Here is an 899509-nt window from a genome sequence, read left to right as displayed (position 1 = left end):
CATGAAGATCCGCAACAGCCTCAAGTCGCTCAAGAGCCGGCACCGCGATTGCCGCGTGATCCGTCGTCGCGGGCGGACCTACGTCATCAACAAGACCAACCGTCGCTTCAAGGCTCGCCAGGGCTAAGCACCCGGCGTGCGGCGCCGCTGGCGTCGCGACTGGTTTTTCGACCGGCCCGGCTCCCTAGGGAGTGCGGGCCGTTCGCATTCGGGAAGGGGCGACAATGGCCGCCAGCGTGGAAGCCGTAGTGTTCGACGTGGGGCGCGTGCTCTACCAGTGGCAGATCGCCTCGCTGTTCGAGAAGATCGTCGATGACAAGGCTCGGCTGCGCAAGCTGCTCGACGAGGTCGTTACCGAGGAATGGCATTTCCAGCACGATCATGGCCGGCCGCTTGCGGAAATGGTGCCCGAACGCATCGCGCTCTATCCCGATTTCGCCGACGAGATCCGCGCCTATGCGACGCGGTTCAACGAGACGATCCCCGGCCCGGTAGAAGGTAGCCACGAGCTGGTCGAAAGGCTCGATGCAAGGGGCGTCCCGCTATTCGCGATCACCAATTTCGGCGCCGAATTCTGGGCCGGCTTCCGCCCGACCGCACCGATCTTCGACCGCTTTCGCGATATCGTGGTCTCCGGCGAGGAATGTCTCGCCAAGCCTGACCACGCGATCTTCGCGCTGGCCGAGGAGCGATTCGCCCTGCACCCGTCCGCGATGCTGTTCATCGACGATAACGAGGCGAACATCGAAGCCGCGCAAGGATGCGGTTGGCAGGTCCACCATTTCACTGATGCAGCCGGACTCGAAGCCGATCTCTCCGCACGCGGGCTGATCTGAAAAAAGGCCCCAGCGTTTCCGCCGGGGCCTTGGAGGTCCACCCTGATGGAGAGGGGGTGGGGGGTCCGGTTGGACGGCCTTAGCCGTTGCACTTAGCCAGCTTGTCGGCTTCCAGCGCTTCGCCCTTGGCGGTGAAGGAAACCACTTCGCCGAGGTCGCGGTTCAGTTCGCGGCACACGCGCAGCGGGCGCGAGGTGCCCTTGGTGCCGACGCAGCTGGTGTCGGCGCAGGTCCATGCAACGCCGCCGGCAATCACGGTACGCTCGGCAGCAGGCTGCGCGAGCTCGGCAGTGTAGAACGGGCCGCTCGACGACTTGGCTTCGGCAACCGTCGGGGTGACGAGCGCGCCGAAGGTCAGCGTGGTGTAAGCGAAAGCGGTGGCGAGAACGCCCAGGTGGGCGGTGCGGTTCAGGGAGAGGGTCATGGTCAAGCTCCGATACTTCATTGCAATTTTCTCAACTGGCCTTGCGAAAACTGCAATCTAGGTTTTCATTTGCAACTGGTTGCGAATCGCTACCTATGCCGATAGGTTTCGTGATGCAACCCATTTTTTGAAATATTTGGCTTTGGCGAAAACTGCGCTAAATAGGTTTCACGGGAAGGACTGATTTTATGGGCGATATCCGCGAACCACTGCGCGAACTGACCGAATGCGGCTTGCCGCAGGCTCTCGAAGTCATGGGCGAACGCTGGAGTTTCATGATCTTGCGAGCCAGCTTCAATGGCCTGCACCACTTCGAGGAATTCCTGAGCGAGCTGGGCATTGCCCGCAACATCCTCTCAAACCGGCTGGCCAAGCTGGTCGAGCATGGCATCCTCAAACGCGACCCGTGCCCGGATGACCGTCGCAAGATCGAGTACCGACTGACCGATAAGGGCTTCGACCTGCTCCCAGCCATGGTGGCTCTGCGCCAGTGGGGCCAGAAATACGGTGCCGAAGTGGTCGAGAACCCGGTGCTGGTGGACGAGCGCGATCGGCTGCCCATCGGCCCGACCTCGATCCTCAGCCATGACGGGCGCCTTCTCGGCCCGGCGGATCTCGCACTTGTCGAACGCAAGAACCTCGGCATCCGCGCCGACGGGACCAAGGCAGAGCCGCATGCCATCATGAAGAACGGCTCGGTCGTCGACATTGCGTCCGCTCGCAAGGCCAAGGACGCCGCCTGAGAGAAGAGATCGAACGCACGCCCGACGGCCGCTACATCATCGTGCGCGGTCGCCTGTGGCGGGCTGCCAATCCGAACCTGCCGGATATTGACCGCCAAAAGCTGGTAGACCGGCTGATGGCCGCACGCCGCGCCGTGGCGGCAGCGCGCCGTTCGGGCGACGGCGAGGCGGAAAAACAAGCTCGCCAGGAAGTGCATGCCGCCAAGCTGGGCCTCGGCGAACGCGGGCCGGTCTGGTGGGACGACGGCGCGCCCGATTTCAACCGGCACCTGCTGAAGAACACGCCCTACGCGGAAAAATGACGTCATGGCGCGGCTGGCACCGTGACGTCATCGTTAAAACCATCTCAACAGGTTCATGTCAGGAGAATCGCGAAGTCGGGCCTCAAGTCCCGCCGGAGCCGGGCCGTATTGTGATCGAAATCGAAGTTCAGAACGAAACCCATCAGACCGTCTTCCGCATCAAGACGGTTGCCGTGCCGCGCATCGGCGAAGGTATTCGCCTGCGCGAACCGAACGGTTCATGGGCTTCCTATGACGTGCTCGACGTCTGGTACCAGCAAGCCGAGTTCGGCGAGGTCTGGATGCCCTATGTCCACGTGCGCATGACACCGGACGAACTCCGCGCCGTCGAAATGGCCAAGTCGAACCCGATGGTCGACAAGGCGCAGGCGATCCCGATCGAGGATTTCCTCAAGAAATTCGAAGGCGACGTGGAGCACGAAACGGTCAAGCTCAACCTCGACATGGGCGAGGGTAACTAGGGCTGACGATCTCTGCCAATTCAAGCGCGCGGCGGCTGCCTGCGGTAGCTGAGCGCCTCCGCGATATGGATGCGGCCGACCTGGTCCGATCCAGCGAGGTCGGCGATCGTGCGCGCGACGCGTAGCATCCTCGTATAGCTGCGGGCGGAAAGTCGCATCGCACTGGCCGCTTGCATAAGCAGCTGGCGACCCGGCTCGTCCGGGCCGGCGAAACGTTCGAGCGCATCGCCCTGAAGTTCGGAATTGGTGCGCACCCCGCTTTCGGCTTCGCGCGCGGTCTGGCGGGCGCGGGCGGCCGCAACACGGGCGGCGACCTCGGCGCTACCCTCGGCAGGCGGCGGGAGCGCAAGATCGGCCGCGCTGACCGGATCGACTTCCACGTGGAGATCAATCCGGTCGAGCGTCGGGCCTGAAACCTTGCTCTGGTAATCGGCGGCACATTTCGGCGCGCGGCTACAGGCAAGCGCGGGGTCGCCAAGATGGCCGCACCGGCACGGGTTCATCGCGGCAATCAGCTGGACGTTGGCGGGAAAGGTCACGTGGGCGTTCGCGCGCGCCACGTCCACCGTGTTGGTTTCGAGCGGCTGACGCAGCGAATCGAGCACCGCCCGCTGGAATTCGGGCAGTTCGTCGAGGAAGAGGACGCCGAGGTGCGCCAGGCTCACCTCGCCCGGCTTCACGCGCAGCCCTCCACCGGTGAGCGCAGCCATGCTGGCGGAGTGGTGCGGCGCGCGGAAGGGGCGTGCGCGGCTGATGCGACCGTCTTCCAGCAGACCAGCGACCGATTGCACCATGCTCACTTCGAGCGCCTCGGGCGGGGTCAGCGGCGGCAGGATTCCGGGCAGGCAGCTTGCAAGGAGCGACTTGCCGGCACCGGGCGGTCCGATCATCAGGAGATTGTGACTGCCAGCGGCGGCAATCTCGAGCGCGCGCTTGGCGGTTTCCTGCCCTTTTACCTGCCTGAGGTCGGCGCCATGGACCGGTTCGTCGACCAGTCCTCTTTCGGGTTCGGCGAGCTGCCCCGTCCCCTTGAGATGGTTGAGCAGGCTGGCAAGGTCGGGCGCGGCAAGGACCGGCACTTCGCTGGCCCACTTGGCTTCCGAGCCCTGCGCCGCGGGGCAGATCAGGCCCTTGCCCGTTTCGCTGGCATGCATCGCGGCGAGGAGCACGCCCGGCGATGGCGCTACCCGTGCATCGAGCGCCAACTCGCCCACCACGACCCAGTCCTCCAACTGCTCGGCATCGGTGACGGCCATCGCGGCGAGCACTGCCAGCGCGATCGGCAGGTCGTAATGCGACCCTTCCTTGGGGAGGTCCGCAGGTGACAGGTTGATGGTGATCCGCTTTGGCGGCAGGGCCAGTCCCATGGAGGACAGGGCGGCGCGCACCCGTTCCTTGCTTTCGCCGACGGCCTTGTCCGCCAGCCCGACGATGTTGAAGTTCGGCAGGCCAGGCGCGAGCGAGCATTGCACCTCCACCGCGCGCGCTTCCAGCCCGAGATAGGCCACCGTCCGGACCAGTGCGACCACCCTTATCCCCCGTCTCTGTATTCGTCCTGAGGCAGTGACGAAAAACCCTTTTGTTGTCGAGACTTGGCGAGCAAAATGTTCGGGAAAGACATGGCGTTAACGCCGCGTTGACCATGCCCTTTGGTAAGCCGGTAAGAGGGGCGGGCGCAGTGCGGCTGCATGCTTCGCGCGGTCCTTCTCCTGCTTGCCACACTGGCCACCGGATTTGCCTCCCCGGTGGCGGCGCAGTCGATGGGCCTCGTGAAGCTCCCCATTGCCTTCGTCAGCCAGCCAGTCGTGCAGCAGGTCCATGCGGGTCGCCCGATCCCCGCGATCGAAGCGCCGCGCGCGCCGGTGTCCGTCACCGTGCAGACGATTGTCTACGCGCCCGTCCCCGCTGCGCCGCAGTTCGTGCCGCGACCGGTACATCAGCCGACCTATTCCGCCGTTCGCGCCCGCTTCCCCGGTATCGACCGCAGCCTGCGCAATTACAGCGCCGGGATTGCCCAGTACGGGCCCTTCCGCGTGCTCGACGAAGGGCGCGTGGCGCTGGTGGGCGAAACCGATGCGGACAGTCCGCGCTGGTTTCGCGTCATGATGCGCCGCCACCCGAATCTGGCACAGCTCGACATGGTCGAATGCCCGGGCACCAGTGACGACCTGGCCAACATGAAACTCGGCCGGATGATCCGTACTGCAGGGCTCGCGACCTATGTTCCGCGTCGCGGCTCGGTGCGTTCGGGTGCGGTCGAGCTCTTCCTCGCAGGTGCTGCCCGCGACATCGCCGACGGGGCGGAGTTCGCCGTGCACAGCTGGATGGACGAACACGGCAACGAAGCGCAGGATTACGAGGAGGATGCGCCGGAAAATCGTCGCTACCTTACCTATTACCGTGAAATGGGCATGAACGAGCGCGATGCGCGTGCATTCTACCGCTTCACCAACTCTGTCCCTCACCGCTCGGCCCGCTGGCTCGATGCGCACGAAATGCGGCGCTGGGTAGGCGGCGGAGCCGGCACCGGTGAGCGTGCCCAGCAGATTGCCTATGCCGCATATTGACGCTGCGCGGAGGGCTTGACCGACCACATCGTTTCGCCTAAGCGCCCCTCCACCAATGCGGTCGCCGGCAGCGGCGGCCCTTTTTGTTGGCGCGATTCGCCCGACAGACAACGAATTTTTGAAGGACTATCCGATGAAGCGGACTTTCCAGCCCTCGAACCTCGTGCGCGCCCGTCGCCACGGTTTCTTCGCGCGCAAGGCGACCCCGGGTGGCCGCAAGGTGCTTCGCGCCCGTCGCGCTCGCGGCCGCAAGAACCTCTGCGCCTAATCGCCTGATCCGCCGCGCCCTGTGCGCGGCCATGATCGCGATAATCAAACGGGCTCCCATCGGGGGCCCGTTTTGCGTATCTGCCTACCATGCCGCACGGCCTATCAGTCATTCGCAAGCGCAGCGACTTCCTCGCCGCTAACAAGGGGCTGCGCAATGCACGGCCCGGTTTCGTGCTGCTGACGCGCCCGAACGAGGGGCAGGGCAAGCGCTACGGCATCACCGTGACGAAGAAGATCGGCAACGCCGTCGTGCGCAACCGGATGAAGCGCCGCTTCCGCGAGCTGCTCTGGGCGGGCCTTCCCGAACTCGGCCTTCCGGACCACGACCATATCCTGATCGGCCGCGAAGGCGGGGTCGAGCGTGACTATGCGATGCTGGCCGAGGAACTTGCCGCCGCGCTGGAGCGGGCAAAGGACGGCAAGGGCGACCGCCCGCGCGGACCCCGCCGCCCGCGGAGCCCGCGCGCATGAAGCATGTCCTGATCCTGATTGCCCGCGCCTGGCAGCTGGGCCCCAGCCGCATCCTGCCGCCGACCTGCCGCTATTCTCCCTCGTGCAGCCAGTACGCCATAGAGGCGCTGGGAAAATATGGGGCGATCAAGGGTGGATGGCTGGCGCTGAAGCGGCTATTGCGCTGCCAACCGTGGGGGGGCTGCGGACACGACCCCGTTCCGTAGCTGTCTTGACGATCTAACACACCATTCCCATCTGAACCGAAACCTGAACCGGGATCGACCTTGGAAAATTCGCGCAACATCATTCTCGTCGTCGTGCTGTCGATGGCCCTATTGCTGGGCTGGGACGCTGCGATGAACTATCTCTATCCGCAGCCCGACGAACCGGTGGTGGCCGCCGAAACCGCCGCCGCATCCGACTCCGCCGCGGAGGTCAAGCATTCGCGGACTGGCGGGCTGACCGATCCGGCTGCGCTGGCTCAGGAAGTGGCAGACCTCGAAACTGCCTTGGCATCGCCCGACCGGGTGCGTATCGATTCGCCCAAGGTCGCCGGCTCGATCAACCTGATCGGCGCCGTGATCGACGACGTGGTGCTCAAGGATTACGCCGACACGACCGACAAGGACAGCGGCCCGGTTCGCCTGTTCTCGCCGCGCGGCACGCCTGCGCAGCACTTCGCCCAGCTCGGCTTTATCGTGAATGGCCAGAAGCTGCCCGATGCAACCGTGTGGCAGGCCGATGGCGATCTGCTGACAGTCGACAAGCCCGTCACGCTGACGCACGACGCCGGCAACGGGCTGGAACTCCAGCTGCGCTATGCCATCGACGAAAATTACATGGTCACGGTCGAGCAGAGCATTGCCAACCGCTCTGCCGTGCCCGCAGTTGTCCAGCCGTTCGGCCTCGTCAGCCGTACTTCCGACACCGCCAGCGCGGACTTCTTCATCGCGCATTCCGGACCCATCGGCGTGTTCGGCGACAGCGCGAATTACGATACGGACTACAGCGATCTCGACGATGACGGTCCGGTCAGTCCGCAGGGGCGTGCCGAATGGCTCGGCTTCACCGACATCTACTGGCTGTCCGCGCTCGTACCGCAGGACGGTTCGGCCCCGGATGCGACCTTCCGCGCGCTCGGCGGCAATGCCTACCGCGCCGACATGATATACGACCCGGTGACCGTGCCGGCCGGCCGCAAGTACACGACAACTTCGCGGCTTTACGCCGGTGCCAAGGATTCCACGATCCTCGACGCCTACCAGGATGCCGGCCTTGCGCAGTTCGGTCTGGCGATCGACTGGGGCTGGTTCCGCTGGTTCGAAAAGCCGCTGCTGTGGTTGCTCAAGACGCTGTTCGATCTCGTCGGCAATTTCGGCGTGGCGATCATCTGCCTCACCATCATCGTTCGCGGCGTGATGTTCCCCATCGCGCAGAAGCAGTTTTCTTCGATGGCCTCGATGAAGGCGATCCAGCCGCGGATGAAGGCGATCCAAGAGAAGTACAAGGACGACCGCCTCCAGCAGCAGCAGGAAATGCAGAAGCTGTTCCGCGAGGAAAAGGTCAATCCGCTGGCAGGCTGCCTGCCGCTGATCCTGCAGATTCCTATCTTCTTCGCGCTCTACAAGGTGCTGTATCTCGCCATCGAGATGCGTCACCGCAACTTCCTCTGGATCGAGGATCTTTCCGCGCCCGATCCGGCGACCATCCTGAACCTGTTCGGCTTGCTGCCGTTCACGCCGCCCAGCTTCCTCGCCATCGGCGTGCTGGCGGTGCTGCTCGGCGTCACCATGTGGCTGACCTTCAAGCTGAACCCGTCGGCGATGGACCCCGTCCAGCAGCAGGTCTTCGCGATCATGCCGTGGGTCCTCATGTTCATCATGGCACCCTTCGCGGCCGGCCTGCTGCTCTACTGGGTAACCTCGAACATCCTGACGCTGGCGCAGCAGAAGTATCTCTATTCCAAGCATCCGCAATTGAAGGCGGCTGCGGAGAAGGAGAAGGCCGAAAAGGCGGCCGAGGCGGCAAAGGCCAAAGGATGACCGAAGGAGAAGCCGCCGAACTGGCACAGCTGGAACGGCGGGCCAACAAGCTGTTTTCGGGCCGGGTGGAGTTCCTTCTCTCGGCCCCACAGCTCAAGTTCCTGCCCGAGCCGACCGTCCCCGAAATCGCCTTCGCGGGCCGTTCGAACGTGGGCAAGAGCTCGCTGCTGAACGCGCTGACTGGCCGCAAGGCCATCGCACGTGCTTCGGTGACGCCCGGCCGCACACAGGAGCTAAACTTCTTCGAGGTTGGCGAGCCGACGCTGTTCCGCCTCGTCGACATGCCGGGCTATGGCTTTGCCAAGGCGCCGGTGAAGGTCGTCGAGAAGTGGAAGAGCCTCGTGAAGACCTATCTTCGCGGGCGCCAGGTGCTGGTGCGCAACCTTGTCCTCGTCGACAGCCGGCACGGCCTCAAGGATGTCGACCGCGACATGATGAAGATGCTGGACGAAGCTGCCGTCGGCTACCGCATCGTGCTGACCAAGGCGGACAAGGTGAAAGCTAGCGATCTCGAAAAGGTCGTTGCCGCGACCGAGGCCGAGGCAAGGAAGCACATCGCCGCCTATCCGCAGATCCACGTCACTTCGAGCGAGAAGGGCATGGGCATCGCGGAACTACGCGCTGCCGTCCTGAGCGACGTCGGCGTCTGATCGGCGATCGGGCGGGTGCGGTCCGCCCCGTTCAGCTCATCAATTCGCGTACGAAGGGGATGAGACCCGTCTGGCGCTGGCGCTTCATGCGTTCGGCGTCGAGGATTTCGCGCACCTTGCCAAAGCACAGGTTCACGTCCTCGTTGATCACGACATAGTCGTAAGCGTCCCAGTGGCTGATTTCCGCACGGGCCCGTTCCATGCGGGCATCGATCACGTCCTTTTCGTCCTGCGCGCGCGCTTCGAGGCGGCGACGCAGTTCGGCGATGCTGGGCGGCAGGATGAACACCCGGACCACGTCCTGCTGGTCCTTCTGGTACAGCTGCTGCGTGCCCTGCCAGTCGATGTCGAACAGGAAATCCTGCCCGTCCTTCAACGCTGCGCGGATGCGGCCCTTGGGCGTGCCATAGCGATGGCCGAAGACATGCGCCCATTCGTAGAAGTCGTCTTCCTCGACCATGCGGTCGAATTCGGCATCGTCGACGAAGTAGTAGTGAACCCCGTCGACCTCGCCCGGACGCGGCGGACGAGTGGTGACGCTGACCGACAGCTTGATCTCGTCATCGGCCTCCAAGAGCATGCGCGATATGGTCGTCTTGCCCGCCCCGCTGGGCGAGGACAGGATGAACATTAGCCCGCGGCGGGCGAGTGCGGCTTGCGAAGAGGAGGATTCGGCCATGCGCGCTGTTGGCGCATGGGGCGGGTGCGAATCAACCCCGCGCTTGCTTCAGTTCACACTCAGGCGTCGCCCTTGGTCTGCTTGCGCAGCGTTCGATCACCCTTGCGACGAGCCGTGCGGCGCGACTGGCTGCGGTCGAACAGGACCTTGAGCGCGAGGCCAGCACCGACCGCCAGCGCGCCCGGCACCGAGCGGGTCGCGACCTTGGTCACGCCATAAGCGGCCAGCGTGTGCACGATGGAGCGGTTCTCGACCGCATCCTTGGCGAACTGCTTGCCGTACTGGCGGCCGAGCAGCATCTTTTCGACCGTCTGGCGCGAAATGCGCCCCACGCTGCGCAGCATGATCTCGTTGATCAGCAGGTTGGTGGCGGGATTGGTGCTGGGTCCGGGCACGGGGTCCGGGATGCCGGGATTCGGATCGGTTGCCTGTTCGAGCGCGTCTGCAGCCCGGTCGGTCAAGTGAGTCGGCTTCTTCTTGCGTGCCACGCCCGTGTCCTGCCCCGTTTGCGGCGCTGGTGAGGAACCGCGCCGTTTACTTCTTGCGGCCGAAATCGACCGTGACGACGTTCGAGCCGTCTTCCGCCCCTTCAACGGGTGCGGGGTCTGCCTGTTCCTCGTCATTGCCGGCCGGATCGGTTGCGGCGGGCGCCATGTCGGCGACGGTAGCCTGGAACTGGAGGCCGAAATCGACCGCCGGATCGACGAACTGGGTGATCGCCGAATAGGGAATGTCGAGCTGGGCAGGGATCTGGTTGAACGATAGGCCGACGCTGAAGCCGTCTTCGCGCACGTTCAGGTCCCAGAACTTGTTCTGCAGGACGATCGTCATCTCATCCGGAAACCGCTCGCGCAGGTTTGCGGGGATGGAAACGCCCGGGGCATGGGTCTTGAACGTGATGTAGAAATGATGCGCGCCCGGCAGTTCGCTGCCGCTTGCCTCGATTTCGCCGAGAACGCGGCCGACCACGGCACGCAGCGCTTCCTGCACGATCGTGTCGTAGGGGATCAGGCTGTCGGGCGTATCGTCGCTCATGGCGCACTAGGTGGAACCGCGCGGCGTGCGGGTCAAGCGCTTTAAGCCTGACTTTACCGTGCGAATAGCCGCATTTTCTTGCGCCTAGCGCCCGCTCGCCTATAGCGCGGGCCATGCGTACAGGCCGTATCGAGAGAAACACCGCCGAAACGAAAATCCTGGTCGAGGTCGATCTCGACGGGATCGGCACCTACGACGTCGCAACGGGTATCGGCTTCCTCGACCATATGGTCGAACAGTTCGCCAAGCACTCGCTTATCGACGTGACCATGAAGGTCGATGGCGACCTGCATGTCGACCAGCACCACACGACCGAAGACAGCGCCCTCGCGCTCGGCCAGGCGTTGGCGCAGGCGCTCGGCGACAAGGGCGGGATCGCGCGCTACGGCAGCGCCTATTCGCCGATGGACGAGACGCTGGCGCGCGTGGCGCTCGATATCTCGGGCCGCCCATACCTCGTGTGGAAGGCCGGGTTCAGCCAGGAAAAGCTGGGAGAATGGGACACAGAGCTGATCGAGCACTGGTTCCATTCGGTTGCCCAGACCTGTGGCCTGACGCTGCATGTCGAGCTGCTTTACGGCACCAACAACCACCACATCTGCGAGGCGATCTACAAGGGCTTTGCTCGTGCGATGCGCGTCGCAGTGGAGATCGATCCGCGCAAGGGCGGGGCCATTCCGTCGACCAAGGGACAGCTCGGTGGCTGAAGTCATTGCCCTCGTCGATTACGGCGCGGGGAACCTGCATTCGGTCGAGAACGCGCTGAGGAAGGTCGGGGCGGCGGTCAAAGTCACTGCCGATCCCGATGTGCTGCGCGCGGCCGACCGCATTGTACTGCCGGGCGTCGGCAGCTTCGGTGCCTGCGCTGCGGGCCTGCGCGCCGAGAAGGGCGTAATCGAGGCGATGCACGAACGCGTTTTCGTCGGGGGCGCGCCGTTCCTCGGCATTTGTGTGGGCATGCAACTGCTTGCCACGCGCGGGCTCGAACATGGCGAGACCCCGGGGCTCGACTGGATCCCCGGCGAGGTGCGTCTCATCCGCCCGCGCGATGAAAGCGTGAAGGTCCCGCACATGGGCTGGAACGATGTCGCCCCGACGCACCAGGCGGAAGACCACCCCGTGATCGAGGATGGCGAGGCCTATTTCCTCCATTCCTACCATTTCCATGCCGACAAGGGCCGCGACGTGCTGGCCATGACCGACCATGGCGGCGGCCTTGTCGCGGCTGTCGGTCGCGACAACTTGCTTGGTGTGCAATTCCATCCGGAAAAGAGCCAGGCCTACGGGCTCGGTCTCCTTTCCCGCTTTCTCGAGTGGAAGCCATGATCGTTTTCCCCGCCATTGATCTGAAGGCCGGCCAGGTCGTGCGCCTCGCCGAAGGCGATATGGACCGTGCGACGGTCTACGGTGACAATCCGGCTGCGCAGGCGACACTGTTTGCCGACGCGGGTGCGCAGCATCTCCATGTTGTCGATCTCGACGGCTCTTTCGCAGGGTCGGCGCAGAACCGCGACGCGGTGGAGAGCATCGTCGCGGCTTTCCCGGGGCATGTGCAGCTGGGTGGCGGCATCCGCCGGCGCGAAGACGTCGAGGGCTGGTTCGATGCAGGCGTCTCGCGCATCGTCATGGGCTCGGCGGCCTTGAAGGACCCCGAATTCGTCAAGGACATGGCGCGCGAATTCGAGGGCGGTATCGTCGTCGCGGTCGATGCGAAGGACGGCATGGTCGCGACCGAGGGCTGGGCCGAGGTGTCCGACGTGTCAGTGGTCGCCCTTGCCCGCCGGTTCGAGGACGCGGGCGTTGCTGCGCTGCTCTTCACCGACATCGGGCGTGACGGACTGCTTAAGGGCGTCAACCTCGATGCGACGGTCGATCTTGCACGGCAGGTCGACATCCCCGTGATCGCCAGTGGCGGGGTAAAAGGCATCGATGACATCCACGTGCTCTCGCTCCACGCGAAGGAAGGCATCGAAGGCGTGATTACTGGCCGTGCGCTTTATGACGGGCGGCTGGACCTTGCAGCGGCGCTGGCAGTGGCGGCGCGGGCATGATGGCCGCAGTCTATCTAATCACGACAGCAATCGCCGTGTATGCTCTGTTCTCGGGTTTTCGTTCGAAGGAAATGTCCGCGATGGGCGTGCCATACGGAAATTGGCAACGCGTCGATAACCCCGGTATGTTTTGGTTCGCTGCGTTGTTCAATATCCTCGTGCTTTTTGGGGGAATTCTCCTCCTCGCTGACGAGTTGATGCCATGACCGTCCGCATCCGCGTCATTCCCTGTCTTGATGTGGCCGACGGGCGCGTGGTGAAGGGCGTGAATTTCGTCGACCTGAAGGACGCGGGCGATCCGGTCGAACAGGCGCAGGCCTATGACAGGGCGGGCGCGGACGAGCTGTGCTTCCTCGACATCTCGGCCAGCCACGAAGGGCGCGGCACGCTGCTCGACATGGTGAGGCGCACGGCTGCGGTGTGCTTCATGCCGCTGACCGTGGGCGGTGGGGTGCGCAGCGTCGAGGATGCGCGTGCGCTGCTGCTCGCCGGAGCCGACAAGGTGGCGGTCAATTCTGCCGCCGTCTCGCGGCCCGAACTCGTGCGCGAGATCGCCGAGAAATTTGGCAGCCAGTGCGTCGTCGCCAGCGTCGATGCGCGCGCCAAGACCGAGGGCGAGGGCTTTCGCGGCTGGGAAATCTACACCCATGGCGGTCGCAAGCCGACCGGGATCGACGCGGTCGAACACGCCCAGCGGCTGGCAGATCTGGGCGCGGGCGAACTGCTCGTCACTTCGATGGACGGCGACGGGACCAAGCAGGGCTACGACCTCGAGCTGACCCGCGCGATTGCCGACAGCGTTTCGGTGCCCGTGATCGCCAGCGGCGGTGTCGGCACGCTCCAGCATCTCGTCGACGGCGTGACCGAAGGCCATGCCAGCGCCGTTCTGGCCGCCTCGATCTTCCATTTCGGCGAATATTCCATCGCCGAGGCGCACACAGCCCTGCGCGCGGCGGGCTTGCCTGCGCGCGGCTGATCGGTGCAGGAGAAGCACATGGATACGCTCGCCCGTCTCGAACAGACCATCGCCCAGCGTCTCGGCGCCTCGCCCGATGAAAGCTATGTCGCGAGCCTCCATCACAAGGGTCTTGCCAAGATCGCCCAGAAGGTCGGCGAGGAAGCGGTCGAAGCCGTAATCGCAGCCGTCGGCGACGACCGTGACGGACTGGTCGCCGAAAGCGCGGATCTCCTCATGCACCTTCTCGTGCTGCTGCAGGCCAAAGGCGTATCGCTGGCCGAGGTGCTGGCCGAACTCGACCGGCGCGAGGGCGTCTCGGGCCTGGAAGAAAAAGCCAGCAGGAGCAAATGACGATGCCGATCGATCCCATGCAACCCTACGACGACAACAACATCTTCGCGAAGATCCTGCGCGGCGAGATCCCCTCGACCAAGGTGTACGAGGACGAGTGGGCCTATGCCTTCGAGGACATCAATCCGCAGGCGCAGGTGCACACGCTGGTCGTACCCAAGGGGCGCTATGTCAGCTGGGACGATTTCAGCGACAAGGCGAGCGCGGAAGAAATCGCCGGCTTCGTGCGCGCGGTCGGCAAGGTCGCCCGCGACAAGGGGTTGGTGGAGCCGGGCTACCGGATGATGGCCAATATCGGTGCCCACGGCGGTCAGGAAGTGCCGCATCTGCACGTCCACATCTTCGGCGGACAGTTCCTGGGGCCGATGATCGCAAGATAAGCACGTGTCGGCGACGGGTCGCGCAGGCGTAAAAATCCCGTGCTTGCCGCGCGAGTCGGCGCTGGGCTAGAGGAACCGCGGCCATGACCATGCCCACTTTCCCCGACGGTATCATCGACAAGGACCGGCATCTTTATGCCGTGCGCGCCTATTACGAGGACACGGACCTGTCGGGCATCGTCTATCACGCGAATTACCTGCGCTGGTTCGAGCGCGCGCGTTCCGACCTGCTGCGCCGGCTGGAGATCGACCAGCGCGCCGCCATCGAGGCTGGCGAGGGCGCCTATGCGGTGTCGGAGATCAATCTCAAGTACCTGCGCCCCGCGAAGCTCGACGACGATGTGCTGATCGAAACGCGGTGCACCGAACTGAAGGCCGCGTCCTGCCGGATGCACCAGAAGGCGTTTCGCGGAGACGAACTGCTGGCCGAGGCACATTTGCGCGTCGGCTTCATTTCACTTGATGGGCGGCCCCGCCGGCAGCCCGAGGATTGGCGCGCATCCTTCGCGCGCTTCGCCAGCTCGACAGAGGCATAATGACGACACTTTCCCTCCTCGCCGTAACCGCTCCGACCAGGGTCGATCCCGTCCAGCTGTTCATGGACGCCGACATTGTCGTCCAGCTGGTCATGCTCGGCCTCGTCCTTGCCAGCATCTGGGTGTGGACGATCATCGTCTCCTTCTCGCTGCGCATGGGCAAGCTCAAGACACGTACCCGCAAGTACGAAGAAGATTTCTGGCAGGCGGAGAACTTCGACCGCTTTATGGCCGAACGCGGCACCCGCGATGTGCCGTCCGCCCGGGTGGCACAGGCCGCCGTCGTCGAATGGCGCAAGTCGACCAAGGGCGAGATCCGCGACCGCGAGGGCCTTCGCAGTCGCCTTGCCTCCGCCATGGAAAGCCAAGTCGCCATGGAAGCCGACGACATTGCCGAGCGCCTGAACTTCCTCGCCACCGTCGGCGCTGTCGCTCCCTTCGTCGGCCTGTTCGGCACTGTTTGGGGCATCATGAACAGCTTCTTCCAGATCGGCGCTCAGGAAAGCTCCTCGCTCGCCGTCGTGGCACCCGGCATTTCGGAAGCGCTCTTCGCCACTGCCATCGGCCTGTTCGCGGCCATTCCCGCCGTTATCGCCTACAACCGGTTCAGCCACTCGGTCGAACGGTTCGAGGCCGGCCTTCACCGTTTCGCCGACCGGCTGCACGCGACCTTCAGCCGCCAGCTGGAGCAGCGCTGACATGGCGATGAACCTCGCCTCTGCCAAAGGCACGCGCCGCCGTCGCGGGCGCGGCGGGCGGCGGCCCATGTCCGAAATCAACGTGACGCCCTTCGTCGACGTGATGCTGGTGCTGCTGATCATCTTCATGGTCACCGCTCCGCTGCTTACCGCAGGCGTGCCGATCCAGCTGCCCGACAGCAGGGCCAATGCCCTGCCGCAGGAAGCGCAGCAGGTATCAATCAGCATCGATGCGGAAGGCTATGTCTATATCGACGACCAGCAGGTGCCTGTCGGGGGATTGCCGCAGGCGCTCGAGAACCTGCCGCGCACGGGCGAGGGGCCGGACATTACCCTGCGCGCCGACCGCGCGCTCGATTACGGCCACGTGATGGCGGTGATGGGCGAGCTCAACCGGGCCGGTCTCAATCGCATCTCGCTGGTGACGAATGGCGGCCAGTCGGCCCCGCCGGTCAATTCCGGTTCATCCGACGAGGAATAGCCACAAGCTCATGGAGAGAACCGCAATCAGGGCAGAGGAGCGTACCGGGCTGATCGTCGCGGTCGCGCTGCACCTGCTGGTGCTTGCCGCGCTGGTGATCCAGGCCTTCTTCGAAGGTGACAAGGCACCGCCGCGTACAGAGCGCATGACGGTGAGCTTGGCCGAAGACGTCGGGATGGAAGCGACCGCGCCCGATCCGGTGCCGGAAAGCCGGGCGGCGATCGCGCCCGAACTGTCGGACGTACCGGCACCAGCACCCGAAATCCTGCCTGCACCGACGACGCCGCAAGTCGATCGCCCGACGCCGCGCGTACAGTCGCCTGTTCCGGCTCCTGCACGAGAGACGCGTCAGCAACCCCGCCGCGACCAGCCGCGCCAGCAGGCGCAGCCGCGACCGGCAGAGCGGGGCGGCGGCTCGCGGATCGGCGATAATTTCCTTGCCGGTGCAGGCGACAGCACCACGACCAACGAGACCCGCGTCCCCGCCTCGCAGATTGGCGCGAGCGCGAAGGCTTCGCTGGTCCAGGCGATCTCGCGAGAGATCAAGCCGCATTGGAAACCACCCAGCGGCCCGGAAGTGGAGGAGATCACGACCTTTTTGCGGTTCCGCCTCAATCCCGATGGCAGCCTTGCCGGTCGGCCAGAGGTCGTGCGTCAGACCGGTGTGAACGACACGAACCGCGCACAGGCGGGGCGCCATGGCGAACAGGCCATCCGCGCGGTGCAACTGGCTGCCCCGTTCGACTTGCCAGAACAGTATTATGAAGCCTGGAAGGTGGTTGGACCCTTCGGCTTCGACTGGAGACTTGCCCAATGAAATACCTGATAGCTGCAACCCTCGCCTTCGTGGCAGCGCCGCTCGCCGCGCAGAACCAGGATCTTGGGGAACCGATCCCCGAAGGCCAGGACGTGGAAACGATCGAGGAAGAGGGTGGCCTGACCGGTTCGGTCAGCTTCGAGGGCAATCTCGACGATCTCGGCATCGCCATCCCCGCATTTGCGACCGACCGCAATGTCGCCACCCCTGCCAATGCGCAGGGCACCGCGGCGCTTGGCGTTGAGTTGGCCCGGGTGATCACTTCTGACCTGCGCAACAATGGGCTGTTCAAGCCGACCGGCCCTGATGCGCTGCCCAAGCCTAGTTTTGCCAATATTAATGCGCCGTCCTGGGCGACCTGGTCCAACCGCGGGGCCGAGATGCTGGTCCACGGATACGTCCGTGCGCGCAGCGACGACCGGCTCACCGTGGGCTGCTATCTCTACGACATGGCGCTGCAGAGCCGCCTCGTCGCAGAAGGCTGGGTGGTATCGCCCGCAGATTGGCGGCGTGCCGCACACAAGTGCGCCGACCTCATCTATTCGCGCCTGACCGGCGAAAGTCCGTTCTTCGACAGCCGCATCGCCTACATTGCCGAAACCGGCCCCAAGGATAACCGCGTCAAGCGGCTTGCCATCATGGACAGCGACGGGGCGAACCACCGCTTCATCACGACCGGCCGTTCAACCGCACTGACGCCGCGCTATTCGCCCGACTACAAGCAGCTGGTCTATCTCAGCTACGTCGACGGCAACCCGCGCATCTATGTCTACGACATCGGAACCGGCCGCCAGACGCTGGTGACGCAGAGCGAGAACCCGACCTTCGCGCCCCGCTGGAGCCCGGACGGCCGCTACATCCTCTATTCGATGGCGGTCGGCGGAAATACCGACATCTACCGCGTCTCCGCGCAGGGCGGGCGCAGCGAGCGGCTGACCGATGCGCCCGGCATCGACATCGGCGGCTCCTTCTCGCCAGATGGCCGCCAGATCGTGTTCGAAAGCGACCGGTCGGGAAGCCAGCAGATCTACATCATGAATGCCGACGGATCGAACCAGCGCCGCCTGTCGTTCTTCGGTGGCCGGTCCGCGACGCCCGAATGGAGCCCGCGCGGCGACCAGATCGCGTTCACCCATATTGCCGGCGACTTCAACGTGGCGGTCATGAACCCCAATGGTCGCGGCTTCCGCAAGCTGACCAGCGGCTGGCAGGACGAGGCGCCGACCTGGGCGCCCAATGGCCGCATCATCCAGTTCTTCCGCACCGAGCGGAACACTGGCAAGACCTCGCTGTGGCAGGTTGACCTCACCGGCGAGAACGAGCGCCGCCTGCCGACGCCGGTCGACGCATCGGATCCGGCATGGGGACCGATCCTGCCGTAAGTGCATTGAGAGTTTCGTGGGGACGAAAAACCGATCGGGGGCAAACCGATTGAAAACCGCTGTTTTACAAGGGGACAGCCTATGAATACCCGTTTCGCTACTGTCGCTGTGCTGACCTCCGCGCTGGCCCTGGCCGCGTGCTCGAAGAAGGCTCCGGAAGAGCTTCCGCCGCCGCCGGAAGATGTCGTTACGCCGACCCCGACGCCGACGTCCACCGGACCTGCGGTGGGTTCGATGCAGCACTTCATCGCTGCCGTCGGCCAGTCGAACACGGTCATCTATTTCGAAACCGACCGCTACAATATCGACGCCGAAGACAGCGCCAAGCTGCAGACGCAGGCGCAGTATTTCAGCCAGTACCCGCAGATCAATTTCACGATCGAAGGCCATGCCGACGAACGCGGAACGCGCGAATACAACCTTGCTCTTGGCGAGCGCCGCGCCAATGCGGCGAAGAATTATCTCGTCAGCATCGGCATTCCGGCCAACCGCATCCGCACTGTCAGCTACGGCAAGGAACGACCCGTGGCGCTCGGTTCGAACGAATCCGCATGGGCGCTCAACCGCCGCGCCGCGACGATTACGATCAACTGATGACGAAGGAACGGGTCCCGGCCAGACCGGGGCCCGTTTCGCTCAGAAGCGCGCGTTCAGGTCGAACAGCGGCGCATGACCGGCAAGCTGGCTGCCGGCCGGAATATCGAAAAAGCCCGCGCTCGCCGACAGGGCGAAAAGGCCCATGGTCAGTGCGGCGGCGATGGCAGAAAGCGTAAGCTGCTTGCTCATGACATGGCCCCTAGGCTGGAAACGTGAAGCAATCGTTGCAATGCAACATTTCGAATTGAAACTGGTTCCCATGTCCTTGCCAAGTTCGCCAGTGCTCCTAGATTGACGACCATGCCAGCCCGACAAACGACTTCCGGAAAGAGCCACCGTGCCTAAGGCGCGGCGCTCCAACGACTGGGGATTTCCCCGCTGGCGCGGCTACGATGCCAGCCGCGAGGCTGCGCCTGTTCGCCTTTGCGACCGGCATGGCTGCGAGGAAGTTGGCGATTGCCCCGCCCCCAAAGCGCCCAACAGCCCCGAGCGCTGGATGTTCTGCCAGGCCCATGCCGCAGAGTACAATCGGGGGTGGGATTATTTCGAAGGCCTCGACAAGGCCGAGAAAGAGGCCCGCGCCAAGGCCGAGCGCACCGAGAATGCCGGCTATGCCGAGGCGCAGCATTACGGCTGGGCAGGCAGCGGAGACGGATCGCGAAGTGCCGACGAGATGCGCGCGCTCGAGGTGCTCGACTTAGAAGTCGATGCCGATTTCGCAGCCGTGAAGAAAGCCTTCCGCGCCCGGGCCAAGGAAGTGCATCCAGACGTCAAGCCGGGCGACAAGGAGGCAGCGGCACAGTTCCAGAAATATTCGCTCGCCTACGAAATCCTAAAATCTGCCGAGGAACGGCGCGAATGGAAGGGCTGATGCCTGCCTAAGCCACTGTTTTTACGCTTCGCCATAGTAAAGACCGCGTTTACGATTTCTTGCCCTGTGCCTGCTACAAAAGGTCCTGGAACGGACCATGACGATACAGCAGCGCCTTTCTCCCCGACACGCTACCAACGTCGTGCTCGACTGCCTTGTCGGCCGACAACGCGCGCAGGCGATCTTGTGCGACGTGTCGCCGAGCGGATGCCGCGTCGAATTGTTCGACGCCTCGGCGGAACCGGGCGCCATGCTTATCTTCGAAATCGACGATCGCCTCGCCTTCGCGGGACAGGTCGTCTGGGTCCAAGGCGCGGAGGCGGGCGTGCAATTCACTCGCCCGCTCCTGCCGCAAATCCTCGCCGCGCTGGACGTGAAGCCTAGCTAGCCCAGCCTGCCGAGGATGGCTTCGGCCATCCGTTTGCCCAGTTCCGGCCCTTGCTGCGGATAGAGGTAGGGCTCGATCATCTCTGCTTCCATCACCGCAAGGTCACCCGAAGGCAGGCGCGCCATGTCGATGCGACAGTAGAGCGGCCGGTCGAACGGCAGCGAGGCGACCACCGACTGTGCCTTGGCGAGGTCGGCAGTATCGGGCTCGAAATCGCATTCGTAGCCGCCATAAAGCGACTGGATGCGGTATTCCCCCTCCGCCGCGCGTTTCAGCACGCCGTGGCTGAAGGCGCCATCGATGAAGAGGAAGGTGTACTCGCCCTCTTCGACAACGCTCGGCAGGAACGGTTGGGCCATGCAGGGGCGACCCATTCGCCAGCCCTGTGCGGGCAGCTGGGCGCGCGAGAAGCTGTGCTGCCCGAGGCCCCCTGCGCCCACTTGCCGCTTCACCACGATGCGGTCGCAGCCGAAGCCGTCCATCGCTCCCAGCACGCCGGCAGTGTCGAGATCGTCGAGCCAGAGCGTGGGCACGGTGGTCACCCCGCGCTGTTCCAGCTCGCGAAGGTAGCGCTTGTCCGCATTCCACCGCACGACCTCCGGCGGATTGCAGACATCTACGCCCATTCCGGCCAGGGCTTCCAGCTTGTCGAGGAATTCGTCCGGATGGTCCTGATAGTCCCAGGCCGTGCCGAGCAGGACCAAGGCCATGCCCTCGAATTCGCCCAGCGGTGCACGCCAGTCGATCTCAACCAGCTCAAGCCCTGCCGCGGCGAATGCCGGGCGCAGGGCCGCGGTTTCGAGATCATGCTCGAAAGCGTCCCCGCGCCGCTCGTCCGCCACGCCTTCGGGTGGCGGAAGCGTGTCGGCACAGGCGAGGAAGCCGATCCTTGTCGTCACCTCAGACCTGTTCCAGCGCCTGTTCGAAGTCTGCGATGAGGTCGTCAGCGTCCTCGATCCCGATCGAGATGCGAATGAGGTTGTCACCGATGCCCAGCGCCGCCTTGCGCTCGTCCGGCACTGACAGGTGCGTCATCGAAGCCGGGTGGCTGGCGAGCGTTTCGGTCCCGCCGAGGCTGACCGCCAGCTTGGCGATCTTGAGGCTGTCGAGGAAGCGGAAGCATTCCGCCTCGCCGCCCTTGAGCAGCAGCGAAAAGGTCGAACCTGCGCCGAGGCAATGGCGGTCGTAGATGTCCTGCTGGCGCGCATCCTTGATCATGCCGAGATAGCCGAGGCCTTCGACCTTGGGGTGCTTGGCAAGGAAGGCGCAGACCTTCTCCGCATTCTCGCCCGCGCGCTGCATGCGCAGTTCGACGGTTTCGAGGCTGCGGCAAAGCATCCATGCGGTGTTCGGGTCGCAGATGCCGCCCATCGTGTTGCGCAGCATGCGCACCGGATCCATCCACTTCTTGGCCCCGGCGATGCTGCCCGCGACGAGGTCGGAATGGCCGCCCACGTACTTGGTCAGCGAATAGACCACGATGTCCGCACCATGTTCGAGCGGGCGCTGCCACAGCGGGCCGAGGAAGGTGTTGTCGATCGCGATCGGGCATTCCAGCCCCGCTGCGTCGACCGCGGCGCGCACGGCCTGGACGTCGACCAGCGCATTGGTCGGATTGCCCGGGCTTTCAAGGTAGACCATGCAGACCTTGCCTCCCTGTTCGGCGGCCTTGGCCTTGCCCTGTTCAAGCACGGCATCGATCTCTTCGCGCGTCGCGCCTGCCGGGAAGTCGATGTAGCTGACACCGAACTTGCTCAGCCACTTGGCGACGAAGCCTTCGGTCGCGGCATAGAGCGGGCCCGAATGGACGATCACGTCGCCCTGGCTCGCATAGGTCAGCAGCAGGACGCAGATCGCGGACATGCCGCTGGAGAAGGACAGGGCGTCTTCCGCGCCGTCCCAGATGGACAGGCGGTCTTCGAGGATTTCCTGGTTCGGCGCGTTGAAGCGCGAATAGACGAGGCCGTCCGCGCCGCCCGGACGCTTGCCGGTGATGCCTTCGAAATGGCGCTTGCCGTCGGCCGCGCTGGGGAAGGCGAAAGTGCTGGTGAGGAACAGCGGCTGCTTGAGGCTGCCTTCGGACAGCACGGGGTCGTAACCGTGGCCCATCATCAGCGTGCTGGGTTTCAGGGGGCGGCCGTTGATCTTGGTGACGTCGCTCATGGTCGCGAGCATCCTTCCTGTATCTTCGCCCCCAGGAAGGCGGGGGCCGATGAGGCTGCCGGGGCACCCGTTCCTAACCTCCGCAGGAACGCCTCTCCGCCGACAGCCGCTGTGGGCCATGTCTTATGTTGGAGCGATGTTGGTTTCAACTGCGACCGGTCCCACAGGATGGAACGCTTGGAACACAGTCCACAGGAGAAAATCCCGGACCCGAGACGACGCACATGGGGCAGGGGTGGAGCAGAGGGTTTTCGGTGCCATCGGGGGAGCGATAGCAAGCCGCCCGATGGTAGGAAAACGCCCCGTCAGAGCAGTGCGTTCATGCCCCACACCACGGCCACGATCATCACGATGCCGAAGAGGTCGAGCAGCAGGCCTGCCTTGACCATCCGTTCGATGCGGATGCGACCGGTCGACCAGGCGATGGCATTGGGACCGGTTCCGGCCGGCAGCATGAAACCCCAGCTTGCCGCCAGCGCGGCGGGCATGGCGAGCAGGACCGGATCGGCCCCCAGCGCCACGACGAGGCTGGCGACGACCGGGATGATGCCGCTGGCCGTGGCAACGTTACTGGCGAATTCGGTGATCAGCACGACCATCGCGACCACGGCAATCGCGACGAGCACCAGCGGCCAGGCTTCCAGCGGCAACAGCGCCTGCCCCAGCCAGTCGGCAAGGCCGCTTGCCGCCATGCCGGCCGCCAGCGCCAGCCCGCCGCCGAACATCATGATGACACCCCAGGGTGCGCGATTCGCCTCGTCCCAGGTCAGCAGCGGCCTGCCCGTGCCATCGGGCAGGAGGAACAGCGTCAGGCTCATCAGGATGGCGATGGTGCCGTCGGTCAGCGATCCGTCCGGCAAATAGGGCGCGATCCACATCTGCCCCATCCACAGAAGGAAGGTCACAGCGACGACCGGAACCAGCCGCTTCTCCGCGCTCGACCAGGCGGAATGTGTGTCGATCGCCGCGCGTGCGGCGCGCGCATCGAAAGGATGCGCAGCGACCTTCTGCACCCGCGCGACCAGGAAGGCGGCGAGCGGCACGCCGATCACGACCACCGGCAACCCATAGAAAGCCCACTGCGCGAAAGTGATCCGCGTACCGGTCAGCGTGTCGAGCAGGCCAACCGCAATCGCGTTAGTTGGCGAGCCGACCAGCGTGCCGAGCCCGCCGATGCTGGCCGCAAAGGCGATGCCCATGGGCAGCGCACCCGACAGGCCCTCAGTATCCTGGTCGGCAATGCCTCCGCCCGCCAGCACGGCGACGGCCATGGGCATCATGATCAGCGCGGTGGAGGTGTTGGAGATCAGCATCGACAGGATTGCCGCCGTCGCCATGAAGGCCAGCAGTACGCCGGCCTGACCGCCGCGCCCGCCGACCATGCGCAGCAGCGCGAGCGCCAGGCGCTTGTGCAATCCCGTGCGCTCGATGGCGAGGGCGATGAAGGCGCCGCCCAGCAGCAGGAACAGGATCGGCGAATAATAGGCCGACGCCGTGGTCTTTGCGTCCATCACCCCGGCAAAGGGCAGGACGAGGAAGGGCATCAGCGCGGTCGCCGTCAGCGGCAGCGCCTCGGTCATCCACCATGCGGCCATGAGGACGACGAGGCCGGCAACGATCCCGGCCCCGCGTTCCATCCCCGCGGGCAAGGGCGCGAAAATGCCTGCCAGCAGGGCAAGGATGCCGATTACCAGTCCGATGCGTTGTGCGCTCACTGCGTCTCTCCCGCTGCCCTGCTAACGGGCAGGGGTGGGAGGGAGCAAGGCTTCACGTGGCGCCTATGCCGCTTTCATCGCGGCAGCAGGGCTTATTCCTCGGGCTGGGCGGGTTCGCCGGTCTCTTCCGCAGGTTCGATCGTCTCGCCGGGATTGGGCAGCAGGATCACGCGGCCGAGGCGGCCCTGTTCCTGCAGCACGCGGTATTTCTGCGCGCGTTCGCCGAGCAAGCGCAGGATCGAGGGCGTGAACTTGGCAGAGGCGTATTCGCCGTTCGACTGGAGTTCGTAGAAGAGCGGTTCCTTTTCGCCCCCGGCAAGGTCGGCGACCGTGTCGACATAGGTGTTGACCTTGATCGACTTGCCTTCGGCGAGCAGCGCCGAGACGTCTTCCTCGGCGAGCGTGGCGAGGTGCGCCTTGAGGTCATCGTCCATGCGCGGGAAGAAGAACGGGGCCGCTTCCTCGAAGATTTCGGAGACCAGCAGCTTGCCGCCGATGCTTTCCACGCCGCGCAGCGAATTGACGAATTCGTTGCCGTTTTCGGCCAGCAGCGCATCGACATTGGCCGCGGTATAGGCTTCGCGCGGGATGGTGGGGCCGCCCAGCTCGCCGCGGAAGAAGCCGTAGATCACCTTGGGGTCGTCCCAGTGGGGGAAGACGATCTTGGTGCGGATGTCTTTCGGGCTCATCGCGACGCCTGCGATGGTGATGAACTTCGTCTCGTCGAGCGGCTTGTCGCTGCCGTCGAGCCGGATGAGCGAGGGCGATGTGACGGGATAGTTGAGCGCGATCTTCTCGATAACGGCGACATTGTGGAGGTTGATCCAGAAGGCCAGCTGCTGGTTCTTCGGCAGGCTGGCGATGTCGATTTCGCCGGCGATGCGCTGCAGATCCTCGCGGTATTCGGTCAGCGGGGCGATCGCCTCCTCGCTCAGCATCGAGAAGGGAATGCGGTTGCCTTCGAGGCGGATGCGCGAATCGTGCCCGTAGACGAAGCGCGTGCCGGTCAGCGGCAGGACGGTGTTCGCACCGAGGCGCGTGGACGGCCCCATGCGCAGGACCATGTAGCGCAGCGCGTCCTGCCAGACCGAGAAATCGAGCTGGAGGTTCTTCGACGGGCGCGGCGCGAAGCGGGCGAATTCGGCGTCCGCCGATGCGGCCTGCGCAGCCGCCAGCGGCGCGGCATCCTGCGCGAGGGCAGGTGTTGCGGGCAGCGCGAGAAGCGATGCGATGGCTGCCGAAGCGAGAAGTCGTTTGCCCATGTTGCGATACCTGCCTGGTGAAGTCGTTACGGGGCCTTGTGTCGCAGCCCCAAGAAAATCGCCGACCTTATACTTGAGAACTCGTGGCAGGGGCAGAGCAGCCTGCCGATTATGGCAAGCACTTGGTCGATAGATGGGGCGGCTATTCGCCCTTCGTCGATGGAGCGGGACGTGCCAAGCCCATGAAAAAGCGGGGCTGGTGCCATGGCACCGCCCCGCTCTTGTCCGGTCGATCCGTTGCCGGCAGACGCTTACTTGGGTGCGAGCACCATCAGCATCTGGCGCCCTTCGAGGCGCGGGAAGCTTTCCACCTTGGCGATTTCCTCGACGTCGTCGCGCACGCGGTTAAGCAGGTCCATGCCGAGCTGCTGGTGCGCCATTTCGCGACCGCGGAAGCGCAGGGTGACCTTCACCTTGTCGCCATGCTCGATGAACTTGTTCACGTTGCGCATCTTCACGTCGTAATCGTGATCGTCGATGTTGGGACGCATCTTGATCTCTTTGATCTCCTGCGTCTTTTGGGTCTTGCGTGCGAGGTTCGCCTTCTTCTGCGCCTCGTAGCGATACTTGCCGACATCCAGGAACTTGCACACCGGCGGGTCCGCATTGGGGGACACTTCGACGAGGTTGAGACCCAGTTCGTTGGCCTGCTCTACCGCTTCGCGGGTGTACATCACCCCCAGGTTTTCTCCTTCGTGATCGATCACGCGGACCTTGGGGACGTTGATCATGTTATCGTAGCGCGGGCCGCTTTTCACGGGCATTTGCATGCTGCGCCGGGGTGGACGGGCTATGGGGCAATCTCCTGATTCTGCCGTTTGGTGTGCGCGCTATGTAGGGAGAAACGCGCCTTTTCGCTAGGGCGAAACTCAGGCGGTGCGATGCCACAGGTTGAAACGCGCCAGCTTGCCCGCCGCAGGCACCACAGCATCGATCCGATCGGCGGGCTGGAGCGCCTTGAGGATGGCCGGATCCGCCGCGTTCATGCCGCCGGTATAGGCCCCGAAAGCAGGCAGGATCATGCGCCCGCTGGGCCGCCCGTCCGCGCCCTCGTTCGCGCTGACGACGGCGCAGGGCCGCCGGATCATGCGCTGGCGGACCTTGAGCTGGAGGCGCGGGTGATAGTGGCCCGAAAGTTCGGGCCTTGTCTCGCCCTTCTGCGCACGGTGGCGCAGGATGACACCGCCGATTTCGAGTTCTTCTGCCAGCGTGCCGCCGCAGCGCGCGTCCATGTCGGGGTCGTGATTGCCCGTGATCCACACCCAGTCGACCGCCTTGGTCAGCGCCTCCAGCATGCCGTAGGCGTGGGGTTCGAGCCGTGCCGACCCGTCCGAATCGTGGAAATTGTCGCCCAGCGTGATGACTCGTCGCGCCCCTGTCTCACGGATGGCGAGCGCGACGCGTTCCAGCGTCTCGCGGCTGTCGTATGGCGGGACCATCTGTCCGTGCTTGGCGAAAAAGCTGCCTTTTTCGAGGTGCAGGTCGGCGACCAGCAGCGCCTGCTCGCGCGGCCAGTACAGTGCGCGGCCCTCTGTCAGGAGCCATTCCTCGCCTGCGAACGAAAGGGGAACCATGCGGCGCTATTGCCGTAGGGAAATCGGGATGGCAAGGCCCCTTGCATGACCGACTGGACACAACAGACCCAAGCAGCGCGCACCTGGTTCGAAACCCTGCGCGACCGCATCTGCGCCGAATTCGAGGCAATCGAGCGCGAAGCGGGCTCGGATGCCGCTTTCGCCTACACGCCGTGGCAGCGCGAGGAAGCGGGCAATGACGATCCGGGTGGCGGCGTCCAGGGCCTGATGAAGGGCAAGGTGTTCGAGAAGGTCGGGGTCAACGTGTCGACCGTGCGCGGTAATTTCGCGCCTGAATTCGCCGCCTCGATCAACGGGGCGAGCGCGGAAAGTCCCGGCTTCACCGCCACCGGCATCAGCCTGGTCGCGCATATGGCGAACCCGCACGTGCCCGCCGTGCACATGAACACGCGCTTCCTCACCACGCAGGCCGCCTGGTTCGGCGGCGGGGCGGACCTCAACCCGCCGCTGCCCTATGACGAGGACACGAACGACTTCCACGCCCGTTTCCGCGCGGCCTGTTCGGCCCACAATCCGACCTATTACGAGCGGTTCAAGAAGTGGGCGGACGATTATTTCTTCATCCCCCACCGCGGCGTGCACCGCGGCGTCGGCGGGATCTTCTACGACCATCTGGAATGTACGGACGAAGCCGCATTCGAGCGCAATTTCGCCTTCACCCGCGACGTGGGCGAGGCCTTTCTCGACGTCTTCCCCAAGCTGGTGCGCCGCCGCATGGAAAGCGAATTCACGCCCGAGGATAAGCTGACCCAGCTCGAATGGCGCGGGCGCTATGCCGAATTCAACCTCGTCTACGACCGCGGCACGCTGTTCGGCCTCAAGACCGGCGGCAATATCGACGCGATCCTCATGAGCCTGCCGCCCGAGGCCGTGTGGAGCTGAGCGCGGCCGATCGGGCGGTCTTCGCCGGCAGGTCCGACCGGATCGACCGGGCGCGCCTCGATGACCTCCACTGCCTTGGCACCTACGAGCGCAAGCTGCCGGTGAACCTGCAGCGGATGATGGAAAACGCCTACGACTGGGAACACCTGCCCTTCGTCCATCCGACCTCGTTTGGCGATATCGCGCTGGTCGAACAGGGCAGCTGGGGCTGGCGGTGCAAGGCATCGCTTCCGGGCTTTGCGGGCAGCCAGTTCATCGAATTGCTCGTCGACGCGGCGAAGCATTACTGGGCCACCTGCGTGGTCGAGGGGTTCGGGCAGGGCGTGGAAATCCATACCCAGGCGACTGCCGTACCCGAAGGAGGGATCACGGTACGCGTGGGATTCTACCTCCCGCAGCCGCCGGAAAGCGAAGCACAGGCCCGGTTCCTGCTCGCCGCGCTCCAGCAGCAATATGCCACGCTCTATGACGAGGATGAACAGCTGATGAGCGGGCGCCAGGCGGCTATCGCGCTCAAGTCATCGGGTGGCCATGCGCGGCCGGAGGCGGGTACCGCGCTGGGCGCCTCGTCCGGTTTCGACAAGACCTGCGCCAATATCGTCTCCGCAGGCGGGGGCGAGATGGTCCTGCGTTTCCACGAGGGCCGCTGGCTGGCGCATCGCGCGACCTGCCCCCACCTGCTGGGGCCGCTGTCGGGTCACGAGGTCGCCGATGGCCGGGTGACATGCCCCTGGCACGGCTATCGCTTCTCGCTGGAAGACGGCCACGAGGAAGGCGGGCGCTGCCCGGCGCTGGAGATCTTCGGCGTCGCGGAAGATGACCGCGGCCGACTGGTCCTGCAGGGGCCGATCTAGGCTACTTCTTCTCCGGACCCCAGACCCGCACCCAGTCGACCAGCATGGCGACCTCGCCGGTCTTCACCTTCTCGACCGTTTCCGCCGGCACGCCGTTGTACGGTTCCTTGATGCCGTTGGTCTTGAACGGATAGGCGCCGCCCATTGCGAAATTCAGGATGAGGTACTTCGGATTGTCGAAGCGCCACTTGCCGTAGTTTTCGACCATCGGGCGCGTGACGCGGTAAATCACGCGGTCGTCGATGAGGAACTCGATCCTGTCTTCGCTCCACTCGACGGCATAGTTGTGCCAGTCGGTCACATCGATGCCTTCGGGGAAGAAGTACTTGTTCACCAGCGGGGTCTCGCCCGAATAGCCGGGGCCGTGCAGGGCGACGCCGATCCAGTCCTTCTCGCCGACATATTCCATGATGTCGATTTCGCCGGTGTCGGGCCACTTGCCGTTGCCCAGCAGCCAGAAGGCCGGCCAGACGCCTTCGGCATCGGGCATGCGGATGCGCGCCTCGGCGCGGCCATAGGTGAAGTCGAACTTGCCCTTGCTCTCGATCCGGCCCGACACAAAGGGCGCGTTGCGGTCCTTCTTGGGGTCGATGCCCGGGCTGAAAACGGGCCGCAGCATCAGGACGCCGTCGTCCGCGCCCGGGATGTCCTGCAGGAAATTGATCACGCCGGGATCGTCGACATAGGCCTGCTGTTCGTTGTTGACCCAGAAATCAGGGCCGATCGTGATCCACTTTTCCCGATCGAGCGAACCTGCATCGAACTCGTCGGCGAAAAGCAGCTCCCGCCCGTTCATGTCATGCGCCGAAGCGGCGGCAGGGATGGCGACAAGGGCGGCGGCAAGCGACAGCAGGATCGATTTCATCGGGGACCTCTCGGTTCTTGATAACGTTCTCATTGCCGATCCAGGCCGGTTTGGCGAGTCCTGCGGGTACGATTTCATGGCCGCTCTGGCCAGAGCCTCCCGAATTTGCGAGACGGCGGGCAATTTCACAGATCAACCGTTTCCGGAGTCGCCCATGCGCCGTTTTGTCGCCCCGCTTTCCCTGCTGCTTGCCAGTGCTGCCTGCACGTCGATCCCGGCCGAGACGGGCGGCTATCCGGAGCCGCTGGTCGCGCCGATCCTGACCTCTCCCGAAGCGCTCGACAGCTCGACCTATGCCCGGCCGCAGGAAGCACGGGTCACCCATGTCGAGCTCGACCTCGACCTCGACTTTGCCGCGCAGCGGGTCGGCGGCGTGGCCGAACTCAGGCTGCTGGTCGCTCCGGGCGAAGAGCGGCTGGTGCTCGACAGCTACGGGCTGGAAATCGAGAAGATCACCGACAGCCGCGGCGCCGAGCTTCCCTATTCGGTGGGCGAGCTGGTCGAGGCCGGCGGGAAGGGCGCGCCGCTGACGATTTCGCTGAACGGCGCGCGCACCATCCGCATCGCCTACAAGGCGCCTGCCGATGCCAGCGCGCTGCAATGGCTGAGCCCCGAACAGACCGCGGGCAAGGTCCACCCCTTCCTGTTCAGCCAGGGACAGGCGATCCGCAATCGCACCTGGATCCCGACGCAGGACAGCCCCGGCATCCGCCAGACCTGGGCCGCGCGCATCACCGCGCCAAAGCCGCTCGACGTGGTGATGAGCGGCGTGCGCCAGGGCGAGCCCGAAGACCTCGGCGATGGCCGCCGCGCCTTCCGTTTCGTGATGGACAAGCCGGTGCCGCCCTACCTTATCGCGCTCGCTGCCGGTGACATCGATTTCGCCCCGATCGGGCCGCGCACCGGCGTCTGGGCCGAACCCTCGGTCCTGCCCCGCGCCCGGGCCGAGGTGGCCGATACCGAGGAGATGGTGGTCGCTGCAGAACGGCTCTACGGCGCCTATCGCTGGGGCCGCTACGACATGATCGTGCTGCCGCCCGCCTTCCCCTTCGGCGGGATGGAAAACCCGGTGATGACCTTCCTCACCCCCACTTTCATCGCGGGCGACCGGTCGAATAACGGTCTCGTCGCGCACGAGCTGGCACATAGCTGGTCGGGCAATCTGGTGACCAATGCGACCTGGGGCGACAGCTGGCTCAACGAAGGCGTGACGACCTATTTCGAGAACCGCATCGTCGAGGAAGTCTACGGCAAGAAGCGCGCCGAACAGGAAGCGGCGCTGATGTATGCCAATATACAGGAAGTGCTGGCCGAAGTGGGTGCGGACGAACCGGGCACAGCGCTCAGCACCGATGGCGAGTATGAGCTCGGCAGCGCGATTGCCTATGACAAGGGCGCCTTCTTCCTGCGCACGGTGGAGCGGATCGTGGGCCGCGAGCGGTTCGATGCCTGGCTGCGCCAGTGGTTCGACGGCCACGCTTTCCAGCCCGCCACCAGCGAGATGTTCCTCGCCGACATGATGGAAAACCTCGTCGCCTCGCCGGCCGAGGCCGAGGCGCTGATGCTGCGCGACTGGATCTTCGCGCCGGGCCTGCCCGCCAATGTCGCGAAGCCCGATCCGGCAGCCTTCGCCGAAGTCGATGCCGCCGTTGCTTCCTACACAGCATCGGGTGCCATCCCGGCGACCTATGCCGGCTGGACCGCGGCGGAACAGATGCGCTTCGTCGACAACATTCCCAAGGATCGCACCGCCGCGCAGCTCGCCGCACTCGACACGGCGCTGGGCCTGTCGAAGACGGGGAACAACGAGATCCTGTTCCTTTGGCTCGAACTGGCGCTGATGAACCGCTACGAACCGGCCGTCCCTCAGGTCGAGGCGTTCCTTGCCGAAGTCGGCCGCGCCAAGTTCGTCCGCCCGCTGTTCGCGGTGTTGTGGAACGAGGGCGACTGGGGCCAGCCGATCGCCAAACGCATCTATGCGAGAACTCGCGGCAGCTACCATGCTGCGACGCGCGCAGGCGTGGACCGCGTGCTCGGCTGGACGGAGTAAAAATCTTCGAAAGGCCGCAAGACTTCGGGCTGAATCCGCATTTCCCGTTGCATTGCAGCACGATTTGCCCACATCGTGGCTAAGAAATGCTGCGCCAGTACGAACTCGTAGAGAGGGTCAAGGAGTACGACCCGGACGCCGACGAGGCGATGCTGAACCGTGCCTATGTCTACACGGTGCAGAAGCACGGCACCCAGACGCGCGCCAGCGGCGACCCCTATTTCTCGCACCCGGTCGAGGTCGCGGGCCTGATGACCGACCTCAAGCTCGACCAGGAGACTATCGCCACCGCGCTGCTCCACGACACGGTCGAGGATACGCTGGCCACGATCGAGGATATCGAGCTCAATTTCGGGACCGATGTCGCACGGCTGGTCGACGGCGTGACCAAGCTGTCGAAGATCGAGCAGATGCCCGAGAACGAGCGCGCGGCCGAGAACCTGCGCAAGTTCCTCCTCGCCATGAGCGAGGACATCCGCGTTCTGCTGGTGAAGCTGGGCGACCGGCTGCACAACATGCGCACGCTGGGCTTCATCAAGAACCCGGAAAAGCGCCAGCGCATCGCGCGCGAGACGATGGATATCTACGCTCCGCTGGCAGAGCGGGTGGGCATGTACGAATACATGCGCGAGATGCAGATGCTCGCCTTCGAGCAATTGGAGCCCGAAGCCTTCGAGACGATCACCCAGCGCCTCGACCAGATCCGCCAGCAGGACGGCGGGCAGGTCGATGCCATTGCGCTCGACATGAAGCACGCGCTGGCCGAAGCCGGTCTTACGGTCGAGGTGTCGGGCCGCGAGAAGCACCCGTATTCGATCTGGCGCAAGATGGCCGAACGCCACGTGTCCTTCGAACAGGTGACGGACATCATGGCCTTCCGCATCATCACCGAAAGCGTCGACGACTGCTACCGCGCGATGGGGTTGCTGCACACGACCTGGCAGTTCCTGCCCGGGCGTTTCAAGGACTACATCTCGACGCCCAAGACGAACGGCTACCGCAGCCTCCACACCTCGCTGATCTACGGCAAGTCGATGCGCGTCGAGGTGCAGATCCGCACGCGCGAGATGCACCGCACCAACGAGTTCGGGCTGGCAGCGCACTGGGCCTACAAGCAGGGCGACCGCCCCGACGGGCAGGTCGGCTGGCTGCGCGACCTGATCGAGATCGTGGATGCCAGCCACGATCCGGAAGAACTGCTCGAACACACGCGCATGGCGATCTACCAGGATCGCATCTTCGCCTTCACCCCCAAGGGCGCGCTGTTCCAGCTGCCCAAGGGCTCTACCGCGGTCGACTTCGCCTTTGCGGTGCATACCGATCTCGGGGCGCAGACGGTCGGGGCCAAGATCAACGGGCGCCACATGCCCCTGCGCACGCAATTGCATAATGGCGACGTGGTCGAGATCCTGAAGGGCAAGAATGCCGAGCCGCAGATGAGCTGGCTGGGCTTCGTCGTCACCGGCAAGGCGCGGGCCGCCATCCGCCGCGCCGTCCGCCTCAAGGAGCGCGCGGAAGTCGCCGAAATCGGTACCAAGCTGTTCGACGAAATAGCCAGCCGTGTGCCTGCCAAGATCGGCAAGAAGGCGGTCCGCGATGCGTTGAAGCGACTGGAGATGGAGGAAGAGGACGACCTCTATTACGCCATCGGCGCGGCCAATATCGCCGACCGCGAGGTGATGGAGGCGCTGGTGCCCGGCTGCACCGAAGGCATGGCGGAAGACGATGCCGAATGGCTGCGCAGCGGCAAGTCGCTGTCGATCCGCGGGCTGACGCCGGGTGTCGGCTACCAGCTGGCCGAATGCTGCCACCCGGTGCCGGGCGACCGCATCGTGGGCGTTCGCAAACCGAGTTCGGGAGTGGAAGTCCACGCGATCGATTGCCACGAACTGGCGAGCGGGATCGATACCGACTGGCTCGATCTGTCATGGGGCAAGAGCTCGCGCGGCGCGGTCGGGCGGCTCAGGGTGACACTTTACGACCGGCCCGGTACGCTGGCCGAGATGGCCGGTATCTTCGCCAAGAACGTCGTGAACGTGAAAAGCCTGGAACAGGTCCAGCTCGACCACCCCTTCACCACTTACGAGGTCGATCTCGAAGTGCAGGACCTTGCCCACCTCACCCGCATCCTCAGCGCGCTGCGCGCCAGCGATGCCGTAGCGCAGGCGGAGCGCGCATGAGCCTGCTCGTCGGTATCGACCATGTGCAGCTGGCCATGCCCCACGGGGGCGAACCGCATGCGCGCAAGTTCTGGGCCGACCTGATGGGGCTGGAAGAGGTCGCCAAGCCTGCACACCTTGCGGTCAATGGCGGCTGCTGGTTCGAAGGCGAGGGCATCACCATCCACTGCGGCGTGGAGGATGCCTTCCTCCCCGCCCGCCGCGCGCATCCTGCCTTGCTGGTCGAGAACCTCGGCGCGATGGTCGCCAAGCTGGAAGCGGCAGGCATCCCGTTCAAGCCGGGCAAGAAGCTCGACGGCTACCGCCGCGGCGACATTGCCGACCCCTTCGGCAACCGCATCGAACTGATGGAAAAGCTCTAGAGCAGCTGGAGTTCGACCGCGAGGGGGTCGCCCTCGGCAAGGTCCTCAGCCTTCACCACTTTTTTCGACACGAGCAGCACCCATTCCGATTTCCGGTCTTGCGGAAACACCGAAGTCTTCCAACGGGTTCCGCCGATGCCTGCCATGACCTTCACCGAACCGAAGCCGCGGCGGCTGCCGAATTCGAGCCGCGAAAGGCGCTCGTGCATGGCGATGGCCTCGGCCTCTTCGCCGGTAATCGTGACGAGGTGATAGGTGCCCCGTTCCCCGCGCCATTGGCGCAAGCGGAGGGTGCAGGTGATAGTATCGCTCACTCGCCCGCGCGGCGGATAGGCACTGGGATGTTGCAGATGTCCGCACCGCCCGCCGGGACGATGAAGAAGGGATCGCGGCGATTGGCGCGCGCCTCGGCATAGCGGACGAAGGTCTCGCCTTCGGTCGAGAGGTATTCGAATGCCGGTCTCTCGCCTGCTGGAAGGTCGCTCGCCACGCGGACCGAAAGGATCGGGGTGCGCTTGGCTTCTTCCCCGGTCGCATAGAAGCCGAGCGCGCCGGTGCCGCGCGGCAGTGAGGAGAGGTGCTCCATCCCCTCCACGATCCGGCCCACGAGCGCAATATTGCGGTCGAGGTGACGCGGCGCATGGCCGATCACGGTGTAGAGTTCGGCCCCCGAACCTGTATCCGGCGAGTAGTTCCGCCCAACCCCGACCATGCCGTAGCAATGGACAGGCCAGACACTGTCAGGGCGCGAGTAGTCATAGGCGCTGTCTATTGACCTGCGCTTCTCGGAGGGCACTGCGGAGTTGGTGCCGGCCACCGGCCATCCTGCCGAAAAGCCGTTGTAGCCGGCGTAATTGCCGAACAAATAGGCCATCGTAAGGTGCGGGTTGGAGCGGTTCTCATGCACCCGCTTGCCGCTGTTTCCGTAGAAGCGATAATGCCGCGCCGGTGCGGCGTAATCGCTTTCGTCCATCACCTTCAGCCCATCGGGCAGCGGTTTGGCAGCACCTTCGCTTTCGGGATTGTCGTAATTGGGATCGCCCCACTGGACGACGTAATTGTCCTGCACCCGGTTCACCGCGATATTGTCGTACCATTTCGCGCGGGCGAGAGTGCGAATGTTCTCGACCCAGCCCTGGCTGAAGGGCGCGGGCATGAGCTGGATGACGACCTTGCGCGCAGAGCCGTCGGCGGCAGGGGCGAGGGTCATGACCAGCAGGTCTTCGGCGGGAATGGCGATCCACTCCTTTGCATCAGCCTGCGCGACAATTTCGTTCGGAGACGGGGCGCCTTGCGGTTCTTCCTGCGCGGCGAGAGGGGCGGCAAGGGCGAGCATCGCGGCGAGCGAAATCAGGTGCTTGGTCATGCGCGCCAGCGTGCCACCTGTCGGCCCAAACAAAAAGCCCCTTTCCGCGCGTTTTGCCGGGCGGAAAGGGGCTCTGTAGTGGAGGTCGCAGGGAATGCTATTCCGCGCACCGCCACGACTTGGGGGGTGGTATTTCCGAAACGGGGAAGGATTTGCCCGGTTCCCTCAACTCGTCGCAAAAATCCTAGCGGTTCTGGCGCCCGTCGATCAGGCTTTCGACTACGGAAGGATCGGCCAGCGTCGAGGTGTCGCCGAGCGCGCCGAACTCGTTCTCCGCGATCTTCCTCAGGATGCGCCGCATGATCTTGCCGCTGCGCGTCTTGGGCAGGGCCGGGGTGAAATGCAGGTGGTCGGGCGTGGCGATCGGGCCGATTTCCTTGCGCACCCACTGGCGCAGTTCGGCGGCGAGGTCCTCCGACGGCTGCTCGCCCTCCATCAGCGTAACATAGCAATAGATGCCCTGGCCCTTGATGTCGTGCGGATAGCCCACGACCGCCGCCTCGCTGACCTTGGGGTGGAGCACCAGCGCGCTTTCCACTTCGGCGGTCCCCATGCGGTGGCCCGATACGTTGATCACATCGTCCACCCGCCCGGTGATCCAGTAGTAATCGTCGGCATCGCGGCGGCATCCGTCACCGGTGAAATACTTGCCCTTGTAGGTGCTGAAATAGGTCTGCACGAAGCGGTCGTGGTCGCCGTAGACCGTGCGCGCCTGACCCGGCCAGCTGCGCGTGATGCATAGATTGCCGCTGGTCGCGCCCTCCAGCACGCCGCCCTCGTTATCGACCAGTTGCGGGCAGATGCCGAAGAAGGGCTTGCCCGCGCTGCCCGGTTTCATGTCGTGCGCGCCGGGCAGGGTGGTGATCATCACGCCGCCCGTCTCGGTCTGCCACCAGGTGTCGATGACGGGCACCGCACCCTTGCCGACCGTGTCGGAATACCAGCGCCAGGCTTCCGGATTGATCGGCTCGCCCACGCTGCCGAGCAGGCGCAGGCTGGACAGGTCATGCTTCGTCACGTGCCCGTCGCCTTCGCGCATCAGCGCGCGGATGGCGGTGGGGGCGGTGTAGAAGATGTTGACCTTGTGCTTCTCGCATACGGCCCAGAAGCGGTCGTGGCCGGGCCAGTTGGGCACGCCTTCGAACATCAGTGCCGTGGCCCCGTTCAGCAGCGGGCCGTAGACGATGTAGCTGTGGCCCGTGACCCAGCCGATGTCGGCGGTGCACCAGTAGATTTCGCCCGGGCGGTAATCGAAGACATAGCGGAAGGTCGTCTCGGTCCAGACGGCATAGCCGCCGGTGGTGTGGAGCACACCCTTGGGCTTGCCGGTCGAGCCCGAGGTGTAGAGAATGAACAGCGGGTCTTCCGCTTTCATGGGCTCGCAGGGGCAATCCCCGGACACGTCTTGCGAGAATTCGTGATACCAGTGGTCGCGGCCCTCGTGCATGGCGACATCGCCGCCGGTGTGCCTGAGGACCAGCACGCCCTTGGCCGGCACCTTTTCCAGCGCGGCGTCGACATTGGCCTTGAGCGGAATGCGCTTGCCGCCGCGCAGGCCTTCGTCAGCGGTGACGATCCAGTCGCTGCGGCAATCCTCGACGCGGCCCGCAATGGCCTCGGGCGAGAAGCCGCCGAAGATGACCGAGTGGATCGCCCCGATGCGCGCGCAGGCGAGCATGGCGAAGGCGCCTTCGGGCACCATGGGCATGTAGATGGTCACCCGGTCGCCCTTGGCGACGCCGAGCTTCTTGAGCGCATTGGCCATGCGCACGACTTCGGCCTGGAGTTGGCCGTAAGTGATGCGGCGCACCTCGCCTGCCGGATCGTCGGGTTCGAAGATCAGCGCGACGGTGTCGGCGCGTCCTGCCTCGACATGGCGGTCGACGGCATTGTGGCAGATGTTTAGCACGCCGTCTTCGAACCACTTGATCGCGACCGGATCGAAGCTCCAGTCGGCGATGGTTCTCGGCGCTTGAACCCAGTCGAGCCGCTCAGCCTGCTCGGCCCAGAAACCGTCCGGATCGGACAGGCTGCGGGCGTAGTGTTCTTCATATTGCGCGGCAGTGCAGATGGTGCCTTGCGCGGCATTGGCCGGCATGCGGACCCATTCGGCGGCGGTATCGGTATCGCTCATCGGCATCTCTCCTGGCAGTGTCCCTAACACTGCCGGGAAGGCTTATGCCAGAGACTAGTTGCCCAGGATGCCAGGCAGGCGCAGCCCCTTTTCGCGAGCGCAGTCGAGCGCCTCGTCATAGCCTGCATCGGCATGGCGCATGACGCCGGTGGCTGGGTCGTTCCACAGCACGCGCTCCAGCCTGCGGGCCGCGTCCTCGGTCCCGTCGGCAACGATCACCATGCCCGCGTGCTGCGAGAAGCCCATGCCCACGCCGCCGCCATGGTGGAGGCTGACCCAGGTCGCGCCCGAGGCGGTGTTGAGCAGGGCATTGAGCAGCGGCCAGTCGCTGACCGCGTCCGATCCGTCCCGCATCGCCTCGGTTTCGCGGTTGGGGCTGGCGACGGAGCCGGAATCGAGGTGATCCCGCCCGATCACTACGGGAGCCTTCAACTCGCCATTCGCGACCATCTCGTTGAACGCCATGCCGAGCCGGTGGCGGTCGCCGAGGCCGACCCAGCAGATACGCGCGGGCAGGCCCTGGAAGGCGATCCGCTCGCGCGCCATGTCGAGCCAGTTGTGCAGGTGATGGTTGTCGGGCAGCAGCTCCTTCACCTTGGCATCGGTCTTGTAGATGTCCTCTGGATCGCCCGACAGCGCGGCCCAACGGAACGGGCCGACGCCGCGGCAGAACAGCGGGCGGATGTAGGCGGGCACGAAGCCGGGGAAGGCGAAGGCGTTCTCCAGCCCCTCTTCCAGCGCGACTTGGCGGATGTTGTTGCCGTAGTCGAGCGTCGGCACGCCGGCGTCCCAGAAGGCGAGCATGGCTTCGACCTGCTTGCGCATGGATGCGCGCGCGGCCTTCTCGACCGCCTTGGGGTCGCTTTCGCGCTTCTCGCGCCATTCGGCCATGGTCCAGCCTTCGGGCAGATAGCCGTTGACCGGATCGTGCGCGGAGGTCTGGTCGGTGACGATATCGGGCCGCACGCCGCGGCGGACCAGTTCGGGGAAGATTTCGGCGGCATTGCCCAGCAGACCGACCGATTTCGCCTCGCCTGCGGCAGTCCAGCGCTCGATCAGCGCCAGCGCCTCGTCCAGCGTCTCGGCCTTCTCGTCGACGTATCTCGTGCGCAGGCGGAAATCGATACTCTCGGGATTGCACTCGACCGCCAGGCAGCAGGCCCCGGCCATGACCGCGGCGAGCGGCTGCGCGCCGCCCATGCCGCCCAGCCCGCCGGTGAGGATCCACTTGCCCGTGAGGTCGCCGCCGTAATGCTTGCGTCCGGCCTCGACGAAGGTCTCGTACGTGCCTTGGACGATGCCCTGCGTGCCGATGTAGATCCACGATCCGGCCGTCATCTGGCCGTACATCATCAGGCCCTTCCTATCGAGCTCGCTGAAATGCTCCCAGTTCGCCCAGTGGGGGACGATGTTAGAGTTCGCGATCAGCACGCGCGGCGCATCGGCATGGGTGCGGAAGACGCCGACGGGACGGCCCGACTGGACCAGCAGCGTCTCGTCGTCGGACAGCGTCTTGAGGCTGTCGAGGATGCGGTCGAAATCGCTCCACGTGCGTGCCGCCTTGCCGATGCCGCCATAGACGACCAGCTCGTCGGGGTTCTCCGCGACCGTGCGATCGAGGTTGTTCTGGATCATGCGGAACGGCGCTTCCGTCTGCCAGCTTCCGCAGGTCAGTTCGGGGCCGGTCGGGCTCTTCACGTCCCGCGCGTTCCTGATCTGGTGGCTCATGCAATCTCTCCAAAACTGTCTTCGATGGCAGCGAATACGCGGGCGAGAACCGCGCGCAGGCGTGCCGATTTTTCATGCGAAAGGGCAAAGGGCGGGGCTTCGGTTTCCAGATAGGCGCTCTGCGCGATCTCCATCTGGACCGCGTGCACGCCCTTGTCCGGCTGGCCATAATGGCGCGTCGTCCAGCCGCCCTTGAACCTTCCGTTGAGGACCGAGGTGAAGCCTTCCACCTCCTCGCAGGTACGCGCGACCGCGCGCTCAATCGCAGGCGAGCAGGAGGCTCCGGAATTCGTGCCGATATTGAGGTCGGGCAGCCTGCCGTCGAACAGGTATGGCGCCTCGGACCGGATCGAGTGGCAATCGTAGAGGACAGCGAAACCGTGCTGCGATCTCACTCGCTCCAGTTCTCCGCGCAGCGCCTCGTGATAGGGGGCATGGTAGAGGGCGAGCCTGCGCGCAGTCTCTGCCTCGTCGGGCGCGTTGCGCCAGATCGGGCGGGCATCGAAATCATGCAGCGGAACGAGGCCCGTGGTGTTCTGGCCCGGGTAGAGCGAGGTATCGTCCGGGGGGCGGTTCGCGTCGATCACATAGCGGTTGAACTCGGCGCGCACGACCGTCGCATCGGGCAGCAGCCCCTCGTAGAGTTCGGGGATGCGCCAGTCGGTATCGACCAGCGCGCGAGCTGACGGTTCGAGCGCCGCTGTCACCTCGTCCGGCAGCCAGGTCCCCGAATGGGGCTGGGCAAGGACCATGGGCGACGTACCCCTGACAAGTGTGACCGGTGTCACGCCAGCGCCTCGCCGATCGAGGCCCCCTCGACCTCGGGTGCGAGCGGGCCGGAGGCGAGCAGTTCTGCCGTCGCCGCGATGTCGCCGTCGACCTGCCGGTCGCTGTCGAGCGTGGGCGAGGCTTCTCTTACGCGGGCGATGACTTCCTGCAGCGCGTCGCTGGTGCGCAGCGGGGCGCGGTACTCGATGCCTTGCACGGCCGACAGCGCCTCGATGCCGAGGATGGCGGCGAGGTTCTCGTTCATCTCGAGCAGGCGGCGCCCGGCATGGCAGGCCATGGAGACATGGTCTTCCTGGTTGGCCGAGGTCGGCGTCGAATCCACCGTGCGCGGATTGGCGAGCGCGCGGTTCTCGCTCATTATCGCGGCCGAGGTGACTTCCGCGATCATCAGGCCGGACTGGAGGCCCGGATCGGCGGAGAGGAAGGCAGGCAGGCCGAAGCTGAGCGAAGGATCGACCAGCAGTGCGACACGCCGCTGCGCGATGCTGCCGACTTCGGAAATGGCGAGCGCGATGGCATCGGCGGCAAGGCCAACGGGTTCGGCGTGGAAATTACCGCCCGACACGACCTCTCCACAGGACAGGACCAGCGGGTTGTCGGTCACCGCATTGGCTTCTGTCGTCAGGACCTGCGCACAATGGCGCAGCTGGTCGAGGCAGGCGCCCACGACCTGCGGGGCGCAGCGCAGGCAATAGGGGTCCTGAACGCGCAAATCGTCTTCGAGATGGCTCTCGCGGATTTCCGATCCTTCGAGCAGGCCGCGCACGATCCGCGCCGCGTCGACCTGCCCGCGGTGACCGCGCAGCGTGTGGATTTCGTCGCGGAATGGCGCCGAAGAACCCATCGCGGCATCGACCGACAGGGCCGTCGTCACCAGGGAATTGATCGACAGGCGCCAGGCATCGAACAGCCCCGCCAGCGCGAGCGCGGTCGAAACCTGCGTGCCGTTGAGGAGCGCGAGACCTTCCTTGGCCTGCAGTTCCACCGGCGCGAGGCCGGCCGCCTGCATTGCCTTGCCCGCGGCCATCCGCTCGCCCTTGTAGAAGGCCTCGCCTTCCCCGATCAGGACGGCGGCGATATGCGCGAGCGGGGCAAGATCGCCCGATGCGCCGACCGATCCCTTTTCCGGGACGACCGGGATGACGTCGCAGGCGACCATCTGTTGCAGGCGTTCGATCACCACCGGCCTTACCGCCGAAGCGCCGCGGCCTAGCGAGATGCACTTCAGCGCGATGACGAGGCGGACGATTTCCGGCGAGAGCGGTTTGCCGAAGCCTGCGCTGTGCGAGAGCACGATATTGCGCTGGAGCGTGGCGAGGTCGCCATCGGCGATGCGCACGCTGGCCAGTTTGCCGAAGCCGGTATTCACTCCGTACAGCGCGCCGCCCGTCGCGACAGCTTTCTCCAGCCGCTCGACCGCAGCCGAGACATCGGCCATCGCCTCGCCCGAGACATGGAAGGCCGATCCGGTGCGGAACAGGTGTTCGAGTTCGGCCAGGCTGACCGCACCGGGCGCGAGTTCAACGCTCATGGAATTCTCCGTGGATGATCCGGCCGCGCAGGAGATCGCCGCCGAGCCAGTAGCTGAGGAAGTCGGGGCCGGGTGCGTCCCACACGGCAAGCTCGGTGCGCTTGCCGAGTTCGATCGTCCCGTAATCCTTTTCGAGGCCGAGCGCGGCGGCGGCATTGCGCGTGGCACCGGCCAGCGCCTCTTCCGGCGTCAGGCGGAACTGCGTGCAGGCCATGCCCATCGCGAGGCGCAGGGAGGACAGCGGCGAACTGCCGGGGTTGGCATCGGTTGCGACTGCCATGCGCACGCCGTGTTCGCGCAGCGCCTCGACAGGCGGCAGTTTCGTTTCGCGCAGCGCGAAGTATGCCCCCGGCAGCAGGACGGCGACCGTGCCGCTGCGGGCAAGGTGATGCGCATCCTCGGGCGCGAGATATTCGAGATGGTCAGCGGAAAGCGCGCCGAATTCGGCAGCCAGAACCGCGCCCTTGAGATCGCTCAGCTGTTCGGCATGCAGCTTGACCGGCAGGCCCAGCTCGCGTGCCGCCTCGAACACACGGCGCATCTGCTGGGGTGTGAAGCCGATGCCTTCGCAAAAGCCGTCGACGGCATCGACAAGCCCTTCCTCGTGCGCGCGCTTCAGCCCCTCGATAGCGACGTCGGCGATATAGTCGTCGGCCCGATCGGCATATTCGGCGGGCACGGCATGCGCGGCGAGCCAGGTGGTGCGGATGCGGACCGGGCGATGCTGTTCGATCCGACGCGCGACGCGCAGCATGCGCAATTCGTCCTCGATCGTCAGGCCGTAGCCCGATTTCACTTCGATGACCGCAACCCCGTCGGCCTGCAGATCGTCCACCCGGCGCAGCGCGCCTGCGAGCAATTCGTCATCGCTGGCGGCGCGCGTGGCGCCGACGGTCGAACGGATACCGCCGCCCGCCCGAGCGATTTCCTCGTAGGTGGCGCCCGACAGGCGCATGGCGAACTCCTTCGACCGGTCGCCGCCGAACACGAGATGCGTGTGGCAATCGATAAGTGCGGGAGTGACCAGCCCACCGCCGAGGCCGATGTTCGGAATATGCGCGCACCAGCCCGGCAAGTCCCGGTTGCGGCCGACCCACACGATGCGTCCCGCGCTGGTGACGATCGCTGCGTCCTCGATCAGGCCGTAGGGCGTATCCCCGACCATGGTCGCTGCCGTGCAGCCCGAATAGACTCGTTCGCTCATGGCCTTGCCAATACCTTCCCTTCGTGATTATGTATGCACATAATAGCGAAAAGGCGCAAGGTGCGATGACCGGCAGATTGTCAGCGCGGCAGATTCTCACGCCATCCGGCTGGGTGGCGGACGGCGTGGTGAGCTGGGACGATGCGGGGCGCATTACGGGCGTTTCGCAGGAAGGCTTCGATGCGGCGTCCGCCGTGGGCACGCTGGTACCGGGCCTAGCCAATCTCCACACGCACAGTTTCCAGCGCGCGATGGCGGGACTGGCCGAGCGGCGCGGCCCGAGCGGGACGGACGATTTCTGGACCTGGCGGCAGGTCATGTACCGCTTCCTCGACGTACTTGCGCCGGAGGATATCGAGGCAATCGCGGCGCTGGTGCAGGTGAAGATGGCAGAAGCCGGTTACACCGCCTCGGCGGAATTCCATTATGTCCACCATCGCCCGGGCGGCGCGCGGTACGACGATCGGGCGCAAACCTCGCTCGGCATCTTTGCAGCTGCAAACGAAACCGGCATCGGCCTTACGCATTTGCCGGTGCTCTATACGCATGGCGGGCTGGATCGCCGCCCTTTGAACCAAGGACAGTCCCGGTTCGGCTGCGACGTGGCACAGTTCGAGGCGCTCTATGCAAGGATCGCCGATGCGGCGGCCACAATGCCGTCCGACTTCCGCCTCGGCGTTGCGCCCCATTCGCTGCGGGCGGTCGACCGCGAGGGGCTGGAGGCCTGCCTGGAGCTCTGTCCTTCGGGGCCGGTCCACATCCATGCTGCCGAACAGGTCAAGGAGGTCGAGGAGGTCGAACAGTTCCTCGGCGCGCGGCCGGTTCGCTGGCTGCTCGATTCCATGCCGGTCGACGAGCGCTGGTGCCTGATCCACGCGACCCATATCGACGCTGGCGAAGTGCGCGACCTCGCCGCCTCACGCGCGGTTGCCGGACTTTGCCCGACGACCGAGGCAAACCTTGGCGACGGCATCTTCCCGGCCCGCGACTATCTGCAGCACGGCGGACGGTTCGGACTGGGTTCGGATTCGAACATCCGCCTATCGGTGAGCGAGGAATTGCGGATGCTCGAAGTCTCGCAACGCCTGCTCCACCGCCAGCGGACCGTGCTGGCGAGCGACGATGTGCGCTCGAACGGGCGCAACCTCATTGAACGCGCGGCAAACGGCGGGGCGCAGGCGATCGGGCGGCCGGCTGGCGCAATCGAGGCAGGCCGGCTGGCCGATCTGGTGGCGCTGCGCGACGACATTCCCTTCCTCGACTGGGCGGACGCTGACACGCGCCTAGACAGCTGGATATTCGGGGCGGAGGAACGCGCCGTCAGCGACGTGTGGTCCGCAGGGCGTCACATCGTCACAGGCGGGCAGCACATCTGCGCGGATCGCGTCCGCGAACGTTTCCACAGGACCATGACCCGCCTGAGGCAAGCCCTGTGAACAGCGCGACCCATTCCGGCATTCGCGAGGCAATCAGGAACCGGATCGTCGCCGGCGAATGGAAACTGGGTGAACTGATCCCCGGCGAGGTCGAATTCGCCGAGGAATACGGCTGTTCGCGCACCACAGTGAACCGTGCGCTACAGGCCCTTGCCGAGGAAGGCATTGTCGAGCGCAAGCGCAAGGGCGGGACCCGCGTTCGCCCGCTCCCGGCAAGGCAGGCGCAGGTGAGCATTCCGATCCTGCGCGAGCAGGTCGAGGGAGCAGGGCAGGAATACGCACACCGCGTCCTGCGGCGCGAACAGCGCAAGCCGCCTGCCGCCTTGCGCGAAAGGATGCGGCTTGACCCCGACCAGCGCTGTGCCTTTCTCGAGAGCCTTCACCTCGCCGACGGTAAGGCCTTTGCCTTCGAACGGCGCTGGGTGAACCTCGAAACGGTGCCCGAATTTGCCGATGCCGACCTTGCCGCAACGAGCGCGAACGAATGGCTGGTGCGCACGGTGCCCTTTTCCCGCGGCGAAGTCGCCCTGTCTGCCAGCGTGGCCGACGAGCGGCTTGCCGAACTGTTCGGGACGGATGCCGGCGAAGCGCTGTTCACCATGGACCGCACGACGTGGTTCGGCGACCGTTCGGTGACCGACATCATGCTCGTCTACCGGCCGGGCTACCGCCTCAATTTCGAGATCTGAGCGTTCACGCAGCTAGCCGGCGGCAGGCGCGGCGCGTTCGTCGCGCAGCGTCACGACACGTTGCGGGAAGGGGATTTCGATGCCTTCCTGCGCAAACCGTTTTGCGACGGCAAAGCGCAGCTCCGACCTGACCCCTGCCCCGGTCGTCACGTCGCGGACGAAGGCCAGCAGCTTGAGGTTGATCGAATTGTCGCCGAAATCCTCGACTGCAACGGACGGCGCGGGATCGTCGAGCACCAGCTCGTTCGCTGCCGCGACCTCCAGCAATGTCGTGCGCGCTTTCTCTAGGTCGGTATCGTAAGCGACCCCGATCGGCACGATGATCCGCGCGGCATCGCCCGCAAAGCTGAGATTCTTCACGCTCTCCGTGATGAGCTGTGAATTGGGCACGATGATCTGGTGATGGTCAAAGGTTTCGATCCGGGTGGAGCGGACGGAAATCTTGCGCACGATGCCGGAGTAGGGACCCACTTCAATCCAGTCCCCTTCGCGGACCGGCCTTTCCAGCAGCAGGATGATGCCGCTGACGAAATTCTCCACCACCGATTGGAGGCCGAAGCCGAGGCCGACCGACAGCGCGCCTGCGACGAAGGCAAGGCTCGACAGGTCGAGGCCGGTGGAAGTGATGGCGATGATGGCCGCCAGCACGATGCCGACATAGCCGACGATGGTGACGATCGCCGAGCGCGCGCCGAGATCGAGCGCGAATTGCGGCAAAATCGAAAGGCGCAGGATGCGCTGCACCCACCGGGTGACGACGAAGCCGAGGAAGAAGACCAGCGCGAAGGCGAACACGTCCCCGGCCGAAATCGTGATGTCTCCCAGCGATACGCCGTTGCGCAGGGCAATGATGCCGTCGATGATTTCCTGACCGTTATAGCCCCAGATGATCGCCAGCAGCGGGACCGAAGCCAGCGCTATTGCGAAGCCTGTGAATACCGGCAGGAGGTGGATGATGCCGCGGAACCGGCGCAGCGGCCCTTCGGCCAGCACCACCATGATGAACCGCAGGGTGCGCTGGAGGAGATAGGCCAGCGCGATAACGGCCAGCGTGCCGACGATATCGAAGAAGATTTCCCGCGCCAGGTAAATGAAGCCCACGATCGCCGCTCCTGCGGCTACCAGTGCAACAACCTTGACGACGCGGCTCAGCGGGCCGGCGAAATCGATTGCCTCGTGGATCTCGACTTCGGTCGAGGTCTGGTCTGCCAGCGGATCGGGTTCGGGGGGCTTGCGTTCGCGCCGCGCGATGACGCCGGCAAGGCGGAACACCAGCCAGCTTCCCCACAGCACCAGCAAGGCCGAGAGAAGGTTTGCGACGGTCGTCGCAATGATACCGTCGTTCTCAACCACCTCCAGCCATGCCTCCGCCGCGACAGTGATACCGATCAGGCCGGTCAGGCGGGACGCGTGACGCGCATCGGCATCGGTCAGGTGGACGATCAGGAGGCTGTCGATTGGCGAGCGGAAGATGCTGCGCCCCAGCCAACGCGCGATGGCGACCATCATGATGCTGACGAAGGCCATGACGGAAATCTGCAGCAGCATGGCCTGCGAAACGGCACCCCAGATCAGCGCGGCAAGTCCGCAAGCCATCGATCCGGCGATGAACAGGGCAACCAGCAGGCCCGCGAAATCGTTCATCAGCAAAATCGCCATGCTTCGGGCATCGCTGGATGTGTTGCGCGCGCGGCTGCGCACTGCCGCCATCCATCTCTTGCCGAGCCATAGGATGCCGGCCGGGACGAGGAATAGCAGCACGAGCGCGATACCGAGCATCCCGAGACTCGGATTGCCGAGATACTCGCCAAGCGTCGCACCGGTTGCGGCAAGGGCGCTGACCCACATCGCGGGATTGAGCGGCGTGCCGTTGAAGCTGAGGAGGCGGTCCTCCTGGATCGCACCGATCCGATCGTCGATTTCGGTGATCAAAGTCGCTGCACGCACCTGATGTTCGCGCAGCACCAGCAGCGGGGCGAGCTCTTCCGAAAGCCGCCGGTAGAGGATTTCGCGTCGCTTCGAGGTGGCGGCCGGTTCGGTTTCCCCCTCTGAGGGCGCGGGGCCGAGTGTTTCGATCTGGGCTTCGATGATGCGCGAATCCAGCGTCCCCGTATCGGCAATCTCGCGCGCTTCTTCCCTCCGTTCGCCCAGGGCTGCGCGCAACTGATGCAGTTTGGCGAGGCGTCCGAGACTGTATTCGCCGGGCGGTGTCGACAGGATTTCGGTAGCAATCCCGACCGGGTCGGCCTCGATCTGCTCTGCGGAAATATCCTCGATATCGCGGGCAGACTGCGTCGATGCTGCGGGTTCCTGTGCCGCGGGCTGAGCATCCTGCGCAATCAGCGCCGGATTGCCGAGCGCTGAAGCGGCAAAGACGAACAGGATCGCCCAGACTAGTTTTCGCACCCGGCGCACCCCCGCTGCCTCACCCGATCACAGGTGCGACATTAAACACGGCAAACCATGGCGGGCAAGCGGCGACGCAGCGCAGCCAGCGAAGCGCGGTTCGGCCTTAGCCGATGAATTCAGGGGTAAAGTGGCGGAGCAGGAGGGATTCGAACCCTCGATACGGGGTTACCGTATACACACTTTCCAGGCGTGCGCCTTCGACCACTCGGCCACTGCTCCGCATGCCGGCTAGGGCAAGGGCGCGCCTCTAGCGGGGTTGCCCAAGCAGCGCAAGACGGCTGCAGCGCTAGTGAGTGAGCTTGCGGCGCATCCGGTAGCGCCCGTGTTCGAAATGCTGGAAATACTGGTGCACGTCGGGATGCGAGACGGGCCCCGCCAGCGCATCGCCGATGAGGTTCTGCTGGCTGACGTAGGCGACGTAATCGCTCTCGTCGCTTTCGGCGAGCAAGTGGTAGAAGGGCTGGTTGCGATCCGGCCTTATGTCTTCGGGAATCGCCGAATACCATTCCTCGCTATTGGCGAAGACGGGGTCGATATCGAAGATCACGCCCCTGAAATCGAACACCTTGTGCCGGACGACGTCGCCGATCGCGAAGCGGGTGCGGATACGGCGGGGCGCCTCGAGAGTACGGCCTGCCTGCGGAGAGAAAAACAAAGTCCTGTCCATGTCGGCGGAGAATATGGGATCGATGGGGCGAGGGACAAGCTCCCGGTCGCTCTCGTCCCCCGATTTCGCACGCGAAAGGGCTTGGCAATGCCCGCGGCGTGGGCTAACGGGCGCGCTCGCTTCGACCGGGGCCCATGGCCCGATAAGCGCACCCGACATGCGGAGAGGTGGCAGAGTGGTCGAATGCGCCGCACTCGAAATGCGGTATACGGGCAACCGTATCGAGGGTTCGAATCCCTCCCTCTCCGCCAGTCACTTGTCTCCAGAACCGAACGAAACTGCTGTTCGCTGGCAAGCGACAGGCGTTTGGCGTCAGATCGCCGCCCGAAGCTTCCGCCCAACTTTTTCGGTCTTATAAGAGCGCCATGGACTGCATCGGGATCGCGGCTGGGGACTACAGGCTCGAACTTGCTCCGCATCGGGGCGGGAGCATCGTGGCTTTTTCCTGGCGCGGGCAGGATCTCCTTCGCCCTGCGGCGGGCGACGGGGTGCTGGACAGCAGCTGTTTCCCGCTGGTGCCGTTTTCCAACCGCATCGCCGGTTCGCGCTTCGTTTTCGAAGGGCGCGAAGTCCGTCTTGAACCGAACCACCCGGCAGCGGTTGGAGAACCGGTCCTCCACGGCTTCGGCTGGCTCGCCGACTGGTCGGTGGCCGAACTTTCGCCGGACCGGGCGGTGCTGGTGCACGAGAATGCGGGAGGGGCATGGCCTTGGCCTTATCGCGCTACCGCCGGTTTTGTGCTCGACGAGGGAGGCTTGCTCACCTCGCTGGAGCTGGAGAACCTGTCAGCCGACCCGATGCCAGCGGGGCTCGGCTTCCATCCCTATTTCCCGCGCACCGGACACACGCTCTACCGCGGCCTTCATCGCGGCGAATGGCAGGTCGGACCGGATTGCCTTCCGCGTAACCTCGACCATAGGGACGAGGCCCGCGACTGGTGGAACGGCAGGCCAGTCGAGACCCGTGAAGTCGATACGGTCTATACCGGCAGGGACGGACTGCTCGAAATCGAATGGCCCGAACGTGCGCTGAGGACGATAATCGACCCTTGCGGGGATCTTGCCTTCACGACCGTCTATGTACCTGCAGGCGAGGATTTCTTCTGCGTCGAACCGGTCAGCCATGCGACCGATGTGTTTAACGAGCCAGTCCCTGAAAACGGGATGCGAGTACTACAACGGGGCGAGCGGTGGAGCGTGTCCATGCGGATCAGGGCGGAAGCGACCGGTTAGAAAGCCAGCCTGACCGGGCGCGCGAGAAGGGCGGGAAGTCCCCCTATCGCATCGCGCTCGCCGACGACCACGATCGATCCGCCGAACCCGGCGCCGGTCATGCGCGCGGCGCCTGCATCTCCGAGCAAAGCGTCGATCCGCTCAACCAGTTCGTCGACGGCAGGAACGCTCACTTCGAAGAGGTCGCGCAAGGAGGCATGGCCTTCGCGCAATACCGTGCACATGGCTGGAAGGTCGCCCGCGGCAATGGCGCGGGCAGCGCTGCCGACGCGAGCAATTTCCTCGACCACGTGGAGGGCGCGCTTCCGCTCGAGCGGATCGAGGTCGCCGGACTCCACCATGGCGAGGTCGGCATCGCGCAAGCTCGCCACGCCGAGCTTGGCAGCGGCGCTTTCGCATTGCGCGCGGCGCGCGTTGTATTCGCCGTCGACCAGCCCGCGGGTGACGCCGGAATCGACGATGCCCACGGCCCAATCATGCGGAAGGGCGACCTGCTGGCGCGACAGGTCGCGGCAGTCGAGCATCAGTGCCTTGCCCGGCTCTCCGGCAGCGACAGCCATCTGGTCCATGATCCCGCAGGCAACGCCCACCCATTCGTGCTCGGTCCGCTGCGCCGCTTGCGCAAGCGCGACGGAATCGGCCTCATCGTCTGCGGCCTCGGCCAGCGCCTTTCCTACTCCCACGCAGAGCGAGGCCGAGGAGGACAAGCCGGAACCGCGTGGCAAGTTGCCGGTGATCAGGAGCTGCAAGCCTGACACTGGACGAACGGGGGCAAGGGCGCACATGCCACGCACATAGGCGCGCCAGTCGGTTGCCTCTGGCTTCTCGGGCAGGGAAAGGTCGAACCTGTCCTCGCTGCCGAAATCGGCGGCTTTCACATGGATCTCGCCGCCCGGTGCCGAGCGCCACGCGATCGCCGTGCCTTCCCGTACCGGCATGGGCAGGACCAGCCCGTCGTTATAGTCGACGTGTTCGCCGATGAGATTGACCCTGCCGGGCACGAACACGACACCCTGCGGCGCGTGGCCAAAGGCGGCGGCAAATTGCTCCTGCGCCGAGGCGGCCAGTCCTTCGCTCACTTCATCACCTCTCGCAGGCGCTGCGCCGCGGCTTCGGGCGTCAGGTCGCGCTGTGTTTCGGCCATCAGTTCGAAGCCGACCATGTGCTTGCGGATTTCGGCAGAGCGCAGCAGCGGCGGGTAGAAATGCGCATGGAGCCGCCAGTGCGCGCAGTCATCGCCGGCCCCGTGCGGCGCGCCGTGCCACCCCATTGAATAGGGGAAATCGGTATCGAACAGCGCGTCATAACCAGCGAGCAGCTTGCCCAGCAGCGCGGCAAGCGCATCGCGCGCGTCATCCGACAAATCCTCGAGACGCGCCACATCGTCCCGCACAATCACCAGCGTTTCGAACGGCCAGGCGGCCCAGTGGGGCACGACTGCGAGCCAGTGGGTGTTATCCGCGATGACACGCTCGCCGTCCTGTTCTTCGGCAGATAGGACATCTTCCAGCAGGACGGACCCGTGCCAGTCGCGGTGCTCTTTCTGGTAGGCGTCCTCGCGCGCGACCAGTGTGGGCACGAAGTCGCCGGCCCAGACCTGGCCGTGCGGGTGCGGGGACGATGCCCCCATCATCGCGCCCTTGTTCTCGAATATCTGCACGTGCTCCCACCGGCTGCCGAGGTCGCGCGAGAGTTCGCACCAGCCCTCTATCACCTTGCGCCGCGCGGCATTGTCGATGCGTGCGAGCGTGGCGGAATGGTCGGGCGAATAGCAGATGACCCGCGCCTCGCCTGCCGCCGGTTCCTCGCGAAGGAGGCCGGTCCGGGGGCTTCCCTCGCGTTCGTCCAGCAGGGCCGGAAAATCGTTGGGAAAGACGAAGGCGCCTTCATAGTGCGGATTGCGGAGGCCGCCGACGCGCTCGTTGCCGGGGCACAGGTAGCAGGACGCGTCATGCGCCGGGCCGTCTTCGCTGGCGGCAGGCTTCGTCTCGCCCTGCCACGGGCGCTTCATGCGCTGCGGGCTGACGAGCACCCATTCGCCCGTCAGGCGGTTGAGGCGGCGGTGAGGGTGGTCGGGATGGCTCATCGTATGGCCTTGAGGTGATAGATCAGAGCGCTTTCTGCGGCCAGAGCCGGCACCGGCAAGCCTGCGTTGGCTAGCCAGCTGCCAGCGAAGTGATGCGGCGTCTCGCGCATGGCCTTAATGGCAGGGGCCGCCCGCGGGGTCAGTACGCCGTGTTTTCCGGCGTGGCGGAGCAGCTGGACGTCCCACTCTCCCCCGCAGGCAAAGGGCAGCGTGACCGGCTGGGCGCGGCGATCCTCGCCATGATCGCGGCGGATGACCCACAGCAGCATCTCTTCCGTGGTGCCCTGCGCCTGCCAGACGATCCCGTCGGCTCCCTCGCCCAAGAGGGTCCGGCCGCCGTGGATCACGCCGCGCCATTCCTTCCAGAACTCGATCCAGCCAGCGAGGCGCCGGCGCTCGTCACCCGCCATGGCAGCAGGGTCGAGTTCCACCCCGAGATGGCCCTGGCAAGCGATGGCGGCGCGGAAATCGAGCGACTGGCTGCGGCCTGTCGCATGGCTAGGGCTGGCGCCGACGTGCGAACCCATGACCTCGGGCGGCATGAAGGCGAGGAAGCCGCGCTGCATCGGCACGCGCGCGACCGCGTCGATATTGTCGCTGGTCCAGAAGCGGTGGGTATAGGCGGCGATCCCCGCATCGATCCGTCCGCCGCCGCCCGCGCAGCTCTCGATCTCGACCTCGGGATGGGCGGCGCGCAGGCGTTCCAGCAAGGCGTAGGAGCCACGGGTCTGCGCCGCTCCGCCAGACGGGGCATGGTCGCGGTTGTGGTCCCACTTGAGATACGAAACCCTTGCTCCGGACAGCAGCGTGTCGAGTGCGTCGAACAGGTAGTCGCGCACGTCTTCGCGCCGCAGGTCGAGTACGAGCTGGTTGCGTGCGGTCGGCCGCTCGCGCCCGTTCTCGGCAAGCACCCAGTCGGGGTGCGCGCGGTAGAGGTCACTGTCGGGGTTGACCATTTCCGGCTCCACCCAGAGCCCGAATTCCATGCCGAGGCTGCGTACCGTGTCGGCCAGTGGGGCGATGCCATGAGGGTATTTCCGCGCATCGGGCGTCCAGTCGCCAAGGCCTGCGCGGTCATGGTCCCGGCCCCTGAACCAGCCATCGTCGAGGATGAAGCGTTCGGCCCCGATCTCCGCAGCGGCCTTTGCGAGGGCCACAATCCGCGCCTCGTCATGCGAGAAATAGACCGCTTCCCAGCTGTTGAGATGCACCGGGCGCGAGCTCATTGCGCCGCCCGGCCATGCGATCCGGTCACGCACGGCGCCGTGCATCTGCGCCATCGCGCCGTTGCGGCCGCCGGTCGATATGGCGACGAGCAGCGGCGGGACCGTGAAGCTCTCGCCCGGTTGCAAGACCGTCTCGCCCGGCTGGAACGAGGCTTCTGCCGAGGCGACCCAGAACCCTTCGTCGTCGCGCTCTACTGCCAGCCTTGCATCGCCCGACCAGCCAAGCTGCATCGAGATGACGAGGCCGGTGTGCCAGCCTGCTCCTTCGGCCAGAATGTAGGCGCCGCAAGGGCCCCCGTGGCCGGTCAGCCCGCGCCGCGTCTCGCGTTGCCAGCCATGCGCGGGCATAGGTTCGCGGCATTCGACCAGTTCGGCATTGTGGCGCCCGCGCCAGGAGACGATCTCGCGCGCCGATGCGGGAAGGGGCAGGACTGCACTCGCCAGCCGGTCGATTTTGACGGCACCCTGCGACCGGTTCTCGAGATGATGGGCGATTTCCAGCCCACCACCGGGAAGGACGCGGTAAGTCGAGGTAACGCAGATGCCGCTTATGCTGTCGGCCGCTTGGAGGACGAGGGAGCCCGTTGTGCTGCTGGCCTCGCATGTATCGAAGTGAACCGGTAGCGCCTTCCCCGAGGCATCGCGCAGCGACAGGAGCGCCGGGCCGAACCAGCCGAGGCCGGCAACGGGCAACGCATCCATCGCATGGTCGCCTTCGAGCGAGAAGGTCGCGGGTCCGCGCAGCTCCCCCAGCTTCGGGAGCGTACCTGGCTCCACCCTTGCGCCCAGATGGCGCCACAAGGGCACGGCTCGCTCGCCCCGTTCGAGGACGAGGCTCCATTCGTCCCCGTGAAGCGCCAGCAGCTCGGCCGTGCTCATGCGGCGGCTTTGTCCTCGCCGCGGAAGAGGGCAAAGCCGATCCATTCGGCCCGGCGGCCCAGCGCGAAGCGGTTGAATGCCAGCGCGGCCGCGACCGACGTGAACAGCGTCACGACCATGAAGTCGATGTAATGGATGCCCACGCTCGCCGCGAAGCCCTCGTTGAAGGTGAAGAGGCCGTAGAGAGCGATGCCCCACACGACCCCGGCGATGGCCGAGCGCGCGGCGACGTTGCGGAACAGCAGGCCGACGATGAAGGCCGACAGGATCGGCATGGAAGACAGGCCATTAAGCTGCTGGAGCAGGTTGATGATGCTTTCCGCGTTCTGGAACACGGGGACCATCACGATGGCCAATGCGGTCGCCAGCACGCTCATGATCGCGCCGAGCTTCCAGTGGTTCTTCACCTCGCCCACGAAACGCTCGTGGAAGTCGACCGAATAGAGCGCGACGGTGGAGTTCAGTACGGCACTGAAAGTCGTGATCACGGCAGCGGCGACCATGGCTGCGAAAGCGCCCGAGAGCCATGACGGCAGGACTTCCGCAACGAGCCTGCCGTAAGCCGCATCGCCGACATCGCCGAACAACTTGTAGGCGACCACGCCGGGCACGACCACGATCGGAGGGACCACGAGGATGCGCACGGCAGCTGCGGCGAAGACGCCCTTCTGCGCCTCGCGCACGGTGGGGGCGGCCATCGCCTTTTGCGTGATGTTCTGGTTGGTCGACCAGTAGAAGATCTGGATGAAGGCCATGCCGGTGAACAGCGTGTGGAAGGGGATCGGACTGTCCGCCGCGCCCACCATGCTCAGCCGTTCGGCCGGCACGCCGGTGACGATGTCGAAATCGACCGCGGCCAGCGCCAAGAACACGATCACCAGCGCCAGGAACAGGATGCCGATGCCGGAAAAGGTGTCCATCACCGCCACGGCCCTGAGGCCCCCGAACACGGTATAGGCCGCGCCGACCAGCGCTAGCCCGAGCGAGAAGGCCAGCAGCGGTATTCCTTCGCCGAACAACGACTGCAGGAACAGCCCGCCCGAATAGAGCGCCGCCGGGAGGTAGATGAGCAGGTTTCCGAGGATGAAGATCGCCGAGATCAGCGTCCGGATCGACCGCCCGTCATAGCGCCGTTCCAGCAGCTCGGTCACGGTCGTGCAGTTGTAGCGATAGTAGAGGGGCACGAAAACGAAGGCCAGGGCCATCAGCCCGACGAAACCGGCGATTTCCCACCAGGCGAGCAACAGCATCTGGTTGCCGTTCATTCCGACCAGCTGGTCGGTCGACAGGTTGGTCAGGGTGATCGAACCGGCAACGAAGAACCAGGTCAGTCCCTTGCCGCCGAGGTAGACGTCCTTTTCCGACCCGTCGCGCGCCGCGCCGCGCACCTTCAGCCAGGTCAGCAGGCCCACCAGTGCGGTCAGTCCGGCGAACACGCCGACCTGGACCAGGCTGCCGAATTCGGCCGTATCGTACATGGTTCGCGTCCCTCCCTTTTCCCGCTGGCATCCATCGCGACAAACGGCGATAGACGCAAGCGCATGGACATCGGCGTTTGCTACTATCCGGAACATTGGCCCGAAGCCCGCTGGGCGGCGGATGCTGCCCTGATGCGCGAGACGGGCCTCACCCGCGTGCGGATCGGCGAATTCGCGTGGAGCCGGATCGAACCCGAACCCGGCCGCTTCGACTGGGGCTGGCTCGACCGCGCGGTGGAGACACTTCATGCAGCAGGGCTCGGCATCATCATGGGGACGCCCACGGCGACGCCGCCCAAGTGGCTGGTCGACCGGATGCCCGACATGGTCGCGCTCGATCGCGATGGCAGGCCGCGCGGCTTCGGTTCGCGGCGGCATTATTGCTTCAGCCACGTGGGCTACCGCGAAGAAGCAGCGCGGATCACGCGCGCGATTGTCGAACGGTATGGCCGGCACCCCGGCGTCGTCAGTTGGCAGACCGATAATGAATATGGCTGCCACGACACGGTGCAGAGCTTCTCGCCCGCCGCGCGCGATGCCTTCCGCATCTGGCTGGCCGCCCGCTACGGGTCCGTCGAGGCGCTGAACGAGGCCTGGGGCAATGTCTTCTGGTCGATGGAGTACCGGTCCTTCGACGAGGTGGATCTGCCGAACCTCACCGTGACGGAGGCAAATCCGGCGCACTGGCTCGCCTTCCGGCGCTTTTCTTCCGACCAGGTGGTTCGCTTCAACCGCGTGCAGGTCGACATCCTGCGCGAGTTGTCGCCGGGGCGGGACATCACGCACAATGCGATGGGTTTCTATACCGGCTACGACCATCACGACCTGGCCGCCGATCTCGACGTGCTGGGGTGGGACAGTTACCCGCTCGGCTTCCTCGAGATGTTCCGCTTTTCCGAGGAGGAGAAGCGGAAATACTCGCGGCAGGGGCATCCCGACATCGCCGCCTTCCATCACGACCTTTATCGCGGCTGCGCGAAAAACGGACGGTGGTCGGTGCTCGAACAGCAGCCGGGTCCGGTCAACTGGGCGCGGCACAATCCCGCGCCGCTGCCCGGCATGGTGCGGCTGTGGACGCTCGAAGCCTTCGCTCACGGAGCCGAGCTGGTTAGCTATTTCCGCTGGCGGCAGTTTCCCAAGGCGCAGGAACAGATGCACGCAGGGTTGCTTCGCCCCGATGCAACGCCTGCGCCCGCGCTGGCAGAAGCTCGCATGGCGGCGGACGACCTCGCGAGGATCGGCGATGCGGGCGAGGCCCCGAAACAGGCGGCGCTCGTGTTCGCCTATGACGCCGAATGGATGACGCAGATCCAGCCGCAGGGAGAAGGGCGCTCGGCGCTGTGGGCGGCATTTGCGGCCTACTCGTCACTCCGGCGTTTGGGGCTGAACGTCGACATCGTCTCGCCTTCGGCTTCGCTCGATGGCTATGCGCTGGTCGTCGTCCCCTGCCTTCCGATCGTGCCGGATGAATTGGTCGCCAAGCTGGCGGCGAGCGAGGCGCAGGTCGTCATCGGACCGCGCACCGGCACGCGGGACCTCGACTTCGGCATTCCCGATGCGCTCCTTCATGAAGGGCTAGCCGAGTTCATTGGCGGCCGGGTGGTGCGCAGCGAAAGTCTGTCGGACCGGCTGGTGATGGCGGGCGATGGCTGGGAAGCGCGCGGCTGGCTCGACCATTACAAAGGCGAAGCAGTGCCCGAGATGGTTGCGAAGGGCGGCGAAACTGTCGCGCTGCGCCATGGCCGCGCCTGGATCGCCGCGGCCTGGCCGCAGGGCAGTTTCCTCGATACGCTGGTCCAGCGCGCCGCCAATGCAGCAGGCCTGGAAGCGGAGCCGCTGCCCGAAGGGATACGCCGGCGCAGGCGCGGCGATACGCTGTTCGAGTTCGACTACAACGCTGGCGAAGTCCGCTTCGAGCGATAGCGCATTGTCGCGGGACCGCGCGCCATATAGGGTCTCGATAAGCAACCGATTCTTGCGGCTTGAGGAGAGAGAACCATGACCAAGACCTATGCGAACCTGATCGACGGGGAGATGGTCACCACCTCCGACACGTTCGAGGTCGTGAACCCGGCCAACGAGGAAGTCGTCGGCCTCGTCCCGTCCTGCGGTAAGGAAGAGCTCGACCGTGCCGTCGCCGCTGCGCGCCGCGCCTTCAAGAGCTGGCGCAAGACCAGTGCAGAGGAGCGCCAGAAGGTGGTCCAGGGCATTGCCGCTGCGATCAAGGACAATGGCGATGAACTGTTCCGCCTGCTCACCACCGAGCAGGGCAAGCCGCACGCGCAGGCGCAGATGGAAATCTTCGGCGCGGCCGGCCTTGCCGCCGCCCAGTCGACGTTGACGCTCGACGACGTGATCAACCAGGACGACGACACCCGCCTGTCGCGAACCCGCCGCGTGCCGGTGGGCGTGGTCGGCGGCATCGTGCCGTGGAACTTCCCGGTCATGATGGCGATCCAGAAAATCGTCCCTGCGCTGGTTTCGGGCTGCACCATCGTGCTCAAGCCCTCGCCCTTCACCCCGCTGACCACGCTGCGGATCGCGGAACTGATCAAGGACGTGGTGCCCGCGGGCACGGTGAACATCATCACCGGCCCCGACGAGCTCGGCCCGCTGATCACCGAGCATCCGGACATCGACAAGATCACCTTCACCGGCTCCACCGCGACCGGCAAGAAGATCATGGAAGGCGCCAGCCGCGACCTGAAGCGCATCACGCTGGAACTGGGCGGTAACGACGCGTCGATCGTCCTGCCCGACGCCGATGTCGAGAAGGTGGCCGAACAGCTGTTCTGGTCGAGCTTCTCCAACGCCGGCCAGATCTGCGTCGCGGCCAAGCGCATCTACATCCACGAGGACATTTACGACGACCTGTCCAAGGCGATCGCCGAATATGCCAAGGGCGTGGTCGTGGGCGACGGTTCGCAGCAGGGCACGGGCGTCGGCCCGATCCAGAACAAGAAGCAGTTCGACCGCGTGTGCGAGCTGATTCAGGACGCCAAGGACCAGGGCTACCAGTTCCTGACCGGCGGCGACGTCGATCCTTCCGGCACCGGCTATTACGTGCCGATCACCATCCTCGACAATCCGCCCGAGGACGCGCGCATCGTGGCCGAGGAACAGTTCGGCCCGGTCATGCCGCTGATGAAGTTCTCCAGCGTCGAGGAAGCGATCGAGCGCGCCAACAATTCCGAATACGGCCTCGCCGGTGCGGTCTGGACCAAGGACGCCGACAAGGGCGTCGAGATTGCCGAACAGCTGGAAACCGGCACGGTGTGGGTGAATGAATACCTCCACATCTCGCCGCTGGCGCCCTTCGGCGGGCACAAGCAATCCGGCTTCGGCGCGGAATACGGCATCGATGGCCTCAAGGAGTTCACCTATCCGCAGGTCATCACGGTGAAACGCGACGCGGATATCTGACCTCTGCGCTTGCATGAGCATCGCGCGCGCCTAGGGTGCGCGCGATGACCGACCGTTCTGCCGCATGGCGCTTCGCGATCGATCGCGGGGGGACCTTTACCGATGTCGTCGCCACCACGCCCGACGGGCGGCTGGTGACCGACAAGCTGCTGAGCGAAAATCCCGGCCATTATGCTGATGCGGCGAGCGAGGCGGTGCGCCGGCTCATGGCACGTCACGGGCCGGGGCCGATTGCCGAATTGCGTGTCGGGACGACAGTTGCGACCAATGCTCTGCTCGAACGCAAGGGAGAGCGGCTGGCCCTGCTGATCACGCGCGGGTTTGGCGACGCGCTGCGCATCGGGACGCAGGCGCGGCCGGAAATCTTCGCCCGTCATATCGTCCTGCCCGAACAATTGCCTGCGCGCGTGGTCGAGGTGACCGAACGCGTCGGGGTGAATGGCGAAGTCCTCCAATCGCTCGACGAGGCGCAGGTCCGCGCCGATCTCGCACAACTTCGTAGGGAGGGCTTCGATGCCCTTGCCATCGTGCTGGTGCATGGATGGAAATATCGTGACCACGAGAGCCAAATCGCTTCGATCGCGCGCGACATGGGCTTCGCGCAGGTCAGCGTCAGCCACGAGGTCAGCCCGCTGATCAAGCTCGTCCCGCGCGGCGATACGACCGTGGTGGATGCCTACCTCTCGCCCGTTCTGAGGCGCTACACCGTCGGCTTGCAGGCGGAGCTACCCGAGGCCGAGAGGCTGCGCTTCATGCAGTCGAACGGCGGCCTCGCCGAAGTCGGCGCATTTCGCGGCAAGGACGCGATTCTGTCCGGTCCGGCCGGCGGCGTGGTCGGCATGGTCGCGGCCAGCGCTCCTTTGGGGCATTACCGGATCATCGGCTTCGACATGGGCGGGACCAGCACCGACGTCGCGCATTATTCGGGCGAGTACGAACTGACCGGCGACAGCGTGGTGGCCGGCGTGCGCGTGGCCGCGCCCATGATGCAGATACACACGGTGGCTGCCGGGGGTGGCTCGATCTGCCGTTTCGATGGCTCGCGCTTCCGCGTCGGACCGGAAAGCGCAGGCGCGGATCCCGGGCCGGCCTGTTACCGCAAGGGCGGGCCGCTGACGGTGACCGATTGCAACTTGTTCCTCGGCAGGCTCGATCCGGCCTTCTTCCCGAGCGTCTTCGGGCCCGCAGGCGACGAACCGCTCGATCCGGAAGCAGCCCGCCGGCGGCTGGAGGAAGTGGCGGCATTGCTGCCACAGGCGAGACCGCTGGAGGAAATCGCCGAAGGCTTCCTCGCCATCGCGGTCGATTCCATGGCCAATGCGATCCGCAAGATATCGGTCGCGCGCGGACATGACGTCACCGCTTACGCGCTCGCCTGTTTCGGAGGGGCGGGCGGGCAGCACGCCTGCAAGGTGGCCGACGAACTGGGCATCGAGACCGTCCTCGTGCATCCGCTAGCCGGTATCCTGTCCGCCTATGGCATCGGCCTTGCGCCCGTGAAGACGATCCGCGAGGTCAGCCTGGTGCGCGCGCTTGGCGAGGATTATTCGGCCGATCTGGCCGCGCTGGAAGCCGAGGCGCGCGAAGCTCTTGTCGCGCAGGGTGTCGAGGATATCCGCATCGATACGAGCGCGCGGCTACGCTTTGCGGGCAGCGATTCCATGCTGGCAGTCCCCTGCGGCGAGACGCGCGAAATGGACGCCGCCTTCCGCAAGCTGCACCGCCAGCGCTTCGGTTATTCGGATGAGACTGCGCCAATCGTAGTGGAGGCGCTGAGCGTCGAAGCCAGCGGCACGTCGGGCGGGCTCGGCGCGGTCGAGGCCGAGCCGCAGGAGGCAAAAGGCAGCGCCAGCGGCACTTGGCCAACAGTGGAACGCAGCGCCATGCTGGCAGGGGAGGAAATTGCCGGACCGGCGCTGGTCATCGACCCGGGCTCTACCACGGTGGTCGAACGCGGATGGCAAGCGCGGCTCGCCGAGGAGGGAAGCCTCGTCCTCACTCGGACCGAGGCGCTCGAACGCGACCGTGCGGCCGGAACTGTGGTCGATCCCGTCCGTCTCGAAATATTCAACAACCTCTTCATGGCCATTGCCGAGGAAATGGGCGTGGTCCTCCAGTCGACCGCGACTTCGGTGAACATCAAGGAGAGGCTCGATTTCTCCTGCGCGCTGTTCGATGCGAGCGGCGCGCTTATCGCCAATGCACCGCATATCCCCGTGCACCTCGGTTCGATGGGCGACAGCATCGCCCGCGTGATCGAGGCGCGCGGTGAAGGACGCGACGGGCGCGGCTTCCGGCGGGGCGATGCCTATGTCCTGAACGATCCCTATCGCGGCGGAACGCATTTGCCCGACATCACGGTCATCGTGCCGGTGTTCTATGGCGATGCAGGGGAGGAACCTGATGCTTTCGTTGCGGCCCGCGGTCACCACGCGGACATTGGCGGCATTGCGCCGGGTTCCATGCCGCCCGAAAGTGCCACGATCGAGGAAGAGGGCGTCCTCATCGACAACCTCCTGATGGTGGACGAGGGGCATTTCCGCGAGGACGCGGTGCGCGAAGTCCTTGCATCGGCCCGCTATCCGGCGCGCAATCCCGACCGCAATCTGTCCGATTTGCGCGCACAACTGGCCGCCTGCACCCGGGGGAGCGAGCTGCTCGTCCAGTCGGCGCGCGAGCAGGGCGAAGCGGTGGTCGCCGCCTATATGGGCCACGTCCTCGCCAATGCGGAGGAAAGCGTGCGGCGGCTGCTGGACCGTCTGGACGACGGCAGCTTCGCCTATCCGATGGACAATGGCGCCGAAGTCAGGGTGGCCATGCGCATCGACCGCGAAAGCCGCAGCGCCGTGTTCGATTTCACCGGGACAAGCATGCAGCTGCCCGACAATTTCAACGCGCCGCGCTCCATCACGCGCGCAGCGGCGCTCTATGTCCTGCGCACACTGATCGACGATGCCATCCCGATGAACGACGGGTGCCTGCGACCGGTCGAACTGGTCGTGCCCGAAGGTTCGATGCTCGACCCAGAGCCGGGCGCAGCGGTCGTGGCGGGCAATGTCGAAACCAGCCAGGTCGTGACCGACGCGCTGTTCGCTGCGACCGGCAAGCTTGCGCCCTCGCAGGGCACTATGAACAATTTCACCTTCGGGAACGAGCGGCACCAGTATTACGAGACCATCGCCGGCGGCTCCGGTGCAGGCCCGGATCACGAGGGGACCAGCGCGGTGCAGACCCACATGACCAATTCGCGCTTGACCGATCCCGAAATCCTGGAAACCCGCCTGCCGGTGCGGCTCGACCGCTTTGCCATCAGGCGCGGCTCGGGAGGCAGGGGCGCGCATCGCGGCGGCGACGGGGTGGAGCGGCGCGTGACGTTCCTCGAACCCATGCGCGCGAACATGCTCGCCAACCGGCGTACAATCGCGCCGCGCGGGATTTGCGGCGGCGGCGATGCACAGCCGGGGCGCAACTGGGTCGAACGCACCGATGGCCGCATCGAGGAACTGGGCGCGACCGGGCATGCAGAGATGCAGCCGGGCGACGCCTTCGTCATTCTGACGCCCGGCGGGGGCGGATACGGGGAGGAACGGGAATGAACTACTGGCCGCTGGCCGGCATCGCCATCGTGGTGGCGGGCTTTGCGCTGCGCTTCAATCCGCTGCTGGTAGTCGTCACGGCGGCGCTGGCCACCGGCGTCCTTGCAGGCCTTGACCTCGTCGCGGTGATCGAGGCGCTGGGCAAGGCTTTCAACGACAACCGCTACATCTCGGTCACCTGGATCATCCTGCCGGTAATCGGCCTGCTCGAACGCTATGGCCTGCAGCAACGCGCCCGCGCGGTTATCGAGGGCATTCGCGGTGCGACCATGGGCAAGCTGCTGACGATCTACCTCCTGTTCCGGCAGATTACCGCGGCGCTCGGCCTGACCAGCCTTGGCGGCCACCCGCAGACGGTCCGCCCGCTGGTCGCCCCGATGGCGGAAGCGGCGGCGGAAAAATCGCACGGCGAACTGGCCGATGAAGATCGCGAAAAGGTCAAGGCCATGTCGGCGGCGACCGACAATGTCGGCCTGTTCTTCGGCGAGGACATCTTCTTCGCGATCGCTTCCATCCTGCTGATCCAGGGCGTGTTCGAAAGCTACGGCTATCCGCTTACCCCGCTGCAATTGTCGGTCTGGGCGATCCCCACGGCGATCTGCGCCTTCATCATCCACGGCTGGCGGATCCGTTCGCTCGACCGGCGTCTGGGGAGGACAGCGGCATGATCACCTATGAATGGCTCTACATCCTGACGGGCGGTTTCTTTCTCGTCTGGTCGCTCCTGTCCTCGCGCGACGCGAAATGGGGCAATGCGGCCTTCTGGGGACTCCTCTCGGCGAGCTTCCTGTTCGGCAGCCATTTGTCTGATTTCGCGAATGGCGTGCTCGTGCTCGCGCTTGTGGGCATCGCGGGGCTCGGTCTCCTCAAGCGCAGTGACCCGGCCACGACGACGCTGGAGGAGCGGCAGGCGCATTCCGGGAGGCTGGGTAACAGGCTGTTCCTTCCTGCCCTGATCGTGCCCCTGACGGCTGTCGCCGGCACACTGCTCTACAATTACACGCCGCTCAGCGAGAGCGGCCTGCTGGCCGAACGTCGCGAGACGCTGATCCTCTTCAGCCTCGGCACGCTCATCGCGCTCACTGCCGCAATGCTCTGGTTGAAGCCGCCGGTGCTGGCAGCCGCGGAAGAGGGGCGGCGCCTGCTCGATTCGATCGGATGGGCCGGTATCCTGCCGCAAATGCTCGCGGCGCTGGGAGCCGTCTTTGCACTCGCCGGAGTTGGAGACATCATCGGTGGCATTGCGGGCGAGATCATTCCCGACGGCAGCATATTCCTTACCGTTGTGGTGTTCGCGCTGGGCATGGCGCTCTTCACGATGATCATGGGCAATGCCTTTGCCGCCTTCCCGGTCATGGCTGCGGCCATCGGCATCCCGCTGCTGGTCGAAGGCTATGGCGGCAATCCGGCGGTGATCGGCGCGGTCGGCATGCTGGCGGGCTTCTGCGGGACGCTGATGACGCCGATGGCGGCCAACTTCAACATCGTGCCGGCCGCCCTGCTCGAACTGAAGGACCAGAACGCCGTCATCCGCCAGCAGGTCGGCACCGCATTGCCGCTGTGGGTTTGCAATGTCGTGATCATCTATGTCGGAGCATTCCTGTTGTGGACCTGACCGAAGACATCGCCCGCCATTTCGCCCGCATCGCGCTGGGCCACGTGGCGCGGCCCTATCCCTACAAGGAGGATCACGTGTTCGAGGGCGACCATGACGTGCGCCCCCCGCGCGAGGCGCACCCTGTCTTCTTCGGCAGTTTCGACTGGCATAGCTGCGTTCACGGCTGGTGGACCCTGCTCACCTTGCGCCGGCTCTATCCTGACATGCCCGAAGCGACGCAGATTGCCGCGCTGGCGGACAGCACATTCACCGAGGAGAAGCTGGCAGTCGAACTGGCCTATCTGGACCGGACCTATTCGCGCGCTTTCGAGCGGCCCTATGGCTGGGCGTGGCTGCTCTATCTCCACCACGAGGCTGCGCGGCATGGCGACAGGGACTGGGGCGCGAGGCTGGAGCCGCTTGCCCGTGCCTTTGCCGGACAATTTCGCGATTACCTGCGCATCCTGACCTATCCGATAACTGTGGGCTCTCACTACAACTCCGCCTTCGCGCTGACGCTGGCGCGCGAATGGGCGCAGGAGCGCGATTCCGTGCTGGTTGCGACGATCGACGAATGGGCGCTGGTGGCATACGGCCAGCGGCGGGACTATGCGGGTTGGGAACCGGGCGGCGATGAATTCCTCTCGCCCGTCCTGTCGGTCGCGATGCTGATGAGCCGGGTCATGCCGCAGCTCCAGTACGCGCCTTGGCTCGACGAGCTGGTCCTGTCGAACGGCTGGGTGGAGCGCGAGTGCAGGCCCGTAACGGTGTCGGACCGCAGCGATGGCAAGATCGCCCATCTCGACGGGCTCAACCTCAGCCGGGCGTGGAACCTGCGCGCAGCCTCGCGCGCGTTGGGCGACCATCCGGCGCAGGAGTTACTGGAGGCAAGGGCGCAGGAGCACCTCGAGGCTGCCATGCCCCACGTGGCAGGCGATTACATGGGCGAGCATTGGCTGGCGAGCTTCGCCCTCCTGGCGCTGCTCGAAAAAAGCTGAGGTCAGGCGCGGCGGCGGCTGTCTGCGGCACTACCGGGCAGGCCCTTGACGAAGCCGCCCATGGCGCGCGCGACGGCTTCGGGCAGTTCGATCTCTCCGCCGAGCGTACGGCCCGCCGAAAGGCCGATGCGAATGTCCAGCGTGCCACCTTCGGCGACCAGCCGTCCGTCCTCGCGGAACTCCCCGACCTCTTCCTTCCCGAGTTCGAAACGGACGGTCTGTCGCTCTCCGGGCGCAAGCGTGACGCGCTCGAAATCGCGCAGGTCCATGCGGCTGGGCAGGTGGCGGCCACGATAACGGCGCACGAACAGCTGGACTGTCTCGGTCCCTGAGATTTCGCCCGTGTTGCGCAGCTGGGCGCTGGCGACGATGTGGTCGGTCGCAAGGCCGAGCGTGAGGTCGGTCAACGCGAAATCGGCGTAATTGAGGCCATGTCCGAAGGGCAATCCGCGATTGTGCTCGCTGGCCGGAATAGCCACGGGCAGCTTTCCGCAGGGTGCAGCCTCGCCGGTCAGGATTTCCGCAATGGCATGACCGCTCATGGTCCCCAGCTGCCCTGCATGTAGTACGGCCGGCAAGGGGTTGCCGGACACGACCGGATCGAGCGGCAGCGTGCCGAGCGTGACCAGGACGATATGCTCCGTGACCGAACGCAGCGAGGCCAGCAGCTGCTGTTCCGCCTCTGACAGCCTCGCGTTCTTGCACTCACCCAGTACCACCACGACAGTGCGCGATCGCTTGGCCGCTTCGCACGCCATGCCGATCGCCATGCTGTCGGCCTCGACCAATCGGCCAACGGTCCCGTTCTCGCGTCGCAGGGCGAGGCCGGGTGCGAACTTGTAGGGAATGCCGAGCTGTTCCAGCCCATCGATCACGCTTGCGCCCGGTCCGCCGCGCCCAGCGACCGGAAGGGACCTGTCGTTGGCGGCGTTGCCGATGACGAGGATATCTCCCGAATCTACGCCGAGCGGCAGCATCGCCGGTTCGTTGCGCAAGAGCACGCAGCACTTCTTGGCGAGGTCCAGTGCCGCCTGGCGGTTCTGGATCGGCGTGGGAAGCGACCCCCGGCGGCGCACCGCCTCGCGTCCCAGTGGCTGGCTGAACAGGCCGAGCGCGTATTTGGCGCGCAGGACGCGGGCGGCCGCATCGTCCAGCCGCGAGAGCGGGATTTCGCGCTTCTCGACGGCTGCGGCGATAGCGTCGATGGGCATGTAGTCCCCGATCTCCACGTGTTCGCTGTCACGCGCGGCTGCGGCCAGCGCCTGCCATTCGGACAACACGATGCCTTCGAAAGCTCCCGGTCCCTGCAGGAACGCGAAGGCGCGCTGCAGCGCTCCGCGGTGGCGGGTGTCGGCGCCGCCAAACGAGATCGAGCCGAGGTAGCCCTGCTGCGAAACATGAGCAGCGATGCGCAGGGCATCGGCGATTTCCTGTCGTCCGCCGGTGCTCGCAGGGGCCAGGATGCGCGACAAGTCGAGGCAGGCAAGCACGCCTTCGCGCGCCGTGTCGCCCGCTGCCTGCAGTCCCCTGACACGGGCTGCAGCGATCCGGGCTGCGAGGTGGACCTGCTCTGCGGAGGAAGGATGGCCGGTCCCGCTGCTTGGCCGCAGGTATCCCGCTTCCGGTCCCAGCGCCCAGTTGACACCCCGGGAATGGGCTTCGTCCGCAACCACCCCTTCCGCAGCGGCGATTGCGTCCATATCGAAACTGGCCGCGGCAGCGAGCGGTGCGGGAAAGATGGTGTCGATCCCCGTCGCCGTCTCGGCCGGGAAAAGCAAGGGAATGCCCAGCCGCGATTCTTCGATCGCAATCTGCTGGAAGGCTTCTGCCTGGAGCTTGGAACCGATCCCCTCTACCGCAGTGACGCGTCCATCGCGAATGGCGCGCGCGAAGGCTTCTGTTTCCGCACGGTCCTGGGGATCAGGAGCTTGGACGACGGCGAGTTGCCCCGCCTTCTCCTCGACCGTCATGTAGGCGAGCAGGTCCGAAACGACACGTTCGCAATCGCTGTCGGGCGGCAGATGGATCATGCGCGCGCCTCCGCCCGCCTGCCTGCATCGGGCAGTCGCGCCGGCATCGGCCGGGAGCGGGAGCGCTTCGCCATCTGTCCCTCCGCAGGAACGGGGTGGGTACGGGGGACGGCCCCCCGCGAACGGTTCGCGGACAGTTGTGAAGGCTGGTGGTAAATTTCCCGTTAGCGCCAAGGGCTTGCCGGTCGCATGGAGAGCAGCTTTCGGCGGCCGTGGCTTTGCTACGTTTACAGATATAAAAATATCTTTATATGTTTCCGCATGCGAACCGAGGCCATCTTCCGCGCGCTTGCCGATCCGACGCGCCTTCGCATCTTGCGGGTGCTCGGTTCGATGGAGCTTGCAGTGGGTGAGGTCGCGCAGATCCTAGGCCAAAGCCAACCGCGCGTATCGCGCCATATCGGCATCCTGTGCGATGCCGGCCTTGCAGAGCGGCGCCGCGAGGGAAGCTGGATATTCCTGCGCGCCCGCGCCGACGGGGCGTTATGCAGCGAAGTGCTCAAATTGCTTGAGGCCGCCGAACGCTCCGATCACGAATTCGCAGGCCTTTGCGAGGACGATCGCCGCAAACTGGCGGAAATCCGCTCGGCACGCGAAGAACAGGCCGAACAGTATTTCGCCGACCATGCGCACGACTGGGACGAACTGCGCCGCCTGCATTCCTCCGACGCGGAGGTGGAGACGGCACTACGCGGGGCGCTCGGCGACAACCGGCTGGGCAGGCTGCTCGATATCGGTACCGGGACGGGCCGCATGGCGGAGCTTTTCGCAGAAGGGGCGGATCATATCGTTGCGCTCGACAAGAGCCTGGCGATGTTGCGCGTTGCCCGCGCGAAGCTCCAGCACCTGCCGACCGAGCGGGTCGAGCTGGTGCAGGGCGATTTCGCCCAGCTGCCATTTGCCCCGTCGAGCTTCGATACCGTGCTGTTCCACCAGGTGCTGCATTTCGCGCAAAATCCGGCGACGGTCCTCGCCGAGGCCGCCCGCGTCACGCGCAACGGCGGACGTGTCGCGATCGTCGACTTCGCCGCTCACCAGCGCGAGGAGCTGCGCGAACGCCATGCCCATGCCCGCCTCGGCTTTTCCGACGAGCAGATGGCAGGGCTGCTGGCCGATGCAGGGTTCGACCCTGAAGCCCCGATTGCCCTTGCAGACGGCGAACTGGCCGTGAAGATTTGGGTCGCGCAGCGCTGCGTGGCCGCAGGAAGGAAAGCCTCGTGAGCCCCACGCTCGACCAGATGCGCGAAGCCCAGCGCGCGCTCGAAACGCCGCTCTTCTCCGGCCTGCCCGGCGATATCGACGTCAGCTTCGAGTTCTTCCCCCCGAAGACCGAGGCGATGGCGCAAACGCTGTGGCACAGCGTCGAAACCCTTGCCCCGCTCGGTCCGCGCTTCGTGTCGGTGACCTATGGCGCGGGCGGCTCCACGCGCGAGCGGACCCATGCCGCCGTACGCCGGATCGTCAACGAAACTGCGATGCCCGCCGCTGCCCACCTGACCTGCGTCAACGCCACGCGCGAGGAGGTCGATGCCGTGGCACGCGAATACTGGGAAGAGGGAGTGCGGCACATTGTCGCCCTGCGCGGCGATCCGCCCGACGGCAGTTCCGCCTACACACCCCATCCCGGCGGCTATGCCAATGCGGCCGAGCTGATCGCGGGCCTCAAGAAGGTGGCAGACTTCGAAATCTCCGTCGCCGCCTATCCCGAGGTGCATCCGGATTCGCCTGATCGCCAGGCCGATCTCGACAATCTCAAGCGCAAGTTCGATGCTGGCGCGACCCGCGCCATCACCCAGTTCTTCTTTGATCCGCAGTGTTTCTTCGAATTCCGCGACCGCGCGGCCGCGGCCGGGATCGAGGGCGAGATCGTCCCGGGCATAATGCCGGTGCTCAGCTTCGCGGCCGTCCAGCGCATGTCGGGCCTGTGCGGCACGGCAATCCCTCACTGGATGGAAGGGCTTTTCGATGGTCTCGACGACCGTCCCGAGGCGCGCCAGCTGGTAAGCGCCACCATCGCTGCAGAACTGTGCCGCCGCCTCTATGCGGGCGGGGTTCGCCAGTTCCACTTTTACACCCTCAATCGCGCCGAGCTGAGCTATGCGATCTGCCACATGCTCGGCCTGCGTCCGAAGGCCTGACATGTCTAAGCGTAGAGAATTCGAAGCTGCCGCCGCGCAGCGTATCCTTATCAACGACGGTGGTTTCGGGACTGAAATCCAGGCCTTCAGGCTGAGCGAAGAGCAATTCGCCGGTTCGCTGGGCCTGTCGTATGACCAGAAGGGCAACAACGATATCCTCGCGCTGACCGCGCCGCACGTGCCGGAAAGCATCCACCGCGCCTATTTCGAGGCAGGGGCCGATATCGCCTCGGTGAACACGTTTTCGGCCAACCGGATCAGCCAGGCCGACTATGGTGCCGAACATTTGGTTCGCGAAATCAATGTCGAGAGCGCGCGGATCGCTCGCCGCGTGGCGGACGAGTTTGCGGCGAGAGATGGCCGCCCACGCTTTGTCGCCGGATCGGTCGGGCCGACCAACAAGACCCTGTCGCTCAGCCCCGATGTCGAGGATCCCGGGTTTCGCGAGATCGACTGGGATTTTCTGGTCGATGTCTATCGCGAGCAGATGGCTGCTCTGGTCGAGGGTGGGGCCGACTTCATCCTGATCGAGACCGTGTTCGACACGCTAAATTGCAAGGCCGCGATCATGGCCGCACGGATACTCGAGCGCCAGCTTGGCCGCGAGGTTCCGTTGATGATCTCGCTCACACTGACCGATCTTTCGGGTCGCAATCTCTCGGGCCATACCGTTGAGGCGTTCTGGTATGCGGTGCGCCATGCCCGTCCACTCACGATCGGGCTCAACTGTTCGTTCGGGGCTGCCCAGCTTCGCCCGCACGTCCGCTCGCTCAGCGCCATCGCCAATGCGCTGGTGATGGTCTATCCCAATGCCGGTCTGCCGAACGATCTCGGCGAATATGACGAGCTACCTGAAGAAACCGCGGGAATGATTGAGGAATGGGCCCAGGGCGGGCTCGTCAATGTAATCGGCGGGTGCTGCGGCTCCACGCCCGCTCACATCGCGGCCATGGCCAAAGCGGTGAAGGGACTGCCCCCCCGGCAGATCCCGGAGATTTCGCCGGACATGCGCCTTGCGGGCCTCGAACCTTTCACGATTGCCGCCTGATGACCCAGAGCAGTACCACCGCCCGCTTCGTCAATATCGGCGAGCGCACCAACGTCACCGGTTCGGCGGCGTTCAAGAAGCTGATCCTTGCCGACGATTACGAAAAGGCGGTCGAGGTCGCGCGCCAGCAGGTCGAGAACGGCGCGCAGGTCATCGACGTCAACATGGACGAGGGCCTGCTCGATGCCGAGCGGGCGATGACCACCTTCCTCAAGCTCATCGCTGCCGAGCCCGATATCGCCCGAGTGCCGGTGATGATCGACAGCTCCAAGTGGGAGGTAATCGAGGCAGGCCTCAAATGCGTGTCGGGCAAGCCGATCGTCAATTCGATCAGCATGAAGGAAGGCGAGGAGGCATTCCTCGACCATGCGAGGCTGTGCATGGACTACGGCGCTGCCGTGGTCGTCATGGCCTTCGACGAAGAGGGGCAGGCCGATACGAAGGACCGCAAAGTAGAAATCTGCGCGCGCGCCTATGACTTGCTGACCAGCATCGGCTTCCCGCCCGAAGACATCATCTTCGATCCCAATATCTTCGCCGTCGCGACGGGGATCGAGGAGCACGACCGCTACGGTCTCGATTTCATCGAGGCGGTGCGCGAGATCAAGGCGCGCTGTCCCCATGCGCGGACCAGCGGCGGCCTGTCGAACCTCTCGTTCAGCTTCCGCGGCAACGAGACGGTGCGCCGGGCGATGCACTCGGTCTTCCTTTACCATGCGATCCCCGCCGGCCTCGACATGGCTATCGTCAATGCGGGCCAGCTCGACGTCTACGACCAGATCGACCCCGAACTTCGCGAAGCGTGCGAGGACGTGATCCTCATGCGTCGCCACGATGCGACCGAGCGCCTGATTGCGCTTGCCGAAAGCTATCGCGGCAAGAGCGCGGCCGACGAGAAGGCCGAAGAAGAATGGCGCGGCTGGCCGGTTGCGCGCCGCCTCGAGCACGCTCTGGTCAAGGGCATCGACGCCCATGTCGTCGACGATACGGAAGAAGCGCGCCAGCAGTTCGATCGCCCGATCGAAGTCATCGAAGGCCCGCTGATGGACGGCATGAACGTCGTCGGCGATCTGTTCGGAAGCGGTAAGATGTTCCTGCCGCAGGTGGTGAAATCCGCGCGTGTCATGAAGAAGGCGGTCTCCCACCTCATCCCCTTCATCGAAGCGGAGAAGGAAGAAGGCGCCAAGGCCAAGGGCCGGATCGTCATGGCCACGGTGAAGGGCGACGTCCACGATATCGGCAAGAACATCGTCGGCGTGGTCCTGCAGTGCAATGGCTACGAAGTGATCGATCTGGGCGTGATGGTCCCGTGGTCGCAGATCCTCGCTGCCGCGAACGAAAACGATGCCGACATGATTGGTCTGTCTGGCCTCATCACCCCCTCCCTCGACGAGATGGTCACCGTCGCCGAGGAGATGAACCGTGCGGGCATGACCATGCCGCTGCTCATCGGCGGTGCGACCACCAGCAAGGTCCACACGGCCCTGCGCATCGACCCTGCCTACGACGGGCCCGTGATCCACGTGCTCGATGCGAGCCGCGCAGTCGGTGTAGCCAGCCGCCTGCTCTCGGACACGCAGCGTGACGAATTCGTGGACGCTACCGCCGCCGAATACGAGAAGGTCCGCGATGCGCGAGCGGGCAAGGGCCAGAGCGTACTGCTGAGCCTGGAAGAAGCGCGGGCCAATTTCTACGACGCCTTTCTGTCGGACAAGGCCGCCCCGCCGCTGAAGCCGGGGTTGCACACGTTCAAGGACTGGGATCTTTCCCATCTTCGCGAGTATATCGACTGGACCCCGTTCTTCCGCGCCTGGGAATTGCACGGCACCTATCCCGCCATCCTCAAGGACGAGGTGGTGGGCGAAACGGCGCAGCAATTGTTCGCCGATGCCAATGCGATGCTCGACCGGATCATCGAGGGCAAATGGCTGACCGCACGCGGCGTCGCCGGCTTCTGGCCCTGCGCGCGTGACGGGGACGACGTGACCATCCACGATCCGGAAGGCGAAACGCATACGGTCCTGCCTTTCCTGCGCCAGCAGGTGAAGAAAAGCCGCGACCGCGCGAACATGTGCCTTGCAGATTTCATCGATCCGGCCGGTGACTGGCTCGGCGGATTTGCCGTCGGCATCCACGGTATCGAGGAGCATTCGAAGCGCTTCATCGAGGACAAGGACGATTACTCCGACATCCTGTTGAAGGCGCTGGCCGACCGGTTCGCGGAAGCCTTTGCTGAAGCGCTGCACCAGCATGTGCGCACCGACCTGTGGGGTTATGCGCCGCAGGAACAGCTGACCAACGAGGCGCTGATCAAGGAGGAATACCGCGGCATCCGCCCGGCGCCGGGCTATCCCGCCTGCCCCGACCACAGCCTGAAACCGGTCCTGTTCGACCTGCTGGAGGCGGAAGCGCGCACCGGCATCACGCTGACCGAGAATTTCGCCATGTATCCGACTGCGGCAGTCAGCGGGTTCTACTTCGGCCATCCCGAAAGCCAGTATTTCGGCGTCGCCCGCATCGGGCGCGACCAATTGGAAGACTATGCGCGCCGCCGGGGCATCGATATGGCGACGGCCGAGAGATGGCTGCGACCCAATCTGGACTGAGCGCGCTGCCCCAAGGGCGGCTGGTGGTGATCGGCGGCTGCGTGCTGCTGGTCGCCTATGCCCTGCTATTGCTCTCCGTTCCGTTCGATCCGGAGCTGATGGCGCGGCTGTGGTTCCTGCCCGGCATCGGCGTCATCGGAGCGATTATCGCGAACACCTCGGGCACGGGAGGGGGCGTCGTATTCGTGCCGGTCTTCAACGCGCTGCGCGAATGGAGCGTGATGGACCTGCAGCCGCTGCAGGTAGTCGGCGTCTCCATGTGTATCCAGAGCTTCGGTATGACGATGGGCGCGCTGCGCTGGACCGATCGACTTTATCACCAGCCCGATCCGGAGCCGCTGCACGCGCAGGTGTCGCCCCGCGACTTCTTCACCGTCGCGCTTGCCGTCCTCGCCCTGTCGTTGCCCGCAATGCTGCTGACGCAGCGGCTGACGTCGTTCGACCAGCATGCAGTGCTGATGGGCTACAAGGGTTTCTCGATCCTGCTCGGCATTGCGCTGATTGCTTCCACCTGGACGGTCAATCTCACGCGGCCCGAGAAAGACCGGCTCGAACGCTTCGACCTGATGGTGCTGCTACTCCTGGCGATCCCGGGCGGCGTGCTCACTGCCCTGTTCTCCGTCGGGATCGGCGAACTGGTCGCGCTCTATCTCTTCATTCGGCATTATCCGGTGCTGCTGTGTACCGGTGCCGCCTGCCTGATTTCCTCGGTCAGCGTCATTGCTGGCGCGATCTGGCATATCGATGCGGGCACCATCCAGTGGGAGGTCGTACTGCTTGCCGCCCCCGGTGCGGCACTTGGCGGCTTCCTTGCGCGCCCTATCGCACTATGGCTCGGCGCACGGCGGCTGAAGACGCTGGATGGCGGATGGATCGTGCTGTCCGCACTCTATCTCCTCTGGCTCAACCGCGGCTGATTGACAGGCGCGCAGGGTGCGGCAATCGTCCCCTTCCATGCGGATTGTCCCTGCCATCGCCGCCCTCCTGATGCTGCCGGCCTGCGCCAGCCTGCCGGCGCAGCAACGGCCCGCTTCGGTTGCCGTGGTCTTCGATGCCAAGAGCGCGGAGCCGGTCATCGTGGAGGGGCTGGCCGACCGCGAAAGCGGCAGGGCGGTCCAAGCGAACGATCCCGTTCGGATTGCGAGCATTTCGAAACTGGTGATGGCGCTCGCCGCAATGAAGCTGGCGGACGAGGGCAAGTTCGATCCCTATGCCGACGTGTCGCGCTATCTCGGGTGGAAACTGCGCAATCCCGCTTTTCCCGACGCGCCGGTTACTGTCGCGCAGATCCTGTCCCACCGTTCCGGCCTGCGCGACGATGCAGGTTATGTCATCCCGCTCGGCGAAAGCCTCGAGGCTAGGCTTTCGGAACCCGGCGCATGGTATGCCGAGGCACCCCCGGGCGAAGCGCCGTTCGAATATGCCAATCTCGGCTCGCCGGTGGTGGCAACTGTGCTCGAGGCGGCAAGCGGGGAGCGGTACGATCGCCTCGTCGACCGGCTGGTCTTCGCCCCGCTGGGCATCGATGCCTGTCTCAACTGGATCGGCTGCGAGCCGGAAACCATTGCGCGAGCCGTTACGCTCTATCGCAGCACGGGCGATGTCGCGCGCGACGACGCTGCCGACCTGCCGCCCAATTGCACCATCCCTGTTGCCGAAGGTACCGCCTGTTCGCTCGACGGCTATGTGCCGGGCACCAACGCCTCGATCTTCTCGCCGCAGGGCGGGTTGAGGATCGGGATGCTCGATCTCGCACGGCTCGGCCAGGCGCTGGTCAAGGTGGACGAGCGGGTGGTCTCGGCGCGCCGCTGGGGCCAGATCGGCACCTCCCTCGGCCTTGTCGCCGCCAACGAGGAAGATTTCTTCTGCGCTTATGCGCTGGGCTTCCAGGCAATCCAGATGCGGCCCGCGCCCTGTGCGGACACTCTCGTCGGCGACGGCAAGGCCTATGTCGGCCATGCGGGAGAGGCCTACGGCCTGCGCTCGGGCCTGTGGTTCGATCCGGTCGGCGGGCGCGGCATCGCCTATTTCACCTCCTCCGTGCCCGACCGCACCGCGCCCGACGAAGGCGGTTTTGCGCCCGAAGAGGTCAGGCTGGTCCGCCGTGCGATGGAAAAGGCCGCGAGAGCGGGGAAATAGGCGCATTTCGGCTGCCTTGGGGAATTGACCGCGCCCCGCTTATCGCGCAGGGCGTTTCGCGTCGGCCACGGAAGCGATTCTACGGCAGGCGCGCATGGGAGAGCTGGTCCGGGGACACCCGCCAGCGCCGAAGGAGCAACCGCCCCGGAAACTCTCAGGCCTCAGGACCGTGCGCTGCCATCGACACTCTGGAAAGCGCGCTTCGTGCCAGTCGCGATGCGCCACCGAAGGGGTAAACCTGCTCATTTGCAGGCCAGTCTCTCAGGTCACCCGACAGAGGGGGCATGGGTTGTAACGGCGTCCGCTCCGGGCGCTGCCATGCTTGGCTTTGAGGACGGGTCTTGAGCGACGATAACGACGACATTCCGCAGGAAATCGAGAAGCTGCCGCTCGACGCGTGGCATCGCGGCAAGGGCGCGCGCATGGTGCCCTTTGCCGGCTATGAAATGCCGATCCAGTTCGACGGCATCGTCGCCGAACACGAATGGACCCGCACGCAGGCGGGCCTGTTCGATGTGAGCCACATGGGCCAGCTCATGCTGACCGGCGAAAACGTGGCCGAAGAGCTCGAGAAGCTGCTGCCCGGCGCAATCGCCTCGCTGAAGCCGGGCAAGGTGCGCTATTCGCTGCTGATCGACGAGAACGGCGGCATCATCGACGATCTCATGGTCACCAATGCCACGCCCTGGATCGACGCCGACGAAGAGGCCGGGACCGAAGGGCACTGGGGCGATCCGGCCTATTACCTCGTCGTCAACGGTGCGACCAAGTGGGACGACATCGCCCATCTGCGCGAGCACCTGCCCGACGAAATCACCCTGACCCATCTCGACGAACAGGCGCTGATCGCCCTTCAGGGTCCGAATGCCGCGACCGCGCTCAACCGCGTCATGCGCAACGTCATCGACGACATGGTCTTCATGGAAAGCGTGACGTACGACTTCGGCGAATGGCCGCTGCGGATCACGCGCGCCGGCTATACCGGCGAAGACGGTTTCGAGATTTCCGTGCCCGCCGAGTTCGCCGAGAGCCTGTGCGATCGCCTGTGCGCCGAAATCGAGGTTCGCCCGGTCGGCCTTGGCGCGCGCGATTCTCTGCGCCTCGAAGCGGGCCTCCCGCTCTACGGCCATGACATCACCACCGAAACCGATCCGGTATCCGCCGATCTCGTCTTCGCGCTGACCAAGAAGCGCCGCGAGGAAGGCGGCTGGATGGGTCATGAGGCCGTGATGAAGGTCTTCAACGAAGGTCCGGCCGAAAAGCGCGTCGGCCTTTCGCTCGATGGGCGCCTGCCCGCCCGCGAGGGTGCGCTGGTGTTCGACGGCGACAAGCAGATCGGCCGCATCACCAGCGGCGGCTTCTCGCCCACGCTCGGCGCGCCCATCGCCATGGGCTATCTGGCGCAAAGCCATACCGAACCGGGAACCGCGGTCGAGATCGAGGTTCGTAACAAGAGACTGCCGGCGAAGGTCGTACCCATGCCCTTCGTCCCCCATCGCTATCACAGAGGGAACTGACACATGGCCCGTTACTTCACCGACGAACACGAATGGATCGACCTCGAAGGCGACACCGCCACGGTCGGCATTACCGATTACGCACAGGGCCAGCTCGGCGACATCGTCTTCGTCGAACTGCCGAGCGTGGGCACCATGCTCGAAAAGGGCAAGGACGCCGCCGTGGTCGAAAGCGTTAAGGCGGCCAGCGACGTCTATGCGCCGATCAGCGGAGAAGTGACCGAGGCCAACGGCGCGCTGGAAGACGATCCGGCGCTGGTCAACAGCTCGCCTGAAGAGGACGGCTGGTTCTTCCGCATGACCGTCTCCGACAAGTCGCAGCTCGAAGGCCTGATGGACCAGGCTGCCTACAAGAGCTTCTGCGACGGTCTCTGATCTGACTGCCCGCAAAGGGCACTAGGGGTTTTTCCAAGATGCGTTACCTGCCGCTTACCGATGCCGACCGTTCGGCCATGCTGGAAAAGATCGGCGCTCCCGATGTGGATGCGCTGTTCGTCGACGTGCCGGAAGCGGCACGCCTGTCCGGCCCGATCGAAGGCCTGCCGATGCACGCCAGCGAAATGGCGGTCGAAAAGCACATGCGGCGACTGTCGAAGAAGAACCTCGCGGCTGCGGATGCGGCCTTCTTCCTCGGGGCGGGGGCCTATCGCCACCACGTGCCGGCCAGCGTCGACCACATCATCCAGCGCGGCGAGTTCCTTACTGCCTACACGCCCTACCAGCCGGAAATCGCGCAGGGCACGCTGCAGATGCTGTTCGAATTCCAGACGCAGGTGGCACGCCTTTACGGCTGCGCGGTCGCCAACGCCTCGATGTACGACGGTTCGACCGCGTGCTGGGAAGCGGTCGCGATGGCGGGGCGCGTAACGCGCAAGAAGCGCGTCGTGCTCTCGGGCGCGCTGCACCCGCATTATGCCGAGGTCGTGAAGACCATGGCAAAGTTCACCGAGGACGAGATCGCCCACGCGCGCCCGGCACTGCAGGCGCAGCCCGACAATGACGGGCTGATTGCGCGGATAGACGACCAGACGTCCTGCGTCGTGGTCCAGTATCCCGACATCCTCGGCCGCCTGCCCGATCTCCAGCAGATCGCCGATGCCGCGCATGAAAAGGGCGCGCTGCTGATCGTCGTCAACACCGAGCCGGTGGCGCTGGGCGCGATCAAGTCGCCGGGTGAACAGGGTGCGGATATCGTCGTGGGCGAAGGCCAGTCGATTGGCGTGGGCCTCCAGTTCGGCGGCCCCTACCTCGGTCTCTTTGCGGTGCGCGATCCCAAACACGTGCGCCAGATGCCCGGCCGCCTGTGCGGCGAGACTGTCGACGCCGAGGGCAAGCGCGGCTTCGTGCTGACGTTGTCCACGCGCGAACAGCATATCCGCCGCGAGAAGGCGACGAGCAATATCTGCACCAACTCGGGGCTCTGCGCACTTGCCTTCAGCGTCCACATGACGCTGCTCGGCGAGAAGGGCCTGCGCCGCCTGGCGATGGAAAACCACCGCCTCGCCTGCCACGCCGCCGACCGGCTGGCCAAGGTCCCCGGCGTGAGCGTGCTCAACGACAGCTTCTTCAACGAATTCACCGTCCGCCTCGGCCAGGACGCGCGCAAGGTCGTGCGCAAGCTGGCCGACCGGGGCATTCTCGGCGGCGTGTCGCTGGGCCGGCTTTATCCGGACAATGAGGAACTGGCCGACGGCCTGCTGGTCGCGGTCACCGAAACCACCACGGAGGAGGATGTCGAAACCCTTGCCTCCGCACTCGAGGAGGTGCTGGCATGAGCGCGCCCAACCAGTCCGGCTGGAAGCCCGGCACTCCCGTTCAGGACCACAATGCGATGAGCGGCCCCGATACCGTGACCGGCAACCGTGCGCTGATGCTCGAAGAGCCGCTGCTGTTCGAGATCGGCCATGTCGAGACGACCGGCGTTGACCTCCCCGAACCTTCCGGCGCTGCCACGCGCCTCGGCGGCATGGAGCGTGCAGCTGCGATCGGCCTGCCCGGCCTGTCCGAGCCTGAAACCGTGCGTCACTACACGCGCCTCTCGCGCCAGAACTACGCGATCGATCTCGGCCTCTTCCCGCTCGGAAGCTGCACGATGAAGCACAATCCGCGCCTCAACGAGAAGGTCGCGCGGATGCCCGGCTTCGCCGATGTCCACCCGCTCCAGCCGGTGCAGACCGTGCCCGGTGCGCTGGAAGTCATCAACGAGCTCGCTCACTGGCTGATCGAGCTGACCGGCATGCACGGCGTCGCGATGAGCCCCAAGGCAGGCGCGCATGGCGAACTGTGCGGCATCCTGTGCATTCGCGCCGCACTCGAAGCGCGCGGCGATGCGCGCAAGGTCGTGCTGGTGCCCGAAAGCGCTCATGGCACCAATCCCGCCACCGCCGCATTCGCCGGCTACGAGGTGGAGGACATCCCCGCGACCCCGGAAGGGCGCGTCGACCTGGAGGCTCTGAAGGCCCGCCTTGGTCCCGACGTTGCGGCGGTGATGATCACCAACCCCAACACCTGCGGCCTGTTCGAGCGCGACATGAAGGCGATCTCCGATGCGGTCCACGCGGCCGGCGGTTTCGTCTATTGCGACGGCGCGAACTTCAACGCCATCGTCGGCAAGGTCCGCCCGGGCGACCTCGGCGTCGATGCGATGCACATCAATTTGCACAAGACCTTCTCCACCCCGCATGGCGGCGGCGGCCCGGGTTCGGGCCCGGTAGTGCTGTCCGAGGCCCTGTCGCCCTTCGGTCCGCTGCCCTTCACGGCGCGCACCGCCGACGGTGTGGTCCACCTCGTCGAGGAAGAGAACGCCGCCGATTACGGCCATGTGCAGGCTTTCGGCCGCATGACCGCCTTCCACGGGCAGATGGGCATGTTCACCCGCGCGCTGACCTATATCCTCAGCCACGGCGCGGACGGCCTCAAGCAGGTGGCGGAAGACGCAGTCCTCAACGCCAACTACATCCTGCGCAGCCTGGAAGACGTGCTCGACGCACCCTTCGGACCGAGCGGCCCGTGCATGCACGAGGCGCTGTTCTCGGACGACGGATTCGCAGAAGGCCTCTCCACCCTCGATCTCGCCAAGGCGCTGATCGACGAGGGCTACCACCCGATGACCATGTACTTCCCGCTGGTGGTGCACGGAGCGATGCTGGTGGAGCCGACCGAGACCGAGAGCAAGGCGGCGCTCGACCAGTTCATCATGGCGCTGCGCAGCGTTGCAGAGCGGGCGAAGGCGGGTGACGAGACGATGAAGACCGCGCCGCATTACGCGCCGCGTCGCCGCCTCGATGAAACCCAGGCCGCCCGCAAGCCGGTGCTCGCCTGGAACGACGCGAACATGGCCTGACCGGTCAGCTGCGTTCGCGCAGCAACCGGTCGGTGACCTCCCAGGTGCGCCGGTTGTCGACGTCGATAGCGCAATTGCCGTTCGACATGACGACCGGCTCCATCTTCAACCCCATGCGGCGGCCAACCTGGCCGAACAGCTTCTCGCGCGTGCCGTTGCCGAGGTAGAAGCGGATAAGGTTCATGAAGCCGAAGGCCTGCGCGATGCGCAGCGGGTGCTTCACGAACTGCCCGCCGCCGCGCATGACTTCGGCGGCTTTCAGGGCTTTCTCGCTGCCGACCCAGTAGGTGTTACAGTTGGAAAAGCCGCCATCGGCGAACTGGTAGAACTTCGCCTGCCCACGCGGATCGGCGGCCTGCACATCTTCCTTGCGGGCGAGCGCTGCACCGGCGTCGGCGCCGGCCGACAGCGCCTTGGCGATGAATTCGGAATAATCTTCGGCCCGCCACAGGCAATTGTCGGCGGTGGTGACAATCAGCGGGAACGAGGCTCCTTCCGCGCCTGCAAAGATGCTGTCGACGAGATTGTGCGCGCCCTCGTAGAAGGTCATGCGGCCTTGCGCGACAAGCGCCGCGACCGCATCGATTGCAGCGATCTCGTCAGGCTCGTGCGCGACCACGCGGATGCTGCTCACTTCGGGGCAATCTGCCAAGGCGGTGACGACGTGTTCGACCAGCGGTTTTCCCGCCACTGGGACGACGCATTTTTGCGTAACGCCCGAAGCCTCGGCTAAAGGATCGAGCGCCCCGGAGCGCTTGCCGGCCAGGACCAGAGCAGTGACTTTTTGGTTCTCGTTCAGGCTCATAATGCGGCTCTAGCCAGCAACAGGCCTCTTGTCATGACCTGTGCCGACGGGCAGCGAGAGCGTCATGAGGATCATCTTCAGCAGGAAGGGCTTTGACAGCGCGGCGGGTGGCGGACCGTCGCCTATCGTGAACGGCGCGCCTGTCAGCCTGCCGATCCCCGCCGGCGCCGCATCGCGCACGACCTATGGCGATCTCGGTCTTGGCGACCATGCCCATTCGGCAAGCCGCGGCCGGTATGGCGCGCAGGAGGCCTGCCACCATGATCCCATGTTCGTCGAGGAAGACCGCTGCCTGTTCGGGCAGGTCGGGGCGGCGCAAACCCATCTCGAGAACCGCGGCGTGGGGGTTGGCGATGTATTCCTCTTCTTCGGCCTGTTCCGCGAAAATGGCGACGATCCGCACCACCGGATTTTCGGGTTTCTCGAGATCGAGGAGATCATCCCGCTCGCTGGGGGAGCGCCCGATTGGCTGGTCGAGCGCGGCCATCCGCACGCGCTTGCCATGCACGGCAGCAACGACACGGTCTATGCGGGACGCGGGCAGGTAGCGGCGCGGGCTAGCGATGGCCTGCGGCTGACCGTTCCCGACGGACCGCCGTCGATCTGGCAGCGGCCGGCATGGCTGAAGCCCGGCGGCTTGAGCTATCACGACAGGCCCGATCGCTGGCTGCGCGACAAGCGCCTGCGCAGCGTCGCACGCGGGCAGGAATTCGTCGCCGATATCGGACGCCGGAAAGCGCCGCGAGAGTGGCTCGCGGCGATCATCGAGGAAATCAGAGGGTCTTGATCACCGCCGAGAAATCGAGTGCGCCATTCTGCTCGGCAAAAGCCTCGTAGATCTCCGCAGCCTGCGAACCCAGCACGGTCGTCGCATCGACGCTGGCAGCGGCCTCCATCGCGAGCCGCAGGTCCTTGAGCATCAGCGCGGTGGCAAAGCCGCCCTGGTAGTCATTGTCGGCCGGGCTCTGCACGCCGACGCCGGGTAGGGGCGTGTAGGCGTTCAAGGACCAGTTGTAGCCGCTCGACACGCTCGAAATCTCGTAGAACTTCTGCGGGTCGAGGCCGAGCTTCTTCGCCATGGTCATGGCCTCGGCAGTACCGATCATGGTGATGGCGAGCAGCATGTTGTTGCAGATCTTTGCGGTCTGGCCCGCACCTGCATCGCCTGCGTGGATCACGGCCTTGCCCATGGGGTCGAGCACTTCGCTGGCGCGCTGGAAAGCCTTGTCGGTGCCGCCGACCATGAAGGTGAGCGTGCCGCCATTGGCTGCCGCGATACCGCCGGAAACGGGCGCGTCGACCATGTCGTATCCGGCCGCCTCGGCCTTCGCGATGACTTCCTTTGCGGTGGCGACATCGATGGTCGAGCAGTCGAGAAGGACCGCGCCTGCCGGAGCCTTGCCGATAACGCTGCCTTCGTAGACCGATTTCACGATCCCGCCGTTGGGCAGCATGGTCACCACGCCGTCGACGCCCTGCACCGCCTCGGAGGCATCGGTGAAGGTCGCGCAGCCGTTTTCCTTGGCGGCCGCAAGCGCCGCTTCGGACAGGTCGAATGCGTTCACCTCGTGCCCCGCCTTGACGAGGTTCGCGGCCATCCCGCCGCCCATGTTGCCGAGGCCGATGAAGGCGATTTTCATTGGACTAATCCTTAAATGACTGGAGCCATTTCGCAGCAAACCAGAAGGGGACCGTGACCGCAGCGAATGCTATGATCATCCACCATGGTGCCGCGGGTGCACCGGCAGATACATTCCGGATGGCAATGATACCCACCAAGAACCAAAACAGGATCACCAATACGCGAAGGTATGTCCCAATTCCGGCAAAATAGTTGCGCACCCTCAAAGCCTTACCTACCCTTCCACTTGCCCTCGCGCTTTTCGATGAAGGCGGCCATGCCTTCCTGCTTGTCTTCACTCGCGGTGAGAATCTGGAAAATGCGGCGCTCGATGATCAGGCCCTGGTCGAGGCTGGTCTCGAAGGCGGCATTGACCATTTCCTTGTTCGCGATGGCTGCCATCGGAGGCATGCTTGCGATCTGTGCGGCGGTCTTTATGGCTTCGTCGAGCAGGTTTTCATGCGGCACGACGCGCGCGACGAGGTTGCTGCGCTCTGCTTCCTCGGCGCCCATCATGCGGCCGGTGAGGCACATTTCCATCGCCTTCGACTTGCCGATGGCGCGGGTCAAGCGCTGGCTGCCACCCATGCCGGGGGCAACGCCAAGCTTGATTTCGGGCTGGCCGAACTTGGCGTTCTCGCTGGCGATGATGAGGTCGGCCATCATGGCGAGCTCGCACCCGCCGCCCAGCGCGAAGCCGTTGACCGCGGCGATCCACGGCTTGCGGGTCTTCTTCACGATCTCGCTCGTCCACGGGCTGAAGAAATCGTCGAGGTAGAAGTCGGCCGCGGCCTTCTCGCTCATTTCCTTGATGTCGGCACCGGCGGCAAAGGCCTTGTCGCCCGAACCGGTGAGGACCGCGCAAAGCTGGCTGGCATCGGCTTGGTAGGCGGCGAAAGCCTCGATCAGTTCTTCGAGCACCTTGCTGTTGAGTGCATTGAGTGCCTGCGGACGATTCAAGGTGATCAGCGTGACGGCGTCGCGCTGTTCGACGGTGATGGTCTCGAAGCTCATAGGGGTTTCCATTCCTCGTCTGCGGGAAGCGGGGCGAAGATCTGTTCGAGCAGTTCCTCGCTCACGCCCTCGGGCGTTGCCGGATCCCATTTGGGGTCGTTCGTCTTGTCCACGATCACCGCGCGCACGCCCTCGGCAAAATCGGGGCGAGTCAGGACGCGGGACGCGATGCGGTACTCCATCGCCATGTTGTCGGCGAAATTGTCGAGATTTTGACTTTCGGCCAATTGGCGCAGCGCAACCTTGCAGGTTTGCGGGCTTTTCGTGCCCAGCGTCGCCAGTTCCTTGGCCGCCCAGTCGCTGTCGTCAGCCTCGAGGCTGGCGAGGATGTCCTCGTAGCGGTCGGAGGCGAAATGCTTGGCGATCTTGTCGGCATTGCCCTCGATCCGGGCCGGCGGGGGCGTTACCGAAAGCTCCGAAAGGATGCCGGCGATGCGGCCCGGATGCTCGATGATGCGGGCCTTCGCCTCGGGCAGCTTCTCGGCCGGGAGGTAGTGCGTGGCGATGCCAGCCCACAGGCATTCGGCCCCGTCGAGCCGCGCGCCGGTCAGCGCGAGGAACTGGCCGAGCCTCCCGCCGAGGCGCGACAAGTGCCAGCCGCCGCCCACGTCGGGGAACAGGCCGATGCCCGTTTCCGGCATGGCGAAGCGCGTGTGTTCGGTCGCGACGCGGTATTTGGCCGGCAGGGCGATGCCCACGCCGCCGCCCATGGTGATGCCGTCCATGAAAGCCACGATCGGCTTGTCATAGGTCATCATCTGGTGGTTGAGCTGGTACTCGTCGTGGAAGAAGGCGCGGCCCGATGCGCCGCCGTCGTTCAGCGCAGAATTGCGCAGCAGGTTGATGTCCCCGCCTGCGCAGAAGCCGCGTCCCTCTGCATGGTCGAGCACCACGGCCTCGACGCTTTCGTCACCAGCCCATTCGCTCAGCGCCGCGCTCATCGCGTGGCACATGTCGAGGGTCAGCGCGTGCAGCGCCTTGGGGCGGTTCAGCGAAAGGTGGCCGACCGCGCCGTGGCGGTGGATGTTGATGTCGTCGGTCATTGGCGAAGCAGGTCCCGTCCCACGATCATGCGCATCACCTGGTTGGTGCCTTCGAGGATCGAATGCACGCGCAGGTCGCGCCAGAAGCGCTCGATCGGATATTCGCGCAGGTAACCGTAGCCTCCGAACAGCTGGAGCGCGTTGTTGACCACATTCGATCCGCTGTCGGTCGCAAGGCGCTTGGCCATGGCGGAGAACTTGCTCTTGTCGGGCGCGCCGTCGGTCACCTTGGCCGCGGCGAGGTAGAGCAGGGCGCGGGCTGCCTCCAGCTCGGTCGCCATGTCGGCGAGCATGAACTGCGTGTTCTGGAAGTCGGCGATCGGCGTGTCGAACTGCTTGCGGTCCTTGGTGTAGGCTACTGCCTCGTCGAGGCAGCGCTGCGCCCCGCCCAATGAACAGGCGCCGATGTTCAGGCGGCCGCCGTCGAGGCCCATCATGGCAAAGCGGAAGCCTTCGCCCTCGTCACCCACGCGGTTGGCGACGGGCACGCGCGCATCCTCGAAAATGACCTGCGCGGTGGGCGAGGCATTCCAGCCAAGCTTCTTCTCCGGCTTGCCGAAGGACACGCCGGGCGTGTCCTTGTCGATCACGAGGCAGGTGATGCCCTTGGTCTTGTGGTCGGAGGTGCGGACCATCGTCACGTAGACGTCGTTGAAACCGCCGCCCGAAATGAACTGCTTGGTGCCGTTGAGGACATAGTGGTCCCCGTCGAGCCGAGCGCTCGTCTTGAGGCCTGCCGCGTCCGAGCCGCTACCCGGTTCGGTGAGCGCGTAGCTGGCGATCTTGTCCATGGTGACGAGGTCGGGAAGGTATTTCGCCTTCACCTCTGCGCCGCCGAACTGGTCGATCATCCAGGCAGCCATGTTATGGATCGAGATATAGGCGCTGGTCGCCGGGCAGCCATAGGCCATGGCTTCCATGATCAGTGCCGCCTCGAGCCGGCCGAGGCCGATGCCGCCGCTTTCTTCCGACACGTAGATCGCCCCGAAGCCGAGCTCGGCGCTCTGCTGGATCACGTCGCGCGGGAAATGCGATTTCTCGTCCCATTCCGCAGCGTGGGGAGTGATGTTGTCGGCGGTGAAACGCTGCGCCATCTCCTGGATCGCGAGCTGTTCTTCGGTGAGCTGGAATTGTCCTGTCATGGCCCGCGCTCTAGCGCTGCTGGAGGCCCGAGGGAAGGGGCGCGCCACCTCGCGCGCGAACGATTGCCGGGCGGTGCGGCGCGGCTTTCCAATCACTGCTTCGCGCCTTCGGACAAACTAGCTTTGTTGCCCACGCATTTCGGACCGGTTCCCGGCGTTCGATATTGCGCCAGATCAATGTCGCAGCCCGGTTTGCGCCTAGTCTGGACAGGCTCCCCCGACGATGGGGGCGCCAGCGAGGATTGGCCCCAAGGAGAACTAGTGATGCGCAAGAATATGGGATCGCTCGACAAGACCGTCCGCCTGATTGCCGCGGTCGTGCTCATAGTGCTTGCAGCGACCGGAACGGTGACCGGCCTGTTCGCCACCATCGCTTACGTGGTCGCGGCGATTTTCGTGGTGACGAGCCTCGTCTCGTTCTGTCCGGCCTACCTGCCTTTCGGCATCAGCACCTGCAAGACCGGCTAGGCGCCGCCCGAAGTTCCCTCGCCTAGCACCGCTTCGGCCTCGATCTCGACGCGCCATTCGCTGCGGCAGAGCCACGCGGCGCCGACCATCGTCGCTGCAGGGCTCGCAGCGCCGAAAAAGCGGGCGTGGACCTCTCCGACCGCGTCCTGGTCGGCCGGGTCGGTCAGGAACATCCGCGTGCGGACGACGTCAGCTGCCGTTCCGCCCAGATCCTCGATGGCGCGCAGGATCAGCGAACAACAGCGTGCGGCCTGGTCAGCAGCGCCGCCTTTCGTCGAGGAGCCGTCGTCCTCGACCGGTCCGGTGCCTGCGACGATGATGCGGTTGCCGGCGCGCACCGCGCGCGCGAACCCGAACTGTGCTTCGTAGGGCGAGCCGGTGAAGGCGTGCCGCCGCTCGCTCACCCGCAGGTGACTTCGGTGATCTTCATGTCGCGGTCGTAGCGCACGTTCACCCGGTCCGGGCGGTAATCCATCGTCCATGCCGATTCGGGCGGACCCCAGCGCAGCGACTGCGCGCCGCTGTCCTTGAGGATTGCCGCGCCCATGGCCTGGCTGGCGGTGTGGCCGATGTGGCCCTGTGCGGCGGCCGCGTTGCATGTGCCTTCTGCGCGAGCGGGCGGGAGATCTCCGTCAGCCACGGTTGTGGTGGCACAGGCGGCGAGGGGCAGGGCGGTCAGGACGGCAAGCATGGCGCGCATGAAATTCTCCTCAGCTCTCGCATCGTTTGAGCGGTACCGGCTTGAACTGCTCTTCATTGACCGAGCGCGGGGTCAGTATGGTCCCGTTTTCGGTGAGCGTAAACTGGCGGGCCATTTCCCATTTTTCGCCTTCGCCCTCCATCGCGAGCGAGACCACGATGCGGTCCGGATTGTCGATCTCGACCCGCGTGACCTCGCCGCGCGATTCGTAGAAACCGATGGCCTTGGGCGATATCTCGATGCGCAAATCGGATGCGGCGTCGCATGTCCCCTGAACGCTGTCCCAGACGCCGCGGAACGCGACCGGAATTTCGTCTGTCACAACCGGTTCGGGCATCGGCGCTGCGCCATCGCCGGGGCCGCCACCGGGTTCGACCGGCATGGCAGCATCCCCGCCATCCTGCCTGTCCGCATCCCGAACGGGGTCCGAGCAGGCCGCCAAAAGCAGAAGCGGGGCGGCGGAGAGCAGGAAGCGCATGGATATCTCCTTGAAAACGCTTCCTTCCAACGCCCCGAAGCCTGTTCTTATCCCATGGTCGGGATGACGAAGGCGTTCGACCCGTCGCCGCCGCCGTCTGGCCAGCGCTGGGTGACCTTCTTCGCCTTGGTCCAGAACTTCAGGCCTTCCATGCCGTACTGGTCGATGTCGCCGAATCCTGAACGCTTCCAGCCTCCGAAGCTGTGGTAGCTCACGGGGACCGGGATCGGCACGTTGATGCCGACCATGCCGACATTGACGCGGCTCGCGAATTCGCGAGCGGCGTGGCCGTTGCGGGTGAAGATGGCGACGCCGTTGCCGTACTGGTGCTCGCTAGGCAGGCGGACGGCGTCCTCGAAATCCTTGGCACGCACGATCTGGAGCACGGGGCCGAAGATTTCTTCCTTGTAGCTGTCCATGTCGGTGGTGACACGGTCGAGCAGCGTCGGGCCGACGAAGAAGCCGTTCTCGTGGCCCTGCAGGCTGAAGCCGCGACCGTCGATGACGACTTCGGCGCCTTCCTTTTCGGCCGTGTCGATCCAGCCTTCGACGCGCGCCTTGTGTTCGGGCGTGACGACCGGTCCGTAATGCGCATCGGGATCGTTGGAGACGCCGACGCGCAGCGCATTGATCGCGGGGATCAGCTTTTCGCGCAGACGGTTCGCCGTATCCTCGCCCACCGGCACCACGACGGGTAGCGCCATGCAGCGCTCGCCAGCCGAGCCGAAGGCCGCGCCGGCCAGGTCGTTCACCACCTGGTCGAGATCGGCATCGGGCATCACGATGCCGTGATTCTTCGCGCCGCCGAAGGCCTGCACGCGCTTCGCATTGGCCGCGCCGCGCGAGTAGATATACTGCGCGATGTCGGACGAGCCGACGAAACTGATCGCCGGGATATCGGGATGGTCGAGGATCGCATCGACCATTTCCTTGTCGCCGTGGACGACCTGCAGCAGCCCCTCGGGCGCGCCTGCCTCGAGCATCAGTTCGGCAAGGCGCACCGGTACGCTGGGGTCGCGTTCGGACGGCTTGAGGATGAAGGCGTTGCCCGCCGCGATCGCCATGCCGAACATCCACATCGGGATCATCGCCGGGAAGTTGAACGGGGTGATGCCCGCCCCGATGCCGAGCGGCTGGCGCATCGAATAGACGTCGATGCCGGGGCCTGCGCCTTGCGTGTATTCGCCCTTCAGCGCCTGCGGGATGCCGCAGGCGAACTCGATGACCTCGAGACCGCGCTGCACGTCGCCGTGCGCATCTTCCACGACCTTGCCGTGTTCGCTCGAGAGCAGTTCGGCGAGTTCCTGCTTGTTCGCTTCGACCAGCCGCTTGAATTCGAACATGACGCGCGCGCGCTTCTGCGGGTTGGTCGCGGCCCAGGCGGGCTGGACCTTCTTCGCCGCATCGATGGCCTGCTGCAGGAGGGCAGCATCGCCAAGCGCAACCTCGGCCTGAACCTCGCCAGTGGAGGGGTTCCAGATCTGGTGCTTGCGGGTGGCGGCGGGGCTGTCGCCGACGATGAAATGGTCAACCTGACGCATGGGGGAATCCTCTCTCTTCTTGCCAGCGGCCTTGGCAAGGAGAGGCTTCGAAATCAACCGGTATCAAATGAAACCGGGCCGATTTGCGCCTAACCGACCGCTGCCATCATCTGCGCGCACAGGATCGCGCCGTATGTGCCCAAGGCATAACCCAGAACCGCGAGCAACACACCCACCGGCGCAAGCGCCGGATGGAATGCCGCTGCCACGACCGGTGCCGACGCCGCGCCGCCCACGTTCGCCTTGCTGCCGACGGCCACGAAGAAGAACGGCGCCTTGATAAGCTTTGCCACGGCCAGCAGCAGGATGACGTGGAACACCATCCAGATGAGGCCGACGGCCATGAAGCCGGGCGCTTCGCCGAGCTGGGTCACGTCCATCTTCGTGCCGATGATCGCGACGAGGAGGAAGATGAACAGCGTGCCGAACTTGCTCGCGCCGACGCCTTCGAGTTCGCGGGCGCGGGTGAAGCTTGCGAGAAGGCCGAAGGTCGTCGCAATGACCACGACCCAGAAGAACCCGCTTGCCAAAGTCGCTTCCTCGCCCTGCAATTCGGCGAAGAAGCCGCCCAGCGCATTGCCGACGAGGTGGCACAGGCCGACCACTGCCAGCGTCACACCGAACAGGAGGACGTAGTCGTTGGCCTTGGCCACACGTTCCACCGAGCTTGTGTAATCCGCCATCTTGTCACGCAGCGCGTCGATCGCGCTGCTGTCCGCGCCGAGCCAGCGGTCGACCTTTTCGCTCGCCCCGGCGCCGTAGAGCAGGAAGATCATCCAGATGTTCGCCACGATGATGTCGACCGCGATGAGCGCCGAATAGCGCTCGATATTGTAGCCGTAGACTTCGAGCATGGCCGTCTGGTTGGCACCGCCGCCAATCCAGCTGCCGGCCAGCGTGGCCAGCCCGCGCCAGGCGGCATTGTCACCCGCGCCGATGATCGAGGGGTCGAACTGCGCGACGATGAACAGCGCGACCGGACCGCCCAGTACGATGCCGAGCGTGGCGGTCAGGAACATGATGATCGCCTTGCTGCCGAGGCCGAGGATGCCCTTCAGGTCGATGCTGAGCGTCATCAGGAACAGGGCGGCTGGCAGGAAGAAGTCCTTGGCCACGGCCCACAGATTGCTTTCCGTGACATCGATCAGGCCGAACGTGACCATCAGCGAGGGGACGAGATAACAGACGAGGATGATCGGTACGAACGTGTAGAATTTCTGCCAGCCCGGCCGGTCGCGAGTGGCGAAGACGAATGCCAGGACGACGCCCAGCAGGCCCAGGATGATCCGGTCGTCGGTAATCACGTATTGCTCTCCTCGGAGGAAATCCGGTCAGCCGGCTGCGAAAGTGCCGGTCTCGAAGAAATGGGCGATCTTCTTGCGCTGGGGCGTGATGTCGAAGCCCTTCTGCGCCAGCCAGCCATCGTCGAAGATCGTGTCGGCATAGCGCGCCCCGTCATCGCACAGGATGGACACGATGGAGCCCTTGAGGCCGCGTTCGGCCATGTCGGTTGCAATCTTGGCGCAGGCCCAGACATTTGTCCCGGTCGATCCGCCGCAGCGCCGCCCGAGCCGTTCGCTCACCTCGTGGGCGGCGGCGATGGAACATTCGTCGCTGACCGCTTCCATCCGGTCGACCACGTCGGGCAGGAAGCTCGGTTCGACGCGCTGGCGGCCGATGCCCTCGATGCAGCCCGAAGGATGATCGACGCGCTCGATCGAACGGTCGGCCCAGTGGCGATGGAAGACCGAGCCTTCCGGATCGGCAACGCATACACGCGTGTCGTGACGGTTGTAGCGGGCGAAGCGGCCGATGGTGGCCGAGGTGCCGCCGGTGCCTGCACCGCAGACAATCCAGCGCGGCACCGGATGGGGTTCGCGCGCCATCTGGGCGAAAATCGATTCGGCAATATTGTTGTTGCTGCGCCAGTCGGTTGCCCGTTCGGCGAAAGTGAACTGGTCGATGTAGTGGCCGCCAAGCTCGTCGGCGAGCGACTGGGCCGCGTCGTACATCTCGCAAGGATTGTCGACGAAGTGGCACTTGCCGCCATGGAAGGCGATGGCGTCGATCTTGGCCTGCGCAGTCGACTTGGGGACCACGGCGATGAAGGGCAGGCCCAGCATTCGCGCGAAATAGGCTTCGGACACCGCGGTCGACCCGCTCGATGCCTCGACGATGGGCGTGCCTTCGCAGATCCAGCCGTTACACAGGCCGTAGAGAAACAGCGAGCGCGCCAGCCGGTGCTTGAGACTGCCGGTCGGATGGCTCGATTCGTCCTTCAGGTAGATGGCGATATCGGGCAGCGCGGGCACAGGCAGCGGGATCAGGTGCGTGTCGGCCGACCGGTTAAAGTCCGCCTCGATCCGCCCGATCGCCCAGTTCACCCATTCACGCTTGGTTGCCATGGGCCCCCTTCTATCGGCTAAACCGCGAAGGTGAACCCGCGCCGGCCCCTTTTTCCGCCGCTGCCGGAATCGATTGACCGCGCCGCGCCATCCGTGGCAAGCGCCGCGCCGCCTCGCGGGTGTAGCTCAATGGTAGAGCAGCAGCTTCCCAAGCTGACGACGAGGGTTCGATTCCCTTCACCCGCTCCAGCTTCCCGAAAGACCGGAATTCTCAGTCGTTGGCGGCCATCACCGTCAGCGGCACGGCAGTCGTGTTCGCGTTTACGCTGGCATGGGTCAGCAGGACGTGCGTCCCCGCGGTCATCTGCTCGCGCAGCCGGGTGATCATGCCATGCGGCATCCGCAACCGGTTGAGCACGCTCGGGTCGATCGGGTGGCCGGTCGCGTCGTGATGGCCGGGCAGGGGCACCATCGACCAGTGCAGGGTCCCGTCGGGATCGAAGGACAGGGTCGCCACGATCGTCTCGCTCGGCGCGCCGTCCAGCTCGATGCGGGAACGGGCGATTTCCTTGCCCGAACGCATCACCACCATCTTGTTGTCCGAGGTCGAGATGACCACCGAAAGCGGGCCGGGCTCTGCCGCCTCGTCGTCCCAGCGGAAGGTTTCGTCCGCGGCGAGCGGGCGGTAATTCTCGGGCAGGCCCGACGCCGTTGCCGGGGAAAGCACACCGCCCGCCGGATACTTGATCGGCGCCCCGGCGCGGCCCTGCACGATCACCGTGCCTCCCATCGAGGTGGAGCCGAACAGCTGCTCGGCGAACTTGTAGGGCAGGTGCACACAGCCATGGCTTTCCGGATAACCGGGCAGGCCGCCTGCATGCAGCGCCACCCCGTCCCAGGTCAACCGCTGCTGGAAGGGCATGGGCGCATTGTTATAGGTCGAGGAGTGGTGGTTGCGGTCCTTCTGCAGGATCGCGAACACGCCGGTCGGTGTCTCGTGACCGGGCTTGCCGGTGGAGACGGTCGACACCCCTATGCGCACGCCGTTGCGGTAGATGTCGGCGATCTGGCGGGTGAGGTCGACATAGACCACCACCGGACCTTCGGGCGAAATCTCGGGGGCCCAGACCCATTGGCCGGGCTTGAGCGTCTCTGCCTTCTGGGCAAGCTCCACGACGGAGCTGACCTTCTCCCCTTGCGCAAGCGCCGGCTGGGCGGCTGCAAGGGCGGTGAAAGCGGCAAAGACGGCAAGCGAACGCATGGCAAATTCCCCCGAAAACGGCTCCGCCTGCAGGTTCTCCCGCAAAGGCGATGCCAGTCAAGCCTTCCCGCGACGGGCGGAACGATGGCCCGCTATTTCGGCGGCATCCTGATCGCGCCGTCGAGCCGGAACTGGTGTCCGTTAATGTAGCTGTTGCGGGCGATTTCGCAGATCAGCGAGGCGAATTCCTCCGGGTGGCCGAGCCGTTTGGGAAAGGGCACGCTGGCATTGAGCTGGTCCCACATCTGCGGGTTGCGGTCCTTCATGCCCAGCATCAGCGGCGTCGCGAAAATGCCCGGCATGACCGAGTTCACCCTGATGCCGAGTTCCATGAGATCGCGTGCCATCGGCAGGACGAGGCCGTTCACGCCCGCCTTGCAGCTGCCGTAGATGACCTGACCTATCTGGCCGTCCTGCGCTGCCACGCTGGCGGTCAGCGTGATGCAGCCGCGCTCCCCGTCCTCGTTCAGCGGTTCGGAGTTCGCCATGCCGAGCGCCGAATGGCTGGCGATGCGATAGGACGAGACGAGGATGCCTTCCGCCCCGAACGCGTAATCTTCGGTCGAGAGGCGCTTGTAGCCGCCTGTTTCCTTGTCCCAGCCCAGCGTCTTGCCTCGGCGGCTGGTCATGGCGCAGTGGACCGTCACGCGTTCCTGTCCGTGCGCCGCGCGGGCCGAGGCGAAACCGTCGACCACCGATTGTTCGTCGGTGATGTCGACGTAGGCGAAATGGCCGCCGATGGCCTCTGCATGGGCCTGGCCTGCCTCCTCGTTGACGTCGAAGATCGTCACCTTGAGGCCCAGGTCCGCCAGCGCCGATGCGCTCGCCTTACCCAGTCCCGATGCGCCGCCGGTCACCACTGCGGCCATACCTTCGGTTAATTTCATCCGCCTCTCCTCTCGTGCTGTCATTTGCGAGTCACCCTGCTATCGCATGGCGAGGCCAGTCGGCCAATGGAGAGACTTTCGATGACCGCCCAGTTGCACCGCCGCCAGTTCCTGTCCGCCACTGCCACCGCTTTCGGAGCGCTCACGCTCAGCGGCTGCATGACCCGCGGTGCGGCGCAGGCGGTGGGATACGGCCCGCTCGTGCCCGATCCGGCGGGCCTTATCGACCTGCCGCAGGGCTTCACCTACCGGCTGCTCTCCAGCTTCGACGATGCGATGAGCGACGGGGGCACAGTGCCGGATAAGGCCGATGGCATGGGCTGTCTGCCGCTGCCCAACGGCGAGATCGCGCTGGTGCGCAACCATGAGCTTGTCCCAACCGACGGGTCGGGAGGCACCATCCTCAGCGGCTATGACAAGGCGGCGGGTCAGTTCGTCCTGCCGGGCGGAACGACCACGCTGGTGCTCGATGCGAAGACGCTGGAAAAGAAGCGCGAATACCGCTCGCTTGCAGGGACGATCCGCAATTGCGCCGGCGGGATCACGCCCTGGGGCAGCTGGTTGACCTGCGAGGAATTCGTCAGCAAGCCCGACCAGATCGCGCCCGACAAGCTGGGCCGCGACCATGGCTGGGTGTTCGAAGTGCCCGCCGATGCCGAAGGTCTGGTCGATGCCGTACCGCTGAAGGCCATGGGCCGCTTCAACCACGAAGCTGCCTGTGTCGATCCCGTCACCGGCTACGTCTACCTGACCGAAGACCGGCCGGATTCGGTGCTCTACCGCTTCATTCCCAAGGTCGCGGGCAAGCTGGCCGAAGGCGGCAAGCTGCAGGCCATGGTCGTCGATGGCATCGCCGATACGCGCAATTTCGATACGCCGGTCATGCCGGTGGGCCGCGATTTCGCGGTGCGGTGGATCGATCTCGACGATGTGGAGGCGCCCGAAGACGACCTGCGCACCCGCGCCGCCCGCATGGGCGCTGCCGTGATCGCGCGGGGCGAGGGCATCCACATGGGCGAGAACGAACTCTACGTCTGCTCGACCAGCGGCGGGCTCGCCAAGTTCGGCCAGGTCTTCCGCCTCACGCCGGGCCGCGGAAAGGGCGAGGACCGTTTTTCGCTGTTCTTCGAGAGCGAGAGCCAGCACCAGTTCAATTACGGCGACAACCTGACGGTCGGACCCAACGGCCATCTGATCGTGTGCGAGGATCAGTACACGCCGGTCGTCGACAACCATTTGCGCGGTATCACGCCCGACGGCCAGCCCTACGACTTCGGGCGCCTGAATATGCAGACGGAACTGGCGGGAGGCTGCTTCTCTCCCGATGGCAAGTGGTTCTTCGTCAACGCCTATTCGCCGACCCGCACGATCGCGATTACCGGTCCCTGGGTCGCCTGACGGGCCGGGAATGAGCGCGTTCTTCTTCGCCCTTGTCACCAGCTTCGTGCTGTCGGCGGGCGCACGCGACCAGCTGCTGGTGGCGTATTTGCGTGCCGAACTGGGACCCTCGACCGGCCTCCTCGCGACCGCGCTCGCCTGCGCGGCGCTGACCGGCGCACTGGCCGGATGGGCCGGCGGCCGGTTTGCCCAAATGCTATCGGTCAATGCGTCGCAGATGTTCGTCGCGCTGGCCCTGCTGCTGTCGGCAGCCGAGCTGGCATGGCCCATTCGAGGCCGGATGCCGGAAGAGCCCACACGCTCGCTCGGCGCGGCTGCGCTCACGCTGATCCTGCGACAGGCGACCGATGCCGCGCGCTTCGTCGTTTTTGCACTGGCGGCGGCGCTCGCCCTCCCGCACATGGCTGCAGGGGGCGGGGCAATGGGCGGTATGGCCGCCATGGTAGCCGGCTATGCCTTGGGGCCGAAGCTTGCAAAATTGCCGTTGAGGGGCCTGCGACTTGGCCTTGCTTTCATGCTCGCAGTGATGGCTGTAACAATCGGATTATCCGTTCGTGGATTGATATCTTAATCGCCTGAAGCGATTAAACCGACCTAGATAGACCATGAAACCCCCCGCTTGCCCGACCGTTGGTTGGACAAGACAGAAATCCGACCAAGGGGAAAAATCATGGCCGAACTCGGCAACAATTCGAAAGCCGGTCTGGTGACCGCTCTGAACGGCGCACTGGCCGACACGCTGGCGCTCTACATGAAGACCAAGAACTTCCACTGGCACGTCGCAGGCCCGCGTTTCCGCGACCTGCACCTGCTGTTCGACGAACAGGCCGCCCAGCTGATCGGGACGGTCGACGCCATCGGCGAACGCGTGCGCAAGAACGACGAATACACGCTTACCTCGATCGGGACGATCGCGAGCGAGACCAAGATTGCCGACCAGGACGACGTCACGATCACAGCCGATGCGATGGTGGCCGAACTGCGCGACGACAATCGCAAGCTTCACGACCGCTTGGCCAAGGTGAAGGAAGAAGCCGAGGCAGTAGGCGACAACGCCACCAGCGGCATCGTCGATGACTGGATCGACCAGACGGAGGAGCGCATCTGGTTCCTCAACCAGACCGCCAAGTAAGGCCTTCGAAAAAAATACCAATTCAGGCCCGTTCGTACCTTGGGTGCGGACGGGTTTGCTGTATGTGACGGGCATGGCTGACGTAACGATCATCGAGAATGCGGACGACGGCGCGATCGCCGATTGGCTGGCGGCCCGCATCGGAGAGGCACTGGCATCCACCGAAGGCCCGGTGACAATCACCGTGCCGGGCGGCTCGACCCCGTTCCCCATCATCGGCAGGCTGCTGGAAAGCGATCTCGACTTCGCGCGGCTGGTCGTCTGGCCGAATGATGACCGGATCGTGCCGGAAGACCATGCAGCCTCGAATACGGGAAAGCTGCGCGCCCTGTTCGAACCCGCCGGTGCCGAAGTCGTGACGCTGACCGAGATGGAAGCCGTGCCGCGTTTCGACCTTGCCTGGCTCGGAATGGGGGCGGACGGGCACATCGCCTCGCTCTTCCCCAATACCGACCCGCAGCTCGATGAAGCGCATCGGATCGTGCGCCTGACCCCAGATCCGCTGCCGCCCGAAGCGCCCTTCGACCGCATCAGCCTGACGCTGCCGGCCCTGCTCGATTCCGCGCAGGTCGCTTTCGTGATCCGCGGCGAGGACAAGCGCGCCGTCTTCGATGCCGCCGCTGCCGGTGCCAGCGACCTTCCAGTCGCCCGTTTCCTGTCGGGCGCGAGCCAGCCGGTGACATGCTTCACCTGATCCCGGTTCCGGCCCACCGGTTCGCCCTTCGCATCGCCTATCGCATCCGTGCCATCGTCCGGCAGCGCACCGGCGTGAGCCGTGACGGTGTCAGCGTGATCGCGCGCGACTTCGACGGGCAAATCCTGCTCGTGCGGCACAGCTACGGGCCCGATTTCTGGTACTTCGTCGGCGGCGGTATCGACCGGGGCGAGACGCCTGAAGAGGCCGCTCGGCGCGAACTGCGCGAGGAAGTGGCCTGCGAAATCAGCGCGCTCAAGCAGATCGGCACGATCGACGAAACACTGTCGGGCGCAGCGCACACGGCGCATATCTTCTCGGGCGTGGTGAACGACGTGCCGAAGGCCGACGGGCGCGAAATCGTCGAAGCGCGCTTCTTCCCCACGCATTCGCTGCCCGAACCGCTCAGCCCGCGCACGCGCGCGCGGCTGGCGCTGTGGCGCCAGCGCGCAGGCTAGAGCAGGCTGAGCTGCGCGTCGGGGCGGGAGGGCTCGTCCTCGCCGTCGCGCTGCAGTTTCGACAGGGTCAGGCCCATCAGCCGGATCGGCATGGGCAGCGGCAGGACCTCTTCCAGCAAAGCGCGGCCGATGGCGGCGAATTCTTCCTTGCTCTCGATCGGCCTGTCGACCGTCTTTGCGCGGCTGAAGATCTGGAAGTCGGTGTACTTCATCTTTAGCGTGACCGTGCGGCCCTTCGCCTCGGCCCGTTCGATATAGCCCCAGACGATGTCGATGATGTCCTCCATCGTCTCGCGCAATTCGCTGCCCGATGACAGGTCGCGGCTGAAGGTGCGCTCCCCGCCGACAGACTTGCGGATGCGGCTGGAGCGGACGGGCCTCAGGTCGATGCCCCGCGCCGCACGGTAGAGATAGTCGGCGAAACTGCCGAAATGGGCGCGCAGCCACTCGATGTCCTTGGCGGCAAGGTCCGCACCGGTCTCGATGCCCAGCCGGTCCATCTTCTCCGCGCCCTTGGGCCCCACGCCGTGAAAGCGCCTGACCGGCAGCGACTGGACGAATTCCGCCCCTTCGCCGGGGCGAATCACGCACAGGCCGTCGGGCTTGTTCTGGTCGCTCGCAAGCTTGGCGAGGAACTTGTTGTAGGACACGCCCGCGCTCGCGGTCAGTTTCGTCTTGGCGCGGATTTCCTGCCGGATAAGTTCGGCAATGCGCGTTGCACTGCCGATACCGAGCTTGTCCTCGGTCACATCGAGATAGGCCTCGTCGAGGCTCAGCGGTTCGACAAGATCGGTGTGGTGGCGGAAGATCGCGCGGATCTGCTGGCTGACCTCGCGATAGACATCGAAGCGCGATTTGCAGAAGATGAGGTCGGGGCACAGCCGTTTGGCCGTGACCGAGGGCATCGCGCTCCGCACGCCGAACTTGCGCGCTTCGTAGCTGGCGGCGGCGACCACGCCGCGTCCGCTCGATCCGCCGACCGCCACGGGCTTGCCGCGCAGCTCCGGATTGTCGCGCTGCTCGACGCTGGCGAAGAAGGCATCCATGTCGACATGGATGATTTTCCTGAGGCCGTCGGCCTCCTCCTCATCGCTGCCTTCCGTGTCGCTCATGCAACATCAGATAGCGACACGCCTTGCAAAGCGGAACCTTGTGCGCCACCCGCCATTTTGTGCAAATGCGAAACGACCAGCTTGCCAGCGGGGAACGACCCCCGGCCGCCGCCGCGAGGCGTACGCCGATAGGCGAGCGTGAACTCATCTGGATGATGGCGCTGCTGATGGCGCTGAATGCGTTCGGCATCGACGCCATCCTGCCCGCACTCGACGTGTTGGCCGGCGATCTGGGTGCGAAGGGCAATCGCCGCCAGTTCGTGGTCGGTGCCTACCTGCTCGCCGCCGGCATCGGTACGCTGGTGCCGGGAGCTTTTGCCGACCGCTACGGCCGCCGGCCCGTGCTGTTCGTCGCGCTGTTCCTCTACATCGTGCTGTCTATCGCCTGCGCGCTGGTGACAAGCTTCGACGGGTTGGTGGCCCTGCGCGCCGCACAGGGCTTCTTCGCGGCGGGCATCATTGCCCTGCCGCCCGCCATCATCCGCGACCGCGTGGGCGGCGACCGCATGGCGCGCATGATGAGCCTGATCTTCGTGATCTTCCTGCTCGTGCCTGCCGTCGCGCCCAGTGTCGGGCAAGGCGTGCTTGTGCTGATGGGCGACTGGCGCTGGATCTTCGTGTCGATGGCCGTGGCCGGCGTGGCGATGAGCGCATGGGTCTATTTCCGCCTGCCCGAGACGCTGCACGAAGAAGACCGGCAGGAAATCCGCATTCCGGTGATCGCGCGCAACATGAAGGCCGCGCTGACCTTGCGCGAGACCATCGGCTACACGCTCGGGAGCGCGCTGGTTTTCGGTGGATTGTTCGGCTTCATCAATTCGAGCCAGCAGTTGATCGGCGAGGCCTTCGGCGCGGGCGACCGCTTCCCGCTGATCTTCGCGATCTGCGCGGGCTGCATGGCGCTGGCCAATTGGTCGAACAGCCGCATCGTGGAACGGTTCGGCGCGCGCAAGGTCAGCCATGCCGCGCTGTTCGCCTTCATCGCGATTGCGGCAGCCCAGTATTATTTCGCCAACCAGCCCGACGAGACGCTGTGGACCTTCGTCCCGCTGATGGCGGCTAACATGAGTCTGCTGGGCTTCATCGGGGCCAATTTCGGCTCGATCGCCTTGCAGCCATTCCGCCATATCGCGGGTGCCGCCTCAAGCGCGCAGGGCTTCCTGCGCATGACCAGCGGCGCTCTGCTCGGTGCCTTCGTCGGCTTTGCCTATGACGGGACCGCGCGTCCACTGGCGCTGGCGCTGCTGGTGACGGCGGTGCTCAGCCTTGCCTTCGTGCTGTTTTCCGAACGCGGCTCGCTGTTCGGCGACAAGCTGGAAGACGACGCCTAGCTTTCCGCTTCCAACCTGCGCCAGGCAAGCGAGGCGAATTCGCACAGCAGGGGCCGCGTGTCGCGCGGGTCGATGATGTCCTCGACATTGAAGCGCTCGGCACTGCGGAAGGGGCTGGTGACCTTTTCCAGCCGCGCCCGGATGGCTTCCAGTTCGGCGGCCGGATCGTCCGCGGCTTCGAGTTCCGACTTGTAGGCGACCTCCAGCCCGCCCGCGATGGGCAGGCTGCCCCAGTCGCCCGAAGGCCAGCAGTATCGGTACTGGTAAGTCTCGGCATTGCTCATGGCGCTGCCGGCGATGCCATATGCGCGGCGCAGGACCACGGAGGCGAGCGGGACGCTGGCCTTGTAGATCGCGTTCATCGCCTGCACGCCGTAACGGATGGTCCCCGCCATCTCCGCTTCGCGCCCGATCATGAAGCCGGGGTTGTCGACCAAGTGGACGATCGGCAGGCGGAACTGGTCGGCCAGCTTGACGAAGCGTTCGACCTTCTCGCTGGTCTTGGCTTCCCACGAACCGCCAAGGTAGCTGGGGTCGCTTGCCAGAACCATCACCGGCCAGCCGTCGAGGCGGGCGAGCGCGGTGATGCAGGCGCGGCCCCACATCCGTCCGATCTCGAACACCGTGCCCTGGTCGAACACCATCTCCATGCAGCGGCGCATCGAATAGACTGCCTTGGGATCGCGCGGGACGAGGCCGGACAGCGCATCTTCACGCCGGTGGACCGGGTCGGTGCAAAGCGAGCGGCGGGCAAGCTGGCCGACGTGCTCGGGCATGAAGGAGAGGAAGTGGCGGGCACGGGCGAAGGCCTCGGCCTCGCTTCCCACCTCGTCGTCGACCACGCCGTTGCGGGTGTGGATTTCCGAACCGCCGAGGTCTTCCTTGGCCTGCTGGTGGTCGGCCGAGCCCTTGTAGGCTTCACCCAGCCCGTCGACCACGGCAGGCCCGGCGGCGAAGATCTGGCTGAGGCCCTTCACCATGACCGAGTAATGGCTGGCCACCGTACGCGCCGCGCCGAGGCCCGCCGTCGGGCCGAGCGCGAGGGCAACGACCGGCACCGTGTCGAGGTTCTTCACCACGTCCGACCAGCCGGGAACGGCGGGGATATAGGTCGCGCCGATCTGTTCGAGCGTCTTCACGCTTCCGCCGCCGCCGGTGCCGTCGATCATGCGGATGATGGGCAGCTTGAGCTCGTGCGCCATCTTTTCGGCCTGCACCATCTTGCGGCTGATGCCTGCGTCGGCCGCCCCGCCGCGAATGGTGAAATCGTCGGCCGTCGCCACGACCGGGCGGCCGTTCACCAGCGCCTTGCCGAACAGGAAGGGAGCGGGAAGGACGCCGGCGAGATTGCCGTCCTCGTCATAGGAACCGCGTCCTGCGATCTTGCCGATCTCGCGGAAAGAACCTTCGTCGCACAGCGCCGCGAGGCGGGCGCGCGCGTCCATCTTGCCGCGTGAATGCTGGCGGGCGACCTTGTCCGCGCCGCCCATCTGCTCGGCCAGCGCCTCGCGGTGGCGCAGTTCTTCCAGTTCCTTGTCCCAGCCCATGCGCGTGTTCTCTCCTCAGGGAAGGCACGCTTGCAAGGGATGGGCCGAAAGGAAAGCCCTATTCTTCTACGGGCTCCACAACCGCCAGCACGGCCTCGACCTGCACCTGGCTGCCGGCGCTGACCGACAGGCCGGTGACGGTCCCGTCGAACGGCGCGGTGAGGGCGTGTTCCATCTTCATCGCTTCGAGCACCATCAGGCGCTGGCCCACGGTGACGGTGTCGCCGTCTGCCACATCGACCGCGATGACCTTGCCCGGCATGGGGGCGATGATGTCGCCGTCGTGGGCATGGTGATGGCCGCCGCCGCGCGTCGACAGCGCGAAGTCGTAGGCCATGCCCTCGTCGAACACGATAACGCTTTCCGCATCGAGCAGGCCGGTCGCCTCGGGCAGCGCGCCATCGCCCGACAGGGTGCGGGTCTCGCCGCCATTGGCCAGCGCGACGCTGCGGCGCGGTTCGGCGTTGAGACGGAATCCGGACAGCGAGCTGCCTTCGGTGTCCTCGTCCTCGTCGAACAGCGCGAAGGCAGCTGCGGTCTGCCAGACCTCCTCGTCCGGTTCGCCCGTCGGAACGAGGCTGTCGAGCCGTTCGCCGATGAAGCCCGTGTCGAGATTGCCCATGACGAAGTCGGGATCGTTGAGCGCGCGGTTGAGGAAACCGGCATTGGTGCGCACGGGCCAGACTTCGACGCCTGCAGTCATTGCATCGAGACCTTCGATGGCCTCGTCGCGGGTTTCGCCCCAGCTGACCAGCTTGGCCACCATCGGGTCGTAGAAGGGCGAGATCGCATCGCCTTCCTCGACGCCGGTTTCCACGCGACCTTCCTCGACGAATTCGAGATGGTCGAGACGGCCGGTACTCGGCAGGAAGCCCTTGGCCGGGTCTTCCGCATAAAGGCGCGCCTCGATAGCCCAGCCGTCGATGACGAGGTCTTCCTGGCTGAGCGGGATCGGCTCGCCGCTTGCGACGCGCAGCTGCCATTCGACCAGGTCCACACCGGTGATCTCCTCTGTCACCGGATGCTCCACCTGCAGGCGGGTATTCATTTCCATGAAGAAAATGCGGTCGGCGCGCAGGCCTTCGCTGGCATCGGCGATGAATTCGATCGTGCCCGCACCCTCGTAATCGACCGCCTTGGCGGCGCGCACGGCGGCGGCGCAGATCTCTTCGCGGGTGGCCTCGTCCATGCCGGGAGCGGGGGCTTCCTCGATCACCTTCTGGTGGCGGCGCTGCAATGAGCAGTCGCGTTCGAACAGGTGGACGACGTTGCCGTGGCTATCGCCGAAGACCTGCACCTCGATGTGGCGGGGCGAGGTGATCCACTTTTCGAGCAGCACCTCGTCGTTGGAGAAGCTGGCCTTGGCCTCGCGCCGGCAGCTTTCCAGCGCGGCCTCGAAATCGGCTGCGGCATCGACCTTGCGCATCCCCTTACCGCCGCCGCCAGCGACTGCCTTGATCAGCACGGGATAACCGATCCCGTCGGCTTCCTTCTTCAGGCGTTCGACCGACTGGTCCTCGCCGAGATAGCCCGGCGTCACCGGCACCCCCGCAGCGATCATGCGCTCTTTGGCGGCGTCCTTCAGGCCCATCGCTTCGATGCTGGCAGGCTTCGGTCCGACCCAGATCAGCCCCGCGTCGATCACGGACTGCGCGAAACCGGCGTTTTCGGAGAGGAATCCGTAGCCCGGATGGATCGCCTCGGCGCCCGTCTGCTTCGCGGCGGCGATGATCTTTTCGCCCACCAGATAGCTTTCGGCAGCGGGCGAGGGGCCGATGTGGACCGCCTCGTCGGCGCTGCGGACATGCAGCGCCTTCGCATCGGCATCCGAATAGACCGCGACAGTGGCGATGCCCATTTCACGCGCGGTGCGGATGATGCGGCAGGCGATCTCGCCGCGATTGGCGATGAGGAGCTTTTGGATCATGGACGCTCGCTAGACGTAGCGTCGCGCAGCTTCAAGCTACCAGCCTGCAACAGGGCGGAAATCGTGGCGCGTCCAGATGATCGGTTCGGCAGGACCGGAGGGACGGTTCCGCAGTGCTTCGAAGAAGGCGGTGGCGACGTGCCAGAGCTTCTCGGGGCCACTCACGCGCACGCGGCGGTCCCACGCCTTCTGCCCGCGGGAGAGGACCTTGCGCCCGATGGCGCCGTAGATATTGGCCGCGGCCAGCACCGCCCAGCGCTGGCGGAACCGCAGCTTCTTCGCGCCGAGTTTCGATGCAGCCTCGTGCTTTTCCATCAGCGCGATCAGGCGCGGCATCAGGCTGGCGAGGGCGAAACGGTTGTCCGGATGCGCGTGTTCGCCTGCCTGCCAGCCCCTTTCGGCCAGCCAGGTGGCAGGCAGGTAGCAGCGCCCCGCCTCGGCATCCTCGACGATATCGCGCGTGATATTCGCCATCTGGAAGGCCAGGCCGAGATCGCAGGCCCGGTCGAGCGTTTCGCCGTCGTCCGTGCTCACGCCCATCACCACGGCCATCATCACGCCGACGGAACCTGCCACGTGATAGCAATAGCGCAGCATGTCGGCCTCGGTCCTGGGCTGCCAGCGCGTCGCGTCGAGCGCGAAGCCGCCGATCATGTCGTTGGCCATTTCCCAGGTGAGACCCGTCTCGTCGGCGACCAGCCCGAAGGCGTCGAAGGCGAAATCGGCCGTGGGCTGTTCGTCGAGCGCGCGCTTCGTCAGCACGCGGATCGCCTGCACGCGGTCTTCCGCGTTCTTGAGATCACCCTGGTCGCCCAGTGGCCCGCCCTTGTCCTGATTGTCTGCGATGTCGTCGCAGCGGCGGCACCAGGCATAAAGCAGCCATGCCCGCTCGCGCGTTCCGCGATCGAACAGCTTGGAAGCGGCGGCGAAGCTGTGCGAGCCTTCCTCGATCGCCACGCGCGCCTTGTCGACCAGGAAGTGCCGCTCGCGCCCGCCGCCAGCCCGGGCCGGCGTCTGGCGCAGGTTCTGGGTGGTGAGGGGGCGCGGCTTGTTCAGAGGTCGTCGGCCTTCATCTGGAAAATCGGCGTATGCGGCACGTAGTTTTCCATCTGGTCGAGCAAGCCGCCCAGCGTCGTGTCGTGCACGAGGATGCCCTGGTGCACGGGCCGCACGAAGCCGACCTCGGCCATCTTGCGGTTGAAGGCGATCAGCTCGTCATAGAAGCCGAAAGCATTGAGCAGGCCGACCGGATTGTCGTGATAGCCGAGCTGCGCCCAGCTCATCGCTTCCCACAATTCGTCCATCGTGCCGACCCCGCCGGGGATGGTCACGAAACCGTCGGACAGATCGGTGAAGCGCTGCTTGCGCTCGTGCATGCCGGAGACGGTGTAGAGTTCGGTGCAGTCGTGATTGGCGACTTCGGAATTGGCGAGCGCGTCGGGAATGACGCCGATCACCTCGCCGCCCGCATCGAGCGCGCCGCGCGCGGTCGCGCCCATCAGACCGAGGCGGCCACCGCCGTAGACGACACCGATGCCGCGTTTCGCAAGGCCGGCTCCGACATCATAGGCAAGCTGGATATAGCGCGGATCTTCGGGCGATGCCGAACCGCAGTAGACGGCAAGACGTTTCATCAGGCGAGCAAATCCTCAAGCATGAGCCCCGCGGTCGCCTTGGCGCTGCCAACGACGCCGGGGATGCCGGCGCCCGGGTGCGTGCCCGCGCCCACGAGGTAGAAATTGTCGATCACGTCGTCGCGATTGTGCCCGCGGAAGAATGCGCTTTGTGTCAGCACCGGTTCGAGGCTGAAGGCGCTGCCCATATGGGCATTCAGATCCATCGCGAAATCGCGCGGCGCGTAGTGGAACTTGGTCTTGATCCGGCCATGGAGGCCCGGGATCAGGCGCCGCTCGACCTCGTCGAGAATGCGCTTTTCCAGGATCGGGCCCATTTCCTGCCAGTCCACCGACAGCTTGCCCATGTGGGCGACCGGCACCAGCGCGTAGAAGGTACTCATGCCTTCAGGCGCCATGCCCGGGTCGGTCACGCTGGGGTGGTGGAGGTAGATCGAGAAATCCTGCGGCAGGACGCCGTGGTCGTAGATGTCCTCGAGCAGGCCCTTGTAGCGCGGGCCGAACAGGATCATGTGGTGCGGGATGCCCGGCCATGTGCCCTCGATGCCGAAATGGACGACGAAGAGGCTGGGCGAAAAGCTCTTGCGCGACAGCGACTTGGCGTAGGTCTTGCCCCGTTTGGAACCGGCCAGCAGGTCCTTGTAGCTGTGCATGATGTCGGCATTGCTGGCGACCGCGTCGAAACGCTGCTTCCAGCCGGAATGGGTTTCGACCTCGCTCGCCTTGCTGCCGAGCGTGTGTACCTGCACCACCGGGTCGTGCAGGCGGACGGTGCCGCCGATCCGTTCGAAATGGGTGACCATGGCCGCGATGAGCCGGTTGGTGCCGCCCTTGGCCCACCAGACACCGCCGTCCTTCTCCAGCTTGTGAATGAGGGCGTAGATGCTGCTGGTCTTCATCGGGTTGCCGCCGACCAGCAGCGTGTGGAACGACAGCGCCTCGCGCAGTTTCTCGTTCTCGACGTAGCTTGAAACCATCGAATAGACGCTGCGCCACGCCTGCTTTTTGGCGAGAGCCGGAGCCGCCTTCAGCATCGACTTGAAGTCGAGGAAGGGCTTGTGCCCCAGCTTGACGTAGCCTTCCTCGTAGACACCGGCGGAATAGTCGAGAAACCGCTGGTATCCGGCAACGTCCGCGGGGTTGAGCTTGGCGATCTCGCCGAACAGTTCTTCCTCGTCGTTCGAATAGTCGAAATTCGTGCCGTCAGGCCAGTTGAGCCGGTAGAACGGCATCACCGGCATGATCTCGATATCCTCGGCCATGTCGTGGCCGGTCAGGCCCCAAAGTTCGCGCAGGCAGTCTGGATCGGTGATGACGGTGGGGCCGGCATCGAAGGTGAAGCCGTCCTTTTCCCAGTAATAGGCCCGACCGCCCGGCTTGTCCCGCGCTTCCACGACCGTCGTCGCGATGCCTGCGGACTGCAGGCGGATGGCAAGCGCAAGGCCGCCGAAACCAGAGCCGATCACGCAGGCGGTGCGGCCGGTCTGGGGAATCTCGGTGGCGGAGGAAATATCGGGAGGCGTTACATCGGCGTTCATCGTCGATCCTCTTGGACGAGCGGCGCTCCCTTGCCAAGCAGGGCTGCGACCGCACGCGAAATTGGTACCGGCGGCTTTCCTGACAGGATCCGCATTTTGTCGAGGGCGCTGGAACGCGCGGCATAGAACCGTTCGATCAGGGGTTCGCCCAAGCGGTAGAAGCGCTCGAACACCCGATATCGTTCCTCGGGGATCGCTGCTTCGAACAGCATCTTGCCGAGCAGGCGATAGAAGCCCGTGCGGCGCCAGTGTTCATGCGCGCGCCGGTCGACCAGGCGGGCAAGCTCGTCGCGCGGAAAGGCGGCGGCATCGGCGATGGCGAGCGCGTTCTCGACCGCCACCGGGATGGTGTAGCTGGTCAGCGGATGCACGAAGCCGCCGCGTGCGCCGGCCAGCACCACTTCGGGTTCTTCCAGCGAAGCGCGGTAGGCCGCGAAATCGCCCCCGGTGATGACCGGAAGCACGCCGGTTTCCTCGTGCAGCACCGTGGCTTCCCAGCCCTTGTCCGCGGCATAGGCGGCGATGCGTTCGCGCAGGGCCGGCGCATCGAGCGTGGCGCTGTCGGCGTAATAGGTGTCCTCTACGAAGATCTCGTCCGGCCCCATCGGCAGGAGATAGACGAAACGATAGGCGCCGTGCTGCCGGACCGTCGCATCCATGATCACGGGGCGTTCGATCCCGTGGGGGCTGGCGGTACGCAGGTGCTGGCCGAGGAAAACCTGCCAGCCGCCCGTCAGGTGCTTGCTGGGCCCGGCATCGCGGCAGTCGATGACGGTGCGCGCTTCCACGCGCTCTCCGGAAGCAAGCTCGATCCCCGAGGCATAGAGGCGCGCCACCCGCGAGCCGAGCTGCTGGGCTTCCTGCGGCAATTCGCGGCGCAGCGTGCGATCGAAATCGCGGCTGTCGAGCGAGCGGTAATTGGCCGAAAGCACGCGCCGGTGCGCGGGAAAGCGGACCTCGTTTCCGCCGGTCCATTCGGTCCGGGCGAAAGGCGCGAGCAGTGCCTCGCCCTGCTGCGACAAATCGCTTTCGAACCAGCTCCAGCGGTGGTTGCCGCCGAAGCTGTCGCCCGCCTCGAACAGGGCGAGCGAGAGCGAGGGATGCGCGCGGCGGATCGCCAGCGCGGCAAGTCCGCCGGCAAGCCCTCCTCCTACGATCGCGATGTCGAACCTGCGGCCCATGGGGAAAGTCGCTTAAGGGTGCAGGGCCAGCGCGGCAATCGCTTTGCGCGATTTCAGCTTCGCTGATACGGAACACGCAGGCCGCTTGTCCGTTGGCGGATGAAGGGCAAGACGAGGGAATCCCCGATGAAATATGCAGTTTTCGTGGCCGCCGGCCTGCTTGCAGGCACTGCGGCGACACCGCTCGCGGCGCAGGATGCCGATGTAAACGTGTCGCCGCCAGCCGGGCCGCCGACCACGGTATTCGACGGCGATTACCTCAGCGTGGGCGTGGGTGTGGCCTACAATGCCAGCTATTCGGGGTCGGACGACTACCAGCTCAGCGCGCTGCCGATCGTCCAGGGTTCGCTCGGCGGCGTGGCGATCAATCCGCGCCCTGCCGGCCTCGCACTCGATTTCATTCCCGATCCCGACGACGGCATCGCCTTTTCCGCCGGTCCGCTGCTGCGCATCAACCGCGACCGCGCCGATATCGACGACATCGACGACGATATCGTGGCGGCCTATGGCGAGCTGGAAACCGCGATCGAGGTGGGGGCAAGTCTCGGGGTCAAGCTGCCCAAGCTGCTCAACCCCTTCGACAGCCTGAGCTTCAACGTCGATGCCGGCTGGGACGTGAACGGCGCGCATGGCGGAATGACCGTCTCACCGAGCGTGACCTATTTCACCCCGCTCAGCCGCGCGATGGCCGCCTCGCTCAGCGTCAGCACGAATTGGGTCGATGACGATTTCGCCGACTATTACTATTCAGTCCCCGCGACCAATTCCGCGCTCACTGCAGCCGATGTGCTGCCGGGCTTCCAGGCGGAAGGCGGGTTCGAAAGCGTCGGGGTGAACCTGCTGCTGGCTTACGACCTTAGCGGCGATGTGACCGACGGCGGATTGTCGCTGATCGGGCTGGGCGGCTATTCGAAATTGCTCGGCGATGCGGCGGACACGCCCTTTACCAGCATTCGCGGCAGCTCGAACCAGTATTTCGTCGCGCTGGGCATCGGCTATACTTTCTAGCGGATAGAATTCGCGGACCACTTGTCGGGGTGGGGCTGTGCGCGCAGTCTCGCCCCTATGACTGCGAACCCACTGAGACCGCACCGCGCGGCGATCATCGCCGGCCTCGTCATAACGGCCGCCACGCTTGCCGTGCTCTTCGCCATGAACCGGCCGCCGATCTGTACCTGCGGCTATGTCGCGCTGTGGTACGGGGACATCAACGCTTCGGGCAACAGCCAGCACCTGTCCGACTGGTACACGCCCAGCCACATCATCCACGGAATGCTGTTCTACGCGCTCGGCTGGCTGCTGTTCTCGAGGGCAGGCATCGGCGGCAAGCAGGCGGCCCGGTACAGCTTCACACTCGCGGTTTTCCTAGAAGCGGCATGGGAGATCATCGAGAACACGCCCATGGTCATCGACCGCTATCGTTCGGTCACGGTGAACTGGGGCTATTCGGGCGACAGCATCATCAATTCCATGGCCGATATCGGCTGGATGAGCCTTGGGTTCTTCCTCGCGCTCAAGCTGCCCGTGCGGGTGACGGTATTGCTGGCGATCATCATGGAGGTCGTCGCGGCCCTGGTGGTGCGCGACAATCTGACGCTCAACGTCATCATGCTGGCCTATCCGTTCGAATTCATCCGCGAATGGCAGGCGCTGGGCTAGGCGGTCACTCCTTCGCCGCCTTAGCGGCCCATTCGGTCTTCTTGCGCTCTGCCCATTCCATGCGACTGCGCAGCTTGCCCTCGTAGGGCACGCCGGGCGAAATCGGCAGGGCTTTCACCGTTCCGATATCAAGGCCGTAGATACGGTCATCCTCGCCGAGATAAGCCTTGGCCGGCACACCTTGGGAAAGCTGGTCCCTGACTGTCTTGAGACTGCCGAGATCGACGGTGAGCATCCATTCGGAATGGCTGTTGGCGAACAGCAGGACGGCCGTGTCACTATCTTCGCCGAGCGGGCTGAATAGCCTCACCGTACCCTTGCGCTCGCGCCCGCCGGCATAGGCCGCGCGCCGTTTCATTCGCAGGCGCAGGTGGGAAATGCCGGCCAGCAGGGTGAGGCCGCCCATCATGCCAATGATCCACATCATGACTGCAGGCGGCTCGTCCTCGCCCAGCGGGATGAACCCCAATGCAAGCGCAAGGAAGAATGCGCCAACGGCTATGGCCAGCAGTGCCCGCAAAAAACCCGCCTCCCGAAAGTGTCCGGAAGGCGGGTCTTTAGCAGGCAGGGCTTAAGAAATCGCCCCGTCAGTCGTCCTTCTTGGCCGTTCCGGCCGTACCCTCGGCGAGGTCGGGGCGCGGATCGGGCAGTTTCGCGTCGCGGTCGCCCGTCTTCAGGTAGGTGTCGAACCATTCCATCATGCGCAGATTGTAATCATAGCGCGCGGCGGCCTTCTGGTTGCCGTGGCCTTCGCCCGGGTACAGCACGAGGCGAACCGGAGTCTCCGGCTTGCGCACCTTGATCGAGCGGTAGAGCTCGTAGCTCTGGCTCGGCGCGACGCGGGTGTCTTCCGCACCGTGCATGATCAGCAGCGGGGTTTCGGCCTTGTCGACATGGTAGATCGGCGAGACTTCGAGCATTTTCTGCCAATTGTCCCACGGCCATGCGCGGCTGTGCACATTGTACATCTCGTAAGGAATGTCGGTGGTGCCGAACTTCGAGATCTGGTTCGAAATGCCGACGAACATCACACCGGCAGCGAATTCGTCACTGTAATAGGTGCTGGTCCACGCCGTCGCATAGCCGCCGTAGGACCCGCCCGTCACGCCGACGCGGTCGGCATCGGCCACGCCCGCCTCGACCAGCGCGCGCTTGGCATCGACGAGGTCACGGAATTCGGGATCGGTGTAACGGCCCTGGTGCTGCTTCGAGAACGCCGTGCCGTAGCCGGTCGACCCGCGATAGTTCGGCAGGAAGACGGCATAGCCCTTGCCCGCGGCCACCTGGCCCGGCTTGGAATAGGCGGTCTGCCAGCCATTGCTGTCATGCGCTTCGGGGCCGCCATGGACGTTGAGGATCAGCGGGGCGCCGCCCTTCGGCACGCCGCCGACCGGCTCGATCAGCACGCCTTCGACCTGCTGTCCGTCGGTCGCGGTGAAAGTGAAGGCGCGCTGTTTGCCGAAGTCGATTTCGGACAACCACGGATTGTGCTGCGTCCAGCGGGCGAAGGCGCCGTTGTTCCACACGAACAGTTCGGTCGGGTGCTGCGGGCTGCTCGCCTCGACGGCGATGGTGTTGCCGCCCGTTTCCACGTTGGAGAGGATGAGTTCGCCGCCGTCATGCTCTTCGGCGACGCTGCCGTCGGCATTGTAGATGCGCAGCGCCGACTGCACGCCCTTATGGATCACTGCAGCAAGACGGCCGTCGGCCAGCCATGCGGCATCGACCGCAGCTTCGGGCGCGCCTGCGTTCAGCGCGCGGAAGCTGCCGCTTGCCACGTCGACGAGGTGCAGCGTCGTATCGGCGGGGTCGTTCATGTCGACGCCCGCGATCATCGACAGCTGCTTGCCGTCGGGCGAAACCTCGATGTCGCCCAGCTTGCCGGGCGTTTCGACCACGGCCAACACCTTGCCGGTGCCAAGGTCGATCACGTGGGCACGCTTGGAGGTATATTCATCGTCGATCTGCGGCGTGGGCGCGCTGTCGACCACGGCGGTCTTGCCGCCCGGCGCGACCTTGAAGCCGCTGACATAGCCGGGGATGGTCACGGCCTTGGGAGATGCATCCACTTCCGTGCCAACCTTGGCGGAGAACAGGCGGTTGAGACGGGCTTCCTCTTCATAGACGATGGCGTTGAAGCCGGCCTTCGACTGCTTTTCGCGGTCCTTGTCCTTTTCGGCAGAGGCCAGCATCCAGATGGCCGAACCGTCGGGTGCCCAGGCGTAGGAGCGCACGCTCGCATCCTTGACCGCCGCCAGCTTGCGATGCGCGCCGCCGTCGACCGGAATGCCCCAGACGGCGCGGTCGCCGTCCTTTTCGGTCCACAGGAAGCTGATGGTGCGGCCATCGGGCGAATACTGGATGGCGGAGACGTTCATGCTGTCGGGCAGGAAGTCGCGTGCATTCATCGGGCCATAGGCGAGCTTCAATTGCTGTTCGGTCGAACCGTTTTCCTCGCCCTCGGTCACGTCGGGGAGGGCGGCAGTGGTGTAGGCGATGCTGCGGCCATCGGGCGAGACGGCCACGGTGCCCACGCTTTCGAGCGCGGCGACGTCTTCGGGCGTCATCGGGCGGGCCTGCGCCTGCGCGGCAATCGATGCGGTGGCCAGCAGGCCTGCGGCAAGGACGGTACGGCGAATTCGGGTCAAGGTTCTCTCCTCTGGGAATCGTCTGGCGGTCTCATAGCGACCTCGCGCCTGAGGGCAAACCGGGGCTTGCGGGCGGCGGGCGGTGCAGGCATCAGGCGGCCAAGGGACAAGAGGAGATTCCATGCGCAAACTGATCGCCGGGCTGACTGCCAGCCTGCTCGCCGCCACTTCGCCGCTGGCCGCAGAGACGACCATCATCCATGCCGACGGCCTCGTGGTCGATGCCGCCAGCACGCCGATGGGCAAGGCGACCGTCACCGTGAGGGACGGCGTGATCGTCAGCGTGGAGGAAGGCTGGAAGGGCGTCCCCGACGGCGCGAACATGGTCCACCTCGAAGGGCGTACACTGGCACCTGGCCTTATCGACCTGCACACCCATCTGACCGGTGATCCGGGCGGCGACTTCTGGAAAGCGACGACCGAGCCGACCGAATGGGACGTGGTGATCGGGGCCAAGAACGCGCGCCTCACAGCCAAGGCCGGCTTCACCACCGTGCGCGAGGCGGGCAGCGCCCAGCATACTGCCTTCTCGCTGCGCCGCGCGACCGCGGAAGGGCTGGTTGCCGGACCGCGCATCGTTGCTGCCGGACCCTCGCTCGCCATCGTCGGCGGGCATGGCGACACCAACGGTTTCCTGCCCGAAGTGAACGCGCTGCTCGATGACGGCTACAACTGCACCGGCGCGGTCGAGTGTGCCGAGAAGGTACGGCTCGCCAGCCAGAACGGCGCCGACATCATCAAGATCACCGCGACCGGCGGCGTGCTGAGCCAGCAGGGCCGCGGGCTGGAGGCGCATTTCACCGATGCCGAGATGAAGAGCATCGTCGATACGGCCCGCTCGCTCGGCCTCAAGGTCATGGCCCATGCGCACGGCGCGCGCGGTATCGAGGCCGCGGCCCGCGCCGGCGTGACCTCGATCGAACACGGCACCTATATTGACGAGGCCGCCGCCAAGGCGATGCGCGAGAACGGGACCGTGCTGGTGCCCACGCTCATGGCCTTCCAGGGGATCAAGGGCAATCTGGGCAAGGGCGTCTACACGCCGGTCGTGGAAGACAAGGTCCGCGCCGTCGCCGCCTATGCCGAAAGTATCGTCGAGCGTGCCCGCAAATGGGGCGTGACCATCGCCTTCGGCACCGATGCCGGCGTGTTCGAGCACGGCGACAATGCCAAGGAGCTCGGCCTCATGCGCAAGGGCGGCATGTCAGACCGCGAAGTGCTCGCCAGCGCGACGACAGGCGCGGCCAAGGTGCTGGGCATGGAAAACCAGATCGGCCGCATCGCGCCGGGCTATTCGGCGGATATCATCGCGGTGCCGGGCAACCCGCTCGACGATGTGACCGTGATCGAGAAGACCGACTGGGTGATGGTGCGCGGCCGCATCATGGAATGAGGGCGATCCTCGCGCTCATTGCCGCGCTCGGCCTCGCAGTTCCGGCTGCCGGGGAAGAGGGCGGCATATGCGAGCGCGAGCTCGTCGTCCTCGGCGCAGGACAGGACGCAGGGGCGCCGCAGATCGGCAATGCGGATGACGCGGGAGAGCGTCTGCTGCCCTCGTCTCTTGCGCTAATCGATCGCGGTTCGAACAAGCGCTATCTGTTCGACGCCTCGCCCACGATCACCGAGCAACTGGCGTTGCTGGACGGGATCGAGCCACCGGCTGAAGGGCTTGGTGTGGACGGCATCTTCCTGACCCATGCGCATATCGGCCACTATCTCGGCCTTGCCTGGCTCGGGCGCGAGGCGGCCGGCGCGAAAGACGTGCCGGTCTATGCCCTGCCGCGCATGGCGGAGTTCCTGCGCGCCAACGGCCCGTGGAGCCAGCTGGTCGAGCTCGGCAATATCGAGGTCAGGTTGCTGGCGAACGGGGGCATTACGCCGCTCGACCTCGGGCGCCTGCGCGTGCTGCCCTACGCCGTGCCCCACCGCGACGAATATTCGGAGACGGCAGGCTTCATGGTCTTCGCGGGCAAAACCGCCTTCCATTACGTGCCCGACATCGACAGCTGGACGCAGTTCACGCGCGGCGATCGCTCGGCCCTGTTCGAACTGGTCGAGACGGGCCGCTATGTGTTCATCGATGCGACCTTCTGGGACGACAACGAATTGCCCGGCCGCGACATGAGCGAGATCCCCCATCCGCGCGTGAAGGCGACGATGGACATGCTGCAGCACCTGCCTGCCGACCAGCGCGCCAAGGTGCGCTTCATCCATTACAACCACACCAACCCGATCCGCGATCCGGCGTCGGCCGAGGCGCGCGAGGTGGAAGCGCGCGGCTTCGGTATCGCGCGGCGCGGCGACCGTTTCTGCCTCGATTGAGCGGCATTGATCGACGCGGGTAGGCCGCCTGTCCGCTTTGCCGCTTGCAGGGCCTGCCGGTGCGCCATAGGCGCTGGCACATCAAAACAGGGATAGAGCCAATGAAACCGATCCGCCTCGCGCTGGCCTGCGCCTCCGCCATCACGCTTGCCGCCTGCGCGGCGACCCCGCCGGTCGCAGACAGCGTGCCGGTTGTGCAATCCGACGAGGCCAGCGAACACGACAAGCTGTTCGGCCTGTTCGAGGATGCGGACGAGCGCAGCCTCAAGCTCAACCCGATCTCCGCTCTGTTCCGCGGCGACATGCGCTATGCCGACCGGCTGGGCGATTACATGACCGACGAGTTCAACGACGCGACCCGCGCAGATGCGCAGCTCAATCTTGCCAAGCTGGCCGAGATCGACCGTTCGAAGCTGTCGGCGACGGACCAGCTTGCCTATGACGTATTCGCCTACAACCAGCGCGAGGTGCTGGCCGGGCTGACCCCTGAAATCCTCGCTGCCACCAGCGTGCGTCCGGTCAACCATTTCGCAGGCTTCCACACTTTCTATCCCAGCTTCGCCAGCGGGCAGAGCGCGGCGCCCTTCGAAACGGTCGAGGATTACGAGAACAATTTGTCGCGCCACCGCGACTACGTTGCCTTGACCGATCGCTCGATCGCGCGCTTCCGCGAAGGCATGGCCAGCGGGGTGCTGGAAACCAAGCTGACCATCGGCAATGTCATCAGCCAGCTCGACACGCAGCTGGCGATGGATATCGAGGGATCGCCCTTCTTCATGCCGGTGAAGAACTTCCCCGACAGCTTCTCCGCTGCGGACAAGGCGCGGCTGGAGGCGGACTATCGCACCGGTATCGCGGACATCTACGCTGCCCATGCGCGCCTGCGCGATTTCCTGCGCGATGAATATTACGCCGCTGCGCGGGGCACCGTGGGCCTGTCCCAGATGAAGGGCGGCGAAGCGCTCTATCGCCGCCTGGTCGAGGATACGACCACCCTGCCGCTCGAGCCCGATTACCTTCACAACCTCGGCCTGTCCGAAGTCGCGCGCATCAAGGGCGAGCTGGAAAAGGTGAAGGCGGAGGTCGGCTTTGCCGGCACGCTCAACGAGTTCTTCGACTATGTCCGCACCGATCCCAAGTTCCAGCCGAAGAGCCGCGAGGCACTGACGCAGACCTATTACGATATCGGCAAGGAGGTCGATGCGAAGATCCCGCAGTATTTCTCGCTGACGCCCAAGACCCCGCTCGAGATCAAGCCTTACGAGGAATATCGCGAGAAGTTCGAGGCCGGCGGTTCCTACCAGGGCGGATCGCCCGACGGATCGCGCCCGGGCACCTTCTATTTCAACGCCTACGACCTGCCCAGCCGCCTGACGACGGGCAATGTCACGCTCTACCTCCACGAAGGCGCGCCGGGGCACCATTTCCAGATCAGCCTCGCGCAGGAAAACGAGGCGCTCCCCGCCTTCATGCGCTTCGGCGGGACTACCGCCTATGTCGAGGGCTGGGCGCTCTATGCCGAGACGCTGGGCTACGAGATGGGCTTCTTCGAGGACCCGTGGAACCGCTATGGCACGCTGCAGGACGAACAGCTGCGCGCAATGCGGCTGGTGGTCGACACGGGCCTTCATTCCAAGGGCTGGACGCGCGACCAGGCGATCGACTTTATGCTGGAAAACTCGGGCATGACCCGCACCGAGGTCGTGGCCGAGGTGGAACGCTATATCGCCATTCCCAGCCAGGCGCTGGCCTACAAGGTGGGCGCGCTGAAGATCCAGGAACTGCGCCGCAAGGCAGAAGCCGCGCTGGGCGATGATTTCGACATTCGCGCCTTCCATGCGCAGGTGCTCGACACCGGCGGCCTGCCGCTCCCGGTGCTGGAAGGAAAGATCGACCGCTGGATTGCAGCCGGCGGCAAGTAAGCTCGCAAGGGGACCGAGGAGAGACGATGATGAAGACTTTCGCAGCGAAGACCGCGATGGCGCTGGTTCTGGCAACCGGACTTGGCGCCTGTTCGACCGTCGGCACTTATGCCGAAGCTCCGGTGGCGGCAGCGAAGCAGGCTACGGCAGCAGCGGCGCTCGATGCCCTCCTCGACCGCAGCGAGGCGGCCTATCTCGATCGCAATCCTACCGCCGCCTTCTTCCGCGGCGATTTCTCCGATGCGGACACGCTGGGCGATTTCTCGCCGGCCTATTACGCGAAGGAACGCGCCGCCGCGCAGGCGGACCTTGCCGCGCTGCGCCTGATCGATCGCAATGCGCTGAGCGAGACGGGCCGCATCGTCTACGACACCTTCGAATACACGATGCAGCGCCGCATCGCCGAGACCGATCCGGCCGTATTGCCGACCGTCCTGGCAACGCCGATCGACCATTTCCGCGGCTTCCATGTGTTCTATCCGCGCCTCTCGGCCCCCGGTGCGCTGATGCCGTTCGACACGGTCGCCGATTACGAGAACAACCTCGCCCGCCACCGGTCCGCAGCGAAGGGCGTGGACGACATGATCGCGCGCATGCGCACCGGCATGGCGCAGGGCATCACCCTGCCGCGCCTGACGGTCGAGATCATGGTCCAGCAGTTCGACACGCAGCTGGGCGCGCCCGATGCGTCGAACCCCTATTACGCGCCGCTGGGCGCCTTTCCCGCCAGCTTCTCGCAGGGCGAGAAGGACCGCCTGACGGCAGCCTACCGCGAAACCGTGCAGGGCACGTTGTTCCCGGCAATGAAGCGGATGCGCGATTTCCTCGCCAGTGAATACCTGCCGAAGGCTCGCGCCAACATCGCGGCGACCGACGGTCCGGGGGGCGATGACTATTACGCCTTCCGCATCGAGGAAATGACCACGTTGCCGCTGACGGCAGAGGAAATCCACCAGACCGGCCTTGCCGAAGTGGCGCGTATCAACCGTGCATTGGCGCAAGCCCGCGCCGAGGCCGGGGATCGCAAGCAGCAGACCTACACCACCAAGGCGGACCTGCAGGCTGCCTGGTACGAGGTCGGCCGCAAGGTCGATCCGCTGATGGACCGCCTGTTCCTCAACCAGCCCAAGACGCCGCTGCAGATCGAGCCCTACGAGGAATATCGCGAGGCCTTCAACCTCGCCGCCTCCTACTATCCCGGCAAGATCGACGGGTCGCGTCCCGGCACCTTCTACTTCAGCGGCTACAACGTGGCGGAGCGCAAGCTCGGCACCTCGGTCGCGCTCTACATGCACGAAGGCAATCCGGGCCATCACTTCGAGACCATGCTGGCCTACGAGAACGAGGAATTGCCCGACTTCATGCGCTACAACGGCTTTACCGCCTATGGCGAGGGCTGGGGCCTTTATGCCGAAAGCCTCGGCTACGAGCTGGGCCTTTATGACGACCCGCTCGACCGGATCGGCGCGCTTGCGGGCGGCGAACTGCTGCGCGCAGTGCGCCTCGTCGTCGATACCGGCATGCACGCCAAGGGCTGGAGCCGCGAGAAGGCGATCGAATATATGGTCGCCAACGGCCAGCCGCGCGATTTCGCCGAAAGCGAGACGGCGCGCTACATCGTGATGCCGGCGCAGGCGCTGGCCTACAAGACGGGCGAGCTGAAGATTAAGGCCCTGCGCGCCAAGGCCGAGAAGGCGCTGGGCAAGGATTTCGACGTCCGCCGCTTCCACGACCAGGTGCTCTCGACGGGCAATATCCCGCTGTCGGTGCTGGAAGCCAAGATCGACGCCTGGATCGCCGCTGGGGGCAAGTAACCCGCCACGCGTGACAGCAAAGCGCCGCGCGCCCTAGACGGGGCCTCTCGAAGTTCCGGGGAGGGCGCGCGTGCTCACACATCTTCGCGAGGCGGACTGGCTGACCGCAAGGCGCGTGCGCGGCTATGCGGTGCTGATCGCGATCGCCTCGCTTGCGCTGCTGGCGAACAGCTACATCAAGGCGATGCAGCCCGCCGGAACCGATTTCCTCGCCTTCTGGGGCGCAGGCCATGTCGCTGCCGCCGGCAATCCGGCGGCGGCCTACGACCTTGCCGTGCAGGAAAGTGTGCAGACCGCCACGGGAAGCGAAGGCTGGTTCGTCTTCGTCAATCCGCCGCCCTTCCTGTTCGCCGTGACGCCGTTCGGCGCGCTGCCGTTCCCGCTTGCGTGGATCGCGTGGGTGGCTGTGACCTACGCGCTGTGGGCCTGGGCGAGCAGCCGCGCCTTCCCGCGCCTGTGGCCGCTCGTCCTCGCCTATCCGGGCGCATTGCTGGCCGCTGGCCATGCGCAGACGGGGCTGCTGACGGGCGCGCTCCTGGTACTGGCGGTGCATTCGCTGGCGCAGCGTCCTGCGCTGTCGGGCGCGGCCATTGGCGCGCTGGTGGTGAAGCCGCACCTTGCCGTGCTCACCCCGTTCTGGCTGGCGATGGGCGGCAAGTGGCGCGCAATTGTCGCTGCGGGCGCGAGCGTGCTCGGCCTGCTGGCCGCTTCGTGGCTGGTGTTCGGCACGGACACGATGGCCGGCTACACCACCAGCTGGGAAGCCAGCCGCGCCATCATGGGCGAGCGCAGCGACGACTTCTTCCTGCGCATGGTGACCTTCTATTCGCAGGTCCGCCACTGGACGGGCGAGGGACCGGCGATGGTCGCAGGCGCGCTGAGCGGGCTTGCCGCACTGGCGGTGGCCATGCTGGCCTGGCGCAAATCCGGCGGAGACGTGCGGGCAAGCGCATCGGCCATGCTGGCGGCAACCGCGCTCGCATCGCCCTACCTGTTCAATTACGACCTGCCCTTCCTGATCTTCCCGACGCTGTGGCTGGTGGAGCAGGGGCTGGAGCGCGGTTTCAGGCCTTACGAGAAACTCGGCCTCGTCGCCTTGTGGTTCGCGCCCTACGCCACCCGCGCGGCGGCGCTCCCGCTGGACGTCAACTTCATGCCGCTGTGCTCGCTTGCTCTGCTGTGGCTCGTCTGGACGCGCGCCGGACAGCGCTGAAACCCTTCGGTCCCGATACGGGACAAGCACCCGCCCGCCGCCGATTTTCGCGGGAACCCGATGGCCGCATAGGGGGTTTTACGCGGCAGGACGGTGGGAAAGTATTTCATGGAGGAACCCCATGTCGAGCTTGTCCTTCCATAGCAGCCGCCCCGATCGGTGGGTGAAGCCGAAGCCCTATAGCGACGCGTCCCTGCGCTACAGGCAACACGGCAAGATCCTCCCGATGGAAGAGCCGGGTTTCTTCGCCCGCCTGTTCGGGGCTCGCTGAACGGTTCAGTCGGTTAGGACACCCTGAAAAGGGAAGGGGCCGGAGGTCGAAAGACCCCCGGCCCCTGATCTTTTGTGCCGTGTATGGCCGAAGAGGCTCAGTATTCCTCCGGCTCTTCCGGCGTATCGGCCATGTGCGTGGGCCCGGCATCCTTGATGCCCTTGGCCAGCTTGAACACCACACCGCTCAGCAGCGCGAGCGCCAGCAGGTTGGGCAGGGCCATGGCCGCGTTGGAAATGTCGCCGAGGCGCCAGACCAGTTCGGACGGCTGTGCCGCGCCGAGGAAGATCACCACGCACCACAGCACGCGCCATGCCATGTGCAGCTTCTTCTCGCCCGCCCGGTTGGACCCCTTCATCCTGTCGTAGAGGAAGGTGATCGCCCGCTCGCCGTAATAGGACCACGTCAGGAGCGTGGTGAAGACGAACAGGATCAGCGCGATCGAGGCGACCAGCGTACCGATCGGCACGCCGCCCAGCATCATCGGGAAAGCCGCGGCAAAGGCGCCGCTGGTCATCTCGAAGCCGACCTTGTCGGATTGCCAGGCGTGCAGCACCGCCTCGCCGCCAGCGGTGAAGTCGCCGCGCACGGTAAGGATGACCAGCGCCGTCATGGTGCAGATCACGATGGTGTCGATGAAAGTGCCCAGCATCGCCATGCGGCCCTGCTGTTCGGGATCGTTGGTCTGCGCCACGGCGTGGGCGATGGCGGTCGAACCCTGGCCGGCCTCGTTGGAGAACAGGCCGCGCGCGACACCGGCGCGGATCGCGATGATCATCGCCGCGCCGACGAAGCCGCCGCTCGCCGCCTGCGGGTTGAACGCCCCGTGGAAGATCAGCGCGAAGGTTTCGCCGAGGTCCCCGAAGTTCAGGATCAGCGCGATCACCGCCATGACGATGTAGGCCGCGGCCATGAAGGGCACGACTTTCTCGGCCACGTTACCGATCGACTTGATGCCGCCGATGATGACGATGAACACGAGGATCGCGACGATGAGGCCGCCGAGCCATTCCTCGATACCGAACAGTTCATTGAGGCCGTCCGCCACGGCATTGGCCTGGATCGAATTGCCCGTGACCAGTGCAGAGAACAGCGTGCCGAGGCAGAAGACCACGGCAAGCCAAGTCCATTTCTTGCCCAGGCCCATCATGATGTAGGTCATCGGACCCCCGCGCAGCACACCGTCGCTGGTGCGCTCGCGGTAGCGGATGGCGAGGCTGCCTTCGGCAAAGGCGAGCGCCATGCCGAACAGCGCGGTGATCCACATCCAAAAGATGGCGCCGGGTCCGCCCAGCGCAATCGCAGTGGCGACACCGGCAAGATTGCCCGTGCCGACCTGCCCGGACAGCGCGGTCGACAGCGCCGCGAAGGGCGAGATCTCGCCTTCGCCGGCGCTCTTGCGGCCTGCGAACAGGCCCTTGATCGCCGTGCCCAGCTTCAGGATCGGATAGAATTTCAGGCCGACCATGATCCACAGGCCCATGCCCAGCAGAACGATGGTCATGGGCGGGAAAGGCAGGACTTCCGCCCCGTTCCACGTCCCTACCCAGATGAAATCGGAAACATTGGTGACCGGCTCTACCAGCCGTTCTCCCAAGCTCGGTGCCTGGCTTGTTGCCATTGTCAGGTAACCCCTCTGTGCGTCCCTTGGATGTCAGGCGTGGCACGCTAGAGAGCGATGGCTCGCTTGAAAACCCGCAATTCCCCCGCTCTCCCCCGCTTGCGTTTTGCGAAGGCGCGGCCTACATGGCTGCCTGTCTTCCGACATCGACGATGGAAACCTGCCCCTCCCGGACTTGAACCGGGGCGGCGAAACCCCCATCCCGGAAGACAAGAGCAGTTCTATTGCGAGAGTGACGGGCCATGGCCGACAAAGACAGCAAGACCTCCCCCGCCGAATTCATCCGGCAGGTGCAGACCGAAGGCCGCAAGGTCGTCTGGCCGACGCGTGAAGAGACGATCCGTATCTCGATCTTCGTCTTCATCATGATGGTCATTCTCTCGCTCTTCTTCCTCGGCGTCGATTCGGTGTTCGGTGCCCTCGTGCGCTGGCTGATGACGCTGGCCTGATCCGCTAACGGGAAAACGAAAACACATGGCACGCTGGTACATCATCCACGCCTATTCCGGCTTCGAGAACAAGGTCCGCGATTCGATCATCGCCGAGGCCGAACGCCTGGGCCTGTCCGAAGGCGTCGAAGAAGTCGAAGTCCCGACCGAGACCGTCACCGAAGTGAAGCGCGGCAAGAAGGTCCAGGTCGAACGCAAGTTCATGCCGGGCTACGTGCTCGCCAAGCTGAACATGACCGACGACATCTACCACCTGGTCAAGAACACGCCCAAGGTGACCGGCTTCCTCGGCACCAACAACAAGCCGCAGGCGATCTCCGAAAAGGAAGCCGCGCGCTATTTCGGCGGCGTGGAAGAAGCCAAGGCAGCACCCAAGAAGCAGGTCGATGTCGATTACGAAATCGGCGACCAGGTCAAGGTGCTCGACGGCCCCTTCGCCAGCTTCAACGGCCTTGTCGAAGAACTCGATTTCGACAAGCAGAAGGTCAAGGTTTCGGTCTCGATCTTCGGCCGCGCCACCCCGGTGGAACTCGACTTCGAACAGGTCGAACTGGTCAAGTAACCGTCCGCCCGATGGCGGCATGAAAAAGGGGCGCTCCTCGGATCGAGGGGCGCCCCTTTTCGTTGTCGTCAGTAATCAGCCCGCGACGGGCAGCATTCCCATCTTCCCGGCATAGGCCGTGCCCATCATCAGCGTGTCGACCATCGCGTGGGCGATCACGCAGGCCCACAGATTGCCGCCGCTATGGACGCGCAGGTAACCGAGGCCGAAGCCGACGACGCCGGTGATCAGCACGCCCGCAAGGCTCTGGTAGCCGTGGGAAATGCCGAACAGCACGGCCTGGATGAAGATCACCAGCCACATCTTGCCGGCTAGGCCCGGCAGGCGATTGAGGCGGTCCATCAGGAACCCGCGATAAAGCAGTTCTTCGCCAAGTCCGGCGGTGAACCACGCCACCACGACGATCCACAGGAGCAGGCTGGCCGGGCTTTCGGTCACGAAGTCGAGCACGGCGGCCACTTCCGGCGCGCCGAGGCCGAGCTGGCGCGTCATCAGCGTGCCGACCTGGAACCACGCGATGATGAGGCCTGCCCACAATGCGCCAACGGCAAGCGTGCGGCCCCAGCCGATCGCGGGCCTGCCCATGTCCCACGCCTCGGCCAGCGCGCCGTCCTTGCGCAGCCAGAACCAGCACAGCAGCAGGGCAGCGGCCATGCTTCCCGCGACCGAGCCGAGCAGGCCGGGCGAGGTCATGCCGAACATGATGACGGCCGGCGCCGATGCGGCCAGGAATACGAGTGTGACGGTGACGAACTGGAGAATGAAGCGTCCCCAGCCGAGTGTTGCGACCTTGTTATCTACCATGCGTGTGAGGCCTCCCCGCCTGTGAACCGGCAATCGCCCGGCTGCGGCGGGGCTTCAACTCCCAATTGCCTGCCAATCCCCGGAAACCGGGGTGGCATGGCGGAGCCTGTCAGGCGGCCTTGCTGCTCTTGCCGGCCTTTTTCGGCTTGGCGGGCGCGGCGCCGCGCATGGCGGCGAGTTCATCGTCGACGAGGCGTTCGCGGCGCATTTCCTCGATCTCGCGGTCGACCGAGGCATTGCCGCGGCCCACGGCGTCGTCTTCGGTCGCAAAGGCGGTGCGCTTTTCGAGGTCGGCGATGTGGTCCATCCGCCGCTCGGTCCGGCTGGCAAAGCCGCCGCGCTGGGCCGAGCCGGAGGCATTGCCATCGGAGGCGAGCTGGTCGGCGAGGCGCTTGCGCACATCGTCGCGCTTCGCCTCGAGCTGGATCTCCGCTTCCTGCATCTCGGTCATGTCGGCATCGAGGCGCGCGATGTCCTGCTTGAGCTGTGCGATCTTGCCGCGGCTGTCCTCGCGGGCAAGCAGCGCCTGGCGGGCGAGATCCTCGCGGCCGTTATCCATGGCGACGCGGGCCTTGGCGCCCCAGTCGGCCTCCTGCGCATTGGCCTGCACGAGTTCTGCCTTGAGCCGGTCCTGCTGGCGGCGCGCCTTGGTGGTTTCGCCCGCAAGGCCGATCAGCGCTTCCTCGATTTCCCGCTGGAGCCGGGCGAGCAGCTTGGCCGGATTGGACGCACCGTCGAGCGCGCTGGTCACGTTGCTGGAAATGAGCTCCCGCACCTGGATGGCGATACGAAACATTACAGTCCCCCTGAATTCCTGCCCCGTCTAATAGTATTCAATTCTTAATGGAAGAATATTGACGCCGATAACCGGAATTAACCTTCACGGGGACATTTACTTTCCTACTTGGCCGCCAAAGACTAGCTGCCGCGAGATGCTGGTAACGCCGAAAGTCAGCAAAGACACGAAGAAGGAGCAGCACGCGGCGGGGCGGAAATTTCCAGCCAGGACCGTGTTCCATCCGTTCCATCCTGTCGGGGTGCAGCAGGAGGCTTTCCAACTCGCGTCCAACAGGGCGCTTCGCGCTTGCAATCTGCGCCCAGATCGCTATGTGCGCGCCTTCCCAAGCGACAGCGAAGGAAACCCGTGCGGGAGAAGGCTGTAAAGCCTTCGCTCGACCGCTCAACATGAGGCGGCGTTCGAAAGAGCACCGCCGACAGTGTGAAAGGAGGCCATCATGGCCAAGAAAATCGAAGGCTATATCAAGCTGCAGGTGCCCGCCGGCACTGCAAACCCGTCGCCCCCGATCGGCCCGGCACTGGGTCAGCGCGGCGTGAACATCATGGAATTCTGCAAGGCGTTCAATGCTGCCACGCAGGACCTCGAAAAGAACGCTCCGATCCCGACGGTCATCACCGTCTATGCCGACCGTTCGTTCAGCTTCGTCACCAAGACGCCGCCGGCATCGTTCTACCTGAAGAAGGCTGCCAAGCTGAAGTCGGGCTCGAAGGAGCCGGGCAAGGTTTCGGCCGGGACCATCAAGCGCAGCGCCGTCAAGGAAATCGCTGAAGCCAAGATGGCCGACCTCAACGCGAACGATATCGACCAGGCCATGAAGATCATCGAAGGCTCCGCGCGTTCGATGGGCCTCGAAGTGGTGGAGGGCTAAGGACATGGCAAAGCAGACGAAGAACCAGCAGGTCCGCGCGAAGCTGGACGCTGAGAAGCTCTACACCGTGGACGAAGCCATCGCCACGCTGCGCGAGCACAAGGCCAAGTTCGACGAAACAGTCGAAGTCGCCATGAACCTCGGCGTCGATCCGCGCCACGCCGACCAGATGGTCCGCGGCATGGTCTCGCTGCCCTCGGGCACGGGCAAGGACGTCAAGGTCGCTGTCTTCGCCCGCGGTGACAACGCCGACAAGGCGCTGGCCGCCGGTGCCGACAAGGTCGGTGCCGAAGACCTCATGGAAGACATGCAGAACGGCAACCTCGACTATGACCGCGTGATCGCCACGCCGGACATGATGGGCGTCGTCGGCCGTCTCGGTAAGGTGCTGGGTCCCAAGGGCCTGATGCCGAACCCGAAGCTGGGCACCGTGACCCCGAACGTGGAACAGGCCGTGAAGGACGCCAAGAGCGGCCAGGTCGAATTCCGCGTCGAAAAGCAGGGCATCATCCACAGCGGCATCGGCAAGCTGTCGTTCAAGGACGAGGACCTGAAGGCGAACTTCAAGGCCCTGACCGACGCGATCGTCAAGTCGAAGCCCTCGGGCGCCAAGGGCAAGTACGTCCGCAAGGTCACGCTGACCTCGTCGATGGGCCCGGGCCTCAAGGTCGACCTCGGCGAAGTCGAAGGCGCGTAATAGCGCTCAGGCGATAAGCCGCTTTCCTACTTCGGTGGGATATGACTATCCCTGCGCTCATGCAGCGAAGCGATAGCGCAAACAAGAAACGGGCCGGGGGGAAACCTCCGGCCCTTTCTCATTGTTGTGACGGCTCGCTGCGCAATTGGCGCGAATAGAACCAGCCGATGCCGATCAGGCTAGCTCCCAGCGCCACGAAGCTGGCGATGCGCACCAGGCCTTCGAGGCCGGCGGTATCGAAGACGAACACCTTGATCGCGGTGCCGGTCATCAGGACCAGCGATCCGACCCGCCAGCTGCGCTCTGCCCGGCGGCTGCCGATGAGCAGGAATGCGACGGCCAGCACGATGCCGACCAGCGAACGCAGCAGGTCCTCGGCCTGCGACATGGGCAGCTGGGGCAAATAGCTCCCGGCAAACGCCTGCCGCAGCAGGGTGATCGCCCCCAGCGTCGCGGTCGCCATGACCAGCGCGTCGATCCATACCCGCCAGCGCGGATGCCACAGGCGGAGAGACAGCAGGCCGGCGATTGCGACGGCGAAAGCGGCCAGCGCGAGGTTCGCAAGAGGGACCGGGCCGACGGCCTGCAGCGCGAAGAGCGGGTTGTGCCAGAACAGCGTGAAGACCGCGAAATGCGCCAAGGCTAGGACCGCGAGGCCCGTCGCGACACGCTTGTCGGCGGGGATTCGACCGATACCCTTCGCCGCGCCCCAGCCGAGCGAAAGCAGGAGGGCTTCGAAGACGGTCCGCTCTGCCAGGCCTGCCGCGCGGAAACCGGTCATCGTCTCGATCGCGAAGACCTGCTTGAACAGGACGTGGAGCACGACGAACCCTACCGGCAGTGCGGCCCAGCCCAGCGCCACGGGCGACTTCAGGAAACCCCGCTCCGAAACTCGCACTGCGGCAAGGGCAACGGCGAACGGGAGGATGTGTCCCAGCGTGCTGCGAAGCGATGGCAGCGAGGCAAGGAGGAAGGGATCCCCTGCAAGCGATACGGCCCCCGCTCCTGTCCAGTCGACCAGCGGCAGGAACGCCCACAGGCCGATGGCGGCGGCCAGCGCTAGCATGGCCATGTCGCGCCCCGGCATGCGCCAGCGCAAGGCCAGCACGCCTGCGGTTGCGGTCCACACGAGGGCGATCGGCGGCAGCACCTGCGCCAGCGCGGCAAAGGCAGCGAGGGCGGCGACGGCCTCGGCAATACCGCGGCGAAGGCCGTCACGCTCCAAATGGGCGAGGAGGGCGAAGGGCGCAGCACCAGCCAGCCAGCGGAGCATGCCGGCAATGTTGGTGTGGCCGGTCCCGGTCACCAGCGCATCCATCTCTCGCATCAGGGCGTCGCTGGCAGGAACGCTCGTCAGCGCGGCAAGCGCGGCCGCCCATGCGACGGCGGCGAGCGGCAGGGTTTCCTGCAACCGGGGCCGGAGCAGCAGGCAGAGGCCGGCAGCGATAGCGCCCAAGAGGAAGGGTGTCGCCATGGCCGGCAACACGCACAGTCCGGCAAGCACGGCGAGGACGGCAGCGGAGGCAAGGTTGGCCGCAAGGCTCACCGCGTCCTCGCGGTTCCAGAGCAGCCAGGCGGCCGCTCCCGGCAGGGCGGCAAGCGCAAGGCAGGCCAGCGCTTCCACGATACGGAGGCTGTCGTGGTCGAGCGTCCCGAAGGTCAACAGCATGGTGATGCCGAGCGCGAGCGGGACGAGTGCTGCACTCAGCCGATCGACCAGTTGGTCGGCTCTCGTGTGAAGGTGGAACAGGGGCACACCGGCGAAGATCGCGGCCAGCGCGGCGGCGACTGTCGCGAACCCCGCTTCGGGCGGGGCAGGCCAGAGACCGAGCAGCAGGACCCCGATGGTCGCTGCCATGGCACTGGCAGGGCGGACCTCGTGCTTGCGCCATCCGAACCATGCCAGCGCACCGCCGAGCAGCAGGTAGAGGCCCCAGGCAAGCGCCGAATAGCCGCCCTCGTCGACCAGCACGGCGAGTTGCAGGCTGGCAATCGCGGCCGATGCGAGGCGGAGCGGCCGCTCGAGCTTCTCGGTCGCGAGAAGCGCGGGGAGGACTGCGCCGAGGAGAACGAAGTAGAGCCCCAGCGCGAGGACATCGACACCCGACATCGCCCCCGTGGTCAGCAGCAGCCCGCCCCAGCCGAGGCCGCCGATAAGCGCGCCGAGGCCGAGCCACGGGCGCTGCTGGCGATTGCCGGTCTGGGTCAGCCCGCCCGTGACGAGCGCAAGGTAAAGCGCGAGCAGCGGCAGGTTCGCTTCTTCCCCGCCGACCAGGGCAGGCGCTGCGAAACCGCCGACCAGGCCCAGTACGGCGCTTGGCAGGCCGAAGCGGTAGGACAGGCCGATCGCCGCCGCGGTCACGACCGCAAGGCCGAGGAAAGCGACGGTCTGGCCGATCAGGTCGTACTGGCTGCCCGCAAGGTAGAAGCCTGCATAGAGCGTGGCGAGGCCGGCCCCGGCGAGTGCCTGGCACACGCGTTCGTCCCCGACGCGGTCGGCATTGCGATAGGCGGCTTCCGCGCCGCCGAGCAGGCCGAGCCCGAAGAGGAAGGAGAGTACCACCCGCACGCTGGGCGTAAGCAGGCCCGCTTCGATAGAGTACCGGACCAGCAATACACCCGCCACGGCAAGCGTGACGCCGCCCGCCCAGATCGGGAGTCGGCGACCGAAGAGTTCCTCGAAGTCGAAGGCGAACCGGCGCGCTTGTTCTTCAGGCTGTTGCTCCGGCTCCGGCTCCGGCGCGAGGGGCTGTGGCGGAAGGTCGGCAATCGGCTCCGCGGCCGGTTCGCTGGATCGCTTGACCACCACCGGGACCGATGCGGTTTTCGCTTTCGCCGGTTCCGGAGGGACTACGGCCTCTGTCGCATCGGTGCCCTTGCCTTCCCGCAGCAAGGCAAGGACGTGGTCGATCGCACCTTCCAGGCTTTCGACCCGGTACTGCAAGGTGCGCAGTTTCTCGCGCTGGTGTAACGCCAGAGCGAACAGGACGAGAGCCAGAAACCATTCCATCGCGACACCCCTTCCGCCCGAAGGCTAGCGCAAGCGCTAGGCGAGGCAAGGCGCGATCAGATTCCCCCGTGGGTAAAGGCAAAGCCCTGTCGCTCCAGCCCGTCGCACAGCGCGGCCATACAAGCATCGAGCGCGGCGCGGTCGGTCGAGCGGACCACAAAGTTCGACCCGACCTTGCCTTCGCGGAAGAAGGGGTAGCTGCCGATCTGGCAGTTCTCGTGCGCCTTCTCGACATCGCGAAGCATCACTGCGACCTCGCTTTCGGGAATGAACCCGCCGACTGTTTCGCTCAGCAACGGGTCGCCTCCCTCGAGCGTGCCGGTCAGCGCATCGAGCATTCCGGCCGTGATGTGCGGTACGCCGGCCATGAGGTGGAGATTGCCGATGCGGATGCCGGGTGCGCCCGACATGCGGTTGGGGATCAATTCCCCGCCTTCCGGCACGCGGGCCATGCGCAGGCGGCCTTCGTTGAGGCCGCCCTTGTCGGCATAATAGCGTTCCAGGATCGCGCGGGCTTCGGGGTGGATGACCACCTCCACGCCCAGCGCCTTCGCCACGGCATCGACCGTGATGTCGTCATGTGTCGGGCCGATGCCGCCGGTGGTGAAGAGATAGTCATTGTCTGCGCGCAGCGCGTTCACCGCTTCCACAATCTTCTCGATCACGTCGGGCACCACCCGCACTTCGGCAAGCCGGATGTTCTGGACCTGCAGCCAGCTGGCGACCTGCGCGATGTTCTTGTCGTGCGTGCGTCCGGACAGGATCTCGTCGCCGATGACGACGAGACCGGCGGTATAGATGCGCTTGTTCATGCGGCCACAGTTAGGGGCGCCGCGCGCGAAATGCTACTCCGCAGCTTCGAGTGCCTCGTCCGTGCGCCGGGCATTGGCGCCCTTGCGGTAGAAGGTGAGGATGCCGTCATCGACCGGTTGTTCGCGCATGAGCTTGCGATCGGAGATGTATTCCTGGTTGAGACGCCAGGGGAAGGCGACGGCATTCTTCGGCATGATCGACTTGCCGCGCTGGATGTAGCCGGACGAGAAATCGAAGATGTCGTCCTCTTCCAACCCGTGGTTTTCCGGCAGGTTCGGCACGGCGATGTCGACGCCCATGCCTTCCATGAGGTTGAGCACGCGGCACACGTAATCGGAATTGACGTCCGCCCGCAGCGTCCAGCTGGCATTGAGATAGCCGAACACCACCGCAAGGTTCGGGATGTTCGAGAACATGCAGCCCTTGTAGTAAAAGCGCTGGGCGAAATCGACCTGCTCCCCCTCGACAGACACCTTGATCTTGCCGGCGACCGCCAGCTTGAGGCCGGTCGCCGTGACGATGATGTCGGCTGGCAGGAAGCCGTCGTCGGTCAGGCGTACGCCGCCCTTTTCGAAGGCCTTGATGTGGCCCGTGACGACATCGGCCTTGCCGCTCTTGAGCGCTTCGAACAGATCATCGTCCGGCACGAGGCACAGGCGCTGTTCCCACGGCTTGTACGGCGGAGTGAAGTGCTTCAGATCGTAATCCGCGCCCATCGACTTGCGGATCCGCTTGTGCAGCCCCTCGCCCATTTTCTCGGGCTTGGTGCGTGCGCGCTTGAAGCCGAAATCCTGCAGCTTGATGTTCTTCCAGCGAGTGATCTTGTAGGCGGTCTTTTCCGGCAGGACCTTGCGCAGGAAGTTTGCCAGCGCATCCTTGGCCGGGCGCGAGAACATCCATGTCGGCGTGCGCTGGAGCATGGTGACCTTGGCCGCCTTGTCCGCCATCGACGGGACGATGGTAACCGCAGTCGCGCCCGATCCGATCACGACGACATTCTTGCCGGTATAGTCGAGGTCCTTGGGCCAAAACTGGGGATGGATGACCTGCCCCTCGAACTCGCCGAAATCGAAGCCCGGATCATAGGGTTCGTCGTAGTCGTAGTAACCCGACCCGAGATAGAGCCAGTTGGCGGTGAGGTGCTTGCGCTCGCCGTTCTCGCCTTCGACGGTGACGTGCCAGCGAGCGTCCGCGCCGCGCCAGTCGGCCGAGACGACCTTGTGGTTGAAGCGGATGTGGCGGCGGATATCGCGTTCATCGACGATGCGGTCGAGATATTCGAGGATGGCCGGACCATCGGCGATCGATTTCTCGTGCTTCCAGGGTTCGAAATCGAAGCCCAGCGTGTGCATGTCGCTGTCGGAACGGATGCCGGGATAGCGGAACAGGTCCCAGGTCCCGCCCAGGTTCTCGCGGCGTTCGACGATGGCGAAGCTGCGGTTGGGCGACTTCTCCTTCATATGCGCGGCCATCCCGATGCCGGAAATGCCTGCGCCAACAATCAGGACGTCAAAATCGGTCGCGCGATCGCTCATTGGTCTCTCTCCCATCCGGGCAGCGTAACCCAACATTCAGCAGTGCGCCAGCCTCGGTTGCGATGTGAAACTCGATTTCATCGTGCAGGCGTATTAGGGCGGTTTTACGCAAGGGGAGCAGCCGCGCTTGGCACCGCATTTTCATGGATTGCTGATCGTGCCGGAGGAAGGCGAACGCACGGCGAAGCTGCCGCCGGGCGAATCGCCGCTCGACGTCTACCTGCGCTGTGCGGCGCTGAGTGCGCGCTCGTTCAGGCATTTCGGCTGCGATTGGACGCTGGTAATAACCTTTCTCTAGACCGGCATGGGCGGCAATCCCCTTGCGTATGCGGGCTTGCGAGGTCAGCGTCCTGTCTCCTGCGTCGGCGCATGGTCGGGCATGGCCGACCGGAGCAGCCTCAGCCAGCGTCTTGCGACATGAACTTGGTGATATGTCCCAGCACGCTGGGATGCAGCGGCTGGTCGAATTCCGCGCCGACGATGCTGCCCTCGCGCCAGCGAATGCGCGCCTCTAGGGGGCCGATATTTCCGAGTTTCAGGAGAACTTCGGTGCCGACCCGCAGGACGGAAAACTTGTCGAAGAAGCGGCAGCCATATTCCGACACGTCCTTGATCCAGATTTGGCGCGAACCGCTTTGCCGGGCGCGATAGGCGCCCGCGACATGAACGAGATGGCGATCTTCCCGGCGTGTCTCGATGGTAGCCCCCTGTTTAAGCGCGATTAAAATCCTCTCATGCCTTGGCGGGCAGCGCAAGCACCCCCCGCGTCTTTACTGGACGGGCATATCGGCTAGCTATAGGGGCAAGTGCCGAGGGAGCGCGCGCAGAGCCATGACGACAAACAGGCCGCACAGGGTAACGTCGATCGACGTGGCCGAACGGGCAGGGGTAAGCCAGTCCACCGTGAGCCGGGCGCTGTCCGGGTCCGAAACCATCACCGAGGCTACCAGGCGTCGGGTCGAACAGGCCGCAGCGGAACTCGGCTATCACGTCAACATGCGCGCCGCCGGCCTGCGCAAGGGCGAGACGGGCAGCATCGCCATCGTGGTGATCGGCCGCGACGGGCAGGGGCCTGCCGCGATCAACCCGTTCTACTACAGCCTGCTGGGCAGCACCTGCGCCGCGGCCGCGGAACGGGGCTACGAGGCGCTTGTCTCTTTCCAGGCGAAGGAAGACGAGCTGTTCGGCCATTATGTCGCGCGGCGGCAGGCCGACGCGGTCGTCGTCATCGGCACGGCGACCAATTCTGCTGCATGGGATTATTTCCGCTCGGTTGCGGATGACAATAAGGCCATCGCCTTCTGGGGCTCGCCCTTCGACGATGCCGTGTGGGTGCGCTCCGACAACCGCGAAGGCGGCCGGCTAGCAGTCGAACGGCTGGTGAAGGGCGGGGCGAAGGACATCGTCTTTGTGGGCGATCCCAATTCCTCGCAGAAGCAATTCCGCGAACGGTTCGAAGGCTACCAGGCGGCGATGGAAAGCGCAGGGCTGGAAGCGCGGCCGGCATTCGTGTCGATCGGTTCGGACCGCGTTTCGCAAGGCCGCAATGCGATAATCCGCCTGACCGAGAGCGGGACCAGCTTCGACGGGCTGTTCTTCGCCTGCGACGCCATGGCGCTGGGTGCACTGGAAGAACTGGCGCTGCGCGACGTGAGCGTGCCTGCTGCCGTCGGGGTGGTCGGTTTCGACGGCCTCGGCTCGGGCGAATTCAGCAATCCGCCGCTCACGACAGTGGAGCCGGACTTTGCCGAAGCAGGCCGCATGCTGGTCGAAACCGCGCTTGCCGGGGGCGAGGAGCAGGCGGAACGCCGGGTCCCCGTGCGCCTGGTGGAACGCGCCAGCGTCGCTTGATTACCGTCGTTCGTCGAACAGGCGTTTGCATTCGCGCTTGAGGCACGTCTAAGCCGCTCCCGACTGTCAGGGAGAGATACATGAAGTCGAGCATTGCTTCCGCCCTCGCGCTGGTCCTGTGCGCGTCCGCCGCACACGCGCAGCAGGAAGAGCCCGCGCCCAGCCCCAACCCGGTCGAGGAGCAGGAAGTCGACGCCTCGCAGGCCGACCTGCCGCGTGAAGGCACCGGCCAGCAGGTGCAGGCCGCCCCGGCAACCGTACCGATCGCCGGCGAGGAAAAGAGCGATGAGAAATGGGACGTGACCGCACCGCGCGGCGCCCAGCTCAAGGAAGTGCCGATCCGCACCGATGAAGGGACGTGGATCGATGTCGACGTATCGCCCGACGGGCGCACCATCGCTTTCGCCCTGCTCGGCGATATCTACACCATGCCGATCACCGGCGGCACGCCGACGCGCATTGCCGAGGGGCTCGCATGGGAAGTGCACCCGCAATTCTCGCCTGATGGCAGCAAGATCGCCTTCACCTCGGATCGCGGGGGCGGCGACAATATCTGGGTCATGAACCGTGACGGTTCGAACAAGCAGCAGGTCACCAAGGAAGACTTCCGCCTGATCAACCACCCCAGCTGGTCCCCAGATGGCCGCTACATCGTGGCGAAGAAGCATTTTACCACGCAGCGCAGCCTGGGAACGGGCGAAGTGTGGCTCTACCACGCATCGGGCGGCGGGGGTGTCCAGCTGGTCAAGCGCGCCAGCGAAGCCCTGCAGAAGGAACTGGGCGAGCCGGTCTACGCTCCCGACGGCAACGCGATTTACTACACGCGTAACGTCACCTCCGGCCCGATCTTCGAATATGCGCAGGATTCCAACGCCGGAATCTTCCGCGTCGAACGCTATGACATCGACACCGGCGAAGTGACCACTGCCATCGGCGGCTTTGGCGGCGCGGTGCGCCCCACGCCTTCGCCCGATGGCAAGAGCATCGCCTTCGTGCGGCGCGACAAGGACCAGTCCCAGCTGTGGGTCAAGGACATCGCCAGTGGGCGCGAGCGCATGGTCTACGGCCAGCTCGATCTCGACATGCAGGAGACCTGGGCAGTCTACGGCGTCTACCCGATGATGGACTGGACGCCGGACGGTGCCAGCATCGTCGCCTGGGCCGGCGGCAAGATCATGCGCATCGCTGCCGACGGGTCGGGTGCCAGCGAAATCCCCTTCCGCATCGACGATACGCGGGCCGTGGCCTCGGCGCCGCATCCGGTTATCGATGTCGCGCCGGACAGCTTCACGGCAAAAATCCCGCGTTTCGCCACCGTGTCGCCCGATGGCCGCACCGTGGTCTTCGAAAGCCTTGGCAAGCTCTACACCAAGCCGGTCGGCGGCGATGCCGCGCCGCGTCGCCTGACCAGCGGCGACGATGCCAGCCTCGAGCTGTGGCCGACCTGGTCGCGCGACGGTTCGCGCCTTGCCTTCGTGCGCTGGACAGATGCCGGGCTCGGGCGGATCGTCACCATCGACAGCCGCGGTCGCGACGAACGCGCTGTGACCCGCGAGCCGGGACACTATGCGGTGCCGCAGTTCTCGCCCGACGGCAGCACCATCGTGTTCGAGAAGCGGGGTGGCGGTTACCTCACCACGCCTGATTTCTCGGAGAACGAGGGCGTTTACGCTGTCTCCGCGTCGGGCGGTCTGGCCCGCCTCGTCACCCGTGACGGATCGGACCCGCAGTTCGGCGCATATGGCGACCGGCTGTTCATGCTCGCGCGCTCGAGCGGCAAGCTGCAACTCATTTCCAGCGATCTCGACGGCGAGGCGCGCCGCGTCCACGCCGAGGGCGAACTGGCCAATGATTTCCGCGTCAGCCCGCGCGGCGATTACGTCGCCTTCCGCCAGAATTACGAGGTCTTCGCCATGCCTTTGCTGCCCGGCGGGCAAGCAGTGACCGTGGGCGAGAAGTCCAGCTCGCTTCCCGTGACCAAGGTCAGCAAGGGCGGGGCGGACTATATCGGCTGGACCCAGAACGGCTCCACGCTGCACTGGTCGATGGGACCCGTGCTTTACCGGGCAAGCACCTCGGCGCTGACGCCGAGCGCGCCGCAGGGCAAGGATGCACCCAGTTTCACCCCGCCGGACAGCGGCACCTCGCTGGCTCGCACCGTGCGCGCCGACAAGCCGAGCGGGATGGTCGCCATTACCGGTGCTCGCATCCACACCATGGCGGGCGACAGCGCGGGTACGATCGAGAACGGCACGATCCTGATCGACGGCGATCGCATTGCCGCCATCGGCTCGGCATCGGACGTGACCGTTCCCGCCGGCGCGAAGGTCGTCGATGCGGCCGACCGCACGATCATCCCGGGCCTCGTCGATGCGCATGCGCACGGCGCGCAAGGATCGGGCGATCTCGTCCCGCAGCAGAACTGGTCGCTGATCCAGAACCTGGCACTGGGCACCACGACGATCCACGATCCCTCGTCCTCGGCGAGCATGATCTTCTCGGCATCGGAGCGCCAGCGCGCCGGCAATTTGCTCGGCCCGCGGATCTATTCGACCGGCGAGATCATCTACGGCGCGAAATCGCCGGGCGTGTATGCGCGCGTCGACAGCTACGAGGATGCGCTGGCCCATGTCCGCCGCATCAAGGCGCAGGGCGGTATCTCGGTGAAGAACTACAACCAGCCCCGCCGCGAACAGCGCCAGCAGGTGGTCGCCGCCGCACGGGCGGAAAACATGCTGGTGGTGGCCGAAGGCGGCTCGCTGTTCGGCATGGACATGAACCTCATCGCCGACGGCAACTCCACGCTGGAGCACAACATCCCGCTCGACGTGATGTATGAAGACGTGCTGCAGATGTTCGGCCAGTCGGACACCAATTACACGCCGACGCTGGTCGTGACCTATGGCGGTCTTGCCGGTGACCCCTATTGGCGGCAGGCGACCGACGTGTTCGACAACCCGCTGCTGGTCCATACCCCGCCCAAGATGCTGCTGGCCGCAACGGCCCGCCGCACTAAGGCGCCGGAATGGGCTTTCGTCGACGACAATAGCGCGCGCGAAGCCAAGAAGCTTGCCGAGCGCGGGGTGAAGGTCAGCATCGGGGCGCATGGCCAGCAGGCCGGTATCGGCGCGCATTGGGAGCTGTGGAGCTTCGCTCGCGGCGGCATGAGCGCGGTGGAAGCGCTGCGCGCCGGCACGATCGAACCGGCCCGTTCGCTGGGCATGGACAAGGACATCGGCAGCCTCGAAGTCGGTAAGCTCGCCGATCTCGTCATCCTGACCGCCGATCCTGCGCAGGACATCCGCAATTCGGACGACATCGCGCAGGTCATGCTCGGCGGGCGCCTGTACGACGCGCGCACCATGAACGAGGTCACGACGGGCAACGCCCGCCGCATGCCCTACTGGTGGGAGTGACGCGGGGCCGGTGAACGCCGGTCCCCGCCAGCCTTATCCTGCGCGCACCTTCGCAAGGAAGGTGTCGACGCGGCTGCGCAGGTTCGAAGCTTGGCCCTGCAGATCGGTAGCCGACGACAGCACCTGGCTGGCCGATGCACCGGCCGCGAGGCTGGTTTCGCGCATGATCTCGATATGGCCGGCAACCTCGTCCGTACCGCGCGCGGCAAGGTCGATGCTGCGGGCAAGGTCCTGCCCTGCGACCGACTGCTGGTCGACTGCGCTGGCAATCGAGATGGCAGTGGTTTCGAGCTGCTTGATCTGTTCGCCGATGGACCGCAGCGCGCTGACGCTGGCGCCGGTGGAATTCTGCATGGCTCGGATCTGCTCGGCGACCTCTTCGGTCGCACGGCTCGTCTGCGTGGCGAGTTCCTTCACTTCGCTGGCGACCACGGCAAAGCCGCGGCCCGCTTCGCCCCCGCGCGCCGCCTCGATCGAGGCGTTGAGGGCGAGCAGATTGGTGCGCTGTGCGATCGACTGGATCAGTTCGACGATCTGGCCGACCTGGTCCGCCGAGGAAGCGAGGGTGGAGATGGTCTGGTCGGCATCTTCCGCATCGTCTGCGGCCTTGCGCGCCAGTTCGGCCGAGTGCGAGGCTTGGCGGCTGATCTCGCCGATCGACATGGCGAATTCGTCCGAAGCGGCAGCTGCGGCGGTAACACCGGTCGATGCCTGTTCCATCGATCCGCTGACCTGCGCGGCCTGGCCCGAGGCATGCTCGGCGGCCTTGGCCATTGCGGCGGCAGTTTCGTTGAGTTGCGTGGAAGCCGAGGCGACGGCCGACACCACTTCGCCGATTTCGTGCTCGAACGAGCGGGCGAGGAGGTCGATTTCGCGCTTGCGGCGTTCGGAACTTTCCTTGCGGCCGGCGAAGAGTTCGTCGAGCTTGTGGCCTGACTTCAGGAAAACTTCGAGAGCCCGGGCAAGATCGCCGATCTCGTCATTGCGGCCCACGCCGCTGACTTCGACGTCGCGGCCTCCGGCGGCCAGTTCCTTCATGCCGTCGGCCACAGCCTTGAGCGGCTTGATGGTGTCGAGGATCATCCGGCGGGTCGCAAGATAGCCGAGTACCAGGCAGAGTGCGGCGGTCAGCAGGACCAGCGCCTGCATGGCGGGCTGCGCGCCTTCGGCAGCAAAGCCGATATAGGCGAACAGCGACACGAGGCCGGTACCGATCATCGGTGCCAGCACGGCCAGCTTCATCTTGTTGGCAAGGGTCTGCCCATTGAACCAGTCAGCGAGCCAATAGCGCTTGAAATTGCCGTCTTCGGCATCGGCGGAAAGCGAAACGTTGGCGATTTCTTCGGACAGCTCGGCGTCGAATTTGCTGATTGCGTTCATGTTCACCCCTCTGAGGATGCCATCGAGGTAACCGAACAGCGTTTCGATATGGTAAACGCCCGGGCTGAAATCACTGGTTTGGCAGGGATTTGCACATGGCCTTTCGCCGCATAGGCGAGGTAAACTTGTGTGCTACGCTCAGGCGACCTTGGCTGAGGTTTCGACATCGCCCGGTAGCGCTGCACCGACCGGATGACCGAGGTGCTGGGCAATTTCATCGGCCGGCAGGGCCTTGAAGTAGAGCCAGCCCTGGATCTGGTCGCAACCTGCGGCGCGCACCATGGCGGCCTGTTCTTCGGTCTCAACGCCTTCTGCCGTCACGCCCATCTGCATGGCGCGGGCCACGGTAATGCTGGAGAGCATCATCGCGCGGCTGGCATCGTCTTCGCCCGCCTGCACGACGAGGCTGCGGTCGAGCTTCAGCTTCTCGAAACGGAACTGGCGCAGGAAGCCGATGGAGGCATAGCCGGTGCCGAAATCGTCGAGCGCCACACGGACGCCGAAACCCCGGATGACCGCAAGGCTGCGTTCGGCCACGATCGGGTCGAGCACCAGGCAGGTCTCGGTGATTTCGAGCTCGAGGCGTTCGGCATCGAAACCGGTTTCCTCGAGGATATGGCCTAGCTGGATCGGGAATTCGGGGTTGCGCAGCTGCGCGGCCGAAATGTTTACCGACAGAGTGATATCGTCCCACGCCAGCGCGTCCTTGCAGGCCTGGCGGAGCACCCACAGGCCGATCGGATTGATCAGGCCCGATTCCTCGGCGACGGGGATGAAGATGTTCGGACCGATGCGCTTGCCGTCGGGACGCTCCCAGCGCAGCAGGCACTCGACCGCCACGACCTTGCGGGTACGGCTGTCGACCAGCGGCTGGTAGTTGAGTCGGAATTCCTCGTTGGCGAGCGCCATGCGCAGCTCGTCGTCCAGTTCCTTGAGCTGTTCACGGCTCTGGTCGAAGGCTTCGGAAAACCAGGTGCAGCGCATCTTGCCGCCACGCTTGGAGGCATACATCGCGACGTCGGCGCGGCGCAGGAGCTCGCTCGACGAAACGCTGTCGTGGGGAAGGCGACGCGCCAGGCCGATACTTGCGCCCAGCGTCAGGCGTCGGTCGTCCACCGCGACCGGCTTGGCGAGGCGTTCGATGACGCGGCGGCAGATACCTTCGAGAAGTGTACCCGACAGGCTGCCCGACATGAGAATGGCATATTCGTCGCCGCCGAGGCGGTGGACCTGCGCATTGCCTTCGCAGACCTGCTCGAAAATTCGGGCGACTTCCTTGATCGCCGCATCGCCCACGAAATGGCCGTAGTGGTCGTTGAGGAGCTTGAATCCGTCGAGATCGACCAGCGCCAGCGCCACTTCCTGCTGAGCGCGAATTTCCTGCTGGATGCCTATATGCAGCGCGCGGCGGTTGGGCAGCTGCGTCAGGCTGTCGGAATTGCTGAGCTGTTCGAGCCGGCGCAGGTGCTTGATGCCGAGCCGTCCGAACAGGGCGGTGGCAAGGCCGAAGGCGGCAGCGCCGGCTACGATGATGACCGGCAGGAGCGATACGTTGAGGCTGAGCGCGATCAGCGCCGTAATCGCGGTTGCAGACACGATCATTGCGAGCACGGCGAGGGGTGCGAACAGGAGAACGCGCGTGTCGTGACCGGTGCTGTCACAGTTAAGGCTCACGCGTAAAAATCCCCCGATGGTAACGCGAAACTGGTAATTCCCCGTCATTAGGGGGGATTAGCTAAGGAACGGTAAAACTGCCGTTTACCCTCGAAAGGGTGGCTGGCTGCCAGCTTGGGCCAAGGGCCTAGCCGTTGACCACCGCCTGGCGCGGCTTGATCGACAGGCCGAGTGGTGCGCTGCCCGCCTGCTGACGCAGCGAGTAGAGCGCTGAGCCATGCGAAGACGGTTCGAACCGCTCCGTCTGGCCGACCACCGTTTCGCCGGCGCCCAGCATCAGGAACCCGTCCGGTGCAACCGCGCTGGCCAGGCGGTCGAAGGCCGAACGGCGCGTCTCGGGTGCAAAATAGAGCAGCACGTTGCGACACAACACCAGGTCGAAGCGGCCCGGCAGGGGCGGGAAATCGAGCACGTTCTGCTGTTCGAAGCGGACCATCCCGCGAATGCGGTCGCTGGCCTGCCAGCCGCCCTTGGTCTCGCTGAAGAAATTGAGCATCTGCGCGACCGAAATGCCCCGCTGGATCTCGAATTGCGAGTAGGTGCCGCTGCGAGCCTGTTCGATGGCCTTGCCGGAGATATCGGTGCCGATGATGTCGATCGTCCAGTCCTGCCAGCGGCCCGGCTGTTCGGCAAAGGTCATCGCGAGCGACAGTACTTCCTGCCCGGTCGAACAGCCTGCCGACCAGATTGTCAGCCTCTTGCTGTCGGCCCGTTTGCGGGCAAGGTCGGGCAGGACCGTGTTGGCGAGCGTGCCGAAATAGGCATGGTCGCGGAAGAAATAGGTCTCGTTGTTAAGCAACGCCTCGACCACGCGGGTCGCCAGCCGGTATTCGCCGGGTCGCTCGAGCATACAGGCGAGTTGGTCGACATTCTGGATACCGAGTTCGCGAAACAGGCCCGACAGCGCGGTGGAAATGCGCCACCTGCGGCTTTCGGTGAGTTGCTGCCCGGTGCGCGAGGCCAGCAGGTCGGCGATTATGCGGTTGGAGGCATCCTCTATCGCCATGCCTGGGCTCCGGCGCTGGCGAGCACCGTTTCGGCCAGCTCTTCGGGAGGAAGGGCGGCAGTGGTCAGTCCCATTTCCGTAACCGCGCGCGGCATGCCCCAGACAGCGCAGCTGTGCGCGTCCTGCGCGTAGATCGAGCCGCCCGCGTTGACGATGGACACGGCCCCGTCGGTGCCGTCGCGGCCCATGCCCGACAGCAGGACGCCTGCGACCTCGCCGTCATAGGCTTCTGCCAGCGTTTCGAACATGGGGTCGACCGAGGGCATGCAGCCGCTCTTGACTGGATGGTAGGCGAGGCCGGTGACATAGCGCGTGCCCTTGCGGTGCACGACCATGTGGCCATGGCCCGGCGCGATCACGAGGTTGCCGCGGCGGATCTCGACGCCTTCGTCGGCAAGGATCGCCTGGCGGCCCGAGGCGACTTCCATCTGGCGTGCGAAGACCGGGATGAAGCTCGCCGGAAGATGCTGCGTGATGAGAATCGGGAGCTCGAAATCCTTCGGCAGCTTTCGCAGGAAAAGGTTGAGCGCGTGGATGCCGCCGGTCGATGCGCCGATGGCGACGACCTGCGGGCGCTTGCCGGCACGGCGCGAGGCGGGGCGCACGCTGGCGCGGCGTACCTCTTCCACGCCCATGCCCTTGAGCGCGCGGATCTTGCCGAGCAGCTGGTCGCGATAGTCGTCGTTGAACCCGCCGGGACGCGGCTTGAGCATGGTGTCGGCCGCGCCCATGCGCAGGGCCTCGACAGTATGCTCCGCCCCTTCCGCAGTGAGCGAGGAAATGACCAGCACCTTGGTCGAGGGCGAAAGAGCGAGGATCTTGGGTAGCGCCTCGAGCCCGCCCATGCCGGGCATTTCGAGGTCGAGCAGGACCACGTCAACTGCCTGTGCCCGCAGCTCGTCGAGCCCGCGCTCGGCAGTGCTGGCGGTGGCGACGACGTTAAGGTCGGCTTCCTTGGCGAGCATGCGCGAGAACACGGTCCGCACGGTCAGTGAATCGTCGACCAGCATGACCTTCACGCGGGTGTCGGCCTCGTCAGCGGAGGCGTTGATGTCGGAATTCTGGCGCAGGGCGGCGACCATATCGCTGCTCCGGATCAGGCCATGCCGACAAGCTGGAGCTTGATCTGCAGGGTTTCGTGATCGAACGGCTTCATGACGTATTCGTCAGCCCCGGCACTGATCGCCTCGCGAATGTGCGCGACATCGTTTTCCGTCGTGCAGAAGACGACCTTGGGCTTTTCGCCGCCCTCATGCTTGCGCAGCTGGGTGATGAACTCGATGCCCGTCATGACCGGCATGTTCCAGTCGAGCAGGATCACGTCGGGCATGGTGACCTGGCACTTGTCCAGGCCTTCCTTGCCGTTCTCCGCCTCGTCGACAGAGAATTCGAGCGATTCGAGAATGTGGCGCGACACCTTACGGATAACGCGCGAATCGTCGATGATGAGGCAGGTCTTCATGAGGGAGTTCCTTGAGTTTCGGTGCGCATCATAACCAATGGCGGTAACCAATCGCTTAAGCTGCCAGCGCGGGTGGACCCGCAATGATCGTTTCAACATCGACCAGCACCACCGGGCCGCTTTCGGTCTCGACCATGCCGATGGCGGTGCGCTGCCAGCCTTCGCCCAGGCCGCCGGGAATGGCGACGGGATCGCTGGTCGCCTGCGCCACGTCTTCGGCCGCATCGACCAGCAGGGCGTAGGTGTGGCCGTCATGCTCGATCACTGCAGCGCGGCTTTCGGGAGAATTGCTGGGCTGGTCGAAGCCCAGCGCCAGCGAACAATCGATCACGGTTAGCGCCTGGCTGCGCAGCGGCGTGATTCCGCAGACATAAGCAGGGGTGCCAGGGATCGGAGTAATGGTATCGATCTCGAGGACCGACTGGACACGCAAGGCAGGGATCGCTGCGCGGCGACCGGCGATGGTGCACATCAGAAGCAGTTCGTTCATGCCGCCCTCCCGGTGCGGACCCGCTTGAGCACGGCCATCAGGCCGTCGCGGTCGTAGCGATAGATGGAGCCGTCGCCGGTATCTTCGGGATCGGGGCGCAGGCGCACCGTTTCGCGGGCACCCGACGTCTCGTCGGCGGCATCCCCGGCGAGCGCGATGGCGAGGTCGGCTTCTTCGTCTGCACCGCCGGCAATGCGATAGCCGGCGGCCACCACCAGCGGTTCGAGGATGGTGCGCGCCCATTCGCTGTCCTGCGGCAGGCGGCAGACCAGCGGGCTGTCGCTGCGCTGGGGGACGCCGTGGCGCTGGAACAGCGTGTGTCCGTCGATCAGCGGGACCGGCTTGCCGCCGATCAGCGTGACGCCTTCGATCGACCGGTCCTTTGCGGACGGCACGATTTCTTCGGTCATCTCGGCAGCATCGAGCACTTCGGAGACGGCATAGACCACTTCGCTTTCGCCGTCGGAGAGGCGCAGCAGGCGGCACCGGTCGGCGGGCAGGGCGCCGTGCTCGATACCGGCGAGCGGGAAGATGCGACCTTCGATAACGGCCTGTGCACGGTCGCCTTCGATGTCGAAAGCATCGGCGTAGACCGTGTCGATGCGGCGAACCAGTTCGAGCCGTACGGCGCGCTTGCGGCCGTCGAGCCCGGCGAAAAGCATGACCGGCGTCGCGACTTTTTCTTCCTTGTCCTGCGCTTCTTCGATGACTGCAGGCTTGGAGCGCAGCTCTCCGACAAGGCCGCGCATCTGGGCGATGCTCGGCAGGTCGATCAGCATCATCGGGCTGCCGTCGTCGAGCAGGGTCGTGCCGGCATAGAGCCTGGTGGCCATGATCGCCGGGGCGATCGGCTTGACCACGACGTCCTCGTGGTCGTGGACCCGGTCGACTGCGAGCGCGAAGACATCGTCGCTGGCAAGGCGGATCAGCACCAGCGTCTTGCTTTCCCAGTCACACCGCTCGTTGCTTTCGGTGCCGAGGACATCGGCAAGCGAGATGCAGGGTACGCGGCGGCCGCGGAAGGTCACGAGACGGCGCTCGCCAGCCTCGGCGAATTCGACGCTGCTTGAGCTGCCGAAGACGATTTCCTCGATATAGCTGCGCGGCAGGGCGTAATGCTGGCCGTCGCTGCTGACCGTGAGCGCGGCAATGATCGACAGGGTCAGCGGAAGCTGGAGATGAAAGCTGGTTCCCTCGCCCGGCTTGCTCGACACGGCGATGGCGCCGCCGACGCGTTCGAGATTGGAGCGCACGACATCCATACCGACGCCCCGGCCGGAGATCGAGCTGACCTCGGCTGCAGTGGAAAGGCCCGGCTCGAAGATGAGCTGGAGTTTCTGCGCCTGCGACATCTGCTTGATTTCGGACTGGCTGTAGATGCCCGCTGCAACAGCCTTTTCCGACAGGCGGTCGACGTCGATGCCATTGCCGTCGTCGGTCACGAGCAGGCTGATCTGGTTGCCCGACTGGCGCGCGGCGAAGCGCATCAGGCCGATCTCGCGCTTGCCCTTCTTGAGCCGGTCGACAGGCTTTTCGATCCCGTGGTCGATGGCGTTGCGGATGATGTGGGTCAGCGGGTCGCGGACCATCTCGATCATTTCGCGGTCGAGTTCCACCTCGCCGCCTTCGAAATCGACCATGACCTGCTTGCCAAGCTCGTTCGACAGGTCGCGGACGAGGCGCGGAAGCGAGGAGAACAGGTGTTCGAGGCGCTGCATCCGCATTCGCGTGATCGAGGTGCGCACATCGGCAAGAATGGCGGACAGGCGCTCGAACGGGCCGTCGATGGTCGGCTGTTCGCCCGCTTCGCGCAGGCGGCGCGCAAGGTCGTTGCGGGCGAGCACCATGTCGGAGACGCCCTTCATCACCTCGTCCAGCAGGTCGACGGGCAGGCGAATGGACCGCTGCACGGACTGGCGCTGGCCCTTGGTCGGCGCGTCTTCGCCCGCGTCGTCCACCGTTTCGGGCTGGACGGTGACGTCACTCTGGATTTCGGTCGAACCACCCGCGTCGAGAGCCGCGATCAGCGCGTCGTCATCCTTGCTGCCCAGTTCCTCGCCCGCTTCGATGGCATCGGTCATGGCGCCGATGCGGTCGATGATGGCGAGCACTGCGGAAACCAGCGCGCTGTCTGGTTCGCGGCGACCGGCGCGGCATTCGGCCAGCGCGTCCTCGGCTGCGTGGCTGAGCCGTTCCAGCTGCGGGAAATCGAAGAACCCGCAGTTGCCCTTGACCGTGTGAACGAACCGGAAAATCGTATCGATGCGCGCCTTGTCGGACGGATCGGCTTCCCAGGCGACCAGCTCGGTGCCGCTCTGCTCCAGCATTTCGCGCGTTTCGGCGATGAAATCGGCCAGCAACTCGTCCATGATTTTCGCGGATCCCCTGTATCTGGGGATCGCTATGGACGAAGATGGTTAACGTTTGGTTTGGCTGGAAGCCTCGCCGCCGTTGCGGTCAGGCCCTGAGCGCAGCACCCGCCAGGCGATGAAGGCGGCAAGCCCGCCGCCCAGGAGGTTTGCGACCAGTTCCGCACCGTAAATGGCACCTGCGCCCCATGCCGGACGCAGCAGCCAGCCGAAGGGCAGCATGACGAGGAACACGCGCGCGGCGCTCTGCGTCAGCGCAAGGCCTGCCCTGTCGACCGCGTTTAATGCGCCGTTCGCGGTAATGAGCAGGCCGAAGCCGGCATAACCCCAGACCGAGATGGCCAGGTAGTTCTCGAACTCGGCGACGACCGCGGGGTCCTCGGTAAAGAACTGCGCGAACCAACCACCCGTCACATAGAGCAGGATCGCAGTCGCAAGGCCGTAGACGAGGCAGAAGCCTGCCGCCCACTTCATCGCTGCGCGCGACCTGTCGGGCATGCGCGCGCCCCAGTTCTGCCCGACGATGGCGCCGATCGAACCCGACAGGGCAAGCAGCGGCACGGTGGCGAAGCTCTGCAACCGACCGGCTGCACCGAAGCCTGCAACAGCCGCCTCTCCTTGCGAGGCGAGCAGGGCGGTGAGGACGGACAGGCCGATCGGGTTGATGGCGTTGGAGAAGGCCGCCGGCCCTGCCACGCTCAGGATCGCGCGGCTCGAATCCTTGATGTTGCAGGTGCGGATCGAGGAGGGATGGATAGGCAGCTGCGCCTTGCTGATGAGGTAGAGCGCCATCAGGATCGCGATTCCGAAGCCGATAATCGAGGCATAGGCCGCGCCCGCGATGCCGAAGCCGGCAAATCCGAAAGCGCCGGTGATCAGGATCGGGTCGAGGATCCAGTTCGCCACTGCAAAGGTGATGGACACGTAACTGGTCTTGCGCGCCTCGCCCTGGCCGCGCAGCACGCCGTTGAGGCCCATCTGCAGCAGCAGGACCGGAAGACCCAGTGCATAGGGCTGCATATAGGCGCGGATCAGCGGCAGCAGCGCATCGCTCGCCTGCATCAGGCGGAACAGCGGGTCCAGCAGGGCATAGAGCACCAGTCCCAGCACCACCCCTGTGCCGAGCGCGAAGACCGCACCGAAATTTGCGCGTCTTTCCGCCCGTTCGACATCGCCTTCGCCAAGTGCCCGGGCAATGACCGAGTTGATGCCGACCATCACGCCGACCCCGAGGCTGGAGATCGCAATCGTGATCGGGAATATGAAGCTGACCGCCGCAAGTTCCTGCGATCCCAGCTGGCCAATGAAATAGGCGTCGATCAGGCCGACCGACATGATCGCGGCCACGCCGATGATCATGGCCGCAGTCTGCCCCACGAGATGGCCGACAATGCTGCCCCGCGTCAGTTTGGCCGTCTCGCTCATCGGCTGGCAGCGCTAGCGGGGTGGGGCGCGCATGGGAAGCGCCCAATTGCGCCAGAGTGCTTGCCCCTCCACGCGCGGGCGTGCGATAGAGGTTGCAAATAGAAACCCGGAGGAGAGTCCCCATGGCAACCCAGATGAAGCCCAAGTTCGAATGCACCGAAGCCGAATGGAAGGTTCGGCAGGATCTCGCGGCGTGCTATCGCATCTTCGACCACCTCGGCTGGGGCGAGAGCATCTACAACCACATTTCGGTTGCCGTGCCGGGCGAAAAGGACACTTTCCTCATCAACCCGTTCGGGCTGCTGTATGACGAAGTCACCGCCTCGAACCTGGTGAAGATCGATGTCGAGGGCAACAATGTCGGCCACTCGCAGTACATGGTGAACAAGGCGGGCTTCACCCAGCATGCCCACTTCCACAAGCACCTGGGCGAAAAGGCGACGGCCATCTGCCATGTGCACACCACGGCGACGATGGCGGTGTGCAGCCACAAGAACGGGCTGGTCCCGACCAATTTCTACGCCTGCAATTTCCAGGGCCAGATCGGCTATCACGATTTCGAAGGCGTGACCGTGCGTGCAGAAGAGGGCGACCGCCTGGTCGAGAACCTCGGCGATCACTCGATTCTGATGCTCCGCAACCATGGGCCGGTGGTGATGGACAAGACCATCCCCGGCATGTTCGTGAAGATGTGGGCGCTGCAGCGCGCCTGCGAAATCCAGGTTGCCACCCTGTCGCAGGGCGAGGCCAATGTGATCTCGCAGGAAGTGGTCGACGTCCACCAGCGCGACCTCGCCGTCATGGCGAGCCAGGGCGGCGCGGGCGTGTTCGACTTCGAGGCATGGAAGCGGCGCGTCTCCAAGATCGACGACAGCTGGATGAGCTGATGGCGGCTGCGAAATCCTGCCCGAAATGCGACGGGCGGATGGAGGAAGGCTTCGGCGTCGATCGCGGTTACGGCGAAAACCACGTGGCGGGCTGGCATCCGGGCAAGCCCGACAAACGCTGGTGGGGATTGAAAGCCAACCGCAAAAGCGTGCTGGCGATTTCCAAATTCCGCTGCAACAAGTGCGGCTACCTAGAAAGCTACGCCAACTGAGCCGCATCCACCCATGTCCCGCATGACCGTAAACGACCGCCCGGTCGAATTCCTGATGGACGACGATACGCCTTTGCTGTGGGCGCTGCGCGATGCCGCCAATCTGACGGGGTCGAAATATGGCTGCGGGACCGGCGATTGCGGGGCCTGCATGGTCCATATCGACGGAGAAGCGCTGCGCTCCTGCCTTGTCACCATCGGCGAGGCGGAGGGGCGGTTCGTCACGACGATCGAGGGGCTGAGCGGGGATCGTTCGCACCCCGTCCAGCAGGCGCTGGTGGCGGAGCAGGCGATCCAGTGCGGCTTCTGTACGCCGGGGATCGTCATGGCGGCCGCAGCACTGATCAACCGCAATCCGGCTGCCTCGGAAGAGGATATCAAGGCGGCAGTTCCAAACCTGTGCCGCTGCGGCGTCTACCCGCGCCTCGTGCGCGCCATCCAGCGGGCAGGCCGCGTCGCAAGGCGGCAGGAGCGCATCAGCGCCGCGCCGGCCCCCGGTATCAGCAGCGAGGATGCGGCCCGCGAGGTCCCGGCGCTTTCCGGACAGGCGCCCGCAAAGCCGCGCAATTGATGCAATCATGAAAAAGCGGCGGCAGGTTTCCCCGCCGCCGCCATTTTCCTGACAGGCGCAGCCCCGGGATCAGATCTCGAAGCGGACGCCGATACGTGCGCTCAGTGGATCGCCCGGCTGGATGTTGTTGTTGCCATGGGCCGACGGGTAGTAATCCTCGTCGAACAGGTTCTCGACATTGAGCTGGAAGCTCAGGCGGTCGCTGACCGTGTAATAGGCGGCCGCATCGACACGCCAGTAGCTCGGCAGGACGACCGTGTTCGAGAAGCTGGCATACTGTTCCGACTGCTGGATGACGCCAAGGCCGAAGCCCAGCTGTTCATTCACATCGAAACGGTTCCACGCGCTGATCGAGTGCTTGGGCAGCTGCTGCAGGCGCTGGCCGGCATCGCCGAACGCGCTTTCGTTGAGCAGTTCGCCGTCGAGATAGGTGTAACCGAGATTGGCCTTCCAGAAATCGGCAATTTCACCGACCGCGCTGATCTCGAAACCTTCCGCACGGCTTTTGCCAGCCAAGACGGTCAACGTCGGATCGGTCGGCGAGGGGGCCTGGATATTGGTGCGCTCGAGGCGGAAGATCGCGGCGTTGACCAGCACCTTGTCGAGCGGGGCCCACTTCGCGCCGATTTCGTAATTGGTGAACTTTTCCGGATCGAACTGCGCATCGCCCTGCGAGAGGATAAAGAACTGGTCACCCGCCTGCGGCAGGAAGCTTTCCGAATAGGAGGCGTAGAGCGACAGGTCGGGGGTCGGCTTGACGATCAGGCCGATGCGCGGGCTGAACTTCTCGTCGATGCGGTCGGCAGCGGGTCCGCCCAAGAGGTCCTCGGTCTTGAGGTCGAAGCGGTCCCAGCGCAGGCCGCCGACGAGTTCGATATGGTCGCCGATCTCGAGCTGTTCCTGCACATAGACCGACAGGGTTTCGAGATCGCTCTGTCGCGAACGCGAGACCGGGTTCAGCTGGAAGGGCGGGATGAAGAGCACGTCGGCGAGCGGGGTCTGGTTCGGCGCCAGGCCGTCCACGCCCGGTGCACGGGTGAAACCGACCGTGCTGCGCTGGTTGGCCGAATCCTGCTTGCTCGCCTCGACGCCGAACAGGAGGGTCGAGGCGATGTCCGAACCCATTTCGGCTTCCCAGACCAGATTGGCCTGGCCGATCCAGTTGGTGCGCTGTTGCGCGTCCTCGTAGCCGCTCAGGAAGACGGTGGTGCCATCGGTGCTCGAAGGCACGATATTGGCGTAGACCTTGTCGTAATCGGCGAACTGGACCGTGGCGTTGGTAGTGAGGCCGCCGTTGAAATCATGCTCCAGCCGGACGCGGCCAATGTGGACCTGCGCTTCGGCGCGATTGAAGTCGCTATCGCCGAAGAAGGTGCTGTCGTAACCCTGCAGCGGGCCGGTGCCGAGCGACGGGAGGCCGCGGTCGGTGACGCGGCTGTCGTCATCATAGGTGTAGCTGGCGACAAGCGTGGTGTCGGGGCCGAGTGCTGCGGTCAGCGTGGGCGAGAAACCGATGAAGCGGCCTTCGTAGAAGTCGCGATCGTTGTCGAATTCCTCGTAAGCGGCATTGAGGCGCAGGGCCACGCCAGCGGACAGGGCCTGGTTGACGTCGGCAGTGACGTCGAAGGCGCTGAAAGTGTCGACCGATGCTTCGCCGGAAATGAAATTCTCGCCCAGCTTGGCACGCTTCGCCACGCGGTTGATCGCACCGCCGCCTGCACCGCGGCCGAAGATCAGCGCATTGGCTCCCTTGAGCACTTCTACACGCTCGATGTTGTAGAGCGAGCGGTAATACTGCGCATCGTCGCGCAGGCCGTCGATGTAGAAGTCGGCGGTCGATTCCTGGCCGCGGATGAAGACCTCGTCGCGGTGGCCTTCGCCGCTTTCCATGCTGATGCCCGGGACATAGCGGAGCGCGTCGTTGAGCTGGCGGATCGCCTGGTCTTCCAGCTGGTCTTCGGTGATGAAGCTGACCGCCTGCGGCACGTCGATCAGCGGGGTCGGCGTCTTGGTCGCGCTCGACCCGTCCTCGTTGGCATAGCCTTCGTCCCGGTCGCCGCTGACCACGATGTCGGCGGGCAGGTAGTCGCGGTCGGGCTGCACTTCCTCGGCCGCGAATGCGGGGGTGGCGAGGGCGGTTCCGGCTGCGAGCAGGGCCAGTGTGGAGGCTTTCATGGACTTCTTTCTGTTCTTGCGATTGATTCTCAAAACGTACTGTCCTGCTATTGCGAGCCATTCGCATTAGCAACCTCCAATTGCGCAATTGCCGGTGAAAAAATCGCAACACTGCATTTGACTGATAGGTTCAGTCGATTAGAGCGCGCCCGAAAGAGAAGGAGACACCATGAAGGCGACCATCTGGCACAATCCGAAATGCGGCACTTCGCGCAAGACGCTGGCCATTCTCGAAAACCTGTCGAAGGTCGATGTCGAAGTCGTGGAGTATCTCAAGGACCCGCCGACCAGGGAGAAGCTGGCGCAGCTCTACCGCGACGCAGGGATCACTCCGAACCAGGGCCTGCGCCTGCGCGGTACCGATGCCGAGGAGCGCGGCCTGCCGGACGCCGATGCCGACACCGTGCTCGCAGCCATGGTCGCAGACCCCATCCTGATCGAACGTCCGCTGGTGGAAACCGACAAGGGCGTGCGCCTCTGCCGCCCGCAGGACACGGTCCTCGAAATCCTCTAGCGGCGGTCCTGCGTCAGCCTGCTGTCCATTTGCAGGGTCAGCCAGCCGTAGACGAAGACGATGGCGCAGATGGCCACGATCAGGCCGAAGCCCAGCCAGTCCGAATGGCCGTATAGCCACACGCCCAGCGCGGGCGCGTAGATATAGCTCGCCCCCGCGACCGAGGCCGTGACGCCGGATGCCTGCCCCTGCTCGGCGCGAGTGACTGCCAGCGACGTGCCGGAGGTCGAGCCGGGGCGGAACAGCCCGAAGCCCAATGAGGCGACGGCAAAGGCCAATGCGATGGAATGGATGTTGCCAGCAACGCCGAGCATGGCGACGCCGAAGCCGGCGATCGCAATGCCCGACAGCGTCGCTGCGCGCGGGCCAAGGTTCAGCCTCGGGATCAAGCCCCACTGCGCCAGCAATGTGGCGATTGCGCCCGCCATCAGCACGAGGCCGACCGGGCCGGTGCCTTCCGCGGGCGTGGCGCGCAGTCCCAGCCGGTCGAGCACGAGGAAGCCCGCAATGCCGAGCACCATGGCCTGTGCGTGCCCGCCCAGCAGGCCGACCACGACCCAGGGGCGCAGACGCGGTTCGAACCAGCGCAGCTTATGCGGCTCGACCTCCTCTTCGTCCTCGTCCTCGTCATCGGAATTGCCGGAGAAATCGGCCGTGGGGCTGCCCGAATAGGACGGATCGTAGGTCTTGCCGCGTGCAGGGAATTGCGGCTCGTCATTGGGCAGTTTCCAGCGCAGCGCGACGAGCGTGGCCACGCCCATCAGCGAGAAAATCAGGAACGGGCCGGTCAGCCCGATGAAGGGCAGCACCATCAGCGGCGCAAGAGCAGGGCCGATGACTGTGCCCAGCCCAAAGCTCGACGCGATCAGCGACAGGGCCTGCGTGCGTTCAGAACGCGGGGTGCGGCTGGCGACATAGGCCTGGACCGCAGGCGGCGCCGCGCTGCCGAACCCGCCGTAAAGGCTGCGCGCCGCAGCGAACAGGATCAGCGCCCAGAACGCGCCGATATATCCCGACAGGCCGAGCCAGAGCATCAGGCCGCACAGTGCAAAGCTAGCGATGAACCCCACCAGCCCCAGCGCCATCATCGCCTTGCGGCCGCGCTGGTCGGACCGTTCGGCCCAGAGCGGTGCGCAGAACACCCAGAGCAATGCCGACCAGCTGTACGCGAGGCTGATCCATACGTCGTTGATCTGCAGCGCCGTGCCGATGGATGGCATGACCGACTGCATGGCTGTATTGCCGGCCGCCGTGGTCAGCATGACCGCGAAGAGCAGCGTCATGCGCCCGCGCGAAATCGACGGCTGGCGCACCGGGAGCGGTGACGTCACGGCGTCGGACGGATCGGCTTCGGCCATGGGATAAGCGGCTACGCTGCTCCACGCGCCCTTGCAATGGCGCAGGCGCACTGCCAGACGAAGTAACTGTCTTATCGTCGAAAGAGGGGTCAGTCTTGACCGGTTACGACAATGCCCCGGCGATCCCGCGGCGCAATTTCAAGGAAAAGGCCGCGCGCTTTTTCGGCCAGTGGGGCGTGTTCTTCCGCGGTTTTGTCGAACACCCCAAGATGGTCGGCTCGATCATCCCCTCCTCGCGTTTCACCATCGAGAAAATGCTGGCGCCGGTGAAATGGGACGAATGCAAGCTGTTCGTGGAATACGGGCCTGGCGTCGGCACCTTCTGCCAGGCCGTGCTCGACCGCCTGCCGCGGGACGGATCGCTGATCGTGATCGACACCAACCCGCTCTATATCGACTACCTGCGCAAGCATTTCCGCGACAGCCGGTTTTCCGCTGTCCACGGCTCTGCCGCGGACGTGGAGGAGATCGTGAAGGCGCATGGCCACGACCATGCCGACTACGTCCTGTCCGGCCTGCCGTTTTCGACGCTGCCCGCAGGCATCGGTCCTGCCATCGCGGCGGCAACGTACCGCGTCATCCGCCCGGGCGGCGCATTCCTCGTCTACCAGTTCTCGGCCAAGGCGCGCGATTTCATGGCGCCCCATTTCGAGCGTATCGAAAACGGCTTCGAACTGCTGAACGTGCTTCCCTGCCAGCTCTTCTGGGGTTGGAAGGAGCCGAAGGGTTAGGCCTCTTCGCCAGTATCCGCTGCGGACAGGCGCGAAAGCTGCGCGTGGATCGCGGCCAGGATGCTCACTACGAAGACTGCGCCCAGGGCATCGATGAGCCCTGCCGAAAGCGCCGCGCCGAAGCTGGACGCTTCCTCCCCGCCAAGCGCGAAGACAAGGCCGACGATCCAGCCAAGGATCAGCACCAGCACGGCGGCTGCGACGACCAGCAGGACGAAGAAGCCGAGCAGACGCAGCGAATTACCCTTGGTCATGGCCCAGGACCGCTTGAGCGCGGCAACCGGGTTACGCTCCCCCTCGATGCCGATGATGGGCGTCGAAAGAGACAGCTTGATGCTGATGTAGACGACCAGCGGAATGGCGAAGAGCGCGCCCACCAGCGCAACCGGCTTGAGGCCGATCGCAGCGGGCAGGCTGATCAGCACGAAGATCGGCGCGAGATAGGCGAGGATTTGCAGCAGGTAGGCACCGATGAAGGTCGGCAGCAGCGATGCCCCCGAGGCCAGCGCTTCGCCCACCGTAGGCGAGGAGCGACGGCGCAGCAGCGCCAGCATGGCCAGCTGGGCGAGGCTGGTGAGCAGGAACACGCCGAGGAACAGCCACCAGTATTCGCTGAACATGGTCATCAGCGCGCCCTGCAATTGCTCCATGGTCGGCTGGGTCGAGCCTTCGAGCGAGGATTCGATGCTCGCGCTCGGGAAGATGATCGCGGCGAAGGCCGATGGCAGGAAGATCAGCACGCCCGCGATCGTTGCCAGCAGGCTGAAATTGCCCTTGATGAGTGCCAGTGCCTCGTTCCAGCCCTTGTCGAAATCGAATTTCATCGCCGAACCCCTCTCTTTCGCTCTTGATAAGCGCGACTTGCGTCGCCACGCAATTCCCCATGTCCGAAATGCTCACCGAAACCGTCGAATGGCGTGCCGAAAAGGGGCAGGTGCCCTATCGCGACGCGCTCGCGGCGATGGAGGCGTGCAACAAGGCCGTGTCCGAGGGCGAGGCGCGGGAACTGGTCTGGCTGCTCGAGCACCCGCCGGTCTATACTGCCGGGACCAGCGCCGACGGGGCAGAACTGCTCGACCCGCGCTTCGAAGTGGTCGAGGCGGGCCGCGGAGGGCGGTACACCTATCACGGCCCGGGCCAGCGCGTCGGCTACCTGATGCTCGACCTCAAGGCGCGGGGACGCGACGTGCGCTGCTTCGTCCACTCGGTCGAAGGCTGGGTGATCGCCACGCTCGGCGACCTCGGGGTCGAATGCTGGCGCAGCGACGGGCGGATCGGAATCTGGACGCGCGATATCGACGGGCGCGAGGCCAAGATCGGCGCGATCGGCGTGCGCGTGCGCCGTTGGGTGACGATGCACGGGTTCTCCGTCAACCTCGCTCCCGACCTCACCCACTTCACCGGCATCGTGCCCTGCGGGATCGACGAATTCGGCGTCACCAGCATGGCGCGGCTCGGCCACGATATTGCGCCTGATGCCTTCGATGAGGCATTGAAGCGGCGGGCAGGCGATTTCCTCGCCGCGCTCGAAGGAAAGGAATGCGCGCTGCCATGAAGCGACTGACGATTATCGCACTCGGGGCGCTGACCCTTGCCGCCTGTCAGGACCAGGCCGACGAAGCGGGTGCGACAGGCGATGCGCAGCGTGCCGAGGGCGAAGTGCTTGGCGGCACGATCGACGATTCCATGCTGCCGCTCGACACCGTGACCTCGCAGGCCCCTCCGCTGCGGCAGGCGCCCAGCGAGGGCTCTTCCGGCGATACCGAGGATGCCAGCGAGGAAGACGGTGACGAGGCAGAGGCCGATGCCGCGCCCGAAGAGGGCACGCAGGCCGAACCCGCCGAAGAGGCGGAGCCGGAAGCCTAATCCTCGCCGAGCAGCTTCCTTGCGCGTGCGAGGTCGCCTTGCCGGACATAGCGGCCGCGTGACGGGAGCGCCTCTGCACCCGGATTGAGCGCGAACAATCCGACGATCTCGCGCGCTTCGGCGATTTCCTCGGACGTTGGCGCGAAAGCGGCATTGATCGCTTCCACCTGCGAGGGATGGACGGCGATCATGCCGCTGAACCCGTCCCCGCGCGCGGCGAGCGCTGCGCGTTTGGCGCCCTCGGCATCGCGCGTGTCGCGAAAACCAGCCTCGATCGCCATCAACCCTTGCGCATGGGCGGCCAGCAGGACCTGCCCCCGGACATAGGCCAGCGCATCGGTCCATAGCCCTCCCGGTCCGCGCATTCGCCGCGCGCCGAGCGAACGGGCGAGCGCTGCAGCATCCCAGCCAAGCCCGACGATGCGTGCGTGGATTTCCTCGGCAAACGGTTTGAGGTGCAGGGCCGCAGCGGGATTGGCGCCAAGTTCCGGGATGATCTTGGTCGCGCCGCTGCGCACGCCTGCACGGCCTTCGCATTCATAGAGCGCTGCGGCGAACTGCTGGACTTCATCGGTGCCGATGCATTCGGCAAGGACGACGCCGTCGGGCGCGCCTTCCATCGCGGCCTCGAGATCGGCGCGCCAGTGCGGGCTCGACACGGGGCCGATGCGTACCCAGCGCGCGAAACTGCGCGCTGCCACCACTTGCGAGCGGTGCGAGACCAGCCAGTCACGCGAGGCCAGCCGGGTGTGCTGCTTGGTGTCCTCGCCGGCGGCGCGGGCGAGGTCGATGACGACCGCGTCCGCGCCCGAGCCGGCTACCTGCCCCAGCGCCTTGTCCTTGTCTGCCGGGACCACGATCCACGAGCGCATTTATCGACCCTCCTCAGGGACGATTCGCGCCGGGATGGGCGAATCACCCGCCGACAGTTTCCCCGCTTTTGGTTAGCATGGGGTAATCGATGTACCCTTCCGGCCCCGGAAGGTACCAGCTTTGCGGAACGTTTACATTGGGTTGCAGCTCTGCACCCAGCCGGAAACGTTCGGGCAAATCGGGGTTGGAGATGAAATCCCGGCCCCAGCTGACCGCATCGCAGCGCCCTGCCTCGATATCGGCAACCGCCTGTTCGGGCGTGTAATCGCTGTTGAGCACCAGCGGGCCTGAATAGATCTGGCGGATCAGCGGGCTCTGCTTGGGCACGTCGGTAGCGCCGAAGGTGCCGTCGGGGCCCGGCTCGCGCAGTTCGAGGAAGCCGAGGCCGAGTTCCTCGACCACCCTGGCGGCCGCGCCGAAGGTTGCCGGCGGATCGCTGTCGTCGCAGCCCTGCGTCTCGCCATTGGGCGACAGGCGCACGCTGACGCGGTCTGCGCCCCAGACGTCGATAAGCGCGGTGAGAACTTCGCGCAGGAAGCGGGTGCGGTTTTCCGGGCTGCCGCCGTATTCGTCTTCGCGCAGATTGCTGCTGTCGCGCAGGAACTGGTCGACGAGATAGCCATTTGCGCCGTGCAGCTGGACGCCGTCGAACCCGGCGCGCTTGGCGTTTGCGGCGGCATGGCGATAGTCGCCCACCACGCGGGCGATCTCGTCCTTGCCGAGCGCGCGTGCCGGTTCATAATCCTTGCGGCCTTGGAAGGTGTGGGCATGGCCCGGCGCGCAGGTGGCGCTGGCCGAAACAGGCGGGTTGCCGCCGAGAAAGTCGGGGTGAACCAGACGGCCCATGTGCCACAGCTGCAGCACGATCGCGCCGCCTTCTTCGTGAACGGCATTCGTCACCAGCTTCCAGCCTTCGACCTGCTCGTCGCTCCAGATGCCGGGTGCTGCCGGCCAGCCGAGGCCTTCCACGCTGATGCCGGTGGCTTCCGAAATGATCAGGCCTGCGCTTGCCCGCTGGCGGTAATAGGTCGCCATCATCTCGTTCGGGATCGAGCCGGGCTGGGTCGACCTGCCGCGCGTGAGCGGAGCCATGAGGATCCTGTTTTTCGCTTCGATGGCGCCGAGTTTGAGCGGGTCGAACAGCTTTTCATGCATCGCGGCAAAGTCCCTTTTTGCTGACTTGTATGTGCAAGGGGAGCTAGGGAGCCGCAATGGGGGACACAAGCACCATCGCCGACAAGAATGACTTTCAGCCCGGTGCGTGGCACTTTGCCGCGCTGATTGCGGGCAATGTCGCGCTGGCTCTCGGCCCCTGGCTGGTGCGCCTTGCCGATACCGGACCGGTCGCCTCGGCGTTCTGGCGCCTGTTCCTGCCGATCCCATTGATCGCGCTTCTGGCATGGCGGCAAAGGGCACCCGGCCCGATCGACAAGCGGCTGGCGCTGCTGGTCGTCGCAGCGGGCTGTTTCTTCGCGCTCGACCTTGCCAGCTGGCATATCGGGATCGAGCGGACGCGGCTGGGAAATGCGGTCCTGTTCGGCAATTCGGGCAGCGTGATCCTGATGATCTGGGGGTTGGTTGCCCTGCGCCGCGCGCCATCGGGCCGCGAATATGCAGGGGTTGCGGCTGCCTTGTTTGGTGCAGCGATCCTGCTCGGGCGCAGCCTCGAAATCTCGAAAGCGAACCTGGTGGGCGATTTGTTCTGCCTCGCTGCCGGCCTGTTCTACGCCTTCTACCTCCTGCCCGCCCAGCGGGCGCGGAGCGCACTAGGCCCGTGGAGCGTGCTGCTGCTCGTCAGCCTCGCCGCCTCGCCCCTGCTCCTCCTCATGGCGCTTGCGCATGGCGATCCCGTCTGGCCGGGCGCGGCAGGCTGGACGCCTGTCTTCGTACTTGCCCTGACCAGCCAGGTGGTCGGCCAAGGACTGCTCGTCTATTCGCTGCGCCACTTCCCGCCGCTTATCATCGGGATGGCGTTGCTGCTCCAGCCCGCGGTCGGGGCGAGTGTCGGCTGGGCAGCGTTCGGCGAACTGCTGGCTCCGCTCGATGTGCTGGGCATGGCGCTGGTCGGCGCGGCGCTGGTCCTTGCGCGCAGCACGACCGGCGGGGCGAGGGCCCCGCGACCGCGCTGATCGCTACCAGAAGGTCCGGTTGAACTCGGCATAGTGTGCCTCGAACCTTGCGAGGTCCGGGCCGACGAGGCTGACGCCCACTTGCTGCGCGAGCAGTTCTCCTTCCGACTTCAGTACGGCCTGCCGATCCTCGTGCCTCAAGGGGATCGCCGCATTGGCGAGCGTGTCGAGCATGACTTCCGCTGCAATCGGAGAGGTGGCGACAGCGCTGCGGATCGCGCCGAAGCCGCGCTTCACGTAATGGTCGAAGCCGTCGGGCGCAGGAATGACGGGGCAATCCTCCTCATCCTTGCCGCAGACGTCCTTGCGCAGGTCGCGGCGCCCGATCTCAGCCGTCGCCGCGCCCAGCCAGTGTAGGGCATTGATGGCGGTGAAGGGATCGTTGATGCCGGGCGACAGGGCGCGCAGGCCGATTTCCACCAGCTCGTCGATGAGGAATTGCGGGTCCTGTTCGGGCGTCCGGGTCGCGCCAAGCGTGTAGCAGTCGCGCACGCGGTCCTCGATATTCTCCGGCTTGCAGCCTTCGACCAGCATCAGCGGCATGTCGCGGTGGACGAAGTCGCCCGTGCGAACGACCAGCGAGAAAGTGCATCCGCAGCCCTGGGCGATTTCCACCAGCCCGCCGAAGTCGATCATCTGGACATAGCCCGTACCGGTCGCGACAAGCGGTTCTCCGCCCTTGGGCTCGACCGCGTCGGCGAATTCGTCTTCGACCGGATAGGTGTCGCGGATGGTGTCGAGCAGGCGCTCGCCGATCCCTTGCAGGACCTTGTTGATGCGGATGCTCGACGGGATGTGGTTGAGGAAAAACACGAGCACGGCGACGCACAGCGCCATCATCATGTAGGCGACCAATAGCGAAAGCTGGGGCGTAAAGCCGGGCAGCGCGGTGGCTGCGGCATCGGACAGCGCTGCGGGCGTTTCGTCCTCCGCCCGCACGGCGCGCAGGACGATCAGTGCATAGACGAAGCTGCCGATGAAGGTCGCCAGGCTCAGCTGGTTGCCCCGGTCCTCCATGAAATTGGTCAGCAGGCGCGGGCCGTAGTTGCCGCTGGCATAGGCGACCGCCGCGATGGTGATGGAGAACACGGTTGAGGCTACCCCGATCATGCTGCCCGCCATCACGGTCAGCATGTCCGCCGCACCCTTGGGGCGTGCGGGCACGATCCAGTCGACCTCGTTCAGGAATTCGGCAAAGCCGTTCCTGTCCAGCCAGACCATGGAAAAGGCCAGCAACGCCGCCGCGATCGAGAAGAGCGCGGGGTAGAACCAGTAATTGGCGTTGAGGCGCGCCCAGAAGAAGCGGATATCTGCCGTCATGTAGCGCCCAACGCGTGGGCGCAGCGTAGGTGCCTCAGACCTTGCCGAGGTCGCCCTTGCCGATCGTGCCGCTGGCCATTTCGAGCATGCGGTCGAGGCTCTGCTTGGCCTTCAGGCGCAGGCCTTCCTCGATCTCGATCCGCGGCTCGAGATCGCGCAGGCAGGCATACATCTTTTCCATGGTGTTGAGGGCCATGTAGGGGCAGATATTGCAGCTGCAGTTTCCGTCTGCACCCGGCGCGCCGATGAAGGTCTTTTCGGGCAGCGCCTTTTCCATCTGGTGGATGATGTGCGGCTCGGTCGCCACGATCAGCGTGTCGCCTTCGAAGGTCTTGGCGAACTGCAGAATGCCGCTGGTCGAACCGACATAGTCTGCATGGTCGATGATGGTCGGCGGGCACTCGGGGTGCGCGGCCACCGGCGCACCGGGATATTGCGCCTTCAACTTGAGTAGCTCGGTTTCGCTGAATGCCTCGTGCACGATGCACACGCCCGGCCATAGCAGCATGTCGCGGCCGAACTTGCGGCTCATGTAACCGCCGAGGTGACGGTCGGGGCCGAAGATGATCTTCTGGTCTTCAGGGATCTGGCTGATGATCGTTTCGGCCGAAGAGCTCGTCACGATGATGTCGCTGAGCGCCTTCACCTCGGTCGAGCAGTTGATGTAGGTCAGCGCGATGTGATCGGGATGCGCTTCGCGGAAAGCCTTGAACTTTTCCGGCGGGCAACTGTCTTCGAGGCTGCAGCCGGCATCCATGTCGGGCAGGACGACGATCTTCTCAGGCGACAGGATCTTGGCGGTGTCTGCCATGAACTTCACGCCGCAGAACACGATCACATCGGCATCGGTTTCCGCCGCCTTGCGCGACAGTTCCAGGCTGTCGCCCACGAAGTCCGCGATATCCTGGATATCGGCGGTCTGGTAGTAATGGGCGAGGATGATCGCGTTCTTCTCCTTGCGGAGGCGGTTGATCTCCGCAAGCAGGTCTTCCCCGGTCGGCAGGCTGGTTTCGGCAGTCATTCTCTGTCCCGTCTGATGCGTTTGTGGCGCTTATAGACAGAACGGGCGCAGAGGCGAGGGGGTTCCTCGCCTACATCGAGAAGCCGGGCGGCAGGAACGCTTCCATCGGCCGGTCGGCACCCGGCGTTCCCGCGATCACGCTTTCGGTCACGCCCATGCCGAAGCTGCTGTAGGCGATCGCCAACGAGACGAGGAACACGCCGACATAGATGCCGAGGCCCCACCAGTAGGCGGGATGCACACGGCCGGCGCTGCGCTTGTCGGCGATCATCCCGATGACCGGGAAGACCATCGTCGCCACCGTCGTGATCAGCCAGGCATTGGGGATCATCAGCGGCAGTGGCAGCAGGCGGCCAAGGCCCGGGCCGGTCAGGATCGCCATCGCGCACAGCATCAGGCGGCGGTGCCATCCGGTGTATCGCTGCCGGCGAAGCGCCCAGAAGGCGAGGAAACCGAAGGTCCACAGGAGCATCATGTTGCTCCAGAGGAATTCGCTCACATGGAAGAAGAACGGGCCGCCGTTGCGCCGGGCGACCACGATCATGATCGTGCTGCCGGCCAGCACCATCAGCGGGATGAGCGCATAGGCGACCTTGCCCAGCTTGCGGTGGAAGGCCCAATTGCCCGAAGACGCGCTCAGGTGCTGGGCGACGTAGAGGCCGATCCAGGACATGAAGATGACGCCGTGCACATGGTAGGGCAGCGGCACGTCGAAGCTTGAACGCCCCATCGCCAGCTGGATCGAAAAACCCGCCACGATGACGAAGGACATGACGAGCGCCATGATGGTGAAAAAGCGGGTATTGCCCCGCGCGGAATTCTGCGCCTGATCACCGGCGGCAAGACTGGCCATGGTCGGTTACTCCCCCCAAAGTTTCCGCGACCCCTTATCTTTTATGGTCTTAGGGGTATCGGCCGGGGGAGGAGGCGTCAATCAGGCGGGCGGACTTTCCCCGTCGAAGCGGACGACCACCTCGATATTCTCCCAGCCGGCAACCTGCAGCGGGATTGCGAGATTCTGGCGCACCGCTTCCTTGGCGGCACTGCGGGCCATCGCCAGCACCTGCGGGTTCTTGGCGAAGGCGGCAGCCTTGCGTTCGGCCTGCTGCGAATTGTTGCGCGCCAGGTCGCTGCTGGCATCGCGGCTGACATAGGTGCCTTCGGTGAAGGTCGTCTGCGCCGCCTCGTCGAGATTGGGGCGCGAGATCTTCAGCGCGGGCAGGATCACCGTCAGCGTCTCGCTCGCCGCGTTCCATTCGAACCGGTCGCGGTCCATGTTCGACAGGTCGAGCCGGTATTCGACCGTTGCCGGGATGACGGCCGCCTGACGGCTTTCGAGCAGGTCGACGCCGAGCACGCCGCGCTTGTCGACGCTTTCGGCGACGACTTCGAAGCGCGACGAGAAAACGGTGAGCGAATTCTGCTTCTCGAACGCGAGCATGGCGCTGCCCACGGGATCGCCTTCTTCGTGGTAGAAGAATGCGCGCCAGCCGAGCCATGCGCAGGCCGCGATGAGCAGGATGACGATGAACCACGGAACCGCCTGCACCCGCGCCAGCGACTTGCCGCCGTAGCGGTCCGGAGTGGTAACCGTGCCCGGTTCTGCGTGCTTCAGATCGTCTGCCATATGTCCCCCGAACGTTGCACCAGCCCCCGACGTTCCAGATCTAGGAGGTGTGCTGTCACCGACATGCGCGCCGCGCCGTGCAGCCTTTCATCAAGGCCGCGATACATCTTGGGCACGAAATCGCCCGCTGCGTGCGGCCCGTCGCGCAGGTGCCGCAGGATCTGGTTCTCGCGCTGCCTTCGGTGGCCGATCATGCCGCGAACCAGCTGGCGCGGCTTGTCGATCGCCTCGCCATGGGCGGGATAATAGACCCGGTCCTCGCGCGCGTAGAGTTTCTCGAGGCTGGCCATGTAATCGGCCATGTCGCCATCGGGCGGAACGACGACGCTGGTCGACCAGCCCATGACGTGGTCGCCGGTGAACAGCGCGCCGCTTTCTTCGAGGGCGAAACACAGGTGGTTCGACACATGGCCGGGCGTTGCCACCGCCCGCAGCGTCCAGCCGGGCCCGGTCATCGCCTCGCCATCGGCAAGGACGCGGTCGGGTTCGTAATCCCGATCGAAGGATGCATCGGCGCGCGGTCCGCTGTCGTCCAGCACCAGCGGCGCACAGCCGACGATGGGCGCGCCGGTGCGTTTTGCCAGGGGCCGAGCGCCGGGCGAATGGTCGCGGTGGGTATGCGTGCACATGATGGCGCAGACGTGCTCGTCCCTGATCGCGGCATCGAGCGCGAGCAAGTGCGCCGGATCGTCCGGCCCCGGATCGATGACCGCGCAGCCGCCGCCGATCCCGACCACATAGGTCTGCGTGCCCGTATAGGTGTAGGGCGACGGGTTAGGGGCGAGCACACGCCGCACCAGCGGTTCCAGCTGCTGCGCCTCGCCCGTGGGCCATGGTTTGGGAGGAGGACCTGCCATGGGGTTGCATATGGGCGGTGTCGCGGTTCATGTCACCACCCGCCAGCGAGAAGGGAGATTTCATGGCCGAGTGCATACTGGTCCTCGATGCCGGGACGACATCGACACGCGCCATGGTCTTCGGCCGCGACGGCAAGCTCGCCTCGGTCGCGCAGGCCGAATTGACGCAGCATTATCCCCGGCCCGGCTGGGTCGAGCACGACGCGGAAGAAATCTGGCAGAAGACTTTGTCCTGCATGCGCGAGGCGGTGGGAGAGCGTGCCGAAGACATCGCGGCCATCGGCATTACCAACCAGCGCGAAACGGTAGTGGCGTGGGATCGCGGCACGGGCATGCCGCTTGCGCGCGCCATCGTCTGGCAGGATCGCCGCACGGCCGAATTCTGCGCCGCGCTTAAGGAAGCGGGGCACGAGCCGCTGGTGCAGGAAAAGACCGGCCTGCTGCTCGACCCCTATTTCTCCGGCACCAAGATGCGCTGGCTGCTCGACAATGATGCGGGCATAAAGGCTGCCGCCGCAGACGGCTCGCTCGCTTTCGGGACCATCGAAAGCTGGCTCGTTTTCCGGCTGACCGGCGGCGAGCACATCTCGGATGCGAGCAATGCCAGCCGCACGCTGTTGCTGCCGCTCGAAGGGGCCGATTTCGACGAGGGACTGTGCGAGCTGTTCGGCGTGCCGCCTGCAGCGCTCCCGCGCGTGGTCGACACCCACGGCGCGCTGGCCGAAGCGGATGCGGAATGGCTGGGGAGGACGATCCCGATCTGCGGCCTCGTCGGCGACCAGCAGTCCGCCACCATCGGACAGGGTTGCCTGTCCTTCGGCGAAACCAAGGCGACTTACGGCACGGGCGCCTTCGTGCTCACCAACAAGGGCTCGAAGGTTCCGCGTTCGGAGCATCGCTTGCTGGGTACCGTACTGTGCCAGGGCGCAGGCGAGCGCACCTATGCGCTGGAAGGCGCGTGTTTCGTGGCCGGTAGCCTGGTCCAGTACCTGCGCGACCAGCTGGGCCTGATCGGCAGCGCGGCAGAGACCGAAGATCTGGCCCGCTCGATCGAGGACAGCGGCGAGGTGGTCATCGTGCCTGCGCTTGCTGGCCTTGGCGCGCCGCACTGGAAGCCCGACGCACGCGGGGTTATTTCAGGCCTCAGCTTTGCCAGCGGGCGCGCGCAGATCGCCCGTGCGGCGCTGGAGGCGATGGCCCACCAGACCCACGATCTCGCGCAGGCCTTCGCCGCCGACGGCGCGGCATGGACGCGGCTGAAGATCGACGGCGGGATGAGCGCGAACGACTGGATGGCGCAGGACCTGGCGAATATTCTCGACCTCGAGGTCGAACGGCCCGATTTCGTCGAAACGACGGCACTGGGCGCGGCCATGTGCGCGGCTGTTGGCGCCGGGCTTCATCCCGACCTGTCCGCAGCCGCCGATGCCATGCGCGGCAATGCGGCCTGTTTCGCTCCTGATATGGACGAGGAGGTCAGGAAGGCGCGGCTGGCGCGTTACGCCCGCGCGCTGTCCGCTGCCTGATCAGCCGGCGTTGAAGGCCTGCGCGATGCGTCCGCGCAGGTCGCCCACCGGGTCGTCGTTCGCCGCGCGCACGCTGCGCTGTTCCGCGTCGAGGCGCGCCACACGGCCGTAAAGGCGTTCGGTATCGCGAATGAGAGCGCGCATGGCGATCGGCAGAACCGCCATGTTGCGCGGGTCGGACGGACGTTCGGTTCCGAGCGTGCCGGCCTTCTGCAACTGGCGGGCGGAGATCTCGCCGGCCAGGTACGCGCGCTGGTTCAGCAGCCAGGCAAGTACGTGCATCACCCGCGTCGTGGTGCGAAGCCCCTCGATCGACATGGCGATGCGCGTTTCGTTGGAGTTTTCGGGACCGTCTTCGGTGCCGTCGCGCAGGTCGAAGGCCGCACGCGTCTCGTCGGCCAGCAGCAGGGCTTCCGCGTAGAGGTCCTCGACGACCTGTTCGGTTACGGTGCGATCCATCGTTCTCTTCCAATGTCGCGTTACAGTCATCGATCCCTGCCTGCCAGCGCGCAGCGCGCGCCTGTCCCGAGGTGAGACGCGGGGCCTTACGCGATGATGTCGGGGATCAGATTGTCCTCGATCAGCGAGATGCGGTCCTTCAGCTGCAGCTTGCGTTTCTTGAGGCGCGCGATCTGCAGCTGGTCGACGAAGCCGCCTTTCTCGCCCGCTTCGGACAGAGCGACGATCGCGACATCGAGGTCGCGATGCTCGCTCCGGAGCAATTCCAGCCTCTTGCGCAGCTCCTGTTCGTTCACCGTCGTCTTCCCCGAATCTCGCTTCGTCGCATGGCCCGAAGAGGGCGCTTTGTAAATTCGCAAGAATGTGATTTGATAATTGGTCTGCGGCTCGTTCCGCAACGTTACGAGTCGCCTTTGAGGGGTTGCAACCTACGAAGGAGACCATCCGATGCACTCATCACATGTCGACGCACTGAAGGCCAAGCATGCCGGGCTCGAAGCTCGCCTGCACGACGAACAGTCCCGACCTGCGCCCGACATCGCGATGATCCAGCAGATCAAGAAGCAGAAGCTCAGGATCAAGGAAGAACTCGCCGCGCATTAAGCGCATGATATCGCGAGCGGGGCGGGGGCAAAGACCCCGCGTCCCGCTTTCGCGGCGTCCCTTTTTGATATAGCAGCGAGCCATGTCCGCCGTTGCCTCCGCTCGCCAGATTCTCACGCGCCTGCACGAAGTCATGGCAGGGCGCACCCATGCCCAGCACAAGCTCGACCGCGTGGTCGATATCATTGCCGATGCGCTGACCAGCGAAGTGTGCTCGATCTACCTCCTGCGCGAAGGTGCGCTGGAGCTTTACGCCACCCGCGGCCTCAACCCCGAAGCGGTCCACGTCACCCGCATGGCAGTGGGCGAAGGGCTGACCGGCACGATTGCCAAGAACATCGAGACGCTGAACCTTGCCGAGGCGCGGGCCCACCCGGACTTCCTCTACCGTCCGGAAACGGGGGAGGAGAAATACCATTCCTTCGCCGGGGTTCCGATCGTCTATCGCGAACGGGCAGTGGGCGTGCTGTGCGTCCAGCACGTGGAGCCGCGCCGCTACGAGGACGTGGAGATCGAGGCGCTCCAGACCACGGCAATGATCCTGTCCGAACTCATCGCCCACAAGGAACTGGTCGACGGAGAGAGCGCGTTCGACCTTGGCGAGGCCTCGACCGAAACCGAAATCCTCGAAGGGCTGACGCTGGTGAAGGGGCTGGCGGCAGGGGCTGCCGTCTTCCACCAGCCGCGCATCGAGATCGACCAGGTCGTTGCAGAAGACGTCGAGGCGGAACGCCAGCGCGTCTACCGCGCCTTCGACAAGATGCGCGACCAGATCGATGCCATGGCCAAGGAGCCGGAATTCGGGAAGGGCGGCGAACACGTCGAGGTCCTCGAGACCTACAAGATGTTCGCCTATGATGAAGGCTGGAGCCGCCGGATCAACGAGGCGATCGACAGCGGCCTCACTGCCGAAGCGGCGATCGAGCGCGTCCAGCAGCGCACCCGCATGCGGATGCGCGAGATCGACGATCCGCTGCTGGCCGATCGCATGCACGACCTCGAGGACCTGTCGAACCGTCTCCTGCGGATCGTTTCGGGGCAGCTGGGCACGGCGGCGTCGCAGGGGCTCCGTCGAGACACCATCCTGATCGCGCGCAATCTCGGCCCTGCCGAACTGCTTGAATACGACCGCCGTCGTCTGAAGGGCGTGGTGCTGGAGGAAGGTTCGCTCACCGCGCATGTCGTGATTGTTGCGCGGGCCATGGGCATTCCGGTCCTCGGCCGCGTGCACGGGATCAACTCGAAAGTCTCCGAGGGCGACGAAATCCTCGTCGATGCGGACAAGGGCACGGTCACCTTGCGTCCCTCGCAGCCCATGTGGGATGCTTTCGATGCGCGCTTTGCCAAGACGCGCGAGAAGCAGGCGGCCTATGCCGAACTGCGCGATGTCGAACCCTTCACGCGCGACGGCACGCGTATCACTGTGATGATCAACGCGGGCCTGCGCGACGATGTCAGCGCGCTGCAGCTGACCGGCGCGGACGGGATCGGCCTGTTTCGCACCGAATTCCAGTTCCTCGTCTCCTCGACCCTGCCCCAGCGCGAGCGGCAGATGCGGCTCTACCGCGACGTGCTCGATGCAGCGGACGGCAAGAAGGTCATCTTCCGCACGGTCGATATCGGCGGCGACAAGGCCGTGCCCTATCTCGACAACAGCACGGCCGAGCGGGACGAGAACCCGGCGATGGGCTGGCGTGCGCTGCGCCTCTCGCTCGAGCGCGAAGGCCTGCTCAAGGTCCAGGCGCGCGCCCTGCTCGAAGCGGCGGCGGGCCGCCAGCTTTCGGTCATGTTCCCCATGGTGTCCGAACCGTGGGAATTCGATGCGGCCAAGGAGATTTTCGAAGACCAGGCCGAATTCCTGCGCGAACGGCGTAGGCAGATGCCCGACAGCATCGAATACGGCTGCATGCTCGAAGTGCCCTCGCTGGCCGAGGTGCTCGACCTGCTGCTGCCCAAGGTGTCCTTCGTGTCGGTCGGCACGAACGACCTCACGCAGTTCCTGTTTGCCGCCGACCGCGCCAATCCCAAGCTCGCCGAACGCTACGACTGGCTGAGCCCTGCGATCCTGCGCTTCCTCGACCGCGTGTCGAAGGCGATGGTCGGCAGCAAGGTCCGCCTCGGCATTTGCGGCGAGATGGGCGGCCGCAGGCTCGAAGCGCTCGCGCTGATGGGGCTTGGTTACACCCGCTTCTCGATCACGCCGGCAGCCGTGGGCCCGATCAAGGAGCTGGTGCGCAAGGTCTACCTGCCCGACCTTACCAAGCATATGCAGCGCCTGCTGCTCAATCCGCCGGCAGACATGCGGGCGGCGCTGACGGAATGGGCCGTGGCGAACGACATCGAACTCGACTGATTTCGTCGCTCGCGCGGCGCGCCTCGTCCCTGCGTCCGGTCTGTGATACTATCTGTGCTTGACAGGTAGGGGGTCACTCCCATTCTACCGCGCACGGGAGCGGGAAAAACCCGCCGGGTACTAAGGTTCGGGAATCGCATGGAAGAAGAAGACGTCATCGTCGAAGAAGAAGGCACGCGTGCGCTCAGCGCTGGCGAGCGGCTGCGTCAGGCACGCGAGGCAAAGGGCCTCGGGCTTGAGCAGGTCGCCGCAGAAACGCGCATCCCCCAAAGGCACCTCCAGGCCATCGAGGCGGGCAATTTCGCGGCCCTGCCTTCGCGCACCTATGCGATCGGTTTCAGCCGGACCTATGCGCGCACGATGGACCTCGACGAGCGCGAGATCCTCGACCAGGTGCGCGTGGAACTGGCGCAGGACGGCGGCGATAATCGCCATGCCCCGGCCAAGTTCGAACCGGGCGATCCGGCCCGCGTCCCCGGTCGCGGCCTCGCATGGTTCACCGTGTTCGCCGCGATCCTGCTGATGGGCGGCATCTATGCCTTCTACCGCAGCTATTTCGCACCCGGCCTCGGCCCCGCACCGCTGCAGGACCCGGCCGAGCAGGTTGCGGCCAATGAAGGCGCGCAGCAGGCGGCCCCTGCCCCGGCAGCCACGCCGACCGGCGGACCGGTGGTCTTCACCAGCGAAATGGATGGTACCTGGGTGCGTTTCTACGATGCGCAGGGCGAACGCCTGTTCGAAGGCCTGATGGACAAGGGCGACACCTTCACGGTTCCGGCGGATGCGGAAGGGCCGCAAATCCGCACCGGGCGCCCCTATGCCTTCGCCATCACGATTGGCGGGCGCCCCGTCCCCAGGCTGTCCGAAGAAGACACGGTGGTCAGCGACGTGCCGGTAAGCGCACAGGCACTGATTGCGCGTCCCGCTGCCCCGGCTCCTACGCCGACCGCCTCCGCGACGCCTGCAGCCGCAGCGACTCCGGCAACCTGATCGCGGCGGAAAACCGCCTTCATCCCCTCGACAGTTTCGCGGGGCTAGGGCTAGATTCACTTTGATTTTCGACATGAGGAGAACGGGCGTGAAGATCACGCGCATTGCACGCGGATTTGGTCTCGGTGGGATCGCACTGGCCATGGCGGCGACGTCAATGCCGGTCGCTGCACAGGACGACGGCGAGGCCCGCATCCGCAAGCTCGAGGCGGAAGTCCGCGCGCTCCAGCGCAAGGTCTTCCCGGGCGGGGACGGCCGCTATTTCGAACCGCAGATCACCGGCCAGCCTGCCGCCCAGCCGAGCACGGCCAGCACCACCTCGACGACCGCGGTGACCGATATCCTTACCCGCCTCGACGCGCTGGAGGCGCAGTTGCAGCGCCTGACCGCGCAGTACGAGGTCGGCAGCAACGCCATGCGGCTGCTCGAAGAGCGGATCGAAGTGCTCGAAGCCGGTGGCACTGCCGCAACGGCACCTGCGCAGGTGGCTGCTGCCCAGCCGGCTAGCCGGCCCGCCACGCAGCCTGCCGCAACGCAGCGCCCCGCCGCCCAGCCGGCAGCCCAGCAGCCCGCCGCTTCGCAGCCGAGCCCGGAACGCGTTGCCGCGGTCCAGGCCATCGCCAAACCCCAGACCGACGATCCGGCGGATGACGAATACTCCTACGGCTTCCGCCTCTGGGAAGCGGGCTTCTTCCCCGAAGCGCAGCAGCAACTGACGCTCTTCGTCGAACGCTACCCGAGCCACTGGCGCACCACCTACGGGCGCAACCTGCTGGGCCGCGCCTATCTGGACGACAAGAAGCCCAATGAAGCGGCACCGTGGTTCCTCAAGAACTACCAGTCGGACAAGAGCGGTGCCCGCGCTGGCGACAGCCTGCTCTACCTCGCCGAAACCATGATCGCACTCAAGGACACCAAGCGCGCCTGCATCGCGCTCGCCGAATTCGGCGAGGCCTATCCGGCGCTCGCTGCCGGGCGCCTGCAGGGCCAGTACGAGCGCAATCTCGGCAAGGTGACCTGTAGCTGACATGCAGCTGCCACAAGGGCTCGTTGACAGGTTTCGTGCCGATCTCGAGCCTTTGTGGCCATTCCTCGACCAGCCGGAGAGCCGGCTCGGCCTCGCCGTGTCGGGCGGCGGGGACAGCCTCGCACTGCTGTTGCTCGCCCATGCCGCGCTGCCTGGTCGCGTAGAAGCGGCGACGGTCGACCACCGGCTGCGGCCGGAAAGTGCGGCAGAGGCCGGACACGTCGCCGCGCTTTGCCGCGAACTCGGCGTCCCACACCACATCATTCCGGTGAGCGTTGAGGGCGGGAACCTGCAGGACCGGGCCCGTGCGGCGCGCTACGCCGCGCTGGGCGGATGGTGCGAGGAGCGCGGGCTCGACGGGCTCGCCACGGCGCACCAGATGGATGACCAGGTCGAAACCTTCATCATGCGCGCCAATCGCGGCAGCGGGGTTTCCGGCCTCTCCTCCATCCGCGCGCTCGGCACCGTTCCTGGGATGCCACTGCGCCTGATCCGTCCGCTGCTTGGCTGGCGCCGGAAGGAACTGCGTGACATCGTCGAGGCGGCAGGCTGGAACGCCGTGGACGATCCGTCGAACGAGAACGACGCTTTCGACCGCATCCGCATTCGCAAGGCCCTGTCCGAAGCGGACTGGATCGACTTCGACGGGGTGGCGAAATCCGCCCGCCTGCTGGGAGAGGCGGAGGACACGATCGACTGGATGGTCGGCCGTGAATATTCCGAGCGCGTGGAAGCCGGGGCGGAGGAGACGGCCTATCGCGCCCTGCAGACCGGCATCGGCGGAACGCTTGTCGCAGGCGGTGTGATCAGGTCGATCTTCCGTGGTTTCGGGGCGCAGATCGACTTGGGCGCAGCCGCGAAGCTGGTCGAAGCGCTGAGGGCAGGGCGCAAGTCCAACGTCGCGGGTATCGAAGCCTTTGTGCGCGATCAGGATGGCGAGCGGCTCTGGGTATTCCGGCGCGAGGTGCCGCGCCGCACGGGCTAGATGATCGGGTCGCCCACGCCGATGCGCTTGCCATCGGTGATGATGACCTTGTCGCCCTTCTGCGCGATTTCGAACAGCTTGGCCGCCAGCGGATCGGGAATGGCCACGCAGCCGTGGCTGGCATAGCCGTTCTCCACTTCCGAACCGCCGTGGATGGCAATGCCGTCCCAGGTCAGGCGCAGGGTCCAGGGCATGGGCGCATTGCCGTATTTCTCTGATACGTTGTGCCGTTCCTTGGTCAGGATCGGGAAAGTGCCGGTGGGCGTGGGATGTTCGTCCGTGCCGAGCATGACGGCGGCGGCACCGATTTCATAGCCGTCGCGGAAGATCGAGATGGTGCGCGCCTGCAGGTCCACCGTGATGAGCAGCGGGCCTTCCGGCACGCCCTCGTCGTCCCAATGCCATTCGCCGTAGTTGATCGGCCCTTCGATAGGCAGGATGCGGCGGATGGTGAAGGGGCGGCGCGCATCGGCCTCCAGCTTGGCGAGGATCGCGCCTTCCGGCTCGATCGAGGCGGCTGCGGGGACTGCGATGGCTTCGGGCTCCGCCTGCGACGAGACGCCATAGGCGAGGGCGGCAATGCCCAGTGCGATCACGAATGTAGTGCCGCCAACCCATTTCAGAATCGCTGTCATGGCCGCAAGTATAGGCGGCCAAGAACCGGATTTCCAAGGCTCGGCGGGGGCAGTCCCGTATCGGAACGCCCCGCAGCGCCCTTCTTACCGGCCCAGCGCGGCCGCTTCGCGCGCCACGGTTTCCACGGCGGCCTCGTCGACCGGACCGCGCGGTGCGACCCAGCTTCCGCCGACGCACAGCACGGGGTCGAATGCGAGCCATTCGGGCGCGTTTTCCAGCGTGATGCCGCCGGTGGGGCAGAACCGGCACTGGCCGAAGGGCGCCGCAAGCGCTTTCAGCGCCGGCAGGCCTCCAGCCGCCATGGCAGGAAAGAACTTGAAGTGGGTGAGGCCGAGATCAAGTCCGCGCATGATATCGCCTGCATTGGCAATGCCGGGCAGGAAGGGAATGCCCGCGTCGATCGCAGCCTTGCCGAGCGTGTCGGTGAGGCCCGGCGAGACAATGAATTCGCTACCCGCCTCGATGGCCGCGTCCAGTTCCTGCCGGTTGGTCACGGTGCCTGCCCCCACGATGGCGCCTTCGACCTTGCGCATTTCGCGGATGGCATCGAGCGCAGCGGGCGTGCGCAGCGTGACCTCGAGGACCCGCAATCCGCCTGCCACAAGGGCGCGGGCCAGCGGCGCTGCATGTTCGACTTCGTCGACCACGATGACCGGGATCACCGGGGCGGTCTGCATGATATCGGCGATATGGGTCACTGGGCGGCCTTTGCGTGTTCGCAAGCGAATGCGGCAGCCGCGCCGAACAGGCCGGGCTGCGGGTGGACGATAAGCTTGACCGGGATGCCGGCCATCATGTTCTCGAAACGGCCTTTCGCGCGGAAGCGTTCGGCAAAGCCGGATTTGAGCAGTGTTTCGCGCAGGCGGAAACCGAGCCCGCCGGCAATCACCACGCCCTTCGCGCCGTGGGCCAGCGCCATGTCACCGGCAACGCTGCCGAGCGACAGGCAGAAACGATCGACCGCGGCCGAGGCGAGGCTGTCCTCGCCGCTCATGCCCTTGGTCCAGATCTCGATATCGTCGATCTCGGGCACGGCCTTGTGCTCCATCGCGGCGAGCGTCTGGTAGATGTCGGAAATGGCGGGTCCCGCGACCACACGCTCTACCGAAACGCGGGTGTGGCGCTTGCGCAGGCGGGCAAGGATCGCGTCCTCGATACTGTCGAGCGGGGCGAAATCGATATGGCCACCCTCCGTGGCGGACACGCGATAGGTGCCGTCTGGCTCGCGGTAGAGATGCGCTACGCCGAGGCCGGTCCCGGGCCCAAGCACGGTCAGGCGGCCGGTGGGGGGGAGCGGGCCTTCGGGGCCGGTCATATGGACGAACTGGTCCTCGCTCGCGCGGGCGACCGCATGCGCGACCGCCTCGAAATCGTTGACGATGGTATAGGCCTCGACCCCCAGCTTTTCCTTCACGAGGGCGGGCCGGATGATCCAGGGATTGTTGGTGAAGCGGATGACATCGCCGCCGACCGGACCGGCAATCGCCATCGAGATGCGTGGGGGCAAGGTCCCGCCCATGCGGTCGCGGTAATCCTCCCAGGCGGTCTGGAAACTGGCGTGGTCTTCCGTGTGCAGGGTTTCCGGCTCGCCCAGGCTGATCGAACCGTCATCCGCGATAGTGGCGATGGCGAAGCGGGCATGGGTGCCCCCGATATCGACGCTGACGAGGTCCATCATTTACAATCCTGCCATGGCTAGCATTGACGAGGCACCCTGTTCGGCGCCGTCGGCATTGGCCCTGAACATGGCATAGAATTCGCGGCCCATGCCGGTTTCGGGTTGCGGTTCGGCCGCCGGTTCGCGGCTCGAGAGGTCGGCCGTCGTAGACAGCGTGCCGGTTTCCGCGCAGACCTTGACGATATCGCCATCGCGCAGGAGCGAGAGCGGCCCGCCGCCCAGCGCTTCGGGCGTGCAGTGGATGGCAGCCGGCACCTTGCCGCTCGCCCCACTCATGCGGCCGTCGGTGACGAGCGCGACGCGGTAGCCGCGGTCCTGCAACACGCCAAGTGCGGGAGTGAGCTTGTGCAGCTCGGGCATGCCGTTCGCCCGCGGCCCCTGGAAACGGACCACGACGACGACATCGCGGTCCAGTTCGCCCTTCGAGAATGCCTCGTTGACCGAATGCTGGTCCTGGAACACGCGGCAGGGCGCCTCGATCGTCCAGCGTTCGCGCTCGACTGCCGAGGACTTGAAACAGGCGCGGCCAAGGTTGCCTTCGACAAGCCGCATCCCACCATCGGGCTGGAACGGATCGGAGGCGGGACGCAGCATCTCGGTATCGCCCGAGGGGCCCGGATCGCGCCAGGTCAGCGCATCGCCGTCCATTCCCGGTTCTCGCGAATAGGCTTCGAATCCACCGCTCCAGACCGTGAGGATGTCGCCGTGGGCGAGGCCTTCGTCGAGCAGCGTGCCGATCACGTAGCCCATGCCGCCGGCATCGTGGAAGTGGTTCACGTCGCCCGAACCGTTCGGATAGACCCGCGCCACCAGCGGAACGGCTGTCGACAGCTCGGCAAGATCGCTCCAGTCGAAGCGGATGCCGGCTGCCCGTGCCATGGCGGGAATGTGGATCGCATGGTTGGTCGATCCGCCGGTCGCCAGCAGGCCGATCGCGGCATTGATGATCGCCTTTTCGTCGACCACGCGGGCGAGGGGGCGGAAGTCGTCTCCGTCCTTGCCGATGGATGCCAGCCGGTGGGTCGCCGCGCGCGACAGTTCCTGGCGCAGCTTGGCACCTGGCGGGACGAAAGCCGCGCCGGGGACGTGCAGGCCCATCATCTCCATCATCATCTGGTTGGAGTTAGCCGTGCCGTAGAAGGTGCAGGTGCCCGGCGAATGGTAGCTCGCGCTCTCGCTTTCGAGCAGTTCGTCGCGGCCGACCTTGCCTTCGGCGTAAAGCTGGCGGACGCGCTGCTTTTCCTTGTTGGAAATGCCTGTACCCATCGGGCCCGACGGTATGAAGATAGCCGGGACATGGCCGAACCGCAGGGCACCCATGAGGAGGCCCGGCACGATCTTGTCGCAGATGCCGAGCAGGGCGACCCCGTCGTACATGGCGTGGCTCAGCGCGATGATGGTCGAAAGGGCGATGGTGTCGCGGCTGAAAAGCGACAGCTCCATACCCGCCTGGCCCTGCGTCACGCCGTCGCACATAGCGGGGGTTGCGCCTGCGACCTGGCAGGTTGCACCGACCTCGCGCGCCCAGATCTTCATCCTTTCGGGATAGCGATAATAGGGCTGATGGGCCGATAGCATGTCGTTATAGGAGGTCACGATGCCTAGGTTGGGTCCGCGTGCCGCCTTGATGGCCTGCTGGTCTTCTTCCGCGCCGGCAAAGGCATGGGCAAGGTTCGAACAGGACAGCGAATGGCGGTTCACCTGCCGGTCGCCTTCGCGGTCGGTCAGGTCGAGATAGGCCGCGCGGCTGTCCCTCGAATTGGCGATGACGCGCTGCGTCACCTTGTGGATCACGTTATTGAGCGGCTTAGTCATCGTGCCAGGTAACCCCGTCGCGTTCGGCCAGCGCGATTGCCGCGCTCGGCCCCCAGGTGCCTGAGGAATAGGTCTTGGGCTTCATTTCATGGTCGGCCCACAGCTTGCGGATCTGGTCGATCCACTCCCACTGCGCCTCGACCTCGTCACGGCGAACGAACAGCGTCTGGTCGCCTTCGATCAGGTCGAGCAGCAGGCGTTCGTAGGCAATCCGGCGCACCGTGTCCGAAAAGGCATCGGGCATGGCGATATCCAGCGGGACCGGGCGCAAGCGCAGGCCTTCGCGCCCCAGGCCCGGGACCTTTGCCATCATGGTGAGCTGGATGTTTTCCTTGGGCTGGATCTCGATCACCAGCCGGTTCGGCTGTGTTGTTGCACCGCGGCTTTCGAAGATCGAATGCGGGATGCAGCGGAACTGGATGACGATTTCGGTCACGCGCTCGGGCAGGCGTTTGCCGTGGCGCAGGTAGAAGGGCACGCCGCGCCAGCGCCAGTTGTCGACGTGGGCCTTCACCGCCACGAAAGTCTCGGTGTCGCTCTGCTTGCCGAGTTCCTCGTCGTAGCCGGGGACGCTTTTGCCTTCGACGGCGCCGGCGCGGTACTGGCCGGTGACGACCTCGTCCTTGCTGACTTCGCGCAGGGCGCGCAGCACCTTGACCTTCTCGTCACGCACGGCTGTCGCATCGAAACTGGTCGGCGGCTCCATCGCGACAAGCGCCAGCAGCTGCAGCATGTGGTTCTGCACCATGTCGCGCAGCGCGCCGCTGTCGTCGTAATAGGCGACGCGCGATTCCAGGCCGACCGTTTCGGCTACGGTAATCTGCACGTGTTCGATGTAGTTGGAGTTCCACACCGGCTCGAGCAAGATGTTCGCAAAGCGCAGGGCCAGCAGGTTCTGGACCGTTTCCTTGCCCAGATAGTGGTCGATCCGGAAAATGCGGTGCTCAGGAAATGCGGCCGCGACCGCATCGTTGATCTCGCAGCTGCTTTCGAGGTCTACGCCGAGCGGCTTTTCAAGGCCGATGCGCACGTTTCCTTGCGTCAGGCCGGCCCCCTCGAGGCCCTTGATCGTGGTTTCGAACAGGCTCGGCGCGGTCGATAGGAAGATTGCAAGGCCAGTGTAGTCGCCAACTGCCTTGGCCAGTTCGTCGTAGCCTTCAGGTGTTGTCGCATCCACCGGCACGTAGCTCAGCCGGTTGAGGAAATCCGCCATGCCGCCGCGGCGCTGCTTGGGCAGGAACTTCTCCAGTGCCTCACGCGCGAAATTGCGGAACTCGAGAGTGCTCATTTCCGAACGCGCCGTGCACACGATGCGCAGGGCCGGATCGAGCAGGCCATCGGAATTCAGCGCACAGAGCGAGGGCAGGAGCATGCGCTGCGACAGGTCGCCGGTGGCCCCGAACAGGAGCAGGCGGTCTGCGGTGAACCCTATTTCGTGCATGGAGCGTCCATGGTCGGCAATTCTCCCCATTTCGGATTGCGGCCTACCAGTGCGCGCAGCAGCGCGCCAGACAGGTGCATTCCTATTCGTGTCACACCCTGCTTACGGCGACCGAGGAGCGGAGGAAATCGCTCGGCCCGAAAGAGGTGAGAAAGCTGACATCCGCGGCATCGCGTCCTACCCCGATCTTCACGGTTTCGGCCGGGTCCGCCATGCCCGTGGCGTCGACGACTTGCCATGTGCCGCCGCCTGCGCGGCTGGGGTCGGCGAGGAAGACTTCTGCCACCGCATGGAAGTCCTGCGGTTCGACACCCGGCGCATAACAGGCGACGTAGCGAGCAGGGATCGCGGAAGCCCGGGCCATTGCGACGAGCGTGTGCGCATAGTCGCGGCAAATGCCCCTGCGTTCTACGAAGCTGTCGAGTGCTGTCGTCTGCGGGCCTGAGGAGCCTGGAACGTAGGAAAATTTCCCCGCGATCCAGTCGCGGATTGCAGCGACACGCGCGCCCCCGTCAGTGCCTGCAAATTCGCCGTCGACGAAGGCCTGGAACCTGTCGCCGGGACAATACCGGCTGTCGAACAGGTACTCGACCGCCTCTCCCGGAAGGTCATGCGGTGGGAGGGGGGCGAGCGATGACAAGTCTGCCACTTTTCGTCTCAGCTCGACTTGTGCCCGGTAACTGACCTCGACATTGCCCTGCGCGCGCAGCCAGATACGATTGCCGATATCGTCCTGCGCTGGGACGCTGGCGCGTTCCTCTGTCGGCGTGATCTCGGTTTCGCTTACGACAAGCACCTGTTCGGGGATCGCTGCCGCCTCGAACTGGAGAAGCACGTCCGTGGTTGTTTCCAGCGAGAAGGCGAAACTGCTGTCGATCTGAATGGCCATGCCGGACCAACGGCGAGGCGGGCAGAGAGTTTCTAGGCTGCCAGAGTGAGCCCGCCGGAAACGAAAAAGGACCCCGAAACGGGGTCCTTTAAAATTCGTTCTTGTGGCTGATTAGCCGCGCGGCGGCTTGCCGAGCAGCCATTCCCAAAAATTCCACATGGTTTGCCTCCTGTTGTGGTTTCAACAGTGAGCAATCCATTAACCAAGCTTGTTTGTAAAGCCTTAACTATGTTCCCGAAGCGACCTCTTTTGAAGAAACCTTGTATTCCAACAGGTTAGTTAGGGATAGCGGGCGGGCCAAGGCATAGCCCTGGACGTAGCGACAGCCGATTTCGTTAAGGATTTGAAGGGTTTTTGCGTCTTCCGCGCCTTCAGCGACCACGGTGATTCGCGCTGCATTGCCCATGGCAACCATACTAGAAGTAATGGCCCTGGCCTTCGCGCTCCGACTAATAGAATCCACGAACAGACGATCGATTTTCAGTTCGTCGAAAGGCAATTCGAAAAGCGTTTCGAAATTGGCAGAGCCGACACCGAAGTCATCGATCGAAATACGTAGCCCAAGGGCCTTCAATTCGGTCAGGATGGCCGCCGCCGTTTCGAGGTCACCGATACGCGATGTCTCGGTGATTTCCAGGATAAGGTAGCGTGCATCGAAGCCCGTCGCCTGCAGCGTGTTTCGCACAATACCCACGATGCGCATGTCGCCGAGCAATGTCGCCGAGATGTTGACGGACATGGAAATCGCCGTGCCGCGGAAGTGGAGCAGGCGGCCCGCATTGCAGGCCGTCTGGAGGACGTAGCTGGTGAGGTGCTCCATCCGCCCGGCCTTTTCGCACTGGGCGATGAACTTCATCGGCGGAATGAAGCCGCGTTCGGGGTCGTGCCAGCGCACCAGCGCCTCGACGCCTGTCAGCGTGCCGGCAAGCGTATCGATCTTGGGCTGGTAGACGCAGTAGATCTCCCCTGCCTGCATCGCATCGTCGATGCGTGCGCGCAGGGAGATGTCCCACAGCTCGTCATGGCGCGAACCGACTTCGGCGACCCTGATAGGGCGATGGGCCTCGGACGTCTCCTCTGCAGCCGCCGCGGCCGCGGGAACGGCGTTCAGTCCGACGGCTCCGAGGTCCGCGAGGCCGAAGGTAATGCCGACATCGACGCTTTCCTCACCCACCTGGATGGGCGCGGCGAAAATTGCACGCAACCCCTCGAGGTGGTCCACGAGGCGGTCGGTTTCAGCCTCGTCCGACTGCCAGGCAAGGTAGTGCCCTTCGATATAGATCGTCAGTTCGCTGTCTGCCGCGCGCAGGCGGTCGACCAGCCGGTGCACGTAGCGTGCGCGCTCGGTCGATCCGAGGGTCTTGATGACGTGCTCGAACCCGTGGAGCCTTGCGACGACGATATGCCCCGACTGGGGCCGCGTCTTGGCGATGATCTGTTCAAGGATGCGGAGCTTGGGCAGGCCGGTCTCGCTATCGATGCTGGCGACACGAAGCCTCCACCGGGCCCTCGAACGGAGCGCGGCGTAAACGAGCAGGAGCGCGAGGGCATAGGTGATCTCCACCCGGACGCCCGTGTTGGCGCCGAATATCATCAGGGCCGGAAGACTCAGGACGACACCGAGATACAGTGCGCGCCGTACGCCCTTGACCGGATTGGCGAGGATGATCAGCGCCATTGCGCCGCACAAGAATGCCAGGATGGTAAGTCCGCCGACAAAGCCGGTACGGCCGGACTTCAGAGCTTCTGCGGCGTAGATCGATACAAAGCTTGGGGGTGCGCCGATGAGGCCCGGAACCTTCAGGCCGGATCCGCTCGCATCGGCGGCAGGGCCGATAAGCACGGTTTTGCCTGAAAGATCGATCACGGGACTTGTCGCCCTGCCGGTCACCTCGTCCAGTTCAAGCGCCGGAATTCGCGAAGGATCGAAGCCATAGTCGATCTGGAACATCGGTTCCTTGAAGGTTTCGACGCCAGCCAGCGACGCGGCCAGTGACTTGCGACCTTCGCTGACTTCCTGGTCGTACGCGAAGAAATCCTGCCACATGTAACCGAGGTAGTTAGGTGTCCGTTCGGAGACGACCCGCGCATGGTCGGTGCGGAATTTCGGGTCAGATTTGGTCAGCTTCCGCTTCAGGCCATCGGACGTAAGCTCGATCTGGTCCACCAGAACGACCCGGGGGCCGAGCTGGGCGAGCGCTTCGGAAAGGTCGGCGTCGACCTGTTCACTGGCACCTTCGGCCAGGACGAAATCGACATAGACCTTGCCGACACCCTGTGCGTCGAGTTCGTGCAGTGCCCTGGTGAGTTCGCGGCGTTCCCCGACCTGCGAAGGTTCCTCGACCTTGGAGGAGGTTCCGACGAAGACGATATCGCCCGAAGGCTGGTGTCCGCCGAGGCGGGACTGGATCAGCCAGGACAGCTGGGTGACGGGCTCCAGCAGGAATACTGCCAACATGGCGAACGCCACCGCACCCGCCCACAGCAGGTGTTGCAATCGCTTCAGCGTACCGGTCGAGCGAGGCCTGAAGGCCAGCCGCTGTCCGGCGCCGGGCGTGGAAGCGAGGGCGGTTTTCTCGTCCATTCCGCCCCCTATGAGGCGAATAGGATTAAGAAACTTTCAACACGGCCCGATCTTTCCCCCGGTGGCCGTGCAAAACTGCGGGATGCGATGGTTAATTCGACTTAATGGGCTAGACTTAACGAAACCGGCCCGATTGGTTTACCCTGCCCTTCGCCAAGACCCGTGAACGCGCTGTTTTCCGGCGCAATTCAGCCGATCGCCTTGCCGGACGAAACGTTAACATTGCGCCGTTTCCGAGAGGTCCAGATTAGGCGACTACGCCGAAAAGATCGTGCTCGTCGGAATCTTCGACATAAACTTGCACGATATCGCCCTGTGACAGGCCGGATCGAACATTGCGCAAATAGACTGCGCCGTCGATTTCAGGCGCATCGGCCTGGCTGCGTCCGGTGGCTCCGATATCGCCGTCCTCGTCCGGCTCGCCCACTTCGTCGATAATCACGCTCAGCGTCCTGCCGACCTTGGCGGCCAGCTTTTTCGCGCTGATACGCGCGGTCAGGTCCATGACGCGGGCATAGCGTTCTTCCTTGACCTCTTCTGGTACCGGGTTGGGCAGCGCGTTCGCCTGCGCACCTTCGACAGGCTCGAAGCGGAACGCACCGACACGGTCGAGCTGGGCCTCTTCCAGCCAGTTCAGCAGATACTGGAAGTCTTCTTCCGTTTCGCCGGGGAAGCCGACTACGAAGCTGGAGCGGATGGCGATGTCCGGGCAAATGGTGCGCCAGGATTTCAGGCGCTCGAGCACCTTTGCCTCGTTCGCAGGGCGCTTCATGGCGCGCAGGACGGACGGGCTGGCGTGCTGGAACGGGATGTCGAGATAGGGAGTCAGCAGGCCCTCCGCCATGAGCGGGATGACCGCATCGACATGCGGATAGGGATAGACGTAGTGCAGGCGCACCCACGGCGGTGTGCCGCCGCCGATATCGAGCTGGCCCAGTTCACGCGCGAGATCGGTCATGTGCGCGCGGACGGGATGGCCCTTCCAGTCGCGCTCTTCGTGCCGGATGTCGACCCCGTAGGCCGAAGTGTCCTGGCTGATGACCAGCAGTTCCTTCGTGCCGGCAGCGACCAGCTTTTCCGCTTCGCGCAGCACGGCATCGACCCGCCGGCTGGCGAGTCTTCCGCGCAGGTCCGGGATAATGCAGAAGGCGCAGGAGTGATTGCAGCCCTCCGAAATCTTCAGGTAGCTGTAATGGCGCGGGGTCAGCTTGACGTCGGGCTGGGGGATCAGGTCGACGAACGGTCCCTGGCTGGGCGGGGCATGTTCGTGCACGGCCTCCACCACCTGTTCGTACTGGTGGGCACCGGTTATCGCGAGAACGCTGGGATGGGCTGCGCGGATCACGTCCGCTTCCTCGCCCATGCAGCCCGTCACGATCACGCGGCCGTTTTCGGCAATCGCCTCGCCGATGGCCTGGAGACTCTCTTCCTTGGCCGAATCGAGGAAGCCGCAGGTGTTGACCAGCACGACATCCGCGCCGGCATAATCGGGGCTCATCGCATAGCCGTCGGCGCGCAGCCGGGTGAGGATGCGTTCGCTGTCCACGAGTGCCTTGGGGCAGCCGAGGGAGACCATGCCGACCTTCTTCTGGTCGGGTATCGAGGTGGTTACGGTATTCATGATTGCGCGGCCCTCTACACCAAGCCGGCATCCGGCGCTAGGAGGGACGAATGGGACCCGTAAACTGGATCGCAGTGGGCGCAGGCTGGGCGGTTGCCGCCTTGCTGGGCGTGGCGTTTTATGGCCGCAAGGCGATGCCCGGCGCGAAGCCTGCATTGCATCTGCTGGCAGCCATACTGCTGCTCGCGAGCGCGACCATGGTCGGCCACATGCTGGCCCGCGTCGGAGTCGAAACGCTGCAAGCGAAGCCGTGGCTCTATTTCATGATGGCGGGCGGCCTCGCGCTGACCTTCATCGGACCTGCGCTGGTCATCACGGCAGTCCGCCGCGAACAGCCCCTGCGCGAAGCCTTGTACGATTGGGTCTACTGGCTGGCCGCCTACCTGGCGATCGGGGGAACCTTCTGGCTCCTCGACTGATCAGGCGTCCTCGTCCTCGCGGATGCGGTCGTCGCGGATATGGCCGTCACCGCGCGTCTCGCCATTGGGCGTAGCGATGATCTCGACGATGATGTCGCCCTTCTGCAGCTTCTGGCACTCCTCTTCCCAGAAACCGATGGCACGCCCGTCACGATAGACACGCAGGCCGCGCCCGCCGGTCTTCAGTTCGCCGATGGCGCAGCCGCATTCCTCTTCCGTGATCTCGCGCTCGACCAGCTGGACGCGGCCGGAGACCGAGGCGAGGTCGGCGAGATATTCGGCGATGTGTTCGCCCTTGGCCGAGCCGGCGAGCAGCAGGCCGGTGAAACGCACGGGGTTGATGACGTTGTTCGCGCCGGCCTGGCGGGCAAGCGGCTCGTTGTCGTCGGCGCGCACGACTACGCTGATCGGCACGTTCGGCGCCAGCGCGCGCACGGTCAGCACGATCAGGATCGAGGTGTCGTCGCGTCCTGCCGAGACCAGCACGTTCTGCGCCTCGTTGATGCGCACGGCCTTGAGCGTGGTATCGCGGGTGGCATCGGCCGCCATGACGTTGCAGCCCAGCGCCTCTGCATCGGCGAGCCGCTCCTCGCTCGGGTCGATAACCACGATGCACGAAGGGTCGGTCCCCCGCTCGATCAGTTCGCCAACTGCTTCGGAGCCGGAGATGCCATAGCCGAGTACCACGATGTGGTTCGACAATTGCTCCTGGATGCGGGCCATGCGCCATTTCTCCCAGCTGCGCTTGATGATGAAATTGTATGCCGTGCCCACGAAGATGAACAGCACGGCGAAACGGACGGGGGTCACGATGACCGCTTCCACCAGCCTTGCGCGGTCCGAAATGGGCGCGATATCGCCGAAGCCGGTGGTGGTGATGGAAATCATGGTGAAATAGACGACGTCGAGGAAGCTCACATCGCCATCGAGATTGTCGACCAGCCCTTCGCGATCCCACCAGTGGATCATGATCACGGCGGTTATCAGCAGGAGAGCGAGGCCTAGGCGGATGCCGAGATCACCCCAGACGGGTATCCTCACGGCACGTCGCAGCGGCTGGAATCGCGGACCGCGCATGCGCTTTACGTCTCCGCCGCCCGCGGTTGGCTGTTTCCTCTCGCTCATTGGCCGCCATCCCTGCGCATCACGGGCCGCCGGGTCAATGCCTTAGCCTTCGTAACGCTCGCCCAGCGCGCCGAGCGAGGCGTGATGGGTCAGGTCGAGATGGAGCGGCGTGACCGAAACGAAGCCTTCCTCGACGGCTTCCAGATCGGTGCCATGGTCGAGCGTGTGCTCGATCGGTTCGAGGCCGAACCAGAAGTAGTCGAAGCCGCGCGGGTCGCGCCCTTCGACGACAGTGCCGCGCGAATAGTCGTGGAAGCCCTGCCGGGTTACGCGGATGCCACGCACCTCGCCGGCAGGACGGGCCGGGAAGTTGACGTTGATGAGCGTGCGCTTGGGCAGCGGGGTGTCGAGCAGGGGTTTCACGACGCGTGCGCCCCATTCGATGGCCGCATCGAACTGCACGGCCTCGCCGATGCCTTCGCGGGCATAGACCTGGCTCAATGCGATCGAGCGGATGCCGGCCAGCGCGCCTTCGATGGCGGCCGAAACGGTGCCCGAATAGGTGATGTCATCGCCGAGGTTGGCGCCGCGGTTGACGCCCGACAGGATCAGGTCGGGCGGGCCGTCCATCACTTTGCGCAGTCCCATCGTGACCGAATCTGTCGGCGTTCCGGTAACGGAAAAGCGCCGCTCGCCGTGCTTACGCAGGCGCACCGGGCGGGTGAGGGTGAGCGCATGGCCCATGCCGGACTGTTCCTCGTCCGGTGCGCAGATCCAGATGTCGTCGGAAAACTGGCGCGCGATGCCTTCGAGCACTTCAAGGCCGCGGGCGCGGATGCCGTCGTCATTGGTGAGGAGGATCCTCACGCTACAGGCTCCAGCCGGGTCACGCCGCCCATGTAAGGGGCAAGCACCTCGGGTACGGTGACGCTGCCGTCGGCGTTCTGGTAGTTCTCCATCACCGCGACCAGCGTGCGGCCGACGGCTAGGCCCGACCCGTTGAGCGTGTGGACAAACACGGTCTTCTTCTCGCCTTCGGGGCGATAGCGCGCGTTCATGCGGCGCGCCTGGAATTCGCCCGTGTTCGAGCAGGACGAGATTTCGCGCCATGCGCCCTGGCCGGGCAGCCAGACTTCGAGGTCGTAGGTCTTGCGCGCGCCGAAGCCCATGTCGCCCACGCACAGCAGCACGCGGCGATAGGGCAGGTTCAGCGCCTCGAGGATGCCCTCGGCGCACTTCGTCATGCGCTCGTGCTCGGCCTCGCTGTCTTCGGGACGGCAGACGCTGACCAGTTCGACCTTCTCGAACTGGTGTTGGCGGATAAACCCGCGCGTATCCCGTCCTGCCGCGCCAGCCTCGCTGCGGAAACACAGCGTGTGGGCGGTTATGCGGATGGGCCGGGACAGGTCGGGCAAGATCTTGCCTGCGACCGAGGCGGTCAGGCTGACTTCCGAGGTGGGAATAAGCCAGCGCCCGTCGGTGGTCCTGAAGCTGTCTTCGGCGAATTTGGGCAGCTTGTCGGTGCCGTACATGGCATCGTCATTTACCAGTACCGGCGGGTTGCATTCGGTATAGCCGTTTTCGCGCGTCTGCTTGTCGAGCATGAACTGGGCGAGCGCGCGGTGGAGGCGCGCCATGTCGCCGCGCAGGAAAGTGAAGCGGGCCCCCGAGAGTGCAGCACCGGTCTCGAAATCCATGCCGAGGGCAGGGCCGAGGTCGGCGTGTTCCTTCGGCTCGAAATCGAAGCTGCGCTTTTCGCCCCACTGGTGGACTTCGACATTGTCGTTCTCGTCAGCACCTTCGGGAACGTCGGCGGCAGGAATGTTGGGCAGTCGGGCGAGGAGGTCCGTCAATTCGGCGGTCGCCGCGCGCTCGGCCTCTTCCCACTCGGGCATCGACGCCTTGATCTCGGCCACTTCGGCCTTCAGCGCTTCGGCCTTGTCCTTGTCGCCCTGGCCCATGGCCTGGCCGATCGCCTTGGACGCATCGTTACGGCGGCTCTGCGCTTCCTGTACGCGGGTGGTCGCCTCGCGGCGCCTGGCATCGAGAGCGATGATGCGCTCGGAAACGGCTTCGCCGCCGCGCCGCGTCATGGCGGCATCGAACTCGGCGGGATGGCTGCGAATGAAGGCGATATCGTGCATGGCGCGCGCTATGCCGCCTCTCCCCGCACATTGCCAGTGGGAATGGGGTGGGAGCACCTGGCATGCTCGCTTATCGCGTCGAGCCTATGGCCGGGCCGAGTGTGGCAATGGTTGCCGCGCAGCAAAAAGGGCGGCGGCCGGGTCGCGCGGCCACCGCCCTTTTCCGAGCCTCCTTCGATCAGTATTCGAAGGTGAGGGTTGCAAAGACCTGGCGCGGGTTGCCGTAGAACGCCGTGAGCGTACCTTCCGGCCCGAGCGTCGGGACGGGGAAGCCGTTCGCACCGTTCACGATCGCGCCGGTGGTCGGGTTGACCGCCACGAAGGTGTAGCCGCTGGTCTTATATTCCTTGTCGAGCAGGTTCTTGCCGTAGAGGCCAAGGCTCCAGTTGCCGCCCGGGGCAGTCCACTTGATGCTGGCATCGACGAGCGCGTAGCCGTCCTGGTCGATATAGGGGTTCGGGATCTCGAACTGCGTGGTCTTGCTGCGATAGGAGACCGAGGCGCCGAGATAGAGATCGCCGCCACCAAGGTCGGTGTCGTAGCTGGCGGTCAGGCTGCCGGTGAAGTCGGGCGTGTTCTGGACGACGCGGAAATCCGCCACATCGGTCGGCGTGTTGCCGATATTGGTGATGTATTCGTCATACTGCGCATCGATGTAGCCGAGCGAGCCCGACAGGTTGAACCCGCCGCCGAACCGCGCGGTCGCTTCCAGTTCGAGGCCCTTGAAAGTGGCCTTGCCCGCGTTCGAGACGACGCCGCAGAAGGACGGCAGGCCGGCCACGGTGCAGGCGACCGAACCCGGGATCTGGACGTCGGTGTAATCGGCGTAGAAGGCGGCAGCAGCAATGCTCAGCATGCCGAGGTCGCCCTTGTAGCCGACTTCGTAGCTGTCGACCTGTTCCGGGGCGAAGCTGAGGAAGGCCGCGACTTCCTCGTCGGTCGGCGCGCCGGGAGTGGCCGCAGGCGCGTTCGCACCAACGCCGCGCGGGTCGAAGCCGCCGCCCTTGAAGCCCTTGGAATAGCTGGCGTAAATGTTGTGGTCCGGCGTCGGCATGAAGCTGATCGATGCGCGCGGAGTGAACTTCTTGAATTCGCGGCTGCCGTCGAAATTGGTCGAGGGACCGCCGAAGGGCACGCCCGCACCGCCGAAGATCGGCGAACCGCCGCCAAGGTAGTTCTGGCGCAGGATGCTGGCGCTCCTCTCGTCCCAGGTATAGCGGCCGCCGACCGACAGGCTCAGCTGTTCGCTGAGGTCGAAGGTGAAGTCGCCGAAGACCGCATAGGTTTCGGTGTCGACATCGGCACGCGTGAAAGCGGTGAGGCCGGGGAAGGTGGTGAAGATGCGCACGTCGAACAGCGTGTCGGCCTTGGCATCGAGATAGTAGAAGCCGAGCAGGCCGGTCAGTGCGCCGCCATTATCGTAAAGCAGCTGGAATTCCTGGCTCAGCTGCTCGTTGAGATAGGCGCCCGGCACGTCCAGATCGACGGCGGGAAGCGCGTCGAAATCGATCGGCGTGTAGCTGTCGTCCTTGCGGAAAGCCGAGATCGAACGGATCGTCAGTGCCTCGGACAGCTCCATTTCGGCGTGCATGGAGACGCCGTAGCTTTCGACTTCCTGTTCCGGATCGTTGAGCGCGCCGCGCGTGTCGAACACGTTGTCGAGCACCGGCGCACCCGAGGCGAGGCCCGGGATCAGGCGGTGGCCACCGCGCGGGTTCGACTTGTCCTTGGTGTAATCCCCCTGGACGCGGATGAAGCCAGGCTCGTCATAGCCGCCCACTTCGAGGCTGAGGCGGCCGGCCCAGATGTCCTTGTTGTAGTTTTCGAGGCCGGTGGTCAGGTTTTCGCCGAAACCGCCACGCGACAGGCGCGCGACCGAACCGCCCACCCGCACAAGGTCGCCCATCGGGAGCGAGGCAGTCACCACGCCTTCGGCCTGGTCGTAGGTGCCGTAGGTGGCACGCGCCTTGAACGAGGGTTCGAGCGGCAGGCGCTTGGTCACATACTTGACTGCGCCGCCGATCGTGTTGCGGCCATAGAGCGTACCCTGCGGGCCGCGCAGCACTTCGATCCGCTCCACATCATAGATGTCGAGGACCGCGGCCTGCGGGCGGTTGAGGTAGATGTCGTCGAGATAGATACCGACGCCCTGCTCAAAGCCCGAGACAGGGTCCTGCTGGCCGATACCGCGAATGAAGGCCGACAGTGTCGAGTTGGTCGCGCGGCTGGCTTCGAGCGTTACGTTGGGAACGGACTGTGCAATGTCGGTGATGTCGAGCGCGCCGCGTTCTTCCAGCGCTTCGCCCGAGAAGGCGGAAACCGCGACCGGCACGTCGATCAGGCGTTCCTCGCGGCGGCGGGCGGTCACGACGATGACTTCGTCTTCCGCATCCTGCGAGGCTACGGTGTCCTGCTGCGACTGCGCTGCAGCAGGCGCTGCGAAGGCGATTGCGGCAGTGCCGACAAGCAAAGCACCCGCAAGGCGCGACGTATGGAAACGCATCGAAATTCCCTCCCTCGATATCTCTCTTGAGGGTTGAATATTGAAAACTGAACCACCTTTCAAGTTTTATCTTGCATACCTTGGTGGCAAGGGTCTAGCCACGTGTCCGGGGAGGCCATGGGATGAGCATCGAAACGGCGGAAAAGCCCAAGATACCGCGCACCGACCGTGGGCGACGCACCCAGCGCAAGCTGCTGGATGCGGCAGCGAAGGAATTCGGCGAGCGGGGTTTCCACGAGGCCTCGATCAGTTCGATCACGCGCCGCGCGGGCGTGGCGCTCGGCTCGTTCTACACCTATTTCGACAGCAAGGACGCAATCTTCCGGGCGCTGGTCGTCGACATGAGCGAGGCGGTGAAGACCGCGGCGCGCGATGCCATCGGCACCGAGACAGCCCCGCTAGCGGTGGAGCGCGCGGCGCTCGAGGGGTTCCTGCGCTTCGCGGCCGAGCACAAGGAAATTTACCGCATCATCGACGAAGCGGAATTCGTCGATCCCGCCAGCTACCGCAATCACTACGAGACGATCGCCGAACGTATCGCCGACCGTTTGGACGCCGGCCGGGCAGCGGGTGCCATGCGGTCCGGTCTCGGTGAGGTGGAAGCCTGGGCATTGATGGGCATGAACGTGTTTCTCGGCCTGCGCTATGCCATCTGGGCGCGCGACGGGGACCCCGATGCGGCTGAAATCGCCACCGCGGCCAATGCGCTCCTCGCCAGCGGCGTCGGCAAGTAGGTTTCAGGAACACGGGCTGCTCCTGACCGTTGATGGGGCAAAGGAGATTTGCACATGATCGGCAAGGTAATCGGCGCCTTTGTGGGCGACAAAATTGCTAAACAGACCAGTGTGGGCATCGGCGGTGCCGGCGGCGCTGCGCTCGGCGTCATTGCAGCGACTGCGCTGCGCAGGATGAGCCTGCCGGCGATGATCGCGCTGGGTGCCGGTGGCTACCTGGCGAAGAAGCTGACCGAGAAAAAGGCAGCGCAGCCGCAGGCACCGGAAGTTCCGGCCAAGCCTACCAAGGCTGCGAAAAAGAGCCGCGCAAAGGCCGCCTGACTCTCGGCGCCACTTTGGAAATCGAAGGCCGCTCCGCTCGGGGCGGCCTTTTTCTTTGGCCTAACCGGGAAGGCTGATCGGCCGCGTCTCGTATTGCTGCTGCCACTGGTGAACGTCCGACAGCATGATGTCGCTCAGCCGCCGCAGCCGGTCGACCAGCCGGTTGTAGCCGAGATCGTCGCGCATCATCGATGCCTGCAATTTGCGTAGCCGCTTGGCGATGGCCGCCGAACGCTCTGCCGTGGCGGCAAAGTCCCCTTGCATGCGGATACCGTAAAGGGCCGCCGCCAGCACGGGGAAGAAGGCCGTGGCGAAGGTCGTCACCGCTGTCAGGCTGATGCCGAAGAGATAGCCGGTCTTGCCGGGCAGCACGATCGTCGACAGGAAGACCGCGCAGAACAGGATCGTCCCGGCGAACAGCCCGTCACCGAACCGGTGGAGCCGGTGATTGGTATGCTCCATCATGTGAGCGTTGTTCTCGTGATAGCCGATCTGGTCGCGGATCAGCTCCAGCGCCATCTCGCGCACCTTTTCGAGATAGGCGCTGTCGAGCTGGCCCGGTGGCAATTCCAGCTCGCGGGCGGTGGCGCGGGCGTACCAGGTCACCCAGCCGGGATGGGTCGTGCCGTCCTCCACATCGCGCAATTCGAGCCGGCCGAGAGTGGATGAGACAGCTAGCAGGCGCAATCGTTCGGCCAAGTGCCGCCGGTCGATCCACATCTTGTGGAAGTCCGATTTGCGGGCGCTGCGCGTGTTGAAGATGATGAGGAGGATGACGAGCAGTTCTGCCGCGATCAGCACGGCCTTGCCCTCCGGCCAGAACAGGCCCGAGAGGGCGAGCAGCACGGCAATGGCGGCCAGCGCGAAATTGGTCACGAAGCTGCTGCGGAACCGCAGTGCGAAATAGCTGGCGGCCATGTCGGCACGGGCGAAGCGGTCGGACACCTCGTTATTGAGGCGTTCGCCGAACAGGCCCAGATCCTGGAAGGGCGCCACCATGGGCGTGAAATAGGCGCGCATGTCCTCGATTGTCGGGATCGAAAGGCGGGTCTTGGCAAGGCTCCTCGTGCCGCAGGCCAGCAGCAGCAGCGGCCACGCGAGGCTGAATTGCCGCCGCGAGGGTGCGGGCTGGTAGAAGACCGACAGGGGCGCTGCCTCGGACCCTTCTGGCGGAGCGCAAAGCGCCTCGAGCAAATGGGGTAGGGCCTTGTTGAACTCCACCCGTTCGACACCGTCGATCGACGGGCGGTCGGGGATTTCATCGTGCAGCCCGCTCCACAGGAGCTGGGGGGGATGGATCTCGTCCGGCCAGACATGGATCACTGGCATGTGGCTTGCCACCGCCTGCGCGACGACCTCCGTCGTCCCGCCGCGCCCGCGCGAGGCATCCCCGTCCCAGACAGCGATCAGGATATCGGACTGGGCGATGATCAGGCGGCCGATGGATTCATAGGCCGCGGTGTCGTTCGGGCGATGGTCGACCAGTTCGACCGTCGAATCCGCGGCGTCGATAAGTGCCTTGGCGCGAACCCATTCCTCGGGAGCGAAATCGTGGGAGTAATCCTCGGCCGCAAAGGGAAGGCAGGCCGACAGCGTCAGGCCCTGCTTTATCGCGGCCTCGGCTGCGACCGTGTCGGCACCCGTGGCCATGGCGGAAACCAGGCGGATCAGCGGTTCCTCGTCGGCAAAGACGGCCCGGTGCTTGGCGAAAATCCTCGCCAGTGCCTCGCGGCTATGCTCGAAAATCTCTTCGCAATTGTGGCGGACCGCATCGTACCGGTCCTTCGGCAGGCGCGGCGGGCGATGGCCGGTGACGCCGAAACGCAGGGTCAGCCGCGGCTTGAGATCGAGAATTTCGGCCATCTATTCCGTCACGCCCTCTTCCTCCCAATGTTCATGCCCCCAGGCGCAAAGCCGGTCGCAATGTTCGATCATGCCGAACCAGCGGCGCAGCCTCAGCTCCAGGGTTTCAGGCGTCACATGCGGATCGTGCTGGCGCATGCGGGCTAGGTTCGCCCGGCCGTCTTCTACGTTTCCTTCCAGCATGTCGACGAGGAACAGGCCGAGATAGGCGGCTGCGCTGGTGTGATTGAGCTGGAGGGCGTGACTGTATTCCTCGCGGGCCTGCCCATGGTTTCCGTCGCGCAGGTGTACGCTTCCCCGCCAGACATAGGTGGCGAACTGCGTGTGGGCCCCCGGTGCGCCAGCAATCTCGAGTTCGAACTGCTCGAGCGCGTCGGCGGTGTTGCCGAGCAGCGCATGGGCAATGCCGGCGTTGTAATGGGCGAGCCCGAAATTGGGGCTGCGTTCGAGCGCGCGCTCGGCATAAATGAGCGCATCGCGCGGCTGGCCGATGTAGTTGTAGGCTTCGGCAACATGGGCGAGCACCAGCGGGTTTTCAGCATCCAGTGCCAGCGCCTGCCCGATCTCCGCGTTTATCTTCGCCACGGTATCGGGATCGTCGGGCACGGCGTGCATGTAGATGGTCGCATTGGCATCGGCGAGCATGGCATGGGCAAGCCCGTAGGTGGGCGCGATTTCCACAGCCTTCTGTGCGTCCTGCAAGGCCAGCATCAGCGTTTCCGAGGTTATCTGCCGGTAATTCGCCACGGCGCGCGTCACCATTTCCCACGCCGTGAGGTTGTCGGGTTTCTTCAGCGCGCGTTCCATCTCCAGCCGGTTGACCTGCGAATTGAGGTGCGCGGCGACCTCGGTAACGAGTTCCTCTTCGAGTTCGGCCAGTTCGTCGAGCGGGCGTTCGAACTTCTGGGTCCACAGGATCGTGCCGCTTTTCGCATCGAGCAGCTGCGCGGTCACACGCAGGATCGACATGCGGCGGCGCACATTGCCTTCGAGAATGTAGCGCACCCCCAGGCTGCGGGCCATCGCCTCGATATCGGCGATCTCGCCTTGCCGGAACCGTGCGATGGCGCTGCTGGACAAGACGCGCAGTTCCGCCGCCTGCGACAGGGCGTCGATGATGTCTTCCACCAGGCCGATGGCGAAGACCTCGTCGTCCTCGATGCCGGAGCGGTTCTTGAACGGCAGCACCGCGAGCGAAGGAAGCGAGCCTTCGCGCGCCTGTGGCGGCGGGGCCGGAGCGACTGGTGGAGGGACGGCCTGCGTCGGAGCGGAGGTAGCGGCGGCGCCGGCCTGCTGCCTGCGCCGGTCGACCACCAGCCGGACATCGCCCACGAAACTGCGCCAGCGCGGATCCTCGCGGTCCCCGCTCCATCCGGTGAGATCGGCGGTCTGGGTCAGTTCGAACATGATCGGGCGTTCGCAGGGTGCGATCATGGCTGGCACCAGCGCCCCGTTGCGATCGCCGATCGTGGCTTCGGAACGGACCCAGCGTGATTGCACGGAAGTCGCCGACCACAGGACGACCACTGCGGGGGCCTGGCGCAATGCTGCCTCGATCACTTCGTCATAGGTGTCCCCGGACCGCAGGGTCTCGTCCCACCAGACGGCAAAGCCTTCCTGTTCGAGCGTGACGGCGAATTGCCGGGCCAGCGGCTCGTCAGCGCGTCCGTACGATATGAACAGGTCGTGCAAGCCTATCCCCCGTTCCGCCGTCTGCCTGCCGTAACAGGCCGGCTCCACCCTAACCGCATACCGGCTCGATTTCCAAGCTCGCGCCCTAGCCTTCCCAAAGCACCCTGCCGGGCAGGATCGTCATGTCGTAAGCAATGCGCACACCGCGCACCTTTTGGCGGGGCGCGATGCCGAAATCCGATGCGACGGGTGAGCTGTCGAGGTGATCGAGCGCCATGTCGAATGTGACGAGCTTCGGGAAAGCGTCGAATTTCGTCACCTCTCCCATCGCTTCGGTGATGGCCTGGTAACAGGCCTGGTTCCCGTCGTGAACGTCACGGAACTGCTTGAGGAAAAGCTGCGGGACCCGCCGGTGCAGCGCATCGCCGATGATTTCGAGGTCCAGGCCGAGGCTGTTGTGCCAGCCGCCCTTGCGCGTTCCCAGATGATGGAACAGCGCCTTGGCCGCCTCGCCGAAATTGCCGACTTTGCCGAGGATGCTGCTGTCCTCTTCCGCGGGGCTCGACAGGGTAAGAAGCCGGTGGCGCGCCTGCTGTGCGTCCTTGCCGAATGCCTTCGTGGCGAAGAGGTCGACCGAAAGCGCGCCGTCCTTGTTGCCCTCGTCGCCCGGCAGGATGATCCAGCCCTTCTGCTTGGCATAGCCGAAAATCTCGCGGCCCGAGGCGATGGCGACCGGATTGTCGAGCACGAGATAGGGCATGACCATGTCGAAATGCGTGGCCACTTCCTTGCCGCCGCGCTCTTCGACGCGGACTGCCGGGATCCAGAAAGTGAGCTCGCGTTCGGGCGACCAGCCCATCTGCGGTTCGTCGACGAAGCGGCCGGTGTGGATGTCGACGATGGACATCATCATGGTGGAACCCATCGGGCGGACCCTCACCGCACCCCCGCTCGGCTCGTCGAACATCCGGCGGCAATAGCCTGCCATTAGGTCGTAGTCCGCATCGAGCAGGAAGGCCCACATCGTCGTATCGTTAAGGGTGATCGTCCCCGGGAAGGTCGACATGCCGTGGTGCTTGACGAAGAGTCCCGGCCCGTCGGCGGGCTTCTGCGGGTATTCGGCGCGGGTCAGTGCTTCTGCGTCCACGCCCCTGATATCGGTCGGGAACTTCGAGATCGCATGGCTGGCAAGCATGCCCGAGATGGTCGTCGCCTCGAAGGAGCCGAGATTCTGCCCGTTCTGGATCCAGTCCCCGGTCAGATAGAGGTTAGAATAGGTTGAACCGCTGGCAGTCATGCGGTGCCGCGTCGATCCGCGCACCGCCAGCGTATAACGCTCGCTCGGATCGATGTTCGCCCGGCTGTAGCGGCTGACGATAGTGCCCTTGTCCGGGCCTCCCGGACCGAATTCGCGGTGCCAGAAATACGACCCGTCGCCATTGAGGAAATCATCTGCGAGCTGGTCGACGATGGCTTGCTGGCGGGCGGGGTATTCGTGGTCGCTGCTTGGTGGCAGGGTGTCCTTGCAGGGTAGCGGACCGCACATAATCTGTTCCGAGCAGACGCCTGTTTCCTTCGGCCAGCTTTCGGTCGCCAGTACTTCGCTTATGTCGCACCAGGTGTTGAGATTGACCTTGTCGTAGGCCCCGACGAGCGAAGGCTTGTCCCAGCCGAGCCCCTTCTCGGTCTTGTCCATCCATGTCTGGAGGCTTTGCGTGGCAGTGCTGCGGATGGTGGTGTTGAACCGCCGCCATTCGGATTTCTGGCTGATGAGATCGCGGCAGATGGTCGCGTGGGCCGCCGGCGGGATCGCCAGGACCAGCGCATCGTAATCGTCGCCGCTTTTCAGGACCAGCGGGGGCAGGGGGTCCTGCCAGTCGGTCCAGTGCGATTCGAGATCGGCACCCGATGCTTCCAGTTTCTCGCCATCCTTGATCTGGCGGTAGAGCGGTCGGTCCGGCCAGACATGCATGGCAGGCCGGTCGGCGAATTCGATCGTGCGCAGCGGATGGTAGGTTTCACCTGCCAGTTCGACCTGCCGCCCGATCTCGACCGCGGCGATCTCGCTGCCGTCGGCGGAGGGGACGAGCCGGTCGACACGGTGGAAGAATTCCACTTTCACTCCGCGCTGTTTCAGCACTTCGTAGATCGGCTGGACGATCGCATCGCCCGTCGCGCTGTTGAACTTCCAGATGATCGAGCCCTGGTAGGTCGCCGTGTTCATCAGCGAGACCACCATGGTGCCCGCCTCCACCTCGCCCGGCCCGGTCCAGTCGCCCTGCGGGTAGGCGAAGATGAGGTCGTAAAGGCTTCGGATCAGCGCCGACTGCAGCGATATCTCGTCCGCCCCATGCGAGCGCAGCCACTCGCGGTAGTCGAGCTGGTTCACCCGTTCGAGGTTGGCCTCGGGATCGAACAGCAGCCCGTCGCGCAGCGAGCCGATGAGGCTGGACAGGCCAAGGTCCGCGCAAACCCAGAAGTGGCGCAGCTCGTCGTCCTTTTCGAGCAGCGGCCGCGCGCGGCGCTGGATCCAGCTGCGCAGCCCGGCAAGCAGTTCGGCGAGCAGGCCGTGATGGTGCGAGCCGTGCTTGCGCGGGTCTTCCACCAGCAGCTGCACCAGTTCGAGCGCGTCGCGGACCAGCACGCTGGCCGCCTGCGCGACGAGATGTTCCACCCCCAGCAGCAGCCGGGTCAGGATGCGCCGCCACCACGACAGCGCCGACAGGTCCGGATGGCTGGAGAAGGTCTTGCCATGCGTGCCGAGCAGCTCGCTCTCGATCCATTCGAGCACCTGCGCCATGCGGCCCCACAGGTCCGGTGCGCGGTCGATACCGGGCGTGCCGGGCATGACCGGCACTTTCATGACCCATGGCGAGGCGTAGGAGTTTTCCTTGTCCATCAGCGTCAGCCAGTCCTGCCGCGTGAAGACGTCCTCCCATTTCTCGAAGGGCCGGTTGCGCGCTTCGGCATAGGCTTCCTGCACCATGCGGAAGGCGTTCTGGTAAGCGCCCATGAAGACGTGCAGCCCGTGTTCCTGGACACGGTCGCCATGGTCCTGGTTGCGGCCCGTGGCGCATTTGCCGCCGAGCCTCCAGCCGAGCTGGTAGATGGTGATGTCGTACTTCCCGCGCTGTTCGGGCGCGCTGAGGTAGAAGGCGGTGACGACGCCGGACAGGCCGCCGCCGAGGATGGCTACGCGTGTCTTGGTCATGCGCCTGTCTCCCTGCTGCTTTCGTGCCAGCCATCGTCAGGCGGCGCCTTGCCCGGAAGCAGGGGCAGGTCGGTCCGGTTGGCGAAGAGGTGGAAGGCGGCGAAGAAGGCGGGGATACCCATCACGAAGGGCGAGATAAGGTGCACGTCTTCGATTTCGGGATAGCCGAGCCAGGTGTCGACCAGCGCCATCGCCGAATAGACGCCGACCGGGATCACCACCATGATGCGCGCGTCCATCCCGGCGAAGGTGCGCAGGGGCAATCGGCGTTCGACCATGCGATAGGTGAAGAAGACGGTGAAGCTGGCGATCAGCCACCCGCGGAAGTTTTCCAGCGGGACGCCGAAATGCGGCCCCGGTTTTTCCCAGATCCAGGCGGGGTGGCCGACATTGGCCTCGTTGAGATTGTCGACGCACAGCTTGGTTGTGTCGGCGCAGTCGTTGAAGCTCATCACTGGATCCATGGTAAGGTCCCACGCGGTCATCACCAGCGCGCTCAGGATCGACAGCCAGACGACCGGAACGAAGCCCTCTCGGCGCGAAATCGGCCCGCCTTCCGCCAGCAAATTGGTGATGACGTAGCTGGGGTAGAACATCATGTACCACGCCAGGGGGATCAGGTACGGGATGCGCCCGAAGGCCTTGTCGCCCAGCACGTCGGTATAGAAATAAGGGCCGAAGATCAGGCCGGTGCTTTCACCGACATATTCGAACAGGAAGGAAATCGACACGGCCATGGCGAACAGGGTGAGGGCCCTGTGCCAGCCGAGCATCAGCAGCGAATGCGCAAAGCAGATCGCGGCGGTCGACGGGACGAGGATGCTCCACGGTATCCTCTCCAGCGGCATGTTGAACCCGCCGGTCCTGATGCCGACGTAGAACAGTATGATCGTGAACAGTGTCAGGATCAGCCATACCGTTGCCGGTATGCGCGACAGCCTTGTCGAGATCGCCCCCATGTCCCCCTCCGCGTAAGCGGGCGGTGTTCCGCCTCAAGGTCCTGCGATCCCTTGCGAAGATGGTAGGCCGGACGCGGCGAAAAGCAAGTTCGGGCCCGCACAGGCGCGCAAAGGCGGCCGGTCGGGGACTTGCCCGGAGAGTGTTTCAGGTCGGGAAAATGGTGGGCGCGGCAAGGATTGAACTTGCGACCCCACCCGTGTGAAGGGTGTGCTCTACCACTGAGCTACGCGCCCGCCCTGCGTGTCGCCGAAAAGCCGGTCCGACACGGGACAGGGGCGCGCCTTTACGCGGCGAATCGCGCCTTTGCAAGCGCGATGGCCGGTCAGTCGGCGAAGAGCGAAACCAGCCGCGCGAACCAGCCCTTGGGGGCTGGCGGCGATGCCTTCACCGCCTCTGCCTGCGGGCATGCGAGGCAGTAGGCCTGCGCACCCTGGACCGACAGCAGGCGGCTTGCCTCGCTGGCGATGGAGGACAGCGTGCGTGCTTCCTGCCGGGCGAAGAGAGCGAAGACATCGCGGCCTTCGGCATCGCCCTCGCTGTCGAGGATCTGGCGCAGCAGCGTATCGCGCGCGCTCGGCGGGTTGCCGAGATAGGTGGCGTGCCACTTGCCATCTTCGAGTTCGGCCTGCGCGGCGACCCAGGCGAGCGCTTCTTCCATGCCGCCGTATTCGTCCACCAGCTTGAGCTGGCGGGCGGCGCCGCCGTCCCAGACGCGGCCCTGGCCGACGCGGTCGGCTTCCTCGATGGTCATGCCGCGCGCTTCGGACACGCGGGTAAGGAAGTCGCGATAGCCGTCCTCGATCGAGGCCTGCAGGATGCGGTCCACTTCCGGCGTCAGGCCAGCCACGAGGTCGGGCTGGCCGGACAGCGGGCCGGTCTGCACGCCGTCGCTGTTCACGCCGATGCTCTGCGCCGTGCCCTCGAAGGTCGGCAGGACGGCGAAGATGCCGATGGAACCGGTGATGGTGTCGGGTTCGGCGAAAATGCGGTCGGCGGGCGTCGAAACCCAGTAACCGCCGCTGGCCGCGACATTGGCCATGGAGACGGCAACGGGGATGCCGCGCGCCTTGTGGCGCATGATCGCCTCGCGGATTTCCTCGCTCGCGAGGACGGAACCGCCCGGCGAATCCACGCGGACCACGAGGCCGGCGAAGTCGCGTTCCAGCGCTTCGTCGAGAAGTTCGGCGATGCGCGTGCCGCCGGCGGTGCCGGGGCCGGCCTTGCCGTCAACGATCTCGCCCGCGATGGTGACCACGCCGATCGGCTTGCCGTCCGTCTTCGCCGGATTGTCGGCGAGCCAGGCGTCGTAATCGGTCGAGGGGAAGGCGTTGGGCAGCTTGCTCCACTTATCCTTGCCGACCAGTTCGACAAGGCGCGCATTGAACTGGTCACGGCTGCCGAGCTGGTCGACGAGTCCTGCATCGAGCGCGGCCTTCGACAGGTCGCCCTGTGCCGCTTCGACCCATTCGGCAGGCGTCTTGGTGACAAGGTCGAGGTCCGCTGCGGGGCGGGCCTTCTTCACATTGGCCTGCCATTCTTCCCACAGCGCGCCGTACAGGGCGCGGGCGTTTTCACGCGCGGGTTCGGACATGCCGGTTTCGGTGTAAGGTTCGACCGCGCTCTTGTAGGTGCCGACCTTGTAGACGCGGGCGTTGACCTGCAGCTTGTCGAGCAGGCCCTTGAAATAGAGGCGGTTTCCACCCGGTCCGGCGACGATCGCGCCGCCCAGCGGGTTGAGCCACACTTCGCTCGCGTGGGCGGCAAGGAAGATGGAGTCGTCAGCATAGGCGGTGGCATAGGTCAGCACCGGCTTTTCCGCCGCGCGCACGCGGTCCATTGCTTCGCCGATGTCCTGCAGGTGGACCTGGCCTGCGCCCATGAAGCGGTCGAGATCGAGCACGACGGCATCGATCCGCTCGTCGCCAGCTGCCGCATCCAGCGCGCGCACGACGTCGCGGGCCTGGAATTCGCCGGTCGGTGCCTCGCCGGCCAGCAGGGCCTGCAGCGGATCGATCCGGCTCGCTTCCTCGACGATGACGCCGTCGAGTTCGAGCACCAGAGCGCCTTCGCGCACTTCGGCCGGGCTGGGGCGGGTGGTGAGGATGGCGAAGAGCAATCCGAAGAACAGCAGCATGAACAGGAGGACCAGCCCATCCTTGATCCCAACCAGCAGCCGCCAGACCTTGCCTGCAAATCGCATCGGAAACTCACCCCTGAAACTTGTGTCCCCACCGGTTTAGGCAAGCGCTGCGGGATATGCCACCCGAATGTGCTTGAGGGTGCGATAGCACTCGACTAAGGGCGTGGCTTTAATGACAGCTTCGCAAACACCGCCTCACGCCGCCCGTTATCCTGCGGGCGTGCGGGCCTTTCCGCATCGCGACCTGCTCGGCATCGGCCAGCTGGAGCGGCACGAGATCCTCTTCCTCCTCGACGAGGCGGAACAATGGGTCGCTCTCAACCGCCAGCGCAACAAGCATACCGATACGCTGGCCGGGCTGACGATCATCAATGCCTTCTTCGAAAACAGCACGCGCACGCTGCTGAGCTTCGAGATCGCCGGCAAGCGGCTGGGCGCAGACGTGGTCAACATGCACGCGGCCACCTCCAGCGTGAAGAAGGGCGAGACGCTGATCGACACGGCGATCACGCTCAATGCCATGCGCGCCGATGCGATCGTGATCCGCCACGGGTCGAGCGGGGCGACCGGGCTGATCGCGGACAAGGTCGACTGTCCCGTGCTGAACGCGGGCGACGGCCAGCACGAACACCCGACGCAGGCGCTGCTCGATGCGCTGGCGCTTCGCCATTCGCTGCGCGAACGCGGTGCTGCGGCGGACGATTTCACCGGCCTGACCATCACCATTTGCGGCGATATCCTGCACAGCCGCGTGGCGCGGTCGAACCTGCTGTGCCTGCAGGCGCTCGGCGCGACGGTGCGGCTCTGTGCCCCGCCGGCGCTGATGCCCTCGGGTATCGAGGCGATGGGGGCCGAGGTTTACCACGATTTCGACGCCGCGCTCGACGGGGCGGACGTGGTCATGATGCTGCGGCTCCAGACCGAACGGATGAGCGGGCAGTTCATTCCCTCGGCCCGCGAATACCACCACCTTTACGGCCTCACCGCAGCGCGGCTCGAAAAGGCCGGCAAGGACGCGCTCGTGATGCATCCCGGTCCGATGAACCGCGGCGTGGAGATCGACAGCGACGTTGCCGACATGATCGATCGCTCGATCATCACGCGGCAGGTGGAAATGGGTGTCGCCATCCGCATGGCCTGCCTCGACGTGCTGACCCGCCGCTCGCGAGGGGTCGAGGGCTGGGGAGAAGCGGCATGAAGCAGACCCGCCCGATAACCATTACCGGCGGCCGGCTGGTAACGCCGGCAGGCGTGCGCGAAGGCGTGCTGCGCATGGTCGATGGCCGGATCGCCGCTCTCGGCGATGTGGCGGCAGAGGATGGCGACGAGATTGTCGATGCGCGGGGCGGTCTCGTTGCCCCCGGACTTATCGACCTCGGCGTTTTCGCCATCGACAAGCCCGCCTTCCATTTCGGCGGGATCACGCGTGCTGCGCTGATGCCGGACCAGTCGCCTGCGCTCGACTTGCCTAGCCGCGTTTCCTACATCGCCAAGAGCGGCAAGCCAGACCTCTGGGTCCACCCGCTGGCAGCCGCCACGCGCGGGCTGGAAGGCCGAGAAATCGCCGAGATCGCCCTCATGCGCGAGGCCGGTGCCCGCGGCGTTGCAACGGGGCGCAGCTGGATTGCGGATTCGGGCGCGATGCTGCGCCTGCTCCAGTATGCTGCCATGCTCGACATGACGGTGGTCACCCATGCCGAGGATGCAGCGCTGGTCGGTAGCGCGGTCGCAACGGCAGGCGAATACGCCACCCGCCGCGGCCTGCCGAGTGCACCCGCCGAAGCCGAAGCGATCGCCATCGCGCGCGACCTCGCCCTTGCAGAGATGGCCGGCGCGCGCCTGCATTTCCGCCAGGTGACGACCGCCGCAGGGCTCGACCTCGTCCGCCGCGCGAAGGCGCAAGGGCAGGCAGTCACCGCCGGGGTCACGCCTGCGCATTTCATGCTGTCGGACCTCGCGACGGTCGACTTCCGCACCTTTGCCCGCCTGTCGCCCCCGCTCCGCGGCGAGGCTGACCGGCAGGCGGTGCGCGCAGCCATTGCGGACGGCACGATCGACGTGATTTCAAGCGGCCACGACCCGCGCGGCCCCGAGGACAAGCGCCTGCCCTTCGCCGATGCCGAACCGGGCATGGCGGGGGCGGAGACGCTGCTCGCCATGGTCCTGTCACTGGTGCTGGACGATGTAATCGACCTTGGCCGCGCGTTCGAACTGGTCTCAGGCAAGCCCGCTCAGCTGCTGGACGTCGAGGCTGGCCGCCTCGAAGCCGGGCTGGAGGCGGATATCGCCATCGTCGACCCCGACCGCCCGTGGGTCATCCAGAGCGCGAAGATGGCTGCGACCGCGGGCAACACGCCCTTCGACGGTCAGCCGACCCAGGGCCGCGTCACGGCCTTGTGGAAGGGCGGCGTCGCAATCGGCGGCTGACCAAGAAAAAGCCCCTCCCGGATCGCTCCGGCAGGGGCTTTCAGTCTTGGATTATGGCTACGCGTCTTAGCGCGCTGCGACCCTTATTGCCGCATCCCCGAGATGACCGGGAAGCGGATTTCCGGAGGCATAGGCGATGCAACCGCCGCCCTTGCCCTTGACCGTGGAACACAGGCCGCGGGCAGAATCCCTGGCGAAGCCGGCAGCGGCCACGCGGTAGTAGATCTTGCCGTTCACGCGGGCCTTGGTGATGACCTTCTGCGCGTCGCTCAGCTGGGGATACATGTCCTGGAACTTGCGCCAGCCTTCCTGCGCATCGGACATCGAGAAATACGAGCCGAGCTGGATGTTGTAATTGCCCTTGGCAAGAGAGAGGCTCGGCGCGGCGGCAGGTGCGGCAGCGCGTGCCGGAGCGGCATCGGCGACACGCGACTTGGCCGGGGCCGGAGCCGGGACCGGCTGCGCGACTTCGGCGGCGACGAACTGCTTGCGCGGCTGTGCGACCGACAGGCCGGCATCGGCTAGGCCGGCGTCGGCATCGTCGAGCGCGACCGGGGCATCGTCGACCGGCGGCAGTTCGCCGGCGAAAGCGAAGGCCGGGGCCTCGTCCTCGACGACGACTTCGTCGGTGGCGGTTTCGGCGGCGAGCATTTCGACGCTCGGATTGTTCGACAGCGCGAGGATGGCCGGCTGGCCCAGGTCGGCTTCGATACCGACACCCATCAGGTGGGCGACGCGAACGCGCGACATCTGCGGGCTGGCAAGCGCGCCCCATTCGGCCATGCGGTCGCCGACCTGGTCGGCGGGCACGTCTTCGGCAACCATCAGGCGCGAAGCGCGCCACTGGCCCGAAAGCGCATAGGCATAGGCGAGGTTCTGGCGGGTCTTGGCGGTGTTTTCACCGCCGCGAATGGCATTGCTCAGCACATGGACGCCGCGTTCCGGCTGGCCGGCAAGCGCGATGGCGAGGCCGAAGTCGGCCGGATCGATGGCGGCTTCCCAGCGCTCGAGCGTTTCGATGGCGCCGGCCTGGTCGCCCGCGCCGATCTGGGCGAGGGCGAGGCTGACGACAGTGCGCGGGCCATTGTCGCCCAGTGTGACCGCATCGGCAAAGCTCTGCGCAGCGGACTGGAAACGACCGGATTCGAGATAGGCATTGCCCAGCAGCGTGCGGGCGCCGGCATCGCGCGGGCTGGCGAGAACCGCCGCCTCGGCGTGCTGGACGGCCTTGCTGGCCTTGCCCTTCTGCAGCGCGAGTTCGGCCTTGGCGGCCGAATGCGACGCGGTCGGTGCGACCTTGCCGCTGCAGCCTGCAAGGCCTGTGGTTGCCAGGGCCGTGGTAACGGCCAGCCGGACGAAGATTTGTTTCCTGGTCTGCGTCATTGCTTACCCCCTAAAGGCGATCCCACGTCCTTGGTTGTGCTCACTGACCGTCCCGCTGCACCTGGGCAGCGAGCGCGGCGATTTCCGGCATTTCGGCCAAGAGGCCGTCGAGTGCGTCGGTCACCAGCTGCTGGGCGCTGGCACCGCGAACGGTGCAGGCGAGGCGCAGCATGAGGTGCCGTTTCTGGTCGAGGCGCAGCGTGAAGGCCGCGCGCTTGCCCTGGCGCAGCGCGGAAGCGCGCTGGACGGGCTGTTTGTCTTCCGGCTTCTTTTCCAGCTGGCTCGCAATGCGATCCAGCGAAGCGCGTACCTGGTTCGGGCCGCCGCTTTCATTGGCGGCCAGCGGTGCGATCGAGACGACTTGTGCGCTCTTGCTTTCGGCAACAGGCGCGTCGTCACCCATATCGTTCCAGCCAAGGTCCTCGAGGTTGGCCGCCGCTGCGGCTCCGTCCACTGGCCCGGCAATCGTCGACTGCGGACGCATGGCAGGCTTGGCGCCGCCCTTGCGTGCGAGCAGGGTCGAAGAGAGCGATGCGAAATTGGCGTCAGACATCCGGCTAGCCCCGCCTTTCCTCTTGTGCTCTTACTGGGCGACCCGACGGCCGAAGCCACCGGCGGGACGATAGGCACCGGGCACGGCCGACTGGGAGTTCGGCGCGGCAAACACGGTGCGGCGGAAATTCTTTTCGAGGCGGTCCGCGATATACTTCCACAGCGCGGTGACCTCGGCAGCCGAACGGCTTTCCGGATCCACTTCCATGACCGTGCGGCCGTCGATCATCGAGGCAGCGAAGTCGGTGCGGTGGTGCAGGGTGATCGGGGCGACCGTGCCGTGCTGCGACAGCGCGACGGCGGCTTCCGAGGTGATCTTGGCCTTGGGCGTGGCTGCGTTGACCACGAAGATCAGCGGCTTGCCGGCGCGTTCGCACAGGTCGACGGTGGCACCGACGGCGCGCAGATCGTGCGGGCTGGGACGGGTCGGCACGACGATCAGTTCGGCAACCGAAATCACCGACTGGATGGCCATGGTGATGGCCGGCGGCGTATCGATGACGGCGAGCTTGAAGCCCTGCTGGCGCAGGACCGCCAGGTCGTTGGCGAGCCGGGCGACCGTGGTCTGGGCGAAGGCGGGAAGTTCCGCCTCGCGCTCGTTCCACCAGTCGGCAAGCGAGCCTTGCGGGTCGATGTCGATCAGCACGACCGGGCCTGCGCCCGCTCGCTGTGCCTGAACGGCTAGATGTCCGGATAGGGTGGTCTTGCCCGATCCGCCCTTCTGCGATGCCAATGCCAATACACGCAAGGTTGGTCCCCCTGATTGCGCCTGTAGCCACGTCGAGCCGCGAAGGTGCGGCCCTCTCGACAGAAGGAAATCGCAGACTACCCCTAATTTAGGGTTAATTTTCCCAGACATTCATTTGCGAGGGCGCGAGGCCGCAATGTCGAGGCTTTGTTAAGCCGGGCGTTGCTATCAGACCGCCTCGGCGGGTATCCACCGGCACAGGGAAAAGGACGGGGACGTGCAGATGAAGCTCCACAAGTCAGGCATTTGCGCAGCGCTCGCAGCGCTCGCGGTGCTGCTGCCTGCGGGTTCGGCGCTGGCCGACGTGAAGGCCGGAGTCGATGCGTGGAGCGCGGGCAATTACGATGCTGCCGTACGCGAATGGCGCGAACCGGCGCGCTCGGGCGATGCCGATGCGCAGTTCAATCTCGCGCAGGCCTACCGGCTTGGCCGCGGCGTGCCGGCGGACGATGCGCAGGCCGAGACCCTCTATGCGCAGGCGGCGGCACAGGGGCACCTGCGCGCGGCCGACCAGTACGGCCTGCTCTTGTTCCAGAAGGGGGAGCGGGAGAAGGCCATGCCCTATGTCGCGGGCGCGGCAGGGCGGGGCGATCCGCGTGCGCAATATCTCCTCGGTATCGCGCATTTCAACGGCGACCTTGCCGACAAGGACTGGCCGCGCGCCTATGCCCTTCTGACGCTGGCCAACAGCACGGGCCTGCCACAGGCGGCGAGCGCTCTGGCGCAGATGGACGAATATATCCCGCTGGAGCAGCGCCAGCAGGCCCAGGCGCTGGCCGTCTCGATCAGGGCAGACGCCGAATCGCGCCGTGCGCGTGACCTTGCCGCGGTCGATCTCGCTCTGGGGGCTACGGAAGAGCCCGCCGCCCCTGCGCCTGCTCCTGCACCTGCCCCCAAGCCCGTCCAGGTCCACAAGGCCCCGGTAACTGTCGCAGCGCTGGCCGCGCCTGCACCCGCTCCGGCCAAGCCTGCCGCGCCGAAAGCGCCGGCTACGAAGCCTGCCGGCGAATGGAAGGTCCAGCTCGGCTCGTTCGCCGTGGCCGGGAATGCCGACCGCATGTGGCGGCAACTGGCATCGCGGCCCGAGGTCGCCGGACGTGACAAGCTCGAGAAGGCTTCGGGCAAGCTGACCGTGCTCTATGCATCGGGCTATGCCAGCCGCTCCGAGGCCGCGTCCGCCTGCGCTTCGCTCAAGCGTAGCGGGCAGGACTGCCTCGTCACCCGCTGAGCGGCATTCGTCGAAAGCTGTGCGCAGGTCGGCTGGCGGGGGTGTCACCCTGCCGGGCAGAGGCGTAGACCCCGCTTCGGACAAGGGGGGATCATGGTCAGCGAAGCGACGACACCGGACCGGCCGCAGCCGATTGCCGAAACCGGCGGGCGGATTGCCAGCCTCGACTTCATCCGCGGCCTCGCCGTTATGGGCATCCTTGCCGCGAATATCTTCGCGATGGGCCAGCCGTTCACCGCCTACATGTTCCCCGATGGCTTCGCGACCGAGCCGGGCCCGGCCGACGGCTGGCTGTGGGTCGCCCAGTTCGTCCTGATAGACGGCAAGATGCGAGGGCTGTTCAGCCTGCTGTTCGGGGCCGGGCTATACCTCTTCATGGAGCGCGTCTGGGCCAAGGGCGGCACGGTCTGGTTGCAGGTTAAGCGCCTACTGTGGCTCGGCCTGTTCGGGCTGATCCATTTCTACTTCATCTGGCGCGGGGACATCCTGTTCCTCTACGCCATCAGCGGGCTCATCGCCGTGGCCGTCTTCATCGGCATGAGCTTGCGCAAGAAGCTGGTGTTCGGCATCCTCGCCTATATCGCGGGTGCACTGCTCTACGGCATGATGACGATCTTCATGCAGGTTGCCGCCGATGGCGACCACCAGGACAATGCCGTCTTCGCCCCGATGCAGCAGGAACTGCAGGTCGCCGCCGAGGAGGACCTGGCCGACGGGCGCGCCGAGACCGTAATCCGGCAGGACGGCACCTATTTCGACTATGTCGAACACAATATCACCGAACACGCCTCGGGACCGGCGATGTCGCTGTTCTTCTTCGCCTTCGAGACGCTGCCGCTGATGCTGTTCGGCATGGTGCTCTACCAGAAGGGCCTGTTCGACGGGCGCTGGGACAGCCGCAAGCTGCGTGGCTGGGCCTGGGCCGGGCTGGTCATAGGCGCAGTCCTCCACCTGTGGATCGCCGTGGCGACGAAGAACGCAGGGCTCACCTATTACGGCACGCTCGCCGCATTCGTCGGGTGGTCGCATATCCCGCGCCTGTTGATGGTGCTCGGCCTTGCCGTGCTCCTCGCGCTCCATGCGCCGAAAGCCGGCAGCTGGCTGGCCGACCGGGTCTCCGCCGCGGGTCGTGCGGCCTTCACCAACTACCTCGGCACCTCGATCGTGATGCTGTTCGTGTTCGGCAACTGGGGCCTCGACCTGTTCGCGCGCTTCGGGCGAATCGAGCTGTATGGCTTCGTGCTGGCGGCCTGGGTGCTGATGCTGGCATGGTCGAAGCCGTGGCTGGAACGCTATCGCTACGGACCGCTCGAATGGCTGTGGCGCTGCCTGACCTATGGGCGGATGTTCGCGCTCAAACGGTGAAGGCTTGCTATTGCGACTAATTCGCAATACATCTGCTCTTGCGAATCAATCGCAAGGACCTCGACACCGTGTACACTTGCATCTGCAATGCCATCCGCGAAACCGACCTGCGTGCCACGGCGCGCCGCGTTTCGGGCGACGCGGAAGCCTGCTATGCCGCGCTCGGCAAGCGGCCCAATTGCGGCGCCTGCCTCGACGAAGCCGATGCGATCATCTTCGAAGAGCGCGAAATGGCCTTCGAACCGGCCTGCAGCCGGTAACAAACCGCTACTGAAAATCGCTCGCAACTGGCGGATTTCCGCCATTTTTTCGCGTTTCCCGCCTTGCCCGCAGGCGCCTGTGGACGCATAGTCCGGCCCTCAATCCAGGCAAAGGGACAGGGCCATGAAGGGCGATCCGAAAACCATCGAATACCTCAACAAGGCGCTGACCAACGAATTGACGGCAATCAACCAGTACTGGCTGCACTACCGCGTGCTGGCCGACTGGGGCGTCAGCAAGCTGGCCGAGTACGAGCGGCACGAATCCATCGACGAGATGAAGCACGCCGACATCCTTGCCGAACGCATCCTGTTCCTGAACGGGCTCCCCAACTTCCAGGCCATCCACAAGCTCAAGGTCGGCGAGACGGTCGAGGAAATCCTGCGCGCCGACCTCGCGATGGAAAACGAGGCGATCCCGCTGCTGCGCGATGCGATCGAACACTGCGAAAGCGTGCGCGACTATGTCAGCCGCGAAATTTTCGAGCGCATCCTCGAAAGCGAGGAAGAGCATGTCGACTTCCTCGAGACCCAGTTCGACATGATCGAACGCATGGGCCTGCAGAATTACGTCCAGCTCAACTCCAAGCCCGCCGGCGACGCGCAGGAAAACGCCGGCTAGGCCGGCCCGCTCACGACACTTCCCAGAAGACCGCGCCGCCCGATCCGCGGCGGCGCAGGGTGGCGATGTGCCGCGTGCCTTCGCGCAGTTCGGCCGGTCCCTCGGCGGCATTGATGTCGGCAATCATGAGGGCGGCGGCAATGTCGAGCGCGTCGAATTCCAGCGCGTGGTCTTCCCCGTGGGGGACGATCGAGAGGCTGATTCTCTGCATGGCAAATCTCCCTTGCTCGAAAGGGAGGCTGGAGCGGCACCGATTAACGGCAGATAACGCAGGGATAGTCGCCTTTCCGTAGCGTCGGCCTGTCCCCGACCGGAGGCGGAAATACGGTCAGTCGCCGCCGATGCGCTCGACCATGCGTTCGTGATTGCGCCTTGCCGCGGTGCGCGTTTCCATGAGGAACGCCGCAAGACCTGCCATCAGCAGCGCCATGGTGACGAGCCACGAGAGCGCGACGAGCGTTCCCAGCGGGGTGCGGATGAAGGCGCTCACGAACAGCAGCATGATGACGATGCTGATGGTGAAAGCCGATGCGGTGCTCAGCATCACCGCGCGCTGGGCCAGCACGCGGCGGCGTTCCAGCGCGGGCAGTTCCTTTACCAGATCGCCTGCCTCGCCCGCCTCGTCGGCGGCAAGGATGCGCTCGATCTTGTTGGCGACCCAGATCAGCCGGTTGGTCATGACGTTCATGACCGCGCCGATACCGGCAAGGAGGAAGGCGGGTGCCAGCGACAGCTGCACCACGTTCTGGACGCGGACGCTCGAACTCGTGCGCTCGATGATGTCGATCCCTGGCAGGCTGAGGAGCAGGTCGACCGGCATCGCGATCAATCCTTCTTGTAGGGGTTCTTGGGTGACTTCAGCACGACGCGGACCGGCACGGCATCGAAGCCCAGCTTCTGGCGGATGCCGTTGACGAGGTAGCGCTCGTAACTCTTGGGCAGCATGTCCAGCCGCGTGCCGAACACGACGAAGCGCGGCGGGCGGGTGCTGGCCTGGGTGATGTAGCGCAGTTTGATGCGCTTGCCCTTGGGCGCGGGCGGCGGGTTTGCTTCCAGCGCGTCGTCGAACCAGCGGTTGAGTGCCGCTGTCGGCACGCGGCGGCTCCACGCCTCGCGTAGTTCGAAGGCCGCGGACAGCATGGTGTCGAGGCCCTTGCCGGTCTTGGCGGACACGGCGAACAGCGGCACGCCGCGAACCTGTGCCAGCCCTTCGTTCAGCGCCTCGCGGATGCCGTTGAACAGCGAGCTGGCGTTTTCGGCGATGTCCCACTTGTTGATCGCGACCATCAGCGCACGGCCTTCTTCGAGTACCTGGCTGGCGATCTTGAGGTCCTGGTGTTCGAGCCCCTTGGTCGCATCGAGCAGCAGCACCACGACCTCGGCGAAATCGATCGCGCGGCGCGCGTCGGCGACCGACAGCTTCTCGATCTTGTCGACCACGCGGGCACGCTTGCGCATGCCGGCGGTGTCGATCAGGCGGATCTGGCGCGTCTCGCTGGCCTTGGGATCGAACCATTCCCAGTCGACGGCGATGGAATCGCGGGTGATCCCGGCCTCGGGTCCGGTCAGCAGGCGGTCTTCGCCGAGCAGCTGGTTGATCAGCGTGGACTTGCCGGCATTGGGACGCCCGACGATCGCCAGCTTGAGCGGACCTGACAGGGCCTCTTCATCGTCTTCGCTCTCGAACTCGGCAGCCGTTTCGGCTTCTTCGGCCTTGGCTCCGATCAGCGGCCACAACCCGCCGAACAGGTCGGCCACGCCTTCGCCGTGTTCGGCCGAGATGCCCAGCGGCTCTCCCAGGCCCAGCGAATAGCTTTCGTAGATGCCTGCTTCTGCCGCCTTGCCTTCGGCCTTGTTGGCGACGAGCACGACCGGCACTTCCTGCTCGCGCAGCCAGCGGGCGATTTCCTCGTCCAGCGGGGTGATGCCTGCTCGCGCATCGATCACGAACAGCGCGGCATCGGCGCCTTCGAGGCTGACCTCGGTCTGCTTGCGCATGCGGCCGGGGAGAGTTTCGGCGTCCTCGTCTTCCCAGCCTGCGGTATCGACCACGGTGAACTCGAGACCCGCGATCACGGCATCGCCCATCCGGCGGTCGCGCGTGACGCCGGGCTGGTCGTCGACCAGGGCGAGTTTCTTGCCGACCAGCCTGTTGAACAGGGTGGACTTGCCCACATTGGGCCGGCCGATGATGATCACGGTGGGTTTGGAGGCGTTCATTCTGTCGCGGCAAGTGGCCTCTTGCGGGCAAATTGGCAAGTGCGCGCGGCTTAGGCCTGTCTTAACCATGTCCGATTATGCCGGAGGCATGAGAAAGCTTGCCGCATCCACCGCCGCCTGTCTTTTCGCTGCGACCGCCATGTCGGGCGCACCCGCCCATGCCAGCGACGGGTCCGAGGAACTGACCGCCTACATCCAGTGTGCGCCCTATGCGCGCGAGGTTTCGGGGATCGAGCTTTATGGCGATGCGCATACCTGGTGGGACCAGGCGCAGGGCCGCTATGTGACCGGCAGCGCGCCGCGCCCCGGCGCAGTACTGGCCTTCAGGCCCCACCGTTCGATGGAACTGGGCCATGTCGCGACCGTCAGCCGCGTGATCGATTCGCGCCGCGTGCTGCTCGACCATGCGAACTGGTCGCCCATCAACGGACGCCGCGGGCAGGTCGAGAAGGACGTGCTGGCACAGGACGTTTCGGCGGCCAACGACTGGAGCGAGGTGCAGGTCTGGTATGCACCGATCGGCGACCTCGGAACCACGCGCTGGCCGACGGCCGGGTTCATCTATTCCGACAAGGCCCGCAGCCCGCGTCCTGCAGCATCCGTGCAGATCGCGCGAACTCCCGCGCCGAGGAAGACCTCGCGCGAGTTCCTGTCGGCTTTCGCCGATTACGCGGAGTGATCAGCCGGCCTTGTTGACCGGCGGATTGTCGCCCAGGTCTTCGTACCAGGCTTCGACCGGGCCGCTCAGCTTCAGCGTCAGCGGATTGCCCTTGCGATCGACCGTCTTGCCGGCCTGAACGCGCACCCAGCCTTCGGAAATCGAATATTCCTCGATGTCCGTCCGCTCGCGGCCCTTGAAGCGGATTCCCACGCCGCGCTTCAGCACTTCGACGTCGAAATGCTCGCTCTTGGGGTTCACCGAAAGGTGGTCGGGCGGAAGGTCTGCTTTGGTGTCGTCGCTCATGGGTCGCGCCACTAGTCGCGCTTGCGCCTGCCCGCAAGGTCAATCCGGCGGGGGCGGGGTCTCCAGCGGGGAGGGCGAGGGTTCGTCATAGTCCGGCTGGAGCGGCTCGATGCCGGGCGGCTCTTCCATCGGGCTTTCGTTCGGCTGCTGCGGGGGCGGCATCTCCGGCGGGGCGGAGGGGTCGATCCGGTCGGGGTCGGGCTGTGTGGCCATGGTGCGTCCTTTGCTCGGTCGGCAGCAGTTTGAAAACGTCTCGCGGGGACAGGACGTTCCCGGCGCGCTGCCGCGCTTGCCCTTTTCGCCCGACCCGACTAGAGGCACGCGCCTATACGCGTGGCGCCCGTCGCCTACGTGCAGCTTCGTTCGGGTTAGCGGGCGTGGCGGAACTGGTAGACGCGCTGGTTTTAGGTACCAGTATCGCAAGATGTGGGGGTTCGAGTCCCTTCGCCCGCACCAGTCCGTCACGGACGTGTTTAGCCTTCGCGCCATATTTAGACACTTGGAAAGTCACGAGTTTTCATCCCATGCAGATCAAAGAAACCGCCAATGACGGCCTGAAGCGCGCCTATTCGATCACCATTTCGGCCAAGGAAATCGACGGCCGGATCGATAGCGAGATCAAGAAGATCGCCCCGCAGGTGAAGATGCCCGGCTTCCGCCCCGGCAAGGTCCCGGCGAATCTCGTCCGCAAGATGCATGGCGAACAGCTGCACGCGCAGGCCGTGAACGACATGATCCGCGAATCGGTCGACAAGGTCATGGCCGACAATGAACTGCGTCCCGCGATGCAGCCCAAGGTCGAACTCGGCGCCGACTATGCCGACGGCAAGGACGCCAAGGTCACGGTCGAGCTCGAAGTGCTCCCCCAGATCGAGGCTCCCTCGGTCGACGGTCTTGCCATCGAACGCCTGACGGTCCCCGTCAGCGACGAGCAGGTCATGGACGCGATCAAGATGCTCGCCGCCAACAACAAGAGCTACAAGGACGCTGCCAAGTCGAAGAAGGCTGCCGATGGCGACCAGCTGATCATCGACTTCGTGGGCCGTGTCGACGGCGTCGAATTCGAAGGCGGCAAGGCCGAGAACACCCCGCTGGTGCTTGGCTCGGGCATGTTCATCCCTGGCTTCGAAGACCAGCTGACCGGCGTGAAGACGGGCGACAAGAAGACCATCACGGTCACTTTCCCCGAAGATTACCAAGCCGCGCACCTTGCCGGCAAGGAAGCCGAATTCGACGTGACCGTGCAGGCGGTCAAGGTCGAGGGCGAGACGGAAATCGACGATGCCTTCGCCAAGAACTTCGGCCTCGACGGTCTCGACAAGCTCAAGGAACTGATGCGCGGCCAGCTCGAGCAGGAAACTGCCGGCCTTACCCGCACCCAGATGAAGCGCTCGCTGCTCGACCAGCTGGCTGCCGGTCACGACTTCGCCGTGCCGCAGGGCATGGTGGATGCCGAGTTCGACCAGATCTGGACCCAGCTTCAGCAGGAAGCCGCCCGTTCGGACGATCCGGAAGCCATGCTGAAGGAAATCGAAGCCGAGAAGGACGACTACCGCTCTATCGCCGAGCGCCGCGTGCGCCTCGGCCTGCTGCTGTCGGAAATCGGCCAGGCCAACAACGTGCAGGTCACCTCGCAGGAAATGAGCATGCTCATCCAGCAGGCGGCCCAGCAGTACCGCGCCGAAGACCGTGAACGCTTCATCCAGTACGTCCAGTCGGAGCCGATGGCCGCCGCCCAGCTGCGCGCCCCGCTTTACGAAGACAAGGTCGTCGACTTCCTGTTCGACAAGGCCGAAATCACCGACCGCGAAGTGACGCGCGAGGAACTGGAAGCTGCCATCGAAGCGGAAGAAACCGCCGAAGCGGCCAAGCCTGCCAAGAAGAAGGCTCCGGCCAAGAAGAAGGCTCCTGCCAAGAAGGCCGAAGACAAGAAGGCCGACGACAAGCCGGCCAAGAAGGCTCCGGCGAAAAAGGCAGCTGCCAAGAAGGACGAAGGCGAGAAGAAGGCTCCCGCCAAGAAGGCCGCGGCCAAGAAGCCCGCTGCCAAGAAGGCTCCTGCCAAGAAGCCTGCCGCCAAGAAGTAATCCTTCTTCAAAAAGCATTCGAGGGCGGTCGGAGCGATCCGGCCGCCCTTTTGCTTGCCTGCAGCGCTAGAGCTTGGGGTCGGGCTGGACCCTCAAGCTCCTGCTTTCGGGCGTGAGGCGATCTATCGTGTCTTCCTGCCCGTCATGGATATGGGCATTCCGGCGCTCCGCATGGCGGATCAGCGGCCCTGCAAGGATGCCGTGCACGACGATCGAGGTGAGGATGATGAAGCTCGCCAGCGCCCAGAGCAGGTCCAGCCCTTCGAAATCGGCGTGGTTCTGCCCGTAGGCGAGGTAGTAGATCGACCCCATCCCGCGCACACCCAGGAAAGCGACGGTCATCTTGCCGACCAGCGGCAGGTCGCAATTCGCCTCTGCCATCAGTCCCGCAACCGGGCGGATGACGAAGATCAGCGCCAGCCCGACGAGAGCAGCCGGCCAGGTCAGCGCGTCCAGCACCCCGCTTGCCAGCATGGCACCGAAACCGAAGAGCACCGCGACCAGCACGATCTGCTCGATCTGGTCGATGAAGTGGTGGCTCAGCTTGTGATAGCGGCTGCGGTTCTCGCGCTGCCGTGCCGTGACTGCCCCGACAAAGACGGCGATGAAGCCATAGCCTTCGACCATCTCCGCAAGCCCATAGGCAAGCAGCAGCGTGCCGAGCACGATCAGCCCTTCGCTGGTCGAATAGGTCGGCTGGTCGACGCCGCCGTCCTCCTCGTTCTCCAGTTCTTCGATAGGCGCGTCGGCTTCGCGCTCGAACACGTACCAGGCGCCCGCGCGGCCCACGGCCCAGCCCATCGCGACGCCCGCGACGATCCGCCAGACGAGGTCGAGCGCGGCCCATTCCAGCGTCCAGGCGCCGACCGAACTCATGCCCACTGCGGCAATCGCAAGGTAGGTGAAAGGAAAGGCGAGGCCGTCGTTGAGGCCCGCTTCGACGGTGAGCGAGAAGCGTACGTCGTGCCGCTTGTTCTCGCCCGGCGGACCTACCTGGACGCTGCGGGCCAGCACCGGGTCGGTCGGTGCCATCGCCGCCCCCAGCAGCAAGGCAGAGGCTGGCGCAAGGCCCAAAGCCCACCAGCCGAGCCAAGCCACCGCTGCGATCGTCACCGGCATGGCGACCAGCAGCAAGGGCCAGATCTGGCCCCAGTTCTTCCAGCTGACCGGGCGGTCGATCGCAATGCCCGCCGCCATCAGCGAGGCGATGACGATGAACTCTGTCACATATTCGAGGGCTACCGCATCGAAGCCGTCGACGGTCGGGTTGACGTGCGGCAATCCGATCGGGAGCGAGAAGACGAGATAACCCGCCGCCACATAGACGATGGGAAGCGACAGCCAGAACCTGGCCAGCCATTTCTCCAGCGTGACCGCGAGGGTCAGCCCGAGACCGAACAGGACGAACAGGAAGATGCGCGGATCGAATTCCATCCGCGCTTACTTGTCCGCTTCGGCCGGAGGGCTCCACCGCTGTAGCGAAGGCGTTGCCAGTTCGGCGCTGCGAACGCGCTCGTAGGCCGCGCCCAGTTGCAGGACTTCGAAATCGCGCCACTTGCCGCCGAAGAAGCTGATGCCGACCGGCAGCGCCTCGATCTGGCCCATCGGCACGGTCAGGTGCGGATAGCCGGCAATGGCTGCAGGCGAGCCGAAGCCGATGCTGCCGTTGAAATTGTCCCCGTTGACGAGATCGGTCGTCCATGTGGGGCCGCGGGTGGGGGCGACCAGGAAGGCCACGTCATTGTCCGCCATCAGCTTGTCGAGCGTCTCGACGCCCGCGATGCGCACAGCGTTCTCGCGCGCCTTTTCATAGGCGGCGCGGTCGGTGGTGGTTACCGCAAGCTCGAACAGGTCCTGCCCGAACCAGCGCATTTCCTCGCCCGCATTGAAGGTGTTGAAGGCGATGAGCTCGGCAAGGCTGCGAGGAAGGTTCTCGCCCGGCAGGCTGGCGAGGTATTTGCCCATTTCCTCGCGCAGTTCGAACATCAGCACGGTGAAGCTGTCGCCGTACATTTCGGTGTTCGGATCGAACTCGATGTCGACGATGATCGCTCCTGCTTTTTCGAGATCTCCGAGCGCCGTCTCGAAGACATCCTTCAGATCGTCGCGATTGCCGACCTGCTTGCGCATTACGCCGATCCGCACGCCTTGCAGGCTGAAATCGCCGAGGCCCGACCAATAGTCCGCCTGGCGCGGCACGCCGATGGTGGCCGCATCCGCGCTGTCTTCGCCGGCAATCGCGCTCAGCAGCAGCGCCGCGTCTGCGACGGTCTGCGTCATCGGTCCTGCGGTGTCCTGCGTGCTCGAAATCGGTACGACATGGGTGCGGCTGACGAGCCCAACGCTGGGCTTGAAACCGACGATACCGTTGATGCTTGCCGGGCAGGTGATCGACCCGTTGGTCTCGGTCCCGATGGCGGCCCAGGCAAGCCCCGCTGCCACTGCCGCGCCGCTGCCCGAGGACGAGCCGCAGGCGTTGCGGTCGATGGCGTGGGGGTTACGGGTCAGTCCGCCCACCGCGCTCCAACCGCTGGTGGAATCATTGTCGCGGATATTGGCCCATTCGGAGAGGTTGGTCTTGCCGAGGACGAACCCGCCGTTTCGGCGCAGGTTGGCAATCAGGGGCGCATCGCGCCCGGTCTTGTTGCCGATCAGCGCGAGGCTGCCTGCCGTGGTCGGCCATTCGCTTGTCTCGATATTGTCCTTCACCAGCACGGTGCGGCCCGCCAGCAGGCTGGCGCCGTTGATCGCATTTGCCCCTTCGCGCGGGTTGGTGTCGTAGACGATGACCGAATTGATCGTTGGCCCAGCGTCGTCGATTGCCGCGATCCGCTCGGCATAGCGGGCGGCGGTATCGCCGGGCGAAAGCCTTTCTCCATCGGTCGCGGAGCGTTCGGCGACGGGCGGGGTGGCAACCTCCTGTGCGGCAAGCGGGGAGGCGGCGGCGAGAAGCGCGGCGGCGCTGAGCAGGCGAGGCGTCATGCCGCCTTCCTGCCACAGGGCCGCCGCTTTGCAAACGCGCTTAGAAGTCGCCGCTGACCGTGAAGCGGAAGATCGGGCCGATGCGCCGGTCGGTCACTTCGCGGAACAGGACGTCGCCATCGGGTCGCGATCCGTCGAAAACTGTGCGCTCGAAATTGTTGCGAGCCCCGAGTACGTTGCCGACCAGTGCGCGCACGGTCAGGCCCATCACGTCCTTGTGCTCGATGAACACGTTGGCGAAGGTCGGCCCTTCCCAGTTGCGTCCGATCTCGTAGCGCCGCGAATATGGCGCCTGGCTGTTCGTGAAGATGCCTGCACCATAGGCCCAGTCGGATTTCGGGATATCGTGGCGGAAGTCGCCCGAGAAGCTGTCGATCAGATCGTAGGAGAAGGGCCGGTCTTCTCCGGTGAACGGGTCGGTCACGCTCATCCAGCGCTTCACCGCCTCGAAATCGAAGCGGGCGCCTTCGAGGCCTACGGGATCGAACTTGATCGTGCCGGAAAGGGCAAGATGCAGGCGGTCGGCATCGCCGATATTGCCACGTGCCTCGCGCCCGTCGGGCAGCGGGAACCAGTCGATGAAATCCTCGAACCAGGCCTGGCGTGCCTGGAATTTGAGCGATCCCCATGCGCCCAGTCCCTTGTTGACCTCCAGTTCGAGGTCCCAGCTCTGGTAGGGGACAAGCTCGTTGTTGCCGCCGTTCTCGTTGTCCTCGTTGAGCGATACGCTGGCAAGGAAGTCGCCGAAGGAAAGCTGGCTGACCCGCCGCGCCGCGGTCAGCGAGACGTCGAAATCGTCTTCCGGCTTCCACGTGAAGGCGAGCGAGCCCTTGGGCCGCCGGAAACTGCGCGAATTGGCAGCAACACCGGTCTGTTCGATGGTCGAGAATTCGCCAGAGGCGATCGCCTGCACCGATAGCTTGGGCGTGATCGCCTTGGAGAAGCTCAAGGCACCTTCATAGCGGTCCTCGCTAACCCCGCCGTTGCCGAAGGGGAAGGGCACCGGCTCGAACCGGCCGTCCGGCGCCAGCGTGAACAGCGAGGCTGCCCGCTCGAGCCGGTTGAACGCCGCCTCGCCCGACAATTGCCAGTCAGCGCCCAGCATCGACCAGCCGTATTCGAACCTGCCGATACGTTCGCCGATGCCATTGATCTGCTCGTAGCGGGAGCCGGTGGGAAGCGAGCCGTCGTCGAAGCTGTCGACCACTTCGCTCGAGAAATTGTCGCGTTCGTACCGTTCCAGCCCGATCAGCTTGAGCTTGCCCGGGCCGAGCGGGAATTCGATGTCGCCGCCGATTTCGTATTCGGGGCCGTTCTCGCGCACCACCACGCCGCGAAAGCGCATGGGGCCGCTGACCGGCGTGCCGATTTCCGGCTCGTTGCGGAAGAAGAAGTCCTCGCCGTAACTCAGGTTGAGATTGGCGATGGTGTCCTCGCTGAAGCGATAGGTGAAGTTCGTGGCGAGCTTTGGATTGTCGAACCCGCCGGAAAACTTCGTGCTCTGTTCTTCCAGCAGCGCGCCGTCGGGGCCGTAGATCCATGTCGGACCATCCGCGCCGAAGCGGTTGTTGTCGTTCGACAGGGCGACGGTGAAGTCGAGCTTGCCGCTGGTGCCCGAAAGCGAGATTTCGCCGCCATAGAGCTGCGCCTCGGTATTGTGCGCACGAAAGCCGGTGTTCCAGCGGAATTGCCCCGATGCGCCCGTATTCTCGTAAATCACGTTGGCGACGAGGCCGGTGAGGCCGGGTATTTCGAGCATGTTGCCGTCGACCAGCTCGATCCGCACGACATCGTCGGCGGAAATGCGCGCCAACTGGTCGCGCAGGCTGTCGGACTTGCTGGAAAACCGCTGGCCGTTGACCAGCACGTTCTGGTTCGCCTGGCCGAGACCGCGCTGGCCGTTGTCGTTGCCGCCCGAAATGGTGAAGCCCGGGATGCGGCTGACCATGTCGAGCGCGTTGCGCGGCGCGAACTGGGCGAAATAGGACGGTTCGAACACCCGCGCGCCGGTGGCGGCAGGGGCAGGTTCGCCGGGCGGCACGGCATTGGCATGTGCGGTGTCCCGCGCAAGGGCAGGGCTTGCGATCAATGCCGCAACTGCGCTCGTCGTGAGCGCTAAAATCCTGCGAAATGGGTGTTTTGTCGTTCTCACCATGGCTGTCGTTTACAATCGTAGCCGAATGCTTGAATCGACCTTCGACAAAGACGGGATCGATGCCGACGAAGCGCTTTGTCGCCCGACGAACGACATGGAACCCACAGGTGCGGGCTGGCGGGGTGGTTAAAGGCCTTGAACATCCTGCCAGCTATCGCGACATAGGCCCGAACCAATCCAGACGAGGACCTACATGATCAACCTGTTCGGCAACGATGCACACGGCACCCAGGGCCAGTTCACCCACGACCCCGTAACCGGGGCGCTGGTGCCCACGGTGGTCGAGCAGTCGAGCCGGGGCGAACGGGCCTTCGACATCTTCAGCCGCCTGCTGCGCGAACGCATCGTCTTCGTAACCGGCCAGGTGGAAGACAACATGGCGTCGCTGATCGTGGCACAGCTGCTCTTCCTCGAGAGCGAGAACCCTTCCAAGCCGATCAGCATGTACATCAATTCGCCCGGTGGCGTGGTGACGGCCGGCATGGCGATCCACGACACCATGCAGTACATCAAGCCGCGCGTTTCGACCGTCTGCATCGGCCAGGCTGCCTCGATGGGCAGCTTCCTGCTGGCCGCTGGCGAACCCGGCATGCGTATCGCACTGCCCAATGCCCGTATCATGGTCCACCAGCCGTCTGGCGGTGCACGCGGCATGGCGTCGGACATCGAGATCCAGGCTCGCGAAATCCTGCGCATCCGCAAGCGCATGAACGACCTCTATGTGAAGTATACCGGCCAGAGCCTCACCGCGATCGAGAAGGCGATGGACCGCGACACCTTCCTCGAAGCCGACGAAGCGATGAAGTTCGGCATCGTGGACAAGGTTTTCGAAGCCCGTCCGGAAACCGAAGGTGGCGAGGAGCCGACCAAGGACGAAGACAAGGGCTCGGGCGGCGCGCCCGAGTAAGACAGCGCCGTGGCGGGGCGGTTTTGACCGTCCCGCAACCGGACTGTTGCGAAATCGTCGTAGGAATTGGGCAACCTTGCCGCTTCAGCTTGTGGCAAGGGGATGACCTTACCTATGATATTGACCCAATCCCGCACCGGCCTAATGTCGGCGAATCCCCGTAAAACGGGAGAAACAGCGGGACAGAGCAGGATATGACCAAGTTGAGCGGTACCGATAGCAAATCCACGCTGTATTGCAGCTTCTGCGGCAAGTCGCAGCACGAAGTGCGCAAGCTGATCGCGGGCCCGACCGTGTTCATCTGCGACGAATGCGTCGAGCTGTGCAACGATATCATCCGCGAGGAAACGAAGGCCGGCATCTCCGGCAAGAAGGACGGCGACGTCCCGACCCCTTCGGAAATCTTTGCCACGCTGAACGATTACGTGATCGGCCAGGACCGCGCCAAGCGCGTCCTTTCGGTTGCGGTGCACAACCACTACAAGCGCCTCAAGCACAGCGGCAAGGCAGACGGCGTCGAACTCGCCAAGTCGAACATCCTGCTGGTCGGTCCGACCGGTTCGGGCAAGACGCTGCTGGCCCAGACGCTGGCGCGCACCTTCGACGTGCCCTTCACCATGGCCGACGCCACCACGCTGACCGAAGCCGGTTACGTGGGCGAGGACGTGGAGAACATCATCCTCAAGCTGCTGCAGGCGTCCGACTACAACGTCGAGAAGGCCCAGCACGGCATCGTCTACATCGACGAAATCGACAAGATCACCCGCAAGGCGGAAAACCCCTCCATCACTCGCGACGTGTCGGGTGAAGGCGTGCAGCAGGCGCTGCTCAAGCTGATGGAAGGCACCACGGCCAGCGTCCCGCCGCAGGGCGGCCGCAAGCACCCGCAGCAGGAATTCCTGCAGGTCGACACGACGAACATCCTGTTCATCTGCGGCGGCGCGTTCGCAGGGCTGGAAAAGATCATCGCCGACCGCCTGCAGAAGCGTTCGATCGGCTTCGGCGCGCATGTCGCCGATCCGGACAAGCGCCGCGTGGGCGAACTGCTCGAAAAGGGCGAACCGGAAGATCTCCTCAAGTTCGGCCTGATCCCCGAATTCGTCGGCCGTCTGCCGGTCATCGCCACGCTGCGCGATCTCGACGTGGAAGCGCTGGTCACCATCCTGACCGAGCCGAAGAACGCACTGGTCAAGCAGTACCAGAAGCTGTTCGAGCTCGAGGACGTGGAACTGACCTTCCAGGAAGACGCGCTCAAGACGATCGCCGAAAAGGCCATCAAGCGTAAGACCGGGGCACGCGGCCTGCGCTCGATCGTCGAAGGCATCCTGCTCGACACCATGTTCGACCTGCCCGACATGGACGGCGTGACCGAAATCGTGATCGACGCCGACGTGGTCGAAGGCAAGAAGGACCCGATCCAGGTCCACGGCGGCAAGAAGACCAAGGAAGAAGCGGCCTAAACCGCTCTTCGTCCAGGCAAACAACCGGCGGCGTCCGTCCCTGATCGGGTCGGGCGCCGTTTTGTTACAACCCGCCTTTTACGGTCACATCGCAGTCACATCCGTGCGCCATCGAAGCCTCTGCAACGGGGCTGAAGGGTGCTGCGGGTGGAAGTCATTACGATCCTCATGACAGGCGAGAATGGGGCCAGTTTTCCCGAATTCGATCACGGCGAGGCGATCTACCGCTTCGACCGGCTGACGCCCGCAGGCCCTCAGCGGCTGATCGAAGGTCCGATATGCGCTTTCGTTGACTGGGTGCTGGACGATCTCTCGGGCCTCGAGATGTGCCGCCGACTGCGCGCAGACCCGCGCACGGCCCATGCGCATATCACCATGGTGCTCGAAAGCTGCGATGCTGAAGACAAGCGGCGTGCGCTCTCTGCGGGGGCCGACGATTACCTCGTAGGGCCGGTCGATCGCACCACGGTGCTCGACCGCGTGCTCGCGCTTGGGACGGGCAAGGCTGGCCTTATCGCCGGGCGACCGTTCATGCTGGGCGAGCTGGAAATCGACATGGGCGCCTTGCAGGCACGCTGGGGTGGCAAGGCCATATCGCTGCGGCCCAATGAATTCCGCCTCCTGCGCTACTTCGCCGAAAATGCCGACCGCGTCTTGTCGCGGCAGGACCTGATCGACGGGCTCGGCAAGCAGGAGCCCCCGATAGACGAGCGGACCGTGGACGTTTGGATCGGCCGACTGCGCCGGGCGCTGCGGGCCGTTGGTGCAGGAGATCCGATCAGGACCGTGCGTTCGATGGGGTATGTCTACGACAGCCACTGAGACCTTCGAAGGCACAAAAAAAGGGCCGCTCCCGTGCGGGGCGGCCCTTTCATCTTGCTTGCGAGCGAGGCTCAGAACTTCAGCGAAGCCCCGAGGCTGACGCTGCGACCGACCGTGTAGCTGTTCACGTCCACCCGGTTCGTGCCGTTGGTCTGGAATTCCTGGTGGTCGGTTCCGGTAAGGTTGCGTGCCTCCAGCTTGAGCTCGAGCTCGCTGCCGAAGAGGTCGAAACCCTGCCGTGCCACGAGGTCGAGCTGGAAGCCCGGCTCCTCGATGATGTCGGGCAGCGGGCCTGCGCCGCGGCTGGTCACACGCTCGCTGGCATATTTCAGCAGGACCGTGAACTGGCTCAGCGTTTCCGTGTCCTCGAGGCCCAACTGGATATTCACGAGGTGGTCGGACTGGCCGGTAAGCGGAACGCCGTCGTCGAAGAAGTTCGTCGCCGGCTGGTCCGCGAAGGGGAAGACCTGCGCGATATCGTCCGGCCCGACGCTGATCTCCGACTGCGTGTAGGTATAGTTCGCAATCGCCACGAAGCGCTTGGTGTCGAACCATTCGCCGAGGTCGTAGAGGTCGTAGTTCCATTGGATCTCGAGCTCGCCACCATACAGCTGGGCCTTGGGCGCATTGGCAAAGCCGGAAATGATGTCGTTGTCCGAGAAGCTGGTGAAGACCTCGATCGGGTTCTCGATGTCCTTGTAGAAGCCCGCGACGCTGATCCTGCTGCCGGCATCGAAGTAATATTCGAGGCGCGCTTCGGCATTGATCAGCTCGCTGTCCACGAGGCGCGGGTTGCCGTTGAACTGGCGGTTGGTCTCCGGATCGAAATAGGTCTGGAAAATGAGCTCGCGGAACTGCGGGCGCGCGATCGTCTTGGACGCGCTGGCGCGGAACTGCAGGTCGTCGGTGATCTCCCATGTCAGCGTCGCACCCGGCAGCCAGTAGCTGTTGGCGAGTGCAGTGCTGCTGGTCGAACCGATCGGGTCGGCGAAGACCTCGACTGCCCGGACCGACTGGTCGGCGTCTTCGTAACGCACACCGAGGTCGAGCGAGACCACCTCGATCGGGGTCAGCGTCGCCTTGGCATAGGCGCCGTGGATCGTCAGGTTAGCCTGGAAGGCCGGGTCGGTCTGGGTCGTCTCGAAGATGTTGAGTTCGTAGGGCTCGAGGCCTGCAGCCGCCTGCGCCTCGCGGTCGAAGGCGAGGTCGAGCAGCGCATCACCCAGAAGATTGTCGGGCCGGAAGGCGCCGAAGACCGTCGGAAAGGTGGTCGAAGCGCGAATGTCGAACTCGCGGCGGCTCGAGAGGCGGCTGGTGTCCGTATAGGCATAGCCGACAGTGGCGGCGAGCCAGTCGGTGAACACGTAGCCGACGTCGATGCCGCCGTAATAGAGGTCCTCGGTCAGGTCCGAAAAGGCCACCAGCGCGCCGCCGCGCTGCGGGTCGAGGGTGTTGAGGAAGATGCCGGCGAACGGATCGTTCGGGTTCTTGTTGTCGGCATATTCGAAGCGGTATTCGAACGGCGCCTCGCGCTGCGTCTGGGCATAGCCGCCGCGCAGGTCGATCGAGAGGTCGTTGAACTCCAGCTCGGCCACGGCCTGCGTGTTGAACAGCTGGCGTTCGTACCAGCCGGTCTCCTGGATCAGTTCGTCATCGTCATCCTGCAGATCGGTCCCTTCCGCCAGCGATGCGCGTTTCAACGTATCGCGGATGAAGAGGTTGGTCAGGCGGAAACGGTGCTGCCCGACTTCCAGCCCGAAACCGAGCAGGCCGTTCACGAGCATGCGGTTGTCGGTCGCGAATTCGCGGAAGTCGCTGTCGAGTTCCAGTTCGGCATTGTTGGCGGTCTGCCGCGTGATGAAGCGGTTGCGCCACTTGTTGCTGATCGATGCCGTGGCAATGACGCCGAACTGGCCGTCCGAAAACACGTCCACGGCGGTGCCGGCGGTGAGGCCGGCAGAGAAATTCACCGGTAGGTCGCCGATCTTCTGGACCAGGATCAGGTTCGGGTCGTTGAGGTCGCCCAAGATGCCGCGCAGGTCGACATCATCGTCGCCGATGCGCGCGCCGCTGTCGAAAAAGCCCTGCAGCGCGGCATAGTTGGAAATGTCGCGGCGGCCATTGTCGAAGCCGGTCCAGTCGTAGGCGCCGCCATGATAGCTGTAACCGGGCCCGAAAGTGGTCTCGCTGTCGCCGCTGATCGAGCCGGAAATCGTGACGAAGCTTTCCGTCGGGATGGCGCGGGTCGTGAGGTTGATCACGCCGCCGCCGAATTCACCGGGGAAGTTGGCCGAATAGGTTTTCTGGACGAGGCTCGATGCGACCACGTTGGTCGGGAAGATGTCGAGCGGCACCACGCGGCTGAGTGGCTCGGGCGAGGGCAGCGGAAGGCCGTTGAGCAGCGCCAGCGAATAGCGGTCGCCGAGGCCGCGCACGTAGACGAGGCCGTTGCCCTGCGTCGAAAGGCCGGTCACGCGCCCCAATGCGCCTGCAATGTCGCCTTCGCCGGTGCGGGCGATGCTCTCGGTATCGAGCACGGTAATGACCTGGCTCGACGAGCGCGTGACGTCGCGCTGGCGGCGACCGGTCACGATGATCGCGCCGCCGGGCACGGAAATATCGGGCTGCGCCTGTTCTTCGACCTGCTCTTCTTCCGCGGCCTCTTCAGCCGGCTGGGTGTCGGAAACCTCATCCTCTTCGCCGGTGCTCTGCGCAATCGCGGCGGCGGGATAGGTGAGGGCGGTGGTAAGCAGGAGCAGCCCTGCAAGCTGCTTGCCAGTGGACATTGGAATGACCCCCTTGAACTAGGTCGGTGTCGTTACGGGAGACGTGCCCCCGCTGAATGGATTGAAGGCGGGAGCGATGCGTCGATGCACCGCCCCCGCCCCGCAAAGGCGATTAGTTGTAGACCGGCAGGCTGGTGCAGGCGGTCACGGCATTGTCGAAAGTCACCGTGGCCGAGTTGCAGGTCCAGCCGTTCACCCAGGTGTTGTTGCCGGGGAAGGCAGCGCCGATGTTGGTCGGCAGTTCGAAGAAGCTCGACCAGGCAGTCACGTTGAACACCGGCACGGCATTCTCGTTCGCGCCGTTTACGAACAGCATCGACAGCGTGTTGGTGAAGGCCGAATTGTTGTTCGTGCCTGCATCGAACACCGCCTTGATGTCGGCTGCGGTCGCGCCCGAGCTGTCGCGGAAGGGCGTGGCGCAGTCGAGGACCAGGGAGTCGAAGGCGACCGGGCCAGCTTCGTCGACGGCGGCATTGGCGGCGCGGGTCAGTTCTTCCTGGCCGTCGATGCGCAGGCAGCGCGTGTCGTTGCGCGACCAGATGACCGAGTTGGCGATGCGGTAGTCGGCAAAGCCGCGGATACGCACGACTTGGTCGATCGCGTTCTGGTGGACGAAGGTCGCATTCGAGATGCGGGTGTCCTGGCGCGGGGTCGAATCGTTGAAGGCGTTGTCGGAATCGGCTTCGATGATCGTGTCGCCTGCGCCGGGGCGCTGGATGGCGATGACGTATTGCAGATTGGCCTTGACGCCGGTGTCGGTGTCGATGCTGTCGTCTTCCGCGCCGACCACGATCATGCGCTTCACATTGACGCGGCCACCGAAGAATTCGACGCCGTCATCCGAGCTGTTGAAGCTCATGATGTTTTCCAGTGTCGTGCCCGAACCGATGCCGCCCGTGGTCAACGACTGCAGTTCGTTGTCGCCCGAAAGGACGAAGCCCGAATAGCGGATCTGGACGAACTTCATGCTGCCCGAGCTGTCGCCAGGCGTTGCGCCGCCGAAGATCGCGGGGTCTGCCGCACCCTCGACCTGGCGCTCGCAGTTCACGCTGCCCGGGGTTGCGCCCGAAGCGATACAGTCGGTGACGGGTGCGCGGCCCGAAAGGACCACGCCGCCCCACTGGCCCGACGAGCTGCCGCCGTTGAGGCCGAGGACGTTGTCGCGGCTGGTGAAGACGATCGGGCGCTCGGCCGTGCCGTTGGCCTCGATCGTGTTGCCGCGGTTGACGTTAAGGAAGCTCGATCCCGATGCGTAGAGGATCACGCCCGGCTCGATGGTCAGCTCGACATTGGTGTCCGACAGGCCGTCGCTGGCGTCCGGAGCCGGACCGCCATCGGTGCCGACATCGACGCGGCCGTTGATGCGATAGAGCAGGCCGTTGATGTAAGGCAGGGTCGAGCTGGCGTTGAAGCGCGCGGGCAGCGTGCAGACGCGGTATTCGCCGGTCGGGCCGGTGATGGTTCCGCTGTCGGTCAGGCCCTGCGGGTCGCTGATCGTCGGACAGCCGTTGGCCGGGGTGACGAGCGAGCTGGTCGGGGTGGGCGTCGGCGTCGGCGTGGGAGTCGGCGTCGGGTTGTTGATGGTTATGTTACCGCCGGTGCCGGGCGAAACGATTTCGTCGGCCCCGCAGGCGCTCAGCGCCAGTGCGGAGCAGCCAAGAACAAGCGAATGGTGGAAATTGGTCACGGGTACGGTCCCCTCAAAAACCGGGTGAATCGGAAAACTCGAATGCGAATTCGTGATCGCGATTCGCCGGCTAGGGGCGGCGTGTGACAGTTTGTGATGCTTCGTGACCGTTCTGTTGCAGTTTCAACAGGAAATCCGGCTCAGGCCCTCCATTGCAGATTTGTGACAATGTTACGGTTTTGTTGCGGGCGCTGAAACAAACCCGCATATTCTCATCCAAGAACTTGGGAGAAAAATCATATGTCGCTCATCGCTGCCGCTACGCTGATGGTCATGGGTTCGGGCCCGATCGAGGTAGTGGCTAGCCCCGCGCCTTCGATGGATGTCGGCTACGAGGAGCTTATCGCCGGCAATGATCTCGCCGCGCTCGCCGCGATCGAAAACAGCGACCTTGCCAATGACGATCCGGCGAGGCTGATCAATCACGGCATCGCGCTCGCGCGCCTGGGCCAGGAAGACGCGGCGCGCGCCAAGTTTGCCGAGGCTGCAGCCCTCCGGGATCGCTACCGGCTCGAGACTGCGGGCGGCCAGTGGGTCGACTCGCGCGTCCTTGCAAGGCGGGGGCTGGCTATGGTCGATGGGCAGGACTTCAAGGATTACGCGGCGCTCGCCAGCCGCTGACAGCGTAAACACCGAGCCTTTGCGGCCCGCTTTCCGATCTGGAAGGCGGGCCGTTTCCTTGTGCAGCCACGTCGAAAGCTGAGGATTTCCCCTGCATTCAGCTTCTTGTCACCCTGATGTCATGTAAGGTCCGCAAAGGGGCCGCACGGAGGGTGTTCGACGATGATTCGTACACACTGGGCAATAGCTGCAGGACTGGCCTGTACGCTGCCCGCCGCCTTCCCGGCGAAGGCGGATGTCATGGAGATCGATGCGGACGGCGCGCGCTGGATATCCGGTGCTGGCGCCGCGCAGCCGGCTGACCTTGCGGAAATCGCAACGTTTGCAGAGCTTTCCGCTGTCCCCGCGGAACTCGAAATTCCGGACCATATTATCGGCGATACCGCGCGCCATGCCGCAGGCGTCCCCGATGCCTACCGCGCCAAGGTCAACGAGCTGGCTGCCCGCTTCGACCTCTCGCCTTCGCTCATCGAGGCGGTCGTGTGGCAGGAAAGCCGCTGGCGGCACAATGCCGTCTCCCCGGTCGGGGCGCAGGGCCTCGCGCAGTTGATGCCCGGCACCGCGCGCGAGCTCGGCGTCGACCCGCGCGATCCCTTTGCTAATCTGGAAGGTGGCGCGCGCTACCTCCGCGAACAGCTCGACCGCTTCGACGGCGACCTCGAAAAGGCGCTTGCCGCCTACAATGCCGGCCCCGGCCGGGTGGAGCGTGCGAATGGCATTCCGCGCATCCGCGAAACGCAGAATTACGTGGCCGCGATCATGGGTCGCCTGGCCGATCACTCACGGGAGTAGTCCGACTTGAAATCGATCGTTACCCGCGCGGCCGCACTGGCCCTGCTTCTCAGCCCCACCGCCGCCATGGCGCAGGCTACCGATCCGGCCGGCTCCGGCCCGATCGTCAATGCGCTCGGCTGGCTGCAGGGCACGCTGCTCGGCAATGTCGCCACTGCTGTTGCCGTGATGGCCGTGGCCGCCGTCGGCTTCATGATGCTGACCGGCCGCCTCAACTGGCGTTTCGGAGCGACCGTCATCATCGGCGTCTTCATCCTGTTCGGTGCCGCATCGATCGTTGCCGGCATCCAGGGCGTCGCGGCCTGACATGACCGCGCTCGTCCGCCATCCCGTCCACAGAGCGCTCACCCGCCCGCAGATGTTCGCGGGAGTGACGTTCAACTATTTCATCATCAACGGGGTGGTGACGACCGAGGTTTTCCTCATCACCGGCAGTTTCTGGGCACTGTTCGCCGCGCTCGTCATGCACGGCGTCGGCTATGTCGCCTGCCTGCGCGAACCGCGCATTTTCGACCTGTGGATTACCAAGGTGTCGAAGTGCCCGCGCGTGCCGAATTACAAGCGCTGGGGGTGCAACAGCTATGCCGCGTGATCTCAAGTGGATCGGCCCGGCCTCGTGGAGCGCCAAGGAAGCCCGCGCGGGAGACCGCCTGCCCTATGCGCGCCTCGTGGACGAGAACACGCTGCTGCTGCGCGACGGCAGCGTGATGACCGCCATCCAGGTCCCCGGCCTCCTGTTCGAGACCGAGGACAGCGAGGCGCTGAACGCCCATGCCGCCACGCGCGAGGTCATGCTGCGCTCGACCCTCGATGCGCGGTTCGTCCTCTATCATCACGTGATCCGTCGCCGCGTAGCGGTGGAACTCGACGCCCAGTTCCCCGATCCGATCAGCCGACACATCGATGCGCGCTGGAAGGAGCGCCTCGGGTCCGGCCAGCTGTTCGTGAACGACCAGTTCATCACGCTCATCCGCCGCCCGGCACGCGGCAAGGCCGGCTGGGTCGAGAAGATTTCGAAGAAAGCCCGGCGCAACAAGGAAGGGCTCGAACCCGATCCGAAGGACCTGCGCTCGCTGCGCGCTGCCTCGCAGGGGCTGGTGGCTTCGCTGCAGGCCTATGGCGCTGTGCCGCTGGGCGAATATGTCGGTCCGCAGGGCAACGTGAACTCGGAACTGCTCGAACTGCTCTCGGCGCTCTACAACGGCGAGATGCGCCCGGTGCGGAAGCCTTCGGACGATGTCGATATCGGCCTGATGCTGCCCTATCGACGCGTCAGCTTTGGCCTCGATGCGATGGAACTGCGCGGGTCCGGTTCGCCCGATTTCGGTGCGATCCTGGGCCTCAAGGACTATCCTGAGGCTACCAGCCCGGGCCTTCTCGATGGCCTGCTGCGCCTGCCTTACGAGATGGTCGTATCGGAAAGCTACGCTCCGGCAGAACGCCAGACCGCGCGCGAGCGGATGGACCTTTCGATCCGCCGCCTCAAGTCCGCCGACGAAGAAGCGATGGCGGAACGGGTCGACATGATGGCCGCGCGCGACGCGCTGGGTAACGGCGCGGTCGGGTTCGGCGATCATCATCTGACTGTTATGGTGCGCGAACGCGACCTCGGCCGTCTCGACGATGCGACTGCAGCCTGCGCCGCCGCACTGGCAGACACCGGCGCGATCGCGGTGCGCGAGGATACCAATCTCGAACCGGCCTTCTGGGGCCAGTTCCCCGGAAACGAGGGTTATCTCGTGCGCCGCGCGCTGATTTCCAGCGCCAACATGGCGAGCTTTGGTTCGCTCCACGGTTTCGCGCTGGGCCAGGCGCAGGGCAATCACTGGGGCGATGCGGTCACTCTGCTGGAAACCACCAGCGCGACGCCCTTCTTCTTCAATTTCCATCATGGCGACCTCGGCAATTTCTCGGTCATCGGGCCGAGCGGCTCGGGCAAGACCGTGGTGATGAACTTCCTCGCCGCGCAGGCGCAGAAGTTCAGCCCCCGCACGATCCTGTTCGACAAGGATCGCGGCGCGGAACTGTTCGTGCGCGGCATTGGCGGGCGTTACGACAGCATCCGCAGCGGCGAGCCGACCGGCTTCAACCCGCTCGCGCTGCCCGATACGCCCGGCAACCGGGCCTTCCTGCGCGACTGGCTAGGTGTCCTGCTCAAGGCCGAAGGGCCGGAAGAGGATGCGACGATCGCCCATGCGGTCGATGCGGCCTATGCCAATGACGCTTCGCTGCGCCGACTGCGCCACTTCCGCGAACTGCTCTCCGGCAGCAAGCGCCCGCAGCCGGGCGACCTTGCGGACCGCCTGTCGGCCTGGATCGGAGAGGGCGAGAACGCCTGGCTGTTCGACAACCGGGAGGACAAGCTGGACCTCAGCGCACGCGTGCTGGGCTTCGACATGACCGCGCTGCTCGAAAACCCCAAGCTGCGCACGCCGACCATGATGTACCTCTTCCACCGGATCGAGGAGCGCCTTGACGGCAAGCCCACGATGATCCTCATCGACGAGGGCTGGAAGGCGCTCGATGACGAGGTTTTCGCCGCGCGTATCCGCGACTGGCTGAAGACGCTGCGCAAGCGCAACGCGCTGGTAGGCTTCGCCACCCAGTCGGCGCGTGATGCGCTGGAAAGCCGTATTTCAACCGCGCTGGTCGAACAGACGGCGACCATGGTGTTCATGCCCAACAGCCGCGCGCGGGCAGAGGATTATTGCGACGGCTTCGGGCTTACGAGCCACGAACTCGCGCTTATCCGCACGCTGCCGGCACACAGCCGCTGTTTCCTCGTGCGCCAGCCGGATGCCAGCGTTGTGGTTCGGCTCGACCTTTCCGGCGCGCCCGAAGTGCTGACGCTGCTGTCTGGCCGCGAAAGCTCGGTCCGCCGTCTCGACCTGCTGCGCGAGGCGATGGGCGATGCGCCTGCCGACTGGTTCCCGGCGCTTACCGGCAAGGCTTGGCCCGGCGGGGCGAACGATGTGCTGGATGACGATGACCTCAATCTCGGATTGGCTGCGGAATGACGAGCGCGACCTGCCAGCAGGCCGCCGAGCAGGTAGGCAACGGCGTCGCCGCCGCCCTGCGCGGCGTGGACTGCGTGGCGGGCGAGGCTTCGGCCATGGCCTTCGGACGCCTGTTCGCGCCCGGCGGCGCGCTCGGTACGACGCTGACCATCATCCTCACGCTCTATATCGCGATTTTCGGCTTCCTGCTGCTGACCGGCCGCACCAACCTGGGTGTGCGCAGCCTGGTGCCGCGCATGATGACGCTGGGACTGGTGCTGACTTTCGCCACCAGCTGGGTCGCCTACCAGAGCGTGGTGTGGAACCTCGCCATCGGCACGCCCGATTACTTCGCCGGAATTCTCACCGGCACACGTGGCTCGGCCACCGATACCTTCGCGCAGAAGATCGACGTGGTCTTCATGGCGATCCAGGAAGCGAGCGGGGGCAATTCCGACTTCTCCGCCTTCTCTCCAGACGGGATGATGTGGCTTGGCGCCATGCTGTTCATGCTCGGCACGGTGGGCCTGCTGGTCACGACCAAGATCGCGCTCGGCATCCTGATCGCGCTGGGGCCTGTCTTCGTAGTGATGGCGCTGTTCAACGGCACGCGCGGCCTCTTCACCGGCTGGATCAAGGGCGTGGTGATGTGTGCGCTGGCGCCGCTGTTCGCGGTGCTGGGCGGCTCGATCATGCTCGAACTTGCGGTTCCAATCCTCACTTCGCTCACCGCCAACCCCGGGTTCGTCCCGGCGCAGGCGGGCATGGCCTTCTTCATGATCGGCGCGGTCCATGTCGCGCTGATGGTGCTGGTGCTCAAGGTTGCCGGAGCCATGGTGGCGGGCTGGACCGTGTTCGGCCTCGCCAATAGCGGCGAGGAACGCGACAGCGTGCCGACTCCCGCCGCATCGCCCGTCTACCACCAGCAGCTTGCCGCAGCACAGGCCGCCACCCAGGCGAGCGAACAGGCACGCCGTATCGATGTCTCGGCTACCGCGACCGCTCCTGCCGCAAACGATGCAGGCGCATCTTCGGGCACCGTGCGCACCACCAAGGTCTATGCGACCGCTTCAGCCGCCGGTCAGCCGAAACCGGCCAGTGAAGGGCCCAGCCGGACGATGGGTATCGGCAGCCGCTTCAAGCCCGCGCCCGCGCGCGGTCCCGCTTCTTCGACGGAGAATTCACGATGAAACGCGCAGTGCTCCCCGCGCTCGCCCTGGCCCTGGCAGCGACGCCCGCATTTGCGGACTCGCGCCTCGTCGAGGTCACCTATGACGAGTTCAGCGTCGTCACCATTCCGGGCCGCGTGAACGTGCAGGCCAGCATCGTCTTCGGCGAGGACGAGGTGATCGAGAATGTCGCCATCGGCAATTCGACCATCTGGCAGGTCACGCCCAACAAGCGCGCTAATATCCTGTTCGTGAAACCGCTCGAGGCGCGCGCCACGACCAACCTCACCGTCGTCACCAGCAAGCGCACCTACCTGTTCGACCTTGTCGCCTCGCCGACGGCAAAGCCGCTGTATGTCCTGCGCTTCGATTATCCGGTCGACCCCGAGGAAGATTCCCGGAAAGCCCAGCTGGCGCAGTCCGCTGCCGAGCCGCAAGCGCCCGCGGATCCCTTCGCGGCGGTCGATCCGGCAGACCTCAACTTCGCGTGGAGCGGGGACGGCGATGCAGCCCTGCTGCCCGAGCGCGCGTTCGACGACGGACAGGCGGTGTTCCTCAGCTGGCCGACCGGCAAGGATGTGCCTGCCATTCTCGTGACCAACGCCAAGGGTGACGAGGGGCCGGTGAACTACACCGTTCGCGGCGAAACCATCGTCATCGACGGCGTGCCGCGCACGATCATCCTGCGAGCTGGCAAGGAAAGCGCCACGCTCGTCAACACCGGGCCCGAACGGGCGGCGACGCCTGCGCGCAACCCCGATGCGGCGCTGGCCCAGAAGGGGAATAACTGATGCGTCTCGCCATGCGCCTTCCCGAGAAAAAGCCCGGCAGCCCCGGAATCGCCAATGATGTCGACCCGCGCGACGAGGCCGATGCGGACGTCATCGACCTTGCACAACGTAACGCCTTCCCGGCAGTCGCCCGCCCGGGCGGCAAGTCCGATGCACTCGGCATGGTGGCCGGGATCGCCATCGTGGCCGGTCTTGGTGCAATCACGCTGTGGAGCATGAATTCGGCCCGCCTTCCCGCACCTGAAGGCGTGGGCAATCCGCAGGTCCAGGCTCCTGTCGCGGCTGCACCGGTCGAAGCGCCGGCAGCCGACGCGGCCATCGCGCCGCCCACGCCGCAGCAGCAGGCCGCCATGGCCGATCCTGCTCCTGCGCCGGTGCTCGCGGCCGCTCCTCAGACGATGCCCGGGCCCAACCCCTACAGCAATCCGACGGTGGTCTTCGATTCCGGCAGCGGCGTCGTAAGTGGTCCGGCAGCCGCTCTTGCAGAGGCCGCGAGCGAAGGCGCAGCCAGCGCCACGGGCAATTCCGCATCCGATTTCGCCAGCCGCGTGGGCGGGGTGGGCGGCGCGCCGGCCCAGGCCAAGGCCATGACCAACCCCTCGACCACGGTCACGCAGGGCACGCTCATTCCCGCGATCCTCGAAACCGCGATCGACACCAATGTACCGGGCTATGTCCGCGCGGTTGTCAGCCAGGACGTGCGCAGCTTCGACGGCACCAAGGTGCTCGTGCCGCGGTCCAGCCGCCTGATCGGCCAGTACCAGTCGGGCATGCAGAACGGCCAGAAGCGCGCCTATGTGATCTGGACGCGCCTGATCCGTCCGGACGGAGCTTCGGTGAACCTCGCCTCGCCCGCCATCGGCTTCGATGGCACGACCGGGCTGGAAGGCAAGGTGTCGGGCGCCGGTTTCTTCCAGCGTTTCGGTTCGGCTCTCCTCCTCTCGGTGGTCGGCGGGCTCGGCACTATCGCCAGCGGCGGTGCAGGCGGCGTGATCATCGGCGGCGCGGGCCAGTCGGCGGCGTCTACCGCAGCCCAGCAGGACGGCCAGCGCGGACCGACCGTGCGCGTGCGCATGGGCGAACCGATCCGCATTTTCACGGCGCGCGACCTCGATTTCTCGCGGGTGAGTTGAGGACAGGCTGGGGCGATGAGCGCCGATATCCATCCCTTTGCCCAGCAGGGCGCTGCTGACGAGGACGCGCCGGCAGTCGACCTGCATGGCGAACGCAGCGTCTATCTCGACGCCTACCTCAAGCCCTTCGCCGAATGGCTAGAGCGCGACACGGTAACGGAAATCCTGGTCAACCGGCCGGGCGAAGTCTGGATCGAGGACGCCTCGGCCGGCGGGATGCAGAAGCTCCGCCGCCCCGAAATCGACGACCGGCTGATCCAGCGCCTGGCCGAGCAGGTCGCCCGCGTCAGCCACCAAGGCATCAACCGCGAACACCCGCTGCTGGGTGCGACCCTGCCGGGCGGGGCGCGTGTCCAATTCTGTGGCCCGCCCGCTGCCCGCAAGCACTGGGCCATGGCGATCCGCCGCCATCGCCGGCTCGACCTGCCGCTCGATGCCTATGACACCGGCCCGCTTTCCCGGCCGGAGCGCGGTGCCATGCCCGACCCGCAGGCCGAGCCTGTCGCGTTCCTGCGCGAAGCGATCCGCCAGCGCCGCACCATCCTAGTCTCCGGCGGCACCAGCACGGGCAAGACGACTTTCCTCAACGCCATGCTGGGCGAAATCCCGCGCCACGAGCGCGTCGTGCTGGTGGAAGACACGCCGGAGCTCAAACTGCCGGGCGAAAACGGCGTCGGCCTGGTGGCGGTGAAAGGCGAACTCGGCGAAGCCAAGGTCACTTCCAACGAATTGCTCCAGGCGGCACTGCGCCTGCGACCAGACCGGATCGTGCTGGGCGAACTTCGCGGAGCCGAAAGCGTCAGCTTCCTTCGCGCGATCAACACCGGCCATCCGGGCAGCTTCTCGACCATCCACGCGAACAGCCTGCGCGGGGCGCTGGAGCAACTGGCGCTGATGGTGATGCAGACCGGCATCGGCCTCACGCGGCAGGATACGATTGCCTATGCCGCAAGCGTCATCGATGTGGTCGTGCAGCTGTCGCGCGACCCCGATGGGCGCCGCGGGATCGCTGAAATAGCAGAAAGTCGCAATTTGCTCGAAAATGGCCGGTAATCGCGGAAAACCGCGCTAACCCGCCATGCCGTAGCGTCAACGGCCCCCAGACTTTTTTCGCTATCGCAACATATCCATTGCAAAACGCTGTTGCAGCGCAACATTACTGCGCAATCCCTTGCCTGAATACGATTTCATGTTAGCTTTCTGTCCCTAGGCCGACATCAGAGCGGTCAGGGGAAGAGGAGAGGGAATATGAAGATCAGGGCAGGCCTCCTGGCCGGCATCTGTGCGGGCGCGCTCGCCGTTCCGGCCTATGCGCAGGATACCACCGGCGATTCCAGTGCATCCGGAGTTGCAGAAACCACCGACAATACCCGCGTCATCATCGTTACCGCACAGCGTCAGGCGCAGAGCCTGCAGGAAGTTCCGATCGCGGTCAGCGCCTTCGATGCCGAAGCGCTCGAAGCGCAGCAGATCGAAAATGCGAGCGACCTTCAGCTGACGCTGCCGAACGTCTCGTTCACCAAGTCGAACTTCACCAGCTCCAGCTTCACCATCCGCGGCATCGGCGACCTTTGCGTCGGCGTGACCTGCGATGCTGCAACGGCAATCCACGTCAACGGTTCGCCGCTGTTCGGCACGCGCCTGTTCGAGACCGAGTATTTCGATCTCGAGCGTATCGAAGTCCTTCGCGGCCCGCAGGGCACGCTGTTCGGTCGTAACGCGACGTCGGGCGTGGTCAACGTCGTGACGGCGAAGCCCGACCTGTCCGGCTTCGGCGCCGCTGCCGAATTCGAATACGGCAGCTTCGACAGCATGCGCGTCAAGGGCATGGTCAACATTCCCATCGGCGACACCGTCGGTGTGCGCGTGGCCGGCTATTATCTCGACCGCGACGGTTTCACGGAAAACCTCTACGACGGCTCGAATATCGACGGCCGCGAGATGTATGCGATCCGCGGCTCGCTGCGGTTCGAACCGACCGCAACCACTACTCTCGACCTCATGGGCTTCTATTTCCGTGAAGACGACGATCGCATGCGTATCCAGAAGCAGACCTGTCAGCGCGACCCCACGGGCGTGCTCGGCTGTCTTGCAGGGCGCCGCGATTTCGACAAGACCAACGCCAACTCGACGCTGGCATCGGTCCTGACCTCGGCCGAACTCTTCGCCATCCAGGGCCTGCCGACCGCGCTTGCATTGGGCAGCGTCTATGGACCTGACGGCTTTGCCAATTTCGACGAGCCGGATGACGTGCGCGTCGTAAGCACGCCGTTCACGCCGGAATATTACGCCGACGAACTCCAGATCCAGGCACACCTCGAGCAGGCCATCGGCGCGATGAACCTGTCACTGACCGGGATCTACCAGGAAACCACGGTCGACAGCCGTCAGGACTACAACCTCGGCGTCCAGAACCGTGCCGGTTACGCCGGTGCCCTGAACACGCTGGCGTTCTTCGCGGCTAACGGCATTCCCACGGGTGTTGCCTCGCCGGCGTTCATCCCGGGCTCCAGCGCCTACTTCGCTCCGATTGCAGCGGCGCTGATCCCCAATGGGCCGAACGGCGTGCTGTGTACTTCGGACAACCTCACAGAGAACCAGGGCGTTTTCGAAGGCCAGTCGGTCTGTTCGGACGCCCCGCTGGCATTCGACCGTTCCTACCAGGAACAGACCTCGTGGTCGGGCGAAGCCATCCTGTCGAGCGACTTCGACGGGCCGTTCAACTTCCTCGTCGGCGGCATCTATGCCGAATCCAAGGTGGGCGAGGACAGCTATTACGTGAACGCCTTCGGCCTCGATTACGCAACGGCCATGCTCGGGACATTCTCGTCCTTCGCGAACGGTTTGTCTCCGTCCTACCTCGCGACGTCGATGTACCGGAACAACACGACCGACTTCAAACTGCAGAGCTTCGGCATCTTCGGTGAAATCTACTTCGACATCACCGATCGCCTGAAGTTCACTGGCGGCCTGCGCTACAATGACGACAAGAAGACCGTTGAAGCGCGCACCACGCTTGCCAGCTTCCTCAACCCCTTCAGCAACGATGGCGATCCTTTCGATTCGCCGTTCGCTGCAGGTTACGATGCCGATCCGGGGACCCCGGGTCCGCAACCGTTCCAGGTGCGTGAGGTGTCGTTCAGCGAGGTGACGGGTCGTGCGGTGCTCGATTACGAAATCACGCCCGACAACACGCTCTATGTGTCCTATTCGCGCGGCTACAAGTCGGGTGGTATCAACCCGCCGCTGTCGCCGATCTTCGCTGTCCCGGAAAGCTTCGGTCCGGAATCGATCAACGCGTTCGAAATCGGTTCGAAGAACACCTTCCTCGACGGTGCGGCACAGGTGAACCTGACCGGCTTCTACTACGACTACGGCGGGCTGCAGCTCAGCCGCATCGTGGCACGTACCTCGGTCAACGACACGATCGATGCCAAGATCTGGGGTCTGGAACTTGAAACCGTCCTGGCGCCGAGCCGGAACTGGCTCATCAACATGAACCTCAGCTACCTCAATGCCGAGGTTGCGGGCGACCAGTTCTTCGCCAACCCGCGCGATTGGGGCGGCGGCGATCCCGATGCCGTCATTATGAAGGACCTGGGCAATGGTTCGCACTGTGCGCTGACCGGTGCAGGGGCCGATGGCCTGGTGAACTTCCTGAACCCCTATTTCGGGCTTCAGGGCACCAGCGAATTCCCGGCCGATGGCGGTATTGCCTCGTCGGGTGCATTCGGCATCTGCTCGATCTACGAAGCTGCGACCAACGGAGCGATTGGCCTGGTGAACCCGGCCCTTGCTCCGCTGCAGCCCTTCATCGACGCCTTCGGCCCGGTTTCGGTGCTGAACTCCGGGGTGCTGGTCAACCTGAAGGGCAACAAGCTCCCGCAGGCGCCGGAATACAAGGCGTCGCTGGGCGTGCAGTACACGGCGGAATTCGCCAGCGGCATGACGCTGGTGCCCCGCTTCGACCTTTCGCTGACCGGCGAACAGTACGGCAACGTGTTCAACGGCAACGTGAACCGGATCGAACCCTTCGTTCAGGCGAATGCGCAGATCCAGCTCAACTCGGCCGACGAGCGCTGGTACGTCCGGGCATTCGTCCAGAACATCTTCGATTCGGACTCGGTCACGGGCCTTTACCTGACCGATGCCTCGTCGGGTAACTTCACCAATATCTTCACGCTCGACCCGCGCCGTTACGGCGTCGCGATCGGTGCGAAGTTCTAAATAACCCTGTCAAAGGGAGGGGGAAGGGGCGGCCTGGTGCCGCCCCTTTTTTCATGCGCGGTTGCTACTAGTCGCAAAGGGCGAGAAGTCGGTGTCCGTATCGAACACCTCGGTGCCCTCGGCGCGCTTGAGCGAATTGATGACCAGATAGGTCACCGGTGTCAGGATCGCTTCCCACGCGGTTTTGATCAGCCACTGGGACAGGACGACCTGCCACAGCAGCTCGGGCGGCCAGCCGGCAAGGCCCCAGAAAGCCAGCGGATAGAAGATCAGGCTGTCGAGCCCCTGGCCCACAACGGTCGAGCCGATGGTGCGCATCCACAAATGGCGGCCCTGCGTCCACACTTTCATCTTCGCAAGGACGAAGCTGTTGGCGAACTCGCCCGCCCAGAAGGCAACCATGGACGCCAGCACGATGCGCCAGCTGTTGCCGAAGACGAATTCGTAGGCTTCCTGCCCCGGCCAGCCCTCTGCCGGTGGGAGTTGCACCACCACCCAGGCCATGAAGGCCATGAACAGCAGCGCGGCAAAACCGGTCCAGATCACGCGCCGCGCGCGGGCATATCCATATACCTCGGTCAGTACGTCGCCGATGATGTAGCTGACTGGAAAGAACAGCACGCCCGCCCCGAAGGACCACTCGCCAAGGCCCGGCAGGGTGACGTAACTGGGCTTGGATGCACCGATCAGGTTCGACAGCAGGAGGATGGTGACGAAAGCCGCCATCACCAGGTCGTAATAGCGAAACTGCGGCGCCTGCGCCGGGGCGGGGTGGTCCTGCTTTTCCATAGCGCGCTGACTATCGCCGATTGGCGCAATCGCAAAGCCGCGTTATGGCTCGCCCCGCGCGCGCCCGTAGCTCATCTGGATAGAGCGCGAGACTTCTAATCTTGAGGCAGCAGGTTCGAGTCCTGCCGGGCGCGCCAGCCTTGCCTCAGCCCCGCATCGCGCTGGTCAGCTGTTCCCGGGTCACCGGATAGCCGAGATCGTCGGGAATGGTGAGGAACGAACCGTCCGGTTCCTCGACGATTTCCGGCGTGATGGTCCTGACCGGCGTCGCGCGGGCATGGTCGCGCGCTTCGTCGAAGGATGCGAACTGCGCGAGGCGTTCGAGGTTGCGGCGGGTGGGGAAGATAAGCGAGATCTCGCCTGTATCGGCCATGGCCAGCGCTTCCCTCGCGCTCACCCAGAACAGGCGGGTGTTTTCCGTTTCGTCGACCTCGATTTCCACCGCTCCTGTACCAAGGTCGGCAAGGTAGAACATGGTGTCGAAGATCCGGTTGTGCGCGAGGCCGAGGGGAAGCCAGCGGGCAAAAGGCGTCAGCGCATCGAGGTCGAGCGCGAGGTCGAAGCTGGCAAGCACGGGCGCCAGTTCGCCGCGCTCGAGCAGCATGGCGCGCGCTTCGGCTGCGCGGCCTGCATCCATGTCGCCCGTAAGCCCGAGCGCGAGCCCCGTTTCCTCCAGGGTTTCGCGGATCGCGGCGATGCGGTGGGCGACCTCGTCCTCGCGATCATGCGATGCAAGCGTGCGCGCCAATGCGCGGTCCTGCGGGTCGACGCGCCCGCCGGGGAATACGGCCATGCCGCCGGCAAAGCTCATGTTGCGTGACCGGACGGTCATGAGGATCTGCGGGTCGGGTCCGGTGCGGCCCCTGCGGAAGATGACCAGCGTTGCGGCCGGAATCGGTTCGACAGTCTGGTCAGGTGCGCTCATCGGGAGATGTTGTGCCGCGCGGCTGGCAGCTTGCCAAGCGCCTCTTTCCCGGCCGTGTCGGGAAAATTTACAGAACGATCAGAGTGAATCCGGGTGTTAACCATCGTGAGCGGCCTAGACCGCCGCATTCGCGGCTTTGGCACGGGGTCTGCATCATGTCTGTCAGAACGTTTGGTCTTCACGAGACGGACCACCCTGGTCTCCCGGTGCGTCTCGAACCAAATAAAAGGCCCGCCAGGACGTCCCCCCGGCGGGCCTTACCCGTTTCAGGATCGGAAGAAAGTCAGCCTTCGGCTTTGGCGACCTGCTTTTCTTCCATCATCTGCTGCAGTTCGCCGGCTTCGAACATTTCCATCATGATGTCGCTGCCGCCGACGAATTCGCCCTTCACATAGAGCTGGGGGATGGTCGGCCAGTCGGAAAAGCTCTTGATGCCCTGGCGGATTTCCATGTCCTGCAGGACGTCGACGCTTTCATAAGCCACGCCGCAGTGGTCGAGGATGGCGACCGCGCGGTTGGAAAAGCCGCACTGCGGGAAAAGCGGCGTGCCCTTCATGAAGAGGACCACGTCGTTGCTGCCGACCAGATCGGCGATGCGCGAATTTACATCGGACATGATTGCCCTGCCTTTGTCTGAAATGAATCTTGCTGAAGCGTCAGTTGGGAACTTGGGTCGTCAGTTGCAAGGCGTGGAGTTCCCCGCCCATCCTGCCGCCCAGTGCATCGTAGACCAGCTTGTGCTGGGCGACGCGGGTCTTGCCGACGAACTGGGGGGCGATGACCTTCGCCGCCCAGTGATCATTGTCGCCGGCAAGGTCGCGCATCTCGACGACGGCGCCGGGCAGCGCTTCCTCGATCAGCGCGACGATGTCCTCGGACGTCATCGGCATAGGATTACTTCTGGTCGCTCATGAACTGGCGGCGTGCCTCGACGGCGCATTCCTCGACCTTGGAGCGGATATCGGCTTCGCTGATATCGCATTCCGCGGCAGTCAGGTCGCCGAGCAGCTTGCGGATCACGTCCTCGTCACCCGCTTCCTCGAAGTCTGCCTGCACGACGGCCTTCTTGTAGGCGTCGGTCTCTTCCTCGGTCAGGTTCATCAGGCCCGCAGCCCATTCGCCCAGCAGGCGATTGCGGCGCGCCGCGATCTTGAATTCGGTTTCCTGGTCGAATGCGAACTTGGTTTCCTCGCCGCGTTCGCGATCCTTGAAGTCGGTCATGTCTATCCCCTTGGAAGAAGTTGCCTTGCCGAATAGGGCCGCCGCCGCCGAGCGGCAAGGCCCCCGGCAGGCAAAATCAGTCCATCGTCACCACGAGCTTGCCGATCGCGCCGCGGTTTTCGAGCTTTGCGATGGCTTCGTGGGCCCGGTCGATCGGATAGGTTTCGCTGACCAACGGGTTGATCTTGCCGGCCTTCCAGAGGTCGAACAGCTCGGCGATATTGGCGTTGTTGCGCTTGGGCTCGCGGGCAGTGAATGCGCCCCAGAACACGCCGCGAATGTCGCAGCTCTTCAGCAGGGTGAGATTGAGCGGCATCTTGGCGATCCCTGCGGGGAAACCGATGACGAGGAAGCGGCCTTCCCACGCGATGGAGCGCAGTGCCGGTTCGGAATAGTCGCCGCCGACGATGTCGTAGACGATGTCCGCGCCGTTCGGCCCGACCGCATCCTTGAATGCCTGCGCCAACGCCTTGGACTGGTCCTTGTCGAACGGTGCGCGCGGATAGATGACGACTTCGTCTGCGCCCGCTTTCCGGGCGACCTCGCCTTTCTCTTCGGTCGAAACAGCGGCGACCACGCGGCAGCCATAGGCCTTGGCCAGTTCGACGGCAGAGAGGCCGACGCCGCCGGCAGCGCCGAGGACGAGGACGGTTTCGCCTTCCTTGATGTCGCCGCGGTCTTTCAGGCCGTGGATGGTCGTCCCGTAAGTCATCAGCAGTGCCGATGCCTGCACGAGGTCGATGCCCTCGGGCACGCGGAACAAGCGGGCGGCGGATACCGCGACCTTTTCCTGCAGGCCGCCATTGCCGACACCGCAGATCACCCGGTCACCGACGGCAAAGCCTTCGACGCCTTCACCCAGCGCCTCGACCGTGCCCGAAATCTCGCCGCCCGGGCTGAACGGGCGGGGCGGCTTGAACTGGTACATGTCGCGGATGATCAGCGTGTCGGGGAAATTGATCGCACAGGCGGCGACCTTGATCAGCACCTCGCCCGCGCCGGGCGCGGGTTCGGCAATGTCCTCTACGACAAGGGTTTCGGGGCCGCCGACCTCTTTCGACAGGACTGCTTTCATGCTGCATCTCTCCTCTGCGGCGCGTCGAGCCAGGGCAGGTCCGCCGCGCGCTTTCTCTCGTGATTTTCGATGGCATCGACGCTTTCGAGCGTGAGGCCGATTTCGTCCAGCCCTTCGAGCAGGCAGTGCTTGCGGAACGGGTCCACTTCGAATTCGAAGCGGTCTTGGAAAGGCGTGGTGACGGTCTGGGTTTCAAGGTCGACCGTGATCGGGTGATCCTTGGCCACTTCGAGCAGGCGATCGACCTGTTCGGGCGGCAGGACAACGGTCAGGATGCCATTCTTGAAGGCATTGCCCGAGAAGATGTCCGAAAAGCTCGGCGCGATAACCGCGCGGATGCCAAGGTCGAGCATTGCCCAAGCGGCATGTTCGCGGCTGGACCCGCAACCGAAATTGTCACCAGCGATCAGGATCGGGGCACCGGCGAAATCCTCGACATCGAAGGGATTGCCGGGTGCTTGGCGGATCGTTTCGAACGCGCCCTTTCCGAGGCCCTCGCGGCTCACCGTCTTCAGCCAGTGCGCGGGAATGATGACGTCGGTGTCGACATTCTTGAGCCCCAGCGGGATCGCCCGGCCTGCAATGGTCGACACCTTGTCCATCAGTCTGTCTCCGGTTTCTCGCCCGAAGGGATCGGTCCGGGCTGCTTGGGCTGGTTTTTCTTTTCGCGGCGCTTGTTCGCATAGAGCAGCGCTGCGGCGATTGCGGCCGAACCGATCGCACCGGCGATGGCGGCCTTGCCTTTGGGTAGCTTGGTCATGCTGCCCTCATGGGATGGCGAGCGGTGAAGGGCAAGAGGGTTACGAGCCGATCAGCTTGCGAACGTCGGTCAGCCGCCCCGTTACCGCAGCAGCGGCAGCCATGGCGGGGCTCATCAGGTGGGTGCGTGCACCGGGGCCCTGCCGGCCGACGAAATTGCGGTTGCTGGTCGAGGCACAGCGTTCACCCGGGGGGACCTTGTCGGGGTTCATCGCGAGGCAGGCGGAACAACCCGGCTCGCGCCATTCGAAGCCCGCTTCGGTGAAGATCCGGTCGAGCCCTTCTTCCTCCGCCTGCCGCTTGACGAGGCCGGAGCCGGGCACGGCGATCGCCCAGCGTACGCCCGGCGCCTTCCGGCGGCCTTTCAGCACCTCCGCCGCGGCCCGCAGGTCTTCGATCCGGCTGTTGGTGCACGAACCGATGAAGACATTCTCGATGGCGACCTCTTCCAGCGGCACGCCGGGTTCGAGTCCCATGTAATCGAGGCTCTTGCGGGCAGCCTGTTGCTTGGACGGGTCGGAGAAGCTTTCGGGTGCCGGCACCGTGCCGCCGATCGGCACGACGTCTTCGGGGCTCGTGCCCCAGCTCACGGTCGGTTCGATATCGGCGGCGTCGATCACGACGGTCTTGTCGAACTGCGCGCCTTCGTCCGTGGCGAGCGAGCGCCACCATTCGACCGCGCGGTCCCAGTCGGCGCCCTGCGGTGCGTATTTGCGTCCTGCCAGATAGGCGAAGACCTTGTCGTCGGGCGCGATCAGGCCGGCGCGCGCGCCGCCTTCTATGCTCATGTTGCACACGGTCAGTCGTCCCTCGACGCTCATGCGTTCGAACACATCGCCGCGGTATTCGATCACGTGGCCGGTGCCGCCGGCGGTCCCGATGACCCCGATGATGTGAAGGATGAGGTCCTTCGGCGTCACGCCGGGGCCGAGTTCGCCCTCTACGCGGATTTCCATGGTCTTGCTCTGGCGCAAGAGCAGCGTCTGCGTCGCAAGGACATGCTCGACTTCGCTCGTGCCGATGCCGAAGGCCAGCGCGCCGATCCCGCCATGGGCGGCCGTATGGCTGTCACCGCAGACGATGGTCGTGCCGGGCAGCGAGAAGCCCTGTTCGGGGCCGACAACGTGGACGATGCCCTGCTCGGGCGCGGCGGCGTCGATGTAGTCGATCCCGAAAGCCGGCGCATTCGCTTCGAGTGCGGCGAGCTGTGCGGCGCTCTGCGGATCGGCGATTGGCAGTCGGTTGCCCGCTGCATCGAGACGCGCGGTCGTTGGCAAGTTGTGGTCCGGCACGGCCAGCGTGAGGTCGGGGCGGCGGACCGTGCGGCCCGAAACCTGCAGCGCCTCGAAGGCTTGCGGACTGGTGACCTCGTGAACGAGATGCCGGTCGATATAGAGCAGGCAGGTGCCATCGTCGCTACGTTCGACGACGTGGGCATCCCAGATCTTTTCGTAGAGTGTGCGCGGTTTGCTGGCCATGTCGGGGCAAGATGTGCGGCACGATTGTCACGCGCGCAAAAAGGCAATTCCAGAGTCTTCCAAACTTAACCTTTCTCTGCTTTACTGACACTCATGTCAGCAAAGCCATTCGCCTTCCCGATCAAGGTCATCCCCACGGACATCGACTTCATGGGTCACGTCAACAACGCCCGCTACCTGAACTGGGTGCAGGACGTCGTGCTCGCGCATTGGCAGAAGCTGGCACCGGCAGAAGAGGTGGCGAGCAAGGCGTGGGTCGCACTCAAGCACGAGATTACCTATCGCAAGCCCGCATTCCTCGATGACGAGGTGATCGCCGAAACCGTGCTCGAAAAGATCAAGGGCGCGCGCAGCTTCTACAACACGGTCATTCGCCGCGGCGAAGACGTCCTGGCCGAAGTGAAGAGCATGTGGTGCTGCCTCGACAGCGAAACCCACCGGCCGGCGCGTATCAGCAGCGAAGTGGCGGAAAAATTCTTCGGCCTCACCTCTGCACGCAGGGCTCGCGCAGAATAGCGTTTTGCACTGGCCCTCAGCGGCCACTATATCCGCGACATGGCAAGCGCTCAGCAAATCCGGCTTTCGGCAGCCCCGCGCAGCGGGCAGGCCGCCATCGGCCTGGCCCTTGCGCTCGGCATCGTGGCAAGCTGGCTGGCGATCCACGCCTACGCCATGTTCGTGTTCGAGCTCACCTGGACGAGCCTGCCTGTCGCACTCCTGATGGCGGTGGTGCAATGTTGGCTTTCCGTCGGCCTCTTCATCGTCAGCCATGACGCGATGCACGGCTCGCTCGTGCCGGGGCACAGGCGTCTCAACGGGGCGATCGGCGGCAGCCTGCTGTTCCTGTACGCAGGTTTCGGCTGGACCCGGATGCGCGATGCCCATTTCGACCATCACAAGGCCCCGGGGACCGAACGAGATCCCGACTTCAGCGCCGACCACCCGACCAGCTTCTGGCCGTGGTACGCCACCTTCCTAAGGCGCTATTTCGGCTGGCGGTCGATCCTGTTCGTCAGCACCGTGGTGACCGTTTACTGGGTGGTGCTGGGCATTCCGGTCGAGAAGATCGTCCTGCTCTACGGCGCACCGGCCATCGCGTCCTCCATGCAGCTGTTCTACTTCGGCACCTTCCGCCCGCATCGCCATGACGGGGCTGGGTTTGCCGATGAACACAATGCCCGCAGCGACGGTTTCGGCGTGCTCGCCTCGCTCGCCAGCTGCTTTCATTTCGGCTATCATCACGAACATCACCGCGCCCCGCACGTCCCCTGGTGGGGCTTGCCCCGGGCGCGCCGCGCGATGTCGCAAACAGAGTTGAACGCATGAGCCTGCCTGCCATTCTCCTGACCGTGTTTCTGTCGATTGTCGGCATGGAACTGTTCGCCTGGTGGGCGCACAAATACATCATGCACGGCTGGGGCTGGGGCTGGCACCGCGACCACCACGAGCCGCACGACAATACGTTCGAGAAGAACGACCTCTACGCCTTGACTTTCGGCACGATCGTCTTCGCGATGTTCGCCATCGGCTATGTCGTGTCGGACCTGCTGTGGTGGATTGCCTTCGGCATCACCTGCTACGGCGTCATCTACACGCTGGTGCACGACGGGCTCGTCCACCAGCGCTATTTCCGCTGGGTCCCGAAGAAGGGCTACGCCAAGCGGCTGGTACAGGCGCACAAGCTGCACCACGCGACCATCGGCAAGGAAGGCGGCGTCAGTTTCGGCTTCGTCTTCGCGCGCGATCCGGCCAGGCTGAAGGCGGAGCTCAAGGCCCAGAAGGAAGCTGGTATCGCGGTCGTACGCGAAAGCGCCGGAGCCTGAGGCCCCGGCGCTCCCCTTAAGTCCTGATCGCTATCAGCGGGCGTAGTTCACGTAGAGACCGTGAATGAGGCCCGGAATGAAGCCCAGCAGCGTCAGCACCAGATTGAGCAGCGTCGTCCCGCCGAGGCCGTGCTTGGCTGCCACGCCGAGCGGGGGAAGCAGGATCGTCGCGATGAGAATCAGAATTGCCATTGAGGGTGTTCCTTTCAGTCGACCCTCCCGTCTTGTGGCACTCTAACGGGCTGAAACTGCGCGCGTTCCCGCCTGCCTATTCGTTGCGCGTTGCGATCCAGCTTCCGGCAACAACCAGGATGGCGAGCGAGATGTAGTACCAGGGCGCGCCCAGAGTGAACCAGGTGAAGACCGCGCCTGTCGCCATGGCGCCGATCGCCATCGTCTTCGCACGGCGGCTGATGGCCCGGCGCTCGCGCCAGTCGAGAACCTGCGGGCCCCAGTGCGGATGGTCGAGGATCTTCTTTTCCAGTTCCGGGCTGGACCGAGCGAAGAAATAGACCGCCAGCAGCAGGAACGGCACGGTCGGCATGATCGGCAGGAACGCGCCGATCGCGCCGAGGCCGACGGCAAGGAAACCGAATGCGCGGTAGATATGCCGGCGCATCCTACCCCGCAGCTATCCGCGCCGCATGCTCTTTGACGAGCGCGATCATGTTGGGCACGCCCTGCGTGCGGTTGCTCGACAGCTGGTTCCTGAGGTCGAAGGGTTCGAGCGCGGCAGTCACGTCCATTTGCGCCACTTCCGCTGCCGGCTTGTCCTGCACGGCCGCGATGACGAGCGACACGATGCCCTTGGTGATGGCCGCATTGCTGTCGGCAAGGAAATGCAGCCGCTCGGCATCGCCCGTGGGATAGACCCAGACTGCGGCGGAACATCCGCGTACCAGTGTCGCATCGGTCTTGAGCGCGTCGGGCATGGGCTCGAGCTCGCGGCCCAGCTCGATCAGCAGGCGATAGCGTTCGTCGCCTTCGAGAAAGTCGTATTCTTCGGCAATGTCGGAAAGAGTGCGCATGGGCGCGGCATCTAGCCAGCGAAACACGCTGCGTCCATCGGCGTCAGCCGGACAGCCCGCCGGGACGGGTGAATGCATAATAGATGACGTAGAACCATCCGAAGAAGCCCTGGAGGATGGCCCAGAGGATCGACTGGTGCTGGCTCCACGAGATGGCGACCGCGATGGCGCTGCCAAGGCCGATGCCCGCCTGCGCGGCGTTGTTGGTCGCGCTCACAGGTCCACCCCGCTGGCGATCGCCTCGAGCTTCTTGATGCGTTCGCGCAGGTCGGCGAGCTCGATCCGGGCGGCGCCCATTGCGCTGCCTTCGTCTTCGCGCGGGCCTTCCTCGCGTTCGAGTTCGCGGCGCTTGTACTCCATCCAGTCATGCCATGCGCGGAGCAGGGCTCCTGCCACGATGACCAGGCCGATCAGCGAAGCTGCCGCGACGACGATAGTCGGTTCGAACATTTCCCCATGTCCTCCTTGACCGTGTTATTCCTTGCTGCCGGTCGGAGCCTGCTTGTCGCGCAGGGCCTCGATTTCGGCAGCGATCCTTTTTGTTTCGGTCGTGTCGAGCGAATTGTCGTCGGTGGCGATCCGTTCGAGCACCTTGATGCGTTCGCGCAGGTCTTCCAGCTCGCGCTGGGCCGCTTCGTCGACCTGCGGGCTACCGAAAGTCTCGTTGCCCATGAAGTCGCGGGTGATGCCTTTTTCCGAGCGGTACCGGGCCTTGAAGACCTCGGCGACCGCACAGACGACGGCGATCAGGAAGATGGCAGTCCAGAAATTCATCGTGCTGCCTCGCGTGGTGCGGTGCGGTCCTCGATGGCCTGCAGGTCGCGCAGTTCCTCGATCTGCGAGGCGAGAGCGTGATTGCTGTCGGTCGCGATGCGTTCGAGGACCCGGACCCGCTCTTCGAGCGTGCCGTAGTCGCCCTTGGTGAAGCGGGCCTGTTCCGCCTTCGCCTCTTCGGCGCGGGCTTCCAGCTCAAGCTTGCGCTCTTCGTGCCTGACCTGGCTGCGGTGGATCACGATCCCGGTCGCGAATGCGAGGGTCGAAATCACGAGGACGAAGCCGAAAATGACGAGCAGGTTCGCGTCCATCAGTTCGTTTCCTTACGGTCGCGCAGGCGGTCGATCTCGCTGGTGAGGTGATAGCCGCTGTCGGTCACGATTCGCTCGACATTGCCAAGGCGGTCCTTGAGCGAGCCCAGTTCGGCGCGCAGTTCGGCGTTTTCCTGCGTCAGCAGCTTCACGCGCTCGACCGCCTGATCGTTCTTGGGATAGATCGGCTTGCCCCAGCTGCTTTCCAGCGGATAGCCGTTCTTGATCCGCATCCAGGTCGTTGCGACCCAGCCCAGCGTCAGCATGCCCACGCCGACGATCACTGCGGTTTCGGTGATCGGGAAATCCATTATGCCTTCTCCCTTTCGGTGATGTTCAGCGGGGTAGCGGCATCCGCAGTGCGGCTGTCGCGCAGGGCTTCGATTTCGGCGCCGACGGTATAGCCCTTGTCGGTCACGATCCGCTCTAGCACCTGCATCCGCTTGTCGACCTTGGTCAGCAGTGCACGCAGTTCCGCGTTTTCGGCCCGCAGCTTGCTTGCTTCCGCGCTGTCGGCCCGTTCGGTCTTGCCGCCGAATTCGTCTTCGAGAGCGTAGCCGTGCTTGGCGCGGACCCAGTTGTTGATGACCCAGGCACCGTAGCTGAGCGCGACAAGGGCGACGACGAAGGCAGGTCCTCCGAATTCCATCACACGTTCTCCCGCTTGGTCATGTCGAGCGGCACGCCGCTGCCGGTGTCATCTACGCGGCGCTGGTCGCGCAGCGCTTCGATCTGGGTGGCGACGTCGTAGCCCTTGTCGGTCACGATCCGCTCGAGCACCTTCACGCGGTCTTCGAGTTTCTGCACCTGGCTGGCGTATTGCGCAGCGCGTTCGGCGGTGTTCTGGGCGGTGGCATCGACCTGCATCTCTGCAATCTTCTGCTTGTGCTTGGTCCACAAGGCGGTGATCGGGATCATGCAGCCCATGATGATGCCTATGATCGGTATCAATTCACCCACGGTAGCTCTCCCCTCGGCTGCGGCTCAGCGCAGGCGTTCGATTTCCGCGTTGAGGCGCGGGTTGCTGCTGACGTAGAAGGTTTCGACGTCGGCCAGGCGGCGGTCGATGTCCTTCATCCGGGCGCGGATTTCGCGAGCGGTCCGCTTGGGGTTCTGGCGCACGCCCTGCCAGTAGCGCTGCTCGGCAGGCTCGGAGTAGAGGTGCGGGGGCTTCTTGTTCAGCAGGATGCCGGCAATGAAGTAGAACGGGATGGTCGAACCGCCGGTCATGAAGGTCAGGCCCAGGAAACCGAGACGGATCCAGAAGACGTTGACGCCGGTGTAGTCCGCGATGCCCGAGCACACGCCCATGAGCTTCGCATTCTGCTTGTCCCTGTAGAGAGTGGTGCGGGGCGAGTTCACTGCGATGCTCCTTTCTTTTCGGCGATCAGCTGTTCGAGTTCGCGCAGCTGCTGGTTGTCCTTTTCGCTGTCGTGGACGAGGCGGGCGGGACGGAAATCGGGGTTGTCGGAAGCGACCAGGCGCTCGACCGTGTCCATGCGATCATCGAGACGCTTGGCGAGGTTGTAGAGCTCTTCGAGCAGGGCCTCGTCGTCAGTCGTGATCGTTGCCGCGGTCTTCCACTTGGTTACGTAGTGGAGGATGATCCACGGCAGGAAGACGAAGATCGCCATGATTGCCAGGATGTCTTCGAAGTCCATGTCTTAGTTCCCCTGTTCGTCGGCGCTGCCCTTGCCGAGCGCCTTTTTCATTTCTGCAAGTTCGTCGTCGATCGCATCGGCGCCTTCCAGCGCGGCGATTTCGTCGGCGAGGCTGGGCTTTCCGCTGTTGTCTGCAATCGAGAGTGCGTCGGCGCGGCCTTCGGCATAGTCGACGCGGCGTTCCAGCTGGTCGAAGCGGCTGAGCGCATCGTCCACGCGTTCTTCGGTCATCAGGCTGCGCAGCTTGACGCGGTTCTCGGCGCTTTCGAGGCGCGCCGCGATGGCGGTCTGGCGGCTGCGTGCCTCGCGCAGGCGGTTCTGCAGCTTCTGGATGTCCTGCTCATAGGCGCGCAGTGCATCGTCGAGCACAGCGATTTCCTGCTTGAGCTGGTCGGACATGTCGGCCGCCTTCTTCTTTTCGACCAGCGCCGCACGGGCGAGGTCTTCGCGGTCCTTCGACAGGGCCAGCTGAGCCTTTTCGGCCCAGTCGGCCTGGAGCCTGTCCAGCTTGACCGTATGGCGATGCATCTCCTTCTGGTCGGCGATAGTGCGCGCGGCACTGGCGCGGACTTCGACCAGGGTTTCCTCCATTTCGAGGATGATCATGCGGATCATCTTCTGGGGGTCGTCCGCCTTGTCGAGCATGTCGTTGAAGTTGGCGGCGATGATGTCGCGGGTTCGGCTGAAAATGCCCATCAAGGGTGCTCCGGTTGAAAAGAACTCGTTGATCTTCGTATTCACGGCTTCGGGATTGGTCCACTCGCGTGCCCGCTGCGCCTCGCGGTCGATCCGTGCGAGACGCACGCCGGAGGACTGGCGGGGGCGGGCCGGAGCGCGGGGACTGTCGGGAGTTGTGCGCTCCGGCCCTAGGGGTGAACTGTCGGTCACGCGATTTCTACCTGTTCGTAGGACGCCAGGGTCGCCACGGGCGCAGTCACCGCGATCTGCGAACTCAGCACGACGAAGGCGGTCATCGCAGCGATGCTGGCGAGTGCGGCCTGTCCGAGCTGGCTGCGGAAGAATTGGCGGCTGTACATTGTGGTCCTCCCTGGACATCGATTGCTTCGTTGTCCTGTGTTCAGCAAAGGGCGTGCCAAACTCGATTTTCCGCTGATTTCCGTCCTTTCCCTAGCTAATCGACGAACGACATATTGGTGCCTGTTGCCAACCCTTGGTGAAATTCACTATCTATTGGTCATGGAGCGGGAGAACCAGTTCATCGGCCAGTCCGGCGCCTTCCTCGATGCGGTCGAGCGGACCAGCCGCGCGGCCCCCATGCGGCGTCCCGTCCTGGTCATCGGCGAGCGCGGTACGGGCAAGGAACTCATCGCCGAACGCCTCCATCGCCTGTCTACACGGTGGGACGAACCGCTCGTCACCATGAACTGCGCCGCGCTGCCCGAGACCCTGATCGAATCCGAACTGTTCGGTCACGAGGCGGGTGCGTTCACCGGCGCTACCAGATCCCGCGCGGGCAGGTTCGAGGAAGCCGACAAAGGCACGCTGTTTCTCGACGAACTGGGCACGCTGTCGATGGGCGCACAGGAACGGCTGTTGCGCGCCGTGGAATATGGCGAGGTCACGCGCATCGGTTCCTCGCGGCCGATCCGGGTCGACGTGCGCATTGTCGCCGCCACCAACGAAGACCTGCCCGCCAAGGCCGAGCGCGGCGAGTTTCGCGCCGACCTGCTCGACCGGCTCAGTTTCGAGGTCATTACTCTTCCGCCCTTGCGCGTACGCGAAGGGGATATCGGCGTGCTAGCCGACTATTTCGGGCGCCGCATGGGTGCCGAACTCGGCTGGGAAGCCTGGCCGGGCTTCAGCGAGCACGTGCGCGAACAGCTCGAAAACTATCCGTGGCCGGGCAATGTGCGCGAATTGCGCAATGTGGTTGAACGCGCAGTCTATCGCTGGGACGACTGGGGCAACCCGATCGGCCATGTCCAGTTCGACCCGTTCGACAGCCCGTGGAAACCGCTCTCGCCCACTCCGGCCAAGCCGCGCACCGATGCCGCGCCCGCTGCTTCCGTCGCAGAGCCTGCTGCGGAGCTCGACAATGTCGACGATTTGCGTTCCGCGGTCGATGCGCATGAGCGCCTGATCCTCGAGCATGCGCTGGGCAAGCACCGCTGGAACCAGCGCCAGACGGCGAAAGCCCTCGGTCTCAGCTACGACCAGCTGCGCCATGCCATCAAGAAGCACGCCCTGATGGAAGAGCAGGGCTAACGCCCCGGCAGGGTTACCGACGGGCCCCGTTTCGTTAGGCTTCTTTCTCAGCCATCCCCCTTATGCCGCGGTTAGCCGTTGGCGCGCATTCTCCCCGCTCGAACGCAAATGCATTGGGGGGACACCATGACCACAACTCGCCTGCGCCGCTTCGGCACGATCACCGCACTCGGCTGTGCCACGCTCGCAGCAACCGGCGCATCGGCGCATCACGCCTGGAGCACCTATGCGTGGAATTTCGACGGCACGGCGGTGAGCGTCGCGGTGGTCGACAACACCAGCGCCCAGTGGCGCTCCTACGTGCAGGAGGCCGTCGGGGACTGGAATGCCTCGGAAGTGATCGAGGCTCCGCTGGAATACGGCAACAACTCGTCCTGCGCGATGACGACCAACACCATCCAGGTCTGCAACGCCGATTACGGGGCGAACGGCTGGCTCGGCCTTGCGAGCATCGCGCTGTCGGGCGGCAAGATCGTTGCCGGGACGACCAAGCTGAACGACAATTACTTCAACCGCGAGGCGTACGATACCTATAGCTGGCGCCAGCTCGTCACCTGCCAGGAAATCGGGCACGACTACGGCCTTGGCCACCAGAACGAGAATTTCAGCACCGACGAGACGACGTCCTGCATGGAATACACCAGCTGGCCGCAGGATAACGAGCATCCCGACTTCCACGACTACGAGCAGCTGGTGGCCATCTACACCGGTTCGACCGGCGGCGGGGGTGACACCGGCGGTGGCGGCGGAGGCAAGGGCGGCGGCAAGGGCGGCGGCGGAAAGGGCGGTGGCAAGGGCAAGAACACCCGCATGAGCTTGCCCGATGTCGGCAATACGCCGACCAGCTGGGGGCGCCCTGTCGGCTACCTTCCCAATGGCAAGCCGCACCTGTTCGTGAAGGAAAGCAACGGGATGAAATTCATCACCCATGTCACCTGGGCGCCCGACGAGGGCGAACATGACCACGGCCATTGAGAAGGTCGCGCCGGGTCCAAGTGCCTGCCCTGTCCCGGTCGATGCCGGGGCGGGGCAGTCTCTTTTTGGTGCAGGGGCAAGAAATCGTCGCGAACCGATTGTCGTACTGTCGTAATCTTGCCACGACACGGGGGATTTCTTCCCGAGAGTGTTGCCGTGCGTAAGGAGTGCGGTATGCAGGGGTCTGGGACTGGGAATACGTAATTGATGGCACTGGTGAGGGCCCGGGTCGCAGGGCGCCATACCCTACTTGTTTATTGCCTGATGGCAGTCGCTGCATTTGCAGCGCTTGTCGGTGCACCCCTGCACGCGCAAGTCGTTCCTTCGGTTCTGGAAGAGGTTCGCCTCGTGTCCGAAGATGCGGGCGGTTCGGACTTCCTCCTGCGCTTTTCCCCTGCCGAGCCGCGTATCGCCACGCTCGACGAAAACCCCACCCGTCCCGAACTCGTCATGGCCACCACGCTCAAGGTGGGACGGGTGCCCAATCGCCAGAGCTACCGCGGCCTAGTGCGCTCGATCCAGTTCGTGACCGAGGGCAGCAGCCTCGTGATGCGGTTCGACACCGCGCGTCCCGCGCGTATCCGGGCGGAGCAGATGGGCAATTTTGCCGTGCAGGTTCGCGTGGAGCAGGTCAGCAATGAAGAAACCATCGGCACGCGCCCCATCGGCTCCGAAGGCGAGGACGTGGTTCCCCAGCAGGAATTGCAGCGCGGGCCGGTCGACAGTTACCAGCCGGGCGATTCCTACGAACTGGTGTTCCTGAAATACGCCGACGTGTCGGAAATCGTCGGGCTCCTGGCCGAAGGCGCGGAAATCGCCCCCAATGACGTGTTCATCCGCCGCGAACCCGGCTTCGGATCGCCGGGTGCGACGCAGGCCAACTCCTATATCGGACAGAGCCGCCCGGTCGAACAGGAGGCCAAGCCGCTCGGTCAGAACGTCGGCAGCGGCCTGGCCGTCGATCGCCGTCTCAACGCGATCTGGATCACCGGCACGCCCGAGCGGATCGAGCGCGTCAAGCGCCAGATCGAGCTGATCGACGTGCCCGTCGACAGCGTCATTCTCGAAACACAATTCGTTGAACTGACCGAAACCGGTGCGCGCAACCTCGGCATCGATTTCACCAATTCGAACGGTCAGATCGCGGTCGGCAATATCGCGACCGGCGGCTTCCTGCCTTTCGGAGTCGATCCGGAAGACATCCTGCCGTCGGGCCAGATCCAGGCCGCCATCTATGCCCAGATCCAGAAAGGGGAGGGGCGGATCGTTTCGCGCCCGCGGATTGCAGCGCAGAGCGGGTCGACCGCGAAGATCATCACCGGCGATGCCTTGCCGATCCTGACCTCGATCCAGCTGTCGGGCGTCAACGGCGTGTCGCAGCAGGTCCAGTACGTGAATGTCGGCGTGACCCTGCAGATTGCCCCGCGGGTCAGCACGGATGGCTACATCACCTCGAAGATCTACGGCGTCGTCTCCAGCGTGACGGGTTTCAGCCAGGGCTATCCCACGATCAGCCAGCGCGAGGCCGAAACCAGCGCCTCGGTGCGTGACGGGGAAACCTTCGTGATCGGCGGGCTGACGCAGGAAAACGTGCTGACCACCAAGTCGAAGATCCCGCTGCTCGGCGATATCCCGCTGATCGGCAATGTCTTCCGCACCGAAAGGTCGACCAGCACGACCACCGAACTCTACATCGTCATAACTCCGCGCATCGTTCGCCATCGCCGGTTCGAAAACCAGCCGCCGAACGAAGAAGAAACGGAAATGTCCGGAGAATTGCAGCCCGAATAAAAGACCGTTACCAATTATTGCTGCTTTTTACTTGCAAGGCTTTGAGCATTAGTTCTCGGCCTGTTTTCTGTGCGAACAAAAAACTCCCGTATTGTGATAAATTCACAACAGACGTATATTTAATTGGAAATTAGTCTCGTTTTCGTCTGCCGCTTGACTCGACAGGTCGAAATTGCCGGTTAGAACTTTCCAATCAGTTCAGTGCGGGTCGCGCGCTGCTGAATTTCGGAGGGACTACATGAAAGCCAAGACCCTGGCCGCTCTCGCGGCGCTTCCCATGCTGGCGCTCGCTGCCCCGGCTCAGGCCCAGCAGGCCGGCGACAAGATCGCCAACAGCTATATTTGCGTCTTCGACAAGACCGTCTCGCGCGGCAATGCGAAGGCCGAAGCCATGCGTGCCGCCCAGGCCGAAGCCGCCCAGGTCAAGCACGTCTATTCGGTCGCGGTGAAGGGCTTTGCCGTGAACGCGGCTCCGCAGGCTGTCGAGAACATGCAGCGCAAGAATGCCAACATCGCCTATTGCGAGCAGGACCAGGTTGTCACGGCTATCGGCGTCCAGGGTCGCGGCAAGCCCGGCGGCGGCGGCGGCGGTTCGCAGCCTGCGCAGGAAACGCCCTGGGGCATCGCCCGCGTGAACGGCGGCGGCGCAGGCAGCTTCGCGACCGCATGGGTCATCGACAGCGGCATCCAGCTCGACCACCCCGATCTCAACGTCGACGTTGCGCGTTCGGCCAGCTTCCTCTCGCGCGGCGATGCCAATGACGAGAACGGCCACGGTACGCACGTCGCCGGCACGATCGCAGCCATCGACAACAGCATCGGCGTCATCGGCGTTGCACCGGGTGCGCCGGTCGTTTCGGTCCGCGTGCTCGACCGCCGCGGCTCGGGCTCGACCTCGGGCGTTGTCGCCGGCATCGACTATGTGGCGCAGTTCGGCCGTCCGGGCGACGTTGCCAACATGAGCCTCGGCGGCGGTGTCAGCACCACGCTCGACAATGCCGTTATCGCAGCCGCAGCCGGCGGTGTCCGTTTCGCCCTTGCAGCAGGCAACGAAAGCGACAATGCGAACAACCACTCGCCGGCCCGTGCCAACGGCCCGAACGTCTACACCGTTTCGTCCTTCGCGATCGGTGACAACTGGTCGAGCTTCTCGAACTACGGCAACCCGCCGGTCGACTTTGCGGAGCCGGGTTCGTCGATCAAATCGACCTGGACCGGCAGCGGCTACAACACCATCAGCGGCACCTCGATGGCTACGCCGCACCTCGCCGGCATCCTGCTGCAGGGTGCTGTCGGCAACGGCGGCCGCGTCAACGGCGATCCGGACGGCAACCCCGACGTGATCGGTGTCGTCCAGTAAGGTCGACCGCCAATCGGAAAATGGGAAGGGCCCGGTTCACGCCGGGCCCTTTTTCTTTGCGCTTGATTTACACGGTCCCTGCGCCTATCTGCCCCTCATCCCGACATTGTCGATGACAGAGTGGGGCTGGCGCCGAAAGGGGCCGGCCGAAAACCCTTTGCCGCAACGCCAGTGTCGCAATGAAACCGTAACCGGAGACCGAATGGCCGATCTTGCACGCTTGAACGAAGTCATCGAACCCGAAGCCAAGGCGCTGGGTTTCGATCTCGTGCGCGTGAAGATGATGCCGTCGGAAGCCGGTGACGGCGGTCAGGCGCTGCAGATCATGGCGGAAGACCCGGCGACCGGCCAACTGGTGATCGACCAGTGCGCCGCGCTCTCGCGCCGCGTGTCCGACCGGATCGACGAGTTGGAGGAAAAGGGCGAGGTGCTGATCGAAGGCGCCTACCATCTCGAAGTCAGCTCGCCCGGGATCGACCGGCCGCTCACCCGACCCAAGGATTACGCCAACTGGGCCGGGCACGAGGCCAAGATCTCCATGGTCAAGGGCTATGACGGCCAGCGCACCTACAAGGGCGACCTCAAGGGCCTCGAAGACGGCCGCGTGACGATCGTCGATACCAAGGCGGGTGAAGTCTCGCTCCCGCTCGAAGAAATCCATTCAGCGAAGCTCGTCCTGACCGACGCGCTCATCGCCGCCACCCAGCCGCTCGACACGAGCGGTGCCGAAGACATCGAAGAAGAAAAGGCAGACGACTGATGGCCAGTGCCATTTCCGCCAACAAGGCAGAACTCCTCGCGATCGCGAACGCGGTTGCTTCGGAAAAGATGATCGACAAGTCCATCGTCATCGAGGCGATGGAAGAAGCGATCCAGAAGTCGGCCCGCAACCGTTACGGCGCGGAAAACGACATCCGTGCAAAGCTCGACCCGCAGACCGGTGACCTGCGCCTGTGGCGCGTCGTCGAGGTCGTCGAAGAGGTCGAGGATTATTTCAAGCAGGTGGACCTCAAGCAGGCCGCCAAGCTCGACGCCAATGCCAAGGTCGGCGACTTCATCGTCGATCCGCTGCCCCCGGTCGATCTCGGCCGTATCGACGCGCAGTCGGCCAAGCAGGTGATCTTCCAGAAGGTCCGCGATGCCGAGCGTGAGCGCCAGTTCAACGAATTCCAGGACCGCGCCGGCGAAGTCATCACCGGCGTGATCAAGTCGGTCGAATTCGGCCACGTGATCGTCAACCTCGGCCGTGCCGAAGGCGTCATCCGCCGCGACCAGCAGATCCCGCGCGAAGCCGCCCGTGTCGGCGAGCGTGTCCGCGCGCTCATCACCAAGGTGGAACGCAACAACCGCGGCCCGCAGATCTTCCTGTCCCGCGCGCACCCCGACTTCATGAAGAAGCTGTTCGCGCAGGAAGTGCCCGAAATCTACGACGGCATCATCGAGATCAAGGCCGCCGCCCGCGACCCGGGCAGCCGCGCCAAGATCGGCGTGATCAGCCACGACAGCAGCATCGACCCTGTCGGCGCCTGCGTCGGCATGAAGGGTAGCCGCGTCCAGGCCGTCGTGCAGGAACTGCAGGGCGAAAAGATCGACATCATCCCCTGGTCGGAAGACGGCGCGACCTTCATCGTGAACGCGCTGCAGCCGGCCACCGTCAGCCGCGTGGTCCTCGATGAAGAAGACGGCCGCATCGAAGTCGTCGTGCCCGACGACCAGCTGTCGCTGGCCATCGGCCGCCGCGGCCAGAACGTGCGCCTCGCCAGCCAGCTGACCGGCAACCAGATCGACATCATGACCGAGGAAGAAGCCTCGGAGAAGCGCCAGAAGGAATTCGCCGAGCGCTCGAAGATGTTCGAAGAGGAACTGGACGTCGACGAAACGCTCTCGCAGCTGCTCGTCGCCGAAGGCTTCGCCGATCTCGAGGAAGTCGCCTATGTCGAGCTGGAAGAGCTCGCCGGCATCGAAGGCTTCGACGAGGAACTGGCAGAGGAACTCCAGAGCCGTGCGCAGGAAGCGCTCGATCGCCAGGAAGCCGCGCACCGCGAAACGCGCCGCGAGCTGGGCGTCGAGGACGACCTGGCAGAACTGCCGCACCTCAGCGAAGCCATGCTGGTGACGCTGGGCAAGGCGGGCATCAAGACGCTCGACGACCTGGCCGACCTCGCCACCGACGAACTCATCGCCAAGAAGCGCGAAGCGCCGCGCCGCCGCAACAATGCGGACGGCCCGCCGATGCGCCGCGACCGTCCGATGCGCGAGCAGGACAAGGGCGGCGTGCTGGGCGAATACGGTCTGACCGAAGAGCAGGGCAACGAGATCATCATGGCTGCCCGCGCCCACTGGTTCGAAGACGAAGAGGACGCTGCGGCTCCGGCCGAGGCAACCGACACGCAGGAGGCCGCCGATGCGGACTCCACCCAATGAGCGCCTGAGCCCAGACATCGCTGAAGACTTGCGGCCCCGTAAACCGGAGCCCGCCAAGTCTCGTCCGGAACGCCGCTGCATCCTGACAGGGGAGAGCGGACCGCGCGCGTCGCTGGTCCGCCTCGCCGTCTCGCCTTCCGGCCTGGTCCTGCCCGATGCCCATGAAAAGGCACCGGGGCGGGGCGCTTGGGTCTGTGCCTCGCGCACGATGGTCGAGGAGGCGCTGGCCAACGGCAAGCTCAAGGGCGCGCTGTCGCGTGCCTTCAAGACGGGCGAGCTGGAAATCCCGGAAGACCTGCCGGCCAAGATCGAGGATGCGCTGCGGCGCGTCTTTCTCGACCGGCTGGGGCTCGAAATGCGCGTCGGAGCCCTTATCTTGGGCACGCAGCGCATCGCCGAAACGGCGCGCGGCGGGGGTGTGGCCCTGCTGCTGCACGCCAGCGATGCGAGCGAGGACGGGCGCAAGAAACTCGACCAGGCCTGGCGCGTCGGCGAAGAAGCCGAAGGTTCGGGCATGCGCGGGTGGGAACTCCCACTGGACCGTGACGCATTGTCTGTGGCATTGGGCCGCGACAATGTCGTCCACATGGCGCTGGCCGACGATGCTGCGGTCGCAAGGGTGCTGAGGCCCCTGGAGCGCCTGATGCATTACCTGGGGCAAGACATCCCGGCCGACAATGGGCGCGCGGTTGCGCGCGCCGCTGACGATACGAACGATAAGACGAAGAGAAACGAGCAAGAATGAGCGACGACGACAAGAAACCTGCCCGCAAGCCGCTGACCCTGAAGGGCGCTCAGCCGGGCGAGGTCAAGCAGACCTTCAGCCACGGCCGCACCAACAAGGTCGCGGTCGAGGTGAAGCGCCGCCGCAAGCTCGTGAAACCGGGCGAAGCGCCGCCGCCTCCGCCGCCCGCGGCCCCCGAACCGGCACCTGCGCCGGCCCCGGCTCCGGTCGCGAAGAAGGCTGCGCCCAAGAAGCCCGCGCCGCCTTCCGAAACGCCGCAGGAACGCGTCGCCCGCCTCCAGCGCGAGGCCGAGGAAGAGCGCCTGCGTCTCGCCGAAGAAGCGCGCAAGCGCGACGAGGAAGCCGCCAAGAAGGCTGCCGAGGACGAGAAGAAGCGCGCCGAGGACAACCGCAAGGCAGAAGAAGCCGCCGAGAAGCAGGCCAAGGAAGCTGCCAAGGCCGCTCCTGCCGAACAGCCTGCCGAAGTGGAAGAAACCTCCGACGACGGCACGCCGACGCCTGCCCCGCGCAAGTTTACGCCGGTCAAGCGCCCCGAAATCAAGAAGCCCGAGCGCAAGAAGAAGGACGACAAGCCGGTTCGCGCCGAAGAACGTCCGGACAAGCGCCGTTCGGGCAAGCTGACGGTCAACAAGGCCCTTAACGACGACGAAGGCCGCCGTGCACGCAGCCTCGCCGCGCTGAAGCGTGCCCGCGAGAAGGAGCGCCGCCTGCAGGGTGGCGGTTCGAACAAGCCGCGTGAAAAGCAGGTCCGCGACGTGGTCGTGCCCGAAGCGATCACCGTAGGTGAGCTGGCCAAGCGCATGGGCGAGAAGGGCGCCGACCTGGTGAAGGAGCTCTTCAACCTCGACATGATGGTCACCGTCAACCAGACGATCGACCAGGATACGGCGGAACTGCTCGTCGAACAGTTCGGCCACAACATCCAGAAGGTGTCCGAGGCCGACGTCGACATCCAGAACGAAGAGGACGTCGATCCGGAAGACACGCTGAAGCCGCGTCCCCCGGTGGTCACAATCATGGGCCACGTCGACCACGGCAAGACCAGCCTGCTCGACGCGCTTCGCGGCGCCAATGTCGTGAAGGGCGAAGCCGGCGGCATCACCCAGCACATCGGCAGCTACCAGGTGAAGACCAAGGGCGGCGACCTGATTACCTTCCTCGACACGCCGGGCCACGCTGCGTTCACCGAAATGCGCCAGCGCGGCGCCAACGTGACCGACATCGTGGTGCTGGTGGTGGCGGCCGACGACGGCATCATGCCGCAGACGATCGAAGCCATCAATCACACCAAGGCCGCAGGCGTCCCGATGATCGTGGCCATCAACAAGATGGACAAGCCGGAAGCCGATCCGAACAACATCCGCAGCCGCCTGCTCGAACACGAGGTCATCGTGGAAGCCATGTCGGGCGACGTGCAGGACGTGGAAATTTCGGCCAAGGCCAAGACCGGTCTCGACGATCTGCTCGAAAAGATCGCGCTGCAGGCCGAACTGCTCGAACTGAAGGCGAACCCCGACCGCATGGCGGAAGCGACCGTCATCGAAGCGCAGCTCGACAAGGGCCGCGGTCCGGTGGCGACCGTGCTGGTCAATCGCGGTACGCTGAAGCGCGGCGACACTTTCGTCGTGGGTACCGAGAGCGGCCGTGTCCGCGCGATCGTCAACGACCAGGGCAAGCAGATCAAGGAAGCCGGCCCCTCCATGCCGGTCGAGGTCCTCGGCCTCGGCGGCGTGCCGCGTGCAGGCGATGTCCTGACCGTGGTCGAGAACGAACAGCGTGCGCGCGAAGTCGCGGCCTATCGCCAGGAAAAGGCAACCGAAAAGCGCACCGCGCTCGCCCCGACCAGCTTCGACACCATGTTCAACAACCTTGCCTCGAACGTGATCGAATTCCCGGTCGTCGTGAAGGCGGACGTGCAGGGTTCGGTCGAAGCGATCGTGACCGCGCTGCACAACCTCTCGAACGACGAGATCAAGGTCCGCGTCCTGCATGCAGGCGTGGGTGCGATCACCGAAAGCGACGTGACGCTGGCCTCGGCCTCGAACGCGCCGATCATCGGCTTCAACGTGCGTCCGAACGCCAAGGCGCGCGAACTGGTGAAGCGCGACGGCGTGGAAATGAAGTATTACGACGTCATCTACCACCTGACCGAGGAAATCGCGAAGGAGATGGCAGGCGAACTGGGTCCGGAGCGGATCGAGAACGTCGTCGGCCGTGCCGCCGTCAAGGAAGTCTTCCGTTCGGGCAAGCGCGACAAGGCCGCCGGCCTGCTGGTCGAGGAAGGCGTCATCCGCAAGGGCCTCCATGCCCGTCTCACGCGCGAGGACGTCATCGTTTCGGCCACCACCATCGCCTCGCTGCGTCGCTTCAAGGACGACGTGGACGAAGTTCGCGCCGGTCTCGAATGCGGCGTGGTCCTTGCCGACACCAACGACATCAAGCCGGGCGACCAGCTCGAGGTGTTCGAGGTCGAGGAGCGTGAACGCACGCTGTGAGCGAAGACCCGACCCGGCACGCCCTCGGCGCCGCACATGCGGACCTGATGGGCGTGGCCTTCGACAGCTTCGATGCGGAGCGTGAGGAAATCACGCTCCGCTTCAATGCCCCGGCCAGTTTCATCACCCCGCGCGGCAGCGTGCAGGGCGGCCTCGTGGCAGGCTTCCTCGACGAGGTGATGGGCTGGGCGCACGTCTGGGCGACCGACCATGCCGAAGCCCCGCTGAACCTCGAAATCAGCATGACCCTGCTGCGCCCGGTCCAGGCTGGACCGCTCATCGGCAAGGGGCGCGTCGTTCGTCGCGGCCGCCGCGTGATCTTCCTCGAAGGCGAATTGTTCGACGAGGCCGGCACGCTGCTTGCCCGGTCGACCAGCACCGCCATTCCCACGCCAAGGCCGGTCGCCGGACAGCGCTGATGGGGCGCGTCGTCGCTTTCCTCGGCAGCATCAATGTCGGCGGTAACCGGATCAGGATGGTCGACCTGGTCGAGGCGTTGGGCGGGGCCGGTTACGAAGGCGTATCGACCGTGGCGGCCAGCGGTAACGTGATCCTGTCGGGCGAGCACGACCCTGCGATGCTGGAAATGCGGCTCGAAAGCGTCGTGGAGCAGCGGTTCGGCTTCAAATCCTGCGCCATGGTCCGCACGGCCGCGGAAATCCGTTCCGCTATCCACGACAACCCGTTCCATGGCACCGGACCCGAACATGGTTCGGACAAGATGGTCCATTCGATCTTCCTCAGCCAGCAGCCCGACAGGGGCGCGGTCGAGGCGCTGATCGAAGAACACAGCGCCAAGGGGAGCGAGCGGCTGGCCGTGGGCAATCGCGTGCTCTTCCTCGACTATGTGCACGGCGTGGGTGTATCGAGCCTGTCGAACAAATTCCTCGAGCGGCGGCTGGGGTGCAAGGGCACTGCGCGCAACATGACCTCGCTCAAACGCATACTGACCAAGATGGAAGAACCCGCCTGATGGCCCGCAACCAGTCCACTCCCGAACAGCAGTCGGTCCGCGTGCTCAAGGTGGGCGAGCGGGTGCGGCACATCCTGTCCGAACTGCTTGCCCGCGGCGAGGCGCATGACGAGGTGCTGTCCGCGTCCAACATCGCCGTGACCGAAGTGCGCATGACGCCAGACCTGCGCAATGCGAAGGCCTATGTGAAGCCGCTGCTGGGGCAGGACGAGGACAAGGTGCTGAAGGCGCTGCGCACCAATACCGCCTTCTTCCAGAAGGAAGTCGCCAAGCGCCTCGGCCTCAAGTTCGCGCCGAAGCTGTCGTTCCAGCCGGACGAGAGCTTCGACGAGGCCGACCGGATCGAGCGCCTGCTCGACGACCCGCGCGTGGCCCGCGACCTCGACGAAGATGGCGATGCCTGATGGCGAAGCTCTATTTCTACTATGCCAGCATGAACGCGGGGAAGAGCTCCACGCTGCTCCAGACCGCGTTCAACTATGGCGAGCGGGGGATGAAGGTTTCGCTGTGGACCGCGGCCATCGATGACCGTCCGGGCTTCGGCGCGATCTCCAGCCGTATCGGGCTGGCCAGCGATGCCAACCGGTACGAGAGCGGCACCGATATCGCGGGCCATGTGCTGGCCCAGCACGCCGAAACGCCGCTCGCCTGCGTGCTGGTGGACGAGGCGCAGTTCCTGACCAAGGAGCAGGTGTGGCAGCTGGCCAATCTTGCCGACAAGCACGGGATCCCGGTGCTTTGCTATGGCCTGCGCACCGATTTCCAGGGCGAGCTGTTTCCCGGCTCCGCTGCGCTTCTCGGTATTGCCGATGCGCTGGTCGAGATGAAGGCGGTGTGCGACTGCGGGCGCAAGGCGACGATGAACCTGCGCGTCGATGCAACCGGCAAGGCTGTGAGCGAAGGCGCGCAGACCGAAATCGGCGGCAACGACCGCTACGTCGCCATGTGCCGCAGGCATTTCTCGCAGGCACTGGCGGGCGAGGGGTGAAGCCGGCGCCCCGGCTTCCTACATTCCGGCAATGACAGATACTCTGATCCTCGCGGCGATCCTGATCCCGTGCCTCGTTATCGCCATCGTGTTCAACGAGGTCGCGCACGGGTGGGCCGCGCTGGCACTCGGCGATACCACTGCCCGGGACATGGGGCGCCTTACGCTCAACCCGATCAAGCATGTCGACCCCGTCGGCACGCTGCTGGTGCCGGGCGCGCTGGCGCTGTTCGGCGGGCCGGTGTTCGGCTGGGCAAAGCCCGTGCCTGTCAATGCGAACCGGCTCAATAACCCACGCTACGGCATGATGGCGGTCGCGGCTGCAGGGCCGGGGACCAATATTCTGCTCGCCTTCGTCGGCGCGGTGCTGGTCGGCATCGCCTCGGGCCTGGCGACGAACTGGGGCACGCAGTTGCCCGAATTCGCGATGACCGCCTTCGGTGCGTTCATCCTGATCAATGCCTTCCTCGCATTCTTCAACCTGCTGCCGATCCCGCCCTTCGACGGGTCGCACATCCTGGGCGGCCTGCTGCCGCGGCGCTGGGCGAGGCACTGGCAGCAATTGCAGGCCTTGGGCATGCTGCTGCTCGTCGTGATCATCGCGGCCAGCTGGGCTTTTCCCGACGCGCGCTGGATCGAGAACACCGTCTGGCCGCCGGTCGAATGGATGAGCGGACTGTTCTTCTCGGTCGCCGATTCCATCGCCCGCTTCCTCGCCTGATGACGGAACGCACGAAGCCTGCACCGCACGGTTGGCTCGTCCTAGACAAGCCGCGCGGCCTCGGCTCGACCCAGGCGGTCGGCATGGTCAAGCGCGTGCTGCGCCAGGGTGGCCATGCAAAGACCAAGGTCGGCCATGGCGGCACGCTCGACCCGCTGGCCGAAGGCGTGCTGCCCATTGCTCTGGGCGAGGCGACCAAGCTGGCCGGCCGGATGCTCGATGCGAGCAAGATCTACGATTTCACGATCCGCTTCGGCGAGGAAACCGACACGCTGGATACCGAAGGCGAGGTGGTCGAGCGGAGCGAGGTCATCCCTTCCGCCGCCAAGGTTTCCGCCATCCTCCCGCACTTCACCGGCCCGATTGAGCAGGCACCGCCCGCCTATTCGGCGATCAAGGTCGACGGCAAGCGCGCCTACGACCGCGCCCGCGCAGGCGAGCAGGTGGAGATGAAACTGCGCGCTGTGACCATTTACTCGCTCGATCTCGTCCAAGCCGGCGAAGGCCAGGTCACACTGCGCGCGCACGTGTCCAAGGGCACCTACATCCGCTCCCTTGCACGGGATATCGCACAGGCGCTTGGAAGCTGCGGACACGTCACCTATTTACGTCGCGTCAAGGCGGGTCCTTTCCTCGAGGAGCAGGCGATTTCGCTGGACAAGCTGGAGGAAATCGCTAAGGGCGCGCCTCTTGAACACCTACTCCTGCCGCTAGAGGCGGGGCTGGACGACATCCCGGCTCTATCCCTCGATCCCGACAGCGCGCAGGCGGTCCGCCAGGGCCGGGTATTGTCGGAACTGCCCCATACCGACGGGCTCTATCTCGCGAAGCTGGAGGATACTCCCGTAGCGCTGATGGAACTCACCGGTGGCTCGGCCAAGGTCGTGCGGGGTTTCAACCTGCCGGATGTCGCGGAGTAAATGAAATGTCGGTTACCGCCGAAAAGAAGCAAGAGATCATCAAGGACAACGCCCAGGGTTCGAACGACACGGGCAGCCCCGAAGTACAGGTCGCGATCCTCACCGAGCGTATCCGCAACCTGACCGATCACTTCAAGGACCACCACAAGGACAACCATTCGCGTCGTGGCCTGCTCATGATGGTCAACAAGCGCCGCAACCTGCTCGCCTATCTCAAGAAGAAAGACGTCGAGCGGTACAATGCGCTGATCGCGAAGCTGGGTCTTCGCAAGTAAGAGTTTCCGGAGGGCGGCTCATCGGGCCGCCCTTCGTTTATCCGGCTCCCGAGCAATCCGGCTGGGAGCGGACAATGGGGCGCAGACAGCCCCGCACCGGACCGGGACGGAATACCCGGCACAGTAGGCCCCGCGAGCGCAATGTGGCCCCGCGGGTTCAGAAGGAATATCAATGTTCGACACGAAAACCGTATCGGTGGAGTGGGGCGGAAAGACCCTCACTCTGGAAACCGGCCGTATCGCCCGTCAGGCTGACGGTGCCGTTCTGGCCACTTATGGCGAAACCGTGGTGCTGTGCGCCGTGACCGCCGCCAAGAGCGTCAAGGAAGGCCAGGACTTCTTCCCGCTCACCGTCCACTACCAGGAAAAATTCTCGGCAGCAGGCCGTATCCCGGGTGGTTTCTTCAAGCGTGAGCGCGGCGCGACCGAAAAGGAAACGCTGACCAGCCGCCTGATCGACCGTCCGATCCGCCCGCTGTTCCCCGAAGGTTTCTACAACGAAATCAACGTCATTTGCCAGGTCCTGTCGTTCGATGGCGAGACCGAGGCCGACATCGTCGCCATGGTCGCCGCTTCGGCTGCGCTGACCATCTCGGGTGTGCCCTTCATGGGCCCGATCGGCGCCTGCCGCGTCGGCTTCATCGATGGCGAATACGTCCTCAACCCGAAGCAGGACAAGGCGCTGGAAGACGGCCGCCTCGACCTCGTCGTCGCTGCGACTCAGGACGCCGTGATGATGGTCGAATCCGAAGCCAAGGAGCTGACCGAAGAGGAAATGCTCGGCGCCGTGATGTTCGCGCATGACGAGAGCCGCAAGGTCATCGGTGCAATCATCGACCTGGCCGAGCAGGCTGCCAAGGACCCGTGGGAAATCGACCAGTCGGACGACAAGTCGGCGATGAAGTCGGAACTCATGGGCCTGATCGGCGACGATATCGCCGCTGCCTACAAGCTGACCGACAAGTCGGCCCGTGCCAACGCGCTCAACGAAGCGCGTGCCAAGGCCAAGGCGCATTACGCCGAAGCCGACGGCCAGACCGCCATGGTCGCCACCAAGCTCGTCAAGAAGCTGGAAGCAGACATCGTGCGCACCGCCATCCTCAAGGACGGCCAGCGTATCGACGGTCGCAAGCTGGACCAGGTCCGCCCGATCGAGGCGATGGTCGGCTTCCTGCCGCGCGCGCACGGTTCGGCCCTGTTCACCCGCGGTGAAACGCAGGCGATCTGCACCACCACGCTGGGCACCAAGGACAGCGAGCAGATGATCGACGGGCTGGAGGGTCTCTCCTACTCGAACTTCATGCTGCACTATAACTTCCCGCCGTACTCGGTCGGTGAAGTGGGCCGCTTCGGCGCGCCGGGCCGTCGCGAGATCGGCCATGGCAAGCTGGCGTGGCGTGCGCTGCACCCCGTCCTGCCCTCGCATGACGATTTCCCCTACACCATCCGTATCCTGTCGGACATCACCGAGTCGAATGGCTCGTCCTCGATGGCGACGGTCTGCGGCGGCTGCCTGTCCATGATGGACGCCGGCGTGCCGATCGAACGCCCGGTTTCGGGCATCGCGATGGGCCTCATCCTCGAAGGCGACGAGTTCGCCGTCCTGTCGGACATCCTGGGTGATGAAGATCACCTCGGCGACATGGACTTCAAGGTCGCTGGCACCGAGAACGGCATCACCACCATGCAGATGGACATCAAGGTGGCCGGGATCACGCAGGAAATCATGGCCAAGGCGCTGGAACAGGCCAAGGCCGGTCGCCAGCACATCCTCGGCGAGATGCAGAAGGCTCTGGGTTCGGCCCGTACCGAACTTTCGGCCCACGCTCCGCGTATCGAGACCATGCAGATCGACAAGTCGAAGATCCGCGACGTCATCGGCACGGGCGGCAAGGTGATCCGCGAGATCGTCGCCGAAACCGGCGCCAAGGTCGACATCGACGACGAAGGCGTGATCAAGATCAGCTCGTCGAATGCCGATGAAATCGCCGCTGCACGCGCGTGGATCGAAGGCATCGTTGAGGAAGCCGAAGTCGGCAAGATCTACAACGGCAAGGTCGTCAACATCGTCGACTTCGGTGCGTTCGTGAACTTCATGGGCGGCAAGGACGGTCTCGTCCACGTCAGCGAAATGAAGAACGAGCGCGTCGAGAAGCCGACCGACGTCGTGTCGGAAGGCCAGGAAGTTAAGGTCAAGGTCCTCGAGATCGACAACCGCGGCAAGGTTCGCCTGTCGATGCGCGTCGTCGACCAGGAAACCGGCGAAGAGCTGGAGGACACCCGTCCGCCGCGCGAACCGCGCGGTGACCGTGGTGACCGTGGCCCGCGCGGCGACCGTGGCGGCGACCGCCGTGGCGGTCGTGGTGGCCGTGGCGGCGACCGTGACCGTGGCCCGCGTCGCGATCGCGGCGACCGTGGCGGCGACAACGGGGGCGGCGAAGCCCACGTGCCGGACTTCCTGAAGGACTAATCCTTCACGGAACCAGACAAGAGGGGGCTGCCGGCTTTCCGGCGGCCCCTTTTTTCATGCCCGACCCGGCTAGCTTGCGCGGGTTGCAGTCCAGACTAAGGCGTGGCGCACCCCGGCCCGGGGCGCTACTGCATGGCCATCCCATCAAGCCTGCCGAGAAAGCCAGCCCATGCTCCCCCGCGAAACCATTGCCACCGCCCAGATACCCGGCGGAGATACGCTGACGCTGGTCAGCCACGGGCGCGATTTCATCATCATGCTGGGGCGTGACGAGCTGATGGGCACGCGCATGCAGTTCAGCGAGGAACAGCTGGCAGAGCTGACGCTGGCGGAGCTCGGCAGGGACAGGCCGCGCGTGCTGATCGGCGGATACGGCATGGGCTTCACCTTCCGCGCCGCGCTGGCGGCGGCAGGAGAGGGAGCAGAAGTGGTGGTCGCCGAAGTGGTCCCCGAAATCCTCGAATGGGCCGAAGGGCCGCTTGCCGAACTGACCGGCGATACGCTGGCCGACCCGCGCGGACAGGTGGTGCTCTGCGACGTGGCGGCGCTGATCGACGATGCCAATGACGGCACCTGCGACAAGTGGGACGCGATCCTGCTCGACGTCGACAACGGCCCGGACGGCATCGTGCGCGACGGCAACCAACGGCTCTATTCCTCCACCGGTCTCGGCAAGGCGCGCGATGCGCTGCGCCCGGGCGGGATACTGGCGGTGTGGTCGGCGGCGCCGGACCACAAGTTCACTCGCCGGCTGAAGGAAGCAGGCTTCACCGTCGAGGAGCGGATCGTGCGCGCCCGGCCCAACAACAAGGGGCCGCGCCACACCATATGGTTCGCCCGCAAGCGCAGTTCGGCGTCAGGCGACCTCGAATAGCGGCGCCTTGTCGGGGCGGAACTCGGTCAGCGCGAGGCTGCGGTTGCGGCCGCCTTCCTTGGCTGCATAGAGCGCGCGGTCGGCCCGCTTCAGCGCGCTGCCCAGCGTGTCGCTGGCGGCAATGGCGGTAAGGCCCGCGCTCGCGGTGACGGCATTGGGCATTTCGGGCACGGCCATGCGCACGGCATGGGTAATCCGGCGGCGTGCGGTTTCGGCCAGGTTCTGCCAATCGTCGCTGTAGATCAGGACGACGAATTCCTCGCCCCCGAGACGGGCCTCGAACAAGTCGTGCCCTTTCAGCGCCTGCGCCACGGCCGCAAGGACGCGGTCGCCCATGTCGTGGCCGAAATTGTCGTTGATCTGCTTGAAGTGGTCACAGTCGATCAGCGCCAGGCCGACCGGGCGCTTGCCGGGGGCATGGACGAAGTGATGCTCCAGACCGCGGCGGTTGGCGATATTGGTCAGCGGGTCGATATGCATCATCTGCTCGGCCGCCTCGATATTGGCGACGGCGCGGTCGCGTTCGAGCATGATCTGGCCGAAATTGCGGATAATACCGGCAAAGGTGACGAGCAGGTCGAGCGTCAGGCCCGCGAGCACGGCCACCTGCCAGTAGGGCAGGTCTTCGCGTGCGAAGAACTCGTAGCTGAAGGCGCCGATGCCGAGCATGATGAGCGGGGCCCAGCCGACCGCCTGGATCTGCGCCACGCGGCTGCCGCGGCGCACCGCCGCCCAGAGGCCGGAGGCGAGCAGGAAGGTAGCCAGCAGCAGCGCGAAATCGTGGAGTTGGTGGAAGATCGGCAGGCGCTCGCCCAGCGGCGTGGCGATGGCTGCGAACAGGCCCAGCGGCAGGATGTACCACAGGTGGCGGCGATGTTGGCCGAGGGTGATGTGCTTTTCGATGTATGTTGCCAGGAACGGGCCGGTGCACGCGACGCCCAGCGACAGCGCGATTTCACTCAGCCGCAGTCCGTCTAGGCCGGAATTGGGAAGCAGGGGTGCGCTGGTAAGCAGGAGCGCCAGTGCCATGGCCGCGAAGAAGGCCATGCGCAGCGCGCCCCACACGAGGTAGCTGCGCCGGACGAGCGGGTAGAGCGCCAGGGCACCAGCCCCGACGACACCCGCTATCCCCAAGAATGCACCGAATGCGGCGCTCGCCCATTCCATCGCTCAGGTCCCGTATCGATAACCCGCAACTGGGCATCGCTCCGTCATCGTTTTTGACAGGCAACCGTGACAAGCTGGTCAACCGATATGGTTGCCAAGGATGAAAGATTTCCTCCGAAATGGCGGAAATCTCCCGTTTTTCGAAGAAACCACCCGTTTAGGTTTGGAAAAAACCCGGCTTAGCGAACGCGCGGACCGCCGAACGGCAGCGGCGGAGGGGGCCGGCGTGCGCCACGCGGCAGCTGTGCCTGGTAGGCCCGGCCGCAATGCTGGACACAATAGGGGAAGCCGGGGTTCACGGCTTCGCCGCAGAAGTGAAAATCCGGTTCGCCCGGGTGGCCCATCGGCCAGCGGCAGACCTTGTCCGACAGGTCGAGCAGGCTGGTCTTGTCGGCGATCGAGGGATCGGGCTTGGCCGGCACGAGGCGGCGCGGCGGGGCCGGCGGGATCGGCGGCTGCTGGTCGCCCGGACCCTGGCGCAGGAAGCCGCCGGGGCCGACCGACACGATCTTGGGCAGGTCGGGCGTCTTGTTGGGCAGCGGCTGCGAGGGCACGGCATCGGCCTTCGTCGCCGGGGCGGCAGGCTTTGCAACCGGCGCGGCGGCAGGCTTGGCTGGCTTTGCAACCGGACGCGGCGCGGCCTTCTTGGGCGCGGCCTTGGGTGCGGCGGCGGCAGGCTTGGCAGCCTTCTTCTTCTCGCCGGCCTTGACCGGGGAAGGGCGCGATTTCAGGCCGAGGCGATGTGCCTTGCCGATGACGGCGTTACGGCTGACGCCGCCAAGTTCGTCGGCGATCTGGCTGGCGGTCGACCCGCTTTCCCACATCTTCTTCAGCGTCGCGATCCGTTCGTCGGTCCAGCTCATACTCGTTCCGTATTCCTTCACTGCGCCCGGCACGGCTTGCCAGCCGGGTAGCTTGGCCCTAGGCGCACGCCCATGGCCGATCAAGTCCAACCCGTGTCCCCGGACATGCCACAAGGCGATGCCTCTTTCACCGAAGAGAATGCCGGGAGGAAGGGTCGTTTCCCCGAACGCGGTCAGCCGGTCATCACCGGGATCAACCGCGTGGGTCTATGGAGCCTCTATATTAAGGAGGTTCGCCGTTTTCTCAAGGTCCAGACGCAGACGATCTGGGCACCTGCGGTTACCACCCTGCTGTTCCTTGTCATCTTCACCGTGGCACTGGGCAGGACGGACCGCGAAATCCTCGGCGTGAACTTCGCCACCTTCGTCGCGCCGGGCCTGATTGTCATGGGCATGATGCAGAATGCCTTTGCCAATTCCAGCTTCTCGCTGCTGTCCGGCAAGATCCAGGGGACCATCATCGACCTCCTCATGCCGCCCCTGTCGGTGGGCGAACTTATGGGCGGCATCGTCGCCGCCGCGATCACGCGCGCGATCATGGTGGGCGGCGCTGTTGCTCTGGCGATGGCCTTCTATCCGGGCGTCGACCTGTCGCTCGCCCATCCCTGGGCAGTCGCCTGGTTCGGGCTGATGGGGGCGGCCATGCTCGCCATCCTCGGCCTGCTGGCATCGATCTGGGCTGAGAAGTTCGACCACAACGCCGCGGTCACCAACTTTGTCATCGCGCCGCTCAGCCTGCTGTCGGGCACCTTCTACGTCATCGACAACCTTGCGCCGGCTTTCCAGGCGGTCAGCCGGGTGAACCCGTTCTTCTATGTCATCAGCGGTTTCCGCTTCGGCTTCCTCGGCGAAAGCGACATTGGCGACACCAACGAGGCGGTCATTTCCAGCGCGCTCGGCCTCGGCCTGTTCAACCTCGTTCTGGCCTATTTCGTGTACCGCGTGCTCAAGTCCGGCTGGAAGATCCGCAGTTAGGACTTTGCCCTTTCCGGGCGCTTTTCTTTTCGCTAATTGCGTGCGCCTTGCCTGGAACGGGGCCGTAGCTCAGTTGGGAGAGCGCGTCGTTCGCAATGACGAGGTCAGCGGTTCGATCCCGCTCGGCTCCACCAGGTTCCCCGCCTGGTAAATCCCCGCTAGACCCGCCCGATGGACGGCAGGACCCTCCTTCTGGTGGGCGCAGGACATGCGCATCTCGGGGTCATCGACGACATCCGCAAGAAGGGCGCGCCTTGCGGGCGCGTGATCCTCGTCGAGCCGCGCGACGCGATGCATTATTCCGGCATGGTGCCCGGCTGGCTGGCGGGGGAATACCGGGCCAGCGAGGCGATGATCCCGCTGGCGCCGCTGGTCGAGGAAACCGGCATCGAATGGCGAAAGGCCGAACTGGTCGCGCTCGACGCGCAGGCCAGGAAGGCGACCCTTGCCGATGGCACCGTGCTCGAATTCGACGTGTGCTCCATCGCGACGGGCGGAGCGGGACAGGCCGCGAGGCTGCTCGGCGACGATCCCCGCCTGCTCGACATCCGGCCGATCGACGCCTTCGTCGAGCGGTGGCGGGCCCTGCGCGATTCGCCCGCACCGCCGCGGCGGATCGCCGTGGTCGGCGGCGGGGCGGGAGGCGTCGAACTGGCCTTCGGGGCCGCGAATGCGCCGCTGCCGCATCCACTGCGTGTCATTCTGGTTACCGGAGAAAAGGGCCTCCTGCCCGACCATTCGGCGGCTGTTCGCCGGTCGGTCGCACAGGAGCTGGCATCGCAGGGCATCCGGACAATCGCCGAGGAGGCGAAATTCCGCGACGGCAAGCTTTTCGCCGGGGCCGAGCCACTGGGCCGCATCGACCTCGTCATTGCGGCCGTGGGAAGCGGAGCGCCGGACTGGCCGCGGCAGAGCGACCTGCCGGTGGACGAGGAGGGCTTTATCGAGGTCGACACTCACCAGCGGGTCTGCGGTCATCCGCAAATCTTTGCTGCCGGCGATATCGCCCGCCGTACGGATCGCGACCTGCCGCATTCGGGCGTCCATGCCGTCTATGCCGGACCTGTGCTGGCGAAGAACCTGCGCGCTGCGCTTGCGGGACGCGAACCGTCAGGCACCTACCGCGGGCGCGGGATGGACTTCTACCTGCTGAACACGGGCCGCGGCGAGGCGATCATGAGCTATGGCAAAGTCGCCTTGCGTGCCCGCTGGTTGCGGCGGCTCAAGGACTGGCTCGACCGCCGCTGGATCCGGCGGTTCACTCGCCCAGGCGAGCCCTGATCTCTTCCGACAGCTTCTTGAGGCGCGCGCCGTTGTAGCCAAGGTCGGACAGGCCGACCCGGCTGACCGACCGCAGGTCGATCTCGCCGTCACGCACGCGGGCGACGACATCGTCCTTGAAGCCGAACAGGAAGGTTTCCGCGACGCCTTCCACGCGTCCGCCGGCGACGTCGCTGGTGACGTCCATCAGGCCGATCTCCTCCATCGCGAGCGTGACGACGACCATCGCCTCGCTCTGGTCGATAGAATAGGGAATGGTCGCCAGTTCGGGATAGCCATCGCGGATGAGCTGCGCATGCGTGCTGGAGGCGACCGGCTCTTCGGCGTCCTTCCAGGGATCGAGCTGGCCCAGCGGGACCGAATAGTCGTTGAGCGGATTGGCCTGCACCTGCGCGCGCTTTTCCAGCGTCAGCTGCGAGAATTGCGGCGGGTCGTCGACATCGGTCGACACGTCATGGATCGGGGGCACGCTTTCGGCCGTCGTACGGACCGAATTGAGGCCGGCCATCAGCGCAGCGGGGATCGCCAGCGCGATCACGGCCTTCCACCATTCGCCGCGCGGGCCCTTCCACAGGACCGCGACGAGGGCGACCAGTGCCACCAGTGCGGTGATGCCGATAAGGATGGGGCCGGCGCTGCGGACCATCGTGCCGAGGGCAAAGCGCCAGTCGATTATCCCGAACTTGGGTCCGAATACCGCTGCGAGGAACCACAGGGTCAGCAGGACAGCCAGCCACAGGGCTAGTCTGGGTAGCTTTGCGATCATTCGGACAACCTCCTTACTCGTTAGCCGCGCCCACGATAGGACGAGACGCCCTGATCGGGAAGCCATAGTCCTTCGGGCGGCGCGCCGCTCTGCCAGAAGACGTCGATCGGGATGCCGCCGCGCGGGTACCAGTAGCCGCCGATGCGCAGCCAGCGGGGCTTCATTTCCTCGAACAGGCGCTGGCCGATGCCGACCGTCACGTCTTCGTGGAACCCGTTGTGGTTGCGGAACGAGCCGAGGAACAGCTTCAGGCTCTTCGATTCGACGATCGTGTCACCCGGCGCATAGTCGATGACGAGATGCGCGAAGTCCGGCTGGCCGGTCACCGGGCACAGCGAGGTGAACTCCGGCGCGGCAAAGCGCACGAGGTAAAGCTGGCCCTTGCGCGGGTTGGGGACGTAATCGAGTTCGGCTTCTTCGGGCGATGCCGGAAGCGGGCTGTTTTCGCCCAGGAACTTGGGGGTCGGTGTGTCGCTCATGCCGCGCATCTGCCGCGAATGGCGCGCTTGCGCAAGGCGAGGCTTGGACGGGGGCGCTTCACGGCCTATTCAGCGCGGCTTCCCGATCAGACCGACCGATCCCATGACCAAGCGTTTCTGCCTCCCTCTCGCCGCGCTCGTCCTTGCCATGCCCGTGCCCGTGGCCGCGCAAGGCGTGCAGGATTTCCAGCTTCCGCCAGCGCCGACGCCGACGTCCAGCCCCAATGTGCAGGGTCCGGTCGATACCGAAGGCGCCAGCGTGCCGCGCCGGCCGCGAGCGATCCCGACCGCGAGGCCCTCGACCACGCCCACTCCGGCCCCGGCCGCAACGCAATCCCCGGCACCCCGGATCACGCCCGAGCCGCTCACCGGCAGCACGCCGCTTCCGGCGCAGGCCGTGCGGCCCACTCCAACGCCTTCGGTTCGAGCCACGACCGCACCTGCACCCGGCGAAATTACGCCGTCGCCTGAAGCATCAGCGCAACCCGAGACGCCAGCCACCTCGACGCCATTCCCCGGTATCGAGCCCATCGCACCGCCCGCCGACACCGGAGCCGAGACGGTTGGGGAGCAGGCAGGCCTGCCATGGACATGGATCGGCGGCGGCGCGGGTCTCCTCGTCCTGCTCGGCGGGCTGTTCTTCTTCTGGCGCCGCAGGGCGGCCAACGCGGCACCGCCCGAGATCGAGCGGCCTGTCGTCGTGAAGCCGACAGTCAATGCTCCTGCCGCGCCCGCCTTGGCAGGTATCCAGATCAGGGCAGAGGCGATCAGGCTGACGCGATCTTTCGCCAATGCGACGCTCGATTACCGCGTTACGCTGATCAACCGGTCGACTTCCGCGCTTTCCAATGTGAAGCTGTCGGCGGACCTGATCTCGGCCCATGGCGATTTGCCTGCCGAACAACAGGTGGCAACGCCTGCTTCCATGCTCGACCAGCGCCACGCTTTCGACCGGATCGCCCCCGGCCAGAGCGTGCGCCACGAGGGCAAGCTGATCCTCTCGCTGGCGCAGGCAAAGATCATTCACCAGGGCCCTATGGCGCTGCTCGTGCCGCTGCTGCGCGTCCGTGTCGACGGGGCAGGCGATGCGCCGCAGGTGAAGACCTTCGTCATCGGCCAGGGCGTCGAGGATGGCGGGCGCGTCGCCCCCTTCCGGCTGGACGAGGGGCTGCGCAGCTGGTCGCCGGTCGCGGCGCGGGCGCTCGACTGACATCGACACTGCCGTGCGGCCACGCTAGCACGGCCCGATGGACAAGCTCGTCTCGACCGATTGGCTCGCCGCCCGCCTGGGAGCGCAGGATATCGTCATCCTCGATGCGAGCATGCACCTGCCTGGCAGCGAGCGCGACGCGCGGGCCGAGTTCACGCAGCGCCACATCCCCGGCGCGCGTTTCCTCGATCTTGCTAGCTTCATCGACCCCGGCTCAAGCGTGCCCAAGGCGGTGCCCACTCCGGCGCAATTCGCCGAACGGATGCGCGAACTGGGCGTGGCCCGCGGCAGCCGGATCGTTCTCTACGACGACAGCGCCATTCGCAGTGCGGCACGCGCATGGTTCCTGTTCGACCATGCGGGCGAGCCCAATGTGGCGATCCTCGACGGCGGGCTGGGCAAGTGGCTGGCCGAAGGCCGCGAGGTGGACCAAGGCTGCGCGGACCAAGCGCCGCGCGACTACGCCGAACCTCCGCAAACGCGCGCCATTGCCGGCAAGGAGAACGTGCTGGCGAATCTCGACAGCGGAGAGGCACAGCTGGTTGATGCGCGCGATGCCGCGCGTTTCGCCGGCGAGGAAGGCAGCGGGTCGGTAGGCCATATTCCGGGCGCGGCCAACTTGCCCTTCGGTTCACTCCTGAACGAAGACGGCACCTATCGCTCTCCGGGCGAAATCCGCGCCCGCTTCGAGGCTGCGGGGGTCGATCTCGACAGGCCGGTCATTACCAGCTGCAACAGCGGCATGACCGCCTGTGTGCTGCTGTTCGGGCTCGAACTGGCAGGCAAGGGCGATGCCGTCCTGTACGACGGAAGCTGGATGGAATGGGGCGCAGACCCCGACACACCGAAGGAAAGCGGGGCGCGAAACTGACCATGGCAGGCAATCGGGACAAGGACCTTCGCGCGGGCACGCGGCTGGTCACCACGGGGCGTTCGGGCAGTTTCTCCGCCCACGTCGTCAATCCGCCCGTCTGGCGCGCCAGCACGCATCTCTATGCCGATTGCGCTTCGCTGCGCGAGGGCCAGAAGTCGAATGCCGACGGCCATTTTTTCTACGGCCGCCGAGGCGCGCCGACCCAATGGGCGTTGAGCGATGCGCTCACCGAACTGGAGCCCGGGGCGGCCGGCACCGTGCTCTATCCGAGTGGCCTTGCAGCAATCGTCGCGGCGCTCCTCGCGGTCCTGAAGCCCGGCGACGTGCTGCTAGTGGCCGACAATGCCTACGAGCCGACCCGCAATACCGCGATGGGGATACTCAAGCGCTACGGCGTGCAGCACCGCTTCTTCGACCCGCTCGATGCGGACAGCTTTGTCGCTGCCTTCTGCGAGAACACGAAGGCGGTCATGCTGGAAAATCCCGGCAGCCTGTCGATGGAGGTTTGCGACGTTCCGGCATTGGCTCGGATTGCGCGCGAAAAGGGTGCGGTCAGCCTTCTGGACAACACCTGGGCCACCTCGCTCGGCTTCACCGCACTCGCGCATGGCTGCGATATCGCGATTACCGCGCTGACCAAGCATGTCGGCGGCCATTCGGACCTCATGCTCGGCGCGGCCAGCGCCGGCGAGCGGTGGTACCGCAAGCTGCGTATGACGGCGCAGCAGCTCGGCCATGTCGTCTCGCCCGACGATGCCGCGCTCGCATTGCGGGGGCTGCGCACAATGGGCGTGCGGCTGGAGCGGGAGACGGCCTCTGCGCTCGCGCTCGCCGAATGGCTCGATGCGCGCGACGATGTGGCGCATGTGCTGTGCCCGATGCTGCCCGGGGCACCCGGCCATGAGCTGTGGAAGCGCGATTTTACCGGCGGGTGCGGGCTGTTCAGTTTCGTGCTGAAAGAGCGTGACGATGCCGCGCGCTGCCGTCTCGTCGACGCGCTCGACCTGTTCGGCATCGGTTACAGCTGGGGCGGGTTCGAAAGCCTCGCCATCCCCTTCGACATTCCTCCGATACGCAGCACCATGCCCTGGCCCAAGGATGGCTGGGGGGTTGGCGAAAGCTGCGGCATTCGCCTATCGATCGGTCTCGAGGATGCGAGCGACCTGATTGCCGATTTGGATCAGGCATTTGCCGCGATGGACAAGGGATAGACGTGCAGGGCGAAACACCACCCGCAAGCAGCGAAACGGCAACACCGGTCGAACAGGCGTGGAGCCTTGCCGAGCCCGCACCGCCCGAAACGGCGGTTGCGGCGTCGGAGGGCATCAAGGAAGCGGTCAGCGGCAAGAGCGAGACGGTCGGCTCCATCGTCGACACGCTGGACGGGCTGGCAATCAGCCTTGGCCATATGCGCGTGTCGGTGTTCGACGTGCTTATCGTGGCGTCCATCGTCTTCGGCGTCATTGCCTTCGCCTGGTTCGCCAGCCGGGTCGCCCGGCGCATGGTCCGCAGGGTCCAGCGCCTCGACGACACGCAGCAATTGCTGGTCGAGAAGATCATCACCATCGCTATCTGGGCGGCGGCGTTCTTCATGGGGATCGACCTGCTCGGCATCGATCTTACCGCGCTGGCGGTGTTCTCGGGCGCGTTCGGCCTGGCGATCGGCTTCGGCCTCCAGAAGACCTTCGGCAACCTGATCGCCGGGATCATCCTGCTGATGGACAAGTCGATCAAGCCGGGCGACGTGATCGCGGTCACCGACATGGCTGGCAATGAAAGCTTCGGCCAGATCCGCAAGATCGGCGTACGCGCCGTTTCGGTGACGACCCGCGACCAGCGCGAATACCTCATCCCGAACGAGAACCTGATGATCAACCAGGTCGAAAACTGGTCCTATTCGTCGAAGAACGTGCGGATGCAGGTGCCGGTCGGGGTCAGCTACGAAGCCGACATGAACCTCGTCGAAAAGCTCATGCTGGAAGCGGCCTCCAGCTGCGACCGCGTGCTCAAGGCCCCGCCGCCGACAGTGTGGATGAACGAATACGGCGACAATTCGGTCAATTTCACCATCCATTGCTGGATCATGGATCCCGAAGACGGGGTGGGGAACGTGCGCAGCGCTGTGCTCAAGAAGCTGTGGTGGCTGTTCAAGGAAAACGGGATCGAAATTCCCTTCCCGCAGCGCGATCTGCACATCCGTTCGAGCGACCAGCTGGACAAGCTGCTGGCGATCATGGCCAAGGAAAAGGGCGAATAGCCGGCATGCGATATTAGAAGATGCTGGAATAGCTGGCCTTCTCGCCTGCGCAGCGCCGGTTTTGAAATTTCGCCTTTCATGGCGGACATTTCCGATTTCAAAATTTCCGCTTCCCTGATGCGCATTCATTCTGGTTGGCGCGGGAGGCCGGTGCCGATCATCTTGGCGCAATGGCAAAACCCGGAACCATCCATCTCGTCGGCGCGGGGCCGGGCGATCCCGACCTCCTGACGCTGCGCGCCGCCCGCCTGATCGAACGGGCCGCGGTCATCGTGCACGACGGCCTGGTCGATCCCAGCATTTTGGCGCTCGCACGGCCCGATGCAGAGCTCGTCTCCGTGGCCAAGCAGCGTGCGCGTCACACCATGCCGCAGGCAGAGATCAACGCCCTGTTGGTGCGCATCGCGCTGTCGGGCATCGACGTGGTCCGCCTGAAGGGCGGCGATCCCTTCATCTTCGGTCGCGGCGGCGAGGAAGCGGAGGCGGCACGCGCCGCCGGCGTTCCCGTCGAGGTCGTCCCCGGCATCAGCGCAGCCAACGGCGCTGCAGCGGCCGCGCAGATCGCGCTCACCCACCGCGAGGCATCGTCCATCGTCAGCTTCGTTGCCGGCCAGTGCAAAGGGCTGAAGGACCAGGACTGGGCAGGCCTCGCCGGCAAGGGCCGCACGCTCGTCATTTACATGGGCGTCAAGACGGCGCCGATGATCGCCGAGAAACTGATGGAAGACGGCCTTGCGCCCGACATGCCGGTTGCGGTGATCGAAAACGGCGCGCGCCCGCAGATGCGCGTGCTGCGCGCACCGCTTGCCGGGCTGCCCAACCTTGTCGAGGCCGAAGCCGTGGTGAGCCCTGCGCTCATCGTGATCGGCGAGGTGACCGCGCGCGACGACATCACCCTTTCAACGCTTGCACAGGAGGCGGCGCGATGAGGCTGCTGACCGGAAACGACCTCAGGACCGGAGCCGTGACCTGGTGGACCGGGAATGACTGGTCGCTCCACGTGGAGGATGCCGTAGACGTGACCGGCACCGAGGACGAGATCGCGCGGCGCGAGGAAGCGGCCCGCCGAGTCAACGCGCCCTATGCCATCGATGCTTCGCTGCACCAAGGCCGTCCGCGCCCCTCCCACATAAAGGACCGCGTCAGGGCGCTCGGCCCCACCGTGCGCCCCGACCTGACGCTCAAACCGGCCGATCCCGATATCGGCAGCTGGGTAATCTGACATGTATCGCTACGACCACTACGACCAGGCCATGGTCGATGCCCGCGTGGAAGAATTCCGCGACCAGGCCCGTCGCCGCCTCGAAGGCAGGCTGACCGAAGACCAGTTCAAGCCGCTGCGGTTGATGAACGGCCTTTACCTGCAGCTGCACGCCTACATGCTGCGCGTCGCCATCCCCTATGGCACGCTCGACAGCCGGCAGATGCACATGCTGGCCGACATCGCGGACAAGTACGACCGCGGCTACGGCCATTTCACGACGCGCCAGAACATCCAGTACAACTGGATCAAGCTGGAAGATGCCGGCGACATCCTCGCCGACCTTGCCAGCGTCGAGATGCATGCCATCCAGACCAGCGGCAATTGCATCCGCAACATCTCTTCGGACCATTTCGCCGGAGCCGCGGCGGACGAGGTCGTTGACCCGCGCCCCTATGCCGAGCTGCTGCGCCAGTGGTCGAGCTTCCATCCCGAATTCAGCTATTTGCCGCGCAAGTTCAAGATCGCGGTCATCGCCAGCGATACCGACCGGGCGGCCATGCGGCTGCACGACATCGGCATCCAGATCGTGCGCAACGCAGCGGGCGAGCTGGGCGCGGCATTCTATGTCGGTGGCGGGATGGGCCGCACGCCGATGATTGCGCCCTGCATCAACGCCTTCGTCCCGCTCGACCGGATGGTGACCTATGCCGAGGCGGCGCTCAGGGTCTACAACCGCCACGGACGGCGCGACAACAAGTACAAGGCGCGCATCAAGATCCTCGTCCACGAACTGGGCGCGGAGGAATATACGCGCCAGGTCGAGGAGGAATTCGCCCACCTGCTCGGGCAAGGCGTCGAACCGCCCTTCGCCGAGCTGGAGCGTATCCGCGGCTATTTCGAGGACCCGCTGTTCGAGGACGGCCTGCCCGAGGAAATCGACCGGAGCGATCCCGATTTCGCACTGTGGGTCGATCGCAACACGATCGCGCACAAGGCACCGGGTTATGTTTCGGCGGTGATAAGCCTGAAGCCGGTCGGCGGCATTCCGGGTGATGCGACGGCCGAGCAGATGCACCTGATGGCCGACCTCGCCAGGGATTACAGCTTCGACGAACTGCGCGTCATGCACACGCAGAACATCGTGCTGCCCCATGTCCGCAAGGCCGACCTCCACGCGCTGTGGACCGCGCTGGAGGCAGCGGGGCTGGGCAGTCCCAACCTCGACACGATCGAGGACATCATCGCCTGCCCGGGGCTCGATTATTGCAGCCTCGCCAATGCGCGTTCGATTCCGGTCGCGCAGAAGATTTCCGAACGCTTCTCCGCCAACGGCAAGACCGAGGCGCTGGGCCAGCTGAAGCTGAAGATTTCCGGCTGCATCAATGCCTGCGGGCATCACCATGCAGGCCACATCGGCATCCTCGGCGTCGACAAGAAGGGCGTCGAAAACTACCAGCTCCTGCTCGGCGGAAGCGAGGCGGAAGACGTGAGCCTCGCCAAGATCACCGGCCCCGGCTTCGACGAGGCGGGCATCGTCGACGCGGTTGAAACAGCTGCCGACGTCTACCTGCGCGAGCGCCAGGACGGCGAGCGCTTCCTCGACACCTATCGCCGTATCGGCATGACCCCGTTCAAGGAGGCCCTGTATGGCTGATTTCGTTTCCGACACCGACACGCTGATCCGCTTCCGCGACGACGAACAGGTCGACGATGCAGCGGTAACGGTCGATTCCTTCCTCGACCAGCAGGATGCCAGCGCGGTTCGCGTGGAACCGGGTGACGACGCACGTGCGCTCATCCCGCACCTTGGACGCCTGTCGCTGGTCGAGGTGAACTTCCCCGCTTTCGGTGACGGGCGCGGCTATTCCTCCGCCCGCCTCCTGCGCGAAGCGGGTTACGAGGGGGAGCTCAGGGCAGTGGGCGACGTGCTGGTCGATCAGGTCGCCTACATGCGGCGCTGCGGTTTCGATGCCTTCGAACCCGATGCCGCGCTCGACGAAGGCGATCTGGAATCGGCGCTCAATCGCTGGCCCGAAGTCTACCAGCCTGCAGCCGATGCCCGGCAGCCGATCTGGGCCAAGCGACATGAGGGCGCGCGCCACGCATGAACGAGACGCGGCCCATCGACCGGCTCGACACCGGGCCCAGGTTCACGGACCATGACGCGGTCCGGCTGAACCGCATGTTCCGCGGCAGCGAGACCGAGGAATGGCTGCGCGCGGTGATCGAGGGCAATCTGGTGGGCGACATGGCGATCGTCTCCAGCTTCGGCGCGGAGAGCGCGGTGCTGCTGCATCTCGTGTCCGAAATCGACCGCTCGATCCCGGTGCTGTTCCTGGAAACGGGCAAGCATTTCCCCGAAACGCTGGCCTATCGCGACGAGCTTACCGACCTGCTCCGGCTCAACCGGGTGGATGTCTATCCCGACCTTGCCGATCTCCAGTCCCGCGACGAGACGGGGCTGCGCTGGTCCTACGATCCCGACGGCTGCTGCGAATTGCGCAAGGTGCGCCCGCTGGAAAAGGCGCTAGCGCCGTTCGATGCCAGCCTTACCGGGCGCAAGGCGTTCCAGTCTTCCACGAGGGCCAACCTGCCGCGCTTCGAGGTCGATACCTCCGATGCGCAGGGGCGGCTCAAGGTGAACCCGCTGATCGACTGGAAAGCGGAAGACATCGCCGCCTACATGAGCGTGCACGAATTGCCGCGCCACCCGCTGGTCGAACGCGGCTTTCCCTCCATCGGCTGCTCGCCCTGCACACGCGCCGTCGCCCCCGGCGAAGACCCGCGCGCGGGGCGCTGGTCGGGCTGGGACAAGGTGGAATGCGGCATCCACAAGCCGGGCGAGGAGCCCTTCCTGTAAAGGGACAAGCGGGCGCCGCCCGGCGACGCCCGCCCCATTGTTATTCGGCGGCGGCTACGCGCTCGACCGTGACCGTGTTTCCTTCCGGATCGACAGCTGTCCAGACGCCGTTCGCATCGACGGATTCGGTGTGGCAAACCTCGGTCGCGCCTTCCTCGTCCTTGGTCGTGCAATACTGGTTGCCGCGCTGGACCCAGCGGCCGGTTTCGGTCTCGCCGGTGGGCGAGGTGGAAGTGTAGGTGCCGTCCTCGTTGACCACCTCGGTCCACACTTCGCCTTCGGCGGTCGTGACCTTGAAATCGCCATAGGGCGTGCCGCCATCGGCAGCCATCGCGGCCGCTTCCTCGGCTGCGGGCTCTTCGACTGCGGCTTCGTCGGTTGCTTCGGTGGCAGGCTCGGAACAGGCGGAGACAGCCGCCAGTGCAGCGACAAGTACAAGTCTTTTCATGCTTTTTCCCCAAATCGTGATCGTTGAGGCGGCCGTTCCCGCCAATGCGACTCGCGATCCCTGGCCGCACGCTATGCCTGTGCGCGGCCTATGCCAAGTTTATCTCAGCCAGCCTTCTCGCCGATACCACTCTGCTGTCTCGCGCAGGCCCTCCTCACCGGGGATGACCGGCTCCCATACGGCGCGGGGTACTTTGAGATCGGACCGGGCGACCCAGTTGGGATGGGTCATGTAACCGACCCGGTCCGCAGTGAGCCGGGCCTTGTCGCCGCGCAGCATCCGGTCGCCCCTGGCCGCCAGTTCCAGCACGGTTTTCGGCAAGTGCGGGGCGAAGACCCGACGGTTCACCGCCGCGCCGATGGCCTTGGCGAGTTCCTTGTGCGACCAGCCGCCCTCGCGACCGTCGTCGGGCTCGAAGGTCCGGCGGCGGACCAGCGCGGGCTGGGCGTCGACGAGGTCGAGCAGCAGGCGCGCCAGGTCGTGGACGTGGATGATCGAGCTGGCGCCGCCCGGCGGCAGCGGCACGAAACCCCAGGCGGCGGTGCGGAACATCTCGAAATAGTCGACGTCGCGCGGACCATAGACCCCCGGCGGGCGGATGATCGTCCAGTCGAGCCCGCTCGCCTCCACCAGCGTCTCGGCCTCCGCCTTGGATGCGCCATAGGCGGACAGGGCCGGCTCGCGCGCCGAGAGCGAGGAGACGAAGACGAAGCGCTTCACCCGCGCGTTTTTCGCGGCGGCAATCAGCCTTTCGGTCCCGGCTACATTGGCATCGTGGAAGGCGGCAGGGTCGGGCGCATTGGTCAGCCCCGCCACGTGGACGATCGCCTCGGTTCCTTCACACAGGGCCGCCAGCGCTGCCTCTTCGGAAAGGGTGCCCGGCAGCCATTCCACGCCCTTTCGCGGCGGCTGCGGCTTGCGGGTGAGGGCGCGCACGGTGATGTCGCGCTGCTGCGCAACGTCGAGCACGGCTTGCCCGACGAACCCCGTCGCCCCGGTCAGCGCTATGGTCATGCGCGCACCATGTGGTCGCGGTGGACGACGGCTGCGCGCGGCACATAGCCGAGCCGTGCCGCCTGTTCGTCTTCGCGCAGGCCGAGGATGGCGCGGCATTCCGCGGCATCGTATTCGACGAGGCCCTGACCCAGCCGCTCGCCTTTCGCGCCGTGGATCGCGACAAGGTCACCGCGGCGGAAATCGCCTTCGACCTCGGTCAGGCCCGCAGCCAGCAGGCTGGCCCCACGCTCCAGCGCATGAGTGCAACCGGCATCGACGGTCAGCACGCCTGCAGGCGCGAGGCGCCCCGAAAGCCAGGCCTTGCGCGCGCTTTCATCGCCCTGTGCGACGAACAGCGTGCCGATGCCGGCGTCGAGCGCCCGCGAGATGGGCTTGTCGTGGGTCCCGTTGACGATCGCCAGCGCAATGCCTGCCCGCTCGGCGATGCGCGCGGCCTGCAGCTTGGCAAGCATTCCGCCCGAGCCGAGGCCCGATCCCGAATCCCCGCTCGCCATGGCGATGATTTCGGGCGTCACGCCCTCGACACGGGGGATGAGCGCTGCGTCCGGCTCCTTCGGATTGCGATCGTAGAGGCCGTCCACGTCGGACAGCAGCAAGACCGCTTCCGCACCTGCCGCCTGCGCCACGCGCGCGGCGAGCCGGTCGTTGTCTCCGAAGCGGATTTCTTCCGTGGCGACGCTGTCGTTCTCGTTCACCACCGGGATGGCGCCCGTTTCGACCAGCCGGCCCAGAGTGGCGGCGGCGTTGAGATAACGCCGTCGGTCTTCAAGGTCGCCCAGCGTCACCAGCATCTGCGCGGCAAGCAGGCCCTGCGCGCCCAGCGCATCGGCCCAGAGGCGCGCAAGTTCCACCTGCCCGACCGACGCGGCAGCCTGCGCATCGGCAAGGCTCGCCCGGCCGCCCTTTTCGAGGCCGAGCTTGGCCGCACCCAGCGCAATCGCGCCCGAGGAAACGACGATGATCTCCGTCCCGCCGGCGCGAAGCTGCGCCAGTTCCTCTGCCAGAGTGGCGAGCCAGCTGCGGCGCGGCTGTCCCCGCTCGACCAGCAGGGCCGAGCCGATCTTGACGATCAGGCGGCGGGTGCTGCGGATCTCGGCGAGGGACGCGATGGCCATGATGGTGTCAGATGGGCGACCAGTCGGCCGCGTCGTCGGCGTCCATGTCCTCGACCTCGGCGGCCTTGGTCTCGGTCGAGGTGCGGTCGGGCAGATAGCCGAGCACGGCGTCGAGCAATTCGTCGATGCCTTCGCCAGTGGCGCCGGAAATGGAGAACACCTTGTCGGCACCTGCGGCCAGCAATTCGTCCGCAAAGGCCTTGCCGAGCTCGCTGTCGGCAAGGTCGAGCTTGTTCAGCGCGACCAGCTGCGGCTTGTCGATCAGACCTTCGCCATAGGCTTCCAGCTCGGCATTCACCGTCTGGTAGGCGTCGGCCGGGTCCTGTCCGGCAATGTCGATCAGGTGGATCAGCACGCGGCAGCGCTCGATATGGCCGAGGAAGCGGTCGCCGATGCCGGCACCATCAGCCGCGCCCTCGATCAGGCCAGGGATGTCGGCAAGGACGAACTCGCGGCCCTTGTGGCGCACCACGCCGAGCTTGGGCACCAGCGTGGTGAAGGCATAGGCGCCGACCTTGGCCTTGGTGTTGGTGACCTGGTTGATGAAGGTCGACTTGCCCGCATTGGGCAGGCCGAGCAGGCCCACGTCGGCGAGCAGCTTCAGCCGCAGCCAGACCCACATTTCCTCGCCCTGTTCGCCCGGCTGGTGCTGGCGCGGGGCGCGGTTGGTGGAGCTCTTGTAGCTGGCATTGCCGCGGCCGCCCATGCCGCCTTCGAGGAAGACGACGCGCTGGCCCACTTCGGTGAAATCCGCGAGGACTTCCTCCTTGTCTTCCGACAGGATCTGCGTCCCGACTGGCACGTGGATCACCAGGTCGTCCGCGCCTGCGCCGGTGCGGTCGCGGCCCATGCCGTGGCCGCCGCGCTTGGCCTTGAAGTGCTGCGAATAGCGGAAGTCGATCAGCGTGTTGAGGCCCTGCACGGCTTCGAAGACGATGTCGCCGCCCTTGCCGCCGTTGCCGCCGTCGGGTCCGCCGTATTCGATATACTTCTCGCGGCGGAAGCTGACGGCGCCGGGGCCGCCCGCGCCGCTCTTCAGATAGATCTTGGCCTGGTCGAGGAAATGCATGGGAGCGCCCCTAGTCGGTTTTGTCGGTAATGGCGAGTATCGGCGCACGTACGAACGCCAAATGTCTTTGCAGGCACGGCCAAACGCATCTACGCCGCCTGCCATGCAGTTCGACGATCTGATGCGCCGCTATTTCGGAACCGACGACCTCGGCGAAGTCACGCCCGCCGCTCTCGAGGCCGGGATCGAGCGTGCCCGCGTCGACCTGGGCCTCGAAAAGGACCGGGGCCGACGCTTTGCCCTGTGGTCGCTGCTGTTCATGCTCGGCGCTGCGCCCGACCTCGACGTTGCCTTCAAGAGCGAGGAGGACCGCGAAGCGGCACGGAACTTCATGGATCTCCTCGCCGCGAGCGAGGCGGCGGAAGAGGGCGATTAAGAGGGCGGATGGTGCCGGCTGCAGGAGTCGAACCCGCGACCTGATGATTACAAATCAACTGCTCTACCAACTGAGCTAAGCCGGCATTCCCTATTGTCCTAACGCTGCGCTGCTTGAGGACGGGTGTTTTTCCTATCCTATCGCCTCGCTGCTTGAGGACGGGGTGCGCCTTTCGTTCAAAGCGCCCCGAAAGTCCAGCCTTCTGTTCGGGCGATGCCCCTGGTGAGGCCGCTGGGCTGCCAGCGTGACGGATCGCCCGCCACCTCGCGCAACCAAGCGGCGGTAAGAAGGGCATCGGACGCGTGGTCGTCGACCGGCCCCGTTCCGCGGACCGGCGGCGAGCCGAGAGCCGATAGTGCCGCGTTCAATTCCTCGAAGCTGCGCATCTTGGCGCGGCCTGCGCTTCGCCCAGCTTCGATAGCCGCAAGGCTGGTGTAGATTTCAACCAGCGCCGAGCCATTGCCGGGCAGTGGATCGACGGGCCAGACAGGCAGGCGGCCACGCAGGCGGTTCAGCATCCGCATTCCCGTCAGGCTGGACTTGCCGACCTGCGCCGCGCCGACGAGGTTGAAATTGGAATAGGGTTTGCAGCCCATCTTTGCCTGTGCCGTCTCGGTGGCGCGGAAGCGTCCGCGACCGTGTGCGGCATTATCGCAGCCGAAGAAGCGGCCGGTTTCGATCCCGTCGCGGAAATAGGGACGGAAATCGGGATGCTCCACGAAGGGCTGCGCACCGAGATGCGGCTCCGCCCGGCAGACGTCGTCGATCAGCGCCCACAGTGCAGGCGCATCGGGTATATCCTCGCGATGGCCCGGGAAGAAGGCGCCGCAATCCGCGTGCGGCAAGGCAATGCCGAGATCGACGCCGACCAGCGTATCGCCGGGCAGGTCCTCTGCAAGTACCGCAAGCACGTCCTCGCGCCCCCAGCCCGCGCCGCGTTCGACGAGGACGGGCGGGCCACCCGTGGCATCGGCGATGGCGAGGGCGATGCCCTTCTGGCGAGGCCCCTTCGCGCCCGACCAGTCGATCGCGAGGAAGCGGTGGAACCTAGGTGCGTTCACGCCGCAGTTTGTCCCAATAGTCGAGCCGCTTCCTCACCTCCCGCTCGAACCCGCGTTCGACGGGCTCGTAATAGGTCTGCGGCTCCATCTCTTCGGGCCAGTAATTGTCGCCCGAGAAGCCGTCCTCGGCATCGTGGTCGTAGCTGTAGCCCGAGCCGTAGCCGATATCCTTCATCAGCTTGGTCGGCGCATTGAGGATGTTCTGCGGCGGCATCAGGCTGCCGGTTTCCCGCGCGGATTTGAAGGAGGCCTTCTGCGCCTTGTAGACCGCGTTCGATTTGGGTGCGGTGGCAAGGTAGGTGCAGGCCTGCACCAGCGCGAGCTCGCCTTCCGGGCTGCCAAGGAATTCATAGGCGTCCTTCGCCGCCATGCACTGAACGAGCGCCTGCGGGTCGGCCATGCCGATATCCTCGACCGCCATGCGCACCAGGCGGCGGGCAAGGAAACGCGGTTCTTCGCCCGCGGTCAGCATCCGCGCGAGGTAATAGAGGCTCGCCTGAACATCGCTGCCGCGCACCGCCTTGTGGAGCGCGGAAATGAGGTTGTAGTGCCCCTCGCGGTCCTTGTCATAGACCGCGACGCGGCGCTGGAGGAACTTGCCCAGCGCCGCCGGATCAAGCGGCTGGGGAATCTTCGCATTGTAGAGCGTTTCTGCCTGGTTGAGAAGGAACCGCCCGTCGCCATCGGCGCTCGCGACCAGCGCGTCGCGCGCTTCCGGGGTGAGGGGCAGGGGGCCTTCGAGCTCTTCCGCCCGGTCGAGCAACTGGCCGAGCGCGGCATGGTCGAGGCGCTGGAGGATGAGGACCTGCGCGCGGCTGAGCAGTGCGGCGTTGAGGGCGAAGCTGGGGTTCTCCGTGGTCGCGCCGACCAGTGTGACCGTGCCGCGCTCGACAAAGGGCAGGAAACCGTCCTGCTGTGCGCGGTTGAAACGGTGGATCTCGTCCACGAACAGCAGCGTGCGCTGGCCTGCCTCGGCGGCCTTGTCGGCGGCGGCGAAGGCTTTCTTTAGGTCCGCGACGCCGCTGAACACGGCGCTGACGCTTTCGAAGCGCATGCCCACGCTATCGGCCAACAGCCGGGCGATGGTGGTCTTGCCGGTACCGGGCGGACCCCACAGGATCATGCTCGACAGGCGGCCGGCGGCGACCATGCGCCCGATTGCGCCCTCGGGACCGGTCAGATGGTCCTGCCCGATTACTTCGTCGAGCGAGGCAGGGCGCAGGCAGTCGGCCAGCGGCGCGTCCTCTCGGACGGCATCCGTTGCAGGCGTCGGGGGCAGGTCATCGGGAAACAGGTCGGTCATTCGTCGGCTGACATAGGACGTCGGCAGACAAATTGCAGCGCCCTCTTGTGTATCGCTCTTTAAGATATATCTTAGTGCTATCGAAGATATGAAGGAATTGCCAATGCACAAGGCACACAAGTGGCGCAAGTTCGGAAAGATGCCCTACGTCGGCATGATGGCGGGCGGATGGGACGAGGCTTTCGGCCGCGACGGCCCGTTTGGCCCCGATGGTCCGTTCGGTCCGGGCGGGCCTTTCGGCAGGCGCGGAGGATCGCGTCGTCGCCGCATGTTCGGCTCGGGCGAATTGCGGCTCGTACTGCTCAAGCTCCTCGCGGACGAGGCACGGCACGGGTACGAACTGATCAAGGCGGTCGAGGAATTGACCGGTGGCAGCTACGCACCCAGCCCGGGCACGGTCTATCCGACCCTGTCGCTGCTGGAAGACGAAGGCGCCATCGCGCAGGCGAAGGGTGACGAGACGCGCAAGGCGTTCGAAGCGACCGAAACGGGCCGGGCCGAACTGGCCGACCGCGCCGACGAGGTGGAGGCACTTTTCGCGCGTCTCGAAGGGCACGGCGAACGCCGCCGGGCCTATGCCACCCCCGAGATGTTCAGGGCGGTGGGCAATCTTGCCACCGTACTGAAGAACAAGGCCCGGAGCGGCGAACTCGACGATGCCATGATCCGTGAAATCGTGGATCTGGTCGACGATCTGGCAAAGAAGGTCGAACGGCTCTGATACGCTGCTGCTTGCACCTCCCGTCCGCGCCGCTAGTCTGCGCGGCGGAGAGGTCGCAAATGGGAGGGAAATGATATGGACGCTTCTGCGAAGGCGCCGGTGCACCTGTGGGTGATCGGCCTGTTGTCCTTGGTATGGAACGGCTTCGGTGCCTACGACTATTTCATGTCGAAAACCGAGAACCGCGAGTATCTCGCGGGCATGATGGAGCCGACCGGCGTTACGGTCGATGCCGCCATCGAATACATGAACGCCATGCCGCTGTGGGCCAATATCGGCTGGGGTCTTGGCGTGTGGGGCGCGGTGGCAGGTTCGGTCCTGCTGCTGATGCGCAAGCGTCATGCCTTTCACGCATTCGTGGCCTCGCTGATCGGCCTGGTGCTGGGAATGCTCCACCAGTGGACCAACCCCATGCCGGGCATGACCGATACGACCACGCCGATGATCTTCACGCTGGTGATCTTCGCGATCACGCTGTTCCTGCTGTGGTATTCGCGCAGGATGACCGCGTCGGGCGTCCTGTCCTGACCTGAAACCTACCGGCCTGCGGCTGCGCGATTGGTGTGCAGCCGCAGGTAGGTATCGATTACCGCCTGGTTGATCGCGTCCCAGCTGTAGGCGCGGGCAGCGCGTTCGCCTGCCGCGCCATGCGCGAGGCGCAGCGCGTCGTCCGTGCAGTAGGGAGCCAGCGCTTCTGCGCAGCCCTTTGCAAAGGCATCGGTCTTGCTAGGCGGGACCAGGCGCCCCGTCTCACCGTCGCTAACGAGGCTCGCCGCGCCGGTCGCCCCGGCGGCCACCACGGGCAGGCCGCAGGCCATCGCTTCCAGCGTGACATTGCCGAAGGTTTCCGTGATCGACGGGTTGAAGAAGATGTCGCCGCTCGCCAGCGCGCGGCCAAGGTCCTTGCCGGTCTGGAAACCGACGAAAATCCCGCCGGGCAGCGTTTTCTCGAACCAGCCGCGCGCCGGGCCGTCGCCGATGACGAGGACCTTGTGCGGCACCTGCCGCTTGCGCAGTTCGACGATCGTGTCGGCGAACACGTCGAGGCCCTTTTCCATGACCAGCCGGCCGAGGAAGACGATCGCCACGTCATCGTCTGCCAGCCCGTTGGCGCGGCGCCATTCCATGTCGCGGCTGGACGGATCGAAAATCTCGCGGTCGACGCCGCGCGACCAGATGCTGATGTCCTCGTGCATGCGCTGTGCCTTCAATTCGGCGATCTGGCTGTCGGAGGGCGCGACCAGCGCGTCGCAGCGGTTGTAGAACCGGCGCAGGCCTGCCTCGACCACCGGCTCGAGGAAGGAGAGGCCGTAATAGCGCGGATAGGTTTCGAAGCGGGTATGGACGCTCGCCAGCACCGGCAGGTCGCGCTTGCGGGCCCATTTCAGCGCCCCGTGCGCCGCCGGGTCGGGCGAAGAGAGGTGCATGGTGTTGGGCGTGAAGCGGGCAAGGTCTTCCTCGACCGCACTGCCGAGCCGCAGGGGCAGGCGGTATTCGCCGCGCCCCTTCACCGGCATCCGGACGTTGGGGATGTCGACGAGATCGCCCGTCGCCTCGAAATCGGGCGCTTCGACGACCGGCGAATAGACGCGCAGCTTCGCCCCCTGGCGCAGGATGTAATCCGCCAGCCGGTTCAATGCCTGATTCGCGCCGTCGCGGGTGTAGTTGTAGTTCCCGCTGAACAGGGCGATGCGAAGATCCGTTACGTCCATTGACTGCGCCCATAAGGCGCTGGACCGTTTTTGGCGAGAGGGCGTTGATCCGGCAGGGCGAACGGCCTGTCGATGCATTCCTATTTCGCATTGACTTGCTGCGTCGCAACATTATTGCCGCCAGCGGGCCACGCGGTCCCAACGCCGCGCGTGCTCTCTGCAAGGAGAGAATACATGACTGCCGAACCGACGCTCAAGCCTGAGCGCCCTTTCTTTTCGTCGGGTCCGACCGCCAAGCATCTCGGCTGGTCGGCTTCCAACCTCAAAACCGAATCGCTCGGACGCTCGCATCGCAGCGCCCTCGGCAAGTCGCGGCTGAAATATGCCATCGACCTGTCGAAGGAGATGCTCGGCGTGCCCGAGGATTACCTGGTCGGCATCATGCCCGCCTCGGACACCGGCGCGCTGGAATGCGCCATGTGGACGATGCTGCGCCCCGACCGCCCGGCCACGGTCGCGGCATGGGAAAGCTTCGGCAATGTCTGGATCCAGGATGCGGTCAAGCAGCTCAAGCTGCCGAAGCTGACCACGCTCGATGCCGATTATGGCGAAATCCCCGACCTCGCGTCGATCCCGCAGAACAATGACGTCGTCTTCACTTGGAACGGCACGACCTCCGGCGCCAAGATCCCCAACACCGACTGGCTGGCGGAAGGTCGCGAAGGCGTGACCATCAACGACGCCACCAGCGCCGTCTTCGCTATGGAAATGGACTGGGCCAAGCTCGATGCCACGACCTACAGCTGGCAGAAGGTGATGGGCAGCGAAGCCCAGCACGGCATGCTGATCCTCAGCCCCAAGGCGGTGAACCGGATCGAGGAATACGATCCCGAATGGCCGCTGCCCAAGCTCTTCCGCCTCAAGAAGGGCGGCAAGATCAACGAAGGCATCTTCCGCGGCGAGACGATCAACACGCCTTCGATGCTGGCGACGGAAGACTATATCGACGCGCTCGAATGGGCGCAGGCACTCGGCGGCCGCAAGGCTCTGTTCCAGAAGTCGGAAGCCAATGCGAAGATTGTCCTCGACTGGATCGAGGCGACCCCGTGGCTGCGCAACATGGTGGCCGACCCCGCCAAGCGCACCAATACGGGCGTGTGCTTCGTCTTCCAGGGCGAGTGGTACGAAAGCCTGTCCGACGAGGACAAGGCGGGTGTGCCCAAGAAAATCGTCAAGCTGCTGGAAGACCGCGATGTCGGCTACGACTTCAACGGCTACCGCGACGCTCCGCCGTCGCTGCGCATCTGGTGCGGCGCCACGGTCGAGGAAGAGGACCTGAAGCGTCTCCTTCCGTGGATCGAATGGGCTTACGAGCAGGTCAAGAACGGCTGATCCGGCCGGCGGCCCCGCTGCGGGCCGCCGCCTCTTCTCACAATCTCAATGCCCCGGCCGTTCGCCGGGAGAACGACAGGAATATTCCGTCATGAGCAAACCTAAAGTCCTCATCAGCGACAAGATGGACCCGAATGCCGCCCGTATCTTCGAAGAGCGTGGCTGCGATGTCGACGTGAAGCCGGGCATGACCCCGGACGAACTCAAGGCTGTGATCGGCCAGTACGATGGCCTTGCCATCCGTTCGGCGACCAAGGTCACGTCCGAAATCCTCGATGCCGCGACCAATCTCAAGGTCGTGGGCCGCGCCGGTATCGGCGTCGACAATGTCGATATCCCCTATGCCAGCGGCAAGGGCGTCGTCGTGATGAACACGCCTTTCGGCAACTCGATCACCACGGCCGAACACGCCATCGCCATGATCATGGCACTGGCCCGCCAGATCCCTGCCGCCGACCGCCGCACGCAGGCGGGCGAATGGCCCAAGAACGATTTCATGGGCGTCGAAGTGACCGGCAAGACGCTGGGCCTCATCGGTGCAGGCAACATCGGCTCGATCGTCGCCAGCCGCGCCCTCGGTCTGAAGATGAAGGTCGTCGCTTTCGACCCCTTCCTGACGCCCGAACGCGCCATCGAGATCGGGGTCGAGAAGGTCGATCTCGACACGCTGCTGGCACGCGCGGATTTCATCACGCTGCACACGCCGCTGACCGACGAGACGCGCAACATCCTCAGCCGCGAAAACCTCGCCAAGACCAAGAAGGGCGTGCGCATCGTCAACTGTGCGCGCGGCGGCCTCATCGACGAGGACGCGCTCGCCGAGGCGCTCGACAGCGGCCAGGTGGCAGGTGCGGCGCTGGACGTGTTCCAGACCGAACCGGCCAACGAAAGCCCGCTGTTCGGCAAGCCCAACTTCATCTGCACCCCGCACCTCGGCGCCAGCACGACCGAGGCGCAGGTCAATGTCGCGCTGCAGGTGGCAGAGCAGATGGCCGATTTCCTCGTCAACGGGGGCGTCACCAACGCGCTCAACATGCCGAGCCTGAGTGCAGAAGAAGCGCCCAAGCTGAAGCCATACATGGGCCTTGCCGAAAACCTCGGCAGCCTCGTCGGGCAGCTGGCGCATGGCAACCTAACCAAGATCAGCATCGAGCGCGAAGGCGCGGCAGCCGAACTGTCTGGCAAGCCGATCGAAGGCGCGGTGCTGGCAGGGCTGATGCGCCAGTATTCGGACACGGTGAACATGGTCAATGCGCCCTTCCTTGCCAAGGAACGCGGCCTCGACATCCGTTCGATCCGGCACGAGAAGGAAGGCGCCTACAACACCCTCCTGCGCGTGACAGTCGGCACCGATGCCGGCGACCGTTCGGTTGCAGGCACGCTGTTCGGGGCCGAGGCGCCGCGCCTCGTCGAGATCTTCGGTGTGCGCATCGAAGCCGAGCTCGACGGGCACATGCTCTACATCGTCAACCAGGATGCGCCGGGCTTCATCGGTCGCATCGGTTCTTTGCTGGGTGAAAGCGGCATCAACATCGGCACCTTCAACCTCGGCCGCCGCGAAGCGGGCGGGGAAGCAGTGCTGCTGCTCAGTGTCGACCAGCCGATCCCGCAGGACGTGGTCAAGGCGGCCTGCGCGCTGGAAGGCGTGAAGACCGTTATCCCGCTGGAATTCTGAGACGCGATAGGGCAGGGGGCGGCGCGATGACCCATCCAGACGATCTCCTGCCCGTCGGCCTCGAAGATGCCCTGCCTGCGCGCGCCGCAGCGATAACGCGCGCCATGCGCGAAATCCTCGGCGCGATGGACGCCCACGGATACGACCGCGTGCGCCCGCCGCTGGTCGAGTTCGAGCATTCGCTGGCAGGCCGGATGGAAGGCGTGGCGACGCGCCGCATGGTGCGCTTCACCGATCCGGAAAGCCTGCGCACACTGGCCCTGCGCAGCGACATGACCGTGCAGGTCGGTCGCATCGCCGCCACCTCGCTGCGCGAAGCGCCGCGCCCGCTGCGCCTGTGCTATGCGGGCGAGGTCGCGACCATCAAGGCGGACCAGCTCGATCCGGCTCGCCAGCGCCTCCAGCTGGGCGCGGAACTGGTGGGCAGCGATAGCGTCGCGGCGGCAGCCGAGGCAGTAGCCGTTGCTCTCGACGCGCTCGAAGCGGCAGGCGTGACCGGCCTGTCGGTCGATCTCACCATGCCCGACCTCGTCGATACGCTGAGCGAGGAGGCGCTCCCGCTCGCTCCCGAACAGCGCGAAGCGGTGCGCCGCGAGCTCGACATGAAGGATGCAGCCGGGCTGAAGGCGGCAGGCGGCGAGGCTTACCTGCCGCTGATCTACGCCGCCGGTCCCTTCGAGCAGGCGCTGGAAAAACTGTCCGCGCTGGATGCGGGCGGCGTTCTCGCCAGCCGGACATCGGCGCTGCGCGAAGTGGCCGCGACGCTGGGCGACCGCGTGCGCCTGACGCTCGATCCTTCCGAACGCCACGGCTTCGGTTACCAGAGCTGGTTCGGCTTCACGCTCCACGCGGACAATGCGCGCGGCGCGCTGGGGCGCGGCGGCACCTATGCCATCAAGGGCAGCGAGGAGGCGGCAACGGGCTTCTCGCTCTACATGGAGCCGATCCTCGAAGCGCTGGGCGCGCCGGCTACCGATACGCGCAAGGCCGTGTTCCTGCCGCTCGATCACGACCGGGCAGCAGCTCGCCGCCTTCGTTCTGACGGCTGGCGGACGGTCGCTGCGGTGACGGGCGAGGAAGACCCCAAGGCGCTGGGCTGCACGCACAGCATGCACGGCGGCGCGGCGACCCCGCTCTAGGCCTCGGCAGGCTCCCACTTCGAGAACTTGGCCATGATGGCTGCGAACAGCTGCGATTCCGTTAGGCCGTGCAGCCATTCGCGGATGCGGGGCAGGTTCTCGGCCTCGAACCGCCCGGCGTCGTGATTGGCGAACTGCCGGACGAACGGGAAAATCGCGATATCGGTAAAGCCGCGCGCCTGCCCTGACAGGAAGGGCTGGTCTGCCAGCCGTTCCTCGAGCCGGGCGAGGTGGGCGATGCATTGTTCGCGGTGCGCCTCGGGATCCACGTCCTCGTAGCGCGTATGGTACTTGTACCGGTCGAGGCTGTGCTTGAACGGCCCGTCATTGGCCGCGACGAGATCGTCGTCCTTGCGGTCCAGCCAGCCTTCGGGGTCGTCCTGCGCGAGCGCCCAAAACATCACCTCGAGGCTTTCCTCGATCACCGAACCATCCGGCAGGACCAGCACCGGAACCGTTCCCTTGGGCGAGGCTTCAAGCATGGCGGGGGGCTTGTCGCGCAGCACCACCTCGCGGTGTTCGTATTGGGCGCCACCGACCTTGAGCGCCATGCGCGCCCGCATCGCATAGGGGCAGCGGCGGAAGCTGTAGAGGACGGCCTCAGCCGTCACCGCGCGGGTCCAGCTTGCGCCCGACATGGGCTTCGCCGCGCTGGCGGGCGAGCTTCGACTGGCGGTGCCGCTCCGCATAGCGGGCGCGCTGTTCGTCGGTGCGTGTCGAATGGCAGTGGTGGCACGACACGCCTTCGACATAGGTGTCGCGCGCCTTGTCCGCTTCCGACAGGGGCACCCGGCAGGCGCGGCACAGGCTGTGTTCGCCCACTTCGAGGCCGTGCTTCAGGCTGACGCGCTCGTCGAAGACGAAGCATTCCCCGCGCCACAGGCTCTCGTCCTCGGGGATGTCCTCGAGGTATTTCAGGATGCCGCCCTTGAGGTGATAGACCTCGTCCAGCCCTTCGGCTTTCACGAAGGCGGTCGACTTCTCGCAGCGGATGCCACCGGTGCAGAACATGGCGATGCGCGGCGTCTTGCCTTCTGCCTCGAATTCGGCGCGCTTGGCGCGGAACCACTCGGGAAATTCGCGGAAGCTCTTCGTTTCGGGGTCGATCGCTCCTTCGAACGTGCCGATCTGCACCTCGTAGTCGTTGCGCGTGTCGATCAGGATCGTGTCGGGGTCCGAAATCAGCGCGTTCCAATCCTCCGGCGCGACATAGGTGCCGACGCCATCCACCGGATCGAGGTCCGGCTGGCCCATGGTCACGATCTCTTTCTTCAGCCGCACCTTGCTGCGGTAGAAGGGCATCCTGTCGGCCCGCGATTCCTTCACCTCGAGGTCGGCGCAGCCGGGCAGGGCGCGGATGTGGTCGAGCACCGCCTGGATGCCCTGGTCGCTGCCCGCAATGGTTCCGTTGATCCCTTCGCCCGCCAAGAGCAGCGTGCCGCGCACGCCGTGTTCCTCGCACAGCGCCTGCAATGGTGCGCGCAGCGACGCGGGGTCGTCGAACCGCGTGAAGTGGTAGAGTGCGGCAATACGGACGGGCGGGTGGTCGGTCACGGCGCGCCCGTTAGCAGTCCTTCCCTTGCGCGGCTAGGTGCCGAAACGGGCGGCCAGGTAGCGATCGACCAGGGCGGTCGCGGGATAGTCCGGTTCGCCCAGCTTGCGGTTGATTTCGGCATGGCCCCGCAGGCCGCGTCCTTCGACAGCTTCCACGCTCGCTTGCGTCCCCGCGCCACGGAGCGCCCGCGCCAGTCCGCGCGATTGCCGCGTCCCGTCGCGGCGCTGGACATGCAGGATGAGGAAGGACGGCGCATTGGGAGCAGCCGCATGGAAGGTTGGCGAAAGGGCCTTTTGTCGCTCGGGATCGGTGCCGAAGGCCTGTTCGTAGGTGTCGCCCATCAGGCGTGCGTTTTCGTCCATCTGGGCCGGCACGTCGTAAGCCGCACCGTCCAGCGGGATAATGCCGTCGATGTCGCTGTAGCCAAGCCCCGCCTTGCGCAAATAGGCCGGATCGGTGCCGACCAGGGCAACGAGATGTGCACCGGCGCTATGGCCGACCAGGACAATGCGGCTTGCATCGTAGCCAAGGCGGCCGGCCTCGCCCTTGAGCAGGGCGACTGCATCGGCCACGTCCTGCGCCTGCTGTTCGACAGTCGCCTCGGGCACCAGCCGGTAGTTCACGGAAGCGACGGCATAGCCCTGTTCCTGCCAGTGGGAGAGCTTGGCCGAACCCTTCATCATCGACTTGTCGCCGCGCTTCCAGCCGCCGCCGTGGACGAAGACGACCAGTGGCGCGCCTTTCGACGGACCCGCCCAGACATCCACGCGCTGCAACTTGTCGCTGCCGAACGACAGCTCGACAGGCGCAGGTGCGCGACGCTCTGCCGAATTTGCAATCACGCTTCCGCTTGCAAGTACCAAGGCTAGGACGGCGGCAACGACTGGCTTCTGCATGGCGAAATTCCTTTTCACCGGGATCGCAGTCGGGAGGGAACACCAGAAGGCGTTAATTTTCCAGTCGCGAATTGTCGCCGATTGTCGCGACAGTTTGCTTGCCCTCGCGCCTTCGAAGGCCTAGGCGCGCACGCGTTTGTGTCACCCTGACGAGCAGGTTTTTCCGCATATGGCCAACGTAACCGTGATCGGCGCCCAATGGGGCGATGAGGGCAAGGGCAAGATCGTCGACTGGCTCGCCAGCCGCGCCGACGCCGTCGTCCGTTTCCAGGGCGGCCACAATGCCGGCCATACGCTGGTCATCGACGGGAACGTCTTCAAGCTGTCGCTGCTGCCCTCGGGCATCGTGTCGGGCACGCTGTCGATCATCGGCAATGGCGTGGTGCTGGACCCCTGGGCACTCAAGGCCGAAGTCGAGAAGATCGAAGGCCAGGGTGTCGACATCAATCCCGACAATCTTGCCGTCGCCGACAATTGTCCGCTGATCCTGCCGATCCACCGCGATCTCGACGGTCTGCGCGAAACCGCTGCCGGTTCGGGCAAGATCGGCACGACCGGTCGCGGCATCGGCCCGGCCTACGAGGACAAGGTCGGCCGCCGCGCGATCCGCGTGTGCGACCTCGCGCATCTTGACAGCCTCGAGCCGCAGCTCGACCGCCTGTGCGCGCACCATGACGCGCTGCGTGCCGGTTTCAACGAACCTCCGGTCGACCGCGAGCGCCTGCTGAACGACCTGCGCGAAATCGCGCCCTTCGTGCTCAAGTTCGCCCAGCCGGTGTGGAAGCGCCTGAAGAAGGTTCGCAAGGCCGGCGCGAAGATCCTGTTCGAAGGCGCGCAGGGCGTCCTGCTCGACATCGATCACGGCACCTACCCCTTCGTGACCAGCTCGAACACGGTCAGCGGTACGGCGGCAGCCGGCAGCGGTCTCGGTCCCAATGCGACCGGCTATGTACTGGGCATCGTCAAGGCTTACACCACCCGCGTCGGCAGCGGTCCGTTCCCGACCGAGTTGACCGACGAAATCGGCAAGGGCATCGGCGAACGCGGCCATGAATTCGGCACCGTCACCGGCCGCCAGCGCCGGGTCGGCTGGTTCGACGCGGTAATCGTGCGCCAGAGCTGCGCGATCAGCGGCGTCACCGGCATTGCGCTGACGAAGATCGACGTGCTCGACGGGCTGGACGAGGTGAAGATCTGCACCGGCTATCGCCTGCGCGGCAATGTGTACGACTACCTGCCCAGCCACGCCGCCGACCAGGCGGAAGTCGAACCGATCTACGAATCGATGGACGGCTGGAAGGAATCGACCGCCGGGGCGCGCAGCTTCGCGGACCTGCCGGCCAATGCTGTGAAATACATCCAGCGCGTGCAGGAACTGATCGAAACGCCCGTTTCGCTGGTTTCGACTAGCCCGGAACGCGACGACACCATCCTCATGCGCGATCCCTTCATGGACTGATCAGGCAGCGGGTGGCAGGATGCGCGCGATGCGTTTCCTGCCTCTCCTTGCTGTCCTGTCGCTGGCCGCTTGTTCGCAGGTGGTGCCCGAGGCGCGCGCCCAGCAGGCACAGGATGGGGAGCGGGCCGATTTCCTGCTCGTTGACAAGTCGGACCGCACGCTATGGGTGTATCAGGCAGGCGAGGTGATCCGCACGTATCGCGGGCTTCAATACGGGGACCAGCCGGTTGGCCACAAGCGCTTCGAGGGCGACGAGAAGACACCCGAAGGCCGCTACACGATCACTTACGGCAACGAGCAGTCGAGCTATTACCTCAGCCTTTTCATCGACTATCCCAACGAAGCCGACCGTGCATATGCCAAGGCGCAGGGGCGGTCGCCGGGCGGGCTGATCTTCCTTCACGGCCAGCCCAACGGCCTGCCGTTCGATGCGCGCGTGCCGGGGGACTGGACCGATGGCTGCATCGCGCTGTCGAACAGCGAAATCGCCGAACTGTGGTCGCTGGTCCCCGACGGTACGCCGATCGAGATCAGGCCCTAGGCGGGCCTTCTCCGAGCATCGCTACCTGTACCTGCAGGCGCTTCACCTCGCGCAGCACGCTCAGCATGTTCATCCGCGAATAGAACCATTCCTTGATGAAGCCCTGCATCAGCAGCGCGCCCAGAGTGACGATACCCCACCATACCGACTCCTCGAACGCGGTGGCGGTGAAGAAGCGGTAGGCGCAATAGACCAGCGCAATCCCGAGCACGAAGGCGACGGCGAAGATGAGCTTCGACCATCCGCCCAAGGGGCCGGTCAGGACATCCCCGATCTGGCTGAACATTCCCCGCCCTTCGTCCAGCGAGGCAAGGAAGGCCCTGTCGTCCTCGTCCAGCGCGCCGCGGATGCGGTCGTCGATGTCGGTCATGTGTCGTCTCCTTCAAGAGCCGCCTTCAGTTTCTGGCGGGCATGGAACAGCCGGGTCTTGGCCGTGCCGAGGGGCACGTCCTGGACGGCGGCGATCTCGGCGAGGGTCAGGCCCTCGACGAAGTGAAGTTGTGCGGCGAGCCGCTGGTCGGGCGACAGCGCGGCAAAGGCCTGGTCGATGGCAACCCGCTCGTCGGCAACCGCCGGGAGGGAGTGTTCCACCTCGCCTGCCGCCTCGTGGCTCCGCCTGTTTTGCGCGCTGCGTATCCGGTCGATGCAGCGCCGCCGCAGGATGCCGAACGCCCAAGGAGCAAAGCGGGACGGCTCGCGCAAGCCGCCGATACCGCGCAGGATCGAAATCCATGTGTCCTGCACTGCCACCAAAGCCATCTCGTCACTGCGCAACACGCGCCTGGCCGACCGGGCGAGCCGGGGTTGCCAGCGGCGCGCCAGCCGCTCTCCGGCCGCGCGGTCGCCGGACTGGACCAGCGTGACGAGCAACTCGTCATACAGCCTTTCGGCATCGCCCTGTCCTGTCGCCCGTCCTGCCATGACCCTTTAGTCGCAGGCTGGCGCCAAAAGGTTCAATCGAAATCCGCAAATCGCTGAAATTCTTGACACGGTCACTATTTGTTCTACCTACGTTCGCCAATCAGACCCTCGAAAGGTGATTCCATGCAGGCGGACTTTTCCTACGAACCGGTGTGCGACGGTGCCGGATGCCAGCTGGGTGTGACCATTCTTGCCGACCGTGATGCCCTTCGCGAACAGATGCGGGAAGATGCGGTGGCGGCCGGTTTCCGCGTAATGGAATGCTGCGGGCTCGACGAATACGCCAGCGGGTCTGTCGGATCGCTCGGCGACCTGGTGCTGGTCGACTGCGTGGCGGCCGATGGCGGCGTGATGGCGCTTCTTTCGCGGCTCGATATGCGCGCGGGCAAATCCGGTGCGCAACTGGTCGTGTCGACCGGCATGGACGCGCTCGACACCGTGTTCGGCTGCTTCGCCATGTCGGGCGCGCAAATCCTGGTGGACCCGGGCCGGGCGGAACGTATCGTCGCGATCGGCCGGGTGCTCGCCCACGTCCCGAACCTTCGCCTGCGCGAATTGGCCGAAGAAGATCGCCTGATGCTGCTCAGGCTGACAGAGCAGGTCGGCAAGATGGCCGAACGGCTCGAACGGCTTTCGCCCGGGCAGCGGGCAGGCGGTGGTGCCTTTCGGCTGGAAGCGGCTGCCGATGCGTGGCGCGCAGCCGGAGACGAATATGTCGCGCATGGCGGTGCATCGCCGCGTCCGGCCTTGCCCGATGCCTCGGTCATCCGTGCGGTCATCCGCAACCGGCAGGCACGGGCGCGCTTTTTCGATCCCGAACTTTTCGCTGATCCCGCCTGGGACATCCTGCTCGACCTTGCTGCCGCGCGGGCGGAGCGGAAACGGGTTTCGGTCACTTCGCTCTGTATTGCTGCCGGCGTTCCGGCGACCACCGCCCTGCGCTGGATTTCGCAGATGGTGGAGATGGGGCTTTTGCTGCGCATTCCCGACCATATGGACCGCCGCCGGGCCCACATTGCGTTGTCGGACGACACGGCGGACGCGATGGCCCGTTACTTCGCGGAGACCCGGGCCGCTGTTGCGGCGCCATTGGCAGCGGCGCTCTAGCCTTTCCTCAGGACGACCGTCCGCCCTTCAGGCGGCGGGTCTGCTGGCAAGAGCACTCTTGCCGCATCGGCGCGTGCCCGCACGAGAATGGCTTCGGCGACGCCCGCATCGTGCATCACCGTGTCGGCCTCACCCAGCGCGCGCGCCTGTCGCAAGGTCAGGTCTTCGGGATCGTCACTCGTCAGAATGATTTCCAGCACGGCACGGGGTTCCGGCGTCTCTCCGCTTTCGAGCCATTGGTCGAGCCTTGTATCGCTGCCTTCCGCCATCGGGTCGAGCGGGCCGCCTTGCGAGAGCGCGGCATCGATTGCCCGGCGCCTGTCGTCACTACGGGGAAACCGGTCGCGGATGCGGTCGCGGGCCGTGGAGAGAGCCGCGGCCAACGGTCCCAGCGATTGGGGCAGCAAGCGCTCGAGCCGCAGCCGCAAGTGCTTGGCAAGACCCGCCGATGCGCCGCCGGTGCTCACCGCCACGAGCACGTCGCCGCGCTCAAGCACGCTCGGCAGGGTGAAATCGCACAGGTCCGGGCGGTCGGCGACGTTCACGAGCAGGCCCGCCCGCTTCAGCCGCAGGGCTGCTGCCTCAGCCGCGCGCTCGTCCTCCAGCGCCACGAAAGCGAGGCGTGCGTGATGCGCTTCGGTTTCCCCGCAAGGAATGCCGCCCGCCCGTTCCACGAGCCTCGCCTTCGCATCGGCCATGTCGCCGTTGCCCACGACCACCACCCGCTGCCCCGCGATCCGGTGGAACAGGGGCAGCGAATGCAGCATCAGGCGAGCCACTCCGGCACGCGCTCGGCATCCATGATCGCGCTGGCGGCGATGCGATCGGCCACGACAGCGAATTTGTCGCCATCCACCAGCACTTCGGCCACGAAGCCACGCGAATTGTAGGACGAGGCCATGGTCGCGCCATAGGCGCCGGCGGTGCGGAACACGGCAAGGTCGCCTGCGACCAGCGCATCGCATTCGCGGTCCATGGCGAAGGTATCGCCCGTCTCGCAGATAGGGCCGACGATATGCGCGGTCATCCGGTCGCCGGTCGGCTCCACCGCGTCGAAATCGTGCCATGCGCCGTACATTGCCGGACGTGCGAGGTCGTTCATGGCCGCATCGACCACCACGAAGGGTGGGCCGTTGCCGCTTCGCTTGGAGCGGATTACCCGGGTCAGCAGGATGCCGGCATTGCCCGCGATGACGCGGCCCGGTTCGAACATCAGCTGGACGCCCCAGCCTTTGGTCACGCGCGCGACCATCTCGCCATATTCCGCCGGGGAGGGCAGTTCCTCGCCCGCCTTGTACGGCACGCCGAGACCACCGCCGAGATCGGCATGGGTCACGGTGCAAGCCTGGCCGCGCAATTCGGCGATAAGGGCGCCGACCTTGCCAAATGCAGTTTCCAGCGGCTCGAGGTCGGCAAGCTGGCTGCCGATGTGCACGGCCACGCCGCGCATATCGAGGCCTTCTTCCTGTGCCAGGCGCGCATAGATATCGGCTGCCCGGTCGAGCGGGACGCCGAACTTGTTCTCGCGCTTGCCGGTCGAGATCTTCTCGTGCGTGCGCGCATCCACGTCCGGGTTCACCCGCAAGGCGCAGGCCGCGCGCTTGCCGTGCCGCGCCGCAATGGCGGCGAGTTCGTAGCCTTCTTCCTCGCTCTCGATGTTGAACTGGCCGATGCCTTCCTCGAGGCCCTGGAGCAGTTCGGCGTGGGTCTTGCCGACGCCAGAGAACACGATGTCTTCCGGCTTCATCCCGGCCTTCAGCGCGCGCGTCAGTTCGCCGCCCGACACGACATCGGCGCCGTATCCCATGTTGGCGAGCACGCGCAGCACGGCGAGGTTGGGATTGGATTTGACCGCGAAGGCGATGTGCGGGTTCTCGACACCGGACAGCGCATCGCGGAACACGCGCGCGTGTCGTTCGAGCGTGGCACGCGAATAGACATAGACGGGCGTGCCGACCTGTTCGGCAATGAGCGGAAGCGGCACGTCTTCGGCGTGCAGGACGCCGTCACGAAGCTGGAAGTGGTCCATGGTCAGCGCATCTGCACAAGCCGCGCGGCCGAGTCGAGCAAGGCTTGCTTGCCGGGGCGCAACCTATTCGGGAGGCAGGTCGAAGGGATCGTCCTCGCGCTCTTCAGAACGGGTGCGCAGTTCAACGCTGCGTTCGGGGGCGGCCTGCGGCTTCAGCTCGAGCAGATCGTCCGCATCGGGGCGGACTTCGGACCCGAACGGAGCGGGCGGGAGGGCATTGCCTTCGAGCGGCTTCAGCTGCGCCTTCTGGCCGCAGGCTCCGAGCAGAAGCAGGGCGGTGACAAGGGCAATGGTGCGCATCAGATGTTCTCCAGCCGCCTGCGGGCCTCTTCGACTTGTTCCCTTACCCTGACCGGCGCGGTCCCGCCATAGGAAGCGCGCGCGGCGACCGAGGCATCGACCGACAGCGCATCGAACACCCGCTCGTCGATCCGCTCGTCGATGGCCTTGAGGTCCGCAATGGTCAGCCCATCGAGAGCGACGCCCTTCTGGTCGGCCAGCCTCACGGCCGCGCCCGTGATGTGATGCGCCTCGCGGAAGGGTATGTCCGCCTGCCGCACCAGCCAGTCGGCAAGATCGGTCGCGGTGGCGTGACCGGCCTCTGCCGCCTTGCGCATCCTCGCAGTGTCGAACCCGCTGTCGGCGACCATGCCGGCCATGGCGGCAAGGCTGAGATCGAGCAGTCCCGCCGCCTCGAACACCGGCGGCTTGTCGTCCTGCATGTCCTTCGAATAGGCGAGCGGGAGACCCTTCATGGTGATCATCAGGCTGGTCGCGCATCCGATCACGCGGCCTGCGTGACCTCGCACCAGCTCTGCCGCGTCGGGATTGCGCTTTTGCGGCATGATGCTGCTGCCGGTCGACAGCGTATCGGGCAGCTTGACGAAGCCGAAGGGCTGGCTTGCCCAGATGATGAATTCTTCCGCGAGGCGCGAGAGGTGGAGCGAGCACTGGCTGGCCGCCATCAGGTAATCGAGCGCGAAATCGCGGTCCGACACGGCATCGAGGCTGTTGCGCGTCGGGCGTGCAAAGCCAAGCGCGCTGGCAGTCATTTCGCGGTCGAGATCGAAGCCGGTTCCAGCTAGCGCGGCCGAGCCGAGCGGGCATTCGTCCATCCGCGCCAGCGCGTCGGCAAAGCGCGAGCGGTCGCGCATCAGCATCTCGAAATAGGCGAGCAGGTGATGGCCCAGCGTCACCGGCTGCGCGGTCTGGAGGTGGGTGAAGCCGGGCATGATGCTGCCGGCGTGCTCGTCCGCCCGCCCCACCAGCGCGGCCAGCACCGTGTCGATCCCGCCGATCGCACGGCGCGTTGCCTCGCGCACCCACATGCGGAAGTCGGTCGCCACCTGGTCGTTGCGGCTGCGTGCTGTGTGAAGGCGTCCGGCAGCAGGGCCGACGATTTCGGTGAGGCGCGATTCCACAGTCATGTGGATGTCCTCGAGATCCCAGTTCTCGGGCACGCCGTCGCGGGCATATTCCTCGGCGATCTGGTTGAGGCCCCTGGTGATGGCGTCCGCATCCGCCTCGCTGACGATGCCCTGCTTCGCCAGCATCGCCACATGGGCGAGACTGCCCGAGATATCTTCGCGCCAGAGCGCCTTGTCGAAGGGAATGGAGGCGTTGATTTCGCGCATGATCGCGCTAGGTCCTTCGGCGAACCTGCCGCCCCACATCGAATTGGAGCCTTGATTGTCCCGCTTTTCGCTCACGCTGCTCGTCACCTTGGGTCTTGCCGTTTCCGCCTGCGATAGGAGCGAGCCGGAGCCGGTGCAAGAAAGCGGTGCTTCGGCGCAGGCAACAGGCGAAATCGACCGGAGCAATGCAGGCGATCTGATGCCTGCCTCCAATGTCCGCGATCTCGATGGCCGCGTGCTCAACCTCGGCGCCCTGCAGGGCCGGCCGGTGCTGCTCAATCTCTGGGCCACCTGGTGTGCGCCCTGCAAGAAGGAGATGCCGCTGCTGGACCAGCTGGCCGCCGACTATGACGAGCAGTTGCAGGTCATCACGGTCAGCCAGGACCTGAACGGCCAGGAAAAGGTCGCCGCTTTCTTTGCGGAAAACGAGTTCGGCTATCTGGAGCCCTGGATGGACCCCGACGCCGAGCTGGGTTTCCATTACGACAACACCCCGCTGCCCACCACTGTGCTATACGATGCATCGGGCATCGAAGTCTGGCGCGTGCGCGGCGATTACGACTGGTCGAGCGAAGAGGCACGGGGCGCGATCGAGGAAGTCGCAAGGCCCTGATTTGCCTCTTGCACAAAGGCTTGCCCCAATACATAAGGATTATCTAATATAGCAGGGAGAAGGCCGGTGGCAGGAAGCAAAGCCGAATTCGAAGTCGTCATCGTGGGTGGCGGCTCTTCGGGAATCGCCACGGCAGCATCGCTGCACAAGCGCGAGCCGAGCCTGCGCATCGCCATCATCGAGCCTTCGGCTAAGCACTACTACCAGCCCGGCTGGACCATGGTCGGCGGCGGCATCTTCAAGGCGCCGCAGACCGTGCGCGACATGGCGGCCGTCATGCCCGACTATGTCTCGTGGATCTCGCAGGCGGCGACAGCTTTCGAGCCGCACAAGAACGAGGTCGTGCTCGAGGACGGAAGCCGGGTCGGCTACATCTTCCTCGTGGTAGCAGCCGGGCTGAAGCTCGACTGGGACGGTATCGAGGGGCTGAGCGATACTCTCGGCCGCAACGGCGTTACCTCGAATTATCGCTACGACCTTGCGCCCTACACCTGGGACCTCGTCCAGCGCACGCGGTCGGGCAGGGCGCTGTTCACCCAGCCGCCCATGCCGATCAAATGTGCAGGCGCGCCGCAAAAGGCCATGTACCTGTCCTGCTCCGAATGGGAGCGGCGGGGTTGCCTGAAGGACATGGACGTGCACTTCCACAATGCCGGAGGCGTGCTGTTCGGAGTTGCCGATTACGTCCCCGCGCTGATGGAATATGTCGAACGCTATGGCATCACGCTCGACCTCAACGAGCGGCTGACTGCCGTCGACGGCGGCGCCAGGACCGCGACTTTCGCCACCGAAAGCGGCACCAAGACGGTCGATTTCGACATGATCCACGTCGTGCCGCCGCAGACCGCGCCCGATTTCATCAAGGCCAGCCCGCTCGCAGGAGACGGCGGCTGGGTCGATGTCGATCCGGCGACCTTGCGCCACACCAAATTCGAAAATGTCTTCGGGCTGGGTGATTGCACCAATACGCCCAATGCCAAGACCGCCGCCGCCGCGCGTAAGCAGGCGCCGATCGTGGCGGAGAACCTGATCGCGGCCATTCTCGATAAGCCCCTGCCTGCGCTTTATGACGGTTATGGCAGCTGCCCGCTGACGGTGGAGCACGGCAAGATCGTGCTCGCGGAATTCGGCTATGGCGGCAAATTGCTGCCGAGCTTCCCCGACTGGATGCTCGACGGGCGCAAGCCGACCCGGCGCGCGTGGACGCTCAAGGCCGACATCCTGCCCAAGGTCTATTGGGAGGCAATGCTCAAGGGCCGCGAATGGCTGGTCAAGCCGGGCAAGCTGGGCTGATTGCGCCCGGGCCGTGATGCACCGCGCGCACCATCGGGTGCATTGCTTTCATCCCACTGCCGCCGGCGTGACTGTATAGGGTGATCATGTTCGAGAACGCCGATGCGCTGATGCTCGCCCGGATACAGTTCGCCTTCACGGTGAGCTTCCACTTCATTTTCCCCGCATTCTCGATCGGGCTGGCGAGCTACCTCGCGGTGCTCGAAGGGCTCTGGCTGAAGACCGGCAAGCAGGTCTACCAGGACCTGTTCAAGTACTGGCTCAAGATCTTCGCCATCGCCTTTGCCATGGGCGTCGTGTCGGGCATCGTCATGAGCTACCAGTTCGGGACCAACTGGTCGGCGTTCTCCGACAAGGCGGGGCCGGTGATCGGGCCGCTCATGGCCTACGAGGTGCTGACCGCCTTCTTCCTCGAGGCGGGGTTCCTCGGCGTGATGCTGTTCGGCATGAACCGCGTCGGCAAGGGGCTGCACTTTACCGCGACACTTATGGTTGCCGTGGGCACCTTTATCTCGGCCTTCTGGATCCTGTCAGTGAACAGCTGGATGCAGACCCCGGTTGGTTTCGTCGAAGGCGCGAACGGCCAGTTCCTGCCCGAGGCGAGCTGGTTCGAAATCGTCTTCAATCCCAGCTTCCCCTACCGCCTCGTCCACACGGTGATTGCCGCCTATCTGACAACCGCATTCGTGGTCGGCGGGGTCGGGGCTTGGCACCTGCTGAAGGACAGCGCCAACCAGCACGCACGCAAGATGTTCTCGATGGCTATGTGGATGGCCGCGCTGGTCGCACCGGTGCAGATTTTTGCCGGCGACATGCACGGCCTCAACACGCTGGAGCACCAGCCTGCCAAGGTCATGGCGATGGAGGGGCATTACGAAAGCCATCCGGACGGGGCCCCGCTCTACCTGTTCGGCATACCCAATGACGAAGAGCAGCGGCTGGACTACGCCTTCGGCATTCCCAAGCTTTCGAGCCTGATCCTCAAGCACGAACTCGACGCCCCGCTCGACGGGCTCGACACGATTGCGGACGAGGACCAGCCGCCCGTCTTCCCCGTGTTCTGGGCTTTCCGCGTGATGGTCGGGATCGGTTTCCTGATGCTGGGCATCGGCGCGTGGAGCCTGCTCGCACGAATGCGCGGCAAGCTTTACGACTGGAGTTGGCTACACCGCGCTGCGATCGTGATGGGGCCGTCGGGCTTCGTCGCGGTGATTGCGGGCTGGATAACGACCGAGGTCGGCCGCCAGCCCTGGACGATCTATGGCGTGCTGCGCACCGCCGACAGCGCCAGCCCGCTCGACGCGCCGGCCGTCGCGACCTCGCTTATCGCGTTCGTGATCGTCTACTTCGCGGTCTTCGGCGTGGGTACGTGGTACATATTACGCCTGATGAGCCAGTCCCCGCACACCGGTGAGAAGGGCGTGAAACGCACCGAAAAGGGCCCGGTCAGGACCGCCGGCATTACGCCGGGGCCAACGCAGAACCCGGGCCGCGACCCGGATGTCCTTCCCGCAGGCAAGGAGGAGGCGACCGATGGGTGTTGATGTCGACCTGACGGTCATCTGGGCGTTCATCATCGCCTTTGCCGTCTTCGCCTATGTCGTGATGGACGGTTTCGACCTCGGCATCGGCGTGCTCTTCCCGACATTCGAGCCGGGGCAGGAACGCGACCAGGCGATGAATTCCATCGCGCCGGTGTGGGATGGTAACGAGACCTGGCTGGTGCTGGGCGGGGGCGGGCTCTTTGCCGCGTTCCCGCTGGCCTATGCCATCATCCTGCCCGCGACCTACCCTCTGGTCATTGCCATGTTGCTGGGCCTCGTCTTTCGCGGGGTAGCGTTCGAATTCCGCTGGCGCGACAAGGCGCACGAAAGGTTCTGGGACTTCAGCTTCACCGCCGGGTCCTTCGTCGCGGCCATGGCGCAGGGCATGATCCTGGGCGCGCTGCTGCAGGGGATAGAGGTGCAGGACCGCGCCTATGCAGGCAGCTGGTGGGACTGGCTGACGCCCTATACCTTGCTGACCGGCCTCGGGACCGTGGTTGGTTATGCGCTGCTCGGCGCGACCTGGCTGATCTGGAAGCTGGAGGGCAAGGCGCAGGCCCATGCGCGCAGGCTGGCCAAGCGCGCGGCGCTGGGCACGCTCGCCCTGATGGGTGCAGTGAGCGCCTACAACCTCGCGCTCGATCCCGAATATGCGGCGCGCTGGCTGTCCGCCCCCGAAGTCTACCTCACCGCGTGGGTGCCGCTGGTCACGCTGGGACTGGCCGTTCAGCTGCTGCGCTCGCTGGGCGGGGATGGGCAGAGCCTGCCTTTCTGGCTCAGCATCGCGCTGTTCCTGCTCGGCATGGCGGGCCTCGGCCTGACGATCTGGCCCAATGTCGTGCCGCCCGACGTGTCCATCTGGGATGCTGCCGCGCCTCAGCGGAGCCAGACCTTCATGCTGGTAGGCGTTGCCATCACCATGCCGCTGATCCTCGCCTACACGGCCTGGGCCTACTGGGTGTTTCGCGGCAAGGTCGGGACGGAAGGTTATCACTGATGGCCTTCGACCCGCTGTCCGGATCGCAGGATGCGCAAGCCCGCCCGCTGTGGCAGCGGCTGGGCTGGATGGTGCTGATCTGGATCACAAGCGTGACGGTGCTGGGGGCCGTGGCCTACGCCCTGCGCCTGTGGCTTGCTTGAGGGGGATGGTGGGCGCTGACGGGCTCGAACCGCCGACCCTCTCGGTGTAAACGAGATGCTCTACCAACTGAGCTAAGCGCCCCCTTGCGGGAGAAGCGGGCATGTAGCGCGCTTTGCGGCAGCGTCAAGCGCGCCGATCAGTACCAGCCCTTGTCCAGCTTCAACGATCCGTCGCCATAGAGATAGTCGGGATCGAAGCGCGCATAGCGGCGCAGGCGGTCCCAATCTTCGCAGAACAGGTCGCCGCGGCGGATTTCCCCGATGCCGAGATCGCGCAGCTTGCCGACCGCGCGGTTGGCGTGGATTGCGCTCACCCCGCACATGTCGGCAAGGTCGAGCTGGGTGAATGGCGTACGCAATGCGCGCGGGGCATCGCGCCCAACCATTTCGAGGCGGGTCTGCAATTCGGCATAGAGGTGGGCAATCCGCTTGGGCGCGTCGAGCTGTTCGAGGATCTGGATCCACTTGCGATGGATGGCCGCGTCGAGCAGCGTCCCGAACCACATGGCGCGCGCGACATTGGGCCTCTCGTGCATGACCTTGCGCAGGCTGCCGTGGCTGACCGTGCCGACCTTGACCGGTCCGGCAGCGACGATCGAATGGTCCAGCCGCTTCAGCGCAAAGCCGTGCAGATCGACGAAATCGCCCGGCACCTGCACGCCCACGATGTAGCGCCGGTCCCCGCTTTCGATCGTGCGGAAGACGAAGCCTTCGATCAGCATGGTGCTGCGGTCGGTGACCGTGCCCCTTTCAAGCAGGCGCGCGCCATCCCCGTGATCCTGCACGGTCTCGATCAGGTCTTCGATATATTGCAGGTCGTCCCGGTCGAGCTGGTCCCGCAGGCGCCCGGCGAGGAAGTCGCCGGTCAGCGGGAACGGGGAAGACCTGATGTCACCTCTTATCGCGTCCATTGCGGGGCTGATTAACCAAGTCGGAAGTTTGCGGTCTATTGACGGATGTTAGCTTTCTGTTCTTTTCAGTAATTCATACGCACAAAGCAGACAGCCCGCATTGTCATTTGTTATAATCGGAAAACTTCCTGCGCTCGGCCTGTTCGCCCGGCCAAGAAGGCGTGACCGAGTGACGCCTTGGCGCTATCCCTCCCGCCCATGACCACCAGACTGACCGTGCTTGCCACCGGGGGCACCATCGCCGGGATCGCGGGTTCCGCCATCGCGCAGGACTATCGTGCGGGTGAAATCGGGATCGAGGACTATCTCGAAAAGGTCGGCGGGCTGGGGCTGGCAGCGGAATTGTCCGGCCAACAGATCGCCAATATCGATTCGGCGGAAATCGGGCCCGAGGTCTGGAACCCGCTGCACGCGGCTATTCTGGAGGCGCTGGGCCGTGACGATTGCGATGGCGTCGTCGTCACGCACGGCACCGACACGCTCGAGGAAACCGCCTTCCTGCTCGACCTTACCCTGCCCGCGACCAAGCCGGTGGTGGTGGTGGGAGCAATGCGGCCTGCCGATGCGGTCGGCTATGATGGTCTGCGCAATTTCGCCAATGCCGTGCGCGTAGCCAGCGATGGCGATGCGTCGGGGCGCGGTGTGCTCGTGGTGATGGGCGACCGTGTCTTCGCCGCGCGCGACGTGCGCAAGGTACGGACGCGCGGCACCGATGCCTTCCGTGGTTTCCCTCGCGAATCAATCGGTTTCGTCACCCCTGCGACGCTCGAATGGTTCGGTGCGCCCTGGCGGCAGGGCGGCGAAGCGCCGTTCGCATGGTGCGGCGACCTGCCCGAAGTGCCGATCCTGTTCGTTCACGCCGGCATGCGCGCGGACGAGGCGCTGAGGCTGGTGGGCGAGGCAACGCGCGGCATCGTGGTGGCAGGCGTGGGCGAGGGGAACATGCCCGAAACCGTAAGGCGCGAACTCGCGCGGCTGGCAGGCAGCGGCATTGCCCTCGTCCGGTCGAGCCGTGTCGACGAAGGGCTCGTCGACCGCGAGGGCGAGGACGAAGCCAACCGCTTTGTAGCTGCCCGCGCGCTCAACCCGCAGAAGGCACGGATTCTGCTGCAATTGCTGCTGGCAAGCGGGACCAGCGATCCCGCCGCCATCCAGCAGGCCTTCGACGGGCGCTAGGCCTCAGCCGTTGGGGGTGACGAGATACTTCTCGCCCGTCTTCATCTGGCGGTAGTCGAGGATCGCGTCCTTCGTCAGCATGCCTTCGAGGTCGACCTTCGTCTTGTAGCTGCTGGCAAAGGTGGTCGTCAGGTTGTCGAGCACGCGCTTGCGCATCCGCATCACCGTTTCCATGCCAGCGGTCTGCAGGAACGGGGTCAGCAGCCAGCCCGACAGCGTCCAGCCGAACCCGTAGGCAGGTGTCAGGATGGTCGGACCGAAGTCGAGGCGGCCATAGATGAACATGCGCTTCGCCTGGTTCGAACCGTAGCGCGAATATTCGGTCATCTTCGACACGGCGACCTGTTCCATCGCCTTGAAGCAGGTGTCGACCATCTGGCCCCCGCCGATCGGATCGAAGCCGTAGAAGGCATCGGTTTCGTCGATTGCAGCCTTGAGCTTGGCCATGAAGTCGTCGTCGGAGGAATTGACCACGTGCGTGGCGCCCTGCGACTTGAGCAGTTCTGCCTGGTCGTCCTTGCGCACGATATTCACGAGGCCCATTCCGTCCTCGAGACAGATACGGTTGAGCATCTGGCCGAGGTTCGATGCGCCCACCGTGTGGAGGATCGCCTTCTGGCCATCCATCTTCGCATTCTCGACGAAGCCCAGTGCAGTCATCGGATTGACGAAGCTGGATGCGCCCGCTTCCGAACTGTGGTCGCCGAGCGGGAGGCACATGGCAGCATCCGCAATAGCGTACTGGCTGAAGGCATTGCCGGGAACGCAGGCGACACGCTGGCCCATCAGCGCCTTGGCCATGTCGCTGTCGCCCGTGGCAATGACGGTGCCTGCACCTTCATTGCCTGCGGGCAGGCGCTGGCCGTGGCGCGCCTTCTGACCCGAATTGAAGGGTTCGGGCATCTTGGCGACGACCTTGCCGGGAGAATATTCGGCGTTCTCGAAATCCGCCGCGCCGGTCAGGATCGCGAGGTCGGACGGGTTGATCGGCGCCGCTTCCATGCGCACCAGGACCTGGTTGCCGGTCGGGTCGGGGAAGGTCGCATCGGCGATTTCGACGGTCAGCGTGCCGTCTGCCGCAAGGGTAGTGAAAAGCTGCTTACCGGTGGTGGTCATGTCATGTCTCCCAAACCTGTCCCGTCCGTGTGCGGCCATCGCTAGGCCCCTCGTCGCGGCTTGGCTAGGGTGACGTTACGTCAGGTCTCGTCGGGGTAGATCGCCTCGACGAAATAGAGCCCGTGCGGCGGGGCGTTGAGGCCCAGTTCCTGCCGGTCGCGCGCTTCCAGCGCCTGCTTCACGCGGCCGACTTCCCAGCGGCCCATCCCGACCAGCGCCAAGCAGCCGACCATCGAACGCACTTGGTGATGCAGGAAACTGCGCGCTGATGCATGGATCAGCACGTGCTCGCCATCGCGCTCCACATCGAGCCGGTCGAGCGTCTTCACGGGGCTGGCCGACTGGCACTGTACCGATCTGAAAGTGGTGAAATCGTGATGGCCGACCAGCGCCTGCGCCGCTTCATGCATGGCGGCAGCGTCGAGCGGCTGGGGTACCTGCCAGGCGCGGTCTCGCTCCAGCGTCAACGGCGCACGGCGGTTCGCGATGCGGTACACGTAGCTGCGCCCGACACAGGAAAAGCGTGCGTGCCAATCGTCGGGCACGACCTCGCAATCCATCACCGCGATCGGATCGGGCCGCAGCTGTGCGTTGAGCGCCTCCATGAGGCGGAAGGGCTCGATGTCCTTCTCGATATCGATATGGCTGCGCATGGCGAGCGCGTGGACGCCGGTATCGGTCCGCCCCGCGCTGGCCAACTTCACCTCCTCGCCTGTGATACGCTGCGCCGCATCCTCGACCGATTGCTGCACGCTCGGCCCGTGCGGCTGGCGTTGCAGGCCGAAGAACGGCGTGCCGTCGAATTCGAGAGTGAGAGCGAAGCGGGTCACGAAAGGATCGTGCCTTTCGCGACCGGATTGCCGCGCAGGAAGGTGTCGAGGTCCATGCGCGGCTTGCCGGCCTTCTGCAATTCGATCGGACGGATGGCGCCTGACTCGCAAGCGATGGCGAGGGTATCGTCCAGCACTTCGCCGGGCTTGCCCGAACCTTCGGCCACCTCCGCGCGCAGCAGCTTCACGCGCACCCCGTCGAGGTCGAACCAGGCGCCGGGGAAGGGCGAGAGCCCATGGACCTGCCGGACCACTTCTGCGGCCGATCGCGCGAAATCGATCCGTGCTTCGGCTTTGTCGATCTTCTTTGCGTAAGTCGCCGCTTCATGGTCCTGTTCGACCGGGTGCAGCGCGTCGAGATCGATCAGCGTGCCGACCATCAGCTGCGCGCCCAGTTCCGCCAGTTCCTCGGTCAGTTCGCCGGTGGTCTTGTCATCGACCGGCGTGCGAACCGTCGCGAGCATCGGACCGGTATCGAGGCCCGCTTCCATCTGCATTATGGTGACGCCGGTCACCTCGTCGCCCGCCATGATCGAACGGTGGATCGGCGCCGCCCCGCGCCAGTGCGGCAGGATCGAGGCGTGGACGTTGAGACAGCCGTGCTTCGGTGCGTCGAGGACCGCTTGCGGCAGGATCAGGCCATAAGCCGCGACTACCGCCACATCGGCGCCCAGCGCAGCGAATTTCACCTGCTCCTCGGTCGATTTGAGCGAGACGGGGTGGCGCACCTCGATGCCCAGTCGCTCGGCCAGCTGGTGCACCGCCGTTTGCGTGAGTTCCTTGCCGCGGCGGCCACCCGGGCGCGGCGGCTGGGTGTAGACGCAGACCACCTCGTGCGCGGCATCGACCAGCGCCTGCAGCGTCGGCACCGCGAATTCCGGGCTACCCATGAAGATTATGCGCATGACGGGCCTTGTGGTCTTTCTCTGCTGTGCCCGCGCCCCTATCTGTCACTCCATGGCATCGCAAGAGATCGAGACGCTGGCCTCCGCGCTGGCCCGGCTGCCGGGCCTCGGCCCGCGCAGCGCGCGGCGTGCCGTGCTCTGGCTCGTCAAGCGCCGCGAAAGCGCGCTCCCTGCCCTGCTGGAGGCGCTGGCGACGGTGGGCGAGGCGCTGGTCGAGTGCGAGACCTGCGGCAACGTCGACACCCGCAACCCCTGTGGCATCTGCGCCGATCCGCGCCGCGACACGAAATCGCTCTGCGTGGTGGAGGACGTGGCGGACCTCTGGGCGCTCGACCGTGCGAAACTCTTCACCGGCAAGTACCACGTGCTTGGCGGCAAACTGTCGGCCTTGGACGGCATCCGGCCAGAAGACCTCAACATCGCGAGCCTGCTCGCCCGCGTGGAGGCTGGCGGGGTGGACGAGGTCGTGCTCGCGATGAACGCCACGCTCGAAGGCCAGACCACCGCACACTACCTTGCCGAGCGGCTGGAAGACTTCCCCGTCCGCATCACACAGCTGGCCCACGGCCTGCCGGTCGGCGGGGAACTAGACTACCTCGATGAAGGCACGCTCGCACAGGCGCTCCGCGCACGCAGGCCGCTGGGGTGAGGCGATCAGTCTGACCGATCCAATTTAATTGAATTGGTTGCATTCAGCGCCTATCTGACCCCGCATGGCTATCCGTGAAATCCTCGAAGTGCCGGATCCCCGGCTCAAGGTCGTGTCCGAACCCGTCACCGAGTTCGACGAAGAGTTGAAGACGCTTGTCGAAGACATGTTCGAAACCATGTATGCCGCACCCGGCATTGGCCTCGCCGCGATCCAGGTCGGCGTGCCCAAGCGTTTGCTCGTCATCGATCTCCAGCCGGAAGATACCGATGCGGAGCCGGAAGAGTGCAATCACGGCGGCCACCATCACCACCATTATCCGACGAAGAAGGAACCGCGGGTCTTCGTGAACCCCGAAATCCTCGATCCGGCGGACGAGCTGGCGACCTACCAGGAAGGCTGCCTCTCGGTCCCCGACATCTTCGCCGATGTCGATCGCCCGGCGACCTGCCGCGTGCGCTACCAGGACCTCGAAGGAAACGTGCACGAGGAAGAGATGGAGGGCCTCATGGCCACCTGCATCCAGCACGAGATGGACCACCTCGAAGGCATCCTCTTCATCGACCACCTCTCGCGCCTCAAGCGCAACATGGCGCTGAAGAAGTTGAAGAAACTGCGCGAAGCGGCGTAAGCTTCCAATTCGGTTGAAATTGCGCGAACGCCTCTGGCGTTCCCTCTCCGTTCCGCATAAGGTGGCGGGATGGACACGACTGCTATCATCCTGATTTTCGCTGCCCTCGTCATCGGGGGTGCGCTTGGCTGGTTCATCGGCTCGCGCCCCGTTGCCGACTGGAAGGCACGTCATGGGGAGGCAGAGGGTGAGGCCAAGGCGGCTGAAGAAAAGCTCGCGCGTATGGTGCCCGAACTGGCGACCATGTCGGAACGGGCGGCGCGGGCAGATGATCTGGCTATGAAGCTGGATGCTGCGCGCGAGGAAGCCTCTGGGCTCAAGGCGGAACGCGCCGCTTTCGAAGAGCAGAAGCGCCTGCTGGAAGAATCGCGTGCAAACCTGCTCAAGGAATTCGAGAATACCGGTGCCAAGGTGCTCGAAGCGGCGCGGGAACGGTTCAGCAGTGAGGCATCCACCCGGCTTGGCGAGGCAGAGGTCAAGCACAAGGAAGCGGTCGCCTCGCTCCTGCAACCGGTGACCGAACGCCTGCAGAAATACGAAGAGCAAGTCGGATCGCTTGAACGCCAGCGTGCCGATGCCTTCTCGCGGCTGCACCAGCAAATCGAAGGTATGCGCCTGTCGCAAGAAGAGGTGCGCAAGGAAGCACAGCGGCTCGGCAACAGCCTGACCAATGCTCCCAAGGCGCGTGGCCGCTGGGGGGAAAGGGCGCTGCAGAACGTGCTCGAGCAGTGCGGCCTGTCGGAGCACACCGATTTCATCCTCGAACAGTCGGTCGATACCGAAAGCGGGCGCCTGCGGCCCGATGCCATCGTCAACGTGCCGGGCCAGAAGAAGCTGGTGATCGATGCGAAGGTCTCGCTCAATGCGTACCAGGCAGCGTTCGAGGCTGACGACGACAGCGAACGCGCAAGGCACATGGACCTCCATGCGAAATCGATGCGCGGTCATGTCCAGACCCTCGGGTCCAAGGGCTACCAGAGCCAGTTCGACGACGCGCCGGACTATGTGGTGATGTTCGTGCCCGGCGAACATTTCGTCGCCGCTGCTCTCGAGCACGATCCCGAACTTTGGGACTTCGCCTTCCGCAACAAGGTGCTGCTGGCGACGCCCACCAACCTGGTCGCCATCGCGCGGACGGTCGCGCAGGTCTGGCGCCAGGACACGATCGCCAATGAAGCGATGGAAATCGGCAAGGCGGGCGCAGAACTATACGACCGTCTCGCCGTGGCGGCAGAGCACATGAAGCGTGTGGGCGGCGGTCTCGAAACCGCGGTCAACAATTACAACAAGTTCGTCGGCAGTTTCGAACGCAATGTCTTGTCCTCGGGGCGCCGTCTTGCGGAGAAGGGCATCGAAATCGGCAAGCGCGAGATCGAGGAAGTGCCGAAGGTCGAAGCGACCCCGCGCTACAATAACGACGACCTGCTGACCGACGGGACGGGTGAAGCCGCCGAATAGGCGCGGGCTCTACCGCTCGTAGACCACTTCGCCGTTCACGACGGTCATCATGATGCGTCCGTTCAGAATGTCGCCCGGGCTGTCCTTTGCGAGAGCGAAGGGATCGATGTCCATCACCGTCAGATCGGCCCAGCGGCCAAGGGAGATGATGCCCGTCTCTTTTTCGCGGAATGCGGCATAGGCGGACCATATCGTATAGGCGCGGATCGCTTCCTCGATGGTCACGGCCTCTTGCGCGTACCAGCCAGATTCGGGTTGCCTGTCCTTGTCGCGCCGCGTGATGGCCGCGTGGAGGCCGTAGAAGATGCTGTGATCCGATCCCGGGTTGTCGGCATTGAAAGTCAGCATCGCGCCGCTACGCCGCAGGGTTCGCCAGGCATAGGCGCCGAGGATACGCTCGGGGCCGAGGCGGTCTTCGGCCCAAGTCTTGTCTTCCACCGCTTGCGGCGGCTCCATCGACGCGATCACGCCCAGCTTTGCAAAGCGCCCCATGTCCTGCGGAGAAATGACCTGCGCGTGCTCGATCCGGTGGCGATTGGCCTGCGTTGCCGGATGCTGGCGGAATTCCGCCTCGAGTATGTCCAGCGCCTCGCGGTTGCCCGCATCGCCGATGGCATGGATGCCGGTCTGGAAGCCCGCCTGCATGGCCGCATCGTTCAGCGCGCGGTCGAAGCCGTAGCCGCTGCCGCTCACCCCGCGGTGGCCGGGCTTGTCCGAATAATCCTCCAGCAGACGCGCGCCCCGCGATCCCAGCGCGCCATCGTAATAGGCCTTCACCGATCTCGTCACGAGCATGCTGTCGGCATCGCCGTCGGGCCCGCGCGCAATCCAGCGCCGCATCAATGGTTCGTCGCGCAGCGAGAGCATCGCATAGACCCTGATCGGCAGCTTGCCCTCGGCTTCCAGCGCCTCGAAAGTCTCCATCGAGCGCGTGTCTGCCCCGGCTTCGTGCACAGTCACGAAGCCGTCGCGCGCCATCTGCATCAGCCCTGCGCGTGTCTGGCGCTTGGCGGTTTCCAGCGGGGTGGGCGGGAAAGCCCTATCGAGCATGGTGGTCGCACGATTGAGGAACAGGCCATTTGGCCGTCCGTCCGCGCCAAGCCGCATCTCACCGCCCTCAGGCACGTGGCTGGCCGCGGTGATATCGCCAGCATCGAGCGCCGCCTGGTTGGCCCACAAGGCGAACCCGTGCAGGCTGCGCAATACCACCGGGTGGTCGGGGACAGCCGCGCTCAGCAGGCCCTTGTCGGGATAATCGTTCGCCCAGGCGCCTTCGTCCCAGCCTGCGCCGAAGATCCATTCGCCCTTGGGGATGGATCTGGCGCGCTCGGCAACCAGGGCGACCGCTTCTGCCTCGGTCGCCACGCTGGTCAGGTCTACGGCGTCGAGCTTTGCCCCCAATTCCACTACGTGAGTGTGTGAATCGACGAGGCCGGGCAGCACGGTCGCGCCTTCCAGGTCCACGACGCGCGTCTCGGCTCCGCGCAGCGTCAGCGCCTTGCGCACGTCTCCTGCAAAGACGATGCGCCCGTCATCCACCGCTACGGCCTCGGCATCGGGATGCCATTCGCCGCCGCGATAGGGGGCGTCGGCTGCGGGTTTGCCCTTACCGTCCGGGTCGCTCCAGGAAAGCGTATAGACCCGCGCATTGACGAGGATGAGATCGGCAGGGTCGTTGAGAGTGGGACCGGTTGCGCAACCCGCCAGCAGAGTGCTCGCCACGATAGCCGCCAACGCAGTGCCCATGGCCTGCCGTCCCCTGTTGCCCATCACGCTTCCTCCCTAGACGCCTCTCGGACGACTAGGCAGCAAGTTTTGTGCGCAAGATCAAGCGGAAGCGGTATCGAGGGCGGCCAGCACCTCGTAGCCGAGCACTGCGGCTGCGACTGCCGCGTTGAGGCTGTCGGCGCGGCCCTTCATCGGCATGGTAACGCGCAGGTCGCAGGCCATCTCGTATTCCTCGGGCAGGCCGCGGCTTTCATTGCCCACCATGACGAAGCATGGCGCGGAATAGGGTGCCCCGCGATAGGGCTGCGCGTCCCGCAGGCTTGCGGCGACCAGCTGGCCCGAACCGGTACGAAGCCAGGCCTCGAACTCGGCCCATTCCGCCCGGGCGATCTTCTGGGTGAACACCGCGCCCATGCTGGCCCGCACCGCCTCGACGCTGAACGGGTCCGCGCAATCGTCGATCAGGATGAGGCCGCCTGCGCCGATGGCATCGCCCGTGCGCAGCATGGTGCCGAGGTTGCCCGGATCGCGCAGCGCCTGCGCCACCAACCAGATGTGCGCGCCGGTCCGGTCGAGCGACGTGAGCGAGGTATCGAATTCGGCGAATACGCCGGCAACTGCCTGCGGATTGTCCTTGCCGGTAATCTTCGAGAGGATGTCGGGCGAGGTTTCGATCACCTCGCCGCCCGCAGCCTCCACCGCCAATTCCAGTTCGGCGAGCAACGGGTGCGGATCGCGGGCGCTGGCAAGGACCAGCGTCTCGGGCACATGGCCGCATTCGCGCGCATCGGTCAGCAGGCGCAGGCCCTCGGCAAGGAACTTGCCGGCCGCCTTGCGGTGCTTCTTTTCGCGCAGGGCGCGCAGCGCCTTGACAGTGGGATTGGAAAAACCGGTGATCACCCGGCGATGGTCGGGCATCTCAAGGCTCCCCGAAGCCGTCCTCCACCATGGCGGAGAGTTCGGCCATCACGCCTTCGGCATTCTCGCCCGCGACGATGATCTCGATCGTGTCGCCCTTGGCCGCGCCGAGCATCATCAGCCCGAGGATGGAGCCGCCGGCAGCCTCGTTGCCGCCCTTGGCCACGCGAACCGAACAGCCTTCCGGTGCGGCTGCAACCGCGCCGACGAACTTCGCGCTCGCCCGCGCGTGGAGACCGCGCTGGTTGACGACCGTGAGCTGCTTGCGGAACTCGCTCAACTTGCCTTCCGCGCGTTGCCGATTTCCTGGCCGAGAAATTCGCTGGCCACGGTGATGTAGTTGCGACCCGCGGTCTGCGCGGCGTGGACCGCATCGACGACGTTCATCGACTTGCGCGCGCCGGCAAGGCGGATGAGCATGGGCAGGTTAATACCCGCGATAACCTCGATCCGGCCGGTGTCGAGCAGCGAGATGGCGAGGTTCGAGGGCGTGCCGCCGAACAGGTCGGTCAGGATGATCGCGCCATCGCCGTCGTCAACGGTTTCGATGGCATCGGCGATATCCTTGCGCCGCTGCTCCATGTCGTCATTGGGGCCGATGCAAATGGTGGCGACGCCTTCCTGGCGACCCACAACGTGTTCCATCGCGTCGATGAAGTGCTCGGCCAGCTTGCCGTGTGTAACGAGGATCATGCCGATCATGCGATGTTGGCCGTGCGCTGCTTTCCGAAGGTCTTAGGTATGTCTGTCGACTATTGTCCGGCAAGGGAATCAGCGGCGCTCGAGCGGATCGGCGGGGCGGCTTCCCAGATTTCGGTGTATGACCGTGGGCGAAAATCCTGCCTCGCGCAAGACCTGAGCGGCACGTTCCGCACTGTAGACCGACCTGTGTCTCCCGCCGGTACAGCCGAACGCGATGTTCAGGTAGCTGCGGCCCTGCGCGGCATAGCGCGGCAGGAGGTCGCGCAGCGTATCGGCGATGCGCTCGAAGGAGGGGGCGAAGGCGGGATCGTTCTCGATGTGGGCGCCGACAGCGGGGTCGAGCCCGGTCTGTTCGCGCAAGCCATCGATCCAGTGCGGATTGTCGAGGAAGCGCATGTCGAAGACGAGGTCGGCCAGTGGCGGCATGCCGCGGGCAAACCCGAAGCTGGAGACGGTCACGGTCATGTCGCGCGTTTCGCTGTCGGCGAAGCGTTCGCGCACGATCTGCTGCAACTGGTTGGTCGCGAAACCGGTCGTGTCGATGACGATATCGGCCCAGCGCCGCAGCGGCTCGAGCAGCTCGCGCTCGGCAACGATGCCGCCTGCAACCGGGCGACCGCGTGCCATCGGGTGCGGGCGGCGCGTCTCGTTATAGCGTCGCTCGATCTCGGCGGTTGCACAGTCGATGTAGAGGGTGACGAGTTCGATGTCGGCTCGTTCCGACAGCGCCTTGCACTGGTCGATAATCTCGCGCGGGACGAAGCCGCGGGTGCGGGAATCGAACCCGATGGCCAGCGGTGCGGGGTGGTCTGTGTCGGTCCCGACGAGGCCCGAGAGAAGGCGAATCGGGAAATTGTCGATCGCCTCCCAGCCGAGATCCTCCAGCACCTGGAGCGCAGTAGTCTTGCCTGCGCCGGACAGGCCGGTGACGAGCAGGATACGCTGGCGGGACGAGTCGCTCATGGTGCCAGCATATCATTCTTGCCGCCCTCATGCGGAAGGGGCAGGCCGTGCTTTTCCAGCGCATATTCGGCGCGCAGGGCCTGCAACGCATCCCCGGCCGCGAAGGGCAGGCAGGGAATGGCCACACCCGCAATCTCGCTCGTGTCCATTTCAAGCGGATAGCGCGGCGCGTCTTCTACGAGGCGCAGGACGAGGCCGATCGGAGCCGAGGTGGCCGGGAGGTCGATTATTCCCACGCCGCGTACCTCCAGCTTGCCCCCGATGTTTGGCGGAGGGGAAGCGATGGCCTGGCCGCCGCTGACCTCGACCGTCATTCCATCGTCGCCCACCAGTATGGCGCCGCGGTCGATCAGGGCGAGGGCCAGTTCGCTCTTGCCGCTTCCCGGTACCCCTTCGATGACGATGCCGCGGCCACGTACCGCGACGCAGGTCACATTGGCGATCGTCGTGCTCATCGCGCTGCCGGAAGGGTCAGCACCATGCAGGCACCGGGCGCACCGTCGGGGCGGGCTTCTGCATGGAGCGAGCCGTCATGCGCTTCTGCTATGGTGCGACCGATTGCCAGGCCTAGGCCCGAGTGATTGCCGAAGTCTTCTTCCTCCGGCCGGTCGGAGTGGAAACGGTGGAACACTTTCTCGCGCTTCTCTTCCGGGATTCCCGGTCCGGAGTCGAGCACGGCAAGATCGACCGAACCGTTGCGGCGCGTCAGTGAGACCTCGATCAGGCCGTCGGATGGCGAGAAGGAGATCGCATTGTCGAGCAGGTTCTCGATTACGCGTTCGAGCCGCATGCCTACGCCCATCACGGCGAAAGGTCCGTCGGATTTGAGGACGGTGACCTTGCGCCCTTCGTTCTCGCCGCGCTCTTCTCGGCTGGCGACGATGTTGGCGACCAGCTTGTCGAGGTCTACCCGCTCGAATTCGGCGCGGGAGAGTTCGGCATCGATACGGCTGGCGTCGGAAATCTCGGTCACCAGCCTGTCGATCCGGCGCACGTCATGCACCGCGATATCGAGCAATTGGGCGCGCAGGGTCGGGTCTTCGACCTTGCTGAGGGATTCGGTCGCGCTGCGCAGGCTGGCGAGCGGGTTCTTGATCTCATGCGCCACGTCGGCAGCGAAGCTTTCGACCGCGTCGATGCGGTGACGCAGAGCGCCCGTCATGTCGGAGATGGCGCGCGCCAGCATCCCGATCTCGTCGCGGCGATCGGGCAGGCGCGGGACCTCGACTGCGCGGTCGCGGCCCTGCCGCACGCGGACCGCTGCCTGCACGAGCTCGCGCAAGGGCCGCACGATGGTCTGGGCGAGGAAGAAGGACAGCATCGTCGACACGGCGAGAAACAGCAGCACGATCAGCGCCACCGAAGTGCGCGCCGAGCGGACGCTTTCTGTGATGTCCACCGGGTTGCGGGTCAGCAGCAGCGTGTCGCCATCGAGGCCGACGGGCGCCGCCGCATTGATGACGTGCGTCCCGTCGGGCGCATCGCGCAGCACGATCTGCGTCAGGCTTTCCTCGCGCGCGCGGACCAGTTCGGGCCAGGCGGAGGCCATATCCTCTTCCGGTTCGATATAGTCGGGCAGGGCAGGGGCGCCGACGATCCGGTCGAACCAGCGGTCCATGCGCAGCGCGAATTCGCGCTGGTCGACCTCGGCCGGTTCGGGAAGGTCGAAGCTGGGCGGGGCAAGGGCGAAACTGTCGGATTCGAGGTTGCCGTCGGGCCCGTAGACCCTCAGGCGCAGGCGCTGTTCCTTGCCGATCTGGATCAGCAGCGCTTCCTGTCGCTGCACAGTTGCACCTGCAAGCGCTTCTGCCGTGATCTGCGCCTCGACCAGCGCGAGCTTGAACCGCTCGTCGAGCAGCTGCTTGCGGTAGCTGTCGAGATAGAGCACCCCGCCGCCCAGCAGCACCAGCGGCAGGACGTTGACGAAGAGGATGCGGCTGGTGAGCGACAGGCGGCGCGACCAGCGCAGCTTGTCGAGCCTCGGGTCGCCCCTGAGGACGCTACCCTGTTCAGCCATCGCTGAAGCTGTAGCCCGCGCCATAGAGCGTCTCGATGGCGGAGAATGTGCCATCGACGCTGCGGAACTTGCGCCGCATGCGCTTGATATGGCTGTCCACCGTGCGGTCATCGACGAAGACATCGTCGGGATAGGCCGCGTCCATCAGCTGGTTGCGGCTCTTGATGACACCGGGATGGAGCGCGAGCGCCTCGAGCAGGAGAAACTCGGTCACGGTAAGCGAAACCGGCCTGTCGTCCCAAGTCACATGATGGCGTGCAGGGTCCATCCGCAGGCGACCACGCTCGATGATCTCGACAGGGCTTTCACCCGGTTCCAGCGGCAGCGGCCGGCGTGCGTCGCTGCGGCGCAGGATCGCGCGAATGCGGGCCAGCAGCAGGCGGAGCGAGAACGGCTTGGCGATGTAATCGTCGGCGCCCATCTGGAAGCCGGCTTCCTCGTCCTGCTCGTCGTCCTTGCTGGTGAGGAAGATGACCGGCAGCGAGGAGCGTTCGCGCAGGCGGCGCAGCAGTTCCATGCCGTCCATCTTGGGCATCTTGATGTCGAAGATCGCAAGGTCCGGCGGGTTGTGAAGGAGGGCCGACAATGCAGCCTCCCCGTCGGAATAGACGCGGGTGGCGAATCCTTCCGCCTGCAGCGCGATCGATACGGTGGTCAGGATGTTCCTGTCGTCGTCGACCAGCGCGATAACGGTGCGGTCGTCGGCCTGTGGGGAAGGTCCGGTGGCAGGTTCGTTTTCCATCGTCCTGTCGGGTAACGCTTTTCGCGCTGCAAGACAACGCAGGCTCTGCCCGGCCCAAGGGAAAATGGGGGTCGGCGGGTTTGACGTTGCGGAAAGGCGGGACTAAAGGCGGGTCCAAGGGCGGCGCATTCGTATGCGCCAGCGATTCCCGGACATGAAACGCTCACCAGCGCTGGAGATTTCAGTGACCTTTCCGCTTTCCCACTCGCTTGCCGCGCAGGGCATCGAGACTTCTGCCACGATCCATTCGAACCTGACTTCGGAAGAACTCACTGCAGCGGCCCTCGAACGCGGCGAAGGTCGCCGCGCGAAGCATGGCCCGCTGGTGGTGGAAACGGGCAAGCACACCGGCCGCAGCGCGAAAGACAAGTTCATCGTCCGCAATTCCGAAACCGAAAATACGGTCTGGTGGGACAACAATGCCTCGATGCAGCCGGACCATTTCGCCGCTCTCAAGGCGGACTTCATGGCTGCCGTCGCCGACAAGGGCGAGCTGTTCGTGGCCGATTTGTTCGGCGGTTCGCAGCCGGAGTACCGCGTCAACGTGCGCGTCATCAACGAGCTCGCCTGGCACAACCAGTTCATCCGCACCCTGCTGGTGCGTCCGACCGAAGCCGAACTCGACGGGTTCGTGCCGGAATACACGATCATCGACCTGCCCAGCTTCAAGGCCGATCCCGAGCGCCACGGCTGCCGCAGCGAGACGGTGATCGCGGTCAACCTGGAAGAGAAGCTGATCCTCATCGGCGGCACCAAATATGCCGGCGAAATGAAGAAGAGCGTGTTCGGCATCCTCAACTACCTGCTGCCGCCCAAGGGCGTGATGCCGATGCACTGCTCGGCCAACATCGGCCCCGATGGCAAGAGCGCGGTCTTCTTCGGCCTGTCGGGCACCGGCAAGACGACGCTCTCGGCCGACGCCAGCCGCACGCTGATCGGCGATGACGAGCATGGCTGGTCGGACACGGCGGTCTTCAACTTCGAAGGCGGCTGCTATGCCAAGATGATCCGCCTCAACCCCGAGGCCGAGCCCGAAATCTACGCCACCACCCGCATGGAGGGCACGGTCCTCGAAAACGTGGTGATGGACGAGAACGGCGAGATCGACCTCGACGACAACAGCCTCGCGGAAAACACCCGCGGCGCCTATCCGCTGTCCTCGATCCCGAACACCTCGGCAGAAAACATGGGCCCGCCGCCGTCCAATGTCATCATGCTGACCGCCGATGCTTTCGGCGTACTACCCCCGATCGCGCGCCTCACGCCGGACCAGGCGATGTACCACTTCCTGTCGGGCTACACTGCCAAGGTCGCAGGCACCGAAATCGGCGTGACCGAGCCGGAAGCCACTTTCTCGACCTGTTTCGGCGCGCCCTTCATGCCGCGTCACCCCTCGGTCTACGGCAATCTGCTCAAGAAGCGCATCGCCGAAGGCGGCGCGCAGTGCTGGCTGGTCAATACCGGCTGGACCGGCGGCAAGTACGGCACCGGCCACCGCATGCCGATCAAGGCTACCCGTGCGCTGCTCAATGCCGCGCTCGACGGTTCGCTGAACGAGGTGGAATTCCGCAAGGACCCGAACTTCGGCTTCGAAGTGCCGATCGCGGTTCCGGGCGTCGACAGCCAGATCCTCGACCCGCGTTCGACCTGGGCGGACAAGGACGAATACGACCGCACCGCCCACAAGCTGGTGCAGCTCTTCGTCGACAATTTCGAGCCCTTCGCAGCCCATGTCGACCAGGGCGTGCGCGACGCGGCACCTGCGGCCGCCTGACCGCTACATAGAGTTTGGAGAGGAGAGCCCCCGGCGGCGAGCAATCGCGGACCGGGGGTTTTTCATATCCCTATCGTGCCGATGCCGCCGCAATATAGCGGCCGACATTCTTCTCCATCACGTCCATCGGCGCATTGCCGCCCAGGACCACAGCGTCGTTGAAGGCCTTGAGGTCGTAGGCGCTGCCCAGTTCCGCCTGTGCCCGCGCGCGCTGGGCGACGATGCGGCTGTGACCCAGCTTGTAGCCCGTCGCCTGGCCCGGCCAGCTGCAATAGCGATCGACCTCGCTCTGGACCTCGTCGGGCTTGGAGCCGTTGCGTTCGACGAAGAAGCGGTTGGCCTGTTCGCGGCTCCACCCCTTGGCGTGGAGGCCGGTGTCGACGACCATGCGGCAGGCACGGAATGCGAGTGACTGGAGGTAGCCGAGTTTGCCGACCTCGAAGCCTTCGTAAGCGCCCAGCTCGTCCGCCAGCTGTTCGCCATAAAGCGCCCAGCCCTCGCTGAACGGGTTGAAGGCGAGGATCGAGCGGATCAGCGGCAAGCGATTGGAATATTCACCCTCCCACACGTGGCCCGGGATCGTCTCGTGATAGGTGAGATCGGCAAGGTCGTACTTGCGGTGCAAATCGGTCGACCTCAGGTTGATCCAGAAGCGGCCCGGGATCTTGCCGTCCTTGCTACCCGCTCCGCCATAGGCGCCGGGCGCGCCGACTTCCTCGGCCGGCGGGATGCGCACGACCTCAAGGTTCGGATCGACCAGCGTGTTGAAGGCGCGCGGCATCTGCGCCTTGATCCAGTCGATCCGCTCGGCGATGAATTCCATGATCTGCACGCGGCCGGCATCGCCATCGGCAAACTTGTAGCGCGGGTCTTCGGACAGGGCGGTCATGCGCGCGCCGACGCTGCCCTCGGTATAGCCGATCTTGCGCAGGATCGGGTCCATGCGGGCGTGCAGGGCCTCGAGTTCTTCGAGGCCCTGACGGTGCACCTCGTCGGGGTCGAGCCGTGTGGTCGTGCTCGACCGCAGCGCCCAGGCGTAGAATTCCTCGCCGCGCGGCCGTGCCGAGATGCCGGGCGCAGAGGTAGCGACGCGGCGTTCGGCTTTCAGCTCTTCCAGCTGGCGCGACAGGGCTTCGGCAATCGGGCCCGTCTCCAGGGTCAGCGCGCGGTTCGCGTGGCTTTCGGGCATGCCCTTGGCATTCAGCTTGGCGCGCAGATCGTCGGCGAACAGCTCACCCTTGCCGGCGCTGGCCAAGGTCTGCTCCATCTGGCGGATTGCCTTGTCGAGCAGGAAGTCGGGCGGCACCACGCCCATTGCGCGCGCGCTCTGGATGCGGGCGAGTTCCCCATCGAGCGAGGCCGGAAAAGCTTCGAGCCGTTCGATATAGGCATCCGCATCATCGCCATTTTCAACCTGGTGGGTCGATTGCATGAAGCGCGGCATGGCGAGATATTCGCCCACGTTCTGGATCACCACGTAAGGGGCGGTGCGCCAGCTGCCGACAGGCGTGTCGCCATAGGGCAGGGCAAGGCCGTCGGTCGCCAGCTCATAGGCGCTCTGCACCACATCGAGATTGGTTACCGTCGTGCTGTCGAGCCCGTCGCGGCTGTAGGCGCGCACGCGCTCCAGGTCCTGCTTCAGCGTGGCGGCAAGCGCCTGCTGGCCGCCGGGGGACTGGTCCTCGATCTTGCCGCGCAGATGCGCATAGCGGCCGGTGTCGACGCCAAGTCCCGTGGCGCGTTCGGGCTCGTGTTCGAGGAGGTTGTAGGCAACGACTTCTAGCAGGCGCTCGGCGCCGATGACGCGGGCCTGCGCGATGCCGTCGGGGCGCGGCGTGAGCGTGCATCCGCCAAGGGTAAGGGCGGTGGTCGCGCCAAGTCCGGCAAGGGCCTGGCGACGGGTGAGTTCGAAGCTGTTCTGGTTCATGCGGCCAGTGTGTGCGGACGCCCTTGCGGCAAGTCAACAAGCCTTCGCTTGCACGGGGGGCGGCACGCGCTAGGAAAGCGAAATGCTCGACACCGTCCTTTCGCTCGTCGTCCTTGCTGCCGCCCTGCTGCTGTTCGGGGCCTACATGCTGTGGAAGCGGACGGGGAACATGAAAAATGCCGCACTCATGGTGGTGCTGGCGGTTATTGCGGTGGTCAATGTGATGATCTGGACCGTGCCTACCGCCGACGGCGAAGCCCCGCTCGACAAGGTCGAACGGGGCACGCGCTGACGCTGCTTTCCTGCAGGAGGATCAGTCCGGCAGCTGCCAGAGCACCGAGCCGGTATAGCTACCTGCCACCGGCTCGCCCGAGCGACCCCGGGCCGGTTCGAACTTCGCACGCTTCTGGACCAGCACGCAGGTCGCATCGTCCAGTTCGGAATGCCCAGTAGAACGGGTGACCTGGCAGCCGGTGACCTTGCCGGTCGCGGCGATGTCGAGCTTGAAGGTTGCCGTCCCGGTCAGGTCGCGGCGCGCCCAGCTGGGCTTGTAGTCGCGGTCGCTGAGCCATGCGCCCGGATCGTTGCGCGGTTTCGCGCCTACCGGATCGAAGCCGGTCGGGACGGGTGCCGGCGGGGCAAGCTTCGTCGGGCCCGGTTGCGGGATCGGGACCGGCGGAAGGATCTGGTCCGTCGTCGGGAAGAGCGGTTTTGAATCGCTCAGGCTGATATCGGGCTTGGGCACGGTCAGCGGTGGCGAGGACGTGACCTCGGGCGTGGTGCGAGTGTCCGGTTCCGGCGGCGGCGGTGCCGGGGGCGGCGGGTCTGCCTTGACCGTAATGGCGGTCAGCATTTCTTCCTTGTCGATAATCCCTGCCGTTACGGTCAGTCCCGTGATGACAGCGAAGCCGATTGCGGCCTGGACGCCGATTGCGGCGGCCATGCCTGCGGGCGATGCCTTGCGATTGTCTGCGTAAGCCATAGGCCTTTCCTCTCCATTGCGACTCTATAGGGCAATGTTACAACATAACATAAAAATTGCAAGCGTGCATGGTCGAGGGCGCGGAATCGCGCGTCGCAACGAGGATTTGGAAGACAATCCTGAGCGCACTTGGGTCGCGCCCGGGCGGGTCAGGTCACTTGATCGGGCAGGCCGGATCGAGGCGGAAGTCGAGATAATTGTCGACCGACTTCATCAGCTCTTCCTGCTCGTTCTCGAAGAAGTGGTTGGCGCGCGGGATTTCCTCATGGTGCACGGTGATGTGCTTCTGCGTGCGCAGCTTTTCCACCAGCTTGGTCACCGCACCCGGCTGGACGACCGTGTCCTGCGCACCGTGGATGAAGATGCCGCTGGCCGGGCAGGGGGCGAGGAAGGAGAAATCGTACATGCTCGCCGGTGCTCCGATGCTGATCCAGCCGCGGATTTCCGGGCGGCGCATGAGCAGCTGCATGCCGATGAGCGAACCGAAGCTGACGCCGGCGATCCAGGTCACCTGCGCTTCGGGGTGGATCTGCTGCACCCAGTCAAGCGCTGCAGCGGCATCGGACAGTTCGCCTATACCGTTGTCGAAGCTGCCCTGGCTGCGGCCGACGCCGCGGAAATTGAAGCGCAGCGTGGCGAAGCCGCGGTTGACGAAGGTCTTGTAGAGACGCTGCGTGATCTGCTCGTTCATCGTGCCGCCGCCCTGCGGGTGCGGGTGCAGGATCATCGCCACGGGCGCGCGCGGACGCGGTGCGGGAGAGAAACGGCCTTCGAGGCGGCCTTCGGGGCCGGGAAAGATCACGGTCGGCATGGGGAGGTTTACCCTGTCGGAAATTTTCGGGTCGCGAGGCCTTTTGGGGGCTTGCGCGAGGTTGCGCGCTATATAGGGTTTCGCGTCCAAATCGCAATAATTTCGAGCATCCTCCCATTCCGGAACGCATCTACCTCGATCATGCCGCCACCACGCCCCTGCGCCCCGAAGCGCGGGCGGCGCTGGAAGAAGGCTTTGCGCTCTGGGCCAATCCCAGCAGCCCGCATGCCGAGGGGCGCAAGGCGAGGGCGGCGCTGGAGGATGCGCGCGAGCGGGTGAAACGCGCGCTCGACTGGGAGGGCGAGGTGATCTTCACCTCCGGTGCGAGCGAGGCGGCGGCGCTGGCATTGGGCCATGCCAAGGCGGGCGCGAGACTGGTGTCGGCAGTCGAGCATGACGCCATCCTCAAAGCGGCGTCCGATGCGGAGCGCTTGCCCGTGAAGGCAAACGGTGCGCTCGATCTCGAGATTCTGGCCGAGGCGGTCCAGCGCGAATACCCGCTGGTGGCAGTGCAGCAGGTCAATTCCGAAACGGGCAACCGGCAGGACCTCGCCGCTATCGCCGGTATCGTCCACGAGGCAGGCGGATTGCTGCTGGCGGACTGCGCTCAGAGTGCGGGCAAGATGCCGTTGCCGCCCTGCGACATGGCAATCATCTCCGCTCACAAGTTCGGCGGCCCTATCGGGGTCGGCGCGCTGCTGGTGAAGGATTTCGCCATGCTCGAACCTGCAGGCGGGCAGGAGCGCGGCTATCGTCGCGGCACCGAGAACCTGCCTGGCGCGCTGGGCATGGCGACGGCGCTGGAGGCATGTGGCGACCCGTACCTCGATCCCGCGATCTTCGAGCCACTCGACCAGCTTGCACAGGAATGCCGCGAACTCGGCGGGACATGGTTGTCGGACCGGCTCTCCGGCCCCACGGCCTACATCCGCGCTATCGCCATGCCGAAGATGAGCGGCAGCGCGCAGGTCATGCGGTTCGACATGGCGGGCCTCTCGGTCTCGCAAGGCAGCGCCTGTTCGAGCGGAACTATGAAGACTAGCCACGTCCTGCAGGCGATGCAGGTCGAACCCGAGGTCGCCGACCGCACCATCCGCGCCAGCTTCGGCTGGAACACGACAGCAGAGGAAGTGGAACGCTTCTGCGAGGTATGGCTTGAGTTGGCGAAGGCATGATCTACCTCGACTACCAGGCTACGACCCCGCTTGCCCCCGAAGCGCGCGATGCCATGTTGCGCTGGCTCGACGGGCCGGGCGGCACCGGCTTCGGCAATCCGCATTCCCCGCACCGCATGGGACGGCAGGCGAAAGCCGCCATCGAACTGGCGCGCGAGCAGGTCGCCGCGCTGTTTCCGGCAGGCGGCAAGGTCGTCTTCACTTCCGGCGCGACGGAAGCGATCAACCTCGCCATCCGGGGCAGCGGAAAGGGCGGCACGGTCTCGGTATCCGCCATCGAACACGCGGCCGTCCTCGATACCGCGCAGGACGCGGGCAAGCGCCATGTCCTCAACGTGGCCGCCGACGGCCAGTGCAATACGAAGCAGGACCTGCCCGCCGATACGCGGCTCGTCTGCGTCATGCAGGTCAATAACGAGATCGGCACGATCCAGCCCACGCTCGAATGGCACCGCAAGGCGAAAGAGAACAAAGCGCTCTATCTTTGCGACGCAGTGCAAGCCTACGGCAAGATCGAGGTGACCGGTGCGGACATGATCGCGATCAGCGCGCACAAGTTCCACGGCCCTAAGGGTGTCGGCGCCTTGTGGGTGCGCGAGGGGCTCGATCTCGACGAGGTGCAAACCGGCGGCGGGCAGGAATTCGGCATCCGGTCGGGCACGCTCAGCCCCGCGCTGATCGCGGGCATGGGCGCGGCGGCGGCGGAAGCGAAGGACCGACTCGAACAGGATCGCGATCACGTCGAAAAGCTCTGGAAGCGGGCGCTCGAACTGTTCGACGGTTGGGAGCTCAACGGCAGCGCGGAGGCGCGCTGGCACGGCAATCTGAATATCCGCCGTGACGGGCTCGACGTGAACCGCCTGATGAGCGACTGCCGCGAGGTCATGTTCTCGGCCGGAAGCGCATGCGCCAGCGGATCGGGTCGCACGAGCCATGTGCTCGAGGCGATCGGCCTGTCGAAAGCGCAGGCGAAAAGCTCCATCCGGCTTGGTTTCGGCCGCTACACGACGATGGACGAAATCGAGGAGGCCGCGAAAGCGATCAATTCGGCGGCACGGGAGCAGGAATTGTGAAGGTTCGTTTCACCACCTCCGATGGCAGTCACCTGGATGCCGAGGCAGAGCCGGGCGACAATCTCCTTCGCGTGGCTCAAGCGGCCGGGATGCCGCTGGAAGGGACTTGCGAAGGGCAGATGGCCTGTTCGACCTGCCACGTGGTCGTCGATTCCGAATGGTTCGATCGCTTGCCCGAAGCGAGCGAGGAGGAAGAGGACATGCTCGACCTCGCCGCCGGCGTGCGGCGCACCAGTCGCCTGTCCTGCCAGATCGTGCTCACCGCGGAGATGGATGGCCTGAGCGTCATCATCCCCGCAGAGAGCCACGACATGAGCCGATGACCGGTCAGGTCGCCCCGAGCATCTGTCCGGGTACAGGACCGCTCCCGCCTTTTTGCATCGGTTGTGGCTTCCAGTAGGTCAGAGAGCGCCAGACCCATTCCAGCGGGCCGAACCGGAAACTGCGCAACCAGATCACGCTGAACACCATCTCTACTGCCGCGATTGTCGCGACGACCAGGTAGAGCTGGTAGCGTTCGAGTTCGCCATAGAGGCCGAATCCGAAGCCGTAGAACAGCAGCGTGCAGATCAGCGTCTGGCCGATATAGTTGGTCAGTGCCATCTGGCCCGCCGCGGCAAGGCCCTGCTGCAGCCAGCGCATCAGCCCCAGCTTCACCACCGTTAGGATCAGGCCGAGGTGCCCGGCCACCATCGCCAGCCTGCTGAACTGGTAGGTCCTGCCCGCTTCCGCCCCTGCCACCGGACCGAAATCGCCTGCCGCCAGCAGGCCGTATTCGTACAGGCCAAGCGGAATGCCAATGGCGTAGCCTGCGATGGCCATCCCGGCGTAGAACCCCGTGCCGCGACCCGCGGTGAGCACGTCCCATTTGAGTAGCGCCATGCCGATCAGCATGAAGGGCATCATGTCGAACAACAGCCAGAAAGGCAGTTCCTTCCACTGGAAGTCGACGTTGAACTCCCACATCCCCGTGACCGCACTCCAGTAGGAGCCTTCGTGCCAGCCATTGAACATGGCGTTGGTTTCCTCGGTCGGGATCACGTGCGAACGTTCTTCGGCCCACTTGTCGAGCACCGCCTGCTGCTCGGGAGCGATGCTTTGCCCGGAGGCGACCTGTGTCTCGGTCGCCTCGACCTCGGCGGACAGGTCGACGATCTCGTGGTAATCCTGGTTCAGCATGAAGGCGGCCACCAGCAGGGCGGCGATGCCGAGCGCGAATTGCCGGCCCGGCGCGATCTTGCGGAATGCGAAGAGGACGAGGCCGCATAGCGAATAGGCGAACAGGATTTCGCCGGTCCACAGCAGCAGCGACCAGTGGATGAAGCCGAAGATCATCAGCCACGTCATCCGGCGGAAGTGGATTTCCGCCGTAGTCAGGCCAGCGCCGGCATTCTCCATGCGTTCGGTCATCAGGAAGATGCCGGCCCCGAACAGCATCGAGAACAGGCCACGCATTGTGCCCTCGAAGCCGACGTTCATGATCTTGAAGAGCAGCAGATTGATGCCGTCGGCACCGCCTGCGGCATTCGGGTTTCCGTAGGCCTGCCAGACGAGGCCGAAGGCGGAGATGTTCATCAACAGAATGCCGAAAACGGCGACTCCGCGCAGGATATCGAGCGAGCCTATGCGGTCGGATTTCCGGACGGGTGCCGCGATCGCGGCGCTTTGCACATCGGTCATGAGGGACTCCCCTGTCCCCGAGGCGGCTGTAACACGCCGCGACCCATATGCATTGCCGCAGGCCCCCTCGGTCCATCCCGCGCAACCCGGCAAGAGTAAACCAGCCGCGGCTGGCTAACAAGTCAATCCATGGGGTTTGGCGCAACCCGTTGCAGCCCAATGAAAAACCCCGCCGCATTGCTGCGGCGGGGCTTTCAGTGAATTGGATTTGCGCTCTTAGGCGGCTTCTAGATCACGCTGCTCGACGCTTTCGCCCAGCATTTGGATCAGCGCCTTGCTGAAGGCCGGAATGTCCTCCGGCTTGCGGCTGGTGATGAGGTTGCCGTCAATCGCTACCTCCTTGTCGACCACATTGGCACCGGCGTTCTTCAGGTCGGTACGGATCGACGGCCATGCCGTGACGGTCTTGCCCTTGATGAGGTCCGCTTCCGCGAGCAGCCACGGCGCGTGGCAGATCGCGGCGATCGGCTTTTTGGTGCTGGCGAACATCTTCACGATGTCGATTGCCTTGTCGTTCATGCGCAGGATGTCCGGGTTCATCTGGCCGCCGGGCAGCAGCAGCGCGTCATAGCCTTCGCAGCTCTCGATCTCGTCGACCGTCTTGTCGATGCGCACGCTCTCACCCCAGTCCTTGTTGTCCCAGCCCTTGATCTCACCTTTTTCGAGGCTGACGACGGTGGTCTCGAAACCGGCGCCTTCGAGGTTGGCCTTGGGCTTCATCAGTTCGGACTGTTCGAAGCCGTCGGTGGCGAGAATCATGATGCGTTTGGTGGCCTGTGCCATGAGGGTAACTCCTTGAATTGCTGTTACCCGTCGAACGTGTGGGGACAGCGCACCGTTCCGTGCTGACAGGCGAGCCGTGGCTCTGGTAGGGCGAATGCCATGGCCATTACCGAGATGGACGATTCAGGCGCCGATCCCTTCGACGCCATCGTCGACGCACCTTTCGATTCCGCGCTATCAGAGCGCTACCTCGTCTATGCGCTGAGCACGATTACCGCGCGCTCGCTGCCCGATCTGCGTGACGGGTTGAAGCCGGTCCACCGCCGCCTGCTGTGGGCCATGCGCCAGCTGAAGCTCGACCCTTCGAGCGCCTTCAAGAAATCGGCCCGCGTGGTCGGCGACGTTATCGGTAAGTACCACCCGCATGGCGATGCCTCGGTCTATGATGCGATGGTCCGCCTCGCGCAGGATTTCGCGCTGCGCTACCCGCTGGTCGAGGGGCAGGGGAACTTCGGCAATATCGACGGCGATAACGCTGCGGCCTACCGCTACACCGAAGCCCGCCTGACCAAGACCGCGCTGCGCCTCATGGAAGGCCTCGACGAAGGCACGGTCGATTTCATCCCGACCTATAATGGCGAGGAGCAGGAGCCGGAAATCTTCCCCGGCCTGTTCCCCAATTTGCTGGCCAACGGGGCAAGCGGCATCGCGGTCGGCATGGCGACCAATATCCCGAGCCATAACGTCGCCGAAATCGTCGATGCGACGCTCGAGGTAATCGACAATCCGCATGTCGAACATTCGCGGCTGATGGAGCTGTTCAAGGGGCCGGACTTCGCCACGGGCGGTGTCGTCCCCGAAAGCGCGGAGACGATTGCCGCTGCCTACGAGACCGGGCGTGGCTCGCTGCGCGTGCGCGGCCGCTTCCATGCCGCCGAAGCCGACAAGGCCGAGGACCGCGAGGCAGGTATCGAGCGGCTGGGCGGCGGCCAGTGGCAGCTCGTCATCTCCGAAATTCCCTACCAGGTGCAGAAGGGCAAGCTGATCGAGCAGATCGCCCAGGCGATCGCCGACAAGAAGCTGCCCATCCTGGAGGACGTGCGCGACGAGAGCGACGAGCAGGTCCGCATCGTCCTCGTCCCGCGCAGCCGCAATGTCGATCCGGAGCTGCTGAAGGAGAGCATCTACAAGCTCACCGACATGGAGACGCGCTTCGGCCTCAACCTCAACGTGCTCGATGCGACGCGCACGCCGATGGTCATGGGGCTGAAGGAACTGCTCAACAACTGGATTGCCAGCCAGATCGACATCCTCCAGCGCCGCAGCCAGCACCGGCTCGACCAGATCGCGCGGCGGCTGGAACTGGTCGAAGGCTATATCATCGCCTTCCTCAACCTCGACCGCGTGATCGAGATCATCCGCTACGAGGACGATCCCAAGGCGGTGATGATGGAGGAGTTCAAGCTCACCGACCGGCAGGCCGAAGCCATCCTCAACATGCGGCTGCGGTCTTTGCGCAAGCTGGAGGAAATGCAGCTGCGGCAGGAAAAGGACGACCTTCTGAAAGAACAGGACGAGCTGGAAAAGCTGCTCGGCAGCCCGGCTCGCCAGCGCACCCGCCTCAAGCGCGACCTCAATGCCCTGCGCAAGGAATATGGCGAAGACACCGCGCTGGGTCGCCGCCGGACCACGATCGAGGAAGCCGCGCCGGCTGTCGAATTCAGCATGGACGCGATGATCGAGAAGGAGCCGGTGACGGTCATCCTCTCGCAGAAGGGCTGGATCCGCGGGGCCAAGGGTCACCTGCCGCTGGACCAGGAGTTCAAGTACAAGGAAGGCGATGCGCCTGCCTTCGTGCTGCACGCACAGACCACCGACAAGCTGCTGCTGGTCGGCGACGATGGCCGCGTCTTCACGCTGGGGGCGGACAAGCTGCCGGGCGCGCGCGGCTTCGGCGAACCGGTGCGCAACACGCTCGACATCGAGGCGAGCGCGCAGATCGTCTCGGTCATCGTCCACCGCGAAGGGCAGGAAGTCCTGCTCGCCGCAAGTACGGGCAAGGGCTTTGCCGCCACCACCGACAGCATGCTCGCCGAAACCCGCAAAGGGCGCCAGGTGGTGAACCTGCCGGGCGATGCGAAGCTCAAGGTCGCACGGCCCATTCCAGCAGGCCACGATCATGTCGCCGTGGTGGGCGACAATCGCAAGCTGGTGGTCTTCCACCTCGAGGAACTGCCGCGCCTAGCCAAGGGGCAGGGCAACAAGCTGCAGGGCTACCGCGACGGCGGCCTAAGCGACGCGACCACCTTCACGCTGGCGGAAGGGCTGAGCTGGGCGATGGGCGGCAAGGGCGACCGGACGCGCACCGAAACCGACATGTGGCAGTGGAAGGTCGCGCGTGGCGGGGCCGGGCGCCTGCCGCCGCAGGGCTTCCCGCGCGACAACCGCTTCACCTGAAACAAATAGAGGCCGGGAACGCGGATGCGCTCCCGGCCTCATGCGACCCTGAAGAACTCAGGGAACCGGTGTCGGCTTATTCGCCTGCGCTACCGGCAGCCGAAGCGGCCTGTGCCATCGCGGCATCGATCTGCGCGTTGGTCAGGCGGGCCATCAGGCCGTGGTCGGTGGCGTCGAAGTGTTCGCGCAGCAGCGTGACCTTGTTGGTTTCGTCGCCGCCGCGAGCGAGGACGATGTTGTCGCCTTCGATTTCGAGCACGGTGCCGAGCGGTGCGTGCTTGGCGTCCATGGCTTCGGCACCGACGATGAGAGCGGCGTCACGCTTGGCAGCGGCTTCGGCGAGCTGCGCGTCGATCATGCCGTCGAGCTGGAGCTTGGTGACAGTGATGGTCGGGCCGGTTTCGCCCTGGCCGTACATTTCCACGCCGAGGGGAACCTTGTGCTTGCCGGTGTCGAGCACGGCCTGGCCGTTTTCGACCGAGACGATGGTGCCGACGGCATTGCCTTCGGGACCGGTAACGGTGGCGCCCGCAACGACCTGTTCGTTGGCAAGGGCAGGGGTGGCGGCAAGGACGGCAGCAGCGGCAGCCAGCTTGACGAATTTCATGAATGTACTCCTAGACTTGTTCGACTTATGCGATCCCGAAGCGCGCCGCAGCACGCTATGGACCGCTGAATGATGTGAGCGACAGCAGACCCGCGGGGCCCGGCAAGAAAGCCGCATGCCCCCCTCCGGAAGCTGGCGCTCTATGACAAATGGGTTGCCGTGGTGCAACCTCGCGGCCCCAAAAATGCTGCAATGCAGCTTAAGCATGGCTGAAGATGGGGGTGAGCCGTGGTTCAGGCGGGATGGGCCGTTCCGCATGCGTGTTGCATTGCCGCGATAATCAGTGGCCCGACGCGGCGATCTCTTCCTCGAGCAGTTCCTCCACGCGCGCGCGCGAGGGGAATTCTTCCGCAACCCAGCGCGTCTCGACCGCGCGCAGGATGCGGGCCACATCGGGCCCGGCGCCAATGCCGCGCTGGACGATCTCGCCACCTTTGAGGGGAAGCTGGGGGACGTCCCAGCCATCCAGTTCGCCGGTCGATCCACCGGCGATAAGCAATCTGTCGCGCGCCCCTTCCACGCCCTCGGCATAGGCAAGCGCGCGCGGTGCGCTGGCGTCGGTTTCTTTGCGTTCCGCCGCACAGACGAGGCGAGCGCGCTGGGCACGCGAGAGGCGCAGGCGGGCCGATACGGCCTCGGCAACCGAAGGGATGGGGGGCAGCAGGGCGGCAAGGCGGCGGACGGGATCGCCCGGCGTGCCGGTTGTAGCCTCGTGTGCAACGAGAGCGGCGAAGACCGCCTGCTCGCGTTCCCGCGCTTCGGGCAAGATCACGGCCAGCACCCCCAGCTCCGCCATCAGGGCGACTGCGCCGCGCGGGTCGGGCAGGGAGAGGATACCCAGCAGTTCCATCGCCACGCGTTCGCGGCTCAGGCCCTTCAGCGTGTGCGCCAGTTCCTGGCAGGCCGCGACAGCCTCGCCGTTCGGCTCGTCTCCAAAGCGCGCTTGGAAGCGGAAGTACCTGAGGATACGCAGGTGATCCTCGCGGATGCGTTCGTGCGGGTCGCCGATGAAGCGGACGTGGCGCGCATCGAGATCGGCAAGTCCGCCGAAATAATCGCTGATCTCCAGCGTTTCGGGATGTGCATAGAGCGCGTTGATGGTGAAATCGCGCCGCGCCGCGTCTTCCTGCCACTCGGTCGCGAAGGCTACGGTAGCCCGGCGGCCATCGGTCGACACGTCGTAGCGCAAGGTTGTGATTTCGACCGGCCCGCCCTTGAGGATCGCCGTAACCGTGCCGTGATCGATGCCCGTGGGCACCGTGCGGATGCCAGCTTCCTTGCACAGGTCGATCACCGCGTGCGGCAGCAGCGGCGTTGCAAGGTCGATGTCGTGGATGTCCTTGCCCAGCAGCGTGTCGCGCACCGCTCCGCCGACATAGCGTGCGTTGTCGGGCCCCAGCGCGGCCACGAGGGCGGCAAGGTCCTTGCGCTTGGTCCAGTCGGCTTGCGGCAGGCGGTTCATGCGCGTGCCTTTAGAGCGGTCAGTCCGTCCACGCCAGCCGCCGCGAAAGGTTGATGCAGATCGCCGCGGTCACGCCCCAGATGCGGTAGCCCTCGTGATCGAGCTCGTAATAACGCCGCATCGCGCCCTTCCAGAACACCTCGTTCTCGCGCCAGCTTTCGGGCTGCATCAGCAGCGAGAGCGGCGCCTCGAACCAGCTTTCCACCTCGCGCGGGTCGGGGCGGATGGGCAGGTCGGGCGGCACGGTGGCAAGCACCGGCGTAATGTCGAAGCCCGTGCCGGTCTGGTAGCGGTCGGTCGTCCCGATGATACGGACGTGGTCGCGCTCGATACCGAGTTCTTCCCACGCTTCGCGCAGCGCCGCATCCACCGCGTCCTCGCCTTGGTCGAGCTTGCCCCCGGGGAATGCGACCTGCCCGGGGTGGTCGCGCATAGTGCGCGGGCGCTGGGTAAGGAGGACAGTCGGGTCTTTCCGCTCGGTCACGGCGATCAACACTGCCGCATCGGCCGTGCGCTCGAGGTCGGCGAACCGCGCATCGGTCAGCAGGTCGGGCGAGGGCGCTGCGTGCCCCCGCTCGAACAAATGTGTCAGGCGGTCGAACATTACGCTCATGCAGGCACCAGCGAGAAAGCCTCGCCCCCACTCGACACGGTCCAGTCCTCGCCATGCTCCAGCGCGATGCGCGCAAGCTGTTCGTAGGTCGACCGGTTGAGCCGCGCCTCGCATCCGCGCCGGACATGGAGGTAGAGCGAAGGCGCTTCGGGATCGCCCGCGGCGCGGATAGCATTGTCGGGCCCAGCCACGACGAGTTCGTCGGTGTTGATGCGAAAGGCGAGATTGCCCTCGGTCTCGGACACGTCGGTGGCGATGAAGCAGGCATCTTCCACTTCGATCGCCAGCTTCTGGAAGGGCGTTACCAGCCAGTAGCTGCCGTCGTCCTCGCGGCGTAGCAGGCCCGCGAAGGCGCGCACCATGGCGGGGCGAGAGATCGGGCTTCCCTCATGAAGCCAGGTTCCGTCGGCGAGGATGCGCATGTGGCTCTCGCCCGCCTGTTCGGGCGTCCATTGTTCGACCGGAGGCAGCTTGCGCGCCGCGACCTGCTCGACAATCTGGGCGAGCGAGAGACCGGCAAGTTCGGGGGGCGGAGTATAGACCATCGCCGCCTTACTTGGGGCGATGCGGCCTGCTGCGCAACCTATCCGGCGAGCTGGCCGGGCCAGGGGCCGAGCATGCCTTCGCGCGGCAGCACTGCCGGATTGCTCGTGCGGGCCAGCAGGCGGTGCTGTTCATAGGGGCCGGGGCAGTGCCAGCCGCCCGTATGCTGGGCGGTGAAATCCCAGCGGTCGTAATAGTCTGGATCGCCGATCATCACCTGCGGCAGCGGAGCGGCGCCAGTTTCGAAACCGCTTTCCACCGCGCCGAGGCTGGCGGCCATCAGTGCCTTGCCGAACCCTTCGCCCTGCCGCCCCGGCATGACTGCGACGGGGCCGACCATGATCATCGGGTGGGGTCGACCTTCCGGGTCGGTCAGCGCCACCGGCCACAGCTGGATCGTGCCGGCGAGATAGTCGTCTTCGTCCAGCGCGGCGAAGCTGAGCGCGTCGAGTGCTTCCATGCCCTCGCGGATGCGGTAGGCGGTGCGGGCGTGACGCTGCTCGCCGAAGGCTGCGTCGAGCAACTCTTCGACTAGTGCGGGGTCGATCGCGGATAGGGGGACGATGGTCGCCATGGCGGCGCGGCGCTTAGGGCCGCGCACGCCATGAGTCGATCAATTTCGCCTTACTTGGGACGAAGCTCAAGCAGGCGGCCGCCTTCGCCGTCTTCCAGCACCCACAGCGCGCCGTCGGGTCCTTCGATAACCGAGCGGATACGCTTGCCCATGGGATAGCGGGCGACTTCGCGGGCGCTTTCGCCGTCGATGGCAACGCGGACGAGCGCTTCGGTCTTGAGGCCGGAGATGAGCAGGTCGCCCCTGAGGCCGGGGAAGAGATCGCCGCGATAGAAGGTCATATTCCCCGGCGCGATGACCGGGGTCCAGTTGATCGCGAACTTGGCGAACCCGTCGTCCGCCGTGTGATCGGGAATGTCGGTGCCATTGTACTGGTCGCCGTTGGAGCGGACCGGCCAGCCGTAGTTCTGGCCCTTCTTGACGAGGTTCAGCTCGTCACCGCCCGCCGGGCCGTGTTCGATTTCCCAGAGACGGCCTTCGGAATCGAAATCGATGCCGAGCAGGTTACGATGGCCCCACGACCAGATCTCGTTGCTCGGGCTGCCCTGCGCAGCGAGAGGATTACCGGCGGCAGGCGTACCGTCGAGGTTCAGGCGCACGACCGTGCCCAGCGTGTTCGAGGTGTCCTGTGCAGGCTCCTGCTTCTGCCGTTCGCCGCTGGTGACGAACAGGTACTGACCGTCCGGGCTGACCGCGATGCGGTGCGAATAGTGACCGCGGCCGGTCACCTTGGGCGTCTGGCGCCAGATGACTTCAAGGTCGGAAATGGCGCAGGTCGTGGTGGTCGGGCAGATCATCTGCCCGCGCCCGACGACCGCTCCGCGCGTGTCGCCTTCGCCCGCTTCGACCCAGCTGAGGTAAATGGTCCGCATGGCGGAACGCAGGCGCGCCTCGCGCGGCAGGAACGCGACGTCGCCAAGGCCGCCCTGCCCGCCGTAGTCGACATCCGGAAGACCGCTGACCGTGCCGACCGTGCCGTCCTTCGTGTTGACGAACTTCATCGTGCCCGACTTCTCGGTGATGAACAGGCGGTCGGTGCCGGGCAGGAAGGCCGAAGCCCACGGTTCGTTGAAGCTGCCGTGTTCGGTGATCGCGAATTCGAGATCGGTCGGTGCGGGCGTCGAAGCGGCTTCGGTTCCGCCATCGGTGGAATAGCCGCTGCCGCAGCTTGCGAGCAGCAGGGCGCCGGGTAGGGTGGCGGCGAACAAGGTAAGGCGCTTCATGTTTTCATCGTCTCCCGAACATGGTCTTGGCCGCGCACCGCTGGTCGTCGGGGTCGACGAGGCGGGTCGCGGGCCACTGGCTGGTCCCGTCGTCGCTGCCGCGGTGGTGCTTTGCAACCCCTGTCCGCAAGGCCTCGACGATTCCAAAAAGCTCAGTGCAGCGCGTCGTTCCGCACTGGAACCGCAAATTCTCGATAACTGTGCATGGGGATTGGGCGTGGTCGATGTCGAGGAGATCGACCGGATCAACATCTTCCAGGCGACCATGCTGGCGATGACGCTTGCCGTATCACGGCTGGTCAAGGCCCTCGGGAGCGAGCCCGAAGCAATTTTGATCGACGGCAACCAGACGCCGCACGGGCGCTGCGCGGACTGGCGCTGGCCTGCCCGCGCCATCGTCGGCGGCGACGGCTCCGAGGCTTGCATTTCGGCCGCCTCCATCCTTGCAAAGGAATACCGCGACCGCCTGATGTGCGAGGCGGCCGAGGCGCATCCCGAATATGGCTGGGACCGCAACAAGGGCTACGGTTCGGCCCAGCACATGGAAGCGTTGCGCGTCCATGGTCCGACGCCGCTCCACCGCCGCAGCTTTGCGCCGATCAGCCAGATGGTGCTGCTTTAGGTCCTACTGCGCGAAGGCCTTGGCGCGCAGCGTCTCGATATAGGACTTGCCGAAGCTTTCTGCAGAGTCGTCGTCCTTGGCCATACCGCCTTCCTGCTCGTTCGCCGCCGTGATCTCGTCGCGGCTGTTGACGCGCGGGAAGGGTTCGGGCGGGACCGGCACGTCGAGGAACCGGCACAGCGGCTCCCATCCTTCCTTGGGGTGGAACACGAGCAGGCGCTCGGCCGGCAGGCTGGCGATGATCGCCTCGTTTCGGTCGTTGAACCACTTGGTCATGAAGGCCCGGTCGCGGATGTCGCCGCCGTGGAAGTGGTCGAAGATCGTGCCCTTCATCATGTCGCCCGTTGGCGTGCCCACGGCCTTGCCCTGCATTGCTTCGGAGAAGATCGTTTCGGTCACGGATTCGAACCAGCTGTCGGCATCGCGCACGGTCAGGATGACTTTCGCGTCTGGGTAATGGTCCGCCAGTTCCCGCCAGTAAGAAGCGGAAGGGTAGTCCACGGTCGATTGGAAACCGTCGAAAATCTCGTCCCAGTCAGGCCTGCCATTAATCGCTTCGAGCCACATCGGCACCTGTCGGGGCGCGTCGGCGAAAAGCTCCGCCATGTGGAAACAGGGGCCGTAACCGATGTGCTCCAGCGCAAATTTCATCGTGAAGGTGGCGGTGCATCCGACACCTGCGCCGATTACCTTGAGTGCCGTGTAGTCCTCCCGGTTGAGCGACCCGGGTTGAATGGAAGGGGCAGTTTCCAAAAATTCCCGGTAAAGTCGAGTCTTCGAGGCCACACCCCACCATCTTGAGTCCGGTGAATCCGGCCAGACTCAACATCTTGTGGGGGACTCCTTTCGTTCTCCCTCAGCTCTTGTGGCTGGCCGCGATATGCAACCCGGAAGATGCTTGACGCGGACTCCGTTTGGACTCACCCTGTGGATAACTACGGACAGGGGAACCTTCATGGGGGTCATCGAGACCACGAAATCGCGCGCCCGGCGCATCGAGAAAGAAGCGGAACTTCCGCTCGAATTGCCGCGTGGCGAGTTGCCGGTGGGCCGCATCCTCGACGGGGATTGCGTGGAAGCCATGCGCTCGATCCCGACCGCCTCGATCGACCTCGTCTTTGCCGACCCGCCCTACAACCTCCAGCTGGGCGGGGACCTCAACCGGCCCGACGGCAGCCATGTCGATGCCGTGACCGACGACTGGGACAAGTTCGATACCTTCGCTGCCTATGACGAGTTCACCCGTGCCTGGCTGACCGAGGCGAAGCGCATCCTCAAGCCCGACGGCGCGCTGTGGGTGATCGGCAGCTATCACAATATCTACCGCGTCGGCGCGATCCTTCAGGACCTGGGCTTCTGGATTCTCAACGACATCGTTTGGCGTAAGTCGAACCCGATGCCCAATTTCAAGGGCACCCGTTTCACCAATGCGCATGAAACGCTGATCTGGGCGAGCCAGGGCGAAAAGGCGAAATACCACTTCAACTACCGCGCGATGAAGACTCTGAACGACGAGCTTCAGATGCGCAGCGACTGGGTGCTGCCGATCTGCAACGGCGCGGAACGATTGAAGGAAGGCGGGGCCAAGGTCCACCCGACGCAGAAGCCCGAAAGCCTGCTTTACCGCGTGCTGCTGTCGACCACGGAAAAGGGTGACGTCGTGCTCGACCCCTTTTTCGGCACCGGTACGACCGGTGCGGTGGCCAAGCGCCTCGGTCGCCAGTGGATCGGCTGCGAGCGCGAAGGCGTCTATCGCAATGCCGCGCTGAAGCGGATTGAGAAGGAACTGCCGCTCGACGAAAGCGCGCTGACCACCATGCAGTCGAAGCGTTCGGCACCCAAGGTCGCTTTCGGCGCGCTGGTCGAAAACGGCTTCATCACGCCCGGCACGCAGGTGTTCGACAAGAAGCGCCGCTGGGTCGCCACCGTGCGCGCCGACGGCTCGCTCGCCTACGAGAAGCAGACCGGCAGCATCCACGGCCTCGGCAAGGAACTGCAGGGCGCGCCTAGCTGCAACGGCTGGACCTTCTGGCATTACGAGAACGGCGGCGAGGTGAAGCCCATCGACGCCGCGCGCCAGCTGTATTTGCTGGCAGTCGAGGACTAGCGCCTACTTCGCGTCTGGAGCTTCCGGCTCCACCAGCCGCCCGTATTTGCGCAGTACTGCGCGCAGCCGGTCGTGCGGCAGGGCGTGGGCGGTGTTGCCGTTGATCCCGGTCATGGTGCGCGCGGCGACCAGCGCGTTGATCACCGCTTCCTCGGTCGCTTCGACCGTGGCGCGGAAAATCGGGCTCAGCGCGTCGTTCGAAAGGCTGGTCAGTTCCGCGCTGCCTTCTCGGCCCCACTTGCCGGGATTGCCGGTGGAAAAGGCAATGAAGATGTCGCCCGAACCATTCGAAGCGAAGGAGCCGTTGCGCGCGATGCCCATGGTGGCGCGCTGGGCCACGCGCTTCAACTGGTGCGGCAGCAGCGGCGCATCGGTGGCGACGACGATGATGATCGAGCCGGTTTCCTGGTTGTGATCGCCATAGGTCGTGGTGAGGTCGGTAATCTCGCGGCCCACCGGCACGCCTGCCACCATGAAGGTGTCCCTGATCCCGTAATTCGACTGCACCAGCACACCGACGGTGTAGTCCTCTCCCGCTGCCTTGACCACGCGGGAGGAAGTGCCGATGCCGCCCTTGAAGCCGTGAGTGATCATGCCGGTGCCGCCGCCGACATTGCCTTCGGCCACGCGGCCGCCAGCCGCATTGTCGAGCGCTGCGAAGACGTGGTCCTTCTTGACGTGGAAGCCGTTGATGTCGCTGAGGTCGCCGTCATAGGTCTCGCCGACCACGGGCAGCATCCAGAAGGTGTCGGGCTCGCCGGCGAGCGGGGCGAAGAAGCGGCGCTTGTGTGCCCATTCGATCGTCGCATCGCGGACGGTGCCGACGCTGTGGGTATTGGTGATCATCACCGGACCTTCCAGCCAGCCCGATTCCTCGACCCAGGTGGTGCCGGTCAGCTCGCCATTGCCGTTGAGCGCGTACCAGCCTGCGAATACGGGATCATAGGTCTTGCCGCGCGGCAGGATGGCCGTGACGCCGGTGCGGACCGGTCCCTTTCCGACGACGAGATCGCCATCGCCGGAGATCAGCGTGGTGTGCCCGACCTCGATACCGGCGACATCGGTGATGGCGTTGAGCGGTCCGGGAGTGCCTTCGAAGGGTACGCCGAGGTCCCTCGCGCGGACCTGCGGAGCGCCCGCCTGCTGTGCGTGGGCGCTATTCATCGCGCCAGTTCCGGCAGCGCACAGCAGAAGCGCCGAGCCGATCGCTCGCATGGCAGAACGCATTTTCCCTCTCCTCTCCAGCCTGGCAAACCGGACCCCGTTTCCGCGGCACGAATGTGTGCCCTCGTGGAGACTTGATACTGCGGTCCTGCAGCTACGCAACCGCGCGCTGCCGCCTAGCCGATGGCTTCGGCCTCGACAGCGCCCGCCACCCCTGCACCACTGGAGTAGGCGAACTCGGGGCCATCGAGGCTGATCGCGGGAATTTCCTCGCGCTCGCGCCAGTAATCCTGGTTGTGCCGCCACTCGGGCTTGTCCCCGCGCCGCGGCATCTGGTCGAGCCCGCGCATGAGGTAGCCGGGGTTGAAATTGTCGGCCTCGATCCACGGCAGGAGCTCCATGCCCTCGTCTTCGGGCCGGAATTGCACCTCCACACGGCGTGCGCTTTTCCCGTCCATGTGTTTGAGCAGCGAGCAAACGAAATCGCCGAGCATGTCGACGCGCAAGGTCCAGCTGGCGCGGAAATATCCGAAGACCCACACCATGTTCGGCACGCCGGTGAACATCATCCCGCGATAGGTCACCGTGTCGTGCCAATCGACCGGCTTCCCGTCGACGAAGAAGGGGATGTTGCCCATCACGGACAACTGGAATCCGGTGGCAGCGACGATCAGGTCGACTTCGATCTCCTCGCCCGAGGACGTCATGACGCCCTTTTCGGTGAAGCGGTCGATCGTATCGGTGACGACGGTCAGCTTGCCCTCGACCGCGCATCGGAAAACGTCGCCTTCGGGACAGAAGGCGAGGCGCTGCTGCCACACGCGGTATTTGGGCGTGAAATGCGGCTCGAACTCGAAATCGGGCTTGCCGGTAAAGGCGCGGACCAGTTCCTTCAGTTCCTCGAAGACGGCATCCGGCTCCTCGAGACAGCGCTTCGTCAGCATGTCCTGGTCGAACATGATCTGCTGGCGCACGACGCGGTGGACTGTTGGCTCGTCGACGCCGATCTCGCGCAGGCGGTCGGCCAGCTCGTTCTTGTTCTCGCTACAGAAGAAGTAGGTCGGGGACCGCTGGAGCATGGTGACGTGCTCCGCCTTCTCGGCGAACGCAGGGACGACCGTTGCGGCTGTTGCGCCCGATCCGATCACCAGAACGCGCTTGCCCGTGTAGTCGTAGTCCGGGTCCCACTGCTGGGCATGGACGAAATCGCCCTTGAAGTCGGACAGTCCCTTATCCTGCCATTCCGGCGGAATGTAAGGCGTCTTGTGGTCGTAATAGCCCTGGCACATCCAGAGGAAGCTGCAGGTGAAGACCACGCTTTCGCCGTCGGAGAGGCGGGTCGCCTCGACGGTCCACAGGTCGGTCTCGCGCGAGAAACTACACCGGTCGATCCGGTGGCCGTAGCGAATGTGTTCGCCGATGCCGTTTTCCTCGATGACCTCGCCCATGTACTTGAGGATTTCTTCCGCACTGGCGATCGGCGCGCCGATCCACGGCTTGAAGCGGTATCCGAAGGTGTAGAGATCGCTGTCCGAGCGCACGCCGGGATATTTATGCGTCTCCCAGGTGCCGCCGAACGTGTCCTTCATCTCGAGGACCGCATAGCTCTTGCCCGGGCACTGGTCCTGCAGGTGGTAGGCCGAACCGATCCCGGAGATCCCCGCCCCGACGATCAGCACGTCGACATGCGTCGGTTTGGTCATGGCTGTAACAGCGTTCATCCTACTCTCCCGCAAATATTCCCACCAAGTCGTGTCTAGGTCCCTTCTGGAAGGCTTCATTGATGTGAATCAACGCTCCTTTTGAAATCCCGCCTTCCTCGCAATCGGATTAATCCGCGAATTTCTCCCGCCGGGCACGACTCGCGGTGTTCCATCCTTATCACTCCCTGCTAGTGCAGTCCTGTCATGACCCAACACGTCTATATCCGGCCCATCGGCCTTGTCCCCGGTCCCCAGAGCGAACACGGCAATGCCATCCGGCTGGCCGGTTCCATGGCCTATGCCAGCCGCTTCGCAGTCATCCTGCGGCGGGACGGGGATATCGTCGAACGCTGGCTCGCCGCGCCCGATACGATGGCGCAGGTGCTCGGCGCCCTGCCGGACGAGGTGGGGGCCGATGCTGAAGCGCAATGGGCGAACCTGACGCTGGCGCACCCGCCGCTGCAACTGGGGCCGCGCTCGGTCGCGCTCGACCAGCCGCAGGTCATGGGAATCCTCAATGTGACCCCCGACAGCTTCAGCGACGGTGGGCGCTATCTCGACGACCGCGCGGCAGGCCGCGAACATGCCTCCGCCATGGTCGAAGCGGGGGCGGCCATCATCGACGTGGGCGGCGAAAGCACGCGGCCGGGTGCCAAGGCCTTGTGGGAAGGCGACGAAATCGAACGCGTGCTCCCCGCTATCGAGGACTGCGTCGCCATGGGTGCGGCGGTCAGCGTGGACACGCGCAAGGCGGCAGTCATGGAAGCCGCGCTGGAAGCGGGCGCGCACCTCGTCAACGACGTCTCCGGCCTCGCGCACGATCCGCGCAGTGCAGAGGTGGTCGCGGGTGCCGGTTGCCCGGTCGTGCTGATGCATGCGCCGGGCGCTGCCGGAGAGGACCTCCACGAAGGCGGTGATTACGACCGCGTGGCCTTCGACGTGTTCGATGCCTTGCGCACCCGCCGCGATGCGGCGCTGGATGCGGGGATCGAGGCGCGCAACATCCTGCTCGATGTCGGTATCGGGTTCGGCAAGTCGTTGGGCGAAAACCTGGCGCTGGTGAATGCGCTGCCGCTGTTCCACGCGCTCGGCCACCCGCTGCTGTTCGGGGCGAGCCGCAAGCGGATGATCGGTGCGCTCAGCAAGGAAGCGCCTGCCGACGAACGGCTGGGTGGCAGTATCGCGCTGGCGCTGGAAGCCATGCGCAGCGGGGTGCAGATGGTGCGGGTGCACGACGTCGCCGAGACGGTGCAGGCCCGCAACGTCTGGCGCGGCCTGCGCGATGCGGCGCTGACGGACTTCTCTGACCTGCCGGGCTAGTCTCCCGGCGAGGCAGCGCTGCCGGCAAGCAACCCTCCGTCAAGCGTGAGTTCGGCGCCGGTCATGTAGGCGCTTTCGGGCGAGGCGAGGTAGACGCACAGGGCGGCCACCTCCTCGACCGTGCCGAAGCGCTTTAGCGGCGTGTCCTTGACCATCGCGGCCTTGCGCTCTTCCAGGCCCGGGCCGTCGCCGAGCAGTGCCTCCCACATGGGGGTCATGACGGCGGCCGGCTGGACCGAGTTGCAGCGGATCTGCCAGCCCTGCTGCGCGCAATAGAGCGCGACCGACTTGGAATGGTTGCGGATCCCCGCCTTGGATGCCGCATAGGCAGCGGCTCCGGGAATGCCGACCACGCCGGAGCGCGAGGACATGTTGATGATCGAGCCGGTGCCCTTCGCCTTCATCGCACCGATGGCATAGCGGCAGCCGAGGAAGGTGCCTTCCATGTTGACGGCGTTGACGCGTCGCCATTCCTCAAGCGTTGCGTGCTCGGGATCGTGAGGGCGGGGCGGGCCGTCCTCGAAACCGGTGATGCCCGCGTTGTTGACCATCACATCGATGGCCGGGAAGCGTTCGGCCAGCGCCTGCCAGCCGGTCTCGTCGGACACGTCGAGATGCTGCCACTTGCAGCCGAGTTCTTCGGCAGCTTTCCTACCGGCTTCCTCGTCTATATCGGTCAGCACGACCGTCGCGCCTTCGGCAACGAAAGCTGCGCAGACAGCCCTGCCGATACCTCGCGCGCCGCCGGTGACGACGCATTTCATTCCGGTGAGTTTTCCCATGACCCCGAAGGGTAAGGCAGGTCAGGCCGCGTTGTCGATGCCGAGTTCGCTCAGCTTGCGATAAAGTGTCGAGCGCCCGATGCCGAGGCGGCGGGCGACTTCGGTCATACGGCCGCGATAGTGCCCGATGGCGAGGCGGATGATGTCGGCCTCGATTTCCTCCAGCGGGCGCAAATTGCCGTCGTTGGTGTAGAGCAGCACGCCGACCCCGCGCGCCCGGCTCTCGCCGCGCAAGGGATTGTCGCCGAGCAGTTCGGACAGCTGCGGGAAGCTTTCCGCAGTCAGCGCCTCGCCGTCGCAGAAGACAGCGGCACGGAAGAGCACCGCCTGCAGCTGGCGAACATTGCCCGGCCAGTCATAGGCTTCAAGCAGCGAAAGACCGCTGTCGGCGATGGAATGATGCTTGAGGCCCGGCTGTTCCGCGATGCGCGACAGGAAATAGCGGGTGAGGGCAGGGATATCGCCCAGCCTATCGCGCAGCGGCGGCAAGTAGATGCGGGTGGCTGACAGCTTGTCCCGCAGCGCAGCGGAGAATTCGCCGGCCTCTACCGGCTCGTCCAGTTCGAGGTCGCTCGCCCCGAAGACCCGCACGTCGATGCGGAAGCCGTGGGTGGCGCCGGTGGGGCGCACGATGCCGGTCTCCAGCGTTTCCGCCAGCCGTTCCTGGATGGCGAGGTCCATGCGGTCGATCTCGTCGAGCATGAGCGTGCCGCCGTCGCAATGCTGCAGCAGGCCGACCTGCTTGTCGAATGCGCCAGGGAAGGCGCCCTTCTCGTGGCCGAACAACAGCGACTCGAGCGAATTGCCCGGCAGGCCGGCGCAATTGACCAGCCGCATCGGCGCCTTCGCACGGGTCGAACCATTGTGCATCGCGCGCAGGAGCATTTCCTTGCCCGTGCCGGTTTCACCCTCGACGAGGACATGGCCATGGCCGCGCGCAGCGGTTGCGGCCTTGGCCAGCGCGGTGCGGAAAGGAGCGGCAGTGCCGACCATCGCGTCGAAATCGAGGACCTGCGACAGCTTTTCCGTCATCGGCTGCAGCTCATCCTTCGGCGCTTCGCGGCGGGTTGCGCTGCGCAAGGCCGAAAGCAGGCGTTCGGGCGCGATCGGCTTGATCAGATAATCGGTCGCACCGGCGCGCATCGCTTCCACAGCGAGCAGCGGCGAAGTGCTGGCGGTCAGCATCATGACCGGCAGGTTGGGCCAGGCGGACTTGAGGTTGCGGATGAAATCGCACGCATCCTCGCCCGGGACCCACTGGTCGAGGAGGACTGCGGCGATCTGCGTGCCTTCCTTCGAAGTCAGCGCCTCGTGCGCTTCCTCGCAGGTTTCGACCACGATGGTGCGCCATCCCTCGCGGGCAGCAAGCGCCGTTACGAGCCGGCTCTGTGCCGGTTCGTCGTCGATCAGCAGCAGGAGGCGGCCGTCCTGTGTCGCCATAATCCCGTAACGCTCCCTCGTGGCGCGCCGTACTATACGACATCGCTCCCCACAGTCTTAGCAAAGAGGAGTAAATGGGCGATTAAGCGTGAATTTCGGCGTGGAACGGGGTGTCCAAGCCCTTGTCGTTGCTTTTCTTGCACTCTAGAGGACGATTGAATCATAAAACTAATCGAGGGACTGAATATGGAATCCGGGAATGACATGAAGGCCCATAGCAAGACCTATGGCTCCTTCATCGGCATGCTGAAGTGGGCGGTCCCCGTGATCGTCATCATCACGGCCATCGTCGTCATCTTGATTTCGGGCTGAGCGCCGCGTTGATCCGCATCGCTGTCCTGGCAGAGCGGGCGAACGGCGAAAGCCGGGTCGCCATCACGCCGGAAACGGCGAAGAAATTCATCGCACTCGGGGCAGAAGTCGCAGTGGAGGAAGGCGCAGGGGTAAGCGCCTCCATCACCGACGAGGCCTATCGCGAAGCAGGGGCGCAGGTCGTACCCGCGGCCCAGGCGGTCGCGGGCGCGGACATCGTGCTCGGCGTGCAGGCGCCCGATGTGGCGCTGCTGTCCGGCGCGAAGCCTGGCGCGTGGGTCGCTGCGACCTTCGATCCCTATCGCGAAACCGCCCGGGTCGAGGCGTATGCCAAGACCGGGCTGGAAGCGCTGTCGATGGAATTTATGCCGCGTATCACGCGCGCGCAGAGCATGGACGTGCTCTCCAGCCAGTCGAACCTTGCCGGCTACAAGGCGGTGCTCGCCTCCGCCAACGAATATGGCCGCGCATTCCCGATGATGATGACCGCCGCCGGCACGGTGCAGGCAGCCAAGGTCTTCGTCATGGGGGTCGGCGTTGCCGGCCTGCAGGCTATCGCCACTGCCAAGCGGCTCGGCGCGCAGGTGTCCGCAACCGACGTGCGCAGCGCGACAAAGGAGCAGATCCAGTCGCTGGGTGCCAAGCCGATTTTCGTGGAGAGCGTTGCAGGGATCGAGGGCGAAGGCTCGGGCGGCTATGCCACCGAGATGAGCGACGAATACAAGGCCGCGCAGGCCAAGCTCGTGTCCGAACACATCGCCAAGCAGGACATCGTCATCACCACCGCGCTCATCCCGGGTCGTCCCGCTCCGCTGCTGGTCAGCGACGAGCAGATCGCCTCGATGAAGCCGGGTAGCGTGATTTTCGACCTCGCGGTGTCGCAAGGCGGCAACGTCGAGGGATCGAAGCCCGACCAGGTGGTCGAGAAGCACGGCGTAAAGATCGTCGGCTATTCGAACACTGCGGGCCATCTAGCCGCAGACGCATCGGCACTGTTCGCGCGCAACCTCTACAACTTCCTCTCAGCCTTCTGGGACAAGGAGCAGGGCAAACCCGTGCTCGACGAGGAAATTGGCGATGCCGTACGGCTGACGCAGGATGGCAAGGTCGTGAACGAGAGGCTGGCGACGACCTAATCCGGGCCCGGGGAGGGGCCGCACATGGACTTCATTTCGATCCTGTCGATCTTCGTGCTGGCGTGTTTCGTCGGCTATTATGTGGTCTGGTCGGTCACGCCTGCGCTGCATACGCCGCTGATGGCGGTGACCAATGCGATTTCCTCGGTGATCATCGTTGGCGCGCTGATCGCGGCGGCGGAGGCGGGTAGCCCCCTGGCGAAATGGTTGGGCCTTGCGGGCGTCGTGCTCGCCAGCGTGAACATCTTCGGCGGCTTCGCTGTCACCGAGCGAATGCTGGCCATGTACAAGAAGAAGGAGAAGAAGTGATGCGTCGCCTTCTCCTCGCTGTACCGTTCCTGCTGACGGCCTCGCCTGCCGCTGCGTCGAGCGGAGAGCCGGTGAACCCGTGGGTCGCGCTCGCCTATCTCGTGTCGGGCGTGTTCTTCATCCTCGCGCTGCGCGGCCTGTCCTCGCCCGCGACGAGCCGGACGGGCAACCGCTTCGGCATGATCGGGATGCTGATTGCCGTGGTGACCACGCTGGTCACGCATTCGGTCGTCAACATCGTGGAAATCGGCTTGGCCATCTTCCTTGGCGGCATCATCGGCGTCACGATCGCTCGCCGTATCGCTATGACCGCGATGCCAGAACTGGTCGCGGCCTTCCACTCACTGGTCGGCCTTGCCGCTGTGCTGGTTGGCTGGGCAGCCTACCTCAATCCGGGTGCCTTCGGCTTGCTCCTGCCCAATGGGGGGATCGACCCTGTCAGCAAGGTCGAGATGGGCCTCGGTATAGCGATCGGTGCGATCACCTTCTCCGGTTCGGTCATCGCCTTTGCCAAGCTTTCCGGCCGGATGAGCGGCTCGCCGATCCTGCTGCCCGGGCGGCACATCATCAACCTCGGCACGCTGGCCGCAATCCTCGTGCTTGTCGCCATGTTCGCGCACACGGTCGGCGCAGGCACGATGCCGTTGATCGTTGCGCTCACCATCGCCGCTTTCGCGATCGGATTCCTGCTGATCATTCCCATCGGCGGGGCGGACATGCCAGTCGTGGTATCCATGCTGAACAGCTATTCGGGCTGGGCGGCGGCGGCGATGGGCTTCACGCTCGGCAATACGGCGATGATCATCACCGGCGCGCTGGTTGGCTCCTCGGGCGCGATCCTCAGCTACATCATGTGCCGCGCGATGAACCGCAGCTTCCTCTCGGTGATCGCCGGCGGCTTCGGCGCCGACAGCAGCTCGGGCGGGGGCGAGGCCAAAGAGCAGCGCCCCTACAAGCAGGGCAGCGCGGAAGACGCGGCCTTCATGCTCGAACAGGCGGAAAAGGTCATCATCATCCCGGGCTACGGCATGGCGGTGGCGCAGGCGCAGCACGCGCTGCGCGAGATGACCGACATCCTCGAGGAAAAGGGCGTGGAGGTGAAGTTTGCCATCCACCCCGTAGCCGGACGCATGCCGGGCCATATGAACGTGCTGCTGGCAGAAGCCAACGTGTCCTACGACAAGGTCTTCGAGCTGGAGGACATCAACTCCGAATTCGCCCAAGCCGACGTCGCCTTCATCATCGGCGCGAACGACGTGGTGAACCCGGCTGCCAAGACCGACAAGTCGTCGCCGATCTACGGCATGCCCGTGTTCGACGTGGACAAGGCCAAGCAGGTTTTCTTCATCAAGCGTTCGATGGGCGGCGTGGGCTATGCCGGCGTCGACAATGACGTTTTCTACATGGACCAGACCATGATGCTGCTGGCCGATGCGAAGAAGATGGTCGAGGAAATCGTGAAGGCGCTCGACTGACTCCATGCGCAAGACCGTTATCGCAATCGCTGTGCTGTCGCTCGTCGGTCTCGGCCTGTGGGGCTGGTTCGGCGGCGTCGAGCGCGTGACCGCAGGCCGGATCGAGGCCGTGCTGGTCGACAAGGGCATCCCGCAGCCTGTCGCTGCCTGCATGGGCGGGCGCATGGCTGAGCGCCTGTCGCTCATGCAGCTGCGCAAGCTCGAAAACCTGCAGGCGCGCGAGGGGGAAAGCGAAGTGCCGCTGACCATGGCCGAATTTCTCGAACGCCTGCGCCGCGTGGACGACCGCGAGGCGATCGAGGTGGTCGGCACCTCGGCAGCGATCTGCTCCTTCACGGCCGGATAGCGCACGGCTTCCCAAACCCGCTCGCTCGCGGCATGATCGGTGCCGAGGGGGAGGGACTCATGAAGAAACTGGCACTCACGACAGCCGCGCTGCTGATGGCGGCGACGGCCAATGCGCATACCGGTCACGGCGCCGAAGAGAACGCGACGCTGGCGCAGGTCGGGACCGAATTCATGGTCATGGAGACGAGCGCGAACGAGGCGGCGAAGGAGCCGTTCCTGCGCGGCCTCGCTCTCCTCCATAACTTCGAATACGGCTACGCGGCGGAGGAATTCCAGCGCGCGCAGGCCGCCGATCCGGGCTTCGTCATGGCCTACTGGGGCGAAGCGATGACCCACAACCATTCCCTTTGGGACGATCAGGACCGGGACGCTGCGCTTGCCGCACTGGCAAAGCTGGGCGCCACCCAGGCGGAGCGCGCTGCCAAGGCTCGGAATGCGACCGAGCGCCAATGGCTCGACGCGGTCGAGACCCTTTACGGCGAAGGCACCAAGGAAGAGCGCGACCTCGCCTACCTGGCAAAGATGCGCACCATGCTCGCCGCGCGCCCCGACGATATCGACATGCGCGCCTTCACGGGACTGGCGGTGCTCGCCAGCTCGCATGGCGGCAGGCAGCTGCCTATCTACATGGAGGCGGCAGGTGTGCTGGAGCAGGGCTTCATGACGCACGAGATGCACCCCGGCATCCTCCACTACCTGATCCATTCCTATGACGATCCGGTCCACGCCCCGCTCGGCAAGCGGATGGCGGAGCGTTACGCGGTCGTCGCGCCCGATGCGGGCCATGCGCAGCACATGGTGAGCCATATCTTCCATGCGCTGGCCGACTGGCAGGCGGTGGAGCGTGCCAACGTGAACGCAGATGCGGTGGTTGACCGCCAGCGGGCCTCGCAGGGCCGCGAGCCCAGTTCCTGCGGCCACTACAACGAATGGCTGGCCTATGCGCTGCTCCAGCAGGGCAAGGATGCGGGGCAGCTGATCGCCGAATGCCGGGTTCAGGCAGAAGCGCAGATCGCGGGTGGACCCAAGGGCCGCCTCGGTTTCGGTCCGGCCTCCAGCTATTCCGGCATGGCCATGTGGAACGGCATTGCGACCGGCACATGGGCACCTCCGCTCGAAGGCGTGGACGAAGGTTTCCTCCTGACGCGCTTCGACCAGGCCTACGCGCGCCTGATGCGGGCCGGGGGCGACCGTCAGGAAGTGGCAGCCGCGCTCGGCCGAATGAAAGCTCTGGCGGCCGAAATCGATGCCGCGCTCAAGGAAGAATCGCCCTACGACACGTGGGTCAGGCCGTGGATGATGCGCCAGGTCGCGCAGGGCGAAGCGCTATTGGTGCTGGCCGAGGGTCGTACCGATGAAGGTCTTGCCCTGCTGCGTGCCGCAGCCGAGCAGGAAAGCGCGACCCCTGTAGTCTATGGCCCGCCGCCGGTAGGCAAGCCGGGCTGGGAAATCCTTGCCGAGCGTCTGGCTGCAGCAGGCCAGCACAAGGAAGCGGCAGAAGCCTATCGCGAAGCGCTGGCCTTCGCGCCGGGGCGCAGGCTGTCGATGGAAGGGCTGGCCCGGGCACAAGCCGCCTCCCGCTGAAGTCCATCGCTTGCAATCGTCTGACCTTGCGGCACAATGGGTTGCAAGGGAGAGACTCATGTTCAGAATGACGATTGCTGCGGCCCTGCTTGCGACTGCCGCGCCTGCGCTGGCCGAAACCCATGTCGTGACCCCCGGTGACGGCGCGCAGGAGCGCTTGCAGGAGGCGCTCATCATGGCGCAGCCGGGGGACGAGATCGTGCTCGAAGCGGGCCGCTATGCGATGAGCGACGGTCTCAGCCTCGATGTCGAAGATGTGACCGTGCGCGGCGCAGGCATGGACGGGACCGTGCTCGACTTCACCGGCCAGCAGGGCGCGGGCGAAGGGCTGCTCGTCACCAGCGACAACGTCACATTGCGCGATTTCGCGCTCGAAAACCCCAAGGGCGACGGGGTGAAGTCCAAGGGCGCCGACAATATCGTCTACCACCGCATTCGCGTGACCTGGACGCGGGGTCCGCATCCGGAAAATGGCGCCTACGGCATCTATCCGGTCGAAAGCACCGGCATCCTCGTCGACGGGGTCAAGGTGACCGGGGCGAGCGATGCGGGCATCTATGTCGGCCAGTCCGACCGGATCACCGTGCGCAATTCGATCGCGGAGGCGAATGTCGCCGGGATCGAGATCGAGAACAGCCGCAATGCGCTGGTCGCGCACAATGTCGCCACGCGCAATACGGGCGGTATCCTCGTGTTCGATCTGCCCAGCCTGCCGGTCATGGGCGGTGGCAACGTCATAATCGAAAACAATTTGGTGGTCGCCAACGACACGCCCAATTTCGCGCCTCCCGGCAATATCGTGGCCGGCGTACGGCGCGGTACCGGCATCATGGTCATGGCCAACGAAAAGGTGCTGATCGAGAACAACATCCTGTCCGGCAACCCGACGGCGCCGGTCATGGTTATCGCCTATGTCCAGCCCTATGAAGATGCACGTTACAACCCGCTTCCGCGCGAGGTGGTGGTGGGCACGAACAGCTACGACGGCGGCGGCTATGACCCGCAGCTCGACGGCGCGGAGATGCTGCTGGCGGCCTTTGGCGGCGAACTGCCGCCGGTCCTGTGGGACGGGCTTGGTTCGCTTGCCGCGGTCGAAGGGACCGCGGGGTGGAGCCTCAACCTGGCCGAGGCCGGAAAGGGCCTCGGCGCAGCGCAGCCCGGACCTCTCGTCGTGACGGCGCCTGCGTCCGCGTTCGATCGCAGCGGTATCGGTGCACCTGCAGCGCTGGAGGCACGGCTCGGAGGATGAGGCCTGCCACCGCCCTGCTTGCCGCAGCGAGCCTCGCGCTGGCCGGATCGGTTGCGGCACGCGCCGATTTCTTGCAGCCGGTCGCGGCGGTCGAAGCAGTCAATGACGATGCGGTGGTGCAGGGTATGCCGCGCCTGTTGTCGCAGTTCGGCTTCTTCACGGACGGGGCAGGACAGGCCCCGGCGGCACGCGTCACGCCCTATCGCCTGAATACCCCGCTCTATTCCGACGGCGCGGAAAAGCTGCGCTTCGTCTACGTGCCCGAAGGCAAGCGGATGGAAGCCAATGGCGATGGCCTGATCGATTTTCCGGTCGGCACTGCGCTGATCAAGACCTTCGCTTTCGGCGAGGGGAGCGAGCGGCGGCTAATCGAAACACGCGTCTTGCTCCACCGTGAAAGCGGCTGGGTGGCTCTGCCCTATGTCTGGAACGCGGAGCAGACCGATGCTGCGCTGGCGATTGCGGGAGCGCGCATGTCGGTCGTCACACCGGCAGGCGAGGCGATCAGCTACCGCGTCCCGAACAAGAACCAGTGCAAGGAATGCCACGGGCTGGACGATGCGGTGATCCCGATCGGGCCCAAGGCGCGCAATCTGTCCGGCGAATGGCTGGCGGCCAATCTGGACGAAGTTCCGGCTGGTGCCGACCGGCTGGTGGTCTGGGAAAAGCGAAGCGCTTCCGGTGTCGCGGCAGTGGCCCGCGCCTATCTCGACGTGAACTGCGCCCATTGCCACCGGCCCGGGGCCACAGCCTCGAACAGCGGGCTCGACTTGCGGTGGGAACAGGACGATCCGCACGCGCTCGGCGTGATGAAGCGCCCGGTCGCAGCCGGACGCGGGGCTGGTGGCTTGCTGTTCGATGTCGTGCCGGGCGATCCCGATCAGTCGATCCTGCTTCACCGGATGCTGAGCAATGATCCCGGCGTCGCCATGCCCGAGGTCGGCAAGTCGAGTATCGATCGCGAAGGAACCGAAGCGGTGCGCCGCTGGATCGAGGAGATGCCGAAATGAAATGGATCGTGCGCGCGATCGGCCTGCTACTTCTGGCAGGCGGTCTCGCTTTCCTCGCCTTCAGGGTGCCGGATACTGATGCGGAGGAGATGTGGGCCAAGTACGGTGCCTCGCCTTCTCAGGCTGTCGAACTCGCCGACGGACGCACGGTCCACCTGCGGGACGAGGGGCCGCGCGATGCGCCGGTGATCATGCTGCTGCACGGGTCGAACGCCGACCTCTACACCTGGCAGCCCTGGGCTGAGATGCTGCGCGAGGATTACCGCGTTATCCGCTTCGACCAGCGCGGCCACGGCCTGACGGGACCTGCGCCCGATGACGATTATTCGCATGACGCCTTCGTCACCGACGTCGGGAATGTCGCCGATGCGCTGGGTCTCGACCGCTTCGTGCTGGCCGGAAATTCCATGGGCGGCGGCATCGCCATGGGATACGCCATAACCCATCCCGAACGGCTCGACGGACTGGTGCTGGTCGATGCGGGCGGCGCGGACATCCAGCGCGAGGGCAGCGGCAATCTGGCTTTCAAGCTGGCGCGCATTCCCCTGGTCAACAGCCTCGCTTTCCAGCTCATGCCCCGCTCGATCGTCGAGCGCAGCCTGTCGCAAAGCGTGTCCAACCAGCAAGTCGTCAGCCCCGAGGCCGTCGACCGCTACTGGGAACTGGCGCGCTATCCGGGCAATCGCGATGCGACGATGAAACGCTTCGGCCTTGGATGGACGGTTTTCGACAAGGCTGACGTGGCCAAGGTCGAAGTGCCGACACTGGTGATGTGGGGCAAGGAAGATGCACTCATCCCCTTCGCGGCGGCGGGCTGGTATGACGATGCCCTGCCGAACTCCACCTTGGTAGCCTATGACGGCATTGGGCACATCCCGATGGAAGAGGCGGCGGAGCGCAGCGCGGCGGACCTCGTGGTGTGGCTTTCGGACATCGCCCTTGCGGCAAGCGAAACCGCGTCGGAACCGCCGAGGGCGCAGTCCGTTCCCAATTCCTGAAGAGGGACTGCCCGCAAGGGCGCGACAGGGTAACAGGAAGGGAGCGCACTTGCGCAAGCTGGGTCTAATCGGGGGGATGAGCTGGATCTCTACCCGCGCCTATTACGAACGCATCAACCGCGAAATCCAGCGCAAGGGGCATCCCATGTCCAGTGCGCCGATGCTGATCGAAAGCCTCGACTATTCGCTCATTGCCGAGGCGAAGCAGGCGGACGACTGGGACCGGATCGCAGCGCTGCTGGTCGATAGCGCACGCCGGCTGGAAAGCGCCGGTGCCGAAGGCCTCGTGATCGCCGCCAACACCATGCACAAGGTCTATGACCGGGTGGCGGAAGGCATCTCGATCCCCATCCTGCACATCGCCGACAGCGTGGGCGAGGCGATGCGCGCGGCAGGCTGCGACAATGCGGCGCTGCTCGGCACGCGCTTCATCATGACCGAGGGCTTCTACCGCCAGCGGCTGGTATCCTACGGTGTCGACCTGCTTCCGCCCGATCCCGGCGATGTCGAGCTGGTGGACGGCATCATCTACAAGGAGCTGATGCTCGGCCGCGTCACGCGCTCTGCCGAACGTGCACTCAAGACCGTCATCACCAACAAGGACAAGGAAGGCGCGAAGGCCATCGTTCTCGCCTGTACCGAGCTTGAGCTGGTGGTCGATACCGACGCGAACGTGCTGCCGGTCTTCGATTCCACCGACATTCACTGCCGCACCGCCGCCGACTGGATTCTCGTCGGAGAGTAGGGAAGGCCGGGCCCTGGCAGCCCGAAGCGGTGGTTTTCGCCGATAAGCGGCAGGGTTCCCATTTCGTTCACGTTGTCGCGGCGAATCGCCTGACCTAAGCCAGCGGCTCGATGCAGAGAGCCCCTTACGCCGCCGATCCCGCCGCCTCGCGCGGGCGCGAATTTCCCGAGAACCGAGACGGTGCGCGCGGTCCGCGCAGCGAATTCCAGCGCGACCGCGACCGGATCGTCCATTCGATCGCCTTCCGCCGCCTGCGCTCGAAGACGCAGGTCTTCGTCGCTCCGGACGGCGATCACTACCGCACACGCATGACGCACAGCATCGAAGTCGCCCAGATCGGCCGGGTCATCGCCCGCGAGCTGGGGCTGGACGAAGACCTGACCGAGGCGCTGTGCCTTGCCCACGACATAGGTCATCCGCCCTTCGGGCACGCCGGCGAAAAGGCGCTGGAAGAGGCGATGACCCATGCAGGCGGCTATGACCACAATGCACACGGCATCCGCACGCTGGCGCGGCTGGAATGCAATTACCCCGACCATCCCGGCCTCAACCTGACCTGGGAAACGCTGGAGGGCATGGCGAAGCACAATGGCCCGGTCGGCGCGGCCAATTGGGCGCTTGCGGATATCGACAAGGCCTTCCCGCTGGAACTCGGCCAGTGGCCCTCGCTCGAGGCGCAGGTGGCAGCGGTTGCCGACGATATCGCCTATGACAATCACGATATCGACGACGGTCTGAGGGCGGGCTTCCTTTCGCTCGACGACCTGATGGAGGTCGATTTCCTCGCCGACCAGTTCCGGCGGGTCGAGCGGCAGCATCCCGGCGCCTCGCGCGAGCACCAGCTGCGCGAACTGGTTCGCAGCCAGATCGGGCTGATGGTCAACGACGTGCTCGAACAGACGCGCAAGGCCGTTAAGGGCCTCGACAGCGCCGGGCAGGTGCGCGAAGCCGGAAAGCAGCTGGCCGGTTTCTCGCCCGGCATGGCGAACGAGGAACGCGCGCTGAAGAAATTCATGTACCAGCGGCTCTACTACCATCCCGAGCAGATCCAGACGGCAGAGCGTGCCCGCGATGTCATCGCGCGGCTGTTCGTCGCCTACCAGCAGGATCCGACGACCATGCCCGACGATTGGCTCGATCGCTTGCCGGAAGGCGAACCCGGCAAGAGCCGTCACATCGCCGATTTCATCGCCGGCATGACCGACCGCTTTGCCATCGACCAGTGCACCCGCATCTACGGCCGCGCGCCGCAGGGGCTGTCCAATGTCTGACGGCGCGACGCGTATCTGCCTCATCGGCGCGACCGGGCTGATCGGCGGCAAGGTGATGGAGGAATGCATCGGCCGCGAGGACGTGCGCCTGTCCGCCATCGCCCGTCGGGAAGCGCAATTGCCCCGGGGCATCCGCATGGAGCTGTTCGTCGCGGAGCCGGAAAAATGGGGCGAAGTGCTCGAAGCCATGCGACCCAAGGCCGTCATTTGCGCATTGGGGACCACTTGGAAGAAGGCCGGGCAGGACGAGGCCGCATTCCGTGCGGTCGACCATGATCTCGTCCTCGCGACCGCCCGCGCTGCGAAGGAGCACGGGGTCGAGCGTTTCGTTGCTGTCAGCTCGGCAGGGGCGGATCCGCTGTCCAAGACTTTCTACCTGCGCGTGAAAGGCGAGACAGAGCGCGAGCTGACCAAGATCCGCTTCCCTCGTCTCGATATCCTGCGGCCGGGCCTGCTGCGCGGCAAGCGCGAGAACGACCGGCGTGTCGGGGAACGGCTGGGCATTGCGGCAGCGCCGCTCGCCAACATGCTGATGCACGGCAAGTACCGCCAGTATCGCGCGATCCACGCCGAAACTGTCGCGCAGGCTGCGCTGGCCCTGGCCAAGAGCGCCGCACGCGGGCGCTTCGTGCACGACAATGACGGCATTATCCGGGCAGCGAAACGCCTGCCGCAACTCGTGGACGAATAGGCATGTGGGACACGGTTTTCGGTATCGCCAACGGCCTTGCGCTGGTGATGTGGCTCGCACTGATACTGCTGCCGCGCTGGCCTGCCTTGCTGGCGGCGATAATGTACCTGGGCGTCGGCCTGCTCTGCGCTGCCTATGCCCTGCTGCTTGTCGGGGTGCTTTCCGGTCTTGTACCTGCTGGCGAGGGCGGGATGGATTTCGGAAGCATCGAAGGCGTGCGCACAATCTTCGCCAGCGATGCGGGCGTGACGATCGGCTGGATCCACTATCTCGCCTTCGATCTCTTCGTCGGCCTGTGGATCGCCCGCGATGCTGACGCGAAGGGATTTTCGCGCATCGTGCAGGCACCGGTGCTGCTGGCGACTTTCCTTGCCGGCCCCCTTGGCCTTGTCGTGTGGCTGCTGCTGCGCGAAAAACGCGCCCGCGCGCTCGGCCGCTGGCAATAGCGCGCTTGCTCTCGTCTCCTCTCGTGGCATGATGCGCGCAGAGGAGAGAGAGGCCCATGCAGGAATCGGCAGAGCAACCGAAGCTGACCTTCGACCAGTTCATCCGTCACTGGGCGCAGGAGCGTCCTGACAACATCGTCCTGGAGCAGGGCGAGCAGACGATAAGTTTCCGCGACCTTGAAACGCGTACCCGCCAGATCGTCGCGATGCTGGCGCAGCACGGTGTCGGGCGGGGAGACCGCGTTGCCTGGCTCGGCAAGAACGACAAGCACTATTTCGAATTGTTCTATGCCGCAGCGCGCGTCGGCGTGGTCATGGTCCCGATCGGCTGGCGCCTCGCCGGACCCGAGATCGCCTATATCATCAGCGATACGGGCGCGAAGATACTGTTCCTCGGAACGGGCTTCGAAGAGCTTGCGCAAAAGGCCTGCGCCTCGCTCGACAATCCGCCCGAAGTCATTGGACAGGAAGCGGCCCTTGCCGAAATCGCAGGCGCGCCTGCAGCCGATTTCGCACCGGCCGGTCCGGACGACGCAGTCCTCCAGCTTTACACGTCCGGCACGACCGGAAATCCGAAGGGCGCGGTGCTGACAAACCGAAACCTCTTCTCCCTGCGGGTGCCGAGCCAGGAGGAAGGCCAGCCCTGGTCGCATTTCGACGAGGACGAGGCGATCCTCGTGTGCATGCCTTGCGCGCATATCGGCGGGACGGGCCTCGGCATCATGGCGATGGGGGCGGGCATCCGCTCGATCGTGCAGGCCGAGTTCACGCCCGACGGCGTGCTCGATGCATTCGAGCAGGGCATCACGCGCCTGTTCATCGTGCCCGCCGCACTGCAGATGGTGGTGCAGCACCCGCGCGCAAAAGACACCGACATGTCGGCGATCAAATACGTCCTCTACGGGGCTGCACCGATCCCGCTCGACTTGCTGCGCGAAGCGGTGAGGACGATTCCCGAAGCGGGTTTCCTGCAATGCTACGGCATGACCGAGACGACCGGCACCATCGCCGCGCTGCCGCCCGAGGACCACGTCCTCGAAGGCAACCAGCGGATGAAATCGGCGGGCAAGGCCGTGGCCGGGGTCGAACTCAGGGTCATCGGCGAGGACGGGCAGGAACTGCCGCGCGGCGAAGTGGGCGAACTGGTGTGCAAGAGCCCGTCGAACATGGCCGGTTACTGGAACCTGCCCGATGCAACCGCTGGTTCGCTCAAGGACGGCTGGATGCATACCGGCGATGCCGCCTACATGGACGAGGACGGCTATGTCTTCATCCAGGACCGCATCAAGGACATGATCATTTCCGGCGGCGAGAACGTCTATCCCGCTCAGGTCGAAAGCGCGATCTATGGCCATCCCAGCGTGGGCGAGGTCGCAGTGATCGGCGTGCCTGACGATACCTGGGGCGAGGCGGTGAAAGCCTGCGTGGTTCCCAAGCCCGGTACCGAGGTCGACCCGCAGGATATCATCGCCTGGACGCGCGAGCGGCTGGCCGGGTTCAAGGTCCCCAAGAGCGTCGATGTGATCGAGGTGATGCCGCGCAATGCCAGCGGCAAGATCCTGCGCAAGGATTTGCGCGCGCCCTATTGGGAAGGGCGCGAGCGGCAGGTCAACTGAAACGCCACGCGCCTGCCGCCGCGCGCAATTCGGCACCGCTCGCCGATGTGCTCGCGCGCGAACTGCCGCAAGCCGGCGTGGTGCTGGAAATCGCCAGCGGCTCGGGCGAGCATGCCGTGTTCATGGCGCGGCGCTTTCCTGCGCTCGAATGGCAGCCCAGCGATGTCGACACCGATGCGCTCGCCTCGATCGACGCATGGTCGCGTGAAGCGAGGGCGGGAAACATTCGCCCGGCGATCGCAATTGATGCCACGGTTTCCCATTGGCCCCTTGCGGTTGCCGACTGCATCCTGTGCGTCAACATGGTCCACATCAGCCCCTACGCGGCAACCGAAGGTCTGTTTGCGGGGGCAGGGCGGCTGCTTTCGAAGGAACAGCCGCTCATCCTCTACGGCCCATTCGTCGAGGAAGGTGTCGAAACCGCCCCGTCGAACCTCGCCTTCGATGCCGATCTCAAGGCGCGCAATCCCGCCTGGGGCCTGAGAGAAGTCGAGGCGCTTGATGCATTGGCCCGGTCGAACGGTCTGCAACGGACCGCACGTCACGAAATGCCGGCCAACAACCTGACGCTTGTCTACCGCAGGCAATAAAAAGGCCCGCCATCTGGCGGGCCTCCATTTGCTCTTTCAGAGCGAGAAATCAGGTTTCGTCATCGACGGCGTTTGCAGCCGATTCGAGGTCCGCACCGACGCCGCGCACAGTGTTGCAGGCCGATGCCGTGAGCGACATCGCGGTGATGCCGAAAGCCAGAAGCAGTTTCTTGATCATAGTGTCATCCTTCCCGAGGGCATGTTGGCCGCGCAATGGTAACAAAACCCCTACTGGGCAAACGGGTTCCCACCAAGCGCCTTGGCTAGGCGGTGAACCGCGCCCATATGCGCGCCATGAAAGCTTTCCTGACCTTCGCAAGCGAAGCCGAAATCGTCGCGCTTTGGGGCGCTGCCTCGCTGGTCGTTGCGCTGGCCGCGCTGGCGATGGAGCGCAGGCGCATGAAACGCACCAGCATCGACCGGGTCGGCTGGATGCCGTGGACCGGGCTGTTCCTGACCTTCGCCGTGCTGGGCGGGGCGCTGCTGGTGGTATCCATCCCCGGAGTGATCCGGGGATAGGCCCGCTGGTTTAGAGGCAGGCTTCCAGATAGGCCTGGTCGAAGCCGAACTGGCGCGCCTTTTCAAGCGTGTAAGGGCGCAGGCCCGAGCTGCGGAACTCGCCGAGGATCTTGCCGTCCTCGCTTTCGTCCAGGTACTCGAACTTGAACAGCTCCTGCGTCACGATCACGTCGCCTTCCATCCCGATCACCTCGGTGATGTTGGTGGTGCGGCGCGAACCGTCGCGAAGGCGCTTCACCTGCACGATCAGGTCGACGGATTCCGCGATCTGGCGCGAAATGGCTTCCTTCGGGATCTTGATGTCGCCCATCAGGATCATGTTTTCCATACGGCCGAGGCATTCGCGCGGGCTGTTGGCGTGAAGCGTACACATCGAACCGTCGTGGCCGGTGTTCATGGCGGCGAGGAGGTCGAAACATTCCGCGCCGCGGATTTCGCCCAGGATGATGCGGTCAGGACGCATACGCAGGGCGTTCTTCACGAGGTCGCCGATGGTAATGGCGCCCTGGCCTTCAAGGTTCGGCGGACGCGTTTCCAGCGGCAGCCAGTGCGGCTGCTGCAGGCGAAGTTCGGCCGCGTCCTCGATGGTGAGAACGCGCTCGCCCGGATCAATCATTTTCGACAGGGCGTTGAGCATGGTCGTCTTACCCGAACCCGTACCGCCCGAAATGACGATGTTCATGCGGCAGGCGCCGGCAATCTTGAGTGCGGTTGCCATCTTCTCGCTCATCGAACCGAAGTCCTTGAGCATGTCGATGGTAATCGGTTTCTCGGAGAACTTACGGATCGAGATGGCGGTGCCGCGCAGCGAAAGCGGCGGGACGATGACGTTCACACGGCTGCCGTCCTTGAGACGGGCGTCGGCGAGCGGCGTGGTCTGGTCGACGCGGCGGCCAACCTGGTTCACGATGCGCTGGGCGATCTGGAACAGGTGACCCTCGTCGCGGAAACGGATCGGGGCGAGCACGAGCTTGCCCTTCTTTTCGATGTAGGTTTGGTCGGGGCCGTTGACCATGATATCGGACACGTCCGGATCGTTCAGCAGTTCTTCGAGCGGACCGAAGCCGAGCAATTCGTCGACCAGCACCTTCTCGAGCGCGAACTGTTCGCGGCGATTGAGCGTGACCTTCAGTTCGGCCAGCACTTCCATGATGATCGGGCGGAATTCCTCCGACAGCTCGTCCTTGGACAGGGTCGCGGCTGCTTCCGGGTCGACGCGCTCGAGCAGGCGCGGAAGCACCTGTTCCTTGATCTTGTGGACGCTCGCTTCGAAACCGCCGACTTCGCTATTACCTGAATGGTCCGCATTCATGCGTTCCGAAAGGCGGGCCATCGCGTCGCTGTTCGAACCCTTGCCGCCCGCGCCGGGGGCAGGGGCGTCTTCCGGCAGCGGCGGAAACTGTTCGCCGCCTTCGATCTTGTCGTCCCCCGACGGAGCAGGCGCGCCGCCGCGCATGGGACGCGCGACGCCGAACTGCGGACGTGCGCCGGAACCCATAGCTGCCGGCCCGTTCTTGCGTCCGAATGCACTCATGCCAAACCCCCGCGGCTCATAGTCGAAGTGACGTGCGCAACCTGCCGGAAAAGTGGCAAATCACGCCTTTGCATGCTTGGTGAATAATTTGGAAACCTTGATTTTTTCCTAATTTCGGGCCCTTGCGATGCCCGATAATCGGCTTGCGGGGCATTGCCGGAATCCCTAGGAATCCGTGCAGTTTCGGGGCGTAAGGGGAAAAATGGCGATGGGCCGCACGGCGGATATTTCGCGCGCTGGCACGATCTACGCCGCCTTGCTGCTGCTTTTTGCAGGGCTCGCCTTCACCAATGTCGCGCTGGGCGAATTCCAGTACCTGCCTGTCACGTTCTTCCGTTCGCAGGATTTCCCTGTGCTTGCGATGGTCACGGCGCTGTTCCTCATCGTAAGGGTGGCGCGGGTGCCCAACGGCTTGGTGGCCGGCATGGATACACTATTCGGCAGGATGAAGCTCTTGCCTGTCTGGGCACCGGTCCTGTTCATCTTCACGCTCGCACTTCTCGGGGCGCTCGGAATTCTCGGATCCTATCCGCTCTCCATGGACGAATACTGGGCGCGGGCCGATGGCTATGCACTGGCATCGGGCAGGGCGATGGCCGAGATCCCGGCGGACTTGCGCGACTATGCGGGGGCCATGCACCCGATCTTCGCGCGGATCAGCGGAGACGGGCTGTATTGGGCCTCGACCTATCTTCCCGTGAATGCGCTGTTCCAGGGACTGCTCGGTCCACTGGCGAGCCCACTATTCGCAGCGGGTGCGGCCGCCCTGCTGGTGCAGGTCGTGCGCCAGCACCTGCCCGAGGCCAAGACCGCGCCCATTATCTGCCCGGTGCTGGCGGCAACCTCGGCCCAATGGGTCATTACCGGCATGACGAGCTTCGCCATGTCGGCACATCTCTTCGTCAACCTTGCCTGGTTGGCACTGGTCTTCCGCAAGGGCCCTGCGGTACAAATCGCCGCCGGCCTGGTCGCCTTTCTCGCCGTGGGCTTACACCAGTTCGCCTTCTTCCCCGTCTTCGCGGCCTTTTTCATTCTTGAGCTTTTCCTGTCCGGACGGCGCGGTGTTGCCGTGGGCCAAGGGGTGATCGTGCTCGTGGCGGTCGCCTTTTGGGTTTCTTGGAACAGCATTGCCTACAAGCTTGTCGGTTCAGTGCCTCCCGTCGCTGGCAGTGCTTCCAACCCGTCATTGACGGAGAAGGTCATAGTACTCCTTACCCGCAATGATTTGACCGCGATCGGGACCATGGGCTTGAACCTGCTCCGGTTCCAACTGTGGCAGAACCCGCTGCTCCTGCCCCTGTTCGCGCTGGCCGTGCCGGTGGCTTGGAAGCTAAAGGGTTTTTGGCGCGGCTGTCTGCTGAGCGCGCTGGCGACGCTTGCCTTCATGGCCGTGGTCATTCCCTATCAGGGGCATGGCTGGGGCTATCGCTACCTGCATCATGTACTCGGCAACGTCATATTGCTGGCGGCGCTCGGCTGGTCGCGGCTGCGTATGTCGGAATCGCGCGCTACCCGGGCGAGCTTTGCAGCGGCCGCGCTGATTGCGCTTGCCCTGATACCCTATCGTTACGTGCAGGCGCACGATTTCGCACAGCCTTGGCAGCAGGCGGATCGCGCGATTGCCAAAGTGGATGCAGAGGTGGTTATCGTCGATGCCCCTGACCACCTGTTTGCGGACGACCTGGTGCGCAATCTGCCTGAAGACCGGCCCGGTCCGGTCAGGATGGCGCACGCTGCCTTGACCGACGCACAAGTGGCAGACCTCTGTTCGCGCTTCCGCGTGGCAACATTCGGAAGCGCGGATGCGGAGGCTGCAGGCCTGCCTTCGATCGGCTATCGGGGCGATGGCGATAATGCGCAGAATGCCTGCGCCCCCGAGGGCACGGACCAGGCGGAAGACTGATGTCGAAGAACCCAAACGAACAATACAACGTCGCTGCCGCGGGTAGCTTCCCCGTGCGGCTCGCCGGGTACCAGCGGCGCAACATGTTCGCTCGCTTCGTGGAAGAGATGCAGCCGGACGAAGCCGATACTATCCTCGACATCGGCGTCACTGCCGAGCGAAGCTATCCGAGTTCGAACTATTTCGAGAAATGGTATCCCCACAAGGCGAGGGTGACTGCGGCAGGGCTGGACGACGCATCGTTCCTGGAGGACGAATTTCCCGGCATGAAATTCGTGGAGGCCAATGCGCTAGACCTGCCGTTCGGTGACGCTTCCTTCGACTACGTCCACAGTTCGGCCGTGATCGAGCATGTCGGCGCTGCCGGATCGCAAGCGAGGATGATTGCAGAGTGCGCCCGCGTTGCGCGCAAGGGCTTTTTCCTGACCACGCCGAACCGCTGGTTCCCGGTCGAATTCCACACGGTCCTGCCGCTGGTCCACTGGCTGCCAAGGCCGCTGTTCCGCTCGCTCATGGAGCGGACGGGCCGGGAGTTCTTCGCACAGGAGGCGAACCTCAATCTCATGTCGGCGGGAGACATGGGCAAGGCCGCGGCCGAGGCGGGCATTGCTGCAAGGTTTGTCTGGAATGTGAAGAGCGTCAGTCTCGCCGGATGGCCCAGCAATTTGCTGCTGGTGGCGAAAGCGAAAGCCTAGGGGCGGCCGAACTGGGGCGCGGCGCTATCAGCCGGACGATCGCTTTCGATCAACGCTGCCAATTCGAACAGCGCGACGAGTATCGCCAGCGACGCAAAAGTCAGGGCACGCAAGGCGAGGGCGGCCGTCGCTGCGGCTGCTGCAGTCCCGCCTGCAAATACCACCAGCGCGGCCAACGACCAGTCAGCCACACCCATGCCGGCGGGAAGGAACGGCAACCCCATCGCGAGGCCCACTGCAGGATATCCGATTGCAACCAGCGCTGCATCGATACCGCCTGCGAAGGCTGCAACTACCAGGACGGTCCGCAGGCTCAGCACGGCCAGCCGTAGGGCAGAGAGCCAACCGAGCAGGAACAGCGTGCGGGCGGGCAAACTCGCCGCGCGTGCAAGCGCCCGTCCTGCGCGTTCTATCAAAGCGGAGCTGGGGAGCGTTTCAACGACAGCGCCAAGAATGCGCAGCGTCCACGGCATGATGGCGACGGAACCGAATACGGCGGCGCAGAACAGGGCCAGCGACGCAGCCATGCCGGTCCCCCACGCGAACAGCAGTATTGCCGCCGCGCCGGCGCAAACCAGAAGGATGAGGTCGAGCAATTGCTCGTAGAGCGTGGCGTTGACCGCTTGTCCGTTTCTCACGCTGGCCCAGCGGGCAAGCGGCATCGAGAATTGGAGCGGAAGGACCTGGCCCGCCAGCGCGCCGCGCAGCGTCGCCCGTGTGGCGAGGCCCCAAGGCACGATGGTCGGGCTCCTCCCGAGGAACCGGTCGAGCACGCGCCATCGTGCAACGCTCACCAGCTGGTTGGCCAGCGTAAGGGCCAGTACCGCCGCAATCACGCTTGCCGGGGTGGCGCCCAGGGCCGCGACAAGGTCTGCAGGCGCAAGTCCAGAGAAACGGAACAGCGCGACAAGGAGCGCCGCGGCAAAAGCCAGCGAGAGTGCTGCCAGCAGGTTGCGGCGGCTGTTGTTCACGGCGTCACCTTGTCCCGCCAGCGGACCGGCACGCGGGTGTCGATGAGCTGTTCAAGCTTGTTGAGCCAGCCGGCCGCCCGCTCGCGCTCGCTGCGGGCGACTTCGTGCTGGCCGATGTCGACCGACTTGCTGGGTGCGTAGAGCAGCGCTTCGAGCAGCTTCCAGCGCTTGGCTGCCTCGACCAGTCCGCCAAGGCCAAGTGCCCGTGTCACGACGCCGACCTTGTAGACGGTCTCGGTGAACAGCGCGAAACGGGGCGCGCGGGCCGGGTTGACCACTTCGGTCAGCGACTGCGGTACCCATTCGTGGCTGACGCCGATATGGGTGCAGATATGGCGGTAGAATTGCGCAGGATCGGCCTTGAAGTCCTCGAAGAAGAGGACCTTGATCTGCTCGCGCGGGAAGGCCTCGAAGAACGGGGCAAGGCCTTCTGCGTAGTTCATCCAGCTGCGTAGCTTGGGGTGGTCCATCATCTGCTGTGCCGTGTCGCCGTAATCGCGCGTGTGGGCGCGCAGCCACAGCACGAGCGAGCGGGCGAAATCGCCCGGTTCGCGCAGGCAGATGATGATTTTTACATCGGGGAAATGCTGGCGCAGTAGCTCGGCATTGTGGGGATAGAGATAGGCATCGTGCGAAATTTCGCCGATCTTGCCCGTCCCCTCGAAGCTTGCGAGCTGGGCCTCGTAATCCGCGATCGGGCCGGGCTCGTCCGTCTCGAAGAATTTCGACGCCTTCGACGGGAAAAGCTGCACGTCGGGATGATGCCGCAGCGCCTCGAACATCCAGGTCGAGCCCGCTTTTGGCGTACCGATATAGATGAAGTCGAGTCTGGCGGTCATGGCGGGTGCGCCCTACTCCTCCGGTTGGGCCGGATAGAACTGCGCCTCATTGCCGCCGAGCACCGCCAGCAAGAACCCTGCGAAAAGGGTCTGCAGGCCCAGAGCACCGAGCAGGCCGGCAAGCGTCACCGGCAGGATCGAGGGCAGGGCGGAAAAGCTCGACGCTTCCCAATAGAAGCCCACCGCCACCAGCGCGACGAGCGAGGCGAGGATCATTGAGATACCGCCGATGGCACATGTTTCCAGTGTGGCGAAGCGATTGCCTTCAAGCCAGCGTCGCGGCCTGCGATACCCTTGGCGCACCCCGTGGAGATGTGCGGCAACCGCCATGATCGTCGCGATATGGCCGACCAGGGTCAGCATCGCGCCCACGGCGATGAAACTTTCGCCAAACGGCACCCACGACAGGAGCCCTAGGGCGTGGAGGGCGGCGGTGAAGAGGATCGTCATCCCCATGCCGAGAGCGGCAAGGCCAGGGACTCCGAAGACCCATGTCGGGCTGAGCATGAAGAGATAGCGCAAGTGACGCCATCCGTCGCGCCACGGGCGAAGGTGCGGTTCGCGGTCGCGAAGGTCGGGGCTGAGCGTCGCCGCGACCTCGACCATGCGAAGGTCCAGCAGTGATGCTTTGATGACCATCTCGCTGGCGAATTCCATGCCGCTGCCGGTCAGCTTGAGGCGATCGAACGCATCTTTCGTTAGCGCTCGCAGCCCGCAATGCGCATCGCCCATGCCGGTGCGGAAGAACAGGTTGAGGATGCCGGTAAGCGCAGGGTTACCGATGTGGCGGTTCTTCCACGGCATGGCGCCAGGTGCGATTCCGCCGCGAAAGCGGTTGCCCATGCACACGTCCGCACCCTTCTCGAGCTCGGCCACCATGGCGACGCCTTCGGTGAAATTGTAGCTGCCGTCGCAATCGCCCATCACGATGTAGCGACCCCAGGCGCCCCGGCACCCGCCGATCAGGGCAGCGCCGTAACCTTTCTCCGCGACCGGCACGACGCGCGCGCCAAGCTCCGTCGCAAGCGCCTGGCTGCCGTCGGTCGACCCGTTGTCGGCGATCACGATCTCGCCGGAAAGGTCCAGTTCGATCCGCATGCGGGCCAGTGCTTTGAGCGCGTTGCCGATGCAATGGCGCAGCGAATCCACTTCGTTGAGGCAAGGCATGACGATGGTGACGTCGGGCTGGTCCTGGCCTGTGGGAACCGCAAAGCTGGTAGCTGCAATGGACTGCGACATGATACCCCCTGTCATCCTTCGATAGCAGCCTTGAAGAAGTTTGGTAAACAGGCGGTAAACTTGGCGTCACGCCGGGGATGGCCCGAAGCGAGTGCCGGCTCGCGCGGTTCGTCATCTTTGCAACACGGGCGCGCAGCTGCGATTTGCAGTCAGCAGCAATCTGTCATTAGCGTTGGCTGAAAATCGCGCGCGATTGATTGCGCGCCAATAACCGCTAAGTGACCCCAAACGCTATTTTCGGAGCAGCAATCTATGTGCGGAATTATCGGGATCGTCGGAAACCAGCCGGTCGTGGAGCGGCTGGTCGATGGCCTGAAGCGCATGGAATATCGCGGTTACGACAGCGCCGGGATCTGCACCGTCCATGACGGCGCTCTTGTTCGCCGCCGGGCAGAGGGCAAGCTGGCGAACCTCGTGGCCGAACTCGCTTCGAACCCGGCTGCAGGCGATGTGGGCATCGCACACACGCGCTGGGCGACGCATGGCGCGCCCACGGCCAAGAATGCCCACCCGCATGCGACGGATCGTGTCGCGCTGGTCCACAACGGGATTATCGAGAATTACAAGGAACTGCGCGCCGAACTGCGGGAGGCCGGGCGTACGCTGGAAAGCGATACTGACACCGAAGTCGTCCTGCACCACATCTCGAAACTGGTGGAGGAAGGCCACTCGCCGCAGGAAGCCGTCGCTGAAGTCCTCCCGCGCCTGCGAGGTGCATTCTCGCTGGCGATTGCCTTTCGCGACCATCCCGACATGCTGATCGGCGCGCGGCTCGGTTCGCCCTTGGTCGTCGGTTACGGCGAGGGTGAAACCTATCTCGGCTCCGACGCGCTGGCGCTTGCACCGCTGACGCAGCAGATCAGCTACCTCGAGGAAGGCGACTGGGTGGTTGTCACGCGCGAAGGCGCGACGATCTACGACGCCGAGAACACCGAGGTCGAACGCGAGGTGCGCGCTTCGGGCGCATCGGCCGCGGCGGTCGAAAAGGGCAATTACCGCCACTTCATGCAGAAGGAGATTTTCGAGCAGCCGACCGTGGTCGCGCAAACGCTCGCCTCCTACCTGCGGCGTTCGGACAACTCGGTTGCGCTGCCGCAGTTCGATTTCGACCTCTCGAGCGTGCGCCGCATCACCATCGTTGCCTGCGGCACGTCCTTCTATGCGGGCATGGTGGCGAAATACTGGTTCGAACAGTTCGCCCGCGTTCCGGTCGACATCGATGTAGCGAGCGAGTTCCGTTACCGCGAACCGGTCCTCGAGGAAGGCGGCCTGGCGCTGTTCATATCCCAGAGCGGTGAGACGGCCGATACGCTGGCGGCGCTGCGCCATTGTAAGCAGAACGGCCAGACCATCGGGGTCATCGTCAATGTACCCACCAGTTCCATGGCGCGCGAGGCGGACCTGCTCCTCCCCACCCATGCCGGGCCCGAGATCGGCGTTGCCTCGACCAAGGCGTTCACCTGCCAGCTTGCCGTGCTGGCGGCTCTTGCGGCCCACATGGCGGTCAAGAAAGGGCTGATGAGCCGCGAGGAAGAGCAGGAAGTGGTCGCCCACCTGCTCGAAGCCCCGGCTTGCCTCAACGCCGCGCTCGACCATGACGACGACATTGCCAGCATGGCGCATCTCATCGCGCCTGCGCGCGACGTGCTGTACCTGGGCCGCGGCCCCGACTTCCCTTTGGCGCTGGAAGGCGCGCTGAAGCTGAAAGAAATCAGCTATATCCACGCCGAAGGCTATGCCAGCGGCGAGATGAAGCACGGTCCCATCGCGCTGATCGACAACGAAGTGCCGGTGATCGTGCTCGCACCTTCCGGGCCGCTGTTCGAAAAGACCGTCTCCAACATGGAGGAAGTGCGCGCGCGCGGCGGGCAGATCGTGCTGATTTCGGATGCCGAAGGGCTCGAACAGGCCAGCGAAGGTTGCATGGCGACCATCGAGATGCCGAAAGTCCACCCGCTGATCGCGCCGCTGGTCTATGCCGTGCCGGTGCAGCTTCTCGCTTATCACGTGGCCTGCGTGAAAGGCACCGATGTCGACCAGCCGCGTAACCTGGCCAAGTCGGTAACGGTCGAGTGACCCTGCAGGGCCGGTGGTTTCCGGCCCGGTAAGGACGATGGTTCACTGAGATTGGGTCGGCGCGTTTGCCCGCAATTTCAATGGCTAGGCGCCGTTACAGGCCCTTCGATCGGGCAAGCAGGAAAAAGCGTAAAGGCCAGAAGCGTTTACGTGCGCATAACCTTTCGCTTGTAAGCGTGCGGGGGTGAGCCAGACGAGTTCAAATACGGTTGTCGATGCGGAGACCTTGACCGCCCGCCAGGTGCTTGGCCTGGCGAGCGTCGATGGCGTCGACTGGACGCGCCTTCACGGCCACCAGTATGCGCTCGTCAGCAAGCGCGCCGTGGTGCGTGCGATGCTCCATGCGCTTGCCTTTGCTCTGGTTGCGGGCGTCGCCATTCCCACGGTCAATCCATTGCTCGTCGTGGCATGGGGCTGCGCGCTGGGCCTGTCGGTCGTCCATGCCTTCAGCCTCGACAAGCGCCTGCGCAACGCAGAAATGCGGCGGTTCAACCAGGACGACGTGCGCGCTCATGCGATGACTTCGGCCAACAAGGGCGCAGTCTGGTCGCTCGGTGTTGTCGCGCTGGCCGCGCTGGGCGCACAGGAACAGCTCTCCAGCATCTGGATTATCCTGTGCTTCCTTGTGGTGTGCAGCACTTCGAGCCGGTACAGCGTGCCGCTCAGCACCATCGCCTTCCTTGCTGCGGCATCGGTCGGCCCGCTGATCGTCGCCCTGATGCACAGTTCCTTCCTGTTGGCCGGGGTGATCGCGCTTACCATGCTCCTGGGTTCGCTCGGCACGTTCGAGATGGCGCGTATGCGCGTCGGCGGACGCCTGTCCGAATTGGCGATGCAGGAAAAGAGCGAAGTCGTTTCCATGCTCCTGCGCGAATTCGAGGAAGGCGAGGCCGACTGGCTGTGGCAGGTCGACCCGAACCGAAAGATGCGCTCGGTCAGCCCGCGCCTGGCCTTTGCCATCGGCAAGCAGATTTCCGAGATCGAAGGGCAGCCGTTCCTGCAACTCATTTCCGGCGATAGCTGGAAGACTGGGCAGTTTCCGCCCAGCCTTCACGAACTGGCCGAGAAGTTGAAGCGCCGGGAGAGCTTCTCCAACCTCACGGTCAAGGCCGTCATCAATGGTGAGCGTCGGTACTGGGAGCTGTCAGGCACCCCCATGCTCAACGACAGCGGGTCCTTCATCGGCTTCCGCGGCGTCGGCTCGGACGTGACCGAAAAGCACGAGAGCAGCGAGAAGATCGCTTACCTTGCGCGTTACGACACACTGACCCAGCTGCCCAACCGTCTCATGCTCACCGAGGCGCTGGGAGAGGCTCTGGAATACGCGCAGAAGTGGCGCAGCCGCTGTGCCTTCCTGATGATCGATCTCGACCGGTTCAAGGCGGTCAACGATTCCTTGGGGCATCTCGTCGGCGACCAGATGCTCGGTGAAGTCGCTCGCCGCCTCAAGCCGTTGGTCGACGAAGGCGAGGTTTGCGGACGCCTGGGCGGCGATGAATTCGCCATCGTGGTGCGCGATGCGGCAGACCGCAAACGGATCGACACGCTCGCAAAGACCGTGATCGCGGCCCTGTCGGCACCTTACCATATCGAGAACCAGGTCCTTTACGTCGGGGCCAGCGTGGGTTCGGCAATCGGTCCGCGCGACGGGACGAAGGTGGAGGAAATCATCCGCAACGCCGACCTGGCCCTCTACCGCGCCAAGGACGAGGGCGGCGGCGTCCACTGCGAATACGAACCGTCGCTTCACGCCACCGCAGAAGAGAAACGCCAGCTGGAATTCTCGCTGCGCAGCGCGCTCGAGAACGACGAGATGATGCTGCATTTCCAGCCCGTGGTGGATGCCAATACCGAAGAGGTTGTCAGCTTCGAAGCGCTCGTGAGGTGGAACAGCAAGGTCCACGGCTTCGTGAGCCCGGCAAAGTTCATTCCGATCGCCGAAGACACGCGCCTGATCGTGCCCATCGGTACCTGGGTGATGAACGAAGCCTGCCGCGAAGCGGCAACGAACTGGCCCGAGCACGTGAAGGTGAACGTCAACGTCTCGCCGGAACAGCTTCTAGAGCCCGATTTCGCAGGCACGGTGGTGCGCGCGCTTTCGCACAGCGGCCTTTCGGCGAACCGCCTGGAAATCGAGGTGACCGAGAGCATTTTCATGCGCGATGCCGGCGTGGTGCGGAAGGCGCTGGAACAGTGCCTTGCGCTTGGTTGCTCGGTCGCACTCGATGATTTCGGGACGGGTTATTCCTCGCTCGGCTACCTCAGGAAGCTCGAATTCACGACCATCAAGGTCGACCGCATGTTCGTTCAGGGCGCGGCGCAGGACAGCCCGGAAAGTCTGGCGATCATCCGCGCCGTGGTGGCGATGGCCGACAGCCTCGGCATGACCACGACCGCAGAAGGCGTGGAGAACCAGGAAGAGGCGGACCTCATCCGCCGCCTCGGCTGCACCAAGATCCAAGGATACCACTTCGGCCGTCCGATGCCGGCAGCCGACGCCCGCAAGATATTCGCTCGCGGCGCGCTCAAGAGCGCCTGATCAGGCGGTCGCGAGCGAGCGGATTGCCGCTTCGAACAGGGCGCGCCCGTCGGTCCCGCCATGGGCCGGATCGATCGCGCGTTCGGGGTGCGGCATCATGCCCAGCACGTTCCCGGCAGCATTGAGCACGCCCGCGATATCGCGCTGCGAACCGTTGCACGCCTCGGCATAGCGGAACGCCACGCGGCCTTCGCCTTCGAGCCGGTCGAGCGTTTCGGCATCGGCAAAGTAATTGCCGTCGTGGTGGGCGACCGGAATGCGGATTTCCTGTCCGGCCTCGTAGCCGCTGGTGAACAGCGACTGCGCGTTTTCTACCTTGAGTGCGACAGTGCGACAGATGAAGTTCTGGCCGGCGTTGCGCATCAGTGCGCCCGGCAGCAACCGGGCCTCGGTCAGGACCTGGAAACCGTTGCATACGCCCAGGACCGGCACGCCGCGCTCGGCCGCGCGGACAACTTCGCGCATGATCGGGCTGTTCGCCGCCATGGCGCCCGAACGCAGGTAATCGCCATAGGAAAAGCCGCCGGGCAGGGCGATGAAGTCCAGCCCGTCGGGCAGTTGGGCATCACCGTGCCACACGCGGTGCGGGGCTGTGCCCGAAACCTGTTCGATCGCAACCGCCATGTCGCGGTCGCAGTTGGAACCGGGAAAGGTGATGACGGCTGCGCGGAAGGCCATCAGCCGAGCTTCTCGATGCGGTAATTCTCGATCACCGTGTTGGCGAGCAGCTTCTCGCACATCTCGGTCAGCGCTTCGTCGCTGGTGCCGTCGGCCAGGTCGAGATCGATCGTGCGGCCCACGCGCGCATCTTCGACGCCGGAAAAGCCAAGCCCTTCAAGGGCATGGTGTACGGCGCGACCCTGCGGGTCGAGCACGCCGGGCTTGAGGCTGACGAGGACACGGACTTTCATGGGCGGCGCCTTTGATAGCTTGGGGTTGAAGCTTGCGCGCGCCTATGCCGCGAGTGCGCGCGAAGGGCAAGCGGCAGGCGAAAGGCGAACGGGGACAGCGGGTTACCTTCCGGCAGCCTGAAAACGGACTGTCACCGCATTGCAACATCATTCCGGAACCGCGCAATTCCGTGCCTTTCCGATTCGAAAAGCGCGACATTTCGGCTACAGGGCGCGGGTCAATTCCCCAACTCCATCCCACCAACCCGCGCGCAGGAACGCTTCGGGCCAAAAGGATCATCCCCATGATTGACCGCTCCCTTACTCTCCGCCTCCTTTCTGCCAGCACGCTGGCTCTCGCACTTGCGCAGCCCGCGATGGCCCAGGACGTCGACAGCTCCGACACCGAAGTGACCGGTGCCGAAGAAGCCGACAACGGCCAGCTCGACATGATCGTCGTGACCGCCAACCGCCGCGAGGAAAACCTGCAGGACGTCGCCGTTTCGGCTGCCATCCTGTCGGCCGACGCGACCCGCACCATCTTCGATGCCGGCGCCGACGTGACCGCGCTGGCCGGCCGCGTCCCGGGCCTGTTCGTCGAAAGCTCGAACGGCCGTGCAGCCCCGCGCTTCTACATCCGCGGCCTCGGCAACACCGACTTCGACCTTGCTGCCTCGCAGCCGGTTTCGGTCGTCATGGACGACGTCGTCCTCGAAAACGTCACGCTCAAGAGCTTCCCGATCTTCGACGTCGAGCGCGTGGAAGTCCTGCGCGGCCCGCAGGGCACGCTATTCGGTCGCAACACCCCGGCCGGCATCGTCAAGATCGACACCGTCAAGCCGGGCGATGAATTCACCGTCAACGGTTCGGCCAGCGTCGGCAGCTTCGGTTCGGTTTCGATCGACGGCGGCCTGACCATTCCGATTGCACCGGGCCTCGCCTCGCTGCGCCTGTCGGGCATGTGGCAGCAGCGCGACGACTGGGTGGACAACGGCTTCACCGGTGAAGAGGACGCCTACGGCGCCTATGCCGACATCGCCGCGCGCGCCCAGCTGCTGATCACCCCGACCGACCGCCTGTCGATCCTCGGCAGCTACTCGATCCGCGATCTCGACGGCACGTCGACGCTGTTCCGCGCCAACATCCTCGGCCCGGGCAACAACGAGCTGAACGATAATTACGACCGCGACACCGTGTTCTTCGACGCCGGCGGCGGCAACCAGGCCGAATACAAGGCCGAGATCATCACCGGCAAGGTCGACTACGAAGCCGATTTCGCCACCTTCACCTCGATCACCAGCTTCGCGTCGAGCGAAGGTTCGAGCCGCGGCGACATCGACGGCGGCTTCGGTGCCAGCTTCCTGCCGGTCATGGGCCCGGGCTTCATCCCGTTCCCGTCGGATACGCGCGATTCGATCGAACTCGACCAGTTCACCCAGGAAGTCCGCCTTGCCAGCAACGGCGGCGGCGCGCTGGAATGGCAGGTCGGCGGTTTCTACTTCGACAGCGACTTCGACGTGACCACGGTCGGCTTCGATTTCCCGCCGTCCGTGACCGTCAACCACACCAACGAGAGCTGGGCCGTGTTCGGCCAGGTTTCCTCGCAGGTGACCGACACGATCAAGCTGACCGGTGGTCTTCGCTACACCGACGACCAGAAGGACTTCGTCGTCCTCGACGGTGCCGCACCGCAGCCGCGTTCGGTCCAGGATGACCGCATCAGCTGGGATCTCGCCGCATTCGTCGACGTGAGCACCGATGCCAGCGTCTTCGCCCGCGTCGCCAGCGGTTTCCGCGCTCCGACCATCCAGGGTCGCGACGTGGCCTTCTTCGCGCCGCCGTCGATCGCGACGAGCGAGAAGATCATGAGCTATGAAGTCGGCTTCAAGTCCGAACTGGCCGACCGCCGCGTCCGCCTGAACGGTGCCGCCTACTTCTACAACATCGAGGACCCGCAGTTCTCCGCCGTCGGCGGTGCCGGCAACCTCGTGCAGCTCGTCAATGCGGCGGACGGTCGCGGCTGGGGCTTCGAGCTCGACAGCGCGTTCCAGATCACGCCGAACTTCCTCGTCACGGCCGGTGCCAGCTACAACAACACCGAAATCCGTGACGAGAACCTGGCCGTCGGCATCTGCGCCCAGTGCACCGTGCTCGACCCGATCGTGAACATCGGCGGCACCGACCGCGCGCTGGTGGACGGCAACCCGTTCCCCAACGCACCGGAATGGATTGCCGACATCACCGCACGTTACGCCGTGCCGGTCGGCAGCGTCGGCGAAATCTTCGCCTACACCGACTGGACCTACCAGGGCGAAACCAGCTTCTTCCTCTACGACAGCGCCGAATACGTTGCCGACAACCAGATCGAAGGCGGTCTGCGCATCGGTTACGCCAAGCGTGACGGAACGCTGGAAGTTGCACTCTTCGCCCGCAACATCACCGATGCGGACAATGTGAAGGGTGGTATCGACTTCAACAACAACACCGGCTTCGTGAACGATCCGCGCGTGATCGGCCTGTCGGTGCGCTTCGAACACTAGGTTCGGCGCCACACGAAAAGAACGGGGCCGGGAGGGGAGACCTTCCCGGCCCTTTTTCGTGGCACGGCAACGACTTCGGCCCTAGACGTGGGCGCAGATGACCGCTCTCGACCTCGTCTACAACCCCGTATCGGGCAGTTTCAGCCAGGCGCATCTCGATGCACTCGTGGCAGGGCTGGAGGCCGAGGGCTTTAGCGTCACGCCGATGCCGACGACTGCAAAGGGAGCCCAGCTATCGGGTGGCGCGGAGGTGATCTGCGTCCATGGCGGCGACGGGACCTTGCGCGACACGGTGCAAGCGCTCGGCGACAAGGCCGGAGACGTGCCGCTGTGCGTCGCGCCATCGGGCACGATCAACCTCGTCGCGCGTGAGCTCGGCTATGCGCGCCAGCCCGCGAACTTTGCCGCCGAACTGCGCGCGGCATGGGATCGCGGGAGCGAGGGCTGGGTCCATTCGCCGCTTTACACGCTTGGCGAGATGCCGATCGTGTCCTGCCTTTCCATCGGGCCCGACAGCCATGCGGTCGCGCGGATAGACGGCAAGCTGAAGAAACGCATCGGGCGCTATGCCTATGTCGTCGCGCTGGCCCAGCAGATGCGCGACTGGCCGCGCGATACCATGACCATCAGCGGCGAATTGGTGAGTGGGGAAAGCTTCGAATACGAGGCGGAGGCTGCCATCGTCAGTCATGCGGCGCTCTATGCCGGCCCGTTCAGGGTCAGTCCGGAAGCGGCTCTGGCCGCGGATTCGGTGGAACTGATCACGCTTACCCGCTCGACGCGGCTCGGGACGATTGCCCTCAGTCTGGCGGTCATGTTGCGCCTGCCGGTCGCGCGGCTTGGTATTGCGGAAATCCGGTCCTGCCGCCGCATCGCCTTCGACCGCTGCGTGACCCCCGTACAGGTCGACGGAGACCACATGCCCGATTGCGCCTTCGCTATCGGGCCCAGCGGGATGACGCTGCGCTACGTAGTGTAGCGGGTTACTTCTTGGCCGGTTTCGGCGGCGTGCGCAGGCGGCCGCGATGCGCGTTCATGTCGAGCACTTCGCCCGGACCGGCATCGTCGTTCTGCAGCAGACCGAGACGGCGCGCGACTTCCTGATAGGCTTCGCTCTCGCCGCCAAGGTCGCGGCGGAAGCGGTCCTTGTCGAGCTTCTCGCCGGTGTTGATGTCCCACAGGCGGCAGCCATCGGGGCTGATTTCGTCGGCGAGGATCACGCGGCTGTAATCGCCGTCCCAGATGCGGCCGAATTCCAGCTTGAAGTCGATCAGGCGGATGTCGATCGCGCTGAACATGCCGCACAGGAAGTCGTTGATGCGGATTGCCATCGACGACATGTCCTGCATCTCTTCATGGCTGCACCAGTTGAAGCAGGCGATTTCCTCTTCGGAAACCTTGGGGTCGCCGAGGCCATCGTCCTTGTAGCAATATTCGATCAGCGTGTGCGGCAGCAGTTCGCCTTCCTCGATGCCGAGGCGCTGGCTGAGCGAGCCGGCGGCGACATTGCGCACCACCACTTCGAGCGGAATGATTTCCACCTGGCGGACCAGCTGTTCGCGCATGTTGAGGCGACGGATGAAGTGGGTCGGGATGCCGATGTGCGACAGGCGCGTGAAGACATACTCGCTGATGCGGTTGTTGATCACGCCCTTGCCGTTGATCGTGCCCTTCTTCTGGGCGTTGAAGGCGGTGGCGTCATCCTTGAAATACTGGATGATCGTGCCCGGTTCCGGACCTTCGTAGAGGATCTTGGCCTTGCCTTCGTAGATCTGGCGGCGACGTGACATGGGCGATTTCCTTCGCGCTCAAAAAACCGTCGCCCCGGCAGCGGAATCGGGTGCGTCCGCTTGGTCCGGGGCGTTCGCTTGGCGCATACAGAAGCGCGCGCGCGAAAGCAATTGCGGGGACGCCCCAGCCCCGATAGCCCCCGAGACATGACGATCGGGATACGAACCCTTGGCCGCGCGGAACTGGCAGAAGCGCTGGACGCATTGGCAGATCTGAGGATCGAGGTGTTCGCAGAGTGGCCGTACCATTACGATGGCGATGCCGCCTATGAACGCGAATACCTCGCGGAGTTTGCGGCCGAAGAAGGCTCGGTCCTCGTCGCGGCAATGGACGGGGACCGCATCGTCGGGGCGGCCACCGCTTCCCCGATGAGCGGCCAGAAGCCCGAGTTCCGCCGCCCGTTCGAAGCGTTGGGACACGATACCTCCCGCCTGTTCTATTTCGGCGAAAGCGTGCTGCTGCCTGCCTATCGCGGCAAGGGCATCGGGCACGCCTTCTTCGACCGCCGAGAGGCCGCAGCGCGCGCCTATGGCGCAACCCACGCGACCTTTTGCGCAGTGGTGCGGAGCGAGGACGATACCCGCCGACCTTCCGGCCACAGGCCACTCGACCCGTTCTGGCGGGCTCGCGGTTACGAGAAGGTGGAAGGCCTCACCACCAGCTTCGACTGGAAGGAGCCTGGCAGCGCGGGCGAGATCGTCCACACGATGCAGTTCTGGATGGCCAGGCTCTAGTGGCGGGTCGGGGCGGGCGCGTCCTCTACCGCGGGGGCGTGGTCGGCCTTCAGCTTCTCGATCAGGCGGCCGAGCGTTGCGCGCTGGACCAGCACGCTGAAAAGAACGGCGGCAAAGGTTGCGGCAAGGATCAGGTCGCGCGTCTCCCCAGCAGGTAACGACAGGGCGAGCGCGATCGAAATACCGCCGCGCAGGCCGCCCCACCACAGCACGCGTCCCGCGCCCTTGTCCTGCAGGCGGGCTGCCGGGATTGCCTTGGTCGACACAAAAATGCCGACCGCGCGCGACGCCAGCGTCAGCGGAATGGCTGCAAGACCGAAGACCACCGCATCGGCGCCCGCGACCAATACGATCATCTCCAGTCCGATCAGCAGGAAGAGGATGGAGTTGAGCAGCTCGTCGACCAGTTCCCAGAACTTGAGCACATAGTCGCGCGTCACGTCGCTCATGGCGAAGGTAACGCCCTGGTTGCCGATCAGCAGGCCGGCGACAGCCATCGCCAGCGGTCCGGAAATGTGGAGATAGCTGCACAGCGCATAGCTGCCCATGACGACGGCGAGCGTGATCAGCACCTCCAGCGTGTATTCGTCCATCCCGGCGAGCGCCCGGTATCCGAGATAGCCCGCAACCAGCCCGACCAGCACGCCGCCGCCCGCCTCGATAGCGAAGAGCCGCGCGCCTTCCGCGATGCTGAAATCCGCGCCCGTGACCGCCGCGCCGAGCAGGATGATGAAGACCACGATCCCCACGCCGTCGTTGAACAGGCTTTCGCCTGCCACCGCGCTTTGCAGCGATTGTGGGACGTTCTCTTCCTTGAGCACGCCGAGGACGGAGACGGGATCGGTGGGGGCAATCAGCGCGCCGAAGACGAAATACCAGATCGGCGCGATGGGCAGGGCGAGCAGTGTCCCAACGCCCCACATGGCAAGCCCGACCAGCACGGTCGAGATAATGACCCCCACTGTGGACAGGAGCAGTACCGGCAGCCACGCCACCTTCAGCCGGTCGAGATCGACGTGAAGCGCACCGGCGAACAGCAGGAAGCTCAACATCCCCTGCAGCAGCGTATCGGTGAAGTTGAGCTGGCGCAGCGTATCGGCCACCCAGTCGTCGAGCGTGATGCCCGGGATGAAGGCGTTGGCGACCATCAGCGCAATGGCAGCAAGCGCCCCCATCACGGTCAGGCCGATGACGTGCGGCAGGCGGACGAAGTGGTGGTTGAACCAGCCCAGCAGGGCGCTTGCCACTACGAGGAGGGCGGCGATTTCGAACGGGTTGAGCGCGGCGCTGGCTGTTTCATGCATGACCGGGGGGATAGCGCGGCGCAAAGCGAAGGTGAAGCTTGCGCGATTTCACGCACTTGGGCAGCTTCGCAGCCGCATGACCTATCGCTATCGCCATTCCGGCCTCGCCGTGGCCTCGCAGCTGGAGCTGCCGGAATGGGCGGCCTTCCAGGCGGAGTTCGGCGAGCCGGACGTGCAGATCGTTATCGACGACGGACCATGTCCGGAATGTCCTTCCGACGGCAGCACTGCGATTGACGGGGATACGATGCGTTTCGCCATCGATGGCATCGGGGGCTGGCAGGTCGAGGGCGGACACACCTTGCGCCTCCACCCCGGAAAGACAGCCGACCCCCGCGAGTTGCGACTGTTTACGCTGGGGAGCGCGTGGGGTGCCCTTGGCTACCAGCGCGGCCTCGCCATGTGGCACGGCAGCGCGGTCGCGCGCGGCGGGCGGGCGTTCCTGTTCTGCGGCGAGGCCGGGGCTGGCAAGAGCACCATGGCCGGCGCGCTGCTGGCACGCGGCGCGGCACTGGTGGCCGACGATCTCAGCCGGGTGGAACCGAGCTCGATCCATCCGTCGAGTGCGCGCATCAAGCTGTGGGGCGAAGCGATCGAGCGGTTCGGCTGGCAGGAACGTGTGATCCAGCGCGATTACCTGCGCGACGACAAGTTCCATTGTTCCGCACCCAATCACCTCGCGGGGGCACAGGCCGTTCCTCTTGGCGGGATCGTCGTCCTCGAACGGGCGGACAGCTTTGCACTGGACCGCCTCGTCGGCAGCGCGGCGCTGCGCGAGGTGCTTCGCGGGACGCTCTACCGGCCCGAAATGCTCGAGGCGATGGGTCGCTGGGCCGAGCAGGGGGCGCTGGCGGCGCAGATAGTGGCGCAGGTACCGGTCTGGCGCCTACGCAGGCCGAAGGACTACGCCGCGCTGGACGCGGTTTGCGAAGCGGTCGAGGCGCTCTGGCTGGAATAGGAGAAGGTGTGGTGCCCGGGGACGGATTCGAACCGCCGACACTGCGATTTTCAGTCGCATGCTCTACCAACTGAGCTACCCGGGCTCCCTTTCGCCGGGGCCACGCATGGGCCGCTCCGGCGGTTGGAGTGCGCGCCTATGGCGAAGGCAGGCGCGCTTGGCAAGGGCCTAATTCAGTCCTTTTCGCCGCCTGTGACTTCGGCAGCGATTTCCTCGGGCAGTGCGGGCCGTCCGGGCACCGCGTAGCCATCGCCGAACCACTGTGCGAGGTCGCGGTCGCGGCAGCGGCTGGAACAGAAGGGTGCGTGTTCCTCGACCCGCGGCTTGCGGCAGATCGGGCAGGGTTTGGCGGCTCTAGTCATGACCCACGATCTGGGCAGCGCCTGCTTCGATGGCAAGGCCGGGATCGGTCTCTATCCGCAGCGGGCGGCCCGTCCGGCGCTCGAGTTCAGTGAGCCAGTCGTCCTTTATCTTCGCCTTCAGCGCCGGATGGACCGTCAGCAGCGTCACGCCTGCCCCCTCGACCCGCTCCGCCCGGCGTAGCACCATGCGCGCCGCCATGCCGGTGCGCGCGGTAGCGAAGCGGTGCAGTAGTGAGGGACCTTCCAGCCGCGCCACGAGCTGGACGAAGCCGAAACCGTTCATCGCCGTGCGCTCGTGCGGCCAGTCCGCCAGCCGTTCGTCGAGCAGGGTGTCCACCGCCTTGCGGTCTGCCTTCGCTTCGAGCGTGGGGAAGTCGATGCCGATGGAACCGCCGAGGTCGAAGCGCGGCAAGGCCTCGCCAAGCGCCCGTGCGGCGCGCAAGGCGAGTTCCCGAAGTGGCAGGTCGCCGTCGACGTCGACCAAAGTCATTGCGGGCGTGACGGAAAAAAGCAGCGAACCGCCGTCGAAATCGATTTCGCCGCGCGAAGCCTCCTCCCAGACCTCTTCCCACAGGCCTGCGGGGAAACGATGTACCTTCCTGCCGGTGGAGAACGCATTATCGGCCGTAGCCGTGACCGCTTCTGGCGGCCGCGCGGCTGGCAGTTTCAGCCGGCCGCGCTCGGCAATCGCAGCGCGCGTGATGACGACAGAAAGGCTCGCGCCCTCGCTGGCGCTCTGGGGCAGCCGGTCGAGCAGGATCTCGCGGCCATCGGCCTGCGTCCCGGTCCCGCGTGTGCCGCGTTTCGTGGTGAGCTTGGCCGTGACCTGCTGGCCCGCATGGAGCTCGCCCGGCCAGCGTAGCTTTGCAGCCAGAACCCGGTCGCCTTCGACGAGGATCGCGCGGGTCTCGCCGATCCCGTCCTCGACCAGCCATTCAGGCAATGGGGAACCCCGCGGCCTTCAGCAGCGCACGCGTTTCGTAGAGCGGCAATCCCACGACACCCGAATGGCTGCCCTGGATGCGGCTGATGAGGCCTTCCGCAATGCCCTGGATGGCATAGCCGCCCGCCTTGCCGTCCCATTCGCCGCTAGCGATGTAGGCGTCGATCTCGTCGGCGGAGAGGCGCTTGAACTGGACGATGGTCTCGCTCAGCCGCTCGCGAACGGTCCCGTCGGGAGCGCGCAGGGCAATGGCGGACAGGACGCGGTGACGGCGACCGGACAGCAGTTTGAGGCACTTGCGCGCTGTCGCCTCGTCCTCGGCCTTGGGCAGGATCCGCCGGCCGGCCGCGACCACCGTGTCTCCGGCAAGCACGAAGCCGTCCGGCGAAGCGGCAGCGTCCGCCTTTTCGCGGGCCATGCGCTTCGCATAGTCGCGCGGCAGTTCGCCCCTGGCAGGCGTCTCGTCGATATCGGCAGGGGCGATAGCATCCGGCGTCACGCCCAGCCGCGCGATCAGTTCGCGGCGGCGCGGGCTGGCGGAGGCTAATATGAGAGTGGGCTGGCCCACGCGGTCTTACTGGGGGCCGGGGCCGCCGCGACCGGGCATGAAGCGGTAGGTGATGCGTGCCTTGGTCAGGTCGTAGGGCGTCAGTTCGCACAGAACCTCGTCACCGACGAGCACGCGGATACGGTTCTTGCGCATCTTGCCGGCGGTGTGGCCGAGCACTTCGTGGCCGTTCTCGAGTTCGACGCGGAACATGGCGTTGGGCAGCAGTTCGACCACCTTGCCGCGCATTTCGAGAAGTTCTTCCTTGGCCATTACTATCCTTAGCTGATGCAGTTCGTCGAGTTGTGTCGCGCGCCCATAGCGTCAGGCGGGATAAAAGGGAAGCTTTAGGCATTGAGCCAACCATCGCACTCCTGCGACAAACCGATACAGGGTGGCCGCTTGCGCGTCCGCCCTCTTCCGGTAGGTGCCGTAGGGGGGTTGGCTTGGACTGCATACTGGATAAACCCTTGAAAACACTTCGCGCACGTACTTCGCTGCCGGCTCTTGCGCTTGCCCTTTCGCTGAGCGGCGTTCCCGCCATGGCGGAAGAACAGGACCCGCGGGCCCAGCCGCAGCCCGACATGGAAGAGATGGCCGTGCCGCCTTCCGCTTCGGACACCATCGTCGTGGAAGGCACGCGAATCCGCGGCCAGCTGTTCGTCGAGGAAAAACCGATCGCGGAATTCAGCGAGCAGGACATCGCCGCCTTCGGCGCCAGCTCCATCGCTGACGTGATCGCTGCGATTGAGCCGGCCACCAGCAGCGGTGCCCGCAGCAGTCGCGGCGGGGGCCAGCCGGTGTTCCTCATCAACGGCATCCGCGTTTCCAGCTTCCGCGAATTCCGCAGCTATCCGCCCGAAGCGGTGCAGAAGGTCGAGGTCTTCCCCGAGGAAACGGCGCAACGCTTCGGCTATTCTGCCGACCAGCGGGTGGTGAACATCATCCTCAAGCCCAACTTCCAGAGCGTGAGCGCGGAAGTCGAATACGAAGGTCCCGACCGCGGCGGCTTCACCCGCAACGAGCAGGAGCTGACCTATCTGCGCATCGGCGAGAAAGGTCGCCTCAACTTCAACCTCGATTTCGAGGATTCGAGCCTCCTGACCGAGGCCGAGCGCGGCCTGACTGTCGAGGGCGGCGTCCCGGGCGAGGAACAGTTCCGCAGCCTGCGCCCCGACACGATGAGCGCCCAGGGTACGGTCAACTATGCCCGGGCCTTCCTCGAGAGCGGCCTGTCGCTGAGCCTCAACGGCACCTACAACCATTCCGAAAGCCTCAGCCTGTCGGGCCTGTCGAATGACGGGACCATCCCGCTGGAGCGTCGCGGCGACGTCGACACCATCTCGGTCGGCGGCACGCTGTCGCGCCCCATCGGCGACTGGAACGCGGTTTTCACCAACGACACGGTGCGCTCGCTCTCCACGACGGAGATCGACCGTTTCGACGGCAGCGGCTTCGATGTCGCGGAAAGTCGTACCTGGACCATCGCCAACGACCTTACGCTGACCGGTTATCCGATCGCGCTGCCGGCAGGCGATATCAGCGTCACCTTCAAGACCGGCGTGGACTGGCGCCAGATCGCCAGCGAAGACACGCGGTCGGCGACCGATATCGAACTGACCCGTCGCCGGTTCGATGCGAACACCACGCTGTCCGTCCCGATCGCGGAGCGTGGCGGCGCCTGGGGTGCCATCGGCGGCGTCAGCCTGAGCCTTAGCTCCGGCATCGAAGACCTCTCGGATTTCGGCACGCTGGCAAACTGGAGCGCGGGCATCAACTGGCAGCCGACCGATACGCTGGGTTTCAGTGCCACGCGCATCTGGCGCGAAGTGGCGCCCAGCCTGACCTCGCTCGGCAGCCCCCGGATTGACGAGTTCAACGTGCCGGTCTTCGATTACGCCACTGGCGACACGGTGCTGGCGACATTGGTGACGGGCGGCAACCCGGACCTTCGCGCCGAAACGCAGGCCGACTGGAAGTTCAGCGCCAACTGGGAGCTTCCCTTCTGGGAGAACGCCCGCCTGCAGGCCGATTACGGCATCAACCGCTCGCGCGACGTGACGGCGTCACCGGGCTTCAGCGCGGCCTTCGAGGAAGCCTTCCCCGACCGCGTGACGCGCGGCACCGCAGGCGAACTGCTTGCCATCGACCGCCGCCCGCTGACGCTTTACGAGACCCGCAGCCGGGTGCTGTCCTTCGGGCTCAATACGCGCGGCGAGATCGGCAAGGCGCCCGAACGTCCCGACCGCGGTGCCCAGGGCAATGGCGGTCCGCCGCAAGGTCGTCCGGGTGGTCCGGGTGGCGGGCCGGGCATGGGCTTCGATCCCGCTCGCATGGAAGCGATGCGCGAGACCTTCTGCAAGGCGCCCGAAGGCGAAACGCCCGACCTGTCGGCCATCCCGGAAATGTTCCGTTCGCGCCTGCTCGACGCCAACGGCAATCCGGACCCGGAAAAGATCGCGGCGGCCCGCGCGCGCTTCTGCGGAGCGGAGGCCGACCAGCGCAGCCAGCAGTTTACCGCCATGCGCGAGGCGATCTGCGCCGAACCGCCCAAGCTCGATGGCTTGCCTGAACAGGTCCTCGCCCGCCTGAAGGACGAGAATGGCGAGATCGACCCGGAAAAGGTCAAGGCGATGCGCGAGAGGATGTGTTCCGCACAGGCAGCGCAGGGCGAAGGCCAATCGCAGCAGGGCGGCCCGCGCCGCGGCGGCGGTGGCGGCTTCGGCCGCTTCGGCGGCGATCCGTCGGATACGCGCCCGCGCTATTTCCTCAGCCTCAACCACAATATCGTGCTCGAGAACGAGGTCCTGCTGGCAGAGAACGGCCCGTTGTTCGACCAGCTGGCGGGCGATGTCCTCGGCGGCAGCGCGATTTCGCAGCACTCCTCGCGTCTCGAGGGCGGCCTGTTCTGGCAGGGTTACGGCCTGCGTCTCTCGGGCCGCTACATCGGCGAGGCGGAACTGCTGGGCGGTGATCTGCCCGGGTCGAGCGACCTGTTCTTCTCGGACCTCGTCACCTTCGACATCCGCCTGTTCGCCGACCTAGGCGAAGTTTTCAAGAAAGAGGACGGCTGGATGAAGGGGCTGCGCCTGTCGGTGCTTGCCGACAACCTGTTCGACGCGCGCCGCACCGTGACCGACGAGAACGGCGATACGCCGCGCGCCTACGACCCGCTGAGGATCGACCCTGTCGGCCGCTATCTCGGCGTGGATATCCGCAAGGCCTTCTGACCCGCGGGCGCGTTCTGCCTCAGTGCAGGGCGCGCTGCGGGAACAGCAAGCGGGCCCAGAGCGGGGCGGAGAAGGGCTTCCATTCTCCCTCCTCCTGCGCCAGCCGGTCGGCAATCGCATAGACCGCGGCGGGGTTCACCCCGAGGCCGCAATGGCTGGCGAGCACTTCGATGTTCTCGCAATCCTCGCGCCCGCAGCGCTGGACCGAACCGCGCCAGTGCACCACGCCGTCGCTCCGCGTCAGGATCGAGGTCGTGGGGACGGGCGGGGCTTCTGCCAGTTTCTGGAAATTGCCGCCCTTCATGACTTCGGGATCCCGGCCGTTCAGATATTCGAACAGGCGGCGCGCATTGGTGTGGTTGCGGTCATCGGAAATCGGGCTGCCGAGGCTGATGACGAGCCGCACCTTGTCGGGCGACAGCTTGGCGAGCTCACGTGCGAAGACGCCGCCGAGGCTCCAGCCGACGATGCTGATCGGGCGGCCGGTGCGGTCATGCACCTCGTCGACGCAGGCCATCATCGCCTCGATGCGGGCCTGGTCCACGCGGACGTTGCGGCCCAGGTTCCAGCCCGCGCAGTCGTAACCGAGATCGCACAACAGCCGGCGCAGCGGCCCGGTCGAATAGTCGGACGCCATGAAGCCGGGCAGAACCAGCACGCCGTGACCGTCGCCGCGGGGCAGCGCGTTCATCAGCGGCCGCAGGGCATAGAAGCTGGCCAGCTCGCTCATCGCGCGGCCGGGTTCGGCCAGCGTCAGCAGGCGGCTGGGCGGACGCGCATCGATCTGCGCGGCGGTTGCAGTGGTCACGATTTGGTTGTTCCTTTCCCCTTAGGGGCAGCCTTCTTACGGCTGGCGACCCCCTTTGTGCCCGTCTTCGCTTTCGAAGCGGGCGCTTTCTTCCTTGCAGTGGCCTTCTTGGCCGGAGCCCGCTTCTTGGCGGCAGGCTTCTTCGCTTCCGCCTTTTTCGGGGCGGGGTTCTTCGCTGCATCGCGCAGTTCCTCGTAGGATGCGCGGATGCATTCGACGTAGAATTCGGGATCGGGCATCATTTCCCGGTCCGCGGTAAAGGCGATCGTCGCCTCGTCGGTATAGGACTGGACGACATGGCCGAGGCCAAGGCCGTCGGTCAGGCACAGAAGCCCCATCATGCTCTGCATCTTCGCGCCGGCCGAATAGATCGGGATCGGCGGTCCGGGGACATTGGTCACCACGGTCGAGAAGATCGGCCCGACACCGCGATTGGCAAGGCTGAGGCGGCTGTAGAGCTGCGCGCCGAGTGCCATGAACAGCGCGGGGCTTGCCTTGCTCATCTCGGTCATGTTGCGCGCGCCCATGGCGTCGGTCATGGCCTTGGAATTGACCGTGCGGTCATGGCAGAACTGCAGCCGTTCGACCGGGTCGGCGATATGCGTGCCAAGCGGCGCGATCATCGCGGCCACCTGGTTGCCCATGGTGTCCTTCTCGCCCTTGGATCGGACGGAGATCGGCGCCATGGCCGTAAGCGTCTTCTTGGGCAGTTCCTTCTTGTCTTCGAGGTAGCGCCGCATCGCGCCGCCGATGATGGCGAGGAACACGTCGTTGACCTTCGCGCCATCGACCAGCGTGCGGATCTCCTTCACTTCGGCCAGCGGGACGCTGATGCCCTCGACCACGCGGTGGGGCGAGATCTTGCGATTGAAGCGGGTCTTGGGCGCGATCATCTCGGACGAGACGTCGAATTCCTTGGCTGCCAGTCCTTTCAGCGCCTTGGCGAGGCCGGGCGCGGCCTTGGCGGCGACCTCGATCTGCTTCAGCGGGTTGGTGATCGCATTCATGTAGCTGCGGCCGAGCAGTTCGACCGGGTTGGGCAGCTTTTCGGGCTTCCATGTGTCGGGCGTGGACGGCGGAGGCTCGTCGGGACGCAGCGTGTGCGTTGCTTCCATCAGGTCGATCCCGCTCATCCCGTCGATGGCGGCATGGTGGACCTTGGTGATGTAGGCATAGCTGCCCTTGGCCAGCCCCTCGATCCCGTCGAGCCCCTCGACAACGGTGAATTCCCACGGCGGACGGCTGAGGTCGAGCGGGCGGGAGAAGACGCGCGCCGCCTGGATGCACAGCTGCCGCCAGTCGCCCGGCTTGGGCAGGGCGATGTGGCGCACGTGATATTCGAGATCGAAGTCCGGATCCTCGATCCAGTAGGGATAATCGAGGTCGAAAGGCACACGCACGAGGCGCTGGCGCATCGTCTTGGACAATTGCAGGCGGCTTTCGATGAAGCCGAGGATATCCTTAAAGCGCACGAAACCGCCGGGCGCGGTGCTGGGATCGTAAATCAGGATCGAGCCGATGTGCATCGGCGAATTGCGCGTTTCCAGCGCAACGAAACTGGCATCCATGCCCTGCAATTGCTGCATAGGGTCCTTTCCGCGCTACCGCTCCGCTGAATTGGGCGAAGGACAGCATCTCCCACGATCGCCCCGCTTTTTGCGGGTGCGAAGAGAGGAAGCTATCACAATGCAGGGGCCGGTCAACTTGCCGCCCCGGTCAATCCCTTCCGCTAGGGCAGGAGTGTCACAGTGCTTCGGCCGCGGCCACGCCGCTGGCCCAGGCCCACTGGAAGTTGTAGCCGCCCAGCCAGCCCGTCACATCGACCGCCTCGCCGATAGCGAAAAGGCCGGGAATACGCTTTGTTTCCATGGTCTTGGAGGACAGGTCCGCAGTCGAGATGCCGCCCACGGTCACCTCTGCCTTGGCGAAGCCTTCGGTGCCGTTGGGGTGGAACGTCCAACGCTTTAGCCGCTCCTGCGCTGCCCTCAGCGCCTTGTCGCTCGCATTGCCGAGTTCGGTTTCGATCCCCAGCTTTTCTGCAAGGATGTCGGCCAGGCGGTCCGGCAATGCATCCCGCAACAGCGAACGCAGTGTCGCCCGCGGTGCATCGCGTTTGGCATCGAGCAGCCAGTCGCCTCGCCGGTCGGGCAGGAAATCGATGACCACAGGTTCGCCGGGCTTCCAGTAGGACGAGGCCTGCAGGATCGCCGGACCTGACAGGCCGCGATGCGTGAACAGCGCCGCTTCGGGAAAGCTCGCCTTGCCCGCACTGGCGACGACCGGCGCGGATACGCCCGAAATCTCGCGGAACAGCACTTCCTCGCCGCCCAGCGTCAGCGGGACAAGGGCAGGGCGCGGTTCCACCACCTTGAGGCCGAACTGGCGGGCAAGGTCATAGGCGAAGCCGGTCGCGCCCATTTTCGGAATGGAAGGGCCGCCCGTGGCGATGACGAGGCTGGGCGCGATAGCCACTTGCCCGCTGGCCATGACGGCGAAGCGCTGCCCGTCATGCTCGACCGCGGTGATCTCGGCATTGCAGCGTATGTCGACGCCGCCCTTGGCGCATTCCTCCAGCAGCATATCGACGATCTGCTTCGACGAGCCGTCGCAGAACAGTTGGCCGAGCGTCTTCTCGTGCCAGGCGATGCCATAGCTTTCGACCAGTTCGAGGAAGTCACGCGGCGTGTAGCGGGCGAGCGCCGACTTGGCGAAGTGCGGGTTGGAGGACAGGTAGTTCGCCGGCCCCGCGCCGATATTGGTAAAATTGCACCTGCCACCGCCCGAAATCAGGATCTTCTTGCCCGGCTTCTCCGCCTTCTCGAGCACGAGCACGCGGCGCCCGCGCTGGGCTGCACGCGCGGCGCACATCAGCCCGGCCGCACCCGCGCCGAGGATTATCGCATCGTAGGTGTCGGACACTCAGGCCTCGTCGAGCGGATATTCCGGCTTCTGGCGCGCGGCGATGAAATAGAGCAGAGTGCCGGCAGCGAAGAAGCCTCCCAGCACCATCCACGACTGCGCCTGCGCCTGCGAAGCGATGAACAGCGAACTGGCGACAGCCACGATCACGCAGAACAGGTGGAAGGGCACGATCCGCCCCTCGCGATGTTCGAGCACCGGAAGGGCGAGGCTGGTCACGATATAGGTGATCAGCCGCACCAGCGTGCCGGCCACGGCCAGCACCTCGAACCCTTCCCACAGGCCGAACAGCACGGCGAGCACGCCGTAAAACAGGATCGCGTTGGAGGGGGTGAGGAAGCGCGGGTGCACATATTCGAACCAGCGCGGCAGCATGCCCCGCTCGGCCATGCCGTACATCAGGCGCGGTTGCGCGACCCCGCTGGCGAAGTTGTTGGCACCGATACTGAAGCTGGCGGCGATCACGATGGCAAGCGATCCGGCCTGCCCCATCGATGCGCCGGCGGAACCAGCCAGCGCATTGTTCTCGCCCGCGAATTCCGGGCCGATCAGGATGAAGGCCCAGATGACCGCCATGTAGATCAGCGTCACGCCCGACACCATGAAGATGATCGAGCGCGGCACGTCGCGCTTGGGGTCCTTGAACTCGCCCGCCGCCTCGACCACGCCTTCGAAGCCGATGAAGGCGTAGAAGGTGAGCAGGATGACGCTTTCCACCGCGCTGAATTCCGGCAGGGTCACAGCGCCCAGCTCGCCCCCGGCGAAGAATGCGGAGAGGACCAGCGCGCCCAGCGGCAGCAGCTTGATGGCGGTCATCACGCCCAGCGTGCCGACCGATGCGCGCATGCCGTAAAGGTTGATGATGGTGATGATCGCAAGGCCCACCGCCACCGCCAGCGGCGCTATCACCGGATCGTCGAGACCGGGGAAGAGCGCCGCGAGATAGGCCACCATGACGTGCATGTTGGCCGCGGCGGTCACGATCGCGCTGGCGTAGCGCGCCCAGCCGGCCTGGAAGCCGACGAAGCGCCCGAACGCCGCCTCGCCATAAAGCACCGAACCGCCGCTATGCTCGAACCGGCTCGCCATCCAGGCGTAGCACAGGGCCAGCGGCAGGAAGAGGATCCCGCCGATCAGCATCATCCACGGCGCGAAATTGCCGACCGCGGCGACCAGCACCGCGGGCAGGGCGAAGATGCCCGCTCCGATCATGCCATTGAGGGGAAACAGCGAAGTGCCCCAGAAGCCCACCGTGCGCGGCGGCGCGATTTTCTGTCCGTTCATGCCGGGGGGATGGCGCGAAACGCGGCTTTGCACAAGCAGGCCTTTGCCTAAGCGGCAATGGCGCACTATCTGAAGGCCCCATGTCGCGCAGCAAGGCCGGATCCCCCAACGACCCGAGAGGCAAGGAGCGGTTCCACGAGGAACGCGCGACCAACGTCGTGGCCAGCGCCCAGCCGGACCTCGAAGCGGGCATCACGGCGATCCGCGAAACGGTGAAAACCCTCAAACCGCGGCCGGGCGTCTACCGGATGCTCGATACGCGCGGCGACGTACTTTACGTCGGCAAGGCCCGCAGCCTGAAGGCGCGCGTGGCCAATTACACGCAAGTGAAGGGCCTTTCGAACCGGCTCCAGCGCATGGTCAGCCAGTGCCGCGCGATGGAAATCGTGGTCACCAATTCGGAGGCCGAGGCGCTGCTCCTCGAAGCGCAGTTGATCAAGCGTTATCGCCCGCCGTTCAACGTGCTGCTGCGCGACGACAAGAGCTTTCCCTTCATCCTGCTGCGGGCCGACCATGCCTTCCCGCGCATCCAGAAGCATCGCGGCGCGCGGCGCGCCAAGGGCAATTACTACGGCCCCTTCGCCAGCGCGGGATCGGTCAACAAGACGCTGAACGCGCTGCAGAAGCTCTTCCTGCTGAGGAGCTGCACCGACAGCTTCTTCAACAATCGCGACCGGCCCTGCCTGCTCTACCAGATCAAGCGCTGCTCGGCCCCTTGCGTCGGGCGCATCGACGAGAAGGGCTATGATGCCCTCGTGCAGGAGGCGAAGGACTTCCTGTCGGGCAAGTCGGGCGCGGTGCAGGCCAATATCGAGAAGCAGATGGCGAAGGCGGCCGAGGACCTCGATTTCGAGACTGCCGCCATCCTGCGCGACCGGCTGCGCGCGGCAACCTTCATCCAAGGGTCACAGGCGATCAACGCGAGCGGCGTGGGCGATGCCGATGTCTTCGCACTGGCGGCCAAGGGCGGGCAGATCGGCGTGCAGGCCTTCTTCATCCGCGGCGGACAGAACTGGGGACATCGCGCCTTCTTCCCGCGCAACACCGGCGACCTCGACCACGAGGAGGTGCTGGCCGACGTATTGCTGCAATTCTACGAGGAAGTGCCGCCGCCGCGCACGATCCTTGTCGACCGCGAACTGGCCGAGCAGGAACTGATCGCCGAGGCGCTGGCGGAAAAGGCGGGCCACGTCGTCGCGATATCGATCCCGCAGCGCGGCGATCGCCGCAAGCTCATGCAGCAGGCGCAGCGCAATGCGGTTGAGGCGCTCGACCGGCGGCTCGCGGAAAGCGGTACAAAGGCGAAGATCCTGCGCGAACTCGCCGAATTCCTCGAGCTGGACGAGGTGCCGCAGCGCATCGAAGTCTACGACAACAGCCATATCCAGGGCGACAAGGCGCTGGGCGCGATGGTCGTTGCCAGCCCCGAAGGCTTCGAGAAGGGCCAGTACCGCAAGTTCAATATCAAGACCGCGCAGACCAATGACGATTTCGGCATGATGCGCGAAGTCATGGCACGCCGTTTCCGGAACCTTGCAGAGAACCCCGACGGCGATGCGGGCAAGAAGAACAGCCACGAGACGGTCTGGCCCGATCTCGTCCTGATCGACGGGGGCAAGGGGCAGATTTCCTCGGTGCGCGACACTCTGGAAGAGATGGGGATCGAGAACGTGCCGCTGATCGCCATCGCCAAGGGCCCGCATCACGGCCGCGAAGGGCGCGAGGTGTTCCATTTCCCCGACGGGCGCGAAAAGACGCTGCCGGTCAATTCGCAGCTGCTGTTCTACCTCCAGACCCTGCGCGACGAGGTCCACCGCTATGCCATCGGGGCCCACCGCGCCAAGCGCAGCCGCGCGATTACCGCGTCCCCGCTGGACGAGATCCCGGGCATCGGCCCTTCGCGCAAGCGGGCGCTGCTGCTGCACTTCGGCACGGCGGGTAAGGTCCGCGCCGCCGCGCTCGACGATCTGAAGCGCGCGCCCGGCATTTCGGACAGCGTCGCGCGGCAGATTTACGATTTCTACCATGCGGGCGGATAGGGACGGGGGCACGGGCACGCTGCGCCGCTGGCTGCGGCTGGTCGGGCTCGCCTTCGTGCTGTTCGTCCTGCCCATGCTGCTGGTCTGGCCGCTGGCGAGCTTCCTCGTCGAACAGGCTGCCGAACTCGGTTCGGTCAGCCCTGCGGCCGCCTTTTCTCTGGTCGTAGGTTTACTGGGCCTCGATGCCGTGGCGATGATCCCGCACGGGCTTATCGGCGCACTGGCAGGCACGGCGCTGTCGTGGCCGCTCGCGGCCTTCGCCACGTGGTGCGGCATCATGCTGGCTAGCTGTATCAACTACGCCATCGGCCGCTTTGCCGGTCGTCCGCTGGCCCGCCGGGTAGTGGGCGAGGCCGACCTTGCCGCAGCAGAGGCGCGCGCCGGCAGTCTGTCCGGCCTGATCCTGTTCGGTACGCGGCCCGTGCCGGTGGTCGGCGAGGTGGTGCTGGTCGCGGCGGGTATCGCCCGCTTCCCGTTCCGCCGGTTCCTGCTGTCCGTCGGTCTTGCCAACGCGCTGCTGGCACCGCTCTACGCGGGCCTTCCCGTCCTTCTGGCCGATGCGGCCCCCGAGCGGCTGCTTACCGTGGCGACGCTCGGCATCCCGCTGTTGTCGCTCACTGCCTATGGCGTGATACGACTGGTGCGGCGCCAGATTGATGCAGGTCAATGAGGCTGGAGCGCTCCCTGCTACAATAGCGTCATCAGGCCCGGAAATCCCCCCTTTCCGGGACGATGCACCGCATTGGGAGACGCGCCATGAAATCGATCCTGTTCAATGCCTATGCCGACAAGGGCCACGCCCGCCGGCTCGATCTTGCGCTCGACCTTGCGCGGGTGTTCGACGGGCACCTGACGCTGCTCAATGCCGTGCCTTACGAGGCCGCAGGCACGATCGATCCCTATGGCGCTGCCTTTGCGGCCATGGTCCCGATCTGGCGCGACGAGGCGAAGAAGCTGCGCGAGAAGACCGAGGCCGATCTCGCCAATGAAGGCGTGCCGTGGGAATTCGTCGAGACGGCGGGTCCGGTCTCGCTCTCGCTCCTGCGGTTCTCGGCGCTGGCGGACCTCGTCGTCATCGGCGAGCGCGAGCCGCGCGGCGGCGGCAAGGCGCCGTCCTTCACTGCGGGCGAGGTCGCGCTGGGCACCGATTGCCCGGTGCTGGTCCTGCCCGACGAATGCGAGCGGATCGATTTCGACAAGCCCGCGATCGTCGCCTGGGACGGTTCGCCCGAAGCCTCGCACGCGCTGCGTTCGGCTGTGCCGCTGCTGGCGAAGATGTCCAACGTCTACCTCGTCATGGTCGGCGAGGGGAAGAAGGAGAAGAAGGAGTTCGACCTGCCGCCGCTGCGCGGGGCCGACTACCTCTCGCGCCACGGCATCGCCTGCGAACTGGTCCAGCTGGCACCCGACGACAAGGGCGTCGCCCATGCCATCCAGAGCGCTGCCGACACGCGCGGCGCGGGGCTGATCGTGATGGGCGCCTATGGCCGCATGCGCCTCGCCGAACGCCTGTTCGGCGGCGTGACGCGAGAAATGCTCACGGACGTGAAGATCCCCCTGCTGCTCAAGCACTGAGCAGCAGGAAGCGGCATACCTGGTAAGCGTCAGTCGCGGGCGGGCTTGCCGCCCTTGAACTTGCCGGCGAACTTCTTGCCCTTGGCCGGACCCTTGCCGGGGCCCTTGCGGAACGGTGCGCCGGGCTTGTGACCCGGACCCTTGCCGGGGCCCTTTCCGGGGCCCTTGCCAAAGGGCTTCGGCCGCACGCGCGGGCCGTCGGCATTGTCGCGATTGCCGAACTTGCGGTTCTGGCGCGCTTCGACGCGGGGCCCTTCGGGTGCTTCCTCGATCGGGATCGCGTCCTGCTCGTCCTCGGCAGAGGCGGTACGCTCCACGGCCTTGGCGAACTTGGGCGCGATGGTGCTGGGCACCTGGAACCAGCTTTCGTGCTGGCCGATGCGGATCGCGCCGATCTCGTTGCGGGTGATGTGGCCGCGGCGGCAGAGCAGCGGCAGGATCCAGCGCGGCTCTGCATTCTGGCGGCGGCCGACGCCGATCTTGAACCAGACGACGTCCTCGAAGCCGGGGCGGTGGCGGTCCTGCTTGGCCTTTTCGCGGCCTTCCGGCGTGTTCGAGGCAAGCTCTTCGGGTTCCGGCAGGCTGGCACGCAGCGAGTGGACAAGCGCGGCGGCAATGTCTTCCGGCGGCATACGGCCGAGGAGGTCGGCGGCCAGTTCGCGGTCATCGTCCGACACGTCGCGCGGCTCGGTCAGGCGTTCCATCAGGCGCGTCTTGTCCTTGGCGCGGATCGCCTCGGGCGTGGGCGCGTCCATCCATTCGGCAGCGATATTCGCGCCGCGCAGCATGCCTTCGACGCGGCGGCGGCGGTTGTAGGGGACCACGATGGCGGCGGTGCCCTTCTTGCCGGCGCGCCCCGTTCGGCCCGAACGGTGCTGCAACGTTTCCGCATCGCGCGGGATTTCGACATGGATGACGAGGCTGAGCGTGGGCAGGTCGATGCCGCGTGCAGCGACGTCGGTCGCCACGCAGACGCGTGCGCGGCGGTCGCGCAGGGCTTGGAGCGCCTGGTTGCGCTCGCTCTGCGAATGCTCGCCCGACAGCGCCACGACGCCGAAGCCGCGCTCCTGCAGGGTCGCGTGCATGCGGCGCACATTGTCGCGCGTGGCGCAGAACAGGATGGCGGTCTCCGCCTCGTGGAAGCGCAGCAGGTTGACCACCGCGTTCTCGATCTCGGCCGGGCCGACGGTGATGCACTGGTAGGCGATGTCGCCGTGGCCGCGATCCTCGCCGCGCAGCGTCAGGCGCAGGGCGTCGGTCTGGTAGCGTTCGGCCAACCGCTCGATCGGCTTGGGCATGGTGGCGGAGAACAGCAGCGTACGGCGCGTTTCGGGCGCTGCGTCGAGCAGTTCTTCGAGGTCTTCGCGGAAGCCCATGTCGAGCATCTCGTCCGCTTCGTCGAGCACCACGCCGAGCAGGCCGGTAAGGTCGAGCGAACCGCGTTCGAGATGGTCGCGCAGGCGGCCGGGCGTGCCGACCACGATGGCCGGGCCCGCGCGCAGGTTGCGGCGTTCCTTGCTCGCATCCATCCCGCCGACGCAGGTGGCGATGCGCAGGCCGGCTTCGGCATAGAGCCAGCCGAGTTCGCGGCTGACCTGCAGCGCCAGTTCGCGCGTCGGTGCGACGACGAGGGCGAGCGGGCGCTCGACCAACGGAAGGGTGGCGGTTTCAGCCAGCAGGGCGTCAGCCAGCGCAAGGCCGAAAGCGACGGTCTTGCCGCTGCCGGTCTGGGCGGACACGATGAGGTCGCGGCCCTGCGCTTCCGGCTCGACGACGGCGGCCTGGACGGGGGTAAGCGCGGCATATCCGCGCGCGGCGAGAGCATCGCCGATGGGCGCGGGAAGGTGTTCGAAAGACATGGATACTCGTTTCAACGGGGGGAGCGCGGGGCGGCGTTGTGCCTGTCACGGGCGCTGCAAAGCGAGGCCTATAGCGCAAAGCGCAGCGTTTGGCTGCAAGTTTTTTGCAGGTGCGAAATGAGGGGTTCGGCGAGGTGCCGCTGCCGGCCTATTTCGCGCGGCGGATGACGCCTTCCTGCGCCACGCTGGCGACGAGCTGGCCTTCGCGGTTGAAGATGCGCCCGCGGTTGAAGCCGCGTCCGCCGCCGCTCCACGGGCTCTCAGTGGCATAAAGCAGCCATTCGTCGGCGCGGGCCGGGCGGTGGAACCAGATCGCGTGGTCGAGGCTGGCGCCCTTCAACTCGCCGCGAGCCCATGACAGGCCGTGGGGCAGGGCGCTGGTGCCGAGCAGGGTGAAGTCGCTGGCATAGGCGATGACTGCGCGGTGGATCGCCGGGTCGTCCTCGATCGGCGGCAGCGGGGCCACGGCCTTGAACCAGCTGTGGGCGGCCGGCGGTTTGGGCTCTGCGTTCATCCAGTGCAGCTTGTCGGAGGTGCGCATCTCGATCGGGCGGGGGCGCAGCATCAGGGTGCGTTGCACCTCGGAGACCTCGCCCATCTGTTCGAGGAAACGGCGGCGCAGCTCTGTGTCGGGGACGAGGTCCTCGGGCGGCGCGACATCGGGCATGGGGCTGTCGGCGTGCTCCAGCCCCTGTTCCGGCTTCTGGAAGCTGGCCGTGAGGTTGAGGATCGCGGACGCCTCGCCTTCGCCGACCTGCTGGCGTGCGACGACCCGCCGGTTGGCGAAGCTGCGGCCGTCGAAGTCGGATGCGACGGTGTAGTCGATGTCCACCCCTTCGCGCCCGCCGCGCAGGAAATAGGCGTGGAGCGAATGCGCCTCCATCCCTTCCGGCGCGGTCGCCTGTGCGGCTTGCAGGGCCTGCGCGACCACTTGCCCACCGAACACGCGGCCGATGCCGCCGGGCTGCTGGCAGCCGGTAAAGCGGTCCTCGCCCGCAGGGGCCACGGTAAGCAGCCGGACGAGGCCGGCGACGAGCTGTTCGGGAGTCTTGGTGTCGGTCACGCAGGCGCTTTGGGATGCTGCGCGGTGGCCGTCAAGCAGGCGCGTTCAGCCCGCCTTGCGCAGGCGTCGCAAGGCTCGCCAGGCGAGCGACTTGCCGGTGTTGCCCTGCGGCCAGCGTCCGGGTGCGCGCGGATTCAGCCCCAGGCGACGCAGCGTCCCGTTGAAGCAGCGCGCCGCGCTTTCGGCATAGCTCCACTCGCTGCGCCAGGTGATCGAGAGCGAGATCGAACTGGCCGGCCCGTTGCGCACGAAATGCGGCGCCATGACCGGCACGTAGACGGCTTCACCGGGCCCGATGGCGAAGGGTGTGCCGCCCTCCAGCAGCGCATCCGACCACGGCAGTTCGCGCGGTCCGCCAAGGTGGTAACTCTCGTGCACCGTGTCGGGGGCGAAGCGCGCATCGCCTGCGGGAAACTGCGTCATCGTCTTCGAACCGACCAGCTGCAGCAGGATATTGTGCTCCGGGTCGAAGTGGTACGGCGTCATGGCGTCGGGGCTGGAGATGAAGATAAAACCCTGCGGGGTCAGCATCTCGCCCGTCTTCGCCTCGATCGTGGGGCGCAGCTCCTCCAGCAGGTCGAGCAGCAGCTCGCGATAGGCAGGGACCTGTTCGATGTTCTTGAGCACGGCCCAGCTGTCGCTGCTGGCGATATGGCGGATCGTGTCCTCGATCGAGAGCCCGTTCGGGGCGGGCTTGCCGTCGACGCCGATGGGCAGGTTGCCGCGGTTGTATTCGAGACTGGCGGCGGGAAGCCGGGAGGCGAGGTTGGCCAGCGCTTCCAGCGTCAGGCGCTCGTCCTCGCCCAGCGCATGGGCCAGCGTATGGGGACGCTCGGGATAGGCCGACGCAAAGCGGGCCAGCGTCTCGGGCGGGAACACGCTCATGCCCGTTTCTCCTGCCTGCGCTCTTCCAGCCAGGCGAGCGCGCCGCCGACCTTGCGCCGGATGCCGCTGCCGATGGGGATGGTGTAATAGGCGAACGGTCGGCGCTCCATCCAGATGCGCTCGATCATCGAATGGCCGGGCTCGGCACAGCTGTCGCACCAGTCGATTGCCCCGTCCCCGAGCAGGGCCAGGTTCTCGACCTGCAATTGCAGGCCCGGCGAAAACCGGGCGAAATCCTCGTCGAAGGCGGTCTTGAAGGCGAAGGCGCCGGGCGGGGACAGGAAGGTCGCGAGCATGGCGATCGGGCGATCATCGCATGTCAGCGCCAGCCGTTCGAGGCGGCCCGTGGCAGCGGCGCCGGCAAGCGCCTGCCGGAAAAGCTCTGCCGTGCGCGGATCGTCGGCCAGCGCGGAGCCGGCCGAGCCTTTCCAGCCCCGCTGTTCGAGCGCGAGAAAGTCTGCGGTCCAGTCGTCGAGACCCGTCTCGCCGCGATCCTGCCGCCATTCGATCCGGCCCAGTTCGGCAAGGCGCTTGCGCTGGCGGCGCAGTTCCTTGCGGGCCTTGGCGGTCATGGCGCGGGCGAGGTAGGTTTCAGCGTCGAGCGGGCTGCGCAGCTCTGCACGTTCGCCTGCGTAAACCTTGCGCATCGACCGGCCGCGCTTGCGGCACTCCTGTGCAAGAGCCTCGACCAGCGGCTCGCCTACCGAGGCACTACGCAGGTGGAAGAACAGGGCATCGCCGGCTGCCGCGTCGAGCCAGTCGAGACAGGCGGACCAGAAGCGCTGCTCCTCGCCCGCTGCGACGAGCGGGTTGCCGCTGAAGATGTTGGGATGGAGCCACCCGGCAAGATGCGGCAATCGCCGCCCGTGGTAGGACGTGCTGCGCGCGATCGGGACCAGGCCGCGCAGCTTTCCGTCGGCTAAGAACAGGCCGAGACCTGTGTGCCCATCGGGGTCGAAAGCGGCCAGCGAGGGCATGAGATACCAGCGTTCGTAGAAGGGGTTCGGCGTGCTGGCATGTGCAGCCAGGTCATCCCAGCTGTCCGCCAGCAATCCCACTTCCGGATCGCGCCAGGACCGCAGATGGAAGCCGTCCGCCAGCGGGCACACGCCACCGGAGTGCCGCTGGTCATCCTGAACGGGCAGCGGATGCCGGCTCATCGTCCAATCCCGTTGAGGGTCGCAGGATGCGCCCTTCCTTCAGGGATATGTGTACCACGGGAACACGGAAAAGCGGTTAACACCGGCCCATGAAAAAGGGCGGCGGCACCCGTGGATGCCGCCGCCCCCTTTGTTTTCAGAGGTTAAGATCAGCCGGCTGCAAGCGCTGCGAGCAGCAGCAGGGCAACGATGTTGGTGATCTTGATCATCGGGTTCACTGCCGGGCCCGCGGTATCCTTGTAGGGATCGCCCACGGTATCGCCGGTCACGGCAGCCTTGTGGGCTTCCGAGCCCTTGCCGCCGTGATTGCCGTCTTCGATGTACTTCTTGGCATTGTCCCATGCGCCGCCACCGGCGGTCATGGAAAGCGCCACGAACAGGCCGCCGACGATCACGCCGAGCAGCAGTGCGCCCAGCGCCGCAAAGCCGTTGTCCTGGCCCGCGATCAGGGTGATCACGTAGTAGACCACGATCGGTGCGAGCACCGGCAGCATCGAAGGAATGATCATTTCCTTGATCGCGGCCTTGGTCACGAGGTCCACGGTCCGGGCATAGTCCGGCTTGGATTCGTAGGTCATGATGCCCGGGTTGTTGGCGAACTGGTCGCGCACGTCGACCACCACGTCGCCCGCGGCACGGCCCACGGCGGTCATGCCCATCGCACCGAACAGGTACGGGAGCAGCGCGCCGAGCAGCAGGCCCACGATGACGTAGGGGTTCTCGAGGCTGAAGTTCACCTCGGCATCCGGGAAGAATTCCCGAAGGTCGGTGGTGTAGGCAGCGAACAGCACCAGCGCGGCAAGGCCGGCCGAACCGATGGCGTAACCCTTGGTCACGGCCTTGGTGGTGTTACCCACGGCGTCGAGCAGGTCGGTCTTCTCGCGAACGCTGTCGTCGAGACCGGCCATTTCGGCGATGCCGCCGGCATTGTCGGTGACCGGGCCATAGGCGTCGAGCGCCACGACCATGCCCGCCAGCGCCAGCATGGCGGTGGCGGCATAGGCGATGCCCATGAGCCCTGCGAACTGGTAGGTGACGATAATGCCGGCAACGATCAGGATCGTCGGCAGCGCGGTCGATTCAAGGCTGATGGCCAGGCCCTGGATCACGTTGGTGCCGTGGCCCGTTTCCGAAGCCTTGGCGATCGAGCGGACCGGACGGAAGTTCGTGCCGGTGTAATACTCGGTGATCCAGATGATGAGACCCGTGATGGCAAGGCCGATGACCGAGCACCAGAACAGGTCCATGCCGTTGAACGGAACCATGTCGGTGCCGCCGTTGATCACGCTCGTCATGTCGCCGCCAAGGGCGAACTGCATGACGAAGTAAATCAGCGGGATCGACAGGACGGCGGTGACGCCGAAGCCCTTGTACATCGCGCCCATCACGTTCGTCCCGTTGCCGAGGCGCACGAAATAGGTCCCGATGATGCTGGTCAGGATGCATGCACCGCCGATCAGCAGGGGCAGGGCCATCATCGGCATCAGCAGGTCGCCGAGGCCGGCCAGCAGCAGCGCGGTCAGCACCATGGTAGCGCCGACGGTCACGACATAGGTTTCGAACAGGTCGGCAGCCATGCCGGCGCAGTCGCCCACGTTGTCGCCCACGTTGTCGGCGATCACGGCGGGGTTGCGCGGATCGTCTTCGGGAATGCCTGCCTCGACCTTGCCGACGAGGTCGGCGCCGACGTCGGCGGCCTTGGTGAAGATGCCGCCGCCCAGACGCGCGAAGATCGAGATCAGCGAGGCGCCGAAGGCAAGGCCGACGAGGCCGTCGATCACGTGGCGGTCATTGGCAGCGAGGCCGGCGGGGCCGGTCAGGTACCAGAAGAACACCGCGATCGCGAGCAGCGCGAGGCCGGCCACGAGCAGGCCGGTGATGGCACCGGCGCGGAAAGCGAGGGTCAGGCCCTGCTGCAACCCGCTCTGCGCCGCGGCTGCGGTACGCACGTTCGAGCGCACCGAGATGTTCATCCCGATGAAGCCCGCGACGCCCGACAGGATCGCGCCGATGACGAAGCCGACCGCGGGAATCATCCCGAGGAAGACGAAGACGAGCACGGCCACGACCACGCCGACGAAGGCGATGGTGGTGTACTGACGCTTCAGATAGGCCTGCGCACCCTCCTGGATGGCGGCGGCGATTTCCTGCATCTTTTCATTACCGGCACCCGAATTGAGCACCTGGCGGCTGGTGAAGATGCCGTACACGACGGCAAGCAGTCCCAGCACGATGGCTATGAGAACTAAGTCCACGAAAATGTCCCCTCCCGTTTTTTGATTATGCAACCCGACATGGGAGACGTCGGAGCACGTGGCCGAGGGGTATAAGGGCCAAACCTTGCCTGACAAGGCCCGAAAAGGCGGCTTTGCGGGGTTTTTGCCCGGCTATCGGGCAATATCAGTGCGTGTAGCCGAGTTTGCCTTCGGGCGGCGATCCGTCGAGCAGCAAGGGCTCGTCGCCCCGCTCCAGCACCGTGCCGATGCGCGTGACCGGATGGTGGGCATCAAGGCCCTCCGGTCCGGTGGCGAGCAGGACGTAGTCGTCGCCCCAGCGCATCGCTTCCTCGAGCCTGCCTTCGGGTGCCATGGATGCGATGGCATCGCTGTCGAGGTGGAGCGTCACGCCGCTCGCATGCGCAATGCGCGAGGCATCGAGCAGCAGGCCGTCCGATACGTCCATCATGGCCGTGACGCTCGGGGCGAGCGCCTGCCCAAGTTCAAGCTGAGGGCGCGGGCGGCAATAGGCGCTCTCGCCCCCGCCGGTCCCGTCGCGCAGCGCCTCGAAGCCGAGCAGTGCCTGCCCGATCGGGCCGCCGAGATAAATCGCATCGCCGGCCTGCGCACCGCTGCGCGAAGGGACGGGTACGTGGGTCGCCCGGCCGATGGCGGTGCAGCCCCATGCGCGCGTGCCATCGCTGCGCACCGTGTCGCCGCCGAGCAGGGGCACGCCGTATTCGGTGCAGACGGCACGAAGCCCCTCGACGAAACGGTGGTCGTCGTCGCCGAGCATGTGCGACACCAGAAGGCCGAGCGGCTCGGCGCCCTTGGCGGCCAAATCGGACAGGTTCACCGCCACCAGCTTCCACGCCACGTCGGCAGGGTCCTGCCCCTCGAGCGTGTGCACGCCCTCGACCATGGTGTCATGGGTGAGGACCAGCGTCTCGCTGCCCAGTTGCAGCACGGCGGCATCGTCTTCGAGCCCGCGCGCGGCGGGCGAGGTCGCCAGCGCCTTCAGCGCCTCGATGAAGGCGCCTTCGTTCAGCGTCCGATCTCTTTGGCGACCGCGTCGAGGATGCCGTTGACGAACTTCGCCTCGCGGTCGTCGAAGAAGGCCTTGGCGACGTCGACATATTCGCTGATCGCGGCGGCCATGGGCACGTCGGCGCGGGCGAGCAGTTCGTAGCTGCCGGCGCGCAGGATCTGCAGCATGGTCTTGTCGAGACGGGCGAGCGTCCAGCCAGAGGCGAGGCGCGCGGCAATCAGGTCGTCGATCTCGCCGCGGCGGGCATCGACGCCCTTCACGATATCGTCGAAGAACTCGACATCGGCCTCGGCATATTCCTCGTCCTCGATCACCTTGCCGAGGCGGTGCTGGTGGAATTCGTCGAGGAGGCGGGCGGTGGCCGTGCCTTCCATCTGCTGCTGGTAAAGCGCCTGGACGGCGCCGAGGCGGGCGGCGCTGCGGGCCTGCGAACGAGGGTTGTTGCTCATGACAGTCTCTTGGAAATCGAAAGGGCGTGCGCGGGGAGGCCTTCCGCCTCGGCAAGGCGCACGGCGGCGGGCCCGATGGCTTCGAGCGCGCCTTGGCTGGCACCGATGAAGCTGGTGCGCTTCATGAAGTCGAGCACCGACAACCCGCTCGCAAAACGCGCGCGGCGGCCGGTGGGAAGGACGTGGTTGGGCCCGGCGATGTAGTCGCCGACGGCTTCGGGCGTATTGCGACCGAGGAAGACGCTGCCTGCATGGCGAAGCTTTGCGAACAGCGGCTCGGGATCGTCCACGGCGATCTCGACGTGTTCGGCGGCCAGCCGGTCGGCGAGCGGTATCGCGTCCTCGAGGCCGTCGACCACGACGATCAGGCCGTGCGCGTCCCAGCTGGCCCGCGCCGTCTTGGCGGTCGGCAGCTTCATCAGGGCGAGGTCGACCGCATCTTCGACCTGCGCGGCAAAGCGCGCATCGTCGGTGATCAGGATCGACTGGCTGGTCGGGTCGTGTTCGGCCTGGCTCAACAGGTCCGCGGCGATCCATTCGGGATTGTTCTTGCCGTCGGCAATAACGAGGATTTCGCTGGGGCCTGCCACCATGTCGATGCCAACCACGCCGTAAAGCTGGCGCTTGGCTTCCGCGACCCAGGCATTGCCGGGACCGGTGACGACGTCGACGCGCTTGATGCGCTGCGTGCCATAGGCGAGCGCGGCCACCGCCTGCGCCCCGCCGACGCGGTAGATCTCGTCCACCCCGGCGATATGCGCGGCGGCCAGCACCAGCGGGTTCACCTCGCCCTTGGGCGTGGGGGTGGTGACGACAAGGCGCCCGACGCCCGCGACCTTGGCGGGAATGGCGTTCATCAGCAGCGAGGAGGGATAGGCCGCACGCCCGCCGGGGACGTAGAGCCCCGCCGCATCGACCGCCGTCCAGCGCGCACCGAGCCGCATGCCGATGGCATCGGTATAGTCGCGGTCTTCGGGCAGCTGGCCTTCGTGATAGGCGCGGATACGTTCGGCAGCGGTTTCCAGCGCCTCGCGCAGGTCCGCGTCGAGCGCCTTGTACGCGTCTTCGCAGGTTTCCTTCGAGATCGACCAGTCGTCCTCGGTGGAGAGATTGTGGCCGTCGAAGCGCGTGGTGTATTCGACCAGCGCCTTGTCGCCGCGCTCGCGCACCTCGTGGAGGATGGCGGACACGTCCCGGCCGACCTGCACGTCGCTTTCGCGGCGGTCGCGCACGACCTTGGTGAACTTCGCCTCGAAGCCTTCGTCGCTCGTCTTCAGCATCAGCATCAGGCGGCGCTCCGCTCTTCGCTGATGGCGCGGAAGGCCTCGACCAGTGCGGCAACGCGCGGATCGGTCTTCAGCGCGGCGCGGTTGACGATCAGGCGCGCGGAAATGTCCATGATGCGGCTGGTTTCGACAAGCCCGTTCTCGCGCAGCGTCGTGCCGGTCGAGACGAGGTCGACGATGCGGCCTGCAAGGCCCAGCTCGGGCGCGATTTCCATCGCCCCGTTCAGCTTCACGCATTCGGCCTGGATGCCCATCCGCTCGAAATGGCGGCGGGTGATGTTGGGATACTTGGTGGCAACGCGCAGGTGGCTGGCGCTGCTGGTGCCTTGCGCGCCCTTCGGCTCCGCCACGGCGAGGTGGCAGTGGCCGATGTCGAGATCGACCGGCGCGTAGAGTTCGGCATAGTCGAACTCCTCGATCACGTCGGACCCGACGATGCCCAGTTGCGCCGCGCCATGCGCCACGAACGTCGCCACGTCGAAGGCGCGCACGCGGATCAGGCGCATGTCGTCGCGCGTCGTGGCGAAGGTGAGCGAGCGGTTGGCCTTGTCGTGAAAGCCATCCTCGGGCACCACGCCGGCACGCGCCATCACGGGCAGCGCTTCGTCGAGGATGCGCCCCTTGGGAATGGCAAAGGTCAGGCTGTTGGTCATTGCGTGGCGGCAGATAGTGACACGAGGCAGAAAGGGCAACGCATATGGCGGACGGCGCGGTAATGGAAATCGTATCGGTGCCCGAAGCCATCGAATGGCAGGCCCGTCATGCCGAGAATGCCGGCGCTCCCGGAACGGCGATGGTGGTCCGCGCACTGCTGGCGCTGGAAGCAAGCGAGGCTGCCACCGCGCGCCGGATTTTCGCCTGGCAGGGACTGTCGCTGCGCGATGCCATGCCGCTGAGGATAGCAGGCGGCATCCATAATTTGCTGCTGACGGGAGAGGAGCCGCGGCTGGCGGACGTCTATGCCGGGCGCGTCGCCTCGCAAGCCGATGTCGATGCGCTGCTGCTGGAGATCGTGGAAGCGCATGACGCGCGCCTGATGCCGTGGCTCGACGGGCCGCCGCAGACCAACGAGGCAGGCCGCTCGGCCAGCTTTGCCGCCGCACTGTTGTGGCTGGCGGACGGGCGGACGACGCCGCGCTTCGAATTCCTCGAAATCGGTGCCAGCGCGGGGATCAACACGATGATGGGCCGCTATCATTACGACCTCGGCGGGGTGGAGACGGGCCCTGCGGCCAGCTGGATGCGGATTGCCCCCGAATGGCGCGGCAATCCGCCGCCTGCCGCCGCCATCGAGTTCGCCGATGCGCGCGGCAGCGACATCGCGCCGGTCGATCTGGCCGAAGAGGAGGAGGCGCTGCGCCTCAAGAGCTACGTCTGGCCCGAGGCGACCGGCCGGATGGCCCGGATCGATGCCGCGATTGCGCTGGCAAAGCAGATGCCGCCTGCCATCGAGCGCATGGATGCAGGCGACTGGGTCGAGCAGGAACTGGCGCGCGAGCAGGAAGCAGGCGTCACCCGCGTGCTCGCCCATTCGATCATGTGGCAATACCTTCCCGACGCGACACAGGCGCGGATCGAGGCGGCCATGCAGGCTGCAGGCGCGCGTGCGGATGCAGAGCACCCCTTCGCCCATGTCAGCCTCGAAACCAACCGCGAGACCTTCGCGCACGAACTCAAGGTGCGGTACTTGCCGGGCGGCGAAGTCCAAGTGCATCTCGCCAATGCGCATCCCCACGGCGCGTGGGTGGAGTGGCTCGGCGGCTAGGCCGTCCGCGCGAAGAATTCCTCCATCGCGGAATTGACCGCATCGGGCGCTTCCCACGGCACGAAGTGGCCGCAATCGGGCACCTTCACCAGTGTCAGGTCGGACACGTGCCGGTCCAGCTCGTCGGTATTCTCCGGCGGCAGGGCGAGGTCGTCCTGCGCCCAGATAACCAGTGTCGGGATGGTGATCGGCGGGAAGGGTGCAGGAGCCCAGCCTTCGGGCACTTCATAGGGCGCATCGAGCGGCGGGATGTCGATCGGGCTGGCGCGGTACCAGTTGAGCATGGCGATCGCGGCGTCGCGGTCCTGCCAGTCCTCCAGCAGGCGCATGCGCTCTGCCGGTTCCATCTTGTCGGGCGCGTCCCAGCGGATCTGGTCCTCGAGGATGCCGAAGAGGCCTTTCTCCTGCACCAGCGCCTCCTTCGCCGGATCGCGGAAGCCGCGCATGTACTGGCTCGCCTCGCGCTGGACGGGGGAGGTGTAGAGCAGCTTCTGGAAGACCGCGTGGTGCGGCGCGTTGGCGACGACCGCGCGCGTGACCTTGCCGGTCATCTGGCCCGCCATCGCCACGCCCCAGGCGATCGCGCCGCCCCAGTCGTGGCCGACGATGGTGAATTTGTCGACGCCCAGCGCCTCTGCCAGCAGCAAGACGTCGCCCACGATCTTGTCGGGCGTGTAGCTGTCCACGCCTTCGGGCTTGGACGAGCCGCGATAGCCGCGCTGGTCGGCGGCGATGCAGCGGTAGCGGTCCTCGAAATGGGCGATCTGGTGGCGCCAGGTCCGGTGGCTTTCCGGAAAGCCGTGCAAGAAAATGAGCACCGGCGCATCGCGCGGGCCGGTGTCGACGGTGTCGAGTTCGATGCCGTTGGCGAGGGTGACGCGGGTCTGTGGCCAGTCCATCAGTCTTCTGCCTGCATCTTTTCCATGTAGCCCGCCGCCACCATGGCCGCGACCTGGTCGAACATGGCGTCGGGCGTGCGGCGGCTTTCGCCCATCGCCTGCTCCATGCCCTCGGCTACGATGATCTCGCGCTCGCCTGCCTCGACCGCGTCGATGATGCGGCGAGCGGCCTCTTGCGGGGGAATGCCGTTGTCGATGACCTTGTCGCTGCGCCCGCGCTTGCTGCCGTCGGCAGTCAGTGCGTTCCGGCTGACATCGGTTGCGACCGAGCCGGGGCACACGACGTGGACGGCGATACCGCTCTGCGACAATTCGCCGCGCAGCGCGTCGGCATAGCCGATGAGGCCGTGCTTGGCCGCGCAATAGGCCGTACGCATGGGCACGCCGACCTTGCCCGCGATGGAGGAGATGAACATCAAATGCCCGCTGCCGCGCGCCGTGAAGTGCGGCAGAAGCGCCTGCGTCGCGGCGATCTGCGCGGTGAGGTCGACCTCGATGATGTCGCGGTAGACCTGCATCGCGGTGTCGACCGCCGGGCTGCGCTGCGAAATGCCGGCATTGGCGACGAAGATGTCGACATGGCCCTTCCAGCCGGTGGCCTTGTCCGTTGCGGCCTGCATCGCGGCCTCGTCGCGCACGTCGAAGGGGAGGACGAGCGTTTCGGTGGGCAGGCTGGCGGCGACTTCGGCAAGGCGCGCCTCGTCGCGGCCCGACAGGATGATGGCGGCGCCGCGCGCAGCCCATTCCTTCGCCAGCACGGCCCCGATGCCGCTCGATGCGCCGGTGATCCAGGCGGTCTTTCCCTCGAAACTCATGTGGTCCCCCTCACGGATAGGTAACGGTCTTCGGCTCGCCTTCCGGCAGTTCGATGCGCTCTTCGCTGTCGCCCGGGATTTCGGGGAAGCGGTGGTTGCGCCAGTCTTCCTTGGCCTGCTGGATGCGCTCGCGGCGCGAGCTGACGAAGTTCCACCAGGCATGACGCTTGGTCTCGAACGCTTCGCCGCCCAGCAGCATGACGCGCGCGCCGGTCCTGCTTTCCAGCGTCATGTCGCGGCCTGGCTGGAGGATGTTGAGCGTGTATTGCTCCAGCTCGTGCCCGTCGACGCTCGCCTCACCGCCGACCAGCATCAGCGCGCGTTCGTCGGCGTCTTCCTCGATCGGGATGGCGCCGCCCGCTTCCAGCATGATCTCGGCATAGATGGTGTCGGCATAGGTGGTGGTGGGCGCGCGTTCGCCCCACAATTCGCCCATGATGACGATTGCCCGCGCGCGCCCGTCCTCGACGATGGGAAGCTCGGTCACCGCCTCGAAGGCCGGGTCGATTTCCTCGCGCCCGTCGGGCAGGGCGAGCCAGGTCTGCATGCCGTAGAGTTTCGGCCCCGCCTTGCGCTCTGCCGCGGGCGAGCGTTCGGAATGCACGATGCCGCGCCCGGCGGTCATCAAATTCACCTGCCCCGGACGGATCGTCGAGAAACTGCCGATACTGTCGCGGTGCTCGATCGCGCCCTCGAACAGCCAGGTCACCGTGGCGAGGTTGATGTGCGGATGCGGGCGCACGTCCATGCCCGTGCCGAGGTCGAGCTGCGCAGGCCCGAACTGGTCGACGAAGATGAAGGGGCCGACCATCGTCCGCTTCTTGGCCGGGAGAACCCGTCGGACCTCGAACTGGCCGAGGTCGTGGGTTGTCGGCGTAAGCGTCAGGTCGATCTGGCTCATCTCGGTTCCCTTATGGTGTCGGTGCGGATGCCTGGATGGAAAGGGCGTGGACGCGCTCGCCCGGAATGTCGCCCAGCGCGCGGTTGACCATGCGCTGGCGCTCGAGGCGGCTCTTGCCAGCAAAGGCGGGTGCCTCGATCACGACGGTGAAATGCGATTCGCCGCTGCCGTCGTCGCCGGCATGGCCGTGGTGCTTGGCGCTGTCGTTGATCACTTCGAGGCGCGTAGGCGCGAAAGCCCCGGTCAAAAGCCGTTCCATCTCCTGCTGAACCGGTCCTGCCATGCGTTCGCTTCTCCTTGCTGCCTCTTCCCATACAGCGTTTCGCTCCCCATCCTAGAACGAATGCGCCAGACAAAGTTTCACGGACGGCACGAAGCCGAAAGAAGAACCTGCGATCATCCCGCCTGCACCGAGGCAGGCGAATTCCGCGCGCCGGGAACGGCCGGGCACGGCTTCGACGGACCGGGAAGCTGGCGCTGGATGTGCCTTGACCACGTGCGCGAATTCAATGCCGGATACGACTGGTTCGAAGGCATGACCGCAGAGGAAATCCTCGAGGCGCAGGCCCCGGCAAGCGGGTGGCGCACCGAGAGCCCGAGCTTCCGTCCCACTGCCGGCGTCGACGGAATGCCGCGCTGGGCCGATTACGACGACCCGCTGGAAGCGATCTCGGCACGCGCCAACGGCATCAAGAGCCGCGCGCGCAGGCAGGCCGAGATGTCGATGGACGGACGCTTCAGCAGGGAAGAGGCAGAGGCGCTCGACACGATGGGCCTCGGGCTGGACGTTGACCGCACCAGGCTGAGGCGGCGCTATTCCGAACTGGTGCGCCGCTACCACCCCGACCGCAATGGCGGCGACCGCACTCACGAGGCGCGGCTGGGCAAGGTGGTCGCAGCTTACCAGACCCTGCGCAAGAGCCGCGCGATCGCCTAACCGGCCAATGCCGCCTCGATCGCGGCGTGGTCGATCTTCACCATCTGCATCATCGCGCCGAAGACGCGCCCCTTCACCTCGGGGTCTTCGTGCCCGAGCCCTTCCATCAACACGCGCGGCACGACTTGCCAGCGGATGCCGAAACGGTCGGTCAGCCAGCTGCAAGCCATGGGCGAACCCGTCTCGCCCAGCAGGGCGTCCCAGTAGCGGTCGGCTTCCTCCTGCGTTTCGGTGAAGACCTGCAGCGATATGGCGTTGGTGAATGTGTCGTCGGTGTTGCCGTTCATGGCCATCGTCCTAAGGCCCAGCAGGGTCATGTCGATGGTCAGCACGTCACCCGCCTTGCCGCCGGGCCAGTCGGTGGGCGAGCGGTTGATCGAGACGATTTCGCTGTCGGGGAAGAGGTCGCAGTAAAAGCGCGCGGCTGCTTCCGCGTCCTTCTCGAACCAGAGGCACAGGGTCAGCTTTTCGTCAGCCATTGGCCTGCGCCTTGGCGATGAGGTCCATGTCGATGGCCTTGGCTTCCTTGTAGGCCGTGCGTTCGCGCAGCCGTGCTGCATAATCCTCGAACACGGCGCGCTTGGGGATGGAGCCGAAATTGAGGCCCCAGTCGACCTGGCTGCCGACATAGACATCGGCCATGGTAAAGCGGTCGCCGCAGACGAAATCGCGGCCCGTCAGCAGCGTGTCGAACGTGTCCATCGCCCGCTCGTAACTGCCGTAGCCGAGCATGCCCTGCTTTTGCGGATCGTCGACCGACCAGCCCATCGCGCGCGACACCACGGCCTGTTCGACGGGACCAGCAGCGAAGAAGAAATAGCGGAAGTAATCCGCCTTCTCGTCGGGCAGGGGAAGCAGGCCTCGCTCGGGGTGCATTTCGGCAAGGTAATGGCAGATCGCCGCGGTTTCGGTGACGACGTGGATATGGTCGCCGCCGTGATGGTGGACGAGCGTGGGCACCTTGCCGAGCGGGTTTGCCTCGGTCAGGCCGACCGGCTTGTTCATCCAGTCGACCAGCTCGGTGGAATAATCCGCGCCGACTTCGTGAAGGGCCCAGCGCGCGATCTGGCCGCGGCTCATCGGATTGGTGAAGAAAGTGTATTGCGCCATGGCTCAGGCCTCCTTCCACACCAGCGGTTCGAACCCGCCGTAGATCATGCGCTTCCCGTCAAAGGGCATGTCGCTGCCGTCGGCCGCGCCGAAATTCTCCGCCATGCGCGGGTCGGCCATCATCTTGTCGTGGCTGGCGTCGGCGGTTTCCTTGTCGTCCCAGGTGACCCAGGAGAACACGACCTTCTCGCCTTCTTCGCATTTGACCGCGCGGCGGAAATCGGTGGTGTGCCCGTCGGGCACGTCGACCTCCCAGCATTCGACCTGCGACCTTGCGCCATAGTCTTTCGCGATGTCCCAGAACTTCTCGGCGACCTCGCGATAGGCATCCTTCTTGTCAGCTGGGACGGCGAGCACAAATCCGTTCACATACACCGGCACTCTCCTCTCGCCGGCAGCGTAGCAGCAACATTCTGGAATGCGGCATCAATTCTGGCGGAAGGCCCATCGCAGCGTCTTGCCCATGCCCCAGGTCGCAGCACGTGCGGGGATCGCGGCAAGGCCCGGGCGCTCGAGCCCCAGCATCGAGCGGGCGAAGGGTGGCAGCAGTGCCACCGCCTCAGCGCCGAGCAGGGCCTGGACTGCGGGCGGCGAGCCTTCGGGCTTTTGTGTCAGCACCAGCTGCGCCATCTCGCGAGCTTGCGCCGAAGCACGCAAATCGCCGCGCAGCTCGCGGAACAGCACCTCCGCCTCGCGCCGGTCGAGCGGGACGGGGTCCGCGCCCAACGCGCGGGCGATGACGGCGAACTGGCGGTAATATTCGTCCTGTTCGTGCCCAGGCATGTCGGGGCGCACGTGGCGCAGGTATGCGGCAAGGAAGCTGGTCGCCTCGGCCACGTGGACCCAGGCCAATGTGCGCGGATCGGACGCCTCGTAGCGCGTGCCGTCGGGCAGGGTTCCGCCGACCGCTGCGTGGATCCGGTTGACCCGCTCGATCGCCGCCTGCGCATCGTCGCGGTGGCCGAAAGTGGTGACCGCGATGAAGCGGGCCGTGCGGCGCAGGCGCCCGTGCATGTCCTCGCGGAAATTGGAATGGTCGAGCACGCCCTGCAGCGCATGGGGATGAAGCATCTGCAGCAGCAGGCTCCTGATCCCGCCGACCATCATCGCCACGATATCGGCGTGGACCATGCGGATGGGCGAATTCTTCTCGAACAGGGCCTCGTCCGACACCGGCACCGGCTGTTCGCCGCCCTCGATATCGTTGAACACGCCGCGCACGCGATCGACCAGTTTCAGGCGAAGACGCTCGGATAGAGGTTCTTGCGGCATCGCGACCCATTATAGGCTTGGCTCGGCGGAGATAAATCCCTACCTCGCCCATGCGATGAACGAGATGACCGACAAGACCTTCGACGCGGCCGCCAGGACCGTCCTTCCCGCACCCGATATTGAAGTCGACGTCCGCGAGACGTTCGGCATCGACATCGACTGGAAAGTCCCCGCCTTTTCAAAGCCCGACGAACGCACGCCCGATCTCGACGAAAGCTACGTGTTCGATCCGGACACCACGCTCGCCATCCTCGCCGGCTTTGCGCACGACCGCCGCGTGATGGTGCAGGGCTATCACGGCACCGGCAAGTCGACCCACATCGAACAGGTCGCCGCGCGCCTCAACTGGCCGTGCATCCGCATCAACCTCGATGCCCACATCAGCCGTATCGACCTTGTCGGCCGCGATGCCATCGTGCTGCGCGACGGCTTGCAGGTGACCGAATTCCGCGAAGGCCTGCTACCGTGGGCGCTGCAGCACCCGGTCGCGCTGGTGTTCGACGAATATGACGCGGGCCGCCCGGACGTGATGTTCGTGATCCAGCGCGTTCTCGAACAGCAGGGCAAGCTGACCCTGCTCGACCAGAACCGAGTGATCCGCCCGGACCCGAACTTCCGCCTGTTCGCCACCGCCAACACGGTCGGCCTCGGTGATACCAGCGGACTTTACCACGGGACGCAGGCCATCAACCAGGGGCAGATGGACCGCTGGAACATCGTGGTCGGCCTCAACTATTTGCCCGCCGAGACCGAGCAGAAGATCGTCGAGGCGAAGAACCCCGACATCGATCCCAAGATCCTTGCCAACATGATCAAGGTCGCCGACCTGTCGCGGCAGGGCTTCATCAACGGCGATATCTCGACCGTGATGAGCCCGCGCACAGTGATCACCTGGGCGCAGAACTACGCCATCTTCAAGGACGTGGGCTTTGCCTTCCGCCTTTCCTTCCTCAACAAGTGCGACGAGGAAGAGCGCATGCTGGTGGCCGAATACTACCAGCGCGTGTTCGGCGAAGACCTGCCCGAAAGCGTGGTCGGGAAGAGTTAATCTTCAAGCCACTATGAATAGCTGTGTTGACCTGATAACACAGTAGGCAATGGGCGTTCTCGATTCCATCTTTCGCAGGCGACGGGCAGAACCCGAGGTGCAGGGGCACCGCGGTTTCTATTCGATCCACGACGGTTTCGACGATGATGCCTGGGAAGCGCGCTGGGACGATCTCGACAGCGCGGTTGCCCGCCAGGAAAAGGAACGCCTGCGCCCCTGGCAGCGCGATTACTGGCGCGACCGCAGGAAACGCTGGTGGGTGGTCCGGATCGTTGCCGGGCTGATCGGGCTGTTCATCCTGCTGGTTGGCTGGCTTGCCATCACGGCACCGCTGTCGAAATCGCTTGAACCAATTGCGCCGCCACAAATCACGCTTCTGGCCGCCGATGGGACCCCGATTGCGCGCAACGGCGCGATCACGGACGAGCCGGTCGATGTCTCGCAATTGCCGCCGCACGTGGTCGAGGCCTTCCTGGCGATCGAGGACCGGCGCTTCTACGATCACTGGGGTATCGACCCGCGCGGCATCGCCCGCGCTGCCTTCACCGGTACCGGCGGCGGCAGCACGATCACCCAGCAGCTCGCCAAGTTCACCTTCCTTACTCCCGAACGCACGCTGACCCGCAAGGCGCGCGAGGCGATGATCGCCTTCTGGCTGGAGGCCTGGCTGACCAAGGACGAGATTCTCGAACGTTACCTGTCGAACGCCTATTTCGGCGACAATGTGTATGGATTGCGGGCGGCAAGCCTGCATTACTTTTATCGCCAGCCGGAAAACCTGCGGCCCAACCAGGCAGCCATGCTCGCCGGCCTGCTGCAGGCCCCCAGCGCCTATGCGCCGACCAAGCACTACGACCGCGCGGCCAAGCGCATGGGACTGGTCGTCCAGTCGATGGTCGCCGCCGGCTACATAACCGAGGGCGAGGCGCGCGCCATGCGGCCACCCGCTCTCGATGTTCGCATGAAGAGCGACCTTCCCACCGGCACCTATTTCGCCGACTGGGCGCTGCCCGAAGCGCGCAAGCTGTCGGAAACCGGCTATTCCCGCCAGACGCTTACCACCACGCTCGACAGCCGCCTCCAGAACATTGCCCGCCGCGTGACCTCGCGCGCTCCGCTGGGCGGGGCACAGGTGGCGCTGGTCGCCATGCGTCCCAATGGTGAGGTCGTGGCGATGATCGGCGGCAAGGATTACGAGAAATCGCCGTTCAACCGCGCGACGCAGGCCAAGCGCCAGCCGGGTTCGACGTTCAAGCTGTTCGTCTATCTTGCCGCCCTGCGCGATGGGTGGGAACCGGGCGACCGGATCGACAATACCGAGATCACGCAAGGCAGCTACCGCCCCAAGAATTCGCGGGGACGCTATTCGGAAAGCCTGACGCTGGAAGATGCCTTTGCCCAGTCGAGCAACGTCGCCGCCGTCCGCCTGCTGGGCGAGGTCGGCAGCGACAAGGTGATCGAGACGGCACGCGATTTCGGCATCACCGCGCCGCTGGCCGAGGGCGATCCCAGCATGGCGCTGGGCACCTCGACCATGACCCTGCTCGAACTCACCGCTGCCTATGCAGGCGTCGCCGCCAATGCCTATCCGGTCGAGCCGCGCGCATTCGCCGCGCCGGAGCAGAGCTGGTTCGAATGGCTGGTCGACGGTCCCTCCACCTTGCCGAGCAGGGTGCACGAGGACATGCAGCGGCTGCTGCGCGCGGCGATCAATCGCGGTACCGGCTCTGCGGCGATGCTGTCGGTCGCCAATTTCGGCAAAACCGGCACCACGCAGGACAACCGCGATGCGCTGTTCGTGGGCTATGCAGGCGACCTGGTGGTCGGCGTTTGGATCGGTAATGACGACAACTCGCCCCTGAACGGTATTTCGGGTGGCGGCCTGCCCGCGCGCATCTGGCGCGATTTCATGACGCAGGCGCTTGGCTCGGGGGCGGGCGGCGACAGGCCGGGGCCGCGTGCCAGCGAGGATCCCGGCGGTCCGGTCGAGCCGCTCGATGTGCCCAATCTCGACGATATCCCGCTGGGCGATGGCAATTCGCGCCTGCGCATCCGCGATGGCGAGGCCGTGTTCTCCACCCAAATCGATGGCGTCCCCGTCGATATCCGGCTGGGCGAGGAAGGCGTCGCAATCTCCGAAGAGGCGATCGAGGAAGCGCGGCGCAGGGCAGAGGAACAGCGCAACGAAGTGCTCCGGCGCGAACTGGAGCGCCAGGGCCAGCTGGAGCCGGCGAACTAGCCTTCGCTATCCGCCATAAGCACGTTCATGACTGCCGTGGCGATGGGCCGCGAGGGGTCGTCCTGCCAAGCTTCCACGGTGATATTGGCGCTGCGGCGCCCAAGCTTGGTGATGCGGCCACGCGCAAAGCTCTCGCGGCTCTTGCCCGCGGACAAGTATTGCACCGTGATGTTGATCGGCTTGAGCATGGCCTCACGCCCGCTGCGGGCCAGTTCGGCGCGGAGCGCGGCATAGCCCGCCGTTTCCAGCAGGCCCCCCGTGGCCCCGCCGTGGTAATGCTCGGGCCGACCTTCGACCGCTTCGTCGAAGGCGACGCGCATCACGGGCATACCCTCGTCCCAATGAGCCAGCTCGATGCCGAGCGAGCGGGCGTAGGGCGTCAGCACGCCGAGATCGCCGGGCTCATTGGCCATTGGGGACCCCCCGCGCGTCCTTGCCGCCGATCTTCATGAAAACCGCCTGGATGTGCGCTACCGGATCATCCGCATCGCCGTCATGGGCAAGGCCGCGCACGAAAGCGGCGCTGCGGGTTACGCGGTAACATTGGGACCGCCCGAAAACCGCCGCGCCTTCGCGCGCCGGACGCACGTAATCGACCCGCAAGTCCAGCGTGGCGATCGGCTCGAACCGATCCATCGCCTTCCAGATGGCAAGCCCGCTGGCCATGTCCATCAAACTGAGGATCGGGCCGGAAGCCAGCACATGCTGCCCTTCCTCGCCCAATAGGTCCGTGCGCCACGGTAGCTCCAGTTCAACCCAGTCTTCACCATGGGAGGAATATTTCAGGCCCAGCCAACCGGAATGGCCCCGACTGGTCAGGAAAGGCGTTGCAGCCTTGGGATCGAAACGCGGCGTGTCGCTCATGGTCGGGGGCGCGATAGCCACCGGTTCCCGCCGATTACAATCTTTTAATTCGATCCTTTGCCCCCGAGCCTCCAGCCGTGGGGCGCGCGAATGGAGGGAAGGGCAATTCTGCCGGCCCGCGCGCAAGGGGTCACAACAATGGAATTACCCAAGATCGACATCGCCAGCCTGCCTGGCCTCGAGACAGCAACCGGCCTGTTCGGCAGCCTGTCGGCAGGCAGCGGACCGAGCGTGGACGACCGGATCGTCGTCATCATGGTCTATCTCTACGAACTCGTCCCGCCGGAAGCGCTGGTCTAGGGCCAGGACAACGCAATGCGGATCAGTCCGGAATTGCGCGCGCTGCGGGGCGATGCCGCCTCGCAGCGCAATGCGCAGGAAGCGCTGGAGGCAGCGCGCGATGCCTGGCGCGACGGCCCGGCGGCCGAGGTGCTCGGGGAGCTCGCGCGATATGGCGATGGCGCTGCCCTGGACGATTGCCCAGCGCTGGGCGCGCTGTTCGATGGGTGTGCCGATGCGACCGAATTTCTTGGCTCGCTGGTCGACGACCTGCTCGCAGGGCTTCGCGAGCATCCGCTCGGCCAGGTTCCCTTGCGGCACCAGCACTCCGACGGGATGAGCGTGCTGCAGCTTGCCCAATCGGGGCGCGCCACGCTGACCTTGCTGGCCTACGCCGATACCGGCGCCGAGCCACCCGCATCGGCCTGCTTTGCGGGCGGCGAACGGCATGAGGCGGTACTGGCCGGGGCTGCCGACATCCTCTCGCTCGAATTGCTGGAGGAACGGGGCGGGCAAGCGGCGATCGATTGCAGCGCGCGGTGCATTGCCGCCGGAGACGTGCTGCAATTCGCCGGTCCCGCCCGGACGAAATCGGTTCGCAGGGTGCACGGTTCGCTGGTCGTCCTTCGCCTTGCCCGGAGCGATGCGGTGCCCTGCGAGGCACGCGAATACTCGCTCGACGATGGCCGCCTCGTCCATCGCGCCAGCGGCTCGCGTAGCGAAAGCCGCCACGAAATGATGCTCGCACTGCTGGGCCGGATGGGCCGCAGCGATGCTGCTCCGGTCATGGCCGCGATGACCCGTGAAGGAAGCGAGCATATCCGCTGGCAGGCGCTGCGCGAGTGCCTTGCGCTCGATACCGCAGCCGGCTTCTTGGCCCTTGGCGCGCTTGCCCGCGATCCTGCCGATCCGCTCTCGGCCTCGGCAGGCGCGCTGCGCGCCCAGCTTGTCGAAACCTATCCCGCCCTCGCAACCATCGAGGAACTGCCATGCCCCGCCTGATCGAAAACGACGACACGACTGCCCACGGTCTCGAAGCCTGCCTAGACCAGCTGGGCTGCGGCTTCGACCCCGGCGACGAGGACAGCCTCGCCAATGCGGCCAGTGCTCTCAAGAAGCTGGCCAACGACCGGGACTTCCTCGGCGACCTGCTGATTGCCCAGCTCCAGAACCGCCACCGCGAGGGAGGGAGCGATAGCGGCTATGGCCCGCAATCGATTGTCTTGTCGCCCAATCGCGGTGGCCACTTCCTGCGCGCGAATATCTGGCCCAGCGAGGACGAGGCCTGTTTCCGGGCGAGCGGTGCGAAAACGTTCGTCTACGGCATCCCGCACGACCACAATTTCAGCTTCCTGACCGCGGGCTACTTCGGGCCGGGCTACCTTAGCGACTATTACGAGTACGATTACGAGGCCGTGGCGGGCTATCGCGGCGAGAATGCGGGGCTGCGGTTCGTCGAACGGTCCGCGCTGGAGACGGGCAAGCTGATGCTGTACCGCGCCCACCTCGACGTCCACGCGCAATTGCCGCCCGAAAGCCTCTCGGTCTCGCTCAACGTCATGCATATCGACCCTGCGCAGGGCTGGTATGACCAGTATGGCTTCGACCTCGACAGCAATGCGGTGACAGGCATCCTCAACCCGACTTCGACAGAATGCTTCCTGCGGTGTGCGGTGGGTCTGGGCGGAGAGGACGCGCTCGATTTCGCCGAATGGGCCGGCCACGCGCATCCGAGCGACCGGATGCGACTGGCCAGCTACGAAGCGCGAGCGGGACTGCTGGGCTTGGCCGGACGCGACGCGCTGTGGCGCGAAGCGGAAAACGCAGGCAGCGTAATGGTGGCGAAAGAGGCCGCGCGCAGGCGTGCGGCTCTCGAAGAAGCTACCAGAGAACCAGCAATGTGACGATGAACAGGAAGGCGATGAAGGCGAGGCCGATCAGCCTCGCTGCCCTTTGCACTCTCGTGCGGCGAATTTCCCCGCCGCCGACGTAGACGTCGAACACGTCGAACAATCCCAGCATTTGCGACCCTGCCCCCCTTTAAAAGCCTCCTCCTGCGAGCGCGTCTATGGCACCCTGCAGGATGACCGCTGCCGCATGGGCATCGATGCGTTCGGCCCGCTTGGACCGGCTCATGTCCTGGCCGATCATCGCTGCCTCCGCACTCGCGGTCGACCAGCGTTCGTCCCACAGCAGCACAGGCAAGTCCAGCGCCGCCGCGATATTTCGGGCATAGGCGCGGCTGGCCTGCGCACGCGGGCCCTCGCTGCCGTCCATGTTGCGCGGCAGGCCGATGACGACGCCCTTGATCGAGCGTTCGCGCACTAGCTCGCGCAGCTTGCCGCTGTCCTGCGTGAACTTGCCCCGCTGGAGCGTCTTGCCGGCTGTGGCAAAGCGCCAGCCGGCATCGCAGGTGGCGACGCCCACAGTCTTGGTTCCCACATCGAGCCCCAGCAGCGCGCCGCCATCGGCCAGCGCATCGCCGAAATCGAGCCGGTTGTCGGTTACGATCGGGCCGTCGACCACGCCTTGACCCGCCTGATCACGTCTTCCTGCAAGTTCTTCCAGAACAGCGGGATGTCGTACACGTGGTAATTTCCGCCCGGCAGGACGCCCGGGCCGAGATCGGGCGCCTCGCCGATCCGCAGTATGCCCGAGGCATCGCAGCGCGCTCCGATCGCGGCGGGCACCAGCTCCGCCGAACCCATTGCCGCATCGGGCTTGAGCGTGCCGAGATTGTCGCTTGCGGGGGCCGATCCGCCGGTCATGCCGGTGAGCGGATTGACGCACAGGATCGGGTCTTCGGGGCCGCGCGGCTCGCCATCGAGGCCGGGCAGGGAACTGTAGCGCTGCAGCAATTGGCCGGGATCGCCATCATCGGCGAAGCTGGCGAAGGAAATCAGGCAACCCGCCTGTCCCGGCGCCGCGCAGGCGGGAATGGGGAGGGCGGGCAGGTCGTGTTCGACCGAGATGGGCCAACCCGGAGCGTAGACGGCCGCGATGCGCTTCTCTGCCGGAGTACCAGCGAGTTTTTCGCGCAGCAGGCGCAGCACATGCACCGAGCCCTGGCTGTGGCCGGCAAGGACAATGGGTTTGTCGTCGCCCACGCTTTCGAGAAAATAGTCGAAGGCCTGCGCCACGTCGGCATAGGCGGCGTCGATCGCCATCTCCGCATCGGGCTTTTCGCTGAGGAAGGCGCCGACCGATGCCTGCCGGTACTTCGGCGCCCAGATTTCATCGGCGCGGTTGAAGGGACTGGCCAGTCCGCGCAGGAATGTGCGGGCCAGCGTATCGGTTTCCGGATCGTCCAGCGGCGCATTCCAGTCACCCAGCGCGCCCTTGGTGTAGCTGGTCGGCGGCACGAAGAAGACTGCGAAGCCCGGCACCTCGCCCGTACGTGCTGGGTCGCCGCGCCGCGAACCGACCGTCTCGAGGAAGTCTGGGCTGCCCACGCTTTGCTCGGCGGCGGGCGCTTCGGGCGAGGGGGTGCGGGTTGCTGGATCGGGCGGCGTCTCTGCCACTGCGGGCTGGTAGCGGGCCGGATCGTCGGTCCCGATGCCGGGACGCGAATACCACATGGCCGGGTCTTCATAGGCGTTGGCAGCCAAGGCCTCCTGCTCGACGAATTCGCCGCGCGGGACGAAGGCCATGTCGGTCAGTTCGCGGCCATAGATCGCAAGGCCGATCGCGCCGACGACGATCACGGTGATGATGATGGCGATGAGGTAGAGAAACTTGCGCGCCATCTCAGGCCGTCGCCTTCTGTGGTTCTGACTCGCCTTCTGCATCGAGCCGCGCGGACCGGCGTTCCAGCGCGACCTTGATCATGGCAAGCATCGGGTCGGCCAGCGCGAGGCCGAGGATGCCGAACAGGACGCCAAAAATCAGCTGCGCGGAAAGGACGAGCCCGGGTGCCAGGTCCACCGTCTTCTTCGCGATCATGGGCACGAGGATGTAGCCGTCGAAGTTCTGGACGAGGAAATAGACGAAGATCGTGTAGAGTCCCATATCGACCCCGCCGGAGAACCCGACCAGCACCATCAGCACGCCCGAGATGATCGCTCCGATATTCGGGATGAAGGCAAGCAGGCCGGTCAGCAGGCCCAGCAGTGCAGCCATGGGCACGCCGTAGACAGCGAGCAGGGCCCAGGTGAAGATGCCTTCCGCCACCATGCCGACCAGACGCCCGGCGAGAAGGCGGCGCAGCGTATAAGCCTGGTAGCTCAGCGTATCGTAGAAAGCCTCGCGCCGGTGCGAAGGCACCATCCAGGCAACGCCGCGCTCGTAAATGCGCGGGTCAATGGCGAAATAGATGCCGATGATTACGATCAGCAGCACCGTCGTCAGCCCGCCGAAGATGCCGCCGATCGCCTTGGTGACGGTGCCGACGCCGCTGGCCATGCTGCTGGCGAAATTCTCGATATTCTCGGTGTGGATCGCAAAGCCCTGATCGCGCATATAGGCGATCAGCTTGCCCAGCTGTTCATTGATGATCGCGGGGAATTGCGCCGCCTGCTGCGAGATCTGCGAGCCTGCGAAATAGCCCAGCCAGAGCAGGAATGCGGTCGCAAGCACGAGCACGATGGCCACGCGACAGCTGCGCCCGATGGGCAGGATCTTGCCGAGCAGACGCGCGCCGCCATCGACCATGCAGCCGAACACCATGGCGCCGAAAATGACCAGCAGGGACTGGGAAATGTGGACCGCCAGCGCGATCAGGCCGATGACGAGGCCCCAGACCAGTGCGCGCCCCGCTTCGAAACGCAGGCGTGGATCGCCGATGTATGCGGGGCTCTTGCCCGGGTGGTCTTGGGCCGCTGCGATTGTCCGGTCGGGTTCGTAGGAAGGCCCTTTTTCAGACATTTACCGCTGATTCTCCTGCGCGACTGCCGGACGCAGGGTGGTCCAGGCGCGCCCTTCGCGCAAGCTCGTAAACCAGGTGACCGGATTGAGCGAGGTCGTCCCGTCGAGCGAGAAAGTGATGAATTCCGCGCGGCCGCCGATGTTTTCCAGCGGAACCGGGCCCAGGAGCCCGCGCGAGGAATTGAGTTCGCGGCTGTCGGACGAATGGTCGCGGTTGTCGCCCATCACGAAGACGTGACCTTCGGGTATGGTCATCTCGTCGAAATTGTCGAGTTCGGTATTGGCGTGGTCGATCACGAGATAATTCGCGCCATTGGGCAGCGTCTCGCGCAGGACGGGCACGCGGCAGACATCCTTGCCGCTGTCGTCGGTGACGAGGAAGGTCGGATCGCCAAAACCGTAGCAGGTCGAGTTCGCATCGACCGGAAGGTCGCGCGCCGGCTCGACTGCCTGCGGCACGGGGGTTCCGTTGAGGATGATGCGTCCGCGGCGGACCTCGATCTTGTCGCCGGGCAGAGCGACCACGCGCTTGATGTAATCCTCGTCCCGTTCGGGGTGCACGGGGATTACGATGTCACCATACTCGGGCGTGGAACCCATCACCCGCCAGTCGCCGCGCGGGGCAAGGTGGAAGCTGACCGAGGACCAGTTCCAGCCATAGGGATACTTGCTGACCACCAGCCGGTCCCCGACCAGCAGGTTCGGCAGCATCGATTCCGACGGGATGTAGAACGGCTTCGCCACGAAGCTGTGAAAGGCGAAGACTGCCAGCAGCATCAGGAACAGGCCGCGCAGTTCGGCGAGCCAGTCGACCTTCTCGTCGGTCTTCTCGGTTGTCTTGGGTTCGGTCACAACAGGGGTATCGGTACTCAAAGGGGGTAGGCCTCGATGATGACGAAGGCCTGCGCCCATGGATGATCGTCAGTGAGGGTGAGATGAATGCGCGGCTCATGGCCGTGCGGCACCATTTCGGCAAGCCTTTGCGCAGCCCCGCCTTCGAGCGCCAGCGTAGGGGCGCCCGAAGGCGCATTGACGACGCCGATATGCTTCATGAAAACGCCGCGGCGAAAGCCCGTGCCCACGGCCTTGGAAAAAGCTTCCTTGGCGGCGAACCGCTTGGCGTAGGTCCCGGCAATGGTGAAGGGCCGCCGCCGCGCCTTGGCGATCTCGATTTCGGTGAAGACGCGCTGTTCGAAGCGGTCGCCGAACCGGTCGAGCGAATTCTGGATGCGCTCGATGTTGCACAGGTCCGAACCCATTCCGATGATCATAGAACTCTCGCGAGAATAAGGCCCAGCATGGCAATCATCATCCAGTGCAGCCACACCTGGGTCTTAACCAGCGGGTGGTCGATCTGCCCTCCCGAACGCTTGAACGAGCCGGCGTATCCGACGACCTGGATAATCGGCCAGCCGATGGCGAAGGCAAGGAAGGTCTGGCGCGATATCGCGATGCCGAGCAGCGCGAGGCTCAGCAGGAAGGGAATGACGGCAGCGGCCGCCCAGAATTTCTCCGCGCGGGTCAGGCCGGACTCGTTCACCGGGCCTCGTCCATCAGTTCGCGCATGTGCCGCACAGCCTGTTCCAGCCCAACGAAAACCGCCTCGCCGACAAGGTAGTGACCGATGTTGAGCTCCGCGATCTGCGGGATGGCGGCGATGGGCTGCACGTTTTCGTAAGTGAGGCCGTGGCCGGCGTGCGGCTCGATCCCGTTCTTGGCGGCAAGCGCGGCCATGTCGGTAATGCGCTTCAACTCACGCGCGGTCTTTTCGCTGTCGCCGGCAAGATGTGCGTGGGCATATTCGCCGGTGTGGAACTCGACCACGGGGACGCCGAGCTTGAGCGCCGCGTCGAGCTGCCTCTCGTCCGCCTCGATGAAGAGCGAGACGCGGATGCCGTTGTCCTTCAGTTTCCACACGATCGGGGCGAGCGTGTTGTGCTGGCCGGCCGCGTCCAGCCCGCCTTCGGTCGTGCGCTCTTCCCGCTTTTCGGGGACGATGCAGGCGGCGTGCGGCCGGTGCGAAAGCGCGATTTCGAGCATTTCCTCGGTCGCGGCCATTTCCAGGTTGAGCGGCAAATCGGTCGCTTCCTGGATGCGGCGCAGGTCCGCATCGCGGATGTGGCGGCGGTCTTCGCGCAGATGTGCCGTAATGCCGTCGCCGCCGACGCGGGCGACGATTTCCGCAGCGCGCACCGGATCGGGATGGTCCCCTCCGCGCGCATTGCGGATGGTCGCGACGTGGTCGATATTGACCCCGAGGCGCAAGGGGCGGGTCAAGCCGCGCGGCTCCCCGGCTTGGTCACCGGCACTGCAGCGAGTTCGGGAGGCAGTTCGTCCTCGGCATATGTCGGGAAGTTGATGTCGATGAGCGGGAAGAACGGAACGCCGAGATCGGCTGTGCCGTTGCTGCGATCGACCAGCGCCACCTCTGCAATCACCTCGCCGCCTTCGCGCGCGACGGCATCGATGGCCTCGCGGCTTGAAAGGCCAGTGGTCACGACGTCTTCTACCATCAGCACTTTTGCGCCTTCATCGATGCGGAAGCCGCGACGCAGGTGGAACACGCCGTCGGGCCGTTCGAGGAACATCGCGTCCTTGCCCAGTGCACGGCCCATTTCCTGGCCGATGATGATACCGCCCATCGCCGGGCTGATCACGACATCGATCTGGCTGCGGATTTCGCGCGGGATTTTCTGCGCCAGTGCCAGCGCGAGCCGGCCGGCCCGGTCGGGGTTCATCAGCACGCGCGCGCACTGCAGGTAATGCCCGCTGTGGCGCCCGCTGGAGAGTTTGAAATGGCCTTCGAGCAGGGCTTCGCTGGCACGGAATTCCTGGAGGATGTCGTCTTCGGTCATATGGCAAAGGCTCAAAGCGCCTTGCGGCCGATTGCGCAAGAGGCAAAGCGGCTTGCACATTTTTATCGGTCAACCGCTTGAGGAGCGCGCCAGTCCTGCCTATAGGGCGGCCCAACCGGGCCCTGCTTGCAGGGTCGCATGCCCCTGTGCCGAATGCGTCCTTAAGGATGGTCGACCGTCGGGGTGGTCCGGAAGATGACATGACACGAAAGAGTGCCAAGACGATGAAAATTCTCGGTTTCCACCGGATTGTCGCCAGCCTTGCAATGGCCTTTGCACTGGTAATCGGCGTGCAGCCTGCCCTCGCGCAGGACGCTGCCGAAACCACGGCGACCACCCAGCTCGAATCTGTCGATCCGGCCGAAGCCGCCGACGTTGCCGACACCGATGCGGTCGCTGAAGGCGCGGGCGCCTACACGCCGATGAAGCCGACCGAGGGAATCGGGATGCCGGTGGACCGCGGCATCGACATCCAGCAGCAGTTCTCGGAAACCGGCGAATTCGCCTATGGCCTCCACGTGGGTCTCATCTGGGTGATGGTCGGCATCAGCGTCTTCGTTCTCGTGCTGCTGCTCTACACGGTGTTCCGTTTCCGTCGTAAGGCGAACCCCGTTCCGTCGAAGACCAGCCACAACACGCTGATCGAAGTCATCTGGACGGTCGTCCCCGCACTCATCCTGCTTGCAATCGCGATCCCCTCGATCACGCTGATTGCCAAGCAGTACGAGCCGATCCCGAAGGACGCGATCACCATCAAGGTAACCGGCTACCAGTGGTACTGGGGCTACACCTATCCCGACAACGGCGACTTCGAAATCATCTCGAACATGCTCGACGGTGCCGAGGCAGATGCTCGCGGCGAACCGCACCAGCTGGCCGTCGACAACCGCATGGTCGTTCCGGTGGGCGTGCCGATCCGCCTGCAGACCACTGCTGCCGACGTGATCCACTCGTTCGCCGTGCCTAGCCTGTGGTTCAAGCTCGACGCCGTGCCGGGCCGCCTCAACGAAAAGATCCTGATCGTCGAGAAGCCGGGCGTTTACTACGGCCAGTGCTCCGAACTGTGCGGCGCACGTCATGCCTACATGCCGATCGCTGTAGAAGCGCTCCCGCTTGACCAGTACAACGCATGGGTCCTGGCGCAGGGTGGCAAGATCGCCGGTGCCGAAGAGGAAGGTGTCGAAGCCGCTCCTGCAGCAGCTCCGCTCCAGCAGCCGGAAAGCGCTGTCGAAGGTGCGGCCGGTGCCGGGGAGCTCCCGGTCGAGAACCCGACCACCTGATCGACGTTTAGAATTAGTCCGACCGACGAACACGCATTCGAGAGTATAGCAAGATGGCCACTACCGCCGACAGCTTCCAGGCCCACCACGACGACCACGCGCACGATGCCGATCACAAGCCCGGCTTCTTCGCGCGCTGGTTCATGTCCACCAACCACAAGGACATCGGTACGCTCTACCTGATCTTCGCGATCGTCGCGGGTATCGTGGGTGGCGCGATCTCCGGCATCATGCGTGCCGAGCTTGCCGAACCGGGTATCCAGTACCTCCAGTACTGGGCCCAGCTCATGGGCGGCGCTACCGATATCGATAGCGCGCTGCACATGTGGAACGTGTTCATCACCGCGCACGGCCTCATCATGGTCTTCTTCATGGTCATGCCGGCCATGATCGGCGGCTTCGGCAACTGGTTCGTCCCGCTGATGATCGGTGCGCCGGACATGGCGTTCCCGCGCATGAACAACATTTCGTTCTGGCTGACCGTGGCGGGCTTCTTCTCGCTGCTGTTCTCGCTGTTCGTCCCCGGCGGTATCGGGCCGGGCGCAGGCGTGGGCTGGACGGTTTACGCGCCGCTGTCGACCTCGGGTTCGACCGGTCCGGCCGTCGACTTCGCGATCTTCTCGCTGCACCTTGCGGGCGCTGGCTCGATCCTCGGTGCGACCAACTTCATCACCACCATCTTCAACATGCGTGCGCCGGGCATGACCCTGCACAAGATGCCGCTGTTCGTGTGGTCGGTGCTGGTTACCGCATTCCTCCTGCTGCTGGCCCTGCCGGTCCTTGCCGCGGCGATCACGATGCTGATCACCGACCGCAACTTCGGCACGACCTTCTTCGATCCCGCAGGTGGCGGTGACCCGATCCTCTACCAGCACCTGTTCTGGTTCTTCGGCCACCCCGAAGTATACATCATGATCCTGCCGGGCTTCGGCATGATCTCGCAGATCGTCGCCACCTTCAGCCGCAAGCCGGTCTTCGGCTACCTCGGCATGGCCTACGCCATGGTCGCGATCGGCGTTGTCGGCTTCGTCGTGTGGGCCCACCACATGTACACCGTTGGCCTCGACGTGAACACGAAGATGTACTTCACCGCGGCCACCATGGTCATCGCGGTTCCGACCGGCGTGAAGATCTTCAGCTGGATCGCCACGATGTGGGGCGGCTCGATCGAGTTCAAGTCGCCGATGGTCTGGGCGCTGGGCTTCATCTTCCTCTTCACCGTCGGTGGTGTGACCGGCGTCTACCTCGCCAATGGCGGCGTGGACGACGTGGTTCACGACACCTACTTCGTGGTGGCGCACTTCCACTACGTGCTGTCGATGGGTGCGGTGTTCTCGATGTTCGCCGGCTTCTACTACTGGTTCCCGAAGATGAGCGGCCGGATGCACTCCGAGCTCCTGTCGCACCTCCACTTCTGGGGCTTCTTCATCGGCGTGAACGTGATCTTCTTCCCCCAGCACTTCCTGGGCTGGCAGGGCATGCCGCGTCGCTATCCCGACTATGCGGAAGCCTATACCTACTGGAACGAGATCAGCACGCTGGGCTACATGATCATGGCCGCCTCGATGGTCCTGTTCTTCGTGAACATCCTGTATGCCTTCGTTGCCGGCAAGAAGGCCGAAGACAACTACTGGGGCGAGGGTGCAACCACGCTCGAGTGGAGCCTGTCGAGCCCGCCGCCGTTCCACCAGTTCAGCGAACTGCCGGTGATCGAGGACCACCACGACCACCACGACCACATTGGCGACGGCAAGCCCGCAACGGCCTGAGCGTAGCTATAGCTGTACATGACAAAGCGGCCGGTCCCATGAGGGGCCGGCCGTTTTCTTTTGCGCGAGACGAGGAATGACCATGCCCGAAATGCGGACCATCGACGTTGGCGAACTGAGCCTGCGCTGCGCTGTCGAGGGCGAGGGGCCGCTGGTCATCATGGTCCACGGCTTTCCCGAAAGCTGGTACAGCTGGCGCCACCAGATCGGCCCTGTCGCCAAAGCAGGCTACACGGCCTGCGCTATCGACGTTCGCGGCTATGGCGGTTCGGACAAGCCGCATCCGGTCGAAGCCTATGCGATGGAGCGCATCGTGGGCGATCTCGTCGGCCTGAAGCAGGCGCTGCAGCCCGACAGCCCGGCAATCCTGGTCGGTCACGATTGGGGCGCGCCGATCGTCTGGAACACGGCGCTGACACGGTCGGAGCATTTCTCGGCCGTGGCAGGTCTGTCCGTTCCCTTCGCAGGCGTCCCCAGCCGCCCCTTCACCGAGGTGTTCCACGAGCACTTCACATCGCAGGGCAGGTTCTTCTACCAGGAGTATTTCCAGGCAGAGGGTGTGGCCGAGGCGGAGGCCGAGAAGGACCCGCGCGACTGGGTCCAGCGGATGATGTATTCGATCAGCGGCGACGTGCCGCCGGGCGCCTATTGGGACAAGCCCTATGGCGCGACCTTCCTGCAAGGCCTGCCCGATCCACAACCGGTCTCCTGGCTGACCGAGGAGGACATGGATTTCTACGAAGGCGAGTTCAAAGCCTCGGGCTTTCGCGGCCCTCTCAACCGCTACCGCAATCACGAGCGCGATTACGAATGGCTGCAAGGCTGGCAGGGCAAGCGGATCGAGCAGCCCGCGCTGTTCATCGGTGGCACCCGTGATCCGGCGACCTACCTTTTCGGAGCTGTCACCGATCCCGTCGCGCTCATGAAGATGTTCGCGCCCAAGGTCGAAGGCCACATCCTCGAAGGTGTCGGCCACTGGACGCAGCAGGAACGGCCCGAGGAGGTCAACCGCCTCCTGCTCGACTGGCTGGAGAGGCTCTGAAAGCCTTTATTGCCGCGGTTTTTGTCCCTATATGCGCACCCGATTCCCATGACCCAGACTGTCCCCACCCAATTGCCCGCAGAGTGGCGCGATTTCTTCGCGCTGACCAAGCCGGGCGTCATGCGCCTGGTGATCTTCACCGGCCTGTGCGGACTGCTGGCAGCGCCCGGTAATATCCATCCCATTCTCGGCTTCACCGCGATCCTGTGCATCGCGATGGGGGCAGGTGGTGCGGCTGCGCTGAACCAGTGGTGGGAAAGCGATATCGACGCGATCATGAAGCGCACCAGTGCCCGCCCGCTGCCGTCGGGCCGCATGGCACGCACCGACGCGCGCGACTTCGGCTTCTTCCTGTCGGGTGCCTCGATCGTGATCATGGGGCTGGCGATCAACTGGCTGTCGGCCGCGATCCTCGCCTTCTCGATCTTCTACTATTCGGTCATCTACACGATCTGGCTGAAACCCCGCACGCCGCAGAACATCGTCATTGGCGGGGGCGCAGGCGCGTTCCCGCCGCTGATCGGCTGGGTAGCGGTAACGGGCGACATCACGCTGATGCCGGTGCTGCTGTTCCTGATCATCTTCATGTGGACGCCGCCGCATTTCTGGGCGCTCGCCCTGTTCGTGGAAACCGATTACGCCAAGGCCGGCATCCCCATGATGCCCGTGGTCAAGGGCCACCGCTCCACCCGCCGCCAGGTGCTGGTCTATTCACTGCTCATGCTGCCGACGGTGCTGGCGCCCTGGTACATCGGCGGGACGGACTGGATCTACGGCCTTTCCGCGCTCGTACTGACGCTGGCCTTCATTGCACTTGCCATCCCGGTTGCAGCCCGCACGCCGGTCGAAGGCGACACGATGAAGCCGGAAAAGCGCCTGTTCCTGTTTTCGATCGCCTATCTCTTTGCCCTGTTCGGCGCCCTGGTCGTCGACCGGGTTCTCCACTACCAAGGAATTGTCGCATGACCCCCGAGGAAGAACAGGAATACCGTCGCCGTCAGAAGAGCCGTAACCTCGTGCTCGGCGGGATCCTTCTGGGTGCCGCACTGCTGTTCTACATGATCACCATCGTCAGGATGTGAGGATTGCCATGACTGCCGCCGCGCTGGAGCAACGCAAGACCCGCACCGCGATGCTGGCCCTGCTGGGCGCAGCCGCGATGCTCGGCCTCGGTTATGCCGCCGTGCCGCTCTATGAACTGTTCTGCCAGGTCACCGGTTTCGGCGGGACCACGCAGCGCGCCACCGAAGGCGAGGCGAATCTCGCCGAACGCATGGGCAAGGCCGCGGGCGGGAAGCAGATCTCGATCCGCTTCGATGGCTCGGTCGCCCCGGGGCTTGGCTGGAGCTTCCGGCCCGAACAGCCGACCGACACGGTCACCATCGGGCAGCGCGACATGGCGATCTATGTCGCGAAGAACAACGGCACCGAACCGATCACGGGCACTGCGACCTTCAACGTCATGCCGGTCCAGGCGGGCGCCTATTTCAACAAGATCCAGTGTTTCTGCTTCACCGAACAGACGCTGCAGCCGGGCCAGGAAGTTCGGATGCCGGTGCTCTATTTCGTCGATCCGGCGGCGCTGGACGATCCCAATATGGAGGGTGTCGAGCAGATCACACTCTCGTACACTTTCCACCGCGCGATAGAATCCGGGGACTGACCCCTAGACCAGCGCCCTTTGGCGCATTAAGGGCCTCCGCAAAGCGAAACCCAGGACACGAGTACAATGGCTGGTAACGTCAATCACGAATATCACATCCTCGAACCCGATATCTGGCCGCTGATCGGCTCGATCTCGGCGCTGACCTTCACCAGCGGCATGGTGCTGTTCATGCACGAAATGGCCAGTGCGCACCTCGTGCTCGGCCTCGGCATTGCCGGCCTGATCGCGACCTTCTTCGCGTGGTTCTCGAACATCGTGAAGGAAGCGCAGCGCGGCGACCACACTCCGGTCGTGCAGCTGCACATGCGTTACGGCATGATCCTGTTCATCGCCTCGGAAGTGATGTTCTTCGTCGGCTGGTTCTGGAGCTGGTTCGATTTCGCCCTGTTCCCCTCGGAAATCTCCGAGGTGATCGGCGGCCAGTTCCCGCCCGCAGCGATCGAGGCGGTGATCAATCCGTTCTCGCTGCCGCTGCTCAACACGCTGATCCTGCTCTGCTCGGGCACCACGGTTACCTGGGCGCACCACGCGCTGATCCACGGCGACCGTGAAGGCCTGAAGAAGGGCCTGTGGCTGACCATCCTGCTGGGCGCGGTCTTCACCTGCATCCAGGCCTACGAATACGGCGCTGCACCGTTCGGCTTCGGTGGCAACACCTATAGCTCGGCCTTCTACATGGCGACCGGCTTCCACGGCTTCCACGTGCTGGTCGGCACGATCTTCCTGATCGTCTGCCTCGTGCGCACCTACAAGGGCCACTTTACCCCGCGCCAGCACTTCGGCTTCGAAGCGGCCGCGTGGTACTGGCACTTCGTCGACGTGGTGTGGCTGTTCCTCTTCGCCGTCGTCTACGTCTGGGGCGGCTGGGGTGCCGAATTCCATTGATATCGTCCGGTTCGCCGGACAATGAGAAAGGGCAGCCCGGCCACGCCGCGGCTGCCCTTTTCTTTTGAACCGCAAGGATAGTCATGCGCCTTCCCGTCATCCCCACCATCATCGTCGCCGGAGCGGTTGCCGTGATGATCGCCCTCGGCATCTGGCAACTCGGGCGCATGGGCGAAAAAGAAGCTCTGATCGCCCGTGCGGAACAGTCGCTGTCGATGACGGAGGCCGTGGAATACCCGCGCGACCCGGCCATGGTGGAGGAACTGCTCTACCGCCGCACCAACGTTGCCTGCGCCTCGGTGTCGGGTGCAACGACGGTGGCCGGCACCAGCGCAACCGGCGAAAAGGGTGTTGCCCAGCGTGTATCTTGCGGGCTTGCGGACGGCACCAGCGTGACAGTGGACATCGGCTATTCGCGCGACCCCCAACCGGTCGAATGGAGCGGGGGCGAGGTTGCCGGAACGATCGCTCCGGGTGGCCGGATCGTGGCAGAAGAAGGGCTGGCCGGCCTCCAGGCGCTCGCCCGTCCCGATCCCCGCAGCCTGCCGAACAACCACCTTGCCTATGCCGGACAGTGGTTCTTTTTCGCCCTGACCGCGCTGGTGATCTATTTCCTCGCGCTGCGCCGCAGGTCCACGCGGGCTAGGGGCGATTAAAGACCGGCTTGCTTGCCCGTTTGCGGCGGCATCGCTAACCGCCTTTCCACGATGAAATACGTCTCTACCCGCGGCAGCGCACCGACGCTCGATTTCGCAGGCGTCACGCTGGCCGGCCTCGCCTCCGACGGCGGGCTCTATGTGCCCGAGGAATGGCCGCAGTTCAGCCATGACGAGATCGCTGCAATGCGCGGCCTGCCGTACGCCGAACTGGCGGCGCGGGTGATGGAGCCCTTCGTCGAGGGAAGCCTGACGCCGGAGCGCCTGCGCGAACTTACCACACGCGCCTATGGCCGCTTCGCGCACAAGGCGGTCACACCGCTGGTACAATTGGATGAACAGCACTGGGTGCTCGAACTCTTCCATGGCCCGACGCTGGCGTTCAAGGATGTGGCTCTCCAATTGCTCGGCTTGCTGTTCGAGGAATTCCTTTCTCGCGAACAGGGCAGCCTGACGATCGTCGGGGCGACCAGCGGCGATACCGGCAGTGCAGCCATTGATGCGGTGGCCGGGCTGGAGAATGTCGAGATCTTCATGCTCCACCCCAAGGGCCGGGTGAGCGATGTGCAGCGCCGCCAGATGACCACGGTTCGCGCACCCAATGTCCACAACCTCGCCATCGAGGGCAGCTTCGACGATGCGCAGGCGATGGTGAAGCGGATCTTCGCGGATGCCGATGTCACGTCGAAGCACAGGATCGGGGCGGTCAATTCGATCAACTGGGCGCGGCTGATGGCGCAGGTGGTCTATTACTTCGCCGCCGCGCTCCAGCTTGGCGGGCCGGAGCGCAAGCTCGCCTTCAGCGTGCCGACCGGCAATTTCGGCGACGTCTTCGCAGGGCACGTGGCTGCGCGCATGGGCCTGCCGATCGAGCAGCTGATCGTCGCCACCAATGTGAACGACATCCTCCACCGCGCGCTGAGCGATGGCGATTATTCGACCGGCAGCGTGACCCCGACCGCCGCGCCGAGCATGGACATCCAGGTCAGCTCCAATTTCGAGCGCCTGCTGTTCGACGTGGGCGGGCGCGACGGCGCTGCCATGGCGGAACAGATGCGCAGGTTCGAGGCCGAGAAGGCCATGCGTCTCACCAATGCGCAGCGCGAGGGGGCGGCAGCGCTCTTCACCAGCGCCCGCGCCGATGCCGCCGACATGGCGCAGGCGATGCGCTGGGCGTTCGAGGAGTGCGGCGAGATGCTCGACCCGCATACCGCCATCGGCCTTCACGCCGCGCGTGCCGCGGGTATTGCCGCCGATGTGCCTGTCGTAACGCTCGCCACCGCGCATCCGGCCAAGTTCCCCGACGCGGTCGAGCGGGCCACGGGCCTGCGTCCGAACCTTCCCACTCGCGTGGGCGATTTGTTTTCGCGCGAGGAGCATTACGTCGAGCTTCCCGGCACCTACGAGGCGGTGCGCGCCCACATCCTCGAGAACGCCACCTGATGGCCGAGCTGGTCCGCGATCCGGTGCTGATGGTGGGCGAAGGCTGGGACGCCTATCGCCTGCTCGACAGCGGCCATGGCCGCAAGCTGGAGGCGTTCGGCGACTACAGCTTCATCCGCCCCGAACCGCAGGCGATGTGGTCACCGCGCATGGCCGACTGGAACGCGCATGGCGAATTCATTCCCGGCGCGGACGAGGATGGCGGCGGGCGCTGGCACCTTGAACGCGAGCTGCCGGAAGACGGCTGGACGCTGGGCTATGACGAAGTGCGCTTCACCGCGCAGCCGACGCCATTCCGCCACCTCCAGTTCTTCCCCGACATGGCCCCGGTCTGGGACTGGATGCGCGAGCAACTGGCCGGGCGCGAGGACGCCGAAACGCTCAACCTGTTCGGCTACACCGGCGTCGGCTCGCTCGCGCTGTCCCGCCACGGCCGCGTGACCCATGTCGATGCGAGCAAGAAATCGGTCGCCCAGGCGCGCGAGAATGCGGCGCTGTCGGGTATGGAAGACCGCCCGATCCGCTGGCTGGTCGACGACGCCAGCAAGTTCGCCGCGCGCGAGGTGCGCCGCGCCAACCGCTATGACGGGATCATCCTCGATCCGCCCAAATTCGGGCGCGGGCCGAAGAACGAGACCTGGCGGCTGGAAGAAAGCCTGCCCGGCCTTATCGCCGATTGCCGCCAGCTGCTGGACGCAAACAGCCGCTTCCTGTTCCTCACGGTCTATGCCGTGCGCATGAGCAGCCTCGCGCTGGCCGGCCTGCTCGACGAGGTGTTCGAGGGACTTCCCGGCAAGATCGAGCATGGCGACCTTGCCGTGCGCGAGACGGGCGAGCGTGACCGCCACCTTCCCACCGCGATCTTCGCGCGCTGGTCCAATCCGCGCTAGGGAACGCAGATGAACGATTCGCTGATCCTCGAAGTCGCCGACTTCGAACATGACGTACTGACGGGCATCTATTCCGAAGAGACGGGAAAGCCCCAGCCGCTGCGCTTTACCATCAGCGCGCGGATGAAGCCGCTGGCGCACTACGGGCCCGACACCTCGCTCGACCATTCGAAGAACTACATGGATTTGAAGTTCGCCGCGTCCGAGGCGCTGCCCGAAGGCGTGCATTTCAAGTTGATCGAGGCAGTCGCCGACCATGTCTGCGAAACGCTGTTCCTGCAGGACAATCGCGTCGAGGCGGTGACGGTCAAGATCGTCAAGCTGGCGATTGCCGAAGCGGGCGAGAAGATCGGCATCACACTCCACCGGGAACGGCGGGGATGAAACGGATCGAGGTCGACGGCCTGCCGGAAGAACCGCTCGCTGCAGCCGGGCTCTTCCACCAGAACTGGCTCGACCCGATAGAGCGCGCACTGGCCGGCGGGCAGGACGTGCTCGTGGTGCTGGAGCCTGCTTCCTACGAACATGGCGAATGGCGCAGCGCGGCGGCCGCCATGCTGGCGCGCAAGCACGCCCCACGCCGGATCAACGTGGTTTCGGGCGAGGGCGGCAATGTCGACGCGCTGGAGGCCTATCTTACCAGGGCGCCGGGCGTGACCGGCCAATATCTCGAAGCGGCGGCATGAGCGTCCGCATCCTCTTCCTCGGGCCGCTGCAGGACCTTGCCGGAAAGCAGGCCGCCGAGGTTGCCGGACCGCTCGACTGGAACGGGTTGCTGGCCGTCGTCGGAAACGAGGTGGCCGAGCAGCTGAGGCAGGAACGCGTCAATGTCGCCTGCAAGGGCCGCGTGCTCGCCGACAAGACCGCGCTCGTCGCCGAGGACGGCGACGAGGTCGCGCTGCTGCCGCCGGTCAGCGGTGGCTAGGCTGGCGATTTCCTCGCCGGTCGATGTTCGCGTGCTCGACCGGGGGATGTCCGTCGGCGAGGCGCTGGCGGCATTCGATGCAGGCAACCCGGATGCAGGCGGGACCGCCAGCTTTCTCGGCAAGGTCAGGAGCGGGGACGGGGTGAAGGCGCTCGAACTCAGCCACTACGAACCGCTCACCCTTACCGGGATGGAGGCACTGGCCGAACAAGCCGCCGCGCGCTTCGGCCTTGCCGGCCTGCTCGCCTGGCACCGCGTCGGCGTCATGACGCCGGGCGAGGCCATCGTGCTTGTCGCTGCCGCCGCGCCCCACCGCCGCGCCGCCTTCGACGCAGTGGACATGGTGATGGACCATCTGAAGTCCGCTGCCTGGTTCTGGAAGCGCGAACGGCGCGAGGACGGCTGGCACTGGATCGAACCGCGCGAACAGGACCGCGCAGACCTCGCCCGCTGGAAATAAACGCTTCGCGCTTGATTTCGATCAAGGAATCGCCTGCCTGCCCGCGTCATCAATGTCTCCAGACAGGAGACGCAGAATGGTAAAGCACTTCAGCCGCGAACTCGTTGCCGAACAGGCCCGCATCGTCGACACCCCCGTAAAGCATCACGAGGTCGACCGGACCTTCGAACTGCCGCGCGGACTCTATGTGGCGACCGTCGGCCTTTACCTCGGTTTCATCGCCGTCATGGCAGCGGGCCTACCCAGTTCGGGCCTTGCCATTCCGATGGTCATCTTCGCCTTCTTCATTGTCGCCGCATTCGGCGTGCCGACGATCTGGACGCGCCTTTCGCCCGAAACGCGTTCGAAGGCGCTCAGCTTCGGCCAGCTCAAGACCAAGGGCATCATGACCCACACGGGCCGCCTCCCGGCGCGCGATGCCGCGGTGCAGGTCCTGATCCTGCCGGCCATCGTGTTCACCTGGGGGCTGGTGGCAGTCACCGTCGCATCGCTGGTGCGATAGGAGAGGGGGGCGCGGGGGACGCTGGCAGCTAGTTCCCCGCGCCTTCTCCGGACTTTCTCAACGCTCGCGCAGCTGCGCGAGCGTTTCGTCTTCTTCGGCTATGATTGCGGTAATCCGCGCGCGCGCTGCCTCGATCGCGGCGACGTCGCCTGCGACCACGCGGGCCGCGCTGTAGAGCGTGTCGATATCGCCCAGCGGGATCGCCGCGAGGCTGCGGGCCGAATCGAGTTCCGAAAGGGCGACTTCCGCACTGGCCCAGGCCGTGCTTCCCACCTCGCTACTGCCCGCTGCAGCGACAAGCCTGCGCGCACGCGGCGCGATTTCCAGGAAATCGGCATGGGCGGCCTCGGTCGCGGCGACCAGCTGCACCAGCGTCTGGTCGAGCGGGCCGGTGAGGTCGGTTTCCACCGGCGGGACGTCGATCGTCTTGCGCTCGGGCGTGGAAAAGCTTCCCTGCGCGCGCTCGGCATCGCGGATGGCGAGGGAGGGATAGTCGCCGCCGGAGCTGGCGCAGGCGCCAAGACAGAGCGACAGCGGCAGGCAGAGGCTTGCAATTCGCGACATGGCGCTCACATAGCACGCGACCTGATGCGCGCCAGCGCGAATGGCAAAAAATGCCTGATGGCAGCGTTGACTTGGTCCCGCGTTTCGCCTAACGGCACGCTTCTTTCCGGGCCCGCCCTAGGTGGGTCGACGGGTGCGCCGTAGATTCGCAAGGATGCGGCACAGCAATTTGAACGAGAGATAACGACCATGTTCGCAGTAGTGCGCACGGGCGGCAAGCAATACCGGGTTGCCGCCGGAGACAAGATCGCGGTTGAGAAGCTGGCTGGCGAAGCCGGTGACACCATCACGCTGGGCGACGTCCTGCTCGCAGGCGAAGGCGACAAGCTTTCGGACGCCGGCAAGGTGACCGTTTCGGCCGAGATCATCGCGCAGGCGAAGAGCGAAAAGGTCGTCGTCTTCAAGAAGCGTCGTCGTCACAACTACCGCCGCAAGAACGGTCATCGCCAGCAGATGACTCTCCTGCGCATCACTGCGGTTGGCGATTCGAAGGCCGAGAAGAAGGCTGCTCCCAAGAAGGAAGCCGCTCCGAAGGCCGAAACCAAGAAGGCCGCTCCGAAGAAGGACACTTCGGAAGAGAAGGCTGCGCCCAAGGCGAAGAAGGCTGCACCGGCCAAGGCTGCTGCAACCAAGAAGGCTCCCGCCAAGAAGGCGGCTGCCAAGAAGACCGAAGCCAAGAAGTAAGGAGCCCGGACCATGGCACATAAAAAAGCAGGCGGTTCGTCGCGTAACGGTCGTGATTCGGCCGGTCGTCGTCTTGGCGTGAAGAAGTTCGGCAGCCAGTCCGTGGTCGCTGGCAACATTATCGTGCGCCAGCGCGGCACCAAGTTCTACCCGGCCGTCAACGTCGGCATGGGCAAGGACCACACGCTGTTCGCGCTGACCGATGGCGTCGTCCGATTCCACTCGGGCAAGCTCGGCCGCAAATACGTATCGGTCGATGCGATGGCGGAAGCAGCCGAATAACCGGACGTTCCGATAACGGGATCGTCCAAACGGGACGGTCCCAGCCTGGCTAACGATCCGGCAGACGAAGAGGGAGATGGGGCCGACCCGTCTCCCTCTTGTCGTTTCTCCCTCTTCGATTTCGCGGCGAAATATCCTTTCGCCATCACGCAATTGTCACGCGTCCGGCCTAGGAGCCCGGAGCGTGGAGATACGGGGAGAATACCGATGTTCCATATCACGCAGAGGCTGCTGTTGCGGCCCGCATGGCCCGAAGATGCAGACGCGCTGTTCGGCGGCATTGCCGACCAGGGCGTGGTCCGCAATCTTGCTCGCGCGCCGTGGCCCTATCTCCCCGAACATGCGCGTGAATTCGTCAAGCGCGAGCAGGACCCGCGTGTCCCGAACTTCCTGATGACCCTGCCGGGCGATGACGGCTCGCGGATCATCGGGTCGATCGGCTTCGGCGAAACCGACACCGGCATCGAACTCGGCTACTGGATCGCCCGCCCCTATTGGGGGAAGGGCTATGCCACCGAAGCCGGGCGCGGCCTGATCGAGATCGCCCGACTGCTTGGCTACGAGCGGCTCGAGGCAGGGCACTTCCTCGACAATCCCGCATCGGGCAAGGTGCTGCGCAAGCTCGGCTTCCGGCCTACGGGCAAGGTGGCCAAGCGGCACAGCTGCGCAAGGGGACAGGACGTGGACTGCGCGCTCTACAGCCTCGAGCTTGCCGCAGACGACCTCGTCCCGCCGATGGCGGCCTGACAGAAAAAAGGCCCCGCGATACGCTCGCGGGGCCTTTTTTCGTTTCCGGTCCGGAAAGCTTACTCGGCGGGGAGCAGCGCGTCCTCGAACTCGCCCTCGTAGAGGTTGATGAGGTGGCGGTCGTCGTGATCCCACGGGTGGAAGCCCGGCTTGAAATAGGCGAGCCATGCCGGGAAGATCCGGCGGACCACGCCCGGCGAGACGGTGAGGTACTTGAACAGGCCCCACTTGGCCTTCCAGCCGGTGATGCCGTCCTGTTCGAGCAGGTTCAGCGAATCGACCCAGCGGTTCTTGAAGAAGCGCGCGGTGACGGTCAGCATGACGAGGCTGCGCACCTTCCAGCGGCGGAACGGCGTCCAGTCCTTCGTCGCGTGGTTCCAGGTGTCGTAGGCGACGCCCTTGTGCTCGATCTCTTCGGCTGCGTGCCAGCGCCACATGTCGCGCACTTCCGGATCGGCGTCCTTGAAATGCTGGGGATTGGCGAGGAATTCGGCCGCCATCATCGCGGTGTAGTGTTCCAGCGCCATGGTGACGGCGAGGTTGGCAATGGCCGGGCGGTCCTTGGTGAGCGCCAGCAGTTCGGCCACGCGCTGGTCGATCGCCTTGATGTCGTAGCCGGCGTCTTCGGCGAGGCGATTGAAGGCGATGTGCTCGCGCGTGTGGTTGATCTCCTGCTTCACGAAGGCGCGGATTTCGGCCTCGAGCTTGGGATCGGCGCCTTCGCGGTGGGCCTTCACTGCCTCGATGAAGAAAGCCTCGCCGCGCGGGAAGGTTGCCGACAAGGCATTGTGCCAGGCGGTGCCGAAGGGCTCACCGGCCCACCAGCGGCGCGGCGTGGTGCCGCGGTTGAAACGCTCGTCACGCACCGTGATGGTGAGGTCTTCGGGCGTCGGCGCTGTGCGGGCGGTGGCGGTATCGATGGGGAGGGGGGCGTTCATGTCCTGCTCCGTGATTAACTTACATCAGTGTAAGTAAGCGATACTGACACAGATGTCAATAAGGCGTGCCGGAGCGCTTCCCCTGCCCGCCGCAATGGTTTACCGCTTCGGGGCAATGGCCACCAGGAAACGTCTTTCGCCCGAGGAATCGCGGCTCGCAGCTCTCGAAGCGGCGCGCTCGCTGCTGATCGAAACCGGGCCGCAATCGGTCACGCTCAAGGCCGTGGCGACGCGGATCGGGCGCACGCATGCGAACCTGCTGCACCACTTCGGCTCTGCCGCAGGCCTGCAGAAGGCGCTGGCGGGCCACCTTGCCGAAGCGGTCTGCGCGACCATCGCCGATGCCGTTCGCGCCAGTCGCGCAGGGCTGGGCCATCCGCGCGAAGTGGTGGATCTCGCCTTCGACGCCTTCGACAAGGAAGGGGCCGGCGCGCTTGCCAGCTGGATGATCCTGACTGGCAATGAAGACGCGCTGACACCCATCGTGGAGACCATCCACGAGCTGGTCGACGAGATCGCCCCCGAAGAGGCCGTGCACGGCGGTTCGCCGACGCAGGTTCACGAGGAAACGCTCGCGCTGGTCCTGATGGCGATGGGCGATGCGCTGATCGGCAGCGCGCTGTCGCGTTCGCTCGGCCTGCCCGAAACGGCTGCCCGCGACCGTGCCGAGCGGATGCTCGTCCGCTCGCTCGAAACCGTCACTCCGAAGGGGTAAGCGCGCTGCGCATCCATTCGGGTGCCAGTTCCGGTTCGATATCGCTCACCCGCAAGTGGTCGATGGCAAGGCCGAGATCCTCATGCCCGACCTTGCGGCGCTTTTCCTCGGAAAGCTCCAGCGCCACCACCACCAGCCGGCGGTTGACCTTGCTGCGCCAGTTCATGCGCGCGGTGTTTTCCTGCCCGATGTAGCAGCCCTTGTCGAAAGCGACGCCGTTCAGCTCGACCGCATTGGTCTCCAGCCACAGGATATCCCCCAGCTCCGCGCGCCCTTCTGGAACGCCGAGGGCAAGGCGGTGGGCGCGGTAGGCATCGTCCGCCGCTTCGTCGCTGTCGCTGACAGGAGCAATCCAGCGCTGGCCGAGCGAGGCGAGGCGCGGGTCGGCGGCGCCGCCATCGCCCGCTTCCTTCTGCCAGTGCACGCCGAGGCCGGGATCGACCGCAATGTCGATCTTGCGGCGCAGGCGGTAGAGCGAGAGGCGTTTCACCAGTTCCTCTGCCAACGCGGCCTCGCAATCGAGCAGCAACTGGCCGTCGGCGGCAGGCCAGACGAACATGTCGAACAGGGTCTTGCCCTGCGGGGTGAGCAGCGCGGCATAGACCGGCAGGGCCTTGGTCACGTCATTGGTCAGCAGCCCTTGCAGGAAGGCGGCAACATCCTCTCCTTCCTCACGCGGGGTGAGGCGGACGAGGGTGCGATCGAACAGGCGGCTTGCGGTCATGGGTGACAGATAGGTCGCCCGGCGGCATAGGCAACCGCATGGTCGAATCGCTGACAATCCGCCGCCCCGACGACTGGCATCTCCACTTCCGCGATGGCGACACGATGCGCGCCGTCGTGCCGCATACCGCGCGCCAGTTCGCCCGCGCGATCGTGATGCCGAACCTCTCGCCGCCGGTGACGACCACTGCGCTGGCCGCCGCCTATCGCGAGCGCATTCTGGGCGCGGTGCCGGAAGGGGTGAACTTCACCCCGTTGATGACCGCCTATCTCACCGACAATATCGATGCAGGCGACCTGGCCGCCGGTTTCGCCGATGGCGTGCTGACCGCGGCCAAGCTCTATCCGGCGGGCGCGACGACCAATTCCGCGCACGGCGTGACCGACATCGCGAACATTGCAGGCGTGCTGGAAAAGATGGCCGAAATCGGGATGCCGCTGTGCGTCCACGGCGAGGTCACCCATGCCGATATCGATATCTTCGACCGCGAGGCCGTGTTCATCGAGCGCGTGCTCCAGCCGCTGGTCGAACGCCTGCCCGAACTGAAGGTGATCTTCGAGCACATCACCACGCGCCAGGCAGTGGAATTCGTCGATGCCTCGGGCTCGAACATCGCAGCGACCATCACGCCGCAGCACCTGCACATCAACCGCAATGCCATGCTGGTGGGCGGTATCCGCCCGCACATGTACTGCCTGCCCGTCGCCAAGCGCGAGGAACACCGGCTGGCGCTGCGCAAGGCGGCAACCGGCGGTTCGGCCAAGTATTTCCTCGGCACGGACAGCGCGCCGCACCATCGCGGCGCCAAGGAAAGCGACTGCGGCTGTGCAGGCATTTTCAACGCGCCCTATGCGCTGGAAAGCTATCTCACCGTGTTCGACGAGGAAGGCGCGCTCGACCGGTTCGAGGGCTTTGCCAGCCTCAACGGTCCGGCTTTCTACGGCCTGCCGGTGAACGAAGGCACGGTGACGCTGGAAAAGGCCCCGGTCGAAGTCCCGGCAGAAGTCGATGGCGGCGGCGCGGCCATCGTGCCGTTCCACGCGGGCGAAACGCTCAGCTGGCGGCTGGCGTCCTAGAACGCGACCACAGGTCCCAGACGAAGATTGCCGCTGCCGCCCAGATGCAGGCGAAACAGGCGGCCTGCGCGGGTTTCAGCTGCTCTCCGAAGACGGTGAGGCCCAGCACGAAGACGATGCTGGGCGCCAGGAACTGGATGAAGCCAAGTGTCGAATAGGGCAGCTTGCGCGCGGCGATGGCGAACAGCAGCAGCGGGAATGCGGTCAGCGCGCCGCCCAGCATGATGGCGGCGGCAAGGCCGTAGCTCTGCGTGAAGGACGAGCCCGCGGGCGTTCCGGCGTAATACCAGGCGACTCCGGCAGCAGGCACGGTCAGCAGGATGGATTCGATGGTCAGGCCGGGCAGAGCGCCCACGTCCACCTGCTTGCGGATGAGGCCGTAGGTCCCGAAGCTGAGCGCCAGGGTCAGGCTGATCCACAGCGTCGTCAGCGCGCCTGCGAGCAAAAGCGATACGCCCACGGCCGCAAGGCCCACCGCGATCCACTGCGCACGTGACAGCCGTTCGCCCAGCACCAGCGTGCCGAGCAGGACGTTCACCAGCGGGTTGATGTAATAGCCGAGGCTGGCCGCGTAGACATTGCCCTGCTGGATCGCCCAGACATAGACCACCCAGTTGACCGCGATCAGCGTGGCACTGGCGAGCAGCAGCAGCATGACCTTGGGCGTGGCAAAGGCGCGCACGAGCTGGTCGATCTGCTTGCGCGCGGCCACGATCACGAGGCACAACGGCAGCGTCCACAGGATGCGCCAGCCGACGAATTCGAAGGCCGGAACCTCGCGTACCAGGATCAGGTAAAGCGGCAGGAAACCCCAGATCAGATAGGCGCTGAAGGCTGACAAAAGCCCCGATCGGCGCTGGTCTGATGCTGTCGTGTCCATGAACGATTTGCGCCTAGGCGCGCCCCATCCGGGCCGCAAGCTTCAATTCGTCCGGCAAAGCTGCACGGCTCGTCGAAACTGTCGTTTGCTGACAGCGCGGTTGCAAATCGTTCAGAATGCGAAGCGTATTCCTGAACGACATCGACGCCCCCGAGTCGAAAAAGACCGCCCGATAAGACCAAGGAAACAAACTATGGCACACCTTCTCAAGACTGCTTCGCTGGCCATCGCCGCCACCGGCCTGACCCTGTCCATGCCCGCATCGGCCGCTGTCCCGGCCCATGCCGCGCCGCAGTCCCACGCCCACGCCGCCTCCATCGCGGGCGACATGACCTACGAACACAGCAAGAAGCGCAAGCACTGGAAGCGCCATCACCATGACCGGTATGACGACTATCGCGGCAGCTACCGCGAAGCGCGCCCCTATTACATGGGTTACGACCGCGACTACGGCCAGCCGGTCTACCGCGACACCCGCGTCTGGCGCGGCCGTGACGGGCGCTATTACTGCGAGCGCGAGAACGGCACCACCGGCCTGCTGGTCGGCGCAGGGGTCGGCGTGCTGATCGGCCACGAAGTTGCCGGTCGCGGCGATCGCACCCTCGGCGCGATCCTCGGCGGTGCGGCAGGCGCACTGCTCGGCCGAACCATCGACCGCTCGAACACCCGCTGCGGCTGATACCAATTTAACCAGCTACCGGCCGTGCCCACCCGCGGCCGATAGCGCGATCCCTCCTGGGTCGTGTCGGGCGCCGTCCGCCTCCTCGCAAAGAAGGAGCGGGCGGCGCCCATTTCACGTGTCGGTCCCTGCCTGTCCCGCAATGGCGCAGCTTGCTGGCGCATATGGCTTTTTGGTGCGCACGCGGCCATTACGGCGGCAAATACGTGCCGGAGATGCCGAAATGAAACTGCGCCCTTTCGCCCCGATCGCCTTGGTCGTTGCCCCGATCGCCCTGCTGGCCGCCTGCCAGAACGGCGAAGATGCGGGCGAGGCCGGCGATGACATGAACGCGGCGAGCGAGGCTGCGCTGGGCGACAATCTCGCCACCGATCCCGACATGGCCGGCACCAGCGAAGCCAATGCCGCGCTGTCGGGCACCGGCAACCAGAACGTGCCGAAGATCGACACCTCGCCCCGCGCGATCGAGGCTGCACGCACCCGCGCTGCGGAACTCGTCGGCGGCAGTGCCAACATGGACGCAGCGCCCACGCCGCGCCGCCTGTCCGAAGATGCCGCCGATACGGCTGCCATGGTGAAGGCGGCCCGCGCCATGCAGTCCGCCAATGGCGGCAATTGCTTCGAGGCGGTCAGCTATTCCGCGTCCTGGGCGGCCAAGCTGCCGGCCGAATTCCCCGTCTACCCGCGTGGCAACACGGTAGAGGCAGCGGGCACGGACGAGCGCTCCTGCGCTCTGCGCGCTGTCACTTTCCGCACCGGCGTGCCGAAGAACGACGTGCTGGCCTTCTACGTCACCCGCGCCAATGACGCGGGCTACAGCGTGGAACACGTGGTGAAGGGCGGCGACAACGTGCTGTCCGCCACCAAGGGCAACAGTGCGATGGTGGTTTATGCCCGCGACCTGCCGGGCGAGGTCACCGAAATCGACCTCGTCACCAGCAAGCGCTGAGAGCCAGCTATCAGCCGTCCTTGAGGCCGACGCCGATGCTGGCGCGCGGCTGGTCCATTTCCGTGCTCGCCACCGGATAGGCGCAGTAATCGGCCGCGTAATAGGCGGCCGGGCGATGGTTGCCCGACAGGCCCACGCCGCCGAAAGGCGCTGCGGATGAAGCACCATTGGTCGGGCGATTCCAGTTGAGGATCCCCGCGCGCGCTTCGAACCAGAAGCGCTCGAAATCTTCCGGCTTGCCCCCGACCAGCGAGGCGGAGAGGCCGTAACGCGTGTTGTTCGCCTCGGCGATGGCGGCATCGAAATCGGGCACGCGGATGACCTGCAGCAGCGGGCCGAACAGCTCGATATCGGGGCGTTCCGCCATCTCGGTCGCATCGATGATCGACGGCGAGAGGAACGGCAGGTTCTCGTCCGGCCGCTTCATGTGCATCAGCGGCTTGCCGCCGCGGCTGATCAGCGCGACGAAGCTTTCGGACAGGAGGTCGGCGGTCTGGTTGTCGATGACGCAGCCCATGAAGGGCTGGGGATCGGCAAAGGGCTGGTCGACGATCAGCTTTTCCGCCAGCTGCTTAACCGCAGGGACGATCTTGTCGTACATACTGTCGACCACCACGAGGCGCCGCGCAGCCGTGCAGCGCTGGCCGGCAGTGGTGAAGGCCGACTGGATGATCGTTGCCGCCGCATCGTCGATTTTGGGCGTGTCGAGCATGACGATCGGGTTGTTGCCGCCCATTTCCAGCGCCACGATCTTGGCCGGATTGCTGGCGAGCTTGCGGTTGATCGCGATGCCTGCGCGCGCGGAGCCGGTGAACAGCACGCCGTCGACATGCTCGTGCTCGACCAGCGCCTTGCCTTCTTCCGGCCCGCCGATGAGGCACTGCACCACGCCTTCGGGAATGCCCGAGGCGTTGAAGCACTTGACCAGGAATTCGCCCACCGCCGGCGTCTTCTCGCTCGGCTTGAAGATGATGACATTGCCCGCGATCAGCGCCGGGACGATGTGTCCGTTCGGCAGGTGCGCGGGGAAATTGTAGGGGCCGAGCACGGCCATCACGCCATGCGGCTTGTGACGCAACGCGGCAGTGCCCTGCAGTGCGCTGTTGAGCTTCTTCTGGCCGGTCCGCTCGGCATAGGCGGTCTTGGAGATCTCGACCTTGGCGATCACGGCCTCGACCTCGGTCTTGGCTTCCCACAGGGGCTTGCCGCTTTCGCGCGCGATCAGTTCGGCGAAGGGTTCGGCCTGCTTGCGGACCTCGTTCGCAAAGCGGCGCATCAGCTCGATGCGCTGGCCGACCGGTTCGCGCGCCCAGCTGTCCCTGACCGATAGGGCCTTTTCGACGGCCTGTTCGACATTGCCGATCCGGCCGCGCCACAGTTCCTTGCCGGTGGCCGGTTCGGTCGAAATCATTTCGGCTTGCGACACTTCGTTCCCTTCCTGCGCCGACGCGGCGTCTCCGCTGGCGCCTATGTGCGAGCCGCGCTGGCGCGTCTCCGCTGGCGCCTATGTGCCAGCCGCGCTGGCGCGTCAAATCGAGTTTAGCTTTCGCCCTGCGGCAAATGTCCGGCAGGCAGCGGGGCAGGCCCGTGCGCATCGCCCATGCTGCGCAGCGCGGCGATCTTGGCGTCGAGCGGGCCCCAGTCGTCGTCTTTGTCGATGGAGGACCAGATCGCCTCGACCTCCTCGACCAGCATTGATTGGGGAGCATCTGCGGACCAGTAATCGTGGCCGTCTTCGACCGGTTCGTACCCGGCAAAGGCCTGCGCCAGATCGCCCGCCGCGTTCCGGCCACCGCGATGGCGGAAGAAGAAGGCATCGGGCTGCACGCCGCTTTCGCTCATATGGGCTTCGCATGCGCCGACCAGCCGCGCATCGGCTTCCCCACCCCGGCTCCGGAGACCCAGTCGCCAGCACCAGCGGCGCGCCACCGCTTCCATGTAGAGCGGCCCGAACCGCTCCATCGCGGCAATCAGCGGGGGTGCATCGGCAATCAGGCGCAGGGCAACCGCGAACTGGCCGCAGTTCCAGTGCAATGCCTCTGGCTGGCGGCCGAAGGCATAAAGGCCCGCATGGTCGAAATAGGCCGCGGTGAAGCCCGGCTCCCATTTGGGCAGGAAGCGCCAGGGGCCGTAATCGAAGCTTTCGCCCGACACGTTCATGTTGTCGGTGTTGAGCACGCCGTGGACGAAACCGGCGACCATCCAGCTTGCCGCGAGATCGGCCAGCCGTTCGACGACGAGGTGCATCAGGCGCACTGCCGGCTCGTCGCGCCCGGGGGCATCGGCAGGCGGCGGCGGGCCGGGGAACTGCGCGAGGCAATAGTCGACCAGCGCTTCCATGTGTTCGCGCTCTTCCAAGGCTAGCAGGCGCTGGAAGGTGCCGATACGCACGTGTCCGTGGCTGAGCCGCGTCATCACGGCAGAGCGCGTCGGAGACGGCTCATCGTTGCGCCACAGCTCCTCGCCCGTCTCGACCACGCTGAAGGTCTTGGAGGTATTCACGCCCAGCGCCTCGAGCATTTCGGTGGCGAGGATTTCGCGCACCGCGCCCTTCAGCGTCAGGCGTCCGTCGCCGTCGCGGCTCCACGGCGTCTGGCCCGAACCCTTGGTGCCGAGATCGAGCAGGCGGCCTGCCCCGTCGCGCAGCTGGGCGAACAGGAAACCGCGCCCGTCGCCGATCTGCGGGTTGTACACCCGGAACTGGTGGCCGTGATAGCGCAGCGCCAGCGGCTGCGGCAGGTTCTCTGGCAGCGGATCGAATCGCCCGAAATGGCGTGTCCACTCCTCGTCCGACAGATCCGCCAGCCCCACGGCGGCGGCCCAGCGGTCGTTGCGAAAGCGCAGCCGCGTGGCGGGAAAATCGGCTGCCCTGACCGGATCGGCGAGCCAACCGGCCAGCTCTTTCACAGGAGTGTCGGGGCGGTAGGCGGATGGTTCGGGCGCGCTGGGCATCCCCGACGAGATGAGGGTCCGCAACGACAGGTGCAAGTCGTCTCTCGAAATTTGCCGCACAAGCCGCTACCGCGCTTTCCATGGATAGCGAATTCAGCGAGCGCAGCTGGCAAAGCGCCGAGGGCCTGACCCTCTATTTCCGCGAGTATGGCGAGGCGAACGAGCGTCCGCCCGTCCTCTGCCTCCACGGCCTCACCCGCAACAGCCGCGATTTCGAAGGCGTTGCCCCCTATATCGCGAGCAAGGGCTGGCGGGTGATCGTCCCCGACATGCGCGGCCGCGGCAAGAGCGATTACGCCGAAGACAGCGCGACCTACGCGGTGCCCAACTACATCGGCGACGTGCTGGGCCTGCTGCAGCAGGAAAAGATCGAACGCTTCGTGTCGGTCGGCACCTCGATGGGCGGGCTGATGACCATGCTGATCGCGCAGGCCATGCCGCAGCTGATTGCAGGAGCGCTGCTCAACGACATCGGCCCGGTGGTCGATCCCTCGGGCATCGACAAGATCCGCACCTACCTGGGGCAGGGACGCAGCTTCCCGACCTGGATGCATGCCGCTCGCGCGCTGGAAGAGGTGCACGGTGCAGCGCACCCGTCCTTCGATACCGAGGACTGGATTGCCATGGCCAAGCGCGGGATGACCCTGTGCAACAATGGTCGCATCGCCTTCGATTACGACATGAAGATCGCAGAACCTTTCAACGCCGCGGACGAAAATGCCGTCCCGCCGGACCTGTGGCCCGGTTTCGAGGCGCTGGCGGCCAAGCCCCTGCTGCTTGTGCGCGGGGGCCTGTCGAACCTGCTGCCGGAAGAAGCCTTTGCGGAAATGCAGCGCCGGGCGCCTGCCGCCGATGCGGTGACCGTGCCCGATGCGGGCCATGCCCCGACGCTCGACGAGCCGGAAGTCCGCTCCGCCATCGATTCGCTGCTCGCCAGCATCCGATGAGCCGCAGCGCCGGCGGCGGCGTGCCGCGCGTCCTCCACCTGCAGTCGACCTTCGCCGCAGGCGGCAAGGAACGGCGCACGGTCGAACTCATCAACGCCTTCGGGCGCGGGGTGCATCACACGATCGTATCGGCGGAGCCCGACCGGCTGGAAGCGGCGGAAGGCATCGACCGCAATATTCCCGTCGTCCTCCAGCCCGATTTTCCCAGCCTCAAGGGCACGCCGCTGCCCGGCAGGTTGATGAAGATCGCGCGCGCGATGAAGGATTACGACCTCGTCCTGACCTACAACTGGGGCGCGATGGATGCGGTCATGGCACACACCATGTTCTCCGAAGCGCTGACGCTGCCGCCGCTAATCCATCACGAGGACGGCTTCGACGAGAGCGAACTGCACCAGCGCAAGCGCGGCCGAACCTGGTACCGCCGCGTGGCGTTGGGCAAGGCGTCGGGCCTCGTGGTCCCGTCGGAAACGCTGGAGGAAATCGCACTGGTCGACTGGCAGCAGCCGCTCGGCCGGGTGAAGCGCATACCCAACGGGATCGACACCAAGGCCTTCGCCATGCGGCCCAAGCCCGAGGCTTTCCGCCTAATCAAGCGCAAGGGCGAGAAGTGGGTCGGCACGCTGGCCGGGCTACGCAAGGTCAAGAACCTGCCCGCGCTGGTGCGCGCCTTCGCCCCGATGCGCGAGGAATGGCATCTCGTCATCATCGGCGAGGGGAGCGAGCGCGAAGCCATCCAGGCGGAAATCGACCGGCTGGGTATCAATCACCGCGTGCACTTGCCCGGCTCGGTCAAGGACCCCTCGCGCGTGATCGGCCTGTTCGACATGTTCGCCCTGTCGAGCGCATCCGAACAGTTCCCGCTGTCGGTGATCGAGGCGATGGCCGCAGGCCTGCCCGTAGTGGCCCCGGCAGTCGGCGACATCCCGCATATCGTCTCGGACGAGAATCGCGAATTCCTGAGCGCGCCCGGCAACGAGGACGATCTTTCCGCCCTGATGCGCGCGCTTGCCGATAACGAGAAGGCGCAGAAGGCCATCGGGGAAGCCAACCGCGCCCGTGCGCAGGCGCAGTTCGACCGCGAACGGATGGTCGCCACCTACCGCCGCCTCTACTCCAGCGCGATGCGGCGCGAATTCTGAGCGCGCCTGCGCGTTTCATCACCCGTTCACCCGTCGGGGGACAGGCATGCGCCATGGCCGCTCAAGCATTGCCCTTGCCCCCCGCTATGCCTAAAGACCCGCCTTCACATTTGCCTTGAATGGAGCACGCGCCGCAGTGGCACGCACACCCAAGACCGACCTGACCCGCGAGGAAAAGAAAGCCCGCGCCGAAGCAGCCGAGCAGGAAGCCCTGCTGCGCGAGGTGGACGACGCCGTCCGCCAAGGCGATTTCGAAAGCTTCGCGACCAGCTACGGCAAGCCGCTGCTGGGCGCGCTGGTAATCGGCCTCGCGGCTTTCGGCGGCTATTTGTGGTGGGACAACCAGAACGAGCAGAAGATGGAAGCGCAGTCCGAAGCGCTGGTCGTCGCGCTCGACCAGCTGGAGGCGGGCAACAACGCCGCCGCGCTGGAAAAGCTGAACGGCATGGAAGGCGAAGGCACGGCCGTGATTTCCGCCAAGCTGCTGCGTGCAGGCCTCGCTTCGGAAGCAGGCAATGACGCGGAAGCAGTGAAGCTGTTCGGCGAAGTCGCCGACGATGAAAGCGCACCCAAGGTCATGCGCGACATGGCGCTGCTGCGCCGCGTGACGCTGCAATACGACGATCTCGAACCCGCCGAAGTCATCGCCGCGCTCAAGCCGCTGGCGACGCCGGGCGAGCCGCTGTTCGCCAGCGCGGGCGAAATCGTCGCCCATGCCTATCTCGCGCAGGGCAAGCGCGCCGAAGCCGGCGCCCTTTTCGGTCAGATCGCACGTGCCGAGGGCACGCCCGAAGGCACCAGGACCCGGGTCCTGAACATGGCAGGCATCCTCGGCGTCGATGCCGTGGACGATGTCGAGAAGCTGCTCGATTCGCAGCGTGTCGACCCGCAGGCCGAAGCCCAGCAGCCGGCCGCCGAATAATCGAATAGACGGGATGAAGATGAGCCAGACCAACGCAAAACCCTATCTGCGCGGCGCACTCGTCGCAGCGATCGCCCTTGGCCTGTCGGCCTGCAGCGGCGGACTGTTCGGCGGCGGGGACGGCAAGAAGACCACGCCGACCGTCGGCAAGCGCGAACCCATCCTGTCGCGCATCACCACGGGCGCGGAAGTCGATCCGGCGCTGGCAGGCGTTTCGGTGGTCCTCCCTCCGGCACAGACCAATGCCGAATGGGGCCAGGCCGGCGGCACTGCGAGCAAGAGCTACGGGCACCTCGCTCTCTCGCAGGCCCCCACGCGGGCCTTCACCGTCAGCGTGACCGGCGCGGACAACCGCCGCCGCCTCGGTGCAGCGCCCGTGATCGGCAGCGGCAAGCTTTACGCCGTCGGCACCGACGGCCGCGTCTCGGCCTTCGATGCGCAGACCGGCGCACGCAGCTGGAGCTACCAGACCCAGCTAAGCGATGATACGCGCCCCTCTGCATTCGGCGGCGGCGTCAGCTATTCGAACGGCACGGTCTACGGCACCGACGGGGCAGGCAATGTCTTCGCCCTCAACGCGCAGACCGGCGCGGAACTCTGGAAGGTCAAGCCGGGCGGCCCGCTGCGCGGCTCGCCGACGCTCGCCTTCGACAACGTCTTCGTCATGACGCAGGACAATCTGCTCTTCGCCCTCAATGCTGCGGACGGCAGCATCCAGTGGGACGAATCGGGTTCGACCACCATGGCCGGCGTTTTCGGCGTCGCCGCGCCTGCCGCAGGGCAGGGCACAGTCGTGGCCGGCTACACCTCGGGAGAACTGATTGCCTACCGTTACGAGAATGGCCGCAGCCTGTGGGCCGACGCCCTTGCGCGCACCTCGATCTCGACGCAGGTCGGCGCGCTGTCGGACATCGACGCCGACCCGATCATCGACAACGGCCGCGTCTATGCGCTCGGCCAGGGCGGTCGCATGGCAGCCTACGAACTGGTGACCGGCCAGCGCCTGTGGGAACTCAACGTCGCAGGTATCTCCACCCCCGCGATTGCCGGTGAATGGATCTTCGCCCTCACCGACGATGCGCGCCTGATCGCCATCCAGCGCGGGACGGGCAAGGTCCGCTGGCTGACGCAGATGGCCCGCTATCGCGACGAAGAGGACAAGAAGGGCCCGATCTTCTGGCAGGGCCCGGTGCTTGCCGGCGGCCAGCTGTGGGCGGTCAATTCGGAAGGCGAAATCTGGCGCATCAGCACGGGCGAAGGTTCGGCCACGCTGTTCGCCGAGCTCGACGCCGACATCAGCCTGCCGCCGATCGTGGCGAACAACACGCTCTACGTCCTCGACGACAGCGGCACGATCACCGCTTTCCGGTAAGGCGCGATAGTTTTCGCACCGTTTACCATTGCCGCGCTATAGGGCGTGGCAATGGACAGGAACCTACCCGTACCGGACCGCCGTCCGACGAGCGACGTCTCGCCAGCCGTAGGGCTGGTGGGGCTGTTCGCGCTGCTCGCATGGGTATGGATCGCCCGCGACTGGGCAGGCATTGCCGATTACTGGAACCTGCCCGGCCCGCGCGAGCCGATGGTCGGCCCCAATGCCGCCATCGCAGGCCTCGTTTTCATCACCATCCCGATGGTTGCCTGGTCCCTGTTCCTCGACAAGGTACACCGGCGCCCGTCCACCGGGATCGACTGGTCGCTGGCCAAGACGCGCAAACCGGACCTCGAGACATCGCTGACCAAGATCGCCGGCCTGTGGGCCACATGGGCGATCCTCGTCGCCCTGTTCTGCCTGTGCCGCTGGTACTGGAGCGGGAACTACGTCTACGCGCTCAAGGTGCTCGCCGTCATGGGCGCTGCCATGGTGGTGCTGTCGGTGCCCTATGTCCTGTGGCTCGACCGCGTGATGAAGAACCCTCGCGACCACGCATGGCATTTCGGCGCGATGCTTTTCATGCGCGACGACTGGGACGCGGGCGAGGTGAAGAAGCACTGGCGCGCCTGGATCATCAAGGGGTTCTTCGGCGCCTTCATGATCTCCATCGTGCCGGTCAACTTCGCCAATGTGGTGAATGCCGACCTCTATGAATTCCTCAGCAATCCGGTCGTCTTCGCGGTCGTGTTGATAAACCTGCTGTTTCTGGTCGATGTGATGGTCGGCGCGGTCGGCTATATCGTGACGCTGCGCCCGCTGGATGCGCATATCCGGTCGGGCAACCCCTTCCTCGGCGGCTGGCTGGCCGCGCTGGTCTGCTATCCGCCGTTCGTGTGGGGCATCCTCGGGAACGGGCAGGTGATGAGCTACGAGCACAATGTCGGGCAGTGGCATTACTGGCTCGACGGCAACCAGGCGGTGCTGTGGATCTGGGCGGGGGTGCTGGTCTTCCTGACCGCAGTCTATGCCTGGGCAACCTTCGCTTTCGGCATCCGCTTTTCCAACCTCACCTATCGCGGCGTGCTGACAAACGGGCCCTACCACTTCACACGGCATCCGGCCTACCTGTCGAAGAACCTTTTCTGGTGGTGCAGCGTGATGCCGTTCCTCGTGGTCAACGGCAGCATGACCGATGCCATACGCAACACCTTCTTCCTGCTGTGCGTGAACGGCATCTACTATTGGCGCGCGCGCACGGAAGAGGCCCACCTGCTGGCCGAGGACGAGAAGTACCGCGAATATTACGCGTGGATGGGCGCAAACGGGCTGATTACCGCGCCGCTGTCACGGCTGGTCCGCCTGTTCACGCCGCGCGCCGGCACCGCGGCGGCCCAGCCGGCGGAATAGGTCAGCCGAGCGGCTCGCCCTCGTCGGTTTCATAGACCCTGATTTCGCGCGACACCGGCGGGTTGGCCGCCATCACGCCGCGGAATTCCGCCATGTGCGCCGACTGGCCGTGCGCGGCCAGCGCATCGCGGTCGCGCCAGCGTTCGAACAGGATCAGCGTGTCGGGATCGGCGAGGTCTTCGGCGAAGGCATAGTCGAGGCAGCCATCTTCGGCGCGGCTGGCGCGGACCATTTCGACCATCGCTTTGCGGGTCGCGGCATCCATCGGCTTGCCCAGCTTGATCGTGCCGTTGATCTGGATCATCGCCGTCCTCCTTCGCTCAGAAACTGTATTTGTAGACCCGGGTGATGTCACCGTTCCATTCGCCATTGTAGCGGTCGAGCAGGACCTGTGCGGGCACCTTGCCGCTGCGCACGATCTCGTCGAGCGTTTCGAGGAAGCCGGTCTCGTTATCGCCCGAAGTGTTGAGCTTGCCGCGCGCGGTAAGGCCGGCACGCGCCACTGCGAGCACTTCCTTTGCCAGGTCGCGCAGCTTGCCGCCGCCCGGAATGGGCGCGTCCAGAGCCAGTTTCGGCACCGCGTTGCGCAGGTCCTCGCGCTCTTCCATCGTCCAGTGCTTCACGAGGTCCCACGCCGCATCGAGCGCGCCCTGGTCGTAGAGCAGACCGACCCAGAAGGCTGGGAGAGCGCAGATCCGGCTCCACGGGCCACCATCCGCGCCCCGCATTTCGAGGAAGCTCTTCAGGCGCACTTCGGGAAAGGCGGTCGACAGGTGGTCCCACCAGTCGCTCTCTGTCGGCTTTTCGCCTGGCAGGACGGACAGATTGCCATCGAGGAAGTCGCGGAAGCTGAGGCCGGCGGCATCGATGTATTTCCCGTCGCGGAAGACGAAATACATCGGCACGTCGAGCATGTAGTCGACATAGCGTTCGTAGCCGAAGCCGTCCTCGAACACGAAGGGAAGCATACCGGTGCGGTGCGGGTCGGTGTCGCTCCAGATATGGCTGCGATAGGACAGGTAACCGTTCGGTTTCCCTTCGAGGAAGGGCGAATTGGCGAACAGCGCGGTCGCCAGCGGCTGGAGCGCGAGCCCGGTGCGGAATTTCTGCACCATGTCGGCTTCGGACGAATAGTCGAGGTTCACCTGGATGGTGCAGGTGCGCAGCATCATGTCGAGGCCGAGGCTGCCGACGCGCGGCATATGGCGCATCATGATCTCGTAGCGGCCCTTGGGCATGATCGGCAGTTCGTCGCGGGTCTTGTCGGGCCACATGCCGAGTCCGAGGAAGCCGACGTCGAAGGCTTCCGCCACTTCCTTCACCTGCGACAGGTGGCGCCCCGTTTCCGCGCATGTCTGGTGCAGGTTTTCGAGCGGCGCGCCCGACAGCTCCAGCTGGCCGGCAGGCTCCAGGCTGACCGTCCCGTCCTCGCCGCGCATGGCGATGACCTTGCCGCCTTCCTCCACCGGCTCCCAGCCGAACTGGCGCAAGGCCAGCAGGATATCGAGAATGCCGCCTTCCTCGTCATAGGACGGCGCGCGGTGGTCCTTGCGCTTGAAGACGAGCTTTTCGTGCTCGGTGCCGATGCGCCAGGCGTCCTTGGGCTTCTCGCCCTTCTGCATCGGCGCGACGAGCTGGTCGCGCGATTCGATGATGGGATCGTCCTTGGCGGATGTGTCGCGCGTGCTCATTGGGTGGCGTTAGAAAACGGATTCTCTCAGGGAAAGGAAATTATTCCTCTCCGATCCAATCGCCCGCTTCCGCCATCCACACCGAAATACCTGCAATGGCCGCCGTTTCGCCCCGCAATATGCGCGGGCCGAGGCTGATCGGGCGAGCGTTGGGATGGGCGCGGATCGCCTCGCGCTCGGCATCGTCGAACCCGCCTTCGGGGCCGGTGAGGAGGGCCGCGGGCCCTTCGGTAAGGCAGAAGGCATCGGCAGCACTTTCCCCGCCTTCCTCGTCGGCGAAGAACAGCAGGCGGTCTTCGGGCCAGTCGCGCAGCATGGCATCGAGCTTCACCGGTGCCAGCACTTCGGGCAGCGCGGTGCGAGCGCATTGTTCGGCCGCCTCGGTCACGATCGTGCCGGCCCGCTCGAGGTTGAGCTTGTCGGCAACGCAGCGCCGCGTGACCATCGGCGCGATGCGCGCAACGCCCAGTTCGGTCGCCTTTTCGAGCACGAAATCGAACCGGTCTTTCTTGAGCAGTGCCGGGCAGAGCCAGAAATCGGGCACCGGCTCGCGAGGGCGCAAGTGGTCGCGCGGTTGCAGCAGGACATGGCGCTTGCCTGCCTCCAGCACCTCGGCGGCCCATTCGCCGGTCGCATTGTCGCACAGGATCACCGCGTCGCCCGGCGACACGCGCATAACCTTGGCGAGGTAATGCGCCTGATTGCCGTCCACCTGCACCGGCGCATCCGCCGAAAGCGGGGTGTCGACGAACAGGCGCGGGGCGCTTTTCGGGGGCCAGGCGGGTGTAGCGGGCATGGCTTTGCAGGTGGCACGGCGGCGGGTAGGGAGCAAGTCATGAGCGAGACTGCTTCACCCGACATCGTCCCCGATACAGAGCACCGCGGCATCGTCGCGCGCCTGCCGCAACTGCCACGCGACCTCGCCATGCTCGCCCGGTTCGACCGGCCGATCGGCTGGTGGTTGCTGTTCTGGCCCTGCGCCTGGGGCGTGTGGCTGGCCGGGGCAGGCTGGCAGTTCGCCTTGCTCGGCTGGCTGCTGCTCGGCAGTATCGCCATGCGCGGCGCGGGCTGCGTCTACAACGATATCGTCGATGCGAAGCTCGACCGGCAGGTGGCGCGCACCGCCAGCCGCCCGGTTGCAAGCGGGCGCGTCTCGAAAAAGCTCGCCTGGGGCTGGCTCCTCGCGCTGAGCCTCGTCGGCCTGGTCGTCCTGCTGCAGCTCGAACCGCTGGCCCAAATCGTCGCGCTGGCGAGCCTTGCGCTGGTGGCGGCCTATCCCTTCATGAAGCGGATCACCTGGTGGCCGCAGGCATGGCTCGGCATGGTCTTCACCTGGGGGCTGCTGGTCGGCTTCACCCACTTCCGCGTCGACAATCTCGGTGCGCTCGCCGCCATGTATGCGGGCTCCGCGCTGTGGGTGATCGGATACGACACGATCTACGCCATGCAGGACCGCGAGGACGACGCGCTAGTCGGCATCCGCTCTTCCGCCCTGCGGCTGGGGGCAGGGGTGAAGCGCGGGGTGGCCCTGTTCTACACCGGCGCGGTTGCGCTGTGGGCGCTCGCGTTCTGGCTCTACCGCGAGGACTGGGTGGCGCTGCTGGCGCTGATCCCGGCCGCGTGGCATCTTGCGTGGCAGGTCGCGACTCTCGACGGCGAGGATGCAGGCAACCCGCTCGAGCGGTTCCGCGCCAATCGCTGGACCGGCGCACTGGTCGCCGCGGCCTGTTTCGTCGTCGGCAATGCGGGGGTCTAAGGCCGCGCAAGCCTTGACTCGCGCTGCGCAATCGCCTTGCAGCGAATGACACCAACTCTCGCCTTCCGGAGCGCGCACACATGAAGTTCTTCGTCGACACCGCCGACATCGCCGACATCAAGGAAATGGCCGACACCGGTCTCCTCGACGGGGTCACCACCAACCCTTCGCTGATCGCCAAGTCGGGCCGCGATTTCATCGAGGTGACGCGCGAGATCTGCAGCATCGTCGATGGTCCGGTCAGCGCCGAAGTCGTCGCGCTCGACCACGAGACGATGATGAAAGAGGCCGAAACCCTCCGCAAGATCGCGGACAACGTCTGCATCAAGGTGCCGCTGACGATCGACGGCCTCAAGACCTGCAAGAAACTGACCTCGGACGGTACGCAGGTCAACGTGACCCTGTGCTTCTCCGCCAACCAGGCGCTGCTGGCCGCCAAGGCCGGCGCGACCTTCGTGTCGCCCTTCGTCGGCCGTCATGACGACAACGGCTTCGACGGCATGTCGCTGATCGAGGATATCGTCACGATCTACAGCAATTACGGCTTCGAGACCGAAGTCCTTGTCGCCTCGATCCGCAACCCCGTCCACGTGCTGCAGAGCGCGCTGATCGGTGCCGACGTCGCGACCATGCCGCCTGCCGTCATCAAGGGGCTGTTCAAGCACATCCTGACCGACAAGGGTATCGAAGGCTTCGTCGCCGACTGGGAAAAGACTGGTCAAAGCATCCCGACGTCCTAACTAGGCACACGTGACCGACCAGACCCCCCTCGACCGTTTCAAGCAGGCGCTGACCGGCACTGCGCGCGCGCTCGCGCAGGAGCCGGAGGTCGAGGTGGCCTGGAGCGCGGACCAGCCGAGCCAGTCGGGCAAGAACTTCCGCGTGCCCCTGCCGGGCCGTAACCTGCCCCGCGACCAGGCGACCGAGGCGCGCGGCTTTGCCGACAGCTTCGCGCTGAAGCTGCGCCATCACAACGAGGCGCTGCACGCCAAGGGCGCGCCGCCCGAACCCATCGCCCGCGCCTGCTACGATGCGATCGAGCGGGTCCGCTACGAGGCGATCGGCAGCAACCGCTACGACGGCATTCGCGGCAATCTCGACGCCGCGCTCGAACTGCGCACCGCGACCGACCCCATCGCCAAGGCGAGCGAGGCCAACGAAGTGCCGCTGCCGACCGCGCTTTCGCTCATGCTGCGCGAGGCGCTGACGGGCGAGGCCGTGCCCGACCGCGCGAAGGCGGGCGTGGACATGGTGCGCGGCGATATCCTCGCCAAGATCGGCACCGACATGGACGGCCTTGCCGATGCGCTCGACGACCAGCGGGCCTTCCAGAACCTGACCCTCGACATGCTCCGCCATCTCGAACTGACCCTGCCGGACACGCCCGACGATGGCAGCTCCGACGACGGGGACCAGGACGACGGCGAAACGCCCGAACAGGACGAGGACACCGACGAACAGGACGAGGGCGAGGCCCAGCCGCAGGAAAGCGATGCCCGCGGCGAAATCACCGACGGCGAGGCCGATGGCGATGCCGAGCAGGACGTCGAAGGCGAGCAGGAAATGTCCGATGGCGACCCTTCGGACGACGATGGCGAGGGCATGCAGCCCGTGCGCCCGAACCGCCCGTGGACCGACCTGCCGGAAGACTTCGACTACAAGGCCTATACCGACAAGTTCGACGAGGTGATCGAGGCGCCCGAGCTGTGCGATCACGAGGAACTGGACCGGCTGCGCGCCTATCTCGACAGCCAGTTGGCGGGCCTCCAGGGTATCGTCACGCGGCTGGCCAACCGCCTCCAGCGCCGCCTCATGGCGCAGCAGAACCGCAGCTGGGATTTCGACCAGGAAGAGGGTTTGCTCGATGCCGCGCGCCTCACCCGCGTGGTCGTCAGCCCCGGCCATGCGCTCTCCTACAAGATCGAACGCGATACCGAGTTCAAGGACACGGTCGTCACCCTGCTGATCGACAATTCGGGCTCGATGCGCGGACGGCCGATCAGCATCGCCGCGATCAGCGCCGACATCATGGCGCGCACATTGGAACGCTGCGGCGTGAAGACCGAGATCCTCGGCTTCACCACCCGCGCGTGGAAGGGCGGGCAGAGCCGCGAGGCATGGCTCGCCGATGGCCGCCCCGCCAATCCCGGCCGCCTCAACGATCTCAGGCACATCATCTACAAGAAGGCCGACGAGCCCTGGCGCCGCGCGCGCCGCAACCTCGGCCTGATGATGCGCGAAGGCCTGCTGAAGGAAAACATCGACGGCGAAGCGCTGCTCTGGGCGCATTCCCGCCTCCTCGCGCGCGCGGAAGACCGCCGTATCTTGCTGGTCATCAGCGACGGCGCACCGGTCGACGACAGCACGCTGAGCGTGAACCAGGCGGGCTATCTCGAAGGGCACCTGCGCAAGGTCATCGAGTGGATCGAGAAGCAAAGCCCCGTCCAGCTCGCCGCCATCGGCATCGGCCATGACGTGACCCGCTACTACAAGCGTTCGGTCACGATCATGGACGTGGAACAGCTCGGCGGCACGATTATCGAGCAGTTGGCCGGATTGTTCGAGGTGGAGAAGTGATGAACGTCACCGAAGCAGTCCAGACCCGCCGTTCCGTACGCGCATTCACCGACCAGCCGGTCGACCGCGAGACGCTCACCCGCGTGCTCGAAAAGGCGCAGCGTGCGCCTTCGGGCGGAAATGTCCAGCCGTGGAATGCCGTGGTGCTCACCGGTGCGCCGATGCAGGCGCTGTTCGACCGGGTGGCGCTGGAGTTTCCCAAGGGCCGCGCGGCGATGCAGCCCGAATACGACATCTACCCCAAGGGCCTCGATGGAGCCTACGAAGAGCGCCGCTTCGGCGTGGGCGAGGACATGTACGCCTCGCTCGGCATCAGCCGCGAGGACAAGGCCAAGCGCCTCATGTGGTTCGCCAACAACTTCCGCGCTTTCGGGGCGCCGGTGCTGATGCTGGTCCACACGCCCAAATACATGGGCCCGCCGCAATGGAGCGACATCGGCATGTGGCTGCAGACCATCATGCTGCTGCTGCGCGAGGAAGGGCTCGATAGCTGCGCGCAGGAAGCCTGGGCGGCCTACAGTCCGCAGGTGCGCGAGGTGGTCGACATCCCGGAAGACCATACCTTCTTCTGCGGTATGGCCATCGGCTACCGCGATGCGGATGCGCCGGTGAACCTGTTCGATGTGAAACGCGCAGGACTGGACGAATCCGTGCGCTGGGAGGGTTGGCAGTAGCCTCCCGCGCACCTAATGCGCACGCCATGACCGAAACGCCGCTCAAGCTGTTCAACTCGCTCACCCGCGAGATCGAGACGTTCACTCCCGTCCATCCGGGCGAGGCGCGCGTCTACAGCTGCGGCCCGACGGTCTACAACTACCCCCACATCGGCAATATGCGTGCCTATGTCTTTGCCGACGTGCTGGGCCGCACCCTGAGCTGGAAGGGGTACGATCTCACCCACATCATCAACATCACCGACGTCGGCCACCTGACCGACGACGCGGACGAGGGTGAGGACAAGATGGAGAAGATGGCTGCGGAGAAAGCGCAGTCGATCTGGGACATCGCGAAGCACTATACCGAGGCCTATTGGGCCGATGTGAAAGCGCTGAATATCCGCCAGCCGGCCAAGTGGTCGGTCGCCACCGATTACATCGACGAGATGATCGAGTTCGCGAAAGGCATCGCGGACAAGCACTGCTACGAGCTCGATAGCGGGCTCTATTTCGACGTCTCCACCATCCAGGATTATGGCAAGCTTGCCCGCGCTGTCACCGAAGAAGGTGAAGGCCGGATCGAGACGGTCGAAGGCAAGCGCAACGGGGCCGATTTCGCGATCTGGCGCAAGACGCCAGCGGGCGAGAAGCGCCAGATGGAATGGGATTCGCCCTGGGGCAAGGGCGCGCCCGGCTGGCATCTCGAATGTTCGGTCATGGGCGGAAAGCTGCTCGGCTTCCCCTTCGACATCCACACCGGCGGGATCGATCACCGCGAGATCCACCACCCGAACGAAATCGCGCAGAACCAGGCGCATTGCTGCACCAACGGCCTCGACGTGGCCGAGAATAGCGGCGCGCGCATCTGGATGCACAACAACTTCCTCGTCGAACGCAGCGGCAAGATGTCGAAGAGCGCGGGCGAGTTCCTGCGCCTGCAACTGCTGATCGACAAGGGCTACCACCCGCTCGCCTACCGCATGATGTGCCTGCAGGCGCATTACCGCAGCGAACTGGAGTTTAGTTGGGAAGGATTGGGCGCGGCACTGACGCGGTTGAAGCGCATCGTGATGCAGGTCGAACGCCTGAAGGACGAGCTTGCAGGCGATCCCTCGCACCAGAAGTTCGCACCGATGCGCGAGAAATTCGCCGCCGCCGTGTCGGACGATCTCAACACTTCGATCGCGCTGGTCGCGCTGGAAGAGGCGCTGGCGATCAAGAAGGTCGACGGCGGGGTGAAGCGTGCGGTCATCGAGGACATGGACCGCGTGCTCGGCCTCGACCTGTTTTCGCTCACCCGCGAGGATTTGCGCATCCGGCCCGTCTCTGCCGAAATTACCGAGACGGAAATCGAGGCTGACCTCGTCCGCCGCAAGGAAGCGCGCGTTCTCAAGGACTTCGCCGCCAGCGACGCAATCCGCGAAAGCCTCGCCGTGAAGGGCGTCGAGGTCATGGACGGCGATCCGCTCGGCTGGGAGTGGAAGCTGGGCTGAGTTGCGGTTAGGGACTTAATCCGAAGAGGAGAGTCCCACACATGACCAAAGCCGTTATGTCCGCCCTGATCCGCCCGCTGGTGGAACCGCGCCTGCCCGATTGGGTCGAGCCCCTGTGGTTCATGAGCAAGGAAGAGGCGCTGAAATTCGCGCCCGAAGCGGAAATCGGCTGGTTCGATCTGAACGAGAAAGAGCCGATGGCCGAAATCGCACGCGCCGCGACGAACCTCAAATGGCTCAACTCGATCTACGCCGGGCTCGATTTCATGCCGCTCGACCTGCTGGCGGAGCGCGGAACGGTCGTGACGAACGGTGTCGGCATCAACGCCATCACCATCGCCGAATATGTCGTCATGCTGATGCTGGCCCATGCCAAGGGTTACCGCGAGGTCGTACGCGCGCAGGAACGCCATGAATGGCTGCTCGACAGCCCGGGCAAGCGTGAACTGTCGGGCGAGCGGGTGTTGCTGCTCGGCATGGGCGCGATCGGCAGCCTGGTGAAGACCCGGCTCGAGGCATTCGACATGACCGTGGTGCCCGTGCGCCGCTCGGGCGGGGAGGGCGCGCTGCGCCCCGGCGAATGGCGCGAAAAGCTGGGCGAATTCGACTGGGTGGTGCTCGCCGTGCCCTCCACCGACGAGACCAAGGGCATGATCGGCGCGGCCGAACTTGCCGCCATGCGCCCCAATGCCGTGCTGGTGAATATCGCGCGCGGGGACGTGGTCGAACAGGACGCGCTGGTCGAAGCGCTCAAGGCAAAGACCATCGAGGCGGCGCTGCTCGACGTGACCGACCCCGAGCCGCTGCCCGAAGACCACCCGCTGTGGGACCTGCAGAATGCGCAGGTCACCATGCACCTGTCGGGCCGCGCGCAGACGAAGATGTTCCAGCGCAGCGCCGACAGGTTCGTCGAAAATCTCGAACGGTGGCAGAAGGGCGAACCGGTCCAGCCGCAGATGGACCTTGCCGCCGGGTACTGATCAGGCGTCTTCGAGCAGCAGCAGCTCGCACCGGACCAGCAGGCGCGGGTCGGGGACCATGCGGTGCTCGACCTCGCTCACGCCGGCATCGGCGACCAGCTGGCCCGCAATCGCGAACTCGTGATCGGGCAGTTCGGCTACGAACCGCTCGCCCGCGTCCACTGCCTCGTCGCCTGCGAAGAGCAGGGCGAGGCTATGGCGCGTGCCCGCGAAAGTGATGCTGGCCCAGGCCTTCTCGGTGTGGGTGAGGACCTGTCCGCGATGATCGCACAGATCCATCAGCGCATCGCGCAGCCGGTCGGCGGCAGTGCGGCGCGGGCGGATGCGCCGGGGTTGGGGTGGGGTGCACTCAGCCGACATGGGCCACCTCCCGCGCAGCTTCACCGCGGCCGGCCTCGAAACCCGTCATGAAGCCGCGAATGCGCGCCTCCGTCCCACTACGCGGTTCGCGCCCCATGCGCAGGTCGAGCACGAAGCGCGGATCATGCGCCGCGAGCCTGCCGAACTTGGTCGGCGGCATGTCATGGGCGCGAAGGAATTTCTCGATGGACCGGATCAGCATGCGAAGGCTCCCCAAATAGCTGAACTGACAGGCGAATCGCTCGCCGTGTTCCTATTTCGTTCCACTCCAAATCCTACTTGTCTAGGAAAAATCCTATGCTATAGGAATTTTCCCGCATCGCTCTCCGGCGAGGCGCGGAAATGCGTCGGTGACGAAGGTTGGCAGGGAGTTAAGGCATGGCAGACGGAATGAGCGAAGATCGCGCCAGGCTGGTCGAACTGGCCGAACGCAACCGCACGAGCCTGGCCGCTCTTTCCTCCATGTTAGGACGTAATCCCAGTTACTTGCAGCAATTCGTGCGCAAGGGAAGCCCGCGCCGACTGGAAGAACAGGACCGCCGCCGCCTCGCCGAATTCTTCGGCGTGAGCGAGGTCGAGCTGGGGGCCGATCCTGACCTCGCCCGCCCGCGCGAATCGGACGACTTTCTGGCCGTTCCAAGGCTCGCGCTGGATGCCTCTGCCGGGCCTGGCGCGGTATCGGCGGAGGAAATTTCCTTCGACAGCTTCCGTTTCTCGCGCCGGTGGCTGCGCGAAATGGGGCTGGAGGGTGCGGACCTGTCCGCAATCCGCGTGGAAGGGGACAGCATGGAACCGGTCCTCAGGAGCGGGGACGAAATCTTCGTCGATCGCAACAAGCGCGCGGGCGAGGGTATCCATGTCGTGCGCATCGGCGACGCGCTGCACGTCAAGCAGGTGCAGGTGAGCGCAGCAAACCGCATCAAGCTGATCAGTGCGAACGATGCCTATGCGCCGGTCGAACTCGCGCGTCACGAGGTCGAAGTTATCGGCCGCGTGGTGTGGAAGGGTGGGCGAATCTAGCCACTTGGGAGGCCGTGCTGGACCTGCCCGCCGCATCGGTGGCACACTGCCGCGCGGAGGAGGATGTCCATGCCCACTATCCGGACCATTGCGACCCTGGCTGCGGCCTTGACGCTCGCCGCCCCGCTCAGCGCGGCAATCTACATCAAGATTCCCGACATCGACGGCGAGAGCGGGCGGGCAACGCCCGGCGTCGAACCCGATGAGATCGACGTGAAGATGGCCGATGGCGGTGCGCAGACAAAGGATTCGGGCGAGGCGCACCTCGATTATCTGACCATCACTCTCAGCCCGCGTACCGGCGGCCGCGAAGTGCCCCATGTCGTGCAGCAGGGCGGCACGGGCACTGAAGATGCGCACACCAGCCCGCTGCACTGGAGCGCCGAGGGCGTACCCCTGCGTGCCGGCGTCTCGGAGCGCCTGCGTCACAAGGATCGTGCGACGACGGCCGAGCCAGCCCCGCGCGATGCTGCCAGCGGCATGGCGACCGGCAAGCGGCAGCACCGCCCCGTTACCCTCAAGCCGATGGAGAAGGGCTCACGCATCTTGGTGCCGGCCTCGAACGGGCCGGGAACCCTGACTTTCGCAGGCCGGTTCGACGGCTGCGCCGAAGGTGCCAGCTACCCGCATGTGCTGATCGGCGATGACGAGGGTGGCGGCGAAGCGAAGCTGACCGGCGTGACCATCGCCAGCTGCGCGGCGGAAGAGGTCACGCTGAATTACGAGAAGATCACCTTCTGAGCGCTTGCGGCCCGGCTTGACAGGATTGCGCGCCGGGCGCAGCACCTAGCCATGGCCCGAATGATCGCCACCACTGTCCTGCAAGCGGCCCGCCCGATTACGGCGGCGACTGTTTGTGCGCCTGTGTGCTGATCCTTCCGGTCCCAAGCCACAGACACCAGCCAGACCCCGCCCGACCGGCGGGGTTTTTCGTGCCGGTCGGGCGCAACTCCCGAAAAGGATTGCCCCGATGACTGCCTTCACCAAGGATACCGATTTCTCGCATCTTGCCGACCGCGTGCTGGATACGAGCCTGCCGCGCGCCGAATGGACGCACGAGGCGCATTTCGCGCTCGCGCTGGAGATATTGCGCCATCGCCCAGACCTTGCAGGCGGCGACAGTTTTCGCACCATCATCACCCGGCTGAACGAGGCGCATGGCACGCCGAACACCGACAGTTCGGGGTATCACCATACGATCACGCTCGCCTCGCTCCGGGCGACGGAGCACTTGCTGGATGCTCGCCGCGGCGCGCCATTGGCCGAGGTCCTGCGCGAGGCGATGGCAGGCCCGCTCGGCCGGTCGGACTGGATCCTCGCCCACTGGTCGCGTGACCGCCTGTTCTCGGTCGAAGCGCGGCGGGACTGGGTGGAACCCGACCTCGCACCGCTCCTGTAGGGCGCGCTATTCTTCCTCGATCCGCACCATCACATGGGCATAGGGCGTGCCGCGCCACATGACATAGACCGGGTCCTTCGGATCGGTCGACAGCCCGGCCATCATGGCGGGATCGGGGAAGATCAGCATCATGTGCGGCCCGTCCTTGATCCACTCGTTGTCGGCGGTCGGCTCGGTCGCCATCGGGTCGATATTGCTGGTGCCGGGCGCGGTGCCTTCACCGGCGAGCATGTAGGACACACCGAACTTCTTCGGCGTGTAGGGTTCGCCCTTCATGAAGCCTGCAATGAAGGCGTCCCATTCCGTATCGTTGCAGCGCGGCCCCATGGTGGGCGCCTGCGGATAGCAGGTGTAGCCATTGCTGCCTTCGCGCAGCAGCGTGCCGTCGTTGTTGCGCACGCTCGCATTGTCGGTGACCGAGGCCGGTGCAGCGCTCAGCGCATCGGCAATCAGCGCGTCGGTGTCAGCTGACTGGGCGGCTAGCGGCGAAGCGCCGGTAACCAGCGCGATGAGTGCCAGTGTCTTGAAATTTCGCATGTCTTACCTCCGTGGAAGAGGCGACCCGTGCGACCATTTGCGCATCATAGCGCGTGGGAGCGGCAATTGCCATTGAAGGGGCGCGGCAGGCCGTGCCGCGCGCGCTTGCATTCGCGGCGGCAGGCCGCCATTTCATGCCCCATGAACGACAAGCCCATGCCCCCGATGAGAGCCGGTATCGTGCCGGTCACCCCGCTCCAGCAGAACTGTTCGCTGATCTGGTGCACCAAGACCAACAAGGGCGCGCTGGTCGACCCGGGCGGCGATCTCGACAAGCTCAAGGCCGCGGTCGCCAAGACCGGGGTGGAGCTGGAAAAGATCCTCATCACCCACGGCCATATCGACCATTGCGGCGAAGCGGGCGTCCTGGCCAAGGAACTGGGCCTGCCGATCGAGGGCCCGCATGAAGGCGACCGCTTCTGGATCAGCCGCCTTGACGAGGACGGCGCGCGTTACGGGGTTAACGGGCAGGTCTTCGAACCTGACCGCTGGCTGGAAGACGGCGACAAGGTCACCGTCGGCGAGCTGGAACTGGAAGTCATCCACTGCCCCGGCCACACGCCCGGCCACGTGGTCTTTTTCCACCGGCCGAGCAAGTTCGCCATCGTCGGCGACGTCCTGTTCCAGGGCAGCATCGGGCGCACCGATTTCCCGATGGGCAACCACCAGGACCTGATCGACGCCATCACCCAGAAGCTGTGGCCGCTGGGCAATGACGTGACCTTCATTCCCGGTCATGGTCCCACCAGCACCTTCGGGCAGGAACGCAAGACCAACGCTTTCGTCAGCGATTACGCGCTGGGTTAGAGCACCCGCATCGCGATCAGCGCGGCAACCACCGCCAGGCCCAGCAGGGTCAGCATGGTGATGATCACGCCGATGCTGCGACCGCGCGCGAACTTGCCGCCGTCCATGCCCAGACCGTGGGCGATTCGGCCCAGCATGTAGATGGCGCTGACGATCGGCAGCCAGCTGCCGCCTTTGCCGGCCAGTTCGATGGCCGCGATCAGCACGAGCACGAAGACCGTGTTTTCCACGAAATTGAGCTGTGCGCGCATCCGCGCGGTCAGCGGCCCGCCGGCATCGTCGCCGATCGAAACCTTGTGCTTCACGCGCATCTGTCCGACCCGCATGGCGAGCCAGAAGTTGATGATAGCCGCGGCTGCGGCGGCAGTCAGCGTAACGGGTAGAATAATGCCCATGCGATCCCTCCCTTGCGATCTCTCTGGCGAGCCCTATCTCGGGCTATAGAGATGGGCCCCCGGTGGCAATGCGGGCGCGGCGATTGCGCACAGCGCTTGCGCAGGCGCGAAAAATCGCTATAGCGCGCGCCTTCACCGCCACGGTCGGAAAGTTTCGGGTTCACGCACTCTTGTGCGCTGCCGGACCTTCCACTAGGGCGGCCACCGAAATTGATTGTAATTGTTTGAGGAACAGGTGCCGCCATGGCCGTCCCCAAGAGGAAAGTATCGCCCCACCGCCGCGGCAACCGTCGTGCGCACGATTCGCTCAAGGTCGAGGCTCATCACGAGTGCTCGAACTGTGGTGAACTCAAGCGTCCGCACAACCTGTGCCCGCACTGCGGTTACTACAACGGGCGTGAAGTCATCGCCGTCGGTCTTTAAGACCACAGCTGAAAGCCGGAGAACGTCATGAGTTTGCCGCGTATCGCTATCGACGCGATGGGCGGGGACGAAGGCGTTCGCACCATGATCGAAGGCGCCGCGCTTGCGCGTAGGCGCCACGATCGATTCAAGTTCCTGCTGGTCGGCGACGAAACCCGCATCAAGGCGGCGCTCGAAACGCACCCGGGCATGTCCGGCGCTTCGGAAATCCTGCATTGCGACGACGTAGTCGCCGGTGACGAGCTGCCCAGCCGCGCCCTGCGCCGTGCCAAGACCACCAGCATGGGGCTGGCCGTCGACGCGGTGAAGCGCGGCGAGGCCGGCGCTGCCGTGTCCGCCGGCAACACCGGCGCGCTGATGGCAATGAGCAAACTTGCCCTGCGCACCATGCCCGGCCTCGACCGTCCGGCGCTGGCGGCCCTGCTGCCCACGCTCGGCGAAAACGACGTCATCATGCTCGACCTCGGCGCGAACCGCGATTGCGATGCGCGCAACCTCGTCCAATTCGCCATTATGGGCGCTGCCTATTCGCGTATCGTCACCGGGCGCGAACGTCCGCGCGTGCGCCTGCTGAATATCGGCACGGAAGAGACCAAGGGCACCGAGGATATCCAGGCTGCCGCCGACGCGCTGCGCGCGGCCGACAATCTGGCGATGGATTTTGCCGGCTATGTCGAAGCCGACAAGATCAACCGCGGCGAATGCGACGTGGTCGTGTGCGACGGCTTTTCCGGCAATATCGCGCTCAAGGCGATCGAGGGCGCGGCACGCTTCGTGACCGACCTGCTGCGCCAGGCCTTCACTTCCAGCATCCGGTCCAAGGTCGGCTTCCTAGTGTCGCGCCCGGCGACCGAACTGCTGAAGCACCATCTCGACCCCAACAACCACAATGGCGCGGTCTTCCTCGGCCTCAACGGCGTGGTCGTGAAAAGCCACGGCAGCGCGAATGCCAAAGGCGTCGCCAATGCGGTGGAAGTCGCCGCCCGCCTGCTGGAGGACGACATCACCAACCGTATCGCCAACGATCTGGGCAAGATCGACACGCAGGGCTTCAACGGAAAATGATCCGCGCGGTCATCACCGGCAGCGGAAGCGCGCTGCCCGCGAACTGCGTGACCAATGCCGATTTGGCCGAGCGTGTGGATACCAGCGACGAGTGGATCGTCGAACGCACGGGCATCCGCCAGCGCTATATCGCCGCCGAAGGCGAGACGACCTCGACCCTCGCCACGCAGGCTGCGCGCCGCGCGCTTGAGGATGCAGGCGTGGACGCGGCGGAGATCGGTCTCATCGTGCTCGCTACCGCGACGCCGGACCACACCTTCCCCGCCACTGCCACGCAGGTGCAGAATGCGCTTGGCTGCAACGGCTGCGTCGCTTTCGACGTGCAGGCCGTGTGCTCGGGCTTCCTCTACGCGCTGGGTACTGCCGAATCGCTCCTGCGGACCGGCATGGCGAAAAAGGCGCTGGTCATCGGCGCGGAAACCTTCAGCCGCATCCTCGACTGGGAAGACCGCACCACCTGCGTCCTGTTCGGCGACGGGGCGGGCGCGGTCGTGCTCGAGGCACGCGACGTTGCCGAAGACGGTCCGGGTATCCTGTCGACCAAGCTGCATGCCGACGGCGCGCATTGCGACCTGCTCTATGTCGATGGCGGGCCGTCAACCACGGGCGAGGTCGGCAAGCTGCGCATGAAGGGCCGCGAGGTCTTCCGCCACGCGGTCGTGAACCTGGCCGACGTGCTGCGCGAAGTGCTCGCCGATGCAGGGGCACAGGCTGCCGATATCGACTGGGTCGTGCCGCACCAGGCCAATGCCCGCATCCTCGATGCGACCGCGCGCAAGCTCGACCTGCCGGCCGAAAAGGTCGTCGTCACGGTCGACCGCCACGCCAATACCTCTGCCGCTTCGGTGCCGCTCGCCTTCGACGTCGCCCGCCGCGACGGCCGGATCAAGGAAGGCGATCTGGTCATGTTCGAGGCCATGGGCGGCGGTTTCACATGGGGTGCCTCGCTCGCCCGCATGTAGGCGATGAAACATTTGTTTCATTCGGTTGTGAAACTCGCCGCAATACAGTATGTTGGATATCTAGAATCGAACCCCAGGGTCGCGTCTGGGAGAGTGAGATGGATATGATGCGCTCGGTGGGAACACTGACCCGCGCCGACCTGGCAGAGACTATCAATCGGAAAATGGGACTGAGCCGGGCGGAATCGCTGGACCTTGTCGAACAGGTTCTCGGCAAGATGACCGATGCGCTGGTGCGCGGTGAAAACGTCAAGATTTCCGGTTTCGGCAGCTTCGTGCTGCGCGACAAGAAGGAACGGATCGGCCGTAACCCCAAGACGGGTGTCGAAGTGCCGATCACGCCGCGCCGCGTGATGACTTTCCGGGCAAGCCAGCTCCTGAAGGATCGCGTCGCGAACGGATGACTGCTAAGGGGTCGTGATGGCGGAATTCGACGACCACAAGGACGACGGCGCACTGCGCACCATTGGCGAGGTTGCCAAGGCGACCGGCATCAAGACGCATGTGCTGCGCTACTGGGAACAGCAGTTCCCCAGCCTCAAGCCCCTGAAACGTTCCGGTGGCCGCCGCTATTACCGCGCGGAAGATGTCGCGCTGGTCGAGCGGATCGACCGGCTGGTCAACCGTGAAGGCTATACGCTGAAAGGCGCCAAGGCTGCCCTGCGCGGCGCTCCCGAAGCTGAAAGCGCCCCGGTGGTGCAGGCCCAGCCCTCGGCAGGTACCGATGCGATCCTGCCGCGCCTCAAGGCCATCCGCGACGAACTGAAAGCCGCCCTTTCCGCCTAGGCGCGCAGTCTAGGTTGCAAGGCCGAGTAGCAGTCCCCCACCGGCGCAGGCTGCGAGAACTTGCGGCACGCTCCAGCCCAACCTGAAGATCAGGACTCCGGCGACCAGCGCCAGCGAGCCTGCGCGCCAGTCGAAACTCGCCCATTCCGGCGCGAGCACCCGCACTGGTCCGGCCGCCCCGTCGCCCACGCGCGCAAACAGGACATGGAGCGCGAACCACACGGTGAGATTTGCGATCACCCCGACAATAGCCGCGGTCACGCCTGCCAACGCGCCCTTCAGCCGCACCGCATCGCGCATCCGGTCGATCCACGGTGCAAAGGCGAAGATCCACAGGAAGCAGGGCGCGAAGGTGACCCAGGTGGTCAGTCCTGCGCCGATCAGCCCCGCGACGAAGGGAGTGAACGGCTCGGGTGCCCTGAACGCGGCGAGATAGCCGACGAACTGGGTGACGAGGATCAGCGGGCCCGGCGTGGTCTCGGCAAGGCCGAGGCCGTCGGCCATCTCGCCCGGTTGCAGCCAGCCGAAACCGGTCACGGCTTCCTGCGCCATGTAGGCGAGCACCGCATAGGCCCCGCCGAATGTCACCACGGCCAGCTGCGAGAAGAACATCGCGATGTCCCACAGGCGATGCTCTCGCCCCAGGCCGATGTCGATGGCGATGATCGGCGCGGCCCAGATCGCGCCCCACACCAGCACGGCTTTCAGAGTGGCTTTCCAAGGGCGGGGCCCGCGTTCTGCCAGTGCCGACGCAGGCTTGAGCGCCAGCCAGCCAGGCCGCTTCAATGCCGCCAGCGCACCGGCAGCGCCTGCCAAGAGGACGACCAGCGGGAAGGGCAGCGCAAACAGGAACAGGCTGGCAAAGGCCATAATGGCAAGCGCACGCTTGAACCCCGTGTCGAGCGACCGTCCCGCAATCCGCAGCAGCGCCTGCGCCACAATGGCCAAGACCGCGGCCTTGATGCCGAGGAAGAGCGCCTCGAACCAGGCAAGGTCGGCCGCGACAACATAGAGCGCCGAAAGCAGTAGGACCACCAGCGCACCCGGGATGACGAACAGCGTGCCCGCGACCACGCCGCCGCGCCAGCCGTGCAGCCGCCATCCGATCCACGTCGCCAGCTGCTGCGCTTCGGGACCGGGCAGGAGGTGGCAGAAATTGAGCCCGTTGAGGAAATCTTCCTCGCCGACCCACTGGCGCTCATCGACCAGTTCGCGGTGCATCAGTGCGATCTGGCCCGCAGGCCCGCCGAAACTCAGCAGGCCGATGCGCGCGAACACCCGCACGGCTTCGGCAAAACTAGGAGAGGCCAGTTGCATGAAGCCTCGCTCAATCAGGCTGGATCAATTGGAGGGTATTAGCGTCAATTCGGTCTGCCGCCCATCGAGGAAGCGCACACGCTCCCCGTCGAACCACGCGTCTTCCTCGGACCGGAAATCGACCCGTTGGCCGCTCCATTCGGGCACCTTGTGGTAATTGGTAAGCTCGATCGACCATGTAGTCCCGGCCTGCACCGGATAGGCGCCGCGCGGATCGCCGTTCTGGTTGTCCCAGAACCCGATGGCCGTGCCCGCCCCGTGTCCGTGAAAGCCGATTGGATGCGAATAGATCGACGGGTCCAGCCCTTCGGCCAGCGCCTTTTCGCGGGTGCGGGCGAGTACTTCGTTACCGCTCAGCCCGGCCTCAAAGGATGCGAGCAGCAGGTCCTGCACCCGGTTGGTCGCCTTCAGCCCCGCCACGAGGCCCGCAGGTGCCTGCGTCTCGCCCGGCTTCAGGACATAGGCGAGGTGCTGGGTGTCGGTGTTGAGACGCAGATAGGTAATGCCGAAATCGGTCCACAGCAGGTCGCCCGGCTGGATGACCTCGCTCCCGCGCAGCATGCCTTCGCGCCCCTGTCGCTGGATGCCGACCGAGGGGTGGAACCACGGCGTGAGGCCCAGTTCGGCCAGCCTTTCACGGTACCACCACTGCACTTCCTCGACGCTCGTCTTGCCCGGCGTGATGACCTCGCGCGAGAAGGCGGTGCCGATGATCGAATGCGCGATCCGCACGATGCCCGGGTAGATTTCCAGCTCCCGCGGAGTGCGGCTTTCCAGCCAACGGATCGACAGCGCTTCGCCGGACACGATCCGGTTCTCGTAACCCTCCGGCAGCGCCTCGGTGAAGGCGCGGTACTGGCTCAGCGTCATGCCGTCGCCGAAGGCGGTCAGGTTGGAAAAATTGACGGCGATCTTTGCCGGGTCACGCCGGGTGATGATGTCGGCCACCGCCTGCCACTGGTCAGGCTGTGCTTCCGGCGACCAGGAGGCTTCGAACAGGTCGGCAAGGCCGTAGCGGCTCACCGTCAGGCGCTCGACCGGCTGGCCGTCACCCGGATCGTGGAAGACGAGGATCGTGCGCCGGCGTGCGTGCATGCTTTCGGCATCGAGCATGGTGGCGGTGACCGGATCCTCGAAATATTCGCGTGACATCAGCAGCCAGAAATCCACCCCCTGCTCGCGCATGATGGCCGGGATCACCGTTTCCAGCCGCTCAGCGAGGATTTCATCGATCACCTCAGCTCTTTCCCGCATCGGCAGGATCGGCGGCAGTTCTGGGCGCGCGAATTCAGTCTCTGTCATGGGAAGTAGGGGGGGCTCGACGCCAGCGGCTGCGGCCGGGCACGCCAATCCGACAGCCGTCACGGCAAGGATCCAGGAGCGATCAATTTTCAGCATATTTCTTCCACATGTAACGGATGGTGCACCCAAAAGGCGGGTCGGCAAATTATCTAGGCCACAGCGGCGCCAAACAGTTTTCCGACCAATGCGGTGACGACCATCGCCATCGCACCCCAGAACACGACCCTGACTATCGATGGCACTACCTGCGCCCCGCCAGCCTTGGCACCCAGCGCCCCAAGGACTGCAAGGCACACGAGCGAAGCAGCGGCCACGGCCACCACCATTGATGCAAGCGGTGCGAAGGGCACCACAAGAAGCGGTGCGGCAGCGCCTGCGATGAAGGTGAGAGCGGACGCAATCGCCGCCTGGAGCGGGCGAGCCGTGCTGACTTCAGAAATGCCCAGTTCGTCGCGTGCATGCGCAGTCAAGGCATCATGCGCCATCATCTGCCGGGCGACTTCCTTCGCTGTCGTGGCGTCGACGCCGCGCGCCTCGTAAACCGATGCCAGTTCCGCGTGTTCGAATTCCGGGTCGCTTGCCAGTTCTTTCCTTTCCCGGGCGAGGTCGGCCTTCTCCGTGTCGGCCTGCGAACTGACCGAAACATACTCGCCTGCGGCCATCGACATCGCGCCGGCAAACAGCGAAGCCATGCCCGCAATAAGGATCTCGCTTCGTCCCGCACTGGCTGCAGCGACGCCGACGATCAGGCTTGCTGTCGAAACGATGCCGTCATTGGCGCCCATGACGGCGGCTCGCAGCCAGCCGATGCGAGAAGTCGCGTGGCTTTCGATATGCGTCTTCAGTCTGGTCATCTCTCTGTCCTCCCACAACGCAGGACGAGCGGGCAGACTACTCCGCCGCCAGCAGTTCCTCTGCTCCGCCCAAGTCCACGCTGACGAGGCGGCTGATGCCTTTCTCGATCATGGTGACGCCGAACAGGCGGTGCATGCGGCTCATCGTGACGGCATTGTGCGTGACGATGAGGTAACGCGTGTCGGTTTCCTTCACCATCGCGTCGAGCAGGTCGCAGAAGCGGTCGATATTCGCATCGTCCAGCGGCGCGTCGACTTCGTCCAGCACGCAGATCGGTGCGGGATTGGTCAGGAACAGCGCGAAGATCAGCGCGGTCGCGGTCAGCGCCTGTTCGCCGCCCGACAGCAGGGTCAGCGACTGCAGGCGCTTGCCCGGCGGCTGGGCGAAGATCTCGAGGCCCGCTTCCAGCGGATCGTCGCTGTCGATGAGGGCAAGATGCGCCTCGCCGCCTTCGAACAGGCGAGTGAAGAGATGCTTGAAGTGGTCGTTGACCCGCTCGAACGCCTCGCGCAGCCGCTCGCGCCCCTCGCGGTTGAGGCTGCCGATCGATCCGCGCAGCCGGTTGACCGCCTCGCGCAGTTCTTCCTGTTCGGCCGCGTTGGAGCCGTGCTCGCTCTCGATCCGCTCCAGCTCTTCGGCGGCGACGAGGTTCACCGGGCCGATGCGCTCGCGGCTGGCGGTCAGGCGGTCCATTTCCTCGGCCTCGGCCTCGGCGGATTTGACTGCGGTTTCGTCGAATTCGAACTTCGCCGGCAGCAGCGGCGGGGGCGACTGGAAGCGTTCGCCCGAAATGCGCGCCATCTCGATGCGGCGACCGTCCTCGTTCTCGGCGCGTGCGGTCAGACCGGCGCGGTTTTCGCGGGCGGCTGCGAGTGCCTCGTTGGCCGCAGCGAAGCCGCGTTCGGCCTCCTGTGCCCGCTCGTTCGCGGCGGCGACGGCGGCCTCGGCTTCGGCCAGTTCGCGGCCCAGCCGCTCGCGCACCTGGTCGCCCTGTTCGATCTCGCGCATGAGACCTTCAGGCTTGGCGGCGTAGACGGCGCGCTCTTCCTCGATTTCCTCGAAGCGGCGGGCCATGTCGGACAGGCGCCTGGCCGCTTCGCCCGAACGCGCCTGCCAGTTGGCCATGTCGGAGCGCTGGGCGCTGGTGCGTTCGCGCGAGACGGCAAGGCCCTGGTCGTGCGCTGCGAGTTCGGCGGCACGGGCCTGCAGGGCGGCGCGGGCCGCCTCGTTCTTCGCGCGGGCGGCTTCGAGCGAGGCGCGGCCGGCTTCGGGATCGGGCAGGGCGCTGCGCTTGGCCTCGGCAGCGGCAAGGTCGGTCTTTGCGGCAGCGACGAGTTCGGCATGCTCGCCCTCTGCCCGTTCGAGTTCGGCGAGGCGCGCAGCGATGCGTTCGCGCGCGGCTTCGGCCAGGTCGAGTGCGCGCAGGGCCTGCCGTTCCGCATCGGCGGCTCCGGCAAGCTCGCGCTCGGCCGCGATCAGGTCGCGTTGGAGGGTCGAGAGTTCCTCGCTTGCGCTTGACTGCGTGCTTTCTGCGGCTTCCAGCGCGGCCTGCAACGAGGGCAGCTGCGCATCCAGTTCGGCAAAGCGGTTGTCGGCTTCCAGGCGGGCAGCTTCGGCCGCGCCTTCGCCGCGCACGACGAGGCCGTCCCAGCGGCGCAGGTGCCCGGCCATGGTGACGAGGCTTTCGCCCGGCGCGAGGCTGCGCCCGTCGTCACTCTCCGCCACGTGGACGAGGGCGAGGCGGGCGCACAATTCGGCGGGGCAGGCATCGAGATGGTCGGCAAGGCTGTGAGCCACCTTCTTCGGCGCATCGGCCCCGGTCCAGTAGCGCCCTTCCGCGCCGTCTTCCGGCAGGCCGAGCAATGCCTTGCCGTCGCGGCCCAGCGCGGCGGCAGCGGCGCGTTCATAGCCCTTGGCCGCACGCACGCCGTCGATCGCCTGCTGGCGGCCGGAGCGTTTGGCCGCGGCCCTCTCGCGTGCCTCGCGGTCGCGCAGCAGGGCGGCGTGTTCGCGCTCTACGCCCGAAAGTTCGGCGCGGGCGCTGGAGAGCGCGCTGGCTGCCTCGTCCCTTGCGGCCTGCAGTTCCGCCTTGCGAGCCTGCATGGCTTCAAGGGCAGTACGCTGCTGTTCGAGCGAGGCGGTAGCGTCCTGCGCGGCCTTTTTCGCGCGTTCGAGCGCTCCGTCGACGTCTTCTCCGGCGAGTGCGCCGCGCTGGTCGGCCATGCGGCGGCCTTCGGCTTCGACGCGGTCGAGCCGCAGCTTTGCCTGTGTGATTTCCGCCTCGACCACGCGCCATTCGGCTTCGACGCCCGCATTGTCGGCGGTGGCCTTGGCAAGCGCAAGTTCGGCGGTCCGGCTGGCGCGTTCCGCGTCCTCGCTCTGCGCGACGAGGGCCGGGCGGCGTTCCTCGTTGGCGGCAAGGTCCTTTTCGCTGGCGGCCAGCTCCTTTTCCAGCCGGGCAAGGGCCTCGGCAGCATCCTTGGTCAACCGGTCGGCATCGCCGCGATCTTCCTCGAGCCGTTTCTTCTGCCGTTCGAGGTCGGCAAGGCGCTGTTCGGCGGCTTCCAACTGGCTGGTGAGCGCGGCCATGCGGTGGCCGTGGGCGCTGGCATCGTCGCGGCGGTCGGCCTGTTCCTCGCGCGCTTCGGCAAGGGCTTCGGCGGCGGCGCGCTGGGCCTTCTGGGCTTCATCGGCGGCAGCCTGCGCCTGCGCGACGCGGGCCTCTGCCTCTCCGGCGGCTTTCTTGGCCGCTTCGGCGGCAGCGGCGGCATCGCGCCAGCGGGCGAACACCAACCGGGCTTCTGCCGATTTGATCTCGTCGGACAGCTTCTTGTAGCGTTCCGCCTGCTTGGCCTGGCGGCGCAGCGAAGCGATCTGGCTGTCGAGGCCCGCCATGAGGTCTTCGAGCCGCGCGAGGTTGGTTTCGGTCTGCCGCAGCTTGCTTTCGGCATCCTTGCGCCGGACGTGGAGGCCGGCAATGCCCGCCGCCTCTTCCAGCATCATGCGCCGTTCCTGCGGCTTGGCCGCGATGACCTGCGCGATCTTGCCCTGGCTGACGAGGGCGGGGCTGTGCGCACCGGTCGCCGCGTCGGCAAAGGTCAGCGCCACGTCCTTGGCGCGCACGTCCTTGCCGTTGACGCGGTAGGCGCTGCCGGCACCGCGTTCGATCCGGCGAATGACTTCGAGTTCGTCGCCCTCGTCACTTTCGGCGGACAGCTGGACTTCGGCGAAGTCGCGCGGCGGGCGGGTAGCGGTGCCGGCGAAGATTACGTCTTCCATCCCGCCCGAGCGCATGGACTTGGGCGAGTTTTCGCCCATCACCCAGCGGATCGCTTCGAGCAGGTTGGACTTGCCGCAGCCGTTCGGGCCGACGACGCCCGTCAGTCCGGGTTCGATGCGCAGGGTGGACGGCTCGACGAAGCTCTTGAAACCGCTCAACCTGAGCTGTTTGATGAGCATCGCCGTATCGCCCCCCTGCCTCGGCCCTTACCTGGCGCCGGCGCGCTGCAGGATGGGTTCGAGCGCGGCCCACTGGTTTTCCTCGATACGGTTGCCGTTGAGGAAGAAGGTGGGCGTGCCGGTGACCTTGGCCGCATCGGCCGCGGCGCGCGAGGTATTGGCCATCTCTTCGATCTTGGCCGTATCGGCGAGGCAGCTGCGCGCCTGGTCAGCCGACAGCCCGCGCGAGGCGAAGAAGTCGATCAGGCCCGCGCCCTGTGCCAGCAGCAGGAAGCGCTGTTCCGGCGGGGCGGACATGGCGGATTCGTAGGCACCGCTGGCCTGCAAGGCTTCACCGAAGCTCGGCAGGGCGGCCCATGCCTGGTCGGACAGGGCGTGGAAGCTTTCCGGAGCGCCGCACTGGGCCAGCGTCGAAATGGTCACGTCCAGCGGATCGCGCAGCAGCGGGCGGATTTCGTAGCTCACGACGCCGGTGCTGACGTAGTCCTGCTGGAGCGGGGCCGAGCCGGTTTCCGCGAAATAGGCGCAGGCTCCGCAGGTGTGGCTGGCGAATTCCACCAGCTTGATCGGGGCATCGGGATTGCCGATGACGAAGCCGCCTTCCGCGGTCTTGCTGGCAGTTTCGAGCCAGCTCGAACCTTCAGGGGCGGGAATGGCGGCGATGGCTTCGCCTTCGAGGGCGCCGACTTCCGCTTCCCCGGCATCGCCGCCACAGGCGGCAAGCGCGAGTGCGAGGGGGGCTGCAAGGGCGAAACGCAGGCTGGTCTTCATCGGATTCCTCTCGAGTGGATGAAAAAGGCTAGGCTAGGGTCCGGCGCAGGTGAAGCGCCACGGAAGCGGTGTCCACAGGGCTGTCCCCGGTAAAGGCAACCCCGCGGTTGCCCGGTTCACTTGCGGAACAGGGCGTCGAGATGGGGCTGGAGCGATTTCCAGTCATGCGCGTCGAGCTGTTCGCCACCCATGAAGAAGGTCGGTGTACCGCGCAGGCCGAATTTCTGGATATCGGCCTGGCTCTGCGCGGCGATGGCCTGCGCCCGCGCCTCGTCGGTCAGGCATTTGTCGACCTCGATGCGCGAATAGCCGCGGCCTTCCATGATCTCGTAGAAGTCGAGATCGCTGGCGATGGCCTGCGCGCGCGAGCCGAAGCTGCCGAAATTCCAGCGCGCCATCTGCGCCTGTGTCATGCTGCGCGCCTTGGCCATCCAGTCGGAATACTTGCCGATAATCGCCGAATGGTTGGCGAAGAAATTGCTCGCCGGACCGCACTGGGCAGCCAGCGCTGCGGTAAGGTCCACGGGGTCGCGGATCAGGTGGCGCACTTCGAAGGCGACCTTGCCGCTGGGCACGTAGAGCAGCTTGATCGCCCCTTCGCCGCTGCGCGCGAAATCGGCGCAGTGCGAGCAGGTGTAGCTCATGAATTCGACCAGCCGGGCGTCCGCTTCCGGATTTCCGAGCAGGTGGCCACCGGCGGTTTCGGTGATGACGCTGCTCCAGTTGCCGTTCTTCGGCTTGGCGACAGCGGGCTTGTCCCGCGCGGCGGCGGGGGCGGCTGAAAGAGTGGCGGCAATGGCGAGGAATGCGGGCGCTACAAGCCGGGCGGGAATTTTCACGTCAATCGGTTCCGTTCTCATCCTGCGATCCGAGGCCGCGCGCCAGCGATTCGAGCACCGCGCGCAGTTCCGGGTCGCCAATATCGCGCAGGCTGTCACCCAGTTCCATAGGAATCGGCTTCAGCGAAGGCGGGGCCTTGGCCTTCTGCCTGCCCTCGGGAGGCTTAACCGCACCTTGCCGCAGCTTGATGCGGGCAACTGCGCGATAGCCGAAGAACCGGTTCACCCGCTCGATTATTTCCGGCAGTACCTGCTGGATCAGCGGCGCATGGGCGGGTTTCACCACTAGTTCGAGGATCCCATCCGACTTTTCGCCGGGAGGAAAGCGGATCATTTCCGGCGTGCAGACCAGCGAATGCGTATCGCCGACAATCTCGGGCCAGCGGCTGACGATGGAGGACTGGACGAAACCGAAACGGCGGAAGGCGGGGCGGCCGATCTGCGGCATCAGGTCGGAAATCGCCTTCGCCTGTCCTCCGCGCGGCCGTTCATAAGGGCGCGCGGCCTTTTTAGGCGCCTTTTTGCCTACCGCTTCGCTGCTCGAGGCAGGGGGTTCGGGCTTGTCGCTTTCCATGACGGCGGCGCTCATGCCATAGGCGGGCCGTGGCCGCCAGCATCTCCGATACGCTTCTCGACTGGTACGACGCGCATGCCCGCGACCTGCCGTGGCGCGCGCGGCCCGGTGCGCCGCCGCCCGATCCCTATCGCGTCTGGCTGTCCGAGGTGATGCTGCAGCAGACCACGGTTGCTGCGGTGAAACCCTATTTCGAGGCATTCACCGGCCGATGGCCGGATGTGCAGGCGCTCGCCGCCGCGCCGGAAGAGGACGTCATGGCGGCATGGGCGGGGCTGGGATACTACTCGCGGGCGCGCAACCTCGTGAAAGCGGCAAAGGCCGTGGCCGAACTGGGTGCTTTCCCTGCGGACGAGGAGGCCTTGCGCAAGCTGCCGGGCCTTGGTGCTTATACTGCTGCCGCGGTCGCCGCGATTGCGTTCGGCCAGCGCGCCGTGGTGGTCGATGCCAATGTCGAGCGTGTCGTATCGCGCCTCTTTGCCATCGCCGATCCTCTGCCGGGCTCGCGCAAGCAGATCCGTGAGCGAACCGACGAAATCACGCCTGACGAACGCGCGGGCGATTTCGCGCAGGCGATGATGGACCTCGGCTCCGGCCTGTGCACCGTGCGCGACCCCAAGTGCCTGCTGTGCCCCTTGTCACATGCCTGCGCCGCGCGGGCAGAGGGCGAGCCTTCGCGCTATCCGGTCAAGGCGCCGAAAAAGGCCAAGCCGCTGCGCCAGGGCCAGGCATACTGGATAGAGCGGGAAGGACAGGTCTGGCTGGTCCGGCGCGAAGGCACCGGAATGCTGGGCGGAATGCGCGCGCTGCCGGACGACGGCTGGTCCGCTCGCGGCGACGGTGCGGGGAATGCCGCTGGCGAGGCGCTAGGCCTCGTGCGGCACGGCTTCACGCATTTCGATCTCGAGCTCTCCCTCGTCAGGATCGGGGAGACGGTCGGCGAGGGTGAATGGTGGCCGCTCGACAGGCTCGAGGATGCGGGCCTGCCGACGCTCTTTGCCAAGGCGGCGCGGCTGGCGCTGGCCTAGATGATCCCGCCGCCCAGCGACAGGCGGACCACTGCGATCAGCATCACCACGATGCAGAAATTGCGGCCCGCATTGCTGGACGACAGCTGGCCCAGCACCACGCCGATCACGATCAGCGGCAGTGCAATCCAGTTGGCCCAGCCAAGGAGGGGGATGGTCGCCGGGATCACGATCACCAGCGAGACGATTCCGAAGATGAAGGAGAGGAGGTTCAGCATGTGTCCTATATGGGTAAGTCACCTGCCGATTGCAATAGTTTCGATTCGCAATTGACCGTTCAGGATCGCTTGCCCAAAACGGCGCGCGCACCAGGTTTCGAGAGGAATTACATGGCCTACCGCGATTTCGATACGTCCCCGCTTTCCCGCCGTTCGCTGCTGAGGGGCGGCGCTTGGATGACCGCCGGTGCGGCCATGTCCGGCCTGCCGCTGGGCAGCGCGGCAATGGCGCAGGGCGCGGCGGCGCGGTGGCCGTCGGTCTCCTCGATGGTCAACAAGTACGTGGCGGAAGGCAAGGTCGCCAACATGGCCGCCGCGCTCGGCTGGGGCGACAAGGACCCGCTGCTGATCGCCAAGGGCACGCTGGTGCTGGGCGGGGCGACGCCGGTCGACATGGACAGCCTCTATCGCATCTATTCAATGACCAAGCCGGTCACCGGCATGGCCACGATGATGCTGATCGACGAGGGCAAGCTGGGTCTCGACCAGCCGCTGGCCGAAGTGCTGCCGGCCTTCTCCAACATGAAGGTGCAGAAGACCTATGACGGGTCGGTCACCGACCTCGTTCCTGCCGAACGGCCGATCACGATCCGCCAGCTGCTGACCCACACGGCAGGCCTCGGCTATTCGATCATCCAGAAGGGCCCGATCCGCGATCTTTACGTGAAATACGGCGTCGTGCCCGGACAGGTAACGCGCCTGCCGATCCCCGGCCTTGGCCGCGAAGAGGCGATCCGCGGCCTCGACAAGTTTGCCAACAATCTCGCGCAGCTGCCGCTGGTCCTCCAGCCGGGCACCAAGTGGAGTTATTCGGTCAGCCTCGACCTGCTCGGCCGCGTGATCGAGGTCGCCAGCGGGATGTCGTTCGACGAGTACCTGCGCACGCAGATCTTCGAGCCGAGCGGGATGAACAGCACATTCTTCCGCGTACCGAAGAGCGAAGTGGGCCGCTTCACCACCAATTACGGCATCATGGGCGGCATGCCGCTGCCACTCGATCCGGCGCCGGCCTCGATCTATCTCGACGATCCGGCCTTCCCCTTCGGCGGGGCCGGTCTCGTTTCCAGCCCGCGCGATTACGACCGCTTCCTCAAGATGCTGCTCGGCTACGGCACCATCGACGGCAAGCGCGTGATGAGCGAGGCGGCGGTCAGGATGGGCACGTCGAACCTGCTTCCCGAAACCGCTTCGACCAAGGGGACCTGGGTCGAAGGGCAGGGCTTCGGCGCCGGTGGCCGCGTGTCGAACGGCGCATATGGCTGGGGCGGTGCGGCCGGAACGGTCGCTTTCGTCAGCCATGAGGCGAACCTGCGCGCCAGCCTCTATACGCAATACATGCCGTCCGAGGCCTATCCGATCCATGCCGGTTTCCCCGAGGCGGTGATGAAGGACCTTGCCGCGATGACGGGGGCCTAAGCACCCATGCTGTCCTTCACCGGCTCGCGTCTCGCTCGCGCCGACCATGTGCGCGCCGATCCCGAGCGGCTGGCCGGTTACATGAACTGGAAGGCGCGGCTGCTGGCGCTCGACGGGCTGATGCCCTCGGTCGGCGACGATGGCCGCCTCATGTGGGGCACGCTGGCAGATGCGGCGGAAGATGCCGAACTGGTGTTCCTCGGCCTCGATGAGGGCAAGGCGTGCTTTGCTGCGGTTCCCCCGCGCGGCGATGCCTCCCCCCGCATGGCCAACCCGGCGCTGTGGTCGCTCATGGCGACGCTCCAGCCCGACGATCTGGCGCTCTATGGCGGGGCGCGCAGCATCGTCGACTGGCACGCGCGCCACCGCTTCTGCGCCCAGTGCGGCGGCGACACGAAGATTGCCAAGGGCGGCTGGCAGCGTGACTGCACCGCCTGCGGGGCAAGCCACTTCCCGCGCACCGATCCGGTCACGATCATGCTGGTCGAGCACGAGGGGCGGCTGATGCTGGGCCGCGGCCTCGGCTGGCCGGAGGGACGCTTTTCCGCGCTCGCAGGCTTCGTCGAACCGGGCGAAAGCATCGAGGAAGGCGTCGCGCGCGAGGTGCTGGAAGAAAGCGGCGTGCGTGTGCGCGACGTCAGCTACATCGCCAGCCAGCCATGGCCGTTCCCGAGCCAGCTGATGATCGGCTGCCATGCCCATGCCGACGACGATGCGCTGACCATCGACGAGACCGAGATGGCCGAGATCATCTGGTTCACGCGCGAAGAGGTGTCGGCAGCGCTCAAGGGCGAGGGCCCCTTCGTCGCGCCGCCGCCCCATGCTATTGCGCATCATCTCATGCAGTGGTGGATTTCGCGATGACCCAGCCCCGGAAGATGACTATCGACATCTGGTCCGACGTGATGTGCCCCTGGTGCCTCGTCGGCTGGGGAAATCTTTCGCAGGCGCTGGAGGCCCTGGAAGGCGAGATCGAGGCGGAGGTGCGCTGGCACGCTTTCGAGCTCAACCCCGACATGGCCGAGGAGGGGGAGGAGCGCACGGCGCATATCGCCCGCAAGTACGGCCGCACCATCGAACAGTCGAAGGCCGTACAGGGTCAGATGCGCGCAGCTGCCGAGGCGGCACGCGTATCGCTCGATTACGAGGGCGAGGAACCCGCGCCCGAGGCGATGATGTGGAACACCTTCGCCGCGCACCGGCTGCTGACCTGGGCAGGCGAGACGCTTGGCCCCGAGAAGCAGACGCAGCTCAAACTTGCGTTGTTCAAGGCGCACTTCAACGAGCGCCGCCGCATCGGGGAGCGCGAGGTCCTGCTCGACGTTGCCGAAAGCGTGGGTATCGACCGCGAGGCTGCCGCAGCCGCGCTCGATAACGAGGAAGTCGCTCGCAAGACCCGCGCCGAAGAACGCGCGGCATGGGACATGAACATTTCCGGCGTTCCCGCGATGATCCTCGAAGGCCGGTTCATGGTGCCCGGGGCCCAGCCGCCCGAAGCCTATGCGAATGCGCTGCGCCGGGTGGCTGAGAAGACCGCGGCTGCCTGACCGCGCGGCGCGTTAACACTTGCGAAAATCGCTGTCCCGCCGTGGCCGCGCGTTCAGGAAGGCGCGTTTCGGCACGTGCAATCCACTGAAAGACTATGCTAACCATCTTCGCATGAGCCCGGAGCACCGCATCCAGACTTGCCTCCTCGCCCGCAAGTGCCGGGTGCGCCCGTGAAGCTGCCGGGCCGCATAGCTGCCGCCTGCGCGCTGGCACTGGGCGCGTGGTCGGTACCGGCCGCAGGCGACAAGCCGCAGCTGTCGGTCATCAACGGGCCCGGCCTGCGCTTCGGCACCTTCGCGGTCCCCACTTCGGGCTATCGCGAAATCTCCCCGTCCGGCGGCGTGACGAGCGGCGGCATTTTCGCCCTCGACCAGAGCGGGGTGGGGCCGGCGCAGTTCGTGGTGCAATACGATCGCGGCAACAACGGCCGGCGGCGCATGGACCTCGTGATCGAGCTGGTGTTCGCAGCGCCTGCCACTTTCGCGCAGGGCGGACTGACCGCGCGACTGTCGCGCTACCAGATCGATCTGCAGGGTTACGGCATGGTCCAGCCCGGCCAGGTGATCCGCGTAGAGATACCTAATTGCGTGCAGCGCGTCTGCTCGCGTAGCTTCAACCTCGGAGGACGCATCGATGTCGACAGGGCATTCGGCGGCGGCCTCGTCGAGATTCCGATTTTCGTCGATGCCGTCCTTGTCTCGGTCAATTAAGGCCCTCGGGCTTGCCGCTGCGGCATTGGCTTCGCCTGCAATGGCGGAGGGCGACAGTGCCAGCGTGAGCGGCCTGGCGCATGCCTCGATTGTAGAGCCACTGACCGTACGCCAGATCGATCCGCTGCAATTCGGCACGCTGGCCGTCCGGCAGGGGCAATCGGGCGCCATCAAGGTCGATCCCGCGACGGGGGCTGTCTCCTACAGCGGGGCCCTGGGCAATGCCTGCCCCTCGTCTGCGGTTTGCGCAGCGTCGGCCGCGCTGTTTCTCGTCAGCGGGGAGGAAGGGCGCACCTACCGTATCGAGGCGCCTGCCAGCGTCACTGCGTTCCACACCGACAAGGGAACAGGACTGCCGGTTGCCGATATCGCGGTCGCGGTCGAGAATTCCGCCGGCGAGGCCATGCGCGGCGTGCTGGACGAGGCAGGGCAGGACCGCTTTCGCGTAGGCGGAACCTTGCAGGTTGCAGCCGGAAGTCCGGTCGGAACCTATCGCGCCGACCTCCAGATGGTGGTTTTTTATGATTGATGCGGGGTTAAGCTGCTGCGTAAAACCCCGTAATCATGCGGTTTCGAGACGGTAATACTTCCTTAAAGCCTACGTAGTATCCCCTAGATCAGCACCGGCAATAGCTGGTCGCGCTATTGTTCGAATTCAGGGGACACCAAATGAAAAAGATCGTTCTTGCGGCAGCCATGACCAGCGCCGTTTTCGCAGTGCCGGCAGCCGCCGCACCGGGCGACACTGCCAGCGCCAACGGTACCGCGAATGCGCGGATCGTTGCTCCCATCGCCATCACCCACGACAGCGGTAGTGCGCTCGACTTCGGCACGATGACTGCCGGTACGGGCGGTACGGTAGTTGTCACGCCCGCAGGCGCAGGTTCGAAGACCGGCGACGTTATCCTGATTGCGGGCAGCACCAACGCGGCCGACTCCTTCACCGTCACCGGTGAAGCCAACCGCGGCTTTGCGATCGTGGTCACGGGCGGCTCGGTTACCTCGGGCACCAACTCGATGACCTTCACGACTTCGCTGGCCAGCAACTCTGGCAACCTCGGCGCTGGCGGTTCGACCCAGTTTTCCGTCGGTGGCACGCTCACCGTGGGCAGCGGCCAGGCAGCTGGCAGCTACACCGGTTCGTACGGCGCAACGGTGACCTACAACTGATCGATGCAATGATCGCCGGGCTGCATCCGTAGCCCGGCGGCCATTGCCGACAGGCATCGTCCCATGGGCCAGCCATTCTCAAAAGCACTGTTTGCGGGAATTCTGGCCCTGGTGACGGGTACCTTCGCCACGCCATTGGCGGCGCAGGCGAGCAACAGCTCTACCGTCTCGGGATCATCGAATGCCCGGGTGGTGGAGCCGATTTCCATCACGCCCATCTCGGATCTGCGTTTCGGGTCGCTTGCGCGTCCCGCCACGGCCGGCATCGTCGAGGTTGCGCCTGATGGCACGGTCACGGGAAACCTGGACCTTACCGCCTTCCCGACAGGCAGGGGACCGGCCCGCTTCACCGTCCTGGGTGAACGCAACCGCCGCTTTATCGTTTTCACGCCGAACAGGATCGATATTTCGAACGGCACGGCGACGATGAGGGTCGACCGTTTCCGTGACAACCGCACGGCCGGTTTCGCACGGCTCGACGCGTCTGGCAGTTTCGACCTTTACATCGGCGGCCGGCTCAACGTGAATGCCAACCAGCAGGTCGGAACATATTCGGGGACTTTCGACGTAACCGTTCTTTATCTGTAAATGTCGAATGTCTAAGGCTGTCTGGAAGAGCGCGTAGTCGCTACAGGCAGGGAAAATATCATGATTTCAGGGTCGAAAGCTTTTCGCGGGATGCGCACCGCCGCATTCGGCGCAGCTGTGTCCCTTGCATTCGCTGTTTCAGGCCCCGCTACCGGTCAGAGCGCCGCGCCGCAGGCCGCGCCTCCGCCGCCGGCAGGATCGGTAGGCGGCGTAGGTGACGTCAACCTGTTTCCCAAGCGAGTGGTAATCAACGGCCGCCGGTCGATCGAGACGGTCGGCCTCTACAACAAGGCGGTCAATCCGGGCGATTACGAGATCACGATCGTCGACATGGCCATGACGCCCGATGGCCAGTTGCTCGCCTTCGACAATGACCTCGACCCCGCCAGCCGGGCACGGGTGAAGACAGCCAGCGAAATGCTGCGCTACTCGCCGCGCCGCGTGACCCTGCGCGGCTCGGAATCGCAGATCATCCGCGTCATGGCGCGCGCTCCGGCAGAACTTCCGGACGGCGAATACCGCTCCCACTTCACGGTCACCTCGGTGCCCGAGGCGGACGGGTTCAGCATCGACCAAGCTACTGCGGGCGACAATCCCGACGGTATCGGCGTGACCATCCGTCCGCGGTTCGGCATCGCCATCCCGATCATCGTCCGCATCGGCGAAACCACGCTCAATGTTGGCATTTCCAATGCCCGCGTGCTGACCGCGCGCGACGGGACGCAAGCGGTAGCCTTCACGCTCAACCGCTCGGGCACGCGCTCCGCTTTCGGCGACATTACCGTGAAAGCGGCAGGATCATCGGACCCGATCGCGATTGCCAAGGGGGTCGGCGTCTATCCCGAAGTCGACAGTCGGCAGGTCATCGTGCCGATCGATCCCGAAGCCGACCGCCGCCTGACCGCTCCGGGTGCAAGACTGCGGATCGAATTCGTCGACGATGACTTCTCGCCCGGCTCCAAGCTAGCCGAGCTCGATTTCGTGGTGCCGTGAGCAGGCGGAAAATCGTCGGCGGTGCTGGCACCGCGATATTGATTACCGCTGCCGTCGGGTATGGCCTTGCTCCCGGCGACAAGACGCAGCGGACCAAGATACCCGCGCCCAAACGGTTCGATCCGCAGGAGTCAGGCCCCTCGGTCAGTTTGCGCCGTCCACTGCCCACGCCCAGCTTCGGCACGGACGATCCGGCTTCGTCGAAAGCGGGGTCGCCTGCCCGCAAGATACGCCCGAAAGCGCGGCTGTCCGGCTCGGGCAGCGATGTTCCGGTACTCGCCCAGGCATCGCTCGAAGAAGCAGCGAAGAAGCGCCCGCCCGCCTATACGCCACTGCTGCCGAAGGCCGGCGCAGGCCAGCTGCCTGCGGAAGTGTCGCAAGAGCCTGCTCCCGGCACCCAACCTGTCGTTTCGGACGATACGGCTCCTCCCGCCCTGGCCGAAGCGGTGGCGGAGGATCTGCCTGTTCCCGCGTTCGGGACAGGGCCGGACCAAGTGGACCAGCAGGCGGAGCCGGCACCTGTGCTTGCCGCCGCGCCGGAGCCAGCCGACACCGACAACGCTGCCAGCGGCGAGGTGTTGGCCGCTACGGCGCCAGCGAGCCTGGAAGACGAGCCCCTCGCCGCTCCGCTCGCCCCTGTTCCGTTGGACGACCAACCGGTACCGACAACGTCCGATGGGCTGACGGGAGAATTCGTCGAATCATTCGGGACCGAACTGCCGGAAGAGCCATCCGTCACCTTCAGGCCCGAGACCGATGCAGCTCTACCAGCGGCTGACCCCGAGGTCGCGGCCCCCCAGCAAGCGCCGGTTCCCGAGCAGCACTCGGACGGGCAGGTCGGGGCGCAGGAACTTGCCGAACGCGACGAAGGGGCGGCCTCCTACCCGAGCGAGGAACTGCTTGCCGTTGAGGCCCCACCAGCCGCTCCGGCACCTCTCGCACCGCCGCCGCCGCAAGCCGAGCCAGGGACCGCCTCGCCTGAAGCGGGCGAACTGATTGCGGTGGCTCCTGCACCGGCGGAGGAACTGGCACCGGTAGCAGCAAAAGCCACTCCTCTCGCACCTCCGCCGCAGACCGCCGCCACGGCTGAACAGGTCCCCGAATACGAGCGGCTGTCCTTCGCGCCGCCCACCGACCGCGTGGCACCACCCGCAGCCGGGACGACGTCGGCTTCACAGCCGGCCGGACCGGTCGCTCCGGCCAGCTTTGTCGCTTCGCCTTCGCCGCCCGTGCGGAGCCCTGTCGAGGCGGCAGAAGCGCCTGCTTCCTATGCATCGCTGACGTCGGGCCTGATCAAGCGCGGGAATGCCGCGTCCGCGTCCACGCCTGCGCAGCCAGCGGGGGTCGAGCTGACTTCCGCTCCGGGACTGCGCGGCGCGATCGCGGGCGACGGACCGCTCATCTCATACCAGGACGAGCTAATCCTGGAGGTGCGGGTCAACGGCGCGTCCGAAACCGATACGATCATCGCCTATGGCACGCGCGGCGGCCTGTACCTGCCGCTCGGGCCGATCGTGCGTATCCTCGATCTTGCAATCTCGGTGACCGACGAGGGGCGCTACGCGCAGGGCTGGATCCTCGATGAGAGCCGTGCGCTGACGATCGACCTGCGCTCGGGCACGATCGAGGCAGGCGGCAAGACCATCAAGACCGACGGCGTGCTGGCCGCGCCTTTTGACGGCGAACTCTACCTGCGTGCCGACCAGTACGAGGCGCTGTTCCCGCTGACGGTCAAGGCGGACCTGAGGACGCAATCGGTCCTGATCACCACGCTGGAGAAATTCCCGTTCGAGGAACGGCTGGACCGGATGGTCCGCCGCGCGAAGCTGGAAGCTGCAAACGGCGGCTCGTCCAGGGACGATTTCGAGCGGGTCGTGGCGCCCTATCGCCCGCTCTCGATCCCGACCGCGGACGTGGAACTGCGCGCCGTCTCGGACAGCACGTTCGGCACCCGCGCCGAAGGTGATTTCTACGTCGCGGGCGATCTCGGGTACCTGTCGGCGGAAGGCTATTTCAGTGGGGACACGAAGAACGGCCCCACCGCATCGCTGTTCAAGGTCGGGCGGGTCGATCCCGACTCCCGACTGCTCGGGCCGCTGGAAGCAACGGCCTTCTCGGCTGGCGATATCAACTCCGCTTCCATGGCTATCGGACTGCGCAGCGTGGCCGGGCGCGGGGCCATGATCACCAATGCGCCGTCGCAGGTCGGATCGGTGTTCGACCGGGTGGACCTGCGCGGCATCCTGCCCGACGGCTACGAGGTCGAGCTGTACCGCAACGACATCCTCGTCGGCTCGACCCGCGATGCGGTCAACGGCCAGTACGAATTCCTGCAGATCCCGGTCGATTTCGGCCTCAACGTTTTCCGCTTCGTGTTCTTCGGTCCGCAGGGCCAGCGCAGCGAGGTGGTGGAGCGGATCAGCGTGGGCGACGGACGCCTGCCCGAAGGCAAGCTGGTCTACAGTTTCGATGCGGCGCAGCGGCACCGGAACCTGCTGGGTGTCAGGCCGCCGAACTATGTCGAGCCGGTCGGTTTCGGCGACTGGCGCAGCAGCGCACAGCTCTCCTACGGGGTCACCTCCGGCCTTACTGCGCTGGCAGGAGCCGCGTGGTTCGAGGACGAGGGCGAGGACCGCTGGCTGGCGACCACAGGGCTGCGCACGGGGCTTGCGGGGCTGGCGGTGAAGGTCGATGCGGGCGTGGCCGATGGCGGGTCCTACGCGTTCGGAGGCGGCGTGGGCGGCCGGTTCGGCCGGTCGAGCGTAACCCTCAGCCACATGGAATATAGCGGCGAATTCCCGGACGAGACGCTGGGGCTGGGCAACCAGTTCCTGCGCCGCGCGACCGAACTCGATTTCAACACCGCGTTCAACCTTGGCGGCGAAGGGTCCGGCATCACAGTCCCGATCAGCGCGCGCATCCGCAATTACGAAGGCATCGACGGGCGCAATACCTTCTCTGCCGGGGCGCGGGCATCGGCGCGCACCGGGGGGCTGTTGTTCTCCAACACGCTCGATTACTCACGCACCAGCGGCGGCGGGATCGCGGTGTTCGACCAGCTGTTCGGCAATTTCGACCTTGCCACGCTCAGCCGTTCGGACACGCGCGGGCGATTGTCGCTGGGCTATTCGGTCCTGCCCGAGGTGGACCTGCTCAACGCCTCGCTCGAACTCGACCACCGGCTGGACGAGCGCACGTCGATCCGCGGCTCGGCGGGCTATTTCTTCAAGCCCGGGCAACCTGCCTTCGGCCTGTCGGCCGCGCGCGAGTTCGACACTTTCACGCTGGCGTTCGATGCCAGTTACTCGTTCGTCGACAAGAGCCATTTCGTCGGCCTACGGCTCGGCTACAGCCTCGGGCGCGATCCCTTGCGCGGGCGCGTGTTCATGGCGCGGCCCGGCCTTGCAGCGTCGGGCGGGGCGAGCCTGCGCGCCTTCCGCGATCTCGACGGCGACGGAGTATACGGCCCGCCGGACGAGCCGGTGGAAGGCGTCGACTTCATCTCCTTCAACCGCACCGGCACCACGGATGACCAGGGCGTGGCGCAGCTTTCGGGCCTCGGCGTCGGGAGGGCGGTGACCGTCCAGATGGACCCGACCACGCTGCCCGATATCGACCTTGCCCCGAAGCGCAAGGGCATCGAGATCGTGCCGCGCCCAGGCACGATCCAGGCCATCGATTTCCCGATCGTCGCTCTTTCGGAAGTGGAAGGCACAGCGCGCTTCGCCGATGCCCAGGGCCGCGGCGTGTCCGGCGTGCGCCTGCGCCTGCTGAACCCCAAGGGCGAGGTCATTTCCTTCGCCAAGACCGAGGTCGACGGCTACTTCTTCTTCGAACGCGTGCAACCCGGCCGCTACACGCTGGCCATCGATCCCGACCAGATATCGCGCCTCGGCCTGTGCGAACTGGACGGCGAGGCCATCGTGATCGACCCGCAAAGCTCGATCGTCACCCGCGACCTGACCATCAGGCAGTGCGATTGAACTGTCCGGGATTTCCGAGCAATCCTTCGCCGTCCCGCTTGGCGCGTAATGCCCCGGCCCAGGACATTTCGTGGGCCTGCCCTTGATCTCTGGCCGCTTTTTGCGACACAAAATGCCCATGAACAGGATCGGAAAAGCATTCATCGCCCTTGCGGCTTCGTTACTCGCCACCAATGCCGCGCAGGCAATGCCCGACGACGTCTCGGAAATGCGGCAGATCATCGCGCAGGACTTCGGCGGCGACGTGAACGCCTATGTAGAGGATGAATACAAGGATTTCCGCCAAATGGGCTGCAAAGGCCGTGTGGATCTTCTGCAGGCCCTGCTGGACGACGGGCTCCAGTTGGATGAGTTGTCTCATCGAACCCACATGGGACCGATCCGCTGCGCGCTGATGAAGAGCGAGGCCGCCGCTTTTGCGCTAGTGCTGACGCCAGACCGGCTGTCGGCCTGGGAAGCATCGATGTTCGACGATGCCAATGTCATGTCGCCGCTACAGTTCGCGATCTACGAAAACGAATATGGTATCGTGCGTGCCATGCTGGAAAACGGCGTCCACCAGCACCTCAACGACGATGATTACGCTGTCCTCACGCGGGAGGAGCAACTGCTCCTCGCAGCCAATTATGCCATGGATGCGGGGAAGGAGAACGCGATCCGTGCCTTCCGCGATACGGGATGGGGCGACTTCCTCACCGCTTCGCAAGATGACCAGAACATCCGTTACATCCGGGCGAGGGCCGGCAAGACCGGCGGCGGTGGTGGCCTCCTCCGCACCATCGCGGGCGGAGTGGCTGGTGCCTATCTCGGCGGGACGACCGGGGCGGCGCTGGGAATTCTCGGGGGCGGGACGAGCGGCAAGGATGACGACGTGAAGATCGACCCGTCGAAGCCGCTGCCGCTTCCGACGCGGCGCGCCTCGCTTGGCGTCCTGTTGGGCATGGACGATCCGGCAGTGAAAGGGCTCAAGGTTGCGCAGGTAGCCGATGGCGGTCCTGCCGAGGCTGCGGGGCTTTCCGCAGGCGACGTTATCACGTGCATCGGTGGTGTTCCGGTTGCTTCGCGCGGTTCGCTGTACGTGGCAACGGAGAAGGTGGCCGAAGCCGAGCAGTTTGAGGTCGAATATCTTCGCGCGGGCAAGATGCAGCTAGCAACTTTCGGACTGCCGCAGCCAAAAAGTGAAAGCGGCCCGACCCGCACCACTGTTGCAGGGACTGCGCAGGCGCCATCCGAGGATACAACGCTTGCCGAACTCGAGCGGCTTGCCGACTTGCGCGATCGCGGAGTGCTTTCCCAAGAGGAGTTCGAGGAGATGAAGGCACGGATCTTGGCTGGCTCCTGATCGCCGCTTTGACATCCGTCGTCTGGTTGCAAGTCGCACGCTGTTCAGATCAGCCCTAGCCGCTCCAGCTTGCCGGCAAGCTTCCCGGGTAGCGCGTCGCCGATGTCCTCGCCTTCCGCGAGGTCGCGCGGGGGTTCGCCCTTGAGATAGCGCCAGCCCTGGTGGGCGCGCTTGGGGCGGGGGTGGACGCGGATGAGTTCGGGCTTGAGGTCGATCGACCAGCGCCCGTCGCGCGTCTCGGAAAAGCCGGTAATCTCGCTGCGGGCGACGATGCTGTGCTGGTGGATCCAGTAGAGCGAGCCGCCGATGCACTGTTCCCACTTCGTCGGGCGATAGCGCGTCGTCAGGTTCGGGCTGCGCCGCTGGGCATACCAGCTTTCGATATCGGCATAGCTTTGCGCGCCGAAGGCGATCTTGGTCAGGTTGAGCGGCATGGCTTCCTAGATAGAGGGCTGGGCAGGTTCCTCAACCGGCTTGGCTCCCGAAACAGCTTTCCTACTTGCGGAGAGACGGGGCAGGCTTGCCGGATGCATCCAGCCATCGCTCTTCGAGCCGAGCATTTCCGCCGCTTTGCGCACATCCCAACGCCCCGGGATTTTTTCTCCCTAGACCGTGTTCCAAGTGTTCCACCCTGTAGGGCTTCAGACCACCCCGAGCACGACCGCGAGGCCGAGGAAGGCGAAGAAGCCCATCGAATCGGTGATCATCGTCACGAACACGCTGGATGCGACCGCGGGGTCCTGGTCGAGCCTTTCGAACGCCACCGGGACGAGCACGCCGGCCAGCCCTGCGGTGACCACGTTGATGATCATCGCCAGCGCGATCACTCCGCCCAGCAGGGGGCTGAAGATGGCCGCGGTGGCCGCGCCCACCAGCACCGCGATGGTCGCCCCGTTGAGCAGCGCGACGCGCATCTCGCGCGCAAGGATGCGGCCCGTGTTGGACCTCGTGAGCTGGTTCATGGCGATAGCGCGCACGGTCACCGCCATGGTCTGCGTACCAGCATTACCGCCGATGCTGGCAACGATCGGCATGAGCACGGCGAGCGCGACAAGCTGCTCGATCGCGGCGCCGAACAGCGCGATGATGAGGCTGGCGATGAGCGCCGTGCCGAGGTTGGCGACCAGCCAGCGCACGCGGGCGGAGTACGCCTCGCGGATCGGTTCGTTGATGTCGCCTTCGCCGGCACCCGACATGAGCAGGGCGTCTTCGCCCGCTTCTTCGGAGATGATGTGGACCACGTCGTCGACCGTCATCTGGCCGACGAGGCGCCCGTCCTCATCCACCACGGCGGCGCTGATGAGGCCGTACTTCTGGAACATCAGCGCGACCTCTTCCTGGTCGAGCATGGCCGGAACCAGTGTCTGGTCGCGCTTCATGACGTCGGACAGCGCGATGTTGCGCGGTGTGCGCAGGATCCACGAAAGCTGGCAGGTGCCGACCGGGTGATGGCGCTGGTCGACCACGAAGACCTCGAAGAAGTCCTCCGGCAGGTCGTGCTGGTCACGCAGGAAGTCGATCAGGCCGCCGACCGTGATGTGTTCGGGCACGGCCACGAATTCGCGGCTCATCAGGCGCCCTGCGGTCTCCTCGGGATAGGAGAGGGCGGTCTGGATCGCGATCCGGTCTTCGGGATCGAGTTCGGCGAGGACTGCGCGCTGGTCCTCCTCGTCGAGATCCTCGATCAGCTGGACGGCGTCGTCGGTTTCCAGCTGTTCGGCAATCTGCGCCACCGCATCAGCGGGCAGGGCCTCCATCATCTCCTCGCGGACGTAGTCGTTGAGCTCGGCAACGACGTCGGAGGTCATGAGGTCGGTGATGGCCGAGGCGAGCTGGGTACGCTCGTCCTTCTCGAGCAGTTCGAGAAGGTCGGCCACGTCGGCAGGGTGGAGCGGTTCGACGAGATCGTAGACCTCGCTTTCGTCGCCCGCTTCGAGCGCATCCTCGACCGCCTGGACGAACTCGCGCTTGAGCGTGTTCTCCTCGTCCATGCGTTCGTCGTCGATACGGTCGTCCGGGCGCGCGCCTTCGTCCGGCGTTTCGGCCAGCATCACGTCGTCTTCGTCGAGGGGCCGTTCGTCCTCCGCCATGCTGCCCCGTCTAGGCACCCGTGCGTCGATTGCAAGCAGAGGGTGACATCGGCGGGCGAGCGCCTATGTAGGCGGCAACCAACTCACAGGAGACCAGCCAGATGGCAGACAAACTGACCTTCACCCTCGATACCGGCAATGGAGAAGGCGGCGACGTCGTCATCAAGCTGCGCCCCGACCTTGCACCGGGCCATGTGGAGCGCATCACGACGCTGGCCGGCGAAGGCTTCTACGACGGCGTGGTCTTCCACCGCGTGATCCCCGGCTTCATGGCGCAGGGCGGCGATCCGACCGGCACCGGCATGGGCGGCAGCGACAAGCCCGACCTGAAGGCCGAATTCAACGCCGAACCGCACGTGCGCGGCACTTGCTCGATGGCCCGCACGCAGGTGCCGGACAGCGCCAACAGCCAGTTCTTCATCTGCTTCGACGATGCCCACTTCCTCGACGGCCAGTACACCGTTTGGGGCCAGGTCGAGAGCGGCATGGAGCACATCGATGCACTGCCCAAGGGCGAACCGCCGCGCGAGCCGGGCAAGATCGTCAAGGCGACCGTCAGCTAACCAAGACCACGGTAGAGGAGGCGCGGGCGAGCGGGTTTTCGCCGCTTTGCGCCTCCTCTCCTTCATATGGGCAGACACCCCCAAAATTCTGCGCTGGTGCAATTGCGAAACCGGTCCTAGCCTGCGCCCTTCATCGGGTGCGCAACTTTGGGGGAAGTATTGTGGCCGGACATTCATTTCACGACGAGGCATGGCACATTGAGCACATGGGTGCCGAGGTCATGCGCCTGTTCAGCCATGCGCCGAACCGCCTGCTCGAAACCGGCAAGGATTTCTGGATCGGCCTGAGCGGAGAGGCCGGCTGTGCCGATCTCAATATGGCGGGGCTGGCTGCCTCTGTCTCAGACGACGATCTAGACCGCGTTGTACAGACCATCCGCGACACGCAGATGGACACGATCATCGTCGCGCCCAGCGAAAATTCCGACCTGAAGGACCGGCTGGAACAGCGCGGGATCGAAACAGTGGGGCAGGTGCCGTGCATGGAACGTCCTGCCGGTCCGTTCGACAGGCCCGCCCCGTTCAAGGCTCGCAAGGCCACGCCTGCCGAAATGGCGCAGGTCATGGTCGTATCGGCACAGGCCTTTTCGCTCGATATCGAGAAGACCAGCCGGTCCATGCCTGCGGAATTCCTGCAGGACGAGGGGAACGAGATCTGGCTCGTGGAAGAGGACGGAAAGATCCTGGGGACCGGTGTCTTCATGCGGACCGATGACCACCTCGGGGTCTATGTCATGGCGACCCCGGAAGAGCATCGCGGACGCGGCGTCGGCACAGCCGTTCTCCAGTCGGCGATCGAGCATCACCAGGAAAGCGGCCTCAAGTTCGCCACGCTGGGCGCGACCGAAATGGGCTATCCCGTCTACGAAAAGCTGGGTTTCAGGACAGTCGCCCAGCCATACGTGGCTGTAATCGGGGCATCGACGCAATTCTCGTAGGGCCAAGGTCCCTCGGCTGCCGCAGGGGTGATTGAACCTTGGGCAGCTTCGGGCTAGGGCCGCGATCCGCATGAAACCGACTACCGCCCCCAGGACCTACAGGGTCAAGAGCTTCGGCTGCCAGATGAACGTCTATGACGGCGAGCGCATGGCAGAAATGCTGGCAACGCGTGGCATCAAGCCTGCGCCCGAAGGCGAGGAAGCGGACCTGGTGGTCCTGAACACCTGCCACATCCGCGAAAAGGCAGCGGAGAAGGTCTATTCCGACATCGGCCGCCTGCAGAAAGCGGACGGCACCAAGCCGCTGATCGCGGTCGCAGGCTGCGTTGCTCAGGCCGAGGGTGAAGAGATCATGGCTCGCGCCCCAGCGGTCAGCATGGTCGTCGGCCCGCAGGCCTATCACCGCCTGCCCGAAATGCTCGACAAGGCCGTGCAGGGCGAGCGCGCAACCGATACCGACATGCCGGCGATCGCAAAGTTCGCGGCGCTGCCCGAGCGGCGCAAGATCGGCCCTGCCGCCTTCCTCACCGTGCAGGAAGGCTGCGACAAGTTCTGCACCTATTGCGTGGTGCCCTATACCCGCGGCGCGGAAATCAGTCGCCCTTACAGCGATCTCGTGACCGAAGCTCGCAAACTGGTAGAAGCCGGCGCCCGCGAAATCACGCTGCTCGGCCAGAACGTCAGTGCATGGAGCGGAGAGAACGACAGGGGCCACCGCGTCGGCCTTGCCGGTCTGATCCGCGATCTTGCGGGTATCGATGGCCTCGCCCGCATCCGCTACACGACCAGCCATCCTGCCGACATGGATGACGAGCTGATCGCCGCCCATGGCGAGGTCGACAAGCTCATGCCCTTTCTCCACCTGCCGGTGCAGGCAGGCAGCGACCGTGTGCTGAGGGCCATGAACCGCAGCCACACGGCGGAAAGCTATCTCAAGCTGCTCGAACGCTTCCGAGCTGCCCGGCCGGACCTGGCGCTGAGCGGCGACTTCATCGTCGGTTTCCCGGGTGAAACCGATGCGGAGTTCGAGGAAACGCTGAAGCTGGTGGACGAGGTCCGCTATGCGCAGGCGTTCAGCTTCAAATACAGTCCGCGTCCCGGAACTCCTGCCGCGAGCATGGACTGCCAGATCGCGAAGGAAGTCATGGACGAGCGCCTGCAGCGCCTCCAGGCGGCCCTCAACCGGGACCAGCTTGCATTCAACGAGGGTACCGTCGGCAGGACCTGCGAAGTGCTGGTCGAACGCAAGGGCAAGCATCCTGGCCAGTGGCTGGGCAAGACGCCCTGGCTGCAAAGCGCCTGGTTCGAAGGCGATTACGCCATCGGCGACCTGGTCGAGGTGGACCTGCTTGAGGCAGGTCCCAACTCGCTCAGGGCATCAGTGCGCGAAGGTGCGCTGTCACTCGCCTGATTTGGCTTCCGCCTCCAGCGTCTTCATTTCGGGCTCTTCGGCCAGCAGCACGGTGCCGGCTTCCTCGGTCGGTTCCGCCGGGGCAACCGTCGGGTTCGACGGGTAGCTCTCTCCGTTGAAGGCAAGGCGCATCATGCCCGACGGGCCGCCGCCGCCCGACACGCTGATGGCAAGATCCTTCCACCCGTTGGTCTCGCTATCGAGGACCGAGACCGGCGTGCGCGATACCGATATCTCCGCGACCTTGCTCCACATCGGGCCAGCAGGCGTCAGGACCAGCGTATTGCAGCCGCCGGTGCCGCAGAAATAGGGCGTGATGATGTGGACGATGGCCTCGTCCGCGCCGTCGCCATTCAGATCGGACCAGGCGAGGGCATACTGCATGGGTGCCGCATCGGGATATTCCTGCAGCAGGAAGTGACGGATGTCCTCTTCCGCATCGGCAGGTGCGGGCGATACCTCTTCGGTGGATTCGGTTTCCGGAGCCTCCGCTTCGGGCGCTTCGGCGCAGGCGGCAATCGAAAGGGCGACGATCGGCAGGAAGGCAAAGCGCATGGGTCAGGTTCCTCTGGTCTGGTCCGGACAGGATGCCGCGCAAGTTGAAATCTTGCAACTGCATGACTTTCCACCGCCATGATCGCGGTGCTCTTGCGCGGCGGGGGACAAGGCCTAGATTCCGAATCGGAAACGAAAGGAGCGCATGGCTCGCAAACCCGCATCGAAGGCCCCTCAGGCTTTCACTCCGCCGCCCAGTCCGCAGCGTGAAATACGCCGCGCCCAGCTCGACCTGACCTTCGACAACCAGAGCCTGCTCGGCGCGCTGTTCGGACAGTTCGATGCGAATATCGTGCAGGTCGAAAACCGGCTTGGCGTCTTTATCGCGGCGAGGGGCAATGCCCTCCACATCGAAGGGCCGGAAGACAGCGTGGCCCGGGCCCGCGATGTCCTCAATGAAATGTACGACCGGCTCGCCATGGGGCAGGATCTCGACCAGGGCGCGATCGAATCGCTGATCGCCATGTCGAACGAACCCACGCTCGACGGCATCATGGACGGCAAGCCGGAAGGTCCGCCGATCATGATCCGTACCCGGCGCAAGACCATCGTGCCGCGCAGTGCCATGCAGGCGACCTATATGCGCAGCCTCGTGCGCGACGACATCATCTTCGCGCTGGGTCCGGCGGGGACCGGCAAGACCTATCTGGCCGTGGCGCAGGCGGTGGCGCAGCTGATTACCGGTAGCGTCCAGCGTCTGATCCTCAGCCGTCCGGCGGTGGAAGCGGGCGAGAAGCTCGGCTTCCTGCCCGGCGACATGAAGGACAAGGTCGACCCCTACCTGCGCCCACTTTACGACGCGCTCTACGACTGCATGCCGCCCGAACAGGTCGAGCGGCGCTTGGCCAGTGGCGAGATCGAGATCGCGCCCATCGCGTTCATGCGCGGGCGGACGCTGGCCGATGCTTTCGTTATCCTCGACGAGGCGCAGAACACCACGCGCGAGCAGATGAAGATGTTCCTCACCCGCTTCGGCCAGAACAGCCGGATGGTGGTCTGCGGCGACCCGCGGCAGGTCGATATTCCGGGCGGCGACCGCATGAGCGGGCTTGCCGATGCGGTCGAGAAGCTGGAGGGCGTCGAAGGCTTCGGCACGATCCGCTTCACTGCCGCCGACGTCGTGCGCCATCCGATCGTGGGGCGTATCGTGGAAGCCTACGAGGGACCGACGGCCTAGGCGACCAAGTCGCAGAGACCTAGTGCTGCGTACGTGGACCCACGGTTCGGTCAGGGAATTTGTTTGCGTGGATCTGGACATCGAAATCGACGGTTGGCCCGAAGGCGATTGGGAGGCGCTTGCCGGCAGGGTGCTGGAAGTCGCTGCGCATGTCGAACCGGGTCTCGCAAATCCACGCCTGACCGCCTCGCTCCTGTTCACCAGCGATGAAGAGGTTCACGAACTCAATCGCGAATGGCGCGGCAAGGACAAGCCGACAAACGTGCTGTCCTTCCCCATGCTGGAGCGCGAGAATCTGCTGGCACTTGCACCCGATGGTCCCCCCGAAATGCTTGGAGACCTCGCGCTTGCCTACGGAACCTGCGAGCGGGAAGCGGCGGAGAAAGGCATCGCTCTGGCCGATCATGCCGCCCATCTTATCGTGCACGGATTGCTGCACCTTGCAGGCCACGACCACGTCGATTCCGACGAACAGGCCGAAGCAATGGAAAAACTCGAGATCGAAGCGCTTGCAAAACTGGGTATTGCGGACCCATATGGGGACCGCGACAAATAGGAGCACGCACCCGGCCCATGGCCAATTCTTCCACCCCCGCCGGAGACGCGGAGAGTAGCAGCGGGCTGTGGCCCGCAATTCGCAAATTGTTCGACCCCGAAAGCGGCGAGCGGTCCCTCCGCGCGCAGCTCGAAGAGGCTATCGACGAGCACGAGGGCGAGAACGGCGACGGTGCCGAAGGCGAACCGGCCAAGGGCGACCTGTCGCCGGTCGAACGCCAGATGCTGCGCAACCTGCTGCATTTTTCCGAACACGATGCCGACGACGTGGCCATCCCGCGCGGTGAGATCATCGCCGTGTCGGCCGATGCCAGCTGGGACGAACTGGTCGCCCAGTTTTCCGAACACGGCCATTCGCGCATGCCGGTCTACCGCGGCCAGCTCGACGATGTGATCGGCATGATCCACATCAAGGATGTCTTTCCCTTCCTTGCGGAAAAGAAGGCGCCGCCGGCCGACTGGACGGTGCTGATGCGCCAGCCGCTCTATGTGCCGCAGACGCGCAACGCGCTGGACGTACTCGCCGACATGCGCTCGCAGCGCATGCACTTGGCAGTCGTCATCGACGAATTCTCCGGCACGGACGGTCTCATCACGATCGAGGACCTGGTCGAGGAAATCGTCGGCGATATCGAAGACGAGCACGACGATGCGCCCGAGGAATGGATCGTGTCGATCGGCGAAGGCATGTGGGACTGCGACGCGCGCGCCGAACTCGACGACGTGGCCGAGAAGGTCGATCCGCGTCTCGCCGAGGTCGAGGAAGCGGTCGATACGCTGGGCGGGCTGGCTTTCGTGCTGGCGGAACAGGTGCCGCCGGTCGGCAAGGTTCTCGAGCATCCCAGCGGCTGGCGGATCGAGATCCTCGACGGGGATGAAACCCACGTGACCCGTATGCGCCTGCATGAACCGGCGAGCGAGGCGAAGCCTTCCGATTGATACGACTGTTGCGTGAAATGGCACATTCGCGCTCGACATGTGTGCGCGTGCACAATAGGTCCGGTGCATCATGGCTGTCCGCCGACTTCCCCCGCTGCGCGCCCTGGAGGCCTTTGTCCGCACTGTCCGGCTGGGCTCTGCACGTGCAGCAGCGGACGAACTCGGTCTGAGCCCGTCGGCGCTTTCGCGGCGCATCGGCAATCTGGAAGATTTCGTCGGTAAGAAGCTGTTTACTCGCGCGCGGCAATCGATGCAGCTGACCGATGACGGCCACGCCTTCTACGAGGCAGTGCATCCCCAGCTCGAAGCGCTGGCCCGTGCGGTCGAAAGCCAGTCGGAAAACCTGTCGGTCCTGCGGCTTCATCTCGGCGTGCTGCCCCTATTCGGTTCGCAGCGCCTGTTCCCGCGTTTGGCGGAACTGCGGGCGCGGCATCCGCTGCTGCATATCGATATCGATACAGGTCCGCACCTTGAAGACCGGGTGGGCGACACGCTGGATGCAGCCATCATCCTGTCGCGAGGGCCCGCAAGCGGCCTCCACGCGGTGCGGCTGGACTACAACATGGTCCACGCCATCGCGAGCAAGGAACTGGCGGAAAAGCTGGGCGACAAACCGGATATCGAGGCGCTCTCGCGCCAGACATTCCTCATCCACAACGGCCTTCCCGAAAGCTTCGTCGCCTGGAAGGACGAACTGGGCCTGCGCGAGCTTGAACCTGCAGCGATCGACCACTTCGATTCCGGTCAGCTGATGCTGGAAGCCGCCGCGCAGGGCCTGGGTATCGCCATCATGCATGACGACCACCTGCGCCGTGCTGCCGACACAAGGCTGACCGACCTCTACGGGGTCGAGGTCGAAAGCCCCTACAGCTACTGGTTCGTGTGCAAGCCGACCGCCCTCGAGGAACGGCCCGTGCGCCTGTTCCACGACTGGCTGGTAAACGCCGCTCTCTAACTCTCGGTTTCGCTCGCCGGCGGCTTGTAGCGCACGGCGTCGACCACGTGCTGATAGTCTCGCAGCGGCTTCCCGAGGTTCGCCTCCAACCGCTCGACAATCTCGGCTCTCGACTTGGCGGCAATCGCCTTGCGCCCGTGGAATTCCTCGGGGCTGAAGGGTTCCAGATAGTGGATGCGCAGCTTGAAGGTTCCGCGACGGGCCATGATGCGCATGGCGTTGTGGAGGCCCGTCTCGTCGCCGATCCAAGCGATCTCTTCCGAATTCTCGCCGTAATCGACCACCGCAGGTTGCACGAGGACGCCGGGCGGCGGCGGCTCCAGTACCGAGATCATGCTGGACTTGAACGGGAGGAGGGAGTGTCCATCGGTTACCGTGCCTTCCGGAAAGACCGTGACCGACCAGTTGTCGGCCAGCGCTTCCTTGAGGGCATTGATCTGCTCGGCCACGCCCATCCGGTTCTCGCGCTTCACGAAAACCGTGCGGTTGAGGCTGCACAGCCAGCCGATCACAGGGACCTGGCTCAGTTCCCACTTGGCCACGAAGGCCGTCCCGCTCGCGCCCGCCATGGCGAGGATGTCGATCCACGACACATGGTTGGCGATAAAGAAGACGTCCCGCCGCAGCGGGGTGCCCACGATCTCCACCCGCGCGCCCACGACCCTGGCGGTATAGCGCAGAAACAGCATGGGGAAGGGCGAGCCGTATGCCAGGATGCGGAAGGCATAGTGCAGCGGCACGAACAGCAACAGCAGCAGGATAATGGCGATGGTGCGTGCAATGAAGCGCACCCAACCGGCAATCGTCAGCGGGACTTTCTCGCCCCGCGCTGCGGCCAGCCTTTTCTCCGTGTAGCGCGCGAGGCGACGCTCAGCTTTCGCGGTCGAGGCGGACGCCATAGAGTTCCATGCGATGGTCGACGAGGCGGTAGCCCAGCTTTTCGGCGATCTGCTTCTGCAGGGCTTCGAGTTCCGGGTCGACGAATTCCACGACCTTGCCGCTTTCGACATCGATCAGGTGATCGTGATGCGCTTCGGGTGCGGCCTCGTAGCGGGCGCGGCCATCGCCGAAATCGTGGCGGTCCAGGATTCCCGCTTCCTCGAACAGCCGGACCGTGCGGTAAACGGTCGCGATCGAGATGCCGGGATCGATCTTGTTCGCCCGTTCGTGGAGCATTTCCACATCGGGATGGTCGTCGCTTTCCGACAGCACCTTGGCGATGACGCGCCGCTGTTCGGTGATGCGCAGGCCCTTGTCAGCGCAAAGCTGTTCGAGATCGATCTTCTGGTGCAAAGGGGCTCCCCAATGAAAAACGCCCCGCACCCTTATCGGGCCGGGGCGCTGTTCTCAAGCGAGGGATGCGGATTACGCAGCTTTCTTGCGTCCGCGCTTCTGGCCGGGCTTGCGGCCGAGGCCGATCTTCTTCGCCAAGTCACGGCGGGTGTCCGCATAGTCGGGGGCGACCATCGGATAGTCACCGGGCAAGTCCCAGCGCTGACGATATTCGTCAGGGGTCATGCCGTGTTCGGTGGAAAGGTGCCGTTTGAGCATCTTCATCTTCTTGCCGCAGTCGAGGCAGACAACGTGGTCTTTCTTGACCGACGCGCGGACAGAAACGGCAGGATCGGGACGCGCTTCTTCGGTGATCGAAGTGCCATCGAGGCCGGCGAGCGCTGCATAGACATTCGAAATCAGGGCCGGGACGTCGTCGACGGCCACGCTGTTATTACTCACATGCGCGGCAACGATATCCGAGGTAAGCGTAATCAACGTTTCGGCCATATCGGTTTCGAAGTGGTCCATAGTCATCTTTCTCCCTTTTCTATGGGATACGCCGACCATTACGGACTGTCTACATGAGATTGTATAAAACCGACAATTTTGTCGCGTCCATACAACTGGACGTTACTTGGGTTATGAAATTACAATGACTTGGCAAATGTGACCGCGTCGATGGGGGTGCCATCAAGCGTGCGGTAATAGTCCCGGCGCCGACCGATCGGTTCGAATCCGGCGGCCAGGTAGACCCTTTCGGCCTCATTGTTCGCGCGCATTTCTAGGAAAACCCGGGCGGCTCCGGCCTTTCGGGATGCTTCGAAGAACCGGTCGAGCAACATGCGGCCGATACCGAGACCCCGCATGTCCGGTGATACGCCGATCAATAGAAGTTCGACTTCGTCCAATACCTTGCGTGCAAGAACAAATCCCGCTGCATCTGCCGCTTCACTTGGTGCCTCGCCGTTTTGATCGGCCAGCAACATGAAGCCCGAAGAAAGGGAAAGCGAATCCTCGACTTGCCGGCGCGTCCACGCCTCGCGCCAATAGGGATCGAAGGCGCTCTCCATCACGGCCATCAGCTTGTCGATGTCGCTCATGCGCCGGGAAGCTTCGCATCCGGCGGCCGGCCGTAGATCGGGGAAAGCCGGTCCGTCAGCAGGCGTTCGCCCAGCGAGCCGACCCCGCGTGCATCGGGCAGGATATCGAGCGCGCGACGGGGGCCATCCAGTCCTTCGACCAGCTGCGCCGCGCGATTACCTGCAACTACCGGATGGCGGGCCGCCAGCCTTGCCTCGTCGGGGACAAGCGAGCGGACCTCCGTTTCCGGCAAGCCGTCTGCCGCGAATTCCTGCAAGAACCACTCGCCATGCCCGCCGTTCATGCAGACTGTAATCGGTCCGGCAGTCTCGGCCTGTGCCATCGCGGCGACCAGCGCCAGTGTCGGATATCCGCGAACGGGCGTCCCCCATGCAACGCCAAGTGCGCGCGCTGTGGCAAGCCCGATGCGAACGCCTGTGAAGCTGCCGGGGCCGAGCGAAACACGGATTTCGTCCGCGCGGCCCTTGCCGGGAAGGTCTGCGATCATGGGGACCAGACGTTCGGCATGGCCGCGCCCGATCGTCTCGTGGAACGAGCCGATAACGTCCCCGTCCTCGAACAGGGCTACCGAACAGGCTTCGGTCGCAGTCTCGATTGCCAGCATCCGCATGCCGTGCGCCCTGCCTCAGCCTGCGGTTCGCTTCAAGTCAGGCGATGGTGTTGAACTTGCCGAAATCGGGGCGCGGGCTGCGATCGAAGATCGTCGTGCGGTCGCCATAGCCGATGCTGCAGATAAAATTGCTCTTGTGGCGCGGGTTGTCGCCGAAGAAAGCCTTGTCGACCGCAGCATTGTCGAAGCCCGACATGGGGCCGCAGTCGAGCCCGACGGCGCGTGCGGCCAGCATGAGGTACGCGCCCTGCAGCGATGAATTGCGGAATGCACCCTGTTCGCGGCCCTTTTCGTCACCTTCGAACCAGCTTTTCGCGTCGGTGTGCGGGAACAGCCAGGGCAGTTCCTCGTGGAAGTCGATGTCGTAGCCGATGATCACGGTGACGGGGGCGGCCAGCACCTTGGCTTCATTGCCTTCCGAGACGCAGGCTGCAAGCTTCTGCTTGGCATCGTCTGACTTCACCCAGACGAAGCGGCCGGGCTGCATGTTCGCAGACGTCGGCGCCATCTTCAGCAGCTCGTAGATCGAACGGATCTGGTCGTCCGATACCTCTTTGGGCAACCAGCCGTTGTAGCTGCGGGCTTCGCGGAAAAGCTGGTCGAGCGCTTCGGCGCCGAGGACGGTGTCGTGGAACTGTGTGGTCATGAAGGGAACTCGCGTCAGGAAACAGGAAAAGGTCAGGCGGCGCGGACTTCAACCACTTCGGGCACGTAATGTTTCAGCAGGCCTTCAATGCCGTGCTTGAGCGTCGCCGAAGAAGACGGGCATCCCGAACAGGCTCCCTGCATCTGGAGGTAGACGACCCCATCGCGATAGCCGCGATACTGGATGTCCCCGCCGTCACCGGCAACCGCCGGACGCACGCGGGTTTCGAGCAGTTCGTTGATCTGCGCGACGATGTCTGCATCTTCGGCCCGTTCCTCGACCATCAGGTCCGCGTCCTCGGCAGGAACGCTGATCCCGCCCGCGCTACCCGGCACGAAAAGCGGTGCTTGCGAGACGAAATGGTCGAGCAGGATCGAAAGCACCTGCGGCTTGAGATCGGTCCAGCTGGAGCCCGGCGCAGCGGTCACAGTCACGAAGTCGGCTCCGAAGAAGACATTGGTGACCTCGCCGGTGTCGAAAATAGCCTGGGCGAGAGGGCTTGCCTCGGCTGCTTCGGGGGTGGCGAATTCGCGGGTGCCATGGCCCATGACCGTTTCGCCCGGAAGGAACTTCAGGCTGGACGGATTGGGAGTCGTTTCGGTCTCTATGAACATGGCCGCGATGTAGGAGGCCGAGGGGCCAACGGCAAGCAAAGCTGCGAAATTGCCAGTGTTCACTGGTCCTTCACTTCGCCGCCCCCTATATGCCCGGCATGACCGATTTCCCGCGCGCCGCCGGGCGTTTCGCGCTCGTCCTTCCCCTCGCGTTTCTCGCCGCCCAGCCGCTGGTGGCGCAAGATGCGCCAAGGCCCGCCTCGCTGCAGGCCGAAGGGGAGGTGCCGTGGATCTACGAGGGCAGCGATGTCCCCCGTGACAAGGAATGGCTGTTCGGCGAGCTTGATAACGGACTTCGTTATGGCGTGCGCGAGAACGGTGTTCCGCCCGGCCAGGTGTCTATCCGCGTGCGCATCGATGCGGGTTCCCTTTACGAGGAGGACAGCGAGCTCGGCTATGCCCACCTGCTAGAGCACCTCCTGTTCCGCGAGAGCAAGTATCTCGGTATCTCCGAGGCGATCCCGACCTGGCAGCGGCTCGGCGCGACCTTCGGCAGTGACACCAATGCCGAAACCAGCCCGACCCACACGGTCTACAAGCTCGATTTGCCGAACATCGATCCGGCCAAGCTCGACGAGAGCATGAAACTGCTGTCCGGCATGGTGCGAGCACCGGTCCTGTCAGACGGCAACGTCCGCACCGAAGTGCCCATCGTCCTTGCCGAGAAGCGCGAGCGCGGCGGAGTGGGCGAGCGTGTGTCCGAGGCCTCGATGAAGACGTTGTTTGCCGGCCAGCGCCTCGCGGAACGCCTGACGATCGGGACCGAGGAAAGTCTGCGCAGTGCAAACGGCAAATCGGTCAAGGCATTCTACGACCGCTGGTATCGCCCGGAAAACACCGTGATCTCGGTCGTCGGCGATCTCGATCCCGTCCTGTTCGCCTCGCTGATCGAGAAGTATTTCGGCGACTGGAAAGCGACCGGCAAGGCGGCACCCGCCCCCGATTTCGGCGATCCCGTCGCGCCCGCTGGTGCGGACGCGGAAAATCCGGTGGGCGAGGTGGCGGTAATCGTCGAGCCGACCCTGCCGCGAGCTTTCACCTATGGCTATTTCCGTCCGTGGCGGCAGGTGCAGGACACCATCGTCTACAACGAGGGGCGCCTGCGCGAGCAGCTTGCCCTCCAGCTTATTAATCGCCGCCTTGAAGCGCGCGCCCGCGCTGGCGGCAGCTTCCTCTACGCGCAGGCCAGCGAGGCGAAGATCAGCCGGTCGACCCATGCCACGCTGGTCCAGTTCGCACCGTTGACGCAGGACTGGGAGGCAGCCCTTTCGGATGTGCGCTCGGTCATCGCGGACGCCCTCGCCAACCCGCCGACGCGCGAGGAAATGGAGCGCGAACTCGACGAGATGGAGGTTGGTTACGCCAACCTCGTCGAGCAGCGTTCGGTGCTTGCGGGATCGGGCTATGCCGACGACCTCGTGAACGCGGTCGATATTCGCGAAGCGATTGCGGCGCCCGAAACCTTCCTGATGGTCTTCAAGTCGATGCGGCGTAAGTCGGACCCCGCGAACGTGCTGGAAGCGACCCGCAAGCTCTTCGACGGCGATGTCATCCGCGCCACCTACATCACGCCCGATGCCAACGAAGCCAGTAAGGCGGGCGTCGTGGCGGCACTTTCCAAACCCGTCGAAAGCGCAGGCGATGCGCGGCTGGCTGCGCAGTCCATCTCCTTCGACGAACTGCCGCCCGTCGGCGAACCGGGGACTATCGTTGCGCGGGCACCGCACACATTGGGTGATGTCGAGCGGATCGAGTTCGCCAATGGCGTGAAGGCGCTCCTGCTGGCCAATGAGAACGAGCCCGGGCGCATCGCGGTGAAGGTCCGCTTCGGCGCAGGGCTTCGCGCCTTCGGGCCTGAAGATGCTGCCCTGATCCAGCTGGGCGAGGGCGCTCTCATCCAGTCCGGCCTCGGTGAGTTAAACCAGGAAGATCTTGACCGGCTCGCAACGGGCCGCAAGCTCGGTTTCGAATTCGGCATCGGCGAAGGCGCGTTCACTTTCGCGGCCCAGACCCGCAAGCAGGATCTTGCCGACCAGCTTTACCTGTTCGCTGCCAAGCTCGGTATGCCGCGCTGGGATGCGGCACCGCTGGCCCGGGCCAAGGCCGCCGGAAGGCTCGCTTACCAGAGCTACGAATCGAACCCGGCAGGCGTCATCAACCGCGACCTTGAATATTACCTCTACGGGCAGGACCGCCGCTTCCTGACACCGACGCCGGACATGCTGGAAGGGGTCACCCTCGACCAGTTCCGCGAGGGCTGGACGAAGGCCTTGGGGCAAGGGCCCGTCGAGGTGTTGATCTTCGGCGACTACGACAAGGAGGAAGCGGTCGAGACCCTGCGCCGGACCTTTGGCGCATTGCCGCCTCGCGAAGCGATCCCCGCGACCGCACTGGCCCGCGAAATCGGTTTCGCCCAGCCGGGCGCCACGCAGGTGCGCTACCACCAGGGCGAAGCAGACCAGGCCGCGGCCGTGATGGCGTGGCCGGCTGGTGCCGGGCCGGGTGAAATCCGCAAGTCCCGCCAGCTTGCGATCCTGACCGAGGTGTTCAACAACCGCCTGCGCGATGCCATGCGCGAGCGCGCTGGTGCCAGCTATGCACCGGTTGTGCGGCTCGACTGGCCGACCGATGTGGAAAGCGGCGGGACGATCACCGCGCTGGCCCAGCTGCGCCCGGGCGACGTGCCGGCATTCTTCGCGGAAACCGACCGGATCGCGCGCGAGCTCACCCAGACCCCGCCGACGGCGGCAGAGCTGGCAGAGGCCACCGAACCGCTGCGCAATTATTACGAGCGGATTTCGAGCGGGAACTACTTCTTCCTGCTCGAGCTGGAGAATTCCACGGTCGATCCCCGGCGAATGCAGGCACTGCGCGGGTTCCTGAACGATTATTCGCAGACCAGTCCGGACATCATGCTGGCGCTGGCACAGGAATATTTCGGCGGCACTTCCGGCTGGCGCATGGCCGTCATTCCGCAAGGCCAGGAGCTGGCGACGGCCTCTGCCAGGACGACTGTCACCGGCCGCTAACGACCGATCACGGCAATCGCGCTTTTGCGCTGGCCAAGTTTATGCTGCTTGCGCGAAAAGGGCCGATGCGGCTCTGTCACCGACCGCACGTAACGAAGAATGGATGAGTAATGGCACGCGAATGGGCACCCGATAGCTGGCAGGCGTTCGAAGCACGGCACCTGCCGCGCTACGAAGACCCCGCCGCGCTGGAGGAAGCGACGACGGCTCTGTCGAGCCACCCGCCGCTGGTCTTCGCCGGAGAGGCGCGTGCACTGAAGGCAGATCTCGCCGAAGTGGCCGAAGGCAAGGCCTTCCTGTTGCAGGGCGGCGACTGTGCCGAAAGCTTTGCGGAATTCCACCCGAATAACATCCGCGACACCTTCCGCGTGCTGCTGCAGATGGCGGTCGTCATGACCTTTGCCAGCAAGAAGCCGGTCGTGAAGGTCGGACGCATGGCAGGCCAGTTCGCCAAGCCGCGTAGCTCCGACACGGAAACGCAGGGCGATATGACCCTGCCGAGCTACTTCGGCGACAATATCAACGGCATCGATTTCGATCCTGCCAGCCGGACGAACGATCCGCAGCGCATGGTCCGTGCCTATTTCCAGGCCTCCTCCACGCTCAACCTGCTGCGCGCGTTCGCCGGTGGTGGCTATGCGAACCTGCGGCAAGTCCACCAGTGGACGCTCGACTTCATGGGCCGCAGCCCCTGGGCCGACAAGTTCGCCGACCTTGCCGACCGGATCGGCGAAGCGCTCGACTTCATGGAAGCCTGCGGGATCGATCCCGCAACCGTGCCGCAACTGCAGGGCACCAGCTTCTACACCAGCCACGAGGCGCTGCTGCTCCCGTACGAGCAGGCATTGACTCGCCGCGACAGCCTGACGGGTGACTGGTACGACACCAGCGCGCACATGGTCTGGATCGGCGACCGCACGCGTTTCGAAGGCAGCGCCCACGTCGAATTCGCGCGCGGTATCGGCAATCCGCTTGGCATGAAGTGCGGACCGAGCCTCGAAACCGACACGATGCTGCGCCTGCTCGACACGCTCAACCCGGCGCGCGAGCCCGGCCGGATTACGCTGATCAGCCGCTTCGGCCACGACAAGGTGGAAGACGGCCTGCCGCGCCTCGTCCGCGCGGTGAAGGCAGAAGGCCATCCGGTGGTGTGGAGCTGCGACCCGATGCACGGCAATGTCGTGAAGTCGGACAGCGGCTACAAGACGCGGCCCTTCGACCGCATCCTCACCGAGGTGAAAGGCTTCTTTGCCGTCCACCGCGCCGAAGGAACGCACCCTGGCGGCATCCATGTCGAGATGACCGGCCAGGACGTGACGGAGTGCGTGGGCGGGGCCATCGCCATCACGGACGAAGCGCTGAAGGACCGGTATCACACGCATTGCGATCCGCGCCTCAACGCTGCCCAGTCGCTGGAACTGGCCTTCCTGATCGCCGAGACGCTCAACGCGGAACAGGACCAGCTGAAGGCGGACGCTGCTTAGGGGTTCGCGCTAGGCATTCCTACCTAGCCCCTCTTCGCCCAGCATTATCGGGGCCCGTGCCATGCATCATGCCATGGCACGGACCACCCGATCACTCGAAACCCCGACCGCCCCGCGCTCCGGCATGGCCCTGTTCGCCATCGGCTGGAGTGGGGTCCTTCTTGCGCTGGTATTCTACCAGCGTTCTGCAGTGGCAGGGATCGTCCTTGCCTGCTGCGGTCTGGGTCTGCTGGTTGCACGGCACCTGCGCCGCACATGCCAGCTGGATCGCCGGAACCGCGTACTCGAACGTGACATCCGGCATCTGGAGGCGGTCGAGGGCCTGGCAGGGGTTGGGCGCTGGTGCATCGAATGGCCGGACCGCCGGCATCTCTGGTCGCAGGAAATGTGCCAGATCGCGGGGCTGGCGCATGATATCGCGTCGACCGATGAAGTTCTCGCGCGCCTGATGCCTGACGGAATGATGCAGCTGGAAGTGACCTTGGCCGCGCACGCTACCGATCGGGAGCCTTATGCAGCCGAGTTCGAACTGATGCAGCCGGACGGCGAGGCCCGCATACTGAGAGCCCGTGCGCTTAATGTATTCTCACCCGATGGCGAGATCGAGCGCGTCCTGATGGTCGTACGCGATGCCACCGAGGATTACGCGATCGTGCAGCAGGTCGAAGAAGAAAAGGCGCGAGCATTGCGGCTTGCGGAAGAGGCCCGGCGCGAGGCTGATACCGATGCCCTCACCGGACTGGCGAGCAGGAGGGCGATCATGGCAGCGCTCGACCGTGCCCTTCTCGATGCGGCGGGATCGGGCAAGCCGTTCTCGATCGTCATGTTCGATATCGATCACTTCAAGAGTGTAAACGACCGCAATGGCCATGCAGTTGGCGACAAGGTGCTTGTCAGGGTAGCCCAGATCGCTCTGCGTCATGCGCGGGACGGCGATCTTGTTGGCCGGATCGGCGGAGAGGAGTTCCTGTGGCTGCTGTCCGATTGCGACGAGAGGGAAGCACTCGATGCAGCAGAACGCCTGCGCTGGGCGGTCGAGGCGGGCACCCATTCGGAGCCCATTCCCGATGTCACCATCAGCGCCGGCCACGCGACCCATGAACCGGGCGAGGGCGCTCTTTCACTCTTTGCCCGGGCCGATGCTGGCCTTTACGGGGCTAAACGATCGGGCCGCAACCAGGTCGCCCGTGCCGCCTGAAAGGTCATAAGTTATCATAGGTTAGCTGCGGGAGCGATTATAGAGGCTAACCCTTTAAACTGTCATCGAAATGCGTCATGGTGCCTTCAGCTGCCGATTTCCGGCATCCGATCTGATGGAGGGAGGGGTCAGATTCCGTCCCATGCTGCCAGTATCGCGCGCGACCCGTCCGCGCTCGCAGCCCGCTTTGCGGAAACCCGCAGGCTGAGCGAAGCGCTGGTGGCGCCCCTGTCCGAAGCTGATGCCACTTTGCAGTCGATGGAGGATGCCTCTCCGGCAAAGTGGCACCTGGCGCACACGACATGGTTCTGGGAAACCTTTCTCCTGCGCGACCACCTGGACGGCTACCGCCTGTTCGACGAGAGCTGGCCGTTCATTTTCAATTCCTATTACGAAGCCGAAGGCGACCGGATAAACCGCTTCTCGCGAGGCATGCTGTCTCGGCCAACGCTGGCACAGGTCATCGAATGGCGGGCCATTGTGGACGAGGCGATGGAGCCGCTGTTCAGCCGTGAAGAGCTGGCCCCCCTCATCGAACTGGGCATCGCGCACGAACAGCAGCACCAGGAATTGCTGCTGACCGACATCAAGCACGCTTTCTTCCAGAACCCGCTCTGGCCCGCGATGTGGTCCGAACCAGTTCAGGGGGCGGCAAAGGTCGAGGATGGATGGTATTCGCATCCCGGCGGTGTCGCGCGGATCGGCTTCCAGGAAGATGGCTTCGCATTCGACAATGAAGGTCCGGCGCATCGCGTGCTGCTCCAGCCGTTCGAATTGTCGTCGCGCCTGGTGACAAACCGCGAATGGGCCGAGTTCATGGAGGACGGCGGCTATCGCACGGCAAGCCTGTGGCTATCGGATGGGTGGGCCTGGGTGCGCGAGAACAGCATCGCTGCGCCGCTTTACTGGGCCGACGACCGGCATTTCACGCACTGTGGCTGGCAGGATCGCGATCCTGCCGCGCCTGTCACTCATATCTCCTATTTCGAGGCCGACGCCTTTGCGACCTGGGCCGGTAACCGTTTGCCGACCGAGTTCGAATGGGAAGCCATCGCCCGAGGCCAGGAAGGGGATGAGCCTGCGCATGACCCGGCAGGTGGTAACCAGCTCGATGCCGCTGCGCCCCCGCAACCGCGCGGCAATACCGGCCTGTTCGGCGATTGCTGGCAATTCACCCGCTCGGCCTATCTTCCCTATCCGAGCTTCCAGCCGGCAGTGGGAGCTGTGGGCGAATACAATGGCAAGTTCATGAGCGGACAGTTCGTCCTCAAGGGCGCCAGTTGTGCAACCGTGCGCGGCCATTCACGGGCGAGTTATCGCAACTTCTTCTATCCGCACCAGCGCTGGCAGTTCACCGGCCTCAGGCTCGCGAGGGACATATGACGCCGACACAAGGGATCGCTCTCGTCGACCTGGACGAGGATGGCGTCGACCGCGCGTTCCGCGCCGACGTGCTGACCGGCCTGCGCCAACGCCAGAAAGCGGTTCCTGCGCGATGGTTCTATGACGATGCGGGATCGGCCCTGTTCGAAGAAATCACGCGGCTGGAGGAATATTACCCCACCCGCGCCGAAACGGAGATCCTGCGCAGCCATGGCGCGGACTTCCGTCGCCTGATCGGGCCGGGGAGGGCAGTTGTCGAGTTCGGGTCGGGAAGTTCGGTGAAGACGCCGCTGCTGCTGTCGGCAATCGAGCCGGGCGCCTATGTCCCGCTGGACATATCGGGCGATTTCCTGCGCTCTTCCTCTGCTGCCCTCGCGCGCAAGTTTCCGGGATTGCCGGTCCATCCGGTAGAAGCGGACTTCATGCGCGAGGTGGAGCTGCCCGATGCCATCGCGCCGCTGAAGAAGCTTGGTTTCTTTCCGGGTTCCACGATCGGAAACATGGTGCCGCGTACGGCGGTCGACCTCCTGCGTTCGATGCGTGCGACACTTCGTGGCAGCCGGGGCGAACGGCCGATGCTGCTGATCGGGATGGACCTGGTAAAGGACCAGGCGGTGCTCGAGGCGGCCTATGACGACGCGAAGGGCGTTACGGCCCGCTTCAACCTCAACCTTGCCGAGCGGATCAATCGCGAACTCGACGGTACTATTCCGACCGGCGACCTGGTCCACCGCGCCATCTGGAACGATGATTTTGCCCGCATCGAGATGCATCTCGAGGCGACGAAAGACATCGTGTTTTCCGTGTCCGGCGAGAAGTTCACGATGGATAAGGGCGAAACGATCCACACGGAGAACAGCCACAAGTTCACGCGGCGCAGTGCAAATCTCATGCTGCTCGCTGGCGGCTGGACCCCGCTCGAGCGATGGACCGACGAAGAGGAACGCTTTTCCGTTACCTTGGCCCAGGCGAGCGAGCAGCGTGAAGCCCCGTGACAGTCATCGCGGCGCAAGCAATGCTGCGCTAGGACAGAGCTATGGAGCCACAGGCAATTATCGACGCGGGTGCTGAGCTTATCCGGGCGATTCCGCGCTCGGGTCTCCTCGTAGCCACGGTCGCGGCCCTGCTACTCGGCTGGATCGGATCGGCCATGCTCCGGCGGGAAGTGGCTGGTGGGCGCGCCGTGCGCACGCTCAGCACGCTGGCGCTTGTCGGCATCCTCGTAACCGTATTCCTGCAAATCGCCCGCTTCGATCCGCGGCTCGACACGATGACCGAAATCGGCTTGCCCGAGCAGAGCATCGTCGGGGCGGAAACGGTCATACCCATGGCGCCGGACGGCCATTTCTGGCTCAGTGCCGAAGTGAACGGGGTGCCGACCCGGCTGATGGTCGACACCGGCGCAACGCTGACGGCGTTCTCGACCGAGTCTGCCGAAGCTGCGGGACTTCAGCCTCGGCCGGGCGGGCTGCCCGTCATGCTAGGCACCGCTAACGGCACCGTGACCGCAGACCTGACCACGGTCCCCAGCCTGGCCTTCGGGAACATCCGCGCCGAAGGGCTCGATGCAGTTATCGCACCCAATCTAGGCCGGACCAACGTGCTGGGAATGAACTTCCTCTCGCGCCTGAAGGGCTGGCGGGTGGAGGATGGCAACCTTATCCTGTCGCCTGCCACGGCCGATACGCAGCAGTGAGCATTTGACCCGGGCGCACCAGCCGCTAAGTCGGGTGGCGATGGCCAGCCAATCCTCGCTTCCATCCCCCCCGCCCCTTGCGGACCTGCTGGTGCAGGCCCCTGCGGCACTCTTTCTCGATTTCGATGGTACGCTGGTAGAACTGGCCCCAGAGCCGGGCCTCATCGACATACCGGAAACGCTGGTTGGCTCGCTCCACGACTTGCGCGACCGGCTGGAGGGAAGGCTGGCGCTGGTTTCCGGGCGTGCGCTGGACGATCTCGAGCGCCATCTGGGCGATGTGCGCCTGTATCGCGCGGGGTCGCACGGAGTTGCCCGAAGGCGGGCGGACGGTTCGCTTGTCGGACCCGAGCCGGAAGGGCTTCCGCCGGGCGCGGTGGCGCAGCTCCGCGGCTTCGCTTCGGCGCACGACCTTCTCTACGAAGAGAAGAGCCATGGCGGCGCGCTCCATTTCCGGCGGAACCCAGAGATGGGTGAGGCGGTTCTGGATTTCGCACGGCATGTCGCTGCGCAGTTCGAACTCGAAGTCACGACCGGCAAGGCCATAGCCGAACTGGTCAGGCCCGGGGCAAACAAGGGAGCGGCTGTGCGTGCCTTCCTTGCGGAAACGACTTTTGCAGGAGCATGCCCCATCTTCATCGGAGATGATGTGACCGACGAGGACGGAATGGCCGCCGCAATCGAATGCGGAGGGTTCGGCATTGCGGTCGGCGAACGGGCCAGCAAGAATGCGCGCTATCACCTGGGCAGCGTGACCGCTGTCCACCAGTGGCTGGAGTTGTAGAAATAGGAAGCTCGCTCGAACTGTCGCCCATCGGCAATTGCCAGGTCAGCGCCCTCGTCGACGAGACGGGTGGTTTCGTCTGGGGATGCATCCCGCGGGTAGACGGCGATCCGGCTTTTTGCGCACTCCTCAACGGCGACCGGCAGGACCAGGGCGTCTGGCGGTTCGAACTGGAAGGGCAGGTTTCCGCCACCCAGCATTACGTGCGCAACACGCCGATCCTCGTGACCCGGCTGGAGGCCGAGGACGGCAGCGCGCTGGAAATCACCGATTTTGCCCCGCGTTTCGAAGGTTCGGGCCGGATGTACCGCCCCGTGGCATTCATTCGCATCATCCGGCCGATAGCCGGCGCACCGCGGGTCCGTGTCAGGCTGGCCCCGATGCACGGCTACGGGGCTGGCGAGGCGACGACGACCAACGGCACCAATCACGTGCGCTATCGCATCGGCGACGAAACGCTGCGCCTCTCGACCGATGCACCGGTCGGCTACGTGCTCGAAGGGCGAAGCTATCGCGTGGAAAGCGACCAGCATTTCTTCCTTGGCCCGGACGAGCCGTTCGTGGGCAACCTCAGAAGCGAATTGCGGCGAATGGAGGCCAATACCCGCAAGTACTGGCAACATTGGGTCCGCGGACTGCACATACCGCTCGAATGGCAGGAAGAGGTCATCCGCTCCGCGATCACGCTCAAGCTGTGCCAGCACGAGGAAACCGGCGCGATCGTGGCCGCGCTGACCACCTCGGTGCCCGAAGCGCCGGGTAGCGAGCGCAACTGGGACTACCGGTACTGCTGGATCCGCGACAGCTATTACACCGTGCAGGCATTGAACCGCCTGGGCGCGCTCGATGTGCTCGAGAAGTATCTCGCCTACCTGCGCAACATCATCGACCAGGCGCGCGGCGGGCAGATCCAGCCGCTCTACTCGGTCATGGGCGAAGCGGAACTGCACGAAAGCTTCGCGCCGCATCTCCATGGGTATCGCGGCATGGGGCCCGTGCGAGTGGGCAATGCGGCCTACAAGCAGGTCCAGTACGACTGTTACGGCCAGATCGTCATGCCGACCGCGCAGGCCTTCTTCGATACGCGATTGCTGCGCATGGCGGACGAAACCGATTTCGAGCATCTCGAAGAGGTGGGCGAGGCGGCCTGGGCCAAGCACGACAAGCCGGATGCCGGCCTGTGGGAATTCCGCACGCGGCAGGAGGTACACACCTATTCTGCGGTCATGTGCTGGGCTGCCTGCGACCGGCTTGCCAACGTCGCCTTGCAGTTGGACAAGGACGACCGAGCCGCCTTGTGGAAGGAGCGCGCGGAGGCCATTCGCGCCAAGATCGAGGCCAATGCCTGGAGCGAGGAAGGCCAGCATTACGGCGCCAGCTTCGAAAGCGACTATCTCGATGCAAGCCTGCTCCAGATGGTCGAACTGCGATATCTGAAGCCCGATGACGAGCGGTTCCTGAAGACCTTTGCCGCGGTCGAACGGGACCTGCGGCGTGGCGATCACATGCTGCGCTATGCTGCGGAAGACGATTTCGGGGCGCCGGAGACCGCGTTCAACGTGTGCACTTTCTGGCTGATCGAGGCTCTCTACCTGACCGGTCGCAGCCAGGAAGCGCGGCAATTGTTCTGCGCCATGCTGAGCCACACGACCCGCTCAGGCCTACTGAGCGAGGATCTCGACTACGAGACGGGCGAACTCTGGGGCAATTTCCCCCAGACCTACTCGCTAGTCGGTATTATCAACTCGGCAGGCCTGCTGTCCAAATCCTGGAGCGAGGTGAGATGACGTGAGCGAGACATCGCGCCTGGTGGTGGTATCGAACCGCGTGGCTGTCCCCAAGGCTCGCGGGGCGGCAGGGGCGCAAGGCGGTCTGGCTGGGGCTTTAAATGCGGCCCTGAAAAAGCGTAGCGGCGTCTGGTTCGGCTGGAGCGGACAGGAAGTCGAACAGCAAACGGGCGAAATCTCCACCCAGACCACTGACGGGGTCACCACTGCCACGATCGACCTGTCGAAACGTGATGTCGACGAATACTACAATGGCTACGCGAATTCGACGCTCTGGCCGCTGTTCCACTATCGCCTCGACCTTGCCGAATACGAACGCGAAACGGGCAAGGGATACGAACGCGTCAACGAACGCTTCGCGCAGATGCTCGAACCGCTGGTGGAACCGGAAGACGTCGTCTGGATCCACGACTACCACCTCATCCCGCTCGGCGAACGCCTGCGTGCGCGGGGCCTGAAGAACCGGATCGGCTTCTTCCTTCATATTCCGTGGCCGCCAACCCGGCTGTTCGTGTCTCTGCCCTTTCACGAGCGACTGGTGCGCACAATGCTGCACTACGACCTGCTCGGCTTCCAGACCAAGGAATGGCTCGAAAGCTTCCTGCATTACTGCCGCACCGAGCTCGGGGCAGAGGTCGACGACGACAGCGGCGCGGTGACCCTCGAGGGCCGCACGACTGTGGCGCGGGCCTATCCCATCGGTATCGACTGGGATCACTTCAGCGCTCTTGGTGAAACGGGTGAGGCGCGCCAGGCGCAGCAGCGCCTGATGAGTTCGACACGCCACCGCACGGCCATGATCGGCGTCGACCGGCTGGATTATTCCAAGGGGCTACCGGAAAGGCTCGACGGAATCTCGCGCTTCTTCGACCGGCATCCGGACCGGGTGCGCGATCTTGTATTTGTACAGGTGGCGCCACCCAGCCGCGAGGACGTCGAGAGCTACAAGGAAATCCGCGCCCTTCTCGAACGTAAGGCCGGCCACATCAACGGCGCTCGCAGCGAGGTCGACCTCGTCCCGGTGCGCTACGTGAACCGCGGCTACAGCCACGCGGAACTGTTCGGTTTCTTCCGGGCATCGAAGATCGGACTCGTCACCCCCCTGCGTGACGGGATGAACCTGGTGGCCAAGGAATATTTGGCGGCGCAGGATCCCGAGGATCCGGGCGTCCTGATCCTGTCGCGTTTTGCCGGGGCGGCCGCCCAGTTGGGTGACGCCGTCCTCGTCAATCCGCACAGCCCGGATGATTTGTCACACGCGATCCGCATCGCGCTCGATATGCCCTTGGCGGAGCGCCGGGAGCGGTACGGGAAATTGATCGGCACGGTGCGCGACGACAACGTCCAGTCCTGGACTGAGGACTTCCTGCGCGATCTCGATGCGGCAGGCGCGCGCTAGAGCATTATCCGCTTTTCGGGCGAGTCCCGCCAGCGACCTGCTGCCTGTTCGAGATGTTCGCTGAGCGAGCGATGTTGCGGTCGCTCGGCTCTCGCCTTGAGGACGAGGTTGACCTCGTGCAGCAGCATCTTCGCGTTGAAGGGCTTGCGAATAAAGGCCTGGGCGCCGTTGTAATAGGCGTACTGTTCGTCCTCCGCGCCGGTCAGGCCCGTGAACATGATCACGGGCAGGTCGTAGGTCTCCGCCGAACTGCGCAGCGAGCGCAGGACCTGCGCTCCGGTCAGGCCGGGCATGTCATGGTCGAGCAGCAGCAGGTCGGGCCTGCGCCAGCGGAGGATCTCGAGCGCGCGTTCACCATCGGCAACCCAGCCGCAGACATGGCCTGCATCGAACAAGAGCTTGCTCGCCATGTCGGCAACGATTTCATCGTCGTCCACTATCAGGATGCGCGCCATTCAGAATTCTCCAGCTTCCCTGTTCCCGGTCCGCCGCCGCGATAGCCGCGCAAGCCCCAAATCATCCCTTCCGCGCGCTTACGCGTTTGCCACTAGCCGCGCATTGCGGGGCGCGCCTGCGCCTGCCACACCCGCCGGCATGATTCGCGATCCCTTCATCAGCACCGACGGCATTCACAACTTCCGCGACTACGGCGGGTGGGAGACCGGCGAGGGTGCGCGAGTGAAAAGCGGGTTGCTGTGGCGTTCGGGCCAGCACGTGGATGCGAGCGATGCCGACCTGCGGGCGATCGCAGACCTCCATATCCGCACCGTCATCGACCTTCGCGGCGAGAGCGAGCGTGAACGCCATCCTTGCCGCCGGGTGGAAGGCTTCGACGGCGAGGTCGTGTTCTACGAGGGCGAGACCAGTTCGAGCCCGCCGCACATGGATGTCGACGAACACACGACCACGGCCGAATTCGCCCGCCAGCGGATGATGGCAGTATACACGCGCATGCCGCGCAACCCGGCCATGATCGACATGTTCGGCCGCTATTTGCGCATCTTGGCGGAACGCGAAGGGGCAAGCCTCGTCCATTGCTTCGCGGGCAAGGATCGCACGGGCGTGGCGGCGATGCTTCTCCTGCACATCCTCGGGGTCGACAGGGACCGGCAGATGGCCGAATTCCTGCGCACCAACGAAGCACCCAGCATGGACGTGCTTGCCGCCCAGTCCGTCCCGGGTATCGAGGAAAGGCTCGGCCGTAAGCTCGACGATGCCGCGGTCAAGGCGCTGCTCGGGGTGCATGAGGATTACCTTCACACCTTCTGGCGCGAGGTCGAGGCGGACCACGGCTCGCTCGATGCCTTCATTAGCGGTGTCTTAGGTGTGGATGAGCCTGTGCGTGAACGCCTCCGCAGCGCCTACCTGGCGTGACACCGGGGCGATCACTCCCCATATAGCGCCTTCGATTTCTACCCAGACCAACAGAGACTGACCCATGGCTACCCACCGCACCAAGATGCTCATCATCGGCTCCGGCCCTGCCGGCTATTCCGCCGCCATTTACGGCGCGCGCGCGATGATGGAACCGATCGTGGTGCAGGGCCTCCAGCCCGGCGGGCAGCTGACGATCACCACCGATGTCGAGAACTATCCCGGCTTCCGCGACGTCATCCAGGGCCCCTGGCTCATGGAAGAGATGAAAGCGCAGGCCGAGCATGTCGGCACGCGCATGATGTGGGACACGATCGTCGAGGTCGATCTTGCCAACGGATCGCCCTTCCGCGCGATCGGTGACAGCGGCGACGAATACATCGGAGACGTGCTGGTCATCGCTACCGGGGCACAGGCCAAGTGGCTCGGCGTTCCGGGCGAAATGGAACTGGGCGGCAAGGGCGTATCGGCTTGCGCGACCTGCGACGGGTTCTTCTACCGCGGCAAGAAGGTCGCGGTGATCGGCGGCGGCAATACCGCGGTCGAGGAAGCGCTCTACCTTACCAACCATTCGGATGACGTGACGCTGATCCACCGCCGCGACGAGCTGCGGGCGGAGAAGATCCTGCAGGACCGCCTGCTCAACCATCCCAAGATCTCGGTCCTGTGGAACAAGACGGTCGAGAGCTTCGAGGCCGGCGAGAACGGCGCTCTGTCGCACCTGCGGCTCCGCGATACCGTGACGGGCGAGGACAGCAACTTCTCCTGCGACGGGGCCTTTGTCGCCATCGGCCATGCGCCGGCGACCGAACTGTTCAAGGGCAAGCTGCCGATGGACGACAGCGGCTATCTTGTCGTCGAACCGGGCACCCCCAAGACCTCGATCCCCGGCGTCTTCGCGGCCGGCGACGTCATGGATCACACCTATCGCCAGGCGGTGACCGCAGCCGGAACGGGCTGCATGGCAGCGCTCGATGCGGAACGCTTCCTCGCCACGCTGGACGTCGCGGAGCGCGAAGCGGCGGAGTAAGCCCCGCCGCCCCGTTTTCCGGCGTCAGAAGTGGATGTCGAACGTCACGATGGCGGCGTGGAAGATCAGCGCCATCAGCACCACGCTCGACAGGGCGAACAGTACGAAGCGCACCAGCACCCTGTTGCTCGTCGCCTGGACGAGCGAGTGGATGATGCGCAGCCCGACGTAGATCCACGCCAGAAGCGCGTTCATCCCGACGCCCCAACCGGTGATCGCCAGCACCAGGGCGACCGCGTAGAACACGGTCGGCGCCTCGTGCAGGTGGTTGTAGTTGTCGGCCTTCCAGTTGACCTTGTCCGGCAGTTCGGCGCGCAATCCCGCGCCGGTCGAGCCGACCATGTTCACCGGGTCGAGCTTGGGATTGCGGCTCATTGCCGGAATGCGGGTGGCGTACATCCAGATCCACATCACCATGGTCCAGGCAAACAGGATCACGACGGGCTGGAGGATGGGCGAATGGGCGATATCCATCATGCTTCTCCCGATCAGGCGAAGAGGGTAAGCGCGAGCGCGCGATAGGCGAGGTAGAGCAGCGCCAGCGTCGATGCGATGAACAGCATGAAGCGCACCGACACCACGTTCACGGTTGCCTGCCAGACCGAGTGGATGACCCTGAGGCCCACGTAGATCCACGCCGCAGTCACGTCACCGGCGGCTGCTCCCATCAGCGCGATGATCATGGTGACGGCATAGAACAGCGTTGGCTGTTCCATCAGGTGGGCGTAGTTGTGCGATTTCCACTGGACCTTGTCCGGAACGACGCCTTCGAGGTCCTGCCCGCGGCCGCCCGGCTTGGCGTTGGCGAGGTCCATCCCGCTCTTCTTCATGGCGGGAAAGCGCGTGAACGCCGTCCAGAACAGCATGGCCAGCGACCATACGACGAGCACCGCAGCCGGTGCGAGCATTTGAGCCTGCATCAGTGAAACTCCCTCCCTGTAAGGACGCCAGAGGTGCTTTGCCTGCTGCCGGTTGTCAATCGCCACCTATCGTGGCGGCAAAGCTGGCGGCGTCGGTATTGCCGCCCGTCACCATGATCACCGTGTCCGCATCCACCGGCACCTTGCCCGCCAGCGCTGCTGCCAGCGCTGCTGCGCCGCCCGGTTCGACCACAAGGTTGAGCTTCGCAAAGGCGAAACGCTGGGCTGCACGCACTTCCTCGTCGGTGACGGCAACGCCCGGCTCTGCGCGGCCTTGCAGCACGGCGAGGTTGATCGGCTTCGTCGCATCGGGCTGCAGCGCATCGCAGATGGTGGCCGGCGGGTTCGCTCCGGCCCGTACGATCTCGCCTGCTGCCAGCGAGCGGCCGACCATGTCCCAGCCTTCGGGCTCGACCACGTGGATCGCGCTTTCGGGGCAAGCGAGGGCGAGGCCTGCTGCAAGGCCTCCGCCGCCGCAGCACACGACCAGCCGCGAAGGCGCATGGCCGAGCTGCGCCTCGATCTCCACGCCCGCGCTGCCCTGGCCCTCGATCACCCACGGATCGCCGAAAGCGTGCACAAGCACGCTGCCGCGTTCCGCTACGAGCTTGGCGGCAACCTCGTCGCGGTCTTCGCCGGGGCGTTCGTAGAGGACGATTTCGGCCCCCAGCGCGCGGGTCGCCTCCAGCTTCACCTTGGGCGCATTGCGCGGCATCACGATGGTCGCGGCGATGTCCAGGCGGCGTGCCGCCCAGGCAACCCCTTGCGCATGATTGCCGGAGGAGACGGCGACCACGCCGCGCTCCCGCTCTTCCTCGGTAAGGTTGGACAGGCGCCACCAGCCGCCCCTGATCTTGAAGGCGCCGACCGGTTGCAGGCTCTCTGCTTTCACATGGGCCGTGACGCCCCCGATCTCGACCGGCAGCAGCGGCGCCGGGGGAAGGATCGCGGCGATGGAGCGGGCGGCTGCCAGCACGCCGTCGCGGGTCGGTTCGCGCTGCTCGGTCAAAGTCGGATACTCCCTCGGCATGGCATACAGGATGGAACACATGGAACACGGTCCTGGAGAAGAAAAGCGCGCGCCTGCGCAAAGCGGTGCATCAACGCAGGCAGGGCAGGATTTCGCAGTTTCGCCATGGCGCGACTATCGCTGCGCCGCACGCGTTAGGAAACAGGTTTCGCGGATCGTTTGGCGCATCACGGGCATTGCGTTAGAGGGCGCGCGAGAATCGAATTCATCCAAGAGGTTTCCATCATGTCGACAGTACTGGTCATCGGGGCAGGCGGCGTAAGCTCGGTCTGCGTTCACAAGATGGCGATGAACAAGGACATCTTCACCGATATCCACCTGGCCAGCCGCACCAAGAGCAAGTGCGATGCGATCGCCGCTTCGGTGAAGGACCGCACGGGCGTCGACGTGGCGACCTACGAGATCGATGCCGAGGAAGTGCCGGCGATGGTCAATCTGATCCGCAAGGTGCAGCCGAGCCTCGTCGTGAACCTCGCGCTGCCGTACCAGGACCTGCCGATCATGGACGCCTGCCTCGAGGCGGGTGTGTCCTATCTCGACACCGCGAACTACGAGCCCAAGGACGAGGCCAAGTTCGAATACCACTGGCAGTGGGCCTATCACGACCGCTTCAAGGAAGCAGGGCTGATGGCGCTGCTGGGTTCGGGCTTTGATCCGGGCGTCACCAGCGTCTTCACCATGTGGCTGAAGAAGCACAAGCTGAAGACCATCCGCCAGCTCGACATCCTTGACTGCAACGGCGGCGATCATGGCCAGGCCTTCGCCACCAACTTCAACCCCGAAATCAACATCCGCGAAGTGACCGCGCCCGCGCGTCATTGGGAAAACGGCGAATTCGTCGAAACCCCGGCGATGGCGAAGAAGGTCGAATTCGACTTCGAAGGCGTCGGCCCCAAGAACATGTACATGATGTATCACGAGGAGCTGGAAAGCCTCGCCAAGTTCAATCCGGAGATGGAGCGTGCGCGCTTCTGGATGACCTTCGGCGATGAATACATCAAGCACCTGACCGTGCTGCAGAACGTCGGCATGACGCGGATCGATCCGATCAAGTACAAGGGCAAGGAAATCATCCCGCTGCAGTTCCTTGCCGCCGTCCTGCCCAAGCCCGAAACGCTGGGCGAAACGACCAAGGGCAACACCAATATCGGTGTCATCGCCACCGGCGAGGCGCTCGACGGGTCGGGCGAGAAGACCTTCTACATCAACAATATCTGCAGCCACGAAGCGGCTTACGAGGAAACCGGCAACCAGGCGGTGTCCTATACCACGGGCGTACCCGCGATGATCGGTTCGGCCATGATGGTCACCGGCAAGTGGGCCGGCGATGGCGTGTTCAACATGGAAGAAATGGACCCCGATCCATTCATGGACATGCTCAATGCCCATGGCCTGCCGTGGCACGTAAAGGAACTGGACGGTCCGGTCGATTTCTAGCCCTATCCGTATTTGCGGAATTTAACCCAAGTTAAAGCCGGCGTGTCCTTACGGTCACGCCGGCTTTTTTCTGCCCCGAATACTTGCGTGAATACGATTGACCGGATTTGGCGAGTATATATACCTGCGCGCGTCTAACAGGGACACCGGGACGGAATAATTCGCCCGGTTTTAAGGGGACGTACTTCCATGAAAAAATCTATCGCAGCCCTCGGGCTGCTGAGCCTTGGCGCCTGCGCGTCGCCCTATGTCGGCACGCCCTATACCGCGCCTGCCGTTCCGGTGACGTCGGTCGGCATCGTCGACGACACGCTGCCCGACGAAGCGATCGCTTACGAAGCGGCATCCACCATGGGCAATTTCGGCCTGCTCGGCGCGCTGATCGACGCCGGTGTGCAGGATTCGCGCAAGGATCGCGTGAACGAAGCGCTCGCCAGCGTGAACCACACGCCCGAAGCCACGTTCGAAGCCCACCTGATCGGCGCGCTTGCCGATGCCGGCATCAAGGGCGCGATGCTTCAGGGTCCGGACCGCGAAAAGCGCGCTTTCCTTGAAAAGTATCCGGTGGCACCCGCCGGTGCGCAGGCACTGATCGACTTCAACGTGACCGGCTACGGCTATGTCAACGCGGGCAACCAGATGTGGCGTCCGACGGTCGCGGCCGACGTGAAGATGGTCGATGCAGCGACCGGCAAGACGCTGATGGAAAACCGCATCGTCTACAATCCGGTCGACGCGCAGGCAGGCATCGTCACGCTCGCGCCGAATCCGGAATTCGTGTTCCAGAACCGTGAGGACATGATCTCGCAGCCCGAGCGTCTCGCCGAAGGTATCGACGATGCGCTCAAGCAGGTTGCAGACGCCGCTGTCCGCCTGATGAAGTAAGGGAGGCCGCGATGCGGACCAAACTGCTTCTTCTGGCAGCAGCCTCGGCCATGCTGGCCGGCTGCGCGACCACGGTGCCGATCCAGCCGGCAACGCTGTCGTTCGACCGGGCGGACTGCGTCTCGACGCCGGAAACGGTGACGGCAGTCAGCCTGACGCCGGACAAGGACAAGAAGATCTGGGTGCTCGACAGCCAGCTCTCCGCGTCCGGTCCGTGCCTCGAACGCAACGGCGTTTCCGCGCCCTACATGGTCTTTGCCCTGCCGGATGCCGGCCGTACGAAGATGGTGGAACTGGGTGCGGGTCTGGAACTGGCCCGCGTGCTTTCGCCGCGGGTGGTGCTGCTCGATGCCGAAGGCGCGGAAACCCGCTCCTTCGCGCGCGACCAGTATATGTTCCGCCCGGGCCTCCTGTCGGTACAGTTCGTGCCGCAGGAGAACGAGCGTTACGCGCTGGTGACGGTCGATCCCGAACCCATCGGGCAGAGCCACGACACCATCGTGGCCGGCACCTCGGTCACCACCATCTACACCGGTTTCGGTGCGTCCAACTGGCGCAGCGGGCACGAAGCGATGATGTCGCGCGGTTTCTCCTACGAAGGAGCCGTGCGGGCGCTGGTCTACCGGGCGGACGAAGAGAAGTAATCCTTTTCGCCAGGAGAAAAGGGGGCGGGGCGGCGAAGGCCATTCCCGCCCTTTTTCGTGTTCGGGCTTGCGGCGGGGCGGCAGGCGCGTAATCCTCCCCTCCCATGAGGGGATTTCACGTCATCATCGGCGCCGCGTTGCTGGCATCCTGCACCAGCGCCCCGCGCGAGGAAGCGCCACGCGCTGAAGTCGATGCCGACTGGCCCTCGATCCCAACCGATGCGATTTTCGGCCAGCCGAGCGCGGTCGATATCGACAGCCACGGCCACGTCTTCGTGCTCCACCGCGCGGGCCGCGAATGGGAAGAGCCTTTCACCACCAAGCCGATTGCCGAGGACACGGTCTTCATGTTCTCGCAGGAAGGGCAGTTGCTGGCGCGCTGGGGCGCGGGGCAGTTCATCATGCCGCACGGCCTGTCGGTGGACGCAGAGGACGACATCTGGATCACCGATGTCGCGCGCGAACAGGTGCTGCGCTTCTCGCATGACGGCGAGGAAGAGCTGGTCATGGGCGTGCGCGGCGAAAGCGGCGAGGACTCCGGCCACTTTGGACGGCCTGCCGACGTCGATTTCCTCGGTGACAGGGTGCTGGTCGCAGACGGCTATGTGAACACCCGCGTCGCGCTGTTCGACCGCGAGGGCAAATACCTCGGCGAATGGGGCGGTCCGGGCGAGGATGCGGGCGAACTCGACCTGCCCCACGCCGTCTCCACCGATGGCGAGCGGGTCTATGTCGCGGACCGCGAGAATGCGCGGATTTCCGTCTTCTCGACCGAAGGCGAACCGCTCGGCCAGTGGCGCGGGCTGGAGCGCGGTCATACCTACAGTGTCAAACCGCTCGGCGGGGGCTGGGTGCTGGCGGTCGAAGGGCGCGACATGCTCGACCGCACCGGCGCCATGGTCCGCGTCTACCGGCCCGACGGCACGGTGGAGCGCAGCTTCGACCTCGCTCTGGAGGGCGAGGGCGCGAGCCTCGGCCACGACATCGCGCTCGACAGTGCGGGGCGCGCCTACATGATCGACGTCTACGGCAACCGCGTGATCCGCTTCGGCGTGGATGCGCCTGCGGGCGGGGCGGGCGACTAGCCTCTTCCCCTCGGCCCCTGCGCACCCTAAGTCGCGCCCCATGGAAACCAAAGCCGGCGACCCGGGGGCCTTTGCCCATTTCGACCTCTCCCGCGTGGACAGCCCCGCATTCGTGGTGGATGCGGCCAAGCTGCGCGCCAATTGCCAGGTGCTCGCCGACATCCGCGATGCCGCCGACATCAAGGTGCTCGCCGCTCTGAAGGCGTTCTCCATGTGGGCCACCGCGCCGATCATCGGCGAGTATCTCGACGGCGTGTGCACCTCGGGCCTTTGGGAAGCCCGGCTCGCTTCCGAATTCTACGACGGCGAGATCGCCACCTATTCCGCCGCCTACAAGCCGGAGGAACTGGAAGAGGTCTGCCGCCTGTCCGACCATGTGATCTTCAATTCCCCCGGCCAGCTCGAACGCGCCTCGCTGATCCTCGAGGCGGCGCGCGCGGCAGGGCAGAGCTTCGACGTGGGCCTGCGCATCAATCCGCAGCATCCCACAGGCGAAGTGCCGCGCTACGATCCCTCCAGCCCCGGCAGCCGTCTCGGCTTCCCGATCGACCAGCTCACGCCCGAGATCATGGAGCAGGTCGACGGCATCCACTTCCACAATCTGTGCGAGCAGGATTTCGAGCCGCTCCACGAAACCTGGGACAAGGTCTTCGACGCGATCGAACCGTGGTTCGGCCAGCTCAAGTGGATCAACATGGGCGGCGGCCACCACATCACCCGTGCCGACTACCAGCGCGAGGAACTGGTCGAGTTCCTGCGTGACGCCAAGGAAGACACGGGCGCGGAAATCTATCTCGAACCGGGCGAGGCGGTGGCGCTGGATGCAGGCATCCTCGTGGGCACGATCCTCGACACCGGATACAACGGCCTGCCGGTCGCGGTGGCGGACATTTCCGCCACCTGCCACATGCCCGACGTGATCGAAGCGCCCTATCGCCCGGCCATGCTGGGCGAGGCGACCGACCAAGAGACACCCGAAGTGCGCATCGGCGGTCCTTCCTGCCTCGCAGGCGACGTGATCGGCGACTACCGCATCCCGGGCGGCGCGGAGATCGGCAAGCGCTTCGCCTTCCTCGACCAGGCGCATTATTCGATGGTCAAGACCAACACTTTCAACGGCGTGCAGCTGCCCAGCATCTGGCTGTGGGACAGCGACACCGACCAGCTCGAGCTGGTGAAGGAGTTCGGCTACGAGACCTTCCGCGACCGGTTGAGCTGAGCTGGCTTCTTAGCAGGGGTTGCGCGACATCCAGTCGGAGACCGAGTGCACGCCGCGGCCCGAAAGGAAGCCACTTACGCTGCCCCCCAGCTCGGTGATCGTCAGGTTGGTCCCGGTCGATCCTTCGTCTTTGCCGACTACTCTGGTTCCCGAACAATCGAAGCTGAGGATGTCACCGCGCGACATCCAGCTTTCGTTGAGGCGATTTCCCGAAAAATTGTAAATGCGGATGTAGTCGCGCCCGTCCGCTTCCTTGTAGGCCATGACGATCTTCGGCGCGCCTTGTGCGTGTCTACCGGTGATGTCGAAATAGCGACTGGTAAAATGCTCGCCATAGTCGAGGAACGGTGTCAGTTCACCCGTTCCCATGTCGAAGCGGTACAGGTGCTCGGGATATTCCACCCCGACCGCTCCACCCGTAAAAAAAACGACATTGTCCTCGCTGTCAAAAGGGCTCCAGGCTACGTCGAGAATACTGAAGTCCCAAAGGACCGGTGCAAGGTCACCACTGACGATGTCGTACACCCAGAGGCGGCGTGCATCGTTGGACCAAAGATTGTCCGGTTCGCTCGAACTTTCGGTGAAGACCAGCCGCGTGCCGTCGGGCGAGAATTCCATCCAGTGTACGCGCCCAGAACCAGGCGCCCTATCGACACGGGCCGAGATGAGCGTCTTGGCCCCGATCGTGACCGGGGATGCGGTCCAGCTGGTCAGGTAGACATCGCCGGCTTCCGCATAGGCAATCATCGCGAATTCCTCGTCGGACGCGACAAATCCGTCGAGCTGCGCCTGCGCTGCGGAATGGACGGTTACATAGGACGAGCCGCTGATGTCGGTCAGGCGCACATCTTGGGATTTTCGGCCATTGTACTGGTAGAGGATTTCGGGCTGGAAGTCGGCCGGATCTCCCTTTTCGCCTTTTCCGCCGCCCTTGCCCGCAGGCGGACCGGCACTGGCCGTGACAGCCAGGGTGGCGGAAATGGCGAGGGCGGCAAGAAAGCGGTAAGTAGGCAAGGCGGGTCTCCCATAGAATTGCTACGAGCGCGACCTGTCCGTTCTGGGCGACCGGGTTTATCTATAGCACAAGTTGTAGAATCCGCAGAATCCAGCCAAATTCTTACTGACAAATGCCGGTTTTCGCGAAGTTTAGACGGTGTGGCTCTCGCCCGTTTCAGCGTCTCACCAAGCCAGCGGAGCGATGATCCGGTCGAATTCGGGCATGTCGCGCAGCGGATCGACCAGCGGGTCACTGGGCGCGAACAACAGGCCCGGGTCCTTGAGCTCGCTTGCCTGTGCCAGCAGTTCGATGGCGCGCGCTTTCTCGCCCCATTGGGCAAGGACCTGCACCTGCTGGTAAAGGCCGGCATCGCCGTAATCGGCCACCATTTCGTCGAAGGCCGCCTTTGCCTCTGCCTGCCGCCCAAGCCTGTGCCGCACGATCGCCAAGCCGACCTGGCCGAACAGCGGAACCGGTTCCTGTGCGAAGGCAGCCTCCGACTTCGCAAGATCGCCCAGCATGTATTGCGAGACGCCGACGATATAATGCGCGCTCGACAGATTGGCGCCGAATGACAGCGCCTTCTCGCCATGGGCCGATGCGGTTGCGAAATCCCCGGCCAGCAGCGCGACGAAGCCGGCCGTGCGGAAGGCTCGCGGATTGATGGGGTCGAGCTTGAGGGCCGTCTCGATCAGCCGCAGGGCCTCGGCCCCTTCGCCGTTATAGGCATAGAACAGGGCGACCGCGCGCTGCACGTCGGCATCGCCCGGCGCAAGTTCCAGTGCGCGCGTGTAGTGGGGCCGCGCAGCCTTGGGATCGAGCCGGCCATTATTGAGGGAAAAGCCCAGCGAGATGTGTCCCTTGGGCAGGGTGGGGGCCAGCTCGATGGCGCGCTCTGCGGCCTTGATCGAGGCATCGTACAAGCGGGCCCAGTCTGCGGAATCGTCTGTCGCATTCGCCACTGCGGCCAGCATTTGCGCGCGCATGGCATGCGCCTTGGCGAAGGCCGGATCAATCCGGATCGCAGTCTCGAACTGTTCGAGCGCGGCGCGGTCGGTTTCGTATCCAGCCGAGGCATCGGCAAGGGCGGAGCCGCGCAGGAACGCTTCATAGGCCTGCAGGTCCTTGGTGCCGCCGACGCCTTCCTGGTCGGCAATGCTCCTTGCCGCCTCGCTTTCGCTGGCGATCTGGGCGACCAGCCGCAATGCCACCGTGCGGGCGATTTCGGTCTGGACCGCGAAAACGTCTTCCAGCTTGCGGTCGTAGGTCTCGCCCCAGCGGACCATCCCGTCCTCGACCGCGACGAGTTCGGCGCTGATGCGCACGATGTCGCCTGCGCGCTGCACGCTGCCGCGCAGGATATTGGGCACGCCGAGCGCGCGTCCGATGGAAAAATCGTCCTCGTCCGTTTGCAGGGTGGACGACGTCGGCGCGGACACGCGCAGCAACGGATTGCGCGCGAGCATCTGGCGCAGTTCGTTGGACAGCCCGCTGGTGAACCAAGACTGGTCTTCATCCCCGGTCAGATTGGCAAATCCAAGAACGGCCATGGCCACGGCCGTATCGCCATTGCTCCCCGGAAACAGGCCAAATTGCCACGCGCCAAGCGCCGCCCCTGCGACACCGACCCCGAGACCGCCTAGAACGAGCGTCCGGCGGGAGACACCAGTTTGTTCGGCGGGGAGGGGAGGGAGGACATGCCCATGGTGGCCGCCGGTCTTGCCCCCGCGCGTCTGCCCGGCGTCGATCGCCCGCTTTACCGCGGATACGATCCGTTGGACCTGCGGTGCCTTTGGATCGCCCTTCCAGCCCCTGACATCGATCAGCTGCAACTGCCGGAAACCGAGCGGTGCGATCGTGCCGTCCAGCGTTACCGGCACCAGACGGCCACGGTCGCGGCCGCTTTCGGCTTCGTCGCGAACCCAGGCGGATTCCACCGAATCATGCGACCACAGGACGATCACGCAATCCGCGCCGAGCAGGGCGGATTCGATCGTCGGAAGGTAGTCGACGCCGCCTTCGATAAGCCCGTCCCACCACATGTCGAAGCCCGACTGTTCGAGCGCCGAGATCAATTGGCGTGCGCGTTCGCTGTCCGTGCGGGTGTAGCTGAGGAACACGCTGGGGCGAGGTGCATCCGCTTGCCCGGTCTGCCCTTCCTCGTCCGACATGATAGCGCCAGTCCCCCCTTGTGATCCTTGCGTATACCCTATTTTTGCATCGTGCGAGAGCCGTTGATTGGGCAGCTGCAACGCCTGCGCAAATACATCCCGGCTTATCCAAGCTAGATGGCTCGCCAGGTTGATGTAAAACTGCATCAATCCCGCCGATTATGTGCAGGATAAACGAATATGTTCGGTGTTGGCCGCGCGCCCCGCTAATTGCAGCGCGTGCGTCGCCTCTTTCTTCTTGGCCTAGTCCTGTCCTGCCTTGTCGGCGCGCCCTTGCATGCGCAGGACAGTGTTTCCGATGTGCAAAGCGTCGAGCTGACCAATGCCGAACTCTTCGCCGTGGCCGATGCCGCGCGCGATCGCGGCGAGCTGGAGCTTGCCGCGCAGGCTTACGAGGCACTGGCGAGCAACGAGGAAGGCCCGCTCAAACGCGAAGCCCTGTTCCGCCTCGCCATGCTGCGCGCGGACCTGCAGCAGCGCTATGCGGATGCCGCCGTGCTGTTCCGCCGGATCCTCGACGAAGAACCCGACAATGCGCGCGTCCGCATCGAACTGGCGCGGATGCAGGCCATGATGGGCAACCTTGGCGAAGCGAGCCGCGAACTGCGTGCCGCGCAGGCAGCCGGACTGCCGCCCGAGGTGGAGCAGATGGTGCGCTTCTATGCGCAGGCGCTCACCGCGCAGCGACCTTTCGGCGCCAGCTTCCGTGTCGCGCTGGCACCCGACAGCAATATCAACCGCGCCACGCGTTCCGATACGCTCGACACGATCCTGGGCGATTTCACGCTCGACGAGGATGCGCAGGAAACCTCCGGCGTCGGTCTGTCGCTGCAGGGGCAGCTGTTCGGCAAGGTCGGTATCGACAAGCGGTCCGACCTGCTACTGCGCCTGTCGGCAAGCGGCGATATCTACCGGGAAAGCCAGTTCGACGATTACATCGTCGCATTGCAGGCAGGGCCGCAATACCGGCTGTGGGGCGGAACGCTGGATGTGGCCGCCACCGCGTCGCATCGCTGGTTCGGGCAGGAAAGCTATTCGCTGACAGTCGGGGCGACCGCCGATTATCGCCTGCCGGTATCCGACACCGCGCAGCTGCGCGTGTCCGCCACGGTCACGGACAATGACAACCGCCGCAACGATCTGCAGGACGGCACGCGGCTGGCGCTGCGGAGCGGGGTCGACCTCGCGCTCGATGCGCGCAGCGGCTTGGGCGCGAACCTGATGGCGGTGCGCACGGGCGCGCGCGATCCGGGATATGCCAATGTCACGGGCGGTATCGACGGCTATCTCTACCGCGAATTCGGCTCGGTCACGGCGGTGCTCGACCTGGGCTATTCGCACCTCGAGGCGGACCGGCGACTACTGCTGTTTCCCGAGCGCCGCGTAGACGACCGCTTCTCGGTTGCTTTGTCCGGAACGCTGAGGACTTTGCGCCTCGGGAACTTCGCGCCGGTCGTTAAGGTCGAATACGAAAAAAATCTTTCAACCGTCGGTATATATAAATACAATCGTCTTGCCGGAGAGATCGGAGTCGCTGCGGCGTTTTAGGGTCACGCTTCGGCGTCTTGGGGGCATAACCAAATCATGAAGTCGACTGTTGTTGCGAAGGCCTCTTCGGCCTCCGCCCTTGCGCTCGCCATGTCTCTTGCAGCTTGCGGTGGCGGGTCGAGCCCGCCGCGCAGCACGCCGCCGCCGACCGGGACGCCGTCGCCTTCGCCGACACCCACCCCGACACCGACACCGACACCTACGCCGACGCCCACGCCCACGCCCACGCCCACGCCTACGCCGACGCCTACACCGACGCCTACTCCCACGCCGACCCCGACCCCGACACCCACGCCCACTCCGCCGCCCACCACGGCGAATGCGGACCTTCTCGGGCCGCTGAAGTCGGAGACGTTCCAGGGCGTTTCGTCGCGTATCGCTGCCAATTTCAACGCGAGCGGCACCAGTGGCACGGCGACGACCGGGACCACGGCCACCATCGCCTTCAACGAGACGACGAGCAGCTATTCGCTCGTCACCCCGACCGGCACGATCACTTTCTCGCCGAGCGATATCGATACAGCGCAATCGAGCGCCGGGGCGGTGGTCTACGTCAAGCGATCAGGCGACAGGACCGACTCGCTCACGCTGACGCGGCCGGGCACTTCCGGCCCGCTCACTTACCGCTATGTCGGCAGCGCCTTCTGGCAGCGAACCAATATCGGCACCACCACCGCCTCGGGGTCGATCGACGCTTTCGTCTACGGCATCCCGACCAAGGACGCGGACGTGCCGCGCACCGGTTCGGCCAATTACGACATCGACCTGATCGGGGCGATGACCGATTTCAGCGCCATCCGCGGGCTTGCCGGCGGGGGCACGGCCTCGGTCGACTTCGGGACAGGCAACATCATCATCATCGGCAAAATGGACCTGATCGCGGATGGCAGGTCGATCGAGACGATCGACTTTTCCAGCAACGCCACGCTGTCGTCCTCCGCCAACAGCTTCTCGGGCGATTTCGTTTTCACCCAGTTCCAGCATTTCAACGGGACCTTGCAGGGCAAGCTGTTCGGTCCGGCAGGCGAGGAAATCGGTGCCTCCTGGTCCGCCAGCGATTCGACCGGACGTGTAGCGACAGGCACCATCATGGGCCGTCGCGGCGCAGCCGACACCAGCAACGGCTCCTTCGCCACCCCGCTGACCAAGAGCGAGACGTTCTCGACCACCGAAGCGGTAATGACGTTCAAGTTCGACAACCAGCTCGGCTTCAATTTCGAAAGGGGCGACTTCCGCGATATCGCGGTGACGAACGGTCCGTTCTCTATCCGCTACGATGCCGACACGAACCGCTACATCTACCGCGGCGACGGTCTGGCCGAGACCTATGATGCGAACATCGCGCAGTTCATCAACCTCGGAGCGACCAAGCAGGTCGAATTCAGCCGGTCCGCCACGGAAAACCAGATCCTGGGCAATGCGTTCAACTACGTCGCGTCGAACTACCTGCTGGTGCGCGAGGGCGACAATTTCCGCCTCAATGCCTTCGTCTTCGGTTTCCCGACCGTCTTCAACGACATCCCGACCACCGGTACCGCGAGCTATCTCGTGCGCGTGGACGGGCAGGCGGCCGACAATGCCTATCGCAACCCGATGGTCATTTCGGGCACCGGCGAGCTGCTGGTCGAATTCGGCACGGGCAAGCTGACGGCCAACGTGCCGATCAACTACGCCGAATGGGCGACCGCATCGGGCATCTTCTCCGAAACGGCGACGGGCAACTGGATCTGGGACGGCCAGATCGCTGCCGGCCGCAACGAGTTCAACGGCACGGTCACGATGACCGGGATCGGCGACTATACGGGCAGCGGCAAGGGCCAGTTCTTCGGCCCCGGCGCACGCGAGCTGGGCGGCAGCTTTACCGCGACGCGCGATGCCGACGGCATGGCGATCGGCACGTTCAAGGGTGTTCTCGACCCGGCCAAGATCCCGCCGCCCGCAGGCTCCATCGCCAGCCTGACGACGCGCACGTCGCTTACCGCAGTGGACGATTCCAAGACTTCGGATGTCGGGGCGATTACCGGCATCGTCTACGATCCGGCGACCAAGGGTTATATCCTCAGCTTCGCCAATTTCCCGGACGTCGCGCTGGACAATACGACTGCGGATTCGCGTAACAACGAAGCCGACAGGTTCTTCAACTATTCGCAGACGCTGCAGGATTCCGCCGGCAATTTCCGCGACTGGGTGAGCCAGGTGAACAACGCGCTGGGCACCAACCCGCTGGTGCCTCTCACCTATTCGAATTTCGGTCGCGTCGGCTTTTCGACCCGGGGCGTTTTCGGCAGCGCGGGCTGGGACTACAATGTCTTCTCGGCCGGGCTTCCCACTTCGGATATGCCCACGACCGGAACCGCGTCCTATACCGGTGCGACGATGGGCTACGTCCAGGTGGACCGGGACACGACCAGCGGCGGCAACCTGCTGTACCTCTACTATGGCACGGTCGGCCTGAACGCCGACTTCGGGCGGGGATCGATCACCGCGACATTCGCCGATTTCAACGGGGAACTTTCATTGCAGGAAAACGGCAGCGGGGCACCGCGTAGCCGTATCTTCGAAGGCTTTACCCTTGGCGGTCTCATCACCGGCTCAACCTTTGCCGGGCAGGAACAGCAAGGCGACTGGCTGCGGCGGATGAACGGTGCCTTCTACGGGCCCGGCGCTGCCGAGGCAGGCGGGACGTTCCGCGCCGAACGTGGCAACCCGTCGGGTACCGGTGAAGTCATCCGCATCGACGGCAGCTTCGGGGCAGGGAAGGACTAAAGGCACCGCCTTTATCCTTCCTGCCTCCGGGCAGCCCACAGCACTTCGCACTTGCGAAAGCGCGCGCCAGCGGCAAGAGGGTGCGCCATGAGCATGAACGATCTGATCGCCGCCGCGCGCGTGTCCAAGGCCTGGCCGTTCCAGGAGGCGCAGCGCCTGCTCAAACGCTATCCCGACGGCACCAAGCCCGACGGCAGCCCCGTGCTGTTCGAAACCGGCTATGGCCCGAGCGGCCTGCCGCATATCGGCACCTTCCAGGAAGTGCTGCGCACCACCCTGGTGCGCCGTGCCTTCGAGGCGATGATCGGCGCCAAGCCCGAAGACGGCAGGACGCGCCTCGTCGCGTTTTCCGATGACATGGACGGGTTGCGCAAGGTGCCCGACAACGTGCCCAACCAGGCGCTGCTCGAGGCGAACTTGCACCTGCCGCTGTCCCGCGTGCCCGACCCGTTCGAGAAGGGCCACGAAAGCTTTGCTGCGCACAACAACGCGCGCTTACGCGAATTTCTCGACCGCTTCGGCTTCCAGTACGAATTCATCGCCGCGAACGACATGTACAATTCCGGGCGCTTCGACGATGCGCTGCGGCAGGTCCTGCGCAAGAACCAGGCGATCCTCGACATCATGCTGCCCACGCTGCGCGAAGAGCGGCGGCAAACCTATTCACCGGTCCTGCCGATCAGCCCGTCGACGGGCCGCGTGCTGCAGGTTCCGGTAGAGGTGGTCGATGCCGAAGCCGGCACAATCCGCTTCACCGACGAGGACGGCAGCACGGTCGAACAATCCGCGCTCGGCGGCATGTCCAAGCTGCAGTGGAAGGTCGACTGGGCGATGCGCTGGTATGCGCTGGGCGTCGATTACGAGATGTACGGCAAGGACCTGACCGACAGCGGCGTGCAGTCGGGCAAGATCGTGCAGGTGCTCGGCGGCCGCAAGCCGGAAGGCCTGATCTACGAGATGTTCCTCGACCAGAACGGCGAGAAGATCTCCAAGTCCAAGGGCAACGGCCTGTCGATCGAGGAATGGCTGCAATATGGTAGCGAGGAGAGCCTCGGCTTCTACATCTTCCCCAACCCGAAGAGCGCCAAGCAGCTGCACGTTGGCGTGATCCCGCGCGCGGTCGACGATTACTGGCAGTTCCGTGAGCGATTGAACGAACAGGACCTCGACAAGCAGCTCGGCAATCCGGCGTGGCACCTGCTGCGCGCCAATGGCGGGTTCGACGCGGAAGAGGCTCCGGGTGGCGGCGACAGCCTGCCGGTGACCTATGGCCTCCTGCTCAACCTCGCCAGCGTGCTGGGCGCGGAAGCAACGGTCCCGAACCTGCGCGAATATCTCGAAAGCTATATCGGCGAGGGCAAGGTGACGCCCGAACTGGAAGTGCTGATCGAGACGGCGGTGAACTACACGCGCGACTATATTGCGCCCACGCTGGAAAAGCGCGCCCCGGCAGCGAACGAGGCTGCGGCTCTGAAGGCGCTCGACGCCTATCTCGCCAAGGCCGATGCCGATACCAGCGCCGAAGACTTGCAGACCGAAGTCTACGAGATCGGCAAGCGCGAGGAATACGGGTTCGAGAACCTGCGCGACTGGTTCAAGGCGCTTTACCAGACGCTGCTCGGCAGCGACCAGGGGCCGCGCATGGGCAGCTTCATCGCGCTTTACGGGATCGAAAACAGCCGCAAGCTCATCGCCGAGGCGCTGGCCCGCGGCTGACGCCTCAGACGTGCTTGCGCGTCCGGTACCACTTGGTCAGGACGTATTTCGCTCCCTTTATGACCGGTGTGCCCGCGTGCATCGTGCCTTCGTTGGGCACGCCGTCGGGCGTGGCATTGTTCCAGACCAGCAGGACGCCGGGCTTGGGTTCGATCGAGGCACCGACCTCGGTGAAATGCGTGTGCCCGCCTTCTTCGACCACGTTGAGGAAGGCCATGGCCGTCCAGCACCGCTGGCCGCCGCGCTTGCGTTCAAGCTGCCAGTATTCCTGGTCGGTATAGAACCAGTCGTTGTGCGGCTTGAATTCCTGTCCCGGCAGGTAACGCTGGCCCTGGATGGATTCGCCGCACATCGGATTCATGCCAAGCAAATCGTCGATCCGGCGCGAAATGCCCTTCACGAAAGGATCGCGCGGATCGAAATTGCCCGAGTACGAGGTACGGAACTTCTCGATATAGGCGGTCTCGTGCAACTCGCTGGGCCGTGCGACGACATCGATCATCGTAATGAAGCGGCGGCATTCCTCGGCCGAAAGGAAGTTCGGCACGGCAAAGATTTCCGCCTTGTCGGTCGGCACCTTGTAGATGTCAGGATCGGCCTCGAGGCGTGCACGCACCTGCTTGCCGATGCGCTTCAGCGCGTCCTGGTCGGGAATGATTGCGGTCTTGGTCATGGCCCGACTGTTACCAATCGGGGCGCGCCCCGCAAGGCGGCATCTTGTGCCGCTCACGCAAACGTCTAGTTTCTCCGCACACTTCGGGGAGACAAACAATGGATACCACCACCAGCGGCCGCCGCTATTCGATCGGCGCGATGATATTTCACTGGGTTATCGCGGTCGCTGTGATCGTGAACTGGCGTATCGTCGAGGCGGCCGAGCACCTGGGCGATGCGGAAAAGGCGCCGCTAATGGCCAATCACAAAGCGCTGGGCATCACCATCCTGCTGCTCACGATCGGCCGCCTGTTGTGGCGCTGGACCCATCCGGTCCCGCCGCTGCCGAGCAATCTGGCGAACTGGGAGCGGGTGCTGGCGCGCACGGTCCATGTGATCTTCTACGTCCTGCTCATCGGCCTGCCGATCGGCGGCTGGCTTGCCGGTTCGTTCTTCGGGCTGGGCGTCGACGTTTTCGGCCTCTTCTCGCTGCCGGCGCTGCCGGTGGGTGAAAACCCCGATGCGGGCAAGGCCATCATCGGCTTCCACAAGACCGGCGGCGAGGTCTTCATCTACCTCATCGCGCTGCACATCCTGGGCGCCTTGAAGCACACTTTCTTCGACAAGAACGGCGGCATCTTCCGCATGCTGCCCTTCGGCAAGGTGCCGGGCTGAGGCAAAGAAAAACCCCCGCCGATCGCTCGGCGGGGGTATCTTGCCCGAAGGGCCACTCTTCTCCCTTCGGGCAGGAGCCTGAAAAGGGCTTACCAGAAGAAGTCGTAAATCACGTCGACCACTTCGCCGCTGTAGATATCGACCAGCAGCACGTCGTCGTAATAACGGACCCAGCGATAGGGGCCGTAGACTTCCGGCAGGCGGTAACGCCAGGGATCGTTGATCCAGTAGCGGCTGCCGAAGAACAGGTCCCCGAGATAGAAACCGATGTTCAGGCGGCGATAGCTGTATCCGCGATAGGGCGCGTAGTAGCGGCCGAGACGGAAGATGCTGTGGTTGTGATTGCGATAGCGGTACCAGTCGTAGCGCGTGTTCGAGCGCCAGTGACGGTGGTCCCACCGGTCGTAATCGTGCCAGCGGCGTCCGTCGTAGTAGCGGGCGCGGCGATCGTTCCGGTCGCTCCGGCGAGCGTCGCGGTAGCCGTCACGATAGGCATCGCGGCGGATCTCGCGGTTCTCGCGGTAATCGCCCCGGCGCTCGTCACGGCGGCCGTCGCGATAGGCTTCGCGGCGGGCGTCCTCGACGCGTTCGCGGCGGATGATGCGCGCGGCATCGCGGTTGCCGTCCCAGCGTTCTGCACGCCTATCGTCTCGACGCTCACCCCGGCGATCATCGCGGCTTTCCGAGCGGTTCCAGTCGCGACCCTGACGTTCCTGGGCTACCTCGGCGCGCCGTTCGGACTGGTTCCAGTCACGGCCGCGACGCTCCTCGCCACGCGACTGTGCGGTGGCGACGGTCTGGCGGCGATCGATCTGGCGCTCGCGCATGTTCTCGATCGGGGCGCGGCGCTCGATGCGCGGGCCGGGTTCTGCGCGGCGTTCCTGGCGCACCTCGCGGCGCTCCTCGCGCTGCTGCGGACGGGCTTCGCGGCGTTCCTGGCGAACTTCGCGGCGTTCGCTGCGGCGTTCCTGGCGGCGTTCGCCGCGTTCGCGGTCGGGGCGTTCCTGCGCGGTGGCTTCGGCAGCCGACGCCTGGGCAGGCAGCACGGTGGTCGCCATCGCAATTGCGAGGGCACCCAGGGCACTGCCTTTCATCAGCTTGGTCACAGTCATTGAGCTATCCTTTTTCGCTCGTGAGACCGCTCCACCACCCGCGGCTCCTTCTTCGATGTAACACGATGTAGCAGAACGTCCTGTCTTGTAACTGAACCGGCCTGCTGGCTTCTCGTTCATGTTTCAGCGCCCCAACATGAATGCTGACGTCTTGACACCAAGCCGCCTCTGGTGCGTTTGCAACGCCATGTACGATACGCTCGACAAGGTCCGCGCCGATATCGCCGATCGTCTCACCATGGCCGCATCGGGCCGCAAGTCGGCGATGCACACGCCGGTCGTGATTACCCCCGATGCCGATGCGCGGATCATGGTGCTGCGCGAATTCGACACCGACAGTTCCACCTTGCGGTTTCACACCGATATCCGCTCGCCCAAGGTGCAGGTGATCGGTGCGGGAGCCGACATGGCAGTGCTGTTCTACGATCCCGATGCGAAGGTGCAGCTGCGCTGCCGGGGCCGGGGCCGGATCGAAACGGATACGGAGCTGGCCGATGCGGCCTGGGCATCGAGCACCAATTTCGCGCGCCGGTGCTATCTCGGCGCCGCCCCGGGCGAGGAAAGCGATGGTCCGTCCAGCGGGCTTCCCGACTGGGCGCAGGGCGAACAGCCGACCGATGAACAGTTGGTACCCGCGCGGGCCAATTTCGCCGTGTTGCTGGTAACGCTGTCGGAAGTGGACTGGTACTGGTTGTCCCACGAAGGCCATCGCCGCGCATTGATCGGCGACACAGGCGACCGCTGGCTTACACCCTGATGAGATTGCCTTCGAATACGACCGAGCGGTTACGTCCGCCGCGCTTGGCGAAATAGAGGGCCTTGTCGGCAGCGTTGAGGAGGTCGGTCTCGCTCGCCCCTTCGCCCAGTTCGGCAATCCCGATGCTGAGCGTCAGTTCGCTCAGCCCCTCGACCGGCCAGGCATAGGTGCACAGGAAATCGCGCAGCGCGGTGCAGCGCGCATCCAGTTCGCTGGCGCCGAGCCCGCGGGTCACGATGAGGAATTCCTCGCCCCCGAAGCGCCCGACCATTCCTGCATCGGCAAAACGGTCCATAAGGATCGAGGCAATCTGCTGCAGTGTGCGGTCGCCCGCTTCATGGCCGAAGCGGTCGTTGATCGACTTGAAATGGTCGACGTCGACCATGGCGATGGCCACCTTCTCGGAGCGCGCGCGCCCGTCGAGCACGGTGCGTTCGAGATCGGAAAGGACCTTGCGGCGGTTGGCGATGCCGGTGAGGTGGTCGGTTTCGGCCAGCTGGCGGGTTTCCTCGGCCTCGCGCTCGGCATGGGCGCGGGCGTTGGCCAGTTCGCGCATGGTGTTCGCGCGGTCGGTGATGTCCATCATCGTGCCGAAGATGGCGATCTTCTGCGGGTCGTCGGCCCATTCGACCTCGCCGCGGCATTCGGTATCGAACATCTCGCCCTGCGGGCCGGGGATGCGCGCCTCGAACACGAAGGGCACGCCCGTGGCGAGCGATTGCAGCAGCACGTGCGCCACGCGCTTGCGATCGTCGTCGTGGAAGAGGTCGGCGATGTCGGCGACGGTATGCGGGCGCGCATCCTCGCCCAGCATGCGGCGGGCTTCCGAGGAGAGATAGACCGCGCCGTCGGACGGAGCGTAGCGCCAGTGACCAACCTTGGCCGCCTTTTCGGCGGAAGTAAGGAAGCGGTTGCTGGTCGACAGCTTGACGAGGTCGCGCTGGCGCTGCGCCAGCATCAGGGCGACCGGCATGGCGCTGACGAGCAGGCCGAGGAAATAGACCTGCAGGAACAGGACCTGCTGGCCCTGCAGCGGGAAATAGCCGCTGACCGGGCCGGTATCGTAGACTGTCAGCACCGATCCGATGACCGCGACCACCAGCAATGCGAGCGCGGCACCGCTGAGGCCGAGCGCCGCCGTGGCGATAGAGATCGCCAGAACCGGCAGGAACAGCAGCGGGATTTGGGCCTGCCCGAAGGCGGCCAGCGATGCGACGGCCACCAGCATCAGCGCCCAGACCGTGCGCACGCTGACCAGCCGTTTGCGCCCCTCGTCGCTCTGGACGAGGAACAAGATGAATGGCGCCACGATCAGCATGCCGAGGCCGACAGTTGTCGCCCACGAGGTCAGGAAATCGAGATCGAACTTGGCAGACAGCACGCCGGCCACGCCTGCGCTGAGCATGGCGACGAACATGGCCGAGGCGGCAAAGCGGATGAGGTTCATCGGTCGCGCCAGCAGCTTGCCGCGGCTCTGCTCGCCGCCCATCAGGTAGAAGACCAGCCAGCCTTCGGCGAGGTTCGCGACCGTGTAGCCGAAACAGGCGAGTGGCGAGAGGCCGCCGACATAGTTCGCCAGCAGGCTCGCAATTCCGACGCCGACGGTCGTCGCGATCCGCCCGCTCCGGCCAAGGTGGAGCAGCGAGGCGACGAAAATGCCGCTCGACGGCCAAACGGCCGCGATCCCGTCCTCGCCCTGCGTCAGTTCCAGCGCGATATAGGCGCAGACAAGCCAGGCCAGGCTGTAGACCAGCGGCCAGACATATCTCTCGCTATGGCTTGCAGTCCCCCGGCTCAAGATTTCCCCCCCCTTGAAAGTCCTCCTGGCCGGTCGACTGTGACGCCAGCCTTAACGCGTCAGTTTCTTGTAGGCGAGACGCGTCGGACGGTCGGCCGCATCGCCTAGGCGGCGGCGCTTGTCCTCTTCGTAAGCCTCGAAGTTGCCTTCGAACCATTCGACGTGGCTGTTGCCCTCGAAAGCAAGGATGTGCGTGGCCAGTCGGTCGAGGAAGAAGCGGTCGTGCGAAATGACCACGGCGCAGCCGGCGAAATTCTCGATCGCGTCTTCCAGCGCAGCGAGCGTTTCGACGTCGAGGTCGTTGGTCGGTTCGTCCAGCAGCAGCACGTTGCCGCCCGCCTTCAGCATCTTCGCCATGTGGACGCGGTTGCGTTCACCGCCCGATAGCTTGCCGACGTTCTTCTGCTGGTCCGGGCCCTTGAAGTTGAAGGCGCCGACATAGGCGCGCGTCGACATATCCTGCCCGTTGACCTTCATGTAATCGAGCCCGTCGGAGATTTCCTCCCAGACGTTGTTCTGCGGGTTCAGGTGGTCGCGGCTCTGGTCGACATAACCGAGACGCACTGTCGAACCGATCTCGATCGTGCCGCTGTCGGGTTCTTCCTTGCCGGTCAGGATCTTGAACAGCGTGGACTTGCCCGCGCCGTTGGGGCCGATCACGCCGACGATGCCGCCCGGGGGCAGGGTGAAGCTGAGGTCTTCGAACAGCAACTTGTCGCCATAGGCCTTGGAAATGCCCTTCGCCTCGATGACCTTGCCGCCGAGGCGTTCGGGCACCTGGATGACGATCTGGGCCTTGCCGACGGCACGGTTGTCCTGGCTGTTCTGCAGTTCCTCGAACTTGCGGATACGCGCCTTGGACTTGGTCTGGCGGGCGGCGGGCGTCTGCCGGATCCATTCGAGTTCGCGCTGCAGGGCCTTCTGCTTGCCGCTCTCCTCGCGGCTTTCCTGCTCGAGACGCTTGGCCTTCTTCTCAAGGTAGGTCGAGTAGTTGCCTTCGTACGGATAGTAGCTGCCGCGGTCGAGTTCGAGGATCCACTCCACCACATTGTCGAGGAAGTAGCGGTCGTGGGTGATCATCAGCACCGCACCGGCGTATTCCTTGAGGTGGTTTTCAAGCCACTGGACGGATTCCGCGTCGAGGTGGTTGGTCGGTTCGTCAAGCAGCAGGATCGACGGCTTCTGGATCAGCAGGCGGGTCAGCGCGACGCGGCGCTTTTCACCGCCAGACAGGTCCTTCACCGGCCAGTCGCCGGGCGGGCAGCGCAGTGCTTCCATCGCGACTTCGAGCTGGTTGTCGAGCGTCCAGCCGTCGACTGCGTCGATCTTGTCCTGCAGTTCGCCCATTTCTGCGCCCAGCGCGTCGAAATCGGCGTCGGGTTCGCACATCAGCGCGCTGACTTCGTTGAAGCGCGCGACGAGATCGGCCGTTTCCTTCGCGCCTTCACGCACGTTTTCGAGCACGGTCTTGGTCGGGTCGAGCTCGGGCTCCTGCTCCAGATAGCCGACAGTGATGTTCTCGCCCGGCCATGCTTCGCCGGTGAAATCCTTGTCGATGCCGGCCATGATCTTGATTAGCGTCGACTTGCCCGCGCCGTTGGGACCCACGATGCCGATCTTGGCGCCCTGGTAGAACTGCAGGTTGATGTTGTTCAGCACCGGCTTGTTTGCACCGGGGAAGGTCTTGGTCATGTCCTTCATGACAAAGGCGTATTGGGCGGCCATCGGGCGTGTCCTTCGAGCGATTCTGTTCGGGAATGGAAAGGTTGCGCGCCAGATAGTCGTAGCTGTGGCTGGGGGCAAGCCGGAGGGTGGAATTACGGCCTGCCTTCGCCTAGCGCTTGGCGGCAATGGACGAAGGGGCAGCCAACACGGGCAAGCTGCCGCAGGACGATCCGCGCCGCCGCCGTCCGGACACGAGGCTGGCCCGCGAAATGCTCGGCTGGGAGGCAACCACGCGGTTGCGCGAAGGGCTCGAAAAGACCGTGCGCTATTTCGACCAGAGCGGTTTCGCGGCGCGCGCGCCCGATTGACGCTTGGCAGGACGGCTGCGGCTGCTAGCAAGCGCGCCATGAAAAACCAGATTGCCGCGCTCGTCGCGCTCGCCTTTGCCGCTCCGGCCCTTGCCAATACCGCCGACGAGGCGCTGACCGGCGACACCGTCGCGTGGGATTTCGTAGAGGGTATCACCACCGAAGTCGGCCCGCGCATGCCGGGCACCGAGCAGGAGGCGCGCGGCCGCATCTGGGCGATGGCCTGGCTGAAGCGCAACGGCTTTGCCAATGTGGCGGACGAGCCCTTCGAGATGGAAACCTGGGTGCGCGGACAGGAACTTGCCTGGGTCATCGCGCCCTTCGCACAGCCGATGACGATCACGGCCCTCTCGACCACCAGTTCGACCGGCCCCGAGGGGATCGAGGCGGAAGTTGTCTATTTCCCCAGCTTCGCCGATCTGCGCGACGCGGAAGCAGGCAGCCTTGCAGGCAAGATCGCATTCGTGAGTCACGACATGCGCCCCGCACAGGACGGTTCGGGCTACGGCTTTGCCGGACCGGCGCGCTGGACCGCGCCTTCGCTGGCGGCGAGCAAGGGCGCGATTGCAACCGTTATCCGATCGGTCGGCACCGATAGCCACCGCGTACCGCACACCGGGACGACCACTTTTACCGACGGGGTGGAGCCCATCCCTGCAGGCGCGCTGTCCAACCCTGATGCCGACAATCTGGAGCGCATGTTCGCGCGCGGCCAGACGGTGCGCATGAAGCTGCTGCTGACGCCGCGCGATCTCGGCACGACCACCAGCGGCAATGTGGTGGGCGAGATCACCGGCCGTAACCCGGCACTCCCGCCGGTGCTGCTTGCCTGCCATCTCGACAGCTGGGACCTCGGTACGGGCGCAATCGACGACGGGGCGGGCTGCGGCATTATTGCTGCGGCGGCAAAGCACGTCGCGGCGCAGGGCAGGCCCCTGCGCACCATCCGCCTGCTGTTCGCTGGGGCCGAGGAAACGGGCCTGTGGGGGAGCGCCGCCTATGCCAAGGCCCATGCTGACGAGCCAGTCTATGTCGGTCTCGAAAGCGATTTCGGCGCCGACCGCATCTGGAAATTCGACACCAATTTCACTGCCAGCGACCCGGCGCTGTTCGGCCAGATCGCGCGCGCCGTCGCGCGCTTCGGCGTGGCACCGTCGCGGGGTGTGGCGAGCGGCGGGGCGGACCTAAACCTGGTTCGCGAGCAGGGTGGGGCACTGATCGACCTGCGGCAGGACGGCACCCGCTATTTCGACCTGCACCACACGGCCGACGATACGCTCGACAAGATCGACCCTGCACAAGTGCGCCAGAATGTCGCCGTCTGGACCGAGGTTGTGGGAATCCTCGCCAATCGGGAAGCCCCGATATTGCGCAGTGCGGCACCCGCCAACTAAGGGCGCTATCCGGTAAGGGGCGATAATCACTCGATAATCGCGCTTTTCCTCAACGACAAATTAACCTTCGCGGGTTAGCTCGGGGCTTTCGGGGGGAAACCACGCATGCGCGAACAGATAATCGGATTGATTACTCCGCTTTCGGCGGTGATCTTCTGCATCCTGTTCCTGGTGCTGTGGAAGCGCGGGAAGATGGACAATTACGTCCTCGCCTTCGCTGCTACCTATTTCTTCTTCACCGTCGGCTTCACGGTGACACACCTGCTCGACACAGCGTCGAGCTATGTGTTCCACCTCACCCAGTTCTTCTATTCGCTCAGTGTCGCATCGGCGATCTGGGGCCTGACGCGCCGCGTTGGCCAGCCGCCTTATCTCGGCGCGCTGCTGCTGGTTTACGGATTGTCGGCGGCGACCCTTGCCGTGGCCGTGGCGGTCTCGGCGGACATTTCCTCGCGCCTGATCATCGTCAACACCGGTTACGGCGTCATGTACGTCATCGGCCTGATGTCGCTGCTCAATGCGCACCGGCGCGAGGCGATCGACCGCTTCGTGATCTTCATGCACGTGCTGCTGGCTGCGCAATTCCTGATCCGCCCGGTCATTACGTTGATGTTCGAAGGCAGCATCATCGCCAGCGAATACCGCGAATCGATCTATTATTCGGTCGTGAACCTTTCGCTCTCGATCATCTCGCTTTCCAGCGCGCTGGTCCTGCTGGGCGCCTGCATCTACGACCAGATGGTCGCAGTGCGCGAGAAGGCCGAACTCGACATGCTGACCGGTCTCAGGACGCGCCGCGCTTTCGAACAGGACGTCATTGCCTGGCTCGAAAAGGCGAAGCAGGAATCCGTGCCGGTCTCGCTCGTCGTCGCCGACATCGACCACTTCAAGGCGGTCAACGACGTCTACGGCCACCAGACCGGCGACAATGCGATTGCCGAATTCGGCGAGGTCATCCGCTCCACCATTCGCGATACCGACATTGCCGGTCGCATCGGGGGCGAGGAATTCTGCGTTCTCGCATGGAATTGCGACGGCGCGGCAGCCATGGCCATGGCCGAGCGCGTACGCCGCCGCTTCGGTGACCGCGCCATCGAAGGCATGCCCGAAGATCACCGCCTCACGGCAAGCTTCGGCGTTGCCGGGCGTGACGAGGGCGAAGGTTACGGCAGGCTCTTCGCGCGCTGCGACGCGGCGCTCTATTCCGCCAAGCAGGGCGGGCGCAACCGCATCGTCCACGATGGCAAGGTCGACAAGAACAACGTCGTCACCGAATGGCGCGGCGAGGACGAACTACGCGCCGCGCGCGCCTAGCCGGCAGGCGTCGCTCCGAACTCCCGGTCCAGCAGTCGCGGCATCAGCAGTAGCTGGAAACCGGCTCGCGCGAGCAGGAACACGGTAAACGATAGCCACAACCCATGCGCGCCGAGCGGCCAGCTCAGCCATAGCGTCAGGGCATAGACGGCAGAAGCCAGCCCCATCGAAACGAGCAGCGCCCGCGTCCAGCTAGCCCCCACGAACACTCCGTCGAGGACGAAGCTGGCGACGCCTGCGAAGGGGATGACTATCAGCCAAGGGGCCAGCGCCAGCGCTGTGGCTTCCACGTCCGCCGTCGCCGCAAAGCTCGCCAGCACAGGGCCCGAGAACAAGGCGAAGGCAAGCGCGACAACCGACGCGGCGCTAGTTCCGCGCAGCAGGATTGCCCGTGCGTAGGCGACAAAGCCCCTTCGGTCGCTTGCGCCCGCCCGCTCGCCATTGAGCACCTGCGCTGCGTTCTCGAACCCGTCGAGCAGCAAGGCAGTGAAAATGAACATCTGGTAGAGGATGCCGTTCGCTGCGAGCAGCACCGCGCCGCGCTCTGCCGAAAGGCGGGTCAGCGCGGCAAGCGAGACGGTCAGCACCAGCGTGCGCAGGAACAGGTCCCGATTGACCGACAGGAAGGGTCGCAGGGACCGCCACTCCAGCGTCGAGCGTTCCCTGAGCGCGGCTGCCACCTGCCGCAGCAATTCGCCGCGGGCGAGGAACACGCCAAGCGCAGCCAGCTTGCCGTATTCCGCAATCAGGCTCGACCAGCCGATGCCGGCAATGCCCCTGTCCAGCGCGAAGACGAACCACACGCCAAGCAGGATATTGGCCAGGTTGTAGGCCACTTCGAACAGCAGCACGGCCTTCATCTGCCGCCGTCCGACCATGAAGCCGATGAGCGCGAGATTGGCCATGACGGCCGGCGCGGACCAGTAGCGGATTTCTGCATAGACCCGCGCGGCGTCGAGCACCGCGCCCTCGGCGCCCAGCGCCTCCAGCGAAAGCGGCAGCAGCAGCGGCTTTGCCACCAGCAAAATGGCCGCAATGGCAAGGCCCACGACCAGCCCGCGCACAAGCACCGAGACCTGTGCATCCATGCCGGAGCGCGTGCCTGCCTGTGCGACGAGGCCGGTGGTGCCGGTCTTGAGGAAGTTCATGACCGTGAAAAGGACGGCGAAAAGGCGTGCTCCTACGTCTACCGCGCCCTGCGTCGGGGCATCGCCCAGCTGGCCCACGATCCACATGTCGCCGATCCCGATCAGGGCGGTCGCGACATTGGTCACCATGGCGGGCAGGGCGATCGCCCAGATCGCGCGCCGGTCGGGGACTGCGGGATAGGCGGAGGCGGTCAGTCTGTCCTCCTTCCCTCAGTTTGCCGTGTGGTCGGGGAGACAGGATTCGAACCTGCGACCCTCTGTTCCCAAAACAGATGCGCTACCAGGCTGCGCTACTCCCCGACACGGGCAAACACGACCGGATGGACGGACTGGCTGGTGGGCCCGGCAGGACTCGAACCCGCGACCTAGCCGTTATGAGCGGCCAGCTCTAACCAACTGAGCTACAGGCCCACGCCATCCGCCGATCTGGCGAATGCCGCGACTAGCCGCGCCTTCGCCCATGCGCAAGCGTCAGACCTCCACCGATTGGACGATTTCCCGCACCGTTGTGGGCCGCACGCCGCGCATTGCGAAATAGGCATAGACCCCGCGCAGCCAGTCGTAGAGATCGTCGAGGTCATCCTCGGTGCGGACATAGGGCGTGTGGCCGGGCACAAGCGAGGGGCTGTGGAAGCTGATGACCAGCAATTCCTGCCCGTCGTCCAGCGCCATGTCGATGCAGCGCAGCGCCTCTTCCTTGCTGGTGCCCTCCGGCGTCAGCGGTATGCGTTCGAACAGGCCCAGCCGGTTGAGTACGCCGCCGAGCTTCGGGAAACTGCGCAGCAGCGGCTGGACCAGCGCGCCCTGCCGGCGAAGCATGCCCCAGAAGCTGGTCGTGAGCGGCAGTTCGACCAGCCGCCGCTCCTCGTCGGTCCAGTAGGGATGGTCGGGGTGCTGGCGGAAGTCTGGCCCGCCTTGTGCGGAATAGTCGTGATGCGGCCGCACGGAACTGTCGATGGCGATGCCGCGATCCTTCAGCATGCGCGCAGTGGCCGGACCGACTCCGTATCGTCCTGCACGATAGATTTGCGGCACGACGCCAAAGCTGTCCTCGATCGCGTCGACCAGCCGATTGAACTTGTCGCGTTCCAGGTCCGGCGGGAGGTTGCCGGCGAAGCTGTTGTGTACGGTGGTATCCTCGATGAGCGGCGGATTGACCCACGGGTGGAGCTGCACGCCGATCTCGGCCTTGCCCTGCTGCACCAGCGGGACGAGGATATCGCGCGCCCGCTGAGAAGTGGCGACCGGCCAGTCCACGAGGTAGACCGGCACCACGCCCATGCCTTCACAGAATTCCTGGAATTTGGCGATGCGCAGCACGTGGCCGGTGCCGTGGCCTTCGGACGAGAAAGGCTTGGACCAGTCGAATTCCTCTTCGGTATCGACCGTCAGCAGGACGCGCTGGCCGAAACCCGGCGCAAATCGCACCTTGAGCGAGGCTGGTGGCGGATCGAGCAGGCTGCGGTCGGCCAAGCGAAACTTCCCCTCAAGCGTTGTATCGCGAGCCCCGGGAGTTTTGCCTCCCTGTTTCAGCCGGCTGCACTGTCCGGCTGGTTTTCAGGGCTAGGCAGGCTGCTGGCGGCGGTCAAGAGCGGCAGGCTGAGCACCAGCGCATCGTCCACCCTTGCCAGTTCCCCGCCCGCCGCGCGCGCCTCTGCCCGCGCGAGCCTCAACGAGAAGCCGGCTCCGAAAATACCCGCACTCAGCGCACCGGTCTGCGCGCGGGTATCGACCGAGAATATGTCCGCCGCCTTGCGTAGGGCAGCGGGCAGGGTGAGCGCGAATTCCACCTGTTCGAGCCCCGTCTGCATCTTGAGCGATACCGTCTCGCCGGCCGCCAAGGTGCCAGCAAGCGTGGCGAGAAGGCGCCATGCGAGCCGTTCCGCCTCGCCCTGCGACAGGCCGATCGGCGCGCGCCCTTCGCCAAGGTCGGCGTCGAAGCGCGCGACACGGGGGCTGAGCACCGGCTGCAACTGTGCCACCTGCTTGCGGGCGATGGCGGCGAAATCGGCATCGCCCTTTTCGAGGTCGAGGTCGCCGGTTTCCAGCTTGGCCAGCCGGTCGAGTTCGTCGAACCCGGCAAGGATATGCGCGGCGTCCCCGGCGATGGTCGCTGCGATGGCGCGATATTCGTGGGGCACAGGGCCGATCATCTGCTGCTGTATGATCTCGGCATAGCCCTGCATGGCGTTAACCGGCGTGCGCAGTTCGTGGAGCAGCTGGCGCAGGCGATCAGCCTCGGCCTCGCGGCGGTCCTCGATGCCCGACACCGCGCGACGGAAACGTCCGACATAGCCGTAGAAACGGCCTTCCGAGCGGGTGAAGCGCGGGGTCGCATCGACCACCCAATCGCCTTCCAGTCGGACCGCGCCGCGAATGTTGACGGCCAGCGCCGTCATGGGTTGGCGCATGCGGAGGGTGCGCGCTGCCTCTTCGCTATCCTTGGCTAGCGAAGCCATGTCCATGCCGGTCACCATCGGTGCAATGCCCGGTTCGGCCCAGTCGATGCGGCCTTCCGTGTCGCAGCCGAACAGGAATTGGTCGATGGGCTTTGCCGCGACCTGTTCGTCGTCTTCGCCCAGCGGCAGGCGCGGGTCGTCGTTGTCGCTGGAGCGTTCCGAACGGGTGCGCTGGAATGCCTCGATCCGGTCGACCAGGGCGCGGATGCCTTCCGAACCACCCATGGCCGGCTGCGGCTTGGGCAGCGGGACAGGGCCCGGTTCCGGCTCCGGTTCCGGCACCAGTCGTTCGGGCGAAAGCGAAAGCGGTTCCGGCTCTTCGGGCAGGATTTCGGGTTCGCTTAGCTCCGGCACGCCCTCGACATCCGGCGTTGCGAATTCTTCGACCAGGTCGAACGGTTCGGGCAGCGGCAGCGCGCGGTCGGACACGCCGAGTGCGTCGAGCGCCCGGACAGCCTCGTCGGGCAGGTCCCGGCGATGGCGGAGGAAACCGCGCGCGCGGATGGGTAGCTGCGGGATGAGTTTTTCCCACTCCTCTCCCGTCAGGCGGGCGCGATAGAGCGCGGCAGCCGCGATATGGGGATGCGCCTCGCCGAACCACTTCACCAGTTCCGGATTGCGGAAACGCCAGCCGCTTTCGCCCACGATCGCGGCGCGGTCCTTGACCGGGATCATCTCGCCCAGTGCGATCAGGCGCAGGTAAGCGGCAGCCTTCAGCGCCTTGTCGCCGGCCTGCGGACGCTCTCCCAACAGGTCCAGAAGCTGGCGGAACTGCGTACGCGCCGCACGCTCGCCCGCCGCGCGATTGCGCAGGACTGTGGCAAGGCGGTCGTCAAAATGCATTGCAGCTCCGGTACAGGGAAGGTTTGCGGGCCGGTAACCATGGCGCGCCTACCCCTTCTACCGCTCCAACAAACGTGATGAACGAGATGTTTCCGCCACGTTGCAAAGCGGGACGATTGCTGGCAAAGATAATAATGTTAGCCAATCCGATGGTTGCGCCTTTTCAACATTTCTTAAGTGCGCATCGTCTTTCTGGCGTGGCGTTGTATCGAGGATATTTCATGGCGAATCTCGACGAAATCGATCGTCGTCTGCTTTCCGAACTGCAGGACGAGGGCAGAATCACCAATGTGGAACTGGCGCACCGCGTCGGTCTGACCGCTCCGCCGTGCCTGCGCCGCGTGCGCGCGCTGGAGGAAGAAGGCGTGATTCGCGGCTACCACGCGGAACTCGATCCTTCGAAGCTGGGCTTCTCGATCACCGTTTTCGCCATGGTCAGCCTGAAGAGCCAGGCGGAAGACGCGCTGCGTGAATTCGAGAGCGCGATGAAGGACCTGCCCGAAGTGCGCGAGGTCCACATGCTCAATGGCGAGATCGATTTCATCATCAAGATCGTCAGCCGCGACCTGCAGAGCTTCCAGGAATTCCTGACCAGCAAGCTGACGCCCGCACCCAATGTGGCAAGCGTGAAGACATCGCTGACGATCCGCACCAGCAAGAACGAGCCGGGCGTCCCGCTGGGATGATCGAGGGGCGCTGCCTCTGCTCGGCTGTCCGGATCGAACTGGACGAGCCTGCGGGGCAGGTCGAAATCTGCCAGTGTTCCATGTGCCGTCGCTGGGGCGGGGCGTTCTACAGTGCCCTGTCGGGGAGCGGATTCACGATCCACGGCGAGGACCAGATCGCGGTCTACCAATCCAGCGCCTGGGCCGAACGCGCGTTCTGCAAGACCTGCGGGTCGAACCTGTGGTTCAAGTTCCTCCCCACCGGAAACCGCAGTTTTTCTGCTGGACTGTTCGACGATGCCGGCGGCGCGGAGATCGAGAAGGAGATCTTCGTCGACGAGGCGGCCAGCTGGGCCTGCGTGGCGGGCGAACATCCGCGCATGACCGGCGAAGAGATCATCGCCGAAGCCAAGGCGGCCGGGTTCACCTTCGACTAGCTAGGCGAGGCGCATCAGCTTTCTGAGGTCGCGCCGCACCATCGCATTCGTGAACCGCCCTGCAACCCACTGGCTGGGCGTCAGGCGCTTGCGGGACAGGAACTCCCGTTCCATGATTTCCGCGACCTCGTCCTTGTCCCACAGCGCCCATTCCCCGGCCATGGACAGCAGGTTGCTGCCGAACACAGGGGCCACCTCGCGGCGCAGGATGTCTTCCAGTTCTCCGGACGAATAGCCCGTCTCGCGCAGGTCGCGCGCTAGACAGAGCAGGATTCCCTCCGAATGCTCGGTATCGAGGAACAGGTTCGCCAGCACCGTCCAGGCCGCAAGGCGGCGCGGCTCGATCGGCCGCGACGCGTCGCCGCTCGTCAGGCTTCGCGCTCCTTCAGCCATTCCTCGAGCCACTTGATCGAGTAATCGCCGCTCTTCACGTCGTCCTGCAGCAGCAGTTCCTGGTGGAGCGGGATGTTGGTCTTCACGCCTTCGACGACCATCTCTTCCAGCGCGCGCTTGAGGCGCATCATGCAGCCCTGGCGCGTGCGGCCATAGACGATCAGCTTGGCGATCATGCTGTCGTAATAGGGCGGGATGCGGTAGCCGGCGTAAAGGCCGCTATCGACGCGAACGTGCATGCCGCCTGCCGCGTGATAATAACTCACCTGGCCGGGGCTGGGCGCGAAGGTCCAGGGATCCTCGGCATTGATGCGGCACTCGATGGCGTGGCCGTGGAACTCGATCTCGTCCTGCTTGACCGAGAGCGGATGGCCTGCCGCGATGCGGATCTGTTCGCGCACGAGATCGACACCGGTGATCGCTTCGGTGACGGGATGCTCCACCTGCAGGCGGGTGTTCATCTCGATGAAGTAGAACTCGCCGTTTTCCCACAGGAACTCGATCGTACCGGCGCCGCGATAGCCCATGTCGCGCATGGCCGAGGAGCAGATTTCGCCCATCCGCATGCGCTCTTCGTGGCTGATCACGGGCGAGGGCGCTTCTTCGAGCACCTTCTGGTGGCGGCGCTGGAGCGAACAGTCGCGTTCGCCGAGGTGGATGGCATTGCCTTCACCGTCGCCGAAGACCTGGAATTCGATGTGGCGCGGGTTGCCGAGATACTTCTCGATATAGACCGTGGCGTCGCCGAAGGCGGCCTTCGCCTCGCTGCCGGCCTGCTGCATCAGCGTCTCGAGCTGGTCTTCGCTTTCGCAGACCTTCATGCCGCGGCCGCCGCCGCCGCTCGCCGCCTTGATGATGACCGGATAGCCGATTTCGGCCGCGATCGCTCGCGCTTCCTCGATTTCGGAGACCGCACCGTCGGAGCCGGGCACCAGCGGCAAGCCGAGCTTGCCTGCGGTGCGCTTGGCTTCGACCTTGTCTCCCATCGTGCGGATATGTTCTGGCTTGGGGCCGATCCACTTGATGTCGTGCGCTTCGACGATCTCGGCGAACTTGGCGTTTTCCGAGAGGAAGCCATAGCCCGGGTGGATCGCATCGGCGTGGCTCACCTCTGCGGCAGAGATGATGTTGGCAATGTTGAGATAGCTGTCGGTGGCGGCAGGCGGGCCGATGCACACGGCATGGTCTGCAAGGCGCACGTGCATGGCATCGGCGTCAGCGGTGGAGTGCACCGCGACCGTCTCGATGCCCATTTCATGCGCCGCGCGGTGGATGCGCAGCGCGATTTCGCCGCGATTGGCGATGAGGATACGCGAAATCGTCATGGCCTGCCTCAGCCGATGACGATCAGCGGCTGGTCGAATTCGACCGGCTGGGCGTTCTCGACGAGGATCGCCTTGACCGTCCCGGCCTTGTCGGCGGTGATCGGGTTCATGACCTTCATCGCTTCCACGATAACGAGGGTCTGGCCTTCCTTCACGCTGTCGCCGACCGATACGAAGTCCTTCGCGCCCGGTTCGGGAGCGAGATAGACCGTACCGACCATGGGCGACTTGATCGCACCTTCGGCTGCGGCTGCGGGAGCCGCTTCGGGGGCAGGAGCAGCTGCTGCGGGTGCCGCTGCCGCAGGCGCTGCGGCCATCATCGGGGCGGGGGCTGCGGCCATGGCGATGCCGCCGCCGCGCGAAACGCGGATCTTGCGGTCGCCGTCTTCGACCTCGATTTCGACGAGGCCCGTTTCACCGAGCATTTCCGCGAGTTCGCGAACCAGCGCGGTATCGACGTTCATGCCGGATTTGCCGGCGGAGGACTTGTGGTCGGACATGGGTATCCCTGAGGTTGTTTGAACGGGCCTATGCGCGTCTGTCATCAAACTGACAAGGGGGAGGGGGCAAGCTGTTTACAGCGCGGCGGCCTTGTCCAACGCTACGGCATAGCTGCGCGCACCCAGCCCTTTCACCTCGTCGGCAGCGGCCATCCCCACGTAGGAAACGTGCCGGAAAGCCTCGCGCTGGGCGGGATCGGACAGGTGAACCTCGATTACCGGCACCCCGATTGCGCGGATCGCATCGAGGAGGGCAATCGAGGTGTGGGTATAGGCGCCGGCGTTGAGCAGTACCGCCTTCGCGCCGCTGGCCCGCGCTTCATGAAGCCAGTCGACCAGCACGCCTTCGTGATTGGTCTGGCGGAAGTCGACTGCCACCCCAAGTCCGCGTGCCTGTTCGACGAGGCTCGCCTCGATATCGGCCAGCGTGTCGGAGCCGTAGGTCTCCGGCTCGCGCGTGCCGAGGAGGTTGAGATTGGGGCCGTTGAGGACGAAGACGGTGTCGGTCATGGGGCCTGTCCTAGCCCAGTCGGGACGCAAGGCAAAAGCCGGATTGCGTCCCGCCGGCCCCCACAGGATGGAACGGATGGAACACGGTCCTGGCGAAATTACCGTTCCACGCCCTTGGCCTTCCCCCACTGGCGTGCCGCGGTGTAGCCGAGATAGCCGGTGCCGAAGAGCGCGTAGAGCTCGTCCGGCAGTCCGCGAAGATAACGCGTGATGCCGTCGCCGATGTCGCCTGCCGCCTGCGGCGAGAAGGCTGCCAGCACCCCCATCGGGATGGCGAACAGGATGATCGCATACATCACGTAGAGGAAGCTGGGCCGCGCGCGGCTGGTCCACGGATCGGCCGAGTTGGCCTCGGCGACGATGGCGGAAAGGCGGGCTTCAATGGACTTGAGTTCATGCGTGCCTTCCAGCGCGAGCAGTTCCAGCTTCGCCTTTGCGCGGGCTTGCCTGTCGGGGATGATCTTGTCGATGATCAAGGCGATGGGGCCGATAAGTGATTCGATAAGTGCCATTTGATTTCTCCTTTGCAGAAAAAATGACCGTATTGGCACTTGTAGGAAATCGGGGTGGGGAAGGCCGGTGATCGAGGCGCACCCGTTCATTGAATTACAGGCATTTCTGCGGTATCGGCAGGCAAGTCGAAGGGGCTCGGAGCACCGGATGAAACGCGCAATTCCAACTCTTGTCGCCTCTGCCGCAGCGATTGCGCTGGTCGGCGGTAGCGCGCTGGCGCAATCTGCGCAGCCGATCGCGTCCGACACGCAAGGTGCGCTTGAAGCGCCCGAATATTGGGACTGCGACCGTATCCGGCCCGAATACACCGCCTATCTGGACGCCGGAAACGCGCCCGAGAACTGGCGTTATGTCGGCAAGACCTATCGCGATGTCGCCAACGATCGCACCTACACCTGGCAGGACTGGCTCGACTGGGCCGACGATGCCGGATGCGGCGCGGCACGCCTTGCCGAACCCAAGCCCAACACCGCCATCGGCATCCTGCTCGGATTCTTCGGGGCAGGCCTGATCGCCGCTGTGGGCGGCGGTGGCGGTGGCGGCTCGATCAGCCCGGGCTGACGCACGCGCTCGCGCGCTGATGTAGCGCGACATTTCCATCGATTTGGAAGGGAAACCACTGGTCGGGACGACTGGATTCGAACCAGCGACCCCTACACCCCCAGTATAGTGCGCTACCAGACTGCGCCACGTCCCGATACCAGTGGAGGCGGCCCTATAGGCCCCGCTCCTGTGCATGGCAAGCGTCTAGCGCGGGCAATTCATTGCCCTGCAATCGCGATCCTGCTAGCTGCGCGCCACATCGAGGGGGAGGTGCGCCTGTCGCTGCTTGATTGCAGCCAAAGCGGACCTACCTCGCACGGATCAATTTACGAACGGACACAGGCAATTCCCGCATGATCGACCTTCTCGCCGCAGCCGGCTCCGCCGCAGCCCAGCCGCCCGTGTGGCTCCAGATCCTTCCGTGGGTGGCGATCTTCGCCGTCTTCTGGTTCCTGATGATCCGCCCGCAGATGCGCCAGCAGAAGGCGCACCAGGAAAAGATCGCCGGACTGAAGCGTGGTGACGAAGTGGTGACCGCTGGCGGCCTCGTGGGTCGCATCACCAAGGTGGAAGACCAGTTCGTCGAAGTCGAACTCGCCAAGGGCATGAAGGTCCGCGCGGTCCGCAACACCATCGGCGAAGTGCTTTCGGGCACTGCGACCAAGCCCGCCAACGACTGACCCGGCAAAAGGCGTAATCCAAGCCATGCTCGAATTTCCAACCTGGAGGAAAGCGTTCCTGTGGGGCATCGCCGTCGTCGGCATGCTCCTGTCGCTGCCGTCCATCTTCTCGCTCGCCAATCTCGACTGGCCCGAGCAGCTTCCCGAGCCGACGATCAATCTCGGCCTCGACCTTGCCGGCGGTAGCCACATCCTGCTCGAAGCCGACCGCGCCGATGTCGCCGCGACCAGGCTCGAGGACCTGGAAGAAAGCGTCCGCAATGCCATGCGCCGGGCAGAACCTCGCATCCGCATCGGCGATGTCTCGACCGCCGACGGCCAGCTGAGCTTCCTGCTCGACGACGTCACCGAGGTAGACCGCGCGCGCGCCGAACTCGAAGCCATCATGAACGGCACCGGACCGGTGCGCGAATGGGATCTCCAGGTCGTCGACGGCCAGCGGTTCGTCCTGACGCCGACCCAAGCGGGCCTCGACAATGCGGTCGATGCCGCGATGGAAGGCGCGCTGCGCACCGTCGGTATCCGTATCGACGGCCTCGGCACGCGCGAGCCGACCATCCTGCGCCAGGGCGACACCCGCATCGTGGTCCAGGTTCCGGGCCTGCAGGATCCCGAACAGCTGAAGGAACTGCTTGGCAAGACCGCCAAGCTCGAATTCAAGCTGGTCGAACGCCAGGCGAGCGCGGAAGAAGTCCAGCGCGGCTTCGTCGCGGGCGGCGAAGTGGTGCCCTATGCCGAAGGCGAGGGCTTCCCCAACGGCGTCGTGGTCCAGCGTATCGGCGGCATCGACGGCGAAACGCTGACGAGCGCGCAGCAGAGCTTCGATCCGCGTACCAACGAGCCGGTCGTCTCGATCACCTTCAACCCCGACGGCGGCCGCCGCTTTGCGCGCATGACGACGCAGTACACCGGCCGCCAGTTCGCGATCATCCTCGACGGCGAGGTTATCTCGGCCCCGCGGATGCAGGAGCCGATCCAGAACGGCCAGTCGCAGATTTCGGGCAGCTTCACTGTCGAAAGCGCGAACAACCTCGCCATCCAGCTGCGTTCGGGCGCACTGCCGGTCGATCTCAGCGTGGTGGAGGAACGTACCGTCGGTCCCGACCTCGGCGCCGATTCGATCAAGCAGGGCATGATCGCCATCCTCCTCGGCACGCTGCTGGTGATGGGCCTGATGATCGTGACGTACGGGCGCTTCGGCATCTATGCGACGGTGGCACTGGTCATCAACGTGTTCATGCTGCTGGGCATCATGGCCGCGCTCAACATGACGCTGACCTTGCCCGGCCTTGCCGGCTTCGTGCTGACCATCGGTGCGGCGGTCGACGCCAACGTGCTGATCAACGAACGCATCCGCGAAGAACGCAAGCGCGGGCGGCGGGTCGTGGCCGCGGTGGAGAACGGCTACAAGGAAGCCAGCCGCGCGATCTACGACGCCAACGTCACGAACTTCATTGCCGGCGTGCTGCTGTTCAATTTCGGTTCGGGCCCGATCAAGGGCTTCGCGGTCGTGCTCGTGGTGGGTCTCTTCACCAGCGTGTTCACCGCCGTGCCGCTCACCCGCATGTGGGTTGCCGGCTGGCTGCGCAAGACGCGCCCCACCGACATCAATCTTTGAGGTAACGGACGATGAAACTTCTCAAGCTCGTCCCCGACGACACCAACATCAAGTTCCTCAAGTGGCGCTTCCCCTTCTTCGTGGTCAGCATCCTGCTGATCGCGGGCAGCTGGGCGATGGTCTTCACCAAGGGGCTCAACTACGGCGTGGATTTCGCCGGCGGTCTCGAAGTGCGCGCGACCTTCACCGAACGGGCCGAGGCGCCGGTCGCTGAACTGCGCGAGGATGTCGAGAACCTCGGCTACCAAAGCCCGGTTGTCCAGCGTTTCGGCGAGGACAACCAGGTCTCGATCCGCGTCCGCCTGCCCGACGAGGTGGCGGCCGATAACGACGCTGCGCAGGCTGCCGCCAACGAGGTCGTTGCGGAACTGCAGGGCAACTACCCCGATTTCCGTCTCGACGGGAACGACAACGTGTCGGGCAAGGTCTCGGGCGAATTCCGCGAGGACGCGATCTTCGCGCTGGTCGCCGCTATGCTGGCGGTGGCGCTCTACATCTGGATACGCTTCGAATGGCAATTCGGGGTGGGCGCGCTCTTCGCGCTGTTCCACGACGTGTCGCTGGCGCTGGGGATGTTCGCGCTGTTCCAGATGGAATTCAGCCTCCAGATCATCGCGGCGATCCTGGCCATCATCGGCTATTCGCTGAACGATACGATCGTCGTCTACGACCGCATCCGCGAGAACCTGAAGAAGTATCGCAAGATGCCGCTGCCCGAGCTGCTCGACCTGTCGGTCAACGAGACGCTGGCGCGTACCGTGATGACCTCGCTGACGCTGCTGCTGGCGCTGCTGCCGCTGCTGTTCGTCGGCCCGGCGAGCCTGTTCGGCCTTACCGCCGCGATCACGCTCGGCCTGTTCGTGGGCACCTACAGCTCGGTCTACATGGCAGCGCCGCTGCTGGTGTGGATGGGCGTGACCTCGGACAGTTTCGTTCCGGAAGAAACGGTAGCCGACCGGCAGGAAAAGGTCGCCCGCGGCGAAGTCTAACCTTCCAGCAGGCGATCGTAATGGGCGGCCAGCGCCCGTCCGTTCGCCTCCCAGCTGTATTCCTTGACGCAGGCGGCTACCTCCTCGGGTGGCCGCCTGTTTTGCAATACCAGCCGGATACCTTCGCGCACCGCCTCGGTCCGGCGGGCGACGATCACGCCGGCCACCGGCGTATCGACCACTTCGCGCGCGCCGCCCGCATCGGTGATGACGATGGGGGTGCCGCAGGCGAGAGCCTCGATCCAGGCGTTGGCAAGGCCTTCGCTGGCAGAGGGCAGGACCATCGCGTCCGCAGCCGACAGCACCAGCGGCAGGAGGTCGTGGTCGAGCAAGCCGAGGAAGTGCACGCGCTCCGCCACGCCTTCCGAGCGTGCGAGCGCGCGCAGGCTGGCCTCGTCCTCTCCCTTGCCGACCAGGAGAAGGCGGGCCTCAGGCAGATCGCCGAGCGCCTTGATGACCAGCGCCTGCCCCTTGCGCTCGATCAGCGCGCCTACCGTGGCGAGCAACCGGTCGTCCTTGGATAGCGGGAGGCCCAGTTCTTCCGCCAGTCGCGCGCGCAACTGCGTATGGCCGAGGGGGCGGAACCGGTCGCGGTCGAGGCCGGTGCGGTGGATCGTGATTTTCTCGCGCTGTATTCCCAGCGCGGCCATGTCGTCTGCCAGCGCGTCGGACACGGCGAGCACGCCTGCCGCCTTGTCTGCCGTTTCGCGCAGCGCCGCGAGGCCGTAGCTGCGCGCGCCCCAGTAATGGATGTCCGCCCCGCGCGCCTTGACCGAAAAGGGCAGGCCGAGTTCGCCCGCGACACGCATGGCCGCGGGTCCATCGGGATAGAAGAATTGCGCATCGACGAGGTCGAAGGGTGCCGCCTCGTGAAGCGTGCGGGCGAGCGGCATAACGGCTGCCGCGATCAGCGCCGGGTTGAGCCTGCCGCCGACTTTGGGAAGCAGGCGGAAGACGGGCCGGTGGACCTCGACGCCCTTTTCCGTCCCGCTCACCGCCGCATCGCGCACGGTCTTGTAGCGGCCGAAGACCACGGGCGGCAGGCCGATGGGATTGATGACCACGGGTTGCCAGCCGGTTTCGCGTGCGAGCGCCTCGATCGAACGGGCGACGAACGTGCCGAAGCGCGGGTGCGCCTCGTTCGGCCAGAGCGTGGAGAGGACGAGAACCCGGCATTTGGGCGCGTCGCTCACAGCCGGCGGACCAGCATTTCGGCGACCCCGATCCACGCAGGCCCATCGACGACCTGCTGCTTTTCGCCATGCCCCGGCGGAAGGATGCCGACGAGGCTGCCCTGCCGGTCGATCAGCCGACCGAAGGCGAAGCGGCCGGCCTTCTTCGGTACCAGCACGTCGCGGTTGACGGCGCGGGCGGCGTCTTCGGGCGCGATCTGCCGGAGCCACAGCTGGTCGCCGGGCCGGTATTCGCCGTGGGGATAATCGATCGTCAGCACCATCAGCGAACCGCTGCCGCCGAGGTCGGTGGCAAGGATCGCATCGCGCGTCGTCTCCAGCGCCTCGGGCCCGTCCCTACCGAGCGTGGCGACCACTTGCGGGTGTTCGGCGTTTTCCGAGCGCACCAGCACTTCGGGCTCCACCTCCAGCGCGGCGGCGATCCGGTCCATCCACTTGAGCGACAGGTTGCGCATCCCCGTCTCCAGTCGCCCCACCGTCTGCGGGGTGGTCGGCGGCACGCAGGCTTCTGCGAGGTCGGCCAGCGTCCAGCCCTTCTGCTTGCGGATATCGCGGATGCGGTTGATCACTCGGGCTCTCCCTTAACCGGAATGGTTTTTGACCTTTCCTACAATAACCGGAACTTTGCAAGGGCACACCACAGACAAAGGAGACTGCCGATGCGCCGAGAACTGGTCGAACGAGAATTGACGGAGACCGGCGTGAGCGGTCGTGGCTCGGCTAGGGCCGCCAAGCGAACCGTAACGGTAAATCTCGCCGAAAGTCCGTTGTCCTGGCTCCATGCGCGGGGGCATCTGGACGACCGCCTCTTCCAAGCCGGGGAACGACTGCGGCTGGATTACGAGCGGGCCCAGCTTTCGCCCGGCGTCACCATGCGCTGGGACCCGGTGCGCGTCGACGGTGGCGGCGGTGACGGCATGACGCCGACCGAGCGCCAGCTTGCGGCGAAGGCGCGGTTCGGCGCGGCGATGGCCGAAGCGGGCAGCGGCCTGTCCGATGTCCTGTGGCGCGTAGTCTGCGGCTGCGAAAGCCTGCCCGAGGCGGAGAAGGGCCTCGGCTGGCCGGTGCGCAGCGGCAAGCTGGTACTGAAGTTGGCACTGGACCGTGTGGCGGACTACTACCGGATTGCTTGAAAGGTCTGCGGTATGAAGATTGGCAGAGTAGCTCCCGACTTACGTCCCGCGATTCGTCGCTACGCGCGAGGCTGGCGCTGGACGGGGCTCGGCTTGCTCGTTGCAGGTGCCATCATGGTGGTCTGGCCCCGCGTGACCGGTGAATGGCCGATGATCGGGTCGCTGCCCCTTCAGCGGCTGGGTTTCATTCTCGTGGCGGCTGCCTGGATCATCCTGGTCGCTGTGATCGTCCGCCGCACGCGGTATTACCGGCAGCTCCTTGCCGAAAGGGACGCGGGCTAGAGCAGGCGCGCGATCCTATTGCGCAGCTCCGGCAATACCTCTGTCTCGAACCACGGATTGGCGCGCATGAACAAGGTGCTGCGCCACGAGGGATGGGGCAGGGGGAGATACTCGGGAAGATAGTCCCGGAAACGCCGCACGCGCTCCACGAGGGAAAGCTTGCGCGATTCGGGCAGGTAACGCGCCTGCGCGTAAGTGCCGACCAGCAGGGTAAGCCTCTCTTCCCGAAGCACGTCCAGTACGCGGTCATGCCATTGCGGCGCACATTCGGGGCGCGGGGGCTTGTCCCCGCCGTTTGCCTTGCCCGGATAGCAGAAGCCCATCGGCACGAGTGCGACCTGCACCGGATCGTACATTTGCTCCCTCGTCAGGCCGGTCCATTCGCGAAGGCGGTCGCCGCTCGCATCGTCCCACGGGATGCCGCTTTCATGGACCTTCGATCCGGGGGCCTGCCCGATGATCAGAAGCCTTGCCGTCGGGGAGAAACTCGCCACCGGCCGGACACCGTGCGGCAGGTGCCGTTCGCACAGCCGGCAGGCGGCAATCTCTTCGGCCAGCTGCCTTGCGCTCAAAGCGCCTCGACCATTTCCGCCAGCATCAGCCAGCGCTCTTCCGCTGCGTCCTTTTCGGCACGCGCATTTTCGATGCCCTTGCTGATAGTCGCGAATTTCTGTGGATCGGAGGTGTAGAGACCGGGGTCGGACAGGATTGTCTCGCCCTTGGCGATGGCCGCTTCCAGCTCCTCGATCCGCGCGGGCAGCAGCTCGAAATCGCGCTGGTCCTTGTACGACAGCTTGGTCGGTTTGGACGGCGGCGGGGCAGGGGCGGGCGCGGGGGCCTTATCTTCCTTTTTCGCCTTGCCGGAGACCGGCTGGCGCCGCTTGGCTTCCCAATCTTCGTAACCGCCCGCGACCACGTCCACCTTGCCGGTCCCGTCGAGGCCGAGCGTGATCGTTACCGTGCGGTCGAGGAAGTCACGGTCGTGGCTGACGATGAGGACAGTGCCTTCGTAATCGGCAATCACTTCCTGCAGCAGGTCGAGCGTTTCGAGGTCGAGATCGTTGGTTGGCTCGTCCAGCACCAGCAGGTTCGATGCCTTGGCGAATTCGCGGGCCAGCAGCAGGCGGCTGCGTTCGCCGCCCGACAGGACTGCGACCTTCATATCGACGATCTTGGGGTCGAACAGGAACTCCTTGAGATAGCCCTGCACGTGTTTGCGCGACCCCCGAACGTCGATCCAGTCGCCGCCTTCGGCCAGCACCTGCCGCACGGTCTTGTCCTCGCCGAGCAGCTGGCGCTGCTGGTCGATCATCACGCCGGTCAGCGTCTTGGCGATGTCGACCGTGCCGCTGTCGGGCTGCATTTCGCCGGTCAGCATCTTGAGCAGCGTGGTCTTGCCGGCCCCGTTCGCACCGACGATGCCGATCCGGTCGCCGCGCTGGATGCGCAGCGAGAAGGGCTTGATGATCGTGCGGTCGCCATAGGACTTGGTGATGTTCTCGGCGACGATGACCGACTTCGACTTGAAGTCTTCTTCCGTGGCGAGCTTGAGCTTGGCCGTGCCGGCACTGGCGATCATGGAGGCGCGCTGGGCGCGCATCTGCCACAGCTTTTCGAGCCGTCCCTGGTTGCGCTTGCGCCGCGCGGTCACGCCGCGTTCGAGCCAGTGGGCCTCGATCTTCAGCTTGGCGTCGAGCTTTTCCGCCGCGCGCGCTTCTTCGGCATAGACCTGTTCTTCCCACGCCTCGTAGCCGCCGAAACCGACTTCCTTGCGCCGCAGGATGCCGCGGTCGAGCCAGATGGTCGCGCGGGTCAGGCGCTTCAGGAAGGTGCGGTCGTGGCTGATGACCACGAAAGCGCCGCGATAGCGTTCGAGCCAGCCCTCCAGCCAGTCGATCGCGCCGAGGTCGAGGTGGTTGGTCGGCTCGTCCATCAGCAGCAGGTCGGGGTCCTGCGCCAGCGCGCGGGCAATGGCCGCGCGGCGCTTTTCACCCCCGCTGGCGCCATTGGTCTCGCGGCTCATGTCGATGCCGAGCTGGCCGGCGATGGCTTCGACCTCGTGCTCCTGCGGCGCGTGCTCGCCGGCGAGCGCCCAGTCGAGCAGGGTCTTGTAACCCGACAGGTCCGGATCCTGTTCGAGCAGCACGATCTTGGCGTGCGGCTTGACCTTGCGTGTGCCTGCATCGGTTTCGATGCGCCCGTCAATCATGCGGAAAAGCGTGGTCTTGCCAACGCCATTGCGGCCGATCAGCGCGAGCCGGTCGCGCGGGCCGATATGCAGGTCGAGCGGCTCGTGGTCGGGACCGCCGAACAACCATTTTCCGCCCTGCTGCAGGGCCATGCCTTCGAGGCTTAGGATGGGGGGCTGTGCCATGTCGGGCCGCGAGGTAGTCGCGCGGCCCGCAAGCTGCAAGCGCTACTCGCCCGAAGGCTGCTGAGCCTTCTGCGCTTCGACCATGGCGGCCACGCTTTCGAGCAGTTTCGGCGCGTCGTAGACCACGCCGTCCTTAATGGTCCAGCGCACGCCGCCGACCTGCTCGATCTCGCCGCTCTCGTAATTGAGCTTCGTGTGGCCGGTGCCGTAGAGCAGTTTCAGATTGTCCAGCGGATTGCCCGGCACGATGACGAGATCGGCCAGCTTGCCCACCTGGATGGTGCCCATCGGCGGTTCTTCCCCGCGCGGCTCGTAGATTTCCTCCGCGCCCGAAATAGTCGCGGCGCGAATTACCTCCAGAGGGGAAAGGCCCGCTTCGCGCAGCATTTCGAGCTCGCCGATATAGGCGAAGCCCCAGGTCTGGTAGATATAGCCCGGGTCACTGCCCGCGGTGACACGCCCGCCGCGGCGGTGGAATTCTGCCGTCAGGTCGAACCAGTAACGGTAGAACTTGCGCCAGGCGACCTCGTCCTCGGTGCTCCAGTCCTTGTAATAGCTGCCGTGATTGGTCGCGCTGGGGGCGTAGAAATCCATCAGCGAGGGCAGCGAATAGCGCGCGTGCCAGTCGCGGTTCTTGGCCGCCATCACGTCGCGGCTGGCGGAATAGATGTTGAAGGTGGGACTGAGCGTCACGCCGCTTTCGACCAGGAAATCGATGTACTCGTCCCATTCCTCGCTGCCCGGCTCGACCACCTGGTCGGCAAGGCGCGCGACCCACGCGAAGCGGGATTGCTCGTCGAAATAATTGTAGCCTTCGGGATAGCGGACCAGCGCATTGTCGCTCAGCAGGCTTTCGAAGTGGCCGTAGAAATGGGTCACGCCGTCGAGGCCCAGTTCCACCGCCTTTTTCGCATTGACGCGCTGCACGCCCGGCTGGGCGAGGTGGGCGACCGTGCCCATGCCCTGCTTTTCCGCTTCGTCCAGCGCGGCGGCGAAGACATCGGGCATCAGCGAGTTGAAGAACTTGATCCCCCAGAACCCCTGCGCCTTGGCCCAGCGCACCCATTCGCGCGCGCCCGCTTGGGTCGTGGGGGCGGGGCGGCCCCATTTGTCGCCGAATACGGCGTAAGGGTAGAGCCGCGGCGCGACGATCGTGTTCGCCGCGCTGCGCTGGGCATCGGTCAGGTCGGGCTGGCCGGGGCCGAAATAGAACGAGACGCCGCGCACGCTGGTGACGCCGTGGGCTAGCCACAGGCGATAGCCATAGGACGGTTGGGCGGCCTTACCGGGATCGCCATTATGGCCGTGCACGTCGACGAAGCCGGGCATGACTGTCATGCCGCGCGCATCGAGCAAGCGTGATGCACCTGCCTTCACCGCGTCCGGCGCGCCGCCCCCGTGGATCGCGGCAATGCGGTTACCCTCGATCACGATATCGACCGGGCCCATCGGCGGGGCGCCGGACCCCTCGATCATGGTCGCACCGGACACGATGAGGGTCTCGAACGGGCCTTCCGCCTCGCCCGGCTGGCGGTCTGGGACGGGCTGCATCTGTGCCGACGCGCTGCTCGCCATCACGGCCATTGCCATGCCGGCCAGGAATTTGCGGATACCCATTCTCGTCCCCTTGATTTCGCTTGGGGCTGGCTAACGGCTTCACGGCGACAAGGGAAGCGGGGAACCGAACCGTTCAGCCATCGGTAAAGCAAGGATGCCGAAAAGGTACCGAGGTTTAAGGAGTTACGCCATGTCCCGCATCACCGTTACCGCCGCCGCCATCGCCGCGATTGCCGCTGCTTCGCCCGCCCTGGGTGCCGAGATCCAGATTGCCGCTACCGGTCCGGTAGTGGAACTGACCGTCAACGAGGTGGTCCGCACGGCACCCGATGTCGCGGGGGTCGGGGCAGGGGTAACGACGCGGGCCGCCACCGCGCAGGAGGCCGTGCGCCTCAACGCTCAGCAGATGGAACGGCTGATCGACAAGCTCCGTTCGCTCGGCATTGCGCGCAAGGATATCCAGACCTCGAACTTCAACCTGAACGCCCAGTACCAGTACAACAACGACGGCCGGCAGCCGACTTTCGTCGGTTATGACGTGACCAACCAGCTCAACGTGAAGCTGCGTGACCTGAAGCGTGCAGGCGAAGTGCTCGACGCGCTGGTCGGCGCGGGCGCGAACAACATTTACGGCCCGAACTTCATGCTGGAGGACGACAAGGACGCGAAGCAGGCCGCACGCAAGGCGGCTTTCGCCAGCGGGCTTGCCATGGCCGAGGAATATGCACGCATGAGCGGCTATACCGGTGTGCGCCTGCTCGAAGTGTCCGAAAGCTACCAGAGCTATGGCCCGATGATGCGCGGCGAGGGCGCTATCGCGGTCTCCTCCGTCTCGGCCGACGCGACGACCCAGATCGAACCCGGCGAGGTCGGGACCGGCGTTTCGGTGCTGGTGAAATACGAGATGACCCGCTGAACGGGCGCGAAAGGCGGTATTCACACCTTGTTCAATGGATCGCGATTAGTCACACAGGCACCATGAAACGCCTGCTCTCCTCCTTTCTCGCCGTCGGCCTCGTCGCCGGCCCGATTGTTGCGGCCCCGCTCGCGGCGCAGAGCCGTTCCGACCAGGGCGAAGCGCGCAAGGAAATGAGCGCGGGCCGCACCCTTTCGCTTCGCCAGATCGAGGCGCGCATCCTGCCGACCATGGGCGATGCCGAATATCTCGGCCCCGCCTATGACAGCGTGGCCGTGGCCTATCGCCTCAAGTTCATCCGCAACGGCCGCGTGCTGTTCGTGGATGTCGATGCGCGCACCGGCCGGGTAATCCGGCGCAGCAACTGATCGCCGGAGAAACTCCGTTCATCTTGACGCGTTCATCTACATGAACGACACGCGTCACAAAGGTTACAAGGACGGAAATTCATGCGGATCCTGATTGTCGAGGACGAGCCCACGCTCGGCCTCCAGCTCAAAACCACTCTCGAACAGAACGGCTATGCGGTCGATCTTTCGACCGATGGCGAGGACGGCCATTTCCTCGGTTCGACCGAGGATTACGATGCCGTCATTCTCGATCTCGGCCTGCCCGAAATCGACGGGCTGACCGTGCTCGGCATGTGGCGCAAGGAAGGCCGCAAGTTCCCCGTCCTGGTCCTGACCGCGCGTGACAGCTGGTCGGACAAGGTCGCAGGCCTCGATGCCGGCGCCGACGATTACCTCGCCAAGCCCTTCCAGACCGAAGAACTGATCGCCCGCCTGCGCGCGCTGATCCGCCGTGCTTCGGGCAATACCTCCAGCGAACTGACTGCAGGCCAGGTGCGTCTCGACACGCGTTCGGGCCGCGTCACGCTGGCAGGCGAGCCGGTCAAGCTGACCGCGCAGGAATACAAGCTGCTGAGTTACCTCATGCACCACAAGGGTAAGGTGGTCAGCCGCACCGAGCTGATCGAACATATCTACGATCAGGATTTCGACCGCGATTCCAACACGATCGAGGTCTTCGTTACGCGCATCCGCAAGAAGCTGGGCGCGGAAGTGATCACGACCATCCGTGGACTTGGGTACAGCCTCGACGACCCCGCAGACGCACCCCGGGCCTGAGGATACTCCGGCTGCCGAGGCGCGTCGTGCGGCGGTAACCCCGCCCGCCGATACGCCTGCGCCCGAAGACGGGGGGGTGACGGTTCCGGGCGCTCCGCCCCGCCGCAGCCTTGCCAAGCGCATGATGGCGATCGCCGCGGTGTGGATCGCGGTGCTGTTGCTGGGCGGCGGCTTCGCGCTCGACCGCACGCTGACGCGCATGGTGGAGAAGAATTTCGACGACCAGCTGGAATACCTCCTCAACGCCATGCTGGTGGTGGCCGAAGTCGGCCCGGACGGCGAAATCTACTTCAATCGTCCCGTCGGCGAGCCGCGCTTCCTCGAGCCCAACAGCGGGCTCTACTACCAGATCAGTGCGGAAGGGCAGGAAGGCTACACCTCGGATTCGCTCGAACCCTCGTTGTCCCGTTCGCTGTGGGACAGCCCGCTCAAGCTGCGGCAGGACCATTTCGACGACGATCCGCATTTCTACGACAGCTACCAGTTCGCCGGCGAACCCCTGCGTATCGTCGAACGCAGCGTCATCCTGCCTGACAGCGATGCGCGCTGGACCTTCGCGGTCGCCTCGGCGCGCGAGGAGCTGGATTTCCAGATCTCGCGTATCCGCTCCATCCTCGTGTGGAGCTTTGCCGCGCTTGCCCTTGGCCTGCTGATCATGGCCGCCCTGCAGAGCTATTACGGTCTTTCGCCGCTGCGCCGCGTGCGTGCCGCGATCCAGTCCATGCGCTCCGAAGGGGCCAACCGGATTACCGAACCGCTGCCGCTGGAAGTCGAGCCGCTGGTCGAAGAAATCAACGGCTTGCTCGCCCATAGCGAGAAACAGGCTGAAGAGGCGCGGATGCACGCGGGCAATCTGGCCCATGCGCTGAAGACCCCGCTGACCGTGCTGACCAACGCCGCCACGGCCAACGATCCGCAATTATCCGACCTCGTCTTCCGCGAGACCAAGACCATGCAGCGTCATGTGGAACACCACCTTGCGCGTGCAAGGGCAGTGGGCCGCAGGGCATCGGGCCATTCGCGCGCCGATGTCTGGCCGAGCGCGGAAAGCGTGCTGCGGGCTGTCACGCGCATCTACGAGGACACGCGCTTCGATGTCGACGGCAACAAGCAGGCCGCCGTGTCGATCGAGCGGCAGGACCTCGACGAGATCCTCGGCAATTTGATCGAGAACGCGGCGAAATACGGCGGCGGCAGCGTCTTCGTCACCATCGATGCCGACCGCGAGGGCAAGGACTGCACCATCTGGGTCGAGGACGACGGCGAAGGCATCCCGCCGAGCGAGCGGACCCGTATCTTCGACCGCGGCGCACGGCTCGACACGGGCAAGCCGGGTACGGGCCTCGGCCTCGCCATCGTGCGCGATGTCGCGGAAATCTACGGCGGATCGGTGGAACTTGGCGAAAGCGAGGACCTGGGTGGACTGCTGGTCAGCCTCACCCTGCCGCGCGCCGGAGGCTAACCCTCGCGCGCCTGTTCGTGGTGGCGGATCACCTCGTCGATGATGAAGCGCAGGAATTTCTCGCTGAATTCGGGGTCCAGCTCGCTTTCCTCGGCCAGCCTGCGCAGGCGCGCGATCTGTTCCTGTTCGCGCGAAGGGTCGGCCGGTGGCAGCGTTGCCTTGGCCTTGTATGCGCCGACGGCCTGCGTGATGCGGAACCGTTCGGCAAGCATGTGCACGATGGCCGCGTCGATATTGTCGATGCTCTTGCGATACCCGGCGAGGACCGGATCCTGTGCTGGCGCGTTGGTCATGTGAAGCACGCTATCATCAATTCCCCGCTTGCCAAGAAAGCAAGTGCAGACCATGGCCAAGCCGAAATGACAGCCGACGTCGTACACCTCCCGCGCAAAGGGCCCGAGCCCTCGATCGAGCCGATGCTGGCGCTGACCGCGTCGGGCATGAACCAGGTCAACCAGGTCATCCTCGACCGGATGCAGAGCGAAGTGCCGCTCATTCCGGCGCTGGCCGGCCACCTGATTTCGGGCGGGGGCAAGCGCCTGCGCCCCATGCTCACGCTCGCCGGGGCGGAGCTGGTCGGATACAGCGGCACGCGCCACTACAAGCTGGCTGCGGCGGTCGAATTCATCCACACCGCCACGCTGCTGCATGACGACGTGGTCGACGGCAGCGACCTGCGGCGCGGCAAGGCGGCGGCCAACATCATCTTCGGCAATCCGGCCACCGTGCTGGTGGGCGATTTCCTGTTCAGCCGCAGCTTCGAGCTGATGACCGAGGACGGCAGCCTCAAGGTGCTCAAGATCCTGTCGGGCGCCTCGGCGATCATCGCGGAAGGCGAGGTCGACCAGCTGACCGCCCAGCGCAAGATCGATACCTCGGAAGAACGCTATCTCCACATCATTCGCGCCAAGACCGCGGCGCTGTTTGCAGCCGCCAGCCGGATCGCCGCCGTGGTGGCGGAGTGCAACGAGGAAGAGGAACGCGCGCTCGACGAATACGGCCGCAACCTCGGCGTTGCCTTCCAGCTCGTGGACGATGCGCTCGATTACGATGCCGATGCGGCGCAGATGGGCAAGGACCGCGGCGACGATTTCCGCGAAGGCAAGATGACCCTGCCGGTCATTCTCGCCTATGCGCGCGGCAACGAGGAGGAACGCACCTTCTGGAAAGCTGCCATCGGCGGGTTCCGGACCAGCGATGCCGATCTCGAAGAAGCGATCCGCCTGATCGACAGCCACAATGCCGTGGCCGATACCAAGGCGCGGGCGCGCCACTTCGCCCAGCGGGCGATCGACGCGCTGTCGATCTTCCCCGACGGCAAGGCGCGCCAGGCGATGACGCAGGCTGCCCTTTTCGCGGTTTCGCGCGGCTACTGATCCCAAATAAAACCCCGGCCCTGCGCAGTGCAGGACCGGGGCTTCGCCTACTGGCCCTAAGGCTTACTGGCGTGTTGCGGTCCAGGTCACCTTGCTGCCGTCGCGCGAATCCGTGCTGACGCCCTTGAGCTTGTCGCCCTCGACCGTCAGTTCGGTGACGGAAAGCGTTTCACCGTCGCGCGAATAGGTTTCGCGGTAGCTGTTGTCGCCGGTCTTTTCGACTGCGACCATGGTGCCCGAATTGTCGCCTTCGATCGCCACCGGTTCGCCGCCCAGCGTGGCGGTCCAGCTGCTGCCGTTGCCGCTGTTGCTCAGCGTATCGCCATCGAGCGCGAAGGTGAACTTGAGGCCGGCCTCGTCGATGGAGTCGATGTTGGCCGTCGTCCACTTGCCAGACATGGCGTGCGAGCCTTCCGGACCTGCTGCGGTGCGGGTGAAGGTCGACTTGCCGTTGACCGGCGTGTCGCCGGACAGGTCGGTCCATTCGACCGTTGCGGTCTGCCCGTCTTCGCTGATGGTCATGGTCGAACTGCCTGTGTCCTCGCCCTTGAAGCGGCTGGAGAACTTGACCGTGCGCTCGTCGACCACCTCGATCATCTGGCTGTCGGTGCCGGGACGGTCGACCGTCTGCCATTGGCCGTCGGCGGCGAAGCCGTAAGGAGGCAGGCAGCTGTTGCACTGGTACTGGCCATCGGCGAGCACCCAGTCGCGGTTGTCGTTTTCGAAGCTGGCCGACTCGATATCGGCCTTCCATTCGCCCGCGATGGAGCCTGCTTCCGTGCTGGCCGCCTCCGTATCCGCAGTTTCGGAACAGGCGGTTGCCCCCGCCACGAGGGTAAATGCCGCCAGGGCGGTCATCATCTTCTTCATGGTTTTCTCCCTTGCTTTATCGGTGTCCCGCCGTGCGCCTTTGCGCTGTCCGGATCCCGGGACCACCTCACCCCCTCCACCCGAATGAAAGAGCAAGGAGCGGGGGAAATACCAGCATTTTTGCCCTTTCTGCAAACGCGCGGAGGTTCGCGTGGGATTCCAATCCGATGCGAGAAAAAGCGGGCAGGGAGGGCTGCACAAATCCCGCCGCTGTGCAAAGAGCCGCTTCGTGGCCGACGAACTTCCCATCCATGCTGTCCTGCAGGACCTGCTGGCGGCCCTGCGCAGCGGCACCGGCGCCGTGCTCGTCGCTCCCCCTGGGGCGGGCAAGACGACTGCCGTGGCGCCGGCCCTGCTGAGCGAGGACTGGTGCGGTGGAACCGTCATCCTGACCTCGCCCCGCCGCGTTGCCGCGCGTGCAGCGGCCGAGCGCATGGCCGAATTGCTGGGCGAAAAGGCGGGCCAGACAATCGGCTACCTGACGCGCCTCGACAGCAAGCGCAGCGCCGCGACCCGCGTGCTGGTCGTGACGGAGGCGATCTTCGTCAACATGATCCTCGACGATCCCGAACTGTCCGGCGTTTCGGCCGTGCTGTTCGACGAGGCGCACGAGCGGCACCTCGACAGCGATCTCGGTCTTGCCCTCGCGCTGGAAAGCCGCGCCGTGCTGCGCGAGGATTTGCGCGTGCTGGTCATGTCGGCAACGATCGACGGTGCGCGGTTCGCTTCGCTGGTCGGTGAAGGCACGCCGGTGGTCGAAAGCGAGGGGCGGGCCTATCCGCTGCGGACCGTCTGGCTTGGTTCCTCACCGCAGGAACGGGTCGAAGACGCCATGGCGGCAGCCATCTCGCAGGCCTGGCGGGAGGAGAAGGGGGATATCCTCGCCTTCCTGCCCGGCGTTGGGGAAATCGAACGCACGCGGGAACGGCTGGAAGTCCGGCTTCCGACCGCACTCGTCCTGCCGCTGCACGGGCAGGTCAAGCCCGCCGAACAGCGCGCCGCGATCCGCCGCGATCCCGACGGGCGCCGACGCATCGTGCTTGCCACCGCGATTGCGGAGACATCGCTGACGCTCGACGGGGTATCGGTCGTGGTCGATGCAGGCCTCTCACGCCGCGCGGAATTCGACCGGGCTGCGGGGACCACGCATCTGGCGACCCACCGCGCGAGCCAGGCCGCCGCGGCCCAGCGCGCAGGCCGCGCGGCCCGGCAAGGGGCGGGTGTCGCCTATCGCCTGTGGGAAGAGGGTGGCCATGCGGGCCGCCCCGCATTCGACCCACCGGAAATGGCGACGTCGGACCTCGCCCCGCTGGTGCTGACGCTGGCGAAATGGGGGTCGAGCGATCCTGCATCGCTGCCGTGGCTCGACTTGCCCCCCGCGCCCTCTGTCGCCGCGGCGAGGGCGACGTTGCAGGCACTTGGCGCTTTGGACGGTGACGGGAAGATCACGGCGCGTGGGCAGCAGATGGCCGCCCTCCCGCTCGATCCGGCCTCTGCAGCGATGCTTCTGTTCGGGGCGAAGCACGGTTGCGAGGGCGAGGCGGCGCGGCTCGCCCTGCTGTTGCAGGAACGCGGGCTGGGCGGACGCGGCGAAGACCTCGAAGCGCGGCTTTCGCGCTGGAACGCCGACCGGTCCGGCCGCGCGGATGCGAGCCGCAAGCTCGCTGCGCGCTGGGCGGAGCGTGCCCGCGAACTCATCGGCAAGCAGCGGCGCGAGGATGTCCCGCTCGCCATCCTGCTGGCGGCCGGCAGGCCCGAATTCATCGCCAAGCGCCGCGACGGGTCCGGCGAAAGCTGGATCGCGGCGGGAGGACGCGGTTTCGCCCTCGACCCGGCATCCTCGCTCGCCCGGGCGGATTTCCTCGTCATCGGCGATGCGCAAGGGCAGGCCAAGGGCGCGCGGATCACTGCTGCCATCGCGCTCGACGAGAAGGAGCTTGAACGCTGGCTGCCCGAGCGGATCGAGCGCAAGTCGATCACCCGCTGGAACGGCAACCGGATAGAGGCGCGGCTCGAACGCAGGCTTGGCGCGATAACGCTTGCCACCGGCCCCGATCCTGCGCCCGACGAGGCGGCGATTGTGGATAGCCTTGTGGAAAAGGCGTTGGAAGACGTGGGAAAGCTGGTCCCGCGCGAACTGGCGGCGCGCGCCCGCTATGCCGGGATCAAGGCCTTGGACCCGGCTTCACTGGCCGGACAGGCCGATCTCTGGCTCGCACCGTTGCTGGCCGGGCGTCGCGACCTCGACATTCCCAAGGGCAGGCTGGTCGAAGCCTTGCTCGGTCTGCTCGACTGGGACGAGCGCCAGCGCCTCGACAGGGAAGCACCGCGCGAATTGACCTCGCCCGCCGGCACTACCCACGCGATCGACTACACGGGCGACGATGCACCTTGCACCGAGGTCCGCGTGCAGGCGCTGTTCGGCCTCGAGCGGCATCCGACGGTCGGCGATACGCCGCTGCTGCTCAAGCTCACCAGTCCCGCAGGCCGCCCCATCCAGGCCACGCGCGACCTGCCGGGCTTCTGGCGCGGCAGCTGGGCGGACGTGCGCAAGGACATGAAGGGCCGCTATCCCAAGCACCGCTGGCCGGAGGAACCGTGGACCGAAAAGCCGAGTTTGAAGACCAAGAACGCCTTTTCAAAAAGCGAGGGCTGAATTAGGGGAGCGGCCATTATGGCGGCACGAATCTACCAGCGACCGAAAAACGCGATGCAGTCCGGCAAGGCCCGGACCGACGAGTGGGTGCTCGAATTCGAGCAGTCCGAAGCGCGCAAGGCCGACCCCCTGATGGGCTGGACCGGCAGCGGCGACACGCAGGTGCAGGTGCAGCTGACCTTCCCGACGAAGGATGCGGCCAAGGCCTATGCCGAGAAATACGGCATCGTCGCACGCGTTCACGCAACGCCGCCCAAAAGCCTCAAGCTGCAGGCCTACGCCGACAATTTCCGTTAAGGTCAGCGGCGCGCGAAACCGCTTGGCGGGTTTGAGCTTCTTTGGCAGATGATCGCACCGGGGCCGGCATCGTGCTGGCCGATGGATCGACACTGCATGACATCACGATTTCGTCGGGCCGGTAGGGCGGCCCGCATCGCAGGCACCTTCGCCTTGGGCGTGACTGCATTGGTGCCGGCACCTGCGCTCGCACAATCGGCTCCGCAGGTTTCGGCGGCTTGGATCGAAAGCCTTTGTCCCGCGCCTGCTGCCAATGAATTTGCGCTCGGCAAGACCGAAGAAGAGCAGGCGGCCTCTGCGCTAGCCTTGTTCGAATCTCCGGGCGAAGCGCGGGCGCCTTTCACCTCCGGCTCGGGCGTCTACACGCCGTGGTCGCGGCGGCTTGCCGGACTGAGCTGGGAAAGCGAACTCGAATACGGCGACCACATGGAAGACTGGCGCGTGGCCCTTGCCGAGACGCTCGCCGCGAACGGCTGGGAGCAGCGCGAGGATACCATGTTCGGTGCCGGCCCGGGATGGTCCGCCCTGGCCTTCGAAAAGGCCGAAATTGTCGACGGGAGCGAGCGAACGCTCATCTTCCGCTTCGACACGTTCGACAAATATTCGGTCGACTGCGGGGAAGCGGACATGCTTGACCTCTACCAGCGCGAAGTGGGGGGCGAACTCGAACCCGGCTCGCCGCGACCGGTCGATCCTGGCCCGCCTGCCAGCGAAACCGAATACCTTGCCCGGTTCGACTGCGCCGATCCGGAAGTCGTCGCAAGGTTCGCGGCTGCAGGCTCCACCGAAGTCGCGGGTCCCTACGCGGAAACGCTGATCTCGGGCGCCATGCCCTATGATGTGCAGGAGCAATACGAACAGCGGCTGGGAACCTGGCTCGGCTGGATGTTGCTCGCCTCGGGCAGGATTTCGGATGAAGATTTCTTCGAATTGACCCGCGAAGCCGACGACGTCGTCGAACTCGACTTCGAGGCAGACCTGATGGGCATGATCGGTAGCCTGGAAAACAGCTTCAAGGGGCTGGAGGAAAATGACGGTGCCCGCGCATGCACCGGCTACCGGACCATGCTCAAGAGCGGGATCGCGGCGACCAAGGCGAGCTACAACCGCCACCGCCGCATCAACGCAGCGATGATCGCCGAGGCGGAGCGGCTGGGTATCGACATCGACTAGCTAGCCGTATCTTGGCTTGCATCGGGGCGTCCTCGTCGCCATATGCGCCTCCGGGAGTCGGTCGGACGTTTGCGTTCGCTCACCGGGTCAGGTCCGGAAGGAAGCAGCCCAGGTGGATTGCGGCGGGTCGGCCGGCTCCTTTTTCACCCACAATTCGCATTGCTCACGGTGTGACATTTGGCGCGCCAGTGCCTACCTAGTCATGCATGGGTGATTCACCGGAGAATACCGACTCGCTCCCTTGGGAAAGCGAGGCCGAAGAGGCCGCGCCGAGCGCTGCCGAGCTAGAGGCGGCAGGGCAGGAATCGATGTTCGGCGCGCCTGCCGAACCGCCGCCTGCACCTGCTCCAACACCCGAGCCTGCGGCGGAACCCGAAGCAGCGGAGGAAGCGCCAAAAGCGGCTGAAGCGCCTGCCTCCTCGCGGCCCTACCGCGTGCTGGCGCGCAAGTACCGTCCGCAGACCTTTGCCGAACTCATCGGCCAGGATGCGATGGTCCGCACGCTGGCCAATGCGATCGCGCGCGACCGGCTGGCCCACGCCTTCCTGATGACGGGCGTGCGCGGGGTCGGAAAGACCTCGACCGCGCGCCTCATTGCCAAGGCGCTGAACTGCATCGGGCCGGACGGGCAGGGCGGCCCGACGATCAGCCCCTGCGGCGAATGCGAACCGTGCCGCGCCATCGCGGAAGGCCGCCACATCGACGTGATCGAGATGGACGCCGCCTCGCACACGGGTGTCGACGACGTGCGCGAGATCATCGAGGCGGTGCGCTATGCCGCCGTTTCGGCGCGCTACAAGATCTACATCATCGACGAAGTCCACATGCTGTCGCGCAATGCGTTCAACGCCCTGCTCAAGACTCTTGAGGAACCGCCTGCGCATGTGAAGTTCCTCTTCGCGACGACCGAGGTGGACAAACTGCCGGTCACCGTCCTCAGCCGCACGCAGCGTTTCGACCTGCGCCGTATCCCGGTGGAACTGCTCGAGGCGCATTTCGCGGAAATCTGCCGCAAGGAAGGCGTCGAGGCCGATGGCGAGGCGCTGCACATCATCGCCAATGCCGCCGAAGGTTCGGTGCGCGACGGGCTGTCCATCCTCGACCAGGCTATCGCCCACGCCGACATGGATACCGGCGGCCGCGTCACTGCGGAACGCGTGCGCGACATGCTCGGCCTCGCGGACCGCGGGGCGCAGCGCAAGCTGTTCGCGCACCTTCTCAAGGGCGATGCCAAGGCCGCGCTGACTGCGGTGGACGACCAGTATGCGCTGGGCGTCGAACCGCTTGCTTTGATGCGCTCGCTCATGGACATCACCCACCGCATCGCGCTGGCGCAGGTCGCGGGCGAAGCGGATGCGCCAACCGTCGAAGAGCGCGAGCAGTTGCAGGACTGGGCCCAGCGGCTCGAGGTCGGCCAGGTCCACCGTCTGTGGCAATTGCTGCTCAAGGGCCATGACGAGGTCCGGCAGGCGCCCGATCCGCTGGTTTCGGCGCGCATGGCTCTGCTGCGCGTACTGCACGCTTCCAACCTGCCCGACCCGGGCAAGCTGGCGAAGAAGCTGGACGAACTGGCAAAGCGCGGTCCGGCACCCGCCGCACCGTCGGAAGGCGGAGCGGGCGCACCGGGCCCGACCGCAGCGCTCGACTGGGAAGAACTGGTCGAGAAGGTCGACCATGCCGGGCACCTGCAGGCCGCCAGCATCATGCGGCTGCAAATCCGGCCGATTTCGGTCGAGCAAGGCAAGCTGGTTTACGACCGCCCCGACAATTTCAGCGATGCGATCGAGCCGGTGCTCAAGGACGCGCTCTATGCCGTCAGCGGCGAACGCTGGCTGCTCGAAGCGGGCGATCCCACCAAGGCGCAGCCCTCGCTGGTCGAACGCGACAAGGCGGCGCGCGAAGAAGCCAAGGCGAAACTGCGCGAACACCCGCTGGTAAAGGCCACTTTCGCGGCATTTCCCGATGCCGAACTGATTGAAGACGGCGCCGAACTCCCCCCGATGCGGCGCGAAATACCCTGGAGCAGAAACGCATGAAATCGATGGAAGAAATGATCGCCGCCGCCCAGAAGGCGGCGGAGACGATCCAGACCCAGATGGGCGAAGCACAGGCCAAGCTCGACAATATCGAAGTCGAAGGCACTGCCGGTGGCGGTCTGGTAAAGGTTCGCGCCACCGCGCGCGGCCGGATCATCGGCGTCCAGATCGACGAAAGCCTGATGAAGCCGGAAGAAAAGCAGATCGTCGAAGACCTCGTCACGGCAGCCTTCAACGATGCGCGCGACAAGGCCGACCGCAAATCGGCCGAGGAAATGCAGGCCATCCAGAGCGGCATGGGCCTGCCCCCGGGCTTCAACCTGCCCGGAATGTAATCGCGCCGGCACCGGCCTGCGGGCCCCGCTGCCCGCCAATCCCCAAGATGTTGCGCCCCCCGCGTTGCGAAGCGCGGGGGGCGCACCCATATTCAGCCCTAAGCACGGTCCTGCTGAACCGATCGGACCGCAAACGGACGCATGAATATGACCCAGAGTTTCCCCCTTCTTCCCTTGCGCGACATCGTCGTCTTTCCCGGCATGGTCGTCCCGCTCTTTGTGGGCCGCGACAAGTCGGTCGCGGCGCTCGAAGCGGCGATGGAAGGATCGAAGGACATCTTCCTCCTCTCGCAGCTCGACCCGGGTTGCGACGACCCTGAAGGCAGCGACCTTTACGACCTCGGCGTCGTGGCGCAGGTCCTCCAGCTGCTGAAGCTTCCCGATGGCACGGTGCGCGTGCTGGTCGAAGGGCAGGAGCGTGCAAAGCTCGAAACCCTGCGCGAAGAAGGCGACTACGTGATCGCCGATGTCGCGATAATCGATGAGCCCACCGCTTCGGGCAGCGAAGTGACTGCCATGATGCGGCAGGTCGTCGACCAGTTCGCCGAATATGCCAAGCTCAACAAGAAGGTCGGCGACGACGCGGCCGAACAGCTGCGCGAAATCGACGATGCCGGCGAGTTGGCCGACACGATCGCCGCTGCCATCAATGCCAAGGTGTCCGACAAGCAGTCGCTGCTAGTCGAACCCGATCCGCTGAAGCGGCTCGAAATGGTCATGTCCTTCATGGAAGGCGAACTATCGGTGCTGCAGGTGGAGCGCCGCATCCGTGGCCGCGTGAAGCGGCAAATGGAGAAGACGCAGCGCGAATATTACCTCAACGAACAGCTCAAGGCGATCCAGAACGAGCTGGGCGGCGACGACGAGGACGGCGGCAACGAGATTGCCGAACTGACCGAGAAGATCGCCAAGACCAAGCTGTCGAAGGAAGGGCGCGAAAAGGCCGAGAGCGAGCTCAAGAAACTGCGCACCATGCAGCCGATGAGCGCGGAAGCGACCGTCATCCGCAACTATCTCGACGTGCTGCTCGGCCTGCCCTGGGGCAAGAAGAGCAAGGTCAAGAAGGACATCGGCAAGGCGCAGGAAATCCTCGATGCCGACCACTATGGCCTTGAAAAGGTCAAGGACCGCATCATCGAATATCTCGCGGTGCAGGCGCGCACGCGCAAGCTGAAGGGGCCGATCCTGTGCCTCGTCGGCCCGCCCGGTGTCGGCAAGACCAGCCTCGGCAAGTCGATCGCCAAGGCGACGGGCCGCGAATTCGTGCGCCAGTCGCTGGGCGGCGTGCGCGACGAGGCGGAAATCCGCGGCCACCGCCGCACCTACATCGGCTCGCTGCCGGGCAAGATCGTTACCAACCTCAAGAAGGCTGGCAAGTCGAACCCGCTGTTCCTGCTCGACGAGATCGACAAGCTGGGACAGGACTTCCGCGGCGATCCGGCATCGGCGCTGCTCGAGGTGCTCGATCCCGAACAGAACAACAAGTTCCAGGACCACTACCTCGAACTCGATCTCGACCTGTCGGACATCATGTTCGTGACGACCGCGAACAGTCTCAACCTGCCGCAGCCGCTGCTCGACCGCATGGAGATCATTCGGCTCGAAGGCTACACGGAAGACGAGAAGGTCGAAATCGCGACCCGCCACCTGCTACCCAAGCAGGTGAAGGATCATGGCCTCAAGAAGGGCGAGTTCGAGCTGACCCAAGACGCGCTGCGCGACCTGATCCGCTATTACACCCGCGAAGCCGGTGTCCGCACGCTCGAGCGAGAACTTGCGCGCCTCGCTCGCAAGAGCCTGCGACAGATCCTCGAAGGCAAGGCGACCAGCATCACGATCACGCCGGAAAACCTCAGCGACTTCGCAGGCGTGCGCAAGTTCAAGCACGGCATGAGCGAGGACGAGCCGCAGGTCGGCGCCGTCACCGGTCTTGCCTGGACGGAAGTGGGCGGCGAACTGCTGACCATCGAAAGCGTCACCACGCCGGGCAAGGGAGAGATCAAGACCACCGGCAAGCTGGGCGAGGTCATGAACGAAAGTGTCGCGGCTGCCTTCAGCTTCGTGAAGGCGCGGGCGCCTGCCTACGGCATCAAGCCCAGCATCTTCCAGCGCAAGAACATCCACATCCACCTGCCAGAAGGCGCGGTGCCCAAGGATGGTCCGAGCGCGGGCGTGGGCATGGTCACCTCGATCGTCTCGACCCTGTCGGGCGTTCCGGTGCGGGCGGACGTGGCGATGACCGGCGAAGTCACGCTGCGCGGCCGCGTGCTGGCGATTGGCGGGCTGAAGGAAAAGCTGCTCGCGGCGCTGCGTGGCGGGATCAAGAAGGTCCTCATTCCGGAAGAGAACGTGAAGGATCTTGCGGAGATTCCGGCCAATGTGAAGGAAGGCCTCGATATCGTCGCCGTGAGCCATGTCGACGAGGTGCTTAAGCACGCGCTGACCGCGCTGCCGGCCCCGATCGAATGGACCGAAGCCGACGATATCGCCAGCCAGCCGGGCCATCCCGCAGCGGGCGGATCGCCTTCGCCGACGGCTCACTAACAAAGGATAAGTTGCACTGCAGCGACTCGGAGAGGCGTCCGGACCCGTGTCCGGGCGCCTTTCCCGTTGTGGGACAGACGCTCGCAACGGTTCGTCGCAGAAATCGAATTCGCAGGCCAAAAACCGCACTTTTTAGCCGAATTTGCCTTTGACAGCGGGGGGAAAAGTCTCTCAATTCCCAGCCCTTCGGTGGCCCCGAGTCACCGGCATTATTTCAAAACACCAATGAGGGGGTTTCCACTAACATGAACAAGAACGACCTGATCAGCGCGGTTGCGGATTCGAGCGGCCTTTCGAAGAGCGACGCCTCGAGCGCCGTCGAAGGCGTGTTCGACGCAATCACCAAGTCGCTTTCGAACGGCGACGAAGTCCGCCTGGTCGGCTTCGGCACGTTCTCGGTCGCCAAGCGCAAGGCATCCACCGGTCGCAACCCCCGCACCGGCGAGCCGATGACGATCAAGGCGTCGAACCAGCCGAAGTTCAAGGCCGGCAAGGGTCTCAAGGACGCCGTCAACTAAGACGGTTTTTCCGCCTCTGTGGCGGGAACAAGAAAGCCCCGCAGCCTCGAAGGGCTGCGGGGCTTTTCCTTGGCCGGAACGCGCCTCAGTCGAATGCGATCAGCGCAGTCGGTGCCTGTTCGGTCTGCTGGTCGATTTCCCAGACCAGCGCCTGACCGCGCGCATTGGCGACCGGACCCTCGTCGGTGTTGTTGGCCAGGATGCGACCATCGGTGACGATGGTGAAGGTCCCCTTCGGCAGCACGATGCGCGGCATCTTGGCACCCTCCGCCTCGCCTTCTTCCAGCCCGAGCGACGCCAGCCCCATCATGCCGGCCATCATGCCCTGCATCGGATTGCCGCCACCTTGCGCGGCGAAGCCGGGCGCGTCCACGCGGACCTGCCCGCCATCGCGCAGCATCATGGTGACGAACATGTTCGCCATCGGCATCTTTTCGACCATGGGGAAGGCAAAGTCGTGGGTCATCCGGCCCGACACGCGGAAATCGACGTCGAAGATGCCGTCGCCCATGTAGTCGACCTTCTCCCAGCCGCGCTGGCGTTCCAGCGTGTCGGCCAGCTTGTTGGCCGCTTCGGGATCGGACGGGTCGAAACCGCCCAGCATCTGCTTGGTCTGTTCGGCCTTGCGTTCCGCCTCGGCGCGCCGTTCGCTCGCCCCGGCCTGCCATTCGGCCCGCTGTTCGCTGACTTCCGCCAGCGAGCATTCGCGTTCCTCGTAGGTTTCCTCGTCGATGCACTCCGCCTTGAAGGTATCGTCGGCCTTAGCGCCCATCTCGGCCAGCTTGCTGAGCGCCAGCATCTGGATTTCGCCGTCATAGGAATAGGCGAAGCTGCCGTCCTTCATCATGTGGAGTTCGCTGGTGAAGGTGCCCGGCGAAAGCAGGCAGCCCGTCAGGGCAAGCGAACTGGCAGCGGCAAGGGCCGCGGTGCGGATCGGTTTCGTCATATTCCCCCCGTTTCGAGAATCAGCTTCGGGTAGCTACCGCATAGAGTGCCACGGCAGCGGCGTTGGAAACGTTAAGGCTCTCGATCTCGGACGAGATCGGCAGCTTGGCGAGCGCGTCGCAATGCGTCTGGATATTGTGCCGCATCCCGTCGCCCTCCGCACCGAGCACGATGGCGACCGGGCCAGCGGGCAGGGCTTCGGCCAGCGTCGTATCGGTGTGACCGGTAAGGCCGATGCGCCAGTAGCCGGCCTCCGCCATCTCCTCCAGCGCGCGGGCGAGGTTGACCACGCGGATCCACGGAAGCGTCTCCAGCGCGCCGGATGCGGTCTTGCCGATCACGCCGCCTTCGGGCGGGGCATGGCGGTCCTGCGTCACCAGCGCCGCCGCACCGAAAGCTACGGCCGAGCGCATGATCGCGCCGACATTGTGCGGGTCGGTTACCTGGTCGAGCACCACGATGGGGCGCGAGGGATCGCCGTCGAGCACCTCGTCGAGGAAGCGGTCTTCCAGCGCCATGCATTCGAGCACCAGCCCTTGGTGCGGGGCGTCCTTGGCCACGAGGCGGGCAAGGTCGGCCACGTCGGCATATTCGACCGGGAAATCGGCCGGCAGTTCGCCGTCGAGCGATTCGATGCCTTCGCGCGTCGCCCACAGCTTGCGGTGCACGCGGTCGGGGTTCTTGAGCGCGGCCTCGACCGCGTGGCGCCCCCACAGGCGCACGGCGCCCGCGCTGGCCCGGCCGCTGCCGCGCCCGCCCTTCATGCGGCCTGCACGGCCCCTCAATGCGCGTTTGCGTTCGCCCTTTGCCATCAAATCCATCCTGTAATTCGTCTTCGGGGCCGCTCCTGCCAGCGAGGCCATTGACAGGCAAGCGCCGCTTCGCCAAAGGGGCGCCTCTCGGCGCGGGACCCCAAGCGGTTCCGCACGTTTTATCTCTATCCGAGATAGCAGGCGAGCCCGTGTGGACAGGTGGCCGAGTGGTTAAAGGCAGCAGACTGTAAATCTGCCCGCGCAAGCGTACGCTGGTTCGAATCCAGCCCTGTCCACCACCGGCTTCCCTCATGCATTTCGAACAGCAACTCTCTTGCAGGCGGTCGGCCTCGCGCCTAGTCACGCCCGCATGACACAGCATCCCCAGATGACCGGCCGGCCCGTCATTTCCTCGACCGGCCTGTTCACGCCCGAAGAAAGCATCACCAACGAAGAGCTGGTCGCCAGCTTCAACGAGTATGTGCGCCGCCACAATGCCGCCAACGCCGATGCGATCGCGGCGGGCGAGATGGAGCCGCTGGCGGAAAGCTCGGTCGAATTCATCGAGAAGGCGAGCGGCATCAAGGCCCGTCACGTCATGGCGAAAGCGCCGGTGCTCGATCCCGACATCATGGCGCCGCGCTGGCCTCAGCGTTCGAACGAGGAGGTCTCGATCCTGGCCGAGATCGGCATCAAGGCCGCCCGGCAGGCGCTGGAGCGCGCGGGCCGCGACCCTGCGGATGTCGATGCGGTCCTGTGCGCCGCGTCCAACATGGAACGGCCCTATCCGGCGATGGCGATCGAGATCCAGAAGGAGCTGGGCATCGACGGCTTCGGCTTCGACATGAATGTCGCCTGCTCGTCCGCGACTTTCGGCATCCAGACTGCCGCCGATTACATCCGCGCGGGCAATGCGAAGAGCGTGCTGGTCGTCAGCCCCGAAATCACCAGCGGCCACCTCAACTGGCGCGACCGTGACAGCCACTTCATCTTCGGCGACGTGGCGACCGCCGTGCTGGTGGAAGATGCCGCCATCGCCCCGGCACAGCACTGGGATATCCTCGGCACCAAGCTGAAGACGGTGTTCTCGAACAACATCCGCAACAATTTCGGCTTCCTCAACCGTGCCTATCCGGAAGACGCGGGCGGGCCGGACAAGCTGTTCGTTCAGGAAGGGCGCAAGGTCTTCAAGGAAGTCGTGCCCATGGTCGCGCAGATGATCTGCGAAGAAGCGGAGCGGCTCGACATCGATCCCAAGGCGCTTCGCCGGATGTGGCTGCACCAGGCGAACACGGGCATGAACCGCCTGATCGCGCACAAGGTGCTGGGCCACGAGGCGAACGAGGACGAGAGCCCGACCGTGCTCGACACCTACGGAAATACCTCCAGCGCGGGCTCGATCATCGCCTTCCACCTGCACAGCGACGACCTTGCCGCAGGCGACACGGGCCTCATCTGCAGCTTCGGCGCAGGCTATTCCGCAGGCACGGTTTTCGTGCGCAAGGTGGCCTGAGCGACTTGTGAGGCGCGCCGTCAGCGCCTAGGCCAAGGCCATGGCAGGTGATCTACTCGACAGCCGGGGTCGCGGCGAGGCGCAGTGGGGGCTGCCCGCGATCCATCCCGAAGGACGCAAGTTCGGCATCGCAGCGCTGGGCATCTCGCTCGTCTTTGCGCTCTTCGCGTGGGAGACGCTGGCATGGCCGATGGCGTTCCTTTCGCTGGGCGTCTTCGCGTTCTTCCGCGATCCCGAACGCGTCGTCCCGCAGGACGAAACCTCGATCGTCTCTCCCGCAGACGGCAAGATCGTTCAGATCGCCGAAGTTGCCCCGCCGCGCGAACTGGTGATTGCGGATGGCAGCGGCACGCGCGGCCTTGGCGAAGAGCCGGTCACGCGCATCTCGATTTTCATGTCGGTGTTCGATGTCCACATCAACCGCACGCCGATTGCGGGTATGGTGCAGCGCGTCGTCTATATCCCGGGCCAGTTCCTCAATGCAGAACTCGACAAGGCGAGCGAGGACAACGAGCGCCAGCACATCTTGGTCGAGCGCAGTGACGGCGTGCAGGTCGGCTTCACGCAGATCGCAGGGCTCGTCGCCCGCCGCATAGTGCCGTTCGTGAAACCGGGCGACACTCTGGGCATTGGGCAGAGAGTGGGGCTGATCCGCTTCGGCAGCCGCGTCGACGTCTACCTGCCCGCAGGCACCGGCTCTCGCGTGATGCTGGGGCAGCGGGTGGTGGCGGGCGAGACCGTCATTGCCGAACTGGGCAAGCAGCCCCTGCGTGAAGGAGTGTCGCAATGAGCTTGCCCCCGGCCGGACCGCACGACGATTTCGAGGAACGTGCGCGCCTTGGCCCCAAATCGGCCGAGGACGAGAAGCCCCTGATGGGCCGTTCGCGCGGGCTGTCCCTTCGCGCGATGGCGCCCAATGCGATTACCGCTGCGGCACTGTGTTCGGGCCTCACGGGTATTCGCTTCGCCATTTCCGACCAGTGGGCCGCTGCGGCGGTCGCGATCATCGTGGCGGGTATCCTCGACGGGATGGACGGGCGCATCGCGCGCCTCCTGAAAGCCCAGTCGCGGTTCGGGGCGGAACTCGACAGCCTCGCCGATTCGCTGAGCTTCGGCACGGCACCGGCGATCATCATCTATCTCTGGTCGTTGTCGGCCGAACCGCGCTGGGGCTGGTTCGCCGCGCTGGCTCTGGCCATCTGCTGCGCCCTTCGCCTCGCGCGCTTCAACGCCCAGATCGACATGGAGCACCAGCCGCACAAGTCGCTGGGCTTCCTTACCGGCGTCCCTGCGCCGATGGGGGCAGGGCTGGCCTTCATGCCGTTCTTCCTGTGGTCGGCAACCGGGCTCGACATCTTCCGCGAGCCGATCGTGGTGGGACCGTGGGTGCTGGCAGTGGCTTTGCTGATGATTTCGAGCATGGCGACACCCAGCTGGACATCGCTGCGTCCGCGCCGGGGCATTCGCTTGTGGGTGCTGGCCTTTATCGGCCTGGTGTTCGCGGCGCTGCTGTCGGAACCGTGGTGGACGCTGAGCGTGATCGGGATCGGTTACCTGGCGCTGCTGCCGTTCACGCTGATGCGCTATGCGCGGATCAGGCGGCGCGCCGAACCGTCTGGCGCGTAACTGCAGCTACGCGTCCGGGGCGGGTGAAGCCGCCATGGGCAAGCGCCGGGCGCATTCCGCTTTCGCAGACCTGTGCTTCCGTAGGCAGCTGCAGGCGATGCCGCAGCTGGCCGAAAGCGGACCACCAACGCAGTCCGCCATCGACGAGCAGGGCCACTGCCGCGATTGCGGCGAGGGCGGAAACGGCAGTCAGGAACAGTGCGAACATCCGAGTATCTCCTGTCCCGGGCCTGTCGACAAAGCTGTTGACAGCCTGGGTAATTCTACGGGAAAACACCTATGGCCCACCGGTTGTTCCGGTGATGAGGACAATGTTCCTGTTTTGTTCTCGCCTGTCAAGCGCTTTTCGCGCCCGGATTCCCTTTTTTAGCGATGAATCGAGTCTGGATTTGCCGGCAAAAGCCCGCTAAGGGCGCGCCGTTCGCTTGAGATTCGGCCAATTCGGGCCGGTCAGACGGCGGGCAAATCCACATGGAAGGCGCACATACCGGTGCCCGGCCGCGGGATATTCCGCACCACGGGTTCCTGCCTTCCAGAGGTATAACCGGAAAGGAAATGACCATGGCGGCTCCTACCGTCACCATGCAGCAACTGATCGAGGCCGGCGCACACTTCGGCCACCAGACCCACCGTTGGAACCCGCGCATGAAGCCGTACATCTTCGGCGCGCGCAACGGCATCCACATCATCGACCTGTCGCAGTCCGTGCCGCTGTTTGCGCGCGCGCTCGACTTCATCAACCAGACTGCCCGTTCGGGCGGCAAGGTGCTGTTCGTCGGCACGAAGCGCCAGGCACAGGACGCGATCCGCGAAGCCGCGCTCGCCTCGGGTCAGCACTACGTCAACCACCGCTGGCTGGGCGGCATGCTCACCAACTGGAAGACCATCAGCGAGCGTATCAAGTACCTCAAGACCCTCGACGAGCGTCTGGCAGGTGACAACGCCGGCCTGACCAAGAAGGAAATCCTCGACCTGACGCGCAAGCGCGACAAGCTCGAGATGTCGCTTGGCGGTATCCGCAACATGGGCGGCATTCCGGACGTGATGTTCGTGATCGACGCCAACATGGAAGACCTGGCGATCAAGGAAGCCAACGTTCTCGGCATCCCGGTCGTCGCCGTGCTCGACACCAACGTCGACCCGAGCGGCATCGCCTTCCCGATCCCGGGCAACGACGACGCTGCCCGCGCCATCAAGCTCTACTGCGACGCCGTCAGCGAAGCAGCCCGTTCGGGCAAGGGCGAAGGCATCCAGGATTCGGGTGCAGACGTCGGCGCGATGGAAAATCCGCCGGAAGAAGCCGTCGCCTGACCGGCAATTGACTGATTGGCGCGCCATGCGCCCGTCACAATGCGACGATACGCGCCGGGCCGCTCCTCCAGCTGGCCCGGTGCCCGCACACTGATTTGAGAAGGAAAGTATCATGGCTGCATTCACTGCCGCTGACGTGAAGGCCCTGCGCGAGAAGACCGGCGCGGGCATGATGGATGCCAAGAAGGCTCTCGAAGCCGCCAATGGCGACATCGAAGCCGCAGTCGACGCACTGCGCGCCAAGGGCCTGGCAACGGCCCAGAAGAAGTCGAGCCGCACCGCCGCAGAAGGCCTCGTCGGCATCGCCGTCGAAGGCACCAAGGGCGTTGCTGTCGAAGTGAACTCGGAAACCGACTTCGTCGCCAAGAACGACAAGTTCCAGGATTTCGTGCGCAAGACCACGCAGACCGCGCTCGCCACTGCCGGCGACGACGTCGACACGCTCAAGGCCGCTGCCTACCCCGATGGCGGCACCGTCGGGGAGAAGCTGACCGACAACGTCGCGACCATCGGTGAAAACCAGCAGATCCGCCGCATCAAGACCGTCTCGGTCACCAACGGCGTGATCGTGCCCTACATGCACAACGCTGTCGCTCCCGACCTCGGCAAGATCGGCGTTCTCGTCGCTCTGGAAAGCGAAGGCGACAAGGCCAAGCTGGAAGAGCTGGGCAAGAAGCTCGGCATGCACATCGCCGCTGCCTTCCCGCAGGCGCTGACCGCAGAAGGCCTCGACGCCGAAGTGATCGCGCGCGAGCGTGCCATCGCTGCCGAAAAGGCTGCCGAAAGCGGCAAGCCCGCCGAAGTGCAGGCCAAGATGGTCGACGGTGCGGTCAACAAGTACGCCAAGGAAAACGCCCTGCTCAGCCAGGTCTACGTGATCGACAACAAGACCCCGATCGCGCAGGTCGTCGAGCAGGCCGCCAAGGACGTCGGCGCCAAGGTCGAACTGGTGGACTATGTCCGCTTCCAGCTCGGCGAAGGCATCGAGAAGGAAGAAAGCGATTTCGCAGCCGAAGTGGCTGCTGCCGTCGCCGGCTAAGCCTTCTTACAGGCCAATTCGAAAAGGGGCTGTCCGCCATGTGCGGGCAGCCCCTTTTTCGTACCTGCGGCCAATTGTGCAGATTTGGGGGCAGGGGGTCCGGCCCTGCCACAAAACCGACTTCTTTGGGGCGGGAACTCTGCTACAGCGCCTGCGTCACCTGCGAGCTTTCGCGCGCCCCTGATCCCTTCGGGTCGCACCGTTGAGAGAAATTGGGTAGCCCCCGGAATACGGGGAGGTGGCACTTCTTTTTCCCAAACGCTCCTGTCGTGCACCACGACTGCTTCCCGCTTCCGGCAGGGTTCGTGGGGCTTTCCCTTTGCGCGTATCCGTCTTCATGGCTAAGGAGCCGCATCCCACCATTCATACGGATTCTCCGCCTGCCATGACTCTCCCCAAGATGAACCGCGTCCTCCTGAAGCTGTCGGGCGAGGTGCTCATGGGCGACCAGCAGTTCGGGATCGATCCCGCTTTCGTCCTCGAACTGGCGAAGGAAGTGAAGGCGGCAAAGGAAACGGGGCTGGAAATCTGCCTCGTCATCGGTGGCGGCAATATCTTCCGCGGCATGGCAGGGGCAGCGCAGGGCATGGACCGCGCGCAGGCCGATTACATGGGCATGCTGGCCACGGTCATGAACGCGCTGGCAATGCAGAGCGCGCTCGAGCAGCTCGGCGTCCAGACCCGCGTGCAGAGCGCGGTGCAGATGGACCAGGTGTGCGAGCCGGTGATCCGTCGCCGTGCCGAACGCCACCTCGAAAAGGGCCGCATCGTGATCTTCGCCGCCGGTGTCGGTGCACCCTATTTCACCACCGACAGCGGCGCTGCACTGCGTGCTGCCGAAATGAACTGCGACGCGCTGCTCAAGGGCACCAGCGTCGACGGTGTCTATGACAGCGACCCCAAGTCCAACCCGTCGGCCACGCGTTACGAAACCGTGAGTTACGGCAAGGTGCTGGCAGACAATCTCAAGGTCATGGATGCGAGCGCCGTGGCGCTGTGCCGTGACAACGACATTCCGATCGTGGTCTTCTCCATTCGCGAGAAGGGCAATCTGGCGCGCGTCCTGTCGGGCGAGGGCGTCCAGACCGTCGTTACCGATCACACCGCATAAGAACACACGAGAGAGACGAGGAAGCCATCATGGCCAAATACGACAAAGCCGATATCGAGCGCCGCATGAAGGGCGCCGTGGAAAGCCTCAAGGGCGACCTGTCGGGCCTGCGCACCGGCCGCGCAAATACCAGCCTGCTCGATCCGGTCGTGGTCGAAGTCTACGGCGCGATGATGCCGCTCAACCAGGTCGCCACCGTGTCGGCCCCCGAACCGCGCATGCTCAGCGTGCAGGTGTGGGACAAGGCCAACCTGATCGCGGTCGAGAAGGGTATCGCCAAGGCGAACCTCGGCCTTAACCCGATGATCGACGGCCAGACGCTGCGCCTGCCGATGCCCGACCTCACCGAAGAACGCCGCAAGGACCTCGCCAAGCTGGCGGGCGAATATGGCGAGAAGGCCAAGATCGCGATCCGCAACGTGCGCCGCGACGGCATGGAAGCGCTCAAGGACGACGAGAAGAAGAAGGAAATCTCCGAGGACGAGCGCAAGCGTTCGGAAGACGAGGTCCAGAAGCTGACCGACACGTACGTCGCCGAAACCGATACGGCGGTCGAGAAGAAGGTCCAGGAAATCCTGACGAAGTGAGCCGCGCGGCGCCCGCCTGCCGCGGCCCCGGGCCGTTCGGGCAGGCAGGGGCGCCGATGCGGCCCGCCTTCGCCCTGTGCGATCGGATGGTGCTGTGACCCCTCCCGAAAAGACCGCCCGCCACGTCGCCATCATCATGGATGGCAACGGCCGCTGGGCGAAGCGCAAGCACCTGCCGCGAGTGATGGGCCATAGGAAAGGCGTGGAGGCCGTGCGCGAGCTCGTGCGCAGCTTGAAGGATACCTCGATCCAGTGCCTGACGCTCTATGCCTTCAGCAGCGAGAACTGGAAGCGTCCGGAAGAAGAGGTCGACGACCTGATGAACCTGATGCGCAAGTTCATCAAATCGGACCTGCCCGAATTCATCGCCAATGACGTGCGGCTCAAGATAATCGGCGACTGGCAATCGCTTGCGCCCGATATCGTCGAAATGCTCGAGGATGCGTTGGCAAAGACCGCGCATGGTTCGCGCACGCTGGCCGTCGCGCTCAATTACGGGGCGCAGGCGGAAATCGTGCAGGCCGCAGCCAAGGCTGCTGCGGCTGGCGAAGTGACCGAGGAAAGCATCGCCGCCAACCTCTACACAGCCGACCTGCCGCCGCTCGACCTGCTGATCCGCACCAGCGGCGAGGTACGCCTGTCCAATTTCCTCTTGTGGCAGGCGGCGTATGCGGAAATGATCTTCACCGACGTGTTGTGGCCCGACTTCACGCCGGCGCACCTGATGGATGCGCTCGACCAGTTTGCCGGGCGGGAGAGACGATTTGGGGGACGCTGAGGCCTTGGCGCCGAAAAAGAATGCCGATTTGCCGGTCCGGATCGCGTCTGCGGCCGTGATGTTGGCGGTGGCGATCGGCGCCCTTGTCGCTGGCGACCCCTGGCTCGACTGGTTCATCATCGCGGTCGTGCTGGCGACGCTGGTGGAATTCGTCCTCCTGGTGCTGAAGGCGACGGGCAAGGCGGCCAACCGTTTCGTCGGCATCATCGCCGGCACGCTCTATATCGCGGCAGCGGGTATCATCCTGACCGGCCTTCCTGCGCCCATGATCGTCGGCGTGGTGGGTACGGTAATCGCCGTAGATACCTGCGCCTATTTCTTCGGGCGCACGCTCGGCGGGCCGAAGATCGCGCCGGCTATCAGCCCGTCCAAGACCTGGGCCGGGCTGCTCGGCGGTGTCGTCGGGGCAAGCGCATGGCTCGCCGCCTTCATCTATTTCACGGCCCGCCAGACAAGCGGCCCGACCACCATGGGCTTCGACCTGCGCGAGACGGGCATCATCGTGCTGATCGGCACGGTGTTGGCGGTCGCTGCGCAATCGGGCGATTTCTTCGAAAGCTGGCTCAAGCGGAAGGCCGGCGTGAAGGACAGCTCGAACCTCATTCCGGGGCACGGCGGCTTTTTCGATCGCACCGACGGCATGATTCCCGTGGTCCTGATTGCGGGCCTGTTCCTCGGCTTGCCTGCATGACACGCAGCATTTCCATCCTCGGTGCCACCGGATCGGTCGGCGCATCCACGCTCGACCTCGTGCGGCGCAACCGCGGCGAATGGCAGGTTGCGGCGCTGACAGCGCACTCCAACGTCGCGGACCTCGCCCGGCTGGCGCGCGAGTTCGAGGCGGAGGTCGCGGTCATCGCGGACGAGCGGCATTACGAAGCGCTGAAGGACGCGCTGGCAGGCTCGGGTATCGAAGCGGCCGCTGGGCGCAAGGCGCTGTGCGAAGCGGCATCGCGCAAGGTCGATATCGTTATGGCGGCCATCGTCGGCTGCGCGGGGCTCGGCCCGGTCATGGCAGCGATCGAGCAGGGCACCACCGTCGCTCTCGCAAACAAGGAAGCGCTGGTTTCTGCAGGCGAGGTCATGACCGCAGCCGTCGCGACACACGGCGCGCGCCTGCTGCCCGTCGACAGCGAGCACAATGCCATCTTCCAGTGCCTGCAAGGCGGCAAGGTGGAAGAAGTGCGCACCATAACGCTCACCGCCAGCGGCGGCCCGATGCGCACATGGACGAAAGAGCAGCTCGACAAGGCGACGCCTGCGCAGGCTATCGCGCATCCCAACTGGGACATGGGCGCCAAGATCAGCGTCGACAGCGCGACCATGTTCAACAAGGGCCTCGAACTGATCGAGGCGCATCACCTGTTTCCCGTCGGCCTCGACCGCATCCGTATCGTGGTGCACCCGCAAAGTGTGATCCATTCGATGGTCGAATATCGCGACGGATCGACATTGGCGCAGCTCGGCCCTTCCGACATGCGCGTGCCGATCGCCTCCTGCCTCGCATACCCTGCACGCATGGAGACGCCGATGGACCCGCTCGATCTGGCGGCCATCGGCGAACTGACCTTCCACGCGCCTGACGAAGAGCGTTTTCCCGCCACACGGCTGGCGCGCGAGGCAGCGCAGGCGGGCGGCGCGGCCCCGGCCGTGCTCAATGCCGCAAACGAGGTCGCCGTTGCGGCCTTCCTTGCAGGTAACATCCCGTTCAGCCGGATTGCGCTAATGGTGGAGCGCATTCTTACGGAAACCGAACTTCCATCACCGCCGCGGACCCTGGAAGAGGTCCTGCGCGTTGACGAGGATGCGCGGATGCGCGCAAGCGCCATGCTGGAGCATTGCTGAGTTGGACGGATCGATCCCTTTCTGGATGTACATCATCGGTTTCCCGCTGCTGCTGGGGCCGCTGGTGACGCTGCACGAACTGGGGCACTATCTCGTGGGTCGCTGGTTCGGCGTTAAGGCAGAAGCCTTCTCGGTCGGTTTCGGCAAGGAAATCGCAGGCTTCACCGACAAACATGGCACGCGCTGGAAACTCAGTGCCCTGCCGCTGGGCGGCTATGTCCAGTTCAAGGGCGACATGAACCCGGCCAGCGTTCCCAATCCCGAAGAGATCGCGAATGCTACCCCGGAAGAGCGGGAAGGCAGCTTCCACCACGCCAGCCTCGGCAAGCGGGCGCTGATCGTCTTTGCCGGTCCGGCGATGAACATCCTCGTGACGCTCGCGATCCTCGCCAGCTTCTTCATGATGTTCGGAAAGCCCGTGATCGCCGATCCCGAACAGACCAACGTGGTCGTGCGCTTTTCCGAGGAATCGGCTGCGCGCGATGCCGGGATCGAGGAAGGCGACCGGATCGTTGCCATCGATGGCGACCGTGTGACGGAATTCGACCAGATCCAGGACCGGGTCATGATGTACCCGGGCAAGGACATCGTCATGCGCGTGGAACGCGACGGCGGCACGCTCGACGTTCCGGTAACCATCGCCGACGTCAAGGAAAAGGACCGCTTCGGCAACGTCTCGCGCATCGGCCGTATCGGTATCTATTCCTCGGCCATGTCGTTCGAGCCGGTCGGCGTGATCGAGGCGACGCGTCTTTCGGTCGAGCAGACCGGCAAGCTGGTCGACATGATGGTGACCGGAATCAAGCAGATCGTCGTGGGCGACCGGTCGGTCAAGGAACTGGGCGGACCGGTCACGATCGGCAAGTTTGCCGGCGAACAGCTGAGCCTCGGGCCGCTTGCATTCTTCAACCTGGCAGCGCTGATCTCGCTTAACTTGGCATTCATCAACCTCCTGCCAATCCCGGCGCTCGACGGCGGACACCTGGCATTTTACGCAGCGGAAGCAGTCCGCCGCAAACCGCTGGGCCCCCGTAGTACGGAGGTGGCCTACCGGGCCGGTGTGGCAATCGTGCTTGCACTGATGGTATTCGTCACCTTCATCGATATCGCCAAACTCCCGTTCTTCGGGAATTAGGCGGGGACAGGGCCTTGTGAAGGCGCGTTTGCGGCGTCACACGGCTTGATTGCCTGGCGCGCATGGGGCAGGGGGCCTCCAGACGCTCCGCAAGGCGTCTTTTGTATTTTTGAGGACGGGAACCCCCTTGTCGATGACTGGATTTGCGAACGCCGCGAGCAATAGGAAACCCCACGGCGCGCGTCTCGTCGCCGGACTGCTGGCCGGAACGGTGCTGGCCGGCGTGCCGGTGGTGGCGCTGGCGCAGGACACCCAGGAAGGCGAGCAGGCTGCCCCGCAGTCGATGTTCCGTGAAGACACGGTCCGCTCGATCGCCGTTGCCGGTGCCCAACGTCTCGAACCGCAGACCATCCTGTCCTACATCCGCCTGCGTCCGGGCGATGCCTATACCGCCGCAGCGGGCGACCAGGTCATCAAGGACCTGTCCGCGACCGAACTGTTCTCCACCGTCTCGGTGACGAACAACAACGGCGACGTGGTCATAACCGTGGTCGAGAACCCGGTGATCAACCGCATCATCCTGGAAGGCAACGACCGGATCAAGAACGACAAGATCCTGCCGGAAATCCGCCTCGCGCCGCGCCAGATCTTCACCCGTTCCAAGGTCCGCGCGGACGTTGCGCGCATCATCGAGCTCTACAAGCGCCAGGGCCGCTTCGCCGCCACGGTCGAACCCAAGCTCGTGCAGCTGAGCCAGAACCGCGTCGATATCGTCTTCGAGATCGAGGAAGGTCCCAAGTCGAAGATCCGCCAGATCAACATCATCGGCAACGAGGCGTTTTCGGACGGCAAGCTGCGCGGCGAAATGGTCACCAAGCAGTCGCGCCTGTGGACCTTCTTCAGCTCGAACACGAGCTACGACCCCGACCGCCTGGCCTTCGACCAGCAGCAGCTGCGCACCTTCTACCTGACGCAGGGCTATGCCGACTTTCGCGTTGTTTCCGCCGTCGCCGAGCTGACGCCGGACAAGGAAGACTTCATCATCACCTACGTGGTGGAAGAGGGCGAGCGCTACAAGTTCGGCGACGTAAAGGTCGAAAGCCAGCTGCGCGACTTCGACAGCGACACCATGACCGAGCGTCTGCCGATGCAGAGCGGCGAATGGTACGATGCCGAACGCGTCGAAAACACCGTCGAGCAGCTGACCGAACTGGCCGGCACCTTCGGCTATGCCTTTGCCGACGTTGCGCCGCAGTTCACGCGCAATCAAGAAACCCTGACCATGGACGTGACCTTCGCCATCCGCGAAGCGCCGCGCGTCTATGTCGAGCGTATCGACGTCAACGGTAACACGCTGACGCAGGACAAGGTCGTGCGCCGCGAATTCCGCGTGGCGGAAGGCGATGCCTTCAACAGCCTCGCGATCAAGCGTTCGGAAGCGCGCATCAACTCGCTCGGCTATTTCCAGGAAAACTTCGAAATCGCCCAAGCGGAAGGCAGCGCCCCCGACCGTATCGTGCTCGAAGCCAATATCGAGGAACAGCCGACCGGCGAACTGCAGCTGTCGGCCGGTTTCTCCTCGATCCAGAGCTTCATTCTCGCCGGCTCGATCCGCCAGCGCAACTTCCGCGGCCGAGGCCAGACCATCGGCCTCAGCGTCAACTATTCGCGCTATTCCAAGTCGGCGCAGGTGAGCTTTGCCGAACCCTATGTGTTCGATCGCAACATCTCGCTCGGCGCGGACATCTATCACCGCGAATACGACAACGACTTCTTCGCGACCGATTTCAACCGCTACAAGCAGGCGCAGACCGGCTTCAGCCTGCGCGCCGGCGTGCCGCTTTCGGAATACATGTCGCTCGTGGGCAGCTACACGCTGCAGTATGAAGACGTGTCGATCGGCAGCGGCTTCTTCTCCGACATCGACGGCGACGGCGTACCGGAATGCCAGCAGTCGCGCTTCATCTGCGAGGCGGTCGGCACGCGCACCGTGTCGATCCTCGGCGCGACGCTGAACTTCGACAATCTCGACAGCCGTATCCGTCCCACGCGCGGCGAGCAGATCAGCATCACCGGTGAATTCGCCGGCCTTGGCGGCAATGTGAAGTACCTGCGCATGCGTTCCCGCATGGGCAAGTGGTTCGACCTCGGCAGCGGCCTCATCTTCTCGCTCAATGCCGAAGGCGGCTGGATCCACGCGCTCAGCGAACGTGCGGAGCCCGGCTTCGACGACGTGCGCCTGACCGACCGCTTCTTCCTCGGCGAACCGCAGTTCCGCGGATTCGACATTCGCGGCGTGGGTCCGCGCGTGGTGCGCCTGCAGTATCTCGACGACGACGCCGATCCGACGACGCCGCGCGTGCTCGAGACGATCGAGCAGTTCCGCGAGACCAAGAACCGCGCCTTCGACGATGCGCTGGGTGGTCGTGCCTATTATCTCGCGCGTGCAGAGCTCGAAATTCCGCTGGGCTCGGGCGTGCGCGAAATGGGCATCCGTCCCTCGCTCTGGGTGGACGTAGGATCGCTCTTCGCCATCGATACGCCGCAGCTCGACGATTTCCCGAACAGCTTCCAGCGCAGTGTCGGCGGCCAGCTGGTCTACACCGGTCCGCTGTATGACGAGGACGGCGATCCGCTCCTCGGCACGGATGGCAATCCGATCATTGGCGACACGTTCGACCAGTTCGATGCCGATGGGAACGCCAATGCCGCCTCGATCGAACCGAGCGGCTACTATCGCGAAGTCCTGTTCGGCGACAGCATCAGCCCCCGCATCACCGCGGGTATCGGGGTGAACTGGAACTCGCCCTTCGGGCCGTTCAGGATCGATCTATCCCAGACGATCAAGAAACAGCCGGGTGACGATACCAAGACCATTTCCTTCAATGTAGGAACACAATTCTAATGAAACTGATTTCCAAGACGCTCGCCGCTGCGGGCCTTTCCGCCGCCGCACTGGCCGCCACGCCCGTCGCTGCCCAGGTCAGCGGCAACATCGGCATCGTGAGCGCGCCGGCTGCCATCGCCGCCACCACGGCCCGTGCGACCGCTTACCAGCAGATCTCGACGACCTACGCCTCGCAGATCCAGCAGATCCAGCAGAAGCAGCAGCAGGCCCAGACCCTGCTCCAGCAGCTCGACACCAACAAGGACGGCCAGCTCGACGAAGCCGAGCAGCAGGCTGCCCAGAACACGCCGCAGGCAACCCAGCTGCAGACGCTGGACCGTGAAAGCGCGCAGCTTTCGGCCCAGATCGACAGCGCCCGCGTCTATGCGGTCGAGCAGATCCTCCTGCAGTACAACGCTGCCCTGCAGACCGTCGTCCAGCAGAACAACGTGCAGATCGTCCTAGCGCCCGACGCGGTGGCCTCTTCGGTTCCCGCCGCCAACATGACCGAAAAGGTCGTGGCTGCGCTCAACGCCCGCGTGCCTTCGGTACAGATCACGCCGCCGCAGAACTGGCAGCCCAGCCAGCAGTCGATCGGTGCCTTCCAGCAGGTCCAGCAGATCCTCATGGTCGCTGCGGCCCGCCAGCAGGCTGCCGCTCAGCAGCAGCAACAGCAGCCGCAGCCGACCGGCCGTTAAGCCGACAAGACAGGGAGCAGGGGCATGAGCGAGACCGGTTTCGACGTCGTCGAAGTGCTGAAGCGCCTTCCGCATCGCTATCCCCTGCTGCTTGTCGACCGCGTCAAGGAACTCGTCCCCGACGAGAGCATCCACGCGGTCAAGGCGGTCAGCTTCAACGAAGACTTCTTCCAGGGCCATTTCCCCGGCGCGCCGATCATGCCCGGCGTGCTCCAGATCGAGGCGCTGGCGCAGGCCGCCGGCGTGCTCGCGGTGGAAAGCCTCGGCCTCGCAGGGTCGGGCAAGCTGGTCTATTTCATGGCGATCGAGAACGCCAAGTTCCGCGCGCCAGTCACGCCCGGCGTGCTGCTCGACCTGAAGGCCAGCTTCGTCCAGAAGCGCGCCCGCGTGTGCAAGTTCGCAGGCGAAGCCAGCGTCGACGGCAAGGTAACCTGCGAAGTGCAGTTCACCGCGATGATCGCCGACGCGCCGGAATAGTCTTGCAAATCGGCGCGCGCGGCGCTACCCGCGCGCCTTCTCCACAAACAGCTGGACCGGTCGGAACCGTTCCGAAGCTAGAAGGACGTTTATCATGAAGGCCGAAGGGCACCCCGATTATCACACGATCACGGTCAAGATGACCGATGGTACGGAATTCCAGACGCGCTCGACCTGGGGCAGCGAAGGCGACACGCTGACGCTCGACATCGACCCGACGAGCCACCCGGCCTGGACCGGCGGCAAGCAGCAGATCGCCGAAGGTGGCCGTGTTGCAGCCTTCAACAAGCGTTTCGGCGGCCTTACGCTCAAGAAGTAAGCGTTCCGGCGATCGACAGATCAGGGAAGGGCGGTCCGGTCGGGCCGCCCTTTCTCGTTTGGGAGCCTAGTCGGCGCAGTCGATGCAGCGCGTGGCGATCGGGCGCGCCTCGAGCCGGGCGCGGGCGATGTCCTTGCCGCACTTGGCGCAGGTGCCATAGGTGCCGTTCTCGATCCGCTGCAGGGCGTAGCGGATCTGGACGATCTCGGCGCGAAGCACATCGTCGACGCCTTCCAACGCCTCGTCATCGGCAAGGTCGACCGCCTGCTCGCTCGAATCGGCATCCAGCGGGTGGCGTAGATCGTCCTCGATCACCTCGGCCCGCTCGAGCAGGTCGGCAAGGCGCGTTTTCAGACGGTCCTGCAGGTCGCTGTATTCGGTCATTCCTCGGTCCCTTCACTCTGTCTCGCTTCGCAGGCTAGCTCGAAGGATACCCCAAGGGATTGATCGGGATCAATTTCGGAAGCGTTCGAACCGCAACACGCCGACGTATCCGTATTCGCCGCCGTCACCCGGGTGGTTCTGTCCGTCGAAGATGGGAATCTCCGGCAAATCGTAAATGGTCATACCGTCGATACAGGCCAGGTTGATGCCGTAATGATCGGGTTCGGACCGCAGCTGGTGGAACGGGTGGATCCCGCATTTCGAACAGAAACGGTGCTTCGCCTGCCCGCTGCCGAAGGTGTAGAGGGTGAGCGCGTCCTCGCCCTGCAGAATCTCGCAATCGGCGATCGGCACATCGAGCATGACCACGCCCTTCATGGCGCAGATCGTGCAATTGCACCGCCGGATCACGGGTTCTGCCGGCATGGTGAAGCGAAACCGCACCGTGCCGCAATGGCAACCGCCGTCGTATGTCTTGCCGCCCTCGATCATGTCACCAGCCCCAGGGCCTCTCACGGTACCACTTGGTGATGACGTATTTCACACCGCGCCGCACCTTCATGCCGTGATGGATGGTGTTGGGGTTTTCCCGTCCGTCTGGGCGCCAGTTGTTCCAGCACACCAGCTTGCCGGCTTCGGGCTGGAAGCTCTTGCCGATCGCCTTGAAACGCGTGGCGCCGCCCGCCTCGACATCGTTCAGGTAGACCATGAAGGTCCAGGTCCGCTGGCCCGAGACCGAGCAGAACCTCTCCCAGTCGCGCCCGTCGCGGTTGAAGTAGTCGCAATGCGCCTTGAATTCCTGCCCGACGTCGTAGCGCTGGCCCTGCAGTGGCTCGCCATGCGCGGGATCGATCCCGTTGAGGGCGGCGAAGAGCGCCTCCATCTCGCGCACGGCCGGTTCTTCCGCATCGAGGTCGCAGGTCTCGCTGGTCCGGAAATACCGGTCGTCGCCCGCATCGGCCAAGGTGGAGGGGCGGCGGTCCTTCTCGATCAGGGCGATCAGCTTCGCGCACAGTTCGGGACTGACGAAATCGCGCAGCTGGAAAAGCTCCAGCCGGTCGGTGGGTACGCGCTGCACGCCGGGGCGCGACAAGAGCAGGGAAGCCGAGGATTCGCCGGGTCCGATCATGGCTTTGCACGATAGCTGCGACTGCAAGGCCTGCAAGGGCCTGAAAGATAGTTGCGCAGATGGCCCGCCTGACGCTTTTTCGCTTCCCATTCGAAGCGCATTGTGCAACAGGCACGCGCCGTTGCGGAAGGCGGGTTGACGCCCGTGCGCCCGCGATTATGTGCCGCCTACCCGGCTGCGTTCCGGGGGCGTGTGGCGATCGTAGCTCAGTTGGTTAGAGCGCCGGTTTGTGGTACCGGAGGTCGCGGGTTCGAACCCCGTCGATCGCCCCATTTTCTCCCCATTGCGCAGTCACGTACAACTCCTTGCAGGGGCATGCGATGACGGCTTTCTGGACCGAAGCGGATTACGACGATCACGAGCTGGTGCAGCTCGTACGCGACCGGAAGAGCGGCCTGACGGCGATTATCGCGCTTCATTCCACCCATCTCGGCCCCGGCGCAGGCGGAACGCGCTTCTGGCACTATGCCGAGCCTGCGGATGCCATGCGCGACGCGCTGCGCCTGTCCCGCGGCATGAGCTACAAGAACGCCATGGCCGGCCTGCCCATGGGCGGCGGCAAGGCGGTCATCCTGGCCGGTGCCGACAAGACCAAGACCCCCGAAATGCTCGCAGCCTTCGCGGACGCGGTCGAAGCGCTCGGCGGAAAGTACGTCACGGCCGAAGACGTCGGCATTTCCGAAGCCGACATGGCTGCCGTTGCGCAGCGCACCCAGTATGTTTCCGGCCTCCCGGTCGAGGGCGAAGACGCTGCAGGCGGCGATCCCGGCCCGTTCACTGCGCTCGGCATCTTCCTCGGCATCAAGGCCGCGGTGAAGCACAAGCTGGGCAAGGACAGCGTCGAAGGCGTCCACGTCGCGATCCAGGGCACCGGCAGCGTCGGCGGCGGCGTTGCCCGCCTGCTGGCCCGCGACGGTGCGAAGCTGACCGTGTCCGACATCCACATGGACCGCGCCGAAGCGCTTGCTACCGAAATCGGTGCCGACACCGCAGCGCCGGACGCCATCATGTCGGTTGCCTGCGACGTCTTCAGCCCCAACGCGCTGGGCGCAATCCTCGACGATGCGGGCATTGCCCGTCTCGACTGCAAGGTCGTGGCCGGCGGCGCGAACAACCAGCTGCAGCGGCCCGAACACGGCCCGATGCTGGCCAAGCGCGGAATTCTTTACGCGCCGGACTACGTGATCAACGCCGGCGGCATCATTTCCGTGACGCTCGAATACCTCTGCCGCAACGACAAGGCGCCCTGCGACATCAACGAGGTGCGCAAGCGTATCGCGCTGATCCCGGGCCGTCTGGAACAGATCTGGCAGGAAAGCGACAGCACCGGCGAATCGCCCGACCAGGTTGCCGATCGCATGGCGCAGGCGCTCATCGGTCGCTGAGACCTTCGATCACCCCTTGCGGGGCAGGGCCGCACCTGTAAAAGCGCGAGCGACGGCTCATTATCATGCACGGCTTCGCCAATCCCAAACGGTTCCTCGGTCTGGCTCGGTGGCTCACCCCGCTGCTGCTGGCCCTGGGCCTGTTGCTGACGGGAATCGCGCTGTTCTGGGGCATGACGTCGGTTCCGCCCGACCGCCTGATGGGTGAAACTGTGCGTATCCTCTTCATCCATGTGCCGACCGCGTGGCTGGGCATGGGCGGGTGGAGCGCGATTGCGATTTCCAGCCTCGTTTTCCTCGTCTGGCGCCACCCGCTGGCCGCCATCGCTGCACGCGCCGCTGCCGTGCCTGGACTGGTATTCACCGTGATCTGCCTCGTTACCGGCTCGATCTGGGGCCGCCCGACCTGGGGCACCTGGTGGGTGTGGGACGGGCGGCTGACCAGCATGCTGGTGCTCGCCTTCCTCTACATGGCCTATATCGCGCTCGCCCAGGCGGCGGAGCGTGAAGGCGTTTCGGCGCGCATCCCGGCCATTTTCGGCCTCTTGGGCGCGATCAACATCCCGATCATCAACCGCAGCGTGGTGTGGTGGAACTCGCTCCACCAGCCGCCCAGCATCACCATGGGCAAGAGCGCGATCGACGCGGTCTTCCTGCAGCCACTGCTGCTCGCGGTGCTCGGCTTCTCGCTGATTTTCGGCGGCGTGGTGCTGGCCCGCATGCGCGCACTGCTGGCCGATATCCAGGCCGAAGCACGCCTGCGTCGCCGCGCGATGGAGGCGGACTGACATGCGTGAAGCCTTGGACCAGTGGGATTTCGTGGTCGCCGCCTATGTCGTCGCGGTCACAGGCACGCTCGCCATGATCGCGTGGAGCTGGATCGCAATGAAGCGCGCGGAAAAACGGCGCGAGGAGGCACGGCGCAAGTGAGGGCGAAACACCAGAGGCTGGTCCTGATTGCGCTGGCGCTGGTCGCGCTGGTCGGCGCTGGCCTGCTCGCCGCCTATGCGCTGCGCAACCAGGCGAGCTATTTCTACCTGCCCGAACAAATGGCGGCGAACCCGCCGGAACCGGGCCAGGCAGTACGCCTCGGCGGCATGGTCGAGCCCGGCTCGCTCGAGACGCTGCCGGACGGCGTGACCGTGACCTTTGCCGTCACCGGACGCGAGGATTCGCGCATTCCCGTGCGGTTCGCCGGCATCCTGCCCGACCTCTTCGTCGAAGGTTCGGGCGTGGTCGCGGAAGGCAGGCTGGGGGCGGACGGCACATTCGTGGCCGACAACCTCCTTGCCAAGCACGACGAGAATTACGTGCCGCGCGAACTGGAAGGCATGAGCGAGCACCAGGCCGCCGAAATGGCCGAAGAGACCACGGTCGGCCTCGAATGATTGCAGAACTCGGCCATGCAGCCCTGTGGCTGGCGGCAGCGCTGGCATTGCTCCAGCTCGTCGGCGGGGCGCTGGCGCTGCGCGGGGGCGAGGCGGACGGCATTGCCGGTCTGGCGCGGCCAGCCGCCATGCTGCAGGGCGGTCTCGCCGGTTTTGCCTTCTTTGCGCTTCTCTATGTCTTTGCTGTAACCGACCTGTCGGTGAAGCTTGTCGCGGCGAATTCGCATTCGCTCAAGCCGCTGATTTTCAAGTTGTCGGGTGCATGGGGCAACCATGAAGGCTCGATGCTGCTGTGGGTGACGGTCATGGCGCTGGCCGGCGGCCTGATCGCGGCGGTGGAGCGCCGCCTGCCCGAGAAGACCATGCAGGCCACGCTGGCTGCGCAAGGTTTTGTCGCGCTCGGTTTCTATGGCTTTCTGCTCCTGAGCTCCAACCCGTTCGAGCGGTTGCCGGAACCGGCCATGGAAGGCCTTGGCCTCAATCCGCTGCTGCAGGACATCGGCCTCGCGCTGCATCCGCCGACGCTCTACTTCGGCTATGTCGGCCTGTCGGTCGCCTTCAGCTTTGCCGTGGGCGCCCTGCTGACCCGCTCCGTCACGCCCGATTTTGCCCGCGCCATGCGGCCCTGGGTGCTCGGCGCATGGGTGTTCCTGACGCTCGGCATCACCGCCGGCAGCTACTGGGCCTATTACGAACTCGGCTGGGGCGGCTGGTGGTTCTGGGACCCGGTGGAAAACGCCTCGCTCATGCCGTGGCTGGCAGCGACCGCGCTGCTCCATTCGGTGAGCGTACTGGCCAGCCGCGACGCGCTGCGGGTGTGGACCATCATGCTGGGCGTGGTCGCCTTCTCCATGAGCATGCTCGGCACCTTCCTCGTGCGCTCGGGTGTGTTGACGAGCGTCCATGCCTTTGCGGTCGATCCCGAACGCGGCAGCTTCATCCTTGCACTGCTCGCCATCTATATCGGCGGCGCGCTGCTGCTGTTCGCCCTGCGCGCTTCGTCAATCAGCGAGGGGGAGCGCTTCGCCGTCGCCAGCCGCGAAGGCGCGCTGGTGTTCAACAACGTGATGCTGAGCGCCATTCTGGCGGTGGTGCTGCTCGGAACGCTCTACCCGCTGCTGACCGAGGCCTTCGACGTGCGGGTTTCGGTCGGCCCACCCTATTTCAACCCGGTCTCCGCGATCTTCACCATTCCGATGCTGTTGGTCATGGCAGTGGGCCCGCTGCTGCGCTGGCGCGGGGATAGCTGGGCGCGGATATCGAAGGAACTTGCGCTGATTGCCGCCTTGGTGATCGCAGGCCTCATCTTCTTCGCCCTGTTCGAAGGCGGCGCGCTGCTCCCGCTGCTGGGGCTAGCCATTGCGGTAATGCTGGCAGTGGCGAGTTTCCTGCCGCTGAGGGGGCGCAATCTCAAGCGCCTTCCCATTGCCGTTTGGGGCATGGTCGTCGCCCACTTCGGAATCGCGGTCGCATTGTTCGGCATGGCGAGCGAAAGCGCCTTCTCGACCGAGCGGCTCGCCGCGCTGGAAGTGGGGCAATCGGCCACGGTCGGTCCGTGGGAAGTCGAGCTTGCATCGGTTCAACCTGTTGCAGGGCCGAACTGGACCGCGATCGAGGGCCGAATGCTTGCCAGCTACAAGGGCGGGGAAGCCCAGCCGATCGCACCCCAATCGCGCAATTTCTGGGCTCCGGCGCAGCAGACGACGGAAAGCGTGCTGCTGACCCGCTGGAACGGGCAGCTTTATGCGGTGATGGGTAACGAGGCGAATGATGGCCGCTGGCAGCTCAGGCTCTGGTGGAAGCCCTTCGTGACTTTCATCTGGTACGGCGGGATGTTGATCGCGCTGGGCGGCGTTCTCGCCATTATCGGCAGGGTGCAGCAGGACCTCAAACGGCGCTCGATCCGGCGCAAGGGCGCGGTTCGCCGCGCGGACATGGAGACGGTGTGATGGGCTGGCGCATGTGGCTCCCCCTGATGGTCTTCGCCCTGTTCCTGGGGCTGGCGGCCTACCAGCTCACCCAGCCGAAGGACGAATTCGTCGAGAGCCGCATGATCGGCCAGTCGCTGCCCTATTTCGATCTTCCCGCAGCCACCGAAGAATTGCCCGGCGTCAGCAGCAAGGATTTCGCCGACGGCAAGCCCCGCCTGCTCAATATCTGGGCCAGCTGGTGCCTTCCCTGCATCGCCGAGGCGCCCCAGCTCGAAGCTCTGAAGGAACAGGGCGCGGACATCGTCGGCGTTGCCATCCGCGACGATCCGGCAGACGTCGCCGAATTCCTCGCGCGCCATGGGAATCCCTATTCGCGCATCGGAAGAGACGACCTGTCCGAAGTGCAGCTTGGCATCGGGTCTTCCGGCGTGCCGGAAACCTTCGTGATCGATGGCAAGGGCACGATCACCTACCAGCACATCGGCGATATCCGTGCAGACGACGTACCGGTCCTGCTCGAGAAGCTGCGCGAGGCGGGGCAATGAAGGGGCTGCTCGCCCTCTTGCTGGCGGCCATGGCCATGCCGATTGTCGCGCAGGGCAATGCGCCGCCTGCGCCCTATGCCTATCGCCAGCTTGACGATCCGGCGAAGGAAGCCGCTGCGCAGGAACTCATGGAGACGCTGCGCTGCCTCAAGTGCCAGTCGCAGTCGATTGCGGACAGCGATGCGCCGATGGCGGGCGACATGCGCCACCAGGTCCGAATCCGGATTGCCGCGGGTGAGAACCCGGAGGACATCCGGTCCTGGCTCATGCAGCGCTACGGCGATTACGTGAGCTATGCGCCGGTCGTCAGCGCGCGCACCTGGCCGCTCTATGCGTTGCCGGTCGTGTTCCTGCTTATCGTCGGCGCGATCCTATGGCGCCGCTTCCGGAGGCGCGCATGAGCTGGTTGCCGATCATTGGTCTGGCGCTTGTCGTCTTCGTAGTCGCGGCATCCCTGCTGAAGTTGCCGCGCGCCTCGTGGACGATCCTTGGCGCCGCGCTTCTGTTCGGCCTTGCCGGCTATGCGATCGAGGGATCGCCGGGGCAGGCCGGCTCCCCCAAGGACGCAGCGCGCATGCAGGCCGAGAGCGGCGAACTCATCGTTGCAGCCCGGCGCGAGTTCTTCGGGAAGGGACAACTGCCGAGTCGCTGGGTCGTGACTGCGGATGGTTTCGCCCGCCGCGGCGATTTCACGCAGGCTTCCGGCCTTTATTCAAACGCCACCGAAGAAAACCCCGCCGATACCGAGGCCTGGCTCGGCCTCGGCATAGCACTCGTGGAGCATGCCGAGGGCAATCTGACGCCCGCAGCCCTGCACGCTTTCGAGAAAGCGGCTCAGCTTTCGCCCGAGAATGGCGGCGCACGCTATTTTCTCGGCCTAGCATGGCTGCGCGCGGGCGAAGTGGGCAGGACGCGCGATCTCTGGGCCGAAGCGCTCAAGGCTGCACCTGCCGATGCCGAGTGGCGCGAGTTGCTCGCCCTGCGCCTGGAAAGGCTCGATGCGCTCATCGAAATGGCGCGGGAACAGGGCGATACCGCTCCGTGACAGGCGCTATGCTCGCCATTGCGGGCGATGCGCAGCGGTGCTAAGCGCCGCGACCTTGCGAGGGGCACGGGCCCTTCGGGACAGGCAGACCATCTGATGCAGCCGGACACCATCTTCCCATGAGCGATAGCGCAACCGTAGGCGATACGGCCCCCGAGGGCGCGTCCGGCCAGCATGGCCACGGCCATGGCGCGTCGCGCACTGCCCTGGCGGTGGGTGCGATCGGCGTCGTGTTCGGCGACATCGGCACCAGTCCGCTCTACGCCTTCCGCGAAACCTTTTCCGGCGCGGTCGATATCGCGATCGACCGCATGCACGTGCTGGGTGTCGTCAGTCTCATTTTCTGGTCCATGACGATCGTCGTCGCGCTCCAGTACGTCACGATCCTCATGCGCGCCGACAACAAGGGGCAGGGCGGAAGCCTCGCCCTGATCGCGCTGATCAGCCGGCACATCGGGCAATCGAGCTACGGCTGGCTGGTCGTCTTGCTGGGGGTCTTTGCAACCTCGCTGTTCTACGGGGACAGCATGATTACCCCGGCTATCTCCGTCCTTTCGGCGGTGGAAGGCCTGACGGTGGTCGACCACAGGCTCGATCCGCTGGTTATCCCGATCGCACTTGTCCTGCTGGTACTCCTGTTCCTCTTGCAAAGCCGCGGCACCGCCAAGGTCGGGGCGCTGTTTGCGCCTGTGATGATCATCTATTTCATCACGCTGGCGGGCCTCGGTCTCAACCAGATTCTCAAGAACCCCGATATCCTCTGGGCGCTCAATCCGTACTACGCCTTCATGTTCTTCGTGACCGACGGGGTCATCGCCTTCCTCGCCCTCGGCGCTGTGGTGCTGGCGGTGACGGGCGCAGAAGCGCTGTATTCGGACATGGGGCATTTCGGTCGCGGACCCATGCGCCTCTCGTGGTTCGGTTTTGTCATGCCGTGCCTGCTGCTGAACTATTTCGGGCAGGGAGCGATGATCGCCGGCCTTGCACCCGAACAGGCGGCAGAGGTGGTGAAGAACCCGTTCTTCCTGCTGGCGAGCGAGGAATACCGACTGCCGCTGGTTATTCTTGCGACCATGGCGACCTTTATCGCGAGCCAGGCGGTTATTTCGGGCGCGTTCTCGATCACGCACCAGGCGATGCAACTCGGCTTCATGCCGCGCCTGTCGATCCGCCACACGAGCGAGACCGAGGCGGGCCAGATCTACATCCCGATCATCAACTGGGCACTGATGGTGGCCGTGATCGTGCTGGTGCTGACCTTCCAGACCTCCTCCAACCTTGCCGCAGCGTATGGCATCGCGGTTACCGGCGCGGTGACTATCGACACTATTCTGATGGGTGTCCTGTTCGTGGGTGTATGGAAGTGGAAATGGTGGGTCGCTCTGCCGATCGTGCTGTTCTTCCTCATTGTCGATGGCGCCTACTTCGCTGCGAACCTCGTGAAGGTGCCTGATGGCGGCTGGTTCCCGCTGGTCGTCGGACTTGTCGCCTTCACCTTGCTGACCACTTGGGCCAAGGGTCGCAAGCTGATGCGCGACCGTATGAGCGAGACCGCGCTGCCGATCGAAATCTTTGCCAAGAGCGCGAAGAATTCGGCCACCCGCGTTCCGGGCACGGCGATCTTCATGGCCAGCCAGACCGCGGGTGTGCCTTCGGCGCTGCTCCACAATATCAAACACAACAAGGTGCTCCACGAACGCGTGGTCATCCTGACCGTGCTGATCGACGACACGCCCTATGTCGATGCGGAACACCGCTGCGAAATCCATGACCTTGGCGACGGTTTTTACCGCGCGGTCCTCCATTACGGCTTCATGCAGGAAACCGATGTCCCGCAGGGGCTGAAAGAGATGGAGCGCTGCGGCGGCAAGTTCGACATGATGCACACCAGCTTCTTCCTCAGTCGCCAGACGCTTCTCGCCAGCGACAAGCCGGGCATGCCGATCTGGCGCGAGAAGATCTTCGCCTGGATGCTCAGGAACGCGGCGACCGCGATGGACTTCTTCCGCCTGCCGACCAATCGCGTGGTGGAACTGGGGAGCCAGGTCGAGATCTAGCCAATCAGGAACGACCGCTCCGCCCGTTCATAATTCAGGCATGAAGGAGTTTGTCACCTGTTACCGCTGGCCGTTGGCCACCTTCCTGCTTGCCGCGTTTCTGGGATACGGTGCGCGGTCCGCTATCGGCCGTGTCTACAGCGCCGCAGAGGCCGTGGACCTTCTCAACGCCCTGTCGCGCGCCGGCCTTTATCTCGGTTCGGCCATCGCCACGGCATCGGCCACGATCATTGCCCTGATGCTGACGCTGGTCGGGATGATCCGCCGCATGGACGAGGATTTCGACCATTCCGCCTATCGTGATGTGGCAATGGTCGGGCGGCTATCGGCGCTTACCTTGCTGGTCTCGCTATTCCTGCTGATGGCGTTCGCGCTGCCCATCGGCGAATTCGAGGAACTGCCGCCCGCTTGGTTCAAGAACGTCTATGACGGCCTATTCGCCGGAACCGTGCTGATGGTCGGCCTGTCGGCCGCCACGGTGGTGCTGATCTACACCACGCTGATGCGGGTGATGATCAAGATCACGCCGGGAGACGATGTCTGATCAGCCGGTCGGCGGTTCGTCCTGCATCACCTCGTCCGTATCCTCGAACGAAAGGCCGTGACGCAGCAGCATCGGGACCTGCGTGAAAGTGAACAGGAAGCTGAGCGGCAGGAACACCCACAGCTTCGCCCAGAGCCAGCCTTCGAAACTCATGGTTCGCACCAGCACCTCGTTGAGCGCGGCGAGAGCGAAGAAGAAGATGCCCCAGTTGCGCGACAGCTTCATCCAGCCTTCGTGCGTCACGCCCTCGAAGGCAGCGCCCAGCAAGACCTGCAACCACGCCCTATCGCGCAGCCAGCCGATCATCAGGACAACACCGAACAGGACGTAGATCGCGGTCGGCTTGAACTGGATGAAACGTTCGTCGCGCAGCCAGATGGTCAGTGCGCCGAAACCGACGATCAGCGTGGTGGAGAGGATCAGCATCGGGCTGACCTTGCCGAACTTCCACTTGCTGAACGCTAGGGCGATGACGGCAGCTACCATGAAGGCCACCGTGCCGTAGATCACCGCCGCAATCTCGCCGAAAGTGGAATCGGATGGCGGCTGGTAGAACTTGTAGACTCCGAGGAAGACCAGCAGCGGGCCATAGTCGACCAGCGTGTGCAACCATCCGGTGGGTTTCTTCTCGCTCGTCTCGGCCATCAGGCAATCCCCGCGATGACGCGCGCGACAAGGTCAGGGTCGAACGGGCGCAGGTCGTCGATCTTTTCGCCCACGCCGATGGCATGGATGGGCAGGCCGTATTGCTCGGCAGCCTGCACCAGCACGCCGCCGCGGGCCGTGCCGTCGAGCTTCGTCATGACCAGGCCGGTGACACCGGCGACTTCCTTGAAGACATCGATCTGCGAAAGCGCATTCTGCCCGTTGGTCGCATCGAGTACCAGCACCACGTCGTGCGGCGCTTCGGGGTTGAGACGGCCGAGGACTTTGCGGATCTTTGCCAGCTCGTCCATCAGCTCGCGCTTGTTCTGCAGGCGTCCGGCAGTGTCGACGATCAGGACGTCGGTGCCGATTTCCGTGCCCTTCTTGACCGCGTCGAACACGATCGAGGCAGGGTCACCGCCTTCGGGGCCGCGCACGATCGGCACGTCGACCCGGTCGGCCCAAGTCTGGAGCTGGCCGATGGCCGCCGCTCGGAAAGTATCGCCTGCCGCCAGCATGACGGCATAATCGTCTTCCTTGAACAGGTGGGCCAGCTTGGCGATGGTCGTGGTCTTGCCGCTGCCATTGACGCCGATCACCAGCACGACCTGCGGGCGCGGGAAGGCCGTGATTTCGAGCGGTTTGGCAACAGGGCGCAGGATGGCGGCGATTTCCTCTGCCACCGCTTCCTTCAGTTCCTGCGCGCTGATTTCGAGGCCGAAGCGCTTGTCCTTGAGCTTGGCGCGGATGCGCGCAGCAGCACTCGGGCCGAGGTCCGACATGATCAGCGCATCTTCGACATCGTCGAGCGTGGCATCATCGAGCCGCGCCTTGCTGACCACCTCGGTGAGGTTCTCGCTCAGGCGTTCCGACGTCTTCTTGAAGCCGCCGAACAGGCGCTCGGTCCAGCTGGGTTTACTCATACCAGGAGGTCGTCCTCGATAGTCTTGGGGGCGATCGTCACGATCCGCCCGGCCTCTGTACCCGCAGGCATGCGAACCCGCGCGAAGTTTTGCGAATAGCCCGTCCCGTCGCGTTCGGCGAGGACGGACAGCGGCTTATCGACGAGCGTTGCCAGCCACTCTGCGCGCACCTTGGCGACGGCTGCGCGCAGTTCGCCGGCGCGGCGCTTGACCACCTCGCGCTCGACCTGCGGCATGCGCGCAGCAGGGGTGCCGGGGCGGGGCGAGTAGGGGAAGATGTGCCCGTGTACGATGCCGAGTTCTTCGATGATCGAATGGGTTGCCGCGTGATGTTCCCCTGTCTCGGTCGGGAAACCGGCGATGAGGTCGGCACCGATAGCGATGTCGGTTCGGCGCTGCTTGAGGTTTGCCACCAACTGGACGGCATCGGCGCGGCTGTGCCGGCGCTTCATGCGCTTCAGGATGAGATCGTGGCCGTGCTGCAGCGAGAGATGGAGATGCGGCATGAGGCGGCGCTCGGTCGCGAACAGATCGAACAGCTCCTCGTCCACCTCGATGCCGTCGAGCGAGGACATGCGCAGGCGCGGCAATTCGGGAAAGCGGTCGAGTACGGTGCGCACCATCGCGCCAAGCGCAGGGCGGCCGGGCAGGTCGTGACCCCATGAAGTCACATCGACGCCGGTCAGGACGACCTCCTGCGCGCCTTCCGAAACATGGCGCGCCACTTCCGCGACCACTTCGTCCACGGACAGCGAGCGGCTGGTTCCGCGTCCCTGTGGGATGACGCAGAAGGTGCAGGCATGATCGCAGCCGTTCTGGACCGCAACGAAGGCGCGGGTGCGGCGCTTGGCTACCGGCGGCGGTGATTGCGGGACGTTCCAGGCGCGCGGGTCGAGCTTGGCGGTATTGGCGACAAGGCCGTCGACCTCCGGCATTGCGGCGATGGCTTCGCGCTCCACCTCGGCGGCGCAACCGGTGACGATGAGGCGGGCATCCGGATTGGCGCGGCGCGCACGGCGGATGGCCTGGCGCGTCTGACGCACGGCCTCGCTGGTCACGGCGCAGCTGTTGACGACGACGAGGTCGTTCTCGCCCGCCAGCATGGCGCGGATACGTTCGCTTTCGGAGAGGTTCAGGCGGCAACCTAGCGAGACGACTTGCGGCGCATTCATGCGTAGTCGGCCCATTCGAAGCTGCCGCGGAAGCTTTCGGTCGCAGGACCCGTCATGTGGATGCTGCCACCTTCGCTCCATTCGATCTGGAGATCGCCGCCGGGCAGGGTCACCGTGACCATGGGCTCGACAAGGCGGCGGCGCATGGCGTGGACTGCCGTGGCGCAGGCACCGGTGCCGCAGGCCAAGGTGAGGCCGGCACCCCGTTCCCATACCCGCAGGCGAATGTGGTCGGGTGCCAAGATGGTGGCCACATTGACGTTCACGCGTTCGGGAAACAGCGGGTCGTTCTCGATCTCGGGGCCGAGGCGATCGAGCGGGACGGCATCGGTATCGTCGGCGAAGAAGATCACGTGCGGATTGCCCACGTTCACCGCGCCTGGGTTTTCCAGCATATCCCAGCCGACCGGCATGGACAGCGTGTCCATTGGGTAAGCGAGAGGGATCGCTCCCCAGTCGAAGCGCGGCACGCCCATGTCCACGCTCGCCCCGCCTTGGGTAGGTGAAGCCAGCAGCAGGCCGCCGGCGGTGGCGATCCGGGCTTCCTTGCCGTGGAGCATGGCAACGGCGCGGGTCGCATTGCCGCAGGCGCCGACTTCGCTGCCGTCATGGTTGAAGATGCGCATTGCGAAGTCTGCATCCGCGCTCGGCGCGAGAAGAATAAGCTGGTCGCAGCCGATACCGGTGAAGCGGTCGGCCAGTCGGCGCACCGTGTCGCCGGTCAGTTCGGGCAGGTCATCGACGCGCGCATCCAGCACGACGAAGTCGTTGCCGAGGCCGTGCATCTTGATGAAGGGAACGCGCATTATGGCGCGCATCTATGCCCTCGCGGGCCCAGCGTCCAGTATCAGCCCGCGCGCTGGTCTGCCGAAGGATTGTCGCTGCGCTTCTCGCGCTGCTCGGCAAGGTCCACCACCTGCTCGGGCGGGCCGGCAAGCAGACCGTGATCGGCAAGCCGTTCGCGAACCTTGTTGGCCGGTTCGGGGCGGCCGTAGTGATACCCTTGGCCTTTCATCTTGCCGAGCCTCTTCAGGGCCTCGAGGATCGTCTCGTTCTCGATGCCTTCGGCAGTGATCGGCAGTTTCAGACCATCGCTCATCGCTACTATGGCATTGACCAGCGCATCGCCGTTTTCCTGCTGGCGCAGTTCGCCGATGAAGCTGCGGTCGATCTTGAGCCGGTCGAAAGGCAGGCTGCGCAGCTGCGAGAGGCTGGAATAGCCCGTCCCGAAATCGTCGAGGCTGACGTGCACGCCCTGGTTGCGCAGGCTGGTAATCATCGAACGGACCATGCCGACATTTTCGTGCAGGCAGGTTTCGGTGATCTCGATGTCGAGTCGGTTGGGCGGGAAGCGGTGCGCCACCAGAAGCTTGAGGATTTTCTGCGCAAACCACGGATCGCGCATCTGCACGGGCGAAATATTGACCGACAGGGTCAGTTCCGGATCCCATTCCTTCGCATCTTCGAAAGCCTGCGCGATGAGATTTTCGGACAGTTCGCCGATGGCACCGATTTCCTCGGCGATCGGGATGAAGATATCGGGACCGACCACGCCCAGTTCGGGCGATTCCCAGCGGGCCAGCATCTCGAATCCGACCAGCTTGTCGGTCTCCAGATCGATCTGCTGTTCGTAGTAAGGAACGAATTCCCCGTTCGCGATACCTGCACGGATGCCAGCCTCCAGCTTGTTCCGGAAACGCAGCTCGTTCTCCATCGGCGCTTCGAACCAGTAGTAGCGGTTCTTGCCCTGCTTCTTGGCGTGATACATGGCGATGTCCGCCTTATGCATCAGGTCCTGGGCCGCGCTGTCCGCCGCCAGTTCCTCGTCCAGGTGAATGGAGCTGGCGATGCCGATCGACACCGTAACGTCGAGCGATACGCCTTCATGGGAGACGGAGGTCGCCACGGCTTCGATCATGCGGGTCGCGAGGTGTTCGATCCGGTCCGCGACATTCACGTAATAGGGCACGACGCAGAGGAATTCGTCGCCTCCGATACGGGCCAGCACACCGCCGGCCGGCAAAGTACGCTCGATCCGCTGGGCCGTGGCGCGCAGTACTGCGTCTCCCGCCATGTGGCCGTTGAGGTCGTTCACCTGCTTGAAGTTGTCGAGGTCGACCGCGATGGCGGCAAGTGCCCGTTCATTGCTGCATTCGGTCTTGAGCAGGACCGCGAGACGGTCCGCGAAACTGCGCCGGTTCAGGCAGCCTGTGAGGTCGTCGATTTCTGCAAGGCGGCGGGCTTCCTGTTCGGACTTGCGGCGTGCGACCAGTTCGGTGTTCAGCGCCTTGTAGCGATGCCAGCCGAGCAGGATCAGCGCAATATTGAGGATCAGCGCATTGGTCAGAATGATGTCCGGTCCGCCTGCGCTTCCGGTCCAGGTCTTGAAGACATTGGGCAGGGCAACGCCTGCCGTACCGACGAACAGGATCATCGCGGCAAAGGCGATGCCGCGCGTCAGCAGGTCGTGCGAAGCTTTGGGTAGCCGCACTTTCGCTTCTTTTTCAGTCCGTTCCCTGGTGGGTTCCTGGCCCAAATTGTCCCCCGCGACACGCTTGTCAGTAGGCTGTTTCTAGAGGGGGATGTCTAAGAAGCGGTTAACCCCGCGAGGTGCCTGTGGAGGGGGTTCTGGCCATGCCGCGAAGCTCGCGCTAGGGCGTCGCGGCAAGCAAGCACGAAGGAGATTTCCGCACATGGCCCGCTACTGGCTGATGAAGTCCGAACCGTTCAAATACAGCTGGGACGATCTCGTCGCGGAAGGCGAGGGAACCTGGGACGGCGTGCGCAATCACCGGGCCAAGAACAACCTTGCCGCGATGGAGGTGGGCGACCAGGCCTTCTTCTACCATTCGCGCGAAGGGCTGGAGATTGTCGGCATCTGCGAGGTCAGCGTTGCCGGAATCACGGATCCCACCGACCCGGAAGGCAAGTGGGCTGCGGTCAAGGTCAAGCCCAAGACCAAGCTGCCGCATGCCGTCACGCTCAAGCAGATCAAGGCCGAACCCCAGCTCGAAAATTGCGAGCTGGTGAAGCTCTCGCGCCTGTCGGTCGCAGAAATTACTCCTGCCGAATGGTCGGTGATCTGCTCGATGGCAGGTATCTGACCGGCGACTAGCCCCTGCTGCGCAAACCGCTGACGGTTGCGCCGCTTGCAGCAAGCTGTTCGACTTCGATCACGCAGTGGATCAGCCGCAGGCCGCTTCGGCCCTGCGCCGCGACGAGCGCGTCCCTGAATTCCTGCGTCGTTTCGGCGCGGGCGGACCAACCGCCATAGGCCGAGGCAAGCGCCGCGAAGTCAGGGTTGGCGAGGCGCGTGCCGCTGATCCGCTCGTCCCCTGGAAATTCGCGTTCCTGGTGCATACGGATCGTACCGTAAGCGCCGTTGTCGACCACGATCACGAGGAGATCGGCTCCGTGCTGCACGACCGTGGCGAGTTCCTGGCCGTTCATCAGGAAGTCGCCGTCTCCGGCAACAGCCACGACCGTGCGGTCCTTGTGGCGTAGCGCGGCAGCAACGGCCGCAGGCACGCCGTAGCCCATCGCGCCGCAGGTCGGTGCGAGCTGGCTGGGATAGCCTTCGTACCGCCAATAGCGGTGCCACCAGCCGGCGAAATTGCCGGCGCCGTTACAGATGATGCTGTCGGCAGGAAGCGTGTCGCGCATGAATTGCACACAGGATGCCATGTCGAGTGCATATTCGCCGGGCTTCGCGGTCGCCCAGGCCTGCCATTCGGCATTCGCTTCGGCACCGGCATCGAAATCGATGACGGAGCCGTCGTCCCACAGCGCTGCACTTTCTGCGAACTCGTCCATCTCGGCGCAAATGGCGAGATCGGCGGGGTATACGCGGTTAAGCTCGTTGGGATCGGGATGGACGTGCACCAGCTTGCGATCCTCGGCAATCAGCGGCGGGACCGTATAGCCATCGGTGGTCGCTTCACCGAGGCGGGCGCCCACCGCCAGGATGAGGTCGGCATTCTTCACCCGCTCGACCAGCTTGGGGTTGGGACCGTAACCCAGCGCACCGGCATAGACGCGGCTCGACGGCGATATCGCATCCTGCCGCCGGAAGGCGGTGGCGACCGGGATGCCGATCCGTTCGGCAAAGAGCTGGAAATGCTCGCGCGCCTTCGCATTCCAGCCCGCACCGCCGATGATGGCGACTGGCGCTGCGGCATCGGCGATGAGGTCCATCATTGCCCGCATGGCGTCGGGGCAGGGGGCCTGAGCCGGACGTTCGACCCGCTTGCGCGGGCGGGCAGGGGTCTCGTGGCTCAGCATGTCTTCCGGCAGGGCAAGCACGACGGGGCCGGGACGTCCGGAGATAGCCGTGGCGTAGGCGCGCGCCACGTATTCGGGGATGCGATCGGCGGAATCGATCCGAGCGGCCCACTTGGCGATGGGGCCGAAGAAGGCGGCAAAGTCGACTTCCTGGAAGCCTTCGCGGTCGCGCATGCCCGAATCGACATCGCCCACGAACATGATCATCGGCTGCGAATCCTGCATGGCGACATGGACGCCGATGCTGGCATTGGTCGCGCCCGGACCGCGGGTCACGAAAGCGACACCGGGCCTGCCGGTCATCGCGCCGTCGGCGCATGCCATCATCGCGACCCCGCCTTCCTGGCGGCAGGTTACGAGATCGATGGAATCCTGCCCTGCCAGCGCATCAAGCACCTGCAGGAAGCTTTCGCCGGGCACGGTGAAGATACGCTCGCACCCCTGTTCGGTCAGGCAGTCGACGAGCAGCTTGGCGGCGGCGGGAGTGGGGCGAGTGGTCATGGCTGACGCGGTTAGCGCCCGGCGCTGACCTGCGCAATCGCGCCGGCAATTCTTGCGCTTTATCCTCACCGGAAAGGCTTAATGTCCCGCTTTGCGACAGCGTGGTTTCACCGGGACCCCGAAGGTTAAAAATGCGTTAAACCCGCATCATGAGACGCGCACTTGTCCTCAACAGCGAAGCAGCCCGTCACTGGCTGCGGGTCAGCCTTCCCCAGCGGCGGATGATGTTTGCCGACATCCCGCAGGACCAGCCGATCGACTGGAAGCTGACCGCGTCCGACGTGCGCGGCGCTGCATCGGTCTATTTCGCGACCTTCGCCGCAGTCCTCGCCTTTATCGCCTGATCAGGCCTGTTCGCGCGCGGCTGCCTGCCGTTCCGCAGCCAACAGCTTGCGCCCCAGCCACGCCGAAACAAGGCACATGGCTGCACTGATCAGCACCTGCTCCACAATCGGAACGCCTGCCGCGCTCATGGCCATGGCGAGGAGAGAGCCGCCCACCATCGCGCCCGAATTGACGATATTGTTCGCCGCGATCGTGCGTGACGCCTTTTCGGGCGCGACGCGGGTGGTGAGGAAGGCATAGAGCGGGACGACGAACATCCCGCCTGCAATCGCAATGCCGAGCAGGCACAGCAGCAGCACCGTCGCCATCGGCCAGGCAAGAAAGCCTGCCACGTCCAGCAATTCGGTCGGCTGGTCGGCCTGCCACAGCTTCGCCACGCCATAGAAGGCGATGACAAAGAAGCCCATGACAATGACCGAGGGGGGCGAATAGCGGGCCGAAACCTGTCCCTTGAGGAGGGCGTTGATGGCGACCGATCCGATCGCGATGCCGACGGAGAAGACCACGAGGAACAGGCTCGCCACTTCCTTGCTTGCCATGATCACGTTCTTGGCCAGCGGCGGGAACTGGATGAACAGCACTGCACCGATGGTCCAGAAGAAGCTGATGGCGATGATGGCGTAGAAGACCTCGCTAACGTGCATCGTCTCGCGCACGAGCTTCACCGAGGCGCGCAGGATGTGCCAGTCGAGCTTTTCGACCGTGCCTTGCGGCGGTGCGTCGGGGATCTGGCGGCTGACAACATAACCCACGATCGAAGTCAGGATGATGCCGATGGCGGCCACCTCGACCGGGATCCAGCCTGCCAGGATCGTGCCTGCCAGGATGGCGATATAGGTTCCGGCCTCCACCAGCCCCGTTCCTGCCAGCACTTCGTCTTTCTTCAGGTGCTGGGGCAGGATCGCATATTTGATCGGGCCCAGGAAAGTCGACTGTACCCCGGTCAGGAACAGGGCGAGCAGCATCAGGACGATGGGAAAGCTTGTCTGGATGCCGAAAAGCGACACCGGCATCTCGTACCCGCGCCAGGCCAGGTAGAGCCCGCTCGCGCCGATGAGCATCAGCACGATTTCGCAGAACTTCACCTTGCGGATGATTGCCGCCTTGTCGCGCATGTCTGCGAGCTGGCCTGCCAGCGCCGACAGGACGAAGAAGGGGAGGATGAACAGGCCCGAAGCGATGGCGCTGAATTGGCCTTCCGCCTCTTCCGAATTGTAGATCGAATAGACGACGAACAGCACCATGGCTGTCTTGTAGAGATTGTCGTTGAAGGCGTTGAACAGCTGCGTGACGAACAGCGGCAGGAACCGCCTGCTGCGCAGCAAATGCGTTGATGTAAGCATGACCCCTCGTACGCAACCCCGCGTGCGCGGCCCTTGTGAGGAACAACACGGCGGCGGACAAGGGCATTGTGCGGCTTTTGCGGCGAGACGTTTGTCGTTAGGGGGAGTGCCATCATGTTGAGCCTGCCCAACATCCTCACGCTGTCGCGCATCTTCGCGATCCCGCTTCTGGCCTTCCTTCTGTGGTGGCCGGGTTGGGAAACGGGCTATCTTGCCGCCTTCGTGCTCTACTGCGCGATGGGGATTACCGATTACTTCGACGGGATGCTGGCACGGTCCAGCGGTACTGTTTCGAAGCTGGGCATTTTCCTCGATCCGATCGCGGACAAGATCATGGTCGCCTCGGTCATCCTCGTGCTGGCGGCCCAGGGCGTGCTTCGCGGCCCTTATGTCGGGGACATGCACGTCGTGGCGGGGCTGATCATCCTCGTGCGCGAGATTGCCGTCTCGGGCCTGCGCGAATTCCTCGGCGGGTTGCAGATTTCCGTGCCGGTGAGCCGGCTCGCCAAGTGGAAGACGACTTTCCAGCTGATGGCGCTGGGTTCGCTGATCCTCGGCCAGGGCCTGCCGCGCTGGACGATGCAGATCGGCGATATCGTGGCCAACGTCCCGCACACCGTCGGCCTCGTATCGCTATGGGGTGCGGCCATCCTGACGCTTGTCACAGGCTGGGATTACCTGCGGGTCGGCCTCAAGCACATGGACTAGAAGCGCGCGAGCAGCCTTCGGGCCACGCGCAGCATTTCGGCCTCGCTCGATTGAGGCCGTCCCGACAGCAGCCACAGCAGCATAACAGCGGAAAAATAGATGGCTGCTCCTAGTGCGGCGCGCCAGAGCAGTTCGACCAGCGGTGAAGGGGTGAGTGCAGGAAGCGCGCGAACGCAGAAATACATCGCCGTGGCTGCAAGATATGGCCGCGCGACCGCCACGAGGAACCCTGACAAGCGATAACGCGAGAAATGGGCCAGCACGACGAGGCCAGCAAACAATGTCATGGCGCTCACGATCAGGCCCGTATGGGCGATGTCCAGCGGAGTGCCGCCGAACTGGGCGACTATTCCGACCGCGGCGGCCAAGCCTGCCAGCCCCGCAAGGCACAGCAGGGCCGACGATTTCTCGTGGCCGCCTGCTTGCAAAGACGATGCGATCAGGCGGAAAACCGCCATCAGTGCGGTGCCGATGGCGATGGGAGCAACAAGCGGCACTGCCGAGCCCCATTGCCCGCCCAGGAAGACCCGGATGAAGTGCTCTGCCACCGCCGCAAGCCCAAGTCCCATGGAGGCCGTGATCATCGAATAGGCGCCGAGCGAGAGGGCAATACGTTCGCCCTGCGTGTCGAACGCCCCGCTCCTCGCCGTGGTCACGAAGGTCACGCGGTTGAGTGCCATGGCGATTTCCTGCGTGAGGATGTTCGAGACGTCCTTGCTGACCGAGAAGGCACCCACGGTGCCCGTGTCGGCCGTACGCCCGACCACGATCCTCTCGACCTGCCCGTAGAAGACCTGTGCGACTACGCCTGCGAAAATCCACAGGGACACGCCCAGCAGTTCCGCGCGTCGCACCAGTGAAAGGCGCGGGCGGAATGGCTGCATTGTGTAGGACAGGACCGTCAGGATCAACGACTGCACGATCATTCCGACCACGAGAGCCCAGTAGGATCGCAGCCACAAGGCGAGCGCCACAGTGACGAAGAACGACACGATCCGCGCAGTCGCCTTCATCTTGAGGTCCTGTGCGAAGGCGAAATCCCGCTCGAACTCGACAACCCCGATATTGACGAGGCCCAGCATCACGAACCTTAGCGACAGCGCGTAGACCACAGGCTCGACGCGCGGCTCGCGGAAAAAGTCTGCGGCTGGGGCAGCAATGGCAAACAACAGCAGGCCGAGCGCTGAAAACATGATCAGCTGGATGGTGAAAGCCGTGTCGTAATAATCCCGCTCAGGCTCCTCCATCCGCAGCAATGCCTGCTTCATGCCAAGGTAGGAGAACGTCTCCACCAGCGCGACCGCAGTCATGGCGAGGCCGACAACGCCGAAATCGGCCGGAGTCAGAAGGCGCGCAAGAATGAAGACCGAGACCAGCCCGATCGCGCGCAGCACCCATGTCAGAGCAACGGCAATGGCCGCGCCGCGATAGACGCTGCCCTTGCTGGGCGATCCGCTGCTCATTGGCTCGCCATGTCCAGCGGTTGCTGTGGTTGCGGCATGCTTCCCCTCGTGTGTCGCGGCCAGCGCTACGCGCTAACCACCGGGTATGCACCCAAAATTTGCGGGCCTGCAGGGGCGGAACGGGGGATCGGCGCGACGAACGGGGGAAACCGCGCAGTGGTCAACGGTTCTTTTACCAAACGCAATTAACAACGGTCGCATGGGTACTACGATACACATGATCCTTGCCGCGCTGCTCAAGGTCAGCGCAGTGGCAATCATCTTCAACGAGATCCGCGGGCTCATCCTCGCGGCACCCGTTCTGTACGGCCTGTATATCTCGGGCGGCACTGCCATGGCGATCTGGATCGCCTTCTGCTCGCTCGCCGGGATTGCGCTCAGCGTTATCGTCCCGATGTTCGCCGTTAAGAAGCTCGACAGGTTCGTGAAGTCGAAGGTCGCAAAGACCCAGGAACCGCTTGCGGCCTAACCGGCGCGCAATTCTTCCGCCAGCAATTCGAAATCGTCCCGGCGCGGGGAATTCTTGCGCCAGATCAGCGCGATTTCGCGGCTCGCCTGCTTGCTCTTGAGCGGGCGTGCGACGACATCGGTACCGTTCAGGATACCGGCTTCCACCGCCATTTCCGGCAGCATCGTCAGCCCGAGGCCATTATCGACCATCTGTACCAGAGTATGCAGGCTGGTGCCGATCATCGTGGCGCTTCCACGAAGTTCGGGCCGGTTGCAGGCCGCCAGCGCGTGTTCCTTGAGGCAGTGACCGTCTTCCAGCAGAAGCAACCGGCCTTCGTCGATCATGTCGGCTGACACGGTTTCGGGCGGATCGCGCGGATCGTCTTTCGGGAAGGCGACGTAGAGCGGATCGTCCGAGATGTGCGCCTTCTCGACCTCGCCCGTCGCAAAGGGCAGGGCGAGTAGCACGCAATCGACGCGCCCGTGCTGGAGCGATTCGACCGCGTCGTGACTGGTTTCCTCGCGCAGGAACAGCTCGAGGTCGGGGCGCTCCTTGCGCAGGCGCGGCAGGAAACGCGGGAGCAGGAAAGGCGCGATCGTCGGAATGACGCTCATGCGCAGCTGCCCCGCCAAGGGCTTGCCTGCGGCCTGGACGAGGTCCGCCAGCTCTTCAGCTTCGCGCAGGATGCGGTGTGCTTTCTCCACCACCTGGTTGCCCAGTGCAGTGAAGCGGACCACGCGGCGGCTGCGCTCTACCAGCGTCACGCCCAGCAGCGATTCGAGCTCGCGGATGCCGGCTGAAAGCGTCGATTGGGACACGAAGCTTGCCTCTGCCGCGCGGCCGAAATGGCCGTGCTCGTGCAGCGCGACAAGGTATTGCAGCTGCTTGAGGGTGGGGAGGTAGGTGCTCACTCCGCGGCCTGTGCCTCGGTCAATTCATCGCCCATGTCGTCGACGTGGGTCATCAGCAGCTTGCCATCCTTGACCGCGAAGGCGAGTCGCCCCTCGACCAGTTCGAGCGCGTCCTTGCCGAAAACCTCGTACCGCCATCCTTCGAGGATGGGCAATTTGCGTACGCCCGCGGCCAGTGCTTCCATCTCGTCCGCCTTGGTCAGCAGGCGGGCGGCGACGTCGATTTCGCGCGCACGGATCTTGAGCAGCAGCTTGAGGAGGTCCGCGACCAGCGCGCCTTCCTTGCCCAGCGGCGCACCGCGCTTGGGCTTGTCGGGCATTTCTTCCTTGGTCAGCGGTTCGGCCTTTTCGATGACCTTCATCAGCCGCTTGCCGATGTCGTTGTCCTTCCACGCGTTCGACAGGCCGCGCACCTTGGTCAGGTCGACCTGCTTCTTCGGCGGGTGACTGGCGATGTCGGCGAGCGTTTCGTCGCGCATGATGCGCCCGCGCGGAATGTTCTTGTGCTGCGCCTCGCCCTCGCGCCATGCAGCCAGCGCCTTGAGGCGACCGAGCACGGTCGGATTGCGACCGGGCGAGCGAATGCGCTTCCATGCGATGTCGGCGTCATTGGCATAGTTCGCCGGATCGGCGAGCTTGTCCATTTCCGCATCGAGCCATGCACCGCGGCCCGTCTTCACCAGCTTTTTCAGGATCTTGGGAAAGATTTTGGACAGGTGCGTCACGTCGCCGATGGCATATTCGATCTGCCGGTCGGTCAGCGGCCGGCGGCTCCAGTCGGTGAAGCGGGCGCCCTTGTCGACCGTGATTCCCAGCCAGCTTTCGACGAGGTTGGCATAGCCGATCTGTTCGGACTGGCTGATCGCCATCATCGCGATCTGCGTGTCGAAGATCGGGTGGGGCGTCTTGCCGGTGAAATTGTAGACGATCTCGACGTCCTGTCCGCCAGCGTGGAAGACCTTCAGGACTTCCTCGTTTTCGCACATCAGGTTCCACAGGGGTTTCAGGTCCATGCCGTCGGCCAGCGGGTCGATGGCCGCGGCTTCTTCCTCGTTGGCGATCTGCACCAGGCACAGTTCCGGCCAGTAGGTGTTCTCGCGCATGAATTCAGTATCGACAGTGACGAAATCGCTTTTCGCCAGGCGTTCGCACAGGTCTGCGAGGGCCTCGGTAGTCGTAATCAGGTCGTGTATCTTCATCGTGTCTTTTCTTGCTCTTGAGCGGAGTACCGCTCTCGCACCGCAGCGAGCCTTGACAAAAACCCGCAGGTGCCCTGTTAGCGCGCGCGATTCCTGCTAGAGGAGCGCGACGCCGCGCCCCTAGCGCCATAGCTCCGAAAATGGAAAGATTTTAGATGCACGCCTATCGTACCCACAACTGCGCTGCGCTGACCAAGGCAAATGTCGGCGAAACTGTCCGCCTGTCCGGCTGGGTGCACAACAAGCGCGATCACGGCGGCGTGCTCTTCGTCGACCTGCGCGACCATTACGGTATCACGCAGATCGTCGCCGACAGCGACAGCGAAGCGCTGCCGGTGCTGGAAAAGCTCAAGCTGGAATCGGTCATCACCATCGACGGCGATGTGAAGGCGCGTGACGAAGTGGCGGTGAACAAGAACCTGCCGACCGGCGAGATCGAGGTATTCGCCCGTTCGGTCACGGTGCAGAGCCGTGCCGACGACCTGCCGCTGATCGTGAACCAGGCGGAAGACTATCCCGAGGAAACGCGCCTCAAGTACCGCTTCGTCGACCTGCGCCGCGAGCGCGTCCACGCCAACATCATGCTGCGCAGCCAGGTCATCTCCAGCCTGCGCCGCCGGATGCAGGACCAGGGTTTCTTCGAGTTCCAGACCCCGATCCTCGGCGCGTCGTCGCCCGAAGGTGCGCGCGACTACCTCGTCCCCAGCCGCCTCCACCCGGGACGTTTCTATGCGCTCCCGCAGGCGCCGCAGATGTTCAAGCAGCTACTGATGGTCGCCGGTTTCGACCGGTATTTCCAGATCGCGCCCTGCTTCCGCGACGAGGACCTGCGTGCCGACCGCTCGCCGGAATTCTACCAGCTCGACTTCGAAATGAGCTTCGTGACGCAGGAAGACGTGTTTCAGGCGATCGAGCCGGTGCTTGCGGGAGTGTTCGAGGAATTCGCGAACGGCAAGACCGTCACCCCTGCAGGTGAATTCCCGCGCATTCCCTATGCCGAAGCCATGCTGAAGTACGGCAGCGACAAGCCGGACCTGCGCAACCCGCTGATCATCAGCGATGTGACCGAGCACTTCACCACCTCGGGCTTCGGCCTGTTCGAGAAGATCGTCGGCACCGGGGGCCGCGTGCGCGTGGTTCCGGCCCCGAACACCCACGAGAAGAGCCGCAAGTTCTTCGACGACATGAATGACTGGGCGCGCCGCGAAGGCTTCGCCGGCCTCGGCTACGTCACCCGCAAGGGCGGCGAATTCGGTGGTCCGATTGCCAAGAACCACGGCACCGAAGGCATGGAAAAGCTCTATGCCGAACTCGGCCTTGGCGAAAATGACGGCCTGTTCTTTGCTGCCGGCAAGGAGAAGGACGCCGCCAAGCTGGCCGGTGCCGCGCGTACCCGCGTCGCCGAGGAACTCGGCCTGATCGAGGAAGGCTGCTTCAAGTTCTGCTGGATCGTCGACTTCCCGATGTTCGAGTACGACGAGGAGCAGAAGAAGGTCGACTTCAGCCACAACCCCTTTTCGATGCCACAGGGCGAGATGGAAGCGCTGGAAACGCAGGACCCGCTCGAAATCAATGCATGGCAGTACGACATCGTCTGCAACGGTTACGAATTGTCGTCGGGCGCGATCCGGAACCACAAGCCGGAAATCATGTACAAGGCATTCGAAATCGCCGGGTACACGCAGGCCGAGGTCGACGAGAACTTCTCCGGCATGATCGAGGCCTTCAAGCTGGGCGCACCGCCGCACGGTGGCTCGGCTCCGGGTATCGACCGCATCGTGATGCTGCTCGCCGACGAGCCGAACATCCGCGAGGTGATCGCATTCCCGCTCAACCAGAAGGCGCAGGACCTGATGATGGGCGCTCCCAGCCTCGTCAGCCCGCGCCAGCTGCGCGATGTCCACATCCGCACGGTCGAGGCACCCAAGACCGAAGGCGCCTGATTGCCCCTGCGCGGGCTACCTGCGCATTCGTTCATGACACGGCCACCGGATTGGGGCTAGCCTTCCTGAAAAAAGGGGGAGGGTCCGAATGCGTCTTGGTATCCGCGTTTGCGTGGCAGCGCTGGTCGTTGGACTTCCGGCTGCGGCGAATGCCGAAGTCCTGACAGTCGAAGGTGTCTATGCCGCCCGCGATGCAGGTGCGGTCGAAGTCGAGGAAATCACTATCGAGCGCTTCGGCGGCGAAGTGGGTGAACGGCTAGCCATCGCCCTGACCGACCGGCTCGAAGACGTGCAGATCGACGGCGCGCGGTACTTTACCGTTCGCGCCGGTGCCGGTGGGGGCAATAACTTCTACATCTACGGGGCGGATACGCCTGCGAGCGAAGTGGCCGCGGCGGTCGAGGCGGGCCCGGTGGCCGCAACCATGCGCGGTACGGCATCGGGCGAAGTTTCGGATTACCGGTCTGGATCCACGAAAAAGACGCGCTGCGTGAAGAAGGACGAAAACAAGAACTGCGTCGAGGAGCGTGTGGACGTCTACGAATGCCGGACCATGACCGTCAGCTTTTCGCCATCGCTCCGCCTGATCGCGCGGGAAGGCGGTACGCTATACGCGGCAGATGGCCGGCACAGCCAGTCGCAGAATTACTGCGCGAACGAGTATTCGCAGCCTTCCGCCAACAAGATGATGGACGCGCTGGTGGATAGCTTCGCGACCCGCGTCAGGCTCGACCTGGCACCCGAATTCCGGCGCGAGGACATCCGTGTGCTCGAAAGCCGCAAGGGCCTGGGCAAGCAGGATTCCAAGGATTTCAAGACCGCAGTCCGGCTCACCAAGAATGACCAGCTGGCGGCCTGCATCCGCTTCGAGGAGATGGCTGGACGCAACCCGGAACAGGTATCGGCGATCTTCAATGCCGGACTTTGCGCAGAGCGCGACGGACGGCTGGAAGAGGCCGCCGACCTCTACCGGCGCGCCTTGGCAACCGGCGAGAGCAAGGATTATTCGGAGGCCGGACTGGACCGCGTCTCGAGCCGCCTCGAGGCGGAGCGCCAGTTGTCACTGCGCTATCCGCCGCAAGACTGAACGGGTGACGCCGTCAGGCGGCGTCCTCGGTGAAGACATATTCGTGCTGGGCATCCATCAGGATCAGCACGCGCTTGCCTTCGCGCTCGCCCATAATCAGCGGGAAGCCGAAGAAGCCCGGCGTCATGAAGATCACCGAATTCGTGCCATCGTCATTGGCCTTGGTGCCGATCGCTGACTTGCCGGAGGTAACCGTTGCCCAGGTCAGGCCATTCTCGGTCGAGATGGTGAGCGGACCCAGTTCGGGGCTGACGTAACGCGGCGCGAGCGTTGCCAGAACGGTCGGATCGCCTTTCTCGATAATTCCCTCGCGACCCTTTTCACGCGCTTCCGCCCCGAGTTTGACGGATGCTGCCAAGCTCTCGTCCGCCTCCTTGTTGCCGTCGTAGAGCACTTCAAGGAGCTTTCGCTGGAACAGGCCGAGCATGCCTTGCCCGGTATCCGAATTGGTCAGCAGCACCGCGCCGATGCCGTCTTCGGGAATGAACCAGAAGTTGCTCTTGTAGCCGATCAGGCTGCCGCCGTGGAAATAGACCTGCTTGCCGAGGCCCGCGTCCTCCATCAGGCCCATGCCGTACCAGCTGTTTTCGCCAAGCGGCACGTAACGCTCGCGGCGCTTGAGCAGGTTTTCCGCCGATGCCAGCTGGGCGCCGTCTGCCATCTTGCCGTTGTTGAGTTCGTTGAGCGCATACAGCGCCATGTCGTGCGCGGTCGACCACACGCCCCCTGCAGGGCGATAGGGATAGACCATGTAGTTCCAGTCCATGGGGGCTTCCTCGACCGGTCCGGCATACCCGCGGGCATGCGGCTTGGCCCAGTTGGCCTTCATCGCCTCGGAGAAATCGAAGGTAGTATCGTTCATGCCCAGCGGATCGAAGATGCGTTCGTCCATCGCCCGGTCGAATGCGGCGCCGATCTCCATGGCGGGGTAGACCAGGTGGCCGCCGATATAGCCGGCTGCGCTCGCCATGAGGTTGTTGTACTGGAAGACCTCGCCGAAGCCGCTGGTCGGCTCCGTCAACGCCAGCTGGGCGAAGGTATCGCTGGCAGGCGTCTCGGCGCTGGTATTCATGACCCACTGCATGTCCTTGCGCGGCAGGCCGGTGCAGGCGCAGATCAGGTGTTCGACCCGCACGCTGTCGGTGGTGGCATCGCTGCCGAGGCGGAACTCGGGATAGACTTCGGTGACCTTCTGGTCCCAGGCGAGCTTGCCCTCATCGACCAGCGTGGACAGGAGTAGGGTTGCCATGCCCTTGGTGTTGGAGGCGACCATGAAGCTGGTGTTTTCGTCCACCTTCTGCGTGCCGCCCTGTTCGGTAACCCCAAGGCCGCCTTCCCACACGATCTTGCCGTCCTCGATCAGGGCAAGGCCGACGCCGGGCACTTCGAGCCCCTTCATCGCCTCTTCGACGAAACCGGTGATTTCGGCGATGCGCGCAGGCGTCAGCGCATTTGCCTCCTTGCCCGCGAAAGTCTCGCGCTCGAAATCGGCCGGCTTGAGCGAGCCGAAGGCCTGGTTGAGCTGCGCATTGCGCTTGGCGATGGTGGCCAGCGCGCCGTTGATCAGCACGACCGTCCAGCGGTCGCCCTTGCGCAGGCCGATGCCCTGCACGGCGATCTTTTCTGCCGGGGAGCTCTTGTAATTCACCACCGTGATCTGGTCCCAGCCGTCGCGGGCGGGCGGTTCCTGCGCGATGAGCACTTCGCGCTCGAAACCGGGCGACAGCTTCTGCCAAGCGGCGGCCACAGCAGCGCTGCCATCTTCTGCTGCATCGACTCCGACGACAGCGGCCGTTGCATCCCCTTCGGGTGCGGTGAAGACGAGCATGCCGTCGCGCGTCTCGCTTGCCCAGCCGGGCACCGGAACGATCGTTGCGCCCGTGCCGGTATCCACAGCCTCCTGCGCCGCGGGGGCGGCTTCCTGGGCCAACAGGGGCAGGGGCGATGCGGTCAGGAGGAGGGCAGAGGCAGCGAGGGCAAGCTTTTTCATGGCGTTGGGCTCCTTGTGTCTTATCCACACAATACGCCATATGCGTGACAGGTCAATTTCAGCTACGGCACCGCGAGCACTTGCGCTTGTCCGCGCCGTTCATTAGGGCGAAACCCAATTTCAAACCCCCATGAATTCGAGAGGGAATAAAATGAGCGATACTGCCGACCGCGTGCAGAAGATTGTCGTCGAGCACCTCGGCGTCGAAGCCGACAAGGTGACGCAGGAAGCCAGCTTCATCGACGATCTGGGCGCAGACAGCCTCGACATCGTCGAACTGGTCATGGCTTTCGAAGAAGAATTCGGCGTTGAAATCCCCGACGATGCGGCTGAGAAGATCACCACCGTCGGCGACGCGACCAAGTACATCGAAGAGCACAAGGGCTAAGCCTTTCGCTTTTCGAAGCCCGCGCCAATGCGGGACCGGACAGGCCCGACCCGGTAGCGGGCCGGGCCTGTTGTCTTATCTGCGGAGAATTACATGCGTCGTGTGGTCGTAACCGGACTTGGCCTTGTCACCCCCCTGGGCGGCGATGTCGAAACCTCGTGGGCAAACCTGATCGCTGGCAAGAGCGGGGCGGGGCAGATCACCCGTTTCGACACGTCCGACCAGAAGTGCACCATCGCCTGCGAAGTTAAGCCGAAGGATCACGAATACGGCTTCGATGCCGACAAGCGCGTCGACCACAAGGTCCAGCGCCAGGTCGATCCCTTCATCGTTTACGGCATCGACGCTGCCGGACAGGCGCTCGAAGATGCCGGCCTTGCCGAGATGGACGACGATCTGAAGCTGCGTGCCGGCGTGTCCATCGGCTCGGGCATCGGCGGCCTGCCGGGTATCGAGAGCGAATCCATCGTGCTGCATGAACGCGGTCCCGGCCGTGTCAGCCCGCACTTCGTCCACGGCCGCCTGATCAACCTCATCAGTGGTCAGGTTTCGATCAAGTACGGCCTCATGGGCCCGAACCATGCGGTGGTGACCGCATGTTCAACCGGTGCGCACTCGATCGGTGACGCGGCGCGCATGATCAAGGACGGCGATGCCGACGTGATGCTGGCGGGCGGTGCGGAAAGCACGATCAACCCGCTGGGCGTTGCAGGATTTGCGCAGGCCCGCGCGCTCAACATGAGCATGAACGACCGCCCGACCGAAGCCAGCCGCCCCTATGACAAGAACCGCGACGGTTTCGTCATGGGTGAAGGCGCGGGCGTGGTCGTGCTCGAGGAATACGAGCACGCCAAGGCGCGAGGCGCCAAGATTTACGCCGAAGTGGTCGGTTACGGCCTCTCGGGTGACGCCTATCACGTCACCGCCCCGCATCCGGAAGGCAAGGGCGCGGAGCTGGCCATGCGCATGGCGCTGCGTAAGGCCGGGATGGAGCCGGGCGACATCGATTACGTCAACGCCCACGGCACCTCGACCATGGCGGACACCATCGAACTGGGCGCGGTGAAGCGCGTGCTGGGCGACAATCTGGGCGGCGCGTCGATGAGCTCGACCAAGTCGGCCATCGGTCACCTTTTGGGCGGTGCAGGCGCAGTTGAAGCTATCTTCTGCATCCTTGCCATCCGCGACCAGATCGTCCCGCCGACGCTCAACCTCGACGATCCGGACGAGGGTACGGAAGGCGTCGACCTCGTCCCGCACACTGCCAAGAAGCGCGAGGTCAAGGCCGCACTCAACAACAGCTTCGGCTTCGGCGGCACCAACGCATCGCTGATCGTCAAGAAGGTAGACTGACGTGAAGGCACGGGGCGCGCTGGTCCTCGGCGCACTCGCTGCGCTGCTTGTCGCCGTGGGTGCCGTCTGGTTCGCCAGCGGCTGGTGGGGCTCCGCCAAGATCGGGGAGGATACGTCCTTCACCGTCCCGTCGGGTTCGACGCTGACCTCGGTCGCGAACAGGCTGGAGGAGGAAGGGATCATCGCCTCGGCGGATGCCTTCCTGCTGCGCGCCAAAATCTTCGGTGGCGGCGATCCGATCCAGGCAGGCGAGTTCCTGCTGCCCGCCAATGCGAGCCAGGCGCAGATCCTCGACATGTTCCAGGACGGCGAGGTCATCCGCCGCTTCGTGACCGTGCCCGAAGGCATGCCTTCCATTCTCGTGTGGGAACGCCTGATGGCGGAAGAGCACCTGACCGGTGACATTCCCGTACCGCAGGAAGGCAGCGTGCTGCCCGACACCTATGACTTTGAACGAGGGGAAGAGCGCGCCGCCGTGCTCGCGCGCATGCAGGCGGCCATGCAGAATTACCTCGCCGAGGCATGGCCCAAGCGCAAGCCGGGCATTGCGGTCGACAATGTGAAGGACGCGCTCGTCCTCGCCTCCATCGTGGAAAAGGAAACCGGCGTTCCGGGCGAGCGCCGGATGGTGGCAGGCCTCTATTCCAACCGCCTCAAGGACGGCATGATGCTGCAGGCGGACCCGACGATCATCTATCCGATTACCAAGGGCAAGCCGCTGGGGCGGCGCATCCGGCAGTCGGAAATCTCGGCCGTGAACGACTACAACACCTATTCGATGGTCGGCCTGCCCAAGGGGCCGATTACCAATCCGGGTCGCGAATCGATTGCCGCCGTGCTCGATCCGGCAAAGACCGAAGCGCGCTACATGGTCGCCGACGGGACGGGGGGGCACGCCTTTGCCGAAACGCTCGCCGAACATAATGCGAATGTCGAAAAGTGGTTCGCCCTGCGGCGCGCCCGCGGTGAGATGTGAGCGGCAGCGACGCGCCCCTGATCCTGACGGCGGAACTGCCGCCCGACCTGCATCGCCGCTATACCGACCTTCGTACCGCGCATTTTCCGCCGGAGCGCAATTACCTCGAGGCGCACGTCACCCTGTTCCACGCCTTGCCGGCGCAGTGCGAGGATGAATTGCGGCGCTACCTGGCCCGCCTGACGGGAGAGATCGCCCCCGTTCGCGGGCAGGTGGACGGGCTGATGCCACTGGGCGGCGGCACGGCCATCAAGCTGTCGAGCCCCGACATGCTGGCCTTGCGCGACGAGATTGCCGAGCATTTCCGCGGCATGCTGACCAATCAGGACCAGCACCGGCCGCGGCTCCACGTGACCATCCAGAACAAGGTCACGGGCAAGGAAGCGCAGGCGCTGCAGGCCCAGCTTGCAGGCATGATAGAGCCGCGCCCTTTCACCTTTCCGGGCCTTGCGCTTCACGCCTATCGCGGCGGTCCGTGGGAGTTCATCCGCCGCTTCGCATTTCGCGGGAAATGAGTGTTGACCCGCGCGCAACCGCGCCCTAAATGCGCCGCCTGCCGAGCGGGCACTTGCCCGCCGACACGGCCTTTCGGGGCGGAGTAGCTCAGGTGGTTAGAGCAGCGGAATCATAATCCGCGTGTCGGGGGTTCGAGTCCCTCCTCCGCTACCAATTTCCAGACATCTGCGATTTCGTACCTGCTCTTGCCAAGCTGTGACGGGCAGGTGTAGCCAACCTGTCAGGGTCGCTGGGAGGAGGCTCTATTGGCAAATCAACCAGCGAAGACGCGCATCTACCAGAACCATCATCTGGATTCGACCAGGTGGAACTGGTTCAAGCCCCGCGACAACGACATCATCATCGCAACGTCCTACAAGGCCGGGACGACGCTGATGCAGACGATCGTCGCCAACCTCCTGTTTCCTCACGACGACATGCCGGCGCCCGCATCCGATTTGTCGCCCTGGCTGGACTTCAGGCTCTTCCCGCTTGAACTGGCGCTCGGCCAGCTGGAGGCGCAGGAACACCGGCGGTTCATCAAGACGCATACCCCGCTCGATGGTTTGCCCTATTTCCCCGAAGCCAAGTACATCTGCGTCAGCCGTGATCCACGGGACGTCTTCATGTCGCTCCTCAACCATTGGGGAAACCACACCGAAGCGTTCTACATGGCGGCGAATTCGACCCCCGGGAGAGTGGGCGACGAGTTCCCGCGTTTCGGCGGCGATATCAAGGAGATGTGGCGGGACTGGATCACCCACAGCTGGTTCGATTGGGAGATCGGCGGCTACCCCTATTGGTCGCATCTGAGCTACGCGCTCACCTTCTGGAACCATCGCGAGATGGACAATATCCTGATGGTCCACTTCAACGATCTTAGAGCCGATCTCGAAGGCGAGATGAGGCGCATTGCCGCGTATCTGGAAATCGACGTGGCCGAGGAGGACTGGCCGGACGTCGTTCGCCGCTGCACTTTCGAAGAGGTCAAGAAGAACCCGTCCAAGGTGGTGGGCGAGGGTATCTCTTTCGCCTTCGAGGGAGGGGCGGATACCTTCATTCACAAGGGCACCAACCGGCGCTGGGTTGGCGTTCTGGATGAAGAAGACCTGGCGCTCTACGAGGAAGCGATGGCCAAGTTGCCGAAGGATTTCAGGCAGTGGCTTGAAGGCGGGACCCAGGCGGGAATGGCTGCCTAGCTATTCCTCCGCCACCGGATTTCCTCAAGATTTGTGCTTGGCGCTCGACTGTCATAGTCTTCCCTCGGGTCCGGGGGAGATTGGTTATGAGTGCTTTCGCGCGATCCTTATTTCATGCCGTTGCTATTACCGCCTTGGCCCTTCCTGCGACGCAGGCATGGGCTCACGATCCGGTTGTCCCTGAACTGGAAGCGATGCGGGTGGCGGACATGCAGGGTGCCACGCTGGCATTCCTCGGCACACTGACCGACGAACAACGGGAGAAGGCCAGCAGCACGCTGGGCGACAATGCGACCAGGACAAGCTGGTCCAACCTGCCCGTCAGCATGGCGCCGAGGTCAGGACTGGTCGTGGCGGAAATGTCGCCCGAGCAGCGCCGCGCGCTACACGCCATGATGGCGTCGGCCCTGTCGAGCCAGGGTTACCTCAAGTCGGCGACGATCATGTGGCACGAGGACGTGTTGCGGGCGATGTTCGACGCGATGGTGGCAACAATGCCTGACAGCGATCCGCGCAAGGCGCAGGCGCTTGGTTTTGCCGACAATTACGACAGCGAGAAGTATTTCGTCTCCGTTTTCGGGGATCCCCGTGGAGAGGAATGGGGTTGGCTGGTGACGGGACATCATTTCGCCGTCAACTTCACCGTGTCAGGCGGCAAGATCGCGTTCACGCCGATGTTCCTCGGTGCCAATCCGCAAATTGTCCAGGAGGGCCGCTACGCAGGCTGGCAGCTTCTCCAGCATGAATCCGACAGGGCGTGGGCCTTGCTCGGATCGCTCGACGACGATCAACTGGCGCAGGCCGTCGTGGCGGCAGAGGTCGATACCGCTGTCTTTGCCGGACCGGGAAAACAAGAAAGCCACCAGCAGGCCTTCGGCATAACAGCCTCGGACCTCAACCCGGTGCAGCGCCGCCTGCTGGACGGCCTGCTCGACGAGTATCTCGGCGATGCGTCGGATGAGGCGGCCGCGCGGCAACGCGCTTCGATCGAAGCCGACGGTCTGGATACGTTGAGATTTGCCTGGTGGGGGCCGACCGACCAGCCGAGAGGCCGCTACATGTTCAGGGTGCAGGGCCCGTCAGTGCTGATCGACTATGTCCGTGAACCGTCCGGCGACGGAGCGCATAATCACGTGCATTCGATCATGCGCGATCCGTCGAATGACTACGGATCCGACTGGCTGAGGCGCCACTACCACGAAGCGCACCAGGAGTAGCGCGCGAGATATGGGACCCAGGGGCTAGTGCCCTCCAGCCGCTACCGCGTCTCCGTCGCTTCGGGTGAGCCAGTCGCCGTCAGCATTGCCTGGCAGCTGGCGCCTCGGGTGTTGGCTGACGGGTCCGCCAAGGCTTCGAGGTCCTGCACATAGGCCTCGGGCAATTCGGACCGAATCCTGGCCCAGGATTTGCTGCCTCCCGGCGTGCAGATGATGCGCAGGAAATCCGGGCCGGCTCCGAGATCGAAGTGCCTTGCCGGGACCAGTCCTTCCTCCGCGCGATCCCACAGCTGGAACGTTGCCCAGGCGTGTTCGCGCATCATGTAGTCGAAGCGCATCTGGTCGGTCGGATCGAGCTCCCGGGAACCGTCCAGTCCCGCGCGGAAGACTTCTGCCGTCTCGCGGCTCTCGTAAATCGAGCTGCGAAACTTCGACCATTGGGACATGCTCGCATTCGATTCCTCGCGGCTGGCAATCTTGGTGCCTTCCGATATCTGGAAAGCGACAAACATCAGCGAAACGATGAGTGCGGCTGTCGAGATGACCTGGGCGATGAAGGAGACATATTCCATGCGCCGGTGGCGATGGGCCGCGTCAGGATCGGTTCCGCTTGCAGGTTCGATCTTCTCGGTCATTCCATTCCCCCCGGATGGCCGCAACTGATTTTCGATCATGTATCGGGCGGCTTTTTGAGGAGCAAGAAGCTCCAGCCAACCCGGCCGTAGTCGCAAGGGTCGAGAGTTACTCCCAGCTGGCGACGGTCGAGCGCCAGACCTTTTCTTCAGCGTCCCACACGCTGGCGGTCACGCACGGGGTCGGGTTGATCCCGTCGCATTGCGAACCGTGGACGTCTGCCAGCAAGACCGTGTGCGGGCCCAGCTTCGCCATGCCCCAACCCTGGGTCAGCATGGAGGCGAGGCTGTCGTCGATGAGGAAGTGCGACATGGTCCCGCCGGTGCCTCCATACATCGAGGCAGCGGTGGAGCAGGCGAAGGCGGATTCGTTCAGCACCCAGTCCTCGTCGCCGTCACCGTCGAGGTCGACGCGCTGGATCGCTGCATCCTCCATCGCAAATTTACCACCGTCCATTTCGGCGCAGACAGAGCCAGCTTCGGCTATTTTGGCCTGCAGTTGGGCCGGCACTTCTGCTGACGTTTCGGCATAAAGCGGCGTCGGTGCGGCCAACGCTATGGATGCTATGAGCGCGGCAATCCTCTTATCACCCATGAAATTTTCTCCTCTCGATCTTGTCGACCCCAGACCTGAAGCTGGCGCAAGTCTGCTCGAACGGCAAGAGGCGCGCTCGCCCTGTAGGTCACCAGCTTCTTGGCCAATCAGTTTTCCCGGGAACATTGACATCCGTGCGGTGTATATTAGATAATGCTCATATTAGGGAGCTAGAGACCATGTCTACCCACGATACCGTTATGGAAAACGCCACGACCCAGATCTGCCGCGCGCTCGACGACAAGGCGCTGCGCCCCTCTATTGCAGGGTTCTTCGACGAAGCGACCAACACGATCAGCTACGTCGTCCACGATCCCGCCACCAACGAGGCGGCGATCATCGACTCGGTGCTCGACTACGATGCTGCTGCAGGCCGTACCTCCAACGGTTCGGCGGACCTCATCATCGAATATGTCACCAAGAACGACCTGACCGTGACCTGGCTGATCGAAACGCACGCCCATGCCGATCACATCTCGGCAGCGCCCTATCTGCAGGAAAAGCTCGGCGGCAGGCTCGCCATCGGGCGCGAGATCATTCGCGTGCAGGAAGTCTTCGGCAAGCTGTTCAATGCAGGCACCGATTTCCAGCGCGACGGTTCGCAGTTCGATCATTTGTTCGATGACGGCGAGACCTTCAGGCTCGGCACGCTGGAAGGTATCGCGCTGCACGTCCCCGGCCACACGCCGGCGGACATGGCCTTCATCATCGGTGATGCCGCATTTGTCGGCGACACCATCTTCATGCCGGACTTCGGGACCGCCCGCGCGGACTTTCCCGGCGGCGACGCGCGCCAGCTGTACCAGTCGATCAAGCGGCTCCTGTCGCTGCCCGAGGACACGCGCCTGTTCCTGTGCCACGATTACAAGGCACCTGGCCGCGACGAATATGCCTGGGAAACCACGGTCGGCCAGCAGAAGCGCGAGAACGTGCACGTCAAGGAAGGCACCAGCGAGGACGAATTCGTCGAGATGCGCACCGCGCGTGACAAGACGCTCGACATGCCCAAGCTGATCATGCCCAGCGTGCAGGTGAACATTCGCGGCGGGCGCCTACCCGAGCCGGAGGATAATGGCGTGAGTTACATCAAGATCCCGGTGAACGCGGTATGATCCTCCCCGGCTTCCCTGAAGCAGCCCCGCTCGCCGGCCTGGCGGGCGGCCTGCTCATCGGCCTCGCTGCAGCGCTGATGCTGCTCGGCGCGGGCCGTGTCACCGGCGTGTCCGGCATTGTCGGGCGAGCCTTCGGCATCAACGACAGCGGCATGTCCTGGTCGAGCGCCTGGACCTTCGTCATCGGCCTGCCGCTCGGCGCGTTCCTGGTGGCAACGCTGAAGGGCGGGTTCGAGCCCGATTTCGTGCCCCTGCCGCTGCTCGCTGTTGCAGGTGTGCTAGTCGGTTTCGGCGCGCGGCTCGGCAGTGGTTGCACCAGCGGCCACGGTGTTTGCGGTGTCAGCCGCCTGTCGCAGCGTTCGCTTGTGGCGACGGCGACCTTCATGATCGCGGGTATCGCGACCGTGGCCGTAATGGGAGCTCAGTGATGATCCGCACGCATCTACCTCCCCTGGTTTCCGGTACCCTGTTCGGCGCGGGCCTCGCGCTGGGCGGGATGACCGACCCTGCGCGCATCCGCGGGTTCCTCGACATCTTCGGTGCGTGGGACCCGACGCTGGCCTTCGTCATGGGCGGCGCAGTGCTGGTCATGGCGATCGCATGGCGTTTCGTTCCCCGGATGGCCCATCCGCTGTTCGCGCCCAAGTTCTCGCTGCCCGACAGGACCGACCTGACCCCGCAGCTAGTGGGCGGCGCGACTCTTTTCGGTGTGGGCTGGGGCCTTGCCGGCCTGTGCCCGGGACCGGGCTTTGCAGTCCTTGCCATCGCACCGCTCGAGGCATTGGTGTTCTGTGCAAGCCTGCTGGCCGGAATGCTGATGCATCGCGTGTTCTTCGACCAGAAAGCAAAGGCACCTGCCCATGCAAGCCAATAAGCTCACCGATCGCCTGAGCGTTCGCGGCCAGATTACGGCCGAGGACGTGCAGGCCGCCAAGGACGCCGGTTTCACGACTATTGTCTGCAACCGTCCCGACGGCGAGAGCCCTGACCAGCCTTCCGCCGAAGCAATCGCTGCGGCGACGAGTGCGGCTGGCCTGGCCTTCCACAACAACCCTGTGACCCCGGACACGCTGACGCCCGAAAAAGTCCGTTTGCAGGGCGACATCTTGCGGTCTGCCGAGGGCAAGGTGCTGGCCTATTGCGGGAGCGGCAGGCGCTCCACCATCCTCTGGATGCTGGCAAATCCGGACGGGCTGACGCCGGACGAGCGGATCGATATCGCGGCGCAGGCCGGATACGACCTTGCCTCGATGCGTCCGAACCTCTGACCGGCGGAGCGTTGGATGGGTAGCAAGGCTCCCGGCACCGGGAACGGATCGCTGGCGGGCGGCGCGATGCGCCTGACCCGTCAGCACGCCCGCCGTTACCTCCCCATCCTCGACTGGGGACGCACCTACGACAGGGGCACGCTGTCCAACGACCTGATTGCGGCAGTGATCGTGACCCTGATGCTGATCCCGCAGAGCCTCGCCTATGCGCTTCTGGCGGGCCTGCCGCCGGTCGTCGGGCTCTATGCCTCGATCCTGCCCCTAATCGCCTATGCTATCTTCGGTACCAGCCGCACGCTTTCGGTCGGGCCGGTGGCCGTGGTCTCACTCATGACCGCGGCAGTGGCCGGAAAGGTCGCTGCGGGCGGCACTGTAGAATATCTCGCCGCGACCATCGCGCTGGCAGCGATTTCCGGGCTGATGCTAACCGCCATGGGCCTGTTGCGGCTCGGCTTCCTGGCCAACCTCCTGTCGCATCCCGTCGTCAGCGGTTTCATCACGGCAAGCGGGATCATCATTGCGGCCAGCCAGCTCAAGCACTTGTTGGGTGTGAAGGCAGAGGGCGAAACGCTGGTTGAAATCGTGCTGTCGCTTGCCTCGCGTATCGGGGACACCAACCTGGTCACTCTGGCGATTGGTGTGGGCGCCACTGCGTTTCTCGTATGGGTGCGAAAGGGGCTGAAGCCTACCCTGATGAAGCTCGGCCTCAAGGAAGGACCAGCGGGCGTGGCGACCAAGGCGGGACCTGTGCTCGCGATCGTCGTGACCACGGCAGCCGTAGCCTTACTGGGCCTCGACGAGCGCGGTGTCAGGACCGTGGGCGACATCCCGGTCGGCCTGCCGCCGTTTGCCTTGCCCAGCTTCGATGCGGGGCTCTGGTCGGAACTGCTGGTCGGAGCCGCCTTCATCTCGATTATCGGCTTCGTCGAGTCCGTGTCTGTCGCGCAGACGCTTGCCGCCAAGCGCAGGCAACGCATCGATCCCGACCAGGAACTGGTGGCGCTCGGTTCGTCGAACCTGGCTTCCTCGCTGTCCGGAGGCTTTCCGGTTACCGGCGGCTTTTCACGCTCGGTGGTCAATTTCGACGCCGGTGCAGCAACGCCGGCTGCAGGGGCCTTCACAGCCATCGGCATCGCGCTGGCCACGGTTTTCCTGACGCCGCTGCTGTTCTACCTGCCGCTGGCGACCCTGTCGGCGACGATCATCGTTGCGGTTCTCACCCTCGTGGACCTGCACAAGCCCGTCGAACTGTGGCGCTATTCCAAGCGTGACTTCATCGCGATCACTGCCACGATCCTCGTGACGTTGGTGGACGGGGTGGAAACGGGCGTGCTGGTCGGCGTGATCGCCAGCCTTGCCCTGTTCGTCTGGCACTCTTCGCTGCCGCACGCGGCGGTGGTGGGGCAGGTCCCCAATACGGAGCATTTCCGCAATGTGCGCCGGCACAAGGTCCTGTGCGATCCGCAGGTCCTGACCATCCGGGTCGACGAATCCCTGACCTATCTCAACTCGCGCTGGCTGGAGGAATTCGTCCTCAGCGAGATTGCGGACAATCCGGAGGTCAAACACCTCGTCCTGATGTGCTCGGCTGTGAATTTCATCGACGCTTCGGGATTGGAGGTGCTCGAGGCGCTCAACGAGCGGCTGGGTGATGCAGGGGTGACCATGCACCTGTCCGAGGTGAAGGGGCCCGTGACCGACCGGCTGTCGCGCACTCACTTCCTCTACAAGCTGAGCGGCAAGATATTCCTGACCCAGTACGATGCGTTCAGGACGCTCGCCCCCGATGCGGCAGCACACGGGACCATGTCGACGCCGGACCTCGGCGCCAACCGGATAGAGAAACGGATGTGAGCGGGGCGGACGCGAAGATCAGGCCGAGGCCTGACCGGCGTCCGTTTCGCATTGTGCGCAGAACAGGTCGTAGAGCGTGCCGATCACGGCCTTCGCGTCTTCGCTGTCGATCGAATACCACACGAACTGGGATTCCCGCCGGGTCTTTACGAGGTTCTCGCGGCGCAGGACGCTCAGGTGCTGCGAAAGCGCCGATTGCGAGAGCGGGATTTTGGTCGCCAGCTCGCCGACCGTCATTTCCTTCTGCGACAGCTGACACAGAATCATCAGGCGCGACTCGTTCGCCATCGACTTCAGCAGCGCGACGGCACGGCCGGCATTTTCCTGCATCATTTCAAGTGGAAGATCCACCTGGCGGCTCCTTGGCTGCGGGCATCGCGCGCGCGTCTTACAACCGGGCCATTCGCGGTTGCGTCGCGAAACCGGCCCTGCAATAGCTGTATTAGGAACTCGTGATATGAAAACAAGTCGCGAGCCGTGGGAGAGAGATGGGCTTTAACCCCTTCGAGACCGTCCGCGAGGACGTCGCCCTGTCGCCGCAGGTGGCCGACGAGGTGAAGACCTCGACCTGTTACATGTGTGCCTGCCGCTGCGGTATCCGGGTCCATCTCAAGAACGGTACGATCCGCTACATCGAGGGCAATCCAGATCACCCGGTCAACAAGGGTGTGCTGTGCGCCAAGGGTAGTGCGGGCATCATGCACCAGTACGCGCCGGCCAAGCTGACCAAGCCACTGCTTCGGACAGGCGAGCGGGGATCAGGCGAATTCCGCGAGATCGAGTGGGACGAGGCGCTGGAACTGGCGACCGAGTGGCTGGGCGAGGTTCGCGCGCGTGATCCGGCCAAGCTCGCCTTCTTTACCGGGCGCGACCAGTCGCAATCGCTGACCGGCTGGTGGGCCAGCCAGTTCGGCACGCACAATTTCGCAGCCCACGGCGGCTTCTGCTCGGTCAACATGGCGGCAGGCGGGCTCTACACGCTGGGCGGGGCTTTCTGGGAATTCGGCGAGCCCGATTACGAGCGCACGCTTTACCACATGATGTTCGGTGTGGCCGACGATCATGACAGCAATCCGATCAAGCTCGGCCTCGGCAACCTGAAGACCCGGCCGGGCACGAAGTTCGTTTCGGTCAATCCGGTGCGAACCGGCTATTCGGCGATCGCCGACGAATGGATCGGGATCCGGCCGGGGACCGACGGGCTTTTCGTCTTCGCGCTGATCCACGAATTGCTGCGGGCAGAGAAAATCGATTGGGCGAGCCTTGGCCGCTACTCCAACGCCCCGTGGCTGGTGATCAGCGAGCCGGGCGCTGCCGATGACGGCCTGTTCCTGCGGCACGGGGACGACGGCGCACCGCTCGCCTGGTGCCTCGAGCAAGGCAGGGCGATCAGGGCCAATGCTGCGCACATCAAACCGGCCTTTGCGGGCGAGCGAGAAGTGAATGGCCGCCGCGTCATTCCGTCCTTCCAATTGCTCGCAGAACGGTACCTAGACGCCGAATTTTCGCCCGATGCGGTGGCTGACACGACCGGCATCCCGGCGGACACGATCCGCCGCATTGCCGCAGAACTGGCCGAGACGGCGTTCGAGAAGGAAATCGTGATCGAGGAGCCGTGGATCGATGCCTGGGGACGTCACCACGACCGCTTCGTCGGCCGGCCCGTGTCCTTCCATGCCATGCGCGGGATCTCGGCGCATTCGAACGGCTTCCACACCTGCCGGGCCATCCACATCCTGCAGGCGCTGCTGGGCTCGGTCGATTGTCCGGGCGGATGGCGGTACAAGGCACCGTTTCCCAAGCCGATCCCGCCCGGCGTCAAGGCGGCATGGCCCAAGGCGGAAGCCGGCGTTCCGCTGGACGGCCCTCCGCTGGGCTTTCCGCGATCTCCCGAAGACCTGATTGTCGATCAGCACGGTGAGCCGCTGAGGATCGACAAGGCTTTCAGCTGGGAGCACCCTCTAGCTCTGCACGGCATGATGCACATGGTGCTGCACAATGCCGCGACGCAGGACCCTTACGGCATCGACGTGCTGTTCATGTTCATGGCCAACATGGCCTGGAACAGCTCGATGAATATCCCCGACACGCTCGGCTACTTCATGAAGAAGCGCGAGGACGGTGAATACGTCATACCGAAGATCATCTACTCCGATGCCTTCTGGTCGGAGACGGTGCCCTATTGCGACCTGATCCTGCCCGATACGACCTATCTGGAGAGGTGGGACTGCATCTCCATGCTCGACCGGCCGATCTCGTCTTCCCATGGCGGCGGGGACGCGATCCGCCAGCCGGTCCTGCCGCTCGACCGCGATGTGCGGCCGTTCCAGACTGTCCTGCTCGATCTCGGCGCGCGGCTGGGCCTGCCGGGCATGACCAATCCCGACGGATCGCCGAAATTCCCGGGCGGGTACGAGGATTACATCGTCAACCACGAACGCGCGCCCGGCGTCGGTCCGCTATCGGGCTGGCGCGGCGAGGACGGGAGCAAGTCTGGCGTCGGCGCGGTCAATCCAGAGCAGCTCGACCGCTACATCGAGAACGGGTGTTTCTGGCACGAGGAACTGCCGCTTTCGGCGCAGTTCATGAAATACGCGAACCGCGAATACCTCGCCTATGCGAAGAAGATGGCATGGCTCGGCTCGACCGACCCGATCACCTTCCAGCTCTACAACGAGGATTTGCAGAAATTCCGCCTGGCGGCGCGCGGGTACGGCAAGATCCAGCCGCCGGAAGAGCATCGCGAACGGATCGACACCTATTTCGACCCGCTGCCCATCTGGTACCAGCCCTTCCTCGAACGCGAGGAGGGCGGGGAGGATTTCCCGGTCCACGCGCTCTCGCAGCGGCCGATGCACATGTATCACAGCTGGGGCAGCCAGAACGCCTGGCTGCGGCAGATCACCAGCGCGAACAAGTTGCACATGCACCGCGACCTTGCAGCGAAGCACGACCTCGCGGACGACGATTGGGTCTGGATCGAAAACGGCCGCGGGCGCGTGAAGGCGCAGGTGAAGCTCGTCACCGGCGTGAACCCCGATGTCGTGTGGACCTGGAACGCGATCGGCAAGCGCAATGGCGCCTGGGGCCTCGACAAGGACAGCCCCGAGATGACGCGCGGCTTCCTCCTCAATCACATCATCACCGAGAAGCTGCTGCCGGAGAAGGGCGACAAGGTCTATTCCAATTCCGACCCGGTAACCGGCCAGGCCGCCTGGTACGATCTTCGCGTCCGCTTGCGGAAGTGTACGGCGGAGGAAGCAGGTGAAGCGCATCCCGTCTTCGAACCTGTCGGACAGCGCTACACGGGGCAGGACGGCCCGCTCGAATTCGGCGTAGGCCTCAGGGGAAGCGGAACGGACGGGAAGGCCGAGCTCAAGGAATTCATCGGCCAGCGCCATGCCAATCACGGCTGGATCGACGGCATCAGGGACGGGCGCGGTAACCGGGGGAATGACGGGACATGACCAGTTTGCCGGAGACCACTGGCAAGAAGCTCGGCCTCGTCGTGGATCTCGACATCTGTGTCGGGTGTCACGCCTGTGCGGTGAACTGCAAGGAATGGAATGCGGGGGCGAAGTCCGCGCCGCTCACCGATTACGACCCCTACGGCAAGAAGCCGGACGGCGTGTGGTTCAACCGCGTCCACACCTACGAGACGACCGATGACGTCGGCCGCGGCCAGACCGTCCATTTCCCGCGGTCCTGCCTGCACTGCGAAGACGCGCCCTGCGTGACCGTGTGCCCGACAGGGGCGAGCTACAAGCGCGAGGAAGACGGCATCGTGCTGGTCAACGAGGACATCTGCATTGGCTGCAAGCTATGTAGCTGGGCCTGCCCCTATGGCGCGCGCGAATATGACGAGAACCAGGGCGTGATGAAGAAATGCACGCTATGCGTCGACAAGATCTACAATGAGAACCTGCCCGAGGAGAGCCGGGTGCCTGCCTGCGTATCGACCTGCCCGGCAGGCGCGCGCAGTTTCGGCGACCTGGGCGATCCGGACAGCGAAGTTTCGCGCCTCGTCGCTGCAAGGGGCGGATACGACCTCATGCCCGAGCAGCAGACGAAACCGGTCAACAAATACCTGCCGCCGCGACCGCGACAGGACGGGCGTGATGGGGCCAAGGCACCGCGCATGCTGGACCATGTCGACGAGACGACCGATGGAGCGGGCCTGATCGCCCGCTGGGTCGACAAGATCCTGTCGTAGGGGAACGGGCGATGCATCCTGCGAAATCCGTGATCTTCTTCACCACCGCCAGCGGCGCGGGTTACGGCATGATGATCCTGCTGGCCCTTTTGGCGTCGCTCGATGTCCTGCCGAAAGAGCCGGTTTTCGGCCTCGCGACGTTCGGCCTGGCTTTGGCCCTGATCGTATCGGGCCTGTTGTCCTCGACGATGCATCTCGGACGTCCGGAGCGCGCATGGCGGGCGTTGTCGCAGTGGCGTTCGAGCTGGCTTTCACGCGAAGGGCTCGCGGCAGTGGTCGCCTTTGTCCCCTTCGGCCTGTTCGCGATTTCGTGGAGCTTCAACCTCGTCGCGAGCTCGACCGCCGTCGTGCTGGGTGTCGCGGGGGCGGCCGTGTCGCTCGTGACGCTTTACTGCACGGCCATGATCTACGCCTCGCTGCGACCCGTTCCCGCGTGGTTCAACGGCTGGACTGTTGCCGGCTACCTCGTCCTTGGCCCAATGAATGGCGCGGTGATCCTCGCATTCCTGCTGGACGCTTTCGCTGCCGAGCAGGCGGCGGCGATCACGCGGCTGTTTGCGCTGGTACTGTTGATGATCGGACTTGGCGTGAAGCTGGCCTACTGGCGGCGCATCCACGCCTCCACGCCCGTCAGCACGGCAGGTTCGGCGACAGGGCTGGGCCATCTGGGACGGGTCGAGATGACCGGCAGCCCGCATGACAATGACAATTACCTGTTGCGGGAGATGGGCTTCCGCATCGCGAGGAAGCATGCGGACAAGCTTCGGCGCATTACCGTGTCGTTTGGCTTCGTCATCCCCATGCTCGCCATGGCAATCGGACTGGTCTTTCCCTCCGCGCCGTGGACCCTATCGCTCATGGTGCTTGGCCTGATCGCCTGCCAGATCGGAGTCGCGACCGAGCGCTGGCTGTTCTTCGCCGAGGCAAAGCACGCCGTGACCTTGTATTACGGAGAGCAGGCCGTCTGACCCGCGATATTCAGCCGCACTTCGGCGTCGCGTAACTGTGCAAGGTCGTCGATATCTTCGAACGCATTGCCGCTCCCGTCCGCAGGCCATTGTATTTCGGTGGCTTCCTGCGCCTCCGCAAACCGCCGGAGTGAACGCCCGCCTTGTGCGATGAAAGCGGCAAGCTGGTCCGGCGCCGCTCGCCAGAGACCCGCCATCGCCTGTAGATGACCTTCCGCGACGGGAAGCGCGGCGCCTTTATCGCCGATAGCTGCGGCAAGGCGTGGCAAAAGGTCGCGGGGCAGGAAAGGCATGTCGCAAGCGACTAGCAGGACGTGAGAACAGTGCTGCCGAATGGCAAAGCGGAACGCACTCGCGAGCGCCGAAATCGGGCCGAGGTTTTCCGCGCCATCAAGCAGGACGGGAAGGTTCGAATTCGCTGCCTGTCCCGGCTCCCTCACCGCTATCGCGATGGTATCACCCCATGTTTGCGCCGCGTCGATGGCACGTTCCAGCATTGATCGACCGGCCAGTTTCCGAGCAGGCTTGTCTCCGCCCATGCGCTCGCCCTGTCCGCCTGCGGCAATGACGATGGCAACCCGGCTTGGATGAAGGACTTCGACCACTGCTGCAGGCTAGGCCGGGCGGACGAGGCCGTCCATACCGACTGTATTCGCCAGTTTGTCAGACCGCTGCGCTGAAGCGCGTTTTCGACACTTGCCGGTGCGGATCGAGCAGGGCGGCAATCGTCCGCGCATAGGGCAGGCCGTCGGAGTCCATGGTCAGCACGTTCCCGTCCAGCGATGCCAGGCCGCGTGCGGTGAAAGCCGACAGGCGGCAGGCGATGTCGGAAGCGAGATATTCGGGCAATTCGGTCCTGCCCTGGCAGAGCAGTTCTTCGATCGCCTTGCCGCGCTCGCGGTCCTCTGCGCTGCGCTCGAACCCGCGCTGGGCGGTGAGCGATCCTTGCGAGGCGATCATGCGGTAACGTCCGCTGTTCTTCTCGTTCTGGGCGAGGAGCTGCGGGAAGGAACTGATCGCCGAACTGCCAAGGCCGATCAGGTTCGGCGCGGCATCGTCGGTAAAGCCCTGGAAATTGCGGTGCACCCGCCCTTCCGTCGCTGCGCGGGCGAGGGGATCGCCGCCGGGCCGCGCGAAATGGTCGAAACCGACTGGCAGATAGCCGTGGGTCGCCAGGTAGGAATAGCCGAGTCCGGCCATGGCGAACCGTTCTGCCTGGTCGGGCAGGTCGGTATCGTCGATCATGCGCTGGCGCGGGACGATGTGCGGCACATGGGCATAACCGAACAGCGCCACGCGATCCGCGCCCAGAACGCGGGTGCGCTGGAGCGTGTCGAGCAGGTCGTCGCGGGTCTGGCCGGGCAGGCCGTACATGAGATCGAAATTGAGCGAGGTGACGCCCGCGTTCCTCAGCAGATCGACAGTCTCGACAATCGAATCCTCTGTCTGCACGCGCCCGATCGCTTCCTGGCAGTGAGGGGCGAAGGTTTGGACGCCAAGGCTGGCACGCTCGATCCCGACGTGGCCGATCACCTCGGCCCAGGAGCGCGTCATCGTGCGCGGGTCGAGCTCGATCGAGAAGATAGGGTCGTCGAGGCCGAAGCGGATGGTCAGCGTGTCGACCAGCCGCACGAAATCGGTAGGCGTGATGGCATTGGGGCTGCCGCCCCCGAATGCCACCCGCCCGACCTTCGTGCCTCGCGGGAGGAGCGAGGACACGAGATCAATCTCTGCGTGCAGTGCCGAGAGATAGGATTCCAGCCGCTGCCGCCGCCCGGCCTTGCCGGTGTTGCAGCCGCAGTAGAAACAGATTTTCTCGCAGAATGGGATGTGGACGTAGAGCGAGACATCGCCCGACACGCTCTCCAAGGCCTTGCGATAAGCATCGCCGGGGATGTCGCCGAATTCGGCGGCAGTCGGGAAGCTGGTGTAACGCGGAACGGGCGTTGCGAGCAGGTCGGGGTGATAGGGCCACATGCAGGCCGGATTGGCGGGATTTGCCCCCGCTTTCATTGACTTCGATCAAGCCGTTTTCGAGAGCAACCGGCGTGACACCCTTTTTGCAGGCAGGCGCCGGGTTCGTCTTCTCCGCCGGTGCGCATCGGGAGGGTAAGGACGATGGTCTCACCACTGGCGCAGAGCGTTGCCGTCAAGCTCGTGGCTTCGGCGGGCAGGGGGCCGATTATCAGTGGGAGCAGCGCAGCAAGGGGGAACGCGAAGGAACTCATTTGGCGCTCCTTTCGCTGTCGTCTTCATCGTCGATCAGAATGCGGTGCGCCGCACCGTCGAGATCCTCGAACTGCCCGTCGCGCATGGCCCAGAAGAACATCGCCAGCCCGAATACGCCCATGCCGAGCGCAATCGGGATCAGGATCGCAAGCCCGCTCACTTCGCGGACCTTGCGAGGCGGAGCGAGTTCGCGACCACGACCAGCGAGCTGAGCGACATGGCGATGGCTGCGATCAGCGGCGTGACCATGCCTGCCAGCGCCAGCGGAACGGCCAGCACGTTGTAGCCGATGGCGAAGGTGAAGTTCTGGCGGACGATCCGCATCGTATCGCGCGCCACGCTCACGGCAGTCGCCACGGGCGCAAGGCGCTCGCCGATGAAGACCGCATCTGCGGCCTGCTGGCTGATATCGCTGGCCGTGCCTGGCGCGATGGAGGCGTGGGCGGCAGCAAGGGCAGGGCCGTCGTTGAGCCCGTCGCCGACCATCAGCGGGAAATGCCCCTCGCTGCGCAGGGTTTCGAGCCGCTCGAGCTTTTCTTCCGGACCGACCCCGGCAAAGCCTTCGAGGTCCAGTTCCTCGACGACCTTGGCGACGGCACCCGGGCGGTCGCCGGAAATGACCTGCGAGCACACGCCCATGCGCGCCAGCGTGTCGATCGCTTCCTTCGCGTCTGGTCGCAGGCCATCCGAAAACAGGATGGGATAGGCGAGCCCGCCGACATGGAGCGTGGTGGACATGCCCGGTCCGCCGATCTCGTTACGGCGCAGCGCGACTGAGGAATTGTCCCACGTCGCCACGATCCCTTCGCCCTTTATCTCGCTGATATCGGAAATGGCGGCAGGCTTCACGCCTTCAGTCCGCAGGCTTGCCGAGAGACCGCGGCTGAGCGGATGGCTGCTGGATTGTGCAAGGGCGAGGGCCACCGATTTGGCGCGCCCGTCGAGGTGCGAGGTATCGGGGCGAGGCTCACCCAGCGTGAGCGTGCCGGTCTTGTCGAACAGGGCGATATCGACCTCTGCCAGCCGTTCGAGCGCCGTCCCGTCCTTGACCAGCAGGCCTTTCTTGATGAGCGCACCGGAGGCGACAACCTGCGCCGCCGGAACTGCAAGCCCCATCGCGCAGGGGCAGGTGATGATGAGCACCGCAATCGCGATGACGAGCGACTGGTGCCAGCCGGCGCCGGCGATCATCCAGCCGATGAATGCGAGCACTGCCAGGGTATGTACGGCAGGCGCATAGAGCCGCGAGGCGCGGTCCGCGATACGCACGTAGCGGCTGCGCGATTGGCCCGCCTCGTCCATCAGGCGCGCGATTTCCGCCAGTGCAGTATCGCCCTGCGTCGCCGTAATCTCGACCGTCAGCGGACCTTCTAGTGCGATCGCGCCAGCATGGACCGTATCGCCGGGGGCGACGGCTTCGGGCGTGCTTTCGCCCGTCAGCATGGCATTGTCGAGCGCGCCCTTGCCGGAAACGACCGTGCCGTCTGCGGCAAGGGCTTCGCCCGCCGCCACGATCATGGTCATGCCGGGAAAGAGGTTCTCCGCCGCGATCCGCTGCGTGCTGCCGTCCTCCTGGACGATGGCCGCGCTCTTGCCCATGCGCGACAGCAGCGCCCCGATGCCTGCCCGCGTGCGGTTGCGCATCATGGCGTCGAGCGAACGCCCTGCCAGCAGGAAGAAGAGCAGCATGACAGCGCCGTCGAAATAGGCGTGCTCGCCGCCGGTCAGCACTTCGTAGAAGGACATGCCCGTCGCCAGCAGGACACCGATCGAAATGGGTACGTCCATGTTTGTCCGACGATACCGCAGCGCCATGGCTGCGCTGGCGAAGAAGGGCCGGCCGGAATAAGCCACCACCGGCAGGGCGATAAGGGCGGAAAGAAGGTGGAACAGCTCGCGCGTCACGCCGCCCGCGCCCGACCACACGCTGACCGACAGAAGCATGATGTTCATCATGCCGAAGCCTGCGACCGCAAGCGCGCGGAAGAGGCGCTTTGCCTCCCGGTCGTCTTCCGCCAGCGGATTGGCGGCCACCGGCTGCGCTTCGAAGCCGAGGTGTTCGAGCGCCGAGATCAGCGCTTCGTCATCCACCCGCGCATCGTGGCGGACCGCTACGCGCTTGGCAGAGAAGTTCACGCGCGCCGCGTCGACACCATCGATTTCGCCAAGGCCGCGCTCGATCTTCGCGATACAGCCTGCGCACCGCATCCCCGGCACGGTGAAGCGGCTGTCGACCAGAGCCGGCGCCTCGTCGGGCAGGGGAGTGGCGAGAGCGTTCATCCCACGGGGCGCTCGATGCGGTATTCTTGGTCGCCTTCGGCAAGGGTCAGGCGGACCAGCCAGCGTCCTTCGGGCAAAGGCGCGGCGCTGACGAAGCGGCCGTCATCTGCTGCCTCGAGCTGCCAGCGCAGCGGTTCTGCCCGGCCGAGCGGATGACGCAGTTCGGCCGTCGCGAGCGTGCCTGCGGGGGTACCCTCGGTCTGGACTTCCAAATGGCCTGCCCCATTTCGTGCCACACGAGCCGACCAGCCGAGTTCATTGGCCTCTTCAGCTGCTGCCAGCCAGCCGTTGAACTTCTGGCTGGCGACGTAGGAATTCTCCACGACAACTCCGCCGAAGCTGTTCACGGCAAGGCCGGCCATCATGAAATTGACGGCGACCACCACGCCGAAGCCTCCGACGAGGATGCCGGTCATGTGCCAGCCCGTGAAACGCTTGGTCATCATTCGCTCTCCGGTGCGCTGAAGCGGGTCGTGCCGCTGGCGGTTTCGGGTTGCTGGTCGTCGGTCGCCAGCGTGAAGGTGAAGTCCTGCTGGCCGCTGCCTGCAGGCGCGACGACATAGGCCCTGACGGTCCGCGTCTCGTCCGCCGGGACGGTGAAGGCCTGACTGCGAGCCGCAGCATCCTGGCTGATGCGGTCGGTCCAGAAGCGGCCGCCTTCCAGCCCCTCCATCGCCACGGTCATCTCGCGAGGGCTGGTGGTCATGTTGCGCAGCTTGAGCGTGTAGGAATTGCGGATCGAACCGTCGCTCATCAGCATGAAGGGCGGATTGCGGTCGGGCGAAATGGTAAGGTCCAGATGTGATCTGGTGCCGAGGGCGAACAGCAGGGCGAAGCCGATCGCCGACCAGATGCCGAGATAGACCAGCGTGCGCGGGCGCAGCAGCGCCTTCCACGGCGGGCGCGGGGTGCCGCCTGCGGCCTCCCGCTCGCAGTCCTCCAGCGTGGCGTAGTCGATCAGGCCGCGCGGGCGACCGATGTCCTTCATCACCCGGTCGCAGGCATCGATACACAGGGCGCAGGTGATGCAGCCGATCTGCGGTCCTTCGCGGATATCGATGCCGGTCGGGCAGACCTGCACGCACTGGGTACAATCGATGCAGTCCCCGAACTGGCCGGGATTCTTGGCGGCCTTCTTGACGCTGCCTCGCGGTTCGCCGCGCCAGTCCTTGTAGGTCACCAGCAGCGATTTTTCGTCCATCATCGCGGTCTGGATGCGCGGCCAGGGGCACATGTAGATGCACACCTGTTCGCGCATGAACCCTCCCAGCGTGACCGTGGTCAGCGTCAGGACGGCTACCGTGATGTAGGCGACCGGCGCGGCCTCTCCGCGCCAGAAATCATGCACCAGGGTAGGTGCATCGGCGAAATACATAATCCACGCGCCGCCGGTCCAGAACCCGATGAAGAGGTAGATGGACCATTTGAAGGCGCGGCGCATGACCTTGCTCCAGGTCCACGGCGCCGCGTCGAGGCGCATGCGCGCATTGCGGTCGCCGTCGACGAAGCGGTCGACGTGCTGGAACACGTCGGTCCACACGGTCTGGGGGCAGGCATAGCCGCACCAGGCGCGGCCGACCGCGCTGGTCACGAGGAAGAGGCCGATGCCCGCCATGATCAGCAGGCCGGCGACGAAGTAGAATTCGTGCGGCCAGATCTCGATGCCGAACATGTAGAAGCGGCGGTTGGCGAGATCGACCAGCACTGCCTGGTCGGGCGCGTAGGGGCCACGGTCCCAGCGGATCCACGGTGTGCCGTAGTAGATCGCGAGGGTGACGACCATAACCAGCCACTTGAATCGGCGGAACGGGCCGTCGATGCGCTTGTTGTGAACCGCCTTGCGCGCTTCGTAGAGCTTTTCGGGCAGGTCCTGACGCGGCGGCTGGTGCGGCTCGTGCCGGCGGGTGGCCGCTTCGGGGCTGGCAACGGCGCTCGAGACGGGGTCGTTGGTCTTGACGACCCCGTCTTCGATTACCTGCCGCGGATCGTCATTCTGCGGCATCGGCTTCGGCGACCGGTTCTTCGACCGGAGCCTCCACGAAGTCCTCGCCTCCCCCGCGCGAATGGACGAATGCCGCCAGCATCTTGATGGTCACCGGATCGAGCCGTTCGCCAAAGGCGGGCATTGCGCCCATCTTCGGGTTCACGAGCTGCGCCCGGATGGCTGCGGCGCTGCTGCCGCGCAGCCAGATGGCGTCGTCGAGGCGCGGCGCGCCCAGTTCGCGGTTCCCTTCGCCTGCGGTGCCGTGGCAGGCGGCACAATTGTCCGCATAGGTGGCAGCGCCGGCGGCATTGGGCTGTTCCAGGCCGCTGAGCGACCGGACGTGCGAGACGAGCGCAGCCATCTGGGCATTATCGAATGCGCCGTCGAACGGGGGCATCACGCCCTGGCGGCGCTCTTCGCCCGGCTGGCGGATGCCGTGCGTGATCGTGTATTCGATCTCGCTCATCGAACCGCCCCACAGCCAGTCGTCGTCGTTGAGGTTGGGATAGCCGAGGTCCTGATAGCCCGCTGCGCCCGATCCGTGGCACTGCGAACAGTTCACGCGGAATGCAGCGGCGCCGCCAGCGATGGCCTGTTCCATCAGTTCGGGATCGGCTGCCAGCTTTTCCACGTCCAGAGCGGCGATCCGCTCGTTCACGCTCATGCGGGCCTGGTCGGCGAGATCCATCTCGTCTGCCAGCTGGCCGCGGCTGGTCCAGCCCAGCATGCCCTGCGTGGCGCCCGATATCATCGGCCAGGCAGGATATGCCACCGTGTAGGCGAGGCCCCAGAAGACCGTCAGGTAGAAGGTCCACAGCCACCAGCGCGGCAGCGGCGTGTTCAGTTCCTCGATGCCGTCCCATTCGTGACCGACGAATTCGGTCCCGGTCGGCTGGTCGATGCGCTTGTCGTCATTCGCCATCGGGCATGTCCTTGAAAATCGAATTGGCGGCGTTCTGGTTGTGCTGGTGTGCTCCGGGGCGGAACGGCCAGGCGCAGAGCGCGAGGAAGGCGACCATCATGGCTGCGAGGCCATAGCTGTCGGCGAAGTGGCGCAGGGTTTCGTACATCCTCAGCGCCCCTTCTCGGTGGCGAGTTCCTCCTGCGCGGCGGCGCTGTCGACATCGACCAGCGTGCCCAGCATCTGCAGGTAGGCGACCAGCGCATCCATCTCGGTCAGGCGAGCCGGATTGCCGTCGTAATCGCGCACCTGCGACTTGGGATAGCGGGCAGCGAGGTCCGCCGCATTGCCGGCAGGGTCAGCCTGGAGCTTGAGGTCGGCCTCGGCCTTCTCGATCTGCTCGTCCGAATAGGGCACGCCCACCAGGCGAAGCGCCGCGAGGTTGGCAGCCGGATCGGCAATAGACAGGTCTGCCTCCGCCAGGAAGCCGTACTGCGGCATCACGCTTTCGGGCACGACATCCTGCGGGTTCTTGAGATGCTGCACGTGCCATTCGTCCGAATAGCGGCCACCGACGCGGGCAAGGTCCGGCCCGGTACGCTTGGAGCCCCACTGGAACGGGTGGTCGTACATGCTTTCTGCCGCGAGGCTGTAGTGGCCGTAGCGTTCGACCTCGTCCTTGAACGGACGGATCATCTGGCTGTGACAGGTATAGCAGCCTTCGCGGATGTAGATGTCGCGGCCGGCGAGTTCGAGCGGTGTGTAGGGACGCATCCCGTCCACCTTCTCGATCGTGTTGTCGATCCAGAATAGCGGGGCGATTTCCACGATGCCGCCGATAGTGACGGTGAGGAAGGTCGCGACCGCCATCAGGGTGACGTTGCGTTCGAGCCGCTTGTGGCCCTTGACGGTTTCTTTGACGACTTGGTCTGTCATGCTCGTTCTCACTCGGCCGGTACGGCGGCAGGGGGAAGGGGACGGTCGGCGTTCTCGTCGTGCGGGGTTTCGGTCATCGGAGCTTCCTCGCGGACACGACCGGCGAGGGTCTGCCACACGTTCCAGATCATGATGACGTAGCCCGACAGGTAGAGCAGGCCGCCGAAGGCACGCAGGAGGTACATCGGGTGGAGCGCTGCGACGGTGTCGGCAAAGCTGTTCACGAGGTAGCCGTCGGCACCGTATTCACGCCACATCAGGCCCTGGGTGACGCCTGCCACCCACATGCTTGCGGCGTAGAAGACGATCCCCAGCGTCGCGAGCCAGAAGTGCCAGTTGATCATGCGCAGCGAATACATCCGCTTGCGCTTCCACAGGCGCGGCGCGAGGTAGTAGACGCAGGCGAAGGTGATCATGCCGTTCCAGCCCAGTGCGCCGGAATGGACGTGGCCGATGGTCCAGTCGGTGTAGTGCGACAGGCTGTTCACGGCCTTGATCGACATCATCGGGCCTTCAAAGGTGCTCATCCCGTAGAAGGCGAGCGCCATGACCATCATGCGGATGATCGGGTCGGTGCGGATCTTGTCCCAGGCGCCGTTCAGCGTCATCAGGCCGTTGATCATGCCGCCCCAGCTGGGCATCCACAGCATCACCGAGAACACCATGCCCAGCGTCTGCGCCCAGTCGGGCAGCGCGGTATAGTGGAGGTGGTGCGGACCCGCCCAGATGTAGAGGAAGATCAGCGACCAGAAGTGGATGATCGACAGGCGGTAGGAATAGACCGGACGCTCGGCCTGCTTGGGGACGAAGTAGTACATCATCGCCAGGAAGCCGGCGGTCAGGAAAAAGCCGACCGCGTTATGGCCGTACCACCACTGGGTCAGCGCATCCTGCACCCCGGCGAAGACCTGGTAGCTGCGCGAACCCGTCAGGCTGACCGGGATGGCGAGGTTATTGACCACGTGCAGCATCGCCACGGTGATGATGAAGGCGAGGAAGAACCAGTTGGCCACGTAGATGTGGGGTTCCTTGCGCTTCACGATCGTGGCGACGAAGACGATAAGATAGGCGACCCAGACGATGGTCAGCCACAGGTCGACGTACCATTCGGGTTCGGCGTATTCCTTGGACTGCGTAACGCCGAGGAGATAGCCGGTGGCCGCCAGCACGATGAACATCTGGTAGCCCCAGAACACGAAGCGCGCGAGCGAGGGGAAGGCCAACTTGGCGCGGCAGGTACGCTGGACGACGTAGAAGCTGGTTGCGAGCAGCGCATTGCCGCCGAACGCGAAAATCACCGCGCTGGTATGCAGCGGGCGCAGGCGGCCGAAATTGAGGTAGGGCTCGAAATTGAGCTGCGGAAACGCAAGCTGCAGGGCGATATAGAGCCCTGCCACGAAGCCTGCCAGGCCCCAGAACATCGTCGCCAGCACGCCCCAGCGCACCGGGTCGTCGTCATACTGGCTTTCCCCCGGCGGAATGCGGAAGAAGCTGTTGAGCGATGTCGTGGGATCGAACCTTGCGGCGCTGACCAGGACGAGGGCGAAGGCCGTCACCGCGACGATCAGCGCATGCGCGGCGAAACCGCCGTCCTTCGCCGATAGCATCGCCGCCAGTGCCAGCAGGGCGATGACAAACCATAGTGCCACGCGCCCGAGAGCAGATTCAGCTTGCATTGAAATCTCCGTTGTCCGGCACTGCTGCTAGCCACCCGTTGGCGGGCAAACTTTGATCCAGCGCAATTTTGGTCAAAAATTTCACGCGGCCTCGGTCAGGTATCCGGCCCGCGCCTCGAGGGCGCGCAGATCGACCAGTTGCACGCCCGACTTGCCGACCGTGCGGACGATCCCCAGGTCGCGCAGGATGGTGAATTGGCGGCTCACCGTCTCGATGGTCAGGCCGAGGCTGTCGGCAATGTCGCGCCGCGACATCGGCAGGTCGATGAAGGTGAGGCCTTCGCGCTCCACGCCGATGCGGTGCGCCATGCCAACAAGGAAGCTGGCGAGCCTTTCGGTGGCGGTCTTGCGGCCGAGCGTGAGCGACTTTTCGCGCGACCGCGAAAGCGAGCGGCGGGCTGTGTCGAGCAGGCTGCGCAATACGGCAGGATCGCCGCGGGCAAGGTCGGCGAAGCTGGCGTAATCGAACACCAAGAGGTCGCTCTTGCGCAGCGTGCTCAGCGTATAGGAATGCTCGGCGCGGGCAGGGACGACTACCAACTCGTCGGGGAAATGGAACGCGACCACCTGGTTGCGACCGGCCGAGGCATGGGCGACCAGCTTTATCGCGCCCGATGACACGAACACGAGATGGTCGCTCCCCTCGTCGAGGCCAAGAGCAACGTCGCGCGCCGCGTCCACGGGGCGCGCCAGCGAGCGGAACCGCAGGATGGCGTCATCGCCAAGATGTGCCGGCAGGTGCAGCTGCGCAAACCGGTCGAATTGCTCGGCGAAGGTCATCATTGCGCGGCGATGCCGTACAAAACCTCTGGCGGCATTGACCTAAATCAAGGTCAGGGACTTGCGCCAAGGGCATTGGGACTGGCGAGCGCTGTAACAACCTCGGCCGTAAAGGGCGGCCACTGCAGCGCCAGGACGGAAATCATGAAGAACAAGTTCGCGCTGAGCTTCGCCACCCTGGCAATCGCAGCTTTCCCGGCCACCGCATCTGCCGAAGCCGGCGACCTGCAGGTCAAGCTTCTGGGCACGCTGGTCAGCCCCGACGGGGAAATCACGCGTGTGGACACCGACATCGTCGGCCTGCCTGCCGATACGCAGACCAAGGCCAACGACAACTTCGTGCCGACGCTGGCTATCGAATATTATTTCAGCGACAATTTTTCGGTCGAGACGATCTGCTGCATGACCCAGCACGACGTCGATGCCGTGTCGGGCCTTCCCGGCGCCGAACTGGTGTCGAACGCCAAGGTGATCCCGGCAACCTTCACCGCGAAGTACCACTTCGACCTCGGCGCGGTGCGTCCCTATGTCGGCGCAGGCCCGACCTACTTCCTGTGGGTCGGCGAAGATCCCGGCGCGGCAACCCTGCCGCTGGGCGTGACCGACACCGACCTGTCGGACGAATTCGGCGTTGCACTGCAGGCCGGTTTCGATGTCGATCTCAACGACAAGGGACTTGGCCTGACTTTCGATGCCAAGCGCTATTTCGTCGACACCACCGCGCAGTGGTACGTCGGTGACACGCTGGCCATCCAGACCAAGCACAAGCTCGACCCCTGGGTGCTCAGCGCCGGCGTCAGCTACCGGTTCTGACCGGCATAAAGGTGCAGCCGCGCCGCGGGATGAACACCGAGTTCCCGCGGCGCGGCTGCGCTTCCCATTTCAGAAGGGGACGGCCTCGACCAGCGCCCCCTTGTCGCAGGCAGGCGATCCGGCAGGACGCCTGATCAACCAGTCAGCCGCTGCGAGCGGTGCCTGCGCCCCGCTTTCCTGGTTTCCTACCGGTGCCAACCCCTCCGACGTGGCCGTTGCCCTGACGAATGTCTCGCGGTCGCCGGTTTCGGGCAGGGGTGAGGCCAGCGGATTTGGGACGAAGCGCAACTCTGCTACCGGTTTTCCGCCCTGCATCGCTGCCAGTAGCGGACGCAGGAAAAGCCGCGCGGTGACCATGGCGGATGTCGGATTGCCCGGCAGGCCCATGACGAGACGGCCATTCGCTTTCCCGAACCACACCGGCTTACCGGGCTTGATGGCGATGCCTGCAAAGACAAGGTCCAGACCTGCCTTGCCGAACATGGGCTTGGCGAGGTCGTGATCGCCTACCGATGCGCCCCCGGTTACGACCACGCAATCGGCTGATTCCAATGCCTTGGCCGCTGCGTCTTCCAGCAATTCTAGCCGGTCGGCGCCTCTTGACCGCAGGACCACTTCACAGCCCATGGCCTCGCACATTGCGGCTACGCCGTAGCTCGCGGATTCGGCGATCGCACCGTCCTTCAAATGCGCAGAGCCGGGGGCGGCCAATTCGTCACCCGTCGCGATAATCGCGATCCTGGGCCTGGCTGAGACCTCTACCGTGTCCCGGTCGGCAGACGCCGCCGCCACCATTGCGCGTGGTGTGAGCCTTGTCCCCGCGGCCAGAAGCAGTTCCCCTGCACGAAAATCACTGCCGGCGCTCCTTACATGCCGCGCCGGACCGAAGCCGCTGCGGAACCGGACCTGCTCGCCTTCGCGCTCGGCGTATTCCTGCATGATCACGCAATCCGCACCTGCCGGTAGCGGAGCGCCGGTGAATATGCGCATGGCAGTGCCCGGTTCGAGGGTGCCGGGATCGGGCTGGCCGGGCCGGCTCTCTCCGGCCACGGCCATCCACCGGCCCGGTTCCGCATCGGCCAGCGACACGGCATAGCCATCCATCGCCGACACGGCTCGCGCAGGGGCATCCGAACGCGCGTTATGCGGGGCTGCAAGGAAGCGCCCTGCCGCCTGTTCGAGCGGCACGCTTTCGGAGGGTAAGGGGCGAACAGCGCCCGCAAGCAGCGCGAGCGCTTCGTCGAAGCTGGTCATGGACGCCTTCTAGGGCTGCCGGCCATTGCTTGGCCAGAGCGGCTTTTGCCTCAGGCGCCCTTGAATGCGGCCTTGCGCTTCTGGAGGAATGCCATCGCACCTTCGACGGCGTCCTGCGTGCTGCCCGCGATACGCTGGGCATTGGCCTCTGCCGCAAGCGTGGCTGGGAAGTCGGCCTGCAGCCCGTCGCGCAGCGTGCGCTTCATCTGGCCGAGCGCCACGGTCGGACCGTTGGCCAGCTTTTCGACCAGCGCGCGGGCTTCGCTTTCCAGCGCGTCGTCTTCCACGCACTTGTAGATGAGGCCGATGCGTTCGGCTTCCTCGCCGTGGATCTTCTCGCCCAGCATCATCATGCGCGTTGCCTGTGCGGTGCCGATGAGACGCGGGAGCATCCAGCTCGATCCGCCATCGGGCACGAGGCCGATGTTCACGAAAGCTTGGAGGAAATACCCGCTCTTGCCTGCCAACACGAAATCGGCGGCTAGCGCGATAGAGCAGCCGACGCCGGCTGCCGGGCCCTGGACCATCGAGACGACGGGCACGGGAAGGCTGGCCAGCGCCTGCACCATAGGATTGTAATGCTTGCTGAGCGAGGCAAAGGCGCGGTCGCCGCCGCTGACCGACATTTCGGCGTTGGCAGCAAGGTCCGCACCCGAGCAGAAGGCACGGCCTTCGCCGCGCATCAGCACCGCGCGGGCATCGCCGATATCGCGCAGGGCGGTGAAGATCTCGTCCGCCATCTGCGGGGGGCAGGCGTTGAGGCGTTCGGGCCGGTTGAGCGTGATCGTCAGGACCGGACCTTCGCGGGTCGCCGTGATCATTTCGAAATCGCTCATCTCTGCAGTCCCTCTCTCATGTGTCTGTGCAACCCCTCTGCGCAAATCGGTGCGCGATTGCAACCTATTGCGAGGAGCGTAGCCAGATTGCGCGTCCGTCCTCGCCGGTCAGGATGGTGCCGGCAGTTCCTACCGGCTCGCTGGTGCCGTCGGTGAAGAAGGCAATCATCTCTGCGTCATCGCCGGAGATGGCGGCGAGAGTGCGCTTGCCCTCCGGCGTGCGTGCGACGACGACACCCTCGCGCGCGCTGCCGTCGCGCTCGTAGAACACGGTATAGGTCTCGACCGTCGCGGGACCAGCGTATTCCTCGTCGAGTTCGGGCACTTTGCCGCGCCGCTCATCGGCTTCTGCCTGATAGTTGAAGTCCTGCGGGAAGCTTGCACCGGTCGGCTGGCCCGACAGCAGGATCGTGTGATTGTGTGTCGCATAGCCGCCGTTGGCGAAGAGCAGGCCCTTGTCAGCCGTGCCGCGTAGCCGCAGCACCATCTCGGCGACCGCATGGCTCATGTAATTGCCGATCGGCCCGCCGCCGAAGGTGAGGCCGCCGAAGACGCTGGACGCCTTGTCCAGCGGCCAGCCGAGCACGCGGCGCGCCATCTTCGGTACGCAGGGGAAGCAGGAATAGAGTTCGACATGGGCAAGGTCGCCTGCCTCGACATCGTTCAGCTGCATCGTCCGCTCGATCGAGGTGGCAAGGCTGGGCGAGGCATCGTAGCGGTCGCGGGCAAGGAAATTGCCGCTTTCGTGCGCCGCTGCGCCATATCCCACGAAGACCACCTGACTATCGGAAAGACCGCGTGCGCGCGCTTCGCCGAGGCTGGTGACGAGGAAGCCTGCGCCTTGGTTCACCGATGAATTGGCGACCTGGAGCTTGGTATAAGGAAAGGCGATCGGGCGATTGTTGTCCGACGGGGTGACGATGTCCCCGGCTTCTGCTTTGCGGCGGATCCAGGCGCTTTCGTTGCCGGCTGCGACCTTGCTCATGCCGGCCCAGATTGCGCCGCTTTCCGCCTGCCCTTGGGCGAGCGACTGGCCGTAAGCCGCGCGTCCTGCATTCTCGTAGAGCGGATAAACGTCGGTCGGCACGACCAGCCCGAAACCTTGCGCATAGCCTGTGCGCCGCCGGTGCGAGGCATCGCGCAGCGCGTTGGGCTTGGAGCCGTCCTCCCGCGGCTTGAGCGCGGCAAGGCGTGCGGCGGTGCGCAGGGCTTCGCCGCCGACCACGGCACAGACGCGCGCGTCGCCGCAGGCGATGCGGTTGGCGGCTTCGTGAAGTAGAAGGATCGGGCTGTCGCCATTGGGCATGGCAGTCTGCATCCGGTGGGCCGGGTCGATTCCGAGCCTTTCGGCCAGCGCCCCGTCGACCGGGTTGAACTGCGGCCATGCCAGCTGTGCGACCACGGCCAGCGAATCGCAGGTCTCCAGCCAGCCGCCGCCCGCATCGGCATCGGCGCGTCGCAACGCCTCTGCCATCAGCCCGATGGGGTCGAGGGCGTCGCCGGGATTTTCGGTGCGGTCGTTGATCTGGCCAACGCCGATGATGACGGGAATGCGGTTCGGGTCCTGATCGCTCATGCGGTCAGGGTTAGCGGGAAGCGCCGAATTCGCAAATGGGAGAAAGTGGCTGGGGTGGCAGGGATCGAACCTGCGAATGTCGGTACCAAAAACCGATGCCTTACCACTTGGCTACACCCCAGCAGGCGGGCGCTCCTATAGCGCGCCCGCCGCCGATGTGAAGGGGGTGTTAGAGCTTCTTGCCCTCGAAATCCGCTGCCGAGTGCCGTTCGAGAAGCTGGGTGTCCTCGTCGCCCCATGCCTTGTTGACGATCCGCCCGCGCTTGACGGCGGGGCGAGCCGCTATCTGCTTCGCCCAGCGCGCCACATTCCCGTACTCGTGGATCGAGAGAAAGGTCTTCGCCTCGTTGTAGATCGTGCCTTCGACGAAGGGCGCGAGCCAGGGGAAGGTAGCGATGTCGGCCACCGTGTATTCGTCACCGCCGAGGTATTCGCTGTCCGCAAGCCGCTTGTCCGCGACATCGAACAGGCGCTTGGTTTCCATGGCATAGCGGTTGATCGGGTATTCGTATTTTTCCGGCGCATAAGCGTAGAAATGGCCGAAGCCGCCGCCGATGAAAGGCGCGCTGCCGACCTGCCAGAACAGCCAGCTCAGCACCTCGGCGCGCGAGGCGTCGGTCGGCAGGAAGGCGCCGAACTTTTCCGCCAGGTGCATCAGGATTGCGCCGCTTTCGAAGACTCGCACCGGGTTCTCGCCGCTGCGGTCAAGCAGGGTGGGAATCTTGGAATTGGGGTTGAGGTCTACGAAACCGGAACCAAACTGGTCGCCATTGCCGATGTTGACCGTGAAGGCGTCGTATTCCGCGCCCGAATGCCCTGCCTCGAGCAATTCTTCGAACATTATTGTGGCCTTCACCCCGTTGGGCGTCGCCAGCGAATAGAGCTGGAAGTCGTGCTCGCCGGTCGGCAGGTCCTTCTGCTCGCGTGCGCCGGAGGTCGGGGCGTTGATGCTGGCGAAGCGGCCGCCGTTTTCTGAGTCGTTGGCCCAGACTGCGGGCGGGGTATAGGTCGGGTCGGCCATCAGGTTCTCCTTTCCGTGATGGGCTAGTTGGCTCATCCGTTCGTCGCAAGATGGGGAACCGCTACAGCCCTGCCACGGTTCTTCGCTTCGCCATGACGAAGCTCATCTATGTCGACGACAGCCTGCCAGGCATTTCCCGCAAACGCGCCGGCAAGGGCTGGGCCTATTACGACGAGAAGGGCAGGCTCATCGGCGATGCGGCGGAGAAGAAGCGGCTCAATGCGATCGCCTTGCCACCAGCCTATACCGACGCATGGTTCTGCCCGGCGGCAAACGGGCACATCCTCGCCACCGGCATCGATGCCAAGGGGCGCAAGCAGTACCGCTACCATCCGGAATTCCGCACCGCGCGCGAGAGCGAGAAGTTCGATGGCTGCATCGCGTTCGGAAACCTGCTGCCGCTGGTGCGCAAGCGGGTGGAGGACGATCTCAAGGGCCGCAAGCTGACGCGCGAACGGGCAGTTGCCAGCGTGGTGCGCTTGCTCGACCTCGGCGCCGTGCGCGTGGGGAACGAGGGTTATGCGGAGCGCAACAAGAGCTTCGGAGCCACTACCCTGCGCCGCCGCCATGCCGAAGTGACGGGCAAGACCCTGCGCCTCAGGTACAAGGGCAAGTCCGGCAAAATGCGCGAAGTCACGCTGACCGACGGGACGCTGGCGCGCATGGTGCGCTCCATGCAGGACCTGCCGGGCCAGAACGTCTTCAAATATGTCGACGAAGACGGAGAAGTGAATGCCGTCACCTCCAGCGACGTGAACCACTATCTCGAAGAGGCCATGGGCGAGCGGTTCACCGCCAAGAATTTCCGCACCTGGCACGCCAGCGTGCTGGCGCTCGAATGCCTGCGCAATGGCGAGGGGAAGATGCCTCTCAAGGCGCTGCTCGACTGCGTGGCCGAGAAGCTGGGCAATACGCCTGCGGTGACGCGACGAAGCTATATCCACCCCGCCGTGATCGACCTCGTAGAACGGCAGGAAGAGTGGCGGGCGAACCTGCGCCTCCCGCGTGCCACGCGCTGGCTGACGCGCGAGGAACGGGCACTGATCGATCTGCTGCAGGAAGCGCCGGCGGCAGCGGAGTTGCTGAAGGCCGCATGAGTCTTGCATCGATTATCTTTTAGAGATAATCGCATGGGCATGCATATCGCGGGACAGAAACTCAAGGCCTGGCGCCTGTCGCAGGAGCCGCCACTTTCCGCGGAAGAATTCGCCTCGCGGCACGGCTTCAAGACGCAGACCGTATTCGGCTGGGAGAGTAAGGGCCGGATCGCCCGCGCCGATGCCCAGCGCAAACTTTCCGAGCTCGGCATCTGCCAACCCGCCGACTGGATCACCCCCGCCTCTGAAGGCGAGAAAGACACCCGACCAATGGCAATGGGCGATACGCACCCCTTCTACGACTTGCACACCCATGGCTTCGTACGGGTGGCGACGGCTACCCCGCGCACGCGCACGGCAGACGTCGCCTACAATGCGCAAGGCATTCTGGAGCAGGCCGAAAAGGCGCACGAGCAGGGTGTCGACCTGCTGCTTTATCCCGAGCTGTGCCTGTCGTCCTATGCGATCGACGATCTGCACTTGCAGACGGCGCTGCTCGAAGCGGTGGAGCGGCACCTGTCGGACATCGTCGAGGCATCCGAGAAGCTTTCGCCGGTTTTCGTCATCGGCGCGCCGCTGCGGCGCAACGGGCGCATCTACAATTGCGCCATCGCCATTGCGAAGGGTCGCATCCTCGGCGTGGTGCCCAAGAGCTACCTGCCCAACTACCGCGAATTCTACGAAAAACGCTGGTTCAGCCACGGGCGCGAATGCGTCGGGCTGGAGATCACGGTGGGCGGCAAGACGGTACCCTTCGGCACGGATATCGTGTTCGAGGCGACCGACCTGGCAGGCTTCACTTTCGGCATCGAGATCTGCGAGGATTTCTGGTCGCCTAACCCGCCCGGTACGCTTGCCGCGCTGGCCGGGGCGACGATCCTGCTGAACCTCTCGGCCTCGAACATCACCATCGGCAAGTCGGACGAGCGGCACATGCTCACCCGCGCCAGTTCCTCGCGCTCGGTCTGCGCCTATGCCTATTCGGCGAGCGGTTACGGCGAGAGCACGACCGACCTTGCGTGGGACGGGCAGGGGATGATCTACGAGCTGGGGGACCTGCTGGTCGAAAGCGAACGCTTCGACCACGCACCCGAGCTATGCGTCACCGATATCGACACCCGCCGCATCCTTGCCGAACGGATGCGGATGCAGACCTGGGGCGACGCCGGAGATTTCGCCGGACGGCCCGAGGACTGGTTTCGCCGCGCCAGGTTCGAACACGGGGCGCCGCGCAGGGACATTGGCCTCGTGCGCCCGATCCGCCGTTTCCCCTTTGTGCCCAACCGGCGCGAGAAGCTGGACGAGGATTGCTACGAGGCCTTCAACATCCAGGTCGATGCGCTTATGCGCCGGATCGAATCCACCAAGGCCAAGACCATCGTGATCGGCATTTCGGGGGGGCTGGATTCGACCCACGCGCTGCTCGTCGCGGCGAAGGCGATGGACCGGCTGGGGCGGCCCCGCACCGACATCCGCGGTTACACCATGCCCGGCTTCGCGACCTCGGACCACACCAAGTCCAATGCGTGGAAGCTGATGGAAGCCTTCCACATCACGGCCGAGGAAATCGACATCAAGCCGGCCGCACGCCAGATGTTGGAAGATATCGACCACCCCTTTTCCGACGGCGAGCCGCAATACGACACCACCTTCGAAAACGTGCAAGCTGGCCTGCGGACCGACTATCTGTTCCGCCTCGCCGGGCACCATTCTGGCTTCGTGCTAGGGACGGGCGACCTGAGCGAGCTGGCGCTCGGCTGGTGCACCTATGGCGTGGGCGACCAGATGAGCCACTATGCAGTGAATGCGGGCGTGCCCAAGACGCTGATCCAGTACCTCATCCGATGGACGACCACGACGCACCAGTTCGACGACGGCGTGGACGAGATATTGCTCGCCATCCTCGATACGGAGATCAGCCCGGAACTGGTGCCGGCTGGTGCGGACGGCGCCATCCAGTCCACCCAGTCGATCATCGGGCCGTATGAGCTGAACGACTTCTTCCTCCACCACGTCATCCGCTGGGGGCAGAGCCCGAGCCATGTCGCCTTCCTCGCGTGGCATGCTTGGAAGGACGCGGAAGCGGGGTTGTGGCCGATCGACTTCCCGAAGGAAGCGCGCAACCAGTACGACCTTTCCACCATTGCCAAATGGCTCGAGAATTTCGTGAAGCGCTTCTTCGCCTTCAGCCAGTTCAAGCGCAGCGCCTTGCCCAACGGCCCCAAGGTCAGCGCGGGCGGCGCCCTGTCCCCGCGCGGCGACTGGCGCGCGCCGAGCGATGCAGTGGCCGACGTCTGGCTGGCCGATTTGCACGGCGCGCTCCCGCCGCTGGAAGGCTGAGCCCGTGTCACCCCGCGCCTTTGCCATCATCATGGCGTGCAACGTCGTCTGGGCGCTCAACGTCGTGGTGAGCAAGATTGCGGTCAGCGACCTTGAGACGCCGCCGCTGTTCTACGCTTTCCTGCGTTCGGCCATTGTCGCGCTCGCCTTGCTGCCGCTGCTGCGACCGGTTCCGAGGCAGTTGGGCAGGGTCATGCTGATCGGTCTTGCGATTAGCGGCGGGTCCTTCGCCCTGCTGTTCATGGGGCTCCAGACAGCCAGCCCTTCGGCTGCGGGCGTGGTCAGTCTTTCGGGAGCACCGATGACGGTGCTGTTCGCCATCCTGTTCCTAGGCGAGCGCATCCGCTGGAAGCGTGGCCTCGGCATCGCACTGGCCTTCGGCGGCGTCCTTTACGCGATGACGGGCGGCAACCAGATGGAAGCGAGCACCGGCCTTATCCTCATTTTTGCCGGTGCGGTCGTCGGTGCGCTGGGCACAGTGTTCATGAAGCAGCTCGATATCTCATCGATCCGGTTGCAGGCTTGGGCAGCCCTCGCATCGGTGCTGGTGCTGTTGCCTTTGTCGCTGGCGATGGAGACGGGTCATGCCACCTCGTGGAAGGCTGCCCCGTGGGAGCTGGCGGCCTGCCTGGTCTTCGCCGCAATCGTCGTTTCGGTCGGCGCACACACGGCCTACTACCGGCTGCTGCAGGAAAACGACGCCAATCTCGTCGTGCCCCTGACCCTTATGACCCCGATCCTGACGATCGTGTTCGGTGCATGGCTGACGGGCGATGCGGTGGGCACGAGGCTGGTCGTGGGCGGGGCGATCGCGCTGGCAGGCGTTGCGATTATCGTCCTCAGGCCCACGCGCAATATCTTCAAGCCGCTGCTCGTAAAGACGCGGATATGATGCTCCTCCTCGTGAAATCAGCAGCTTGGGCGACGCACTTGCCAGAACGGTGATTCCGAGTCACACATCCGGCACGGATCGTTAGGGACGCATCCGGCCACGGCACAAAGCCAGCCGCTCACTGCAAGGGGGACGAGCATGGCTGTTGCCGGTTCAAGCAATCCGTGGATTCTCGAAAACAGCCAGCGACTGCGGCTGTTCACGCTGTTCATTCTCTATGTCGGGCAAGGCATGCCCATCGGCCTGTTCTGGTTCGCCATCCCCGCCTGGATGGCCGTAAATGGGGCGTCCGCTGCCGATGTCGGGACGGTCGCCGCACTGACGGCGCTGCCGTGGTCGCTGAAGCTGGTGAACGGCTTCATTATGGACCGCTACACCTTCCTGCCAATGGGACGGCGCAGGGCGTGGATACTTGGCGCGCAGTTCGTGATGATCGCGTGCCTGGTCGCCGCCGCCCTGATCGATCCGGCAGTGACCGACGTCGCCATCCTCGGCGGCATAGGCTTTGCCGTGAACATGGCGACGACGTTCCAGGATGTCGCCGTCGATGGCCTTGCAGTCGATATCATGACCGAGGACGAACGGGCCCGCGGGTCGGGGATGATGTTCGGCGGACAGGCGATCGGCGTCGGCGTTGCCACGGCCATCTGCGGCTTCGTGATCGAGCGTCTGGGTGCGCCTGCCGCCTTCCTTATCGTTGCGGCGCTGATCTTCGCCCTATGCGTCTACATCGCATCCTTCAGGGAACGCAGCGGAGAAAGGTCGTTGCCGTGGAGCGCCGGGCAGGCGCATCGGCGGAACCTGGAAATCCAGCTCGATGCCTGGTGGCCGCTCCTCAAGGCGACATTCCATTCGATGAGCCGGGCGGTGAGCCTGCTCTGGATACCGTGCCTGTTCGGGCGCGGGATGCTCTATGGTGCCTTCACCGGGGCCACTCCGCTGATCGGGGCGAATTATGCCGGCTGGGATACATCGGAAATCGCCAGCCTGACCGCGACGGGCGGTCTCCTGGCAGGCGTGCTGTGCATGACGCTCGGCGGCTGGCTCGGGGACAAATTCGGCGCGAAACGGATCGGCCTGATGTGGCTGGCCTCCGGAATTGCCCTTTGTGCCGTCATGTATTTTGGCGTCGCCTATTGGAGCAATTCGGCCGTCTTCGTGGCCTTCGTGTGCTTCTGGATCCCGCTGGACATGCTGATCACGGTCGCACTGCTGCCGATCTCCATGCGCCTGTGCGATCCGACCGTGGCTGCCACGCAGTTCACGATCTACATGGCCGTGTCCAACTTCGGCATCTCGTTCGGGGCGTACATGCTCGGCAAGACCGATGCGCTCGGAGGCTTGCCCGCGATCTTCCTCATCGTGGGGGCAGGACTGGCCGGTGCCCTGACATTGTTGCTGACCGTCCAGTATCCGCGCCGCCCCGAGTACTATGAACTCCGGAAGCGGCGCGAAATACTTTCCGCGCAGAAGCCTGCCTGATTAGGCGGCCAGCTGTTCGACCTGCTGGTGCGCTTCGGCGATCTTCTCTTCGCCGCCTTCGCCCATGATGCCGTCGGCAGCGACGACTTCCACGTCCTTGATGCCGAGGAAGCCGAGGAAGAAGGTCAGCCACGGCGTCATGAAGTCCATCGCGCTGCCCACTGGCGTGCCGCCCGATGCGGCCGTGATGTAGGCCTTCTTGCCCGTCAGCAGGCCCTCGGGACCATTGGCGGTGTACTGGAAGGTCGTGCCGGCACGCGCGACGAGGTCGGCCCAGGCCTTGACCGTCGCGGGGACCGAGAAGTTGTAGATCGGCACGCTGAAGACCAGCGTATCGGCCGCCTTCAATTCCTCGATAAGCTCGTCGGCCACTTTCGCCAGTTCATGCTGTTCGGGCGAGCGATCGGTATAGGGCGCGAGGTTTGCTGCGAAACGCTCGGCGTCAATGAAGGGCAGGTCGTTCTTCGATAGGTCGCGGGTGAGGACGTTCGCGCCCTCTTTGGCGGCGAGGCCATCGACCAGCTTGATGCCAAGGCTGCGCGATACGGATTCGCCGTCACGGATACTGGCGGTGATGTGAAGGATGGTGCTCATGTGTCTGTCTCCTGTTCAGGCTGCGTCGACGAGGACGAGTTCGCTGTCCTCGAGCGCGGTGATGGTGATGCTGTCTTCCTTGGTGATGGCGATGCCGTCGCGGGCCTTCGCCTCGATATCGCCCACGCGGATGCTGCCGGTGGCGGGCACGAGGTAGAGGTGCCGGTCGGCCTGGGCAGGCGTGTAGGTCACGCTTTCGCCTGCCTTGACCGTGGCGCCAAGCACGCGGGCATCGGTGCGGATGCGCAGCGCGTCATCATCATCTGCAGCTCCGCTGGCGAGCGGTACGAACTGGCCGGCGCGGTCGCCCTTGGGGAACTGCCGCGCGCCCCAGCTGGGATCGCCGCCGCGTTCGGACGGGATGATCCAGATCTGGAACAGCGTGGTTTCCTCGTCCTCGAGGTTGAACTCGGAATGGGCCACGCCGCGGCCCGCGCTCATCACCTGGACGTCGCCTGCTTCGGTGCGGCCTTCGTTGCCCATGCTGTCGCGGTGGGTGATCGCGCCGCTGCGGACATAGGTGATGATTTCCATGTCCTGGTGCGGGTGGGTCGGAAAGCCGCTCTTGGGCGCGATCTTGTCGTCGTTCCAGACGCGCAGGGCGCCCCAATTGACGCGCGAGGGGTCGTGATATCCGGCGAAGGAAAAGTGGTGGTGCGCATCGAGCCAGCCGTGGTTGGCCGCGCCGAGCGTGTTGAAAGGCCGTAGTTCGATCATGACGTGTCTCCCTGTGGGAATGCTTCGTTGGGAGTGGAGATAGGGTTTGCACCGCGTTTCGATAACTGCGATAAAACACATCAGGATGTTCAGGAAATCCGAACAATGAAGTTGGGCGAGCCGAGCCTCGACCAATTGCGCATCTTCCTCGCCGTGGCGGAGGAGGGCAGCTTCGGCGCGGCCGCGCGGCGCATGGGGCGGGCGGTTTCCGCCGTCAGTTACGGCATCGCGCAAATGGAGTCGCAGCTTGGCGTCACCCTGTTCGAACGCGAGGGATCGCGCCGGCCCGTGCTGACCGAAGAGGGGCGCGGCCTGCTGGCCGAGGCCAAGGGCATCGCCGACGGGATCGACGCCCTTCTGGCCAAGACGCGCAGCCTTCATGCGGGGTTGGAAAGCGAAGTTTCGCTGGTGGTGGACGTGATGCTTCCGGGAGAGGTTACGGCCAGCGTGCTGCGCGAATTCCGCGCGATGTTCCCCACCGTCGCCTTGCGCTTGCAGGTCGAGGCATTGGGGGCGGTGGCGGCCTGCCTGCTCGATGGCGGCGCGGACCTTGCCGTCGGCGGGCCGGTGCTGGCGGATCATCCCGAGTTGGAACGGCAGGCGATCGGTGAGGTCGAACTGGTCCCCGTGGCCGCGCCGCAGCACCCTCTTGCCCGCAAGGGTGTCGCGCCCGGTGAAAGCCGCAAGCACCTGCAGCTCGTTCTGTCCGACAGGTCGCCGCTGACGGAGGGGCGCGAGTTCTCGGTCCTGTCACCGCAAAGCTGGCGATTGGCCGATCTCGGCGCCAAGCACGCGTTGCTCAAGGAAGGCATCGGCTGGGGCAACATGCCGCGCCACACGGTGAGCGCGGATATCGCCGAGGGGCGGCTGTGCCTGCTCGACCTGCCCGAAAAGCCCGGCGCGAATTACACGCTCAGCGCCCTATGGCGCCGCGATGCACGCCCGGGCCCGGCGACCAGCTGGTTGATCGATGCGATCCGAGACCGGCTGGGCGATTGCAGCGCGGTCGAACCGTCGGTCGCCGCGAGGGGTTAGAGCTTCACCGTCCAGCCGTGATTGTCGGGAACGGCGCCCTTCTGGATGCCGACCAGCTTTTCGCGGATCTTGTTGGTGATCTGGCCTGTGCCGCCGCTGCCGATGTGGAATTCGCCATCGGGGCCGAGGACCGTGCCAACCGGCGTAACCACCGCTGCGGTGCCGCAGGCCATCGTCTCGAGCAGGCGGCCCGAGGTGGCATCGGCGCGCCACTGATCGATGCTGTAAGGCTCCTCGCGCACGGTGAGGCCTTCCTCGCGCAGCAGCTGGATCAGGCTGTCCCGAGTGATGCCCGGCAGAATCGTGCCGGTGAGCGGCGGGGTGATCACGCTGCCGTCGTCGAAGACGAAGAACAGGTTCATGCCGCCCAGTTCCTCGATCCACTTTTTCTCGACCGCATCGAGGAAGACGACCTGGTCGCAGCCGTGTTCGATACCTTCGGCCTGCGGTACGAGGCTGGCTGCGTAATTGCCGCCGGTCTTGGCCGCACCCGTGCCGCCGGGGGCCGCGCGGGTGTAATTGCGGCTGACCCAGATCTTCACCGCCTTCGCGCCGCCCTTGAAATAGCCGCCGACCGGCGAGGCGATCAGGATATACTTGTACTGGCGGGCCGGACGCACGCCGAGGAAGGCCTCGGACGCGAACATGAAGGGCCGCAGATACAGCGCGCCGTCGGGAATGGTCGGTACCCAGTCGCGGTCGATCGCGACAAGCTGGCGGATCGATTCGAGGAACAGTTCCTCCGGCAGTTCGGGCATGGCCATACGCCGGGCGCTATCGTTGAAGCGGCGTGCATTCTGTTCGGGGCGGAACAGGGCAAGGCTGTCGTCGCCCTGCTTGTAGGCTTTCATCCCCTCGAAGATTTCCTGCGCATAGTGAAGCACGGCCGCGGCGGGATCGAGGCTGATCGGCTCGCGCGGGCCCAGCGTCGCCTTGTGCCACCCGCCCTTGTCGGCGTCGTAGTCGATCACGACCATGTGGTCGGTGAAGAGCTTGCCGAAGCCGGGGTCGAGAAGGGCCTGCTGGCGCGTTTCGCCGGGGACCGGGGCGGGGTGGGGGATGTGCTCGAAATCCATGCCCGCGCGGTTAAAGGTAGGTGGGTTTCAGGGCAAGGTCTGAAGCCACAAAATGAGAAGGGCAGCTTCGCCCGGAGGAGAAACTGCCCTTCGCATGGTCAGCGGCGGAAGTGCCGCTCACGAAGTCTCTATCGGGTCTGCTTACCGATAGTACCTCGCGCGGAAACTTGCCGACCTCTCTGCTGAACCATGAGACATCGGATCACCTCCTTTCGCGCTAGTGAGCTAGAAGCCTTTTCAAGGGCCCCAAGACCGCGTTCGCCGCTGATCTTGACTATCAATTTGTTGCGTTGCGGCGTGTAAAACAAGGCTTGAAAAAAAGTTTTCCCACGTCAGAATCAGCATTTGTGGCTCGGAGCATCCTCCGGGCCTTTTTCATTGGTCGATCGCTGGCTTGCGCAAGGCGGTGGAGGCCGAAGGGAATCGGCCTAGCGGCAATCCTCGATCACGCGCGTTACTTCGGCCCAGGCGGGCAGGTAGAGCGTGGGCTGGCCCGGTGTCTCGACTGCGAATCGACCACGGGTCAACGCAATCGCGTCGAGCAGCGGATCGCGAGCCGCGACCACCGCCACCGACAGGGGCGCCTGCGAGGTGGCAGGCCTTGCCTGCAGCGTGCGGTCCTGCGTTTCGGTGCGCAGCGTCATGGTCGAGGCGGTATTCGTGCCGCGAATCGTGCGTGCGATGGAAATCGTCCGGTCCGCCGTGTTGCAGGAGAGCGACAGGGCCGTCTGCATGGGCGAAGTCCCGGTGCCGAAGGTCGCGCTGTTATTTGCGTATTTCCAGTCGCCCGGCGTCTGCGGCGCATCGATCCAGTTTTCGGGCGCTGGTGCGGCTGCGATCGGAGCCGGCGGGGGCGAGGGCCTCGTTGCAGGCGTGGGGCTGGGCGCTGGCGTCGGTTCCGGCGCGGGCGGGATGCAGGCGGCAAGGCCGAGCGTCAGTGCGGCAGCGGCGGCAAAATGTCCGTAGGTCGGTTTCATAGATGAACAATGCGCGCTAACGCCCTAGGTTTCAAACGGAGTTTGCTGTGGCGAAGAAACGTCTCGACCAGATGCTGGTGGACCGCGGGCTTGTAGAAAGCCGCACGCGGGCGCAGGCGCTGGTCATGGCGGGGCTGGTCTTTTCCGGCGAACAGAAGATGGCCAAGCCCGGCCAGCAACTGCCGGAAGACGCGCCGCTAGACGTACGCGGGCGCGATCATCCGTGGGTCAGTCGCGGCGGGATCAAGCTCGCCCACGCGATCGAGCATTTTGGGCTCGATCCGCGCGGCATCACGGCGATGGATATCGGCTCGTCCACCGGCGGGTTCACCGACGTGCTGCTGCAGGGCGGGGCGGAGCACGTGTTCGCCGTCGACAGCGGCACCAACCAGCTGGCATGGAAACTGCGGCAGGACGAGCGCGTCACCGTGCTCGAACAGACCAGCGCGCGCATCCTGACGCCGGAGATGATCGACCGCCCAGTCTCGTGGGTCGTATGCGATGCGAGCTTCATCAGCCTCGCCAAGGTGCTCGAACGTCCGCTCGAACTGGCGGAGCGCGATTGCCGCCTCGTTGCCCTCATCAAGCCGCAGTTCGAGGTCGGGCGCGAGGAAGTGGGCAAGAAAGGCGTGGTCAGCGATCCCGCCCTCCACGCCCGCGTGTGCGAGGAAGTGCGGACTTGGGCCGAAGGGCTCGGTTTCGCGGTGCAGGGCATCGTCGAAAGCCCGATCACCGGCCCTGAAGGCAATGTGGAATTCCTGATTAGCGCGCACAGGACCACCTGACGTCATTGACGCTGCCGCTCCGTCCGCTCTAGGCGCTTTGCCGAGAGAGTTCAGACGGAGAGAACATGTCCGCCAATATCGCCGAAATGGAACGCCGCCGCGCCGCTGCAGAGCTGGGCGGCGGGCAGAAGCGCATCGACGCGCAGCACGCCAAGGGCAAGCTGACCGCGCGCGAGCGGCTCGACGTGCTGCTGGACGAGGGCAGCTTCGAGGAACTGGACCGCTACGTCGAGCATGACTGCGTCGATTTCGGCATGGACCAGCAGCGCATCCCGGGCGATGGCGTGGTCACCGGATCGGGCACGATCAACGGCCGCCTCGTCTATGTATTCTCCCAGGATTTCACGGTCTTCGGCGGCTCTCTTTCCAAGCGCCATGCAGAGAAGATCTGCAAGGTTATGGACACTGCGATGAAGGTCGGCGCACCGGTCATCGGCCTCAACGATTCGGGCGGCGCGCGCATTCAGGAAGGCGTGGCATCGCTGGGTGGATATGCCGAGGTGTTCCAGCGCAACGTGCTCGCATCGGGCGTGGTGCCGCAGATCAGCCTTATCATGGGGCCGTGCGCAGGCGGGGCGGTCTACAGCCCTGCGATGACCGACTTCATCTTCATGGTGGAGGATTCGAGCTACATGTTCGTCACCGGCCCCGATGTGGTGAAGACGGTGACCAACGAAGTCGTCACGCAGGAGGAACTGGGCGGGGCGAAGACGCACACCACCAAGACCTCGGTCGCCGACAACAGCTTCGAAAACGACATCGAGACGCTGCTCGCGACGCGCAATTTTTTCGACTACCTCCCGCTGTCGAACCGCGAGGAGGTGCCCGAGCGCCCGACCTCGGACGCATGGGACCGCGAGGAGCCGAGCCTCGACACGCTGATCCCCGACAACGCCAACCAGCCCTATGACATGCACGAGGTCATCCGGAAGACGCTGGACGAGGGCGATTTCTTCGAAATCCAGCCCAACCATGCCGCCAATATCATCTGCGGCTTCGGCCGGGTGGAAGGGCGCACCGTGGGCGTGGTGGCGAACCAGCCGATGGTGCTCGCCGGCGTGCTCGACATCAATTCCTCCAAGAAGGCCGCGCGCTTCGTGCGCTTCTGCGATGCCTTCGAAATCCCGATCCTGACTTTCGTCGACGTGCCCGGCTTCCTTCCCGGAACGGCGCAGGAGCACAATGGCATCATCAAGCACGGTGCGAAGCTGCTCTTTGCCTATGCCGAGGCGACCGTACCCAAGATCACCGTGATCACCCGCAAGGCCTATGGCGGCGCTTACGACGTGATGGCGTCGAAGCACCTTCGCGGAGACCTCAACTACGCCTGGCCCACCGCCGAAATCGCCGTGATGGGCGCCAAGGGCGCGGTGGAGATCATCTTCCGCCAGGACCGCGACGATCCCGACAAGATCGCGGAGAAGACGAAGGAATACGAAGACCGCTTCGCCAACCCCTTCGTGGCGGCGCAGCGCGGCTATATCGACGAGGTGATCTACCCGCACTCCACGCGGCGGCGCATCGCGCTGGGGCTAAGGAAGCTGCGTGGCAAGCAGCTCGAGAACCCGTGGAAGAAGCACGACAATATTCCTCTGTAGGAGCGAGACCATGAAACTCGGCCGTCTGAACCATATCGGCGTCGCCACGCCCTCGATCGAGGAATCGGTGCGCTATTACCGCGACGTGATGGGCGCGACCTCGTTCCACAAGCCCTTCGACCTGGAGGCGCAGGGGGTGAAGGTCTGTTTCGTCGACACGCCGGGCGAAAACGGAACGCACGGCACGCAGATCGAGCTGATCGAGCCGCTCGGCCCCGACAGCCCCATCGCCAAGTTCCTCGAAAAGAACCCCGCCGGCGGGCAACACCATGTCTGCTACGAGGTCGAGGATATCGAGGACGCGCGCACCTGGTTCGAGGGACTGGGCAAGCGCATCCTTGGCCCGACGCGCATCGGCGCGCACGGCACGCCGATCTTCTTCCTCCACCCCAAGGACATGATGGGCCAGCTGACCGAAATCATGGAAACGCCCAAGGACAATGCGCACTGGTCGAACTGACGCTGTGCCACTGGAAATCGAAATGACTGACAAGCCGACCTATGACGACTGGAAGCCCCTCGCCGACAAGGAGGTGAAGGGCCGCGACCTGACCTGGCACACGCCCGAGGGCATTGCGGTGAAGCCGCTTTACACGAGCGAGGACACGCAGGGGATCGACCCCGGCGTGCCCGGCATCGCGCCCTTTACGCGCGGGCCCTATGCCTCGATGTACACCGGCCGTCCGTGGACCATCCGCCAGTATGCGGGCTTCTCGACGGCCGAGGAATCGAACGCCTTCTATCGGCGCAATCTCGCGGCGGGACAGAAGGGGCTGAGCGTGGCTTTCGACCTCGCAACGCACCGCGGCTATGACAGCGACCACCCGCGCGTGGTCGGCGATGTCGGCAAGGCGGGCGTCGCGATCGACACCGTGCGCGACATGGAAATTCTCTTCGACCAGATCCCGCTCGACGAGATGAGCGTCTCGATGACCATGAACGGCGCGGTGATCCCGGTCATGGCCTTCTACATCGTCGCGGCGGAGCGGCAGGGCGTCTCGCAGGACAAGCTCGCCGGGACCATTCAGAACGACATCCTCAAGGAGTTCATGGTCCGCAACACCTATATCTATCCGCCCGAACCGAGCATGCGGATCGTTTCGGACATCATCGCATATACCTCGGCCAACATGCCGAAATTCAACAGTATTTCGATTTCGGGCTATCACATGCACGAAGCCGGGGCGACCGCCGTGCAGGAGCTCGCCTTCACCATCGCCGACGGCAAGGAATACGCCAAGCGCGCGATGGAAGCGGGCCTCGATATCGACGCCTTTGCGCCGCGCCTGTCCTTCTTCTGGGGCATCGGCATGAACTTCTTCATGGAGATCGCCAAGATGCGCGCCGCCCGCGCGCTGTGGCACGATGTCATGTCCGAACTCGGGGCGCAGAACGAGAAATCGAAGATGCTGCGCACCCACTGCCAGACTTCGGGCGTCTCGCTGCAGGAGCAGGACCCCTACAACAACGTCATCCGCACCACGATCGAAGCGATGGCGGCGGTGCTGGGCGGCACGCAGTCGCTCCACACCAATGCGCTGGACGAGGCGATCGCGCTGCCGACCGACTTCTCCGCCCGCATCGCGCGCAACACGCAGCTGGTGATCCAGGAAGAAACGGGCGTGACCAAGGTCGCCGATCCGCTGGGCGGCAGCTATTATATCGAGAGCCTGACCGCCGCGCTGATCGAGGAGGCGCAGAAGCTGCTCGACGAGGTCGAAGCGGCCGGCGGCATGACCGAATACGTCGCCAGCGGCAAACCCAAGGCGCAGATCGAGATGGCCGCTGCGGCCAAGCAGGCCAGCGTCGACAAGGGCGAGACCGTGATCGTCGGCGTGAACAAGTACCGCCTGCCGGAAGAGGCCGATATCGACACGCTCGACATCGACAACCACGCCGTCCGCCAGAGCCAGATCGCTCGCCTCAAGGCCGTGCGCGAAGGCCGCGACGAGTTCGCCTGCAAGGCCGCGCTCGATGCGCTGGCGCGCGGGGCGGCGCAGAAGGAAGGCAACCTGCTCGCCCTCGCGGTAGAGGCGGCGCGCCAGGATGCGACGCTGGGTGAAATCAGCCAGGCGATGGAAGACGCCTATGGCCGCTACGACACAATGCCGCGTCCGGTGCGCGGCGTGTATTCGGAAGCCTATTCGGACGACACGCGCTACCGGCAGGTGGTCGAAGGCGTGAAGGCGGTCGAGCGTCGCCTTGGCCGTGCGCCCAAGCTGATGGTCGCCAAGATGGGTCAGGACGGCCACGACCGCGGCGCCAACGTGATCGCCTCCGCCTTCTCCGACATGGGGTTCGAGGTCGTTTCCGGCCCGCTGTTCCAGACGCCGGAGGAAACGCGTGACATGGCGCTCGAAAACGATGTCGACGCCATCGGGGCGAGCAGCCTTGCGGCGGGCCACAAGACCCTCATTCCCGAACTCATCACCCTGCTGAAGGAAGCGGGCCGCAGCGACATCAAGGTGATCGCCGGCGGCGTGATCCCGCAGAAGGACTACGAGTTCCTCAAGCGCGCAGGCGTGCAGGGCATCTACGGCCCGGGCAGCAATGTCGTGGAGTGTGCCGCAGACGTGCTGCGCCTGCTCGGCCACAACATGCCGCCTGCCGGAGAGGACCTTGACGAGGCGGCGGAGTGATCGCAGTCATTTTTGCAGCGCAGTTCGCTGCACTCCCGATACCCGAAGGTTGCGAACGGATTCGGGATGGCGCCCACAATGCCGAGTGCGCCGAACGCGCCTTGGAGGAGGCCGACAGCAAACTCGACGAGCTTCGCGGCAAGATCAGGTTGGTTGGCGACCGATTCTCGACCATGAGCCTCGATGGGGGCGGGGGCGACCCTTCCATAGATCCGCGCACCAAAATGCGGGAAATCTTCGATACGGCGGACCTCCAGTGGCATGCCTACCGCAAGGCTGAATGCGCTGCCCAGAATGTGACTCTGGAAGAAGGCTACGAAGACTTCGTCGCTTACAAGACCTGCCTCACTCTTCACGCCCGTATGCGCATCGCGTCGCTCGAAGCTGCATTCGGGCCCTACATCAAATTTCTCGAAAGTTCCGAATGACCGAAATCCGAACCGACTGGACCCGCGAGGAGATCGCGGGGCTGTTCGACCTGCCCTTTACCGAACTGCTGTTCCAAGCCGCCACCGTCCACCGCGAGTTCCATCCGCCCGAGCAAATCCAGCTCTGCACGCTGCTGTCGATCAAGACCGGCGGGTGTCCGGAAGATTGCGGCTATTGCTCGCAGTCGGTGAAGGCAGACAGCGGGGTCGAGGCGACCAAGCTGATGGAGGTGCAATCTGTCCTCCAGCGCGCCGCGCAGGCAAAGGATGCAGGCTCCCAGCGCTTCTGCATGGGCGCGGCATGGCGCAATCCCAAGGACCGCGACATGCCCGCGATCGTCGAGATCGTGAAGGGCGTGCGTGCGATGGGCCTCGAAACCTGCATGACGCTGGGCATGCTGACGCCGAAACAGGCGGAGATGCTCAAGGAAGCGGGCCTCGATTACTACAATCACAATGTCGACACCGGGCCGGAGTATTACGAGCGCGTGATCTCGACGCGCAACTACCAGGACCGGCTGGACACGCTGCAGAACGTGCGCGATGCGGGCATCAATGTGTGCAGCGGCGGGATCGTGGGCATGGGCGAGACGCGCGAGGACCGGGTGGGCTTCGTCCACACGCTCGCCACGCTCGAACGCCATCCCGAAAGCGTGCCGGTGAATGCGCTGGTGCCGGTCAAGGGCACGGTGCTGGGCGACATGCTGGCCGATACGCCACTCGCCAAGATCGACGATATCGAGTTCGTGCGCACCGTGGCGGTTGCGCGTATAACCATGCCCATGTCGATGGTCCGCCTTTCCGCCGGTCGCGAGAGCATGAGCGAGGCGACGCAGGCGCTGTGCTTCATGGCGGGTGCGAATTCGATCTTCACCGGCGACAAGCTGCTGACCGCACCCAATGCGGGCGACGACAGCGATGCGGCGCTCTTCGCCAAGCTGGGCCTCACCGCGCTCAAGCAGGAAGAGCCGATGCGCGCCTGCAAGGTCATGGAGCCTGCCGAGTGACCTATGGGGACCGCCCTGGCTTTTCCTTTTGGCAAAGGGCAGGTTGCGCGCTCTATGCGGTTGTTGGTGGACTTGCTTCCGCATACTTCATGCTAGCGGCGTCACTGGGCGATTGCGCTGAGACGACCAACTGCATCACCGAAACTGGGCGAGCGGTCATGTTCTACGGCGTCCCGACAGCGTTCTTCTCAGGCGGCCTGCTCATGTCTTGGCTTTTCCAGCGGCGCAACGACCGATGAATCTCGGCTTCTCCGTCGACGACTTGCTCCCCAAGGCACGCGGTGGCGGGGTGCTGAAGATGGGGCTCGCCAAGCTGGACGAGGACAAGTGGCTCCAGCCCGATCCCGACCTTGCTGCACGCGAGGCGGGGTTTGCAGCCTATCCGCAAGGCATCCAGATTTCGCCGGAGGGCGAGGCACCGGGGGCGGAGCTTGCCGCCATGCTCGGCCTGTCGGGCGGGCTGCCGGAAGCGGCCCGCACGCATCACGAGGACATGTGCCTTCTCACCCTTCGCGAAGGCGACGACCAGTACCGCTTGGTCGGTGCGGCGGTCGCATGGCCGTCGGACTGGACCCCGGCGGACAAGCTGGGGCTGCCCTTGCGCGCCCTCCACGCGCCAATCCAGGGCTACGAGGAGCAGCTCGCCAGCGGGGTCGACCATTTCATGGCCAAGCTGAAGGCAGGCGCGATTTACGGGCGCTGCAACTGGTTCATCGCTGCCACGGGCGAGCGGCGCTGGGTGGCGGAGCCTCCGGCACAGGCCTTTGCCCATGTGACCCCCGACAATGCGGGCGAGACGCTGTTCGTTCGCTCCGAACGCCAGACGCTGCGCCGCTTGCCCGAAACGGGCGCGATCCTCTTCACCATCGGCATCTACGTCTCGCCGCTGGGCGAATTGTCGCGCGGGAATGTGGAGCGGCTGGCGGGTGCGATGCGCACCCTGCTGGACGGCGAGGGCGACCGCCGCGGCGCCGGTGCCTATGCCGAAGCGCTCGTCGCCTATGCGGAAAAATCCAGCTGAGGCAGCCGCTTAGGCGCCTTCCTTGACTCCCGGCGGGAAAAGGCGTGTCTTTCGCGCCGCTGGGGGACAACAGCATCATTACAATTCGGATCGCTTCTCAGGGCCGCATTCCTTGAAGGGAGAGGACGTATGAAGAAGCTTTTACTCGCCGCAGCCGCAATCGGGCTCGCACTTCCCGCCGCACCTGCCATGGCCCAGGAAGGGCCGGAACGCATGGAAGGCGTGACCTGGGCCCGCGTGGTCCTGACCAAATTCAAGCAGGGCAAGCGCGGACGCGGGACGGAAATCATCCGCGACTATTTCGCCAAGGCCGACGGCATGACCGGCAAGAAGAGCGGCATCCACGGCATCCATCTCAACACCGGCGAATGGGACCTGATGTATGTCTTTCCCATGGAAGGTGGGCCGAACGACCTGACCTGGGCCACTTCGCCCGATGATGTCGCCTGGATGGAACAGCTGTCCAAGCTGGCCGGCGGCCGGGACAAGGCGCAGAAATTGCTGGAGGAATTCGATTCCCTCATTGCGCGCGAGACCAGCTACATCGGACACGCGCACGCCGATCACTGAGCATGACTTGAAGTGGCTCCGAAGGGGCGGCATAGGCTTAAGCATGACCTCTGCCGCTCCCGGAGCCTGAATGTTCAAGAAAATCCTGATCGCCAATCGCGGCGAAATCGCCTGCCGCGTCATCAAGACGGCCAAGCGCATGGGGATCGCCACCGTGGCGGTCTATTCCGATGCCGATGCGCGGGCGCCATTCGTGCGGATGGCGGACGAGGCGGTGCACATCGGTCCGGCCCCGGCGTCCGAAAGCTACCTCATCGCCGACAAGATCATCGCCGCCTGCAAGCAGACCGGTGCGGATGCGGTCCATCCGGGCTACGGTTTCCTGTCCGAACGCGCGAGCTTCGTGGAAGCGCTGGACAAGGAAGGCATCGCCTTCGTCGGCCCGCCGACCAAGGCCATCGCCGCAATGGGCGACAAGATCGAGAGCAAGAAGATCGCGCGCGAAGCGGGCGTGAACGTGGTCCCCGGCTTCGTCGGCGAAATCCGCGATACCGAGCATGCGGTCGAGATATCGAACGACATCGGCTATCCGGTCATGATGAAGGCCAGCGCCGGCGGCGGCGGCAAGGGCATGCGCCTCGCCTATAGCGAGAAGGACGTGCGCGAAGGCTTCGAAAGCGTGAAGCGCGAAGGCCTCAATTCCTTCGGCGACGACCGCGTCTTCATCGAGAAGTTCATCGAAGACCCGCGCCACATCGAGATCCAGATCCTCGGCGACAAGCACGGCAACGTCATCTACCTCAACGAGCGCGAATGCTCGATCCAGCGCCGCCACCAGAAAGTGGTCGAAGAAGCGCCGTCGCCCTTCGTCAGCGCCGAAATGCGCAAGGCCATGGGCGAACAGTGCGTCGCCCTGTCCAAGGCGGTCGGCTATCACAGCGCGGGCACGGTCGAACTGATCGTCTCCGGCGCCGACAAGACCGGAGAGAGCTTCTACTTCCTCGAAATGAACACCCGCCTGCAGGTGGAACATCCCGTCACCGAGGCGATCACCGGCGTGGACCTCGTCGAGCAGATGATCCGCGTGGCAGCAGGCGAGAAGCTTTCCATCACGCAGGACGACGTGAAGATCGACGGCTGGGCAATCGAGAACCGCGTCTATGCCGAAGACCCCTATCGCGGCTTCCTGCCGTCGACGGGCCGCCTCGTGCGCTACCAGCCGCCGGTCGAGCCCTGGGCCGACGACGGGGCGGAGAACGGCCGCCGCGGCGTTGCCGGTGTGCGCGTCGATGACGGCGTGTTCGAAGGCGGCGAGGTGTCGATGTTCTATGACCCGATGATCGCCAAGCTGATCACCTGGGGCGAAACGCGCGACGAGGCGGCAGACCTGCAGGTGCAGGCGCTCGACGCCTTCCGCATCGAAGGGCTGGGCCACAATGTCGATTTCCTCAGCGCGATCATGCAGCACCCGCGCTTCCGTTCGGGTGAACTGACCACCGGTTTCATCGCCGAGGAATATCCCGACGGCTTCGAGGGCGCAGCCGCCTCGGACGATCTGAAGCGTGTTCTGGCAGCCGTCGGCGGGGTCATCGCGACTGCCGATGCCGACCGCGCGCGGCGCATCGACCAGCAGCTCGACGGCGATTTCTACGCGCCGGGCGACTGGACCGTGCGGCTCGGCGAGACCGATTACCGCGTCGTGCTCGAAGAAGATGCTATCACGGTCGATGGCCAGCCGGTCGATCTCGACATGGAATACACGCCCGGCGAGACGATGATCGACCTCGAGGCGGAGGGCGAGGCGCTGACGTTGCAGCTGAAGCCCACACGCACCGGCTATGCCATCACCACGCGCGGCGCGACGCACAGCCTGCGTATCCTTCAGACACGCATCGCCCACCTCGCATCGTACATGATCGAGAAGGAGCCGCCGGATCTTTCGAAGATGCTCATCTGCCCCATGCCCGGCCTGCTGGTGAAGCTGCACGTCGCCGAAGGGGACGAAGTGCAGCCCGGCCAGCCGCTCGCCACGGTGGAAGCGATGAAGATGGAAAACATCCTTCGCGCCGAAAAACAGGCCGTGGTCGGCAAGATCAACGCGGGCGAGGGCGACAGCCTGGCGGTGGACGAGGTCATCCTCGAACTCGAATAGGCAAGCGGCTTGCGCGATTAAGGATAGTGCCGCGCAATCTTTTGAAAGGGTTGCGCGACATTCCTTGCGAATTTCGCTGCATTGCACCCAAACATGGTGAACGGGCTTTTACCGACTCGGTAAGCTGGAGATATTGAGGACCTTCGGTTCGCTTCTGACGCAACACGCACAGGAGTTATCGCATGGCACACAGGGGCACAGGCTTCTTCGATACCAGGGGCAATTACCACAAGACGCCCGAGGACGCGACGATCGCGGACCTCGCTGGCATTCTCGGAAAGATCGGCGAAGGCGACAGCCTCGCACCGGGCATTGCGCAGATGCTGCTGCAACGCCGCCCTGAAATCGAACGCCTTTTCGAAGAACACGACGCGATGCTGGCCGATTACCAGCCGGTCGGCGCAGGGGCCAAGGTCACCCGGCTCGAACCGCGCGCGGGCTGAGCAGGTTCATTCCGTCAGCGGGAGGTGGTAGCACTGGTTGTGCGGCCCGTTGACGTAGTCCGCAAAGGCATCGCCGCGTTCGAAACCGTATTTCGTATAGAGCCTGATGGCGGGGACGAACTCGTCCGAAGTCCCCGTTTCCAGGCTCAGCCGCGCAATCCCTTCCGCGCGTGAAAGGTCGATCAGCGCCTCCAGCACCGCTTTCGCAATTCCCTTGCCGAGATGTTCGGGCCGCGTGCGCATCGATTTCAGTTCCGCTTGCCCGCTGCCGAGCCGCTTGAGGGCACCGATGGCGACCAGTTCCTCGCCTTCCCATGCGCCCAGCACGGTCGTCTCGGGCCCCGAAAGGCCGGAGAGGTCGAGCGCGAAGCTGGTGCCGGGCGGTGACACGGCATCCATGTCCTGCTGGTGGAAAGCGATGAGGTCGCGAACCGCCGGGTCCGCCAGGCTCGCCTCGGCGATCCGCATGGTCAGTCTTCCACCATCGCGACCGCGCGGATCCAGCCTGCGCTGGCGCGCTCGATCTTCACGGGGAAGCAGCTGAAGGTGAAGCCGTGGTCGGGCAGGGCGGCGAGATTGGTCAGCTTCTCGATCTGGTAATAGGGCCTGATGCGGCCCGCCTTGTGGCCTTCCCAGATGATCGCGGGGTCGCGCTTTTCCGCCCAGCGCCGCGCGGTGTGGCTGAAGGGCGCATCCCAGCTCCATGCATCGGTGCCGACCACTTCCACGCCCCTTTCGGTGAGCCACAGGGTCGCTTCCGCGCCAAGGCCGACGCCCTGGTCGGTGAAATTCTCCGTCCCGTAAACCGCACCCGACTGGACGAGGACGATATCGAGCGGCTGGAGGTCGTAGCCGATCTTCTCGAAAGCCTGTTCCACCTCGGCTGCGCTCACCACGTGGCCGTGCGGCAAATGGCTGAAATCGAGCTTCACACCGGGGCGAAAGAACCGGTCGAGCGGCGCCTCGTCGATGCTGGGCGCGGCGCGCGCGCCATCGTCGGTCGTCGAGTGGTAGTGCCACGGCGCGTCCATGTGGGTACCGTTGTGGGTGGAAAGCTCCAGCATCTCCACTGCCCAACCTTCGCCGTCGGGCAGGTCCCTCTTTTCGAGGCCGGGGAAGAACATGGCGATCTGTTCCCACGTATTCTCGTGGGTCATGTACTGGATTTTCGGCCGCATCACCTCCGGGTCCGAGACCACGTCGTTGGTGATCGGGATGGACAGGTCGATGAAGCGCGTCATGCGTGGCAGTCCTAATGCGCCTGCAGCTGTTCGTCGAGGAACGCCGCGACATCGGCCAGTTCGACATCCTTCGCGAGGTGAGCATCACCGATGCCGCGCAAGAGGATGAAGGGCAGGGTGCCCGCATCCATCTTCTTGTCGTGCAGCATGTGATCGGCCAGCGCGCGTCCGTCGCACCTGAGGCCGAGGGCGGAAATCTCCGCCGGAAGTCCAGCGGTATCGACCGCGCGCGTGACGCGTTCGGCTGCGTCGGTGGAAATTTCCCCGCGCCGTGCGGAATAGCGGGCTGCCAGCACCATGCCGAGCGCCACGCCTTCGCCGTGGAGCAGGCGATCGGAAAAGCCCGTTTCCGCCTCCAGCGCATGGCCGAATGTGTGCCCGAGGTTGAGCAGGGCGCGCGCGCCGCTAGTCTCGCGCTCGTCCTCGGCGACGATCCGCGCCTTCATCGCAACGCTGGTAGCCACGGCGTGTTCGAGCGCAGCGGCATTGCCAGCCAGCACCCTGGCCCCGTTCGCTTCAAGCCAGTCGAAGAAGCCGGCATCGCCAAGGATTCCGTATTTGAGCACCTCGGCATAGCCGGCGCGCATTTCGCGGGCGGGCAGAGTGCCGAGCGCGTCGAGATCGGCCAGTACCAGGCCCGGCTGGTGGAACGCCCCGACGAGGTTCTTGCCCGCAGCGGTGTTGATCGCGGTCTTGCCGCCGACCGAACTGTCGACCTGAGCCAGCAAGGTGGTCGGCAATTGCACGAAGCCGCAGCCGCGCTTCAGGATGGCACAGGCGAACCCGGTGAGGTCGCCCACGACCCCGCCGCCCAGTGCCAGCACATGATCGCCGCGCTCCACCCCTTCGGCCAGCAGCCAGTCGGTCAGGCGGGCAAGGCTGTCCCAGCTTTTCGATCCTTCACCTGGCACGACCTCGTACCAGCGCGGCTCCTTGCCGGCAGCACGCAGCGATGCCTCGACCGCCTCGCCCCAGTGCTTGCGCGCATTGGCATCGGCGACGATCGGCACGCTCGCCTTGCGCAGGAACGGCGCGGCCTGTTCGCCGATGGCGGCCAGCAGGCCGTGCTCCACGCGCACTTCGTAGCTGCGCCCGGCCAGGGCGACGTCGATCACAGCCATGCGGCCAGTTCCTCCAGTATTCGGTTCACGGCTGCATCGTGCGGACCGTCGCCGGTCACGACGTGGATTTGCGCCTCGGCATAGGCAGGACCACGCTGTTCCTTCAGGTTGAACAGGATTTCGCGCGGGTCGCCGGTCTTGAGCAGCGGCCGTGTGTTACGGCGCGACGTGCGCTCGACCAAAGTGTCGAGGTCGCAGTCGAGCCACACCGCTACGCCCTTTTCCAGAACCAGTGCGCGGGTTTCGGGATCGACGAAGGCACCGCCGCCCGTCGCGATGACGCCGTGACCTTCTTCCATCAACCGCGCGATCACGCGGCGTTCGCCGTCGCGGAAATAGGCTTCGCCATGCTCTTCGAATATTTCGGAGACGCTCCGGTCGGCCGCCTTTTCGATCTCCTCGTCGGCATCGACGAAATCGCGCCCGAGCGCGCCCGCGAGCCGTCGCCCGATGCTGGTCTTGCCCACGCCCATCAGGCCAACGAGCACCAGCGGCCGGTCCAGCCTGCTGGCGATGCCGGCACGGTCCACCGTTTCGGAAGGCTTGTGCGCGTTGTTCATTGCCGCTCGGCCTATAGATGGGCTAGGGCGCGGGCAAGTCACACGGATTGTTGATCGAGGATACGAAAATCTTGGCCGTGAAACGCCCGCGCATTCTGGGGATCGCTGCGCTCGCCCTGCTGGCCGTGCTCGTCATCGCATGGATCGACGGCGGCGAAGAGCCGATCCGGCCGATTACCGAGCCTGTCGAAGTGCCGGAGATCGCCCGATGAGCCGCGGCTATTGGCTCGCTGGCGCGGCGCTCGTCCTGTCTTCCACGGTGGTGCTGGCCCAGCGTGCGCCGGAAAGCATCCTGCCGTCTTCCGCCAATACGCCCGTGCCGAGCCCGGCGCCTGCCCGCGCGCCAGCACCGGCCGCATCGCCAGCGCCCTCCGCCCCTGCGGGCCAGTCCGGTGAAGTCGTCCAGCCCCTGCCGAGCGCGCCCGAGCCGGTCGACACCTCTGGCATCGACCTGTCCGATATTCCCTCGGTCGAAGAACTCGAGGCGATGAGCACTGCCGAACTGGACGACGTCCTCGGCCTCAAGCCCCGCTTCGACATTCCGCCTGCCGCGCGCCGTTCGCTGTCGCGGGTCGGGGTGATCGCCGCTTCGGAAGGTGGTTTGCCGCCGCTCTCGCTCGCGAACCAGCCTGCCGGACTCGTTCGCGCCACGCTGGGAGGCATCCGCGGGCCCATGGTGTCGCGCTGGGGGCACATCCTCATGCGCCGCGCACTCGCCAGCCGTCTCGATGCGCCGCAGGGCATGAGCCCGATCGAATTCGCCACCCTGCGCGTGCGGGTGCTCAATTCCATGGGCGAATATGCCGCCGCCCGCGCGCTGGTGCAGGATATCGACACGGCGAACTATTCGCCTGCGCTGACGCAGGCCGCAGTCGATGCCTATATCGGCACGGCCGACATCGTCGGGGCCTGCCCTTCGGTCCGCCTCGGCACCGGCACGGACGAGATTGCCAATTGGGCCATGCTCGAAGGCATTTGCGCGGCATTCGCGGGCGAATCGCAGCGCGCCCAGAACGACCTTCGCCGCCTGCTCTCCCGCGCCGAGGGAGATGCGCGGATCGACGTGCTGCTGGCCCAGCGCTTCGCCGGGGCGGCAGGCGATGGTCGCCGCGCGGTGACGATCGAGTGGGACGGCATCGATTCGATGACGCCCTGGCGTTTCGCGCTGGCCAATGCGCTGGGCGAACCGCTTCCGGAGAACCTGACCGACGACCTGGGCGCGACCTACCTGATCTCCGAAGCGATCACGCCCGCCCTGCCGGTCACGCAGCGCATTCGCGGGGCCGACGTCGCGGCAGCTTCGGGCGTGCTCTCGGCAAAGGCCATCGTCGATCTCTATGGCCAACTCTACGCGGCGCGCACCGACGCGGGTGAGGGGCCTGCGCTGACCACCGCATCCCGCCTGCGCGATGCCTATGTCGATCCCTCGCCTGCCAACCGCGTCGCGGCCATCCGCGAGGTGTGGAGCGGCAGCGATGCCGATTACGGGCGCATGGTCCTGACCGCTTATGCCGCCGCGCGCGTAACGCCGAGCGACGATTTCGCCGATGACGCGGGCGAACTGATCGCCTCCATGCTGACTGCGGGCCTCGAACGCGATGCGCTGCGCTGGGGCGACGCTGTGGAGGCCGGAAGCCTCGGCTGGGCACTGCTGGCACTGGCCAATCCGCGCGGCGGGACGGTCAGCGACGGCCAACTCGACACGTTTTTCGATGACGATGACTCGCGAGACAGCCGCAAGTCGCGCATGCTGCTCGCCGGGCTTGCAGGCCTCGGGCGGGTGAACGAGGCGGAGATTTCCGAATATTCGCAGCGTCTGGAAATGAACCTCGGTGCGCCGACACGCTGGACGCAGATGATCGACCGCGCGGCCGCGGTGGAGAACCGTGCGCTCGTCGCCTATCTCGCCGGCCTCGGCATGCAGGGCGACAGCTGGGACCGCATGACCGCGCGCCACCTTTATCACATCGTTTCCGCGCTCAACCGCGTGGGGATGGAAGCCGAAGCCCGGATGATCGCCGCGGAGGCGGTCGCGCGGGCCTGAGCCGGCGGTGGCTGCTCCCAGGGGCACGATCGAGGATTTCCTCGCCATGCTCGCCGCCGAACGCGGCGCGGCGCGCAACACCATCCTCGCCTATGGGCGCGACCTGGCGCAGGCGGAAGAACTGCTGGGCGGCGACCTCGCCGGGGCATCTGCCGCACAGCTGTCGAAGCTGGGGCAGGGCTGGGCCTCGCTCGCGGCATCGACCATGGCGCGCAAGATTTCGGCGCTGCGGCAGTATTACGGCTTCCTCCTCGACGAGGGGCTGCGCGAAGACGATCCGACCCATGCCCTGCCGCGCCCTGCCACGCGGCGGCCGCTCCCCAAGATCCTCAACCATGCGCAGGTCGAGGCCCTGTTCGCCCGCGCCGAGGACGAGGCCGCCAGCGACCGGCCCGAGGCTGTGCGCATGCTGGCGATGCTCGAACTGCTTTACGGATCGGGCCTTCGTGCGACGGAACTCGTCTCGCTGCCGATTTCGGCGGTCCCGCGCGACGAGCCGTTCCTGACCGTCACCGGCAAGGGCGGGCAGGCGCGCATGGTGCCGGTCAGCCGCCGGGCGAAGCAGGCACTGTCGCGCTGGCTAGCCTTGCGCGAACAGGGCTCGCGCTTCCTCTTTCCCTCGCGCAGCGGGCATATCTCGCGCGTCAGGCTGTTCCAGCTGCTCAAGGAATTGGCGGTGCGCGCCGGTTTGCCGCCCGAAAAACTCAGCCCCCACGTGCTGCGCCACGCCTTTGCGACCCATCTGCTGGAGGGCGGGGCGGACCTGCGCGCGCTGCAGACATTGCTCGGCCACGCCGATATTGCGACCACGCAGATCTACACCCATGTCGATGCGACACGGTTGGTAAAGCTGGTGAACGAACGCCATCCCCTTGCCCGTCCGCGCGCGAGCGACTAGCGGGTCTGCGATGATTTCCTATCTCGAATTCGAAAAGCCGGTTGCCGAGCTCGAAGCGCGCATTGCCGAACTGCGCAATGCGGCCGAGGGCGACGACGTCGACATTTCCAACGAGCTGCAGCGCCTCGAACTCAAGAGCGCGGACCTGCTTGCAACGACCTATGCCGCGCTGACGCCCTGGCAAAAGACGCAGGTCGCCCGCCATCCCTCGCGCCCGCACTTCCGCGACTACGTGGAATATGCGTTCGAGGAATTCGTGCCGCTGGGCGGCGACCGCGCCTATGGCGAGGACGAAGCGATCATGGGCGGCTTTGCCAAGCTGGACGGCCGCAAGGTCGTGCTGATCGGCCATGAAAAGGGCAATGATACCGCCAGCCGCCTGCGCCACAATTTCGGCATGGGTAAGCCCGAAGGCTACCGCAAGGCGATCCGCCTGATGGAACTGGCGGGCCGCTTCGGCCTGCCGGTGGTGACGCTGGTCGACACCTCGGGCGCCTTCCCGGGCGTCGAGGCAGAAGAGCGCGGGCAGGCAGAAGCCATCGCCCGTTCGACCGAGGCGTGCCTGGCACTGCCGGTCCCGATGGTCGCGACCATCGTGGGCGAGGGCGGTTCGGGCGGCGCGGTCGCGCTCGCCAGCGCCGAACGGGTGCTGATGCTCGAACATGCGGTCTATTCGGTGATTTCGCCCGAAGGCTGCGCCTCGATCCTGTGGCGCACCGCCGAAAAGGCGCCCGATGCAGCCGAAGCCATGAAGGTGACGGCGCAGAACCTTGCCGAGCTCGGCGTCATCGACCGGATCGTTGCCGAGCCCGTCGGCGGGGCGCACCGCGACCCACGTGCAGCCGCTCATGCGCTGGGCGAGGCGATCGGCGAGGAACTCGATATGCTGTCGCGCTATTCGCCCGAAGAGCTGATGCGGATGCGCGAGGAACGCTTCCTCAAGATCGCGGGCTGAGCCTTAGTTTCGGGATGCGGGAACAATTAGCCGCATCCCCCTGTTTCCCCTAGCGTATAAGAATCGGCCCGGCGGCGGTGGGACCCGCAAGGCCAGAATCAAGGGGAACCCAATGTCCGCAATGAAGACACTCGCCGCCTCGACCGCGACGCTCGCGCTCGCGCTGACCGGCTGCGCCACCATTCCCGACAGCTCGGCACCGATCTCGCAGGGCGAAGCGCAGCAGGGCGCACAGGCGCATCCGCAGCTGCTTGCCGAATTCGGCGGCGCGATGACCGGCCCGCAGGCACAGTACGTTGAGACTGTCGGACAGAACATCGCGGTGCAGTCCGGCCTCGGCAATGCCCGCAGCGCCTTCACCGTGTCGCTGCTCAACAGCCCGGTGAACAACGCCTTCGCGATCCCCGGCGGCTACGTCTACACGACGCGCCAGCTGGTCGCGCTGATGAACAACGAGGCGGAACTGGCCGGCGTGCTGGGCCACGAAGTCGGCCACGTTGCCGCGCGCCATTCGCAGCGTCGCCAGCAGGCCGCGCAGCGCAACTCCATCCTCGGGGTGCTCGGCGCGATCGCCAGTTCCGTCCTGCTCGGTAATTCGGGCCTCGGCCAGCAGCTCGGACAGCTGTCGCTGCAGGGCTCGCAGCTGCTGACGCTCAAGTTCAGCCGCGAGCAGGAGCTCGAGGCGGACCGTCTCGGCATCCAATACCTCAACACCGCCGGTTACGACACGCGCGCCATGGCGACGGTGCTGTCGAGCCTGGCGGCGCAGAACGCGCTCGATGCGCAGCTGATGGGCCGCGACAATGCGCGCCTGCCCGAATGGGCCTCGACCCACCCCGATCCGGCAAGCCGCGTGCAGACCGCGCTCAGCTTCGCGCAGCAGACCGGCGGCACGGGCGGGGTGACCAACCGCGACACCTTCCTGACGCGTATCGACGGCATCCTGTACGGCGACGATCCGCAGCAGGGCGTGGTCGAAGGGCGCCAGTTCATCCATCCGGACCTGCGCCTCGCCTTTACCGCGCCGCAGGGCTTCTACATGGTCAACGGCACGCGCGCGGTGACTATCAGCGGGCAGAGCGGCAAGGCCCAGTTCTCGATGGGCCCGTACAACGGCAATCTGCAGAGCTATGTCAGCAGCGTCTTTGCGGCGCTCAGCCAGCAGCAGCAGATCACCCCGTCCAGCATCCAGCGCACGACTGTGAACGGCCTTCCGGCCGCTTATGGCACCGCGCGAGTGGCGAATGGCGGGCAGCAGGTCGATGTGACCGTGTTCGCGTATGAATTTGCAAACGACCGGGCTTACCACTTCCTCGCGCTGACGCCGGCCGGCCAGTCGGGGACCTTCAACGCCATGTTCCAGTCGATGCGGCGCATCTCCACCACCGAGGCGGCGAATGTCATTCCGCGCAGCATCGACGTAGTGACGGTGGGTTCGCGGGACACAGTAGCCACGATGGCTGCGAAGATGGCCTATTCCAATGCGCAGGAAACGCGCTTCCGCGTACTCAACGGCCTGTCGTCCAGCGACACCGTTCGCGCGGGCCAGAAGGTGAAGATCGTCGTGCGCGGCCGCTAGGTCGCCGCGCTTTCATTCCGCGCAACAAAAAAGGCGGCGAGGGTGACCTCGCCGCCTTTCTGTTTGGCTGAAAGCCGTGTCGATTAGACAGCAGCGTTGGCGGTTGCCATTGCCGAGTCGGTCGTGTTGAACGTGGTGCTCAGCTCCTGGCCGAGGCTCTGCATGGCAGTGATCGCAGCAACGGCGATGAGAGCGGCAATCAGGCCGTACTCGATGGCGGTTGCACCTTCTTCGTTGCGACGCAGCTTGTTGATGAACTTCATGTCTAGTCTCCTGGTTCAGTCTTCAATACCCGGCTCTCACCCCTGTTGCGGTTCGAGCTATCCTCTTTCTGCCTCGGACAAGTTGACAATTCCCTAATCGCCAACCGTCTTTGGTTTTCTCGCCTCAGACCCCGGTAACCGTGGCGACAGTCGTGCTGACGTTGTTCCACATGTTGATGGTGGTCTGACCGACCCCAGTCACGGCGGTCATCATGCCGAGAAAGATCAGAGCGAGGATCAGCCCGTACTCAATAGCGGTGGCGCCGGAGTCATCGCGTCCCAGATTTTTGAGAAATTCGATCACTTGTCCTGCCCCTCGATTGAATTCGTAGCTGACATCGTCGAACTACGCGGTGACCCGTTAAGAAAGGGTTTCGAAGGATCTCGCTTTTGGAAAATAATCCGACATGGATGTGCGTGGTGGCGCTGGCCCTGCAGGACGCAAGCGGGCGCTGGCTGCTGCACAAGCGACCCGTAAACAAGCATCACGGCGGCCTGTGGGAATTCCCCGGCGGCAAGGTCGAACCGGCTGAAAAGCCTGCATCTGCGCTGGTTCGCGAGATCGGCGAGGAGCTGGGCATCGCGATTCGCGAAGCCGACCTTGCGCCCTGCTGCTTTGCTGAAGAGGCGCAGGGAGAGGGCAGGGCGCCGATTGTAATCCTGCTTTACACCTGCAGCCGCTGGACGGGCGAGGTGGCAGCGCTGGAAGGCGGCGAGGTCGCCTGGTTCGCGCCCGATGCCATCGCCGGACTGGACAAGCCGCCGCTCGATATCGCGCTTGCCGCACGCCTGCTGGAAAAAATGCCCGATTAGGTGTTGCCAAGGGCAGAGCACCTGCCTATGTGCCGCCCTCCAACGCGCCAGTAGCTCAGCTGGATAGAGTACCTGACTACGAATCAGGCGGTCGGAGGTTCGAATCCTTCCTGGCGCGCCAAACAAGCCCATGACCCGCAAGGGTCGTGGGCTTTTTTGGTTTCGGCGCCGGTGAAATCAGTCTTCCTGGTCTTCCAGCCAGTGCATGTCGTCGTCGCTAAAGCCGAAATGGTGGCCGGCTTCGTGGATCACGACATGGCGCACCAGCTCGTCCATCCGCACGCCCGTATCGCGCCATTCGGCGATCAGCGGCTGGCGGAACAGCCAGATGCGGGCAGGCTGGCGTCCGCTTTCCCAGATTGACCGGTCGGGCAGCGACACGCCTTCGTAAAGGCCGCTCAGCTCCCATTTATCGTCGAGGCCGACGCTGGCGAGTTGTTCGTCCGTGGCGAATTCTTCGACCCTCATCACGATCTCTTCCATCTGCTCGCGGAATTGCGCGGGCAGCGTCGCGCGGACGGCTTCCGCCATCTGCTGCATCTGTTGCTGGGTCGGGCCGGGGCGAAGGTGGAGCATCGCCTTCATATGAGTCGCGCATTCGCATCCTGCAAGAACGGAACCCGCTCGGCTTTCGCCTGTTCAGGAAGGCAAAGGAGAAACCCGATGACCCAAGCCACCGAAATCTTCGAACGCCTAAAGGAAGATCACGACCGCCACCGCGACCTGATCGACAAGCTGCTCGACACCAGCGGCGAGAGCGAGGAGCGCAAGGAGCTATTCACGGAGCTGACCAAGGAGCTGAAGGCCCACGCCGCAGCCGAAGAGCAGGCGCTCTATTCGACTATGCTGCGCAAGCCCCCGACCACGGACGAGACGCGCCACTCGGTCGCGGAACATCACGAGCTGGACGAAGCGCTCAACGACCTTGCCGCGACCGACATGTCGGAAGGCGGCTGGCTGACCAAGTTCAAGACCTTCGCCCACGACTATCGCCACCACATCGACGAGGAAGAGGAAGAGCACTTCCCCGATTTCGAGAACTATCTCGAAGACGACGACATGAAGCACATGCGCCAGGTGTTCGAACGCCGGAAGAAGGAAGAGAAGGCCGAGGCCGAGGTGACGCCCGAGAAAAAAGAGGACGCCAAGGAATAGGATGGCCACGGGGGTGGGGGACGACACCGAAAAACCGGTCGATCCGAAACGCGTGTCCCGGCTCGACGACGGCGTCGAGCCGGGCGTGTGGCGTTACGAGAAGGTCGAGCGTGCGCGCGTGATCATCGATGCGGCGGACTATTTCGCCGCCATGCAGGAAGCGATGCTCAATGCGCAGCACCGCATTTTCCTGATCGGCTGGGACTTCGATACGCGCATCCACCTCACTGACGGGCGCCGCTGGTGGCAAAGGCCTTACCGGCGCGAATTTCCCTCACGGCTGGGGGGCTTCTTTTCGTGGCTGGTGCGCCACCGTCCCACGCTGGAGATCCGCATCCTGAAATGGAGCTTCGGGATCTTCAAGTTCGTCGTGCGCGGCTCGATGTGGTGGGACCTCATGCGCTGGGCACGGCACCGCCGGATCGATTTCAAGTTCGACAGCGCGCACCCCACCGGGTGCAGCCACCACCAGAAGATCGCCGTGCTCGACAACCGGCTGGCTGTGTGCGGCGGGATAGACATGACCGTGAAGCGCTGGGACACGCGCGACCACGAAGAAGACAATCCGCATCGCAAGACGCCGCGCGGCCAGGCCTACGAGCCCTGGCACGATGCGACCATGATGATGGAAGGCGCGATTGCAGACGCGCTAAGCGAGCTGGGTCTGGACCGCTGGGAACGCGCCGGCGGCAAGCCGTTGCTGCCGATCAAGGCGCGGACGGACAGCCTGTGGCCCAAGGAACTGGAGCCGACCTTCGAGAACGTGGAGGTCGGCATCGCCCGGACCCGTGCCGCCTATCGCGACTGGGACGCGGTGAAGGAAATCGAGGCGCTGTTCGTCCAGCACGTCCAGCGGGCGAAGAAGTTCATCTATGCCGAGAGCCAGTACTTCGCCTCGCGCAAGGTCGCAGAAGCAATCCTTGCTCGGATGCAGGAGGACGACCCGCCCGAGGTCGTGATCGTCCATCCCGCCAATGCCGACGGCTGGCTCGAACAGCAGGCGATGGATCATGCCCGCGCCGAACTGGTGCGCTGCATCGAGGAAGTGGACGATAACCACCGCTTCAGCATCTGGATGCCCTACAGCGGCGAAACCCCGATCTACGTGCACGCGAAGATGATGATCGTCGACGACGAGATCTTCCGCATCGGCTCGGCCAATCTCAACAACCGGTCGATGGGGCTGGACAGCGAATGCGACGTATTCGTCGATGCGGCGCGCAAGGGGAACGAGCACGCTGTCGACGCCATCCGCGCGATCCGCCATTCGCTGCTGGCCGAGCATTGCGGGGTCGAGGAAAGCGAGATGCCCGACCTGCTGGCGCGCTACGGTTCGATGGCGGGCATGATCGACCACACCGTCAGCGAAGGCGGGCGCAACCTCAAGCGATACCATCCGCCCGAACTGACCGAGGCGGAAAAGAAGGTTGCGCACAGCAGCCTGCTGGACCCCGAAGATCCCGACGACATGTTCGAGCCGTTTGCAAAGGGCGGGCTTTTCCGCAAGGGAACGCGGCTCGAGAGGGTTCGCAGCAGAATCAGAGGAAAATGGGGCAAATGAGCAGCCTTGTAGGACCGGACGAAGACGACCCGCGCGGCAAGCCGCCCGTACCCGAACACGTGCAGCAGGCGATCCGCACGCTGATCGAATGGACCGGCGACGACCCGACCCGCGAAGGGCTGGTCGATACGCCCGCGCGCGTCGCGCGCGCGTGGAAGGAATATTGTCTCGGCTACGGTGAAGACCCCGGCTACCATCTCAGCCGCGTGTTCGAGGAAGTCGGCGGCTACAACGAGATCGTGCTGCTCAAGGACATTCCCTTCCAGTCGCATTGTGAACATCACATGGCCCCGATCATCGGCAAGGCGGCAATCGCCTACCTGCCGAACGACCGCGTGGTCGGCATTTCAAAGCTCGCCCGCGTGCTCCACGGCTTCGCCCGCCGCCTGCAGGTGCAGGAACGCCTGACCGCCGAAGTGGCCGACTGCATTTGGGAACACCTCCAGCCGCAGGGCGTGGCCGTGGTTATCGAGGCAGCGCACAGCTGCATGACCGCGCGCGGTGTGCGCACGCCGGGCGTCGGCATGATCACCAGCCGGATGATGGGCACCTTCCTCGAAGACCAGCGCAGCCGCAAGGAAGTGCTCAGCCTGATGGGTTACGGTTGAGGCAATCGATCCGTTCATCCAGCTGACAGTATCGGGGGCGCAGGTTCCCGGGCATCAACAGGAGAGGACTTGCCATGGGAATTCTAGTCTCGGCCCTTCCGTTCGTTGCGATCGGACTAACCGCCGCCCAAGCCGACTATTCGGAGCAGTACGAGAAGATCGCCGTTGCGGTCAGTTCGGTACAGACCTGCGAACAGCTGGGTTACACGGTCGACCGCGATGGCCTAGTCGGCTGGACGAGGGATGCGCAGCAAAGCGCCATGGCAAGCGGCCTCACTGAAACCGAAGCCCGCGCGCGGCTCGAACAGGCGGTCAATGCGCAGCACGCAGCCGATTTTGAACGTTTCGCCGATGCCAAGCGCATGGAGCATTCGGAGGAAGCCGTCGCGCGCAACAACCGCCTGTGGCGCTCGCGCTGCAGCGGTCTGGCCGAAGGATCGATGACAGCCGCCTTTTTCACCAAGGCGGAAGGTTGAGCAGGACCGGCCGGAGCCTACCAGCCATGATCAGCCGCCCATCAGGCGCCTGAAAAAGCCGCGCTTGCGTGGGGCAGGGGCGGTTTCGCCGACGACGGTGAAGAGATAATTGCCCAGCTGGACCGCCTGTTCCTTGCTCAGGAAATAACGGAATTCGCGTACGTCCTCGTCTCTTTCGACGATCTTGCGGGTGCTTTGCATCTTGAGCGCGATGCGTTCTCCCGCCGGAGTCGAGCTCCAGCCGAGCAGGATGCCGAAGTTCTCGTCGCCGCTGTTTTTGCCCTCTGCCATGCACCAAAGACTGCGCCCCGCCTTGCTGCGAGGCAAGACGGGGCGCAGGATTGTCCGCAATCGGGACAGATTGCAGGCTTACATCTGCTCGAGCATGTGCTCCGCGCTCGATACCGAGAAGTCACCCGGCGCCTCGACGTTGAGCTGCTTCACCACGCCGTCCTCGATAAGCATCGAATAGCGCTGGCCGCGCTTGCCCATGCCGAAACCCGAACCGTCCATGGTCAGGCCGACAGCTTCGGCGAAGTCGCCATTGCCGTCTGCCAGCATAGTCACGTCGCCGGCCTCGTTAGCATTCTTCCACGCGTCCAGGACAAAAGCGTCGTTGACCGCGGTGCAGGCAATCTCGTCCACGCCCTTGGCCTTCAGTTCCTCGGCCTTGTCGACATAGCCGGGCAGGTGGCGCGCCGAACAGGTCGGGGTGAACGCGCCGGGCACCGAAAACAGCGCCACGGTCTTGCCCTTGAAATACTCGCTCGACTGGACCTGCTGAGGCCCATCGGGCGTCGCCTTCACCAGCTTCACATCGGGGAGGCTGTCGCCAACAGCGATTGTCATTTGATAAAACTCCTGTGTCTTCCCATCCACACTCACGATGTAGAGCGACGAGCCGTGCATGCAAGGGAGTCGGATGGTTAAGGTTGGTTTACTGCGCGGCTTTAACTCCCGGTAAAATTTTGCACTCATGTTTTCCATCGCGGGCAACGGGTCGCTCGCGAAGGGAGACCAGGGACTATGAAAAATCTGAGGGATATTGCGCTTGCGGCATCTGCCGCTGCGCTGCTTTGCGTGCCTACCACTGCCAGCGCCGGGACGGGCGACGAGCAGATCCGCAAGCTGGACATCATGCTGATGGTGACTTCGCTTCGGTGCCGGATGGGTTCGGACGACTTCCAGCACCATTATCGCAAGTTCTCTTCCAACCACCTGCACACGCTGAACGGTGCGGCACGGCGGATGGAGCAGGGCCTCGTCAAGCGCCACGGCGCGCGCGGCGCGAAGCGGGCGCTCGACAAGATGAGCGTCGGAATGGCGAACGAATACGGACAGGGCCATCCCTGGCTGGGCTGTTCGGAACTGAAGGAAATCACCTCCGACCTCTCGCAGTCGAGGGATCCTGCCGTGCTGGCGCAGGCCGCCGACGAACTGCTGGGTCCGCGCCCGGCAGGCGGCGGCCGCTACGCGCGGCGCTGAGGCCTTTCGGGATACGCAAGGGAGGGCGGCAGAGGGGGCGCTGTTGCCCTCCCATAAATCACAAGCTAGGGGCGGCGCTAACAGTGCCGCCCCTTCTCGTATGCGCGGTACCCGTTCCATCCTATCGAACGAAAAGGACCGCTCGTGGCCCAGTTTACCGACTACGTCGTCAAGGACATCTCGCTCGCCAATTACGGACGCGAGGAAATCCGCATCGCCGAAACCGAAATGCCGGGCCTGATGGCGACGCGCGAGGAATACGGCGCTGCGCAGCCGCTGAAGGGCGCGCGCATCACCGGCTCGCTCCACATGACGATCCAGACCGCCGTACTGATCGAGACGCTGACCGCGCTGGGCGCCGAAGTGCGCTGGGCGACCTGCAACATCTTCTCCACGCAGGACCATGCCGCTGCCGCGATCGCCGCGCAGGATATTCCCGTTTTCGCCATCAAGGGCGAAAGCCTGGCCGAATACTGGGACTATGTCGGCCGCATCTTCGACTGGTCGAGCGATGAGGACCCGGACTGCACCGCCAACATGATCCTCGACGATGGCGGCGATGCCACCATGTTCGCCCTGTGGGGTGCGCGCATCGAGGCGGGCGAGGAAATGCCGGCCCCGACCAATGCCGAAGAAATCGAGATGCAGCGCGCGCTCAAGGACTTCGTGAAGAAGAAGCCGGGCTACCTCACCAAGACGGTGAAGGCCATTAAGGGCGTTTCGGAAGAGACCACCACCGGCGTCCATCGCCTCTACCACCTTGCCAAGCAGGGCAAGCTGCCGTTCCCGGCGATCAACGTGAACGACAGCGTGACCAAGTCGAAGTTCGACAACCTCTACGGCTGCCGCGAATCGCTGGTCGACGCGATCCGCCGCGCGACCGACGTGATGCTGTCGGGCAAGGTCGCCTGCGTCGCCGGTTACGGCGATGTCGGCAAGGGTTCGGCCCAGTCGCTGCGTAACGGCGGCGCACGCGTGCTCGTGACCGAAATCGACCCGATCTGCGCCCTGCAGGCGGCGATGGAAGGCTACGAGGTCGTGACGATGGAAGACGCGGTCACCCGCGCCGACATCTTCGTCACCACCACGGGTAACGAGGACGTCATCACCGCCGAACACATGAAGGCGATGAAGCCGATGAGCATTGTCTGCAACATCGGCCACTTCGACAGCGAGATCCAGATCAGCGCGCTCGACAATTACGAGTGGACCGAGCTGAAGCCCGGCACCGACCTGGTGAAGTTCCCCGACGGCAAGGAAATCATCGTGCTGGCCAAGGGCCGCCTGGTGAACCTCGCCTGCGCGACCGGCCACCCCAGCTTCGTGATGAGCTGTTCCTTCACCAACCAGGTGCTGGCCCAGATCGAGCTGTGGAAGAACACGGACGACTACGAAAACGACGTCTACGTCCTGCCCAAGCACCTCGACGAGAAGGTCGCTGCGCTCCACCTCGACAAGCTGGGCGTCAAGCTGACCAAGCTCAGCAAGGAGCAGGCGGACTACATCGGCGTGCCGGTCGAAGGCCCGTTCAAGCCGGAACATTACCGCTACTGATCGCAAAACGCCCGTTTTTCGGCGGGTAAGCAAGGCAATAGGGCGGCGGGGCATTGCATCCCCGCCGCTGGCCGCATAGCTGGCGGGTAATGGAAGTCTCGCCCGCACTCCTTCCCCTGATCGGCGTATTGCTGGCCGTGTGGACCGGCGCGGCCGTCTGGCTGATGCTGCGCGCCACCAATCGCGCGCAGGCGGCGGAATCGCATCGCAAGGCAGCCTTGCGGCTTGCGCGCATGGTCGAGGAAGGCCCCGCCATCCCGCTGATGGTGCGCAGCGACGGCCGGATCGAGGCGCCCGACCGCTTCGCCCGCTGGCTCGGCCTCGACCGCGTGCCCGAATATCTCAGCGAACTGGCGCGCGAGGACGGGACCGGTCTTGCCGAAGACCAGATCGAACAGCTTTCCACGCTGGTCCGCCGCACGCAGAAGAGCGCCAAGCCGTTCAAGATGTCGCTGCGCCCGCCCGGCTCGGGCAAGACACTGGCCCTGCGCGGCGCGCTGGCGGACCCGGCCGTGTCGCCCAGCGGCGCGGCGCTGGTCTGGGTATTCGATTTCACCGAGACCGAAGACGAACTTGCCCGCCTCGGCGAAGAGGCTGCGCGTGCGCGTGACGATTTCGGCGCGCTGGTCGGCCTGATCGAGGCCGCGCCCATGCCGATGTGGTTCCGCGGCGCAGACATGCACCTGCGGCTCGTCAACCGCGCCTATGTCGAGGCGGTGGGCGGCACCAGCGCGGACCAGGTCGTGACCGACCAGGTGGAACTGGTCGAAACTGTCGGCGGACGCACGGCTGCCGAAGTCGCCCAGCAGGCCGCCGACCGCCGCCAGCCGATCGAGCGTATCGTGTCGGCCACGATCAAGGACGCGCGCCGCACGATCCGCGTGACCGACCTGCCACTGATGGGCGAGGGGATCGCCGGATACGCGGTCGATATCGAGGAAATGGAAGAGCAGGCCCGCGAATTCCGCGCTTTCCGCGAAGCGCAGCGGTCCATGCTCGACCAGCTGTCGATCGGCGTCGCGCAGTTTGATGCGCGGCGCAGGATGACCTTTGCGAACCAGCCGTTCCACCGCGTCTTCTCGTTGCCGCCGGGCGTGGTCAACGAACGCACCACTTTCGAGCAGATGCTGATGGTCGCGCGCGAGAACGGGCGCATTCCCGAAGTGCGCGATTTTCCCGCATGGCGCGGCGAACTAGTCGGCTGGTTCCAGAAGGACGAGCCGGAGGAAATGGCCTGGCCGCTGTCTGACGGCACGCATTTGCGCGTCGTCGCCCAGCCGCTGCCCGACGGCGGGCTGGTGCTGATCGCGGAAGACCGGACCGAACAGCTCAACCTGTCCGCCACGCGCGACACCTTGCTGCGCACCCGCACGGCGACCTTCGACAGCCTGTTCGAAGCGCTCGCCGTCTTCGCGCCCGACGGGCATCTCGAACTGTGGAATCGCGGTTTCCCACGCGCCTGGGGTCTCGACAGCGAAGTGCTCGACAACCATCCGCAGGCAGAAGAGCTGCTGGAAGCGATTGCCGGACAGCTGGCCGATCCCAAGGCGGTCTCTCAGATCGGCCAGACTATCCGTTCGGCGACGCTCGACCGCAAGAACCGCGAAGGGCGTATCGAGCTCGCCGACGGGCGCACGCTCGATTACGCGGGCGTTCCTTTGCCCGACGGCAATGGCCTCCTCACCGTGATGGACGTCACTGCCTCGCAGCAGGCGGAAGAGGCGCTGCGCGAACGCAACCGCGCGCTGGAAGAAGCCGACGCGGTGATGACGCGCTTCCTCGCCAACATGAGCTACGAATTCCGCACCCCGCTCACGACCATCGGCGGCTTTGCCGAAATGCTGGAGAGCGGGCTGGCGGGCGACCTGACACCGCAGGCGAAGGAATATGTGGCGGCGATCACCCAGTCGGTCGGCAAGTTGACCGAGCAGGTGGAAAACGTGCTCGACCTATCGCAGTCCGAAGCCGGGCTGATGCCGCTGCGCAAGGGGCGGGTCGAGCTGCTGCCGATGCTGACGAAGATCGTGCGCAAGCGAGAACAGTCGATCCTCGACGGCGGCCTGACGCTCGACCTCAAGGGCAATGCCAACAAGATCGTCGAGGCGGACGAGCAGCAGCTGCAGCGCGCAATCGGCCAGCTGCTCGACAATGCCATCGGCAACACGCCGCCCGGCGGCCGCATCGTTATCGACGTGGCCAAGCAGCGCGGGCTCAACCGCATTTCCATCACAGATAACGGGCGCGGCATGAGCCAGCACGAACTCGCCCGCGCGCTGGAAGGCATCCGCATGGCGGCCGACGGCAAGGGGATCGAGCGCCGCCACGGCCTCGGCATCCCGCTCGCGCGGCAGCTGGTCGAAGCGCATGGCGGGACGCTGGAAATCCAGAGCCGCCGCAATGCGGGCACCAGCGCGGTCATCACGCTGCCGTGACGAGCGCGCCGGTCATCGAACCGCTGCCGGACCTCCCGGCGATGGAGGAATTCGGCAAACGCATCGCGGCCCGCCTGCAGCCGGGTGACGTGGTAGCGCTGTCGGGCGGGCTGGGGGCAGGCAAGACCACGCTCGCGCGCTCGATCATCGCGGCGCTGGGGCATGCAGGCGAAGTGCCGTCGCCGACCTTCACCATCATCGAGACCTACGAGCACCTGCGCGTGCCGCTGGTCCATGCCGATTTCTACCGGCTCGAAGATCCTTCCGAAGCGGAGGAAATCGGCCTCGACGATTACCGCGAAGGTGCCGCGCTGATCGCCGAATGGCCCGATCACGCAGGCGGCTTCGCGCATGAGGCAGCCTGCCTCGAAATCACGCTGGAAACCGTGGGCGAGGGGCGCAGGGCCGTTGTCGCGGCGGGCGAAGCTTGGCAAGGGCGGATGCCATGAACCACACGCTGCCGCAGGGCATTCACGAGTTTCTTGGCGACACCGCATGGCAGGGGGCGGAAATCGCGCCGCTGGTCGGGGACGCCAGCTTCCGCCGCTATTTCCGCCTGCGCATGGGCGGGCGCAGCGCCATGCTGATGCATGCGCCGCCCCCGCATGAAGATCCCGCGCCTTTCCTCCATGTCGCGCACTGGCTGGCCGCCAATGGCATGCGCGCACCGGAAATCTACGCGGAACTGCCCGAACAGGGCTGGGTCCTGACCGAGGATTTCGGCGATTTCCGCATGAAGGAATGGATCGACGAGCATCCGGGCGACGAACAGGCCGTCTATGCGCAGGCGATCGACGCGCTGGTGCAGCTGCACCGCCTGCCCGCCGGTCCGTTCGAGCCTTACGACATGGCCGTCTACCAGCGCGAGGCGGGACTGTTCACCGAGTGGTATTGCCCTGCCGCAGGTCTCTCGGTCGATGAAGCGGGCTGGACCCGCGCATGGGACGAGGCGCTCGCGCCGCTGCTCGAGCGCCAGCAGCCCGGTGTGACGGTGCTGCGCGACTATCATGCGGAGAACATCATGCTGCTCGAACCAGGCAAGCTGGGCGGGGAGCAGGGCATCATCGATTTCCAGGACGCGCTGGTCGGGCACAAGGCTTACGACCTCGTCAGCCTGCTGCAGGACGCGCGCCGCGACGTGTCGGAACAGCTCGAACACGACATGATGTGCCGCTACCGCGCGGCTGCCGATCCGGACGAGCATTTCGAGGCCGACTACGCCCGCCTCGGTGCACAGCGGAACGCCAAGATCGTCGGTATCTTCACGCGCCTCTACAAGCGCGACGGCAAGCCGCGTTACCTGCGCATGATCCCGCGCGTGTGGAAGGCCATGGAACGCGACCTGCAGCACGAAGCGCTCGCCCCAGTCGCGGCGTGGTTCGAGGCCAATATCCCGCAGGCGCTGCGCGATGCGCATGGCGGGGAGATCGCATGACCAATCTCGCCTCCGACACGGTGATGCTGATGGCGGCAGGCCTCGGCAAGCGGATGCGTCCGCTGACCGCCGCCATGCCCAAGCCGATGGTGCGCGTTGCCGGAAAGCCGCTGATCGACCGCGCGATGGACCGGATCGAGGATGCGGGCATCGCGAAGGCGGTGGTGAACGTCCACTACCTTGCGGAATCGATCGAGGCGCATCTCAAGGCCCGCAAGAGCCCTTCCGTCACCTTCTCGGACGAACGCGCGGAACTGCTCGAAACGGGTGGGGGCATGGTCAAGGCGAGCAAGGCGGGCCTGCTGCCCGACCCCTTCTTCGCCTGCAATGCCGACAGCATCTGGCTGGACGGGCCGCGCAACGCCTTCCGCGACCTCTCGCATGCCTGGGACCCGGACCGCATGGACGCGCTGCTGCTGGTCGTGACCCATGCGCGGGCGCATAATTTCGACGGGACGGGCGATTTCTACATGGACGGCGCAGGTCGGCTGAAGCGCAAGCTGCCCGGCCGGATTGCGCCCTTCATCTACACCGGCATCCAGCTGGTCTCGCACCGTCTGCTGCGCGATGCGCCCGACGGCAAGTTCTCGACCAATATCCTGTGGGACCGCGCCATTACCGAAGGCCGCCTGTTCGGCGTCGCCTTCACCGGCCTGTGGTACGAAGTCGGCACGCCGCAGCACATCAGGCCTACCGAAGAGGCATTGACGGGTGGCTGAGGAAGGCAGGGTCGCAAACCAGCCGAAGGTCTACTCCATCGCCGCCCACCGCGGTTTTGCCGATGCGCTCGTGGCGGGACTTGTCCCGCGCTATGCCGAGGACGGGCTCGGCCTTGCCCGACTCACGCTCCTGTTACCGAGCAGCCGCGCCCGCCGCACGATTGCCGAGGCGTTCATCCGCCATGCGGGCGAGAACGGCACGCCCGGCCTGCTGATGCCGCGCATGGCCGTGGTCGGCGATCTCGACCTCGACGAGGCACTGGGCCCGCTGCTCGACCCGCTCGGCACCAGCGACATCAAGCCCGCCATCGACCCGCAGCGGCGCATGTTCGCGCTCGCCGCGCTGATTGCGGAGGAAATGGGCGCCGAAGCCCCCAAGGGCGCGACGCTGCTACGCCTCGCCCGCGAAACCGGCGCGACGATGGACCGCCTGCTGGTGGAGGACGTGGGGCCCGAGCAATTGCTCGACGAGAAGGTCCTCGCGATCCACCCCAGCCTGTCCGAACACTGGCAGAAATCGCTGCGGATATTCGCTCGCGTGCAGGTCAGATGGCTCGCGTGGCTGGAAGCGAACGGCGCGCTCGATGCAGCGGCAAGGCGCAACCGCCTGTTCGACCATGCCGCCGCCCGCTGGAAGGCGAACCCGCCTGCAACCCCGATCGTCGCGGCCGGTGTGACCAGCGCCGCGCCCGCGCTCGCGAGGCTCTTGCGCGTGGTTGCCGACCTGCCGCAGGGCGCGGTGATCCTGCCCGACTTCGACCTCACGATGAGCGGCGAGGTGTGGGACGAGCTGGGCAGGGCAGGCAACCGCCCCACGCCCGACGACACCGTCTTCGACCGCGAGGATGCGGTCACGCACCCGCAGTACCACCTCAAGCTCCTGCTCAATCGCATGGGCGTGCGCCGCGAGGAAGTGCAGCCATGGCACCGCAAGGGCATGACTGCCGCTCCGCCGGAGCGCAGCCACGCCATTGGCGCGCTGTTCCTCCCGCCCGAAGCGAGCAAGGTCTGGGTCGACCTGCCGCCCGAAAAGCGCCGACTTGCCGGGGTGCGGGTCATGCAATGCGCCAATCCCGAAGAGGAGGCGCAGGCCATCGCCCTGCTGGTGCGCGAGGCGGTCGAGCAGCCTGAAAAGCGGGTCGCCGTCGTCACGCCCGACCGCGCGCTTGCCCGCCGCGTGGTGCATCACCTCGCACGCTGGGACATACTCGCCGACGATTCCGCCGGTCGCCCGCTCTCGCAGACGGCGGCGGGCCGGGCCTTCCTGCTCGCTGCCGAGGTCATGGCGGAAAATGCCATGTCGGTGCCGCTGATGGCGCTGCTCGGCCACCCGCTGGCAAGCGGCGGGATGGAACGCGGCGTGTGGCTGCGCCAGCTGCGCCGGGTGGAGCGCGAATTGCGCGGGCCGCGGCTCGAAGCGGGCCTCGATCCTGTGCGAGAAACCGTCGCCAAGCTGTCGGAAAAGCACGGCAATGTGGCGAAGTTCTGGGAGGCTGCCGAAGCCGCGCTCGCACCGCTGGTGGCGCGCGATCACGATGCCGCCGCGCCGCTCGGCGACCTCATCGATACGCTGGCCGCCAGTGCCGAGGCGCTGTGCGGCGAACGGCTATGGGCGCGCGAGGACGGGCGCAGCCTAGCCTCGTTCGTGGAGGATTTCCGCCTCCATGCCCGCGAGGCAGGGTTTTCCGTCGCCCCGCGCGACGTCGCCGCGCTCCTGTCCGACGCGATGGAGCAGGTGGCGGTCCGCCCGCCCTATGGCGGCCATGCGCGCGTTCAGGTGCTCGGCCTGCTGGAGGCGCGCATGAACCGGGCCGATCTCGTCATCTGCGCCGGCCTCAACGAGGGCGTATGGCCCGCGCGCGGCAGCGTCGATGCACTGCTCGCCCCGCCGGTACTGCGCAATCTCGGCGTGCCCGGCAGCGATTTCCGCATCGGCCTTTCCGCGCACGACCTTGCCGGGACGCTGGGCGCGCCCGAAGTCGTGCTGAGCCGTGCGGCGCGTGACGAGGGCGGACCTGCCATCCCCAGCCGTTTCCTGCTGCGGGTTCAGGCGCTGCTGGGCGACCAGCTGTCCCGCCACGAGGAAAAGCGCGCGGTCGAACTGGCGAAGGCCATTTCGCGGGCGGACCCTGCCGCGCCCTATCCGCGCCCGAAGCCCATGCCGTCTGCCGAGCAGCGACTGGTCGACATTTCCGCCACCGCGCTCGACCGGCTGCGGGGCGATCCCTACCAGTTCTACGCCGGCAAGATCATGCAGCTAGCCGAACTCGACGCGCTCGATGCCGAACCCTCGCCTGCCTGGCAGGGCACGGTGGCGCACGAAATCCTCCAGCAATGGCACGAGGCCGATCCCAAGGTGCCGATCGCAGAGGTGATGGACCGCGTGTTCGAGGCACGCAACGTCCACCCGCTGATGCGCGGGCTGTGGCAGCCGCGGCTGCAGCAGGCGCTCGAATGGGTGGAGCACGAGATCACCCATGCCGACGGGCGTGAGGTCGTGGCGGTGGAACAGTGGGGCGAGATGCATGTCGACGGCGTGCGCGTCCACGGCAAGATCGACCGGCTCGACCGCTTCGCCGACGGGACGCTGGGCATCGTCGACTACAAGACCGGATCGCCCCCGTCTTCAAAGATGGTGGAACAGGGGTTCGCGCTCCAGCTTGGCCTGCTCGGCATGATGGCGGGCGAAAGCGGCTTCGGCGGCGTGAAGGGCGAGGCGAGCGCGTTCGAATACTGGTCGCTCGCCAAGGCAAAGCCGGACACCAACCCCTTCGACTTCGGCTATGTCGAGACCCCGCTCAAGATCGGCAACAAGCGTACCGGTATCGAGCCGGAGGACTTCCTGCCCGAGACCGAGACCTACCTGACCGATGCCATCACGCGCTGGATCAAGGGCGACGATCCTTTCACCGCGCGGTTCAACCCCGATTACCCGGCCTACGACACCTATGACCAGCTGATGCGGCTGGAGGAATGGCTGCCGCACATGGACGTCGAGGAGGACGAGGCATGAGCGGCAAGGTCTATCCCCTCGTCGGCCACCAGCGCGATGCGGTCGACCCGCAGGAAAGCGTGTGGCTGTCGGCCAGCGCAGGCACCGGCAAGACGCAGGTGCTGTCCGCGCGCGTGTTGCGCCTGCTGCTGGAGCAGGGCGCGGACCCGTCGCAAATCCTCTGCCTGACTTTCACCAAGGCGGGTGCGGCCGAAATGGCCGTGCGCGTGAACGAGGTGCTGGCCCGCTGGGTGCGCATGGAAGACACGCAGCTGGCCGAAGAGCTGGGCAACCTTGGCGCGCGGACTGATCCCGATACGCGGGCGCGGGCACGATCGCTCTTTGCCCGCGTGCTCGATTGCCCGGGCGGTGGCCTCAGGATCGATACGATCCACGCCTTTGCGCAATACCTGCTTGCCGCCTTCCCGGCAGAGGCGGAAATCCTGCCCGGCAGCCAGCCGATGGAGGACCGCGAGCGCGATCTCCTCAGCCGCGAGGTGCTGGGCGAATTGCTGGAAGAAGGCGATCCGCGCTTCGTGGAAGCGATAGCGGAGATGAGCCGCCGCAAGGGCGCCGATGCTGTGCGGGGCTGGCTGATGAAATGCGCCGGCTACCTCGATCTGTGGAAGCTGCCCGGCTGGCAGGGCGATTTGTCCGGCGCGGTCCGGCGCGTGCTGGGCGTGCCGGGCGATGCAGGGCCCGAATGGGTAGGCGATGCCTGCAGCGACGCGGTGTTTCCAGTCGCCAGCCTGCTTGCCTGCAGCCGCATCAATGCGGAATGGGGCACCAAGACCGGCCTCGACAATGCCGATTTCGCCGCTTCGTGGCTGGCCGCCGGAACGCAGGACCGGCTGGCCATGCTCGACGGCTTCTTCGGCACGCTGCTGACCAAGAAGGGCGAGCCGAGCAGGCTCGGCAACCTTGAGAAGATCGACCCGTCCTATGGCGGCAGGATCGAAGAGGTGCTCGAGGGCATCGAACGCGTGGCGCAGCGGCGGGCCCTGCTCGCCCTGGCCGAATTCCTCGCCCCGCAGCTGGAGGCCGGACGCGCTTTCGCGCTGCGCTGGCAGGAGGCCAAGGCGCGCGAGGGGCTGGTTGATTTCGACGACCTCATCCAGCGCGCTGCGCACCTCCTCTCCGATGCGGCGGTGGCGGACTGGATCCGCTACAAGCTCGACCGTAGTTTCGACCATATCCTCGTCGACGAAGCGCAGGATACCAACCGCGCCCAGTGGCAGATCGTGGAGGCGCTGACCGACGATTTCTTCTCGGGCGAAGGCGCAAGGTCGGACCATATCCGCACGATTTTCACCGTGGGCGATTTCAAGCAGGCGATTTTCGGCTTTCAGGGCACCAGCCCGCGCAATTTCGCCGAGGCGCGGGACCGCTTCGCCGAACGGATGCGCCGCGCCGCCGAAGCTGCGGACGAGGCACGCGGGGCACAGCGGGCGCGCACCTTGCAGGAATACGGTCTCGGCCAGAGCTTCCGCACCGCCGACAACGTCCTCGATTTTGTCGATGCGGCGATCGGTGCGATCGGGTCCGAACGTCTTGGCCTTGACCGCGCGGCGGAAGCGCACAAGGGGCAGGACCGCCCCGGCCTGGTGGCGCTGTGGAATACCATCCATGCCGACAGCGGGATGGAAGAGGGCGAGGCGGACGACAGCTGGCTGGGCAAGCACGACCGCAAGCTCGCCGACCGCATCGCGCGGCAAGTGAAGCGCTGGATGGACGACGGCTTCCCGCTGGTGAAAGGCGACCGGCCGCGCCGCGCGGGGCCGGGCGACGTGATGATCCTGGTGCGCAAGCGCCGCGACCTCGCCTCGCTGATCGTCGCGCGGCTCTATCGCCACGGCGTGCCGGTTGCGGGCGTAGACCGCCTGCGGCTGGGCAATCCGCTGGCGGTGAAGGACCTGATGGCCGCCATCCGCTTCGCAGCGCAGCCGCTCGACGATCTGACGCTGGCAAGTCTGCTGGTCTCGCCACTGGTCGGCTGGTCGCAGGAAGAGCTGCTCGAACACGGTTTCCGCCCCAAGGGCGTGCGCCTGTGGGAGCATTTACGCGAGGGCAAGCACCCACGCGTGGTGCAGACGGTTTCCGATCTACGCGAGATCCTGCGCCGCGCCGATTACGACAGCCCGCAGCAATTGCTGCACTGGATACTCGTCGGCCCGATGGATGGCCGGCGTGCGCTGGTGGCACGGCTGGGGCGCGAGGCGAACGACCCGATCGACGAATTGCTCAACGCTGCCAATGCCTATGCCTCTGCCCATGTGGCGAGCCTGCAGGGCTTCATCCGCTGGTTCGATGCGGGCGAGGGGGAGATCAAGCGCGAGGCGGGCGAGGGCGGGGACCAGGTCCGCGTCATGACCGTGCATGGCTCCAAGGGCCTGCAGGCGCCCATCGTGATCCTCGCAGATGCCGCCATCGGGCCGGACGGTGCGGGCGATCTCGAACTGGCCGACAGGCCGATTGGCACCGACCTTGTCCATCCCGTGCCGCTGCCGGGCCTGCGAAAGGACGAGAAGGTCGGACCGTTGAGTGAAGCGGAAGACATTGCCTCAGCCGAAGCGATGGAGGAGCATTGGCGCTTGCTTTACGTCGCCATGACGCGCGCAGAAGAAGCGCTGTTCATCGGCGGCTCGCTCGGCCCGCGCGATGCGAAGAACGGCCCGCACGAGGACAGCTGGTACGCGCGCTTGAAGCCGCTGTTCGGCGACGAGGCGCTGGAAGACGATTTGTGGGGTGCGCGCTGGGAATGGGGCGCGCTGAGCGATGCCAAGCTGCCGCCGCCCTCTGCCGAGGCAGAACCGCGAACCGAATTGCCCGACTGGGCCCAGCGACCCGTAGGCCCCGAACCGCGGCCGCCGCGCCCGCTCGCTCCCTCCGGCCTCGGCGAGGTCGAGGGCAGCGATCCGCCGCTGCCACCCGAAATCGCGGCAGGTGCCGCGCGGCGCGGCGTGTTGATCCACGCCCTGCTCGAACGCCTGCCCGAAGTGGTGGAGGACGAGCGCGAGGCGAGGGCAACCGCTTGGCTGGCGAAACAGGCGCCCGACCTGCCCGAAGCCGAGCGGGCCGAAATGCTTGCCCGCGCACTCGACGTGCTGCGCGAACCGGCTTTCGCGGCCATCTTCGCGCCCGGCGCGCTGGCGGAAATCCCGCTGGCCGCGACCGTGCAGGGGCAGGTGGTCATGGGCACTGCAGACCGCCTGCTGGTGACGGACGACACGGTCACGGTGGTCGATTTCAAGACCGCGCGCCGCCCGCCTGCCTCGCTTGGCGCGGTGCCGGAGACGACCTTGCGCCAGATGGCGGCCTATGTCGCCGCGCTGGAGGCGATCTATCCCGGGCGGCGCGTTTCGGCCGCGGTGCTCTATACCCAGACCCCGCAACTCATCGCCTTGCCCGAAAGTGCTCTCGCACCCTACAAGGCCGCCTTCCCGGATCGGCAGGAAAGCTTTGCCCTGCCGCCGCTTGAGTAATTACCCCCGCCGCACCACATCGGCGCCAGACACGAATTCAGGAGATATCCCATGGCCACCATCAACGTAACCGACGAAGGCTTCCAGAAGGACGTGCTCGACAGCGACAAGCCCGTCCTCGTGGACTTCTGGGCGGAATGGTGCGGGCCGTGCAAGATGATCGCCCCGGCGCTGGAAGAACTGTCGGACGAACTGGCCGACAAGGTCACGATCGCCAAGATGGACATCATGGAAAATACCGGCGTCCCCGGCTCGATGGGCGTGCAGTCGATCCCCTATCTCGTGCTGTTCAAGAACGGCGAGCCGACCGCCCAGATGCGCGGCGCTGCGCCCAAGGGCCAACTCAAGCAATGGCTCGAAAGCGTCCTCTGACGCGCTGACACGCGCCTTTTTCCTGCCATCTTGTGCTGCGGCGCAGCACTGCTAAACGCGTGAGACCATGAAGCGCACGCATCTGCCCCTGAACGCCCTGCGCGTATACGACGCCGCCGCGCGTCACCTCAGCTTTACCCGCGCCGCGGACGAGCTGGCGGTGACGCCTGCCGCCGTGGGGCAGCAGATCCGCGCGTTGGAAGACCATCTCGGCACGGTGCTGTTCCGCCGCACGAGCAAGGGGCTGGAACTCACGCAGGAAGGCGCTGCCGGTCTCGACGCGCTGCGCGAAGGCTTCCTGAAGTTCGAGGAAAGCGTGTCTGCCATGCAGGCAGGGCAAGCGTCCGACAGCTATACGATCGCCTGCCCGCGCGAATTCTACGCGCAGTGGCTCGCCCCGCGCCTCGCGAAGTTCGGGGAAGCAAATCCCGACATCAAGTTCGCTTTCGTGGCGGACGAAAACGCCGATTTCACCGAAGCGAACCTCGATTGCGCGATCCGTCTCGTCGACGGCCCGGGCGATCTGCAGGGCGTGGAACTGGCCGCGGCCCGCCGCGTGACGGTGGCCGCACCCGGCGCACCGGACAAGTGGATCGACTGGGGCCTGCCGCTGCAGGACGGCGTGCAGGCGCATGTGACCGTCAGCAATGCAGGACAAGCGCTGTCCTCCGCCATGGCGGGACTGGGCAAGGCGATCCTGCCCGAACTGCTCGCCAAGGAAGCGATCGAGGCGGGCCAGCTCGAAGTGCTCGACGGTCCCGAACCCGGCACGCGCGCCTACTGGCTCGTCGCGCCGACGCCGCAATGGCGCACCAAGAAGGTCAAGGCGCTGGTCGCGTTCCTCGAAGGTGCGTGACGTAACGGTCCTGCGCACGGACCGATTCATTCTCAGACACCTTCGCAGCGACGATACTGCCGCGCTCTTCCCCACCTTCGCCGACGAAGGCCAGTGCCTCTACCTGACGCGGCCTGCGTTCACTTCCGAAGAGGAATTGTGGGGCTGGCTGGCCGAACCGGGGTGGAATGGCCGCACCTGGATTGCCGAGGATGACAACGGCACGGTCTGCGCCCGCCTCGTCGCCGTGCCCGGCCATGACGCGGGCGTCGAGGAAGTCGGCTACGTCACCGTGATGGACCGGCAGGGCGATGGCGTCGCGCGCGAATGTATGGTCGCATTGGTCGAGCACCTGTTCGCAGAAGGCTCTCGCAAACTCACCGCCGAAGTCGATATCGACAACACGCCCTCCATCCGCCTGCTGGAACGGCTCGGCTTCCAAAAGGAGGCGCTTTTCCGCCAGCACGAGACGACCCATGCAGGGCTTCGCGACGTGCTGGTTTACGGACTGCTGGCCAGCGATCCGCGCTAGGCGAAAGCGGCAAATACCGAAGCGATGCCCGGCGGGTCGGCTGCATCGCGCAGGCGGGCGAGCGCTTCCTCCACCTCGAGCACGAAGCCGCGGGTCATGTCGACGCTCCCATTGCCCACGCCCCCCAGCATCCGGGTGAAGCTGGCCGCGCTGTGGTTTTCCGACAGGGTTTCGACATGGAACCGCCTGATCCCTTCCTCGCGCGCGTCGAGCAGGATGGTCGCGGTCAACAGCTTGCCGAGGCCAAGGCCGTGGTAATCGTCCACGATGGCGACCGAAAACTCCGCGCAATCAGGATCGTTTTCATCGCGGAAGGCATGGACCGCGCCGATGGCGGGGCGCGCCTCTTGCGACAGGTCAATGGCGCCCCAGGCAAGGTGCTTCTCGCCGTCTGCATCGAGCAGGCGTTCGATCACCCAGTCGGGCGGGGTGCGCATGCCGGAAAAGAACCGCAGGTAGCGCGAGCGCGGCGACATCCGTTCGATCCCCTCGCGCATCAGCGCCTCGTCGGCAGGGGTCACGCGGCGGATGCAGACGGGTGTCGCATCCTCCAGCGCCGTGTCGATGGAGCCGGGGCCGCAGCCGCCGCGCCACGGCGCAAACGGGGGTTTGGGGATGCCGCTCTCGATGCTCATGCTCCGCCTTACGCGGGAGCCTGATAGCAGTTCCGCGCCGGAACCACGCGGGTTTTCAGCGCGTAATACCCCCTGAAAGGGGAAAACCATGCAAAATCAGAACAGTGGGTCGCACCACGGCAAGTGGAGCACTTTTTTCGCCATGATCGCCACATCCATAGTGACGATGTTCGTGCTCAAATATTCCAATATCTACGAAGCCGATCACGCCTTCTTCAGCCAGACCCGGATGTGGATGGCGTTGATGATGGGCATGGCGATGATCGTCATCATGCTCGGCTTCATGTGGGGCATGTACAAGACCTTCGCGACCAAGGTCGTCGTGATGGTCGGCGCCATCGCCGGTTTCTTCCTGTTCCTGTTCCTGGCGCGCAGCCAGTCGACGGTCGGGGACGAGGCATGGATGAAGGCCATGATCCCGCACCACTCGATTGCCGTGCTCACCAGCCGCCGCGCGGAAATCAGCGATCCGCGAGTGCGCAAGCTGGCCGATTCCATCATCGAGGCGCAGGTGAAGGAAATCGCCGAAATGAAACTGCTGCTCGAAGATATCGAGCGCAATGGCGAGATGGGCGATGGTACGCCCCTGCCGCCGCGCACGGCCGACCTGGCGCCCGAATTGCTCGAAAAGGCCAGGAAGACCGTCGAACGACCCGCAACGCCGGAGATTGCCGAGGAAATCGAGCCGGGCGCCTGACGCCCGGCCGAGCCTTAACCGCCCTTGGCCGAATAGGTCGCCCAGACGACCCGCTTGTTCGGTCCGAAGGCGATGATCTGGTAGGCTTGTCGCCGGTCGCCCGCTTCCATGCCGGGCGAGCCGAGCGGCATGCCGGCCACGGCAAGGCCGGTGATGCCCTTGGGGCGCTGCTTCAGCAGGCGTTCGATATCGGCGGCGGGCACATGGCCTTCGATCACCATGCCGTCGACAATGGCGGTGTGGCAGGAAACGAGCTCTGTGGGCACGCCCTTGCCCGACTTCAGAGCCGCGATATTCGGACTGTCGACGGACTTGGCCGTAACCTTTTCCTCGCCCTTCGCGAAATGGTCGTTGGCGTGCTTCAGCCATGACAGGCAGCAGCCGCAATTGGGATCGCGGTACATGGTGATGCTGGTCGCCTGCGCCGCACCGGCACAGGCCGCGAGTGCGAGGCCGAGCGTCATGCGAAGGGGGGTGCGGGTGAACGAGGTGAGGGTCATGGCTTCGTTTGTCCTGCTGTCTCTTGTTCGGTCCGGGGCGCGGCCTAACGCCGCTTTTCGAGGAGGTCGACCAGTTCTTCGAACTTCTGGCGCTGTTCCTTTTCGTCGCCGCTGGCGATGGCTTCGGACACGCAGCAGGCCGCGTGATCCTTCAGTACTTCGCTCTCCACCTTGGCGAGCGCGGACTTCACCGCCTGGATCTGGTGGAGGATGTCGATGCAATAGCGATCGTCCTCGATCATGCGGGCGATTCCGTTCACCTGTCCGGAAATCCGGTTCAGCCGGCGGATCTTTGCGGCAGACTTCTCGTTCATCTCGAAATGGGTCCTTCCAAATACCCCATGGGGGTATATATAGGGCCGCGAATACCCCCATGGCAACCGTACAGAAGTGTCGATGACCTCCTCCCCCCTGATTACGCGTCGCAACCTCATTCGCAGCACCGTCGGCCTTGCCGCAGCAAGCGCAGTTCCGCTGCCTGCATGGGCCATGGGACAATCGCTGACCCACGCCCGCCAGGGCTTCGGCGAGGTGAGCGGTGAACGCATCGCGCTGACGGTGGACAGCCATCATTTCGGCGTCGGCGGCCGGAGCGGCCATGCGGTGGCCGTGAACGGCACGGTGCCGGGCCCGCTGGTGCGGCTGCGCGAAGGGCAGAACGTGCGCATCGACGTAACCAACCGGCTGGCGGAGGATACCTCGATCCACTGGCACGGCCTGCTGCTGCCCTTCCAGTTCGACGGCGTGCCGGGCGTCAGCTTCCCCGGGATCAAGCCGGGCGAAACCTTCACTTACGAATTCCCGATCCGGCAGAACGGCACTTACTGGTGGCACAGCCATTCCGGCCTCCAGGAGCAGGAGGGGCATTACGGCCCGCTCATCATAGAAAGCGCCACGCCCGACCCGCGCTACGACCGCGACTATGTCGTGCTGCTGAGCGAGTTCACGCCCGTCCACCCGCACGAGATCGCGCGCAAGCTGAAGGTCGGGGAGCATTACTACAACTACCAGATGCAGACTGCGACCGAAGGCGACATGAGCTTGGAGGAGCGGCTGATGTGGGGCCGCATGCGGATGAACCCGCGCGATATCTCCGACGTGACGGGTGCGACCTACACCTTCCTCGTCAACGGTCACGGCCCGATGGACGGGCTGGAATATCTCTTCACTCCCGGCGAGCGGATCAGGCTGCGCGTGATCAACGGCTCGGCCATGACCTTCTTCAACATCCGTATCCCGGGCGTGCCGATGACCGTCATCGCCGCCGACGGCAAGGATGTGGAGGAGTTCGAGGTCGACGAATTCCAGATCGGCACCGCCGAGACCTACGACGTCATCGTCACGCCGCCCGACGGCAGCCACGCGCTGGTCGCCGAGGCGATGGACCGTTCGGGCATGGGTGTTGCCTCGCTCACCTCGCACAAGGGCCACCGCGCCGCCCCGCCGCCGCTGCGCGAACCGGTGACGCTGACCATGGCCGACATGGGCATGGGCTCGATGGAAGGCGGCGAGGGCGGTCATGGCGGCCACGGAGGGCACGGCGGCCATGGCGGGATGGACCACGGCTCCGGGGATGCGATGGCCGGAATGGATCATGGCTCGATGGACCATTCCATGCGCGATACCTCGAAGCTGCCGGACAATGTGAAGGTCGGACCCGGGCTCGACATGGTGGCGCCCATGCCGGTCGACCGGATGGACTTTCCGGGCCTCGGCCTCGACGGGGTCGACCACCGCGTCCTGCGCTACACCGACCTCAAGGCGAAGCGGCCCAACCCGCACCGCATGCCGACGCGCAGCCTCGAGATCCACCTCACCGGCAACATGGAGCGGTACATGTGGAGCTTCGACGGCAAGAAGTTCTCCGCCGTCACCGACGATCCGATCCGCTTCGCCTATGATGAGCGGGTGCGGGTGAAGCTCGTCAACGACACCATGATGGCACACCCCATCCACTTGCACGGCCATTTCTTCGAGCTGGTGAACGGCGCGGGGATGATGAACCAGCCGCTCAAGCACACGGTCATCGTCCAGCCCGGCGGCACCGCGACTTTCGACGTCACCGCGAACGAGCCGGGCGACTGGGCCTTCCACTGCCATTTGCTCTACCACATGCACGCAGGGATGATGCAGACGGTCACCGTGCGGCCGTTCCCCAAGGCGGGAGAGGGCGCATGAAGACCGCTCTCGCCCTGCCACTGATCCTGTTCGCCCTTCCGGCCGCGGCGCAGGACCACTCGGGCCACGCCGGCCATGAAGGCCACGCGGAAGAACCCGCCAAAGCCCCCGCACCGTTCAAGCTGCCCGACATGACTGGCGCCCCCCAGATGGACCACTCGGCGCACCAGGTCGGCGACCTGCCCTCCGGCCCGCCGCCGGCAGAGGCGTTCGAGGGGCCGCAGCACGCCGCCGACGCCATCTTCGGGGCCGAAGCCATGGCCGCCGCCCGCGCGGAAAACCACGCGACCCACGGCGAGATGACGACCGGCACCGTTATGGTCGAACGGCTCGAAGCGCGCGTCGCCGACGGCCACGATGCCTTCCTGTGGGACGTGCAGGGCTGGTACGGCGGCGATATCGACAAGTTCGTCTTCAAGTCCGAAGGCGAGGGCGAATTCGGCGGCAGCGTCGAGGATGCCGAACTGCAGGCGCTCTGGGGCCATGCCATCGGCCCCTTCTTCGACCTGCAGGCCGGCTTGCGGCTCGATGTGGAGCCGGAGACGCGCAGCCACCTCGTCCTCGGCGTGCAGGGCCTTGCGCCCTACATGTGGCACGTCGATGCGGCGGCCTTCCTGTCCGATCGCGGCGACATCACCGCGCGGGTGGAGGGCGAATACGACTGGAAGCTGACCCAGCGCCTGATCCTGCAGCCGCGCGCGGAGCTGGAACTGTCCGCACAGGACATTCCCGAACGCGAAATCGGGGCAGGGCTGACCAAGCTGGAGACAGGGCTGCGCCTGCGCTACGAATTCGCGCGGGAATTCGCCCCCTATGTCGGCGTCGGCTACGAGGCCAAGCTGGGCGAGACGGCGGACATCGCGCGCCTTGCTGGCGAGGATACGGACGGCATCGCGCTCCTGCTGGGGCTGAGGGCCTGGTTCTAGGCCGCGTCCCTCACGGCTCTTCGCCGGGGAAGGCGGCGTCCCAGTCGATCGCCCCGTCGCCTGCATCCTCCTCCGGCGGCTCCCCCTCCTCGGGATCGTAGCCGTAGAGCGCGATCGCCCGCTCCCGCCGCGCGGCGTTGATGGCCTCGGGCGAGCGCGCCGCGACCTTCGCCCGTTCCTCCGCCAGCACCTCGGCGCGGATGGCCTCGTAAACCGCATCGCCTTTTTTGGGGCCTACCGCTTCGCTGCTTGAGGCCGGGGAATACCTGTCCCTGAGCCTGTGCTGGAGGAGGAACCTGAGCAGCCCGTTATCGGGCTTGTGCCACACGCCCAGCAGCTTGCCGGAGGAGACGATCGGCGTCGGCGTGCCCTCCAGCGCGCGTTCGAGCGCGCAATCCTCCAGCCGCTGCACGCCGCGCTCCAGCGCCGCGTCCCAGGCGGCGGCAAACCCTTCGGCCCCGGGCCGCGCGCGCAACTTGTAGAGCGCCTCCATGCTCTTGCCGATGGAGCGCGCGGCCTGTGTGACGATGCCCGTGGCCGCGAGCGTGCCCACGAAGCGGCGCTGCAAGTCCGGCGTAATCGAATTGCGCCGCGGCGCTGCATGGATGAAAGGCGCGAAGGCGAGCAGCGGATCGTCCTCCTCCGGCTCGGGCGCAATGTGGGCGACGGCGGAGGTGGCCTGGCGGGCGATCTTGCGGGTGGGTTCGGTCATGGCCCGCCGCAGGATGCAGATTTCGGCTGAGTAGGAAAATTCAACCAATCAAACGGAGATTTGTGCGGTAGCCCAGGTCGCCAATACCTGTTTTGAGCGATAAGATTTTGCCTTGGTTGATTTAGTCCGGTTGTTTCGTCGGGCCATCAATAATGATCTGTTTGGGCGCGTCGAGCATTTGGTCCTCTAGGTTCTCCCAAGGCAGATATATTGTGAACCCGCTCAAGACATGTGGCAAACCTAAGTTGGATCCGAAGTTAAATCGCAAGCCGCGGTCATTGATAGCGAACTCTGTAAATAAAGCCGTCAAATCATCGTCGTATGAATATTCCCGGATATCGAACGCTCCGTAATCCTGTCGTTTAAGTTCGAGGTTTACATGGTCAGCCAAATACCCAGCTGTCTTCTGTGCATCCGAGAAAAGCTCATGAAACGACAGCAACCCAAATCCATCTCCCAAAAAATTCTTGGTGTGGGTGGCATGCATCGGATGAGCTCCACCCCAATACATGGATTCGTTGATCACAAGTGAAATTATTTCGCCACGCCGAAAGAACTCTGAAACGGATATATCAGAATACGAATTGGGATGCGCAACGTCTCCATCGAAGAACCATTTCTTCCTCTGGAAGTAAGACCTGAATATGGGAGTCTGAATCTCTCCATTTACATACTTCCAATAAGTAGTATCTTCATGATAGACAGGCCATTCGGCTCGAAATTCAAAATCATCGCCGACAGATTCCAGTTTTTCGATATTCGGGGCTTTTCCCAATGTGGTCGCTGCTGCCACTTCAAGTTCTGGCGGGCATTCGACGCCATCTTGCCTGTATAGTTTGAGCAGTCCTTTCGCGAGCTGACCTTTCCAACCTTCCGCGAATAGGTCGACATATTGTAAGTCCGCTAATTCCGAAGGTAAGTCTACGTCCACCGCGCGGGCCGGAATAAGATATACCTTCCCCAAGCGTTTATCACCAAGGTGAGAAAGAGCCTCATTGATCTCGCGGTGATACACTCCATCGCGATCGTTTGTCTGGGGGCCGCAGATCACGATCACTGCGTTCGCTTTGCGTAATGACTCTCGACGATGTCGATCCCAGTTTTCGCCAGGAACGATTTTCTCTACGTCAAGCCAGTAAGGTACCTTGATTGAGCGACAGAATGCCGCAACCTTCTTAGTGTCCTGTTGCAGTTCTCGAGGGTAGCAAAGGAAAATTTCCATTTAAGAGTTATTCTCGTCCATTTGTGGCTTGTGTAGAAAGTCCGAAGATACATCAAAGCTTACGAAATTTTAGAGGTTCGGAGCCGCTTCAATTGTTTTAACTCATCTTTCAATTCGCGTTCGGCTTCAGCCAAGTCAACTTTCATCTGCAAATTGAGCCACAGCTCTGGCGAAGTATCTAGTACGTGGGCTAGGCGAACGGCCATCTCTGGTGTCACGGAGCGGCGTGAATTCAAAATTTGATTCACGCTGAATCGAGATACGCCCAGCGCGTTCGCGAGCTCTTCCTGAGTAATGTCCATCCGGCTGAGAACTTTAGTTTTCAAGACGTCGCCCGGTGTAGTGTGGTGGGTTCGCATGTTTACCCCTATTCAAGCTGAATATTGATCGCGCCAAGTTCTTCGATCCAGTCGAACCTGATTGCGCGATGACGGTCCACTTGGATGCGCCAGGTATTGCCGTCGATGTGGTTGAGTTCGGTGAACATGAAGTCGAGGTCGGTGAGCGTTTTGCACGCCAACAACAGGTCGATCTGCATGGCCATCGGGGGGTCGGGCTCGGCCAAAAATGGGTCGATAATTCGGGATGTCATGGGAGGCTCCAAATGCCAGTGTTCGTTTCGCCTGCGGCGGCGCGACTTGGGCAATCTGGAGTGGGGGTGGGCACCCGGTCCGGAAAAAATACTCCAATATGTAATCTCTGGAGGTTGCCGTGATGCGAGGAAGCCTGCTGTCGCGACAGTAGGTTCCGATCCTGATAAAAGCGCTCAAGCGCTCATGGAGAACCCGGAGAAACCTTCGCTCGCCATTCCTCTCACAGGCATCATTCCGAAAAATGCTGCGGTCCAAAGTATTCAGCAATGAGGAGATGATCTCACGACGCTTCCTGAAGGATACGTGGTGAGCAATCGCACCCTGGTGATGGTTACCATCGCTCAGGTAGCTGTGGAGCCTCCAGTTTCGACGGATGGTGTCCATCGCATACCCAGCGATTTCGGACCTTAATGCCTTATCGAAGCACCGTTCAAGCTCGCCGGTGAAGGCGACTTCGAAATCGCCTTTAACCTCGGCACTTGCCGACCAATCCGAAGCATTCACCTCGAATACAGCGTTAAGATACTCCCTGAATACTCCGTAGAGAGATTTCGCATGTAGGTCCCTGACCCCGATCTTGTAGCTGCCGGTCAGGTCCCAAGCTGCGAAGACGGCAGTATCGCTCGCTTGTGCGATTTCGGTTAGGTGCCCCTTGAACTGTGTCCGACCCACTACATCTACCGTTCGGCGCTCACGGCAAACACCTTCACGGTGGTAGGGGGTAATCAGGACGCTCATCTGTGGCAATGTAAACAACGACATTACATTTGTCAAGTGTCTTGCTCTCACCAACCCTTGACCCATGCCCCCCATCCCACTATGTGCGCGCCCATCCGGCGTAGGATTCGTCCCGCTCCGGCCAGATAGAGCTGAACATTGCCGGTCATGTCCCGGGGGCCTGTCGAGAATTCGACCAGGCTCTTTTCTATTGCAGCGAACCTTGCGGGGATCGCTCGGGGCAGCCGTCAAAGTAACCCGGTGGCCGTGTGGCCGAAGGGTGGAGCGTTTCAGGCTCGTGCAGATATGCCGCCCCGGTGCTTATGCGCCGCGCGCGTCGCAAGCACGAACCCCGATCGCATCACCCGGACGTCACTAGTCGCCGCCATTCATATCGATCCCGTCAGGGAAAGTGGGAACCGGTTTCCCGCCCGGACGGGTCGATGCAAAACGGTGAAGCGAGAAACTATGCCGACGATCAACCAGCTGGTCCGCAAGGGCCGCGTTCCGCAGAAGGCCAAGAGCAAGGTCCCTGCGATGGAGCAGAACCCGCAGAAGCGCGGCGTTTGCACCCGCGTCTATACGACGACCCCGAAGAAGCCGAACTCGGCTCTGCGTAAAGTTGCCAAGGTCCGCCTGACCAACCAGCGCGAAGTCATCTCCTACATCCCGGGCGAAGGCCACAACCTGCAGGAGCACAGCGTCGTGCTCATCCGCGGCGGCCGTGTGCGCGACCTTCCCGGCGTGCGCTACCACATCCTTCGCGGCGTGCTCGACACGCAGGGCGTCAAGGATCGCAAGCAGAGCCGTTCGAAGTACGGCGCGAAGCGTCCGAAGTAAGATATCCCGTTAGGAGCAAGATAGATGTCACGTCGTCGTCGTCCCGAGAAGCGGGAAATCCTGCCTGATCCCAAGTTCAACGATCAGGTCCTGTCGAAATTCATGAACAACCTGATGTATGACGGCAAGAAGGCCGTCGCCGAAGGTATCGTCTACACCGCGCTCGACACCGTCGAAGCCAAGGCCAAGACGAACCCGGTCGAGGTGTTCCACGAAGCCCTGAACAACATCAAGCCGCAGGTCGAAGTGCGCAGCCGCCGCGTCGGTGGTGCGACCTACCAGGTGCCGGTCGAGGTTCGTCCCGAGCGTGCCCAGGCGCTGGCCATCCGCTGGCTGATCTCGGCCGCTCGCGGTCGTCCGGAAACCACCATGGCTGCCCGTCTCTCGGGCGAGCTGATGGATGCGGCCAACAATCGCGGCAACGCGGTCAAGAAGCGCGAAGACACGCACCGCATGGCGGACGCCAACCGCGCCTTCTCGCACTACCGCTGGTAAACTTATCGAGGGGGCTGCCCCTCATGGAGACTTAACATGGCACGCGAATATCCGCTGGAGCGGTACCGCAACATCGGCATCATGGCCCACATCGATGCCGGCAAGACCACCACGACCGAGCGTATCCTCTACTACACCGGCAAGTCCTACAAGATCGGCGAAGTCCACGACGGCGCCGCCACCATGGACTGGATGGAGCAGGAGCAGGAACGCGGCATCACGATCACCTCGGCTGCCACCACGACCTTCTGGACGCCCGAAGATCCGGCAATGGATCCGCGCTCGGCTCCCGAAGACCTGCGCGCTAACATGCCGAAGTACCGCATCAACATCATCGACACCCCCGGCCACGTCGACTTCACCATCGAAGTCGAACGCTCGCTGCGCGTGCTCGACGGTGCGGTCGCGGTCTTCGACGGCGTCGCCGGCGTTGAACCGCAGTCCGAAACCGTGTGGCGCCAGGCCGACAAGTACGGCGTTCCGCGCATGTGCTTCATCAACAAGCTCGACCGCACCGGCGCAGATTTCTACTACTGCGTCCAGTCGATCGTCGACCGCCTCGGTGCAAACCCGCTGGTGATCACGCTCCCGATCGGTGCCGAAAGCAACCTGCAGGGTGTTGTCGACCTCGTCGCCAACCGCGGCATCGTGTGGCAGGCCGAAGATCTCGGTGCGAAGTACGAGTTCGTCGACATTCCGGCCGACATGGCCGACAAGGTCGCCGAATATCGCGAGAAGCTGATCGAGACCGTCGTCGAGCAGGACGACGATGTCATGGAAGCGTACCTCGAAGGTAACGAGCCTGACGTCGCCACGCTCAAGAAGCTGATCCGCAAGGGCACCATGGCGCGCGACTTCGTGCCGGTTACCTGTGGTTCGGCCTTCAAGAACAAGGGCGTCCAGCCGCTGCTCGACGCAGTGGTCGACTACATGCCGTCGCCGCTCGACGTTCCGGCGATCAAGGGCGTCCTGCCCGACAGCGACGTGGAAGAAACGCGTCCGTCGTCGGATGACGAGCCCTTCGCAGCGCTCGCGTTCAAGATCATGAACGACCCGTTCGTCGGCTCGCTCACCTTCACCCGCATCTATTCGGGCAAGCTCGCCAAGGGCTCGGTCCTGAACTCGGTCAAGGACAAGAAGGAAAAGATCGGCCGCATGCTGCTGATGCACTCGAACAACCGCGAGGACATCGAAGAGGCATTCGCAGGCGACATCGTCGCGCTTGCCGGCATGAAGGACACCACCACGGGCGATACGCTGTGCGATCCGGCCAAGCCGATCATCCTCGAGCGTATGGAGTTCCCCGAGCCGGTCATCGAGCTGTCGGTGGAACCCAAGACCAAGGCCGACCAGGAAAAGATGGGCGTCGCCCTCAACCGCCTGGCTGCCGAGGATCCGTCCTTCCGCGTCTCGACCGACCATGAATCGGGCCAGACCATCATCAAGGGCATGGGCGAACTGCACCTCGACATTCTCGTCGACCGCATGAAGCGCGAGTTCAAGGTCGAAGCCAACGTCGGCGCGCCGCAGGTGGCCTACCGCGAATACCTCGGCAAGCCGGTGGACGTGGACTACACCCACAAGAAGCAGTCGGGTGGTTCGGGTCAGTTCGGCCGCGTGAAGGTCAAGGTCGAGCCGGGTGAACGCGGCCAGGGCTTCGTCTTCCAGGACGAAATCAAGGGCGGTAACATTCCGAAGGAATACATCCCGGCCATCGAGAAGGGCATCCGCGAGCAGGCCGAAAGCGGCTTCCTGGTCGGCTTCCCGATCATCGACTTCACCGTGACGCTTTACGATGGTGCCTACCACGACGTCGACTCGAGCGCGATCGCGTTCGAAATCGCCGGTCGCGGTGCCATGCGTGAAGTGGCCCAGAAGTCGGGCATCAAGCTGCTCGAGCCGATCATGAAGGTGGAAGTCGTGACCCCCGAGGACTACCTCGGCGACGTCATCGGCGACCTCAACTCGCGTCGTGGCCAGATCCAGGGCACCGACAGCCGCGGCAATGCCCAGGCAGTCGAGGCCAACGTGCCGCTCGCGAACATGTTCGGCTACGTCAATGAACTGCGCTCGTTCACGCAGGGTCGTGCGCAGTACACGATGCAGTTCAGCCACTATGACGAGGTTCCGGCTAACGTCGCGGCCGAGGTCAAGGAGAAGCTTGCGTAAGCCAGCTTCAAGGTCTAGGGGCGGCGCCTGATTCAGCGGGCGCCGTTTCCTCCCCGCAGAAATCCCAAATTTTAAGACAGAGGTTATTGGAAAATGGCGAAGGAAAAGTTCGAGCGTAACAAGCCGCACGTCAACGTCGGCACTATCGGTCACGTTGACCACGGCAAGACCACGCTGACCGCGGCGATCACCAAGGTCCAGGGCGCAGCCGTCGATTTCGCAAACATCGACAAGGCTCCCGAAGAGCGTGAGCGCGGCATCACCATCTCGACCGCACATGTCGAGTACGAAACCGACGCGCGTCACTACGCACACGTCGACTGCCCGGGTCACGCCGACTACGTGAAGAACATGATCACCGGTGCTGCCCAGATGGACGGCGCTATCCTGGTCGTGAACGCAGCTGACGGCCCGATGCCGCAGACCCGCGAGCACATCCTGCTGGCCCGCCAGGTCGGCGTTCCGCAGCTGGTCGTTTACCTGAACAAGGTCGACCAGGTCGACGACGAGGAAATCCTCGAGCTCGTCGAACTGGAAGTTCGCGAACTGCTTTCGAGCTACGACTTCGACGGCGACAACATTCCGATCATCAAGGGTTCGGCTCTGGCCGCTCTCGAAGGTCGCGATCCGGAAATCGGCGAGAACTCGATCAAGGCTCTCATGGACGCCGTCGACAGCTACATTCCGACCCCGGACCGTCCGGTCGACAAGCCGTTCCTCATGCCGATCGAAGACGTGTTCTCGATCTCGGGCCGTGGTACGGTTGTTACCGGCCGCGTTGAAACCGGCGTCGTGAACGTCGGCGACGAAGTTGAAATCGTCGGTATCCGCGACACGCAGAAGACCACCGTCACCGGCGTTGAAATGTTCCGCAAGCTGCTCGACCGCGGCGAAGCCGGCGACAACATCGGCGCCCTGATCCGCGGCATCGGTCGTGAAGACGTCGAGCGTGGCCAGGTTCTCTGCAAGCCCGGTTCGGTTAGCCCGCACACCGAGTTCAGCGCAGAAGTCTACGTCCTGTCGAAGGACGAAGGTGGCCGTCACACGCCGTTCTTCGCGAACTACCGTCCGCAGTTCTACTTCCGCACCACCGACGTCACCGGCGAAGTGATCCTTCCCGAAGGCACGGAAATGGTGATGCCGGGCGACAACGTGACCATCCAGGTCAAGCTGATCGCACCGATCGCCATGGACGAAGGTCTGCGCTTCGCAATCCGCGAAGGCGGCCGCACCGTCGGCTCGGGCGTTGTTGCTTCGATCCAGAAGTAATCTTCGGCTGAAATCTGGCAGGCCCGTCCTTCCTTGGGGGAGGGCGGGCCTTCCGGTTTTATGAGGGCTGGCGAACGGGCCTGGAACACGGTTCGTCGCGCCTCCGGACCACCTGTGAAAATGGGTGGAATTCGGGGGTTGCCAGATGCGGGTCTCGCCCGTATATGCGCGCCCACAGACGGGGATTCGTCCCTGTACAAGAATTCATGGAAGGTCGCCCGTTCCGGGAAACCGGGCTCACAAGCGGGGTCAGACCTTTCTTTTTGTTTGCGGGCCACCGCTGGTCCGTTTGGCTCTTTCGCATCGGTGTAGGTAATGGAAGCACAGAATATCCGCATTCGCCTCAAGGCGTTCGACCATCGCGTTCTCGACCAGGCAACTGGCGAAATCGCAGACACCGCGCGTCGTACGGGTGCCCTCATTCGTGGTCCCATTCCCATGCCGACGCGTATCGAGAAGTTCACCGTGAACCGCGGCCCGCACATCGACAAGAAGTCGCGCGAGCAGTTCGAGGTGCGCACCTACAAGCGTCTGCTCGACATCGTGCAGCCCAACGCCCAGACCGTCGACGCGCTGATGAAGCTCGACCTCGCAGCTGGCGTGAACGTCGAGATCAAGCTGGCCTAAGCCACTGATCCGGTCCCCGGCAGGACCTTAAAGTCGCCGGAAGTTTCAGGGGCCCTCGATTGCCCCGCCTGGCTCGCAAGGCCCGGCAAGACATCGGGATACCGCCGGATTTCATCCGGGACTGCGTCCCCCGTCTGCCTTCTTCTCGAAGGCAATCAGCCCGGACGGGGGCACGCATCGCACAATCGGGCTGGCAAGCACCCATGGGATGGGCCCTTGGGTGCCTCTGTTGAGGAGTTTGACGATGCGCACAGGCGTTATCGCAAAGAAAGTCGGGATGACCCGCCTCTTCCAGGAGGATGGGCGGCACGTTCCCGTGACCGTTCTTTCGCTGGAAGATTGCCAGGTTACCGCACATCGCACGCAGGACCGTGACGGCTATTATGGCGTCCAGGTCGGTTCGGGCGAAGCGAAGCAGAAGAACGTGAACAAGCCGCAGCGCGAAGCCTTTGCGAAGGCCGAAGTCGCGCTGAAGATGAAGGTTGCGGAATTCCGCGTCGACAGCGAGGAAGCCCTGCTTCCCGTTGGCGCACGCATTTCGGCCGAACACTTCATTGCCGGCCAGAAGGTCGACATCACCGGCCACACCCAGGGTAAGGGCTTTGCCGGCGCCATGAAGCGCTGGGGCTTCGGCGGTATGCGCGCCACCCACGGTGTTTCGATCAGCCACCGTGCCCACGGTTCGACGGGTAACCGTCAGGATCCGGGCCGCGTGTTCAAGGGCAAGAAGATGGCCGGCCACATGGGCGACCGTCAGCGCACCCAGCAGAACCTCGAAATCGTGCGCACCGACGCCGATCGCGGTCTCCTCTTCGTCAAGGGCTCGGTCCCGGGTGCGAAGAATGGCTGGCTGCTCGTCCGTGACGCCGTGAAGGTTGCTGCCCCGGCAGAACTGCCGTTCCCGGGCGTGATGCGCCGCAACGAAGACCAGTTCGCCTCGGAAGAAGCGAAGCCGGGCCTCGTCGAGAGCGCAGCCGAGCATGAAGTCGGCACCGAAGTTTCCGCCGAGCAGCAGGAAGAGCTGCTGAAGGCGCAGGAGGCCGGTGCTGATGCCGAAACCACCACCGAAGGTCAGGCCGATGCCGCGACCGACGGCGAGAGCAAGGAGTCCTGATCGTGAAGGTCAAGGTCCAGAAAATCGACGGCAAGGCGTCGGGCGATATCGAGCTGAATGACGACGTCTTCGGCCTCGAACCGCGCGCCGACATCCTGCACCGCGTCGTGACGTGGCAGCTCGAAAACCGCCGCGGCACCGCCCGTCCCACGCGTGAGCGTTCGGACGTTGCCCGCACCGGCAAGAAGTTCGGTCGCCAGAAGGGCGGCGGTACGGCTCGTCACGGTGACCGTGCAGCCCCGATCTTCATCGGCGGCGGCAAGGCCCACGGTGCGCGCAAGCGTGATTTCGCGCAGTCGCTCAACAAGAAGATCCGCGCTCTCGGCCTCAAGATGGCCCTGTCGAGCAAGGCGAAGGACGGCCTCATCGTCGTCGACAGCCTCGAGCTCAAGGACGCCAAGACGAAGGCTCTCAAGGGCATGTTCGACAAGAATGGCTGGGCCGGCAAGGTTCTGGTCATCGACGGCGAAACCGTGAACGACGGCTTCAAGAAGGCTGCCGGCAACCTGCCGGGCGTGAACGTCCTGCCCGCCATGGGCGCGAACGTCTACGACATCCTGAAGCACGACACGCTGGTCCTCACCAAGGACGCTGTCGAAAAGCTGGAGGGCCGTTTCAATGGCTAAGAAGCAGGCAATCGACGCGCGTCACTACGACGTGATCCTTGCTCCGCACATCACCGAGAAGTCGACGCTTGCGTCGGAAAACAACGCGGTGGTGTTCAAGGTCGCAGGCGATGCGACCAAGCCGCAGATCAAGGAAGCCGTGGAAGCGATCTATGCCGATCAGAAGGCAAAGGTCGTCTCGGTCAACACGATCAACGTGAAGGGCAAGACCAAGCGCTGGAAGGGCAAGCCCTACAAGCGCAACGACGTGAAGAAGGCGATCGTCACTCTCGCTGAGGGTTCGATGATCGACATCACGGAAGGTGTGAGCTGATGGCACTCAAGAACTACAAACCGACGAGCCCCGCACGCCGCGGCCTCATCCTCGTCGACAAGTCGGGCCTGTACAAGGGCAAGCCCGTCAAGTCGCTGACGGAAGGCAAGCGCAAGACCGGCGGTCGCAACAACAAGGGCCATGTCACTTCGCGCGGCATGGGCGGCGGTCACAAGCAGAAGTACCGCTTCATCGACTTCAAGCGTCGCAAGTGGGACGTCGAAGGCACCGTGGAACGGATCGAATACGATCCCAACCGCACCGCTTTCATCGCACTCGTGAAGTACGACGACGGTGAGTTGGCCTACATCCTTGCTCCGCAGCGCCTCGCTGTCGGCGACAAGGTGATCGCTGCTGAAAAGTGCGACACCAAGCCCGGCAACGCCATGCTGCTCGGCCAGATGCCGGTCGGCACGATCTGCCACAACGTAGAAATGAAGCCCGGCAAGGGCGGTCAGATCGCACGTTCGGCAGGTGCTTACGTCCAGCTGGTCGGTCGTGACCGCGGCATGGTCATCGTGCGTCTCAACAGCGGCGAGCAGCGTTACCTGCGCGCCGACTGCATGGGCACCGTTGGCGCCGTGTCGAACCCCGACAACCAGAACCAGAACCTGGGCAAGGCCGGTCGTCGTCGCTGGATGGGCATCAAGCCGCTTACTCGCGGTGTCGCCAAGAACCCGGTCGACCACCCGCACGGTGGTGGTGAAGGCCGCACCAGCGGTGGCCGTCACCCGGTCACTCCGTGGGGCAAGCCGACCAAGGGCGCCCGTACGCGTAACAACAAGCAGACGGACAAGATGATCATCCGTTCGCGCCACGCGAAGAAGAAGAGGTAATCCGACATGGCTCGTTCCGTCTGGAAAGGTCCGTTCGTCGAACTCAGCCTTCTGAAGAAGGCCGAAGAGGCTCAGGACGCAAGCAACGCAAAGCCGATCAAGACCTGGTCGCGCCGCAGCACCATCCTGCCCCAGTTCGTCGGTCTCACGTTCAACGTGTACAACGGCCACAAGTTCATCCCGGTCTCCGTTTCGGAAGAAATGGTCGGTCACAAGCTCGGCGAGTTCGCACCCACGCGCACTTTCCCGGGTCACGCTGCCGACAAGAAGGGTAAGCGCTGATGAGCAAGCAGAAAGCTCCCCGTCGCGTCGCCGACAACGAGGCTCTGGCAGTGGGCACCACCATCCGTGGTAGCGCCCAGAAGCTGAACCTCGTTGCTGCACTGATCCGCGGCAAGAAGGCCGAAGAGGCCATGAACATCCTCGCTTTCTCCAAGAAGGCGATGGCGAAGGACGCCAGCAAGGTGCTCGCTTCGGCGATCGCCAATGCGGAGAACAACCACAACCTCGATGTCGACGCTCTGGTCGTCGCTGAGGCTTCGGTCGGCAAGTCGATCACGATGAAGCGCTTCCACACCCGTGGTCGCGGCAAGTCGACGCGCATCCTGAAGCCGTTCAGCCGCCTGCGCATCGTCGTCCGCGAGCAGGAAGAGGCGTAAGATGGGCCATAAGAGCAATCCGATCGGTCTGCGCCTGCAGATCAACCGCACCTGGGACAGCCGCTGGTACGCCGAAGGGCGCGACTATGCCAAGCTGCTGAGCGAAGACATCGAGATCCGCAAGTACATCCTCGAGAACGCAGCACAGGCCGCTATCTCGAAGGTCGTGATCGAGCGTCCGGCAAAGCTTTGCCGCGTGTCGATCTATGCTGCGCGTCCCGGCGTCATCATCGGCAAGAAGGGCGCGGACATCGAAAAGCTGCGCGCGCAGCTGTCGAAGATGACCGAAAGCGAAGTGAAGCTGAACATCGTCGAAATCCGCAAGCCGGAAGTCGACGCCAAGCTCGTCGCCCAGGGCATCGCAGATCAGCTGATCCGCCGTGTCGCTTTCCGCCGTGCGATGAAGCGCGCCATGCAGTCGGCCATGCGCCTTGGTGCCGAAGGCATCAAGATCATGTGTGGCGGCCGTCTCGGCGGTGCGGAAATCGCCCGCGTCGAACAGTATCGTGAAGGCCGCGTGCCGCTGCACACGCTGCGCGCCAACATCGATTACGCTGAAGCCGAAGCGCTGACCGCTTACGGCATCATCGGCATCAAGGTGTGGGTCTTCAAGGGTGAGATCCTCGGCCATGACCCGACCGCGCAGGACCGTCTGATGATGGAATCGCAGACGTCCGGCGTCCGTCCGGCTCGCTGATTGCAGGTATAGGAAAGAACCATGCTGCAACCGAAGAAAACCAAGTACCGCAAGGCGTTCAAGGGCAAGATCCACGGCAACGCCAAGGGCGGCACCACGCTCAATTTCGGCTCGTACGGCCTCAAGGCCCTCGAACCCGAGCGTATCACCGCGCGCCAGATCGAAGCGGCTCGCCGCGCGATCACGCGTCACATCAAGCGCCAGGGTCGTCTCTGGATCCGCGTCTTCCCGGACGTGCCGGTTTCGAAGAAGCCTGCCGAAGTCCGTCAGGGTAAGGGCAAGGGTTCGGTCGAATACTGGGCAGCTCGTGTGAAGCCGGGCCGTATCCTGTTCGAACTCGACGGCGTTGCCGGCCCGCTGGCCGCCGAAGCGTTCAGCCGCGCAGCCATGAAGCTGCCGGTCAAGACCAAGGTTGTCGCTCGCCTGGGCGACTCCTCGCACCTGGGAGGCGAATGATGAGCAAGATCGAAGATCTGCGCCAGAAGAGCGACGACCAGCTGGCCGAGGAACTGACCAGCCTGAAGCGTGAGCAGTTCAACCTGCGCTTCCAGGCCGCGACGAACCAGCTCGAAGCGCCCGCCCGCATCCGCGAAGTCCGCCGCACGATCGCCAAGATCAAGACGCTGCAGACCGAGCGCGCCAGCGCCGCTGCCAAGGCTTAAGGAGTAGACCATGCCCAAGCGTATCCTTATCGGCACCGTCACCTCCGACAAGACCGACAAGACCGTTACCGTGCTCGTCGAGCGTAAGGTGAAGCATCCCCTCTACGGGAAGATCATCCGCCGCTCGAAGAAGTACCACGCTCACGACGAGAACAACGAGTACCAGCTCGGCGACGTCGTGCGCATCGAAGAGACCAAGCCGATCTCCAAGACCAAGACCTGGACGGTCAAGGACCGGGTGACGGCAGGCGGTACCCAGGCTGTCGAGGCTGACCTCGAAGTCGAAGCCGCAGGCAACTGACGTTTTAGGAACTGCCGGGCGAATGTCCCGGCAAGCCAAGAGAAGGAACCGGATCAATGATCCAGATGCAATCCAATCTCGACGTCGCGGACAACAGCGGCGCGAAGCGCGTCCAGTGCATCAAGGTACTGGGTGGCTCTAAGCGCCGTACCGCGTCCGTCGGCGACGTGATCGTGGTTTCCGTCAAGGAAGCCCAGCCGCGCACCAAGGTGAAGAAGGGCGATGTTCATCGCGCTGTCATCGTGCGCACGAAGAAGGACGTCCGCCGCCCCGATGGCAGCGTGATCCGCTTCGACAGCAACGCCGCGGTTCTCGTCAACAAGAACGAAGAACCGATCGGTACCCGTATCTTCGGCCCGGTGGTCCGCGAACTGCGCGGCCGCGGCTTCATGAAGATCATCTCGCTTGCTCCGGAGGTGCTGTAATGGCTGCCGCAAAGATCAAGAAGGGTGACAGCGTCGTCGTCCTGTCCGGCAAGGATAAGGGCAAGACCGGCACCGTTGCGAAGGTCATGCCGAAGGAAGGCAAGATCGTCGTCCAGGGTGTGAACGTCGCTGCACGTCACCGCAAGCCGACCCAGCAGAACCCGCAGGGTGGCATCGACCGTTTCGAAGCGCCGATGCCGATCAGCAAGGTTGCTGTTGCCGATCCCAAGGACGGCAAGCCCACCCGCGTCCGTTTCGAAACGAAGGACGGCAAGAAGGTGCGCGTTGCCGTGAAGAGTGGGGAGACCATCGATGGCTGATAACGCCCCCCGTATGAAGCAGCGCTACGACGACCAGATCGTCAAGGCGATGACCGAGAAGTTCGGCTACAAGAACCGTCTCGAAGTCCCGAAGCTGGAAAAGATCACGCTCAACATGGGCGTGGGTGAAGCCAGCCAGGACAAGAAGAAGGTCCAGACGGCCGCTGAAGAAATGGCGCTGATCGCCGGCCAGAAGCCGGTTATCACCAAGGCCAAGAAGTCGATCGCGCAGTTCAAGCTGCGTGAAGGCATGCCGATCGGTGCGAAGGTTACCCTTCGTCGCGAGCGCATGTACGAATTCGTGGACCGCCTGGTGACCATCGCCATGCCGCGTATCCGCGACTTCCGTGGCCTCAATCCGAAGTCCTTCGACGGCCGTGGCAACTACGCCATGGGCCTCAAAGAACAGATCATCTTCCCCGAAATCTCCTACGACAAGATCGAGAAGGTCCGGGGCATGGATATCATCGTGACCACCACGGCGAAGACCGACGAGGAAGCGCGCGAACTGCTGCGTCTCTTCGGCTTCCCGTTCCCGGCTGAAACCAAGTCGGAAGAGAAGGAGGCGGCGTGAGCCGCCTTCCGATCGAGATTTAAGGAAGGAACTTAAGTCCAATGGCGAAACTGAGTTCGATCAACAAGAACGAGCGTCGCAAGAAGCTCGTCAAGCAGTATGCGGACAAGTACGCGAAACTGAAGGCTATCGCAGATGACGAGAGCCTCGATGAAGGCGAGCGTCTGATCGCGCGTCTCAAGATGGCGGAACTGCCGCGTAACGCGAACCCGACCCGGGTGCGCAACCGCTGCTCCACCACCGGCCGCCCGCGCGGCTATTACCGCAAGTTCGGTTTGAACCGTATCGAACTGCGCGACCTCGGCAACAAGGGCCTGATTCCGGGCCTGACCAAGTCGAGCTGGTGAGGAATCGATAGATGGCTATGACCGATCCCCTGGGTGATATGCTCACCCGTATCCGCAACGGCCAGCGTGCGAAGAAGGACAGCGTCCTTTCGCCCGCCAGCAAGCTGCGTGCAAACGTGCTCGAAGTCCTCCAGCGCGAAGGCTACATCCGTGGCTATTCGGCTGACGACAGCGGCAAGCACCCCGCGCTGCGGATCGAACTGAAGTATTTCGAAGGCGAACCGGCTATCAAGCACGTCGCCCGTGTCTCCAAGCCCGGCCGCCGCGTCTATGCGGGTTCCAAGGAACTCCCCGTGGTCCGCAACGGCCTTGGCATCACCATCGTCTCGACGCCGAAGGGCGTGCTCTCGGACGCCGAAGCACGCAACGAAAACGTCGGCGGCGAAGTGCTGGCGGAGGTGTTCTGATGAGCCGCATCGGCAAAAAGCCGGTCACGATCCCGAGCGGGGTTGAGGCCAAGATCGAAGAAGGCACGCTCAGCGTGAAGGGGCCCAAGGGCACCCTTTCGATGGGCCTGTCCGACCTGGTCGAGTACAAGCTGGAAGACGGCGAAATCTCGGTCAAGCCGGCCAACGACACGCGCGCCGCTCGCAACCACTGGGGTATGCAGCGTACGCTGGTGTCGAACCTGGTCGAAGGCGTGACCGACGGTTTCACCAAGGTCCTCGAGATCACCGGCGTCGGCTACCGTGCGAACGCCCAGGGCAAGACCCTGAAGCTGCAGCTCGGCTATTCGCACGATGTCGATCTCGACGTTCCCGAAGGTATCGAGGTTAAGACCCCGGACCAGACGACTGTCGAAATCAGCGGTACCGACAAGCAGGCCGTGGGCCAGTTCGCGGCGAATGTCCGCAAGTGGCGCAAGCCCGAACCCTACAAGGGCAAGGGTATCAAGTACCGCGGCGAGTACATCTTCCGCAAGGAAGGGAAGAAGAAGTAAGATGGCAAAGCTCTCTCTTTTCGAACGCCGCCGCCGCCGTGTCCGCACTGCTCTTCGCAGCCGTGCGGGCGGCAAGCCGCGCCTCTCGGTCCACCGCACCGGCAAGCACATCTACGCGCAGATCATCGATGACGCGGCAGGCAAGACCGTTGCCGCTGCCTCGACGCTCGGCGTGAAGGGCTCGGGTGCCAATGTCGACGCCGCCAAGAAGGTCGGCAGCGACATCGCCGCCGCCGCCAAGAAGGCCGGCGTCACCACCGTCGTGTTCGACCGCGGTGGCTTCCTGTTCCATGGCCGCGTCAAGGCGCTGGCCGACGCCGCTCGCGAAGGCGGGCTGGAGTTCTGATGATGGCTGACGAAAACAAGACCGAAGAAGCCGTGACGGCCGAAACCGAAACCGCCGTGACCAACGAGCAGCCGGCAGTCGCCGACACTCCGTCGGAAGCAGCTGCTAACCAGGACCCCGCGCAGGGCGCCGAAGGCGAACCGCGTCGTGGCCGTGGTGGCCGTGGTGGCGAACGTGGCGAAGGCGGCCGTGGCCGTGGCCGCGGTCGTGACGACCGTCGCAACAACCGCCGCGAGGAAGAAGACGACGGCATCATCGAGAAGCTCGTCCACATCAACCGCGTCAGCAAGACGGTGAAGGGCGGTAAGCGCTTCGGTTTCGCTGCGCTGGTCGTCGTGGGTGACGGCTCGGGCCGTGTCGGCTTCGGCAAGGGCAAGGCTCGCGAAGTGCCGGAAGCCATCCAGAAGGCAACCGCTGCCGCTCGCAAGAAGATGATCCGCGTGCCGCTGAAGGAAGGTCGTACCCTCCATCACGATGGCAACGGTCGCTTCGGCGCCGGCAAGGTCACCGTGCGTACGGCGCCTCCGGGTACCGGTATCATTGCCGGTGGTCCGATGCGCGCCGTCTTCGAGAGCCTCGGCGTTGCCGACGTGGTGACCAAGTCGGTCGGCACCTCGAACCCCTACAACATGATCCGCGCCACCTTCGACGCGCTGCAGGACCAGACTTCGCCGAAGTCGGTTGCCCAGCGTCGCGGCAAGAAGGTTGCCGACCTCCTCGGTCGCGGCGGGGCATCGGAGGCCGAGGCTGAAGCCGACGCCGCCGCTATCGCGGAGTAAGAACGATGGCCAAAGCGAAAACCATCAAGATCAAGCAGATCGGTTCGCCGATCCGCCGTCCCGAAGGCCAGCGCAAGATCCTCATCGGTCTTGGCCTGAACAAGATGCACAAGGTCGTCGAACGCCAGGACACCCCCGAGGTGCGCGGCGCAGTCGCCAAGATCCCGCATCTGGTGACGATCGTCGACTGATCGACCGGGGCTTCGGCTCCAGCAAGATAGAAGGGCCCGCGACCGTACCGGTTGCGGGCCCTTTTTCGTTGGCTCGCTCAGCCGAGCTCCATCCGTGCCAGCAAGCCCGCGATGCGGTCCCGGTACGCCGCGAAGCGGTAATCGCGGGCACTGGCGCGTGCATTTGATCGCCAGTGAATGAGAAGATCGCGGTCGGAAATCGCCTGCTCCATCGCCGAAGCCAACGCGTCCGTTTCGGGGCGTTCCAGCATGATGCCCGTGTCGGGTGTCACCGCCCGGGCAGCGCGGTCGGTCTGGATCAGCGCCATCCCTGCGGCGAGCGCCTCGTAGAGGACAAGGCCCGCTCCTTCGAAATAGGTCGGGAATAGCAGGACATCATGCCGCGCCATGACCCCGGGAACCTCGGAGCGGGGCAGGGTGGGGATGTGTGTCACACGCCCGGCAAAGGGCGCGAAAGTCTCTGGCGGCACATCTATCGAGCCCAGCAGGGTGAGTGTTGCCTCTTCTTCGGGAAAGCGGGAGATCGCTTCCAGCACATGGTGGATGCCCTTGCGCGGGATGCCGAGGCCGGCAAACAGGAAACGCACCGGGCCGCGGGGGGCATGAGGCACAGGCTCCACCGCGTCGAACGCAGGGTCGTAGCAGTATTCCAGAACCTCGAGTTTGCCGGCTACCGCTGCATCTGCCGCTTCGGCCGAAATCGTGCTGGCCGCATAGTCGCAGCCCACCAGGATCCGGTCTGCCAGGGCATATTCGGCATCGGCCCGTTCGATCTCGCGGGGATCGGTCCTGTTGTGTCCTCCGAGGAACCAATCGCCATATGTTTCCTGCAGCGCCGCCATCTCCTGGTCGAGCGCCCGTGGATCGCCAATCGTTTGGTCGAGGATACAGGTCCTGCCATGTCGTTTTCCCAAGGCGAAGCTTTCCAGCGAGGACTGGTTATACCCCCACAAGGCGAACGGCCTGTCGGAAGCGATATCATCCCCGATGACTCGCACGAACGCCTTGTTGCCCGCCGCGTTCAGCAGGTGGGCAAGGCCCGTCCTGCCCAACCTGGCGCAAATCCGCTCCGCCCATTCGTGCCATCCGCCGGTCCGGACCAGTGCGGGATCGATGCCTTCAGCGGCGAAGCGGCGGAATTCGCGCTCCAGTTTACCGCCCAGAACGGGCAGGCGCTCGAGCATGTACGGCCAGCGATTGGGCTGGTAAAAAAGCGACGTAGCGTAGAATTGCAGCCTGCCGAGGTCCTGCAGGGCCTTTGCGGTCTGCCAGCTGTGCTGGGTGCCTGGATGGAACACGCCGACCGGGATGCAGGGGCTGGTTTCACCGTTCGACATGGTGGTACGGGGATTACCGTCCGCCGGCCGTTTCGCAAACGCGAAAAGGGGGGGTGACAACGTGGGCCATACAAGCTAGGGCGCGCGCCTCACTAAATCAGTGCGAAATCTCCGGCGCACATCCGCGCCGGACCAAGCGAAAGCGAGTGCAGAACATGAAACTCAACGAAATTCGTGACAACGAGGGTGCGCGCAAGAACCGCATCCGTGTCGGCCGTGGTATCGGTTCGGGCAAGGGCAAGACCGGTGGTCGTGGCCAGAAGGGCCAGAAGAGCCGTTCGGGCGTCGCCATCAAGGGCTTCGAAGGCGGCCAGATGCCGCTTCACATGCGCCTGCCGAAGCGCGGCTTCAACAATCCGTTCGGCAAGGACTTCGCCGAAGTGAACCTGGGTATGGTCCAGAAGTTCATCGACGCCAAGAAGCTCGACGCCAAGAAGGACATCGACCACGCAGCGCTGAAGGCCGCAGGCCTCGCACGCGGCGGCAAGGACGGCGTCCGCCTGCTCGGCAAGGGCGAACTGAAGACCAAGGTCAAGTTCGTCGTCGCCGGCGCCTCGAAGGGTGCTGTTGCAGCGGTCGAAAAGGCCGGTGGTTCGGTTGAAATCCTCGACAAGGGCAAGCCCGAGCACGAGAAGAAGGCCGAACGCGCAGCCGCCAACAAGGCTGCCAAGGCAAAGTAATCGATGGAAATAGGGGAGCGGGGGTTCGACAATCGTCCCTCCGCTCCCTATCTGTCCGGTCAGCGCCGGGACGGGCCGGCGCCAAGCTAGGATCGAAGACGACCAATGGCATCACGCGCCGACAGTTTCGCGAGCAATATCAGTCTCGCCAATTTCTCCAAGGCAACCGAGCTCAAGCAGCGCATCTGGTTCACGATCGGCGCGCTGATCGTTTTCCGTTTCCTCAGCTTCGTGCCGCTGCCGGGCATCAATGCCCGCGCACTCACCCAGCTTGCCGATGTCACCCAGGGTGGCATCATCGACATGTTCAACATGTTCACTGGCGGCAGCCTGGAGCGCATGAGCCTCATCGCGCTCGGCGTGATGCCCTACATCACCGCCTCGATCGTCGTGCAGATGGCCTCGGCCCTGCATCCGGCGCTTGCCGCCTTGAAGAAGGAAGGCACGGTCGGTCGCCAGAAGCTGAACCAGTACACGCGCTACGGTACGGTGCTGCTGTGCACGGTGCAGGGCTGGTTCCTTGCAGCCGGCCTTGAAAGCTTCGGTGCTGCCAATGGCATCGCTGCAGTCGTCGACCCGGGCTACATGTTCCGCGTGGGCGCCGTCATCAGCCTCGTCGGCGGGACCATGTTCCTGCTGTGGCTGGGCGAACAGATCACCAGCCGCGGTATCGGCAACGGCGTGTCGCTGATCATCATGGCCGGCATCGTCGCCCAGTTCCCGACCTTCGTCACCAACATGACCTCGGGCTACAGCGAAGGCTCGATCTCGACCGGCATCCTGCTCGGCTTCATTTTCATGGTCGTCGGCCTGATCCTGCTGATCAGCTTCTTCGAGCGCGCCCAGCGCCGCCTGCTGATCCAGTATCCCAAGCGCGCGACGCAGCGCGGCATGATGCAGGCGGACCGCTCGCACCTGCCGCTCAAGCTCAACACGGCCGGCGTCATCCCGCCGATCTTCGCCAGCTCGCTGCTCCTGTTGCCGCTGACGATCACGCAGTTCGCGGGCAATTCGCTCGACACGGAAAGCGGCTTCGGCGGTTCGGTCCAGACGATCTTGCAGTACCTGCAGCACGGCCAGCCGCTCTACATGACGCTCTATGGCCTCGGCATCGTGTTCTTCTGCTTCTTCTACACCGCAGTGGTCTTCAATCCGGAAGAGACGGCGGAGAACCTGAAGAAGAACGGCGGCTTCATCCCGGGCATCCGTCCGGGCAAGCGGACCGAGGAATACCTCGACTATGTCCTGACCCGCATCACCGTGATCGGTGCGATCTACCTGACTTTTGTCTGCGTGGTCCCCGAATACATGATCGCGCAGACCGGCATCCCGCTCTTCCTTGGCGGTACCAGCCTGCTGATCGTCGTGAACGTCACGGTCGACACGATCAGCCAGATCCAGTCGCACCTGCTGGCGCACCAGTATGGCGATCTCATCAAAAAGGCCAAGTTGAAGGGACGCCTGCGTTAAGGCATCAAGGCGCGCGACAAGGGACTTCACGCGATGGATATCATTCTTCTCGGCCCTCCGGGGGCAGGCAAGGGAACGCAGGCTCACCGCCTGATGGAACACCACGGCATGCGCCAGCTTTCGACGGGCGACATGCTGCGCGCCGCGGTCAAGGCGGGCACGCCGGTGGGCATCAAGGCCAAGGCGATCATGGATGCGGGTGAACTCGTGTCCGACGAGATCGTCTCGGAACTGATCGATGCGGAACTGACCGCCATGGGGTCGGACACGGGCGCCATCTTCGACGGTTATCCGCGGACCGAAAAGCAGGCGGAAATCCTCGACGGCCTGCTGGCAAAGCACGGCCGCAGCCTCGACCATGTCATCGAACTGGACGTGGACGAGGATGCCCTGGTCGCCCGCATTACGGGCCGTTTCACCTGCGCCAACTGCGGCGAGGGGTATCACGACACCTTCAAGCAGCCCGAAGTAGACGGCGTGTGCGACAAGTGCGGCTCGACCGAGTTCAAGCGTCGCCCCGACGACAACGAGGAGACCGTGCGTCACCGAATGCAGGTCTATCGTAGCGAAACCGCTCCGATCCTGCCGGGCTACGAAGCGCGCGGCATCGTCACCCGGGTGGACGGCATGGCCGCCATCGGTGACGTGACCCACGCTATCGACGCCATTCTGGGCTGACCGGCCTTTCCAAACGCCCAAGGCGGTCATAGGACTCGCTCCCGAGATATTCCCGGGAGTGAGACATGCCGCAATTCCGCTACTTCGCCGCCGCTCTGGGCCTTGCCATGATGGCGACGCCTGCTGCGGCGAAGGTCGTTGCCACCAGTGACGACGGCTTCGTGACCAAGGCATCGGCCAGCGTGTCCGCAACCCCGCGCGAGGCTTGGCTCGCTCTCATCAAGCCCGGGGCCTGGTGGAACGACAGCCACACCTGGTCGGGCGATGCTGCCAACATGACATTGGTGCCCAGTGCGGGCGGCTGTTTCTGCGAGAAGATCCCGGGCGAGGGCGACATCCCCCTCGACGGGAGTTCCCAGCACGCGATCGTGGTGCAGGCTGTGCCCGACAAGGCATTGCGCCTGCGGGGCGGGCTTGGTCCGCTGCAGGCCGTGCCGGCAACCGGCGTCCTCACGATCACGCTCCACGAAATCGACGGCGGCACGCGGATCGACTGGGAATACAATGTGGGCGGCCCCATGGGTATTCCCATCGCCCAGATCTCCAAGGCGGTCGACGGCGTCATGTCCCAGCAGCTTATGGGCCTGCGCGATCACCTCGGCGCGCTCAATGGGGATACCGAGCAGGCACCTGACGAGGCGAAGGTTGACGAGGAAGGGCCGGGCGACTTCGAGAAGGCGTTTGAGACGCCTGAAGAACCTGCGGAAAAGACACCTGTCACCGACGACTAGGGCTGTGCACAGCCCTGGCTTTGACCTTTCTCCCGGCCGGGCGTATGATGGTGTTGTAATAGACGGACGGCTGCCCATATGGGCTGCCTCGTCGTTTGTGCGCGCGAGCGGTTGACCTTACGGCCGAATCCGCCTAAGCGCGCCTTTCATTCGACACTTTCGGTGAGTCCGGCAGGCGGTAGCGCTATGCACGCCATCCGGGCTTTTTGCGTTACCTGCCACCGGGTGTGTCAATGAAAACAAGGCGTTGAGATAGGGTCCCGCTTCAAAGGACCCTGTGGAGCATGGAGATTTAAGTGGCTCGTATTGCCGGGGTAAACATCCCCACCAACAAGCGCGTTATCATCGCGCTCACCTATATTCACGGTATCGGTCGCACCACGGCCGTCGAGATCGCCGACAAGCTCGGCATCGATCACGCTCGCCGTATCCAGGACCTGTCCGACGAGGAAGTCCTGCGCATCCGCGAAACGATCGATGAAGATTACACCGTCGAAGGCGACCTTCGTCGCAACACCGCGATGAACATCAAGCGTCTCATGGACCTCAAGTCCTACCGCGGCCTTCGTCACCGTGCCGGTCTGCCCGTTCGTGGCCAGCGCACCCACACCAACGCCCGCACCCGCAAGGGTAAGGCCAAGCCGATCGCCGGCAAGAAGAAGTAAGCCTGGGTCTCCCAGAGCTTTTCCCTTCTTGAGAATATAGAGGAAGATACACCATGGCACGCGAACCCGGCCGTATTCGGCGCCGCGACAAGAAGAACATCTCTTCGGGCGTCGCGCACATCAACGCCAGCTTCAACAACACCATGATCACCATCACCGACGCGCAGGGCAATGCTATCAGCTGGTCCAGCGCAGGCATGATGGGCTTCAAGGGCAGCCGCAAGTCGACTCCCTATGCCGCGCAGGTCGCTGCCGACGACGCAGGCCGCAAGGCTGCGGAACACGGCGTGCGCACCCTCGAGGTCGAAGTGAAGGGCCCGGGCTCGGGCCGTGAAAGCGCACTGCGCGGTCTCGCCGCAGTCGGCTTCACGATCACTTCGATCCGCGACGTGACGCCGATCCCGCACAACGGGGTCCGTCCTTCCAAGCGTCGCCGCGTCTGATCCGTACCTGCCTGGCGGCTCGTTAGCGGGCCGCCGACACCTTCACGGACCGGACGCTCGGTAAAGAGCTCCGGTCCTGCCCGCATCCACACCAGGGGAAATCCATGTCCGTCAACATCAAGAACTGGCAGGAACTCAAGAAACCCAACACCCTCGACATCAAGGACGGTGGCGACAAGGCGCGCAAGGCGACCTTCGTGGCCGAACCGCTCGAGCGCGGCTTCGGCCTGACGCTCGGCAACGCGCTGCGTCGCGTTCTGCTGTCCTCGCTGCAGGGTGCAGCCATCACCTCGATCAAGATCGAGAACGTGCTGCATGAATTCTCCTCGCTCGCCGGCGTGCGCGAGGACGTTACCGACATCGTCCTGAACGTGAAGCAGATCGCGCTCAAGATGGAAGGCGAAGGCACCAAGCGCCTGCAGCTCTCGGCCACCGGTCCGGGTGAGGTGAAGGCCGGCGACATCGCCGTGACCGGCGACATCGAGGTGATGAACAAGGATCTCGTGATCTGTCATCTCGACGAAGGCGCCACGCTGAACATGGAACTGACCGCCGACACCGGCAAGGGCTACCGCCCGGCAGTGATGAACCGTCCGGCTGATGCGCCGATCGGCCTCATCCCCGTCGACAGCCTGTACTCGCCGGTTCGCCAGGTGAGCTACAAGGTCGAGAACGCCCGCGTCGGCCAGGAACTGGACTACGACAAGCTCTCGCTGACCGTCGAAACCGACGGCACCGTGACCCCGGAAGACGCCGTGGCCTATGCCGCGCGCATCCTCCAGGACCAGCTGACCCTGTTCGTCCACTTCGAAGACGGCATCCCGCAGCCGAGCTCGGCCATGATCGGCCAGGCAGCAGAGCCGCAGGAAAGCGACACCAACCAGCTCAACCGTTACCTCCTCAAGAAGGTCGACGAGCTGGAACTGTCGGTCCGCTCGGCGAACTGCCTCAAGAACGACAACATCATCTACATCGGCGACCTGGTCCAGAAGACCGAGGCCGAGATGCTCCGTACGCCGAACTTCGGCCGCAAGTCGCTCAACGAGATCAAGGAAGTCCTTTCCTCGATGGGCCTGCGCCTCGGCATGGACATCCCTGGCTGGCCGCCGGAGAACATCGAAGAAATGGCCAAGAAGCTCGAACAGGAACTTCTCGGCTAATCACAGGTACCGGCGGCGCACCTCCCACATCCGGGAAAGCGCCGCCAGCACTGGGCTACCTCGAACGGGCCCTTTTCGAACGAAGAAGGAAGTACAATGCGTCACAAGATTTCCGGCCGTAAGCTGCAGCGCAAGACCGGCCACCGCAATGCGATGTTCCGCAACATGGCTGCCTCGCTCATCAAGCACGAGCAGATCATGACCACCGCTCCCAAGGCGAAGGAAATGCGTCCCTACATCGAAAAGCTGATCACGCTGGCAAAGCGTGGCGGTCTTTCGAACCGTCGTCTCGCACAGAGCCGCCTGCAGGACGAAACGCAGCTCAAGAAGCTCTTTGACGTCCTCGCCGAGCGTTATGCCGATCGTGAAGGGGGTTACACCCGCATCATCAAGGCCGGCTACCGCGGCAGCGACGCAGCCCAGATGGCCGTGATCGAGCTGGTCGACCGCGACGTCGACGCCAAGGGCCAGGACAGCGGCCCCGTCATGAACGACGAGGAACTGGAAGAAGCGTAAGCTTCGCCACAACCAGACAAGCGGGGCCGGAGAGGAAACTCTCCGGCCCTTTTGTTTTGCCTCTTGCGAAAGGCGTGTCACAAGGCGCGCATGATCAGAAACGCCCTTGCCGCCGCCGCGCTGCTCGCCGCCACCCCGCTTGCCGCCCAGTCGACCACGCAGGAGGAAATCGACGCCCGCTACGACCGCGCGCTTGCGGCCGGATACAAGGCGCTGTTCCTGTGCAGCGCGATCGCCAATGCCGAATGGACCGGTTCCACGCGCACACCCGAAAGCGTTCATGCGTGGGAGCTCACCGGCATTCAGGCTCCGCTTGACGAGATCGTCCAGGATTTGCCCTTTACGATCATCCGGGACGGCGACGACGGGTTGGGCAAGATCAACCGTGTGGAAGTCACCTGGGCCGAGGATATGCCTCCACGCTCGGCGAAGCATTTTCCGGGGTCAGGTTGCTCCGTGATGCCGATAGGCATGAAGCCGCCCGGTGGCACTTATACGAGGCTTGGCGAGGAACCTGCGAGCCCGATGAGCTTCGCAGTGCCGCCGGCACCCGAAGGCCCATCGAATGCAGTGTTGGCGGCCTCGTTCGAGGGGCTCTATGGGGCAGGAACACGTACGACGGCCGTTCTCGTCACGCGGGCTGGCAAGCCTGTCGATTGGGCCACGCATCCCGAATTCACGCTTTTCACCCCGCAACGCACCTGGTCCGTGGCCAAGAGCATTGCCGCCACCATCGTGGGTGCAGCGGTGGAACGTGGAGAGACGGCGGTTGGGGATTCGGCGCGCCTGGGCGGAGAAAGCAATCTCGATCCTCGTCGTGAAATCACGATCGACCATGCCCTGCGGATGGCCACGGGTCGCTATTCCGATACTCCGGGCAACCGCACCGATCCGCTCTATTGGGGCGGTACGACGGTTGACGAGCGCGCGCAGAACTGGCCGCTGATCCACACTCCCGGGACGGTCTATCGATATGCGAACAACGACACACTGGCGGCCATCGCCGCTATCAAGGACAGCTTTGCCGCCCATCCGCCGCGAGAAGTCCTGGCATCGTTCGGCATGCGGGACACCATCCCCGAATATGACTGGCGAGGAAATTATGTGCTTTCCAGCCAGGTCTGGACGAGCGCGAACGATCTGGCGAAACTGGGCGAGCTTTACCTCAATGACGGCGTTGCGAGCGACGGAACGCGTATCCTGCCCGAAGGCTGGGTGCAGTATGTCTCCTCACCCAGCGGCCCGCAGCCGGACGGCCCGTTCGGCTATGGCGCGGGGTTCTGGCTGCTCAACAAGTCCGAGGGTGTGCCTGCCGATACTTTCGCCGCCTTCGGCAATCGCGGCCAGTACGTCGTGATTGTCCCCAGCATGAACGTCGTGATTGTGCGCAGGGGCGAAGATCCGACAGGTTATCGCTTCGATATCGCCGCGTTCACGCGCGATGTGCTTGAATCGCTTGGGAAATAGACGTTCAGCAAAAGCGTTAGTTTTCTGAACATAGGCTGCTTGGGCGATTCAGCGTCACCTCAGTGCGACTCGCATAGAACCTCAATCGACCGAGGCAATCCCGCCCCGGTAGAGATGAGGAGCACCTCACATGAGCAACAAGACAAAGACATTTGCGAAGGGTGGGATCGCAACCGCAGCCGTTGGTGCAATGGCGCTTGCAGGTGCCACCCCGGCGCAGGCCCGCGACCGCGACGACGGCATTTCCGTCGGCGACGTGATTGCCGGCGCCGTGATCATCGGCGGTATCGCCGCCGTCGCCAGCGCAGCCAGCAAGGACCGCGACTATTACCGCGACGGTCGTTACTACCGCGATGGCCGTTACTATCGCGACGGTTACGACTATCGCCGCGATGCCTATCGCAGCCGTGGTAACCCGCGCGCCGCTGTCGAACGCTGCGTCAATGCCGCGACCAGGGACGCGCGCCGTTCCGGCTACCGCTATGCCCAGGTAACCGACATCCGCGACGTGGATGACACCCGTTACGGCTGGAGGGTCAAGGGCCGCATCGTGGTCGATGGCGAACGGGGCCGCTACGGCAACTACGGCCGCTATGACCGCTATGACCGCTATGACCGTGACGACCGCTATGGACGTTACGACCGTCGCGGCTATCGCGGCGAGGATCGCGGCAAGTTCACCTGCTACATCGAGCGGGGCCGTGTCAGCCACGTGAATTTCGACGGAATTCGCGGACTGCGCTGATAAACCAGACCACCAGGAAACGGCCCGGACCCCAGTGGTTCGGGCCGTCTTCTTTTGTCCGGTTCAGCCGTGCTAAATGCGCGACGGGATACTGCCACGCTAGTTGAGACTTGCGCCGGGTGGGGCGCGCCATCGAAGGGACCACTTCCAATGTCGCTGTTCCGCACCTGGGCCGCTGCGCCCGCGCTGCTTGCCACCGCTTCGCTTGTCGCCAGCCCGGCCTATGCCGCGCACCTTCCGGTCGTCACCTCTTCCCCGGCGCAGGCCGAAGGCGTGACCACCTACGACCCTGCCGACCAGACCTACGAGAACCATCGCTATCGCCGCTATCGCCATCATCGCGGTCCAGGCCTCGGCGACGTGCTGACCGGCGTCCTCATCATTGGCGGCATCGCGGCCATCGCCAACCGCGCCAAGCGCGACGACGATCGCCGCTATCGCGACCGCGACTGGCGCTATCCCGAACAGCGCCGCGACCAGTCGCGCTGGGACGATGGGCGCGGTATCGACCGTGCGGTCAGCATGTGCGTCGAGGAAGTCGAGCGCGACCGCCGCGTGGAAACGGTCGATCGTGCCAACCGCACGCCGCGGGGATGGGAAATCTCCGGCACGGTTTCAGATGGCGAGGCCTTCTCCTGCGCCATCGGCGAGGACGGCCGGATCGAAAACGTCGATTTCGGATCGCGTGGCAGCTGGCGCGACGAGCAGGGCGGTGACGAGGAATTCGCCCGCGCTCCCGATGATCGCCAGTGGGACGACGAACGCTATGCCGCGGAATGGGATCGGGTGGATCGCCAGTCCGCCACACCCGCGGAACAGGGTGCCCAGCCGCCCTATCCGGGCGGCCCGATCGAGGGCGACGAGCCCGTCGATGCAGATCTCGACGTCGGCACCGGCTACCCCGGCAAGGCTATCTGAGGCTTAATCCTTGCTCGCCCCGCGCTCGTCATAGGCGGGGAGGGCAAGGTTCCACCTGATCGCGGCGAGGCGCAGGCCGAACCCGGCCACTGTCGCCGCGATCCAGACATACCAGCGCTCGAACCCGGCCATGCCGCCTGCCACGGTCAGCGCGGCCGACAGTGCTGCCGCCGTGACATAGAGTTCCGGGCGCATCAGGATGGACGGGCGTCCGGCAATCACGTCGCGGATGATACCACCCGCGCAGCCGGTAATGACCCCCATAAGGAAGGCCGGGACGGGCGGTACGCCGTATTCCAGCGCCTTTGCCGTGCCCAGCACGGCGTAGGCAGCGAGCCCCAGGCCGTCGACGATCGAGAGGAAGCGGCCCTCCCACCAGCGGGTGGGGGTGAACCATGCGAACAGCGCCATGCCGAGGCAGATTGCCGCGACCCACGGATCGGCGATCCAGAACACCGGAGCCTCTATCAGCAGGTCGCGGATCGTGCCGCCACCCACGCCGGTGATCAGCGCGAAGAAGGACAGCGTGACAAGCGTCTGCTTTTCCTTCGCCGCGACCAGTGCGCCGGTCAGCGCGAAAATCGCCACGCCCGCAAGGTCGAGCCAGTCGAGGACCGGGGTGAGGATTTCCTCGTTCATCGGATCACTTGTCGATCAGCGGCACCGGGCGCGCCTTGCGGCGGCGGAACATCAGGATGCAGCCGAGGATCGATCCGATCACGCCGAGCGCGGCAAACAATACCAGCATGGCGTAGTTGAAACCGCTCTGGTCGTCGAGCTCGCGCGTCTGCAGGTTCATGATGTGCAGGCCCCACATGAAGTCGAAAGTGCGCCACCAGCGCGTGCGCACCGCCTCTACATTGCCCGTCTCGGTGCCGACGTAGACATGGGTGCCGTCTTCCAGCGCCACCTGCCACACGGGCATGGGGCGACGGAAATCGAACGGCACGTTCTCGGCATCGAAGCGCTTCGTGCCGACGACCTTGTCGCCGCCGCGGATTTCCTTCGAGACGATCATGCGCGCCTCGACATCGGACAGCGGCGACATCTGGGTTCCATCGGCGCGATATCGTTCGCTCGTGCCGTCCATGTAGGTGATGCGGGTAATCGTCTCGCCGCGTTCCATCTGCGTGCTTACCGACCGTACGGGTCGCTCCCCGTCGGCGGGAAGGGCAACGGCAATCTCCGTGTCGCTGGGCAGCGGGCTGGGCGGGGATTCGATGCGCAGGTGGTTGCCGCGCACTTCCTCGATCGGCGTGATGACCATGACCAGGCCCGTGACCGTCCACATGAGGACGGGAACGCCGACCAGCCATCCAAGCCAGATATGCCATTTCGCAAAGCGCCGCATGACGCGCTGGTGACCCACGATACTTCTCCTGTCCTTGTGGGCCCCGCATGGGGCGAGGCGCTCAGGAGTGCAACACCTGCCCGATCGCTTCTGCTGCCGCGATGGTGGAAAGATCGGACCAGCGGGGGCCCATTACCTGCATGCCGCAGGGCAGGTTGCCCGTCCCGCCCACCGGAAGGATGGTCGCCGGAAGGTTGGGGAAGGTTGCAAGGCCGGCCCAGCACAGCCCGGCAGCCCCGCGAACCGGTTGTCCGTCCACCTCAATCTCGCCATCGAAGATCCGCCCCTCGCTATGCGGGACCGCGAGGACGGGAGCAGGCGGGGCGAGAACATAGTCATAGGTCTCGAACAGCTGCGCCCAGGCCGCCTCGTTGCGATATTGTTCGTCGAGCAGGTCGAACCAGTCGGTCGCACTCGCGCGCTTGCCACTTGGTCCAGGCGCCCCGCGAGCCATCGCGACATTGAGCATCCGCATGTAGTCGGCCTGCTGGTGGGCAAGGTCGGGCAGGAGATCGCTGGTGCGGTCGACCTGTGCGCCTTCGGCCTCCAGCGCGGCAAAGGCTTCTTCGAGCGGAACCCTCACGCTCTCGTCGGTCGGACAGGCCGGATGGCCGGTCAGGGCCAGCAGTCGCATCTTTTTCACCGACTTGCGCTCGGTATGAAGGGGGCGTTCGCTCGTGATAGTCACGAGCGCGGCGAGATCGGCTGCGTTGCGGGCGAGCGGTCCGGCAATCGAAAGCGCGCCATCATGGGCGCCGAGCCCGGCGACGAGCGGGTGGTCGTGGCCTTCCTTGCTGATCAGCCCCCAGCTCGACTTGTGACCCCAGACCCCGCAGAAATGGGCGGGCACGCGGACCGAACCGCCGATGTCGGTCCCGAATTCGCACGGCACCATGCCACTGGCCACGGCCGCTGCGGAGCCGCCCGACGATCCGCCCGGTGAACGTTCGTGATCGTGCGGATTGTTGGTCCGACCGTATACGGGATTGTTCGATTGCCAGTCCGCCAGATCGGGCGGGACATTGGTCTTGCCGAGGAAGATGACGCCCGCTGCCTTGAGCTTGCGAACCACTGCGGAATCGGCAGACGCGATGCTGTCCGCGTAGGCGGTGTGCCCCCAGCACGTGGGCAGGCCTTCGATATCGAAGCTTTCCTTGATCGTCATCGGCACGCCGAACAGGGTCTGCCCGGCAGCCGGTTTACCCCCGGTCATCGCGCGGGCAGTGGCGCGCGCGCGATCGAAATCGCAGACTACCACGGCGTTTATATGCGTATCGAGATGTTCGATCCGCGCGATTGCCTCATCGACCGCCTCCAACGGAGACATCTCGCCTTTCGCGACGGCCGCTGCCGTTTCCAGCGCGCCGGGTTTCTTGGTCAGTTTCGGATAGGCCATTGCGTCTCCCCCCGCGCGCCGCTCCTGGCGGTCATTCCTCGGTCGAACACCGATAGTTGCGCGGGACCGCACCCAAGGCAAGCCCGAAGCCGAGGATTGACGCCGCGCCATAGCCGAGGAGGGGCGTCGGGTAGTTTCCGATGAGGGACATCGCTGTGAAACCGGTCATGGCGGCGGCCAGCACAAATCTCTCCTCGCGGGGCATGGTCCGCGAAATCAAAAGCAGGACAAGGCCGGTTGCGACTGCCGCAACAAGGGAGAGGGCAATCAAGGGCTGCACCGCCCAGACGTCGGCAAATACGTGCTCGACGAAGGGCTGGGGAGGCAGGTTGCCAAGTCCGAACGCGATTACGCAAGCTGCAAGGCCAAGCGCCGTGATGGCGGCGAAGAACGGCGTGCGGTGCATCCACGCGAGCGCTGCAGCGACAAGCGTCAAGGCAGCCGCACTCGCCGCATCGGGCTGGAGCAGGGCGACGCCCATGGCTGCGCCAAGAACCCAGCGACCGTAGCGTGGATCGCGCGCGCACAGACAGCCGAGAAACGGGATGAGGAGCATTCCCGCATGGAGTGATAGCGGGCCGAGCGGGAGCCAGCGCCGCACGCCCTCGATGTCGGGGCCAGCGAGCAAGGGCAGGGCGAACAGGGCGAGCAGGACTGCCGGCAAGACGCGCTTGGCGATTTCGCTATCGGGAAGCCGTCCGGTAGCTATCCAGCCAAATGCCAGCAGCAGTGCGCCGCCATTGACTGCAAGGTAGTGCGCAGGCGCGCCGGATGCTGCGAGATGGGCCAGTCCCGCAAGGGCAGGGACGGCCAGCGGGAGCATCAGGCGGTACCGGTCGTTCATCGTCCGGTACCGCCGGAATGCATCAGATGTGGATCGGCTTGCCCTGCACCGCCATCGCCGCTTCCTTGATCGCTTCGGAATGCGTCGGGTGGGCGTGGCAGGTATAGGCGATGTCTTCCGACGTTGCGCCGAATTCCATGGCCTGTGCGGCCTGCGCGATCATCGTGCCGGCGACACTGGCGATCGCCCAGACACCCAGCACGCGGTCGCTTTCAGCCTCGGCGATGATCTTTACGAAGCCGTCGGGCTCGTGATTGGTCTTGGCACGGCTGTTCGCCATCATCGGGAACTTGCCGATCTTCACTTTGGCCTTGTCGCCGCCCATCTTCTCGATGGCTTCGTCCTGGGTCAGGCCGACACCGGCGAATTCGGGCCAAGTGTAGACCACCCCCGGGATGATGTCGTGGTTCACGATGCCGGTCAGGCCCGCCACGTTTTCGGCGCAGGCGATGCCTTCATCCTCGGCCTTGTGTGCGAGCATGGGGCCGGGAACGACGTCGCCGATGGCCCAGACGCCATCGACCTTGGTGCGGAAATCGTGGTCGGTTTCGATCTGGCCGCGCTGGTTCACTTCGAGGCCGATGTTCTCGAGGCCGAGGCCCTGCGTATTCGGACGGCGGCCGATCGACACCAGCACGCAATCCGCATCCAGCGTCGTGGCTTCGCCCCCGGCGGCGGGTTCGAGCGTCAGCGTGGCCTTCTTGCCCTTGACCGTGCAGCCGGTGACCTTGGTCGACAGGCGCAGTTCCATGCCCTGCTTCTTGAAGATCTTGGCCGCTTCCTTGCGGACGTCGTCGTCCATGCCGGGAAGCAGCTTGTCGAGATATTCGACCACCACCACCTCTGCGCCGAGACGACGCCAGACCGAGCCGAGTTCCAGCCCGATCACGCCGCCGCCGATGACGACCATCTTCTTCGGTACGGCCTTCAGTTCGAGCGCGCCGGTGGAATCGACCACGACCTGCTTGTCATTGTCGACTTCCACGCCCGGAAGCGGAGTGACCGACGAACCGGTGGCGATGATGACGTTCTTCGCGGTGACGGTTTCGTCACCGACCTTGACCGTGTGTGCGTCCTGGAAGGTGGCATGGCCCTTCTTCCAGTCGACCTTGTTCTTCTTGAACAGGAATTCGATGCCCTTGGTCAGGCCATCCACGGCGTCGATGCGCTGCGCGTGCATCTTGTCGAGGTTGAGCTTGGGAGCGACCTCGATGCCCATGTCCGCCATCGTGCCGTTCGCCGCGGCATCGAAGAATTCCGATGCGTGCAGCATCGCCTTCGACGGAATGCAGCCAACGTTGAGGCAGGTTCCGCCCAGCGTCTCGCGGCTTTCGGCGCAGGCCGTTTTCAGGCCCAGCTGCGCAGCGCGGATTGCAGCGACATAGCCACCCGGGCCAGCGCCGATGACGAGGACGTCGTAGTCGTATTCAGCCATGATTTCTTCCTCAGAGGTCGATCAGCATCCGGGTCGGATCTTCGATCGCTTCCTTGATGATTTTCAGTGCGGTGACCGCCTCGCGGCCGTCGATCAGGCGGTGGTCGTAGGACAGGGCGATGTACATCATCGGACGGATGACGATTTCGCCGTTGCGCACGACCGGACGGTCCTCGATGCGGTGGAGGCCCAGAACCGCGCTCTGCGGGGGGTTGATGATCGGGGTCGACATCAGGCCGCCGAACACGCCGCCATTGGAGATAGTGAAGGTACCGCCCTTCATGTCTTCCATGGTCAGCGTGCCTTCCTTGGCGCGCTTGCCGAAGTCGGCGATGTCCTTCTCGATCTGGGCGAAGCTCTTGCTGTCCGCATCGCGCACGACGGGGACCACAAGGCCATTGGGGGCCGAGACCGCGACCGAGATGTCGACGTAATTGTGATAGACGATTTCATCGCCGTCGATCTGCGCGTTGACGCCCGGAATGTCCTTCAGCGCGAGGCAGGCGGCCTTGGCGAAGTAGCTCATGAAGCCGAGCTTGATGTCGTGCTTCTTGGCGAAGAGGTCCTTGTACCGTTCGCGCGATTCGATGACGGCGGACATGTCGACGTCGTTGAAGGTGGTAAGCAGCGCGGCCGTGTCCTGTGCGCTCTTGAGACGCTTGGCGATGGTCTGGCGCATGCGGGTCATCTTGACCCGTTCCTCGCGGCGTTCGCCGGTGGCGGCAGCAGCAGGTGCAGGTGCAGGTGCCGAGGCAGCTTGGGCCGGTGCGGGGCTGCTGGTCTTGGCCTGGGCCGCGGCGATCACGTCTTCCTTGGTCAGGCGGCCGTCCTTGCCGGTGCCCTTGATGGTCGAGGGATCGACGCCGTGTTCCAGCACCGCGCGGCGCACGGCAGGCGACAGGGTTTGCGATGCGTCGGAGCCGAGCGCTTCCTTGGCCTGTGCCGGGGCGGCCTTCTCGACGCCCGCATCGGGCGCGGCGGCCTTGGGCTCTGCAGCAGGCGCGGCAGCAGCGGTGCCGCCTTCGTCGATGATGGCGAGCACTGCGCCGACCTCGACCGTGTCGCCGACTGCGACCTTGAATTCCTTGATCACGCCGGCGACGGGCGAGGGGGCCTCGACCGCGACCTTGTCGGTTTCAAGGCTGACGATCGGCTCGTCGACAGCGACGGCATCGCCGACGTTCTTCAGCAGTTCGCCGATGGAGGCTTCGGTAACGCTCTCGCCGAGCGTGGGGACTTTGACTTCGGTGGCCATGGTCAGATTTTTCCTTCTAGGGCCTCGATCAGGAGCAGGTTGTGGAAGCGGCGGAGGTGTCGCCGTTCAGGCCGAGTGCGATGTTGACCAGCGCTTCCTGCTGGACCTGGTGACGGCTGGCAAACCCGGTGGCGGGCGATGCGCCGACTTCGCGACCGGCATAGCAGGGGCGCATGCCCTTCTTGCCGGCCTTGTCGGCCGCTTCTTCGATGAGCCGGTCGACGAAGAACCAGGCACCGTTGTTCTTCGGTTCTTCCTGGCACCAGACGATCGTCTCGAGGTTCTTCATCCGCCCAAGACGGACCGCAAGCGGGTCGCCGGGGAAGGGATAGAGCTGTTCGATCCGTACGATGGACACGTCTTCGAGACCGGCGTCGTCGCGGCGCTGCATCAGGTCGTAGGCGACCTTGCCCGAACACAGGACGAGGCGCTTCACCTTGTCGTCGGCAATGGTCTTGAGGTCCGACTTGATGCGCATGAAATGCGTATCGCCGAGGAAGCCTTCCGCCTCGCTCTTGGCCATCGGATGGCGCAGCAGCGACTTGGGCGTCATGATGACGAGCGGCTTGCGGAACGGGCGCAGCATCTGGCGACGAAGCACGTGGAAGTAGTTCGCCGGGTCGGTGATGTTGCAGACCTGGATATTGTCGTTCGCGCACAACTGCAGGAAGCGTTCGAGACGGGCCGAGCTGTGTTCGGGACCCTGGCCTTCGTATCCGTGCGGCAGCAGCAGGACGAGGCCGTTGGCGCGCAGCCACTTCACTTCGCCCGCAGCAATGAACTGGTCGATCATGATCTGCGCACCGTTGGCGAAATCGCCGAACTGCGCTTCCCACATGACCAGGCTCTTCGGGTCCGCCATGGCGAAACCGTATTCGAAGCCAAGCACGCCGTATTCGGACAGCGGGCTGTCGTAGACCTCGAACTTGCCGTGGGGCAGGGTGGTGAGCGGGATGTACTTGCGCTCGGTCTTCTGGTCGACCCAGACGGCGTGGCGCTGGCTGAAGGTGCCGCGGCCCGAATCCTGGCCGGACAGGCGCACGCCGAAACCTTCGGTGACGAGGCTGCCGAAGGCGAGTGCTTCGGCGGTGGCCCAGTCGAAGCCGGTGCCGCTGTCGAACATGTCCTTCTTGGCCTTGAGCACGCGCTCCAGCGTCTTGTGGATGGTCACATCCTCGGGGACGGTGGTCAGCGTGCGGCCGAGGCTGTCGAAGAGCTTCTTCTCGATCGCGGTTTCTACGTTGCGGCGTGCGTTTTCGGGATCGGCAGGCTTGTTCATGCCGGCCCAGCGGCCACCGAACCAGTCCGCCTCGTTGGGCTTGTAGTCCTTGGCGGCAGCGAATTCCTCTTCGAGGTGGGCGTCGAACTCCTTGCGCAGTTCGTCGGCATAGCCGTTCGCGATCACGCCCTCTTCCTCGAGGCGCGCGGCGTAGATCTCGCTCACCCGCGGATGCTTGCGGATGGCGTCATACATCAGCGGCTGCGTGAATTTCGGCTCGTCGCCCTCGTTGTGGCCGAAGCGGCGATAGCACCACATGTCGATCACGATGTCGCGGCCGAAGACCTGGCGGTATTCGATGGCCAGCTTGCAGGCGAAGGTCACCGCTTCCGGATCGTCACCGTTGACGTGCAGGATCGGCGCCTGGACACCCTTCGCCACGTCGGACGGATAGGGGCTGGAGCGCGCGAACTGCGGGCTGGTGGTGAAGCCGATCTGGTTGTTGATGACGAAGTGCAGGCAGCCGCCGGTGTTGTAGCCGCGCACGCCCGAGAAGCCGAGGCACTCCCACACGATACCCTGGCCTGCGAAGGCCGCGTCGCCGTGGAGGAGGACCGGAAGGACCTGTTCGTGCTTCTTCAAATCGTCGCGGATGGCCTGCTGTGCGCGGGTCTTGCCGAGCACGACGGGGTTCACCGCCTCGAGGTGCGAGGGGTTGGGCACGAGGCTCATGTGCACGTCGATGCCGTCGAATTCGCGGTCGGTGCTGGTGCCGAGGTGGTATTTCACGTCGCCCGAGCCGCCGACATCGTCAGGATTGGCGCTGCCGCCGGAGAATTCGTGGAAGATGACCTTGTAGGGCTTGCCCATCACGTTTGCGAGGACGTTGAGGCGACCGCGGTGGGCCATGCCGTAGATGATCTCGCGCACGCCGAGCTGGCCGCCGTACTTGATGACCGCTTCCAGCGCCGGGATCATGGATTCGCCGCCGTCGAGGCCGAAGCGCTTGGTGCCGACGTATTTCTTGCCGAGGAACTTCTCGTATTCCTCGCCGCGGATCACTGCAGCGAGGATGGCCCGCTTGCCTTCCTCGGTGAACTGGATCGTGTCCTCGGGCTGCTCGAACTTGTCCTGGAGGAAGCGGCGTTCCTCCGTGTCCGAGATGTGCATGTATTCGAGGCCGACCTTGCCGCAATAGGTTGCGCGCAGGGCGTTGTAGAGATCGCGAACGGTGACCCATTCGAAGCCGAACACGCCGCCGACGTAGACTTCCTTGTCTTCCTGGCCGGCAAAGCCGTGCCATTCGAGCGTGAGGTCTTCCGGTACTTCGCGGTGGGTGAGGCCGAGCGGGTCGAGATTGGCCGCAAGATGGCCGCGCACGCGGTAGAGGCGCACCAGCAGCATCGCGCGGATGCTGTCGTCGGCAGCCTGCGCGATCGCCTTGGGATCGCTCGCCTTGCCGGCCTTTTCGGCTGCCTGCGCGACCGCGAGGCGCATCTGCGTCGGGTCGAGCGCGGCGGTCAGGTCCGCGCCGCTGTCGACGACCTCTGCCATCCAGCGCGGATTGCCCCAGCTGGGGCCCGGCTGCGGGGCTTCCTGGTCCCCCAGTTCGGGGAGGAAATCGTGGCTTTCGTTACCCATCGGGCTACCTTTCGCGCCGGACCTTGTGCCGGCTCCTAAACGCCAATGCCTCGGCGGTGCGGAAGGCTCCCGGGGAGGAGAAAACCTTGCCGCGCCGTGCCGTGTATCAGGCGAGTTCCTTCAGCATCGCATCGAGCGTGGTGCCAAGCTCGCTGGGCGAGGGCGACACGCGGATGCCGGCCGCTTCCATCGCGGCGATCTTGTCTTCGGCGCCGCCTTGGCCGCCCGAGACGATGGCACCGGCATGGCCCATGCGGCGGCCCGGAGGCGCCGTGCGGCCCGCGATGAAGCCGACCATCGGCTTCTTGCGGCCCTTGGCAGCTTCCTGCTTGATGAATTCGGCCGCTTCTTCTTCGGCGCTGCCGCCGATTTCGCCGATCATGATGATCGACTTGGTGTCGTCGTCGTCGAGGAAGAGGTCGAGCACGTCGATGAAGTTGGTGCCGTTGACCGGGTCGCCGCCGATGCCGACCGCAGTGGTCTGGCCGAGGCCAACCATGGTGGTCTGGTGGACGGCTTCATAGGTCAGCGTGCCCGAGCGCGAGACCACGCCGACACTGCCCTTCTGGAAGATCGAGCCGGGCATGATGCCGATCTTGCATTCGCCGGGCGTCAGGACGCCGGGGCAGTTCGGGCCGATCAGGCGGCTGTTCGAGCCGCGCAGGGCGGCCTTGACCTTGACCATGTCGAGCACCGGAATGCCTTCGGTGATCGCGACGATGAGTTCCATCTCGGCATCGATCGCCTCGAGGATGGCGTCGGCAGCGAACGGCGGCGGCACGTAGATGCACGATGCGGTCGCGCCGGTTTCGGCCTTGGCTTCGCGCACGGTGTTGAAGTTCGGCAGGCCGATGTGCGAGGTGCCGCCCTTGCCGGGGGTCACGCCGGCGACCATCTGCGTGCCGTAATCCAGCGCCTGCTGCGTGTGGAAGGTGCCGGTGTCACCGGTCATACCCTGGGTGATGACCTTGGTATTCTTGTCGACGAGGATGCTCATAAGTCTCTCTCTTGCGTCTTGAATTCGGGCGTTACTGTTCGTCGGCCATGGACATGGCGGTGATGCGGGTGCTGAGCCCGCCGCTGCGGTTCTCGAAGGACAGGATGGCGATGACGTCCCCGACCACGAAGCCGGCTCCCGGTCCGCTGCGGTTGACGGTCAGCTGGTCTGCGAACCGTGCGGCAAGGCGGGTTTCGATAGTTTCGTCGAGACCGTCACGCTCGCCCTGCTTGGAATAACCGTCGACCACGCAGGTCGGCGAACCCATCATGTCGGACGTAACGATGGCAAGGCTGGTGTCGCCATGCTTGTAGCGCGTACCGAACGGGTTCTTGCCCGTTTCCTTCCAGCCGGCCTTGGTCACGCTGTCGGCAAGGTTCGCACCTTGCGCGAGGCCGTCGATGCAGGCTTCAGCCGCCATCGCGAACTCGTCGCCGCCTGCGGTTTTCTCGCCCGCAAGCGCCGGCGCCGCGAATGCGAGCGCACACAGGGCGAGGGCCGAGGGGCGGAGCACGCTCACTCGGCGGTTTCCTCGGCGGTGGCGGTGATTTCGAACCGCGCGATCGGCTTGTCACGGTCGCCGGCGGGGTCGACGCGCATGTTCATGCCGTCGCCAAGCGACCAGAAGTAGGTCGGACCTTCGGCGCGCACGGGCATGCCGACGATCTGCGACACGCTTTGCGCGGTGGGGCCGTAGTCGGACGTATTGTCCAGCTTGGCGAAGACGACGCAGGCCTTGGCCTTCAGCTCTTCCTTGCTGATGATGATGAGCGCTTCGTTTCCGACCTTCTCATAGGCACCGCGCACGACCTGCGTACGGCGACCGGCAGCCTTGCGGTACGGCTTCCAGCCGTGGTCCGAAAGGCTGTCGAGGTGGAGCCACGTCGGCGTGGTGATCTGCTTGCAAGCCTCGATCGCGTCGACGATCTGGAAGGCGGTGGCAGGCTTGTCCTGCGCAGCGGCGGGAGCCGCCGCGGCGAGGGCAAGGAAGGGGAGGAAGCGAAACGTCTTCATCGTGGTGCGTCCCTGGATGACTGGCGCGCTCAGGCGAGCGCGCCGTCCATGCCCTTGCAGGCTTCGAGCAGTTCCTCGACCGCGTCGGTCGAGACCCTGAGGTTGCTTGCTTCTTCTTCGGACAGTTCGATCTCGACCACTTCCTCGATGCCGTTGCCGCCGATCACGGCCGGGACACCGACATAGAGGCCATCGAGGCCGTACTTGCCGTCGACATAGGCGGCGCAGGGCAGGATGCGCTTCTGGTCGCCCAGATAGGCTTCGGCCATGGCGATCGCGCTGGTGGCCGGCGCGTAATAGGCCGAGCCGGTCTTGAGCAGGCCGACGATCTCGCCGCCGCCCGAACGGGTGCGCTGGACGATTTCGTCGATGCGCGCGGGATCGATGCCCTTGATCTTGGCGAGGTCGTTCACCGGGATGCCGCTGATCGTGGTGTAGCTGGTAACCGGGACCATGGTGTCGCCGTGGCCGCCGAGGACGAAAGCGTTCACGTCCTTTACCGACACGCCGAATTCCCAGGCGAGGAAAGTGGCGAAGCGCGCGCTGTCGAGGACGCCGGCCATGCCGACGACCTTGTTGTGCGGGAGGCCCGAATATTCGCGCAGCGCCCAGACCATCGCGTCGAGCGGGTTGGTGATGCAGATGACGAACGCGTCGGGGCAGTTGGCCTTGATGCCTTCGCCGACCGACTTCATCACCTTGAGGTTGATGCCGAGCAGGTCGTCACGGCTCATGCCGGGCTTGCGGGGCACGCCGGCGGTCACGATGACCACGTCTGCACCGGCGATGTCGGCATAGTCGTTGGTGCCGGTGATCTTGGCGTCGAAGCCTTCGATCGGGCCGCACTGCGACAGGTCGAGCGCCTTGCCCTGCGGCATGCCTTCGGCGATGTCGAACAGGACGATGTCGCCCATTTCCTTCTTCGCGGCGAGATGGGCGAGGGTGCCGCCGATCATGCCGGAACCGATAAGGGCGATCTTCTTGCGACGGGCGCTCTGGGCCATGCGGGGAAATCCTTCCAAACGCGCGGGACGGTCTGCATCGATCCGAATGGCGCGCACGCGTGTCCCGCGACGGTGCGTACGCCCGGAGTTCGAGGGCGGCCTAGGCCTCGGCGGATAGGAATGCAACCGGCAAAAGGTCGCATGGGCAAACTATCTTTGCAACTGGTTCGCAGTAGCAATAAGAAGTTTTGGCCATGCTTCAAGAGGGCAATGGCTACCCCCTGCGCCGGTTCCGCGCAATCGGTGCCTAAATCGCTGGAAAGCCCGGGGTCTTCGGCCCGGGCGAAGCGTCAGCCGATGAGCGGCTGGTTGTCGAGGATCAGCTGCCGCTCGAAAGCACTCGCCTGCCGCTGGTCGAGGTTGCGGAAAATGCCGTTCCAGCGCGCGAATGCGTCGTCGTCGCCGTCGTTATGGGCGAGTTCGGCAAGCTTGCGTGCCTCGCTGGCGGCGGCAAGGCCGTGGCGGGCGAAATGCATAAGCGTATCGCGCAAGGCCTCGTCGAACACGACGGGCGTTGCCGCCTGGCCTGCATTATCATTCGCCGCCGCGCCGGGTTTCAGGGGTCCCAGCACCCGCGCTACGTGGGAACGCAGGGTGCAGCGCGCGGCGGCGAAATGAACAGGCATCAACACGATCCTTCAGTAAAGCCGCGATCTGGCGTCGCGGTCCGGCTGGGGATTGCTTTAGCGCGCCACGCGCTAAGCATCGGTTCCGCAGCATGCTTATGATTGGGTTAAACGGCTATTCCGTAGCCGACTTGGCCGCGCCGGGTTCGCGGATCCAGCGTCCGCTGTTGCGGAATTCAGGCTTCACGTCGCCCGATTGCAGAGGCCCGCTGCTGCCGCGTGGCGTCTCGGCCGATGGCTTAGGTTCGGCGACCTTGGGTACGTCCGTTTCTGGCAAGGGCGAGATCAGGTCGGTCGACCCTGCTCCTGCCGACGCGGGAAGCGGCGAAGCCTCGCGCGGATTGGGCAAGGCGAGTGGCTCGCGTCCGGCATAGGCATTGGTGAAGGCCGCGGCGCGCCCGGCATTGCCTTTCCACCGGTAGAAACGGTGCGCCCCGATCGACCCGATGAGATCGAGGCTGCTCGCCCAATACGGGTTCACCGCGTGGGTATGGTAGTGCGTGGCGAGGCCGATGGGGGCGAACACCTTGCCCGACAATGCCGCCAGCGCGACCGACTGCGCCCGTGCCCAGCCGGCCCGCGAAGGCTGCCGGTTGAGCGAGCCGTCGCAGGTGAAAGTGAACTGGCAACCGGTCTTGCGTTCTGATCCCTGGAACACGACGCCGCAGATGCTGGACGGGTAGGCGGGATGCGCCACTCGGTTGAGCACGACCTGCGCCACGGCCTCCTGGCCTGCCTGGCTCTCGCTCGCCGCCTCGTAATAGACTGCCATCGACAGGCATTTGAGCGCGCGTGCCTTGTCGATGCCGGTGCCCGCGCTCATGAATGCGCGCGCCGTTGCACCCGCGCCGAATTTCTCGGTCAGCTTGACTGCATCCAGCGTGCCTTCGGCCACGCGCAGCTCGTCGATGTCGAACACCGGCTGCGGTGGTTGGTCGAGGTAATAGAATGCCGACCCGGGAAAGCTTTGTCCGGCGATTTCGAACGGCATCGGCTCTACGTACCGTGCGCTTTCGTCAATGCCCATGGCGATGGCGAAGCCCGGCCAGGCCCCTTGTGCCGCAGCCGTCGGCACCGCCACGGCCAGCGCCAGCACGCCGGCGCGCTTGGCTAGCTGGCGACGCGCAGCCGAGCGCGCTTCACGCACGGCGCGCCTGCTCGACGCTTGTTCACCTCTATCCGGCATGAAGTGCTTCATATCGCAGCTTTGCATAGCGGGGAAAGGTTAATGGCTGTCCCCTTGCCGCACCTGCGAGATAGGCCTAATGAGCGCGCCATTGGTAAGGGTTGTCCGGGAGACCGGACCTAAGAGGGAACGGGGTGCATAGCCCCCGGCTGCCCCCGCAACTGTGACCGGGGAGCGATCCCGCCAGATGCCACTGCCCGCAAGGGTGGGAAGGCGGCGGGAAAGCGAAGATCCGGCGAGCCAGGAGACCTGCCTCTACCAGTCGTTCGGCCGCGGGCGGGGTGTACCGATGGCAAGCGGGGACGCGGGCAATCCTGCGCGCTCCCGTCATGGGCGGCAGTTCGTTCATGATGGGAGCTATTGTGCATAAATACCTGTTTTTAATATCCGTATCCGTCATTCCGGTGTCCGCCCATGCGCAATCCGCTAGCGAGGAAGCGCTGGCCGAAATCATCGCGCAGCAGGATGCCGCGCAAGGGCAGCAACAGCCCACCGAGGGCGCTCCTCAGCCCGAACAGATCGTCATTACCGACTACCGCGTCCCGCTGGTCACCGTGACGGCCAACGGGCTCGGCACCAATGTCCAGAACACCGGCCAGGCGGTGACCGTCATCGGCCGTGACGAGATCGAGAGCGTGCAGGGCGCGGACGTGACCCGCGTGCTCCAGCGGACCCCCGGCCTGTCGCTGTCGCGCAACGGCGGCATCGGCGGCTTCACGGGTGTGAACATCCGCGGGGCTAGCGCCGACCAGTTGCTGGTCCTCGTCGACGGTGTGCGCGTGGCCGATCCGGCGGCGCCGGGCGGCGGGTTCGACTTCGGCAACCAGCTTGCAGGGATGGCGGGCAAGTTCGACATCCTGCGCGGCTCCAACAGCACGATCTGGGGCAGCGAGGCGATCGGCGGGGTGGTCGATATCTCCACCCGCGCCGAAACCGGCATGGTCGGCACGTTCGAATATGGCGCGCGCGATACGCTGACCGCGAACCTTGCGGCAGGGGTGGACGAGGACTTCGGCTATCTGGGCCTCACCGGATCCTGGCTCAGCACAGACGGTTTTTCCGCCGCCGACACAGGGGCCGAGGCTGACGGTTTCGAGCAGTTCGCTATCGGCGGGACGGCTTTCGTGGACCTGACCCACAGCCTGTCGCTGTTCAGCCATGTGAACTGGAGCGAAGGCACGCTCGACATCGACGGTTTCCCGCCGCCCGACTACGCTTTTGCCGACACGGCGGAAACGCAGGAGACGCAGCGCCTGTGGGGCGATCTGGGCCTGGCCTATTACGGCAACGACCTGACCTTGCGCGCGGCATTCAGCCGTTCGGAAACGAAGCGCGACAATCTCGACGAGGCGGGCGCGCTCACCTTCGGCAGCGAAGGCACGTCCGACCGGATCCAGCTGCGCGGCGAATACCGCCTCATCGGTGGCCTCAGCCTGGCCTTCGGCGGCGAGCACGAGTGGACTGCCTTCGAGACCAATTTCGACCCGCGTGCGGAGACGCAGATTACGGGTCTCTACACGCAGCTCGGCTGGGTGATGGGCGACCTCGCGATCCATGCCGGTGCGCGGCTCGACGATCACGAACAGTTTGGCAGCGCGACCAGCTTCGGCGGCGATGTCAGCTACGGCCTCGGCAACGACTGGCGCGTTCGGGCGAGCATCGGCGAAGGGTTCAAGGCGCCAACACTCTACCAATTGCTGTCATTCTACGGGAACGCGGACCTCGAACCGGAGGAAAGCACCAGCATGGACTTCGGTATCGAGCATGGCCGGCGCGACAGCGGGCTGCACCTTGCACTGACCGCCTTCCGCCGCGACAGCGACAATCTGATCGGGTTCAATTTCCCGGCAGGGTACGAGAACACTGCCCGTGCGCGTGCACAGGGCATCGAGGCGGAAGCGGGCGTGGATATCACCGGGACGCTGCGCCTGTCCGGTGTCTATGCCTTCGTCGATGCCGAGGACCGCGAGACCGGCCTCGACCTCGCGCGTCGGCCGCAGCATTTCGGCACCATCTTCGCCGATTGGGAGAGCGATTTCGGCCTCAGCCTGGGCGCGGACCTGCGCATTTCGGGCGCGAGCTTCGACAATGCCTTCAATACGGTCCGGCTGGACGGATACGAGGTGCTGGACCTGCGCGCCGCCTTCGATATCGGCGAGCACCTGGAGCTCTTCGGGAGGGTGGAGAACGCGTTCGACGCCGACTATCGCACCGTGGCGGGCTACAACACGCCCGGTCGCGGCGGCTTCGTCGGGGTGAGGGCGCGGATGTGAAGCCGCTCCTGCCCGCGCTGGCCCTGGCTCTTGCGTCCTGCGCGGGGGCGGAGGCCCGCGCGCCGCAGGGCGATGCGCGGCCGACCATCGTCAGCCTCAATCCCTGCACCGACGCCATCCTTGCCGAGGTCACGGCGCCGGGACAGCTGCTGGCGATTTCGCATTACAGCAAGGACGCGCGCGCCAGTTCGATGGAGCCGCAGGACGCGGCCCGCTACCTCGCGACAGGCGGGACAGTGGAGGAGGTGCTGGCGCTCGACCCCGATCTCGTGGTCGCCAGCACGTTCATCGATCCCGCCACGCGCGCTGCGCTGGAAGACCTCGGACTGGAAGTCGCGACCTTCGGTGCGGCATCGACGGTCGAGGACAGCGCAGAGCAGGTCCGCCAGCTGGCAGCGCTCGCGGGCAATGTCGCCGCTGGCGAGGCGCTGGTGGCAAGGATGGAAGCGGCCTTGCAGTCAGCGGCTAACACTGGCGAGCCGGTCGAGGCCGCCCTGTGGCAGCCCGGCGGGATCGTGCCGGGCGAAAGCTCGCTGGTGAGCGACCTGCTGCACCGGACTGGCTTTGCCAGCTATTCGGCAAGTCGTGGCATGGCACAGGCGGATTACCTTGCGCTGGAACAGGTGGTTGCCGATCCGCCCGAAGTCCTCCTCGTTGCGGGCGGCGACACGGGCCAGCGCCATCCGCTGCTCTCCCGCATGCCGCAGATGCGCCGCGAAGCCTTCGACACGCGCCTCATCTATTGCGGCGGGCCGACCATTATCCGCGCGGCTGAACGGCTCGCGGATATCCGCAAGGGCACCCGGTGAACCGCGCTGTCTTGATTTTTGCCGCGCTACTGGCGCTGGCGCTCCCGCTGTCGTTGCTGGCGGGACGCGTCTGGATCGATCCGGCGAGCACGCCCAATGCGTGGCTCATCCTCGGTGAACTGCGCCTCCCGCGCGCCGTGCTGGCAATCGTCGTCGGTGCGGGGCTGGGCGCCGCAGGGGCCGCGATGCAGGGCTATTTGCGCAACCCGCTCGCCGATCCGGGGTTGTTCGGCATCGCACCGGGCGCGGCGCTGGGTGCGGTGACGGCGCTGTTCTTCGGTTATGCGGCGAGCGCTTGGCTGCTGCCTGCCTTCGCGCTGGTCGGGGCAGGCGGAGCAATGGCTTTGCTCGCTCTCATTGCGGGGCGCACCGGTGGGATCGCCCTGTTCACGCTGGCCGGTCTGATGGTCGCCAGCCTTGCAGGCGCGTTGACCGCGCTCGCGATTTCGATGGCCCCCAATGCCTTTGCCATGAGCGAAATCGTCCTCTGGCTGAACGGCGCGCTGACCGACCGCAGCTGGCGCGAGGTCTGGATTGCCGCGCCGCTTGTCTCGTTCGGCGTGGCGCTGCTGTGGCGCGCAGGAGCATCGCTCGACGCCTTGACGCTGGGAGAGCCGGTGGCGCGCTCGCTCGGGGTAGAACCCGCTCGCCTGTTATGGCTGCTCATTTTCGGCATCGCGCTGACCGTGGGAGCGGGCGTAGCGGTGGCAGGCATCATCGGCTTCGTCGGGCTGATAGTGCCGCATCTTGTGCGCCCGCTGACCGACCGCAGGCCATCCCAGCTCATCCTGCCGAGCGCATTTGCAGGCGCGCTGCTGGTACTGGTTGCCGATAGCGTGGTGCGCGTCCTGCCACTGGTGACAGAATTGCGCCTGGGCATCGCGCTCAGCCTGCTCGGCGCACCTTTTTTCCTCTGGCTGCTGCTGCGCATGAGGAGGGGGCTGGCATGAGGCTGGTAGCAAAGGAACTGGCTCTCGAGGGACGGCTGGCCGGTGTGGATTGCACGCTGGAAGCGGGCGCGATCACCGCGATCTGCGGGCCGAACGGGGCAGGCAAGTCCAGCTTGCTTGAAGCGCTTGCGGGGCTGCTCTCGCTTGATGGTGGAACGGTCGATCTTGATGGCGAGAGCCTTGCAACCCTGCCACCGCGCGAACGTGCAAAGCGTCTCGGCTATCTTCCGCAAGGGCATGAAATCGCGTGGGATGTTCCCGTCCGCCGCCTGGTCGAACTGGGGCGCATGCCGCATGGCGACCGGCTGGCAGGACCGGTCGATGCGGCGCTGGATGCGCTCGATATTACCGGACTGGCGGACCGGCGCGCGCAGTCGCTTTCGGGAGGCGAAACAGCCCGTGTCCTGCTGGCCCGCGTACTGGCAGGCGAGCCGCGCTGGATCCTCGCCGACGAGCCGCTCGCCGCGCTCGATATCGCCCACCAGCTGGAACTGCTCCGGCACCTGCGCGCCGAGGCCGACAGGGGCACCGGCGTCGTGCTGGTTCTGCACGACCTCGCCCATGCGATGAACCATGCCGACCGTGTGATCGTGCTGGATGAAGGCCATATCGCTGCCGATGGCCCGCCGCAGCAGGCTCTCTCGCCAGAACGCGTAGCGCAATGCTGGCGGGTCGCGGTCAAATGGATCGGCGAGGACGGGGCAAGGGCACTGGTCGCGGCCTGACGCCACGAAAAAGGGGCCGGACCTTAAAGGCCCGACCCCTCTTGCTTCCCGTTACGGGATGATCAGTTCACGGACTGCGGCGGCAACGCCCCGTCCGAAACCTCGCTGTCCGCCGCTTCGTCGCCGGCGACGAGGCCGCGGGCTTCGAGCATCGGGGTCACGTCGGGCGCACGACCCGCGAAGTTCTCGAACATCTTGAAGTAGTCCATCGTACCGCCGCGGCTGAGCACGGTGGCGCGATAGTGGTCGCCGTTCTCGCGGGTCAGGCCGCCGTTCTCGATGAACCACTTGCGGCTGTCGCGATCGAGCATCTCGGTCCACAGATAGCTGTAGTAGCCCGCGGAATAGCCCGAGGGCGAGCTGAAGATGTGGTTGAAGTAGGTGCTGCGATAGCGCGGCGGCACGAGGTCGATCTCGAGGCCGAGTTCCTCCAGCGACTTGCGTTCGAAGGCGTCGACCTTCTCCGGCGTGTCGATGGCGGCGGCTTCTGTGGGCGACAGCGCGCTCCACTTCATGTCGAGCAGGGCGGCTTCGACGACTTCGCCGAAATCATAGCCCTGGTTGAACTTGGCCGCGGCCTCTATCTTCTCGATCAGCTCGTCGGGGATGGTCTCGCCCGTCTTGTAGTGCTTGGCATAGTTGGAGAGGATCGACGGCCAGGTCGCCCACATCTCGTGGACCTGGCTGGGATATTCCACGAAGTCGCGCGCTGTCGCCGTGCCCGACAGGCTGGCGTAACGCTGGTCGGCAAAGAAGCCGTGCAGCGCGTGGCCGAATTCGTGGAAAGTGGTGTTCACCCAGTCGAAGCTGACCAGCTGCACCTCGCCTTCCGGCGCCTTGGGGATGTTCAGCACGTTGTAGATGACCGGCTTCGTCCCGTAGAGATGGCTCTGGTCGACGAAGTTGCTCATCCACGCGCCGCCGCGCTTGGAGGCGCGCTGGAACGGGTCGAAGTAGAAGATGCCCAGTTCGCTGCCGTCACGGTCGAACACGGTGTAGGTCCACACGTCCGGGTGATAGACCGGCAGGTCGGTACGGCGCTGGAAGGTCAGGCCGTAGAGCTTCTCCGCCATGTAGAACACGCCGTCCTCGAGCACCTTGTCGAGCACGAAATATTCCATGACCGCATCTTCATCGAGATCGTACTTCTCGGCCTTGATGCGGTTGGCATAGCGGTACCAGTCCCACGGCTGCACGTCGTAATCACCGCCGTCGGCCTTGATGGCCTCGGTCAGCAGCGCGGCTTCGCGGCGCTGGGTGGCGGCGAGGGCGGGGACCATCTGCTCCATGAAATCGAGCGCGGTCTTGGGCTTTTCGGCCATGCGGTCCCACATGGCGTAGCTGGCCCAGTCGGGCTGGCCGAACAGGGCCGCCTTCTTTGCGCGCAGTTCCGCGATCTCGGCGATCAGCATGCGCGTGTCGACAGTCATGCGGCCGTCGGCGCGGTGGTAGCTCGCCTTGAACAGCTTCTCGCGCGCGGCGCGGTTGGCCATGCTCGGCAGGAGCGGCTGCTGCGTGGTGTTCTGCAGGGCAATGGCGAACTTGCCCGGCTGGCCCTTTTCGGCAGCGAGGTCGGCGGCAGCCTTGATGTCGCTGTCCGACAGGCCGGCAAGGTCTTCGCGGCTGTCGAAGAAGACCGGCTGGTCGCTCATCGCGGCGCGGGCTGCCTGGCCGAATTCGGTGGTCAGCGTGGACAGCTGCGAGTTGAGCGTCTTGACCTCTTCGCGCTGGGCGTCGGTCAGCAGCGCACCGGCCTGGACCATGCCTTCATAGGTGCTTTCCAGCAGCTTGGCGTCTTCCGGCGTCATCGTCATGGCGGCGCGGTTATCGTAGACCGCCTTCACGCGGGCGAAGAGCACCGGGTCGAGCGTGATGGCATCGCCGTGCGCGGTCAGCTTGGGGCTGATCTCGGTGTTGATCGCGTCGAGCTTGTCGGTGGTGTTCGAGCCGGTCAGCGCGAAGAACACCGTGGCGACGCGGGTCAGCATCTTGCCCGAGGTTTCGAGCGCGACGATCGTGTTCTCGAAAGTCGGCGCCTCGGGATTATTCTTGATCTTCTCGATTTCCGCGGCGTGGATCTTCATCGCGGTTTCGAAGGCGGGGATGTAGGCATCCTCGCTGAACTTGGTGAAGTCGGGCGCGCGGAACGGCAGCGTGCTGTCGTTGGCGAAATAGCTGACCTGCCATTCGACCGGCGGAAGCTCTTGGGCCATCGCCGCCTGGGGCTGGGTCGTGAGAATTGCAGCAAGTGCTGCGCTGGCCAGGATCTGGGCCTTCATGGTCTCTCCAATACTGTGCGAAACGCGGGGGCTAAAGGATTGTGCACCCGCAATATGGTTTCGTTTGCGACAATGGCGCATGAACAGGAATTGCAGCCGATGTGCAAGGTTCCAGCGGCAAATGTGCGATGCGGGTCTGCGAACCCCTTGTTGTCGAGGTTTTGACTAGTCGAGGATCTGGCCGCGACCCTTGTCCGCCTGCCGCCGAGCCGCTTCGGCTGCTTCGCCCAGCGCCTGCCGGTTGACCGTGACGACGCGCGGCCTCCCGCCGGTGGCATCGACCACGAGCCAGAGCGAGCCGAGCTCGAAGAAGGCACCCTGGTCCTTCTCGACCGTCATGTGCGACAGATCGAGGTTCTGCAGCAGGGCAATCATGCGTGCATCGAACACCTCGTCGAACAACGTGTCGACCTCGTCCCCGGTCAGCTCTCGGCGGTCACCCTTGGCGTCGATATAGAGCAGGGGAATGCCCACTTCGCGCAGCAGCCGTTCCTTGTCGCCGCTGCGCGCCGCATCGCGCAGGGCGGCGATGGCGGCTTCGAACTGGCTGGCGCTGGTGCCAGTGGCGCAGGAGATCGCGCCGCCTTTGACCGTGTCGTGCGAACGGTCGAAATCGACATCGGGCGCGTCCTGTTCCGACCACACCAGCAGCAGGCAATTCTCGCCCGGATCGGGGCTTTCCCCGACCTCGGGTGCGGGAAGCTGGGGCGATTGCTGCGCTTCGCCCTCCGCTACCTCGGCAGGCGAGCAGGCAAGCAGCAGCGTAAGGGGCAGGAGGGCGAGGTGCAGGGACTTCATGCCGCAGCTGGATAGCGGATGACAGGCGTGTAAATCGACCCTTCTTCGTGCAGTTCGCTCTCGAACAGGGCGAATTCCTGCACGGTCCATGGCGCCAGCGCCAACTGCCCGTGCTGCGCAAGCCACGGCGCCACCGGGCCGCTCGCCGTGTTGAGGCGGGCGAGTGTCACGTGAGGCGTGAATTTCCTGTGCTCAGCCTCGATGCCGACCGATTGGCACACCCGCTCGACGCGGCGTTGCAGCCGGACGAGAGGCTCGCTCCTCTCCACTCCCGCCCACAGGGTTCGCGGGATGCATTTTCGCTCGAAAATTCCGGTACCTGCGATGCGTAGCTCGAACGGTTCGAAACGGATCGTGCCAAGCGCCTCGGCCAGGTCGTCGGCCTGGTGGGTCTCGGTCTCGCCGATGTATCGCAGGGTCAGGTGAAGCTGGTCGTCATCCTGCCAGCGGGCATTGTCCACCCCGTCCATCGTATCGAGCAGGGCATCGCGAAGGGTCTGCGGCGGGCGCAGGGCAATGAACAGGCGGTGGCTCATGACAGGGGTTTAACGTTCGACCCTGCGGACGCGGTTCCGGCCCTGCGTTTTCGCATCGTACATGGCCGCATCGGCGCGCTGCAGGCTGAGGTCGACAGTCTCGCCGCGGTCGTGGTGGGTAAGCCCGATCGAAGCGCTCAGCGCGCCGCCGGGCAGCCCCACCGCCTCGTGCAGCTGCGAGAAAGCCTCGCGCAGATCCTCGGCAAAGACCAGCGCCTGCGCTGAGTCGGGTTCGTCGATGAAGAGGCAGAACTCTTCCCCGCCAAGGCGGGCGGCGAAATGATGGCCCGGACCATAGTCGCGCATGACGTCCCGCATCAGCTTGCTCGCCTCGATCAGAGCGCGGTCGCCCATGTCGTGGCCGAAACTGTCGTTGAGCTTCTTGAAGTGATCCAGATCCACCAGCAGCAGGTGTGCCGTTTCGTTGTGGGCGCCGTCGACCAGCCGTTCCTCGAACAGCGCACGGCGGTTGAACAGGCCGGTCAGCGGGTCGTGCTTGGCGAGGAATTCCGCATGGGCCAGCGCCTCGGCCAGGTCCTCGTTCAGCCGCCGGTTCTCGACCAGCATGTCGGCCGATGCCTCGCGTTGGCGCACATTGGCGAAAGCGAAAATGAGCACGCCTGCCGCGAGCAGGGTAACACCGGCCGAATAGATGACGGCCGCCTCGGGCGCCCCAACGACAACGCCGACGAAAAGAGTGACGAGGAAGCCGGCTACATAAGCCAGCGTCGGGATGCGCAGCGTCGCGGTCATGGTGACGATCAGCGCCACGCCGACCAGCGTACCGCCAGCCATCAGCACCCGGAGCGGGTGGTCGACCGCTGTGTCGAGCGAGGGGAGCAGGAGGTAGGCCCAGCTCATCCCGCCGAAGAACAGCATGACCCCCAGCAAACGGAGCGCCGGTTCGAGCGGAGCGCCTTTCTGGATGCGGGAGCGCAGGTGATTATAGGAAAGATGCGCGCCGACCAGGGCAAGGACACGCATGAGCAGCGGCAGGATATAGGCCGAAGCATTGGGCAGGCAGCTGGCTGCCCCGGCGAACAGGATTACCGACAGCACGTTGGCAGGGAAAGCACGACCCTCGGTGATGAGCACCGAACGCACAGTTTCCCGCCACCTTTCGCGGACCCAGTCCGCATCCCTTTCCGTTATGGCCCCGAATGCCTGCGCCTCGGACAAGCGCACCCCCTGTTATTGCTCCGGACTGTCTCGCCCGCAAAGTGGCGGCGCCTATGGCATGTTTCACATGAACGGGAAATGATAATAAAAAATGTCGCTAAATATCCGTAAGATAACCCGATTATTGCTCAAATTTCGCGCGGATCGTCGTAACTGGCGTCCATGAAGATTTGCGCGCGCCGTTCGGAACGAAACTCCAGCCCGCGGGCAATCTCGCCCGCCGCGTAGGTGTAGTCGAGCTCTGCCGCGATAGCTTCGTAATCGGCTGCACGAATGGCCTCGTTGAGACGCGGGCTCTCGGTCTCGGACACATTGCCGAGGCCCACATTGTAGACGAGATCGAGCAGGGCATCGAATTCATGCTGGTACAGGGGAAGCGTGCCGACCAGCTGGCGGACGCCCTGTTCGGCGATCCGCAGGTCGCGATCGAGCAATGCCAGCACGCGGTCCTCGTCGATCCGGTCACCGACCCTAAGGTTGTCACCGGGCGTTACCAGGTGTCCGACACCGACCGTAGGGTAACCGGCAACGTCGCGGTAAACGGTGTAGCGAACGCCTTCCTCCTCGATCAGCGCCTGCTTGAACGCATCGCTTGCCTTCAGCAGCGCGGCGGGCAGCCTGATGGTTCGTTCCGTCTCGTCTAGCGAGAGGTTGTTGGGCGCAACCCCGTCACCCGATTGCTGGATCGGGGGGCCGGTAAAGGCGGTCAGCCCCATGGCCCCGGCACCCATCATGAGTGTCGCCCGCTTTCGGGTAGAGAGGCGCGGCTTCACTCCGAAAGCGGCTTGCGCAGCCTTGCGGGCTCGCTTCAGTTGCCGGCGGTGATCGCGGTGGCGTCTTATCCGGGCAAGCAGCCCCTTGGCCCCCTTCTGGTCTCCGGCGTGGGGTGTCGAGGTCCATTTCTCGCTGTCCAGCGGCCTGTCGTAGTCGCCGAACAGCGCGCGGATTCGCTCGGTCTGGAGCTGGTCGGCAACGGATGACGGACGCTGGGAGGGCAGGGGTGGCATGTCCCCTTGCTCCTTCTCGGTTTCTTGCGTCATCTCGTGGTGGTCCTGAACTGCGAATGGTGGTCTGCTGGCGCTTCAGTCACTCAACGGTCCGCAAGCCGCGAAAGGTCCACGGCTTGCCGCTCGCAAACCTCCTTTCGGCAGTGGGCGCCTACTGCCTGATGCTCTGCAGCGGGTTCGGAGCAGGGGTCCAAACAAGCCATTGAGAGTAGGGCGGTAAAACCGGCGCGGTGAAGCGTGGCAGGCATGCTGGGAGAGCGCACTGCATCGCCATCGGGGTCCCGCGCTTGCATTCGCGCCCGGCTTTCCCACATCGCTGGAACTCTCGCGCCGCTCGTCCGCTCCCTGTTGCAGGGCCCTCCATGCGGAACGCGGCCCTCTTGACCAAAGCGAACAATTCGGGAACACGCTCTCCCCATGGCACTTACGCAAATCTCGGTACGCGGCGCGCGTGAACACAACCTCAAGGGCGTCGATATCGACCTGCCGAGGGACAGCCTGATCGTGATCACCGGCCTGTCGGGCTCGGGCAAGTCGAGCCTGGCGTTCGACACGATCTATGCCGAAGGGCAGCGGCGTTATGTCGAGAGCCTCAGCGCCTATGCGCGCCAGTTCCTCGAGATGATGCAGAAGCCCGATGTCGAGCATATCGACGGCCTCAGCCCTGCCATCTCGATCGAGCAGAAGACCACCAGCCGAAACCCGCGCTCGACCGTGGCGACGGTGACCGAGATCTACGATTACATGCGGCTGCTGTGGGCGCGGGTGGGCGTGCCCTATTCGCCCGCCACCGGCCTGCCGATCGAGGCGCAGACCGTCTCCAACATGGTCGACCGGGTCATGGCGCTGCCCGAAGGCACGCGGCTCTACCTGCTCGCGCCGGTAGTGCGCGGGCGCAAGGGCGAATACCGCAAGGAACTGGCCGAATGGCAGAAGGCCGGCTTCACCCGCGTGCGCATCGATGGCGAGATGTACGCGATCGAGGACGCGCCCGCGCTCGACAAGAAGTTCAAGCACGACATCGAGGTGGTGGTCGATCGCCTCGCGGTGAAAGAAGGCATCGAGACGCGGCTGGCCGACAGTTTCGAACAGGCGCTGAAGCTGGCCGAGGGGCTGGCCTATGTCGACCTCGCCGACGGCGTCGTGCCGGGCCGCGAGGGCGAGGCTGACAGCGGCGGCGCGATGAAGGGCGCGGGCATCCCCGCCAACCGCATCGTCTTTTCCGAGAAGTTCTCCTGCCCGGTGTCCGGCTTCACCATCGAGGAGGTCGAGCCGCGCCTGTTCTCGTTCAACGCGCCGCAGGGGGCTTGCCCCACCTGCGACGGGATCGGCGAAAAGCAGCTGTTCGACCCGCAGCTGGTCGTGCCCAACGAAGCGCTGAGCCTCAAGAAGGGCGCCGTGGTGCCCTGGGCCAAGTCCAACCCGCCGTCGCCCTATTACATGCAGGTCCTCGCCAGCCTCGCGAAGGAATACGAGTTCAGCCTCGAAACCCCGTGGGAGGATTTCGACCGCGAGGTCCGCGAGATCATCCTCTACGGCACCCGCGGCCGTGCCATCCCGCTCACCTTCAAGGACGGGCGCAAGGAATACACCGTCCGCAAGCCGTTCGAGGGCGTGATCGGCAACCTCAACCGCCGCATGCTCCAGACCGAGAGCGCCTGGATGCGCGAGGAGCTGGCCAAGTTCCAGACCGCGCAGCCGTGCGAGACCTGCCACGGCAAGCGCCTCAACGAAAAGGCGCTCAGCGTGAAGATCGCCGCGACCGACATCGCCACGCCCACGAAGATGAGCGTCGCCGATGCGAAGAAGTGGTTCCTCGCGCTGCCCGACCAGCTGAACGACACACAGCGGCAGATCGCGCAGGCCATCCTGAAGGAAATCAACGAGCGGCTGGGCTTCCTCGACAATGTCGGGCTCGACTACCTCAATCTCGACCGCACCAGCGGCACGCTTTCGGGCGGGGAGAGCCAGCGCATCCGCCTCGCCTCGCAGATCGGCAGCGGCCTGTCGGGCGTGCTCTACGTGCTCGACGAGCCCAGCATCGGCCTCCACCAGCGCGACAACGACCGGCTGCTCGAAACGCTGAAGCGCCTGCGCGATCTCGGTAACACGGTCATCGTGGTCGAACATGACGAGGACGCGATCCGCGCCGCCGACCATGTGGTCGACCTCGGCCCGGGCGCGGGCGTCCACGGGGGCGAGGTGGTGGCGCAGGGCACGCTGAAGCAAGTGCTCAAGTCGAAGAAATCGCTCACCGCCGCCTATCTCAACGGCACGCGCGAGATCACCGTCCCCGCCGACCGCCGCAAGGGCAACGGCCATCAGCTGACCGTCCACGGCGCGCGGGCGAACAACCTCCAGGACGTGACCGCCAGCCTGCCGCTCGGCACCTTCACCTGCATCACCGGCGTATCGGGCAGCGGCAAGTCGTCCTTCACCATCGACACGCTCTACGCGTCTGCCGCGCGCCAGCTCAACGGTGCCCGCGTGGTCGCGGGCGCGCACGACAAGGTCACCGGCCTCGAATATTGCGACAAGGTGATCGAGATCGACCAGTCGCCCATCGGCCGCACCCCGCGGTCCAACCCGGCGACCTACACCGGCGCCTTCACCCAGATCCGCGACTGGTTCGCCGGCCTGCCGGAAGCGCAGGCGCGCGGCTACAAGCCCGGGCGCTTCAGCTTCAACGTCAAGGGCGGCCGCTGCGAGGCGTGCCAGGGCGACGGCCTCATCAAGATCGAGATGCACTTCCTGCCCGACGTCTACGTCACCTGCGAGGAATGCGGCGGCAAGCGCTACAACCGCGAAACGCTGGAGGTGAAGTTCAAGGGCCACTCCATCGCCGACGTGCTCGACATGACGATCGAGGATGCGGAGGAGTTCTTCAAGGCCGTCCCCCCGATCCGCGACAAGATGCACATGCTGAACGAGGTGGGGCTGGGCTACGTCAAGGTCGGCCAGCAGGCGACCACGCTGTCAGGCGGGGAGGCGCAGCGGGTGAAGCTGGCCAAGGAACTGTCGAAGCGCAGCACCGGCCAGACGCTCTATATTTTGGACGAGCCCACCACGGGCCTCCATTTCGAGGATGTGAGGAAGCTCCTCGAAGTGCTCCACCGGCTGGTCGACCAGGGCAATAGTGTCGTCGTCATTGAGCACAACTTGGACGTCATCAAAACGGCTGACTACATTCTCGACCTTGGCCCCGGAGGCGGTGTCAGGGGCGGGAAGATTGTCGCAAGCGGGACACCTGAGCAGGTCATCGAGGTGCCGGAGAGCTACACCGGCCAGTACCTCGCCCCGCTACTGAACCGCCGGGCGGAAGCGGCTGAATGACGACGGCAGTGGTGATCGAGCACAATCTCGACGTCATCAAGACCGCCGACCACATCCTCGACCTCGGCCCCGGCGGCGGCGTGCGCGGCGGCCAGATCGTCGCGCAGGGCACGCCGGAAGACGTGGCGGAAGTGCCGGAGAGCTATACGGGGCAGTACCTCAAGCCGATGCTGGAGAGGCAGCGGGAGGCGGCGGAGTGAGCTTTGGCCACCAATGAATTAGCATCTTTATCCAATATGGTGACAAGAGGCAGAGAGTTCGTTGACACACCGAACACCGTTTAGCATGGTCTCCCTATGTTCTCAGAAGACGAAACACCCGCTTCAGCCTTGCTACGCGTTGCAAACGGCGTCAAATTTGGAACAATTCTGGCTGACCCACCTTGGCAGTTCCAGAATAGAACAGGGAAGGTCGCCCCGGAGCACAAGCGACTAATGCGCTATGGAACTATGGCGCTCGATGAAATTTGCGAGCTTCCGGTAGAAGAAATTTCGGCCGAACCGGCACATCTTTATATGTGGGTTCCTAATGCATTATTGCCGGATGGACTTAAGGTAATGGAAGCTTGGGGATTTCGGTACGTTTCAAATATTATCTGGCATAAGATTCGGAAAGACGGAGGCTCCGACGGAAGGGGCGTTGGGTTTTACTTCCGTAATGTAACAGAGATTCTGCTTTTTGGCGTGCGAGGGAAAAATGCTCGGACGCTTCCCCCTGGCCGCAGCCAAGTAAATATGATTCAGTCGCGCAAGCGTGAGCATAGCCGGAAACCTGATGAGCAGTACCAACTCATTGAGGAATGTAGTTGGGGTCCAAGACTTGAAATGTTTAGTCGGGGCGTACGTGACGGTTGGACGGTTTGGGGCAATCAAGCTGACGAATCTTATGCCCCAACTTGGAGCACCTACTCCTTCAACTCGATGGCGGTAGCTGCTGAATGAGCTCTTCTCTTTATGGTGGCGATTTTGAAGCTGCCGATGACGTTTCGACCGGGAAGGGTGCCGACCCTGCGATCCTAGCGGAATCAGTGTTAGGCAAAAACATCTGTGAGAAATTCGAGGTCCGTAGCTACAGAAATGCGGCCGCAATATTGGCTTCAAGCTTCCCACAGCAGTTCGCTGACCTAAAATCAGCGCTAAACAATTTTCAAATCACAGAGACGATGATCCGGTTGCCGGGCGGTAGCAAGGGCCCAATAGCGAAATACGTCGACACACTCTTCGACCAGAATTCGGGTTGGCAGGAGTCGCGGATTTCGGCCGATCTTCACGTGAAACTGCTGCACGCGAAAAAGAAGGATCAGATAATAGACTCTTACGTGCGCGAGGGATTCCTAGACGGACACCGGATCGATTTTCTCCAAGGTCGCGTCGCGATTGATCTCGAATGGAACTCAAAGGACCAGACGTACGACCGAGATTTATACGCGTTTTCAGCGTTTTATGAGGCGGGAGCGATTGATGTTGGTGTGATTATTACGCGAGGTTCATCACTCGACACCAACTATTTCCGCGGACTAGGAAAAGTGCTCAAAAAGGATGGCACCCAAGGCGCTGACGAAGTCTACAAGAAGTTTGGAGCTTCGACGACGTGGATGGGCAAACTGCTTTATCGCTTGGACGCCGGACGAAATGGAGGCTGTCCGGTCCTCGCGATCGGAATTACGCCTCAGTGTATTGTACCCTAAATCCCCGAGTTTAGGCTCAAATTCCGATCTGTCCTACTCCCCAATTCCCCTATAACTAACCCGGTTCACTCCACTTCATGAGGTGAACCATGAACGCTCTCGTCCCCATCGAACCCGCTCCCACTGCCGGCCCGCACGGCGAAGGACACACCGTCTTCTCGCCCGCGCGGCAGGCGGAGTTTCTCGCCAGCCTCCAGCTGTTCGGCAATGTCCGGCTCGCGTGCCGCGCGGCGCGGGTCTCAGCGCAGACGGCCTATCGCCAGCGGCGGGCCTCGGCGGCGCTTGCGCGGGCGTGGGACGCGGCGCTGCTCGCGGCGCGCGCGCACGCGGAGGCTACGCTGGCGGAGCGGGCGATCGAAGGGGTGGAGGAGGCGGTGTTCTACCACGGCGAGGAGGTCGCGCGGCGGCGTCGCTTTGACAGCCGCCTGCTGCTCGCGCACCTGGCGCGGCTCGACCGGTTGGAGGAGCGGCCCGAGGTGGTCGCGGCGCTCGCCACGCTCGACGGGGATATCGAGACTTTGCGCGAAGGGTGCGCGCTGGAAGACCGGCCCGGCTGCGATGCTGGCGATGCTTCGGATGCCGCCGGAAATTCTCCCCAGGACCCTGTTCCATCCGTTCCACCCTGTAGGAAGTGCGGAGGGCAATGCGACGATCCCGACGCCAAGCTGACGCAGGCCGATTGCCAGTGGTTCGGCAACCGGCTCGAGCGGTTCTACGACGCGCGGCCCGATGGGGTGGAGAGCTTCGCCCAGCTCGCCGGGTGGGAGCTCGACCCCTACGACGTGGAGGCGGTGCAGATGGAGGCCTACGAGGCGGGCGTGCCCGAATGGTGGCTGCTCACCACCGAGGAGGAGCTGGCGGCGGCGCTGCGCGCGGTGGGCAGGGGCGATTGTGCGACTCTGCCCGAAGGCGTACCTTCCCCTACGGAAGGGGAGAGATCATGCATGCACGGAACTGGTTCATAGCGCTGGGGGCACTCGCACTGCCCTGCGCGGCGCAGGCGGCGGCCTACATGAAGTTCGACGGCATCAAGGGCGAAAGCCGGATCGCCGCAATGGGCTTCAAGGGCGAGGGCGAGGGCTTTACCGGCGGCGTGAAGGTCGCGAGCGGGGACGTGACGAACGACGGCACGGCCGATGCGAGCGGCGATGGCCGGGTGGACGGGCGCGATTACGAGGTGTGGCGCGACTCCGCTGCCTCTGCCTCGGGCGCTCCGGGCGATGTGGCGGCGCCGGGGCCGAGGCCGCAGGCGGCCAGCCTGCTGCTTCCCGCAGTTCAGAAGGTGCGCGAAGCGGCTGCGGCGCGGCCTTCGGGCATGGCGTGCGAGGTCGGCGCGACGCTGCGCAACCTCACCATCCGCAACGAGGAAACCGCACAGGTGGTGCGTGTGCCCGTGGCGACCGTCACGGCCTGCTCTGCCGAGCAGGTGACGCTCAACTTCTCGAAGGTGGAGGCGATGGATCCGGCGCAGCGGCCCCGCAGGGCCAGGACGCGCGAATAGGGAGACGCGGAGCGCTTGCTCAGTCGAGCAGCGCCAGTTCCACTTCGCCGTGGCCGCGGTTGACGATGCCGATCTCCTCTGCCGCGGCGCGCGACAGGTCGATCGTGCGGCCGCCGTGGAAGGGACCGCGATCGTTGATGCGGACCACCACCGACTTGCCGGTGCGCGGGTTGGTCACCGAAACGCGGCTGCCGAAGGGCAGGGTGCGGTGCGCGGCGGTGTAGCCGTTCATGTCGAACCGTTCCCCGCTGGCGGTGCGGCGGCCGTGGAAACGCTTGCCGTAATAGGAGGCGACGCCCGAGCCGAGCGAGGTGCCCGCAGGTTCCGCGTCGACTACCGGCTCGATCGTGGCGAGGTCGACCGCCTCCGGACCCGGCGCAGGCGCTTCGGGCAGGGGCGCGTAGGCGGCGAAAGTGGCCGCGAACTGGGTGTCGGATACTGGGGTAAGCTCACGCTCTTCGGAATGACCGGCGGTACCGGGCAGCGTGAGGGCTGCGAAGAAGAGCATGCTGCGTAGCGCGCGTTTGGCCATGAATGGACCTCCCGTTCGGTTCGGGAGGCTATAGATGACCCCGCAGGCGGAGTCGTTAAGGCCAGGGGCGGCTGCCTCGATTCGGCCACAGTTCGTCGCGATTGCGGCCTCGCGGCGCGGATCGGGCGCACTTTCCTACAGCATCTCGTGGGTGGCACAGGGCAATCACACTATCGCGTGATTCGAGGGTCTGCATGCCTGGACGGAGGATGGCGAGATGCGGGGAAGGGAGCCCAAAGCAAATGGGGCCGGCATTGCTGCCGACCCCACTCTCACCGATGCGTGGTCTTGTCCGAAGACGAGAGCTTGGCATCCGATGCTTTTCCCTTCTGTCCGTCCGAAGACGGTCTTCCGGGTCTGTCACCGGCGCTCGCACCGGCATCCGGCTCCACCCTCCAATCAGCCCGGTCAGGTCGCGTCGTGGCCGAAGCCATTCGCTTACCTTCCCCAGCCGACCTTCGACGGGCGGCTCCGCAGCCCGACCTTCCGTTGATGGCCGGAGCCTCGAGCGGTTGCATCACCATCCGGTCCGAAGACCTTGCTGCGACGCCTCCTCGGCATCCGACCGGGTTGGTCCGGCCCATAATGGGATGTTACGCGTCTCCGTCATCGACCCGCCTTGCGTCTGGCCGAAGCCTTCTGCACGAGGGTCTCGAAAGTCGCGCGGACAGATCCCGCTACGTCTTTCCGGTTCCGAATTTCCTAAGTCTTTCAGGTCGTTGGACCGTCTGGACCGGAAGCTTTCTTCGCCGTTCCGATGAATTGAAGCTGCGCCTGATCGCCCGATTCTTCAAGCTTGCAAGAGCCGAGTTATCCACTTTCCCCCGAATTCGCTGTGGACGGAGGTGGATAAGTCAACGGTTCGTCGCAATTTCTGAAGGTCAAGCGTAGGGAATGCGCAATTTTGCGCTTCCCGCACCCGCTTTCACGCAATTACCGGTCGCGCTTCGCCAGCAGGCGGAGGCGCAGGGCGTTGAGCTTGATGAAGCCTTCCGCGTCCTTCTGGTCGTAGGCGCCCGCATCGTCCTCGAAGGTGACGTGCGCTTCGGAATAGAGGCTGTTGGGCGACTTGCGGCCCACCACCATCGCATTGCCCTTGTAGAGCTTGAGGCGGACGGTGCCCGACACCTTCTCCTGGCTGAGGTCGACGGCAGCCTGCAGCATCTCGCGTTCCGGGCTGAACCACAGGCCGTTGTACACCAGTTCGGCATAGCGCGGCATGAGTTCGTCCTTGAGGTGTGCCGCCCCGCGGTCGAGCGTGATCTGCTCGATCCCGCGATGGGCGCGGGCGTAGATTTCGCCGCCGGGGGTTTCGTACATCCCGCGGCTCTTCATGCCGACGAAGCGGTTTTCGACGAGATCGAGGCGCCCGATGCCGTGCGCGCGGCCGAGACCGTTCAGCGCGGCAAGCAGGGTCGCCGGGCTCATCGCCTCGCCGTTCAGGGCAACGCCGTCACCCTTCTCGAAATCGATCGTGATGTATTCGGGCGTGTCCGGGGCGTTCTCAGGATGGTCGGTGCGCGAATAGACGTAATCTGGCGTCTCTTCCCACGGATCCTCCAGCACCTTTCCTTCCGACGAGGTGTGCAGCAGGTTCGCATCGGTCGAGAACGGGCTTTCGCCGCGCTTATCCTTGGGAACGGCGATCTGGTGCGCTTCGGCCCAGGCGATCAGCGCGGTGCGGCTCGTCAGATCCCATTCGCGCCACGGGGCGATGACCTTGATGTCCGGATCGAGCGCATAGGCCGACAGTTCGAACCGGACCTGGTCGTTGCCCTTGCCGGTCGCGCCATGCGCGATGGCGTCCGCGCCGGTTTCGTGCGCGATCTCGACAAGGCGCTTGGAAATCAGCGGGCGCGCGATGCTGGTGCCGAGCAGGTAGTCGCCTTCATAGCGGGCATTGGCGCGCATCATCGGGAACACGAAATCGCGCACGAATTCCTCGCGCAGGTCCTCGATGAAGATGTGCTGGTCCGGAATGCCCATGGCGCGCGCCTTGGCCCGGGCCGGTTCGATTTCCTCCCCCTGGCCGAGGTCGGCAGTGAACGTGACGACTTCGAGGCCGCGTTCCACTTCGAGCCACTTGGCGATGACGGAGGTATCGAGGCCGCCGGAATAGGCGAGGACGACACGCTTGATATCGGACATTCGGACACACCTTTCGATTACGGGCGCGCCGCTAGCAGGAGCGCGGCGCTATAGGCAATCAAGAAGCGCTAAGTTGCGGGAAAGATGGCGCGATGACTGGTTCGGCGCGGGGCAAGACCCTAGATTGGCATGACACCGCGGGGGAGGGCATAGCTGATGGGCATGTGGAGCAAGGCGAAGGGGCTGGCGCAGCAGGCTCCGCCCGAGCGCAACCGCTATGTCGATTTCCTGCGCGCCCTGTCGATCCTTGCCGTCGTGGTCGGACACTGGCTCGTCGCGGCGCCCTATATCGATGCGAGCGGGGAGGTGGTCGGCGGCCACCTGCTCGGGATACTGCCCTGGTCGCAGTGGCTCACCTGGGGTTTCCAGGTCATGCCGGTGTTCTTCCTCGTGGGCGGCTATTCCAACGGCGTGAGCTGGGCCTCGACCCGCGCCAAGGGCGGCCATTATTCCGATTGGTTCGCCAGCCGCATCCAGCGCCTGATCAACCCCGTATTCCCCGTGTTGCTGGTCTGGGCCGCATTCGCCTTTGCCGCCACGCAAATGGGGATGGCGCGCGAAACCGTGCGGATGGCGGTCTTCCTTGCGCTGATCCCGGTCTGGTTCCTCGCGGTCTATCTGCTGGTGACCGCACTCGCCCCGCTGACGTGGAAACTGTGGGAGAGGCTGGGCTTCGGCAGCGTCGCCCTGCTAGTCGCAGGCGCCGTTGCGGTGGACTGGCTGACGCTGGCGCGCAGTGTGCCTTACGTGAACTTTGCCAATTTCATCTTCGTGTGGGTCGGCATCCACCAGCTCGGTTATGCCTGGCAGCAGGGGAGGCTGGTGCCGAACAGGGCGCTGGCGCTGTTCCTCGTGGGCCTCGCAGTGCTGGTCGGCCTCACCATCTATGGCCCGTACCCGATTGCCATGATCGGCGTTCCGGGGGCGGAGATCACCAATTCCATGCCGCCCACGCTTGCACTGCTGGCACTGGGCATGACGCAGACCGGACTGGTGCTTGCACTGGAGCCCTGGGGCCGGAAGCTGCTCGACAATCTGACGGTCTGGACCACGACCGTGCTGATGAACGGCATGATCATGACCGTCTATCTCTGGCACCTGACGGCTTACGTGCTGGTGATGGTGGCGGCATGGCTGGCAGGAGGCATCGGCCTGCGCGTCATGCCGGGCACGGGTGAATGGTGGCTGAGCCGGCCTGTCTGGTTCGCGCTCTGGATCGCGGCCCTGCTGCCGCTGATCGCAATCTTCGCCCGCTACGAGCGCGGTAGCGTCCCCGCTGCCCGCGAGCGCCCGGTACCCCGCCTGCGCCTCGTCATCGGCATGATCGCGATCTGCGTGGGGCTAGCCATGACCGCCGCCATCAGCATCGCCAGCCCCGAAGGCGTGACCGGCGTGCGGCTATGGGTGGTGGCGCTGCCTTTCGTGGGCGCGGCGCTGGTGGGGTTCGGGCCGGTGTATCGGTGGGTGCGGGGGTAACTACCGAGACAACAGCTTCGCCTCCTCCGCCGCCATGTAGTCGCGGGTGAGGGGCAGGGCGTGGCGGCTGCGGGCGAACTGGATCTGGTAGTTGCCCATGCCGCCCCATTCGAAGGCCGCCGTCGCCCCGGCGAGGTAGAAGGTCCACATGCGGTAGAAGCGCTCGTCGTACATGGCGACGATGGCCTCGCGGTTCGCCTCGCACTTGGCATACCAGGCGCGCAGGGTCTTCGCGTAATGCAGGCGCAGCGTCTCGATGTCGGTCGCGATGAGGCGATACTTCTCGCTAGCCGCAATCGTCTCGGACAGGGCCGGGATGTAGCCGCCGGGGAAGATGTACTTGCGCGTGAAGGCATCGGTGGTGCCGGGCGAGCCGAAGCGGCCGATGGTGTGCAGCAGCATCACGCCGTCTGCCTTCAACAGCGCGGTGCAGGCCTGGAAGAACGCCTCGAACTGCGGGCGGCCGACGTGTTCGAACATGCCGACCGAAACGATCCGGTCGAAGCTTTCGCCTCGCGCGGCGAGATCTCGGTAGTCGACGAGTTCGAACTGCACCCGGTCGCTCACGCCGGCCTCGCTCGCCCGGACGCGGGCCAGGGCCAGTTGCTCTTCGGATAGCGTGATGCCGTGGACACGCACGTCGTAATGCCGGGCGAGGTAGATCGCCATGCCGCCCCATCCGCACCCGATGTCCAGCACCCGCTGGCCCGGTGCGATCGCCAGCTTCGCCGCGATATGCGCCAGCTTGGCCTCCTGCGCCTCGGTGAGTGTCGCCGTCTGCGTCGTCCAGTATGCGCAGCTGTATTGCATGTGCTCTGCATCGAGCATCAGCCGGTAGAAGTCGTTCCCGATGTCGTAGTGATGGGCGATATTGCGCTTTGCGCCGATCCGGTTGTTGACCGATTCCCGTGCGAAACCGAGCGAGTTGATCACCCGCTTGCGCAGGCTCGGCCCGCGCAGTTCGCCGCCGCGGTCCCAGGGCTGGTTGCTGCGCAGGAGTTCGACGAGTTCCATGATCCCGCCGCGCTCGACCACCAGCCGCCCGTCCATGAAGGCCTCCGCCGCGCCGAGCCGGGGGTCGAGAAGGATATCGCGCGGTGCCTTGTCGTCGGTGAAGCGGATGGCGACGTCCCGAAAGCCCTCTACGGGCGTTCCGAGCTTCTCGTGCGTGCCATCGGCATAAGCGATCTCCAGCGTGCCGGATTTGACCACCGATCCCAGGAAGCGCGTGAGAAGTCGCTTGCTCATGAGCATTATGGATATGCGTTTTCACACCTGCTGTTAAGTCACCTGTCGCGCTGGGCGGCGGGTGGTGGTAGGTTTGATCCCATGGCCGAGGCGAAAACCACGATCACGGACCAGTCGCCTGCCGACTTCATCGCCGGGGTCGAACCCGAGCGGCGCCGGGAGGAGGCGCTGGTCCTCGATGCCCTGTTCCGCAAGGTGACCGGCGAGCCGCCCGTCATGTGGGGCCCGTCGATCATCGGCTATGGCCAGTACCGGACCACCTATGCCAGCGGCCGCGACGTGCACTGGATGCGGACCGGTTTCAGCCCTCGCAAGGCGAAGCATTCGCTCTACCTGATGGGCGGCTATTGCGACGAGATCACCGGCAAGCGTCGCGATGCGATGCTGGCGAAGCTGGGCAAGTACTCCACCGGCAAGAGCTGCCTCTACATCAACAAGCTGGCCGACGTAGACATGGCGGTGCTGGAGGAGATGCTTCGCAACGACTGGGACGCGATGGCGCGGCTCTACCCCGAATAGTCAGATGCCGGCGTACCACTGGTATCCGGCGCGATCTTCCCAGTAGCCCCCTTTCCCGCCGCCGATGTCGTCGAGGCTGCCGACCGCTTCGATAGCCGTGAGATACTTGGCGTGCTTGTAGCCCAGCTGCCGCTCGATCCGCATCCGCAGCGGCGCCCCGTTGCGGATCGGCAGCGGTTCGCCGTTCAACAGATGCGCCACGATGGTCTGAGGGTGGTAGGCATCGATGAGGTCGACGCTTTCGTAATAGTCCTGCCCGTTGAGATTGTCGGCGCAGCGGAACACGATGAACTTTGCCTCCGGCTTCAGCCTGGCCGCATCGAGCAGGACGGACAATTGCGGCCCGGTCCATTCCCCGATCGCGCTCCACCCTTCCACACAATCGTGGCGCGTAACTTGTGTGCGCTGGGGCAGGCGCCTGATGTTGTCGAGGCTGAGCGAAAGCGGTGTTTCCACCAGCCCGCGCACTTCCAGTCGCCAGTCGCCAAATCCGTTCGCCGCCTGCGCGGGATAGTCCCCGTTCTGTGGATCGACCGAGCCGTTACCGCGAAAGTAGGGCGAGATCGCAGCGCGAGGGAATTCCGGTGCCAGCGCCTTGCGATCCTGCAGGAAGCGATGCGCGCTCTTGTGCCAGCCGTCCGCCGCCCCGAGCAGGCGCGATCCTGTCTCGCTTTCGGCGAGCTTGTTGCAGCCGGCCACGAATGCTGCGCCCATCACGGCAAGGAAGCCCCTACGCTTCATCGCTGCGGCCCCCTGTGATCATCGCGCCCACCTGCTTCACCGGACCGGACAGCAGCACGAGTGCCAGGTGGACGAGGAAGAAGCCGAATATCGCGAAGGCGAAGATGAAGTGCAGGCTGCGGGCAGATTGCCTGCCGCCGAGCAGGTCGACCATCCAGCCGAGCACGGGTTCGATACCCGGGCTGATCGCCAGCCCCGTGAACACCATCATCGGCAGGAAGACGCCGAGGACGAGCCCGTAAGCGAGCTTCTGGAGGAAGTTGTACTTGCCATCGCCGTGGCCGAAATCGAGCTTCAGGTGACGGAGGATGTCTTCGCGGATTGCCGGCCAGCGCCATTCGTTGCGCTTGGTCGCGATATCGCGGCGGAAATGCCGGTTTGCCAGCATCGCGGCCCACATGAACAGCAATCCCAAGGCGAAGGGCCAGGCGGTCAGGATGTGCCAGTCCCGCGCAAGGGCGAGGTCGTAATAGCCCGGAATGGTCATCCAGTCGGGAAAGCGCGGTACTTCGAGCCATGCCTGCGAGCGCGAGAAGCCCCAATCGCCCCAGTAGAGCAGCCGGTGGGCGTTCGAGATGATGAGGCCCGACATGAACAGGACCACCACGCACACGAGGTTCACCCAGTGCCACAGCCGCGTAGAAAGGGCGTGGCGGCTCACGATGCCCCGGCGCTTTCGCGGGCGAGATAGATGACGTCGCGGTCCTGCCGCATCAGGTGCTGCCCACTGTCGATGTAAAGCGTCTGGCCGCTCGCCAGCGCTCCCGATGCGAGAAACAGGGCGGCATCCGCGATTTCAGCGGGTCCGGTGCGGCGAGCGAGCAGGTTCAGTCGGTGCGACACTTCGGCTTCCGCGTCGGACTGGTCGTGGCTCGGCAGGATGGCACCCGGCGCCAGTCCGTAGATTCGGTCTTCGGGCTGCGCTGCGCCCATCGCCAGCATCGGGATGGTCGCGTCCAGAGCGTGCTTGCTCATGGTGTAGCTGAAGAAGTCGGGGTTCGGGTTGCGCAGCTTCTGGTCGGTGACCTGGATGACCCTGCGCCCGCCCTTCGCCCTGGCGTGGGCGAGAAAGGCCTGCGCCATGCGCGCGGGCGTCTGGGCGTTGACCTGCATCGCCCGCTCGTTCGTCGGCAGGTCGAGCGCGGTTACATCGTCCCACTCGAAGAGTGAGGCATTGTTGACCAGCACCCGCCAGTCATCGAGCCGTTCTGCCAGATTGGCGATCATCGCCACCGCCGCCTGCATGTCCGACAGGTCGCAGCGGACCGTTTCGGCGGAGGGCAGGGTGGCGGCGAGGGCTTCTGCCTCATCGCTGGAATCGCGGTAATGGATGACCACGTGCCATCCGGCAGCGGCGAAGGCGCGGCTGATCGCGGCACCGATCCGCGCGGCTCCACCCGTCACGAGCACGGCACGAGAGCTCATCGCATACTCCTACAGGATGGAACGGATGGAACACGGTCCTGCAGCAAAAACGCCGCCCCCGACGGATCGGGAGCGGCGCCATAATTCTTGGGAAGGCTTTGCGGTCCTTGCATGCCCAACGCCTAGCGGCGCTGGCGCAGGTAGGAAAGCCCTACAAGGTCAACGGCAGCTCAGGCTGCCACGGTCGATTTCGCGTCCGACCACGGCGCCGATCGCGCCGCCGAGGATCGCGCCGAGCGTCTTGTCACTGCGACCGGCAAGCTCGTGGCCGGCAAGGGCGCCGACGCCTGCACCGATCACCAGGCCGGTCGTGCCGTTGTCGCGCTTGCAATAGTAACGGCCATCGCGGCCGCGCCACATGTAGCTGTCGCGGCTGATGCGACGCGGCTCGATGTAATAGCCGCGCGAATCGTACATGGCGCGGTCCTTGGCGCGCTTGCCGTGGGCGGGGGCCCAGTGCGGCGGGTCGGCGGCGGCGGGCGCTGCAGTGCCGAGGCCGGTGAGGGCCATCGTGCCGGCAGCAAAAGCGAGAGCGATCTTCTTCATTGTGCGGTCCCTTTTAGGATTGTTCGACCGCAAGAATGCGCCAGCGATTACAACCGCGCCTGAACGAATGCGCTTAACTCGAAATTAGCGATAAACCGTGGCGAAACGCGGGACGAGTTGTTCGCAATTCAAAGCTTTGCGGCTGCCTTGCCGCGCCAGACAGCGCTGAGCCGGTCCAGATTGGCGATCGTTTCGAGGTCTTCGGTCGAAGGCGGATTCGCCTTGTCGTAAAGCGCTGCGAAGACGCGCGCCACGGACCATCCCGGGGCCGCGGTCTCGATGCGTTCAAGCCTGTCGCCCGCAGCGGCCTCGCCTTCCTCGATCACGCGGTAGTACCAGCCGCACCGGCCGGTCTCGAGAATGCGCGCGACCATGCCCTTGCGCTGGAAGCGGTGCTCGATCTTCCAGCAGGGCTGGCGACCCTGGCTGATCTCGAGGATCGCGGTGCCGAGCCGGAACCGGTCGCCGATATGGACCTGCGTTTCCGTAAGGCCGAGCGACATGAGGTTCTCGCCGAATGCGGCAGGGCCTGCGAGCAGTTCGTGGCCACCGAGCCAGTCGTTCCAGTCGGCATAGTGGTCGCCCGGATAGTGGTGCACCGCCATGTCGGCTCCGCCGTGGTGCTTTGTGTCCGCCACCATGTCGCCTTCGATGCCGAAGGTGCGGATATTTACCCGTCCTTCGACCGGAGCCTTGGCGATTGCGCTCAGTTCGGCACCGTTGAAGGGCTTGGGCAGGCCGACGCAGATCGCCCGGATTTCGCAGGTCATTGCTTACCCTTCCGCACGGTCAGCGCATACCAGTCGCGCCGCGTGCCGTCGGTGCTGGCGGCATTGTACGAGTAACGATGCTCGATTGTGAAACCGGCCTCGACATAAGACGCATCCAGCCAGTCCGAACCTGGCAGGCTTGACCATCTACCCGTGGTGTCGCGTCCTTCGTACGGGTGGTCTTCATCGCCCAGCTTGTAGTTCGCAAAGTGCAGTCCGCCGGGTTTTAGGGCCAAGAAAATCCTGGCGATCACCGGGGGAAGGTCCGCACGCGGCAGGTGGTGCAGGCAGGCATGAGCCCAGATTGCGTCGTAGCGTTCGACCGCAGCGAGCTCGTCGAAGCGCATCTGCCGCGCGCCGACGTCGAAACGCTCGTTCGCCTTGCGGACCATGGCCGCAGCACCATCGGTGGCGTCGAGGGTGAACCCGCGTTTCAGGATGTGCGCGGAATCGAGGCCGATGCCGCAGCCGAGTTCGAGAATTTGCGCGCCCGGCGACAAGCGGTCGAGGAACGGATCAAGCAGTTGGTGGCGATCCTGCGCGCTACTGGCTGTATAACGGGGCGCTGCGCGCTCGTAATAGGCCAGCGTGGCGCTGTCGCTCACGCGGAAGCAGCCTCTGCCGCCTCGCGGTCCAGCTGGGCGCGGCTTTTCTTTTCGGCCGCCGTCTTGAGCTGGCCGCAGGCCGCGTCGATGTCGCGCCCGCGCGGGGTGCGGACTGGCGCGCTGATGCCGCCCTCGAAGACGATGTCGGAGAAACGCTTCACCCGTTCGGGCGTCGAGGTGTCGTATTCCGCGCCCGGCCAGGGGTTGAACGGGATGAGGTTCACCTTGGCCGGCAGCTTGTAGTGCTTGAGCAGGCGGACGAGTTCACGCGCGTGTTCGTCGCTGTCGTTCTTGTCCTTGAGCATCACGTATTCGAACGTGATGCGGCGGGCGTTGCTGGCACCGGGATAGGCGGCGCAGGCTTCGAGCAGTTCCTCGATGCCGTACTTCTTGTTGAGCGGCACGATCTCGTCGCGGATTTCCTTGGTCACCGCGTGGAGCGAAACGGCCAGGTTTACGCCGATTTCCTCGCCGCAGCGGTCCATCATCGGCACGACGCCGCTGGTCGACAGGGTGATGCGGCGCTTCGACAGGGCCAGCCCGTCGCCGTCCATGACGAGCTTCAGCGCGCCCTTGACGTTGTCGAAATTGTAGAGCGGTTCGCCCATGCCCATCATCACGATGTTGGTAAGCAGGCGGCCGTCCGAGGTGTAGTGGCCCTCGTCCTCGGCCTCGTCGAGGCCGGCCATCGAACCCTTGGGCCATTCGCCCAGCGCGTCGCGTGCCAGCATGACCTGGCCGACGATTTCGCCGGGGGTCAAATTGCGCACCAGCTTCATCGTGCCGGTGTGGCAGAAGCGGCAGTTCAGCGTGCAACCGACCTGGCTCGACACGCACAGCGTGCCGCGATCCGCATCGGGGATGAAGACCATCTCGAAATCGTGGCCGTCGGCCGTGCGCAGCAGCCACTTGCGGGTGCCGTCGACCGAGTGCTGCGCCTCGACCACTTCGGGGCGGCCAATGACGAAACGTTCCGCAAGCCACGGGCGCATGGTCTTGGCGATGTCGGTCATCGCCTCGAAATCGGTTACGCCGCGGTGGTAGAGCCAGTGGAACACCTGCTTGGCGCGCAGCTTGGCCTGCTTGGGATCGAGCCCTGCATCGGCGAAGAGTTCGCGGATGCGGTCCTTGGGCAGGCCGATCAAATCGATGCGGCCATCGGCGCGCGGTGTGATGTCACGCGCGACGGGAACCGGGTCGATCTGCCCGGGGATGCTCATGAGTGTCGTATCGGCCATGGGAGCGGCGCATATAGTCGCGAGCGCACGCAAAGGAAAGGGGCGCGACCAATCCGCAAAAGCGCGTTCGGTTTCCGGTTCCGGCGCCCAATTCGGACCGGCTCGTCGATTTTTTCGGTTCCCGTCGTTTCGTCGCACAACGTGTGCAACTCGTCGACGAATTTGTTGCACAAAAACAACGTGTTCTTGTTGTGCAGCGTTAATGAAACGCGATACCCGCCGCTCCGTTGAATGGGTCCACGCATCGCTGACGGTGCGTAGAAAACAACAACGGAGTTACCCAATGAACAAGTTCGCAGCCCTTCTGGTCGCAGGTACGGCAGCAGCAGTCGCAACCCCCGCCATGGCGCAGGACAACACGCCCTTCACCGGTCCGCGCGTGGAAGTCCTCGCCGGTTACGATGTAAGCAAGGCCGGCAGCTCGGTCGATGACGACATCAACGAAGACAACGACCAGTCGATCGAAGGCGTCGGCTACGGCGTGGGCGTCGGCTACGACTTCAATGCCGGCGGCGTGGTCCTCGGCCTCGAGGCCGAACTGACCGACTCGACCGCGAGCGTCGATGTCGAGAACGGCGATTTCGAAGGTTTCGGCCTCGGTGAAGTCGAAACCGGCCGCGACCTCTATCTCGGTGCCCGTGTCGGCGTTCTCGCCCAGCCGGACCTGCTGATCTACGCCAAGGGCGGTTACACCAACGCCCGCTACAACGTCGAAAGCTCGTTCGACGGCGAGCAGTATAACTCGAAGATCGACACCGACGGTTTCCGTCTGGGTGCCGGCGTCGAATATGCGCTCAACCCGAACACCTTCGCCAAGGTCGAATACCGCTATTCGAACTACAGCGACGCGGAACTCGACTTCGAAAGTGACGCGCCCGACGTGGATCTCGGCGAAATCGACACCGATCGCCACCAGATCATGGTCGGCTTCGGCTACCGCTTCTAAGCGTAGCTAAACCGATGGACGGGGCCGGTAGCCATGGTGCTGCCGGCCCCGTTTCTATTTGCGCCGGGCACAGGCCAAAGTTGCCGCGTCGAGCGCGCTGGCAGCGCCGCCGAGCCGGTAGGTGGCGGAATAGCTGCGCCCGTCGGCTCCGCGCGAGCGGACGGTCATTTCGCCGGCGGAGCGCATGGCCGCGACGATTGCGGCATCCATCTTTGCATCGCGCGCCCAAGCCCCGTCGCCTTCGGCCCTCAGGGAAAAGCTCTGCCGGCCAATGCGGAGCGTCGCGCTCTTCGATGGGGCAGGCCGTGACAGCTTGAAATAGACCTGTCCGCGAACGCGCTGGCGCGGCCAGGTGCCGACACTGGCAAAGGCCCCGCGATTGGTGGCCCCGCGATCGGGGATGGGCGAGGAAATCGCATAGCAACGCGGCACGCTTGCATCGCGAAAGGCACCCCAGTCTCCGAACACGCCCAGGCTGTCCTTTGCTGCCAGCGGCGCGGCGAGGAGCAGGGGGAGGGAGGCGAGGAACAGGCTACGCATAGACGATCGCGATGACTTCCCATTCCTTGTCGCCCGATGGAAGCCGCACACTGCGCAAATCCCCGACGCTTGCACCCTTGAGCGCGCGGGCAAGGGGGCTGGACCAGCCGATCCTGCCGGCGCTCGCGTCCTGTTCGTCATCACCGACGAGCGTCACGACTTTCTCGACATCGTCCTCGTCCGCCAGCGTGACGCGCGCGCCGAAGAAAGCGCGGCTCTTATCGGGCTGCTCGGAAGGTTCGATGACGCGCGCGGCCTTCATCCGCCGGGCGAGATGGGCAAGTTCGCGGTCGATCTCGCGCATGCGCTTGCGGCCATAGAGGTAATCGCCGTTCTCGCTGCGGTCGCCATTGCCCGCCGCCCAGCTGACAATTTCGACGATCTCCGGCCGTTCCTTGCCCAGCAGATGGTCGTAACGCGCCTTCATCGCGGAATAGCCCGCCGGGGTGATTGGATTGGTCTTGCCCTGCATCAGGCGAGGGGCCCTAGCGCCGATCAGCGCCCGACGTAATGGCGAATATCGCGTTCGTAGGGGGCCGACTTGTCCGGATGCAGATTGGCGTAGGTAACCGCGTTCCCGATCACGCGCATGACGTAATAGCGGGTCTCGAAATTGGACGGGATCTGTTCGATCCACGAAATCCAATCGACGGCTCCCGTGCGCGGGTCACCATTGAGACGCAGCCATTCGTTCACGCGTCCCGGCCCCGCGTTGTACGCTGCGATGGCGAGCGGATAGGCGCCGTTGTAGCGATCCATCAGCCGCGCGAAATGCGCATCGCCGAGGCGGATGTTGTAGCCCGGGCTGTCGGTCAGGTTGGCCGACATGTAGGTGATGCCGAGCTTGCCGGCCTCTTCGCGGGCGGTGCCGGGCATCAGCTGCATCATCCCGCGCGCGCCGGCATGGCTGACACGGGTGCGGTCGAATTCGCTTTCCTGCCGGGCAATCGCGTGGACCATCGTCCAGTTCGCGCCCGAGTGGGTGGGCACGGTCGGGAAGCCGAGCCATTCGAAATCGGCGAAATCGCGCTCGCCAGCGACCATGCCGGCGACGACGGCCATTTCTTCAAGGCCTGTCTCGCGCGCGAGTTCGGCGACGAGGGCCATGTCTTCGGGCGTCCTGGCATTTTCGGCGATGGCTTCGAAGAAAGCGCGTTCCGTCTGCCAGGCGCGCCGGTTGCGCGAGATTTCGCGCAGGGCCTGCGTCAGCGGCTGCGCGTTGAACGCGGCACGCTGTTCCGGCGAGGGCTGGACGGGCAGGCCGCCGGCAAATTGCTTCATCGGGCGACCCAGTTCGCTCAGAGCGAGCTGGCCGTAGTAATATTCGGGATGGCGGGCGGCCATTTCCCAATAGCGCTGCGCCTCTTCGCGATTGCCTGCGCGCGCCGCGGCGCGGCCGGCCCAGTAAAAACCCTTGGCGCGGGTCAGCTGGCTCTTTGCTGCGGAGCCGTAGCGATAGAATAGCGGGGCGGCTTTCGCGCCGTCGCCCATCGACCACAGCGCCTTCGTGCCGCCGAGCCACATGAGGTCGGTGTATTTGTCGCGCAGCTGGAAGCTGCCCTGCGAAATGTCGGTGCCGGGGGCGAACAGGTCGTCGACCTTGCTTGCGATAGCGACGGCCTGCGAGGTGCCTGCGCCCTTGGCGATGCGCAGCGCCTCGACGACGAAATCCGTGCCGTCGAAGGCGGGGGCGGATGCCGGCGCACGGGTGGCGAGCAGGTTCACCGCTTCGGGCAGGTTGCCGCTGCTGCGCTTGAAGCGCGCAAGATTGTAGACATAGCCCGCATCGTTCATCGCGCCTGCGGGAACCCGCAGGCCGATGCTGGCCGGATCGGTCCCTTGCAGGAGCGAGAGGCGTGCCTGCGCCATGTCGCGATAGGCGGGCGACACGCGCACGATCTGGCGCACGGCCGCTTCGGATTCGCCCTGCCATAGCAGCGCATCCATGCGCGCATCATGGTCTTCGGGGCCAAAGCGCTGGCCGAACAGGCCCTGCATATAGGCTTCTGCCGGTCCGCTCATCCGGCCGCCGCGCCAGGCCGCGCGGGCAAGGTCGAAGGCTTCGGGCCGGTTCATCGCGGCAAGGGCGAGGGCATAGCGCGCCTTGGCGCCGTTGGAGAGCGGCGGGTTCTGCTCGAAGAAGGCGACCAGCGACTGCGGCGATACCGCATCATTGTCGAGCGCGGCTTCAGCGCGGCGCTGGATCAGTTCGGCCTTCGGGAAGTTGGGATATGTGGAAAGGAAGCCCGCATATTGCGAGAAAGACAGGTTGTCGGTCTTGGTCAGGTATTCCCACTGCGACAGGGCTGCCGCCATCCGGGTGGGCTGCTGGGCGACCATGGTCCGCTGGGGCACTTCGATCGTCTGCGCAAATGCAGGTGAGGCCAGCGCGCTGCCGGCCAGGAAAACGAACGAAACAAGAGATTTACTGCCCATGCTGGACATAGTGCCCGGCCCCTCCTTATCAGGCGCTGAATGAATTGCGGCACGGGGTGCCACAAAGCGCCCCTTTTCATAGCTCTAACGCAGGACTCGCGTAAATGTTCTCTGGCTCAATTCCGGCTCTGGCGACTCCTTTTCGCGACGGATCGTTTGACGAGGCCGCTTTCCGCAAGCTTGTCGACTGGCAGATCGAAAACGGCAGCAAGGGTCTCGTGCCCTGCGGCACCACCGGTGAAGCCTCGACGCTGTCCAATGCCGAACACCATCGCGTGATCGAGGTTTGCATCGAACAGGCTGCCGGGCGCGTGCCGGTGATCGCCGGCTGCGGATCGAACGACACGCGCAATGCGCTGCTGCACATGAATTTCTCGAAGAAGGCCGGTGCGACCGCGGGCCTGTGCGTGGCGCCCTATTACAACCGGCCGAGCCAGGCGGGCCTGATCGCGCATTTCAGTTTCCTTGCGGAAAACAGCGACCTGCCGATCGTCCTTTACAACGTTCCCGGGCGTACGGTGACCGACCTCGAGGACGAAACCGTGGTCGAACTGGTGCGCAAGTATCCCGACCGTATCGTCGCCATCAAGGATGCGAGCGGGGACCTGTCGCGCGTGGCGGATCACCGCATGGGCATCGGCCACGATTTCTGCCAGCTGTCGGGCAATGACGAATTGTGGCTGCCGCATTCGGCTGCGGGCGGTGCGGGCTGCATTTCCGTGACGGCGAACGTTGCCCCGGCCCTGTGCGCGGAGTTTCACGAGGCAATCGCAGCCAACGACCTCGTCAAGGCCCGCAAGCTGAACGACAGGCTGTTCCCGCTTCATTACGCGATGTTCTCCGACGCGAGCCCGGCGCCGGCCAAATACGCGCTTAGCCGCGTTCACGACTGGTTTTCCGACGAGGTCCGCCTGCCGCTGGTCCCGGCGAGCGAAGCTTCGCGCAGGGCAGTCGACGAGGCGCTGGAAATCGCAGGCCTGCTCTAGAGCACCTCGTCCTCGTCGAGCAGCGGGGTCGCCGGGAAGGGCGGCGCGCTGACGGCGAGCGCTTCCACGATGCTGTTGGCGTGCTGGCCCGCGTGGTCGAGCCCTTCGACCTCTGCGATATGGAACAGCGCGTCACCCTGGTTCACGATGGGCAGGGTCGCGTGGCCGATCACCACGCCGTCGAACGGGCTGACGAGATCTTCGGTATCCTCGCCGAACAGCCCCCCGACAATCGCCAGCAATTCGCCCGTGCGGACGACATCGCCCGATTTGCAGGCGCGGCGGCTGATTCCGCCTCGCGGCGCCCGTACCCAGGTCGAGCGGCTCGATCGCAGCGGGACCTCGACTTCCTCAAGGCCGTCGTCGGCGTCGATCATGCCGATGTGGGCAAGCACGCGCAGTACGCCGGCCACGCCGACCTCGATCGCGAAGCGGTCGAAACGCAGCGCCTCTCCCGCTTCGAGCAACAGCATGGGGGTCTCGCGTTCGGCGGCAAGCGCACGCATCGAACCAGGGCGCAGGAGGCTTTCGATGATGATCGGCGCGCCGAAAGCCATGGCAAGTTCGGAGAGGTAGGGGCTGCCCGAGGCAATGCGTATCTGCGGCAGGTTGTAGCGGTGCACTGCGGCCGAGTGGATATCGATGCCGAGCGAACAGCGGTCGATCACGTTCTCGAGAAAGCAATGCGCCAATTGCGCTGCCAGGCTGCCTCGTTCCGCGCCCGGAAAGCTGCGATTGAGGTCGCGCCGGTCGGGCAGGTAGCGACTGTGCGAGACGAAGCCGTAGATATTGACCACGGGTGCGAAGATGATCGTGCCAGACAGTGTTTCGGGCGAGATCTGCTCGATCAGTCGCTGGATCACCGCCGCCCCGATGATCTCGTCGCCATGGATCGCTCCGCTCACGAAAATGCAGGCGCCGCGCTTTGCCCCGTTGAATACCTTGAGCGACAGCGAGGAATCGAGGCCGGTGACGTGCTGGCTGACCGGGATCGAGACCGTCGCGCTGGTCCCCGGAGCGATCACCTTGTCGTGAATGGCAAACGGTTCGTTTGAATTTCCTGCGTGCATTGCCTGCTTTCGCCACGCGGCGGCGCTCTTTGGCAAGTGAATTCGCGCCTGTGCCCTTTCCAATCGCGCATGCCTCGCCTACATGCGCCCACCCTATGGCTCGTCCCAAACCCGCCACTTTCGACAAGCAGAAAACCGTCGCCGACAACCGGCGCGTGCGGTTCGACTATCATGTCGAGGATACGTTCGAGGCAGGGCTTGCCCTGCAGGGAACCGAGGTAAAGGCACTGCGGGCGGGCGAGGCGTCGATCAAGGAAGCCTATGCCGAGGTGCGCGACGGGCAGGTCTGGCTGGTCAATGCCAACATCCCCGAATATTCGCACGGCAACCGCCTGAACCACGAGCCGCGCCGGCCGCGCAAGCTGCTGCTCCACGCTCGCGAGATCGAGAAGCTGTTCGGCGCGGTCGAGCGCAAGGGCATGACGCTGGTGCCGCTGTCGATCTATTTCAACTCGACCGGGCGGGCGAAGGTCGAACTGGCTCTCGCCAAGGGCAAGCAGTCCCACGACAAGCGCCAGACGATCAAGGACCGGGACTGGCAGCGCGACAAGGCGCGCCTGATGCGGGAGAAGGGTTGAGCTTTTCAGCAAGCCGCAATCAAATCGTGCTAATCCCGTCGCCAACCATGCAGTTTTCCTTGCCGATATCTGATTGCCACTCCTTGCGCTTGGCAGGGCCGCGTCCCATTGCAGGAAGATGGCAATGAGCGGGCCCAGATCGAAGACCTGGCTGTCGGACCTGATCCGCAAGCATATGCCCACGCGCGAGGAAATGGCGTCCAACCGCTATTTGCGCCCCATTGCCCACCGTTTCCTGTCGCCCGAACTTTGGCGCTTTACCCGCCGCAGCGTCCCGCGCGGCGTGGCGCTGGGGCTGTTCGCAGCCTTCATCGTGCCGCTGGGCCAGATATTCCTCGCCGCTTTCCTGGCGCTCCCCGCGCGTGCGAACGTGCCGTTGTCGGCGCTCGTGACCTTCGTGACGAACCCCTTCACGCTGCCCTTCTGGCTGGTGGTTGCCAACCGCGTGGGTGAACTGACGCTCAACATCGACGCCACCCTGGGCGCAGGTGCCGCCAATACGCTGGCTGAAGACAGCGGCGTGCTGGCCCGCTGGCTCGAAGTCGGGGGTGTGACTGCCTTCGGTTTTGTGGTCCTTGCCGTGGTCAGCGCGGCGCTCGGCTACCTGATCGCTGGGTTCGGATGGCGCTACATCGTCGCCCACAAGCGCCGCAAGCGGCTGATGAAGATGGAGCAGCGCCTCGTCGAACGCCTCAAGGAACACGGCCAGTGAGCCTCGGCAGTCACGGCGACGGGCCGAGCCTCCCGCCCATTCCGCTGCTCTTCGGCATCCTGTTGGCGCTAGCCGTATCGGTCGGGCTGGTCTGGCTGGTCGGCGGCACCTCGCTGGTGGCGCTTTCGTACGGCGGTGCGTTGCTGGCCGTTCTGCTCACCCTGCTGCTGGCGGCACGGCTCAAGACGACGGAAGAGACGGCCCAACTGACCCAGCCCGACTGGGCAGTGACCGCCGCTGCGATCGAGAACCGGCGCCGGGCCGTGGCAATCATCGACCGGGCCAACCGGCTCGTGTGTGCGAATGCTACCTACGAGGCATGGTTCGGCGGGCAGGGCGCCCCGCATGAAATCGCGCTGGATGACGCATCGCGCAAGCGGCTCGCCGATGCGGCGCGGCAGGCATGGCGCGAAGGGTCGGCCGAAACCGACGAGCTGTCGACCCCGGCACGGGATCGGAGCTTCACCCTGCAGGTCGAGCGGGTCGGGCGCGGCGAGGACTATCTCGTCTGGCGTTTCGGCGAAAGGATCGACGACAAGGGTCAGGAAGGCGTTGCCGACCGCATTGCCGGACCGTTCGGCGCGCTCCTGTCCGCCTCGGGTATCGAACTCGCACTGGTTGCGCCTGACGGCATCGTGCAGTCGGCCACGCCCGGCCTCGCAGAGCGGGCTTTGGGCGAGCAGGGCGGATCGCTGGTGGGGCAGGAATTCGTGCAGCTCCTGAGGTCCGACGACCGCGACCGTATTTTCTTTGCGCGCGAAGGCCAGCAGGGCACGCCCCAGACGCTGGTGCACATCCCGCTCGACCAGCCCGACGGCGATGCTGGCGCACCCGCGGACAAGGCACCGTCGCTGATGCTGCTGGTCGACAGCAATGTCGGCATCGGCGGTGGCTGGCAGGGCAGCGGCAAGGCAGCCATCCCGCAGCTGGAGGCGTTGCTTTCCGCGCTGCCGCTGGGATTGGCACTGACCGACCGCGACGGGCGCTTCCTCTTCGCCAACAAAGCGTTCCTGCGCGCGGTCGAGCGCGAGGAGCAGGGGCTGCCGCAATTCCCATCCGACCTCGTCGTGCGTGAGGACAAACCGGCCATTGCCGACACGGTGCGGCGCTTTGCCAAGGGCGCGACTTCTAGCGGCGACATGGCCGTGCGGCTTGCCGGCGACAAGGAAGAGCCGGTCTCGATCGGCCTCGCCGGTGTGCGCGGGCTGGGCGATGCGGCGGTGCTGCTCTCGATCACCGATTCCACCGAGGAAAAGCGCCTGCGCCGCCAGGTCGCGCAGGCCACCAAGATGCAGGCCGTCGGCCAGCTGGCTGGCGGTGTCGCGCATGACTTCAACAACGTGTTGACCGCCATCATCGGCTATTGCGATCTCATGCTGCTGCGCCACACGCCGGGCGACAGCGATTACGACGACATCCAGCAGATCAAGGCCAACTCCAACCGCGCAGCCAGCCTGACCCGCCAGCTGCTCGCCTTCAGTCGCCAGCAGACGCTGCGCCCCGTGGTCCTCCAGTTGCCCGACGTGGTGAGCGAGGTCAGCCAGCTGTTGAAGCGCCTGATGGGTGACAAGATCGAGTTCGCCGTGCGTCATGACCGCGAGCTCGGCCCGGTCCGCGCCGACCCGCAGCAGCTCGAACAGGTCATCATCAACCTTGCCGTGAACGCGCGCGATGCCATGCAGGCCCATGCGGCGCGCTCGGGCAAGGAAAACTGGAAGGGCAAGCTGACCCTTGCCACCCGCCGCGTCTCCGCGCGCGACGTGCGCAAGATGGGCATCGATATCATGCCTGCCGACGATTATACCGTGCTGATCGTGCAGGACACGGGCGGGGGCATCCCTGCCGAACACCTCAGCAAGATCTTCGAGCCGTTCTTCACCACCAAGGAACAGGGCAAGGGCACGGGCCTCGGCCTTTCGACGGTCTACGGGATCGTCAAGCAGTCTAATGGCTTCATCTTCGCAGACAATATCGGCGGGCCTGACGGCCGGCCCTCGGGCGCGCGCTTCACTATCTATCTGCCGGTCCACAAGGGCGAGATGCCCGTCGTCCAGCGCTCCGACGACAACGAGGATGCCAAGGCCAGCGAATGGTCGGGCGGCGGCAACCTCCTGCTGGTCGAGGACGAGGATATGGTCCGCGCAGTCGCCGAACGCGCGCTTACGCGGGCTGGCTATACCGTCACCACCGCACGTGACGGCGAAGAAGGCCTGGCGGCCGTGGCCAATGGCAAGGCCGATTTCGACCTCATCGTGTCAGACGTGGTCATGCCTGCCATGGATGGCCCGGCGATGGCGCGGGCAATCCGCCGGGTAAAACCGAAGATCCCGATCCTTTTCATGTCTGGTTACGCCGAAGAGCAGTTGCGCAACGAAATCGACATCGACAACATGCACTTCATTCCTAAGCCGTTCAGCGTACAGCAAATAAACGGTAAGGTATCAGAAGTGCTTGGAGAACAGGCCAAGATCGACGCCTAGGGTTTTTCGGGTGCATCTGGCCGCGGGGAGGGACTGCGATGAAGGTGCATTCGATAACGGCTCTGGCAGGTCTTGCGGCGCTGGGGGCGGCACCCTTGCTGGCCCAGTCGGCAGAGCAGGTGCTGGCCGATCCCGACGCCACTGCGCAGGGCGATGTATCCGTCACCATCTACAATAACGACCAGGCGCTGGTTCAGGACGTGCGGCAACTGGCCATCGGTGCCGGTCGCAGCCGGATCGAGTTTCCGGACGTCTCCGCGCGCATCCGGCCCGAAACGCTCAGCTTCGCGGCGGCGGGTGCGGGCATCGTCGAACAGAACTTCGACTTCGACCTGCTGACACCCACCAAGCTGATGGAAAAGGCCATCGGCCAGACCATCACGCTGATCCGCACCAACCCCGCGACCGGCGCTGAAACGCGCGAGCGTGCGACCGTGCTGTCCACCGCCGGCGGCGTGGTGGTGAAGATCGGCGACCGCATCGAGGTGCTGCGCGACGACGGCTTGCCAGTGCGCGCCATCTTCGACCGCGTGCCGACCAATTTGCGCGCCCGCCCGACATTGTCGGTCACTGTGGAGAGCGACCGCAGCGGGACACGTCCGGCCTCGATCCGCTATCTCACCCCTGGCCTCGGCTGGAGTGCGGATTACGTCGCCCTGTTCGACGAACAGCGCGGGGCCGTCGACATGCAGGGCTGGGTGACGCTGACCAACCAGACCGGCACGACCTTTCATCGCGCAGATACGCTGTTGGTCGCGGGCAGTCCCACCGGGGGCAACAACGGGAATTACAACCCGCGCCGCCGCCCGTCGCCGCCTCCGTCGAACACGATGCGTCCCGGTACGGAAACGGCGAACCGCGAGCAGCTGGGCGATTTCTACCTCTATCCCCTGTCCGAACGCACGACGATCGCCAACCAGCAGACCAAGCAGGTCAGCTTCCTCGACGTGCAGAGCGTGCCTGCCAAACGGCGTTACGAGCGCACAGTCGACTGGCTGACGAATGATGCCGGCTCAATCAATGTCGCCAGCCAGTTGCAGTTCAGCACCAGCCGTAATCAGGGGCTGGGCGATGCGCTCCCGGCCGGCACGGTCCGTTTCTACCAGCGCGATGCGCAGGGGAACCCGCAGTTCATCGGCGAAAGCGGCATCGGCCACACGCCCATGGGTAGCCTGCTGACTCTGCAAACGGGCGATGCCTTCGACGTGCTCGTGCTTGCCGAAGTGGTAGAGCGCGAGAAGATCACCTCGGCCGAATTCGAAAAGTCCGCGCGCTACCGCGTGATCGAGAACAGCAAGGTCATCCGCGACGTCGAAGTGGAGGAGGCCAAGGAATTCTGGCGCACCACCATGCGCTATACGATCACCAATGCGAAGCCCGTCCCGGTCGAGGTCGAGCTGTCGCAGGCGGGCCTCTATCGCGGATGGTGGTCGGAAGACTACCGCGTCATTTCCGAGGATATCCAGGGCCGCCGGTCCGGCCTCGACCGCCGCGAATGGACCGTGCCGGTTGCCGCCAACAGCAAGCGCGAAATCACCGTGACCTACGAGGCGCGCTTCTGAGGCCATTGCGATGAAGCGCATCCTCATCGGACTGGCGGTGTTCGCGGCATCCATCGCGGCTCCCGCTGCCGCGCGCGAGGCGGTCGATGCCTCGAAGCCGCAGAGCCTTGCCGTGACGGTCTACCGCGATCCGGGCCGGGACGAAGACAGCCGGATGAACCGCGACTGGCCCGAAGGCTTCGCCATGATCAGCGAGGTGCGGACCGTCACGCTGCCCAGGGGCGTCTCGACGATCCGCTTTACCGGCGTTGCCGAGGGCATGGTGGCGGTGAGCGCCATCGTCACCGGGCTCCCCGGCGGCACTATCGAGAAGAACCGCAATGCCGAATTGCTGAGCCCGGCGGCCTTGGTCGACCGTTCGCTCGGCAACCGTGTCACCATCACGCGGACCGATCCGGCCACCGGCATCGCGCGCTCCGAAGATGCCATCGTCAGGACGCGGGCGGATGGCGGCCTCGTGCTGCAGACGCAGCAAGGGTACGAAGCGGTGCGTTGTTCGGGCCTACCGGAAAAGCTCGTCTTCGACCGCGTGCCGTCCGGCCTTTCTTCGGACCCCGTGTTCTCCATCGATACGCGCAGCGAGGAGGGGGGCACCTATACGGTAACCCTGTCCTACCTCGCGTGGGGTTTCGACTGGGAAGCGAACTATGTCGCGCGCCTCCAGGAAGCGAAGCGCGATGGCACGCTGCGGATGGAGCTGCTGTCCTGGCTCACCATTCTCAACGACAACAACCAGAGCTTTCCCGACGCCGATTTGATGGCGGTGGCTGGCACGCTCAATATCGAGAGCGACTTCGACGAATTGTCGGAAGAGCCGGTGGCCAATCCCTTGCGGCTGACCTGCTATCCCTTCGGCAGCACGGCGCGCGGTAGTCCGGTCGCCTATCCGCCTCCGCCGCCACCACCTCCGCCGCCGCCTCCGGCAGCGATGATGTACGACAGCGCCAACGCGATTGTCGTCACCGGGGCTCGGGTGCAGAAGGTCATGGCGGAAGCAGCCGCGCCGGTCGCTGTCATTGCCGCCGAGGAGGCGCTGGGCGACCTAAAGCTCTATCGCATTCCGGAACCGGTCACCGTGTCGGCGCAAGGCCAGAAGCAGATCGCCTTTCTCGAGAAGGACGCGGTCGAGGCCCGTTTCGTGTACCGGGTCTCCTGTGATTATGGCGAAGTCGATGCCTATGACGAGGTCGAATATTTCGATCCGGTCCCGATGCTGCTCGTGACCGCCAACGAGGAAGCGAAAGGGCTGGGCCAGTCGCTGCCGATGGGCGGGATGGCGATCTACGAGACTACTGCGGCAGGCGACCTGCTTGTCGCCGAAACCCGCCTGCGCGATTTCGCCCTGTCGGAAGATATCGAGCTGGAACTCGGTGCGAGTTCGCAGGTCTTCGCCCAGTGCGGCCACGTGGACGACGACGAGCTCGACGATGGAAAACGCTGGATCCGCAAGCGGGCGCAGGTTTCCAATGCCAATGATGCGCCGGTGACCGTCAGGCTCGATCTCGGCATGGCCGGCTACACTAGGCTGCGCAATCTTTCGGGCACTAAGATCAAGGATGGGCGAGTGATCTACGAGTTCGAGGTGCCCGCGAATTCACGCCGCGCTGTGCGTTTCCGCGAACGGCAGGACTAGGTGTAAATTCCAGACCGGCAAAAAAATTTCGTTCCACTCTTGTTCTTATGGAACAAAGTGGGTACACCCTGTTGTGTTGAAGAGTCACGAACGGCTCTGGAAATACGAAAGGGGTATGTGTCATGGCGGCCAGTCTGAAGCTCGTGGAAGGAAAACAAGTGGACGCAGATCGCCAGAAGGCATTGGACGCAGCTCTCGCGCAGATCGATCGCGCATTCGGTAAAGGCTCGGCGATGAAGCTGGGCCAGAAGGAAGCCATGAACGTGGAGGTCATCTCCACCGGCTCGCTCGGCCTCGACATCGCGCTCGGCGTGGGCGGCCTGCCGAAAGGCCGCGTTATCGAAGTGTACGGCCCGGAAAGCTCGGGCAAGACGACGCTTGCGCTGCATGTCATCGCCGAAGCGCAGAAGGCCGGCGGTACCGCCGCTTTCGTCGACGCCGAACATGCCCTCGACCCCGTTTACGCCAAGAAGCTGGGCGTCGACATCGACGAACTGATCGTCTCGCAGCCCGATACCGGCGAACAGGCGCTGGAAATCACCGACACGCTGGTTCGCTCGAACGCGATCGACGTGCTGGTGGTCGATTCGGTCGCAGCCCTCGTGCCGCGCGCCGAAATCGAAGGCGAGATGGGTGACAGCCACGTCGGCCTCCAGGCTCGCCTCATGTCCCAGTCGCTGCGCAAGCTGACCGGTTCGATCAACCGCTCCAAGTGCATGGTGATCTTCATCAACCAGCTGCGCATGAAGATCGGCGTGATGTACGGCAATCCGGAAACCACGACGGGCGGCAATGCGCTCAAGTTCTATGCATCGGTCCGTCTCGACATCCGCCGCACCGGCCAGATCAAGGACCGCGACGATATCATCGGCAACTCGACCCGCGTGAAGGTGGTCAAGAACAAGGTTGCCCCCCCGTTCAAGCAGGTCGAATTCGACATCATGTACGGCGAAGGCATTTCCAAGATCGGCGAGATCCTCGATCTTGGCGTGAAGGCCGGCGTCGTCGAGAAGTCGGGTAGCTGGTTCAGCTACGACAGCGTTCGCATCGGTCAGGGCCGCGAGAACGCGAAGACCTTCCTGAAGGAAAACCCCGAAATGTGTGCCAAGTTGGAAGCCGCCATTCGCGGCAAAACCGACGAGGTCGCCGAGGAAATGATGACCGGTCCGGACGCGGACGACTGATCCTCACTCCTCGAAGCGGGAGCGCGGGCGGCGCTTCAACCCCTGCCGCCAGCAAGCCGGACTGTCCCCCGGTGCTCCCGATGAAACGGAAAGCCGGTGCGCGCGCCCATTCCATGGCTGCCGCACCGGCTTTTCCGTATCCGCCTATGGTAATGGACAGGCCACGCGCATAGGCAGGCTGCCGAAACCACCAGGAGCCGTGCATGACCATCATCGTCCACCATCTCAACAACAGCCGTTCGCAGCGCATCCTCTGGCTGCTCGAAGAGCTGGGTGCGGATTATGAAATCAAGGCCTACCAGCGCAATGCGGATACAAATCTCGCTCCGCCCGAACTGAAGGGTGTGCACCCCCTGGGCAAGTCTCCGGTCATTGAGGACGACGGGCGGATGGTCTCCGAAAGCGGCGCGATCATCGAATATCTCTGCGCCCGGCACGGCGGCGAGGCATGGCTTCCTGCGCAAGGTTCTGATGAGTGGGTCGACCATCTCGAATGGATGCAGTTCGGGGAAAGCTCGTTCTTCGTCCCCGTCATGCTCAAGATCTACGCAGGCCGACTGGGCGATGCCGCAGCGCCGCTGATGCCCCGCGTGGACGAACAACTGGCCGCACACATCGATTTCGCCGAACAGAAGATCTCCGACGACCTGCATTTCGTGGGCAACGACTGGAGCGCCGCCGATGTCATGATGAGCTTCCCGGCAGAAATCGCCGTCATGCAGGGCTATGGCGAGCGCGCGCCCAAGCTCGCGCGTTTCGTCGAGGCCGTCCATGCCCGTCCGGCATGGCAGCGCGCCCGTGAGCGGGGCGGACCCTATTTCGTTTGGTAGGCTCGCAGAGCCGCACCGGCCTTGCAATCCGGCGGGCCGAGCCCCTACATGCGCCCCGACCGAACGGCATCCGCCGTCGCCTTCAACACGGGTAACAAGATGAAGATTGCAGTTTTCGGGCTCGGCTATGTCGGGCTGTCAAACGCCATCATGCTCGCCCAGCACAACACGGTTGTCGGCTGCGACGTATCGTCTGATCGCGTGGCCATGCTTCAGGATGGCAAGTCGCCGATCCAGGACGCACTGGTGCAGCAATACCTTGCGGAAGCCGACCTCGACCTGACCTTCACGACCGATTTTGTCGAAACTGTCGCAGGGGCGGAGTTCGCCATTGTGGCCGTACCGACCAATTATGATGTCGATACCAATTTCTTCGACACATCAGCGGTCGATTCCGTCATCGAAAACGTGCTTGCGGCGAACGACCGCACGGTCATCGTGGTCAAGTCTACCATTCCGGTGGGTTACGTTTCCTCTGCGCGGCAGCGTTTCGGCAGCGACCGGATCATGTTCAGCCCCGAATTCCTGCGCGAAGGGCAGGCGCTGCACGACAATCTCCATCCTTCGCGGATCATCGTGGGTGAACGTTCGGAGCGGGGCCAGCGCTTTGCCGACCTCCTGCTCCAGCCCGCTCTCGATGACGATGTGCCGGTGCTGCTGACCGACGCGGACGAGGCCGAGGCGATCAAGCTGTTCGCCAACACCTACCTTGCCATGCGTGTCGCCTTCTTCAACGAACTCGACAGCTATGCCCTGTCCCGCGGCCTCGACACGCGCCAGATCATCGAGGGCATCGGGCACGATCCGCGCATCGGTTCGCACTACAACAATCCCTCTTTCGGCTACGGCGGTTACTGTCTGCCCAAGGACACCAAGCAGCTCCTCGCCAATTACAGCGAGGTGCCGCAAAACCTCATCCGCGCGATCGTCGATGCCAACCGGACCCGGAAGGATTTCCTCGCCGACCGCATTATCGAGAAAAACCCGGCGACAGTCGGAGTGTTCAGGCTCGTGATGAAGGCGGGATCCGACAATTTCCGCCAGTCCTCGATCCAGGGGATCATGAAACGCATCAAGGCCAAGGGCATCGAGGTCATCGTCTACGAACCCGTGATGGAGGAAGACAGCTTCTTCGGCTCGCGCGTTGAACGCGATCTTGCGCGGTTCAAGGCCGATGCCGACGTGATCATCGCCAACCGCCTCGATCCCGAGCTTGCCGATGTGAGCGACAAGGTCTTCACCCGCGACCTGTTCGGGGCCGATTGATGGGCGAAGCTCGCACGGCGCTGGTCACGGGTGCCGCTGGGTTCATCGGCTACTTCACCTGCAAGCGCCTGCTGGCTGACGGCTTCCGCGTCGTCGGTATCGATTCCCTGAGCGACTATTACGACCCGCAGCTCAAGCGCCGGCGTCAAGCCGAACTGCTGCAGAATGCCGGCTTCCGGATCGAGAATGAGCCGATCGAGGCACCCGGACTGCTGATGCAGATGTTCGAGGATGAGAAGCCCGACGTGGTGATCCACCTCGCCGCACAGGCGGGCGTACGCTATTCGATCGAGAACCCCCGCTCATACCTCGAAAGCAATCTGGTCGGCACGTTCGAGCTGCTCGAAGCGGCCCGCGCGCACCCGCCGCAGCACATGCTGCTCGCCTCGACCTCCTCGGCCTACGGGGCGAACGAGGAAATGCCCTATCGCGAGACGATGAAGACGGACCACCAGATGTCCTTCTACGCGGCGACCAAGAAGGCGAACGAAGCGATGGCGCATTCCTACGCCCACCTGTTCGACCTGCCGGTCACCATGTTCCGCTTCTTCACCGTGTATGGTCCGTGGGGCCGCCCGGACATGGCGCTGTTTAAGTTCACCAAGGCGATGCTGAACGGCGATCCGATCGACGTGTACAATCACGGCGAGATGATGCGCGACTTCACTTATGTGGAAGACCTCGTCGAGGCGATCCGCCGCCTGATCGACACTCCGCCGGTGCGCCCCGAAAACCGCGATGACATCGCGGAAGGCGACAGTCTCTCCCCCGTCGCTCCGTGGCGGGTCGTCAACATCGGCAATTCGCAGCCGGTCCAGCTGGGCGACATGATCGCGGCGGTCGAGGACGCGCTGGGCATCGAGGCGAAGCGGAACCTCATGCCGATGCAGCCGGGCGATGTTCCCGCGACCTGGGCCGATGCGGAGCTCCTGAAATCGCTTACCGGCTATGTACCGCACACCGATATCGGGGAAGGCGTCCGCCGCTTCACCGACTGGTATCGCGATTACTACCGGGTCTAGGCGATGACGGACCGGTCCGACTGGGAAGGGCGCGTCGGGCGTAGCTGGGCCGATGAATGGCGCCGGACCGACCGCAGTTTCGGCGTACTGACGGACAGGCTGGTCGAGGTTGCCACGCGGGAGGCATTCAGCCTTGCGCTCGATATCGGCTGCGGGGCCGGGGAAACCTCGCTCCGTCTTGCCGATGCCCGCCGTGAAGCGCGCGTGCTCGGCGTCGATATCAGCGAAGACCTGCTGTCCATGGCACGCGAGCGGGTCGGCGATCGTGCCAATATCGAATTCCGGTTCGCAGATGCCTCGAAGTGGACGGCGAGGGAGCAGGAACGGCCCGATCTCATCCTGTCGCGCCACGGTGTAATGTTCTTCGGCCAGCCGCAATCAGCCTTTGCGCATATCAGGGCGCAGGCCAAAGAGGGATGCCGCCTGGCCTTTTCCTGCTTCCGTGCACGATCCGAGAACGAGTGGGCGATGAAACTTGCAGGCGTGGTTTCGGCAGAAGCATCGCCGCCTTCCGACCCCCGTGCGCCCGGTCCTTTCGCCTTTGGCGATGCGGAATACGTGGAGCAGCTTCTTTCGTCCGCGGGCTGGCGCGACATCGGTTTCGAAGCGGTCGATTATCCCATGATTGCGGGCGAGGGGGTCGATGCGATCGAGGATGCGCTGTCCTACTTCCTCCGCATCGGCCCTGCTGCGGGAGCGATTGCAGCCCTTGATGGCGAGCAGCGCGCTACCGCGATCGAGCGCCTTCGCGAGTTGATGGCCGCGAATTTCGACGGGGGTCGGGTGGCGCTTCCCGCCTCCAGCTGGATTGTGACGGCGCGCGCGTGAACTGATCGCAGGCTCTGCACAGTCTGAACGGGCATTCGCGCTTGTCGGCTGCGCGCCGATTGCCTAACTGCGCTCCCATGACGTCGACCAACGAAATCCGCCGCTCTTTCCTCGATTATTTCGCTGCCAACGGGCACGCGGAAATCCAGAGCGCGCCGCTCGTCCCCTTCAGCGATCCCACGCTGATGTTCGTGAACGCCGGGATGGTGCCGTTCAAGAACGCCTTCACCGGACTCGAAACGCCGCCTGCGCCCCGTGCGACCACTGCGCAGAAGTGCGTGCGCGCGGGTGGCAAGCACAACGATCTCGACAATGTCGGCTACACCGCTCGGCACCACACCTTCTTCGAGATGCTCGGCAATTTCTCATTCGGCGATTACTTCAAGGAACAGGCGATCGACCATGCCTGGACCTTGCTGACCAAGGAATGGGGGCTGGACAAGGACCGGCTGCTGGTCACCGTCTACCACACCGACGACGAAGCGTTCGACTTGTGGAAGAAGCGCACCGGCTTTGCCGACGATCGCATCATCCGCATCCCGACCAAGGACAATTTCTGGGCGATGGGATCGGACGGTCCGTGCGGGCCGTGCTCGGAAATCTTCTACGATCACGGCGATCATATCTGGGGCGGACCTCCCGGTTCGCCGGAAGAGGACGGTGACCGCTTCGTCGAGATCTGGAACCTCGTCTTCATGCAGTTCACGCAGGAAAACGACGAGATCGTCGGCGACCTGCCCAAGCCCAGCATCGATACAGGCATGGGGATCGAGCGCGTGGCCGCCGTCATGCAGGGCGTGCACGACAACTACGACACCGACACCTTCAAGGCGCTGATCGGCGCGAGCGAAGCGCTCACCGGCGTGAAGGCCGAAGGCGACCAGCAGGCCAGCCACCGCGTGATCGCGGACCATTTGCGCTCGACCAGCTTCCTCCTGGCCGACGGCGTCCTGCCGAGCAATGAAGGGCGCGGCTATGTCCTGCGCCGCATCATGCGCCGCGCGATGCGGCACGCACACCTGCTGGGCGCAAGTCAGCCGCTGATGCACCGCCTCGTGCCGGAACTGGTGAGCGAGATGGGTGCGGCCTATCCCGAACTCGTCCGTGGGCAGGCGCTGATCCAGGAAGTGCTGGAGCGCGAGGAAACCCAGTTCCGCCGCACGCTCGACAAGGGGCTCAAGCTGCTCGACGAGGCGACCGGCGACATGGGCGAAGGCGGCACGCTCGACGGCGAGACGGCCTTCAAGCTCTACGACACCTACGGTTTCCCCTACGACCTGACCGAAGACGCGCTGCGCAATCGCGGCATCGGCGTCGACAAGGCCGGTTTCGATGCCGCCATGGCGCAGCAGAAGGCGGCTGCACGGGCTGCATGGAAGGGTTCGGGCGAAGCGGCCAGCGAGGAAGTCTGGTTCGACATCGCTGAGCGCGAAGGATCGACCGAATTCACCGGCTACAGCTCCGACACGGGCGAGGCGGCAGTGGTCGCACTGGTCAAGGACGGGCAGGAAGTCGCCACCGCTTCGGCGGGCGATGAGCTGATCGTGCTGACCAACCAGACACCGTTCTACGGCGAAAGCGGCGGCCAGACCGGCGATGCCGGGCGCATCTGGACGCCCGAAGGCCTCGAGATCACCGTCAGCACGACCAACAAGCCGCTTGGCCGCCTGCATGCGCATGTCGCGAAGGTGGAAAAGGGCAGCGTGAAGGTCGGCGATGCAGTGCATCTGGAAATCGACGCCGATCGCCGCGACCGCATCCGCGCGAACCATTCGGCAACGCACCTCGTCCATGCAGCGCTGCGCAACCGGCTTGGCGACCATGTCACGCAGAAGGGCTCGCTCGTGTCCGACGACCGTTTCCGCTTCGACTTCTCGCACCCCAAGCCGCTTGCTGACGATGATATTGCGGCGATCGAAGCCGAGGTGAACGCCGAGATTCGCGCCAACGAACGCGTCGGCACGCGCCTCATGTCACCCGATGATGCGGTGGCAGCGGGCGCGCTCGCACTGTTCGGCGAGAAATATGGCGACGAGGTTCGCGTCCTGTCGATGGGCCGCAAGGCCGACGGCGGCAACAACTACTCGGTCGAACTGTGCGGCGGCACACACGTGGAAGCCACAGGTGACATCGGTCTGTTCAAGATCGTGTCGGAAAGCGCCGTCAGTTCCGGCGTGCGCCGTATCGAGGCGCTGACCGGAGAAGCGGCGCGCCAGTGGCTGCTCGCCCGTGACGAGGCGGTGCGTATCATTGCCGGCGCGCTCAAGACCTCGCCGGACGAGGCGGCCGCGCGTGTGTCGGCACTGGTCGAGGAGCGCAAGCGTCTCGAAAAGGAACTCACCGAAGCCAAGCGCGCTCTCGCACTGGGCGGTGGCGGTAGCGGCGATGCAGGGCCGGCCGACGAAGAGATCGGCGGCGTCGCATTCTCCGGACAGGTGATCGAAGGTCTCAATCCCAAGGACCTTCGCCCGCTGCTTGATGAGGCGAAGAAGCGCCTCGGTTCGGGCGTTGCTGCGATTTGCGCGGTCAACGATGGCAAGGGCGCATTCGCGGTTGCCGTGACCGATGACCTGACCTCTCGCTTCAGTGCGGTCGATTTCGTGCGCGTCGGCGTCGAGGCGCTTGGCGGCAAGGGCGGTGGTGGCCGTCCGGACATGGCGCAGGGCGGCGGACCGGACGGCTCGAAGGCCGAGGATGCGATTGCCGCGGTGCGAGAGGCGCTGGCCAAAGAAAACGCCTGACGGTTACCGCCAGGCGTTTCCTGTCTCAGCCGGTTCAGGCGGCGGGCGTCTCCTTGGTGACGCCGCTGGACCCTTGCTCGATATCGTAGCCTTCGGTGTCGCCCGGCTTGCCGCGAAGTTGGTCGCGCGCCTGGTCCTTGAGGGGATCGGCCACGTTCTGCGGCTTGAATTTCTCGCTGTTCGGCGTGGGCTTTGTCGGATCGGGATTGCTCATAAGAATTATCTCCTTTCCCGACCAACGCACGGAAAAGGTGAAGGTTCTTAGAAAGTCAGCCTTCCGCCGTGCTTGACCTCAGCTTGGGCTTGTAGGTCAGCGCTCCATCCTCCTCGATACGGGCGCGGAATTCGTCGCGCTTCTCGTGGATGGAGGCGATTACAGGCCCCATGGCAACGCCGATGTCGACCAGAACCGCCTCGGAAAGCTGCAGCGTCGCCTCCAGCGTTTCGGGCACGGCATGGCTGGCGCCTGCACGGTAGAGTTCCGATGCATGGGCGATGTCACGGGCACGCGCGACGATCAGCAGGTCCGGGTGCTCTGCGCGAAGCTTGGAAACGAGCCGCTGGGCCAGCACAGGTTCGTCCATGGTCAGGACGACCGCCAGCGCATTGTCGACGCCCAGCCTCCTGAGCGCATCCCCTCGGGCGGCATCGCCGAAGGTTGCCCGATAACCCTTGCGCTTGGCGCTCTCGATCATGTCGGCATCGGAATCGATCGCGACATAGGGCTTGTCGTGCGCTTCAAGCATCTGGGCGATCAGGCGACCGACGCGGCCGGCACCCACGATAATGACCCGCGGTTCGCCCTCGTCCTCGGGCGGCAGTTCGGGGGCGGGTTCGATACGGCGGGCAACCATGCGGCCGAGCCGTGCCAGCAGGGGCGTGATGGTGAGGCCGATTGCAGTCACGATCTGCCAGAACTGCGCCGTGCCGGGCTGGATCAGCAGCGCGCTGCTCGCCGCCGCCAGCACGATCAGCGTCGTTTCCGAAGGGCTGGCCATCAGGATGCCCGTTTCCGCCGCCGTGCTGCGGCGCGCACCCATGAGGCGAAGGAGGACGCCCGTCAGCAAGGCCTTGAACAGAAGCACGCCAACAACCGCGACGGCGACAACGCCTAGGTTTTCCCAGATGGTCCTGAGGTCGATGCTCATGCCCACGGTGATAAGGAAGATACCCAGCGCGAGGCCCTTGAACGGCTCCATGATCGTCTCGACTTCGCCGTGATATTCGGTCTCGGCGATCAGCAGGCCCGCAATCAGCGCGCCCACGATGGGCGACAGGCCGACGGCTGCAGTGGCCAGGCTCGACCCGATGACCACCAGCAGGGCGGCGGCGAGGAAAAGTTCGGGGCTTTTGGTCCGGGCTGCCTGCGCGAACAGGCGGGGCAGGAGAATGCGGCCGGCAATCATCATCACGCCGATCACCAGCGCACCCTGCCACAGCGTCTGCAGCAGGCCTTCCCAGCCGTCCGCCTGCGCATTGGGTGCCATTGCGCCAAGGACGAAAATGATCGGGACGATCATGATGTCCTCGAACAGCAGCATGGAAAGCGCTGCGCGGCCCACGGGGCTGGAACTGCCGGAGATCGGCAGGACGATGGCAGTGGACGAGAATGCAAGGGCAAAACCCAGCGCCAATGCGCCGGTCCAGTACTGGCCCATCATCGCCAGCACCGCCGCAATGCAGATGCCGCCTATCATCAGCTCCATCGCGCCGAGGCCGAAGACCAGCTTGCGCAATTGCCACAAGCGCTTGAACGACAGCTCGAGGCCGATGGCGAACAGCAGCAGGATGATTCCGAACTCCGCAAATGGCTCCAGTGCTTCGGGATCGGATATCGTGACATGTTCGAGCAATGGTCGCTCGTAGACCAATTGACCGAGGCCATATGGACCGACAAGAATGCCGATCAGGATGAAGCCGATGACCGGCGTGATGCGGAAGCGGGTAAACACCGGGATGACCAGCCCGGCAGCGCCGAGGATCACCAGTGCGTCGGAAATTGCGGGAGAAGCCAGTTCGCCGGATGCCATGGGGGTGTCTTATGGGCAGAAACCCGCTCTGTCATCCGGTTAAGGCGGGATGGATCGAAGCTGTCATCAGGCAGTTCATGATTTGCTCACATGAAAGACGTAGATTTGCTTCGACCAGGTCGCACCGTGAAGAAATACCCCTCCCGAACGTCCCTATCGAGGACCGGCGCCGCGATGAGCCTCGTGCTCATGCTGGCTGCGTGCGGCGGTGGAGGGGGAGGGCCGCCCGTTTCGGCCCCGAGACCCACGCCGACACCCACGCCGACCCCGACCCCGACGCCCACGCCGACTCCAACGCCTACGCCCACTCCGCCACCAAGCGGCTTTGTCACGGCCGAGTACGAGCGGTCCGACGGGCCGGAATTCCACGGGGCCATCACAGCCTGGGAATCCGGTGCCACGGGTACGGGTTCGGTAATTGCCGTGATCGACACAGGGATCGACAGCGACAGCCCGGAATTTGCCGGACGCATCCATCCCGCGTCGCAGGATGTGGCCGGGAACCGCGGTATCGAGGCGGAGGATGATCACGGCACCAATGTCAGCCTGATCGCAGCCGCCGCGCGCAACAACCAGGGCATCGTGGGTATCGCTTTTCAGGCCGACGTCCTTGCCCTGCGCGCCGATGCGCCGGGCACCTGCGCTACCGATACACCGGACGATCCATCGCTCGGCTGCAGCTTCATCAATCGCGACATCGCGCGTGGGATCGACGTTGCGGTCAACGCCGGTGCGACCGTGATCAACCTCTCCCTCGGCGGAGGGGCGCCCGGGCAGGCGGTGCTCGATGCGGTTGCCCGCGCTTCGGCAGCGGGTGTCGTGATCATCGTCGCCTCGGGCAATTCCGGCGACGGAAGCGACCCCGATTTCGACCGGTTCCAGCCGCTGCCCTTTGCCTCCGCCATCCGCGATGCTGGGGGGAACAACGTCATCATCGTCGGTTCGGTCGATGAAAGCGGCGCTTTTTCCAGTTTCGCCAATCCGGCAGGAGCGCAGGCGGACTTCTACCTGACGGCTCGCGGCGAGCGCCTTTGCTGCGTCTACGAGGATGGCCGCATCTTCGTGGGCACAGACACTAGCGGCGATTACGTGGTGCTCTTCTCCGGCACGAGTTTCGCAGCACCTCAGGTTTCCGGCGCCGTGGCTCTGCTCAAGCAGGCCTTCCCGAACCTGACCGGGGCGGAGATCGTCGAATTGCTGCTCGACAGCGCAAGGGACGGGGGCGACCCCGGGACCGATACGACCTTCGGACGCGGCATCCTCGACATTGCTCGGGCATTCCAGCCGGCAGGTGCACTTTCGATTGCCGGAACGAGTCTGGCGGTCTCCAGCGGCCAGCCCGTGGCAGTCGGCTCGCCCGCGATGGGCGATGCGCTGTCCGGAAACGGCGGCGTGACCACGGTTGCGACAGACAAGTACGACCGCGCCTACTCCGTCGACCTCGGTCGCGGGATGCGTGACGGGTTCGAGGGCAGCGACCGACTTAGGGCTGCACTTGCACCCGGTGGCCGACGCGTGTCGGCCGGCAACGAGCGGCTCGCAATGGGTTTTACGGTCACGGACCGTTCTGCCGCGAACAGCGGGTTGGAGCCGGTTGCGGAGCTGCTGCTCAGCAGGAACGAGGCTGATGCGGCACGGGTGCTGGCCGGACGCATTGCGGCGCGCATCTCGCCGAATCTGCAACTGAGCTTTGCCATCAGAGAAGGCAGCGACGGCCTTGCCGCACAGCTGGAAGGAAGCGATGCTCCGGCGTTCCTGGTTGCAGGGTCAGGCAGGGCCTCACCGCTTCAGGCGCGCGGTACGCGCACGATTGCAGCGCGCTATGAAATCGACCCCAGCACCGGCCTGAGCCTCTCGATGGAAAGCGGCGATGTGTCGGTATCCTCCGAAGGTCCGCTGCCGGAGCCCACGCGCGTCCTGTTCGATCGCAACCGCTATGTCCGTGTCAGTGGACAACTGGACCGCTCCTTCGGCAATTTGCGCGGATCGACGGCGCTGGACTGGATCCGCGAGGACAGCACGGTCCTTGGCGGCTGGTTTGGTGGGACGCTGGGCGGCGAGGGGGCGGAAACCGTCCTGCTGACCGGTACGCTGGGCTACGATATCGCACCGCAGTGGACGCTTGCCAGCACACTGCGCCGCGGCTGGACCATGGTCGACACTGCGGGGCTTATCGGTGCGAATTCGCGCCTTGCCACCAGTAGCTGGTCGATCGATCTCGACCGGAGGGGCGTCTTCAATGCGCAGGATCGCCTTGCATTCCGCCTCTCGCAACCGATGCGGGTCGAAAGCGGGGGCCTCAACCTGCGCCTGCCGGTGGGGTACGATTACGCCACCGAAAGCGCCGTGTTCGGCGACCGCCTGTTGTCGCTCACGCCTTCATCGCGCGAGATAGTGGGCGAAGCACGCTGGAGCGGCCCGATGGGCTGGGGCTGGGGCGGAGCGTCTCTATTCTACCGCAAGGACCCGTTCCACCGCGCCGATACCAACTCCGATTACGGGGCCGCCGTCAGCTACCGCGCCACGTTTTGAGGCGTCAGCCGCCGCCCGGATGCTTTGGACCGAGCGGTTCGCGGCGCGGGCGGGGCTTGCCAGGGTGCTTCCCGTCCTCATCCCACTCGATGCGATAGAGATCGAAGCGGCGGTCGGCGAGGTTGCGCACCGTGCCTTCGGCGCGCGCCCATGACAGGTCCGCGAGGTTGATGTCGCTAATCGTCAGCGTCTCCACGTTTTCGCTGGCTTCTGCCGCGATACCGTCGCGGGCGAAGGGAAAGTCGCACGGCGTCAGGATGCAGCTCTGTGCGTACTGGATGTCCATGTTGGCGACGTTGGGCAGGTTGCCGACATTGCCCGACAGCACGACGAAACACTGGTTCTCGATCGCACGCGCCTGGCCGCAATAGCGCACACGCAAATAGCCCTGCCGGCTGTCGGTACAGAATGGCACGAAGATGATCCGCGCACCTTCGTCGGCGAGGCGTCGGCTGAGTTCGGGGAATTCGCTGTCATAGCAAATCTGTACGCCGATCGGGCCGCAGTCCGTCTGAATGACCTCGACCTTGTCGCCGCCCTTGATGTTCCACCAGTACCGCTCGTTCGGGGTGGGGTGAATTTTCTCCTGCGCATGGACCGAACCGTCGCGCAGGCAGACGTAAGCGACATTGTGGATATCGCCGTCTTCCATGCGGGTGGGGTGGCTGCCGGCAATGATGTTGATGTTGTAGCGCATCGCCATGTCGGAGATATCGCTGCGCAGGCGCGGGGTGTATTCCGAAAGGCGCTCGATCGCCTCTACCGGCGAGAGTTCCTTCTCCTCGAAGCTCAGCAGCATGAGCGTGAAGAGTTCGGGAAAGACGATGAAGTCCGCCTCGTAATCGCTTGCAACATCGATGAAATACTCGATGGCCCGCATAAATTCGGCGTAGTCTGCCACCGCGCGGGCCTGCAGCTGGCAGGTGGCCACGCGCACGGCTTCCACCCCGCGGGGCAGGCGCTTCTTCACCGGCTGGTCGCGTTCCACATAGGGGTTGCGCCAGACCATCATGACCGCATTGGCCATGCTCGCCTTGTCTTCGGGCAGATAGCCTTCGATGATACGCTCGGGCTCGAAACCATTGGCGAGCTGGAAGCGCAAGACCGGGTCGTGCAGTTTCCCCTCGACCACCTTTTCGAGGTAATCCTGCGGGCCTTCGACCCTGCGGCGATAGCGGCGGTAATTCGGCATCCGCCCGGCAAAGACGATGCCCGTCAGGTCCTTCTCTTCCGCCAGCGCGCGGCGCTCTTCATAGAGGCGGCGCCCGATGCGCACGCCGCGCACCTTGGGGTCGACGCACATTTCGTAGCCGTAGAGCCAGTCGCCCGTCGGGTCGTGGCGGCTGCCGTAGCCGTTGCCGGTAATCTCGTCCCAGTCATGATCCTGGAATGCGAGCGCTTCTGCGACCTGCATGGTGGCGCAATAACCCACCACCTCGTCGTCGAGCAGGGCGACGAAGCAGCCTTCGCGGAAATTGTTGATCTGGCCGCGGATTTCGCCGTGGGTATAGGCGGGCATGTCCTCGTAGACGCGTCGGACGAGGTCGGCGATGCCGCGAATGTCCTTGATCTTGGCGTTACGCACCTCGAGCCGGCGCTGGCCGAACTTCTCGGAGGACTTGCGACGTACAGACGGGCGTTTTTTCCTGACCGGAGAGCTGTTTGGCATCAATTTTCCGCGTTGAAGAGCTGTTCGACCGACCCGCCGTTGCCAACAAGAATGGCGGCGACGCGGCGGCGTCCATGGTAATAAGGCAAGGCGGGATGATCGGTTCCATCGCGCTCGAGCGCTGCAGCCTGCTCGTCTGACAGAGTGCTTTCGCCCGCGACGTAGTCGGAATACCCTTCCACCTTCCAGGTCGGGAAGGCCTGGGATTTCAGGATCCCGAACCGGCGCCGGATCAGGCCATGTGTGAATTCGTGCGCGAGGACGCTGCCGAGAGAGCGCTTTGCTCCCAGCGCAGGGATGATTCCTTCTACGGGATCGGTCGCGTTGACGACCACCGCATCGGTCAGAGGTCGCGTGATGGCGAGCGCGCCGGACGAAGTGTTGGCGAGCCAATGCCAGCGCCATCCGCCGTCGGTGACAAAAATCGGCCGCCGTTCGTTCGCGGAAGCGAGCGGCGTGCTCGCCATTCTTTCCTTGACCGTCGCGACGCTGCGCCGGACCATGGCCGGATCGAGCGCGCGCTCCGATCGGATCGTGCCGATCTCGGTTTCGGTGGAGTAGGGAAAGGCCAGCAACTGCGGTGCGAGCAGCGGCGAAGCCAGTAGGAGGAGTGCGGCGCCGCTCAGGAACGACGCCGCACTCTTGAGGCCGGGGCGCTTTTTCAGGCCCAGTTGGCCATTTCCTTTTCGAGGTTCTCGACGATCGCCTCGAAAAACTGCTCGGTGGTCATCCAGCTCTGGTCCGGACCGATCAGCAGCGCGAGGTCCTTGGTCATCTTGCCGCTTTCGACGGTCTTGATGCAGACTTCCTCCAGCGTTTCGGCAAAGCGCACCACGTCGGGCGTGTTGTCGAACTTGCCGCGGTACATGAGGCCGCGGGTCCAGGCGAAGATGCTGGCGATCGGGTTGGTCGAGGTCGCCTTGCCCTGCTGGTGCTGGCGATAGTGACGGGTGACGGTGCCGTGCGCGGCTTCCGCTTCCACGGTCTTGCCGTCCGGCGTCATCAGGACCGAGGTCATCAGGCCGAGCGAGCCGAAGCCCTGCGCCACGATGTCCGACTGCACGTCGCCGTCGTAGTTCTTGCAGGCCCAGACGAACTTGCCGCTCCACTTGAGGGCCGCGGCGACCATGTCGTCGATCAGGCGGTGCTCGTAGGTCAGGCCGTGCTTCTCGAAGTCGGCCTTGAACTCGGCGTCGAACACTTCCTGGAACAGGTCCTTGAAGCGGCCATCGTACTTCTTGAGGATGGTGTTCTTGGTGGACAGGTACACCGGCCACTTGCGGTCGAGACCGTAGGAGAAGCTGGCGCGCGCGAAATCGCGGATGCTGTCGTCGAGGTTGTACATCGCCATGGCGACGCCGGGGCTCTGGAACTCGAACACGTCGAGGTCGATCTTCTCGCCGTTCTCGCCTTCGAAGACGAGGCGCAGCTTGCCGGCGCCCGGGATAAGCGTGTCGGTGGCGCGGTACTGGTCACCGAAAGCATGGCGGCCGACGACGATGGGATCGGTCCAGCCGGGCACGAGGCGCGGCACGTTGTCGATCACGATCGGTTCGCGGAAGACCACGCCGCCGAGGATGTTGCGGATGGTGCCGTTGGGCGAACGCCACATGCTCTTGAGGTTGAATTCCTCGACGCGGGCTTCGTCCGGAGTGATCGTGGCGCACTTCACGCCGACGCCGTGTTCCTTGATCGCGTTGGCTGCATCGACGGTGATCTGGTCGTCCGTCTCGTCGCGCTTCTCGATCGAGAGGTCGTAATACTTCAGGTCGATGTCGAGATACGGAAGGATCAGCCGTTCGCGAATCCACTTCCAGATGATCTTCGTCATTTCGTCGCCGTCGAGTTCGACGACCGGGTTGGCTACCTTGATCTTGGCCATGGGTTTCCTGTCAGTTCGAATGGATTTGCGCGCGCTTTAGCAGAGGTGTGGGCGAGGGCAAGGTCGCCGCCTGCCGCAACGTCAAAATGCGTTGCGGTGGACCAGTACCAGTGCTGTGCGTGCCAGGATCTGGAAGTCGAGAAGGGGGCTCCATTTCGAAACGTACTCAAGGTCGCTGTAGAGCCTGTTGAGCAGGTCTTCCTCGTTCTCCGTCGCACCGCGATAGCCGCGCACCTGCGCAAGGCCGGTCATCCCCGGCTTGAGGGCATGCCTCAGCCAGTAGCTGCGGTCGATTTCCCAAAACAGCTTGTTACCCGCGAGCGACCCGGTGGCATGCGGACGAGGGCCGACGAGGCTCATCGATCCGCCCAAGACATTGAATAGCTGGGGCAGTTCGTCGATGCTCGTGCGCCGGAGTATCGCCCCGATGCGCGTGACGCGATCGTCATCCCGCGATGCCGAGACATTGCCGTCGAAATCGCTCGATTCCACTTTCATGGTGCGGAATTTCACGATCCGGAAGAAGCGGTTGCCGCGACCGACACGTGCCTGCCTGAACAGCACGGGGCCGCCGTCCTCGACCTTGATGGCGATCGCGACGAGCAGGAAAAGCGGGCTGAGCAAGAGGAGTGCTAGCGCGGCAACTGACAGGTCCATCACCCGTTTAAGCAGGCGTTGCGGTAGAGTCAGCGGGCCGGTCGAAACCTCCAGCGAAATGAACGATTCTTCGATTCGGATGCGAGAGACGCCGAGTTCCTGCAGGCCGTGCGACACGACTTCCCCGTTCACGCCGGCGGCGCGCAGGATCGGTGCCCACAATTGCCGATGCTCGACCGGGCAGCTGACGATCGCACGGTCTACGTTGCGCAGGTATGACCCGATCTGGTCCAAGGTCAGCGGGCCCGGATCGTCGAGATTTATGTTCATCTCACGGGCGCTGATCCGTTCCGCACCATCTAGTGAAATCCGCGGACCGCCATCGTCGATGATCAGTACGCTCTCGAGATCCTTGCGCCCATGCGATTTCAGCCAACGGGTAAGCGTGAAGCGGACCAGGGCCAGCGGCGGGAAGGTCAGCAGCATGCCCAGGCCGAAACTGAAGCGCGAGAAGTCCTCGGCCGACTTGGTGAAGAAGATCGCCGCGGTCAGGAGGAGGGCGGAAATGGCCTGGGTCACGACAAGCGCGGAAGTCGCCTGCCATACCTGCGTGAGCGAGCGCGCATTATAGAGGCCGGAATACTGTCCGATGACCACGAAGATCGATGAAAACGCCAGTGCGTTGGCCGTGGTTGTGTCGGACAGGAAGTCTCCGAAGTACAGCTGGCCGGTCACGCCGAACATGGCGAAGATTACCGCGATATCCACGCACATCATGGAAATCCGATACGCAAGCCTGCGCCGTTCCATCGAGTGGGGGAAAGGCACCGCTTGCCGTGTCAGTTCATTGCTCAACTTATTCATCAGGCGATATTTTTATCAGACGCCCTGCCTGTGTTCGCGTTTGGCATGCCAGCTCCTCACCCCCGGCATGATCGACAGACAGATCGCTTGCTTACCTCTTTTTCTGGTTCTTCGGCTCGTTGCCGCAGGCCTTGCGCCACACATGAGTTCCGAGCGTTTTTCGCTTAGTCTAAAATGTTTCTTTTCGACAGACTTTATTGTTGCGGGTGCGCGATGGCCACTTGCGGGGACAAATGTCCGGCAGTGCCCATCTCTTCCTTTTCTATATCGTTTTTTTTTCTTATGGACCGCGAGTTACCAGGTGCGCTGCCGAAACAATCCCGCCATTCCCTCAGAAGCGAAAGCGTCGAGACCGCAAGCCACATGGCTGATCTAGTTTGGAAATTCAGGCGTCTCGCTTTGATGTCGCCCGCCGAGATAGCGCACCGTGTATCCAACGTCGTGCAGAACGGGTGGGAAGCAAGGTTCAGGCTCGATCCGGCTGTTCCTGCACCCGATCTCTCAGTGCAAGGCACTGGCCTGCTGACAGAGTTGGATCACTCGCTGGAAGGTCGTCCCTACAGCAAAGCGGCGGATCGCCTCCTTTCCGGACAGATGCGGGTATTCGCAAAGGACGACGCGCCGTTCCCGCCGCACTGGAATCGGGACCCCAAGACCGGGACGCAGGCGCCGCTAAGTTTTGGAAAGGGCATAAATTACCGGCACGAAGCCATCGTCGGCGACATCAAGTACCTGTGGGAGCCCAACCGCCACCAGGAACTGGTCACGCTGGCCCAGGCATGGCGGCTGACGGATGACGCCCGCTATCTCGATGCGATTGCCGGGCTGCTTCGTAGCTGGCTCGACGAGTGCCCGTATCCATACGGCGTGAACTGGACCAGCTCGCTCGAACTGGGCCTCAGGCTGGTGAACTGGTCGTTCGTCTGGGACCTCACCGGCGGACTTCAGTCACGCCTGTTCGATGGCGAGGGTGGAGAAGCGCTGCGGGAAGACTGGCTCAAATCCATCTATCTGCATCAGGATTTCATCGCGCGGCATCTCTCTTTCCATTCCTCCGCCAACAACCATATCCTGGGCGAATACCTTGGCCTGTATGTTGCCGGTGCGCGCTGGCCCTTGTGGGCCAAGTCGCACCAATGGCGGTCGCTCGGACGGGAAGGCTTCCTGCGCGAAGCCCTGCTCCAGACCGGCCGGGACGGGGTCAACAAGGAGCAGGCCGTCTATTACCAGCACGAGGTGATGGACATGATGATCCTCGCGGGCCTGCTGGCCCGGGCAGAGGAGCAGGATTTCCCCGTTGAGTACTGGGCACGCCTCGAGGCAATGTGCGAATTCCTTGCCGCGATCATGGATGTCGGCGGGAATGTGCCCATGATCGGCGATGCGGACGATGCCCGAATAGCCCGCCTCGATCCCGATCAGCATAGCGATCCATACAAGCCGCTGCTGGCTGCAGGTGCGATATTGTTCGACCGAGAGGATTTCGCTCACAAGGCCGGGCATATGGACGACAAGACGTGCTGGTTGCTGCCGAACCGGCCGCTGCCATGGCCTTCGGCGCGCCCCCCAGTCACCACCTTCAGCGAGGGTGGGTACTACGTGTTAGGTCACAATCTCGAACAGGCAGACGAAATCCGCCTGGTGTGCGATTGTGCTCCGCTAGGATACCTGTCGATCGCCGCCCACGGTCATGCCGACGCGCTGGCCTTCACGCTGTCGGCGGGCGGCATGGAATGGCTCATCGATCCGGGGACATTCGCCTACCATACGGAGAAGAAGTGGCGCGACCATTTCCGCTCGACCCTGGCGCACAATACCCTGTGCATCGACGGTCTCGACCAGTCGGTGATCGGCGGCAACTTCATGTGGATGCACAAGGCGAATGCATCGCTCGTGCAGTTCGATGCCGAGGCGGGCCTGTTCGAGGGCGAGCATGACGGTTACCGGCGCCTGGCAGACCCTGTGACCCACCGGCGCCGTATCGAACTGGACGGACCGGCGCGAGTAGTTACTGTGACCGACTTCCTGGAATGTTCGGAAGAGCACGAGGTAGGACTGTCCTTTCAGTTGGCAGAAGAGTGCACAGCCCGGATCGACAAGGGCGAAGTCCTTGTCGGGAAGGCGGGCCAGACCATCCGTATCCGTTGCGAAGATGCACGGCTCGAGCCCGTCATTCTCGAGGGCGAGACCGATCCGCCGGCAGGGTGGATTTCGCGTCGGTTCGACGAAAAGAGCGCAGCCCCGATGATCCGCTGGACCGGACGTGTATCACGCGCGCAGATCAGGACTGTGATTACGATCCAGGAAGGTGCGCGGTCATGACAACTCAGGCCCGCAATTCGGCCGTCCCGCTTCAGGTGCTGGTCGCAACACCGCTCGGCAAGGGTGGTAATGGCGGTATCGACCGCCTGATGGACCTCCTGCGCGACCGGTACGAGATGTCCGGGGACAGGGAAGCGGTCATCCGCTTCGGCTCGACAAGGGGGAAGGGCCATATCCTGCTCTCGCCAGTCTATCTGGCAGCATTCCTGTTTCGGATGGCGCTCCTCAAGCTGACGGGTCGGCTCGATATTCTCCACATCAATCTGTCGAGCCAGGGAAGCTTCAGCCGCAAGCGCATCGTTGCCCGCTTCGCGATGATGCTCGGCGTTCCTTATGTTTTGCATCTCCATGGATCGCGCTTTCGCGAGTTTTACGAAAGCGCGAGCCCGGGCAAGCAGCAGGCCATTCGCGAGACTTTCGTAAATGCACGCGCCGCGATCGTGCTTGGCAGCTACTGGCGAGAGTTCGTCTCGGAGATGGACCGGCGGATCAATACCGTCATCCTGCACAATGCCACTGCACCCCTCGACGTACCGATAAAAGCCGATTCACCGGGCGAGGTGCATGTCGCGTTCCTGGGCGCCCTAGGCGCGCGCAAGGGCGTGCCTGAACTGGTGGAAGCCGCGCGCCGGCTTGCCGATCTGCCCGGATGGAAGATGACGATTGCCGGAAACGGAGAGGTCGAGGAGACGCGCAATGTCGTAGCGGAGCACGGCCTCGGTGACCGGATCGCGATACCGGGCTGGCTCGGCCCCCAGGACTCGGCAAGGCTGCTGAGCACCTGCGATGTGATCGTCCTTCCGTCCTACAATGAAAACCTGCCGATGTCGGTTATCGAAGGCATGGGCGCAGGCAAGGCAGTCGTCACGACCCCGGTCGGTGCCGTACTCGATATCATCTCCGACGAGGACAACGGCCTGATCGTTCAGCCGGGCAATGTCGAGGAGCTGACCGCTGCCCTGAGGCGGGTAATCGAAGACGGTGAACTACGCCGAAAACTTGGCGAAAATGCGCGCTCGACACATCGCGAGATGCTGGATATCAGCACCTATCTACCGCGCCTGACGGTCATCTGGAAAGAAGCGTTGTCAAATGCTTCTGCCAACAAGCAACAGAATTTGAACACTTGAACAAGGGAGTGAGCGGTCTTCGGCTGCCACCGGGAATTTCAATGAAACTAAGCGTATTCGGATTGGGTTATGTGGGCGTGGTCGCGGCGGGGTGTCTTGCCGCAGACGGGCACGAGACGATCGGTGTCGATCCCAATCGTGAAAAGGTCGACCTGGTCAACGCAGGCAACTCCCCGATCATCGAGAAGGACATCGGCGAGATGGTCGAAGCTGCCGTCAAGAACGGCATGCTGCGCGCGACGACCGATGCTCGCGAAGCGATCATGGCCAGCGACATGGCCCTGATCTGCGTGGGCACGCCCAGCCAGCGCAATGGCTCGCTCGATCTTACCTATGTCCGCCGCGTGTGCGAGGAAATCGGCCGCGCCATCGGGGAGAAGGACGATTATTTCGTGGTCGTCATCCGCTCGACCATCCTCCCAGGTACCATGCGGGGCCTGATCGTCCCGGTCCTTGAAGAAGCTTCGGGCAAGAAGGCAGGCGTCGACTTCGGCGTGTGCAACAACCCCGAATTCCTGCGGGAAGGGACGGCGGTCTACGACTATCGCAACCCGCCCAAGACGGTCATCGGTGAACTGGACGAGCGTAGCGGCGCGATGCTGGCGGACCTCTATGCCGATCTCGACGCGCCGCTGATCCGCACTTCGGTAGAGGTGGCGGAAACGGTCAAGTATATCGACAATGTGTGGCACGCGACCAAGGTCGCCTTCGCCAACGAAGTCGGCGCAGTGTGCAAGTCGCTCGACATCGACAGCCACAAGGTCATGGACATCTTCTGCCTCGACACGAAGCTGAACCTGTCGAGCTATTACATGAAGCCCGGCTTTGCTTTCGGCGGATCGTGCCTGCCCAAAGACGTTCGTGCGTTCAATTATCGCGCCAATTCGCTCGATCTCGACCTGCCGCTGATCGGATCGATCATGGCCAGCAACGAACGCCACATCGATCGCGGCTTCGAGCTCGTTACTCGCGGCGGCAAGAAAAAGGTCGGCATTCTCGGATTCAGCTTCAAGGCGGGGACCGACGACCTGCGCGAAAGCCCGATCGTCGAACTGATCGAACGCCTGCTCGGCAAGGGGTACGAACTTGCGCTCTACGACCGGAATGTCAGCATCGCGGCGCTGAAGGGCGGGAACCGGGACTACATCCTGAACCATATTCCGCACATCAGCCGTCTCATGCGCGAAACTGCCGAAGAGGTGGTCGCGGACTGCGACACGATCATCATCGGCAATTCGGATCCGGCCTTCGCCGACGTCAAGTTCCGCGACGACCAGAACATCATCGACCTCGTCCGTATCGAGGGCGATGCCTCGGCTGTCGAAGGCTACGAAGGCATCTGCTGGTAACGTGACCCGCCGTGTCCTGATCATTGTCGAAAACCTGCCCGTACCCTTCGACCGAAGGGTCTGGCAGGAGGCCAGTACCCTGCGCGATGCAGGCTATTCGGTCAGCATCATCTGCCCGGCGACTAAGGATTATCCCAAGCGCCGCGAGACGATCGACGGTATCGAAGTATATCGCCACCCGCTGCCGCACGAGGCAGATGGGGCGGTGGGCTATGCCCTGGAATATGGCAGTGCTCTGTTCTGGGAGCTTTACCTGGCAACGAAGATCGCGTTTTCGCGCGGCTTCGACGTGATCCACGCGTGCAATCCGCCGGACCTCATTTTCATGGTGGCCGCGTTCTTCAAGCCATTCGGCAAGAAGTTCGTGTTCGATCATCATGACATCAATCCCGAGCTTTACGAAGCCAAGTTCGGGCGCCGGGATTTCTTCTACCGGCTCATGCTGTGGGCGGAGCGGCTGACGTTCCGGCTCGCGGACATGTCGATCGCGACCAACCACAGTTACCGCAAGATCGCCATCGAACGCGGCGGCATGGATCCGGACAAGGTCTTCGTCGTCCGCTCCGGGCCGAAGCTGGACAGGCTGAAGCTCGTCCCGCCTAAGGCCTACCTCAAGCAAGGGCGCAAGTACCTGGTCGGCTACGTCGGGGTGATGGGCAAGCAGGAAGGTATCGACCTGCTGCTCGAAACCGTGCGCGTTCTCGTGCACGAAAAGGGACGCCAGGACATTCATTTCGGCCTTGTCGGCGGCGGCACCTCGCTCGACGAGATGAAGGAGCTCGCCGGTAAACTCGGCGTGGACAATTACGTCACCTTCACCGGCCGCGTCAGCGATGCCGACCTGCTCGACATGCTCAATACGGCGGATGTCTGCGTCAATCCCGACGTCGCCAATGCGATGAACGACGCCTCGACCATGAACAAGATCATGGAATACATGGCGCTGGCCAAGCCGATTGTGCAGTTCGATCTGACCGAAGGGCGATATTCGGCACAGGATGCCTCGCTCTATGCGCAGCATAATGATCCGCACGACATGGCGGACAAGATCATCGCACTGCTCGACGATCCCGAACGCCGGAAGAAGATGGGCGAGTTCGGCCGCAACCGCGTGATCAACGAACTCGAATGGAAATACGAGGCGCCCAAGCTGCTTGCCGCATACGATAGTCTCTGGAAGACTGCGGACTGAGGACCGTAAATTGCAGACCATCATGCGCCTTCACCGGATATCCTCCACCTTCTACCGGTGGCGGCTGCCTGTCGTCGGCAGGATAGTGGACGGTATCATCCGTGTCCTGTTCGGAGCTGTCGTTCCCGGCAAGGCGCAGATCGCGCGGTCCGCATTCTTCGAACACAGCGGCCTTGGCGTGGTGCTTAACGAGCGCAGCGTGATCGGTGAGAACTGCCGGATCGGAGTTCACGTCGTCCTAGGCGGCAAGGCGCCCATCATTGGCGCGCCTGCTCTCGAAGATAACGTGATTGTCCATGCAGGGGCGAAGCTGATCGGGCCGATCACCGTCGGCAGGGGCACCGTGATCGCAGCGAACGCAGTCGTGATTGGCGATCTGCCTCCGGGTGTCATGGCCGCGGGGGTCCCGGCAGTCGTCAAGAAGCCGGCAGAAGCTTCCGACCAGCACGGGTAGGCGCCAGGTGACAGCACCCCGCAGAGGGCTGCTGCAGGTGCTGTCACGGAGCGGATTGATGTGCCTCAGCTAATGCATCGCGCCAGTTTGGCTCCTGTGAGCCTCACGCTTGCCGATGCTCCGTCGATCCCTGCAACACCCAGATTGACGACAAAATCAAGTGCCGCGGTATTTCCGAGTACGATGGGGCTGGTCCGCAAGACTCCGGACCAAGTCTGGTCGGGGTAACAGAACTTCGTCCCCGTCGGCACACCGGCCTGTGTGCCAAGCACGCGGGCCAGCTGGCCTGTAGTGTCTGCGACCTGGAGTTGCAGTTCCGTCAGGCTTGACGGGCCAATGCCCGACACCTCGACTTCGACCAATCCTTCGACTTTTTCGCCAGGTGCATAGGAAGAATAGATCTGGCGGTAGAGCCGCCCTCTTGCTTCACCAGATGCCTGGCTGCCCGAAGCGGTTATACTGTACGCGGGGCGCGACATGCCATTGGCCAGCGCCTGCGTTTCGAAGGCGCCGGTTAGCGACCCGCCTGCCGATTGACGCTGGAGGACCCAGCCCGCCGGCGCGGTTCCAGAAGCTCCGCCGGAAACCGTACCACCTGGCGTGCCGAGCGCGAGGGCGGGGCCGAGTTTCGAGCCCGTCGGATTGGTGAGCGCATCGAACTGGTCGTGCGCTCCGTCCAGTAGTGGCGGCCTTCCGTACAGGCGGTTTTCGAGAACCCCCGCGATCGTCTTGCCGATCCAGAACGCGCCACGGATCGAGGGATGCAGACCGTCGTAGGTCATGGCCGTGGGGATGCTCGAACCGGCTGGCGCGCCGCCGATGGGAAGCCCCTTGGAACTGGCGTGATCGAGCAGCAGCGGGCCTGCGTCGGCTACTGCGAAGCCGCTACCTACGGAGCGCGCCCGGATGTGGTGCCTGACCTGCGCGAGATGGGCCTGCTGTGCATCCGTCAGGGTCTGTCCCGCCAGTACTCCCGCGGGGATAGGCGGGACCGCAACCACGAAAATGCCCGCATCCCGCAGCCTGTCGTAGATCCGCTCAAGGTTTCGGATCGTTTGCGCCGCCGTAAGCGTGGGCAGGTCGTTCACGCCGCCGAATACGACGCAGATGTCGGGCCGTGCAGCGACGACGCGGCCGACGCGGGCCAGCATCTGGTCACTGCGTTCACCCGAAACGCCGAAGTTGAATTCTGCCGGCGATATCAGCCGGCCGCCGGAGAGGATTTCAGCCCAAGAGAGGTAACCGTAAGGCCGCTTCCACCAAGGGCTGCCATCCGAATTCTGGAAGGTCATGCTGTCACCGAGCGCGGCGAGCGTGGAGAGAGGACGCGCCAGGCCAGCCTGATCGAAAGCCGCGCGCGCGATGGCCGCAGGCTGCAGCGCCATGGCCGCGCTCATTGGGCCACCCGATAATCGAGCGTGCCGCCAATCAACTCAGCGTCGAGGTAAAGCGAGGCTGATCCCTCGGTCTCGACCCACACGATCTCGTTGATATTCTGTGACCAGACGAGAGGGCGTCCCGCGAGCGTCGCAGGCATGCGCGTGGCTCCGCCGTCTATCGACCGTTCGAGCGTGACATCGCCGGACCATTGCCCCGAAAGGGTCAGAACGATTTCGCGCCCGATCTGGGGTTTGAAGGGGCCGAAGGTAGCACTGGCGGTGGCCGAACCGACGAGAGGCACGGAAGTGGCTACGGTCTGGGTGTGACTGACGGGCAGGGGCGATTCGATCGAAACCGGTCGGGCTTCTTCATCGATGGTCCCGTACGAGATGGCGACCGAAGGCACGAAACCCGCAGGAGCGTTGATGGAAGGCAAGGACATGGCGTCTCCTCATTGAAAGGGAGATTGCCATTAATTCTCAGTATGTTCTGTAGGAAAGAAGAAAACTCTCCGGCCGACCCTACCTCTTGGGGAGGTTGCGATAGGCGTATTTCAGCACGGATTTCGCGTACTGGGTCCATGTCCTCGGCTTTACCCAGGACGCGCTCCAATGATGGATAGCGTAGGTTTCCTCGGTGATGTCGGAGTACAGCAGCTGCTTTACCGGCTGATCAGGATCATACGGGTTGTACGGATAGAAGTAGCGGGGCGGGTAGATGGTCACGTCGAAATCGCCGGCATCGTAGACCTGCTGCATGATCTTCGGAATTGATGTGAAGCTCGGGCTTCCGGCTGAGGCGTCACGGTCCATCCATTTGAGACAGGCCTTGAGGAAGGCAGAATGTGGGTGTGCCCCGATAATGCCGGCACTTATTTGGCCGTCGGATTCATTCCCCACCACATGCGTGTGTTCCAGGAATTTCTCAAGGGGCTTGACCACCTCCATATCCGTGTCGAGATAGATGCCGCCATGTGCGATGAGAGCCTGCAGGCGAGCGTAGTCTGCCACGAAAGCCCAGAGTCCCCGCATGTACGCGATCCGCATATATGGATGGTCGTCTATGGGCGTATTGGATTCATCCCAGCGAATGATTTCGAACTCCCCGGCTTTGCGCTCCCAGCTTTCGACGCAAGCCTGAGCGAGGGGTGTCAGCGGCTTCCCGCCGTACCAGCAATAATGGATTTTGCGCGGTATCGTCACGGTTCGTCTCGATAATTTCCTAAGTGGCCGGAGCCGTGCCTTGCAGTGCGTTCGCCTGCCGCGCTTGCCGGAACTCCGCCATGGCTTGTCCGCGCACGATGGCAGCGTATTTTTCTAGGCCGCAAAGCATGCCGACGCAGCTTGCGAAAAGGAAATGAATTGCGGGGCCGTCGACGAGCGAGCGGTCGTAGATCAGCAATGGGAAAGCCAACACGATAATGCCGGCCATCAAATCCGCCCTGGATTGGATAGTGCGATTGGGAGCCTCTCTCGCTATGCGAAATGCCAGTCGCAAGGCAGAGATGAAGATCGAAACGTACAGGCACAGGCCAATGATGCCCGTATCCCAAAGGAGCTGGGCAATCGTGGTGGAATTGATCACGGCCTGTCCGAACTTCTCTGTCACGCTACCGCCTTCCACCGTGTCGGAAAGGCGGCTTGCTCCAAGTCCGTAACCGACCAGTCTTTCGGCTGTGTTTCCGCCGCTTTCAAACCACAGGGCGATCGAAGCGCCGCGCGAAACCTCTCCGGTCCTTGCAGAGACGTAGGTCGTGTCGAAGAAGTATTCGAAAGAGGAGGTGATGCGCTCGCTGCGGCCGGTTGAGGACCCCGCCTCGCTGTCGGCGTAAATCCCGAGGGTGACATAGCTTCCCAGCGCGACGCTGACGAGCAGCAGGCCACTCTGGAGTGGGCGTTTCAGCATCAGCCGGCGCAGCATGACTGCGACGCCTAGTGGCATCATGATGAAGAAGGCCTTCACCTCGCCCTGGATCATGATGAGGAACGCCAACGCCACAGCTAACGCTGCGAACCAAAGCGCTGCCTTCTGCCGCTGCCACCAGGAAATCGCCACGAGCGTGCCGACGATCACGTACACCATCAGGGTGCCGCTTGCGCCGCCGCCTTCGACATCACCGCCGAACGTTCCCACCACCGCGTCCCAGTTGTCGGTGGTGAAGTTCTGCCAGACCGCGAAAGGCAGTTGCAGGGCGAAGAGGCCCAGCAGCGCCCATTCGAAGCGGGACAGGAACTGGCTTCTCATGCCCAGCCAGACGGCGGGGATCGCAACAAGCCAGATCGCGAAATAATTCTTCAGCGCGAGAAGGGCCTGCGACTGTCCGATGCCTGCAACGACGGAGACGAACGTGCCCCACAGCAGGAATGCTGCAAGAAGCTTGATTGGTCGATGGCGCATGAGGCGCAGCGAGGCCGGCTGCTGCAAGAACTCGAGGAAATATTTCCCGGCAACGGCTCCGCAGAACACCGCCGCCAGCCAATAGGACCGTTCTTCACCGCCGTAGTAATGTGCGAGGCCTATCGCGACCGTGATCACGAAGAAGGTGACGAAATAAACGAACGAAGTTCGCAGCACGAGAACTGCAATGCCGCCAACAAGTCCGGCCAGGGCGATTACGAGAAGGAGACCTGCGCTCATGAGAACAGCCTGCCGTAGGCGATGCGGCAGCGTTCCGCCAGTGCAGGATAAGCCCTGTTCTCGACTAGCCAGGATCGGGCATTTTCCAGCGTGCCGGTCGGGACGGGACCTAGGGACAGTGCCCGCTCGACCCCTGACTGAAACCCTTCCGGAGTGAATTCGACCACTTCGCAATAGCCTGTCATGAAGGCCACAAGATCGTGGTCGGGCAGGTGGTTGACCACCGCCCGGCGGCCGCACGCAACATATTCTACAAGCTTGGTGGGCGTCGATACATCGAACATCTCGGTGTTGGGCACAGCAGACAGGCAGACTGTCGCCCTCCTTATCACGGCAGGCAGTTCCTGCAGCGGGACCGCACCGAGGAAATGCACCCGCTCGTCTGCGTGCTGGCGAGAAAAGATTTCAAGTATTTCTACGCGCTGTGCATCCGTGGCTGGTCCCGCAACCACGAATACGACATCCGGCAATCGGGCCAGCACACTCGCGACGCCCTCAAATGCGACTGCCAGGTTCCGTTCGGTGTCGAGGGTTCCGACATAGAGAACGACCCGGGTGCCTTCCGCTATACTGTCCAAGTGTGCCGAGCTTCCCTCGGCGCAAAACAAGGTCGGCTCGAACCCCATCGGGACGGCCACAAGACGATCGGTATCGAGGCCGCGTCCTGCGAGTTTCTCGACCATCAGATTGCTCTGAGCAAAAATCATGGAGGCCGAGGGCAAAGTCCACCGGTTGAGAAGGAAGGATCCAATGTTTGCGAGGGTCGCCCGTGCGAGACGGGAAGGGCTGAAGCGACCGTAGCGCTGGGCCAGGTTCCGGTATCCGATGTCGATCGGGAACGACATCCAATAGACGAACGGCTTGCCGGCCAGCCGGCTTATCAGGGCGTACCAGGCGGAAATGATGATCAGATCGCGGCACTGGACCACGTCGTATCTGCGCGCAAGGATTTCGAAGGAGGCTCGGCAGTGCATGCCTATCTGCGCAAGTACGGAGCCCGCAACGCGCACAACTCCGACCTTCTCCGCATGAACTCCCTGATCCGCGGCAGTTCCCCTGACGCACCAGGTGACGTCGAGGTCTGCAGAAAGATGCAAACCGAACAGGATCGCGACATCGGCTCGGTTAAGCGGGTACTGGTCCCGCGCGAAACAGACGAGGCGTGGCTTCGGCGCGCTCATCAGGACAACCCCAGTTTCCGACGAACCATCCGGGCGGTCGGCAGGATTGACGCGAGGAAGCCCATGTCGACCTTCAGCGTGCGGCGCGCCAACCACCACATCTGGACGGACTGGACCGAGAGGGCGATTGCCGTCGCTGCAGCTGCACCGGTTGCGCCGAAGATCGGGATAAGGGCCAGATTGAGCACGAGGTTCACGATAACCGATATGGTCGTCATGCGACCGATTGCGCGCTCGTGACCGGTCATTGCCAATGCGGCATCTGCGCTTCCGCGGAGAAGGAGCGCGACCTGGCCCAAGGTCAGTATCAAAAGCACCGTGTCTGCAGTCTCGAACTCGGCACCGAACGCGAACCCCAGAAATTCCGCTCCGAAAAAGACGAAAACAGCCGCAATCGGCAGTCCTACCGCGCTGGCCATCATGCAACCGAGGGCTGCACGATCCTTGAACAACTGCGTATCACCGGTGGTCCAGGCATTGGAGAGGCGCTCGTTGAAGACCCCCCTCATTGCGAGGGTTCCGATGACCACGAAGCCGGCGGCGAGAGAGGCGACGCGGTAAAGCCCGACTTGCTCTGCCGAAGACATGGCGCCGAGGATGAGGATGTCCATCTGGGCGAGAACGACCCATTGCCCGTGTATGAGCAGGAACGACATGGCCGTGCCCCGCCATCCCGTAGAAACGGAAGCGGGAGACGGGGTCGCTGAAAGGGTTTCGCCGTGTATCCGGCGCATCTGGATCACGACGGTGACCGCTGCGAGGGCATGTGCAACCAGTTGGGCCAGCATTGCATTAACCGGATCGACTGCCCAAACCGACGCCCAGATAGATAAGAGCAAGCCGATAAACAGCAGCGGCCGGACATAATATCCGGCCATCAAACCGGCCGAAGTGTTGCCCGTGCCCTGCAAGGCCGCTTCGCCAAGGTTTATCAGGACGGCGAAGGGAATGACGGCGACAGCAAGCAGGAAAACCCGCCAATCGAGCGTCGAAATATGCTCCTGAAAGGCGAATATCGCCCCCAACAGAAGGGCAATCGAAACAACGGACGCCACCGCGGTGGTCTTCAATGTCCACAGCCACAGCGCCTTCAGCTTTGACTGATCCCCTTCGGCTACCGCTGCAGCGCTCTCCTTGATCAGCAGGGTGGAGGTGCCAAACTGTGCAGGCACGACCATCAATGCGCTGATGGCCATCGCCCAGGCGTAGGTGCCGAGATCTGAAGCGCCAAGCAGGCGTGCGAGAATGAGGCCTGTGCCGGCCTGCAGGACAACCCGCACGCCGTTTGCCAGCAAGCTCGATATTACCCTTCGAGCGAGAGGATATCTCGCCAAGCTTCGAAAATGTCCCAACATAGTTTCGAGCTACCGGGTCCGGCGGGCAGTGCGCACAATGAAGGCATCGAGCCAGAAATCGGCCCTCTGGCCGGATCCGATCGAGAAGATCCGGATGCGCTGACCATCGCAGGCTTCGCCGTCGACCTCGAAGGTAAGTTCACGCTTGCCTGTCTCGGAGCCGGAGTCGGCCTCGAACATGCTCCGTTGCGACAGCTTGCGACCGCTGTGCACACAGTCGACCTCGACGGCATAATCGCTCCCCTGGGCCGGTGAATGATCCTGCCACTGCAATATATGACGGCCCGAACCCAAACGGATGGCCCGCATGGCGGCAAGCTTTTCTCCCGGGGCATTGTCGATCACGTGCAAGGCTTTGCCACCCATCTGGTGTGGGGCAGTTTCGATAGCGGCCTGAATGTCACCACTCTGTTCGAGGTTCCATTGCAGGAGTGTAGTTGTTTCCTGACCGCGCACCTGCTCTTCGAACCCGCCTGCAATCCGGCCAAGGTTACTCGGCGATATTTCGCCGCATCCCAGTTGCTGCCAGGTGTCGATAGCCCTGGCCATGTTGCCGCTCTCTATCATCTTCTGGCTCGCCCAGCCGACCGGGCGGCAATTGAGGGGCATGCCCTGATCCCTCCCGGCGCGGAGCATCTTTACCCGTCGTTCGAGGGCAGGGCCGGAAAGCCCCCCGGCATCGACGATGTAGTTGCTCAGCCATGGAGGAGACGATGCGAGGCGGGACGGCATCGCGGCGTATTCGGAATCGTAGCTTTCGGCTGTGAGCACCAAGTTGGCCACGCGTTCGTATGGGGTGCCAAGCCTCAATATCGCATCGATCCTCTGCGCAAGGACAACTGCATCACGGGCTTGTGTGGCCTGTTCTACGATGTAGGCCTGGGTTGCCAGATCGCGCCAGCCGAGTGCGCCGGCTGCGCGGAAGCTTTTCTGCGCCGCTTCAGCTTCGCCATTGTCGAACTGGATCGCACCCAGGGTTGAGAGCGGGCCCTGATCCAGCGGGCTGCGGACGATCGCACGCCGTGCGGATGCCTTCGCATCCTCGATATTCCCATCTTCTGCGTGAGCAATGGCTGCGACTTGCAGCCGCTTGGAGCCGATCGCGTATTCTTCGGGGAGGACGGACATGCCGAATGCTGCCGCTCGCTCGTCGAAGCTGGCGACTGCGGCACCGCTTGCCAGCACGAGGGCTCCCAGAAGAAAGACGCGCGTGACGATCACAGGCCGAGTTTGCTCCTCAGGCTACCCGAACGAGCGGCCGGCTTCTCGGCCTCGTAGTTGTAATAGTCCTGCTCGTAATAATAGCCGTAGCTGGAGCCGAGGCGGCGGGAATCTACCTTGGTCAGGATGCCGCCAAGCATATTGGCGTTGGCCTGGCGAAGACGGCGCAGGGCCGACTTGGTGCGACCGCGCGAACCGCGGTTGGATTCGACCACGAACAGCACGCCGTCTGCAATCTGGCCGAGGATCAGCGCATCGGCGAGGCCGAGAACGGGCGGGCCGTCGATCAGCACGAGATCGAATTCTTCCCTCAACTGAGCGATGACTTCCCTGATCCGCGTACCGCCGAGTAGATCGGTCGGGTTCGGAGGCGTCGGGCCGGCGGGAAGCAGCGAGACGTTCTCGTGTGCCGTCTTCACCACGAAATCATGCGGAGGCCGCTCTGAGACGAGCAGGTCGGTAAGACCTTGGTGGTTTTCCACCCCCATCAACTTGTGGATCGAAGGACGACGGATGTCGGCGCCGACAAGCACCACCGATTTTCCAAGCCGGCCGAACGCCTTGGCCAGTGCGTAGCTGCAGGTGGTCTTGCCTTCGCCAGCCTCGGAGCTGGTGACCGAAAGGCAGTCCGGCAGGCCGTGACTGGTCGAGTAAAGCAGTGCGGTGCGGATCGAATTGAACGCTTCCGCCACATGGGACTTGGTGTCCTCCAAGGCTTCCTCGATCGTCTCGTCGCCATCGTAGACGGGGACGACGCCGAGCGGCGAAAGGCCGAGCTTGAATTCGAGGTCTTCCGACACCCGGATCGTATCGTCTAGCTGCTCTCGAAGCAGAACGAGACCACCCGCGAGAAGAAGGCCGCCAACCAGTGCCAAGGCAAGGTTGATTATCAGATTGGGAGACGACGGGATGACCGGTGCTGTAGCCTCATCGACCATCGAGACATTATTCGTCGCGATACCGGCAGCGGCGCTGATGTCCTTGTAGCGCTGGAGCAGCCCTTCATAAAGAACGCGGTTCGTCTCGGTCTCGCGAGCAAGAATGCCGTACTGCACACCAAGATCCTGCTCGCGCTCGTTGACATTGCGGAACTGGTTTACCTGGCCTTCGATCTCGTTCTCGCGGCGCTGGGCGGACTGGTATTGCAAGTAGATCGAACGCTTGATCTGGGACGCTAGTGCATCGACCTGCTGGTCGAGTTCGGCGACCTGTTCGCGCATCATGAGGACATTGGGGTGCTCGTCGAGGTGGCGGCTGCGTTCCTGGCGCAATGCTGCCTCGGCAGCTGCACGATCTTTCAGCAGTTCCTGAACGGCGTTGTTGGACAGTACCTCGGGAATGCTGAGCGGCGCGACGTTGCGAACCGCCTGCCAGCGCGCTTCAGCCTCGGCTCGATCGGTAGCAGCGTCAACCAGCGCGCTGTTCGTCAGCACCAGGCTGGACGAGTTGAGCGACTGGCTGCGGCCGGCCTCGCCATTTCCGTCGCCTGCGGGAGAGTCCGTAATAATGAGCCCGGCCGAGCGGGCGTAGGCATTGAGTGCCTCTTCGCTGGCTTCCAGCCGGGTCTTTGCCTCCGCAAGCTGGTCGGACAAGAATTCGCGAGCATATTCCGAGCTGTTGTACTTCCGCTGCAGGTTATACGCGATGTAATTTTCTGCGTAGGCATTGGCGATCCGCGCCGCTAGCTCGCTCGAGGGACTTTCGAAGGAGATGCTCACGACACGCGAATTGCGCGGCAGCGAGATGGAAATATTGTCCTGGATCAGCTTGATCGTCGCTTCGGTCAGCGACTTGTTGTAATCCACCGCGCCGGTGTTTTCCGGCAGCTTCTTGTTCATTTCGGCGAAGAATTCTTCATTGCCGATGAGGTTGAGCGAGCGCGCGACACGCAAGGCCATCGTCCTGCTGTTGAGCACGTCGACCTGCGTTTGGAGGAAACGGTCTGCATCCTGGATCGCTACGTCCGGCTGGACGGTCTCATTCTCGCCAAGCACGCGGTCGGCCGACTGGTCGATCTGAACCTGGGCAGTTGCAATGTATTTCGGCGTCATCAGCAAGGACACGGCAATGCCAAGCAAGATCGCGGCGACGATTGCACCGACGATCAGCAACAGGTTCCGCCTGATCATGTAGAACAGGTCGCGCAGGTCGATGTTGAGTGCCGTATCCTCGTCGGAGTTGGCGAGTGCGCCGGTGCCACGAAGAGGCATGTCTTCGGATCGACCGCCGAGTACGAGAGAGTTGGAATTTTCGTAGGTCACTGGTCGGTCCTAGTTCCGCGCGAGCACGGCAAAAACATTGAAGAAGGGTGCAGCCTGCAAGACATCGCGGAAAGCGCCCTTGAGGGAATCGAAGCCGACGACCACGACGTCTCCGCCCAGGATCTGCGGGTCCGGATCTAGACCGTTACGGATGCGGCGAAGATCGAAACGGGCGCCCATGCGCTGACCGTTGACGGTGCGGAACACGACAATCTCATCGAGCGCGGCAACCTGCGTCGGGCTCTTCGCTCGGGCGAGCGCGCCGAGGAGCGTGGTCGGGCCGGCAATATCGTAGACGCCCGGATCCTCGACCTGCCCTTCGACCGTTACCTGCTGCGACCGTGCAAGCACGACCGACACGGCGACCTGGGGATCGCGCAGGAAGCGCGCGCCCAGGCGCCTTTCGAGTTCGTCGGAAAGCTCGCTGGCGGTCATTCCGGCAGCAGGCACGTCGCCGATCAGCGGGAATTGCAGACTTCCGCCGGCATCGACGGTCACTTCCTCGAAGGTCAGGTCAGGTTCCTGGAACACGCGGATGTTGAGCACGTCGAGGGGGCCGACGCGGTAATCTTCCACCCCGGAGCGCTCTTCGACAGCGGGAAAGTTGTCGTAGGCGGCCGCGCCTTGCGGCAGGTTCGAATTCGTCGTCGCGCAGGCGCCCAGCGTCGTCAGGGCGACGAGGGACAGCGCCGTACGCGAAACGGTGTGAGAATAGGACATCAGTACTCTCTATACAGGAGCTTTCGAACGCGGAACCTTGCGCGGTCCTGCGTGCTGCGAATTGGAAACGAGTGACAGGGCGAAAGCTGCGACCATCGATATCGTAATCGAGCGCAGCGGATAGTCGACCGCCGAGTGCAATGCAATGATAGCGACTATCGCAGAAGCAAGGATGGCAGCCATTTTCTCATCGTGATCTCCGCTCGACAACAGTCGAACCGTTCTGACCGCGAGGAAGATCGCCAATACAGCCAGCAGCAATGCAGCGAGCACACCCGCTTCGAGCACGAATTCCAGATAGTCGTTGTGCACGCGGTTGGGGTAGGGCGGGTCGAGGCTGTCGAGGTTTTCGGCCCACTTCATCATGATGTCGCCTGTGCCCATGCCTGACCCGAGCGGCATGGCTTGGCTGATTGCGAACCGCGCGTCTTCCCAGAGAGAATACCTTCCGTCCCCGGTAATGGAAAACCGTGCCAGCGTCCGCTCGACCATCGGAATTTGGGAGGCGAGGAGAAGGACCACGATGATCAGGGCGGCAGCGCCTCCGGCGATGAAGAGCAGCTGTCGGTTGGAAAGTTTGCCTCGGTTGAGGAACAGGCAGAGTCCGGCGGGCAGCAGCAAAAGGACCGTCCCGCTGCGCGACCCGGTCAGGATGGTGGCGACCGCAAGCAGGATGCCGAGGCCGATGAAGGGCAGGGCAATCTTGGCGTGCCGGCGCCGCGCCTTGATGTGGGTATACCCCACGACAAGGATGCAAATCGCGATCACGTAGAAGTCAGCTGCGGAGTTGCGGTTTGCCATCACGCCGGAAGCGAAGCCGAAATGGGTCTTGTAGATATGGCCGAACGCGCCGCCGCTTGCGACCTGCACGGCGGCCAGCATCGCGGATGCCAGAACGGCAAGTAGGATTACTCCGCCAAAAGCCAGACGATCTCGGACCGGGAAGGTGCGCAACATGAGCCAAAGGATCAAAGGCGGCAGCATCGAGAGCAAGGCAGCAATTGTCCGGCCCCGATCAATTGTAATCGCCCTGAAATCATCACCTTGGCCCACAACCGAGAGAGAACCGGCGATCGTCACTTCCAGCGGCCGCAAGCCGAGGATGAATTGGGGCATCGGTACGAGATGGAGGACCGGGACTGCGATGAAGCACCCTGCGAGTACCGACATCGCTCTATCGGGCGCCAAATCACGGTCCCGAACAGCGACCAGCCAAATAGCGGCTATAATAAATGACACAATTATTGCAGTCGTTTCTGCAATGAAGGCTGGCCGTCCGCCGCCGCCGATCAGCAGCGCCAGGAAAAGCAGGAGCGCAGCGAGCATCATGGGCGCGCGCGCGCCCGTACCCTCGGCATCGTGGGTCTGCAGTTTCTGTCTGGTTCGCGACCCGGCCATTGTTCTCCACACGGGATTTTACCGTTTGAAACAGCGGAACTTTTTCCGCAGCCCGGCATTCGGGCCTGTAGGGAATGCCCACATCCTGGCCGTCCACCAGGCTGCGTTCTGTTGCGCTGTGCAATCTATTGCCTAGTGCGTCAAGGGTGGCGGATGGCGACGGGTCTTGCGTTTGCAAGGCATTGCTAGGGTATGTGCACTGACCAATATGCAACAGTTAATCGGCACGTTTACTTATTTTATATGCTCTTCTTGCACTTGTGCGGAATAGGTCGGTAGAAGACTGCAGCGGCGATTCAGTGTGGGCCTCTCCCGCCTGCACACGCCAACGGCACGTTCCGCCGCTGACCGGTTGACTATTGAGAAGCTGAGTCGTAGGGCGGCTCAACGGTGTTAAAGACAGAAGAATAACTAGGAGAAGTTTTGATGAAGAAAATCGCTATGGCAGCTGCAGCCATCTCGATGGCAGTCGCTGGTTCGGCAAACGCTGCCGCACCGGTTCGCGCTGCTGACTCGATGCCGGCAGCCACCAAGGCTGTTGAAGCTCCGGTTTCGCGCGCCTCGAAGGCCTCGAAGAAGGAAGCTGAAATCGGCGGTGCCAGCGTTCTCATCGCCGTGCTCGCAGCAGCAGCTGTGATCGCCGGCATCGTTGTCGCGACCGACGACGACGGCGACAGCAACGGCTAATCCGTTTGCCTCCGGCACCAGCCGGAAGCTAAAAAATAAGCCACCGCTCGAATGAGTGGTGGCTTTTTTTTGGCACGTCGACGAGCGGCATTCTCTCTATTTGGCGGCTCAAGCGCGGGATCGGTCCGGCAGATCCTTGATAGTTCCAGACAATCCCTCTCGCAGGGCGATTGAAGGGCGCCAGCCCAGTTCGATCAGGCGGCTGCAATCGAGCAGTTTGCGCGGTGTACCGTCCGGCTTCGCATGATCGAACGCCAATTCCCCGGTGAACCCGGCAATCTCTGCAATCAGGGCTGCCAGCTCGGCGATCGAAATCTCCGCGCCGGAGCCGATGTTGACGGGTTCTTCCGAGGAATAGCTATTCATGAGGAATACGCAGGCATCGGCGAGATCGTCGACATGCAGGAATTCCCGCAGAGCCTTTCCAGATCCCCAGACTTGCATCCGTTCGGCGTCCTGTGCCTTTGCCGCCAACGCCTTCATGATCAGGGCGGGAACTACGTGGCTTTGAGCCAAATCGTAGGTATCGCCGGGACCATAAAGGTTGGTTGGCATGGCGCTAATGAAGTCGCATCCGTATTCCCTGCGATAGGCCTGGCAAAGCTTGACGCCAGCGATCTTGGCGATGGCGTACCATTCGTTCGTCGGTTCGAGGGGGCCTGACAGCAGGCTCTCCTCAACGATCGGCTGCGCCGCATCCCGCGGATAAATGCAGGACGAGCCGAGGAATAGCAGCTTGCGGACCCCGGACTTGCGCGCTGCCTCGATCGAATTCGTTGCGATTGCAAGATTGTCGTAAAGAAACTGGCCGGGCTGATTTTGGTTGGCGCCAATTCCGCCGACCTTTGCTGCTGCCACGAAAACCGCTTCGGGCCGGTTCACGGCAAACCATTCTTCGACCGATGCCTGCACCCGCAGATCGATCGACCTGTCGGCAGTGAGGATTTCACACTTTTCGCGTTGAAGCCTCCTGACAAGGGCCGATCCGACCATCCCGCGATGCCCGGACACAAAAACCCTGCGACCCTCAAGCGAGAAGCGGGAGCTTGCCATGGCCGTCAGCCACCCTTTGGGGCGCGGATCAGATCGAGGTCTGCCTGCACCATCTCCCGTGCCAGTTCGCGAACCGTGGTAGTCGCCTCCCAACCGAGCTTTTCCCTTGCCTTGCCGGCATCACCGATGAGGACATCGACCTCGGTGGGACGGAAATACCTCGGATCGATTTCGACCAGCGTCCGGCCATCCGCGATGCTTACGCCTCTTTCTTCCAGCCCTTCGCCAACGAATTCGATCGGTATGCCCGCATCCTCGAACGCCCAGCGTACGAAATTGCGAACCTCGGTCGTCACACCGGTCGCCAGGACATAGTCATCCGGTGTATCCTGCTGCAGCATGCGCCACATTCCCTCGACATATTCGCGTGCGTGACCCCAGTCGCGGCGGGCATTCAAATTCCCGAGGAACAGCTTGTCCTGCTTGCCAAGCGCGATGGCGGCTGCTGCACGCGTGATCTTGCGTGTGACGAAGGTTTCTCCGCGCAGCGGACTTTCGTGATTGAACGCAATGCCGTTCGATGCATGAATGCCATAGGCTTCGCGGTAATTTACCGTGATCCAGTAGGCGAATAGTTTCGCGACGGCATAGGGGCTGCGCGGCCGGAACGGTGTGCTTTCGTCCTGCGGTTATTCCGAGGCGAGGCCGTAGAGTTCGCTGGTCGATGCCTGGAAGAATCGGCTCTTTTTCTCGAGCCCCAGAATGCGGATCGCCTCGAGCATACGCAGCGTTCCCATTGCGTCCGCGTTCGAGGAATATTCCGGCGTTTCGAAGCTGACCAGGACGTGGCTTTGCGCCGCGAGGTTGTAGATTTCGTCCGGCTGGACTTCCTGCATGATGCGGATGAGGTTCGTCGCATCGGTCATGTCGCCGTAGTGCAGGATCAACTTGGGATCGGGCGCGTGCGGATCCTGGTAGATATCCTCGATACGCCCCGTGTTGAAGGATGACGAGCGCCGTTTGACGCCGTGCACCTCGTAGCCCTTGGCCAGCAGGAGGCGGGCGAGATAAGCGCCATCCTGACCGGTAACACCGGTTATCAGAGCGCGTTTCGCCAAGCTGGGACCCTTTCGGTTTTCGCGATCCCGTTCGTCGGGCTTCCGCGATTACATATACGAGTGCCATGTGAAACGATTGCCATCAAGGCAACCTTGCAGCGGCGGAATGTTGGGAATTTCCCCGAAATGCGTGGAATACGCGTCCTGCCAGATACTCTCGGGCCCTATCGGGCGAGGTCAGTCATTCCGGGGGAGGGGTTCGATGGTGGGCGTACCAAGGTTCGAACTTGGGACCCCTACGATGTCAACATAGTGCTCTACCACTGAGCTATACGCCCACGCTATCGAACGTGCCGTTTTGAACGGCAGGCGCGCCCATTAGCGAGGCCGCTCGGGCCGCGCAAGGGGCAAAACGGTGCAAATTACAAAAGCTGCGCGCTGACCTGTCCGCCAAGCACCCGTTCGACCTCGAAAACCAGGTCGCGAAGGTGGAACGGTTTGGAAAGGACCTTTGCGTGCGGCTGTTCGGCGCTTGCCTTGAGCGTAACGGCGGCAAAGCCGGTGATGAACATGACCTTCGTTGCAGGGCTGATCTCGTTGCAGCGCTGGGCAAGTTCGATCCCGTCCATTTCCGGCATCACGATGTCGGACAGGAGAAGGTCATAATCGCCCTTCTCGAGCAGCGGAACGGCCTTGGTGCCACGGTCGACCGAGTCGACGATGTACCCGGCATTGTCGAGTGCGCGCTCGAGGTAGGTGCGCATGGCATCGTCATCCTCGGCGAGCAGGATTCGCTTGTGGTTCGGCTCACTCATGCTGCGCTTCCTAACCCAAATCGCTTAACAAATCTTGTGCCGGATAAGGCGGTGTCCCTCAATGACGCAGCCGGTTTTGACTTGCCTAAGACAACGCGTCATTCCTGACGTCATGACGTCGAGCAAGACCGGGCAGCCAGAAAGCGATTCGAACCGCCCTGTCGAACCCTTTACCCTGACGGTGGGCGAAGAGTTCCCGGTGCCGATCTTGTTGGCGGCTCCTCATGGTGGCCGTGCCTACCCGGCCGGATTGCGGGACACTCTCCGCGACCCCGACTGCATGATCCGGCTCGAAGACAGGTTTGCCGACGAGCTTGCGCGCCAGGTTGCGGAACTTACGGGTGCAGCGCTGCTTGTCGCGCACACGCCGCGCGCGATCATCGACCTCAACCGCGCTCCCGACGATGTCGACTGGTCGATGATCATGGGGGCCAAACCACGCAAGAACGTGCATTCGCTCGCCAATCGCCGTGCACGCAGCGGGCTCGGCCTCGTACCGCGCAGGCTGCCCGGGCTCGGGGAAATCTGGAAGCAGCCGCTCGAGAGAAGCGAACTCGATCGCAGGATCGAGACGGTTCACCGCCCATACCATGCGGCGCTTGGCCGCACTCTGGAGAGGATGCGGGACAGGTGGGGTGCGGCCGTACTCGTCGACCTTCATTCGATGCCGCCGCTACCGCGCAGGCTGCATGGTGGTGCCCAGCCCGAATTCGTCATCGGGGACCGGTTCGGCACCAGCTGCGACGGCGCGCTGTCTGCGCGGGCGCTCAACTACTTCGCCTCGGCGGGGAGGGCGGCAACCCACAATCGGCCTTACTCCGGCGGATATGTCCTCGACCGTCATGGCGCACCCCGGCGGGGGATACATGCCTTGCAGCTCGAAGTCTGCCGTTCGACCTACCTCGATGCGCGGCTCGACCAGCCGAGCGCCAGGCTTCCCCGCATGGCTCGCATTATCGCAGGCCTGGTCAATGCGCTTGCAGGCGAGGTTGTGGGCCTGGGTCCCGGAGACAGCTTCCGCCAGGCTGCCGAGTAGGACGGCCAGACTACTTGTTCTTGTCGAGCAGCGGCTTGAAGTGGGTACGCCAATCGACGCGGCCATCGCGGGTCACAGCCGCAATTGCGGGCAACTCGGCCTCGATCAGTTCCACGCGTTCATCCCACCCGTCGTGTGAGCGGTTGCGGAAAATCCACCCGCCATGGCGCGGCCCCCAGCGGCGCATGAAGTCAGCGGCAGCGGCCGGATCGTAACCTGCATTGACCAGTAGCCAAGGCATGAGGCGATCGGCATCGCGTTCCGTCATGCGCACTCTTCCGCCGCCATTGCCCCTTTCCGTCAGGTAGGGAATGTGGCCGAGGAGATTGTGCGCCATTTCGTGCGCCAGCAATGCCGCGAACTCGGGTTCCGAATAGGATAGGCCGGGAAAATTCTCGCCGACAAGCACGCGCGCGCCATCGGCACTGGCTCCGTCCTTCCCGCTCAGAAGCTCGAAGCGGCTGGCGCAAACGGTCTGTGCGGCGAGTGACAGTTTGATCTCGCGGCCATCGGGTTTGCGCCATTCCAGGGTGACGGTGCCGTCCCTTGCGGATTTCTCGATCTGATCGGCGATGGCACTGGCGCGCTCCCAATCCTTGCGCTCGCCGGACTCGATCTCCGCGATGTCGTTCCCGTCGATCGCCAGAAGTGTGTCGTTCTGCCCGATCCCTGCAAGATGAGCGGGGGAACCTTCAGCAACCGACTGGACGCCGATGTCCCCGGCAAGCCCGAAGGTCGCGCGCACGGCATCGGGGCGCGAGTATGCCCTGGCGTCATGGACCAGCAGGCCGACGCTCTGCTTTACGGCATCGCAGTACGCGGCATTTGCCGCTGCAAGCCGGTAACCGGTACGGAACAGCACATCTTCCTTCGACTGGAACACTTCCAGCGGGCTTTGCGCGGGTGAGGGGGCAAAGGCAGGCTCTGCAGTTACTGCAGGTGCACAGGCACCAAGCCCGAACGAAAGGTGGCCGAGAACCACCAGGGTTCCCGGCCACGATTTCTTCCACTTCAGGTTGGGAAGCAACTTCCTGCCCTGCCGCCGGCTCAGGCGTTGGCGAGCGGCGTCGGCTTCCAGCCCTGCTCGGCCTGGCGCGCGAAGATCACGCGCATGTTGTCGAGCGAGAACATGTGGGCGTGGAGAAGCATCATCAGGCCGCTCTTGTTGAATTCCTCGAGCTTGGCGCCCGGGAGTTCCTGGAGCTTTTCCTGATTGACCATCTTGAAGCCGCGATAAACGAACGGCTGGTCGTTGTTTTCGACCTGGATCGACACTTCGCCGTCCATGAGGAGGTCAGCGTCCTTGATCTGCTGCAGGAAGGCCTGCGTGCGCTGGGCGGCCGCTTCGAAGTTCTGGCAGAAATCGAGGATCTGCTTGGTCGCATCGGTCGATTCGCCGTTCTCGAACAGCGGACGACCCTCTTCGAACTCGCCGACAGCTTCACTCGTCGGGTCGAAGCAAAGCGAAAGCTGGTCGTTGTCCTTGGTGAGGCGAGCCAGCATAAACGGATAGCGACGGATGTAGGCGGGGATGTAAACCGGGTCCTTTACCTTGCCTTCGGCATCGACAAATGTGTTCACGCCTTCGTTAAGGCCCATCAGGGCAAGGGGAAGCGGGTTGTCACCGGTCGAGAAGACGATCGGGAAGTGGCGCTGCGCCTGGACGAATTCGTCGACGGTCAGGGGAATGGCATGCGCCTTGGACAGCCACGGAGCCGAGTCCAGCGTGCGCGACTTGTAGTTCGCGTGATCACGGCTGTTCAGCGGCATGAGATCGTTGAAGAAAAGGGGCAGTTGAGGCTGCTGCGGCGCGCTCGCCATGGAAATTCTCCGAAAACAGGTTGATGATTTTGGGTGTGGAACACAGGCCGAAACGACCTGCATGCGCCCTCGGCGGGGGGCTTAGGCGGTCCCGCCTTCTTTCGCAAGCGGTACGAGTTTGCCGGGATTGAGCAATCCGGCTGGGTCCAGCGCCTGCTTGACCGCGCGCATGACCGACAGCGCGGTCGGGTCGCCAAGCCTGCCCAACTCGTCGCGCTTCATCTGCCCGATCCCGTGCTCTGCGCTGATGGATCCGCCCCACCCGGTGACGAGATCGTGGACGAAGGCACTGATCTTCTTCCCTTCGCTCGCTTCCCACTCGCCGCGAACGGCGCCTGCCGGTGCAAGGACGTGAAAATGGACGTTGCCGTCCCCCAGGTGTCCGAATGCGACAGCCCTTGTCCCCGGAAAGTTCTGTTCGACTGAGGGAGAGGCAGTCTCGACGAAATCGGCCATCCGCGCCACGGGAACCGAGATGTCGTGCTGCATGGCAGGCCCGATCGCTCGCTCTGCCGGAGCGATGGAATCGCGGATCAGCCAGAAGGCCTCTGCCTGCGTTTCGTTTGCCGCGATCGTCGCATCCTCGAGCAGGTCGCGTTCCATGGCATCGGCCAGAACATCTTCGGCGAGTTCGCGCAGCTGCGCTTCTTCGCCCGGTTTGCCCACCAGTTCGAACAGCGCATTCCAGGAATGGGCGCCAGCCAGGGGCGCACGGGCATCGGGAAGGTGGTCGAGGACGGCGCGCAGGCTATGATCCGGTAACACCTCGAACCCTTCGAGGGCGTCGCCAGCCGCTGCTTCGACGTGCAGCAAGAGCTGCCTCGCATGCTGCAAGGTCGGCAGGCCGACCCAGGCGACAATCCTGCCTCCGGTTTGAGGGAGCAGCCGGAGGGTCGCGCCTGTCACGATCCCCAGCGTGCCTTCCGATCCGATCAGCAGCTGCTTGAGGTCGAAGCCGCGGTTGTCCTTCTTGAGCGGGGTCAGCGTGTCGAGAATGGTCCCATCGGCAAGGACCGCTTCGAGTCCAAGCACCTGGTTGCGCATCGTGCCGTGGCGCAGCACCTGTGTGCCGCCTGCGTTGGTGGAAATCAGCCCCCCGATGGTGGCCGAGCCTTTTCCGCCCAGTGTGAGCGGGAAGCGCAGTCCGTGCTTCTCTGCTTCCTCGTGCAGTGTCTGGAGCACGACCCCGGCATCGCAGGTAATCTGTCCTGCTGAGGCATCGAACTGCCTGAAACGGTTCATCCGGCGCAGCGAGAGGACGGCCGCAGTCCCGCTACCGTCCGGGGTTGCGCCGCCCGACATTCCGCTGTTGCCTCCTTGCGGCACGATCGGCACCCGATGGCGGGCACAAAGCTGCACGAATTCAGATGCCTGGATCGTGCTGTCGGGTGAAGCGAGGCCGATCGCTCTGCCGGTATAGCGGCCACGCCAGTCGGTCAGCCAAGGGCCGACTAGCTCGGGATCCTGGGTAAACCCTCGCGGACCAAGCAATGCGGCCGCTTCCTCGACAAAGGCTTCGTTTCTCTCGCTCATCGATGCGCCCATGCCACAGCGGGCGGGGAAAAAGCCACCACTTGCCTTCTCCGGCAATGGAATTAAGCCGATATTCAATTGGCGAGGGGCAGGGCGTGACCACACGCCGGAAATTCCGCTCGCGTGGTCACGAGGATTATCGCCGCCCCGATGCCCAATCTCTTCACCCTGATTGCGCCCTTGGCGCTTGCCCTGTCGAACGGCGGGGACCGGATCGTGGAGAATTCAGGGGCCGCGCCGATTTGCAGCGGTCAGGTCTGGTCGCAATCGCGAACTGCAGATCGCAGCATCAGTCCTTTGCCTCTCTCAAGCTCCGCACCGGGCTGGTCGCCCTTGCTCGACGCGCCGCGGCCGGCAGGAGCAAACCAAGTCCGCATCGAGGGCAGGGTGATCCTGCGCATATCGCCTGCACCCGCCCCCATGCGCCAGAGCCTGATGGCCGAAACGTCCCCCGCATCGCGCCCACGTCTGGTGGAGCGGCCTTTCGCCAAGTGCGTCGAGGCAAAGCGCATCGGCGGCGTTGCCGAGCGCGGCGACCGGTTGATGCTGTTCCTGCGCGACCGCCGGACGCTGTCCGCCCAGCTGGAAAAGGGCTGCAGCCCGCGTGAATTCTATCAGGGTTTCTACATGGAACCGTCGGACGACGGCATGCTGTGTGTCGACAGGGATCGCCTGATGAGCCGGTCGGGCGCCAAATGCCAGGTCTCGCGCCTGCGCGAAATGGTCATCCAGACGGGCGACTGAGCGGGGTTTTCCTTGACTGTCATGCCTAAAACGGCGAAGGGGCGCCGCCGAGAGAGGCTGCCTTTGGCGGCCCCTTTTGCCTATCCAAATCACTGGGGCATTCACAAGCGCATGAACTTCGCCGATCTCGGCCTTTCACCCGACCTGCTCGCTGCGGTAGCCGACGCAGGCTATACCGAGCCGACCCCGATTCAGGCGCAGGCCATTCCGCCCGTGCTGATGATGAAGGACATCATCGGTATCGCGCAGACGGGAACGGGCAAGACCGCCAGCTTCGTGCTGCCCATGATCGACATCATGGCAAACGGCCGCCGCCGCGCACTGATGCCGCGTTCGCTGATCCTTGCGCCGACGCGCGAGCTGGCCGCGCAGGTGGCCGAGAATTTCGAGAAGTACGGCAAGAACCACGACCTGAAGCTCGCGCTGCTGATCGGCGGCGTGCAGATGGGTGACCAGGTCAAGGCGCTCAACGAGGGCGTCGATGTCCTCATTGCGACCCCCGGCCGCCTGATGGACCTGTTCGAGCGCGGCAAGATCCTGCTCAACGGCTGCGAACTTCTCGTCATCGACGAAGCCGACCGCATGCTCGACATGGGCTTCATCCCCGACATCGAGTTCATCTGTGACAAGCTGCCGGAAAACCGCCAGACGATGCTGTTCTCGGCAACCATGCCCCCGCCGATCGAGAAGCTGGCGAAGAAGTTCCTCAAATCCCCGAAGCGCATCGAGGTCAGCCGTGCTGCAACCACCAACAAGGACATTACAGCCTTCAAGGTGCCGGTGAAGTCCCGCCAGAAGCGCGAAACCCTGCGCTGGCTTCTGCGCCACGACCATGTCGAAACCGCGATCATCTTCGCCAATCGGAAGACCACGGTGCGCGAGCTCAACAAGAGCCTGCAGAGCCATGGCTTTGCCAGCAGCGAAATCCATGGCGACATGGACCAGTCCAGCCGCTTGAAGGAACTGGACCGCTTCAAGAAGGGCGAGGTGAATATCCTCGTCGCCAGCGACGTTGCCGCGCGCGGCCTCGACATCAAGGGCGTGAGCCACGTCTTCAATTTCGACACGCCCTGGCACCCGGACGACTACGTCCATCGCATCGGTCGTACGGGCCGTGCAGGCGCCAAGGGCCGCGCGTTCACTTTCGTTGCCGAAGAGGACGGCGAGGCGATTGCCAATGTCGAGAAGCTGACCGGCAGTGAGATCCCCGTTTTCGGCAAGAAGGATGTCCGCGTCGAACTGGTCGAGCCTTCGAAAGAGGAAGACAGGCCGCGTCGCGAAGAGCGCAAGGCCCGAGAGGAACGTCCGGAACGGTCGGAACGCGCCGAACGGTCGGAACGTCCTTCGCGCCCGAAGCCCGAGCGCAAGGCGGAAGAAAAGCCCGCCAAGGCCCGCAAGCCGCGTCGCGACGATCCGCGGGAAGACGACGGCGGCAAGCCCGGCGAATGGAACGGCCCGGTCCCCGGCTTCCTCGAGGTTTCTGCCGGTTGACTTAACGTCTCCCTAACTACAATCTTGTAGCAGGGATGGCGTGATGGAAATCTTCTACGAACCCTTGCGATCGACGCTGAATCTCCTGCTTCTGGCGGGGTTTTTCTTCGGCAGTCTCGCAATTGCGGTCAAGCGCACCGGGCTGCTCGATGCGATGGTCCGTACGCGCAAGGAATTCACGACCAATCTCAGTCTCGCGCTGATCAATTTGGTCCTGCTTGCACCGTTGCTCGCCCTGCCGAGTGGTGCGATCCGCGAAGCACTGGGAATGGGTGCACTGTTCGCGCCGTTCTGGGAATCGCTTCCGGCACCCCTCACAGTTCTCGCAGCATTCCTGCTGTATGATTTCGTCGTCTACTGGCGCCACCGTTTCGAGCATTCGCCGCTGCTCTGGCGCATTCACGCGACGCATCATGCCGACACGGCGCTGTCGTGGCTGTCCGTCCAGCGCAAGCACCCGCTGAGCAAATTGTTGAGCGTATGTGTCGATATTACCCTCCTGCTCCTCCTCGGTCTTCCTGAATGGTCGATCGGGATCGCAGGCCTGGTCATCGCGTTCTGGGGCTTCTTCGTGCATTGCGACGTGCCGTGGACGCTGGGCATCGTCGGCAAGGTTCTCCTGTCCCCGGCAGCACATCGCCTGCATCACATCCGTGACGAAGAACTGATGGGAACAAATTACGGCAACACGTTGACTCTCTGGGACAAGATGTTCGGATCATATTGCGAACCGACGCCCTATCTCAATTGCGAGACCGGCATTGCGGAAGGTACGCGGAACCTGGGCGGCGAATTGCTACGCCCGTTCGAAAAGCGTTACTGGACGCGCCGCAAGGAACCGGCAGCAGAGGAAACCGAAGCCGCCGCCTAATCGGTAACCGGTTTCACGAAACTGTCGAGGACGCGCTTTTCGCCTGCCTTCTCGAACTCGATCGTCAGCTTGTTTCCTTCCTGGTCGGTAACGAAACCATAGCCGAACTTGTCGTGGAAGACGCGTGCGCCGATCGCGATATCCGTACGCGGCTTGGCGGCAAAGCTGGCTGTGCTTCGCCCCGGTTCAGCGAGCCGCTTGGGCGTGGTGTCATATCCCGTCGAGATAGCCCGCTGCCATCCGGGTCCCCGCGCCGTAGAGCGTTCGGGGCGGCTGGACGATACGTGGGCGAAGGGGTCCTCGTGCTCGGACCAGTTTGCGCGCCACAGGGACGCGCCGCCGCTCATCGTGGTTTCGCTCTCGATATGCTCCTGCGGCAGCTCCTCGATGAACCTGCTCGGGATGGAACTGGTCCACTGGCCGTAGATGCGCCGGTTGGCCGCGTGATAGATCGTGCAGCGCCGCTTCGCGCGGGTGATTGCGACATAGGCGAGGCGGCGTTCCTCCTCGAGACTGGCGAGCCCGCCTTCGTCGATAGCCCGCTGGCTGGGAAATACGCCTTCTTCCCAGCCGGGCAGGAAGACATGGTCGAATTCCAGCCCCTTGGCCGCGTGCATGGTCATGATGGTGACCTTCTCGCCATCGTCCGCGCGGTCGTTGTCCATCACCAGCCCGACGTGCTCGAGAAAATCGGTCAGCGTCTCGTAATCCTCCATTGCGCGCGCAAGTTCGGTCAGGTTTTCGAGCCTGCCGGCACTTTCGGCGCTGCGGTCCTTCTGGAGCATTTCCTCGTAACCGCTTTCGGTCACGACGCGTCGCAGGAGTTCGGACGGCGTTACCCGCTCTGCTTCTTCACGCCAGTGTACGAACTGCCCGAGCAGGCCAATGAGTGTGTTGCGGGCCCGCGGCGGCAGCTCGTCGCTATCGGCAAGGTCCAGCGAAGCTGCCGCCAGCGGAGCCTGTATCCGCCGCGCATGCCGGCGCATCGCTTCCAGTGTCTTGGCACCTAGGCCGCGCTTGGGCTGGTTGTAGATCCGCTCGAACGCGAGATCGTCCGCTGGCTGGGCTATGACGCGCAGGTAGGCGAGCATGTCGCGGATTTCCGCGCGCTCGTAGAACCGGAAACCGCCGACGATCCGGTAGTTTAGGCCGATCTGGATAAAGCGGTCTTCGAATTCGCGGGTCTGGTACTGGGCGCGCACGAGGATGGCGACCTCGTCCAGCGGTGCGCCTTCGGATTCCAGCCGTTCGATCGCTTCGCCGACCCTGCGTGCCTCCTCCGGGCCATCCCATACCCCGACCACGCGCACTTTCTCGCCCGCAGGAAGCTCGGTCCAGAGTGTCTTGCCAAGTCTTTCGCTGTTGGCGTCGATGAGGCCCGATGCGGCGGCTAGGATTTGCGGGGTGGAACGGTAGTTCTGCTCCAGTTTGACTACGGCGGCGCCCGGAAAATCCTTCTCGAAGCGCAGGATGTTCGCCACCTCGGCACCGCGCCAGGAATAGATCGACTGGTCGTCGTCTCCGACAACGCAGATGTTCTTGCGTTCCTGTGCCAGCAGACGCAGCCAAAGGTACTGGACCTGGTTGGTGTCCTGGTACTCGTCCACGAGGATGTATTTGAACCGCTGCTGGTACTGCGCCAGCACATCGCGGTGCTGGCGGAAGATGTTGAGCATGTGCAGCAGCAGGTCGCCGAAATCGCAGGCGTTCAGCGCCTTCAGCCGTTCCTGGTAAAGCTTGTAGAACTGCGCCCCGCGGCCATTCGCGTAGGCTTCGTTCTCGACCGCATCGAGATCGCCGGGGTTGAGGCCGCGGTTCTTCCACCGGTCGATCAGGCCTGCCAGCTGGCGGGCGGGCCAGCGCTTTTCGTCCAGTTCCTGTTCCTGGATAAGCTGCTTGAGGAGGCGCAGTTGGTCGTCCGTGTCGAGGATAGTGTAATTACTTTCCAAGCCCACCAGTTCGGCGTGACGGCGAAGCATCTTGGCACCGATTGAATGGAACGTGCCGAGCCACGGCATACCTTCCACGGCGTCACCGATATGCCGCCCGACACGATCGCGCATTTCGCGCGCAGCCTTGTTGGTGAAGGTGACGCAGAGGATTTCGCTGGGCCATGCGCGCCGCGTTGCGATGAGATGGGCCAATCTTGCGGTAAGCGCCGCTGTCTTGCCCGTACCTGCGCCCGCCAGCATCAGCACGGGGCCTTCTGTCGTCAGCACAGCTTCTCGCTGCGGTCCATTCAGCATGGCCGCATAGGGCGGAATTCCGCCATTTTCTTCGGTTTGGGAAGGGGCAGGAAAATCCGGCATAGTCATGGAACAGCTAGGGAACGCTGAGCAGCAACACAAGCCTGCAAAGCCGCCTTCCGGAACATTCGCGGCCTGTTTCGCGTAGTCTGTGCAATGAGAAAACAGGAGAAGTGCTTTGAATAAGCTGATTTTCGCCGGAGCCGCCGCGCTTGCGCTCGCCGCTTCGCCTTCGATCGCCCAGGACGTCGCAGTCGATGCGGAAGGCAATGTCTATGTCATGACCGATGCGCAGCAAGTGATGTACGATGGCTGGCCCGAAGTCCGCCGCGTCGCCTACGACGCATGGCCCTATGGCGTGCAGGAATACTACTGGACGCTGACGCCCGAGCAGAACACCGGTTGGTGGGTGCTCAACGATAGCCAGCGGCTCCGCATCTACGAGATGACCCCGGAACAGCGCGCACAGGCATGGACCGCCGTCGCCGCGCAGATGAGCAATGCGAGCGACACTTCTGTCGCCGCGCGTACGTCTGCTTCTTCTGCGACCACCGGTCCGCGCTTCGTGCGCAGCGAGGTTATCCAGACCACGCCGGCCAGCGACCGCGCTGCCGATGGCGAACTGCCGATCTGTGCCGACAAGGCGCAGGATAATTGCATCAACGCATGGGAAGCCGGCAAGCGCGGGCCGGGTGTGAGCCGCCCGCTCGAATATTGGCCGGGCCGCCCGGCCAGCGAGATCGACGAGCCGCTTCCGGCAACGCGTCCGGAAAACTGACGCCTTACGATATGCTCCTGCCGGTCAGTCGGCGGAGACGCTTGGAAGGGGCGGGGCCGCACACGCGGTTCCGTCCTTTTCTTTTGATCGGTTCAGGCCTCGAGACGAAGGAGGGTAAGCTTGGCCTTGCCCACGACGCGCTCCGCCTCGATGGCGAGCGTGCGGATCTCGATATCCTCGCTCTTGTGGGTTTCGAGGGCGATCCAGCTTGCCGGCCCGATCCATCCCAGCCGCAGCATCCGGTCGAGTGCGACCTGGCCTGCGCCAGTGTCATAAGGCGGGTCGAGCAGGATGAGATCATGCGCGGCCTTTGCAGGCGCGAGGCTCATTACCGAGCCTTGCTGGACAGTCGTGCGGCTGCGCGCGCCAAGCGCATCGATATTCGCACGGATGGCCTTCACCGCCTCGGCTTCCTGCTCGACGAACAGGCAATGGGCTGCACCGCGCGAAAGGGCCTCGATACCGAGTGCGCCCGATCCGGCGAACAGGTCGAGCACCGACAGGCCCTCGAAGGTTCCGAGCCTGCTGGCGAGCATGTTGAAAAGCGTCTCTCGGGTGCGGTCCGCAGTCGGGCGGGTAAGATCGCCCTTGGGCGCCACCAGCTTGCGGCCGCGCCATTCGCCGGCGATGACTCTCATTTGCCACGCTTGCCGAGCTGGCGAGCGAAACGCTCCACATCGGCCGGCCGGATTTCAACGGCCTGGCCGCGCGGTAGGTCCGCCAGCTCGAACGGGCCGTACGAAATGCGCAGGAGGCGGTTCACCTTGAGGCCGAGATGTTCGAGGACGCGGCGCACTTCGCGGTTCTTGCCCTCGGTCAGCGTCATTTCGATCCAGCGGTTCTTGCCCGAACCGCGTTCAAGGTCGGCCTCGATCCGGCCGTAGCGCACGCCGTCGATCTTCACGCCTTCGATCAGCTCGTCCAGCATCGCCTGCGTGACGTCGCCGAAGGCCCGGGCGCGATAGGTGCGCGGTACGCCCGAAGACGGCAGTTCCATCGCCCGCTTGAGCTCGCCGTCATTGGTGAGCAGCAGCAAGCCTTCGGTGTTGAAGTCGAGGCGGCCGACCGGCATCACGCGCCCGGCATTGCGGGGCAGCGCATTGCGCAGGGCGGCGTAAATCGTCGGGCGTCCCTTGGGGTCGCGTTCCGCCGTGATCAGGCCGGAAGGCTTGTGGAAGGCGAAGAGGCGCGTTTCCTCTGCCTGTTCGACCGGCTTGCCGTCGACGGTCACGCCGCGGAGCGAGCCGAGCTTCACGGCCGGGGTGTCGAGCACCTTGCCATCGAGCGCCACGCGCCCGTCGGCAATCATGCGTTCCACCTCGCGGCGGCTGGCCACACCCGCACGCGCGAGCAGCTTGGCGATGCGGTCGCCATCTTCAGGAAGTCGGTTGTCGGACATAGCCGCGCGGTTAGGCGCTCAGTTGGCGGCGCGCAAGGCTTCCTCGACGGTCTCGTGGTAACGACGGATACCGCCTTCCATCGTGCCGAGGGTCAATTCGGGCACCACGCCGGTCGCAAGACCCTGCTGGCCGAGTTCGGCGGCACGGAAATCCTCGCTAGCGAATACGCCGCCATCGAGCAGTGCCCAGCTACGTTCCCAATGGTCGCGCGCCTTGTCGGTGCTGGGATGCTCGGGGATCAGCATGAAGTCTTCGACCAGCGTAAGCTCGTGCGACTGCGGCATCATCACCATGAGATTGATGTAGTCGGGACTGGGAATGATGAGCGCGCCCGGCAACATCTGGTAAGCGAAAGTCACCACCCGGCGAAGCTGGGCCATTTCGGTCAGGTCTACCCCGTCCATCTCCTCCAGCCGTCCGACCGCGCTGCGGGCGTGGGGTCCGACCATGTCACCCGATGTCACGCCGTCCTTGAAGAACGGGCCTATGGTTTGCGCATGAAGGCGGGTGACGTGATAGCTTTCGAGGAAGGCATCCATGATGAGCTTCCAATTGCCCTTCACCACATGGGTCTTGCGGCGGAAGAGGACATGTTCGCCCATGCCCAGCGCATCGAAATCCTCGCCCAGCTTGCGAGCATAAGAGAAATCCGCCGTTTCTTCCTTGGGGCAGAACCAGATCAGGCCGCCGGTTTCCAGCGAGGGGAGCTCGACCAGCCCCATCGAGCCCTTGTCGAGATCGGGGAAAGTATCGGGGCGGGGCAGGGCGAGCAGGCGACCGTCCACGCTGTAAGTCCAAGCGTGATAGGGGCAGACGAGCTTCTTGGTGCATTGCGCCTCACTGCCTTCGACCAGCCGCGTACCGCGATGTCGGCAGACGTTGAGGAACACATGGGCGGTCCCTTGCGCATCGCGCGTGATCAACAGCGGGCGGCCGGTCGCATCATGCGGCACTGCCATCCCGGCATCGGGAACGAGCGCGCTGGGGCAGATGATCTGCGGCAAGCGATCGAAAATCGCGGCCTTCTCGCGCTGCCAGTAACCGGGGTCGATATAGACGTGCGCCGGAACCGTGGTCTGGCCGATCGTATCGCGCTTCACATCGTTCGCGATATCCTGCGCCAGTCGCAGCATTCCCTCGGTCGGTCGACGACCTGTCGCCACTGTGGTCGGAACGCCCATCTGTTCTGTTCCTTTCTCTCTCCGGGCGCTAGTGTCGCAAAAAATAGCGCATTTAGGAAGGACGCTAGGGAATGGCCGAAGCGGTCGCGGACGCGAAGAAAAAGAAGATTTCCGCCTGGCGTGCCTTGGGGCTGGCGCTCTCGAACAGGAAAACGGGTTTCATGGTGCTGTTCGGCTTTGCCAGCGGCCTGCCCTTTGCCCTGTTCCTGGGCACCTTGTTCGCCTGGCTTACGGAAGCCGAGGTGGACCTTGAGACGATGGGCGTCTTTTCGCTCATCGGGCTTGCCTATGCCTTCCAGTTCCTCTGGTCGCCGCTGATCGACAAGGTGAATATTCCCGGTCTGCGCAGGCTTGGCCGGCGTAAGCAATGGATCGTGCCGGCGCAGGTGCTGTTGGGGAGCATCCTCGTCACCATGGCGCTGCTCGAGCCCAAGACCCAACTCGGCTGGTTCAGCCTCCTCGCCGGGATCGGCGCATTCGCCAGCGCTACGCAGGACATCGCAATCAATGCCTGGCGCATCGACGTGGCCGACGAGGAAGCGACGATCGATATCCTCTCCACCGTCTACCAGATGGGCTACCGGCTTTCCTCGCTCGTCGGCGGGGCTTTCGGCCTGATCATCGCCGCGCGCATCGGCTGGCCCGAAACCTACATGATGATGGGCGCAATCCTGCTGGCGGTCGGGTTCGTCGGCCTGTGGGCTCCGAACGCCGCCGAGGAAGCGGAAGACGTCGCTTCCGAAAGCGAGTTGCAGGTTCGCGCGCTGCGCAAGGCCGGCGAACTGTCGCCGGCCGTGCGCGGCCGGGCGCTGGCACTCGTCGGGCTGCTCTGGGCGGTCGCCATCGGCGCGGTGCTGGCCTTCATGATCATGTCGATGACCTACGCGCCGGAAGACCGGCCGAACCCTACGGAATTCACGCTGACATACGGCCCGTGGATCATCGTTGCGACGATCATCCTTCCCGCGCTCATTGCCGGCTGGCTGGCCTCGCAAAAGCGGCAGGGCAGGCATTTGCTGACCGAAGACGAGGAACCTGCGGCGGGCGGTGCCTATGCGATGGACCACCTGTACCGCGCCCTTGTCCTTCCGCTCGTGGAGTTCGTTGGCAGGATGGGCTGGTCGCTTGTGCTGATCCTCGCCGTGGTGCTGACCTACCGGATCTGCGACGCGATCTGGGGGACCTTTGCCTATCCGTTCTATCTCGGCGAACTCGAGTATACGAACGACGACGTCGCCTTCGCCTCGAAGTTCTTCGGCGTGGGCGCGATCATCCTGGGCCTTGCGCTGGGCGGCTTCATGCTGACGACAATTGGGCGCATGGCGACCCTGCTGATCGGCGGTGTCCTCGCCGCGCTGACCAACCTGCTTTACGCCGACATGGCGGTGGGCGGTGCCAACATGCAGGCCTTCAGCGATGCGATCGGCTTCACCTACATGATCATGCAGATCCCCGAGATCGGCGATGCGGAGCTTGCCAAGCTCACCATCACCATCGGGTTCGAGAACCTCGCCATCGGGATCGCCGGGGCGGCTTATATTGCTTGGCTATCCTCGATCGTGTCGAAGCAGTTCAGCGCGGTGCAATACGCGCTGCTGTCCTCGCTGACGCTGCTGGTCGGAACGCTTGGCCGCGGTGCGCTGGGCGAGATGATCGAGAACCAGGGCTATTACGACGTCTTCATCCTGACGACGTGGATCGGTCTCGCGGCGGCGGTGCTGGTGTGCTTCGAATGGTACCGCGAGAGCCGCGGCAAGGCGGCGGCGGGAATCGTCGCGCCGGAAGCGGGGGAACGACTGCCGGCCGAGTGATCAGTCCGGCATTTCGTCGTTGAGGCGCAGGACCTCGCCAGCGAGGTAGAGCGAGCCTGCAATGAGCACGGGATGGCCGTCTGCAGGCAGGGCGGAGAGCGCCTCCACGACATCGTCGGCTCTTTTCGCGTCCATGCCGAAAGCCTCGACACCGTGCGCCGCGTGCCCCGGGATGGGGACCACCGCAAGCCAGCGGATCCGGTCGCCCAGGGCATTGAGCAGCGAGCGTGGGTCCTTGTTGTCCAGCATCCCTACGACGAGATGGAGCGGGCCCGAAAAGGCTTCCGCAATCGCCAGTCCGGCACTCGGGTTGTGGCCGCCATCCAGCCAGACCTCGCGGTCAGCTACGAGCGCGGTCAGCGGGCCCGCTCCCAGGCGCTGCATCCGTGCAGGCCATCTGGCCGTCTCGATGCCGGTCCTGATCGCCTCTTCACTGATCGCGAGCCTCGTTTGCGCGCGCAACATGCCATTGGCGAGGGCTGCGTTCCGTTCCTGATGCGCGCCGCCAAGCCCGGGTTCGGGGTAGCCGGTTGCATCGGGGGTGATGCTCCCGTTGCCGAAAGAGGGAACCATGTGGAGCGGTGCGCCGACACGCTCGGCCACATCCCTGATAACCTCTTCGGCCTCCGGGACATGGCTGTCCTCCAGCGTGACCAGCGGAACGCCGGGCTTGGCAACTCCGGCCTTCTCGAAGGCGATACGCGAGATCGGCACGGTCGGAACGCCATCTTCCGGTGCGAGCAGGAAACGTTCGTGGTCGATACCCAGCGCAGCGATGCCGCAGGCGGCCAGAACATGGGGTTCAAGCACATTCGTAGCATCGAAGCGGCCGCCTAGGCCGACTTCGACCACGCAGGCATCCGCCGGAACGCGCGCGAATTCCAGGAAGGCTGCGGCAATGGTGACTTCGAAGAAGCTGGGGTTGAGGTCCTCGCCCGCATCCAGCACCTCGGCCAGGAGGTCGGCGAGCCGCTCGTCCGAAATCAGCGTGCCCGCCACGCGGATCCGCTCGTTGTAGCGCACGAGATGCGGGCTGGTGGTGACGTGGACCTTGTACCCTTCCGCCTCCAGCATGGCGCGCAGGAAGGCGCAGGTCGAACCCTTGCCGTTGGTCCCGGCGACATGGAACACGGGCGGCAGCCTGCGGTGCGGATTGCCGAGCCGGTCGAGCAGCGCGCGGATCGTGTCGAGGCCGAGGCGTCCATCGGGCACGCTCAACCGCGCCAGCCGGTCGAGCTGGGCCTGGACCGCGGGGCTTTCGGAGCGGGCGAAATCCCGCATCGAAGGGATCAGGCTGCCTCAGCCGAAGGGGCGAGGTAGTCGATCAGCGTCGCCAGCGTATCGCGCAGGTCGTGGCGGTGGACGACCATGTCGACCATGCCATGCTTGTGCAGGTACTCGGCGCGCTGGAAGCCGTCGGGCAGCTGCTCGCGAATGGTGTCCTGGATCACACGCTGGCCTGCAAAGCCGATCAGCGCGCCCGGTTCGGCCAGGTGCACATCGCCGAGCATCGCGTAGCTGGCCGTCACGCCGCCCGTGGTCGGGTCGGTCAGGACGACGATATAGGGCAGTCCCGCTTCCTTGAGGCGGCGGGTCATCACGGTCGCCTTGGGCATCTGCATCAGGCTGAGAATGCCTTCCTGCATGCGCGCACCGCCAGCGGCGGTCACGACGATGTAGGGGCAGTGACGGGTCAGCGCGCGTTCGGCGCCCTGGCAGAAGGCAGTGCCCACGGCCATGCCCATCGATCCGCCCATGAAGCCGAAGTCCTGCACGCCGACGACCGCGGGCTTGCCCTCGATCGCGCCCGAACCGACAAGGAAGGCGTCCTTGTGTGGGCTCTTCGCGCGGGCCTTCTTCAGGCGGTCGGTATACTTCGACGTATCGCGGAACTTGAGCGGGTCTTCCTTCACGTCGGGAATCGGCAGCACCTCGAACCCTTCGTCGAGGAGCTGCGCCAGCCGCTCGTCTGCGCCGATGCGGCCATGGTGGTCGCAGCGCGGGCAGACGAAGGCGTTTTCTTGGTATTCCTGCGCGAACACCATCTGCTGGCAGCTCGGGCATTTGACCCAGAGATCCTTGTCGGTGCTGCGCTTGGACAGCGAGGTGAGCGAATTGCGGACGCGCGTGAACCAGTTCATGCGCTGGCCCTTGCCGCCGAATGGACCGCCTTGGCAAGCCCTGCGGTGAGTTCGCGCAGCTTTGCCGGTGCCTGCGCCCCGTGTTCCGCGACGAGTTCCACCAGCGCGGAACCGACGACCACACCGTCTGTCACGCGCGCGATTTCGCCGGCCTGTTCGGGCGTACGCACGCCGAAACCGACAGCCACGGGGATGTCGGTCGATTGCTTGATGCGGCTCACATTGGCCTCGATCGATTCGATGGCGGCCTGCTGCATGCCGGTGATGCCGGCCACGGCCACGTAGTAGAGGAAGCCCGAAGACCCTTCGAGAACCTGCGGCAGGCGCTTCGCATCGGTGGTCGGCGTGGCAAGGCGGATGGGAGATATGCCCGCATTGCGAAGGAACGGACCCAGCGCATCGTCTTCTTCCGGAGGTATGTCGACACAGATTACGCCGTCGATACCCGCGTCCTTGGCTGCCTTGGCGAACCAGTCCGAACCGCGCCGTATCATCGGGTTGGCATAACCCATGAGCACAAGCGGAACATCGGGGTGCCGGTCGCGGAACTTGCGCGCGATCCGCAGCACGTCGGCCGTGGTCGTCCCCGCATTGAGCGAACGGATGTTCGCTGCCTGGATGGCCGGGCCGTCCGCCATCGGATCGGTGAACGGCATGCCGAGTTCGATCACGTCCGCGCCGCCTTCCACGAGTGCGTCGAGATTGGCCGCTGTGTCGCCATCGCCTGCCGTGATGAAGCAGACGAGAGCGGGATGGGGCTTGTTGAAGGCGTTGGAGAGGCGGTCTGAAACGCTCATGGGATCGTCGGCAATCCTACAGCTTGGAACGGATGGAACACGGTCTTGGCGGGAAAAAATCGTGCGGCGAAAAGCCACGAAAATACGGGTATTGTCGAATGTGCGTGCCCGGACATTCGCGCCTTATGCCAGAGGCGGCGGCCAGTAGGACACAGGAATTGGCACCGCGCAACTTCTGAAAACCGTCCAAGCCAATTAGTGGGTGTTTCCAAGACGGAGCCATGGAAACTTGTGCCGGTTGAGCGACACGATGAGCATGGCAGCGATGAAACCCGAAAACTTGGCGATCGACCAGGTCGAAAGCAGCGGCTCCTCGAACCCGGGTACGAAATCCAGCAACCACCAGAGCGTGAGCCACAGGATTGCGAGGACGATCACATTGGCCAGGAAACGGAGGACTGCTTTCACATCTCCACTCCCAGCCTCTCGGCGACGGTGAAGATGTCCTTGTCCCCGCGTCCGCAGAGGTTGGCGAGGATCACGCTGTCCTTCGGCATTTCCTTGGCGCGCTTGGCGACCGCCGCGATGGCGTGGCTGGGTTCGAGCGCGGGAATGATGCCTTCGGTCCGGCAGAGCAGCTGGAAGGCGTCGAGCGCCTCTTCATCGGTGATGGCGGTGTATTCCACGCGGCCCATGTCCTTGAGCCAGGCGTGTTCCGGCCCGATGCCCGGATAATCGAGGCCTGCGCTGATCGAGTGGCCCTCTGTGATCTGGCCGTCGTCGTCCTGCAGCAGGTAGGTCTTGTTGCCGTGAAGCACGCCGGGAAAGCCGCCGAGCAGGCTGGCTGCGTGCTGGTCGCCGTCGAGGCCGTAGCCTGCCGCTTCCACGCCCAGCATCTTCACGTCCGGATCGTCGAGGAAGGGGTGGAAGAGGCCGAGCGCGTTCGAGCCGCCGCCGATCGCTGCCACCAGCAGGTCGGGCAGGCGACCGATGCGGTCGAGCATCTGCGCGCGCGCTTCCTTGCCGATCACGCTCTGGAAGTCGCGGACAAGCTCAGGGTACGGATGCGGACCGGCTGCGGTGCCGATGATGTAGAAGGTGTCGTGGACATTCGCGACCCAGTCGCGCAGCCCTTCGTTCATCGCATCCTTAAGCGTCCCGCGGCCGCTGGTGACGGGCACGACTTCTGCGCCGAGCAGCTTCATGCGGAAGACGTTGGGCGACTGCCGCCGTACGTCTTCTGCGCCCATGTAGACCACGCAGGGCAGACCGAAGCGCGCGCAGACCGTGGCGGTCGCCACGCCATGCTGTCCGGCACCGGTTTCCGCGATGATGCGCGTCTTGCCCATGCGGATCGCGAGCAGGATCTGCCCGATGCAATTGTTGATCTTGTGTGCGCCCGTGTGATTCAGCTCGTCTCGCTTGAACCAGACCTGCGCGCCGCCAAGCGCCTCTGTCAGCCGCTCTGCGAAATAGAGCGGGGAAGGGCGGCCCACGTAATGTTCGAGCAGATCGTCGAATTGGCGCTGGAATTCCGGGTCGGCCTGCGCCGCCCGGTATTCGCGTTCGAGATCGAGGACGAGCGGCATCAGCGTTTCGGCGACATAGCGGCCACCGTAATCGCCAAAATGGCCGCGCTCGTCCGGCATGTTGCGGAAGGTATTTGCCTGGCTAACCATGCGGTCTCCATGACGATGCAAAAGGGCTATGTCGAGAGAGGGTTTGGTTTGCCCTCGACAAGCGCGTCTGGCTTCGCCATGCGCCGCCCCCATGGACACGACCAAGCCCGTTGAAATCACGCTGCCCGAAGACTGCACCGACATGCGCGAAGTGCGCGCAGGGGTGGACAGCACGGACCGCGAACTGATGGCCCTGCTCGACCGGCGGTTCGGCTACATGCGGGCAGCCGCGCGCATCAAGCAGGACCGCAATGTCGTGAGGGACGAGGCGCGCAAGGCGGAAGTGATCGCCAACGCCCGCCTCGATGCGGAAAAGCGCGACCTTCCCGCCGGAAAGATCGCGCAGATCTGGGAAGAGCTGGTCGAAACCTCGATCGCTTACGAACTCGAGGAATGGGACCGCCTGCGCAGCTGAGGCGCAGGCCGCTTCCTCAGCGCTTGGCGTCGCGGATGCCGTCCTGGGTCGCGCGGCGTTCGGCTTCCCATTCGGCTTCGGTCAGGCAGACCTTTTCCGAGAAGCGCGTGCCCATGTTGCCGACGTTCTTGCAGATCTTCTTCTGCTTCTTCTTCTCGGCCTTTGCAGCTTCCTGCTTGGCTTCGGTCGTCGCGTGGTCGCCGTGATGCGAGTGATCCTGCGCGGCCAGCGGGGCCGAAAGCGCGAGGACGGAAAGTGCAGTCAGGGCGATACGCATGGGGAAGTCCTTAAAATACAGGGGATTCGTGTAGGAATGGCGATGACGCCCGTTTCCTCGAAAACGATCAGTCTTTCTTCGAACGGCGTTCCAGGCTCGACAAAACGCCGCGCAGCGTGCGCACCTCGAGATGGTTCCAGCCCGGCTTGGTCAGCACGCCGCGGAGGGTGCGGCGCGTGGCATCCGCGCGCGTCGCTGGAAGAAAGTAACCCTTGGGCTCCAGCATGCCTTCGAGATGACCGATCAGCCCTTCGAGTTCGTCCTGCGGCGCAGGCGGCAGGAGGTCTTCCTGCGTCGGTTGCACGAGGTTCTCGTGCTTCGACCACTCGTAGGCGCACAGGATCACCGCCTGCGCGAGGTTGAGCGAGCCGAAGTCCGGATTGATCGGCACGGTCAGGATGGCGCGGGCAAGGGCCACGTCCTCGGTTTCGAGGCCCGAGCGTTCCGGGCCGAACAGGATCGCGCTCCGCCCCACAGCCCCGGCCATTTCGCGGGCAGCCTCTTCGGGCGTGTAGACCGGCTTGGTCACGCCGCGCTTGCGGACAGTCGTCGCATAGACATGCGCGCAATCAGCCACGGCTTCGGCCGTCGAGGCGAATACCTCTGCCTTGTCGAGCACCACGTCGGCGCCTGCTGCTGCCGGGCCTGCCGAAGGGTTGGGCCAGCCGTCGCGCGGTTCCACGAGGCGCAGTTCCACCAACCCGAAATTCAGCATGGCACGGGCCGCCTTGCCGATATTCTCGCCCAGTTGGGGCCGGACGAGGACGATTACCGGCTTGCGCTGGTCAGCTTCGCTCATTGGCGGCGGCTTCCTGCACGGTGCTGGCGAATTCCTCGAAATCGCGGGCTTCGCTGAAATCGCGATAGACCGAGGCGAACCGGATGTAGGCGACGCTGTCGAGCTGGCGCAGGCCGTCCATCACCATTTCGCCGATGCGCTGCGATGCGACTTCGGCCTCTCCGGCGGTTTCCACCTGGCGCTGGATGCCGGAGACGAGCCTGTCGATACGGTCCGCCGAAACGTCGCGCTTACGGCAGGCGAGCGAGATGGACTGTTCCAGCTTGCTGCGATCGAAAGCCTCGCGCCGGTCGCCGGATTTGACCACTGTGACTTCGCGCAGCTGGACGCGTTCGAACGTCGTGAAGCGCGCACCACAACTCGAACACTGGCGGCGGCGACGGATCGAGGTGGAATCCTCGGTCGGACGACTATCCTTTACCTGGCTGTCGTCATTGGCACAAAAAGGACAGCGCATTTAGGGCCTTAGTCGTTTGTAGAGAGCTATGCCGGCTCCGGCCACGAGGCCGATGGGCCAGGTTATCACTGGAAGAATTCCGCCAGCGACCGCCCCGATGGCTGCACCGACGAGGACCGGCTTGGTCGAGGGGTGATCGAGCCCTTGCTTGGCCATGCTCTTCACCTCTTCCGTGGCATCGGGGATGAGGTCGTGATCCTGGTGTCCGGGTTCGCGGTCTTCCATCGGATGTCTCCTTAGCGGCCCGGATAGACCGGGAAGGCGGCGCACAGTTCGGCGACCTTGCCGCGAACCTGCTCTTCCACCTGGCCGTCACCTTCGGGACCATTGCGGGAGAGGCCTTCTACCACTTCGCAGATGAGCTTGCCTACCTGCTCGAACTCAGCCGGCCCGAAGCCGCGCGTCGTGCCCGCCGGTGTGCCGAGGCGGATGCCGCTGGTCACGAAGGGGCTGCGCGTGTCGTAGGGGATGCCGTTCTTGTTGCAGGTCAGCCATGCCCGGTCGAGCCCGGCTTCGGCCGCCTTGCCCGTCACGTCCTTTGCAGTGAGGTCGACCAGCATGGAATGGTTGTCCGTGCCGCCGGACACGACGCGCAGGCCGTTCGCCTCGATGCTCTTGGCCAGCGCGCGGGCATTCTCGACCACGCGGTGCGCGTAATCCTTGAAGTCCGGACGGAGCGCTTCGCCGAATGCGACCGCCTTGGCTGCAACGACGTGCATCAGCGGGCCGCCCTGCATGCCGGGGAAGACCGCCATGTTGATCGGCTTGGTCAGTTCCTCGTCATCCCACAGGATCACGCCCGAGCGCGGACCACGCAGCGACTTGTGGGTCGTCGTGGTGACAACATGGGCATGCGGGAAGGGCGAGGGGTGGGCGCCGCCAGCCACGAGGCCGGAGATGTGGCTCATGTCGACCATGAGGTAGGCGCCGACCTCGTCAGCGACCTTGCGGAAAGCGGCCCAGTCCCAGACACGCGAATAGGCAGTGCCGCCGGCGATGATCAGCTTGGGCTTGTGCTCCTTCGCCGTGGCCATCACCTCGTCCATGTCGATCAGCTCGTCGTCCTTGCGAACGCCGTAGCTGACCGGATTGAACCACTTCCCGCTCATGTTGACGGGCGAGCCGTGGGTGAGGTGGCCGCCGGAATTGAGGTCTAGCCCCATGAAGGTGTCGCCCGGCTGCAGCAGCGCGAGGAACACGGCCTGGTTCATCTGGCTGCCTGAGTTGGGCTGCACATTGGCAAAACCGCATCCGAACAATTGCGTGGCGCGCTCAATTGCCAGCGTTTCCACGACATCGGCATAGTCGCAGCCGCCGTAGTAGCGCTTGCCCGGATAGCCTTCGGCATACTTGTTGGTGAAGACCGAACCGGTTGCCTCCAGCACTGCGGAGGACGCGATGTTCTCGGACGCGATCAGTTCGATCTTGTCCTGCTGGCGCTTGAGTTCATTGCGGATCGCCTCGTGGATTTCCGGATCGGCTTCGGCCAGCGTGTCGTGCCAGAAACGATCCATCGGGTCGCGCGAGGTGTCTTTTGCCTGGGTAGCCATGTCAGAATTCCGGGTTGGAGAGCTTGTCGACGCGGCGCTGGTGGCGGCCGCCTGCAAAGTCGGTTTCGAGGAAAGCGGTAAGGCACGCCTTGGCCATGTCGCTGCCGGTCAGACGCGCGCCCATGGCGATGCAATTGGCGTCGTTGTGCTCGCGCGCCAGGCTTGCCGAAAGCGGTTCCGAGACGAGGGCGCAGCGCACAGCGGGGTTGCGGTTGACCGAGATGGAGATGCCGATGCCCGAACCGCACAGCGCCACGCCGCGTTCGGCGGTGCCGTCGGCAACCACGCCTGCGAGGCGGTAGCCGAAATCGGGGTAATCGACGCTGTCGGTGGTCTCAGGACCGAGGTCTGCAACCTCGTGACCCTGTTCGATAAGCCAGTCGCGCAGTTCGGCCTTCAGGTCGATGGCGGCATGGTCGGAAGCAATGGCGATACGCATGGGGCGGCCATACGCACTTACGGAATGGCAATCCACCGTCTTGTGCCGTCATCCACGGCTGATCCTGCCTCTTGTCAGGCGAGGCGTGCCAGCGTGTCCCGGATCTGCTCGATCGAATAGGGTTTGGTGATCGTCGGCACGTCCATGAATTCGTCAGGGTGGGCGCTTTCGCCGTAGCCCGTGGCGAAAATGAAGCGGATGCCGCGGTTCTTGAGCACCTCTGCGAAACCGTAGCTCTTTTCCCCGCGCACGTTCACGTCGAGTATCGCGCAATCGAAGGAGCCGCCGGCCAGGTGATCTTCCGCTTCGTCGAGTGCCGTGGCTAGGGAAACCTGCGCGCCTTCGTCGAGCAGCATGTCCTCGAGGCCGAAGGCGATGATCGGTTCGTCTTCCAGTATCAAAAGCCGGGCACCGTCGAGTTTCACAGTTTCGTCTCCAGGCGGCAATGCAGGCCGTCTTCGTGGTAGGTGAGGTCAGCACAGTCGCCGCGATTGCCGAAGGCGCGGGAGATGAGCCGGGACCCGAAGCCGCGCCTAGTCGGTGCTTCGATGGCAGGTCCGCCACTTTCGCGCCAGTCGAAGATGAGCCGTGATCCGTCTTCCTCGGAGCGGCGGTCCCAGGTGATGGCGATGCATCCCTTCTCGTCCGACAAGGCCCCGTATTTGAGAGCGTTGGTGGCAAGTTCGTGGACCACCATGGCGAGGGCGACCGCGGATTGCGGGTCGAGCGTGACCTTGGGACCGGTCAGCGAATACCGTTCCGACTGGGTTCCAGCGGTGGCCTCGAGCGAACGGCGGACGATCTTTTCGACGTCGGCCTTCTTCCAGTTGAACTCGGTGAGCAGATTGTGCGCGCTGGCGAGCGCGGCAAGGCGCGCGGCGAATACATCAAGGCCATGATCCATCTGATCGGTCTTGAACGACTGCTGGGCGAGGCCCTGCACGATGGCGAGCGTGTTCTTCACCCGGTGGTTGAGTTCGTTGATGAGCAGTTTCTGCCGCTCTTCCGCCTCGACCTCTTCGCTGACGTCGTATCCCTGGATCAGGATGCCGGTGACATCGCCCGATTTTTCGCTGATGGGCTGGAAGATGAATTCGAGGTGGGATTCCTCCGCCTTGCCCGTTTCGGGGTCTACGAGAGTGACGAGTTCGCGATTGCCGAAATAGGGTTTGCCGGTGGCGCGCACCTCGTCGAGGATGCGCAGGAAGCCCTGTTCCACGACCTCCGGCAGGGCTTCGGCGATCGTGCGCCCGATCAGCCTGCGACCGCCGAGAAGGCGACGGTATGCAGCGTTTGCGAGCACGAAACTGTGTTCCGGTCCGGTGAGCACCGCGACAAATCCCGGCGCCTGCTCCAGCAGCATCCGCGCGCGTTCCAGCTCTTCGGAAGCGGTCCGGTAGCGCTCCTCGACCTTCTTTGCCCGTTCGACGACGCCGGCCTCGTCGATGGTCCGCCGCAGTGTCTCCAGTTCGGTAATGTTGACCGTGTGCTGGAGAATGTAGCGGACTTGCCCGTCGTCGCCTTTCAGCGGCGTGTGGGTTGCACTCCAGAAATGGGTGTCGAAAGTGCCGTCGGGATTGGCGATATCGTAGCGGATATGCGCAATCTCGTCCGGTTCCCCGGTCCGGAGCACCCGATCGAGGGATTCCGCCAACTGGCGGTAGCTTTCACCCTCGCTCGGGAAAGCATCAAATATGTTGCGGCCGATGATCCCGTCCCGGTCACGCATGGTGACGCGCAGGTAGGCGTCATTCATCCAGGCGATCTCGAGGTCGCGGTTCAACAGGACATAGGGGTTGGGCGAGCTGGCGAGGAGCTCCCGGAAGTCGATTTCTGATACGTGTTGCGGTATGCGCTTACCCCCGAAGGCGTTCCGGATCGTGCGTCCGGCGTATCGACCTCTTACCGCACGCAATCGTCACACAAGCGCGTGGTTCCCGCAAAAACGCGAATGTTTTTGAGTGATTGATCCAGGGGCGACGACAGTCGGGGCTTATCAGTGAGATAGCCCCGACCGGGCCGGAGTTACTGGTCGAGGAAGCTGCGCATCTTGCGGCTGCGGCTCGGGTGCTTGAGCTTGCGCAGCGCCTTTGCCTCGATCTGGCGGATACGCTCGCGCGTCACCGAGAACTGCTGGCCGACTTCTTCCAGCGTGTGGTCGGTGTTCATGCCGATACCGAAGCGCATGCGCAGCACGCGTTCCTCGCGCGGGGTGAGCGAGGCAAGGACGCGGGTGACCGTTTCCTTGAGGTTCGCCTGGATCGCGGCGTCGACCGGGATGATCGCGTTCTTGTCCTCGATGAAATCGCCGAGGTGCGAATCTTCCTCGTCGCCGATGGGCGTTTCGAGGCTGATCGGTTCCTTGGCGATCTTCATCACCTTGCGCACCTTCTCGAGCGGCATGGAGAGCTTCTCCGCCATCTCTTCGGGCGTCGGTTCGCGGCCCTGGTCGTGCAGGAACTGGCGCGAACAGCGGACCAGCTTGTTGATCGTTTCGATCATGTGGACCGGAATTCGGATCGTGCGCGCCTGGTCGGCGATCGAGCGGGTGATAGCCTGCCTGATCCACCACGTTGCGTAGGTGCTGAACTTGTAGCCGCGGCGGTATTCGAACTTGTCGACCGCCTTCATCAGGCCGATGTTCCCTTCCTGGATCAGGTCGAGGAACTGCAGGCCGCGGTTGGTGTACTTCTTCGCGATCGAGATCACGAGGCGCAGGTTTGCCTCGACCATTTCCTTCTTGGCGATACGCGCTTCGCGCTCGCCCTTCTGGACCATGTTCACGATGCGGCGGAATTCGGGGAGCGCCATGCCGGTCTGGCTGGCGATGTCGGTGATTTCGGCGCGGATACGGTCGATCGCGTCGGCTTCCTTCTCGGCGAAGGCGGCCCACTTCTTGTCCTTCTTGACCTTCTCTTCCATCCACGTGTCGTCGAGCTCGTTGCCGATATAGGCATCGAGGAAGTCCGACCGCTTGACCTTGTGGCGTTCCGCAAGGCGCAGCATCTGGCCGCCAAGGGCGGTCAGGCGGCGGTTGAAGGCATAAAGATTGTCGACCAGGAATTCGATCTTGGTCGCGTGGAACTGGACGCTTTCCACCTCGGCGGTGAGCTGTTCCGACAGCGCTTCGTACTTCTTTTCCTTCGCGGGCGGGAAGTTCTCGCCACGGCCAAGGACTTCGACGCGCTCTGCCTGCAGCTTCTCGAACTTGCCGAAGAGGTCGGTGATGCGTGCGAAGCGCTCGATGGCATCCGGCTTGAGCGCGGCTTCCATCTGGGCGAGGGACATGGTGTTGTCTTCCTCGTCGTCGTCGTCGCGGCGCTTGGACGAACCTTCGCCGTCCTCGTCGTCCTCGTCGCCGCTTTCGTCCTCGTCGTCATCCTCGTCATCGTCGCGGATGGTCGGGCCGGCAGTTTCTTCCGAGATCTCGCCGTCGTCGTCATCGTCTTCGGCGTCGTCGTTGAGCTTGTCGGCCGGCGGCTCCTTGGACAGCATGGCGTCGAGATCGAGGATCTCGCGCAGCTGCATTTCCTCGTTGTTGAGGGCTTCGGACCACTGGATGATGGCGTGGAAGGTGATCGGGCTCTGGCACAGGCCCATGATCATCATGTCGCGGCCGGCCTCGATGCGCTTGGCAATCGCGATTTCGCCTTCGCGGCTGAGCAGTTCCACCGCGCCCATTTCGCGCAGGTACATGCGGACCGGATCGTCGGTGCGTTCGCCTGCAGCCAGTTTCTTGGGGCCGGCCGGCTTCTTGGCCGCTTCCTTCTCTTCGCCCGAAGAGGGTGCGGGTGCGATTTCCTCGACCTCGTCGTCCTGTTCGGCATCCTCGTCGTTCTCGACGATCTGCACGCCCATTTCGGACAGGGCCGACTGGATGTCCTCGATCTGGTCGGAACTCATCTCGCCTTGCGGCAGCGCGTCGTTGAGTTCGTCGTAAGTGACGTAACCCTTCTTCTTCGCTTTCGAGAGCAGCTTCTTTACGGAAGCTTCGTTGAGGTCGATCAGCGGAGCGTCATCCTTGTCGCCCGACTTGGTCTTGGTGGCCATAAAGAGCAATCAGTCCGTACTATCGCCGCTTACAGGCCCGGTATCCTGCGCGGCTTCTGAATCTTTCGTAGCCGCCGAAGCGGCCTTGCGGCTTGCCATTTGCCCGAGTCGCGCCTCGAATTCCAGCTTTCGCTTCAGCAGGCGCTGCTGCTCGGCGAAAGCCCCTTCGGGATCGCTCTCGAATCGTGCGGTCGCAGCAGCGAGCGCGGCTTCAAGTGCCGGCCTTTCGACCAGCAGTGACACGGCTTCGGCCAAGTCCTCGCGCGCATCACCAGGGTCGGTGCCTTCATCGAGAAAGGCGAATAATCGGGTTTCCGGTGGGGCAGGTAGGCCGTCTGGTAGCGATATGGGCGATCCGGCCCGCGAATCAAGCGTTTCGGCAGCGGCAAGCAGCGAATCTATCGCCGGTCCGACATTTCGGTCACTTTGGGCAACGCGGGCGAGGGCGGCTTCATGCCGCGCGATTTCGCCGGGATGCCGCAGCAGGCCGTGGATGACGGCGCTGGCCAGCCGGTCGCGCGAGCCGCCTTCGATGGCCCGCTTGAGGCGCTGTTCCGCCTCGCGCGAAAGCTGGGGAGAAACGGCCGCGAACCCGCCCTTCTTCCATTCGCCGCGCGGCTTGAATTCGCGTTGGGGGCGGGGAGGGAAAGCGAAATCGGAAAACCGCTGGGTCAGCTCGCGCTTGTAGAGCGCCCTGATGTCGGGATGCTGGATCGCCTCGACATGGTGCATCAGCCGCGCCTTCAGCCCCGCCTTTTCTTCCGGTGAGGTAAGCGGCGCGGCGGCTTTCTCGAACTCCCATAGCGTGTCGAGCAGGCTGGCAGGCGCGGCGAGCAGTTCCTCGATCGCACCGACGCCGCGTTCGCGGATGAGGTCGTCGGGATCCATGCCCGCGGGCAGGCGCACGATGGACAGCGAGTGACCGGGGCGCAGCATCGGGAGCGCGCGTTCGATGGCGCGCATGGCGGCGCGCTGCCCGGCATTGTCCCCGTCGAAGCACAGGATAGGACGTTCGACCTGACGCCAGAGCAGTTCGATCTGGTTTTCGGTCAGCGCGGTCCCGAGCGGTGCCACGGCTTCGCGGATGCCGGCATTGGCAAGCGCGATCGCGTCCATATAGCCTTCGACGACGATCATGCGGCCCGATTGCCGCGCAGCCGGAGCGGCGCGGTGGAGATTGTAGAGCGTGCGCCCCTTGTCGAAGAGCGGGGTGTCGGGCGAGTTCAGGTATTTCGGTGCGTTGGGATTGCTGTCGCCATCGAGGATGCGTCCGCCGAATGCGATTACGCGGCCGCGCGCATCGTGAATGGGAAGCATCAGGCGGCCGCGGAACCTGTCGTAAGGCTCCTTGTCCTCGACCGTGATGCGCATTCCGGCCTCGATCAGCATCGGCTCATCGAAGCGCGACAGGGCGGATTTCAGCGCCTGACGATCCTCCGGTGCGTAGCCGAAGCCGAATTCGCGCACCGTGGCGTCCGAGAATCCACGACGCGATAGGTAGGAGCGTGCACGCGCACCGTCACCGCCCCTCAAATTGCCTTCGAACCATTCCTGCGCAGCTGCGGTCACGTCATGCAGGCTGGCGCGTTTTTCCGCGCGGCGGGCGGCCTGCGGGTCGGGGGCGGGCACTTCCATCCCGGCCTCTGCCGCCAGTTCCTTCACCGCGTCCATGAAGGGCATGCCGCGCTGGTCGGTCAGCCAGCGGATGGCATCGCCATGCGCCTCGCAGCCGAAGCAGTGGTAGAAGCCCTTCTCGTCATTGACGTAGAAGCTCGGCGTCTTCTCGTTGTGGAACGGGCAGCAGGCCTTGAACTCGCGCCCCGCCTTGGTCAGCCGGACGGTGCGACCGATCACTGCGGACAGGGTCGTCCGCATGCGCAATTCGTCCAGCCATTGGGGTGAGAGGGCCATGGCCTCTCCCTATCGCGTGAGGGGGCCGACCGCTAGTTGGCGGGCTTGGCGCTTGCCGCTTTTTTCATCGCCGGGAAGGGGCCGCGCGCGACCGCCTGGTTGCCTTCCACTTCCAGGAGGTAGGCATCGGCAGGCCCGTCGGGCGCCAGCGTCGACTGCCACCAGAAGGTGAGCGTCGTGCCGGGCTTCCAGCCACTGCCGTCGACCACGCGCCAGATCAGCTGGCCATCGTCGCTGGTGATCGAGATGGCATCCTCGCTGCCGAGCGTAGCCTGCGCCTGCGCCTTGGCATAGCCGACTGCCGCGTTGAAGCCGTGGGCCTTGGCCGTGGTGCGGAACAGGGTCGGCGGGCTTTCCACGACTTCCGGGCCTTCGCTGGGAGCGGCTTCCGGCTCGTCAGCAGGCGCTTCGGCCAGCGTCACGCTGTGGACGTAGGTGTAGATGGTCCCTTCCGGCATGTTGCCCGGAATGCATTCCGTCGTGCCTTCGGGGCAGGCGACAAAGCTGACCATCGTACCGATCTGGCGGTTTCCGGCGCTCAGCACCGTCTCGACTTCCGGACCCTGCGGCCCGACGATCTTCGCGCCGAGCAGCGAGAGATCGAGATCGGCACCGACCAGCGTGCGCGGCTGCGCAGGCGTCGGCGTGGGGGAAGGCGCGGGTTCCGGTTCGCTCGTCCCGCAGGCCGCCAGCGCGAAAGGCGCGGCGAGGAGCGCGAGGCGCTTCACGAAAGCGCTTCCTTCACCAGGCCACTGGCCTTGGTCATGTCGAGCGTAGCGCCGTGGCGGGCCTTCAGCTCGCCCATTACGCGGCCCATGTCCTTCATGCCGTCGGCGCCGAGGTCGGCCTTGATCTGCGCAATCGCGGCGCGGGTTTCGTCCTCGCTCAGCTGCTTGGGCAGGAATTCCTCGATCACGGCCAGCTCGGCCTTTTCCTTGTCGGCCAGTTCCTGGCGGCCGCCGCCTTCGTACATCTCGATCGATTCGCGGCGTTGCTTGGCCATCTTCATCAGCACGTCGGTGACGAGATCGTCGTCCTCCGGCTTCTTGTCCGAAGTGCGCAGTTCGATGTCGCGATCCTTGATCTTCGCCCCGATCAGGCGCAGCGCGGCGGTGCGGTCCTTGTCCTTGGCCTTCATGGCGGTGACGGTTTCGGATTGGATCTTCTCGCGGAGCATGAGGCCTCTTCGCTCTAAATGTGTGGATGGTTCGGGCCCCATGTAAGGCAAGCTGCCACAAAGCCAAGTCTTGTGCTTGACGGGACTCGCTCACGTCCCTAGCGGCTGGGACTTAGCACACATCGCCGGAAACCCCTGACTCGGAGAGCCCAATGGCCCTGTCCGCATTCTCGCACGCGCAACCCAAAGGCGCGACGGGAGTCCTCGTCCTCGCGGACGGTACCTGTATCTGGGGCAAAGGCTTCGGTTCCACCGGTTCTGCGGTGGGCGAAGTCTGCTTCAACACCGCCATGACCGGCTACCAGGAGGTGATGACCGATCCCTCCTACGACAGCCAGATCGTCACCTTCACCTTCCCGCATATCGGCAATGTCGGCGCGAACGAGGAAGACCACGAGAGCCGCGGGCTCGGCGCGGTCGGCTGCATCGTGCGGCAGGAAGTGACCCCGCATTCGAATTTCCGTGCACAGAACGAATTCGTCGACTGGATGCGCGAACACGGGAAGATCGGCCTGTCGGGTGTCGACACCCGCGCACTGACCCGCCGGATCCGCCTGCTGGGCGCTCCCAATGCGGTCATCGCGCACAATCCGCGCGGCCAGTTCGACATGAAGGCGCTGAAGCAGCAGGCCGCCGAATGGTCGGGTCTCGAAGGGCTGGACCTCGTGCCTGCCGTGACGCGCGCCGAACAGGAAGACTGGCGCGGCGGCCACTGGCAGCTGGGCTTCGGTTATACCGAGGGCAGCGCAGACAAGCCCCATGTCGTGGCGATCGACTATGGCGCGAAGGACAATATCTTCCGCAACCTCGTGAAGGCCGGCGCAAAGGTCACCGTGGTCCCTGCGCGCACCACGCTGGAACAGGTGTTGTCGCTCAAGCCCGATGGCGTGTTCCTGTCGAACGGCCCGGGCGATCCGGCGGCGACCGGCCAGTATGCCGTGCCCGTGATCAAGGGGCTGCTCGATGCGAACATCCCGCTGTTCGGCATCTGCCTCGGCCACCAGATGCTGGGCCTTGCAGCAGGCGCGAAGACCGCCAAGATGTTCCAGGGCCACCGCGGCGCCAACCACCCCGTCCAGCGGGTCGGGAGCGAGTGGGGAGCAAGCGAAGGCCTCGTCGAGATCACCAGCATGAACCACGGCTTCGCGGTCGATGCCGATACGCTGCCCGACACGGTAGAGCAGACGCACGTCTCGCTGTTCGACGGCACCAATTGCGGGATATCGATCAAGGGCAAGAAGGCGTTCGGAGTGCAATACCACCCCGAGGCGAGTCCCGGCCCGCAAGACAGTTTTTACCTCTTTGAAAAATTCGTGGGAATGCTCGCGTAATGCCCAAAAGAACCGACATCTCCTCGATCCTCGTCATTGGCGCCGGTCCGATCATCATCGGCCAGGCGTGCGAGTTCGACTATTCCGGCACGCAGGCGATCAAGGCGCTGAAGGAAGAGGGCTACCGGGTCATCCTGGTCAACTCCAACCCCGCCACGATCATGACCGATTCGGAAATGGCCGACGCCACCTATGTCGAGCCGATCACGCCGGAAATCGTCGCCAAGATCATCGAGAAGGAACGCCCCGACGCGGTGTTGCCGACGATGGGCGGGCAGACGGCGCTGAACTGCGCGCTGGACCTTGCGAACATGGGCGTGCTGGAGAAGTTCGGCGTCCAGATGATCGGCGCCAATGCCGATGCGATCGACAAGGCCGAGAACCGCCAGCGTTTCCGTGAGGCGATGGACAAGATCGGCCTCGATAGCGCGCGCAGCGGCGTCGCGAACACGGTGGACCAGGCTTATGCGGTGCTGGAGCGCACCGGCTTGCCCGCAATCATCCGTCCCAGCTTCACGCTTGGCGGCACGGGCGGCGGTATCGCCTACAACAAGGCCGAGTTCGAGCGCATCGTGCGTGAAGGTCTCGACGCATCGCCCACCACCGAAGTCCTGATCGAGGAATCGCTCCTCGGCTGGAAGGAGTTCGAGATGGAGGTGGTGCGCGACCGCAAGGACAACGCCATCATCATCTGCTCGATCGAAAACGTCGATCCGATGGGCGTCCACACGGGCGATTCCATCACTGTCGCGCCGGCGCTGACGCTGACCGACAAGGAATACCAGATCATGCGCACCGCCAGCATCGAGGTGCTGCGGGAAATCGGCGTGGAAACAGGTGGTTCGAACGTACAGTTCGCAGTCAATCCGAAGGATGGCCGCCTGATCGTGATCGAAATGAACCCGCGCGTCTCGCGCTCCTCGGCGTTGGCGTCCAAGGCCACCGGCTTCCCCATCGCGCGCGTCGCGGCGAAGCTGGCCGTGGGCTACACGCTCGACGAGATCCAGAACGAGATCACCGGTGCGACGCCTGCCAGTTTCGAGCCGACCATCGACTATGTCGTGACCAAGATCCCGCGCTTCGCTTTCGAGAAGTTCAAGGGTTCGAAGAACGAGCTGTCCACCGCAATGAAGTCGGTGGGCGAAGTCATGGCCATCGGCCGCTGCTTCCAGGAAAGCATGCAGAAGGCGCTGCGCGGCCTCGAAACGGGCCTCGACGGCTTCAACCGCGTGCAGGAACTCGAAGGCGTGAGCCGCGAGACGATCACTGCGGCGCTCAGCCAGCGTACCCCTGACCGCATCTTGAAGATCGCGCAGGCTTTCCGCGAGGATTTCACGGTCGAGGAAGTCGCCCAGGTCACCGGTTTCGACCCGTGGTTCCTGCGACAGATCGAAGCCATCATCTACGAAGAGAAGATGCTCGGCCACAACGGCCTGCCGCGCGATGCCGCCGAAATGCGCCGCCTGAAAGCAATGGGCTTTTCCGACAAGCGCCTCGCCACTCTGGCGGTCCGTTCGGTCGGTGTGGCGGGCGGTCTTGCCGAAACGCAGGCCAAGCGTTCGGGCCTGCTGCACGACGCGCTGCGCGCCATGGCCGGTGCGACCAGCGAACAGGAAGTGCGCAAGCTGCGCCACAAGCTGGGCGTCTATCCGGTCTTCAAGCGCATCGATAGCTGCGCTGCAGAGTTCGAGGCGATCACGCCCTACATGTACTCGACCTACGAAGCGCCCAGCTTCGGCGAGCCCGAGGACGAGGCTGATCCGTCCGACCGCAAGAAGATCGTCATCCTCGGGGGCGGCCCAAACCGCATCGGGCAGGGCATCGAGTTCGACTATTGCTGCGTCCACGCCTGCTTCGCGCTGGCCGAGGCCGGCTACGAGACCATCATGGTCAACTGCAACCCAGAGACGGTTTCGACCGACTACGACACTTCGGACCGCCTCTATTTCGAGCCGCTGACCGAAGAGGACGTGCTGGAAATCCTGCGCGTCGAGATGTCGAAGGGCGACCTTGTCGGCGTGATCGTGCAGTTCGGCGGGCAGACCCCGCTCAAGCTTGCCGCCGCGCTGGAGCGTGAAGGCATTCCGATCCTCGGCACATCGCCCGATGCGATCGACCTTGCCGAAGACCGCGAACGCTTTGCCAAGCTGGTCAACAAGCTCGACCTCAAGCAGCCGGAAAACGGCATCGCCAAGAGCCGTGACGAAGCAGCCGCCGTGGCTGCGCGGATCGGCTATCCGGTGCTGCTGCGCCCCAGCTACGTGCTAGGCGGGCGTGCGATGGAGATCGTCGACAGCCTCGCGCAGCTCGACGACTACATCAACACCGCGGTGAACGTGTCGGGCGACAGCCCGGTCTTGGTCGACCAGTACCTGCGCGATGCGGTCGAATGCGACGTGGACGTGATTTCCGATGGCGAGGAAGTCCGCATCGCGGGCGTGATGCAGCATATCGAGGAAGCCGGCGTCCACTCGGGCGACAGCGCCTGCACCTTGCCGCCCTACAGCCTGCCGCAGGACATCATCGACGAGATGGAGCGCCAGGCGAGCGAGCTTGCCCGTGCGCTCGACGTGCGCGGCCTGATGAACGTGCAGTTCGCGGTGAAGGACGGAGAGGTCTACCTGATCGAGGTCAACCCGCGTGCCAGCCGCACCGTGCCCTTCGTGGCGAAGGCGATCGGCCGACCCGTCGCCAAGGTCGCCGCGCGCGTCATGGCGGGCGAGAAGCTCTCGCACTTCGAGCCGTTCAACCTGAAGCCGAACCATATGGCGGTGAAGGAAGCCGTGTTCCCGTTCAGCCGTTTCCCCGGCTCGGACCCTGTGCTTTCGCCCGAAATGAAGAGCACCGGCGAAGTCATGGGCATCGACCGCGATTTTCCGGCTGCTTTCCTCAAGTCCCAACTGGGCGCGGGCATGAAGCTGCCGCAGGGCGGCACGCTGTTCGTCTCGGTCAAGGACAGCGACAAGGAAGTCATCCTGCCTGCAGTCGAAACGCTGCTGGCCAAGGGCTTCCGCGTCATCGCCACCGGCGGCACGCAGCGCTTCCTGTCGGGCAAGGACTTGGCAGTCGAACTGGTCAACAAGGTTGCCGAAGGTCGCCCGCACATCGTCGATGCCATTATCGACGGCGACGTGCACCTGATCTTCAACACGACCGAGGGCTGGCAGTCGCTGCTGGACAGCCAGTCTATCCGTGTGGCCGCGCTCGAAAAGAAGCTGCCGTACTACACGACTGCTGCCGCCAGCCTTGCCGCCGCACGCGCGATTGCCGAGGTTTCTACCGAGCAGCTTGAAGTGCGTTCATTGCAAGACTATTATAGCTGACCAGAACACACGGCGTATCTCCCACACATCCGAGCGACCGAGGCTCCGCTAACCTTGCGGACCGGGCTCGAATTGTCCCGGGAGATTGCGCGAGCAGGAAGGAATTGGGGTTCGATGGACAAGGTGCCGATGCTGGCCGAGGGCTATGAAAAGCTCACTGCCGACCTGAAGGTGCTGCGGGCGGAGCGTCCGAAGATCGTCGATGCGATCGAGGAAGCGCGCGCGCATGGCGACCTTTCGGAAAACGCCGAATACCACGCCGCCAAGGAACGCCAGGGCCAGGTAGAGGCGATGATCGGCGATCTTGAAGACAAGATTAGCCGGGCGCAGATCATCGACCCGACCACGCTTTCTGGCGACAAGGTCGTCTTCGGTGCGACGGTCACGCTGCTCGACGAAAACGACAAGCCGGTGAAGTACCAGATCGTCGGCCAGACCGAAGCGGACGCTTCGAAGGGCCGGATTTCCTACACCTCGCCGATCGCACGCGCGCTGATCGGCAAGCAGGTCGATGACGAAGTCGAAGTGACCGTTCCCTCGGGCGACAAGTTCTACCTCGTCGAGAAGATCGAATTCATCTGATTGTGACGCGGGGCCATCGGCCTACGCGTCAGTCGACCGTCTTTTCCATCGCCCAATTGTGGATCGGCACGCCGTCGATTTTGAACTCGCGTTTTTCCGTTGCGACGTAACCCGCCTCCTCGAACGAGGGGCGGGCGAGGTCGCTCGCTTCGGTGTACAGCCGCTTGATCCCGTGATGCCGGGCATAGAGCGAGGCCGTCGCCAGCAGGTTCAGCGCCAGACCCTTACGAGTGTGCGCGGGGTGGTTGTAGAGGTGGTCGAGATGGCCGTCCGGCTCGAGCAGGGCATAGGCGACCGGTTCGTCGTCCTCTCCGGCAGCGACGAAGATGGTCGCGCCATTGGCGACCCGTTCACGGTAAAGCGCGGCGCCCGGGTGCCGGGCCAGCCACGCTTCTACCTGGTCGTTGGAATAGGCTTCCGGTCCGATCCCGCGGATTGCCGCCCGGCATACGTCCGCCAGCCCCTCGGCATCAGAGTCCTGGTAAGGGCGGATGGAGTAGGCCAAGGCCGTTGTCAGGCTTCGGGATCGAGCAGCTTGTGCAGGTGGACGATGACGTATTTCATTTCCGCATCGTCGACCGTGCGCTGGGCGTTGCCGCGCCATGCGTTTTCAGCATCGTCATAACTGGAATAGACGCCGGCGACGTGGATGCTTTCGGGGTCGGCAAAGGTCATGCTGCGCGGGTCGGTCACGCGGCCGCCCATCACCAGATAGAGCGTCTGCTTGCTCTCTTTTTCTTCCATGGTTCGTTCTTTTTCCGAATTGGGGAGGAGATTTGCCCTGCCCATAGCGAAACCGGCGCGACAGGCAAACCCGTCGCGCCGCTCTAAAGCCTAGCTATTACGTATGAGTTAGCGAGCGATGCGCGCCTTCAGGTCGCGCACGGTGCGCGAGGACTTACGGCTTGCCTTGCGGCTGCCCGATGCGATGGCATCGCCGATGCTGTCGAGGCGGTAGCCGGCGTCGCGCTTCAACCGGCGGGCCTGAGTGCCTGCCGCGTCGGAATAGTCCTCGAACTTGTCGCCGGCGCCTTCCATCATCGAGAGGCCATAGGCGATCGCGGCTTCGGCAGCGTAGGCTGCCAGTGAGCCGCCGCGGCGGCCCAGTGCGCGCCCGCGTCGCGTCATGGCGCCTATGGCGAGGCCGACGGCGACGGCGCCTGCAACGGTCGCGATCGGATGCTTCTTCGCGAAGTCCACTGCGCTGTCCGCGACATCCTTGGCCTGGTCGGCGAAGGAACGTTCACTGTTGCGACGCTCACCTGCAGCGATGCGGGCGCGGAGCTGTTCGCGCTTTTCGGCATCGCTGAGCTGGCTGTCGGCGCTGATGGGGGTGACGTTGTTGGTGGCCTTGTTTGCCATGGGGTTTCTCCGAAATCTGGTGTGCATCGAACCAACGGTTCAGCCTGGGGGGCCGTTCCGTCTATTCGTCGTCTGATAGGGACTCTTCGTCCTCTTCTTCCTCGCCAAGCCCGAGCAAGGACAGCAGCGGGTTGCGCGCGAACCATACGATGACGGCAGCGAGCAGGGCGGCGAGGGCGCCCTTGTTGTTTTCCGCCACATCGACCGCTTCTTCGTAGACGTCGATCGCCCCTTCACGAACGCGGTCGAAGGCGCGTTCGCCGAGCGACTTCTGGTTGAAGCCGACTTTCAGGTTCTCGATATCTGCCTCGACCAACGCGCGGGCGGAATCGCGCAGGTGGCGATCGGCCAGCATCCGGGCCTTGCGATTACTCATCGCCATTGTCCGAAAATGCATCGCGGATCTCGTCGATGCGGGTCTTCAACAGGCTGAGGAACAGCAGCCCCAGCCCGATCAGCGCGGCGGTTACGATCGCTGTGGCAATCCACGGGCCGACCAGCGGTACCAGCGCGATTACTAGACCCACAGTCATGGCAATAAGTGCGAGGTGCAAAACGCCAAAGGCGCCAAGCCCGAAAGCAATGGCGCCCTTGAGACGGTTTGCGGCAAAGCTCGCACGGCTTTTCTGGTAGGCCATTTCGGCCTCGGCATAGGTCCTGCCGTCTTCCAGCAGGGCCATGATGTCATCCGTCAGCGACGGACCGTGCGGTTCTAGGTCGTCATCCTCGGACTCGTAACTGTCGGGCAGGTCGACCGGCCCGTTGTACGGCGCTTTATCGCGCTCTTGTTCTTCCAGCATCGAGCCCCCTCTTGTCACTGATCAGCGACGGAAGAGGCGAGAAAGCATGAAACCGGCAGCGGCTGCAATACCGATGGCCAGTCCCGGGCTCTTGCGGACGAATTCGCGGCCGTCCTCGACAAGGTCGTCGACGCTCTTGTCGTCGAGCTTGCCGGCATAGTCGTCGAGCGACTTGGACGCGGTGCGGGCGTATTCGCCGTACTTCGAACCAAGCTTTTCATCGACCTGGTAGGCATTGTCGCTGATCGTGCGGCTGAGCGCACGCAGGCCTTCGCTGGTCTTCGCCTTGCCTTCGGTGGCGAGTTCCTTGCCCTTGACGCGGGCTTCGGTGCCGTAGGTCTTGGCTTCGGCAACCCAGTCCTCGCCCTTGCCCTTGGCCTGGCCGCGATAGGCGGCGGCGCGCTCCTTGCCTTCGGCGCGCAGCGCGGCAGCGCCGGCCTTGGCTTCTTCGAGAGCGGCATTGAACCGGCTCTTGGCTTCGGCGCGATGCGCAGTGCCGGTGGTGGTGTCGTTGTTGTCGGTGGCGGTGTTGGTCACGGGCGCCTTCTCCTTTGCTGCACCCTTCTTGGCTACCGTTTTCACGGGCTTTTTCCGGGTGGTTGATTTCTGCGGTGCGGTGGTGGTTCGCTTCTTGGAACCAGTCGTCTTCTTGTCTGCGGCCATCAGCCTGTCCTTCCCGTCAAATACCTATTCATTCCGGGTATCAGGCAAGACCCGGCTTTCCTTTTTGCAACGCGGCTTGCACCGACATGTTCCGGCGCATAGAGCGCTGCCCGCAGACCCAATCTAGTGGTGTCCTACATTATTACAACACCCTGCCGAGGAGTTCGTTCCAAATGACCGCGATCATCGACATCCACGCCCGCGAAATTCTCGACAGCCGTGGCAATCCGACTGTCGAAGTCGACGTGCTCCTCGAAGACGGAAGCTTCGGCCGCGCGGCAGTGCCCTCGGGTGCCTCGACCGGCGCGCACGAGGCGGTCGAACTGCGTGACGGCGACAAGTCCCGCTATCTCGGCAAGGGCGTGCTGAAGGCGGTCGATGCCACCAATGGCGAAATCCGCGACCTGCTGATCGGCAATTTCGATGCCGAGGACCAGCGCGACATCGACCTTGCCATGATCGCGCTCGACGATACCGCGAACAAGGGCCGCCTTGGCGCCAACGCGATCCTCGGCACCAGCATGGCGGTTGCCAAGGCGGCGGCCAACGCGCGCGGCCTGCCGCTCTATTCCTATATCGGCGGTGTTTCGGCCCACGTGCTGCCGGTGCCGATGATGAACATCATCAATGGCGGCGAGCATGCCGACAACCCGATCGACATCCAGGAATTCATGGTCATGCCGGTGGGCGCCGACAGCCTTGCCGAGGCCGTGCGCTGGGGTGCCGAGATTTTCCATACGCTGAAGAAGAACCTGTCGCAGAAGGGCCTTGCGACGGCAGTCGGAGATGAGGGCGGTTTCGCGCCCGATCTTGCCAGTACGCGCGATGCGCTAGACTTCATCATGGGTTCGATCGAGCAGGCAGGCTTCACGCCCGGTGACGATGTCGTGCTGGCGCTGGACTGCGCTTCGACCGAATTCTTCAAGGACGGCAGGTACCTGATTTCGGGCGAGAACCTGTCGCTTTCGGGCGAGGAAATGGCCGCGTATCTCGCCAAGCTGTGCGCCGACTACCCGATCCGTTCGATCGAAGATGGCATGGGCGAAGACGATTTCGCAGGCTGGAAGGCGCTGACCGACCTGATCGGCGACAAGGTCCAGCTGGTCGGCGACGATCTCTTCGTCACCAACCCCCGCCGCCTTGTCGACGGGATCGAGCAGGGCCTCGCCAATTCGCTGCTGGTGAAGGTCAACCAGATCGGCACGCTGACCGAAACGCTCGACGCCGTGAGCATTGCGAACCGCGCCGGCTACACCGCGGTCATGTCGCACCGTTCGGGCGAGACCGAAGACGCGACCATCGCAGACCTCGCCGTTGCGACCAATTGCGGGCAGATCAAGACCGGCTCGCTCGCGCGTTCGGACCGGCTTGCCAAGTACAACCAGCTCATCCGTATCGAGGAAGAACTGGGCGACAGCGCAGTCTATGCAGGGCGCGGCTGCTTCGGCTGACCGGATCGGCGCGCCGCGCTGGCGCTGCGCAAATCCTCTATCGCGTGATCGACGCGACGCGCTGCCTGCTGGCAACCGAGCGCGTCGAGCCGCACCAGGCAATCTTCCAGCCGCGCGATAACGTCGGCGATTTCGTCTTGGCGGTCGGTGCGGCTCATTCTGTCCGCAGCCGATAATGCGCTGCGATTGCCATGTTCTTTTCCGGTGGCTAGCTTTCTCTACCTAGGGGAGAGGAAGGAACTGCATGGGAGAATTCCCGGTCCATCCGGATGAGGTGACGGCAGAGTGGCTGTCCGCGATGCTCGGTTCGGAAGTGAGCGGTGTATCGTGGAAATCCATCGGCACGGGACAGGTGGGCGACAGCGTTCGCTTCACGCTGGACGGGCCCGAGGTTGGTGCGTCGACCCCTGCGACACTGGCGGGCAAGTTCCCCGCAGCCGATGCCACCAGCCGTGAAACCGCCGCGATGTTCGGGCTCTATCGAAAGGAAGTGCTGTTTTATCGCGATGTCGCACCCAAGCTCGATGTCCGCGTGCCGCAAGTCCACTTTGCGGCCACCTGCGAGGAAGGCCACCGGTTCTGCCTGATTTTCGAGGATCTTGGTCCTGCACGGCAGGGCGACCAGATTTCTGGCTGCACGCTGGAGGACGCACGAGCCGCAATCCGCCAGGCAACAGCAATCCACGCGCCCAGCTGGGGCAAGGCTTCGATAATCGAGGCCGAATGGATTGTCCCTTCTCCCGCCGTCGCCGAGCGCGTGGCGCTGATGTACCCGCATGCGCAGGCCATCTTTCGTGAGCGGTACAAGGATCGCCTCGAGCCGGAGTTTATGACCGTCTGCGAGGAATTTGCCCAAGTTTACGGCTCGCAAATACACCAGCAGCATCGGCACCAGTGCCTGATCCACGGTGACTTCCGCCTCGACAACATGCTGTTCGACATTCGGGGCGGGGCGGAACCTGTCGCCATCCTTGACTGGCAGACCGTGGCGCCCGGCATGGCCATGACGGACATCGGCTATTTCCTCGGCTGCGGGATCGGCGAGCTCGGCCTGACGCATGAAGACGAATTGCTCGATCTCTATCTGGCGGAAATGGACGGACGCGGGGTTCCGCTCACCCGCGGAGGCATTTACGCTGATTACCGAAGGGGCATCCTGCACGGCCTATCTACCGCCGTTTTCAGCGCCGCTTTCGTCGAGCGGACGGATCGCGGGGATGCAAATTTCCTGTCGATGGCCCGCGGGGCCTGTGCGCTGGCCCTGAAGCATGACAGTATCGGCGCCATGAAGGAGGCACACTGATGGTCCTTTCACGCGGAGACGAATATCCGGTCCACCAGACACCGGAGCCGATCGCCTATTCCGGCACGGACCGGAATTTCTACGACCGCTATTTCTTCAACGGCTATGCCCCCGACGGCAGCGGCTTCTTCGCCTGCGCCTTCGGAATCTATCCTCACCTCGATATCGTGGATGCCCATTTCAGCTTTATCCGCGGCGACGTGCAGCACTGCATCCATGCCAGTGCAGAAATGAAGATGGAGCGGATGGCGCTGCGCTGCGGCCCGATTTCGATCGAGGTGATCGAGCCACTCCATGCGCTGAAGGTCACGGTCGAGGAAACCGACGGCATTTCCGCGGAATTCACCTTCACCGGCCGCGCCTTCCCGATCGAGGAGCCGCGCTTCATCCGCCGCCTCGGCCCGCGTGCCTTCATGGACTACACGCGGATGACCCAGAACGGCCATTGCCGGGGCTGGATATCTCTCGATGGAGAAAATCACGCCATTGCCGAGGGTACTGCCGGAACGCGCGACCGCAGCTGGGGCATCCGTCCGGTTGGCCAGCGTGACCCGCAGTCTATCCCCGGGCACGACCTGTCAGGTTTCTTCTGGCAATGGACGCCGATCAATTTCGGTGACGGCAGCCTGTTCTTCCACGTCAACAACGACGAGATGGGCGACGCCTGGAACACGCGCGCTGCCTGGGCGCCCGACGGGGCCGATGCACAGGACATTGCGGAAGGGCACGGCAGCATGCGCACGCGCCTTACGGCGGGCACGCGGTGGCCATCAGGCGGGACCCTGTCGCTCGCGCTGAAGGGTGCGCCGGAACAGGTGAGTTTCGAACCGCTCGGCCGGTTCCAGATGCGCGGCCTCGGCTACACCCATCCGGTATGGGGACACGGCATGCACCACGGGCCGCTGCGCGTGGAGCGAGAGGACATCGACCTTGCTGCCCTCGATCCGCTTTCGCCGGAAAACCTCCATGTCCAGATACCGGTGCGCGTGACCGGCAATGACGGGCGTGAAGGGATCGGTGTCTTCGAACAGCTGATCCTGGGGCCTTTCGCGCCCCTGGGTCTAGGTGGCTTCCTCGACGGAGCGGACTAGGCCCCGAAACGGGACTGGAGGTCGAGCAGGGCGAGCGCAGCCTTGGCCGCTTCGCCGCCCTTGTCCTTCTGCTTGGGATCGGCGCGGACGATGGCCTGTTCCTCGTTCTCGACAGTCAGAATTCCATTGCCGATAGCGATGCCGTCCATGGTCAGCGCCATGATGCCGCGCGCGCTTTCGCCGGCGACGATCTCGAAGTGATAGGTTTCGCCGCGAATGACGACGCCGATGGCAACGAAGCCGTCGTAGCGACCGCTTTCGTCAGCCATGGCAATCGCACCGGGTACTTCAAGTGCGCCGGGTACGGTCAGGACATCGACGCTATGGCCTTCGGCTTCCAGTGCGGCGCGGGCTCCGGCAACCAACATGTCGTTAAGGTGGTCGTAGAAGCGCGCTTCGACGATGAGGAAGTTTGCCATGGTGGTTACTCCGGAATGGGAAGGTGATCGACGATATTGAGGCCGTAGCCTTCGATCGCGACGACATTGGGCTGTGAATTGCTGAGCAGGATCATGTCCTCGACACCCAGGTCGGCAAGGATCTGCGACCCGATACCGACATTACGCTGGGCCTCGCTCTCGCCATAGCCGGTGGCAGGGCGCCCGGTGATGATGACGATTACGCCCGAACCGTGTTCGCCCACTGCCTGCATCGCGCGCTGGAGCGTGCGTTTGCGCGGGCCGGGCTTGCCCAGCACATCGTCGAAGATGGAGATCGGGTGGACACGGGTGAGGGTGGGTTCGCCTTCCTTCACTTCGCCTTTCTGCAGGACGTAGCTTTCGCTGCCGTCGACCTTGTTGCGATAGGTCATCATCCGCCACGTGCCGCCGTAGTCGGATTCGAAGCTGTCTTCGGTAATCCGCTCCACCAGGTGGTCGTGCCGCATGCGGTATTCGATCAGGTCGCGGATGGTGCCGATCTTCATGTCGTGCTTGCGCGCGAAAACCACGAGGTCGTCGAGACGCGACATGGTCCCGTCCTCGTTCATGATCTCGCAGATAACGCCCGAAGGATTGAGGCCGGCAAGGCGCGAGATATCGACTGCTGCCTCGGTATGGCCGGCGCGCACCAGCACGCCGCCGTCGCGCGCGGCGAGGGGGAAGACATGGCCCGGCGTGACGATGTCGTCGGGGCCCTTGGTGCTGTCGATGGCGACCGAGACTGTGCGCGATCGGTCGGCGGCGCTGATGCCGGTGGTGACGCCTTCCTTTGCCTCGATGGAGGTGGTGAAGGCCGTCTGCATGCTCTCGCGGTTGTCGCGGCTCATTGGCTGGAGGCCAAGCGCATCGACCCGCTTGCGGTCGAGTGCGAGGCAGATCAGGCCCCGGCCGTGGGTGGCCATGAAGTTGATGGCATTCGGGGTGGCCATCTGGGCAGGGATAATGAGGTCGCCTTCGTTTTCGCGATCCTCATCGTCGACCAGGATGAACATGCGGCCGTTGCGCGCCTCGTCGATGATCTCTTCGGCGCCGACGATCACCGGCGTCTCGTCATTCGCCTCAAGGAAAGCCTCTAGCTTGCCGAGCGTGTCGGCGGTGGGGTTCCAGCTCTCCTCCGCGCAGTCGCGCAGGGTATTGGCGTGGAGCCCGGCAGCGCGGGCAAGCCCGGCGCGGGTCATGAGGCCTTGCGAGATGAGCGTGCGAACTTTTTCGATCGTGTTCATAGGCGGCGAGGTATCACATCAAAATGTGATAGCCAAGCGCGATGTCACATCAAGGCATGACAAGATGTCCCCAGAAAGGGTAACGCGTTCAAATTATGGGGAAATGGTGGACGCACTAGGGCTCGAACCTAGGACCCGCTGATTAAGAGTCAGCTGCTCTACCAACTGAGCTATGCGTCCACTCTCGCGATCTTGCCGCGTTCCGACCCGGTGGTGCGGGTGGCCCCCGACTCGGGGGAGGCGCTCATATAGCGGGTGCTTCGCGGATTGAAAGGGCTAAAACGCACTCATGTCAAAAGGCCGCGACGCGGAGCGTTCCGGTTCCAGCGATTGATCATCATCAGCACGCCGATGCACATCATGTTGGTCATCATGGAACTGCCGCCATGGCTCACGAATGGCAGCGGAATCCCGACCACCGGCGCAAAGCCCATCACCATCATGAGATTGATGGCGACGAAGAAGAAGATCGTGGCGGTCATGCCCGCGGCGAGCAATTTGCCCATCCTGTCGGTGCTGTCCCTGGCCACCTTGAAACCCCAGCCGAGAATCAGTGCAAAGCAGCCGATGACGAAGAGGCCGCCCATGAGGCCCCATTCCTCTGCCATAGTGGCGAAGACGAAATCGGTGTGCGGTTCGGGCAGGTAATTGAGGTGGCTCTGCGAACCTTCGTTGAAACCCTTGCCGGTCAGGCCACCCGAACCGATGGCGATCTTGGACTGGGTGATCTGATAACCTTCGCCCAGCGGGTCGCTTTCAGGATCGAGGAAAGTCGTCACGCGATCCTGCTGGTATGGTTGAAGCGCGAAGAAGAACGCAAACGGTATGGCTGCCAGGCCCGCAGCGCCCGCCATCAGGAACCACCGCAGCGGCAGCCCGGCGAAGAACATCACGAGGCCGCCGCCAAAGCCGATCGCAAGCGAGGTACCCAGGTCCGGTTGCAGGAGCACGAAGGCCATGGGGAACATGATAAGCGCGCCTGCCGGTATCAACGCGCGCCACGTCGGCACCATGCCCACCGGGAGGGTATCATAGAAACGGGCTAGCGCCACGACGACAGCCGGCTTCATCAGTTCCGATGGCTGGATACGGATCGGCCCGACTTCGAGCCACCGCTGGCTCCCCCCGCCGAGGGTACCCATGATCTCCACCGCCATGAGCAGCAGTAGGATGGCGATGTAGCCGGGGTAGGCGAAGAAAGTGACAAGGTCCTTGGAGAACCGCGAGATCACGATTGCCATGGTCAGGAAGATGGCAAAGCGGATCAGGTGCGATTCCGCGTAGCGCGAGAAGTCGCCTGCGGCCGCAGAGGTCAACACCAGCGCGCCGAATGCAATGAGCCCGATGAGCGGGAACAGCATCATCCACGGCTGACGCGCGACTGGGGCGGGGACGATACTCGTCATTGTGCCGGACCGGAAGGCGCTGCTGCTGCCGGTGAAGGGGACGGACTGGGGGCGGGGCTGGGCACCGCGCTGGGCGGCGGGCTCCGTTCGCTCTCGGAGGTGTCCACGCGGGGCTGGACGGATTCGTTGGCGATCGTTTCGGGCTGGCGTGCGGCAACGCGGGCCTCGGCCTCGACCTGGTCGAAGATTTCCTCGTCGCGGGCGGGTACGGGCTGGACCGCCTCTCCTGCGGCCATGGCATAAGCGCGGTATTTCGCATCGAGGCGCTGCTGCGCCGTGCCGCCCCACTGGCTTTCCAGCGCGCGAAGGGCGTCCATGCCCTTCGCCGGATCGAATAGGAAGGTCATCACGTCGCGCGCGATCGGGTAGGCGGCACCCGAACCGCCGCCGTGCTCAATCACGACAGCGCCGGCGTATTTCGGCTTGTCGAAGGGAGCGAAGAAAATGAACAGGCCGTGGTCGCGGTACTTCCAGGGACCGCTCTTGCCGTCCGAAAGGTTGAGGCCGACGACCTGTGCAGTACCCGTCTTGCCGGCCATCAGGATATCGTCGAAGGGCAGGCGACCGCGCCCCGCAGTGCCGGGGCCGTTGACCACGTCACTCATCGCCTGGCGCACGTATTTCACGTGCTCTTCGGGAAAATCGACCTGCTCGAAGCCCTTGACCGGCGTGGTCGAGACGAGCCTCGGTTCGACATGGCGACCGGTAGCAATGCGTGCGCTCATCACCGCCAGCTGTAGCGGGTTCGACAGCATGTATCCCTGGCCGATGGTGGCGTTGACGGTATCGAAGGCTGCCCATTCGCGCCCGTATTTCTTCATTTTCCACGCGGGGTCCGGCACGGTGCCGTAGAACTGGCTGGTCACGGGCAGCTCGAATTCCTGCCCCATGCCGCAGCGCTTCGCCATTGCGGCGATCGGGTCCATGCCGATGCGCTGGGCGAAGTGGTAATAATATACGTCGCAGGACTGGTAGATGCCCTTGGCCATGTTGACCGTGCCGTGGCCGCCACGCTTCCAGCAGCGGAACACGCGATTGCCGACCCTGAGGCCGCCGCCGCAGAACACGGTCTCGTCCGGGTCGAGGCCTTCCTTGAGGAACGCCATCGAGACCATCGGCTTGACTGTCGATCCGGGCGGATAGAGGCCCTTGAGGACCTTGTTGCGTAGTGGCACGCGTTCATCATCGCGCAGCATCGAATATTCGACGCGGCCGATGCCGGCGGAAAAGCTGTTCGGATCGAAGCTGGGCATGGAGGCCATGCACAGCAGGTCGCCCGTCTCGCAATCCATCACCACGACGGAGCCGCTTTCGAGCCCGATCCGGCGCGCGGCATAGTCCTGCAGCGGGCCGTCGATCGTCAGGCGGATGGGATCGCCCTGTACGTCCTCGCGCGTCTCGAGATCGCGCACGATGCGGCCCGATGCGGTGACTTCGACGCGGCGAGCCCCGGGCTTGCCGCGCAGTTCCTGTTCGAACTGCTTTTCCAGCCCGTCCTTGCCGATCTTGTAGCCGGGCGTGATCAGGATGGGGTCGGGATTTTCCTCGTATTCCTCGGCCGAGGCGGGGCCGACATAACCGATCAGGTGCCCGACGCTGGGGCCGGTGGGGTAGAAGCGAGAGAAGCCGCGCTGCGGGACCACGCCGGGCAAGTCCGGCAGGCGTACGCTGATTGCAGCGAACTGGTCGTAATCGAGGCCGGTTGCGACCTCCACGGGCTGGAAGCCGCGTGCATCGTCGATCCGCTTGGTGATGTCGGCAACGGTGGTCGCTTCAAGGTTGAGGATGTCGGCCAGCGCATCGATGGTCTCCTGCGTGTCCTTCATCCGGTCGGGGATGACGTCGACGCGGAAGTCGGCACGGTTGGATGCCAGCGGCGCGCCATTGCGGTCGAGGATCCAGCCGCGCCGCGGCGGAATGAGCGACAAGTTGACCCGGTTGCTTTCCGATTCCAGCACCCAGCGCTCGTTCTCGGCAATGGCGATATAGGCCATGCGCCCGGCAAGGATCGTACCGAGCCCGCCCATGCCGGCAGCTACGACAAAGGTGCGCCGGTCGAAAGCATTGTCGAGCGTGGTCTGGCTGACGAGGTCTTTCGGACGTCCTGAAATCCCGCGTCGTTTCGAAAACAGGCCCATCAGACGCGCTTCCAGCGCCGCAGCCGCAGGCGGTCGAGCCGGGCGATGAAGCGGGCGATGATCGGGAAGACGAGGATCGAGAACACGAGCTGCGGCACCAGGGCAACGAAGGACGGCAGGGTCGGCGTGGCGCCCGAAAGCATCCACGCGCCAAGGATATAAGCGGCGACCAGTATACCTGCCGTGAACCAGTCCTGCCAGAACGCGCGCCACGGCAGTCGCATCTCGACGAATTCGATCGCGAGCAGCGTCGCGGACCAGAACAGGATCGCGAATCCGAAGGGCTGGCCGCTGAACAGGTCGTCGAACAGGCCGAGCGGAAAACCTGCCCAGACAGGCAGGAGTCCCGGCCTAACCAGTCGCCAACCCAGCAGCATGAGGAAGCCGAGGGGCGGGACCATCGGCAATGCTGCGGCAATCGGGAATATTGGCAGCAGCGATCCCAGCAGGATCGACAGCCATGGCACGATGTTGGCGACCAGCGGCGAATGCGAACGGTTTATGCGGCTGCCGTAGGCGTCGCTGCGGGCGCGCGGTTCCATCCGCTCCATCAGTCGCCGAGCTCCTCTTCGATGGGAGTGGTCGCTCCCTTTGCGCCCTCGGGCTCGAAGATCGGTTCGATCGCGACGAAGTCGGTCGCCGCAGGGTCCGATACGATGCGGGCAAGGCCGCCATCATCGGTCAGCTCGGTAACGATCGCCACGGCGATGCCGGGCGGATAGTAACCGCCTGCGCCGGAGGTCACGAACATGTCGCCCGGCTTCAGGGGATTGATGCCGAGGTTGATGAGCTTGATCCGCAGCAGGCTGTCGCCGCGCCCTTCGGCAAAGGCGACCACTTCATCGCCTGCACGGCGCACGGGCAGCACGCTTTCGCTGTCGGTCAGCAGCAGGACGCGCGAGGAATCGCGCCCGGTTTCGAGGATGCGCCCGACCACCCCGCGCGGGGACCGGACGGGCATGCCGACGCGTACGCCGTCACGCTCGCCAGCGCCGAGATAGGCGAAGCGGCGAGTGCTGGCCGATGTCGATCCGATAAGGCGCGCCACGGCAACGGGCTTGCGCTCCTGGTCCTGAAGGTCGAGCAGGCCTTTGAGGCGCACGTTTTCCTGCCGGACTGCCTCGGCTTCCTTCAGCCGGATGCGGGCAAGCTCCATCTCGCGCTTGAGTTCGGCGTTCTTGGAGCCTGCACGGTAATAGCCGCGGATCGAATCCCACAGCGACTTGCTGCCGGTGCGGACCGTAGCAACGGTTTCCGTCGCCGGTGTGGCTGCATCCTGTGCAGCACTGCGCGGACCGCCGAAGAAGGTGGGCTGGAAGAACGACAGCGCAAGCAGCACCGCACCGATAAGCGCGCCGACCCCGGCGATGATGTAGCCGGTAAAAAGATTGTATTGCGCCCGCCGCGAATAGCCCGAGCGCCGTGTCCCGCCCGGCGCCATATCCTAAGCCTTCCTCAAGCGGTCATCAGCACGCCGCGGTAGATCGGGTCTTCCATGGCGCGGCCCGTGCCGATTGCGACGCAGGAGAGCGGATCTTCGGCGATGGTCACCGGCAGGCCGGTTTCGTCGCGAAGATATTCGTCGAGGCCCTGGATCAGCGCGCCGCCGCCGGTCAGCACGATGCCCTGGTCGACGATGTCGGCAGCCAGTTCGGGAGCGGTGTTTTCCAGCGCGATGCGCACGCCTTCGACGATGGCACCGATCGGTTCGCTCAGGGCTTCGGCGATGTGGCCCTGGTTGATCGTGATTTCCTTCGGCACGCCGTTGACGAGGTCGCGGCCCTTGATGGTGATCTGTTCGCCGATGCCGTCTTCCGGAGCGCGGGCGATGCCGTAGTCCTTCTTGATGCGTTCGGCCGTCGCGTCACCGATCAGCAAATTGTGGTGTCGTCGCACGTAGCTGACGATGGCTTCGTCCATCTTGTCGCCGCCCGTGCGGACCGAGGTGGTGTAGGCGAGGCCTCGGAGCGACAGGACGGCAACTTCGGTGGTGCCGCCGCCGATGTCGACGACCATGCTGCCGACCGGCTCGGTCACGGGCATGTCGGCGCCGATCGCGGCTGCCATGGGTTCTAGGATCAGGTAGACCTGCGAGGCCCCGGCATTCGATGCCGCGTCGCGGATCGCGCGGCGTTCGACCGAGGTGGAGCCCGAAGGAACGCAAATCGTGATTTCCGGATATCGCATCAGGCTCTTGCGGCCGTTCACCTTGCGGATGAAGTGCTTGATCATTTCCTCGGCCACGTCGAGGTCGGCGATCACGCCGTCACGCAGCGGGCGGATGGCCTCGATGGAATCGGGCGTCTTGCCCATCATCATCTTCGCATCGTCGCCAACGGCCTTCACGCGCTTCATGCCGTTGATCGTCTCGAGTGCGACCACGCTCGGCTCGTTCAGGACGATGCCCTGATCCTGCACGTAAACCAGCGTGTTGGCGGTCCCGAGGTCGATCGCCATGTTCTGCACGCCGAATTTGAAGATGTTGTTCCAGAAGCCCATTTTGACGCGATTTTCCGTTAGAATTTGACGAGGCGAGGGGCGGTCGAAGCCGCTCGCACCTGTTCCGGGGGGAAATGGTGCGCGCTCCTTAGCGAGATTATGCGGCGAATGCCAAAAATTTCAGTGGTCCTGACGGGGATTACTCACACGTGCCGTCTCGGATTTCCGGCGATTCGTCGTTAGAGTCGGTTTTCCATGCCGACTATCCGCCGCCTGCCCGACAATCTGGTCAACCGCATCGCTGCCGGCGAGGTGGTGGAGCGGCCGTCTTCCGCGCTCAAGGAACTGGTCGAAAACGCCATCGACGCGGGTGCGACGCGCATCGCGGTCAAGCTGGTGGAAGGCGGCCTCACCAGCCTCGAAGTGACGGACGACGGGTGCGGGATGACGCCCGATGAAATGGCGCTCGCCCTCGAACGCCACGCCACATCGAAGCTGCCGGACGAGGCGATCGAGCAGGTGTCGACCCTCGGCTTCAGGGGCGAGGCCTTGCCGAGCATCGCCAGCGTCGCCCGCTTCACGCTCGAAAGCCGGCCGCAGGGCGCCGAACAGGGCTGGAAACGCGTGGTCGATCACGGCGAACTGGTGGCAGAAGGGCCCGCAGCCTTGCCGCCTGGTACCCGCGTCCGGGTCGAAAACCTGTTCGCGAAGATCCCCGCCCGCAGGAAATTCCTTCGCACGCCGCGCAGCGAATATGCCGCATGCCTCGACGTGGTGAAGCGGCTTGCCATGGCGCGGCCCGATGTGGCGATCACGCTCGATCACGGTGAGCGGCGCATTCTCGGCCTGCAAGGCGGGGAAGGGCTGGCCAACCGCGTTGCGCGGGTCGTAGCGCGCGAGTTGAAGGACAATGGCGTCGCGATCGATCTGGAACGCGGTACGATGCGGCTGACCGGAATTGCCGGCCTGCCGACCTACAATCGCGGCATTGCCGATCACCAGTACCTGTTCGTGAATGGCCGTCCGGTGAAGGACCGCCTGCTGACCGGTGCTGTGCGCGGTGCCTATGCCGATATGCTCGCGCGCGATCGCCATGCAGTCCTGGCGCTGTTCCTCGACATGCCGCCCGAAGAGGTCGACGTTAACGTACACCCGGCCAAGACCGAGGTCCGATTCCGTGATGCGCAGGGCGTTCGCGGGTTCATCGTTTCAGGTCTGCGGCAGGCGCTCGCCACGGGTGACAAGCGCAGTGCGCAGACGCCCGACGCCGGAGCAATGGCGCGCTGGCAGGCCGAGCCGGTCCGGCCGGAACCTTCGCCTGCACTCCGGTCGATCTTCGAAGGGCGCGACTGGTCCGCGCCGCAGCAGCGCGTGTCGGAACCCTCGGCTGCGTGGCGTGCTGAGGATGCGGACACGATGGCGGCTCCGCTCGGGCGTGCGGAAGAGGCCGCGCCGGTTGCTGCGGAAGCGCGCGAGTACCCGCTCGGCATCGCCCGAGGGCAGGTCGCCAACACCTATATCGTCGCCGAGGCGCAGGACGGGCTGGTGCTGGTCGACCAGCACGCGGCGCACGAACGCCTGGTCCTTGAACGCCTGAAAGCTGCAGGGGCGGAGGAGGCCGTCAAGCGCAGCCAGGCGCTGCTCATCCCCGAAGTGGTGGAGATGGAGGAAACCTCCTGCGACCGGCTCGAGGAAGCGGCGGAGACACTGGCCCAGCACGGGTTGGTGATCGAGCGGTTCGGTCCCTCGGCCATGCTGGTGCGGAGCCTTCCGCACGCGATCGCGCGGACCGATCCGGAAAAGCTGCTGCGCGACATCGACGACGATCTGGCCTTGAACGGCGAGGCGCTGCTGCTCGGCGAAAAGCTCGATCTCGTGCTCGCCACCATGGCCTGCCACGGCTCGGTCAGGGCAGGGCGCACGCTCCGCGTGGACGAGATGAATGCGCTGCTGCGCGAAATGGAACGCACGCCGCGCTCGGGCCAATGCAACCATGGGCGGCCCACGTGGGTTAAGCTCTCGATGGAAGACGTCGAAAAGCTTTTCGGGAGACATTGATGCGCTGGATTGCCCTTGGAGTGGTGGCCCTGCTGGCTGCCTGTGGACCCTCGCCGCGCGAGAAGGCCGAGGCCGACAAGAAGGCCGTGGCCGAAGTAAAGGCGAACCAGGAACCGCCGCCCGAAATCCTCGTGCCGGAGCCGATTACATTCGCCGACGTCGAGAAGGCCGACCTTTTCGGGGCGGGGTGCAATTTCCTCCCGCGCTCGCTCGACAAGGGCGGGATCGCGCTCGTTATCGCGCAGGCGGACGAAGCCTATTTCAAGCGGGACGGGGAAATCGTCCGTCTGGCATCGGACGCAGGGAGTGCAGAGCTGCCCTACCTCGCACGCGCGAAATATGACGGGCTGACCTATTCCGTCTCGCTCGACCTCGACGAGGAAGCGGGCAAGCAGTCTGGCGACGAGACGATCGATTACCCCTCGACGCTGACCATCCGCGATGCGCAGGGGCGACCGGTCTTCACCGAAAACGGCACCACCCAGTGCGGCGCCTGACCTAGTCGGTGCCGCCCGGGTCGCGGGTGGCGATCAGGCCGTTCGACACCATTTCCAGGACAAGTTCGTCATGCTGGTTGTAGGTGCGAATATGGCTCTTGAAGATGCCCATTTCCGGCCGTGAGGCGCTGCGGCGCTTCTCGATGACTTCGGTTTCGCAGCGCAGCGTGTCGCCCGGATAGACCGGCTTCTTCCAGCGCAGCTGGTCGACGCCCGGTGAGCCGAGGCCGGCCGAACGTTCGGATTTCATGTTCTCGACCATCATCGCCATGGTCATGCTGCAGGTGTGCCAGCCGCTGGCCGAAAGGCGCCCGAAATGGGTCGCGGCTGCCGCATCATCGTCGAGGTGGAAGGGCTGGGGATCGTACTTCCCCGCAAACTCCATCACCTCTTCCCGCGTGACTTCGTAATGCCCGAAGCTGCGGGCATCTCCGACTGCGATGTCTTCGTAATATTTCATCGCCGCGTGCTGTGGATCAGACGACGGGGCGAAGCAACATCCAAAGCGCCATGCCGATCATGGCGAGGTTCTCCGTCAGCGAAACGAAGCCCAGCGGAACGTTGCTGCTACCGCCCACACACGCGCACTTGATGTCGCGCTTCTGGATGTAGACCGCGTGGAAAACGCTTACGGCCCCGATCGCACCGATGGTCAGGGCGACAGGGATCGACAGCCAGTTGAGCGCATGGGCAGCCATCAATGCGCCGGCACCGAATTCGAGGAAGGGGTAGGCGTAGGAATAGGGCACCCATCGCCGCGCAAGCAGGTCATATCCCAAAAACATGGAGGAGAACTTCTCCACGTCCTGCAGCTTCAGCATGGCGAGAATAACCATGGCAAAGGCCACGAACCATTCGGCCGCGCGGACGGTGAAGGGGGTCGAATAGACGAACTGGCTTAACGCAAGAGCGAGGGCGCCTGCGGCCGCAAATACTGCGAGGACCGGAATGTAACTGGTCGTTCCGGCTTCCGGCAGGGGCTTGCCGAAATAGGCGCGAAGGTCGGTGTAACCCCCGATGCGCTTGCCATCGATAAAGGTCTGGGGCGTGGTCGCCACCCCGTGCTTCGCCTTAAACGCATCGGTTTCCTCGCGGGTGGTGAGGTAGTGATCGGCCACCTCATACCCCTGCTTTTCCAGCAGCCATTTGGACTTGATGCCATAGGGACAGACATGCGTGTCCATCACCATGCGATAGAGTTCGGCCTTCTTATTCATGGCTGCTAGATATACCCCAGGGGGGTATAATTCAAGTTACGCCCTGAATTTGGGCAGGCCGCTGCTTGCATCGACTTCGGGGATGATCCGATAACGCGCAAGGATGAGGCTGAAGAGGCCGAACAGCATCAGACCGAGCGCCGTCAGGCTGAAGACGAAGCCTTGGCCCGCAAGACTCGCGACCGCATCGCCGAGGGTCTTGATCTGTTCGGTCCCTGCGGAGGTGAAACCGGCCTTGATCAGCGACCAGCCGATGACGATGTAAACCACGGCCCGCGCAAAGAAGCCTGCCGCACCGATCTGGCGCGTATAGCCCGGCGCGCCGCCTGCGATGCGGTGCATGAAATCGCCGGTCCAGCCCTTCTTCGCCTGATGGGCTGCGGCGAAGAGCAGAGCGATGCCGAGCAAGCCGATGGCTAGGCCGCCGAAAGAGAAAGAGAGGACGCCGGAAGCTGCTTCCTGCGCTCCGTCACTCGACCCGCCACTCCCGCTGGTGGCGAATTTGAAGGCGGAATAGCCGAGGGCGAGGTGGGCCACGCCGCTACCGGCATGGCCGATGCGCTTGCCCCATCCCTTTGTGTCGGACCCGTTGTTCTCGATATCGAACAACAGCGAGCAGAACCGGAAGGCCGCATAGGCAATCAGGCCGACGACCATGATCCAGAGCACCATCGTGCCGGCAGGGAATTCCTGGATGGCGCGGAAAATGCCGTTGGTACCTTCAGCAATTTTCCCTGCACTCGTCAGCGCGATCAATCCGAGAACGAAGTAGAGGATCGCGCGACTGAAGAACCCCACGCGAACCAGCCAGCTGAACTTCTCGGACTTGTCGACCATGCACTTGCTCCTGTTTGCATGGCCTAACGGCAAGGCGGCGCAAGCGTTCCTAGTCGGCGGCGCTTAGAGCCGGGGCGACCGGCGTCAGGTCGCCATCCATTGCGCTATCCTGCGGCAGGCCGAGGAGGGCGCGAAGAAGCGGGTTTACCGACACGTTCTGGAACGAGGGAAGCCTCATTCCCTTTCGGAATGCCGGGCCGTTGGCGATGAACAGGGCAGCCATTTCCGGCGCAAAATTATCATAGCCGTGACTTCCTCCGATCCGCTCGCCATCACGGCGTTCGGGAAAGATCTGCCAGCCGGTTTCGGCAAGGCAGAGATAGGCGGGAATCCGCTCCGAAGTGCCATATTGAAGGCGTGCAGGAATCTCGCCCTTGCGCCAGCACTCCATGTGGCCGTGGTCCCGGAGGAGGGCGTTCTCCAGCTCGGCTTCCTTGCCCGGAATGGCATTGAATGTGGCATAGGGGCCGGTCTCGACGAGGACATAATCCTCACGAGCGATCAGCGGATCGAGCTCGACCGTGCGGCTGTTTCGCGTCTCGGCCATGCCGTGATCGGACACGATGACGAGATTGGCGGTCTGGCCCAGCGAGCGCAGGCCTGCGACAAGCGCGGTGATGTCCTCGTCGACGTTGGCAATGGCCTCGTTGACAATTTCGCCATCGGGCCCGCCGGCATGGCCTGCCGTGTCGACCTCGTCGAAATAGAGGAACAGGAGTTCTGGGCGGATATCCGAAGGACGGCGCAGCCAGTCGATGATCGTGTTGACGCGCTGCGTCGGAGACACGTTCTGGTCGAACGCGGTCCAGTCCTGAGGGCGCACGCCACCTTCGATCCGTCCATATCCGCCGGGGATCGGCATGCCGCCCCACGCTACCGCAGAGCCGGGCCAGAACATGGCGGCTGTGCGGATGCCGGCGTTCTCGGCAGTCACCCAGACCGGCTCGCGCCCGTTCCAGTAGAACGGATCGGTCGTTGCCATGGTGAATTTCTCGTCCGCCCGGCTCGGGTCGGTGAAGCCATTGGCGACGATGCCGTTGCGATCGGGAACGAAGCCGGTGACAACCGTCCAGTGGTTGGGGAACGTCTTGCTCGGGAAGGACGGGCGCATGGAGGCCGTTACGCCGCCTGCCGCGAGCGCGGAGAGGGTCGGTGTCAGGCCGCGGTCCAGATAGTCGGGCCGGAACCCGTCGATGGAGACGAGGATGGTAACCGGCTCGCGAACCTCTGCTTGCGCGGCAGGCGCGCTCTGCACTTCGCCAGCAAGGGGTGTGCAGGCGGAAAGAACGCCTGCTGCGGCAAGGGCGAGGAGTTTCGCGAACCCGTTATTCATCCCGCAATCCTGTTCGTCAGACGTTGAACTTGAACAGCATCACATCGCCGTCCTTGACGAGGTATTCCTTACCTTCCTGGCGCAGCTTGCCCGCTTCCTTGGCGCCGTTTTCACCGCCGAGCGAGACGTAGTCTTCATAGGCGATGGTCTCGGCGCGGATGAAGCCGCGTTCGAAATCGGTGTGGATCTCGCCGGCAGCCTGCGGGGCCTTGGCACCATCGGGGAAAGTCCAGGCGCGCGCTTCCTTGGGGCCTGCGGTGAAGAAGGTCTTGAGGCCGAGCAGCTTGTAGCCAGCGCGGATCACGCGGCTGAGGCCGCTTTCCTCAAGGCCCAGTTCGGCAAGGTATTCGGCGCGATCTTCGGCCGGCATCGCGACCAGTTCGCTCTCGATGGCGGCGGAAACGACGACCGCTTCCGCGCCCTCGGCCTTGGCCTTTTCGAAGACGAGGTCGGACAGGGCATTGCCGGTCGCCGCGTCTTCTTCGGCGACGTTGCAGACATAGAGCACCGGCTTTGCGGTCAGCAGCTGCGCCTGTTCGAGAACGCGCGCTTCCTCGATATCCTTCGGTTCGGTCAGGCGGGCGGGCTTGCCGTCGCGCAGCAGGGCGAGTGCCTGGCCCAGCACGCTGACGATGAGCTTGGCTTCCTTGTCGCCGGCCGTGGCGCGCTTTTCCGCATTGGGCACGCGTTTTTCGAGGCTTTCGAGGTCGGAAAGCATGAGTTCGGTTTCGACCACTTCGGCATCGGCAATGGGGTCGACCTTGTTGGCGACGTGCTGGATGTCGTCGTCTTCGAAGCAGCGAAGGACGTGTACGATCGCGTCCACCTCGCGAATGTTGCCGAGGAACTGGTTGCCGAGGCCCTCGCCCTTGCTTGCGCCCTTCACCAGGCCGGCGATGTCGACGAAGGCGAGTTGGGTCGGAATGATCTTCGCCGAACCCGCAATCGCCGCAATCTTGTCGAGCCGTTCGTCCGGCACGGCGACCTGGCCCACGTTCGGCTCGATCGTGCAGAAAGGATAGTTCGCGGCCTGTGCTGCCTGCGTTTCGGTCAGTGCATTGAAAAGGGTGGACTTGCCGACATTGGGCAGGCCGACGATCCCGCAACGGAAACCCATCGAAAACTCCGGAAATAGTGATATGCGGTGGCCCTTAGACGGGCAGGGCAATCATTGCCAGCTTCACGAACGCTTTAACCTTGTCTGGTAGGCATGGGGCATGATCAGGAAGACTTCACTTCTCGCGGGCGTCGCGCTCGCCCTCTCGCTGGCGGCCTGTTCGCCCGACCCCGAATCGAGTTTCGCACGGGGTCAGGAAGCCTTCGCCGAGCATGATTTCCGTGCAGCGCGCGTCGCGCTGATCGCTGGCCTGCGCGAAAAGCCGGGCAATCTCGAAATGCGGGCCCTGCTCGCGCGCACGCAGATCGCGCTGGGTGACGGGGAGGGCGCGGCTGCAACGCTAGAGCGGCTTCCTGCAGGCGAGAAGGGCGCGCCCGAATTCGCCACCCTGATGGGCGAGGCAGAAGTGCTGCGCGGCCGTTATGCCGAAGCGGCAGCTGCGGTGGAGGGTATCGAGACCGCCGGTGCGGACCGCGTGCGCGCGCTCGCCCTGCTGGCGGAAGGCAAGGTCGAGGATGCAGCCAAGGCATTTGCCGTGGGCGAAACCCGCGATCCCGCTGATCCGCGCCTGCTGGCCTCTTCAGCCCGATTCGAGCTCGCCCGGGGGGATATCGAACGTGCGCGCATGCTGGCTGATCGTGCCGCCGACGTGGACTCTGCCTCGATCGAGGCGCGGTTGGCGCAGGCGCTGGTCGCGCGCGTTCGCGACCGCTTGCCCGCGTCGCTCGCATATTACGATGCGGCGCTGAAAGAGCACCCGGCCAATTTCGAGGCGCGTCTCGGCAAGGCTGACCTGCTCTTGGTCATGGAGAAATATGACGACGCCCGCCCGCTTGTCTCCGGCCTCTTCGAGGAAGCGCCTGAGAACCGCGACATCGCGCTGCTGCGCGCCAAGCTGTCCGCGCGGGACGGCGAATGGAAGCAGGTGCGCGACATCCTGCAGGCTTACGAAGCCGATATGCGCGACATTCCGCAGATGCGCCTCGTCTATGGCGAGGCCTTGCTGGAACTCGGCAATGGGGCGCAGGCCCTGACCTTGCTGCAGCCGATGCTACGCGCCAATCCCAGTGCCCGCGACCTTCGCGCACTTATCGCGCGGACCCAGCTTGCAGTCGGTGACGCGCAAGGTGCGCTCGACACGATCGAACTGCTGGCGATGCGCCCTGATGCGCAGCCGGAAGAGCTGGCGGTGGCGGCAAAGGCTGCGAAGGCAGCGGGCAGCAGCAAGGCAGCGGAATTCCAGAAACGCTCGCGCGAGGTGACACCCGAATGGGTTGGCGGCGAACTTGCCAAGGCCGATCGCGCGCTACGCAACCGCCAATGGGAAAGTGCCGAGCGCAGTTACGAGGCGATCATGGCCAAGGGCGCATCGAAGAACGCGCTGGTGCTGAACAACCTGGCTTTTACGAAGGCGCAGTTGGGCAAGAAGGACGAAGCGCTCAAGCTGGCCCTGCAGGCAGTCGAACTCGACCCGCAGAATGCCTCGATCCTCGACACGGCAGGCTGGCTGCTGGTGCAGAACGGTTCGCGTGATCGCGGTGTCGCCATGCTGGAAAAGGCTGCCAAGCTCGATCCCGACAATGCCGCCATCGCCAACCGGCTCGCCCGGGCCAAGAAATCCTGAGCAAAGGCGCCGAGAGCGTCAGACAGAAAAGCGGCGCGCAATCGTGTGATTGCCCACGCCGATCGGAACCGCGTCCTGCATGGCGATACCGCGCAGGCGCAGCAGCTTGGCGGACTCGGCAAGGCAGAAAGCGCCCG

The 899509-nt window shown here is 64.7% G+C and carries 902 protein-coding genes, 20 tRNA genes, 1 other RNA gene, 1 pseudogene and 2 riboswitches; of the genes and pseudogenes, 485 read left to right on the top strand and 439 right to left on the bottom strand.

Annotation, left to right across the window (positions count from 1 at the left end; genetic code table 11):
- Position 1 precedes the first annotated feature (1 nt).
- Together ykgO and LCL94_RS04985 are read left to right on the top strand one after the other, a co-directional pair.
- Positions 2-127, top strand: a complete 126-nt coding sequence (ykgO, locus tag LCL94_RS04990; RefSeq protein WP_006833921.1) for a type B 50S ribosomal protein L36 — start codon at positions 2-4, stop codon at positions 125-127.
- 97 nt (positions 128-224) lie between these two features.
- On the top strand, positions 225-836 hold the full coding sequence (locus LCL94_RS04985) for an HAD family hydrolase (protein WP_224831246.1): 612 nt from the start codon (positions 225-227) through the stop codon (positions 834-836).
- Between the two features lie 79 nt (positions 837-915).
- Here the strand turns inward: LCL94_RS04985 and LCL94_RS04980 are convergent, their stop codons facing one another.
- Positions 916-1260, bottom strand: a complete 345-nt coding sequence (locus LCL94_RS04980; RefSeq protein WP_224831245.1) for a CC_3452 family protein — start codon at positions 1258-1260, stop codon at positions 916-918.
- 188 nt (positions 1261-1448) lie between these two features.
- Between LCL94_RS04980 and LCL94_RS04975 the strand changes: the two genes are divergently transcribed.
- The 3 genes from LCL94_RS04975 (at position 1449) to LCL94_RS04965 (ending at position 2766) form a co-directional block, all read left to right on the top strand.
- Complete coding sequence (locus LCL94_RS04975) at positions 1449-2003, top strand: winged helix-turn-helix transcriptional regulator (RefSeq protein ID WP_160608274.1); 555 nt, start codon at positions 1449-1451, stop codon at positions 2001-2003.
- Positions 2004-2119: 116 nt separating this feature from the next.
- The gene (locus LCL94_RS13465; RefSeq protein ID WP_318245565.1) at positions 2120-2305 is read left to right on the top strand and encodes a hypothetical protein; all 186 of its coding nucleotides are present in this window, start codon (positions 2120-2122) and stop codon (positions 2303-2305) included.
- Between the two features lie 110 nt (positions 2306-2415).
- The gene (locus tag LCL94_RS04965; protein ID WP_224831244.1) at positions 2416-2766 is read left to right on the top strand and encodes a hypothetical protein; all 351 of its coding nucleotides are present in this window, start codon (positions 2416-2418) and stop codon (positions 2764-2766) included.
- A gap of 20 nt (positions 2767-2786) precedes the next feature.
- Here LCL94_RS04965 and LCL94_RS04960 read toward each other — a convergent pair whose 3' ends face one another.
- On the bottom strand, positions 2787-4295 hold the full coding sequence (locus LCL94_RS04960) for a YifB family Mg chelatase-like AAA ATPase (RefSeq protein WP_224831243.1): 1509 nt from the start codon (positions 4293-4295) through the stop codon (positions 2787-2789).
- A gap of 159 nt (positions 4296-4454) precedes the next feature.
- On the opposite strand from LCL94_RS04960, the gene LCL94_RS04955 reads away from it, so the two are divergent.
- The 6 genes from LCL94_RS04955 (at position 4455) to yihA (ending at position 8748) form a co-directional block, all read left to right on the top strand.
- Positions 4455-5333 (top strand): alpha/beta hydrolase, encoded by an 879-nt coding sequence (locus LCL94_RS04955; RefSeq protein WP_224831242.1) that lies wholly within the window; start codon positions 4455-4457, stop codon positions 5331-5333.
- A 133-nt stretch (positions 5334-5466) separates the two neighbouring features.
- On the top strand, positions 5467-5601 hold the full coding sequence (gene rpmH / locus LCL94_RS04950) for a 50S ribosomal protein L34 (RefSeq protein WP_006833929.1): 135 nt from the start codon (positions 5467-5469) through the stop codon (positions 5599-5601).
- 89 nt (positions 5602-5690) lie between these two features.
- A complete protein-coding gene (rnpA, locus tag LCL94_RS04945) occupies positions 5691-6074 on the top strand; it encodes a ribonuclease P protein component (protein WP_224831241.1) in 384 nt (127 codons plus the stop codon).
- The gene (gene yidD, locus LCL94_RS04940) at positions 6071-6280 is read left to right on the top strand and encodes a membrane protein insertion efficiency factor YidD (RefSeq protein WP_160608269.1); all 210 of its coding nucleotides are present in this window, start codon (positions 6071-6073) and stop codon (positions 6278-6280) included. The genes rnpA and yidD overlap by 4 nt, the downstream gene beginning before the upstream one ends.
- A gap of 60 nt (positions 6281-6340) precedes the next feature.
- Positions 6341-8098, top strand: coding sequence for a membrane protein insertase YidC (yidC, locus tag LCL94_RS04935; protein ID WP_224831240.1), 1758 nt, complete (start codon positions 6341-6343; stop codon positions 8096-8098).
- Positions 8095-8748: a ribosome biogenesis GTP-binding protein YihA/YsxC gene (yihA, locus tag LCL94_RS04930; protein WP_224831239.1), complete on the top strand. Its 654-nt coding sequence runs from the start codon at positions 8095-8097 to the stop codon at positions 8746-8748. The genes yidC and yihA overlap by 4 nt, the downstream gene beginning before the upstream one ends.
- A gap of 31 nt (positions 8749-8779) precedes the next feature.
- On the opposite strand, the gene gmk is transcribed toward yihA, so the two are convergent.
- Genes gmk through LCL94_RS04915 form a run of 3 tightly spaced genes read right to left on the bottom strand, consistent with a single transcriptional unit; the run spans position 8780 to position 10462 of the window.
- On the bottom strand, positions 8780-9427 hold the full coding sequence (gmk, locus tag LCL94_RS04925; protein WP_224831238.1) for a guanylate kinase: 648 nt from the start codon (positions 9425-9427) through the stop codon (positions 8780-8782).
- A 59-nt stretch (positions 9428-9486) separates the two neighbouring features.
- The gene (locus tag LCL94_RS04920; protein ID WP_224831237.1) at positions 9487-9915 is read right to left on the bottom strand and encodes a hypothetical protein; all 429 of its coding nucleotides are present in this window, start codon (positions 9913-9915) and stop codon (positions 9487-9489) included.
- A gap of 46 nt (positions 9916-9961) precedes the next feature.
- Positions 9962-10462 (bottom strand): SspB family protein, encoded by a 501-nt coding sequence (locus LCL94_RS04915; protein ID WP_224831236.1) that lies wholly within the window; start codon positions 10460-10462, stop codon positions 9962-9964.
- 113 nt (positions 10463-10575) lie between these two features.
- On the opposite strand from LCL94_RS04915, the gene hisB reads away from it, so the two are divergent.
- The 13 genes from hisB to pal all read left to right on the top strand — a co-directional run bounded on the left by hisB (position 10576) and on the right by pal (position 18710).
- Positions 10576-11169: an imidazoleglycerol-phosphate dehydratase HisB gene (gene hisB / locus LCL94_RS04910; protein WP_224831235.1), complete on the top strand. Its 594-nt coding sequence runs from the start codon at positions 10576-10578 to the stop codon at positions 11167-11169.
- A complete protein-coding gene (gene hisH, locus LCL94_RS04905; RefSeq protein ID WP_224831234.1) occupies positions 11162-11788 on the top strand; it encodes an imidazole glycerol phosphate synthase subunit HisH in 627 nt (208 codons plus the stop codon). Before hisB ends, hisH begins: the two co-directional genes overlap by 8 nt.
- Complete coding sequence (gene hisA / locus LCL94_RS04900) at positions 11785-12513, top strand: 1-(5-phosphoribosyl)-5-[(5-phosphoribosylamino)methylideneamino]imidazole-4-carboxamide isomerase (RefSeq protein ID WP_224831233.1); 729 nt, start codon at positions 11785-11787, stop codon at positions 12511-12513. Before hisH ends, hisA begins: the two co-directional genes overlap by 4 nt.
- Positions 12510-12719 (top strand): hypothetical protein, encoded by a 210-nt coding sequence (locus tag LCL94_RS04895; protein ID WP_224831232.1) that lies wholly within the window; start codon positions 12510-12512, stop codon positions 12717-12719. The genes hisA and LCL94_RS04895 overlap by 4 nt, the downstream gene beginning before the upstream one ends.
- Positions 12716-13489, top strand: coding sequence for an imidazole glycerol phosphate synthase subunit HisF (gene hisF, locus LCL94_RS04890; protein WP_224831231.1), 774 nt, complete (start codon positions 12716-12718; stop codon positions 13487-13489). The genes LCL94_RS04895 and hisF overlap by 4 nt, the downstream gene beginning before the upstream one ends.
- An 18-nt stretch (positions 13490-13507) precedes the next feature.
- Positions 13508-13822 (top strand): phosphoribosyl-ATP diphosphatase, encoded by a 315-nt coding sequence (locus tag LCL94_RS04885; protein ID WP_224831230.1) that lies wholly within the window; start codon positions 13508-13510, stop codon positions 13820-13822.
- Positions 13823-13824: 2 nt separating this feature from the next.
- Positions 13825-14202, top strand: coding sequence for a histidine triad nucleotide-binding protein (locus tag LCL94_RS04880; protein WP_224832661.1), 378 nt, complete (start codon positions 13825-13827; stop codon positions 14200-14202).
- Between the two features lie 83 nt (positions 14203-14285).
- Complete coding sequence (locus tag LCL94_RS04875; protein ID WP_224831229.1) at positions 14286-14738, top strand: YbgC/FadM family acyl-CoA thioesterase; 453 nt, start codon at positions 14286-14288, stop codon at positions 14736-14738.
- Entirely contained in the window at positions 14738-15436 is a 699-nt protein-coding gene (tolQ, locus tag LCL94_RS04870; RefSeq protein ID WP_224831228.1) for a protein TolQ, read from the top strand. Before LCL94_RS04875 ends, tolQ begins: the two co-directional genes overlap by 1 nt.
- 1 nt (position 15437) lies before the next feature.
- Positions 15438-15917: an ExbD/TolR family protein gene (locus tag LCL94_RS04865; RefSeq protein ID WP_224831227.1), complete on the top strand. Its 480-nt coding sequence runs from the start codon at positions 15438-15440 to the stop codon at positions 15915-15917.
- A gap of 10 nt (positions 15918-15927) precedes the next feature.
- The gene (locus LCL94_RS04860; protein ID WP_224831226.1) at positions 15928-16734 is read left to right on the top strand and encodes an energy transducer TonB; all 807 of its coding nucleotides are present in this window, start codon (positions 15928-15930) and stop codon (positions 16732-16734) included.
- Positions 16731-18116 carry a Tol-Pal system beta propeller repeat protein TolB gene (gene tolB / locus LCL94_RS04855; RefSeq protein WP_224831225.1) on the top strand — a complete coding sequence of 462 codons (1386 nt, stop codon included), beginning with the start codon at positions 16731-16733 and terminating at the stop codon, positions 18114-18116. Before LCL94_RS04860 ends, tolB begins: the two co-directional genes overlap by 4 nt.
- Before the next feature lie 81 nt (positions 18117-18197).
- Positions 18198-18710: a peptidoglycan-associated lipoprotein Pal gene (gene pal, locus LCL94_RS04850; protein ID WP_224831224.1), complete on the top strand. Its 513-nt coding sequence runs from the start codon at positions 18198-18200 to the stop codon at positions 18708-18710.
- Between the two features lie 42 nt (positions 18711-18752).
- Here the strand turns inward: pal and LCL94_RS04845 are convergent, their stop codons facing one another.
- Positions 18753-18902, bottom strand: coding sequence for a hypothetical protein (locus LCL94_RS04845; RefSeq protein WP_222555124.1), 150 nt, complete (start codon positions 18900-18902; stop codon positions 18753-18755).
- Between the two features lie 148 nt (positions 18903-19050).
- Here LCL94_RS04845 and LCL94_RS04840 point away from each other — a divergent pair, with 148 nt between their 5' ends.
- Together LCL94_RS04840 and LCL94_RS04835 are read left to right on the top strand one after the other, a co-directional pair.
- Positions 19051-19584, top strand: coding sequence for a J domain-containing protein (locus tag LCL94_RS04840; protein ID WP_224831223.1), 534 nt, complete (start codon positions 19051-19053; stop codon positions 19582-19584).
- A gap of 97 nt (positions 19585-19681) precedes the next feature.
- Complete coding sequence (locus tag LCL94_RS04835; RefSeq protein WP_224831222.1) at positions 19682-19972, top strand: PilZ domain-containing protein; 291 nt, start codon at positions 19682-19684, stop codon at positions 19970-19972.
- Here the strand turns inward: LCL94_RS04835 and LCL94_RS04830 are convergent.
- The 6 genes from LCL94_RS04830 to pdeM all read right to left on the bottom strand — a co-directional run bounded on the left by LCL94_RS04830 (position 19969) and on the right by pdeM (position 26686).
- Positions 19969-20871 carry an ATP-grasp domain-containing protein gene (locus LCL94_RS04830; RefSeq protein WP_224831221.1) on the bottom strand — a complete coding sequence of 301 codons (903 nt, stop codon included), beginning with the start codon at positions 20869-20871 and terminating at the stop codon, positions 19969-19971. The two genes, LCL94_RS04835 and LCL94_RS04830, sit on opposite strands and share 4 nt — an antisense overlap.
- Position 20872: 1 nt before the next feature.
- Positions 20873-22135, bottom strand: coding sequence for a cystathionine gamma-synthase family protein (locus LCL94_RS04825; RefSeq protein WP_263611757.1), 1263 nt, complete (start codon positions 22133-22135; stop codon positions 20873-20875).
- Between the two features lie 305 nt (positions 22136-22440).
- On the bottom strand, positions 22441-23850 hold the full coding sequence (locus LCL94_RS04820) for an SLC13 family permease (RefSeq protein WP_224831219.1): 1410 nt from the start codon (positions 23848-23850) through the stop codon (positions 22441-22443).
- A gap of 92 nt (positions 23851-23942) precedes the next feature.
- On the bottom strand, positions 23943-25112 hold the full coding sequence (locus LCL94_RS04815) for a DUF547 domain-containing protein (RefSeq protein WP_224831218.1): 1170 nt from the start codon (positions 25110-25112) through the stop codon (positions 23943-23945).
- A gap of 251 nt (positions 25113-25363) precedes the next feature.
- Positions 25364-25882, bottom strand: a complete 519-nt coding sequence (gene infC / locus LCL94_RS04810) for a translation initiation factor IF-3 (RefSeq protein WP_160608246.1) — start codon at positions 25880-25882, stop codon at positions 25364-25366.
- A 99-nt stretch (positions 25883-25981) separates the two neighbouring features.
- Positions 25982-26686 carry a ligase-associated DNA damage response endonuclease PdeM gene (pdeM, locus tag LCL94_RS04805; RefSeq protein WP_224831217.1) on the bottom strand — a complete coding sequence of 235 codons (705 nt, stop codon included), beginning with the start codon at positions 26684-26686 and terminating at the stop codon, positions 25982-25984.
- Positions 26687-26731: 45 nt separating this feature from the next.
- Here pdeM and hemF point away from each other — a divergent pair, with 45 nt between their 5' ends.
- Together hemF and LCL94_RS04795 are read left to right on the top strand one after the other, a co-directional pair.
- A complete protein-coding gene (gene hemF / locus LCL94_RS04800) occupies positions 26732-27589 on the top strand; it encodes an oxygen-dependent coproporphyrinogen oxidase (RefSeq protein WP_224831216.1) in 858 nt (285 codons plus the stop codon).
- On the top strand, positions 27580-28443 hold the full coding sequence (locus tag LCL94_RS04795) for a Rieske (2Fe-2S) protein (protein WP_224831215.1): 864 nt from the start codon (positions 27580-27582) through the stop codon (positions 28441-28443). The genes hemF and LCL94_RS04795 overlap by 10 nt, the downstream gene beginning before the upstream one ends.
- A gap of 1 nt (position 28444) precedes the next feature.
- Here LCL94_RS04795 and LCL94_RS04790 read toward each other — a convergent pair whose 3' ends face one another.
- Positions 28445-29308 carry a family 16 glycosylhydrolase gene (locus LCL94_RS04790; protein WP_224831214.1) on the bottom strand — a complete coding sequence of 288 codons (864 nt, stop codon included), beginning with the start codon at positions 29306-29308 and terminating at the stop codon, positions 28445-28447.
- 154 nt (positions 29309-29462) lie between these two features.
- Between LCL94_RS04790 and LCL94_RS04785 the strand changes: the two genes are divergently transcribed.
- The 3 genes from LCL94_RS04785 (at position 29463) to LCL94_RS04775 (ending at position 33900) form a co-directional block, all read left to right on the top strand.
- Positions 29463-31358 (top strand): M1 family metallopeptidase, encoded by a 1896-nt coding sequence (locus LCL94_RS04785; RefSeq protein ID WP_224831213.1) that lies wholly within the window; start codon positions 29463-29465, stop codon positions 31356-31358.
- 86 nt (positions 31359-31444) lie between these two features.
- Positions 31445-33538 (top strand): RelA/SpoT family protein, encoded by a 2094-nt coding sequence (locus LCL94_RS04780; RefSeq protein WP_224831212.1) that lies wholly within the window; start codon positions 31445-31447, stop codon positions 33536-33538.
- On the top strand, positions 33535-33900 hold the full coding sequence (locus LCL94_RS04775) for a VOC family protein (RefSeq protein WP_224831211.1): 366 nt from the start codon (positions 33535-33537) through the stop codon (positions 33898-33900). Before LCL94_RS04780 ends, LCL94_RS04775 begins: the two co-directional genes overlap by 4 nt.
- Here LCL94_RS04775 and LCL94_RS04770 read toward each other — a convergent pair.
- The 7 genes from LCL94_RS04770 to hutI form a co-directional block, all read right to left on the bottom strand.
- The gene (locus tag LCL94_RS04770) at positions 33897-34214 is read right to left on the bottom strand and encodes a DUF1905 domain-containing protein (protein ID WP_224831210.1); all 318 of its coding nucleotides are present in this window, start codon (positions 34212-34214) and stop codon (positions 33897-33899) included. The two genes, LCL94_RS04775 and LCL94_RS04770, sit on opposite strands and share 4 nt — an antisense overlap.
- The gene (locus LCL94_RS04765) at positions 34211-35266 is read right to left on the bottom strand and encodes a peptidylprolyl isomerase (RefSeq protein WP_224831209.1); all 1056 of its coding nucleotides are present in this window, start codon (positions 35264-35266) and stop codon (positions 34211-34213) included. Before LCL94_RS04765 ends, LCL94_RS04770 begins: the two co-directional genes overlap by 4 nt.
- Positions 35267-35450: 184 nt before the next feature.
- Positions 35451-37400, bottom strand: a complete 1950-nt coding sequence (gene acs, locus LCL94_RS04760) for an acetate--CoA ligase (RefSeq protein ID WP_224831208.1) — start codon at positions 37398-37400, stop codon at positions 35451-35453.
- 54 nt (positions 37401-37454) lie between these two features.
- The gene (gene hutU / locus LCL94_RS04755; protein ID WP_224831207.1) at positions 37455-39128 is read right to left on the bottom strand and encodes a urocanate hydratase; all 1674 of its coding nucleotides are present in this window, start codon (positions 39126-39128) and stop codon (positions 37455-37457) included.
- On the bottom strand, positions 39125-39916 hold the full coding sequence (hutG, locus tag LCL94_RS04750) for an N-formylglutamate deformylase (RefSeq protein WP_224831206.1): 792 nt from the start codon (positions 39914-39916) through the stop codon (positions 39125-39127). Before hutG ends, hutU begins: the two co-directional genes overlap by 4 nt.
- The gene (gene hutH / locus LCL94_RS04745) at positions 39913-41448 is read right to left on the bottom strand and encodes a histidine ammonia-lyase (protein ID WP_224831205.1); all 1536 of its coding nucleotides are present in this window, start codon (positions 41446-41448) and stop codon (positions 39913-39915) included. Before hutH ends, hutG begins: the two co-directional genes overlap by 4 nt.
- Positions 41438-42652, bottom strand: a complete 1215-nt coding sequence (hutI, locus tag LCL94_RS04740; protein ID WP_224831204.1) for an imidazolonepropionase — start codon at positions 42650-42652, stop codon at positions 41438-41440. The genes hutH and hutI overlap by 11 nt, the downstream gene beginning before the upstream one ends.
- 65 nt (positions 42653-42717) lie before the next feature.
- Between hutI and LCL94_RS04735 the strand changes: the two genes are divergently transcribed.
- Together LCL94_RS04735 and LCL94_RS04730 are read left to right on the top strand one after the other, a co-directional pair.
- Positions 42718-44088, top strand: a complete 1371-nt coding sequence (locus LCL94_RS04735) for a formimidoylglutamate deiminase (protein ID WP_224831203.1) — start codon at positions 42718-42720, stop codon at positions 44086-44088.
- Positions 44085-44777: a GntR family transcriptional regulator gene (locus LCL94_RS04730; protein ID WP_224831202.1), complete on the top strand. Its 693-nt coding sequence runs from the start codon at positions 44085-44087 to the stop codon at positions 44775-44777. Before LCL94_RS04735 ends, LCL94_RS04730 begins: the two co-directional genes overlap by 4 nt.
- Before the next feature lie 12 nt (positions 44778-44789).
- On the opposite strand, the gene LCL94_RS04725 is transcribed toward LCL94_RS04730, so the two are convergent.
- From LCL94_RS04725 to hspQ, 3 genes are all read right to left on the bottom strand, one after another.
- The gene (locus LCL94_RS04725; RefSeq protein ID WP_224831201.1) at positions 44790-47183 is read right to left on the bottom strand and encodes a mechanosensitive ion channel domain-containing protein; all 2394 of its coding nucleotides are present in this window, start codon (positions 47181-47183) and stop codon (positions 44790-44792) included.
- A 131-nt stretch (positions 47184-47314) separates the two neighbouring features.
- Positions 47315-47405, bottom strand: a tRNA-Ser gene (locus tag LCL94_RS04720).
- A gap of 67 nt (positions 47406-47472) precedes the next feature.
- Complete coding sequence (gene hspQ / locus LCL94_RS04715; protein WP_160608228.1) at positions 47473-47853, bottom strand: heat shock protein HspQ; 381 nt, start codon at positions 47851-47853, stop codon at positions 47473-47475.
- 161 nt (positions 47854-48014) lie between these two features.
- Between hspQ and LCL94_RS04710 the strand changes: the two genes are divergently transcribed.
- Positions 48015-48104, top strand: a tRNA-Ser gene (locus LCL94_RS04710).
- Between the two features lie 114 nt (positions 48105-48218).
- Positions 48219-49085 carry an aldose 1-epimerase gene (locus LCL94_RS04705; RefSeq protein WP_224831200.1) on the top strand — a complete coding sequence of 289 codons (867 nt, stop codon included), beginning with the start codon at positions 48219-48221 and terminating at the stop codon, positions 49083-49085.
- Here the strand turns inward: LCL94_RS04705 and galK are convergent.
- The 4 genes from galK to LCL94_RS04685 are packed head-to-tail and all read right to left on the bottom strand — an operon-like array spanning position 49082 to position 54754.
- The gene (gene galK, locus LCL94_RS04700; protein ID WP_224831199.1) at positions 49082-50164 is read right to left on the bottom strand and encodes a galactokinase; all 1083 of its coding nucleotides are present in this window, start codon (positions 50162-50164) and stop codon (positions 49082-49084) included. The genes LCL94_RS04705 and galK overlap by 4 nt on opposite strands.
- A complete protein-coding gene (locus LCL94_RS04695; protein WP_224831198.1) occupies positions 50161-51171 on the bottom strand; it encodes a UDP-glucose--hexose-1-phosphate uridylyltransferase in 1011 nt (336 codons plus the stop codon). The genes galK and LCL94_RS04695 overlap by 4 nt, the downstream gene beginning before the upstream one ends.
- Positions 51168-53276: an alpha-galactosidase gene (locus tag LCL94_RS04690; RefSeq protein WP_224831197.1), complete on the bottom strand. Its 2109-nt coding sequence runs from the start codon at positions 53274-53276 to the stop codon at positions 51168-51170. The genes LCL94_RS04695 and LCL94_RS04690 overlap by 4 nt, the downstream gene beginning before the upstream one ends.
- Positions 53273-54754, bottom strand: a complete 1482-nt coding sequence (locus tag LCL94_RS04685; protein ID WP_224831196.1) for a sodium:solute symporter family transporter — start codon at positions 54752-54754, stop codon at positions 53273-53275. The genes LCL94_RS04690 and LCL94_RS04685 overlap by 4 nt, the downstream gene beginning before the upstream one ends.
- 63 nt (positions 54755-54817) lie before the next feature.
- Between LCL94_RS04685 and LCL94_RS04680 the strand changes: the two genes are divergently transcribed.
- The 6 genes from LCL94_RS04680 to LCL94_RS04655 all read left to right on the top strand — a co-directional run bounded on the left by LCL94_RS04680 (position 54818) and on the right by LCL94_RS04655 (position 64368).
- Complete coding sequence (locus LCL94_RS04680) at positions 54818-56677, top strand: beta-galactosidase (protein ID WP_224831195.1); 1860 nt, start codon at positions 54818-54820, stop codon at positions 56675-56677.
- A gap of 75 nt (positions 56678-56752) precedes the next feature.
- Positions 56753-58177, top strand: coding sequence for an aldehyde dehydrogenase family protein (locus tag LCL94_RS04675; RefSeq protein WP_224831194.1), 1425 nt, complete (start codon positions 56753-56755; stop codon positions 58175-58177).
- Positions 58178-58221: 44 nt separating this feature from the next.
- Positions 58222-61773 carry a hydantoinase B/oxoprolinase family protein gene (locus LCL94_RS04670; protein WP_224831193.1) on the top strand — a complete coding sequence of 1184 codons (3552 nt, stop codon included), beginning with the start codon at positions 58222-58224 and terminating at the stop codon, positions 61771-61773.
- Entirely contained in the window at positions 61770-62441 is a 672-nt protein-coding gene (locus LCL94_RS04665) for a DUF969 domain-containing protein (protein ID WP_224831192.1), read from the top strand. Before LCL94_RS04670 ends, LCL94_RS04665 begins: the two co-directional genes overlap by 4 nt.
- Positions 62438-63388 carry a DUF979 domain-containing protein gene (locus tag LCL94_RS04660; RefSeq protein WP_224831191.1) on the top strand — a complete coding sequence of 317 codons (951 nt, stop codon included), beginning with the start codon at positions 62438-62440 and terminating at the stop codon, positions 63386-63388. The genes LCL94_RS04665 and LCL94_RS04660 overlap by 4 nt, the downstream gene beginning before the upstream one ends.
- On the top strand, positions 63379-64368 hold the full coding sequence (locus LCL94_RS04655) for a DUF2891 domain-containing protein (RefSeq protein ID WP_224831190.1): 990 nt from the start codon (positions 63379-63381) through the stop codon (positions 64366-64368). Before LCL94_RS04660 ends, LCL94_RS04655 begins: the two co-directional genes overlap by 10 nt.
- A 2-nt stretch (positions 64369-64370) precedes the next feature.
- On the opposite strand, the gene LCL94_RS04650 is transcribed toward LCL94_RS04655, so the two are convergent.
- Positions 64371-66398: a glycoside hydrolase family 3 C-terminal domain-containing protein gene (locus tag LCL94_RS04650; RefSeq protein ID WP_224831189.1), complete on the bottom strand. Its 2028-nt coding sequence runs from the start codon at positions 66396-66398 to the stop codon at positions 64371-64373.
- 261 nt (positions 66399-66659) lie between these two features.
- Here LCL94_RS04650 and LCL94_RS04645 point away from each other — a divergent pair, with 261 nt between their 5' ends.
- The 10 genes from LCL94_RS04645 to gcvPB all read left to right on the top strand — a co-directional run bounded on the left by LCL94_RS04645 (position 66660) and on the right by gcvPB (position 79189).
- The gene (locus LCL94_RS04645; RefSeq protein ID WP_224831188.1) at positions 66660-67619 is read left to right on the top strand and encodes an ArsR/SmtB family transcription factor; all 960 of its coding nucleotides are present in this window, start codon (positions 66660-66662) and stop codon (positions 67617-67619) included.
- 17 nt (positions 67620-67636) lie between these two features.
- Positions 67637-68536, top strand: coding sequence for a methylenetetrahydrofolate reductase (gene metF / locus LCL94_RS04640; RefSeq protein WP_263611821.1), 900 nt, complete (start codon positions 67637-67639; stop codon positions 68534-68536).
- 1 nt (position 68537) lies between these two features.
- A complete protein-coding gene (locus LCL94_RS04635) occupies positions 68538-69584 on the top strand; it encodes a homocysteine S-methyltransferase family protein (RefSeq protein ID WP_224831186.1) in 1047 nt (348 codons plus the stop codon).
- Entirely contained in the window at positions 69584-72190 is a 2607-nt protein-coding gene (gene metH, locus LCL94_RS04630) for a methionine synthase (RefSeq protein ID WP_224831185.1), read from the top strand. The genes LCL94_RS04635 and metH overlap by 1 nt, the downstream gene beginning before the upstream one ends.
- Positions 72166-73107, top strand: a complete 942-nt coding sequence (locus tag LCL94_RS04625; RefSeq protein ID WP_224831184.1) for a sulfite exporter TauE/SafE family protein — start codon at positions 72166-72168, stop codon at positions 73105-73107. Before metH ends, LCL94_RS04625 begins: the two co-directional genes overlap by 25 nt.
- 37 nt (positions 73108-73144) lie before the next feature.
- On the top strand, positions 73145-74329 hold the full coding sequence (locus tag LCL94_RS04620; protein ID WP_224831183.1) for a serine hydrolase domain-containing protein: 1185 nt from the start codon (positions 73145-73147) through the stop codon (positions 74327-74329).
- A gap of 85 nt (positions 74330-74414) precedes the next feature.
- Positions 74415-74509, top strand: a riboswitch (glycine riboswitch).
- 161 nt (positions 74510-74670) lie between these two features.
- Entirely contained in the window at positions 74671-75846 is a 1176-nt protein-coding gene (gcvT, locus tag LCL94_RS04615; RefSeq protein ID WP_224831182.1) for a glycine cleavage system aminomethyltransferase GcvT, read from the top strand.
- Between the two features lie 3 nt (positions 75847-75849).
- On the top strand, positions 75850-76221 hold the full coding sequence (gene gcvH / locus LCL94_RS04610) for a glycine cleavage system protein GcvH (protein ID WP_160608214.1): 372 nt from the start codon (positions 75850-75852) through the stop codon (positions 76219-76221).
- 38 nt (positions 76222-76259) lie between these two features.
- Entirely contained in the window at positions 76260-77621 is a 1362-nt protein-coding gene (gene gcvPA, locus LCL94_RS04605) for an aminomethyl-transferring glycine dehydrogenase subunit GcvPA (RefSeq protein WP_224831181.1), read from the top strand.
- Positions 77618-79189 carry an aminomethyl-transferring glycine dehydrogenase subunit GcvPB gene (gene gcvPB / locus LCL94_RS04600; RefSeq protein WP_224831180.1) on the top strand — a complete coding sequence of 524 codons (1572 nt, stop codon included), beginning with the start codon at positions 77618-77620 and terminating at the stop codon, positions 79187-79189. Before gcvPA ends, gcvPB begins: the two co-directional genes overlap by 4 nt.
- Positions 79190-79193: 4 nt before the next feature.
- Here the strand turns inward: gcvPB and LCL94_RS04595 are convergent, their stop codons facing one another.
- The gene (locus LCL94_RS04595; RefSeq protein ID WP_224831179.1) at positions 79194-79994 is read right to left on the bottom strand and encodes an NTP transferase domain-containing protein; all 801 of its coding nucleotides are present in this window, start codon (positions 79992-79994) and stop codon (positions 79194-79196) included.
- 64 nt (positions 79995-80058) lie between these two features.
- On the opposite strand from LCL94_RS04595, the gene LCL94_RS04590 reads away from it, so the two are divergent.
- A complete protein-coding gene (locus LCL94_RS04590; protein ID WP_224831178.1) occupies positions 80059-80781 on the top strand; it encodes a hypothetical protein in 723 nt (240 codons plus the stop codon).
- Here the strand turns inward: LCL94_RS04590 and mmsB are convergent.
- The 4 genes from mmsB to LCL94_RS04570 form a co-directional block, all read right to left on the bottom strand.
- On the bottom strand, positions 80768-81634 hold the full coding sequence (mmsB, locus tag LCL94_RS04585) for a 3-hydroxyisobutyrate dehydrogenase (RefSeq protein WP_160608209.1): 867 nt from the start codon (positions 81632-81634) through the stop codon (positions 80768-80770). The two genes, LCL94_RS04590 and mmsB, sit on opposite strands and share 14 nt — an antisense overlap.
- Before the next feature lie 212 nt (positions 81635-81846).
- On the bottom strand, positions 81847-82629 hold the full coding sequence (locus tag LCL94_RS04580; protein WP_224831177.1) for an enoyl-CoA hydratase-related protein: 783 nt from the start codon (positions 82627-82629) through the stop codon (positions 81847-81849).
- Positions 82626-83672 (bottom strand): enoyl-CoA hydratase/isomerase family protein, encoded by a 1047-nt coding sequence (locus LCL94_RS04575; RefSeq protein ID WP_224831176.1) that lies wholly within the window; start codon positions 83670-83672, stop codon positions 82626-82628. The genes LCL94_RS04580 and LCL94_RS04575 overlap by 4 nt, the downstream gene beginning before the upstream one ends.
- Positions 83669-84814 (bottom strand): acyl-CoA dehydrogenase family protein, encoded by a 1146-nt coding sequence (locus LCL94_RS04570; RefSeq protein ID WP_222553733.1) that lies wholly within the window; start codon positions 84812-84814, stop codon positions 83669-83671. Before LCL94_RS04570 ends, LCL94_RS04575 begins: the two co-directional genes overlap by 4 nt.
- Before the next feature lie 264 nt (positions 84815-85078).
- Here LCL94_RS04570 and LCL94_RS04565 point away from each other — a divergent pair, with 264 nt between their 5' ends.
- On the top strand, positions 85079-85282 hold the full coding sequence (locus LCL94_RS04565; protein WP_224831175.1) for a DUF2892 domain-containing protein: 204 nt from the start codon (positions 85079-85081) through the stop codon (positions 85280-85282).
- Here the strand turns inward: LCL94_RS04565 and LCL94_RS04560 are convergent.
- From LCL94_RS04560 to LCL94_RS04535, 6 genes are all read right to left on the bottom strand, one after another.
- Entirely contained in the window at positions 85279-85686 is a 408-nt protein-coding gene (locus LCL94_RS04560; protein WP_224831174.1) for a RidA family protein, read from the bottom strand. The genes LCL94_RS04565 and LCL94_RS04560 overlap by 4 nt on opposite strands.
- A complete protein-coding gene (locus LCL94_RS04555; protein WP_224831173.1) occupies positions 85683-85982 on the bottom strand; it encodes an I78 family peptidase inhibitor in 300 nt (99 codons plus the stop codon). The genes LCL94_RS04560 and LCL94_RS04555 overlap by 4 nt, the downstream gene beginning before the upstream one ends.
- 10 nt (positions 85983-85992) lie before the next feature.
- On the bottom strand, positions 85993-86460 hold the full coding sequence (locus tag LCL94_RS04550) for a hypothetical protein (RefSeq protein WP_224831172.1): 468 nt from the start codon (positions 86458-86460) through the stop codon (positions 85993-85995).
- A gap of 47 nt (positions 86461-86507) precedes the next feature.
- Complete coding sequence (locus LCL94_RS04545; protein ID WP_224831171.1) at positions 86508-88001, bottom strand: CoA-acylating methylmalonate-semialdehyde dehydrogenase; 1494 nt, start codon at positions 87999-88001, stop codon at positions 86508-86510.
- Positions 88002-88090: 89 nt separating this feature from the next.
- The gene (locus LCL94_RS04540) at positions 88091-89305 is read right to left on the bottom strand and encodes a DUF819 domain-containing protein (protein ID WP_224831170.1); all 1215 of its coding nucleotides are present in this window, start codon (positions 89303-89305) and stop codon (positions 88091-88093) included.
- A 27-nt stretch (positions 89306-89332) separates the two neighbouring features.
- Positions 89333-90406, bottom strand: coding sequence for a PLP-dependent cysteine synthase family protein (locus LCL94_RS04535; RefSeq protein WP_224831169.1), 1074 nt, complete (start codon positions 90404-90406; stop codon positions 89333-89335).
- 115 nt (positions 90407-90521) lie between these two features.
- Between LCL94_RS04535 and LCL94_RS04530 the strand changes: the two genes are divergently transcribed.
- Positions 90522-90595, top strand: a tRNA-Gly gene (locus tag LCL94_RS04530).
- Positions 90596-90617: 22 nt separating this feature from the next.
- On the opposite strand, the gene LCL94_RS04525 is transcribed toward LCL94_RS04530, so the two are convergent.
- Together LCL94_RS04525 and LCL94_RS04520 are read right to left on the bottom strand one after the other, a co-directional pair.
- Complete coding sequence (locus tag LCL94_RS04525; protein WP_224831168.1) at positions 90618-91607, bottom strand: L,D-transpeptidase family protein; 990 nt, start codon at positions 91605-91607, stop codon at positions 90618-90620.
- A 92-nt stretch (positions 91608-91699) separates the two neighbouring features.
- Positions 91700-92494: an SDR family oxidoreductase gene (locus tag LCL94_RS04520; RefSeq protein ID WP_224831167.1), complete on the bottom strand. Its 795-nt coding sequence runs from the start codon at positions 92492-92494 to the stop codon at positions 91700-91702.
- An 81-nt stretch (positions 92495-92575) separates the two neighbouring features.
- Here LCL94_RS04520 and LCL94_RS04515 point away from each other — a divergent pair, with 81 nt between their 5' ends.
- The 5 genes from LCL94_RS04515 (at position 92576) to LCL94_RS04495 (ending at position 96176) form a co-directional block, all read left to right on the top strand.
- Entirely contained in the window at positions 92576-93892 is a 1317-nt protein-coding gene (locus tag LCL94_RS04515; RefSeq protein ID WP_224831166.1) for an alkaline phosphatase PhoX, read from the top strand.
- A 10-nt stretch (positions 93893-93902) separates the two neighbouring features.
- On the top strand, positions 93903-94463 hold the full coding sequence (locus tag LCL94_RS04510) for a hypothetical protein (RefSeq protein WP_224831165.1): 561 nt from the start codon (positions 93903-93905) through the stop codon (positions 94461-94463).
- A gap of 99 nt (positions 94464-94562) precedes the next feature.
- Complete coding sequence (locus LCL94_RS04505) at positions 94563-95024, top strand: Dps family protein (RefSeq protein WP_224831164.1); 462 nt, start codon at positions 94563-94565, stop codon at positions 95022-95024.
- A 73-nt stretch (positions 95025-95097) separates the two neighbouring features.
- Positions 95098-95718, top strand: coding sequence for a 6-phosphogluconolactonase (locus LCL94_RS04500; RefSeq protein ID WP_224831163.1), 621 nt, complete (start codon positions 95098-95100; stop codon positions 95716-95718).
- Positions 95706-96176: an NUDIX domain-containing protein gene (locus LCL94_RS04495; protein WP_224831162.1), complete on the top strand. Its 471-nt coding sequence runs from the start codon at positions 95706-95708 to the stop codon at positions 96174-96176. The genes LCL94_RS04500 and LCL94_RS04495 overlap by 13 nt, the downstream gene beginning before the upstream one ends.
- On the opposite strand, the gene dinB is transcribed toward LCL94_RS04495, so the two are convergent.
- A complete protein-coding gene (dinB, locus tag LCL94_RS04490) occupies positions 96173-97288 on the bottom strand; it encodes a DNA polymerase IV (RefSeq protein ID WP_224831161.1) in 1116 nt (371 codons plus the stop codon). The two genes, LCL94_RS04495 and dinB, sit on opposite strands and share 4 nt — an antisense overlap.
- 65 nt (positions 97289-97353) lie before the next feature.
- Here dinB and LCL94_RS04485 point away from each other — a divergent pair, with 65 nt between their 5' ends.
- Positions 97354-98619, top strand: a complete 1266-nt coding sequence (locus LCL94_RS04485; RefSeq protein ID WP_224832660.1) for a multidrug effflux MFS transporter — start codon at positions 97354-97356, stop codon at positions 98617-98619.
- Here LCL94_RS04485 and LCL94_RS04480 read toward each other — a convergent pair.
- The 6 genes from LCL94_RS04480 to crtY all read right to left on the bottom strand — a co-directional run bounded on the left by LCL94_RS04480 (position 98616) and on the right by crtY (position 106446).
- Positions 98616-100166, bottom strand: coding sequence for an acyl-CoA carboxylase subunit beta (locus LCL94_RS04480; RefSeq protein WP_224831160.1), 1551 nt, complete (start codon positions 100164-100166; stop codon positions 98616-98618). The two genes, LCL94_RS04485 and LCL94_RS04480, sit on opposite strands and share 4 nt — an antisense overlap.
- Positions 100167-100224: 58 nt before the next feature.
- A complete protein-coding gene (locus LCL94_RS04475) occupies positions 100225-102093 on the bottom strand; it encodes an acetyl/propionyl/methylcrotonyl-CoA carboxylase subunit alpha (RefSeq protein ID WP_224831159.1) in 1869 nt (622 codons plus the stop codon).
- A 36-nt stretch (positions 102094-102129) separates the two neighbouring features.
- A complete protein-coding gene (locus LCL94_RS04470) occupies positions 102130-103050 on the bottom strand; it encodes a phytoene/squalene synthase family protein (RefSeq protein ID WP_224831158.1) in 921 nt (306 codons plus the stop codon).
- A 95-nt stretch (positions 103051-103145) separates the two neighbouring features.
- Entirely contained in the window at positions 103146-103727 is a 582-nt protein-coding gene (locus tag LCL94_RS04465; protein ID WP_224831157.1) for a TIGR00730 family Rossman fold protein, read from the bottom strand.
- Positions 103727-105265, bottom strand: coding sequence for a phytoene desaturase (locus LCL94_RS04460; RefSeq protein ID WP_222553752.1), 1539 nt, complete (start codon positions 105263-105265; stop codon positions 103727-103729). Before LCL94_RS04460 ends, LCL94_RS04465 begins: the two co-directional genes overlap by 1 nt.
- Positions 105262-106446 carry a lycopene beta-cyclase CrtY gene (gene crtY / locus LCL94_RS04455; RefSeq protein ID WP_224831156.1) on the bottom strand — a complete coding sequence of 395 codons (1185 nt, stop codon included), beginning with the start codon at positions 106444-106446 and terminating at the stop codon, positions 105262-105264. The genes LCL94_RS04460 and crtY overlap by 4 nt, the downstream gene beginning before the upstream one ends.
- A 126-nt stretch (positions 106447-106572) precedes the next feature.
- Here crtY and LCL94_RS04450 point away from each other — a divergent pair, with 126 nt between their 5' ends.
- Both LCL94_RS04450 and LCL94_RS04445 read left to right on the top strand, forming a co-directional pair.
- Positions 106573-107454, top strand: a complete 882-nt coding sequence (locus tag LCL94_RS04450; protein ID WP_224831155.1) for a MipA/OmpV family protein — start codon at positions 106573-106575, stop codon at positions 107452-107454.
- A 57-nt stretch (positions 107455-107511) separates the two neighbouring features.
- Positions 107512-108105: a DUF2585 family protein gene (locus LCL94_RS04445; RefSeq protein ID WP_224831154.1), complete on the top strand. Its 594-nt coding sequence runs from the start codon at positions 107512-107514 to the stop codon at positions 108103-108105.
- Positions 108106-108109: 4 nt separating this feature from the next.
- Here the strand turns inward: LCL94_RS04445 and LCL94_RS04440 are convergent, their stop codons facing one another.
- Positions 108110-108625, bottom strand: a complete 516-nt coding sequence (locus tag LCL94_RS04440) for a hypothetical protein (RefSeq protein WP_224831153.1) — start codon at positions 108623-108625, stop codon at positions 108110-108112.
- A 67-nt stretch (positions 108626-108692) separates the two neighbouring features.
- Positions 108693-110753 (bottom strand): S9 family peptidase, encoded by a 2061-nt coding sequence (locus LCL94_RS04435; protein WP_224831152.1) that lies wholly within the window; start codon positions 110751-110753, stop codon positions 108693-108695.
- A 121-nt stretch (positions 110754-110874) separates the two neighbouring features.
- Here LCL94_RS04435 and LCL94_RS04430 point away from each other — a divergent pair, with 121 nt between their 5' ends.
- From LCL94_RS04430 to LCL94_RS04405, 6 genes are all read left to right on the top strand, one after another.
- A complete protein-coding gene (locus tag LCL94_RS04430) occupies positions 110875-112146 on the top strand; it encodes a metal-dependent hydrolase family protein (RefSeq protein WP_224831151.1) in 1272 nt (423 codons plus the stop codon).
- Positions 112143-113075, top strand: a complete 933-nt coding sequence (locus tag LCL94_RS04425; RefSeq protein WP_224831150.1) for an MBL fold metallo-hydrolase — start codon at positions 112143-112145, stop codon at positions 113073-113075. Before LCL94_RS04430 ends, LCL94_RS04425 begins: the two co-directional genes overlap by 4 nt.
- Positions 113076-113176: 101 nt before the next feature.
- Entirely contained in the window at positions 113177-114997 is a 1821-nt protein-coding gene (locus LCL94_RS04420) for a DUF885 domain-containing protein (RefSeq protein WP_224831149.1), read from the top strand.
- Positions 114998-115023: 26 nt separating this feature from the next.
- Positions 115024-116811 carry a DUF885 domain-containing protein gene (locus tag LCL94_RS04415; RefSeq protein WP_224831148.1) on the top strand — a complete coding sequence of 596 codons (1788 nt, stop codon included), beginning with the start codon at positions 115024-115026 and terminating at the stop codon, positions 116809-116811.
- 70 nt (positions 116812-116881) lie between these two features.
- Positions 116882-118024: a glycosyltransferase family 87 protein gene (locus tag LCL94_RS04410; RefSeq protein ID WP_224831147.1), complete on the top strand. Its 1143-nt coding sequence runs from the start codon at positions 116882-116884 to the stop codon at positions 118022-118024.
- A gap of 121 nt (positions 118025-118145) precedes the next feature.
- On the top strand, positions 118146-118295 hold the full coding sequence (locus LCL94_RS04405) for a hypothetical protein (protein WP_170290012.1): 150 nt from the start codon (positions 118146-118148) through the stop codon (positions 118293-118295).
- A gap of 97 nt (positions 118296-118392) precedes the next feature.
- On the opposite strand, the gene LCL94_RS04400 is transcribed toward LCL94_RS04405, so the two are convergent.
- Positions 118393-119916: an alanine/glycine:cation symporter family protein gene (locus LCL94_RS04400; protein ID WP_224831146.1), complete on the bottom strand. Its 1524-nt coding sequence runs from the start codon at positions 119914-119916 to the stop codon at positions 118393-118395.
- 242 nt (positions 119917-120158) lie between these two features.
- On the opposite strand from LCL94_RS04400, the gene secE reads away from it, so the two are divergent.
- Both secE and nusG read left to right on the top strand, forming a co-directional pair.
- Entirely contained in the window at positions 120159-120365 is a 207-nt protein-coding gene (gene secE / locus LCL94_RS04395) for a preprotein translocase subunit SecE (RefSeq protein WP_224831145.1), read from the top strand.
- 25 nt (positions 120366-120390) lie between these two features.
- Positions 120391-120927 (top strand): transcription termination/antitermination protein NusG, encoded by a 537-nt coding sequence (nusG, locus tag LCL94_RS04390; RefSeq protein WP_160608174.1) that lies wholly within the window; start codon positions 120391-120393, stop codon positions 120925-120927.
- A 75-nt stretch (positions 120928-121002) separates the two neighbouring features.
- On the opposite strand, the gene LCL94_RS04385 is transcribed toward nusG, so the two are convergent.
- Both LCL94_RS04385 and LCL94_RS04380 read right to left on the bottom strand, forming a co-directional pair.
- Positions 121003-121731 carry a CPBP family intramembrane glutamic endopeptidase gene (locus LCL94_RS04385; RefSeq protein ID WP_224831144.1) on the bottom strand — a complete coding sequence of 243 codons (729 nt, stop codon included), beginning with the start codon at positions 121729-121731 and terminating at the stop codon, positions 121003-121005.
- A 109-nt stretch (positions 121732-121840) separates the two neighbouring features.
- Positions 121841-122527: a PspA/IM30 family protein gene (locus LCL94_RS04380; RefSeq protein WP_224831143.1), complete on the bottom strand. Its 687-nt coding sequence runs from the start codon at positions 122525-122527 to the stop codon at positions 121841-121843.
- A 439-nt stretch (positions 122528-122966) separates the two neighbouring features.
- On the opposite strand from LCL94_RS04380, the gene rplK reads away from it, so the two are divergent.
- Both rplK and rplA read left to right on the top strand, forming a co-directional pair.
- Entirely contained in the window at positions 122967-123398 is a 432-nt protein-coding gene (gene rplK, locus LCL94_RS04375) for a 50S ribosomal protein L11 (RefSeq protein WP_224831142.1), read from the top strand.
- Positions 123399-123402: 4 nt separating this feature from the next.
- A complete protein-coding gene (rplA, locus tag LCL94_RS04370; protein ID WP_224831141.1) occupies positions 123403-124095 on the top strand; it encodes a 50S ribosomal protein L1 in 693 nt (230 codons plus the stop codon).
- Positions 124096-124213: 118 nt separating this feature from the next.
- Here rplA and LCL94_RS04365 read toward each other — a convergent pair whose 3' ends face one another.
- The 3 genes from LCL94_RS04365 to LCL94_RS04355 are packed head-to-tail and all read right to left on the bottom strand — an operon-like array spanning position 124214 to position 129453.
- Positions 124214-127105, bottom strand: a complete 2892-nt coding sequence (locus tag LCL94_RS04365) for a DUF2339 domain-containing protein (RefSeq protein WP_224831140.1) — start codon at positions 127103-127105, stop codon at positions 124214-124216.
- Between the two features lie 56 nt (positions 127106-127161).
- Complete coding sequence (locus tag LCL94_RS04360) at positions 127162-127917, bottom strand: competence/damage-inducible protein A (protein ID WP_224831139.1); 756 nt, start codon at positions 127915-127917, stop codon at positions 127162-127164.
- Positions 127918-127950: 33 nt separating this feature from the next.
- Positions 127951-129453: a flavin-containing monooxygenase gene (locus LCL94_RS04355; protein ID WP_224831138.1), complete on the bottom strand. Its 1503-nt coding sequence runs from the start codon at positions 129451-129453 to the stop codon at positions 127951-127953.
- 127 nt (positions 129454-129580) lie between these two features.
- Here LCL94_RS04355 and LCL94_RS04350 point away from each other — a divergent pair, with 127 nt between their 5' ends.
- Positions 129581-129751, top strand: coding sequence for a hypothetical protein (locus LCL94_RS04350; protein WP_224831137.1), 171 nt, complete (start codon positions 129581-129583; stop codon positions 129749-129751).
- A 100-nt stretch (positions 129752-129851) separates the two neighbouring features.
- Here the strand turns inward: LCL94_RS04350 and LCL94_RS04345 are convergent, their stop codons facing one another.
- On the bottom strand, positions 129852-130208 hold the full coding sequence (locus LCL94_RS04345) for a PilZ domain-containing protein (RefSeq protein WP_224831136.1): 357 nt from the start codon (positions 130206-130208) through the stop codon (positions 129852-129854).
- A gap of 76 nt (positions 130209-130284) precedes the next feature.
- Between LCL94_RS04345 and LCL94_RS04340 the strand changes: the two genes are divergently transcribed.
- Together LCL94_RS04340 and LCL94_RS04335 are read left to right on the top strand one after the other, a co-directional pair.
- Positions 130285-131304, top strand: a complete 1020-nt coding sequence (locus LCL94_RS04340) for a LacI family DNA-binding transcriptional regulator (RefSeq protein ID WP_224831135.1) — start codon at positions 130285-130287, stop codon at positions 131302-131304.
- Between the two features lie 80 nt (positions 131305-131384).
- Entirely contained in the window at positions 131385-134720 is a 3336-nt protein-coding gene (locus LCL94_RS04335; protein WP_224831134.1) for an amidohydrolase family protein, read from the top strand.
- Between the two features lie 33 nt (positions 134721-134753).
- Here LCL94_RS04335 and LCL94_RS04330 read toward each other — a convergent pair whose 3' ends face one another.
- From LCL94_RS04330 to LCL94_RS04295, 8 genes are all read right to left on the bottom strand, one after another.
- Positions 134754-136100 (bottom strand): methyl-accepting chemotaxis protein, encoded by a 1347-nt coding sequence (locus tag LCL94_RS04330; protein ID WP_224831133.1) that lies wholly within the window; start codon positions 136098-136100, stop codon positions 134754-134756.
- Positions 136101-136238: 138 nt separating this feature from the next.
- Complete coding sequence (locus LCL94_RS04325) at positions 136239-137774, bottom strand: putative bifunctional diguanylate cyclase/phosphodiesterase (RefSeq protein ID WP_224831132.1); 1536 nt, start codon at positions 137772-137774, stop codon at positions 136239-136241.
- Between the two features lie 127 nt (positions 137775-137901).
- Positions 137902-138780 (bottom strand): CheR family methyltransferase, encoded by an 879-nt coding sequence (locus tag LCL94_RS04320; protein ID WP_224831131.1) that lies wholly within the window; start codon positions 138778-138780, stop codon positions 137902-137904.
- Positions 138771-139862, bottom strand: a complete 1092-nt coding sequence (gene cheB / locus LCL94_RS04315) for a chemotaxis-specific protein-glutamate methyltransferase CheB (RefSeq protein WP_224831130.1) — start codon at positions 139860-139862, stop codon at positions 138771-138773. Before cheB ends, LCL94_RS04320 begins: the two co-directional genes overlap by 10 nt.
- A gap of 14 nt (positions 139863-139876) precedes the next feature.
- Positions 139877-140242, bottom strand: coding sequence for a response regulator (locus LCL94_RS04310; protein ID WP_224831129.1), 366 nt, complete (start codon positions 140240-140242; stop codon positions 139877-139879).
- A 55-nt stretch (positions 140243-140297) separates the two neighbouring features.
- Positions 140298-140732: a chemotaxis protein CheW gene (locus LCL94_RS04305; protein WP_224831128.1), complete on the bottom strand. Its 435-nt coding sequence runs from the start codon at positions 140730-140732 to the stop codon at positions 140298-140300.
- Positions 140729-143101, bottom strand: coding sequence for a chemotaxis protein CheA (locus LCL94_RS04300; protein ID WP_224831127.1), 2373 nt, complete (start codon positions 143099-143101; stop codon positions 140729-140731). Before LCL94_RS04300 ends, LCL94_RS04305 begins: the two co-directional genes overlap by 4 nt.
- A gap of 48 nt (positions 143102-143149) precedes the next feature.
- Positions 143150-144526, bottom strand: coding sequence for an MATE family efflux transporter (locus LCL94_RS04295; protein ID WP_224831126.1), 1377 nt, complete (start codon positions 144524-144526; stop codon positions 143150-143152).
- A 122-nt stretch (positions 144527-144648) separates the two neighbouring features.
- On the opposite strand from LCL94_RS04295, the gene LCL94_RS04290 reads away from it, so the two are divergent.
- The 3 genes from LCL94_RS04290 to LCL94_RS04280 are packed head-to-tail and all read left to right on the top strand — an operon-like array spanning position 144649 to position 146196.
- Positions 144649-145413, top strand: coding sequence for a class II aldolase/adducin family protein (locus LCL94_RS04290; RefSeq protein WP_160608154.1), 765 nt, complete (start codon positions 144649-144651; stop codon positions 145411-145413).
- Entirely contained in the window at positions 145413-145625 is a 213-nt protein-coding gene (locus tag LCL94_RS04285; protein WP_224831125.1) for a hypothetical protein, read from the top strand. The genes LCL94_RS04290 and LCL94_RS04285 overlap by 1 nt, the downstream gene beginning before the upstream one ends.
- Before the next feature lie 13 nt (positions 145626-145638).
- A complete protein-coding gene (locus LCL94_RS04280) occupies positions 145639-146196 on the top strand; it encodes a (2Fe-2S)-binding protein (protein ID WP_224831124.1) in 558 nt (185 codons plus the stop codon).
- A 69-nt stretch (positions 146197-146265) separates the two neighbouring features.
- On the opposite strand, the gene LCL94_RS04275 is transcribed toward LCL94_RS04280, so the two are convergent.
- On the bottom strand, positions 146266-148371 hold the full coding sequence (locus LCL94_RS04275; protein ID WP_224831123.1) for a TonB-dependent receptor: 2106 nt from the start codon (positions 148369-148371) through the stop codon (positions 146266-146268).
- 169 nt (positions 148372-148540) lie between these two features.
- Here LCL94_RS04275 and arsC point away from each other — a divergent pair, with 169 nt between their 5' ends.
- Entirely contained in the window at positions 148541-148885 is a 345-nt protein-coding gene (arsC, locus tag LCL94_RS04270) for an arsenate reductase (glutaredoxin) (RefSeq protein ID WP_224831122.1), read from the top strand.
- On the opposite strand, the gene LCL94_RS04265 is transcribed toward arsC, so the two are convergent.
- Entirely contained in the window at positions 148882-150243 is a 1362-nt protein-coding gene (locus LCL94_RS04265; RefSeq protein ID WP_224831121.1) for an MFS transporter, read from the bottom strand. The two genes, arsC and LCL94_RS04265, sit on opposite strands and share 4 nt — an antisense overlap.
- 95 nt (positions 150244-150338) lie before the next feature.
- Here LCL94_RS04265 and LCL94_RS04260 point away from each other — a divergent pair, with 95 nt between their 5' ends.
- Positions 150339-150974, top strand: coding sequence for a class I SAM-dependent methyltransferase (locus tag LCL94_RS04260; RefSeq protein WP_224831120.1), 636 nt, complete (start codon positions 150339-150341; stop codon positions 150972-150974).
- On the opposite strand, the gene LCL94_RS04255 is transcribed toward LCL94_RS04260, so the two are convergent.
- Positions 150971-151798, bottom strand: coding sequence for a glycerophosphoryl diester phosphodiesterase membrane domain-containing protein (locus LCL94_RS04255; protein WP_224831119.1), 828 nt, complete (start codon positions 151796-151798; stop codon positions 150971-150973). The genes LCL94_RS04260 and LCL94_RS04255 overlap by 4 nt on opposite strands.
- Positions 151799-151857: 59 nt before the next feature.
- Here LCL94_RS04255 and lipB point away from each other — a divergent pair, with 59 nt between their 5' ends.
- Together lipB and LCL94_RS04245 are read left to right on the top strand one after the other, a co-directional pair.
- A complete protein-coding gene (gene lipB / locus LCL94_RS04250; protein ID WP_224831118.1) occupies positions 151858-152529 on the top strand; it encodes a lipoyl(octanoyl) transferase LipB in 672 nt (223 codons plus the stop codon).
- Entirely contained in the window at positions 152526-152840 is a 315-nt protein-coding gene (locus tag LCL94_RS04245; protein ID WP_224831117.1) for a hypothetical protein, read from the top strand. The genes lipB and LCL94_RS04245 overlap by 4 nt, the downstream gene beginning before the upstream one ends.
- On the opposite strand, the gene LCL94_RS04240 is transcribed toward LCL94_RS04245, so the two are convergent.
- A complete protein-coding gene (locus tag LCL94_RS04240; RefSeq protein WP_224831116.1) occupies positions 152837-153712 on the bottom strand; it encodes an HpcH/HpaI aldolase/citrate lyase family protein in 876 nt (291 codons plus the stop codon). The genes LCL94_RS04245 and LCL94_RS04240 overlap by 4 nt on opposite strands.
- A 43-nt stretch (positions 153713-153755) precedes the next feature.
- Positions 153756-154868: an alkene reductase gene (locus LCL94_RS04235; protein ID WP_224831115.1), complete on the bottom strand. Its 1113-nt coding sequence runs from the start codon at positions 154866-154868 to the stop codon at positions 153756-153758.
- Between the two features lie 56 nt (positions 154869-154924).
- Between LCL94_RS04235 and LCL94_RS04230 the strand changes: the two genes are divergently transcribed.
- Complete coding sequence (locus LCL94_RS04230; RefSeq protein ID WP_224831114.1) at positions 154925-155842, top strand: DMT family transporter; 918 nt, start codon at positions 154925-154927, stop codon at positions 155840-155842.
- Positions 155843-155845: 3 nt separating this feature from the next.
- On the opposite strand, the gene LCL94_RS04225 is transcribed toward LCL94_RS04230, so the two are convergent.
- From LCL94_RS04225 to LCL94_RS04205, 5 genes are all read right to left on the bottom strand, one after another.
- Entirely contained in the window at positions 155846-157162 is a 1317-nt protein-coding gene (locus LCL94_RS04225; RefSeq protein ID WP_224831113.1) for a DUF2254 domain-containing protein, read from the bottom strand.
- A gap of 34 nt (positions 157163-157196) precedes the next feature.
- Positions 157197-158183, bottom strand: a complete 987-nt coding sequence (gene nadA / locus LCL94_RS04220) for a quinolinate synthase NadA (RefSeq protein WP_224831112.1) — start codon at positions 158181-158183, stop codon at positions 157197-157199.
- A 70-nt stretch (positions 158184-158253) separates the two neighbouring features.
- A complete protein-coding gene (locus LCL94_RS04215; protein WP_224831111.1) occupies positions 158254-159036 on the bottom strand; it encodes a hypothetical protein in 783 nt (260 codons plus the stop codon).
- A gap of 81 nt (positions 159037-159117) precedes the next feature.
- A complete protein-coding gene (locus LCL94_RS04210) occupies positions 159118-159810 on the bottom strand; it encodes a DUF4230 domain-containing protein (protein WP_224831110.1) in 693 nt (230 codons plus the stop codon).
- A complete protein-coding gene (locus LCL94_RS04205) occupies positions 159795-160667 on the bottom strand; it encodes an MBL fold metallo-hydrolase (protein ID WP_224831109.1) in 873 nt (290 codons plus the stop codon). Before LCL94_RS04205 ends, LCL94_RS04210 begins: the two co-directional genes overlap by 16 nt.
- Positions 160668-160729: 62 nt before the next feature.
- Between LCL94_RS04205 and LCL94_RS04200 the strand changes: the two genes are divergently transcribed.
- Positions 160730-162193, top strand: coding sequence for a glycerol kinase (locus LCL94_RS04200; RefSeq protein ID WP_224831108.1), 1464 nt, complete (start codon positions 160730-160732; stop codon positions 162191-162193).
- On the opposite strand, the gene LCL94_RS04195 is transcribed toward LCL94_RS04200, so the two are convergent.
- Together LCL94_RS04195 and LCL94_RS04190 are read right to left on the bottom strand one after the other, a co-directional pair.
- Entirely contained in the window at positions 162194-162652 is a 459-nt protein-coding gene (locus tag LCL94_RS04195) for a DUF1465 family protein (protein ID WP_222553798.1), read from the bottom strand.
- A gap of 86 nt (positions 162653-162738) precedes the next feature.
- Positions 162739-162948, bottom strand: a complete 210-nt coding sequence (locus LCL94_RS04190; RefSeq protein WP_160608134.1) for a YdcH family protein — start codon at positions 162946-162948, stop codon at positions 162739-162741.
- A gap of 151 nt (positions 162949-163099) precedes the next feature.
- On the opposite strand from LCL94_RS04190, the gene LCL94_RS04185 reads away from it, so the two are divergent.
- The 5 genes from LCL94_RS04185 (at position 163100) to tilS (ending at position 168610) form a co-directional block, all read left to right on the top strand.
- The gene (locus LCL94_RS04185) at positions 163100-163255 is read left to right on the top strand and encodes a YdcH family protein (protein WP_160608133.1); all 156 of its coding nucleotides are present in this window, start codon (positions 163100-163102) and stop codon (positions 163253-163255) included.
- An 82-nt stretch (positions 163256-163337) separates the two neighbouring features.
- A complete protein-coding gene (gene ptsP / locus LCL94_RS04180; protein ID WP_224831107.1) occupies positions 163338-165608 on the top strand; it encodes a phosphoenolpyruvate--protein phosphotransferase in 2271 nt (756 codons plus the stop codon).
- A gap of 138 nt (positions 165609-165746) precedes the next feature.
- A complete protein-coding gene (locus LCL94_RS04175) occupies positions 165747-166598 on the top strand; it encodes a helix-turn-helix domain-containing protein (protein ID WP_224831106.1) in 852 nt (283 codons plus the stop codon).
- A 73-nt stretch (positions 166599-166671) separates the two neighbouring features.
- Entirely contained in the window at positions 166672-167625 is a 954-nt protein-coding gene (locus LCL94_RS04170) for a tetratricopeptide repeat protein (protein ID WP_412070772.1), read from the top strand.
- A gap of 1 nt (position 167626) precedes the next feature.
- A complete protein-coding gene (gene tilS / locus LCL94_RS04165) occupies positions 167627-168610 on the top strand; it encodes a tRNA lysidine(34) synthetase TilS (RefSeq protein WP_224831105.1) in 984 nt (327 codons plus the stop codon).
- Here the strand turns inward: tilS and LCL94_RS04160 are convergent.
- The 8 genes from LCL94_RS04160 to rimO all read right to left on the bottom strand — a co-directional run bounded on the left by LCL94_RS04160 (position 168607) and on the right by rimO (position 179274).
- Entirely contained in the window at positions 168607-169245 is a 639-nt protein-coding gene (locus LCL94_RS04160) for a L,D-transpeptidase family protein (protein ID WP_224831104.1), read from the bottom strand. The two genes, tilS and LCL94_RS04160, sit on opposite strands and share 4 nt — an antisense overlap.
- 84 nt (positions 169246-169329) lie before the next feature.
- Positions 169330-169944, bottom strand: a complete 615-nt coding sequence (gene eda / locus LCL94_RS04155) for a bifunctional 4-hydroxy-2-oxoglutarate aldolase/2-dehydro-3-deoxy-phosphogluconate aldolase (protein WP_224831103.1) — start codon at positions 169942-169944, stop codon at positions 169330-169332.
- Positions 169941-170924, bottom strand: a complete 984-nt coding sequence (gene glk / locus LCL94_RS04150) for a glucokinase (protein WP_224831102.1) — start codon at positions 170922-170924, stop codon at positions 169941-169943. The genes eda and glk overlap by 4 nt, the downstream gene beginning before the upstream one ends.
- A complete protein-coding gene (gene edd / locus LCL94_RS04145; RefSeq protein ID WP_224831101.1) occupies positions 170925-172739 on the bottom strand; it encodes a phosphogluconate dehydratase in 1815 nt (604 codons plus the stop codon).
- Entirely contained in the window at positions 172732-174180 is a 1449-nt protein-coding gene (zwf, locus tag LCL94_RS04140) for a glucose-6-phosphate dehydrogenase (RefSeq protein ID WP_224831100.1), read from the bottom strand. Before zwf ends, edd begins: the two co-directional genes overlap by 8 nt.
- A gap of 91 nt (positions 174181-174271) precedes the next feature.
- Positions 174272-175069, bottom strand: coding sequence for a transglutaminase-like domain-containing protein (locus LCL94_RS04135; RefSeq protein ID WP_224831099.1), 798 nt, complete (start codon positions 175067-175069; stop codon positions 174272-174274).
- 226 nt (positions 175070-175295) lie between these two features.
- Positions 175296-177653: an EAL domain-containing protein gene (locus LCL94_RS04130; protein ID WP_224831098.1), complete on the bottom strand. Its 2358-nt coding sequence runs from the start codon at positions 177651-177653 to the stop codon at positions 175296-175298.
- Between the two features lie 247 nt (positions 177654-177900).
- A complete protein-coding gene (rimO, locus tag LCL94_RS04125; protein ID WP_224831097.1) occupies positions 177901-179274 on the bottom strand; it encodes a 30S ribosomal protein S12 methylthiotransferase RimO in 1374 nt (457 codons plus the stop codon).
- Positions 179275-179324: 50 nt separating this feature from the next.
- On the opposite strand from rimO, the gene LCL94_RS04120 reads away from it, so the two are divergent.
- On the top strand, positions 179325-179693 hold the full coding sequence (locus LCL94_RS04120; RefSeq protein WP_224831096.1) for a DUF1761 family protein: 369 nt from the start codon (positions 179325-179327) through the stop codon (positions 179691-179693).
- Here LCL94_RS04120 and LCL94_RS04115 read toward each other — a convergent pair whose 3' ends face one another.
- The 4 genes from LCL94_RS04115 to LCL94_RS04100 all read right to left on the bottom strand — a co-directional run bounded on the left by LCL94_RS04115 (position 179694) and on the right by LCL94_RS04100 (position 185405).
- On the bottom strand, positions 179694-180770 hold the full coding sequence (locus LCL94_RS04115; RefSeq protein WP_160609154.1) for a potassium channel family protein: 1077 nt from the start codon (positions 180768-180770) through the stop codon (positions 179694-179696). It abuts the gene before it with no gap.
- Positions 180771-180860: 90 nt separating this feature from the next.
- Positions 180861-181625: a 5'/3'-nucleotidase SurE gene (gene surE / locus LCL94_RS04110; protein ID WP_224831095.1), complete on the bottom strand. Its 765-nt coding sequence runs from the start codon at positions 181623-181625 to the stop codon at positions 180861-180863.
- On the bottom strand, positions 181622-182902 hold the full coding sequence (gene serS, locus LCL94_RS04105) for a serine--tRNA ligase (RefSeq protein ID WP_224831094.1): 1281 nt from the start codon (positions 182900-182902) through the stop codon (positions 181622-181624). Before serS ends, surE begins: the two co-directional genes overlap by 4 nt.
- 178 nt (positions 182903-183080) lie before the next feature.
- Positions 183081-185405, bottom strand: coding sequence for a TonB-dependent receptor (locus tag LCL94_RS04100; RefSeq protein ID WP_224831093.1), 2325 nt, complete (start codon positions 185403-185405; stop codon positions 183081-183083).
- Positions 185406-185527: 122 nt separating this feature from the next.
- Here LCL94_RS04100 and LCL94_RS04095 point away from each other — a divergent pair, with 122 nt between their 5' ends.
- Entirely contained in the window at positions 185528-186139 is a 612-nt protein-coding gene (locus LCL94_RS04095) for a TetR/AcrR family transcriptional regulator (protein WP_224831092.1), read from the top strand.
- A 54-nt stretch (positions 186140-186193) separates the two neighbouring features.
- On the top strand, positions 186194-186460 hold the full coding sequence (locus LCL94_RS04090) for a hypothetical protein (protein ID WP_224831091.1): 267 nt from the start codon (positions 186194-186196) through the stop codon (positions 186458-186460).
- A gap of 60 nt (positions 186461-186520) precedes the next feature.
- On the opposite strand, the gene LCL94_RS04085 is transcribed toward LCL94_RS04090, so the two are convergent.
- The 6 genes from LCL94_RS04085 to sppA all read right to left on the bottom strand — a co-directional run bounded on the left by LCL94_RS04085 (position 186521) and on the right by sppA (position 196326).
- Positions 186521-188323 (bottom strand): hypothetical protein, encoded by a 1803-nt coding sequence (locus LCL94_RS04085; protein ID WP_224831090.1) that lies wholly within the window; start codon positions 188321-188323, stop codon positions 186521-186523.
- On the bottom strand, positions 188324-190015 hold the full coding sequence (locus LCL94_RS04080; RefSeq protein WP_224831089.1) for a TIR domain-containing protein: 1692 nt from the start codon (positions 190013-190015) through the stop codon (positions 188324-188326).
- Between the two features lie 85 nt (positions 190016-190100).
- On the bottom strand, positions 190101-193166 hold the full coding sequence (locus LCL94_RS04075) for an NAD(P)-binding protein (protein WP_224831088.1): 3066 nt from the start codon (positions 193164-193166) through the stop codon (positions 190101-190103).
- Positions 193163-194125: a carotenoid biosynthesis protein gene (locus tag LCL94_RS04070; RefSeq protein WP_224831087.1), complete on the bottom strand. Its 963-nt coding sequence runs from the start codon at positions 194123-194125 to the stop codon at positions 193163-193165. The genes LCL94_RS04075 and LCL94_RS04070 overlap by 4 nt, the downstream gene beginning before the upstream one ends.
- A 159-nt stretch (positions 194126-194284) precedes the next feature.
- Positions 194285-194359: transfer RNA gene (locus tag LCL94_RS04065), tRNA-Val, on the bottom strand.
- A gap of 89 nt (positions 194360-194448) precedes the next feature.
- A complete protein-coding gene (sppA, locus tag LCL94_RS04060) occupies positions 194449-196326 on the bottom strand; it encodes a signal peptide peptidase SppA (protein ID WP_224831086.1) in 1878 nt (625 codons plus the stop codon).
- Between the two features lie 112 nt (positions 196327-196438).
- Between sppA and LCL94_RS04055 the strand changes: the two genes are divergently transcribed.
- Together LCL94_RS04055 and LCL94_RS04050 are read left to right on the top strand one after the other, a co-directional pair.
- Positions 196439-197464, top strand: a complete 1026-nt coding sequence (locus LCL94_RS04055) for an aspartate carbamoyltransferase catalytic subunit (protein ID WP_224831085.1) — start codon at positions 196439-196441, stop codon at positions 197462-197464.
- Complete coding sequence (locus tag LCL94_RS04050) at positions 197461-198693, top strand: dihydroorotase (RefSeq protein WP_224831084.1); 1233 nt, start codon at positions 197461-197463, stop codon at positions 198691-198693. The genes LCL94_RS04055 and LCL94_RS04050 overlap by 4 nt, the downstream gene beginning before the upstream one ends.
- Positions 198694-198759: 66 nt before the next feature.
- Here the strand turns inward: LCL94_RS04050 and LCL94_RS04045 are convergent, their stop codons facing one another.
- The 3 genes from LCL94_RS04045 to LCL94_RS04035 are packed head-to-tail and all read right to left on the bottom strand — an operon-like array spanning position 198760 to position 201376.
- Positions 198760-200076, bottom strand: coding sequence for an SPOR domain-containing protein (locus LCL94_RS04045; protein ID WP_224831083.1), 1317 nt, complete (start codon positions 200074-200076; stop codon positions 198760-198762).
- 40 nt (positions 200077-200116) lie between these two features.
- Positions 200117-200629 (bottom strand): hypothetical protein, encoded by a 513-nt coding sequence (locus LCL94_RS04040; protein ID WP_160608083.1) that lies wholly within the window; start codon positions 200627-200629, stop codon positions 200117-200119.
- Positions 200630-200659: 30 nt separating this feature from the next.
- A complete protein-coding gene (locus LCL94_RS04035) occupies positions 200660-201376 on the bottom strand; it encodes a ParA family protein (RefSeq protein ID WP_160608081.1) in 717 nt (238 codons plus the stop codon).
- 223 nt (positions 201377-201599) lie between these two features.
- On the opposite strand from LCL94_RS04035, the gene LCL94_RS04030 reads away from it, so the two are divergent.
- The 4 genes from LCL94_RS04030 to bfr all read left to right on the top strand — a co-directional run bounded on the left by LCL94_RS04030 (position 201600) and on the right by bfr (position 204851).
- A complete protein-coding gene (locus LCL94_RS04030; RefSeq protein ID WP_224832658.1) occupies positions 201600-202604 on the top strand; it encodes an SPOR domain-containing protein in 1005 nt (334 codons plus the stop codon).
- A gap of 93 nt (positions 202605-202697) precedes the next feature.
- Entirely contained in the window at positions 202698-203969 is a 1272-nt protein-coding gene (locus LCL94_RS04025) for a DUF418 domain-containing protein (RefSeq protein WP_224831082.1), read from the top strand.
- A 68-nt stretch (positions 203970-204037) separates the two neighbouring features.
- A complete protein-coding gene (locus tag LCL94_RS04020; protein ID WP_222554188.1) occupies positions 204038-204229 on the top strand; it encodes a bacterioferritin-associated ferredoxin in 192 nt (63 codons plus the stop codon).
- A 124-nt stretch (positions 204230-204353) separates the two neighbouring features.
- Positions 204354-204851: a bacterioferritin gene (gene bfr / locus LCL94_RS04015; RefSeq protein WP_160608079.1), complete on the top strand. Its 498-nt coding sequence runs from the start codon at positions 204354-204356 to the stop codon at positions 204849-204851.
- Positions 204852-204861: 10 nt separating this feature from the next.
- Here bfr and LCL94_RS04010 read toward each other — a convergent pair whose 3' ends face one another.
- The 3 genes from LCL94_RS04010 to der form a co-directional block, all read right to left on the bottom strand.
- Complete coding sequence (locus tag LCL94_RS04010; protein WP_224831081.1) at positions 204862-205062, bottom strand: hypothetical protein; 201 nt, start codon at positions 205060-205062, stop codon at positions 204862-204864.
- Between the two features lie 117 nt (positions 205063-205179).
- Positions 205180-205671 carry a DUF2721 domain-containing protein gene (locus LCL94_RS04005; RefSeq protein WP_160608075.1) on the bottom strand — a complete coding sequence of 164 codons (492 nt, stop codon included), beginning with the start codon at positions 205669-205671 and terminating at the stop codon, positions 205180-205182.
- Positions 205672-205676: 5 nt separating this feature from the next.
- Entirely contained in the window at positions 205677-207071 is a 1395-nt protein-coding gene (gene der, locus LCL94_RS04000; protein ID WP_224831080.1) for a ribosome biogenesis GTPase Der, read from the bottom strand.
- 67 nt (positions 207072-207138) lie between these two features.
- Between der and LCL94_RS03995 the strand changes: the two genes are divergently transcribed.
- Entirely contained in the window at positions 207139-207750 is a 612-nt protein-coding gene (locus LCL94_RS03995; RefSeq protein WP_412070771.1) for a CHAP domain-containing protein, read from the top strand.
- Here the strand turns inward: LCL94_RS03995 and LCL94_RS03990 are convergent, their stop codons facing one another.
- Entirely contained in the window at positions 207751-208035 is a 285-nt protein-coding gene (locus LCL94_RS03990; protein WP_222553829.1) for a DUF3297 family protein, read from the bottom strand. It lies immediately after the preceding gene.
- Between the two features lie 39 nt (positions 208036-208074).
- Positions 208075-208248, bottom strand: coding sequence for a hypothetical protein (locus LCL94_RS03985; RefSeq protein WP_170290011.1), 174 nt, complete (start codon positions 208246-208248; stop codon positions 208075-208077).
- Positions 208249-208406: 158 nt separating this feature from the next.
- Between LCL94_RS03985 and LCL94_RS03980 the strand changes: the two genes are divergently transcribed.
- Together LCL94_RS03980 and tig are read left to right on the top strand one after the other, a co-directional pair.
- A tRNA-Leu gene (locus LCL94_RS03980) sits at positions 208407-208491 on the top strand.
- Between the two features lie 68 nt (positions 208492-208559).
- A complete protein-coding gene (tig, locus tag LCL94_RS03975) occupies positions 208560-210119 on the top strand; it encodes a trigger factor (protein WP_224831079.1) in 1560 nt (519 codons plus the stop codon).
- Between the two features lie 66 nt (positions 210120-210185).
- Here tig and LCL94_RS03970 read toward each other — a convergent pair whose 3' ends face one another.
- Genes LCL94_RS03970 through LCL94_RS03960 form a run of 3 tightly spaced genes read right to left on the bottom strand, consistent with a single transcriptional unit; the run spans position 210186 to position 215190 of the window.
- On the bottom strand, positions 210186-211553 hold the full coding sequence (locus LCL94_RS03970; RefSeq protein ID WP_224831078.1) for a cation:proton antiporter: 1368 nt from the start codon (positions 211551-211553) through the stop codon (positions 210186-210188).
- A 6-nt stretch (positions 211554-211559) separates the two neighbouring features.
- Positions 211560-213101, bottom strand: a complete 1542-nt coding sequence (locus LCL94_RS03965; RefSeq protein ID WP_224831077.1) for an amidase — start codon at positions 213099-213101, stop codon at positions 211560-211562.
- Positions 213102-213141: 40 nt separating this feature from the next.
- Positions 213142-215190, bottom strand: coding sequence for a TonB-dependent receptor plug domain-containing protein (locus LCL94_RS03960; protein WP_224831076.1), 2049 nt, complete (start codon positions 215188-215190; stop codon positions 213142-213144).
- Between the two features lie 259 nt (positions 215191-215449).
- Here LCL94_RS03960 and LCL94_RS03955 point away from each other — a divergent pair, with 259 nt between their 5' ends.
- The 3 genes from LCL94_RS03955 (at position 215450) to LCL94_RS03945 (ending at position 218445) form a co-directional block, all read left to right on the top strand.
- Complete coding sequence (locus LCL94_RS03955; RefSeq protein WP_160608059.1) at positions 215450-216163, top strand: ATP-dependent Clp protease proteolytic subunit; 714 nt, start codon at positions 215450-215452, stop codon at positions 216161-216163.
- Positions 216164-216357: 194 nt separating this feature from the next.
- Positions 216358-217623 (top strand): ATP-dependent Clp protease ATP-binding subunit ClpX, encoded by a 1266-nt coding sequence (gene clpX / locus LCL94_RS03950; protein ID WP_160608057.1) that lies wholly within the window; start codon positions 216358-216360, stop codon positions 217621-217623.
- Between the two features lie 147 nt (positions 217624-217770).
- On the top strand, positions 217771-218445 hold the full coding sequence (locus tag LCL94_RS03945) for a response regulator transcription factor (protein WP_224831075.1): 675 nt from the start codon (positions 217771-217773) through the stop codon (positions 218443-218445).
- 71 nt (positions 218446-218516) lie between these two features.
- Here LCL94_RS03945 and LCL94_RS03940 read toward each other — a convergent pair whose 3' ends face one another.
- Both LCL94_RS03940 and LCL94_RS03935 read right to left on the bottom strand, forming a co-directional pair.
- The gene (locus LCL94_RS03940; RefSeq protein WP_224831074.1) at positions 218517-221231 is read right to left on the bottom strand and encodes a TonB-dependent receptor domain-containing protein; all 2715 of its coding nucleotides are present in this window, start codon (positions 221229-221231) and stop codon (positions 218517-218519) included.
- A gap of 112 nt (positions 221232-221343) precedes the next feature.
- Positions 221344-222918 (bottom strand): hypothetical protein, encoded by a 1575-nt coding sequence (locus LCL94_RS03935; RefSeq protein WP_224831073.1) that lies wholly within the window; start codon positions 222916-222918, stop codon positions 221344-221346.
- A gap of 240 nt (positions 222919-223158) precedes the next feature.
- Between LCL94_RS03935 and LCL94_RS03930 the strand changes: the two genes are divergently transcribed.
- The 10 genes from LCL94_RS03930 to LCL94_RS03885 all read left to right on the top strand — a co-directional run bounded on the left by LCL94_RS03930 (position 223159) and on the right by LCL94_RS03885 (position 234647).
- Complete coding sequence (locus LCL94_RS03930; protein WP_224831072.1) at positions 223159-223539, top strand: hypothetical protein; 381 nt, start codon at positions 223159-223161, stop codon at positions 223537-223539.
- 162 nt (positions 223540-223701) lie between these two features.
- Positions 223702-224331 (top strand): lytic transglycosylase domain-containing protein, encoded by a 630-nt coding sequence (locus LCL94_RS03925; protein WP_224831071.1) that lies wholly within the window; start codon positions 223702-223704, stop codon positions 224329-224331.
- A 6-nt stretch (positions 224332-224337) separates the two neighbouring features.
- Positions 224338-224637, top strand: coding sequence for a TrbC/VirB2 family protein (locus LCL94_RS03920; protein ID WP_224831070.1), 300 nt, complete (start codon positions 224338-224340; stop codon positions 224635-224637).
- 1 nt (position 224638) lies between these two features.
- Positions 224639-224923, top strand: coding sequence for a type IV secretion system protein VirB3 (locus LCL94_RS03915; protein ID WP_224831069.1), 285 nt, complete (start codon positions 224639-224641; stop codon positions 224921-224923).
- Entirely contained in the window at positions 224913-227348 is a 2436-nt protein-coding gene (locus LCL94_RS03910) for a VirB4 family type IV secretion/conjugal transfer ATPase (RefSeq protein WP_224831068.1), read from the top strand. The genes LCL94_RS03915 and LCL94_RS03910 overlap by 11 nt, the downstream gene beginning before the upstream one ends.
- Positions 227345-228517: a type IV secretion system protein gene (locus LCL94_RS03905; protein WP_224831067.1), complete on the top strand. Its 1173-nt coding sequence runs from the start codon at positions 227345-227347 to the stop codon at positions 228515-228517. Before LCL94_RS03910 ends, LCL94_RS03905 begins: the two co-directional genes overlap by 4 nt.
- On the top strand, positions 228514-229287 hold the full coding sequence (locus LCL94_RS03900) for a TrbG/VirB9 family P-type conjugative transfer protein (protein ID WP_224831066.1): 774 nt from the start codon (positions 228514-228516) through the stop codon (positions 229285-229287). Before LCL94_RS03905 ends, LCL94_RS03900 begins: the two co-directional genes overlap by 4 nt.
- Positions 229287-230420 carry a TrbI/VirB10 family protein gene (locus tag LCL94_RS03895; RefSeq protein ID WP_224831065.1) on the top strand — a complete coding sequence of 378 codons (1134 nt, stop codon included), beginning with the start codon at positions 229287-229289 and terminating at the stop codon, positions 230418-230420. The genes LCL94_RS03900 and LCL94_RS03895 overlap by 1 nt, the downstream gene beginning before the upstream one ends.
- A 15-nt stretch (positions 230421-230435) precedes the next feature.
- Complete coding sequence (gene virB11, locus LCL94_RS03890; protein ID WP_224831064.1) at positions 230436-231473, top strand: P-type DNA transfer ATPase VirB11; 1038 nt, start codon at positions 230436-230438, stop codon at positions 231471-231473.
- A gap of 195 nt (positions 231474-231668) precedes the next feature.
- Positions 231669-234647 carry a TonB-dependent receptor gene (locus LCL94_RS03885; protein WP_224831063.1) on the top strand — a complete coding sequence of 993 codons (2979 nt, stop codon included), beginning with the start codon at positions 231669-231671 and terminating at the stop codon, positions 234645-234647.
- A 51-nt stretch (positions 234648-234698) separates the two neighbouring features.
- Here the strand turns inward: LCL94_RS03885 and LCL94_RS03880 are convergent, their stop codons facing one another.
- Complete coding sequence (locus tag LCL94_RS03880; protein ID WP_224831062.1) at positions 234699-235436, bottom strand: queuosine precursor transporter; 738 nt, start codon at positions 235434-235436, stop codon at positions 234699-234701.
- Between the two features lie 60 nt (positions 235437-235496).
- On the opposite strand from LCL94_RS03880, the gene LCL94_RS03875 reads away from it, so the two are divergent.
- Positions 235497-235573: transfer RNA gene (locus LCL94_RS03875), tRNA-Arg, on the top strand.
- Positions 235574-235581: 8 nt separating this feature from the next.
- Here LCL94_RS03875 and LCL94_RS03870 read toward each other — a convergent pair.
- The 8 genes from LCL94_RS03870 to leuC form a co-directional block, all read right to left on the bottom strand.
- A complete protein-coding gene (locus LCL94_RS03870; RefSeq protein WP_224831061.1) occupies positions 235582-236361 on the bottom strand; it encodes an NUDIX hydrolase in 780 nt (259 codons plus the stop codon).
- Between the two features lie 283 nt (positions 236362-236644).
- A complete protein-coding gene (gene grxD, locus LCL94_RS03865) occupies positions 236645-236977 on the bottom strand; it encodes a Grx4 family monothiol glutaredoxin (protein WP_222553844.1) in 333 nt (110 codons plus the stop codon).
- Positions 236978-237017: 40 nt separating this feature from the next.
- On the bottom strand, positions 237018-237251 hold the full coding sequence (locus LCL94_RS03860; RefSeq protein ID WP_224831060.1) for a BolA family protein: 234 nt from the start codon (positions 237249-237251) through the stop codon (positions 237018-237020).
- 4 nt (positions 237252-237255) lie between these two features.
- Entirely contained in the window at positions 237256-237582 is a 327-nt protein-coding gene (locus LCL94_RS03855; RefSeq protein WP_224831059.1) for a DUF1476 domain-containing protein, read from the bottom strand.
- A 76-nt stretch (positions 237583-237658) separates the two neighbouring features.
- A complete protein-coding gene (locus tag LCL94_RS03850) occupies positions 237659-238657 on the bottom strand; it encodes an NADPH:quinone oxidoreductase family protein (protein ID WP_224831058.1) in 999 nt (332 codons plus the stop codon).
- Positions 238654-239259 (bottom strand): 3-isopropylmalate dehydratase small subunit, encoded by a 606-nt coding sequence (leuD, locus tag LCL94_RS03845; protein ID WP_160608012.1) that lies wholly within the window; start codon positions 239257-239259, stop codon positions 238654-238656. Before leuD ends, LCL94_RS03850 begins: the two co-directional genes overlap by 4 nt.
- Complete coding sequence (locus tag LCL94_RS03840; RefSeq protein ID WP_160608011.1) at positions 239259-239417, bottom strand: isopropylmalate isomerase; 159 nt, start codon at positions 239415-239417, stop codon at positions 239259-239261. Before LCL94_RS03840 ends, leuD begins: the two co-directional genes overlap by 1 nt.
- Before the next feature lie 40 nt (positions 239418-239457).
- A complete protein-coding gene (gene leuC / locus LCL94_RS03835; RefSeq protein WP_224831057.1) occupies positions 239458-240894 on the bottom strand; it encodes a 3-isopropylmalate dehydratase large subunit in 1437 nt (478 codons plus the stop codon).
- Positions 240895-240987: 93 nt separating this feature from the next.
- Between leuC and LCL94_RS03830 the strand changes: the two genes are divergently transcribed.
- The 3 genes from LCL94_RS03830 to LCL94_RS03820 are packed head-to-tail and all read left to right on the top strand — an operon-like array spanning position 240988 to position 242717.
- Positions 240988-241410: an acyl-CoA thioesterase gene (locus LCL94_RS03830; RefSeq protein WP_224831056.1), complete on the top strand. Its 423-nt coding sequence runs from the start codon at positions 240988-240990 to the stop codon at positions 241408-241410.
- Positions 241411-241449: 39 nt separating this feature from the next.
- Positions 241450-242220 carry a fatty acid desaturase gene (locus LCL94_RS03825; RefSeq protein WP_224831055.1) on the top strand — a complete coding sequence of 257 codons (771 nt, stop codon included), beginning with the start codon at positions 241450-241452 and terminating at the stop codon, positions 242218-242220.
- Positions 242217-242717, top strand: coding sequence for a sterol desaturase family protein (locus LCL94_RS03820; RefSeq protein WP_224831054.1), 501 nt, complete (start codon positions 242217-242219; stop codon positions 242715-242717). The genes LCL94_RS03825 and LCL94_RS03820 overlap by 4 nt, the downstream gene beginning before the upstream one ends.
- Positions 242718-242750: 33 nt before the next feature.
- Here the strand turns inward: LCL94_RS03820 and LCL94_RS03815 are convergent, their stop codons facing one another.
- The 14 genes from LCL94_RS03815 to LCL94_RS03750 form a co-directional block, all read right to left on the bottom strand.
- On the bottom strand, positions 242751-242909 hold the full coding sequence (locus LCL94_RS03815) for a YqaE/Pmp3 family membrane protein (protein ID WP_160608000.1): 159 nt from the start codon (positions 242907-242909) through the stop codon (positions 242751-242753).
- Positions 242910-242985: 76 nt separating this feature from the next.
- Positions 242986-243336 carry a YbaN family protein gene (locus tag LCL94_RS03810; RefSeq protein WP_224831053.1) on the bottom strand — a complete coding sequence of 117 codons (351 nt, stop codon included), beginning with the start codon at positions 243334-243336 and terminating at the stop codon, positions 242986-242988.
- 1 nt (position 243337) lies between these two features.
- On the bottom strand, positions 243338-243745 hold the full coding sequence (locus LCL94_RS03805; RefSeq protein WP_222554193.1) for a SufE family protein: 408 nt from the start codon (positions 243743-243745) through the stop codon (positions 243338-243340).
- Between the two features lie 43 nt (positions 243746-243788).
- Positions 243789-243962 (bottom strand): hypothetical protein, encoded by a 174-nt coding sequence (locus LCL94_RS03800; RefSeq protein ID WP_170290010.1) that lies wholly within the window; start codon positions 243960-243962, stop codon positions 243789-243791.
- Complete coding sequence (locus LCL94_RS03795; protein ID WP_222553852.1) at positions 243959-244195, bottom strand: hypothetical protein; 237 nt, start codon at positions 244193-244195, stop codon at positions 243959-243961. The genes LCL94_RS03800 and LCL94_RS03795 overlap by 4 nt, the downstream gene beginning before the upstream one ends.
- Before the next feature lie 24 nt (positions 244196-244219).
- Positions 244220-244519, bottom strand: a complete 300-nt coding sequence (locus tag LCL94_RS03790; RefSeq protein ID WP_224831052.1) for a hypothetical protein — start codon at positions 244517-244519, stop codon at positions 244220-244222.
- Complete coding sequence (locus LCL94_RS03785; RefSeq protein ID WP_224831051.1) at positions 244516-244830, bottom strand: hypothetical protein; 315 nt, start codon at positions 244828-244830, stop codon at positions 244516-244518. The genes LCL94_RS03790 and LCL94_RS03785 overlap by 4 nt, the downstream gene beginning before the upstream one ends.
- Positions 244830-245141 (bottom strand): hypothetical protein, encoded by a 312-nt coding sequence (locus tag LCL94_RS03780; protein ID WP_224831050.1) that lies wholly within the window; start codon positions 245139-245141, stop codon positions 244830-244832. The genes LCL94_RS03785 and LCL94_RS03780 overlap by 1 nt, the downstream gene beginning before the upstream one ends.
- A complete protein-coding gene (locus tag LCL94_RS03775) occupies positions 245141-245479 on the bottom strand; it encodes a hypothetical protein (protein ID WP_224831049.1) in 339 nt (112 codons plus the stop codon). The genes LCL94_RS03780 and LCL94_RS03775 overlap by 1 nt, the downstream gene beginning before the upstream one ends.
- Entirely contained in the window at positions 245479-245748 is a 270-nt protein-coding gene (locus LCL94_RS03770) for a hypothetical protein (RefSeq protein WP_412070788.1), read from the bottom strand. The genes LCL94_RS03775 and LCL94_RS03770 overlap by 1 nt, the downstream gene beginning before the upstream one ends.
- Positions 245749-245814: 66 nt before the next feature.
- Complete coding sequence (pspC, locus tag LCL94_RS03765; protein ID WP_160607984.1) at positions 245815-246192, bottom strand: envelope stress response membrane protein PspC; 378 nt, start codon at positions 246190-246192, stop codon at positions 245815-245817.
- On the bottom strand, positions 246189-246491 hold the full coding sequence (gene pspB / locus LCL94_RS03760; RefSeq protein WP_160607982.1) for an envelope stress response membrane protein PspB: 303 nt from the start codon (positions 246489-246491) through the stop codon (positions 246189-246191). Before pspB ends, pspC begins: the two co-directional genes overlap by 4 nt.
- Positions 246492-246494: 3 nt before the next feature.
- A complete protein-coding gene (gene pspA / locus LCL94_RS03755) occupies positions 246495-247280 on the bottom strand; it encodes a phage shock protein PspA (protein WP_226700009.1) in 786 nt (261 codons plus the stop codon).
- 95 nt (positions 247281-247375) lie between these two features.
- A complete protein-coding gene (locus LCL94_RS03750; RefSeq protein ID WP_170290009.1) occupies positions 247376-247528 on the bottom strand; it encodes a hypothetical protein in 153 nt (50 codons plus the stop codon).
- Positions 247529-247688: 160 nt separating this feature from the next.
- Here LCL94_RS03750 and pspF point away from each other — a divergent pair, with 160 nt between their 5' ends.
- From pspF to LCL94_RS03665, 17 genes are all read left to right on the top strand, one after another.
- On the top strand, positions 247689-248717 hold the full coding sequence (gene pspF / locus LCL94_RS03745) for a phage shock protein operon transcriptional activator (protein ID WP_224831048.1): 1029 nt from the start codon (positions 247689-247691) through the stop codon (positions 248715-248717).
- A 126-nt stretch (positions 248718-248843) separates the two neighbouring features.
- Entirely contained in the window at positions 248844-249692 is an 849-nt protein-coding gene (locus tag LCL94_RS03740) for a hypothetical protein (protein WP_224831047.1), read from the top strand.
- Positions 249693-249956: 264 nt separating this feature from the next.
- Positions 249957-251483, top strand: a complete 1527-nt coding sequence (locus LCL94_RS03735) for a type II secretion system protein GspD (RefSeq protein ID WP_224831046.1) — start codon at positions 249957-249959, stop codon at positions 251481-251483.
- Positions 251484-251721: 238 nt separating this feature from the next.
- Positions 251722-252843, top strand: a complete 1122-nt coding sequence (locus tag LCL94_RS03730; protein ID WP_224831045.1) for a S8 family serine peptidase — start codon at positions 251722-251724, stop codon at positions 252841-252843.
- A 202-nt stretch (positions 252844-253045) separates the two neighbouring features.
- Complete coding sequence (gene rimP, locus LCL94_RS03725; protein ID WP_224831044.1) at positions 253046-253603, top strand: ribosome maturation protein RimP; 558 nt, start codon at positions 253046-253048, stop codon at positions 253601-253603.
- Positions 253603-255267 carry a transcription termination factor NusA gene (gene nusA / locus LCL94_RS03720; protein ID WP_160607972.1) on the top strand — a complete coding sequence of 555 codons (1665 nt, stop codon included), beginning with the start codon at positions 253603-253605 and terminating at the stop codon, positions 255265-255267. The genes rimP and nusA overlap by 1 nt, the downstream gene beginning before the upstream one ends.
- The gene (locus tag LCL94_RS03715) at positions 255248-256012 is read left to right on the top strand and encodes a DUF448 domain-containing protein (RefSeq protein ID WP_224831043.1); all 765 of its coding nucleotides are present in this window, start codon (positions 255248-255250) and stop codon (positions 256010-256012) included. The genes nusA and LCL94_RS03715 overlap by 20 nt, the downstream gene beginning before the upstream one ends.
- Positions 256009-258507 carry a translation initiation factor IF-2 gene (gene infB / locus LCL94_RS03710; RefSeq protein ID WP_224831042.1) on the top strand — a complete coding sequence of 833 codons (2499 nt, stop codon included), beginning with the start codon at positions 256009-256011 and terminating at the stop codon, positions 258505-258507. Before LCL94_RS03715 ends, infB begins: the two co-directional genes overlap by 4 nt.
- Complete coding sequence (locus LCL94_RS03705; RefSeq protein WP_318245564.1) at positions 258504-258926, top strand: PaaI family thioesterase; 423 nt, start codon at positions 258504-258506, stop codon at positions 258924-258926. The genes infB and LCL94_RS03705 overlap by 4 nt, the downstream gene beginning before the upstream one ends.
- Positions 258926-259480 (top strand): DUF1697 domain-containing protein, encoded by a 555-nt coding sequence (locus LCL94_RS03700; protein WP_224831041.1) that lies wholly within the window; start codon positions 258926-258928, stop codon positions 259478-259480. The genes LCL94_RS03705 and LCL94_RS03700 overlap by 1 nt, the downstream gene beginning before the upstream one ends.
- Positions 259480-259884: a 30S ribosome-binding factor RbfA gene (rbfA, locus tag LCL94_RS03695; RefSeq protein WP_224831040.1), complete on the top strand. Its 405-nt coding sequence runs from the start codon at positions 259480-259482 to the stop codon at positions 259882-259884. Before LCL94_RS03700 ends, rbfA begins: the two co-directional genes overlap by 1 nt.
- Positions 259884-260468 carry a thymidine kinase gene (locus LCL94_RS03690; RefSeq protein WP_224831039.1) on the top strand — a complete coding sequence of 195 codons (585 nt, stop codon included), beginning with the start codon at positions 259884-259886 and terminating at the stop codon, positions 260466-260468. The genes rbfA and LCL94_RS03690 overlap by 1 nt, the downstream gene beginning before the upstream one ends.
- Positions 260469-260499: 31 nt before the next feature.
- Positions 260500-261189 (top strand): site-2 protease family protein, encoded by a 690-nt coding sequence (locus LCL94_RS03685; RefSeq protein WP_224831038.1) that lies wholly within the window; start codon positions 260500-260502, stop codon positions 261187-261189.
- Entirely contained in the window at positions 261189-262109 is a 921-nt protein-coding gene (gene truB / locus LCL94_RS03680; RefSeq protein ID WP_224831037.1) for a tRNA pseudouridine(55) synthase TruB, read from the top strand. Before LCL94_RS03685 ends, truB begins: the two co-directional genes overlap by 1 nt.
- Positions 262110-262114: 5 nt before the next feature.
- Positions 262115-262384, top strand: coding sequence for a 30S ribosomal protein S15 (gene rpsO / locus LCL94_RS03675; RefSeq protein WP_224831036.1), 270 nt, complete (start codon positions 262115-262117; stop codon positions 262382-262384).
- 172 nt (positions 262385-262556) lie between these two features.
- On the top strand, positions 262557-264854 hold the full coding sequence (gene pnp / locus LCL94_RS03670) for a polyribonucleotide nucleotidyltransferase (RefSeq protein ID WP_224831035.1): 2298 nt from the start codon (positions 262557-262559) through the stop codon (positions 264852-264854).
- 169 nt (positions 264855-265023) lie between these two features.
- Positions 265024-265728 (top strand): spermidine synthase, encoded by a 705-nt coding sequence (locus tag LCL94_RS03665; RefSeq protein WP_224831034.1) that lies wholly within the window; start codon positions 265024-265026, stop codon positions 265726-265728.
- Here the strand turns inward: LCL94_RS03665 and LCL94_RS03660 are convergent.
- Positions 265711-266895 (bottom strand): sensor domain-containing diguanylate cyclase, encoded by a 1185-nt coding sequence (locus LCL94_RS03660; protein ID WP_224831033.1) that lies wholly within the window; start codon positions 266893-266895, stop codon positions 265711-265713. The genes LCL94_RS03665 and LCL94_RS03660 overlap by 18 nt on opposite strands.
- Positions 266896-267074: 179 nt before the next feature.
- Entirely contained in the window at positions 267075-267758 is a 684-nt protein-coding gene (locus LCL94_RS03655; RefSeq protein WP_224831032.1) for a GcrA family cell cycle regulator, read from the bottom strand.
- A gap of 72 nt (positions 267759-267830) precedes the next feature.
- Here LCL94_RS03655 and LCL94_RS03650 point away from each other — a divergent pair, with 72 nt between their 5' ends.
- From LCL94_RS03650 to LCL94_RS03640, 3 genes are all read left to right on the top strand, one after another.
- Complete coding sequence (locus LCL94_RS03650) at positions 267831-268733, top strand: ABC transporter permease (RefSeq protein ID WP_412070770.1); 903 nt, start codon at positions 267831-267833, stop codon at positions 268731-268733.
- Between the two features lie 58 nt (positions 268734-268791).
- A tRNA-Ala gene (locus tag LCL94_RS03645) sits at positions 268792-268867 on the top strand.
- Positions 268868-268904: 37 nt separating this feature from the next.
- Positions 268905-270014, top strand: a complete 1110-nt coding sequence (locus tag LCL94_RS03640; RefSeq protein ID WP_224831031.1) for an NAD(P)/FAD-dependent oxidoreductase — start codon at positions 268905-268907, stop codon at positions 270012-270014.
- Here LCL94_RS03640 and LCL94_RS03635 read toward each other — a convergent pair.
- Together LCL94_RS03635 and queF are read right to left on the bottom strand one after the other, a co-directional pair.
- Positions 269992-270780 carry a DUF1499 domain-containing protein gene (locus LCL94_RS03635; protein WP_224831030.1) on the bottom strand — a complete coding sequence of 263 codons (789 nt, stop codon included), beginning with the start codon at positions 270778-270780 and terminating at the stop codon, positions 269992-269994. The genes LCL94_RS03640 and LCL94_RS03635 overlap by 23 nt on opposite strands.
- Before the next feature lie 20 nt (positions 270781-270800).
- Positions 270801-271259, bottom strand: coding sequence for a preQ(1) synthase (gene queF, locus LCL94_RS03630; RefSeq protein ID WP_224831029.1), 459 nt, complete (start codon positions 271257-271259; stop codon positions 270801-270803).
- A 103-nt stretch (positions 271260-271362) separates the two neighbouring features.
- On the opposite strand from queF, the gene LCL94_RS03625 reads away from it, so the two are divergent.
- The 9 genes from LCL94_RS03625 to LCL94_RS03585 all read left to right on the top strand — a co-directional run bounded on the left by LCL94_RS03625 (position 271363) and on the right by LCL94_RS03585 (position 279664).
- Positions 271363-272469, top strand: coding sequence for a hypothetical protein (locus LCL94_RS03625; RefSeq protein ID WP_224831028.1), 1107 nt, complete (start codon positions 271363-271365; stop codon positions 272467-272469).
- A 37-nt stretch (positions 272470-272506) separates the two neighbouring features.
- A complete protein-coding gene (locus tag LCL94_RS03620; protein ID WP_224831027.1) occupies positions 272507-273340 on the top strand; it encodes a sulfurtransferase in 834 nt (277 codons plus the stop codon).
- 2 nt (positions 273341-273342) lie between these two features.
- Positions 273343-274554, top strand: coding sequence for a cystathionine beta-lyase (gene metC / locus LCL94_RS03615; RefSeq protein WP_224831026.1), 1212 nt, complete (start codon positions 273343-273345; stop codon positions 274552-274554).
- 2 nt (positions 274555-274556) lie between these two features.
- Positions 274557-275600, top strand: a complete 1044-nt coding sequence (locus tag LCL94_RS03610; RefSeq protein ID WP_224831025.1) for a mechanosensitive ion channel family protein — start codon at positions 274557-274559, stop codon at positions 275598-275600.
- A 170-nt stretch (positions 275601-275770) separates the two neighbouring features.
- Entirely contained in the window at positions 275771-276529 is a 759-nt protein-coding gene (gene cobA, locus LCL94_RS03605) for a uroporphyrinogen-III C-methyltransferase (protein ID WP_224831024.1), read from the top strand.
- A complete protein-coding gene (locus tag LCL94_RS03600) occupies positions 276526-276822 on the top strand; it encodes a DUF2849 domain-containing protein (protein ID WP_160607929.1) in 297 nt (98 codons plus the stop codon). Before cobA ends, LCL94_RS03600 begins: the two co-directional genes overlap by 4 nt.
- A 1-nt stretch (position 276823) precedes the next feature.
- Complete coding sequence (locus LCL94_RS03595) at positions 276824-278458, top strand: nitrite/sulfite reductase (RefSeq protein ID WP_224831023.1); 1635 nt, start codon at positions 276824-276826, stop codon at positions 278456-278458.
- Positions 278451-278912: a DUF934 domain-containing protein gene (locus LCL94_RS03590; RefSeq protein ID WP_224831022.1), complete on the top strand. Its 462-nt coding sequence runs from the start codon at positions 278451-278453 to the stop codon at positions 278910-278912. The genes LCL94_RS03595 and LCL94_RS03590 overlap by 8 nt, the downstream gene beginning before the upstream one ends.
- Positions 278909-279664 (top strand): phosphoadenylyl-sulfate reductase, encoded by a 756-nt coding sequence (locus LCL94_RS03585; RefSeq protein ID WP_224831021.1) that lies wholly within the window; start codon positions 278909-278911, stop codon positions 279662-279664. Before LCL94_RS03590 ends, LCL94_RS03585 begins: the two co-directional genes overlap by 4 nt.
- Positions 279665-279704: 40 nt before the next feature.
- Here the strand turns inward: LCL94_RS03585 and LCL94_RS03580 are convergent, their stop codons facing one another.
- The 4 genes from LCL94_RS03580 to obgE all read right to left on the bottom strand — a co-directional run bounded on the left by LCL94_RS03580 (position 279705) and on the right by obgE (position 283313).
- Entirely contained in the window at positions 279705-280112 is a 408-nt protein-coding gene (locus tag LCL94_RS03580; RefSeq protein ID WP_224831020.1) for a hypothetical protein, read from the bottom strand.
- 99 nt (positions 280113-280211) lie between these two features.
- Entirely contained in the window at positions 280212-281126 is a 915-nt protein-coding gene (locus LCL94_RS03575) for an NAD-dependent epimerase/dehydratase family protein (protein WP_224831019.1), read from the bottom strand.
- Positions 281123-282244 carry a glutamate 5-kinase gene (gene proB, locus LCL94_RS03570; protein WP_224831018.1) on the bottom strand — a complete coding sequence of 374 codons (1122 nt, stop codon included), beginning with the start codon at positions 282242-282244 and terminating at the stop codon, positions 281123-281125. Before proB ends, LCL94_RS03575 begins: the two co-directional genes overlap by 4 nt.
- Before the next feature lie 7 nt (positions 282245-282251).
- Positions 282252-283313, bottom strand: a complete 1062-nt coding sequence (obgE, locus tag LCL94_RS03565) for a GTPase ObgE (RefSeq protein WP_160607915.1) — start codon at positions 283311-283313, stop codon at positions 282252-282254.
- A 103-nt stretch (positions 283314-283416) separates the two neighbouring features.
- Between obgE and LCL94_RS03560 the strand changes: the two genes are divergently transcribed.
- A complete protein-coding gene (locus LCL94_RS03560) occupies positions 283417-283689 on the top strand; it encodes a hypothetical protein (RefSeq protein ID WP_224831017.1) in 273 nt (90 codons plus the stop codon).
- Positions 283690-283698: 9 nt separating this feature from the next.
- Here LCL94_RS03560 and LCL94_RS03555 read toward each other — a convergent pair.
- The 3 genes from LCL94_RS03555 to LCL94_RS03545 form a co-directional block, all read right to left on the bottom strand.
- Positions 283699-283774, bottom strand: a tRNA-Thr gene (locus LCL94_RS03555).
- A 91-nt stretch (positions 283775-283865) separates the two neighbouring features.
- Positions 283866-284750, bottom strand: a complete 885-nt coding sequence (locus LCL94_RS03550) for a hypothetical protein (protein ID WP_224831016.1) — start codon at positions 284748-284750, stop codon at positions 283866-283868.
- Positions 284737-286053, bottom strand: a complete 1317-nt coding sequence (locus LCL94_RS03545; protein ID WP_224831015.1) for a replication-associated recombination protein A — start codon at positions 286051-286053, stop codon at positions 284737-284739. The genes LCL94_RS03550 and LCL94_RS03545 overlap by 14 nt, the downstream gene beginning before the upstream one ends.
- Positions 286054-286156: 103 nt before the next feature.
- Here LCL94_RS03545 and LCL94_RS03540 point away from each other — a divergent pair, with 103 nt between their 5' ends.
- Both LCL94_RS03540 and LCL94_RS03535 read left to right on the top strand, forming a co-directional pair.
- Positions 286157-286774 carry a PadR family transcriptional regulator gene (locus tag LCL94_RS03540; RefSeq protein ID WP_224831014.1) on the top strand — a complete coding sequence of 206 codons (618 nt, stop codon included), beginning with the start codon at positions 286157-286159 and terminating at the stop codon, positions 286772-286774.
- A gap of 75 nt (positions 286775-286849) precedes the next feature.
- The gene (locus LCL94_RS03535) at positions 286850-287302 is read left to right on the top strand and encodes a hypothetical protein (RefSeq protein WP_224831013.1); all 453 of its coding nucleotides are present in this window, start codon (positions 286850-286852) and stop codon (positions 287300-287302) included.
- A gap of 8 nt (positions 287303-287310) precedes the next feature.
- Here LCL94_RS03535 and LCL94_RS03530 read toward each other — a convergent pair whose 3' ends face one another.
- Entirely contained in the window at positions 287311-288486 is a 1176-nt protein-coding gene (locus LCL94_RS03530) for a glycosyltransferase family 4 protein (RefSeq protein WP_224831012.1), read from the bottom strand.
- A gap of 174 nt (positions 288487-288660) precedes the next feature.
- On the opposite strand from LCL94_RS03530, the gene LCL94_RS03525 reads away from it, so the two are divergent.
- From LCL94_RS03525 to LCL94_RS03515, 3 genes are all read left to right on the top strand, one after another.
- Positions 288661-289818: a phosphoserine transaminase gene (locus LCL94_RS03525; protein WP_224831011.1), complete on the top strand. Its 1158-nt coding sequence runs from the start codon at positions 288661-288663 to the stop codon at positions 289816-289818.
- A 91-nt stretch (positions 289819-289909) separates the two neighbouring features.
- Positions 289910-291493, top strand: coding sequence for a phosphoglycerate dehydrogenase (gene serA, locus LCL94_RS03520; RefSeq protein ID WP_224831010.1), 1584 nt, complete (start codon positions 289910-289912; stop codon positions 291491-291493).
- A 26-nt stretch (positions 291494-291519) separates the two neighbouring features.
- Positions 291520-292632 (top strand): ATP phosphoribosyltransferase regulatory subunit, encoded by a 1113-nt coding sequence (locus LCL94_RS03515; RefSeq protein WP_224831009.1) that lies wholly within the window; start codon positions 291520-291522, stop codon positions 292630-292632.
- On the opposite strand, the gene LCL94_RS03510 is transcribed toward LCL94_RS03515, so the two are convergent.
- From LCL94_RS03510 to LCL94_RS03500, 3 genes are read right to left on the bottom strand one after another with little or no spacing between them, the layout of a single operon-like run.
- Entirely contained in the window at positions 292629-293270 is a 642-nt protein-coding gene (locus tag LCL94_RS03510) for a glutathione S-transferase (RefSeq protein WP_224831008.1), read from the bottom strand. The two genes, LCL94_RS03515 and LCL94_RS03510, sit on opposite strands and share 4 nt — an antisense overlap.
- Positions 293233-294186: a rhodanese-related sulfurtransferase gene (locus tag LCL94_RS03505; RefSeq protein WP_224831007.1), complete on the bottom strand. Its 954-nt coding sequence runs from the start codon at positions 294184-294186 to the stop codon at positions 293233-293235. Before LCL94_RS03505 ends, LCL94_RS03510 begins: the two co-directional genes overlap by 38 nt.
- Positions 294187-294219: 33 nt before the next feature.
- The gene (locus tag LCL94_RS03500; protein WP_224831006.1) at positions 294220-295083 is read right to left on the bottom strand and encodes an alpha/beta hydrolase; all 864 of its coding nucleotides are present in this window, start codon (positions 295081-295083) and stop codon (positions 294220-294222) included.
- Between the two features lie 169 nt (positions 295084-295252).
- On the opposite strand from LCL94_RS03500, the gene LCL94_RS03495 reads away from it, so the two are divergent.
- A complete protein-coding gene (locus tag LCL94_RS03495; RefSeq protein WP_224831005.1) occupies positions 295253-296542 on the top strand; it encodes an adenylosuccinate synthase in 1290 nt (429 codons plus the stop codon).
- Positions 296543-296570: 28 nt separating this feature from the next.
- Entirely contained in the window at positions 296571-297083 is a 513-nt protein-coding gene (locus LCL94_RS03490; RefSeq protein WP_318245563.1) for a L,D-transpeptidase family protein, read from the top strand.
- Here LCL94_RS03490 and LCL94_RS03485 read toward each other — a convergent pair.
- Together LCL94_RS03485 and LCL94_RS03480 are read right to left on the bottom strand one after the other, a co-directional pair.
- Positions 297073-297453, bottom strand: coding sequence for a DUF6768 family protein (locus LCL94_RS03485; RefSeq protein ID WP_224831003.1), 381 nt, complete (start codon positions 297451-297453; stop codon positions 297073-297075). The two genes, LCL94_RS03490 and LCL94_RS03485, sit on opposite strands and share 11 nt — an antisense overlap.
- Positions 297450-298004, bottom strand: a complete 555-nt coding sequence (locus tag LCL94_RS03480) for an RNA polymerase sigma factor (protein ID WP_224831002.1) — start codon at positions 298002-298004, stop codon at positions 297450-297452. Before LCL94_RS03480 ends, LCL94_RS03485 begins: the two co-directional genes overlap by 4 nt.
- 123 nt (positions 298005-298127) lie before the next feature.
- Here LCL94_RS03480 and LCL94_RS03475 point away from each other — a divergent pair, with 123 nt between their 5' ends.
- Complete coding sequence (locus LCL94_RS03475) at positions 298128-299111, top strand: winged helix DNA-binding protein (protein WP_224831001.1); 984 nt, start codon at positions 298128-298130, stop codon at positions 299109-299111.
- Here LCL94_RS03475 and LCL94_RS03470 read toward each other — a convergent pair.
- From LCL94_RS03470 to argH, 4 genes are all read right to left on the bottom strand, one after another.
- Complete coding sequence (locus LCL94_RS03470) at positions 299108-299878, bottom strand: bifunctional precorrin-2 dehydrogenase/sirohydrochlorin ferrochelatase (protein WP_224831000.1); 771 nt, start codon at positions 299876-299878, stop codon at positions 299108-299110. The two genes, LCL94_RS03475 and LCL94_RS03470, sit on opposite strands and share 4 nt — an antisense overlap.
- Positions 299878-301140, bottom strand: coding sequence for a diaminopimelate decarboxylase (lysA, locus tag LCL94_RS03465; RefSeq protein WP_224830999.1), 1263 nt, complete (start codon positions 301138-301140; stop codon positions 299878-299880). Before lysA ends, LCL94_RS03470 begins: the two co-directional genes overlap by 1 nt.
- A gap of 63 nt (positions 301141-301203) precedes the next feature.
- Positions 301204-301440: a hypothetical protein gene (locus LCL94_RS03460; RefSeq protein ID WP_160607877.1), complete on the bottom strand. Its 237-nt coding sequence runs from the start codon at positions 301438-301440 to the stop codon at positions 301204-301206.
- Positions 301440-302813: an argininosuccinate lyase gene (gene argH / locus LCL94_RS03455; protein ID WP_224832652.1), complete on the bottom strand. Its 1374-nt coding sequence runs from the start codon at positions 302811-302813 to the stop codon at positions 301440-301442. Before argH ends, LCL94_RS03460 begins: the two co-directional genes overlap by 1 nt.
- A gap of 16 nt (positions 302814-302829) precedes the next feature.
- On the opposite strand from argH, the gene LCL94_RS03450 reads away from it, so the two are divergent.
- From LCL94_RS03450 to LCL94_RS03430, 5 genes are all read left to right on the top strand, one after another.
- A complete protein-coding gene (locus LCL94_RS03450) occupies positions 302830-303387 on the top strand; it encodes a TlpA disulfide reductase family protein (protein ID WP_224830998.1) in 558 nt (185 codons plus the stop codon).
- A 66-nt stretch (positions 303388-303453) separates the two neighbouring features.
- The gene (locus LCL94_RS03445) at positions 303454-304680 is read left to right on the top strand and encodes an FAD/NAD(P)-binding oxidoreductase (protein ID WP_224830997.1); all 1227 of its coding nucleotides are present in this window, start codon (positions 303454-303456) and stop codon (positions 304678-304680) included.
- A gap of 86 nt (positions 304681-304766) precedes the next feature.
- A complete protein-coding gene (locus LCL94_RS03440) occupies positions 304767-306224 on the top strand; it encodes a cytochrome ubiquinol oxidase subunit I (protein ID WP_224830996.1) in 1458 nt (485 codons plus the stop codon).
- Positions 306214-307221, top strand: coding sequence for a cytochrome d ubiquinol oxidase subunit II (cydB, locus tag LCL94_RS03435; RefSeq protein WP_224830995.1), 1008 nt, complete (start codon positions 306214-306216; stop codon positions 307219-307221). The genes LCL94_RS03440 and cydB overlap by 11 nt, the downstream gene beginning before the upstream one ends.
- Positions 307221-307364 (top strand): DUF2474 domain-containing protein, encoded by a 144-nt coding sequence (locus LCL94_RS03430; protein WP_224830994.1) that lies wholly within the window; start codon positions 307221-307223, stop codon positions 307362-307364. The genes cydB and LCL94_RS03430 overlap by 1 nt, the downstream gene beginning before the upstream one ends.
- A gap of 6 nt (positions 307365-307370) precedes the next feature.
- Here the strand turns inward: LCL94_RS03430 and LCL94_RS03425 are convergent.
- Positions 307371-307446 (bottom strand) — tRNA-Val (locus tag LCL94_RS03425).
- A gap of 55 nt (positions 307447-307501) precedes the next feature.
- Positions 307502-308275, bottom strand: coding sequence for a Crp/Fnr family transcriptional regulator (locus tag LCL94_RS03420; RefSeq protein ID WP_224830993.1), 774 nt, complete (start codon positions 308273-308275; stop codon positions 307502-307504).
- Positions 308276-308473: 198 nt separating this feature from the next.
- Here LCL94_RS03420 and LCL94_RS03415 point away from each other — a divergent pair, with 198 nt between their 5' ends.
- Positions 308474-309451, top strand: a complete 978-nt coding sequence (locus tag LCL94_RS03415) for an asparaginase (RefSeq protein ID WP_224830992.1) — start codon at positions 308474-308476, stop codon at positions 309449-309451.
- Between the two features lie 3 nt (positions 309452-309454).
- On the opposite strand, the gene LCL94_RS03410 is transcribed toward LCL94_RS03415, so the two are convergent.
- From LCL94_RS03410 to fmt, 3 genes are all read right to left on the bottom strand, one after another.
- Positions 309455-310567 (bottom strand): zinc-binding dehydrogenase, encoded by a 1113-nt coding sequence (locus LCL94_RS03410; protein WP_224830991.1) that lies wholly within the window; start codon positions 310565-310567, stop codon positions 309455-309457.
- An 80-nt stretch (positions 310568-310647) separates the two neighbouring features.
- A complete protein-coding gene (gene truA / locus LCL94_RS03405; protein ID WP_224830990.1) occupies positions 310648-311397 on the bottom strand; it encodes a tRNA pseudouridine(38-40) synthase TruA in 750 nt (249 codons plus the stop codon).
- A complete protein-coding gene (fmt, locus tag LCL94_RS03400; protein WP_224830989.1) occupies positions 311394-312302 on the bottom strand; it encodes a methionyl-tRNA formyltransferase in 909 nt (302 codons plus the stop codon). The genes truA and fmt overlap by 4 nt, the downstream gene beginning before the upstream one ends.
- Before the next feature lie 52 nt (positions 312303-312354).
- On the opposite strand from fmt, the gene recR reads away from it, so the two are divergent.
- The 3 genes from recR to rmuC all read left to right on the top strand — a co-directional run bounded on the left by recR (position 312355) and on the right by rmuC (position 315040).
- Positions 312355-312951 (top strand): recombination mediator RecR, encoded by a 597-nt coding sequence (recR, locus tag LCL94_RS03395; RefSeq protein ID WP_160607859.1) that lies wholly within the window; start codon positions 312355-312357, stop codon positions 312949-312951.
- A 64-nt stretch (positions 312952-313015) separates the two neighbouring features.
- Positions 313016-313582, top strand: a complete 567-nt coding sequence (locus LCL94_RS03390; protein ID WP_224830988.1) for a peptide deformylase — start codon at positions 313016-313018, stop codon at positions 313580-313582.
- Positions 313583-313651: 69 nt separating this feature from the next.
- Complete coding sequence (gene rmuC, locus LCL94_RS03385; RefSeq protein ID WP_224830987.1) at positions 313652-315040, top strand: DNA recombination protein RmuC; 1389 nt, start codon at positions 313652-313654, stop codon at positions 315038-315040.
- Positions 315041-315049: 9 nt separating this feature from the next.
- Here rmuC and LCL94_RS03380 read toward each other — a convergent pair whose 3' ends face one another.
- The 8 genes from LCL94_RS03380 to LCL94_RS03345 all read right to left on the bottom strand — a co-directional run bounded on the left by LCL94_RS03380 (position 315050) and on the right by LCL94_RS03345 (position 322110).
- Positions 315050-316810, bottom strand: coding sequence for an amidohydrolase (locus LCL94_RS03380; RefSeq protein ID WP_224832651.1), 1761 nt, complete (start codon positions 316808-316810; stop codon positions 315050-315052).
- Between the two features lie 57 nt (positions 316811-316867).
- The gene (locus LCL94_RS03375; RefSeq protein WP_224830986.1) at positions 316868-317686 is read right to left on the bottom strand and encodes a TrmH family RNA methyltransferase; all 819 of its coding nucleotides are present in this window, start codon (positions 317684-317686) and stop codon (positions 316868-316870) included.
- A gap of 1 nt (position 317687) precedes the next feature.
- A complete protein-coding gene (locus tag LCL94_RS03370) occupies positions 317688-317966 on the bottom strand; it encodes an HPr family phosphocarrier protein (protein ID WP_224830985.1) in 279 nt (92 codons plus the stop codon).
- The gene (locus LCL94_RS03365) at positions 317963-318388 is read right to left on the bottom strand and encodes a PTS sugar transporter subunit IIA (protein ID WP_160607845.1); all 426 of its coding nucleotides are present in this window, start codon (positions 318386-318388) and stop codon (positions 317963-317965) included. The genes LCL94_RS03370 and LCL94_RS03365 overlap by 4 nt, the downstream gene beginning before the upstream one ends.
- A gap of 69 nt (positions 318389-318457) precedes the next feature.
- Complete coding sequence (gene rapZ, locus LCL94_RS03360) at positions 318458-319351, bottom strand: RNase adapter RapZ (protein ID WP_224830984.1); 894 nt, start codon at positions 319349-319351, stop codon at positions 318458-318460.
- A complete protein-coding gene (locus tag LCL94_RS03355; protein WP_224830983.1) occupies positions 319348-319806 on the bottom strand; it encodes an HPr kinase/phosphorylase in 459 nt (152 codons plus the stop codon). Before LCL94_RS03355 ends, rapZ begins: the two co-directional genes overlap by 4 nt.
- Positions 319803-321368, bottom strand: a complete 1566-nt coding sequence (locus tag LCL94_RS03350) for a sensor histidine kinase (RefSeq protein ID WP_224830982.1) — start codon at positions 321366-321368, stop codon at positions 319803-319805. Before LCL94_RS03350 ends, LCL94_RS03355 begins: the two co-directional genes overlap by 4 nt.
- Positions 321361-322110 (bottom strand): response regulator transcription factor, encoded by a 750-nt coding sequence (locus LCL94_RS03345; RefSeq protein ID WP_160607839.1) that lies wholly within the window; start codon positions 322108-322110, stop codon positions 321361-321363. The genes LCL94_RS03350 and LCL94_RS03345 overlap by 8 nt, the downstream gene beginning before the upstream one ends.
- A 154-nt stretch (positions 322111-322264) precedes the next feature.
- Here LCL94_RS03345 and LCL94_RS03340 point away from each other — a divergent pair, with 154 nt between their 5' ends.
- Positions 322265-323884: a phosphoenolpyruvate carboxykinase gene (locus LCL94_RS03340; protein ID WP_224830981.1), complete on the top strand. Its 1620-nt coding sequence runs from the start codon at positions 322265-322267 to the stop codon at positions 323882-323884.
- Between the two features lie 70 nt (positions 323885-323954).
- On the opposite strand, the gene LCL94_RS03335 is transcribed toward LCL94_RS03340, so the two are convergent.
- Positions 323955-325811, bottom strand: coding sequence for a DUF885 domain-containing protein (locus LCL94_RS03335; protein ID WP_224830980.1), 1857 nt, complete (start codon positions 325809-325811; stop codon positions 323955-323957).
- A gap of 82 nt (positions 325812-325893) precedes the next feature.
- Between LCL94_RS03335 and LCL94_RS03330 the strand changes: the two genes are divergently transcribed.
- A complete protein-coding gene (locus LCL94_RS03330) occupies positions 325894-326103 on the top strand; it encodes a hypothetical protein (RefSeq protein ID WP_222553931.1) in 210 nt (69 codons plus the stop codon).
- Positions 326104-326124: 21 nt separating this feature from the next.
- Here LCL94_RS03330 and LCL94_RS03325 read toward each other — a convergent pair whose 3' ends face one another.
- Both LCL94_RS03325 and LCL94_RS03320 read right to left on the bottom strand, forming a co-directional pair.
- Positions 326125-326793, bottom strand: coding sequence for an energy transducer TonB (locus LCL94_RS03325; RefSeq protein ID WP_224830979.1), 669 nt, complete (start codon positions 326791-326793; stop codon positions 326125-326127).
- A 154-nt stretch (positions 326794-326947) separates the two neighbouring features.
- On the bottom strand, positions 326948-327604 hold the full coding sequence (locus LCL94_RS03320) for an alpha/beta hydrolase (protein ID WP_160607825.1): 657 nt from the start codon (positions 327602-327604) through the stop codon (positions 326948-326950).
- Positions 327605-327720: 116 nt separating this feature from the next.
- Between LCL94_RS03320 and LCL94_RS03315 the strand changes: the two genes are divergently transcribed.
- Genes LCL94_RS03315 through LCL94_RS03305 form a run of 3 tightly spaced genes read left to right on the top strand, consistent with a single transcriptional unit; the run spans position 327721 to position 330175 of the window.
- A complete protein-coding gene (locus tag LCL94_RS03315; RefSeq protein ID WP_224832650.1) occupies positions 327721-328779 on the top strand; it encodes a cysteine desulfurase family protein in 1059 nt (352 codons plus the stop codon).
- Positions 328776-329852, top strand: a complete 1077-nt coding sequence (locus LCL94_RS03310; RefSeq protein WP_224830978.1) for a cysteine desulfurase family protein — start codon at positions 328776-328778, stop codon at positions 329850-329852. The genes LCL94_RS03315 and LCL94_RS03310 overlap by 4 nt, the downstream gene beginning before the upstream one ends.
- Positions 329849-330175 carry a 2Fe-2S iron-sulfur cluster-binding protein gene (locus LCL94_RS03305; protein ID WP_224830977.1) on the top strand — a complete coding sequence of 109 codons (327 nt, stop codon included), beginning with the start codon at positions 329849-329851 and terminating at the stop codon, positions 330173-330175. The genes LCL94_RS03310 and LCL94_RS03305 overlap by 4 nt, the downstream gene beginning before the upstream one ends.
- A gap of 4 nt (positions 330176-330179) precedes the next feature.
- Here the strand turns inward: LCL94_RS03305 and LCL94_RS03300 are convergent, their stop codons facing one another.
- Positions 330180-331532 (bottom strand): DUF418 domain-containing protein, encoded by a 1353-nt coding sequence (locus LCL94_RS03300; protein WP_224830976.1) that lies wholly within the window; start codon positions 331530-331532, stop codon positions 330180-330182.
- Positions 331533-331748: 216 nt separating this feature from the next.
- Entirely contained in the window at positions 331749-332315 is a 567-nt protein-coding gene (locus tag LCL94_RS03295; protein WP_224830975.1) for a type 1 glutamine amidotransferase domain-containing protein, read from the bottom strand.
- Positions 332316-332414: 99 nt separating this feature from the next.
- Between LCL94_RS03295 and parC the strand changes: the two genes are divergently transcribed.
- On the top strand, positions 332415-334712 hold the full coding sequence (gene parC, locus LCL94_RS03290) for a DNA topoisomerase IV subunit A (RefSeq protein WP_224830974.1): 2298 nt from the start codon (positions 332415-332417) through the stop codon (positions 334710-334712).
- Between the two features lie 76 nt (positions 334713-334788).
- Here the strand turns inward: parC and LCL94_RS03285 are convergent, their stop codons facing one another.
- The 6 genes from LCL94_RS03285 to LCL94_RS03260 form a co-directional block, all read right to left on the bottom strand.
- Entirely contained in the window at positions 334789-335319 is a 531-nt protein-coding gene (locus LCL94_RS03285) for a hypothetical protein (protein WP_224830973.1), read from the bottom strand.
- A 280-nt stretch (positions 335320-335599) separates the two neighbouring features.
- Positions 335600-336781 (bottom strand): CCA tRNA nucleotidyltransferase, encoded by a 1182-nt coding sequence (locus tag LCL94_RS03280; RefSeq protein ID WP_224830972.1) that lies wholly within the window; start codon positions 336779-336781, stop codon positions 335600-335602.
- A 19-nt stretch (positions 336782-336800) separates the two neighbouring features.
- Positions 336801-337394, bottom strand: coding sequence for a CoA pyrophosphatase (locus tag LCL94_RS03275; protein ID WP_224830971.1), 594 nt, complete (start codon positions 337392-337394; stop codon positions 336801-336803).
- A complete protein-coding gene (locus LCL94_RS03270) occupies positions 337391-337939 on the bottom strand; it encodes a DUF1285 domain-containing protein (RefSeq protein WP_224830970.1) in 549 nt (182 codons plus the stop codon). The genes LCL94_RS03275 and LCL94_RS03270 overlap by 4 nt, the downstream gene beginning before the upstream one ends.
- 38 nt (positions 337940-337977) lie before the next feature.
- Complete coding sequence (locus tag LCL94_RS03265) at positions 337978-338511, bottom strand: GNAT family N-acetyltransferase (protein WP_224830969.1); 534 nt, start codon at positions 338509-338511, stop codon at positions 337978-337980.
- A 50-nt stretch (positions 338512-338561) separates the two neighbouring features.
- Positions 338562-339734, bottom strand: coding sequence for a PQQ-dependent sugar dehydrogenase (locus LCL94_RS03260; RefSeq protein WP_224830968.1), 1173 nt, complete (start codon positions 339732-339734; stop codon positions 338562-338564).
- Between LCL94_RS03260 and LCL94_RS03255 the strand changes: the two genes are divergently transcribed.
- A complete protein-coding gene (locus LCL94_RS03255) occupies positions 339733-340356 on the top strand; it encodes a ribonuclease HII (RefSeq protein ID WP_224830967.1) in 624 nt (207 codons plus the stop codon). The two genes, LCL94_RS03260 and LCL94_RS03255, sit on opposite strands and share 2 nt — an antisense overlap.
- A 3-nt stretch (positions 340357-340359) precedes the next feature.
- On the opposite strand, the gene LCL94_RS03250 is transcribed toward LCL94_RS03255, so the two are convergent.
- On the bottom strand, positions 340360-341109 hold the full coding sequence (locus LCL94_RS03250; protein WP_263611755.1) for a sulfotransferase family protein: 750 nt from the start codon (positions 341107-341109) through the stop codon (positions 340360-340362).
- A 202-nt stretch (positions 341110-341311) separates the two neighbouring features.
- Here LCL94_RS03250 and LCL94_RS03245 point away from each other — a divergent pair, with 202 nt between their 5' ends.
- Positions 341312-342463, top strand: coding sequence for a site-specific DNA-methyltransferase (locus tag LCL94_RS03245; protein WP_318245562.1), 1152 nt, complete (start codon positions 341312-341314; stop codon positions 342461-342463).
- A 3-nt stretch (positions 342464-342466) separates the two neighbouring features.
- Here the strand turns inward: LCL94_RS03245 and LCL94_RS03240 are convergent, their stop codons facing one another.
- Both LCL94_RS03240 and LCL94_RS03235 read right to left on the bottom strand, forming a co-directional pair.
- Positions 342467-343690 (bottom strand): P1 family peptidase, encoded by a 1224-nt coding sequence (locus LCL94_RS03240; protein ID WP_224830965.1) that lies wholly within the window; start codon positions 343688-343690, stop codon positions 342467-342469.
- 113 nt (positions 343691-343803) lie between these two features.
- Positions 343804-345330 (bottom strand): flavin-containing monooxygenase, encoded by a 1527-nt coding sequence (locus tag LCL94_RS03235; RefSeq protein ID WP_224830964.1) that lies wholly within the window; start codon positions 345328-345330, stop codon positions 343804-343806.
- A 204-nt stretch (positions 345331-345534) separates the two neighbouring features.
- Between LCL94_RS03235 and folP the strand changes: the two genes are divergently transcribed.
- Positions 345535-346650 (top strand): dihydropteroate synthase, encoded by a 1116-nt coding sequence (gene folP, locus LCL94_RS03230; protein WP_224830963.1) that lies wholly within the window; start codon positions 345535-345537, stop codon positions 346648-346650.
- Here the strand turns inward: folP and LCL94_RS03225 are convergent.
- Together LCL94_RS03225 and LCL94_RS03220 are read right to left on the bottom strand one after the other, a co-directional pair.
- Positions 346647-347432, bottom strand: coding sequence for an SDR family oxidoreductase (locus LCL94_RS03225; protein ID WP_224830962.1), 786 nt, complete (start codon positions 347430-347432; stop codon positions 346647-346649). The genes folP and LCL94_RS03225 overlap by 4 nt on opposite strands.
- Before the next feature lie 21 nt (positions 347433-347453).
- A complete protein-coding gene (locus LCL94_RS03220; protein ID WP_224830961.1) occupies positions 347454-348872 on the bottom strand; it encodes a sigma-54-dependent transcriptional regulator in 1419 nt (472 codons plus the stop codon).
- Between the two features lie 204 nt (positions 348873-349076).
- Here LCL94_RS03220 and LCL94_RS03215 point away from each other — a divergent pair, with 204 nt between their 5' ends.
- The 15 genes from LCL94_RS03215 to LCL94_RS03145 all read left to right on the top strand — a co-directional run bounded on the left by LCL94_RS03215 (position 349077) and on the right by LCL94_RS03145 (position 362652).
- Positions 349077-349184 carry an aa3-type cytochrome c oxidase subunit IV gene (locus LCL94_RS03215; protein WP_234033908.1) on the top strand — a complete coding sequence of 36 codons (108 nt, stop codon included), beginning with the start codon at positions 349077-349079 and terminating at the stop codon, positions 349182-349184.
- 11 nt (positions 349185-349195) lie between these two features.
- A complete protein-coding gene (locus tag LCL94_RS03210) occupies positions 349196-350320 on the top strand; it encodes an NAD(P) transhydrogenase subunit alpha (protein WP_224832648.1) in 1125 nt (374 codons plus the stop codon).
- Between the two features lie 24 nt (positions 350321-350344).
- On the top strand, positions 350345-350629 hold the full coding sequence (locus LCL94_RS03205; RefSeq protein WP_160607774.1) for an NAD(P) transhydrogenase subunit alpha: 285 nt from the start codon (positions 350345-350347) through the stop codon (positions 350627-350629).
- Positions 350629-352104 carry an NAD(P)(+) transhydrogenase (Re/Si-specific) subunit beta gene (locus LCL94_RS03200; protein ID WP_224830960.1) on the top strand — a complete coding sequence of 492 codons (1476 nt, stop codon included), beginning with the start codon at positions 350629-350631 and terminating at the stop codon, positions 352102-352104. Before LCL94_RS03205 ends, LCL94_RS03200 begins: the two co-directional genes overlap by 1 nt.
- Before the next feature lie 4 nt (positions 352105-352108).
- On the top strand, positions 352109-352450 hold the full coding sequence (locus LCL94_RS03195; protein ID WP_224830959.1) for a hypothetical protein: 342 nt from the start codon (positions 352109-352111) through the stop codon (positions 352448-352450).
- A gap of 59 nt (positions 352451-352509) precedes the next feature.
- A complete protein-coding gene (locus LCL94_RS03190; RefSeq protein ID WP_224830958.1) occupies positions 352510-354036 on the top strand; it encodes a hypothetical protein in 1527 nt (508 codons plus the stop codon).
- A gap of 58 nt (positions 354037-354094) precedes the next feature.
- Positions 354095-355285 (top strand): parallel beta-helix domain-containing protein, encoded by a 1191-nt coding sequence (locus tag LCL94_RS03185; RefSeq protein ID WP_224830957.1) that lies wholly within the window; start codon positions 354095-354097, stop codon positions 355283-355285.
- Positions 355282-356295, top strand: a complete 1014-nt coding sequence (locus LCL94_RS03180) for an SO2930 family diheme c-type cytochrome (protein WP_224830956.1) — start codon at positions 355282-355284, stop codon at positions 356293-356295. Before LCL94_RS03185 ends, LCL94_RS03180 begins: the two co-directional genes overlap by 4 nt.
- Complete coding sequence (locus LCL94_RS03175) at positions 356292-357293, top strand: alpha/beta fold hydrolase (RefSeq protein ID WP_224830955.1); 1002 nt, start codon at positions 356292-356294, stop codon at positions 357291-357293. Before LCL94_RS03180 ends, LCL94_RS03175 begins: the two co-directional genes overlap by 4 nt.
- A gap of 49 nt (positions 357294-357342) precedes the next feature.
- The gene (locus LCL94_RS03170) at positions 357343-358038 is read left to right on the top strand and encodes an aspartate/glutamate racemase family protein (protein WP_224830954.1); all 696 of its coding nucleotides are present in this window, start codon (positions 357343-357345) and stop codon (positions 358036-358038) included.
- Positions 358039-358148: 110 nt separating this feature from the next.
- Positions 358149-359309: a deoxyguanosinetriphosphate triphosphohydrolase gene (locus tag LCL94_RS03165; RefSeq protein WP_224830953.1), complete on the top strand. Its 1161-nt coding sequence runs from the start codon at positions 358149-358151 to the stop codon at positions 359307-359309.
- Positions 359302-360000, top strand: a complete 699-nt coding sequence (locus LCL94_RS03160) for an NAD(P)H-binding protein (RefSeq protein ID WP_224830952.1) — start codon at positions 359302-359304, stop codon at positions 359998-360000. Before LCL94_RS03165 ends, LCL94_RS03160 begins: the two co-directional genes overlap by 8 nt.
- A gap of 2 nt (positions 360001-360002) precedes the next feature.
- Complete coding sequence (locus tag LCL94_RS03155) at positions 360003-360446, top strand: ABA4-like family protein (protein WP_224830951.1); 444 nt, start codon at positions 360003-360005, stop codon at positions 360444-360446.
- Positions 360447-360502: 56 nt separating this feature from the next.
- On the top strand, positions 360503-362062 hold the full coding sequence (locus tag LCL94_RS03150) for a fatty acid--CoA ligase (RefSeq protein WP_224830950.1): 1560 nt from the start codon (positions 360503-360505) through the stop codon (positions 362060-362062).
- Positions 362032-362652 carry a DUF938 domain-containing protein gene (locus LCL94_RS03145; protein ID WP_224830949.1) on the top strand — a complete coding sequence of 207 codons (621 nt, stop codon included), beginning with the start codon at positions 362032-362034 and terminating at the stop codon, positions 362650-362652. Before LCL94_RS03150 ends, LCL94_RS03145 begins: the two co-directional genes overlap by 31 nt.
- 49 nt (positions 362653-362701) lie before the next feature.
- On the opposite strand, the gene LCL94_RS13405 is transcribed toward LCL94_RS03145, so the two are convergent.
- Complete coding sequence (locus LCL94_RS13405) at positions 362702-362830, bottom strand: hypothetical protein (protein WP_263611753.1); 129 nt, start codon at positions 362828-362830, stop codon at positions 362702-362704.
- Between the two features lie 116 nt (positions 362831-362946).
- Between LCL94_RS13405 and LCL94_RS03140 the strand changes: the two genes are divergently transcribed.
- Positions 362947-363171 carry a hypothetical protein gene (locus LCL94_RS03140; RefSeq protein WP_224830948.1) on the top strand — a complete coding sequence of 75 codons (225 nt, stop codon included), beginning with the start codon at positions 362947-362949 and terminating at the stop codon, positions 363169-363171.
- A 10-nt stretch (positions 363172-363181) separates the two neighbouring features.
- Here the strand turns inward: LCL94_RS03140 and LCL94_RS03135 are convergent, their stop codons facing one another.
- Positions 363182-364705: a CpaF family protein gene (locus LCL94_RS03135; RefSeq protein WP_224830947.1), complete on the bottom strand. Its 1524-nt coding sequence runs from the start codon at positions 364703-364705 to the stop codon at positions 363182-363184.
- Positions 364706-364907: 202 nt separating this feature from the next.
- On the opposite strand from LCL94_RS03135, the gene LCL94_RS03130 reads away from it, so the two are divergent.
- Together LCL94_RS03130 and LCL94_RS03125 are read left to right on the top strand one after the other, a co-directional pair.
- Positions 364908-366608: a hypothetical protein gene (locus LCL94_RS03130; RefSeq protein ID WP_224830946.1), complete on the top strand. Its 1701-nt coding sequence runs from the start codon at positions 364908-364910 to the stop codon at positions 366606-366608.
- Positions 366608-367303, top strand: coding sequence for a class I SAM-dependent methyltransferase (locus LCL94_RS03125; RefSeq protein ID WP_224830945.1), 696 nt, complete (start codon positions 366608-366610; stop codon positions 367301-367303). Before LCL94_RS03130 ends, LCL94_RS03125 begins: the two co-directional genes overlap by 1 nt.
- Here LCL94_RS03125 and LCL94_RS03120 read toward each other — a convergent pair.
- Genes LCL94_RS03120 through LCL94_RS03110 form a run of 3 tightly spaced genes read right to left on the bottom strand, consistent with a single transcriptional unit; the run spans position 367300 to position 370352 of the window.
- Entirely contained in the window at positions 367300-368274 is a 975-nt protein-coding gene (locus tag LCL94_RS03120) for a lysylphosphatidylglycerol synthase domain-containing protein (protein WP_224830944.1), read from the bottom strand. The genes LCL94_RS03125 and LCL94_RS03120 overlap by 4 nt on opposite strands.
- Positions 368271-369113, bottom strand: a complete 843-nt coding sequence (locus LCL94_RS03115) for a sulfotransferase family protein (protein WP_224830943.1) — start codon at positions 369111-369113, stop codon at positions 368271-368273. Before LCL94_RS03115 ends, LCL94_RS03120 begins: the two co-directional genes overlap by 4 nt.
- A 12-nt stretch (positions 369114-369125) precedes the next feature.
- Positions 369126-370352 (bottom strand): glycosyltransferase family 2 protein, encoded by a 1227-nt coding sequence (locus tag LCL94_RS03110; RefSeq protein WP_224830942.1) that lies wholly within the window; start codon positions 370350-370352, stop codon positions 369126-369128.
- 252 nt (positions 370353-370604) lie between these two features.
- Here LCL94_RS03110 and glmS point away from each other — a divergent pair, with 252 nt between their 5' ends.
- Together glmS and LCL94_RS03100 are read left to right on the top strand one after the other, a co-directional pair.
- Positions 370605-372428: a glutamine--fructose-6-phosphate transaminase (isomerizing) gene (glmS, locus tag LCL94_RS03105; protein ID WP_224830941.1), complete on the top strand. Its 1824-nt coding sequence runs from the start codon at positions 370605-370607 to the stop codon at positions 372426-372428.
- A gap of 226 nt (positions 372429-372654) precedes the next feature.
- Positions 372655-374967 (top strand): putative bifunctional diguanylate cyclase/phosphodiesterase, encoded by a 2313-nt coding sequence (locus LCL94_RS03100; protein WP_224830940.1) that lies wholly within the window; start codon positions 372655-372657, stop codon positions 374965-374967.
- Here the strand turns inward: LCL94_RS03100 and purQ are convergent, their stop codons facing one another.
- On the bottom strand, positions 374968-375645 hold the full coding sequence (gene purQ / locus LCL94_RS03095) for a phosphoribosylformylglycinamidine synthase subunit PurQ (RefSeq protein ID WP_224830939.1): 678 nt from the start codon (positions 375643-375645) through the stop codon (positions 374968-374970).
- On the bottom strand, positions 375645-375878 hold the full coding sequence (gene purS, locus LCL94_RS03090; RefSeq protein ID WP_224830938.1) for a phosphoribosylformylglycinamidine synthase subunit PurS: 234 nt from the start codon (positions 375876-375878) through the stop codon (positions 375645-375647). The genes purQ and purS overlap by 1 nt, the downstream gene beginning before the upstream one ends.
- Positions 375879-376162: 284 nt before the next feature.
- On the opposite strand from purS, the gene LCL94_RS03085 reads away from it, so the two are divergent.
- Both LCL94_RS03085 and LCL94_RS03080 read left to right on the top strand, forming a co-directional pair.
- Positions 376163-378397, top strand: coding sequence for a TonB-dependent receptor (locus LCL94_RS03085; RefSeq protein ID WP_224830937.1), 2235 nt, complete (start codon positions 376163-376165; stop codon positions 378395-378397).
- Positions 378398-378494: 97 nt separating this feature from the next.
- Complete coding sequence (locus tag LCL94_RS03080; RefSeq protein ID WP_224830936.1) at positions 378495-379376, top strand: diacylglycerol/lipid kinase family protein; 882 nt, start codon at positions 378495-378497, stop codon at positions 379374-379376.
- A 4-nt stretch (positions 379377-379380) separates the two neighbouring features.
- On the opposite strand, the gene purC is transcribed toward LCL94_RS03080, so the two are convergent.
- On the bottom strand, positions 379381-380187 hold the full coding sequence (purC, locus tag LCL94_RS03075; protein WP_160607729.1) for a phosphoribosylaminoimidazolesuccinocarboxamide synthase: 807 nt from the start codon (positions 380185-380187) through the stop codon (positions 379381-379383).
- Between the two features lie 147 nt (positions 380188-380334).
- Between purC and LCL94_RS03070 the strand changes: the two genes are divergently transcribed.
- On the top strand, positions 380335-380922 hold the full coding sequence (locus LCL94_RS03070; protein ID WP_224830935.1) for a GNAT family N-acetyltransferase: 588 nt from the start codon (positions 380335-380337) through the stop codon (positions 380920-380922).
- Here the strand turns inward: LCL94_RS03070 and LCL94_RS03065 are convergent.
- Positions 380919-382226: a cation:proton antiporter gene (locus tag LCL94_RS03065; RefSeq protein WP_224830934.1), complete on the bottom strand. Its 1308-nt coding sequence runs from the start codon at positions 382224-382226 to the stop codon at positions 380919-380921. The genes LCL94_RS03070 and LCL94_RS03065 overlap by 4 nt on opposite strands.
- A gap of 76 nt (positions 382227-382302) precedes the next feature.
- On the opposite strand from LCL94_RS03065, the gene LCL94_RS03060 reads away from it, so the two are divergent.
- Positions 382303-383184 (top strand): hypothetical protein, encoded by an 882-nt coding sequence (locus LCL94_RS03060; protein WP_224830933.1) that lies wholly within the window; start codon positions 382303-382305, stop codon positions 383182-383184.
- Positions 383185-383193: 9 nt separating this feature from the next.
- Here LCL94_RS03060 and LCL94_RS03055 read toward each other — a convergent pair.
- The 5 genes from LCL94_RS03055 to infA form a co-directional block, all read right to left on the bottom strand.
- Positions 383194-383269, bottom strand: a tRNA-Phe gene (locus tag LCL94_RS03055).
- An 88-nt stretch (positions 383270-383357) separates the two neighbouring features.
- A complete protein-coding gene (gene yacG / locus LCL94_RS03050; RefSeq protein WP_160607721.1) occupies positions 383358-383546 on the bottom strand; it encodes a DNA gyrase inhibitor YacG in 189 nt (62 codons plus the stop codon).
- Positions 383539-384489, bottom strand: a complete 951-nt coding sequence (locus LCL94_RS03045) for a ribonuclease (RefSeq protein ID WP_224830932.1) — start codon at positions 384487-384489, stop codon at positions 383539-383541. Before LCL94_RS03045 ends, yacG begins: the two co-directional genes overlap by 8 nt.
- Positions 384482-385057, bottom strand: coding sequence for a Maf family protein (locus tag LCL94_RS03040; protein ID WP_224830931.1), 576 nt, complete (start codon positions 385055-385057; stop codon positions 384482-384484). The genes LCL94_RS03045 and LCL94_RS03040 overlap by 8 nt, the downstream gene beginning before the upstream one ends.
- Positions 385058-385063: 6 nt before the next feature.
- Positions 385064-385309, bottom strand: a complete 246-nt coding sequence (gene infA, locus LCL94_RS03035; RefSeq protein ID WP_047806247.1) for a translation initiation factor IF-1 — start codon at positions 385307-385309, stop codon at positions 385064-385066.
- Positions 385310-385506: 197 nt separating this feature from the next.
- Between infA and LCL94_RS03030 the strand changes: the two genes are divergently transcribed.
- The gene (locus LCL94_RS03030; protein ID WP_224830930.1) at positions 385507-388266 is read left to right on the top strand and encodes a TonB-dependent receptor plug domain-containing protein; all 2760 of its coding nucleotides are present in this window, start codon (positions 385507-385509) and stop codon (positions 388264-388266) included.
- A 19-nt stretch (positions 388267-388285) separates the two neighbouring features.
- On the opposite strand, the gene LCL94_RS03025 is transcribed toward LCL94_RS03030, so the two are convergent.
- The 4 genes from LCL94_RS03025 to LCL94_RS03010 form a co-directional block, all read right to left on the bottom strand.
- On the bottom strand, positions 388286-389074 hold the full coding sequence (locus LCL94_RS03025; RefSeq protein ID WP_224830929.1) for an esterase/lipase family protein: 789 nt from the start codon (positions 389072-389074) through the stop codon (positions 388286-388288).
- A complete protein-coding gene (locus LCL94_RS03020) occupies positions 389071-390660 on the bottom strand; it encodes a WS/DGAT/MGAT family O-acyltransferase (RefSeq protein WP_224830928.1) in 1590 nt (529 codons plus the stop codon). Before LCL94_RS03020 ends, LCL94_RS03025 begins: the two co-directional genes overlap by 4 nt.
- Before the next feature lie 157 nt (positions 390661-390817).
- Positions 390818-391942 (bottom strand): NAD(P)/FAD-dependent oxidoreductase, encoded by a 1125-nt coding sequence (locus LCL94_RS03015; protein WP_263611810.1) that lies wholly within the window; start codon positions 391940-391942, stop codon positions 390818-390820.
- A 51-nt stretch (positions 391943-391993) separates the two neighbouring features.
- On the bottom strand, positions 391994-393277 hold the full coding sequence (locus LCL94_RS03010) for an APC family permease (protein ID WP_224830926.1): 1284 nt from the start codon (positions 393275-393277) through the stop codon (positions 391994-391996).
- Positions 393278-393357: 80 nt separating this feature from the next.
- Between LCL94_RS03010 and uvrC the strand changes: the two genes are divergently transcribed.
- The 3 genes from uvrC to LCL94_RS02995 all read left to right on the top strand — a co-directional run bounded on the left by uvrC (position 393358) and on the right by LCL94_RS02995 (position 396891).
- The gene (gene uvrC, locus LCL94_RS03005; RefSeq protein ID WP_224830925.1) at positions 393358-395316 is read left to right on the top strand and encodes an excinuclease ABC subunit UvrC; all 1959 of its coding nucleotides are present in this window, start codon (positions 393358-393360) and stop codon (positions 395314-395316) included.
- Positions 395303-395986, top strand: coding sequence for a VTT domain-containing protein (locus LCL94_RS03000; protein WP_224830924.1), 684 nt, complete (start codon positions 395303-395305; stop codon positions 395984-395986). The genes uvrC and LCL94_RS03000 overlap by 14 nt, the downstream gene beginning before the upstream one ends.
- Positions 395987-396072: 86 nt before the next feature.
- On the top strand, positions 396073-396891 hold the full coding sequence (locus tag LCL94_RS02995; protein WP_224830923.1) for a universal stress protein: 819 nt from the start codon (positions 396073-396075) through the stop codon (positions 396889-396891).
- 29 nt (positions 396892-396920) lie between these two features.
- On the opposite strand, the gene LCL94_RS02990 is transcribed toward LCL94_RS02995, so the two are convergent.
- From LCL94_RS02990 to hisG, 9 genes are all read right to left on the bottom strand, one after another.
- Complete coding sequence (locus LCL94_RS02990; protein WP_224830922.1) at positions 396921-398750, bottom strand: DEAD/DEAH box helicase; 1830 nt, start codon at positions 398748-398750, stop codon at positions 396921-396923.
- Between the two features lie 148 nt (positions 398751-398898).
- The gene (locus tag LCL94_RS02985) at positions 398899-399813 is read right to left on the bottom strand and encodes an acyl-CoA thioesterase (RefSeq protein ID WP_224830921.1); all 915 of its coding nucleotides are present in this window, start codon (positions 399811-399813) and stop codon (positions 398899-398901) included.
- A gap of 45 nt (positions 399814-399858) precedes the next feature.
- Positions 399859-400698 (bottom strand): cupin-like domain-containing protein, encoded by an 840-nt coding sequence (locus tag LCL94_RS02980; RefSeq protein ID WP_224830920.1) that lies wholly within the window; start codon positions 400696-400698, stop codon positions 399859-399861.
- Positions 400695-401858: a GNAT family N-acetyltransferase gene (locus LCL94_RS02975; protein WP_224830919.1), complete on the bottom strand. Its 1164-nt coding sequence runs from the start codon at positions 401856-401858 to the stop codon at positions 400695-400697. The genes LCL94_RS02980 and LCL94_RS02975 overlap by 4 nt, the downstream gene beginning before the upstream one ends.
- A gap of 149 nt (positions 401859-402007) precedes the next feature.
- On the bottom strand, positions 402008-404113 hold the full coding sequence (locus LCL94_RS02970) for a sodium-translocating pyrophosphatase (protein ID WP_224830918.1): 2106 nt from the start codon (positions 404111-404113) through the stop codon (positions 402008-402010).
- A gap of 145 nt (positions 404114-404258) precedes the next feature.
- Positions 404259-405095 (bottom strand): thiamine-phosphate kinase, encoded by an 837-nt coding sequence (gene thiL, locus LCL94_RS02965; protein WP_224832647.1) that lies wholly within the window; start codon positions 405093-405095, stop codon positions 404259-404261.
- A 23-nt stretch (positions 405096-405118) separates the two neighbouring features.
- The gene (nusB, locus tag LCL94_RS02960; RefSeq protein ID WP_160607695.1) at positions 405119-405571 is read right to left on the bottom strand and encodes a transcription antitermination factor NusB; all 453 of its coding nucleotides are present in this window, start codon (positions 405569-405571) and stop codon (positions 405119-405121) included.
- Positions 405568-406857 carry a histidinol dehydrogenase gene (gene hisD / locus LCL94_RS02955; RefSeq protein WP_224830917.1) on the bottom strand — a complete coding sequence of 430 codons (1290 nt, stop codon included), beginning with the start codon at positions 406855-406857 and terminating at the stop codon, positions 405568-405570. The genes nusB and hisD overlap by 4 nt, the downstream gene beginning before the upstream one ends.
- On the bottom strand, positions 406857-407510 hold the full coding sequence (gene hisG, locus LCL94_RS02950) for an ATP phosphoribosyltransferase (protein ID WP_224830916.1): 654 nt from the start codon (positions 407508-407510) through the stop codon (positions 406857-406859). Before hisG ends, hisD begins: the two co-directional genes overlap by 1 nt.
- 44 nt (positions 407511-407554) lie before the next feature.
- Here hisG and LCL94_RS02945 point away from each other — a divergent pair, with 44 nt between their 5' ends.
- Positions 407555-408622, top strand: a complete 1068-nt coding sequence (locus tag LCL94_RS02945; protein WP_224830915.1) for a DUF2332 domain-containing protein — start codon at positions 407555-407557, stop codon at positions 408620-408622.
- Here LCL94_RS02945 and LCL94_RS02940 read toward each other — a convergent pair.
- Genes LCL94_RS02940 through LCL94_RS02925 form a run of 4 tightly spaced genes read right to left on the bottom strand, consistent with a single transcriptional unit; the run spans position 408619 to position 411520 of the window.
- The gene (locus LCL94_RS02940) at positions 408619-409521 is read right to left on the bottom strand and encodes an alpha/beta fold hydrolase (RefSeq protein ID WP_224830914.1); all 903 of its coding nucleotides are present in this window, start codon (positions 409519-409521) and stop codon (positions 408619-408621) included. The genes LCL94_RS02945 and LCL94_RS02940 overlap by 4 nt on opposite strands.
- Complete coding sequence (locus tag LCL94_RS02935; protein ID WP_224830913.1) at positions 409521-410336, bottom strand: SDR family NAD(P)-dependent oxidoreductase; 816 nt, start codon at positions 410334-410336, stop codon at positions 409521-409523. Before LCL94_RS02935 ends, LCL94_RS02940 begins: the two co-directional genes overlap by 1 nt.
- A gap of 10 nt (positions 410337-410346) precedes the next feature.
- Complete coding sequence (locus tag LCL94_RS02930) at positions 410347-411237, bottom strand: pirin family protein (protein WP_224830912.1); 891 nt, start codon at positions 411235-411237, stop codon at positions 410347-410349.
- A 10-nt stretch (positions 411238-411247) separates the two neighbouring features.
- Positions 411248-411520, bottom strand: coding sequence for a BolA family protein (locus tag LCL94_RS02925; protein WP_222553996.1), 273 nt, complete (start codon positions 411518-411520; stop codon positions 411248-411250).
- Between the two features lie 60 nt (positions 411521-411580).
- On the opposite strand from LCL94_RS02925, the gene LCL94_RS02920 reads away from it, so the two are divergent.
- The gene (locus LCL94_RS02920; protein ID WP_224830911.1) at positions 411581-412174 is read left to right on the top strand and encodes a DnaJ domain-containing protein; all 594 of its coding nucleotides are present in this window, start codon (positions 411581-411583) and stop codon (positions 412172-412174) included.
- Here LCL94_RS02920 and LCL94_RS02915 read toward each other — a convergent pair.
- Genes LCL94_RS02915 through LCL94_RS02900 form a run of 4 tightly spaced genes read right to left on the bottom strand, consistent with a single transcriptional unit; the run spans position 412171 to position 414556 of the window.
- Positions 412171-412653, bottom strand: coding sequence for a VOC family protein (locus LCL94_RS02915; protein ID WP_224830910.1), 483 nt, complete (start codon positions 412651-412653; stop codon positions 412171-412173). The genes LCL94_RS02920 and LCL94_RS02915 overlap by 4 nt on opposite strands.
- The gene (locus LCL94_RS02910) at positions 412646-413284 is read right to left on the bottom strand and encodes a glutathione S-transferase family protein (RefSeq protein ID WP_224830909.1); all 639 of its coding nucleotides are present in this window, start codon (positions 413282-413284) and stop codon (positions 412646-412648) included. Before LCL94_RS02910 ends, LCL94_RS02915 begins: the two co-directional genes overlap by 8 nt.
- 3 nt (positions 413285-413287) lie before the next feature.
- Entirely contained in the window at positions 413288-413653 is a 366-nt protein-coding gene (locus LCL94_RS02905) for a DUF1428 domain-containing protein (RefSeq protein ID WP_318245561.1), read from the bottom strand.
- Positions 413654-413710: 57 nt separating this feature from the next.
- The gene (locus LCL94_RS02900) at positions 413711-414556 is read right to left on the bottom strand and encodes an oxygenase MpaB family protein (protein ID WP_224830907.1); all 846 of its coding nucleotides are present in this window, start codon (positions 414554-414556) and stop codon (positions 413711-413713) included.
- 55 nt (positions 414557-414611) lie between these two features.
- Here LCL94_RS02900 and LCL94_RS02895 point away from each other — a divergent pair, with 55 nt between their 5' ends.
- Both LCL94_RS02895 and LCL94_RS02890 read left to right on the top strand, forming a co-directional pair.
- Positions 414612-415604 (top strand): AAA family ATPase, encoded by a 993-nt coding sequence (locus LCL94_RS02895; protein WP_224830906.1) that lies wholly within the window; start codon positions 414612-414614, stop codon positions 415602-415604.
- A gap of 49 nt (positions 415605-415653) precedes the next feature.
- Positions 415654-417843: a transglycosylase domain-containing protein gene (locus LCL94_RS02890; RefSeq protein WP_224830905.1), complete on the top strand. Its 2190-nt coding sequence runs from the start codon at positions 415654-415656 to the stop codon at positions 417841-417843.
- Here LCL94_RS02890 and LCL94_RS02885 read toward each other — a convergent pair.
- Positions 417840-418256, bottom strand: coding sequence for a PaaI family thioesterase (locus LCL94_RS02885; RefSeq protein ID WP_224830904.1), 417 nt, complete (start codon positions 418254-418256; stop codon positions 417840-417842). The genes LCL94_RS02890 and LCL94_RS02885 overlap by 4 nt on opposite strands.
- On the bottom strand, positions 418246-418707 hold the full coding sequence (locus tag LCL94_RS02880) for a PaaI family thioesterase (protein WP_224832646.1): 462 nt from the start codon (positions 418705-418707) through the stop codon (positions 418246-418248). The genes LCL94_RS02885 and LCL94_RS02880 overlap by 11 nt, the downstream gene beginning before the upstream one ends.
- 138 nt (positions 418708-418845) lie before the next feature.
- Here LCL94_RS02880 and LCL94_RS02875 point away from each other — a divergent pair, with 138 nt between their 5' ends.
- From LCL94_RS02875 to LCL94_RS02865, 3 genes are read left to right on the top strand one after another with little or no spacing between them, the layout of a single operon-like run.
- The gene (locus LCL94_RS02875) at positions 418846-419007 is read left to right on the top strand and encodes a hypothetical protein (protein WP_170290007.1); all 162 of its coding nucleotides are present in this window, start codon (positions 418846-418848) and stop codon (positions 419005-419007) included.
- 15 nt (positions 419008-419022) lie between these two features.
- Positions 419023-419988 (top strand): hypothetical protein, encoded by a 966-nt coding sequence (locus tag LCL94_RS02870; protein WP_224830903.1) that lies wholly within the window; start codon positions 419023-419025, stop codon positions 419986-419988.
- Entirely contained in the window at positions 419976-420890 is a 915-nt protein-coding gene (locus LCL94_RS02865) for a transposase (RefSeq protein ID WP_224830902.1), read from the top strand. The genes LCL94_RS02870 and LCL94_RS02865 overlap by 13 nt, the downstream gene beginning before the upstream one ends.
- Here LCL94_RS02865 and LCL94_RS02860 read toward each other — a convergent pair.
- Genes LCL94_RS02860 through pyrE form a run of 9 tightly spaced genes read right to left on the bottom strand, consistent with a single transcriptional unit; the run spans position 420868 to position 426704 of the window.
- Positions 420868-421008 (bottom strand): hypothetical protein, encoded by a 141-nt coding sequence (locus LCL94_RS02860; RefSeq protein WP_160607656.1) that lies wholly within the window; start codon positions 421006-421008, stop codon positions 420868-420870. The two genes, LCL94_RS02865 and LCL94_RS02860, sit on opposite strands and share 23 nt — an antisense overlap.
- Before the next feature lie 18 nt (positions 421009-421026).
- On the bottom strand, positions 421027-421512 hold the full coding sequence (ruvX, locus tag LCL94_RS02855; RefSeq protein WP_160607655.1) for a Holliday junction resolvase RuvX: 486 nt from the start codon (positions 421510-421512) through the stop codon (positions 421027-421029).
- Positions 421491-422732, bottom strand: coding sequence for a DUF3089 domain-containing protein (locus LCL94_RS02850; protein WP_224830901.1), 1242 nt, complete (start codon positions 422730-422732; stop codon positions 421491-421493). The genes ruvX and LCL94_RS02850 overlap by 22 nt, the downstream gene beginning before the upstream one ends.
- A gap of 1 nt (position 422733) precedes the next feature.
- Positions 422734-423849, bottom strand: a complete 1116-nt coding sequence (locus LCL94_RS02845; RefSeq protein ID WP_224830900.1) for an AI-2E family transporter — start codon at positions 423847-423849, stop codon at positions 422734-422736.
- Positions 423850-424761, bottom strand: coding sequence for a signal peptidase I (gene lepB, locus LCL94_RS02840; protein ID WP_224830899.1), 912 nt, complete (start codon positions 424759-424761; stop codon positions 423850-423852).
- The gene (acpS, locus tag LCL94_RS02835) at positions 424719-425120 is read right to left on the bottom strand and encodes a holo-ACP synthase (protein WP_224830898.1); all 402 of its coding nucleotides are present in this window, start codon (positions 425118-425120) and stop codon (positions 424719-424721) included. Before acpS ends, lepB begins: the two co-directional genes overlap by 43 nt.
- The gene (locus LCL94_RS02830) at positions 425117-425389 is read right to left on the bottom strand and encodes a hypothetical protein (protein ID WP_224830897.1); all 273 of its coding nucleotides are present in this window, start codon (positions 425387-425389) and stop codon (positions 425117-425119) included. Before LCL94_RS02830 ends, acpS begins: the two co-directional genes overlap by 4 nt.
- The gene (locus LCL94_RS02825) at positions 425386-426126 is read right to left on the bottom strand and encodes a pyridoxine 5'-phosphate synthase (protein WP_224830896.1); all 741 of its coding nucleotides are present in this window, start codon (positions 426124-426126) and stop codon (positions 425386-425388) included. Before LCL94_RS02825 ends, LCL94_RS02830 begins: the two co-directional genes overlap by 4 nt.
- Positions 426123-426704, bottom strand: a complete 582-nt coding sequence (gene pyrE, locus LCL94_RS02820; protein WP_224830895.1) for an orotate phosphoribosyltransferase — start codon at positions 426702-426704, stop codon at positions 426123-426125. Before pyrE ends, LCL94_RS02825 begins: the two co-directional genes overlap by 4 nt.
- A gap of 200 nt (positions 426705-426904) precedes the next feature.
- Here pyrE and coxB point away from each other — a divergent pair, with 200 nt between their 5' ends.
- The 14 genes from coxB to LCL94_RS02750 all read left to right on the top strand — a co-directional run bounded on the left by coxB (position 426905) and on the right by LCL94_RS02750 (position 438222).
- On the top strand, positions 426905-427984 hold the full coding sequence (gene coxB / locus LCL94_RS02815) for a cytochrome c oxidase subunit II (RefSeq protein ID WP_224830894.1): 1080 nt from the start codon (positions 426905-426907) through the stop codon (positions 427982-427984).
- Positions 427985-428037: 53 nt separating this feature from the next.
- Positions 428038-429753, top strand: a complete 1716-nt coding sequence (gene ctaD, locus LCL94_RS02810) for a cytochrome c oxidase subunit I (RefSeq protein WP_224830893.1) — start codon at positions 428038-428040, stop codon at positions 429751-429753.
- Between the two features lie 76 nt (positions 429754-429829).
- Positions 429830-430795, top strand: coding sequence for an alpha/beta fold hydrolase (locus LCL94_RS02805; RefSeq protein ID WP_224830892.1), 966 nt, complete (start codon positions 429830-429832; stop codon positions 430793-430795).
- 48 nt (positions 430796-430843) lie between these two features.
- On the top strand, positions 430844-431761 hold the full coding sequence (locus LCL94_RS02800) for a heme o synthase (protein WP_224830891.1): 918 nt from the start codon (positions 430844-430846) through the stop codon (positions 431759-431761).
- A 124-nt stretch (positions 431762-431885) separates the two neighbouring features.
- The gene (locus tag LCL94_RS02795; protein ID WP_224830890.1) at positions 431886-432458 is read left to right on the top strand and encodes a cytochrome c oxidase assembly protein; all 573 of its coding nucleotides are present in this window, start codon (positions 431886-431888) and stop codon (positions 432456-432458) included.
- A 66-nt stretch (positions 432459-432524) separates the two neighbouring features.
- Positions 432525-433346, top strand: coding sequence for a cytochrome c oxidase subunit 3 (locus LCL94_RS02790; RefSeq protein ID WP_224830889.1), 822 nt, complete (start codon positions 432525-432527; stop codon positions 433344-433346).
- Positions 433347-433429: 83 nt separating this feature from the next.
- Positions 433430-434002 carry an SURF1 family cytochrome oxidase biogenesis protein gene (locus LCL94_RS02785; RefSeq protein WP_224830888.1) on the top strand — a complete coding sequence of 191 codons (573 nt, stop codon included), beginning with the start codon at positions 433430-433432 and terminating at the stop codon, positions 434000-434002.
- A gap of 51 nt (positions 434003-434053) precedes the next feature.
- A complete protein-coding gene (thrC, locus tag LCL94_RS02780) occupies positions 434054-435445 on the top strand; it encodes a threonine synthase (RefSeq protein WP_224830887.1) in 1392 nt (463 codons plus the stop codon).
- Positions 435445-436335: a class I SAM-dependent methyltransferase gene (locus LCL94_RS02775; protein ID WP_224830886.1), complete on the top strand. Its 891-nt coding sequence runs from the start codon at positions 435445-435447 to the stop codon at positions 436333-436335. Before thrC ends, LCL94_RS02775 begins: the two co-directional genes overlap by 1 nt.
- Before the next feature lie 9 nt (positions 436336-436344).
- Entirely contained in the window at positions 436345-436719 is a 375-nt protein-coding gene (locus LCL94_RS02770) for a dihydroneopterin aldolase (protein ID WP_222554022.1), read from the top strand.
- Positions 436716-437021 carry a Rossmann fold domain-containing protein gene (locus tag LCL94_RS02765; RefSeq protein WP_224830885.1) on the top strand — a complete coding sequence of 102 codons (306 nt, stop codon included), beginning with the start codon at positions 436716-436718 and terminating at the stop codon, positions 437019-437021. The genes LCL94_RS02770 and LCL94_RS02765 overlap by 4 nt, the downstream gene beginning before the upstream one ends.
- The gene (locus LCL94_RS02760; RefSeq protein ID WP_224830884.1) at positions 437018-437260 is read left to right on the top strand and encodes a MoaD/ThiS family protein; all 243 of its coding nucleotides are present in this window, start codon (positions 437018-437020) and stop codon (positions 437258-437260) included. The genes LCL94_RS02765 and LCL94_RS02760 overlap by 4 nt, the downstream gene beginning before the upstream one ends.
- Entirely contained in the window at positions 437253-437720 is a 468-nt protein-coding gene (locus tag LCL94_RS02755; RefSeq protein WP_224830883.1) for a molybdenum cofactor biosynthesis protein MoaE, read from the top strand. The genes LCL94_RS02760 and LCL94_RS02755 overlap by 8 nt, the downstream gene beginning before the upstream one ends.
- 76 nt (positions 437721-437796) lie before the next feature.
- Positions 437797-438222 (top strand): hypothetical protein, encoded by a 426-nt coding sequence (locus LCL94_RS02750; protein WP_224830882.1) that lies wholly within the window; start codon positions 437797-437799, stop codon positions 438220-438222.
- Positions 438223-438279: 57 nt separating this feature from the next.
- Here LCL94_RS02750 and LCL94_RS02745 read toward each other — a convergent pair whose 3' ends face one another.
- On the bottom strand, positions 438280-438795 hold the full coding sequence (locus tag LCL94_RS02745) for a hypothetical protein (protein WP_224830881.1): 516 nt from the start codon (positions 438793-438795) through the stop codon (positions 438280-438282).
- Between the two features lie 180 nt (positions 438796-438975).
- Here LCL94_RS02745 and rplU point away from each other — a divergent pair, with 180 nt between their 5' ends.
- From rplU to LCL94_RS02730, 3 genes are all read left to right on the top strand, one after another.
- Positions 438976-439470, top strand: coding sequence for a 50S ribosomal protein L21 (gene rplU, locus LCL94_RS02740; protein WP_160607635.1), 495 nt, complete (start codon positions 438976-438978; stop codon positions 439468-439470).
- 12 nt (positions 439471-439482) lie between these two features.
- A complete protein-coding gene (gene rpmA, locus LCL94_RS02735; RefSeq protein WP_160607634.1) occupies positions 439483-439752 on the top strand; it encodes a 50S ribosomal protein L27 in 270 nt (89 codons plus the stop codon).
- A 207-nt stretch (positions 439753-439959) separates the two neighbouring features.
- Positions 439960-440499: a GNAT family N-acetyltransferase gene (locus LCL94_RS02730; RefSeq protein ID WP_224830880.1), complete on the top strand. Its 540-nt coding sequence runs from the start codon at positions 439960-439962 to the stop codon at positions 440497-440499.
- 59 nt (positions 440500-440558) lie between these two features.
- Here LCL94_RS02730 and LCL94_RS02725 read toward each other — a convergent pair whose 3' ends face one another.
- On the bottom strand, positions 440559-441437 hold the full coding sequence (locus LCL94_RS02725; protein WP_224830879.1) for a metal-dependent hydrolase: 879 nt from the start codon (positions 441435-441437) through the stop codon (positions 440559-440561).
- Positions 441438-441552: 115 nt separating this feature from the next.
- On the opposite strand from LCL94_RS02725, the gene LCL94_RS02720 reads away from it, so the two are divergent.
- Positions 441553-442152 (top strand): TetR/AcrR family transcriptional regulator, encoded by a 600-nt coding sequence (locus tag LCL94_RS02720; RefSeq protein WP_224830878.1) that lies wholly within the window; start codon positions 441553-441555, stop codon positions 442150-442152.
- On the opposite strand, the gene LCL94_RS02715 is transcribed toward LCL94_RS02720, so the two are convergent.
- Positions 442136-442876, bottom strand: a complete 741-nt coding sequence (locus tag LCL94_RS02715) for a YgfZ/GcvT domain-containing protein (protein ID WP_224830877.1) — start codon at positions 442874-442876, stop codon at positions 442136-442138. The two genes, LCL94_RS02720 and LCL94_RS02715, sit on opposite strands and share 17 nt — an antisense overlap.
- A gap of 38 nt (positions 442877-442914) precedes the next feature.
- On the opposite strand from LCL94_RS02715, the gene pyrC reads away from it, so the two are divergent.
- A complete protein-coding gene (gene pyrC, locus LCL94_RS02710) occupies positions 442915-443952 on the top strand; it encodes a dihydroorotase (protein ID WP_224832645.1) in 1038 nt (345 codons plus the stop codon).
- Here pyrC and rarD read toward each other — a convergent pair.
- Positions 443930-444832, bottom strand: coding sequence for an EamA family transporter RarD (rarD, locus tag LCL94_RS02705; RefSeq protein WP_160607629.1), 903 nt, complete (start codon positions 444830-444832; stop codon positions 443930-443932). The two genes, pyrC and rarD, sit on opposite strands and share 23 nt — an antisense overlap.
- 193 nt (positions 444833-445025) lie before the next feature.
- On the opposite strand from rarD, the gene LCL94_RS02700 reads away from it, so the two are divergent.
- Complete coding sequence (locus LCL94_RS02700) at positions 445026-445511, top strand: glycine zipper 2TM domain-containing protein (protein WP_224830876.1); 486 nt, start codon at positions 445026-445028, stop codon at positions 445509-445511.
- Positions 445512-445734: 223 nt separating this feature from the next.
- Positions 445735-446460 (top strand): hypothetical protein, encoded by a 726-nt coding sequence (locus LCL94_RS02695; protein WP_222554029.1) that lies wholly within the window; start codon positions 445735-445737, stop codon positions 446458-446460.
- Positions 446461-446470: 10 nt separating this feature from the next.
- Here LCL94_RS02695 and astD read toward each other — a convergent pair whose 3' ends face one another.
- On the bottom strand, positions 446471-447871 hold the full coding sequence (gene astD / locus LCL94_RS02690) for a succinylglutamate-semialdehyde dehydrogenase (RefSeq protein ID WP_224832644.1): 1401 nt from the start codon (positions 447869-447871) through the stop codon (positions 446471-446473).
- Positions 447872-447999: 128 nt separating this feature from the next.
- Positions 448000-449412: a protein adenylyltransferase SelO family protein gene (locus LCL94_RS02685; protein ID WP_224830875.1), complete on the bottom strand. Its 1413-nt coding sequence runs from the start codon at positions 449410-449412 to the stop codon at positions 448000-448002.
- 80 nt (positions 449413-449492) lie between these two features.
- Here LCL94_RS02685 and LCL94_RS02680 point away from each other — a divergent pair, with 80 nt between their 5' ends.
- From LCL94_RS02680 to LCL94_RS02660, 5 genes are all read left to right on the top strand, one after another.
- On the top strand, positions 449493-450359 hold the full coding sequence (locus tag LCL94_RS02680) for an alpha/beta fold hydrolase (protein WP_224830874.1): 867 nt from the start codon (positions 449493-449495) through the stop codon (positions 450357-450359).
- Entirely contained in the window at positions 450356-451501 is a 1146-nt protein-coding gene (locus LCL94_RS02675) for a glycosyltransferase (protein WP_224830873.1), read from the top strand. Before LCL94_RS02680 ends, LCL94_RS02675 begins: the two co-directional genes overlap by 4 nt.
- 136 nt (positions 451502-451637) lie before the next feature.
- Positions 451638-452423, top strand: a complete 786-nt coding sequence (locus tag LCL94_RS02670) for a tetratricopeptide repeat protein (protein ID WP_224830872.1) — start codon at positions 451638-451640, stop codon at positions 452421-452423.
- Between the two features lie 13 nt (positions 452424-452436).
- Positions 452437-453795, top strand: a complete 1359-nt coding sequence (locus tag LCL94_RS02665; RefSeq protein ID WP_412070769.1) for a PQQ-binding-like beta-propeller repeat protein — start codon at positions 452437-452439, stop codon at positions 453793-453795.
- 51 nt (positions 453796-453846) lie between these two features.
- Positions 453847-455205 carry a methyltransferase family protein gene (locus LCL94_RS02660; protein WP_224830870.1) on the top strand — a complete coding sequence of 453 codons (1359 nt, stop codon included), beginning with the start codon at positions 453847-453849 and terminating at the stop codon, positions 455203-455205.
- A gap of 1 nt (position 455206) precedes the next feature.
- Here LCL94_RS02660 and LCL94_RS02655 read toward each other — a convergent pair whose 3' ends face one another.
- Genes LCL94_RS02655 through LCL94_RS02645 form a run of 3 tightly spaced genes read right to left on the bottom strand, consistent with a single transcriptional unit; the run spans position 455207 to position 457692 of the window.
- Positions 455207-455509 carry a putative quinol monooxygenase gene (locus LCL94_RS02655; protein ID WP_222554035.1) on the bottom strand — a complete coding sequence of 101 codons (303 nt, stop codon included), beginning with the start codon at positions 455507-455509 and terminating at the stop codon, positions 455207-455209.
- Between the two features lie 16 nt (positions 455510-455525).
- Positions 455526-456896 (bottom strand): glutamate--cysteine ligase, encoded by a 1371-nt coding sequence (locus tag LCL94_RS02650; protein WP_224830869.1) that lies wholly within the window; start codon positions 456894-456896, stop codon positions 455526-455528.
- Between the two features lie 40 nt (positions 456897-456936).
- A complete protein-coding gene (locus LCL94_RS02645) occupies positions 456937-457692 on the bottom strand; it encodes a 16S rRNA (uracil(1498)-N(3))-methyltransferase (protein WP_224830868.1) in 756 nt (251 codons plus the stop codon).
- A 39-nt stretch (positions 457693-457731) separates the two neighbouring features.
- Here LCL94_RS02645 and ubiA point away from each other — a divergent pair, with 39 nt between their 5' ends.
- The 6 genes from ubiA to LCL94_RS02615 all read left to right on the top strand — a co-directional run bounded on the left by ubiA (position 457732) and on the right by LCL94_RS02615 (position 464358).
- A complete protein-coding gene (gene ubiA, locus LCL94_RS02640) occupies positions 457732-458652 on the top strand; it encodes a 4-hydroxybenzoate octaprenyltransferase (RefSeq protein ID WP_224830867.1) in 921 nt (306 codons plus the stop codon).
- Between the two features lie 80 nt (positions 458653-458732).
- Positions 458733-459392, top strand: a complete 660-nt coding sequence (fsa, locus tag LCL94_RS02635) for a fructose-6-phosphate aldolase (RefSeq protein WP_160607617.1) — start codon at positions 458733-458735, stop codon at positions 459390-459392.
- Between the two features lie 10 nt (positions 459393-459402).
- Positions 459403-461229, top strand: coding sequence for a cobaltochelatase subunit CobT (gene cobT / locus LCL94_RS02630; protein ID WP_224830866.1), 1827 nt, complete (start codon positions 459403-459405; stop codon positions 461227-461229).
- Positions 461229-461903 carry a nitroreductase gene (locus LCL94_RS02625; protein WP_224830865.1) on the top strand — a complete coding sequence of 225 codons (675 nt, stop codon included), beginning with the start codon at positions 461229-461231 and terminating at the stop codon, positions 461901-461903. The genes cobT and LCL94_RS02625 overlap by 1 nt, the downstream gene beginning before the upstream one ends.
- Positions 461904-461929: 26 nt before the next feature.
- Positions 461930-463378: a cysteine--tRNA ligase gene (gene cysS / locus LCL94_RS02620; protein ID WP_224830864.1), complete on the top strand. Its 1449-nt coding sequence runs from the start codon at positions 461930-461932 to the stop codon at positions 463376-463378.
- Between the two features lie 41 nt (positions 463379-463419).
- Positions 463420-464358: a D-2-hydroxyacid dehydrogenase gene (locus LCL94_RS02615; protein ID WP_224830863.1), complete on the top strand. Its 939-nt coding sequence runs from the start codon at positions 463420-463422 to the stop codon at positions 464356-464358.
- Here LCL94_RS02615 and LCL94_RS02610 read toward each other — a convergent pair whose 3' ends face one another.
- Together LCL94_RS02610 and LCL94_RS02605 are read right to left on the bottom strand one after the other, a co-directional pair.
- Complete coding sequence (locus tag LCL94_RS02610; RefSeq protein WP_224830862.1) at positions 464359-464718, bottom strand: hypothetical protein; 360 nt, start codon at positions 464716-464718, stop codon at positions 464359-464361.
- The gene (locus LCL94_RS02605) at positions 464708-464920 is read right to left on the bottom strand and encodes a hypothetical protein (protein ID WP_224830861.1); all 213 of its coding nucleotides are present in this window, start codon (positions 464918-464920) and stop codon (positions 464708-464710) included. Before LCL94_RS02605 ends, LCL94_RS02610 begins: the two co-directional genes overlap by 11 nt.
- 176 nt (positions 464921-465096) lie before the next feature.
- Between LCL94_RS02605 and LCL94_RS02600 the strand changes: the two genes are divergently transcribed.
- From LCL94_RS02600 to LCL94_RS02590, 3 genes are all read left to right on the top strand, one after another.
- Positions 465097-465738 carry a helix-turn-helix transcriptional regulator gene (locus LCL94_RS02600; RefSeq protein ID WP_224830860.1) on the top strand — a complete coding sequence of 214 codons (642 nt, stop codon included), beginning with the start codon at positions 465097-465099 and terminating at the stop codon, positions 465736-465738.
- 69 nt (positions 465739-465807) lie between these two features.
- The gene (locus LCL94_RS02595) at positions 465808-466479 is read left to right on the top strand and encodes a type VI secretion system tube protein Hcp (protein ID WP_224830859.1); all 672 of its coding nucleotides are present in this window, start codon (positions 465808-465810) and stop codon (positions 466477-466479) included.
- A gap of 229 nt (positions 466480-466708) precedes the next feature.
- Positions 466709-467137: a hypothetical protein gene (locus LCL94_RS02590; protein ID WP_224830858.1), complete on the top strand. Its 429-nt coding sequence runs from the start codon at positions 466709-466711 to the stop codon at positions 467135-467137.
- Positions 467138-467143: 6 nt separating this feature from the next.
- Here the strand turns inward: LCL94_RS02590 and LCL94_RS02585 are convergent, their stop codons facing one another.
- Entirely contained in the window at positions 467144-467674 is a 531-nt protein-coding gene (locus tag LCL94_RS02585; protein ID WP_224830857.1) for a hypothetical protein, read from the bottom strand.
- A 165-nt stretch (positions 467675-467839) separates the two neighbouring features.
- Here LCL94_RS02585 and LCL94_RS02580 point away from each other — a divergent pair, with 165 nt between their 5' ends.
- Positions 467840-468481, top strand: a complete 642-nt coding sequence (locus tag LCL94_RS02580) for an MBL fold metallo-hydrolase (RefSeq protein ID WP_224832643.1) — start codon at positions 467840-467842, stop codon at positions 468479-468481.
- Here LCL94_RS02580 and LCL94_RS02575 read toward each other — a convergent pair.
- Positions 468478-468876 (bottom strand): MAPEG family protein, encoded by a 399-nt coding sequence (locus tag LCL94_RS02575; protein WP_224830856.1) that lies wholly within the window; start codon positions 468874-468876, stop codon positions 468478-468480. The genes LCL94_RS02580 and LCL94_RS02575 overlap by 4 nt on opposite strands.
- 243 nt (positions 468877-469119) lie before the next feature.
- Between LCL94_RS02575 and rpmF the strand changes: the two genes are divergently transcribed.
- The 5 genes from rpmF (at position 469120) to LCL94_RS02550 (ending at position 472112) form a co-directional block, all read left to right on the top strand.
- A complete protein-coding gene (rpmF, locus tag LCL94_RS02570) occupies positions 469120-469299 on the top strand; it encodes a 50S ribosomal protein L32 (RefSeq protein WP_160607606.1) in 180 nt (59 codons plus the stop codon).
- Positions 469300-469326: 27 nt separating this feature from the next.
- On the top strand, positions 469327-470364 hold the full coding sequence (plsX, locus tag LCL94_RS02565; RefSeq protein ID WP_224830855.1) for a phosphate acyltransferase PlsX: 1038 nt from the start codon (positions 469327-469329) through the stop codon (positions 470362-470364).
- The gene (locus tag LCL94_RS02560) at positions 470361-471326 is read left to right on the top strand and encodes a beta-ketoacyl-ACP synthase III (RefSeq protein WP_263611750.1); all 966 of its coding nucleotides are present in this window, start codon (positions 470361-470363) and stop codon (positions 471324-471326) included. The genes plsX and LCL94_RS02560 overlap by 4 nt, the downstream gene beginning before the upstream one ends.
- Positions 471327-471430: 104 nt before the next feature.
- Entirely contained in the window at positions 471431-471730 is a 300-nt protein-coding gene (locus tag LCL94_RS02555) for an integration host factor subunit alpha (protein ID WP_199800526.1), read from the top strand.
- Between the two features lie 16 nt (positions 471731-471746).
- On the top strand, positions 471747-472112 hold the full coding sequence (locus LCL94_RS02550; protein ID WP_224830854.1) for a MerR family transcriptional regulator: 366 nt from the start codon (positions 471747-471749) through the stop codon (positions 472110-472112).
- Positions 472113-472121: 9 nt separating this feature from the next.
- Here the strand turns inward: LCL94_RS02550 and chrA are convergent, their stop codons facing one another.
- The 7 genes from chrA to LCL94_RS02515 all read right to left on the bottom strand — a co-directional run bounded on the left by chrA (position 472122) and on the right by LCL94_RS02515 (position 481244).
- Complete coding sequence (chrA, locus tag LCL94_RS02545) at positions 472122-473429, bottom strand: chromate efflux transporter (protein WP_224830853.1); 1308 nt, start codon at positions 473427-473429, stop codon at positions 472122-472124.
- 24 nt (positions 473430-473453) lie between these two features.
- On the bottom strand, positions 473454-474731 hold the full coding sequence (locus tag LCL94_RS02540) for a M24 family metallopeptidase (protein WP_224830852.1): 1278 nt from the start codon (positions 474729-474731) through the stop codon (positions 473454-473456).
- A 149-nt stretch (positions 474732-474880) separates the two neighbouring features.
- Positions 474881-475585, bottom strand: a complete 705-nt coding sequence (locus LCL94_RS02535) for a VIT family protein (RefSeq protein WP_224830851.1) — start codon at positions 475583-475585, stop codon at positions 474881-474883.
- Between the two features lie 37 nt (positions 475586-475622).
- On the bottom strand, positions 475623-479045 hold the full coding sequence (smc, locus tag LCL94_RS02530; RefSeq protein ID WP_224830850.1) for a chromosome segregation protein SMC: 3423 nt from the start codon (positions 479043-479045) through the stop codon (positions 475623-475625).
- A gap of 27 nt (positions 479046-479072) precedes the next feature.
- Positions 479073-479816, bottom strand: coding sequence for a thioredoxin domain-containing protein (locus tag LCL94_RS02525; RefSeq protein ID WP_224830849.1), 744 nt, complete (start codon positions 479814-479816; stop codon positions 479073-479075).
- Between the two features lie 116 nt (positions 479817-479932).
- Complete coding sequence (locus tag LCL94_RS02520) at positions 479933-480655, bottom strand: thioredoxin domain-containing protein (RefSeq protein WP_224830848.1); 723 nt, start codon at positions 480653-480655, stop codon at positions 479933-479935.
- Between the two features lies 1 nt (position 480656).
- Positions 480657-481244 (bottom strand): DUF721 domain-containing protein, encoded by a 588-nt coding sequence (locus LCL94_RS02515; protein WP_224830847.1) that lies wholly within the window; start codon positions 481242-481244, stop codon positions 480657-480659.
- Positions 481245-481258: 14 nt separating this feature from the next.
- On the opposite strand from LCL94_RS02515, the gene mutY reads away from it, so the two are divergent.
- Positions 481259-482257, top strand: coding sequence for an A/G-specific adenine glycosylase (gene mutY, locus LCL94_RS02510; RefSeq protein WP_224830846.1), 999 nt, complete (start codon positions 481259-481261; stop codon positions 482255-482257).
- On the opposite strand, the gene LCL94_RS02505 is transcribed toward mutY, so the two are convergent.
- The gene (locus LCL94_RS02505) at positions 482254-482475 is read right to left on the bottom strand and encodes a hypothetical protein (RefSeq protein ID WP_160607595.1); all 222 of its coding nucleotides are present in this window, start codon (positions 482473-482475) and stop codon (positions 482254-482256) included. The genes mutY and LCL94_RS02505 overlap by 4 nt on opposite strands.
- A gap of 111 nt (positions 482476-482586) precedes the next feature.
- Here LCL94_RS02505 and LCL94_RS02500 point away from each other — a divergent pair, with 111 nt between their 5' ends.
- The 10 genes from LCL94_RS02500 (at position 482587) to LCL94_RS02455 (ending at position 494225) form a co-directional block, all read left to right on the top strand.
- Positions 482587-483891: a serine hydrolase domain-containing protein gene (locus LCL94_RS02500; RefSeq protein ID WP_224830845.1), complete on the top strand. Its 1305-nt coding sequence runs from the start codon at positions 482587-482589 to the stop codon at positions 483889-483891.
- Positions 483892-483897: 6 nt separating this feature from the next.
- The gene (gene nudC / locus LCL94_RS02495) at positions 483898-484755 is read left to right on the top strand and encodes an NAD(+) diphosphatase (protein WP_224830844.1); all 858 of its coding nucleotides are present in this window, start codon (positions 483898-483900) and stop codon (positions 484753-484755) included.
- Positions 484752-485438 (top strand): DsbA family oxidoreductase, encoded by a 687-nt coding sequence (locus LCL94_RS02490; protein WP_224830843.1) that lies wholly within the window; start codon positions 484752-484754, stop codon positions 485436-485438. The genes nudC and LCL94_RS02490 overlap by 4 nt, the downstream gene beginning before the upstream one ends.
- Positions 485439-485594: 156 nt before the next feature.
- A complete protein-coding gene (locus LCL94_RS02485) occupies positions 485595-486149 on the top strand; it encodes a DUF4402 domain-containing protein (RefSeq protein ID WP_224830842.1) in 555 nt (184 codons plus the stop codon).
- A 40-nt stretch (positions 486150-486189) separates the two neighbouring features.
- Positions 486190-486678, top strand: a complete 489-nt coding sequence (locus tag LCL94_RS02480; protein WP_224830841.1) for a DUF4402 domain-containing protein — start codon at positions 486190-486192, stop codon at positions 486676-486678.
- Between the two features lie 140 nt (positions 486679-486818).
- On the top strand, positions 486819-487319 hold the full coding sequence (locus LCL94_RS02475) for a DUF4402 domain-containing protein (RefSeq protein WP_224830840.1): 501 nt from the start codon (positions 486819-486821) through the stop codon (positions 487317-487319).
- 63 nt (positions 487320-487382) lie between these two features.
- The gene (locus tag LCL94_RS02470) at positions 487383-487907 is read left to right on the top strand and encodes a DUF4402 domain-containing protein (protein WP_224830839.1); all 525 of its coding nucleotides are present in this window, start codon (positions 487383-487385) and stop codon (positions 487905-487907) included.
- A gap of 117 nt (positions 487908-488024) precedes the next feature.
- The gene (locus LCL94_RS02465; protein WP_224830838.1) at positions 488025-488900 is read left to right on the top strand and encodes a hypothetical protein; all 876 of its coding nucleotides are present in this window, start codon (positions 488025-488027) and stop codon (positions 488898-488900) included.
- The gene (locus tag LCL94_RS02460; RefSeq protein WP_224830837.1) at positions 488897-492883 is read left to right on the top strand and encodes a carboxypeptidase-like regulatory domain-containing protein; all 3987 of its coding nucleotides are present in this window, start codon (positions 488897-488899) and stop codon (positions 492881-492883) included. The genes LCL94_RS02465 and LCL94_RS02460 overlap by 4 nt, the downstream gene beginning before the upstream one ends.
- A 118-nt stretch (positions 492884-493001) precedes the next feature.
- Positions 493002-494225: a PDZ domain-containing protein gene (locus LCL94_RS02455; protein ID WP_224830836.1), complete on the top strand. Its 1224-nt coding sequence runs from the start codon at positions 493002-493004 to the stop codon at positions 494223-494225.
- A gap of 44 nt (positions 494226-494269) precedes the next feature.
- Here LCL94_RS02455 and LCL94_RS02450 read toward each other — a convergent pair whose 3' ends face one another.
- Positions 494270-494659, bottom strand: coding sequence for a DUF1489 family protein (locus LCL94_RS02450; RefSeq protein WP_224830835.1), 390 nt, complete (start codon positions 494657-494659; stop codon positions 494270-494272).
- 207 nt (positions 494660-494866) lie between these two features.
- Positions 494867-496315, bottom strand: a complete 1449-nt coding sequence (mgtE, locus tag LCL94_RS02445) for a magnesium transporter (protein ID WP_224830834.1) — start codon at positions 496313-496315, stop codon at positions 494867-494869.
- Positions 496316-496416: 101 nt separating this feature from the next.
- On the opposite strand from mgtE, the gene LCL94_RS02440 reads away from it, so the two are divergent.
- The 3 genes from LCL94_RS02440 (at position 496417) to miaB (ending at position 499227) form a co-directional block, all read left to right on the top strand.
- Positions 496417-496878: a peptidylprolyl isomerase gene (locus LCL94_RS02440; protein ID WP_160607580.1), complete on the top strand. Its 462-nt coding sequence runs from the start codon at positions 496417-496419 to the stop codon at positions 496876-496878.
- Between the two features lie 206 nt (positions 496879-497084).
- Complete coding sequence (locus LCL94_RS02435; protein WP_224830833.1) at positions 497085-497816, top strand: GNAT family N-acetyltransferase; 732 nt, start codon at positions 497085-497087, stop codon at positions 497814-497816.
- A gap of 70 nt (positions 497817-497886) precedes the next feature.
- Positions 497887-499227 (top strand): tRNA (N6-isopentenyl adenosine(37)-C2)-methylthiotransferase MiaB, encoded by a 1341-nt coding sequence (miaB, locus tag LCL94_RS02430; protein WP_224830832.1) that lies wholly within the window; start codon positions 497887-497889, stop codon positions 499225-499227.
- Here the strand turns inward: miaB and LCL94_RS02425 are convergent.
- A complete protein-coding gene (locus LCL94_RS02425; protein WP_224830831.1) occupies positions 499216-499782 on the bottom strand; it encodes a hypothetical protein in 567 nt (188 codons plus the stop codon). The two genes, miaB and LCL94_RS02425, sit on opposite strands and share 12 nt — an antisense overlap.
- Before the next feature lie 145 nt (positions 499783-499927).
- Between LCL94_RS02425 and LCL94_RS02420 the strand changes: the two genes are divergently transcribed.
- The 4 genes from LCL94_RS02420 (at position 499928) to LCL94_RS02405 (ending at position 503408) form a co-directional block, all read left to right on the top strand.
- Positions 499928-500959: a PhoH family protein gene (locus LCL94_RS02420; RefSeq protein WP_224830830.1), complete on the top strand. Its 1032-nt coding sequence runs from the start codon at positions 499928-499930 to the stop codon at positions 500957-500959.
- 67 nt (positions 500960-501026) lie between these two features.
- Positions 501027-501515 (top strand): rRNA maturation RNase YbeY, encoded by a 489-nt coding sequence (gene ybeY / locus LCL94_RS02415; RefSeq protein ID WP_224830829.1) that lies wholly within the window; start codon positions 501027-501029, stop codon positions 501513-501515.
- Between the two features lie 17 nt (positions 501516-501532).
- Entirely contained in the window at positions 501533-502453 is a 921-nt protein-coding gene (locus LCL94_RS02410) for a hemolysin family protein (protein WP_224830828.1), read from the top strand.
- A 70-nt stretch (positions 502454-502523) separates the two neighbouring features.
- Positions 502524-503408 carry a LysR substrate-binding domain-containing protein gene (locus tag LCL94_RS02405; protein ID WP_224830827.1) on the top strand — a complete coding sequence of 295 codons (885 nt, stop codon included), beginning with the start codon at positions 502524-502526 and terminating at the stop codon, positions 503406-503408.
- On the opposite strand, the gene LCL94_RS02400 is transcribed toward LCL94_RS02405, so the two are convergent.
- The 7 genes from LCL94_RS02400 to LCL94_RS02370 form a co-directional block, all read right to left on the bottom strand.
- A complete protein-coding gene (locus LCL94_RS02400) occupies positions 503405-504307 on the bottom strand; it encodes a lysophospholipid acyltransferase family protein (RefSeq protein WP_224830826.1) in 903 nt (300 codons plus the stop codon). The two genes, LCL94_RS02405 and LCL94_RS02400, sit on opposite strands and share 4 nt — an antisense overlap.
- Positions 504279-504701 (bottom strand): Fur family transcriptional regulator, encoded by a 423-nt coding sequence (locus LCL94_RS02395; protein ID WP_090482542.1) that lies wholly within the window; start codon positions 504699-504701, stop codon positions 504279-504281. The genes LCL94_RS02400 and LCL94_RS02395 overlap by 29 nt, the downstream gene beginning before the upstream one ends.
- A gap of 72 nt (positions 504702-504773) precedes the next feature.
- Positions 504774-505211 carry a MucR family transcriptional regulator gene (locus LCL94_RS02390; protein WP_222554078.1) on the bottom strand — a complete coding sequence of 146 codons (438 nt, stop codon included), beginning with the start codon at positions 505209-505211 and terminating at the stop codon, positions 504774-504776.
- Between the two features lie 119 nt (positions 505212-505330).
- On the bottom strand, positions 505331-505783 hold the full coding sequence (locus LCL94_RS02385) for a GNAT family N-acetyltransferase (protein ID WP_224830825.1): 453 nt from the start codon (positions 505781-505783) through the stop codon (positions 505331-505333).
- Complete coding sequence (gene tsaB / locus LCL94_RS02380) at positions 505780-506394, bottom strand: tRNA (adenosine(37)-N6)-threonylcarbamoyltransferase complex dimerization subunit type 1 TsaB (RefSeq protein ID WP_224830824.1); 615 nt, start codon at positions 506392-506394, stop codon at positions 505780-505782. Before tsaB ends, LCL94_RS02385 begins: the two co-directional genes overlap by 4 nt.
- 37 nt (positions 506395-506431) lie before the next feature.
- The gene (locus tag LCL94_RS02375; protein ID WP_224830823.1) at positions 506432-507040 is read right to left on the bottom strand and encodes a malonic semialdehyde reductase; all 609 of its coding nucleotides are present in this window, start codon (positions 507038-507040) and stop codon (positions 506432-506434) included.
- A 32-nt stretch (positions 507041-507072) separates the two neighbouring features.
- Positions 507073-507654 carry a NifU family protein gene (locus tag LCL94_RS02370; protein WP_224830822.1) on the bottom strand — a complete coding sequence of 194 codons (582 nt, stop codon included), beginning with the start codon at positions 507652-507654 and terminating at the stop codon, positions 507073-507075.
- A gap of 98 nt (positions 507655-507752) precedes the next feature.
- Between LCL94_RS02370 and LCL94_RS02365 the strand changes: the two genes are divergently transcribed.
- The 9 genes from LCL94_RS02365 to LCL94_RS02325 all read left to right on the top strand — a co-directional run bounded on the left by LCL94_RS02365 (position 507753) and on the right by LCL94_RS02325 (position 520414).
- Positions 507753-510683, top strand: a complete 2931-nt coding sequence (locus tag LCL94_RS02365) for a M16 family metallopeptidase (RefSeq protein WP_224830821.1) — start codon at positions 507753-507755, stop codon at positions 510681-510683.
- 110 nt (positions 510684-510793) lie between these two features.
- Positions 510794-512167, top strand: a complete 1374-nt coding sequence (locus tag LCL94_RS02360; protein ID WP_222554082.1) for a class II 3-deoxy-7-phosphoheptulonate synthase — start codon at positions 510794-510796, stop codon at positions 512165-512167.
- A gap of 73 nt (positions 512168-512240) precedes the next feature.
- The gene (locus LCL94_RS02355; protein WP_224830820.1) at positions 512241-513365 is read left to right on the top strand and encodes a GGDEF domain-containing protein; all 1125 of its coding nucleotides are present in this window, start codon (positions 512241-512243) and stop codon (positions 513363-513365) included.
- A gap of 132 nt (positions 513366-513497) precedes the next feature.
- Positions 513498-514748: an ergothioneine biosynthesis protein EgtB gene (egtB, locus tag LCL94_RS02350; RefSeq protein ID WP_412070787.1), complete on the top strand. Its 1251-nt coding sequence runs from the start codon at positions 513498-513500 to the stop codon at positions 514746-514748.
- A complete protein-coding gene (egtD, locus tag LCL94_RS02345) occupies positions 514745-515743 on the top strand; it encodes an L-histidine N(alpha)-methyltransferase (RefSeq protein WP_224830819.1) in 999 nt (332 codons plus the stop codon). Before egtB ends, egtD begins: the two co-directional genes overlap by 4 nt.
- 41 nt (positions 515744-515784) lie before the next feature.
- Positions 515785-516444 (top strand): TIGR02281 family clan AA aspartic protease, encoded by a 660-nt coding sequence (locus LCL94_RS02340; protein WP_224830818.1) that lies wholly within the window; start codon positions 515785-515787, stop codon positions 516442-516444.
- A 40-nt stretch (positions 516445-516484) separates the two neighbouring features.
- Positions 516485-517228: a trehalose-phosphatase gene (gene otsB, locus LCL94_RS02335; RefSeq protein ID WP_224830817.1), complete on the top strand. Its 744-nt coding sequence runs from the start codon at positions 516485-516487 to the stop codon at positions 517226-517228.
- Complete coding sequence (locus LCL94_RS02330) at positions 517213-519015, top strand: glycoside hydrolase family 15 protein (RefSeq protein ID WP_224830816.1); 1803 nt, start codon at positions 517213-517215, stop codon at positions 519013-519015. Before otsB ends, LCL94_RS02330 begins: the two co-directional genes overlap by 16 nt.
- A 1-nt stretch (position 519016) precedes the next feature.
- Positions 519017-520414 (top strand): alpha,alpha-trehalose-phosphate synthase (UDP-forming), encoded by a 1398-nt coding sequence (locus LCL94_RS02325; protein ID WP_224830815.1) that lies wholly within the window; start codon positions 519017-519019, stop codon positions 520412-520414.
- On the opposite strand, the gene LCL94_RS02320 is transcribed toward LCL94_RS02325, so the two are convergent.
- Positions 520411-520869: a response regulator gene (locus LCL94_RS02320; protein WP_224830814.1), complete on the bottom strand. Its 459-nt coding sequence runs from the start codon at positions 520867-520869 to the stop codon at positions 520411-520413. The two genes, LCL94_RS02325 and LCL94_RS02320, sit on opposite strands and share 4 nt — an antisense overlap.
- 139 nt (positions 520870-521008) lie before the next feature.
- On the opposite strand from LCL94_RS02320, the gene LCL94_RS02315 reads away from it, so the two are divergent.
- Positions 521009-521788: a tyrosine-protein phosphatase gene (locus tag LCL94_RS02315; protein WP_224830813.1), complete on the top strand. Its 780-nt coding sequence runs from the start codon at positions 521009-521011 to the stop codon at positions 521786-521788.
- 64 nt (positions 521789-521852) lie between these two features.
- Entirely contained in the window at positions 521853-522818 is a 966-nt protein-coding gene (gene trxB / locus LCL94_RS02310) for a thioredoxin-disulfide reductase (RefSeq protein ID WP_224830812.1), read from the top strand.
- A gap of 24 nt (positions 522819-522842) precedes the next feature.
- On the opposite strand, the gene LCL94_RS02305 is transcribed toward trxB, so the two are convergent.
- From LCL94_RS02305 to LCL94_RS02295, 3 genes are read right to left on the bottom strand one after another with little or no spacing between them, the layout of a single operon-like run.
- Complete coding sequence (locus tag LCL94_RS02305) at positions 522843-523295, bottom strand: MAPEG family protein (RefSeq protein WP_224830811.1); 453 nt, start codon at positions 523293-523295, stop codon at positions 522843-522845.
- Positions 523296-523306: 11 nt separating this feature from the next.
- Positions 523307-523738 carry an MAPEG family protein gene (locus LCL94_RS02300; protein WP_224830810.1) on the bottom strand — a complete coding sequence of 144 codons (432 nt, stop codon included), beginning with the start codon at positions 523736-523738 and terminating at the stop codon, positions 523307-523309.
- 55 nt (positions 523739-523793) lie between these two features.
- Positions 523794-524789 carry a threonine/serine dehydratase gene (locus LCL94_RS02295; protein WP_224830809.1) on the bottom strand — a complete coding sequence of 332 codons (996 nt, stop codon included), beginning with the start codon at positions 524787-524789 and terminating at the stop codon, positions 523794-523796.
- A gap of 204 nt (positions 524790-524993) precedes the next feature.
- Here LCL94_RS02295 and LCL94_RS02290 point away from each other — a divergent pair, with 204 nt between their 5' ends.
- The 5 genes from LCL94_RS02290 (at position 524994) to LCL94_RS02270 (ending at position 530038) form a co-directional block, all read left to right on the top strand.
- Positions 524994-526205 carry a saccharopine dehydrogenase family protein gene (locus tag LCL94_RS02290; RefSeq protein WP_224830808.1) on the top strand — a complete coding sequence of 404 codons (1212 nt, stop codon included), beginning with the start codon at positions 524994-524996 and terminating at the stop codon, positions 526203-526205.
- A 189-nt stretch (positions 526206-526394) separates the two neighbouring features.
- The gene (locus LCL94_RS02285) at positions 526395-527090 is read left to right on the top strand and encodes a hypothetical protein (protein ID WP_224830807.1); all 696 of its coding nucleotides are present in this window, start codon (positions 526395-526397) and stop codon (positions 527088-527090) included.
- An 11-nt stretch (positions 527091-527101) separates the two neighbouring features.
- Positions 527102-527734: a hypothetical protein gene (locus LCL94_RS02280; protein ID WP_224830806.1), complete on the top strand. Its 633-nt coding sequence runs from the start codon at positions 527102-527104 to the stop codon at positions 527732-527734.
- A 104-nt stretch (positions 527735-527838) separates the two neighbouring features.
- Positions 527839-528819: a peptidyl-alpha-hydroxyglycine alpha-amidating lyase family protein gene (locus tag LCL94_RS02275; RefSeq protein WP_224830805.1), complete on the top strand. Its 981-nt coding sequence runs from the start codon at positions 527839-527841 to the stop codon at positions 528817-528819.
- Positions 528820-528859: 40 nt separating this feature from the next.
- Positions 528860-530038: a carboxynorspermidine decarboxylase gene (locus LCL94_RS02270; protein ID WP_224830804.1), complete on the top strand. Its 1179-nt coding sequence runs from the start codon at positions 528860-528862 to the stop codon at positions 530036-530038.
- Between the two features lie 9 nt (positions 530039-530047).
- Here the strand turns inward: LCL94_RS02270 and LCL94_RS02265 are convergent, their stop codons facing one another.
- A complete protein-coding gene (locus LCL94_RS02265; RefSeq protein WP_224830803.1) occupies positions 530048-531052 on the bottom strand; it encodes a hypothetical protein in 1005 nt (334 codons plus the stop codon).
- Between the two features lie 165 nt (positions 531053-531217).
- A complete protein-coding gene (locus LCL94_RS02260) occupies positions 531218-533206 on the bottom strand; it encodes a TIR domain-containing protein (protein ID WP_224830802.1) in 1989 nt (662 codons plus the stop codon).
- Positions 533207-533479: 273 nt separating this feature from the next.
- On the opposite strand from LCL94_RS02260, the gene LCL94_RS02255 reads away from it, so the two are divergent.
- From LCL94_RS02255 to LCL94_RS02245, 3 genes are all read left to right on the top strand, one after another.
- Positions 533480-534754 (top strand): surface lipoprotein assembly modifier, encoded by a 1275-nt coding sequence (locus tag LCL94_RS02255; protein WP_224830801.1) that lies wholly within the window; start codon positions 533480-533482, stop codon positions 534752-534754.
- 36 nt (positions 534755-534790) lie between these two features.
- The gene (locus tag LCL94_RS02250) at positions 534791-537520 is read left to right on the top strand and encodes a transferrin-binding protein-like solute binding protein (protein WP_224830800.1); all 2730 of its coding nucleotides are present in this window, start codon (positions 534791-534793) and stop codon (positions 537518-537520) included.
- 87 nt (positions 537521-537607) lie between these two features.
- On the top strand, positions 537608-539236 hold the full coding sequence (locus LCL94_RS02245) for a lysine--tRNA ligase (protein WP_224830799.1): 1629 nt from the start codon (positions 537608-537610) through the stop codon (positions 539234-539236).
- Between the two features lie 4 nt (positions 539237-539240).
- Here the strand turns inward: LCL94_RS02245 and LCL94_RS02240 are convergent, their stop codons facing one another.
- Positions 539241-539909, bottom strand: coding sequence for a prolyl hydroxylase family protein (locus LCL94_RS02240; RefSeq protein WP_224830798.1), 669 nt, complete (start codon positions 539907-539909; stop codon positions 539241-539243).
- A gap of 98 nt (positions 539910-540007) precedes the next feature.
- Here LCL94_RS02240 and LCL94_RS02235 point away from each other — a divergent pair, with 98 nt between their 5' ends.
- Positions 540008-540565: a cytochrome b gene (locus LCL94_RS02235; RefSeq protein ID WP_224830797.1), complete on the top strand. Its 558-nt coding sequence runs from the start codon at positions 540008-540010 to the stop codon at positions 540563-540565.
- An 89-nt stretch (positions 540566-540654) separates the two neighbouring features.
- Here LCL94_RS02235 and LCL94_RS02230 read toward each other — a convergent pair whose 3' ends face one another.
- Complete coding sequence (locus LCL94_RS02230; protein WP_224830796.1) at positions 540655-541677, bottom strand: RcnB family protein; 1023 nt, start codon at positions 541675-541677, stop codon at positions 540655-540657.
- A gap of 187 nt (positions 541678-541864) precedes the next feature.
- Between LCL94_RS02230 and LCL94_RS02225 the strand changes: the two genes are divergently transcribed.
- Complete coding sequence (locus tag LCL94_RS02225; RefSeq protein ID WP_224830795.1) at positions 541865-542434, top strand: pyridoxamine 5'-phosphate oxidase family protein; 570 nt, start codon at positions 541865-541867, stop codon at positions 542432-542434.
- Here LCL94_RS02225 and LCL94_RS02220 read toward each other — a convergent pair.
- Both LCL94_RS02220 and ettA read right to left on the bottom strand, forming a co-directional pair.
- Positions 542424-544232 carry a diguanylate cyclase gene (locus tag LCL94_RS02220; protein WP_224830794.1) on the bottom strand — a complete coding sequence of 603 codons (1809 nt, stop codon included), beginning with the start codon at positions 544230-544232 and terminating at the stop codon, positions 542424-542426. The genes LCL94_RS02225 and LCL94_RS02220 overlap by 11 nt on opposite strands.
- Before the next feature lie 51 nt (positions 544233-544283).
- Positions 544284-545957, bottom strand: coding sequence for an energy-dependent translational throttle protein EttA (ettA, locus tag LCL94_RS02215; protein WP_160607545.1), 1674 nt, complete (start codon positions 545955-545957; stop codon positions 544284-544286).
- A gap of 125 nt (positions 545958-546082) precedes the next feature.
- Between ettA and LCL94_RS02210 the strand changes: the two genes are divergently transcribed.
- The 3 genes from LCL94_RS02210 (at position 546083) to LCL94_RS02200 (ending at position 548973) form a co-directional block, all read left to right on the top strand.
- The gene (locus LCL94_RS02210) at positions 546083-546265 is read left to right on the top strand and encodes a hypothetical protein (protein WP_224830793.1); all 183 of its coding nucleotides are present in this window, start codon (positions 546083-546085) and stop codon (positions 546263-546265) included.
- A gap of 38 nt (positions 546266-546303) precedes the next feature.
- Positions 546304-547659: a M20/M25/M40 family metallo-hydrolase gene (locus tag LCL94_RS02205; protein ID WP_224830792.1), complete on the top strand. Its 1356-nt coding sequence runs from the start codon at positions 546304-546306 to the stop codon at positions 547657-547659.
- Positions 547660-547764: 105 nt separating this feature from the next.
- Complete coding sequence (locus LCL94_RS02200) at positions 547765-548973, top strand: GGDEF domain-containing protein (RefSeq protein WP_224830791.1); 1209 nt, start codon at positions 547765-547767, stop codon at positions 548971-548973.
- Here the strand turns inward: LCL94_RS02200 and LCL94_RS02195 are convergent.
- The 5 genes from LCL94_RS02195 to LCL94_RS02175 form a co-directional block, all read right to left on the bottom strand.
- Positions 548970-550250, bottom strand: a complete 1281-nt coding sequence (locus tag LCL94_RS02195) for an MATE family efflux transporter (protein ID WP_224830790.1) — start codon at positions 550248-550250, stop codon at positions 548970-548972. The genes LCL94_RS02200 and LCL94_RS02195 overlap by 4 nt on opposite strands.
- Positions 550251-550344: 94 nt before the next feature.
- Positions 550345-550421, bottom strand: a tRNA-Pro gene (locus LCL94_RS02190).
- 34 nt (positions 550422-550455) lie between these two features.
- Positions 550456-550532 (bottom strand) — tRNA-Ile (locus LCL94_RS02185).
- A 60-nt stretch (positions 550533-550592) separates the two neighbouring features.
- Positions 550593-551594 carry a polysaccharide deacetylase family protein gene (locus LCL94_RS02180; protein ID WP_224830789.1) on the bottom strand — a complete coding sequence of 334 codons (1002 nt, stop codon included), beginning with the start codon at positions 551592-551594 and terminating at the stop codon, positions 550593-550595.
- A 56-nt stretch (positions 551595-551650) separates the two neighbouring features.
- The gene (locus tag LCL94_RS02175) at positions 551651-553423 is read right to left on the bottom strand and encodes a sensor histidine kinase (protein ID WP_224830788.1); all 1773 of its coding nucleotides are present in this window, start codon (positions 553421-553423) and stop codon (positions 551651-551653) included.
- A 221-nt stretch (positions 553424-553644) separates the two neighbouring features.
- On the opposite strand from LCL94_RS02175, the gene LCL94_RS02170 reads away from it, so the two are divergent.
- Positions 553645-554109: an Lrp/AsnC family transcriptional regulator gene (locus LCL94_RS02170; protein ID WP_160607537.1), complete on the top strand. Its 465-nt coding sequence runs from the start codon at positions 553645-553647 to the stop codon at positions 554107-554109.
- Complete coding sequence (locus LCL94_RS02165) at positions 554106-554525, top strand: GFA family protein (RefSeq protein ID WP_224830787.1); 420 nt, start codon at positions 554106-554108, stop codon at positions 554523-554525. The genes LCL94_RS02170 and LCL94_RS02165 overlap by 4 nt, the downstream gene beginning before the upstream one ends.
- Here the strand turns inward: LCL94_RS02165 and LCL94_RS02160 are convergent, their stop codons facing one another.
- The 5 genes from LCL94_RS02160 to LCL94_RS02140 form a co-directional block, all read right to left on the bottom strand.
- Entirely contained in the window at positions 554526-554918 is a 393-nt protein-coding gene (locus LCL94_RS02160) for a hypothetical protein (RefSeq protein WP_224830786.1), read from the bottom strand.
- Positions 554894-556243 (bottom strand): acetyl-CoA carboxylase biotin carboxylase subunit, encoded by a 1350-nt coding sequence (gene accC / locus LCL94_RS02155; protein WP_224830785.1) that lies wholly within the window; start codon positions 556241-556243, stop codon positions 554894-554896. Before accC ends, LCL94_RS02160 begins: the two co-directional genes overlap by 25 nt.
- A gap of 8 nt (positions 556244-556251) precedes the next feature.
- Positions 556252-556743, bottom strand: a complete 492-nt coding sequence (gene accB, locus LCL94_RS02150) for an acetyl-CoA carboxylase biotin carboxyl carrier protein (protein ID WP_224830784.1) — start codon at positions 556741-556743, stop codon at positions 556252-556254.
- A 75-nt stretch (positions 556744-556818) separates the two neighbouring features.
- A complete protein-coding gene (locus LCL94_RS02145; RefSeq protein ID WP_224830783.1) occupies positions 556819-557253 on the bottom strand; it encodes a type II 3-dehydroquinate dehydratase in 435 nt (144 codons plus the stop codon).
- Between the two features lie 98 nt (positions 557254-557351).
- On the bottom strand, positions 557352-557765 hold the full coding sequence (locus tag LCL94_RS02140; protein WP_224830782.1) for a holin family protein: 414 nt from the start codon (positions 557763-557765) through the stop codon (positions 557352-557354).
- 148 nt (positions 557766-557913) lie between these two features.
- Between LCL94_RS02140 and LCL94_RS02135 the strand changes: the two genes are divergently transcribed.
- Complete coding sequence (locus LCL94_RS02135) at positions 557914-558327, top strand: hypothetical protein (RefSeq protein ID WP_224830781.1); 414 nt, start codon at positions 557914-557916, stop codon at positions 558325-558327.
- Positions 558328-558386: 59 nt separating this feature from the next.
- Here LCL94_RS02135 and LCL94_RS02130 read toward each other — a convergent pair.
- Positions 558387-558463: transfer RNA gene (locus LCL94_RS02130), tRNA-Pro, on the bottom strand.
- Between the two features lie 199 nt (positions 558464-558662).
- Here LCL94_RS02130 and yajC point away from each other — a divergent pair.
- The 3 genes from yajC to secF are packed head-to-tail and all read left to right on the top strand — an operon-like array spanning position 558663 to position 561596.
- On the top strand, positions 558663-558989 hold the full coding sequence (gene yajC, locus LCL94_RS02125) for a preprotein translocase subunit YajC (RefSeq protein WP_224830780.1): 327 nt from the start codon (positions 558663-558665) through the stop codon (positions 558987-558989).
- 25 nt (positions 558990-559014) lie between these two features.
- Positions 559015-560607 carry a protein translocase subunit SecD gene (gene secD, locus LCL94_RS02120; RefSeq protein ID WP_224830779.1) on the top strand — a complete coding sequence of 531 codons (1593 nt, stop codon included), beginning with the start codon at positions 559015-559017 and terminating at the stop codon, positions 560605-560607.
- Positions 560608-560618: 11 nt separating this feature from the next.
- Positions 560619-561596: a protein translocase subunit SecF gene (gene secF, locus LCL94_RS02115; protein ID WP_224830778.1), complete on the top strand. Its 978-nt coding sequence runs from the start codon at positions 560619-560621 to the stop codon at positions 561594-561596.
- Here the strand turns inward: secF and LCL94_RS02110 are convergent.
- Both LCL94_RS02110 and LCL94_RS02105 read right to left on the bottom strand, forming a co-directional pair.
- Positions 561593-562789, bottom strand: a complete 1197-nt coding sequence (locus tag LCL94_RS02110) for a glycosyltransferase (protein ID WP_224830777.1) — start codon at positions 562787-562789, stop codon at positions 561593-561595. The genes secF and LCL94_RS02110 overlap by 4 nt on opposite strands.
- Positions 562786-563358, bottom strand: a complete 573-nt coding sequence (locus LCL94_RS02105; protein WP_222554125.1) for a helix-turn-helix transcriptional regulator — start codon at positions 563356-563358, stop codon at positions 562786-562788. Before LCL94_RS02105 ends, LCL94_RS02110 begins: the two co-directional genes overlap by 4 nt.
- A gap of 90 nt (positions 563359-563448) precedes the next feature.
- Here LCL94_RS02105 and LCL94_RS02100 point away from each other — a divergent pair, with 90 nt between their 5' ends.
- A complete protein-coding gene (locus LCL94_RS02100) occupies positions 563449-563922 on the top strand; it encodes a DUF6456 domain-containing protein (protein ID WP_224830776.1) in 474 nt (157 codons plus the stop codon).
- A gap of 93 nt (positions 563923-564015) precedes the next feature.
- A complete protein-coding gene (locus LCL94_RS02095; RefSeq protein WP_224830775.1) occupies positions 564016-564204 on the top strand; it encodes a hypothetical protein in 189 nt (62 codons plus the stop codon).
- On the opposite strand, the gene LCL94_RS02090 is transcribed toward LCL94_RS02095, so the two are convergent.
- The 3 genes from LCL94_RS02090 to LCL94_RS02080 are packed head-to-tail and all read right to left on the bottom strand — an operon-like array spanning position 564201 to position 568195.
- A complete protein-coding gene (locus tag LCL94_RS02090) occupies positions 564201-564776 on the bottom strand; it encodes a uracil-DNA glycosylase family protein (protein WP_224830774.1) in 576 nt (191 codons plus the stop codon). The genes LCL94_RS02095 and LCL94_RS02090 overlap by 4 nt on opposite strands.
- Positions 564773-566578: an ABC-F family ATP-binding cassette domain-containing protein gene (locus LCL94_RS02085; RefSeq protein ID WP_224830773.1), complete on the bottom strand. Its 1806-nt coding sequence runs from the start codon at positions 566576-566578 to the stop codon at positions 564773-564775. Before LCL94_RS02085 ends, LCL94_RS02090 begins: the two co-directional genes overlap by 4 nt.
- A gap of 42 nt (positions 566579-566620) precedes the next feature.
- On the bottom strand, positions 566621-568195 hold the full coding sequence (locus tag LCL94_RS02080) for an amidohydrolase family protein (protein ID WP_224830772.1): 1575 nt from the start codon (positions 568193-568195) through the stop codon (positions 566621-566623).
- A gap of 130 nt (positions 568196-568325) precedes the next feature.
- Here LCL94_RS02080 and LCL94_RS02075 point away from each other — a divergent pair, with 130 nt between their 5' ends.
- The 4 genes from LCL94_RS02075 to LCL94_RS02060 all read left to right on the top strand — a co-directional run bounded on the left by LCL94_RS02075 (position 568326) and on the right by LCL94_RS02060 (position 571640).
- The gene (locus LCL94_RS02075; RefSeq protein ID WP_224830771.1) at positions 568326-569051 is read left to right on the top strand and encodes an SIMPL domain-containing protein; all 726 of its coding nucleotides are present in this window, start codon (positions 568326-568328) and stop codon (positions 569049-569051) included.
- 62 nt (positions 569052-569113) lie between these two features.
- Entirely contained in the window at positions 569114-569419 is a 306-nt protein-coding gene (locus LCL94_RS02070; protein WP_224830770.1) for a PepSY domain-containing protein, read from the top strand.
- Positions 569420-569500: 81 nt separating this feature from the next.
- Positions 569501-570178: a response regulator transcription factor gene (locus LCL94_RS02065; RefSeq protein ID WP_160607510.1), complete on the top strand. Its 678-nt coding sequence runs from the start codon at positions 569501-569503 to the stop codon at positions 570176-570178.
- A 121-nt stretch (positions 570179-570299) separates the two neighbouring features.
- Entirely contained in the window at positions 570300-571640 is a 1341-nt protein-coding gene (locus tag LCL94_RS02060) for an ATP-binding protein (protein WP_222554230.1), read from the top strand.
- On the opposite strand, the gene LCL94_RS02055 is transcribed toward LCL94_RS02060, so the two are convergent.
- Positions 571637-571933, bottom strand: coding sequence for a chorismate mutase (locus LCL94_RS02055; RefSeq protein ID WP_224830769.1), 297 nt, complete (start codon positions 571931-571933; stop codon positions 571637-571639). The two genes, LCL94_RS02060 and LCL94_RS02055, sit on opposite strands and share 4 nt — an antisense overlap.
- A gap of 66 nt (positions 571934-571999) precedes the next feature.
- Between LCL94_RS02055 and LCL94_RS02050 the strand changes: the two genes are divergently transcribed.
- Positions 572000-573016 (top strand): polyprenyl synthetase family protein, encoded by a 1017-nt coding sequence (locus LCL94_RS02050; protein WP_224830768.1) that lies wholly within the window; start codon positions 572000-572002, stop codon positions 573014-573016.
- 63 nt (positions 573017-573079) lie between these two features.
- Here LCL94_RS02050 and LCL94_RS02045 read toward each other — a convergent pair whose 3' ends face one another.
- On the bottom strand, positions 573080-573886 hold the full coding sequence (locus LCL94_RS02045; RefSeq protein ID WP_224830767.1) for a hypothetical protein: 807 nt from the start codon (positions 573884-573886) through the stop codon (positions 573080-573082).
- Positions 573887-574115: 229 nt separating this feature from the next.
- Here LCL94_RS02045 and hrpB point away from each other — a divergent pair, with 229 nt between their 5' ends.
- The 8 genes from hrpB (at position 574116) to LCL94_RS02005 (ending at position 583445) form a co-directional block, all read left to right on the top strand.
- A complete protein-coding gene (gene hrpB, locus LCL94_RS02040) occupies positions 574116-576542 on the top strand; it encodes an ATP-dependent helicase HrpB (RefSeq protein WP_224830766.1) in 2427 nt (808 codons plus the stop codon).
- A gap of 18 nt (positions 576543-576560) precedes the next feature.
- Positions 576561-576839, top strand: coding sequence for an ETC complex I subunit (locus LCL94_RS02035; RefSeq protein WP_224830765.1), 279 nt, complete (start codon positions 576561-576563; stop codon positions 576837-576839).
- A 96-nt stretch (positions 576840-576935) separates the two neighbouring features.
- Positions 576936-578012, top strand: coding sequence for a hypothetical protein (locus LCL94_RS02030; RefSeq protein ID WP_224830764.1), 1077 nt, complete (start codon positions 576936-576938; stop codon positions 578010-578012).
- 50 nt (positions 578013-578062) lie between these two features.
- An RNA gene (ffs, locus tag LCL94_RS02025) (signal recognition particle sRNA small type) lies at positions 578063-578157 on the top strand.
- Positions 578158-578218: 61 nt separating this feature from the next.
- Positions 578219-580048 (top strand): DNA polymerase III subunit gamma/tau, encoded by a 1830-nt coding sequence (locus tag LCL94_RS02020; protein ID WP_224830763.1) that lies wholly within the window; start codon positions 578219-578221, stop codon positions 580046-580048.
- Positions 580045-580383, top strand: coding sequence for a YbaB/EbfC family nucleoid-associated protein (locus LCL94_RS02015; protein WP_160607502.1), 339 nt, complete (start codon positions 580045-580047; stop codon positions 580381-580383). Before LCL94_RS02020 ends, LCL94_RS02015 begins: the two co-directional genes overlap by 4 nt.
- A 147-nt stretch (positions 580384-580530) precedes the next feature.
- Positions 580531-582927, top strand: coding sequence for an endopeptidase La (gene lon / locus LCL94_RS02010; RefSeq protein WP_224830762.1), 2397 nt, complete (start codon positions 580531-580533; stop codon positions 582925-582927).
- Between the two features lie 245 nt (positions 582928-583172).
- Positions 583173-583445, top strand: a complete 273-nt coding sequence (locus tag LCL94_RS02005) for an HU family DNA-binding protein (RefSeq protein ID WP_061922727.1) — start codon at positions 583173-583175, stop codon at positions 583443-583445.
- 85 nt (positions 583446-583530) lie between these two features.
- Here the strand turns inward: LCL94_RS02005 and LCL94_RS02000 are convergent, their stop codons facing one another.
- Positions 583531-584391: a hypothetical protein gene (locus LCL94_RS02000; protein WP_224830761.1), complete on the bottom strand. Its 861-nt coding sequence runs from the start codon at positions 584389-584391 to the stop codon at positions 583531-583533.
- A 19-nt stretch (positions 584392-584410) separates the two neighbouring features.
- Complete coding sequence (gene rlmB, locus LCL94_RS01995) at positions 584411-585202, bottom strand: 23S rRNA (guanosine(2251)-2'-O)-methyltransferase RlmB (protein ID WP_224830760.1); 792 nt, start codon at positions 585200-585202, stop codon at positions 584411-584413.
- A 153-nt stretch (positions 585203-585355) separates the two neighbouring features.
- Between rlmB and LCL94_RS01990 the strand changes: the two genes are divergently transcribed.
- The 4 genes from LCL94_RS01990 to LCL94_RS01975 all read left to right on the top strand — a co-directional run bounded on the left by LCL94_RS01990 (position 585356) and on the right by LCL94_RS01975 (position 588281).
- Positions 585356-585441, top strand: a tRNA-Tyr gene (locus LCL94_RS01990).
- A 71-nt stretch (positions 585442-585512) separates the two neighbouring features.
- Positions 585513-586655: a beta-ketoacyl-ACP synthase III gene (locus LCL94_RS01985; protein WP_224830759.1), complete on the top strand. Its 1143-nt coding sequence runs from the start codon at positions 585513-585515 to the stop codon at positions 586653-586655.
- Positions 586656-586695: 40 nt separating this feature from the next.
- Positions 586696-587445, top strand: a complete 750-nt coding sequence (locus LCL94_RS01980) for a phosphatidylserine decarboxylase (RefSeq protein WP_224830758.1) — start codon at positions 586696-586698, stop codon at positions 587443-587445.
- Entirely contained in the window at positions 587442-588281 is an 840-nt protein-coding gene (locus LCL94_RS01975) for a CDP-alcohol phosphatidyltransferase family protein (protein ID WP_412070768.1), read from the top strand. Before LCL94_RS01980 ends, LCL94_RS01975 begins: the two co-directional genes overlap by 4 nt.
- Here the strand turns inward: LCL94_RS01975 and LCL94_RS01970 are convergent.
- Positions 588250-588489, bottom strand: coding sequence for a hypothetical protein (locus LCL94_RS01970; protein ID WP_160607495.1), 240 nt, complete (start codon positions 588487-588489; stop codon positions 588250-588252). The two genes, LCL94_RS01975 and LCL94_RS01970, sit on opposite strands and share 32 nt — an antisense overlap.
- 353 nt (positions 588490-588842) lie before the next feature.
- On the opposite strand from LCL94_RS01970, the gene rpsB reads away from it, so the two are divergent.
- From rpsB to rpmE, 12 genes are all read left to right on the top strand, one after another.
- A complete protein-coding gene (gene rpsB, locus LCL94_RS01965) occupies positions 588843-589592 on the top strand; it encodes a 30S ribosomal protein S2 (protein ID WP_160607494.1) in 750 nt (249 codons plus the stop codon).
- A gap of 112 nt (positions 589593-589704) precedes the next feature.
- A complete protein-coding gene (gene tsf / locus LCL94_RS01960; protein WP_160607493.1) occupies positions 589705-590631 on the top strand; it encodes a translation elongation factor Ts in 927 nt (308 codons plus the stop codon).
- Positions 590632-591016: 385 nt separating this feature from the next.
- A complete protein-coding gene (pyrH, locus tag LCL94_RS01955) occupies positions 591017-591742 on the top strand; it encodes a UMP kinase (protein WP_160609108.1) in 726 nt (241 codons plus the stop codon).
- A 29-nt stretch (positions 591743-591771) separates the two neighbouring features.
- Positions 591772-592329, top strand: a complete 558-nt coding sequence (gene frr / locus LCL94_RS01950; protein ID WP_224830757.1) for a ribosome recycling factor — start codon at positions 591772-591774, stop codon at positions 592327-592329.
- A gap of 136 nt (positions 592330-592465) precedes the next feature.
- Positions 592466-593107, top strand: coding sequence for a polyprenyl diphosphate synthase (gene uppS / locus LCL94_RS01945; RefSeq protein ID WP_263611803.1), 642 nt, complete (start codon positions 592466-592468; stop codon positions 593105-593107).
- 4 nt (positions 593108-593111) lie between these two features.
- On the top strand, positions 593112-593798 hold the full coding sequence (locus LCL94_RS01940; RefSeq protein WP_224830755.1) for a phosphatidate cytidylyltransferase: 687 nt from the start codon (positions 593112-593114) through the stop codon (positions 593796-593798).
- Entirely contained in the window at positions 593795-594952 is a 1158-nt protein-coding gene (gene dxr, locus LCL94_RS01935) for a 1-deoxy-D-xylulose-5-phosphate reductoisomerase (protein ID WP_224830754.1), read from the top strand. Before LCL94_RS01940 ends, dxr begins: the two co-directional genes overlap by 4 nt.
- A 25-nt stretch (positions 594953-594977) precedes the next feature.
- The gene (gene rseP, locus LCL94_RS01930; protein ID WP_224832639.1) at positions 594978-596087 is read left to right on the top strand and encodes an RIP metalloprotease RseP; all 1110 of its coding nucleotides are present in this window, start codon (positions 594978-594980) and stop codon (positions 596085-596087) included.
- Positions 596088-596220: 133 nt separating this feature from the next.
- Complete coding sequence (bamA, locus tag LCL94_RS01925) at positions 596221-598932, top strand: outer membrane protein assembly factor BamA (protein WP_224830753.1); 2712 nt, start codon at positions 596221-596223, stop codon at positions 598930-598932.
- Entirely contained in the window at positions 598932-599612 is a 681-nt protein-coding gene (locus LCL94_RS01920; RefSeq protein WP_224830752.1) for an OmpH family outer membrane protein, read from the top strand. Before bamA ends, LCL94_RS01920 begins: the two co-directional genes overlap by 1 nt.
- Before the next feature lie 24 nt (positions 599613-599636).
- Positions 599637-600089 carry a 3-hydroxyacyl-ACP dehydratase FabZ gene (gene fabZ, locus LCL94_RS01915; RefSeq protein WP_222554149.1) on the top strand — a complete coding sequence of 151 codons (453 nt, stop codon included), beginning with the start codon at positions 599637-599639 and terminating at the stop codon, positions 600087-600089.
- 94 nt (positions 600090-600183) lie between these two features.
- A complete protein-coding gene (gene rpmE, locus LCL94_RS01910) occupies positions 600184-600408 on the top strand; it encodes a 50S ribosomal protein L31 (protein WP_160607485.1) in 225 nt (74 codons plus the stop codon).
- Between the two features lie 66 nt (positions 600409-600474).
- On the opposite strand, the gene LCL94_RS01905 is transcribed toward rpmE, so the two are convergent.
- From LCL94_RS01905 to LCL94_RS01895, 3 genes are all read right to left on the bottom strand, one after another.
- Positions 600475-600792, bottom strand: a complete 318-nt coding sequence (locus tag LCL94_RS01905; protein WP_160607484.1) for a TraR/DksA family transcriptional regulator — start codon at positions 600790-600792, stop codon at positions 600475-600477.
- Between the two features lie 69 nt (positions 600793-600861).
- Positions 600862-601284 (bottom strand): GFA family protein, encoded by a 423-nt coding sequence (locus LCL94_RS01900; RefSeq protein ID WP_224830751.1) that lies wholly within the window; start codon positions 601282-601284, stop codon positions 600862-600864.
- A gap of 1 nt (position 601285) precedes the next feature.
- Positions 601286-601921: a prolyl hydroxylase family protein gene (locus tag LCL94_RS01895; protein ID WP_224830750.1), complete on the bottom strand. Its 636-nt coding sequence runs from the start codon at positions 601919-601921 to the stop codon at positions 601286-601288.
- Positions 601922-602116: 195 nt separating this feature from the next.
- On the opposite strand from LCL94_RS01895, the gene LCL94_RS01890 reads away from it, so the two are divergent.
- From LCL94_RS01890 to LCL94_RS01840, 11 genes are all read left to right on the top strand, one after another.
- Positions 602117-602193: transfer RNA gene (locus LCL94_RS01890), tRNA-His, on the top strand.
- A gap of 48 nt (positions 602194-602241) precedes the next feature.
- A complete protein-coding gene (locus tag LCL94_RS01885; RefSeq protein ID WP_224830749.1) occupies positions 602242-603306 on the top strand; it encodes a Leu/Phe/Val dehydrogenase in 1065 nt (354 codons plus the stop codon).
- A gap of 65 nt (positions 603307-603371) precedes the next feature.
- Positions 603372-604094, top strand: coding sequence for a heme ABC transporter permease CcmC (ccmC, locus tag LCL94_RS01880; RefSeq protein ID WP_222554155.1), 723 nt, complete (start codon positions 603372-603374; stop codon positions 604092-604094).
- 1 nt (position 604095) lies between these two features.
- On the top strand, positions 604096-604236 hold the full coding sequence (locus LCL94_RS01875; protein ID WP_224830748.1) for a hypothetical protein: 141 nt from the start codon (positions 604096-604098) through the stop codon (positions 604234-604236).
- Positions 604233-604694: a cytochrome c maturation protein CcmE gene (gene ccmE / locus LCL94_RS01870; RefSeq protein ID WP_224830747.1), complete on the top strand. Its 462-nt coding sequence runs from the start codon at positions 604233-604235 to the stop codon at positions 604692-604694. The genes LCL94_RS01875 and ccmE overlap by 4 nt, the downstream gene beginning before the upstream one ends.
- On the top strand, positions 604691-606643 hold the full coding sequence (locus tag LCL94_RS01865) for a heme lyase CcmF/NrfE family subunit (RefSeq protein ID WP_224830746.1): 1953 nt from the start codon (positions 604691-604693) through the stop codon (positions 606641-606643). Before ccmE ends, LCL94_RS01865 begins: the two co-directional genes overlap by 4 nt.
- Positions 606643-607170, top strand: a complete 528-nt coding sequence (locus tag LCL94_RS01860; RefSeq protein ID WP_224830745.1) for a DsbE family thiol:disulfide interchange protein — start codon at positions 606643-606645, stop codon at positions 607168-607170. The genes LCL94_RS01865 and LCL94_RS01860 overlap by 1 nt, the downstream gene beginning before the upstream one ends.
- Positions 607167-607571 carry a cytochrome c-type biogenesis protein gene (locus tag LCL94_RS01855; protein WP_224830744.1) on the top strand — a complete coding sequence of 135 codons (405 nt, stop codon included), beginning with the start codon at positions 607167-607169 and terminating at the stop codon, positions 607569-607571. Before LCL94_RS01860 ends, LCL94_RS01855 begins: the two co-directional genes overlap by 4 nt.
- Positions 607544-608215: a tetratricopeptide repeat protein gene (locus LCL94_RS01850; RefSeq protein WP_224830743.1), complete on the top strand. Its 672-nt coding sequence runs from the start codon at positions 607544-607546 to the stop codon at positions 608213-608215. Before LCL94_RS01855 ends, LCL94_RS01850 begins: the two co-directional genes overlap by 28 nt.
- A gap of 119 nt (positions 608216-608334) precedes the next feature.
- Complete coding sequence (locus LCL94_RS01845; protein WP_224830742.1) at positions 608335-610272, top strand: potassium transporter Kup; 1938 nt, start codon at positions 608335-608337, stop codon at positions 610270-610272.
- A gap of 40 nt (positions 610273-610312) precedes the next feature.
- Positions 610313-610816, top strand: a complete 504-nt coding sequence (locus LCL94_RS01840; protein ID WP_224830741.1) for a hypothetical protein — start codon at positions 610313-610315, stop codon at positions 610814-610816.
- Here the strand turns inward: LCL94_RS01840 and LCL94_RS01835 are convergent, their stop codons facing one another.
- Genes LCL94_RS01835 through LCL94_RS01815 form a run of 5 tightly spaced genes read right to left on the bottom strand, consistent with a single transcriptional unit; the run spans position 610817 to position 616047 of the window.
- Positions 610817-611461, bottom strand: a complete 645-nt coding sequence (locus LCL94_RS01835) for an inner membrane-spanning protein YciB (RefSeq protein WP_224830740.1) — start codon at positions 611459-611461, stop codon at positions 610817-610819.
- Positions 611461-612384, bottom strand: coding sequence for a signal recognition particle-docking protein FtsY (gene ftsY, locus LCL94_RS01830; RefSeq protein WP_222554164.1), 924 nt, complete (start codon positions 612382-612384; stop codon positions 611461-611463). Before ftsY ends, LCL94_RS01835 begins: the two co-directional genes overlap by 1 nt.
- On the bottom strand, positions 612381-613556 hold the full coding sequence (locus tag LCL94_RS01825; RefSeq protein WP_224830739.1) for a MiaB/RimO family radical SAM methylthiotransferase: 1176 nt from the start codon (positions 613554-613556) through the stop codon (positions 612381-612383). The genes ftsY and LCL94_RS01825 overlap by 4 nt, the downstream gene beginning before the upstream one ends.
- Positions 613553-614362 carry a diaminopimelate epimerase gene (gene dapF / locus LCL94_RS01820; RefSeq protein ID WP_224830738.1) on the bottom strand — a complete coding sequence of 270 codons (810 nt, stop codon included), beginning with the start codon at positions 614360-614362 and terminating at the stop codon, positions 613553-613555. Before dapF ends, LCL94_RS01825 begins: the two co-directional genes overlap by 4 nt.
- 41 nt (positions 614363-614403) lie before the next feature.
- The gene (locus LCL94_RS01815; protein WP_224830737.1) at positions 614404-616047 is read right to left on the bottom strand and encodes a putative bifunctional diguanylate cyclase/phosphodiesterase; all 1644 of its coding nucleotides are present in this window, start codon (positions 616045-616047) and stop codon (positions 614404-614406) included.
- Positions 616048-616249: 202 nt separating this feature from the next.
- Here LCL94_RS01815 and LCL94_RS01810 point away from each other — a divergent pair, with 202 nt between their 5' ends.
- Complete coding sequence (locus tag LCL94_RS01810; protein ID WP_224830736.1) at positions 616250-616660, top strand: EVE domain-containing protein; 411 nt, start codon at positions 616250-616252, stop codon at positions 616658-616660.
- A gap of 7 nt (positions 616661-616667) precedes the next feature.
- Here the strand turns inward: LCL94_RS01810 and LCL94_RS01805 are convergent, their stop codons facing one another.
- Positions 616668-618338, bottom strand: a complete 1671-nt coding sequence (locus tag LCL94_RS01805; protein WP_224830735.1) for a thiamine pyrophosphate-binding protein — start codon at positions 618336-618338, stop codon at positions 616668-616670.
- Positions 618339-618487: 149 nt separating this feature from the next.
- Here LCL94_RS01805 and LCL94_RS01800 point away from each other — a divergent pair, with 149 nt between their 5' ends.
- Positions 618488-618682 (top strand): hypothetical protein, encoded by a 195-nt coding sequence (locus LCL94_RS01800; RefSeq protein WP_224830734.1) that lies wholly within the window; start codon positions 618488-618490, stop codon positions 618680-618682.
- Here LCL94_RS01800 and LCL94_RS01795 read toward each other — a convergent pair whose 3' ends face one another.
- The gene (locus tag LCL94_RS01795; protein ID WP_224830733.1) at positions 618683-620026 is read right to left on the bottom strand and encodes an MFS transporter; all 1344 of its coding nucleotides are present in this window, start codon (positions 620024-620026) and stop codon (positions 618683-618685) included.
- A 114-nt stretch (positions 620027-620140) separates the two neighbouring features.
- Here LCL94_RS01795 and pgsA point away from each other — a divergent pair, with 114 nt between their 5' ends.
- Positions 620141-620734, top strand: a complete 594-nt coding sequence (gene pgsA / locus LCL94_RS01790) for a CDP-diacylglycerol--glycerol-3-phosphate 3-phosphatidyltransferase (protein WP_160607463.1) — start codon at positions 620141-620143, stop codon at positions 620732-620734.
- Here pgsA and LCL94_RS01785 read toward each other — a convergent pair.
- Positions 620731-622197, bottom strand: a complete 1467-nt coding sequence (locus LCL94_RS01785) for an oligosaccharide flippase family protein (protein ID WP_224830732.1) — start codon at positions 622195-622197, stop codon at positions 620731-620733. The two genes, pgsA and LCL94_RS01785, sit on opposite strands and share 4 nt — an antisense overlap.
- 199 nt (positions 622198-622396) lie before the next feature.
- On the opposite strand from LCL94_RS01785, the gene LCL94_RS01780 reads away from it, so the two are divergent.
- On the top strand, positions 622397-622666 hold the full coding sequence (locus tag LCL94_RS01780) for a hypothetical protein (RefSeq protein ID WP_224830731.1): 270 nt from the start codon (positions 622397-622399) through the stop codon (positions 622664-622666).
- On the opposite strand, the gene LCL94_RS01775 is transcribed toward LCL94_RS01780, so the two are convergent.
- Together LCL94_RS01775 and rnd are read right to left on the bottom strand one after the other, a co-directional pair.
- Positions 622663-623559 (bottom strand): hydrogen peroxide-inducible genes activator, encoded by an 897-nt coding sequence (locus tag LCL94_RS01775; protein WP_160607460.1) that lies wholly within the window; start codon positions 623557-623559, stop codon positions 622663-622665. The genes LCL94_RS01780 and LCL94_RS01775 overlap by 4 nt on opposite strands.
- Positions 623556-624758, bottom strand: coding sequence for a ribonuclease D (gene rnd / locus LCL94_RS01770; RefSeq protein ID WP_224830730.1), 1203 nt, complete (start codon positions 624756-624758; stop codon positions 623556-623558). Before rnd ends, LCL94_RS01775 begins: the two co-directional genes overlap by 4 nt.
- Before the next feature lie 155 nt (positions 624759-624913).
- On the opposite strand from rnd, the gene aspS reads away from it, so the two are divergent.
- Both aspS and LCL94_RS01760 read left to right on the top strand, forming a co-directional pair.
- Complete coding sequence (aspS, locus tag LCL94_RS01765) at positions 624914-626701, top strand: aspartate--tRNA ligase (RefSeq protein WP_224830729.1); 1788 nt, start codon at positions 624914-624916, stop codon at positions 626699-626701.
- Positions 626702-626789: 88 nt separating this feature from the next.
- On the top strand, positions 626790-627788 hold the full coding sequence (locus LCL94_RS01760; RefSeq protein ID WP_224830728.1) for a hypothetical protein: 999 nt from the start codon (positions 626790-626792) through the stop codon (positions 627786-627788).
- Positions 627789-627801: 13 nt separating this feature from the next.
- On the opposite strand, the gene LCL94_RS01755 is transcribed toward LCL94_RS01760, so the two are convergent.
- Positions 627802-629778, bottom strand: a complete 1977-nt coding sequence (locus LCL94_RS01755) for a serine hydrolase domain-containing protein (RefSeq protein ID WP_224830727.1) — start codon at positions 629776-629778, stop codon at positions 627802-627804.
- Positions 629779-629929: 151 nt separating this feature from the next.
- Between LCL94_RS01755 and LCL94_RS01750 the strand changes: the two genes are divergently transcribed.
- The 7 genes from LCL94_RS01750 to LCL94_RS01720 all read left to right on the top strand — a co-directional run bounded on the left by LCL94_RS01750 (position 629930) and on the right by LCL94_RS01720 (position 635406).
- The gene (locus tag LCL94_RS01750; protein ID WP_006834437.1) at positions 629930-630166 is read left to right on the top strand and encodes an acyl carrier protein; all 237 of its coding nucleotides are present in this window, start codon (positions 629930-629932) and stop codon (positions 630164-630166) included.
- Positions 630167-630259: 93 nt separating this feature from the next.
- Positions 630260-631519 (top strand): beta-ketoacyl-ACP synthase II, encoded by a 1260-nt coding sequence (gene fabF / locus LCL94_RS01745; protein ID WP_224830726.1) that lies wholly within the window; start codon positions 630260-630262, stop codon positions 631517-631519.
- Between the two features lies 1 nt (position 631520).
- Positions 631521-632495 carry an endolytic transglycosylase MltG gene (mltG, locus tag LCL94_RS01740; protein WP_224830725.1) on the top strand — a complete coding sequence of 325 codons (975 nt, stop codon included), beginning with the start codon at positions 631521-631523 and terminating at the stop codon, positions 632493-632495.
- Positions 632492-633010 (top strand): 2'-5' RNA ligase family protein, encoded by a 519-nt coding sequence (locus LCL94_RS01735; protein WP_224830724.1) that lies wholly within the window; start codon positions 632492-632494, stop codon positions 633008-633010. Before mltG ends, LCL94_RS01735 begins: the two co-directional genes overlap by 4 nt.
- A 77-nt stretch (positions 633011-633087) precedes the next feature.
- A tRNA-Met gene (locus LCL94_RS01730) sits at positions 633088-633164 on the top strand.
- A 92-nt stretch (positions 633165-633256) separates the two neighbouring features.
- Entirely contained in the window at positions 633257-634189 is a 933-nt protein-coding gene (locus LCL94_RS01725; protein WP_224830723.1) for a sulfotransferase domain-containing protein, read from the top strand.
- 134 nt (positions 634190-634323) lie between these two features.
- Positions 634324-635406 carry a DUF3500 domain-containing protein gene (locus LCL94_RS01720; protein WP_224830722.1) on the top strand — a complete coding sequence of 361 codons (1083 nt, stop codon included), beginning with the start codon at positions 634324-634326 and terminating at the stop codon, positions 635404-635406.
- 41 nt (positions 635407-635447) lie between these two features.
- Here LCL94_RS01720 and LCL94_RS01715 read toward each other — a convergent pair whose 3' ends face one another.
- Positions 635448-636041 carry a hypothetical protein gene (locus LCL94_RS01715; protein ID WP_224830721.1) on the bottom strand — a complete coding sequence of 198 codons (594 nt, stop codon included), beginning with the start codon at positions 636039-636041 and terminating at the stop codon, positions 635448-635450.
- Between the two features lie 106 nt (positions 636042-636147).
- Positions 636148-636633 carry a hypothetical protein gene (locus LCL94_RS01710; RefSeq protein ID WP_224830720.1) on the bottom strand — a complete coding sequence of 162 codons (486 nt, stop codon included), beginning with the start codon at positions 636631-636633 and terminating at the stop codon, positions 636148-636150.
- Positions 636634-636833: 200 nt separating this feature from the next.
- On the opposite strand from LCL94_RS01710, the gene LCL94_RS01705 reads away from it, so the two are divergent.
- Genes LCL94_RS01705 through LCL94_RS01685 form a run of 5 tightly spaced genes read left to right on the top strand, consistent with a single transcriptional unit; the run spans position 636834 to position 640867 of the window.
- Positions 636834-637745, top strand: a complete 912-nt coding sequence (locus tag LCL94_RS01705) for an MBL fold metallo-hydrolase (RefSeq protein ID WP_224832638.1) — start codon at positions 636834-636836, stop codon at positions 637743-637745.
- Complete coding sequence (locus LCL94_RS01700) at positions 637742-638173, top strand: YeeE/YedE family protein (protein WP_224830719.1); 432 nt, start codon at positions 637742-637744, stop codon at positions 638171-638173. Before LCL94_RS01705 ends, LCL94_RS01700 begins: the two co-directional genes overlap by 4 nt.
- On the top strand, positions 638173-638619 hold the full coding sequence (locus LCL94_RS01695; protein WP_224830718.1) for a DUF6691 family protein: 447 nt from the start codon (positions 638173-638175) through the stop codon (positions 638617-638619). Before LCL94_RS01700 ends, LCL94_RS01695 begins: the two co-directional genes overlap by 1 nt.
- On the top strand, positions 638606-639013 hold the full coding sequence (locus LCL94_RS01690; RefSeq protein ID WP_224830717.1) for a TIGR01244 family sulfur transferase: 408 nt from the start codon (positions 638606-638608) through the stop codon (positions 639011-639013). Before LCL94_RS01695 ends, LCL94_RS01690 begins: the two co-directional genes overlap by 14 nt.
- Positions 639014-639028: 15 nt before the next feature.
- Positions 639029-640867, top strand: a complete 1839-nt coding sequence (locus tag LCL94_RS01685; protein WP_224830716.1) for a SulP family inorganic anion transporter — start codon at positions 639029-639031, stop codon at positions 640865-640867.
- Between the two features lie 18 nt (positions 640868-640885).
- Here LCL94_RS01685 and LCL94_RS01680 read toward each other — a convergent pair whose 3' ends face one another.
- Positions 640886-641218: an ArsR/SmtB family transcription factor gene (locus tag LCL94_RS01680; protein ID WP_224830715.1), complete on the bottom strand. Its 333-nt coding sequence runs from the start codon at positions 641216-641218 to the stop codon at positions 640886-640888.
- A 137-nt stretch (positions 641219-641355) separates the two neighbouring features.
- Between LCL94_RS01680 and LCL94_RS01675 the strand changes: the two genes are divergently transcribed.
- From LCL94_RS01675 to LCL94_RS01665, 3 genes are read left to right on the top strand one after another with little or no spacing between them, the layout of a single operon-like run.
- Entirely contained in the window at positions 641356-644334 is a 2979-nt protein-coding gene (locus LCL94_RS01675) for a molybdopterin oxidoreductase family protein (protein WP_224830714.1), read from the top strand.
- Positions 644331-645080, top strand: coding sequence for a 4Fe-4S dicluster domain-containing protein (locus tag LCL94_RS01670; RefSeq protein WP_318245560.1), 750 nt, complete (start codon positions 644331-644333; stop codon positions 645078-645080). The genes LCL94_RS01675 and LCL94_RS01670 overlap by 4 nt, the downstream gene beginning before the upstream one ends.
- A 29-nt stretch (positions 645081-645109) precedes the next feature.
- Positions 645110-646048: a dimethyl sulfoxide reductase anchor subunit family protein gene (locus LCL94_RS01665; protein WP_318245559.1), complete on the top strand. Its 939-nt coding sequence runs from the start codon at positions 645110-645112 to the stop codon at positions 646046-646048.
- Here the strand turns inward: LCL94_RS01665 and LCL94_RS01660 are convergent.
- The 11 genes from LCL94_RS01660 to LCL94_RS01610 form a co-directional block, all read right to left on the bottom strand.
- Positions 646027-646653, bottom strand: coding sequence for a molybdenum cofactor guanylyltransferase (locus LCL94_RS01660; protein WP_224830712.1), 627 nt, complete (start codon positions 646651-646653; stop codon positions 646027-646029). The two genes, LCL94_RS01665 and LCL94_RS01660, sit on opposite strands and share 22 nt — an antisense overlap.
- A gap of 58 nt (positions 646654-646711) precedes the next feature.
- Positions 646712-648025 carry a radical SAM protein gene (locus tag LCL94_RS01655; protein ID WP_224832637.1) on the bottom strand — a complete coding sequence of 438 codons (1314 nt, stop codon included), beginning with the start codon at positions 648023-648025 and terminating at the stop codon, positions 646712-646714.
- 247 nt (positions 648026-648272) lie between these two features.
- Positions 648273-648437: a cbb3-type cytochrome oxidase assembly protein CcoS gene (gene ccoS, locus LCL94_RS01650; protein WP_224830711.1), complete on the bottom strand. Its 165-nt coding sequence runs from the start codon at positions 648435-648437 to the stop codon at positions 648273-648275.
- On the bottom strand, positions 648434-650557 hold the full coding sequence (locus tag LCL94_RS01645) for a heavy metal translocating P-type ATPase (RefSeq protein WP_224830710.1): 2124 nt from the start codon (positions 650555-650557) through the stop codon (positions 648434-648436). Before LCL94_RS01645 ends, ccoS begins: the two co-directional genes overlap by 4 nt.
- Positions 650554-651000, bottom strand: a complete 447-nt coding sequence (locus tag LCL94_RS01640; protein WP_224830709.1) for a FixH family protein — start codon at positions 650998-651000, stop codon at positions 650554-650556. The genes LCL94_RS01645 and LCL94_RS01640 overlap by 4 nt, the downstream gene beginning before the upstream one ends.
- Positions 651000-652559 carry a cytochrome c oxidase accessory protein CcoG gene (gene ccoG, locus LCL94_RS01635; RefSeq protein ID WP_224830708.1) on the bottom strand — a complete coding sequence of 520 codons (1560 nt, stop codon included), beginning with the start codon at positions 652557-652559 and terminating at the stop codon, positions 651000-651002. The genes LCL94_RS01640 and ccoG overlap by 1 nt, the downstream gene beginning before the upstream one ends.
- Complete coding sequence (ccoP, locus tag LCL94_RS01630; protein ID WP_224830707.1) at positions 652546-653463, bottom strand: cytochrome-c oxidase, cbb3-type subunit III; 918 nt, start codon at positions 653461-653463, stop codon at positions 652546-652548. Before ccoP ends, ccoG begins: the two co-directional genes overlap by 14 nt.
- Positions 653453-653611, bottom strand: coding sequence for a cbb3-type cytochrome oxidase subunit 3 (locus LCL94_RS01625; protein WP_160607394.1), 159 nt, complete (start codon positions 653609-653611; stop codon positions 653453-653455). Before LCL94_RS01625 ends, ccoP begins: the two co-directional genes overlap by 11 nt.
- Positions 653612-653613: 2 nt before the next feature.
- Complete coding sequence (ccoO, locus tag LCL94_RS01620; RefSeq protein WP_222553041.1) at positions 653614-654378, bottom strand: cytochrome-c oxidase, cbb3-type subunit II; 765 nt, start codon at positions 654376-654378, stop codon at positions 653614-653616.
- Between the two features lie 8 nt (positions 654379-654386).
- Positions 654387-656054: a cytochrome-c oxidase, cbb3-type subunit I gene (ccoN, locus tag LCL94_RS01615; RefSeq protein ID WP_224830706.1), complete on the bottom strand. Its 1668-nt coding sequence runs from the start codon at positions 656052-656054 to the stop codon at positions 654387-654389.
- A gap of 81 nt (positions 656055-656135) precedes the next feature.
- Positions 656136-656837, bottom strand: coding sequence for a helix-turn-helix domain-containing protein (locus LCL94_RS01610; RefSeq protein ID WP_224830705.1), 702 nt, complete (start codon positions 656835-656837; stop codon positions 656136-656138).
- 141 nt (positions 656838-656978) lie between these two features.
- On the opposite strand from LCL94_RS01610, the gene LCL94_RS01605 reads away from it, so the two are divergent.
- The gene (locus tag LCL94_RS01605) at positions 656979-657647 is read left to right on the top strand and encodes an OmpW/AlkL family protein (RefSeq protein WP_160607390.1); all 669 of its coding nucleotides are present in this window, start codon (positions 656979-656981) and stop codon (positions 657645-657647) included.
- 69 nt (positions 657648-657716) lie between these two features.
- Here LCL94_RS01605 and LCL94_RS01600 read toward each other — a convergent pair whose 3' ends face one another.
- The 5 genes from LCL94_RS01600 to yghU all read right to left on the bottom strand — a co-directional run bounded on the left by LCL94_RS01600 (position 657717) and on the right by yghU (position 662334).
- A complete protein-coding gene (locus LCL94_RS01600; protein ID WP_224830704.1) occupies positions 657717-658901 on the bottom strand; it encodes a molybdopterin molybdotransferase MoeA in 1185 nt (394 codons plus the stop codon).
- A 50-nt stretch (positions 658902-658951) separates the two neighbouring features.
- Positions 658952-659737: an enoyl-CoA hydratase-related protein gene (locus LCL94_RS01595; RefSeq protein ID WP_160607388.1), complete on the bottom strand. Its 786-nt coding sequence runs from the start codon at positions 659735-659737 to the stop codon at positions 658952-658954.
- A 64-nt stretch (positions 659738-659801) separates the two neighbouring features.
- On the bottom strand, positions 659802-661313 hold the full coding sequence (locus LCL94_RS01590; protein ID WP_224830703.1) for an acetyl-CoA acetyltransferase: 1512 nt from the start codon (positions 661311-661313) through the stop codon (positions 659802-659804).
- 46 nt (positions 661314-661359) lie between these two features.
- A tRNA-Gln gene (locus tag LCL94_RS01585) sits at positions 661360-661434 on the bottom strand.
- A 48-nt stretch (positions 661435-661482) separates the two neighbouring features.
- Positions 661483-662334, bottom strand: coding sequence for a glutathione-dependent disulfide-bond oxidoreductase (gene yghU, locus LCL94_RS01580; RefSeq protein ID WP_224832636.1), 852 nt, complete (start codon positions 662332-662334; stop codon positions 661483-661485).
- Between the two features lie 92 nt (positions 662335-662426).
- On the opposite strand from yghU, the gene LCL94_RS01575 reads away from it, so the two are divergent.
- The 4 genes from LCL94_RS01575 to LCL94_RS01560 all read left to right on the top strand — a co-directional run bounded on the left by LCL94_RS01575 (position 662427) and on the right by LCL94_RS01560 (position 668145).
- A complete protein-coding gene (locus tag LCL94_RS01575; RefSeq protein ID WP_224830702.1) occupies positions 662427-663431 on the top strand; it encodes a DNA topoisomerase IB in 1005 nt (334 codons plus the stop codon).
- A 270-nt stretch (positions 663432-663701) separates the two neighbouring features.
- Entirely contained in the window at positions 663702-665771 is a 2070-nt protein-coding gene (locus tag LCL94_RS01570) for an NAD(+) synthase (RefSeq protein WP_412070786.1), read from the top strand.
- A 4-nt stretch (positions 665772-665775) separates the two neighbouring features.
- Positions 665776-666663, top strand: a complete 888-nt coding sequence (locus LCL94_RS01565; RefSeq protein ID WP_224830701.1) for a DMT family transporter — start codon at positions 665776-665778, stop codon at positions 666661-666663.
- A gap of 138 nt (positions 666664-666801) precedes the next feature.
- Entirely contained in the window at positions 666802-668145 is a 1344-nt protein-coding gene (locus tag LCL94_RS01560) for an MFS transporter (RefSeq protein WP_224830700.1), read from the top strand.
- Here the strand turns inward: LCL94_RS01560 and LCL94_RS01555 are convergent, their stop codons facing one another.
- Positions 668146-668739, bottom strand: coding sequence for an FMN-dependent NADH-azoreductase (locus tag LCL94_RS01555; RefSeq protein ID WP_224830699.1), 594 nt, complete (start codon positions 668737-668739; stop codon positions 668146-668148).
- Positions 668740-668754: 15 nt separating this feature from the next.
- On the bottom strand, positions 668755-669456 hold the full coding sequence (locus LCL94_RS01550) for a pirin family protein (RefSeq protein ID WP_224830698.1): 702 nt from the start codon (positions 669454-669456) through the stop codon (positions 668755-668757).
- A gap of 105 nt (positions 669457-669561) precedes the next feature.
- Between LCL94_RS01550 and LCL94_RS01545 the strand changes: the two genes are divergently transcribed.
- Entirely contained in the window at positions 669562-670491 is a 930-nt protein-coding gene (locus LCL94_RS01545) for a LysR family transcriptional regulator (RefSeq protein ID WP_224830697.1), read from the top strand.
- Here the strand turns inward: LCL94_RS01545 and LCL94_RS01540 are convergent.
- Together LCL94_RS01540 and LCL94_RS01535 are read right to left on the bottom strand one after the other, a co-directional pair.
- Positions 670488-671567 carry a branched-chain amino acid aminotransferase gene (locus LCL94_RS01540; RefSeq protein ID WP_224830696.1) on the bottom strand — a complete coding sequence of 360 codons (1080 nt, stop codon included), beginning with the start codon at positions 671565-671567 and terminating at the stop codon, positions 670488-670490. The genes LCL94_RS01545 and LCL94_RS01540 overlap by 4 nt on opposite strands.
- A 428-nt stretch (positions 671568-671995) precedes the next feature.
- Positions 671996-672544 (bottom strand): hypothetical protein, encoded by a 549-nt coding sequence (locus tag LCL94_RS01535; RefSeq protein ID WP_224830695.1) that lies wholly within the window; start codon positions 672542-672544, stop codon positions 671996-671998.
- 71 nt (positions 672545-672615) lie between these two features.
- Between LCL94_RS01535 and LCL94_RS01530 the strand changes: the two genes are divergently transcribed.
- The 10 genes from LCL94_RS01530 (at position 672616) to LCL94_RS01485 (ending at position 683127) form a co-directional block, all read left to right on the top strand.
- A complete protein-coding gene (locus tag LCL94_RS01530) occupies positions 672616-673329 on the top strand; it encodes a TlyA family RNA methyltransferase (protein WP_224832634.1) in 714 nt (237 codons plus the stop codon).
- A 65-nt stretch (positions 673330-673394) separates the two neighbouring features.
- Entirely contained in the window at positions 673395-674927 is a 1533-nt protein-coding gene (locus LCL94_RS01525) for an acyl-CoA carboxylase subunit beta (protein ID WP_224830694.1), read from the top strand.
- A 10-nt stretch (positions 674928-674937) separates the two neighbouring features.
- Positions 674938-675387: a methylmalonyl-CoA epimerase gene (gene mce / locus LCL94_RS01520; RefSeq protein WP_224830693.1), complete on the top strand. Its 450-nt coding sequence runs from the start codon at positions 674938-674940 to the stop codon at positions 675385-675387.
- A gap of 22 nt (positions 675388-675409) precedes the next feature.
- Positions 675410-677566 carry a methylmalonyl-CoA mutase gene (gene scpA / locus LCL94_RS01515; protein ID WP_224830692.1) on the top strand — a complete coding sequence of 719 codons (2157 nt, stop codon included), beginning with the start codon at positions 675410-675412 and terminating at the stop codon, positions 677564-677566.
- On the top strand, positions 677563-677994 hold the full coding sequence (locus tag LCL94_RS01510) for a lysozyme inhibitor LprI family protein (RefSeq protein ID WP_224830691.1): 432 nt from the start codon (positions 677563-677565) through the stop codon (positions 677992-677994). The genes scpA and LCL94_RS01510 overlap by 4 nt, the downstream gene beginning before the upstream one ends.
- On the top strand, positions 677991-679001 hold the full coding sequence (gene bioB / locus LCL94_RS01505; RefSeq protein WP_224830690.1) for a biotin synthase BioB: 1011 nt from the start codon (positions 677991-677993) through the stop codon (positions 678999-679001). Before LCL94_RS01510 ends, bioB begins: the two co-directional genes overlap by 4 nt.
- 235 nt (positions 679002-679236) lie before the next feature.
- On the top strand, positions 679237-680022 hold the full coding sequence (locus LCL94_RS01500; RefSeq protein ID WP_224830689.1) for a heme-dependent oxidative N-demethylase family protein: 786 nt from the start codon (positions 679237-679239) through the stop codon (positions 680020-680022).
- A 129-nt stretch (positions 680023-680151) separates the two neighbouring features.
- Positions 680152-680592, top strand: coding sequence for a hypothetical protein (locus tag LCL94_RS01495; RefSeq protein WP_224830688.1), 441 nt, complete (start codon positions 680152-680154; stop codon positions 680590-680592).
- 70 nt (positions 680593-680662) lie between these two features.
- A complete protein-coding gene (locus LCL94_RS01490) occupies positions 680663-682684 on the top strand; it encodes an acetyl/propionyl/methylcrotonyl-CoA carboxylase subunit alpha (RefSeq protein ID WP_224830687.1) in 2022 nt (673 codons plus the stop codon).
- Positions 682685-682866: 182 nt separating this feature from the next.
- Positions 682867-683127: a hypothetical protein gene (locus LCL94_RS01485; RefSeq protein ID WP_160607369.1), complete on the top strand. Its 261-nt coding sequence runs from the start codon at positions 682867-682869 to the stop codon at positions 683125-683127.
- Positions 683128-683133: 6 nt separating this feature from the next.
- Here the strand turns inward: LCL94_RS01485 and LCL94_RS01480 are convergent, their stop codons facing one another.
- Genes LCL94_RS01480 through LCL94_RS01465 form a run of 4 tightly spaced genes read right to left on the bottom strand, consistent with a single transcriptional unit; the run spans position 683134 to position 686049 of the window.
- Positions 683134-683595 carry a GNAT family N-acetyltransferase gene (locus LCL94_RS01480; protein WP_224830686.1) on the bottom strand — a complete coding sequence of 154 codons (462 nt, stop codon included), beginning with the start codon at positions 683593-683595 and terminating at the stop codon, positions 683134-683136.
- A 2-nt stretch (positions 683596-683597) separates the two neighbouring features.
- The gene (locus LCL94_RS01475; protein ID WP_224830685.1) at positions 683598-684368 is read right to left on the bottom strand and encodes a cyclase family protein; all 771 of its coding nucleotides are present in this window, start codon (positions 684366-684368) and stop codon (positions 683598-683600) included.
- 11 nt (positions 684369-684379) lie between these two features.
- Positions 684380-685489 (bottom strand): 3-dehydroquinate synthase, encoded by a 1110-nt coding sequence (gene aroB / locus LCL94_RS01470; RefSeq protein WP_224830684.1) that lies wholly within the window; start codon positions 685487-685489, stop codon positions 684380-684382.
- Positions 685480-686049 carry a shikimate kinase gene (locus LCL94_RS01465; protein ID WP_222553067.1) on the bottom strand — a complete coding sequence of 190 codons (570 nt, stop codon included), beginning with the start codon at positions 686047-686049 and terminating at the stop codon, positions 685480-685482. The genes aroB and LCL94_RS01465 overlap by 10 nt, the downstream gene beginning before the upstream one ends.
- Before the next feature lie 71 nt (positions 686050-686120).
- Here LCL94_RS01465 and LCL94_RS01460 point away from each other — a divergent pair, with 71 nt between their 5' ends.
- The 5 genes from LCL94_RS01460 to LCL94_RS01440 all read left to right on the top strand — a co-directional run bounded on the left by LCL94_RS01460 (position 686121) and on the right by LCL94_RS01440 (position 691525).
- Positions 686121-686261, top strand: coding sequence for a hypothetical protein (locus LCL94_RS01460; RefSeq protein ID WP_170289991.1), 141 nt, complete (start codon positions 686121-686123; stop codon positions 686259-686261).
- Entirely contained in the window at positions 686258-688093 is a 1836-nt protein-coding gene (locus LCL94_RS01455; RefSeq protein WP_224830683.1) for a hypothetical protein, read from the top strand. Before LCL94_RS01460 ends, LCL94_RS01455 begins: the two co-directional genes overlap by 4 nt.
- Before the next feature lie 7 nt (positions 688094-688100).
- A complete protein-coding gene (locus LCL94_RS01450) occupies positions 688101-688991 on the top strand; it encodes a tyrosine recombinase (protein WP_224830682.1) in 891 nt (296 codons plus the stop codon).
- 10 nt (positions 688992-689001) lie between these two features.
- Positions 689002-689946 carry an acetyl-CoA carboxylase carboxyltransferase subunit alpha gene (locus LCL94_RS01445; RefSeq protein WP_224830681.1) on the top strand — a complete coding sequence of 315 codons (945 nt, stop codon included), beginning with the start codon at positions 689002-689004 and terminating at the stop codon, positions 689944-689946.
- A 112-nt stretch (positions 689947-690058) separates the two neighbouring features.
- A complete protein-coding gene (locus LCL94_RS01440; protein WP_224830680.1) occupies positions 690059-691525 on the top strand; it encodes a M48 family metalloprotease in 1467 nt (488 codons plus the stop codon).
- Between the two features lie 83 nt (positions 691526-691608).
- Here the strand turns inward: LCL94_RS01440 and LCL94_RS01435 are convergent, their stop codons facing one another.
- Positions 691609-691788 (bottom strand): Flp family type IVb pilin, encoded by a 180-nt coding sequence (locus tag LCL94_RS01435; protein ID WP_160607361.1) that lies wholly within the window; start codon positions 691786-691788, stop codon positions 691609-691611.
- 124 nt (positions 691789-691912) lie between these two features.
- Positions 691913-692092 (bottom strand): Flp family type IVb pilin, encoded by a 180-nt coding sequence (locus LCL94_RS01430; protein ID WP_160607360.1) that lies wholly within the window; start codon positions 692090-692092, stop codon positions 691913-691915.
- 86 nt (positions 692093-692178) lie between these two features.
- Here LCL94_RS01430 and LCL94_RS01425 point away from each other — a divergent pair, with 86 nt between their 5' ends.
- Together LCL94_RS01425 and LCL94_RS01420 are read left to right on the top strand one after the other, a co-directional pair.
- The gene (locus tag LCL94_RS01425) at positions 692179-692601 is read left to right on the top strand and encodes a (deoxy)nucleoside triphosphate pyrophosphohydrolase (RefSeq protein ID WP_318245558.1); all 423 of its coding nucleotides are present in this window, start codon (positions 692179-692181) and stop codon (positions 692599-692601) included.
- A gap of 44 nt (positions 692602-692645) precedes the next feature.
- Positions 692646-692722, top strand: a tRNA-Arg gene (locus LCL94_RS01420).
- Positions 692723-692778: 56 nt separating this feature from the next.
- Here LCL94_RS01420 and LCL94_RS01415 read toward each other — a convergent pair.
- Complete coding sequence (locus LCL94_RS01415) at positions 692779-693177, bottom strand: metallopeptidase family protein (RefSeq protein ID WP_224830679.1); 399 nt, start codon at positions 693175-693177, stop codon at positions 692779-692781.
- 87 nt (positions 693178-693264) lie between these two features.
- Between LCL94_RS01415 and LCL94_RS01410 the strand changes: the two genes are divergently transcribed.
- From LCL94_RS01410 to LCL94_RS01395, 4 genes are all read left to right on the top strand, one after another.
- Positions 693265-693756, top strand: a complete 492-nt coding sequence (locus tag LCL94_RS01410; protein ID WP_224830678.1) for a hemerythrin domain-containing protein — start codon at positions 693265-693267, stop codon at positions 693754-693756.
- 1 nt (position 693757) lies between these two features.
- Entirely contained in the window at positions 693758-695317 is a 1560-nt protein-coding gene (locus LCL94_RS01405) for a phospholipase D-like domain-containing protein (RefSeq protein WP_224830677.1), read from the top strand.
- Positions 695314-695925 (top strand): GTP cyclohydrolase I FolE, encoded by a 612-nt coding sequence (gene folE, locus LCL94_RS01400; RefSeq protein ID WP_224830676.1) that lies wholly within the window; start codon positions 695314-695316, stop codon positions 695923-695925. The genes LCL94_RS01405 and folE overlap by 4 nt, the downstream gene beginning before the upstream one ends.
- A gap of 74 nt (positions 695926-695999) precedes the next feature.
- Positions 696000-696401, top strand: a complete 402-nt coding sequence (locus LCL94_RS01395) for a hypothetical protein (protein WP_224830675.1) — start codon at positions 696000-696002, stop codon at positions 696399-696401.
- A gap of 30 nt (positions 696402-696431) precedes the next feature.
- Here the strand turns inward: LCL94_RS01395 and LCL94_RS01390 are convergent, their stop codons facing one another.
- Both LCL94_RS01390 and LCL94_RS01385 read right to left on the bottom strand, forming a co-directional pair.
- Positions 696432-696692: a hypothetical protein gene (locus LCL94_RS01390; protein ID WP_224830674.1), complete on the bottom strand. Its 261-nt coding sequence runs from the start codon at positions 696690-696692 to the stop codon at positions 696432-696434.
- Between the two features lie 78 nt (positions 696693-696770).
- Positions 696771-697250, bottom strand: coding sequence for a peroxiredoxin (locus LCL94_RS01385; RefSeq protein ID WP_224830673.1), 480 nt, complete (start codon positions 697248-697250; stop codon positions 696771-696773).
- Between the two features lie 231 nt (positions 697251-697481).
- Between LCL94_RS01385 and LCL94_RS01380 the strand changes: the two genes are divergently transcribed.
- The 11 genes from LCL94_RS01380 (at position 697482) to LCL94_RS01330 (ending at position 712239) form a co-directional block, all read left to right on the top strand.
- Positions 697482-697886 carry an S-adenosyl-L-homocysteine hydrolase gene (locus LCL94_RS01380; protein ID WP_224830672.1) on the top strand — a complete coding sequence of 135 codons (405 nt, stop codon included), beginning with the start codon at positions 697482-697484 and terminating at the stop codon, positions 697884-697886.
- Between the two features lie 123 nt (positions 697887-698009).
- The gene (gene ahcY / locus LCL94_RS01375; protein ID WP_409996151.1) at positions 698010-699440 is read left to right on the top strand and encodes an adenosylhomocysteinase; all 1431 of its coding nucleotides are present in this window, start codon (positions 698010-698012) and stop codon (positions 699438-699440) included.
- Between the two features lie 89 nt (positions 699441-699529).
- Positions 699530-701872, top strand: coding sequence for a PAS domain-containing sensor histidine kinase (locus LCL94_RS01370; protein WP_224830671.1), 2343 nt, complete (start codon positions 699530-699532; stop codon positions 701870-701872).
- Entirely contained in the window at positions 701869-702321 is a 453-nt protein-coding gene (gene tsaE, locus LCL94_RS01365) for a tRNA (adenosine(37)-N6)-threonylcarbamoyltransferase complex ATPase subunit type 1 TsaE (RefSeq protein ID WP_224830670.1), read from the top strand. The genes LCL94_RS01370 and tsaE overlap by 4 nt, the downstream gene beginning before the upstream one ends.
- A complete protein-coding gene (locus tag LCL94_RS01360) occupies positions 702318-703307 on the top strand; it encodes an aminoglycoside phosphotransferase family protein (RefSeq protein ID WP_224830669.1) in 990 nt (329 codons plus the stop codon). The genes tsaE and LCL94_RS01360 overlap by 4 nt, the downstream gene beginning before the upstream one ends.
- On the top strand, positions 703304-704026 hold the full coding sequence (locus LCL94_RS01355; RefSeq protein WP_224830668.1) for a nucleotidyltransferase family protein: 723 nt from the start codon (positions 703304-703306) through the stop codon (positions 704024-704026). Before LCL94_RS01360 ends, LCL94_RS01355 begins: the two co-directional genes overlap by 4 nt.
- Positions 704019-707039 (top strand): double-strand break repair protein AddB, encoded by a 3021-nt coding sequence (gene addB, locus LCL94_RS01350; protein ID WP_224830667.1) that lies wholly within the window; start codon positions 704019-704021, stop codon positions 707037-707039. The genes LCL94_RS01355 and addB overlap by 8 nt, the downstream gene beginning before the upstream one ends.
- A complete protein-coding gene (addA, locus tag LCL94_RS01345; RefSeq protein WP_224830666.1) occupies positions 707036-710500 on the top strand; it encodes a double-strand break repair helicase AddA in 3465 nt (1154 codons plus the stop codon). Before addB ends, addA begins: the two co-directional genes overlap by 4 nt.
- A gap of 51 nt (positions 710501-710551) precedes the next feature.
- Positions 710552-710872: a thioredoxin gene (gene trxA / locus LCL94_RS01340; RefSeq protein WP_160607343.1), complete on the top strand. Its 321-nt coding sequence runs from the start codon at positions 710552-710554 to the stop codon at positions 710870-710872.
- A gap of 67 nt (positions 710873-710939) precedes the next feature.
- Positions 710940-711728: a LysR substrate-binding domain-containing protein gene (locus tag LCL94_RS01335; protein WP_160607342.1), complete on the top strand. Its 789-nt coding sequence runs from the start codon at positions 710940-710942 to the stop codon at positions 711726-711728.
- The gene (locus LCL94_RS01330; protein ID WP_224830665.1) at positions 711721-712239 is read left to right on the top strand and encodes a GNAT family N-acetyltransferase; all 519 of its coding nucleotides are present in this window, start codon (positions 711721-711723) and stop codon (positions 712237-712239) included. Before LCL94_RS01335 ends, LCL94_RS01330 begins: the two co-directional genes overlap by 8 nt.
- Here the strand turns inward: LCL94_RS01330 and LCL94_RS01325 are convergent.
- Positions 712236-712874 carry a GNAT family N-acetyltransferase gene (locus LCL94_RS01325; protein ID WP_224830664.1) on the bottom strand — a complete coding sequence of 213 codons (639 nt, stop codon included), beginning with the start codon at positions 712872-712874 and terminating at the stop codon, positions 712236-712238. The genes LCL94_RS01330 and LCL94_RS01325 overlap by 4 nt on opposite strands.
- A gap of 88 nt (positions 712875-712962) precedes the next feature.
- Here LCL94_RS01325 and LCL94_RS01320 point away from each other — a divergent pair, with 88 nt between their 5' ends.
- Positions 712963-713571 carry a DUF305 domain-containing protein gene (locus LCL94_RS01320; RefSeq protein WP_224830663.1) on the top strand — a complete coding sequence of 203 codons (609 nt, stop codon included), beginning with the start codon at positions 712963-712965 and terminating at the stop codon, positions 713569-713571.
- Positions 713572-713585: 14 nt separating this feature from the next.
- Here the strand turns inward: LCL94_RS01320 and LCL94_RS01315 are convergent, their stop codons facing one another.
- Both LCL94_RS01315 and LCL94_RS01310 read right to left on the bottom strand, forming a co-directional pair.
- On the bottom strand, positions 713586-714071 hold the full coding sequence (locus LCL94_RS01315) for a DUF411 domain-containing protein (protein ID WP_224830662.1): 486 nt from the start codon (positions 714069-714071) through the stop codon (positions 713586-713588).
- Between the two features lie 44 nt (positions 714072-714115).
- Positions 714116-714385, bottom strand: a complete 270-nt coding sequence (locus tag LCL94_RS01310; protein ID WP_224830661.1) for a metal-sensitive transcriptional regulator — start codon at positions 714383-714385, stop codon at positions 714116-714118.
- Between the two features lie 82 nt (positions 714386-714467).
- Here LCL94_RS01310 and LCL94_RS01305 point away from each other — a divergent pair, with 82 nt between their 5' ends.
- Complete coding sequence (locus LCL94_RS01305; protein WP_224830660.1) at positions 714468-716249, top strand: copper resistance system multicopper oxidase; 1782 nt, start codon at positions 714468-714470, stop codon at positions 716247-716249.
- Positions 716246-717175: a copper resistance protein B gene (locus LCL94_RS01300; protein WP_224830659.1), complete on the top strand. Its 930-nt coding sequence runs from the start codon at positions 716246-716248 to the stop codon at positions 717173-717175. The genes LCL94_RS01305 and LCL94_RS01300 overlap by 4 nt, the downstream gene beginning before the upstream one ends.
- Positions 717176-717185: 10 nt before the next feature.
- Here the strand turns inward: LCL94_RS01300 and LCL94_RS01295 are convergent, their stop codons facing one another.
- From LCL94_RS01295 to LCL94_RS01280, 4 genes are all read right to left on the bottom strand, one after another.
- On the bottom strand, positions 717186-717887 hold the full coding sequence (locus LCL94_RS01295; protein ID WP_224830658.1) for a hypothetical protein: 702 nt from the start codon (positions 717885-717887) through the stop codon (positions 717186-717188).
- 121 nt (positions 717888-718008) lie between these two features.
- On the bottom strand, positions 718009-719109 hold the full coding sequence (locus LCL94_RS01290; protein ID WP_224830657.1) for a toll/interleukin-1 receptor domain-containing protein: 1101 nt from the start codon (positions 719107-719109) through the stop codon (positions 718009-718011).
- Between the two features lie 59 nt (positions 719110-719168).
- Positions 719169-719468: a HigA family addiction module antitoxin gene (locus LCL94_RS01285; protein ID WP_224830656.1), complete on the bottom strand. Its 300-nt coding sequence runs from the start codon at positions 719466-719468 to the stop codon at positions 719169-719171.
- An 8-nt stretch (positions 719469-719476) separates the two neighbouring features.
- Positions 719477-719653, bottom strand: a complete 177-nt coding sequence (locus LCL94_RS01280) for a hypothetical protein (RefSeq protein WP_224830655.1) — start codon at positions 719651-719653, stop codon at positions 719477-719479.
- A gap of 1234 nt (positions 719654-720887) precedes the next feature.
- Here LCL94_RS01280 and rpsL point away from each other — a divergent pair.
- The 24 genes from rpsL to rpmD all read left to right on the top strand — a co-directional run bounded on the left by rpsL (position 720888) and on the right by rpmD (position 734949).
- Entirely contained in the window at positions 720888-721259 is a 372-nt protein-coding gene (gene rpsL, locus LCL94_RS01275; protein WP_160607331.1) for a 30S ribosomal protein S12, read from the top strand.
- 24 nt (positions 721260-721283) lie between these two features.
- A complete protein-coding gene (gene rpsG, locus LCL94_RS01270; RefSeq protein WP_160607330.1) occupies positions 721284-721754 on the top strand; it encodes a 30S ribosomal protein S7 in 471 nt (156 codons plus the stop codon).
- 36 nt (positions 721755-721790) lie between these two features.
- Positions 721791-723923: an elongation factor G gene (gene fusA, locus LCL94_RS01265; RefSeq protein WP_224830654.1), complete on the top strand. Its 2133-nt coding sequence runs from the start codon at positions 721791-721793 to the stop codon at positions 723921-723923.
- Between the two features lie 93 nt (positions 723924-724016).
- Positions 724017-725192, top strand: coding sequence for an elongation factor Tu (gene tuf / locus LCL94_RS01260; protein ID WP_160607328.1), 1176 nt, complete (start codon positions 724017-724019; stop codon positions 725190-725192).
- 315 nt (positions 725193-725507) lie between these two features.
- On the top strand, positions 725508-725819 hold the full coding sequence (rpsJ, locus tag LCL94_RS01255; protein ID WP_006831877.1) for a 30S ribosomal protein S10: 312 nt from the start codon (positions 725508-725510) through the stop codon (positions 725817-725819).
- A 244-nt stretch (positions 725820-726063) separates the two neighbouring features.
- Positions 726064-726933, top strand: coding sequence for a 50S ribosomal protein L3 (rplC, locus tag LCL94_RS01250; protein ID WP_222553095.1), 870 nt, complete (start codon positions 726064-726066; stop codon positions 726931-726933).
- Positions 726934-726935: 2 nt separating this feature from the next.
- Positions 726936-727559: a 50S ribosomal protein L4 gene (rplD, locus tag LCL94_RS01245; protein ID WP_160607326.1), complete on the top strand. Its 624-nt coding sequence runs from the start codon at positions 726936-726938 to the stop codon at positions 727557-727559.
- On the top strand, positions 727552-727872 hold the full coding sequence (locus tag LCL94_RS01240) for a 50S ribosomal protein L23 (RefSeq protein ID WP_160607325.1): 321 nt from the start codon (positions 727552-727554) through the stop codon (positions 727870-727872). The genes rplD and LCL94_RS01240 overlap by 8 nt, the downstream gene beginning before the upstream one ends.
- Positions 727872-728708 (top strand): 50S ribosomal protein L2, encoded by an 837-nt coding sequence (gene rplB / locus LCL94_RS01235; RefSeq protein WP_224830653.1) that lies wholly within the window; start codon positions 727872-727874, stop codon positions 728706-728708. The genes LCL94_RS01240 and rplB overlap by 1 nt, the downstream gene beginning before the upstream one ends.
- Positions 728709-728714: 6 nt before the next feature.
- On the top strand, positions 728715-728990 hold the full coding sequence (gene rpsS, locus LCL94_RS01230; protein WP_160607323.1) for a 30S ribosomal protein S19: 276 nt from the start codon (positions 728715-728717) through the stop codon (positions 728988-728990).
- Positions 728990-729367, top strand: a complete 378-nt coding sequence (gene rplV, locus LCL94_RS01225; protein WP_160607322.1) for a 50S ribosomal protein L22 — start codon at positions 728990-728992, stop codon at positions 729365-729367. Before rpsS ends, rplV begins: the two co-directional genes overlap by 1 nt.
- Before the next feature lies 1 nt (position 729368).
- Positions 729369-730064 (top strand): 30S ribosomal protein S3, encoded by a 696-nt coding sequence (gene rpsC, locus LCL94_RS01220; RefSeq protein WP_160607321.1) that lies wholly within the window; start codon positions 729369-729371, stop codon positions 730062-730064.
- Between the two features lie 21 nt (positions 730065-730085).
- Complete coding sequence (gene rplP / locus LCL94_RS01215) at positions 730086-730520, top strand: 50S ribosomal protein L16 (protein WP_090478793.1); 435 nt, start codon at positions 730086-730088, stop codon at positions 730518-730520.
- Complete coding sequence (rpmC, locus tag LCL94_RS01210) at positions 730520-730726, top strand: 50S ribosomal protein L29 (protein ID WP_160607320.1); 207 nt, start codon at positions 730520-730522, stop codon at positions 730724-730726. The genes rplP and rpmC overlap by 1 nt, the downstream gene beginning before the upstream one ends.
- A 10-nt stretch (positions 730727-730736) precedes the next feature.
- Entirely contained in the window at positions 730737-731027 is a 291-nt protein-coding gene (gene rpsQ / locus LCL94_RS01205; RefSeq protein WP_160607319.1) for a 30S ribosomal protein S17, read from the top strand.
- Positions 731028-731083: 56 nt separating this feature from the next.
- On the top strand, positions 731084-731452 hold the full coding sequence (gene rplN, locus LCL94_RS01200; RefSeq protein ID WP_006831888.1) for a 50S ribosomal protein L14: 369 nt from the start codon (positions 731084-731086) through the stop codon (positions 731450-731452).
- Entirely contained in the window at positions 731452-731772 is a 321-nt protein-coding gene (gene rplX / locus LCL94_RS01195) for a 50S ribosomal protein L24 (protein WP_160607318.1), read from the top strand. The genes rplN and rplX overlap by 1 nt, the downstream gene beginning before the upstream one ends.
- The gene (rplE, locus tag LCL94_RS01190; RefSeq protein WP_160607317.1) at positions 731765-732346 is read left to right on the top strand and encodes a 50S ribosomal protein L5; all 582 of its coding nucleotides are present in this window, start codon (positions 731765-731767) and stop codon (positions 732344-732346) included. Before rplX ends, rplE begins: the two co-directional genes overlap by 8 nt.
- 41 nt (positions 732347-732387) lie before the next feature.
- Positions 732388-732693, top strand: coding sequence for a 30S ribosomal protein S14 (rpsN, locus tag LCL94_RS01185; protein ID WP_160607316.1), 306 nt, complete (start codon positions 732388-732390; stop codon positions 732691-732693).
- Between the two features lie 11 nt (positions 732694-732704).
- Positions 732705-733100, top strand: a complete 396-nt coding sequence (rpsH, locus tag LCL94_RS01180; RefSeq protein ID WP_160607315.1) for a 30S ribosomal protein S8 — start codon at positions 732705-732707, stop codon at positions 733098-733100.
- Positions 733100-733633, top strand: a complete 534-nt coding sequence (gene rplF, locus LCL94_RS01175) for a 50S ribosomal protein L6 (RefSeq protein ID WP_160607314.1) — start codon at positions 733100-733102, stop codon at positions 733631-733633. Before rpsH ends, rplF begins: the two co-directional genes overlap by 1 nt.
- A 1-nt stretch (position 733634) precedes the next feature.
- Positions 733635-733979: a 50S ribosomal protein L18 gene (rplR, locus tag LCL94_RS01170; RefSeq protein ID WP_160607313.1), complete on the top strand. Its 345-nt coding sequence runs from the start codon at positions 733635-733637 to the stop codon at positions 733977-733979.
- On the top strand, positions 733979-734758 hold the full coding sequence (gene rpsE / locus LCL94_RS01165) for a 30S ribosomal protein S5 (protein ID WP_234033855.1): 780 nt from the start codon (positions 733979-733981) through the stop codon (positions 734756-734758). Before rplR ends, rpsE begins: the two co-directional genes overlap by 1 nt.
- A gap of 5 nt (positions 734759-734763) precedes the next feature.
- The gene (gene rpmD, locus LCL94_RS01160) at positions 734764-734949 is read left to right on the top strand and encodes a 50S ribosomal protein L30 (RefSeq protein WP_160607312.1); all 186 of its coding nucleotides are present in this window, start codon (positions 734764-734766) and stop codon (positions 734947-734949) included.
- A 77-nt stretch (positions 734950-735026) separates the two neighbouring features.
- Here the strand turns inward: rpmD and LCL94_RS01155 are convergent, their stop codons facing one another.
- Complete coding sequence (locus LCL94_RS01155; RefSeq protein WP_224830652.1) at positions 735027-736133, bottom strand: glycosyltransferase family 4 protein; 1107 nt, start codon at positions 736131-736133, stop codon at positions 735027-735029.
- 308 nt (positions 736134-736441) lie between these two features.
- Between LCL94_RS01155 and rplO the strand changes: the two genes are divergently transcribed.
- The 11 genes from rplO to LCL94_RS01100 all read left to right on the top strand — a co-directional run bounded on the left by rplO (position 736442) and on the right by LCL94_RS01100 (position 745759).
- On the top strand, positions 736442-736966 hold the full coding sequence (gene rplO / locus LCL94_RS01150) for a 50S ribosomal protein L15 (RefSeq protein ID WP_160607310.1): 525 nt from the start codon (positions 736442-736444) through the stop codon (positions 736964-736966).
- Between the two features lie 105 nt (positions 736967-737071).
- Positions 737072-738436, top strand: a complete 1365-nt coding sequence (gene secY / locus LCL94_RS01145) for a preprotein translocase subunit SecY (protein WP_160607309.1) — start codon at positions 737072-737074, stop codon at positions 738434-738436.
- A 33-nt stretch (positions 738437-738469) separates the two neighbouring features.
- Complete coding sequence (locus LCL94_RS01140) at positions 738470-739114, top strand: adenylate kinase (RefSeq protein ID WP_224830651.1); 645 nt, start codon at positions 738470-738472, stop codon at positions 739112-739114.
- Positions 739115-739179: 65 nt separating this feature from the next.
- Entirely contained in the window at positions 739180-739845 is a 666-nt protein-coding gene (locus LCL94_RS01135) for an SRPBCC family protein (RefSeq protein WP_224830650.1), read from the top strand.
- A 296-nt stretch (positions 739846-740141) separates the two neighbouring features.
- On the top strand, positions 740142-740510 hold the full coding sequence (gene rpsM / locus LCL94_RS01130) for a 30S ribosomal protein S13 (RefSeq protein WP_224830649.1): 369 nt from the start codon (positions 740142-740144) through the stop codon (positions 740508-740510).
- Positions 740511-740563: 53 nt separating this feature from the next.
- The gene (rpsK, locus tag LCL94_RS01125) at positions 740564-740953 is read left to right on the top strand and encodes a 30S ribosomal protein S11 (protein WP_160607305.1); all 390 of its coding nucleotides are present in this window, start codon (positions 740564-740566) and stop codon (positions 740951-740953) included.
- Positions 740954-741057: 104 nt separating this feature from the next.
- Positions 741058-742113, top strand: a complete 1056-nt coding sequence (locus LCL94_RS01120) for a DNA-directed RNA polymerase subunit alpha (protein ID WP_160607304.1) — start codon at positions 741058-741060, stop codon at positions 742111-742113.
- Positions 742114-742209: 96 nt separating this feature from the next.
- Positions 742210-742629, top strand: coding sequence for a 50S ribosomal protein L17 (gene rplQ, locus LCL94_RS01115; RefSeq protein WP_160607303.1), 420 nt, complete (start codon positions 742210-742212; stop codon positions 742627-742629).
- A 90-nt stretch (positions 742630-742719) separates the two neighbouring features.
- Positions 742720-744096 carry a serine hydrolase domain-containing protein gene (locus LCL94_RS01110; RefSeq protein WP_224830648.1) on the top strand — a complete coding sequence of 459 codons (1377 nt, stop codon included), beginning with the start codon at positions 742720-742722 and terminating at the stop codon, positions 744094-744096.
- A 130-nt stretch (positions 744097-744226) separates the two neighbouring features.
- Complete coding sequence (locus tag LCL94_RS01105; RefSeq protein ID WP_224830647.1) at positions 744227-744841, top strand: hypothetical protein; 615 nt, start codon at positions 744227-744229, stop codon at positions 744839-744841.
- A gap of 150 nt (positions 744842-744991) precedes the next feature.
- Positions 744992-745759, top strand: coding sequence for a hypothetical protein (locus tag LCL94_RS01100; RefSeq protein WP_224830646.1), 768 nt, complete (start codon positions 744992-744994; stop codon positions 745757-745759).
- A 3-nt stretch (positions 745760-745762) separates the two neighbouring features.
- Here LCL94_RS01100 and LCL94_RS01095 read toward each other — a convergent pair whose 3' ends face one another.
- From LCL94_RS01095 to LCL94_RS01035, 13 genes are all read right to left on the bottom strand, one after another.
- Positions 745763-746398: a trimeric intracellular cation channel family protein gene (locus LCL94_RS01095; protein WP_224830645.1), complete on the bottom strand. Its 636-nt coding sequence runs from the start codon at positions 746396-746398 to the stop codon at positions 745763-745765.
- 4 nt (positions 746399-746402) lie between these two features.
- Positions 746403-747128 carry a PepSY domain-containing protein gene (locus tag LCL94_RS01090; RefSeq protein WP_224830644.1) on the bottom strand — a complete coding sequence of 242 codons (726 nt, stop codon included), beginning with the start codon at positions 747126-747128 and terminating at the stop codon, positions 746403-746405.
- A 43-nt stretch (positions 747129-747171) separates the two neighbouring features.
- Entirely contained in the window at positions 747172-748506 is a 1335-nt protein-coding gene (locus LCL94_RS01085) for an amidase family protein (RefSeq protein ID WP_224830643.1), read from the bottom strand.
- 31 nt (positions 748507-748537) lie between these two features.
- Positions 748538-749350, bottom strand: a complete 813-nt coding sequence (locus tag LCL94_RS01080; protein WP_224830642.1) for a hypothetical protein — start codon at positions 749348-749350, stop codon at positions 748538-748540.
- A 22-nt stretch (positions 749351-749372) separates the two neighbouring features.
- Entirely contained in the window at positions 749373-750785 is a 1413-nt protein-coding gene (gene lpdA, locus LCL94_RS01075; protein WP_160607295.1) for a dihydrolipoyl dehydrogenase, read from the bottom strand.
- Between the two features lie 10 nt (positions 750786-750795).
- Entirely contained in the window at positions 750796-752040 is a 1245-nt protein-coding gene (gene odhB, locus LCL94_RS01070) for a 2-oxoglutarate dehydrogenase complex dihydrolipoyllysine-residue succinyltransferase (protein WP_224830641.1), read from the bottom strand.
- A gap of 28 nt (positions 752041-752068) precedes the next feature.
- Positions 752069-754900, bottom strand: a complete 2832-nt coding sequence (locus LCL94_RS01065; RefSeq protein ID WP_224830640.1) for a 2-oxoglutarate dehydrogenase E1 component — start codon at positions 754898-754900, stop codon at positions 752069-752071.
- Between the two features lie 106 nt (positions 754901-755006).
- Positions 755007-755897 carry a succinate--CoA ligase subunit alpha gene (sucD, locus tag LCL94_RS01060; RefSeq protein ID WP_160607292.1) on the bottom strand — a complete coding sequence of 297 codons (891 nt, stop codon included), beginning with the start codon at positions 755895-755897 and terminating at the stop codon, positions 755007-755009.
- Positions 755898-755928: 31 nt separating this feature from the next.
- Positions 755929-756417 carry a hypothetical protein gene (locus LCL94_RS01055; protein ID WP_224830639.1) on the bottom strand — a complete coding sequence of 163 codons (489 nt, stop codon included), beginning with the start codon at positions 756415-756417 and terminating at the stop codon, positions 755929-755931.
- A complete protein-coding gene (locus LCL94_RS01050) occupies positions 756414-756911 on the bottom strand; it encodes a hypothetical protein (protein ID WP_224830638.1) in 498 nt (165 codons plus the stop codon). The genes LCL94_RS01055 and LCL94_RS01050 overlap by 4 nt, the downstream gene beginning before the upstream one ends.
- Positions 756912-756940: 29 nt before the next feature.
- A complete protein-coding gene (gene mdh, locus LCL94_RS01045; protein ID WP_224830637.1) occupies positions 756941-757915 on the bottom strand; it encodes a malate dehydrogenase in 975 nt (324 codons plus the stop codon).
- Positions 757916-758205: 290 nt separating this feature from the next.
- A complete protein-coding gene (locus tag LCL94_RS01040) occupies positions 758206-758541 on the bottom strand; it encodes a hypothetical protein (protein WP_224830636.1) in 336 nt (111 codons plus the stop codon).
- Positions 758542-758656: 115 nt separating this feature from the next.
- On the bottom strand, positions 758657-759688 hold the full coding sequence (locus LCL94_RS01035; RefSeq protein ID WP_224830635.1) for a cell wall hydrolase: 1032 nt from the start codon (positions 759686-759688) through the stop codon (positions 758657-758659).
- 120 nt (positions 759689-759808) lie between these two features.
- Positions 759809-759999, top strand: a riboswitch (cobalamin riboswitch).
- Between the two features lie 75 nt (positions 760000-760074).
- Here LCL94_RS01035 and LCL94_RS01030 point away from each other — a divergent pair.
- The 4 genes from LCL94_RS01030 to LCL94_RS01015 are packed head-to-tail and all read left to right on the top strand — an operon-like array spanning position 760075 to position 764484.
- Entirely contained in the window at positions 760075-762000 is a 1926-nt protein-coding gene (locus LCL94_RS01030) for a TonB-dependent receptor plug domain-containing protein (RefSeq protein ID WP_224830634.1), read from the top strand.
- Entirely contained in the window at positions 761997-762809 is an 813-nt protein-coding gene (locus LCL94_RS01025; protein ID WP_224830633.1) for an ABC transporter substrate-binding protein, read from the top strand. The genes LCL94_RS01030 and LCL94_RS01025 overlap by 4 nt, the downstream gene beginning before the upstream one ends.
- Positions 762806-763759 (top strand): FecCD family ABC transporter permease, encoded by a 954-nt coding sequence (locus LCL94_RS01020; RefSeq protein ID WP_224830632.1) that lies wholly within the window; start codon positions 762806-762808, stop codon positions 763757-763759. Before LCL94_RS01025 ends, LCL94_RS01020 begins: the two co-directional genes overlap by 4 nt.
- Complete coding sequence (locus LCL94_RS01015; RefSeq protein WP_224830631.1) at positions 763756-764484, top strand: ABC transporter ATP-binding protein; 729 nt, start codon at positions 763756-763758, stop codon at positions 764482-764484. Before LCL94_RS01020 ends, LCL94_RS01015 begins: the two co-directional genes overlap by 4 nt.
- A 62-nt stretch (positions 764485-764546) precedes the next feature.
- Here the strand turns inward: LCL94_RS01015 and LCL94_RS01010 are convergent, their stop codons facing one another.
- The 5 genes from LCL94_RS01010 to LCL94_RS00990 form a co-directional block, all read right to left on the bottom strand.
- The gene (locus LCL94_RS01010) at positions 764547-766763 is read right to left on the bottom strand and encodes a M3 family metallopeptidase (protein ID WP_224830630.1); all 2217 of its coding nucleotides are present in this window, start codon (positions 766761-766763) and stop codon (positions 764547-764549) included.
- Between the two features lie 165 nt (positions 766764-766928).
- On the bottom strand, positions 766929-767561 hold the full coding sequence (locus LCL94_RS01005) for a hypothetical protein (RefSeq protein ID WP_224830629.1): 633 nt from the start codon (positions 767559-767561) through the stop codon (positions 766929-766931).
- Positions 767558-768097: an RNA 2',3'-cyclic phosphodiesterase gene (thpR, locus tag LCL94_RS01000; RefSeq protein WP_224830628.1), complete on the bottom strand. Its 540-nt coding sequence runs from the start codon at positions 768095-768097 to the stop codon at positions 767558-767560. Before thpR ends, LCL94_RS01005 begins: the two co-directional genes overlap by 4 nt.
- 9 nt (positions 768098-768106) lie before the next feature.
- On the bottom strand, positions 768107-769201 hold the full coding sequence (locus LCL94_RS13460; protein ID WP_224830627.1) for a sensor domain-containing diguanylate cyclase: 1095 nt from the start codon (positions 769199-769201) through the stop codon (positions 768107-768109).
- A 203-nt stretch (positions 769202-769404) separates the two neighbouring features.
- Positions 769405-770283 carry a lysozyme gene (locus LCL94_RS00990; protein WP_224830626.1) on the bottom strand — a complete coding sequence of 293 codons (879 nt, stop codon included), beginning with the start codon at positions 770281-770283 and terminating at the stop codon, positions 769405-769407.
- Between the two features lie 417 nt (positions 770284-770700).
- On the opposite strand from LCL94_RS00990, the gene uvrA reads away from it, so the two are divergent.
- From uvrA to LCL94_RS00960, 6 genes are all read left to right on the top strand, one after another.
- Positions 770701-773616, top strand: a complete 2916-nt coding sequence (gene uvrA, locus LCL94_RS00985) for an excinuclease ABC subunit UvrA (RefSeq protein ID WP_224830625.1) — start codon at positions 770701-770703, stop codon at positions 773614-773616.
- Positions 773613-773816, top strand: coding sequence for an excinuclease ABC subunit A (locus tag LCL94_RS00980; protein WP_224830624.1), 204 nt, complete (start codon positions 773613-773615; stop codon positions 773814-773816). Before uvrA ends, LCL94_RS00980 begins: the two co-directional genes overlap by 4 nt.
- A gap of 96 nt (positions 773817-773912) precedes the next feature.
- A complete protein-coding gene (locus tag LCL94_RS00975; protein ID WP_224830623.1) occupies positions 773913-774557 on the top strand; it encodes an MT-A70 family methyltransferase in 645 nt (214 codons plus the stop codon).
- The gene (locus tag LCL94_RS00970) at positions 774554-775303 is read left to right on the top strand and encodes a BglII/BstYI family type II restriction endonuclease (protein WP_224830622.1); all 750 of its coding nucleotides are present in this window, start codon (positions 774554-774556) and stop codon (positions 775301-775303) included. Before LCL94_RS00975 ends, LCL94_RS00970 begins: the two co-directional genes overlap by 4 nt.
- Positions 775304-775392: 89 nt before the next feature.
- The gene (locus tag LCL94_RS00965; protein ID WP_224830621.1) at positions 775393-776268 is read left to right on the top strand and encodes a hypothetical protein; all 876 of its coding nucleotides are present in this window, start codon (positions 775393-775395) and stop codon (positions 776266-776268) included.
- Positions 776244-776804 (top strand): hypothetical protein, encoded by a 561-nt coding sequence (locus LCL94_RS00960; protein ID WP_224830620.1) that lies wholly within the window; start codon positions 776244-776246, stop codon positions 776802-776804. Before LCL94_RS00965 ends, LCL94_RS00960 begins: the two co-directional genes overlap by 25 nt.
- 19 nt (positions 776805-776823) lie before the next feature.
- Here the strand turns inward: LCL94_RS00960 and LCL94_RS00955 are convergent, their stop codons facing one another.
- On the bottom strand, positions 776824-777336 hold the full coding sequence (locus LCL94_RS00955) for a septal ring lytic transglycosylase RlpA family protein (RefSeq protein ID WP_224830619.1): 513 nt from the start codon (positions 777334-777336) through the stop codon (positions 776824-776826).
- Positions 777337-778269: 933 nt separating this feature from the next.
- A complete protein-coding gene (locus LCL94_RS00950) occupies positions 778270-779484 on the bottom strand; it encodes an argininosuccinate synthase (RefSeq protein WP_224830618.1) in 1215 nt (404 codons plus the stop codon).
- 156 nt (positions 779485-779640) lie between these two features.
- On the opposite strand from LCL94_RS00950, the gene LCL94_RS00945 reads away from it, so the two are divergent.
- The gene (locus LCL94_RS00945) at positions 779641-780960 is read left to right on the top strand and encodes an acyltransferase family protein (protein ID WP_224830617.1); all 1320 of its coding nucleotides are present in this window, start codon (positions 779641-779643) and stop codon (positions 780958-780960) included.
- On the opposite strand, the gene LCL94_RS00940 is transcribed toward LCL94_RS00945, so the two are convergent.
- On the bottom strand, positions 780961-782208 hold the full coding sequence (locus LCL94_RS00940; RefSeq protein ID WP_224830616.1) for an SAM-dependent methyltransferase: 1248 nt from the start codon (positions 782206-782208) through the stop codon (positions 780961-780963). It abuts the gene before it with no gap.
- Positions 782209-782289: 81 nt separating this feature from the next.
- Here LCL94_RS00940 and LCL94_RS00935 point away from each other — a divergent pair, with 81 nt between their 5' ends.
- Entirely contained in the window at positions 782290-782727 is a 438-nt protein-coding gene (locus LCL94_RS00935) for a DUF1801 domain-containing protein (RefSeq protein WP_224830615.1), read from the top strand.
- Here LCL94_RS00935 and LCL94_RS00930 read toward each other — a convergent pair whose 3' ends face one another.
- The 7 genes from LCL94_RS00930 to rlmN all read right to left on the bottom strand — a co-directional run bounded on the left by LCL94_RS00930 (position 782728) and on the right by rlmN (position 788052).
- Positions 782728-783468: a molybdopterin-dependent oxidoreductase gene (locus LCL94_RS00930; protein ID WP_224830614.1), complete on the bottom strand. Its 741-nt coding sequence runs from the start codon at positions 783466-783468 to the stop codon at positions 782728-782730.
- Positions 783458-784129, bottom strand: coding sequence for a cytochrome b/b6 domain-containing protein (locus LCL94_RS00925; protein ID WP_224830613.1), 672 nt, complete (start codon positions 784127-784129; stop codon positions 783458-783460). The genes LCL94_RS00930 and LCL94_RS00925 overlap by 11 nt, the downstream gene beginning before the upstream one ends.
- On the bottom strand, positions 784126-784893 hold the full coding sequence (locus LCL94_RS00920) for an SDR family oxidoreductase (RefSeq protein ID WP_224830612.1): 768 nt from the start codon (positions 784891-784893) through the stop codon (positions 784126-784128). Before LCL94_RS00920 ends, LCL94_RS00925 begins: the two co-directional genes overlap by 4 nt.
- 159 nt (positions 784894-785052) lie before the next feature.
- Positions 785053-785439, bottom strand: a complete 387-nt coding sequence (locus tag LCL94_RS00915; RefSeq protein WP_224830611.1) for a glycine zipper 2TM domain-containing protein — start codon at positions 785437-785439, stop codon at positions 785053-785055.
- A 128-nt stretch (positions 785440-785567) separates the two neighbouring features.
- Positions 785568-786209 carry an MOSC domain-containing protein gene (locus LCL94_RS00910; RefSeq protein ID WP_224830610.1) on the bottom strand — a complete coding sequence of 214 codons (642 nt, stop codon included), beginning with the start codon at positions 786207-786209 and terminating at the stop codon, positions 785568-785570.
- Entirely contained in the window at positions 786206-786814 is a 609-nt protein-coding gene (locus tag LCL94_RS00905; RefSeq protein ID WP_224830609.1) for a methyltransferase domain-containing protein, read from the bottom strand. The genes LCL94_RS00910 and LCL94_RS00905 overlap by 4 nt, the downstream gene beginning before the upstream one ends.
- The gene (gene rlmN, locus LCL94_RS00900; RefSeq protein ID WP_224830608.1) at positions 786811-788052 is read right to left on the bottom strand and encodes a 23S rRNA (adenine(2503)-C(2))-methyltransferase RlmN; all 1242 of its coding nucleotides are present in this window, start codon (positions 788050-788052) and stop codon (positions 786811-786813) included. Before rlmN ends, LCL94_RS00905 begins: the two co-directional genes overlap by 4 nt.
- 283 nt (positions 788053-788335) lie before the next feature.
- On the opposite strand from rlmN, the gene LCL94_RS00895 reads away from it, so the two are divergent.
- A complete protein-coding gene (locus LCL94_RS00895; protein WP_224830607.1) occupies positions 788336-788998 on the top strand; it encodes an outer membrane protein in 663 nt (220 codons plus the stop codon).
- Positions 788999-789052: 54 nt separating this feature from the next.
- Here LCL94_RS00895 and LCL94_RS00890 read toward each other — a convergent pair whose 3' ends face one another.
- The 3 genes from LCL94_RS00890 to LCL94_RS00880 are packed head-to-tail and all read right to left on the bottom strand — an operon-like array spanning position 789053 to position 791983.
- Positions 789053-789538: an invasion associated locus B family protein gene (locus tag LCL94_RS00890; RefSeq protein WP_224830606.1), complete on the bottom strand. Its 486-nt coding sequence runs from the start codon at positions 789536-789538 to the stop codon at positions 789053-789055.
- On the bottom strand, positions 789531-790010 hold the full coding sequence (locus tag LCL94_RS00885; RefSeq protein WP_224830605.1) for a GreA/GreB family elongation factor: 480 nt from the start codon (positions 790008-790010) through the stop codon (positions 789531-789533). Before LCL94_RS00885 ends, LCL94_RS00890 begins: the two co-directional genes overlap by 8 nt.
- Before the next feature lie 23 nt (positions 790011-790033).
- Complete coding sequence (locus LCL94_RS00880; protein WP_224830604.1) at positions 790034-791983, bottom strand: lytic transglycosylase domain-containing protein; 1950 nt, start codon at positions 791981-791983, stop codon at positions 790034-790036.
- Positions 791984-792078: 95 nt separating this feature from the next.
- Between LCL94_RS00880 and dapA the strand changes: the two genes are divergently transcribed.
- Positions 792079-792960 (top strand): 4-hydroxy-tetrahydrodipicolinate synthase, encoded by an 882-nt coding sequence (gene dapA / locus LCL94_RS00875; RefSeq protein WP_222553142.1) that lies wholly within the window; start codon positions 792079-792081, stop codon positions 792958-792960.
- On the opposite strand, the gene LCL94_RS00870 is transcribed toward dapA, so the two are convergent.
- Complete coding sequence (locus LCL94_RS00870) at positions 792957-794030, bottom strand: succinylglutamate desuccinylase/aspartoacylase family protein (protein ID WP_224830603.1); 1074 nt, start codon at positions 794028-794030, stop codon at positions 792957-792959. The genes dapA and LCL94_RS00870 overlap by 4 nt on opposite strands.
- 95 nt (positions 794031-794125) lie before the next feature.
- Between LCL94_RS00870 and smpB the strand changes: the two genes are divergently transcribed.
- From smpB to alaS, 11 genes are all read left to right on the top strand, one after another.
- Positions 794126-794608 carry an SsrA-binding protein SmpB gene (gene smpB / locus LCL94_RS00865; protein WP_222553144.1) on the top strand — a complete coding sequence of 161 codons (483 nt, stop codon included), beginning with the start codon at positions 794126-794128 and terminating at the stop codon, positions 794606-794608.
- 124 nt (positions 794609-794732) lie between these two features.
- Entirely contained in the window at positions 794733-795320 is a 588-nt protein-coding gene (locus LCL94_RS00860; protein WP_224830602.1) for a DUF2062 domain-containing protein, read from the top strand.
- A complete protein-coding gene (locus LCL94_RS00855) occupies positions 795317-797800 on the top strand; it encodes a response regulator (protein ID WP_224830601.1) in 2484 nt (827 codons plus the stop codon). The genes LCL94_RS00860 and LCL94_RS00855 overlap by 4 nt, the downstream gene beginning before the upstream one ends.
- A gap of 38 nt (positions 797801-797838) precedes the next feature.
- Positions 797839-799362, top strand: coding sequence for a DUF4139 domain-containing protein (locus LCL94_RS00850; RefSeq protein ID WP_224830600.1), 1524 nt, complete (start codon positions 797839-797841; stop codon positions 799360-799362).
- 10 nt (positions 799363-799372) lie between these two features.
- Positions 799373-800995 carry a DUF4139 domain-containing protein gene (locus LCL94_RS00845; RefSeq protein ID WP_224830599.1) on the top strand — a complete coding sequence of 541 codons (1623 nt, stop codon included), beginning with the start codon at positions 799373-799375 and terminating at the stop codon, positions 800993-800995.
- 122 nt (positions 800996-801117) lie between these two features.
- Positions 801118-802179: a recombinase RecA gene (gene recA / locus LCL94_RS00840; RefSeq protein ID WP_160607250.1), complete on the top strand. Its 1062-nt coding sequence runs from the start codon at positions 801118-801120 to the stop codon at positions 802177-802179.
- Between the two features lie 203 nt (positions 802180-802382).
- Entirely contained in the window at positions 802383-803009 is a 627-nt protein-coding gene (locus tag LCL94_RS00835; protein WP_224830598.1) for a glutathione S-transferase family protein, read from the top strand.
- 99 nt (positions 803010-803108) lie between these two features.
- Positions 803109-804275 carry a nucleotide sugar dehydrogenase gene (locus LCL94_RS00830; protein WP_224830597.1) on the top strand — a complete coding sequence of 389 codons (1167 nt, stop codon included), beginning with the start codon at positions 803109-803111 and terminating at the stop codon, positions 804273-804275.
- The gene (locus LCL94_RS00825) at positions 804275-805297 is read left to right on the top strand and encodes an NAD-dependent epimerase/dehydratase family protein (RefSeq protein WP_224830596.1); all 1023 of its coding nucleotides are present in this window, start codon (positions 804275-804277) and stop codon (positions 805295-805297) included. Before LCL94_RS00830 ends, LCL94_RS00825 begins: the two co-directional genes overlap by 1 nt.
- A gap of 3 nt (positions 805298-805300) precedes the next feature.
- Positions 805301-806125 carry a class I SAM-dependent methyltransferase gene (locus LCL94_RS00820; RefSeq protein WP_224830595.1) on the top strand — a complete coding sequence of 275 codons (825 nt, stop codon included), beginning with the start codon at positions 805301-805303 and terminating at the stop codon, positions 806123-806125.
- Positions 806126-806202: 77 nt separating this feature from the next.
- Entirely contained in the window at positions 806203-808866 is a 2664-nt protein-coding gene (alaS, locus tag LCL94_RS00815; protein ID WP_224830594.1) for an alanine--tRNA ligase, read from the top strand.
- A 34-nt stretch (positions 808867-808900) separates the two neighbouring features.
- Here the strand turns inward: alaS and LCL94_RS00810 are convergent, their stop codons facing one another.
- Complete coding sequence (locus tag LCL94_RS00810) at positions 808901-809080, bottom strand: hypothetical protein (RefSeq protein ID WP_224830593.1); 180 nt, start codon at positions 809078-809080, stop codon at positions 808901-808903.
- Positions 809081-809135: 55 nt separating this feature from the next.
- Positions 809136-810896 carry a cation:proton antiporter gene (locus LCL94_RS00805; RefSeq protein WP_224830592.1) on the bottom strand — a complete coding sequence of 587 codons (1761 nt, stop codon included), beginning with the start codon at positions 810894-810896 and terminating at the stop codon, positions 809136-809138.
- 174 nt (positions 810897-811070) lie between these two features.
- Between LCL94_RS00805 and LCL94_RS00800 the strand changes: the two genes are divergently transcribed.
- Complete coding sequence (locus LCL94_RS00800) at positions 811071-813428, top strand: S8 family peptidase (RefSeq protein ID WP_224830591.1); 2358 nt, start codon at positions 811071-811073, stop codon at positions 813426-813428.
- 4 nt (positions 813429-813432) lie between these two features.
- Here LCL94_RS00800 and LCL94_RS00795 read toward each other — a convergent pair whose 3' ends face one another.
- The 4 genes from LCL94_RS00795 to LCL94_RS00780 all read right to left on the bottom strand — a co-directional run bounded on the left by LCL94_RS00795 (position 813433) and on the right by LCL94_RS00780 (position 818344).
- Positions 813433-815097, bottom strand: a complete 1665-nt coding sequence (locus tag LCL94_RS00795) for a carbon-nitrogen hydrolase family protein (RefSeq protein ID WP_224830590.1) — start codon at positions 815095-815097, stop codon at positions 813433-813435.
- Positions 815097-815672 carry a hypothetical protein gene (locus LCL94_RS00790; protein WP_224830589.1) on the bottom strand — a complete coding sequence of 192 codons (576 nt, stop codon included), beginning with the start codon at positions 815670-815672 and terminating at the stop codon, positions 815097-815099. The genes LCL94_RS00795 and LCL94_RS00790 overlap by 1 nt, the downstream gene beginning before the upstream one ends.
- Before the next feature lie 86 nt (positions 815673-815758).
- A complete protein-coding gene (locus tag LCL94_RS00785; protein ID WP_224830588.1) occupies positions 815759-816979 on the bottom strand; it encodes an NADP-dependent isocitrate dehydrogenase in 1221 nt (406 codons plus the stop codon).
- 81 nt (positions 816980-817060) lie between these two features.
- Positions 817061-818344, bottom strand: a complete 1284-nt coding sequence (locus tag LCL94_RS00780) for an exopolysaccharide biosynthesis polyprenyl glycosylphosphotransferase (protein ID WP_224830587.1) — start codon at positions 818342-818344, stop codon at positions 817061-817063.
- 690 nt (positions 818345-819034) lie between these two features.
- Here LCL94_RS00780 and LCL94_RS00775 point away from each other — a divergent pair.
- From LCL94_RS00775 to LCL94_RS00755, 5 genes are read left to right on the top strand one after another with little or no spacing between them, the layout of a single operon-like run.
- Positions 819035-820762 (top strand): heparinase II/III family protein, encoded by a 1728-nt coding sequence (locus LCL94_RS00775; protein WP_224830586.1) that lies wholly within the window; start codon positions 819035-819037, stop codon positions 820760-820762.
- Positions 820759-821892 carry a glycosyltransferase family 4 protein gene (locus LCL94_RS00770; RefSeq protein WP_224830585.1) on the top strand — a complete coding sequence of 378 codons (1134 nt, stop codon included), beginning with the start codon at positions 820759-820761 and terminating at the stop codon, positions 821890-821892. Before LCL94_RS00775 ends, LCL94_RS00770 begins: the two co-directional genes overlap by 4 nt.
- Before the next feature lie 41 nt (positions 821893-821933).
- Entirely contained in the window at positions 821934-823241 is a 1308-nt protein-coding gene (locus LCL94_RS00765; RefSeq protein ID WP_224830584.1) for a nucleotide sugar dehydrogenase, read from the top strand.
- A 1-nt stretch (position 823242) separates the two neighbouring features.
- Positions 823243-824433 (top strand): glycosyltransferase family 4 protein, encoded by a 1191-nt coding sequence (locus tag LCL94_RS00760; RefSeq protein ID WP_224830583.1) that lies wholly within the window; start codon positions 823243-823245, stop codon positions 824431-824433.
- Positions 824434-824443: 10 nt separating this feature from the next.
- Positions 824444-824887: a serine O-acetyltransferase gene (locus LCL94_RS00755; protein WP_224830582.1), complete on the top strand. Its 444-nt coding sequence runs from the start codon at positions 824444-824446 to the stop codon at positions 824885-824887.
- Positions 824888-824952: 65 nt separating this feature from the next.
- Here LCL94_RS00755 and LCL94_RS00750 read toward each other — a convergent pair whose 3' ends face one another.
- The 10 genes from LCL94_RS00750 to LCL94_RS00705 form a co-directional block, all read right to left on the bottom strand.
- Positions 824953-826284 (bottom strand): SGNH/GDSL hydrolase family protein, encoded by a 1332-nt coding sequence (locus LCL94_RS00750; protein ID WP_224830581.1) that lies wholly within the window; start codon positions 826282-826284, stop codon positions 824953-824955.
- Positions 826281-826709 carry a hypothetical protein gene (locus LCL94_RS00745; protein WP_224830580.1) on the bottom strand — a complete coding sequence of 143 codons (429 nt, stop codon included), beginning with the start codon at positions 826707-826709 and terminating at the stop codon, positions 826281-826283. The genes LCL94_RS00750 and LCL94_RS00745 overlap by 4 nt, the downstream gene beginning before the upstream one ends.
- 79 nt (positions 826710-826788) lie before the next feature.
- Positions 826789-827574 (bottom strand): glycosyltransferase, encoded by a 786-nt coding sequence (locus LCL94_RS00740; protein WP_224832632.1) that lies wholly within the window; start codon positions 827572-827574, stop codon positions 826789-826791.
- Positions 827489-828904 carry a hypothetical protein gene (locus LCL94_RS00735; RefSeq protein ID WP_224830579.1) on the bottom strand — a complete coding sequence of 472 codons (1416 nt, stop codon included), beginning with the start codon at positions 828902-828904 and terminating at the stop codon, positions 827489-827491. The genes LCL94_RS00740 and LCL94_RS00735 overlap by 86 nt, the downstream gene beginning before the upstream one ends.
- Positions 828901-830085 carry a glycosyltransferase gene (locus LCL94_RS00730; protein WP_224830578.1) on the bottom strand — a complete coding sequence of 395 codons (1185 nt, stop codon included), beginning with the start codon at positions 830083-830085 and terminating at the stop codon, positions 828901-828903. The genes LCL94_RS00735 and LCL94_RS00730 overlap by 4 nt, the downstream gene beginning before the upstream one ends.
- Entirely contained in the window at positions 830085-831440 is a 1356-nt protein-coding gene (locus LCL94_RS00725) for a polysaccharide biosynthesis C-terminal domain-containing protein (protein WP_224830577.1), read from the bottom strand. The genes LCL94_RS00730 and LCL94_RS00725 overlap by 1 nt, the downstream gene beginning before the upstream one ends.
- 9 nt (positions 831441-831449) lie before the next feature.
- The gene (locus tag LCL94_RS00720; RefSeq protein ID WP_224830576.1) at positions 831450-832661 is read right to left on the bottom strand and encodes a hypothetical protein; all 1212 of its coding nucleotides are present in this window, start codon (positions 832659-832661) and stop codon (positions 831450-831452) included.
- The gene (locus LCL94_RS00715) at positions 832658-834922 is read right to left on the bottom strand and encodes a GumC family protein (RefSeq protein WP_224830575.1); all 2265 of its coding nucleotides are present in this window, start codon (positions 834920-834922) and stop codon (positions 832658-832660) included. Before LCL94_RS00715 ends, LCL94_RS00720 begins: the two co-directional genes overlap by 4 nt.
- 9 nt (positions 834923-834931) lie before the next feature.
- Positions 834932-835642, bottom strand: a complete 711-nt coding sequence (locus LCL94_RS00710) for a polysaccharide biosynthesis/export family protein (RefSeq protein WP_224830574.1) — start codon at positions 835640-835642, stop codon at positions 834932-834934.
- Between the two features lie 9 nt (positions 835643-835651).
- Positions 835652-836971 carry an O-antigen ligase family protein gene (locus tag LCL94_RS00705; RefSeq protein WP_224830573.1) on the bottom strand — a complete coding sequence of 440 codons (1320 nt, stop codon included), beginning with the start codon at positions 836969-836971 and terminating at the stop codon, positions 835652-835654.
- A gap of 495 nt (positions 836972-837466) precedes the next feature.
- Here LCL94_RS00705 and LCL94_RS00700 point away from each other — a divergent pair, with 495 nt between their 5' ends.
- Complete coding sequence (locus tag LCL94_RS00700) at positions 837467-837727, top strand: hypothetical protein (RefSeq protein WP_224830572.1); 261 nt, start codon at positions 837467-837469, stop codon at positions 837725-837727.
- A gap of 108 nt (positions 837728-837835) precedes the next feature.
- Here LCL94_RS00700 and LCL94_RS00695 read toward each other — a convergent pair whose 3' ends face one another.
- The 4 genes and pseudogenes from LCL94_RS00695 to cpdR all read right to left on the bottom strand — a co-directional run bounded on the left by LCL94_RS00695 (position 837836) and on the right by cpdR (position 840593).
- On the bottom strand, positions 837836-838780 hold the full coding sequence (locus LCL94_RS00695; protein WP_224830571.1) for a GDP-L-fucose synthase family protein: 945 nt from the start codon (positions 838778-838780) through the stop codon (positions 837836-837838).
- Between the two features lie 5 nt (positions 838781-838785).
- Positions 838786-839838 (bottom strand): annotated as a pseudogene (gmd, locus tag LCL94_RS00690) (GDP-mannose 4,6-dehydratase).
- A gap of 203 nt (positions 839839-840041) precedes the next feature.
- Positions 840042-840116: transfer RNA gene (locus LCL94_RS00685), tRNA-Val, on the bottom strand.
- Positions 840117-840200: 84 nt separating this feature from the next.
- The gene (gene cpdR / locus LCL94_RS00680; RefSeq protein ID WP_160607223.1) at positions 840201-840593 is read right to left on the bottom strand and encodes a cell cycle two-component system response regulator CpdR; all 393 of its coding nucleotides are present in this window, start codon (positions 840591-840593) and stop codon (positions 840201-840203) included.
- A gap of 112 nt (positions 840594-840705) precedes the next feature.
- Between cpdR and LCL94_RS00675 the strand changes: the two genes are divergently transcribed.
- Positions 840706-841629: an N-formylglutamate amidohydrolase gene (locus LCL94_RS00675; protein ID WP_224830570.1), complete on the top strand. Its 924-nt coding sequence runs from the start codon at positions 840706-840708 to the stop codon at positions 841627-841629.
- A gap of 10 nt (positions 841630-841639) precedes the next feature.
- On the opposite strand, the gene LCL94_RS00670 is transcribed toward LCL94_RS00675, so the two are convergent.
- The 3 genes from LCL94_RS00670 to LCL94_RS00660 all read right to left on the bottom strand — a co-directional run bounded on the left by LCL94_RS00670 (position 841640) and on the right by LCL94_RS00660 (position 844983).
- A complete protein-coding gene (locus LCL94_RS00670; protein ID WP_224830569.1) occupies positions 841640-842611 on the bottom strand; it encodes a hypothetical protein in 972 nt (323 codons plus the stop codon).
- Positions 842612-842676: 65 nt separating this feature from the next.
- Positions 842677-843450 (bottom strand): SapC family protein, encoded by a 774-nt coding sequence (locus tag LCL94_RS00665; RefSeq protein WP_224830568.1) that lies wholly within the window; start codon positions 843448-843450, stop codon positions 842677-842679.
- A gap of 81 nt (positions 843451-843531) precedes the next feature.
- Entirely contained in the window at positions 843532-844983 is a 1452-nt protein-coding gene (locus tag LCL94_RS00660) for an FAD-binding oxidoreductase (protein ID WP_224830567.1), read from the bottom strand.
- Between the two features lie 123 nt (positions 844984-845106).
- Here LCL94_RS00660 and LCL94_RS00655 point away from each other — a divergent pair, with 123 nt between their 5' ends.
- From LCL94_RS00655 to LCL94_RS00645, 3 genes are all read left to right on the top strand, one after another.
- Positions 845107-845727, top strand: a complete 621-nt coding sequence (locus LCL94_RS00655) for a hypothetical protein (protein WP_224830566.1) — start codon at positions 845107-845109, stop codon at positions 845725-845727.
- A gap of 111 nt (positions 845728-845838) precedes the next feature.
- A complete protein-coding gene (locus tag LCL94_RS00650) occupies positions 845839-847218 on the top strand; it encodes a DEAD/DEAH box helicase (RefSeq protein ID WP_224830565.1) in 1380 nt (459 codons plus the stop codon).
- Between the two features lie 43 nt (positions 847219-847261).
- Positions 847262-848089: a sterol desaturase family protein gene (locus LCL94_RS00645; RefSeq protein ID WP_224830564.1), complete on the top strand. Its 828-nt coding sequence runs from the start codon at positions 847262-847264 to the stop codon at positions 848087-848089.
- On the opposite strand, the gene LCL94_RS00640 is transcribed toward LCL94_RS00645, so the two are convergent.
- On the bottom strand, positions 848086-850335 hold the full coding sequence (locus LCL94_RS00640; RefSeq protein WP_224832631.1) for an ATP-dependent helicase: 2250 nt from the start codon (positions 850333-850335) through the stop codon (positions 848086-848088). The two genes, LCL94_RS00645 and LCL94_RS00640, sit on opposite strands and share 4 nt — an antisense overlap.
- 178 nt (positions 850336-850513) lie before the next feature.
- On the opposite strand from LCL94_RS00640, the gene LCL94_RS00635 reads away from it, so the two are divergent.
- Positions 850514-851113: a hypothetical protein gene (locus LCL94_RS00635; RefSeq protein ID WP_224830563.1), complete on the top strand. Its 600-nt coding sequence runs from the start codon at positions 850514-850516 to the stop codon at positions 851111-851113.
- A 92-nt stretch (positions 851114-851205) separates the two neighbouring features.
- Here the strand turns inward: LCL94_RS00635 and rsmD are convergent, their stop codons facing one another.
- From rsmD to LCL94_RS00620, 3 genes are read right to left on the bottom strand one after another with little or no spacing between them, the layout of a single operon-like run.
- A complete protein-coding gene (rsmD, locus tag LCL94_RS00630; protein WP_224830562.1) occupies positions 851206-851751 on the bottom strand; it encodes a 16S rRNA (guanine(966)-N(2))-methyltransferase RsmD in 546 nt (181 codons plus the stop codon).
- A complete protein-coding gene (locus LCL94_RS00625) occupies positions 851748-852512 on the bottom strand; it encodes a pseudouridine synthase (RefSeq protein WP_224830561.1) in 765 nt (254 codons plus the stop codon). The genes rsmD and LCL94_RS00625 overlap by 4 nt, the downstream gene beginning before the upstream one ends.
- Positions 852513-852530: 18 nt before the next feature.
- Positions 852531-853694, bottom strand: a complete 1164-nt coding sequence (locus tag LCL94_RS00620) for an aromatic ring-hydroxylating oxygenase subunit alpha (protein WP_224830560.1) — start codon at positions 853692-853694, stop codon at positions 852531-852533.
- A 71-nt stretch (positions 853695-853765) separates the two neighbouring features.
- On the opposite strand from LCL94_RS00620, the gene LCL94_RS00615 reads away from it, so the two are divergent.
- Positions 853766-855505 (top strand): AmpG family muropeptide MFS transporter, encoded by a 1740-nt coding sequence (locus LCL94_RS00615; protein WP_224830559.1) that lies wholly within the window; start codon positions 853766-853768, stop codon positions 855503-855505.
- Here LCL94_RS00615 and LCL94_RS00610 read toward each other — a convergent pair whose 3' ends face one another.
- The 5 genes from LCL94_RS00610 to trpB form a co-directional block, all read right to left on the bottom strand.
- Positions 855506-856786, bottom strand: a complete 1281-nt coding sequence (locus LCL94_RS00610; protein ID WP_224830558.1) for a bifunctional folylpolyglutamate synthase/dihydrofolate synthase — start codon at positions 856784-856786, stop codon at positions 855506-855508.
- 8 nt (positions 856787-856794) lie between these two features.
- Positions 856795-857646, bottom strand: a complete 852-nt coding sequence (accD, locus tag LCL94_RS00605) for an acetyl-CoA carboxylase, carboxyltransferase subunit beta (protein WP_224830557.1) — start codon at positions 857644-857646, stop codon at positions 856795-856797.
- Positions 857643-858443, bottom strand: a complete 801-nt coding sequence (gene trpA / locus LCL94_RS00600; protein ID WP_224830556.1) for a tryptophan synthase subunit alpha — start codon at positions 858441-858443, stop codon at positions 857643-857645. Before trpA ends, accD begins: the two co-directional genes overlap by 4 nt.
- 195 nt (positions 858444-858638) lie before the next feature.
- Complete coding sequence (locus LCL94_RS00595; RefSeq protein ID WP_224830555.1) at positions 858639-858851, bottom strand: hypothetical protein; 213 nt, start codon at positions 858849-858851, stop codon at positions 858639-858641.
- The gene (gene trpB, locus LCL94_RS00590; protein ID WP_224830554.1) at positions 858848-860062 is read right to left on the bottom strand and encodes a tryptophan synthase subunit beta; all 1215 of its coding nucleotides are present in this window, start codon (positions 860060-860062) and stop codon (positions 858848-858850) included. The genes LCL94_RS00595 and trpB overlap by 4 nt, the downstream gene beginning before the upstream one ends.
- Before the next feature lie 91 nt (positions 860063-860153).
- On the opposite strand from trpB, the gene LCL94_RS00585 reads away from it, so the two are divergent.
- Entirely contained in the window at positions 860154-860477 is a 324-nt protein-coding gene (locus tag LCL94_RS00585; RefSeq protein ID WP_160607207.1) for a chorismate mutase, read from the top strand.
- A gap of 16 nt (positions 860478-860493) precedes the next feature.
- Here LCL94_RS00585 and LCL94_RS00580 read toward each other — a convergent pair whose 3' ends face one another.
- The 12 genes from LCL94_RS00580 to LCL94_RS00525 all read right to left on the bottom strand — a co-directional run bounded on the left by LCL94_RS00580 (position 860494) and on the right by LCL94_RS00525 (position 871137).
- Positions 860494-860754, bottom strand: coding sequence for a hypothetical protein (locus LCL94_RS00580; RefSeq protein ID WP_224830553.1), 261 nt, complete (start codon positions 860752-860754; stop codon positions 860494-860496).
- Positions 860755-860821: 67 nt separating this feature from the next.
- Positions 860822-861553 carry an RNA methyltransferase gene (locus LCL94_RS00575; RefSeq protein ID WP_222553193.1) on the bottom strand — a complete coding sequence of 244 codons (732 nt, stop codon included), beginning with the start codon at positions 861551-861553 and terminating at the stop codon, positions 860822-860824.
- Positions 861540-862010 carry a transcriptional regulator NrdR gene (nrdR, locus tag LCL94_RS00570; protein WP_222553194.1) on the bottom strand — a complete coding sequence of 157 codons (471 nt, stop codon included), beginning with the start codon at positions 862008-862010 and terminating at the stop codon, positions 861540-861542. The genes LCL94_RS00575 and nrdR overlap by 14 nt, the downstream gene beginning before the upstream one ends.
- Positions 862011-862235: a hypothetical protein gene (locus LCL94_RS00565; RefSeq protein ID WP_224830552.1), complete on the bottom strand. Its 225-nt coding sequence runs from the start codon at positions 862233-862235 to the stop codon at positions 862011-862013.
- 11 nt (positions 862236-862246) lie between these two features.
- A complete protein-coding gene (gene glyA, locus LCL94_RS00560) occupies positions 862247-863560 on the bottom strand; it encodes a serine hydroxymethyltransferase (RefSeq protein WP_318245557.1) in 1314 nt (437 codons plus the stop codon).
- Between the two features lies 1 nt (position 863561).
- The gene (gene rpiB / locus LCL94_RS00555; RefSeq protein ID WP_224830551.1) at positions 863562-863999 is read right to left on the bottom strand and encodes a ribose 5-phosphate isomerase B; all 438 of its coding nucleotides are present in this window, start codon (positions 863997-863999) and stop codon (positions 863562-863564) included.
- Positions 864000-864073: 74 nt separating this feature from the next.
- Positions 864074-864424 (bottom strand): response regulator, encoded by a 351-nt coding sequence (locus tag LCL94_RS00550; RefSeq protein WP_224830550.1) that lies wholly within the window; start codon positions 864422-864424, stop codon positions 864074-864076.
- Entirely contained in the window at positions 864421-865830 is a 1410-nt protein-coding gene (locus LCL94_RS00545) for a sensor histidine kinase (RefSeq protein WP_412070785.1), read from the bottom strand. Before LCL94_RS00545 ends, LCL94_RS00550 begins: the two co-directional genes overlap by 4 nt.
- Before the next feature lie 194 nt (positions 865831-866024).
- Positions 866025-868049, bottom strand: coding sequence for an RNA polymerase sigma factor RpoD (gene rpoD, locus LCL94_RS00540; protein WP_224830548.1), 2025 nt, complete (start codon positions 868047-868049; stop codon positions 866025-866027).
- Positions 868050-868058: 9 nt separating this feature from the next.
- Entirely contained in the window at positions 868059-869960 is a 1902-nt protein-coding gene (gene dnaG / locus LCL94_RS00535; protein WP_224830547.1) for a DNA primase, read from the bottom strand.
- A gap of 32 nt (positions 869961-869992) precedes the next feature.
- Entirely contained in the window at positions 869993-870688 is a 696-nt protein-coding gene (locus tag LCL94_RS00530; RefSeq protein ID WP_224830546.1) for a hypothetical protein, read from the bottom strand.
- On the bottom strand, positions 870685-871137 hold the full coding sequence (locus LCL94_RS00525) for a GatB/YqeY domain-containing protein (RefSeq protein ID WP_222553201.1): 453 nt from the start codon (positions 871135-871137) through the stop codon (positions 870685-870687). The genes LCL94_RS00530 and LCL94_RS00525 overlap by 4 nt, the downstream gene beginning before the upstream one ends.
- Positions 871138-871289: 152 nt before the next feature.
- Between LCL94_RS00525 and carA the strand changes: the two genes are divergently transcribed.
- From carA to greA, 3 genes are all read left to right on the top strand, one after another.
- Positions 871290-872468, top strand: coding sequence for a glutamine-hydrolyzing carbamoyl-phosphate synthase small subunit (gene carA, locus LCL94_RS00520; RefSeq protein ID WP_224830545.1), 1179 nt, complete (start codon positions 871290-871292; stop codon positions 872466-872468).
- Positions 872468-875791: a carbamoyl-phosphate synthase large subunit gene (carB, locus tag LCL94_RS00515; protein ID WP_224830544.1), complete on the top strand. Its 3324-nt coding sequence runs from the start codon at positions 872468-872470 to the stop codon at positions 875789-875791. Before carA ends, carB begins: the two co-directional genes overlap by 1 nt.
- Before the next feature lie 114 nt (positions 875792-875905).
- Positions 875906-876373: a transcription elongation factor GreA gene (gene greA, locus LCL94_RS00510; protein WP_160607193.1), complete on the top strand. Its 468-nt coding sequence runs from the start codon at positions 875906-875908 to the stop codon at positions 876371-876373.
- 28 nt (positions 876374-876401) lie between these two features.
- Here the strand turns inward: greA and LCL94_RS00505 are convergent, their stop codons facing one another.
- The 6 genes from LCL94_RS00505 to LCL94_RS00480 form a co-directional block, all read right to left on the bottom strand.
- Positions 876402-876878 carry a GNAT family N-acetyltransferase gene (locus tag LCL94_RS00505; protein WP_224830543.1) on the bottom strand — a complete coding sequence of 159 codons (477 nt, stop codon included), beginning with the start codon at positions 876876-876878 and terminating at the stop codon, positions 876402-876404.
- 8 nt (positions 876879-876886) lie between these two features.
- Positions 876887-877117, bottom strand: a complete 231-nt coding sequence (locus LCL94_RS00500) for a DUF4170 domain-containing protein (RefSeq protein WP_224830542.1) — start codon at positions 877115-877117, stop codon at positions 876887-876889.
- Positions 877118-877225: 108 nt separating this feature from the next.
- On the bottom strand, positions 877226-877735 hold the full coding sequence (locus LCL94_RS00495) for a hypothetical protein (protein ID WP_224830541.1): 510 nt from the start codon (positions 877733-877735) through the stop codon (positions 877226-877228).
- A 61-nt stretch (positions 877736-877796) separates the two neighbouring features.
- Positions 877797-878111 (bottom strand): hypothetical protein, encoded by a 315-nt coding sequence (locus LCL94_RS00490; RefSeq protein WP_224830540.1) that lies wholly within the window; start codon positions 878109-878111, stop codon positions 877797-877799.
- Entirely contained in the window at positions 878104-878535 is a 432-nt protein-coding gene (locus tag LCL94_RS00485; RefSeq protein WP_224830539.1) for a phage holin family protein, read from the bottom strand. The genes LCL94_RS00490 and LCL94_RS00485 overlap by 8 nt, the downstream gene beginning before the upstream one ends.
- A gap of 21 nt (positions 878536-878556) precedes the next feature.
- Positions 878557-879198 carry a hypothetical protein gene (locus LCL94_RS00480; protein WP_224830538.1) on the bottom strand — a complete coding sequence of 214 codons (642 nt, stop codon included), beginning with the start codon at positions 879196-879198 and terminating at the stop codon, positions 878557-878559.
- 173 nt (positions 879199-879371) lie between these two features.
- On the opposite strand from LCL94_RS00480, the gene eno reads away from it, so the two are divergent.
- Positions 879372-880649 carry a phosphopyruvate hydratase gene (gene eno / locus LCL94_RS00475; protein WP_224830537.1) on the top strand — a complete coding sequence of 426 codons (1278 nt, stop codon included), beginning with the start codon at positions 879372-879374 and terminating at the stop codon, positions 880647-880649.
- On the opposite strand, the gene LCL94_RS00470 is transcribed toward eno, so the two are convergent.
- On the bottom strand, positions 880622-880807 hold the full coding sequence (locus LCL94_RS00470) for a hypothetical protein (protein WP_224830536.1): 186 nt from the start codon (positions 880805-880807) through the stop codon (positions 880622-880624). The genes eno and LCL94_RS00470 overlap by 28 nt on opposite strands.
- 86 nt (positions 880808-880893) lie before the next feature.
- On the opposite strand from LCL94_RS00470, the gene LCL94_RS00465 reads away from it, so the two are divergent.
- Both LCL94_RS00465 and LCL94_RS00460 read left to right on the top strand, forming a co-directional pair.
- The gene (locus LCL94_RS00465) at positions 880894-881952 is read left to right on the top strand and encodes an ecdysteroid 22-kinase family protein (protein ID WP_224830535.1); all 1059 of its coding nucleotides are present in this window, start codon (positions 880894-880896) and stop codon (positions 881950-881952) included.
- Complete coding sequence (locus LCL94_RS00460; protein WP_224830534.1) at positions 881952-883043, top strand: hypothetical protein; 1092 nt, start codon at positions 881952-881954, stop codon at positions 883041-883043. The genes LCL94_RS00465 and LCL94_RS00460 overlap by 1 nt, the downstream gene beginning before the upstream one ends.
- Here the strand turns inward: LCL94_RS00460 and ribH are convergent.
- The 8 genes from ribH to LCL94_RS00420 form a co-directional block, all read right to left on the bottom strand.
- Complete coding sequence (gene ribH, locus LCL94_RS00455) at positions 883040-883462, bottom strand: 6,7-dimethyl-8-ribityllumazine synthase (protein WP_224830533.1); 423 nt, start codon at positions 883460-883462, stop codon at positions 883040-883042. The genes LCL94_RS00460 and ribH overlap by 4 nt on opposite strands.
- A gap of 5 nt (positions 883463-883467) precedes the next feature.
- Entirely contained in the window at positions 883468-884706 is a 1239-nt protein-coding gene (ribB, locus tag LCL94_RS00450; RefSeq protein WP_224830532.1) for a 3,4-dihydroxy-2-butanone-4-phosphate synthase, read from the bottom strand.
- A gap of 104 nt (positions 884707-884810) precedes the next feature.
- A tRNA-Lys gene (locus LCL94_RS00445) sits at positions 884811-884886 on the bottom strand.
- A 107-nt stretch (positions 884887-884993) separates the two neighbouring features.
- Positions 884994-886112, bottom strand: a complete 1119-nt coding sequence (gene rodA, locus LCL94_RS00440) for a rod shape-determining protein RodA (protein ID WP_224830531.1) — start codon at positions 886110-886112, stop codon at positions 884994-884996.
- Positions 886109-888250 (bottom strand): penicillin-binding protein 2, encoded by a 2142-nt coding sequence (gene mrdA, locus LCL94_RS00435; RefSeq protein WP_224830530.1) that lies wholly within the window; start codon positions 888248-888250, stop codon positions 886109-886111. Before mrdA ends, rodA begins: the two co-directional genes overlap by 4 nt.
- Positions 888250-888801: a rod shape-determining protein MreD gene (locus LCL94_RS00430; protein WP_224830529.1), complete on the bottom strand. Its 552-nt coding sequence runs from the start codon at positions 888799-888801 to the stop codon at positions 888250-888252. Before LCL94_RS00430 ends, mrdA begins: the two co-directional genes overlap by 1 nt.
- The gene (gene mreC, locus LCL94_RS00425) at positions 888801-889691 is read right to left on the bottom strand and encodes a rod shape-determining protein MreC (protein ID WP_224830528.1); all 891 of its coding nucleotides are present in this window, start codon (positions 889689-889691) and stop codon (positions 888801-888803) included. Before mreC ends, LCL94_RS00430 begins: the two co-directional genes overlap by 1 nt.
- Positions 889692-889705: 14 nt before the next feature.
- Positions 889706-890749, bottom strand: a complete 1044-nt coding sequence (locus tag LCL94_RS00420; RefSeq protein ID WP_160607178.1) for a rod shape-determining protein — start codon at positions 890747-890749, stop codon at positions 889706-889708.
- 195 nt (positions 890750-890944) lie between these two features.
- On the opposite strand from LCL94_RS00420, the gene mutL reads away from it, so the two are divergent.
- Together mutL and LCL94_RS00410 are read left to right on the top strand one after the other, a co-directional pair.
- Positions 890945-892747 (top strand): DNA mismatch repair endonuclease MutL, encoded by a 1803-nt coding sequence (gene mutL, locus LCL94_RS00415; protein ID WP_224830527.1) that lies wholly within the window; start codon positions 890945-890947, stop codon positions 892745-892747.
- The gene (locus tag LCL94_RS00410; protein ID WP_224830526.1) at positions 892747-893244 is read left to right on the top strand and encodes a hypothetical protein; all 498 of its coding nucleotides are present in this window, start codon (positions 892747-892749) and stop codon (positions 893242-893244) included. The genes mutL and LCL94_RS00410 overlap by 1 nt, the downstream gene beginning before the upstream one ends.
- 1 nt (position 893245) lies before the next feature.
- Here LCL94_RS00410 and LCL94_RS00405 read toward each other — a convergent pair whose 3' ends face one another.
- The 5 genes from LCL94_RS00405 to ychF are packed head-to-tail and all read right to left on the bottom strand — an operon-like array spanning position 893246 to position 897748.
- Entirely contained in the window at positions 893246-893704 is a 459-nt protein-coding gene (locus tag LCL94_RS00405; RefSeq protein ID WP_160607175.1) for a MaoC family dehydratase, read from the bottom strand.
- Between the two features lie 16 nt (positions 893705-893720).
- Positions 893721-894461 carry a MauE/DoxX family redox-associated membrane protein gene (locus tag LCL94_RS00400; protein ID WP_224830525.1) on the bottom strand — a complete coding sequence of 247 codons (741 nt, stop codon included), beginning with the start codon at positions 894459-894461 and terminating at the stop codon, positions 893721-893723.
- A 36-nt stretch (positions 894462-894497) separates the two neighbouring features.
- Positions 894498-895298, bottom strand: a complete 801-nt coding sequence (locus LCL94_RS00395; RefSeq protein WP_224830524.1) for a DUF1206 domain-containing protein — start codon at positions 895296-895298, stop codon at positions 894498-894500.
- Between the two features lie 49 nt (positions 895299-895347).
- The gene (locus tag LCL94_RS00390; RefSeq protein ID WP_224830523.1) at positions 895348-896631 is read right to left on the bottom strand and encodes an ectonucleotide pyrophosphatase/phosphodiesterase; all 1284 of its coding nucleotides are present in this window, start codon (positions 896629-896631) and stop codon (positions 895348-895350) included.
- Between the two features lie 16 nt (positions 896632-896647).
- Complete coding sequence (gene ychF / locus LCL94_RS00385; protein WP_224830522.1) at positions 896648-897748, bottom strand: redox-regulated ATPase YchF; 1101 nt, start codon at positions 897746-897748, stop codon at positions 896648-896650.
- Positions 897749-897848: 100 nt separating this feature from the next.
- Here ychF and LCL94_RS00380 point away from each other — a divergent pair, with 100 nt between their 5' ends.
- Positions 897849-899372 (top strand): tetratricopeptide repeat protein, encoded by a 1524-nt coding sequence (locus LCL94_RS00380; protein ID WP_224830521.1) that lies wholly within the window; start codon positions 897849-897851, stop codon positions 899370-899372.
- Positions 899373-899509: the final 137 nt, after the last annotated feature.

Origin of the sequence: Qipengyuania gaetbuli, from assembly GCF_020171365.1 — a bacterium.
GTDB lineage: Bacteria > Pseudomonadota > Alphaproteobacteria > Sphingomonadales > Sphingomonadaceae > Qipengyuania > Qipengyuania gaetbuli_B.
Note: the sequence above shows the minus strand (reverse complement) of the source record. Positions and strands in the feature narration are given on the sequence as shown.

Coding starts and splice junctions, on each gene's coding strand:
- folP (WP_224830963.1), top strand. CDS start 345,535: ATGACCCAACACGTCTATATCCGGCCCATCGGCCTTGTCCCCGGTCCC.
- LCL94_RS01885 (WP_224830749.1), top strand. CDS start 602,242: ATGACGGCTTTCTGGACCGAAGCGGATTACGACGATCACGAGCTGGTG.
- LCL94_RS03790 (WP_224831052.1), bottom strand. CDS start 244,519: ATGAATTTCTGGACTGCCATCTTCCTGATCGCCGTCGTCTGTGCGGTC.
- LCL94_RS01155 (WP_224830652.1), bottom strand. CDS start 736,133: ATGCTCGAGCGCCTGCCCGTTCTGGGCGGTAAACTGGAGCGCGAATTC.
- leuD (WP_160608012.1), bottom strand. CDS start 239,259: ATGGACAAGGTGTCGACCATTGCAGGCCGGGCGATCCCGCTGGGGCTC.
- LCL94_RS03410 (WP_224830991.1), bottom strand. CDS start 310,567: ATGACCACCACCGGTAAGCAGCTTTTCACTACCCTTGCGGCAGACGGC.
- thpR (WP_224830628.1), bottom strand. CDS start 768,097: ATGAGCCACCGCCTGTTCATTGCCCTGCGCCCGCCGCAGACCCTTCGC.
- LCL94_RS01405 (WP_224830677.1), top strand. CDS start 693,758: ATGGCCACGGGGGTGGGGGACGACACCGAAAAACCGGTCGATCCGAAA.
- LCL94_RS03925 (WP_224831071.1), top strand. CDS start 223,702: ATGATTCGTACACACTGGGCAATAGCTGCAGGACTGGCCTGTACGCTG.
- LCL94_RS02980 (WP_224830920.1), bottom strand. CDS start 400,698: ATGAGCGTGTTCCCGCCCGAGACGCTGGCCCGCTTTGCGTCGGCCTAT.
- LCL94_RS04230 (WP_224831114.1), top strand. CDS start 154,925: ATGGGGGACACAAGCACCATCGCCGACAAGAATGACTTTCAGCCCGGT.
- LCL94_RS00710 (WP_224830574.1), bottom strand. CDS start 835,642: ATGTCCTATTCTCACACCGTTTCGCGTACGGCGCTGTCCCTCGTCGCC.
- LCL94_RS02205 (WP_224830792.1), top strand. CDS start 546,304: ATGAAAAACCAGATTGCCGCGCTCGTCGCGCTCGCCTTTGCCGCTCCG.
- rapZ (WP_224830984.1), bottom strand. CDS start 319,351: ATGAGCGACTCGTCCCGCCAGCGTATCCTGCTCGTCACCGGCCTGTCC.
- LCL94_RS02790 (WP_224830889.1), top strand. CDS start 432,525: ATGGCTGGTAACGTCAATCACGAATATCACATCCTCGAACCCGATATC.
- LCL94_RS02540 (WP_224830852.1), bottom strand. CDS start 474,731: ATGACAGAGACTGAATTCGCGCGCCCAGAACTGCCGCCGATCCTGCCG.
- LCL94_RS02285 (WP_224830807.1), top strand. CDS start 526,395: ATGAAAAAATCTATCGCAGCCCTCGGGCTGCTGAGCCTTGGCGCCTGC.
- infC (WP_160608246.1), bottom strand. CDS start 25,882: ATGCAAATGCCCGTGAAAAGCGGCCCGCGCTACGATAACATGATCAAC.
- obgE (WP_160607915.1), bottom strand. CDS start 283,313: ATGCATTTCCTCGACCAGGCCAAGATCTATCTGAAGAGCGGCGCGGGC.
- LCL94_RS01985 (WP_224830759.1), top strand. CDS start 585,513: ATGACACAGCATCCCCAGATGACCGGCCGGCCCGTCATTTCCTCGACC.
- rarD (WP_160607629.1), bottom strand. CDS start 444,832: ATGGACACGACAGCATCAGACCAGCGCCGATCGGGGCTTTTGTCAGCC.
- rpiB (WP_224830551.1), bottom strand. CDS start 863,999: ATGCGTATCGCCATTGCTTCCGACCATGCCGCCATCGACCTGAAGGCC.
- LCL94_RS04505 (WP_224831164.1), top strand. CDS start 94,563: ATGGCCGAACTCGGCAACAATTCGAAAGCCGGTCTGGTGACCGCTCTG.
- secY (WP_160607309.1), top strand. CDS start 737,072: ATGGCATCACGCGCCGACAGTTTCGCGAGCAATATCAGTCTCGCCAAT.
- rpmD (WP_160607312.1), top strand. CDS start 734,764: ATGGCCAAAGCGAAAACCATCAAGATCAAGCAGATCGGTTCGCCGATC.
- LCL94_RS04425 (WP_224831150.1), top strand. CDS start 112,143: ATGAGGGCGATCCTCGCGCTCATTGCCGCGCTCGGCCTCGCAGTTCCG.
- proB (WP_224831018.1), bottom strand. CDS start 282,244: ATGGCCATCGCGTCCCTCGCCGAGATCCGCAGCACCCGCCGCCTGATC.
- LCL94_RS03820 (WP_224831054.1), top strand. CDS start 242,217: ATGAGCCTGCCTGCCATTCTCCTGACCGTGTTTCTGTCGATTGTCGGC.
- LCL94_RS04120 (WP_224831096.1), top strand. CDS start 179,325: ATGGGACCCGTAAACTGGATCGCAGTGGGCGCAGGCTGGGCGGTTGCC.
- LCL94_RS03375 (WP_224830986.1), bottom strand. CDS start 317,686: ATGCCCGACCATCGCCGGGTGATCACCGGTTTTTCCAATCCCACTGTC.
- eno (WP_224830537.1), top strand. CDS start 879,372: ATGACCGCGATCATCGACATCCACGCCCGCGAAATTCTCGACAGCCGT.
- rmuC (WP_224830987.1), top strand. CDS start 313,652: ATGGACACGACTGCTATCATCCTGATTTTCGCTGCCCTCGTCATCGGG.
- leuC (WP_224831057.1), bottom strand. CDS start 240,894: ATGGCCAGCAAACCGCGCACACTCTACGAAAAGATCTGGGATGCCCAC.
- LCL94_RS00650 (WP_224830565.1), top strand. CDS start 845,839: ATGAACTTCGCCGATCTCGGCCTTTCACCCGACCTGCTCGCTGCGGTA.
- LCL94_RS00990 (WP_224830626.1), bottom strand. CDS start 770,283: ATGCCACCCCTGCCCTCCCAGCGTCCGTCATCCGTTGCCGACCAGCTC.
- LCL94_RS02525 (WP_224830849.1), bottom strand. CDS start 479,816: ATGAAGACCAGCCTGCGTTTCGCCCTTGCAGCCCCCCTCGCACTCGCG.
- LCL94_RS02145 (WP_224830783.1), bottom strand. CDS start 557,253: ATGACCGACACCGTCTTCGTCCTCAACGGCCCCAATCTCAACCTCCTC.
- LCL94_RS01010 (WP_224830630.1), bottom strand. CDS start 766,763: ATGAAGGCCCAGATCCTGGCCAGCGCAGCACTTGCTGCAATTCTCACG.
- LCL94_RS00775 (WP_224830586.1), top strand. CDS start 819,035: ATGCGGGTATTCGCAAAGGACGACGCGCCGTTCCCGCCGCACTGGAAT.
- LCL94_RS02225 (WP_224830795.1), top strand. CDS start 541,865: ATGTACGATACGCTCGACAAGGTCCGCGCCGATATCGCCGATCGTCTC.
- LCL94_RS01140 (WP_224830651.1), top strand. CDS start 738,470: ATGGATATCATTCTTCTCGGCCCTCCGGGGGCAGGCAAGGGAACGCAG.
- rlmB (WP_224830760.1), bottom strand. CDS start 585,202: ATGGCAAAGGGCGAACGCAAACGCGCATTGAGGGGCCGTGCAGGCCGC.
- LCL94_RS03070 (WP_224830935.1), top strand. CDS start 380,335: ATGACGATCGGGATACGAACCCTTGGCCGCGCGGAACTGGCAGAAGCG.
- LCL94_RS02440 (WP_160607580.1), top strand. CDS start 496,417: ATGGCAGACAAACTGACCTTCACCCTCGATACCGGCAATGGAGAAGGC.
- LCL94_RS02915 (WP_224830910.1), bottom strand. CDS start 412,653: ATGGCTGACGAAAAGCTGACCCTGTGCCTCTGGTTCGAGAAGGACGCG.
- clpX (WP_160608057.1), top strand. CDS start 216,358: ATGACCAAGTTGAGCGGTACCGATAGCAAATCCACGCTGTATTGCAGC.
- tolB (WP_224831225.1), top strand. CDS start 16,731: ATGAAATACCTGATAGCTGCAACCCTCGCCTTCGTGGCAGCGCCGCTC.
- aroB (WP_224830684.1), bottom strand. CDS start 685,489: ATGGCTGTGATCGACGTCGCCCTGGCCGGGCGCAGCTACGAAGTGCGC.
- LCL94_RS04430 (WP_224831151.1), top strand. CDS start 110,875: ATGCGCAAACTGATCGCCGGGCTGACTGCCAGCCTGCTCGCCGCCACT.
- metC (WP_224831026.1), top strand. CDS start 273,343: ATGGCAGGCAATCGGGACAAGGACCTTCGCGCGGGCACGCGGCTGGTC.
- LCL94_RS00810 (WP_224830593.1), bottom strand. CDS start 809,080: ATGAGCAATCCCGATCCGACAAAGCCCACGCCGAACAGCGAGAAATTC.
- trpB (WP_224830554.1), bottom strand. CDS start 860,062: ATGGTTAGCCAGGCAAATACCTTCCGCAACATGCCGGACGAGCGCGGC.
- LCL94_RS00730 (WP_224830578.1), bottom strand. CDS start 830,085: ATGAGCGCGCCGAAGCCACGCCTCGTCTGTTTCGCGCGGGACCAGTAC.
- fabF (WP_224830726.1), top strand. CDS start 630,260: ATGCGTCGTGTGGTCGTAACCGGACTTGGCCTTGTCACCCCCCTGGGC.
- LCL94_RS02785 (WP_224830888.1), top strand. CDS start 433,430: ATGCGCCTTCCCGTCATCCCCACCATCATCGTCGCCGGAGCGGTTGCC.
- nudC (WP_224830844.1), top strand. CDS start 483,898: ATGCTGTCCTTCACCGGCTCGCGTCTCGCTCGCGCCGACCATGTGCGC.
- LCL94_RS04500 (WP_224831163.1), top strand. CDS start 95,098: ATGGCTGACGTAACGATCATCGAGAATGCGGACGACGGCGCGATCGCC.
- LCL94_RS03175 (WP_224830955.1), top strand. CDS start 356,292: ATGAAATGGATCGTGCGCGCGATCGGCCTGCTACTTCTGGCAGGCGGT.
- LCL94_RS03280 (WP_224830972.1), bottom strand. CDS start 336,781: ATGAACCGCCTGCCGCAAGCCGACTGGACCAAGCGCAAGGACCTTGCC.
- LCL94_RS04980 (WP_224831245.1), bottom strand. CDS start 1,260: ATGACCCTCTCCCTGAACCGCACCGCCCACCTGGGCGTTCTCGCCACC.
- LCL94_RS04400 (WP_224831146.1), bottom strand. CDS start 119,916: ATGGCAACAAGCCAGGCACCGAGCTTGGGAGAACGGCTGGTAGAGCCG.
- gcvPA (WP_224831181.1), top strand. CDS start 76,260: ATGCGTTACCTGCCGCTTACCGATGCCGACCGTTCGGCCATGCTGGAA.
- LCL94_RS03205 (WP_160607774.1), top strand. CDS start 350,345: ATGGACTTCATTTCGATCCTGTCGATCTTCGTGCTGGCGTGTTTCGTC.
- LCL94_RS04135 (WP_224831099.1), bottom strand. CDS start 175,069: ATGGCCATTCAGATCGACAGCAGTTTCGCCTTCTCGCTGGAAACAACC.
- LCL94_RS03010 (WP_224830926.1), bottom strand. CDS start 393,277: ATGAACGGACAGAAAATCGCGCCGCCGCGCACGGTGGGCTTCTGGGGC.
- LCL94_RS01975 (WP_412070768.1), top strand. CDS start 587,442: ATGAGCTTGCCCCCGGCCGGACCGCACGACGATTTCGAGGAACGTGCG.
- LCL94_RS04865 (WP_224831227.1), top strand. CDS start 15,438: ATGGCGATGAACCTCGCCTCTGCCAAAGGCACGCGCCGCCGTCGCGGG.
- LCL94_RS02655 (WP_222554035.1), bottom strand. CDS start 455,509: ATGATCCAGATCAACGGCACGATCAAGCTGGGCAAGCCGATGGATGCC.
- LCL94_RS01285 (WP_224830656.1), bottom strand. CDS start 719,468: ATGCGAACCCACCACACTACACCGGGCGACGTCTTGAAAACTAAAGTT.
- LCL94_RS00980 (WP_224830624.1), top strand. CDS start 773,613: ATGACGACGGCAGTGGTGATCGAGCACAATCTCGACGTCATCAAGACC.
- rpmC (WP_160607320.1), top strand. CDS start 730,520: ATGAGCAAGATCGAAGATCTGCGCCAGAAGAGCGACGACCAGCTGGCC.
- LCL94_RS00495 (WP_224830541.1), bottom strand. CDS start 877,735: ATGGCAAACAAGGCCACCAACAACGTCACCCCCATCAGCGCCGACAGC.
- rpsH (WP_160607315.1), top strand. CDS start 732,705: ATGGCTATGACCGATCCCCTGGGTGATATGCTCACCCGTATCCGCAAC.
- LCL94_RS04170 (WP_412070772.1), top strand. CDS start 166,672: ATGAGGAGAACGGGCGTGAAGATCACGCGCATTGCACGCGGATTTGGT.
- LCL94_RS01435 (WP_160607361.1), bottom strand. CDS start 691,788: ATGAAGTTCATCAACAAGCTGCGTCGCAACGAAGAAGGTGCAACCGCC.
- LCL94_RS00805 (WP_224830592.1), bottom strand. CDS start 810,896: ATGGCATCCGGCGAACTGGCTTCTCCCGCAATTTCCGACGCACTGGTG.
- LCL94_RS01905 (WP_160607484.1), bottom strand. CDS start 600,792: ATGACCGAATACAGCGACCTGCAGGACCGTCTGAAAACGCGCCTTGCC.
- LCL94_RS02315 (WP_224830813.1), top strand. CDS start 521,009: ATGATTCGCGATCCCTTCATCAGCACCGACGGCATTCACAACTTCCGC.
- LCL94_RS01110 (WP_224830648.1), top strand. CDS start 742,720: ATGATCAGAAACGCCCTTGCCGCCGCCGCGCTGCTCGCCGCCACCCCG.
- LCL94_RS01605 (WP_160607390.1), top strand. CDS start 656,979: ATGAAGAACAAGTTCGCGCTGAGCTTCGCCACCCTGGCAATCGCAGCT.
- LCL94_RS04355 (WP_224831138.1), bottom strand. CDS start 129,453: ATGAGCGATCGCGCGACCGATTTTGACGTCCTGATTGTTGGCGCAGGC.
- LCL94_RS00785 (WP_224830588.1), bottom strand. CDS start 816,979: ATGGCCAAGATCAAGGTAGCCAACCCGGTCGTCGAACTCGACGGCGAC.
- LCL94_RS01640 (WP_224830709.1), bottom strand. CDS start 651,000: ATGACCAAGCGTTTCACGGGCTGGCACATGACCGGCATCCTCGTCGGA.
- LCL94_RS01690 (WP_224830717.1), top strand. CDS start 638,606: ATGCAAGCCAATAAGCTCACCGATCGCCTGAGCGTTCGCGGCCAGATT.
- LCL94_RS04535 (WP_224831169.1), bottom strand. CDS start 90,406: ATGGCAACCAAGCGTGAATGGGTGAACTGGGCGATCGGGCGGATCGAG.
- LCL94_RS03020 (WP_224830928.1), bottom strand. CDS start 390,660: ATGCAGCAATTGCAGGGCATGGATGCCAGTTTCGTTGCGCTGGAAACG.
- LCL94_RS03275 (WP_224830971.1), bottom strand. CDS start 337,394: ATGAGCGTAATGTTCGACCGCCTGACACATTTGTTCGAGCGGGGGCAC.
- LCL94_RS03240 (WP_224830965.1), bottom strand. CDS start 343,690: ATGCGTTCTGCCATGCGAGCGATCGGCTCGGCGCTTCTGCTGTGCGCT.
- LCL94_RS00860 (WP_224830602.1), top strand. CDS start 794,733: ATGAGCGGGCCCAGATCGAAGACCTGGCTGTCGGACCTGATCCGCAAG.
- LCL94_RS03190 (WP_224830958.1), top strand. CDS start 352,510: ATGAAGAAACTGGCACTCACGACAGCCGCGCTGCTGATGGCGGCGACG.
- LCL94_RS01695 (WP_224830718.1), top strand. CDS start 638,173: ATGATCCGCACGCATCTACCTCCCCTGGTTTCCGGTACCCTGTTCGGC.
- LCL94_RS02005 (WP_061922727.1), top strand. CDS start 583,173: ATGAACAAGAACGACCTGATCAGCGCGGTTGCGGATTCGAGCGGCCTT.
- LCL94_RS02210 (WP_224830793.1), top strand. CDS start 546,083: ATGGACGAAGGGGCAGCCAACACGGGCAAGCTGCCGCAGGACGATCCG.
- LCL94_RS04780 (WP_224831212.1), top strand. CDS start 31,445: ATGCTGCGCCAGTACGAACTCGTAGAGAGGGTCAAGGAGTACGACCCG.
- glk (WP_224831102.1), bottom strand. CDS start 170,924: ATGATGGACCTCGTCAGCGTCGATATCGGGGGCACCCATGCCCGCTTC.
- LCL94_RS02695 (WP_222554029.1), top strand. CDS start 445,735: ATGAAACTGCGCCCTTTCGCCCCGATCGCCTTGGTCGTTGCCCCGATC.
- rplK (WP_224831142.1), top strand. CDS start 122,967: ATGGCCAAGAAAATCGAAGGCTATATCAAGCTGCAGGTGCCCGCCGGC.
- LCL94_RS04340 (WP_224831135.1), top strand. CDS start 130,285: ATGACGACAAACAGGCCGCACAGGGTAACGTCGATCGACGTGGCCGAA.
- LCL94_RS00490 (WP_224830540.1), bottom strand. CDS start 878,111: ATGAGTAATCGCAAGGCCCGGATGCTGGCCGATCGCCACCTGCGCGAT.
- LCL94_RS04255 (WP_224831119.1), bottom strand. CDS start 151,798: ATGAAATTCGATTTCGACAAGGGCTGGAACGAGGCACTGGCACTCATC.
- yghU (WP_224832636.1), bottom strand. CDS start 662,334: ATGGCCGACCCGACCTATACCCCGCCCGCAGTCTGGGCCAACGACTCA.
- rnpA (WP_224831241.1), top strand. CDS start 5,691: ATGCCGCACGGCCTATCAGTCATTCGCAAGCGCAGCGACTTCCTCGCC.
- ptsP (WP_224831107.1), top strand. CDS start 163,338: ATGTCCGCCGTTGCCTCCGCTCGCCAGATTCTCACGCGCCTGCACGAA.
- LCL94_RS02605 (WP_224830861.1), bottom strand. CDS start 464,920: ATGCTGATCCGGTCCATCGAGAAATTCCTTCGCGCCCATGACATGCCG.
- LCL94_RS03335 (WP_224830980.1), bottom strand. CDS start 325,811: ATGAACCAGAACAGCTTCGAACTCACCCGTCGCCAGGCCCTTGCCGGA.
- LCL94_RS00695 (WP_224830571.1), bottom strand. CDS start 838,780: ATGGCAAGCTCCCGCTTCTCGCTTGAGGGTCGCAGGGTTTTTGTGTCC.
- LCL94_RS02720 (WP_224830878.1), top strand. CDS start 441,553: ATGGCCACCAGGAAACGTCTTTCGCCCGAGGAATCGCGGCTCGCAGCT.
- LCL94_RS04160 (WP_224831104.1), bottom strand. CDS start 169,245: ATGACAGCGATTCTGAAATGGGTTGGCGGCACTACATTCGTGATCGCA.
- smpB (WP_222553144.1), top strand. CDS start 794,126: ATGGCTCGTCCCAAACCCGCCACTTTCGACAAGCAGAAAACCGTCGCC.
- queF (WP_224831029.1), bottom strand. CDS start 271,259: ATGAGCGACACACCGACCCCCAAGTTCCTGGGCGAAAACAGCCCGCTT.
- LCL94_RS02880 (WP_224832646.1), bottom strand. CDS start 418,707: ATGAGCGACACGCCGCGTTTCGATCCCAAGGCTGCAACGCCTTTCCTG.
- LCL94_RS01295 (WP_224830658.1), bottom strand. CDS start 717,887: ATGACCGAACCCACCCGCAAGATCGCCCGCCAGGCCACCTCCGCCGTC.
- LCL94_RS03475 (WP_224831001.1), top strand. CDS start 298,128: ATGCAGGCGGACTTTTCCTACGAACCGGTGTGCGACGGTGCCGGATGC.
- LCL94_RS04880 (WP_224832661.1), top strand. CDS start 13,825: ATGCCGATCGATCCCATGCAACCCTACGACGACAACAACATCTTCGCG.
- carA (WP_224830545.1), top strand. CDS start 871,290: ATGGCCCTGTCCGCATTCTCGCACGCGCAACCCAAAGGCGCGACGGGA.
- LCL94_RS04975 (WP_160608274.1), top strand. CDS start 1,449: ATGGGCGATATCCGCGAACCACTGCGCGAACTGACCGAATGCGGCTTG.
- LCL94_RS04290 (WP_160608154.1), top strand. CDS start 144,649: ATGGCAACCCAGATGAAGCCCAAGTTCGAATGCACCGAAGCCGAATGG.
- parC (WP_224830974.1), top strand. CDS start 332,415: ATGGCCATTACCGAGATGGACGATTCAGGCGCCGATCCCTTCGACGCC.
- LCL94_RS02860 (WP_160607656.1), bottom strand. CDS start 421,008: ATGCTGGGATTGTTCGACGTGTTCGACGTCTACGTCGGCGGCGGGGAA.
- LCL94_RS01550 (WP_224830698.1), bottom strand. CDS start 669,456: ATGATCGAACTACGGCCTTTCAACACGCTCGGCGCGGCCAACCACGGC.
- LCL94_RS00525 (WP_222553201.1), bottom strand. CDS start 871,137: ATGCTCCGCGAGAAGATCCAATCCGAAACCGTCACCGCCATGAAGGCC.
- LCL94_RS04225 (WP_224831113.1), bottom strand. CDS start 157,162: ATGACGGCAGATATCCGCTTCTTCTGGGCGCGCCTCAACGCCAATTAC.
- LCL94_RS03365 (WP_160607845.1), bottom strand. CDS start 318,388: ATGATCGGCATGATCCTCGTTACACACGGCAAGCTGGCCGAGCACTTC.
- LCL94_RS00580 (WP_224830553.1), bottom strand. CDS start 860,754: ATGCGTATCGCCCTGACTGCACTTTCCGTCCTCGCGCTTTCGGCCCCG.
- fabZ (WP_222554149.1), top strand. CDS start 599,637: ATGAGCGAGACCGGTTTCGACGTCGTCGAAGTGCTGAAGCGCCTTCCG.
- LCL94_RS03690 (WP_224831039.1), top strand. CDS start 259,884: ATGGCGAAGCTCTATTTCTACTATGCCAGCATGAACGCGGGGAAGAGC.
- odhB (WP_224830641.1), bottom strand. CDS start 752,040: ATGGCCACCGAAGTCAAAGTCCCCACGCTCGGCGAGAGCGTTACCGAA.
- LCL94_RS00745 (WP_224830580.1), bottom strand. CDS start 826,709: ATGTCCTTGCCTTCCATCAACGCTCCTGCGGGTTTCGTGCCTTCGGTC.
- LCL94_RS02750 (WP_224830882.1), top strand. CDS start 437,797: ATGGTAAAGCACTTCAGCCGCGAACTCGTTGCCGAACAGGCCCGCATC.
- LCL94_RS03590 (WP_224831022.1), top strand. CDS start 278,451: ATGGCTGATTTCGTTTCCGACACCGACACGCTGATCCGCTTCCGCGAC.
- LCL94_RS02390 (WP_222554078.1), bottom strand. CDS start 505,211: ATGGACCACTTCGAAACCGATATGGCCGAAACGTTGATTACGCTTACC.
- hisG (WP_224830916.1), bottom strand. CDS start 407,510: ATGACCAACAGCCTGACCTTTGCCATTCCCAAGGGGCGCATCCTCGAC.
- LCL94_RS02360 (WP_222554082.1), top strand. CDS start 510,794: ATGGCACGCGAATGGGCACCCGATAGCTGGCAGGCGTTCGAAGCACGG.
- LCL94_RS02235 (WP_224830797.1), top strand. CDS start 540,008: ATGGATACCACCACCAGCGGCCGCCGCTATTCGATCGGCGCGATGATA.
- carB (WP_224830544.1), top strand. CDS start 872,468: ATGCCCAAAAGAACCGACATCTCCTCGATCCTCGTCATTGGCGCCGGT.
- LCL94_RS01475 (WP_224830685.1), bottom strand. CDS start 684,368: ATGACGCGCTTCATCGACCTGTCCATCCCGATCACCAACGACGTGGTC.
- LCL94_RS01590 (WP_224830703.1), bottom strand. CDS start 661,313: ATGAGCGATCAGGACCCGAACCGCATTCCCGTCATCATCGGCGTTGGC.
- LCL94_RS03955 (WP_160608059.1), top strand. CDS start 215,450: ATGATCAACCTGTTCGGCAACGATGCACACGGCACCCAGGGCCAGTTC.
- LCL94_RS01120 (WP_160607304.1), top strand. CDS start 741,058: ATGTCCGTCAACATCAAGAACTGGCAGGAACTCAAGAAACCCAACACC.
- LCL94_RS04705 (WP_224831200.1), top strand. CDS start 48,219: ATGGACTGCATCGGGATCGCGGCTGGGGACTACAGGCTCGAACTTGCT.
- LCL94_RS01390 (WP_224830674.1), bottom strand. CDS start 696,692: ATGGCAGAGGGCAAAAACAGCGGCGACGAGAACTTCGGCATCCTGCTC.
- LCL94_RS03825 (WP_224831055.1), top strand. CDS start 241,450: ATGGCAAGCGCTCAGCAAATCCGGCTTTCGGCAGCCCCGCGCAGCGGG.
- LCL94_RS00645 (WP_224830564.1), top strand. CDS start 847,262: ATGGAAATCTTCTACGAACCCTTGCGATCGACGCTGAATCTCCTGCTT.
- acpS (WP_224830898.1), bottom strand. CDS start 425,120: ATGATCATCGGAATGGGTTCGGACCTGTGCAACATCGAGCGCATCCAG.
- LCL94_RS02280 (WP_224830806.1), top strand. CDS start 527,102: ATGCGGACCAAACTGCTTCTTCTGGCAGCAGCCTCGGCCATGCTGGCC.
- LCL94_RS03340 (WP_224830981.1), top strand. CDS start 322,265: ATGAAACGCTCACCAGCGCTGGAGATTTCAGTGACCTTTCCGCTTTCC.
- LCL94_RS00945 (WP_224830617.1), top strand. CDS start 779,641: ATGGGCATGTGGAGCAAGGCGAAGGGGCTGGCGCAGCAGGCTCCGCCC.
- LCL94_RS00585 (WP_160607207.1), top strand. CDS start 860,154: ATGGACACGACCAAGCCCGTTGAAATCACGCTGCCCGAAGACTGCACC.
- LCL94_RS03215 (WP_234033908.1), top strand. CDS start 349,077: ATGAAGGCCCATAGCAAGACCTATGGCTCCTTCATCGGCATGCTGAAG.
- nusG (WP_160608174.1), top strand. CDS start 120,391: ATGGCACGCTGGTACATCATCCACGCCTATTCCGGCTTCGAGAACAAG.
- LCL94_RS04285 (WP_224831125.1), top strand. CDS start 145,413: ATGGCGGCTGCGAAATCCTGCCCGAAATGCGACGGGCGGATGGAGGAA.
- LCL94_RS00975 (WP_224830623.1), top strand. CDS start 773,913: ATGTTCTCAGAAGACGAAACACCCGCTTCAGCCTTGCTACGCGTTGCA.
- serS (WP_224831094.1), bottom strand. CDS start 182,902: ATGCACGATATCGCCTTCATTCGCAGCCATCCCGCCGAGTTCGATGCC.
- nadA (WP_224831112.1), bottom strand. CDS start 158,183: ATGACTGCCGAAACCAGCCTGCCGACCGGGGAAGACCTGCTTGCGGAG.
- LCL94_RS02420 (WP_224830830.1), top strand. CDS start 499,928: ATGGCTCGCAAACCCGCATCGAAGGCCCCTCAGGCTTTCACTCCGCCG.
- LCL94_RS00920 (WP_224830612.1), bottom strand. CDS start 784,893: ATGAGCTCTCGTGCCGTGCTCGTGACGGGTGGAGCCGCGCGGATCGGT.
- zwf (WP_224831100.1), bottom strand. CDS start 174,180: ATGCACGAAATAGGGTTCACCGCAGACCGCCTGCTCCTGTTCGGGGCC.
- LCL94_RS02680 (WP_224830874.1), top strand. CDS start 449,493: ATGGATAGCGAATTCAGCGAGCGCAGCTGGCAAAGCGCCGAGGGCCTG.
- rpsL (WP_160607331.1), top strand. CDS start 720,888: ATGCCGACGATCAACCAGCTGGTCCGCAAGGGCCGCGTTCCGCAGAAG.
- LCL94_RS03990 (WP_222553829.1), bottom strand. CDS start 208,035: ATGAGCGACGACACCAAAGCAGACCTTCCGCCCGACCACCTTTCGGTG.
- LCL94_RS03510 (WP_224831008.1), bottom strand. CDS start 293,270: ATGTCGGGCGCAAGCTGGACCCGCGCGGTGACGGCTGAGGCCGTCCTC.
- LCL94_RS04545 (WP_224831171.1), bottom strand. CDS start 88,001: ATGCGTCAGGTTGACCATTTCATCGTCGGCGACAGCCCCGCCGCCACC.
- LCL94_RS03015 (WP_263611810.1), bottom strand. CDS start 391,942: ATGTGCGCCGCGCGTGCAGCCCAGCGCGGGCGCCGCGTGCTCGTGCTC.
- LCL94_RS02475 (WP_224830840.1), top strand. CDS start 486,819: ATGAAAAAGATCGTTCTTGCGGCAGCCATGACCAGCGCCGTTTTCGCA.
- LCL94_RS03595 (WP_224831023.1), top strand. CDS start 276,824: ATGTATCGCTACGACCACTACGACCAGGCCATGGTCGATGCCCGCGTG.
- LCL94_RS01320 (WP_224830663.1), top strand. CDS start 712,963: ATGCAAAATCAGAACAGTGGGTCGCACCACGGCAAGTGGAGCACTTTT.
- accD (WP_224830557.1), bottom strand. CDS start 857,646: ATGAACTGGTTCACGCGCGTCCGCAATTCGCTCACCTCGCTGTCCAAG.
- LCL94_RS04670 (WP_224831193.1), top strand. CDS start 58,222: ATGACCGACCGTTCTGCCGCATGGCGCTTCGCGATCGATCGCGGGGGG.
- LCL94_RS04625 (WP_224831184.1), top strand. CDS start 72,166: ATGGCTGCGACCCAATCTGGACTGAGCGCGCTGCCCCAAGGGCGGCTG.
- LCL94_RS03560 (WP_224831017.1), top strand. CDS start 283,417: ATGCAGTTCGACGATCTGATGCGCCGCTATTTCGGAACCGACGACCTC.
- rplQ (WP_160607303.1), top strand. CDS start 742,210: ATGCGTCACAAGATTTCCGGCCGTAAGCTGCAGCGCAAGACCGGCCAC.
- LCL94_RS01865 (WP_224830746.1), top strand. CDS start 604,691: ATGATTGCAGAACTCGGCCATGCAGCCCTGTGGCTGGCGGCAGCGCTG.
- LCL94_RS04045 (WP_224831083.1), bottom strand. CDS start 200,076: ATGACGCAGACCAGGAAACAAATCTTCGTCCGGCTGGCCGTTACCACG.
- accB (WP_224830784.1), bottom strand. CDS start 556,743: ATGTCCGACCACAAGTCCTCCGCCGGCAAATCCGGCATGAACGTCGAT.
- virB11 (WP_224831064.1), top strand. CDS start 230,436: ATGAGCGCCGATATCCATCCCTTTGCCCAGCAGGGCGCTGCTGACGAG.
- pnp (WP_224831035.1), top strand. CDS start 262,557: ATGTTCGACACGAAAACCGTATCGGTGGAGTGGGGCGGAAAGACCCTC.
- LCL94_RS02660 (WP_224830870.1), top strand. CDS start 453,847: ATGGACAGGAACCTACCCGTACCGGACCGCCGTCCGACGAGCGACGTC.
- rpsO (WP_224831036.1), top strand. CDS start 262,115: ATGTCGGTTACCGCCGAAAAGAAGCAAGAGATCATCAAGGACAACGCC.
- smc (WP_224830850.1), bottom strand. CDS start 479,045: ATGCTCATCAAACAGCTCAGGTTGAGCGGTTTCAAGAGCTTCGTCGAG.
- LCL94_RS01685 (WP_224830716.1), top strand. CDS start 639,029: ATGGGTAGCAAGGCTCCCGGCACCGGGAACGGATCGCTGGCGGGCGGC.
- LCL94_RS01645 (WP_224830710.1), bottom strand. CDS start 650,557: ATGAACGCTCTCGCCACTCCCCTGCCCGACGAGGCGCCGGCTCTGGTC.
- LCL94_RS02760 (WP_224830884.1), top strand. CDS start 437,018: ATGAGCGTCCGCATCCTCTTCCTCGGGCCGCTGCAGGACCTTGCCGGA.
- rplE (WP_160607317.1), top strand. CDS start 731,765: ATGGCTGATAACGCCCCCCGTATGAAGCAGCGCTACGACGACCAGATC.
- LCL94_RS03185 (WP_224830957.1), top strand. CDS start 354,095: ATGTTCAGAATGACGATTGCTGCGGCCCTGCTTGCGACTGCCGCGCCT.
- LCL94_RS04320 (WP_224831131.1), bottom strand. CDS start 138,780: ATGGCGATAGAGGATGCCTCCAACCGCATAATCGCCGACCTGCTGGCC.
- rpmA (WP_160607634.1), top strand. CDS start 439,483: ATGGCACATAAAAAAGCAGGCGGTTCGTCGCGTAACGGTCGTGATTCG.
- rpsJ (WP_006831877.1), top strand. CDS start 725,508: ATGGAAGCACAGAATATCCGCATTCGCCTCAAGGCGTTCGACCATCGC.
- LCL94_RS01705 (WP_224832638.1), top strand. CDS start 636,834: ATGGAAAACGCCACGACCCAGATCTGCCGCGCGCTCGACGACAAGGCG.
- LCL94_RS03295 (WP_224830975.1), bottom strand. CDS start 332,315: ATGGCACAGGCCACCAAACGCATCATGATTCTCGCCACCGACGGCTTC.
- LCL94_RS02455 (WP_224830836.1), top strand. CDS start 493,002: ATGAACAGGATCGGAAAAGCATTCATCGCCCTTGCGGCTTCGTTACTC.
- mce (WP_224830693.1), top strand. CDS start 674,938: ATGAAACTCGGCCGTCTGAACCATATCGGCGTCGCCACGCCCTCGATC.
- LCL94_RS02080 (WP_224830772.1), bottom strand. CDS start 568,195: ATGGGTATCCGCAAATTCCTGGCCGGCATGGCAATGGCCGTGATGGCG.
- LCL94_RS02230 (WP_224830796.1), bottom strand. CDS start 541,677: ATGACTGTGACCAAGCTGATGAAAGGCAGTGCCCTGGGTGCCCTCGCA.
- LCL94_RS02795 (WP_224830890.1), top strand. CDS start 431,886: ATGACTGCCGCCGCGCTGGAGCAACGCAAGACCCGCACCGCGATGCTG.
- LCL94_RS01485 (WP_160607369.1), top strand. CDS start 682,867: ATGGCACACAGGGGCACAGGCTTCTTCGATACCAGGGGCAATTACCAC.
- gcvPB (WP_224831180.1), top strand. CDS start 77,618: ATGAGCGCGCCCAACCAGTCCGGCTGGAAGCCCGGCACTCCCGTTCAG.
- LCL94_RS00930 (WP_224830614.1), bottom strand. CDS start 783,468: ATGAAGCGTAGGGGCTTCCTTGCCGTGATGGGCGCAGCATTCGTGGCC.
- LCL94_RS01325 (WP_224830664.1), bottom strand. CDS start 712,874: ATGAGCATCGAGAGCGGCATCCCCAAACCCCCGTTTGCGCCGTGGCGC.
- LCL94_RS00765 (WP_224830584.1), top strand. CDS start 821,934: ATGAAACTAAGCGTATTCGGATTGGGTTATGTGGGCGTGGTCGCGGCG.
- LCL94_RS03525 (WP_224831011.1), top strand. CDS start 288,661: ATGACTGCCGAACCGACGCTCAAGCCTGAGCGCCCTTTCTTTTCGTCG.
- LCL94_RS03770 (WP_412070788.1), bottom strand. CDS start 245,748: ATGATCCCGATCACCGCCTTGTGGACCAAGCACAAGCAGAAGATTGCA.
- LCL94_RS02295 (WP_224830809.1), bottom strand. CDS start 524,789: ATGTGTTCCATCCTGTATGCCATGCCGAGGGAGTATCCGACTTTGACC.
- rodA (WP_224830531.1), bottom strand. CDS start 886,112: ATGACGAGTATCGTCCCCGCCCCAGTCGCGCGTCAGCCGTGGATGATG.
- LCL94_RS01465 (WP_222553067.1), bottom strand. CDS start 686,049: ATGAACAACGCGCACAAGCCTTCCGAAACGGTGGACCGTGCCGGCATC.
- LCL94_RS01105 (WP_224830647.1), top strand. CDS start 744,227: ATGAGCAACAAGACAAAGACATTTGCGAAGGGTGGGATCGCAACCGCA.
- LCL94_RS00500 (WP_224830542.1), bottom strand. CDS start 877,117: ATGGAAGAAAAAGAGAGCAAGCAGACGCTCTATCTGGTGATGGGCGGC.
- LCL94_RS02765 (WP_224830885.1), top strand. CDS start 436,716: ATGAAACGGATCGAGGTCGACGGCCTGCCGGAAGAACCGCTCGCTGCA.
- LCL94_RS03540 (WP_224831014.1), top strand. CDS start 286,157: ATGCACAAGGCACACAAGTGGCGCAAGTTCGGAAAGATGCCCTACGTC.
- LCL94_RS00890 (WP_224830606.1), bottom strand. CDS start 789,538: ATGCGTAGCCTGTTCCTCGCCTCCCTCCCCCTGCTCCTCGCCGCGCCG.
- LCL94_RS00750 (WP_224830581.1), bottom strand. CDS start 826,284: ATGAGCGCGGCCATGGCGCTGCAGCCTGCGGCCATCGCGCGCGCGGCT.
- LCL94_RS03165 (WP_224830953.1), top strand. CDS start 358,149: ATGCAGAGAGCCCCTTACGCCGCCGATCCCGCCGCCTCGCGCGGGCGC.
- LCL94_RS02055 (WP_224830769.1), bottom strand. CDS start 571,933: ATGACCAACGCGCCAGCACAGGATCCGGTCCTCGCCGGGTATCGCAAG.
- LCL94_RS02270 (WP_224830804.1), top strand. CDS start 528,860: ATGGAAACCAAAGCCGGCGACCCGGGGGCCTTTGCCCATTTCGACCTC.
- LCL94_RS04200 (WP_224831108.1), top strand. CDS start 160,730: ATGGCCGAGTGCATACTGGTCCTCGATGCCGGGACGACATCGACACGC.
- LCL94_RS01545 (WP_224830697.1), top strand. CDS start 669,562: ATGAAGTTGGGCGAGCCGAGCCTCGACCAATTGCGCATCTTCCTCGCC.
- LCL94_RS03840 (WP_160608011.1), bottom strand. CDS start 239,417: ATGACCAAGCTACCCAAAGGCAAGGCCGCCATCGCCGGTGCGATCGGT.
- LCL94_RS00480 (WP_224830538.1), bottom strand. CDS start 879,198: ATGGCCGCAGACAAGAAGACGACTGGTTCCAAGAAGCGAACCACCACC.
- LCL94_RS03735 (WP_224831046.1), top strand. CDS start 249,957: ATGGCAGTCGCTGCATTTGCAGCGCTTGTCGGTGCACCCCTGCACGCG.
- yacG (WP_160607721.1), bottom strand. CDS start 383,546: ATGACTAGAGCCGCCAAACCCTGCCCGATCTGCCGCAAGCCGCGGGTC.
- LCL94_RS00895 (WP_224830607.1), top strand. CDS start 788,336: ATGAACAAGTTCGCAGCCCTTCTGGTCGCAGGTACGGCAGCAGCAGTC.
- secD (WP_224830779.1), top strand. CDS start 559,015: ATGCTCGAATTTCCAACCTGGAGGAAAGCGTTCCTGTGGGGCATCGCC.
- rplC (WP_222553095.1), top strand. CDS start 726,064: ATGCGCACAGGCGTTATCGCAAAGAAAGTCGGGATGACCCGCCTCTTC.
- LCL94_RS04645 (WP_224831188.1), top strand. CDS start 66,660: ATGCGAACCGAGGCCATCTTCCGCGCGCTTGCCGATCCGACGCGCCTT.
- infB (WP_224831042.1), top strand. CDS start 256,009: ATGAGCGACGACGACAAGAAACCTGCCCGCAAGCCGCTGACCCTGAAG.
- LCL94_RS04555 (WP_224831173.1), bottom strand. CDS start 85,982: ATGCGCGCCATGCTTGCCGTCCTGACCGCCCTGCCCCTCGCCGCCTGT.
- crtY (WP_224831156.1), bottom strand. CDS start 106,446: ATGGGCCGCAGGTTCGACATCGCGATCGTAGGAGGAGGGCTTGCCGGC.
- LCL94_RS00565 (WP_224830552.1), bottom strand. CDS start 862,235: ATGGAAGACCGCGAACCCGGACACCAGGATCACGACCTCATCCCCGAT.
- LCL94_RS02575 (WP_224830856.1), bottom strand. CDS start 468,876: ATGGGCATTATTCTACCCGTTACGCTGACTGCCGCCGCAGCCGCGGCT.
- LCL94_RS03780 (WP_224831050.1), bottom strand. CDS start 245,141: ATGGATTTCCCGATCACCGAAACCGCAGTGATCGTCGGCGTGGGCATG.
- rpsB (WP_160607494.1), top strand. CDS start 588,843: ATGGCGGCTCCTACCGTCACCATGCAGCAACTGATCGAGGCCGGCGCA.
- nusA (WP_160607972.1), top strand. CDS start 253,603: ATGGCCAGTGCCATTTCCGCCAACAAGGCAGAACTCCTCGCGATCGCG.
- rpsK (WP_160607305.1), top strand. CDS start 740,564: ATGGCACGCGAACCCGGCCGTATTCGGCGCCGCGACAAGAAGAACATC.
- LCL94_RS04520 (WP_224831167.1), bottom strand. CDS start 92,494: ATGAAATTAACCGAAGGTATGGCCGCAGTGGTGACCGGCGGCGCATCG.
- mgtE (WP_224830834.1), bottom strand. CDS start 496,315: ATGGCGGAGGACGAACGGCCCCTCGACGAAGACGACGTGATGCTGGCC.
- rplU (WP_160607635.1), top strand. CDS start 438,976: ATGTTCGCAGTAGTGCGCACGGGCGGCAAGCAATACCGGGTTGCCGCC.
- LCL94_RS02590 (WP_224830858.1), top strand. CDS start 466,709: ATGACTGCCTTCACCAAGGATACCGATTTCTCGCATCTTGCCGACCGC.
- LCL94_RS04515 (WP_224831166.1), top strand. CDS start 92,576: ATGACCGCCCAGTTGCACCGCCGCCAGTTCCTGTCCGCCACTGCCACC.
- LCL94_RS01360 (WP_224830669.1), top strand. CDS start 702,318: ATGAACCACACGCTGCCGCAGGGCATTCACGAGTTTCTTGGCGACACC.
- LCL94_RS03855 (WP_224831059.1), bottom strand. CDS start 237,582: ATGACCGACTTCAAGGATCGCGAACGCGGCGAGGAAACCAAGTTCGCA.
- LCL94_RS01855 (WP_224830744.1), top strand. CDS start 607,167: ATGAAGGGGCTGCTCGCCCTCTTGCTGGCGGCCATGGCCATGCCGATT.
- LCL94_RS04590 (WP_224831178.1), top strand. CDS start 80,059: ATGAGGATCATCTTCAGCAGGAAGGGCTTTGACAGCGCGGCGGGTGGC.
- LCL94_RS02730 (WP_224830880.1), top strand. CDS start 439,960: ATGTTCCATATCACGCAGAGGCTGCTGTTGCGGCCCGCATGGCCCGAA.
- rplB (WP_224830653.1), top strand. CDS start 727,872: ATGGCACTCAAGAACTACAAACCGACGAGCCCCGCACGCCGCGGCCTC.
- LCL94_RS02340 (WP_224830818.1), top strand. CDS start 515,785: ATGGAGCCACAGGCAATTATCGACGCGGGTGCTGAGCTTATCCGGGCG.
- LCL94_RS00950 (WP_224830618.1), bottom strand. CDS start 779,484: ATGTCCGATATCAAGCGTGTCGTCCTCGCCTATTCCGGCGGCCTCGAT.
- LCL94_RS01355 (WP_224830668.1), top strand. CDS start 703,304: ATGACCAATCTCGCCTCCGACACGGTGATGCTGATGGCGGCAGGCCTC.
- LCL94_RS03965 (WP_224831077.1), bottom strand. CDS start 213,101: ATGACGCCTCGCCTGCTCAGCGCCGCCGCGCTTCTCGCCGCCGCCTCC.
- aspS (WP_224830729.1), top strand. CDS start 624,914: ATGCACGCCTATCGTACCCACAACTGCGCTGCGCTGACCAAGGCAAAT.
- LCL94_RS00910 (WP_224830610.1), bottom strand. CDS start 786,209: ATGACCTGCGAAATCCGGGCGATCTGCGTCGGCCTGCCCAAGCCCTTC.
- rpmF (WP_160607606.1), top strand. CDS start 469,120: ATGGCCGTCCCCAAGAGGAAAGTATCGCCCCACCGCCGCGGCAACCGT.
- LCL94_RS02000 (WP_224830761.1), bottom strand. CDS start 584,391: ATGACGAAACCGATCCGCACCGCGGCCCTTGCCGCTGCCAGTTCGCTT.
- LCL94_RS00835 (WP_224830598.1), top strand. CDS start 802,383: ATGACCATCATCGTCCACCATCTCAACAACAGCCGTTCGCAGCGCATC.
- LCL94_RS02890 (WP_224830905.1), top strand. CDS start 415,654: ATGGGCGTTCTCGATTCCATCTTTCGCAGGCGACGGGCAGAACCCGAG.
- rplV (WP_160607322.1), top strand. CDS start 728,990: ATGAGCAAGCAGAAAGCTCCCCGTCGCGTCGCCGACAACGAGGCTCTG.
- LCL94_RS04305 (WP_224831128.1), bottom strand. CDS start 140,732: ATGAACGAACTGCTTCTGATGTGCACCATCGCCGGTCGCCGCGCAGCG.
- LCL94_RS01440 (WP_224830680.1), top strand. CDS start 690,059: ATGTCCGCAATGAAGACACTCGCCGCCTCGACCGCGACGCTCGCGCTC.
- LCL94_RS03985 (WP_170290011.1), bottom strand. CDS start 208,248: ATGGCCACACAGCCCGACCCCGACCGGATCGACCCCTCCGCCCCGCCG.
- LCL94_RS02410 (WP_224830828.1), top strand. CDS start 501,533: ATGGCCAATTCTTCCACCCCCGCCGGAGACGCGGAGAGTAGCAGCGGG.
- dapF (WP_224830738.1), bottom strand. CDS start 614,362: ATGCGCGTTCCCTTCATCAAGATGCACGGCCTCGGCAACGACTTCGTC.
- LCL94_RS01840 (WP_224830741.1), top strand. CDS start 610,313: ATGAAGGAGTTTGTCACCTGTTACCGCTGGCCGTTGGCCACCTTCCTG.
- edd (WP_224831101.1), bottom strand. CDS start 172,739: ATGACTAAGCCGCTCAATAACGTGATCCACAAGGTGACGCAGCGCGTC.
- der (WP_224831080.1), bottom strand. CDS start 207,071: ATGAACGCCTCCAAACCCACCGTGATCATCATCGGCCGGCCCAATGTG.
- ftsY (WP_222554164.1), bottom strand. CDS start 612,384: ATGAGTAAACCCAGCTGGACCGAGCGCCTGTTCGGCGGCTTCAAGAAG.
- LCL94_RS00430 (WP_224830529.1), bottom strand. CDS start 888,801: ATGGAGCGGATGGAACCGCGCGCCCGCAGCGACGCCTACGGCAGCCGC.
- LCL94_RS03470 (WP_224831000.1), bottom strand. CDS start 299,878: ATGCTGCATTCGCTGCCCCTGTTCCACCGGATCGCGGGGCAGCGGGTG.
- LCL94_RS00665 (WP_224830568.1), bottom strand. CDS start 843,450: ATGGCGAGCGCGCCGCAGCAGCCTCAACTGCCCCTTTTCTTCAACGAT.
- LCL94_RS03355 (WP_224830983.1), bottom strand. CDS start 319,806: ATGAGCACGACGATCGCCAATGTGACCTGCGTCGCGGTACGTGGCCGC.
- LCL94_RS04875 (WP_224831229.1), top strand. CDS start 14,286: ATGACCATGCCCACTTTCCCCGACGGTATCATCGACAAGGACCGGCAT.
- LCL94_RS02405 (WP_224830827.1), top strand. CDS start 502,524: ATGGCTGTCCGCCGACTTCCCCCGCTGCGCGCCCTGGAGGCCTTTGTC.
- LCL94_RS03775 (WP_224831049.1), bottom strand. CDS start 245,479: ATGGAATTCGGAGGACCTGCCTTCGTCGTCGCCCTTGTCGCGCTCAGC.
- LCL94_RS04475 (WP_224831159.1), bottom strand. CDS start 102,093: ATGATCCAAAAGCTCCTCATCGCCAATCGCGGCGAGATCGCCTGCCGC.
- LCL94_RS04240 (WP_224831116.1), bottom strand. CDS start 153,712: ATGCGCTCGTGGATCGTGGTCCCGGCAGACAAGGACAAGGCGCTGGGG.
- rplP (WP_090478793.1), top strand. CDS start 730,086: ATGCTGCAACCGAAGAAAACCAAGTACCGCAAGGCGTTCAAGGGCAAG.
- LCL94_RS02370 (WP_224830822.1), bottom strand. CDS start 507,654: ATGTTCATAGAGACCGAAACGACTCCCAATCCGTCCAGCCTGAAGTTC.
- LCL94_RS02600 (WP_224830860.1), top strand. CDS start 465,097: ATGGCAGACGGAATGAGCGAAGATCGCGCCAGGCTGGTCGAACTGGCC.
- LCL94_RS04405 (WP_170290012.1), top strand. CDS start 118,146: ATGTCGAGCTTGTCCTTCCATAGCAGCCGCCCCGATCGGTGGGTGAAG.
- LCL94_RS02320 (WP_224830814.1), bottom strand. CDS start 520,869: ATGGCGCGCATCCTGATAGTGGACGACGATGAAATCGTTGCCGACATG.
- secF (WP_224830778.1), top strand. CDS start 560,619: ATGAAACTTCTCAAGCTCGTCCCCGACGACACCAACATCAAGTTCCTC.
- LCL94_RS02700 (WP_224830876.1), top strand. CDS start 445,026: ATGGCACACCTTCTCAAGACTGCTTCGCTGGCCATCGCCGCCACCGGC.
- trxB (WP_224830812.1), top strand. CDS start 521,853: ATGGCTACCCACCGCACCAAGATGCTCATCATCGGCTCCGGCCCTGCC.
- pdeM (WP_224831217.1), bottom strand. CDS start 26,686: ATGGTTCCCCTTTCGTTCGCAGGCGAGGAATGGCTCCTGACAGAGGGC.
- rplR (WP_160607313.1), top strand. CDS start 733,635: ATGGCAAAGCTCTCTCTTTTCGAACGCCGCCGCCGCCGTGTCCGCACT.
- LCL94_RS02500 (WP_224830845.1), top strand. CDS start 482,587: ATGGCCTACCGCGATTTCGATACGTCCCCGCTTTCCCGCCGTTCGCTG.
- LCL94_RS00460 (WP_224830534.1), top strand. CDS start 881,952: ATGGTCCTTTCACGCGGAGACGAATATCCGGTCCACCAGACACCGGAG.
- LCL94_RS03135 (WP_224830947.1), bottom strand. CDS start 364,705: ATGAGTGCATTCGGACGCAAGAACGGGCCGGCAGCTATGGGTTCCGGC.
- LCL94_RS03810 (WP_224831053.1), bottom strand. CDS start 243,336: ATGCGCCGGCATATCTACCGCGCATTCGGTTTCCTTGCCGTCGGCCTC.
- LCL94_RS01700 (WP_224830719.1), top strand. CDS start 637,742: ATGATCCTCCCCGGCTTCCCTGAAGCAGCCCCGCTCGCCGGCCTGGCG.
- glyA (WP_318245557.1), bottom strand. CDS start 863,560: ATGGCTACCCAGGCAAAAGACACCTCGCGCGACCCGATGGATCGTTTC.
- LCL94_RS04570 (WP_222553733.1), bottom strand. CDS start 84,814: ATGACAGGACAATTCCAGCTCACCGAAGAACAGCTCGCGATCCAGGAG.
- LCL94_RS04175 (WP_224831106.1), top strand. CDS start 165,747: ATGGAAGAAGAAGACGTCATCGTCGAAGAAGAAGGCACGCGTGCGCTC.
- LCL94_RS04845 (WP_222555124.1), bottom strand. CDS start 18,902: ATGAGCAAGCAGCTTACGCTTTCTGCCATCGCCGCCGCACTGACCATG.
- LCL94_RS03130 (WP_224830946.1), top strand. CDS start 364,908: ATGGCGATGGGCCGCACGGCGGATATTTCGCGCGCTGGCACGATCTAC.
- hutH (WP_224831205.1), bottom strand. CDS start 41,448: ATGAGCGTTGAACTCGCGCCCGGTGCGGTCAGCCTGGCCGAACTCGAA.
- LCL94_RS04195 (WP_222553798.1), bottom strand. CDS start 162,652: ATGGATCGCACCGTAACCGAACAGGTCGTCGAGGACCTCTACGCGGAA.
- LCL94_RS03225 (WP_224830962.1), bottom strand. CDS start 347,432: ATGGGAAAACTCACCGGAATGAAATGCGTCGTCACCGGCGGCGCGCGA.
- LCL94_RS04985 (WP_224831246.1), top strand. CDS start 225: ATGGCCGCCAGCGTGGAAGCCGTAGTGTTCGACGTGGGGCGCGTGCTC.
- rimO (WP_224831097.1), bottom strand. CDS start 179,274: ATGAATACCGTAACCACCTCGATACCCGACCAGAAGAAGGTCGGCATG.
- LCL94_RS02895 (WP_224830906.1), top strand. CDS start 414,612: ATGAACGAGATGACCGACAAGACCTTCGACGCGGCCGCCAGGACCGTC.
- LCL94_RS02200 (WP_224830791.1), top strand. CDS start 547,765: ATGCGCGAACAGATAATCGGATTGATTACTCCGCTTTCGGCGGTGATC.
- LCL94_RS03930 (WP_224831072.1), top strand. CDS start 223,159: ATGTCGCTCATCGCTGCCGCTACGCTGATGGTCATGGGTTCGGGCCCG.
- LCL94_RS04085 (WP_224831090.1), bottom strand. CDS start 188,323: ATGGCCGAAATTCTCGATCTCAAGCCGCGGCTGACCCTGCGTTTCGGC.
- LCL94_RS04550 (WP_224831172.1), bottom strand. CDS start 86,460: ATGCGCTTCCTGCTCTCCGCCGCCCCGCTTCTGCTTTTGGCGGCCTGC.
- LCL94_RS01065 (WP_224830640.1), bottom strand. CDS start 754,900: ATGGGTAACGAAAGCCACGATTTCCTCCCCGAACTGGGGGACCAGGAA.
- LCL94_RS02355 (WP_224830820.1), top strand. CDS start 512,241: ATGGCACGGACCACCCGATCACTCGAAACCCCGACCGCCCCGCGCTCC.
- LCL94_RS03260 (WP_224830968.1), bottom strand. CDS start 339,734: ATGAAGCGCCTTACCTTGTTCGCCGCCACCCTACCCGGCGCCCTGCTG.
- LCL94_RS04665 (WP_224831192.1), top strand. CDS start 61,770: ATGAACTACTGGCCGCTGGCCGGCATCGCCATCGTGGTGGCGGGCTTT.
- LCL94_RS01715 (WP_224830721.1), bottom strand. CDS start 636,041: ATGACCGAGAAGATCGAACCTGCAAGCGGAACCGATCCTGACGCGGCC.
- LCL94_RS04360 (WP_224831139.1), bottom strand. CDS start 127,917: ATGAACAAGCGCATCTATACCGCCGGTCTCGTCGTCATCGGCGACGAG.
- LCL94_RS03895 (WP_224831065.1), top strand. CDS start 229,287: ATGCGTCTCGCCATGCGCCTTCCCGAGAAAAAGCCCGGCAGCCCCGGA.
- LCL94_RS02425 (WP_224830831.1), bottom strand. CDS start 499,782: ATGCGCTTTGCCTTCCTGCCGATCGTCGCCCTTTCGATTGCCGCCTGC.
- LCL94_RS02135 (WP_224830781.1), top strand. CDS start 557,914: ATGAAACGCGCAATTCCAACTCTTGTCGCCTCTGCCGCAGCGATTGCG.
- mdh (WP_224830637.1), bottom strand. CDS start 757,915: ATGGCCCAGAGCGCCCGTCGCAAGAAGATCGCCCTTATCGGTTCCGGC.
- LCL94_RS04895 (WP_224831232.1), top strand. CDS start 12,510: ATGATGGCCGCAGTCTATCTAATCACGACAGCAATCGCCGTGTATGCT.
- LCL94_RS04765 (WP_224831209.1), bottom strand. CDS start 35,266: ATGACCAAGCACCTGATTTCGCTCGCCGCGATGCTCGCCCTTGCCGCC.
- LCL94_RS02910 (WP_224830909.1), bottom strand. CDS start 413,284: ATGGCGCAATACACTTTCTTCACCAATCCGATGAGCCGCGGCCAGATC.
- LCL94_RS02240 (WP_224830798.1), bottom strand. CDS start 539,909: ATGACCAAGACCGCAATCATTCCCGACCAGGACGCGCTGAAGCGCATC.
- LCL94_RS04575 (WP_224831176.1), bottom strand. CDS start 83,672: ATGACCGACGACATCAACATCCACCGCCACGGCGCGGTCGGCCACCTT.
- LCL94_RS01335 (WP_160607342.1), top strand. CDS start 710,940: ATGAAGCGCACGCATCTGCCCCTGAACGCCCTGCGCGTATACGACGCC.
- LCL94_RS01810 (WP_224830736.1), top strand. CDS start 616,250: ATGGCCCGCTACTGGCTGATGAAGTCCGAACCGTTCAAATACAGCTGG.
- LCL94_RS04185 (WP_160608133.1), top strand. CDS start 163,100: ATGCACTCATCACATGTCGACGCACTGAAGGCCAAGCATGCCGGGCTC.
- LCL94_RS02450 (WP_224830835.1), bottom strand. CDS start 494,659: ATGCCGCTCAACCTGACCAAGATCGCCTTCGGCGCGCAAAGCTATGCC.
- purC (WP_160607729.1), bottom strand. CDS start 380,187: ATGTCACGTCGCCGCCAGATCTACGAAGGCAAGGCCAAGATCCTCTAC.
- ccoO (WP_222553041.1), bottom strand. CDS start 654,378: ATGACAGACCAAGTCGTCAAAGAAACCGTCAAGGGCCACAAGCGGCTC.
- tsaB (WP_224830824.1), bottom strand. CDS start 506,394: ATGCGGATGCTGGCAATCGAGACTGCGACCGAAGCCTGTTCGGTAGCC.
- pspB (WP_160607982.1), bottom strand. CDS start 246,491: ATGGACTTCGAAGACATCCTGGCAATCATGGCGATCTTCGTCTTCCTG.
- tsf (WP_160607493.1), top strand. CDS start 589,705: ATGGCTGCATTCACTGCCGCTGACGTGAAGGCCCTGCGCGAGAAGACC.
- LCL94_RS00485 (WP_224830539.1), bottom strand. CDS start 878,535: ATGCTGGAAGAACAAGAGCGCGATAAAGCGCCGTACAACGGGCCGGTC.
- LCL94_RS01875 (WP_224830748.1), top strand. CDS start 604,096: ATGCGTGAAGCCTTGGACCAGTGGGATTTCGTGGTCGCCGCCTATGTC.
- cheB (WP_224831130.1), bottom strand. CDS start 139,862: ATGGTCGCCGCCCTGCGCCAGAATTCCGACATCAACGCCTCCGCTGAC.
- rpsN (WP_160607316.1), top strand. CDS start 732,388: ATGGCGAAACTGAGTTCGATCAACAAGAACGAGCGTCGCAAGAAGCTC.
- LCL94_RS04295 (WP_224831126.1), bottom strand. CDS start 144,526: ATGAGCGAGACGGCCAAACTGACGCGGGGCAGCATTGTCGGCCATCTC.
- LCL94_RS04335 (WP_224831134.1), top strand. CDS start 131,385: ATGAAGTCGAGCATTGCTTCCGCCCTCGCGCTGGTCCTGTGCGCGTCC.
- LCL94_RS04660 (WP_224831191.1), top strand. CDS start 62,438: ATGATCACCTATGAATGGCTCTACATCCTGACGGGCGGTTTCTTTCTC.
- LCL94_RS01005 (WP_224830629.1), bottom strand. CDS start 767,561: ATGAAGTCCCTGCACCTCGCCCTCCTGCCCCTTACGCTGCTGCTTGCC.
- LCL94_RS04525 (WP_224831168.1), bottom strand. CDS start 91,607: ATGCGTTCGCTTGCCGTCTTTGCCGCTTTCACCGCCCTTGCAGCCGCC.
- LCL94_RS02260 (WP_224830802.1), bottom strand. CDS start 533,206: ATGTCGGACGAGGAAGGGCAGACCGGGCAAGCGGATGCACCTCGCCCC.
- LCL94_RS00845 (WP_224830599.1), top strand. CDS start 799,373: ATGAAGCGCATCCTCATCGGACTGGCGGTGTTCGCGGCATCCATCGCG.
- dxr (WP_224830754.1), top strand. CDS start 593,795: ATGACACGCAGCATTTCCATCCTCGGTGCCACCGGATCGGTCGGCGCA.
- LCL94_RS04485 (WP_224832660.1), top strand. CDS start 97,354: ATGCGAAACGACCAGCTTGCCAGCGGGGAACGACCCCCGGCCGCCGCC.
- LCL94_RS03585 (WP_224831021.1), top strand. CDS start 278,909: ATGAACGAGACGCGGCCCATCGACCGGCTCGACACCGGGCCCAGGTTC.
- LCL94_RS00615 (WP_224830559.1), top strand. CDS start 853,766: ATGGCCGAAGCGGTCGCGGACGCGAAGAAAAAGAAGATTTCCGCCTGG.
- LCL94_RS00470 (WP_224830536.1), bottom strand. CDS start 880,807: ATGAGCCGCACCGACCGCCAAGACGAAATCGCCGACGTTATCGCGCGG.
- cydB (WP_224830995.1), top strand. CDS start 306,214: ATGGGTGTTGATGTCGACCTGACGGTCATCTGGGCGTTCATCATCGCC.
- LCL94_RS00675 (WP_224830570.1), top strand. CDS start 840,706: ATGACGTCGAGCAAGACCGGGCAGCCAGAAAGCGATTCGAACCGCCCT.
- LCL94_RS00965 (WP_224830621.1), top strand. CDS start 775,393: ATGAACGCTCTCGTCCCCATCGAACCCGCTCCCACTGCCGGCCCGCAC.
- LCL94_RS03940 (WP_224831074.1), bottom strand. CDS start 221,231: ATGTCCACTGGCAAGCAGCTTGCAGGGCTGCTCCTGCTTACCACCGCC.
- LCL94_RS03200 (WP_224830960.1), top strand. CDS start 350,629: ATGCGTCGCCTTCTCCTCGCTGTACCGTTCCTGCTGACGGCCTCGCCT.
- LCL94_RS01800 (WP_224830734.1), top strand. CDS start 618,488: ATGAGACGCGCACTTGTCCTCAACAGCGAAGCAGCCCGTCACTGGCTG.
- LCL94_RS00830 (WP_224830597.1), top strand. CDS start 803,109: ATGAAGATTGCAGTTTTCGGGCTCGGCTATGTCGGGCTGTCAAACGCC.
- LCL94_RS02850 (WP_224830901.1), bottom strand. CDS start 422,732: ATGGCGCGCAAGTTTCTCTACCTCATCGCCATCATCATCACCGTGATC.
- LCL94_RS04445 (WP_224831154.1), top strand. CDS start 107,512: ATGACTGCGAACCCACTGAGACCGCACCGCGCGGCGATCATCGCCGGC.
- uppS (WP_263611803.1), top strand. CDS start 592,466: ATGGATGGCAACGGCCGCTGGGCGAAGCGCAAGCACCTGCCGCGAGTG.
- LCL94_RS01530 (WP_224832634.1), top strand. CDS start 672,616: ATGCTGGTGGACCGCGGGCTTGTAGAAAGCCGCACGCGGGCGCAGGCG.
- thrC (WP_224830887.1), top strand. CDS start 434,054: ATGAAATACGTCTCTACCCGCGGCAGCGCACCGACGCTCGATTTCGCA.
- LCL94_RS03730 (WP_224831045.1), top strand. CDS start 251,722: ATGAAAGCCAAGACCCTGGCCGCTCTCGCGGCGCTTCCCATGCTGGCG.
- rpsC (WP_160607321.1), top strand. CDS start 729,369: ATGGGCCATAAGAGCAATCCGATCGGTCTGCGCCTGCAGATCAACCGC.
- ccoG (WP_224830708.1), bottom strand. CDS start 652,559: ATGCCGCAGAATGACGATCCGCGGCAGGTAATCGAAGACGGGGTCGTC.
- scpA (WP_224830692.1), top strand. CDS start 675,410: ATGACTGACAAGCCGACCTATGACGACTGGAAGCCCCTCGCCGACAAG.
- gmk (WP_224831238.1), bottom strand. CDS start 9,427: ATGGCCGAATCCTCCTCTTCGCAAGCCGCACTCGCCCGCCGCGGGCTA.
- LCL94_RS02665 (WP_412070769.1), top strand. CDS start 452,437: ATGAAGATGAGCCAGACCAACGCAAAACCCTATCTGCGCGGCGCACTC.
- LCL94_RS02515 (WP_224830847.1), bottom strand. CDS start 481,244: ATGAGCGCCGCCGTCATGGAAAGCGACAAGCCCGAACCCCCTGCCTCG.
- LCL94_RS03220 (WP_224830961.1), bottom strand. CDS start 348,872: ATGGCGACACAGGACGGCCGCCTCCTGCTGCTGATCGACGACGAACCG.
- LCL94_RS03485 (WP_224831003.1), bottom strand. CDS start 297,453: ATGACCGACATCGACGACCGCATCCGCGGCGCGCTGGACGAGGACGAC.
- LCL94_RS02070 (WP_224830770.1), top strand. CDS start 569,114: ATGAAACGCCTGCTCTCCTCCTTTCTCGCCGTCGGCCTCGTCGCCGGC.
- addA (WP_224830666.1), top strand. CDS start 707,036: ATGAGCGGCAAGGTCTATCCCCTCGTCGGCCACCAGCGCGATGCGGTC.
- LCL94_RS01540 (WP_224830696.1), bottom strand. CDS start 671,567: ATGGATTTCGAGCACATCCCCCACCCCGCCCCGGTCCCCGGCGAAACG.
- LCL94_RS01370 (WP_224830671.1), top strand. CDS start 699,530: ATGGAAGTCTCGCCCGCACTCCTTCCCCTGATCGGCGTATTGCTGGCC.
- LCL94_RS01780 (WP_224830731.1), top strand. CDS start 622,397: ATGGGTACTACGATACACATGATCCTTGCCGCGCTGCTCAAGGTCAGC.
- LCL94_RS03795 (WP_222553852.1), bottom strand. CDS start 244,195: ATGTTCGAACCGACTATCGTCGTCGCGGCAGCTTCGCTGATCGGCCTG.
- hutU (WP_224831207.1), bottom strand. CDS start 39,128: ATGAGCCACCAGATCAGGAACGCGCGGGACGTGAAGAGCCCGACCGGC.
- LCL94_RS04070 (WP_224831087.1), bottom strand. CDS start 194,125: ATGGGGGCGATCTCGACAAGGCTGTCGCGCATACCGGCAACGGTATGG.
- LCL94_RS01825 (WP_224830739.1), bottom strand. CDS start 613,556: ATGAATGCGCCGCAAGTCGTCTCGCTAGGTTGCCGCCTGAACCTCTCC.
- LCL94_RS03235 (WP_224830964.1), bottom strand. CDS start 345,330: ATGACCAAACCGACGCATGTCGACGTGCTGATCGTCGGGGCGGGGATC.
- LCL94_RS02580 (WP_224832643.1), top strand. CDS start 467,840: ATGAGAGCCGGTATCGTGCCGGTCACCCCGCTCCAGCAGAACTGTTCG.
- frr (WP_224830757.1), top strand. CDS start 591,772: ATGGCCAAATACGACAAAGCCGATATCGAGCGCCGCATGAAGGGCGCC.
- LCL94_RS02625 (WP_224830865.1), top strand. CDS start 461,229: ATGAACGTCACCGAAGCAGTCCAGACCCGCCGTTCCGTACGCGCATTC.
- folE (WP_224830676.1), top strand. CDS start 695,314: ATGAGCAGCCTTGTAGGACCGGACGAAGACGACCCGCGCGGCAAGCCG.
- LCL94_RS02845 (WP_224830900.1), bottom strand. CDS start 423,849: ATGTCTGAAAAAGGGCCTTCCTACGAACCCGACCGGACAATCGCAGCG.
- hisB (WP_224831235.1), top strand. CDS start 10,576: ATGCGTACAGGCCGTATCGAGAGAAACACCGCCGAAACGAAAATCCTG.
- tilS (WP_224831105.1), top strand. CDS start 167,627: ATGCAGCTGCCACAAGGGCTCGTTGACAGGTTTCGTGCCGATCTCGAG.
- ccoN (WP_224830706.1), bottom strand. CDS start 656,054: ATGCAAGCTGAATCTGCTCTCGGGCGCGTGGCACTATGGTTTGTCATC.
- LCL94_RS03655 (WP_224831032.1), bottom strand. CDS start 267,758: ATGAGCTGGACCGACGAACGGATCGCGACGCTGAAGAAGATGTGGGAA.
- LCL94_RS01495 (WP_224830688.1), top strand. CDS start 680,152: ATGAAGAAGCTTTTACTCGCCGCAGCCGCAATCGGGCTCGCACTTCCC.
- LCL94_RS03195 (WP_224830959.1), top strand. CDS start 352,109: ATGCGCAAGACCGTTATCGCAATCGCTGTGCTGTCGCTCGTCGGTCTC.
- LCL94_RS04790 (WP_224831214.1), bottom strand. CDS start 29,308: ATGAAATCGATCCTGCTGTCGCTTGCCGCCGCCCTTGTCGCCATCCCT.
- LCL94_RS01015 (WP_224830631.1), top strand. CDS start 763,756: ATGAGGCTGGTAGCAAAGGAACTGGCTCTCGAGGGACGGCTGGCCGGT.
- LCL94_RS02770 (WP_222554022.1), top strand. CDS start 436,345: ATGAACGATTCGCTGATCCTCGAAGTCGCCGACTTCGAACATGACGTA.
- dnaG (WP_224830547.1), bottom strand. CDS start 869,960: ATGGCCCTCTCACCCCAATGGCTGGACGAATTGCGCATGCGGACGACC.
- pyrH (WP_160609108.1), top strand. CDS start 591,017: ATGACTCTCCCCAAGATGAACCGCGTCCTCCTGAAGCTGTCGGGCGAG.
- LCL94_RS03285 (WP_224830973.1), bottom strand. CDS start 335,319: ATGAAATTCGTCAAGCTGGCTGCCGCTGCTGCCGTCCTTGCCGCCACC.
- LCL94_RS01795 (WP_224830733.1), bottom strand. CDS start 620,026: ATGCTTACATCAACGCATTTGCTGCGCAGCAGGCGGTTCCTGCCGCTG.
- arsC (WP_224831122.1), top strand. CDS start 148,541: ATGAAGGCGACCATCTGGCACAATCCGAAATGCGGCACTTCGCGCAAG.
- greA (WP_160607193.1), top strand. CDS start 875,906: ATGGACAAGGTGCCGATGCTGGCCGAGGGCTATGAAAAGCTCACTGCC.
- LCL94_RS01755 (WP_224830727.1), bottom strand. CDS start 629,778: ATGAAAAAGCTTGCCCTCGCTGCCTCTGCCCTCCTCCTGACCGCATCG.
- LCL94_RS00795 (WP_224830590.1), bottom strand. CDS start 815,097: ATGCCAAACAGCTCTCCGGTCAGGAAAAAACGCCCGTCTGTACGTCGC.
- LCL94_RS03850 (WP_224831058.1), bottom strand. CDS start 238,657: ATGAAAGCAGTCCTGTCGAAAGAGGTCGGCGGCCCCGAAACCCTTGTC.
- LCL94_RS01525 (WP_224830694.1), top strand. CDS start 673,395: ATGTCCGCCAATATCGCCGAAATGGAACGCCGCCGCGCCGCTGCAGAG.
- LCL94_RS02685 (WP_224830875.1), bottom strand. CDS start 449,412: ATGCCCAGCGCGCCCGAACCATCCGCCTACCGCCCCGACACTCCTGTG.
- LCL94_RS02085 (WP_224830773.1), bottom strand. CDS start 566,578: ATGGCACAGCCCCCCATCCTAAGCCTCGAAGGCATGGCCCTGCAGCAG.
- fsa (WP_160607617.1), top strand. CDS start 458,733: ATGAAGTTCTTCGTCGACACCGCCGACATCGCCGACATCAAGGAAATG.
- accC (WP_224830785.1), bottom strand. CDS start 556,243: ATGACGATTTCGCGTATCCTCATCGCCAATCGCGGCGAAATCGCGCTG.
- plsX (WP_224830855.1), top strand. CDS start 469,327: ATGAGTTTGCCGCGTATCGCTATCGACGCGATGGGCGGGGACGAAGGC.
- rbfA (WP_224831040.1), top strand. CDS start 259,480: ATGGCCCGCAACCAGTCCACTCCCGAACAGCAGTCGGTCCGCGTGCTC.
- LCL94_RS03265 (WP_224830969.1), bottom strand. CDS start 338,511: ATGGCGACCATCGTCCCCCTATCCGCGATCGACCCCGCACTAGTCGAA.
- lon (WP_224830762.1), top strand. CDS start 580,531: ATGACCCAGAGTTTCCCCCTTCTTCCCTTGCGCGACATCGTCGTCTTT.
- LCL94_RS01895 (WP_224830750.1), bottom strand. CDS start 601,921: ATGATCGGACCCGGCGAATCCTCGGCTTCCCTGCTCTTGTCGCGCCCC.
- LCL94_RS02560 (WP_263611750.1), top strand. CDS start 470,361: ATGATCCGCGCGGTCATCACCGGCAGCGGAAGCGCGCTGCCCGCGAAC.
- LCL94_RS00820 (WP_224830595.1), top strand. CDS start 805,301: ATGACGGACCGGTCCGACTGGGAAGGGCGCGTCGGGCGTAGCTGGGCC.
- rplO (WP_160607310.1), top strand. CDS start 736,442: ATGAAACTCAACGAAATTCGTGACAACGAGGGTGCGCGCAAGAACCGC.
- LCL94_RS03110 (WP_224830942.1), bottom strand. CDS start 370,352: ATGTCGCAGTCCATTGCAGCTACCAGCTTTGCGGTTCCCACAGGCCAG.
- LCL94_RS01385 (WP_224830673.1), bottom strand. CDS start 697,250: ATGACAATCGCTGTTGGCGACAGCCTCCCCGATGTGAAGCTGGTGAAG.
- LCL94_RS02555 (WP_199800526.1), top strand. CDS start 471,431: ATGATGCGCTCGGTGGGAACACTGACCCGCGCCGACCTGGCAGAGACT.
- LCL94_RS04650 (WP_224831189.1), bottom strand. CDS start 66,398: ATGATCCATCTGCCGCCCGACAGCGATTGCGAACGTGTCGTTTCGGAC.
- trpA (WP_224830556.1), bottom strand. CDS start 858,443: ATGAGCGTTTCAGACCGCCTCTCCAACGCCTTCAACAAGCCCCATCCC.
- LCL94_RS04235 (WP_224831115.1), bottom strand. CDS start 154,868: ATGCATGAAAAGCTGTTCGACCCGCTCAAACTCGGCGCCATCGAAGCG.
- LCL94_RS03910 (WP_224831068.1), top strand. CDS start 224,913: ATGCCGCGTGATCTCAAGTGGATCGGCCCGGCCTCGTGGAGCGCCAAG.
- rplA (WP_224831141.1), top strand. CDS start 123,403: ATGGCAAAGCAGACGAAGAACCAGCAGGTCCGCGCGAAGCTGGACGCT.
- LCL94_RS03390 (WP_224830988.1), top strand. CDS start 313,016: ATGGCTATCCGTGAAATCCTCGAAGTGCCGGATCCCCGGCTCAAGGTC.
- LCL94_RS04565 (WP_224831175.1), top strand. CDS start 85,079: ATGCGCAAGAATATGGGATCGCTCGACAAGACCGTCCGCCTGATTGCC.
- LCL94_RS03325 (WP_224830979.1), bottom strand. CDS start 326,793: ATGGCTTACGCAGACAATCGCAAGGCATCGCCCGCAGGCATGGCCGCC.
- LCL94_RS01535 (WP_224830695.1), bottom strand. CDS start 672,544: ATGAAACCGACCTACGGACATTTTGCCGCCGCTGCCGCACTGACGCTC.
- LCL94_RS02585 (WP_224830857.1), bottom strand. CDS start 467,674: ATGCGAAATTTCAAGACACTGGCACTCATCGCGCTGGTTACCGGCGCT.
- LCL94_RS03380 (WP_224832651.1), bottom strand. CDS start 316,810: ATGGGCAACAGGGGACGGCAGGCCATGGGCACTGCGTTGGCGGCTATC.
- LCL94_RS04465 (WP_224831157.1), bottom strand. CDS start 103,727: ATGAAACGTCTTGCCGTCTACTGCGGTTCGGCATCGCCCGAAGATCCG.
- serA (WP_224831010.1), top strand. CDS start 289,910: ATGAGCAAACCTAAAGTCCTCATCAGCGACAAGATGGACCCGAATGCC.
- LCL94_RS03620 (WP_224831027.1), top strand. CDS start 272,507: ATGGACAAGCTCGTCTCGACCGATTGGCTCGCCGCCCGCCTGGGAGCG.
- LCL94_RS03310 (WP_224830978.1), top strand. CDS start 328,776: ATGATCTACCTCGACTACCAGGCTACGACCCCGCTTGCCCCCGAAGCG.
- LCL94_RS02290 (WP_224830808.1), top strand. CDS start 524,994: ATGTCGACAGTACTGGTCATCGGGGCAGGCGGCGTAAGCTCGGTCTGC.
- LCL94_RS04210 (WP_224831110.1), bottom strand. CDS start 159,810: ATGGCAGACGATCTGAAGCACGCAGAACCGGGCACGGTTACCACTCCG.
- LCL94_RS04415 (WP_224831148.1), top strand. CDS start 115,024: ATGATGAAGACTTTCGCAGCGAAGACCGCGATGGCGCTGGTTCTGGCA.
- LCL94_RS04050 (WP_224831084.1), top strand. CDS start 197,461: ATGAAGCAGACCCGCCCGATAACCATTACCGGCGGCCGGCTGGTAACG.
- LCL94_RS02160 (WP_224830786.1), bottom strand. CDS start 554,918: ATGGCTGAAGGAGCGCGAAGCCTGACGAGCGGCGACGCGTCGCGGCCG.
- LCL94_RS01315 (WP_224830662.1), bottom strand. CDS start 714,071: ATGACCCTCACCTCGTTCACCCGCACCCCCCTTCGCATGACGCTCGGC.
- LCL94_RS01095 (WP_224830645.1), bottom strand. CDS start 746,398: ATGAACGAGGAAATCCTCACCCCGGTCCTCGACTGGCTCGACCTTGCG.
- LCL94_RS03300 (WP_224830976.1), bottom strand. CDS start 331,532: ATGACCGATGTGCAAAGCGCCGCGATCGCGGCACCCGTCCGGAAATCC.
- LCL94_RS04380 (WP_224831143.1), bottom strand. CDS start 122,527: ATGTTTCGTATCGCCATCCAGGTGCGGGAGCTCATTTCCAGCAACGTG.
- LCL94_RS01290 (WP_224830657.1), bottom strand. CDS start 719,109: ATGGAAATTTTCCTTTGCTACCCTCGAGAACTGCAACAGGACACTAAG.
- metH (WP_224831185.1), top strand. CDS start 69,584: ATGACCCAGAGCAGTACCACCGCCCGCTTCGTCAATATCGGCGAGCGC.
- rnd (WP_224830730.1), bottom strand. CDS start 624,758: ATGAAGATACACGACCTGATTACGACTACCGAGGCCCTCGCAGACCTG.
- yidD (WP_160608269.1), top strand. CDS start 6,071: ATGAAGCATGTCCTGATCCTGATTGCCCGCGCCTGGCAGCTGGGCCCC.
- LCL94_RS04595 (WP_224831179.1), bottom strand. CDS start 79,994: ATGAGCCTGAACGAGAACCAAAAAGTCACTGCTCTGGTCCTGGCCGGC.
- recA (WP_160607250.1), top strand. CDS start 801,118: ATGGCGGCCAGTCTGAAGCTCGTGGAAGGAAAACAAGTGGACGCAGAT.
- dinB (WP_224831161.1), bottom strand. CDS start 97,288: ATGAGCGACACGGAAGGCAGCGATGAGGAGGAGGCCGACGGCCTCAGG.
- LCL94_RS01600 (WP_224830704.1), bottom strand. CDS start 658,901: ATGACCAGCTTCGACGAAGCGCTCGCGCTGCTTGCGGGCGCTGTTCGC.
- LCL94_RS04040 (WP_160608083.1), bottom strand. CDS start 200,629: ATGTCTGACGCCAATTTCGCATCGCTCTCTTCGACCCTGCTCGCACGC.
- rlmN (WP_224830608.1), bottom strand. CDS start 788,052: ATGGCCGATACGACACTCATGAGCATCCCCGGGCAGATCGACCCGGTT.
- LCL94_RS01675 (WP_224830714.1), top strand. CDS start 641,356: ATGGGCTTTAACCCCTTCGAGACCGTCCGCGAGGACGTCGCCCTGTCG.
- chrA (WP_224830853.1), bottom strand. CDS start 473,429: ATGCAACTGGCCTCTCCTAGTTTTGCCGAAGCCGTGCGGGTGTTCGCG.
- LCL94_RS00825 (WP_224830596.1), top strand. CDS start 804,275: ATGGGCGAAGCTCGCACGGCGCTGGTCACGGGTGCCGCTGGGTTCATC.
- LCL94_RS02365 (WP_224830821.1), top strand. CDS start 507,753: ATGACCGATTTCCCGCGCGCCGCCGGGCGTTTCGCGCTCGTCCTTCCC.
- bfr (WP_160608079.1), top strand. CDS start 204,354: ATGAAGGGCGATCCGAAAACCATCGAATACCTCAACAAGGCGCTGACC.
- LCL94_RS02170 (WP_160607537.1), top strand. CDS start 553,645: ATGGCGAATCTCGACGAAATCGATCGTCGTCTGCTTTCCGAACTGCAG.
- LCL94_RS02030 (WP_224830764.1), top strand. CDS start 576,936: ATGACATCACGATTTCGTCGGGCCGGTAGGGCGGCCCGCATCGCAGGC.
- LCL94_RS03635 (WP_224831030.1), bottom strand. CDS start 270,780: ATGATCGCAAAGCTACCCAGACTAGCCCTGTGGCTGGCTGTCCTGCTG.
- LCL94_RS00575 (WP_222553193.1), bottom strand. CDS start 861,553: ATGAGCGAAGCTGACCAGCGCAAGCCGGTAATCGTCCTCGTCCGGCCC.
- recR (WP_160607859.1), top strand. CDS start 312,355: ATGGCATCGCAAGAGATCGAGACGCTGGCCTCCGCGCTGGCCCGGCTG.
- LCL94_RS03080 (WP_224830936.1), top strand. CDS start 378,495: ATGACCGCTCTCGACCTCGTCTACAACCCCGTATCGGGCAGTTTCAGC.
- LCL94_RS01480 (WP_224830686.1), bottom strand. CDS start 683,595: ATGCGGATCGCCGAGGCGAGCCTGGCGGACCCGGCGGTTCGCGACCTC.
- ctaD (WP_224830893.1), top strand. CDS start 428,038: ATGGCCACTACCGCCGACAGCTTCCAGGCCCACCACGACGACCACGCG.
- lipB (WP_224831118.1), top strand. CDS start 151,858: ATGTCCGAAATGCTCACCGAAACCGTCGAATGGCGTGCCGAAAAGGGG.
- LCL94_RS00870 (WP_224830603.1), bottom strand. CDS start 794,030: ATGCACGCAGGAAATTCAAACGAACCGTTTGCCATTCACGACAAGGTG.
- truB (WP_224831037.1), top strand. CDS start 261,189: ATGACGGAACGCACGAAGCCTGCACCGCACGGTTGGCTCGTCCTAGAC.
- LCL94_RS04860 (WP_224831226.1), top strand. CDS start 15,928: ATGGAGAGAACCGCAATCAGGGCAGAGGAGCGTACCGGGCTGATCGTC.
- sppA (WP_224831086.1), bottom strand. CDS start 196,326: ATGCGATTTGCAGGCAAGGTCTGGCGGCTGCTGGTTGGGATCAAGGAT.
- LCL94_RS03255 (WP_224830967.1), top strand. CDS start 339,733: ATGTTTTCATCGTCTCCCGAACATGGTCTTGGCCGCGCACCGCTGGTC.
- LCL94_RS03515 (WP_224831009.1), top strand. CDS start 291,520: ATGACCCATCCAGACGATCTCCTGCCCGTCGGCCTCGAAGATGCCCTG.
- LCL94_RS02995 (WP_224830923.1), top strand. CDS start 396,073: ATGAAATCGATCCTGTTCAATGCCTATGCCGACAAGGGCCACGCCCGC.
- LCL94_RS03495 (WP_224831005.1), top strand. CDS start 295,253: ATGGCCAACGTAACCGTGATCGGCGCCCAATGGGGCGATGAGGGCAAG.
- LCL94_RS03065 (WP_224830934.1), bottom strand. CDS start 382,226: ATGCATGAAACAGCCAGCGCCGCGCTCAACCCGTTCGAAATCGCCGCC.
- LCL94_RS00940 (WP_224830616.1), bottom strand. CDS start 782,208: ATGAGCAAGCGACTTCTCACGCGCTTCCTGGGATCGGTGGTCAAATCC.
- LCL94_RS02595 (WP_224830859.1), top strand. CDS start 465,808: ATGCCCACTATCCGGACCATTGCGACCCTGGCTGCGGCCTTGACGCTC.
- LCL94_RS02035 (WP_224830765.1), top strand. CDS start 576,561: ATGGCGGCACGAATCTACCAGCGACCGAAAAACGCGATGCAGTCCGGC.
- LCL94_RS00770 (WP_224830585.1), top strand. CDS start 820,759: ATGACAACTCAGGCCCGCAATTCGGCCGTCCCGCTTCAGGTGCTGGTC.
- LCL94_RS04695 (WP_224831198.1), bottom strand. CDS start 51,171: ATGAGCCATCCCGACCACCCTCACCGCCGCCTCAACCGCCTGACGGGC.
- LCL94_RS02050 (WP_224830768.1), top strand. CDS start 572,000: ATGACAGCCGACGTCGTACACCTCCCGCGCAAAGGGCCCGAGCCCTCG.
- alaS (WP_224830594.1), top strand. CDS start 806,203: ATGACGTCGACCAACGAAATCCGCCGCTCTTTCCTCGATTATTTCGCT.
- LCL94_RS01080 (WP_224830642.1), bottom strand. CDS start 749,350: ATGAACGACCGGTACCGCCTGATGCTCCCGCTGGCCGTCCCTGCCCTT.
- LCL94_RS04385 (WP_224831144.1), bottom strand. CDS start 121,731: ATGGTAGATAACAAGGTCGCAACACTCGGCTGGGGACGCTTCATTCTC.
- LCL94_RS00850 (WP_224830600.1), top strand. CDS start 797,839: ATGAAGGTGCATTCGATAACGGCTCTGGCAGGTCTTGCGGCGCTGGGG.
- miaB (WP_224830832.1), top strand. CDS start 497,887: ATGAAACCGACTACCGCCCCCAGGACCTACAGGGTCAAGAGCTTCGGC.
- trxA (WP_160607343.1), top strand. CDS start 710,552: ATGGCCACCATCAACGTAACCGACGAAGGCTTCCAGAAGGACGTGCTC.
- LCL94_RS03900 (WP_224831066.1), top strand. CDS start 228,514: ATGAAACGCGCAGTGCTCCCCGCGCTCGCCCTGGCCCTGGCAGCGACG.
- LCL94_RS03805 (WP_222554193.1), bottom strand. CDS start 243,745: ATGCGCACTCTTTCCGACATTGCCGAAGAATACGACTTTCTCGAAGGC.
- LCL94_RS03915 (WP_224831069.1), top strand. CDS start 224,639: ATGACCGCGCTCGTCCGCCATCCCGTCCACAGAGCGCTCACCCGCCCG.
- LCL94_RS03415 (WP_224830992.1), top strand. CDS start 308,474: ATGACCACCAGACTGACCGTGCTTGCCACCGGGGGCACCATCGCCGGG.
- LCL94_RS03060 (WP_224830933.1), top strand. CDS start 382,303: ATGACCTATCGCTATCGCCATTCCGGCCTCGCCGTGGCCTCGCAGCTG.
- LCL94_RS03870 (WP_224831061.1), bottom strand. CDS start 236,361: ATGAGCGCACCTGACCAGACTGTCGAACCGATTCCGGCCGCAACGCTG.
- hisD (WP_224830917.1), bottom strand. CDS start 406,857: ATGCTGATGCTGAAGACGAGCGACGAAGGCTTCGAGGCGAAGTTCACC.
- LCL94_RS03625 (WP_224831028.1), top strand. CDS start 271,363: ATGACCAAGCGTTTCTGCCTCCCTCTCGCCGCGCTCGTCCTTGCCATG.
- LCL94_RS03700 (WP_224831041.1), top strand. CDS start 258,926: ATGGGGCGCGTCGTCGCTTTCCTCGGCAGCATCAATGTCGGCGGTAAC.
- LCL94_RS01750 (WP_006834437.1), top strand. CDS start 629,930: ATGAGCGATACTGCCGACCGCGTGCAGAAGATTGTCGTCGAGCACCTC.
- LCL94_RS00620 (WP_224830560.1), bottom strand. CDS start 853,694: ATGGGCGTTCCGACCACAGTGGCGACAGGTCGTCGACCGACCGAGGGA.
- LCL94_RS03150 (WP_224830950.1), top strand. CDS start 360,503: ATGCAGGAATCGGCAGAGCAACCGAAGCTGACCTTCGACCAGTTCATC.
- LCL94_RS00380 (WP_224830521.1), top strand. CDS start 897,849: ATGATCAGGAAGACTTCACTTCTCGCGGGCGTCGCGCTCGCCCTCTCG.
- LCL94_RS02675 (WP_224830873.1), top strand. CDS start 450,356: ATGAGCCGCAGCGCCGGCGGCGGCGTGCCGCGCGTCCTCCACCTGCAG.
- LCL94_RS03345 (WP_160607839.1), bottom strand. CDS start 322,110: ATGGAAAACGAACCTGCCACCGGACCTTCCCCACAGGCCGACGACCGC.
- lpdA (WP_160607295.1), bottom strand. CDS start 750,785: ATGGCTGAATACGACTACGACGTCCTCGTCATCGGCGCTGGCCCGGGT.
- yajC (WP_224830780.1), top strand. CDS start 558,663: ATGATCGACCTTCTCGCCGCAGCCGGCTCCGCCGCAGCCCAGCCGCCC.
- pspF (WP_224831048.1), top strand. CDS start 247,689: ATGGAGCGGGAGAACCAGTTCATCGGCCAGTCCGGCGCCTTCCTCGAT.
- LCL94_RS04785 (WP_224831213.1), top strand. CDS start 29,463: ATGCGCCGTTTTGTCGCCCCGCTTTCCCTGCTGCTTGCCAGTGCTGCC.
- LCL94_RS03270 (WP_224830970.1), bottom strand. CDS start 337,939: ATGGTCTATACTCCGCCCCCCGAACTTGCCGGTCTCTCGCTCGCCCAG.
- LCL94_RS02650 (WP_224830869.1), bottom strand. CDS start 456,896: ATGAGCACGCGCGACACATCCGCCAAGGACGATCCCATCATCGAATCG.
- LCL94_RS01850 (WP_224830743.1), top strand. CDS start 607,544: ATGGCGCCGCTTCCGGAGGCGCGCATGAGCTGGTTGCCGATCATTGGT.
- rpsQ (WP_160607319.1), top strand. CDS start 730,737: ATGCCCAAGCGTATCCTTATCGGCACCGTCACCTCCGACAAGACCGAC.
- rimP (WP_224831044.1), top strand. CDS start 253,046: ATGGCCGATCTTGCACGCTTGAACGAAGTCATCGAACCCGAAGCCAAG.
- LCL94_RS01570 (WP_412070786.1), top strand. CDS start 663,702: ATGGCAATGGGCGATACGCACCCCTTCTACGACTTGCACACCCATGGC.
- LCL94_RS01845 (WP_224830742.1), top strand. CDS start 608,335: ATGAGCGATAGCGCAACCGTAGGCGATACGGCCCCCGAGGGCGCGTCC.
- LCL94_RS01670 (WP_318245560.1), top strand. CDS start 644,331: ATGACCAGTTTGCCGGAGACCACTGGCAAGAAGCTCGGCCTCGTCGTG.
- LCL94_RS03815 (WP_160608000.1), bottom strand. CDS start 242,909: ATGGCAATTCTGATTCTCATCGCGACGATCCTGCTTCCCCCGCTCGGC.
- LCL94_RS04690 (WP_224831197.1), bottom strand. CDS start 53,276: ATGAGCACGGCCGAGCTGCTGGCGCTTCACGGGGACGAATGGAGCCTC.
- LCL94_RS01135 (WP_224830650.1), top strand. CDS start 739,180: ATGCCGCAATTCCGCTACTTCGCCGCCGCTCTGGGCCTTGCCATGATG.
- LCL94_RS02020 (WP_224830763.1), top strand. CDS start 578,219: ATGGGTGATTCACCGGAGAATACCGACTCGCTCCCTTGGGAAAGCGAG.
- glmS (WP_224830941.1), top strand. CDS start 370,605: ATGTGCGGAATTATCGGGATCGTCGGAAACCAGCCGGTCGTGGAGCGG.
- LCL94_RS03685 (WP_224831038.1), top strand. CDS start 260,500: ATGACAGATACTCTGATCCTCGCGGCGATCCTGATCCCGTGCCTCGTT.
- cpdR (WP_160607223.1), bottom strand. CDS start 840,593: ATGAGTGAGCCGAACCACAAGCGAATCCTGCTCGCCGAGGATGACGAT.
- LCL94_RS03575 (WP_224831019.1), bottom strand. CDS start 281,126: ATGACCATAGCGCTGACCGGGGCGACGGGGTTCGTCGGGCAAGCCGTG.
- LCL94_RS02990 (WP_224830922.1), bottom strand. CDS start 398,750: ATGTCTTTCGAACACCTTCCCGCGCCCATCGGCGATGCTCTCGCCGCG.
- secE (WP_224831145.1), top strand. CDS start 120,159: ATGGCCGACAAAGACAGCAAGACCTCCCCCGCCGAATTCATCCGGCAG.
- LCL94_RS02645 (WP_224830868.1), bottom strand. CDS start 457,692: ATGCCCGCTACACCCGCCTGGCCCCCGAAAAGCGCCCCGCGCCTGTTC.
- rplX (WP_160607318.1), top strand. CDS start 731,452: ATGGCTGCCGCAAAGATCAAGAAGGGTGACAGCGTCGTCGTCCTGTCC.
- purS (WP_224830938.1), bottom strand. CDS start 375,878: ATGAAAGTCCGTGTCCTCGTCAGCCTCAAGCCCGGCGTGCTCGACCCG.
- LCL94_RS03600 (WP_160607929.1), top strand. CDS start 276,526: ATGAGGCTGCTGACCGGAAACGACCTCAGGACCGGAGCCGTGACCTGG.
- LCL94_RS02250 (WP_224830800.1), top strand. CDS start 534,791: ATGAAGTCGACTGTTGTTGCGAAGGCCTCTTCGGCCTCCGCCCTTGCG.
- LCL94_RS02615 (WP_224830863.1), top strand. CDS start 463,420: ATGACCAAAGCCGTTATGTCCGCCCTGATCCGCCCGCTGGTGGAACCG.
- LCL94_RS02935 (WP_224830913.1), bottom strand. CDS start 410,336: ATGAGTTTCGAGGGAAAGACCGCCTGGATCACCGGCGCATCGAGCGGC.
- pal (WP_224831224.1), top strand. CDS start 18,198: ATGAATACCCGTTTCGCTACTGTCGCTGTGCTGACCTCCGCGCTGGCC.
- LCL94_RS03740 (WP_224831047.1), top strand. CDS start 248,844: ATGACCACAACTCGCCTGCGCCGCTTCGGCACGATCACCGCACTCGGC.
- LCL94_RS04775 (WP_224831211.1), top strand. CDS start 33,535: ATGAGCCTGCTCGTCGGTATCGACCATGTGCAGCTGGCCATGCCCCAC.
- LCL94_RS04680 (WP_224831195.1), top strand. CDS start 54,818: ATGGACATCGGCGTTTGCTACTATCCGGAACATTGGCCCGAAGCCCGC.
- LCL94_RS03155 (WP_224830951.1), top strand. CDS start 360,003: ATGTGGGACACGGTTTTCGGTATCGCCAACGGCCTTGCGCTGGTGATG.
- LCL94_RS04030 (WP_224832658.1), top strand. CDS start 201,600: ATGAAGCTCCACAAGTCAGGCATTTGCGCAGCGCTCGCAGCGCTCGCG.
- LCL94_RS02470 (WP_224830839.1), top strand. CDS start 487,383: ATGGGCCAGCCATTCTCAAAAGCACTGTTTGCGGGAATTCTGGCCCTG.
- LCL94_RS02075 (WP_224830771.1), top strand. CDS start 568,326: ATGTCCCGCATCACCGTTACCGCCGCCGCCATCGCCGCGATTGCCGCT.
- LCL94_RS02900 (WP_224830907.1), bottom strand. CDS start 414,556: ATGCCGCAAGAACCTCTATCCGAGCGTCTTCGCCTGAAACTGGTCGAT.
- hutI (WP_224831204.1), bottom strand. CDS start 42,652: ATGAGCGAACGAGTCTATTCGGGCTGCACGGCAGCGACCATGGTCGGG.
- LCL94_RS03545 (WP_224831015.1), bottom strand. CDS start 286,053: ATGACCGACCTGTTTCCCGATGACCTGCCCCCGACGCCTGCAACGGAT.
- LCL94_RS03140 (WP_224830948.1), top strand. CDS start 362,947: ATGAAAGCTTTCCTGACCTTCGCAAGCGAAGCCGAAATCGTCGCGCTT.
- LCL94_RS03490 (WP_318245563.1), top strand. CDS start 296,571: ATGCGTTTCCTGCCTCTCCTTGCTGTCCTGTCGCTGGCCGCTTGTTCG.
- LCL94_RS00885 (WP_224830605.1), bottom strand. CDS start 790,010: ATGCAGGGCAAGACCAATCCAATCACCCCGGCGGGCTATTCCGCGATG.
- LCL94_RS01560 (WP_224830700.1), top strand. CDS start 666,802: ATGGCTGTTGCCGGTTCAAGCAATCCGTGGATTCTCGAAAACAGCCAG.
- LCL94_RS01835 (WP_224830740.1), bottom strand. CDS start 611,461: ATGGCCGAGACGAGCGAGAAGAAACCCACCGGATGGTTGCACACGCTG.
- coxB (WP_224830894.1), top strand. CDS start 426,905: ATGACACGAAAGAGTGCCAAGACGATGAAAATTCTCGGTTTCCACCGG.
- LCL94_RS03160 (WP_224830952.1), top strand. CDS start 359,302: ATGTCTGACGGCGCGACGCGTATCTGCCTCATCGGCGCGACCGGGCTG.
- LCL94_RS02435 (WP_224830833.1), top strand. CDS start 497,085: ATGGGTGCCGAGGTCATGCGCCTGTTCAGCCATGCGCCGAACCGCCTG.
- LCL94_RS04955 (WP_224831242.1), top strand. CDS start 4,455: ATGCTTCGCGCGGTCCTTCTCCTGCTTGCCACACTGGCCACCGGATTT.
- LCL94_RS02875 (WP_170290007.1), top strand. CDS start 418,846: ATGGAATTACCCAAGATCGACATCGCCAGCCTGCCTGGCCTCGAGACA.
- LCL94_RS02375 (WP_224830823.1), bottom strand. CDS start 507,040: ATGACCACACAGTTCCACGACACCGTCCTCGGCGCCGAAGCGCTCGAC.
- infA (WP_047806247.1), bottom strand. CDS start 385,309: ATGGCCAAGGAAGAACTTCTCGAAATGCGCGGCAAGGTGGTCGAACTG.
- rpmH (WP_006833929.1), top strand. CDS start 5,467: ATGAAGCGGACTTTCCAGCCCTCGAACCTCGTGCGCGCCCGTCGCCAC.
- LCL94_RS00640 (WP_224832631.1), bottom strand. CDS start 850,335: ATGCTGAATGGACCGCAGCGAGAAGCTGTGCTGACGACAGAAGGCCCC.
- LCL94_RS04095 (WP_224831092.1), top strand. CDS start 185,528: ATGAGCATCGAAACGGCGGAAAAGCCCAAGATACCGCGCACCGACCGT.
- LCL94_RS04100 (WP_224831093.1), bottom strand. CDS start 185,405: ATGCGTTTCCATACGTCGCGCCTTGCGGGTGCTTTGCTTGTCGGCACT.
- LCL94_RS02300 (WP_224830810.1), bottom strand. CDS start 523,738: ATGCAGGCTCAAATGCTCGCACCGGCTGCGGTGCTCGTCGTATGGTCG.
- LCL94_RS00935 (WP_224830615.1), top strand. CDS start 782,290: ATGGCCGAGGCGAAAACCACGATCACGGACCAGTCGCCTGCCGACTTC.
- LCL94_RS04010 (WP_224831081.1), bottom strand. CDS start 205,062: ATGCAGAGAATCAGCCTCTCGATCGTCCCCCACGGGGAAGACCACGCG.
- LCL94_RS00955 (WP_224830619.1), bottom strand. CDS start 777,336: ATGGCCAAACGCGCGCTACGCAGCATGCTCTTCTTCGCAGCCCTCACG.
- LCL94_RS02385 (WP_224830825.1), bottom strand. CDS start 505,783: ATGAGCGACATCGACAAGCTGATGGCCGTGATGGAGAGCGCCTTCGAT.
- LCL94_RS04420 (WP_224831149.1), top strand. CDS start 113,177: ATGAAACCGATCCGCCTCGCGCTGGCCTGCGCCTCCGCCATCACGCTT.
- LCL94_RS02610 (WP_224830862.1), bottom strand. CDS start 464,718: ATGTCGGCTGAGTGCACCCCACCCCAACCCCGGCGCATCCGCCCGCGC.
- LCL94_RS04885 (WP_224831230.1), top strand. CDS start 13,508: ATGGATACGCTCGCCCGTCTCGAACAGACCATCGCCCAGCGTCTCGGC.
- LCL94_RS04310 (WP_224831129.1), bottom strand. CDS start 140,242: ATGAAGACCTGCCTCATCATCGACGATTCGCGCGTTATCCGTAAGGTG.
- rpsS (WP_160607323.1), top strand. CDS start 728,715: ATGGCTCGTTCCGTCTGGAAAGGTCCGTTCGTCGAACTCAGCCTTCTG.
- LCL94_RS01310 (WP_224830661.1), bottom strand. CDS start 714,385: ATGAACGAGAAGTCTGCCGCAAAGATCCGCCGGCTGAACCGGATTTCC.
- ribB (WP_224830532.1), bottom strand. CDS start 884,706: ATGAACACGATCGAAAAAGTTCGCACGCTCATCTCGCAAGGCCTCATG.
- ubiA (WP_224830867.1), top strand. CDS start 457,732: ATGAGCGAGACTGCTTCACCCGACATCGTCCCCGATACAGAGCACCGC.
- LCL94_RS01490 (WP_224830687.1), top strand. CDS start 680,663: ATGTTCAAGAAAATCCTGATCGCCAATCGCGGCGAAATCGCCTGCCGC.
- LCL94_RS02165 (WP_224830787.1), top strand. CDS start 554,106: ATGATCGAGGGGCGCTGCCTCTGCTCGGCTGTCCGGATCGAACTGGAC.
- LCL94_RS01655 (WP_224832637.1), bottom strand. CDS start 648,025: ATGTGGCCCTATCACCCCGACCTGCTCGCAACGCCCGTTCCGCGTTAC.
- LCL94_RS02885 (WP_224830904.1), bottom strand. CDS start 418,256: ATGGCCAATGAGCCCGGCGATCTCGGCGTGCTGACGCCCTACGCCCGC.
- LCL94_RS04635 (WP_224831186.1), top strand. CDS start 68,538: ATGTCTAAGCGTAGAGAATTCGAAGCTGCCGCCGCGCAGCGTATCCTT.
- purQ (WP_224830939.1), bottom strand. CDS start 375,645: ATGGCCTTCCGCGCAGCCGTCATCACCTTTCCCGGTTCCAACTGCGAC.
- LCL94_RS04365 (WP_224831140.1), bottom strand. CDS start 127,105: ATGGAATGGTTTCTGGCTCTCGTCCTGTTCGCTCTGGCGTTACACCAG.
- nusB (WP_160607695.1), bottom strand. CDS start 405,571: ATGAGCAACAACCCTCGTTCGCAGGCCCGCAGCGCCGCCCGCCTCGGC.
- LCL94_RS01305 (WP_224830660.1), top strand. CDS start 714,468: ATGACCTCCTCCCCCCTGATTACGCGTCGCAACCTCATTCGCAGCACC.
- LCL94_RS04580 (WP_224831177.1), bottom strand. CDS start 82,629: ATGAGCTTCGAGACCATCACCGTCGAACAGCGCGACGCCGTCACGCTG.
- LCL94_RS00410 (WP_224830526.1), top strand. CDS start 892,747: ATGCGCTGGATTGCCCTTGGAGTGGTGGCCCTGCTGGCTGCCTGTGGA.
- pgsA (WP_160607463.1), top strand. CDS start 620,141: ATGTTGAGCCTGCCCAACATCCTCACGCTGTCGCGCATCTTCGCGATC.
- mutL (WP_224830527.1), top strand. CDS start 890,945: ATGCCGACTATCCGCCGCCTGCCCGACAATCTGGTCAACCGCATCGCT.
- LCL94_RS03245 (WP_318245562.1), top strand. CDS start 341,312: ATGGGGGTCATCGAGACCACGAAATCGCGCGCCCGGCGCATCGAGAAA.
- LCL94_RS04620 (WP_224831183.1), top strand. CDS start 73,145: ATGCGGATTGTCCCTGCCATCGCCGCCCTCCTGATGCTGCCGGCCTGC.
- LCL94_RS04115 (WP_160609154.1), bottom strand. CDS start 180,770: ATGCGCGGTCCGCGATTCCAGCCGCTGCGACGTGCCGTGAGGATACCC.
- ribH (WP_224830533.1), bottom strand. CDS start 883,462: ATGGCAAACTTCCTCATCGTCGAAGCGCGCTTCTACGACCACCTTAAC.
- LCL94_RS02505 (WP_160607595.1), bottom strand. CDS start 482,475: ATGCTGAACCTCCTCTCCTTCATCTTCGGAATCGTCTCGCTGGTGATC.
- argH (WP_224832652.1), bottom strand. CDS start 302,813: ATGTGGGGCGGCAGGTTCGCCGAAGGACCTAGCGCGATCATGCGCGAA.
- grxD (WP_222553844.1), bottom strand. CDS start 236,977: ATGTCCGATGTAAATTCGCGCATCGCCGATCTGGTCGGCAGCAACGAC.
- LCL94_RS04835 (WP_224831222.1), top strand. CDS start 19,682: ATGACGATACAGCAGCGCCTTTCTCCCCGACACGCTACCAACGTCGTG.
- LCL94_RS03580 (WP_224831020.1), bottom strand. CDS start 280,112: ATGAAAAGACTTGTACTTGTCGCTGCACTGGCGGCTGTCTCCGCCTGT.
- LCL94_RS01970 (WP_160607495.1), bottom strand. CDS start 588,489: ATGTTCGCACTGTTCCTGACTGCCGTTTCCGCCCTCGCCGCAATCGCG.
- LCL94_RS04510 (WP_224831165.1), top strand. CDS start 93,903: ATGAGCGCGTTCTTCTTCGCCCTTGTCACCAGCTTCGTGCTGTCGGCG.
- LCL94_RS03660 (WP_224831033.1), bottom strand. CDS start 266,895: ATGGAATGGGCGAGCGCCGCATTCGGTGCATTCTTGGGGATAGCGGGT.
- LCL94_RS03830 (WP_224831056.1), top strand. CDS start 240,988: ATGTCAGCAAAGCCATTCGCCTTCCCGATCAAGGTCATCCCCACGGAC.
- LCL94_RS00970 (WP_224830622.1), top strand. CDS start 774,554: ATGAGCTCTTCTCTTTATGGTGGCGATTTTGAAGCTGCCGATGACGTT.
- LCL94_RS03000 (WP_224830924.1), top strand. CDS start 395,303: ATGCGGGCGGATAGGGACGGGGGCACGGGCACGCTGCGCCGCTGGCTG.
- LCL94_RS03530 (WP_224831012.1), bottom strand. CDS start 288,486: ATGGACGTAACGGATCTTCGCATCGCCCTGTTCAGCGGGAACTACAAC.
- LCL94_RS00700 (WP_224830572.1), top strand. CDS start 837,467: ATGAAGAAAATCGCTATGGCAGCTGCAGCCATCTCGATGGCAGTCGCT.
- LCL94_RS02715 (WP_224830877.1), bottom strand. CDS start 442,876: ATGACCGCAAGCCGCCTGTTCGATCGCACCCTCGTCCGCCTCACCCCG.
- LCL94_RS04090 (WP_224831091.1), top strand. CDS start 186,194: ATGATCGGCAAGGTAATCGGCGCCTTTGTGGGCGACAAAATTGCTAAA.
- otsB (WP_224830817.1), top strand. CDS start 516,485: ATGGCCAGCCAATCCTCGCTTCCATCCCCCCCGCCCCTTGCGGACCTG.
- LCL94_RS00390 (WP_224830523.1), bottom strand. CDS start 896,631: ATGAATAACGGGTTCGCGAAACTCCTCGCCCTTGCCGCAGCAGGCGTT.
- LCL94_RS03640 (WP_224831031.1), top strand. CDS start 268,905: ATGGACGGCAGGACCCTCCTTCTGGTGGGCGCAGGACATGCGCATCTC.
- ccoP (WP_224830707.1), bottom strand. CDS start 653,463: ATGGCGAATGACGACAAGCGCATCGACCAGCCGACCGGGACCGAATTC.
- LCL94_RS04675 (WP_224831194.1), top strand. CDS start 56,753: ATGACCAAGACCTATGCGAACCTGATCGACGGGGAGATGGTCACCACC.
- LCL94_RS03995 (WP_412070771.1), top strand. CDS start 207,139: ATGTCCGATTATGCCGGAGGCATGAGAAAGCTTGCCGCATCCACCGCC.
- LCL94_RS02480 (WP_224830841.1), top strand. CDS start 486,190: ATGGCGGAGGGCGACAGTGCCAGCGTGAGCGGCCTGGCGCATGCCTCG.
- LCL94_RS03440 (WP_224830996.1), top strand. CDS start 304,767: ATGTTCGAGAACGCCGATGCGCTGATGCTCGCCCGGATACAGTTCGCC.
- ettA (WP_160607545.1), bottom strand. CDS start 545,957: ATGGCCGCCCAATACGCCTTTGTCATGAAGGACATGACCAAGACCTTC.
- ykgO (WP_006833921.1), top strand. CDS start 2: ATGAAGATCCGCAACAGCCTCAAGTCGCTCAAGAGCCGGCACCGCGAT.
- LCL94_RS02865 (WP_224830902.1), top strand. CDS start 419,976: ATGCCCCGCCTGATCGAAAACGACGACACGACTGCCCACGGTCTCGAA.
- LCL94_RS00705 (WP_224830573.1), bottom strand. CDS start 836,971: ATGATGCTCGCTGCGCTCCTGCTTTTCCTGGCGCTGCTGATCGGCGGC.
- LCL94_RS01030 (WP_224830634.1), top strand. CDS start 760,075: ATGATGGGAGCTATTGTGCATAAATACCTGTTTTTAATATCCGTATCC.
- LCL94_RS03350 (WP_224830982.1), bottom strand. CDS start 321,368: ATGGCTGAACAGGGTAGCGTCCTCAGGGGCGACCCGAGGCTCGACAAG.
- LCL94_RS01410 (WP_224830678.1), top strand. CDS start 693,265: ATGACCCAAGCCACCGAAATCTTCGAACGCCTAAAGGAAGATCACGAC.
- LCL94_RS01100 (WP_224830646.1), top strand. CDS start 744,992: ATGTCGCTGTTCCGCACCTGGGCCGCTGCGCCCGCGCTGCTTGCCACC.
- LCL94_RS01760 (WP_224830728.1), top strand. CDS start 626,790: ATGCGTCTTGGTATCCGCGTTTGCGTGGCAGCGCTGGTCGTTGGACTT.
- acs (WP_224831208.1), bottom strand. CDS start 37,400: ATGAGCGATACCGATACCGCCGCCGAATGGGTCCGCATGCCGGCCAAT.
- LCL94_RS00465 (WP_224830535.1), top strand. CDS start 880,894: ATGGGAGAATTCCCGGTCCATCCGGATGAGGTGACGGCAGAGTGGCTG.
- LCL94_RS03970 (WP_224831078.1), bottom strand. CDS start 211,553: ATGGAATTCGATCCGCGCATCTTCCTGTTCGTCCTGTTCGGTCTCGGG.
- LCL94_RS02550 (WP_224830854.1), top strand. CDS start 471,747: ATGGCGGAATTCGACGACCACAAGGACGACGGCGCACTGCGCACCATT.
- yihA (WP_224831239.1), top strand. CDS start 8,095: ATGACCGAAGGAGAAGCCGCCGAACTGGCACAGCTGGAACGGCGGGCC.
- LCL94_RS01300 (WP_224830659.1), top strand. CDS start 716,246: ATGAAGACCGCTCTCGCCCTGCCACTGATCCTGTTCGCCCTTCCGGCC.
- LCL94_RS01980 (WP_224830758.1), top strand. CDS start 586,696: ATGGCAGGTGATCTACTCGACAGCCGGGGTCGCGGCGAGGCGCAGTGG.
- LCL94_RS01575 (WP_224830702.1), top strand. CDS start 662,427: ATGACGAAGCTCATCTATGTCGACGACAGCCTGCCAGGCATTTCCCGC.
- astD (WP_224832644.1), bottom strand. CDS start 447,871: ATGATTTCGACCGAACCGGCCACCGGCAAGGAACTGTGGCGCGGCCGG.
- LCL94_RS04215 (WP_224831111.1), bottom strand. CDS start 159,036: ATGGCCAGTCTTGCCGCCGGTGATCAGGCGCAGAATTCCGCGCGGGGC.
- LCL94_RS03460 (WP_160607877.1), bottom strand. CDS start 301,440: ATGCGCACCATTGCCCTTGTCACCGCCCTGCTTCTGCTCGGAGCCTGC.
- LCL94_RS03905 (WP_224831067.1), top strand. CDS start 227,345: ATGACGAGCGCGACCTGCCAGCAGGCCGCCGAGCAGGTAGGCAACGGC.
- nrdR (WP_222553194.1), bottom strand. CDS start 862,010: ATGCGCTGTCCTTTTTGTGCCAATGACGACAGCCAGGTAAAGGATAGT.
- LCL94_RS04915 (WP_224831236.1), bottom strand. CDS start 10,462: ATGAGCGACGATACGCCCGACAGCCTGATCCCCTACGACACGATCGTG.
- LCL94_RS00960 (WP_224830620.1), top strand. CDS start 776,244: ATGCATGCACGGAACTGGTTCATAGCGCTGGGGGCACTCGCACTGCCC.
- LCL94_RS04735 (WP_224831203.1), top strand. CDS start 42,718: ATGACCGGCAGATTGTCAGCGCGGCAGATTCTCACGCCATCCGGCTGG.
- LCL94_RS01610 (WP_224830705.1), bottom strand. CDS start 656,837: ATGATGACCTTCGCCGAGCAATTCGACCGGTTTGCGCAGCTGCACCTG.
- hisF (WP_224831231.1), top strand. CDS start 12,716: ATGACCGTCCGCATCCGCGTCATTCCCTGTCTTGATGTGGCCGACGGG.
- hemF (WP_224831216.1), top strand. CDS start 26,732: ATGACCGACTGGACACAACAGACCCAAGCAGCGCGCACCTGGTTCGAA.
- ccmC (WP_222554155.1), top strand. CDS start 603,372: ATGCACGGCTTCGCCAATCCCAAACGGTTCCTCGGTCTGGCTCGGTGG.
- hisA (WP_224831233.1), top strand. CDS start 11,785: ATGATCGTTTTCCCCGCCATTGATCTGAAGGCCGGCCAGGTCGTGCGC.
- LCL94_RS00800 (WP_224830591.1), top strand. CDS start 811,071: ATGAGCCTCGTGCTCATGCTGGCTGCGTGCGGCGGTGGAGGGGGAGGG.
- LCL94_RS04460 (WP_222553752.1), bottom strand. CDS start 105,265: ATGAACGCCGATGTAACGCCTCCCGATATTTCCTCCGCCACCGAGATT.
- LCL94_RS04495 (WP_224831162.1), top strand. CDS start 95,706: ATGCTTCACCTGATCCCGGTTCCGGCCCACCGGTTCGCCCTTCGCATC.
- lysA (WP_224830999.1), bottom strand. CDS start 301,140: ATGGACCACTTCCAGCTTCGTGACGGCGTCCTGCACGCCGAAGACGTG.
- LCL94_RS03860 (WP_224831060.1), bottom strand. CDS start 237,251: ATGCCGATGACGTCCGAGGACATCGTCGCGCTGATCGAGGAAGCGCTG.
- cysS (WP_224830864.1), top strand. CDS start 461,930: ATGACCGAAACGCCGCTCAAGCTGTTCAACTCGCTCACCCGCGAGATC.
- LCL94_RS01500 (WP_224830689.1), top strand. CDS start 679,237: ATGAATCTCGGCTTCTCCGTCGACGACTTGCTCCCCAAGGCACGCGGT.
- LCL94_RS04450 (WP_224831155.1), top strand. CDS start 106,573: ATGAAATATGCAGTTTTCGTGGCCGCCGGCCTGCTTGCAGGCACTGCG.
- LCL94_RS00395 (WP_224830524.1), bottom strand. CDS start 895,298: ATGGTCGACAAGTCCGAGAAGTTCAGCTGGCTGGTTCGCGTGGGGTTC.
- LCL94_RS04025 (WP_224831082.1), top strand. CDS start 202,698: ATGGTCAGCGAAGCGACGACACCGGACCGGCCGCAGCCGATTGCCGAA.
- LCL94_RS00725 (WP_224830577.1), bottom strand. CDS start 831,440: ATGTTGGGACATTTTCGAAGCTTGGCGAGATATCCTCTCGCTCGAAGG.
- LCL94_RS01280 (WP_224830655.1), bottom strand. CDS start 719,653: ATGGCCATGCAGATCGACCTGTTGTTGGCGTGCAAAACGCTCACCGAC.
- LCL94_RS03115 (WP_224830943.1), bottom strand. CDS start 369,113: ATGACCGCCAGACTCGACTTCATCTATATCGGTACGCCAAAAGCGGGC.
- mmsB (WP_160608209.1), bottom strand. CDS start 81,634: ATGAAAATCGCCTTCATCGGCCTCGGCAACATGGGCGGCGGGATGGCC.
- LCL94_RS04245 (WP_224831117.1), top strand. CDS start 152,526: ATGAAGCGACTGACGATTATCGCACTCGGGGCGCTGACCCTTGCCGCC.
- LCL94_RS02100 (WP_224830776.1), top strand. CDS start 563,449: ATGCGCCGAGAACTGGTCGAACGAGAATTGACGGAGACCGGCGTGAGC.
- mrdA (WP_224830530.1), bottom strand. CDS start 888,250: ATGGGCCTGTTTTCGAAACGACGCGGGATTTCAGGACGTCCGAAAGAC.
- LCL94_RS02195 (WP_224830790.1), bottom strand. CDS start 550,250: ATGGTGACCAATGTCGCGACCGCCCTGATCGGGATCGGCGACATGTGG.
- LCL94_RS04300 (WP_224831127.1), bottom strand. CDS start 143,101: ATGGACGAGTTGCTGGCCGATTTCATCGCCGAAACGCGCGAAATGCTG.
- LCL94_RS01455 (WP_224830683.1), top strand. CDS start 686,258: ATGAGCCGCGGCTATTGGCTCGCTGGCGCGGCGCTCGTCCTGTCTTCC.
- rplF (WP_160607314.1), top strand. CDS start 733,100: ATGAGCCGCATCGGCAAAAAGCCGGTCACGATCCCGAGCGGGGTTGAG.
- sucD (WP_160607292.1), bottom strand. CDS start 755,897: ATGAGCATCCTCGTCGACAAGAATACCAAGGTCATCACCCAGGGTATG.
- LCL94_RS04330 (WP_224831133.1), bottom strand. CDS start 136,100: ATGAACGCAATCAGCAAATTCGACGCCGAGCTGTCCGAAGAAATCGCC.
- LCL94_RS02400 (WP_224830826.1), bottom strand. CDS start 504,307: ATGGCGTCCGCCTCGACCGCGAAAGCTGAGCGTCGCCTCGCGCGCTAC.
- metF (WP_263611821.1), top strand. CDS start 67,637: ATGCGCGAAGCCCAGCGCGCGCTCGAAACGCCGCTCTTCTCCGGCCTG.
- LCL94_RS03880 (WP_224831062.1), bottom strand. CDS start 235,436: ATGGAAAAGCAGGACCACCCCGCCCCGGCGCAGGCGCCGCAGTTTCGC.
- LCL94_RS01445 (WP_224830681.1), top strand. CDS start 689,002: ATGATTTCCTATCTCGAATTCGAAAAGCCGGTTGCCGAGCTCGAAGCG.
- LCL94_RS02800 (WP_224830891.1), top strand. CDS start 430,844: ATGACCCAGACTGTCCCCACCCAATTGCCCGCAGAGTGGCGCGATTTC.
- LCL94_RS03885 (WP_224831063.1), top strand. CDS start 231,669: ATGAAGATCAGGGCAGGCCTCCTGGCCGGCATCTGTGCGGGCGCGCTC.
- LCL94_RS00625 (WP_224830561.1), bottom strand. CDS start 852,512: ATGTCCGACAACCGACTTCCTGAAGATGGCGACCGCATCGCCAAGCTG.
- LCL94_RS01395 (WP_224830675.1), top strand. CDS start 696,000: ATGGGAATTCTAGTCTCGGCCCTTCCGTTCGTTGCGATCGGACTAACC.
- tuf (WP_160607328.1), top strand. CDS start 724,017: ATGGCGAAGGAAAAGTTCGAGCGTAACAAGCCGCACGTCAACGTCGGC.
- LCL94_RS01085 (WP_224830643.1), bottom strand. CDS start 748,506: ATGGCCTATCCGAAACTGACCAAGAAACCCGGCGCGCTGGAAACGGCA.
- tolQ (WP_224831228.1), top strand. CDS start 14,738: ATGACGACACTTTCCCTCCTCGCCGTAACCGCTCCGACCAGGGTCGAT.
- LCL94_RS01785 (WP_224830732.1), bottom strand. CDS start 622,197: ATGAGCAGCGGATCGCCCAGCAAGGGCAGCGTCTATCGCGGCGCGGCC.
- LCL94_RS02975 (WP_224830919.1), bottom strand. CDS start 401,858: ATGAGCCGGCATCCGCTGCCCGTTCAGGATGACCAGCGGCACTCCGGT.
- LCL94_RS04130 (WP_224831098.1), bottom strand. CDS start 177,653: ATGGACGAGAAAACCGCCCTCGCTTCCACGCCCGGCGCCGGACAGCGG.
- LCL94_RS02725 (WP_224830879.1), bottom strand. CDS start 441,437: ATGAACGCCCCCCTCCCCATCGATACCGCCACCGCCCGCACAGCGCCG.
- LCL94_RS02920 (WP_224830911.1), top strand. CDS start 411,581: ATGCGCCAGACAAAGTTTCACGGACGGCACGAAGCCGAAAGAAGAACC.
- LCL94_RS02490 (WP_224830843.1), top strand. CDS start 484,752: ATGACCCAGCCCCGGAAGATGACTATCGACATCTGGTCCGACGTGATG.
- rpsG (WP_160607330.1), top strand. CDS start 721,284: ATGTCACGTCGTCGTCGTCCCGAGAAGCGGGAAATCCTGCCTGATCCC.
- pyrE (WP_224830895.1), bottom strand. CDS start 426,704: ATGACCGAAGACGACATCCTCCAGGAATTCCGTGCCAGCGAAGCCCTG.
- LCL94_RS01050 (WP_224830638.1), bottom strand. CDS start 756,911: ATGAAGACGTTTCGCTTCCTCCCCTTCCTTGCCCTCGCCGCGGCGGCT.
- LCL94_RS02305 (WP_224830811.1), bottom strand. CDS start 523,295: ATGATGGATATCGCCCATTCGCCCATCCTCCAGCCCGTCGTGATCCTG.
- LCL94_RS02065 (WP_160607510.1), top strand. CDS start 569,501: ATGCGGATCCTGATTGTCGAGGACGAGCCCACGCTCGGCCTCCAGCTC.
- LCL94_RS02775 (WP_224830886.1), top strand. CDS start 435,445: ATGGCCGAGCTGGTCCGCGATCCGGTGCTGATGGTGGGCGAAGGCTGG.
- LCL94_RS02930 (WP_224830912.1), bottom strand. CDS start 411,237: ATGAGCCAGATCGACCTGACGCTTACGCCGACAACCCACGACCTCGGC.
- LCL94_RS04280 (WP_224831124.1), top strand. CDS start 145,639: ATGTCCCGCATGACCGTAAACGACCGCCCGGTCGAATTCCTGATGGAC.
- ychF (WP_224830522.1), bottom strand. CDS start 897,748: ATGGGTTTCCGTTGCGGGATCGTCGGCCTGCCCAATGTCGGCAAGTCC.
- LCL94_RS03125 (WP_224830945.1), top strand. CDS start 366,608: ATGTCGAAGAACCCAAACGAACAATACAACGTCGCTGCCGCGGGTAGC.
- LCL94_RS02940 (WP_224830914.1), bottom strand. CDS start 409,521: ATGGACTGGCCACAGACCCGCGTCACCCTCGCCAACGGCATCGAACTC.
- LCL94_RS03320 (WP_160607825.1), bottom strand. CDS start 327,604: ATGCCGACCGTGATCTTTCCCGGCCCCGAAGGCCGCCTCGAAGGCCGT.
- LCL94_RS04265 (WP_224831121.1), bottom strand. CDS start 150,243: ATGGCCGAAGCCGATCCGTCCGACGCCGTGACGTCACCGCTCCCGGTG.
- LCL94_RS01040 (WP_224830636.1), bottom strand. CDS start 758,541: ATGCCTGTTCATTTCGCCGCCGCGCGCTGCACCCTGCGTTCCCACGTA.
- LCL94_RS02060 (WP_222554230.1), top strand. CDS start 570,300: ATGATGGCGATCGCCGCGGTGTGGATCGCGGTGCTGTTGCTGGGCGGC.
- LCL94_RS00880 (WP_224830604.1), bottom strand. CDS start 791,983: ATGTCCAGCATGGGCAGTAAATCTCTTGTTTCGTTCGTTTTCCTGGCC.
- LCL94_RS03085 (WP_224830937.1), top strand. CDS start 376,163: ATGATTGACCGCTCCCTTACTCTCCGCCTCCTTTCTGCCAGCACGCTG.
- tig (WP_224831079.1), top strand. CDS start 208,560: ATGCAGATCAAAGAAACCGCCAATGACGGCCTGAAGCGCGCCTATTCG.
- rplN (WP_006831888.1), top strand. CDS start 731,084: ATGATCCAGATGCAATCCAATCTCGACGTCGCGGACAACAGCGGCGCG.
- hspQ (WP_160608228.1), bottom strand. CDS start 47,853: ATGGACAGGACTTTGTTTTTCTCTCCGCAGGCAGGCCGTACTCTCGAG.
- LCL94_RS02015 (WP_160607502.1), top strand. CDS start 580,045: ATGAAATCGATGGAAGAAATGATCGCCGCCGCCCAGAAGGCGGCGGAG.
- LCL94_RS03750 (WP_170290009.1), bottom strand. CDS start 247,528: ATGTACAGCCGCCAATTCTTCCGCAGCCAGCTCGGACAGGCCGCACTC.
- LCL94_RS04275 (WP_224831123.1), bottom strand. CDS start 148,371: ATGAAAGCCTCCACACTGGCCCTGCTCGCAGCCGGAACCGCCCTCGCC.
- LCL94_RS00610 (WP_224830558.1), bottom strand. CDS start 856,786: ATGCGGGATTTCGCCCGCTCCGAAAGCCCCGCGGTCCAGGCCCAGCTC.
- LCL94_RS00400 (WP_224830525.1), bottom strand. CDS start 894,461: ATGAATAAGAAGGCCGAACTCTATCGCATGGTGATGGACACGCATGTC.
- bioB (WP_224830690.1), top strand. CDS start 677,991: ATGACCGAAATCCGAACCGACTGGACCCGCGAGGAGATCGCGGGGCTG.
- LCL94_RS04005 (WP_160608075.1), bottom strand. CDS start 205,671: ATGCCGGTCGACCTGCTCCTCAGCCTGCCAGGGATCGACATCATCGAG.
- LCL94_RS03500 (WP_224831006.1), bottom strand. CDS start 295,083: ATGCAGAAGCCAGTCGTTGCCGCCGTCCTAGCCTTGGTACTTGCAAGC.
- LCL94_RS01805 (WP_224830735.1), bottom strand. CDS start 618,338: ATGACCACTCGCCCCACTCCCGCCGCCGCCAAGCTGCTCGTCGACTGC.
- cobA (WP_224831024.1), top strand. CDS start 275,771: ATGGCAAAACCCGGAACCATCCATCTCGTCGGCGCGGGGCCGGGCGAT.
- LCL94_RS00420 (WP_160607178.1), bottom strand. CDS start 890,749: ATGGGCTTCTGGAACAACATCTTCAAATTCGGCGTGCAGAACATGGCG.
- LCL94_RS04825 (WP_263611757.1), bottom strand. CDS start 22,135: ATGAGCGACGTCACCAAGATCAACGGCCGCCCCCTGAAACCCAGCACG.
- LCL94_RS03330 (WP_222553931.1), top strand. CDS start 325,894: ATGCTCGACACCGTCCTTTCGCTCGTCGTCCTTGCTGCCGCCCTGCTG.
- mreC (WP_224830528.1), bottom strand. CDS start 889,691: ATGGCGCCGGGCGGGACACGGCGCTCGGGCTATTCGCGGCGGGCGCAA.
- LCL94_RS04480 (WP_224831160.1), bottom strand. CDS start 100,166: ATGGGCTGGGACAAGGAACTGGAAGAACTGCGCCACCGCGAGGCGCTG.
- LCL94_RS01920 (WP_224830752.1), top strand. CDS start 598,932: ATGAAACTGATTTCCAAGACGCTCGCCGCTGCGGGCCTTTCCGCCGCC.
- pyrC (WP_224832645.1), top strand. CDS start 442,915: ATGGTCGAATCGCTGACAATCCGCCGCCCCGACGACTGGCATCTCCAC.
- LCL94_RS00660 (WP_224830567.1), bottom strand. CDS start 844,983: ATGAGCGAGAGAAACGAAGCCTTTGTCGAGGAAGCGGCCGCATTGCTT.
- dapA (WP_222553142.1), top strand. CDS start 792,079: ATGTTCTCTGGCTCAATTCCGGCTCTGGCGACTCCTTTTCGCGACGGA.
- egtD (WP_224830819.1), top strand. CDS start 514,745: ATGACGCCGACACAAGGGATCGCTCTCGTCGACCTGGACGAGGATGGC.
- LCL94_RS03480 (WP_224831002.1), bottom strand. CDS start 298,004: ATGGCAGGACGGGCGACAGGACAGGGCGATGCCGAAAGGCTGTATGAC.
- LCL94_RS01595 (WP_160607388.1), bottom strand. CDS start 659,737: ATGAGCGATTTCGAAATGATCACGGCGACCCGCGAAGGTCCGGTCCTG.
- LCL94_RS01625 (WP_160607394.1), bottom strand. CDS start 653,611: ATGTACGAAACCCTGCGCCACTTCGCCGACAGCTATGGCCTCGCAGCC.
- LCL94_RS00405 (WP_160607175.1), bottom strand. CDS start 893,704: ATGAAATATTACGAAGACATCGCAGTCGGAGATGCCCGCAGCTTCGGG.
- LCL94_RS02045 (WP_224830767.1), bottom strand. CDS start 573,886: ATGAAGAAGATGATGACCGCCCTGGCGGCATTTACCCTCGTGGCGGGG.
- rseP (WP_224832639.1), top strand. CDS start 594,978: ATGTACATCATCGGTTTCCCGCTGCTGCTGGGGCCGCTGGTGACGCTG.
- lepB (WP_224830899.1), bottom strand. CDS start 424,761: ATGGGCGCAGGCCTTCGTCATCATCGAGGCCTACCCCCTTTGAGTACC.
- LCL94_RS02805 (WP_224830892.1), top strand. CDS start 429,830: ATGACCATGCCCGAAATGCGGACCATCGACGTTGGCGAACTGAGCCTG.
- gcvH (WP_160608214.1), top strand. CDS start 75,850: ATGGCCCGTTACTTCACCGACGAACACGAATGGATCGACCTCGAAGGC.
- LCL94_RS01240 (WP_160607325.1), top strand. CDS start 727,552: ATGGCTAAGAAGCAGGCAATCGACGCGCGTCACTACGACGTGATCCTT.
- bamA (WP_224830753.1), top strand. CDS start 596,221: ATGACTGGATTTGCGAACGCCGCGAGCAATAGGAAACCCCACGGCGCG.
- LCL94_RS02925 (WP_222553996.1), bottom strand. CDS start 411,520: ATGGCAGGACCGGTTCAGCAGGAGATGGAACGGCTTTTGACCGGGGCT.
- LCL94_RS03535 (WP_224831013.1), top strand. CDS start 286,850: ATGGACGCTTCTGCGAAGGCGCCGGTGCACCTGTGGGTGATCGGCCTG.
- LCL94_RS00915 (WP_224830611.1), bottom strand. CDS start 785,439: ATGAAGAAGATCGCTCTCGCTTTTGCTGCCGGCACGATGGCCCTCACC.
- LCL94_RS02535 (WP_224830851.1), bottom strand. CDS start 475,585: ATGACCAGACTGAAGACGCATATCGAAAGCCACGCGACTTCTCGCATC.
- LCL94_RS04205 (WP_224831109.1), bottom strand. CDS start 160,667: ATGGCAGGTCCTCCTCCCAAACCATGGCCCACGGGCGAGGCGCAGCAG.
- rpsE (WP_234033855.1), top strand. CDS start 733,979: ATGATGGCTGACGAAAACAAGACCGAAGAAGCCGTGACGGCCGAAACC.
- LCL94_RS04055 (WP_224831085.1), top strand. CDS start 196,439: ATGACAGCTTCGCAAACACCGCCTCACGCCGCCCGTTATCCTGCGGGC.
- fusA (WP_224830654.1), top strand. CDS start 721,791: ATGGCACGCGAATATCCGCTGGAGCGGTACCGCAACATCGGCATCATG.
- rsmD (WP_224830562.1), bottom strand. CDS start 851,751: ATGAGAGTCATCGCCGGCGAATGGCGCGGCCGCAAGCTGGTGGCGCCC.
- LCL94_RS02275 (WP_224830805.1), top strand. CDS start 527,839: ATGAGGGGATTTCACGTCATCATCGGCGCCGCGTTGCTGGCATCCTGC.
- rpmE (WP_160607485.1), top strand. CDS start 600,184: ATGAAGGCCGAAGGGCACCCCGATTATCACACGATCACGGTCAAGATG.
- LCL94_RS02140 (WP_224830782.1), bottom strand. CDS start 557,765: ATGGCACTTATCGAATCACTTATCGGCCCCATCGCCTTGATCATCGAC.
- LCL94_RS01555 (WP_224830699.1), bottom strand. CDS start 668,739: ATGAGCACCATCCTTCACATCACCGCCAGTATCCGTGACGGCGAATCC.
- LCL94_RS02945 (WP_224830915.1), top strand. CDS start 407,555: ATGGCGGACGGCGCGGTAATGGAAATCGTATCGGTGCCCGAAGCCATC.
- uvrA (WP_224830625.1), top strand. CDS start 770,701: ATGGCACTTACGCAAATCTCGGTACGCGGCGCGCGTGAACACAACCTC.
- LCL94_RS01860 (WP_224830745.1), top strand. CDS start 606,643: ATGGGCTGGCGCATGTGGCTCCCCCTGATGGTCTTCGCCCTGTTCCTG.
- LCL94_RS13465 (WP_318245565.1), top strand. CDS start 2,120: ATGGCCGCACGCCGCGCCGTGGCGGCAGCGCGCCGTTCGGGCGACGGC.
- LCL94_RS03665 (WP_224831034.1), top strand. CDS start 265,024: ATGCTCCCCCGCGAAACCATTGCCACCGCCCAGATACCCGGCGGAGAT.
- uvrC (WP_224830925.1), top strand. CDS start 393,358: ATGTCGCGCAGCAAGGCCGGATCCCCCAACGACCCGAGAGGCAAGGAG.
- LCL94_RS02245 (WP_224830799.1), top strand. CDS start 537,608: ATGAGCATGAACGATCTGATCGCCGCCGCGCGCGTGTCCAAGGCCTGG.
- LCL94_RS03715 (WP_224831043.1), top strand. CDS start 255,248: ATGCGGACTCCACCCAATGAGCGCCTGAGCCCAGACATCGCTGAAGAC.
- LCL94_RS02870 (WP_224830903.1), top strand. CDS start 419,023: ATGCGGATCAGTCCGGAATTGCGCGCGCTGCGGGGCGATGCCGCCTCG.
- LCL94_RS04685 (WP_224831196.1), bottom strand. CDS start 54,754: ATGTACGATACGGCCGAATTCGGCAGCCTGGTCCAGGTCGGCGTGTTC.
- rpoD (WP_224830548.1), bottom strand. CDS start 868,049: ATGGCCACCAAGACCAAGTCGGGCGACAAGGATGACGCTCCGCTGATC.
- LCL94_RS04075 (WP_224831088.1), bottom strand. CDS start 193,166: ATGACCAAGACACGCGTAGCCATCCTCGGCGGCGGCCTGTCCGGCGTC.
- LCL94_RS13405 (WP_263611753.1), bottom strand. CDS start 362,830: ATGATCAAGAAACTGCTTCTGGCTTTCGGCATCACCGCGATGTCGCTC.
- LCL94_RS03420 (WP_224830993.1), bottom strand. CDS start 308,275: ATGGACGCGATAAGAGGTGACATCAGGTCTTCCCCGTTCCCGCTGACC.
- LCL94_RS01900 (WP_224830751.1), bottom strand. CDS start 601,284: ATGATCGAGGGCGGCAAGACATACGACGGCGGTTGCCATTGCGGCACG.
- fmt (WP_224830989.1), bottom strand. CDS start 312,302: ATGCGCATAATCTTCATGGGTAGCCCGGAATTCGCGGTGCCGACGCTG.
- LCL94_RS02175 (WP_224830788.1), bottom strand. CDS start 553,423: ATGCATTTTGACGACCGCCTTGCCACAGTCCTGCGCAATCGCGCGGCG.
- LCL94_RS01415 (WP_224830679.1), bottom strand. CDS start 693,177: ATGCTCCACCTTCGCCCCGGCCCGACCCAGCAACAGATGCAGCAGATG.
- LCL94_RS00735 (WP_224830579.1), bottom strand. CDS start 828,904: ATGAGCGCAGGTCTCCTTCTCGTAATCGCCCTGGCCGGACTTGTTGGC.
- LCL94_RS03180 (WP_224830956.1), top strand. CDS start 355,282: ATGAGGCCTGCCACCGCCCTGCTTGCCGCAGCGAGCCTCGCGCTGGCC.
- LCL94_RS04815 (WP_224831218.1), bottom strand. CDS start 25,112: ATGGGCAAACGACTTCTCGCTTCGGCAGCCATCGCATCGCTTCTCGCG.
- LCL94_RS03650 (WP_412070770.1), top strand. CDS start 267,831: ATGGCCGATCAAGTCCAACCCGTGTCCCCGGACATGCCACAAGGCGAT.
- LCL94_RS03785 (WP_224831051.1), bottom strand. CDS start 244,830: ATGGACGCGAACCTGCTCGTCATTTTCGGCTTCGTCCTCGTGATTTCG.
- LCL94_RS01710 (WP_224830720.1), bottom strand. CDS start 636,633: ATGGGTGATAAGAGGATTGCCGCGCTCATAGCATCCATAGCGTTGGCC.
- LCL94_RS03430 (WP_224830994.1), top strand. CDS start 307,221: ATGGCCTTCGACCCGCTGTCCGGATCGCAGGATGCGCAAGCCCGCCCG.